Annotated in this window: 766 protein-coding genes, 11 tRNA genes and 13 pseudogenes (2 of these 790 only partly in view); 313 read left to right on the top strand and 477 right to left on the bottom strand. The window is 41.0% G+C overall.

Annotation, left to right across the window (positions count from 1 at the left end):
- Nucleotides 1–496, top strand: partial view of a methyl-accepting chemotaxis protein gene (locus FNT16_RS10220; protein WP_143871492.1) — the end only. 1,652 nt of this gene lie to the left of the window's left edge; 496 of the gene's 2,148 nt are visible here — the last part of the coding sequence; its start codon lies beyond the left edge, outside the window; the stop codon is at nucleotides 494–496.
- 146 nt (nucleotides 497–642) lie between these two features.
- Here FNT16_RS10220 and FNT16_RS10215 read toward each other — a convergent pair whose 3' ends face one another.
- Nucleotides 643–1,746, bottom strand: a complete 1,104-nt coding sequence (locus FNT16_RS10215; protein WP_143871491.1) for an ISAs1 family transposase — start codon at nucleotides 1,744–1,746, stop codon at nucleotides 643–645.
- 94 nt (nucleotides 1,747–1,840) lie between these two features.
- Nucleotides 1,841–1,984, bottom strand: coding sequence for a hypothetical protein (locus FNT16_RS20370; protein ID WP_185976569.1), 144 nt, complete (start codon nucleotides 1,982–1,984; stop codon nucleotides 1,841–1,843).
- A gap of 212 nt (nucleotides 1,985–2,196) precedes the next feature.
- Here FNT16_RS20370 and FNT16_RS10210 point away from each other — a divergent pair, with 212 nt between their 5' ends.
- The gene (locus tag FNT16_RS10210) at nucleotides 2,197–2,688 is read left to right on the top strand and encodes a DUF4240 domain-containing protein (protein ID WP_143871490.1); all 492 of its coding nucleotides are present in this window, start codon (nucleotides 2,197–2,199) and stop codon (nucleotides 2,686–2,688) included.
- Between the two features lie 6 nt (nucleotides 2,689–2,694).
- On the opposite strand, the gene FNT16_RS10205 is transcribed toward FNT16_RS10210, so the two are convergent.
- The 8 genes and pseudogenes from FNT16_RS10205 to FNT16_RS10175 all read right to left on the bottom strand — a co-directional run.
- Entirely contained in the window at nucleotides 2,695–3,612 is a 918-nt protein-coding gene (locus tag FNT16_RS10205) for a leucine-rich repeat domain-containing protein (RefSeq protein WP_143871489.1), read from the bottom strand.
- 287 nt (nucleotides 3,613–3,899) lie between these two features.
- Nucleotides 3,900–4,196, bottom strand: coding sequence for a hypothetical protein (locus FNT16_RS10200; protein ID WP_143871488.1), 297 nt, complete (start codon nucleotides 4,194–4,196; stop codon nucleotides 3,900–3,902).
- Nucleotides 4,180–4,308 carry a hypothetical protein gene (locus FNT16_RS21005; protein WP_281281848.1) on the bottom strand — a complete coding sequence of 43 codons (129 nt, stop codon included), beginning with the start codon at nucleotides 4,306–4,308 and terminating at the stop codon, nucleotides 4,180–4,182. The genes FNT16_RS10200 and FNT16_RS21005 overlap by 17 nt, the downstream gene beginning before the upstream one ends.
- Before the next feature lie 76 nt (nucleotides 4,309–4,384).
- Entirely contained in the window at nucleotides 4,385–6,475 is a 2,091-nt protein-coding gene (locus FNT16_RS10195) for an RHS repeat domain-containing protein (protein ID WP_185976568.1), read from the bottom strand.
- Between the two features lie 8 nt (nucleotides 6,476–6,483).
- Nucleotides 6,484–8,316, bottom strand: a complete 1,833-nt coding sequence (locus tag FNT16_RS10190; protein WP_143871486.1) for an RHS repeat domain-containing protein — start codon at nucleotides 8,314–8,316, stop codon at nucleotides 6,484–6,486.
- Between the two features lie 17 nt (nucleotides 8,317–8,333).
- On the bottom strand, nucleotides 8,334–9,179 hold the full coding sequence (locus tag FNT16_RS10185; RefSeq protein WP_143871485.1) for a hypothetical protein: 846 nt from the start codon (nucleotides 9,177–9,179) through the stop codon (nucleotides 8,334–8,336).
- Complete coding sequence (locus FNT16_RS10180) at nucleotides 9,176–9,421, bottom strand: hypothetical protein (RefSeq protein ID WP_143871484.1); 246 nt, start codon at nucleotides 9,419–9,421, stop codon at nucleotides 9,176–9,178. The genes FNT16_RS10185 and FNT16_RS10180 overlap by 4 nt, the downstream gene beginning before the upstream one ends.
- Before the next feature lie 288 nt (nucleotides 9,422–9,709).
- A pseudogene (locus FNT16_RS10175) lies at nucleotides 9,710–10,573 on the bottom strand (ISAs1 family transposase); the annotation flags it as partial.
- A gap of 59 nt (nucleotides 10,574–10,632) precedes the next feature.
- On the opposite strand from FNT16_RS10175, the gene FNT16_RS10170 reads away from it, so the two are divergent.
- Nucleotides 10,633–11,783, top strand: a protein-coding gene (locus FNT16_RS10170) for an IS3 family transposase (RefSeq protein WP_143871483.1) whose coding sequence is annotated in 2 segments (ribosomal slippage) — nucleotides 10,633–10,876 and nucleotides 10,876–11,783 — 1,152 coding nt in all. Because the reading frame shifts where the segments join, the coding sequence is not laid out codon by codon here.
- 30 nt (nucleotides 11,784–11,813) lie between these two features.
- Here the strand turns inward: FNT16_RS10170 and FNT16_RS10165 are convergent.
- The 3 genes and pseudogenes from FNT16_RS10165 to FNT16_RS10155 form a co-directional block, all read right to left on the bottom strand.
- Nucleotides 11,814–12,059: pseudogene (locus FNT16_RS10165) on the bottom strand (transposase family protein); the annotation flags it as partial.
- Nucleotides 12,060–12,110: 51 nt separating this feature from the next.
- Nucleotides 12,111–13,040 carry a hypothetical protein gene (locus FNT16_RS10160; protein ID WP_185976567.1) on the bottom strand — a complete coding sequence of 310 codons (930 nt, stop codon included), beginning with the start codon at nucleotides 13,038–13,040 and terminating at the stop codon, nucleotides 12,111–12,113.
- Between the two features lie 21 nt (nucleotides 13,041–13,061).
- A complete protein-coding gene (locus tag FNT16_RS10155; RefSeq protein ID WP_143871481.1) occupies nucleotides 13,062–14,195 on the bottom strand; it encodes a hypothetical protein in 1,134 nt (377 codons plus the stop codon).
- A gap of 251 nt (nucleotides 14,196–14,446) precedes the next feature.
- Between FNT16_RS10155 and FNT16_RS10150 the strand changes: the two genes are divergently transcribed.
- Both FNT16_RS10150 and FNT16_RS10145 read left to right on the top strand, forming a co-directional pair.
- Nucleotides 14,447–14,740 carry a hypothetical protein gene (locus FNT16_RS10150; RefSeq protein WP_143871480.1) on the top strand — a complete coding sequence of 98 codons (294 nt, stop codon included), beginning with the start codon at nucleotides 14,447–14,449 and terminating at the stop codon, nucleotides 14,738–14,740.
- Nucleotides 14,741–14,757: 17 nt separating this feature from the next.
- Nucleotides 14,758–15,126, top strand: coding sequence for a hypothetical protein (locus tag FNT16_RS10145; protein ID WP_143871479.1), 369 nt, complete (start codon nucleotides 14,758–14,760; stop codon nucleotides 15,124–15,126).
- Between the two features lie 116 nt (nucleotides 15,127–15,242).
- Here the strand turns inward: FNT16_RS10145 and FNT16_RS10140 are convergent, their stop codons facing one another.
- The 14 genes and pseudogenes from FNT16_RS10140 to FNT16_RS10080 all read right to left on the bottom strand — a co-directional run bounded on the left by FNT16_RS10140 (nucleotide 15,243) and on the right by FNT16_RS10080 (nucleotide 35,728).
- Entirely contained in the window at nucleotides 15,243–17,372 is a 2,130-nt protein-coding gene (locus FNT16_RS10140) for an alpha-amylase family glycosyl hydrolase (protein WP_143871478.1), read from the bottom strand.
- A gap of 117 nt (nucleotides 17,373–17,489) precedes the next feature.
- A complete protein-coding gene (gene pyrC / locus FNT16_RS10135; protein WP_143871477.1) occupies nucleotides 17,490–18,524 on the bottom strand; it encodes a dihydroorotase in 1,035 nt (344 codons plus the stop codon).
- Between the two features lie 42 nt (nucleotides 18,525–18,566).
- A pseudogene (locus FNT16_RS10130) lies at nucleotides 18,567–21,730 on the bottom strand (efflux RND transporter permease subunit).
- Between the two features lie 5 nt (nucleotides 21,731–21,735).
- On the bottom strand, nucleotides 21,736–22,923 hold the full coding sequence (locus FNT16_RS10125; RefSeq protein ID WP_143871476.1) for an efflux RND transporter periplasmic adaptor subunit: 1,188 nt from the start codon (nucleotides 22,921–22,923) through the stop codon (nucleotides 21,736–21,738).
- A gap of 190 nt (nucleotides 22,924–23,113) precedes the next feature.
- Complete coding sequence (gene tldD / locus FNT16_RS10120) at nucleotides 23,114–24,556, bottom strand: metalloprotease TldD (protein WP_143871475.1); 1,443 nt, start codon at nucleotides 24,554–24,556, stop codon at nucleotides 23,114–23,116.
- A 9-nt stretch (nucleotides 24,557–24,565) separates the two neighbouring features.
- Nucleotides 24,566–25,381 (bottom strand): carbon-nitrogen hydrolase family protein, encoded by an 816-nt coding sequence (locus tag FNT16_RS10115; RefSeq protein WP_143871474.1) that lies wholly within the window; start codon nucleotides 25,379–25,381, stop codon nucleotides 24,566–24,568.
- Nucleotides 25,382–25,424: 43 nt separating this feature from the next.
- Nucleotides 25,425–29,303: a YhdP family protein gene (locus FNT16_RS10110; protein ID WP_143871473.1), complete on the bottom strand. Its 3,879-nt coding sequence runs from the start codon at nucleotides 29,301–29,303 to the stop codon at nucleotides 25,425–25,427.
- Nucleotides 29,303–30,778 (bottom strand): ribonuclease G, encoded by a 1,476-nt coding sequence (gene rng, locus FNT16_RS10105; protein WP_143871472.1) that lies wholly within the window; start codon nucleotides 30,776–30,778, stop codon nucleotides 29,303–29,305. The genes FNT16_RS10110 and rng overlap by 1 nt, the downstream gene beginning before the upstream one ends.
- A gap of 1 nt (nucleotide 30,779) precedes the next feature.
- A complete protein-coding gene (locus FNT16_RS10100; protein ID WP_143871471.1) occupies nucleotides 30,780–31,346 on the bottom strand; it encodes a Maf family protein in 567 nt (188 codons plus the stop codon).
- A 4-nt stretch (nucleotides 31,347–31,350) separates the two neighbouring features.
- A complete protein-coding gene (mreD, locus tag FNT16_RS10095; protein WP_143871470.1) occupies nucleotides 31,351–31,827 on the bottom strand; it encodes a rod shape-determining protein MreD in 477 nt (158 codons plus the stop codon).
- On the bottom strand, nucleotides 31,824–32,711 hold the full coding sequence (gene mreC / locus FNT16_RS10090) for a rod shape-determining protein MreC (RefSeq protein WP_143871469.1): 888 nt from the start codon (nucleotides 32,709–32,711) through the stop codon (nucleotides 31,824–31,826). The genes mreD and mreC overlap by 4 nt, the downstream gene beginning before the upstream one ends.
- Before the next feature lie 5 nt (nucleotides 32,712–32,716).
- Entirely contained in the window at nucleotides 32,717–33,763 is a 1,047-nt protein-coding gene (locus FNT16_RS10085) for a rod shape-determining protein (protein ID WP_143871468.1), read from the bottom strand.
- 100 nt (nucleotides 33,764–33,863) lie between these two features.
- Nucleotides 33,864–34,229, bottom strand: a complete 366-nt coding sequence (locus FNT16_RS20815; RefSeq protein ID WP_246072194.1) for a lytic transglycosylase domain-containing protein — start codon at nucleotides 34,227–34,229, stop codon at nucleotides 33,864–33,866.
- Entirely contained in the window at nucleotides 34,229–35,728 is a 1,500-nt protein-coding gene (locus FNT16_RS10080; RefSeq protein ID WP_246072193.1) for a lytic murein transglycosylase, read from the bottom strand. The genes FNT16_RS20815 and FNT16_RS10080 overlap by 1 nt, the downstream gene beginning before the upstream one ends.
- A gap of 246 nt (nucleotides 35,729–35,974) precedes the next feature.
- On the opposite strand from FNT16_RS10080, the gene fadB reads away from it, so the two are divergent.
- The 3 genes from fadB to FNT16_RS10065 all read left to right on the top strand — a co-directional run bounded on the left by fadB (nucleotide 35,975) and on the right by FNT16_RS10065 (nucleotide 40,291).
- Complete coding sequence (gene fadB, locus FNT16_RS10075) at nucleotides 35,975–38,122, top strand: fatty acid oxidation complex subunit alpha FadB (protein WP_143871467.1); 2,148 nt, start codon at nucleotides 35,975–35,977, stop codon at nucleotides 38,120–38,122.
- 13 nt (nucleotides 38,123–38,135) lie between these two features.
- Entirely contained in the window at nucleotides 38,136–39,302 is a 1,167-nt protein-coding gene (fadA, locus tag FNT16_RS10070) for an acetyl-CoA C-acyltransferase FadA (RefSeq protein WP_143871466.1), read from the top strand.
- Nucleotides 39,303–39,502: 200 nt separating this feature from the next.
- Entirely contained in the window at nucleotides 39,503–40,291 is a 789-nt protein-coding gene (locus tag FNT16_RS10065; protein ID WP_143871465.1) for a TIGR04219 family outer membrane beta-barrel protein, read from the top strand.
- A gap of 131 nt (nucleotides 40,292–40,422) precedes the next feature.
- On the opposite strand, the gene FNT16_RS10060 is transcribed toward FNT16_RS10065, so the two are convergent.
- The 12 genes from FNT16_RS10060 to crp form a co-directional block, all read right to left on the bottom strand.
- Nucleotides 40,423–43,296 carry a fibronectin type III domain-containing protein gene (locus tag FNT16_RS10060; protein WP_143871464.1) on the bottom strand — a complete coding sequence of 958 codons (2,874 nt, stop codon included), beginning with the start codon at nucleotides 43,294–43,296 and terminating at the stop codon, nucleotides 40,423–40,425.
- An 11-nt stretch (nucleotides 43,297–43,307) separates the two neighbouring features.
- Nucleotides 43,308–45,284 carry a CsgG/HfaB family protein gene (locus FNT16_RS10055; RefSeq protein ID WP_143871463.1) on the bottom strand — a complete coding sequence of 659 codons (1,977 nt, stop codon included), beginning with the start codon at nucleotides 45,282–45,284 and terminating at the stop codon, nucleotides 43,308–43,310.
- 15 nt (nucleotides 45,285–45,299) lie between these two features.
- Nucleotides 45,300–46,388 (bottom strand): hypothetical protein, encoded by a 1,089-nt coding sequence (locus tag FNT16_RS10050; protein ID WP_143871462.1) that lies wholly within the window; start codon nucleotides 46,386–46,388, stop codon nucleotides 45,300–45,302.
- Nucleotides 46,389–46,397: 9 nt separating this feature from the next.
- Nucleotides 46,398–47,375, bottom strand: coding sequence for an MlaD family protein (locus FNT16_RS10045; RefSeq protein WP_143871461.1), 978 nt, complete (start codon nucleotides 47,373–47,375; stop codon nucleotides 46,398–46,400).
- Nucleotides 47,376–47,379: 4 nt separating this feature from the next.
- Nucleotides 47,380–48,030, bottom strand: a complete 651-nt coding sequence (locus tag FNT16_RS10040) for an ATP-binding cassette domain-containing protein (protein WP_143871460.1) — start codon at nucleotides 48,028–48,030, stop codon at nucleotides 47,380–47,382.
- Nucleotides 48,027–48,818, bottom strand: coding sequence for an MlaE family ABC transporter permease (locus tag FNT16_RS10035; RefSeq protein ID WP_143871459.1), 792 nt, complete (start codon nucleotides 48,816–48,818; stop codon nucleotides 48,027–48,029). The genes FNT16_RS10040 and FNT16_RS10035 overlap by 4 nt, the downstream gene beginning before the upstream one ends.
- On the bottom strand, nucleotides 48,815–49,597 hold the full coding sequence (locus FNT16_RS10030) for a hypothetical protein (RefSeq protein WP_185976566.1): 783 nt from the start codon (nucleotides 49,595–49,597) through the stop codon (nucleotides 48,815–48,817). Before FNT16_RS10030 ends, FNT16_RS10035 begins: the two co-directional genes overlap by 4 nt.
- On the bottom strand, nucleotides 49,569–50,318 hold the full coding sequence (locus FNT16_RS10025; protein WP_143871457.1) for a tetratricopeptide repeat protein: 750 nt from the start codon (nucleotides 50,316–50,318) through the stop codon (nucleotides 49,569–49,571). The genes FNT16_RS10030 and FNT16_RS10025 overlap by 29 nt, the downstream gene beginning before the upstream one ends.
- A 1-nt stretch (nucleotide 50,319) precedes the next feature.
- On the bottom strand, nucleotides 50,320–51,366 hold the full coding sequence (locus FNT16_RS10020; RefSeq protein ID WP_143871456.1) for an LPP20 family lipoprotein: 1,047 nt from the start codon (nucleotides 51,364–51,366) through the stop codon (nucleotides 50,320–50,322).
- A 4-nt stretch (nucleotides 51,367–51,370) separates the two neighbouring features.
- A complete protein-coding gene (locus FNT16_RS10015; RefSeq protein ID WP_143871455.1) occupies nucleotides 51,371–52,681 on the bottom strand; it encodes a murein transglycosylase domain-containing protein in 1,311 nt (436 codons plus the stop codon).
- A gap of 16 nt (nucleotides 52,682–52,697) precedes the next feature.
- Entirely contained in the window at nucleotides 52,698–53,507 is an 810-nt protein-coding gene (locus tag FNT16_RS10010) for an LPP20 family lipoprotein (protein WP_143871454.1), read from the bottom strand.
- Nucleotides 53,508–53,604: 97 nt separating this feature from the next.
- Nucleotides 53,605–54,237 (bottom strand): cAMP-activated global transcriptional regulator CRP, encoded by a 633-nt coding sequence (gene crp, locus FNT16_RS10005; RefSeq protein WP_143872941.1) that lies wholly within the window; start codon nucleotides 54,235–54,237, stop codon nucleotides 53,605–53,607.
- Nucleotides 54,238–54,494: 257 nt separating this feature from the next.
- On the opposite strand from crp, the gene FNT16_RS10000 reads away from it, so the two are divergent.
- Both FNT16_RS10000 and FNT16_RS09995 read left to right on the top strand, forming a co-directional pair.
- Nucleotides 54,495–55,316 (top strand): mechanosensitive ion channel domain-containing protein, encoded by an 822-nt coding sequence (locus tag FNT16_RS10000; RefSeq protein ID WP_143871453.1) that lies wholly within the window; start codon nucleotides 54,495–54,497, stop codon nucleotides 55,314–55,316.
- A 27-nt stretch (nucleotides 55,317–55,343) separates the two neighbouring features.
- Nucleotides 55,344–56,084 (top strand): DUF481 domain-containing protein, encoded by a 741-nt coding sequence (locus FNT16_RS09995; protein WP_143871452.1) that lies wholly within the window; start codon nucleotides 55,344–55,346, stop codon nucleotides 56,082–56,084.
- A 111-nt stretch (nucleotides 56,085–56,195) separates the two neighbouring features.
- Here FNT16_RS09995 and ftsX read toward each other — a convergent pair whose 3' ends face one another.
- Genes ftsX through ftsY form a run of 3 tightly spaced genes read right to left on the bottom strand, consistent with a single transcriptional unit; the run spans nucleotide 56,196 to nucleotide 59,323 of the window.
- Nucleotides 56,196–57,185, bottom strand: a complete 990-nt coding sequence (gene ftsX, locus FNT16_RS09990; protein WP_143871451.1) for a permease-like cell division protein FtsX — start codon at nucleotides 57,183–57,185, stop codon at nucleotides 56,196–56,198.
- Complete coding sequence (ftsE, locus tag FNT16_RS09985) at nucleotides 57,182–57,871, bottom strand: cell division ATP-binding protein FtsE (RefSeq protein ID WP_143871450.1); 690 nt, start codon at nucleotides 57,869–57,871, stop codon at nucleotides 57,182–57,184. The genes ftsX and ftsE overlap by 4 nt, the downstream gene beginning before the upstream one ends.
- 12 nt (nucleotides 57,872–57,883) lie before the next feature.
- Nucleotides 57,884–59,323, bottom strand: a complete 1,440-nt coding sequence (ftsY, locus tag FNT16_RS09980) for a signal recognition particle-docking protein FtsY (RefSeq protein WP_221935016.1) — start codon at nucleotides 59,321–59,323, stop codon at nucleotides 57,884–57,886.
- An 81-nt stretch (nucleotides 59,324–59,404) separates the two neighbouring features.
- Here ftsY and rsmD point away from each other — a divergent pair, with 81 nt between their 5' ends.
- Nucleotides 59,405–60,034 (top strand): 16S rRNA (guanine(966)-N(2))-methyltransferase RsmD, encoded by a 630-nt coding sequence (rsmD, locus tag FNT16_RS09975; protein WP_143871448.1) that lies wholly within the window; start codon nucleotides 59,405–59,407, stop codon nucleotides 60,032–60,034.
- Between the two features lie 45 nt (nucleotides 60,035–60,079).
- Here rsmD and FNT16_RS21000 read toward each other — a convergent pair whose 3' ends face one another.
- The gene (locus FNT16_RS21000; RefSeq protein WP_185976565.1) at nucleotides 60,080–61,705 is read right to left on the bottom strand and encodes a methyl-accepting chemotaxis protein; all 1,626 of its coding nucleotides are present in this window, start codon (nucleotides 61,703–61,705) and stop codon (nucleotides 60,080–60,082) included.
- Between the two features lie 208 nt (nucleotides 61,706–61,913).
- Here FNT16_RS21000 and FNT16_RS09965 point away from each other — a divergent pair, with 208 nt between their 5' ends.
- The 3 genes from FNT16_RS09965 to FNT16_RS09955 all read left to right on the top strand — a co-directional run bounded on the left by FNT16_RS09965 (nucleotide 61,914) and on the right by FNT16_RS09955 (nucleotide 64,895).
- Nucleotides 61,914–63,818 carry a TIGR00341 family protein gene (locus FNT16_RS09965; RefSeq protein WP_143871446.1) on the top strand — a complete coding sequence of 635 codons (1,905 nt, stop codon included), beginning with the start codon at nucleotides 61,914–61,916 and terminating at the stop codon, nucleotides 63,816–63,818.
- A 170-nt stretch (nucleotides 63,819–63,988) separates the two neighbouring features.
- Nucleotides 63,989–64,198 carry a cold-shock protein gene (locus FNT16_RS09960; RefSeq protein WP_143871445.1) on the top strand — a complete coding sequence of 70 codons (210 nt, stop codon included), beginning with the start codon at nucleotides 63,989–63,991 and terminating at the stop codon, nucleotides 64,196–64,198.
- 202 nt (nucleotides 64,199–64,400) lie between these two features.
- A complete protein-coding gene (locus tag FNT16_RS09955) occupies nucleotides 64,401–64,895 on the top strand; it encodes a TIGR00645 family protein (protein ID WP_143871444.1) in 495 nt (164 codons plus the stop codon).
- A 53-nt stretch (nucleotides 64,896–64,948) separates the two neighbouring features.
- Here the strand turns inward: FNT16_RS09955 and FNT16_RS09950 are convergent, their stop codons facing one another.
- A complete protein-coding gene (locus FNT16_RS09950; protein WP_143871443.1) occupies nucleotides 64,949–65,497 on the bottom strand; it encodes an NUDIX domain-containing protein in 549 nt (182 codons plus the stop codon).
- A 22-nt stretch (nucleotides 65,498–65,519) separates the two neighbouring features.
- The gene (locus FNT16_RS09945) at nucleotides 65,520–66,713 is read right to left on the bottom strand and encodes a GGDEF domain-containing protein (protein WP_143871442.1); all 1,194 of its coding nucleotides are present in this window, start codon (nucleotides 66,711–66,713) and stop codon (nucleotides 65,520–65,522) included.
- A gap of 146 nt (nucleotides 66,714–66,859) precedes the next feature.
- Between FNT16_RS09945 and tesB the strand changes: the two genes are divergently transcribed.
- On the top strand, nucleotides 66,860–67,729 hold the full coding sequence (tesB, locus tag FNT16_RS09940) for an acyl-CoA thioesterase II (RefSeq protein ID WP_143871441.1): 870 nt from the start codon (nucleotides 66,860–66,862) through the stop codon (nucleotides 67,727–67,729).
- Between the two features lie 34 nt (nucleotides 67,730–67,763).
- Here the strand turns inward: tesB and FNT16_RS09935 are convergent, their stop codons facing one another.
- The 5 genes from FNT16_RS09935 to FNT16_RS09915 all read right to left on the bottom strand — a co-directional run bounded on the left by FNT16_RS09935 (nucleotide 67,764) and on the right by FNT16_RS09915 (nucleotide 75,298).
- Nucleotides 67,764–69,431, bottom strand: a complete 1,668-nt coding sequence (locus FNT16_RS09935) for a GAF and HD-GYP domain-containing protein (protein ID WP_143871440.1) — start codon at nucleotides 69,429–69,431, stop codon at nucleotides 67,764–67,766.
- A gap of 43 nt (nucleotides 69,432–69,474) precedes the next feature.
- A complete protein-coding gene (locus FNT16_RS09930) occupies nucleotides 69,475–71,709 on the bottom strand; it encodes a CHASE2 domain-containing protein (protein WP_143871439.1) in 2,235 nt (744 codons plus the stop codon).
- The gene (locus FNT16_RS09925) at nucleotides 71,709–72,563 is read right to left on the bottom strand and encodes an MBL fold metallo-hydrolase (RefSeq protein WP_143871438.1); all 855 of its coding nucleotides are present in this window, start codon (nucleotides 72,561–72,563) and stop codon (nucleotides 71,709–71,711) included. Before FNT16_RS09925 ends, FNT16_RS09930 begins: the two co-directional genes overlap by 1 nt.
- 68 nt (nucleotides 72,564–72,631) lie before the next feature.
- The gene (locus tag FNT16_RS09920) at nucleotides 72,632–73,924 is read right to left on the bottom strand and encodes a FecR family protein (RefSeq protein WP_143871437.1); all 1,293 of its coding nucleotides are present in this window, start codon (nucleotides 73,922–73,924) and stop codon (nucleotides 72,632–72,634) included.
- A gap of 12 nt (nucleotides 73,925–73,936) precedes the next feature.
- Nucleotides 73,937–75,298, bottom strand: coding sequence for a porin family protein (locus FNT16_RS09915; RefSeq protein ID WP_143871436.1), 1,362 nt, complete (start codon nucleotides 75,296–75,298; stop codon nucleotides 73,937–73,939).
- A gap of 308 nt (nucleotides 75,299–75,606) precedes the next feature.
- On the opposite strand from FNT16_RS09915, the gene FNT16_RS09910 reads away from it, so the two are divergent.
- Nucleotides 75,607–76,137: a hypothetical protein gene (locus FNT16_RS09910; protein ID WP_143871435.1), complete on the top strand. Its 531-nt coding sequence runs from the start codon at nucleotides 75,607–75,609 to the stop codon at nucleotides 76,135–76,137.
- Nucleotides 76,137–76,367, top strand: a complete 231-nt coding sequence (locus FNT16_RS09905) for a hypothetical protein (RefSeq protein WP_185976564.1) — start codon at nucleotides 76,137–76,139, stop codon at nucleotides 76,365–76,367. Before FNT16_RS09910 ends, FNT16_RS09905 begins: the two co-directional genes overlap by 1 nt.
- 1 nt (nucleotide 76,368) lies before the next feature.
- Here FNT16_RS09905 and FNT16_RS09900 read toward each other — a convergent pair whose 3' ends face one another.
- Entirely contained in the window at nucleotides 76,369–77,430 is a 1,062-nt protein-coding gene (locus FNT16_RS09900) for a polysaccharide deacetylase family protein (protein WP_143871433.1), read from the bottom strand.
- 53 nt (nucleotides 77,431–77,483) lie between these two features.
- Between FNT16_RS09900 and FNT16_RS09895 the strand changes: the two genes are divergently transcribed.
- The gene (locus tag FNT16_RS09895; protein ID WP_185976563.1) at nucleotides 77,484–78,770 is read left to right on the top strand and encodes an MATE family efflux transporter; all 1,287 of its coding nucleotides are present in this window, start codon (nucleotides 77,484–77,486) and stop codon (nucleotides 78,768–78,770) included.
- Nucleotides 78,771–79,012: 242 nt separating this feature from the next.
- On the opposite strand, the gene nfuA is transcribed toward FNT16_RS09895, so the two are convergent.
- The gene (nfuA, locus tag FNT16_RS09890; protein WP_143871431.1) at nucleotides 79,013–79,609 is read right to left on the bottom strand and encodes a Fe-S biogenesis protein NfuA; all 597 of its coding nucleotides are present in this window, start codon (nucleotides 79,607–79,609) and stop codon (nucleotides 79,013–79,015) included.
- 331 nt (nucleotides 79,610–79,940) lie between these two features.
- Here nfuA and FNT16_RS09885 point away from each other — a divergent pair, with 331 nt between their 5' ends.
- Both FNT16_RS09885 and FNT16_RS09880 read left to right on the top strand, forming a co-directional pair.
- Nucleotides 79,941–80,198, top strand: coding sequence for a hypothetical protein (locus tag FNT16_RS09885; protein WP_143871430.1), 258 nt, complete (start codon nucleotides 79,941–79,943; stop codon nucleotides 80,196–80,198).
- Nucleotides 80,199–80,263: 65 nt separating this feature from the next.
- The gene (locus FNT16_RS09880; protein ID WP_143871429.1) at nucleotides 80,264–82,459 is read left to right on the top strand and encodes a M14 family zinc carboxypeptidase; all 2,196 of its coding nucleotides are present in this window, start codon (nucleotides 80,264–80,266) and stop codon (nucleotides 82,457–82,459) included.
- A gap of 3 nt (nucleotides 82,460–82,462) precedes the next feature.
- Here FNT16_RS09880 and FNT16_RS09875 read toward each other — a convergent pair whose 3' ends face one another.
- The gene (locus FNT16_RS09875; RefSeq protein WP_143871428.1) at nucleotides 82,463–83,152 is read right to left on the bottom strand and encodes a ComF family protein; all 690 of its coding nucleotides are present in this window, start codon (nucleotides 83,150–83,152) and stop codon (nucleotides 82,463–82,465) included.
- Between the two features lie 24 nt (nucleotides 83,153–83,176).
- Here FNT16_RS09875 and bioH point away from each other — a divergent pair, with 24 nt between their 5' ends.
- Nucleotides 83,177–83,923, top strand: a complete 747-nt coding sequence (gene bioH, locus FNT16_RS09870) for a pimeloyl-ACP methyl ester esterase BioH (protein ID WP_143871427.1) — start codon at nucleotides 83,177–83,179, stop codon at nucleotides 83,921–83,923.
- Between the two features lie 30 nt (nucleotides 83,924–83,953).
- Here bioH and prlC read toward each other — a convergent pair whose 3' ends face one another.
- From prlC to proB, 5 genes are all read right to left on the bottom strand, one after another.
- Nucleotides 83,954–85,993 carry an oligopeptidase A gene (prlC, locus tag FNT16_RS09865; protein ID WP_143871426.1) on the bottom strand — a complete coding sequence of 680 codons (2,040 nt, stop codon included), beginning with the start codon at nucleotides 85,991–85,993 and terminating at the stop codon, nucleotides 83,954–83,956.
- Nucleotides 85,994–86,064: 71 nt separating this feature from the next.
- The gene (locus FNT16_RS09860; protein ID WP_143871425.1) at nucleotides 86,065–87,246 is read right to left on the bottom strand and encodes an ABC transporter substrate-binding protein; all 1,182 of its coding nucleotides are present in this window, start codon (nucleotides 87,244–87,246) and stop codon (nucleotides 86,065–86,067) included.
- 192 nt (nucleotides 87,247–87,438) lie between these two features.
- Nucleotides 87,439–87,693 (bottom strand): DUF3862 domain-containing protein, encoded by a 255-nt coding sequence (locus tag FNT16_RS09855; protein WP_143871424.1) that lies wholly within the window; start codon nucleotides 87,691–87,693, stop codon nucleotides 87,439–87,441.
- A gap of 104 nt (nucleotides 87,694–87,797) precedes the next feature.
- Entirely contained in the window at nucleotides 87,798–89,048 is a 1,251-nt protein-coding gene (locus tag FNT16_RS09850; protein WP_143871423.1) for a glutamate-5-semialdehyde dehydrogenase, read from the bottom strand.
- 12 nt (nucleotides 89,049–89,060) lie between these two features.
- Nucleotides 89,061–90,161: a glutamate 5-kinase gene (gene proB, locus FNT16_RS09845; protein ID WP_143871422.1), complete on the bottom strand. Its 1,101-nt coding sequence runs from the start codon at nucleotides 90,159–90,161 to the stop codon at nucleotides 89,061–89,063.
- A 227-nt stretch (nucleotides 90,162–90,388) separates the two neighbouring features.
- On the opposite strand from proB, the gene FNT16_RS09840 reads away from it, so the two are divergent.
- Complete coding sequence (locus tag FNT16_RS09840) at nucleotides 90,389–91,576, top strand: GAK system CofD-like protein (RefSeq protein ID WP_143871421.1); 1,188 nt, start codon at nucleotides 90,389–90,391, stop codon at nucleotides 91,574–91,576.
- 44 nt (nucleotides 91,577–91,620) lie between these two features.
- On the opposite strand, the gene speE is transcribed toward FNT16_RS09840, so the two are convergent.
- Nucleotides 91,621–92,475, bottom strand: a complete 855-nt coding sequence (speE, locus tag FNT16_RS09835) for a polyamine aminopropyltransferase (protein ID WP_143871420.1) — start codon at nucleotides 92,473–92,475, stop codon at nucleotides 91,621–91,623.
- Between the two features lie 166 nt (nucleotides 92,476–92,641).
- Here speE and speA point away from each other — a divergent pair, with 166 nt between their 5' ends.
- Nucleotides 92,642–94,525, top strand: coding sequence for a biosynthetic arginine decarboxylase (gene speA, locus FNT16_RS09830; RefSeq protein WP_143871419.1), 1,884 nt, complete (start codon nucleotides 92,642–92,644; stop codon nucleotides 94,523–94,525).
- A gap of 34 nt (nucleotides 94,526–94,559) precedes the next feature.
- Here speA and FNT16_RS09825 read toward each other — a convergent pair whose 3' ends face one another.
- Together FNT16_RS09825 and FNT16_RS09820 are read right to left on the bottom strand one after the other, a co-directional pair.
- Entirely contained in the window at nucleotides 94,560–94,847 is a 288-nt protein-coding gene (locus FNT16_RS09825) for a YuxH family protein (RefSeq protein ID WP_143871418.1), read from the bottom strand.
- A complete protein-coding gene (locus FNT16_RS09820) occupies nucleotides 94,817–95,779 on the bottom strand; it encodes an EAL and HDOD domain-containing protein (RefSeq protein WP_143871417.1) in 963 nt (320 codons plus the stop codon). The genes FNT16_RS09825 and FNT16_RS09820 overlap by 31 nt, the downstream gene beginning before the upstream one ends.
- A 370-nt stretch (nucleotides 95,780–96,149) precedes the next feature.
- Between FNT16_RS09820 and rpoH the strand changes: the two genes are divergently transcribed.
- The 3 genes from rpoH to gloA2 all read left to right on the top strand — a co-directional run bounded on the left by rpoH (nucleotide 96,150) and on the right by gloA2 (nucleotide 97,740).
- Nucleotides 96,150–97,010, top strand: a complete 861-nt coding sequence (gene rpoH / locus FNT16_RS09815; RefSeq protein ID WP_143871416.1) for an RNA polymerase sigma factor RpoH — start codon at nucleotides 96,150–96,152, stop codon at nucleotides 97,008–97,010.
- Nucleotides 97,011–97,079: 69 nt separating this feature from the next.
- A complete protein-coding gene (locus tag FNT16_RS09810) occupies nucleotides 97,080–97,331 on the top strand; it encodes a YkgJ family cysteine cluster protein (RefSeq protein WP_143871415.1) in 252 nt (83 codons plus the stop codon).
- A gap of 19 nt (nucleotides 97,332–97,350) precedes the next feature.
- The gene (gene gloA2 / locus FNT16_RS09805) at nucleotides 97,351–97,740 is read left to right on the top strand and encodes an SMU1112c/YaeR family gloxylase I-like metalloprotein (RefSeq protein WP_143871414.1); all 390 of its coding nucleotides are present in this window, start codon (nucleotides 97,351–97,353) and stop codon (nucleotides 97,738–97,740) included.
- Nucleotides 97,741–97,867: 127 nt separating this feature from the next.
- Here gloA2 and FNT16_RS09800 read toward each other — a convergent pair whose 3' ends face one another.
- From FNT16_RS09800 to purU, 5 genes are all read right to left on the bottom strand, one after another.
- On the bottom strand, nucleotides 97,868–98,965 hold the full coding sequence (locus FNT16_RS09800) for a PepSY-associated TM helix domain-containing protein (protein ID WP_246072192.1): 1,098 nt from the start codon (nucleotides 98,963–98,965) through the stop codon (nucleotides 97,868–97,870).
- A 58-nt stretch (nucleotides 98,966–99,023) separates the two neighbouring features.
- Entirely contained in the window at nucleotides 99,024–99,407 is a 384-nt protein-coding gene (locus tag FNT16_RS09795) for an ATP-binding protein (protein WP_143871413.1), read from the bottom strand.
- Nucleotides 99,408–101,225, bottom strand: a complete 1,818-nt coding sequence (locus FNT16_RS09790) for a flotillin family protein (RefSeq protein ID WP_143871412.1) — start codon at nucleotides 101,223–101,225, stop codon at nucleotides 99,408–99,410.
- Between the two features lie 24 nt (nucleotides 101,226–101,249).
- Nucleotides 101,250–101,888 (bottom strand): OB-fold-containig protein, encoded by a 639-nt coding sequence (locus tag FNT16_RS09785; protein ID WP_143871411.1) that lies wholly within the window; start codon nucleotides 101,886–101,888, stop codon nucleotides 101,250–101,252.
- Nucleotides 101,889–102,469: 581 nt separating this feature from the next.
- Nucleotides 102,470–103,321 (bottom strand): formyltetrahydrofolate deformylase, encoded by an 852-nt coding sequence (gene purU, locus FNT16_RS09775; protein WP_143871409.1) that lies wholly within the window; start codon nucleotides 103,319–103,321, stop codon nucleotides 102,470–102,472.
- 96 nt (nucleotides 103,322–103,417) lie between these two features.
- Between purU and ppa the strand changes: the two genes are divergently transcribed.
- Entirely contained in the window at nucleotides 103,418–103,948 is a 531-nt protein-coding gene (gene ppa / locus FNT16_RS09770) for an inorganic diphosphatase (RefSeq protein WP_143871408.1), read from the top strand.
- Nucleotides 103,949–103,991: 43 nt separating this feature from the next.
- On the opposite strand, the pseudogene FNT16_RS09765 reads toward ppa, so the two are convergent.
- Nucleotides 103,992–104,758: pseudogene (locus tag FNT16_RS09765) on the bottom strand (EAL domain-containing protein).
- A gap of 219 nt (nucleotides 104,759–104,977) precedes the next feature.
- On the opposite strand from FNT16_RS09765, the gene FNT16_RS09760 reads away from it, so the two are divergent.
- The 3 genes from FNT16_RS09760 (at nucleotide 104,978) to FNT16_RS09750 (ending at nucleotide 107,314) form a co-directional block, all read left to right on the top strand.
- Nucleotides 104,978–105,775, top strand: a complete 798-nt coding sequence (locus FNT16_RS09760) for an HAD family acid phosphatase (protein ID WP_143871407.1) — start codon at nucleotides 104,978–104,980, stop codon at nucleotides 105,773–105,775.
- A gap of 96 nt (nucleotides 105,776–105,871) precedes the next feature.
- The gene (locus tag FNT16_RS09755) at nucleotides 105,872–106,333 is read left to right on the top strand and encodes a copper chaperone PCu(A)C (protein ID WP_143871406.1); all 462 of its coding nucleotides are present in this window, start codon (nucleotides 105,872–105,874) and stop codon (nucleotides 106,331–106,333) included.
- A gap of 9 nt (nucleotides 106,334–106,342) precedes the next feature.
- Nucleotides 106,343–107,314 (top strand): DUF2333 family protein, encoded by a 972-nt coding sequence (locus tag FNT16_RS09750; RefSeq protein ID WP_143871405.1) that lies wholly within the window; start codon nucleotides 106,343–106,345, stop codon nucleotides 107,312–107,314.
- A 99-nt stretch (nucleotides 107,315–107,413) separates the two neighbouring features.
- Here FNT16_RS09750 and FNT16_RS09745 read toward each other — a convergent pair whose 3' ends face one another.
- Nucleotides 107,414–108,016: a beta-phosphoglucomutase family hydrolase gene (locus FNT16_RS09745; RefSeq protein ID WP_143871404.1), complete on the bottom strand. Its 603-nt coding sequence runs from the start codon at nucleotides 108,014–108,016 to the stop codon at nucleotides 107,414–107,416.
- A 168-nt stretch (nucleotides 108,017–108,184) separates the two neighbouring features.
- Between FNT16_RS09745 and FNT16_RS09740 the strand changes: the two genes are divergently transcribed.
- Nucleotides 108,185–109,267 (top strand): HDOD domain-containing protein, encoded by a 1,083-nt coding sequence (locus tag FNT16_RS09740; RefSeq protein ID WP_143871403.1) that lies wholly within the window; start codon nucleotides 108,185–108,187, stop codon nucleotides 109,265–109,267.
- Here FNT16_RS09740 and FNT16_RS09735 read toward each other — a convergent pair.
- The 3 genes from FNT16_RS09735 to FNT16_RS09725 are packed head-to-tail and all read right to left on the bottom strand — an operon-like array spanning nucleotide 109,259 to nucleotide 114,954.
- Nucleotides 109,259–111,265: a phytase gene (locus FNT16_RS09735; RefSeq protein WP_143871402.1), complete on the bottom strand. Its 2,007-nt coding sequence runs from the start codon at nucleotides 111,263–111,265 to the stop codon at nucleotides 109,259–109,261. The two genes, FNT16_RS09740 and FNT16_RS09735, sit on opposite strands and share 9 nt — an antisense overlap.
- 15 nt (nucleotides 111,266–111,280) lie before the next feature.
- Nucleotides 111,281–112,252 (bottom strand): purple acid phosphatase family protein, encoded by a 972-nt coding sequence (locus FNT16_RS09730; protein WP_143871401.1) that lies wholly within the window; start codon nucleotides 112,250–112,252, stop codon nucleotides 111,281–111,283.
- Nucleotides 112,252–114,954: a TonB-dependent receptor gene (locus FNT16_RS09725; RefSeq protein WP_143871400.1), complete on the bottom strand. Its 2,703-nt coding sequence runs from the start codon at nucleotides 114,952–114,954 to the stop codon at nucleotides 112,252–112,254. The genes FNT16_RS09730 and FNT16_RS09725 overlap by 1 nt, the downstream gene beginning before the upstream one ends.
- Nucleotides 114,955–115,285: 331 nt before the next feature.
- On the opposite strand from FNT16_RS09725, the gene FNT16_RS09720 reads away from it, so the two are divergent.
- Both FNT16_RS09720 and FNT16_RS09715 read left to right on the top strand, forming a co-directional pair.
- Nucleotides 115,286–116,197, top strand: coding sequence for a GGDEF domain-containing protein (locus tag FNT16_RS09720; protein ID WP_143871399.1), 912 nt, complete (start codon nucleotides 115,286–115,288; stop codon nucleotides 116,195–116,197).
- A 56-nt stretch (nucleotides 116,198–116,253) separates the two neighbouring features.
- Nucleotides 116,254–117,276 carry an AraC family transcriptional regulator gene (locus FNT16_RS09715; protein WP_143871398.1) on the top strand — a complete coding sequence of 341 codons (1,023 nt, stop codon included), beginning with the start codon at nucleotides 116,254–116,256 and terminating at the stop codon, nucleotides 117,274–117,276.
- Between the two features lie 99 nt (nucleotides 117,277–117,375).
- On the opposite strand, the gene FNT16_RS09710 is transcribed toward FNT16_RS09715, so the two are convergent.
- The 3 genes from FNT16_RS09710 to FNT16_RS09700 form a co-directional block, all read right to left on the bottom strand.
- Complete coding sequence (locus FNT16_RS09710; RefSeq protein ID WP_143871397.1) at nucleotides 117,376–118,038, bottom strand: GNAT family N-acyltransferase; 663 nt, start codon at nucleotides 118,036–118,038, stop codon at nucleotides 117,376–117,378.
- A gap of 353 nt (nucleotides 118,039–118,391) precedes the next feature.
- Complete coding sequence (locus tag FNT16_RS09705) at nucleotides 118,392–119,267, bottom strand: DUF4437 domain-containing protein (RefSeq protein WP_143871396.1); 876 nt, start codon at nucleotides 119,265–119,267, stop codon at nucleotides 118,392–118,394.
- A gap of 83 nt (nucleotides 119,268–119,350) precedes the next feature.
- Nucleotides 119,351–120,337: a zinc-dependent alcohol dehydrogenase family protein gene (locus FNT16_RS09700; protein ID WP_143871395.1), complete on the bottom strand. Its 987-nt coding sequence runs from the start codon at nucleotides 120,335–120,337 to the stop codon at nucleotides 119,351–119,353.
- 324 nt (nucleotides 120,338–120,661) lie between these two features.
- On the opposite strand from FNT16_RS09700, the gene FNT16_RS09695 reads away from it, so the two are divergent.
- Nucleotides 120,662–121,570 (top strand): LysR family transcriptional regulator, encoded by a 909-nt coding sequence (locus FNT16_RS09695; RefSeq protein ID WP_143871394.1) that lies wholly within the window; start codon nucleotides 120,662–120,664, stop codon nucleotides 121,568–121,570.
- Nucleotides 121,571–121,656: 86 nt separating this feature from the next.
- Here FNT16_RS09695 and FNT16_RS09690 read toward each other — a convergent pair whose 3' ends face one another.
- The 4 genes from FNT16_RS09690 to FNT16_RS09675 form a co-directional block, all read right to left on the bottom strand.
- A complete protein-coding gene (locus FNT16_RS09690; protein WP_143871393.1) occupies nucleotides 121,657–123,537 on the bottom strand; it encodes a sulfatase-like hydrolase/transferase in 1,881 nt (626 codons plus the stop codon).
- Nucleotides 123,538–123,723: 186 nt separating this feature from the next.
- Nucleotides 123,724–124,305, bottom strand: coding sequence for a porin family protein (locus tag FNT16_RS09685; RefSeq protein ID WP_143871392.1), 582 nt, complete (start codon nucleotides 124,303–124,305; stop codon nucleotides 123,724–123,726).
- The gene (locus FNT16_RS09680) at nucleotides 124,295–144,367 is read right to left on the bottom strand and encodes an Ig-like domain-containing protein (protein WP_143871391.1); all 20,073 of its coding nucleotides are present in this window, start codon (nucleotides 144,365–144,367) and stop codon (nucleotides 124,295–124,297) included. The genes FNT16_RS09685 and FNT16_RS09680 overlap by 11 nt, the downstream gene beginning before the upstream one ends.
- Nucleotides 144,368–144,494: 127 nt before the next feature.
- On the bottom strand, nucleotides 144,495–144,899 hold the full coding sequence (locus FNT16_RS09675) for a sulfotransferase family protein (protein WP_246072191.1): 405 nt from the start codon (nucleotides 144,897–144,899) through the stop codon (nucleotides 144,495–144,497).
- 325 nt (nucleotides 144,900–145,224) lie between these two features.
- On the opposite strand from FNT16_RS09675, the gene FNT16_RS21140 reads away from it, so the two are divergent.
- The 5 genes from FNT16_RS21140 (at nucleotide 145,225) to FNT16_RS09650 (ending at nucleotide 147,138) form a co-directional block, all read left to right on the top strand.
- A complete protein-coding gene (locus FNT16_RS21140; RefSeq protein WP_143872939.1) occupies nucleotides 145,225–145,350 on the top strand; it encodes a LicD family protein in 126 nt (41 codons plus the stop codon).
- A 6-nt stretch (nucleotides 145,351–145,356) separates the two neighbouring features.
- Nucleotides 145,357–145,890 carry a hypothetical protein gene (locus FNT16_RS09665; RefSeq protein ID WP_143871390.1) on the top strand — a complete coding sequence of 178 codons (534 nt, stop codon included), beginning with the start codon at nucleotides 145,357–145,359 and terminating at the stop codon, nucleotides 145,888–145,890.
- Nucleotides 145,877–146,185, top strand: a complete 309-nt coding sequence (locus FNT16_RS09660) for an adenylyltransferase/cytidyltransferase family protein (RefSeq protein WP_143871389.1) — start codon at nucleotides 145,877–145,879, stop codon at nucleotides 146,183–146,185. Before FNT16_RS09665 ends, FNT16_RS09660 begins: the two co-directional genes overlap by 14 nt.
- Nucleotides 146,186–146,331: 146 nt before the next feature.
- A complete protein-coding gene (locus FNT16_RS09655) occupies nucleotides 146,332–146,778 on the top strand; it encodes a hypothetical protein (protein ID WP_143871388.1) in 447 nt (148 codons plus the stop codon).
- 6 nt (nucleotides 146,779–146,784) lie between these two features.
- Complete coding sequence (locus tag FNT16_RS09650; RefSeq protein ID WP_143871387.1) at nucleotides 146,785–147,138, top strand: hypothetical protein; 354 nt, start codon at nucleotides 146,785–146,787, stop codon at nucleotides 147,136–147,138.
- 166 nt (nucleotides 147,139–147,304) lie between these two features.
- On the opposite strand, the gene rplQ is transcribed toward FNT16_RS09650, so the two are convergent.
- The 28 genes from rplQ to rpsJ all read right to left on the bottom strand — a co-directional run bounded on the left by rplQ (nucleotide 147,305) and on the right by rpsJ (nucleotide 160,909).
- The gene (gene rplQ, locus FNT16_RS09645; protein ID WP_143871386.1) at nucleotides 147,305–147,703 is read right to left on the bottom strand and encodes a 50S ribosomal protein L17; all 399 of its coding nucleotides are present in this window, start codon (nucleotides 147,701–147,703) and stop codon (nucleotides 147,305–147,307) included.
- Nucleotides 147,704–147,740: 37 nt separating this feature from the next.
- Complete coding sequence (locus tag FNT16_RS09640) at nucleotides 147,741–148,730, bottom strand: DNA-directed RNA polymerase subunit alpha (protein ID WP_143871385.1); 990 nt, start codon at nucleotides 148,728–148,730, stop codon at nucleotides 147,741–147,743.
- Between the two features lie 24 nt (nucleotides 148,731–148,754).
- Nucleotides 148,755–149,375, bottom strand: a complete 621-nt coding sequence (gene rpsD / locus FNT16_RS09635; RefSeq protein WP_143871384.1) for a 30S ribosomal protein S4 — start codon at nucleotides 149,373–149,375, stop codon at nucleotides 148,755–148,757.
- A 29-nt stretch (nucleotides 149,376–149,404) separates the two neighbouring features.
- Nucleotides 149,405–149,797: a 30S ribosomal protein S11 gene (rpsK, locus tag FNT16_RS09630; protein ID WP_016955052.1), complete on the bottom strand. Its 393-nt coding sequence runs from the start codon at nucleotides 149,795–149,797 to the stop codon at nucleotides 149,405–149,407.
- 15 nt (nucleotides 149,798–149,812) lie between these two features.
- On the bottom strand, nucleotides 149,813–150,169 hold the full coding sequence (gene rpsM, locus FNT16_RS09625; RefSeq protein ID WP_143871383.1) for a 30S ribosomal protein S13: 357 nt from the start codon (nucleotides 150,167–150,169) through the stop codon (nucleotides 149,813–149,815).
- A gap of 100 nt (nucleotides 150,170–150,269) precedes the next feature.
- Nucleotides 150,270–150,386, bottom strand: coding sequence for a 50S ribosomal protein L36 (gene rpmJ, locus FNT16_RS09620; protein WP_017446388.1), 117 nt, complete (start codon nucleotides 150,384–150,386; stop codon nucleotides 150,270–150,272).
- Between the two features lie 25 nt (nucleotides 150,387–150,411).
- Complete coding sequence (gene secY, locus FNT16_RS09615) at nucleotides 150,412–151,740, bottom strand: preprotein translocase subunit SecY (RefSeq protein ID WP_143871382.1); 1,329 nt, start codon at nucleotides 151,738–151,740, stop codon at nucleotides 150,412–150,414.
- 7 nt (nucleotides 151,741–151,747) lie between these two features.
- Nucleotides 151,748–152,182, bottom strand: coding sequence for a 50S ribosomal protein L15 (rplO, locus tag FNT16_RS09610; protein WP_143871381.1), 435 nt, complete (start codon nucleotides 152,180–152,182; stop codon nucleotides 151,748–151,750).
- Nucleotides 152,183–152,185: 3 nt separating this feature from the next.
- A complete protein-coding gene (gene rpmD, locus FNT16_RS09605) occupies nucleotides 152,186–152,368 on the bottom strand; it encodes a 50S ribosomal protein L30 (RefSeq protein ID WP_143871380.1) in 183 nt (60 codons plus the stop codon).
- Between the two features lie 5 nt (nucleotides 152,369–152,373).
- Nucleotides 152,374–152,880 carry a 30S ribosomal protein S5 gene (gene rpsE, locus FNT16_RS09600; protein WP_143871379.1) on the bottom strand — a complete coding sequence of 169 codons (507 nt, stop codon included), beginning with the start codon at nucleotides 152,878–152,880 and terminating at the stop codon, nucleotides 152,374–152,376.
- A 9-nt stretch (nucleotides 152,881–152,889) separates the two neighbouring features.
- Nucleotides 152,890–153,243: a 50S ribosomal protein L18 gene (gene rplR, locus FNT16_RS09595; protein WP_143871378.1), complete on the bottom strand. Its 354-nt coding sequence runs from the start codon at nucleotides 153,241–153,243 to the stop codon at nucleotides 152,890–152,892.
- Between the two features lie 9 nt (nucleotides 153,244–153,252).
- Nucleotides 153,253–153,786 carry a 50S ribosomal protein L6 gene (rplF, locus tag FNT16_RS09590; RefSeq protein ID WP_143871377.1) on the bottom strand — a complete coding sequence of 178 codons (534 nt, stop codon included), beginning with the start codon at nucleotides 153,784–153,786 and terminating at the stop codon, nucleotides 153,253–153,255.
- 11 nt (nucleotides 153,787–153,797) lie between these two features.
- Nucleotides 153,798–154,190, bottom strand: a complete 393-nt coding sequence (gene rpsH / locus FNT16_RS09585; protein WP_143871376.1) for a 30S ribosomal protein S8 — start codon at nucleotides 154,188–154,190, stop codon at nucleotides 153,798–153,800.
- 26 nt (nucleotides 154,191–154,216) lie between these two features.
- Entirely contained in the window at nucleotides 154,217–154,522 is a 306-nt protein-coding gene (gene rpsN / locus FNT16_RS09580; protein WP_143871375.1) for a 30S ribosomal protein S14, read from the bottom strand.
- Nucleotides 154,523–154,532: 10 nt separating this feature from the next.
- Nucleotides 154,533–155,069 (bottom strand): 50S ribosomal protein L5, encoded by a 537-nt coding sequence (gene rplE, locus FNT16_RS09575; RefSeq protein WP_143871374.1) that lies wholly within the window; start codon nucleotides 155,067–155,069, stop codon nucleotides 154,533–154,535.
- A 20-nt stretch (nucleotides 155,070–155,089) separates the two neighbouring features.
- Nucleotides 155,090–155,404, bottom strand: a complete 315-nt coding sequence (rplX, locus tag FNT16_RS09570) for a 50S ribosomal protein L24 (protein WP_143871373.1) — start codon at nucleotides 155,402–155,404, stop codon at nucleotides 155,090–155,092.
- A gap of 10 nt (nucleotides 155,405–155,414) precedes the next feature.
- Nucleotides 155,415–155,783 (bottom strand): 50S ribosomal protein L14, encoded by a 369-nt coding sequence (gene rplN, locus FNT16_RS09565; RefSeq protein ID WP_143871372.1) that lies wholly within the window; start codon nucleotides 155,781–155,783, stop codon nucleotides 155,415–155,417.
- A gap of 156 nt (nucleotides 155,784–155,939) precedes the next feature.
- Complete coding sequence (gene rpsQ, locus FNT16_RS09560; RefSeq protein WP_143871371.1) at nucleotides 155,940–156,191, bottom strand: 30S ribosomal protein S17; 252 nt, start codon at nucleotides 156,189–156,191, stop codon at nucleotides 155,940–155,942.
- A complete protein-coding gene (gene rpmC, locus FNT16_RS09555) occupies nucleotides 156,191–156,382 on the bottom strand; it encodes a 50S ribosomal protein L29 (protein WP_143871370.1) in 192 nt (63 codons plus the stop codon). The genes rpsQ and rpmC overlap by 1 nt, the downstream gene beginning before the upstream one ends.
- Nucleotides 156,382–156,795: a 50S ribosomal protein L16 gene (rplP, locus tag FNT16_RS09550; RefSeq protein ID WP_143871369.1), complete on the bottom strand. Its 414-nt coding sequence runs from the start codon at nucleotides 156,793–156,795 to the stop codon at nucleotides 156,382–156,384. Before rplP ends, rpmC begins: the two co-directional genes overlap by 1 nt.
- Nucleotides 156,795–157,511, bottom strand: coding sequence for a 30S ribosomal protein S3 (gene rpsC / locus FNT16_RS09545; protein WP_143871368.1), 717 nt, complete (start codon nucleotides 157,509–157,511; stop codon nucleotides 156,795–156,797). The genes rplP and rpsC overlap by 1 nt, the downstream gene beginning before the upstream one ends.
- The gene (gene rplV, locus FNT16_RS09540) at nucleotides 157,511–157,855 is read right to left on the bottom strand and encodes a 50S ribosomal protein L22 (protein WP_143872938.1); all 345 of its coding nucleotides are present in this window, start codon (nucleotides 157,853–157,855) and stop codon (nucleotides 157,511–157,513) included. Before rplV ends, rpsC begins: the two co-directional genes overlap by 1 nt.
- Before the next feature lie 10 nt (nucleotides 157,856–157,865).
- Entirely contained in the window at nucleotides 157,866–158,144 is a 279-nt protein-coding gene (gene rpsS, locus FNT16_RS09535) for a 30S ribosomal protein S19 (RefSeq protein WP_016955071.1), read from the bottom strand.
- 16 nt (nucleotides 158,145–158,160) lie between these two features.
- The gene (gene rplB / locus FNT16_RS09530) at nucleotides 158,161–158,985 is read right to left on the bottom strand and encodes a 50S ribosomal protein L2 (protein ID WP_143871367.1); all 825 of its coding nucleotides are present in this window, start codon (nucleotides 158,983–158,985) and stop codon (nucleotides 158,161–158,163) included.
- A gap of 17 nt (nucleotides 158,986–159,002) precedes the next feature.
- Nucleotides 159,003–159,308, bottom strand: a complete 306-nt coding sequence (rplW, locus tag FNT16_RS09525; RefSeq protein ID WP_143871366.1) for a 50S ribosomal protein L23 — start codon at nucleotides 159,306–159,308, stop codon at nucleotides 159,003–159,005.
- Complete coding sequence (gene rplD, locus FNT16_RS09520; protein WP_143872937.1) at nucleotides 159,305–159,910, bottom strand: 50S ribosomal protein L4; 606 nt, start codon at nucleotides 159,908–159,910, stop codon at nucleotides 159,305–159,307. Before rplD ends, rplW begins: the two co-directional genes overlap by 4 nt.
- A gap of 17 nt (nucleotides 159,911–159,927) precedes the next feature.
- Complete coding sequence (rplC, locus tag FNT16_RS09515) at nucleotides 159,928–160,566, bottom strand: 50S ribosomal protein L3 (RefSeq protein WP_143871365.1); 639 nt, start codon at nucleotides 160,564–160,566, stop codon at nucleotides 159,928–159,930.
- Between the two features lie 31 nt (nucleotides 160,567–160,597).
- Complete coding sequence (gene rpsJ, locus FNT16_RS09510) at nucleotides 160,598–160,909, bottom strand: 30S ribosomal protein S10 (protein WP_017446409.1); 312 nt, start codon at nucleotides 160,907–160,909, stop codon at nucleotides 160,598–160,600.
- A 371-nt stretch (nucleotides 160,910–161,280) separates the two neighbouring features.
- Between rpsJ and FNT16_RS09505 the strand changes: the two genes are divergently transcribed.
- From FNT16_RS09505 to FNT16_RS09490, 4 genes are all read left to right on the top strand, one after another.
- Nucleotides 161,281–163,512 carry a GspE/PulE family protein gene (locus FNT16_RS09505; protein ID WP_143871364.1) on the top strand — a complete coding sequence of 744 codons (2,232 nt, stop codon included), beginning with the start codon at nucleotides 161,281–161,283 and terminating at the stop codon, nucleotides 163,510–163,512.
- Between the two features lie 258 nt (nucleotides 163,513–163,770).
- Nucleotides 163,771–164,700, top strand: a complete 930-nt coding sequence (gene folE2, locus FNT16_RS09500) for a GTP cyclohydrolase FolE2 (protein ID WP_143871363.1) — start codon at nucleotides 163,771–163,773, stop codon at nucleotides 164,698–164,700.
- A 349-nt stretch (nucleotides 164,701–165,049) separates the two neighbouring features.
- Nucleotides 165,050–169,516, top strand: a complete 4,467-nt coding sequence (gene gltB, locus FNT16_RS09495) for a glutamate synthase large subunit (protein ID WP_143871362.1) — start codon at nucleotides 165,050–165,052, stop codon at nucleotides 169,514–169,516.
- A 10-nt stretch (nucleotides 169,517–169,526) separates the two neighbouring features.
- Nucleotides 169,527–170,942: an FAD-dependent oxidoreductase gene (locus FNT16_RS09490; RefSeq protein ID WP_143871361.1), complete on the top strand. Its 1,416-nt coding sequence runs from the start codon at nucleotides 169,527–169,529 to the stop codon at nucleotides 170,940–170,942.
- 168 nt (nucleotides 170,943–171,110) lie between these two features.
- Here the strand turns inward: FNT16_RS09490 and FNT16_RS09485 are convergent, their stop codons facing one another.
- Entirely contained in the window at nucleotides 171,111–172,592 is a 1,482-nt protein-coding gene (locus FNT16_RS09485) for an MFS transporter (RefSeq protein ID WP_143871360.1), read from the bottom strand.
- A gap of 181 nt (nucleotides 172,593–172,773) precedes the next feature.
- Here FNT16_RS09485 and FNT16_RS09480 point away from each other — a divergent pair, with 181 nt between their 5' ends.
- Nucleotides 172,774–173,664, top strand: a complete 891-nt coding sequence (locus tag FNT16_RS09480; protein ID WP_143871359.1) for an amino acid ABC transporter substrate-binding protein — start codon at nucleotides 172,774–172,776, stop codon at nucleotides 173,662–173,664.
- A 16-nt stretch (nucleotides 173,665–173,680) separates the two neighbouring features.
- On the opposite strand, the gene FNT16_RS09475 is transcribed toward FNT16_RS09480, so the two are convergent.
- The 3 genes from FNT16_RS09475 to FNT16_RS09465 form a co-directional block, all read right to left on the bottom strand.
- A complete protein-coding gene (locus FNT16_RS09475) occupies nucleotides 173,681–176,503 on the bottom strand; it encodes an insulinase family protein (protein WP_143871358.1) in 2,823 nt (940 codons plus the stop codon).
- A gap of 36 nt (nucleotides 176,504–176,539) precedes the next feature.
- Nucleotides 176,540–177,322: a divergent polysaccharide deacetylase family protein gene (locus FNT16_RS09470; protein ID WP_143871357.1), complete on the bottom strand. Its 783-nt coding sequence runs from the start codon at nucleotides 177,320–177,322 to the stop codon at nucleotides 176,540–176,542.
- An 84-nt stretch (nucleotides 177,323–177,406) separates the two neighbouring features.
- The gene (locus tag FNT16_RS09465; RefSeq protein WP_246072189.1) at nucleotides 177,407–178,153 is read right to left on the bottom strand and encodes a glucosaminidase domain-containing protein; all 747 of its coding nucleotides are present in this window, start codon (nucleotides 178,151–178,153) and stop codon (nucleotides 177,407–177,409) included.
- A 201-nt stretch (nucleotides 178,154–178,354) separates the two neighbouring features.
- Between FNT16_RS09465 and FNT16_RS09460 the strand changes: the two genes are divergently transcribed.
- The gene (locus FNT16_RS09460) at nucleotides 178,355–179,527 is read left to right on the top strand and encodes a hypothetical protein (protein WP_143871356.1); all 1,173 of its coding nucleotides are present in this window, start codon (nucleotides 178,355–178,357) and stop codon (nucleotides 179,525–179,527) included.
- 68 nt (nucleotides 179,528–179,595) lie between these two features.
- On the opposite strand, the gene FNT16_RS09455 is transcribed toward FNT16_RS09460, so the two are convergent.
- The 4 genes from FNT16_RS09455 to FNT16_RS09440 form a co-directional block, all read right to left on the bottom strand.
- The gene (locus FNT16_RS09455; RefSeq protein WP_143871355.1) at nucleotides 179,596–182,751 is read right to left on the bottom strand and encodes an efflux RND transporter permease subunit; all 3,156 of its coding nucleotides are present in this window, start codon (nucleotides 182,749–182,751) and stop codon (nucleotides 179,596–179,598) included.
- A gap of 15 nt (nucleotides 182,752–182,766) precedes the next feature.
- On the bottom strand, nucleotides 182,767–184,524 hold the full coding sequence (locus FNT16_RS09450; protein WP_143871354.1) for an efflux RND transporter periplasmic adaptor subunit: 1,758 nt from the start codon (nucleotides 184,522–184,524) through the stop codon (nucleotides 182,767–182,769).
- Entirely contained in the window at nucleotides 184,524–185,918 is a 1,395-nt protein-coding gene (locus FNT16_RS09445; protein ID WP_425456705.1) for a TolC family protein, read from the bottom strand. The genes FNT16_RS09450 and FNT16_RS09445 overlap by 1 nt, the downstream gene beginning before the upstream one ends.
- Nucleotides 185,919–186,019: 101 nt before the next feature.
- Nucleotides 186,020–186,493 (bottom strand): hypothetical protein, encoded by a 474-nt coding sequence (locus tag FNT16_RS09440; protein WP_143871352.1) that lies wholly within the window; start codon nucleotides 186,491–186,493, stop codon nucleotides 186,020–186,022.
- Between the two features lie 186 nt (nucleotides 186,494–186,679).
- Here FNT16_RS09440 and greB point away from each other — a divergent pair, with 186 nt between their 5' ends.
- Nucleotides 186,680–187,156: a transcription elongation factor GreB gene (gene greB, locus FNT16_RS09435; protein ID WP_143871351.1), complete on the top strand. Its 477-nt coding sequence runs from the start codon at nucleotides 186,680–186,682 to the stop codon at nucleotides 187,154–187,156.
- Here greB and FNT16_RS09430 read toward each other — a convergent pair.
- Nucleotides 187,153–188,157 carry a LacI family DNA-binding transcriptional regulator gene (locus FNT16_RS09430; RefSeq protein ID WP_143871350.1) on the bottom strand — a complete coding sequence of 335 codons (1,005 nt, stop codon included), beginning with the start codon at nucleotides 188,155–188,157 and terminating at the stop codon, nucleotides 187,153–187,155. The two genes, greB and FNT16_RS09430, sit on opposite strands and share 4 nt — an antisense overlap.
- A gap of 440 nt (nucleotides 188,158–188,597) precedes the next feature.
- On the opposite strand from FNT16_RS09430, the gene FNT16_RS09425 reads away from it, so the two are divergent.
- Nucleotides 188,598–189,359 carry an IS5 family transposase gene (locus tag FNT16_RS09425; protein WP_143871349.1) on the top strand — a complete coding sequence of 254 codons (762 nt, stop codon included), beginning with the start codon at nucleotides 188,598–188,600 and terminating at the stop codon, nucleotides 189,357–189,359.
- 73 nt (nucleotides 189,360–189,432) lie between these two features.
- Here the strand turns inward: FNT16_RS09425 and FNT16_RS09420 are convergent, their stop codons facing one another.
- From FNT16_RS09420 to FNT16_RS09395, 6 genes are all read right to left on the bottom strand, one after another.
- Entirely contained in the window at nucleotides 189,433–189,852 is a 420-nt protein-coding gene (locus FNT16_RS09420) for a group I truncated hemoglobin (protein WP_143871348.1), read from the bottom strand.
- The gene (locus FNT16_RS09415; RefSeq protein ID WP_143871347.1) at nucleotides 189,849–190,691 is read right to left on the bottom strand and encodes a DUF3034 family protein; all 843 of its coding nucleotides are present in this window, start codon (nucleotides 190,689–190,691) and stop codon (nucleotides 189,849–189,851) included. The genes FNT16_RS09420 and FNT16_RS09415 overlap by 4 nt, the downstream gene beginning before the upstream one ends.
- Nucleotides 190,670–193,021, bottom strand: coding sequence for a bifunctional diguanylate cyclase/phosphodiesterase (locus FNT16_RS09410; RefSeq protein ID WP_143871346.1), 2,352 nt, complete (start codon nucleotides 193,019–193,021; stop codon nucleotides 190,670–190,672). The genes FNT16_RS09415 and FNT16_RS09410 overlap by 22 nt, the downstream gene beginning before the upstream one ends.
- Nucleotides 193,022–193,582, bottom strand: a complete 561-nt coding sequence (locus tag FNT16_RS09405) for a methylamine utilization protein (RefSeq protein ID WP_143871345.1) — start codon at nucleotides 193,580–193,582, stop codon at nucleotides 193,022–193,024.
- A 212-nt stretch (nucleotides 193,583–193,794) separates the two neighbouring features.
- The gene (gene acnB / locus FNT16_RS09400; protein WP_143871344.1) at nucleotides 193,795–196,392 is read right to left on the bottom strand and encodes a bifunctional aconitate hydratase 2/2-methylisocitrate dehydratase; all 2,598 of its coding nucleotides are present in this window, start codon (nucleotides 196,390–196,392) and stop codon (nucleotides 193,795–193,797) included.
- Nucleotides 196,393–196,562: 170 nt separating this feature from the next.
- Nucleotides 196,563–196,970, bottom strand: a complete 408-nt coding sequence (locus tag FNT16_RS09395; protein ID WP_143871343.1) for an HIT domain-containing protein — start codon at nucleotides 196,968–196,970, stop codon at nucleotides 196,563–196,565.
- A 131-nt stretch (nucleotides 196,971–197,101) separates the two neighbouring features.
- Here FNT16_RS09395 and FNT16_RS09390 point away from each other — a divergent pair, with 131 nt between their 5' ends.
- Entirely contained in the window at nucleotides 197,102–197,965 is an 864-nt protein-coding gene (locus tag FNT16_RS09390; RefSeq protein WP_143871342.1) for a TIGR02285 family protein, read from the top strand.
- Between the two features lie 148 nt (nucleotides 197,966–198,113).
- Here the strand turns inward: FNT16_RS09390 and FNT16_RS09385 are convergent, their stop codons facing one another.
- From FNT16_RS09385 to FNT16_RS09350, 8 genes are all read right to left on the bottom strand, one after another.
- On the bottom strand, nucleotides 198,114–199,409 hold the full coding sequence (locus FNT16_RS09385) for a tetratricopeptide repeat protein (RefSeq protein ID WP_143871341.1): 1,296 nt from the start codon (nucleotides 199,407–199,409) through the stop codon (nucleotides 198,114–198,116).
- An 11-nt stretch (nucleotides 199,410–199,420) separates the two neighbouring features.
- Nucleotides 199,421–200,026 carry an energy transducer TonB gene (locus tag FNT16_RS09380; protein ID WP_143871340.1) on the bottom strand — a complete coding sequence of 202 codons (606 nt, stop codon included), beginning with the start codon at nucleotides 200,024–200,026 and terminating at the stop codon, nucleotides 199,421–199,423.
- A 5-nt stretch (nucleotides 200,027–200,031) separates the two neighbouring features.
- Nucleotides 200,032–200,439, bottom strand: a complete 408-nt coding sequence (locus tag FNT16_RS09375; RefSeq protein ID WP_143871339.1) for an ExbD/TolR family protein — start codon at nucleotides 200,437–200,439, stop codon at nucleotides 200,032–200,034.
- 18 nt (nucleotides 200,440–200,457) lie between these two features.
- Complete coding sequence (locus FNT16_RS09370; protein WP_143871338.1) at nucleotides 200,458–200,985, bottom strand: MotA/TolQ/ExbB proton channel family protein; 528 nt, start codon at nucleotides 200,983–200,985, stop codon at nucleotides 200,458–200,460.
- A 1-nt stretch (nucleotide 200,986) separates the two neighbouring features.
- Nucleotides 200,987–202,360, bottom strand: coding sequence for a MotA/TolQ/ExbB proton channel family protein (locus FNT16_RS09365; protein WP_143871337.1), 1,374 nt, complete (start codon nucleotides 202,358–202,360; stop codon nucleotides 200,987–200,989).
- Between the two features lie 12 nt (nucleotides 202,361–202,372).
- Nucleotides 202,373–203,137 (bottom strand): DUF3450 domain-containing protein, encoded by a 765-nt coding sequence (locus tag FNT16_RS09360; RefSeq protein WP_143871336.1) that lies wholly within the window; start codon nucleotides 203,135–203,137, stop codon nucleotides 202,373–202,375.
- A gap of 199 nt (nucleotides 203,138–203,336) precedes the next feature.
- The gene (locus FNT16_RS09355; RefSeq protein WP_143871335.1) at nucleotides 203,337–206,015 is read right to left on the bottom strand and encodes a TonB-dependent receptor plug domain-containing protein; all 2,679 of its coding nucleotides are present in this window, start codon (nucleotides 206,013–206,015) and stop codon (nucleotides 203,337–203,339) included.
- Between the two features lie 68 nt (nucleotides 206,016–206,083).
- Complete coding sequence (locus FNT16_RS09350) at nucleotides 206,084–207,685, bottom strand: hypothetical protein (protein WP_143871334.1); 1,602 nt, start codon at nucleotides 207,683–207,685, stop codon at nucleotides 206,084–206,086.
- Between the two features lie 439 nt (nucleotides 207,686–208,124).
- On the opposite strand from FNT16_RS09350, the gene FNT16_RS09345 reads away from it, so the two are divergent.
- The 5 genes from FNT16_RS09345 (at nucleotide 208,125) to bfr (FNT16_RS09325) (ending at nucleotide 211,992) form a co-directional block, all read left to right on the top strand.
- Nucleotides 208,125–208,706 carry a 5-formyltetrahydrofolate cyclo-ligase gene (locus tag FNT16_RS09345; RefSeq protein WP_143871333.1) on the top strand — a complete coding sequence of 194 codons (582 nt, stop codon included), beginning with the start codon at nucleotides 208,125–208,127 and terminating at the stop codon, nucleotides 208,704–208,706.
- A 79-nt stretch (nucleotides 208,707–208,785) separates the two neighbouring features.
- On the top strand, nucleotides 208,786–209,439 hold the full coding sequence (rpiA, locus tag FNT16_RS09340; RefSeq protein WP_143871332.1) for a ribose-5-phosphate isomerase RpiA: 654 nt from the start codon (nucleotides 208,786–208,788) through the stop codon (nucleotides 209,437–209,439).
- 150 nt (nucleotides 209,440–209,589) lie between these two features.
- Nucleotides 209,590–210,825 (top strand): phosphoglycerate dehydrogenase, encoded by a 1,236-nt coding sequence (gene serA / locus FNT16_RS09335; RefSeq protein ID WP_143871331.1) that lies wholly within the window; start codon nucleotides 209,590–209,592, stop codon nucleotides 210,823–210,825.
- A 222-nt stretch (nucleotides 210,826–211,047) separates the two neighbouring features.
- Complete coding sequence (gene bfr, locus FNT16_RS09330) at nucleotides 211,048–211,512, top strand: bacterioferritin (RefSeq protein WP_143871330.1); 465 nt, start codon at nucleotides 211,048–211,050, stop codon at nucleotides 211,510–211,512.
- A 12-nt stretch (nucleotides 211,513–211,524) separates the two neighbouring features.
- Nucleotides 211,525–211,992, top strand: coding sequence for a bacterioferritin (bfr, locus tag FNT16_RS09325; RefSeq protein ID WP_143871329.1), 468 nt, complete (start codon nucleotides 211,525–211,527; stop codon nucleotides 211,990–211,992).
- 61 nt (nucleotides 211,993–212,053) lie between these two features.
- Here the strand turns inward: bfr (FNT16_RS09325) and FNT16_RS09320 are convergent, their stop codons facing one another.
- From FNT16_RS09320 to FNT16_RS09290, 7 genes are all read right to left on the bottom strand, one after another.
- Nucleotides 212,054–212,761 (bottom strand): hypothetical protein, encoded by a 708-nt coding sequence (locus FNT16_RS09320; protein ID WP_143871328.1) that lies wholly within the window; start codon nucleotides 212,759–212,761, stop codon nucleotides 212,054–212,056.
- Nucleotides 212,762–212,827: 66 nt separating this feature from the next.
- The gene (gene mazG / locus FNT16_RS09315; protein WP_143871327.1) at nucleotides 212,828–213,652 is read right to left on the bottom strand and encodes a nucleoside triphosphate pyrophosphohydrolase; all 825 of its coding nucleotides are present in this window, start codon (nucleotides 213,650–213,652) and stop codon (nucleotides 212,828–212,830) included.
- Between the two features lie 18 nt (nucleotides 213,653–213,670).
- A complete protein-coding gene (gene relA / locus FNT16_RS09310) occupies nucleotides 213,671–215,872 on the bottom strand; it encodes a GTP diphosphokinase (RefSeq protein ID WP_143871326.1) in 2,202 nt (733 codons plus the stop codon).
- Nucleotides 215,873–215,886: 14 nt separating this feature from the next.
- Nucleotides 215,887–217,218 (bottom strand): 23S rRNA (uracil(1939)-C(5))-methyltransferase RlmD, encoded by a 1,332-nt coding sequence (gene rlmD / locus FNT16_RS09305; RefSeq protein WP_143871325.1) that lies wholly within the window; start codon nucleotides 217,216–217,218, stop codon nucleotides 215,887–215,889.
- Nucleotides 217,219–217,593: 375 nt separating this feature from the next.
- Entirely contained in the window at nucleotides 217,594–217,998 is a 405-nt protein-coding gene (locus FNT16_RS09300; protein WP_143871324.1) for a GFA family protein, read from the bottom strand.
- 562 nt (nucleotides 217,999–218,560) lie between these two features.
- Nucleotides 218,561–218,636: transfer RNA gene (locus tag FNT16_RS09295), tRNA-Val, on the bottom strand.
- Nucleotides 218,637–218,663: 27 nt separating this feature from the next.
- Nucleotides 218,664–218,739, bottom strand: a tRNA-Val gene (locus FNT16_RS09290).
- 254 nt (nucleotides 218,740–218,993) lie between these two features.
- On the opposite strand from FNT16_RS09290, the gene gltX reads away from it, so the two are divergent.
- The 7 genes from gltX to FNT16_RS09255 all read left to right on the top strand — a co-directional run bounded on the left by gltX (nucleotide 218,994) and on the right by FNT16_RS09255 (nucleotide 222,321).
- Entirely contained in the window at nucleotides 218,994–220,403 is a 1,410-nt protein-coding gene (gene gltX / locus FNT16_RS09285) for a glutamate--tRNA ligase (protein WP_143871323.1), read from the top strand.
- Nucleotides 220,404–220,467: 64 nt separating this feature from the next.
- Nucleotides 220,468–220,543, top strand: a tRNA-Ala gene (locus FNT16_RS09280).
- A 72-nt stretch (nucleotides 220,544–220,615) separates the two neighbouring features.
- A tRNA-Glu gene (locus tag FNT16_RS09275) sits at nucleotides 220,616–220,691 on the top strand.
- A gap of 52 nt (nucleotides 220,692–220,743) precedes the next feature.
- Nucleotides 220,744–220,819, top strand: a tRNA-Glu gene (locus tag FNT16_RS09270).
- Nucleotides 220,820–220,875: 56 nt separating this feature from the next.
- Nucleotides 220,876–220,951, top strand: a tRNA-Glu gene (locus FNT16_RS09265).
- A gap of 131 nt (nucleotides 220,952–221,082) precedes the next feature.
- The gene (locus FNT16_RS09260) at nucleotides 221,083–221,679 is read left to right on the top strand and encodes a GspH/FimT family pseudopilin (RefSeq protein WP_143871322.1); all 597 of its coding nucleotides are present in this window, start codon (nucleotides 221,083–221,085) and stop codon (nucleotides 221,677–221,679) included.
- A 78-nt stretch (nucleotides 221,680–221,757) separates the two neighbouring features.
- A complete protein-coding gene (locus FNT16_RS09255) occupies nucleotides 221,758–222,321 on the top strand; it encodes a GspH/FimT family protein (RefSeq protein ID WP_143871321.1) in 564 nt (187 codons plus the stop codon).
- Nucleotides 222,322–222,334: 13 nt separating this feature from the next.
- Here FNT16_RS09255 and FNT16_RS09250 read toward each other — a convergent pair whose 3' ends face one another.
- The 13 genes from FNT16_RS09250 to murJ all read right to left on the bottom strand — a co-directional run bounded on the left by FNT16_RS09250 (nucleotide 222,335) and on the right by murJ (nucleotide 236,388).
- On the bottom strand, nucleotides 222,335–222,664 hold the full coding sequence (locus FNT16_RS09250; protein ID WP_143871320.1) for a TapY2 family type IVa secretion system protein: 330 nt from the start codon (nucleotides 222,662–222,664) through the stop codon (nucleotides 222,335–222,337).
- Complete coding sequence (locus FNT16_RS09245) at nucleotides 222,630–223,073, bottom strand: type IV pilin protein (protein WP_143871319.1); 444 nt, start codon at nucleotides 223,071–223,073, stop codon at nucleotides 222,630–222,632. Before FNT16_RS09245 ends, FNT16_RS09250 begins: the two co-directional genes overlap by 35 nt.
- Entirely contained in the window at nucleotides 223,073–224,944 is a 1,872-nt protein-coding gene (locus FNT16_RS09240) for a pilus assembly protein (protein ID WP_143871318.1), read from the bottom strand. The genes FNT16_RS09245 and FNT16_RS09240 overlap by 1 nt, the downstream gene beginning before the upstream one ends.
- A complete protein-coding gene (locus tag FNT16_RS09235) occupies nucleotides 224,893–226,797 on the bottom strand; it encodes a pilus assembly protein (RefSeq protein WP_143871317.1) in 1,905 nt (634 codons plus the stop codon). The genes FNT16_RS09240 and FNT16_RS09235 overlap by 52 nt, the downstream gene beginning before the upstream one ends.
- A 2-nt stretch (nucleotides 226,798–226,799) precedes the next feature.
- Nucleotides 226,800–227,285: a pilus assembly PilX family protein gene (locus FNT16_RS09230; protein WP_143871316.1), complete on the bottom strand. Its 486-nt coding sequence runs from the start codon at nucleotides 227,283–227,285 to the stop codon at nucleotides 226,800–226,802.
- Nucleotides 227,273–228,319: a PilW family protein gene (locus FNT16_RS09225; protein WP_143871315.1), complete on the bottom strand. Its 1,047-nt coding sequence runs from the start codon at nucleotides 228,317–228,319 to the stop codon at nucleotides 227,273–227,275. The genes FNT16_RS09230 and FNT16_RS09225 overlap by 13 nt, the downstream gene beginning before the upstream one ends.
- 9 nt (nucleotides 228,320–228,328) lie before the next feature.
- A complete protein-coding gene (pilV, locus tag FNT16_RS09220) occupies nucleotides 228,329–228,883 on the bottom strand; it encodes a type IV pilus modification protein PilV (protein WP_143871314.1) in 555 nt (184 codons plus the stop codon).
- Between the two features lie 218 nt (nucleotides 228,884–229,101).
- Nucleotides 229,102–230,031, bottom strand: coding sequence for a 4-hydroxy-3-methylbut-2-enyl diphosphate reductase (gene ispH, locus FNT16_RS09215; RefSeq protein WP_143871313.1), 930 nt, complete (start codon nucleotides 230,029–230,031; stop codon nucleotides 229,102–229,104).
- 7 nt (nucleotides 230,032–230,038) lie between these two features.
- A complete protein-coding gene (gene fkpB, locus FNT16_RS09210; protein ID WP_143871312.1) occupies nucleotides 230,039–230,482 on the bottom strand; it encodes an FKBP-type peptidyl-prolyl cis-trans isomerase in 444 nt (147 codons plus the stop codon).
- Nucleotides 230,466–230,975: a signal peptidase II gene (gene lspA / locus FNT16_RS09205; RefSeq protein WP_143871311.1), complete on the bottom strand. Its 510-nt coding sequence runs from the start codon at nucleotides 230,973–230,975 to the stop codon at nucleotides 230,466–230,468. Before lspA ends, fkpB begins: the two co-directional genes overlap by 17 nt.
- Nucleotides 230,975–233,803 carry an isoleucine--tRNA ligase gene (gene ileS, locus FNT16_RS09200; protein ID WP_143871310.1) on the bottom strand — a complete coding sequence of 943 codons (2,829 nt, stop codon included), beginning with the start codon at nucleotides 233,801–233,803 and terminating at the stop codon, nucleotides 230,975–230,977. The genes lspA and ileS overlap by 1 nt, the downstream gene beginning before the upstream one ends.
- 34 nt (nucleotides 233,804–233,837) lie before the next feature.
- Nucleotides 233,838–234,758, bottom strand: coding sequence for a bifunctional riboflavin kinase/FAD synthetase (gene ribF, locus FNT16_RS09195; RefSeq protein ID WP_143871309.1), 921 nt, complete (start codon nucleotides 234,756–234,758; stop codon nucleotides 233,838–233,840).
- A gap of 73 nt (nucleotides 234,759–234,831) precedes the next feature.
- Entirely contained in the window at nucleotides 234,832–236,388 is a 1,557-nt protein-coding gene (gene murJ, locus FNT16_RS09190; protein WP_143871308.1) for a murein biosynthesis integral membrane protein MurJ, read from the bottom strand.
- A 193-nt stretch (nucleotides 236,389–236,581) separates the two neighbouring features.
- On the opposite strand from murJ, the gene rpsT reads away from it, so the two are divergent.
- Nucleotides 236,582–236,842, top strand: a complete 261-nt coding sequence (gene rpsT, locus FNT16_RS09185) for a 30S ribosomal protein S20 (RefSeq protein ID WP_035015561.1) — start codon at nucleotides 236,582–236,584, stop codon at nucleotides 236,840–236,842.
- An 85-nt stretch (nucleotides 236,843–236,927) separates the two neighbouring features.
- Here rpsT and FNT16_RS09180 read toward each other — a convergent pair whose 3' ends face one another.
- A complete protein-coding gene (locus tag FNT16_RS09180) occupies nucleotides 236,928–239,843 on the bottom strand; it encodes an EAL domain-containing protein (protein ID WP_143871307.1) in 2,916 nt (971 codons plus the stop codon).
- 4 nt (nucleotides 239,844–239,847) lie between these two features.
- Nucleotides 239,848–240,153, bottom strand: a complete 306-nt coding sequence (locus tag FNT16_RS09175) for an ArsR/SmtB family transcription factor (protein WP_143871306.1) — start codon at nucleotides 240,151–240,153, stop codon at nucleotides 239,848–239,850.
- A gap of 125 nt (nucleotides 240,154–240,278) precedes the next feature.
- Between FNT16_RS09175 and FNT16_RS09170 the strand changes: the two genes are divergently transcribed.
- From FNT16_RS09170 to FNT16_RS09140, 7 genes are all read left to right on the top strand, one after another.
- Nucleotides 240,279–241,730 carry a M28 family peptidase gene (locus FNT16_RS09170; protein ID WP_143871305.1) on the top strand — a complete coding sequence of 484 codons (1,452 nt, stop codon included), beginning with the start codon at nucleotides 240,279–240,281 and terminating at the stop codon, nucleotides 241,728–241,730.
- On the top strand, nucleotides 241,723–242,190 hold the full coding sequence (locus FNT16_RS09165; RefSeq protein ID WP_143871304.1) for a hypothetical protein: 468 nt from the start codon (nucleotides 241,723–241,725) through the stop codon (nucleotides 242,188–242,190). The genes FNT16_RS09170 and FNT16_RS09165 overlap by 8 nt, the downstream gene beginning before the upstream one ends.
- 103 nt (nucleotides 242,191–242,293) lie before the next feature.
- Entirely contained in the window at nucleotides 242,294–243,100 is an 807-nt protein-coding gene (locus FNT16_RS09160) for a UDP-2,3-diacylglucosamine diphosphatase (protein WP_143871303.1), read from the top strand.
- A 122-nt stretch (nucleotides 243,101–243,222) separates the two neighbouring features.
- On the top strand, nucleotides 243,223–244,932 hold the full coding sequence (olsF, locus tag FNT16_RS09155) for a bifunctional ornithine lipid synthase OlsF (protein ID WP_143871302.1): 1,710 nt from the start codon (nucleotides 243,223–243,225) through the stop codon (nucleotides 244,930–244,932).
- Between the two features lie 105 nt (nucleotides 244,933–245,037).
- Nucleotides 245,038–245,778, top strand: a complete 741-nt coding sequence (locus FNT16_RS09150) for an ATP-dependent zinc protease family protein (protein WP_143871301.1) — start codon at nucleotides 245,038–245,040, stop codon at nucleotides 245,776–245,778.
- Nucleotides 245,779–245,784: 6 nt separating this feature from the next.
- The gene (locus tag FNT16_RS09145; protein ID WP_143871300.1) at nucleotides 245,785–247,311 is read left to right on the top strand and encodes an inactive transglutaminase family protein; all 1,527 of its coding nucleotides are present in this window, start codon (nucleotides 245,785–245,787) and stop codon (nucleotides 247,309–247,311) included.
- Nucleotides 247,298–248,242, top strand: a complete 945-nt coding sequence (locus FNT16_RS09140; protein ID WP_185976561.1) for an alpha-L-glutamate ligase-like protein — start codon at nucleotides 247,298–247,300, stop codon at nucleotides 248,240–248,242. Before FNT16_RS09145 ends, FNT16_RS09140 begins: the two co-directional genes overlap by 14 nt.
- A 4-nt stretch (nucleotides 248,243–248,246) precedes the next feature.
- Here the strand turns inward: FNT16_RS09140 and FNT16_RS09135 are convergent, their stop codons facing one another.
- From FNT16_RS09135 to FNT16_RS09115, 5 genes are all read right to left on the bottom strand, one after another.
- Complete coding sequence (locus FNT16_RS09135) at nucleotides 248,247–249,620, bottom strand: EAL domain-containing protein (protein ID WP_185976560.1); 1,374 nt, start codon at nucleotides 249,618–249,620, stop codon at nucleotides 248,247–248,249.
- Nucleotides 249,621–249,855: 235 nt separating this feature from the next.
- Complete coding sequence (locus tag FNT16_RS09130) at nucleotides 249,856–252,567, bottom strand: ATP-binding protein (protein WP_143871298.1); 2,712 nt, start codon at nucleotides 252,565–252,567, stop codon at nucleotides 249,856–249,858.
- Nucleotides 252,548–253,828 (bottom strand): ABC transporter substrate-binding protein, encoded by a 1,281-nt coding sequence (locus FNT16_RS09125; protein ID WP_143872934.1) that lies wholly within the window; start codon nucleotides 253,826–253,828, stop codon nucleotides 252,548–252,550. Before FNT16_RS09125 ends, FNT16_RS09130 begins: the two co-directional genes overlap by 20 nt.
- 148 nt (nucleotides 253,829–253,976) lie before the next feature.
- Nucleotides 253,977–256,412, bottom strand: coding sequence for an AsmA family protein (locus FNT16_RS09120; RefSeq protein WP_143871297.1), 2,436 nt, complete (start codon nucleotides 256,410–256,412; stop codon nucleotides 253,977–253,979).
- Between the two features lie 90 nt (nucleotides 256,413–256,502).
- On the bottom strand, nucleotides 256,503–256,997 hold the full coding sequence (locus FNT16_RS09115) for an FxsA family protein (RefSeq protein WP_143871296.1): 495 nt from the start codon (nucleotides 256,995–256,997) through the stop codon (nucleotides 256,503–256,505).
- Nucleotides 256,998–257,367: 370 nt separating this feature from the next.
- Here FNT16_RS09115 and aroQ point away from each other — a divergent pair, with 370 nt between their 5' ends.
- From aroQ to prmA, 4 genes are all read left to right on the top strand, one after another.
- Complete coding sequence (gene aroQ, locus FNT16_RS09110) at nucleotides 257,368–257,826, top strand: type II 3-dehydroquinate dehydratase (protein ID WP_143871295.1); 459 nt, start codon at nucleotides 257,368–257,370, stop codon at nucleotides 257,824–257,826.
- A gap of 29 nt (nucleotides 257,827–257,855) precedes the next feature.
- On the top strand, nucleotides 257,856–258,311 hold the full coding sequence (accB, locus tag FNT16_RS09105; protein ID WP_143872933.1) for an acetyl-CoA carboxylase biotin carboxyl carrier protein: 456 nt from the start codon (nucleotides 257,856–257,858) through the stop codon (nucleotides 258,309–258,311).
- A gap of 11 nt (nucleotides 258,312–258,322) precedes the next feature.
- A complete protein-coding gene (accC, locus tag FNT16_RS09100) occupies nucleotides 258,323–259,669 on the top strand; it encodes an acetyl-CoA carboxylase biotin carboxylase subunit (protein WP_143871294.1) in 1,347 nt (448 codons plus the stop codon).
- Between the two features lie 87 nt (nucleotides 259,670–259,756).
- On the top strand, nucleotides 259,757–260,635 hold the full coding sequence (gene prmA, locus FNT16_RS09095; protein ID WP_143871293.1) for a 50S ribosomal protein L11 methyltransferase: 879 nt from the start codon (nucleotides 259,757–259,759) through the stop codon (nucleotides 260,633–260,635).
- On the opposite strand, the gene FNT16_RS09090 is transcribed toward prmA, so the two are convergent.
- Together FNT16_RS09090 and FNT16_RS09085 are read right to left on the bottom strand one after the other, a co-directional pair.
- Nucleotides 260,632–260,973: a hypothetical protein gene (locus FNT16_RS09090; protein WP_143871292.1), complete on the bottom strand. Its 342-nt coding sequence runs from the start codon at nucleotides 260,971–260,973 to the stop codon at nucleotides 260,632–260,634. The genes prmA and FNT16_RS09090 overlap by 4 nt on opposite strands.
- Before the next feature lie 56 nt (nucleotides 260,974–261,029).
- Nucleotides 261,030–261,371 carry a hypothetical protein gene (locus FNT16_RS09085; protein ID WP_246072187.1) on the bottom strand — a complete coding sequence of 114 codons (342 nt, stop codon included), beginning with the start codon at nucleotides 261,369–261,371 and terminating at the stop codon, nucleotides 261,030–261,032.
- A 293-nt stretch (nucleotides 261,372–261,664) separates the two neighbouring features.
- On the opposite strand from FNT16_RS09085, the gene FNT16_RS09080 reads away from it, so the two are divergent.
- A complete protein-coding gene (locus tag FNT16_RS09080; RefSeq protein WP_143871290.1) occupies nucleotides 261,665–261,862 on the top strand; it encodes a putative motility protein in 198 nt (65 codons plus the stop codon).
- Between the two features lie 134 nt (nucleotides 261,863–261,996).
- Here FNT16_RS09080 and epmB read toward each other — a convergent pair whose 3' ends face one another.
- Nucleotides 261,997–262,986, bottom strand: coding sequence for an EF-P beta-lysylation protein EpmB (gene epmB / locus FNT16_RS09075; RefSeq protein WP_143871289.1), 990 nt, complete (start codon nucleotides 262,984–262,986; stop codon nucleotides 261,997–261,999).
- A 181-nt stretch (nucleotides 262,987–263,167) separates the two neighbouring features.
- On the opposite strand from epmB, the gene FNT16_RS09070 reads away from it, so the two are divergent.
- From FNT16_RS09070 to epmA, 3 genes and pseudogenes are all read left to right on the top strand, one after another.
- Nucleotides 263,168–263,482, top strand: a complete 315-nt coding sequence (locus FNT16_RS09070; protein ID WP_143871288.1) for a hypothetical protein — start codon at nucleotides 263,168–263,170, stop codon at nucleotides 263,480–263,482.
- A 104-nt stretch (nucleotides 263,483–263,586) separates the two neighbouring features.
- The gene (efp, locus tag FNT16_RS09065; protein ID WP_143871287.1) at nucleotides 263,587–264,153 is read left to right on the top strand and encodes an elongation factor P; all 567 of its coding nucleotides are present in this window, start codon (nucleotides 263,587–263,589) and stop codon (nucleotides 264,151–264,153) included.
- Between the two features lie 64 nt (nucleotides 264,154–264,217).
- Nucleotides 264,218–265,185, top strand: a pseudogene (gene epmA / locus FNT16_RS09060) (elongation factor P--(R)-beta-lysine ligase).
- Nucleotides 265,186–265,314: 129 nt separating this feature from the next.
- Here the strand turns inward: epmA and FNT16_RS09055 are convergent.
- From FNT16_RS09055 to FNT16_RS09045, 3 genes are read right to left on the bottom strand one after another with little or no spacing between them, the layout of a single operon-like run.
- The gene (locus FNT16_RS09055; RefSeq protein WP_143871286.1) at nucleotides 265,315–265,857 is read right to left on the bottom strand and encodes a 1,2-dihydroxy-3-keto-5-methylthiopentene dioxygenase; all 543 of its coding nucleotides are present in this window, start codon (nucleotides 265,855–265,857) and stop codon (nucleotides 265,315–265,317) included.
- Between the two features lie 6 nt (nucleotides 265,858–265,863).
- Nucleotides 265,864–266,553, bottom strand: coding sequence for an acireductone synthase (gene mtnC, locus FNT16_RS09050; RefSeq protein ID WP_221935014.1), 690 nt, complete (start codon nucleotides 266,551–266,553; stop codon nucleotides 265,864–265,866).
- Nucleotides 266,550–267,188 (bottom strand): methylthioribulose 1-phosphate dehydratase, encoded by a 639-nt coding sequence (locus tag FNT16_RS09045; RefSeq protein WP_143871284.1) that lies wholly within the window; start codon nucleotides 267,186–267,188, stop codon nucleotides 266,550–266,552. The genes mtnC and FNT16_RS09045 overlap by 4 nt, the downstream gene beginning before the upstream one ends.
- A 108-nt stretch (nucleotides 267,189–267,296) precedes the next feature.
- Here FNT16_RS09045 and FNT16_RS09040 point away from each other — a divergent pair, with 108 nt between their 5' ends.
- Nucleotides 267,297–267,899 (top strand): TlpA family protein disulfide reductase, encoded by a 603-nt coding sequence (locus FNT16_RS09040; RefSeq protein ID WP_143871283.1) that lies wholly within the window; start codon nucleotides 267,297–267,299, stop codon nucleotides 267,897–267,899.
- Between the two features lie 16 nt (nucleotides 267,900–267,915).
- Here FNT16_RS09040 and erpA read toward each other — a convergent pair whose 3' ends face one another.
- Together erpA and FNT16_RS09030 are read right to left on the bottom strand one after the other, a co-directional pair.
- The gene (erpA, locus tag FNT16_RS09035) at nucleotides 267,916–268,251 is read right to left on the bottom strand and encodes an iron-sulfur cluster insertion protein ErpA (RefSeq protein WP_143871282.1); all 336 of its coding nucleotides are present in this window, start codon (nucleotides 268,249–268,251) and stop codon (nucleotides 267,916–267,918) included.
- A gap of 64 nt (nucleotides 268,252–268,315) precedes the next feature.
- A complete protein-coding gene (locus FNT16_RS09030; protein WP_143871281.1) occupies nucleotides 268,316–269,044 on the bottom strand; it encodes a DUF6776 family protein in 729 nt (242 codons plus the stop codon).
- A gap of 123 nt (nucleotides 269,045–269,167) precedes the next feature.
- Between FNT16_RS09030 and FNT16_RS09025 the strand changes: the two genes are divergently transcribed.
- The 6 genes and pseudogenes from FNT16_RS09025 (at nucleotide 269,168) to malQ (ending at nucleotide 278,448) form a co-directional block, all read left to right on the top strand.
- Complete coding sequence (locus tag FNT16_RS09025) at nucleotides 269,168–270,874, top strand: chloride channel protein (RefSeq protein ID WP_143871280.1); 1,707 nt, start codon at nucleotides 269,168–269,170, stop codon at nucleotides 270,872–270,874.
- The gene (locus tag FNT16_RS09020) at nucleotides 270,874–271,299 is read left to right on the top strand and encodes a CopD family protein (RefSeq protein WP_143871279.1); all 426 of its coding nucleotides are present in this window, start codon (nucleotides 270,874–270,876) and stop codon (nucleotides 271,297–271,299) included. The genes FNT16_RS09025 and FNT16_RS09020 overlap by 1 nt, the downstream gene beginning before the upstream one ends.
- Nucleotides 271,300–271,380: 81 nt before the next feature.
- Complete coding sequence (locus FNT16_RS09015) at nucleotides 271,381–272,403, top strand: aspartate carbamoyltransferase (RefSeq protein ID WP_143871278.1); 1,023 nt, start codon at nucleotides 271,381–271,383, stop codon at nucleotides 272,401–272,403.
- A 1-nt stretch (nucleotide 272,404) separates the two neighbouring features.
- Nucleotides 272,405–273,690 (top strand): annotated as a pseudogene (gene hemL, locus FNT16_RS09010) (glutamate-1-semialdehyde 2,1-aminomutase).
- A 352-nt stretch (nucleotides 273,691–274,042) separates the two neighbouring features.
- The gene (gene glgB, locus FNT16_RS09005) at nucleotides 274,043–276,241 is read left to right on the top strand and encodes a 1,4-alpha-glucan branching protein GlgB (RefSeq protein ID WP_143871277.1); all 2,199 of its coding nucleotides are present in this window, start codon (nucleotides 274,043–274,045) and stop codon (nucleotides 276,239–276,241) included.
- A 20-nt stretch (nucleotides 276,242–276,261) separates the two neighbouring features.
- A complete protein-coding gene (malQ, locus tag FNT16_RS09000) occupies nucleotides 276,262–278,448 on the top strand; it encodes a 4-alpha-glucanotransferase (RefSeq protein ID WP_143871276.1) in 2,187 nt (728 codons plus the stop codon).
- A 30-nt stretch (nucleotides 278,449–278,478) separates the two neighbouring features.
- On the opposite strand, the gene FNT16_RS08995 is transcribed toward malQ, so the two are convergent.
- Nucleotides 278,479–278,889, bottom strand: a complete 411-nt coding sequence (locus FNT16_RS08995; RefSeq protein ID WP_143871275.1) for a transmembrane 220 family protein — start codon at nucleotides 278,887–278,889, stop codon at nucleotides 278,479–278,481.
- A gap of 473 nt (nucleotides 278,890–279,362) precedes the next feature.
- On the opposite strand from FNT16_RS08995, the gene FNT16_RS08990 reads away from it, so the two are divergent.
- On the top strand, nucleotides 279,363–279,635 hold the full coding sequence (locus FNT16_RS08990) for a hypothetical protein (protein WP_143871274.1): 273 nt from the start codon (nucleotides 279,363–279,365) through the stop codon (nucleotides 279,633–279,635).
- Here the strand turns inward: FNT16_RS08990 and FNT16_RS08985 are convergent.
- The 19 genes from FNT16_RS08985 to FNT16_RS08895 form a co-directional block, all read right to left on the bottom strand.
- Nucleotides 279,618–282,035 carry a tetratricopeptide repeat protein gene (locus tag FNT16_RS08985; RefSeq protein ID WP_143871273.1) on the bottom strand — a complete coding sequence of 806 codons (2,418 nt, stop codon included), beginning with the start codon at nucleotides 282,033–282,035 and terminating at the stop codon, nucleotides 279,618–279,620. The genes FNT16_RS08990 and FNT16_RS08985 overlap by 18 nt on opposite strands.
- Nucleotides 282,035–284,245 carry a transglutaminase family protein gene (locus FNT16_RS08980; RefSeq protein WP_143871272.1) on the bottom strand — a complete coding sequence of 737 codons (2,211 nt, stop codon included), beginning with the start codon at nucleotides 284,243–284,245 and terminating at the stop codon, nucleotides 282,035–282,037. Before FNT16_RS08980 ends, FNT16_RS08985 begins: the two co-directional genes overlap by 1 nt.
- Nucleotides 284,246–284,292: 47 nt before the next feature.
- Entirely contained in the window at nucleotides 284,293–285,126 is an 834-nt protein-coding gene (locus FNT16_RS08975; protein WP_143871271.1) for a thymidylate synthase, read from the bottom strand.
- Complete coding sequence (gene lgt / locus FNT16_RS08970; protein ID WP_143871270.1) at nucleotides 285,123–285,938, bottom strand: prolipoprotein diacylglyceryl transferase; 816 nt, start codon at nucleotides 285,936–285,938, stop codon at nucleotides 285,123–285,125. The genes FNT16_RS08975 and lgt overlap by 4 nt, the downstream gene beginning before the upstream one ends.
- A gap of 15 nt (nucleotides 285,939–285,953) precedes the next feature.
- The gene (locus tag FNT16_RS08965) at nucleotides 285,954–286,757 is read right to left on the bottom strand and encodes a sulfite exporter TauE/SafE family protein (RefSeq protein ID WP_143871269.1); all 804 of its coding nucleotides are present in this window, start codon (nucleotides 286,755–286,757) and stop codon (nucleotides 285,954–285,956) included.
- Between the two features lie 40 nt (nucleotides 286,758–286,797).
- Entirely contained in the window at nucleotides 286,798–289,068 is a 2,271-nt protein-coding gene (gene ptsP, locus FNT16_RS08960) for a phosphoenolpyruvate--protein phosphotransferase (protein WP_143871268.1), read from the bottom strand.
- Complete coding sequence (gene rppH, locus FNT16_RS08955; protein ID WP_143871267.1) at nucleotides 289,062–289,586, bottom strand: RNA pyrophosphohydrolase; 525 nt, start codon at nucleotides 289,584–289,586, stop codon at nucleotides 289,062–289,064. Before rppH ends, ptsP begins: the two co-directional genes overlap by 7 nt.
- Before the next feature lie 129 nt (nucleotides 289,587–289,715).
- Entirely contained in the window at nucleotides 289,716–291,818 is a 2,103-nt protein-coding gene (locus FNT16_RS08950; RefSeq protein ID WP_143871266.1) for a response regulator, read from the bottom strand.
- A gap of 86 nt (nucleotides 291,819–291,904) precedes the next feature.
- Entirely contained in the window at nucleotides 291,905–292,291 is a 387-nt protein-coding gene (locus tag FNT16_RS08945; RefSeq protein ID WP_143871265.1) for a MerC domain-containing protein, read from the bottom strand.
- Between the two features lie 142 nt (nucleotides 292,292–292,433).
- Nucleotides 292,434–292,886, bottom strand: a complete 453-nt coding sequence (gene rplI / locus FNT16_RS08940; protein WP_143871264.1) for a 50S ribosomal protein L9 — start codon at nucleotides 292,884–292,886, stop codon at nucleotides 292,434–292,436.
- 30 nt (nucleotides 292,887–292,916) lie between these two features.
- Nucleotides 292,917–293,144: a 30S ribosomal protein S18 gene (rpsR, locus tag FNT16_RS08935; RefSeq protein ID WP_143871263.1), complete on the bottom strand. Its 228-nt coding sequence runs from the start codon at nucleotides 293,142–293,144 to the stop codon at nucleotides 292,917–292,919.
- Between the two features lie 9 nt (nucleotides 293,145–293,153).
- The gene (gene priB, locus FNT16_RS08930; protein WP_143871262.1) at nucleotides 293,154–293,462 is read right to left on the bottom strand and encodes a primosomal replication protein N; all 309 of its coding nucleotides are present in this window, start codon (nucleotides 293,460–293,462) and stop codon (nucleotides 293,154–293,156) included.
- Nucleotides 293,463–293,464: 2 nt separating this feature from the next.
- Nucleotides 293,465–293,842, bottom strand: a complete 378-nt coding sequence (gene rpsF / locus FNT16_RS08925; protein ID WP_143871261.1) for a 30S ribosomal protein S6 — start codon at nucleotides 293,840–293,842, stop codon at nucleotides 293,465–293,467.
- Between the two features lie 501 nt (nucleotides 293,843–294,343).
- On the bottom strand, nucleotides 294,344–294,940 hold the full coding sequence (gene cysC, locus FNT16_RS08920; RefSeq protein ID WP_143871260.1) for an adenylyl-sulfate kinase: 597 nt from the start codon (nucleotides 294,938–294,940) through the stop codon (nucleotides 294,344–294,346).
- Nucleotides 294,941–294,951: 11 nt separating this feature from the next.
- Nucleotides 294,952–296,676, bottom strand: coding sequence for an SLC13 family permease (locus FNT16_RS08915; protein WP_246072185.1), 1,725 nt, complete (start codon nucleotides 296,674–296,676; stop codon nucleotides 294,952–294,954).
- A 15-nt stretch (nucleotides 296,677–296,691) separates the two neighbouring features.
- Nucleotides 296,692–298,107: a sulfate adenylyltransferase subunit CysN gene (cysN, locus tag FNT16_RS08910; RefSeq protein WP_143871259.1), complete on the bottom strand. Its 1,416-nt coding sequence runs from the start codon at nucleotides 298,105–298,107 to the stop codon at nucleotides 296,692–296,694.
- An 11-nt stretch (nucleotides 298,108–298,118) separates the two neighbouring features.
- Nucleotides 298,119–299,090 (bottom strand): DHH family phosphoesterase, encoded by a 972-nt coding sequence (locus FNT16_RS08905; protein WP_143871258.1) that lies wholly within the window; start codon nucleotides 299,088–299,090, stop codon nucleotides 298,119–298,121.
- A gap of 16 nt (nucleotides 299,091–299,106) precedes the next feature.
- Nucleotides 299,107–300,036, bottom strand: coding sequence for a sulfate adenylyltransferase subunit CysD (gene cysD / locus FNT16_RS08900; protein WP_281281826.1), 930 nt, complete (start codon nucleotides 300,034–300,036; stop codon nucleotides 299,107–299,109).
- Nucleotides 300,037–300,100: 64 nt separating this feature from the next.
- Nucleotides 300,101–303,409, bottom strand: a complete 3,309-nt coding sequence (locus FNT16_RS08895; RefSeq protein ID WP_143871257.1) for a hybrid sensor histidine kinase/response regulator — start codon at nucleotides 303,407–303,409, stop codon at nucleotides 300,101–300,103.
- Between the two features lie 128 nt (nucleotides 303,410–303,537).
- On the opposite strand from FNT16_RS08895, the gene FNT16_RS08890 reads away from it, so the two are divergent.
- The 3 genes from FNT16_RS08890 (at nucleotide 303,538) to glgA (ending at nucleotide 307,287) form a co-directional block, all read left to right on the top strand.
- Nucleotides 303,538–304,467 carry a methyltransferase gene (locus FNT16_RS08890; RefSeq protein ID WP_246072183.1) on the top strand — a complete coding sequence of 310 codons (930 nt, stop codon included), beginning with the start codon at nucleotides 303,538–303,540 and terminating at the stop codon, nucleotides 304,465–304,467.
- Between the two features lie 148 nt (nucleotides 304,468–304,615).
- Complete coding sequence (glgC, locus tag FNT16_RS08885; RefSeq protein ID WP_143871255.1) at nucleotides 304,616–305,848, top strand: glucose-1-phosphate adenylyltransferase; 1,233 nt, start codon at nucleotides 304,616–304,618, stop codon at nucleotides 305,846–305,848.
- Nucleotides 305,849–305,853: 5 nt separating this feature from the next.
- On the top strand, nucleotides 305,854–307,287 hold the full coding sequence (gene glgA / locus FNT16_RS08880; protein WP_143871254.1) for a glycogen synthase GlgA: 1,434 nt from the start codon (nucleotides 305,854–305,856) through the stop codon (nucleotides 307,285–307,287).
- A 326-nt stretch (nucleotides 307,288–307,613) separates the two neighbouring features.
- Here glgA and FNT16_RS08875 read toward each other — a convergent pair whose 3' ends face one another.
- Nucleotides 307,614–308,057, bottom strand: coding sequence for a DUF3293 domain-containing protein (locus FNT16_RS08875; protein ID WP_246072182.1), 444 nt, complete (start codon nucleotides 308,055–308,057; stop codon nucleotides 307,614–307,616).
- 175 nt (nucleotides 308,058–308,232) lie between these two features.
- Between FNT16_RS08875 and FNT16_RS08870 the strand changes: the two genes are divergently transcribed.
- Both FNT16_RS08870 and arcA read left to right on the top strand, forming a co-directional pair.
- Nucleotides 308,233–309,876: a HAMP domain-containing sensor histidine kinase gene (locus tag FNT16_RS08870; protein ID WP_246072180.1), complete on the top strand. Its 1,644-nt coding sequence runs from the start codon at nucleotides 308,233–308,235 to the stop codon at nucleotides 309,874–309,876.
- Nucleotides 309,877–309,996: 120 nt separating this feature from the next.
- Nucleotides 309,997–310,707 (top strand): two-component system response regulator ArcA, encoded by a 711-nt coding sequence (gene arcA, locus FNT16_RS08865; RefSeq protein WP_143871253.1) that lies wholly within the window; start codon nucleotides 309,997–309,999, stop codon nucleotides 310,705–310,707.
- Between the two features lie 144 nt (nucleotides 310,708–310,851).
- Here arcA and arcB read toward each other — a convergent pair whose 3' ends face one another.
- The 24 genes and pseudogenes from arcB to FNT16_RS08745 all read right to left on the bottom strand — a co-directional run bounded on the left by arcB (nucleotide 310,852) and on the right by FNT16_RS08745 (nucleotide 336,087).
- Nucleotides 310,852–313,185 (bottom strand): aerobic respiration two-component sensor histidine kinase ArcB, encoded by a 2,334-nt coding sequence (arcB, locus tag FNT16_RS08860; RefSeq protein ID WP_143871252.1) that lies wholly within the window; start codon nucleotides 313,183–313,185, stop codon nucleotides 310,852–310,854.
- A 103-nt stretch (nucleotides 313,186–313,288) separates the two neighbouring features.
- Complete coding sequence (gene tuf, locus FNT16_RS08855) at nucleotides 313,289–314,473, bottom strand: elongation factor Tu (protein ID WP_143871251.1); 1,185 nt, start codon at nucleotides 314,471–314,473, stop codon at nucleotides 313,289–313,291.
- A 50-nt stretch (nucleotides 314,474–314,523) separates the two neighbouring features.
- Nucleotides 314,524–316,622 (bottom strand): annotated as a pseudogene (fusA, locus tag FNT16_RS08850) (elongation factor G).
- Between the two features lie 24 nt (nucleotides 316,623–316,646).
- Complete coding sequence (gene rpsG / locus FNT16_RS08845) at nucleotides 316,647–317,117, bottom strand: 30S ribosomal protein S7 (protein WP_143871250.1); 471 nt, start codon at nucleotides 317,115–317,117, stop codon at nucleotides 316,647–316,649.
- A 77-nt stretch (nucleotides 317,118–317,194) separates the two neighbouring features.
- Nucleotides 317,195–317,569, bottom strand: coding sequence for a 30S ribosomal protein S12 (rpsL, locus tag FNT16_RS08840; protein ID WP_143871249.1), 375 nt, complete (start codon nucleotides 317,567–317,569; stop codon nucleotides 317,195–317,197).
- A 151-nt stretch (nucleotides 317,570–317,720) separates the two neighbouring features.
- Nucleotides 317,721–321,941 carry a DNA-directed RNA polymerase subunit beta' gene (gene rpoC, locus FNT16_RS08835; RefSeq protein WP_143871248.1) on the bottom strand — a complete coding sequence of 1,407 codons (4,221 nt, stop codon included), beginning with the start codon at nucleotides 321,939–321,941 and terminating at the stop codon, nucleotides 317,721–317,723.
- A gap of 79 nt (nucleotides 321,942–322,020) precedes the next feature.
- The gene (rpoB, locus tag FNT16_RS08830; RefSeq protein ID WP_143871247.1) at nucleotides 322,021–326,049 is read right to left on the bottom strand and encodes a DNA-directed RNA polymerase subunit beta; all 4,029 of its coding nucleotides are present in this window, start codon (nucleotides 326,047–326,049) and stop codon (nucleotides 322,021–322,023) included.
- Nucleotides 326,050–326,225: 176 nt separating this feature from the next.
- Nucleotides 326,226–326,594 (bottom strand): 50S ribosomal protein L7/L12, encoded by a 369-nt coding sequence (rplL, locus tag FNT16_RS08825; RefSeq protein WP_143871246.1) that lies wholly within the window; start codon nucleotides 326,592–326,594, stop codon nucleotides 326,226–326,228.
- Nucleotides 326,595–326,654: 60 nt separating this feature from the next.
- Entirely contained in the window at nucleotides 326,655–327,149 is a 495-nt protein-coding gene (gene rplJ, locus FNT16_RS08820; RefSeq protein ID WP_143871245.1) for a 50S ribosomal protein L10, read from the bottom strand.
- Between the two features lie 267 nt (nucleotides 327,150–327,416).
- Nucleotides 327,417–328,121 (bottom strand): 50S ribosomal protein L1, encoded by a 705-nt coding sequence (rplA, locus tag FNT16_RS08815; RefSeq protein WP_143871244.1) that lies wholly within the window; start codon nucleotides 328,119–328,121, stop codon nucleotides 327,417–327,419.
- 3 nt (nucleotides 328,122–328,124) lie between these two features.
- Entirely contained in the window at nucleotides 328,125–328,553 is a 429-nt protein-coding gene (rplK, locus tag FNT16_RS08810; protein WP_143871243.1) for a 50S ribosomal protein L11, read from the bottom strand.
- A 102-nt stretch (nucleotides 328,554–328,655) separates the two neighbouring features.
- Nucleotides 328,656–329,198: a transcription termination/antitermination protein NusG gene (nusG, locus tag FNT16_RS08805; RefSeq protein WP_143871242.1), complete on the bottom strand. Its 543-nt coding sequence runs from the start codon at nucleotides 329,196–329,198 to the stop codon at nucleotides 328,656–328,658.
- Nucleotides 329,199–329,201: 3 nt separating this feature from the next.
- Nucleotides 329,202–329,582: a preprotein translocase subunit SecE gene (secE, locus tag FNT16_RS08800; RefSeq protein WP_143871241.1), complete on the bottom strand. Its 381-nt coding sequence runs from the start codon at nucleotides 329,580–329,582 to the stop codon at nucleotides 329,202–329,204.
- A gap of 62 nt (nucleotides 329,583–329,644) precedes the next feature.
- Nucleotides 329,645–329,721: transfer RNA gene (locus tag FNT16_RS08795), tRNA-Trp, on the bottom strand.
- A 61-nt stretch (nucleotides 329,722–329,782) separates the two neighbouring features.
- A complete protein-coding gene (tuf, locus tag FNT16_RS08790) occupies nucleotides 329,783–330,967 on the bottom strand; it encodes an elongation factor Tu (protein WP_143871240.1) in 1,185 nt (394 codons plus the stop codon).
- A gap of 87 nt (nucleotides 330,968–331,054) precedes the next feature.
- Nucleotides 331,055–331,130 (bottom strand) — tRNA-Thr (locus tag FNT16_RS08785).
- 5 nt (nucleotides 331,131–331,135) lie between these two features.
- A tRNA-Gly gene (locus FNT16_RS08780) sits at nucleotides 331,136–331,210 on the bottom strand.
- Nucleotides 331,211–331,240: 30 nt separating this feature from the next.
- Nucleotides 331,241–331,325: transfer RNA gene (locus tag FNT16_RS08775), tRNA-Tyr, on the bottom strand.
- Between the two features lie 16 nt (nucleotides 331,326–331,341).
- Nucleotides 331,342–331,417: transfer RNA gene (locus FNT16_RS08770), tRNA-Thr, on the bottom strand.
- Nucleotides 331,418–331,538: 121 nt separating this feature from the next.
- Entirely contained in the window at nucleotides 331,539–332,327 is a 789-nt protein-coding gene (locus FNT16_RS08765; protein WP_185976559.1) for a type III pantothenate kinase, read from the bottom strand.
- Nucleotides 332,314–333,291, bottom strand: a complete 978-nt coding sequence (gene birA, locus FNT16_RS08760; RefSeq protein ID WP_143871238.1) for a bifunctional biotin--[acetyl-CoA-carboxylase] ligase/biotin operon repressor BirA — start codon at nucleotides 333,289–333,291, stop codon at nucleotides 332,314–332,316. The genes FNT16_RS08765 and birA overlap by 14 nt, the downstream gene beginning before the upstream one ends.
- Complete coding sequence (gene murB / locus FNT16_RS08755) at nucleotides 333,281–334,327, bottom strand: UDP-N-acetylmuramate dehydrogenase (protein ID WP_143871237.1); 1,047 nt, start codon at nucleotides 334,325–334,327, stop codon at nucleotides 333,281–333,283. Before murB ends, birA begins: the two co-directional genes overlap by 11 nt.
- Before the next feature lie 13 nt (nucleotides 334,328–334,340).
- Nucleotides 334,341–335,612, bottom strand: coding sequence for a CRISPR-associated protein Csx16 (locus FNT16_RS08750; RefSeq protein WP_185976558.1), 1,272 nt, complete (start codon nucleotides 335,610–335,612; stop codon nucleotides 334,341–334,343).
- A 43-nt stretch (nucleotides 335,613–335,655) separates the two neighbouring features.
- Entirely contained in the window at nucleotides 335,656–336,087 is a 432-nt protein-coding gene (locus tag FNT16_RS08745; RefSeq protein ID WP_143871235.1) for a DUF3859 domain-containing protein, read from the bottom strand.
- Nucleotides 336,088–336,263: 176 nt separating this feature from the next.
- Here FNT16_RS08745 and FNT16_RS08740 point away from each other — a divergent pair, with 176 nt between their 5' ends.
- Nucleotides 336,264–336,452 carry a hypothetical protein gene (locus FNT16_RS08740; protein WP_143871234.1) on the top strand — a complete coding sequence of 63 codons (189 nt, stop codon included), beginning with the start codon at nucleotides 336,264–336,266 and terminating at the stop codon, nucleotides 336,450–336,452.
- A gap of 66 nt (nucleotides 336,453–336,518) precedes the next feature.
- Here FNT16_RS08740 and FNT16_RS08735 read toward each other — a convergent pair whose 3' ends face one another.
- Genes FNT16_RS08735 through FNT16_RS08725 form a run of 3 tightly spaced genes read right to left on the bottom strand, consistent with a single transcriptional unit; the run spans nucleotide 336,519 to nucleotide 341,498 of the window.
- Nucleotides 336,519–336,935: a BLUF domain-containing protein gene (locus FNT16_RS08735; RefSeq protein WP_185976557.1), complete on the bottom strand. Its 417-nt coding sequence runs from the start codon at nucleotides 336,933–336,935 to the stop codon at nucleotides 336,519–336,521.
- Between the two features lie 4 nt (nucleotides 336,936–336,939).
- Nucleotides 336,940–337,848 carry a GGDEF domain-containing response regulator gene (locus FNT16_RS08730; protein ID WP_143871232.1) on the bottom strand — a complete coding sequence of 303 codons (909 nt, stop codon included), beginning with the start codon at nucleotides 337,846–337,848 and terminating at the stop codon, nucleotides 336,940–336,942.
- A 5-nt stretch (nucleotides 337,849–337,853) separates the two neighbouring features.
- Nucleotides 337,854–341,498 carry a response regulator gene (locus FNT16_RS08725; RefSeq protein WP_143871231.1) on the bottom strand — a complete coding sequence of 1,215 codons (3,645 nt, stop codon included), beginning with the start codon at nucleotides 341,496–341,498 and terminating at the stop codon, nucleotides 337,854–337,856.
- A gap of 326 nt (nucleotides 341,499–341,824) precedes the next feature.
- Between FNT16_RS08725 and FNT16_RS08720 the strand changes: the two genes are divergently transcribed.
- Nucleotides 341,825–342,103: a type II toxin-antitoxin system RelE/ParE family toxin gene (locus tag FNT16_RS08720; protein WP_143871230.1), complete on the top strand. Its 279-nt coding sequence runs from the start codon at nucleotides 341,825–341,827 to the stop codon at nucleotides 342,101–342,103.
- 11 nt (nucleotides 342,104–342,114) lie between these two features.
- Nucleotides 342,115–342,405, top strand: coding sequence for a HigA family addiction module antitoxin (locus FNT16_RS08715; protein ID WP_143871229.1), 291 nt, complete (start codon nucleotides 342,115–342,117; stop codon nucleotides 342,403–342,405).
- 72 nt (nucleotides 342,406–342,477) lie between these two features.
- On the opposite strand, the gene FNT16_RS08710 is transcribed toward FNT16_RS08715, so the two are convergent.
- From FNT16_RS08710 to FNT16_RS08695, 4 genes are read right to left on the bottom strand one after another with little or no spacing between them, the layout of a single operon-like run.
- Nucleotides 342,478–342,726, bottom strand: coding sequence for a hypothetical protein (locus FNT16_RS08710; RefSeq protein ID WP_143871228.1), 249 nt, complete (start codon nucleotides 342,724–342,726; stop codon nucleotides 342,478–342,480).
- A gap of 38 nt (nucleotides 342,727–342,764) precedes the next feature.
- Entirely contained in the window at nucleotides 342,765–343,238 is a 474-nt protein-coding gene (locus FNT16_RS08705; protein ID WP_143871227.1) for an ankyrin repeat domain-containing protein, read from the bottom strand.
- Nucleotides 343,239–343,248: 10 nt separating this feature from the next.
- Entirely contained in the window at nucleotides 343,249–345,156 is a 1,908-nt protein-coding gene (locus tag FNT16_RS08700) for an RHS repeat domain-containing protein (RefSeq protein ID WP_143871226.1), read from the bottom strand.
- Between the two features lie 7 nt (nucleotides 345,157–345,163).
- On the bottom strand, nucleotides 345,164–346,084 hold the full coding sequence (locus FNT16_RS08695) for a LysR family transcriptional regulator (protein WP_143871225.1): 921 nt from the start codon (nucleotides 346,082–346,084) through the stop codon (nucleotides 345,164–345,166).
- Between the two features lie 129 nt (nucleotides 346,085–346,213).
- On the opposite strand from FNT16_RS08695, the gene FNT16_RS08690 reads away from it, so the two are divergent.
- Entirely contained in the window at nucleotides 346,214–347,167 is a 954-nt protein-coding gene (locus tag FNT16_RS08690; RefSeq protein WP_143871224.1) for an NADP-dependent oxidoreductase, read from the top strand.
- Nucleotides 347,168–347,243: 76 nt separating this feature from the next.
- Here FNT16_RS08690 and FNT16_RS08685 read toward each other — a convergent pair whose 3' ends face one another.
- A complete protein-coding gene (locus FNT16_RS08685) occupies nucleotides 347,244–348,485 on the bottom strand; it encodes a hypothetical protein (RefSeq protein ID WP_143871223.1) in 1,242 nt (413 codons plus the stop codon).
- Between the two features lie 331 nt (nucleotides 348,486–348,816).
- Here FNT16_RS08685 and dusB point away from each other — a divergent pair, with 331 nt between their 5' ends.
- The 5 genes from dusB to purD all read left to right on the top strand — a co-directional run bounded on the left by dusB (nucleotide 348,817) and on the right by purD (nucleotide 354,107).
- Nucleotides 348,817–349,803, top strand: coding sequence for a tRNA dihydrouridine synthase DusB (dusB, locus tag FNT16_RS08680; protein ID WP_143871222.1), 987 nt, complete (start codon nucleotides 348,817–348,819; stop codon nucleotides 349,801–349,803).
- A gap of 1 nt (nucleotide 349,804) precedes the next feature.
- Nucleotides 349,805–350,098: a DNA-binding transcriptional regulator Fis gene (gene fis / locus FNT16_RS08675; RefSeq protein ID WP_143871221.1), complete on the top strand. Its 294-nt coding sequence runs from the start codon at nucleotides 349,805–349,807 to the stop codon at nucleotides 350,096–350,098.
- A gap of 118 nt (nucleotides 350,099–350,216) precedes the next feature.
- Nucleotides 350,217–351,803, top strand: coding sequence for a bifunctional phosphoribosylaminoimidazolecarboxamide formyltransferase/IMP cyclohydrolase (gene purH, locus FNT16_RS08670; RefSeq protein ID WP_143871220.1), 1,587 nt, complete (start codon nucleotides 350,217–350,219; stop codon nucleotides 351,801–351,803).
- Between the two features lie 165 nt (nucleotides 351,804–351,968).
- Nucleotides 351,969–352,787, top strand: coding sequence for a class I SAM-dependent methyltransferase (locus FNT16_RS08665; protein WP_246072178.1), 819 nt, complete (start codon nucleotides 351,969–351,971; stop codon nucleotides 352,785–352,787).
- A gap of 30 nt (nucleotides 352,788–352,817) precedes the next feature.
- Nucleotides 352,818–354,107 (top strand): phosphoribosylamine--glycine ligase, encoded by a 1,290-nt coding sequence (gene purD, locus FNT16_RS08660; RefSeq protein ID WP_143871219.1) that lies wholly within the window; start codon nucleotides 352,818–352,820, stop codon nucleotides 354,105–354,107.
- A gap of 154 nt (nucleotides 354,108–354,261) precedes the next feature.
- Here purD and FNT16_RS08655 read toward each other — a convergent pair whose 3' ends face one another.
- From FNT16_RS08655 to FNT16_RS08640, 4 genes are read right to left on the bottom strand one after another with little or no spacing between them, the layout of a single operon-like run.
- On the bottom strand, nucleotides 354,262–354,978 hold the full coding sequence (locus FNT16_RS08655; protein ID WP_143871218.1) for a pseudouridine synthase: 717 nt from the start codon (nucleotides 354,976–354,978) through the stop codon (nucleotides 354,262–354,264).
- A 53-nt stretch (nucleotides 354,979–355,031) separates the two neighbouring features.
- The gene (locus tag FNT16_RS08650) at nucleotides 355,032–356,309 is read right to left on the bottom strand and encodes a GGDEF domain-containing response regulator (RefSeq protein ID WP_185976556.1); all 1,278 of its coding nucleotides are present in this window, start codon (nucleotides 356,307–356,309) and stop codon (nucleotides 355,032–355,034) included.
- Nucleotides 356,302–356,718 (bottom strand): response regulator, encoded by a 417-nt coding sequence (locus tag FNT16_RS08645; RefSeq protein WP_143871216.1) that lies wholly within the window; start codon nucleotides 356,716–356,718, stop codon nucleotides 356,302–356,304. Before FNT16_RS08645 ends, FNT16_RS08650 begins: the two co-directional genes overlap by 8 nt.
- A complete protein-coding gene (locus tag FNT16_RS08640; protein WP_143871215.1) occupies nucleotides 356,715–359,423 on the bottom strand; it encodes a PAS domain-containing sensor histidine kinase in 2,709 nt (902 codons plus the stop codon). The genes FNT16_RS08645 and FNT16_RS08640 overlap by 4 nt, the downstream gene beginning before the upstream one ends.
- Nucleotides 359,424–359,721: 298 nt before the next feature.
- Here FNT16_RS08640 and FNT16_RS08635 point away from each other — a divergent pair, with 298 nt between their 5' ends.
- Nucleotides 359,722–360,579: a mechanosensitive ion channel family protein gene (locus FNT16_RS08635; RefSeq protein ID WP_143871214.1), complete on the top strand. Its 858-nt coding sequence runs from the start codon at nucleotides 359,722–359,724 to the stop codon at nucleotides 360,577–360,579.
- On the opposite strand, the gene mrcB is transcribed toward FNT16_RS08635, so the two are convergent.
- The 15 genes from mrcB to gspC all read right to left on the bottom strand — a co-directional run bounded on the left by mrcB (nucleotide 360,565) and on the right by gspC (nucleotide 377,396).
- Nucleotides 360,565–362,859, bottom strand: a complete 2,295-nt coding sequence (gene mrcB, locus FNT16_RS08630) for a penicillin-binding protein 1B (protein WP_143871213.1) — start codon at nucleotides 362,857–362,859, stop codon at nucleotides 360,565–360,567. The two genes, FNT16_RS08635 and mrcB, sit on opposite strands and share 15 nt — an antisense overlap.
- Nucleotides 362,856–365,300 (bottom strand): ATP-dependent helicase HrpB, encoded by a 2,445-nt coding sequence (hrpB, locus tag FNT16_RS08625; RefSeq protein WP_185976555.1) that lies wholly within the window; start codon nucleotides 365,298–365,300, stop codon nucleotides 362,856–362,858. Before hrpB ends, mrcB begins: the two co-directional genes overlap by 4 nt.
- A gap of 395 nt (nucleotides 365,301–365,695) precedes the next feature.
- Complete coding sequence (locus FNT16_RS08620) at nucleotides 365,696–365,914, bottom strand: hypothetical protein (protein ID WP_143871211.1); 219 nt, start codon at nucleotides 365,912–365,914, stop codon at nucleotides 365,696–365,698.
- A gap of 16 nt (nucleotides 365,915–365,930) precedes the next feature.
- Nucleotides 365,931–366,686: a type II secretion system protein N gene (locus tag FNT16_RS08615; protein WP_143871210.1), complete on the bottom strand. Its 756-nt coding sequence runs from the start codon at nucleotides 366,684–366,686 to the stop codon at nucleotides 365,931–365,933.
- Complete coding sequence (gene gspM, locus FNT16_RS08610; protein ID WP_143871209.1) at nucleotides 366,683–367,150, bottom strand: type II secretion system protein GspM; 468 nt, start codon at nucleotides 367,148–367,150, stop codon at nucleotides 366,683–366,685. The genes FNT16_RS08615 and gspM (FNT16_RS08610) overlap by 4 nt, the downstream gene beginning before the upstream one ends.
- A complete protein-coding gene (gspL, locus tag FNT16_RS08605) occupies nucleotides 367,150–368,403 on the bottom strand; it encodes a type II secretion system protein GspL (protein ID WP_143871208.1) in 1,254 nt (417 codons plus the stop codon). Before gspL ends, gspM (FNT16_RS08610) begins: the two co-directional genes overlap by 1 nt.
- A gap of 2 nt (nucleotides 368,404–368,405) precedes the next feature.
- The gene (gene gspK, locus FNT16_RS08600; RefSeq protein ID WP_246072176.1) at nucleotides 368,406–369,500 is read right to left on the bottom strand and encodes a type II secretion system minor pseudopilin GspK; all 1,095 of its coding nucleotides are present in this window, start codon (nucleotides 369,498–369,500) and stop codon (nucleotides 368,406–368,408) included.
- The gene (gene gspJ / locus FNT16_RS08595; RefSeq protein ID WP_143871207.1) at nucleotides 369,497–370,123 is read right to left on the bottom strand and encodes a type II secretion system minor pseudopilin GspJ; all 627 of its coding nucleotides are present in this window, start codon (nucleotides 370,121–370,123) and stop codon (nucleotides 369,497–369,499) included. The genes gspK and gspJ overlap by 4 nt, the downstream gene beginning before the upstream one ends.
- A complete protein-coding gene (gene gspI / locus FNT16_RS08590; protein WP_246072174.1) occupies nucleotides 370,123–370,512 on the bottom strand; it encodes a type II secretion system minor pseudopilin GspI in 390 nt (129 codons plus the stop codon). Before gspI ends, gspJ begins: the two co-directional genes overlap by 1 nt.
- Nucleotides 370,499–371,104: a type II secretion system minor pseudopilin GspH gene (gspH, locus tag FNT16_RS08585; protein ID WP_143871206.1), complete on the bottom strand. Its 606-nt coding sequence runs from the start codon at nucleotides 371,102–371,104 to the stop codon at nucleotides 370,499–370,501. Before gspH ends, gspI begins: the two co-directional genes overlap by 14 nt.
- A 4-nt stretch (nucleotides 371,105–371,108) precedes the next feature.
- A complete protein-coding gene (gene gspG / locus FNT16_RS08580; protein ID WP_143871205.1) occupies nucleotides 371,109–371,543 on the bottom strand; it encodes a type II secretion system major pseudopilin GspG in 435 nt (144 codons plus the stop codon).
- 2 nt (nucleotides 371,544–371,545) lie between these two features.
- On the bottom strand, nucleotides 371,546–372,772 hold the full coding sequence (gene gspF / locus FNT16_RS08575; protein ID WP_143871204.1) for a type II secretion system inner membrane protein GspF: 1,227 nt from the start codon (nucleotides 372,770–372,772) through the stop codon (nucleotides 371,546–371,548).
- A 5-nt stretch (nucleotides 372,773–372,777) separates the two neighbouring features.
- Complete coding sequence (gspE, locus tag FNT16_RS08570; protein WP_143872925.1) at nucleotides 372,778–374,328, bottom strand: type II secretion system ATPase GspE; 1,551 nt, start codon at nucleotides 374,326–374,328, stop codon at nucleotides 372,778–372,780.
- A 6-nt stretch (nucleotides 374,329–374,334) separates the two neighbouring features.
- Complete coding sequence (gene gspD / locus FNT16_RS08565; protein ID WP_350401917.1) at nucleotides 374,335–376,455, bottom strand: type II secretion system secretin GspD; 2,121 nt, start codon at nucleotides 376,453–376,455, stop codon at nucleotides 374,335–374,337.
- Between the two features lie 35 nt (nucleotides 376,456–376,490).
- The gene (gene gspC, locus FNT16_RS08560; protein WP_143871203.1) at nucleotides 376,491–377,396 is read right to left on the bottom strand and encodes a type II secretion system protein GspC; all 906 of its coding nucleotides are present in this window, start codon (nucleotides 377,394–377,396) and stop codon (nucleotides 376,491–376,493) included.
- Between the two features lie 283 nt (nucleotides 377,397–377,679).
- Between gspC and hslR the strand changes: the two genes are divergently transcribed.
- Both hslR and hslO read left to right on the top strand, forming a co-directional pair.
- Complete coding sequence (hslR, locus tag FNT16_RS08555) at nucleotides 377,680–378,096, top strand: ribosome-associated heat shock protein Hsp15 (RefSeq protein WP_143871202.1); 417 nt, start codon at nucleotides 377,680–377,682, stop codon at nucleotides 378,094–378,096.
- A gap of 4 nt (nucleotides 378,097–378,100) precedes the next feature.
- Entirely contained in the window at nucleotides 378,101–378,958 is an 858-nt protein-coding gene (hslO, locus tag FNT16_RS08550; RefSeq protein ID WP_143871201.1) for an Hsp33 family molecular chaperone HslO, read from the top strand.
- Between the two features lie 97 nt (nucleotides 378,959–379,055).
- Here hslO and FNT16_RS08545 read toward each other — a convergent pair whose 3' ends face one another.
- From FNT16_RS08545 to FNT16_RS08535, 3 genes are all read right to left on the bottom strand, one after another.
- Complete coding sequence (locus FNT16_RS08545) at nucleotides 379,056–381,068, bottom strand: glycoside hydrolase family 97 protein (protein WP_185976553.1); 2,013 nt, start codon at nucleotides 381,066–381,068, stop codon at nucleotides 379,056–379,058.
- 159 nt (nucleotides 381,069–381,227) lie between these two features.
- Nucleotides 381,228–383,195 carry a glycosyl hydrolase 53 family protein gene (locus FNT16_RS08540; protein WP_143871199.1) on the bottom strand — a complete coding sequence of 656 codons (1,968 nt, stop codon included), beginning with the start codon at nucleotides 383,193–383,195 and terminating at the stop codon, nucleotides 381,228–381,230.
- Between the two features lie 221 nt (nucleotides 383,196–383,416).
- Nucleotides 383,417–385,567 (bottom strand): carbohydrate binding family 9 domain-containing protein, encoded by a 2,151-nt coding sequence (locus FNT16_RS08535; protein WP_185976552.1) that lies wholly within the window; start codon nucleotides 385,565–385,567, stop codon nucleotides 383,417–383,419.
- A gap of 245 nt (nucleotides 385,568–385,812) precedes the next feature.
- Here FNT16_RS08535 and FNT16_RS08530 point away from each other — a divergent pair, with 245 nt between their 5' ends.
- Nucleotides 385,813–386,685: a helix-turn-helix transcriptional regulator gene (locus tag FNT16_RS08530; protein ID WP_143871197.1), complete on the top strand. Its 873-nt coding sequence runs from the start codon at nucleotides 385,813–385,815 to the stop codon at nucleotides 386,683–386,685.
- Between the two features lie 5 nt (nucleotides 386,686–386,690).
- Here FNT16_RS08530 and FNT16_RS08525 read toward each other — a convergent pair whose 3' ends face one another.
- The 7 genes from FNT16_RS08525 to FNT16_RS08495 form a co-directional block, all read right to left on the bottom strand.
- The gene (locus FNT16_RS08525; protein WP_143871196.1) at nucleotides 386,691–388,406 is read right to left on the bottom strand and encodes an alpha-amylase family glycosyl hydrolase; all 1,716 of its coding nucleotides are present in this window, start codon (nucleotides 388,404–388,406) and stop codon (nucleotides 386,691–386,693) included.
- Between the two features lie 325 nt (nucleotides 388,407–388,731).
- Nucleotides 388,732–388,965 (bottom strand): DUF2789 domain-containing protein, encoded by a 234-nt coding sequence (locus FNT16_RS08520; protein ID WP_143871195.1) that lies wholly within the window; start codon nucleotides 388,963–388,965, stop codon nucleotides 388,732–388,734.
- A gap of 3 nt (nucleotides 388,966–388,968) precedes the next feature.
- On the bottom strand, nucleotides 388,969–389,172 hold the full coding sequence (locus FNT16_RS08515) for a hypothetical protein (RefSeq protein ID WP_143871194.1): 204 nt from the start codon (nucleotides 389,170–389,172) through the stop codon (nucleotides 388,969–388,971).
- Between the two features lie 86 nt (nucleotides 389,173–389,258).
- Entirely contained in the window at nucleotides 389,259–390,149 is an 891-nt protein-coding gene (locus FNT16_RS08510; protein ID WP_143871193.1) for a tetratricopeptide repeat protein, read from the bottom strand.
- The gene (locus tag FNT16_RS08505; RefSeq protein ID WP_143871192.1) at nucleotides 390,150–391,568 is read right to left on the bottom strand and encodes a sodium/proline symporter; all 1,419 of its coding nucleotides are present in this window, start codon (nucleotides 391,566–391,568) and stop codon (nucleotides 390,150–390,152) included.
- On the bottom strand, nucleotides 391,562–392,239 hold the full coding sequence (locus tag FNT16_RS08500) for a class I SAM-dependent methyltransferase (RefSeq protein WP_143871191.1): 678 nt from the start codon (nucleotides 392,237–392,239) through the stop codon (nucleotides 391,562–391,564). The genes FNT16_RS08505 and FNT16_RS08500 overlap by 7 nt, the downstream gene beginning before the upstream one ends.
- Nucleotides 392,217–393,644: an aspartate kinase gene (locus tag FNT16_RS08495; RefSeq protein ID WP_143871190.1), complete on the bottom strand. Its 1,428-nt coding sequence runs from the start codon at nucleotides 393,642–393,644 to the stop codon at nucleotides 392,217–392,219. Before FNT16_RS08495 ends, FNT16_RS08500 begins: the two co-directional genes overlap by 23 nt.
- 6 nt (nucleotides 393,645–393,650) lie before the next feature.
- Between FNT16_RS08495 and FNT16_RS21135 the strand changes: the two genes are divergently transcribed.
- Nucleotides 393,651–393,710, top strand: coding sequence for an erythromycin resistance leader peptide (locus FNT16_RS21135; RefSeq protein WP_350401960.1), 60 nt, complete (start codon nucleotides 393,651–393,653; stop codon nucleotides 393,708–393,710).
- Between the two features lie 18 nt (nucleotides 393,711–393,728).
- Here the strand turns inward: FNT16_RS21135 and FNT16_RS08485 are convergent, their stop codons facing one another.
- The 3 genes from FNT16_RS08485 to ectA are packed head-to-tail and all read right to left on the bottom strand — an operon-like array spanning nucleotide 393,729 to nucleotide 395,955.
- The gene (locus FNT16_RS08485) at nucleotides 393,729–394,130 is read right to left on the bottom strand and encodes an ectoine synthase (protein ID WP_143871189.1); all 402 of its coding nucleotides are present in this window, start codon (nucleotides 394,128–394,130) and stop codon (nucleotides 393,729–393,731) included.
- Between the two features lie 14 nt (nucleotides 394,131–394,144).
- Nucleotides 394,145–395,416, bottom strand: coding sequence for a diaminobutyrate--2-oxoglutarate transaminase (gene ectB / locus FNT16_RS08480; protein WP_143871188.1), 1,272 nt, complete (start codon nucleotides 395,414–395,416; stop codon nucleotides 394,145–394,147).
- Between the two features lie 2 nt (nucleotides 395,417–395,418).
- Nucleotides 395,419–395,955 carry a diaminobutyrate acetyltransferase gene (gene ectA / locus FNT16_RS08475; RefSeq protein WP_143871187.1) on the bottom strand — a complete coding sequence of 179 codons (537 nt, stop codon included), beginning with the start codon at nucleotides 395,953–395,955 and terminating at the stop codon, nucleotides 395,419–395,421.
- A 125-nt stretch (nucleotides 395,956–396,080) separates the two neighbouring features.
- Between ectA and FNT16_RS08470 the strand changes: the two genes are divergently transcribed.
- The 4 genes from FNT16_RS08470 to mdh all read left to right on the top strand — a co-directional run bounded on the left by FNT16_RS08470 (nucleotide 396,081) and on the right by mdh (nucleotide 399,844).
- The gene (locus tag FNT16_RS08470; RefSeq protein WP_143871186.1) at nucleotides 396,081–396,530 is read left to right on the top strand and encodes a chemotaxis protein CheW; all 450 of its coding nucleotides are present in this window, start codon (nucleotides 396,081–396,083) and stop codon (nucleotides 396,528–396,530) included.
- A 67-nt stretch (nucleotides 396,531–396,597) separates the two neighbouring features.
- Nucleotides 396,598–397,125 (top strand): MarR family winged helix-turn-helix transcriptional regulator, encoded by a 528-nt coding sequence (locus FNT16_RS08465; RefSeq protein WP_221935091.1) that lies wholly within the window; start codon nucleotides 396,598–396,600, stop codon nucleotides 397,123–397,125.
- Nucleotides 397,126–397,214: 89 nt separating this feature from the next.
- Entirely contained in the window at nucleotides 397,215–398,786 is a 1,572-nt protein-coding gene (locus FNT16_RS08460) for a phosphoenolpyruvate carboxykinase (ATP) (RefSeq protein WP_143871184.1), read from the top strand.
- A 119-nt stretch (nucleotides 398,787–398,905) separates the two neighbouring features.
- Nucleotides 398,906–399,844 carry a malate dehydrogenase gene (mdh, locus tag FNT16_RS08455; RefSeq protein WP_143871183.1) on the top strand — a complete coding sequence of 313 codons (939 nt, stop codon included), beginning with the start codon at nucleotides 398,906–398,908 and terminating at the stop codon, nucleotides 399,842–399,844.
- A gap of 48 nt (nucleotides 399,845–399,892) precedes the next feature.
- Here the strand turns inward: mdh and FNT16_RS08450 are convergent, their stop codons facing one another.
- Complete coding sequence (locus FNT16_RS08450; RefSeq protein ID WP_143871182.1) at nucleotides 399,893–400,801, bottom strand: LysR family transcriptional regulator; 909 nt, start codon at nucleotides 400,799–400,801, stop codon at nucleotides 399,893–399,895.
- A 148-nt stretch (nucleotides 400,802–400,949) separates the two neighbouring features.
- On the opposite strand from FNT16_RS08450, the gene FNT16_RS08445 reads away from it, so the two are divergent.
- The 3 genes from FNT16_RS08445 (at nucleotide 400,950) to rsmE (ending at nucleotide 403,401) form a co-directional block, all read left to right on the top strand.
- Nucleotides 400,950–401,930: an aldo/keto reductase gene (locus FNT16_RS08445; RefSeq protein ID WP_143871181.1), complete on the top strand. Its 981-nt coding sequence runs from the start codon at nucleotides 400,950–400,952 to the stop codon at nucleotides 401,928–401,930.
- A 74-nt stretch (nucleotides 401,931–402,004) separates the two neighbouring features.
- Nucleotides 402,005–402,661, top strand: coding sequence for a 2OG-Fe(II) oxygenase (locus FNT16_RS08440; protein ID WP_143871180.1), 657 nt, complete (start codon nucleotides 402,005–402,007; stop codon nucleotides 402,659–402,661).
- Between the two features lie 8 nt (nucleotides 402,662–402,669).
- Entirely contained in the window at nucleotides 402,670–403,401 is a 732-nt protein-coding gene (gene rsmE, locus FNT16_RS08435; RefSeq protein ID WP_143871179.1) for a 16S rRNA (uracil(1498)-N(3))-methyltransferase, read from the top strand.
- A gap of 49 nt (nucleotides 403,402–403,450) precedes the next feature.
- On the opposite strand, the gene FNT16_RS08430 is transcribed toward rsmE, so the two are convergent.
- From FNT16_RS08430 to FNT16_RS08400, 7 genes are all read right to left on the bottom strand, one after another.
- Nucleotides 403,451–404,215 carry a DUF4197 domain-containing protein gene (locus tag FNT16_RS08430; RefSeq protein WP_143871178.1) on the bottom strand — a complete coding sequence of 255 codons (765 nt, stop codon included), beginning with the start codon at nucleotides 404,213–404,215 and terminating at the stop codon, nucleotides 403,451–403,453.
- A gap of 16 nt (nucleotides 404,216–404,231) precedes the next feature.
- A complete protein-coding gene (locus FNT16_RS08425) occupies nucleotides 404,232–406,010 on the bottom strand; it encodes a TIGR03545 family protein (RefSeq protein ID WP_143871177.1) in 1,779 nt (592 codons plus the stop codon).
- 1 nt (nucleotide 406,011) lies between these two features.
- Nucleotides 406,012–406,521, bottom strand: coding sequence for a TIGR03546 family protein (locus FNT16_RS08420; protein ID WP_143871176.1), 510 nt, complete (start codon nucleotides 406,519–406,521; stop codon nucleotides 406,012–406,014).
- Between the two features lie 38 nt (nucleotides 406,522–406,559).
- Complete coding sequence (locus FNT16_RS08415; RefSeq protein ID WP_143871175.1) at nucleotides 406,560–407,657, bottom strand: diguanylate cyclase; 1,098 nt, start codon at nucleotides 407,655–407,657, stop codon at nucleotides 406,560–406,562.
- Nucleotides 407,658–407,721: 64 nt separating this feature from the next.
- A complete protein-coding gene (gene mutT, locus FNT16_RS08410) occupies nucleotides 407,722–408,114 on the bottom strand; it encodes an 8-oxo-dGTP diphosphatase MutT (protein WP_143871174.1) in 393 nt (130 codons plus the stop codon).
- A complete protein-coding gene (gene secA / locus FNT16_RS08405) occupies nucleotides 408,114–410,807 on the bottom strand; it encodes a preprotein translocase subunit SecA (RefSeq protein WP_143871173.1) in 2,694 nt (897 codons plus the stop codon). Before secA ends, mutT begins: the two co-directional genes overlap by 1 nt.
- A 54-nt stretch (nucleotides 410,808–410,861) precedes the next feature.
- A complete protein-coding gene (locus FNT16_RS08400) occupies nucleotides 410,862–411,791 on the bottom strand; it encodes a M23 family metallopeptidase (protein ID WP_143871172.1) in 930 nt (309 codons plus the stop codon).
- A 13-nt stretch (nucleotides 411,792–411,804) separates the two neighbouring features.
- On the opposite strand from FNT16_RS08400, the gene FNT16_RS08395 reads away from it, so the two are divergent.
- Entirely contained in the window at nucleotides 411,805–412,272 is a 468-nt protein-coding gene (locus tag FNT16_RS08395) for a hypothetical protein (RefSeq protein WP_143871171.1), read from the top strand.
- Here FNT16_RS08395 and lpxC read toward each other — a convergent pair.
- From lpxC to FNT16_RS08310, 17 genes are all read right to left on the bottom strand, one after another.
- Nucleotides 412,269–413,180 (bottom strand): UDP-3-O-acyl-N-acetylglucosamine deacetylase, encoded by a 912-nt coding sequence (lpxC, locus tag FNT16_RS08390; RefSeq protein WP_143871170.1) that lies wholly within the window; start codon nucleotides 413,178–413,180, stop codon nucleotides 412,269–412,271. The two genes, FNT16_RS08395 and lpxC, sit on opposite strands and share 4 nt — an antisense overlap.
- A 151-nt stretch (nucleotides 413,181–413,331) precedes the next feature.
- Nucleotides 413,332–414,498 (bottom strand): cell division protein FtsZ, encoded by a 1,167-nt coding sequence (ftsZ, locus tag FNT16_RS08385; RefSeq protein ID WP_143871169.1) that lies wholly within the window; start codon nucleotides 414,496–414,498, stop codon nucleotides 413,332–413,334.
- 29 nt (nucleotides 414,499–414,527) lie between these two features.
- A complete protein-coding gene (gene ftsA / locus FNT16_RS08380) occupies nucleotides 414,528–415,763 on the bottom strand; it encodes a cell division protein FtsA (protein ID WP_143871168.1) in 1,236 nt (411 codons plus the stop codon).
- 14 nt (nucleotides 415,764–415,777) lie between these two features.
- The gene (locus FNT16_RS08375; RefSeq protein WP_143871167.1) at nucleotides 415,778–416,527 is read right to left on the bottom strand and encodes a cell division protein FtsQ/DivIB; all 750 of its coding nucleotides are present in this window, start codon (nucleotides 416,525–416,527) and stop codon (nucleotides 415,778–415,780) included.
- A 1-nt stretch (nucleotide 416,528) separates the two neighbouring features.
- On the bottom strand, nucleotides 416,529–417,431 hold the full coding sequence (locus FNT16_RS08370; protein ID WP_143871166.1) for a D-alanine--D-alanine ligase: 903 nt from the start codon (nucleotides 417,429–417,431) through the stop codon (nucleotides 416,529–416,531).
- Nucleotides 417,431–418,915: a UDP-N-acetylmuramate--L-alanine ligase gene (murC, locus tag FNT16_RS08365; RefSeq protein WP_143871165.1), complete on the bottom strand. Its 1,485-nt coding sequence runs from the start codon at nucleotides 418,913–418,915 to the stop codon at nucleotides 417,431–417,433. Before murC ends, FNT16_RS08370 begins: the two co-directional genes overlap by 1 nt.
- Nucleotides 418,912–419,988 carry an undecaprenyldiphospho-muramoylpentapeptide beta-N-acetylglucosaminyltransferase gene (murG, locus tag FNT16_RS08360; protein WP_143871164.1) on the bottom strand — a complete coding sequence of 359 codons (1,077 nt, stop codon included), beginning with the start codon at nucleotides 419,986–419,988 and terminating at the stop codon, nucleotides 418,912–418,914. Before murG ends, murC begins: the two co-directional genes overlap by 4 nt.
- Entirely contained in the window at nucleotides 419,981–421,207 is a 1,227-nt protein-coding gene (gene ftsW / locus FNT16_RS08355; protein ID WP_143871163.1) for a cell division protein FtsW, read from the bottom strand. The genes murG and ftsW overlap by 8 nt, the downstream gene beginning before the upstream one ends.
- A gap of 1 nt (nucleotide 421,208) precedes the next feature.
- Nucleotides 421,209–422,294: a phospho-N-acetylmuramoyl-pentapeptide-transferase gene (mraY, locus tag FNT16_RS08350; RefSeq protein WP_143871162.1), complete on the bottom strand. Its 1,086-nt coding sequence runs from the start codon at nucleotides 422,292–422,294 to the stop codon at nucleotides 421,209–421,211.
- A complete protein-coding gene (locus tag FNT16_RS08345) occupies nucleotides 422,288–423,667 on the bottom strand; it encodes a UDP-N-acetylmuramoyl-tripeptide--D-alanyl-D-alanine ligase (protein ID WP_143871161.1) in 1,380 nt (459 codons plus the stop codon). Before FNT16_RS08345 ends, mraY begins: the two co-directional genes overlap by 7 nt.
- Nucleotides 423,664–425,202: a UDP-N-acetylmuramoyl-L-alanyl-D-glutamate--2,6-diaminopimelate ligase gene (locus FNT16_RS08340; RefSeq protein WP_143871160.1), complete on the bottom strand. Its 1,539-nt coding sequence runs from the start codon at nucleotides 425,200–425,202 to the stop codon at nucleotides 423,664–423,666. Before FNT16_RS08340 ends, FNT16_RS08345 begins: the two co-directional genes overlap by 4 nt.
- Nucleotides 425,195–426,934 carry a penicillin-binding transpeptidase domain-containing protein gene (locus tag FNT16_RS08335; protein WP_143871159.1) on the bottom strand — a complete coding sequence of 580 codons (1,740 nt, stop codon included), beginning with the start codon at nucleotides 426,932–426,934 and terminating at the stop codon, nucleotides 425,195–425,197. Before FNT16_RS08335 ends, FNT16_RS08340 begins: the two co-directional genes overlap by 8 nt.
- Nucleotides 426,931–427,272: a cell division protein FtsL gene (gene ftsL / locus FNT16_RS08330; protein WP_246072439.1), complete on the bottom strand. Its 342-nt coding sequence runs from the start codon at nucleotides 427,270–427,272 to the stop codon at nucleotides 426,931–426,933. The genes FNT16_RS08335 and ftsL overlap by 4 nt, the downstream gene beginning before the upstream one ends.
- Nucleotides 427,259–428,200, bottom strand: a complete 942-nt coding sequence (gene rsmH, locus FNT16_RS08325) for a 16S rRNA (cytosine(1402)-N(4))-methyltransferase RsmH (protein WP_143871158.1) — start codon at nucleotides 428,198–428,200, stop codon at nucleotides 427,259–427,261. The genes ftsL and rsmH overlap by 14 nt, the downstream gene beginning before the upstream one ends.
- A 20-nt stretch (nucleotides 428,201–428,220) precedes the next feature.
- Nucleotides 428,221–428,679: a division/cell wall cluster transcriptional repressor MraZ gene (gene mraZ, locus FNT16_RS08320; protein WP_143871157.1), complete on the bottom strand. Its 459-nt coding sequence runs from the start codon at nucleotides 428,677–428,679 to the stop codon at nucleotides 428,221–428,223.
- Nucleotides 428,680–429,133: 454 nt separating this feature from the next.
- Nucleotides 429,134–429,667: a D-glycero-beta-D-manno-heptose 1,7-bisphosphate 7-phosphatase gene (gmhB, locus tag FNT16_RS08315; RefSeq protein WP_143871156.1), complete on the bottom strand. Its 534-nt coding sequence runs from the start codon at nucleotides 429,665–429,667 to the stop codon at nucleotides 429,134–429,136.
- Complete coding sequence (locus tag FNT16_RS08310; protein ID WP_143871155.1) at nucleotides 429,657–430,712, bottom strand: glycosyltransferase family 9 protein; 1,056 nt, start codon at nucleotides 430,710–430,712, stop codon at nucleotides 429,657–429,659. Before FNT16_RS08310 ends, gmhB begins: the two co-directional genes overlap by 11 nt.
- Before the next feature lie 93 nt (nucleotides 430,713–430,805).
- Here FNT16_RS08310 and FNT16_RS08305 point away from each other — a divergent pair, with 93 nt between their 5' ends.
- On the top strand, nucleotides 430,806–431,540 hold the full coding sequence (locus FNT16_RS08305; protein ID WP_143871154.1) for a 3-deoxy-D-manno-octulosonic acid kinase: 735 nt from the start codon (nucleotides 430,806–430,808) through the stop codon (nucleotides 431,538–431,540).
- A gap of 23 nt (nucleotides 431,541–431,563) precedes the next feature.
- Here FNT16_RS08305 and FNT16_RS08300 read toward each other — a convergent pair whose 3' ends face one another.
- The 5 genes from FNT16_RS08300 to FNT16_RS08280 all read right to left on the bottom strand — a co-directional run bounded on the left by FNT16_RS08300 (nucleotide 431,564) and on the right by FNT16_RS08280 (nucleotide 436,421).
- Nucleotides 431,564–432,670 carry a 3-deoxy-D-manno-octulosonic acid transferase gene (locus tag FNT16_RS08300; RefSeq protein ID WP_246072472.1) on the bottom strand — a complete coding sequence of 369 codons (1,107 nt, stop codon included), beginning with the start codon at nucleotides 432,668–432,670 and terminating at the stop codon, nucleotides 431,564–431,566.
- Nucleotides 432,671–432,842: 172 nt separating this feature from the next.
- Nucleotides 432,843–434,288: a bifunctional D-glycero-beta-D-manno-heptose-7-phosphate kinase/D-glycero-beta-D-manno-heptose 1-phosphate adenylyltransferase HldE gene (hldE, locus tag FNT16_RS08295; RefSeq protein ID WP_143871152.1), complete on the bottom strand. Its 1,446-nt coding sequence runs from the start codon at nucleotides 434,286–434,288 to the stop codon at nucleotides 432,843–432,845.
- 3 nt (nucleotides 434,289–434,291) lie between these two features.
- Nucleotides 434,292–434,873 carry a D-sedoheptulose 7-phosphate isomerase gene (locus FNT16_RS08290; RefSeq protein WP_143871151.1) on the bottom strand — a complete coding sequence of 194 codons (582 nt, stop codon included), beginning with the start codon at nucleotides 434,871–434,873 and terminating at the stop codon, nucleotides 434,292–434,294.
- On the bottom strand, nucleotides 434,870–435,631 hold the full coding sequence (locus FNT16_RS08285; protein WP_143871150.1) for a glycosyltransferase family 2 protein: 762 nt from the start codon (nucleotides 435,629–435,631) through the stop codon (nucleotides 434,870–434,872). The genes FNT16_RS08290 and FNT16_RS08285 overlap by 4 nt, the downstream gene beginning before the upstream one ends.
- A 1-nt stretch (nucleotide 435,632) precedes the next feature.
- Nucleotides 435,633–436,421, bottom strand: coding sequence for a glycosyltransferase family 2 protein (locus FNT16_RS08280; RefSeq protein ID WP_143871149.1), 789 nt, complete (start codon nucleotides 436,419–436,421; stop codon nucleotides 435,633–435,635).
- Between the two features lie 149 nt (nucleotides 436,422–436,570).
- Here FNT16_RS08280 and FNT16_RS08275 point away from each other — a divergent pair, with 149 nt between their 5' ends.
- From FNT16_RS08275 to FNT16_RS08265, 3 genes are all read left to right on the top strand, one after another.
- Entirely contained in the window at nucleotides 436,571–437,479 is a 909-nt protein-coding gene (locus FNT16_RS08275; RefSeq protein WP_143871148.1) for a polysaccharide pyruvyl transferase family protein, read from the top strand.
- A gap of 261 nt (nucleotides 437,480–437,740) precedes the next feature.
- Nucleotides 437,741–438,430, top strand: a complete 690-nt coding sequence (locus FNT16_RS08270; RefSeq protein WP_143871147.1) for a putative nucleotide-diphospho-sugar transferase — start codon at nucleotides 437,741–437,743, stop codon at nucleotides 438,428–438,430.
- A 3-nt stretch (nucleotides 438,431–438,433) separates the two neighbouring features.
- Nucleotides 438,434–439,594: a polysialyltransferase family glycosyltransferase gene (locus tag FNT16_RS08265; RefSeq protein ID WP_143871146.1), complete on the top strand. Its 1,161-nt coding sequence runs from the start codon at nucleotides 438,434–438,436 to the stop codon at nucleotides 439,592–439,594.
- Here the strand turns inward: FNT16_RS08265 and FNT16_RS08260 are convergent.
- The gene (locus FNT16_RS08260) at nucleotides 439,540–440,688 is read right to left on the bottom strand and encodes a glycosyltransferase (protein ID WP_143871145.1); all 1,149 of its coding nucleotides are present in this window, start codon (nucleotides 440,686–440,688) and stop codon (nucleotides 439,540–439,542) included. The genes FNT16_RS08265 and FNT16_RS08260 overlap by 55 nt on opposite strands.
- A 3-nt stretch (nucleotides 440,689–440,691) precedes the next feature.
- On the bottom strand, nucleotides 440,692–441,720 hold the full coding sequence (locus FNT16_RS08255; protein ID WP_185976731.1) for a glycosyltransferase family 9 protein: 1,029 nt from the start codon (nucleotides 441,718–441,720) through the stop codon (nucleotides 440,692–440,694).
- 186 nt (nucleotides 441,721–441,906) lie between these two features.
- On the opposite strand from FNT16_RS08255, the gene waaA reads away from it, so the two are divergent.
- The 6 genes from waaA to FNT16_RS08225 all read left to right on the top strand — a co-directional run bounded on the left by waaA (nucleotide 441,907) and on the right by FNT16_RS08225 (nucleotide 449,869).
- Nucleotides 441,907–443,241 (top strand): lipid IV(A) 3-deoxy-D-manno-octulosonic acid transferase, encoded by a 1,335-nt coding sequence (waaA, locus tag FNT16_RS08250; protein WP_143871143.1) that lies wholly within the window; start codon nucleotides 441,907–441,909, stop codon nucleotides 443,239–443,241.
- 107 nt (nucleotides 443,242–443,348) lie between these two features.
- Nucleotides 443,349–445,109 (top strand): thiamine pyrophosphate-binding protein, encoded by a 1,761-nt coding sequence (locus tag FNT16_RS08245; protein ID WP_143871142.1) that lies wholly within the window; start codon nucleotides 443,349–443,351, stop codon nucleotides 445,107–445,109.
- 223 nt (nucleotides 445,110–445,332) lie between these two features.
- Nucleotides 445,333–447,408: a TonB-dependent receptor plug domain-containing protein gene (locus FNT16_RS08240; protein WP_143871141.1), complete on the top strand. Its 2,076-nt coding sequence runs from the start codon at nucleotides 445,333–445,335 to the stop codon at nucleotides 447,406–447,408.
- An 11-nt stretch (nucleotides 447,409–447,419) separates the two neighbouring features.
- Nucleotides 447,420–448,229, top strand: a complete 810-nt coding sequence (locus FNT16_RS08235) for a citrate synthase family protein (RefSeq protein ID WP_143871140.1) — start codon at nucleotides 447,420–447,422, stop codon at nucleotides 448,227–448,229.
- Entirely contained in the window at nucleotides 448,213–449,031 is an 819-nt protein-coding gene (locus FNT16_RS08230) for a citrate synthase family protein (protein WP_143871139.1), read from the top strand. The genes FNT16_RS08235 and FNT16_RS08230 overlap by 17 nt, the downstream gene beginning before the upstream one ends.
- 55 nt (nucleotides 449,032–449,086) lie before the next feature.
- Entirely contained in the window at nucleotides 449,087–449,869 is a 783-nt protein-coding gene (locus tag FNT16_RS08225; RefSeq protein WP_143871138.1) for a hypothetical protein, read from the top strand.
- A gap of 2 nt (nucleotides 449,870–449,871) precedes the next feature.
- On the opposite strand, the gene FNT16_RS08220 is transcribed toward FNT16_RS08225, so the two are convergent.
- Together FNT16_RS08220 and FNT16_RS08215 are read right to left on the bottom strand one after the other, a co-directional pair.
- On the bottom strand, nucleotides 449,872–451,407 hold the full coding sequence (locus tag FNT16_RS08220) for a sensor histidine kinase (protein WP_185976730.1): 1,536 nt from the start codon (nucleotides 451,405–451,407) through the stop codon (nucleotides 449,872–449,874).
- 11 nt (nucleotides 451,408–451,418) lie between these two features.
- Nucleotides 451,419–452,318, bottom strand: coding sequence for an ABC transporter substrate binding protein (locus FNT16_RS08215; RefSeq protein ID WP_143871136.1), 900 nt, complete (start codon nucleotides 452,316–452,318; stop codon nucleotides 451,419–451,421).
- Nucleotides 452,319–452,520: 202 nt separating this feature from the next.
- On the opposite strand from FNT16_RS08215, the gene rep reads away from it, so the two are divergent.
- The gene (rep, locus tag FNT16_RS08210) at nucleotides 452,521–454,530 is read left to right on the top strand and encodes a DNA helicase Rep (RefSeq protein WP_143871135.1); all 2,010 of its coding nucleotides are present in this window, start codon (nucleotides 452,521–452,523) and stop codon (nucleotides 454,528–454,530) included.
- Here the strand turns inward: rep and FNT16_RS08205 are convergent.
- From FNT16_RS08205 to tatA, 9 genes and pseudogenes are all read right to left on the bottom strand, one after another.
- A complete protein-coding gene (locus tag FNT16_RS08205) occupies nucleotides 454,497–457,100 on the bottom strand; it encodes a sensor domain-containing phosphodiesterase (RefSeq protein ID WP_143871134.1) in 2,604 nt (867 codons plus the stop codon). The genes rep and FNT16_RS08205 overlap by 34 nt on opposite strands.
- 361 nt (nucleotides 457,101–457,461) lie before the next feature.
- Entirely contained in the window at nucleotides 457,462–457,875 is a 414-nt protein-coding gene (locus FNT16_RS08200) for a c-type cytochrome (RefSeq protein ID WP_425456696.1), read from the bottom strand.
- Nucleotides 457,876–458,071: 196 nt separating this feature from the next.
- Nucleotides 458,072–459,439: a hypothetical protein gene (locus tag FNT16_RS08195; RefSeq protein ID WP_143871133.1), complete on the bottom strand. Its 1,368-nt coding sequence runs from the start codon at nucleotides 459,437–459,439 to the stop codon at nucleotides 458,072–458,074.
- Between the two features lie 204 nt (nucleotides 459,440–459,643).
- Nucleotides 459,644–460,642: a porphobilinogen synthase gene (gene hemB / locus FNT16_RS08190; protein WP_185976729.1), complete on the bottom strand. Its 999-nt coding sequence runs from the start codon at nucleotides 460,640–460,642 to the stop codon at nucleotides 459,644–459,646.
- Between the two features lie 22 nt (nucleotides 460,643–460,664).
- On the bottom strand, nucleotides 460,665–461,966 hold the full coding sequence (locus FNT16_RS08185; RefSeq protein ID WP_143871131.1) for a GGDEF domain-containing protein: 1,302 nt from the start codon (nucleotides 461,964–461,966) through the stop codon (nucleotides 460,665–460,667).
- Nucleotides 461,966–462,780 (bottom strand): annotated as a pseudogene (locus FNT16_RS08180) (TatD family hydrolase). The gene FNT16_RS08185 and the pseudogene FNT16_RS08180 overlap by 1 nt, the downstream one beginning before the upstream one ends.
- A 1-nt stretch (nucleotide 462,781) precedes the next feature.
- Nucleotides 462,782–463,558, bottom strand: a complete 777-nt coding sequence (tatC, locus tag FNT16_RS08175; protein ID WP_143871130.1) for a twin-arginine translocase subunit TatC — start codon at nucleotides 463,556–463,558, stop codon at nucleotides 462,782–462,784.
- A gap of 8 nt (nucleotides 463,559–463,566) precedes the next feature.
- Nucleotides 463,567–463,890, bottom strand: a complete 324-nt coding sequence (gene tatB / locus FNT16_RS08170; protein WP_143871129.1) for a Sec-independent protein translocase protein TatB — start codon at nucleotides 463,888–463,890, stop codon at nucleotides 463,567–463,569.
- A gap of 2 nt (nucleotides 463,891–463,892) precedes the next feature.
- A complete protein-coding gene (tatA, locus tag FNT16_RS08165) occupies nucleotides 463,893–464,156 on the bottom strand; it encodes a Sec-independent protein translocase subunit TatA (protein WP_143871128.1) in 264 nt (87 codons plus the stop codon).
- A 41-nt stretch (nucleotides 464,157–464,197) separates the two neighbouring features.
- Between tatA and FNT16_RS08160 the strand changes: the two genes are divergently transcribed.
- Together FNT16_RS08160 and FNT16_RS08155 are read left to right on the top strand one after the other, a co-directional pair.
- Nucleotides 464,198–465,214, top strand: a complete 1,017-nt coding sequence (locus FNT16_RS08160; RefSeq protein ID WP_143871127.1) for a hypothetical protein — start codon at nucleotides 464,198–464,200, stop codon at nucleotides 465,212–465,214.
- An 80-nt stretch (nucleotides 465,215–465,294) separates the two neighbouring features.
- Nucleotides 465,295–465,936 (top strand): DUF2959 domain-containing protein, encoded by a 642-nt coding sequence (locus tag FNT16_RS08155; RefSeq protein WP_143871126.1) that lies wholly within the window; start codon nucleotides 465,295–465,297, stop codon nucleotides 465,934–465,936.
- A gap of 44 nt (nucleotides 465,937–465,980) precedes the next feature.
- Here the strand turns inward: FNT16_RS08155 and FNT16_RS08150 are convergent, their stop codons facing one another.
- The 4 genes from FNT16_RS08150 to FNT16_RS08135 are packed head-to-tail and all read right to left on the bottom strand — an operon-like array spanning nucleotide 465,981 to nucleotide 470,806.
- Entirely contained in the window at nucleotides 465,981–467,669 is a 1,689-nt protein-coding gene (locus FNT16_RS08150) for a porin family protein (RefSeq protein ID WP_143871125.1), read from the bottom strand.
- On the bottom strand, nucleotides 467,641–468,585 hold the full coding sequence (locus tag FNT16_RS08145; RefSeq protein ID WP_143871124.1) for an XrtA-associated tyrosine autokinase: 945 nt from the start codon (nucleotides 468,583–468,585) through the stop codon (nucleotides 467,641–467,643). The genes FNT16_RS08150 and FNT16_RS08145 overlap by 29 nt, the downstream gene beginning before the upstream one ends.
- Nucleotides 468,585–470,198: an XrtA system polysaccharide chain length determinant gene (locus FNT16_RS08140; RefSeq protein WP_143871123.1), complete on the bottom strand. Its 1,614-nt coding sequence runs from the start codon at nucleotides 470,196–470,198 to the stop codon at nucleotides 468,585–468,587. Before FNT16_RS08140 ends, FNT16_RS08145 begins: the two co-directional genes overlap by 1 nt.
- Before the next feature lie 23 nt (nucleotides 470,199–470,221).
- Nucleotides 470,222–470,806 carry an XrtA/PEP-CTERM system exopolysaccharide export protein gene (locus FNT16_RS08135; protein ID WP_425456704.1) on the bottom strand — a complete coding sequence of 195 codons (585 nt, stop codon included), beginning with the start codon at nucleotides 470,804–470,806 and terminating at the stop codon, nucleotides 470,222–470,224.
- 298 nt (nucleotides 470,807–471,104) lie between these two features.
- Between FNT16_RS08135 and FNT16_RS08130 the strand changes: the two genes are divergently transcribed.
- The 18 genes from FNT16_RS08130 (at nucleotide 471,105) to FNT16_RS08050 (ending at nucleotide 491,560) form a co-directional block, all read left to right on the top strand.
- Nucleotides 471,105–472,520 (top strand): TIGR03013 family XrtA/PEP-CTERM system glycosyltransferase, encoded by a 1,416-nt coding sequence (locus FNT16_RS08130; protein ID WP_143871121.1) that lies wholly within the window; start codon nucleotides 471,105–471,107, stop codon nucleotides 472,518–472,520.
- Nucleotides 472,521–472,559: 39 nt separating this feature from the next.
- A complete protein-coding gene (locus FNT16_RS08125; RefSeq protein ID WP_143872920.1) occupies nucleotides 472,560–473,372 on the top strand; it encodes an XrtA system polysaccharide deacetylase in 813 nt (270 codons plus the stop codon).
- Between the two features lie 34 nt (nucleotides 473,373–473,406).
- Nucleotides 473,407–474,441, top strand: coding sequence for a FemAB family XrtA/PEP-CTERM system-associated protein (locus FNT16_RS08120; protein WP_143871120.1), 1,035 nt, complete (start codon nucleotides 473,407–473,409; stop codon nucleotides 474,439–474,441).
- A 9-nt stretch (nucleotides 474,442–474,450) separates the two neighbouring features.
- Nucleotides 474,451–475,659, top strand: a complete 1,209-nt coding sequence (locus FNT16_RS08115; protein ID WP_143871119.1) for a TIGR03087 family PEP-CTERM/XrtA system glycosyltransferase — start codon at nucleotides 474,451–474,453, stop codon at nucleotides 475,657–475,659.
- Nucleotides 475,660–475,663: 4 nt separating this feature from the next.
- Nucleotides 475,664–477,118, top strand: a complete 1,455-nt coding sequence (gene xrtA, locus FNT16_RS08110; protein ID WP_143871118.1) for an exosortase A — start codon at nucleotides 475,664–475,666, stop codon at nucleotides 477,116–477,118.
- 4 nt (nucleotides 477,119–477,122) lie between these two features.
- Nucleotides 477,123–478,241, top strand: coding sequence for a TIGR03088 family PEP-CTERM/XrtA system glycosyltransferase (locus FNT16_RS08105; protein ID WP_143871117.1), 1,119 nt, complete (start codon nucleotides 477,123–477,125; stop codon nucleotides 478,239–478,241).
- A gap of 22 nt (nucleotides 478,242–478,263) precedes the next feature.
- Nucleotides 478,264–479,694: an asparagine synthase (glutamine-hydrolyzing) gene (gene asnB, locus FNT16_RS08100; RefSeq protein WP_246072437.1), complete on the top strand. Its 1,431-nt coding sequence runs from the start codon at nucleotides 478,264–478,266 to the stop codon at nucleotides 479,692–479,694.
- Between the two features lie 2 nt (nucleotides 479,695–479,696).
- Nucleotides 479,697–480,152 carry an asparagine synthase-related protein gene (locus FNT16_RS20795; RefSeq protein WP_246072436.1) on the top strand — a complete coding sequence of 152 codons (456 nt, stop codon included), beginning with the start codon at nucleotides 479,697–479,699 and terminating at the stop codon, nucleotides 480,150–480,152.
- Nucleotides 480,149–481,381 (top strand): glycosyltransferase family 4 protein, encoded by a 1,233-nt coding sequence (locus FNT16_RS08095; RefSeq protein ID WP_246072434.1) that lies wholly within the window; start codon nucleotides 480,149–480,151, stop codon nucleotides 481,379–481,381. Before FNT16_RS20795 ends, FNT16_RS08095 begins: the two co-directional genes overlap by 4 nt.
- On the top strand, nucleotides 481,381–482,544 hold the full coding sequence (locus tag FNT16_RS08090) for a glycosyltransferase family 4 protein (protein ID WP_143871116.1): 1,164 nt from the start codon (nucleotides 481,381–481,383) through the stop codon (nucleotides 482,542–482,544). The genes FNT16_RS08095 and FNT16_RS08090 overlap by 1 nt, the downstream gene beginning before the upstream one ends.
- Nucleotides 482,545–482,548: 4 nt before the next feature.
- On the top strand, nucleotides 482,549–483,595 hold the full coding sequence (locus FNT16_RS08085; RefSeq protein WP_143871115.1) for a pectinesterase: 1,047 nt from the start codon (nucleotides 482,549–482,551) through the stop codon (nucleotides 483,593–483,595).
- On the top strand, nucleotides 483,579–484,832 hold the full coding sequence (locus tag FNT16_RS08080) for a right-handed parallel beta-helix repeat-containing protein (protein ID WP_143871114.1): 1,254 nt from the start codon (nucleotides 483,579–483,581) through the stop codon (nucleotides 484,830–484,832). Before FNT16_RS08085 ends, FNT16_RS08080 begins: the two co-directional genes overlap by 17 nt.
- A gap of 105 nt (nucleotides 484,833–484,937) precedes the next feature.
- Nucleotides 484,938–486,299: a putative O-glycosylation ligase, exosortase A system-associated gene (locus tag FNT16_RS08075; RefSeq protein WP_143871113.1), complete on the top strand. Its 1,362-nt coding sequence runs from the start codon at nucleotides 484,938–484,940 to the stop codon at nucleotides 486,297–486,299.
- 36 nt (nucleotides 486,300–486,335) lie between these two features.
- Entirely contained in the window at nucleotides 486,336–487,259 is a 924-nt protein-coding gene (locus FNT16_RS08070) for a hypothetical protein (protein ID WP_143871112.1), read from the top strand.
- The gene (locus FNT16_RS08065; protein WP_143871111.1) at nucleotides 487,256–488,188 is read left to right on the top strand and encodes a glycosyltransferase family 2 protein; all 933 of its coding nucleotides are present in this window, start codon (nucleotides 487,256–487,258) and stop codon (nucleotides 488,186–488,188) included. The genes FNT16_RS08070 and FNT16_RS08065 overlap by 4 nt, the downstream gene beginning before the upstream one ends.
- A gap of 10 nt (nucleotides 488,189–488,198) precedes the next feature.
- A complete protein-coding gene (locus FNT16_RS08060; RefSeq protein WP_143871110.1) occupies nucleotides 488,199–489,143 on the top strand; it encodes a hypothetical protein in 945 nt (314 codons plus the stop codon).
- 13 nt (nucleotides 489,144–489,156) lie between these two features.
- Nucleotides 489,157–490,068: a polysaccharide pyruvyl transferase family protein gene (locus FNT16_RS08055; protein ID WP_185976728.1), complete on the top strand. Its 912-nt coding sequence runs from the start codon at nucleotides 489,157–489,159 to the stop codon at nucleotides 490,066–490,068.
- A gap of 28 nt (nucleotides 490,069–490,096) precedes the next feature.
- Nucleotides 490,097–491,560, top strand: coding sequence for an oligosaccharide flippase family protein (locus FNT16_RS08050; RefSeq protein ID WP_143871108.1), 1,464 nt, complete (start codon nucleotides 490,097–490,099; stop codon nucleotides 491,558–491,560).
- Here the strand turns inward: FNT16_RS08050 and FNT16_RS08045 are convergent.
- Entirely contained in the window at nucleotides 491,550–492,518 is a 969-nt protein-coding gene (locus FNT16_RS08045) for a polysaccharide deacetylase family protein (RefSeq protein WP_143871107.1), read from the bottom strand. The two genes, FNT16_RS08050 and FNT16_RS08045, sit on opposite strands and share 11 nt — an antisense overlap.
- Nucleotides 492,519–492,629: 111 nt before the next feature.
- Here FNT16_RS08045 and FNT16_RS08040 point away from each other — a divergent pair, with 111 nt between their 5' ends.
- From FNT16_RS08040 to FNT16_RS08010, 7 genes are all read left to right on the top strand, one after another.
- Nucleotides 492,630–493,250 (top strand): sulfotransferase family protein, encoded by a 621-nt coding sequence (locus FNT16_RS08040; protein WP_185976727.1) that lies wholly within the window; start codon nucleotides 492,630–492,632, stop codon nucleotides 493,248–493,250.
- Nucleotides 493,251–493,464: 214 nt separating this feature from the next.
- Nucleotides 493,465–493,986, top strand: a complete 522-nt coding sequence (locus FNT16_RS21130; protein WP_143871105.1) for a DUF2878 domain-containing protein — start codon at nucleotides 493,465–493,467, stop codon at nucleotides 493,984–493,986.
- Nucleotides 493,983–494,585, top strand: coding sequence for a DUF3833 domain-containing protein (locus tag FNT16_RS08030; protein WP_246072432.1), 603 nt, complete (start codon nucleotides 493,983–493,985; stop codon nucleotides 494,583–494,585). The genes FNT16_RS21130 and FNT16_RS08030 overlap by 4 nt, the downstream gene beginning before the upstream one ends.
- 132 nt (nucleotides 494,586–494,717) lie before the next feature.
- Nucleotides 494,718–495,902, top strand: a complete 1,185-nt coding sequence (locus FNT16_RS08025; RefSeq protein WP_143871104.1) for an ABC transporter substrate-binding protein — start codon at nucleotides 494,718–494,720, stop codon at nucleotides 495,900–495,902.
- Nucleotides 495,903–495,904: 2 nt separating this feature from the next.
- Nucleotides 495,905–499,297: an ATP-binding protein gene (locus FNT16_RS08020; protein ID WP_143871103.1), complete on the top strand. Its 3,393-nt coding sequence runs from the start codon at nucleotides 495,905–495,907 to the stop codon at nucleotides 499,295–499,297.
- A gap of 44 nt (nucleotides 499,298–499,341) precedes the next feature.
- Entirely contained in the window at nucleotides 499,342–500,277 is a 936-nt protein-coding gene (locus FNT16_RS08015) for a CHAD domain-containing protein (RefSeq protein WP_185976726.1), read from the top strand.
- Nucleotides 500,278–500,299: 22 nt separating this feature from the next.
- Nucleotides 500,300–501,052, top strand: coding sequence for a ParA family protein (locus tag FNT16_RS08010; RefSeq protein WP_143871101.1), 753 nt, complete (start codon nucleotides 500,300–500,302; stop codon nucleotides 501,050–501,052).
- 6 nt (nucleotides 501,053–501,058) lie between these two features.
- Here FNT16_RS08010 and FNT16_RS08005 read toward each other — a convergent pair whose 3' ends face one another.
- The 7 genes from FNT16_RS08005 to FNT16_RS07975 form a co-directional block, all read right to left on the bottom strand.
- Entirely contained in the window at nucleotides 501,059–503,182 is a 2,124-nt protein-coding gene (locus FNT16_RS08005) for a TonB-dependent receptor (RefSeq protein WP_143871100.1), read from the bottom strand.
- 22 nt (nucleotides 503,183–503,204) lie between these two features.
- A complete protein-coding gene (locus tag FNT16_RS08000; protein WP_143871099.1) occupies nucleotides 503,205–504,332 on the bottom strand; it encodes a HupE/UreJ family protein in 1,128 nt (375 codons plus the stop codon).
- A 6-nt stretch (nucleotides 504,333–504,338) separates the two neighbouring features.
- Nucleotides 504,339–505,475 carry a tetratricopeptide repeat protein gene (locus FNT16_RS07995; protein ID WP_143871098.1) on the bottom strand — a complete coding sequence of 379 codons (1,137 nt, stop codon included), beginning with the start codon at nucleotides 505,473–505,475 and terminating at the stop codon, nucleotides 504,339–504,341.
- A gap of 127 nt (nucleotides 505,476–505,602) precedes the next feature.
- Nucleotides 505,603–506,103: an Ig-like domain-containing protein gene (locus FNT16_RS07990; protein ID WP_143871097.1), complete on the bottom strand. Its 501-nt coding sequence runs from the start codon at nucleotides 506,101–506,103 to the stop codon at nucleotides 505,603–505,605.
- 12 nt (nucleotides 506,104–506,115) lie between these two features.
- On the bottom strand, nucleotides 506,116–507,699 hold the full coding sequence (locus FNT16_RS07985) for a DUF4331 domain-containing protein (protein ID WP_143871096.1): 1,584 nt from the start codon (nucleotides 507,697–507,699) through the stop codon (nucleotides 506,116–506,118).
- A gap of 673 nt (nucleotides 507,700–508,372) precedes the next feature.
- Nucleotides 508,373–509,068: an anti-sigma factor gene (locus tag FNT16_RS07980; RefSeq protein WP_143871095.1), complete on the bottom strand. Its 696-nt coding sequence runs from the start codon at nucleotides 509,066–509,068 to the stop codon at nucleotides 508,373–508,375.
- Nucleotides 509,065–509,595, bottom strand: a complete 531-nt coding sequence (locus FNT16_RS07975; RefSeq protein WP_143871094.1) for an RNA polymerase sigma factor — start codon at nucleotides 509,593–509,595, stop codon at nucleotides 509,065–509,067. Before FNT16_RS07975 ends, FNT16_RS07980 begins: the two co-directional genes overlap by 4 nt.
- Nucleotides 509,596–509,815: 220 nt before the next feature.
- On the opposite strand from FNT16_RS07975, the gene recG reads away from it, so the two are divergent.
- The 5 genes from recG to FNT16_RS07950 all read left to right on the top strand — a co-directional run bounded on the left by recG (nucleotide 509,816) and on the right by FNT16_RS07950 (nucleotide 518,294).
- Nucleotides 509,816–511,897 (top strand): ATP-dependent DNA helicase RecG, encoded by a 2,082-nt coding sequence (gene recG, locus FNT16_RS07970; RefSeq protein WP_143871093.1) that lies wholly within the window; start codon nucleotides 509,816–509,818, stop codon nucleotides 511,895–511,897.
- A gap of 239 nt (nucleotides 511,898–512,136) precedes the next feature.
- Nucleotides 512,137–512,844 (top strand): TetR/AcrR family transcriptional regulator, encoded by a 708-nt coding sequence (locus FNT16_RS07965; protein WP_143871092.1) that lies wholly within the window; start codon nucleotides 512,137–512,139, stop codon nucleotides 512,842–512,844.
- Between the two features lie 206 nt (nucleotides 512,845–513,050).
- Complete coding sequence (locus FNT16_RS07960) at nucleotides 513,051–513,380, top strand: DUF1820 family protein (RefSeq protein WP_143871091.1); 330 nt, start codon at nucleotides 513,051–513,053, stop codon at nucleotides 513,378–513,380.
- On the top strand, nucleotides 513,380–514,612 hold the full coding sequence (gene sbcD, locus FNT16_RS07955; protein WP_221935076.1) for an exonuclease subunit SbcD: 1,233 nt from the start codon (nucleotides 513,380–513,382) through the stop codon (nucleotides 514,610–514,612). The genes FNT16_RS07960 and sbcD overlap by 1 nt, the downstream gene beginning before the upstream one ends.
- Entirely contained in the window at nucleotides 514,599–518,294 is a 3,696-nt protein-coding gene (locus FNT16_RS07950; RefSeq protein ID WP_143871090.1) for an SbcC/MukB-like Walker B domain-containing protein, read from the top strand. Before sbcD ends, FNT16_RS07950 begins: the two co-directional genes overlap by 14 nt.
- Before the next feature lie 7 nt (nucleotides 518,295–518,301).
- On the opposite strand, the gene FNT16_RS07945 is transcribed toward FNT16_RS07950, so the two are convergent.
- Complete coding sequence (locus FNT16_RS07945; RefSeq protein WP_143871089.1) at nucleotides 518,302–520,767, bottom strand: two-component system response regulator; 2,466 nt, start codon at nucleotides 520,765–520,767, stop codon at nucleotides 518,302–518,304.
- 174 nt (nucleotides 520,768–520,941) lie between these two features.
- On the opposite strand from FNT16_RS07945, the gene FNT16_RS07940 reads away from it, so the two are divergent.
- A complete protein-coding gene (locus FNT16_RS07940) occupies nucleotides 520,942–524,475 on the top strand; it encodes a hybrid sensor histidine kinase/response regulator (RefSeq protein ID WP_143871088.1) in 3,534 nt (1,177 codons plus the stop codon).
- Here the strand turns inward: FNT16_RS07940 and trmH are convergent.
- The 5 genes from trmH to gmk all read right to left on the bottom strand — a co-directional run bounded on the left by trmH (nucleotide 524,467) and on the right by gmk (nucleotide 529,098).
- Complete coding sequence (gene trmH, locus FNT16_RS07935; protein ID WP_143871087.1) at nucleotides 524,467–525,171, bottom strand: tRNA (guanosine(18)-2'-O)-methyltransferase TrmH; 705 nt, start codon at nucleotides 525,169–525,171, stop codon at nucleotides 524,467–524,469. The two genes, FNT16_RS07940 and trmH, sit on opposite strands and share 9 nt — an antisense overlap.
- Nucleotides 525,172–525,236: 65 nt before the next feature.
- Nucleotides 525,237–525,629 carry a RidA family protein gene (locus FNT16_RS07930; protein WP_143871086.1) on the bottom strand — a complete coding sequence of 131 codons (393 nt, stop codon included), beginning with the start codon at nucleotides 525,627–525,629 and terminating at the stop codon, nucleotides 525,237–525,239.
- 13 nt (nucleotides 525,630–525,642) lie between these two features.
- Nucleotides 525,643–527,754, bottom strand: a complete 2,112-nt coding sequence (spoT, locus tag FNT16_RS07925) for a bifunctional GTP diphosphokinase/guanosine-3',5'-bis pyrophosphate 3'-pyrophosphohydrolase (protein ID WP_143871085.1) — start codon at nucleotides 527,752–527,754, stop codon at nucleotides 525,643–525,645.
- A gap of 385 nt (nucleotides 527,755–528,139) precedes the next feature.
- Nucleotides 528,140–528,415 (bottom strand): DNA-directed RNA polymerase subunit omega, encoded by a 276-nt coding sequence (gene rpoZ, locus FNT16_RS07920; RefSeq protein WP_143871084.1) that lies wholly within the window; start codon nucleotides 528,413–528,415, stop codon nucleotides 528,140–528,142.
- A 56-nt stretch (nucleotides 528,416–528,471) separates the two neighbouring features.
- Nucleotides 528,472–529,098 (bottom strand): guanylate kinase, encoded by a 627-nt coding sequence (gmk, locus tag FNT16_RS07915; protein ID WP_221935075.1) that lies wholly within the window; start codon nucleotides 529,096–529,098, stop codon nucleotides 528,472–528,474.
- Between the two features lie 161 nt (nucleotides 529,099–529,259).
- Here gmk and FNT16_RS07910 point away from each other — a divergent pair, with 161 nt between their 5' ends.
- The 4 genes from FNT16_RS07910 to FNT16_RS07895 all read left to right on the top strand — a co-directional run bounded on the left by FNT16_RS07910 (nucleotide 529,260) and on the right by FNT16_RS07895 (nucleotide 532,281).
- Entirely contained in the window at nucleotides 529,260–529,634 is a 375-nt protein-coding gene (locus FNT16_RS07910; protein WP_143871083.1) for a DUF2750 domain-containing protein, read from the top strand.
- Nucleotides 529,634–530,509 carry a DUF72 domain-containing protein gene (locus FNT16_RS07905; RefSeq protein ID WP_143871082.1) on the top strand — a complete coding sequence of 292 codons (876 nt, stop codon included), beginning with the start codon at nucleotides 529,634–529,636 and terminating at the stop codon, nucleotides 530,507–530,509. Before FNT16_RS07910 ends, FNT16_RS07905 begins: the two co-directional genes overlap by 1 nt.
- Before the next feature lie 106 nt (nucleotides 530,510–530,615).
- Nucleotides 530,616–531,608 carry a serine/threonine protein kinase gene (locus FNT16_RS07900; RefSeq protein ID WP_143871081.1) on the top strand — a complete coding sequence of 331 codons (993 nt, stop codon included), beginning with the start codon at nucleotides 530,616–530,618 and terminating at the stop codon, nucleotides 531,606–531,608.
- Nucleotides 531,609–531,663: 55 nt separating this feature from the next.
- Complete coding sequence (locus FNT16_RS07895) at nucleotides 531,664–532,281, top strand: thiol:disulfide interchange protein DsbA/DsbL (protein ID WP_143871080.1); 618 nt, start codon at nucleotides 531,664–531,666, stop codon at nucleotides 532,279–532,281.
- A 97-nt stretch (nucleotides 532,282–532,378) separates the two neighbouring features.
- On the opposite strand, the gene FNT16_RS07890 is transcribed toward FNT16_RS07895, so the two are convergent.
- The 4 genes from FNT16_RS07890 to glyQ all read right to left on the bottom strand — a co-directional run bounded on the left by FNT16_RS07890 (nucleotide 532,379) and on the right by glyQ (nucleotide 536,934).
- A complete protein-coding gene (locus tag FNT16_RS07890) occupies nucleotides 532,379–533,248 on the bottom strand; it encodes a diguanylate cyclase (RefSeq protein WP_221935074.1) in 870 nt (289 codons plus the stop codon).
- Between the two features lie 186 nt (nucleotides 533,249–533,434).
- On the bottom strand, nucleotides 533,435–533,911 hold the full coding sequence (locus tag FNT16_RS07885; RefSeq protein WP_143871079.1) for an early set domain-containing protein: 477 nt from the start codon (nucleotides 533,909–533,911) through the stop codon (nucleotides 533,435–533,437).
- Nucleotides 533,912–533,930: 19 nt separating this feature from the next.
- A complete protein-coding gene (gene glyS / locus FNT16_RS07880; protein ID WP_143871078.1) occupies nucleotides 533,931–536,000 on the bottom strand; it encodes a glycine--tRNA ligase subunit beta in 2,070 nt (689 codons plus the stop codon).
- 4 nt (nucleotides 536,001–536,004) lie between these two features.
- Nucleotides 536,005–536,934, bottom strand: coding sequence for a glycine--tRNA ligase subunit alpha (glyQ, locus tag FNT16_RS07875; protein WP_143871077.1), 930 nt, complete (start codon nucleotides 536,932–536,934; stop codon nucleotides 536,005–536,007).
- A gap of 272 nt (nucleotides 536,935–537,206) precedes the next feature.
- Here glyQ and FNT16_RS07870 point away from each other — a divergent pair, with 272 nt between their 5' ends.
- Together FNT16_RS07870 and FNT16_RS07865 are read left to right on the top strand one after the other, a co-directional pair.
- Nucleotides 537,207–538,274, top strand: a complete 1,068-nt coding sequence (locus FNT16_RS07870; RefSeq protein ID WP_143871076.1) for a hypothetical protein — start codon at nucleotides 537,207–537,209, stop codon at nucleotides 538,272–538,274.
- 289 nt (nucleotides 538,275–538,563) lie between these two features.
- The gene (locus FNT16_RS07865; protein ID WP_143871075.1) at nucleotides 538,564–539,502 is read left to right on the top strand and encodes a surface lipoprotein assembly modifier; all 939 of its coding nucleotides are present in this window, start codon (nucleotides 538,564–538,566) and stop codon (nucleotides 539,500–539,502) included.
- Nucleotides 539,503–539,569: 67 nt separating this feature from the next.
- Here FNT16_RS07865 and FNT16_RS07860 read toward each other — a convergent pair whose 3' ends face one another.
- Nucleotides 539,570–541,042: a S8 family serine peptidase gene (locus FNT16_RS07860; RefSeq protein WP_143871074.1), complete on the bottom strand. Its 1,473-nt coding sequence runs from the start codon at nucleotides 541,040–541,042 to the stop codon at nucleotides 539,570–539,572.
- Between the two features lie 176 nt (nucleotides 541,043–541,218).
- Here FNT16_RS07860 and FNT16_RS07855 point away from each other — a divergent pair, with 176 nt between their 5' ends.
- The 9 genes from FNT16_RS07855 (at nucleotide 541,219) to FNT16_RS07815 (ending at nucleotide 546,391) form a co-directional block, all read left to right on the top strand.
- Nucleotides 541,219–541,713, top strand: a complete 495-nt coding sequence (locus tag FNT16_RS07855; protein ID WP_143871073.1) for an RNA polymerase sigma factor — start codon at nucleotides 541,219–541,221, stop codon at nucleotides 541,711–541,713.
- Nucleotides 541,710–542,462 (top strand): anti-sigma factor family protein, encoded by a 753-nt coding sequence (locus FNT16_RS07850; protein ID WP_143871072.1) that lies wholly within the window; start codon nucleotides 541,710–541,712, stop codon nucleotides 542,460–542,462. Before FNT16_RS07855 ends, FNT16_RS07850 begins: the two co-directional genes overlap by 4 nt.
- A gap of 23 nt (nucleotides 542,463–542,485) precedes the next feature.
- A complete protein-coding gene (locus tag FNT16_RS07845) occupies nucleotides 542,486–543,007 on the top strand; it encodes a CC0125/CC1285 family lipoprotein (RefSeq protein ID WP_246072430.1) in 522 nt (173 codons plus the stop codon).
- Between the two features lie 193 nt (nucleotides 543,008–543,200).
- Nucleotides 543,201–543,530, top strand: a complete 330-nt coding sequence (locus tag FNT16_RS07840; RefSeq protein ID WP_143871070.1) for a hypothetical protein — start codon at nucleotides 543,201–543,203, stop codon at nucleotides 543,528–543,530.
- 78 nt (nucleotides 543,531–543,608) lie between these two features.
- Complete coding sequence (locus FNT16_RS07835; RefSeq protein WP_143871069.1) at nucleotides 543,609–544,313, top strand: helix-turn-helix transcriptional regulator; 705 nt, start codon at nucleotides 543,609–543,611, stop codon at nucleotides 544,311–544,313.
- A 164-nt stretch (nucleotides 544,314–544,477) separates the two neighbouring features.
- Nucleotides 544,478–545,047 carry a GNAT family N-acetyltransferase gene (locus FNT16_RS07830; RefSeq protein WP_143871068.1) on the top strand — a complete coding sequence of 190 codons (570 nt, stop codon included), beginning with the start codon at nucleotides 544,478–544,480 and terminating at the stop codon, nucleotides 545,045–545,047.
- Complete coding sequence (locus FNT16_RS07825; RefSeq protein ID WP_143871067.1) at nucleotides 545,044–545,523, top strand: GNAT family N-acetyltransferase; 480 nt, start codon at nucleotides 545,044–545,046, stop codon at nucleotides 545,521–545,523. The genes FNT16_RS07830 and FNT16_RS07825 overlap by 4 nt, the downstream gene beginning before the upstream one ends.
- Nucleotides 545,524–545,555: 32 nt before the next feature.
- Nucleotides 545,556–545,900, top strand: a complete 345-nt coding sequence (locus FNT16_RS07820) for a ribonuclease E inhibitor RraB (RefSeq protein WP_143871066.1) — start codon at nucleotides 545,556–545,558, stop codon at nucleotides 545,898–545,900.
- A gap of 20 nt (nucleotides 545,901–545,920) precedes the next feature.
- Nucleotides 545,921–546,391 (top strand): tRNA (cytidine(34)-2'-O)-methyltransferase, encoded by a 471-nt coding sequence (locus FNT16_RS07815; protein ID WP_143871065.1) that lies wholly within the window; start codon nucleotides 545,921–545,923, stop codon nucleotides 546,389–546,391.
- A 26-nt stretch (nucleotides 546,392–546,417) separates the two neighbouring features.
- On the opposite strand, the gene FNT16_RS07810 is transcribed toward FNT16_RS07815, so the two are convergent.
- The 7 genes from FNT16_RS07810 to glnA all read right to left on the bottom strand — a co-directional run bounded on the left by FNT16_RS07810 (nucleotide 546,418) and on the right by glnA (nucleotide 553,035).
- Nucleotides 546,418–546,852 (bottom strand): hypothetical protein, encoded by a 435-nt coding sequence (locus FNT16_RS07810; protein ID WP_143871064.1) that lies wholly within the window; start codon nucleotides 546,850–546,852, stop codon nucleotides 546,418–546,420.
- Nucleotides 546,831–547,268: a hypothetical protein gene (locus tag FNT16_RS07805; protein ID WP_143871063.1), complete on the bottom strand. Its 438-nt coding sequence runs from the start codon at nucleotides 547,266–547,268 to the stop codon at nucleotides 546,831–546,833. Before FNT16_RS07805 ends, FNT16_RS07810 begins: the two co-directional genes overlap by 22 nt.
- Nucleotides 547,269–547,344: 76 nt before the next feature.
- Nucleotides 547,345–548,328 (bottom strand): alpha/beta fold hydrolase, encoded by a 984-nt coding sequence (locus FNT16_RS07800; protein WP_143871062.1) that lies wholly within the window; start codon nucleotides 548,326–548,328, stop codon nucleotides 547,345–547,347.
- A 59-nt stretch (nucleotides 548,329–548,387) separates the two neighbouring features.
- Nucleotides 548,388–549,803 (bottom strand): nitrogen regulation protein NR(I), encoded by a 1,416-nt coding sequence (gene glnG, locus FNT16_RS07795; RefSeq protein ID WP_143871061.1) that lies wholly within the window; start codon nucleotides 549,801–549,803, stop codon nucleotides 548,388–548,390.
- A gap of 13 nt (nucleotides 549,804–549,816) precedes the next feature.
- Complete coding sequence (gene glnL / locus FNT16_RS07790; RefSeq protein WP_185976725.1) at nucleotides 549,817–550,866, bottom strand: nitrogen regulation protein NR(II); 1,050 nt, start codon at nucleotides 550,864–550,866, stop codon at nucleotides 549,817–549,819.
- A 92-nt stretch (nucleotides 550,867–550,958) separates the two neighbouring features.
- Nucleotides 550,959–551,489 carry a DUF4124 domain-containing protein gene (locus FNT16_RS07785; RefSeq protein WP_143871059.1) on the bottom strand — a complete coding sequence of 177 codons (531 nt, stop codon included), beginning with the start codon at nucleotides 551,487–551,489 and terminating at the stop codon, nucleotides 550,959–550,961.
- A gap of 139 nt (nucleotides 551,490–551,628) precedes the next feature.
- Nucleotides 551,629–553,035 carry a glutamate--ammonia ligase gene (gene glnA, locus FNT16_RS07780; RefSeq protein ID WP_143871058.1) on the bottom strand — a complete coding sequence of 469 codons (1,407 nt, stop codon included), beginning with the start codon at nucleotides 553,033–553,035 and terminating at the stop codon, nucleotides 551,629–551,631.
- A gap of 417 nt (nucleotides 553,036–553,452) precedes the next feature.
- On the opposite strand from glnA, the gene typA reads away from it, so the two are divergent.
- Complete coding sequence (typA, locus tag FNT16_RS07775; RefSeq protein WP_143871057.1) at nucleotides 553,453–555,270, top strand: translational GTPase TypA; 1,818 nt, start codon at nucleotides 553,453–553,455, stop codon at nucleotides 555,268–555,270.
- 439 nt (nucleotides 555,271–555,709) lie between these two features.
- Entirely contained in the window at nucleotides 555,710–555,946 is a 237-nt protein-coding gene (locus FNT16_RS07770) for a hypothetical protein (RefSeq protein WP_143871056.1), read from the top strand.
- A 29-nt stretch (nucleotides 555,947–555,975) separates the two neighbouring features.
- Here FNT16_RS07770 and FNT16_RS07765 read toward each other — a convergent pair whose 3' ends face one another.
- From FNT16_RS07765 to FNT16_RS07755, 3 genes are read right to left on the bottom strand one after another with little or no spacing between them, the layout of a single operon-like run.
- Nucleotides 555,976–556,206: a hypothetical protein gene (locus FNT16_RS07765; RefSeq protein WP_143871055.1), complete on the bottom strand. Its 231-nt coding sequence runs from the start codon at nucleotides 556,204–556,206 to the stop codon at nucleotides 555,976–555,978.
- 58 nt (nucleotides 556,207–556,264) lie between these two features.
- A complete protein-coding gene (locus FNT16_RS07760) occupies nucleotides 556,265–556,558 on the bottom strand; it encodes a hypothetical protein (protein WP_143871054.1) in 294 nt (97 codons plus the stop codon).
- Nucleotides 556,559–556,606: 48 nt separating this feature from the next.
- A complete protein-coding gene (locus FNT16_RS07755) occupies nucleotides 556,607–557,080 on the bottom strand; it encodes a hypothetical protein (protein ID WP_143871053.1) in 474 nt (157 codons plus the stop codon).
- Nucleotides 557,081–557,231: 151 nt separating this feature from the next.
- Here FNT16_RS07755 and FNT16_RS07750 point away from each other — a divergent pair, with 151 nt between their 5' ends.
- The 3 genes from FNT16_RS07750 to FNT16_RS07740 are packed head-to-tail and all read left to right on the top strand — an operon-like array spanning nucleotide 557,232 to nucleotide 562,764.
- Nucleotides 557,232–560,918 (top strand): ATP-binding protein, encoded by a 3,687-nt coding sequence (locus FNT16_RS07750; RefSeq protein WP_143871052.1) that lies wholly within the window; start codon nucleotides 557,232–557,234, stop codon nucleotides 560,916–560,918.
- Entirely contained in the window at nucleotides 560,915–561,550 is a 636-nt protein-coding gene (locus FNT16_RS07745) for a condensin complex protein MksE (RefSeq protein ID WP_143871051.1), read from the top strand. The genes FNT16_RS07750 and FNT16_RS07745 overlap by 4 nt, the downstream gene beginning before the upstream one ends.
- Nucleotides 561,547–562,764, top strand: coding sequence for a phosphoenolpyruvate carboxylase (locus FNT16_RS07740; protein WP_143871050.1), 1,218 nt, complete (start codon nucleotides 561,547–561,549; stop codon nucleotides 562,762–562,764). Before FNT16_RS07745 ends, FNT16_RS07740 begins: the two co-directional genes overlap by 4 nt.
- Nucleotides 562,765–562,776: 12 nt before the next feature.
- On the opposite strand, the gene FNT16_RS07735 is transcribed toward FNT16_RS07740, so the two are convergent.
- A complete protein-coding gene (locus FNT16_RS07735) occupies nucleotides 562,777–566,397 on the bottom strand; it encodes a hybrid sensor histidine kinase/response regulator (RefSeq protein WP_143871049.1) in 3,621 nt (1,206 codons plus the stop codon).
- Between the two features lie 172 nt (nucleotides 566,398–566,569).
- On the opposite strand from FNT16_RS07735, the gene FNT16_RS07730 reads away from it, so the two are divergent.
- The 6 genes from FNT16_RS07730 to qhpG all read left to right on the top strand — a co-directional run bounded on the left by FNT16_RS07730 (nucleotide 566,570) and on the right by qhpG (nucleotide 576,074).
- Nucleotides 566,570–568,924: a TonB-dependent receptor gene (locus FNT16_RS07730; RefSeq protein ID WP_143871048.1), complete on the top strand. Its 2,355-nt coding sequence runs from the start codon at nucleotides 566,570–566,572 to the stop codon at nucleotides 568,922–568,924.
- Between the two features lie 124 nt (nucleotides 568,925–569,048).
- Entirely contained in the window at nucleotides 569,049–569,408 is a 360-nt protein-coding gene (locus FNT16_RS07725; RefSeq protein WP_143871047.1) for a hypothetical protein, read from the top strand.
- Nucleotides 569,409–569,438: 30 nt separating this feature from the next.
- The gene (locus FNT16_RS07720; RefSeq protein WP_143871046.1) at nucleotides 569,439–570,905 is read left to right on the top strand and encodes a ferritin-like domain-containing protein; all 1,467 of its coding nucleotides are present in this window, start codon (nucleotides 569,439–569,441) and stop codon (nucleotides 570,903–570,905) included.
- Nucleotides 570,902–573,181 carry a hypothetical protein gene (locus FNT16_RS20550; protein ID WP_221935073.1) on the top strand — a complete coding sequence of 760 codons (2,280 nt, stop codon included), beginning with the start codon at nucleotides 570,902–570,904 and terminating at the stop codon, nucleotides 573,179–573,181. Before FNT16_RS07720 ends, FNT16_RS20550 begins: the two co-directional genes overlap by 4 nt.
- Before the next feature lie 20 nt (nucleotides 573,182–573,201).
- Nucleotides 573,202–574,566 (top strand): radical SAM/SPASM domain-containing protein, encoded by a 1,365-nt coding sequence (locus tag FNT16_RS07710; RefSeq protein WP_221935072.1) that lies wholly within the window; start codon nucleotides 573,202–573,204, stop codon nucleotides 574,564–574,566.
- A complete protein-coding gene (gene qhpG, locus FNT16_RS07705; RefSeq protein WP_143871045.1) occupies nucleotides 574,563–576,074 on the top strand; it encodes a flavin-dependent monooxygenase QhpG in 1,512 nt (503 codons plus the stop codon). The genes FNT16_RS07710 and qhpG overlap by 4 nt, the downstream gene beginning before the upstream one ends.
- Nucleotides 576,075–576,132: 58 nt before the next feature.
- On the opposite strand, the gene FNT16_RS07700 is transcribed toward qhpG, so the two are convergent.
- Nucleotides 576,133–577,053: a substrate-binding periplasmic protein gene (locus FNT16_RS07700; RefSeq protein WP_143871044.1), complete on the bottom strand. Its 921-nt coding sequence runs from the start codon at nucleotides 577,051–577,053 to the stop codon at nucleotides 576,133–576,135.
- A 292-nt stretch (nucleotides 577,054–577,345) separates the two neighbouring features.
- Here FNT16_RS07700 and FNT16_RS07695 point away from each other — a divergent pair, with 292 nt between their 5' ends.
- Together FNT16_RS07695 and FNT16_RS07690 are read left to right on the top strand one after the other, a co-directional pair.
- Nucleotides 577,346–577,555 (top strand): cold-shock protein, encoded by a 210-nt coding sequence (locus tag FNT16_RS07695; protein WP_143871043.1) that lies wholly within the window; start codon nucleotides 577,346–577,348, stop codon nucleotides 577,553–577,555.
- A 196-nt stretch (nucleotides 577,556–577,751) separates the two neighbouring features.
- Nucleotides 577,752–579,044, top strand: a complete 1,293-nt coding sequence (locus FNT16_RS07690) for a GGDEF domain-containing protein (protein ID WP_143871042.1) — start codon at nucleotides 577,752–577,754, stop codon at nucleotides 579,042–579,044.
- Nucleotides 579,045–579,155: 111 nt separating this feature from the next.
- Here FNT16_RS07690 and FNT16_RS07685 read toward each other — a convergent pair whose 3' ends face one another.
- Nucleotides 579,156–580,052 carry a sugar kinase gene (locus tag FNT16_RS07685; RefSeq protein ID WP_185976724.1) on the bottom strand — a complete coding sequence of 299 codons (897 nt, stop codon included), beginning with the start codon at nucleotides 580,050–580,052 and terminating at the stop codon, nucleotides 579,156–579,158.
- A 199-nt stretch (nucleotides 580,053–580,251) separates the two neighbouring features.
- Here FNT16_RS07685 and prsT (FNT16_RS07680) point away from each other — a divergent pair, with 199 nt between their 5' ends.
- Both prsT (FNT16_RS07680) and FNT16_RS07675 read left to right on the top strand, forming a co-directional pair.
- Nucleotides 580,252–583,029, top strand: a complete 2,778-nt coding sequence (prsT, locus tag FNT16_RS07680; protein ID WP_143871040.1) for an XrtA/PEP-CTERM system TPR-repeat protein PrsT — start codon at nucleotides 580,252–580,254, stop codon at nucleotides 583,027–583,029.
- Nucleotides 583,030–583,100: 71 nt separating this feature from the next.
- A complete protein-coding gene (locus FNT16_RS07675) occupies nucleotides 583,101–584,231 on the top strand; it encodes a choice-of-anchor A family protein (RefSeq protein WP_143871039.1) in 1,131 nt (376 codons plus the stop codon).
- Between the two features lie 102 nt (nucleotides 584,232–584,333).
- On the opposite strand, the gene FNT16_RS07670 is transcribed toward FNT16_RS07675, so the two are convergent.
- From FNT16_RS07670 to FNT16_RS07660, 3 genes are all read right to left on the bottom strand, one after another.
- A complete protein-coding gene (locus FNT16_RS07670) occupies nucleotides 584,334–585,332 on the bottom strand; it encodes a cytochrome d ubiquinol oxidase subunit II (protein ID WP_143871038.1) in 999 nt (332 codons plus the stop codon).
- Nucleotides 585,325–586,698: a cytochrome ubiquinol oxidase subunit I gene (locus FNT16_RS07665; RefSeq protein WP_143871037.1), complete on the bottom strand. Its 1,374-nt coding sequence runs from the start codon at nucleotides 586,696–586,698 to the stop codon at nucleotides 585,325–585,327. Before FNT16_RS07665 ends, FNT16_RS07670 begins: the two co-directional genes overlap by 8 nt.
- Before the next feature lie 72 nt (nucleotides 586,699–586,770).
- Nucleotides 586,771–587,316: a GbsR/MarR family transcriptional regulator gene (locus FNT16_RS07660; RefSeq protein WP_185976723.1), complete on the bottom strand. Its 546-nt coding sequence runs from the start codon at nucleotides 587,314–587,316 to the stop codon at nucleotides 586,771–586,773.
- Nucleotides 587,317–587,456: 140 nt separating this feature from the next.
- On the opposite strand from FNT16_RS07660, the gene FNT16_RS07655 reads away from it, so the two are divergent.
- Complete coding sequence (locus tag FNT16_RS07655; RefSeq protein ID WP_143871036.1) at nucleotides 587,457–589,451, top strand: cation:proton antiporter; 1,995 nt, start codon at nucleotides 587,457–587,459, stop codon at nucleotides 589,449–589,451.
- A gap of 72 nt (nucleotides 589,452–589,523) precedes the next feature.
- Nucleotides 589,524–589,763, top strand: coding sequence for a YheU family protein (locus FNT16_RS07650; protein WP_143871035.1), 240 nt, complete (start codon nucleotides 589,524–589,526; stop codon nucleotides 589,761–589,763).
- 6 nt (nucleotides 589,764–589,769) lie between these two features.
- On the opposite strand, the gene FNT16_RS07645 is transcribed toward FNT16_RS07650, so the two are convergent.
- The 15 genes from FNT16_RS07645 to FNT16_RS07575 form a co-directional block, all read right to left on the bottom strand.
- Nucleotides 589,770–590,183 carry a DUF6691 family protein gene (locus FNT16_RS07645; RefSeq protein WP_143871034.1) on the bottom strand — a complete coding sequence of 138 codons (414 nt, stop codon included), beginning with the start codon at nucleotides 590,181–590,183 and terminating at the stop codon, nucleotides 589,770–589,772.
- 27 nt (nucleotides 590,184–590,210) lie between these two features.
- Entirely contained in the window at nucleotides 590,211–590,618 is a 408-nt protein-coding gene (locus tag FNT16_RS07640; RefSeq protein WP_143871033.1) for a YeeE/YedE family protein, read from the bottom strand.
- Between the two features lie 54 nt (nucleotides 590,619–590,672).
- Nucleotides 590,673–591,371, bottom strand: coding sequence for an MBL fold metallo-hydrolase (locus FNT16_RS07635; protein WP_143871032.1), 699 nt, complete (start codon nucleotides 591,369–591,371; stop codon nucleotides 590,673–590,675).
- A 4-nt stretch (nucleotides 591,372–591,375) separates the two neighbouring features.
- On the bottom strand, nucleotides 591,376–592,215 hold the full coding sequence (locus FNT16_RS07630; protein ID WP_185976722.1) for a sulfite exporter TauE/SafE family protein: 840 nt from the start codon (nucleotides 592,213–592,215) through the stop codon (nucleotides 591,376–591,378).
- A gap of 261 nt (nucleotides 592,216–592,476) precedes the next feature.
- A complete protein-coding gene (locus FNT16_RS07625) occupies nucleotides 592,477–594,564 on the bottom strand; it encodes a hypothetical protein (RefSeq protein ID WP_143871030.1) in 2,088 nt (695 codons plus the stop codon).
- Between the two features lie 44 nt (nucleotides 594,565–594,608).
- Nucleotides 594,609–595,010 (bottom strand): hypothetical protein, encoded by a 402-nt coding sequence (locus tag FNT16_RS07620; RefSeq protein WP_143871029.1) that lies wholly within the window; start codon nucleotides 595,008–595,010, stop codon nucleotides 594,609–594,611.
- A 109-nt stretch (nucleotides 595,011–595,119) separates the two neighbouring features.
- A complete protein-coding gene (locus FNT16_RS07615) occupies nucleotides 595,120–596,259 on the bottom strand; it encodes a GNAT family N-acetyltransferase (RefSeq protein WP_143871028.1) in 1,140 nt (379 codons plus the stop codon).
- Nucleotides 596,260–596,265: 6 nt separating this feature from the next.
- On the bottom strand, nucleotides 596,266–599,043 hold the full coding sequence (gene prsT / locus FNT16_RS07610) for an XrtA/PEP-CTERM system TPR-repeat protein PrsT (RefSeq protein WP_143871027.1): 2,778 nt from the start codon (nucleotides 599,041–599,043) through the stop codon (nucleotides 596,266–596,268).
- Between the two features lie 140 nt (nucleotides 599,044–599,183).
- Nucleotides 599,184–600,182 (bottom strand): PEP-CTERM sorting domain-containing protein, encoded by a 999-nt coding sequence (locus tag FNT16_RS07605; RefSeq protein ID WP_143871026.1) that lies wholly within the window; start codon nucleotides 600,180–600,182, stop codon nucleotides 599,184–599,186.
- 204 nt (nucleotides 600,183–600,386) lie between these two features.
- A complete protein-coding gene (locus FNT16_RS20545) occupies nucleotides 600,387–601,388 on the bottom strand; it encodes a PEP-CTERM sorting domain-containing protein (RefSeq protein ID WP_221935071.1) in 1,002 nt (333 codons plus the stop codon).
- A 273-nt stretch (nucleotides 601,389–601,661) separates the two neighbouring features.
- Nucleotides 601,662–602,519, bottom strand: coding sequence for a ThiF family adenylyltransferase (locus FNT16_RS07595; protein WP_143871025.1), 858 nt, complete (start codon nucleotides 602,517–602,519; stop codon nucleotides 601,662–601,664).
- A gap of 119 nt (nucleotides 602,520–602,638) precedes the next feature.
- Nucleotides 602,639–603,553 carry a PEP-CTERM/exosortase system-associated acyltransferase gene (locus tag FNT16_RS07590; protein ID WP_143871024.1) on the bottom strand — a complete coding sequence of 305 codons (915 nt, stop codon included), beginning with the start codon at nucleotides 603,551–603,553 and terminating at the stop codon, nucleotides 602,639–602,641.
- An 86-nt stretch (nucleotides 603,554–603,639) separates the two neighbouring features.
- On the bottom strand, nucleotides 603,640–604,326 hold the full coding sequence (locus FNT16_RS07585; RefSeq protein ID WP_143871023.1) for a PEP-CTERM sorting domain-containing protein: 687 nt from the start codon (nucleotides 604,324–604,326) through the stop codon (nucleotides 603,640–603,642).
- A gap of 177 nt (nucleotides 604,327–604,503) precedes the next feature.
- The gene (locus tag FNT16_RS07580) at nucleotides 604,504–605,343 is read right to left on the bottom strand and encodes a patatin-like phospholipase family protein (protein ID WP_143871022.1); all 840 of its coding nucleotides are present in this window, start codon (nucleotides 605,341–605,343) and stop codon (nucleotides 604,504–604,506) included.
- Nucleotides 605,344–605,377: 34 nt separating this feature from the next.
- Nucleotides 605,378–606,172, bottom strand: a complete 795-nt coding sequence (locus FNT16_RS07575) for an ElyC/SanA/YdcF family protein (RefSeq protein ID WP_143871021.1) — start codon at nucleotides 606,170–606,172, stop codon at nucleotides 605,378–605,380.
- Nucleotides 606,173–606,223: 51 nt separating this feature from the next.
- Here FNT16_RS07575 and FNT16_RS07570 point away from each other — a divergent pair, with 51 nt between their 5' ends.
- The 6 genes from FNT16_RS07570 to prsR all read left to right on the top strand — a co-directional run bounded on the left by FNT16_RS07570 (nucleotide 606,224) and on the right by prsR (nucleotide 613,545).
- Complete coding sequence (locus tag FNT16_RS07570; RefSeq protein WP_246072427.1) at nucleotides 606,224–606,994, top strand: S1 family peptidase; 771 nt, start codon at nucleotides 606,224–606,226, stop codon at nucleotides 606,992–606,994.
- A 436-nt stretch (nucleotides 606,995–607,430) separates the two neighbouring features.
- On the top strand, nucleotides 607,431–607,880 hold the full coding sequence (locus tag FNT16_RS07565; RefSeq protein ID WP_143871019.1) for a hypothetical protein: 450 nt from the start codon (nucleotides 607,431–607,433) through the stop codon (nucleotides 607,878–607,880).
- 258 nt (nucleotides 607,881–608,138) lie between these two features.
- Nucleotides 608,139–608,996 carry an HprK-related kinase A gene (locus FNT16_RS07560; protein ID WP_143871018.1) on the top strand — a complete coding sequence of 286 codons (858 nt, stop codon included), beginning with the start codon at nucleotides 608,139–608,141 and terminating at the stop codon, nucleotides 608,994–608,996.
- Entirely contained in the window at nucleotides 608,993–610,114 is a 1,122-nt protein-coding gene (locus tag FNT16_RS07555) for a nucleotidyltransferase domain-containing protein (RefSeq protein ID WP_143871017.1), read from the top strand. The genes FNT16_RS07560 and FNT16_RS07555 overlap by 4 nt, the downstream gene beginning before the upstream one ends.
- A gap of 2 nt (nucleotides 610,115–610,116) precedes the next feature.
- Entirely contained in the window at nucleotides 610,117–612,159 is a 2,043-nt protein-coding gene (gene prsK / locus FNT16_RS07550) for an XrtA/PEP-CTERM system histidine kinase PrsK (protein WP_143871016.1), read from the top strand.
- 15 nt (nucleotides 612,160–612,174) lie between these two features.
- Nucleotides 612,175–613,545 (top strand): PEP-CTERM-box response regulator transcription factor, encoded by a 1,371-nt coding sequence (gene prsR, locus FNT16_RS07545; protein WP_143871015.1) that lies wholly within the window; start codon nucleotides 612,175–612,177, stop codon nucleotides 613,543–613,545.
- A 29-nt stretch (nucleotides 613,546–613,574) separates the two neighbouring features.
- On the opposite strand, the gene FNT16_RS07540 is transcribed toward prsR, so the two are convergent.
- From FNT16_RS07540 to FNT16_RS07515, 6 genes are all read right to left on the bottom strand, one after another.
- Nucleotides 613,575–614,147, bottom strand: coding sequence for a MiaE family protein (locus FNT16_RS07540; protein WP_143871014.1), 573 nt, complete (start codon nucleotides 614,145–614,147; stop codon nucleotides 613,575–613,577).
- A gap of 41 nt (nucleotides 614,148–614,188) precedes the next feature.
- Complete coding sequence (locus FNT16_RS07535) at nucleotides 614,189–614,836, bottom strand: sulfotransferase family protein (protein ID WP_185976721.1); 648 nt, start codon at nucleotides 614,834–614,836, stop codon at nucleotides 614,189–614,191.
- An 11-nt stretch (nucleotides 614,837–614,847) separates the two neighbouring features.
- A complete protein-coding gene (locus tag FNT16_RS07530) occupies nucleotides 614,848–616,746 on the bottom strand; it encodes a POTRA domain-containing protein (RefSeq protein WP_143871013.1) in 1,899 nt (632 codons plus the stop codon).
- Between the two features lie 121 nt (nucleotides 616,747–616,867).
- Nucleotides 616,868–618,328: a hypothetical protein gene (locus FNT16_RS07525; protein WP_143871012.1), complete on the bottom strand. Its 1,461-nt coding sequence runs from the start codon at nucleotides 618,326–618,328 to the stop codon at nucleotides 616,868–616,870.
- Nucleotides 618,329–618,347: 19 nt separating this feature from the next.
- A complete protein-coding gene (locus FNT16_RS07520) occupies nucleotides 618,348–619,052 on the bottom strand; it encodes a SapC family protein (protein WP_143871011.1) in 705 nt (234 codons plus the stop codon).
- A 92-nt stretch (nucleotides 619,053–619,144) separates the two neighbouring features.
- Entirely contained in the window at nucleotides 619,145–630,427 is an 11,283-nt protein-coding gene (locus FNT16_RS07515; RefSeq protein WP_143871010.1) for a filamentous hemagglutinin N-terminal domain-containing protein, read from the bottom strand.
- 198 nt (nucleotides 630,428–630,625) lie between these two features.
- Between FNT16_RS07515 and FNT16_RS07510 the strand changes: the two genes are divergently transcribed.
- The 3 genes from FNT16_RS07510 to FNT16_RS07500 all read left to right on the top strand — a co-directional run bounded on the left by FNT16_RS07510 (nucleotide 630,626) and on the right by FNT16_RS07500 (nucleotide 635,679).
- The gene (locus FNT16_RS07510) at nucleotides 630,626–633,034 is read left to right on the top strand and encodes a DNA polymerase II (RefSeq protein WP_143871009.1); all 2,409 of its coding nucleotides are present in this window, start codon (nucleotides 630,626–630,628) and stop codon (nucleotides 633,032–633,034) included.
- A gap of 67 nt (nucleotides 633,035–633,101) precedes the next feature.
- Complete coding sequence (locus FNT16_RS07505) at nucleotides 633,102–633,992, top strand: hypothetical protein (protein WP_143871008.1); 891 nt, start codon at nucleotides 633,102–633,104, stop codon at nucleotides 633,990–633,992.
- Nucleotides 633,993–634,155: 163 nt separating this feature from the next.
- The gene (locus tag FNT16_RS07500) at nucleotides 634,156–635,679 is read left to right on the top strand and encodes an MFS transporter (protein ID WP_143871007.1); all 1,524 of its coding nucleotides are present in this window, start codon (nucleotides 634,156–634,158) and stop codon (nucleotides 635,677–635,679) included.
- A 12-nt stretch (nucleotides 635,680–635,691) separates the two neighbouring features.
- Here FNT16_RS07500 and FNT16_RS07495 read toward each other — a convergent pair whose 3' ends face one another.
- The 7 genes from FNT16_RS07495 to FNT16_RS07465 form a co-directional block, all read right to left on the bottom strand.
- A complete protein-coding gene (locus FNT16_RS07495) occupies nucleotides 635,692–637,899 on the bottom strand; it encodes a CHASE2 domain-containing protein (protein WP_143871006.1) in 2,208 nt (735 codons plus the stop codon).
- Nucleotides 637,900–637,911: 12 nt separating this feature from the next.
- Entirely contained in the window at nucleotides 637,912–638,649 is a 738-nt protein-coding gene (locus tag FNT16_RS07490; protein WP_143871005.1) for a FecR family protein, read from the bottom strand.
- Nucleotides 638,650–638,871: 222 nt separating this feature from the next.
- The gene (locus FNT16_RS07485; protein WP_143871004.1) at nucleotides 638,872–640,227 is read right to left on the bottom strand and encodes a sensor histidine kinase; all 1,356 of its coding nucleotides are present in this window, start codon (nucleotides 640,225–640,227) and stop codon (nucleotides 638,872–638,874) included.
- Nucleotides 640,218–640,889, bottom strand: a complete 672-nt coding sequence (locus tag FNT16_RS07480) for a response regulator transcription factor (RefSeq protein WP_143871003.1) — start codon at nucleotides 640,887–640,889, stop codon at nucleotides 640,218–640,220. Before FNT16_RS07480 ends, FNT16_RS07485 begins: the two co-directional genes overlap by 10 nt.
- A gap of 43 nt (nucleotides 640,890–640,932) precedes the next feature.
- Nucleotides 640,933–642,360 (bottom strand): TonB-dependent receptor plug domain-containing protein, encoded by a 1,428-nt coding sequence (locus tag FNT16_RS07475; protein ID WP_143871002.1) that lies wholly within the window; start codon nucleotides 642,358–642,360, stop codon nucleotides 640,933–640,935.
- A complete protein-coding gene (locus FNT16_RS07470) occupies nucleotides 642,360–643,028 on the bottom strand; it encodes a TonB-dependent receptor (RefSeq protein ID WP_143871001.1) in 669 nt (222 codons plus the stop codon). The genes FNT16_RS07475 and FNT16_RS07470 overlap by 1 nt, the downstream gene beginning before the upstream one ends.
- Before the next feature lie 101 nt (nucleotides 643,029–643,129).
- Nucleotides 643,130–643,507 carry a Dabb family protein gene (locus FNT16_RS07465; RefSeq protein ID WP_143871000.1) on the bottom strand — a complete coding sequence of 126 codons (378 nt, stop codon included), beginning with the start codon at nucleotides 643,505–643,507 and terminating at the stop codon, nucleotides 643,130–643,132.
- A 485-nt stretch (nucleotides 643,508–643,992) separates the two neighbouring features.
- Between FNT16_RS07465 and FNT16_RS07460 the strand changes: the two genes are divergently transcribed.
- Both FNT16_RS07460 and FNT16_RS07455 read left to right on the top strand, forming a co-directional pair.
- Nucleotides 643,993–645,378 (top strand): ATP-binding cassette domain-containing protein, encoded by a 1,386-nt coding sequence (locus tag FNT16_RS07460; RefSeq protein ID WP_143870999.1) that lies wholly within the window; start codon nucleotides 643,993–643,995, stop codon nucleotides 645,376–645,378.
- Nucleotides 645,379–645,516: 138 nt separating this feature from the next.
- Nucleotides 645,517–646,620, top strand: a complete 1,104-nt coding sequence (locus tag FNT16_RS07455; RefSeq protein WP_143870998.1) for a phosphoribosylaminoimidazolesuccinocarboxamide synthase — start codon at nucleotides 645,517–645,519, stop codon at nucleotides 646,618–646,620.
- A 52-nt stretch (nucleotides 646,621–646,672) separates the two neighbouring features.
- On the opposite strand, the gene FNT16_RS07450 is transcribed toward FNT16_RS07455, so the two are convergent.
- Nucleotides 646,673–646,924, bottom strand: coding sequence for a DUF2960 family protein (locus FNT16_RS07450; RefSeq protein ID WP_143870997.1), 252 nt, complete (start codon nucleotides 646,922–646,924; stop codon nucleotides 646,673–646,675).
- Between the two features lie 237 nt (nucleotides 646,925–647,161).
- Between FNT16_RS07450 and FNT16_RS07445 the strand changes: the two genes are divergently transcribed.
- The 3 genes from FNT16_RS07445 (at nucleotide 647,162) to FNT16_RS07440 (ending at nucleotide 649,433) form a co-directional block, all read left to right on the top strand.
- Complete coding sequence (locus FNT16_RS07445; RefSeq protein ID WP_281281901.1) at nucleotides 647,162–648,376, top strand: RICIN domain-containing protein; 1,215 nt, start codon at nucleotides 647,162–647,164, stop codon at nucleotides 648,374–648,376.
- Entirely contained in the window at nucleotides 648,259–648,576 is a 318-nt protein-coding gene (locus tag FNT16_RS20995; RefSeq protein ID WP_281281910.1) for a family 43 glycosylhydrolase, read from the top strand. The genes FNT16_RS07445 and FNT16_RS20995 overlap by 118 nt, the downstream gene beginning before the upstream one ends.
- Before the next feature lie 170 nt (nucleotides 648,577–648,746).
- Entirely contained in the window at nucleotides 648,747–649,433 is a 687-nt protein-coding gene (locus FNT16_RS07440; protein ID WP_143870996.1) for a phosphoglycolate phosphatase, read from the top strand.
- 2 nt (nucleotides 649,434–649,435) lie between these two features.
- Here the strand turns inward: FNT16_RS07440 and FNT16_RS07435 are convergent, their stop codons facing one another.
- The gene (locus FNT16_RS07435; RefSeq protein ID WP_246072425.1) at nucleotides 649,436–650,890 is read right to left on the bottom strand and encodes an FAD-dependent oxidoreductase; all 1,455 of its coding nucleotides are present in this window, start codon (nucleotides 650,888–650,890) and stop codon (nucleotides 649,436–649,438) included.
- A 196-nt stretch (nucleotides 650,891–651,086) separates the two neighbouring features.
- Between FNT16_RS07435 and FNT16_RS07430 the strand changes: the two genes are divergently transcribed.
- Entirely contained in the window at nucleotides 651,087–652,595 is a 1,509-nt protein-coding gene (locus tag FNT16_RS07430) for a glycosyl hydrolase family 79 N-terminal domain-containing protein (protein WP_143870995.1), read from the top strand.
- A 181-nt stretch (nucleotides 652,596–652,776) separates the two neighbouring features.
- Nucleotides 652,777–653,751, top strand: a complete 975-nt coding sequence (locus tag FNT16_RS20990) for a DUF1186 domain-containing protein (RefSeq protein ID WP_143870994.1) — start codon at nucleotides 652,777–652,779, stop codon at nucleotides 653,749–653,751.
- Nucleotides 653,752–653,847: 96 nt separating this feature from the next.
- On the opposite strand, the gene FNT16_RS07420 is transcribed toward FNT16_RS20990, so the two are convergent.
- Together FNT16_RS07420 and FNT16_RS07415 are read right to left on the bottom strand one after the other, a co-directional pair.
- On the bottom strand, nucleotides 653,848–655,899 hold the full coding sequence (locus FNT16_RS07420) for a VIT and vWA domain-containing protein (RefSeq protein ID WP_143870993.1): 2,052 nt from the start codon (nucleotides 655,897–655,899) through the stop codon (nucleotides 653,848–653,850).
- Nucleotides 655,900–656,017: 118 nt separating this feature from the next.
- On the bottom strand, nucleotides 656,018–656,755 hold the full coding sequence (locus tag FNT16_RS07415) for a helix-turn-helix domain-containing protein (protein ID WP_143870992.1): 738 nt from the start codon (nucleotides 656,753–656,755) through the stop codon (nucleotides 656,018–656,020).
- A 146-nt stretch (nucleotides 656,756–656,901) separates the two neighbouring features.
- On the opposite strand from FNT16_RS07415, the pseudogene FNT16_RS07410 reads away from it, so the two are divergent.
- The 15 genes and pseudogenes from FNT16_RS07410 to FNT16_RS07340 all read left to right on the top strand — a co-directional run.
- Nucleotides 656,902–657,444 (top strand): annotated as a pseudogene (locus tag FNT16_RS07410) (ISAs1 family transposase); the annotation flags it as partial.
- A gap of 202 nt (nucleotides 657,445–657,646) precedes the next feature.
- Nucleotides 657,647–658,009 carry a hypothetical protein gene (locus tag FNT16_RS07405; protein ID WP_143870991.1) on the top strand — a complete coding sequence of 121 codons (363 nt, stop codon included), beginning with the start codon at nucleotides 657,647–657,649 and terminating at the stop codon, nucleotides 658,007–658,009.
- On the top strand, nucleotides 658,002–658,928 hold the full coding sequence (locus FNT16_RS07400; protein ID WP_143870990.1) for a hypothetical protein: 927 nt from the start codon (nucleotides 658,002–658,004) through the stop codon (nucleotides 658,926–658,928). Before FNT16_RS07405 ends, FNT16_RS07400 begins: the two co-directional genes overlap by 8 nt.
- Nucleotides 658,929–659,031: 103 nt before the next feature.
- Nucleotides 659,032–663,474: an RHS repeat-associated core domain-containing protein gene (locus FNT16_RS07395; RefSeq protein WP_143870989.1), complete on the top strand. Its 4,443-nt coding sequence runs from the start codon at nucleotides 659,032–659,034 to the stop codon at nucleotides 663,472–663,474.
- 280 nt (nucleotides 663,475–663,754) lie between these two features.
- On the top strand, nucleotides 663,755–664,174 hold the full coding sequence (locus FNT16_RS07390) for a hypothetical protein (RefSeq protein ID WP_143870988.1): 420 nt from the start codon (nucleotides 663,755–663,757) through the stop codon (nucleotides 664,172–664,174).
- A 60-nt stretch (nucleotides 664,175–664,234) separates the two neighbouring features.
- The gene (locus FNT16_RS20985; RefSeq protein ID WP_281281900.1) at nucleotides 664,235–664,915 is read left to right on the top strand and encodes an RHS repeat-associated core domain-containing protein; all 681 of its coding nucleotides are present in this window, start codon (nucleotides 664,235–664,237) and stop codon (nucleotides 664,913–664,915) included.
- Nucleotides 664,906–665,166, top strand: a complete 261-nt coding sequence (locus FNT16_RS07380; RefSeq protein ID WP_143870986.1) for a hypothetical protein — start codon at nucleotides 664,906–664,908, stop codon at nucleotides 665,164–665,166. The genes FNT16_RS20985 and FNT16_RS07380 overlap by 10 nt, the downstream gene beginning before the upstream one ends.
- 70 nt (nucleotides 665,167–665,236) lie before the next feature.
- Nucleotides 665,237–666,387 (top strand): IS3 family transposase gene (locus tag FNT16_RS07375; protein ID WP_143870985.1). Its coding sequence is split into 2 segments (ribosomal slippage): nucleotides 665,237–665,480 and nucleotides 665,480–666,387, totalling 1,152 coding nucleotides; the frame shifts between segments, so codons are not numbered across the junction.
- Between the two features lie 288 nt (nucleotides 666,388–666,675).
- Nucleotides 666,676–667,065 (top strand): hypothetical protein, encoded by a 390-nt coding sequence (locus FNT16_RS07370; RefSeq protein ID WP_143870984.1) that lies wholly within the window; start codon nucleotides 666,676–666,678, stop codon nucleotides 667,063–667,065.
- 553 nt (nucleotides 667,066–667,618) lie between these two features.
- Nucleotides 667,619–669,268: an acetolactate synthase 2 catalytic subunit gene (gene ilvG / locus FNT16_RS07365; RefSeq protein ID WP_143870983.1), complete on the top strand. Its 1,650-nt coding sequence runs from the start codon at nucleotides 667,619–667,621 to the stop codon at nucleotides 669,266–669,268.
- Entirely contained in the window at nucleotides 669,265–669,534 is a 270-nt protein-coding gene (gene ilvM, locus FNT16_RS07360; protein WP_143870982.1) for an acetolactate synthase 2 small subunit, read from the top strand. Before ilvG ends, ilvM begins: the two co-directional genes overlap by 4 nt.
- A gap of 16 nt (nucleotides 669,535–669,550) precedes the next feature.
- On the top strand, nucleotides 669,551–670,480 hold the full coding sequence (locus FNT16_RS07355; protein WP_143870981.1) for a branched-chain amino acid transaminase: 930 nt from the start codon (nucleotides 669,551–669,553) through the stop codon (nucleotides 670,478–670,480).
- A 222-nt stretch (nucleotides 670,481–670,702) separates the two neighbouring features.
- A complete protein-coding gene (gene ilvD, locus FNT16_RS07350; RefSeq protein ID WP_143870980.1) occupies nucleotides 670,703–672,544 on the top strand; it encodes a dihydroxy-acid dehydratase in 1,842 nt (613 codons plus the stop codon).
- A 7-nt stretch (nucleotides 672,545–672,551) separates the two neighbouring features.
- Nucleotides 672,552–674,108, top strand: a complete 1,557-nt coding sequence (gene ilvA / locus FNT16_RS07345; RefSeq protein WP_143870979.1) for a threonine ammonia-lyase, biosynthetic — start codon at nucleotides 672,552–672,554, stop codon at nucleotides 674,106–674,108.
- Between the two features lie 139 nt (nucleotides 674,109–674,247).
- Nucleotides 674,248–676,134 (top strand): EAL domain-containing protein, encoded by a 1,887-nt coding sequence (locus tag FNT16_RS07340; RefSeq protein WP_143870978.1) that lies wholly within the window; start codon nucleotides 674,248–674,250, stop codon nucleotides 676,132–676,134.
- Here FNT16_RS07340 and FNT16_RS07335 read toward each other — a convergent pair.
- The gene (locus FNT16_RS07335; protein ID WP_143870977.1) at nucleotides 676,088–677,035 is read right to left on the bottom strand and encodes a 1-aminocyclopropane-1-carboxylate deaminase/D-cysteine desulfhydrase; all 948 of its coding nucleotides are present in this window, start codon (nucleotides 677,033–677,035) and stop codon (nucleotides 676,088–676,090) included. The genes FNT16_RS07340 and FNT16_RS07335 overlap by 47 nt on opposite strands.
- A 112-nt stretch (nucleotides 677,036–677,147) precedes the next feature.
- On the opposite strand from FNT16_RS07335, the gene FNT16_RS07330 reads away from it, so the two are divergent.
- The 18 genes from FNT16_RS07330 to FNT16_RS07245 all read left to right on the top strand — a co-directional run bounded on the left by FNT16_RS07330 (nucleotide 677,148) and on the right by FNT16_RS07245 (nucleotide 695,224).
- Nucleotides 677,148–678,170: a hypothetical protein gene (locus FNT16_RS07330; protein ID WP_143870976.1), complete on the top strand. Its 1,023-nt coding sequence runs from the start codon at nucleotides 677,148–677,150 to the stop codon at nucleotides 678,168–678,170.
- A complete protein-coding gene (locus tag FNT16_RS07325; RefSeq protein WP_143870975.1) occupies nucleotides 678,160–678,777 on the top strand; it encodes a PilN domain-containing protein in 618 nt (205 codons plus the stop codon). Before FNT16_RS07330 ends, FNT16_RS07325 begins: the two co-directional genes overlap by 11 nt.
- Nucleotides 678,774–679,418, top strand: a complete 645-nt coding sequence (gspM, locus tag FNT16_RS07320) for a type II secretion system protein GspM (protein WP_143870974.1) — start codon at nucleotides 678,774–678,776, stop codon at nucleotides 679,416–679,418. The genes FNT16_RS07325 and gspM (FNT16_RS07320) overlap by 4 nt, the downstream gene beginning before the upstream one ends.
- Nucleotides 679,415–679,783: a hypothetical protein gene (locus FNT16_RS07315; RefSeq protein ID WP_143870973.1), complete on the top strand. Its 369-nt coding sequence runs from the start codon at nucleotides 679,415–679,417 to the stop codon at nucleotides 679,781–679,783. The genes gspM (FNT16_RS07320) and FNT16_RS07315 overlap by 4 nt, the downstream gene beginning before the upstream one ends.
- A complete protein-coding gene (mshL, locus tag FNT16_RS07310) occupies nucleotides 679,783–681,426 on the top strand; it encodes a pilus (MSHA type) biogenesis protein MshL (protein ID WP_143870972.1) in 1,644 nt (547 codons plus the stop codon). The genes FNT16_RS07315 and mshL overlap by 1 nt, the downstream gene beginning before the upstream one ends.
- 3 nt (nucleotides 681,427–681,429) lie before the next feature.
- The gene (locus FNT16_RS07305; RefSeq protein WP_143870971.1) at nucleotides 681,430–682,368 is read left to right on the top strand and encodes an ExeA family protein; all 939 of its coding nucleotides are present in this window, start codon (nucleotides 681,430–681,432) and stop codon (nucleotides 682,366–682,368) included.
- Nucleotides 682,365–683,519, top strand: coding sequence for a tetratricopeptide repeat protein (locus FNT16_RS07300; RefSeq protein WP_143870970.1), 1,155 nt, complete (start codon nucleotides 682,365–682,367; stop codon nucleotides 683,517–683,519). Before FNT16_RS07305 ends, FNT16_RS07300 begins: the two co-directional genes overlap by 4 nt.
- Complete coding sequence (locus tag FNT16_RS07295) at nucleotides 683,512–685,275, top strand: GspE/PulE family protein (protein WP_143870969.1); 1,764 nt, start codon at nucleotides 683,512–683,514, stop codon at nucleotides 685,273–685,275. The genes FNT16_RS07300 and FNT16_RS07295 overlap by 8 nt, the downstream gene beginning before the upstream one ends.
- A complete protein-coding gene (locus FNT16_RS07290; protein ID WP_143870968.1) occupies nucleotides 685,262–686,551 on the top strand; it encodes a type II secretion system F family protein in 1,290 nt (429 codons plus the stop codon). Before FNT16_RS07295 ends, FNT16_RS07290 begins: the two co-directional genes overlap by 14 nt.
- Nucleotide 686,552: 1 nt before the next feature.
- Nucleotides 686,553–687,050 (top strand): hypothetical protein, encoded by a 498-nt coding sequence (locus FNT16_RS07285; protein ID WP_143870967.1) that lies wholly within the window; start codon nucleotides 686,553–686,555, stop codon nucleotides 687,048–687,050.
- Nucleotides 687,047–687,646: a type II secretion system protein gene (locus FNT16_RS07280; protein WP_143870966.1), complete on the top strand. Its 600-nt coding sequence runs from the start codon at nucleotides 687,047–687,049 to the stop codon at nucleotides 687,644–687,646. The genes FNT16_RS07285 and FNT16_RS07280 overlap by 4 nt, the downstream gene beginning before the upstream one ends.
- A 149-nt stretch (nucleotides 687,647–687,795) precedes the next feature.
- Nucleotides 687,796–688,242, top strand: coding sequence for a type II secretion system protein (locus FNT16_RS20980; protein WP_143870965.1), 447 nt, complete (start codon nucleotides 687,796–687,798; stop codon nucleotides 688,240–688,242).
- 64 nt (nucleotides 688,243–688,306) lie between these two features.
- Nucleotides 688,307–688,798 carry a prepilin-type N-terminal cleavage/methylation domain-containing protein gene (locus FNT16_RS20975; protein WP_281281899.1) on the top strand — a complete coding sequence of 164 codons (492 nt, stop codon included), beginning with the start codon at nucleotides 688,307–688,309 and terminating at the stop codon, nucleotides 688,796–688,798.
- Nucleotides 688,795–689,352, top strand: a complete 558-nt coding sequence (locus tag FNT16_RS07265) for a type IV pilus modification PilV family protein (protein WP_143870963.1) — start codon at nucleotides 688,795–688,797, stop codon at nucleotides 689,350–689,352. The genes FNT16_RS20975 and FNT16_RS07265 overlap by 4 nt, the downstream gene beginning before the upstream one ends.
- Complete coding sequence (locus FNT16_RS07260; protein WP_143870962.1) at nucleotides 689,352–690,179, top strand: type II secretion system protein; 828 nt, start codon at nucleotides 689,352–689,354, stop codon at nucleotides 690,177–690,179. Before FNT16_RS07265 ends, FNT16_RS07260 begins: the two co-directional genes overlap by 1 nt.
- Nucleotides 690,169–690,612, top strand: coding sequence for a hypothetical protein (locus FNT16_RS07255; RefSeq protein ID WP_143870961.1), 444 nt, complete (start codon nucleotides 690,169–690,171; stop codon nucleotides 690,610–690,612). Before FNT16_RS07260 ends, FNT16_RS07255 begins: the two co-directional genes overlap by 11 nt.
- Nucleotides 690,609–694,106: a LamG domain-containing protein gene (locus tag FNT16_RS07250; RefSeq protein ID WP_143870960.1), complete on the top strand. Its 3,498-nt coding sequence runs from the start codon at nucleotides 690,609–690,611 to the stop codon at nucleotides 694,104–694,106. The genes FNT16_RS07255 and FNT16_RS07250 overlap by 4 nt, the downstream gene beginning before the upstream one ends.
- Nucleotides 694,107–694,231: 125 nt before the next feature.
- Nucleotides 694,232–695,224, top strand: a complete 993-nt coding sequence (locus FNT16_RS07245; protein WP_143870959.1) for a nucleotidyl cyclase domain-containing protein — start codon at nucleotides 694,232–694,234, stop codon at nucleotides 695,222–695,224.
- Here the strand turns inward: FNT16_RS07245 and yciH are convergent.
- Together yciH and mtnK are read right to left on the bottom strand one after the other, a co-directional pair.
- On the bottom strand, nucleotides 695,221–695,535 hold the full coding sequence (gene yciH / locus FNT16_RS07240; protein WP_143870958.1) for a stress response translation initiation inhibitor YciH: 315 nt from the start codon (nucleotides 695,533–695,535) through the stop codon (nucleotides 695,221–695,223). The genes FNT16_RS07245 and yciH overlap by 4 nt on opposite strands.
- 23 nt (nucleotides 695,536–695,558) lie before the next feature.
- On the bottom strand, nucleotides 695,559–696,764 hold the full coding sequence (gene mtnK, locus FNT16_RS07235; RefSeq protein ID WP_143870957.1) for an S-methyl-5-thioribose kinase: 1,206 nt from the start codon (nucleotides 696,762–696,764) through the stop codon (nucleotides 695,559–695,561).
- A gap of 89 nt (nucleotides 696,765–696,853) precedes the next feature.
- Here mtnK and mtnA point away from each other — a divergent pair, with 89 nt between their 5' ends.
- The 12 genes from mtnA to FNT16_RS07175 all read left to right on the top strand — a co-directional run bounded on the left by mtnA (nucleotide 696,854) and on the right by FNT16_RS07175 (nucleotide 711,358).
- A complete protein-coding gene (gene mtnA, locus FNT16_RS07230) occupies nucleotides 696,854–697,879 on the top strand; it encodes an S-methyl-5-thioribose-1-phosphate isomerase (protein ID WP_143870956.1) in 1,026 nt (341 codons plus the stop codon).
- On the top strand, nucleotides 697,876–698,919 hold the full coding sequence (mutY, locus tag FNT16_RS07225) for an A/G-specific adenine glycosylase (protein ID WP_143870955.1): 1,044 nt from the start codon (nucleotides 697,876–697,878) through the stop codon (nucleotides 698,917–698,919). The genes mtnA and mutY overlap by 4 nt, the downstream gene beginning before the upstream one ends.
- A 65-nt stretch (nucleotides 698,920–698,984) precedes the next feature.
- The gene (locus FNT16_RS07220; RefSeq protein WP_143870954.1) at nucleotides 698,985–699,257 is read left to right on the top strand and encodes an oxidative damage protection protein; all 273 of its coding nucleotides are present in this window, start codon (nucleotides 698,985–698,987) and stop codon (nucleotides 699,255–699,257) included.
- Between the two features lie 239 nt (nucleotides 699,258–699,496).
- On the top strand, nucleotides 699,497–700,549 hold the full coding sequence (locus tag FNT16_RS07215; RefSeq protein ID WP_143870953.1) for a DUF4382 domain-containing protein: 1,053 nt from the start codon (nucleotides 699,497–699,499) through the stop codon (nucleotides 700,547–700,549).
- A 412-nt stretch (nucleotides 700,550–700,961) separates the two neighbouring features.
- The gene (locus FNT16_RS07210; protein ID WP_143870952.1) at nucleotides 700,962–703,070 is read left to right on the top strand and encodes a TonB-dependent receptor; all 2,109 of its coding nucleotides are present in this window, start codon (nucleotides 700,962–700,964) and stop codon (nucleotides 703,068–703,070) included.
- Nucleotides 703,071–703,286: 216 nt separating this feature from the next.
- The gene (locus tag FNT16_RS07205) at nucleotides 703,287–704,048 is read left to right on the top strand and encodes an HpcH/HpaI aldolase family protein (protein WP_143870951.1); all 762 of its coding nucleotides are present in this window, start codon (nucleotides 703,287–703,289) and stop codon (nucleotides 704,046–704,048) included.
- 27 nt (nucleotides 704,049–704,075) lie between these two features.
- Complete coding sequence (locus tag FNT16_RS07200; protein WP_143870950.1) at nucleotides 704,076–704,771, top strand: ATP-grasp domain-containing protein; 696 nt, start codon at nucleotides 704,076–704,078, stop codon at nucleotides 704,769–704,771.
- A 131-nt stretch (nucleotides 704,772–704,902) separates the two neighbouring features.
- On the top strand, nucleotides 704,903–705,313 hold the full coding sequence (locus FNT16_RS07195) for a hypothetical protein (RefSeq protein WP_143870949.1): 411 nt from the start codon (nucleotides 704,903–704,905) through the stop codon (nucleotides 705,311–705,313).
- The gene (locus tag FNT16_RS07190; RefSeq protein ID WP_185976720.1) at nucleotides 705,313–707,154 is read left to right on the top strand and encodes an IucA/IucC family protein; all 1,842 of its coding nucleotides are present in this window, start codon (nucleotides 705,313–705,315) and stop codon (nucleotides 707,152–707,154) included. Before FNT16_RS07195 ends, FNT16_RS07190 begins: the two co-directional genes overlap by 1 nt.
- Nucleotides 707,141–708,346 carry an MFS transporter gene (locus FNT16_RS07185; protein WP_143870947.1) on the top strand — a complete coding sequence of 402 codons (1,206 nt, stop codon included), beginning with the start codon at nucleotides 707,141–707,143 and terminating at the stop codon, nucleotides 708,344–708,346. Before FNT16_RS07190 ends, FNT16_RS07185 begins: the two co-directional genes overlap by 14 nt.
- Entirely contained in the window at nucleotides 708,336–710,180 is a 1,845-nt protein-coding gene (locus FNT16_RS07180; protein ID WP_143870946.1) for an IucA/IucC family protein, read from the top strand. Before FNT16_RS07185 ends, FNT16_RS07180 begins: the two co-directional genes overlap by 11 nt.
- Nucleotides 710,162–711,358 carry a type III PLP-dependent enzyme gene (locus FNT16_RS07175; RefSeq protein WP_143870945.1) on the top strand — a complete coding sequence of 399 codons (1,197 nt, stop codon included), beginning with the start codon at nucleotides 710,162–710,164 and terminating at the stop codon, nucleotides 711,356–711,358. Before FNT16_RS07180 ends, FNT16_RS07175 begins: the two co-directional genes overlap by 19 nt.
- A gap of 107 nt (nucleotides 711,359–711,465) precedes the next feature.
- Here FNT16_RS07175 and FNT16_RS07170 read toward each other — a convergent pair whose 3' ends face one another.
- On the bottom strand, nucleotides 711,466–711,819 hold the full coding sequence (locus tag FNT16_RS07170; RefSeq protein WP_342779167.1) for a RidA family protein: 354 nt from the start codon (nucleotides 711,817–711,819) through the stop codon (nucleotides 711,466–711,468).
- A gap of 201 nt (nucleotides 711,820–712,020) precedes the next feature.
- Here FNT16_RS07170 and FNT16_RS07165 point away from each other — a divergent pair, with 201 nt between their 5' ends.
- Together FNT16_RS07165 and FNT16_RS07160 are read left to right on the top strand one after the other, a co-directional pair.
- Nucleotides 712,021–712,242 (top strand): hypothetical protein, encoded by a 222-nt coding sequence (locus FNT16_RS07165; RefSeq protein WP_143870943.1) that lies wholly within the window; start codon nucleotides 712,021–712,023, stop codon nucleotides 712,240–712,242.
- 177 nt (nucleotides 712,243–712,419) lie between these two features.
- Nucleotides 712,420–712,779, top strand: coding sequence for a hypothetical protein (locus FNT16_RS07160; RefSeq protein ID WP_143870942.1), 360 nt, complete (start codon nucleotides 712,420–712,422; stop codon nucleotides 712,777–712,779).
- A 234-nt stretch (nucleotides 712,780–713,013) separates the two neighbouring features.
- On the opposite strand, the gene thpR is transcribed toward FNT16_RS07160, so the two are convergent.
- Nucleotides 713,014–713,559, bottom strand: coding sequence for an RNA 2',3'-cyclic phosphodiesterase (gene thpR / locus FNT16_RS07155; protein ID WP_143870941.1), 546 nt, complete (start codon nucleotides 713,557–713,559; stop codon nucleotides 713,014–713,016).
- Between the two features lie 156 nt (nucleotides 713,560–713,715).
- On the opposite strand from thpR, the gene FNT16_RS07150 reads away from it, so the two are divergent.
- Nucleotides 713,716–715,671 carry a DNA topoisomerase III gene (locus tag FNT16_RS07150; RefSeq protein WP_143870940.1) on the top strand — a complete coding sequence of 652 codons (1,956 nt, stop codon included), beginning with the start codon at nucleotides 713,716–713,718 and terminating at the stop codon, nucleotides 715,669–715,671.
- Nucleotides 715,672–715,807: 136 nt separating this feature from the next.
- On the opposite strand, the gene FNT16_RS07145 is transcribed toward FNT16_RS07150, so the two are convergent.
- The 6 genes from FNT16_RS07145 to FNT16_RS07120 all read right to left on the bottom strand — a co-directional run bounded on the left by FNT16_RS07145 (nucleotide 715,808) and on the right by FNT16_RS07120 (nucleotide 723,169).
- Entirely contained in the window at nucleotides 715,808–717,334 is a 1,527-nt protein-coding gene (locus FNT16_RS07145; RefSeq protein ID WP_143870939.1) for a carbon-nitrogen hydrolase family protein, read from the bottom strand.
- 61 nt (nucleotides 717,335–717,395) lie between these two features.
- Nucleotides 717,396–718,301: a DUF2279 domain-containing protein gene (locus FNT16_RS07140; RefSeq protein WP_143870938.1), complete on the bottom strand. Its 906-nt coding sequence runs from the start codon at nucleotides 718,299–718,301 to the stop codon at nucleotides 717,396–717,398.
- Between the two features lie 98 nt (nucleotides 718,302–718,399).
- On the bottom strand, nucleotides 718,400–720,316 hold the full coding sequence (locus FNT16_RS07135; protein ID WP_143870937.1) for an alpha/beta hydrolase family protein: 1,917 nt from the start codon (nucleotides 720,314–720,316) through the stop codon (nucleotides 718,400–718,402).
- Nucleotides 720,317–720,337: 21 nt separating this feature from the next.
- Nucleotides 720,338–720,808, bottom strand: coding sequence for a hypothetical protein (locus tag FNT16_RS07130; RefSeq protein WP_185976719.1), 471 nt, complete (start codon nucleotides 720,806–720,808; stop codon nucleotides 720,338–720,340).
- A 99-nt stretch (nucleotides 720,809–720,907) separates the two neighbouring features.
- A complete protein-coding gene (locus tag FNT16_RS07125) occupies nucleotides 720,908–722,128 on the bottom strand; it encodes a tetratricopeptide repeat protein (protein WP_143870935.1) in 1,221 nt (406 codons plus the stop codon).
- 141 nt (nucleotides 722,129–722,269) lie between these two features.
- A complete protein-coding gene (locus tag FNT16_RS07120) occupies nucleotides 722,270–723,169 on the bottom strand; it encodes an aldo/keto reductase (RefSeq protein WP_143870934.1) in 900 nt (299 codons plus the stop codon).
- A 206-nt stretch (nucleotides 723,170–723,375) separates the two neighbouring features.
- Here FNT16_RS07120 and FNT16_RS07115 point away from each other — a divergent pair, with 206 nt between their 5' ends.
- The gene (locus FNT16_RS07115; protein WP_143870933.1) at nucleotides 723,376–723,780 is read left to right on the top strand and encodes an XRE family transcriptional regulator; all 405 of its coding nucleotides are present in this window, start codon (nucleotides 723,376–723,378) and stop codon (nucleotides 723,778–723,780) included.
- A 15-nt stretch (nucleotides 723,781–723,795) separates the two neighbouring features.
- Nucleotides 723,796–725,322 (top strand): alpha-amylase family glycosyl hydrolase, encoded by a 1,527-nt coding sequence (locus tag FNT16_RS07110; RefSeq protein ID WP_143870932.1) that lies wholly within the window; start codon nucleotides 723,796–723,798, stop codon nucleotides 725,320–725,322.
- Here FNT16_RS07110 and FNT16_RS07105 read toward each other — a convergent pair.
- The 4 genes from FNT16_RS07105 to FNT16_RS07090 form a co-directional block, all read right to left on the bottom strand.
- Complete coding sequence (locus FNT16_RS07105) at nucleotides 725,304–727,454, bottom strand: PAS domain-containing hybrid sensor histidine kinase/response regulator (protein WP_143870931.1); 2,151 nt, start codon at nucleotides 727,452–727,454, stop codon at nucleotides 725,304–725,306. The two genes, FNT16_RS07110 and FNT16_RS07105, sit on opposite strands and share 19 nt — an antisense overlap.
- 135 nt (nucleotides 727,455–727,589) lie before the next feature.
- A complete protein-coding gene (gene ppk2, locus FNT16_RS07100) occupies nucleotides 727,590–728,384 on the bottom strand; it encodes a polyphosphate kinase 2 (protein WP_143870930.1) in 795 nt (264 codons plus the stop codon).
- 18 nt (nucleotides 728,385–728,402) lie between these two features.
- Entirely contained in the window at nucleotides 728,403–729,035 is a 633-nt protein-coding gene (locus FNT16_RS07095) for a class I SAM-dependent methyltransferase (RefSeq protein ID WP_143870929.1), read from the bottom strand.
- 11 nt (nucleotides 729,036–729,046) lie between these two features.
- Complete coding sequence (locus tag FNT16_RS07090; protein ID WP_143870928.1) at nucleotides 729,047–729,673, bottom strand: cation efflux transmembrane domain-containing protein; 627 nt, start codon at nucleotides 729,671–729,673, stop codon at nucleotides 729,047–729,049.
- Nucleotides 729,674–730,013: 340 nt separating this feature from the next.
- Here FNT16_RS07090 and FNT16_RS07085 point away from each other — a divergent pair, with 340 nt between their 5' ends.
- Genes FNT16_RS07085 through FNT16_RS07075 form a run of 3 tightly spaced genes read left to right on the top strand, consistent with a single transcriptional unit; the run spans nucleotide 730,014 to nucleotide 734,236 of the window.
- Nucleotides 730,014–730,442 carry a hypothetical protein gene (locus FNT16_RS07085; protein ID WP_143870927.1) on the top strand — a complete coding sequence of 143 codons (429 nt, stop codon included), beginning with the start codon at nucleotides 730,014–730,016 and terminating at the stop codon, nucleotides 730,440–730,442.
- 50 nt (nucleotides 730,443–730,492) lie between these two features.
- The gene (locus FNT16_RS07080; protein WP_143870926.1) at nucleotides 730,493–732,847 is read left to right on the top strand and encodes a TonB-dependent receptor; all 2,355 of its coding nucleotides are present in this window, start codon (nucleotides 730,493–730,495) and stop codon (nucleotides 732,845–732,847) included.
- A gap of 6 nt (nucleotides 732,848–732,853) precedes the next feature.
- A complete protein-coding gene (locus FNT16_RS07075; RefSeq protein WP_143870925.1) occupies nucleotides 732,854–734,236 on the top strand; it encodes a PepSY-associated TM helix domain-containing protein in 1,383 nt (460 codons plus the stop codon).
- Between the two features lie 21 nt (nucleotides 734,237–734,257).
- On the opposite strand, the gene FNT16_RS07070 is transcribed toward FNT16_RS07075, so the two are convergent.
- Nucleotides 734,258–735,268 carry a GGDEF domain-containing protein gene (locus FNT16_RS07070; protein WP_221935070.1) on the bottom strand — a complete coding sequence of 337 codons (1,011 nt, stop codon included), beginning with the start codon at nucleotides 735,266–735,268 and terminating at the stop codon, nucleotides 734,258–734,260.
- Between the two features lie 166 nt (nucleotides 735,269–735,434).
- Between FNT16_RS07070 and FNT16_RS07065 the strand changes: the two genes are divergently transcribed.
- Nucleotides 735,435–736,592, top strand: coding sequence for a linear amide C-N hydrolase (locus FNT16_RS07065; RefSeq protein WP_143870924.1), 1,158 nt, complete (start codon nucleotides 735,435–735,437; stop codon nucleotides 736,590–736,592).
- Between the two features lie 125 nt (nucleotides 736,593–736,717).
- Here FNT16_RS07065 and FNT16_RS07060 read toward each other — a convergent pair whose 3' ends face one another.
- The gene (locus tag FNT16_RS07060) at nucleotides 736,718–737,155 is read right to left on the bottom strand and encodes a helix-turn-helix domain-containing protein (RefSeq protein WP_143870923.1); all 438 of its coding nucleotides are present in this window, start codon (nucleotides 737,153–737,155) and stop codon (nucleotides 736,718–736,720) included.
- 79 nt (nucleotides 737,156–737,234) lie between these two features.
- On the opposite strand from FNT16_RS07060, the gene FNT16_RS07055 reads away from it, so the two are divergent.
- Nucleotides 737,235–737,762, top strand: a complete 528-nt coding sequence (locus FNT16_RS07055; protein ID WP_143870922.1) for a DUF2938 domain-containing protein — start codon at nucleotides 737,235–737,237, stop codon at nucleotides 737,760–737,762.
- Between the two features lie 19 nt (nucleotides 737,763–737,781).
- Here the strand turns inward: FNT16_RS07055 and FNT16_RS20765 are convergent, their stop codons facing one another.
- From FNT16_RS20765 to FNT16_RS06995, 12 genes and pseudogenes are all read right to left on the bottom strand, one after another.
- The gene (locus FNT16_RS20765; RefSeq protein ID WP_246072423.1) at nucleotides 737,782–738,465 is read right to left on the bottom strand and encodes a Fic family protein; all 684 of its coding nucleotides are present in this window, start codon (nucleotides 738,463–738,465) and stop codon (nucleotides 737,782–737,784) included.
- A gap of 17 nt (nucleotides 738,466–738,482) precedes the next feature.
- Nucleotides 738,483–739,127: a Fic family protein gene (locus tag FNT16_RS20760; RefSeq protein WP_246072422.1), complete on the bottom strand. Its 645-nt coding sequence runs from the start codon at nucleotides 739,125–739,127 to the stop codon at nucleotides 738,483–738,485.
- A gap of 477 nt (nucleotides 739,128–739,604) precedes the next feature.
- Nucleotides 739,605–740,099, bottom strand: coding sequence for a hypothetical protein (locus FNT16_RS07045; RefSeq protein WP_143870921.1), 495 nt, complete (start codon nucleotides 740,097–740,099; stop codon nucleotides 739,605–739,607).
- Between the two features lie 852 nt (nucleotides 740,100–740,951).
- On the bottom strand, nucleotides 740,952–741,596 hold the full coding sequence (locus tag FNT16_RS07040) for a PEP-CTERM sorting domain-containing protein (RefSeq protein ID WP_221935068.1): 645 nt from the start codon (nucleotides 741,594–741,596) through the stop codon (nucleotides 740,952–740,954).
- Nucleotides 741,597–742,164: 568 nt separating this feature from the next.
- On the bottom strand, nucleotides 742,165–742,590 hold the full coding sequence (locus tag FNT16_RS07035; RefSeq protein ID WP_143870920.1) for a GFA family protein: 426 nt from the start codon (nucleotides 742,588–742,590) through the stop codon (nucleotides 742,165–742,167).
- A gap of 124 nt (nucleotides 742,591–742,714) precedes the next feature.
- Nucleotides 742,715–743,209, bottom strand: coding sequence for a P-loop nucleotide/nucleoside kinase family protein (locus tag FNT16_RS07030; RefSeq protein ID WP_143870919.1), 495 nt, complete (start codon nucleotides 743,207–743,209; stop codon nucleotides 742,715–742,717).
- 370 nt (nucleotides 743,210–743,579) lie between these two features.
- Complete coding sequence (locus FNT16_RS07025) at nucleotides 743,580–743,876, bottom strand: HigA family addiction module antitoxin (RefSeq protein ID WP_143870918.1); 297 nt, start codon at nucleotides 743,874–743,876, stop codon at nucleotides 743,580–743,582.
- Nucleotides 743,876–743,977 (bottom strand): annotated as a pseudogene (locus FNT16_RS20755) (hypothetical protein); the annotation flags it as partial. The pseudogene FNT16_RS20755 and the gene FNT16_RS07025, both read right to left, overlap by 1 nt.
- A 394-nt stretch (nucleotides 743,978–744,371) precedes the next feature.
- Nucleotides 744,372–744,659: a helix-turn-helix domain-containing protein gene (locus tag FNT16_RS07015; protein ID WP_143870917.1), complete on the bottom strand. Its 288-nt coding sequence runs from the start codon at nucleotides 744,657–744,659 to the stop codon at nucleotides 744,372–744,374.
- A complete protein-coding gene (locus tag FNT16_RS07010; RefSeq protein ID WP_143870916.1) occupies nucleotides 744,652–744,963 on the bottom strand; it encodes a type II toxin-antitoxin system RelE/ParE family toxin in 312 nt (103 codons plus the stop codon). The genes FNT16_RS07015 and FNT16_RS07010 overlap by 8 nt, the downstream gene beginning before the upstream one ends.
- A gap of 405 nt (nucleotides 744,964–745,368) precedes the next feature.
- Nucleotides 745,369–745,683 carry a helix-turn-helix domain-containing protein gene (locus FNT16_RS07000; RefSeq protein WP_071979346.1) on the bottom strand — a complete coding sequence of 105 codons (315 nt, stop codon included), beginning with the start codon at nucleotides 745,681–745,683 and terminating at the stop codon, nucleotides 745,369–745,371.
- Nucleotides 745,670–746,002 (bottom strand): type II toxin-antitoxin system RelE/ParE family toxin, encoded by a 333-nt coding sequence (locus FNT16_RS06995; protein ID WP_143870914.1) that lies wholly within the window; start codon nucleotides 746,000–746,002, stop codon nucleotides 745,670–745,672. The genes FNT16_RS07000 and FNT16_RS06995 overlap by 14 nt, the downstream gene beginning before the upstream one ends.
- A gap of 565 nt (nucleotides 746,003–746,567) precedes the next feature.
- Between FNT16_RS06995 and FNT16_RS20365 the strand changes: the two genes are divergently transcribed.
- Both FNT16_RS20365 and FNT16_RS06990 read left to right on the top strand, forming a co-directional pair.
- Complete coding sequence (locus FNT16_RS20365; protein WP_185976718.1) at nucleotides 746,568–746,741, top strand: hypothetical protein; 174 nt, start codon at nucleotides 746,568–746,570, stop codon at nucleotides 746,739–746,741.
- A gap of 44 nt (nucleotides 746,742–746,785) precedes the next feature.
- Nucleotides 746,786–747,466 (top strand): group II intron maturase-specific domain-containing protein, encoded by a 681-nt coding sequence (locus FNT16_RS06990; protein WP_246072421.1) that lies wholly within the window; start codon nucleotides 746,786–746,788, stop codon nucleotides 747,464–747,466.
- A 79-nt stretch (nucleotides 747,467–747,545) separates the two neighbouring features.
- Here FNT16_RS06990 and FNT16_RS06985 read toward each other — a convergent pair whose 3' ends face one another.
- The 11 genes and pseudogenes from FNT16_RS06985 to FNT16_RS06935 all read right to left on the bottom strand — a co-directional run bounded on the left by FNT16_RS06985 (nucleotide 747,546) and on the right by FNT16_RS06935 (nucleotide 769,626).
- Nucleotides 747,546–748,436: a hypothetical protein gene (locus tag FNT16_RS06985; protein WP_143870913.1), complete on the bottom strand. Its 891-nt coding sequence runs from the start codon at nucleotides 748,434–748,436 to the stop codon at nucleotides 747,546–747,548.
- 308 nt (nucleotides 748,437–748,744) lie between these two features.
- Nucleotides 748,745–749,227, bottom strand: coding sequence for a hypothetical protein (locus FNT16_RS06980; protein WP_143870912.1), 483 nt, complete (start codon nucleotides 749,225–749,227; stop codon nucleotides 748,745–748,747).
- Between the two features lie 365 nt (nucleotides 749,228–749,592).
- Nucleotides 749,593–750,677 (bottom strand): annotated as a pseudogene (locus tag FNT16_RS06975) (IS91 family transposase).
- Nucleotides 750,678–750,685: 8 nt separating this feature from the next.
- On the bottom strand, nucleotides 750,686–750,877 hold the full coding sequence (locus FNT16_RS06970) for a phage integrase N-terminal SAM-like domain-containing protein (protein ID WP_143870911.1): 192 nt from the start codon (nucleotides 750,875–750,877) through the stop codon (nucleotides 750,686–750,688).
- 403 nt (nucleotides 750,878–751,280) lie between these two features.
- On the bottom strand, nucleotides 751,281–752,087 hold the full coding sequence (locus FNT16_RS06965; RefSeq protein ID WP_143870910.1) for a thioredoxin fold domain-containing protein: 807 nt from the start codon (nucleotides 752,085–752,087) through the stop codon (nucleotides 751,281–751,283).
- 13 nt (nucleotides 752,088–752,100) lie between these two features.
- Nucleotides 752,101–752,562, bottom strand: a complete 462-nt coding sequence (locus FNT16_RS06960) for a hypothetical protein (RefSeq protein WP_143870909.1) — start codon at nucleotides 752,560–752,562, stop codon at nucleotides 752,101–752,103.
- 51 nt (nucleotides 752,563–752,613) lie between these two features.
- A complete protein-coding gene (locus tag FNT16_RS06955; protein WP_143870908.1) occupies nucleotides 752,614–762,945 on the bottom strand; it encodes an Ig-like domain-containing protein in 10,332 nt (3,443 codons plus the stop codon).
- A gap of 31 nt (nucleotides 762,946–762,976) precedes the next feature.
- Nucleotides 762,977–763,435, bottom strand: a complete 459-nt coding sequence (locus tag FNT16_RS06950; RefSeq protein WP_143870907.1) for a hypothetical protein — start codon at nucleotides 763,433–763,435, stop codon at nucleotides 762,977–762,979.
- Between the two features lies 1 nt (nucleotide 763,436).
- The gene (locus FNT16_RS06945; protein WP_185976717.1) at nucleotides 763,437–763,976 is read right to left on the bottom strand and encodes a hypothetical protein; all 540 of its coding nucleotides are present in this window, start codon (nucleotides 763,974–763,976) and stop codon (nucleotides 763,437–763,439) included.
- Nucleotides 763,969–764,580, bottom strand: a complete 612-nt coding sequence (locus FNT16_RS06940) for a hypothetical protein (RefSeq protein ID WP_246072420.1) — start codon at nucleotides 764,578–764,580, stop codon at nucleotides 763,969–763,971. The genes FNT16_RS06945 and FNT16_RS06940 overlap by 8 nt, the downstream gene beginning before the upstream one ends.
- 30 nt (nucleotides 764,581–764,610) lie before the next feature.
- Entirely contained in the window at nucleotides 764,611–769,626 is a 5,016-nt protein-coding gene (locus tag FNT16_RS06935; protein WP_143870906.1) for a carboxypeptidase-like regulatory domain-containing protein, read from the bottom strand.
- Between the two features lie 350 nt (nucleotides 769,627–769,976).
- On the opposite strand from FNT16_RS06935, the gene FNT16_RS06930 reads away from it, so the two are divergent.
- The 11 genes from FNT16_RS06930 to FNT16_RS06880 all read left to right on the top strand — a co-directional run bounded on the left by FNT16_RS06930 (nucleotide 769,977) and on the right by FNT16_RS06880 (nucleotide 790,337).
- On the top strand, nucleotides 769,977–773,630 hold the full coding sequence (locus tag FNT16_RS06930; RefSeq protein WP_143870905.1) for a CRTAC1 family protein: 3,654 nt from the start codon (nucleotides 769,977–769,979) through the stop codon (nucleotides 773,628–773,630).
- A complete protein-coding gene (locus FNT16_RS06925; RefSeq protein WP_143870904.1) occupies nucleotides 773,627–775,669 on the top strand; it encodes a multiheme c-type cytochrome in 2,043 nt (680 codons plus the stop codon). Before FNT16_RS06930 ends, FNT16_RS06925 begins: the two co-directional genes overlap by 4 nt.
- A gap of 38 nt (nucleotides 775,670–775,707) precedes the next feature.
- Nucleotides 775,708–779,928, top strand: a complete 4,221-nt coding sequence (locus FNT16_RS06920) for a DEAD/DEAH box helicase (RefSeq protein ID WP_143870903.1) — start codon at nucleotides 775,708–775,710, stop codon at nucleotides 779,926–779,928.
- A 116-nt stretch (nucleotides 779,929–780,044) separates the two neighbouring features.
- A complete protein-coding gene (locus tag FNT16_RS06915; RefSeq protein WP_143870902.1) occupies nucleotides 780,045–783,431 on the top strand; it encodes an ATP-binding protein in 3,387 nt (1,128 codons plus the stop codon).
- Entirely contained in the window at nucleotides 783,415–784,305 is an 891-nt protein-coding gene (locus FNT16_RS06910; RefSeq protein WP_143870901.1) for a response regulator, read from the top strand. The genes FNT16_RS06915 and FNT16_RS06910 overlap by 17 nt, the downstream gene beginning before the upstream one ends.
- A 1,030-nt stretch (nucleotides 784,306–785,335) precedes the next feature.
- The gene (locus FNT16_RS06905) at nucleotides 785,336–786,043 is read left to right on the top strand and encodes a PEP-CTERM sorting domain-containing protein (protein WP_143870900.1); all 708 of its coding nucleotides are present in this window, start codon (nucleotides 785,336–785,338) and stop codon (nucleotides 786,041–786,043) included.
- A gap of 188 nt (nucleotides 786,044–786,231) precedes the next feature.
- The gene (locus tag FNT16_RS06900; protein ID WP_185976716.1) at nucleotides 786,232–787,146 is read left to right on the top strand and encodes a DMT family transporter; all 915 of its coding nucleotides are present in this window, start codon (nucleotides 786,232–786,234) and stop codon (nucleotides 787,144–787,146) included.
- A 119-nt stretch (nucleotides 787,147–787,265) separates the two neighbouring features.
- A complete protein-coding gene (gene ubiK / locus FNT16_RS06895; RefSeq protein WP_143870898.1) occupies nucleotides 787,266–787,523 on the top strand; it encodes a ubiquinone biosynthesis accessory factor UbiK in 258 nt (85 codons plus the stop codon).
- A 220-nt stretch (nucleotides 787,524–787,743) separates the two neighbouring features.
- A complete protein-coding gene (locus FNT16_RS06890; RefSeq protein ID WP_143870897.1) occupies nucleotides 787,744–788,688 on the top strand; it encodes an SPFH domain-containing protein in 945 nt (314 codons plus the stop codon).
- Entirely contained in the window at nucleotides 788,688–789,140 is a 453-nt protein-coding gene (locus FNT16_RS06885; RefSeq protein WP_143872905.1) for an NfeD family protein, read from the top strand. Before FNT16_RS06890 ends, FNT16_RS06885 begins: the two co-directional genes overlap by 1 nt.
- Nucleotides 789,141–789,152: 12 nt before the next feature.
- Entirely contained in the window at nucleotides 789,153–790,337 is a 1,185-nt protein-coding gene (locus FNT16_RS06880; RefSeq protein WP_246072419.1) for a mechanosensitive ion channel family protein, read from the top strand.
- A 36-nt stretch (nucleotides 790,338–790,373) separates the two neighbouring features.
- On the opposite strand, the gene FNT16_RS06875 is transcribed toward FNT16_RS06880, so the two are convergent.
- Nucleotides 790,374–791,720, bottom strand: coding sequence for a YfiM family lipoprotein (locus tag FNT16_RS06875; RefSeq protein ID WP_143870896.1), 1,347 nt, complete (start codon nucleotides 791,718–791,720; stop codon nucleotides 790,374–790,376).
- 120 nt (nucleotides 791,721–791,840) lie between these two features.
- Between FNT16_RS06875 and chrA the strand changes: the two genes are divergently transcribed.
- The gene (gene chrA, locus FNT16_RS06870) at nucleotides 791,841–793,028 is read left to right on the top strand and encodes a chromate efflux transporter (protein ID WP_143870895.1); all 1,188 of its coding nucleotides are present in this window, start codon (nucleotides 791,841–791,843) and stop codon (nucleotides 793,026–793,028) included.
- On the opposite strand, the gene mutM is transcribed toward chrA, so the two are convergent.
- A complete protein-coding gene (gene mutM, locus FNT16_RS06865) occupies nucleotides 793,004–793,816 on the bottom strand; it encodes a bifunctional DNA-formamidopyrimidine glycosylase/DNA-(apurinic or apyrimidinic site) lyase (RefSeq protein ID WP_143870894.1) in 813 nt (270 codons plus the stop codon). The genes chrA and mutM overlap by 25 nt on opposite strands.
- 306 nt (nucleotides 793,817–794,122) lie before the next feature.
- On the opposite strand from mutM, the gene glnK reads away from it, so the two are divergent.
- Complete coding sequence (gene glnK, locus FNT16_RS06860) at nucleotides 794,123–794,461, top strand: P-II family nitrogen regulator (protein WP_143870893.1); 339 nt, start codon at nucleotides 794,123–794,125, stop codon at nucleotides 794,459–794,461.
- Nucleotides 794,462–794,498: 37 nt separating this feature from the next.
- Entirely contained in the window at nucleotides 794,499–795,767 is a 1,269-nt protein-coding gene (locus FNT16_RS06855; protein ID WP_143870892.1) for an ammonium transporter, read from the top strand.
- A gap of 1,039 nt (nucleotides 795,768–796,806) precedes the next feature.
- On the opposite strand, the gene FNT16_RS06850 is transcribed toward FNT16_RS06855, so the two are convergent.
- On the bottom strand, nucleotides 796,807–797,445 hold the full coding sequence (locus tag FNT16_RS06850; protein ID WP_143870891.1) for a TetR family transcriptional regulator: 639 nt from the start codon (nucleotides 797,443–797,445) through the stop codon (nucleotides 796,807–796,809).
- Nucleotides 797,446–797,577: 132 nt separating this feature from the next.
- On the opposite strand from FNT16_RS06850, the gene FNT16_RS06845 reads away from it, so the two are divergent.
- The 4 genes from FNT16_RS06845 to FNT16_RS06830 all read left to right on the top strand — a co-directional run bounded on the left by FNT16_RS06845 (nucleotide 797,578) and on the right by FNT16_RS06830 (nucleotide 802,929).
- Nucleotides 797,578–798,693, top strand: a complete 1,116-nt coding sequence (locus FNT16_RS06845; RefSeq protein WP_143870890.1) for an efflux RND transporter periplasmic adaptor subunit — start codon at nucleotides 797,578–797,580, stop codon at nucleotides 798,691–798,693.
- A gap of 3 nt (nucleotides 798,694–798,696) precedes the next feature.
- A complete protein-coding gene (locus FNT16_RS06840; protein ID WP_143870889.1) occupies nucleotides 798,697–801,801 on the top strand; it encodes an efflux RND transporter permease subunit in 3,105 nt (1,034 codons plus the stop codon).
- Nucleotides 801,802–801,973: 172 nt separating this feature from the next.
- Nucleotides 801,974–802,357, top strand: a complete 384-nt coding sequence (locus tag FNT16_RS06835; RefSeq protein ID WP_143872903.1) for a hypothetical protein — start codon at nucleotides 801,974–801,976, stop codon at nucleotides 802,355–802,357.
- A gap of 53 nt (nucleotides 802,358–802,410) precedes the next feature.
- Nucleotides 802,411–802,929 (top strand): DUF3016 domain-containing protein, encoded by a 519-nt coding sequence (locus FNT16_RS06830; protein ID WP_143870888.1) that lies wholly within the window; start codon nucleotides 802,411–802,413, stop codon nucleotides 802,927–802,929.
- Nucleotides 802,930–802,960: 31 nt separating this feature from the next.
- Here the strand turns inward: FNT16_RS06830 and FNT16_RS06825 are convergent, their stop codons facing one another.
- The 7 genes from FNT16_RS06825 to FNT16_RS06795 form a co-directional block, all read right to left on the bottom strand.
- Nucleotides 802,961–803,296, bottom strand: coding sequence for a hypothetical protein (locus tag FNT16_RS06825; protein WP_425456695.1), 336 nt, complete (start codon nucleotides 803,294–803,296; stop codon nucleotides 802,961–802,963).
- Complete coding sequence (locus FNT16_RS06820; protein ID WP_143870887.1) at nucleotides 803,277–803,933, bottom strand: hypothetical protein; 657 nt, start codon at nucleotides 803,931–803,933, stop codon at nucleotides 803,277–803,279. Before FNT16_RS06820 ends, FNT16_RS06825 begins: the two co-directional genes overlap by 20 nt.
- Before the next feature lie 115 nt (nucleotides 803,934–804,048).
- The gene (locus tag FNT16_RS06815; RefSeq protein ID WP_143872901.1) at nucleotides 804,049–804,741 is read right to left on the bottom strand and encodes a PspA/IM30 family protein; all 693 of its coding nucleotides are present in this window, start codon (nucleotides 804,739–804,741) and stop codon (nucleotides 804,049–804,051) included.
- A gap of 16 nt (nucleotides 804,742–804,757) precedes the next feature.
- Nucleotides 804,758–805,171: a YjfI family protein gene (locus FNT16_RS06810; RefSeq protein ID WP_143870886.1), complete on the bottom strand. Its 414-nt coding sequence runs from the start codon at nucleotides 805,169–805,171 to the stop codon at nucleotides 804,758–804,760.
- Nucleotides 805,172–805,299: 128 nt separating this feature from the next.
- Nucleotides 805,300–807,006 carry a polyamine aminopropyltransferase gene (locus FNT16_RS06805; protein WP_143870885.1) on the bottom strand — a complete coding sequence of 569 codons (1,707 nt, stop codon included), beginning with the start codon at nucleotides 807,004–807,006 and terminating at the stop codon, nucleotides 805,300–805,302.
- Nucleotides 807,007–807,009: 3 nt separating this feature from the next.
- On the bottom strand, nucleotides 807,010–807,912 hold the full coding sequence (locus FNT16_RS06800) for a DUF350 domain-containing protein (RefSeq protein ID WP_143870884.1): 903 nt from the start codon (nucleotides 807,910–807,912) through the stop codon (nucleotides 807,010–807,012).
- 26 nt (nucleotides 807,913–807,938) lie between these two features.
- Nucleotides 807,939–808,925, bottom strand: coding sequence for a hypothetical protein (locus FNT16_RS06795; protein WP_246072417.1), 987 nt, complete (start codon nucleotides 808,923–808,925; stop codon nucleotides 807,939–807,941).
- A 50-nt stretch (nucleotides 808,926–808,975) separates the two neighbouring features.
- Here FNT16_RS06795 and glnE point away from each other — a divergent pair, with 50 nt between their 5' ends.
- The 3 genes from glnE (at nucleotide 808,976) to FNT16_RS06780 (ending at nucleotide 812,890) form a co-directional block, all read left to right on the top strand.
- Nucleotides 808,976–811,876 (top strand): bifunctional [glutamate--ammonia ligase]-adenylyl-L-tyrosine phosphorylase/[glutamate--ammonia-ligase] adenylyltransferase, encoded by a 2,901-nt coding sequence (gene glnE, locus FNT16_RS06790; protein WP_143870883.1) that lies wholly within the window; start codon nucleotides 808,976–808,978, stop codon nucleotides 811,874–811,876.
- A gap of 109 nt (nucleotides 811,877–811,985) precedes the next feature.
- Nucleotides 811,986–812,333 (top strand): hypothetical protein, encoded by a 348-nt coding sequence (locus FNT16_RS06785; RefSeq protein WP_143870882.1) that lies wholly within the window; start codon nucleotides 811,986–811,988, stop codon nucleotides 812,331–812,333.
- 2 nt (nucleotides 812,334–812,335) lie between these two features.
- The gene (locus FNT16_RS06780; RefSeq protein WP_143870881.1) at nucleotides 812,336–812,890 is read left to right on the top strand and encodes an ABC transporter substrate binding protein; all 555 of its coding nucleotides are present in this window, start codon (nucleotides 812,336–812,338) and stop codon (nucleotides 812,888–812,890) included.
- Between the two features lie 19 nt (nucleotides 812,891–812,909).
- Here the strand turns inward: FNT16_RS06780 and FNT16_RS06775 are convergent, their stop codons facing one another.
- The gene (locus tag FNT16_RS06775; RefSeq protein ID WP_143870880.1) at nucleotides 812,910–813,839 is read right to left on the bottom strand and encodes a bifunctional GNAT family N-acetyltransferase/hotdog fold thioesterase; all 930 of its coding nucleotides are present in this window, start codon (nucleotides 813,837–813,839) and stop codon (nucleotides 812,910–812,912) included.
- A 59-nt stretch (nucleotides 813,840–813,898) separates the two neighbouring features.
- On the opposite strand from FNT16_RS06775, the gene FNT16_RS06770 reads away from it, so the two are divergent.
- The gene (locus tag FNT16_RS06770; protein WP_143870877.1) at nucleotides 813,899–814,579 is read left to right on the top strand and encodes a fused MFS/spermidine synthase; all 681 of its coding nucleotides are present in this window, start codon (nucleotides 813,899–813,901) and stop codon (nucleotides 814,577–814,579) included.
- On the opposite strand, the gene FNT16_RS06765 is transcribed toward FNT16_RS06770, so the two are convergent.
- Genes FNT16_RS06765 through FNT16_RS20360 form a run of 4 tightly spaced genes read right to left on the bottom strand, consistent with a single transcriptional unit; the run spans nucleotide 814,548 to nucleotide 817,516 of the window.
- On the bottom strand, nucleotides 814,548–815,144 hold the full coding sequence (locus FNT16_RS06765; RefSeq protein WP_143870875.1) for a thioredoxin family protein: 597 nt from the start codon (nucleotides 815,142–815,144) through the stop codon (nucleotides 814,548–814,550). The two genes, FNT16_RS06770 and FNT16_RS06765, sit on opposite strands and share 32 nt — an antisense overlap.
- 17 nt (nucleotides 815,145–815,161) lie before the next feature.
- Nucleotides 815,162–815,674: a DUF2937 family protein gene (locus tag FNT16_RS06760; protein WP_143870873.1), complete on the bottom strand. Its 513-nt coding sequence runs from the start codon at nucleotides 815,672–815,674 to the stop codon at nucleotides 815,162–815,164.
- A complete protein-coding gene (locus tag FNT16_RS06755; RefSeq protein ID WP_185976715.1) occupies nucleotides 815,671–816,972 on the bottom strand; it encodes an MFS transporter in 1,302 nt (433 codons plus the stop codon). The genes FNT16_RS06760 and FNT16_RS06755 overlap by 4 nt, the downstream gene beginning before the upstream one ends.
- A complete protein-coding gene (locus tag FNT16_RS20360) occupies nucleotides 816,941–817,516 on the bottom strand; it encodes a hypothetical protein (RefSeq protein ID WP_185976714.1) in 576 nt (191 codons plus the stop codon). The genes FNT16_RS06755 and FNT16_RS20360 overlap by 32 nt, the downstream gene beginning before the upstream one ends.
- A 129-nt stretch (nucleotides 817,517–817,645) precedes the next feature.
- Here FNT16_RS20360 and FNT16_RS06750 point away from each other — a divergent pair, with 129 nt between their 5' ends.
- Entirely contained in the window at nucleotides 817,646–818,839 is a 1,194-nt protein-coding gene (locus tag FNT16_RS06750) for a CHRD domain-containing protein (RefSeq protein ID WP_143870868.1), read from the top strand.
- A gap of 297 nt (nucleotides 818,840–819,136) precedes the next feature.
- On the opposite strand, the gene FNT16_RS06745 is transcribed toward FNT16_RS06750, so the two are convergent.
- The 20 genes from FNT16_RS06745 to FNT16_RS06650 all read right to left on the bottom strand — a co-directional run bounded on the left by FNT16_RS06745 (nucleotide 819,137) and on the right by FNT16_RS06650 (nucleotide 843,328).
- Entirely contained in the window at nucleotides 819,137–819,508 is a 372-nt protein-coding gene (locus tag FNT16_RS06745) for a response regulator (protein ID WP_185976713.1), read from the bottom strand.
- Between the two features lies 1 nt (nucleotide 819,509).
- Entirely contained in the window at nucleotides 819,510–820,964 is a 1,455-nt protein-coding gene (locus tag FNT16_RS06740; protein ID WP_143870865.1) for an ATP-binding protein, read from the bottom strand.
- Nucleotides 820,961–821,542, bottom strand: a complete 582-nt coding sequence (locus tag FNT16_RS06735) for a SpoIIE family protein phosphatase (protein ID WP_143870863.1) — start codon at nucleotides 821,540–821,542, stop codon at nucleotides 820,961–820,963. The genes FNT16_RS06740 and FNT16_RS06735 overlap by 4 nt, the downstream gene beginning before the upstream one ends.
- Entirely contained in the window at nucleotides 821,542–822,036 is a 495-nt protein-coding gene (locus FNT16_RS06730; RefSeq protein WP_143870861.1) for an ATP-binding protein, read from the bottom strand. Before FNT16_RS06730 ends, FNT16_RS06735 begins: the two co-directional genes overlap by 1 nt.
- The gene (locus FNT16_RS06725; RefSeq protein ID WP_143870859.1) at nucleotides 822,020–822,436 is read right to left on the bottom strand and encodes an anti-sigma regulatory factor; all 417 of its coding nucleotides are present in this window, start codon (nucleotides 822,434–822,436) and stop codon (nucleotides 822,020–822,022) included. Before FNT16_RS06725 ends, FNT16_RS06730 begins: the two co-directional genes overlap by 17 nt.
- 15 nt (nucleotides 822,437–822,451) lie before the next feature.
- Nucleotides 822,452–822,820: an STAS domain-containing protein gene (locus FNT16_RS06720; protein ID WP_143870857.1), complete on the bottom strand. Its 369-nt coding sequence runs from the start codon at nucleotides 822,818–822,820 to the stop codon at nucleotides 822,452–822,454.
- Between the two features lies 1 nt (nucleotide 822,821).
- Nucleotides 822,822–823,667: an STAS domain-containing protein gene (locus tag FNT16_RS06715; protein ID WP_143870855.1), complete on the bottom strand. Its 846-nt coding sequence runs from the start codon at nucleotides 823,665–823,667 to the stop codon at nucleotides 822,822–822,824.
- Nucleotides 823,668–823,682: 15 nt separating this feature from the next.
- On the bottom strand, nucleotides 823,683–824,366 hold the full coding sequence (locus tag FNT16_RS21125) for a methyl-accepting chemotaxis protein (protein ID WP_425456703.1): 684 nt from the start codon (nucleotides 824,364–824,366) through the stop codon (nucleotides 823,683–823,685).
- A 611-nt stretch (nucleotides 824,367–824,977) separates the two neighbouring features.
- The gene (locus tag FNT16_RS06705; protein ID WP_143870853.1) at nucleotides 824,978–825,352 is read right to left on the bottom strand and encodes a response regulator; all 375 of its coding nucleotides are present in this window, start codon (nucleotides 825,350–825,352) and stop codon (nucleotides 824,978–824,980) included.
- Nucleotides 825,353–825,593: 241 nt separating this feature from the next.
- Nucleotides 825,594–825,830 (bottom strand): hypothetical protein, encoded by a 237-nt coding sequence (locus FNT16_RS06700; RefSeq protein ID WP_143870851.1) that lies wholly within the window; start codon nucleotides 825,828–825,830, stop codon nucleotides 825,594–825,596.
- Complete coding sequence (locus FNT16_RS06695; protein ID WP_143870849.1) at nucleotides 825,821–828,157, bottom strand: chemotaxis protein CheA; 2,337 nt, start codon at nucleotides 828,155–828,157, stop codon at nucleotides 825,821–825,823. Before FNT16_RS06695 ends, FNT16_RS06700 begins: the two co-directional genes overlap by 10 nt.
- Nucleotides 828,154–828,543, bottom strand: a complete 390-nt coding sequence (locus FNT16_RS06690; protein ID WP_143870847.1) for a response regulator — start codon at nucleotides 828,541–828,543, stop codon at nucleotides 828,154–828,156. The genes FNT16_RS06695 and FNT16_RS06690 overlap by 4 nt, the downstream gene beginning before the upstream one ends.
- Nucleotides 828,540–829,433 (bottom strand): CheR family methyltransferase, encoded by an 894-nt coding sequence (locus tag FNT16_RS06685; protein WP_246072415.1) that lies wholly within the window; start codon nucleotides 829,431–829,433, stop codon nucleotides 828,540–828,542. Before FNT16_RS06685 ends, FNT16_RS06690 begins: the two co-directional genes overlap by 4 nt.
- Complete coding sequence (locus FNT16_RS06680) at nucleotides 829,420–830,058, bottom strand: hypothetical protein (protein ID WP_143870843.1); 639 nt, start codon at nucleotides 830,056–830,058, stop codon at nucleotides 829,420–829,422. The genes FNT16_RS06685 and FNT16_RS06680 overlap by 14 nt, the downstream gene beginning before the upstream one ends.
- Nucleotides 830,049–831,125, bottom strand: a complete 1,077-nt coding sequence (cheB, locus tag FNT16_RS06675) for a chemotaxis-specific protein-glutamate methyltransferase CheB (protein WP_143870842.1) — start codon at nucleotides 831,123–831,125, stop codon at nucleotides 830,049–830,051. Before cheB ends, FNT16_RS06680 begins: the two co-directional genes overlap by 10 nt.
- On the bottom strand, nucleotides 831,103–832,731 hold the full coding sequence (locus FNT16_RS06670; RefSeq protein WP_143870840.1) for a chemotaxis protein CheW: 1,629 nt from the start codon (nucleotides 832,729–832,731) through the stop codon (nucleotides 831,103–831,105). Before FNT16_RS06670 ends, cheB begins: the two co-directional genes overlap by 23 nt.
- 33 nt (nucleotides 832,732–832,764) lie before the next feature.
- Complete coding sequence (locus FNT16_RS06665) at nucleotides 832,765–834,699, bottom strand: methyl-accepting chemotaxis protein (RefSeq protein ID WP_143870839.1); 1,935 nt, start codon at nucleotides 834,697–834,699, stop codon at nucleotides 832,765–832,767.
- A 276-nt stretch (nucleotides 834,700–834,975) separates the two neighbouring features.
- Entirely contained in the window at nucleotides 834,976–838,989 is a 4,014-nt protein-coding gene (locus FNT16_RS06660) for an EAL domain-containing protein (RefSeq protein ID WP_143870837.1), read from the bottom strand.
- A 92-nt stretch (nucleotides 838,990–839,081) separates the two neighbouring features.
- Nucleotides 839,082–839,969 carry a GGDEF domain-containing response regulator gene (locus tag FNT16_RS06655; RefSeq protein ID WP_143870835.1) on the bottom strand — a complete coding sequence of 296 codons (888 nt, stop codon included), beginning with the start codon at nucleotides 839,967–839,969 and terminating at the stop codon, nucleotides 839,082–839,084.
- A gap of 23 nt (nucleotides 839,970–839,992) precedes the next feature.
- On the bottom strand, nucleotides 839,993–843,328 hold the full coding sequence (locus tag FNT16_RS06650; RefSeq protein ID WP_143870833.1) for a response regulator: 3,336 nt from the start codon (nucleotides 843,326–843,328) through the stop codon (nucleotides 839,993–839,995).
- A 220-nt stretch (nucleotides 843,329–843,548) separates the two neighbouring features.
- Here FNT16_RS06650 and FNT16_RS06645 point away from each other — a divergent pair, with 220 nt between their 5' ends.
- Entirely contained in the window at nucleotides 843,549–843,938 is a 390-nt protein-coding gene (locus FNT16_RS06645; RefSeq protein WP_143870831.1) for a hypothetical protein, read from the top strand.
- Here the strand turns inward: FNT16_RS06645 and FNT16_RS06640 are convergent.
- From FNT16_RS06640 to FNT16_RS06625, 4 genes are all read right to left on the bottom strand, one after another.
- Nucleotides 843,896–844,564: a response regulator gene (locus FNT16_RS06640; protein WP_143870830.1), complete on the bottom strand. Its 669-nt coding sequence runs from the start codon at nucleotides 844,562–844,564 to the stop codon at nucleotides 843,896–843,898. The genes FNT16_RS06645 and FNT16_RS06640 overlap by 43 nt on opposite strands.
- 3 nt (nucleotides 844,565–844,567) lie before the next feature.
- Nucleotides 844,568–846,646, bottom strand: coding sequence for a sensor histidine kinase (locus FNT16_RS06635; protein ID WP_143870828.1), 2,079 nt, complete (start codon nucleotides 846,644–846,646; stop codon nucleotides 844,568–844,570).
- A gap of 258 nt (nucleotides 846,647–846,904) precedes the next feature.
- Nucleotides 846,905–847,489: a single-stranded DNA-binding protein gene (gene ssb / locus FNT16_RS06630; protein WP_143870826.1), complete on the bottom strand. Its 585-nt coding sequence runs from the start codon at nucleotides 847,487–847,489 to the stop codon at nucleotides 846,905–846,907.
- 9 nt (nucleotides 847,490–847,498) lie between these two features.
- Nucleotides 847,499–848,875 (bottom strand): MFS transporter, encoded by a 1,377-nt coding sequence (locus tag FNT16_RS06625; RefSeq protein WP_143870824.1) that lies wholly within the window; start codon nucleotides 848,873–848,875, stop codon nucleotides 847,499–847,501.
- A 167-nt stretch (nucleotides 848,876–849,042) separates the two neighbouring features.
- Here FNT16_RS06625 and uvrA point away from each other — a divergent pair, with 167 nt between their 5' ends.
- Nucleotides 849,043–851,871 (top strand): excinuclease ABC subunit UvrA, encoded by a 2,829-nt coding sequence (uvrA, locus tag FNT16_RS06620; protein WP_143870822.1) that lies wholly within the window; start codon nucleotides 849,043–849,045, stop codon nucleotides 851,869–851,871.
- 71 nt (nucleotides 851,872–851,942) lie between these two features.
- Here the strand turns inward: uvrA and rpe are convergent, their stop codons facing one another.
- Complete coding sequence (gene rpe / locus FNT16_RS06615) at nucleotides 851,943–852,617, bottom strand: ribulose-phosphate 3-epimerase (RefSeq protein ID WP_143870820.1); 675 nt, start codon at nucleotides 852,615–852,617, stop codon at nucleotides 851,943–851,945.
- A gap of 410 nt (nucleotides 852,618–853,027) precedes the next feature.
- Between rpe and FNT16_RS06610 the strand changes: the two genes are divergently transcribed.
- Both FNT16_RS06610 and FNT16_RS06605 read left to right on the top strand, forming a co-directional pair.
- Nucleotides 853,028–853,696 carry a TorF family putative porin gene (locus FNT16_RS06610; RefSeq protein ID WP_143870819.1) on the top strand — a complete coding sequence of 223 codons (669 nt, stop codon included), beginning with the start codon at nucleotides 853,028–853,030 and terminating at the stop codon, nucleotides 853,694–853,696.
- Between the two features lie 106 nt (nucleotides 853,697–853,802).
- Nucleotides 853,803–853,973 (top strand): DUF2970 domain-containing protein, encoded by a 171-nt coding sequence (locus FNT16_RS06605; RefSeq protein WP_143870818.1) that lies wholly within the window; start codon nucleotides 853,803–853,805, stop codon nucleotides 853,971–853,973.
- Here FNT16_RS06605 and FNT16_RS06600 read toward each other — a convergent pair.
- The 9 genes from FNT16_RS06600 to FNT16_RS06560 all read right to left on the bottom strand — a co-directional run bounded on the left by FNT16_RS06600 (nucleotide 853,948) and on the right by FNT16_RS06560 (nucleotide 862,855).
- Nucleotides 853,948–854,826: a Dam family site-specific DNA-(adenine-N6)-methyltransferase gene (locus FNT16_RS06600; protein ID WP_143870816.1), complete on the bottom strand. Its 879-nt coding sequence runs from the start codon at nucleotides 854,824–854,826 to the stop codon at nucleotides 853,948–853,950. The two genes, FNT16_RS06605 and FNT16_RS06600, sit on opposite strands and share 26 nt — an antisense overlap.
- Nucleotides 854,816–856,204, bottom strand: a complete 1,389-nt coding sequence (locus FNT16_RS06595; RefSeq protein ID WP_143870815.1) for an SPOR domain-containing protein — start codon at nucleotides 856,202–856,204, stop codon at nucleotides 854,816–854,818. The genes FNT16_RS06600 and FNT16_RS06595 overlap by 11 nt, the downstream gene beginning before the upstream one ends.
- Nucleotides 856,205–856,219: 15 nt before the next feature.
- Complete coding sequence (gene aroB / locus FNT16_RS06590; RefSeq protein ID WP_143870813.1) at nucleotides 856,220–857,293, bottom strand: 3-dehydroquinate synthase; 1,074 nt, start codon at nucleotides 857,291–857,293, stop codon at nucleotides 856,220–856,222.
- 6 nt (nucleotides 857,294–857,299) lie between these two features.
- Complete coding sequence (aroK, locus tag FNT16_RS06585; protein ID WP_143870811.1) at nucleotides 857,300–857,815, bottom strand: shikimate kinase AroK; 516 nt, start codon at nucleotides 857,813–857,815, stop codon at nucleotides 857,300–857,302.
- Nucleotides 857,816–858,010: 195 nt separating this feature from the next.
- Nucleotides 858,011–860,050, bottom strand: coding sequence for a type IV pilus secretin PilQ (locus FNT16_RS06580; protein WP_143870810.1), 2,040 nt, complete (start codon nucleotides 860,048–860,050; stop codon nucleotides 858,011–858,013).
- 1 nt (nucleotide 860,051) lies between these two features.
- Nucleotides 860,052–860,591, bottom strand: coding sequence for a pilus assembly protein PilP (locus FNT16_RS06575; protein ID WP_143870808.1), 540 nt, complete (start codon nucleotides 860,589–860,591; stop codon nucleotides 860,052–860,054).
- Nucleotides 860,584–861,198: a type IV pilus inner membrane component PilO gene (locus FNT16_RS06570; protein WP_246072413.1), complete on the bottom strand. Its 615-nt coding sequence runs from the start codon at nucleotides 861,196–861,198 to the stop codon at nucleotides 860,584–860,586. The genes FNT16_RS06575 and FNT16_RS06570 overlap by 8 nt, the downstream gene beginning before the upstream one ends.
- Nucleotides 861,198–861,779, bottom strand: a complete 582-nt coding sequence (locus tag FNT16_RS06565) for a PilN domain-containing protein (RefSeq protein ID WP_143870806.1) — start codon at nucleotides 861,777–861,779, stop codon at nucleotides 861,198–861,200. The genes FNT16_RS06570 and FNT16_RS06565 overlap by 1 nt, the downstream gene beginning before the upstream one ends.
- Nucleotides 861,767–862,855 (bottom strand): pilus assembly protein PilM, encoded by a 1,089-nt coding sequence (locus FNT16_RS06560; protein WP_143870805.1) that lies wholly within the window; start codon nucleotides 862,853–862,855, stop codon nucleotides 861,767–861,769. Before FNT16_RS06560 ends, FNT16_RS06565 begins: the two co-directional genes overlap by 13 nt.
- 138 nt (nucleotides 862,856–862,993) lie before the next feature.
- On the opposite strand from FNT16_RS06560, the gene FNT16_RS06555 reads away from it, so the two are divergent.
- Nucleotides 862,994–865,495 carry a penicillin-binding protein 1A gene (locus FNT16_RS06555; RefSeq protein WP_221935066.1) on the top strand — a complete coding sequence of 834 codons (2,502 nt, stop codon included), beginning with the start codon at nucleotides 862,994–862,996 and terminating at the stop codon, nucleotides 865,493–865,495.
- On the opposite strand, the gene yihA is transcribed toward FNT16_RS06555, so the two are convergent.
- Nucleotides 865,478–866,092, bottom strand: a complete 615-nt coding sequence (gene yihA, locus FNT16_RS06550) for a ribosome biogenesis GTP-binding protein YihA/YsxC (RefSeq protein WP_143870804.1) — start codon at nucleotides 866,090–866,092, stop codon at nucleotides 865,478–865,480. The two genes, FNT16_RS06555 and yihA, sit on opposite strands and share 18 nt — an antisense overlap.
- Before the next feature lie 126 nt (nucleotides 866,093–866,218).
- On the opposite strand from yihA, the gene FNT16_RS06545 reads away from it, so the two are divergent.
- Both FNT16_RS06545 and FNT16_RS06540 read left to right on the top strand, forming a co-directional pair.
- Nucleotides 866,219–867,247, top strand: coding sequence for a GGDEF domain-containing protein (locus FNT16_RS06545; RefSeq protein ID WP_185976712.1), 1,029 nt, complete (start codon nucleotides 866,219–866,221; stop codon nucleotides 867,245–867,247).
- A gap of 15 nt (nucleotides 867,248–867,262) precedes the next feature.
- Nucleotides 867,263–867,859, top strand: a complete 597-nt coding sequence (locus FNT16_RS06540) for an adenylate/guanylate cyclase domain-containing protein (protein ID WP_143870800.1) — start codon at nucleotides 867,263–867,265, stop codon at nucleotides 867,857–867,859.
- On the opposite strand, the gene FNT16_RS06535 is transcribed toward FNT16_RS06540, so the two are convergent.
- From FNT16_RS06535 to FNT16_RS06520, 4 genes are all read right to left on the bottom strand, one after another.
- Nucleotides 867,833–869,926: an ATP-binding protein gene (locus FNT16_RS06535; RefSeq protein WP_143870798.1), complete on the bottom strand. Its 2,094-nt coding sequence runs from the start codon at nucleotides 869,924–869,926 to the stop codon at nucleotides 867,833–867,835. The two genes, FNT16_RS06540 and FNT16_RS06535, sit on opposite strands and share 27 nt — an antisense overlap.
- Nucleotides 869,919–872,264 carry an EAL domain-containing protein gene (locus tag FNT16_RS06530; RefSeq protein WP_143870796.1) on the bottom strand — a complete coding sequence of 782 codons (2,346 nt, stop codon included), beginning with the start codon at nucleotides 872,262–872,264 and terminating at the stop codon, nucleotides 869,919–869,921. The genes FNT16_RS06535 and FNT16_RS06530 overlap by 8 nt, the downstream gene beginning before the upstream one ends.
- A gap of 165 nt (nucleotides 872,265–872,429) precedes the next feature.
- Nucleotides 872,430–874,745, bottom strand: a complete 2,316-nt coding sequence (locus FNT16_RS06525) for an EAL domain-containing protein (RefSeq protein WP_143870795.1) — start codon at nucleotides 874,743–874,745, stop codon at nucleotides 872,430–872,432.
- 77 nt (nucleotides 874,746–874,822) lie between these two features.
- Nucleotides 874,823–876,742, bottom strand: a complete 1,920-nt coding sequence (locus FNT16_RS06520) for a hybrid sensor histidine kinase/response regulator (protein WP_185976711.1) — start codon at nucleotides 876,740–876,742, stop codon at nucleotides 874,823–874,825.
- Nucleotides 876,743–876,858: 116 nt separating this feature from the next.
- Between FNT16_RS06520 and FNT16_RS06515 the strand changes: the two genes are divergently transcribed.
- The gene (locus FNT16_RS06515; protein ID WP_185976710.1) at nucleotides 876,859–877,665 is read left to right on the top strand and encodes a PIG-L deacetylase family protein; all 807 of its coding nucleotides are present in this window, start codon (nucleotides 876,859–876,861) and stop codon (nucleotides 877,663–877,665) included.
- Between the two features lie 3 nt (nucleotides 877,666–877,668).
- Here the strand turns inward: FNT16_RS06515 and FNT16_RS06510 are convergent, their stop codons facing one another.
- The 5 genes and pseudogenes from FNT16_RS06510 to ubiD all read right to left on the bottom strand — a co-directional run bounded on the left by FNT16_RS06510 (nucleotide 877,669) and on the right by ubiD (nucleotide 880,696).
- Complete coding sequence (locus FNT16_RS06510; RefSeq protein WP_143870790.1) at nucleotides 877,669–878,037, bottom strand: hypothetical protein; 369 nt, start codon at nucleotides 878,035–878,037, stop codon at nucleotides 877,669–877,671.
- Nucleotides 878,038–878,235: 198 nt separating this feature from the next.
- A complete protein-coding gene (locus FNT16_RS21120; protein ID WP_425456702.1) occupies nucleotides 878,236–878,565 on the bottom strand; it encodes a hypothetical protein in 330 nt (109 codons plus the stop codon).
- The gene (locus tag FNT16_RS21115; protein WP_425456694.1) at nucleotides 878,559–878,936 is read right to left on the bottom strand and encodes an FAD-binding oxidoreductase; all 378 of its coding nucleotides are present in this window, start codon (nucleotides 878,934–878,936) and stop codon (nucleotides 878,559–878,561) included. Before FNT16_RS21115 ends, FNT16_RS21120 begins: the two co-directional genes overlap by 7 nt.
- Complete coding sequence (locus tag FNT16_RS06500; RefSeq protein ID WP_246072410.1) at nucleotides 878,933–879,223, bottom strand: 2Fe-2S iron-sulfur cluster-binding protein; 291 nt, start codon at nucleotides 879,221–879,223, stop codon at nucleotides 878,933–878,935. The genes FNT16_RS21115 and FNT16_RS06500 overlap by 4 nt, the downstream gene beginning before the upstream one ends.
- Nucleotides 879,220–880,696: pseudogene (gene ubiD / locus FNT16_RS06495) on the bottom strand (4-hydroxy-3-polyprenylbenzoate decarboxylase). Before ubiD ends, FNT16_RS06500 begins: the two are co-directional and overlap by 4 nt.
- 251 nt (nucleotides 880,697–880,947) lie before the next feature.
- Between ubiD and FNT16_RS06490 the strand changes: the two are divergent.
- The 4 genes and pseudogenes from FNT16_RS06490 to recQ all read left to right on the top strand — a co-directional run bounded on the left by FNT16_RS06490 (nucleotide 880,948) and on the right by recQ (nucleotide 886,662).
- Nucleotides 880,948–883,692, top strand: a complete 2,745-nt coding sequence (locus tag FNT16_RS06490) for an ATP-binding protein (RefSeq protein ID WP_143870789.1) — start codon at nucleotides 880,948–880,950, stop codon at nucleotides 883,690–883,692.
- Between the two features lie 16 nt (nucleotides 883,693–883,708).
- A complete protein-coding gene (locus FNT16_RS06485) occupies nucleotides 883,709–884,179 on the top strand; it encodes a hypothetical protein (protein ID WP_246072408.1) in 471 nt (156 codons plus the stop codon).
- Between the two features lie 56 nt (nucleotides 884,180–884,235).
- Complete coding sequence (locus FNT16_RS06480; protein WP_143870787.1) at nucleotides 884,236–884,811, top strand: glutathione peroxidase; 576 nt, start codon at nucleotides 884,236–884,238, stop codon at nucleotides 884,809–884,811.
- A 46-nt stretch (nucleotides 884,812–884,857) separates the two neighbouring features.
- Nucleotides 884,858–886,662: pseudogene (recQ, locus tag FNT16_RS06475) on the top strand (DNA helicase RecQ).
- 22 nt (nucleotides 886,663–886,684) lie between these two features.
- On the opposite strand, the gene FNT16_RS06470 reads toward recQ, so the two are convergent.
- From FNT16_RS06470 to dnaA, 5 genes are all read right to left on the bottom strand, one after another.
- A complete protein-coding gene (locus tag FNT16_RS06470; protein ID WP_143870785.1) occupies nucleotides 886,685–888,238 on the bottom strand; it encodes a methyl-accepting chemotaxis protein in 1,554 nt (517 codons plus the stop codon).
- 239 nt (nucleotides 888,239–888,477) lie between these two features.
- Nucleotides 888,478–890,889, bottom strand: coding sequence for a DNA topoisomerase (ATP-hydrolyzing) subunit B (gene gyrB / locus FNT16_RS06465; RefSeq protein ID WP_143870784.1), 2,412 nt, complete (start codon nucleotides 890,887–890,889; stop codon nucleotides 888,478–888,480).
- A 12-nt stretch (nucleotides 890,890–890,901) separates the two neighbouring features.
- Nucleotides 890,902–892,008 carry a DNA replication/repair protein RecF gene (gene recF, locus FNT16_RS06460; RefSeq protein ID WP_143870782.1) on the bottom strand — a complete coding sequence of 369 codons (1,107 nt, stop codon included), beginning with the start codon at nucleotides 892,006–892,008 and terminating at the stop codon, nucleotides 890,902–890,904.
- A 12-nt stretch (nucleotides 892,009–892,020) separates the two neighbouring features.
- Nucleotides 892,021–893,124, bottom strand: a complete 1,104-nt coding sequence (dnaN, locus tag FNT16_RS06455) for a DNA polymerase III subunit beta (protein WP_143870780.1) — start codon at nucleotides 893,122–893,124, stop codon at nucleotides 892,021–892,023.
- Nucleotides 893,125–893,142: 18 nt separating this feature from the next.
- Nucleotides 893,143–894,486 (bottom strand): chromosomal replication initiator protein DnaA, encoded by a 1,344-nt coding sequence (gene dnaA / locus FNT16_RS06450; protein WP_425456701.1) that lies wholly within the window; start codon nucleotides 894,484–894,486, stop codon nucleotides 893,143–893,145.
- A 406-nt stretch (nucleotides 894,487–894,892) separates the two neighbouring features.
- Between dnaA and rpmH the strand changes: the two genes are divergently transcribed.
- The 5 genes from rpmH to mnmE all read left to right on the top strand — a co-directional run bounded on the left by rpmH (nucleotide 894,893) and on the right by mnmE (nucleotide 898,719).
- On the top strand, nucleotides 894,893–895,027 hold the full coding sequence (gene rpmH, locus FNT16_RS06445; RefSeq protein ID WP_143870777.1) for a 50S ribosomal protein L34: 135 nt from the start codon (nucleotides 894,893–894,895) through the stop codon (nucleotides 895,025–895,027).
- Nucleotides 895,028–895,036: 9 nt separating this feature from the next.
- Nucleotides 895,037–895,396, top strand: a complete 360-nt coding sequence (gene rnpA, locus FNT16_RS06440) for a ribonuclease P protein component (RefSeq protein ID WP_143870776.1) — start codon at nucleotides 895,037–895,039, stop codon at nucleotides 895,394–895,396.
- Entirely contained in the window at nucleotides 895,363–895,626 is a 264-nt protein-coding gene (gene yidD / locus FNT16_RS06435; RefSeq protein ID WP_143870774.1) for a membrane protein insertion efficiency factor YidD, read from the top strand. The genes rnpA and yidD overlap by 34 nt, the downstream gene beginning before the upstream one ends.
- A gap of 6 nt (nucleotides 895,627–895,632) precedes the next feature.
- Nucleotides 895,633–897,258, top strand: a complete 1,626-nt coding sequence (gene yidC / locus FNT16_RS06430; protein ID WP_143870772.1) for a membrane protein insertase YidC — start codon at nucleotides 895,633–895,635, stop codon at nucleotides 897,256–897,258.
- Between the two features lie 96 nt (nucleotides 897,259–897,354).
- Entirely contained in the window at nucleotides 897,355–898,719 is a 1,365-nt protein-coding gene (mnmE, locus tag FNT16_RS06425; RefSeq protein WP_143870771.1) for a tRNA uridine-5-carboxymethylaminomethyl(34) synthesis GTPase MnmE, read from the top strand.
- Between the two features lie 70 nt (nucleotides 898,720–898,789).
- Here the strand turns inward: mnmE and FNT16_RS20745 are convergent, their stop codons facing one another.
- From FNT16_RS20745 to hemH, 5 genes are all read right to left on the bottom strand, one after another.
- Complete coding sequence (locus FNT16_RS20745; RefSeq protein ID WP_246072404.1) at nucleotides 898,790–900,364, bottom strand: TonB-dependent receptor; 1,575 nt, start codon at nucleotides 900,362–900,364, stop codon at nucleotides 898,790–898,792.
- Nucleotides 900,365–900,378: 14 nt separating this feature from the next.
- Nucleotides 900,379–901,461, bottom strand: a complete 1,083-nt coding sequence (locus FNT16_RS20740) for a TonB-dependent receptor plug domain-containing protein (protein ID WP_246072402.1) — start codon at nucleotides 901,459–901,461, stop codon at nucleotides 900,379–900,381.
- Between the two features lie 433 nt (nucleotides 901,462–901,894).
- The gene (locus FNT16_RS06415; RefSeq protein WP_143870770.1) at nucleotides 901,895–903,274 is read right to left on the bottom strand and encodes a DEAD/DEAH box helicase; all 1,380 of its coding nucleotides are present in this window, start codon (nucleotides 903,272–903,274) and stop codon (nucleotides 901,895–901,897) included.
- Between the two features lie 92 nt (nucleotides 903,275–903,366).
- Complete coding sequence (locus FNT16_RS06410) at nucleotides 903,367–904,713, bottom strand: MATE family efflux transporter (protein WP_143870768.1); 1,347 nt, start codon at nucleotides 904,711–904,713, stop codon at nucleotides 903,367–903,369.
- 160 nt (nucleotides 904,714–904,873) lie between these two features.
- Entirely contained in the window at nucleotides 904,874–905,959 is a 1,086-nt protein-coding gene (gene hemH / locus FNT16_RS06405) for a ferrochelatase (protein ID WP_143870766.1), read from the bottom strand.
- Nucleotides 905,960–906,588: 629 nt separating this feature from the next.
- Here hemH and mnmG point away from each other — a divergent pair.
- The 13 genes from mnmG (at nucleotide 906,589) to FNT16_RS06340 (ending at nucleotide 917,916) form a co-directional block, all read left to right on the top strand.
- Entirely contained in the window at nucleotides 906,589–908,481 is a 1,893-nt protein-coding gene (mnmG, locus tag FNT16_RS06400; protein WP_143870764.1) for a tRNA uridine-5-carboxymethylaminomethyl(34) synthesis enzyme MnmG, read from the top strand.
- Complete coding sequence (gene rsmG / locus FNT16_RS06395) at nucleotides 908,481–909,122, top strand: 16S rRNA (guanine(527)-N(7))-methyltransferase RsmG (protein WP_143870762.1); 642 nt, start codon at nucleotides 908,481–908,483, stop codon at nucleotides 909,120–909,122. Before mnmG ends, rsmG begins: the two co-directional genes overlap by 1 nt.
- Before the next feature lie 7 nt (nucleotides 909,123–909,129).
- The gene (locus tag FNT16_RS06390; RefSeq protein ID WP_143870760.1) at nucleotides 909,130–909,918 is read left to right on the top strand and encodes a ParA family protein; all 789 of its coding nucleotides are present in this window, start codon (nucleotides 909,130–909,132) and stop codon (nucleotides 909,916–909,918) included.
- An 18-nt stretch (nucleotides 909,919–909,936) separates the two neighbouring features.
- Nucleotides 909,937–910,833 carry a ParB/RepB/Spo0J family partition protein gene (locus FNT16_RS06385; RefSeq protein ID WP_143870759.1) on the top strand — a complete coding sequence of 299 codons (897 nt, stop codon included), beginning with the start codon at nucleotides 909,937–909,939 and terminating at the stop codon, nucleotides 910,831–910,833.
- A 144-nt stretch (nucleotides 910,834–910,977) separates the two neighbouring features.
- Nucleotides 910,978–911,421, top strand: a complete 444-nt coding sequence (locus FNT16_RS06380; protein ID WP_246072400.1) for an ATP synthase subunit I — start codon at nucleotides 910,978–910,980, stop codon at nucleotides 911,419–911,421.
- Entirely contained in the window at nucleotides 911,405–912,256 is an 852-nt protein-coding gene (gene atpB / locus FNT16_RS06375; protein WP_143870758.1) for a F0F1 ATP synthase subunit A, read from the top strand. The genes FNT16_RS06380 and atpB overlap by 17 nt, the downstream gene beginning before the upstream one ends.
- Before the next feature lie 49 nt (nucleotides 912,257–912,305).
- Nucleotides 912,306–912,527, top strand: a complete 222-nt coding sequence (gene atpE / locus FNT16_RS06370; RefSeq protein WP_016954710.1) for a F0F1 ATP synthase subunit C — start codon at nucleotides 912,306–912,308, stop codon at nucleotides 912,525–912,527.
- Between the two features lie 55 nt (nucleotides 912,528–912,582).
- A complete protein-coding gene (atpF, locus tag FNT16_RS06365) occupies nucleotides 912,583–913,053 on the top strand; it encodes a F0F1 ATP synthase subunit B (protein ID WP_143870757.1) in 471 nt (156 codons plus the stop codon).
- A gap of 12 nt (nucleotides 913,054–913,065) precedes the next feature.
- Nucleotides 913,066–913,599: a F0F1 ATP synthase subunit delta gene (atpH, locus tag FNT16_RS06360; protein WP_143870756.1), complete on the top strand. Its 534-nt coding sequence runs from the start codon at nucleotides 913,066–913,068 to the stop codon at nucleotides 913,597–913,599.
- 12 nt (nucleotides 913,600–913,611) lie between these two features.
- On the top strand, nucleotides 913,612–915,153 hold the full coding sequence (atpA, locus tag FNT16_RS06355; protein WP_143870755.1) for a F0F1 ATP synthase subunit alpha: 1,542 nt from the start codon (nucleotides 913,612–913,614) through the stop codon (nucleotides 915,151–915,153).
- 43 nt (nucleotides 915,154–915,196) lie between these two features.
- Nucleotides 915,197–916,057 carry a F0F1 ATP synthase subunit gamma gene (gene atpG / locus FNT16_RS06350; RefSeq protein ID WP_143870753.1) on the top strand — a complete coding sequence of 287 codons (861 nt, stop codon included), beginning with the start codon at nucleotides 915,197–915,199 and terminating at the stop codon, nucleotides 916,055–916,057.
- Between the two features lie 32 nt (nucleotides 916,058–916,089).
- Nucleotides 916,090–917,475, top strand: coding sequence for a F0F1 ATP synthase subunit beta (gene atpD / locus FNT16_RS06345; RefSeq protein WP_143870752.1), 1,386 nt, complete (start codon nucleotides 916,090–916,092; stop codon nucleotides 917,473–917,475).
- Nucleotides 917,476–917,493: 18 nt separating this feature from the next.
- On the top strand, nucleotides 917,494–917,916 hold the full coding sequence (locus tag FNT16_RS06340) for a F0F1 ATP synthase subunit epsilon (RefSeq protein WP_143870750.1): 423 nt from the start codon (nucleotides 917,494–917,496) through the stop codon (nucleotides 917,914–917,916).
- A gap of 158 nt (nucleotides 917,917–918,074) precedes the next feature.
- Here the strand turns inward: FNT16_RS06340 and FNT16_RS06335 are convergent, their stop codons facing one another.
- The 5 genes in view from FNT16_RS06335 to FNT16_RS06315 are tightly spaced (at most 41 nt apart) and all read right to left on the bottom strand, a layout consistent with a single transcriptional unit that may run on beyond the window.
- Nucleotides 918,075–918,959, bottom strand: coding sequence for a hypothetical protein (locus FNT16_RS06335; protein WP_143870749.1), 885 nt, complete (start codon nucleotides 918,957–918,959; stop codon nucleotides 918,075–918,077).
- Between the two features lie 41 nt (nucleotides 918,960–919,000).
- Entirely contained in the window at nucleotides 919,001–920,116 is a 1,116-nt protein-coding gene (locus FNT16_RS06330) for a hypothetical protein (RefSeq protein ID WP_143870747.1), read from the bottom strand.
- Nucleotide 920,117: 1 nt separating this feature from the next.
- Nucleotides 920,118–921,257, bottom strand: coding sequence for a hypothetical protein (locus FNT16_RS06325; protein ID WP_143870745.1), 1,140 nt, complete (start codon nucleotides 921,255–921,257; stop codon nucleotides 920,118–920,120).
- Entirely contained in the window at nucleotides 921,254–922,120 is an 867-nt protein-coding gene (locus FNT16_RS06320) for a hypothetical protein (protein WP_143870744.1), read from the bottom strand. The genes FNT16_RS06325 and FNT16_RS06320 overlap by 4 nt, the downstream gene beginning before the upstream one ends.
- A gap of 4 nt (nucleotides 922,121–922,124) precedes the next feature.
- A protein-coding gene (locus tag FNT16_RS06315; protein ID WP_143870742.1) for an LPP20 family lipoprotein crosses the window boundary here: on the bottom strand, nucleotides 922,125–922,746 show its 3' portion. The gene runs 293 nt beyond the window's last position; only the last 622 of its 915 coding nucleotides appear in the window; the start codon falls outside the window, past its right edge; the stop codon is at nucleotides 922,125–922,127.

Below are 922,746 nucleotides of genomic sequence, written 5' to 3'. Positions count from 1 at the left end.
TATTAATGTGATCACTGAAATTACAAATCAAACCAATTTACTTGCGCTTAATGCCGCCATTGAAGCAGCGCGTGCCGGTGAACATGGTCGAGGGTTTTCAGTGGTTGCCGATGAAGTCAGAGGCCTTGCAGGACGCACCGCCGAAGCCGCACAGGACATTCAAACCATGATACAAAGTTTGCAGCAAGAGACACAAGAAGCGGTAAACTTTATGGAAACAGGTGTAAAGGATGTTGACCAAAGTTTAAAACTGACGGAAGCGGCTTCCAGTGAAAACCAAGAGTTACACAATATCGTCGAACAAATGTTCGATACTATTGGTGTTATAGAACAAAACAGTGCGCGTAACGGTGAAACGGCGAGGAATGTCACTGAAGTCACGCATAATATGGCGCATTCAATTTCTGAACTGGCTGTTAGCTCAAACATGGTTGATACCACAGCCAGTAAATTACAACAATTAGTGGGTATATTTGCCGTTAGTGAAAAGCGTTAAAGCGCAAATGAGCTGTGGGCTGGCAAAATCTCAGCGACAAGAACAACTGTCAGACGTTGTGGTGCAGGGACGCACTTATTTGTTACTCATTTTTATCAATTGAATTTAGCACTTGCCAGCAGGGCAAAATCATACTCGAATGATTTTTAACCAAATATAAGCTGCTGCCTGATATCGTCTGACCATGCAGCTTGTTTGAGCTTACCCTTTACACTATCTTTTATCGAGCTTAGACGGGCTAAATTCATAGCAAAACGTCTAAAAGTCGCCATATTTTCAGGGGCATCACCGCGACGAATTCTCGATTCATCTTCTTTGAATGTCATATCCAATACCCAATGTGATGAATTTTCAATTGCCCAGTGGCTTCTTATCGTTTTTGCAATCTGTGGTAAATTAACATCGAGTGAACTGATGTAATATGCCGCCTCTGAGCTTTGATTACGGTTTAAATAACGCACTCTTGTAACTTCTATTACTGAGCGTAAATTTGCCCAACCTTTTCTTTGTTCTAGCCATGATGACACGGGTAATTGAACATATGTACGCTGTTCAATTCGACCATGTCCATCGTTTGTTGTCGAATGCGTATGTGTTGCAATTAACTCTTTATTATCTCTGCGCACTTTATGAAAGTAAGCTTTAATTTCGTCAGATAATTTACTTTGGTTATTTTTAACCTGTAGCACATAATCACCGCCTTTTTTGTCAATTGCTGTCGCTACTTTTTTAAGGCAATGCATTGCATCCGCGGTGATGATATTTCCTTTTATTTCCAGTAATTCAATGAGTTCCATGACTGTGGATACCTCATTCTTCTTCCCCAAGGATTTACATTGAGCTAAAACGAGTCCTTGCTCTACAGCATAAGCTGACACGCTGTGAATTGCCGTTTTTCGGTCACCATCAAATGAATGCCTAAGTGTTTTTCCGTCAAAATTAATAACTGATTGACCTTGGCTAATTCGTATTTCATTTACCCAACTTACAAAGCAAGTTAAGAGTGCTGTTGGTTCTAATGTACTGATTATTCTAGCAATGGTATCGTCAACTGGAATACCATTTTCAAACCGTCTGAATTTACGTAACCAATCTATTTTATTGTCACCAAACTGCTTAATGTCTTTCCAACCTTCTGCTCCTGATAGAATTGCAACAACGGTGAGAAAGATGAAATCAAGTAACTCGTGCTTTTTATTGATATGTGAACGCGTATCTTCAAGTGTTTCAAAATGGTCTATAAATGACATGGCTCTAGCCCAAAAAACTAGATTTGATCATACTTTGAGGCTATTTAGCAACTAAAGTATGATCTTGCCCTGATTTACACAACAAATTTGAAAGTTATTTTTTGCCAAATCTATACCAATTAATGTAACCTGCATCTTGAACACCTTTTGTTGTTTGCTTATTGATGATTTTTGCGAATTTCAATAATGGCGCATTACGACGCCGATTTATACAAAAAGTGTTCATCTCATCATCCATGAGCCGCTCGTATAAGGCTTCCTTGCCTTGCAGAACAACCCCACCTGTAAACTTTTGCTCGAAATTTCACTATACAAAACACGAAATTCATTCGATAATAAAGTGACAGAAACGCCATCTTCTTATCACCTTGCTATGGTTTAATTTGAAAAAAATTACAACGTTATGTTAGAAGACAGCATCGAAATCCATTAGAAAGAGGACGTTGTAACATGATAGATGAATTTTGGAACATCATTGACATGGCTAAAAAAAACTCTGATTCCGTACAACATAGGCCCAAAGAACTCAAAAGAGTTCTACTTCAGCTTCCCCCTAAGAAGATTATCGATTTTAATGAAACATACTGCTTGAAATTAGCAGAGTCGTATCGCTGGGACTTGTGGGGGGCAGCGTATACTATAAGTGGAGGATGCTCAGATGATGGTTTTGATTATTGGTGTGATTTTTTAATTTCAGAAGGCAAGGAAATCTACGAAAATGCACTAAAAAACCCCGATTTTCTGTGTAAAATTGATAATATAGAGAATACTGGACTAGAAGAATATCGCTATGCTATTGCAGATGCATACGAAGAGCTCACTGGACTTACACTCCCAGTGAGCACGGTTAACTTTCCATCCGAACCGTTGGGAAAAGCGTGGAATGAAGAGGATTTACCAAAATTATTTCCAAAGTTAGCTAAAAAATATAACAATTTGTAAGATGGTTCATTTTTTTGTTAGTAAATTAAACAAAACATTCGGATTATCTAGGTTTTCCCATCCCCATTTTATAGCAAGCTTATGTGAGTATTGCTTTTTGCCATTAAAATTTAGTACTGACAATTTGGGTAATGTTTCAAGGGCGGACAGATTCCCATCTTCAATAATTGTTGAGCCTGTAAAAAAAAAGATCTTTAAATTGAACAAGTTTTTAAGGGGAGAAAGACTTTTGATCGAGCGATTATCAGAAATATTCAACCATTCGAGTTCAGACAGTTTACTAACAAAATCAATGTTATTAAGTTTAGCACACCCATTAATTATTAACTTCTTTAACTTAGACAATTCAGCTAATTCGTCAAACCTCTCCAACCTTCGACAGTTCGATAAGTCTAATTCTTCAAGATTTGATAGTTTGCCAATCCCTTCCAGCGACTTAATGTCACTATTATAAATGCCTAGCCTTTTCAAATTTACTAAGTTTGACATTACTGAATAATCATCAAGGCGAATTTCATCCAAATGAAGTTCTTCTAATTGAAAACAATTAAATATACTTGAAGCTCCAGGCCACCAATACAATGAACATGACTTTAAGTTAACAAGGTTACCGAAATTGATCTTTTCATCTGTAACAGCTGTAATATGGACGTCTTCAAGAGATGGCATAGCTTCTATTGAATTAACCCCCATTAACGGTCCTGTCATAATATCAAGCGCTTTCAAATTTCGAATTTCACTTAAAAAAGAACAGTCTTGACGCGTCCAACCACGTGAACAATTTATACTAATAGCATCAATATGTTCTGAATTAACCGTCTCAACAATTGATTCTGGATTCTCATCTCTGATAATAGCTACAGTTCCATTTTCAGGAACTTTAATATTACGAAATGGTATTCTCTGAATTTCAGGTTTCTTCATGTCAACACTCCACATTTATGTGCACCATTTATCTACATCAATCTAACAAACGTATACAATAGACAACTTTTTTCTTTAATATGAATTTCAATTGAGGCCCTTGTTCTGATATGTACACAACTATAGCAACGAAAAATGATTCATGATTTGAGAAAATGCTTATACTAAGAACCTTACCACTTCAACTACAATAAAGATAAAGTGGCATCATTCTTTAAGTATTACCTACCTCAGCTGCAAATATAATTTCTCTAATAATATGGACAGCAAATTTTTCATAATATTTTTCATGAGCAACTTCTATTCTTACCAGATCCCATACCTGTACATATTACAGTTCCAGTGACAACACCTTCCCTTTCCCACTTTTTAGGGGATATTTCATTCCTTTTATTATCTAATGTTTTCTTGGGTACACCAGTATCATTCATAGTATTTTGTTCTGCAACTCGAGCACCTTTTGTATCTCCTTTTTTATAAAACCCTACAATTTCAGCCCCATCTCTATCTCTTCCATCTTTAGCATTTAATGCCCTTTCACCTAAATTATCAGCTCTGCCTATATAGTCACTTACCTGATTCAAGTTTATCGCCAGCAATTTTATATATAACTCCTAACTCTTTTCCAAATCCAGTGATAATATCTACAGCAGCAATCACATCATCTGCAGTGAATTGGCCATCTGCTAACGTCATTGCATTGTCAACAAAACCTTGTATCTCTTTTTTCCTGCTTTTTTAAAGTCCCATCCATTTTTCGCAGCTCGACGTACTACTTTGTAAGCTGATACTCTACTAGTTTAATTTTCCCTGATGGGTCATTGTAGTTAAAGGGATCGCTGCCAACATAAGCATAAAGATTCATCTGATCTTCATAGCCAATTGGGTCAGTCTGCAAAAATCTCCCTATCTGTGGGTAATATACTCTGGCTTTATAGTGGAATAAACCCACTTCTTTTAAATATACTTGCCCTGTATAACCAAATAGCCCTTGGTTGCTGTTATCAGGAACGCCGTACTCGTCATAGTTATTGCTAAATGCTAAACCACCTGTTGAATTACTATGCGCAATAATCGAACCTTGGTGGTTCGCATGTAAAAACTGGCGGTTACTGCTACTGGTACTTGAGCCATTGTAGCTTAGTATAGGCACATCGGCACCAATACCATGTACATAGCGTTGTTGCATTGACCCACTGGTATTGTATTCAGCAATGAGTGCATCACCATCATAAACAAAACGTCTGGTTGTGCCACTGGCACTGTATTCTGACAAACGCCCCATTGGGTTGTATTTAAATGTTGCTAGTACCGAGCCAGAGCTATTTTTAATTTGTGTTAAACGGTTTTCAACATCGTATACATAAGTACGGTTACCATCAGAGGTAAGGTTAGCGTTATCATCATAATTGTAGCTAAGGCCGCCCACTTCTGTGTATTGGTTTAAACCATTTACTTTGTAGTAGTCTTGTACATTGGCTGGTGTATGGTGATAAGCCAAATTGCTAATGTCTAACCGAGTCACTTGGCTTGCTGGGTTAAATGCATAACCAAACGTGACATCATTTGTACTGCCGGATAAATTTTGCGTAAAACCTTGTAAGCGAGCGAGGTCATCAAACTGGTAAGCTGTACTGGTGCCATTGGCTCTGTTTACAGATTCAGGCAATCCGCCCATATCGTATGTGGTATCAACGATATTAATACCATAGTTATCACGGATATATTCAATTCTATCTAGGCCATCGTAATGATAAGTAAAAGTTTTATTATCTGGATAGGTTAGGGTTTCACGGTTACTGTGTTTATCGTAAGAATAACCTAAGGTGAATGAGGTGCCACTGCTATTGTCAATTTCTGAGGTTAATTCACCAAAGCCGTTGTAGTTAGAGGTTACACCAATACCCGTATTAGATGCATAACGCGCCTCGGTTTGTAACCCTCGTAAATCATAGTCGAAATACACATCTAAACTGGTTGTGTTTGGCCAATCTTTTTTAGTAACACGATTGAGTTTATCGTGCTGGTACTGAATAATTTTGCCATCACGCTTTTGCAATAAGGTGCGGTTTTTATTGTTGTCATACTCGTAATATTCATAGTCATTTGGGTTATGAGAACCAACTGACGTTTTACTTGGAAAATATTGGTATGCTAATAAATCTTGGCTATTGTATTCGAGTTTAGTGTAGTTGCCATTCGCATCTGCAACGCCTTCTACTCGATAATTCGCATCGTATTTATTTTCGCGATAAACTTGCTCAAGCTCTGTCCCATAAGCGCGTATTTCTTTAACAACTAAATCTAATGACGCCGTAACATAAGTAAACTTAGTAATGCGGTCTGGCCCTTCTATCCCCTCTAAACCTAAAGTACAAGCATCTAAGTTAGACGTGAACTGTGTTGGGTTCATGCGCACCGCAACACATTCTTTGCGCTCATTGGCATCATAGCTATATTCGGTTAGTGCAACTATTTCACCATCTAGGTTATATTTGCGTGTAGCAATTAACAATCCACTGGTATTGTAATCATACGTTTCTATGCCTTGGGTGAGCTGAAAATCGCCTGAGCCATAATAATTCCAATAATCAGGTGAAATGGTTTCACTTTTCCACACAGTAAGGAAGCCCCTTTCAACTTTGGCAAGCAGTCCTTCACTGTTATAGGTATTGCGTATTGCAGGGTAAACCCCATTTTCTTGTGGCGAAATAACCCCTGTTACTTGACCCATTAAGTTGTAACGTTTAGCGGTTTTAAAACTGGCCGCTTGCTGCACGGCAAATACATTGGCACTAAAGAGCAATAAGCATATTGCTGCTATTATTTTTTGTGAGATTGTTTTTAACTTGTTGTCCATCATTAACATCCTTAGTTGCAACTACCTTTAGCCGTGGTTTCGCCAATTTGGTTTCCGAGCTTGTCGTATTCATAACAAGTTGTTCTGGTTTGATTTTCTTGTTGCGACCAAACCGACACACTGGTTAAAAACAAATTGTTATGCTCATATTTGTAGGTGGTGACAACTTCATCATTGCCACTGCAGCTGTTATTGACATACGCACTGTTAATACAAAAACTTTCTTTATGAAGTAAACGCAGCGGGGTTGATGCTGTTTGCAATGCACCACTGCTGTTTTTTACCTTGGCATAATAGTCTTGGTATTGGTAGCGCGTTTGTGGCGAGATACCATGTTTGTCTTGTGGATGAGTTATTTTGGTGACTTGACCAGATGGGTCATTGTATTCGTAATAGGTTGTATTGCCGTTGGCATCTGTCACTGTGGTGGCTTTGTTACAGGTTTTGCGGGTTGAGTCTGTGCAGCTCGCTAGATAAACAGCGGTTTGGGTGATGACATTATTTTCTTTGATGGTTTCAACATTACCCCTGCCGTCGTAAGTAAAGTGAATGGTGCCTTTACCGACTTTTTTTGTCATATATTGAATGCGGCCACTATATGACCAGCCATAATAAATATCATATTCAGGTACAAAGTGCCAAATGGGTGCGCCATGGTAATCACTCATTCGACTTCCCATGCTTGGTCGACCACCTACTATACTATGTTCTGGTGTCCCTTTATAATTAGCACTTGAATATCCATACCCCCAAGTTTTACTTCCTACCGTAGCACTCTTTAATGAGGCATCCTGAGAAAAATACTTACCTATACCATAAGCTGAAGGTTCAAATTCAACAATATTTGCATAGTCGTATTCAATAGAAGGCGCTTTATCGTCAGCAAATTTAATTTTATGAATTCTTGCATATATCGGCCAAGCAAATTGATAGTTACCATTGGCATCTTTTGCATCATAGCGCTCATACGGCTTGTGGTGAAATTCGGTTATACGCCCTGCCGCATCTTTAATTTTAAATACAGAGTCTGCTAGTGCCATAGCTCTTGGCATGCCATTTGGCCAAATATGCTCTGCTCTTGGCCAAGTTTGGCTAAAACTGCAACTGGCTGAAGAGTGCGCACAATATTCTTCTGCATTATTAAGCGCATAAATATATTGTGGATTATAATTATCCCAGTACGGGTCTACCTTCGGATTCTGAATTTCTGGGTTATCTGCCACATCTAATGTCGTTGAAGTGGCATTGTTATAAGCATATTTAAGCTGAAAACCTGTATTGGTTTGAATGCTGTAAATTCGGTCTTCTTGTCGATTTAAATCTATAGTAAAACCATTCGGATAGATAATTTTCGTTAATGGATAATCATCATAAATCAATTGAGTACCATCGGGACGAGTTAATTTCCAATATTCAGACGTTTTTTCCAATTTGTAGCGTGGGTCACGTATGGCGTTATACGGTGGGTCGTAATAAAACTCTACCGTTTCTTTATCTGTAACCACAGTTATTTTTTTAACCCAACCGCTCGAAGTAGACCCTTCTTTATGTAAATACTCATTCCAAGTTATAATGCGGGCAAATTTATATTGGTCAGGTGCACCTATATTTATCAAACCAAAAGATTCACCATCATAACCAAAGGTACTGACAGTTGGTGTGACGGTATGGGTTAAACCATATTTGCCACCAATAGACACATCAGTAACTGATGGTGATACTTGTTTACTGGTCATGTTGACGTGATTTTTATCCATCAACGAAAATGGTGGATGATGCAGCTCTGTTGCTTGGCTAGAAAAAGCCACAGTTAATAATAATAAAATTTGTTTAGTTATTTTCACAATTAATCCCTTAATTATTAGTTGCCACACTGCATATTACAGTAGAAGGTTTTTTGTGAGTCCCAAGGTTTGCTCGCCTCGGTGCATTCGTAGGTAATGGTTGTGCCCATATAACTCCAATACGCATAACAGATTGGTTCACTGCCACCCGTATCTCCAAAATCATCATCATTTGATGCATCATCATCTACACCATTTTGCACGCGTATGCGATTGCCCGCTGCATCCATGTCGTAGTCTTTGTTGCCATTAATGTTGTCGGTTAAAAAGGTTAAGCGCCCCAGTGCATCATAGGTATATCTCACCACCACAGCAGCACTGTCTAAACGAATTTGGTCTATCGCCATATCTCCACGGTATCCACCCGCTGCCGTTGCAATAAAACGCACTTTTTTGTCGGTTGGAAAAGCTGAAATATCTAGGGCTTTACGTGTCCATGCATCGTTTATGCTAGTGTGTCTTTGCCCGCTAATTGACCAAATTTCTTGCCAACTGCTGCCATCCCATACAGCAACCGCTAACGTGCCCATTTCAATACCATACATGTGGTAATAAAATGACAATGTGGTTGCTGTGGTTGTTTGTGATTCAAGCATAGCCATATCACCATTGTAATAAGCAGAGCCTGATGATGTTTCTAAATAAACATAATAGGCTGTGCCTTCTGCGCCACCCGACGGGCCAGTATTTGAAGAAGAGGTTGTACCAGAGCGGCGGGTAAAACTTTTAAGCGAGCTGCCTTGAACGACAAAAAAATCCCCCCAGTTTGATTCAAAGTTGGTGAGTTCTGCCGCATAAACATTGGTTGGTAAAACAAGTGCAACTAACAGTATCTTTAATACGCTTTTATAAATATGTTTCATAAGCTGTCTCCATCTTGAGAATCAATTTGTGAACATAAATATTCAGCAGCCTGCTCTACTGACCATACTTGATTAAAATGACATAAATTAACGGCTTTAGCTTTGGCAAAAACGCATATCGCGTCTGCTTCTATATTAACAAACCCTTTTGAACCATCTGCACATTTAACTTTATAAACTTCAGGTTTGACATGTTTAATATATTTTACATTATCAGGGGGGGGTAATTTCAGACTCTGCATAAGCAACAGATGAGATGCTTATACCTAACATGATTAAAGGTAATTTGAATTTCATATTTCAATCCGTGACCTTGAGTAAGCGCTTACAACAAAACACTAAAAAAACAATTAAAACGAGATGAATTTAAGATAAAAGAGTGGGATAAATCCATTTTATAAAAAATCCATAACATTTATGCGACTTCTGGTTAACCAGATAACGACGCATTATATGAATTAAAGACAACGTGTCAACTTTTAAAGACAAGAATTACAACAACTGACAGGGCAAAATCACTCGAATGATTTTTAACCAAATATAAGTTTCTGCCTGATATCGTCTGACCATGCAGCTTGTTTGAGCTTACCCTTTACACTATCTTTTATCGAGCTTAGACGGGCTAAATTCATAGCAAAACGTCTAAAAGTCGCCATATTTTCAGGGGCATCACCGCGACGAATTCTCGATTCATCTTCTTTGAATGTCATATCCAATACCCAATGTGATGAATTTTCAATTGCCCAGTGGCTTCTTATCGTTTTTGCAATCTGTGGTAAATTAACATCGAGTGAACTGATGTAATATGCCGTCTCTGAGCTTTGATTACCGTTTAAATAACGCACTCTTGTAACTTCTATTACTGAGCGTAAATTTGCCCAACCTTTTCTTTGTTCTAGCCATGATGACACGGGTAATTGAACATATGTACGCTGTTCAATTCGACCATGTCCATCGTTTGTTGTCGAATGCGTATGTGATGCAATTAACTCTTTATTATCTCTGCGCACTTTATGAAAGTAAGCTTTAATTTCGTCAGATAATTTACTTTGGTTATTTTTAACCTGTAGCACATAATCACCGCCTTTTTTGTCAATTGCTGTCGCTACTTTTTTAAGGCAATGCATTGCATCCGCGGTGATGATATTTCCTTTTATTTCGAGTAATTCAATGAGTTCCATGACTGTGGATACCTCATTCTTCTTCCCCAAGGATTTACATTGAGCTAAAACGAGTCCTTGCTCTACAGCATAAGCTGACACGCTGTGAATTGCCGTTTTTCGGTCACCATCAAATGAATGCCTAAGTGTTTTTCCGTCAAAATTAATAACTGATTGACCTTGGCTACTTCGTATTTCATTTACCCAACTTACAAAGCAAGTTAAGAGTGCTGATCTGATCCAATACTTTTGGACACCACGCTAAGTGAGTAAAATGACTTAACGAGGTGAATATGACAACTAAAAAGATCCGCAAGACTTACACCGCTGAATTTAAAGCAGAAGCCCTGAAACTAGCTGAACGAGTTGGTGTTGCTGAAGCGGCTAGGCAACTTAAAATCTATGAATCGCAACTCTATAGCTGGCGAACTGCCACTGTGAAAAAGTCCACAATTAGCCAACGCGAATCCGAGCTTGCAGCTGAAGTTGCTAGGTTAAAACGCCAATTGGCTGATCAAGCCGAGGATTTAGCCATCCTAAAAAAGGCGGCCACCTACTTCGCGAAGAATCAAAAATAAGCCGATTCGAATTTATGCTAGAACATCAGCACCAGTTTCGCCTAAAGTCAATGGCGACTGTGCTTGGTGTGACGCGAAGTGGGTATTATGCGTGGCGAAAGTCAAGCAAAGAGCCGAGTGCGCGATTACTCAAACAGCAAAGCCGTGATGAGCAAATCAAAGCTCTTTTTGTCCAGAGCAAAGAACGCTCCGGCGCTCGACGTATTCAAGTCGACCTCGCGGAAGATGGGAATTACGCAGACTTAAAAACGATTATGAACAGCATGAGTAGACAAAATTTAGTGGCAAAAGCAGCGCGTAAATTCAAGACAACCACTGACAGCGATCACCAGCTTCCTGTAGCGCCAAACCTGTTGGAGCAGAACTTCGATGCCACGGGCCCTAACCAAAAATGGGTCGGTGATATCACCTACCTGATGACAAGTGAAGGTTGGTTATATCTGGCAGTGATTATCGATTTGTATTCACGTACTGTCATTGGCTGGTCGATGAGTAATCGAATGACGGCTCAGTTGGCTTGTGACGCGTTGACTATGGCACTGTATCGTCGTGGTTTTCCAAAAAAAGTAATCGTCCATAGTGATAGGGGCAGCCAGTATTGTTCTCATGCGTATCGAGATCTGATTAAAAAACATCAGCTTATCCAAAGCATGAGCCGCAAAGCTTGCTGCTGGGACAACGCTTGTGCAGAGAGTTTCTTCCATTCACTGAAGGTTGAAGCTATTCAATACGAGCCAATCATGGACCGCGAAACCATGAAACAAGCTGTTTTTGAGTACATTGAAGTTGATTATAACAAAACAAGAAGGCATAGTTCACTCGGCTATTTAAGCCCAGAGAATTTTGAATTGAAAAATAATGCTTAGTTAAGTGTCCAGAGTTAGCGGATCAGATCATGCTGTTGGTTCTAATGTACTGATTATTCTAGCAATGGTATCGTCAACTGGAATACCATTTTCAAACCGTCTGAATTTACGTAACCAATCTATTTTATTGTCACCAAACTGCTTAATGTCTTTCCAACCTTCTGCTCCTGATAGAATTGCAACAACGGTGAGAAAGATGACATCAAGTAACTCGTGCTTTTTATTGATATGTGAACGCGTATCTTCAAGTGTTTCAAAATGGTCTATAAATGACATGGCTCTAGCCCAAAAAACTAGATTTGATCATACTTTGAGGCTATTTAGCAACTAAAGTATGATCTTGCCCTGCACTTGCCAGTTTTTAGTTTGATGATTTAAACCGCCGGCTTGCTGGTAAACCGTCTGCAGGTACCCTTGCTCACGCATGCTTTTCAAGCCCGTTTGTAGCGCGTTAAATATGCGCTCACCCTGCGGATGATTTTTAGACACTACAAAATGACGACTGCCACGCAACTGTACTTTAAATTGAGTGAGCGGCAATAAAGTGCCTTTCGGCGTCCTAATAGCCAAACTCTCATTTGCTGGAAAAGGTGCCAGCAGAATATCTGATTGTTGGCTAAAAAGGTGACTCAACATCGCCCCCCAAGAAGATTGCATATATATGTTTTTTAAACCAAGTTCGTGTAGAGTTACAATATCCGGTTGCCAGTCAGACGCCACGACGGCTTTAAGCTCACTAACCCGATGGGGTAAATAACGTTGCAGATGCGCAACCTTTTCTTCGGTGGTATACAAGCCAGCGAAATTTTCATTCTTGTCCAACACGGGTGATGATATAAAAACTTGCTCTTCCATCTCTTTGGCTTGGAAATGCCATACGGTATCTGCCGCCAAAGCTGAAAGCCCTTGTTGTAACATAACCCATCGCCGGTTTGCATAAAAACCAGATGAGAAACGAAAATGATATTTTTCACCCGATAAAGCAATAGCCTGCTGCAAAATGACAGCATCAACAACATCTCTGCGCGCAAACTCGTTTTTAAAATTACGAATAGATAAGGGGTTGCGATGTTTTACAAAACGCAGGTAATCTCGATACACATCTTGCTCAATGGTTAAATCAATAACCAATCGAGTCGTTTCATTTTCGAGTTTATCCGTATTTGCCAGTGTATTAAAATGGATGCTAATGGATAAAACCGCTAAGGCAAACAATAAAGCAAACAATATTGGACGCATCTGAAGTGTTCCCAGCATATTATATCTCTCACGGAGACCTTAAAAGTGATATCCCAACCTTAGCCAGTACAACGGGTTTTCATCAATACCAACTGCCTGTGCTGCAACAAATTGATTAAAAATATGACTCCCAGCTTCTATGCGCCAATGCGCGTTAAAATCAAATCTGCCCTCTAATTTTACAAACAAATCATCTGTATTTAAGCTTTTAAACAAAACTGCCGAGAAAGTAAATGCGCTCGGCAACGCCAATTCGCGATACACCAGCCCTAACCAAGAGCGATTATTGTCAGCCTCATTAGACATATAAATTTGCGTCGTAAACATCGCTTTACCCGCAGCAACAGATTGACGCAATCCTAAAGATGCACTTTGATTGGTTTCTGCTGGTAAAATTTGCTGATTAAACTCAAAAAATACATGAGTAGATTGAAAATTCCAACCTAAACTCAGCCCATAAGCCTGTATAGGTAAAATTTGCTCGACTGTTTCAAATGCTCGAAATAAGGATGTTTTTTGCCCGCCTTTGTATGCAAACGCGGCCCAATCCCAATTTTTTTGCTGACCTTTAATTTGCAGCATATATTCATTTTCTTGTGAAAGATTTGCATCTGATGCAGGTATCCAGGCCAGTTCGATAGACACAGGATGCTTGCCCGTTGCAGTACCCAAACTATGCCAACTATTCCACGCTAAAACAACAGCATCTATTGTTGCTGGGATATCAGCTTCACTGCGCCCAGCAAAAAACGAATACCAGTCTTTAGCAACAAAATCATTTACATAAAAAAATTCAGACTTCCCCCACTCCAAGGTTTGTCGTCCTGCAGTTACGGTTAGATTATGATTAAGTTCGATTGCTAAAAATAACTCACACCAGTCTTTACTGGTTTCATCGAGAGTTGAGTCAAAAAAAACTTCGGCGCAAATGCTGGCGTCAACCTGAGCGCCATCAAGATACACATTTAATTCACCACGTTTATCATTGAGTTGATGATTATTGTAGGCAAATTCAGCAAACCCGCTATTATTTATACTAAATTTTCCTGCGCTACTTTCATGCGCTTCTGAAAAACGTGCAGATGAGGCTGACGAATGATTACAAAGAGTGCAAAGAGTAAAAAACCCCAAAACAAACAAATAATTGTTTAATGCGTTTGAATGCATAACCATATAATAAGAATCCACAACACTGTAACTAGTACAAGTATAAGCACAAACCACAGCGTGCGCGCGGTTTCACTTCTCAAATTATCTTTTAATTGTTTATACATTATGATCAGTACTTGCCCTTCCCTTTTAGTTGAGATACCTTATTGCAAAATTATTAGTGTCGTAATTTGGTAACTTTCAGATATCCGCGCTAGACTCTTTATATTCGTGAAACGTTTTACAGTTCCACCTGCAGGAAGGGAGAACAATCCTTGTTTGAAAATAGCAATCTGACTTATTCAGTAAATAACAGTACTATTACTTTACGTGATGACAAAAAAGAATTGTTATTGGTCACGCCGCCACAATTTAAAAATATTTATGTGACACGTTACTCTGTCGAGCTGACTGATATGCAACCTGAAAAACGGCCACATATAAAAAATGTTTTTCTACATGAAGTATTCAAAAGAGATAAAACATTTTTCTTTGTCAAAGCGGGTGAGACTGAATACCAAGTTGATCTTAAATATATCGACAATCCCATCACAGCAATGAAATTTTAAACAGATAGCTGCATTGTATGGAATGGTTGGCCGAGCATAAAGTTTATCTGAACATCGTATTTCTGGTGTTGGCGTTTATTAGCTTTTTATTGCTAATACGTCCGTTATTGTTGTGGTATTTTGGCCAAAGCCAAACCGAAAAGCGGATTAACGCTTTACAACAACAACTTGATCAGCAAAACGAGGCGTTAGAAAAAATCTTAAAAGACATCAAATCACCTGCTACCAATGGCATCGAACGAAATAAAGCCTTACCGCCACCAACAGCGACTGTAACGGCCATCACACAAGCAAACAAACAAGTAGATGCGGCAGATGATGCAGCCCAAAAAGTAGAATCAAAAGGAAATGCGGGCCGACAAGAACCCACCATTCGCCTTGATTAAACTTTTTGAATTGCGAACTGACAATAAAGTAACCAAGAATAAAGCAACTAATAAAAAAACACCGAATCAATATTCGGTGTTTTAGGTTATCGTAATACAAGTTGCTAACTATCTGATCAATCCAGATTGATTACTTGCTCAGATGTATCACCATTCAGATTATCTATTGTTACCCTGATCGTACCTTGTAACCCATCAGCAATCAGTGCTTCTTCAATTTTAGCTCGATAAGGCGGTGTAAAATCTTCGGCAGCTAACTGAAACTGGCCGTTTTGATCTTTGTACTCAGTCGTTACTTTAAGTAGTGGCAATGCACTGGTTAATCCAGATAGCTGATATTGCACATCTAAAAACTCTGGTGAACGGCTATCAGTCTGTGCGGTGAACGAAGCCAAAGTAGCCCCCTCTGCCGACTCGACTGCACTACCTGCTTTGTAAATAACAAAGCTTAGTGGAGCAACCTGAATTTCAATTTTTCCATTATTGGCCTTTAAAGGAGAATGATCCCCATAAATATTCTGATAGCTATTTGCCGTCGCGGCTAATTCAACGGTTTTTGCGGTCTTGGCCGCATTAAACGCCAACAGATATTCTACTTTTTCATCTTTATCAACTCGCGAGAATGCGTAAATACCAGACTTTTGCTCTGCATAACGATTAAAATGAATACCACGACGCAGCGCTTTGTGCGATTTATAGATGTCAGCAAACTCGGCTAATGCTAGATAAATTGGATGTGTTTGATCAAAATTATCGTCCGCCGTTGTTTTATCAGTGCCCAGCAAGTTGTTGTCATTGTAGCTGTCGGTTACCGATGGCATCATATCTTCCCGCGCATCTTGATCATTACCATCCCCGGTAAAACCTTGTTCATCACCATAATAAACAACAGGGATACCGCGAGAGAAATACATTAATGCGTGCGTTAAAATACTTCTTTGTGTTTTTTCTGCTTCACTGGCCTGTGGGAAATTTTTGTTTAAAAATAAGCCGACACGCCCCATATCATGATTACCAATAAAGGTTAGTAGTAAATCCGCTGCACTATCTGCATCATTGTAATAATCATCGTCATCGAATAATTTAACCAGTTTTGTCGGGCTTTCTGTATTTGCAAAAACAGCATCAGCGTTGCCCTGAAAACCAAAATCAAGAATCGCAGGCATTTTTCCAAGCGTGGTGAATCGGCTTAAAAACGCAGGGTCTCCATCATAGACTTCACCAAACACGTGAAAATTTGGGATACCTTGATCTTTCGCATGTTGCATAATGGCCGGCGAAAATGCTTGCCAAAAAGATAAATCGACGTGTTTTACAGTATCGATTCTAAAACCATCTGGTTTGAATTTTGTGATGATATCTTTATATATATCAATAAAACCTTGTACAACCTTAGGGTCACGAGTATTTAAATCATCTAAACCGGCAAAGTCGCCATTAATCGCACTTTCACCGTGCCATTCGCTGTCACCCTGATTGTTGTAATATTTAGGATCGTTCAACCATGCCGGTACTTTAACCTCTTTCTGCTCTGGCGGAACAAAAGGCGTATAAGTATCCCCGGCGGCTAATTGTTCCATGTACTTATATTTACAGTTGTAATTATCTTTATCCTTGTGGCTGCCATCCTCATTATGGCATTCTTCGTAACGAATGATATCAGCCGTGTGGTTGGTAATAATGTCAAAAAAGACTTTCATCCCCATGCTATGTGCGGTGTCAATTAAGTCTTTTAAATCATCATTGCTGCCAAAATGCGGGTCTAGTTGGGTAAAGTCTACAATCCAATAACCATGATATCCCGAACTGCTGCCTTGCATCGCTCGGTTTCTCAAAATCGGAGTCATCCAAATTGCAGTAATCCCCATTTCTTTTAAATATGGCAATTTTTGTTTTAAACCGGGTAAATCGCCACCATGGAAATAGCCTTTGTGTGTTGGGTCAAAACCACCGCGAGAAATGGCATGTACTTCCGAGCCTTGATCGTTGCTGGGATCGCCGTTTGCAAATCTATCCGGTAAGACAAAATAAAAAATATCATCCCGCACATCGCGGTTCAAATAATCGGCGTAAATGTCTGCAGATGAAGTACTTTTATCTGTCGCAGCGGATTGAGTTGCAGACTTTGATGTAGAGTTTGCTGCGTTTTGTGTCGTGCTATTTTGATTAGTATCTTGGCACGCTGCGATGTTGATAAACGTAGCAGCTGCTAAAATAGTTTGTGTAATTTTATTGAACGAAGTCATAGCTGAATAACCCTAGTAGAATGTTATTCAGATGTTATAGACTTTTTCTGCTGTTTTACAACTACATACGTATGCAGCATTCAATCAAATGCTGCATACTAAGTTATACAGGTTAAATTAAGCTTTCAGCTTCCAGTTAATGGTTTGCCCTGCATAAAATGGCACGATTGGGTTACCATTCGGTAAGATGATTTGTTCGGGTATTTGCCAACTTTCTTTAACCAAAGTAATCGTCCCTTTGTTACGTGGTAGACCATAAAAATCGGCACCATGTAAACTTGCAAAACCTTCAAACTTATCTAACGCGTCTAACTCGTCAAATACTTGCGCATACAACTCAATTGCACTCCAAGCACTATAACATCCCGCACAACCACAAGCTGATTCTTTGCGATGTTTTTCGTGTGGCGCTGAGTCTGTTCCTAAAAAGAATTTTTTAGATCCGGTTTTAACCACATCACGCAATGCTTGTTGATGAGTACTGCGTTTTAACACGGGTAAACAATAGTTATGTGGTTTTACACCGCCTACCAATAAATCGTTTCTATTGAGTAGCAAATGTTGAGGGGTAATCGTTGCCGCTAGCCTATCAGGCCCTTGCATTACAAAATCAGCGGCATCTTTGGTGGTGATGTGTTCAAACACCACTTTGAGATTTTCAACTTTTTCAACAATTTTTGATAAGTGTTCGTCAATAAAGGCTTTTTCACGGTCGAAAATATCAACTTCTGAGCGAGTCACTTCACCATGCACTAATAATAGTATCCCTTCTTCCGCCATAGCTTCAAAAACCGGGTACATAGCTTCCAGCGCACTGACGGCTGCAGATGAATTGGTAGTTGCACCCGCGGGATATAATTTGCAGGCAATAATGCCAGCCGCTTTTGCAGCTTTAATATCTTCGATGCTGGTATCATTGGTTAAAAATAACGTCATAAGGGGTTCAAATGAACTCTTTTCTGGCTTAGCCGCCAAAATGCGGGATTTATACTCCAATGCCATTTGTGCCGTTGTGACGGGGGGGACTAAGTTAGGCATGACAATCGCACGTTGAAAACATCGCGCAGTTGCCGGTACAGTTTCCGGCAACATGTCGCCATCACGAAAGTGTAAGTGCCAGTCGTCAGGCGTTTGAATCGTTAATTCAGTCATAATAAAACCTTTTGCGGATAATCTGTCTATTATGCCGCATTATTAGGTATTTTTTAATCCTAAAATGTTTAGGGCGTGTTTTTTCTCCAATGCTTTTTTCGCAAATGGCTTTTTCAGATCTTCTAACACAACATATAAACAAGGGATTAAAATCAGAGTAATAAAAGTGGCAAATAAAACACCAAACGCCAGTGATACGGCCATGGGAATAACGATTTTAGCCTGTAAACTGGTTTCCATAATAATTGGAATTAAGCCAATAAATGTGGTTAAGGAGGTCAACATTATCGCTCTAAAACGCCGCCCACCCGATTGCACCACAGCCTCTTTTAGCGCCATACCTTTTTCTCTGGCTTTGTTGACAAAATCCACCATCACGAGTGAATCATTTATCACCACCCCAGATGCGGCAATAATACCAAAGACAGACTGGCTGCTGAGATCCATGCCTAAAATCATATGCCCCAACATCGCACCAATCACACCAAAGGGGATCACTGTCATGATTAAAACAGGCTGAGAATAGGATTTAAGTGGGATCGCCAGCAATGCATATATCACTAACATAGATAAGATAAAGTTACGGATTTGGTCATTCATGCTTTGCATTTCTTCTTGAATGCTACCCGCCAGCTCGCTTTGTACCTTTGGATATTTGCGTAACATTTCAGGCAGATACTGCTTACTGATTTCATCTGCTATTTTAAACGACTCAGCAACTGCACTATCTACATTAGCCCACACAACAAGTGTTCTATTGCCGTTTTCACGCCGGATAGAGTTAACGCCATCGACGATGTCTACATCCGCTAATTGCGACAAGGGGACTTCGCCGCCCTGCGGTGTTCTGACTAAAACTTCGTATATTTGGCTAACTGCTTTTCGCTCTGCTTCTGGATACCGCAACATCACGCGAATTTCGTCACCATTTCTTAAAATGCGCTGGGCTTCCATTCCGTACAAGGCAAAACTAACTTGTGATGCAACATCAGATAAAGTTAATCCCATACTGTAGGCTAAAGGTTTTAAATTAAACTGAATTTCATTGGTAGATGCTTGCCAACTGTCGTTTATTTCACTGACACCAGCAAGTGTGCTTAATTTGTCTTTTAACTCGTCACCTGCAGCACGTAATTGCGCGCCGTCAGTACTAATCAACCTAAAACTTATATCGCCATCATCCATCCCCCGCCAAATAAATTATCACGCACGGTGAGGGTTTTCATTCCAGGAATATCCGGCATCTGTTCGCGCCACTGAGCGGATAGTTTAAAAGGGTCGATTGGACGGATTTCCGGGTCAACCAGCTTCACCTGAATATTAGCGCTGGTGCGTCCACGCAAGTCCACCTGCATTTGGCCTATCATACCTTGCCCGTTGTTTTCCTCTTTAACCTGCTCATCTACACGATACAACATGCTTTCGATTGATTTAGCCGCGCGCAATGTATCTTGCTCAGAGGTTTCAGCATTCATTTCTAGGGTAATAGTTGGAAAATCATGTGGGATTTCAGGTGTGCCTAAAAAGCGGATTATGCCCCCCTGAAATAAACCAATGCTGACCAATAAAATACTGACAAATACAGCAACAACACTATATCGATGGACGACCGCCATTTTGATAAACGGCAAATAGTATTTTTCAATAAATTGCTTTAGCCCTTTATCGATATATTTTCGACAATAATCAAAAGGGTTATATTTATTGTTGGATTTTGGTTTCATATTGGCTAAATGCGCTGGTAGTATCAGCTTAGACTCTACCAATGAAAACAATAAACATAAGATCACGACAAAACCAATTGCCTGCGAAAATGCCTTGCTGGGGCCGTCATCCATAATCATAGGCACAAAAGCGGCAACTGTAGTTAAGACGCCAAACGTTGCTGGTATTGCAACTCGCTGCGCGCCGCGGATAACGTTATCCAGCGTTGAACCTTTTTGCTCTGTTTCTGATTGAATACTTTCACCAATGACAATGGCATCATCCACCACTACGCCTAATACCAGAATAAAACCAAATAAACTGACCACATTGATTGTCACGTCAATCGCACTGGTTGGTAAAAATAATAACGCACCTAAAAAACTGATGGGTAATCCCATCATCACCCAAAACGCCAATCGCAATCTCAGTGTCAACCCTAAAATCAAAAACACCAATATCCCACCGGTTAACATATTACTGAGCATCATGTTTAGCCTGCCATCTAGGTAATAGGTTAAATCAACCCAGGGTTCGAGATGAACTGAGTGCGGCAAGGATTTACGCTTTTCTTCGATATAGCGGTTAATGGTATTGGCTACATCACCAATATTTTGATCCGGTGATGCGCCAACAAACAAAGTAACTGAGTTTTGGTTGTTAAATTTAGAATATTGAATGCCTTCGACAAAACCGTCTTTAACGGTCGCAACATCGCCAAGCAAAATTTGGCTACCATCCGCCAAATTTATCAAAGGCAACTGTTCAAATTCGCTACCGGTATACGCCTGGTTTTCAACCCGAACAGAAACATAACCGCTCTCGGTTCTGATTTGTCCAGCCGAGCGGTTAGCCGAAAAACCTCTAATTGCATTGGCAACTTTCTGAAAAGTAAGCCCATACTCACGTAACTTATCCTGACTGACTTCAACTGAAATTTCGTAGTCTAAACCACTATAATATTCGGTAATATTAATACCGGGTAAATTTTGAATTTCATCATGTATCGTGCGGCCAAGCTCTTTAAGTTGTTTGTTAGATAAATCACCGTACAAACTGATATACATGACTTCCTGTCGGTATTTGGCACGACGAATAATGGGTCGCTCCATACCATCTGGGAAACTGGAAACAGAATCGACTTGCAGTTTGACTTCGTCCATTACGTCTTGCGAGTCATAACCATCATCCACTTCAATGGCGAAATGAGAATGACCGCGATTGGAAAATGAAATGACCCGTTTGAGTCCTTGAATTGACTCTAGTGCTTCTTCTATTTTAATCGTGATGCCTTCACTGACTTCCTGTGGTGCGGCGCCGGGATAGGAGGTATCAATATTAATCCAGTTAATTTCAAACTGTGGAAACATTTGTTTATTGATAGTTAAGGAGGTTAATAGCCCTCCTATCAAAATAAATACCATCAATAAATTCGCTGCCACACTATTGCGGGCAAACCATGCGATGATACCTTTCTTGGTATCTAATTCAGGCGATTGCATCTATCTTAATCCTTTTGTGCAAGTACAGTATCTGCGTCAGATTGCTCTTTTGATTCTTGCAGCTCATTACCGGTTGACAATTTCATCCCTTCTACTGGGTATTGCAATGCGGACACAATAATTCTGTCACCTTCAAATAATCCATTGGTGACGATTGCCTGACCATCTTCAACTCGCAGAATATCAACCGAACGATATGCCAGTTGATCGTTTGCATCTAATATTGCAACTTGACCATCTTTGATTAAATGCCGCGCCAAAATGCTGGCATTCTCGACGGTTTGGCCGTGAATTTTCGCAACCGCATAAGAACCAAATTCCAAGCTGCTCTTCGAGCTTTTCAGCGCATATGGATCATCCACTTGAGCCACTAAGTATTGCATCCTGCTTTGACTATTTTTAATGCCCTCAGAGCGCACAATCGTGGCATCGAAGGTTTGTAATTGACCACCAGACTCCGCTTCCAATACAACTTGTGCTGAGACGCCTTTTTGCTGTAAAAATTTAAGTTGAGATTCAGCGATCGGCAGACGGATTTCAGCATTTTCAGTTGCATAAATCTCGCCGATTTGACTACCGGTTGATAAAAAACTGCCAGGACTGATATTGCGACTGGCGACAATCGCATCAAACGGGGCTATTATTTTTGTTCTTTGTAAATCCCGTTCTGCTTTTTGCACAGCCGCTTTTGCTGCTTTAACTTGTGCTAAAGCTTGCGCTAGTTGCGGTTTACGCAAAGCCAACGATGAAGGTTCAAGATCTTGAATTTGCTGCCATTCAACTTTTGCGACTTGTCCTTGTGCTTTTTCTTGTTCTAACAGCGCCTGTGCAGAAGCTAAACTGGCCTGCGCCTGCGTCAGCGCAACTTGATAATCACTCGGGTCAATTTGTGCCAAAGTTTGCCCTTTTTGAACAAATCCACCTTTTTCAAATCGTGCATCTAACTCGACAATAATGCCACTGACCTGAGCCACCAGCACAGTTTCAAATTTAGGTTTCACTTCGCCTTGTGAACGCACATAAATTTGTTTGTTTTGGGGGTGGTTTACTTTTACCTCGACCCAAGGAATGTTTTGTTCAGTTGGCTTTTCTTCTGGTGGTTTTTTCATACTGGCAAAAGCGGCCATTATCGCTATGCCACTCGCCAATATGACAATGGGTAATAGAACCCTTTTGTTGAGGAATTTGTCCATTAATTTTACGCCTCACGCGCTCCGCTTGATTTTGAGTGTCTGAGAAATTGAGTTTCTGAGAGTTCGAGTGTAGCCAAGGTTACCGAAAACGGTTTCAATAGTCACTTACTCTGTTGTGATTCAATTTGACAAAATACAGCAGATTAGTTCAAATTAATGGACAATTTTTATTTATCTATATCTTGATTGGTTAAGAGCCGGTACCACCTACAACTAATTCATCTACTTTTACGGTAGGCTGCCCAACGCCAACAGGTACACTTTGCCCGTCTTTTCCGCAAACGCCGACACCCATATCTAGCTTTAAGTCATTGCCAACCATAGACACTTGTTGCATCGCTTGCGGCCCGTTACCAATTAAAGTTGCGCCTTTAATCGGTGCGGTAATTTTACCGTTCTCAATCAGGTAAGCTTCAGAGCTAGAAAAAACAAATTTACCTGAAGTAATATCCACTTGCCCACCGCCAAAGTTTGGCGCATAAATGCCTTTTTTCACTGAAGCTATAATTTCTTCTGGTTCACTTTCACCGGGTAACATATAAGTATTCGTCATGCGCGGCATTGGCAGGTGTGCGTAACTTTCTCGACGTCCGTTACCCGTAGGTTTAACCCCCATGAGTCGCGCATTCATTTTGTCTTGCATATAGCCTTTCAAAACGCCTTTTTCTATTAAAACGTTATAACTCCCCGCAACCCCTTCATCATCGACATTCATCGAACCACGGCGATTAGCAAGCGTCCCGTCATCGACAATTGTACACAGACTGGATGCGACAGATTGCCCCATTTTACCAGAGTATGCGGATGCGTTTTTACGGTTAAAGTCGCCTTCTAAACCGTGTCCGACCGCTTCATGCAATAATACTCCAGGCCAGCCTGCACCGAGTACCACCGGCATGGTGCCGGCGGGTGCATCGATTGCTTCAAGATTAATTAATGCTTGTCTAACCGCTTGTTTAGCATATTCTTTATAACGGATTTCACCTTCATATAACTCATAAAAGTAGCTATAGTCGGTGCGTCCGCCTCCGCCACTTGATCCACTTTCACGACGACCGTTTGATTCGACTAAAACGGTACAATTTAAGCGTACTAAAGGTCGATGATCTGTCGCTAATGTACCATCGCTCGCCACAATCAGCACTTCTTCATAAACTGCTGACAAGCTGGCAATCACCTGATTCACTCTCGGATCTTGTGCACGCGCGAAATGCTCCATATCTTTCAACAAACTGACCTTCTGTTCAGGTGTCAAACTACTAAAAGGGTTTTCTCCCTGATAAACAATCGGTGCGTTGACCTGAGTTAAAACTGGCACTGAAAAATCTTGCTGACTTTGAGTTATTCCACGCGCCGCTTCTGCCGCGTTGTGTAAGGCTTTGGGGTTAATTTCATCAGAATAAGCGAAACCTGTTTTTTCTCCTTGTACCGCTCTTACCCCAACGCCGCGTTCAATATTAAAAGACGCATCTCTGACAATACCATCTTCTAGTACCCATGACTCGTGTTGACTTGCCTGAAAAAACAAATCTGCGTAGTCGAGTTTGCGCTGGTGCATAAAAGACAAAGTGTTATGCAATTGCTCTAAATCGAGCCCTTCATTCGTCAATAAATTTTCGGTAATTTGTTTCATTCGCTCTACTTAAAATAATTTGCGATGCTGCAAGTTGGGCATTTTACTGCGCACTTGTCGAACACGGTCTAAGTCTATTTTACTCTGTAAATAGCCTTTTTGTTCAGAATGTTGGTGGACGATCTCTCCCCAAGGATCCACCACAACAGAGCGTCCCCAAGTTTGGCGACCATTTGGATGCGTACCGGTTTGGTTAGGTGCGACCACAAAACATTGATTTTCAATTGCCCGTGCCCGCATCAAAACTTGCCAATGAGCTTGCCCCGTCACGTAAGTAAATGCGCTTGGTACACATATGATCTCGGCCCCTTCAGCTTGCAGCTTGCGATATAGTTCAGGAAAACGAACATCATAACATATACTCAAGCCAATTTTTGCAAATGGCGTTTCCACTACGGTGATACTGCTGCCGGCTTGTGTGGTGGCACTTTCTCGGTATTGACCCGTCGCATCAGCCACATCCACATCAAACAGATGCATTTTATTGTACCTTGCCTGACACTGACCTTCTGGTGAAAACAGTAAACTGCTGGCGTACACGAGTTCTGAATCCTTAATTTTTAGCGGCATACTGCCGGCAACAATCCAGAGGTTAAATTTACGTGCCTGATGGGCAATAAAGTCCTGAATCGGTCCATTTCCGTAATCTTCAGCAATTCTGGCCTGCTCATTTTCAGCCCCACCAAAACATGCAAAACATTCTGGCAATACAACTAAGCAGTTTTCTGTTGTCTGCAATCTAGAAAACCGTTCACTTAACCATAACAAGTTCTCTTCTACTTTAGGGGTGGAACTCATTTGCATGGTGACAACAGATAAATTCATTTTTTACCTCACTGAATTGCGATTTTGTTGCTGCGGGCTTCGGTTATTGCGTTGACCGATTTCTTTTCATGCGAGTTTGTTCAGCTTTATTTAATTTCACTTCTTTACTCTGTCTACCGGTTTCAACCACTTTTGGTTCATCAATTGTGCCACTTATTTGAAATTCGATTTGTGATATCACATCAGCGGACTCAATTACTTGATCTATCGCCAGCGCCGCAATGCCTGTTACTGGGTTGACCATCCAAGCGATTAGAATAGGCAAACTGGACGTTACTTTAGGGCTAAATTTAATACGGTAATCCAGTGTTTGGGTAACCAAATTCGTTTGCCCTTTTACTTCCATATTTCCAGCTACACCATCCATCACGGTGTTATCTGTATAAGCGATACCTTTGTTTAATTTAATATCACCCTTCATTTGATTGTAGAACAAGCCTTTGCTAAATACATCCCGAAAGTCGAGTTTTAACTTACGGACCAGTGAATCTAAACTTAACAAACTGAGTATTCTGGCACCTTTATCAGACACTTCAGTCAGATATCCTTCGCCCAGTTGCCATCGCACCGTGCCATTAAGATGGTCATTTGCAAGTTCTAATGGGGATGTTGCCCAGTTAAATGCAAAATCAGCATCGACACTGGAATCTCGGATTGCAGAGCTCAACTGGTAATCACGTAACCACAAGCCAAAATCTGAACTTATCACTTTTCCTTTCAGTCGTGTGGTACTGTTATTTTTAGCATCCAAGCGCCACAAACCGGTCGCATCTACTTTATGCTCGCGATAACGCATATTGAAATTTTTCAACAGTAAATCTTGCGGTGATGTTTTAACAATCTCTAGATCGACCTGCCCCAAGTTTTTACTTTCGTATTGGCAATTTTGGCAGCTAAATTTGATCGCTGGGATGTTATCGAAAATTTCCCGCATTTCAGCGCTGCTATAGCTGTTTTTCTGCACCGAGCTTGTCGCCAAATAAGGCTTAATCATAAAGCGCTGTGCGTCAATTTGCATACCCTGTTTCATTAAATCATCGGTAAATTTGATATCACCCACAAATTCATCAGCTAGGATATTGGCCAGCCATTTTTGCTGATTGCGATTAATGTCGAAGTTAACATTATGCCAGCGCAGCGGTCCCACCGACATTTCAGAGATTAAACCTCGAATTCGCTTGGGTAGCTCAATAACGCTTTGCCCGGCTGCTGGGCGGGTCGCGACGTCTTTTTGCACGTCACTGATGACCTTCAAATACTCGGCAAAATCAGCTTGAGGCAAATGCACTGAGATATTAAATCCTGTTGCAGGTGGCGATAATACCTCTTCTCCGAGCACTAAATACGCGCGGGTTAATTGCCCCATTTCATGCGGTAAATAACCATTAAAGCTCAATTCATCACCTGAATCTAACTTGATATTTGAGCTCTCCTCATCGCCGATCATAGTCAGATTTGTGATGCGTAAATGCTCTGCTTTTTTGTCTAGGGGTTTGGGTAATTGCAGACTAACCCCATGTAGGTCACTGGCAACGTCTAAACGATAAGAAAAACCTTTTTCCGGTAATTTGATTGCCAGATGGCCATCGACCTCGGCACTGCCTTTAATTCGGTCGGCAAGTTGCAAAAAGCCACTTTGCGTCAATATTGCATCAATAGGCCAGCGTCCACGAATATCTAAATCAACTTGATATTCTTGCGCTTTTTGTTGTCCATGCAAATCAATTTGGTAGGGCACTGGCCCCCAATCAAATGTCATTTTTCGCGCTTTAAGACGGTCCATATCAAATTCCAGCAAGCCATTGACATGCTCAAACTCAAAACCAGTTGCGGCCACCACGACTGAATTGCCGTCAAACAAAACTTCGCCGCTTGCGCTTAGATCCTTCGAACGCATCAGTGGGATATCCACCTTAATTTGACTACTCAGCGGGCCATGCACAATAAGCTGCTCTAGCGCTTTACCGACAGAGTTCGCCAAACTGCTTTGCTGCATGATTTGGGTCACTGCAGGTGCTTGTCCTTTAGCCTTGATATCCAAACTCAAAGTTAAATCCGGATCGAGCAAATCAGGGATTGAAGCGGCTAACTCAACCAATTCGGCATCCAGTAATTTTCCAGTTGAACTATGAATGTGCAAACCCTGATTTAATATCTGCAAGGTCAAGTCGACGTCATCCACTTTAGGCCAGTCGGGTTGAAACTTAAAGTCAGCATCTTTAATTTCGAGATTTATATGCGCTAAACCTTGCTGACGCAGAAAGGGGTAATCTTGCAATGCGCCCTGAAAAATAGCTTTGCCTGATTCCAATTGCCCTGAGTTTAAAGCACTCATTAAATATCGATATGTTTGCTCCCCCAGTAACTTTTCTGGTAACAATTGTTTAACTCGCTTAACTGGCATGCCAGTTAAATTCAGAACCAACGAGAGCTGAGTATCATCCGCTAAATTAGGATATAACGCGAAAGCAGCATCAATATTCTGGTCTGCAAAACGCAAATTCAGTTTAGGTGTCTTTAACTGCCAATCGGTTAAATTACGCTGTCTATCGGTTTGCCAATATAAGGTGTTTTGCATCGAAAATGAGAAAGCTTCAATTTCCTGTCCATAGGCAGTTGGCCATTGCAAAGTCTGCTCCGGCGCTTGCCATTGCATGTGGATGATACCGGGTGCGGATAAAATTTCAGCTTGCACGTTTTGCGCTGAAGGTAATTCGGCAAAGGCTTGCCAACTCAGCTCTGCCAACTGTCCACGCAATGCCCATTTATCAGCGGAAGCATATTCTAGATGAAAATTTTCAACGGCTGGCTCTCCCTCGACCGCCCGCACAAAGTGAGCTACCTTAGCGGGTAATTGCATCAATGAAACAATCGATTTAACAGGTGCTAAATTAATTCTAGGTGTATAGATTTGCCAGTTTCCTGCAAATTTTTGCGCATGAATATCAAAATTGCCCCACAGGTTATTTTCATGTGCCAAACTTAAATCATCCATATAAAAATGTGGGATGCTTTGTGCCAAGTCCGCTTGTAAGCGCCCACTGACCAACTCTAATTTACGTAAGGTATTGCCGGTATACCAAGTTAGTTCACTGGGATCTAAATTAAATAAAAACGATTGAAATTCGCTTTTTTCAATATCCAACCATGCTTCAAATTTTAATTTGCTCTGTAAATTTCTGGCTTTGTCAGTCACGTATGGTCGCAACCAAGGCGCTAAATCAATACCGTCTGATTTAACGTAAAACTGACCATTGTATTTATCGTCTCCCTGATCCTGTAAATCTAAAATAAAAGCCAGGGTATCTTCTTCGATCCCTTCAAGCGAAAACTCGCCGACGCCTTGGTGATCGGATTGACGGTTAAACCATTTGAGCTGATGAACTCGAATTTGATGCGCAGCCCCATCTGTTGTAACAATGGTGATATAGCTATTTTGCACATCAAAACGTTGGAATTGATTGAGGAAAATATCTCTGAAAAGTTCAAGCACTTTAATTTCAGCGCCACTTTGCTCAGCCGCCTGCAATTGCGCAACATCAATTAAAACCTCAACCCCATCTAATACGAAGTTACGCACAACGGGTGCGCGCTGCAGAAAAGATTGCCAAAAATCAAGCTCAAGGTCTACTTGTTCAATAGAGACCATAACAGGCGAGTTAGTTTGCTCCGCCACAATAAACTCAAACCCTTGCAAACTAATGACCGGTCCGGCGCCTCGCCAATCTGCGGCGAGTTGCTGAATATTAACTGGCTGATTAAATTGTTCGGTAAACCAGTGCGCTATATCGTCTTTAAAGTGGCTTGCATAAGGTAGTCCGACGCGCACCGCACTCAAAATTAAGGCGGTTGTAACGAGCACGATTGCAATGCTCAACCACAATTTTCTAATCAGTTCGGCCAGAAAACCTTTAACAGTCACTAAATCATCACCACGTCATACTGCTCTTGTCCATAGAGCGGCTCACCCTGTACTTTTATTTGTTTTGAAATAAACATTTCTAACTCAGCCAGTGCATGAGATTCTTCGCTGAGCATATACTCACATACAGGTGGCGAAGCATAAACAATAAACCGATCTGCATCATAGGCGCGGTTTACCCGCACAACCTCACGTAAAATTTCATAACAAACCGTTTCCGCCGTTTTTAAACTGCCACGCCCCTGGCAACATGGGCAAGCATCACACAAGATATGTTCTAAACTTTCTCGTGTTCGTTTGCGCGTCATTTCAACTAAACCAAGGGCAGAAAAACCATGCACATTACATTTAGTTCTGTCATGCGATAAGGCTAACTCTAAACTATGTAAAACCCGACGTTTATGATCTTCACTATTCATATCAATAAAGTCGATAATAATAATACCACCTAAATTTCGCAGCCTAAGCTGACGTGCAATAGCCTGTGTGGCCTCAATGTTGGTATTAAAAATAGTATCTTCTAAATTTCGGTGTCCAACAAAAGCGCCGGTATTAATATCAATAGTGGTCATCGCCTCAGTTTGGTCGATAATTAAATAACCACCGGATTTAAGTTGTACTTTACGCTCTAAAGCGCGCTGAGTTTCGTTTTCAACGTCAAATAGATCAAATATTGGCCGTTCACCTGGATAATATTCCATTGCCTTTTTAAGATTTGGCACAAACTCGGTTACAAATTCAAACAATTGATCATATGCAAGTCGAGAGTCGACTCGTATTCGCTCGGGTTCAGTCCCAACAAAGTCGCGCAATATCCTAAACGCCAAGGTTAAATCTTCATATAAACACCTTATTTTACCGCTTTGCTTTTTACGTTTTAGAATTTTGTTCCAGACACGTCGTAAAAAAAGGGCATCTTGTTCCAGTTCTTCTAAGTCTGCACCTTCTGCCGCAGTACGAACAATATAACTACCATTTTCATCTGCAAACTTGCTGACAGATTCTTTTAATCTTTCGCGCTCATCTGCACTTTCAATACGCTGTGAAACACCAACATGTTCGGCACCCGGCATAAACACCAAATATCGCGACGGAATTGTAATGTCAGTAGTCAGTCTAGCTCCCTTGGTGCCAAGTGGATCTTTTACCACTTGTACAACGATATCTTGTCCTTCCTTGACTAAGTCTTTGATGTCTCTGATAGGTAAATTTTCATTGAGCAGGGCTTGCTCATCTTTAACTTCTTCATGCACGGTAATGTCTGAGGCATGCAAAAACGCGGCTTTTTCTAATCCAATATCAATAAACGCCGCTTGCATACCGGGCAACACTCTGCTGACCTTGCCACAATATATATTACCGACTAATCCTCTATTTCCTTGCCGCTCTATATGAACTTCCTGCAAACTGCCATTTTCGACAACCGCCACACGCGTTTCTGTTGGCGTTACATTAATTAACAGTTCTGCACTCATATTATAAATATACCTTGTCTAGTAATTGTTTTGTTTCATACAAAGGTAGACCGACAATAGCAGAATAGCTGCCATTAATTTTTTTCACAAATTGGCCACCAATACCCTGTATCGCATAACTTCCCGCTTTGTCTTGAGGTTCTCCGGATTGCCAATAAGTTTCAATTTGCTTATCGTCAAGCTCGCAAAACTCTACATCACTTAACACTATAGTCTGTAAAAGTTGTTCTGAGGAATAGATTGCGACTGCCGTCATGACCTGATGAGAACGATTAGACATACTTTTAAGCATGCGCCTTGAATCGCTAAAATCAACTGGTTTACCTAAAATATTTCCATCCACCACAACAATTGTATCGGCACCTAAAACGGGTCTGTCACGATCGCTGTTTGACCAACCTTTTTTAGCTTTTTCGAGCGCTAAGCGCGCGACATATGCTTGTGCATTCTCACCAGAGTGAACAGATTCGTCTATCTCACCATCGACTTGAATGAAATCAACGTTGAGTTGTTTTAATAAAGAATGCCTCCTCGGTGATCGAGAAGCCAGGTAAATTTTTAACGTCATAATTTTACCGAATTTTTAAACGTCTGCGATATTTTCGCAACAGTAAAAACGCCCAGGGCCAAATAAATGTGTTAGTCACTACAGGCCACATAAGTTCAGGCAGGAAATATGCTGTTGTTAAAAAATGCTGGATCCAATAATCGCCTAAATGATAAAAAGCACTCACTAACCCTACAATAAGCGCTTGTTGCCATAAAGAAAAGTTGCGAATTGTTAAATAATTCGCCGAAGCAATATAAGTCACCAGCGCTAGTATCAGAGCATGTGCACCTAATACACTCCCCAACAATATATCCAAGATGAAACCACAAACCCAGGCTGTGCCCACATTAACTCGATGTGGCAGTGCAATAGCCCAATAAAAAAGTACCAGCAGTATCCAGTCAGGCCGGAATGACTCTAGCATTTTAGGCATAGGTGCAATAGCTAAAATTAACGCAAACAATAAGGTTAATGCTATTAATGTGCGGGATCCAATCAAGGGATTAATGCCTCCGCTTCTTCAGCTAAGTTTTTTAAAGCGCCTTTTTTGGGCTGTTTCTCAGCATCTGGTGGCCATAATAATAATAAATATCTGACTCTATCTAATGCCGCAATCGGTCTAGCCTGTATTTGTGCAAAGGGTAAACTTTCGTTACTGACGACACTGGTGACTTCAGCGACTGGATAGCCCTCAGGAAACCGTCGCCCTAACCCCGAACTAATTAACCTGTCTCCCACTTTAATATCTGTTGAATGTGGTACAAAACTTAATTCAATTCGGCTCCATGAGCCTGTACCTATCGCAATACTGCGCACCGCATTACGTTCGACTCGAACAGGGATGGCATGGGTATGGTCACTGATTAACAACACCCTACTTGTCGTCGTTCCAACACTAACGACTTGACCTACGATGCCATTTTCGTCTAATACGGCCTGACCTTCATAAACACCATTTAACGACCCACGATTGAGTACCAATTGATGACTATTCGGGTTACTTTCAACCGACATAACTTCAGTCACCATTTTACGTATATCCTGTCGCAGCGGTGAACCTAATAAGGCCCGCAAACGATCATTTTCACGCTCTAGAAAGCGCATTCTTTGTAAGCGCTCGCTAAGCAATAGATGAGATTCACGCAGACGTGCATTTTCGTCCAATAGATCTGAACGAGACGAGAGGGATTCTGCAGACCAGTCCAATAAACGTTGCGGCAAATTTGCTGCATACATAATCGGACTGACCATAGAATTTAAATAAACCCTGATAGAATCGAAGCCTTGCATTCTATGATCTACGAACATTAAAACGAAAGACAACAAAATTGCAATAATTATTCGGGTTTGTGGTTCTGGCCCATTAGCAAATAACGGCGTCATGCGACTTAATCATACGCAAATAAATCACCACCGTGCATATCGATCATATCGATAGCTTTACCACCACCTCGCGCGACACAGGTTAGCGGATCATCTGCAATCACAACTGGGATGCCAGTTTCTTCCATCAACAAACGATCTAAGTCTCGCAATAAGGCACCACCACCGGTTAACACCATACCGCGCTCACTGATATCGGAAGCGAGTTCTGGAGGAGATTGCTCTAGCGCTACCATGACCGCACTGACAATACCTTGTAAAGGTTCTTGCAAAGCTTCCAAGATTTCATTGCTATTTAAGGTAAAGCTGCGCGGTACACCTTCTGCCACATTGCGACCACGCACTTCTATTTCGCGTACTTCATCGCCAGGATAAGCAGAGCCAATTTCGTGTTTAATCCGCTCAGCAGTTGCCTCACCAATTAAACTACCAAAATTACGACGCACATATGAAATAATCGCTTCATCAAATTTATCACCACCAATACGCACCGATGATGAATAAACAATACCGTTCAATGAAATAATGGCAACCTCTGTGGTGCCCCCACCAATATCAACAACCATTGACCCTGTTGGTTCAGACACTGGCAAATCTGCCCCTATCGCGGCGGCCATAGGTTCTTCAATCAAATAAACCTCACGCGCACCTGCACCCAATGCAGATTCTTTAATCGCTCTTTGCTCTACCTGGGTTGCGCCACAAGGTACACAAATTAAAACGCGCGGACTTGGGCGTAATAAGTTGTTGTTGTGTACTTGTTTAATAAAATACTGCAACATTTTTTCGGTTACATAAAAGTCAGCAATGACACCGTCTTTCATTGGCCGAATGGCTTTAATATTACCTGGCGTACGACCTAACATTTGTTTAGCTGCCGCACCGACTGCTGCAACTGAACGCTGTCCACCCGCTCTTTCCTGACGGATTGCAACAACCGATGGTTCATTTAAAACAATACCTTGATCTTTTACATAGATTAGGGTGTTTGCTGTACCCAAATCGATTGAAAGATCGTTTGAAAATATTCCACGAAGCTTTTTTAAAAACATGGGGAGGGATCCCTTAGCAATACTAGACGGCAAAATTGCGCTAACTTTACCAACGCGGCAAAGAATGGGCAAGTAATGCCTTTGATTTATGTCTTATTTTTTAATCTGCACGGATCACTTTTTTGTTGATCACCTGACTAAATATATTTTTAGGTTGTTCGTTCATCATTTCGTACACTTGTTGATAGGCAAGTACCGCTTTGACATATTCCCGTGTCTCGTGATACGGGATTGTTTCTATCCAGATATCAAGCGGCAATGCTTTGTTTTGCGGCAACCAGCGTAAAACTCGGCTATAACCCGCGTTATAAGAGGCGATAGCCAATGGCACTTGCCCATTCAAGCGTTCCGTTAATTCAGATAAATACTTTGTGCCCATTCTAACATTTGTTTCAGGTTCATATAAACGACGAGTGTTAAAACGACGCCCTTCCAATGTTTTCGCTGTGGCTGGCATAATTTGCATTAATCCCCGAGCCCCGCTGATGAATGCGCATCGGCCATAAATGTACTTTCGCGTCGGCTAATAGCCAATGCCAAGGTGAAATCGATCCCCGCTTGTTTGCTAAATTTTTGATATATAGATTCATATGCTTTGGGGAACCGCAATGCAACTTCGTCGTTTTGTCCGGCTTGTGATATTGCGCGCAATGCCTGATCATGCCAGCGCCATTGGTGTGCTAAATAAGCAGCGTTTGCCAGTTCGGTTTTTGTCAGTGTTTTTTTAAATTGATACCATTCCCTGCGTGCATTTACAAACTGTTCCAATTGCAAAAACTCATATGCCCGGCGAGCTGCAGGGGCTTGGCTGATTTTTTCCTGTATCGCGACGTCTATTTCAACACTTTGATGGTTCAATTGGTATTTATAATCACTACGCGCCGCGGCTAAAAAGCCGTAGTAATGTCGCATGCCGGCAAGCTCTTGCATATTTTGTCGAGCGGTCACTTCTATTCCAAGTTGCTCCTGAGCACGTGCCAGCCAATACCGGTTGATTGCCAAACTTTGCAAGTTTTGGGGCAAAGTTTGAATCAAACTGGCGACTTGGATCCAGTTTTCTTCACGTAAATAGGTGGCTAGATGCCAGTGTACTATCTTTGCATCTTTTAATTGTGCAGGCACACGGGACAGCCAGTGTTTGCTTTCGGCATGACCTTTACTCGCCAAAGCCAAAGCAAAACGATAGCTGAGTTGCCCCAACTGCTCTTCGGTAAAAGGATATTGCAGTGATACTTTATCAAAATGAGATAATGCCACATCCGGATCTCGCCAAATAAGACGCTTCAATCCGTAAAATTGAATGGCGGCATAATCAGCATCCTGACGTGGAAAATATTTATGCTTAGTAATAACTGCGGGGTTACGGCGTACTCTGTGCCATAATTTAGCCCAGCTACGATCTTCCTTTGGTAATAATTTTGTCAAATAAGGGATCAAGGTGTGACTACCACCGTCCGCGGCTTTAATCACACGCTCGCGAATCATCTCATTAGTTCTTAAGCCACTATCTGTCCATTTTTCAAACAATGTGTCACAAGCTTTGGGCTGTGATTTCCCCACAACCCATAATGTTCGGATCTGGTCCGCAATATCTTTTATCCGCGCGCCAATTTTTAATTGAAAACTCAGGTTGTGACAATTCAACTCTGCGTCGCTAGTTGCCTTAAAATCGTTGATAAAGGTTATCGCGTCCCCTTTTTTAGCTAAATATTCTAACCAAGGTCGACGCAGTGGCCATTCTAACGGAGTGCCTTCATAGATATTCAAAAATTCTCTAATTTTTTGTTTGTTAGATAAATATGGATGATTTTTTAGATAAGCCAGCTCGACATACGGAAATAAGGGGTAGTCACCCATTTTTTGACGCCATTTTTGCACTGTCGCATACGACCCTGATTGAGCTTCGCGCAGCGCGTCAACATACCACACCCTTTGCTGTACCAATTGTTCTGATTGTTCAGACATTGCATTGGCCAATGAGCAGAATGAGATAGAAAAAAATAAACAAAAAATAGCGTAGTTTTTGCGCATAAATTATTTTTACTAGCCTATATTTATATGAACACTTTAGAGCCTTTTTTCTCGAACGCAAGATCAAGTTCAAAATCAAACAGACAATTCAAACATCCGTTTGAATTTTTAAAAATTTTGGTTAAACTCTATTCAATTACATTTTATTAACACCCTTCATTTTAACTGCGGGAGCTTTAAATGATATATCAGGGCACCAACCTAACGCTGCAACCACTCGATAACGGGTTAGCCGAGCTTGTTTTAGATGCAGAAGGTTCTGTCAATAAGTTTGACAAAGCAACGCTTGAGTCGTTCCATCATGCCATTGAAGCAGCTAAAACCGCGAAACTCAATGGTTTATTAATTACCAGCCGCAAAGCGGCTTTTATAGTCGGTGCAGATATCACTGAGTTTCTGGAAAAATTTTGCCTACCGGTTTCCGAGCTTGCGGGGTGGTTACGTGAAGCAACCAATATTTTTGACAAATTGGAAGATCTGCCATTTCCAACTGTCAGTGCGATAAATGGCTTTGCGTTAGGTGGTGGCTGTGAAGCTATCTTGGCGACCGATTTTAGAATTGCAGATAACACAGCCAAAATCGGCTTACCCGAAGTGAAACTGGGTATTATGCCTGGTTTCGGCGGTACGGTGAGAATGTCTCGCTTGTTAGGTGCTGACAATGCGATGGAGTTAATTACAACAGGCAAAGAATTAAATGCAGATAAAGCGCTTAAATTAGGACTGGTAGATGCAGTTGTTGAGCCGCAAAGCTTAAGGCGCGCAGGTTTGGATTGTTTACACAAAGCAGTGGCTGGTGATTTTGACTGGCGAGCAAGACGCCAAATAAAACTAGCGCCACTGAAGTTAGACAACACTGAATCAGCGATGAGCTTTTCTTTAGCCAAAGCGATGGTCACCCAACAAGCAGGTCAACATTATCCTGCCCCAATGATGGCTGTTAAAACCATAGAACAAGGTGCTAGTTTACATCGTGACGAGGCAATGCGCATTGAAAATCAAAACTTTGTGCAATTGACACAAACACCTCAAGCGCAAGCGTTAGTCGGCTTATTTTTAGCGGATCAAAAAGTAAAAGCACTGGGTAAGCTACATAGCAAATCCGCCGCTCCCATTTCGCAGGTCGGCGTTTTAGGTGCCGGTATAATGGGTGGTGGCATTGCCTATCAAGCCGCTTACAAAGGCACCGCAGTTGTGTTGAAAGATATTCAACCTAATGCGTTAGATTTAGGTATGGCCGAAGCGGCCAAATTATTACTTAAAGCAAACGAACGTAAAAAAATTGATAATAAACAAGTTACACAGATTTTAACGCGAATTAAACCGACTTTAGAGGATTCAGCGTTACAAGACTGCGATATTATTATTGAAGCGGTTGTCGAAAATAAAAATATAAAAGCGCAGGTTTTACAAAATACAGAAACTCAGGTTAGAAAAAACTGTATATTAGCCAGCAACACCTCCACCATATCGATTACTGAGCTTAGTCAGTCACTTATCGATCCCAGTCGATTTTGCGGCATGCATTTTTTTAACCCTGTCCCTAAAATGCCGCTCGTTGAAGTCATTCGAGGCGCTAAAACCTCTGAAGAAACGATATCGAGTGTTGTCAGTTTTGCTAAACAGATGGGAAAGACGCCAATTGTCGTTAATGATTGCCCAGGTTTTTTTGTGAACCGAGTATTGTTTCCTTATTTGGCAGCCTTTAATCAATTATTAGTTGATGGCGCTGATTTCCAGCAAGTAGATAGAATTATGGAGCGTCAATTCGGTTGGCCGATGGGACCTGCATATTTACTAGATGTGATCGGAATTGATACTGCATTTCATGCACAAGGCGTAATGGCAGAAGGATTTCCAAAGCGCATGCCTATGCCAACACTAAATGTGTTACAAGCTCTGCATCACAACAAGTCATTCGGTCAGAAAAGCGGCACGGGTTTTTATCAATACAGCAAAGATAAAAAGGGAAAACTGCAAAAACAAGCCGCCTCTTTCGTGGATAGTCATCTAGCTGAGTACAATGTACAAAAACAAACTCTAAATGAGCAGGATATTATCGATCGTTTAATGCTGCCGATGATTAATGAATGTGTATTGTGTCTGGAAGAAGGCATTGTAGCCAGTCCTGAAGAAGCAGATATGGCACTTATTTACGGGCTTGGCTTTCCACCATTTAGAGGTGGGGTTTTCCGTATGCTCCAACAAACTGGCTTATCTAAAATTGTAGAGAATGCAAAGCGTTTTGAGCATTTAGGACCTTTGTATCATCTGAGCGAAGACTTTAAAAATAAAGCCGCGCAACAGATAAATTACTTAATTAAATAACGGGGTAGTTAAAATGCAAGAAGTTGTTATCGTTGACGCGATCCGCACCCCAATGGGGCGTTCAAAAGCAGGTGTATTTCGTAATGTCCGTGCTGAAGATTTATCTGCTCATATTATGCAAAGTTTATTAGCCAGAAACCCTGCAGTAGACGCTAATGAAATAGAGGATGTTATATGGGGTTGTGTGATGCAAACATTAGAACAAGGTTTTAATATTGCACGCAATGCCGCCTTGTTAGCCGGTTTACCCAAAAATGTCGCCGCCGTTACCGTTAATCGTTTGTGTGGCTCTTCAATGCAAGCATTGCATGATGCCAGTAGAAGTATTATGACAGGCATGGGTGATGTTTTTCTTATTGGCGGTGTTGAACATATGGGACATATTCCAATGACACATGGTGTTGATTTTCATCCCGGTCTGGCCAAAAATACCGCAAAAGGTGCTGGCTCGATGGGGCTGACCGCTGAAATGCTGGCTCGTGTGCATAATATTAGTCGCCAACGACAAGATGAATTTGCCATGCGCTCACATCAAAGAGCGCATCAAGCGACCATAAACAATGACTTTGCGAGCGAAATTGTTGCACTGAATGGCCATGATGCGGAAGGTCAATTGGTTCGGGTTAAAACCGACGAAGTCATTCGTCCAGAAACCAATTTAGAAGGGTTAGCTAAACTCCGACCGGTATTTGATCCAAAAAATGGTAGTGTTACCGCAGGCAATGCGTCTGCTTTATCTGACGGTGCTGCTGGTTTGTTAGTCATGTCGGCAGAAAAAGCAAAAGTGTTGGGGTTAAAACCTATCGCAAAAGTCAAAAGCATGGCGGTTGCCGGTTGCGACCCCTCAGTGATGGGGTATGGCCCAGTTCCAGCGACACTAAAAGCATTGCAACGAGCCGGTTTAAGCGTATCCGATATTGATTTATTTGAATTAAACGAGGCTTTTGCCGCCCAATCTCTGCCCGTAGTGCAAGATTTAGGCTTGCTGGAACAATTAGATGATAAAGTAAACTTAAATGGCGGTGCAATTGCACTAGGCCACCCTTTGGGATGTTCTGGTGCGCGTATCAGTACAACCTTACTCCATTTAATGCAGCGTAAAGATGCGAGCTTGGGAGTAGCAACTATGTGTATTGGTTTAGGCCAGGGTATTACAACTGTATTTGAGCGCTTAAATTAACACATTCCACTATTGACTTTAGGCCTGTTGTTTAGGCCTAATTTTCTGCAAAAAATGGCGGTTTTGCGAATAGCCCCTCAAAAATTAAACCTGTGGCTTTAATCCCAACTGGTAAAAACTTTGGAATCACATACAATTAAGCAGTATTTAACTAATAACGCTTTAAGCTTTACCTCTCTAATTAAAAAAGGGATACAAAAATGAAATCACAAAGCACATTAAAACTCGCCATCGCTGCTGCTTGTTTAGCAGCGTCAAGCACAGCACACGCCGATATGATCTTAGGTTTATACGCTGGCGCGCAGTATTGGAATATTGAACCTGAAGGCCAATTTGGCACAGAACAGGACGATCAAGAAACCTTTAATTTTGATTCAACCGCCAATGCCTCTTTTTACGCTGCTTTAGAGCATCCGATTCCATTAGTACCTAACTTAAAGGTCCGCCACAACCAAATGGATGGATTATCCGGTAATGGTACAGTTGACGGGACTTTTACCTTTGGTGGCGAAACTTACCAAAGTAGTACAGACGTTATGGTTGATGCCGATCTAACCAACACAGATTACACCTTATATTATGAAATTTTTGATAATGGGTTAGTCAGTTTTGATTTTGGTGTCAATGTAAAACATATTGATGCCATCATTAATGCAGAAGGGAACACTCAAAGTGGTACAGGCAATAATCGAGAAACCGCGACAGAAGAATTTAGCGGTTATGTGCCTATGGGTTATGTCGCAGCAGCCATTGGTTTGCCGCTAACAGGATTGTCTGTGTATGGTGATTTTAGCTTATTGGCAATTGGCGATCATAGCTTAAGCGATTATCAGGTGGGTGTTGCATATGAGTTTATAGATAATCTAGCCGTTGATATGAGTGTACAAGCAGGTTACAGAAGTTTTGCACTAGAATTAGATGATTTGGAAGGTATCTATACTGATTTAGACTTTGCTGGGTTTTATGCAGGTTTAGAAGTTCACTTCTAAGATAAGCATTTTCTTGTTAATGCACCCGAATCACCCCGTTTAAACAATAAAACCGCTCTCTGAGCGGTTTTTTTATTCTCTACTGAAGGATAAAGATTACGACTAAGGGTATTTACGCTGAACAACAGCGGCTAAGGTGTAGCCGGAATATTGATTTCTGTGCTTTGCCACTGCGCACTTTCTAAAGCATCTGAATCTATCGCTTTGATGCGATAACAGTATTTGGTTCCAGCGGTTACATCCGTATCGCTTGTCTTTGTTTGACTGGCTGTTAAAGTGGCCAAATCACGCCAGGACGAACAACTGGCCGAGGCTTTTTCCACTTCATACATTTGGATATCGGATTCACTATTGGCGGGCCAGCGGATATCGACAGCTCCATTTTGATAACTGGCTTCTAAAGTTGCAACAACCGCGGGCACAGGTTTAGTTGTCGCTTTAATAATTGGAGAACGACCACCTTCTGCATTAAATCGATTATAGGCGGTAATTGCATATTGATATTCAGTGCCATCTGACAATTTATTAAACAGTGAACCATCATCTGTATATTCAACTATGTTTCTATCTTTAATGGTTTTTAATCGCTCCATCCGACCTTTATCATTCATTTTATATAAATAGTATCCAGCTACATCAGCATCATTAATCTTTTCCCAGCGTAAAACCACAGTTTTCACCAAGCCAGATTGCACGGTGAAATTTTTAGGCGGTTGTGGAACTGCTTTTGTTTTCGCTGTCACAGGCTCTGATGCAGGAGTTTCTAATTCACCATCGAGTGCAGAGATCTGATATTGGTAGCGACGACCATCTTCTAGTTTATATTCATCGGTATAACGACTTGTGCTGGCTGATTCAATCACTGCCAATTTGCTCCAATCGGCATCCCCCTCTTCTTTACGATAGATTTTATAGCCAGTGATATTATTTTGCGGGTGCCAACTTAACTCAATTTTTCTAAGTAAATTCTCTTTGCTGACTTTTAACACTAGTTTGGCAGGATTGATGACCGGATTAGAAACGATAGGAGAGCTCATTAACCCACTATTATCCTCAGCTATCAATTGATAGGTAGTGGCAGCATAAGGTTTAAGATCAGCGTCAATATATTGTGTTTCATTAGCCGGTAGAACTCGTATAAGCACCCAGCTTTGGTTATTCCATTTTCGTGACAAATGAAACTGTTTAATATCTGCACTTGCTGGTGCTGGCCAGTTAACTTGAATTTGCGTGCTGCTCACCTGAACTTGTATCTCTCCTACACTCTTAGGCAGCGCTTTGGTTGTTGCACTGGCAACATAACTTAAGTTGCCGCGTGCGCCAAATTTATTCATCGCAGCGATGGCATAATGGTATTGAGTACCATCTAACAGGGGTGCTTCTTGGCTACCTTGGTCTAGAAAAGATTGGGTCTCAACACCTTTAATTTCATGAACCAGCGTTAACTGATCGCCCTCTTGAAAGCCGTTACCATCATCTTTCATGCGATACAATTTATAACCTGCTATATCTAGATCAGCTAAAGCTTGCCAATTTAGTTGTACGGCCTTAACTAAACCACTTTGGGCCGTAAAATTTTGTGGTGTTGCCGGTAACGCTTTAGTACGCGCGGTGACAATATTCGATGGATCGGTCTCTTTACCATTGTTTACTAAACTAACGTAATACTCATATTGAGTGCCATCTAATAAGCCTTTTCTGTCGATAAAACGGCGAACGTTTGCTTGTTTAATATCGGCAATGCGCTGCCATATGGTCGTGCCGGCAACGCGCCGGTAAATATAAAATCCGCCATTCGCATTTTCGACAACCCAAGCCAGCTCGATTTCTCTGAGTTGATTATCTTGCCCTACACTAAGCACTGGGGTACCGGGTGAAATGACGACCTCTGTACCACTGAGGGTACTTTCATTATTTTTCGTCACGGCAGAAACAGCATAGCTATAACTGACACCATCTTCGATATTGGATTTATCAAAATATTGATAAGATAATTTGGGTTCGCCAGAAGTTAAACGGATACTACCGACATGTAACCAGTGACCACCATCTTGTCGTTTACGGTAAATCTTATAACTATAGACATTGTGGCCACGACTGCGATTGTCTAGATTAGGTACAAAGGTGATTTTAGACTGTTTAACCCCAGTTTCAACGGATAAAATAGTGGGTGATAAGGGTCTGTTTTTTAAACTTTCATCGACATAAATGACAGTTTGCATATTAGAATCTTCTGTTTGCAAACCGTTTGACGCATCAACCAAACCTATTTTATAAAAATACTGTTTTTTGTTTTCAACTTGCGAATCTAAATAATGAGTGTCTGCCAATGCAGCGATTTGTGTAAACGGCCCCACTGACGTTTCTGCACGATATATATTGTATTTGTTGTAAGCGCCTGACGCGATAGGTTGCCAGCTTAAACTAATACCTTTGTTGTTTGAGGTGGCCGTAAATGCAGCTAACAGATTAAACTGCTCTGCACTTTGCGCATCTGCTTGTTTTGCAGCCGTCTGTGCTTCCACTTTCGCGTCCACTAAACTTTGCGCCATGGCTTTAACTAATCCGTTCGCCAGTGCGGCTCCCTTTTCATTAATATCATTGCGGCCACTAAAATTAATATTCCAATTTTTGGCCAATCTTTCGTGTACTATATCCAGCATTTTTATGGTGGTCGCAATGCCATTTTCCGACATTTGAACTTCACCATATATAATAAACTCAACGCCTAATGCCTTGCCTACTTTCAACACTTCAGCGTCTGAGTTACCCATTGCAATGCCCTGACGAAACAATTCAGATTCCATGTCCCGACGTGACATCATTTGCACTTCTTCCCGCCTGTCTAAATTTGAGCGCAAAGAAAATTGAATATCACCATCAAAACCTATTGAATCTATATCAAGCGGTTTGAGGTTAAGGAGCGCGGTATTGTATGCCGCATTCAGCGGCAGCAACCAGCAACACAAAACCAACAGCAAAACGCTTTTAAATTGTTTCATCATAACTCATTCGCTTAGAACTTATAGTTCTGGAAGACCTTTTCAATATATTGTTCTGATTTGGCCGATATAGGTGAATTAACCGATTTTAACTTTTCATCAAATATAGCATCCGTAAACCGCTCTACAGCCGGCAACATTTCCTGACGGCGATTTAATAGCTCTTCTCCGCGTTGGAAATATTCTTTCTCAAGATTCATCAACGGTTTAAGCACTTCACGCGCGAGTTGATCTACAACATCAGAAGTCATTGATTGTAAAATCTCAGTATCCGTCGGTACTTCCATAGGATCAAACTGAATTCCCGCATCTGCAATACCCGCATTTGCACTGTCTTCTGCTACTTGCTTACGCTCAAGCGTTTCTACACTGGTATTGACACCCGTTGCAACATCAACAATACGGTAGGAGATTTGAATAAAGCCGACTTTTTTCTTGTTTTGCACTTCATAATCTTTAACGGCAAATTTAGGCACTTTGATTTTAGCCACAGGTGCATTTCTCAAGTCTTCTTTGCTTGGTTTAGGATTACGTGTTTTCCAGTTCAGGTATTCAATATTATCTTCAATCACTTCACCAATTTGATAGCGTGCAGTTTTATTCGAGGTGGATGAATTTTCATCGACTTTAAATAATAATACGCTTCCCATAATGGCTATGTCGATACCATAAATACGGCCCATTTCTTTAGCTGTATTTTCTGATACGACACCAATTTGCCCCAATTTCATTTCTTCTAGGATTGATTTTAAGTTTTCACGTTCAAGAATATTGATATCTTTCGATGCATTATTGAATAAATAAGAGATTAGATTGTTAGCAATCATAATACCGGCATCATCATTATTCGATGGACTGCGAAAATCAAATACCGCAATTGATTTACGAACACGAGTATAGATAGCGTCTTCAACCGCCTGTTTTTTACTGAACAAGCCTTCATACATAGGATTAACTTGTTGTAGTTTGTTATACCAGTAATAGGCTGCGCCGTATTGGTCATCGTCCAAAAAGTCTTCGATTTCTTGTGCTATTTTTGCAGATAAAAATGCCTGCAGTGCCTTTTGCTGAACAGTGTTATCTGCAAACGAATATTCTTGCGCCTGTGTATAACTGTCCACGGCTTTATATAAATAACCGTCAGCGATATAAGCATTACTTTGATTGATTAATTTAAGCTCTTTATTGACTCGAACACGCTTAAGCTTGGCCACTAACTCTGAATCGAATTGATCAAATTCTAACGCTTTCAGATAGTAATCTTCTGCTGCCATCCAGTCATTATCCACTTCAGCTTTGGCTGCTTTTTTCAGATAATATTCTTTATTATTATTTTGTTCAGCCAACTTTAAAAGGTTGTTTGCTTGATTCAAAGCAGGATTGAGTTCCAATGCCCCTTTAAGGTGTGCTATCGCTTTTGCAATATTGTCATTTTTTAACTCGAACGTCCCTTGCTCAAGCAATTGAGCTGCGCCTTCACTGCGTGCACGTGTTAATAGTTGCATGGTTTGTTCATAGTTAGGATAAATATTCTGTACGTCTTTTAAAACCGCATTGGCCTTAAGCCACTCTTTATCCATCGCATGATCTAACCCCTGCTGATATTTTGCAGAAACTAAACTTAAAAAATCAGCTTTAACACTTTCTAACTGATTAGCTAAACCGTTTGCTTTGCCTGAATTATATTTTTTAACTTCGTTAATTTTTTCTTCTGCTGCATCTAAATTGGCAATTGTTAACGGCATCGCATTAAGGTTTTCATTAACCTCTTCTGATAATTTATTTACTAGCTTATTTGTCAGATCGCGCAACTTGTTTTTATATTGCGAATTGTCTGGCTCTTTTTTTAATGCCTGTTCGATGTATTGGATCGCTTGCTGGTACTTTTGTGCTTGGCTAAGTTGCACACCAATATCATACTCTGGTTTTCCGCTAGCCCCACATCCAGCTAGTAAGATTGCTGATAGGATAAGCGCAGCTTTGGTTTTCATGTTCGCTCCTGGAATTTATTGAATTTTTATCGTTAGTTGATTGCCAGCAAGGCGCTGAACTTTTGACGAAAAATGTCGTTGCGAAAAAACACTTGAATGCAATTCGTCAACAAATTGCTCTGGCCAGCCTCTGTAATTCAATTGAAATTCAGCTAACCCCTTGTCGTAACTGACAAGCTCAATGCTTTTTACACCTGCTAATGTTTGTTTGATAGCTTGAACCACATCTTTTGCTTGTTGATGCGACTCTAAATCTTCGATAAACAGCCCCATACTGCGCGCTGCATACTGCTCATTAACCCAAGCTTGGGTTAATTCTTTGCGTAGTTCCTGCCAAATAGTTTTAACGATTTTTTTAGCCGCTTTACGACTACTGCGGCTACTGCTCGCGCCCGGAAGTGTCTTTGCTCCGGATGCTGTCGCTAATATTTTTTGATCATCTGCACGAGTCAATCGGGCATTAATCGCTAATGCATTAGAGGTTAACTTCATGCCTTGATATTCTGATTCGTCTTGCTGTTTGGCAACGTTCAAGTGAATCACAAAGCCACCGCGCAACTTGGTATCCGGCGCTAAATCATAAACGGGGAATTTGTCGTCTTGTAAGTTATCTATCAAGTAGCTACGAACTTGCTCTGCGCTGATTGAATCCTTTTCTACACTAAAATCGTCGATTATTACGGTAATTCTTGGTTTTTTCTGCCATTTTAGTGCTTTTTGAAAACTGTCTACTTGTTGAATCAAACCATCGACATCGGCTTCTGCTTGTATCGTGACTTGATACAAATTATCTTCAGTTTTACCTTCTTCAAGAATTTGAAATGACTTCAATCGACCACTGGCACTGGTGAAAACCTGATCGCTTACCATTTGAAAGTTTTCAACTAAGGTACGTGATTCAATAATAGTGCCGACAGCTTGCTCTATTGCAGCGCGTTTAGCGTTGGCTAAAGCTACCTTATAGGCTTGTGCCATTTTTCCATCCTGAATGTCGCTAACCCCTTTAGCAACAACAACTTTTCCAGCATATGCGGGTATCGAGGTGTGAAACAGGAGAGTTAAAATAAACAGGTTAAAATATTTTCTTATCGTTTGAATACGCATCCTGTTACCTCATTCCGATTCAATTTTAACGTTATTTGAGTATAGTTTATCATCATACGGGTGAATAGGTAGCTGTATGATATGGTTTTTTTCACCATTGCCACCTAGCAACCAATGTGAATCCAAACTATGTATAAGCTTACGCGAAGCAACCAAAGTTGCATCCAACTGATAAATAAGCGCTGGTAGCTGTTCCACACTTTGTCCGAATTGTTGCAAAGTATCTGTCCCCTGCTTAGCCGTTTCCTGAAAACTGTCTAAAGCTTCGATTGCTGGGGTTTGCAAAGCGAGTGTCGTATGCTGCAATTGCTTGCTCAGCGTCTCAATGCTTTCTAAGCTCTTGTTAGCGAGCTGAACTGTCTGCGGCAACTGCTGCGCGGTTGTTAATAAACTTGCTGTCAGCGCGTTCACTTGCTTCATGCTAGCCGCGATGTTTTGTTGATTGTCTTCTATGGTTTGGCTGACCTCGGCTAAACTTTCAACAATACTGACTAATTGCTGAGCAAGTTTTTCAACTTCCCATTTTTTAACCAAATCCTGAAAGGAGTACGGCTCTTCAACAGAAATATAACTCTGACTTGCCAATAGAGGGTTGTGCTCTGGCGAAGGTAGAAAAACCAAGCCACTGCCGCTAATCACCGTATTTAAGCCCAATTGAGAGTCAATTTTTATCACACTGCCCTGACGGTAAAACGCTTTATATTTTTCGTCTAGATTCATATATATTTCAACATGTGCATCATCAGTCAGGCGTATCCTGTCAACGTGACCAATTAGTACGCCAGACAATGTGATAGAAGAATTTAATTCTATTCCGTAAGTTTGTGTTAGTTTGGCCTTTAACTGGTATTGATCACTTTGTGAAGATGAAACCAGCTGGCTGACATAAATTGCATAAATTAACAGCGCGACAGCAATCACAATCACAAGCCCCAGCACTCTATCTTGCAGACTACTTTCAAATGCTTTGGGTTTTACAAAACTCATTTATTTATTCCGCTTTTATTTGTCGGTTTTCAATATAATAGACTTGGTCCGCGAAAGCTGTTTCGTCACCGGCCGTGGTCGTCATTAGAACACTTGCATTTGTCTTAGCACAATACTCTTCTAGGACCTGGATCACGTTACTACGCATCCCCGGAGACATACCTGATTGTAGCTCATCGGCTAAAATTACGCGCGGCCTAATAACTAAAGCTCGGACCAGATTAATCAATCGGGTTTGCACATCATTTAATTCATATGGTTCATAATCCAGCAGATTTAACACGCCTAAATCACTCGCTGCCGATAAAATTCGCTGGTGAATTATTTTGTTGGGCAAACTGCGATGATAACGCAGTGGCAGTGCAATATTATTATAGACAGAAAAAAGGCTGACCAAGCCACCAACCTCATAACAGTAAGTGATGTGTTTGAAGCGTTGATCATCTGACATATTCTGCAGATCTTGATTTTCAATCAACACTTGCCCTTGCTGATATGGCACTATACCGGCACATGCTTTTAGAAAACTGGTTCCACCATCCAACACACCAGTTGACAGACAAATCATTTTACCGCGCTCTAACTTTAACGCGGCATTTTCAAACAACACCAAATCACCAAATGCCAAATAAAAATTATCAACTTTTAGATTCATAATTGATAGGCCAGTAAACTTAAGCCGACATTAAGTGTAAAAAACGCGATTAATTGTGCTGTCGTTGAGCTGGATATAGCCCGACTGATATCGGTAAACCGCCCTCCGACTTTACCACTAAAATGTAAACTGATAAGGCCAATCAGGCTGCCTCCGATAAGCGCTTTACACAGGGTAATGATGACTTCAAGCATGGTAATTTTAGATAAAATAGCAGATAGGAAAAAGGTAAAAGATAATGTTGGATCATCCAGCAAAATAACAAAATAAGCAGACAAAATACTCACTGCATTAAAAAAGATGAACATTAAAAGTAAAGATAAAGGAAACGCAAAAAAAACCGGGAGCAAAAAAATAAATATCGGGCTCATTTTTTGTGCTTGCAGCACTTCAAACTCGTTATAAAGTTTTAAATGCCCAATTTCAGCCGTTATCGCAGTAGCTGAGCGAGCAATTAATATAATACCTGAAATCAAAGGCCCTAATTCCCGAATAACCACTATGACAAAAAAGTTAGCATAAAACTCAGCCATGCTTTTACCTGGCGGCAATAATGCGAACAACCGAGCCATCATTAATGAACCAATAATGATGGCAATTGCGGTATTAATACCAATTGCCCGTACACCTGTATTAAACAGCTGGCGTTTAAATAAGAAAAAAAATATCGCTCGTCTTGCAGGGTGTGTCAGGTGCTTTATTTCTTTTATAGTGAGCGTGAGTAACCCAGTTATATCACCCATATAAGTGAAAAATGATCGCGTATAGTGACCAACCAAGCCAATCATGATGAAGCTCTTTGTGCTTGCCAGTTTTGTATTTTGATCGCAAGCTGAGGAAAGTTAATTTTGGCACTGCGCAAAGCCAGTAAACTATAGTGCTTACTTTTACCCTGCTCTTTTTTTATATGATACACCTTGGCGAGTGCGAACAATGTATCGACAATACCGCGCTTGTCAGCCGCCAAGCGATAGTATTTCAGTGCATCATGCAAATATTGCGTTTGCTTATAGTGCCATCCTAGCTGAAAGTTTAAATATGCTAAATCTGCGTAATGATCTTTGGGTATATGCTTCAATAAAGCTTGCGCTTTATCAAGCTCGCCTTGATAAGCATAAGCCAGTGCCTGAAGCCGCTCTGATGCTGGATTGTCAATAATTTGCTGCAATAATTCAGCTTGCTCTGTTAGACGATACAGTAATAGCTGGCAACTTTGCTGTCCTTCAAGTAACTCAGTGGATTGATTTAAATGAATACAGTCTTGCAAGCTGGCTCTTGCTTGCTTTTGCAATCCATGCACCATATATTGATTTGCGAGTAGTAAGTCAGCTTTCCAAAGATAATCAACATCTGCAAAACTCACTAAAATGTCTCTAAGGTTCTGCACTAACTGCATGTTGTTTGTTGAACTATGCTGCAGTTCAACTACCTGTGCTCGTGCATCTTGCAATACAGGTGACACTGGCTGACTTGAGCTTGCACAGGCGATAAGCAAACTACTGCCAAACAGCAAAATGAAAACTCGCGCTTTGTTGACGTTAGCCTTCCAGCTCCATACGTTTTGCATCACTTTTTAACATCCGAATAAAAGTATCTAAATGGTCTGGCCGGTTGACGTATTCTTCTAATATGGCTATCGACTCATCCAAAGATTTGTGCCTGAGCATAAAAGCCATACTCTCACGCAGCGGTTTAAGCTCATTTGAAGCTAATTGTATTTCGAGTAAATCGGCAAAATCATCAAAGTCATTGGCTAAGAATAATTTTTTACTATGTCGTCTAAAGCGCCAGCGTCCAATTCTTGCACCTATGGTGTTTAATGTTGTGCCCAGCCAAATACCAATAACCAGTACAATAAAGTCGCCTACTTTATCACGCGCAACCGACTTCCATTCTTGAGAGAGTACACTTTCTGATAACTCAGATGTCGTTCGTATCTCTTCAATGTATTTTTTTGCAACTGTGTTTAAAGGGTTTAAGTTAAGCGCCTGCATAAACATCGCTTCGGCCGGTTCAAATTGTTTAGCCTGATACAGAGCTTCACCTCTTAATGCATATATCATATCGTTTTTTGGATATAATCTGAGCGCTAGTGAAGTGAGCTTGTCTGCACTATCGAATTCGCCCGCCTCGATAAATTTTTGCGCCTGCACGACAACGCGCTTTTCAGACTTCAAGTATTTATCTAAATTTTCAGCTTGATACAAAGAGCCTGTATTGGCTGCATTCACAACACCAACGCTGCACAATGATAGCAAGACCCAAAACGTTGAAAATACCCTAACCATACTAATCTGCTACCACAACCATGACACCTGCTGTATGCATCACCTGATAAATTGTTTTGTTTGATTTTAAAATTTGTGCATCTTGCTGAGAAATAACCAAATCAGATTTACGCAATTTGTAGGTTTTGTTGGCTTTAACTATCATAGGTTTAATCGCCACTCGAACATTTCTGATTGCATCATTTACGTCAAAGTCATATGAAACAGGTCTTTTTTTAACCAAATCTTCATATGAAGTATCATCATTTGGATAAATAATCTCACCGCTCTCACTGCGAATTGTCGGCACAGCCGCAATTTCAAAATCTGCAACGTTGGAAGCATCTATCAATAAACCAGTGAAGGTAGATGTATTTTCAAAAGCGTCGATGGAGGCTTGCAACATATCAACCGCCGAGGTTGCACCTTCTGCTTCTAACCACGACAATAACTTTTTACCAAATTCGGCCTCTTCAGTGGTCGTAATGACAAAACTTGCATTGCTGGCAAATGCACGACTGATCGGTGCCCATAATGCCGCTTCATTTTTAAATGCCAACCAATGCGCGTTAATTGTCTCTAAATACAGTGGAAAACCATGCACACCATTGGCCGCTGAGGTAATGGATTTATCAGATGGAATTACAGTTGACAGCAAATTACCTGCCATCGGGATTTGCATCGTTACAGTCGCCACTTCATTTTGATAATGGTCCTGTGTCATTGTGGCGCCTTTGATAATCGCATCAACTTTGGTTCGCACTGTATCACTTGCCAGTGTCATATCCTGCACCAATGTTTCAGAATTAACTCGCACACCATTTAGAATTTCTGCCAAGTTTCTGTATGCGTCAAGCTGCGCAGCTCGGCGCGCTAAAAGACGTGCTTTTGAAGTCCCCATATGCTCTTGTGGGGCGACACCATAACCATGCGCGAAAACGGTACCGGCTGACCAATTGACCCCGCCTTGTGCATTTGCACGCACAACCTCATCTGCCGATGTGTACTGCAGGCATAGTACAGACCAGGAAAATAACAAAGCAAAACTGAATTTTCTATTGATTTTCATCTACTTAATTTTCATCCCATTGTTTATACTTTTGCTGAGCTAAGGTTACTTTTTTAAGGTAACGCCGAGTTTCTAATGCCGGTAATTTCTCAATCAAAAATTGGTAAATCTGTTCTGGCGTTTGTTCATTTATAAGTCTAGCAGCTTTATTAAAATTTTTACGGCCAGTAAATGTTTTCGCCAAGTTACCCACACCGGTATTGTATGAAGCAACAGCACAATAGAAACGAGACAAAGGGTCATTTACTTTTCTCAAATAGCGCGTTGTTAATAAATTAAAGTACGCGACGCCAAGCTCTATATTGTTTTCTGGGTCATACAAATATTCAGGTTCAACGATCTTTTTTTCACCATATACATGGCGATACGCATCTATTCCAGCCGTTCTGGGGACCAATTGCATTAAACCAAAAGCCGGTATTGGCGAAGTCGCTCGGGGGTTAAAACTAGATTCAGTCTGAATAATGGCTAATATCAAAGAAACCGGAACGTCAAATGTCTTTGAATATTTCTTAATAACATGCAAATTATCTTCTATCAGGCTATTTTGATAATCAGATAAAAACGGTATCTGCACGCGCACCACGACCGCTTCAGCGCCACCTGCTTGTATCATTTTTCTTTCTATCTTTGCGGTTTTTGGCTGTTTTTCACTTTCTTTTGTCGTTGAAGGTGCGTCTTCTTTAACCTTTGCAGTTTGTTGAGCAGCTGGTAGCGAATCTGTGTTCAACGATTCAATCTCTTTTAGCATATAACTAAGCTGTTGAGTTGAAATAGCGTTTTTTAATAGCGGTTTTTCAGTATTTGACGAGTCTGCACGGCTTGTTGTTGGTGCCTTGGAATCAACTTGTTTAGACAGATGCTCTTTAATTGCCGCGGCCAGTTGGTCTTTTTTTTCCAGATCGCTGGCTGAGTCAGTTGCCGCACTTTGGACTGCTTGCTTCAATGTGTGTGCGATTTCTTTTTGTGATTGGTTGGGCTGAATAATGGTTTCAACCGTTAAAATACCCGCTTCAAAATCCATTATTCTTCGAGTTTGCATATCAGGCGAATAATCCACCCACTCGTGAGGGCTGGGCAGCACCAATCCATCCGCCCCCCAATTTATTTCAATTTTTGTTGTCAGACCTTTGAATGCTTTATCAACCGCCTCTTCGACGGCATCGAAACGACGTTCCAAAATGGCATCTGTCCCTGCAAACTGTTTATCTAACAGGGCATCGATTGCATCGAAATCATCTTCGGGTTGTGCAGCATTTAACCCAATAGAAACGAGCATAGTAGTGAGTATTGAAAATTTGATTAGGCCTTTCATAAACACACTCCTCGTGTTATTCGGACACTATCACCAATAAACCATCCATCGCTTGTCGTTGGACATTGGCCAATATTGCTTTCGCATCACTTTCTGAGATAATTAAATCACTGCCATTTACGATGCGTTCAACTTTAACTAATTTCGGGTTAAAACTATCAAACTCTGCAGCATTTGCACTCCAAACAAGTGATTTTGTTTGGTGACTTTCAAAGTCTTTAGAAGATAAAACCAGTTTACCATCGTTGGTGTAAACTTTAGTCAGTAAAGAGGCGGTGTAGGGTTGTTTGCTAGCATCTAAAATAAATGCCGAATGCACTGTTTGCGGCTCGTTTTCTACGGGTGCAGTAAAGACCTCTTCAACTTTGGCTTGCGCTGCAGGCTGGTAAACCTCAACTAGTGCCTTTTTCAAATTCTGTTTATTGCGACATTGACTAGACTGCGCATTCATACAGACCCCCACTTTGACTTCCGCGACATAGGTCCCGTCTTCTTCGGTGAGTTTTGAGTCGATAATAAAAGCACCTTCCAAAGTGCCTTTAACGCGTGTTGCTATCACATCAGAAGTGACTTCATAATCTTCAACTGTGGTACCTGCGGTTAAACGAATACCGCGAATCTGCTCTGCTAAGTTACGCTGAGCGTCCACTTGAGCTGCTCTTTTGGCCATAAAGCGCGCTTGCACCTTGTTTGCCACTTTACTCATATCAACAGTTCCAAAGCCAGTTGCTTCCATAACACCGCTTTGAAACGCTTGATTGTTAGCCTGAGAAGTGAAACTTATAAGTGCGACGGCGATTGCCAAAAAGCCAGTAAATTTAGTCATTGTACATTTCCTTATTTATAAATGGGCAGCAAATTATTTTTAGTCTAAACCAAAGCCTGAACAAATAAATGAACTGATTCACGATATTCCAATTTTTTTATCGTGTGCCATAGATGACCATGGTTTTACCATGTGCTTCAATCAGTCCCTGCTCCTCTAAATTCTTTAATACGCGTCCAACCATTTCCCGCGAGCAGCCCACTATTCGCCCAAGTTCTTGTCTGGTTACTTTAATTTGCATACCGTCCGGATGTGTCATTGCATCGGGTTGCTTAGATAAATCCAACAACGCGGCGGCAACTCTGCCCGTAACATCTAAAAAGGCCAGATCGACTACTTTACGTGAGGTATCCCGCAGGCGCAGCGCCAATTGTTCTGATACTCGAAATAATATATTCGCGTCTTGGGCTACTAATTGACGAAATTTGTCATAACTGATTTCCGCAACTTCACAATCGGTTCTGGCGCGCACGAAAGCACTGCGGACTTGACCATCAAATAACCCCATCTCACCATAAAACTCCCCAGGGTTAAGGTAAGCAAGTATCAATTCACGCCCCTCATCACTTTCGATGCTGACGGACACTGAACCATCCAGTAGCAAATAAAGTGCATCCGGATTATCACCTGCATTTATGATGGTACTTTTGGCTGGGTAACGGCGACGATTACAATGCTTGATAAATGCTTGTAGCTCTTCATCATTTGCTACATGGTATGGCATACTCATAAGCGGCTCTCTTTTTTTTATTCTGATGTGATTTGTTACACATATTTTCCAATCTTTGCGTATGATACAGTTATATGCAGAAAAATCACTCAGATAAGTGAATTTCTCTGTCATATAATGATCCTTTTTAAGCGCTATCCTGTATCAGCAGATCAGAAAAAATAAAGCTATTATTTTGATTATAGCTGGAGCAGTCATTTTTTAAACTTAAATACAAAACTGTATTGCTTTCCCTTCATACATTTTAAGGAGCAAAAATGGAAAACATTAAAGATTGGTTTACAGATAACCAGGGTTTACTTTTGAATCATCTAATTAGTTTGGTGACCGCCTTACTGATACTTTGGTTAGGTACTAAACTAGCACGCTACCTCGCTAATGCTTGTAAAAACATCCTGATAAAAAAATCTATTGATGCTGCAGTAGCATCTTTTGTTAGTAGTTTGATACATGCGGTTGTCGTCGCGGCTGTAATTATCGCAGCTCTAAGTCATGTGGGTATTCAAACCGCAACATTTGTCGCTATTCTAGGTGCCGCAGGTTTAGCAATCGGCTTGTCTTTGCAAGGTTCTTTATCAAACTTTGCATCTGGCATATTAATCACGATTTTCCGACCTTTCAAAGCCGGTGATTTTATAGAGGCTGGCGGTGTCGCTGGCGTGGTAAAAGAGATTCAAATTTTTTCTACAGTGCTAACGACACCTGATAATAAATATGTAGTCGTGCCCAATGCACAAGTGACTGGCTCGCCCATTACCAACTATTCACGCCATGATATTCGCCGCTTAGATCTGGTCGTGGGTGTTTCGTATGAAGCAGACCTGCAAAAAACAGAATCCGTGTTGCGCGATATTTTAAGCAAACATGAACTGGTATTACAGGATAAAGACTTTACCGTTGGCGTAGCTGCATTGGCTGATTCCTCTGTTAACTTTAACGTACGCTCGTGGGTTAATACCGCAGATTACTGGACTGTATTTTATGATTTGAACAAAACCATTAAAATAGAGTTAGAGCGCAACGATATCGCCATTCCATTTCCACAAATGGATGTACACTTGCATTCAGAAAAATCTTAACCAATATAAACAATAGGAAATTTAATTTTGAGTACATTTAAACTTACTTCACTAGCCTGTTTAATCTGTGCGTCATTAACCGCCCACGCCAAAGCACCTTTGGAAGGCGAAGTTGAGTTAGGTGTCATTACAACATCAGGCAATACGGAAACTACCTCTCTAAAAGGTAAAGTTGGCATTACCCACGATTTAGAAAACTGGAAAAATCAGTATCAGCTCGACGCGCTTTACAAGAAAGATGAGGTTGAAGTAAACGGCACAAAAGTCAGCCAAACCACAGCACAAAAAGTTTTCGTTTCAGGTCAGGGTGACTACAAACTCAATGCTGAAAACGCCGCATTATTCGTCTATGCAAGTTATGAAGATGATAAATTCAGTGGCTTTGAATATCAAAGTACGGTAGCAGTGGGTTATTCAGACCAACTCTTTAGTAATGAACATTCATTTCTAAACTATAATATTGGTCCGGGTTACACTTTCAGTAAACTCGAAGAGGGTGATAAAGAAGAATCTGCAGTACTTCGCTTAGCGGCTACATATCAGTATAAATTGAGTGACAATGCTAGATTCAGCCAGAAACTCAGCACCGAAGCAGCGCTAGAAAGCGGACAAAACACCCGCAGTAAATCTGAAACCGCCGTGAGTGCAAACTTAATGGGCAACCTAAGTATGAAAGCGGCTTATACCATCACCCATAACAGTGACGTTAAAGTCGGTAAAGAAAAGACAGATACAACCACCAGTATTACGGTCGTCTATCTATTCTAAAACTATAATGAATGAGTCAATAAAAGGGATGTTAAGCATCCCTTTTTTTTATAGATTAGTTTATCTAAATTGCGCATCACTTGTTATTTTATAAATTTTTGTACTCAGCGATTAAGCGGTATCAGGCTCTATCAGTTTAATTTGCTTTCTAACCACTAAAAATGAACCGATTAACCCCAGTGACATACTGATAAGCAGCAAATTAAGCATTTCTCTGACATTTAAGCCCGTTAATTTAAAGTTTGACTGGTATAAATCTGCAATTGTTGCGATCGAGCCCGACAAATAAAACAGCATAATTTCAATGCTAAGCCAAGCGATAATGCCGCCAAAAAAGCCATACCATAACCCCGTAAATAAAAAAGGCCTTTGAATAAATGCGTCTGTCGCGCCCACCAGCTTGAGTACTTCAATTTCTTCTTTGCGGTTAATAATTGATAGTCGAATGGTATTACCAACGATTAAAACAACCGATGCACATAAAAGTATCGTTAGACTGCCCATCGTATCTTTAATTAATTGCAGTACTGAATTTAGCCTTCGCAGCCACTCAATATCTAACTTGCCAAAGTCAACCTCTCTCATTTGTTCAAACTCTAGCAATAAATCTGCAGCCGCACTGGCTGATGCATACTCTTGCATCGGGGTTACCAGCAATACGTTAGGTAACGGGTTTTTATCTAACATTTGCAATGCGCCACCAAAACCGGATAACTGCTCAAACTCCTGCAGTGCATCATCTGCCGAAATAAGTTGAATTTTTTCAACTTGAGCATGCAACTCAATTTGCTTTACAAAGGTTGATAATTGCTGACTGGTTAAATCCTGTTGTAAAAACAGTGAAATTTCAGCTGCATTTTGCCAGTGCTGCTCCACTTGCTCTGCATTTTTAACGACCACATACATGACAGATGGCAATGTCAAACTGACACCCAATACCGCAACCGTTAGGATAGATGGAACCGGATCACGCCATATTTCACCTAATGCGGTTAATATTTGACGGATATTTGAAACGATAACCCCAACCACCCGGCCGATTAGACCGAGTTTTCTTTGACTTGCACCCTTTGGATTTCTTTGTTTAAACAACAAACTCATAACAGTTCTCCGTGTCCATTATCAGTCAGCCCATCTTCCGCCATACGGCCTTTTTTAAGAGTTAATGTGCGATATTTCATTCTCGCAATTAAACCGAGATCATGCGTTGCAATTAAGACGGAGGTCCCGACACTATTGAAATCTTCAAATAAACGCATAATATCCAAAGATAATTTGGGATCTAAATTACCAGTCGGTTCATCAGCTAATAAAATTGGCGGGGTATTGACCACAGCGCGTGCAATTCCGACTCTTTGCTGCTCGCCCCCAGATAACATGTGAGGGTAATATCGCTCTTTATCTAACAATCCCACCTTATCCAACGCGGTATGAACGCGTTTTCGAATTTCCTTTAGTCCATAGCCTTCAATGACCAGCGGCAGCGCAACATTATCAAATACGGAGTTTTCTTTTAATAATCGGTGATTCTGAAAAATCATGCCGATATCGCGTCTTACATAAGGTACTTTGCGCGGCCCTATCGCACTTAGGTCATGCCCGTTGATAAAAACATGCCCAACAGAAGGGCGCTCCATAATGGATATTAATTTAAGCAAGGTACTCTTGCCTGCACCCGAGTGACCGGTTAAAAACGCCATTTCACCCGCTTCTATATGAAAGCTGATTTTTTGTAACGCCTGATGTCCGCCCGGATACGTCTTGGATACCTGCTCAAATCGAATCATCCTGTTCCTGCCTTATTGTGCTTGTTCCTGTGATTCCTGCTCAAACAACGCATCGATAAAATCATCTGCGTCAAAGTCTCTTAAATCATCAATACCTTCACCCACCCCGATATAGCGGATTGGGACTTTAAATTGATCGGCTAAAGCGAAAATAATACCACCCTTCGCGGTGCCGTCTAACTTGGTCAAAGTTATCCCAGTTAATCCTACCGCTTCTCGGAACAGCTTTGTTTGACTGATAGCATTTTGCCCGGTCGCTGCATCCAACACCAACATAACTTCATGCGGCGCTTTAGCATCTATTTTTTTCATCACCCGAACAATCTTTTTCAACTCTTCCATTAAATGCGATTTGTTCTGTAACCGCCCTGCCGTATCTGCAATCAAAACATCACAGTTTTTAGATTTTGCAGAAGCAAATGCATCATACAAAACGGATGCACTGTCTGCACCTGTATGCTGGGCGACCACTGGAATATCATTTCTTTGTCCCCAAACTTGTAATTGTTCGACAGCCGCTGCGCGGAACGTATCGCCTGCTGCTAACATCACAGATTTTCCCTGCTGCTGGTATTTTTTAGCGAGTTTACCTATAGTGGTTGTTTTACCCACCCCATTAACACCGACCATCAATATAACAAAAGGCCCGTCTTCTGAATGCTCTGGTATAAGTGGCTCGTTAACGCTCCCCAAAATATCCCGCATCTTGTCTTTTACAACAGTGTATAGCGATTCTGCATCTTTCAATTGTTTACGTTCAGCCGATTGCGTAACCGAGTCAATAATACGAGTTGTTGTGTCAATCCCGACATCTGCCATCAACAATTGAGTTTCCAAGTCTTCATATAACTCGTCATCTATTGTTTTGCCTTTGAATAAACTAAACAAGCCACTACCGATTGACTCTTTAGTGCGCGATAAACTGGCCTTTAAACGAGCAAATAAACCTTTTTTAGGTTTTTCTTGGGGTTCTGGCTGTCCAGCGTCATGTGTCTGAGTTTCACTAGAAGCCGCGGTTGTTTGTATTTCTAACGCTTGTTCAGTCAATCCAGTGTCATTCGATGCAGTGTCATTCGTTGCAGTGTCATTCGATGCAGTGTCATTCGATGCAATTGCCACACTGCTGTTCTGCTCTGTCGTTTCGCTCGCTGATTTCTCCTCAGCCGCTAGGTCAGCTTTTTCAGCTATGTCTATTTCAGCTACATGCGATTGCTGAAGATTTTCTTCGGCGCCCATTGTTTCTGCAACAGGTTCGACTTTAGTGTCGCTGCTTTTTGAACTGCTATCTAATGCGCCTTCTAATGCGTCTTCTAACGCGCTTTCTGTGTTTTTTAAATTACGACTCTCTTCTACACTGTCGTGAGAGACAGCAGGCTGTTGTTCGTCCTGAGACGCTTCCGTTTTTTTGTTTTTGCGGCCAAACCAGCCGAATAAACCTTTTTTTTCGCTCATGTAAATTTAATTCTCTTCTGAAATCGCAGAGCAGATTGCTGTACAATTAAATATTAAAGAAACTGTTAACTTAGGTTTGTTATGGTATCACGCCCAACGCGCAGACAAAATAAAGCAAATATGAAACCTGCTCTTTCTGCCGGTTTTGTACGAATTATCGCTGGACAATGGAAAGGCCGCAAGTTATCTGTTGCAGATTTACCCGGCTTGCGCCCCACAACGGATAGAGTGAAAGAAACCTTATTCAACTGGTTAATGTTTGAGGTGGCTGAAAGTCGCGTACTGGACTGTTATGCAGGCTCAGGTTCGCTTTCGTTTGAAGCCTTATCTCGCGGTGCTCGCTATGCCACTTTACTGGAAAAATCTAAAGCGGCTGCTGTCTCATTAAAAGCAAATTTGAGTAATCTAAAAGGATTGCCGCCCTCTGCGGCAGCCGTTGTGCAAACGGATACATTAGACTATTTGCAGACCCACAATAGCGCAGAATCTTACGATATTATTTTTATCGACCCGCCTTTTAGGCAAGGGTTATTAGAAAAAACCTGCAGATTAGTGACTGAAAATAACTATATTGCTAAACAAGGTTTAATTTACCTAGAATATGAAAATGAACTAGCGCAACTTACTTTACCCAGCAGTTGGAAACTGCTGAAATCCCAAACAGCCGGTCAAAGTAAATATCAACTATATCAATATAATGACGAGCATTAACAGGAACGCACCCTATTAAGCATAGTCAAATATTAATTGAAACTATTATTTAGCTAAAAATGTCGATAAACCATCAACATGTACTTGTGTTTCTTCAATTAATGTCCCTATTTGCGTAGCGGCTTCTGTTGAGCTTTTTGCTAAGGTTCTCACCTCATCGGCGACCACAGCAAAGCCCCGCCCCGCTTCCCCAGCTCTTGCCGCTTCTATTGCCGCGTTTAGCGCTAACAAATTAGTTTGCTCAGAAACAGAGTTAATCGTCGTCACTATGTCCTGAATTCTGTCCAGAACTTGGCTCATAGCACTGTGCGTATTTTCTATTACTAGGTTACGCTGGGACACATTGGTACCAAAAACAACGTATTTGTCTACTGAACCTTTTAAGTCAAGAGTGGGCGTAATAATGCAGTCAAAAGTGATATCTTTTCCCTGATAATTAGTTTTGATCGCAACATTCGAAGATTGTCCGGCTTCTACAAGCGCTAGTTGCTTTGCGTCTAAATGCTCTTTAATGTTTTGCACTAAAGTAGAAAAGTCCACTACGCTAATATCGCCGAACTGCGCCAAAGTATAGGCATTGCAATCTCTTAGCACACCATTTCTTTCAAACTCCATCACCGCAGAATGTTTACTAATTGCTTCTTTTTGACTGAGCTGCTGCAAAGACTGACGCTTTATTTCTCGAATATCCGAGCTGACACCAACAAACCCCGTATGCTGGCCTTTATGATTAAACGTTGGATTAACTGATAACACTATCCAATAAGGTACACCTTGCTTGTCAAAATTTAAAATTTCTTCGTAAAATGCTTCTCTGCGTTTTAATTTTTCTGATATTCGCTTTATTGTTTGTTTGTCTGTTTGCTCTTTTTGAAGTATTGAACCCGGCTTTTTACCTTTAACCTCTTCTAACGTATAACCCGTCAATTTTTCAAAACCAGGATTTACATATTCCACATGGCCACGTGTATCAGTAATTAACACTGAGGTACTGGTATTACTCACCACTCGGCTCATCATCTCAAATTGTCGTTTTTCGTGTTGCTCTTCTGTTTGATCCCCTAGCAGAATCGCATGAAATTTTTCCCGTTGATGTTCAAAAGTAAATCGCTCCACACTGATATACAGCACTGTGCCATCTTGCAGCGGGTAGTCAACAAGACCAGATTTTTTGATAGTACTAATTGAGCCTAGCGATTTTGTTAAATCTAAATTTTTACCCAAGTTAAACTTATTGCCGGGTATCAGCTCATCCAACGCCTGATTTTTAAAAACAAGTTTATTATGTGAATCAAATACCAAAATGCCTTCACTGAAAAAACTCAACAAACCTGAGAAAAATTCACTGTCTAATAATGTTTGATTGACCCGTTTTAAAATGTACAGCTGGTACTGAATGCCCAGTATATCTATTGCACTTTGACTACAGGTGTAACATTCACCGGCTTTAAATTCAAACGCGGCTTGCGCATGAGCGGTTTTTGTAAACTGACCTAATTTCTGCAAAAACGAGGTATCACTTGTTTTATTATTGCCCAATGAAGGAAACGCTTGTTTAAAGTGTGCATTTGATAAAACAATATTTCCATTTAAAACCAATATAGATGCGTCGGGTAAAGCATCTAACAAAGCTTGTCCTTGATAATTACGTTTATTCGCAGTGATGAACATGTGTACCCCAGTACAATATAAGATATTCATCATTGTACGCGTTAATTTATATTTAGTTCAGAAATCGCTAAAAAAATTGCATGCGATACACTTTCAATATTTCGCTAAGCATCGTTCTCTCATTTAAGTGAATGTGCGCTCAGGATTCGATTGCACTTTGCTAAATATCTGCCAGCATATAGAGATAACTTTTCCGGATATTTAAGACATGAGTAATACGCCACAGCCTGATACAGCAAATTTAAAAACAATTTTCCTAATTCAACAAGGCACGGCTGAAGATATGGAACTTGCATTGGTCGAATCTCAATTAAAACACCACCCAGTAACACTGGTGCAAGTCCAAGATATTCTTTCTGGTGCGACTCGACTAAACGAAAACGACTATTGCTTATTGTATTTATCAGATGAATTGAACGCCCAAACAATTCCCTTGCTGTCTTCTTATAAATGCATTGTATCCATCTTACCGCATCCAGAAGGACAACAAAGCATTATCGGTTTTGGTCTACACTCTGAGTTAAACGAAGCGATACAAGATAGCTTAAGCTGTCCAATGCATGCGGTTGATATTTTAAAATGCAATAATGAATTGGTATTAAATTCGGTAGACATAGGTGAGTTTGCCGGATTCAAGCCAGTAAGAATGCCTCGCTCGGGTGTATTTAGCCGAATTACAAATTTTTGTCGTCGCTGGAAAAAGATACGCCATCAAGTTCCGTTTCAAGTCACCTTAACAACACAAAAAGGTAAAACAATTACCACGGCTGCGACCGCCATTTCTGTCATTGAACACGCCAGCAATGCTCGGTTTGTGCAACAACTAATCGGCGATAGCAATATTAATGATGGAATGTTTCACGCTGTCTTTTTAGCACCACGCAGTTTGCGTCAGCTATTTATTGGTATGTTAAAGAATATTTTTAATCCACCGATAAACATGCCAGATTTTATTGGTCATATTCGCTCCTCAGGCATGGAAGTCACAACGAGCAAGCCAATTGAATATAAAATTGATGACCGCCTGAAGCTAGACAATAAGTTGATTTTTAGCATTGAAAACCGTGTATTAAATTTAGTACCGGGTCGCTATTTAAAGATCGAAAAATCAGCACTACAAAGCAAAGAAATTTTTAGAACTCAAAACTTACCCGCGGATGATGCTGTCGCCGAGTTAGTAAGCAATACCTTACCTTGGAATATTCATGCTGGCACGGAAGAGTTCAGAGATTTATACCAATCACTGAGAGAAAATGCAGCCGCTTCTGCTTCATTTTTAACCTTAATGACGTTGTCTACTATGTTAGCCACGCTCGGATTATTTGCCAATTCAGCACCTGTCATCATTGGCGCCATGATCCTTGCCCCTTTAATGGCGCCCATTGTATCTTTTTCAATGGGAACCGTCAGACAAGATCAGGATTTAATGGCCCAAGCAAGCAAAACCCTAATCTATGGATTATGTCTTGCACTTTTTGCTGGTGCATTTATTGCTTTACTCATTCCATTGCATGTACAAACAGCCGAAATGATGGCTAGAGTTTCACCCAATTTACTAGATTTGGGTGTTGCTATTATTTCGGGTATTGCGGCAGCATACGCAAATAGTCGGGCTGAAATTGCCAAAAGCCTAGCCGGTGTCGCGATTGCCGTAGCACTAGTCCCACCATTAGCAACAACAGGTGTCGCCTTGGCATGGTTGAACCTAGATATGATGACTGGTTCGTTTTTGTTATTTCTAACAAACTTGTCCGGCATTGTTTTAGCTGCAGCGATAACATTTTCATGGCTCGGTTTTTCTCCTTTTAAACGGGCGCAAAAAGGTTTAATTGCACCGATATTAATAACAGCTGTGATATCTGTACCGCTGGCGGTTAGTTTTGTAAATATGGTGCAAAATAATACGACCATTAATAAGATAATCTCAGTTGAGTTAGATAACGCACAAATCAACAATGTTGAAATCATTAGCAGTAAGCCAATGCTCATCAAGTTTGACTTGATTGTTGCACGTTACCCAACAGAAAATATGATTAAAAATGTAAAATCCGCATTGAAAAACAAACTTAAGACTGAGTTTGAAATGGAAATTACCGTGGTTATCAGACGCTGACCAACCGCCGGTTAAAATTCACTTTACTTTTGCTAAATATTTTTAAAAAAAATTCATAAAAGTGAGCGACATTTAATCAAAATTGCTGTTAGAATGGGTAGTGCGTAAAAACGCAACTGAAAGGTTACCAGATCGTTTGGTAACTTAGTTTTACTTTGTAAGAGAATAAAATGTCAAATCAAGTTATCGGTACAGTAAAGTGGTTCAATGATGAAAAAGGTTTTGGATTTATTGAACAGGAAGGCGGCAAGGACGTTTTCGTCCATTACAGCGCAATCGTTGCTAATGGTCGTAAAACTCTTCAAGAAGGCCAACAAGTAACTATGACTGTTACTCAAGGTCAGAAGGGTCCTCAGGCAGAGAACGTTGTACCGGCCTAATAGTGATTAATCAATTATTTGATTAAGTTACAGTTAAAGTCGGTCATTTAAATAATGATTTGGCCGGCTTTTTGTCCCCCCTTCACGTCATCAAAAAAATCCATTCTCCTTTGTTTATCTAATTCCAGTCTTGTATTTAAACACGTATAATCCAGCACATATTTTATATTATTGATCTGCCTAAACTGTACTGGAGTTTATTTTGGAAAAGCAGTTAGAAAAGTTTTTATACGCAACACGTTGGTTATTAGCCCCCATTTATATTGGTTTAAGCTTGGCTCTGATCGCTTTAGCCATTAAGTTTTTTCAAGAAATGTTTCACCTTATCCCGCATGTTTTTGAAATTGCAGAAATTGATCTAATTCTGATGATATTATCTTTAATCGATATGGTCTTAGTCGGCGGTTTATTGGTGATGGTTATGTTTTCCAGTTACGAAAACTTTGTCAGCCAGATAGACATAGACGAAAACCAGGAAAAACTTGGCTGGCTCGGTAAAGTCGACGCGGGCACCTTAAAAAATAAAGTGGCAGCCTCTATTGTTGCCATATCTTCCATTCATTTGCTAAAGATTTTTATGAATGCTGAAAATGTCCCAAGCGAAAAAATGTTTTGGTACGTCGTTGTGCATTTGACGTTCGTCGTCTCTGCATTTGCGATGGGCTATCTAGATAAGATTACACGCCATAGTCACTAGGGCGTTGCAATCACGCCCATCTAGATGAATATCTGCAGCTAAAGCACATGCGGCTAAAATACCTGCATTGCTTTTAGCTTAAGTAGCGCAGCGATACTAATGGCGTCATGTATACGCCCTTCCATAACATATTGATATGCTTCTGCCAGTGGTAATTTAACCAGCTGCAATTGTTCTGTTTCTTCAGGCTCTGCCTGCCCTTCAGATATCCCTTTGGCGATATAAACAATGGCTTTGTCATCGGTTGAAGAGTTAGACAGTGACATTTCTAAAAAGGCTTCGGTAGAAGTTGCCGTTAAGCCGGCTTCTTCTTTTAGCTCCCGAAGCGCGCAGTCACTCGGTGATTCTCCTTTTGGACAACCGCCTTCGATAATTTCCCAACTGTACTGATTTAATGGATATCGCCATTGACCGACCAACCAAGTATTGCCCTCTTCATCAATCGGCACAATGCCCACTGCTAAATTTTGAAACTCCACAACACTATATATACCCGCGGTATTTGCTGGTGTCGTGACCTTGTCTTCACGTACGCGTATCCAAGCATTTTTGTATATTTCTTTAGTGCTATGAGTTTGCCATGGATTATGTTCGTCTTTCATTTAATCTCCGTTAACCACTTGTTTAATCACTAACACAATTGCGACCCGCTTTTTTAGCGCGATATAAAGCTTCATCAGCTTGTTTTAAACAATCGTCAAATCTACGTAGTGCTTTTGAGCTTTTGGCATAGCCTAAACTAATGGTGACATTTACCACTTTTTTGCCATCATTTTTTTGCGACTTTCTATCTTTTGGTGATTGATTTGAACGGCTTTTATCGCGTACCACCATATCATAGTTAGCAATATCTTGTCGCAATCGCTCTAACTCTGCGACCACCTGAGTTTCGTCTTTACCACTAAACAAGAGGGTAAATTCTTCACCGCCATAGCGGTATACCCGCCCGCCCAGCATCACTTTAGACAAACGGCTGGCCACTAATTTTAATACCTGATCTCCAACATCATGACCATAGGTATCGTTAAACTTTTTAAAGTGATCCACGTCTGACATAACAACAATATATTTACGCCCCAAACTAGACGCATATTGGTTAAGTGCCCGCCTAGAAGGCAATCCCGTTAATTCATCTTGGTATGCCAAACGATAACTATATTGGAAAACACAAATTAGTATAAAAATGCCCGCAGTGGCAAAACATAGCGATTGCAGTTGTTGATTAGGCTGCAAGTGTTGCGCCAACCAAAGGGTGACAATAACAGCACTGTAACAGGCATCCTGAGCTTGTTTTCGCCACATTAATAAAACCAAGTTAAATACAATAACCAGCAAACTAAGGAGACACACAAGTAGCGATAACCAATTGTTTGATAGAGGTTGCCAAAACAATAAGGCTTGTAGTTTTAATGGCTGAAAATATGCCAGACTTAAGCTAATCCCCCAAGGCGCGATAGTTACCAACACGGCAAGCCAAGATATCCAATGCCTTAAACTTCGATCTTTGAGAAACATAATAATCAAACTAGAGACGGATATGTTAACGATACTCAGTGCTTGCCAAAGATCATCCGGTACATTTAAAAAACTAAAATACCTTGGTAACCAAGGCAGCTGAATAAATAAAGCAAGTGACAATAAAGCCAGTCTGGACTGATTAAATTGCAAACAGAAAAACAGGCTAACGATTAACGTCAGGTAAGGCAGCCAAACCACGGTATTTAACCAGCCACCAAATTGAAAGAGGTATAATGTATGGGCAAAATAAGCTGAAAATAGAATTGTCAGCGGTATTGCCAAAGCTCGAATCAAAAACATACTGCTTAATATTTATTTTATTTTCGCTTATCTTAACAGCTAAATTAGAGCCTGTTGATTTTTCTTGCATTAAAACAAAAATCGTAAAAATTTGACGCTACAGCCAACTGGTCGTACCATTAGATAATAGTATTGGGAGGTTCACGATGACAACTGTACTGCAAGAATTGGTTGACCTAATGGCACTTGAACGTATTGAACAGGGTATTTACCGAGGTCAGTCACAAGATTTAGGTTTTGGTGCAGTTTTTGGCGGACAAGTGTTAGGCCAAGCTCTGTCGGCCACCCAACAAACAGTCGATAATGAACGTTATATCCATTCTTTTCATTCCTATTTCTTGCGCCCGGGGGATGTAGCTAACCCGATTATTTATAAAGTTGATGTGATTCGAGATGGGCGCAGTTTTTGTACTCGACGAGTTGAAGCTATCCAACATGGCAAACCCATTTTTTACCTGACGGCCTCATTTCAAAAAGCTGAAACGGGCTTTGATCATCAAACTAAAATGCCAAATGTAAAAGGCCCTGAGGGTCTGGCTTCAGAATTAGAGTTTGCCAGAGCCTACCAAGATCAAATTCCTATCTCGATTCGTGAAAAGTTTATTTGCGATAAACCAATCGAAATTCGCCCTGTGGAGCTCTTAAACCCATTAAAACCAGAACCTGCCCCACCACACCGGCATATTTGGTTAAAAGCAAATGGTAGTTTGCCAACGCAAAATGTGGTGCATAAATACTTATTAGCTTATGCGTCAGACTTCAATTTTTTAGTCACTGCACTGCAGCCACATGGACGCACATTTATGGATCCGGGCTTGCAGGTCGCGACGATTGACCACTCAATGTGGTTTCATCGCCCATTTAACTTTGATGACTGGTTGTTATACCAAATTGACAGCCCTTCTGCTTCAGGCGCCAGAGGTCTAGTGCGAGGCCAAATATTCGATCGTCAAGGTAATTTAGTTGCCTCTTGCGCTCAGGAAGGGGTTATGCGCGATAAGCCCACGCCCCTTTAAACACAAAGCTGTTACTGGCTACAAAACTACTGGCTCAAAAACGCTTTTCCGGTGGCAGGTATCCCGGTATGTTGTTCACATCAATTTCATCTATTTGCTCGGGGCTTAAAAACTGCTGAGCAAATAGCTCGTACACTTTGTAATCCACAAAAATATCAAATAAGTCAGGGTCAATATGATTATCTTTTTTCATAAAACCTAATATTTTCAAGCATTGACTTAAGGTTTTAGCGGGTTTATAAGGCCGATCTGTTGCCGTCAGTGCTTCAAATATATCCGCGATTGCCATCATACGTGCAGGTACAGACATCTGTTCTCGTGTCAGTTTTCGAGGATAGCCTGTGCCATCCATTTTTTCGTGATGCCCCCCAGCATATTCTGGTACATTTTTTAAATGTCTTGGAAACGGCAGGGCTTCTAACATTTCTATAGTAATTTCAATATGTTTATTAATGATACGTCTTTCTTCATCATTTAATGTACCGCGCGCAATTTTTAAATTTGATACTTCGTCGTCTGTTAATAACGGCTGAATTCGACCATTAATGTTTAATTCCGCACGCTTCGCAATTTCTTCAACTCTGGCCTGATCTTCCGGTGTCATAAACTCACCACCAATATTGGCTTTTTTAAGAAACGCGAAATCAGATTCTAGTTTTTCAATTTTTTGGTTCAATTCACTTTGCAACACATTCACCCGATCCATTGCACCGGCTTTCGCTGCTTCTATCTGTTTATCCTGGTATTCAAGCTGCAGATCTCTTCGATAAATTTCAAAGCGCGCTTCAACTAAATGAATCCGATCGGCTATTGTTTCAAGTTTGGTCGCTTTGTCCATCACATATTCAGGCGTGCCAACTTTACCGCAATCGTGCAACCAAGCTGCGATATTTAACTCATACATGTCCGCTTCTGACAACGCAAACTCTGCCAACGGTCCTTTTGTATTTTCGTTAACCGCTTTCGCCAATAGCATGGTAATTTCAGGTACGCGCCGGCAATGACCACCTGTGTAGGGTGATTTTTCATCAATTGCTTTTGCGATTAATTTTGTAAATGATTGAAAGAGCGTCTGCATATCATCAATCAATTGACGGTTTGTCAGTGCAACGGCTGCTTGTGAGGCTAATGAAACCACTAATCGCTGAATTTCTGGCGAAAAAGGAATAACCGAAAGACTACCATCGGGATTTTTTCGCTGGGCGTTGATCAGTTGCAAAACACCATTTAACCGCCCTTCGTGGTTTTTCATTGGAATGGTTAAAACAGACTGTGTTCGATAGCCAATTTTTTTGTCCATTTCTCGGGCTGCTGTCATATCAAAACCATCAAATGGCTGATATGCGTCCGGAATATTAACGACAATATCTTTATTGGCAGCAAAAGCGACTAAAGCATTCAGATTAGGTTTATTTTCAACGGTCAGTGGAATGACAGGAAAGGGTATTGTTTTACCACTCGACCCTCCCATGTACATATCTAGGGTATGGTTAACAAGTGTTTCAAACTTAAGTTCATTGTTTTCTGTGACAGAATAAATCGTCCCACCGTCAGCATGCGTCAAATCCTGCGCAGCAAGCAAGATTTGCTCAAGTAACTTGGTCGTATCTTTCTCAGATGACAAAGCTACCCCGACGTTAATCAGGTGTTCAACTTGTTCATGCAGATCTTTTTGGATTACGTCCTGGATTGCTCCGCTCATGACATATTACTCACTTGTATCTTTATATTCCGCGTCAAACGGTCTACTTGCTCGTATGAGTATAGCTTCCATCCCAACCCTCGATGTACGATGCGTGTTTTAGTTCTTTAATTCTAGATAAATATTCGGCATAAAGCAGCCTTTGTGGATATTCTATTTGCAACTTTTTAAACTGGGTTTCCGCTTCTGCCCAATCTTGCTTCAAATACTTTCGATAGGCTGCTTCGTGCAAATCAAGCTCTTGTTGTTGTTCTGTCGATAATTCACTCAATAGGCAGATAGGCTCAAAAATAGCTACGGCTTGGTTTTTACCTTTCACTTTGACCCTATCTATCGTGCGGTAGGCAAATTTGTCAGCTTGCATTTTAGTGCTTTCACTGACCAATAAAGCCACGCCGTAATACTTGGTCAATCCTTCAAGCCTGCTCCCTAAGTTGACGGCATCACCCAATACGGTATAGGCTCGACGGAACTCTGATCCCATATCACCGACATTCATTTCACCCGTGTTAATTCCAATACCAATTTTTATTTCGGGCCAGTCTTCTTTTTGAAACTCTTGATTAAGAGCTGCGGTAATATGTAACATTTCAAACGAAGCAGAAATTGCGTTATGTGCGTGTCTTTCATCATCCAGTGGTGCTCCCCAAAACGCCATAACCATGTCGCCAACATATTTATCAATCGTGCCTTTGTGATCTAAAATACATTTTGTGATCGGAGAAAAGTAACGATTCAATAATTGTTTTAATTCACTTGCCGACAGCCGTTCAGAAATTGATGTAAAACTGCGAATATCAGAAAACAACACCGACATGACCTTCCTTTCACCGTCAAATGACACCGAACTGGGATCATTCAGCATCTTATCAATATGGGCAGGTGGCACATATTGGTCAAAAAAGCTTTTAATCACCTTTTTCTGATTACTTTCGGCCATGTACCCAATTGCTACATTGAGTATGGTTAATACCAGTATTAAGCCAATTGGCGTCACTAAAGGTAAAACTGCATCCCAATAATGCCATAAACTCATATTTAACACGATAGTTACGGCTAAAATTAATGTTCCACCCAATGCCATTTGCACCGAACCTAATCTTGGCATAAAAATGCTGAGTAAAACACCAATAATCAATAAATAGAGTGCCACCAAATCATCTGCTGTATCTGGACGGTATTTTAAAATATCTGGGTGCAATAGGGCCTCGGCTACATTTGCATGCACTTCCACACCTGGGTATTGCAGCCCGACCGGCGTTTCCCGCAAATCAGCCAAGCCCACTGCAGATGTACCAACAAATGCTATTGCCCCCGCTAATTGTTGCGGATCGACTTTTTGTTTTAGTACATCGGTCGCCGAGATATACGGAAAGCTGCCTTTCCCGCCTCGATAGGGCACCAACACCCGTCCGTTTAAATCTGTCGCAATACGCTGTTTATTAAGCATGATAGCGGTTATGTTGTTCTGTTTACCATGTGGTTCAGTCACCACTGTTATCTGCTCTTCAAACAAGTAAGCGCGGACAGCTTCTAATGCCAATGAAGCATATAGTTGGTTCTTGTGTCGCATCACCAAAGCCGCTCGACGAATGGAGCCATCATCATCCGGTGTTGAATTCATAAATCCTTGGCTGATAATAAAGCCGCTCTCGAGGGTTGCTTGATATAAAGTATCCGTCACACCGATAAAAGCAGGTTTAGCAATGGCAGTTACACTTTCAATCGGCACCTCTTCAACAGTGGTCACATGGCTGCCTGGCAATTGACCAGACATTGCTATCATTTGATCTTCAAATAACACCCCCAGTATGACGTCTCCTTGACTGATACTTTGTGCTAGGGTTTTATCTGCATCAAAATTTTGTTTTATCGGCGCAAGGAGTTGGCCGAGAATGTCATTCTCAGCATTGTTTTGCAGAATTGTTTCAATCGGGTTTTCTTCTGGCTCCGAGAACATGACGTCGAATGCGATTACTGCAACGCCTGCGGCGAATAATTTATCCACTAGCTCTGCGGTTTTACGGCGACTCCAGGGAAAGCGGCCTTCGCTTCGCATACTTTTTTCATCAATATCAATTATGACGATATTCGTTTCCTGATGCTTTTGCCGATACGCTAATAAATAATGAAAGCGAGCGTCATACAATAAACCATCTAGCTTATTGAGCTCTTGACGCAGATCTGATGCAGGTTGAGACATTTGGATAGAAATAAACAGGCTGGTAAATAATAAACCAAGTAATACTGCCAGTTTTCTTGGTGAAATTTTAAACATCAATTAACGTCATCACCACTCAAGTGTATTAACTGACCTTCAAACGAAGCGAAAATCTCTGTTTTAGCGCTCTTACGTTGCAAAATCCCGTGTATATGTTCAACCTGTCGATCAATATCTTCATCGGTGCGGGTATAATCATGACTATACAAAGCGCATTTTTTAACATTAGCTTTAACCGCTAATTCAACCGCTTGGTCCACTAAACTATGCCCCCATCCGTGTTTGTAAGGCATATCTTTATCAATATATTGTGCATCATGAATCAGTAAATCAGCATCTTGAATAAACTGAATCCACTCTTCAAAACTGGTTGTCACCTTGTATGGCGGGAATAACTCATTATCTGTCACATAGGCTAATTTAAAACCGTCTTCTTCAATAACATAAGCACTACCACCGCCGGGATGATTTAATCCTTTACGCGAAATTGTTGCACTACCTAATTGCCACGATGTCTGCTGCTCATATAATTTCAGTTCAACATTTGCGTTTAAATCGTCGGCATCAATCGGAAACCATGTGCCTGACATTTGTCGCAAAATGGCATCATCTTCTCTAGGTAACGTGGTACCCGGTGTAATTAACAAGTCCCGATTTGTCTGATGCGCGGGTGTGAAAAACGGAAATCCTTGAATATGATCCCAATGATTGTGTGTCAACAATAAATGGATAGGTGTTCCTTTAGCTAAAAGCTCATCGCCCAGTTTTACTATCCCTGTTCCCGCATCCAAGATTATATCTGTGCCGTCTTTCAATTCAACGTGTACACAGGCAGTATTACCTCCATACTTAGCAAACTCCTTTCCCGCGGCGGGCATTGATCCTCTGACACCATAAAATTTAATCCACATCTATTCACACCTTTATTTTTCTGCTGACTATAGTCTAGTGCAGCTTGCCGCGAAACGTTAAATAATCATTACAATTCATTTGTGTCTCTGAGTTCAAACTCACCACCTGCGCTTACTTGTGGATTTTCGACTTCCTGCAATGAAATTTCGCCTTTAATCACATCCGATGCAGAGAAAGCACCTGTTATCTGGCCTTCTGCTAATTCATCTCCATGTGACGCAAAGTTAACACCTAGCTCCAATTCAGCCTGACGAATTGCACCATTAAATCGTGCATACCATTCACCGCCTTGATCAGCAAAAGACAAAAAACCCTCTTCAACCGTTTGCTGATCAAAGTTTACTTGTAACCCCATGGTTGCGCTGGTAACCTCTCCAATACCTTGGAATGCATGTTCTGTCAGCTCAAATTGAGCGATTCCAACTCTATCCGCTATCGGATTGACATTCACGATATCTTGTTCAATATCTTGTTCGTTCGCCTGTTCTGTTGGGTTGGTCATATCAATTTCAGGCACTAGCTCTACTTCAACTAAAACACTTTTCTCTTGTGATTCAGATATACTGATCTGAGTATTTTCATCAATTTGCACGACCGTTGGGGCATCGCTAATACCTGAACTTTCCTTGATCGGGGAAGCCAGAGTATTATCAGCTTGTTGTGATTTGACTTCTGATGCTCCAGATTCTGATGAATCCTCCTGTTGTGAATCTTTCTCTTCTGTTTCCCCCGGCCCCGTCGTGTGTCCCTCTTGAAAAACAGCAGGCGGGGCTAACAAGCCAACAACCTTGCCGCCAGGTTGAATCATTGCATAGTTGTAAGCAGCACCAGCGCCAAAAGATAGCAACTCATCACTACCGTCAGTCTCAACTGTTAAATCAATCGCGCCGTCCCAAACCGCTATAAATAAATTACCGTCTAGCAATTCAACTTCATAATGTGTACCCCGAATACCAATACTACCGACAGGGGTATTTAACTGATACTGGCCATTCTGATCTTTTATTTTTCCGCTGATCGTTCTGATACCGCCAGAAATTAAATTCATAACAGCAGAGCCAGTATCTGTCACCGGATCATATTGGTAAGATGAAATGATGAGTTCTGTATTTGCCTGTACCGCCAGTAGGCCGCCATCAGACATTTTAAATTGCGCCTTGCTGTTTTCGCCCGTTATAACAGTATCAACCTGGTATACTGGGGCTCTTCGATTGAGTTTTCGCACTTGCCCTTGAGAAGACGCATCTACCTGACCGCTTGCAACCAGAGTCCGACCAGCAAGCTCTTGCGCCACATTCACGCAGGAAAACATGACACTCACCGCGATAATTCCAAGTTTAGCAATTCGAATCATATTCATAATAATGCCCTTTTAAAACGTATACCTGACACCAGTAGAAATCAGGTTACGATTAAAACTGTAGAAAAATTGATTACTGTTCTTGCGACTGACGCGTGCTTGTGTTTGCCAGCTCCAACGAGCACTGAGTAGATAATCAAAGGCAATGTTGTAGACTTGACTATGATCGCTTCGTTTCTCTTTAAACAAGGGCGAAAAGCCATCTGTATCTAATACTGTCATGTTATCAAACTGATGTTTAGCATGTTGATAGCGCCAAGCAAAACTCAATATTCCCCAGTCTGCAATGGGTTGCAACCAGCTTAAACCGATACCAGTAACATCACGCTCGTAATGCTGTGAACTTTCATTTAATTGATCGACATTTTCATCGCGATATGAGGCATGTATTGAAAATTTTCCAAAATCCAATAAGTAACTGTACTGAGCTTTTAACATGCTACTGTTCAAATCTAAGTTGTCTGTCAGCTGGTTATCTGTTATGGAATAATTTGCACTTAGAATGAAGTTTTGTGTATTCGAAATTTCAAAATCTATGGAAGCGAGTGCCGCATAAAGATTTTGATATACTTCACTTCCAAACCAGAACTTTTGATAAAAGCCACTGGTTTTAATTTGCGCAGCCCCTATTTTGTGCTGATAACCGAGCATAAAATCCATATTGGCTTTTTCTAAATCTTTTAAGTCACTGTAGAAAGTCTTACCGGCAGCCAGATGTGTGTATAGCGCATTATGTTTAGACAATGGATATTCGTATTTAAGCCGGGCATTAAGCCGCTGCATCGAATCAGCGGCTTCAGGAAATTGAAACTCTCTCAAAATCCCTTGAATCGGAATTTCGTACATTTCATCACCTAACCCAGAATTAACGTTTGAATCATACCCAACACTGGCAGAGAGTAAACCAGACCAATTGGGTTCTAGATTATTCTTAAGGTTATTTAAGTGCTTTATGTATTCATCAACTTTAAGGCTTGTCGCTGTATCTGGGTTTAAGCTCAACACATGATTAAACTCTGCTCGAGCGGCTTCATAGTTGCCTATTTCATAATAGGCGACTGCGAGCGCCATTCTGGCATTGATATTTTTACTGCGATTGATAACAACACGCTCAAATGCAAATATCGCTTCTTGATGTTTACCATTGGCCCGAGCAGTCAAACCATACAAATAATCAAAATCGGGATCGCCCACATAGTCGTCAAATATCCTTTCGGCTAGTTCAAAAGCTTCTTGATAAGCGCCTTTTTTTACCAGCTCGACAAGATACTTTCTACTGTCCGTATTTTCCTGAGCTACGCAAACGGACGTCACAGTAACCAAAGCTGCTAAAACACAAAATAACGGTATATTGATTTTTTTTGCTGCAAGCATGAATATGTCCTGGTTTTATCTTTCTTAAGCTAACTAGATACGACTGGAAAAAGCAAAAGCAAAGGTTAAACTTAAGTATTTGTGATCTTGCTCATTAAGTAAAATAAAAAGGCTAATATTTGAATCTAACACACTGCACTTTTCTAATTGTTATTTTGTCCATACTAAGCGATAGTAGCTTTGCCAAACAAACCCTGTTTAAAATGCAGCGGGTTCAATCTAACACACAGTTTCACTACCAATGGCTAGATCATCATGATAACCCTCAATCCCTATCATTTTTACTGCCTAATAAAAAAGTATACGGGATGTTTAGAAAATTTAAACTATATCAACCACATTTGGCTCAACGATACGTCTACGTGCAATTGCAAAAAGCCATTCCAAAACTAATAGACAAACATAGCCGAATTAGAATAAAAAAACAGCCTGAAAATATGATTATTGAAGTTGAGGCAAATAGTGAAAGTAAAAAAAGTGAACTGCTGCAGAAAATCTTGCAAATAAAAAACGATGCGCAAGCCGATTTTCTAGCTAAAAACACCTATAGCTTGTTTACCAATACCTTCGGCAATACACTGGTTAAGCCAGACCATATTCGGATTGCTGTCGAATCTATTCCTTTGATGAAGCCAATTGTTGAAAATGTTCCGCAAGATATCGAAGGTTACATTACGCGGGATTCCATTAACTACGTTTTATCATGGATCCAGTCTATACCGTATAATGATTTAGAAAGCAGAGCCACTTCGTTGGGCAGCGGTTTTAGTCCCCCAATAAGTTACTCATCGAAAATCAAGGTGACTGTGACAGTAAAAGCACATTATTCGCATCCGTGATGCGCTCATTGGTGAGCAATTTAGGCATTGTCATTATTTATCTGCCGAACCACGCTTTGGTTGGCCTTCAAATACCGTATTCCAAGGCGGATGAATATGTAGAAATTAACGGAAATTACTATGTGTTAGCAGAGCCAACTGGCCCTGCTCTTTTACCCTTGTCAAAAATAGCAGACGAGAGTAAGCGGTTAATTGATGGCAATAATTTTACCGCAGAAATGATGCCTTAGATCAGCTTGGGTAATTTAGCCATAGTTGAGATAACCAATAAAACACCCCTGCTTTTTCACTTTGCAACGTACAATTATAACGAGAACGACCTTGTGGTAAATTTTCACTGGCAACCACTCTAAAGCTATTTTCGGTGATTTTACTCACCTTAGCACTCGGCTGTCCGCTAACAAAACAGTTTAAACCACCTACAGCCTTTGGCAGATTGAGTTTCAATTGAATCTCTGGTGGATTATTTGAAGTGGCCAACAGAGGACTGGGTAACTGAGTATAGTCAATGGGTAATGCTTCACTCATCAATTTAACCTTAAGTGTTGCTAAATCTGCATACACGCCAGAAGCCGGAAATCGCGGTAACGCACTAAAATCTGAGTATTGAGCAATTGCACCACTTTGCTGACCGAAAGCGATAAAATTGTGTTGAGTTAACCACTGTTGCAACCAAGTATCGTATTCACCATAAGGATATGCAACCAATTTACTAGAGTGGTCAAGCTCAGATTTGAGCGCTTTTTCGGTTTGTAAAATGGACTGTTTAATGCGTTTTTTCCAATCGGCTAAATCCATACCAGCAGGTCGCACCCAATAATCATGCAGCCAGCCGTGGTTAGCAATAGTCATCCCCTTTTTTTGCCAAGCTTTGAGTTGTGACCAGCTCAAATAATGCTGCTCATGTTGTTGTAATAATCCAGGGTTAACGAAAATAGTAGCTGGCCAGTTTCGTTTTGCTAATTCAGGTAACGCATAATCTTCTAAATTTAGGTATCCATCATCAAAAGTTAAGGCAACCGCTTTAGCTGGCAAGGGTTGCCCCTGGCGAATTTTTTCAAGTGCATCGGCCAAATTGACGATGACAAAATTGTTTTCTTGCAGAAATTGTAGGTGTTGCTGAAATTCAGCAGGTTTAATGCTAGTGACCGCGGGAGTATTGTCTGCAACATGATGATATTGCAAAATGACTAAGCCCGAACGCTCGCTCTTCTGTGGGTCTGCATTGGCAAATCTGGTAAACTCCAGCGTGCACAATAAAACTAATAAAAGAATTTTACCTAATGTTCTCATTTTCTTATTTTCGCTCCCCTCAGTTGTCAGCAATTTTCGCAATTGCTGTTCCAATGATTATTTCAAATATTACCACACCTTTGTTAGGTATTGTCGATACTGCCATTTTAGGCCACTTGAGCGGCGCTCATTTATTGGCGGGCGTGGCGATTGCCAGTACATTAATAACGGCTCTGGTCTGGTTGTTTGGTTTTTTAAGAATGTCCATTACGGGCATGACATCGCAAGCATTAGCGAATACACAAGCGCCGAAGGATGCAGCGACACAACTGTTTGTTCAAGGCGCCTTCATTGCCCTGCTAACCAGTTTTATTTTTTTGTTACTCTCTCCGGCCTATCTGAAAATAGGTCTTTGGTTCGCAGATACGACAACAGAAACAATAAAAAGTGCAAGTGATTATTTTAATATTCGTATATTTTCACTGCCTGCCAGCCTGTTAAATCTGGTATTAGTTGGCTGGCTGTTAGCACACGGGCATGCCAAACAAATTATGTGGATTCAAATTTTAATTAATTTAATGAACGTAGTTTTAGATCTGGTCACCGTATATCTGCTACAAATGGGCGTTAAAGGGGTTGCTGTAGCTAGCCTGATTGCAGAATACACAGGCTTAATCGGTTATTTATATTTTGCTTACCCCAAATTAAAGTTATCGGCTCTGGCCAACTGGCCCAAGTTTTTAAAACTATCGGCTTACAAACCCTTCCTGCGTGTCAATCGGGATATATTGTTACGCACCCTGATGCTTGAAATTAGTTTTGTTTTTCTCACCATGCAAGGCGCTCGTATTGGGGTCAATTATGTCGCGGTGAATGCGGTTTTAATGAATTTTTTACTCCTCATTTCATTAGGATTAGATGGCATTGCTTATGCGGCTGAAGTTTTGGTTGGCAAGCAATATGGTGGCAAAAACTATTCAGCATTAAAAAGTACAATTAGAAACTGTCTGAACCTGAGCTTATTATTGGCTTTTTTATACACTTTAATTTTCGCGCTTTTCGGCCAATCAATCATTTATTTAATGACGGATATTGAGGTGATCCGGGTTCTTGCAGCTGACTATATTATTTACATCATATTACTGCCTTTAACCGCCGTTTGGTGCTTTTTATATGATGGCGTTTTTATTGGATTAGCCGACAGCAAAAGTATGAGAAACAGCATGGCTATGGCCGTATTTGGTGTGTTTTTTCCAGTCTGGTATGTATCGCAATCATTGGGCAATCATGCGCTTTGGTTAGCACTACACGCAATGATGATTGCACGTGGCGTCAGTCTTTGGTGGAAAATACCCGTTTATACTCAGCCTGGCGTTGGCGTAAATGATAAAAACGATTAGCGAATATCCCAACATAGCCCCAAATGGCTAAACCAAATGATGCAATTAGAGCAACAACTAATAAATAAAAGACAAAAATAGGCCAAGCAACTGAAAACCAAAGTAGTATTGCAAAAACCCAAAAGAAAAACAGGCCGATAAAAAATAACCGCCAGCTTTTCTTTGGGTTGTGACCCAATTTTTCAGTCCAGTGCATTGTCACTGATTCGCCTTAATCTGGCTGCTTACTTAGTCATTATTAATTAGTAATAAGAATGAGAACCCGCCTGATGCTCGGTGACATCCTTAACGCCTGTCAGTTCTTCAGGGAATTGATCTAACAATTGCTTCTCAATGCCTTCTTTTAAGGTGACATCAACCATAGAGCACCCGTTACAGCCGCCGCCGAATTGCAATATCGCAACACCTTCATCGGTAATTTCCATTAAATCAACTTTACCACCATGGTTAGCTAGTTGAGGGTTTACCTGACTAACGATGACATACTGAATACGCTCAAACAAACTCGCGTTTTCATCCACTTTACGCATTTTTGCATTCGGCGCTTTAAGCGTTAACTGAGAGCCCATTTGATCGGTTACAAAATCAATCACCGCTTCTTCAAGATAAGGTTTGCTGTCGGCATCAACAACAGCGCTAAAATCACCATAATCAAATTGCAAGTCATTGTCTTCTACCGCATCGGGTGGGCAATAAGAAACACCACACTCTGCATTTGGCGTACCTGGGTTTACTACAAATATTCTAATTTGGGTGCCTTGCGGCTGACTTTCTAATAAGCGTGCAAAGTGTTGCACTGCTGATTCAGATATTGTCACTAATGGAGTCGTTTCGCTCATACGTATTTAGTACCTGACTATTTTACTCGGATTTAGACTATGATACTTAAAATCGCGACAACAAAAAAGCTTGCTGAGCTAGCTGCTGAAAATTAAGTTTAAACAAGTCCAACTATGCCTTGTATAGTGGGTACGAGCTGACATTAATACAAGCCATTTGTGGTGATTTAGTCTGTAGCAGGACGTATGTATGGAAATTTAAGTTTGCAGATTTAAAAACAAACCTTGCTCCAACTAAACGCTTTATAAACCGTGCTAACGCCTAAACTTGTGGCGCAAGTGTATGCTATAGTGCTGATGTTTATCACTTTTATCAGAGGTTTGGCACCTAATGCGCATTGTTTTGCATATTTTGTTCATTTTAGCCCTTTTTTTAAACAATGCAGTTGCTGCTCAGCTGACCAGCCCTGCACAGTTTTTTCCTAAACAAGTTAACAATAGTCAACTAAGGGCTGAACAAATATATAGTTATCTTGATTATGTTGCACAAAACAGCACAAATGCCCAGATCATCCAGTTTGGATATAGTGAGGAGTTCAGGCCGCTGAAGCTACTCGTGATTTCTTCCCCGACAACATACAAAATTTAGACAGTATCCGTATCGCACACGAGCAGTTAAGTAACCCATATGCCCGTAAACCTGATATAAAAAAAATGCCGATTATTATCTGGCTGAGTTTCGCATCTCACGGTGATGAACCCAGCGGTACACGCGCAGCAATTGATGTAATACACCAACTATTGAGCGACAACACGGCAGAAACAAGGCAGTGGCTAAATGACTCAGTTATTTTGTTTGAGGTCATCGCCAATCCTGACGGATATGACCGCTTCGCCAGTCAGGCAAATACCTTTTATAGTGATTTTCCAACAGCAAATAAACAACATATGGGCCGTGCTGAGTCTTGGCCTGGTGGACGGGGAAATCATTATTGGTTTGACCTCAATCGAGACTGGCTCCCCATAACGCAAATAGAATCGATTGCCAGAGTAAAAGAATTTCAACGCTGGAAACCCAATTTACTGGCGGATTTTCACGAAATGCAGGCAGATCATAGTTATTTTTTCCAGCCGGGTGTTGCCGAGCGCATCAATCCTTTAACGCCTGAACGAAATATTGAATTAACAAAAACCTTATCTGATTACACTGCTCGAGCTTTTGACCAACAGCAAAAATTGTTTTTCAGTGAAGAAAGATTTGACGATTTTTATATTGGAAAAGGCTCAACCTACCCTGATTTACAAGGAAGTTTAGGGATCTTACTAGAACAGGCGAATAGTCGCGGACAAATACTTGATACCATCAATGGTAAACTCACTTTCCAAGACACCGTAGATAATCAGAAACTCGCGATTTGGTCGATGTTGCGGGCTGCCAACGCTAAACGTGAAGCATTGTTAAGTTATCAAGAGGCGTTCTTTAAAAGTGCCATCACAAAGGCGAAAGCACACAACATTAAAGGATTTCTAATTCAGGAAAAGTATAACAAAAGCAAGCTAAACGCATTTTTACAATTGCTGAATTATCATGCTATTCAAGCTTATCCACTTAAAGATGATTACCAATCTGGCGATCATCTATTTGAAAAAGCTCACAGTTATTGGATCCCCTTACAACAAGCACAATTTAGCTTGATTCAGAGCATTTTCAGTCGTCAGACGAGCTTTTCAGATCACACTTTTTATGATGTCACCAATTGGAATTTAGCACTGTCCTATGGCATTCAATACCAGGAAGTTGACAAAGGCTTTTTTGGCGTCAAACCAGAGTCTCAAGCTTGGCGTGCAAGCAAACAAAAAAACACCAATGTTTTCCAACAAAAAGCGCTTGCCTATCTAATAGAATGGCATGATAGCAAAGCCGCACCGCTGTTGGCCGAAATGCTAAAGCGCAAAATCGCGGTCAGAGTTACCGAAAAAGACCTCAATGCTGTCACACCGCAAGGCTCTAAAGCATTTTCCAGCGGCAGCTTATTAGTTTTAGCGGCCGATAACTCAGCAGATAAATTGCGTGAGTTTAAAGCATTGTTGCAAGAATATAATGTGATGCACTTTAATCTGGTGACCGGACACACACCACAAGGTCCAGATTTAGGGAGCATACATCTGGTTCCATTAGCACTCCCCAAAGCAGCAATTTTGGCAGGCTCGGGCGTGAGTATCACGGAAGTGGGAGAAGTTTGGTTTCATTTTGACAAAAAACTCCATCTTCCACTGGTTATGTTAGATAAAACGAATCCAGAATTAATTGATTTAAATCATTTTAGCCATCTTATTATGGTCGATGGTGATTATCAAAGCTTGCCTTCAATTCTCGCTCAGCGCATTATCAATTGGGTAGAAGATGGTGGTACCTTAATCACAACCAAACGTGCAACCTTGTGGGCCAGTCAGCAGCGCCTGATTCGCAATGAGTTTTTGTCTGAAAGTGACTTAATGTCCGAATTTAATACCGATCAACTAAAGTATGCAGATAAAGACAAACTACTGAGTGAAATGCGCATATCTGGGACTGTTTTTAACAGTCAACTCGACAGCTCACATCCACTAACATTCGCTTATTATACAGAAAACTTACCGATTTTTAGAAACGACAGAGTGATGCTGCTCAATGCCAGCCAACCGTTTTTAGATGTTATAAAATACACCGATAGCCCTCTGCTCGCAGGCTATGCAAGTAAAGAAAATGTCAAGTCGCTGCGCAATACCACCGCATTAACCGCACAAAGCAAGGGTAAAGGTCAGGTTATTGCATTTACTGACAATCCATTATTTCGCGGATATTGGTATGCAACCGAACGCTTGTTGACCAATGCTTTGTATTTTTCCCATCTGTTACAAGAGCGCTAACCGTTATTCATGGTCGAGTTTAGCCCAACTTAAAGTAATCGCCGAAACCTGCTTTGCGCCTTGCGCGCGCAGCAGCTGTGCGATTGTATTAATTGTGCTACCCGTGGTGACCACATCGTCAACAAGCAGGATAGATAAGCCTTCCACCGAATAGTCTTTATTGAGTGTAAAAGCAGATTGCAAGTTCAGCTTCCGCTCTTTTGCATCTAATTCAGCTTGCCGCTTGGTTCGCTTATTGCGTTGCAAAATAGGCAGCAATTGTGCATCAATAAATGGGCTAAGTTGTTCTGCAATCCATTGTGCTTGATTAAATCCGCGCGTAGATAAACGTGTCCAATGCATAGGGACAGCACTGATGATATCAAACTGAGGTAACTTGGGCGGCGCAGCCGCGATAATTTGCGACAATGCCGATTGCGCGATACGATCCGCTTTGTATTTATACTGGGTAATTAATTGAGAAAATGGGGGTTGATGCTCAGCCAAACAATACACAGAAGATAAACCGCTAGCCTCAATACTATTTTGGGCAGATGAAAACTGTAAAATATCTCCCCAATGTATAAAATCACTATGTTCATACCAATCTTGAAAGCAAATGTCACACACCAATTTATTGGCATGACTATTTGCATCGCAAAATACACACAGACTGGGCGTTTTGTTTTTGATATGTGATAAAATTCTGTCCATGTATTTCCCAATATCTTATAAGTTATGAAGTCGCACCTATATTTTATTCACGGCTGGGGCATGAATCGTGCTGTCTGGCGGCCTATTGCAGAAAAGTTATCACATCTATATGACGTTACTTTATTAGACTTACCCGGTTACGGTGAATCTATTGATAACTTGCCACAAACTTATAATTTAGACCAAATTAGCCAACAAGTCGCGCAAAATATACAACAGCCCGGAATTATTATTGGTTGGTCACTCGGTGGTTTAGTCGCACAAAACATTGCCTTGAACAACAAAGAAAAAACAGACGCTTTAATTACCATAGCTTCAACCCCCTGTTTTGCCCAAAAAAGTAACTGGCAAGGCATTCAAGCCCATGTTCTGACTGATTTTCAACAGCAATTAGCAGAAGACTACAATAAAACACTGGAGCGTTTTTTGGCGATTCAGGCGATGGGCAGTCGAAGTGCGCGTCAAGATATCAAAGCTTTTAAAGCGTTATTACTGACTTATGCGCCACCCGCTCCAGCGGCATTATCTGGGGGATTACAAATTTTAGCAGAGGCCGATTTAACCGATAAAATTGCAGAAATTCATCAACCTACTGTCCGCTTGTATGGAAAATTAGATAGTTTAGTGCCCAAGGCAGCCATTGATCCCATCCATCAATTGCAACCGCATTCGGACAAACATATCTTTAACAAGGCATCCCATGCCCCCTTCATTTCACACCCAGAGGAGTTTTTGCAAGTATTATTGCAAAAACTCAGTGGGCTGACTTAAAGAGTTACGCTGAATTAAAGTGTTAAAATATTAAACGCTGATACCACAATGCCTCAACAAGGCATCCACTTGTGGTTCTCGGCCTCGAAACCCTTTGAATAACTCCATCGGCTCTTTGGAGCCACCCATTTCAAGGATATTGTGTAGGAACGAACGCCCTGTCTCTTGGTTAAATATGCCTTCTTCTTCAAAGCGAGAAAATGCATCGGCAGATAGAACTTCAGCCCACTTGTAACTGTAATAACCCGCAGCATAACCGCCAGCAAAAATATGGCTGAAACCATGCTGGAAGCGATTAAATGCAGGTGGCTTTGAAACAGCGATTTTATCGCGAACCTGATCTATTTTTTGTTGAATATCAATTCCTTTATTGGCGTCATATTCTAGATGCAGTTCAAAATCAAATAGAGAAAATTCTAACTGGCGCAACATCATCATGGCTGACTGAAAGTTTTTGGCGGCTAACATTTTGTCCAGTAAATCCTTGGGCAAAGGTTCGCCGGTTTCATAATGACCTGAAATAAACTCGAGAGCTTGCGGTTGCCAGCACCAGTTTTCTAAAAATTGACTGGGTAACTCAACCGCATCCCAAGCAACACCACTAATGCCAGCAACCGCACTGACATCCACTTGAGTTAACATATGATGTAATCCATGACCAAATTCATGGAATAAGGTTTCCACTTCTCCATGTGTAAATAAGGCAGGTTTATCGCCGACAGGTTTATTAAAGTTGCAGGTTAAATACGCCACAGGGAGTTGTAAATCACCATTCGCTTTTCGTCTTTGGCCGACACAAACATCCATCCAAGCGCCGCCACGCTTGCCTTCACGCGCGTAAAGATCGAAATAAAAACTGCCTTTTAGTTTGTCATTCTGATCAAAAATTTCGTAAAAACGTACACTCTCATGCCAAACCTGAACATCTTCTTTTTGTTTGATTTTTATACCAAAAAGTTTCTGCACTGTTGTAAACAACCCGGATATAACACGCTCTTCTGGAAAATACGGACGTAAAACTTCATCGGATATCGCATATTTTTGCTGTTTTAATTTTTCAGCATAATAACTCATATCCCAAGCTTGCAAAGTTTCAACATTATGCGCTTCTTTGGCAAATGCTCGCAACTCATCGAGTTCGGCCTGTGCTTGAGATTGACTCTTCTCACCCAGATCATATAAAAAATCTAACACTTGTTGCGGCGATTCTGCCATTTTGGTGGCTAAAGATTCATGCGCATAGGTTTCAAAATCCAATAAATGAGCTAATTCATGACGTAGTTTCAAAATTTCGTTCATGACCTCAGTATTATCCCATTTACCTGCATTAGGGCCTTGCTCTGAAGCACGCGTACAAAATGCGGTATACATCTCCTCTCGCAGCGTTCTATTATCGGCATACATCATCACCGGCAAATAGCTTGGAAACTCCAAAGTAAACAACCATCCGTCTAACGATTTATCCTTCGCTGCTTGCGCCGCTGCGGCAATTGCACTTTCTGGCAGACCACTTAACATTTTCTCGTCTGTAATGTGTTTACGCCAGCCTTGTGTTGCATCCAGCACATTATTAGAAAATTGCGTTGATAATTCAGAAAGACGCTGCCGAATCTCACCATAACGCTGCTTTTTATCATCGGGCAAACTCACGCCTGATAACTTAAAATCTCGCAGTGCGTTGTCTAATGATTTTTTTTGTGCAACAGACAACTTAGCATATTCAGCGCTGTCTTTAATGGCTTGGTAGGCTTTGTACAGTCCCTGATGTTGGCCAACAAAGGTCCCGTATTCAGACAATAACGGTAAACAAGCTTCATAGGCCTGACGCAATGCTTCGCTATCTGCAACTGAATGTAAGTGCGATACAGGTGACCAAATTTTACTCAACCGATCATCCACTTCATCTAATGGCTCAACCACACTCTGCCAACTATAATTGTCTTGTTTTACAACCTGCTCTATTGTTGTTTTGCATTCAGCAATTGCTTCTTCAACCGCGGGTAAAATATGCTCAGGCTTTATTTGCGAAAATAGCGGTAAGCTGCTCTGTGACATTAACGGGTTAGTCATAAGTTAAATCTCGAATTTTCCATTTTATAATTAGAACACAACAGCAATGTTTATTAGGGCGCTTCAATTAATTACAAGCCCGATTGCTTTTTTTCTTTTACGATAACAGGTAACGCATGATACATTGCTAATTCAAATTTGTAGCCATTTTTGAGAATGTCTGGGTTATGCGTCTGCGTAAATTTTGTAAACTCCACGCTGTCCCATTTTCTCTCTCTAATCCATGTATGTATCTGCTGTTGGTTGACCGCATCGATAGAACTCAACTCAGTATTATAAATACCCTTGCGTTTACGGACTATGTCATAGCCAAAAAAGTGATCATATAGCAAAATCAGCGCCCAGCCCCCATCCATAAAGTGACCACCTAAACTATAATAGTTGTAACCTTTGTCGAGCAGTTCAAAGCTGGTTTCGCTCCAGTCAAAGCCCCCCACTATTAACGGGGCATTGTCTTTATTTAATGTTTTTTGAGCCATGTAGACACCGGCTGCAATACTGTCACTGGCAGTCCAAACAATATCAACAGGGTCAGGCTGTTTTAAAAATAGGCTGGCCTGTTTAACCGCTTTTTTACTTTCCCAGTCACTATGCACCACCTCTAAAAGGTTCACATTTTTATATTTTTTAACCCCTTCTACCAAACCTTGTTGCCGCTGTTTCGCAACATAGCTATGCGATGGGCCGGTAATCCCTAAAATATTAATTTGTTCACCCGGTAAAGTGTAATTCATTGCTTGATTGACCAACAAATCAACTAATTGCTGTCCAGCTTTAACATTATCGTGCGCAACATGTGCTAACCAATATCTTGAATGTTGTTGCGGATGACCTATTTGCTTGTACAGCTCTTTAGACAACGCGGCATTGACAGAGACAAAACCTATCTTGGCCTGCTCTGCTAATTTTACCAGTTGGGGCTCTACCCCCACTTTAAATACACTAACGATATAATCAGGTTTATCTGATTGCTTGGTCAGTTCGGTAAAGCGACGTATAAATGAAAAGCGATTTGTTTTCTCCAGGGGAAAACGAAAAAACGTTAATTGCATATTTAAGTCTTTCGCAACAGCCGTCATAAAAGACTCAAAATCCCCCCAAAATGGCGTTCCTTTTTCTACAGGCACCATCACTGATACGTTAATAGGTGAAGGTTTAAGTTCGGTTTGGGCATTTACTCCAACACTGAAGATGCCTATACATACCAACAATAATCTTGCGAATCGTATTTTGAATAATAGTCTAGCGAGCATTATATTCCCTCATGATTAAACGTTCGATTTAAGTATATAGACAGATCTCGATTGTTTCGAGTAAGGCATTAATAAATTTACAAATGTTCAATATTTGGAAAACAGATATTAAAGAAAGTTAAAGGTTAAATGGCAGAGGGGAAGTGGTAGAGAGGGAAGTGGCAGTTATAACTGCCACTTTAATTTAAACCGTTATTTTAAACCATTGTGCAGGGTTAACGTGGCTCTATCGGCGACAAAAGTAATCTTAATGTTTTTACTTTCATCGCCCCATGTACATTGTTTTGTGCCGATTACTTCAGAACATTCTGTCGGTGAACCAATTATCGGTGTAACCTCGTTGTAATCCATTCCAACTTTTATTTTATTGTAATTTTCGACTGTCAGCTTACTACAGCCAGATAAAGCAATAAAACACGCTAAAACAAAAGTTAAGCGTTTAAACATATAAATCTCCATTCATGCTACAAACCTTCACCTTAAATGGCATACTGTGCAGCGCCAAAGTGACAAAAAAGTTTCAAGAATGTTAATTTACTATAAATTAAAAATCAAGGTCGAATTTGTCCTTCTCCTAACACAACAAATTTTTGTGTTGTCAAACTTTCTAGCCCCATAGGGCCATAAGCGTGTAACTTAGAGGTAGAAATACCAATTTCCGCACCTAACCCCAATTGCCCGCCGTCAGAAAAGCGCGAAGATGCATTGACCATTACGACGGCACTATTTACTCGACGAATAAACTCATTGGATCGTTGGTAGTCTTGAGTACAGATAACTTCAGTATGACCCGAGCTATATTGTTCAAGGTGCGCAATCGCTGCGTCAAAGTCATCTACAATTCGAACCGCTATTTCTAAGGCTAGATATTCAGCATCCCAATCTGCATCAGTTGCCGCTTCAGCCTGTTGAAAGTAACCAATACTTTTTTCACACGCATGAATTTTTACGTCTTCTTGTTGTAATGCTGCCGCGGCCATTGGCATAAAACTTTCAGCCTGCGCTGCATCGACAAGTAAGGTCTCCAGTGCATTACACACACCCGTTCTTTGAGTTTTGCCATTTAGCAATAAGCCCAATGCCATTTGGTTGTCAGCACCTTTATCCACGTATAAATGACATACGCCTTTAAAATGCTGAATAACAGGAATTCGACTGTTTTCAGTTACGAAACGAATTAGACCTTCTCCCCCACGCGGGATGATTAAATCAATGTCTTCGGATAATGTCATTAATTCATTCATGACTGCTCGGTCTGGATCAGGAACCACACTAATAGCATTCGCATCGATATTTTGTTCAATTAAAGCTTCGTGCAAACATTTAGCGATAACTAAATTAGAATGTAACGCTTCTTTACCCCCCCGTAAAATCACCGCGTTGCCTGATTTTAAACACAAAGCTGCTGCTTCTGCAGTGACATTAGGGCGCGCTTCGTAAATCATTGCAATAACGCCTAAAGGTATACGCATTTTACCTACGCGCATACCATTGGGTCTAAGTTTCATGTCAGAAATGCTACCCACTGGATCCGCTAAACTGGTGACTTCTAACAGCGCGTTTGATAGATCGTCAATTCTTTGCGGCGTTAAACGCAATCGGTCTATCATCGCCTCTGTTAAGCCATTCGCTTTTCCTGCGTCTAAGTCTTTCTGATTTTCCAACAGGATAAGTTCTGTTCTTTCAACTAGTTTGGCAGCCATTGCTTTTAATGCTGCATCTTTTTGCGCTGTGCTTAAATTAGCGACAGAAAATGAAGCTTTGCGTGCTTCTTTTGCCATTTTAGCAATAGAAAAATTCATTTGTAATTACCTTTAAAGTATCACTAGGTCATCTCGGTGAATGACAACTTCACTCGGACAAAAACCGAGTATCTCTGAAATTTTTTGACTTTGCACACCTTTTATTTTGGCCAATTCGATCCCCGAATACTGACAAATTCCCTTGCCAATTGGACGACCATCCGGATCACAAATCAGTACCGCATCGCCTTTGTTAAAAGTGCCCTCAACAGCTCTGATTCCGATGCTCAATAACGACGCGCCTTGTTTGAGCAAAGCTTTCGCCGCACCGGTATCAACCAGTATTTTGCCTTGTTCCTTTAAAGTGTACTGCAACCAATGTTTACGCGCTTTTTTGGGGCTGGCTTGCCGTTTAAACCAACTGCCTTGCTGCTCACCTTGTAATAAGCGGTCAAAAACCTGTCCTTTAGTACCATTCACAATTAATGTATGAACACCATTAACCGTTGCTTTTTCAGCCGCTTCAATCTTGGTTCGCATTCCGCCGGTTGCGATTTTATTACTGGTGCCACCTGCTAATGCGTAAATTGATGGTGTGACACTTTCAATGTTGGCAATCAATTTAGCGTCCGGATTCGTGCGAGGGTCGGCTGTATATAATCCGTCAATATCACTGCATATCATCAACATATCCGCATCAGCAACTTGCGAGACTAAAGCCGCTAAGTTGTCATTGTCACCCACTTTTAACTCCTGAGTGGCAACCGTGTCATTTTCGTTGACGATAGGCAATATGCCATTATTCAATAATTCACGAATGGTATTTTTAATGTTTACATAACGGCGACGATCTGAGAGGTCATCATGTGTTAACAGTATTTGCGCGCACGGAAAATCGAAAAAACGCGCCCAATTCGCCATCATGCGAGTCTGCCCCACTGCCGCCATTGCTTGCTTTTCCGCTATTGACGGTACGTCTCCGTGCGTAATTAAACCCCTTCCGGCAGCCACACTTCCACTGGAAACCAATACAATTTCTTTGCCTTTTAAACGGCATTCTGAAATATATCGTGCGATCGGCAGTAAAAACTGACCACTGCAGGCTTTTCCATCGGGTGCTATCAACGCACTGCCTACCTTAACAACGCCTCTGTGCCAGTCAAACAAACTCATTTACCATTATTCCGTTTACTTAAAACTCATTTAAAACTAATGTGCCATTATATACTTAAAATTAATTAAGATGCATAAAGCGCAGCTAAATTAACCAGTCACCTTTGTGTAATGTCTAAAAAACAACCGAATAAATGAGCGATAATTCAAACATTCAACGATTGGTTTTAACTTCTGCCATAAAACCCTGCTATTATCATGTGTAGTCTTTAACAAAATTTACGATTATGAGCTCTGATTCGTTGGCAATAAAAATCCCCAGCACAATCCTCCCGCTGACCACTCGCACTAAAAATCAGGCGTCAGCCCGACTACTATTTTTTAGTGGTGGGAGTGCCCTTGCTGGTTTTAGCCGAACCTTAAAAAAACATACGCAAAATAGCCAACATTTAATTACCACCTTTGATTCAGGTGGCTGTTCTGCACAACTGCGCAAATTTTTTAAAATGCCAGCAGTGGGTGATATTCGAAATCGTTTGTTAGCGTTGGCCGACAATAAGCAACCCGCTGTTTCGCATCTAATTCATATCTTAGGCTTGCGATTTGCAAAACACGGCAGTCCAGATTGTTTAAAACAAACTTTGCTTAGTTTGACTGATCTTGAAAACCCACTGTATGCATCCGTTGGTCTAGACTCAAGCAAAACGATCATTTTTTACCTAAATTACTTTGCTCAACATATGCCTGCCGATTTTGATTTGCGCAACAGCAGTGTTGGCAATCTATGTTTGGCAGCCGCCTATTTGCATCATAATCGAAATTTACAAGCGGTTATTGACGAATTTAGTCAGCTACTGGCGCTTCAAGGACAGGTTTATCCCGTCATTAATGGATACTATGATTTAACGGCTGAATTAATAGACGGCCGTGTGGTATCCGGTCAGCACAAATTAACAGGTAAAGAAGTATCACCATTAACCTGCAAAATTAAATCGGTCTATTTAACTGCACCAGAAAATCATCATCTTTCCGTTGAAATTAGCGCAGAGAAAGAAGTTATCGATTCAATCAAACACGCAGAGCTAATTTGCTATCCGCCGGGAAGCTTTTACTCCAGCGTGATTGCCAATTTATTACCCAAAGGGATTGGACACACAATTTCACAAAACCCTTGCCACAAAGTCTATATTCCCAACCTAGCCAAAGATCCTGAACAGTTAGACATGAGCCTGTTGGACTGCGTGCAAACGATACTTAAATACCTGAAAAAAGATGCACCCACCGCATCTAATATAAATTTGCTAACATGGGTGTTAATGGATGAAAATCAATATTCGCTGGCGGATAAACAAGATATCGATGCGATTATTGAATTGGGTATAAACATTAAAACAAGCGTTTTAATTAGCCAACGCTCTGCGCCTTATTATGACCCAACTTTATTGAGCGAGTGTTTAACATCACTGGCTCAATAATTGAATTATCAAGCATTTTCAATGTTTAGAATTAATGTTTGAAATTAAAGCACTTTAGCTAAAAATCGCGGTAATTTCATCGCAGCTTGATGGGTTTCAGCACTGTAGTACTCCACTAGCTGCTCAAAAGCTTTTGCATCTTGCTTTCGAAATACGCCAAATTCACCATTTTTCTTAGCCAGCGTACAAGACCAATAACCACTGGGATAAATTGGTTGAGGGAATGGGATCGTCTGCACAGCCGAAAAGCCCACATCAGTCATTGCATCGCGCATCTCTTTCATAAGCTTCTGGTGTAAAATAGGTGATTCACTTTGTTGTACCAAAATGCCATCTGAGCGCAGGGCTTTTAAACAACTGGTATAAAAAGCATGGTTGAACAGTCCTTCGCCCGGCCCTATCGGATCCGTTGAATCAACAATAATCACATCAATCGATTCAGGCAACGCGTCTTGCATATATTTAATACCGTCAGCAAATAAAATATGCGCTCTGGGATCATCATTTTTATCACACAACTCAGGGAAATATTCCAATGCCATTTCGGTCACCAGTTTATCGATATCGATTTGATGAACCGATTCAACCGAACTGTGTTTGAGTACCTCTCGTAATGTACCACAATCCCCACCACCGATAATAACCACATTTTTTGGATTTGGATGAGTAAACAAGGCAGGATGAGACATCATCTCATGATACAGAAAGTTTTCTCTGCTACTCACCATAGTACAACCGTCTATCACCATTAAATAACCAAAATCGGTTGTTTTATAGATCTCGACTTTCTGAAAAGGTGACTGCTTCTCAACCACCTTGTGTTCAATTCTTAATGAAAAGGCTGAACCTGTGTTGTCACATTGTTCAGTAAACCAGTCGGGTGATGAAAAATCAGACATCAGCTTTCCTCTATTTATATGGCGCTACGAAATTGCGCGAATTTTGCCAGTGTTCGAAGCATCAGGCAATCAAAAAGATACAGAAAAAGTTAACACATGCTAGCCGCTATCAAAATATACGATTACACTTACGCCAACTACATTTTTACCACGCATTAAGAGCGGAATGACAGATAATTTAACTTCCCAAGCCAAGCATATATATAACATCGCCAATTGGAGTGATGGTTATTTTGATATCGATAACTCAGGCCATCTCGTTGTACAGCCCAAGGGGAAACCGCAAACGCAAGTTCAGTTTACGCAAATCGTACAATCGTTAAAAGAGGCTGGGTTGCGCCTTCCGGTGTTACTGCGTTTCACCGATATTTTGCGCGACAGGGTACAAAGCTTAAACGAGGCTTTTAACCAAGCAATAGAGCAATATCAGTATCAGGGGCGTTATACTCCTGTTTATCCGATAAAAGTAAATCAACAGCACAGTGTTGTTGAACAGTTATTAAAAGCACGTCCGCAAATTGGCTTGGAAGCAGGTAGTAAACCCGAACTTTTGGCGATTTTAGGAGTAACCGACTCACCTTTAAATATAGTCTGTAATGGATACAAAGACAGAGAGTTTTTACAACTGGCTATTGCAGGCCAACAAATGGGCCACACGGTATACGTGGTGGTTGAAAAGCTATCTGAATTAGAGAGCTTATTAAAAGAATCCAGCCAGATGCAAGCAGCACCATCTATTGGGATACGAATTCGTTTAAACTCTGTTGGTAAAGGGCGCTGGCAAAACTCAGGCGGCGAAAAAGGAAAATTTGGTTTAACCTCACATCAGTTATTGCAAGCGATTAGTTTACTTAAAGCGCACAATAAATTGGAGCTATTTCGCTTAGTGCATTTTCACATTGGTTCACAAATCGCCAATATTCGGGACATTCAGATTGCGATTAAAGAATGTGCACGCTATTACGCCGAGCTAAAAATGATGGGTGTACCAATAAATACAATTGATGTGGGTGGTGGACTCGGTGTTGATTATGAAGGTAGTGGGAGTCGCAGCCAGTGCTCTATGAATTACGATATGTCTGAGTACGCTCGTAATATTGTCGGCGGTATCAGCGAAGTTTGTGCCGAGCAAAACTTGCCGCAGCCCAATATTATTACTGAATCAGGCCGGGCAATGACGGCTCATCATGCTGTCTTAATAACTAACGTAATCGATGTTGAAAAACCGATTCAAAACACGCCCCCTTTTGATATTAGCGAAGATGCACCCATTGAAACGCTAGAAATGGCAAAAATTTATGAAAACCTGTCTACTCGACGTGCATTGGAGTGTTATCACGATGCTTTGCATTATTTCAGCGAGGCACAGCAAAAATTCACCATGGGATTAATCAGTTTATCTCATTGGGCGGAGCTGGAAAGCACCTACTTTTCGACTTTGCACTTAATTCGCAGTGAGCTTGATGCAAATGCCCGCGCGCATCGAAGCATCAAAGAAGAATTAGATGAAAAATTAGCGCACAAATTATTTTGTAATTTCTCGTTATTCCAATCATTACCAGATGCTTGGGGCATTCAGCAAATCTTTCCGGTAATGCCACTTAGCCAGCTCAATCAAAAATTGACGCAGCGTGCAATAATTCAGGATATCACTTGCGATTCAGATGGACAGATTAAACAATATGCAGATGGCATGGGTTTAGAAGCGAGTTTGCCAATACCTGAGTATCAGGCCGATCAGGGTTTTTATTTGGGCATGTTTATGGTTGGAGCTTACCAAGAAATTTTAGGTGATATGCATAACTTATTCGGTGATACAGACTCTGCGCACCTAGAATTTGATGCCCAAGGGCAGATTAAAATAAACCATATCTTACAGGGTGATACTGCAGAGTCTGTATTGAAAACCGTGCATTTTCAAAAACAAACTTTGCTAGACAACTATCAAACCCAGCTATCTAAAAGCGACTTGTCGACTCGTCAAAAAGATCGACTCTATAGCCAGCTCAAAATAGGTATTGAAGGCTACACCTACTTCGAAGATGAATAGCCTTAAAAGCGTGAATAAGAGGAGGTCTCTCGTGTTATGTTGAGACCTCTGCTTTAACCTTTGCCGACCATACCAGAGATTCTTGATAAAACTCATGCACATCAACCATCGAAATAGCCGATACAGCTGCCATCTCTTCAGCTTTATCCCAAAGCGCTTGTTCGTAATAAAGTACCAACTTTAGATATAAACCCAATTGCCCGTTTCGTTGCGTTAATGCCATTTTCAACTCATCCGCGACCGGCAGTTTTTCAACGACAAAATCCATGGGTTCATCAAGCATCGCATCGACTAAACTGAAAAGCCCAGCCAAAAATGCCATTGGCGGATTTTCACTATCCCCTTGTTAATAGCAAGGTGGCTACAAAATCTTGCCCTGATTAAAGACAGCGTCATAATCTCATCAGGTTTTTCATTACATGCATTTGCCAATGCCATCAGTGATATAAATTTTTTCAGTTCAACTTCGCCCATATAAATTGCAGCGTGCTTAAGTGAGGTAATTTTCTGCCCAGTCCCTATCGCAGGGCTATTTATAAAACGCAGTAATTTGTATGACAATGCAACGTCCTGTTCAATAATTTCAGCTACTTTTTGCATGTCCATATTGGCAGACGCGGTTTGTCCGACTAAACGCATCAAATTGAGTTTACTAGGCTGCATTTGCTTTGATTTTAACACTTCAGGCCTTGCAAAAAAGTAGCCCTGATATAAATCAAAACCTAAAGTTTTTAGTTTTTCAAACTCCTCTTTAGTTTCCACTTTTTCAGCGAGTAACTTTACCCCTGAGCCAGCGATTCGCCTGATATATTTTGAAATTTGAATAATGTTAAACTGCCTTACATCTACTTTAATCATGTCAATGTAAGGTAAAAAGATATCCCATTTGGGGTCAAAATCATGGTCATCTAAAGCAAGGGAATACCCCATCTTTTTTAATGCGCGACATGAATCTAACAACTCTTCACTAACGGAAACGGATTCAAGAATTTCAATCACTACATTTTTCGGATCGAGCGAAGTCGGAAACCTATGAATTAAGGTATCTTCATAAAAATTAATAAAAACACATTTGCCATCTGTAATTTTTTCTAACCCACCTGTTAAGTGGTTACCGGATAAAATTTGTGATGTTGCTTTATCGGGACAAATATCAGGAAAGGTATTTTCAAAACTATCTCTAAATAACAGCTCATAACCACATATTTCCTGCTCTACATCTAAAATTGCCTGTCTTGCTACATAGGCATACATACACCGAATCTCCAACACAACTCATTAATAATTTTGCAACATTAGAAGGATACGTTTGTTTACATAAAATAGCTAGAAATTACTTTGCAGTCGCACACTTATGACCTGAGTTGTTAATATGCCTTCTAATATGCCTTCTAATATGTCTTCACTTTATAAAGAGTGCTGACAACGGTTTGTCGGGTGGTATTGCTTCAAAAAATAATAAAAAATGAATATTCATTATCATTCGTCTATGAACTTATTTGACTTTTAGCACTCAATGAGTAAGAGTGCTAACTAAGAGTTAGCACTCGATTATTGAGAGTGCTAAATTACAGTGATAAAATAGTCACGTTTAAAAGTTTTACTGAAACAACTGGAGTGAATCATGACAACTTCTGCATCTAATGCCTTAATGTTGATCCCGAATACTGGGAGCCTTGATGCGTATGTCCAGAGTGTAAACAGTATCCCGGTACTAACAGCCGAGCAGGAAAAAAGTTTAGCTGAGCGTTTATTTAATGACGGTGATCTGGAAGCCGCACAACAATTAATTATGTCGCATTTGCGCTTTGTGGTTCATATTGCTAAAAGCTATTCCGGTTATGGGTTACCACAAGCCGACTTAATTCAAGAAGGTAATGTTGGCTTGATGAAAGCAGTCAGACGTTTTGACCCTTCTGTTGGGGTACGACTTGTTTCTTTTGCAGTGCATTGGATAAAAGCTGAAATTCACGAATATGTTCTTAAAAACTGGCGTATCGTGAAAGTTGCGACCACTAAAGCGCAACGTAAATTATTTTTTAACCTACGTAAATCTAAAAAAAGATTAGGTTGGTTTAATAACGCAGAAGTCGACCGCGTAGCTGGAGATTTAGGCGTTAGCCGCAGCGAAGTATTGGAAATGGAAAGCCGCATGAGCAATCAAGATCAGGCTTTTGATTTAACCAATGATGATAATGAAGATACCGCATTTGCTCCGGCTCAATTTTTAGAAGATAGTCATTCAGACGTTGCTGAAAATGTAGAGAACCATCAATGGGAAGATCATGCAAACAGCCGATTATTGCATGCTATCGCAACATTAGATGAACGCAGCCAAGACATTATTCGCGCCCGTTGGTTAGATGATGGTAATAAAATCACATTACAAGAACTGGCTGAAAAATATAGTGTGTCTGCAGAGCGTGTACGTCAGCTAGAATCAAACGCAATGAAAAAGCTGAAAAACGCGATGGGCGAGCTGTAACAGTAAACAACTTCATATTGTGCTAAAGTAGCCGGCTTGCCGGCTATTTTTGTTTTTGGAGTAGTACCTATGCAGTGTATTCCTGGCTGCGGTGCATGTTGTATCGCACCCTCTATAACAACCCCCATTCCTGGGATGCCACACGGTAAAGCAGCTGGTGAACGATGTATTCAATTAGATGAAAATAATCTCTGTAAAATATTTAACCAACCAGAGCGACCAAAAGTGTGTAGCGCCTTTACCGCAGACCCAGCCATCTGTGGCGACAGTAAAGAAAGCGCACTTTACATTATCTCCAGTTTAGAATCGCAAACTCAATAAGTTAATATCGGAAATTTATATGATCAAACTCAAAGCGGTACATCATGTAGCGATAATTTGTTCAGATTATCAGCGCTCAAAAAACTTTTACTGTCAAATTTTAGGCTTGCCTATTATCGCAGAGACATACAGAGAACACAGAGATTCCTACAAACTTGATTTGGCTGTAAATCAACATTGCCAGATTGAACTATTTTCATTTCCGAATCCCCCCAAGCGTCCTTCAAAACCCGAAGCGCAAGGCCTACGGCATTTAGCTTTTGTCGTTGAAAGTGTTGCCGACAGTAAAGTTGAGCTAGAAAAAAAGGGTATACTAGTAGAAGAAATACGAACAGATGAACTCACTGGCAAACAATTCACTTTTTTTCAGGACCCTGATGGACTACCGCTTGAACTTTATCAAGCATAACTCAGTATATTAGAGTGCCAATGCTGACACTCTTAATATCATTAACCATTAGAACTGATAGGTTACGCCTAAGTTCACCGTAGTCCCTAGCCCTTTCGCATCTCTTTGCACACCAATTTCACCCAACTCACTTCCGAGTAACCCACATATAGACACCTGTAGCAGCAAAAAGCACAGGAAAAAAACAAATAACGAACCAGAGAAACTGGACAATTGGACCTGCAAAATCACCAATGTGAAACTTATATCTAAAGTTCCAGACTTGGGTTGAAAAGCCAGCCTTGCTTCCATCTTGAACTTGCAATACCTGCGCGGTATAAGGATCCATCCAGACATAACTATATGCATGGGTTTCTCCCGGCATCTGCATTCGTAGCATTAAAGGTTGTGATGTCTCGTTTGGAAAATAAACACGATATAACTGAGCCTCAGGCAAAGCTGACATACCTTGTTTTATCGAGTTTTCAACGTCATAACCCGCTGCTTTTGACAATACCAAAGGTGCAGGTTTACGGTACTCTATCGGTTGATTGAGTGCTTTTTCTACCAGCCATGCTGTTTGTTGTGACCAGTTAAACGCAATACCACTAAAAGCAATCAGCATTAAAGGCAGAAAAAAATAAACACCTAATACTGTATGCACTTGATTGTAAAAAACTTTACGTTTTGCAGTAAACTTTACTTTTAAACGTTTCAGCCTTTTTTTCGGTCTTATCCAAAGAATAAATCCAATCAATACTTCTAAAATCAGCAATAGCGCTACACTCGAAACCCAATTGCGCAGCGGTGTTGTACCATCTTCATTTTTTAATACTAACCACCGATGCAGCGCCATGGTAAAACCGTATAGGGTTTGATAATAATCATACCGCTGTAATACTTCAGCGGTATAGGGGTTAATGCTGACGTAGTCACCGTTATTTAACTGTGCTTGCCAAGCTAAATCAGGTTGTTGTTCCACCGTAATAAAATTAATGTCAAAACCCGCCTTTTTTTGCACCTTTTGTACAATGTGGGCAATGTGGGCAATGTTTAATGGTCGGTCTGTTGGTTCGACAGTCCAAATATGCGGATGAACAAGACGTTGAATGTCTTTTGCGTAGATTAAAATTGCGCCTGTTAAGCTTAGAATGAATAAAAATAAACAAGTCACCCAAGCGATTGCGAGGTGAATACGACGTAAATAAATTTTTAGCACGGCTTTATGTTGGTTAAATAAAAACAAGCATGATAACACAAATGAGATTCATTACTAAAAACAAAATGGTAAACCGAGTTTTGCTTTACGCCTGCCAGCGCTTTTTCATATCGTCAATACTGGCTTGTGAAACATTGTGGATATTCTGCCATGTTCCTTTACAGTGAATAACTTCTATCTCCGCTTGGTATTTGTCTGCCAATTGATGATAGATCTGCATCTCCCATAATTCGACGAATGTATTTGCTACGATCACATCAAAGTCGAGCGAGAGATAATACTCGCATTGCCCCTGACACCAAATATGCGCATCTTTAATTCGTCTAGCATTGTAGCGGTAACTTCCGTCATCTTGCGTGAAAAAATGATCCGCCTCTAGATGTACTGCAAAAGTTTGTTGTGCAAGCTTTTCAGCTAAAGTAGATTTGCCCGAGCCGGGCAAACCTCTGATTAATGTTAACTTTGGCACTTATTGCGCAGCACCATTATTTGCAGGGCTGTTTACGGCTTTACTGTTGGCAATATTATTGTTTTGCAGCGGGGTCGCACTTTCACTGATTTCAGCTTGCCCTGATGCTGTCGAGACAGATTGGGTCAACTGAGATAGCGCTTGACTACCTAGTCCGTCAATCCCGACTTCTTTAAGTAATGCATCCACTAAAGGTGCCTGACTGCGATAGCGTAAAGCGGCATCTGCAACACTATCAGCCACATTATTACTTGATTGCACTGAATCATGTGAGCCGTTTGAACCCGCCATTAAACCACCATTCATTTGCACAATTTTAATGCCGTCAATATTCTCCATCGGTTTAACAGATTCACGTACAATTTCAGGTAAATGTTTATACAAGGCCAGTTTTAGTTGATACTCAATCTGAGATTGTGACAATAAATTGTCCGCTTCGTGCAGTGCTTTTTTACCTTCTGCTTCAACTCGGTAAGTTTCAGCTTTTGCTTGAGCGGTAATTTTTTCAGCTTTTGCTTGGGCCTCTGCTGCAATATTAATTTTATCCGCTTGTGCTTGCGCTTCTGTTTTTAGTGCATCAGCTTTATCTAACGCAGCTGATTTTTCTGCTTCTGCCGCAACCTGAATTGAAACTGCGGCTTTCTCAGCTTCTTCTTTTGCTTTGATTAATTCAATATTCTTACGACGTTCGGCTACGGCAGTTTCTCGCACACTAATAACCTGCTCTTCTGCAGCTACCGCTGACGATTCTGCTTTTTTCGCTTCGGCCTTAGCGGCAGATTCTTGCTCTGATTTAGCCGCAAGCGCAATGGCTTTATCTTGCTCTGCGATTTCTAACAAACTTTGTGAACGAATTTCAGCTTCGCGCAAACGTTTTTGCTTTTCAATTTCTAGAGCTTCAATTTCTTGCTCTTTTGCGATACGTGCTTCTTCAACCGAACGTTCTGCAGAAATGCGTGCCAACTGTGCCTCTTGTTCTTGTTTCGCTTTATCTTTTTCAATTTCTGCATTTTGTGCCGCGCGCGTCACTTCAATTTCTCTATGTTGCTGAATGCGGGCATGCTCTGACTGACGCGCAATATTTAGTTGTTGTTCTTCCGCTTCTAAATTACGTTGTTTAATCAGCGTCTCGTTTTCGCGCTCGATATCATTACGGACTTTTTTACGTTCCTCTGTAATTTTAGTCAGTTGAGTTAAACCTTCAGCATCAAAAGCATTGTCGACACGGAAGAATTTAGGGTCTGTTTGGTCCATTGCTGTGAGCGATACAGACTCTAGCTCTAAACCGTTCTTCTCTAAATCGATACGCACATTATTTTGCACACGCTGCACAAAATCCGAGCGCATTTCGTGCAATTCCTGCATCGACATTTCGGCCGCACTTGCGCGCAATACATCAACAAACTTACCTTCAATTAGCGCTTTTAGTGCATCAACTTGCAAGGTTCGTTTACCCAAAGTCTGCGCGGCAGTGGCAATCGCTTCTGAATTTGGGGCAACTCTTAAGTAAAACTCAACTGTTACATCGACGCGCATTCTGTCTTTGGTTATCAGCGCCTGATCTGCACTACGGTGCACTTCTAACTTTAATGTATTCATGTTTACCGGAATAATATCCTGCAAGACAGGCAGAACGATAGCTCCACCATCTTTAATAACTTTCTCGCCACCCAAACCGGTTCTGACAAACGACACTTCTTTCGATGCACGCTGGTAGAGTTTGGAAAAAATGATCCCGATGAGCAATAAACTCACCAACCCGATACCCGCTACAACACCCATAAAATATAAGTTTTCTATCTGAAAAGTTGATTGCATAACGCTTGTTTCCTTTTTCCTTGGTTAAATATCCAGAGGCCGTGCAATATAATGCCCGCCTGCAGACCTTTCTACGATGACAATCTGACAACCTGTCGGCAATTCATGTGCTTCAGGTGCCACCATGACAAAATGTTTCTGTTTAAACTGATCGACAATTTCCGCTTCTGCTGGAAAATCGGCTCGTGCCGTTCCGCGAATAATACGCCCAGCCATACCAATAAAAGTTTGGTGACTCACAGCAGAACTTTCGTTTTTAGGTAATACTTGTAACAGTTTGTGCCCCAGATGATGCAAACTAAATACGGTAAAAAACAAACAAAGCGGCAAGGCTAATAAGTTGGGCAAAAACGTATTTGAAAGCTTGATTGACAGCATTTGTATCGCCAACCCGCTAATTGCAAAAGAGGATAGAAAAAGCGTTAACCACATCATAAAGGGTAAACGTCCCAGATTTAGCCAACTCATTAAAGCAGCTAAGGTCCCTAGTGAAGCAGCGTCCATTTCACTTTGCAGATCAATATCTGGCAACGCATCATCCACCAGCGACAAGATCCCAAACCCAACGAGTTGCGCACCCCCCTCAAAAATGGCTAATGCCAATAACAATGCCAACGCAGAACTATAAATCACATTGGCATCTGCCAATAAAAATTCAAGCATAGTCTAACTCCATGATCCATTTGAATTGATAATGACATAATATGTCATACGAATACAAGGTGTTTTTTGTATTCTATTAACAAAATAGATGCAAAGATATAACTATTTTGAATTTTGAGCTACGAGCTACGAGCTACGAGCTTCGAGCTTCGAGCTTCGAGTTTCGAGTTTCAAGTTTCAAGTTTCAAGTTTCAAGTTTCAAGTTTCAAGTTTCAAGTTTCAAGTTTCAAGTTTCAAGTTTCAAGTTTCAAGTTTCGAGTTTCGAGTTTCAAGTTTCAAGTTTCAAGTTTCAAGTTTCAAGTTTCGAGTTTCGAGTTTCGAGTTTCGCAGGTAGTGTAAGTCTGGCCTTTAGGCCGACAATTTTAATTCGACAATTGTGCATTATTCATTTGTTGGCCTAAAGACCAACCTACATGTCAGGCCTTTAAGCCTGACATGTAGGTGCAAACTTCGAACTACAAATTATAAATTGCAAGCTTCTGTTACTCGTTGCTCGAAGCTCATTACTTGTAGCTTGTAGCTCGTAGCTTGTAGCTCGTAGCTCGTAGCTCGTAGCTCATAACTCGTAGCCCAAAACAATATTAATCAAAGACAACCGTTTTATTACCGTTAATAATCACCCGATCTTCAATATGGCTCCTAAGGCCACGTGCTAATGCTTGTTTTTCGCATTCTTTACCTTTACGCACCATATCTTCAATCGAATCTCGGTGACTAATACGGATAATTTCCTGATCAATAATCGGCCCCGCATCTAAATCTCCGGTGACATAATGACACGTCGCGCCAATTAATTTTACCCCACGCTCATGAGCTTGATGGTAAGGTTTTGCACCAGCAAAAGAAGGCAAAAAGCTATGATGAATATTGATAACGCGACCCGCAAATTCCTGACATAAAACATCCGGAAAAATTTGCATAAAACGCGCCAACACAACAGTATCCGCTTCATACTGCAAAATCAGTTCACGTACCTCATCAAACGCAGCCTGTTTATCACCTTTTGCAAATGTAACATGATGATAAGGTAATCCATGCCACTGCGCCATATGGCGTAAATGTTCATGGTTAGCAATAACCGCAACAATATTGCAATCCAGCTCACCACTGTGCCAACGGTGCAACAAATCTGCCAAACAGTGAGATTCACGGCTTGCCATTAACACTACATTTTGTTTTTTAGACGAATCAACAATTTTCCAGTTCATCTGAAATTGCTGCGCTAACTGTGCAAACTCATCTTTGAAAGCCTCTAAACTCAACTCAATAGAATCAGCTTCAAATTCGTGCCGCATAAAAAACCAGCCGGCCGTTGTATCTCTATGGTGGTTCGCTTCGACGATAGAAGCACCATGCTCGGCTAAAAATTTTGAAACTGCGGCCACTATGCCCACTTTATCTGGGCAATCAATCACTAAACGGTAACTTTTCATTGTCATCCTATTCTGAGCTTATTTTATTCGCCATTTTATTGCTTAACGTTATAATAAGGCCAATTTTCATAAATCAAACTACTTTAAGGAACAAATATGAGCTTATCTGATGTTGCAGCGGGCAAAAACCTGCCAGAAGAAATTAATGTCATTATTGAAATCCCTGCAAATGCAGATCCAATCAAATATGAAGTAGACAAAGATACCGGGACTGTTTGGGTAGACCGTTTTATGGCAACCCCAATGTTTTACCCTTGCAACTATGGTTTTGTAAACGACACTTTATCTTTAGACGGCGACCCAGTTGACGTTTTAGTACCTACTCCCTACCCACTTGTACCAGGTGCGGTCATTAAATGTCGTCCAGTTGGCGTATTAAAAATGACGGACGAGTCAGGTGAAGACGCAAAAGTCGTTGCGGTACCGGTTAGCAAATTGACTAAAATTTACGATCATGTAAAAGACGTTGATGATTTAGATGAATTATTGAAAGCACAAATCACTCACTTCTTCGAGCGCTACAAAGAACTTGAAAAAGGCAAGTGGGTTAAAGTAGATGGTTGGGAAGACGCTGCCTCTGCAAAAGCTGAAATCGTCTCTTCATACGAGCGCGCGCAAAAAGCTTAATAGTATTTGGCAGGGAATTCATCCCTGCCAGTCAATCTATTCATTATAAGTTTTCTATTTCTGGGTATTTTTTAAAGCCGGGTTTGGCAAAATAGTAACCTTGAAATATATCAATGCCCATTTCTTGCAACACGTCGAGTTCATTCTTAGATTCGACTCCTTCAGCTATCACTGTTGTACCCAATTCATTACAGACTTGTACAATACCGCGCAAAATAATTTGATTTTTAGGTTTATGTTGAATATCGCGAATTAACGCCATATCTAATTTAACAAACTCTGCTTCTATTTGTGCTAAATGATTTAAGCCCGCGTAACCAGCCCCAAAGTCATCAATCGCTATTTTAAAACCTAAAGACTTATAGTGATCCACAATATTTTGTAGATGATTATAATCTGACAACTTTTCACTTTCTGTAATTTCAAACACCAACCTATCAAGTGGGAAATTAAATTCTTTCGCTGCAGCCAAAGTCGTTCTGATACAGAGCTCTGGTCTGTACACCGCATTCGGTAAAAAATTGATATTAAGTAACGCGTCTCCCCCAGTAAGGAAGCTTGCTGAATCGCCTTAACTCTACATGCTTGGTCAAACCTATAACGATTAGAATCGTTTATACGCTCAAACACCCACCCAGCCCCTTGATTCTCAGGCCCGCGTACCAATGCTTCTTGAGCCAGTACAGAGCCTGTGTTGGTATTGACAATTGGCTGAAAAGCCATATGAAATTCAAAGCCTAAATCATTTCCTTTTAAACATTCAGAGCATTGCAGCGCTTTAAAATCTGCTGGTTTAGCTGGCTCAATCATAATTTCCTCGCGATTCCTACCTGACATAAAAGACCTATTTTATAGCGCTCAACAAGCTCTTCATTATAATACGTTTAATGTACATAACAATAAACATAGAGTTCTCTGTTTACCGATTGCACCACAGAGAAAACTACAGTTTTATTTGTTTTGACCGATAATCAAGTAATAGCAATCTAAAACGCCTAATTAATTCAGTCAGACCAATGGAATAAAACGATGCGAAAACTAGCAATTTTGCTGATATCAACCTGCTTGCCTTTCTTTTCATCGGCCAATGAAACCGCAAGTGCAGTCGCTTGGATGCAAACATCTGCAGAGTACCAGGCAATTGCCTCACAAACATTTAAGACAGCAGCAGAGCAACTGCAAAAAGCCGTGTTTGATGATGAATGGGTTGCTGCAATTGAACAGTTTGGTCAAAAAGGTATTAACCAACTCCCCAATGCAATTATTCTAGACTTGGACGACACGCTCATCAGCACACTTGCCTACCGCGGAGAGTTAATACAAGACAACGACCAACATAACGAAAAATTATTTAAACGTTGGATGAACCTTGAAAAAGCCCCGTTAGTGCCACATGTTTTAACGCTAATCGAAAAAGCATCCAGCTTAGGCGTCACGGTTTTATTAATCTCAGATAGAATATGCCAACCTAACCCCAGAGACCCCTGCCCAGTAAAAAGTCAAACGCTGCGGATGTTAAAAAGAGTCTCTATTGGCTTTCCTAAAGACCATATGTTCTTTCGCGGAGAGTATTCAGACTGGAACAAAGATCAAAGTAGCCGGCGCAGTTTTATCGCACAACGCTACCGTATTTTGATGATAATTGGAGATGATGCCAATCAAATGATCCCCAAAATCTCCGCCAGTCCGCCCAATACGCGTAAAAAGCTAGCAGCACAATATAACGAGATGTGGGGTACGCGATGGTTTTTGCTCCCTAATCCGGCATACGGCAGTTGGCGCGATGTACTCCCTAACAATCTAAACAACGCTATACAAGGTTATTAAGGTAATAATCGTTTAATTACAAAATTAAAAAATTCGCATTTGCGTTGTCATCAAGCTTGGTTAGAATGGGTATTATATAATTCTCAGGGGCAAGCAATGCGATTATTATCCAGTATTTTATTCATCACGACTCTTTCGACCAGCTCTACCGCTTTTGCAGATTTGCTGTTTAAAGATGCTCAAGCACGCTTATTACCGCCTACGCAAAGTCAAACTGCGGCATATTTGGAGATCTGCAATCCGACAGATAAAGCAATCGTCCTGGTTGCCGCTTCGTCAGATAGCAGCCCGCGCGTAGAGTTCCATAACCATGTTTATGAAAATGGCATGGCTGCAATGAAACGTGTTGAAAACTTAACACTGGCAGCAGGTGAAACACTCACTTTAAAGCCGGGCGGTCATCACATCATGTTATTTAATTTACAGCATGACTGGACAAAACTAGATTATATTACGCTGTACCTATTTGATGAAAATAGAAAAAAGTACACAGTAAAAGCGAAAATTGGCAAGGTGGAATCAAATACAGCTAGTCATCACAAGCACCATCATCATTAAGGAGCCAACATGAACAAAAACATAGTGCAATGGAGCGCTGCCGGGTTACTCACTTTCATTCTATTATTGTGGGTCATCGCAGTTTGGTGGAGCCAAGAACCAGATTTTATCGATATTCGAGCAAAAGCCAGCCCACACATCAACGTAACGGGTTATGCAACGACAACCGCATTAATTGAAGTTTCTTCAACTCTGTTGAATAAACCGGGCGGATTCACTGCCAATGATGTCTTGCCCCCTTCCGTGTTGATGGACAATATGCCGGCATGGGAATTTGGCGTATTAGAACAAGTACGAGATTTAGCGCTGGCAATGCGTAAAGACTTTAGCCGCTCGCAATCTCAATCAGCCGAAGACATCGATTTAAAATTTGCACAACCTGAGTTTAATATCGACCATAAAAACTGGGCTTGGCCAAGCGCTGAAGGTGAATACCACAACGCAATCAAAGCACTGCAGCGATACCGAGCCCGTTTAATTGACGACAATCAGGCGGATGGACAATTTTATTCGCGCGCGGATAATTTGCGAGATTGGCTAAAAGAAGTTGAAAAGCGGTTGGGCTCAACTTCGCAGAAACTCAGTGCCAGTGTTGGACAAAGCCGCTTTAACACAAATCTAGCGGGTGATGCCAGTGCCGCACAATCAACACAAACAACCATGCAAGCGCGAGTGCAAACCAGCTGGTGGAAAATAGATGACATTTTTTACGAAGCACGCGGCACAAGTTGGGCGCTGCTGCATTTTTTAAAAGCGATTGAAATTGACTTTGCCGATGTTTTAGAAAAGAAAAATGCCAAAGTCAGCCTGCAGCAAATTATTCGCGAACTTGAAGCCACACAAGAAACGGTCTGGAGCCCAATGATATTAAACGGTGATGGTTTTGGCTTTTTAGCCAATCATAGTTTAGTCATGGCGAACTATGTTTCTCGTGCCAACGCTGCATTAATTGATTTGCGCAGATTGCTAGAACAAGGCTAACGACTGAAATTTAGCTGCATTAGTGTTTGTAAACTAATGCAGCTTTAAAAAGCCAACCCCATAACAAACTATTTAACAAACTATTATAACGTCCTTAAATTAGTCTAAAAAATAATCATTCCTGATATTCAAACTTTCCAATACATCTACAACATGCATACCAGCAGCTCGCGCCGCTTGAATTCCAGCTTGGGCATCTTCAAAAACAATGCATTTTTCGGCAGTGACGCCCATTAACTGTGCACAACGCAAAAAAGTATCCGGCGCAGGTTTTGGGTTTGCCACTTGATCCGCTCCTACAACATGGTCTATCAATTCATATAACCCACATGCTTGTAAAATCATAGTCGCTTCTTCAGTATATGCCCCAGTACCAACCGCCATTGGACGTTTGCCTTTGTTTTCTTGGGCAAACTCAGCCAGTTTTGTCGGTTTTACATAATCTAAAATGGTATTGCGTACGATATTTTCTTTAAAGTCGTTGATTTCTTCACGGCTCACAGCAAGCTCTAGCTTAAAATGCTCAACCAGTATATCAACCGTGTCTTTAGTGGGCACGCCTGCTAAAGAACGCATCAATGCGTTGTCAACCGGAATCCCATATTTGTTTAAAGCCGCTAGCCAAGCATTTTGGTGCAACTGTCCACTATCGACCAAGGTGCCATCCATATCAAATACGATCGCGTCAAATTCTAAATACATAAATCATTCCGACTAAAATAAAATTAGTATTATTATACCGTTTTTAAATGTCATTTTGATGGCTCATATCAATTTATTTATCAGTGATAAATTTAGCCCAATTAACATTGCAAATACCGCAGCCCCTGCCATGCTTAGACTATCTGCAGAGCCAAAAAGGAAAACTGCATGTTTCTAAAATTATTACAAACCACCTTGTCCGCAATACAACCAAAAACTGCGACACCAGACTATGAAGCATTTCAAAAAAGCAGACACACCCATTCGCAAGGAAAATCAGTTCAACGCCATAAATTGAGCCAAGCTAAGCAAAAAAAAGAGGTAGCAGAACAACCGATAAACGAAAAAATCAAGCTCGCTTTTTATGACTTTTTACTCGGCCAATGTGATGACAATGATCAGCAAGATCCATTAACCGACTTCATTGTTGATAAAATTTCAGAGTTACTTAAACAACCTGAGCTTTTTATTAAAGAAATGCCAACCATGCCTAAATCGGTCAGTATATTAATCACCGAAATTGATGACCCTGATTTTAATGTACAGCGTTTGATCACAGTGATTGAAAAAGAACCTGCGGTTGCTACGGCATTGATCAGGCTGGCAAACAGCTCGATGTATAAACGCAGCGATAAACCCATCACAGATCTACGCAAAGCCTTTGTCCAACTCGGTGCTGCAGGGGTAAAAGAAGGTGTCTTGAATACCTTTATTAAACAAATGGCTCCGACAAATAATTTATATTTTAAAATGTTTGGGCAAAAAATCTGGTTGCATGCCGAACAAACTGCACAGTACTCCCGTCAATTGGCAGAATTGACGTTAGAAGATGAGGAAATTAATAATGCAGCCTACTTTACGGGTCTACTGCATCATTTAGGCAAAATGATTATCTTTCAACTTATGATTGATGCATTTAAAGTAATTGATCCAAGTACCCCCCCTAACTCTGCAACGCTCAAAAGATTAATGCAGGAAAAAGGGGATAATCTAACAATTGCCATCGCACAGCATTGGCAATTACCCAATGAGATTGTCAGCGCACTGCCAAATACAAACCGTTTGTATATCTCATCCGACTCATTGGTGAGTTGTGTACATCAAGCCAGTATCATCAGTGAGGTGCTTTGTGTGCTGCAAAAAGATGTCAGTCTACTAAAAGATGGATTATTTTACGCTAAAGAACATCTGCTCTGCGATGAAGCAGAGCAGATATTAGCCAGTCAGCTAGAAAGTGAAAGGTTAGTTTGAAGAAATGAGTTGTTGAATATTCTGCCAGGCAACCAGCTTAAAATTTTGCGGTTGCACAGGCATAACATTACGCCCATCTTGCACCACTAATAAACCTTGTGTGTATTGGCCGCCTAAATTCGCCGAGGTCACGGCTAAGCCATCAGTTTCTGAAGCACCGTCCACCCCTTTTTGCGGATCAGCAGTAATTTTGAAACGTGTTACCACTTTTTTATCTTCTAGCGAAAATACAACATAAGAATCATTTCCCTGGCTGGATGCAATTAAGTATTTTTCTGCTCCATGATAAATAGACAAACCTTCAACATCATCAAACAATACTTTGTTATCAACTCGGTAAAAAGGTTGCAACGCGTCTCCCCCATCAGGCTCTGCAGAAATGCTCCAAATACCATAATCTTCTTCCCCAAGATACAAAGTTTGACTAGCAGAATCCGCAACACAACCTTCTGGTTGCGAATTCACTTTAAACTCTCGCACTAATTGACTTTCAACCTGACCATTCGAAAAGTTAATTTGATACTGCTGGTACAAGCCACTTTCATCGTTGATAAAGACATAATGTTGTTTATTCAGGCTTGAATAGTAATTACACAAACCATAAACATCCGGTAAGCTGGTTGAGATTTCAGCCAAATCACTGACTTTTCCATCAGCATTAATTTTATATAAGGAAATGCTATTGTTTGTCCGGTTGCTGGCTGCAGCAAAGTCAAATATCTGTCCGTTTATCTCAACCTGATAGCTCACATCAATATTATTGATTCGCCCCGATGCTATGCTTTGCACTTCTTCACCCGCTAAATTATAAACATACAAGCCGTAACTTTTATCGGTTGCCAAAATCAAACTATGTTCAGGCTTTTGTGCATTTACCCAAATTGCAGGATCGTCCGCCGCATCTCCATAACGTTTTACAGGTGCCGTCTCAGCATTGCTTTTGACACTTTTTAGCTCGCTTAGTGCGCTTTTTGTCGGCTGCAGAACAATATCTGTTGGTGCGGTATAATAACCAGGATTTTCATCATCATAATAAACCAATTTGACGGCTTCACCTGCTACTTGCAAGGCGCTGATGCTTTCATTTTTGCGCCCTTCCAACTGATAAGCAGTTTGCTGCCAAAACGCTTGTTTGCCTTTTTGTTCTAGTTGATAATGCTGCACTTGTGAAATATCCGGCAAGGCAACTAATAAACTGCCGTCTTGCAGTATAAAGATATCTTTAATTTCACCACTTAACTGACCAAAAGGTTCAACTAAAGCAACAGCCTGCCGACTGAGTTCTTTTTCTGCGTCAACCGAGTATTGCCATATCCCTGTCATTTCTTCGCTGATATAAAGCAGCCCCTTTACATCATCCACCGCACAAGCTGAACTTTCTGGCGGCGCTGGAAATTGCCGGATTAGATAGTTCACAGGTTTCGCGTTTTCGGCCAGATAAATAAGCCTTTGTTCCACTTGATTTTGCGCGGTTAACAAAAATGCATAGATATCCTGTGTCGTGGGTGATTGATATAAGCAAACATTGTTAATCACGGTTTTCGTCAATCGGATATCCATTAGAGTTTCTATTGACCATGGTTGCTCAGTCGTCTCTTTTCCCCTGTCTTGTGAAGTTAAAAGCGGAGTATGCGAAAGAGAAAAAACCTGTAATTGCCCCAGCTCTTTTTCAATACTACTGACCAACCACTTGTGCGAGCTTTCTACTGCAGTATTGTTTAATGGCCTAACATCTAAAGCTTCAAAATTTCCGCTCTGCTCTAACAGTTTTTCACCCTGTTTATCCAGCAAAAAAACGCCAAAGTTTTCACTATTACCAAGCCAATGTTCATCTCCTATTGGCATCATTTTATGACCATTTAGTCTATCCGCCTGATACAAAGCCTGACTATTTAACGGTTTAGCTGATTTCACACTGTTGTTTTCAGGTGCAACACAGGCTTGTAAAAAGCATGCGAAGCACACCATAACCAGTGCACATTTCTTAATATTTATCATTAACTTGCCTACTACTTATTTTTCTATTCGGGTGGTGTATAAAACGTCGCCTTGCGCGTTGACCATTTGCACTAACATTGACGATGGCGTAACAGTGACCGCTGCTACACCCGCTTGTGCTTTAGCAAACTGGGTAAAGGATCGGGGTTTAACATGACGTACAGCAGAGCCTGCACCTGAAATAAAATGCTGAACATATTTACCGTCAATGCGGTTGTGTTGAAGATCGTGTTCATGGCCTGCAAAATAAGCATCTACTTTATACGCTTCGAGAATAGGTTCCAGCGAAGATCTTACTGAATCTGTTTTACCATAGCGCTTACCACTGCTGTACATGGGATGATGACCGATAACAATTTTCCATTTTGCGCTGCTACCAGCCAAAGTTTGTTGTAGCCAAGCTAACTGCTGCTGGCCATTTTGAGCACGCACTGCCAAATATTTATCTTCCGTTAAATATTTATCTTCAAAAGGGCTGGTATCTAAAAAGATCATCAATAGGCTTTCTTGTGACTCATCCAGTGCAAAGGTTTTTTGATAGTACCTAGCAGGCATATTCCAGCGCTGACTCACACGGCTGTAATCAATTTGTGCTTGCACATTGCCACGATAATCGTGATTACCTAATACCGCATACCAAGGCTCGAACAGGTTTGGTCCTGCGTAAATCGCTTCATAAGATGAATTCCAATAGGGATCATTCACACTGGCGACGCCATCCGGATAAAAGTTATCTCCAGTCGATACGATAAAATCACCATCTAACCAATACATCAAATTATCCATCTGATTAGCGACCTCTTTTTGTTGAAAGTGACCATTGCGGCCCCAATCTCCAACCACCAAAAAGTTAATCGCGTCTTCGTTGATGTGTAAATTATTTATATGATGCTGTGCATACCACCCCTGATCTTTGAACGGTGCACTATGCACCGTAACAAAGAACAAAAAATAGATAGATAGCAAGCTTGTTATAATTTTTTTCATTAGAATGAAGTCCAGCTAAAACCTAACTCAAATGTACGTCCGTAAGTTTCGTACTGCGCATTTCTATTTTTCTCATCAAAATAATGGTACATAGGTTCATCATTAATGTTGATGGCATTAAAATAGATATGCGTATGCTGATTTACATAGTACTTGCCGCTAAAATCAAATTGCGTATGTGCATCTTCATAGCGCAACATTCCATCATCAATTTCTTCTAAATTACGACTTTTATAGACACTGGTTAAACGCATGCTCAAACTATCCGTTTCATAACCTAAAGTGAAATTAGCCGTAGTATCAGACTGATTGGGTAATTGGGTTTTGATAAGCTCGCCATCAAAGAAAGTAGTTGCTGCTGAGTCGCTCACCGTTGCATTTGCCGCCAGCAGTAAACCAGAGTCAAACGATTTGACCCAAGCAAGTTCAAAGCCGCTTAATGTTGCATTTTCACCATTTATCGGTTGAAAAACCTCATCATAATCTTGCCAATCAGCTGTACCAGCTACATCTGCAACAATAATGAAGTTTTCGATATCTTTGTAAAAATAACCAGCTGACAGAACACCGATATTGCCTGGATAGTACTCGATAGATAAATCGAAATTATCTGAAAAATAAGGCTTTAATTCAGGATTGCCGGCTTCTGCTTCACGCTCTGTAACAAAAACCCCTTCATCTTCTTCAGTTGTTGATTCAATTATCTGAAATGCCGCAACATCTTCAAATTTGGGTCTGGCTAATGTTTGCGTATACGCCGCACGCGCAATAACTTGTGGGGAGAATTCGTATCTGACGTTAATACTCGGCAACCACTTTGCATAATCGCGCTCGGCTTGCCAAACTGAATTCAGCGTACCTTCAAAATCTGTTTCTTCGTTTTCAACAACATCTACTTTATAACCCGATGTTGAAAAATCTGTTTTTTCATAACGTACACCCGCCACTAAACTTAACTTATCTATTGAAAAACGCGTCATGGCGTATGCGGCAAATATATCTTCGTTGATTGAATACGAAGCCCCTTTAGATTCTGCTTTCGATTCGGAGCTTTGATAGCTGTCTGCCAATGCAGCACGGTTGTCTGTAAAGTGCTGACGCAATGCCATCTTATCTAATCCAGGACCAAACTCACCTAAGCTCCAATCCATATTGCTAACTGCATAATTTTCGGCGGCAAAACTATCAAAAACATCCCCTCCACTATAAATATAAATGTCGGCGACCGCTTGTTTTTCACGCTGGCGATATTGAGTGCCCACTTTAACTTCAAACTCGTGGCCGTTTAGCTGCAAGGTTTTAGTCAGATCAAGCTTTAAGCTGCTTTCTTCATCTTCACTGTCTTCGCTTTCATTCGAAACTTCATCCAGTTCATATTGACTCAAATCATGCACCTGTGAAGATTGCTCAATTTGCGGAATCGCGCCTTGCATATCGCTTGAAAAGGCCAACTCGTCTGCTTTTATTGTGTAATAAAGCGCATTTGGGTTTTCTTCGCTGGCGAGAGAGTACCCCAACTGATATTCAACTTTCCAACTGTCGATCAGATGTTCTGCGCCCGCGGTGATCGAAGTGATTTCCTGTGTTTCGCCTCGGTCTTTGCTGGCGCGTTCAATTTCAGTTTCGTCATCAAATACAAAAGTATTGCTAAGGCGGTATTCATCATCCGAAAACGCGCTGTATAAAGTTCGCAAATAATATTGGTTATTAAAATCAGGTCGGTAATCTAAATTAACCGCTGCGCCGAAACGTTCACGTGTAATACTATAGTGGCGCTGCTCTAGTTCATCATCTCCGTTTGACTCGATATTGTCAGAGCCAAACTGTCTTTCTGAATAAGACAAAGCTCCAGCTATCGCAAACTCATCGTTAAATATATCGGTATAACTGGCAGCGACTTTGGGGCTCGTTTCGTCACGTAGTTGGTTTTGTGCCATTTGCGCTGAAAAACTAATACTTTGCTGCGCTCGGTCAAAACCGCTTAAACTTTTAACTTCTATTGAACCACCAATTGCACTGGCATCCATATCTGGCGTGACCGATTTAGAAACCTCAAGACTGCCCACAAGTTGTGACGGTATTACATCCAACGCAACAGAACGCACACCGGCTTCTGGCGAAGGTACATTTAAACCGTTTATCGTCACGTTGTTTAAATTAGGATCGATACCTCGAATACCAACAAACCGCCCTTCCCCTTGATCGCGCTCAATAAACATTCCCGGTAAACGCTGCAGAGCTTCAGAAACATTTTGATCCGGAAACTGACCTATTGCATCGGCAGAAACAATAGATTTAATGCTATCTGCATTCTTTTGCATATTTAAAGCACCTGCTTGCCCAGCGCGCTGTGCGTAAACAACCACATCTTCCATGGTGTCGCTGGATGCCATAGTTAAATTTTGTTTAATGGTGCCGTCTTGCTCAATCTGAACTTTAAAGGTTTGTGATTCTGCACCTAAATAATCAACCACTAGGGTATATTCGCCAGCGTCTAGATTATCGAAACGATATTCGCCTGTTTGATCCGTCACAACTGATTTTGATAACTCGACTAAAGTGACTTTGGCACCTTTGTATAATTTGAGCTGGTTTGCGCCTGTTACCTTACCAACTAAACTGCCAGCAAAAATCGTTGGAGAGAGTAATAAGGTCGAACAAACAAGGGCTAGTTTTGTAGGCCTAGCTATAAAGTGTTTCATGTTTAGAGTCCTGTTTATAAGTTATATTGTTTACAGCTTTTGGCGCTCATTAAACGCTGAGAAGGCTTTTTTACCATTAAGATTTTGTGACAACTGGCCTTTTCTGGCTTATAAAATGAGTAAGTTGATGCAAAAACACACAGTAATGAGCCAATTTAAGCATCTATTTTTTTTATTAAAAATCATAACCTTAAAAAACAAACTCAAAAATAAACTCGTATTTATCTATCAAAGACATTCATTTTTGGCAGTTTTCTGAGCCAAATTGACCCTTCCCCTGAAAAAGACTTTGCAATAGCATGTTTAAAAAACCTAAGAGAACGCCAACAGAATGAATTTTTTGCTTTTTCAACGACACACAAAGTTAATCAGTCTGGTTCTTGTTAGCCTATCTGTCGTAATCAGCTTGGTTGTTATGAATGGACAGCTAAAAGCCATAGAAACGCTGGACTGGTTAGACGTCGTTGGCGAGGGCGGTATTATCTTAATGACTTCCGTTTGGATATTTTTTATCTTCGCCAGTCGTCCTCCAGGACGTGTGACCACACTTTTAATTGTTGGCCTCTGCTGTTTTTTGATTTCCGGACTGTTAGATTTACTGGATGAGTTTGTCAGCTACCCAAATGACAAGTTTTGGCTCTATTGGGTCGAATCTTTACCTGCTTTTTTCGGCATGTTTCTAATGACATGGGCGCTTTATCAATGGCATCAAGAACAGTTTAAATTAAATCAACAATTATGCAGAAGAGAGGCCTTTTACCGTGAACATAGTCAGATAGATTTTGTCACTCAATTGTACCGAGCCGATTATATGCGCACGCTACTGACATTAAATCAATCACAAAATATTCCTTACTCTTTGGCCATGCTTGATATTGATAACTTTGCTGCATTTAACCGCCGTTATAACACAAATGATGGCGATAGATTATTACGTGAAGTCGCAGAAATTATTGTGATGAACTTACGGCAAAATGATTTGGCTTGTCGCTATGCCGGTGACCGATTTATTTTATTTTTTCCGCAAACGCATTTATGCGATGCGAAACTCGTCGTACAACAAATCACGCAGGCTATTTCGCATTTAGCATTTAAACCACAAAAAACAGGTAAAGCGGTATATCACGACGTGAGCTATGCATTAGCAGAAATTAAGCAAAATACCGATGCCGAAAACGCTATTGCTCAAGTGAATCAGAAATTAGAACAACAAAAAATGATACGACAGGCGCAAGCCTGCTAAAGCATGCAGAGTGTTTAACATTATTAGTGCTAAAAAAACAATAGGCTCCAGCAAACTTGAAATCCTTTGTAGAAATTGACGATAAATTTATCCCCGCACATCAATTACCAGCAAGCATAATTGATTTAGCAATGGCACGGGGTATAAACATGCAAAAGTTTTTGCGTGGTACTGGGATATTTTACGAAGATATTAAAAAGCAAAATTTATATGTTAGCCCGGTGCAAACCTTAAGTTTAATTGAAAAAGCACAGCAGCAAATTGCCGGATACGATAGCAGCTTTTTATTGGGACAAAGATTGTTTCCCGGTAACTACGGCCATTTAAGCGAAGCATTGATGCACAGCAAAAACCTGCACGATTTTTTACGTATACTCTTTTGTCATTTAACCGAGATAAATCCGTTTATTCACGCTCAGGTGAGTCAGTGTAATGATAAATTGGTTGTGCAATTCAGTGATGCGATTGGCTGTGGTGAAAATTACCCATTTTTACTTGAAATGTACTTAACAGCCTTATCGAGTACATTAAAATATCTTGCTAAACAACGGATAACGATTGCATATCAGTTCAGCTATAAAAGACCCAGATATATACAAGAATATGAAGAGAACTTGGGTTTTAAAATCAGTTTTGAGCAAGCTGACGATATGCTGTTTTTATCTATAAATGATTTCGAAATTTCCTTCCCCAGATACAGTCAACTGATAAGAGCACATGCTTTAAACAAGCTTAAACAGCAAAAAACGCAGAAAAAAATTACCTTTTTACAGGCTATCTTACGATTACAAAAACTATATGGCCCGTTAACACAAGAGGAAGCCGCTTGTAAGTTAGGGTTAAGTACCGCAACCTTTAAGCGCAAACTCAAAAGACATAATACCCGATACCTTGCGCTGCAGGATTTATATCACAGGCAACAAACCGTTATCTATTTACTGAATCACCACAACAATAATGAAATGTTAGCCGCTGAAATGGGCTTTACAGATGTTGCAAACTTTAGACGCGCCTTTAAACGCTGGTTTAAAATGACCCCCAGCGAGTTTAAAAGCCGTTATCAACTGAGTACTTGTTAATTATTTAAGATAAGGTTAATTCAAAAGTGAACAAGCCGGAGTGAGTCACGATTATCAACTGTACTTAACATTCAGTTTTAACCCATACGCGACGTAAATTTATGCGCCATAGAGCGCCATGCGAATATGGTCAATAAAGCGGTTAGCTCGGATGTGATGTTTGTGATCGGGTTTTAATAATTCAATTGAGTACAAATGTCTTTGTGTGATTTTATTTTGAGCTCGCTTCACATCTGCTTGTTGTCCGCAAGCTTTTAAAGTAAAACCTAAGTGCCCCAAAGCTCTTGCCATCCGTTTTTCAATTAAAATAAACCCAGAGTGTAGCTGCATACGCTCTGCTATCACATTTAACGACAAAAACAGTGCTTTAAAAATCAGTGCTGGGATATTTTCACCATCAACTTGGTTACGAAAAGAAGGACAAACAACTAAACGTGAAATCTCACAGTCATTGGGCGCAACCTTAACCTCAGGCAACAGATCTGAAAAAGGAAGTTTCTTCTCTGCATTGGGATAAACTAAACGAACGCAGCCGACCACCCGACGTGTTTGTTTGTGTTCAACAATACAATGAATCGCATCATTATCAAACTCATCTGACTCTTCGTCAGTCATCGTTCGATCGGCAAAGTACCCCAGTTGCTGGCAGTATATTCGGTATCTTAATTTAAATACATCAGTTAACTCTGACATCTCAGCTAACCGAATATTAAATTTATGAAAAAAAACCTCTGCGGGTGAATTGCCTTCAAAGACATGCATTTAGCGCTAATCCTTTAAATCAACACACAACAACAAAGGACGGGCTTTGCACTACGCTGCGAAAAAGTATATTCCTTTATTTTATCACCTGTTGGTGATTAAACAGCCAACATTCAGGTACAACAGTGTATTTAGACGCATTTTTCTTCTTACATAAACAGCGCTAACTGTAACTAAAAATGAACAGTATTTTTTTAAATATACCTATCCCGATGTGCTCTGTGGCGAACTAGACTGCCTATTACAACTTCGCTGAATCAGAGCTCAATATGGACGCTCGCTGTCATATTAAATTGCAGTCATACTGTATTCGCTACCATATCTTTATTCATGCATACTTTACAAGCTCCCCATTACCTTGTGCGCTTTAACGTGCGCGCTATAAATAAACCGTTACTGCGAATATAAAAGATGGTGTCTTCACGCGTGATTAATTGATGCGTAAACTGACCGGTAGAACTAAAATAACTGCCTGGGTTTAAATTTGTGACCGAGGTCGTTTCTGCTGATTGATAGCTGCTACTGCCTTGGATAACGACGGCCCGAAACTCTTCGCTTTCACTATCAATTGTCAGTTTAGTACCCGCGGTAACTTTTAGCATTAAACCTTGTAGTGGCGTTGAATTTGTTAACGACGCTGAACCCTCTTTTTTCCAAAGGTAGGAAATTTGGATATTATCCCCGTCGATAAGAGATGAATCCTGCGACTTTAACCAGATTAAGTTTGATGTATGAATATTAACGGGACGCTCGCCGTTATCAAAGTGCTGGTCAGATGGTTTGACGAGATATGGCCCACTGTCAATTTCAAGATAAATCATGTTCGATCTATCATTGGCTGCGGTTATGTGGTTTTCACCTGCCGGCTGAGTCCAATATGAGGCAGTTGGCATCCACATATGTTCTGCTGTGGGATCATCATTATGCATTGCGCCTTTTATCACAATACCACGATATGAAATATTGTGGATATGAGGTGGTGACGAAAAACCTTTTTTAAATCTGACCAACATCCCAGTCGCAATATATTTTGTACGATCGCCCCATAGATCGGCAGCACCGGGACTTTGATCACCTCGCAACGGGTTTAAATACCCCCAATTAACCTCTTCAGCTGTTGTCACTTCTGATTGACGGCTTTTTTCTGCTGCAAACACAGCAAAAGTGAACAATGCAGAAAATATGCTCAATAAAATAACAGGCGAAACTATTTTCGTATGATTAAACATCTGTAAATCCGTTAAATTGTTAGCGGGTGTGAATAACACACCCTTTGATACATTAATAAATCAATAGCTGTTTATATGGTAACTTATATGGTAACAACAACTTTACCCATTGCTTTACCACTGGCCAAACGCTCATGAGCCTGAGCTATTTGACTGAGGGTATAAGCAGTATCATCCAACACTGGTGTTAATTCGCCAGCTTCAGCAATTTTAGCCATGGCTTTTAAGATATGCGCATGCTCTTCACGTTTATGGTTGTGCAACATAGGGATAAGCATAAACACCACATGCAGTGATAGACCCTTGAAATGCGCCATCGTTAAATCAAGCTCGAGCATAGATACAGTTGAAACAACCTGCCCATTCAAAGCCGCAGCATTAAAAGAATTAAGCATGTTTTCGCCGCCAACTGAATCAAATACGATATCAAAGCCCGCGCCATTTGTGTGTTTTTGTACATAATCTTCAACTGATTCTGTACGATAATTGATAAAAGTGGCACCTAGTTTTTCAATCACTTCTGCTTGTGGTTCGCCGCCCCCCGTTGAAAATACATCAGCACCAAAATGACGTGCTAATTGTATTGCAACATGGCCAACTCCACCTGAGCCACCATGAACTAGTACTTTTTGTCCAGCTTGGATACCCGCACGTAGCAAGCCTTCATATGCTGTGATACCGACCAACGGCAAAGCAGCCGCTTCACGCATGGATAAATTTTTTGGTTTTAACGCCAGCAAATTTGTATCTGCGACAATGTACTCGGCTAATGTCCCCGGTAGATCGGCTAAACCGCCAGCACAACCGTATACTTCATCTCCCACTTTATATTCTGTTACAGCTTCGCCAACTTCTTCTATAACGCCAGCAAAATCCATCCCTAATAATGCAGGTGCGGCCGGCGATAAAGGTAATTCTGGCCCCATTGAGCGGATCATAGTATCCACCGTGTTGACGCTGGTTGCCGCGATTTTGACTAAAACATGATTGGCTTTGACACTAGGTTTAGCGATTTCTGTTGATTCAAAAACGTCTGGTCCACCAAAGGTATTGACTATCATTGCTTGCATTTTATTCTCCACTATTTACTTATAGATAAGTGTTTTGATTAACATATTGACTCTCGAGCATACTCATAAGCTGATCATTATTTTGCGCATTTGTTCAGTCCTCGTTGTTGAATTGTGGCAAGACGTATTCAGCGATTTCGTTTTGCGTTATTCAAACTACTTGTTAACGCGGCTTGTTAACTTAATTTGGCTCGTTCAATTTGATGGTTAAAGCATAACCATAATGAATTCACGAATAAACAACACTTAAATAGAATCAGAATTCTGTTTTTTTATATAATAAGAAGGATATAGTTGAGAGAAACGAATTAAAGGATATTCACCATGGATACAAATGCGGTTCGTTTATTTGTATTGGCAGCTGAAATGCTCAATATTACAGCCGCCGGTAAAAGGCTTGGTCTGGCGCCGTCTGTCGCTAGTGCACGTTTAGCTAAGTTAGAAATTAAGTTAGGGGCTGACCTTTTTCACCGCTCAACACGCAAGGTCACCCTGTCTATTGAAGGGATGGAATTTTTGCCTTTTGCCAAAGAAATTATTGCGCAGGAAGATGCCGCATTGGCGGCACTTGGTCGGGGTAAAGCCAACGTGAGCGGCACACTGAGATTTGCCGCATCCAGTACCTTTGCACAGCTTTTTGTTGCGCCCATATTGCCAGAATTTCTTGAACGCTATCCAGATGTTAACGTTGAACTAAAACTAACAGATACCCAAGTGAATTTGATTGATGGCGGGTTTGATTTAGCCTTGCGCAATTACACCGCCGAAGACAGCAGCTTAATCGGCAGAAAACTGGCCAAGGATAGACGGATATTGTGCGCCTCGCCTGATTACCTAAAAAAGTATGGTGTCCCAAATCGCCCAGACGATCTTAAAAATCATCAACTATTAGTATTTATCAATTCTAAAGCCCGTAAACTAACGTCTAAAACGGATAGTACCCCACACGCCTTTCCTCCAATAAACAGTAAACCGAGAGTAATATGTGATGATGGCTCAAGTATGCGTATTTCAGCGAAAGCGGGCGTGGGTATATGTATGAGCTCCATCTGGAATGTTTACACTGAACTAAAAGAAGGCAGCTTAGTGCAAATTTTACCTGACTATCAGATAGATGATCAGGCTGCAATCTGGCTGGTGTACCCCAAATCGAATGTTTTAACAGCCAAAGTGAGAGTATTTATTGATTATCTGGTTGAGAAAATTGGCTCTCCGCCTATTTGGGAGTTGTAGTTGCATTAAGCAAGGTTGACGATTTCAAAGCGTCAACCTTGCTGCTGTAGATCTATCTAAAGAAGATTTATCTAAAGAAGATTCACCTACAAATTAAAACGTTCAGGGTTCGTAATACCTTGCTCAGGCACTAAACCTTCCGGAATGTCGATTTTTTTGTCATCTGCACCGGCAGCAAAATTACTAATGTTGTAATTATTTTGCGTGCGCCAATCCATTTCAACCCGGCCATCACCCAAGACAATATTGCCTAGCTTTTGACGGAACCATTCAGCTAACGCAAGATACTCAGGTGTATAAGCAACATTTTTACGCTCTAATGGGTCAACCCGTAAATCATACAACGCCATATCCGCTTTAACTGGATCAGTTGTTAAAGCCCAGGTAACATCATCATTTAACAATGGCGTTTTAGCAACAGTGCGACGATCGCGGGTACGCATAGAAAAAGCAAAGTCATCAGTGCGAAGATATGCTCGATGACCACAAACCAAGTTCATCTCACCCAGTATATAATCGCGTTGCAGGCGGTTATTATTCGCCACTTCAGCCAAGTCATAACCATCGAGATAATCGAACGTTTTCTCTTTAATATCCACTTTAGCTGCAGCCAGCATAGTAGGTACAAAGTCGACATATTCAACAAACTTATCAACCACCTTCCCCGCTGGGTATTTTTGCTTATCAGAAGAAACCACAATAACCGCCCCATTGGTCGATTCTTTCCAAGGACCAAATTTAGCCATAATCCCCTGTTCACCTAAATGCCAACCATGATCCCCCACAGTAAATACAATTAAATATTCACGACCTTGTTGTTTAGAGTATTGTTTGAACGCCTCTACAGCGTCACCAATTAACGCATCACCAAAAGTTGTAAAAGCATAATAGTCGCGAATGGCTTGCAGCTTTTCTTCCGGCTTCATGCTGTCGGTTTTCGATTCGTTATAAATTTGCTGTTGTTGTGGTGAAAAAGATGCGAGTTCAACGGTATCAAACTCAGGAATTCGGTACTGACGATCTTTAAATTGATCGCGAAATTCCTTTGGTGGTAGCACGGGTGTATGCGGTAAATGAAAACCTAAATTGATGAACAAAGGCTTATCTGCATCCGCTCCTTGAGTTGGTTTACCCGCAAGCGTTTTATAATTACGATCTGCATGGTTTAAATGGGCTTTAAACTCTTCAACAATGAGCGCATCGACTGTTTTATCCGCGGGCTGCGGACTGACCCCGCCCAATATTAAGCCGGTATTTATTCGAGTATATGCCCGTAAGATATCAAATTCCTTTTCGACGCTTTGTTTAATGGCTTGTTCTTTGGCATTAAGCTTACGATCTGCCCAGGATAGACGAATTGTTTTCTGGCGACCATCAGGATAAATAATTGTCTCTGTTGCATCACGGCGTAATAACACCTCATCAACTAAACCATACGCACCTGTTGAATACCAGTCACCTAGCCCATGCCTTAACAGATCACGATTAAATTCCAATTCAAAATCAAATATGGGTTGTCCTTGCCCTTTATGTTTTTCTCTGATCCCAACATGGCTTTTGCCGACCAGTGCTGTCCCATAACCTGCATCACGCAAATGTTGAGATAATGCTGGCTTGGTAAAGTCAGCTTCTTGATGGGTGTGCTCCCAACCGTATTTACCGTTTCTAAATGGGTAACGGCCTGTGTGCATTGACGTCCGTGAAGGCCCACAGGCTGGTGATTGATTAAATGCACGAGTAAATAACACACCTTCTGCTGCCAGTTTGTCGATATTAGGAGAGGATACGTAACCTAGTTTACTTTCACTTTTACCCGTCGTCGCGCGGTTATAAGCTTGAATAGAATCTGCTCGGTGGTCATCGGTAATAATCCATAAAATATTAGGTTGCTGCGCTTGTGCCACGCTGATATTTGAAGCCAAAACCATGCCGAATAACGAGGTCAGTTTTGATATTTTTATACGCATATATGTACACTCAATTGATAGTTAATTTTATCTTTAATTGTTATCAGTTATTTGTATACATGTAAGTAAAGTACAGTTTTGACACAACTGCTTAAAGTATTTGGGGATTAAAATTGGGTTTAATTAATAATTGATGAGGATTTTCTTACCCCCACAAAAAGTGGGGGTGGTTAACATTGATTGTCACTAAAAATAGTATTCTAACGAAACAGATATATTGTCTACACTTTTATCCAGTAAAAACTTGCGATACTGTAGTGCAAGGTTCAGTTTCTGGTGTAATTGGTATCCAACCTGACCGCCCACATACCCATCCGAACCATGATTGCTGGTTTTTAGCCCCCCCGTTGACGCGCTGGAACTGGCGATTTCGTTTTGCCAAATATACATCCCGATTTGTGCGTCTAAAAATATTCTTTCATTTTTATAGGCAGGAATACTGGCACCCAATGCCCAACCTTCGGGCAGTATTGGCGCAATTTCAGCGACAGTTTGGTGGTACTGCTCGGGCGTGTAGGATCCAGATTCAAGCCCCACCTCTCCTTCGCCCAAATCAATGTAAGCTAAATCCAAGGTTAATTTTGGCAAATGGTAGTGAACGCCCACTTGCCAACTCGTTGAGGAAGTATCCGCGTGTTGTATATCTGTATGCGTCTGAGCCAACTTGGTCTCGGCTGTACCAAACGCCACTGATGCCGACCAATTACTTGCATTCACTGGACAAGAAGCCGCAACCAACAAGCTGAAGCAGGCGATTTTATTTATCATTGCGCGTTTCCTTTGTATTAAATAACTTTCGACCCATACCCGCTAGCAAGAGTCCAATTAACCCCCAACCGGAAGTTGAACCACCTGAAGATCGATTAGTAACGGTTATTACTTCAGGCCCAGAAATATCAACTCTTACTTGCGCCTGTGAAACTCCACCATAACTATCTGAAACAGTATATCTAATGGTATCTATACCAGCATAATCCGCTTTAGGTACATATCGAATTATCTTGTTGTTTAAAATGGTCACAGCACCATAGGTAGCACTAGCTGACTGTATAGTTATCGGATCAGAATTTACATCTGTATCATTGTCTAACACATTAATCTCAACCGACTGGCTTCCATCAATCGAAATGCTGTCATCTACGGCTTCTGGTGCGTCATTGCCAGTCACAGTAACGGTCGCTGTGCTGCTCGCGAGTAGCTCATGGATGTCTTCAATCTGATACGACACAACAAATTCTCCAGAACGACCTAGCTCAGGCGTGTATTTAATCATTCCGTTGACAATTTCTGCTGAGCCCACATTTGCCGAGACAGAAGTTAAGCGAATATTATCCCCGTCAGGATCAGTGTCATTGCTTAGAACATCTATTTCTATCGGTTGTTTGTGTGTTGTTGCCGCACTATCAGCAGTTGCTAACGGCGCACGGTTCGGAATAACAGTAATCGCAACTTTGGCTGATGCTGTGCCACCTTGATCGTCGGTAATTGCATAGGTCACTGTATCTGAACCCGCAAAATTGGCGTTCGGTTGGTAGGTAATCATGCTGCCATCAATGTTTGTGATCTGGCCAAAGCTGGCCGTCGCACTTGTGATTCTCAATGGATCTTGATCAGTATCTGTATCATTCGAAAGCACGTCAATTTCGATGCTGGTGTTCCAGCGTAATTCAGCACTATCGTCAACGGCAACAGGCTGCGCATTGCCATTAAGTTCAACTGCAACACCGCCTGGATCAACTATTGCGCCGTTTTCTTCACCGTCATCATCGTATATACCACCGTCTTTAATAACTAATTGCACACACCAATGGCCGGCATTGAGTCCTTCAATCCAACTATCATCACCTGGTGGTGGACAGATACCCGGTTCACCCTCACTACTATACAGTTTATTGTCATCATCAGATTCGAATGTAAACCACTCGTTTCGGCTTTCACTGTATTTGCGATAAATCGCGTTCAGTGGAATCGGACTTCTTTGTGGGAAGACCAATTGATAGGTTTGTCCAGCTTCTGGTAAACCATAAGCTATAAAATCGACCATACCGTTGACAATTTGAGCTTGTTCGTCAACCCCTAAGTTTTGCACTTCGTCGTTGGAAACAAGCAGACCGCCAGAGTCACCTAGAGCGGATATTGAGCCTCTTCTCAAGCAAACGCCCGGATCACCTTCCACTAAGAATCCATTCTGATTATTTACAGATTCAGGGATTACATTACAATCATTAATTGCATCCAGAAAGTCTGGAATACCATCACCGTCTGAGTCTGCATAGCCCTCTTCGACATCCGGGATCAAATCACCATCTGAATCAATATCTGTCAGTACTTGTAGTGATTCGCGAACATCGATATAAACAGTGCCACTATCTGTTAACGAGCCCGTATCGACAGCTTCTAAACTTACTTTGTATATGCCAGTCGTTAGCCCTGATGGATCAAACTCAAACATCAAATCGTCAATACTGGTGTTGACTAAATTGTTATCTGCTTGCCATTCGGTCAGCACAGTATCTGTCGGATTCGGATCGGTAACGCTTGCTGCAATTCGTACCATGCCCCCGTCAGTTGTAACTGTTAAACGACTTTCATTATTTTGACTAACAGCCAAATTCACATTAGGTGCAATGTTGGTTTCACTAATTCGAATACGACTTTGGCGATTTGCGCCTAAATTAAGTGAATCTGCAGAGCCAAGTGTAATGATAATATTCTCGTCTAACTCGACGTCACTATCGGATAGCACATCGAACGTAATATTCGCTTGAGTACCCGAAGTAATAGAGACGATACCGTCAGTTAACGTATGGTCTTCGTCCGCAGAAGCACTGCCACCTACACTAAATGGAATTTCCAGTGGATAAACAGGTGAAGCACCATTGAGTAGAACTTTAACTGTAACCTTGCTACCTTCAGTTACAACCTGGTCTTTACTCAATGAAATCAAAGGATGGACGTCAACTTGTTGCTGCGCTGTGCTCAATCCACCTAAGCTGTCTTCAGCTTGCCAGTAAACCGTATGTGTACCAGGTGCAAAGACATTTACTCCGTCTACCAATGAAACAGGTAAAGGGTTGCCTTGAGCATCTTCCGCTGTTGCAACGCCTAAATCGACTTTGGTTAACAAACCTTTTGCATTAATTTCTTTGTCCGAAGGCGGTGTAATTTCCGGTGGTTCGGAAGTAATTTCCCCCGATATCGTAACCGTGGCAATTGCATTATCACGCCCTTTGTTCCCATCTCTTACTGAGTAGGTTAAGTTAGCGCTGCCAATGAAATTATCCGGTGCTTGGAACTGCAATTGTCCATTTTGAATACTGACCGTACCCACACTCGTCTTAGCACCTTCAATAATGAGGGTATCACCGTCAACGTCAAAGTCATTTGCAAGCACATCTAGCGTATATGCGTCTGTTTCAATTCGTTCAAGTGCGATTAAGTCATCAGCCGCAATTGGTTCATCATTCACCGCAGTGACGTTTATATTTACGGTGTAAGTCTCAGAAAATGCTTGGCCGTCTGCAACACGATAGGTGAAACTATCCAGACCATTTTCATGCTCGCTTGGCTGATAGTGCCAACCCATACCAGATTGATTGAGTACACCAAGGTTAGGTGAGCTTACAATTGATAAAGATAAACTGTCACCATCATCATCCCGAATCACCGGTTCAATATTGATACTTGTGTCTTCTAATGTTGTAACATTGATGTTTTCACCAACGGGTGCATCATTAACATTACTCACCATTAGCTCAAACGGCGCAAGGCTCGTGGTGGACAATCCATCCGTTACACTAATAACAATATTCTTTGAAGTTCCTACATCTGAATTCGTAGGCGTTCCGGTTAGCGCGCCAGTATTAATATCAAACGTAGCCCAAGAAGGTGCATTGGTGATACTAAAAATTAAACTATTGCTATCGATGTCACTGGCCGACGGTACAAAACTATAAGTACTGTCTTCCGCTATAGAGGTAGGCGGGGTACCAGAGATGGTTGGATTATCATTTACAGCATTTATATTGACGTTTACGGTGATTGATGCAGTATCAATTCCATCGCTTACTTGTATGATGAAGCTGTCATTACCATTAAAGTTGCTGTTGGGTTGATAGTTGACCTCAACTTGGTTACCAGTATTGCCGACAGAAGCGGCCCCATTAGAAGGGCCTGTTTGTACTGACCAAGAAAGAATATCTTCATTCGCATCAATGGCGTTTAATACGAGCGCAAATGCGGTTGGGTTCGCATCTTCACTCATACTGACTTGTACCGTATCCCCTTCTATTATTTCAGGTGCTTTTTGGTATAATTTTTCAACTATACCCGTCACCGCTTCACTTTGATTTCCAAAGTTATCTGTAAGAGTTACCGAAATAGTTAACATACCTTCGTCTAAACTAGATACATTAATATCTGAAACTTGCATATCAGTTGTATCGACAATACCGTTGACAGTCACATTGTTGTTTCCATCACTTACCACTGCTTGATATTTACTGCCTACTTCTGCGTCGGTAAATTGAAAGCTCATGGCTGAATCGTTCGATGCATCTATCAATGATTGCTCAATGGTCATGGTAAAACCACTTGGAATAGTCGCATCAATTTCCAATTCATTTATTGTTGTGTCTGTCGCAACGTTTCCGGAAGCATCAGTAGCCTTTACTTCAATATCATATGTACCATCGGCCAACACAGCCAATGTATCGTCGGCAAGAGTCCAACTACCATTAGCATTGTTTGTTGCATTATAAACTTGACTGCCAACAGTTATAGTTACGTCTGCATCAATATCATCCAGCGTACCGTTTAAACTCGGTGTATTGTCATTCGTTTGCAGTGCATTAAGCGTTACTGTAGGTACTTGATTATCTAATGTCACAGCGGTGCTTGCCGCTGTTGAGGTATTACCTGCATCATCGGTTTGCGTTGCGGTGACCGTCAACGTGCCATTATTAAAGGTGCTAACATCAAGCTCTGAGCCTGCGATTGTCCAGTTGCCTGAGCTGTCTGCAGTGACGGTACGACTCACTGTGCTGTTGTTATTGTCGGTGATAGTAACAGTCACGCTATTATCTGCTTCTGCGCCACTACCCGCAATTAGCACATCTTCATCTTGTGCTGCATTGATGATGCCATCAGTTTCGATTGGCGTTGTGATAACAGGTGCACTTGGCGCGTTATTATCTAACGTGATGGTGCTGGTGCCACTGCTTGATGTGTTGCCCGCATCATCGGTTTGCGTCACACTCACTGTGAGTGAACCATTATTGAGCGCTGAGATATCTATCTCATTGCTTGCGATTGTCCAGTTGCCACTGCTATCGGCTGTGGTTTGAATTGAGACACTACCAACGGTAATGGTTAAGCTTGCATTCGCTTCTGCACCACTACCTGAAATCAATACACTATCGTCTTCACTTGCATTAACAATATTGTCGATTTCAATTGGTGTACTAATGCTTGGCGCACTTGGTGCGACATTGTCTAACATGATGCTTTGTGTCGCTGCCGTTGAAGTATTACCTGCTTCATCTGTTTGGGTTGCAGAGACCGTTAGTGTACCGTTATTTAAACCACTGACATCTAGCTCGCTGCCACTCAACGTCCAGTTACCACTGCCATCTGCTGTGATCGTGCGGCTCACTGTACTGTTGTTGTCTGTGATAGTTACCGTCACGCTGTTATCTGCTTCTGCGCCACTACCCGCAATTAGCACATCTTCATCTTCTGCTGCATTGACTTTTCCATCACCTTCAATTGGGGTGGTGATTGTTAATGCTGAAGGGGCAGCATTGTCTAACGTGATGGTTTGTATGGCTACAGTTGAGATGTTGCCCGCATCGTCTGTTTGGGTTGCCGAGACGGTTAAGCTGCCGTTGTTAAAGGTGCTAACATCAAGCTCTGAGCCTGCGATGCTCCAGTTGCCTGAGCCATCCGCTGTCACTTGTGCGGTCTCTGTATTAGAGCCATCGCTGATTTTAATATCAACCGTTACATTCGCTTCTGCACCTGAGCCAACAATTAATACATCATTGTCTTCGGCGGCATTAATATAGCCATCACCTTCAATTGGGGTGGTAATCGTTAATGCACTTGGTGCAGCATTGTCTAACGTAATATTCTGAGTGGCCGCTGTTGAGGTATTACCTGCATCATCGGTTTGCGTTGCGGTGACCGTCAACGTGCCATTATTAAAGGCAGAGACATCAATTTCTGAGCCTGCGATGCTCCAGTTGCCTGAGCCATCCGCCGTCACTTGCGCTGTATCTGTATTGAACCCATCGCTGATTTTAATATCAACCGTTACATTTGCTTCTGCCCCTGAGCCAGTGATGAGTACATCATTGTCTTCCGCTGCATTGACGATGCCATCTGTTTCGATTGGCGTTGTGATAACTGGCGCACTCGGTGCGGCATTATCTAAAGTGATATCTTGCGTTACACTGCTTGATTCATTACCTGCACCATCGGTTTGCGTCACACTCACTGTGAGTGAACCATTATTGAGCGCTGAGATATCTATCTCATTGCTTTCAATTGTCCAGTTGCCACTGCTATCGGCTGTGGTTTGAATTGAGACACTACCAACGGTAATGGTTAAGCTTGCATTCGCTTCTGCACCACTACCTGAAATCAATACGCTATCATCTTCGCTGGCGTTAACAATATTATCGATTTCAATTGGTGTCGTAATACTTGGCGCACTTGGTGCTGCGTTGTCTAAAATGATGTTTTGTGTTGCTGCAGTAGAGGTATTACCCGCGGCATCGGTTTGTATTGCGGAGACTGTTAAAGTGCCATTGTTAAAGGTGCTAACATCTAGCTCGCTGCCACTCAACGTCCAGTTACCACTACCATCTGCTGTGACGGTTCGGCTCACTGAGCTATTATTGTCGGTGATAGTTACTGTCACACTTGCATTGTTTTCTGCACCTGTGCCAACAATTAATACATCATCGTCTTCCGCTGCATTCACAATGCCATCAGTTTCGATTGGGGTTGTGATAACAGGCGCACTCGGTGCGGTATTGTCTAACGTGATGGTTTGTGTGGCTACAGTTGAGGTATTACCTGCATCGTCTGTTTGGGTTGCAGAAACCGTTAACGCACCATTGTTAAAGGTACTAACGTCAAATTCGCTACCTGAAATGGTCCAAGCACCTGAACTATCTGCATTAACAGTTCGTGACAAGTTACTGTTACCATCTGTGATGATCACTGTCACACTTGCATTGCTTTCTGCACCTGTACCCGCAATTAACACGTCATTATCTTCTGCTGCATTGACTAAACCATCACTTTCAATTGGTGTGGTGATGGTTAATGCACTTGGTGCAGCATTGTCTAACGTAATATTCTGAGTGGCCGCTGTTGAGGTATTACCTGCATCATCGGTTTGCGTTGCGGTGACCGTCAACGTGCCATTATTAAAGGCAGAGACATCAATTTCTGAGCCTGCGATGCTCCAGTTGCCTGAGCCATCCGCCGTCACTTGCGCTGTATCTGTATTGAAACCATCGCTGATCACAATATCTAAGACTGCATCCGATTCTGCACCTGTACCGACAATTAATATATCATTGTCTTCTGCAGCATTGATGATGCCATCTGTTTCGATTGGCGTTGTGATAACTGGCGCACTCGGTGCGGCATTATCTAAAGTGATATCTTGCGTTACACTGCTTGATGTGTTGCCCGCAGCATCGGTTTGCGTCACGGCGACTGTCAGTGTGCCGTTGGTTAATGCTGAGATATCTATCTCATTGCTTGCGATTGTCCAGTTGCCACTGCTATCGGCTGTGGTTTGAATTGAGACACTGCCAATGGTAATGGTTAAGCTTGCATTCGCTTCTGCACCACTACCTGAAATTAATACGCTATCGTCTTCACTTGCATTGACGATATTGTCGATTTCAATCGGGGTGCTGATGCTTGGGGCCGTTGGGGCAGCATTGTCTAACGTGATGCTTTGTGTCGCTGCCGTTGAAGTATTACCTGCTTCATCGGTTTGGGTTGCAGAGACCGTTAGTGTACCATTATTTAAACCACTGACATCTAGCTCGTTGCCACTGAGTGTCCAGTTACCACTGCCATCTGCTGTGATCGTGCGGCTCACAGAGCTGCTATTATTGTCGGTGATAGTTACTGTCACACTTGCATTGTTTTCTGCACCTGTGCCAACAATTAATACATCATCGTCTTCCGCTGCATTCACAATGCCATCAGTTTCGATTGGGGTTGTGATAACAGGCGCACTCGGTGCGGTATTGTCTAACGTGATGGTTTGTGTGGCTACAGTTGAGGTGTTGCCTGCATCATCCGTTTGGGTTGCCGAGACGGTTAAGCTGCCGTTGTTAAAGGCAGAGACATCAATTTCTGAGCCGGCGATGCTCCAATTGCCTGAGCCATCCGCTGTCACTTGTGCAGTCTCTGTATTAGAGCCATCGCTGATTTTAATATCAACCGTTACATTCGCTTCTGCACCTGAGCCAGTGATGAGTACATCATTGTCTTCCGCTGCATTAACTTTTCCATCACCTTCTATTGGCGTGGTGATGGTCAATGCACTTGGCGCTTGGTTGTCTAACGTAATATTCTGAGTGGCCGCTGTTGAGGTATTACCTGCATCATCGGTTTGCGTTGCGGTGACCGTCAACGTGCCATTATTAAAGGTGCTAATGTCAAATTCGCTACCTGAAATGGTCCAAGCACCTGAACTATCTGCTGTGACGGTGCGGGTTAACGTATCGTTGCTGCCTGTGATGGTCACAGTCACAGTTGCATTGTTTTCTGCACCTGTGCCAACAATTAATACATCATCGTCTTCCGCTGCATTCACTAAACCATCACTTTCAATTGGTGTGGTGATTGTTAATGCTGAAGGGGCAGCATTGTCTAACGTGATGGTTTGTGTGGCTATAGTTGAGGTGTTGCCCGCAGCATCGGTTTGCGTCACACTCACTGTGAGTGAACCATTATTGAGCGCTGAGATATCTATCTCATTGCTTGCGATTGTCCAGTTGCCACTGCTATCGGCTGTGGTTTGAATTGAGACACTGCCAATGGTAATGGTTAAGCTTGCATTCGCTTCTGCACCACTACCTGAAATTAATACGCTATCGTCTTCACTTGCATTAACAATATTATCGATTTCAATTGGTGTACTAATGCTTGGCGCACTTGGTGCGGCATTGTCTAACATGATGTTTTGTGTTGCTGCAGTAGAGGTATTACCTGCTTCATCGGTTTGTATTGCGGAGACTGTTAAAGTGCCATTGTTAAAGGTGCTAACATCAAGCTCTGAGCCTGCGATTGTCCAGTTGCCTGAACTGTCTGCAGTGACGGTACGGCTCACTGAGCTGTTATTGTCGGTGATGGTCACAGTCACACTTGCATTGTTTTCTGCACCAGAGCCGACAATTAGCACATCTTCATCTTCTGCTGCATTCACAATGCTATCAGTTTCGATTGGGGTGGTGATTGTTAATGCTGAAGGGGCAGCATTGTCTAACGTGATGGTTTGTGTGGCTACAGTTGAGGTATTGCCTGCATCATCGGTTTGGGTTGCGGTAATCGTCAACGTGCCATTATTAAAGGTGCTAATGTCAAATTCGCTACCTGAAATGGTCCAAGCACCTGAACTATCTGCATTAACAGTTCGTGACAAGTTACTATTACCATCTGTGATGGTCACAGTCACACTGTTACCTGCTTCTGCACCTGTACCCGCTATCAACACATCATTATCTTCTGCTGCACTGACTAAACCATCACTTTCAATTGGGGTGGTGATGGTTAATCCACTTGGTGCAGCATTGTCCAACGTGATGGTTTGTGTCGCTGCCGTTGAAGTATTACCTGCATCATCTGTTTGGGTTGCGGTGACCGTCAACGTGCCATTGTTGAAGGCAGAGACATCAATTTCTGAGCCTGCGATGCTCCAGTTGCCTGAGCCATCCGCCGTCACTTGCGCTGTATCTGTATTGAACCCATCGCTGATTTTAATATCAACCGTTACATTTGCTTCTGCCCCTGAGCCAGTGATGAGTACATCATTGTCTTCCGCTGCATTGACGATGCCATCTGTTTCTATTGGCGTTGTGATAACTGGCGCACTCGGTGCGGCATTATCTAAAGTGATATCTTGCGTTACACTGCTTGATGTGTTGCCCGCAGCATCGGTTTGCGTCACGGCGACTGTCAGTGTGCCGTTGGTTAATGCTGAGATATCTATCTCATTGCTTGCGATTGTCCAGTTGCCACTGCTATCGGCTGTGGTTTGAATTGAGACACTGCCAATGGTAATGGTTAAGCTTGCATTCGCTTCTGCACCACTACCTGAAATTAATACGCTATCGTCTTCACTTGCATTAACAATATTATCGATTTCAATTGGTGTACTAATGCTTGGCGCACTTGGTGCGGCATTGTCTAACGTGATGCTTTGTGTTGCTGCAGTAGAGGTATTACCTGCATCATCTGTTTGTATTGCGGAGACTGTTAAAGTGCCATTGTTAAAGGTGCTAATGTCAAGCTCTGAGCCTGCGATTGTCCAGTTACCTGAGCTGTCTGCAGTAACGGTACGACTGACTGAACTGTTATTGTCGGTGATGGTTACAGTCACGCTGTTATCCGCTTCTGCACCTGTACCCGCAATTAACACATCCGCATCTTCTGCTGCATTGACTTTTCCATCACCTTCAATTGGGGTGGTGATTGTTAATGCTGAAGGGGCAGCATTGTCTAATGCAATAGTTTGTGTGGCTACAGTTGAGGTGTTGCCCGCATCGTCGGTTTGGGTTGCAGAAACCGTTAACACACCATTGTTAAAGGTGCTAATGTCAAATTCGCTACCTGAAATGGTCCAAGCACCTGAACTATCTGCATTAACAGTTCGTGACAAGTTACTGTTACCATCTGTGATGGTCACCGCCACATTTGCATTGTTTTCTGCACCTGTACCCGCAATTAACACGTCATTATCTTCTGCTGCATTGACTAAACCATCACTTTCAATTGGTGTGGTGATGGTTAATGCACTTGGTGCAGCATTGTCTAACGTGATGGTTTGTGTTGCGCTGCTTGATTCATTACCTGCATCATCGGTTTGCGTTGCGGTGACCGTCAACGTGCCATTATTAAAGGCAGAGACATCAATTTCTGAGCCTGCGATGTTCCAGTTGCCTGAGCCATCCGCCGTCACTTGCGCTGTATCTGTATTGAAACCATCGCTGATCACAATATCTAAGACTGCATCCGATTCTGCACCTGTGCCGACAATTAATACATCATTGTCTTCTGCAGCATTAACGATGCCATCTGTTTCTATTGGCGTGCTGATCGTCGGTGCACTTGGCGCGTTATTATCTAACGTGATGGTGCTGGTGGCACTGCTTGATGTGTTGCCCGCAGCATCGGTTTGCGTCACGGCGACTGTCAGTGTGCCGTTGGTTAATGCTGAGATATCTATCTCATTGCTTGCGATTGTCCAGTTGCCACTGCTATCGGCTGTGGTTTGAATTGAAACGCTACCAATGGTAATGGTTAAGCTTGCATTCGCTTCTGCACCACTACCTGAAATCAATACACTATCGTCTTCACTTGCATTAACAATATTATCGATTTCAATTGGTGTACTAATGCTTGGCGCACTTGGTGCAGCATTGTCTAACGTGATGCTTTGTGTCGCTGCCGTTGAAGTATTACCTGCATCATCTGTTTGTGTTGCAGAAACCGTTAGTGTGCCGTTATTTAAACCACTAACATCTAGCTCGCTGCCACTCAACGTCCAATTACCGCTGCCGTCTGCTGTGACCGTGCTGCTCACTGTGCTGTTGTTATTGTCGGTGATAGTAACAGTCACGCTATTATCTGCTTCTGCGCCACTACCCGCAATTAGCACATCTTCATCTTCTGCTGCATTCACAATGCCATCAGTTTCGATTGGCGTTGTGATAACAGGCGCACTTGGTGCTGCATTATCTAAAGTGATATCTTGCGTTGCACTGCTTGATTCATTACCTGCATCATCGGTTTGCGTCACACTCACTGTGAGTGAACCATTATTGAGCGCTGAGATACCTATCTCATTGCTTGCGATTGTCCAGTTGCCACTGCTATCGGCTGTGGTTTGAATTGAAACGCTACCAATGGTAATGGTTAAGCTTGCATTCGCTTCTGCACCACTACCTGAAATCAATACGCTATCATCTTCGCTGGCGTTAACAATATTATCGATTTCAATTGGTGTCGTAATACTTGGCGCACTTGGTGCTGCGTTGTCTAAAATGATGTTTTGTGTTGCTGCAGTAGAGGTATTACCCGCGGCATCGGTTTGTATTGCGGAGACTGTTAAAGTGCCATTGTTAAAGGTGCTAACATCTAGCTCGCTGCCACTCAACGTCCAGTTACCACTACCATCTGCTGTGACGGTTCGGCTCACTGAGCTATTATTGTCGGTGATAGTTACTGTCACACTTGCATTGTTTTCTGCACCTGTGCCAACAATTAATACATCATCGTCTTCCGCTGCATTCACAATGCCATCAGTTTCGATTGGGGTTGTGATAACAGGCGCACTCGGTGCGGTATTGTCTAACGTGATGGTTTGTGTGGCTACAGTTGAGGTATTACCTGCATCGTCTGTTTGGGTTGCAGAAACCGTTAACGCACCATTGTTAAAGGTACTAACGTCAAATTCGCTACCTGAAATGGTCCAAGCACCTGAACTATCTGCATTAACAGTTCGTGACAAGTTACTGTTACCATCTGTGATGATCACTGTCACACTTGCATTGCTTTCTGCACCTGTACCCGCAATTAACACGTCATTATCTTCTGCTGCATTGACTAAACCATCACTTTCAATTGGTGTGGTGATGGTTAATGCACTTGGTGCAGCATTGTCTAACGTAATATTCTGAGTGGCCGCTGTTGAGGTATTACCTGCATCATCGGTTTGCGTTGCGGTGACCGTCAACGTGCCATTATTAAAGGCAGAGACATCAATTTCTGAGCCTGCGATGCTCCAGTTGCCTGAGCCATCCGCCGTCACTTGCGCTGTATCTGTATTGAAACCATCGCTGATCACAATATCTAAGACTGCATCCGATTCTGCACCTGTACCGACAATTAATATATCATTGTCTTCTGCAGCATTGATGATGCCATCTGTTTCGATTGGCGTTGTGATAACTGGCGCACTCGGTGCGGCATTATCTAAAGTGATATCTTGCGTTACACTGCTTGATGTGTTGCCCGCAGCATCGGTTTGCGTCACGGTGACTGTCAGTGTGCCGTTGGTTAATGCTGAGATATCTATCTCATTGCTTTCAATTGTCCAGTTGCCACTGCTATCGGCTGTGGTTTGAATTGAGACACTACCAATGGTAATGGTTAAGCTTGCATTCGCTTCTGCACCACTACCTGAAATCAATACGCTATCATCTTCGCTGGCGTTAACAATATTATCGATTTCAATTGGTGTCGTAATACTTGGCGCACTTGGTGCAGCATTGTCTAACATGATGCTTTGTGTCGCTGCCGTTGAAGTATTACCTGCTTCATCTGTTTGGGTTGCAGAGACCGTTAGTGTACCGTTATTTAAACCACTGACATCTAGCTCGCTGCCACTCAACGTCCAGTTACCACTGCCATCCGCTGTGACGGTTCGGCTCACAGAGCTGTTGTTGTCGGTGATGGTTACTGTCACACTTGCATTGTTTTCTGCACCTGTGCCAACAATTAATACATCATCGTCTTCCGCTGCATTCACAATGCCGTCTGTCTCAATCGGCGTGGTAATCGTCACGGCACTTGGTGTGACATTGTCTAACGTGATGGTTTGTGTCGCTACAGTTGAGGTATTACCTGCATCGTCTGTTTGGGTTGCAGAAACCGTTAACGCACCATTGTTAAAGGTACTAACGTCAAATTCGCTACCTGAAATGGTCCAAGCACCTGAACTATCTGCATTAACAGTTCGTGACAAGTTACTGTTACCATCTGTGATGGTCACAGTCACACTTGCATTGTTTTCTGCACCTGTACCCGCAATTAACACATCCGCATCTTCCGCTGTATTAACTTGGTTGTCACCTTCGATTGGGGTGGTGATGGTCAATGCACTTGGCGCTTGGTTGTCTAATGTAATATTCTGAGTGGCCGCTGTTGAGATATTACCTGCATCATCGGTTTGCGTGGCGGTGACTGTTAACGTGCCATTATTAAAGGTGCTAACATCAAGCTCTGAGCCTACGATTGTCCAGTTGCCTGAGCCATCCGCCGTCACTTGCGCTGTATCTGTATTGAAACCATCGCTGATCACAATATCTAAGACTGCATCCGATTCGGCACCTGTACCGACAATTAATACATCATTGTCTTCTGCTGCATTGATGATGCCATCAGTTTCGATTGGCGTTGTGATAACAGGCGCACTTGGTGCTGCATTATCTAAAGTGATATCTTGCGTTGCACTGCTTGATTCATTACCTGCATCATCGGTTTGCGTCACGGTGACTGTCAGTGTGCCGTTGGTTAATGCTGAGATATCTATCTCATTGCTTTCAATTGTCCAGTTGCCACTGCTATCGGCTGTGGTTTGAATTGATACACTACCAACGGTAATGGTTAAGCTTGCATTCGCTTCTGCACCACTACCTGAAATCAATACGCTATCATCTTCGCTGGCGTTAACAATATTATCGATTTCAATTGGTGTACTAATGCTTGGCGCACTTGGTGCGGCATTGTCTAAAGTGATGTTTTGTGTTGCTGCAGTAGAGGTATTACCTGCATCATCTGTTTGGGTTGCCGAAACGGTTAAAGTGCCATTGTTAAAGGTGCTAACATCAAGCTCTGAGCCTGCGATTGTCCAGTTACCACTGCCATCTGCTGTGATCGTGCGGCTCACTGTACTGTTGTTGTCGGTGATGGTTACCGTCACACTATTATCCGCTTCTGCGCCCGAGCCTGCTATCAACACATCATTGTCTTCCGCGGCATTAACTGTGTTGTCGCCTTCAATTGGGGTGGTAATTGTTAATGTTGAAGGAGCTGCATTATCTAATGTAATACTCTGAGTGGCTGCAGTAGAGGCATTGCCCGCTGTATCTGCTTGTGTCGCCGAAACAGTTAAAGTGCCATTATTTAAACCACTAACATCTAACTCGCTGCCACTAAGAGTCCAATTACCACTGCCATTAGCTGTAACGGTACGACTGACCGAGCTGTTATTGTCGGTGATAGTCACCGTCACACTGTTACCTGCTTCTGCACCCGAACCAGCTATCAACACATCATTATCTTCAGTTGCATTGACAATGCCGTCTGTCTCAATCGGCGTGGTAATCGTCACGGTACTTGGTGTGACATTATCTAACGTGATGTTTTGTGTCGCTGCCGTTGAGATATTCCCCGCATCGTCGGTTTGGGTCACAGAGACTGTTAACGTGCCGTTGTTAAATGCACTCACATCAAATTCACTGCCACTTATAGTCCAGTTACCTGAGCTATCCGCCGTGACGCTTTCAGTTAAAGTATTTGCACCATCTGTGATGGACACTGTAACGGTTGCATCCGCCTCTGCACCTGAACCTGCAATGAGCACATCGGCATCTTCAGCAGCATTAACATAGTTATCACTTTCAATTGGCGTAGTTATGGTTAATGCACTTGGTGCGACATTGTCTAACGTAATATTCTGAGTGGCTGCTGTTGAGGTATTGCCGGCTGTATCTGTTTGTATTGCTGACACGGTTAACGTGCCGTTGTTTAATCCACTAACATCTAGTTCACTACCGCTTAATGTCCAGTTACCACTGCCATCGGCTGTCACGGTTCGGCTCACAGAGCTGCTATTATTGTCGGTGATCGTTACTGTCACACTGGCATTATTTTCTGCACCACTACCAACAATTAATACATCATTGTCTTCGGCTGCATTGACCGCACCGTCTGTTTCGATTGGTGTTGAAATAGTTAGCGCTTCTGCACTGGCATCAATTTCAATTGACAACCCAGAGCTATCCGCCGTATTACCTGCGGTGTCAGTTGTTCTTGCGGTAATAGTATGTGTGCCGGCAGTCAATGTTGAACTGGTAATCGTCCAGCTACCGAGATTTGCAGTTCCAGTACCAATAGTTCCATCAACACTCGAAATTAAAGTAATGGCGCCACCATTCGGCCCCGAACCAGTGAACGTCGGAGTTGTATCATTGGTTAGGTTATCTGTATTTGAGTCACCAGAATCAGTTGCCGCAGATAAGTCAGGAGTTGATGGTGCCGATGGTGCAATTGTATCTATGGTGACACTTAAACCGCTAGACGATGAGCTTTCGTTACTGCTTGCATCCGTTGCTTTAGCTGTAATCGAGTGGGTTACCCCCGAAGCTAAAGCTATTGTGGTGATTTGCCAATTTCCGCCTGTTGCTGTGGCAGTCCCGATAACCGTTGCGCCACCATCAACTTGATCACTATATAATCTAACCGTACTGCCACTCTCTGCGGTACCACTTAGCGTAAGTGTCGTATCATTGGTGACGTTATCAGTGCTAGACAGACCAGTATCCGATCCAGCATCTAAATCTGGAGTGGATGGTGAATCAGGAGCAACGTCATCGTTAACCGTAATGGTAAACGATTCTTGGAAGGAAGCTGTTCCATCATTTGTTTGAATACAAATCACGTAATTTCCGCCTTCCACCGTATTTTGAGTCTCAAGTATAGAGCCATCAATTTGGAAATTATTATTCCCGGCATCACTGCTGCAAGTTCCAGCATCACTAGCACTGGTGCTAACCAAGGTATAAGAATGACTGTCAGATGAATCTACATCTGTTGTAGATAATACGCCAATATTTGCACCGACGCCTGTGGTAGATTGGTTTACTGAAGTGTTATTTAGCGCGATATCAGTTGGTGCATCATTCTGAGCATTTATTGTAACAGCGGCCTGATTAGTCCCTGTACTATTGGCGGTACCATCATTAAAGGTGAAATCTAAAGTAACACTGCTTGCAGGATCTTCCGATGTATTTTGATATGTAATATTTTGTATGACCGAATCAACGATAGCCGAGGTTGCATTCGAATTAAAAGTTAAAACAAGCGTGCCCGATGAATTAGTGGTAACCGTACCAACAGTTGTACTGTTATAGGTAAAAGTGCTGCTTTCTGTTAATGTGCCCAATAATCCGTTGTTTGCAAAAACATCTTCACTGTTCGCACCACCGTTTCTGACGATAGTTAACGATGCATTGTTATAGTTGCCAGCCCCGCTGTCTAAAGCGTCTAGCTCGGTATCTGCAACCCTAGCATCAGAATCAATAACGACTGCCGAACCATTTTCAGTGAATGTAGACGCACCATTTAAACTACTGAAAACAGGAACATCATTAGGCGTGATGAAGGTTATATCTGTATCGCTGCCATTATCCGCGACAGTGAAATCTAGACTATTGGCAGGAGAATTAGACAAACTAATAGCAACTTCGGTCGTACTAAAATCTGTCGCATCGGTATCAACTTGTAAAGTGCTGGTGCCATTAAAACGCACATTACTGGTCGTTAGCCCTGTAACACCGGTCAGCTTTATAATGTCGCCTATACTTAAGTCGGTAATGGTATCGTCGTTGAGATCGGATGCTTCACCAACAAAATAATCGTTGCCGTCATTACCCGTCATAGAGTCGGTGCCACCACCTGGACGGATAGTGTCTGCAGCGCTACCACCAACAAAGTTATCCGAACCATCAAAATCGGTCGCTGAGATAACCAAAGCATCACCACTGAATGCACTGGCATTGAGTGATACAGCACCTGTTATCGCGCTGCCACTGGCATTGGTGACAGTAATCGAGTTGCCATCGGAATCAAAATTATCAGTTAAGGTGATGGTTACATTATTATTCGTTCCAATGGCGATATTTTCAATTTCACTGACATTGGTTGAACTAAAGTCGAACGTACCACCATCCATCAACTTAAGGGTTTCCGAGCCACCCGCACCGGTTATTGCGGTCGTAAAATTATTACTTACGTTTGCCACATCAATGGCAACTGTTGCGCCACTGGTTAACGATAAGGTCCCTATATTGGCAAAGCCACCACCAGATACATCTGCCCCATCGGATGCACTCACAGCATCAGCCACGCTCGGATCGCCCGACAACGTGCCACTAAACGAGCTACCGCCAATATCAAACGTAATAGCGTCACTCGAAGATGTCGCATGCACCGTTGCAGACGTGTTTGTAACCGTAACAGTCCTTGTATTGGTGCTGTCATCTAACACTGAGTATGTTTCAATACCCGATAAAGTAGTAAAATCACCATCACCTGAAATAGTAATGGTTTCAGAGCCTGCCGCAGTTATAGTGCCATTAAAAGCTTCATTTTGTTGAGGCGCAGTCATGGTCACTGACGCCCCGCTGGCAAGGGTTAAATTTGTAATATTTGAGAGTGTTGCGCCAGAGATATTAGCGCCCGACGACATAGAAAGGGTATCTGAGGTTGTGCTTTCACCCGTAAGCGTGCCTGTATAATTTAAAGTGCCTATATCAAATACGACAGCGTCGCTGCCCGAAGTAGCCACAACTGAAGTGCTTGCAGCAGTAACTGTGACAGTTCGGCTATTTGTTGAAGAATCACCGACTGAAAAATTTTCTATATTAGATAAAGTCGTAAAATCGCCATCACCAGTGATGTTAATGGTTTCCGTGCCTGCAGCAGTTATAGTCCCACTAAATAGCGAAGGCTGAGAAGCAGACAAAGTAACAGTAGCATCGCTAGCTAAAGTTAAATTTTCAAAGTTTGAAATTGTCGCACCAGAGACGTTAGCGCCAGAACTCAAAAATAAGGTATCTGCGCCACTCGCCGCATTTAAAGTACCGGTGGCTGTCAGTGAGCCCACATTAAAAGTATCATTTCCGCTACTACCGGTAACATTCTGTGCCGCACTGCCCAATGTAATCGTATTTGCGCCTCCTAAAACATAAGTTTCAACTGCTGAGCTACCACTTAACCCATCAGTAGCTGAACTAATGGTGATGGACTCAGTTCCAGCTGCGACTATGCTAGAAAAGCTATCATGCTGTGCTTCAGTTAAAGTAACAGACGCACCACTGGTGAGGGACAGTGTTTCGAAGTTGCTGATTGTGGCTCCACTTAAGCTGGCACCAGTATCCATTTGTAAGGTATCTGTACCACTGCCACCATCAAGTGAACCAGTAACTGTTAAAGCAGCAATGTTGACAGTGTCATCTGAGCTACTGCCAGTTACATTCTGCGAGGCACTACCAAGCGCAAAAGTAAAACCAACTCCCAACACATAAGTTTCAATATCACTATCGCCAGTAATACTTGCATCACCATTTGCACTACTTAGAGTGAATTGATTCGTGCCCGAGCCATTAATTGTAGTGAAAGATTCATGCTGGGTTTCAGATAGGGTTAATTCTGCATCGTTTGGCGCAGTTAGGGTTTCGAATCCAGTTAAGCTGGCAAAACCCGTTAAATTAGAGCCACTTGCAACAACAAGGATATCAGTGCCTGCCCCACCATCAGCGGTTGAACCAGAAATATGGCTTGTATCCGCAATGGTTAAGGTTTCATCGTCACTAGAAAAGGTAATTGCTGGATTTAAGTTAGCGCCACTGGTGGTATTAAAATTGGCAGCCGTTGATATAGCTGCGGTGACATTACTGACACTGATAGTTGAGGTACGGCTGGTGCTGTTTTCCGTGCCATCATTTACAACAACTGTTACGGTACGTGCTGTTTCATTTGGGGTGCTAGATATGTTGTTATAGGTGATAGCTTGCAAAAAGGTAGCGACCTCTGCAGCCGAAGCACTTGAGCCAGTAATTGAAATGGTATCTTGCAAGGTAATATCTGAAGAACCGCTAATTCCACCTAATGCGTCTTGCGCAGATGCGGATACATTTAAACCTTCTGATACACCATCTTGGTCGTTGGTTAAACTAACCGTAATAGTGGTTAAGGTGTCACCATCAGCTTCAGTTACAGATGCACTACTGGCGATATTTACTGCACTGCTGCCTTCAGAGAAACTAGCTGAGCTGTCGTTGCCACCAGAGCTTGAATCTAAGTCTACAACTGGTAATGTATTCGCAGGCGTAAAGCCCATATTATCTAAACCAACTCTCCAAGTTTCGGTTCCATCGTATGACACTGTTAATGATGTTATACCAGTCCAATCAGAAGGGGTTAAAGTCGCAACTGCACCAGCAAGAGAAGATGAGTTATCAGCAATGGTAAGCGGCGTCCCTGTATCTGGAGTGAAAACATAATTAGCTCCATCAGACCTATTAATAAACTCACCAATTTGAAAAGTGGTAAAAGTCATTGGTACATTAAAATTCAATGTATAACTTACGCTATTACCCATCACGGCTGGGTCTAAAAAACCACTACTTGTTCCGCCTATTACACTGTCATCTGAACGGGTAATATAAAGATGATAATCTGTAGCCTTTGTACTTTCACCTCCTTCTCCAGAATTATATAAAACGGCTTGATAATAGACTGGTTTAACGGGTCTAGTTTGGATCGTATTATGACTAACATAGTTAAAGCCCGAATCCATCGGACCATGACCAAATCGAAAGGCTTCTGCGTAAACTTGAGCCGTTCCTAGGATAAGCACTGGAGGTAACGTATATTTCAAACATCTTAATGCTGAAAATTTCTCGATGTAGTGAATATTTTTAAATGATTCAAGGTTACTTTGATTGTCAACGTCGGAGAGAATATTGTTTGTAACAGCTGCTACTTTTGTTAATTTAAAACCCGAAACCATAAAAGATCCTCTGTAATTAGAGATGTAAAGAAATCAAACAAATAATTCACTATTTTATTATGTTAAAAGAATTCAATCAGGCTTTTTATGCACTCTAGAGAATCAAATTCAAATAGATAAAGCGTCATTATTTTTTACATTGCTTGTTGACGTTATAAAAATTAATAATAGACCATAAATTAATTCGTGGCGAGATATAGTCAAACGGGTTTTTCCGATAAATACGCTCGAAGCTGTCCATAATCCAAGCTGGATTTCGCACACAACAAATCATCTTAAAATCATCAAACAACTCGTTGAGTTGATACGTACGGGCAGTCAAAATACGATTGGTATCAAAAATAATGCGTTTACTTTGCTCTTGATGGTAATACGCATCAAACAACTTTTGCCAAGAACTTACGCTTAGGCTCGTCAAAAAAAACATAAAATTCGCTACCAGCCCCACTTGCTCTAAAAATGTATTAACTAATCCAGCCAGTAGCGTTGAACCAGAACGGGGTAAACCTGAAATAAAATTATATTTGTGCATTGGACCTATTTATCGAGTATTAGGAGCTAGAAACAACTTTAATGTTCTATTATGGACGAGCGAAATAAAAATAGTAAAAATAGAATAAGAATTTTCATCTCAATTCAAAAAGAAGTTCAGGCTAAAAAATTTCAACAAGCTACCTTATTTTTTGTTCATAGTCAGTGCTAAACTACTCAGCATGCATATATTCTCGGTTAAATTCTATAAGTTTCAATTAATGTGCAACCACTAAATTCCAATCTAGCTAAAGCAGTCGAACACTTGCTAGCCTCAGTTAAAATTGAACCCAACTCGCTACCTGCCATCCGCCGCCTAACCGAGGCTGCTTTGCATTTGGGGACAAGTCAACAAGCTTAGGTCATTCGCCACTTCTGGAACTTTGTTAGGATTAACCCGCGATAATGCCTTACTTCCTTTTGATAAAGATATCGATATCGGCATTGATTAGGGGCAGATGCCTGATGCAATCAAACTACTTAAACAAAATGGTTGGCAAGAGCATAAACGCTCGTACGATTTAATTAATCCGCGCTGCTTTATTCACTCCAACGGCGTGATTTTAGATTTATGTGGTTATGGGGTTGAGCAAAAAAATGGGCAAACTATCTCAGGTTTATGGATGTCGGGTGTTCCTTTTGAGTGGAATCGGGTCACTGTCTATCCTCGAATTGATTTAGTAGCTAAACAAACCAAATTTGGCTCTGTATGGCACCCCACACAACCAGAAACAATTTTGCAGGCGTTATATGGCCAATGGCAAATAAAAGATGTTAATTTCGATACCACAATATGCGCGAAAAACTTACAAGGTTTTAGTTTACTCACACAATGTTTTGCCTATTCTAGAATATGTGTTTTGTGGCGACATCATAGATGGGTTAAGCTTAAACCGCTTGTTGAACAAGTACGTCGTTTTACCCCATCAGATCAATTGTTTGTTAAGCTAGAAAAGCAACTACAGATGGAATTGCAGCATGAAACACAATAACCTCAGAGTTTTAGCCTTGGGCGTATTTGATTTATTTCATGTCGGCCACCTTAACTTTTTGAACTTTGCTCGTAGACAAGGTGATGAATTAATAGTCGGCGGAGCGCCCGATGCGATGTGCTTAAAGTCGAAAGGCAAACTACCTATCATTGAACAAAACCAAGGAATTGCTATTATCCAAGCACTTGCTATCGTTGATGGAGTTACACTCGTACAGTCACCAATCATTCAAACAGACTTTGTGTTCAATTGGATGTTAAGTTTGGAGATAGCTACTGTTGTAACTTGTATATAATGGCAAAACAGCGAACGTTGGAATAAATTAATTCCGCTGCTTGCCAAACACAATATTAATGTGGCCTTTGCGCCCGAAACACCCAACATTTCAAGTAGCTTGATAAAACAAAAAATTAGCCAACAAGATTGCCGAGAAAAATCCATATGAGTTCCACCAACTATTTCACCCCTACACAAATAGAAAAGATTGTCGACTACCTTGCGTTTGCTCGCGTCAAAGCAGACTTAGAATTAGTGCCTAAATATCCGTTTTTTTCGGGCAAACCTTTCCCACTTGGGCGATGCTGTGAAATCCGCGATGCTGTGTATCAGCTTATTGTTAACGACATCAAGTCTAACCATAGTCACGAAGGCTTGTTGTTGCTCATTAACTATATGAAACAAGGCCATAGCTTAGATAAAATTTGGGGTGGCCTAAGAAACTTATATTTTCAAAATGCCTTACAAATCGGTGATTATTATTTAGATGTATCTAACGACACGGTGAACCCAAACAAACCCAGAGTGGAAGTTCTGCCCTTTAGTGAATCTGGTTTCGCGGAAATCACCGACTTTGACACATTTGTGGACATTGGTCAGCGTTATTGGTAAGTAACAATGTACAAAAATAATGTATGTTCGTCGCTCGCTCCCTATATGCCAGTTTTGTGTGTCGAAAAAAATGGTCAAAGCTGGTTAGCAGTCAACGATTACACTATCGCGTTTTCTCGTCAGTCACTGTTTAAAAAAGCAGAGCACATATTACAAAAATTACCTGAGCCGCCAAAAGCAGTGCAACATAACTGGTTAACTATGGTTGAGCAACAGACAAATATTCATATTAACAACCAAGTTACTGCCGAGGAGTACTGTCATAAATATCGGCGTGCTGGTTTATATAACGATGAAAACTTTCGCAATGAAATTGTCAAAGCTTTTATGTTGTTGCCAAAAGTAATTTCTCCGCGTTGATAGGCTAATGTGAACCATCAATGCTCGTATTAATCTAACCAACTGTAGCCTAATCCAGCTTAGGCACTTAAAACCATTATTTAAATGATCTATTAATTAAATCATTTAAATAATAGATCAAAAAAGGCGCCGAAAGGCGCCTTTTTATCTGCGTTTGAATAATTACTTATTCAGCTGCTTCTGTAGCTTCTACTTCTTCTTCAACTTCTGGTCTATCAACCAATTCGATGAAAGCCATAGGTGCGTTGTCACCAGCACGGAAACCACATTTAAGAATACGAGTATAACCACCTGGGCGAGCTTGGTAACGAGGACCAATTTCGCTAAATAATTTACCCACAACTTCTTTATCACGAGTTCGTGCAAAAGCTAAACGACGATTTGCTACACTATCTTTTTTTGCTAAAGTGATCAGCGGCTCGATAACACGACGCAATTCTTTCGCTTTTGGCAATGTTGTTTTAATAACTTCGTGACGAACTAAAGAGCTCGCCATGTTGCTGAACATTGCACTGCGATGACTGCTGTTTCGATTAAGCTGACGGCCACTTTTACGATGACGCATAATGCTATCCTTCTACCAATAACTATGTAGAACAGGTTTAGTCTTTATCAGCGATACTGGCTGGTGGCCAGTTTTCCAATCTCATACCTAAAGACAAGCCACGAGAGGCCAATACGTCTTTAATTTCAGTAAGAGATTTTTTACCAAGGTTAGGTGTTTTTAACAACTCAACCTCAGTACGCTGAACAAGATCACCAATGTATTGGATCTGCTCTGCTTTTAAGCAGTTAGCAGAACGTACAGTTAATTCAAGATCGTCAACTGGTCTTAACAGAATTGGATCGAATTCAGGTTTTTCTTCTTTACGCTCTGGCTCAGAAACATCACGTAATTCAACGAATGCATCTAATTGCTCAGCCAGAATCGTAGCGGCCCGGCGAATTGCTTCTTCAGGCTCTATCGTACCATTCGTTTCCATATCGATAACCAATTTGTCTAGGTCGGTACGTTGTTCAACACGAGCAGATTCTACCGCATAAGCGATACGCTCTACCGGGCTGAATGACGCATCAACCAACAAACGGCCGATTGGACGATCATCTTCTTCTGAGGAACGACGAGCAGAAGCCGGTATATAACCACGACCTGTCTCAACCTTGATACGCATGTTCAGTTCAGCGTCGCCGGTCAAGTTACAAATAACATGGTCCGGATTCGTGATCTCAACATCACCATCGTGAGTGATATCTGCTGCAGTAACAGGGCCCGCACCTTTCTTACTTAGCGTAAGAGTCGCTTCGTCTTTATTTTCAATTCGGACGGCTAACCCTTTCAGATTAAGTAAAATCTCAATTACGTCCTCTCGTACCCCTTCTTTGGTGCTGTACTCATGCAAAACACCGTCGATTTCAACTTCGGTGACTGCAGCACCTGGCATAGAAGACAATAATATACGTCTTAACGCATTTCCTAACGTATGACCAAAACCGCGTTCCATCGGTTCTAAGGTCACTTTTGCACGAAAAGGACCAAGACTCTCGATATCGACTAATCTCGGTTTAAGGAACTCAGTAACAGAACCCTGCATCGTTTCCTCTCTATTTTATTAACTTTACTTAGAGTAAAGCTCAACAATTAGCTGTTCGTTAATGTCAGCAGACAAATCGCTACGCTCAGGCAAACGCTTGAACACACCTTCTTTTTTCTCTGCGTCTACTTCGACCCAAGTTGGCTTTTCACGTTGGCCAGAAAGCTCTAAAGCAGACTGAATACGTGCTTGCTTTTTAGCTTTTTCACGAACCGCAACTACATCTTCTGGTTTAACAGAAAAAGATGGAATATTAACGACTTGGCCGTTAACTGTAATTGCTTTGTGACTTACCAATTGACGAGCTTCTGCACGAGTTGAAGCATAACCCATGCGATAAACTACATTATCAAGACGTTTTTCTAACAAGGTAAGCAAGTTTTCACCTGTGTTACCTTTCAAACGTGCTGCTTCTTTATAGTAGTTACGGAATTGCTTTTCTAATACACCGTAGATACGACGTACTTTTTGCTTTTCACGTAACTGTAAACCGTAGTCAGATAAACGACCACGACGCGCACCATGTTGACCAGGTGCTGTATCAAACTTACATTTTGAATCAATTGCTCGAACGCCGCTTTTTAAGAACAAATCTGTTCCTTCACGACGACTGAGCTTGAGTTTTGGCCCTATATATCTTGCCATCTTCTTTCTCCGCTATCAGAGGAACATTATTAAACGCGACGTTTTTTCGGTGGACGACAGCCATTATGTGGAATTGGCGTGACGTCTGTAATATTTGTAATTTTGTACCCAGTTGCATTTAATGCACGGATCGCAGATTCACGACCTGGACCAGGACCATTTACAAATACTTCCAAGTTCTTAAGACCGTATTCCTGTGCAGCAACACCTGCACGTTCTGCTGCTACCTGAGCCGCAAAAGGAGTCGATTTACGAGAACCACGGAAACCTGAACCACCAGAAGTTGCCCATGAAAGAGCGTTACCTTGACGGTCTGTTATCGTTACGATTGTATTGTTGAAAGAAGCATGGATATGAGCCATACCATCTGCAACTTGTCGTTTTGCACGTTTACGCGTACTACGAGCTGGAGCTTTAGCCATTATTCACTCTCCTACTTATTTCTTAATAGGTTTACGAGGACCTTTACGCGTACGCGCATTTGTCTTCGTTCTTTGACCGCGAACAGGCAAGCTACGACGATGGCGTAAACCACGGAAACAACCGAGATCCATCAAGCGCTTGATATTCATTGAAACTTCACGACGTAAGTCACCCTCAACGGTGAACTTACCAACCTCTTCACGAAGCAGGTCTAGCTGAGCTTCATCTAAGTCTTTAAACTTAGTTGTCTCAGCAATACCAGATGCAGCGCAGATCGCTTTTGCACGGGTTTTACCTATACCGAAAATTGACGTTAAGCCAATTACAGCATGCTTGTGTAGAGGAATGTTAATGCCAGCTATACGGGCCATTATACGCACTCCTAAATTTATTAGCCTCAGCCGAAAAGCCCGTAAGGATACTCAAGCCGAGACTAGATTTCAAATAAAAAGACGAATTTCGTCTAAAATATTAACCTTGACGTTGTTTATGCTTAGGATCTGTAGAACAAATCACACGCACAACACCATTTCGCTTAATAACTTTGCAATTACGGCAAATGGTTTTAACAGATGCACGAACTTTCATTTTCCGACTCCGTTAATGGTTATGGCTATCTGCCATAACCCTTTAAATTAGCCTTCTTCAGTACAGATTCATACTGACTGGACATCAGGTGTGTTTGGACTTGCGCCATAAAGTCCATAATCACGACAACTATGATAAGTAAGGATGTTCCGCCAAAATAGAACTGAACATTCCAAAATACCATCATAAACTCAGGAACTAAACATACTAGCGTGATGTAAAGTGCGCCCGCTAAGGTTAAACGAGTCATAACTTTATCAATATAACGCGACGTCTGCTCACCAGGACGGATCCCAGGGATAAAAGCGCCTGATTTTTTCAAGTTGTCCGCTGTTTCGCGTGGATTAAAGACCAATGCTGTATAGAAAAAGCAAAAGAAGATAATCGCTGCTGCGTACAACATCATATACAAAGGTTGTCCTGGTGATAGCACGATGGCTATTTGAGCAATTGCTTCTGCAAATGCACTGTCACTTTGGCCAAACCAAGTTGCAATTGTACTTGGAAACAACATGATACTAGAAGCGAAGATAGGTGGGATTACACCCGCCATATTCACTTTTAATGGTAAATGAGTGCTTTGCGCTGCAAAAACCTTTCGGCCTTGTTGGCGTTTAGCATAGTTAACAACAATACGACGTTGTCCACGTTCTACAAAAACCACAAAATAAGTTACGGCACAAACAATAATACCAATAATCAATAACAGTATTAGCGGCAATTCACCCTGACGTGCCTGCTCAGCTGTCTGACCAATCGCAGTTGGTAACCCAGCGACAATACCAGCAAAGATAATCATAGAGATACCATTACCAATACCACGCTCGGTTATTTGTTCGCCTAGCCACATAAGGAACATTGTCCCTGTCACTAAACTCACAACAGCTGTGAAGTAAAAAGTAAAGCCAGGATTAATCACTAAGCCTGGTACCATATTGGGCAGGCTATTGGCTATAGTCGTGGACTGGGCAATTGCTAACAACAGCGTTCCGTATCTTGTGTACTGACTGATTTTTTTTCGCCCTGCCTCGCCTTCCTTTTTCAACTCTTGAAAAGTCGGGTGAATATGGGTCATCAGCTGCATAATAATAGATGCAGTAATGTACGGCATGATACCGAGCGCTAGCACAGATGCGCGCTCTAAAGCACCACCTGAAAACATGTTAAACATTGCTAACACTGTATCTTTTTGTTGTTCAAACAGCTGTGCAAGCACAGTTGGATCAATACCTGGAATAGGTACATATGAACCTGCGCGGAAAATAACTAATGCGCCAAAAAGAAACATTAGTCGTTTTTTAAGTTCCGACAATCCGCCTTGCGTGCTGTTGAATTCCAGTCCTGGTTTAGCCATGGATCAATTATTCCTCGATTTTACCACCGGCAGCTTCGATAGCTTCGCGAGCACCTTTAGTTACACCAACACCTTTAAGTGTCAATGCACGAGATACTTCGCCAGATTTAACAACTTTCACTGCCTCAATATGCTTCTTCACCAAACCAGCCGCTTTTAATGAAGCCAGTTCTACTACATCACCTTCAACTTTAGCAATTTCAGTCAAAGTTACTTGATCTGAAACGAAAGATTTGCGTGACGTAAAACCGAACTTCGGTAAACGACGTTGGATTGGCATTTGACCGCCTTCGAATCCTGGCTTAACAGAACCACCTGAACGTGATTTCTGACCTTTGTGACCACGGCCACCTGTTTTACCTAAACCAGAACCGATACCACGACCCAAACGTTTTTTGCTTGGTTTTGAACCAGGAGCAGGACTAAGCGTATTTAAATACATAAATTAACCCTCCACCTTAACCATATATGAAACTTGATTGATCATACCACGAACAGCAGGAGTATCCTCTAGCTCTACAGTATGATTAATTTTACGCAAACCTAAACCACGTAGTGTTGCTTTATGCTTAGGTAAACGTCCGATAGAACTTTTGACTTGAGTCACTTTAACAGTTTTACCAGCCATGATGTTTACCCCAGAATTTCTTCAACGCTCAAACCACGCTTAGCCGCCACCGTTTGAGGTGACTTCATATCTGCTAATGCGTTGATTGTAGCGCGAACTACGTTAATTGGATTAGTTGAGCCATAGCACTTTGAAAGTACGTTATGTACGCCAGCTACTTCTAACACTGCACGCATTGCACCACCAGCGATGATACCCGTACCTTCAGATGCAGGCTGCATGTATACTTTTGAACCAGAATGACGACCCTTAATTGGGTGCTGTAATGTCTGGCCTTTTAAGTCAACATTTACCATGCTACGACGTGCTTGTTCCATTGCTTTTTGAATAGCAGCAGGAACTTCACGCGCTTTACCATAACCAAAGCCAACGCGACCGTTACCATCACCAACTACAGTCAATGCTGTAAAGCTGAAGATACGACCACCTTTAACCACTTTAGATACGCGGTTAACAGCAATGAGTTTTTCAGACAACTCAGGGTTGTTTTTAACTTCTGCGTTATTAGCCATTATCTACCCCTAGAATTGAAGACCAGCTTCACGAGCTGCGTCAGCCAAAGCTTGAACGCGTCCATGATATTGAAAACCACTACGGTCAAACGCAACTTTAGTTACGCCCTTTTCAATTGCACGTTCTGCAATTGCTTTACCGATTGCTTTTGCGGCTTCAACGTTGCCGGTGTATTTGATGCTTTCGCGAATGGTCTTTTCTACTGTCGAAGCAGAAGCCAGAACCTCACCACCATTTGGCGCGATTAATTGCGCGTAAATGTGGCGTGGAGTACGGTGAACGACCAGTCGATTTGCACCCAACTCTCTAATTTTTGCACGTGAGCGTACTGCTCTACGTAGACGAGATGCTTTCTTATCCATCGTATTACCTTACTTTTTCTTAGCTTCTTTACGAAGTACAACTTCATCAGCATAACGAACACCTTTACCTTTATAAGGCTCTGGTGGACGATAAGCGCGGATTTTAGCTGCAACCTGACCAACCAATTGCTTATCAGCACCTTTAACCAAAACTTCAGTTTGGCTAGGGGTTTCGATTGTAATTCCAGCTGGAACTTCAAAATCGATTGGATGAGAAAAACCTAAAGTTAGATTTAAAGTATTGCCTTTAGCCGCAGCACGATAACCTACACCGATTAATTGCAACTTACGCTCAAAACCTTTACTTACACCAACAATCAAGTTGTTTAAGTTGGCACGTGCCGTGCCCGTTTGAGCTGCAGCACCATCTACACCTTCACGAGGTAGAGTGCGCAATACATTATCTTCTTTTACCAGTTCAACAGCATCGTTTACAGTGATAGTCAATTGACCATTTGTACCTTTAACTGTTACTTCCTGTCCTGCAATACTTACTTCAACGCCTGCAGGAATAGCGATAGGAGACTTACCTACACGAGACATTTTTACGCTCCTTACGCTACGTAACCGATGACTTCGCCACCCATGCCCGCTTTACGCGCTGCACGATCTGACATGATGCCTTTAGAAGTAGAGACGATTGCCACACCTAAACCACCCATAACTCTAGGTAATTCATTTGCCTTCTTATAAATACGAAGACCAGGACGACTCACTCGAGAAATTGACTCGATAACTTCTTTGCCATTGAAGTACTTCAATGTGACTTCAAGTTCTTTCTTGACGTCACCAGTCACGGCATAATTTTCAATATAACCTTCAGCTTTCAAAACTTCAGCGATTGAAGCTTTAAGTTTTGATGAAGGCATGGTCACAGCCACTTTACGTGCAGCCTGACCATTACGAATGCGGGTGAACATATCCGCGATTGGATCTTGCATGCTCATAATTCGTTACTCCAGTCTGTAGCCGCTTACCAGCTTGCTTTTCTTAGTCCAGGGATTTCACCACGCATGCACGCTTCACGCACTTTAATTCGGCTCATACCGAATTTACGTAAATAACCATGCGGACGACCAGTTACGTTACAGCGATTACGCTGACGTGAACGACTTGAATCACGTGGTAACGATTGCAATTGCAATACTGCTGCCCAACGATCTTCTTCAGAAACATTCACATCACTGATAGTAGCTTTTAAAGCTGCACGTTTTTCTGAATACTTCTCGACTAATTTGGCACGCTTTGCTTCGCGCGCTTTCATTGATTGTTTAGCCATAACTCTACACCTATTTCTTAAACGGGAAGTTAAAGGCAGCCAGCAACGCACGACCTTCCTCGTCAGAACCTGCGCTAGTAGTGATAGTAATATCCATACCACGCACCTTATCGACTTTATCGTAGTCGATCTCTGGGAAGATAATTTGCTCGCGTACACCCATGCTATAATTACCACGACCATCAAGCTTAGAGCTTAAGCCGCGGAAGTCACGGATACGTGGGATAGCAATGGAAATCAAACGCTCTAAGAATTCCCACATACGCTCGCCACGTAGAGTTACTTTACAACCAATAGGATAACCTTCACGGATTTTAAAGCCTGCTACAGACTTACGAGCATTACAAACTAATGGCTTTTGGCCTGAGATAGCTGTCAAGTCGCTTACCGCGAACTCTAAAGCTTTCTTGTCTGCAATCGCTTCGCCGACACCCATATTCAGGGTAATCTTTTCGATCCGAGGGACTTGCATGATACTTTTGTAACCGAACTGTTTGGTCAATTCAGCAACAACTGTATCTTTGTATAAATCATGCAGTTTCGCCATCGTTACACTCCAAACAAAAATTAGATTAATTCGTTATTAGACTTGAAGAAACGAACTTTCTTCTCATCTTCTACACGAAAACCTACACGATCAGCTTTACCCGTTGCTGGGTTAAGGATCGCAACATTAGAAACATGAAGAGGCATTTCTTTGTCTTGCAAACCGCCTTGTTCCCCAGTTTGAGGATTTGGACGAACTGCTTTTTTGACTACGTTAATACCTTCAACAACAACTTTGTCTTCACTCGTAAGAACTTGGGTAACTGTACCAGTTTTCCCTTTATCTTTACCGGCGATGACTATGACTTGGTCATTACTACGAATCTTTGCTGCCATAATAAGCTCCTTATAGAACCTCTGGCGCCAGAGAAACGATTTTCATGAACTTTTCTGTACGTAGTTCACGCGTTACTGGACCAAAGATACGAGTACCGATTGGCGCATGCTGTGTGTTCAAAAGAACTGCTGCATTACCATCAAAACGGATCAAAGAACCGTCAGGACGACGTACGCCTTTTCTGGTGCGAACGACCACCGCATTATAAACGTCACCTTTCTTAACTTTACCGCGAGGACTTGCTTCCTTTACAGTAACTTTAATGATGTCGCCTACACTTGCATAGCGGCGGTGCGAACCACCGAGAACCTTGATACATTGAACGCTACGAGCACCGCTGTTATCAGCGACGTCTAGCATTGTTTGCATTTGGATCATTTCGTGCTCCGCTTTACTTAAAAAAACACCCATTACAGGCCTGGCTGCCTCAAGGGCGCGGCATTATACCACAAGTTTTTTATTTTCATAGACAAAAAATGACCGGAACCAAAATTGGCACCGATCATTTTTAAGAATTACAGCAATATGCCTGTATTAAGCTTTTTCTACGATTTCAACCAAAGTCCAAGACTTAGTCTTAGAAAGTGGTTTACATTCGCGAATAGTTACTACATCACCTTGACTGCAAGAATTCGACTCATCATGTGCGTGAATTTTAGTCGTACGACGGATAAACTTACCGTAGATTGGGTGTTTTACAAAACGCTCAATCGCTACAGTGATAGATTTGTCCATCTTATCGCTAATTACACGCCCTTGAAGCGTACGGATATTAGATTCGCTCATTACGCACCTGCCTTGCTATTTAACACAGTTTTTACACGTGCAATATTGCGACGAACTTGCTTCAGTAAGTGAGTTTGAGAAAGTTGACCTGTATTTTTTTGCATGCGCAAATTAAATTGCTCACGCAACAAATCTAACAATTCAGCTTTCAATTCTTCAACTGATTTATCTTTTAATTCGTTCGCGTTCATTACATTACCGTCCGAGTTACAAAGGTTGTTTTAAATGGTAACTTAGCAGCTGCTAGTGCAAAGGCTTCGCGTGCCAAAGACTCAGGCACACCTTCCATTTCGTATAAAACACGACCTGGCTGAATTTGGCATACCCAATATTCAACGCTACCTTTACCTTTACCCATACGAACTTCAAGCGGCTTTTTAGTAATAGGCTTATCTGGGAACACACGGATCCAGATTTTACCTTGACGCTTGACGTGACGTGTCATAGCACGACGAGCAGCTTCAATCTGACGAGCAGTCATACGACCACGTTCAGTTGCTTTTAAGCCAAAGCTACCGAAGCTTACTTTGTTACCGCTGGTTGCAACACCGCGGTTACGCAATTTAAACTGCTTGCGAAACTTGGTTCTTTTTGGCTGTAACATTAACGGTCTCCTTGCGGCTTACGACTTTTGCCCTTTGGCTTACGGTCGTTTTTCTTTGGTTCTTCGACTTGGTTAGTCAGTGGTAAACCACCTAAAACTTCGCCTTTAAAGATCCAGACCTTAATACCAATGATACCGTAAGTTGTTAAAGCTTCAGCAGTTGCGTAGTCGATATCAGCACGTAATGTATGCAATGGAACACGACCTTCACGATACCACTCAGAGCGTGCAATTTCAGCACCACCTAAACGGCCGCTAACTTCAACTTTGATACCTTTGGCACCTAGACGCATAGCGTTTTGTACCGCACGCTTCATAGCACGACGGAACATAACACGACGTTCTAACTGGCTAGCAATACCTTCACCAACTAGTTGTGCGTCTAACTCAGGCTTACGAACTTCACTGATATTAATCTGTGCAGGTACGCCAGCTAGCTGAGCAACTTTAAGACGTAACTTTTCAACGTCTTCGCCTTTTTTACCAATAACAATACCCGGACGTGCAGTATGAATTGTCACACGGATACTTTTTGCTGGACGTTCAATAACGATGCGAGAAACTGAAGCTTTTTTCAATTCTTCAGTTAAGTACTTACGTACTTGAATGTCGCTATTTAACGTGCTTGCAAATTCTTGAGAACCGGCGTACCAAGTAGCACTCCATGGTTTAGTGATACCAAGGCGAATACCGGTAGGATGTACTTTCTGACCCATTACTTATTCTCCTGGCTATCTGAAACAACCACAGTGATATGGCTGGTACGCTTGATAATGCGATCAGCACGGCCTTTCGCACGAGGACGAATACGTTTCATTACCGGACCTTCATCTACGAAGATTTTGGCCACTGATAATTCGTCGATATCTGCACCTTCGTTGTGCTCTGCATTCGCAATTGCTGACATTAAGACTTTCTTAACTAAATCTGCGCCTTTTTTAGGGCTGAAAGCTAAGATTTCTAATGCTGCACTTACTGGCAAACCACGCACTTGGTCAGCAACCAAGCGACCTTTCTGCGGAGAAAGGCGGGCAAATTTGTGTTTAGCTAAAACTTGCATCATTCACCCCTTACTTCTTCTTCGCTTTTTTATCAGCAGCATGACCGCGATAAGTACGAGTTGGTGCAAATTCACCCAATTTGTGACCGATCATTTCATCAGTTACAAATACTGGAACGTGTTGACGGCCATTATGGACAGCGATGGTCAATCCAATCATATCAGGTATGATCATTGAGCGACGAGACCAGGTTTTAATCGGTTTTTTGTTCCCGCTTTCCACCGCTGTTTCAACCTTCTTCAACAAGTGTAGGTCAATAAATGGACCTTTCTTGAGAGAACGTGGCATGGTGTTTCCTCACAAATTATTTAGAACGATGACGTACGATATATTTATCAGTACGCTTGTTTTTACGTGTTTTGTAACCTTTAGTTGGTGTACCCCAAGGTGATACAGGATGACGACCGCCAGAAGTACGACCTTCACCACCACCATGTGGGTGATCAACCGGGTTCATTGCAACACCACGAACTGTAGGTCGCACACCACGCCAGCGCTTAGCACCAGCTTTACCCAATTGACGTAACATATGCTCTGAGTTACCGACTTCACCAATTGAGGCGCGGCAATCAGATAATACTTTACGCATTTCACCAGAACGCAAACGTAATGTTACATAAGCACCATCACGTGCTACGATTTGCGCGTATGCACCAGCCGAACGTGCTAATTGAGCACCTTTACCTGGTTTTAATTCAATCGCGTGAACCGTAGTACCTACTGGGATATTACGCATCGGTAATGTGTTACCTGCTTTGATTGGTGCATCAACACCAGAAGCAATTGCATCACCAGCTGTAACACCTTTAGGAGCTAAAATGTAACGACGCTCACCATCTGCATAAAGTACAAGTGCAATGTTTGCACTACGGTTTGGATCATATTCCAAACGCTCTACTTTTGCTGGGATACCGTCTTTGTTACGTTTAAAATCGATAACACGATAATGATGCTTGTGACCGCCACCAACGTGACGTACCGTAATACGACCTTTGTTGTTACGACCACCAGACTTTGATTTCTTTTCTAGCAAAGGAGCGTATGGTGCACCTTTGTGCAACTCTGGGTTAACCACTTTAACTACATGGCGACGACCCGGAGACGTAGGCTTACACTTAACTATAGCCATTTTTCATATCCTCCTAGTTACTCAGCGCCGCCAATGAAGTCTAACTCACTGCCTTCGGCAAGTTTGACATACGCTTTTTTCCAATCGCTGCGGCGACCAAAACGTGCACCAAAACGCTTAGTTTTACCTTTCACGTTTACTGTACGTACGCTTTCTACTTTTACATCGTCGAACAAAGATTCAACAGCTGCTTTAACTTCTGCTTTAGTAGCATCTTTAATAACACGGAATACAATAGTATTTTGTGTTTCAGCAGTAACTGTTGCTTTTTCAGAGATGTGCGGACCTAAAATAACTTTTAGACAACGTTCTTGACTGATCATGCTAACGCCTCCTCAAGCTTTTTAACCGCTGCAGCAGTGATTAATACTTTTTCAAATGCGATCAAACTAACTGGGTCGATGCCGTGAGTATCACGAACGTCAACTTTAACCAAGTTACGAGCCGCTAAGAACAAGTTCTCATCAATTTCGTCTGCTACGATTAAAACGTCGTTTAGTTCTAATTCGTTTAACTTAGCAACCAAAGCTTTAGTTTTTGGTGATTCAACATTGAACTGTTCAACCACAACTAAACGCTCTTGACGAACGAGTTCAGATAAAATGCTACGGATTGCACCGCGGTACATTTTCTTGTTAACTTTCTGGCTGTGGTCCTGTGGACGCGCTGCGAAAGTTACACCACCTGAACGCCAGATTGGACTTTTTACAGTACCGGCACGCGCTCGGCCTGTACCTTTTTGGCGAAATGGCTTTTTCGTACTACCAGTTACTTCCGCACGTGTTTTTTGTTTACGCGAACCTTGACGAGCTGCTGCTGCATACGCAACCACAACTTGATGCACCAAAGCTTCGTTAAAGTCACGTCCAAAGGTCGCTTCAGAAACTTCAAGCGCGCCAGATGCGTCTTTTAATGCTAATTCCATCATCTGTCTCCTCTAGACTAAGCCTTTACCGCTGGTTTAACGATAACGTTACCGTTTGTTGCACCCGGGACTGCACCCTTGATCAACAATAAGTTACGCTCTGCGTCAACACGTACGATTTCTAGGTTTTGAGTCGTTACACGCTCAGCACCCATGTGACCGGCCATTTTCTTACCTTTGAATACTTTACCAGGTGATTGGTTTTGACCAATTGAACCCGGAGCACGGTGAGAAAGTGAGTTACCATGGGTCATATCTTGACGATGGAAATTCCAACGTTTGATTGCGCCCGCGAAACCTTTACCTTTAGAAGTGCCAGTTACGTCTACTTTTTTAACTTCAGAGAAAATGTCTACTTTGATCTCTGAACCAACTTCGATGCCCTCGCCTTCACCGTCTGTTAAACGGAATTCCCATAAACCACGACCAGCTTCAACATTTGCTTTAGCAAAGTGACCTGCTTGTGGCTTGTTAACGCGACTTGCTTTCTTCGCGCCAGTGGTAACCTGAAGTGCACGGTAACCGTCAGTATCGACAGTTTTAACCTGAGTGACACGGTTGGCTTCTACCTCGATGACAGTAACAGGTATTGATACTCCATCTTCAGTGAAGATGCGAGTCATACCTACTTTACGTCCGACTAAACCAATAGCCATGTTTAGAACCTCTTAACTTTCAAATTGCTTGTTAGCCAAGGCTGATTTGAACATCAACGCCTGCAGCCAAATCCAATCTCATCAATGCATCAACTGTTTTATCAGTTGGCTCAACAATGTCTAGCATACGCTTGTGAGTACGTAGTTCGTACTGATCACGCGCATCTTTGTTAACGTGAGGTGAGATCAAAACAGTGAATTTCTCTTTGCGTGTTGGCAAAGGAATAGGACCACGCACTTGTGCGCCGGTACGCTTAGCTGTTTCAACAATTTCCATCGTTGATTGGTCAATCAGACGATGATCAAATGCTTTTAATCGAATGCGAATTCTTTGATTTGGCATTGACCAAGCTCCAGTAATAAAGAACGAAATAAATAAACTCCGCCCGCCACACAGTTTTCCGGTGAGGGAGAGTTCGATGTATTGTTGAACCACAATTGGGTTCGTTGTATCTACATTCACGCATATCCACTTAGGATGACATGAATGTCCGCTTCATCAGGATAGTCCGCATTATTATGTGGATTACCTATTAACGGTGGGGGCGAATTATACGAATATTTAGGTTAATTGCAACTTCAATTGACTATTTATTTATCAAGTGATGGTATCGATAAAGAATGTAGCTTGTTTCTGTTTGATTTATTTACTGTTTGTTAGCAATGCATTAGGCTTAAAGTATTCCCCGATTATCCATGTTTATGGTCTTGCGTATGAGCAACGATTTATTTTATCAAAATTTAACCAAGTTATTACGAGAAATCCATCAAAGCTCGCATTTCACGGATGTTTTACCCAAATTAGAAGGCGAAATACTCAAACTTTTCAGATGCGAACGTATGACAGTCTATCAAAGACAGAAAAACAGTTACGATATTGTTTCTCGCTATAAATCTGGCAATGAAATCAAGGATATTCGGGTGCCAATAGGTCCCCAGTCGATTGCAGGTTATGTCGCTTTTACTAAGCAAAGTTTAATTATTAAAGATCCATACGATTCAGCTTCATTATCAAAGATCCATCCAAAACTTAAATTCGCAGCGCGCTTCGACAAGCAAACACACTTTAAAACACGCAATATGTTAGTGGTTCCGATTCTTGCTAACGATGTATTGTTGGGTGTTTTTCAATTAATAAATAGTTCGGATAAACCTTGCTTCGAAACGGTTGATCAAGAAAAAGCCAGTGAACTCGCTACATTTATTGGGCAAAAGTTTAGATATGAGCTGGGTGGGACTAAAACACCATTTGAATATCTAGTCTATCAACAACTTATTACCCGTGAAAAACTCGAATTATTAGAAGAGCAAGCTAAAGAATATTCAGACCTAATACGCAGACTCCATGAGGATGCACAAATCCCCGTATCTGATATTGGGATGTCTTTACAAGTGTATTATCAAGTTAACTATATTGATGCCAATACACCCTTACAAGAGCATCCAACAAACAAACAGCTGAACATACAATATAAAAGAAAGAATCTAATCGTGATTCTTGCAAACCCAAGTATGGAAGCCATCGTGGTCATGGCTCATCCAACGAATGCTTCACTATTATTAGAAATAGAAAGCGCAACAGGATTACACAATTACGAACTTTGCGTAGCGTTACCTGACGATATACTTAAGCTCATTGGCGGCTCCAGTGCACATGACAGTAATGTAGGTGAGTTAGGAGAGATTCTCGATGAAATAGAAGACGACGACGATACCAATGAATTTTCTGAAGAAGACGCTTTAAATGAAGAAGCGCCTGCCGTTGTCCGTTTGGTCAATCGGGTCCTTCAAGATGGTAAACGCCTCGACGCTTCTGATATTCATATTGACCCAAACAAAGGTAAAGCACCGACAAAAGTGCGCATGCGTGTAGATGGGGTCTGTCAGGAAATTATTCAAATCCCACATTCTCACCACGCGGCAACTATCGCAAGAATTAAAATATTAGCACGCTTGGACATTGCAGAGAAAAGACTGCCGCAAGACGGAAAGTTTGCCGTTAAGATTGGTGGCAATTTAGTTGAAGTTAGGGTTGCTACCATTCCCACCGTATTTGGTGAAGGCGTTGTTATGCGGATATTGGCCTCCGGCGGAGCGTTACCTTTTACCGCACTTAACTTATCAAAGCGTAATTTTGATATGTTAAGCGGATTGATTCAACACCCGCATGGCATTTTATTGGTTGTCGGCCCGACAGGTTCGGGTAAAACCACCACACTGCACGCTGTTTTAGGTAAGCTGAATACCCCAGATAAAAAAATATGGACCGCTGAAGATCCGGTTGAAATCACCCAACCTGGTTTACAGCAAGTGCAAATGAACAATAAAATTGGATTCGACTTTAAAACAGCACTCAGAGCGTTTTTAAGGGCTGATCCTGACATTATTTTAATCGGTGAAATGCGTGACCGAGAAACCGCTCACGCGGGCGTTGAGGCCTCATTGACAGGACACTTAGTGTTATCAACACTACACACCAACTCAGCACCAGAAACCATCACTCGATTGCTAGATCTGGGTTTGGATCCAGTTAATTTTTCAGACGCCTGTTTAGGGATCTTAGCACAACGATTAATTAGGACCTTGTGTAAAAACTGCAAAGAGCCTTATACCGCCAGCGAAGTAGAAATAGATTTTATACGCCGTCAATATGGTGAAGAATACTTCGATGAACTGGCAATAGAAAACAACAACCTCACGCTCTATAAAGCTAAGGGGTGTGATGTGTGCGGAAATAGTGGCTATAAAGGCAGAACTGGGATCCATGAATTATTAAAAATGACCCCTGCACTGCGCCAACTGGTATATAAAGAAGCGTCAGTGCCAGAAATGAAAAAACAATGCGTCAACGATGGCATGCGCACTTTAGCGCAAGATGGAATACTCAAGGTCATCAAAGGCGATACCGACTTTGTTCAATTACAACAAATCACAGCGGCTGAATAAGTCGCTTAGATGAGCCGTAAACACAAAAACATACGTCAGACTGATCTTTAAACTGCACACAAAAGAATACAAGATAGCAATAATCCTGCAGTCTAGTTAAGAAAGCCTTAAGAATACTGGGTTTATGTGCGAAATAGAGCAGTGATATACTGAAATTCCACCAATATTTAAAAAAGCCACAGCCAAAATGCTAAATTTGTGGTATAAAGTGCGCCCTTTTTGAACAGCGTAGCTTTAAACGATCAATCTGGAGTATGAATGCCAACGTCTATGCCTGACATTGCAAACCAAACTTCAGCCCAACACGAAGGTGTTTTGGACTGGGTTGGTATGAGTGAAATTGAAGTGCCTATTATGATTGCAGCGAAAGGTGAAACCGAGCGAGCAGTTAGCGCGAAAGTAGAAGCTTTTGTTAATTTAATACAGGCGCAAGCAAAAGGAATTCATATGTCTCGCTTGTATCTTTTATTGGATCAACTTTCAACAGAAGGTAGTCTGACGAAAGAAAGTTTAAATCAACTCTTGCATGACTTTATCGCAAGTCACGAGGAGTTAAGCGACAAAGCATTCGTAAAGTTTAATTTTGATTACCATATGCGCAGGCGCTCTTTGGTCAGCGGTAAACAAGGTTGGAAAGCCTACCCTATCACGATTACAGGTGTTTACCTTGATGGTAAAGTAGAAACAGAGATGAAAGTAGATGTGCCCTATTCCTCTACTTGTCCATGCTCTGCAGCGCTTGCCAGACAATTGATCCAGAAAGCCTTTAGCGAAAAATTTGGTGCCGATAGCAATGTTGACACAAACCAGGTAAAACAATGGTTAGGAACAACAGAAGGCATTGTAGCAACACCACATAGCCAGCGTAGCGTTGCCGAAGTAAAAGTTAAACTAAGTGATGATGTAACGAGTTTTCCAATTGCTGATTTAGTTGATTTAGTGGAAAATGCATTACAGACACCTGTTCAAGCAGCCGTTAAACGTGAAGATGAGCAAGAATTTGCACGTTTAAACGGACAAAACCTAATGTTCTGTGAAGACGCAGGGCGAAGATTGAAACATGCATTAAACTTGGTGAGCGGCTATTCTGATTTTTGGATAAGAGTCAACCACTATGAATCATTGCATGCTCATGATGCTGTTAGCGTGGCAACAAAAGGAGTTACAGGCGGTTATCGAGCTTACTAGATAAATATTTCCGAAAGTGAATGTTTATTCATTCAAAATGAATTAAAATTCACCAAATATTTATTTAATTGAGCTTAAAACAAACCACCTATTACAAGCCATTTAGCCACAAGATAACAACAATTAGCCGATTTTAAAGGCGTTTTTATTAAAAATGGCAGCATAAACCTTATGCTGCAGCACAGCTATTGTGCATCGCTCAGATTGATCTTTTTACAATAAATAGTTATTGTATTAGGTTCTGTCGAAAATTTTACTGAATGAAAATACATGGTTGAGCCTAAGCTATCATCGCGGTATATGCGCTTTGGTATAGTCAGCGGAAAGACCGTGGGCCTCGGAGGTTTTGATGAAACTATATGACGCTAGCCAAGCAAAAGATAACTGTGGATTTGGCCTGATCGCGCATATGGATGGCGAAGCGAGCCACAAATTGGTTCGCACAGCGATTGGTGCGTTAGATCGAATGAAACACCGTGGTGGTATTGCCGCCGACGGTAAAACGGGTGATGGTTGTGGTTTGTTAATGCAAAAACCAGATACCTTCTTTAGAGCAATTGCAGACGAAAACAATTGGAAGCTTGCCGCAAATTACGGTGTAGGAACAGTATTCCTTAACCAAGATGACGAAAAAGCAGCTTTTGCACGACAAGTCATCGAAGAAGAATTAGAGCGCGAAACCTTAACCGTTGTCGGTTGGCGAGTGATGCCAACGAACAACGAGATTCTAGGTGAAATTGCGGCTTCTCAGTTACCACGTTTTGAGCAAGTTTTTTGTAACGCACCAAGTGGTTGGAAAGACGTAGACTTAGAGCGTCGTTTATATGTTGCGCGTCGCCGCATCGAAAAACGAATTGTTGATGATAGCGAATTTTACATTGCAACCTTATCTGGTTTAGTCACAGTGTATAAAGGGTTGGTTATGCCGGCTGATTTGCCAGCATTTTACCAAGACCTAGCCGATTTGCGCATGCAATCAGCAATCTGTGTTTTCCACCAGAGATTCTCAACAAACACCTTACCACGCTGGAAACTGGCACAACCTTTCCGTTTCCTCGCGCACAATGGTGAAATCAACACGATTAAAGCAAACCGTCAATGGGCACTGGCACGTACCAGTAAGTTTTCTTCGCCTATTTTGCCTGACATGACAGATGCCGCTCCTTATGTAAATACAGAGGGCTCAGACTCATCGTCCTTAGACAATATGCTAGAACTATTGTTAGCAGGCGGTTTAGATTTATTCCGAGCAATGCGATTATTAGTGCCACCTGCTTGGCAAAAAAATCCTGAGATGTCTTCAGAGTTAAAATCTTTTTATGAATTCAACTCAATGCACATGGAACCCTGGGATGGGCCTGCGGGTATCGTATTAACGAATGGTCGCCATGTTGCGTGTAACCTAGACAGAAATGGCCTACGTCCTGCGCGTTATGTTATTACGACGAACCGATTCATCACGTTAGCTTCTGAAGTTGGTATTTGGGATTATTCACCAGATGAAGTGATCGAAAAAGGACGTGTCGGTCCGGGTGAAATGTTAGCTGTTGATACCAAAACAGGTCAGTTGTGGCGCACCAACGAAATTGATCAAGATCTAAAAGATCGTCATCCATACCGTAAATGGTTAGACGAAAACGTTCGCCATTTAACACCATTTGATCAATGTGAACCGGCATTGATGGGTAAACGCGATTATGACGATCAAAAATTAGCGGTTTATCACAAACAGTTTAACTACAGCTTTGAAGAGATTGATCAAGTGATCAAGGTTTTGTCTATTAACGGACAAGAAGCTGTTGGTTCTATGGGTGATGATACGCCTATGGCTGTATTGTCCCGTAAAAATAGAACTTTATACGATTACTTCAGACAAATGTTTGCACAGGTCACTAACCCACCTATAGACCCATTGCGTGAGAATCACGTTATGAGTTTGCAAACCTGTATTGGTCGAGAGCAAAACGTCTTTTGTGAAACAACAAGCCACGCAAACCGTATCTTGTTTGAATCACCTGTACTCATGTACACAGACTTAGTCCAGCTTAAGTCGCTTGATAACAAGCACTATGCAGCTGAAACATTTAGCTTAAACTTCGATCCGCAAAAAGAAGATTTGGCAAGTGCGGTTAAACGCATCACAGCAGAAGCCGTTACTGCAGTAAGAGAACGAAATAGTGTAATTCTGATTTTATCAGACAGAGATATAGCCAAAGGTTTCTTACCTGTTCCAGCCGCCATGGCAGTTGGCGCATTGCAACAAACATTACTCGATGAACAACTTCGTTGTGACAGCAACATTATTGTTGAAACAGCATCCGCTCGCGATCCACACCACTTTGCAGTGTTAATCGGCTTAGGTGCGACAGCGGTTTATCCGTTCTTAGCATATGAAACAATTGAACAGCTTGTTGATCAAAAAGCATTAAAGTTAGATGCCAGAACAGCGATTGCAAATTACCGTAAAGGTATTGGCAAAGGCTTGTTTAAAATTATGTCGAAAATGGGTATCTCAACGATTGCAAGTTACCGCTGCTCACAATTGTTTGAGGCTGTCGGTATTAATCAAGAAGTAATGGAATCATGCTTCCGTGGCGTTACCAGTCGTATAGAAGGTGCTACCTTTGAAGACTTCCAACAAGACATCATGAATCTAGCACGAGTTGCTTGGTTACCGCGTAAAAAGATGACGCATGGTGGCTTGTTAAAGTTTGTACATGGTGAGGAATACCACACTTACAATCCGGATGTTGTGACCACCTTACAAACGGCAGTTCGCTCAGGTAAGTATGACGATTATCAAGTTTTTGCTGACTTAGTTAACAAACGTCCTGTGGCTTGTATCCGTGACTTGTTAAAAGTTAAAGGCCAAGAAGCAATTGATATCAGCGAAGTAGAAGCGCCTGAGAACTTGTTTCCGCGTTTTGATACTGCAGCTATGTCAATCGGTGCGTTAAGTCCAGAAGCACATGAAGCTTTAGCAATAGCGATGAACCGTTTAGGCGGTAATTCTAACTCTGGTGAGGGTGGTGAAGATCCAAAACGCTTTGGTACAGAACGTAACTCGAAAATTAAGCAGGTTGCGTCTGGTCGTTTTGGTGTTACACCACACTACTTAGTAAACGCAAATATCATCCAAATTAAAGTTGCACAAGGTGCAAAACCGGGTGAAGGTGGACAATTACCAGGTGATAAAGTGAATCCGTACATTGCAACACTACGTTTCTCTGTACCGGGTGTTACTTTGATTTCACCACCTCCACATCACGATATATATTCAATTGAAGATTTAGCGCAGTTGATTTTTGACTTAAAACAAGTCAACCCAACCGCTTTAATTTCAGTTAAGTTAGTATCTGAACCGGGCGTTGGTACCATAGCGACAGGTGTTGCTAAGGCGTATGCTGATTTAATCACCGTTTCAGGTTATGATGGTGGTACAGCCGCAAGCCCATTAACCTCGGTTAAATATGCCGGTTCACCTTGGGAACTTGGTGTTGCAGAAACACAACAAGCCTTGGTCGAAAACAACCTGCGCCATAAAGTTCGTTTACAAACAGATGGCGGTTTAAAAACAGGTTTAGACGTGGTTAAAGCCGCATTATTAGGCGCAGAAAGTTTTGGTTTTGGTACGGGCCCTATGATTGTATTAGGTTGTAAATACCTGCGTATTTGTCACCTTAACAACTGTGCTACGGGTGTGGCGACTCAAGACGAAAAATTACGTAAAAACAACTTCCACGGTTTACCGGAAATGTGTGAAAACTACTTCAAGTTTGTCGCACAAGAAGTTCGTGAAATTATGGCTCAATTAGGTATCCGTAAATTCCAAGACTTGGTAGGCCGTACCGACTTGTTAGAATTAATTGATGGTGAAACTGTTAAGCAACAGCGATTAGATTTGTCTGGCGTATTGTTGAATAATGTACCATCGGCTGCAACAGAGCGATTCTGCACACAAGAGAAAAACCCGCCGTTTGATGAGGGTGAATTAAACTTACGTATGCTAGCGGATGCTAAAAATGCAGTCGCAAGTAAATCGGGTGGCATATATCGTTATTCTGTTCGTAACACAGATCGTTCTGTGGGTGCATTGCTAAGTGGCGAAATTGCAAAACACCATGGTAACTCAGGCATGCAGTCAGCACCGATTACCATTAACTTAACAGGTACAGTAGGTCAAAGTTTTGGTGTTTGGAATGCCGGCGGTCTGAATATGATCTTAACCGGCGATGCAAACGACTATGTCGGTAAAGGTATGGCAGGTGGTAAACTTGTTGTACGTTCACCAAAAGGTGTTAGCTACAAGTCTCACGAAAGCTCAATCATTGGTAACACTTGTTTATACGGTGCAACAGGCGGTAAATTATTTGCGGCAGGCCGTGCAGGTGAACGTTTTGGTGTTCGTAACTCTGGTGCCACTGCGGTAGTTGAAGGTACAGGTGATAACGGTTGTGAATACATGACGGGCGGTATCATGGTTGTATTGGGCACAGTGGGTGTAAACTTCGGTGCTGGTATGACAGGTGGTTTCGCTTACCTACTAGACGAAAACAATGACTTAGCCGGTAAACTAAACAATGAATTAATTGAAGCAACCAGCTTTGAAGATAAATCAATTTTAGTTGAGCACCTACGTGGGTTAATTAACCAACACTTTGAAGAAACAGGCAGTGAGCGCGCCGAAGATATATTAATAAACTTCAATGCTTACTTGTCTAAATTCAAGTTGGTTAAACCTAAAGCTAATGATGTAAATAACTTACTTGGTCACATCAGTCGTTCATCTGATGAGCTAAGAGTTGAGATCAAGTAAGGAGATAGTGATGAGCAAAAACGTATATCAATTTATGGATGTCGAACGTATTGATCCGCCCAAAAAGCCGATCGATACACGTAAAATCGAGTTTGTTGAAATATACGAACCAATGAGTGGATCTCAGGTCGAAGGTCAGGCTGATCGTTGTTTAGATTGTGGTAACCCGTATTGTGAATGGAAATGTCCGGTTCATAACTATATTCCACAATGGTTAGACTTAGCCAATCAGGGCCGTATCTGGGAAGCAGCAGAGTTATCTCACAAAACCAATAGTTTACCTGAGGTTTGTGGACGCGTCTGTCCACAAGACCGACTATGTGAAGGCTCCTGTACACTAAATGACGAGTTTGGCGCGGTAACCATAGGTTCTATTGAAAAATACATTACAGATACAGCCTTTAAACAAGGCTGGCGACCTGATTTGTCTGATGTTGTTAAAACAGACAAAAAAGTTGCAATTGTAGGTGCCGGCCCAGCGGGCTTAGCCGCAGCTGATGTACTGATTAGAAATGGTGTCACTCCGGTTGTTTACGACAAATACCCAGAAATTGGTGGTCTTTTAACATTCGGTATTCCAGCATTTAAATTGGAAAAAGATGTTATTACCTTACGTCGCCAAATATTTGAAGAAATGGGTATCGAATTTGTCTTAAACACTGAAGTAGGCAAAGATATTCAATTCCAAGAATTAATCGATAACTATGATGCGGTCTTCTTAGGCATGGGTACTTATAAGTACATGAAAGGTGGTTTTGCCAATGAAGACGCCAAAGGCGTATACGAGGCTTTACCCTTCTTAATTGCGAATACAAACCGTCAAATCGGCTTAGAGAAATCACCAGAAGAGTTTATCGACATGAAAGGTAAACGTGTGATTGTATTAGGTGGTGGTGATACTGCGATGGACTGTGTACGAACCTCAATTCGTCAAGAAGCAGCCTCTGTGACCTGTGCCTACCGCCGTGACGAAAGCAATATGCCTGGTTCACGCCGTGAAGTACAAAACGCGCGCGAAGAAGGTGTCGAATTTGTCTTCAACCTTCAACCAACCGGTATAAAGGTAAATGAACAAGGTGAAACCGTCGGCATCGAATTTGTAAAAACTCAAATGGGCGAGCCTGATGCAAATGGTCGTCGTCGCGCTGAGCAGGTTCCCGGTTCAGAGCACGTAGTAGAGTGTGACGCGGTTATCATTGCATTCGGTTTCCAACCAAACCCTGCTCCTTGGTTAGCAGAATACGGTGTCAACCTGGATCAATGGGATCGGGTTGTTGCATCAGCTGATAATCAATACAAATATCAAACCAGCAATGAAAAAATCTTCGCTGGCGGCGATATGGTGCGCGGTGCAGATTTAGTGGTTACGGCTATTGATGAAGGTCGTAAAGCTGCTGAAGGTATTTTAGATTACTTAGAAGTTTAATAATCCAAAGCGATAAACTTTTTAAGCAGTCATGCCTTTTTATAAAACCAGCCTACGGGCTGGTTTTTTTTATAAAACTTCAATAAATAGATTAAAAAAAAGCTCGCCAAACATTGTTTGCAATGCATAGACGAGCGTTTACTGTAGTATGAACGTAAGTTTTAATGATTAGACTATGCCCTGCTCTGCGGCGACTGTTTTAGTTTTAGCTTCGTCAACATCTTGTTGTTTTTGCGCTTGGCCTGGTTGTAATTTATCCTGCACAAAAAATACCGAAGCTGCACCTAATACCAGTGATATACCCGCCAGCCACATCATACTAATGGCATGATTATCGAAAACATATAACAACATCGGGCCTGCTAAAAAGCCACAAATAATCTGCGGACCCGCGACGGTAAAATTAAATATCCCCATATATACGCCAGTTTTATTGGCCGGCAAAGAACCCGCCAAAATACTATAAGGCATTGCGATCAATGCAGCCCAAGCAATACCAACGCCTGCCATCGGCAGTAACAAACCAACCGCGCCGGCAGGCACAGATACTTGAGTGATATAGAGGTTTAAGTGTACGATTTGCGGATCGGTAAACATACCCATAGTTAGAAAACCAATACCACCCGCAGCTAAACCAAATGCATAAACAATTTTTCGACCAAATCGATGTGCTAATTTACTCATAAATGCCGAAAATACGGCTGCAGAAATATACATCATGGCATATAAAATACCAATCCAATCGCCAGCAGCCCCTTTAGCCGCGATAACCTCTGCGGGTACTTGCTCAACTGAGTTTATATAATCGGGATCAAACCATTGCGGATCTATTCCCCAAGCAGTTTGCGTAACCGCTGCAAATATATAGACCCACATTAAAAACATAGGCAACCAAGAAAAAAACTGCACGATGGCCAATTGTTTCATAGTTTTTGGCATAGACAAGATCAACTTAAAAAAGCTAGCCTTATCTGATTCATTTAAACCTTTATACTGATTATACGACTTAGGTTCATATTCTTTAGTTTTAATAATTGTCCATAACACCGAGCCAATCATTATGGCAGCCCCCAAATAAAAGGACCAAGCCACCGTTTCGGCCACTTCACCTAACTTGGCCTGATTATTCATTGCCAACACATTAGTTAAAACAAAAGGCAAAATAGACCCCACAACCGCGCCTATATTAATTAACAAAGACTGCACAGCATAACCCTGATTTCTTTGCGATTCGGGCACCATATCTGACACTAGAGCACGAAAAGGTTGAAACGCTACATTAAAAGCGGCATCCATTATCGCTAACATCATCAGGCCGAATATCATCGGGGTAATAAACGCGACAAAAACAGGTGCCTGTGGCATCAAGATCATTGCAATAGTCGCAGTGAGCGCCCCTGCTAAAATAAAGGGTCCCCTGCGTCCTAGCTTAGTCCAAATTTTATCAGAAGAAGCCCCCACTAACGGTTGAATGATAATCCCCATAATAGGTGCAAGCAGCCACATATAAGACAAAGAATAAAGGTTTGCGCCCAAATCGGATAACACCCGACTTATATTGGCATTTTGTAAAGCAAAACCGATTTGTACACCGAGAAAGCCAAAACTGACATTCCAAATTTGCCAAAAAGTTAACTTGGGCTGATTCATATCATTTAATTCCGCTTATTTAATTTCAGATTATTGTTAATAAAACACGTATTTTATTAACATTCTAACAGCGGTTATTGCTTTGTAAGCTAAATTTTAGATGCATACGTATGCATCTAAAATTACTGAATTGATAAAACTATGCTTTACTTAGAAGAAGAATTTTCTAAATGGCGGCACAATGAAGATTAAGTCTCTAGCGAGTATCAAATTCATCATTCTAGCTATTTTATTCACCTTTGCTGCAATTCATATGGCTAGCGCTAGTGAAGAAACAATAACAGTGGTTTACCCAAAACCTTTATCTGAACTCGATCAAAGAATTGTATACCCGCTAGAAGTGTTGAAATTAGTACTGAGTAAAAACAACAGTGAATTTAAATTACAACCCAGCCGCGTGGCAATGACACAAAACCGAGCACTTAAAATGTTAGCCTTAGGTGTGGGGGTTGACGTTGTCTGGAGTATGACAAATGAAATACGTGAAACTAATTTAACACCTATCAGAGTACCCCTGTATAAAGGCCTTATTGGTTGGCGTTTGCTGTTAATCAAGTCTGAAAATCAAACTCGCTTTGACAAACTAAACACATTAGCAGAATTACGACGCTACATTGCAGGGCAAGGACATGACTGGCCGGATACAGATATCCTAGCCGCGAATGGATTCAGAATTGTCAGCAGTTCAAGCTACGAAGGGTTGTTCGAAATGTTGGAAAAGAATCGATTTGATTTTTTCCCAAGGTCGATCATTGAAATCGGCGATGAGTTAAAAAGCCATACTGAATATAATTTAAGCATCGAAAAAACACTGCTATTGCATTACCCTGCAGCGTTTTATTTTTTTATTAACCGAGCTAACTCGGCATTAAAAACCAGATTAGAAAATGGTTTTAATACCGCTATATCTGATGGCTCTTTTGATGCGTTATTCTACAAATATAACCAACAGCATATTCAACAGGCAAATATCCAAAACCGAAAAATATTGAAACTGCATAACCCAAACTTGCCGTCTGCTACGCAGCTAGATAATGCTGAGCTTTGGTTAACACCAACGGCTCAGCATTGACACCCACATAGCCATGTTACGATTTCTTGACTAGGCCACTGCCTTTTAATTGAATGAGCAGTTCCATATGGTCACGACCCAGCAACATGTTTTGATATAACGCCTGCAGCTCTGAAACTTTGACATTTTTAAGAATCTCAATGCTTTTAGCTTTGCTGTCAAAATCTAACTTATTATCCATAAAGTCAGCAAAATAAGGCTGAGCTTCTTCGTATATATTATTCGCATCTTGTTGATATTGAGCCAGTATGCTCTTTCTTGTCTGCTCAAAATCTTCTGCCGAAAGTATCGATATTTGCGATGCAAAATCCTGCCTGAACTTGTCAAACCGCGTTTTTAACTTTTTATAATCTGAATTATTACTTTGCGCCATCAATAAAAAAATAGGCTGGTTATCAAAATCGAATGCCATGCTGCCAACTTGATAGCCCAGTTGTTCCTCTGTTCTAAGCTGACGGAAAAATTCATTATGAAAACGAGCATTTAAAATCTCTAACAAAATAGCGACTTTAAGGTCTTTTTTCGGATAAACAAATGCGTCCATTACAGCACTATCTGAGTGTTCAACTTTCTGTTTAAAGCTAAGCATTTCACCTTTGTGAATTGGCATTAGATCTTTTTTATAGCGCGCGATAGGCTGCCTTACATCTGGTAATATACTGTTACTGTCTGCTGCGATTTGCCTGACCGACTCATCTGTATATGCACCGTAAGCGAATATTAACACCCGATTACGCTGTAACAACTCTGCTTTAAAAGCATTTACCATTTTTAAACTCACATAACGACTGGCTTCTAGCAACTGATCATCAGTAAACGCTTGAAACAATAATTGAGTTAACAAGGTGTTTGCCTGCTCAGCCGGTGTATCTAATGCGCGGTTTTTAAGTTTATCCTGATATTCAAGCATACTTTGTGCAAATTCTTGCGGGCTTGCTTCAAAGTCCACCAAAGCTTGCAATAATTGACGGCTCAACTCTGCATGTTTAGCACTTTTGCCCTGCATTTTAAAGCGAATACTACCCCCCCAATACGGATGAATATCAATGCTTATCCCTGCTCTGCCCGCTTTATCTCTCCAAGCAATAAGACTTTTTTCAAACATATTAATGAAGAGACGAGCCGCAACCTTGTATTGCGCATCTTGATCGCCGCTATCGGTATTGATGATTAAATCTAACCAGCCTTGGTTATTCTGAAATGCTTGACTGTGCATCAACCAAGCTTCAATGCCGTTTTGATCTGAAATAAGCTGCGGTGAATCATAGGTGCTTTGTATGCCTAAATCAGATTCAGTGCTAAATAATTCGTTGGCTTTGGGTAGCGCTAGCTGTATTTTTTTAGATGCAGCCAGCCAGCGATTTTTTTCACTTGTTGAAATTGCTTGATGCGCATATTTTCCCAAATAATGAGGAATCTCCTGCTCGACTTCAGCCTGTGGGTGAATATGCCACAATCGCATATTATCGACATTCAAATAGCTTAAGGTTTGTTTAATGCTTTCAGGATCAAATTTTTCATAAACTGCATGCGCATTTAATACATGCTGGGGTGGATATTCAAACAATAAATAGCTGAGATGAGTTGCTGAACGAATCAAATTACCATTATTCTGATTCGCGAATTGATCCGCTGCCATGCTTTTAAGTTCATCGTAATATGCAGCCTGTATCCCTTGGCGTTTTACCAAATCAATATACGCTAAAGTCGCTGCAACAATCTGATCAACCCTCTCATTTCCTTCTTCGGTCAATTCTATTTGAAACTGAACGTAGCCATCTTTGCCATAGTAATCCGGTGAAAACATCACAGTGCTAGACACCGCTAAATTTTCTAAGCGCAAATATTCCCCTAAAGTACCGGGTTCTTCAGAGGTTAGTAGATTGCGGATAAATTCATTGCTTTTAGTACGCCAGCTATCTGTATTATCTGGCATATAAAATTCAATCAACAATAAGCGCTTTGCTTGTTGTGGCTGGTAATAAATGTGTTGATTCACTTGATGCGGCATCAGGCCGGCGACCTGAACTTGGGGTTTTTGAATAGCTTTGTTTTTAATACTGGAAAAGTGTTGCTTAGCCATTGTTTCTAACTGATCTAATGACCATGGGCCTGCAAGTACCAAATTCATAATATTAGCAGAGTAATATTGCTGAAAAAATGCTTTACTTTCATCCAGTAAATTTGAGCCGGGTTTATCTTTTAATGTTTCCAAATTGCCAACATTAATCCGACTCAGAGGGTGTGCCGGATTACCTGTCGCACCGCGCACACGTTGCAATATTCGCCCATCATGAGCTCGATTTTTAGTCCATTCGTTATCAACTGCGATTCGTTCCTTTTCTACGTACTCAGCGGCAAAAGTTGGATTTTTAAAATAATCACTAAATCTATCTAAACCTTCAGCAAAGTGCGCTTTGTTCACCGAAAAATAATAATTGGTATGATCGGTAGCCGTATAGGCGTTGCTAAAACCGCCGCGTGTTTCAACAAATTTAAAAAAACCTGAAGGCTCTGGATATTTTTCTGTACCCAAAAACAGCATATGTTCAACAAAATGCGCAAGTCCGGGTTGGCTCTGTGGGTTTTGAAAACTGCCGACTCCGACAGCTAATGAAGCGACTGCCTGACTACTTTTATCATCAGAAATCAAAATAACCTGCATTCCATTAGCTAAAGTGAGGTAACGGTAATCTCTATCATCTTTAGCACTTTTTTGGATTGTCACCGGTAAATTTTTAACTTCTGTTTCTTGGATCTTTTCAGGGGTATTTAAACAGGCTGTTAGAATGAACGAACAGATAAAAATAGGCAACAATTTGCATTTTCTAATGAACACAGAAAACTCCTTTGAATTTTTATAATTGTTATTCGACTAATCAGCCAAATGAGAGTTCGATTGAATCGCAGCAATTTGTACATTGGCTGGACTAAGTTGTGATACCTTTTGCAGTGCTATTGCGTTAGCTGGATATCTGGCGAAAAACTTCTGCAATACCGCAATGGTTTCTGGATGTGGATGGCCAATGGCAATCACGGTATGACGCTTAATTGCCATTTTTAAAACTTTATTGAGCTGACGATTAATCGCGTCTTGTTCAATTTCATTGTCTAAAAATACATGCCTTCTGTACGCCGTCACGCCCAGTTGCTGTGCTATTTGTAATGCGCGTGATTGACTGCTGGTGCGACTATCAACAAAAAATAATTTTTTCTCTTTGAGAGTTTGCATAATAATCTGCATCGGCTGCTGCATTTGAGTTAACTTGCTGCCCATATGATTATTCACACCTTTAGCATAGGGCAATTGCTGCAACGCCTCATTTAACATTGAAACGATTGTATGTGCTTGCATATTAGACAAAATCGTTCCTGGCTCTAAGTTTTCTCCGCTAACAGATTCCATGGGTAAATGCAGCATAATTTCATGCCCTCGCGCACTTGCTAAGCGAGCAATCTCTTTACCATATGGCGTTTGCGGAAGCACAGAAAGCGTGATTTCAGGTGGCAGGGTCAATAAAGCTTTATCCGTCGCACGATAGCCGACATCGTCAATAATAATGGCGATATCAGCAAAAACATTCCAAGAAAAACTGCAACCACTTAGAGTTATTAGGTAAACGGCTGTTTTAATTATTTTTTTTATATATCGTTTCACGGTTTAAATTTGTTTAGTAAAATTCGGACTGAGTTTAACAAATTACTCAGCCCAAAAACATTAACAATTTTTACTCGTGACGATTTATTCAAGTTTGTTGTAACGGATCATCGATCTGAGTTCTTTTATATATTCATGCCCACGCTCAGAATATCGACCTAATCCACCCGCTAACGCAACGCCGGTTATCTCTTTGTTATTTTCTCTAAGCGTTTCTCGTATTCGTCTGAGCTCTAAATAAGCAGGGTGATAGTTTAAATTATTAATGTAACTTAAAACCGATTCTTTAGGGTTGTCAAAGTCGGCTACTTCATGTTTTTGCCCTTTACCACGGTGCGCTGGCACAATGCCACAGCCTTTTTTGTAACACCATTGCCCAAAGAAATTATTACCTAATTTGGCAAATCTGGATGTGCCCCATGCACTTTCATTTGCAGCTTGCGCGAGTGCTAAGGCTTCAGGGACAATATCAACCCGTCGCAACAAGGTTTGCCAAGCATTCTCGTCTGCAACATCAAAATCGTCTAAATCATAGTGCTCAGCCGTCTCGCGGATAAACTCAATGTCTGATGAAGACAAATTATCTTTTTCTTTATGCAATACAACTAACCTGCCACGCAGAGCCAACAACTCTTCATTACGCTCGGCAATTATCGGCCTAAAATAATTAAAAAATTGCGTTTTTCGTTCTTTACCAGCCGGATACGCTGAAAAGTCTGGCGCCGGAGGTGTTTTATCTTCAACTGCTCGAAAAACAAAATACGCAGCGACTGCTATTACAATGACAACCAGACTCGAAACGACAATCTGAACTCGCTTATCTGCCAACACGACAACTTTCTCCTATTTTTATAAAATGTCATTAACTGCTTATATTTCATACTACTTATACGAGTTAACCTGACAAAACGTTCAATTTAAAAAATTATAAATATGCTAAAAGTTTAATTAGCCCTTGCCTCTTATGGTAAGCTGCGTATGATCACATCCCTTTTCGCATATTCCAACTGAGCTGAAGAACACATACTATCCATGAGAAAATTACTAGCGTCTCCTGTCAATATGGCATTAACTGCCGCCGAAAATACAATTTATCAAAATGCTTTGAAATACATTGCTGATATTAGTTTGAACTTAATGGCCACAAAAGTAAAAGATCGTCCCGAAGATTTTTTATCCTGGTGTCGTGAATTAAATAGATTGTGTAAAGAAGATCTCAATCAGGATCTGTTAGATGAATCTCAAGTCAGCTCTTTCAAAAAATTACAAGAAATACTGGAAAGTGCGATTAGTATCGGCCAGTTAAAGTTACTACTTATTACGCCTTGGCCAATTTATGCCAGCTTTTGTCAAGAACATGCTCAAGCAACTGCACTGGATGAAAGGCTTCGTCTTTTGGCCTATAGCCAGAACATACTGACACAAATAGAAACAGGTGTAATTGAAGAAGATAAGCTCGTGCTAGCTGGTAAACACACAGCTAAACATGATCCAAGCATTTACGATTTCGACGTTGAGTGGTTTGGTAGCTGTAAAGGTCAAAAATTATTTGTTCAACTGTTGCAGCAGCAAACTGAACAATTTGCCGAGGCTCTGAATGAAATTCCAGCTGCAGGTGAAGTAACCTATCCGCAATATCAGGCGTTTTGCGATAAGTACAAGCAGATTTTTATTACCAACGGTGAAGCTGCGGCTACTTTGTACCCGGCTACGCGCTTGTTAGCACTTAAGAGACCTGATGTTTTTGTCGCTTTGAGCAGTCAAAAAGTCGATGCCATCTGCCAGGGATTAAGCATTGCTAAAGTAAAGAAATCAGATTTTTCGGCTTATTGGCAAGATTTAATTATGACATTGCAGACTTGTCCATGGTGGAAAGCTGCAGAGCCGGAAGACGAATTTGAAAAATCTCTATGGCAGTACAGAGCAATTTTAATTGACCTGTTTTTTTATGCTGATTTGCAATCGGCCAGCAAGTCTAATTACATCAAGCTTAGAGACAAACCCAAAAGAACCAGTAAAACGCCGAGTATAGGCCCCAAAAATAAACGCTCAAAAGATTCTGTTATCATTATGGTTGACAGAGCACTGGCTGCTGATGACATACCACAATTTATACGCAATAACCGAGATGCAATTATTTCTCAAGTTATGGGTGGTAAAAACATCGACGAAGTTATAGGTTTGATGCGCTCTATATTTGGTTAATTTGTGCAAAATCATATGGCACTGCTACGCAGTGCCTTATCTAATACTACTCTAATATTACTCTAATACTACTGCGATAAACTTTTGTTGAAAGCTAAAACTTCTGCACGCTTCACCACTAAGTAGAGAGCCGGCAATACAATAAGTGTTAAAACCACAGCACTTATCATCCCCCCCACCATAGGCGCAGCGATGCGACTCATCACCTCCGAACCTGTTCCTGTACCATACAATATAGGCAGTAAGCCGATAATAATGGTTGCGACTGTCATCATAACCGGGCGCACTCGTAACCCAGCGCCTCGCAGCAAGGCTTCACGATAATCATCCGCAGAGATCTGTGTACCATTTGCTAATGCTTTTTCTTTAAGCTCAGCTAATGCTTGATTGAGATAAACCAGCATGATGACGCCAATTTCAACGGCAACTCCCGCCAAAGCAATAAAACCAACCCCGACAGCAACCGAAAAATTAAAACCTTCAAAATAAAGTAGCCACAAACCACCAATCATTGCCATAGGCAAAGTGGTAATAATGATAGCAACTTCACTAAAGGCTCTAAAGTTCAAAAAAAGTAAGAGTACAATAATGGCTAATGTTAACGGCAGTACATAAGTCAGCTTTTCTTTCGCTCTTTCCATGTATTCATATTGTCCCGCCCAATTGATTGAATAACCCGTTGGTAGCTGCAAATTCTGTGTTAAATAAGCCTTTGCATTATCCACATAAGAGCCGACATCCACCCCATTGATATCAATGAAAACCCAGCCATTGATACGCGCATTCTCACTTTTAATCCCCGGTGCGCCATTCTCAACTTGAATATTTGCAACATCGCCCAAAGCAATACGCTGACCATTAGGCGTAACAACGGGTAACCTAGCAAGTTGTTCTGGAGAGTCTCGATAGTCTTGCGGATATCTTAAATTGACGGGGTAACGCTCTTGGCCTTCAATGGTATACGTGACATTCATCCCCCCAATAGCTGTCGATACAACTTGTTGAACATCCGCTATATTCAATCCAAATCGGCTGGCTTTTTCGCGCGATATATCAACTTTAATATAACGCCCTCCCGCGACACGTTCGGAGTACACCGACGCGGTGCCCTTGACTTCAGGTAACAATTTTTCAATCTGTTGACCTATCTGTTGAATTTTATCCAGATCTGGCCCGGCCACCTTGATTCCGACAGGCGTTTTAATGCCCGTTGCCAGCATATCAATTCTGGTTTTTATCGGCATAACCCAAGCATTCGTTAAACCCGGAAACTTCACAAGTTTATCCAGTTCGGTTTTTAAACTTTCAGTTGTCATACCGTCTCGCCACAGCTCTTTAGGTTTTAACTGGATAAAGGTTTCAATCATGGTTAAGGGTGCAGGATCAGTTGCTGTCTCAGCACGCCCCACTTTGCCAAATACACTTTCAACCTCTGGCACCGTTCGGATCAGTTTATTCGTTTGCTGTAATAGCTCGCGCGCTTTACCAATTGATATACCAGGGTAAGTCGTTGGCATGTACATCAAGTCACCTTCATCCAATGGCGGGATAAATTCGCTGCCAATCTTATCGACAGGCCAAAAACCAATAACAGTCACAATCATAGCGACGATTATGGTGATTTTGGGAAAACGCATGACTTGCCTTAAAACCGGTACATAGAGCCCGATAAATAACCGATTCAAAGGGTTTTTCTTCTCTGAAATGACGTTACCTCGAATAAAATAGCCCATCATCACAGGAATAACCGTAATTGCCAGTCCAGCAGCAGCGGCCATTGCGTATGTTTTAGTATAAGCAAGGGGTGAAAACATACGGCCTTCTTGCGCTTGTAAAATAAACACTGGCAAAAATGACACCGTTATGATTAACAAACTAAAAAAAAGTGCAGGCCCTACTTCGCTTGCCGCTTTGCTTACAATCTGCCAACGGACGTCATCTGTTAAAGGCTTGTCTCTGTTATAGGCTTCCAAATGTTTGTGCATATTTTCTATCATCACAATCGCACCATCGGTCATCGCGCCAATGGCAATTGCGATGCCTCCCAATGACATAATATTGGCATTAATACCCTGTACATGCATGACGATAAAAGACACTAAAATTCCCAGAGGAAGTGTAATAATCGCAACAATTGAAGAGCGTAGGTGAAACAAAAAAGCGACACAGACTACAGCAACCACGGCCAATTCTTCTAATAACTTATGCCATAAGTTATCGACTGCACCTTCTATCAATTTGGATCTATCATAAACGGTTACAACTTCAACCCCTTCGGGCAAAGAAGACTGCAGAGATTCCAGTTTTTCTTTTATACCTACAATGGTTTGCTGTGCGTTTTCGCCAAATCGCATCACAACCACTCCACCAACAACCTCGCCTTCACCATTTAAATCAGCCACGCCCCGGCGCATTTGAGGGCCTAAACTCACATGCGCCAAATCTCCAATTCTAAGCGGAGTGCCTTGCTGATTGATACCTAGCGGGATTTTCTCGATATCACTAACCGATTGAATATAACCCGTCGCTGTCACCATATATTCAGCTTCAGCCATTTCCACGACCGACGCACCAGTTTCTTGGTTTCCTCTTTTAAGCGCCATTTGTATATGGCTAAGTGGCACGTTGTAGGCTCGCAATTTGTCTGGATCGACCTGCACCTGATATTGCTTCACCATACCGCCAATTGCTGCTACTTCAGAAACCCCTGGAACGGCTTGTAATTCATACTTTAAAAACCAATCTTGAATACTTCTTAATTGGCTTAAATCGTGTTTGCCAGTTTTATCGATTAATGAATAAATATAAACCCAGCCTACACCTGTCGCGTCGGGGCCAAGCTGCGGCTTAGCCGAATCAGGTAAGCTAGAAGTGACTTGGCTTAAATACTCTAAAACGCGGCTTCGCGCCCAATATAAATCGGTATCATCATCAAAAATAATGTAAACATACGAGTCACCAAAAAATGAATACCCTCGCACCGTTTGTGCCCCCGGCACAGATAACATAGCAGTAGTCAGCGGAAAGGTGACTTGATCTTGCACAACTTGCGGTGCTTGTCCCGGATAACTGGTTTTGATAATAACTTGTACATCAGACAGATCGGGCAGCGCATCAACTGGGGTGTTTTTTATCGCAAATATGCCAGCAAACACAATAAAAAGCGTGCTTAACAACACTAACAAACGATTGCTAACTGACCACCTGATGATTGATTTAATCATAGTGAATGTCCTTTATTAATGATTTGCATGGTCAATAACACGCTTGTGCTGCTTATCACTGTGATGAGATATTTCAGTGATGACGAGATCATCTCTAACTTCGAAGGTAAACATGACTTCATCTCCGATGGTGAAATGCGATATTGGTATGTTATCAGCTAGGGTAAAATCCATCGTTGCGGCAGGTCTATCCCACTTATCTATAGCTTCTCGACTAATGTTAAATATGCGGCTCTGGCGATCAATCAAATTAATGACGCCTGATACCGTCGCGGTCGATACTTCTGACTCTGTCATTATATGTATGCTTACGATTTGATAACCACCGTCCGCAGTTTTGCTCACCTCAAAGTGCAAAGTTTGGCCGGGTTGCAAAGCATCTATATCAACATGCTCATGCACAGAAAAATCCATTGTCATTGTCGGCCAACCCCATTTTTCTACTGGCGCATGAGTGATATTAACGACACGATGAGCTGGCATAACGCTGTTAATTTCGCCTTGAATTTGTACTGTTTTCGGCTCTTCTTCATGCGCCATTCGTTTAAAATCAGATGATTTACTGGATTCAGAGTCAATTAAAAACTGCGCGGATGTAACAACAACATCTTGTTCCTGCAGCCCCGCAAGGATTTCGACGCTATCTATACCGACTCGGCCAATGCTGACTTCAACCGATTTAAATTGTCCTGCTCCCAAAGCAAGTACGACACGATCTTGTTTACCGGTTCGAATAACCGCTTCTTTGGGCACCAAGATGGCTTTTCCGGCTTGCTTGGCGTGAATTGAAACTTGTGCAAACATATTGGGTTTTAATTGAAAATCAGGATTATCAAACTTTAACCTCACTCTGAGTGTTCTTGTTTTGCTATTTAATGTTGGGTAAACATAATCAACAACACCTAACCACTCTTTGCCCGGTAAATAATCGAGTGTCATAGATACGGGCAGGTCTTCTCTAACAACTGCAGCGTCACGCTCAAATACTTCGGCTTCAACCCAAACCTGATCCAACTTACCTATACTGAATAATGTATTACCCGGCTTGACGTAAAAACCTTCGCGTATTTTTAAGCCATCAACCACACCTGATTGCGGTGAGTAAAATGTGATGGTTTGCTGTACTTGGCGCGTTGATGCTAACTCACTGATAAACTCAGCAGATAACTTGAGTGCCTTCAAGCGTTCTTTTGCTGCATTGATAAGTGACGGATTATTGCGCTTTAACGCAATTAGAAACTCTTCCTGAGCATTAACGAGTTGCGGTGAATACAGTGTATAAAGCGGCTGCCCTTTTTCAACAGGATTGCCCGCAGCCTTCACAAACAAATGTTCTATCCAACCTTCTACACGCGGATGTATATGTACCAACTTATCTTCATCATATTGCACATACCCAACGGTAGATATTTCAATATGCATGCTTGTTAGCTCAACTGGTGCTATTCGCACGCCTAAATTATTAATCACATGAGGTGCTATTTTTACTGTGCCCGGGCCAAAATCATTTGCTGCAGCATCTTCTTCATACACCGGGATTAAATCCATCCCCATAGGTGATTTACCGGGTTTGTCGCGACGGTAATTAGCATCCATCGGCGCAACCCAATATAAAGGTTGTTTGTTAGCCGAGCTTGCCGATTGCTTGTTGTTATTAAAATCTGCGTTTTGAAAAAGACTCAATAAGCCGGCTCCAATTACCGCTCCTATTACCACTCCAATTACGACAGCAACACCTAATGGTTTGGTTAATGTTTTTTTATTAGATGGCATTACTTATCTCCTAATGGCCGAGCATTGATTGCTTGGTCAGAGCCTGAATGTCTCTTAGCACTTGATTGAATTAAAAAGTAGTTGATGCGAGCAACCGTTTTAAGAGCCTCTACATCAATCTGCAATGCCGAGATTCTTGTGTTTAATTCAGCAATTCTCGCGCTTACAACCTCAGAAAAATCGCCATCATCATTGGTATAAGCGGTTAACGCTGCTTCAGCTTGCTCATGGGTTTGTTTAAGTAACTGCTGTTGATAAATAGATTGTCTTTGCGTAAGACGTTTAAGTTGTCGCAACTCTTTTTCTACCACACTCATCATTTGTTTAATCAACAATAGCTTCTCTGTTTTAACCGCTTCTGATTCTGCAACTGCTGCAGCAAGCTGTTTATCTTGCCTATTTTCCGTAAACAGCGGCAAATCAAATGTGACACCAACAGAAAACAAATCGGCGCGAGACTGCGCAAAACCAGAGCCAGCTGAGGAGACATTATCTCTGTAACCATAACTTGCATTTACACTCCATTGGGGTTTGTATTCTTGTTTCGCTAGCGCGATGCCTTTTTCTGAGACTTTTTGCTTTACGTCGATGACACGCAGTGCTGGATGATTTGCCAACTCTTTTGCCAAATCGCGTCTGGAATACCGAGAGGCGTCGAGTAATGTCGGATGCTTTATACGCAGTGCTGGTAACGCCTTAGAAACTTTAAATTCCAGAGGCTGCAAATCAAAGTTAAACCCCCTGTTTAAATCACGCTCATCAAAAATATGAAGCCATTCATTTAAACGAGCTATGGCGATGTCAAACTTTTGTTTTTCAACCGAGAGTCGGTCTTCAAGCTGCACTATTTCTAACTGAGCTCGAATAACATCTTGCTGACGGGTTTTTCCGATCGCATTTGCATAACTTGCTGTTGCCATTTCTGCCATTTGTTCAAACAATGCCCAATTGTTTTCAATCAACTCTATTGTTGTTTGCGCCAAATACGCATCCAACCAAAGCTCAGAAACTTTACTTTTTAACTTTGCTTGACGATCTGCTCGAAGCAAAGGAAATTTAGTAGAAGCTAGTTTTAGTTGGCTCTGCTTAATTTCTAAACTGTCTCCCCGAGGAAACACTTGCGAGACACCCACTTTAAATTGCGTCATGCCTTCCTGACCAAAATCCCATGAATCCGTGGGTAAGTTCATCATGCCTATGGTGATTTTGGGATCAGGTAATGCACCAGAAGCAACAGTTAAATTCTCTACGGCCTGTTGTTGTAATCGACTGCCATGTAGCCAAGGATCATTTTCTTGTGCGATTGAAATCGCTTGCTCTAAAGAAATAATTTTATTGCCTTTGGCTGCAAACGCGCACAAGCCAATGAGCATAACCAGAATTAATTTGATCATTTTTATATAAATTGTATTCATCTTTGTCCCCAGCTAAGCTGGATTATTTTGCACGTCTTACGCTACAAATAATTAACGGTAAAGTGTACTTAAACAATGATTTAGGTAAAATTAGGACGGCACTGCTGGCCAAATTTAGAGGTAAAATTTAGACGCAATAACCCTGTATTAGGCCAAAATGGGGGGGGGCGAAAGGTCGATGTAAAGGGGGCTTTAGGTTTATCTGAATCTTGGCTTTTTACGGCTTCACTGACACGTAAAATAGAAAATGAAGTAGGGTTATCAAACATCACGAAGGTGACATAAGTGCATGCACTGGTAGTGCAAGCGCAGTCTGCTCCACAACAATTATCTGCATGACCAGAAGTATTTTGACTCATATGCATCTTCATTTTGTCATGCTGCATCCCTTCAGGGTGTGCCTTCGAAGCATCTTCAGTATGCATCATCTTCATATGCGAACCAGCCGAGTCTTTTGACATTTCACAAGACGTTGCAGTATAGGCCAAGGCTTGCCCAAGTAAGGCAATAAGCAGGCTGACGACCACTAATATACTCGTAAAAGGTTTATGCATACCGATCTCATAATAATTGTTGCCGTAAATACTAGTGTAAATTTTAATTCGTGTAAATAAACACTTGCCTTCTCATATTAAGTCCAGCGAAATGTGCCGCTGTGCATTAATACTTGTCGAAATCAATACACTTGCTAAACTCTCGCTTTCATTTTCCAGCCAATATACAGCGAACGATTTAATTGTATGAAAACTAATTTAGTGACGCCCGAGGGCCTTGAAAAACTAAAACAAGAGTTAGATCACTTATGGCGCGTTTATCGCCCTGAAATCACTAAAAAAGTGACCTGGGCTGCGAGCTTAGGTGATCGTTCAGAAAATGCGGATTACAAAGAAAATAAACGTATATTAAGACAAATAGATTCGCGCGTGCGCTTTTTACGTAAACGCATTCACGAGTTAAAAGTCGTACACTACAGCCCTCAGCAAGAAGGTAAAGTGTATTTTGGCGCCTGGGTAAAGGTTGAAGATGAAGCCGGAAACACACTGTCTTTTCGAATTGTTGGGCCGGATGAAATTTATGGTAGAAAAGATTATATTTCTATCGACTCACCGATGGCTAGATCACTGCTTGGCAAACAAGTTGACGATGAAGCTTTAGTTAAAACACCGGAAAATCATAAACTTTGGTTTATCAACTCAATACGTTACCATGAAAACTAAGTAATTGATTTAACCGAATTTCGTTCAACCATACTGGCCTGTACACATGAATTAAATGTGTGTGTATTCTTTTCTTTATAGACATCTTGCAATATCCGTCTAGCGGCTTCAGCTGCTATTTGTCGAATTGGAAAATGAACCGTAGTGAGTTTGGGTTTAATTAGACTGCTGTAGGGTAAATCATCAAAGCCCACTATTGAAATATCATCCGGCACTTTTAAACCACGTTCTTCAATTGCCGAAATAGCGCCATATGCAGTTTGGTCATTACCACACACAACGGCTGTAAATTTGTGCCCACTGTCGAGCAACTTACTTGCAGCCTGATAACCGCCAGATTCTCTAAAATTACCTTCTTCCACTAAGCCTAATTGCAAACTGATATTGTGTTTGCCTAATGCTTTTTGGTAACCCCAAAATCGCTCTCTGGCGTCATGCTTCCATTGCGGCCCAGCAATATAAGCAATGTTTTTATGGCCTTTTTCGATTAAGTATTCTGTTGCCATGAACGAGCCTTGCTCGTTATCAATATACAAACATTGCCCTTCCATTTCCGCTATATTACGGTTGATAAGAATGACGTGTGTTCCTTGGTTAGCCTGCTCAATTAAATATTCATCTGATAAGGTCTCAGCGTGTAACACGAGCGCATCACAGCGACAGCCCAATAAAAATTCAACCGCTTCTTTTTCTAGTTTTTCATCACCATGACCAGCCGATATTAAAATTCGCTTTTTATGTTTACGAAAAATCTCTTCAGCACCGGCCATCAGAGCGCCATAAAACGGACCATCAAACTCTGAAATCAATAATCCAATACTATTAGAACGATTAGATGCTAACGACTGAGCATGTGCATTAGGGCGATAGCCTAACTCTTTCATCGCATTCAATACTTTAACCCGGGTTTCTTCGACAACTTTTGCTGTGCCGTTCATCACTCTAGAAACGGTTGCTTGGGAAACACCAGCATGTTCAGAAACTTCTTTTATCGTTGGCATCTTGAGACCTATATCATAATTGAGTCAGAATATTATCGCCTTTTAATGGTGCAAACAAGGTACAAACACTAATGTAGGTTTAACTTGTTGTACGCCATATGAAATCGCTTCCATTATAAATAATTGGCTATTCCGTGCAAATAAGTGTGCATAGCTTTGCCGTATCTCACCAATATTTAGTGCGTTTGTTAAATTGTTCAGGATTCAATAATCGTAATCAACTGATTTTATTTACTATTTTTTGGCATTAATATTGATTGGGTAATGTACAGTATGAATAAAATCAGACTCAATGAAAAAAGAATAATAAACCATGGGTGTATTTGAAATGAAAAGTTGGTAACAGACTCTAGGGCGTGTTGATCTTTGTTTAATTAATAGGCGGCATAACGACTACGGTATAATGGTTTCGCCAAAAAACAAAACACCAATGAGCCGTTATGCCTAGAACTATGTTAACAGATAAAGCTTGGTTAAAGCTAAAATTACTCATGGAAGAAACAGGTCGAGTTTATAATAAATTTGAACATCGAAATACATTGGAAGGCATTCTCTACCGAATGCGCACAGGTATTCCTTGGCGCGATTTACCATCTGACTTTGGCGATTGGAGTACAGTTTATAGGCGTTTTAATTTATGGTCTAAGAAAGGGATATTAGATAATATATTCAAAGTGTTAGCTTATATTACAGACTCTGAGTGGTTATTTATTGATGGCACTATTGTGAGAGCGCATCAGCATAGTAGCGGTGCACAAAGTCAGAGCGATGAGTCAATTGGAAAAAGTCGTGGTGGTTTGTCTACCAAAATCCATTTAGCTGTAGATAGCTATGGATATCCAGTCCATTTTGAACTGACAGGTGGGCAGCGAAATGATTTTATTATGGCCGAAGCCCTAATTAGGAACTCACCGAAAAGCGATTATGTGGTTGCAGATAAAGGTTATGACAGCCAATCCATTAGGGATTTTGTAACAGAGCAAGCTAATAGCAAAGCAGTGATACCAAGACGTAAAGACAATACAAAGAAAAACAAAGATATGGATTGGTGCTTGTACAAATATCGCCATCTAGTTGAAAATGCTTTTGCTAGAATTAAACATTTTAGAGCAATTTCAACAAGATACGATAAATTAGAAAGAAATTATGCTTCAATGGTGTCATTGGCATTCGCTATAATGTGGTTACCGATGCATTGCTAATGTATAAAAAACACACAAAGATCAACAGACCCTAGTTACCAACTTAAAAAAAATTTGCAGAGTTGAAATAAGTCTAACGCTGGTATATTTCGTCACGCATTGGCGCAAATACAGCCAACACTTTGTTTTGCAGAGGATGTGGCACATTTGCATCATTCATTGCATTAATCAGCAAGTCTACCGTTAAATTGAAATGGGCTTCAGTAATGTGCATACCAGTGTGCACGTCTTCCATACTGTCACCTGTGTATTGGCAAGGCCCGCCCGTATGCACGCAAATATGCTCGTTTAGTTTTTCGCGAAATCTTTGCACATTAGAATCTTTAAAATATTCAAATATTTCAGCGTTAAACTCAATTTGATAAATAAAATTATCAACAATCTGCGCAACTTTAGCCTGACCTCCCAGTTGTTGATACACTGACTGTTGTGTCGTTGCACAACCACTCAAAACGCAAACGACAAATAATGCGAATAAATTAACCTGTTTCATTTTAGGTATCCAGTCATTGAAAAGTAGAGTCCCCGCTGATCTTCTGCTCCGGCAATATTGCCTAAGTCAACCCAAGCAAGCGCAAAATTAAAATTTTTATTCGGTATATAAGCCACAAAAAAATCTGCCCAATCTTGCTCTTCAACCGCTAAATTGTCTGGTTTTTGCCTGTATTCAAGACCGACGGCGATTTCACGTGATAGCAATACACCCAACGAGCCTTCAAGCAATAGCTCATGCGAATCGCCATTTACACCACCATAGCCTAACAAACCGGTCTGGTTGGCCTTGCTCGCTCTAGCGGTGATATTCCACAAGAGGTTATAGCCGTTTACCGCACCTAAATGTACTTTAGTAGCAGACAGATAATAATCACTACCAGAGGTATAACTTGCCGCCCCCAAAGCTTGGGCGATTGCACCATCAGCTAATTTTTTATGTTGCACACCCGCACTTATTTGCGGCCAACTAGTGTAAATTAAATCGCCAAATAAACGGATTTTAACGCCATAGATATTTTGCTCTATATCTCCACCCAGAGTCGTTAGGTCAAATGTCTGACGGGTTGCACTGAGCTCAACTCTATCATGCAGACCTAAAGCAATACCAGTTGAGTGCAACCGATAATCATCCACCTTTACTTGAGTGGTGAATACACTGGCCGATATTTCGTCTTGTGTATCATATCCGGCAATACTTGCCCAAGGCGTTAAGCCGCCACCCGCACTCCCTTCAATTTGCGTTAATCCGGCTGTAGATAACAATTTACCTTCACCAGCCAGTGCTGATTGGCAAATCAAGCTCAAAGCTAAGATTTTTATAAACCTGATTCTTCGCATTTTTTTGTCCAATTTTGTTTTGAATATTCGTTCATCCAGCCTGAAACTGCGTCTGCAGGCATAGGTTTGCTAATATAATAACCTTGAATCCAGTCACAACCCCATTGAGCTAATAGCTCTAACGTTGCTAAATCTTCAACCCCTTCTGCGACCAACTGTAAATTGAAATTACGTGCCAGTGAAAAAATACTTTTCACTATTGTTTGATCTTCTTTTTGTGTTGCTAGATTTAATACGAAACTCTTATCCACTTTTAATTCTGAAACAGGCATACTTTTTAAATAGGCCAATGAGGAATATCCAGTGCCAAAGTCGTCAATTGCCAGTTCAAAACCCGCACTTCTTAGTAACTTTAACTGCTCAATAGCAGTCTGTGGATCATCCATCAAGTCACTCTCTGTTATTTCAAATGCTAACTTGTTCTGCGCAACCTTAAACTCCTTCAAAGCTGTCAGAATCACCCTCTGCAGCTTCGGGTTTACAACATCGTGCACAGACAAATTAACCGCCACTTGCAAGTCTGTCGCCTGACCATGCCAGTGGCTTATATCAAACGTCACCCGCCGAATAACCCAGTTTGTAAGTTGATTGATTAAACCCGCTTGCTCGGCCAGTGGAATAAAAAGTTCTGGCGAGATAAAACCCAACTTTTTGTGGTGCCACCGGATCAATGCTTCCATTTTCTCAACGCGTGTACGTTGTATATGATATTTCGGTTGATAAAACATGGCCAAATCAGTATCTTCCCCATTAAGGGCATTTTTTAGCTCATTCAAGATTTCCAATTTGCGCAAATATTTTTCTTCTAAGCTTTGTTTATAGATCTGCAAATAGTTCGCTTGAGATTTGGCATCTTCTAATGTTAAGTTCATTCGTCTAAAAATGGTGTCTAGCTCAATACCATCATCTGGTAAATTTAATATTGCGACCGATATTTTTAAATTGACTTCTATGTTATTTTCAAAATAGTACGTTTTTTCCAATGATTGCCGCATATCGTATATATCGATTTGCGAAACATCTGTCGATTTTGGTATCCACAACAACTCGCTACCGCCAATACGTGCACTTTGCCCACGCAAAACCAACAATCTTTTTGCGATTTGCTGCAAACACGCATCACCGATTGGGTAACCAAAAGTATCGCTTATTCTTCTAAAATCATTGATTTTTATACCGACTACTACAAAAGATTGCTTTTCAGTAAGTTGCTGTTCAATAATATTAGCGATCTCATAGCGATTATAAAGACGTGTTAATAAATCATGACTCGCTTGATATTGGATTTCAGCTTCACGACTTACTATATTTTCTTGCATGCTTTTGAAAGCGATAGAAAGATTGTTGATCTCTTTAGCATTGGCAACAATTTGGATGTTTTTATTATAATCTCCTCGAGCAATACCCTGCGCCATTATCGCCAAATTTGTAATCGGTAAAGTTAAATTTTTAGAAAATATCGCACCCAATATCAAAGTTAAAATAATAGAAAGCATTGATATCAATGTGATTTTGAATTGCAAAAAGTTAAAATCTGCAAACAACTTTTGTACATTAGCAGATAAAATAATCCAGACTTTCTGTCCATCTAACTCTGATATTTCAAATTTTTCTGAAGCGTACATTTGGCTATGGACAAAAGGCAACCTAAAAAAGCTGTAATCCCACTCGGTTTGCTCTGATAAAGATGCCGAAATACCCTCAGGCAATGAGCTAATTTGCTGTTTAATTTCATCCTTTAGATTAAATTCAACCGTAATGTCCAATTTAGTTATTGCTTTTAAGTCTTCAACTAGCTCTAAATCAATTTCGAATCCAACCAATGCAACAGCTATTGGAGTGGGTGCATCTACGGTGAGTAAAATAATTTGATACAAACGCTCACCCAAAGGCAGGAAAAAGATAGCACCGCCATCCTGTATCGCTTGCTTTAATAATTGCTGTTGTGGAAATGTTTGCGCTGACTGCAAGCTGGATGCTGTACTGGCAACGACGTTATTATCCAGAGTAATCAATGCCATAATATCAGCAGATATCCGCTGCCCATGATTTTCTATAACACTCATAATGGTCGCGCTATCACGCGTTGCTACGGCTTGACGAAAACCAAAATCTTCAGTTAATAGCTCAGCAGAATTGAAAAGTTGTTGTTCTCTACTTGAGATAACTTGTTTAAACACACTCTGAGTTATTTGTAATTCGCGCTCAACTTGCTGACGTGCATGATTGCTGGTTGCCAGCCATACCGCGAACAAGATAGCGAAAGTCGTAAAAACTAGAAGTCCCCCCACCAGTCTGAAAATATTATGATTTAAAGTTCGTAAAGCCAATTACTTAAACCTAGATTTAAATTTATTAGATTTTGCTGGCATAACCTCTTGGATAGGTAAGGTAATTTGGTAGTGCTCCTCTTGCCATGCGGCTTTGGGTAATTCAATGCGTTGACGCGTATCGACTCGTCCCTGTTGTTTTGGGTGCCAAATTTGAACTTCTGATAATTTAGGAATTTCCACTTCGCCCAATTGATTGGATAATATCGCGCGTTCGTTTGTTGGCCGAACATATATATAGCCTATCATTTGATCGTGAATATTACACCCTAAAGCCACAAGCCCTGAATCATTGAATTGAACTGGATTACTAGGTGTTCCACTATATAGCTTGATCTCAAAAGGTTTGGCTTTTGAAAAACTATAAACATGGTGGCGAATATTATCGCTATTAGGAAATTGAACCCGCTGCCCTTCATCAATAATTAATACATGCGGTACAAACTGCTTGTCCACTTGGTCCATAATTGCTAGGTAATTTGCCGGTGATTTGTTGTCAGCGTGTGTAAAACCCACCACCACGTTCGCCAGAGGTTGGTTATATTGATCTACAATTTTCAATTTTGCTGCATTAACAAATTTAGGTAAACAAAAAACAATTACAAAAACCAGGGTGAAGGGTATACGCATAACTTGTATCTTTTTTAAACTCGTTATGCCTCATTGTATGCATTTGTTCTGCGTTTGTCAGGTCACCAACAGCAAAGTTGTCATTTAAACAAAAAGCCCAGCATAAGCTGGGCTTTAAAATTTGAGTTATTCAGTTTAGCAGATTAAGCAGGCTGCTGAATAATCACTGTAGATGCTTTTTTGGTGTAGTTATCCATTAAATGGAAGTTCAGATAACGATAGGTATCCGCTGCAGTTGCATCAATTTCTTTAGCATACCCCAAATACTCTTCAACCGTTGGAATATGCCCGACCATAGATGCAACGGCTGATAATTCAGCTGATGCCAGATACACATTTGCACCCGTGCCTAAACGGTTCGGGAAGTTACGTGTTGAAGTAGACAATACAGTCGCACCGTCTGCAACACGTGCTTGGTTACCCATACACAATGAACACCCCGGCGTTTCAATACGCGCACCGGCTTTACCGAAAATACTATAGTAGCCTTCTTCGGTTAATTGCGCCTGATCCATCTTAGTGGGTGGCGCAACCCATAAACGAGTTGGGATAGTTTTAGCAAATTTATTAATTAATTTACCTGCAGCTCTGAAGTGACCAATGTTAGTCATACAAGAACCGATAAACACTTCATCTACTTTATCGCCAGCGACTTCTGATAATAAACGCGCATCATCTGGGTCATTTGGTGCACATAAAATAGGTTCTTTAATATCGGCCAAATCAATTTCAATGACTTCAGTGTATTCTGCATCTTTATCTGCACGCATCAACTGAGGATTAGCTAACCATTCTTCCATAGCTAGAATACGACGCTCGATAGTACGAACATCGCCATAACCTTCGCTGATCATCCACTTCAACATAACAATGTTTGACTGTAGGTATTCTGCGATAGATTCTTCGCTTAGGTTAATCGTACAACCACCAGCGCTACGCTCCGCAGATGCATCTGATAATTCAAACGCTTGCTCTACTGTTAAATGCTCTAAACCTTCAATCTCTAAGATGCGGCCAGAGAAGATATTTTTCTTACCTTTTTTCTCAACCGTCAACAAACCTTGCTGGATTGCATAATATGGGATTGCATGTACCAAATCACGTAATGTAATACCCGGTTGTAAATCCCCTTTAAAACGAACCAACACAGATTCAGGCATATCAAGTGGCATAACACCCGTTGCAGCAGCAAACGCGACCAAACCAGAACCGGCAGGGAATGAAATACCCAGCGGGAAACGTGTATGAGAATCACCACCTGTTCCCACAGTATCCGGCAACAACATACGGTTTAACCAAGAGTGGATAATACCATCACCCGGACGCAAGGCGACACCACCACGGTTCATAATAAAGTCTGGTAAAGTGTGGTGTGTTTCAACGTCAACTGGCTTAGGATAAGCACTAGTATGACAGAAAGACTGCATTGTTAAATCAGCAGAAAAACCAAGACAAGCCAAATCTTTTAACTCATCACGTGTCATTGGGCCTGTTGTATCCTGTGAGCCAACCGTGGTCATCTTAGGTTCACAATATTGACCTGGTCGAATACCTTTAACACCACAGGCTTTACCCACCATTTTTTGTGCCAAAGTAAAGCCTTTATCTGACTCTTCTAATACTTCAGGGCGTTTAAATACTTTTGATGGTTCTAAACCAAGAGATTCACGTGCTTTATCCGTTAAACCACGGCCAACAATTAATGGAATTCGGCCGCCTGCTCGTACTTCATCTAAGATTATGTTTGATTTGTATTCAAATGTAGATATAACTTCGTCTGTACCATGACGTTTGACACATTGTTCAAACGGGTAGATATCAATCACGTCACCCATTTCCATTGCATCTACATCTAGCTCAATCGGTAACGCACCTGAATCTTCCATTGTATTAAAGAAAATAGGTGCTATTTTACTACCTAAACAAACCCCACCTTGGCGTTTATTCGGCACGTGAGGAATATCTTCACCCATAAACCACAATACAGAGTTTGTAGCTGATTTACGTGATGATCCAGTACCCACAACATCACCAACATATGCCAGTGGGAAGCCTTTTTCTTTCAAAGCTTCAATTTGTTTAACCGGTCCAACTTCACCTGGTACGTCTGGGTTGATACCTTCACGTTCATTTTTTAACATCGCAAGTGCATGCAAAGGAATGTCTGGGCGAGACCATGCATCTGGTGCCGGAGATAAGTCATCTGTATTCGTTTCGCCAGCGACTTTAAAGACGGTTACTGTAATTTTTTCTGCAATTTCAGGCTTAGATGTAAACCATTCAGCATCAGCCCATGATTGCATGACTTTTTTCGCGGCTTCGTTACCTGCGTCTGCTTTTTCTTTAACATCATAAAAGGCATCAAACATTAACAAAGTTTTAGATAAACCTTGGCACGCAATATCAGATAACTTGTCATCATCTAATAAATCGATTAATGGTTCAATGTTGTAACCACCTAACATAGTACCCAACAGCTTTGTAGCTTGTTCAGCGTTAATAATCGGAGAAGACGCTTCACCCTTCGCTACAGCCGCTAAAAAACCTGCTTTTACATAAGCCGCATCATCTACACCAGCAGGGATTCTGTTTGACAATAGGTCAATCAAAAATTCTTCTTCACCTGCAGGTGGGTTCTTAATTAGTTCAACCAAGGCCGCTGTCTGTTCAGCATCTAGTGGTTTTGGCACTATGCCTTGCTCTGCACGCTCTGCAACATGCTTACGATAAGCTTCTAACACAATAATGTCCTCTAAGTAATATCAAAATTCAATTTTTTGTCATGTTTCGGGAAGACAGCTAGCCGATCCTACACATACAATATGGATGCAAGTATAAGTCATGCATTGTAAATTAATAGATGGCCTCATGTTAAACGTGCAAATATTCAACATAACGCGCGATTATAATTTTAAATACAAATAGCGTGTCTCAACAGTTGAACACGCTGTAATAACTCACCTTCATGATAAGGTTCAGCAGCCAAGTTCCCCCAAACGGGTGCAGGCCAAACCGGATCACTTTTAAAGCGACCTATCACATGAATATGCAGCTGACGAACCATGTTACCGATTGCCGCTGTGTTAATTTTATCTGGGCTAAACAACTTTTGTTGAACTCGCGTAATTAAATTAATCTCATCTAATAACACATGTTGTTCCGATAATGTCAGGTCGGTTAACTCTGCAGCGTTGTCTTTACGCGGCACCAGTATTAACCAAGGCACATTTCTATTATTCATCAATAACAAACGACTTAATTCCAAGTCCGCGACTTCGATACAGTCTGCGTCAAGCCTGGCGTCTAATAAAAAGCTCATAGTTTACTCCACCATGAAATCAGCAAGTACGAATAGCTTAGAAGATTAAAGCAAAAGTTGCGAATAAGATTCTGCCTGAAGTTTAGTGTATTGCGATAAAGTCTACTATACTAACTTTTTAATCTTTCATTATGCATTATATGCGTTATCACTTTTTAATATGCTGGCTACTGTTATCCAGTGTCAGCCTGAATCTACTAGCAGCCCCTACTATAATTTGGCCGAAACACCACTGGGCACCACTTATGATGCAAACGGACCCCAATAAGGCGCCGGGACGATTCGACCAGCTAATAGATTTATATATTAAAAGCCTGCCAATGTATAAACATAAAATTATCAATATGAATTGGAGCCGGGTTTGGATGCAGATTAAGTCAGGTGCACCGGTTTGCAATATTGCGGCTCTGCGTACAACTGAAAGAGAAAGTTTTGCGCTGTTTTCATTACCTAATTCAATTGCAATTCCAAATAAAGTCATTGTTAAAGATTCTTTGTACCAACAGTGGAGACAACCGCAGTCAATCTCGTTAAATGCATTGACGCGTAACCCTCAGTATAAGCTTATATATGAAAAAGAAAGATCATACTCAAACCTAGTTGACTCCATTTTATCTGTTTCCAATAGCTCCCCCTCAGTAGAGAGTCGCAATGTAAACAGTGCTCAACTAATAAAAATGTTAGTTTACAATAGAATTGACTATATGATCGAATATGAAAATGTCGCTCGGTATCATGTCCAAAATATAGAATTCTTCGACGATAAACCAACTATCCGAAGCATTTCAATAGAAGGCCACCCTGAGTATTATCTAGGTTATATAGCTTGCCCTAAGACTAATTGGGGCCGACAAACGATTCAGGATTTGAACAAATTGCTAACGAAAATACGCCCTTCAAAAGCCTACCGACTCGCGCACAAAGCTTGGGCGGCGTCTGAAAAAGAAGCAGAGTTATTAGACAGGTTGTTTAGCAAACATATTTTAAAGCTTTAAGCTTAACCGCTTCTTAACTTGCAATCGAGTAAGCTGTTTAATGTGATGGATGGAACGTCACTTAGTTGTGTATCCCTTCGGCTACCCGCTTGTTTGGGTAGCCGCTTTTTTATGCAGGGTCGTTTTTTATGCAGGATCGTTATATAAATTAAGCTGAGATACTCGCCATCGCCTCGGCATTCTCTTTTTCTTTGGAAACATACTTTTTCCACTGAGTTGCCATCGCTTTACTAGAAGAGTGCTCACTTGCAATATTTAAAGCCTGCAAAGATTTATCAAACTGTTTTAAATTGAAATAAGCCATACCCAAAACAAGTTGAGCTTTGCCCGGTTCATCCAGTTGACCTTTTTTAACCGCGCGCTGAGTTGCTTCAATAGCAAGCTCCCACTTTTCCATATTTAAATATGTTTGACCTAACTGAGCGTCTAAATTACCGTCATCAGAAATTGCAGCAGCTTTAGCTAAAACTGGTACCGCTTTTTGATCTTCTTTTGCCAAAGTAAAAGCTTGTGCTAAAAATTTAAGGTTTTTAACGTTTTCTTCGACAACGCCGTCCTCTATCGCTTTTTCAAGCAATATTGCACCTTTAACCGGCACTTGATGATAAACATACAATTGAGCTAAGGCTAAAATGTCTGCTTTTTTGGTAACAAAACCTTGCTGATAGGCAACTTCCATCATCGCCAGTTGCTTTTCTTCCAGCCCTAATTCACCATACATACCCGCCAGCTGCAACCAATATTCAGGTTTATTAAACAAACGTACCAAGGTCTCTGTAACATCAGCAACATGCTCAGGTTTTTTGAGCGAGTAATAAATTGCACGCTGCAAAACGAACCAATTTTCTTTTGGTGTTTCGCCCGCATCTGCAACAATTTTTATCGCCTTTTTAAGTGGTTTAAGCGCATTATCATATTCTTTTAACTGATAATAAGCCTGTGCCATCAAAACCTGTGCATTTGGGTTTTCTTCATCACCACCTGCGTCGTACCACCTTTGCATCATACTGATGGTTTTAGCGTAGTTTTCTTCTGCCATATGCAACTGCGCTAAACTATACAAAGTACTCATGCGCAAACTTTCAGGAATAGCCTCTTCAGAAACAACTTTTTCAAAGCTTTCTATCGCCTTTTCCATGTTTTCCATGTTGTAGTACACAAAAGCGTAAAAGTTATGCATCATTGCAATTTCATAACTGTTCATCGAGCTACTTTTACGCTTTACATTGTCTAATGCTTCTATCGCTTCCTGCGGTTTACCTTCATCAGCTAAACCTTGCGCACGTGCCAACTGTTCATAAACTTTAGAACGCATCGCAGGGACTTTAACTGTTTTTCGGGTTTCAGCATTGTCATTATCAGCTGCATATACAGATATTGCAGGTGTACTACCCAACACAGACAATATAGCCACAAGTGCAAGTTTTTTTGATAATAGCTTCATTCGTTCACCCATTAATTAATCTTGAAGGTTATGCGGTTTTGCACACCCGCCACTTCAACGGGTTCACCATTAACAACCCGAGGTTTGTATTTAAACTTTTGCGCGGCCTGAAGTGCTGCCGTATCAAAAATATTCTCAGGTTCAGCTTCTACCACATAAGGGTCAACTACAGTGCCAAGTTTACTCACGGTAAATTCAACAATCACATACCCTTCTATACCTCGTTGTTGTGCGCGGCGTGGGTAGATTGGTTGTACTTTAACAATAGGTAAATACTCACCATCACCTGACTCTAATGATAAACCGCCTTCTAAACCAACATCGGCTTCAATATCTGCACCAAAATCAGTGCTTATTGCATTCGCGTTTGGATTTGGCGCTTCCATTTGTGGCGCTTCCATTGGCGGTGGCGGCTCTTGTGGTTTAGGTGGCTTTTTCGGTTTTCTGTCTTTTTTCTCAGGTGCAGACTCTTTTTTCACTCGAACAAAATCTAATACACTGCCGCGAGGTGGCTCAGTAAGCGCCCCTTCACCGCTTTGTATCAAACTTTGCATCCCGTAAAAGATGAAAAAAGTTGTCACCACTGATAAGACAATTGCTATTAAATATCTAAACATAGTCTCTAGTCGTTCGCTGCAATTGAAACATCGTATGCACCCGCTGCGCGCGAAGCATCCATGACCTTGATCAAGGTTTCTACATCCGCTTTTTTGTCTGCTTGAACAACAACAGAACCCTGCGGGTTTTCAGCTTTTAAACGCTCGATATTGGCTTGTACTGCACGAATATCAATTCGGCGTTTATCAATCCAGATTTCACCTTTATCACTGATTGCAATTAAGATGTTTGCACGTTCTTTTTTAACAGCTGTAGGTGCATCTGGTCGGTTAACATCAATACCTGACTCTTTGACAAAAGAAGCCGTTACGATGAAGAATATAAGCATAATAAATACAACGTCCAACATTGGCGTCATATCTATCCCTTGCTCTTCTTCTTCCATAATTTTACTTAGTGGACTTGCTCGCATATTCGGATAACCTTTAAATTAGTGGTCCATAGTTAAGTGGTCTTCAAGCAACTCAGTTTCGCGTTTGGCCATACGGTTTAACCAAGTCGATGCAAATACACCTGACAAGGCACCAACCATCCCAGCCATTGTAGGAATTGTTGCTTTCGAAACACCTGACGCCATTGAACGTGCACTGCCTGAGCCGGTAATGGCCATGACATCAAACACTTCAATCATACCTGTTACTGTGCCCATCAAACCAAGTAGCGGACACAGAGCAACCAGAGCGCCTAATAACATTAAATTTTGATTCAGTTTATTGCTGGCTCTTGAAATGTATGCCTGACGAATTTGGTGGGCATTCCAGGACTTACGTTCCCGGCGTGCCTCCCATTGAGCAATAATGTCTTTTTCGTACTTTTTGTAACCTGACTTTAAAAAAGAAATTCGCTCAAATATCAGAATCCACATTACGAAGATCAGCAACGCAATCCACTGCAGTACATTACCGCCGGTTTCCATAAACCCTTGAATTGCGTCCATCATTTCGAATAAAGCGTACACCTTATTCTCCTTGCTCTGCTCGTTCCGCTATAATACCTGCACTTTGCTCTTGCAGGATTGAAACCAAACCACGGCTGCGAGAGTTCAGAACGGTGTAAAGTAATAACGTTGGAATCGCAACCACCAAACCTAATACAGTTGTGATAAGTGCCTGTGAGATACCACCCGCCATTAATTTCGGGTCACCTGTACCAAACAAAGTAATTGCTTGGAAGGTATTAATCATACCTGTTACCGTACCTAATAGACCAAGTAGCGGAGCTACAACTGAGATAATTTTGATAAAGGTTAAGTTACGCGCTAATTTTGGTGCTTCACGCAAAATTGCTTCACTTAATTTAAGCTCTAGTGTTTCGCTGTCAGCATTTGGATTTTCATCTTTAACTTTCATCACACGACCTAATGGGTTGTCTGATTTCGCTGTTGGTTCTTTTAACTGACGCTTAATTTTACCGCCAACCAAAGTTAGGCTAATAAAGCGCTCTAACGCCAACAATAAACCGACCAAACCGACGGCTAAGATAACGTAACCAACGGTGCCACCTTGCTCAACACGCTCTTTTAAATCAGGCGCTTGAACCAACAAACCTAAAATAGAACCGCCGGTTGGGTCTAATGCAAACTCAACCAACTCACCGCGCTGCTCTTGTACTGCAGAAGCCGTATCTAAATAACGCTCAGAAGGTTGACGCGCCAACTCCGCCAAAGATCCAGTTTGCTGCACATATTCAACAAATTTGCCATTAGAAACCAAGTTAAATGCGCCTACACGAACCACTTCCTGTTCGTTTTTAGTTCCTGTTTCTGCACTTACAACCGGTGCGTTAAAGCGTACAACTTTACCTGACTCTGTCATTTCTCGTTGTAATTCAAACCACACACGCTCAATTTCTTCAACTGACGCTAACTTTGAGCTTTTACCCATTTTTTGCGCCAGTTCATCTAAAAAGACGTCACGATTTGGGAACTGAGCAGAAATAATAGAATTTTGGAACTTGCCTTTCATATCACCTGATACTTGTTGCAAAACACCAAATAGCTCTTTTAATGAACCCATGCGGTTGTTTAACGTATTGCTTAAATCTGCTAAGTGAATTTCGTTTTCTTCGAAAGTGGTTTCTAGCTGTTCGCTACGTTGAACCAATTGATTACGACGCGCTGCTGCGTCATTCAACATTTGCACTTGTTGTTCTTTTTTAGCTAAAAACTCAGATTCACGTTCTTTATTTTGTTGGTTTTGAAATAACTGACCTTGTTCCAGCTTTTTTAACAACTGGTCAAGATTGACTGCCGTTTCTGCCTCTGCCAAAACCGGCGCCGATAATGTTGCGCTTAATGCAACTGAAGCCAATAGGCTTTTTACTAACTTATTCATCTTTCAAACCTCTTATTCAGCTGCAGAAATTGGTAACACAAGTAAATCAGGGGCTAATTGTTTACGGGCGATACGTAAACCTTTAGTAATTTGCGTACGGTATTCTGGTGATAGCTCAACAAATGATTTGCTGTTGGTATCCCACGCACCGCTTAGTTTGCCATCACGAGTTTGGTAAATTAATGCAACACGACCTACACGTAGAAAATCCACGTCACGTTCTTGGCCGTCAATTTCCAATGTGCTGGTATAAGCTTCAATTGTTTTGCCGTAATCAACTTCAACTTGATAGGCTTCTAATACACGACGGAATTTTTCAGATGGTGAGATATCAGCACGATCCATCATACTTTTTAAATCGGCAATACGTTTTTCACGCTCTTGCGGTAAAAAAGGCACATCTAAATTTACAAACTGCTCTAAGCCGTCAATCATACGAATCATCAATGGCGTAACCTGACGCTCGACAACCGACACTTTGTCGATTGATTCATTGATGTCAGCCATTTCAGCTTCTTGGTTGGCAACCTGTTTTTCTAATTGACGGTTGTATACCAATAGGCCTTCAATTTCCTTATTGATTGCTTTGTACTGCTGTAAGCGCACCTGGATGTCATCGCTGATTTTATCGATTTTCTGTTGTGATTTTTCAGCAGATTGATTAATTTTTTGACCTGCTTTTACTGCAGGCTCTAGGCTATCGGCTGCCTGAGCGAACGATGCTACTGCAACAGCTGATGCAATAACAGTCGTTTTAAACACATGCGAAAGGCTCATATTAAAGCTTCCTGAAATAGTTTGACATTGAAATTTAGGAAGCACTATATGTCGGTTAGGTTACAACCAGATTAACTTGAAATGACAGAAATATGACAAAGATGCAGGTGAGGTTATTAAATGGATGAAAATCGGTCTAATGTAAAATTGAAGGGGTGGACAAGCCACCCCCTAAAGTACAAATACGATCTTGTATCTACTAGAACTCGTAACTGTAGCTTAAACTTGCGCCCAATCCGATCTCTTTTGACCGAACAGTTACGTCAGATTGAGTCACTTCCTGATCTTCATTAAGTAAATTTTTAAGTTTTAATTTAATTTTTGAATTAAAGTCAGGATAATACGTGTACACAAAATCTAGAGAGTGAAATGGCTGCTCCATTGCATCCTCTCGTCCAAGTACACCTGCTGCCAAGATTCGCTCACCAAACACATTATAAACCAACGAACTACTATGTTCGCCATCAGATGAATCGTAATTTAATTGCAAATTAACGACGTATTCTGAATGACCTGTCATCCGTTTAGTTGGGTTTGTTAAACTACCAGCTTGCGCTGGATCTATAACAGCCTCAGAATCTGATAAAGTAATATTACCTGAGGTAAAAATACCATCAGCTAAATAAGTTAGGTCATGCATCCATTCAACTTCAACACCCATAACTTCAGCCGATTCACCATTCACGAAAGTCGCAGAATATTCTTCATCGCCTATTTGTAAAACAGTCTCTATTGGTGCGTCTATATCCTTATAAAAAGCAGCAACTGAGAAACTGTCACCTAGACTTCCATAATATTCATAACGTAAGTCATAGTTTTTAATTGGACTGCTTTTTAATCCAGAGCGACCAAAGGTTCTAATATCAGTCAAAGGGTCAGTATAAGAAACTGGCACAACTTCACGCAAATCTGGGCGAACAACAGTTTCACCATAACCGAAACGTATTTGATAACTCTCACCGCCAATATAAGTAAGAGAGAGAGCCGAGTACGTTTCATCTTCGTTTATCGTTCCAGCTTGAATTTTCTCTGGGTCATAATAAATATCTAAATCATCACCATCAAAAATCAAACTTGAAGTACCTATGGAAACTTGCTGAAATTCTTCATATCGTAGACCACCGCTTACACGCCATTGGCCTTGATATATGACATCAAACATACCATAACCCGCCGCAACTTTCTGTGCAGCTAGATAGTCGTCAGCGCGAGGAGACGTTGGCTCATTGAATTGAATAGTGGCACTCGAGCTGTCGATAAATGAATCGGTTAAATAACCAGAGTTATTTAACCGGTTACCGTTATTATCAACGTCTACGGCAGCACCTGACAAGTTAACAGCAAAACTAGAAGTTGAATAGACACGGGCTCTATCAACAAAATCATAACCTGCTTTAAATTCCATTTCGAAATCGGACAAATATACAGGCAAGTTTAGGTTGCCACTGTACGAGTCTACATGGTCTTCCATGTTAGTGTAACTGTATACTGCACGATTATCGTCACCAGAGACGACTGAATTTACATACTCACCATTAGAGTTGAATTTATCGCCAAATTTATAAATCACATCAACTGGAATATCGGTCTCAGCTTTAGATCTAGTATATTGCCAATCAAAACCTAAACCACCAAAATCAAGAAAAGTGTGCTTCCCTTGAAATTGAGAAACACTTAAAGTGCGCTCTTCATAGAGAAATTCATGGTTTCTGTTTGCAGAACCGTCTCTGATTATTGCAAAACTAGAGCTCGCCGCAGGTGCTTGTAAAATAGAAACATCAACTTCGTCTTCATTATCTTCAAGATAAATATTTGACCAAGACAGCTGGTGACCTTTTCTTTTATAACCCACGTTAAATACAGCATTGAGCCTTTCGTTTTCAGTTGATGTCACAGAATCTTTTACAACCTCATAACATGAGGTATCAACTTGCTCGATTGTATCCAGTGAAGTAGCACAGTTATCTGACAAATCATTAGTGATAATTGCATTACGCTTTTCACTCGCGTCTCTAACGCTGTCATAGGCTACAGACGCTAGAAATCCAAGCTGACCATCTAGTACTTCAAAGCTATCACCAACATGAGCTTTTATGTTGTAATTTGGATCAAGAGATTCTTCTTCGATCTCCAAATTACGCGGTAGCGTTTTTAATAGCTGCTTATTTAACAATAAAGCTTGTTGACCTGCAGTTTGTGTATCAGTTGATTTAAGTGCTTTCTCTTCAATAATAGAAGATAAACTAAAGTCTCCCCTATAAACTGCAATAGCGTCATATAGGCTAGCGTCCAGCCCTGAATCATTTCGTTCATATGAAAACCCATCGGACGCACTCGAGTCCATACCCGCACCAATTTCAAAACCAGCAATAAACTCAGTTGGAACCGATTTAGTGCGGATGTCGATCGAACCACCACCGAACGCAGCAGGCATGGACGGAGAGTAAGCTTTTTGCACAGACAAACTTTCAATAATACTTGATGGGAAAATATCCAGCGGAACTACATTACGAGTCAGATCTGGACTTGGAATACTCGCACCATTCAATCTAGCGCTAGAATACCTCTCACCTAAACCTCGAACATAAATAAACTTACCATCGACCAAGGTCAAACCTGTCACTCGACGCAATGCCGAAGCTGCGTCACTGTCACCTGTTCGAGATAATTGCTCGGCACCCAATATGTCGGCTACGAACGCTTGACTTTTTCTTTCTTCGATCACTGCAGCAGCAGATCCTTGCAGACGACTAGCCGTAGCTACAACTTCTTCCATTGCAATTTCGTCATTTTCTGCAGCGAGGGCAGGATGACTAGCTACAGTCAACCCAAAAGTCACAGCGCAGGCAATTTTGTTAAATCTGTATTGATTTTTCATATTTATACCTTTGCTTTAGCAAAAAAATAGGCGCAACATAGCGCCCATTTTTAAAATACCACTCTATATTAATCAGCTTTAGCGGCAGTGTATGCAGCTTCTACCCATTTGTACCAATTAGAACTAGTGTCTGTATCAGCTAAAGCACCAGTAGTGTTTGCATTTTTAGCAGTAGATGAAGTGTTAGTAGAAAAACCATTCGTTGCTAACACATCAGATGTAGAACCAATACGAGTGTTGCCACCGTTATCAAACCAAGCTGTTTTCGCGGTACCCGCTAATGTACCACCAGCACTAGCACCAAACTGAGCTTCCGCAAATTCTGCATCTGAATCACAAGCTAATGTTGAGTTTACAAACGTAATCTTGTCAGCTTGTTTTTCACCATCAGTAGAGTGGGTTATACATGAAGAAGCAACTGCAGCGTTATCATTTTGCTTAACAACCAATACGTTATCAAAGCTAGCATTAAAGTAGTCATCGAATTTAAAGCCCATAGATGATGATCCGTCTGCAGGACCGTCACGAACAGACAGTTCGTCGGTAGTAATAATGGTTACATCCTTGATTGAAGGAACAAATCCTCCACGAGTATCCGCATCTGAACTACCTTTAAGGCCATCAGCTTCGAATCCACCGTTACCCATGTGGGCAACTGTACCGTCAGCCAAAGTAACACTACCGTGCATTACAAATAAGTGATGCGCATCACCTTGCCAACCCGCATCTAAGTCAAACGAATCATCCTGCGTATCAGTTACAGCGATGTATGCTAAATCAGCTGCACCACCGAAAATTTCAACACCGTCATCAAAACCTTGGTGAATGTGAATATACTCAAAGCTAGAACCTGCACCAACAGCGTTAAGGGTTAACGAGTTTAGGTCGTCACCACCACCGCCTTCACGCGGTCCAGAACCTGCGTACCAAATTTTAGCGTATTTAATTGAACCACTAGAATCAGTGTTGTCGTTACCACCAAAGAAAGAAGGAATACCTTCAGAAGGAACATTACATGTACCACCAGTACGCTGAGCGTCTGTACATTGGTCAGTGATACCATTACCGTTGATAATAATACCGCCCCAGTCAGCATATTTTGCACCATTACCTACGTCATCAAAACGGTCAAATGCATATGCAGACGTGAAAGCAATTGGCTTTTCTAAAGTACCAACAGCTTGAATTTTTGCACCACGAGCAATACGAATAATCGCTTCACCAGATTTAAACGCTAAAGTTGCACCTGGCTTAACTGTCATAGTTGGGCCGTTTGCTGGGATGGTAAATCCAGTGCTAGTATCGCCATCTGCGCCAATTTGCAATGCTTTTTCGAAAACGTGTACACCACCATCAGGTAACTCTTCAAACGTAATGTTGGAAGTAATAGAAATGTTTGCACTTGCAAATGAGTCGTTATATAGACAGTCATTACCAGCAGCAACACCCTCTACAGTACCAGCATCAGTTGTATAGCTTGCACAAACAACTTCTACCGCATTATTACCGCCGCCATTGTTATTTGTTACATTGTTAGAATTATCACCAACACTGTTGTCTGTTGTGCTAGTGTCATTAACAGTCGGAGTAATATTAATATCTCCGCCACAACCTGCTAAAGTCAAAGAAGCTGCAACTGCAGTCATTGCAAAAATGTGCTTAAGTTTCATGGATATCTCCGTTTTGTAATTTAGTGCGTTAAATTAATTCAAAGAATTTACGCGCAGAGATTACGCATGAAAAATGACAATTAGTTGCCAAAATTATGACAGTTAGATTACAAGCGCATTGATTATTAACTATTTTCACTGCTAAAAACACATGAAAAATTGTTGTTAAAAGCAATAGAAATGCAGGTTTAACCGCAATAAATGGGATGAAAAGCTGAAGTTTTAAATACTTGCTGCAAAAGATTAAAAATTACAATTTGTTACAATTTAACGACAATTAAAACAAACAACAACATCTTATATACAGCTGGTTTTAAATGATGCTGTTAGCTATTATCACCAATTTTTTTGTTTTAACCTAAACCAGTTTCTCACAGTAGATGAAAACCCAGTAAAATTGCATAATAGCAATATTGAAAGACAATACTCCCAGTCGTAAATGAATCTAACCAGAGTTGAACTTAGAAAACACATTCGCAAAATGCGCCGCGCTTTATCAACAGAGCAGCAATTAACGGCCAGCCATCAAATCGCGTTGCAAGTAAAACAACTCGGATTAATGAATGCTCGCTGCAAGATCGCCGCGTTTATCGCCAATGATGGTGAAATTTCACCACAAGATATTATAAAAGATGCCTGGCAACTGGATGCTTCTGTTTATTTACCCGTATTACACCCTTTTGCAGAAAATCATTTAGCGTTTTTTTCTTTTCAGGAAAACTCTAAAATGCGCATCAATAAATATAACATTCCTGAACCCTATATAAGTTGCCCCACTATCTGCCCGGTCAATGAACTTGATCTGGTTTTTGTCCCCTTAGTGGCATTTGATAAACAGGGCAATCGAATGGGCATGGGTGGTGGTTATTATGATCGCACTTTTGCCCAAGTAAAAAACAGTAAAACACGCTTAATTGGCTTGGCACATGACTGTCAGTGCGTTGAAAAACTGCCAGTTGAAAGTTGGGACGTGCCACTAGATATGTTAATTACACCTAGCCAAATTTATTCATTTAATTGATACGTTGGTCGGATATTATTCCGACAACTAGATTTATTAGTTATACTATTGCCACTTTTTTCTTCGGGAAATATCACACATGAATCAAAATGACAAAAAGCGAGCTGTCGCGGAAGCCGCCATAAAGTATGTTGAGAAAGATGCAATTATTGGCGTCGGCACTGGCAGTACAACAAATTATTTCATTGAGGCGTTAGCCCCTTTAGCGGAAGACATCCAGGGGGCTGTGTCTAGTTCCGAAGCATCTACCGAAAAATTAAAAGCATTAGGTATTGAAGTATTCGACTTAAACCAAGTTGCTTCTTTTGATATTTACGTCGACGGTGCTGATGAAGTTAACCCGCAAAAACATATGATAAAGGGTGGCGGTGCTGCGTTAACACGCGAAAAAATCGTATCCGCTGTTGCGAAAAAATTTATTTGTATTGTCGATGACAGCAAACGTGTGGACGTATTGGGTAAGTTTCCACTTCCTGTTGAAGTCATACCCATGGCGCGCAGTTATGTAGCGCGTGAAATTGTTAGATTAGGCGGTGATCCGGTTTATCGTCAAGGCGTAACAACAGACAATGGGAATGTCATTTTAGATGTTTATAATTTACAAATCACCGACCCGGTTACGCTTGAAGCGCAGTTAAATCAGATAACAGGTGTTGTCACCAATGGCATTTTTGCCGCCCGTGCGGCTGATGTGGTTTTAGTTGCCACTGATAAAGGCGTAGATACCTATTAATTGAGCGATTAGTTGAGCGATTAGTTGAGCGATTAGTTGGCCTTTTAGTGATTACGATTAATCATTATATATATCGAAAAAAAGATGCAGATTTTTTGTCAATCTATATAATTGCGGGCATTATTTAGACCATAACGCCTTGGGAACCAAATGAGTAAATTCTCCTTAGCTAAAGATAAAATCCGAATCCTTCTTCTAGAAGGTGTTCACCAAAGCGCGATTAAAACACTTAATAACGCGGGCTACACCAATATTGAGTATTTAAAAACTTCACTGGCTGAAGAAGATTTAATCGCAAAAATTAAAGATGCACATTTTGTTGGTTTGCGCTCACGCACTCAGTTAACACGTAACGTGCTACAAAACGCAGAAAAGCTGATCGGTATCGGTTGTTTTTGTATTGGCACCAACCAAGTTGATTTGGATGCTGCATGCGAGTTTGGTATTCCGGTTTTTAATGCACCGTTTTCAAATACACGCTCTGTTGCCGAGTTGGTTATCGGTGAAATTTTATTATTGTTCCGTCGTATTCCGGAAAAAAGCACATTAGCGCACGAAGGTATTTGGCAAAAATCGGCCAATGGCTCGATTGAAGCGCGTGGCAAGACACTCGGTATTATAGGTTACGGCCATATTGGTACTCAGTTGGGTATTTTAGCTGAAACCATTGGTATGAATGTGATTTTTTATGATATCGAAGATAAACTGCCACTTGGTAATGCTAAACAAGTTCACAATTTAAATGATTTGTTGGCGCAATCTGACGCTGTTACTTTGCATGTACCAGAAAATGCCAGCACCAAAGACATGTTTGGTGCTGAGCAGTTTAAAGCAATGAAACAAGGTGCAATGTTTATTAACGCTTCTCGTGGTACGGTTGTAGACATTGAGGCCTTAGCTGAATTTTTGGCTGGCGAACAACCGCATTTAGGCGGCGCAGCAATCGACGTGTTCCCTGTTGAGCCCAAATCAAATGATGAAGAGTTTGTTTCGCCATTACGCGGTTTGAAAAACGTATTGTTAACACCGCATATTGGTGGCTCTACGTTAGAAGCACAAGAGAATATCGGTATTGAGGTAGCGGGCAAACTGGCTAAATATAGTGATAATGGTTCTACTTTATCAGCAGTAAACTTCCCAGAGGTATCACTCCCTTCACATGAAGGCCGCAGCCGTTTATTACACATCCATAAGAATCAACCAGGTGTTTTAACTCAAATCAACCAAGCGTTTGCTGAAAAAGGTATTAATATCTCAGCTCAGTATTTACAAACTAACGCTGAAATTGGTTATGTTGTATTAGAAGTTGACTCTGATGACAGCCAAACCGCATTAGAACAATTAAAAGCAATTGATGGCACAATTAAAGCGCGCGTTTTATTGTAAACCATTGAATGCCACGCTAAATTGTAAAGGAGCTTAACGGCTCCTTTTTTGTTTCTGTCATCTTATCTTAAGCTTGCAACTATATCGTTAAACAAATCACTAACCGAAATATGAATAAGAATGGTTAACAGTTGCAACCCTTTGAAATAAAAGATTTTTTTGCACTTTTCGGTTTTTCCACTATACTCGCACTATATAAATTTGATCAGCTGGGAGCAAACCATGAAAGGCAACAAGCAAGTCATTGATTATCTGAACAAAGTTCTAACGGCAGAGCTGACTTCTATCAATCAGTTTTTTCTACATGCACGTATGTTTAAAAACTGGGGACTTAATCAGTTAAACGAAAAAAGCTATAAAAAGTCGATTAAAGACATGAAACAAGCCGATGATATCATTGAGCGCGTGCTTTTATTAGAAGGGTTACCTAACCTACAACGGCTTGGCTCTTTAAGAATAGGTGAAGAAACTAAAGAAATGTTGACCTGTGACATGGCCTTTCAGGTAGAACAAATTGGTTTGTTAAAAGAAGCTATCGCCGCTTGTGAGAACGCTCAGGATTATGTCAGCCGGGATTTACTGGAAGATATACTCGAGTATGAAGAAGAGCATATCGACTGGATTGAAACCCAACAGTATCAAATTGACAACATGGGGATCGAAAATTATCTCCAGGCACAGCTTTAAACGGAGGCAAAAATGAAAGGCAACCAAGTTATCATCGATGCGCTAAATAAACTGTTAGCGAATGAATTAGCTGCTATGGACCAGTATTTTTTACATTCAAGAATGTATCAAGACTGGGGACTCAACAAGCTTTATGAGCGTATCGATCACGAATTTGATGATGAAAAATCACATGCGTCAGCCCTTATCGAACGTATCTTGTTTTTAGAAGGTACACCGGATATGAGCACGCGTGATGGTATTAAAATCGGTACCGATGTACCCTCTATGTTAGAAAGCGATTTACGCGTTGAATACACTGTTGCTAAGCTTTTAAAAGATACCATTGCACTTTGTGAAAAAGAGCAGGACTATGTCACGCGCGAAATGCTAGAAACGTTATTAGATGATACTGAAGAAGACCATGCTTATTGGTTAGAACAGCAATTACGTTTAATTAAAATGTTAGGCTTGCCAAATTACTTGCAGTCTCAGATGTAATCGGCGTGTATTTTTAGCGTTCATTTATTATTTTATTTATTACCCAGCGACTGGCATTTAGTTATTCGGTCTCTGGGTTTTGTAGTCTTAACTGCGCATTTGCGTACTCTTTATAAGCTTCGATTTGGCTAAATTTAGGAACGGTCGGCAACCATTTAAGTGCTTGCTCTGGATTATGCGAAAACACCTTTCGGATAAATAGATCACTAAAGTCATTGGGTATTTTTGCAAAAGCAGGTTCATTGTCTAGGTAATCTTGTAATTTATCTGGGTGATATTGATAAAAACCCAATGCAAGCTGCAACGCCAAATGATCATCATACCCGCGCGCTAAAAAACTTTTACTCAGCTCACCGGCTTGTTCAGGAAAGTTATACACAGTTCGCTGAATGATATGTTGCTGTACTTGAGAGTTGGCTAAATCATAACCGCGGCGAAAGGCGCGCTTATATAATTGCTCAGAATTTGCATTCAGCCATTCGTCAACATAATTGTTAAAAGCCTCTGGATGTGATGCGCCATGCAACTGCAATAGTCGCTGCCATGAATAAAGCTTAGGCATTTTTTCAGCTAAGCGTTCCTGAATATACAAATCACTAGAAGGCGCTTGAGTACCGGAGGAGTCCCTTACACTGCTTGTAGAAGTGGCAATTGTTTTATGTTTCTTAGGTTTCTCAGGTTCAGGCTCTTGCAACAGCCAAGGCTCTATTATTTTGTAGCTCACAGCTAAAATGACAATAGCAAAAAAGATAGAGGTTAGTTTTTGCACTAGGCTTTCCCAATTAACGGCTAAGGACAATATCAAAAATAGTTTAGATTCAATAAGATTTCAAAGTTATTTGTCTTTAGCTTCGCTTTTTACCTGTTGCCACAAGGCTTCCATTTGCTGCAAACTCAAATGAGCAAAATCATCTGTATACTTTTTGCTGGCCAGTATTTCGATTTTACGGAAGCGTTTTTCAAACTTTTGATTAGCGGCGCGCAAAGTTGTTTCAGGGTCTAATTTAAGCTTTCGGTTTACATTAACCAGAGCAAACATCAAATCGCCTAATTCTTCCGCTATTAATGCTTTTTGCTGAGCATCATGGTCTTTCTGTGCCAGCTCTACTTCCAGCTCTGCAATTTCTTCTTTTACTTTATCGATTGCACCGTTAATGTCCGGCCAATCAAAGCCAACACTGGCACAGCGTTTTTGTAATTTATTGGCGCGTGTTAAGGCAGGTAAATTAGTGGGGACATTGTCTAAGACACTATTAAATTCAGACTCTGACTTCTGTGCTCTTTCTTTGGCTTTTTCGGCTTCCCAATTGGCTTTTATCTGAGCATCGTCACTAAAATCTGCGTTTGAAAAAACATGCGGGTGACGGCGAACTAATTTTTCTGAAACCGTGTGTATCACATCCGCTATGTCAAAGCGGTTTTCTTCAGTGGCTAATTGGCAATAAAAAACGACTTGAAAAAGTAAGTCGCCTAACTCGCCTTTTAATTCTTCAAAATCTCCCTGTTCTATCGCATCTGCAACTTCATAGGCTTCTTCTAAGGTATGTGGCACGATAGATTGATAATTTTGTTTTAAGTCCCACGGACAACCAGAATCAGGATCTCGCAGCGCGCGCATAATATCCAGCAGGTCGTTTAGTTGATATCTTTCTTTTTGCATTTGTCGTTTAGTTCTCTTTTAAGCGTTTAAACGCTTAGCTTCAAAGATGTCGGGTAACTGGCTCAACTTAGATAATAATTTAGTCAAACTTTCCAAGTGCGGTACAGACATATCAATATCAATAGCCGCTTCTTGTTTAACTTCATCTGAATGACTGCGCACGCCCAAAACATAAGCTTTTTCGTTTGCTAAGATGGTTGTAATATCACGCAATAAACCTGTTCGGTCTACTGCGACAACTCTAACGGTGACTCGGTATCCACTGGAATCGCCGCCGCCCCATTCGACATCGACTGCACGTTCTGGGTGCTGATCTAACATTTGTGCGAGTTGTTCACAGTCCGCTCGGTGAATGGAAACCCCTTTGCCATGCGTAATGTATCCTGCAACCGTGTCGCCTTTCACCGGATTACAGCATTTCGCCATATAGGTTAATAAATTACCCACACCCTGTACCACCACGCCTTGAGCGTTAGCCTGTTGTTTAGGCGGTGCTGAGCCTAACTTGCTGAGCAATCGTTCATCAATTTCATCTTTTGATTTTTGAATTCGGCTTTGAATGAAGTTTATGATCTGGCTGCAGCTAACATCTCCACCACCTACTGCCGCTAATAAATCATCCATTTGGCTCATATTAAAACGTGCAATTGCAGGTTCTGCGTCCTGCAAGGTCAAGCCTGAACGACGTAACTCGGCTTCTAATAAGTCTCGCCCTTCAGTTAAGTTTTTCTCTTTGTCTTGTTGTTTAAACCAATGGTGGATTTTAGCTCTGGCACGGCTTGAATTTACATAGCCTAAGCTAGCATTTAACCAATCCCGCTTGGGGTTTGGTTCTTTGCTGGTCATAATTTCAATCTGGTCGCCATTTTGCAAAACGTAACTAAAGGGCACAATCCGCCCTGATACCTTAGCACCTATGCAACAGTGACCCACATTACTGTGTATATAGTATGCAAAATCGAGTGGCGTACTGCCTTGTGGTAAATCAACCACATCACCTTTAGGGGTAAAAACATAAACTCGGTCTTCAAAAACCTGACTGCGCAATTCTTCTAACATTTCGCTGCCGCCGTTGACATCTTCCTGCCATTGCAACAGCTTACGCAACCAATTTATTTTTTCTTGGTAACTATCCTCTTTACCATTTGCCGTGCCTTCTTTATATCGCCAATGTGCCGCGACACCCAATTCGGATTCTTCGTGCATTTGAAAAGTACGAATTTGCACTTCTATCGATTTACCTTCAGGCCCAATTACAACCGTATGAATAGACTGATAGCCATTGGGTTTAGGTGCTGATATATAGTCATCAAATTCTCGTGAAATGGGTCGCCACTTGGTATGCACGGCGCCTAACGCTTTGTAACAATCGGATACAGAGTCAACCAGTATACGTACTGCTCGTATATCAAATAAGCGTTCAAAAGACAGATCCTTTTTCTGCATTTTTTTCCAAATACTGTAAATATGCTTAGGACGCCCAAACACATCACCACTGACTCCGACTGTACTTAAAGAAGCTTTTACTTGCTGCACAAAATTACGAATATATGAAGCTCTGTCTTTGCGCTTTTCGTCTAACATTCCAGCGATGCGCTGGTAGGTTTCTGGGTGTTGATAACGAAAACAGTAATCTTCGATTTCCCACTTAATTTGACCTATACCTAAACGGTTGGCAAGTGGTGCATAGATAGTAGAGGCTTCTTTCGCAGCTAATACCCGAGTTTCTTCATCCGCATTTTTTGCAAGACGCAGTTCGATGATACAAACAGCCAACTTGATAACGACAGCACGCACATCTTCCACCATAGCCAATAACATGCGACGTATGTTGTCTATTTGATCACCAGACAAATCGCCTCTTTTTTGACTATGTAATATCCGAATAGCCGCCATTTGTTCAATACCATGTACTAATTCAAATACGGTTTTTGAATAGTGGCTCGTGATAGTTTCGGAAGTAATTAAATCACGCTGCCAGTATGGATATAACATAGCTGCGGTTAAAGTTTCCGCATCCATATTTAAGGTGTTTAATATCTCAACCAACTCTCGAGAGATACTGACAATAAGCGGATTATTATCGATTTCAGTTAGAAAATTATGACACTGAGAAACCGCTTTTTTACGCGCGGTGTCAGAAAACTCGAGACTTTCCAACCATGCTGGAAAGTCTAAAAATTTGATATTTTTATCGTGCGATTTTCTAACCGAAACCATGTTTAATCCATCTACTATTTGCTAAACAATGCCATTGTTTCTACGTGTGCGGTATGTGGAAACATATCAATAAGGCCAATTTTTTCAATGTGGTAACCATGAGACACCAATTCTGCACTATCGCGCATCAAAGAATTTGCATCACAAGCCACATATAGTACCTTAGAAGCATGCCAATTTGCACTGCTCAGACAAATACCGAAGGCACCTTCACGCGAAGGATCTAAAATCATTTTATTGTATTTTAGCCAATCTATCTGCTGCAAGCTGTCTGTTTTCGCTAAATCCATTTGCTGAAATTCGGCATTCGTTAAATTATTTAGCTGCGCATTGCGCTTTGCTTGCTGTACCGCTTCGTCACTACCTTCTATACCAAGCACATACTGCGCCATTTTTGCCAGTGGTAATGCAAAATTCCCACTGCCGCAAAACATATCGAGTATCGTGTCTTCTTTGCTTGCAGCCAGCCAATCAATCGCTTGTTGAACCATAGCTTGATTCATCTGATGATTGACTTGAACAAAGTCGGTTAAGTTATAATGAATTTTTAGAGCTTCAAGCGGGTAGTAAAGTTCACTGCTTTTCAGTTGATGTACACTTAAATCTGTTAATTCATCCGCGGCATCTAATATATACAGATTGACCTTATTGGACGCGGCAAAATTCGTTAATATTTGCTGATCATGTATGGATAATTGCTCATTCGTTTTAATCAGCATAATAGGTTTTTCACCTACGTGATTAAATTCGATATGACCTAAATGTTTTTTACCCTGCAATTTATTAAGCGCTTGCGGTAATTCAGATAATACGCCTTGAAAGGCTTGAGGCATGATTAAGCAACTGTCAATCTCAACTATTTTTTTACTTTTACGTTGGCGAAAGCCGACATGTAAGTAATCTTGCTTGCCTTCATACCAGGTTGCTAACCTGCTGCGATTGCGATAATACGTGGCTTGCCCTTGTAAGGCAGGTTGCCAATTTAATGCGTATAAACCAACCTTGCCCAATAAACCTGCAACAAATTTCTGTTTTTCATCAATTTGTGCGTTTGTATTAAGATGTTGCAGTTGGCAGCCTCCGCATTGCGCATACCATTTACATTCAGCTTGAACCCGATCGTTACTGGCTTGAATAATTTTATGTAATTTGGCCTCGGTAAACTGTTTTTTATCCGCTATATTTTGGACAAGCACCGTCTCATTCGGTAAAGCTCCTTCGACAAAAACAACCTTCCCTTTGTGGCGTGCAACCCCTCTCGCTTGGTTGTCTAATGATTCAATTTTTACCTGATACGGTTTGTTGTTGGTTTTTTTGGGTTTTGCAGATTTAAATAACTGAACCATAAAGGAAAGCGCCAAATGAAAATATCAAAAGGCGCTATTATAGCTCAAACTTATAAAAATGTTTTGTTTCCTGCCTAAATCAAAGATCAATAGGCTCTAGGGCGTGTTGATCTTTGTTTATAATTTGAGCTGAGAGAAAAAATGGTCTTAGGCAAGGCAGAAATAATGAAGTTTAGTCATCTAAATAAGTTATTTCTAACGCTGCATAAGACCATTTTGGCCTCAGCCCGAAGGGCAATGGCTATTTTAACCCTTAACGGCATTAGAATTCGTTTATTTAGAATGACTAAACCCCCACTCATTCTGCTTTGTTAATGATTAAAATAGCCTATTGCTCAAAAATAATACAAAGATTCACACGCCCTAGCCACAGAATTACTTTTTCGGTGGTAATTCGTCAAAATGCGGGATTGAATTGGGCGACGTATACCAATTTGCTTTGGAAGCCCAGTGAATACTTTGCAAAGGTGTCGTATCTAGGTCTTCATCTAGTGAACCGGCGGGGATAACCAAAGTGTCTCGGCCCTTTACAGTCCACGGCAAAGCCGATCCACAGTGTTTGCAAAAACAAGTCGCAAAGTATTTTGCATCAGGCACTTCATACCGTTGCACTAAGTCTTCGCCTTTCAACCATATCAACTGACTATTTTTCGCATATAAATTAGATGCATGTGCACTGCCTGTTACTTTGCGACAACGGGAACAATGGCAATATTGAAATAATTGCACCGGAGGTTGCACTTCAAATTGAACTTGATTGCACAAACAACTGCCTTTCATATAAATACCTTTTTAGTTTTGAGTTTCGAGTTTCGAGCTGCAAGCTGCAAGCTGCAGCAAGCTAATTGTAGGTCGAAACTTGTAGCTTGCAACTTATCGCTAAAATGTAGGTCGCGGCTTCAGCCCGACAAAAGCATAATGCACAGATGATGAATTTAAAATGTCGCCCTAAAGGAACGACCTACACAGCTCGAAACTCGTGACTCGTAGCTCGAAACTTGTAGCTTGTAGCTTGTAGCTTGTAGCTTGTAGCTTAAAACTAAAATGTAGGTCGCGACTTTAGTCCGACAAAAGCATAATGCACAGATGATGAATTTAAAATGTCGTCCTAAAGGAACAACCTACACAGCTCGAAACTCGAAACTTGTAGCTTGTAGCTCGTAGCTTAAAGCTAAAATGTAGGTCGGACTTTAGTCCGACAAAAGCATAATGCACAGATGATGAATTTAAAATGTCGCCCTAAAGGGACGACCTACACAGCTCAAAGCTCGAAACATATGTTCTTTATCAGAGTAGAATACGATGAGATATTGAATTAGGAAATGTTATCAAAAGAAAAAATTGGTGGACGCTACTGGACTTGAACCAGTGACCCTCGCCTTGTAAGGGCGATGCTCTCCCAACTGAGCTAAGCGTCCATTTGGACTTAATGCAGATTTTAGAATTGGTGGACGCTACTGGACTTGAACCAGTGACCCTCGCCTTGTAAGGGCGATGCTCTCCCAACTGAGCTAAGCGTCCTCCGCTAGCTAACATAACTTTAGTTAAAGTTGACTGCCTCGCTATGTGGTGCGCATTATAGGGAAGCTCTGGCAGCTGTCAACAAAAATTCTTAAAAAAAATAGTAATTTCATTCAATCGACTATTAAATAGCCAACGCGCGTTAAAACTATACAAAATACACTTATTTCAATCAAAATCTAATTAGGAAACACTGGCAAGCATTGTTAAAATACCTTTTTACATTCCATTCTAAATTGCCGGATTTAAACATAATGACGATAAAAACACGTTTTGCACCCAGCCCTACGGGTTATTTGCATGTAGGGGGGGCTCGAACAGCTCTTTATTCTTGGTTATTTGCTAAAGCAAACCAAGGCGAATTTGTTCTACGCATTGAAGATACGGATATTGAGCGCTCAACTCAGCAAGCTATTGATGCGATAATGGATGGTATGCAATGGTTATCATTGGACTGGAATGAAGGCCCCTACTACCAAACAAAAAGATTTGACCGCTATAAAAGTTTAATTCAACAACTTTTAGATGAAGGTAAAGCCTATAAATGTTTTTGCAGCAGCGAAGAGCTCGACGAGATGCGCGAGAAACAAATGGCTGCCGGAGAAAAACCAAGATACAACGGAAAATGGCGTGATCGCACAGATCACCCAAGCGATCAGCCATACGTAATTCGCTTTAAAACCCCACAAACAGGCACGGTTGTATTCGATGACAAAATTCGCGGCAAAATCGAAGTGGCTAATAGTGAGCTTGATGATCTCATTATTCAACGCTCAGATGGCACGCCGACATATAACTTCTGCGTTGTTGTTGATGATTGGGACATGGGCATTACACATGTGGTGCGTGGTGAAGATCATATCAACAATACCCCTCGCCAAATTAACATATTAAATGCATTAAATGCGCCCGTGCCAACCTATGCTCACGTATCTATGATTTTGGGCGACGATGGTAAAAAGCTATCTAAACGTCACGGCGCTGTCAGCGTTATGCAATATCGTGATGATGGTTATTTACCACAAGCCTTACTTAATTATCTAGTGCGCTTGGGATGGTCTCATGGTGATCAAGAAGTTTTTTCTGTAGATGAGATGATTAGTCTATTCAGTTTAGAAGCCATTAATAAAGCCGCTTCTGCATTTAATACTGAAAAGTTAATTTGGTTGAACCAACATTACATCAAAACATTACCTGCAAGCGAAGTGGCGCAACACTTACAATGGCATTTAAGTGAGCAAAAGCTAGATACCAGCACAGGTCCAGCGATAGAAAGTGTTATCCAAGTGCAAGCTGACAGAGTTAAAACATTAAAAGAGTTAGTTGAGATTTCACGCTATTTTTATGAAGATTTCACTGAGTTTGATGAAAAAGCGGCCAAGAAGCACTTAAGGCCCGTCGCTAAAGAACCTTTAGTTTTAATAAAAGAAAAATTAGCAGCTTGTACCGAGTGGACACCAGAATCCCTTCACACGCTCATCAACGCAACTGCCGAAGAACTGGGTTTGGGCATGGGTAAAGTCGGAATGCCGCTTCGCGTGGCTGTCACGGGTGGTGGAAATTCACCTTCTTTAGATCAAACTTTACACTTAATTGGACAGGCAAAAACCTTGGCTAGAATCGATTTGGCAATAGAATTTATTAATAATCGAGAAAAGTCATAATTTTTTGTTGACATACTCAGTCGGGGTGCATAGAATGCGCCCCGCATTGAGGCAATGCTGGTTCGGGGCTATAGCTCAGCTGGGAGAGCGCAACACTGGCAGTGTTGAGGTCAGCGGTTCGATCCCGCTTAGCTCCACCAAATGTTCATAGTATGAACTGCGTTAATTCAATGTAATGGCCTGACAACATTTGTTGTCCTGTTTGATACAGCGTCCCATTCGTCTAGAGGCCTAGGACACCGCCCTTTCACGGCGGTAACAGGGGTTCGAATCCCCTATGGGACGCCACTTCAACCTTTTGGTTTAAGTAGTGTAACAAACAAATTAAAAGTTCCTAAGCGTCCCATTCGTCTAGAGGCCTAGGACACCGCCCTTTCACGGCGGTAACAGGGGTTCGAATCCCCTATGGGACGCCACTTTTAACTTCCTCGGTTAAGAGTAACGTTATACAAATTGCTTGAAGTTCCTATGCGTCCCATTCGTCTAGAGGCCTAGGACACCGCCCTTTCACGGCGGTAACAGGGGTTCGAATCCCCTATGGGACGCCATTTCATACAATTCTATTTAATGCCCATTTCGTTTTATATCAGTTTTAACCGCAAGATAAAATATCCTCGCATTTTCACTCAGTTTTGCCATAATTACCTAACATGTTCGAAGCATTTAAGCTGGAGTACGAATGTCACCTTTTTCACTGCGTAATTCGATACAGCGCGGCTTTACTCTACTAGAATTAATGTTAACTTTAGCGATCGCAGGTATTGCGCTAACCTTGGGTATACCCTCGTTGCTAGAAACCATTGTAGAAAACCGAATTAACACGGTTGTAATGAACTTAAATAAAGATATTGTTTCTGCTCGCAGTTATGCGGTGAACTATGAAACAACAATCACTATTTGCCCGTTAAACTCGAGTAATCAATGCAACAACCAATGGCACAACGGCTATACTGTGTTCATCGATAACAATGCAGACGCAGTGTTTGATTCTGCAACTGAGCGTAAACTATTTGTACGGGCTAAAGTTTCAACGGGTGATAGCCTGACATTTTCTGACGGCAGTGCACTCCAGTATCAATTTGATGGGACGCCAATCACCTCATTTAGTAACAATCAGCAGGGCATTTTTAAATATTGTCCGAGTGTTGATAACCCTGAATTGTATTCACGAGCAGTTATCATTGGGCTTAGTGGTCGACCGCGTGCTTCATCAGATATAGATCATGATGGGAAAGATGAAATAAACAGCTCGAATGATCACATTACCTGCATTTAAAAAATATTATTTGCTTGTTTTATAGTGGCTATTTTTCTAAGATAAGAACACACGGAAGAACAAATTCATGGAAGAAAGATGCACTATAAACAAGATGCTTTTACCCTGCTTGAACTGATTATTTTACTGGCCATTAGTTTAATTTCGCTCACTTTAGGTATTCCAAGTTTAAAAGAAACGCTCGTAGAATCGCGCGTAAACAACCATTTATATCAGTTAAATCAAGATATATTATTATCGCGTAACCACGCTGTGCAATTTAATTTCCCTGTTGTTATGTGCCCTTTAAATACTAACGGTGATTGTATTAATAACTGGAAACAAGGCTACAGTATATTTGTCGATCGAGATAATAATATTAAATTCGATCAGCAAATAGATACTCAAGTACGATTACGAAACCCAATTCAAAATCATGATAAATTTGAGTTTTCAGGCGGCCGTTACTTACGGTTTGGTGAAAACGGACATATAAAAGGACTTGCCGGGACATTTAGATACTGCCCGCACGTAGACGATAATGAACTCTATTCAAGAGCTGTTATTATTAGTTTAGGCGGACGCCCAAGGCTTTCAAGAGACATTGATAACGACGGCAAAGATGAAACAAATACCAACAGCAGCCATATTGTCTGCAATTAGTTTGTATCGTTTTTTACCTAGGTGTTCTCTCATCAAGTTTGATTGCTTCTACATTAACAAAAGAGCGGTTTAATCGTCTGCATTCAAAAACTTTGTTAATTTTTAGCACACTAGTACCATCCTCTGCATATACGCCCTGAGCTAAAGCGACCTGCATCGCGCTTCTTTCATCTGCAGCATGTGCTCCATCGATAAAGGCAATTTGAAATTTACCATTATTTAACTGAACGTAACATTTATAATCTAATGGCTGCGCAGACAACGAGGCGCTAAAGCCAGCTATCAATAACAGAGGTAAAGTACAAAGTTTAATACCAGCACAAACTCGTTGAATCATTTCCATCTTTATCCTCTGCAGATTTTTCACCCAAGTGATTAATGCTCAATGATGCACACTCTGGGTCATTGTTTTTCTGTGCGGTTACAGCTGTCGCTGTAACCGTATATTCTTGCGTTAAATCTAATCCTTGGGCCTCGACAATATCAATGGTAAACATTTCATTCTCGGCTATGTAAGGGTCATTTGGATAACCGAGTTCAGTCATATCCGCGGTATAAGTCATTTGATCAGCATAATAAGCTTCTTGCTTGTTGATCACCTTGACTAATTCACGCATCACATCACTGCGATAACTTTGCGAGTAATGATCAACATAAGCGGGATAAGCAACAGCGGCCAATATACCAACAATGGCTACCGATATCATAAGTTCGACCAACGTCAAACCCTGCACTTTATATGTTCCGAGCATTATTTCTCTTCAACCTTGGTATGTAATTTATATGTTTTTAAGCCGAAATCAATATCACAACTATTCGAATCTTCACATGACTCTCCTGGTTCACCTGTCGATCCTTTAGCTTCGATCACACCTGTATTATTTTCACCTTGACCAACACCGATAAAAGATAACAGGCTTTTACCATCTTCATTTTCACCCGCATAAGTAACAGGCGTATCAGGAATTCGATTACCAACGACCATTTCATTGCCCCAATCATAAATTTGCGTGCCATAGCTCAAATCCATCGCATAAAGCCGCCCTGTTCCTGCTTTTATGGTACAACTATTTGCAAGCACGCCACCATCCGGCGGTGTATAAGATGTGAAATATGCAACGCCACCGATAACCCGAGCTGCAGATAGTGACTTTTCACCTTTTCGCGCTAAGTCAATATACCAACCTTTTTTATTTGCAAGCCCATCAATCAATATACTATCCAAGTCATTATTTGCAATGGCTTGTTGAATAGGATCTCCTGTCATATCAAATAAATCATCTTCACGAATGTTGGACCAATTCGGCGTAGTAGTATAGGAATCAGTAATAATATTGCGATCTTGAATAACATATAAACGATCATTGGTGGTCGACGAATTCGGATGCGCTCGGTCGCCGCTACCAATCACAATCCCCTCATACGGGACTTCTTTTGAGACCACGACAGTTGATGATTCATTACCCGTGATACTGACCCTTTTCTTAACATTGAAAAACGTTCGTACAACCGTCGGTTCATTAAAAAATTTACGCTTGTCGGCCTGAGCCTCTCCTGACACAGAAGCTAATTTATAGGCGGTCCATTTACTTTCATCTGAACCAAATAAATCCATTCGCCATACATTTCCACCTAGATCACCGGCGTAAATACGATCAATAAAGCCGTCAAAATCAGAATCAAGCGCCGCAACTTTAGCCGGCACAGCATCTAAAATATTCACTTCGGTGTTATTGCCTAAATTTGCGTCGGGTGTAAAACTCCAAACTCTTTCGCCAGTATCTGCATTTACAATATAGATCCCGCGACCTGATGTTGTTGACCCCGCAGAATCTGCATCGCTGACATATCCCGCGCCCAAAATAAGGACAGGCGTTGATGTGGCAATTCGAGAAGATTTAATAAACCCGACAACCGGCTGAGACCAGCTTTGTGCAAGTGTTGGAAATTGATTTGAACCACCGGTAATTGTCCATTTTAAGGATGGCGAATCAGGCGAAGTCACATCAAACGCAAAGTATTGATTTCCACCCCGTCGCATACCCGTAAATAACCAAACTTTGTCTCCGTCTGCAGCCGAAATTGTTCCATCTGTATCTTTGACATAGGCAACTGGAGAACCATCCATACCATACACTTTAGAGGCATTGGTGACATTGTCTCTCAAAATATCTAAGTTCGGATACACGCTGGTCGGAATAAAAGACCATGACTCGGTAATAGTCGCTCCATTGTCATCAAGCATATGTAAAAAACCAGCATTGGTACCAACAACTATACGTAAATCCTGGTTATTAACACTTCCACCATAATTGATAACTAAGGGTTTAGAATGCAAAGGATCACCGAATACATCGGTTCTCATTTCACTTGTATTACCATCATTATCTTCATCATGGACATCAACGCCACGAGCCCAATCGATAAGAGTAGATTCTTCACCACTTGCCACACCTAGGGTTGCAGATAAGTTTGCTATCCCTGTGCTTGCATTTAAATAGTTGAAGGTTTGCAGCGCTCCCCCGCCTCCAGTATTTGAATAGATCGTTCGATCAGCCGGTGACTTATTCGCTAAATACTCAGCCACCCCACCACGATCGACATCATTACCATCTGCACACACAGTGCCTTGCTCACAGCTACTTGTCGCCCCCAAAAGCTAAATGCCGTACTCGCAATATTGCCGTTCGAGTCAATCGCAGGCAATCCATTTGAATCGACAATAACGTTATCTGCTACCACTAGTTTTTTAAGATTACCCGGCCATCTAGGTCCATCATCGGGGAAAAACATTGAATAATACACATTATCCAAACTTCGCGTTCGGTCGAAATTATTAGATGCCACAGAAGGCGATGTAAAAGAAGCGCTCTGTTCTAAAATACTAATCAGTGCTTTTTGTAAGGCTGAAGCTAATTCATCGGGATCGGTTGCTGAATAATATGCACCGCCTCCTTTTTGAGCAGCTGCCTGTAAAATAGGTTCAGCATTAATGGCATCACTACCAAAGCCTATGGTGTAACTGACTACATTTTGAATACCATCTAAATTTTCGTTAACATCATTATTAAACATCCACTCTGTTAACACTGGTAAATAGTTCCCATCCACAGCGGATTGTGAGTTGGCACTCGACAAGGCCGCAATGCTGGCATTCGCATCATTGTCTTTTGTGGGTTGCCCGTCGGTTATCACAACGACATAAGCTTCGTTACGACAGTTATTGCCATACGGTGTAATATAACTACCAGCGCTTTCTGCTGAGGGATCTTTATCCGGTTCAATATAGACATCGGAATGATTTAACCAGCTTGGTACATAACTCCCATTTTCATTGCCATACTTCACCGAAAGACCAGCAAAATAACGGTAAACTTCATACATACTTTCACACAAAGGCGTATTGGTTTGTGCTTGAATATTATTAATTGTATTTAACAAAGTATCCGTTTCTGCATTACTACGTGTTTTGATTGCAGAAACAACTCGGCCACCATCATTGTGTCCTTCATTCGGATAATTAATGTTAAAAAGCGTTAACCCAAAATCGACTGTTGCGGTCGCGTTTACGACAGAAGAAATAGCTTCTTTAGCAATTGTTAAACGGCTTTTGTTATTGCTACCCACATCTGCTGCTGATGCTGTTTTCCAGTTTAAATAATTACCGGTATACAAAGTAACAACGTTAACATCGGCAAATGTCGCTTTAGTATTTTGATAGGTGGTATCATTTTCAATGTTGCTGGGATCACTCACAAAATAGTGTGTATGTGTCGTTTTATTGTTGCCCTGCCCTGTTGCATAACCATTGACTGGCAGGCCGGCGCCAATAAGAGTACCATTACCGCTTTGCGCACCAAACTCACCTGGATTGTTTTGATCCACCTCCAGCACATCTTTTAAACAATCCATGACATCCGTTGCATTCATGCCATTATTTTCACGCAAACTACGCCAGCTATTTTTATTCTGACCGCTAGTATAATATTCCCCTACTCGGTCGACATAATACCCTTGTCCGCCTTCTATTAATGAATAATTCGAAAAATCAGCGCCCGCTTGCGCTAATTCATAACCATTTTGTTCAGTGCCATTGGTGTTGTGTCGCCATAATCCGTATAAAGGGATAAAAGATTGATTACACGCATTAATTAATTCATTAAACCTTCTTGTATCATCAACTGGGTCTGGAAATTCTGAGGCACCCGATGCGCCAACTGAAAAAAATACAGCCCTTTCATTCGCGCCATTGGTGTAGTGTCCATCATACGTTTGTGCTGGATCATAACTCGCTTTTACACTTTCACTGATTTGCATACTGCCTGAGTTATCGAAAATTATCATAACCTGAGGTGCAGTGCCGACTCGGTCAGCAATATTGCGAACATATAACTCAATATCTTCACCGCGACTTGAAAAACTGGTTATAAAAGTGACTAGCAACACACAAGATGTTAAAAGTTTAATGCGCTTCATCCTTAACTTTCCCCCGGAATTTGACTAGCAACAGCTGTCACCACTTCGGTGCGACCATGTTCATTTTGTCCAAATTGATGTTGCACTTTTATTTCGAATCTTGTGCAACGTATGTATGAATCACTTGCTTGTGTCCTGCTAAAATGTGGGCAATTAGTTGGGTTGTCTGTTAAAGCTTCGGCTTCTCCATTTAAATTTTCTCCACTCAAAGAAACTGAGTTTACATCTGATGTTCCTGTTAACGGGTTTACACCTGCAAAGAGCGCATCACGATTATGTGCTTTGTTGATAAATTCGTCGCTGCCACCAAGCGTTGCATTTAGCGAACTTTTTTTAATGACAGTGGCATGCGCCATTTTGGTGTCTAAAGAGGTGTTATACAATAAGGTCACGGCTAAGGAAGTTAGCACCAACATCAACACCAAAGCAACCGCTAACGCAGCTCCCTGTTGCGAGTGTATTTTTTGTAATTGTATTAATTGCGCCATACTTCATTACCTGCGTTCATAATGTGGATAGTTGTAGTAAACAGGGTTCGTCGATAATTATCGGCAACTTGATAAACGTAACTGCCTAAGTCATAAATGTTGGTATTATCAATACTCATGTCCTTTTCCAGCGCGCGGACTAAGATGTGCACCCTAACCGCCAAAATAGCGGATCTTTCATGTTCCCAATCTTCGCGCGTCAGTTCACTTGCCTTGGCATAATAATTAACAGCACCATCGTCGTCGGTATCAATACCATATAAAAAGCCTAACCTTTCGACCCCTTCAACTAGATTAAATGTTTTTAAAGAACCCTGATTATTGGTGCTGTTGGCCGTTTTATATAAATACTTACGCTTTAATATCGGTATCGATAATCCAGCTCTGATATCCTCGGCAATATAATAAATATGGTGCAAATATTCGTTAATACTTGCATTATCAATGCTTGGCGTCGCATCTGAGCCTGCGTAAATAACCCCTTGGTTATCTGTTGATGTGAGATAGTAACGCGTATCTTTTTCCGTCCCCGCGGGAGTAGCTGTGCCCATAACGCGTTTAATTTGTATCACGTCAGTACCAACAACTGCATCAGCAATACAAGCATTAAATATCTCGTTAAAGGTCGTGTGCATGCCCCATATATGCCTAAAGAAGAAATCGCTATCCTCTACAAAAAATGAGCCATTATTTTCACCCTCACCTAAGCAATCGGCACCAGATACGCCTACTTTACTGCCATTCACTACGTCCAATCGTATGGCTTTAATATCTGCACCTGCGGCCTCGTGTATACTCATACCGGTAAAGTTTCCCCAGTAACCCGCCATCATAATATCTTTCGATAACAAGGCCATTGCTAACCGGCCATTCTCTTGCATTTCGCCTCGCTGTACGGTATCAGATACAGTTTCATCAGATGCAATTAAAAGTCCGATAACTCCAGAGAAAACGAGTAGACCGATCGACATAGCGACTAAAAACTCAGCCAGTGAATATCCTGTTTGTTGTATTTTGTAGAATGAATTGCGCATCAGGAAATCCTAATAAATATGAGAAGAAAGTGTCACTTGACGCCGTTTATTACTTGTTTCACCACAGTTCTTCTCAAAGGTTGAGCCGTTATCAGCAGCGTCTTTTGATGCCTCGCGCGCCATCCAACTGACAACGATTGTGACATGACCATCATTGTTTTCAATGCACCCCGTCGGTTTAAGCAAACCGCCAACATTACTACCATTGCTGTTAATGACAGATTGACCGATTATACTTAAATGCCATTGAAATGTATCGTAGAGAGCCAATTGAGTAGGCGTGCAATAGTTGTTTGCAGTACAATCAACTTGAGAAGCAACTGAAAAGCTGCCAGTGCCATAGCTGGTACCGACATAGTCGTTTATTTGTGATTTGTTCAAGCGCATACGCTCTAAAATATCATGAGCATAAAAGACGGCGAGCGATCTTTGACTCGCATCAACACCATTGCGTTTAGCCGTTGCTTGAGTAGCCACTGCTCCCACAATACCAATCGCCATGACTGACATTGCAATAATTAACTCAATAAGAGAAAAACCCGATTGGCGTTTCATATTACGCATAATATCCCTATTATTGACTACAGCTAAAAGTTTCTAAGAAATGATACAGAAGGTTAAAATTTAACACATCTTTTAACAATGTAACAGTATTTTGCAGACTGCTACCTATGAGTAATGGGTAGTTAGAGTACGACACAATCTCTTATTCCTATACTGGTTGATATTTCGTCAGTACAACTATAGATCAGAAATATGAGATTGTGTTTAATGAACTGAGCTTATCTCAACTCAATTGGTAAAGAAAACACTACATTTTCTTCTATACCAGGCTTTTCATGAACCACACCACCACAAATATCACCAAGCTTTTCAACCACTTGCTTAACCAATATTTCAGGCGCTGAAGCACCAGCTGTGACACCGACAGAGTTCACATTTTCAAACCATTGTTGTTTGATATCGTCAGCCGTATCAATTAAAAACGCAGTACTACCGACTTTTTCAGCTAATTCCCTAAGTCGGTTAGAGTTGGAGCTATTTTTTGCACCGACTACCAATACCACATCATTATCATTCGCCAGTTTACGCACTGCATCTTGACGGTTTTGCGTTGCGTAACAGATATCGTCTTTGCGAGGCCCGTTAATTTCTGGAAATTTGGTACGCAATGCATCAATCACATCAGCCGTATCATCAACAGACAAGGTAGTTTGAGAGCAATAATAAAGGTTACTTGAGTCTTTAACCGTTAAATTGGCAACATCTTCAACAGATTCAACTAAGTAAATTCCACCATGCGGATTTGAATACTGCCCCATCGTCCCTTCAACTTCAGGGTGCCCATGATGACCAATCAGAATACATTCAGTACCTTTGCGGCTCGCGCGTGTGACTTCCATATGCACCTTTGTCACCAAAGGACAAGTAGCATCAAATATTTTTAACCCCCGATTTTTTGCTTCTTGTCTGACCGCCTGAGAAACGCCATGAGCACTGAAAATAACAATGCTGTCATCGGGAATTTCGTTTAATTCATCAACGAATACCGCACCACGTTCTCGTAAACCATCAACAACATATTTGTTATGCACGACTTCATGACGCACATAAATAGGTTTTTCGAAAAGCTCTAAAGCTCTTTCTACAATACTAATTGCGCGGTCTACACCGGCGCAAAAACCACGAGGATTTGCCAGTTGAATTTGCATATATTACCTAGTTTAAATTTTCGACTGAGATTATTTCAACCTCAAATACCACCGTTAAGCCTGTCAATGGGTGATTAAAATCAACCGTTACGGAATCACCCACGACCTCACGCACAATGCCTGGTAATTCATTACCATCGGGCTGCGCAAACGTAATAATATTACCCACTTCAGCTGGTGTATCGGCTGCAAACTTAGTTCGGTCTAAGTAGTAAATATTATCTGGGTTGGGTTGGCCAAACGCATCTTCTGGTGCTAATTTGAAACTGCGCTTATCTCCCTCTTTCAGACCCAATAAGCAAACTTCAAAGTTTTCAGTCAACGAACCATCCCCCATAACAAACCGAGCGGGTTTGTTATGCACTTTGGTGCTTTCTGCGGCCGTACCATCTTCCAAAACGATGGAAAAATGCATCGTGACCTGACTGCCTCGATTAATTAGATTTGTCATGCGCAACTTGCTCTTTGTTTGCTAAAAATGCATCTAACAGGACACAACCGGCACCCATCACAATTGCCATATCTGCAATATTGAAAGCCGGCCATCGACCATATAACGGAATCGTAAAATCTAGAAAATCAACGACATAACCGTACGCGGCACGATCGTATAAATTACCTGCAGCGCCACCTAATATTAGATTAAAGCCAACGGTTAAGATTTTTTGTTTACGCTCAGTCTGTGCCAGCCAATAAGTCAACAATATAATAGCAGCTACAGCTATCGCGGTGAAAAACCATCGTTGCCAACCACCACTGTCAGCTAAAAAGCTAAAAGCCGCACCATAATTATGTACATATGTCAGGTTAAAATAGCTTGTTATTTGTACACTATCATACAACTCAAATTGTTGCATTACGGCAATTTTTGTAATTTGATCCAAAATCAAAACTAAAATTGCTAGCCAGATCCAAGCTAACCCCGTGTGTTTAAATTTATTCATTAAGCATATTGGCGAGATTCGCCTTCTCCATCTACGTTACTAATGCAACGACCACACAAGCTCGGATGTTTCTCATCGCTTTGCACGTCCTCGCGGTAGTGCCAGCAGCGTTCACATTTTTCGCCCTTGCTCGCTTGAATCGCAATTTTTAAACCTTCAAGTTCAGTAGCGGAAACACTATCATCTGCTTCGCTCAGTGGTTTTAGTTCAGCTTTTGAAGTAATCAGTACAAATCTTAATTCGTCTTCTAGCTTATTTAATACAGTCAAAATTGCTTCACTCGCATAAAGTGTAACTTCGGCTTGTAAAGAAGCTCCAATCACATCTTCACGACGTGCGGTTTCAAGCAGACGATTCACTTCATCTTTCACCGCCATTACTTGCTGCCAATCTGCATCTGAGATTTTGGCATGACTTTCTAAAGCAGCTAAACCATCAAACCACTGCGCAGTGAAGACATACTCATCCCGTTGACCCGGTAATGCCTGCCATAGCTCTTGTGCAGTAAAACTCAGAATTGGAGCCATCCAGCGTGTTAATGCTTCAGCAATTAGATACAATGCAGTTTGACATGAACGACGCGCGTGACCATCTGCTTTCGCTGTGTATTGACGATCTTTAATGACATCCAAATAGAAGCTACCCATATCAATAGAGCAAAAGTGCATCAATTTTTGCACAACTTGTAAACACTGATACTCATCATAAGCTTGTATAATTTCCTGCTGGATATCAAATGCTTTAGCCACCGCCCAACGATCCAACTCAACCATATCTTCTAATGCAACTTGGTCAGTCGCTGGGTCAAAACCATTTAAGTTAGACAATAAGAAACGAGCCGTGTTACGAATACGACGGTAGGCATCCGCTGAACGTTTTATAATTTCATCTGATACGGTAATTTCACCGGTGTAATTGGCAGAAGCTATCCACAACCGTAAAATGTCAGCACCAAATTTAGAAATAACTTCTTGTGGACTGACAGTATTGCCTAAAGACTTAGACATTTTTCGACCATCTTTGTCGACCGTAAAGCCATGCGTTAATACTTGCTGATACGGTGCTTGATCTTTTAGTGCGATACCTGTCATCAAGGATGACATAAACCAACCGCGGTGTTGGTCTGAACCTTCTAGATACAAATCAGCTTGTTTTTTAGAGTAAGTATCACGCGCATCGACAACACATGCATGTGTGACACCAGAATCAAACCAGACATCTAGAGTATCTGGCACTTTAGAATAGTGCTGGGCATCATCACCTATCAATTCTGCGGCATCAATATCAAACCACGCCTGAATACCAGCATCTTCTACTTTTTTTGCTACTTGTTCAATAATTTGCGGTGTGTTCGGGTGCAATTCACCCGTTTCATTATGAATCAAGAGCGCAATAGGAACGCCCCAAGTACGCTGGCGCGAAATACACCAGTCTGGACGCCCTTCAACCATACTACGGATACGTCCTTCACCCCACGCAGGGATCCACTTAGTTTTACCAATTTCAGCCAAAGATTTAGCACGCAAGCCAGCTTTCTCCATCGAAATAAACCACTGTGGCGTGGCGCGAAAGATAATCGGCGTTTTATGTCGCCAGCAATGCGGATAACTGTGCGCGTATGCGTGATGATGAACCAAGGCGCCACGCTCTTTTAACAATTCGACAATCAGCGGGTTCGCTTTACTGACATGCTGACCGGCAAACAGCTCAGTACCTTCCAAATAAACGCCATTTGCACCAACCGGATTCGCAACTTCTAAATCGTATTGTTTACCAACAACAAAATCGTCTTGGCCGTGACCCGGTGCAGTATGCACACAACCCGTACCTGATTCTGTTGTAACATGTCCGCCTAAAATAACAGGTACGGTAAAGTCATAAAACGGATGCTGTGCTTGTGCAAGCTCTAACTCTGCACCTTTACAAAAACCTAATGCATGATATTTTTCAAAACCAAAACGATCCATCGCAGATTCAACTAGATCTGATGCTAAAATCAGTCTTTCTTTAGCATTTTCATCGTCGACTTGTACCAATGTATATTCTAAATCCGGGTGCACAGCCACAGCACGGTTAGCTGGCAAGGTCCATGGTGTTGTGGTCCAGATTACAACTGAAATATCACCAGTGCCGGCATGCCCTTCTGGATGATTAAACTTATCAGCGATAGCGCTATCAACTAGTTTAAAACGCACATCGATGGCAGGAGACTCTTTGTCTTTGTATTCCACTTCCGCTTCAGCTAACGCAGAACCACAATCGGTGCACCAGTGAACTGGTTTAAATCCTTTTTCTAAATGTCCGTTTTCTACAATTTTGCCCAACGAACGTATAATATTTGCTTCAAACTTAAAATCCATCGTCAGGTATGGATTATCCCATTCACCCAACACGCCTAAGCGCATAAAATCACTTTTCTGCCCTTCTACTTGTTTTTTTGCATACTCACGACACTTTTCACGGAATTGAGCGGCTGTCACTTTGCGGCCAGGTTTACCAACCTTTTTCTCTACTTGCAGCTCAATTGGCAAACCGTGGCAATCCCAACCTGGAACATAAGGCGCGTCAAAGCCTGAGATTGTTTTAGATTTAATAATAATATCTTTTAATACTTTATTTACAGCATGACCCAAATGAATATTGCCGTTTGCATACGGAGGCCCATCGTGCAAAACAAACTGTGGGCAACCTGCTCTGGCTTGACGAATCGCTTTATACAGGCCTTTTTCTTGCCATTTTTTCAGCATAGCTGGCTCTCTTTTTGCCAGATCGCCTCGCATTGGAAAGCTTGTTTCAGGTAAATTTAGCGTTTGTTTGTAATCACTCATTGTTTTGCCATATTCCTGCTGTAAATTTGTAATCTCAAATCGCAAAGTATTTTTTTGCAATTTGACTGTCTAATTCGATTTGTTCTTTCAACTCAGCAAACGAAGCGAACTTTTTTTCTTCGCGGATTTTCTGACGAAAAATCACTTCAATTCTTTGCTGATATAAATTTTCTGCAAAATTGAAAATATGCACTTCTAATTGGTTTATTGTACCGTTTAATGTAGGCCGATGACCAACATTTGCAACACCAAAATGTCTTAAACCTGCATAATTAACTTCTACGGCAAACACACCGGAGACTGGTGAAACTTTACGATTCATCAATATATTAGCGGTTGGGAATCCAATTGTACGGCCATTTTTTTCACCATGTACAACAGTTCCCCAAACACTATAGGGTCGCCCTAATAATTTTTCAGCCTGTTCAAATTGCCCGTCAGCGACCCGTTGCCTGATGGCCGTACTACTGATTCTTTGATTGCTGTTTGTCAGTGTTTTAGTATCTTCTACCGTAAACCCTGCTTTTTTACCCGCCGCTTTTAACAACTCAAAGTCACCACGACGCTGGCAACCAAAACGAAAGTCATCACCAATCACAATGTGTTTAACCGCCAACTTATCAACCAGAAGTTTTTGAATAAACTCATCCGCGGTCAAAGCTGCAAATGCAGGGCTAAAACGTACGCACAACAATCGGTCAGCATGGGGTTTTAACAGCTGATATTTCTCTCGCCAGCGAATAAGCCTTGCTGGCGCTGCATCTGGGTTAAATACTTCAACCGGTTGAGGTTCAAAGGTCATCACAACAGACGGTAACGCATACTTTTCAGCTGCGCGCTTCAACTGAGCTAAAACAGATAAATGTCCTAGGTGGACCCCATCAAAATTACCAATAGTCAGGACACAGCCCTGATGTTTAGCCTGAATGTTATGAATGCCTCGGATTAACTCCATGCCGACTCACTGTAATAAAAAATCCGCGCGATTATATACCCAAACCCTACATAGATGCGAGTTTAGCTTTTGACTATATCACTTTTAAATGTTTTGCCCTGACGCCGGACAAGGTTAATACAATAATATAAGTAATTGCCCCAACGCCAATGAGTGCAACCAACCAATAAATGCGTTTTAAGCTATCCATCGAAATCCAACTTTTGCTTTCAGGCATTAGATAATAAATAACCGCCAGCATCGCAAGTGACGAAACAATACAGCGAGTGATGGTCAGTAAACTGCTTTTCGATAGTTGATAAACCTGGCTGCGTTTAAGGTGGTAATACAAAAAACCGGCGTTAAATGCAGCCGATAGGCTGGTTGCCAGCGCTAGCCCTGTATGTGCTAGCGGAAATATTAATATTAAATTAAATACCATATTTAACAGCATGGCTTGAATACCAATTTTGACAGGTGTTTTAGTGTCTTGTCTTGAGAAAAAACCACTGGCTAAAACTTTAATCAACATAAAAAACACCAAGCCAATTGCATAGGCCATTAGACTGAGACGACTTTGCGCCGCATCGACGGCATCAAATTCACCTCGCATAAACAGCACCATTAGCATGGGTTCGGCGAGTATCATTAGGCCAAAGCCTGAGGGTATACCGAGTAAACAGACCATCCGCAGCCCCCAGTCCATTGTCTGCGCAAACTCTTGAGCGCTGGCATGCACATGGTTTTTAGAAAGTTGAGGCAATATCACAGTTGCGATTGCGATACCAAATAACCCTAGCGGAAACTCTAATAGCCGATCTGAATAATATAACCAACTAATCGAGCCAAACTGTAAGAAACTGGCCAAAACAGTATCAAACAACAAGTTTATTTGACTCACTGAAACGCCGAATAATGCAGGTAACATGAGCAAGCGTATTTTTTTAACACCCGGGTCACTCCACCCCCATTGAGGTTTACAAATCACGCCCACTTTAAGTAAAAATGGAATTTGAAACGCCAATTGCAGCATGCCACCAAAAAATACGCCCCATGCTAAGGCAAACGCAGGGTTAGCGAAACTATCAGCAAAAACGATCGCGGCAGTTATCATACTGATATTCAGTAGCACAGGCGTAAATGCTGCAGCGCCAAACTGGCCCCAAGTATTGAGTATGGCCCCCGCCAGCGCCGTTAAGGCAACAAAAAATAGGTATGGAAAAGTGATTTTTAACATTAAGCTGGCTAACAAATAGATATCACCTCCGGGTGCATCATTTAGCCAATCCAAAAACCAGCCAGTCCCAAACAGCGCAATGACAATAGGAGAGCCAATAACGCCTAATATTGTAGTCAGTAAAACAATGGTTCCCAGCGTTCCTGCAACTCTGGCAACAAGTAATTTAGTTTCATCGATTGATTTGCCTTCCTTGTACTCAGTCAAGACGGGTACAAACGCCTGCGCAAAAGCGCCCTCTGCAAATAGGCGACGCAAGAAGTTAGGAATCTTATTGGTCAGTATAAAAACGTCTGACGCGGCTCCCGCCCCTAATAAATTGGCTATCACCACATCCCGTACCAAGCCCAATATGCGAGAAACTAACGTCATCAGACTGAAAATCATGCCTGAGCGCAACAAACTTTTAGCCAAGATTATTCCCTTGTTTACCCGAAAAGGCGCCAGTATACCTTGTAAAGATAGGATTAGAATGCTAAAACTGCCTAATTACACTATTAAGTGTCTTTTTTATGCAAAATGAATTGACATTTTGTCTAATTACAGGCATATTTCCGCGCCTTTAGAAAAGGGTATCCCTGATTTTCGAGTTATTAGGAGTTTAGTTTTGGCTAACATCAAGTCTGCTAAGAAGCGTGCGGTTCAAGCCGAGAAAAGTCGCCAGCATAATGCAAGCCGCCGCTCAATGATGCGTACGTACTTAAAGAAAGTTGTTGCCGCTATTGCAGCTGGTGACAAAGAAGGTGCAACTGCTGCATTCCAAACGGTTCAACCGATTTTAGATCGCTTCGCATCTCGTGGTTTAATCCACAAAAATAAAGCTGCACGTCATAAGAGCCGTTTGGCTGCACAGATTAAAGCTTTATAATTGCTGATAAAATTAACTAGAACTTAGTTTTTTGCATAAGCATAAAAAACCAGAATTTGGGCAACCAGTTCTGGTTTTTTAATTTTTAAACCACCTCTTTTTGCAACAGCTCAATCAGCGCTTTAGCCGGCATGGGTTTGGCGAAATGATAACCTTGAAAATACACGCATCCCATTTCAACCAAAGCCTGTAATTGCACTTGATGCTCAACCCCTTCTGCAACAACATCCAGACTTAAATGTCGTGCAATTGAAATCATAGATTCCACTAAGGGCGTCGCACTTTCCCCGTCAATTTCATCGACAAAGGCTTTGTCTATTTTAAGTTCGTCCAGTGGTAAATCACGTAAATAAGAGAGTGACGAATAACCTGTGCCAAAATCATCCAGCGCAATTTTGAACCCTGCTTCCCTTAATTGGGTAAGTTTACTCCTCGCTTCTTGAATGTTTTGCAGCAACCCGGTTTCAGTTAATTCAAGCGTAATACGCCCTGGCTCTACGGCATGCTTTTTACTAGCAGCAATCAATTTTGAGACAAAAGCATTGTCAGCAAATTGCCAAGCAGAAACATTTATCGACAGGCTTTGAAAGTTTTTGCTCTGAGAAAACACCACCATTTGACTCAAAGCATTTTCGATAACCCAGTCACCGATAGCATGTATCAGTCCACTTTCTTCAGCCAACGGAATAAATATCATAGGTGAAACAAAACCGTTTTTTTCACTTATCCAGCGAATTAGCGCTTCCGCGCCCAAAATCACGCCATTTTTATCAACCTGAGGTTGATACATCAAACTAAATTCACCTTCGCCTATCGCTCGGCGTAGGTCTTCCTCTAAGGCTATACGCGACTCAATTTGTTGTTGAAATTTAGGGTCAAATAAATAAAAACTACCACGACCTTTTTTCTTGGCTTGCAATAAAGCCGTTTCAGCAAACCTTAATATTTCCAGCTTTTCCTGACTTTGTTGTGGGAAAATACAGATTCCGATACTGGTCGCGATATTGACAATACGCTCACCAATTTGAACTGGCGCGGCAACGATATCTATTATTTTTTTCGCCAGCTTATGAGCATACAGCTCAATACACTCTGCCGATTCAAATTGAGATACGATAACAAACTCATCCCCTCCATATCGCGCAACTAATGCTTCATTTAAATCTGACAAGCGTCGGCCGATCGCTCGTAATAATTCATCTGCAACATCATCACCCAAAGAGTCATTGACATATTTAAAATTGTCTAAATCCAGCAATAGAAGTGCTGCGTGCTGGTGTTGGTTAGCCCTTTTTAAATATCGCCCTAGCTGCTCTAATAAATTTGCGCGGTTGGGTAGCTCAGTTAAATAATCGTGGTAAGCCAACATGCGAATGTCGTGCTCTGCCTGTTGCATTTGCAATTCAGCTGCCGCACGGGTCGTGAAAATATCAATAATTTCATGCACCTGCTTATTCAAGTTTAATTTTTTCAAACTCAAAACAACCAATATTCCAATCACATTATCGTTGCTGTCTTTTAAAGCGCTACCGATATAGCCTTCTATTGCCATTTCCTGCAGCATAATGTCGTTCGGATAATGCTGCTGAACGCCCTGAGCATACCAACAAACATCTTTTTTCAATGCATCTTCGCATGGTGTATGTTTTAACTGATAAGTAAAGTTATCAACAATATTTTGCTGCTGCGCGACCGACAGTGTCAGCATTTTTTGCTTGTCATCCGTTAACTTAGAAACAAATGCATAATCAGAAGAAAATATCTGATTTAAACACAAGGTCATTGTTTGGAAAAAGTCTTCCCCTCGTCTACCGACAACACCTTGAGCTATTTGCTTAATTGCAGATTGAACATATTGCTCGTTTGAAATATCTCGCACGCGTATACAATATTGCTGAGTTGCTTGCTCTTCTTGTGTTCCGGTCATGCCAAAAACATAAACCCGAAGCCATTTGCATATAATTTTATTAGGCCATTCATCCTTATTAATAGAAGAGACATCAAGATCGGGAATACTGAAATTAGAGTCGGATAAATCTAATTCTACCCCATTCTTCTCACAAACTTTCTGCACAAACGCCAGCAGGTTAAATTTTTGCTGCACTAAATCGGCTTGCCAAAACTCCAAACTGCTTTTATTTGCTTGAATGACCACACCGGACGAATCGATAACCTGAGTCGCTATCGGCTCTTGCTCGACCAACTGTACCAGTTTCATTTTTTCTGCTTCAAGTTGCGCGCGGACTTTAACTTCACGCGATAAAGAAATTGTTTTTTGATAGAGATTATTCGTAGCTTTTTGATAATCAACTATCATTGCAGTACAGATAAAAGATAAGAAGACTAAAAACGCGAAACCGTCTGTTTGCACCGCATTCAATAGCCCATAATCGGTAAATCGGTTATACAAAGTAAAAGCAAACTGCAGCAAAAAATAACAAGCGAGTGCCACTGCGACCAACTTTTTACCCGTCACATACATCCTAAAAGCACCATATAATGCAATAGATACCACGACAGAAAAGTAAATATAAAACAAACTACTCACAAGGCTGGGTGTGCCTTGCAAATAATAATAAGTATATTCACCCCAGAGTTGTGTCGCTAAAACGGGCGGCTCAACAAATAAAGTAGTAAAAGGCATCAGGTAGTTTAAGGCGATAAAAACAAGGGAAACAGCTGCAGCCACGAACAGTGTGGGTTTAGCCCAATTTATCACTTTAAAGCTACAGATAAACAACAAGATAAAAAATGGAAAAAGCATCGCAGCATAGTTTCGTAATCGGCGAAGCTCTATACTGTGCATCAGCTCACTGGTAGACAGCTGCTCTGCTGTTAAATATTGAAACACCGCGGCAATGAGGCACATCACAGCAAGAGAGAGTATTCTTACTTGCTGTTTACGGACAAACACCAAGGCTGTTAACACCACCGCCGCCAGCAATAAGATACCAACGGTAATGTGAAAAAGATTAACGACAAATCCAAAATCAGTCGTCATGACTTCACTCAGCACAATAAATACTGTGCAATGTATTCAGTAACAACTTAACTTCATTGCGTTTAATTGAGTAATAAATAGTCTGAGATTGACGCCTCGTAGCGACTAAATCCTGTTTCCGTAACCAAGCCAGTTGCTGACTGAGCGCTGATTGACTCAGAGGGACTTTCGCATTCAATTCACTCACACACATTTCCTGATTAACCAGCATACATAAAACCATCAAACGGTTTGGGTTTGCCAATGTTTTCATCAAATTGGCGGCTTCCTGCGCTTTCCCTTGTAAATTATCAATTAATTGAGGTGTCATTCAAATATCAGCCTACCTAATTATGCGAATTTTATTAATAGCCTATCAATCTAACTGGTAAAGCGAGTGCAGAACTGCTCTAATATTCAGTTTAGCTTATATTAAAATTAATTCGATATAAATCCATGCATCTAAAATACTTATTACTCTTGACCGGCTTGCTGCTTTCGATTTTCAATACAGCGTATGCTGTCCCACCTATCGACATAAAAACATTAGAAAAAATCAGGCAAGAAGCGCTAGCCGACGACTTTGCTTATCATAAAGTGGAAGCTTTAACGACACAGTTCGGTGCCAGAATGGCGGGCACAAACAAGGAACAACAAGCTTTAAACTGGTTACAACAAGAACTCATCGCGCTTGGCATCCAAGACATCAAAAAACAGGCGGTACAAGCTAGAAACTGGCGCCGAAAAAGTGCCCAAGCTGAAGTACTGGCACCTTACAACCACCAGCTGGAAGTCGTCTCATTGGGGGGCAGCATCCCAACCCCAATAACTGGCATTGAAGCTAAAGTGGTGCGTTTTAGCTCACTCGACCATCTGCAAAATTCAAACAACGAAGATGTACAAGGCAAAATCGTTTATCTTGCAAGAAAGCTCAACCCTGAAAAAACCGCTAACGATTATCTTAAGGCAGTCAGATTACGGCAAAAAGCGCCTATCATAGCGGCACAAAAAGGTGCACTAGCCGTTATCATTCGTTCAATAACCACTAACAATTCGAGAACTGCTCACACAGGGGCAATTCAATACCACAGCTCGGTTGCTAAAATACCAGCAGCTGCTGTTTCAGCTGCCGATGCCGATTTATTAGATAGATTATTTTCACGCAATCTGCCTGTTACGCTCAATTTGAGCATCGATAATAGTGAAAGTGCGTGGCTGCCTACTTATAACTTAATTGCCACTTTACCGGCGGCCGAAGAAACCTTAGAAGAAGTACTACTACTGACCCATATTGACTCTTGGGACTTAGGTGCAGGGGCGTTGGACAATGGTGCGGGTGTTGGCATTATATTAGGTGTAATCAAACAGCTCAGCAGCTTACAAACACAATTAAAAAGAAATCTTAAAATCGTATTCGTCTCTTCCACCATGCTCAGCCCAATAGGCATCCAAGCGTACGTTAATCAACATCAAGATTCGTTAGCGAATGTCGTGGTTGCTACAGAGCCTGATATGGGCAGTGGTAATATTATCCGTTTAGATACTATGGTGGCAGCTGACAAACTTAAATATGCTGACTATATCCACAATCTAGTGGCCGATTTAACAATAGAGCGAGGGCACAATCAAAGTGCAGGCGGCGCCAATTCAAGTTACCTACTAGCGCAACAGGTGCCTATTTTTAATTGGGTGCAGGACGCTAGCCAATATTTTCGCTTTTTACATTCAGCCAACGATACATTTGATAAAATAAGCCTTGAATCTTTGCAGCAAAATGTCGCGGCTTATAGTATCTTTGTATATGCAGTAGCCAGTACTGATATTGATTTTAGAAATACTGATTTAAAAAGACAAAAGCAAACTATCTCAGCCGATTCAAACAACGAGATTAGAGCAGAAGATGAGTAATTCGCAAAAACAACGTTTATTGGATAAACAAACGTATCAAAAACAGTTGGTGCAAAAAAAACAACAAGCGGCAATTGAACGTCAACAAGCGTTAATTCAGCAAAAGTTAGCGCAAATTCAAAACGCTGAACAAGCGTCTTACCCACAGGTGAAAAAAAAGCGCAACACCAAATGGTATTTAATGGCACTACTACTAATAGTCGCGATGTTTCTGCCCTACCCACAGGTGATAGTTTATGAGAAATTAGGGGTGGTTGCAGAAAGCATTTACATACCCAGCCGATTTGGCAGCGAAGATTTTATGTTAGATACCAATGCCGATGTGCAAATAGATAACGCCAGTCGTTGGTTGTATTTGTGCACCACACTCCAAAACGAACGTCAATGTAATCGCTTTGATATTGTTGAACAACGAGGTTTTTTCTCAGCAATCTCTCTTTACTTAGAAACATCACCATAATGCTATCGTACGATTTGAGCGCCCTTCATTAAATGTTCATTAAATAGTCAATTAATTTTAACTTCGAATGACCATGCTTAATCCCTAAAACAGGGGGTTAAGCATGGCACCAAAAAAAAGTAAATACCAAACTATTTGGTTATCTGACATTCACCTTGGCTGCAAGGATTGCAAAGCACAATACCTATTAGATCTGCTCAATAAAGTGGAAGCTAAAACAATTTATCTGGTAGGTGATATTATCGACATCTGGGCACTGGAACGTCGCTTTAACTGGCCGAAGTTACATAATCAGGTGGTTGATACGCTGATAGATAAAGCAAAGCAAGGCACTCGGGTCATCTATATTCCGGGCAACCATGACGAAAAAGTCCGCAAATATATCGGTATGACATTCGCCGATATCGAAATTCATCAAGATTACATTCATACCACGTTACAAGACAAAAAATTATTGGTTATTCATGGTGATGTATTTGATGGCAAGGTTTGCCTTGGAAAATGGCAATCTAGGTTGGGCGATGTATTGTACGACTTTTTACTCTTTCTCAACCGCGTATGCTATGCCACACGTAAACGATTTGGTTGGGGATATTGGTCACTTGCTGGCTATATCAAAAGCCGTGTCAAAGGCGCAAATGAAGCGATAAAACGTTATCAAGATGCAGCAATAGAGTACGCTAAAACGCGAGGAACCGATGGCATTGTGTGTGGCCATATACATCAACCGGATATGATTTATCGAGATGATATTTTGTACTGCAACGATGGTGACTGGTTGGAAAATTGTACCATGTTAGCCGAAAACCTAGATGGTAGTATTGAACTGATTTATTGGACTGAAACCGTGCAAAGTTTAACTCAGTTTAGTGATTTTGCACCAGTCACTCCTGCAAACCAAGCAGCTTGATGCGCTTCACTAAAGCAGCCATCATGGTATAAAAAATCAGCAACAAAACTGACATAAAAATGGCACTTTGAAGTCACAAAAAAAGTTTAGGATGCTCCTGATGGATATCAGGAGTTCCTTGTATGTTTACCGTAGAACAAGTCATTGAAAAAAATCTACCACAGTTACAAAAGCACCCATTATTAAGCTCAGTAACCCGTATGGCGCTGCGTCGATTATTACACGAGCGCGAATTTATCGAGTTTGGCGAACTATACCCTCATTTAACGGGCCTCGACTTTGTCGAACAAGTCCTAGATTATTTTGACTTTAGTTACACGATAGCAGCCCGTGATTTAGAACGAATACCCAGCCACGGAAAATGTGTCATCATCGCTAATCATCCGATAGGCTCACTTGATGGTTTAGCCTTAATAAAACTAATGAGTGAAGTTAGAAAAGACTTTAAAGTTGTCGCTAACGAGTTATTAATGACAATTGATCCTCTGCAAAATTTATTACTCCCTGTCAACAATATGGGGGGTAAGACAGCGCGAGAAAACATTCGTGGCATCCAATCGTATTTAAATAATAATGGTGCAGTCATCATATTTCCCGCAGGTGAAGTTTCCCGTTTAAAGCCGGTTGGTATCCGAGACAGTAAATGGAATGGTGGTTTTCTAAAACTCGCATTAGCTACGCAGGCGCCAATAGTGCCGATTCATGTACAAGGAAAAAACTCACTTTCTTTTTATTTCCTGTCCATGTTGTACAAGCCCCTTTCAACTTTGTTTTTAGTTAAAGAAATGTTCCGCCAGCAAGATAAAAACATGCCGGTTAAAGTAGGTGAAATAATTCCCTATGACAGCTTTAAAGGCAGCCAGTTAACCAATAAAGAAAAAATACGTCTCTTCCAACGTCATTTATACCGGATTGGACAAAAGAAAAAAGGTTGTTTTGTCACTGAATCGGCGATTGCACGCGCAGAAAACAAAGACGAATTAAGGCAAGCAATATATAACTGTGAACTGCTAGGCCAAACAAGCGATAACAAGGATATTTATTTATACCGCTTTACGGATAGTTCACCGATTATGCGTGAAATCGGTCGTTTACGAGAAGTAGCCTTTAGAGCCGTTGGAGAGGGCAGTGGTAAACGCCGTGATATAGACAAGTACGATGCCTATTATGAGCACCTGATTCTTTGGGATAACCAAAATGCTGAAATAGTCGGCGCCTACCGTTTAGGGCGCACGCACGAAATAGCCTCAGAAAAAGGACAAAAAGGCTTATACACAGATTCACTTTTTAACTATGGCGAAGCAATGCAAAAATACTTCAGCCAGGGACTGGAATTGGGCCGAAGTTTTGTACAACCTAAGTACTGGGGAATGCGCAGTTTAGACTACCTATGGTATGGGATTGGCGCTTTTTTGAAAAAACACCCGGAAATAAAATATCTATTCGGTCCTGTTAGTATGAGTAATAGCATGCCAAAATCGGCTAAAGATCTGATGGTATACTTTTATAAACTCTACTTTCAGCGCAATTCTGATATTGCCAGCTCTAAACAACCATATCAGATACCAAATGACGTGTTGTCAGTATTAAAAACTGAGTTTAGCGGTAACGACTACAAGCAAGACTTTATTAAGCTAAAGTCAATGCTGGCCAATATGGGCACGAGCGTTCCGACTTTATACAAACAGTATAGCGAGCTTTGTGAAGAAGGAGGCGTCGAGTTTTTAGACTTTGGTGTCGACCCAGACTTTGCAGACTGTATAGATGGCTTGGTTTTAGTAGACATTACCAAATTAAAAGCCAACAAAAAAGCACGTTATTTAGGGCCGTAAATTTAGATAATTGTGAAGGAATGCAAGGCATTCCTTCACGCTACTTGCAGCTCGTTTAAGTTGGTGCGAATATATGAGGCAAATAGGCTAATTGATTAATAATTAATGGACTTCTTAAATATTCGCAGCATTTTAGTATGTGGTAGCGTGACGCTGTTCTCCGGATGTGCCCTACTGCAAGACTCACAACCACAATCAGCGAACAATAAAAATCAAATCAACACTGCTGAACTTGTGCAGATGATAAAAAACAATACCGAGCGACAACTGACACAAAACGACAAACTACTTAAACAAAATGCACAACTAAAACAACAGCTCACAAACCTGACAAAACAAATTGCAGAGCAGCCCAAAAGTGAGCCAGAACAAGTTCAATGTCATAGTAGTGCCAGTGAAACCAATGGTAAAGCAATACTAGGGGAAGTTGAGTGGGTTTACTTGCCAGCTATAAAAAAACACCTTAAAGCCCGTATCGATTCTGGTGCCACGACGTCTTCGATCAGTGCCACGAACATAGAGCGATTTGAACGAGATGGAGAAGCTTGGGCACGATTTGATATGGTGCACTTTGATTCTGCACTGTCCGTGCCGATGGAAGCCAGAATAGTTCGCACAGCACGTATTCGACAAGCTTCTTTTGATAAAATAGAACGACGTATTGTTGTCAATTTAAATCTATTCCTAGGAGAAAAACTACAACAAGAGGCTGAATTCACTTTGGCTGATCGCAGTGAAATGGATTTCCCAATTCTGTTAGGCCGAGAGTTTTTACAAGACATCACTTTAATCGATGTAGGTAAACAATTCCTACATGCTAAATATACCGAAGATAAAGAAGGCTAACTCAAAATGAAATATTCAAGATGGCCTTTTTACAGCTTAATTGGCATGTTATTTGTCACCGGACTGATATTGTCAATCTATCGGCATATCGAATATCAAGTTCCTTGGTTGCCCGGTGAGACTTTAACGACCTGGTCGATAGAAGCTAGAGTTGAATTTGATGCAATGGGCGAGCCCGTAAAAGTGAGATTAAATCGTCCTGACAGCCAAAACAATTACACTCGTTTGTCTGAATCCAGTGCATCACCAGGTTTTGGCGTGACCTATTTAGAAGACGAAGGCATGATTGAATGGACTATCAGGCAAGCCAAAGGCGCGCAAACTTTATTTTACCGAGCTGATTTTCTAGTCGATGAAAATCAAGGAGAACCACTTGCCCCACCGCCGCCTATTAAAATAGTTACTTGGGAAGAGCCTTATAAAACAGCAGCTCAACAAATACTACAGCAGGTAAGACGTCAATCTGCTGATCCTATCAGCTTTACCCAGCAGCTTTTTACTCAACTCAGTGAAAAGACGACCCATAATAACCAAAATTTATCCTTGTTAAAATCGGCAGAAAGCAACAATGCTAAACTCGCTGTACGCCTACTCAATCAAGCAAATATTGCAGCCAGTGTAGTTTGGGCTATCCAGCTTGAAGACGGTCGACGCCGACAAAATACAATCCCCTTAGTTAAAGTTTGGTCGTCTACGGAAAAGTCGGTCATTTTTAATCCACTCACTGGTCAGCGGGGCGTCCCCGAGCAACATATTTTGTGGTCACAAAATTCAATGCCAATCTTAGAGGTCAGCGGTGGTGTCAACTCATTTGTTACTTTTTCAATTATTCGCCATCAAGAGTCAATTCACTCAGCGGTACAAGCTCAACAAAATTCTGATCACGATTTAATCAGCTTTTCAATTCATAGTCTGCCTCTTGAAGAACAGGCGTTATTTAAAACAATATTATTACTGCCAGTCGGCGCCTTAGTTGTATGTTTCTTACGTATTATTATTGGACTGCGAACATCCGGTACCTTTATGCCAGTTTTAATTGCATTGGCTTTTATCCAAACATCGCTGCTAACCGGGTTAGTTGGCTTTTTGTTGATCGTCTTTACCGGCTTAATTCTGCGCAGCTATTTGTCACATTTAAACCTGTTATTAGTTGCGCGTATTTCAGCGGTGATCATTAGCGTGATTGCCATCATTTCAATATTTACGTTATTCAGTTATCAAATCGGACTGAGTGAAGGTTTAAAAATTACATTTTTCCCTATGATTATTTTATCTTGGACGATAGAACGTATGTCGATCCTTTGGGAAGAAGAAGGCGCGAAAGAAGTAATGGTACAAGGCGGTGGGAGTTTACTGACTGCAATTCTCGCATATCTATTTATGACCAATGATCTGATACGCCATCTGACGTTTAATTTCTTAGGTATTCAACTCATCATGTTGTCTTTTATTTTGGCTTTAGGTAACTATACGGGTTATCGACTGTCTGAGTTAATTCGCTTTAAAAGCATGGTGAAAGATGATATTCGCTAACCCCTTTGCACTGTCCCGCCAGGGTATTCTGGGGATGAATGAGCGCAATATTCGCTACATCTCGCGTTACAATCAACGTATTCATTTTCCATTGGTTGATGATAAATTACAGACTAAGCGAATTTTAATGAACTCTGACATTCATGTGCCCGAACTGTTGGCCACGGTCACCCAGCAATCAGATGTCGTAAAGCTGTCTCAATATTTACCCGATACGGGTGGCTTTGTTATCAAGCCAGCTAAAGGCAGCGGTGGTAAAGGCATTTTAATCGTCCAGCATAATCATCAAACGCAGTTTATCAAACCCAGCGGTATGCAATTAGATCTAACGGCATTACAGCACCATTGTTCCAATATTCTAGCTGGCCTTTATAGCCTGGGTGGTAAACCAGATGTGGCAATCATTGAACGCATCATTAACTTTGACCAACAATACAGCGCTTATAGCTATGAAGGTGTGCCAGATATCCGAGTGATCATCTTTAAAGGGTATCCAGTAATGGCTATGATGCGACTTTCAACTAAAGCTTCAGATGGTAAAGCAAACCTGCACCAAGGAGCTGTTGGAGTAGGGTTGGATATAGCAACGGGACAAGCTCTTAGAGCGGTACAGTTTGGCAAACCGCTCTTTCATCACCCAGATACCGGACAAACACTTTCAGACTTAAAAGTGCCAGACTGGAAATCATTATTGTTATTAGCGGCAAAATGCTATGAAAAAACAAATTTAGGCTATTTGGGCGCTGATCTGGTTTTAGATGTAGAATTAGGGCCGCTATTGTTAGAACTGAATGCGCGCCCTGGCCTCTCGATCCAAATTGCCAACGGCTGTGGTTTAAAGCCCAGGCTCAAAATCATTGAAAAACAATCTGAAATTAGAGATGCACAAAAACGTGTTAATTTTAGCAGCCAATATTTTGCCCAGAATTAGCCCTTTAGGATAATCTTAAGCAATGCAGTACATCACACAAGGTGGAGCTTATTTTCACTTTTTGATTGCTTCGACTCTGCACTGGCGCGTCTGACAGTTTAACCAACAAGTCAGACAGCGCCATAGGCTTACCAAAAAGGTAGCCTTGCGCATATAAACAATTCAGTTCCAGATAGGCAAGATCTGCCTGCTGTTTTTCCTCAATGCCCTCAGCTATAACATCTAAACCACATGCATGCCCCAAAGCAACGATTGTTTTAACCACTTGAATATCGGCTACAGAATGCAGCATATTGACGATAAAACGACGATCTATTTTAAGCGTATCTAATGGCATTTTAGATAACCAGGCTAACGAAGAATGGCCAGTACCAAAATCATCTAAAGCAATCCTGCAGCCCAAATCTCTTAAGCGCTGTAATGCATGATGAGCAACTTGATAATTTTTAATGGCGACGCTTTCAGTCACTTCAAATTCAAAGCAGGCAGCTGGATGCCCACTGTTTAAGATATAGTATTCAAGTTCGTCAACAAAGTAGTTTGACTCAATACAGCTTGCACTTAGATTGATGCTAACAATAAATTTATCATCGATTTCCCGACAATGGTCTAATGCCTGAATGGATTGATGCAAGACGAATAGCGACATGGGTTGAATCATGCCGGTAAACTCAGCCCGTTCAATGAATTGCAGCGGCGATACCCATCCAAGTTCAGGAGATTCCCATCGAATAAGTGCTTCAGCCCCAATGATTACACCATTTGAAATATTGACTTTCGGTTGATAAACGACCTTGAACTCATCATTTGCTTGCGCCCCCAATATAAGACGATCAATAGCGACTCTGTGATTTAAATAATTTAGGGTAGATTTATCCAAGTGAAAATGCTGTGAAGTACTATTAGTTTGATCGCAATAACCTAAAAACATAGCCATTTGATTAATAATTCGATCCGCATTATCCGTACGATCAAACACCCCGGGAAACATGGCTGATATTAGTTTTGGTTTAACTTCTAATATCTGTCCATTGGGTAAAACGATCGGAACATTAAAAGCAGACTGCAAACACTCAATGAGCTGGTCTAACTGGGACTCGTCAAAGTCGGGTAAAAAGGCATTAATTTCTTTTAGGCTACGCCCGACTACCGCGTTATCTGGTAAGTTATCTTGAAAAATCTGCACCGATCTTTTTAATAAATAGGTCACGTTATCTACATTGAGTACGCTTCGTAATTGGCTTATACATTCATACTCCATTGCAATAAACAAACTTTGCTGTTGCGTATGCTTAGTTGCTCGATAATGTGTTTTTAATTGCTTAAAAAACGCGCTGCGAGTCAACACGTTTAACTCAGTATCCAGTTCGTTATGCATGCTGTTATCTAACCAACTCATATGAATAAAGTTAAATTACAGCAAAAACCATTCCCGACTGTTTGAAGGTCAACTATAGCCTCTATAAAGGTCGGAAATACCGTCTCCATTAGCAGTTAACTCATTGAAATATAGTAAAAATAAGAAGGCCATTTAGAAATACCTTAAAATTGGTAATTTTAAGACCCGTTTAATGAGTACAAGTGAAAACACAATTCAATATATAAAGTGCTCTCTACTGACACATTTTATGTGCCAAAAAGTGACATAACGTCTGTTCTAATTTTTGTTCGTCTATTGGTTTCGTTAAATATTCATTCATACCGGCTTGTTTTGCGGCGTCATAATCACTTTGCAGCGCATTAGCTGACAAGCCAATTATGGGCAAGCTTGTCAGTCCCTTTTGCCGTAAAACACGAGTTGCTTCATAGCCATCCATCACAGGCATTTGTACATCCATTAAAATAAGATCAAAAGTAATTTTATTCGGATCTTGTAACAGCTTGTCGACCGCTACTTTGCCATTTTCTGCAACCTCAACAGATAACCCATAGCGCTCTAGCATAGCAGCTGCAACCAGTTGATTTATCTCGTTATCTTCTACAATCAGAACACTACAGTCATTAAAGCTCAAGTTACTCTCCTTGTCTGCCTCCGGCGTAATCTGCGCGGTGTGCTCGACCTGATTGACAAATAATTGCTCAATCGCATTCAACCATTGTTTAGGGCTATAAGGGTGAAACAACAACAAAGGATTATCGATTCCAAACATTGCTTCTAATACGAGTCGATGCTTCTCTGGTGAAATAACTAAACAGCCATTCTTATCTGGCACAAATCTTTCTATATCATCTTTAGAAACAGTCGAAACAGGCAATTCGATTATAGCGGGTAATTTGTCGTCAGATAAATGACTTTCTGCATCAAAATCAACCTCTGTAAACTTATACCCTAAAGCCGCTAAATATTTTACACAATTAGCTTGACCGGCACTAAGCACAGTAAAAACAGACGATTGGTCTGTCGCCACTTCCTGTAAGACAGTCTTTTCACCGATGACCACTTCCAACATAATATCAAAGTGAAAACAGCTGCCCTGCTCTAATTCCGATTCGACACCCACACGCCCGCCCATCAAAGCACATAACTCATTAACAATAGGCAAGCCCAAACCGGTGCCGCCATATTGACGACTGGTCGAGGTGTCAACTTGGGTAAAAGAACTGAATATAGTGTCTAATTTATTGCGTGGTATGCCGATTCCGGTGTCCTTTACCGAACCATAAAGCCGGTAGTTACCGCTTTCTAAATGTTCACCATAAAATGATATTTTCACCTCCCCTTTTTCTGTAAACTTAAGCGAATTATTAACTAGGTTGGTAACGATTTGCGTCAATCTTAAACTATCGCCGATCATATTCTGGGGGATATCAGGGGCAACATCTAATACCACTTTTATATCTGTTTCGTATGGTTGAGATTGAACATTAACGATAACACCTTGCAAAAACTCCTCAAATGAAAACTTTGAATGCTCAATCCCCAACTTGCCGGCTTCAATTTTAGAAAAATCTAAAATATCACTGATAATGTTCAACAGCAACTTACTGGAGTATTGGGCATTTTCTAAGTATTCCTTTTGTTTGGTCGTTAAATTAGTCTCTAAAGTTAACTTCACTAATCCTAAAATACCGTTAATCGGCGTGCGAATTTCATGACTCATATTTGCTAAAAAGCGGCTTTTAGCAATAGTTGCTTCCTCGGCTTCATGCTTAGATTCAGATAGTGCAAGATTTAAACTTTGTGATTGTAATAATAGCTCTTTGGTTTGTTGGATTTTAGCTTGGAAAGCATCAGCAGCTCTGGCTAATAATCCAACTTCATCCTGTCGATGTTTATGTGTAATTTCACCTATTGTTTTATCTTGGCTTAGAGCAGAGAATATCTGCGTAATATCAATAATTGGCCGAGACACTCGCATGACAAAAAATATTGCAATCAATATAGCAATGCCAATCGCGATAAACGAGATAATAATCGCTCTCTTCTTCTGCTGCGCTAAAGTCTCTTGAACTTGATTAGCTGTGGCTGTAAATTGCAACTTCTCCAACTGCGATAATTGCTGAGATAAATACAGAAACTCGTTAGCTGTGCCGGCCATCACAACATTCACTAAAAAAATGTAGCCACGGGTGATATGTGTCACCGTTAAAAAGTTTTTTTGAATATCAAGCAATTGGCGATGAATTTCATCGACTTTTTCGGGTTCTTCAAAAGAAGCCAAGGTCTTAAAAACAGTCTTAAATGAGCTCTTTAGCGTGGTTAAATGCAAATAATCCGGCGAGACAAAATAATTTAATGCAGCTAACTGCCCATCTTTAACACCTTTTATCGCTTCATCAATTAAATACCAATTCTTAGAGTACTCTGGGTATTGCTGCAATAATTCGAATAAACTTTGCGTTATTGCTTTAAAGCCAGGCGTTAAAGATTGATGCACCAACTCTTGACGACGAGTACGGTTGTCAATAACCGTAATAAAATTAGTGTTATAGTCTGTTAAATGGGCTTGCATTCTAGCGACATAATCTAAAAATGCAGGGGTCTGTTTCTGCTTGCTCAATTGTGTTAAATTTTGTTGAATATCTTTTTGTAGCTCGTGAAACCTTTTTACCGCGGATTCACTGGCTGTATCTTTGTATATCAGTACATTCCTTTGTAAATCCACCAAGTCTCGCTCTACTTGACGAACTAAAGAAATTTCGGATAAGGTTTCCTGCGTTTTAACGAGGTTATTAGAGTAGGACTTTTGCACTTCAAATAACAATGAAACCACTAAAATAAGTAACATCACCAGTACCAAGGTAGCACTGATGATTTGAAATGATAATGATTTAATGTGTTTCTTTATCGCATTCAAAGCTGCCTCACGCACTGATAAACTCATACCACTTTTGCAAGCTGTATTCGTAAGTTGGCATTACCGTGTTCCAAACTGCGATATTACTCATCCGCTGCAAGTAACTACCACCTGTTCTGACGTCTCCTTTTTTAACGCTAATCTTGCCATCAGGCCCTTTTAAATCACGTGCAGCCGGTTTACCCATATACCAATAATCCCATTCTATTTGCTCTAATAGCGCTTTAGACCTTTGCGGATTAGAAATATAGTAACCTTGACGGGCAATAAACGCGCCAGGCCAACCTGATAACCACCAGTTCATATATTCATAAGCAGCATCTTTTACTTTTCCATTTACTGCCGCCGATAAACACATCACACCGTGCCACCCCCGATAACCCTCTTTGGGTGCAGCAAAAACAACGGGCACATTACGGCTATTTAAAGCCGTCACTGCAGGTGAAAACATACTTTCAATAACAACGCGGCCGTTTGCCATAAATTCAACAGATTCAGGAACTGAATTCCAAAAACCATTAAAATGGCCGCATAATTTTAACGGCATTAAAATATCAAACAGTTTATCCAACTCCTGATGCGTCATACTGCCAATATCAGCAAACTCAATCAGTCCTCTAGCCTGGGCGGCCAGCGCCATATCAAATAAACCGATGGTCGGTGTGTTAACGATACCGACCTTGGAGGAATACGCTGGATCTAATAACCAGCCCCAACTTTCCGTTTGATAAGGAATGCCTTTAGGAATAACCGCCGTGTTATAGCCAAATGAATCTACATTATGTACATAAGGTAAAAAGCTCACTTGCTCTGTTTCATTAGCGGAAAGCTGCCCGTTTTTTTGTACATATAACAATTTATACGGTGCATCCCCAGCACCCAATTTTGCAGTTGGTGTCAACCTTCCGGTTTTCGCCAATGCATTTATTTCATCCCAATAACGCAATCGAGTTCTATCAATTCCTTGAATTGCCCCTGCAGTCCATAAAATATTTAGGCTATCCGACCATTGCTCATATACATCAAAACTGGTTGGTTGCATCGACGCTTTTTGCAAGCCGGCTGCACTCCCTCGGGCTTCGAATACAAGTTCTATACCTAAGTCTTGCATCGCTTGCGCCCTAATTGCCGGTTGCAAGGTAACATGCGTTCCTAAAACCCGAAGCTGCGTTTTATCTTGCGCATAAATAAGTGGAGAGACAGAAGCAACCGCAACCCCCATAGATGCAGTTGCTAAAGTTTTTAAATATCTGCGCCTGACTGCATTAAAATCCTGGTTGGATTGCATTTTTATACTCAAATTTCCTAGCTCCAGTTTTGAGTCTAGTAAAGGCAAATAATTTTGCTAGCTCATTTTACTAATATATCGGCTAAAATGTGCTCTACTGCTCTGCGCAAAATCAACTTCGCTATATTGTTGTTATGTTGTTAAAAAGTTATTTGGTTGAATTTGGGAAAAAAGCCTTACAGCCACCACTGGCCGTGTCTTGTGCCTTGCGTAAAACATTTGATATTGGACTCGTTACAGCGCCACTGGTTGTATTAAACAATACATCTCGCACTTTGCTAAACGGTCCATCTAAAGTTTGCTGAATTGCAGCACATCCATCGCTATCTAACAGACCAAATTTAAACTGCTTAAATGCTTGTTGCGGTAAATCTATTTGTCCATAAAAACCTAAATGGTTATCCTTGGTTTTCACTCTTGTGTTCTCAACAGCTAATTGACTGTCCTGAATATCAAGATGTAATTCAATTTGCTGCACCACTGTCGTTCCTTTGAGCTGCATTGCGCCAGCACCCAGTTGAGCAAATTGCATCGCTATCATACCTACTGGCCCTGTTACCAAAAAGGTGCCCACATCAAATAACGAAGTTTCCTGGCTTGCTCGAAAACCATCCAGTATTTTATCCAATGCCAACCCATTTAAGGTAAATCCGTCAGTGGTTAAATCTACCGTACCGTTGACTCCAGCGGGTAACTGTTTTTGATTATCAATAGAAAGATCGACAGTAGAATCTGCGTTTAAAGCACCTTCAGGCATTATTTTACTATCGGCTAAGTAGGGTTGAAAGCGCGCTAAGTTGAGCTTTTGGATATCGCTGTGTGCTTTTACTTTAATGATATTATTTTGTTTGCTGACTTTTGCATTTAAGCGCACAGCGCCATCGTCCATTGTAAACCCGCTGTCTGTTAGTTTAACACCACGTGCGATGGTCTCTGCATATAAATTGATATCACGTATCTCTGTGGTTAAGTGTTTAATATTGTGAATTGACATCACCAGATTGTGACCTGGTTTAATGTCTTCCTGCCGAAGCAACCTGCCGTTTTCAATTGGCGTAATTTTGTCTAACTCCAAGTTGATGTCTTGCGCGACCAACCACTGCGTGCTTTCTTCTACCAATAGCAGATCGATATTGCTTAAAGTTAGATTTTGGATATTTAATGATGCCACCCATTGTGCGACAAGCTGATCGACACCTTCATTTGCTTGTGCTGCCTCTGATTTAGCGCTATCCGTGCTTTGTTTTAGAGCATTTTCAGAAGCCTCCGGTCTACCTGATTGCTCCACTTTCTCATCATTCTTTAACTCGTTAGAATTTAATTCAGAAGATCCACTGGGTTGTGCGATGGGTAACTCAATGACCATATTCTGCATTGCAACTTTTCTAATATCTACCTGATAAGGTTGCGATAATGTGACAGATGCGAGACTTTCAAAAGCGCCGTCAAAAGCAGAAAAGGCGAAGTGTTTTATATCCAATTCACGTTTGGCCAATTCTAAATTCAATTGGAATTCTTTTAGATGATAGGGCGAAAGCTGGATGTCTTTAGCTGCAAGGTTCATTTGCGCTTGTACTGCACTGAGCCAATCCGCTTGCGATGGGTCAATCAGAAAATCAGTTAAATTGATGTCTAATGCATCCACAGTTACTAAACGCTCTGCATTGTTGAATTCAATATGATTATCCTGTAAGGATAGCTTTTTTACTTTAATATCCAGCGGTAGAGCGGCTATTTGATCTTCATCGACGGATGAAGAGATCGAGGTCGCACTTTGCTGCTGACTCGCGGCATCGGTCGATGCTTCTGTTTGTGCTTGCCCATCAGTCGCTTCAATCGTCAGCTTGGTTACACTGTTCGCATTTTTAATCGTGTTAATCTCTAGCAAAGGTTTCAGCTGCCCTTTACTAATCTCCCCTTGCACTAACAAATTTTGAGTCTTAGCGCTAATCGTTTCAACTTTTGTATTCTGCTGATAGTGCCCTCTTCCAAGCGTAAACAACAAGCTTCCAGTAAGATTATTGAGATCAAAAGGCATAATTTGAGACAATTGCCAGTCATCTAATTGAATATGTACGTTTTCTAAGCTCAATGATTTATCAATATCCGTGTAATCTAGGTTTATCTCAGCCACTGTTAGCGCCTGTAAATAAACACGTTCCACCAATAATTGTGAATCAGCGTCGCTTGTAGCTTGCGGGTTTGCTGCCGCATTTTTCTGCAGTGCCCGTTCGAGCTTGTCTAGCCCATTTTGATTGACCGTTACATTTAATTTACCAAATGCAATCGCTCCGATATCAACTGCACCATAAAACAGAGCTTGCCAATTTAAATTTAGGCGAAATTCATCCAATGACAAACTATTGCCAAAATCGTCTTGCCATCTGACATTTTTTAATGTGAGTTGACCCAACTCAAGAAAATGATGTTCAACATGACCAATATTAACAGCAAAGGGATAACCCTCTAATGCATCCTGAACCAACTGATTGGTTAATTTGGTTCTGTCATATACATAGTCGACAGTGACAAAAGCCACAATCAAAAACAACACAGCTGAAATCAGAACACGTAACAATCGCATGAAACCTCCTGTAAATTGATGCACTGGTAACACCCAGTGTAGAGCAACAATCGTTGCCTTTTTATTCGCCTTTCTTTAATTGTCTTTTTGTTAGTTGTCTTTTCGTTGCCATTCACCCTCGATGACATTATTAGACTTATTGCGAGGTCTTGCCGGATCATCTTCAACCGAATCTTGCGAAAAGGGTTGCCCGTGGTGATGACTCGCGTAGACAGTTTGCGTAAAAAGTTTAGGTCCCAGTTGGCTCAAGAAAATCTTAGCCAATGGTTTGCGTGTGATAGGCAATGTTAATAAAAAGCCAATTGCGTCGGTAATAAACCCAGGCGTCACCAATAATACACCCGCAACTAAAATCATTAACCCTTCAGTAATAGAATCGGCTGGTAATACGCCTTGAGCGGACTTAGATTTTATTTCAGCCAACGCTGCTAAACCTTGCGCGCGTACCAGATGCGCACCAACGATGGCCGTTACAATGACGATAAAAAATGTTGTCCAGCCGCCGATCAATTCACCGACATGCAGTAATACCGCTATTTCTGCAATAGGCATCACAACAAACAATAAAAATAATTTAAAAACCATGGTGTATCTCTTTGCTAAAAGTCTCGCCTTATCAGATGGCATTCCATCGTCAGAGTTCAAGGCGAATCTAAATTCATATTTTACATCTGACGACTATGTCTCATTCTACCTTATCTTAGAAAATTTATACGCAAAGAATACTCAAAACGATCAAGCTTCTCTTCACAAGCTTAAAATAAGCTAAATTAGTGAAATTTCAGTAAAAACAGAGATAAAATCGGCAAAAATATCGCCAAACAACTGGTACAACCATATTTTTTTAAAATTATCATTTTAAATTCGTTAATATTCTTCTATAGTTAGCAAAATTAAAAGTTACTAGTGTTTTCCACGATTTTAAGCTCTAAAACTTAAATAAAAGACAGGTTTAATGAAAAAAGATAACTTTGAAGTCCTTTTATTAAATGGCCCAAATTTAAATATGTTGGGTAAACGCGAACCGCAGATTTACGGCAGTACAACGCTTGCGCAAATAGTTGAGCAACTTACTCAACGTGCCGAAGCGCTCAATATAAAGCTAAGTCACCTGCAGTCTAATGCTGAATATGAATTAATCGACAAGATTCATCAGTCATTTAATAAAATTGATTTTATTATTATCAATCCCGCTGCATTTACCCATACAAGTGTCGCGCTGCGTGACGCTCTCCTGTCTGTTGATATTCCATTTATAGAGATCCATCTATCAAATGTCCACAAGCGGGAAAAGTTTAGACATCATTCATATTTCTCTGATATTGCACAAGCCGTCATCTGCGGTTTAGGCAGTCAGGGGTATTTTTACGCGCTTGATGCTGCACATCAGACGCTCAACAACGCATCTAAATAACTAAATTTAAGAGAGTAACGACCATGGCTATGGATATTCGCAAAGTAAAAAAGCTAATCGAGCTTGTTGAAGAATCAGGTATCTCAGAATTAGAGATCACTGAAGGTGAAGAATCAGTAAGAATCAGCCGTGCGGCGCCTGTCGCATCTTACGCTCAGCCGGTTTACCAGCAAGCGCCTCAACAAGCCGCGCCAGCCCCAGCGCCTGCTGCACCCGCTGAGTCTGCTCCGGCAGTTGCTGCCCAGCCAGCAGGTCATGAAGTAAAATCACCTATGGTAGGTACATATTACGCAGCACCTAAGCCTAGTGCACCTGATTTTGTGAGTGAAGGTGACACTGTAAATGAGGGCGATACATTGTGTATTATTGAAGCAATGAAGATGATGAACGAAATTACAGCCGATAAATCAGGTGTAATTAAATCAATCTTGGTTGAAAATGGCGATGCGGTCGAGTTTGAGCAACCTTTATTTATCATAGGTTAAGGGGTTAACTAATGATAGATAAGGTCCTTATTGCCAACCGAGGTGAAATTGCATTGCGTATTTTGCGTGCATGTAAAGAGCTCGGCATAAAAACAGTCGCTGTTCACTCAGTTGCTGATCGCGAACTAAAACACGTATTATTGGCAGACGAAACCATTTGTATTGGTAAAGCGCCAGCCACTGAAAGTTACTTAAACGTACCACGTATTATTGCTGCAGCAGAAGTTAGTGACTCTGTTGCGATTCACCCAGGTTACGGTTTTTTATCTGAAAATGCTGATTTTGCTGAGCAAGTAGAACGCAGCGGTTTCATTTTTATCGGCCCGACTGCAGACTCTATCCGATTAATGGGTGATAAAGTTTCAGCAATTAGTGCAATGAAAAAAGCGGGTGTACCATGTGTACCCGGTTCTGATGGGCCGTTAGGTGATGACCCACAGAAAAACATGCAAATCGCAAAACGTATTGGTTACCCAGTTATCATCAAAGCCGCTGGCGGCGGTGGTGGTCGTGGTATGCGTGTTGTGCGCAGCGAAAAAGAATTGATCAAGTCAATTGAGTTAACTAAATCTGAAGCAGGTGCTGCATTTAACAATGACGTGGTTTACATGGAAAAATTCCTTGAGAACCCACGCCATGTTGAAGTTCAAGTGCTCTCTGATGGCCAAGGCAACGCAATTCATTTGGGTGAACGTGACTGCTCGATGCAACGTCGCCACCAAAAAGTCGTTGAGGAAGCGCCAGCGCCGGGCATTACCGAAGAAATGCGTAAATTTATCGGCGATCGTTGTCGCAGAGCTTGTATTGAAATTGGTTACCGCGGTGCGGGTACATTTGAATTTCTATTCGAAAACGGTGAATTCTACTTTATAGAGATGAACACCCGTATTCAGGTAGAACACCCTGTTACTGAAATGATTACCGGTATAGACCTAATTAAAGAGCAATTAAAGATTGCAGCTGGTCAGCCTTTGTCAATCACGCAGGATGAAATTAAAATTCGTGGTCATGCCGTTGAATGCCGAATAAATGCAGAAGATCCAGCAACCTTTATGCCTTGCCCTGGTAAAATTAACCGCTTCCACTCACCAGGCGGTTTAGGTGTACGTTGGGATTCTCATATTTATGCTGGTTATAGCGTTCCACCTAACTATGATTCAATGATTGGTAAGTTAATTACTTACGGTGAAAATCGTGGTATTGCCATTGCTCGTATGCAAAACGCACTGAATGAGCTTGTGGTAGAAGGCATTAAAACCAATGTCAGTTTGCATAAAGAAATTCTCAAAGATGAGAACTTCCAAAATGGTGGAACCAATATCCACTATTTAGAGAAAAAACTGGGTATTGCTAAATAAACATTTTTGCGTAAAGATCCAACCTTGAAAGCCGAGCCGGAAATAATGGCTCGGCTTTTTTATTGATACGCTAACGGGAAATATATAATGCCTTGGATTCAAATTCGATATTCTACCGACAAACAAAGTGCCGATCTAATTTCTGATGAGATGATGGAATGTGGTGCATTCTCTGTTACTTTTTTAGATGCACAGGACACGCCTATCTATGAACCCAAACCCGGTGATTTTTTGCTATGGGAAGAAACCATAGCAATAGGCTTATTTGATGCAGAAGCTGATACTGATGCGATTATCGCTCACTTAGAAACCTTCCCTTTCGGCCAAAAAGGTGAGTATAAAGTTGAGCAGCTCGAAGATAAGGACTGGATCCGTGAGTGGATGGATAGCTTTAAACCTTTGCAATTTGGCGACAAGCTATGGATTTGCCCCAGTTGGTGTGAAATTCCCGATCCCAGTGCAGTCAATATCATCCTAGATCCTGGGCTAGCATTTGGTACAGGCACCCACCCAACAACGTCTTTGTGCTTAAAATGGCTCGACACCAGGGTACAAACTGATGATGTCATTGTCGATTTTGGCTGCGGCTCTGGTATTTTGGCAGTTGCAGCGCTCAAATTAGGCTGTAAAAAAGCCATAGGTATCGACATTGATCCACAAGCGATTGAGGCTTCTACTGCCAACGCTCAACGCAATCAAGTTATGGACAATTTAGAACTCTATTTACCCAGTAGCCAGCCTAAACTAGAAGCAGACATTGTTGTCGCTAACATTTTAGCGGGGCCACTTAGAGAATTAAGCGCCCAGATAAGTGCATTTGTTAAACCTCGGGGCAAACTGGCGCTTTCTGGTATATTAGATAGTCAGGCTGAAGAAATTTGCCAAATATACAGCCAATGGTTTGATTTAGATCCTGTTACACAAGAAGGTGACTGGTGCAGAGTATCGGGCACTAAAAAAGCTTAAAGCAAATCATTAATCGCCTGATACAACTTTATTGCTTCCTGTTCAGTTAAACCTACTGCGCTGGCAGCTTTACCGATACTACTGGAAACACGCACTGAATCGCTGGCTTGCGGCTCGGGTTCACTTTCTGAACTGACCGGCTGCTGTCCAGCTCGGCCAATCTCTCCTGCTTTTTGAATCAACTGAGCTTGGGGAGATAGAGTGACATTGTCATTTTGTGCAGTAGAAGGTGCCACTGCTCTCTTGGAATCTCCAAGCTGCACAATCTCTCCCTGCGCATGTAGCGCAGACTGCAAGCCTGAATTAATAAAACCACTGGTGACACCAACTTCAGCCATAACCTTTCTCCTATATCTTAACCATTATAGTAAAAAAGGTTATTTTTTAAACAGTTTTATTGGCTATCCTCGACAAAGGTTTGCTGGAATTTAGTTTGAGTGGCAAAGATTATTTCCAATTGCTTAATAATGTCTGAAAATTCAGCTGCATTCAATTGATTTTGCTGATTCACAGAAAGCTGAGTGATGGGATAAAAGGACGCCGCGACTTCTTCCACATAAGGTAAAAAGCGATCTGCTTTGGTATTGAACCCGTCACTGAAAATAGCGCTAAATTGACCATGCCCCTGTTCTTTAAGCTGTTCTAACATTGCATCACAATCAATCGCTTTTTGATATGCCAATGCTAAATTTTCTCGTATTGCTTCAATAATTTTTTGCATAACCTGCTTTTTCACTGCTACTCATTTAATAATTTGCAATTATAACTGTGATAGTAAAGCATTCAATGGATGCGCCTCGATTTATAATAAAACCAATAGATTTCGCAAGATGTTATGCACCACTTTGTTGACTTGAGGTATCGGCAAACGGACAAAAGCTTAAACCGAACGACTAGACCAGTAAAAAACAGTAAAAAAATGAACTTTTTTACTAAAGTTTATCGGCCTCATGCCGATAACAACTATGAGGGTAATACCGCTCTCGTTTAAACCTGAGTAGATCATACTCAATGTTGTCGGAGGTACGTATGGATGTAAATCCAACGGGTGTTAATCAATCGTCTGTCGCTGGTCAAGGCAATGCGGAATTACGTGGTGCTCAACTGGCTAAAAAGCAACAAGAGGCTGAAGGACAAGCAACTCTGGATTTGTTGCAGTCTGCGGAAGTTTCCCCTCCTCGCTCTGCAGATCCAGCGATTGGTCAAAATATCAACATTAAAGTTTAGCACGAAGGTAGAGCCTACATGGTTCTGTCAGAACTGTTGAAGTTCAGCAGTTCTGACGCCCCTCCATTTGGTTTAAACGATATACAAGTTAAACCAAACAAGCGTCGTCTGCGCAAAAATACCTGTCGCAAAAACTACAACAAAACCGGACTTTTACTTTGTTTGCCCGCTTCTTCTCGAACCCATTTGGGCACTAAAAAACCGGGCAGCTCAGCTAACATGCCGCGTTGTAACTCAACTAATGAAAGATCGTCGCGGTAAAAATGTGCGGCGCCGTCAACCTTATCTAATAAATGGATGTAATAAGGCAAAATCCCAGCGGCAAATAACGCTTCACTTAAATTAACTAGACTAGATAAATTGTCATTGATGCCTTTCAACATTACAGCTTGGTTTAGCAGGGTAAATTTATTGCTCGCGAGCTTTGCGATCGCTTGTTTAAAAAAATTGTCGATTTCATTGGCATGGTTTATATGAGTAACCATAATAACTTGCAATCTTGAAGCACTAAACAGTTCAATAAAATCACCTGTGACACGCTGCGGGATCACAACGGGTAAACGTGTATGTATGCGTATCCGCTGCAAATGAGAAATTGGCTCAAGCGCAGTTATTATCTCAGATAAGTGTTGGTCCGAAGCCATTAATGGATCGCCGCCACTTAAAACCACTTCGTTTATCTGACTATCTTGCGCAATATAATGAACAGCCTGCAGCAATTTTTGCTTATTAATCGCATTATCCTGATAGGGAAAATGCCGACGAAAACAATAGCGACAATTAATCGCACATCCCCCGCGCACCATCAGCAATACCCTGCTTTTATATTTGTGTAATAAACCCGGCAATACTACATCATGCTCAGCTAAAGGATCGGTAACAAATCCGTCCGCCTGCTCAAACTCGTTAGCCTGAGTCATTACCTGTAAAAACAATGGATCAGTTGCATCACCCGGCTTCATTCTTGCAACAAAAGGTCGCGGTACGCGCAGCGGAAACAGCCGCCTAGCAGCAAAACCTGCTTCAAATTCTGCGTTTTTGATATTAAGTTGCCGTAATAAATCCTCAGGTTTGCTAATAGACAGAGCTAACTCTTTTTTCCAACAGGATTCAAACTCAAACATACATACCCAAAGTTAAAATATAAACAGGTTATTTTAACTTAAAGCCGGCCGAGGTGACATCTGAAATATAGATTAAACGAAAACGACAAGGTAGCTATTGACTAATATTCCACCAAGTATTATGGTTTATCAATCATTGGCAGTTATTATCTAATTTGAGATGAATACAAGGACAGTATCAATGAATTTAGACGACTGGTTATTATTCCGCTTCCCCCACTTAAGTCAGCATTCAGTTCAAGAACGAAGCCATTTGATCCAACAGTCCGTTATGAGTTGCCGTATTCAGCGCTGGCTGCTCAGTTTATTTTTTATTTCCACGCTGACCTTGATGTTAATGCTATCGGCCAATCTTTTTAACATTACTCTCTTTAAAGGTTTAAGTGGATTTATATTGGCGAGCTTTATTGCCATCACTATTGAAGCAACTGTGAAGCCCTTAAGTAATACACTAATCAAAAAAGAGCTTAAAAAATTAATTGAGACCCATTTGTAATTCAATCACTGAATGCTCCAAAACAATTGCTGCGGATTTTTTCTAAATCAGTTAAAATTGCCGGATCATTATTCTGCGTAAACAAGATTTTAATAGGGGAAATCATGGCGACAGTCAGTACCAACGAATTTCGCGGTGGCTTAAAAATTATGTTAGATGGCGAACCATGCGCCATTATCGAAAACGAATTTGTTAAACCGGGCAAAGGGCAAGCTTTTAACCGAGTCAAAATCCGCAAACTTATCTCAGGTAAAGTATTGGAAAAAACCTTCAAATCAGGCGAATCTGTAGAGAAAGCAGAAATTCTCGATGTTGAGTTGGCTTATTTATACAGTGATGGCGAGTTTTGGCACTTTATGAACAATGAAACGTTTGAGCAAATCGCGGCAGATGCAAAAGCCATCGGGGACAATGAAAAGTGGCTGGTAGAGCAAGACACCTGCACCATCACATTGTGGGACGGCAACCCAATTGCAGTCACCCCGCCTAATTTTGTAGAGTTAGAAATTACAGAAACTGATCCGGGTTTAAAAGGCGACACCGCTGGAACAGGTGGTAAACCAGCCACACTCAGTACAGGTGCAGTGGTAAGAGTGCCACTATTTGTCCAAATTGGTGAAGTTATTAAAGTAGATACGCGGACCAGTGAATACGTTTCTCGCGTAAAATAAATCCTCCCCCGAAAGACACGTCTTTCGGGGCCATTCCCTTCTTTTCATTTGATTTGGTTCCAGCATGAGTCAGTGGCAACCCTCAGCTAAAATAGACTTTCTTAAAAAGCGCGCAGTCATTCTACAGCAAATACGTACTTTTTTTGCACAACGCAATGTATTAGAAGTCGAAACGCCAGTATTGGCAAAACATGGCGTTACAGACGTATATCTAGAAAACATCACTGCGCGTTTTGTCGGCCCTGGTTTTGCAAACGGGCTAGAGTTATACCTACAAACCTCGCCCGAGTTCGCCATGAAACGCTTACTTGCGGCAGGATCAGGCTGTATCTATCAAATCTGTAAAGCTTTTCGTGATGACGAATCCGGCCGTTATCATAACCCTGAGTTTACGATGTTAGAGTGGTATCGCATTAAATTTGATGCCATTAAGTTAATGAATGAAATAGATACGCTGCTACAAACCATACTTAAATGCCCACCCGCGCAAGTTTTAACCTATCAACAGGCATTTTTACAGCATCTTAATTTTGATCCGATTGCAGGCAATTACCAAGATTTAAAACAGCGACTTGAACAACTTTCCCGCAGCGATCTGCATCAACTGACAGATGATTATCAAATTCTATTACAATTGGCGTTCAGTGAATTAATAGAACCCCGCATTGGACAATCCGAACCATGTTTTATTTATCAATTTCCAGCGGCGCAAGCGAGTTTGGCAAAACTCAATCAGGATAATCCAAAGGTCGCGGAACGATTTGAGCTGTATTATAAAAATATGGAACTGGCGAACGGCTTTCACGAACTAACAAGCGCGAACGAGCAGCTTAAACGCTTTCAACATGACAATGAAATAAGAGTTAAACAAGGTAAAGTCAACAAAAGTATTGACGAAAAATTTATCGCGGCGCTGCAAGCCGGTTTACCAGATTGTTCAGGTGTTGCTTTGGGGTTGACCGACTTGTGATGTTAGCTACCGGTGCAAAATCGATTGAGGAAGTTATCAGTTTTAACCTTCATAGCTGCTAATACCTGCTAATCCCTACTAATCGCTGCTGATCGTTTAATCGCTCTCAACAAGTGACAAGATGACCGATTGTTCCGGTGAAATGCTAAGAGCTGAGAATTTTCATGCTTCTAATGAGTTAAAACACTGCATTAAGGCAGTTTAGGGACTTTATCGGCGATATCGTCTCCAGTAAACTGAGCAACCCAGCCTTCTTCATTGTCGAAGATTCTAATGGCGGTAAACTCAGGCTCAGAGCCCATATCAAACCAATGTTTCGTATTGGCGGGTACAGAAATCAAATCATCCTTTTCACACAGCATCGCATAAATTTTATCTTCGACGTGCATAACAAAAAGCCCTTTACCGCGGACAAAAAAACGCACTTCATCTTCTGTATGGATGTGTTCAGATAAAAATTTCTGCCTAAATTGTAATTTATTCGGGTTATCTGGGTTTAAGCTCACCACATCATAAGATTGATAGCCCCCTTTACTCACCAATTTATCGATTTCGTTTTGATAAGCGGCAATTATCTCTTCATTGCTTGCAGATTGCTCTAACTTTTTATCGGTATGCCAACGCTCAAAATGAACTCCGATGTCATTTAAATGGTGACATATTTGCTGAAAATCAGGACTGCTAAAGATGGCTTCAGAAGGTTTACTATCCGCATAAATGGTTAATTCACTCATTATTTATTACTCACAAATTCTGCTAATATCGATCTGGGAAAAGTCCTCTACACAAGGATGAGCACCGACAGTCACACTGTCGTCTCGAACCAGTTGCAACACATTAAAACCGGCCATCTTAGCCGCATCCAGCTCTTCTTTAATATCGGACAAGAACAAAACATTTTCAGCTGGACAGGCAAGCGACTGATGGATATTTTGATAAGAGCCAGCTTCTCTTTTGTGACCCACAGATGTATCAAAATAACCATTAAATAAAGCGGTTAGATCGCCAAATTCACTGTATTTAAATAATAATTTTTGTGCTTGAACTGAACCACTGCTATATACAAATAAATGTTGGCCTTGTGCATTCCATTCAGTGAGCTTTTGATACGCATCTCGGTATAAATGACCTTTAAAGTCGCCTTGCTCATAACCATACTGCCAGATTAAACCTTGTAGTTTTTTTAAACTGGGCTCTTTTACATCATTATCGATCCATTCGATTAACTGCGCAATTACATCATCTAATGTCATCTCATTGTTGCGACAGCTCAATTTAACGGCATTGATTTGCTCGGCAACTAAAACATCTTCGCGGTAAGCTTTTAAAAAATGTGTAATACGCTTGCGTGCATACGGGAACAAGACTGTGTGCACAAATGCAATTGAACTGGTTGTTCCTTCAATATCCGTTATTATATGAGTGATCACAACAACATACCTCCAGCTAAACGTTCTTGCCATAAACAGGAAAATAAAAACTCGAACCCTTCAACATGCCGACGAGCTTCAAAAACATCACGTCCCCATGCATATAGACCGTGACCTCTAACCAATAACCCTGGTTGATTGATGTTACCCTGTTGCCATTTTCGTTCGACTTCTTTTGCTAATGCGGGAATATCCTGATTATTGTCAAACACCGATACACATACTGTTTCAGTATGGCTGGTATTACCATACAGTGCTTTTTGCATCTCAAAACCATGAATTCTAACTTGTTCGGAAACACTGCGAGACAAAACGGTAGCCGGCACTGAATGCGTATGCAACACGCAACCTATTTCACTATCCAGTTGATATAGCTTGGTATGCAACGCAGTTTCGGCAGACGGTTTTAAAGTGGGATCCAAAGCTTGATTATTGAAGTTACAGACCATCAAATCAGACGTTTGCAAATTACGCTTATCTTTAGATGATTGCGTAATTAAACAATGAAAATTATCTAACCTAAGTGAATAATTTCCACCTGTTGCTGGACTCCAATTTTGTCCACCAATAAAACGGACAACCTCAACCAATGCCTCGGCCTTATCTGCTGGAATATCGAATTTTTTAGTGTCCATATGTTTTTTATCCTAAAATGATGCTCATGTGCTATTCAAAATAAACTAGCCGGAGTGTAGCATAAGAGAATATCCTACTAATTAAAAATTGATGAATAATCGAGACTTATGGCGCTAAAAATTCAATCCTTGAAGTTAAAAAACCTGCTGACTTTTGCCCTTGCTCTGTGTGCTTTTGTCGCAGGGTTATATTTTGCGCTGAAAAAAGACACGGAAAATAATGCAAACTTTATTTTCAACCATACTTTTGCGTCAAATATACAAGCGAAACGACTAGCCGACTTTAGTCAAGATTATCTAATTCTGGATTTCTGGGCGAGCTGGTGCATCCCCTGTATTGATTCTTTACCTCACTATATCGAACTCTTTGAAAACTACCCAATAAACTCAGTAAGCTGGCTGGCCGTTAATCAAGATACAACGCAGCAGCAAGCAGACAGTTTTATCGAAAAACATCAGTTAGACGATTTGCCAGTATTCTATGATACGCAGGGCCTGCTGTTACGCTCATTTTCAATTCGTGGCTTACCCACCCTATTGATCCTAAATCCACAACGAGAAATAATTGATAAAATAGTAGGTTATGACAAAGCGAAAGAACAACAAACAGCAGCAAAAATTCAACGTGTGATTACAGCAGACAAGTTAGCAGATAAATTAGCGGACAAATTAGCAGATAGAGCGCTACAAACAGAGACAGCCGCAAACTAACTGCGGCTGTTTAAGATCACACAGAGAAACTGGCCCCGCAACCACAAGTCGTCGTTGCATTTGGGTTTTTCACAAAAAAGCGAGAGCCTTCAAGGCCTGAGGTATAATCAACCTCCCCACCCATTAAATATTGTAAACTCATTGGGTCGACAACTAGGTTAACACCTTCTTTTTCAATCAACATATCACCTTCGTTGACTTTTTCGTCAAACGTAAAGCCATATTGAAAACCTGAGCAGCCACCACCTGTGATGTAAACTCTGAATTTCAAATCTGGATTTTCCTCTTCTTCAATCAGAAGTTTAACTTGCTTTGCCGCAGCATCTGTGAAATTAAGTGGAATCTGATCCATTAAATACGACCTCTAATATAAAACTGACTGTTATTATCTAATACCTGAGTAAAACGTTCAACTATTATTCTCGATGGATAACCTGAGGAGACCAGTCAAAATCAAGTTCTGTCCTGCTATATTCCTGACCTCGGCGTCGCGGTAAAATAACCGCTAAGTTTACACGCTCAATACTCGCATTTTCAGGGACCACAAACTCGCCCTCTAAAATTTGAAAATAACGAAAGCTAAACGAGAGGTCATTGTCGGCTAGCGACAGACTCTTGACGGGAAACTCGGCATTTTTACCGTTTTGTATTCCTTGCAGCGTAAGCTCAATGTAGCCTTTGGCGAATTTTTTTTGCTTGCTAGTTTGTACTAAAATCACCTTGTATCTAAATTGATTGTGCACCAAAGTAGGTTCAATAAATACATCATCCACCATCACGCCATCGGCATTTAGCTCAGGCGCCATCACACTCTGATAAAATGTGACAAGTTCTTTAAGTTTACGATTTTCCTGCTGTTGAGCTTTGAGCTCTTTTTGCATCTGCTGTAAACTCAAATTGTTGACCTCTAATTCAACCCGCATAAAATTCAATTTCTGCTCTAATTGAAAAAGCTCTGAGTCTTTTTCCTCTATTTGTTGCTGTATCTGCAGCATGTCTTTTGCTTGTTGCTCATTCATCCAACCTTTAACATTGAAACCCAACATGAGCGCCAGCAGCAATACCCCTAAGCCGAATAAGCCACTATAAAAGCGCATATTTGCTTTACTGATGATCTCTAAATTTTTAAAAACCTGTTTAGTCAAAATTAGTTCTCAATTACATCTAAAAATAAAAGATTAAACGCCGACAATAGCTTACCTCTTGTTTTCTCTGTGTTACACTAAAATAACAGCACGGACCGGCAAAAAGCGATTCAAAAAGATTACATGGCGCGCCAATCACACCTAAAACAGCTAAGAAAACAATTAGCTTACCCAAAGATATCAATACAGCTGAGTATTCTTGGCCTGTTAGCGGGTATCAGTGCTTCTGCATTTATCGTGGCATTTCGCTGGTGTCTCGAAAACCTGCAATTATTGTATTTAGAAAACCCTGATGATTTTACCACACTGGCTGCGATGGAGCGATTTATCTTACCTTTAGTCGGTGCAGGCCTGATTGCCTTAGTTGGTGTATTCACCCAATTTAAACACTTTAGATTGGGGATTCCATTTGCCATATACCGACTTAAAGCATTTTATGGCATGATGCCAATTCGCAATACCATTAACCAGTTTTTTGGTGGTATCGTCGCCATGTCGAGCGGCTTTTCAGTCGGTCGAGAAGGCCCAGCGGTTCATTTAGGCGCAGGCGCCTCTAGCTATTTGGGTGCATGGCTTAAACTGCCCTACAACTCAGTACGCACCTTATCAGCCTGTGGCATGGCCGCTGCGATTTCTGCTTCATTTAATACCCCACTAGCCGCTGTTATTTTTGTTATGGAAGTGGTTTTGCGCGAATATAAAACACACATATTCGTCCCTGTGATGCTGGCATCCGTTGCCGGCGCCACCGCCAATCGTTACTTTTTTGGTCATGAACATAATTTAAGTGGTTTAGATATCAATCTACTGGGAATTCAGCATTACCCCTACTTAGTATTTATGGGTATTTTGGTCGGCTGTTTTGCATTTGCATTTAATCGCCAACTTATTGAAATTATTCGCTCGTTTAAAAGTGTCAATATGTTGCCGCGCTTGTTTCTCGCAGGATTTATTACAGCCGTGATTGGGTACCTAGTACCTCAGGCTTTAGGAACCGGACTTGGCGCAATATCCATTGCACAGGAACAAACCGGCAATGCTCAACTTCTGATGACCGTGTTTATCAGTAAAGCGGCGCTGACCTTTTTTGCAATAGGACTAGGTATTCCCGGCGGTGTAATTGGCCCAATTTTAGGGCTGGGCATGATGTTAGGTACTTTATTGGCACTGATAGCTTCGATTTTTATCGGTGATCTATATGGGTATGCAGATATTTACGGTGTTCTAGGTTTAGCGGCTTTGATGGCGGCTTGTTTAAATGCACCTTTAGCAGCCTTAGTTACCGCACTGGAGATGACCTACAATCCAGATATAGTCGTACCTGCAATGTTGGTAATTGTTTCAGCTCATGTGATATCCAGTCAGATTTTTAAAAATCGCTCTTTGTTTCTGTTACAACTCGAAATGCAAAAATTAGATTATCAAACCCCGCCAACCTACGACATACTACAAAAAACCGGTGTGCTAGCCGCGATGGAAAGCAGTTATATACTGATTAAGAAAAAAGATGAAGCGGCGATACGACGCGCGCTGGATCGAGCCGGCAAACGTCCGGTTATTTTAAAAGAAGCCGTCGATGGTGGGCATACCTTTAAATTGGTCAACTATGATGTTTCTCTTGATCCGAACGCGTCCTCACCTTTCCATTTTGAAGAATTACAAGGCGTAGAATCGCGCTATACCTTAGCCGAGCCATACGAAATATTACAACACAGACGCTCAGGATCTGTTTATATATTCGAAGAAGAGCTAGATAATATTATAGGTGTTGTCAGTTGGGAACAATTAAGACTGCGGCTCACTAAGGGTTCATATCAGGTGTTTGAATAATGATTTTATGGATTAAAGCGTTGCACATCATTTTTATGGTGGCTTGGTTTGCTGGTATTTTTTACTTCCCTCGCCTGCTAGTATACCACGCTCAATCAAATGAAAGTTCGGTGATGGCACAGCTTAAGGTCATGGAACGTCGCTTGTTATTTTTTATTACACCATTTGCTATATTAACCGCCGTATTTGGCGTTTGGCTGGCTTATTTGTATGGCTGGCAATGGTTTGTAAGTAGTGCTTGGTTTCATACAAAATTATTGCTTGTCTTAATTTTATATATCTACCATATCTATTGTTTTAAGCTGTTGAAAATATTCAAAAATGATAAGAACAAACGCAGTGCCAGATTCTATCGAGTGTTAAACGAAATGCCGGTTTTCATTTTATTTGCTGTAGTCATTTTAGCGGTTGTTAAACCTTACTAAATAGACTCAAAGCTATACCTGATTTTAACACGCCTTATGCTACAATAGCGCAAATTTATCTCTTATCTATTCAGGTAGCTCATGTTTAAATTTGAAGGCGCTAACATACTTTCGGTCAAACAATTTGATCGTGAAAGTATCGAATATTTATTCCGTATTGCTGATGCAATGCAACCCTACGCTCATCGACAAAAACAAACCAAAGTATTAGATGGTGCTATTTTAGGCAACTTGTTTTTTGAACCAAGCACGCGCACGCGTGTGAGTTTTGGTACTGCATTTAACCTGTTAGGTGGCCATGTTCGTGAAACAACTGGCTTAAGCTCCTCCGCCCTAGCCAAAGGCGAGTCTTTATACGATACCGCACGGGTACTCAGTAGTTATAGTGACGTTATCGCGATGCGCCACCCAGATTCAGGTTCAGTTGCTGAATTCGCAACCGGTAGCCGAGTGCCGGTTATCAATGGCGGGGATGGTGCAAATGAGCATCCAACTCAGGCTTTGCTCGACTTATATACCATTCAAAAAGAACAGCATGCACATCAAGCAGGTATTGATGGAATGCATATTGCGTTAATCGGCGATCTAAAACACGGCAGAACCGTGCACTCTTTATGCAAACTATTATGTTTATATCAAAACCTTAAAATCACCTTAATATCGCCAAAAGAACTCGCGATGCCGGATGAAGTGGTTTCTGCAATAGAAAATGCAGGTCACCAATGTGTCATTACAGAACAGCTGGAAGGCCACTTGGATGCCGATATCGTTTATCAAACACGTATTCAACAAGAACGATTTCCTTCTGAAGAAGAAGCCAATTTATACCGCGGTAAATTCCGTTTAAACCAAGCGATTTATACTCAACACTGTAAGTCGAATACCGTCATTATGCATCCACTGCCCAGAGACTCTCGAGCAGATGCAAATGAGCTAGATAATGATTTAAACCTTAACCCTAACCTTGCGATATTTCGCCAAGCAGACAATGGGGTTTTGGTAAGAATGGCTTTATTTGCCGCAACGCTGGGGGTACAGGATATCGTTAACCGATACGAAACTCAGGTGCGTTGGTATAGCCATAAAGACAAAATGGGGATCTAATATGTCAAAATCCGAAGTTTTATTTCAACAAGCTCAACAACATATTCCTGGCGGTGTAAATTCACCGGTCAGAGCATTCAAAGGTGTCGGTGGAACGCCTGTTTTTATTGAGCGTGCCGATGGTGCTTATTTATTTGATGTCGATGGAAAGCGCTATATTGATTATGTCGGTTCTTGGGGCCGATGATCATGGGACATAATCATCCAAAAATCAAAAATGCAGTATTGCAGGCAGTCGAGTTAGGGTTGAGCTACGGCGCACCTACGGCAGCAGAAACACAAATGGCAGAACTGGTTAAATCACTTGTGCCATCTATGCAAAAAGTCCGTATGGTCAATTCAGGTACCGAAGCAACGATGAGTGCTATCCGTCTGGCGCGGGGTTACACTGGACGCAACAAATTGGTTAAATTTGAAGGGTGTTACCATGGGCACGCGGATAGCTTATTAGTTAAAGCGGGATCGGGTGCATTAACGCTGGGCGTGCCTAACTCCCCCGGCGTACCGTCAGACTTTGCAAAACACACATTAACCGTTGAGTTTAATAATCTGCAATCGGTACAACAAGTATTTGCCGAATGCGGTGACGATATCGCGTGCATAATCGTTGAGCCAGTCGCCGGCAATATGAATTGCATTCCGCCGACAGCTGGGTTTTTACAAGGGTTGCGCGATATTTGTGATCAATACGGCGCTGTTTTAATTTTTGATGAAGTGATGACAGGTTTTCGGGTATCTTTAGGAGGTGCCCAACAGCACTATAATATCCAACCAGATTTGACCACTTTAGGCAAAGTAATAGGCGGTGGTATGCCGGTCGGTGCATTTGGTGGGAAAGCTGAAATAATGAATAACATCTCACCGGACGGCCCTGTTTATCAGGCAGGTACGTTATCGGGCAACCCAATTGCAATGGCTGCCGGCATTGCCGCATTAACTGAGTTAAAAGATAACGCTGAACAGATTTATGCACAATTAGATCGCCATGCGGCACAATTGTGTGCTGGTTTTCAAGCTGCGGCTGATGCCGCTGATATTGCTTTAACAACCAATCAAGTAGGCGGTATGTTTGGCTTTTTCTTTACAACAGAAAAACAAATCAACCGTTATCAGCAAGCAACAGAGTGTGATATTGAAAAATTCAAACGCTTTTATCAGCTGATGTTACAACAGGGTATATATTTAGCACCATCCGCTTTTGAAGCCGGTTTTAATTCCAGTGCACACACAGATGAAGATATAGCGGCAACCATTCAGGCTGCCGAGATTGCCTTTAAAGCCCTCTAACGAGTGAACACGTTTGTAGCTTAAACATAAATTGCATAAACAAAGTAGATGGTGAAAAACTGTCTACTTTGTTTATCTTGCCTCACAGTCAACTTTAACCTGCCGCTTCAAGCTGTCTTTTATCGCATAGCAAAATCGCTCGGATTCAAAATTTCTGCATAGTTTCGAACCAACAAAAATACAATTTATTAACATTGCATACTAACTGCATACGTATTCAATATGCAAATCGCCTGATAGCGCCTACATTCTATATAACATACGTATGCATAATATTGCTCACTGGCCTGCCCAAGGCATACTAAGCGGCATATATTTGTTAACAAACTGTTTACCGAGGTTCCACTGGCCAATGAATCAATCCACCTTGTTAAAAAACGCACAGCAAATCGAAAATGCGACACATCCGGATCCGTATGCATTTTTAGGCTTGCATTGTGATAAAGAAAGTAAAACAGTTCGTGTTACCTGCTTTGTACCAGATGCCAAATCGGTCTCCATTATCAACCCTCAAACGGGTAAACAAATCAAACGCTTGGCTGCGGTAAAAAAAACCGGTGTCTATTCAACCCTATTTAAAGAGTTACAAGATGGTTTTGCCTATCAAATAAAAGCCCAATTTGAAGATGGCTATCATATATTTTATGACCCTTACAGTTTCCCCAATGTACTAGGTGAAACCGACTGCTACTTAATAGCTGAGGGTAACCATCAAAAGCTATATGACAAACTTGGCGCACATCTCACTGAACTACAAAATGTTGAAGGGGTTAGTTTTGCCGTTTGGGCGCCAGCGGCGAGTCGGGTGGCCGTGGTTGGCGATTTTAATCACTGGGATGGCCGACGCCATTGTATGCGAAAGCGGCATGAAAATGGAATTTGGGAAATTTTCATCGCAGGTTTACAGGCAGGAGAGCACTACAAGTATGAAATCAAAGATCAACATGGACACCTGTTACCGTTAAAAGCAGATCCATATGGCCTGTCGGCGCAATTCAGGCCAGAAACCGCCTCAATTATTACCCAAGTGACAGGTTTCGAATGGTCAGATAACCGTTGGATGCAATCTCGTCAGGCAAAAAATGCTCGAGATGCTGCAATCAGTATATACGAAGTACATTTAGGCTCGTGGAAACGTACACCACAAAATCAGTACCTAAATTATCACGAACTAGCGGATGAATTGATCCCTTACGTTAAGTCGCTTGGTTTTACCCATATTCAATTGATGCCGATTAGTGAATTTCCATATGATGGCTCTTGGGGATATCAACCCGTCGGTTTGTTTGCACCCACCAGTCGTTTTGGTTCGATACGTGATTTTCAATATTTCGTTAATCAATGCCACCAGCAAGATATAGGTCTGCTAATTGACTGGGTACCCGGACATTTTCCAACTGATGCACATGGCTTAGGTCAATTCGATGGCACCGCGTTATATGAACACGAAGATCCGCGACAGGGTTTTCACCCTGACTGGAACACCTTAATTTACAATTATGGTCGCACTGAGGTCAGTAATATGCTGCGCAGCAATGCTTTATTCTGGCTCGATCACTACCATATTGATGGCCTAAGAGTGGATGCTGTCGCGTCAATGCTTTATTTGGATTACAGTCGGGAAGAGGGTGAATGGGTAGCAAATAAATATGGCGGTAATGAAAATTTAGACGCAGTCGAGTTTTTAAAACGCACAAACTGTGAAATAGCGGCTAATTATCAAGGTGCCATCACAATTGCTGAAGAGTCTACTGCTTTCCCCGGTGTCTCTCATCCAATAGAAAAAAATGGATTAGGCTTTAATTACAAATGGAATATGGGGTGGATGCATGACACTTTACAATACATGCAAAGAGATCCGATTCATCGTCACTATCACAAAAGTGACATGAGTTTTGGCTTGGTATACGCATTCAATGAAAATTTTGTTCTACCACTCAGTCACGATGAAGTTGTCCATGGAAAAGGCTCATTATTAGCCAAAATGCCGGGCGACACTTGGCAACAATTTGCCAATCTAAGAGCTTACTATGGGTTTATGTGGACACACCCAGGCAAAAAATTATTGTTTATGGGCGGTGAATTTGCGCAAGGTCGCGAGTGGAATTACGAATCCGGTTTAGACTGGCACTTATTGGATGTGCACTGGCATGCCGGTGTTTTGAAGCTGATTAAAGATCTAAATCATAATTACCAAAAGATACCGGCTTTACATCAAAAAGATTGTGATGCCAATGGTTTTTGCTGGCTTGAACACGAAAATAATCAAGATTCAATTTTTGCTTATATTCGTTTTGGCCAAAAAGGCACCCCACCGGCGGTTGTGGTTTGCAACTTTAGCCCACAGCCACATCAAAATTACCGAATTGGTTTGCCTGAAGCCGGCTTTTACGCGGAGCGAATCAATACAGACTCAGAAATATATGGCGGCAGCAATCAAGGAAATGGCGGAGGTATACAAGCACAGAGTTTAGCTTGGCAAGGTCAGCCCTACTCGACCCCTATTACGGTTCCACCGCTTGCCACTGTCGTGTTTGAATTAATTAAATAGTTTTAGAGGAATCAATTAACATGAGCGCAATTTTAGAGCTAGCCGAATATCTGGGCATTGAGTCTAGCTATTACGATATTTGGGGTAACCAAATATTTGCGACTGACGAAACCCGCAGTTCTTTATTAAATGCAATGGGGTTTACCATTAATACCGACGAAGATGCACAACAAGCTTTGTTAAAATTGCAACGTGACAAATGGAGCAGTCCACTTGATCCCGTTTATATTATTCCTGCCGAAGCGCAAACGGGCCGAATTCGTATTAGATTAGCGGCCAGTGCATTGCAGCATAAAATCCACTTATTATTATCGCTGGAAAGCGGCGATTTGCATCAAAAACAAATTTCAGTCAGCCAGTTGAAGCCGCTTTCAGAGCAAACAATTGATGGTCAAACGGTTAAAGAGTTCGAACTCGAAATACCCGATAATCTAACGTTAGGTTACCATATGCTCGATCTGCGTTTACCCGATTGCCAATCGCTCAGTTCGCTTGTGGTGGCACCACGCACCTGCTATGAACCTAAGCAAGTGAGCGACAATAAATTATGGGGTGTAGCTGCACAACTGTATTCATTGCGCAGCCAACAGAATTTAGGTTTGGGCGATTTTGGAGATTTAGCTAAACTGGTTCATAATGCGGCGGAACATGGTGCATCCAGCGTTGGCTTAAACCCTTTACATCCGTTGTTTCCAGCCAACCCAGCACATATTAGCCCTTATTCACCAACGAGCCGTTCATTTGTTAATACACTTTACATAGATGTACATGCGATCAGTGAATTAAATGAGTCTAAAGCTGGCAGAGAGCTGCTCGAGTCCGGCCACTATAAAGAAAAGGTTGCTCAGTTAAACCAGCAAGAATTATTAGACTACCCAGCCGTTGCAAAATTAAAGCAGCAATTACTGGAAATCGCCTACCAACATTTTGTTTGTGAACATCAGGCAAAAAATACCCATCGTTCTCAAAAATTTGATGATTTTTGCGATGAAATGGGCGCAGAGTTAGACACCCTTTGTACCTATGATGCATTGTACGAGCACTTTCACAAGCAAAATCCGGATGTATATGGTTGGAAAGACTGGCCAGCAGAATACCAACAAGCTAATTCGGCAGCCGTGATTCAATTTGCACAAGAAAACAAGCAACGCATTGGCTTTTTTAAATACTGCCAGTGGATTGCCGATCAACAATTGTCCGGGATTGCCAAGCTAGCAAAACAACAAGGCATGCCTGTTGGCTTGTACTTAGATCTCGCTGTAGGCTGTGATGGTAGTGGCGCTGAAGTATGGGGCGAGCAAGATTTATTTGTCTCTGGCGCGGGTGTCGGTTGTCCGCCTGACTTATTGAACCAACTAGGACAAGATTGGGGGCTGACCCCCATCAACCCATTTGCACTTAGACAAAAAGCCTTTCGTCCGTTTGTCAATGCATTGCGTAATAATATGCGTCATGCTGGTGCATTAAGAATTGATCATGTGTTTGGTTTAATGCGGCAATACTGGATTGCGCCGGGCAAAGATGCGCGTTCAGGCGCTTATGTGCGTTTTCCTCTGGATGATTTATTGCGTATTATTGCTTTAGAATCCCGTCGTCAAAAATGTCTAGTAATTGGTGAAGATTTAGGGACAACACCGGATGGTTTTGGCGATATTGCAGCACAAGCCAAAATGCTTTCGTATAAAGTACTGTATTTTGAAAATCAACAAGATGGCCGCTATGTCAAGCCGGCGGACTATCCAGATCTGTCTATGGTGACTGTCTCAACCCATGATTTACCGACCATTAAAGGCTGGTGGGAAGGCAATGACTTAAAATGGCGAACTGAGCTGAAATTGTATCCTTCAGAAGAAACACGCCTTAAGGAGCTAAACGGACGCAACGAAGAGCGTAAGTTATTACTAACTGCTTTGCTAGACGCAGAATTGATAACACCTGAGGCAGCAAGCAAAATAGATCTCACGTCACCGAGCATGACGCTCGAATTATCAGTCGCGATTCAAAAATTTCTGGCAAGTAGCTGTGGATTCTTATTTATGATCCCTCTGGAAGATTTATTGAGTTTAAAGGAACAAGTGAATATACCGGGTACCACTTGGCAGCACCCAAATTGGCTACGTCGTTTACCCTGCCCTATCGACAAACTATTTAGCCAAGCGCATGCACAGCAGGTTGTTAAAGCGGTGAATCAACTTAGAGTAAAGTAACCCGCTCGTTTATAACGACATGGGCTAAGCTTAACGCTTAGCCCAAATCCATAGAATAAGGGCCCAGAAAACTAAAATTAACAACCCGCCCGACTCGTTGCTATTTTGAATCATATGCGTGCCACTGGTGTCCCAATAATTAGCAGGATGCAATCGGCTAAAATGTATATTGCCTTGGTCGTCCTGTAAGCGAAATAGTAAAGCGCCTGCTGAAAAGCCTAACCAGCCTGAGAACACCACAGGCGTTACCCAGTACTTAATATAGAAAAGGTTTAACAGGGCAGCAAATAAATACATTAAAACCCAGATCCACGCATCATGATTGCCATATTGCTGCAAATCATTTAATTGAAAATAGGTAAATAAAAAAAATATCAGCGCCGCCAACATTAAGCATATTTTTTTAAAACGGCTATGCTCTGCGATTTGCCAACTTACCATTCATACCACCTTGCGTCATTGCCTTGTAAAGAACACACAAAAAACCCTTTAGTTTAACCATTAAAGCACTCAATTAAACCCCAAATACCGATACAGCCGTACCCAAGTACGAAAGTTAGAGTCAATAAAGCTCAAAAGCGTAAATCAGCGGTAGTATAAATGACAACGTCGACTCACTGATATAGCTGACTTAAGCAAACAACACAAATGATAATTGTTATCATTTACATTCAAATTAAATTAACTATAATATTCTGAGTGCTTATTAAGGATATTAAGATGAAAACAGAGCGACTCAAATTTATTACCTGTCTATTAATACTCATTTTTATTGTGCGTATACAGTTAAATGATCAGCCATATGCGATATCAAATTTATACGAATTAATCAGTACCGCGCTGCTTTTTTGCATTTGGATATCAATAACACTGTATGAAAAATGGCATGACAGCCGTACCTTGGAGGTGTAAATATGTCATTATCCGCAATTAAATACATACAACTTGGCAAAACCAATTGTGTCTTCCATATGCCTCTTTTCTTCAAGTGGCAAATCAAAATAGGAGATACTGTACTCGCAATCAATGCGACAGGCGAGCTATGCGCAGGCAAAGTTGCTCGAATATGTGAAGATTCAGAACATCAAACCTATGTGCAAATTGAAAATGCCTATTTCAACTCAACTTTAGCTTGGTTTAAACTACAAAAGGTAAAAAAACAATACAATCTAAGACTGTTTACTTAACCAGCTTTGTAATAGCGTAATTTGCTTTTCTAACTGCTGCTTTGAAACAGACTGTTGAAACTTTTCAAACAGTGTTTTATCGTATTCAAGTAGATCGGTATTACTTTTGGCAATATGCAGCCAAGCCAGCGCATTTATAGCAGACTGTTTGACAACGCGACCATGGGCATACCATTTGGCTAATTCTAGTTGAGATGAGGCGTGACCTTCTTTTGCGCCTACTTGCAAATACTCAAGCGCAACTTGCTGGTTTTGCTTAACCCCTAAGCCTTTGACATACAGCATTGCTAAGCTCAAATTTGCCATCTTGCTACCTTGTTTTAATGCCGACTGATATAATTCATGTGCTTTTTGATAATCCTGCGCCACACCTTGGCCATTTTCATACAAATCACCTAAATTATTTAAAGCCAGCGGTAAACCTTGCGCTGCAGCATGCATATACCAAAAAGCAGCTTCGCGATAATCAACATCTGAGATCATAAAATGATAAAACATACCTAAAAATTCCTGCGCTTGTGCATTTAAGGCATGTGCTGCCTGATAGATATATTTCAGTCCAACTTCAAAGTTTTCTTCTGTACCCACGCCTTCAAATGCCATCTTCCCAACTCGGAATGCGGCTTCAGAGTGCCCAAGTTGCGCTGCGCTATAATACCAGTTATAAGCTTGCTGCAAATCTCGCTCGACAATTTCCCCCTGAAAATATAAGTTTGCCAATTTAGCCATTGCAGGTGGATAGTCTAACTCTGCTGAAGATTTAATAAGTCGAAACATGGCGCTGGGATCACCTTGCAAAGATGCAGAGAGTAAATACATAGCTCGGGCATTTTTGTGTTCCGCTGCTGTTTTCAATAATTGGTGATTTTTTGAACCTGTTAGTTCATAAACCAGTACCATTGCATCAGTGTTATTTTGATTGGCTGCCAGTTGCGCAAAATGTAATGCTTTTTCTTTATCAGGCGTAATCAGGAAGCCCTGTAGATACTTTGCTGCTAATTGACTTTGCGCTGCACTATCTCCTTGCTGCGCTTTAACTTTTAGCTGTTCAAACGCATCTAATTGCTGTTGAATTTCACTTTTTTGCCATAATACATGTGCCCAATGAAAAGAAGTTTGCCGGGTATTTTTTAACTCTTTAACCTGGAGCAGATGTTTAATGGCTTTTTCATACTCTTGTTTTTGGAATGCCGTTAAGGCCATTAAAAAGTGAATATCTGTTAAATTACATGTCGTGGTGGCAGCTTCCATCAAATTCTTTTGCCGCAACTTTGTTGGCATATAGAGATAACGAACCATGTCATTTTGACCACTCAACTCATTTTTTACGATGGCATTTTCTGCGGTATGCTCAAAAGCCATATCAAGCATGGCAGCGCTGAAGATATCTAGCTGTTTTATTGCACCTATCTCATCGAGTTGTTGGTGAGCCTCCGCTAGCGTCTGAGTGTCTTGTTCTAATATAGCAACCATCAAAGTCAACCTTAAAGCCAGTTCCTTAGAGTATTCATGCTCAATCAACTCTATCACCTCTTTGGCTTCTTCTAAATTGTCCAGCAGTATTGCGCTTTCAGCATACGTTAGAGCGTTCCAGTAACTGTGGGCTTGCTGAAATGCTTGTTTAGATAATTGTTGTGATAAGGGTAATATACCCAAGCGTAAATATTGAATGGCAGCATATTGCTTAAAGCCGTAGTTTTCAGGCTGTAAACTCGCGGCTTTTGCTAAATAACGGGCCGACTGAGAAATTAAAGATTTTTCTTCATAAACACAGCTATTCTGCTCTGCTTTTAAATTAAGGTTATCGCCTAATTGGTAAAGATACTCAGCCGTATTAGGCTGCATGTGATTAGCAACTGCTGCTGCAGCAATCGCCATATCATAACTTTTCTCTTTACTCATCACTTGAGCCATCGCATTCCAATTCATTGCTGAATATGGATTTTGCTGCATCGCTTTACGCAAAAGGCTGAACAAAACACTAGGATCTACTTTGTCTTGTTGCGCCAATAAAAACTCTAAATACGCGGGCGCGACTAATTCAGGATATAATGATGGGTTTAAACGAGCAAAAGTGGTTTCAATTTTAATGAGTTGCGCTCCCCCATTTAATAAACCAAGCGCAAGTAAAGAACGATAATAGTAATATTGCAAACGCACATTATCAGGATATAAGCTGTAAGCCCGCTCAAAATGTGCCAGTGCGCTCACCAGATGCGCCTTCGATTGACGCTCAGTCCAAGCATTATAATCTGACAAGCCCGCTGAAAAGCTGTCCGAAAAAGACACGGTAGAAGAGTTATATTGCTTACCTTGCGGCGTTTTTTTCTCCGTAACAGATGCACAACCAAACTGTAGAACAACCAACAATAACAGGCTGAATTTAATTCCGTTGCACATTATGGTTGATATCCTAGTTCTTCGGCTTTAGCGAATGATTTTAGTGATGCCTCAACTTGTGTTGCAAAACCTTGTGCTGTTGCCAACAAATACCAAGCTTCACCACTATTATTATCCAGCTCTATCGCTTTTCTGGCAGGTTCAATCGCCGCTGAAAACTCTCCCTTTTCAATGAGTTGCCGAGCTGTTAATAAATATGCCTGCAAGCTATTTTTTCCCTGTTCTGCAGCGACCTTAGACAATTCAGCAATCTTGTCTTTTTCAGGATCGACCCTTAAAGAAACCAACCAAACTTCCTGCTTAGCTAATTTAGAGATATGATTATGATATTCTTGATACTCTTCTAATGTTAAATCGAGTTCAGGGTGGGTAAAATCAATTGAAAGCAAAACCCCATCTTCCAATCGTTTAGCTGATTGTTGTAAGTTAAAATGCGTTGCATCTACTGCTTGTGCATTTTGTATTAAACTGGCAATTGTTTGCTTACCATCTTCAACTTTTACACGCATAGAAAGGTGATACGGATATTTTTCAACATAACGGTGCACTCTTTCCGCCGGCATTGGCAAATTGCTAAAATCAGCAAATAAACCTAATACCTGCATTACACTAGCGGCTCTCACCAGCTCGTTATTATCGGGACTTTCCGAGAAGTGGTAGTCTGCAGTAATCGACACCGGAGTATCTAAACTTTCACTATTGTGCACTTGAGCGTCAACCGAGAAATCTAAACCCTGACTGTATAAGCCTTTGACAAATTGCTGCAAGGCAACCGCCTGCTCTGAACTATGCTTCCACCAACTGCGAATATGCTGTTCAAACATACCTGATAACTCAATCGATAAGCTCGCTTTGCTCGCCCCACTTTCATCTTGATAATAATGAATGTTTAATTGAGCTTTATTTGTAGCAAAACTTTCCTCTGCGATGTCTATTAATTGCCCACCTTCTCCATCAACGATAAGTGCATTTTGCCCCACCATATAGTTTGACATTCCAGGGTATAAACCTCGATCACCTGTGGTATCCAACCATATTTCACTTCGCTCGGAAGTTGCTGGAATATAGACGACCATATGATCAAATATCAGTCTAACGACTTGTGTATCACTATTGCCATTTCGCGGGGTTTCAACTAACGCAGGATAAGCTTCTATGCCAAGCGCTCTTAGCATAGCGACCGCTAGTACAGTTTGATCCTTACAATCACCGTACCCAGCTTCTATTACTTTTTCAGGTTTGTGTGGATCATAACCCCCTCGACCGAGATGGGCGAATACATACCTGATTTTCGTTTGTAAATACCGATAAACCGCCCTTACTTTTTCTTCATCAGTTGCAAACTCATTTAACCCTAAAGACGCAATTGCCAGTTGTAACGCAGTCGAGGGTTGTAACTTGTCTACCACCTTAGCCCAAGTCCACGCATCCACCGCACTCCAATCCTTCAAAGTCGATAGCATCATCTGAGGCCTGACTTCATGGCCAGACGGCATTCGCCTTTCGATCACCATCTCTGGCACATCTTTCATCTGCCAACGCTTAGTGTTCCAACCATTTAGGCTCGCTATCACCTCAGCCTTCGGATGCTGGTTAAAATAACGGGTGTATATTTGCTGTGATTGTGGGTATGTAAATTGAAACTCATAGTTGTGGACATAGTCAGCGCGCCAACTATCTTGGGCCACTTTTCCCTGAAACCAGTATGGCGTGCTGCGCTCTGTGTATAATTTAGGAAAAGCCAATTTTTTACTGATTTGGGTAAATTGAAATTCGATTATTGTGCCAGGGTTCACTTCTGGTAAAGAGAACACCAGCTCACTACTGTCAGAATAAAAATCTTGTCCACCACCTGTAATTCTGCGTTGTAACGCATCATCGGCCAATGCATTCAGCTTGCCTTGAGCAGAATAACTATTGGCAAAGTCGAGCTGCATTTCTGAATAATAGTGATTAAACGGGATCACGATACGGCCATAATCGCGCGCCGCTGCGAGGTCATTAATCCTGATAGAATAATATGAAACGCGCTGCCAATGACCATCTTCATTAAGTGTACTGTGATTGACTGCGTATAAAGTTTCAGCTGAAATTGATTTACTAACCAATTGCTGCTGTTGCGTCAATTCGGGAGCCAATCGTTCAGTGGCATAACTATTTACCAGTGTCACAACAAGCATAAGCAGACAAAAAAATAATCTTTTTAACAAAACGGCTCCCTCTTAAAATCCTTTATACATTACATCATAACATTACATCATACGGAAATTGGCGCTTTAATATGTGGATGTGGGTCATATCCTTCTAACTCAAAATCATCGAACTTGAAATCAAAGATCGACTTTACCGCAGGGTTAATCTTCATAGTCGGTAATTTTCTCGGCGTTCGGCTTAATTGTAGTTTAGTTTGCTCTAAATGGTTTAAATACAGGTGTGCATCACCTAATGTATGAACAAAATCACCTGGTTGTAATTCACACACCTGCGCCACCATCATGGTTAACAAAGCATAGCTTGCAATATTAAACGGTACCCCTAGAAAAATATCAGCACTGCGCTGATAGAGCTGACAACTGAGTTTACCGTCAGCTACATAAAACTGAAACAATGTGTGACACGGCGGTAATGCTTGTTTTCCCTGCGCAGCATTTGCATCAGGTGAAATAGAGGTATCTGGCAAGACCGCGGGGTTCCATGCACTGACAATTAACCGCCGAGAATCGGGTGTATTTTTTATTTGATTGATCACTTCTGCTAACTGATCGATTTGCGTACCATCCGGCGTTGGCCAACTACGCCATTGCGCACCATACACTGGCCCTAACTCTCCTTCTGGTGTCGCCCAAGCATCCCAGATTTTCACACCATTATCATTTAGATATTTGATATTGGTATCGCCCGCTATAAACCACAAAAGCTCATGAATAATAGAACGTAAATGACACTTTTTTGTGGTTACCAGAGGAAACCCCTCACTTAAGTCAAATCGCATTTGATGACCAAATACACTAATTGTACCGGTTCCGGTTCTATCCGTTTTTGTTGTACCTTTATCCAGCACATGCTGCATTAAATCGAGATATTGTTTCATGCTTGTTCAACCTGTTGATTGCGCTTTTGAGATTTGTAACCGTATATCAATATTGCAATGCCGACAATCACCATAGGTAAAGATAACAATTGCCCCATTGTCATAAAACCACCCATAAAGTCCTGTAGGTGGGCATCTGGCTCTCTGAAATACTCAACGATAAACCGGAAGCTACCATAACCGACTGCAAAAACAGCCGCTATTGCTCCTGTCGGGTGCGGTTTACGTCGATACCAGTTTAACAGTATAAATAAAACAACCCCTTCAAGAAAAAACTCATACAACTGTGATGGGTGGCGCGGCACACCACCAGCATTGGGGAAAATAATGGCCCATGGCACATCGGTTTGCCGTCCCCATAATTCGGCATTAATAAAGTTACCGATACGTCCGGCGCCTAAACCAAGCGGAATTAACGGAGCTATGAAATCAGCAACCTGTAAAAAGCCGGTATTCGTTTTTCTTGCAAACCAAAACATCGCCGCCACAACGCCTAAAAATCCACCATGGAAGGACATGCCACCCGTCCAAATTTTAAATAAATATAAGGGGTCTGCGATAAAGGTATCAAATTGGTAGAAAAATACGTAGCCAATTCTGCCACCTAACACGACCCCTAAAAAACCATAAAACAACATGTCGCTCAGTTGTTCCTGCGTCCATAAACAGCTTTTTTCTTTTGCTCTGCGATTGGCCAAGTACATAGCACCAGCAAAACCAATTAAATACATCAATCCATACCATCGTAAAGCAATTGGACCTAGCTCAACTATGACTGGGTCGATCGCTGGAAACTGCCAAAATTCACCCACGTTTTAACTCCACTTTTAAATACTGAAAAACATTTTTACTGCTGAGGCGGCCAGGGCGATCCCCAAACAGGTTCGAATAACTCGCTCTGAAAAGAAAGTTGCCATTTTAGCCCCTAATGGTGCAAAAAGAACTGAGGTCGCTATAATGCCAAAAAATGCCGGCAAGTATATATATCCAATCGTATACTCTGGCATATTAATTTCGTTTGCCCCATTAATCACATAACTTAACGAACCGAATGCAGCTATTAGTAAGCCACAAGTTGCAGAAGTTCCAACAGCCCTGCGCGCTTCCAAACCCAGCCAAATAAGTGCAGGACCCAACATGGTGCCACCGCCAATACCAACTAGACTAGAAATGAGACCGGTGAAAAAGCCAATGAGTGATAACCACCCTCGACTATGCCCATAGTCAGCGACTGGCCGAACGTAGCGTTTGCCAAAGATCACATAAATAGATAAAAATGCGCAAAAGCCACCAAAAATGATAGCTAAGCTATTATTGTCCATTTGTGAACCAAGTGTTGCGCCCAACATGGCCCCAAACATGAGCCCAGGAAATAGACTAAAAACGGCAGGCCAAACGACATTATTATTTTTTCGATGGCTATATGTTGATGAAATAGCAGTAAAAACGATGGTCGCGAGTGAAGTACCAACGGCAATTACCATTACTTTCTCTGGTGCGATACCAACCCAAGGTAAAACAACAGACAGTAGAGGAACAACGACAAGTCCGCCCCCAATCCCAAGAAATCCAGCTAAGATCCCTGCGATGACTCCAGTCGCTAAAAATATAGCGGCAAACATTAAATCCATGGCTCACGCTTCAATAATTATTGTATAGCGCCTATTATGACTATTTACCGGCTCGGATAAAACCACCAAGGCCCAGTTCATCCAGTTTTTGTGCAACTAAATTTTTAATTTGCTGTGGACAGGCAACTTGACTGGTTTGCTGTAACAAACTTTCGACTTCCTCAAGCGAAATATGCTTAAGCACCCATTTTGCTTTTAACAGGTTTTGCGCACTCATACTGAAATTTCTATACCCCATAGATACGAGCAACAGTAAGCCAATCGGTTCACCCGCCATTTCGCCACAAACACTGACCGGTACATTGTATTTTTTGCATTGTTTAGCAATATAGTGAAGTGCTTCAATAACCCCAGGGTGATAATAGTCGTAGAGGCTTGCGACTCGAGCGTTATTACGATCAACAGCCAATAAGTATTGTGTTAAATCGTTGGTGCCGACAGAAAAATAATCGACAAGACGAGACAATAAACCAATTTGGTAAATTGCGGCAGGCACTTCTAGCATAGCGCCAATTTTAGGTTTAGGGACTTCACACTGATATTCTTCACACAATTCTGCATATGCTTGATTAATCAAACGCAAACATTCTTCAACCTCCTGTACAGAGGTGACCATTGGTAATAATATCTGTAAATTGCCCCGCCCAATATTGGCTTTTAACATCGCTCGCACCTGCACCAATAGAATTTCTGGGTGGTCAAGTGTCATGCGAATACCACGCCACCCTAAAAAAGGATTATCTTCCTTTATCGGGAAATATGGTAAGGGTTTGTCGCCGCCAACATCCAATGTTCGCATATTGACAGGTTTGCCCGGATAAGCATCCAGTGCTTTTTCGTATAACTCGCATTGCTCCTGTTCAGACGGGAAGCAATTACGAACCATAAAGGGAATTTCGGTACGATACAAACCAATACCATCGGCATCTATACCTCGAACTACCTCAAAATCAGCGGCCAAACCGGTATTAATATTCAGTGAAACGCGAGTCCCATCACGCGTACAAGCACTTTCAGTGGCGATGCTTTGTACCAACGCATCTAACTCTTTCTCTTCAACCAATAAGACTTTATATTCTTTGGTAATGACCGCATCAGGATTAAAAAACACCTGCCCACTGTAACCGTCTAAAATGGTATCTCTACCATCTAAGTTAGTCAGTGGTAAGTCTTCAAGCCCCATGACTGCCGGAATACCAAGTGCGCGTGCTAATATCGCTGCATGCGAATTATTAGAGCCCCGCACCGAGCAAATTCCGTTTAATTTTTCTCTGGGAATTTCCGCCAACATCGAAGCGGTCACTTCTTCCGCTACCAATATTAAGTTATCTGGTATAGGACGACTCAGCATTTCCTTCTTGATTAAATTGGTGAGTACGCGCTGCCCTATATCCCGAATATCCGTTATTCGCTCTCGAATATAGCTGTCTTCCATTTGCCCAAGCTCGCTGCACAAATCCTCAATAACAATTTTTAATGCGGTTGCTGCATTCCAGCCATTGTGGATTTGATTCTGAACCTTTTCCCCCAGCAAATCATCGTTAAGCATATGATTATAAACATCAAATATAGCTGAAGTGTCACTTGGCAAAATGAGGGTCATCTTGCCTGATAAGACTTTTAATTCTTGCTGAGTTTTTTTGACAGCTTGCTTAAAACGAACAATTTCGCGCCCGATATTATGCGTGCGCCTTGGCACAATTGAAGCAAAACTGATTTGCGGTTGAATGACATAGGCTTTACCCAACGCAATACCATTTGAACCCGCGACGCCCCGTAGCGCGCGAGCTCTGGATTTAAGTGCTGGGCTTTCTGTGCGATCTAACGCTTCTCGGGCTTCTGCGTGGGCAATTGCGGAACCAAGTTGAGCGGCAAGTGTAACCAAAAAAGCCACTTGACTATCGTCAAACACTTGATGCCTGGAGTGCTGTACACTAATAACCCCAACAACATGCCGCTGATGTATTATAGGTGCACCTAAAAAAGAGTTATAAGACTCTTCTAAAACTTGCGGGGTCACCAAAAATCGAGGGTGCGTTCTGGCATTCGCAATGTTTACAGGTTCTTCTTTTTTACCGACTAACCCGACTAAGCCTTCATCAAAACCGATTGCGACTGAGCCGACAGCACTTTGTGACAATCCATCTGTTGCCATTAGCAAATAATGCTTGTTTTCTTCGTCGGCCAAGTAAATTGAACAACACTCTGTGTGCATTGCATCTTTTGCAAGCTTAGCCACACTTTCCAGTGCTTTTTCAAGCACCGGCTGGCGGTTAACCTCATCTACAATGCGCTTCAGTGTTGTTAACATCTACGGTTGAATCTCCGTTTTTTGTTTTCTTTATTAGGCCGTTTATGAGGCATAGCAATTGGCGCGAACTCTTTCATCACCTTTCGATAAACATCGCGCTTAAAAGATACAACCTGGCGCACCGGATACCAATAACTTACCCAACGCCATTCATCAAATTCAGGGTGATTGGAACTCAGTAAGTTCACATCGCTTTCTGCACAGCGCAAACGCAATAAAAACCACTTTTGTTTTTGCCCGATACACACTGGATTTGAATCCTTTCGGATTAAACGTTTCGGTAATCTGTATTTATGCCAGTTTCGGGTAAAATACATAATTTCCACATCTTGCTCGCGCAATCCCACTTCTTCGTAGAGTTCTCGGTACATGGTTTGTTCAGGAGTTTCTCCCGGATCCATACCACCTTGTGGAAATTGCCAAGAATGCTGCCCGTAACGTCTAGCCCAAAACACTTGGCCATATCTGTTACATATCACTATGCCGATATTGGCACGATAACCATCGGCATCAATCACGTTTTAACTCACATCTAAAATCTTGCTATATGTACTGATTCTTTCACAAACTTGTCACATGAGCAAACAAACTCAATTGATTCAATGCGAAAAAACTAAAATCTGTCACGATTTTTCTTTCAAACCTATTTATTCGCTTAAAAATCGACTTAACATCCTGTTTAATTTCTCGGGATCAAGCGGTTTGCTTAAAAATCCATCCATCCCAACTTCAAAGCACAGTTTTTCATCTGCTCGAAAACTATGCGCTGTTAACGCAATAATAGGTGTATTAATACCTGACTCTCTGAGCTTTCGGGTACATTCCACACCATCTAATACTGGCATTTGTATATCCATTAAAATGATGTCAAACGAGTGTTTAATTGCGATTTCAGCGGCCAGCAAACCATTCGACGCAATTGTCACATCAAGCTCGTTTTGCTGTAATAAATTGACAATAACTTCCTGGTTAACCGCATTGTCTTCAGCCACTAAAACTTTTTTCCCGGGCCACTTTTGGTTAGAAACCGCTGTAGGCTGTTGTTCTAATATGGCTTGCAACAACTGTATCGCATTGGGGAATCTAGCAATTATGCCTTTCTTAGGCGGTAAATTAAAATCGGTGTGGACCTTGATAAGGGGGACTATGGCGTTATTTTCAGGATTGACAAGATCTGCATATCTTAAGTCTAAGATGACGTTTGAATTATTTTCAATTTCATCGATATTAAGCGGATCAAGCTGGCGCATCGGACATTTAAAACCTTGTAATACCGATTGATAAAAGTGAACTAAAGCAGGATCGCGACTCAATAAAAAGTAATTGCCAGCTCGCAACTGACTACAATCTTTAGCGCTCAATTTTAAGTTAGATTGAACTGTGCTATAGGGTAACTGCAGATACACATCCGTTCCCTGCCCCAAAACACTGTTAATTTCAATTTTACCCCCTAACAGCGATACTAACCGATGTACAATGGTTAAACCAATACCGGTATTTTTTTGATTTTGTTGCCTTTTCTGTAATCTATTGACCCCACCTGATTTTAATCTCTGTAATTCACTGTCTGTAATCCCAACCCCAGTATCATGTATATGTAATGACAACTCGTTAGATTCACCCAAGTTAACAAATAACGCAACCTCGCCACATTCTGTATATTGCACGGCATTATTTAACAATTGTCGCAAGATACGTAACAAGACGTTTTGATCGGCTTCGATTTCATATGGCACACTCGGCGATATCGTTAATTCAAACTCAATCCCTTTTTTGCTAGCAAGTGAATTAAACTCATCTCTGATGTGCGCTAGCAACTCGCTCAAGCAAAAACGGCTCATACGCAAGTTGCCTTGGTCTTGTTCTAATTCTGCATAATCCGTTACCGTGTTTAAGATATCTAGCATATTCAGTGCAGACTGCTGTGCTTTTACCAGCAGCTCTCTATTAGAAGGTTGCTGTCTATATAAATGCAACATACCCAGCACGCCATTCAATGATCCTCGCAAGGCATGGCTGATACGAAATAACAAGGCACTTTTACTTAAGTTTTCAGCGGTGCATACATCTCGTTCTCGCGTAACTGTTTGTAACGCTTGCATTTCTTTATGCAGCGCACTTGTTGCTTGACGTGACAGCGGGAAAAAGAAGTATCGATAGCAAAGATAAAGCAAAAGTAAAAACGAGAAAATAAAAATAGTCACCGCTAATTTAATATGGCTAATATTTTTCTGCGCTTGATGTTGGTATAAATCCACTACTTGGTCAAATGCATTCAATAAACCTTGATTAAGTGCATCTTGCTTGGCACTTATTTGCCCTAACTGACCTTCTGCTGGAAAAATACTCTCGGTATAATCGAGTAATAATTTATTGATACCGTTTGATTTATCTGTATATAAATGATTGAGTTTAGCTTGGTAAGGATCACTTAATAAATCCATCACACTTTGCTGTATTAACAGTTCATGCGCTGCGTGTAATTGCAAAAGCAAACTCTGTAACTTTTGTATGTCAACGACTAGAAAATGGTTGTTTTGCTGCTGCAACCTTAAATAATGCAACTCTATCCGCTGAGACAACATACGTTGTTTACCCGCTAAATTAATGTAATAAGCGTATTCGTCCTGCTGATCTAGTGCATAGAATAAATAAAAATTGCACGCAGTGATGGTAAATGCCACTAGCAGCAGCAACAAGCGGACACATAGCGTCAGCTTTTTTTGTATATGGATAATTTTTTTTTTCAAAGAATCTACCTAGCGCAACAGATAAGCTCATTTTTGCTTAAAGTCTAGGTCAGCTCTTTAGATATTTCGAGGAATTGAGTGTTTTTTTAGCAGCTTTTACAGCTTCGGCACAAACGAATATTCATGATATGTGCTAACACAATCAAACTGGCTCCGATAGCAATTACATATGGGTGAGCAGCTTCGCCTAACAGGTCTTTACTGGCGTATACAACGCCACCCAAGGCAAGCGAATAAAATGGGTAAAGTTTTCGGTGATAGCGGTGAAAACCAGAAAAGATTGCAATAAAACCAATAGCCATCGTAATCAATAAAACCGTATGTTCAAATGCTTCTTCACCTACAAAACCTAATCCCATAATAGGCAACAACGGCAATAAAACAGGTAAAAAAATACAGTGTACGGCGCACAACGAAGTCGCAGCCACACCAAATTTGTCTAACCAGTTATTACGATTTAAGTTTGTTTGCATAGTTTACTCGCCATTCGTTAAGAATGTAATGGTATAACATTTTACAAAAATTTGAAATGATTTTCTAAGCGTCAGATACAAAAACACCGTCCAGCAAGACGGTGCTTTTAACTCTTGAATCTTGGGTACAGGGTATCAAGCTTTAAGCTTCAGCAATAACTTCTAGCTTGATAGTTGATGTTACGTCTGCGTGTAATTGTAAGTCGATGTCAAATTCACCCGTGTTACGGATAGTACCCGTTGGTAATTTAACTTCAGATTTAGCAATTTCAACGCCAGCAGCTGAAATTGCGTCAGCAATGTCACGCGTACCGATTGAGCCGAATAATTTACCTTCGTCACCTGCTTTAGAAGCAATAGTAACAGTACCTAATTCAGCAATTTTTTCTGCACGAGCTTGAGCTGCAGCTAAAACGTCAGCTAATTTAGCTTCCAATTCAGCGCGCTGTTGTTCGAAATGTTCAACATTAGCTTTGGTTGCAGGAACCGCTTTTCCTTGAGGGAAAAGAAAGTTACGTGCATAACCAGCTTTTACAGATACCTGGTCGCCTAGCGTACCCAGGTTGGCAATTTTATCGAGAAGAATGATATCCATCTTGCTACCTTTAAACTATTAAAACGGCGATTAAGCGTGTAGATCAGTGTAAGGCAACAATGCCAAATAACGAGCACGTTTGATTGCGCGTGCTAATTGACGTTGATACTTTGCACTGGTACCTGTGATACGGCTTGGTACGATTTTGCCACTTTCAGTGACATAGTTTTTTAAAGTAGCGATATCTTTATAATCGATTTCGCTTACGCCTTCAGCCGTGAAACGGCAAAACTTGCGACGTCTAAAATAACGAGCCATTGGCTTCTCCTAATCTAATTTTTCAATGTTCTGAGCATGTAATACAAGTTGGGCGATACCATTAGCGCTTTCTTGACGCTGAATGAAACCATGAACTCTTATATTTGACTCAGACTGCAAAATTTCTGTTTGTTGCTGCATTGCCAGACCACTCGCAACCACTTTAATTCGACACCAAACTCGTCTGGGCATTTGCGCTTCATATTGCTGTGAAACATGTTCCAAAACAAAATGGCAGTGCGGCACGCCAGCAGGGCTGATTGAGCGAACCGGCGGTTTAACAATTTTACCGGCAATAATCAGGCTGTTTTCAAACACGCTTATTCAGCGGCTTCAGCTCTGTTTTCTTCAGCTTTTTCACTACGACCACGGCTGCTTTCTTCTTTCTTGCCCATAGGCGAAGCTTCAGTTACAGCAGTTTTGGTACGCATGATGATGTTACGTAATACCGCATCGTTGAAACGGAAAGCAGTTTCCAATTCTTCAATTGCAGTAGTAGGCGCTTCAACATTCATCAAAACATAGTGTGCTTTGTGCAGCTTTTCGATTGGATAAGCTAATTGACGACGACCCCAGTCTTCCAAACGGTGAGTTTTGCCACCAGCTGAATCGATAATGCCTTGATAGCGCTCGATCATGCCAGCAACTTGCTCGCTTTGGTCCGGGTGAACCATAAATACGATTTCGTAATGACGCATAGGTGCTCCTTACGGTTAGTTAGCCCCGAGAACAGCTCAGTCAAACTGTCTATTGAGGCAAGGAACGTTAATATTTGACTGAATTGAGGGCGCGAAGTCTACTAGGGAACTGGTTAAATGACAAGCAATTTCGGAAATTTAGAGCTTTGAGCTTTGAGCTTTGAGCTTTGAGCTTTGCATGAATTGTAGGTAGCTCCATTAGGAACAACATTTTAGTCTGCCACCTGTGCATCCTGCTTTTGTCGGACTAAAGTCCGACCTACATTTGAGCTTCGAGCTTTGAGCTTTGAGCTTTGAGCTTTGCACGAATTGTAGGTCGCTCCTTTAGGACGACAACCACTTAAAAAACACCGACCACTAAGCACGATACACAGTTTTACATTTAAAATTAAATCCAAGACTCGGATATTGGTTTGTTACAGGGCGGCATACTGACGAACAATCAAAAGCAGAACACAACTTCATTAAAACTAAAGTTGTGTCCGATAACGCACCTAAAAACTAACCTATGTAACCTCTGTCACGTAAATGCTGCAATACAAAATCTGCACATTCTTCGATATTAAGTTCGGCTGTTTTAACGGTTATTTCAGGATTTAACGGCGCTTCATAAGGTGAATCGATACCGGTGAAATGTTTGATCTCACCTTGTCTTGCTTTTTTGTACAAGCCTTTAGGATCACGCTGTTCACAAACTTCTATCGGTGTATCAATAAACACTTCGATAAACTCACCGGCTTCGACAAGGTCTCGCACCATTTGACGATCAGCCTGAAACGGTGAAATGAACGCTGTTAAAACAATTAAACCAGAATCTACAAAAAGTTTACTAATCTCACCAATGCGTCGAATATTTTCGACTCTGTCTTCATCACTGAATGTCAGATCTTTATTAATACCATGACGGACGTTGTCACCATCTAATAAATACGAATGTAACCCAGCTTCAAACAATTTACTTTCAACAGCATTCGCAACTGTCGATTTACCCGAACCACTTAAACCAGTGAACCATAAAATACATGGTTTTTGTTTTTTCTGTTTTGCTCTTTGTTGCTTATCCACTTCACTAGGATGCCAAACAATATTTTCATTCATAACTAAAAACCTTAAAACGGAAAGAAATATGGAACCAGCAATGCGGTAATGCTGATATAGACAATGGTCAGCGGAAGCCCATACCGAACAAAATCAATAAATTTATAGCCGCCTGTATTAAATACCAACAAGTTTGTCTGATATCCGTAAGGACTTAAAAAGCTGGCACTTGCGCCAAAAGCAACTGCCATTACAAAACTCAGCGGATTAACTGAAAAACTTTCGGCTAGGCTAATTGCTAATGGGAACATCAACGCAGCAGCAGCATTATTTGTCACCAACTCGGTTAAAACAACTGTCACTAACAGGATACCCAGAAAGGCAAACCAAACAGATTGCTCACTAAAAGTTGAATGCAAACTTTCTGCTAAAGTGGCACTTAATCCTGATGATATCATCGCATCAGCCATTGTTAATGCTGCAGTTATGATAATCCATAAATCAAATGGAAAAAGCCTTTTTAATTCAGCTGATTTAACGACTTTTGTTGCCAAACAAGCTGCGATAAAAAAAACCAGACCTTGCAATAAGCTAACCCACTGGCATATGGTTGCAACCATCACCAAAGAAAAACCGCCAATTACGCCCCAGTTCGCTTTTAGACTCAATGGTTGTTCCACGACCACATCTGTCACTAGAATAAAATGTTTATCTAGGTTTTTACGGCTTCTAAAATCCCGTCCAGCTGCTAGCAGTAAGTTATCCCCTTCTTTTAGGATAATTTCACCCAATTTTCCCGGTACACTTAAACCATTACGTTTGAGACCTACCACAGCAGCATCAAACATAGCCCTAAAGCCTGCTGATTTAAGCGTTTTTCCGATTAACCCTGAGTTACTGGCAAGCACGACTTCAACTAAGTTATCACTCATCAACCCACTATGCTCTGCAAAGAGTTTAACGCCGGGTAAGGTTTGCAATTCTTCGATATGGTTAATTTCACCACTGAACACCAGTCTATCTTCGGCTTCAATAATATGCGTAGGTCTCACAGGCGCGATTGATTGACCACGGCGAATAATCTCTACTAAGAAAAAACTGTTCAGGTTTCGTAAATGATTATCGCTAATGCTTTTACCAACCAACGGCGATTCAGGCATAACTTTAATATCAACGAAATATTGTTTTTGTTCTTCACGAACATGTATGGTCGGTAACATGTAGCGGTTTAACAACATTACAACCAGCCCACAACCCAGCAAAGCAATGCCAACCGGAAAAAATGCAAAAAAGCTAAGGGATGGGTTCCCTGTGTCCATCCAAAAGCTATTCACGACCATATTCGTCGAGGTACCGATTAAGGTTGTTGTACCGCCCAATATGGCTGCATAACTTAAAGGAATTAATAATTTAGAGGCGGGTACTTTATTTTGATTTTTAATCGGCCTCAACAAAGCGGCGACAACAGCAGTGTTATTTAAAAATGAAGAAGCGAGTGCCGATAAGCCCGTTAGTTTAATCAGAGTTCGGGTTTCGTTTTTTTCAAGTGCGTGTCGAGCAAACAACTTTAGCAATGAAGTGCGCTCTAATGCTCTAGATGCCAGCATAAGTGCTAACAAGGTGACCACCCCAGGGTTAACTGCTTTTTCTAAGCTGGTTTGCACCGTACTGATTTGTAACGCAAACAAGCATAATAAGGCAGCACTAAAAATATTGGCAGCACGCCAGTGCGAAAACACCAACGCGCCAATGGTGCCAATAAAAATGGCTGCGACAGCAGCCTGTTCCATGTACATACAGCAACTCAGAAGTTATTTAAGTAGCTCTCGTAAATCAATTGCCTGCCAATGAGGGAAATGTTTACGGACAAGTTGATTTAACTCTAATTCAAACTCTGAGAACTGGGCTTGTTGTCCTTCAGATTCAGTTGCCTGAATGACCATACCAGCACCGACTGTAATATTGCTTAAGCGGTCGATAATGATAAAGCTACCCAAAGCTCTGTTTTTATCGTACTGCTCAACCACAACTGGTGCATTTAATTGAACTTCACAAACACCAATTTCATTTAGCGATAAAGATTCATTTTTCTCATGTGCCATGGTATTAACATTGATACCATAGTCTAAATTACTGATCTGACCGCTGGTAGTTTTTGTGCCAACTTTAAAGTCATACACTTTACCTGGCTGCATAGCATCTTCTGCCATCCATACAATGTGTGCAGAAAGCGATTGGGTCACTTTGGGAACACTGTCAGAAGCCACAATCACATCACCACGGCTAATATCTATCTCGTCCTCTAGAGTTAAGGTAACTGACATAGGCGAAAATGCTTCTTCAATTTCGCCGTCAAATGTATCGATAGATTTAACTTTGGAAGTTTTACCAGACGGCAACGCTGTAATTGAATCACCTTTGCGAATGATACCTGACGCCACTGTTCCAGCGAAACCGCGGTAATTTAAATGTGGACGGTTAACATATTGCACCGGCATACGGAAGTCGCTTAAGTTACGATCTGCAACTATTTGTACACTTTCCAACATCTGCATCAAAGTCTCACCCTGATACCAGGCCATATCTGCACTTTTATTTACAACATTATCACCTTTAAGGGCAGACAAAGGGGCAAAGCGAATATCCGGAATATTAAGCTCTTGTGCAAAATCCAAATAATCTTCTTTAATTTGATTAAAGACTTCCTCGCTGTAATCAACCAAGTCCATTTTATTGATTGCTACAATAACGTGCTTAATCCCCAACAATGAAACAATAAAACTGTGACGACGTGTTTGCGTTTTAACACCCGCACGAGCATCGATCAAAATGATCGCCATATCGCAAGTTGAAGCACCCGTTGCCATATTACGCGTATATTGTTCATGACCAGGTGTATCCGCGATAATAAATTTGCGTTTTGAAGTTGAAAAATATCGATAAGCAACATCAATCGTGATCCCTTGTTCACGTTCAGACTGCAAACCATCAACCAATAGCGCCAAATCAACTTCATCACCAGTAGTACCTGACTTTTTACTATCTTTGGTGATAGCCGCTAACTGGTCTTCATAAATCATTTTTGAATCATGCAATAAACGGCCAATTAGTGTGCTTTTACCATCGTCAACGCTACCACAAGTTAAAAAGCGCAATAATTCTTTATTTTCATGCTCTTTCAAATAGGCCAAAATATCTTTTTCAATCAGTTCAGACTGATGCGACATAAGAATTCCTCTTAAACTGTAAATTGCTGATCAAACTCAGCGATAAATCTTGATAATTCGTCAGTTGGCAACATATTGATGCCAGCAGCCGCTTTACGGCCACCACCTGTTTCAAACTTCATACAAAGTTCATCTGCACCCGACGCCCTATTTTTTGGCGCCCGAACTGAAACTAGGAAACCGCCTTGTGGTAAATCCGTTAAAACAGCATGTGCTATATCAGGTGATTGATTGGCCAAATCATTGCCCCAAACACCTGATACCCTTCTTGCCCAAGCTTCATTTGGCAATAAATAAATACCGCCAGCAGCGCTTTGCGCAACCACTTTAGCATCTTGCGTTTTCGCCATATCAGCTTGGTAATTCGCAATTAGTTGAAGGTATATTTGTGCATTTTCGCGCTTTAAATCCAATGGGTCTGGATAGGCCAACAAAGCTTTAAACAACTCTGCCGGATGGAAATGTAAATCGTCTTCAGTTGCACCATAACCATTGTAATTAATCGCAATGCCCAGCTGCTTTAAAGTGTCTTTCTGCTCTGCATCTAAACCTTGCTGTTCAACCAACTGATCTGCAGCCACTAACATATTGTCGCCATAAGCAGCAACGATAGCCCAATTAACATAGCGTCCAGCCAAGTGCTCATTTATCAATAAACTGGTGCAAGTATCGGCCGCTGTATCAATCAAACTTGTTAACTTTGGATGCTGCGGAATCTCACCTGAAAAGTGGTGATCACAGTAAAATACGTGCGCACCGGCATCTAATGCATGCAACAAACCACTTTTGTTTTTATCCATAGAAAGATCTAGCACGGTAACTTGATCACCGACTTTAGTTTCTAGTTTATTCAGCAATTTTATATCGCGCTTAACACCGGTAATTAATTCTGAGTTTTGCGGCTGCGCCAAGCGCAGTTGCAACAGGGCACAAATGCCGTCGGCATCCCCATTAAAAACGTCATAATATTTTACTGTAGCCATGCTATTGAATCCGTTTTTAGAAGTAACCTTCGATTTTTTTCTTCTCCATTGAACCCGAAGAATCACTGTCTATCACGCGTCCTTGACGTTCAGAAGTTGAAGTTAGTAACATTTCCTGAATAATTTCAGGTAATGTAGTTGCCTCTGAGTTCACTGCACCCGTTAACGGATAACACCCTAGTGTACGGAAACGAACCATTTCCATCTTAGGTTTTTCACCCGCCTCTAATGGCATGCGATCATCATCTACCATAATTTTCACGCCATCGCGCTCAACAACAGGACGTTCTTTCGCGAAATACAATGAAGGAATATCAATATTTTCTAGGTATATGTACTGCCAAATATCTAATTCTGTCCAGTTTGATAACGGAAACACGCGAATACTTTCGCCTTTATCTATTTTACTATTATAGATATTCCATAATTCAGGGCGTTGGTTTTTCGGATCCCATCTATGATTGCGATCACGGAATGAGTAAACACGCTCTTTAGCACGAGATTTTTCTTCATCACGACGTGCACCTCCAAAAGCGGCATCAAAACCATATTTGTTCAATGCTTGCTTCAAACTTTGCGTTTTCATGATGTCAGTATGCTTAGCACTACCATGCGTAAATGGTCCAACATTCATCGCTAAACCGTCTGGGTTTATGTGTACTAACAAGTCAAAACCGTATTCTTTGGCAATACGATCACGAAATTCCACCATTTCACGGAATTTCCAAGTCGTATCTACGTGTAACAGCGGAAATGGAATTTTACCCGGATAAAATGCTTTACGGGCTAAATGCAATAAGACCGAAGAATCTTTACCGATAGAATACAACATAACCGGATTATCAAACTCGGCTACAACTTCACGTATAATGTGAATAGATTCAGCTTCAAGCTGTTTTAAGTGAGTCAATCTATGTTCTGACATGGCACTCGCTTCTTTTGTCATAAAGTGTTCATAAAATTATATGCTTAGAATAATGCAATCTAAGCAAATCCCATAATCGAATTGGTTATTTGATATGTTCGTTTTGCAGTTTACCACTTTGTGCAACGCTTTGTGCTAAAAGTACAAGCAGCTCACTGCTGTCAATCGGCTTACTGATAAGCGCATATGCACCTTTGTTGAGCGCAACATCTTCACTCAATGTTTCACTGTATCCCGTCATTAAAATTGCAATGATGTTTGGCTGAGCTTGTTTCGCTTTAACAACCAACTCAACCCCTTTAAGCTCTGGCATGGTTTGATCTGTGATTAAGATATCACATTCACAGTCTGGTTGTTGAATTGCCTCTAATGCAGCATGACTGTGCATAAAGCCCGTTACTTGGTAGCCGTTCATAATCAGTTTTTCTGTTAAAAACTCAACGATAGATGGCTCATCGTCAACGATAAATATTCTTGTCTGAGCAGACTCTCGCTTGTTGACAAGTGGCAATATTTCAACCTTATCTTGAGTTGTCAAATCCGCAATTGGAAAATACAAATCAAACTCACTCCCTCCACCTATTTCACTGCGAGCCTGCACATGACCACCTAACTGGTGGACTATGCCATGTACAATAGACAGCCCCATACCTGAACCATCACCAAGCCCTTTGGTGGTAAAGTAAGGGTCAAACACACGCTTTAATGTTTCAGCGTCAATACCTGAACCGGTATCCGCGACACTAATTTTCACCATATTCTGGTTGAACACATTATGACAGGAAGAACATAAGCGTTCTGTGGGCTCAACAAACTCGGTTGATATAAATAATTTACCTTTGTCTGGCATTGCATCTTTAGCGTTTATTGCTAAGTTCATGAGTATTTGCTGTAGCTGGATAGCATTAGCAGCAATACGACATTCTGCGTTTAGAGAAACTTGAATATCAATTGTACTTGGAATTAAAGGACGTACCATAGATAAGGTTTCGTTCAGAATTTTAGTTAAGCAAATAGCCTCAACCTCTTGATTATCTTTGCGACTGAATACCATCATTTGGCGAATTAAATCCCTCGCACGTTCGCCAGATTGAATAATTTGTTCAACATAACTGTCAATTTTTTCAGGGCGCTCCAGTTCAATACAATCCTGCACCAATTCGGCATAGCCTAATACCGAAGCCAATATGTTGTTAAAGTCATGCGCAATGCCACCAGTCAGTTGGCCGATGGCTTCCATTTTTTGTGCATGTCTAAGCTGCTCTTCAAGCACACTTTTATCACGCTCTGCGGCCTTTATGTTTGAGATATCAGAGATAGTGCCGGACATATATATGAAACGTCCATTCTCTTTGATTGCCTGCCCTCGTGCTCTAAGCCAAATAATATCAGAGTCAGCTTTGCGAGCTCTAAATTCAACATCAAAATTTTCGTTGTATACCAAGTGTGCTTGCATGGCACAAATAAAATACTCCAAATCGTCTTTAACGACTGTTTCTTGCCATAAATGTGAACACTCCGAATTTTTTTGCGCGCTTTCGTATGAATAGCCAAGTATCTCCCAAAAACGCGCATTCCAATGCAGGCTATCTTCTAGCATATCCCACTCAAATGTCGCGTCAGAAGTTCCTTCGATAATACGCCTAAACCTTTGCTCTCGTTCTTTAAGCTCACGTTCAAATTTGAGCTGCTCAGATATATCGTGAAACAAATAAACGGCCCCCACTGCCTCACCATTTCTGATGATCGGATTGACGCGACATTCTGAGGGAAATATTGAGCCATTTTTACGACGAAACCAAAACTGACCAGAGACAGGCTGTTTTCTACGACCTGCAACAATACAAGGTGCGTACTCGGCTAGCGATCGCTCACTAGGCTCTTCAATTAAACGATATAAACTTAAATCAAGCATTTCGTTTTTGCTAAAACCCAGCATGTTGCTGCTTGCACTATTACATAGAGTAACTTTGCCGAGTGAATTTACACTGACGATACCATCATGGGCGCTTTGTAAAATTAAATCTCGATATTCAATTTCGGCTTGCAGTGCTTCTTTTTGCTGAAGCTTTTGCTCTGTTATATCGTTAATTAAAATTAAAGTCGAACTGGTTCGCAATTCGATATTTTGTGGAAAAAATTTAAGCGAAAAATATTTTTGTTGACCTCGATGTGTATAAAACACTTCGGCAGTCGCTTGTTGTTGTGTTTTTTGTACACGAAGAAGCGTATTTAAAATTTTTCGCTTCTCGAATTCCGATAATTTTTTTAATAAGCTTTTCGGATTATTATTTTTTTGTTGATACAGATCACCTAAAAACTCAAATCCACTGAACCATTCTATCTCGCCATTTTTATTATTAATTTCTAAACAAGCAACATGTGCTAAGGCCTGCACATGCATCAGCCTATCTTGATGTTTTAAAATACTCGCTTGCTTACTGCGAATTCGTTCACGGCTCACATTAACCACGAAAATTAGGATCAACATAACCAGAAAGGAAAAGAAGACTAATACCAGAATGCCCAGTTGAATCTTCTTCAGGTCGCGATTCACAATTTGGCGCGGTAAGTCGATTGAAATACCAAACCCTCTCATTTCTTGCCATTCACTGGCGAATAAATAAAGCTCATTCTGATCGGTTACTTTTTTATCTGAAGTGGGTAATGCAAGTTGATGAGGCAACCGCTCCCCGAGGTTATCCGCATTTTGACTTGCTAAGACAACCTGACGATCAGCATTATATATATGCACCGTCCCTTGGCCAGATAAACGCGCTGCATTTAGCACCATAGTTAATCGCTGAGCTTGATTAAGCTCTAACGCTAGGATCGCGATAACGACGCCATTTTCAACAATTGGGACTGAATACAAAACAGGAAAAAAAATACTGGATAATACCTTTTCCGTCAAAAATAATGCGGTGGGTTTACCAGTGGATAATTGCTCAAGCCACATTTTCTTTTGCGCTTGTTCAATATGCAAAGTAGAATAAGTACTTTCTGCTTGCCACAATTGTTTACCTGAAGCAGAAAAAATAAACGTGTTGTGATAATGACTATCGACCAAAACGCCATTTTCAATTAAAAAAGCAAGATAATCCATTTCTCTTAGAGATGGTGAAGCTCCAGCGTTTTTTTGACTCAGCGTCAGTTGGTGTTTTGCAAATTCAAGAACCAAAGGATGCTCAGTCCAAACACTCAACTCAGCGAGCTCCTGCTGCACTATATCCTGTACCTGCGAATAAGCCAGTTCAACCTGAGCGACTAAGTGCTGTTGCTTTTCTCGCTGAAAATATTCAGTAAGGTGTGACTGAATTGCATACGCAAATGCAATTAAACAAGCTGCGCCAAGTAAAAAACTGATAAAAAACCAGCGTCCAATCTGTTTCATGAATATAATATCGCTATTATCCTAAACAACTAGGCCTATAAAAGAACTTATATAACATGTCTAAACCTTCACTAGCTAGTCAATTATTAGTCAAATCGATAGAAGCACAACTAAACGAGCACTGCTTATTGGTTGATCCTATCGATTCTACAGATTTAATGTTGCCACAACTCCAACCCTGTCATGTCTGGAAATTTAGAGATATATGTGGCCCCCAAAAAGAATATTTTTTATATCCTTCAAGCCCCTGCGACACATATCAATGTGCAGTGGTTTTTTTTCCTAAAGCCAAAGAAAAAGCACTTTGGTTATTTCGCCAACTGTCTCAAATATTAGCGGATAATACATTGTTGTACATTGTTGGTGACAATAAAAGTGGTATAAAAACCTTGCCTAAATTCGCTTCTGGCGTTCTAACCAACATTCAAAAACTAGCTTCCGGTAAGCACTGCATATTGTATCAAGCGGTTACTCAAAAAGAAGATTACAGTGAAGCATTGAAAGAGGAATATGTTGAATACCAAGTAGGCAATAAGCCAATAACAGTGGCCAGTATGCCGGGCGTTTTTAGCCATCGCGAATTAGATCACGGGACCAGACTATTGCTGACACACTTACCGGATAATATCGAAGGTGAGGTTTTAGATTTTGCTTGTGGTTGTGGCGTCATTGGGAGCTACATAAAAAAATACTATGAAAACGTCAATAATATAACTTTAACAGATATTGATGCTATTGCTGTTGAAGCGAGTAAAATGACCTTAAAATGCAACGAACTGGTAGGACATGTGGTGCTTTCTGATGGTTTAAAGAAAATTTCATCAAAGTATCGTTGGATTTTTAGTAATCCCCCCTTCCACACAGGATTAAAAATAGACTACCATATAACTGAGGCTTTTATTAAAAGGTGCAAAGAAGTGTTACAACCGGGAGGTTGTTTATATTTGGTTGCAAACCGATTTTTAAAATACCCTCATATTTTACAAAACCATTTTGATTTGATAGAAGTGGTAGTAGAGGACAATAAATTTAAAGTTTATTGTGCTTACAATCGTTAACCTCAATCTAGACTGAAGTCTTCAGGCTCGTGCTAGTTGTAAACTGACTATTATTCGGTTAGCGGTTTGACTATACCGAGTAGTGTTTAGCCAATAATTAGCAAGTACACTGAAACATTAGTCTACATAACTTTATCAAGGCACGACTATGGCAGGGATCTTATCGATGATATTAGCTGGTGGTGCGGGTACAAGGTTATTCCCATTGACCGAAACCCGAACTAAACCAGCCGTTCCATTCGCAGGTCAATATCGACTTATTGACTTCGTTTTAAATAACTTTGTTAACTCTGACTTGCTTAAGATTTACGTCTTAACACAATTCAAATCTCAATCACTCAATATTCATTTAAGGCAAGCATGGCACTTTTCTGGCTTGACAGACCATTTTATTGACCCTATTCCAGCGCAAATGCGAATGGGTAAAAGGTGGTATGAAGGCACAGCGGATGCGATTTACCAAAATATTCGATTAATAGAAATTCACGATCCGGACCAAGTTGTTATTTTCGGTAGTGACCACATCTATAAAATGAATGTTCGTCAGATGACAGATTTCCATAATAATAAAAAAGCGGATCTGACGGTTGCAGCAATTCGGGTGCCAATTGAAGAAGCACATCAATTCGGTGTAATGGAAATAGATGATGAAGGTCGACTGGTCGGTTTTGAAGAAAAACCAGCTAAACCTAAGTCACTGCCAGGGAATCCGGATGTAGCGTTGATTTCAATGGGCAACTATGTGTTTGACCCTGACGTTTTATACAGAGTGTTAAAAGAAGACGCCCAAGATCCAAACTCTTCACACGATTTCGGTAAAAACATTATCCCACAACTGATGCGTGAAGGTAATGTCTATGTCTACGATTTTGCTAACAACAAAATTCCGGGCGAGAAAGGAGACCCCTTCTACTGGCGTGATGTAGGTACGATCGACTCTTACTGGCAAGCTTCTATGGACATGTTAGATGCTGATAGCGCGCTGGATTTGTACAATCCTAAGTGGCCAATGCGTACATATCACCCGACCGTACCCGCAGCACAGATATACAGTTGTGAACAAGGTGAAGCCAATCAAATAACAGATAGTTCAATTGCGTCTGGTTGTGTTATTCGAGGCTCTAAAGTGCATAAGTCAGTTCTGGGTTTTGAAGTATTGATAGAACCGAATTCATCTATCACTGAAAGTGTTATTATGGGCAATAACTTGATTGGTGAAGGCTGTACAATCCACCGCACTATTTTAGACAAAAACGTTGAAGTAGCGCCCGGTACTGAAATTGGCGTAAATCATGAAGCCGACGAAAAACGTGGTTTTACGATTTCAGCAGAGGGTATTGTTACTGTACCAAAAGGTACTCGAGTAGGATTTGACGACTGATTACAATGAATATTTTATTTGTCTCATCGGAAGTAGAAGATCTTGCCAAAACAGGGGGCTTGGCTGATGTAGCCAAAGCCCTGCCCGTATCTTTTAAAAAGGTCGGTCACGATGTCAGAATCGTTACGCCTTTTTACCAGACCAGTAACAATGTAGAAAATGCCAAAGATGTTTTAACCGGCGTTGAATTACACGCAGGCGAGCAAACTTATAAATATAATGTTAAGTCGGTCGAATTGCATGGTGTCACTATATATCTAGTTGACTACCCTGCTTATTTTGATCGAAAAGGCATTTATAGTGACGGCTATGAAGCATACGATGATAATGGTGAGCGTTATGCTTTTTTCAGCATGGCAGCATTGCATCTCGCTCAGTTGCTTGAGTTCAAGTGCGATATTATCCATTGTAATGACTGGCATACTGGATTGATCCCTTATTATCTAAAAAAACACTGGTCTGACAACGCATTTTTAGCTTCCGCTAAAACCGTATTGTCTGTTCACAATGGTGCATTCCAAGGTGTGTTTCATCTAGACAGTGTGCCATTTTTAGCTAAAAGTGGTGTTGACCATGAAGATGTCCATCATGGTTTGGTGAACTACTTAAAAATTGCCGTTAAATACGCCACCAAAATTGTAGCTGTGAGTCCGAGTTACGCGCAAGAACTACAAACCGACTTGGGCTCTCACCACATGGGAGATTATTTCAGGAATCGCTCAGCTGATATGCTGGGAATTATTAACGGCTGTGATTATAGCCAATGGGATCCTGCGCACGACCCATTAATTCCGTCACAGTACACGGTCGAGAACATGAGCGGCAAAGCGTTCTGTAAGGCTAACTTACAACAACAAAGCCACCTGCCGGTTGATGGTGATATTCCATTAATTGGCATGGTTTGCCGTATCACGGATCAAAAAGGGTTTGGTTACTTAATCCCCATCCTTGAGAATATCTTGCACCACAATGTTCAAATAGTGATGATCGGCACTGGTGATCCAAATTTAGTGAGTCAAATTCAGGCGATTAGTGATAAACATAGAAGTAAATTTTACTTTCTACACGATTTCAGTTTGAAATTCTCTCACTTGATCACGGCCGGAAGTGATTTCTTTTTGATGCCGTCATTGTTTGAACCCTGTGGTTTAAATCAGATGTACTCTTTGGCATATGGTACTTTACCTATTGTCAGAGCGGTCGGCGGATTAAAAGATACTGTAAAAGATTTGGAGGCTGATCCTGCTGAAGCCAACGGTTTTGTGTTTAATCGTCCTGACAGTGAGGAACTTTTAAACTGTGTACGAAAAGCTTTACTGTTTTATCACGAATATCCCCAAACTTTTGAGTTTATTCGTAAAAAAGCAATGCAAAGCAAGTTTAACTGGCATGATTCTGCAATGAAATATGAAGCGCTTTATCGCAGTATTGCACCTTAATAAACGCGTTTTGTCGGCGTTTGCGGCCGTGTGTCTGTTAACTCTAACTGATAGAGTTATGGCGCACGAGCCCTGCGTCACCATACAACCCGAAAATATTTGTCCGCATAAAATTATTCGCTCGATCAATACTTCGCAACCAAAACTAAAAAACAAGGCGCTATGTTTGTGTTTGGCAGATTTTTACGAGCTCGCCGGAAAATCTTCTGATAGCCCTTTATCTGAGCAACAGGAACAAAAACTAACATTGACTATTGAACGCTTCGGATTAACTCGTGAAACGTTTTTTAAACTGCTTAACGGTAATTGATTGCGCTTGAAGGCACTTAGCTTGAAAGCACTTTGCTCGAAGATAGTGAGCTTAGCTCTACGTATGTAACAAAATCAGGATATTTACCTAAACACATTTCGGCATATCCTTCTAATAAACAAGGCGTTAAATACAAAAAATTGCTTTCCACCCAATATATCGCATTTTGTTGATATTTAGATGCAAGTTTACAAGCGGTTTCTTTATCTGTGGCGATAGCCCAGCTCGCTTCAATGTGAGATTTGTCCGGTGCACAACCGAATAGCCTACGGTATGGCACACCTAATTTTTCAATATCAGCCAACAAAGCTCTGTCTAACGTCTGATTATGGCCTAAAGTTAGATTCAAACCTCTTGGATTAAACGCGGTGACAATTGCAAAATCTAATTGTTCGCCAAGGGGTTGTTCTAATTCAAAGACGACATTTTGGTACAAGTCCCAAAGTGGATTTATCTGCATTAACGATGCCCCCAGCATACAATACCAATCAACGATATATTGTATATTTTTTTATATGAATCAAATATGAAAATTACCAATATCTTTTCGTAAATGGATAACCTTGTGAATTTCAAACTTTCTACATACACTAATCTTTGTAAACTCTTTTCAATCAGGTGTAATAGCAAACTTAATGACAGACAATACTTCTAATAGTAGTCCACAATCATTATCGTCAATCAAAACAAATATCGTTTCTATGGTACTTGTTATCTCAGCTGTTGCGTTAATTATTGCCTTTGTTTCCAATGCATACTTTGAATACAAGCAACAACGTAGCTTATTGGCTTCCGAATCAACAGCCTATACAGACATAATCGGTTTTAGTGCAACCAGCAACTTATTATTCAGTGATCCCAGTGCAGAAAGCGCAAGACTGAGGAACCTAAGTTTAATTAAGAATATAGAAAATATTCACATCTATCAGCATGATCTAACGACAAAAAACAATGAGTTTTTTGCCAGTTACAACAAAGACAACACCCCTCCTGTACCCAATAAATTAGACGTATTACAAAGCTTCACTGAACCAAATTTTAGCGAACGCCATCTAGAGATTATTCGTGAAATCCGGTTTGAGGAGCGATTGCTCGGCTATATCTATGTTAGATACTCATTGAGCAAACAAATCGAACAATTCAAAAATAGCTTATACCTTAAAATAACGGTCTTTTTGATCACTATGTGTGTAGCTTCTATCATTGCCCTAAAACTGCAACAAAAAATAACAGTCCCGATAGGCAAACTGGTAAACCTATTTAAATACGCCTCTAAAGACAAAGATTATACAGTACGAGCACCGCGCCAAAGTCTGATAGAACTGGATGGTTTAAGTCAGTCATTTAACACCATGCTAGATAGGTTTCAAGCTTATCTAGACAAACAAGCGGCTGCGGAAAAAGAGATACGCAAGCTCAACCTCAACTTAGAAGATAAAGTAGGTCAAAGAACAGATGCGTTAAAAGATGCTAATCAAGAATTGTTATCGGCTTTAGAAACCTTACACCGTTACCAAAATCAACTGGTTGAAAATGAAAAAATGGCTTCTCTCGGTGACATGGTGGCTGGCATCGCGCATGAAGTAAATACACCTATTGGTTTAGGCGTAACCGCCTCTACTTTAATGCTGGATAGACTACATGATATCAAGGGGGCGTTAAATAATAAAAAACTCACAGCCGGACAATTAGAGCGTTTTTTAAATGAAGGTGAAGAAAACCTGAACATTATTTACCGAAACTTAAATCGAGCAGCGGATCTCATCTGTAGTTTTAAACAAGTAGCGGTCGATCAAAGTAACGAGAATACACGAGAGTTTAATGTGCAAGGCTTTTTACAAGATGTCCTCTTATCCCTGCGCCCCAAAATTAAATCGACTCCACATCAAATTCATGTCGACTGTGATGAACACTTAGTGATAGAAAGCAAACCGGGCCCGTTAAATCAAATACTGATTAACTTGATAATGAACGCCTTGATCCATGCTTTCAAGTCTGACGTTGTCGGTAATATTTACATAAACCTGAGTGCAGAAGATAACAATCTGCACATTGTCTTCAAAGACGACGGTGTTGGCGTCAGTGAAGAACTGAAAAAGCGCATATTTGACCCCTTTGTAACAACAAAACGGGGCGAAGGAGGCAGCGGTTTAGGCTTACACCTAGTATATAATTTAGTGACTCAGGCGTTCGGTGGTTCGATAACAGTTGACAGTCAAGAAGGTGATGGCGTCACCTTTAACATAAAAATACCGGTAAATGTTAAAAAAATCACGTAATAGCGCAATAAAAGCACAGTTTTGGATTGAGTGTTGCGAAGCGAGTAACTATAATCAAATGAAATAAAAAACTTTATATTCATTCTCTAAATTTACTTTAACAGAAGAATCCTAACGCCAATGCAAACACATAATATATTAATAGTTGAAGATGAAGCCGTCACTCGTAACACACTCGTTAGTTTGTTCGAAGCTGAAGGTTACAATGTTTTCGCCGCTGAAAACGGTGAAGAAATGCATGATATTTTGAAATCCAGCGAGATAAACCTAGTCGTCATGGACATTAATCTGCCCGGTAAAAATGGTTTAATGTTAGCGCGCGAATTGCGTGAAAATAAAAACATGGGTCTAATTTTCTTAACGGGTCGTGACAATGATGTTGACCGCATTTTAGGTTTAGAAATCGGTGCTGATGATTATTTAGTAAAACCATTTAACCCGCGAGAACTCACCATTCGAGCGCGCAACTTAATGAATCGAACAAAAGTTGCCCCAACAGAATCAGTTGAAGCAGTAACTGAGTATCGCTTCAATGGTTGGGTGTTAGATTGCGACAGTCGCTCACTTATTTCACCGACAGAAGAAAGCATACGCTTGCCAAAAAGTGAATATCGCGCGCTTAAGTTACTATTAGACAATCCGGGTAAGATTTTAACGCGGGAGCAGCTTATCAAAGAAATGACAGGCCGCGAGTTAAAGCCAAACGACAGAACGGTAGATGTAACTATCAGACGTCTACGTAAACACTTTGAAGGCACACCTGATACGCCAGAAATTATATCTACCATTCATGGTGAAGGGTATCGCTTCTGCGGAGAAGTTGAAGCTTAAAATTGCTTTTTAGTTAGGGTTACAATATAAAAAGCAGCTAATGCTGCTTTTTATATGCCTTTTCTAACGCTTATCTTGTTAAAATTCCTGCAGCTCACCTTGCTTGGCTCATTCAGCCCAAACTAAATTATCGTCGTTACAACGTTACAGAGTGTTCATCCAATCCTTTAGTACCTGTAAATCATGTTCACAGGCATGTTTAAGCTGCTCTACTCTGTCATCTAAGTTTTCCCACCAGGCTGGTGTATCCGTTAACTGAATTTGATTGGCAATTTTCTGAATATGCTGTAACCCCATAGACGCAGCCGCACCTTTTATTTTGTGCGCTTGCTTGCCTATTTCATCCTGATCCTTGGCACATAAATTACTATCGAGAATTTCCATGTACTCTGAAATGAGTTTTTCAAATAACTCTAAGTTCTGCTCTAACTGGTCGTAACCTATGGTATCCAGCATTTGCTCTAAAAAATCTACATCCAAGATTGAAAAATCTGCGTCAGATTGAATTTTCTCATCGACGGCGGGTAATGTAGCTTGTACTTCATCTTGGGCAAATAATCGGTTGAAAACTTTATGGACGTTTTCCATTTTAATTGGTTTAGAGATGACATCAGCCATGCCTTTGTTAAGGTAGTCTTCTCGGGTTTTAATAACATTTGCGGTTAATGCGACGACAGGTGGTAAAACAACACCATTTTCTTGCCAATGCGCTAATACGTCAAACCCCGTCATATCAGGTAGTTGAATATCTAACAAGACTACATCAAATTTGCCAACCGAAAAGGCATCTATTGCTTGTTGGCCGGTTTTAGCAACCACAACACTATGACCCAACTTTTTCAAAATTGAATTGGCCACAACAATATTTAACTCGACATCTTCAACCAGTAGTATAGACAAGCCGTCGATGACCTGCGCCTCTGTATCTTCCGGAGCTTCCACTAAATCCAATTTAAGCGAGACAGAAAAGGTACTGCCCTCATTAATCTCACTGTGTACTTCAATTTGTCCACCCATCGAATCTATCAAGATTTTAGAGATGGCTAAACCAATCCCGGTACCTGTGCCTGCCCTAACTTCTTCACGGTCAACCTGATAATACATAGTAAAGATATTTTCGAGCTCCGCCTCTGGTATACCGATACCACTATCAATAATTTCAAAGTCTATCCAAGCAAAGGTATTACGAATGTGACACTCAACATTAAACTGCACATCACCGTTTAGAGTAAACTTAACGGCGTTTGCCAATAAATTCCATAGTACTTGACGCAGCCGGGTCGGATCAGCTTGCACCCAAGTTTGCTCTGGTACATTTGAGTAGAAATCAAAATGTAGATTTTTCTGTTCTGCCATCAAACTTGCAACACTGTTTAACTCAAAAACAAAACCAGAAAGCTCAACAGGTTCATAATTAATACTTAATTTCTTACGTTCAATTTTATCTAAATCAATGATGTCGTTGAAAATATTACCTAAGGTTACGGCGCAGGCAAATATCGTGTTAACGTGGTTATGTTGCTCTTTACTCAATTTAGAATCTTTCAGTATTCGACTGATACCAACAATACCGTTTAATGGCGTACGTAATTCATGACTAATGGTCGATATGAACGCGGTTTTATCACGACTTGCTTTTTCTAGTGCTTCCTGTGCTTTTTGTTTTTCCATAATGTCACGGCCAAAGCCTAGCAAACCAATACGTTTACCTTCATTATTAAAAAACGGCACTTTTTTAATCAGGAATAGCTTTTTACTACCGTCCGGATAAGTTAACCACATGTCGTAAGACAAACTGGCATTCGTTGCAAGTACTTCCCTATCAGATGCCACCACCTTTTCAGCGACTTCTTCTGAATACACTTCCCATGGGGTTAGACCGACCATTTCTTTTTCAGTCTTACCCGTTAGCTCTTCAAAGGAGCGGTTACAACCTGAAAACCGTCCATTTTCATCGCGGTAATAAATAATATCCGGCGAACAATCAAAACAAGAACGAAGCAAAATTGACTGTTCATACAGGTGTTGCTGCGTTTTTTGCCGTTCTTCAATTTGTTGTTTTAATAATCGAATGGCTTCTTCACGTTGCAGCTCTGCGCGTTTTCTTTCTTCAATTTCGTAATTCAGCTGTTGAATATTGTGGCGTAAATTAAGAGCTGACGCTTTATCTTGTTTACGTAACGCTTCGAGTTGTTCGATGACCTGTGTTAAATGCTCTCTGGAACGCTCTAAACGCCGTATTAACTCTGAAATAAAATACAATACCCATGGCATGGTTAGCAAAGTTAACAGCACAGGATCTACATAATCGCGAATTTCTATTTGCCCATATAAAGCATAATTCAAAACTGTCACTTCGAGCATGGTTAAACACAAAGCCATGGTTAAAAAAAACAGACTCACTCTGAGCGTTCCAAATCGATTAACTATTTTGGCAACTCTTTCAGGCCATGACAATTTTGCAGACTTTTTTAGCATGAACAAACTCGCATTTTGATTAGATATATAAGCCTTACCACAACAGCAGGTACAAACAAAAAAGGCGCCAATTGGCGCCTTTTTTAAATCAACAGAATAAAAATTATTCTACGATTTTAGCTACAACACCAGCACCAACAGTACGACCACCTTCACGGATAGCGAAGCGTAAACCTTCGTCCATCGCGATTGGAGAGATCAATTCTACTGCCATTTTGATGTTATCACCAGGCATTACCATTTCTACGCCTTCTGGTAACTCAATTGAACCAGTTACGTCAGTAGTACGGAAATAGAACTGTGGACGGTAGCCTTTGAAGAATGGAGTATGACGACCACCTTCTTCTTTTGACAATACATAAACTTCTGATTCGAACTTAGTGTGAGGAGTGATTGAACCAGGCTTACATAATACTTGACCACGCTCAACGTCGTCACGCTTAGTACCACGTAATAATGCACCGATGTTCTCACCTGCACGACCTTCGTCTAACAACTTACGGAACATTTCTACACCGGTACAAGTTGTTTTTTGAGTATCACGGATACCAACGATTTCGATTTCATCACCTACGTTGATGATACCAGACTCAACACGGCCAGTTACAACTGTACCACGACCTGAGATTGAGAATACGTCTTCTACAGGCATCAAGAAAGGCTTATCGATATCACGCTCTGGCTCTGGGATATATGTATCTAAAGCTTCACCTAATTCGATGATTTTAGCTTCCCAATCCGCTTCACCTTGTAATGCTTTTAATGCAGAACCTTGGATCAATGGTAAGTCATCACCCGGGAAGTCATATTCAGAAAGAAGTTCACGAACTTCCATTTCTACTAATTCTAACAACTCTTCGTCATCAACCATGTCACACTTGTTCATGAATACGATGATGTAAGGTACACCAACCTGACGTGATAACAAGATGTGCTCACGAGTCTGTGGCATTGGGCCATCAGCAGCACTTACTACTAAGATCGCGCCGTCCATCTGTGCAGCACCCGTGATCATGTTTTTAACATAATCCGCGTGTCCAGGACAGTCTACGTGTGCGTAGTGACGAGTTGGTGTATCATACTCTACGTGAGAAGTATTAATTGTGATACCACGCTCGCGCTCTTCTGGAGCGTTATCGATTGAAGCGAAGTCTTTAGCATCACCACCATATGTTTTTGACAATACAGTAGAGATTGCTGCAGTTAGAGTTGTTTTACCATGGTCAACGTGTCCGATTGTACCAACGTTAACATGCGGTTTAGTACGTTCAAATTTTGCTTTAGCCACTTTTCAATTACCTTTTTTTTGATGGCCTCCGAAGAGACCAATCCTAACAATTAAGATTTACGTGATTCAATTACTTGATCTGTGATATTTTTTGGAGCTTCTGCATATGCGTCAAACTCCATCGAGTAAGATGCTCGGCCTTGTGTTTGTGAACGCAAATCTGTTGCATAACCAAACATTTCAGCCAACGGCACTTTCGCTCGAACAATTTTAATACCGCCAGGTCCATCTTCCATCCCGTCAATAATACCACGACGACGGTTCAGGTCACCCACAACATCCCCCATAAAATCTTCTGGAGTTGTTATTTCTACCTTCATGGTAGGCTCAAGCAATACAGGATTTGCTAGGTTACAACCTTTCTTGAAGCCCATAGACCCAGCAATTTTAAACGCCATTTCGTTAGAGTCAACATCATGGTATGAACCATCGTATAATGTGACTTTCACGTCAAGCACAGGATAACCCGCAAGAACACCTGATTTCATTTGTTCTTGGATACCCTTATCAACAGCCGGAATGTATTCTTTCGGAACAACACCACCTACGATTTCATTGACGAACTCGTAACCAGCACCTTCTTCCTGAGGTTGGATCTTCAACCATACATGACCGTATTGACCACGACCACCTGATTGACGGACGAATTTACCTTCAACTTCAACCGCACTACGAATAGTCTCACGGTAAGCAACTTGAGGTTTACCAACGTTCGCTTCAACATTAAATTCACGGCGCATACGATCAACAATGATATCAAGGTGAAGTTCACCCATACCAGATATGATAGTTTGGCCAGTTTCTTCATCTGTTTCAACTCGGAAAGATGGATCTTCTGCTGCCAATTTGCCTAAAGCAACACCCATTTTTTCTTGGTCTGCTTTAGTTCTTGGTTCTACTGCAACGGAAATAACCGGCTCTGGAAACTCCATGCGCTCTAATGTAATCACATGATTTGGATCACATAAGGTGTCGCCTGTTGTTACATCTTTTAAGCCGATTGCTGCTGCAATATCACCAGCTCGAACTTCTTTAATTTCTTCGCGCTTGCTAGAATGCATCTGAACAATACGACCGAAACGCTCTTTCTTAGATTTAACCGGGTTATAAACGGCATCGCCTGAATTTACAACACCAGAATAAACTCTAAAGAAAGTCAAAGTTCCAACGAATGGGTCGGTTGCGATTTTAAATGCCAATGCTGAAAACGGTTCGCTATCATCTGCATGACGCTCACCTTCACTTTCATCTTCTTTGATGCCCTTTATTGCAGGAACATCAATTGGCGCTGGCATATATTCTATAACCGCATCCAATACGGCTTGCACACCTTTATTTTTAAAAGCTGAGCCTGCTGTACATAGTACTATTTCGTTGTTTAAAGTCCGGGTACGCAATGCGCTTTTGATCTCAGCCTCAGTTAACTCTTCCCCTCTAAATACTTATTCATTAAGTCTTCAGAAGCTTCAGCAGCTGCTTCAATCATTTTCTCGCGCCACGTTTCACATTCATCAACCATATCCTCAGGGATATCTTCGTAGGTGAATGTCATACCCTTATCTTCTTGATTCCAGTTGATATACTTCATTTTAATCAGGTCGATAACACCTGAGAAGTTTTCTTCAGCGCCGACTGGCAACTGAATGGGTACTGGAACTGCGTTTAGTCTTTTTTCAATTTGTCTAACAACCGCTAAAAAATCTGCACCGGCTCGGTCCATTTTGTTAACAAATACCATGCGTGGAACATGGTATTTGTCTGCTTGGCGCCATACGGTTTCAGATTGCGGCTGTACACCAGATGAAGCACAGAAAACAACTACTGCACCATCTAATACCCGCAACGAACGCTCAACTTCAATCGTGAAATCAACGTGCCCTGGGGTATCTATGATGTTGACGCGGTGCTCTTCAAACTGCGCATCCATACCACGCCAAAACGTGGTAGTCGCTGCAGATGTGATTGTGATACCGCGTTCTTGCTCTTGCTCCATCCAGTCCATGGTTGCAGCGCCATCGTGAACCTCACCAATCTTGTGAGACAAACCGGTATAAAAAAGTACACGCTCAGTGGTGGTAGTTTTACCAGCATCAACGTGTGCACATATACCAATATTCCGATAACGCTCTATAGGGGTTTTACGAGCCACAATAAGTATCCTCTGTAGTTAGGATTACCAACGATAATGCGCGAACGCTTTGTTGGCTTCTGCCATACGGTGAACATCTTCACGCTTCTTAACAGCAGTTCCTTTGTTTTCAGATGCGTCTAATATTTCAGCGGCCAGACGCTGGGCCATGGATTTTTCACCACGCTTACGAGCAGCTTCAACCAACCAACGCATACCTAACGTATTACGACGTACAGGACGAACTTCTACTGGTACTTGATAAGTAGAACCACCAACACGACGAGATTTAACCTCGACAGCTGGGCGTACGTTGTCTAATGCAGCTTCGAATACATCTAAATGCTCTTTGCTTGCTTTATCAGCTGCTAAGTCTAATGCACCGTATACGATTTTTTCTGCGGTTGATTTCTTGCCGTCTAGCATAACGACATTAACGAATTTTGCTAATAGTTCACTATGGAACTTCGGATCTGGTAGGATTTTACGTTGACCTACAACTCTTCTTCTTGGCATTTTATGACTCCAATTTTTTCAGGGAATACCCAAAACTAATAATTTACTTGCTTGGCCTTACTCTTATCGGAGAACCGTTAAGCCTTAGGTCTCTTAGCACCGTATTTAGAACGGCCTTGTTTACGCTTAGCAACACCTGCACAGTCCAAAGAACCGCGAACAGTGTGATAACGCACACCTGGTAAATCTTTAACACGACCACCACGAATAAGAACAACACTGTGCTCTTGTAGGTTATGGCCTTCACCACCGATATATGAAGTTACTTCAAAACCGTTGGTTAAACGAACACGACAAACTTTACGTAATGCAGAGTTTGGTTTTTTTGGTGTAGTAGTATAAACACGAGTACATACACCACGGCGCTGTGGGCAAGCTTCTAATGCAGGAACGTTACTTTTTTCGATCTGCTTTACACGAGGCTTACGCACGAGCTGGTTAATAGTTGCCATTAACTGCTCCTAATTTTTTAGCGTTAAAATGAAAAATCCGCGCCTCTATTACTAGAGGCCGCGGAATTTTAATGGTCAAGGAATGAACTGTCAATGAAAACACATACCAATAGTCATATTCTCTACGATATGTGTATTTCTTTAAGACAATTTACTCACTATCATTGTTAAAATCAGCATTTAGTGCATCTGTCAATGCGCGTTCTGCTTCATCTGCCGTGACTGAAGAATCAGCTACAGGCTGTAATGGACTGTTACGTTTTGCTTGGCGTTTTTGATGATAAGCAAAACCAGTACCCGCCGGAATCAATCGGCCAACAATTACGTTTTCTTTAAGACCACGTAAATCGTCGTTTTTACCACTAACCGCAGCTTCAGTTAATACTCGAGTTGTTTCCTGGAATGAAGCAGCTGAAATAAATGACTCAGTCGACAACGAAGCTTTAGTAATACCTAACAATAAGTATTCATAAGATGCTGGTTGTTTATCTTGAGCTTCTAGTTCACGGTTAGCAATATTAACCGCCGCTACTTCAGCCGTTTCACCCTCTAAGAATTGAGTGTCACCTGCTGATTTGATTTCGCACTTACGTAACATTTGGCGAACGATAACTTCAATATGCTTATCGTTAATTTTTACACCTTGTAGACGGTAAACTTCCTGTACTTCGTTTACGATGTAATTACAAACATCTTGGATGCCACGTAATCTTAAAATGTCGTGCGGTGATTCAGGACCATCAGCGATAACCTCACCTTTTTCAACCTGCTCACCTTCAAACACGTTTAATTGACGCCATTTAGGGATCATTTCTTCGTGTTGCACGCCATTATCCGTTGAGATAATTAAACGACGCTTACCTTTAGTTTCTTTACCGAAGCTCACTGTGCCTGAAATCTCAGCTAGGATAGCTGGATCTTTCGGTTTTCGTGCTTCAAATAAGTCAGCAACTCGAGGTAGACCACCCGTGATGTCACGTGTTTTTGAACTTTCTTGTGGGATACGAGCGATTGCATCACCACTGTGTACAATTGCGCCATCTTCTAAGTTAACTAACGCACTACCCGGTAAGAAATACTGCGCTGGCATGTCTGTGCCACCCATGTTAACCGCTTGGCCTTTTTCATCTACCAAACGAATTGCAGGACGCATTTCTTTACCTGAACCAGTACGATCTTTCGGATCGATTACCACAATGCTAGACAAACCAGTTAATTCATCTGTTTGACGCGTAATAGTGACACCGTCAACCATATCGTGGAATTGAACCTGACCCGCAACTTCAGTAATAATTGGGTGCGTATGCGGATCCCAAGTCGCGATCGTTTCACCAGCCGTAACAGCACTGCCATCTGCTTTAGTCAGGGTTGCACCGTAAGGGATTTTATAACGTTCTTTCTGACGGCCTTGTTCATCAATAACCGTTAATTCACTCGAACGAGAAGTGATAACCAATTCACCGTTAGAGTTAGTTACGTGTTTCGCTTTACTCAGCTTAACTGAACCGTCTGTCTTAACTCGAATACTGTTTTCTGCAGACGCTCGAGATGCCGCACCACCGATGTGGAACGTACGCATGGTAAGCTGTGTACCCGGTTCACCAATTGACTGCGCAGCAATAACCCCAACAGATTCGCCTTGGTTAATTAAATGGCCACGAGCCAAGTCACGACCGTAACACTTGCCACAAACACCATAGTCATTATCACAGGTGATAACAGAGCGTACTTTTACTTCATCAATTGAGTTAGCTTCTAATAAATCACACAAGCCTTCATCAATCATGACATTACGTTCGATTAAAACGTCTTGTCCGTTGGGCGCCATTACATCTTCAGCAACAACACGACCTAACACACGCTCACGAAGTGGTTCAACAACATCACCGCCTTCGATTAATGGACGCATCCAAGTACCATTTTCAGTACCACAGTCAATGCCCATAACAACCATGTCTTGTGCCACGTCGACTAAACGGCGTGTTAAGTAACCAGAGTTAGCCGTTTTAAGTGCAGTATCGGCCAAACCTTTACGCGCACCGTGCGTCGAGATAAAGTACTGAAGTACGTTCAAACCTTCGCGGAAGTTCGCAATAATAGGCGTTTCGATGATTGAACCATCTGGTTTAGCCATCAGACCACGCATACCCGCTAGCTGACGAATCTGAGCAGGGCTACCACGAGCACCAGAGTCAGCCATCATATAGATAGAGTTAAAGCTTGCTTGCTCTTCTTGCTCACCTTTGGCATTGGTAACGATGTCTTTTGACAAGTTATCCATCATCGATTTCGCTACGCGCTCGTTAGCAGACGACCAGATATCGATGATTTTGTTATATTTTTCACCAGCAGTTACAAGACCAGATTGGAACTGTTCCTGAATTTCACTAACTTCAACTTCAGCTTCATCAACGATTTCTTTTTTCGCATCTGGAATAACCATGTCGTTAATACCAACAGATACACCTGAAAGCATCGCGAAATGGAAACCTGTATACATAATCTGGTCAGCGAAGATAACAGTGTCTTTCAAACCTAGATTACGATATGAAGTATTTAACAAACGTGAAATTTGCTTTTTACCCATTGGCTGGTTGATAGTGTCAAATGGCATACCTTTAGGCAATATCAATGACAAAATCGCACGACCTGCTGTTGTATCCACAATAGAGGTCGACTTAACTTCTTCTCCATTCTCGTCCGTCGCGTATTCTGTAATACGTACTTTGACGCGCGAGTGAAGTTCAACACAACCGGTGCGGTAAGCTTTTTCAGCTTCTTTCGGGTCTTTAAAGACCGCGCCTTCGCCTTTACCGTTCACTTTATCACGCGTCATGTAGTACAAACCAAGTACAACGTCTTGTGATGGTACGATAATAGGCTCACCATTTGCAGGTGATAATATGTTGTTCGTAGACATCATTAACGCACGCGCTTCTAACTGCGCTTCTAACGTCAATGGTACGTGAACAGCCATTTGGTCACCGTCAAAGTCAGCGTTGTATGCCGCACAAACTAACGGGTGCAAATGAATTGCTTTACCTTCAATCAGAACAGGTTCAAACGCTTGAATACCCAATCTGTGGAGGGTTGGCGCACGGTTAAGTAGTACGGGGTGTTCACGAATTACTTCATCTAATACATCCCAAACTTCCGGTGCTTCACGCTCTACTAATTTTTTAGCCGCTTTAATCGTAGTCGCTAAACCACGCAGTTCTAATTTACCGTAAATAAATGGTTTGAATAATTCCAAAGCCATTTTCTTCGGTAAACCACACTGATGCAAACGCAACGTTGGGCCTACTGTAATTACAGAACGACCAGAATAGTCAACACGCTTACCTAACAAGTTTTGACGGAAACGACCTTGTTTACCTTTGATCATGTCTGCCAAAGATTTCAATGGACGTTTGTTAGAACCGGTAATAGCACGACCGCGACGACCATTATCTAACAATGCATCAACAGCTTCTTGCAACATACGTTTTTCGTTACGTACGATAATATCTGGCGCTGCAAGATCTAATAAGCGCTTTAAGCGGTTGTTACGGTTGATAACACGGCGATATAAATCGTTCAAATCTGAAGTTGCAAAACGGCCACCATCCAAAGGTACTAATGGACGTAAATCAGGTGGCAATACTGGAAGTACAGTCATGATCATCCAAATAGGATCATTACCTGACTGGTGGAAAGCTTCCATTAACTTCAGACGTTTAGTGATTTTTTTACGTTTAGTTTCAGAGTTAGTTTCTGGTAACTCTTCACGCATTTCTTTGATTTGCTGTTCCAAATCAATGTGGCGTAATAAATCTAAGACAGCTTCAGCACCCATCTTAGCTTCAAATTCATCGCCATACTCTTCTAATGCGTCTAAATAATCTTCTTCGTTTAATAACTGGCTTCTTTCAAGAGAAGTCATGCCAGGCTCAGTCACAACGAATGATTCAAAATATAAAACACGTTCGATATCACGTAAAGTCATATCCAACATTAAACCGATACGTGACGGTAACGATTTTAAGAACCAAATATGGGCAACCGGGCTGGCTAATTCAATGTGACCCATGCGCTCACGACGCACTTTAGTCAATGTAACTTCAACGCCACATTTTTCACAGATTACACCACGGTGCTTAAGACGCTTGTATTTGCCACACAAACATTCGTAGTCCTTTACCGGACCAAATATTCTTGCGCAGAATAAGCCGTCTCTTTCAGGTTTGAAAGTACGGTAATTAATTGTCTCTGGTTTTTTAACTTCACCAAAAGACCAAGAACGGATCATATCCGGTGACGCAAGGCCAATTCGAATACTGTCAAATTCTTCTGTTTTATTCTGCTGCTTGAGAAACTTCAGTAAGTCTTTCACGCTGATTCTCCACTCGGAGTTAAAATCCTAAGCCGCAGTTTGAATGCTCGCACTGCGGCTCTCGCCTAGCCGTTGAAGCTTATTCTTCTTCCAACTCGATATTGATACCCAATGAACGGATTTCTTTCAACAATACGTTGAAAGATTCAGGCATTCCAGGTTCCATCTTATGATTGCCATCAACAATATTCTTATACATCTTAGTACGGCCGTTTACATCATCTGACTTCACAGTCAGCATTTCTTGTAAGGTATATGATGCACCATATGCTTCTAGTGCCCATACTTCCATCTCACCGAATCTCTGACCACCAAATTGAGCTTTACCACCCAATGGTTGCTGAGTAACTAAGCTATACGAGCCAGTTGAACGCGCATGCATTTTATCATCAACCAAGTGATTCAATTTCAGCATGTACATGTAACCAACTGTTACTTTACGTTCAAACGGGTTACCCGTTCGGCCATCAATTAATTGAATTTGACCATCATCTGGTAAACCGGCAAGTGTAAGCAATTCTTTAATTTCAGGCTCTTTCGCACCGTCAAATACTGGCGTTGCAATTGGTAAACCAGCTTTCAGATGCTCTGCCAAACGACGCACTTCATCATCGCTGAAACTTGCAATGTCAACTTGTTGGCTGTTATCACCCACGTTATAAACTTCTTGCAAGTAATTACGCAATTCGTGAAGTTCACGCTGCTCGGCTAACATTTCATTGATACGTTTACCAATACCACGTGCTGCCGCACCCATATGGGTTTCTAAGATCTGCCCCACGTTCATACGTGAAGGTACACCCAACGGGTTAAGTACGATATCGACAGGCTCACCTGTTTCGTCGTATGGCATATCTTCTACTGGTAAGATTGTTGAGATAACACCTTTGTTACCGTGACGACCCGCCATCTTATCACCAGATTGAATCTGGCGCTTAACAGCAAGGTACACTTTAACAATTTTCAATACGCCTGGTGCTAAATCATCACCCTGCGTAATCTTACGGCGTTTAACTTCTAACTTCTTATCAAATTCTGCGCGTGTTTCTTCGTAATGTTCTGCAATAGTTTCTAACTCAGCCTGCAAGTTTTCATCACTTAAGTTTTGCTTAAACCATTTCACTCGGTCCATAGAGTCTAAAATGGATTCAGCAACACCAGCACGAATTAACAAGTTACGAGCTGTCGCAAAAATATCATCTTCCAAAATCTGCATTTCAGTACCAAGGTCTTTTTTAACCTCTTTGATCTGCATTTGTTCGATTTCTTTAGCTCGTTGATCTTTTTCAACACCATCGCGGGTGAAAACCTGAACATCGATGATAGTACCACTGACACTATTTGGTACACGTAAAGAGCTATCTTTAACGTCAGATGCCTTTTCGCCGAAAATGGCTCTTAGTAATTTTTCTTCTGGTGTGAGTTGTGTTTCGCCTTTAGGCGTCACTTTACCAACTAATATATCGCCGCCTTTAACTTCAGCACCAATATAAACAACACCAGATTCATCTAACTTAGATAACGCAGATTCACCTACATTAGGAATATCAGAAGTAATTTCTTCTGGACCTAATTTAGTATCACGCGCAATACAACTTAATTCTTGAATGTGAATCGTTGTTAACCGGTCTTCCTGAACAACACGTTCTGAAACAAGGATTGAATCCTCAAAGTTATAACCATTCCAAGGCATGAACGCGATACGCATGTTCTGACCAAGTGCTAACTCACCTAAATCAGTTGATGGACCATCAGCCAAGACATCACCACGAACCACTGGAATTCCCGGCTCAACAGTTGGTTTCTGGTTGATACAGGTATTTTGGTTAGAACGCGTATATTTGGTTAAGTTATAAATATCAATACCCGCTTCACCAGGTACTGTTTCTGATTCATTGACTTTAACAACAATTCGGCTGGCATCAACATAGTCGATAACACCACCGCGTTTTGCAACAACAGTTACACCTGAGTCGATGGCAACGGTTTTCTCAACACCCGTACCCACCAAAGGCTTATCCGCTTTTAATGTTGGTACAGCTTGGCGTTGCATGTTTGAACCCATTAATGCACGGTTAGCATCATCGTGTTCAAGGAATGGAATCAAAGACGCTGCAACAGATACGATCTGTTGAGGAGATACATCCATTAATTGAACTTCTTCAGAGTTCATTAAAGTAAATTCGTTTTTATAACGACAGTTAACCAATTCATCGGTTAAGCGACCTGACTCATCTGTCGCAGCACTTGCCTGTGCGATAACAAAGTTACCTTCTTCGATTGCAGATAGATATTCAATTTCGTCTGTTACCTGACCATCGATAACTTTGCGATAAGGCGTCTCTAAGAAACCAAAATCATTGGTTCGTGCATAACTCGCCAACGAGTTAATCAAACCGATGTTTGGACCTTCAGGCGTTTCAATTGGACACAAACGACCATAGTGAGTTGGGTGGACGTCTCGAACCTCGAAACCTGCACGTTCACGTGTTAAACCACCCGGACCTAATGCAGAAATACGACGTTTGTGCGTCACTTCAGACAATGGATTGTTTTGGTCCATAAACTGAGATAACTGACTAGAGCCAAAGTATTCTTTAACGGCTGCTGAAATAGGCTTCGCGTTGATTAAATCTTGAGGCGTTAAACTCTCTAGATCACCTAAACTCAAACGCTCTTTAACTGCACGTTCGACACGTACTAAACCAACGCGGAATTGGTTTTCAGCCATTTCACCGACGCTTCGAATACGACGGTTACCTAAGTGGTCGATGTCATCCACTTCACCTTTACCGTCACGAATGTCGATAAGGGTTTTCATGACATCAATAATGTCTTGATTTGATAATGTACCTTCGCCTACCAACTCTTCACGTTGGACGCGACGGTTAAATTTCATACGACCTACACTAGATAAGTCATATCTTTCATCATTAAAGAATAAATTCTCGAATAACCCTTCCGCAGCTTCACGAGTAGGTGGCTCGCCAGGACGCATCATACGATAAATTTCGACTAACGCTTCGATTCGGTTTGTTGTTGAATCAACGCGTAGCGTTTCTGACATATATGCACCGTGATCCAAGTCATTGATATATAGTGTATCAATAGACTTGTGACCGGCTTTACTTAATTCAGCTAGTAATTCTAAAGTTAATTCAGAATTCGCTTCGGCAATCACTTCACCGGTAGACTCATCGACATAAGTTTGCTTTAAAATTTTGCCAATTAAGTATTCAACCGGAACTTCTAATTCAGTAATGTTAGCTTTGGCTAACTGACGAATATGCCGCGCAGTAATACGGCGGCCTTGTTCTACTAACACATCACCATCAGCAGACATAATGTCAAATGCGGCTGTCTCACCTAATAATCGCTCAGGGACTAACTGCATGGTACAACTGCTGTCTTTAATTTCAAAAACAACAGATTCGAAGAAGATGTCTAGAATTTGTTCAGTGGTGTAATCTAATGCACGTAAGATGATTGATGCAGGTAATTTTCTGCGACGGTCAATACGTACAAATAAATTGTCTTTAGGGTCGAATTCGAAATCCAACCAAGAACCACGGTAAGGAATGACACGGGCATTGTATAAAACTTTACCTGATGAGTGCGTTTTACCTTTATCGTGATCGAAAAATACACCTGGAGAACGATGTAACTGAGAAACAATTACACGCTCAGTACCATTGATAACAAAGGTACCATTTTCAGTCATGAGTGGTATTTCACCCATGTAAACTTCTTGTTCTTTGATGTCTTTAATTGTGCCAGCTGGAGCTTCTTTATCATACAGCACAAGTCTGAGTTTAACTCGCAGTGGTGCAGAATAGGTTACCCCTCTGACTTGACATTCTTTAACATCAAATACGGGCTCGCCCAAGTGGTAGCTGACATATTGGAGTTCGGCGCTACCTGAATAGCTAACAATTGGGAATACAGAACGGAAAGCGGCTTCCAGACCGTATTGACCATCAGGATCTACATCAATGAATTTTCGGAAAGAGTCTAACTGGATGGAAAGTAAGTAGGGTACATCCAGAACCTGCGGACGCTTACCAAAATCCTTACGAATGCGTTTCTTTTCGGTATAAGAATAAGCCATGGGGTTCCTCAGCTTGCTGATTCAAAGATCACACAATCACATAGCGTTTGTTACGATCTGCAATCATTATCGACTTTTTGAGCTTATTTAGCACAAAGCTCTATAGCGCAAAAAGGCCGGCACTTTAACAGCACCAGCCCTCGCCTGTTACGGCTAATAAACTGTTAACAAACAGCTTATTTAACTTCAACTTCAGCACCAGCTTCTTCAAGTGCTTTCTTAAGTTCTTCTGCTTCTTCTTTAGAAGCAGCTTCTTTGATTGGAGCAGGAGCGCCGTCAACCAAAGCTTTAGCTTCTTTAAGGCCAAGACCTGTAGCACTACGAACTGCTTTGATAGTAGCAACTTTGTTACCGCCAGCAGCTTTAAGAATTACGTCGAATTCTGTTTGCTCTTCAGCAGCTTCACCAGCGCCAGCAGGACCTGCAACTACAGCTGCAGCTGCAGAAACGCCGAATTTTTCTTCCATAGCAGAAACTAGTTCTACAACATCCATAACAGACATTTCTGCGATGGCATCGATGATTTGGTCTTTAGTAATAGACATGACTCTAATCCTAATAAAATAATTTTAACTAATGAATAAATTAAGCGACAGCTAGATAAATTAAGCTGCTGCTTCTTCTTTCTGATCGCGAATAGCTGCAATAGTACGAACAAGTTTGCCAGCAGCTGCTTCTTTCATGCAGCTCATTAACTTCGCCAAACCTTCTTCGTATGTTGGTAATGAAGCCAAAACTTCAACATCCGCAACTGCACCTTCAAACGCAGCACCTTTGATTTCAAACGCTTTGTTAGATTTTGAAAAATCTTTCAAAATTCGAGCTGCAGCACCTGGGTGCTCGTTCGAAAACGCAATCAAAGTTGGACCAACGAATAACTCAGTTAAGCATTCGTAGTCAGTACCTTCTACCGCGCGACGTGCTAATGTATTACGTACAACTTGTAGTTGAACGCCTGCTTCACGCGCTTGTTTACGCAATGAAGTCATATCAGCAACGGTAACGCCACGAGAGTCGGCTATTACTGCAGAAAGCGCACCTTTGGCAGCTTCGTTGACCTGTGCGACAATTTCTTTCTTGCCTGCGAGTCCTAATGCCATTAGTGTAACTCCTGGATATCCTAGATTTTTCAATCTAGATTTAAATCACCCCAGAAATATTCCTGGGCACGAATTTACGGATTAGGTCCAGAAGAGGATTAAATCTTCGAGGTTCCTTCACCGTCTACGTAGGATAATTAAGTTATTTATCAAGAATTAAACAAATAACCCCTACGGTCTTGGACGTGAGCCATAAAGGCACGACCTTAATTTTGGTGGCGCAGTTTAACTAAACTAGGCCACCAAGTAAAGTTTTTAGTTCAACAATTAAGCAGTTGCTATATCTAGCGTTGCTTGATCAACTTGAACGCCTGCGCCCATAGTGGTCGACAAGCTAACTTTTGCAATGTATTGACCTTTCGCTGAAGAAGGTTTTGCTTTTTTCAAAGCAACCAATAAAGCTTCAAGGTTTTCTTTTAACTGAGCCGCTTCAAAATCCACTTTACCGATAGTCGTGTGGATGATACCGTTTTTATCGTTACGATAACGGATTTGGCCTGCTTTAGCTTGTTTAACAGCGTCAGCAACGTTAGGTGTAACCGTGCCCACTTTAGGGTTTGGCATTAAACCACGTGGACCTAAAATTTGACCTAATTGACCCACAACACGCATCGCGTCTGGAGAAGCAACAACTACGTCAAAGTCCATTTCGCCTTTTTTAACTTGCTCAGCTAAATCTTCCATACCAACGATGTCAGCACCGGCTTCTTTTGCAGCTTCTGCATTAGCGCCTTGAGTGAATACTGCAACACGTACTGTACGACCTGTACCGTGTGGTAAAACAGTTGCACCACGAACGTTTTGGTCTGATTTACGCGCATCAATACCTAAGTTTACTGCAGCGTCTACGCTTTCAACAAACTTAGCAGTTGCTAATTCTTTTAATAATTCAACCGCTTCAGCTACATCATATACTTTTGTAACGTCCACTTTTTCACGGATTAAACGTGCTTTTTTAGTTAATTTAGCCATGGTTTACCCCTCTACATCCAAGCCCATGCTACGAGCAGAACCAGCAATAGTACGGACAGCTGCATCTAAATCAGCAGCAGTTAAATCTGGTTCTTTAGCTTTTGCAATCTCTTCCAACTGAGCACGGGTAACTTTACCCACTTTAGTTGTGTGAGGAGTAGCAGAACCACTTTTGATACCAGCTGCTTTTTTCAATAAGAAAGATGCAGGTGGTGTTTTAGTTTCAAAAGTGAAAGAACGGTCATTATAAACAGTGATCACAACCGGTACTGGTGAACCTTTTTCCACGCTTTCTGTTTTTGCGTTAAACGCTTTACAGAATTCCATGATGTTCACACCTTGTGCACCTAGAGCAGGACCAACTGGTGGACTCGGGTTAGCCATGCCAGCTGCAACTTGCAACTTAACTAAGGCTTGTACTTTTTTAGCCATTTTAATTACCTCATAAATTAGGGTCGAACGCCTAGTAAATGCGAGGACACTTACTCAACGGCTTCCCATACAAAATTAGGGCCGCGGATTATAGATTAATCTTTAAGCCTTTTCAACTTGTGAAAATTCTAATTCGACCGGAGTAGACCGACCGAATATTAAAACTGATACTTTTAAGCGACTTTTTTCATAGTCAACTTCTTCAACCACACCGTTAAAATCAGCAAATGGACCATCACATACCCGAACCACTTCACCGGGTTCGAATAAGGTTTTCGGACGTGGTTTATCATGTGATTCTTGCAGACGGTTTAAGATAGCTTGTGCTTCTTTATCTGAAATTGGCGCCGGTCTATCACTGGTACCACCAATAAAACCTAATACTCTAGGTGTACTTTTTACCAAGTGCCATGATTCGTCATTCATCACCATTTGCACTAGCACATAACCTGGAAAAAATTTTCTTTCGCTTTTACGTTTTTGACCCGCACGCATTTCAACAACTTCTTCAGTTGGCACTAAGATCTCGCCGAAATATTCTTCCATTTGATTTAATGCAATGTGCTCTTTTAACGTAGTTGCCACTCGGCCTTCATAACCAGAGAAAGCTTGTACGACATACCAGCGTAATTTTGCTTCTGACATAACTTATAGCCCCAATCCAGTTAAAAATGATACTGCACGTACCATAATGCCATCTAAGCCCCATAAAATCAGAGACATAATTAATGTCGCTACAAGTACAATTGCTGTTGTACGTAACGCTTCATCACGAGTTGGCCAAATAACTTTACGTACTTCTGTACGAGATTCTTTAGCAAAACTTAACGCGTCTCGTCCTTTAGAGGTCTGAGCCGCAATTAAACCAGCAACCACAACAGCTGCAACCACTGCAATCGCTCGCCAAAGTACAGAGACTTGCTCGGTGTACATATAGTTACCGACTACTGCGGCAGTTAGGATAGCAAAAGTTAATATCCACTTAATGGAATCAAAACTTGATCCTTGATTTTCTGTTTCAACGCTCATACGTAAAAACCTTTTCCGGGTTTACAGACAAAAATGCCCCGCATCTGCGAGGTTACTTATGTTGGCAGGGGCGGAGGGACTCGAACCCCCAACCATCGGTTTTGGAGACCGCTGTTCTACCAATTCGAACTACACCCCTAAACAATTTTTTAAAACACAAAAGCCCCTTAGCGGGGCTTTAGTCGATTATGCGATAATAATTATCGGATAATCTTAGCAACAACACCTGCGCCAACAGTACGACCACCTTCACGGATAGCGAAGCGTAAACCTTCGTCCATCGCGATTGGAGAGATCAATTCTACTGACATTTTGATGTTATCACCAGGCATTACCATTTCTACGCCTTCTGGTAACTCAATTGAACCAGTTACGTCAGTTGTACGGAAATAGAACTGTGGACGGTAGCCTTTGAAGAATGGAGTATGACGACCACCTTCTTCTTTTGACAATACATAAACTTCTGATTCGAAGTTAGTGTGTGGTGTGATTGAACCAGGCTTACATAATACTTGACCACGCTCAACGTCGTCACGCTTAGTACCACGTAATAATGCACCGATGTTCTCACCTGCACGACCTTCGTCTAACAACTTACGGAACATTTCTACACCCGTACAAGTTGTTTTTTGAGTTTCGCGGATACCAACAATTTCGATTTCATCACCTACGTTGATGATACCAGACTCAACACGGCCAGTTACAACTGTACCACGACCTGAGATTGAGAAAACGTCTTCTACAGGCATCAAGAAAGGCTTATCGATATCACGCTCTGGCTCTGGGATATATGTATCTAAAGCTTCACCTAATTCGATGATTTTAGCTTCCCAATCCGCTTCACCTTGTAATGCTTTTAATGCAGAACCTTGGATTAATGGTAAGTCATCACCTGGGAAGTCATATTCAGAAAGAAGTTCACGAACTTCCATTTCTACTAATTCTAACAACTCTTCGTCATCAACCATGTCACACTTGTTCATGAATACGATGATGTAAGGTACACCAACCTGACGTGATAACAAGATGTGCTCACGAGTCTGTGGCATTGGGCCATCAGCAGCACTTACTACTAAGATCGCGCCGTCCATCTGTGCAGCACCCGTGATCATGTTTTTAACATAATCCGCGTGTCCAGGACAGTCTACGTGTGCGTAGTGACGAGTTGGTGTATCATACTCTACGTGAGAAGTATTGATTGTGATACCACGCTCGCGCTCTTCTGGAGCGTTATCGATTGAAGCGAAGTCTTTAGCATCACCACCATATGTTTTTGACAATACAGTTGAAATTGCTGCAGTTAGAGTTGTTTTACCATGGTCAACGTGACCGATTGTGCCAACGTTAACGTGCGGTTTAGTACGTTCAAATTTTGCTTTAGCCACTTTCCAGACCTCAAGTTTTTCAAAATACTCGGTTTTAAAACCAGATTAGATTGCGTTGCAATGCCACGGCAGGAGGATACGTCAGAGTGGTGCTGATACCCAGATTTGAACTGGGGACCTCACCCTTACCAAGGGTGCGCTCTACCGACTGAGCTATATCAGCGAAACTGGAGCGGGCAGCGGGAATCGAACCCGCATCATCAGCTTGGAAGGCTGAGGTAATAGCCATTATACGATGCCCGCTACTTGAGCAATAAACCCCTAACTGTGATTTGGTGGAGGGAGCTGGATTCGAACCAGCGAAGGCAGAGCCGTCAGATTTACAGTCTGATCCCTTTGGCCACTCGGGAACCCCTCCGAATTTTTTATTTTGATGGTGCCGGCTGCCGGAATCGAACTGGCGACCTACTGATTACAAGTCAGTTGCTCTACCAACTGAGCTAAGCCGGCCCTCTCAAAAGTGCTGCGCAGTTTAGAGAAACAATCCGAGCCTTGCAACCCTTTTTTTCATAAAAATTTAGAAATTTGTCTGTTCGCTCAGTTTTCATGCAACACTGCTGCTTTTCTATACTTATTTGGGCGTATTTAGTGCTTTGTCATACGCATAGCGGGCCAATCCTTCAAAAATTAACGTTTCACTCAACTGCACTTTAATTTGCTGTTGCGCCAATAATTTTTGATAAAATTCTTTTTCGCCACCGGTCAGCCATAATTGAGCAGTCGGATCTGCGTGTTTAAGCTTGATAAATTCGTTTTTAATTAAACTAATATGACTATGGTATAAGCCATTAAACAAACAAGACTCGGTTGATTGGCCTAATTCACAAGCAATGTCATTTATCTCTTTCACTTCAATTTTTGCAGTACGAGAGACAAAATTTTCGACCGACCAATTTACCGAAGGCAATATATACCCGCCCTGATGCAGCCCCTGCTTGTTGATTACATCTATCGTTAATGCTGTTCCGATATCAACAACAAGGCATGCCGAAAGGCTTTTCTGGTACGCCCCCAACATAGCTAACCAACGATCAACCCCTAATCGCCCATATTCCCGGTAGGCATTAACTAAACCATACTTCTGTTCGGCTGAATGGACTTCTGAAATTTGCTTTGGCTTAAAGTTATTTTTTACACTTTGCCATTGTGGATAATCCGTTTTACGAACGGATGCTAAAAAAACATGCGCAAAAGCATTACTTTGAGCGGCTTGCTCGTAATCAATCAACGCAATGCTTGGCTCATAGCTTTCTGATTTAGCATAAATTCTACAATCAAATTGCGCGAATTTTACTCTTGTATTGCCCTGATCAACCAATAATACTGGTTTGTTAAAGAGCTTGTATTTATCTTTGGGCATGATCATCTGCTTTTTCAGTTGCGCGCAAAGAAATCTCACCCCCACTAATGGTTTGCATACCAAACTGCGTTTCGAGCAATAAATTCCCGAGTTGATCAATGCCTCGATTAATCCCTATTTTCTTGTTATTGCCACTCATAAGCGTCACTTGCTTATCTAAATAGCGGTCATATTGCGCCCACTTTTGTACAAAGCGACTCATACCAGACTGCACAAATTCTTCGATATACTGTTTAATTTGGCGACTTAAACTAATTAACAAATCATCTCTGCTAAACAGCTCGCCACGATAACTAGCCAAACTCTGCCATGCTTGATCAATCTCGCTTTCATCTGAGTGCATATTGACATTGAGCCCGACCCCGACAATTAGATTACACGGGGGTTCAAAGTCACCTTCCAACTCAATTAATATACCCCCGAGTTTTTTACCATCTAGATAAATATCATTTGGCCATTTCAATTCTGTATAAATATTGAGCTGGCGCAAATAATCGGCCACTGCAACGCCTACAACCAAGCTTAATCCAGATAACGCACTTAATGGCAAGTTAACGGTTAAACCTAAGCTAAAATATAAGTTCTGCGCAAAAGGTGAATGCCAAACTCGGCCTCGTCTACCACGCCCAGCGGTTTGTTTATCGGTTGCGGCTAAAACTGCTTGCTCTGTCTGCTGTTTAAAATACTGTTTAACCTCTTCATTTGTTGAGGCTGAATGGCGATTGAGTAGCAAGATAAACTCATCTTTTAGTGACGCTTGCAGATACTCAAAATTAAGCGGTTTTACATAGGTAGGTAAACTGTATCCTTTACCCGGAAGTTTATGAATTTGGTAACCGGCCGCTTCTAATTTATGGATCCAATTGGAAATACTGGCGCGACTGGTTGAGAAGTAGGTCGCCAAATCTTGACCAGAATGGAAATGTCCGTCACATAGGCACTCTAACAATGCTTCAAGCTTCATTTAACCCTACCCTATTTTTGTAAAAAGACGACGCGCGCAATTGATGCAGATATTCTACAGCATCACATTCTCCGTTTTTATTGATAAAGCGCACTTCGGGTTGCAAACAAACATTAAACTTATTTTCGACGACTTGCTGTACGTATGCCGCTAAACATGCAATATCTAGCCCTGTTGCTGCCCCAATATTAATCAACACTAACGCTTGTTTACTATGCACTCCAGCTTGCTGCATTTGATAACCTTTTAAACCCGCTTGTTCAATAAGATAGCCCGCCGCAAGCTTCACTTCGCCATCATCATATGGAAAATAAACGACATCCGGCAACACTTTTTGTAATTGAGCTAGTTGCTCAACCGAGACCAATGGGTTTTTAAAAAAGCTCCCCGCATTCCCTATTTTTGCTGGATCGGGTAACTTCTCGCTTCTGATCTGACAGACGCGTTTGAAAATATCATGCGCTGTCGGCTTGTTCAGTTCAGACAATGCACCATATCGAGTATTCGGCTGATAATTTTTACTGAGCTTTAAAGTAACACGGGTTATTAAAAAACGATCTTTAAGTTCATTTTTAAAAATAGAATCGCGATAACCAAATTGACATGCTTGATTGTTATAACTGCATTCGGTCATCGAGTCTAACAGTACACCATTCACAGCCCAGCAAAAATCAGCTAATTCAGCGCCATAGGCACCAATATTTTGAATCGGCGCTGCTCCGACTGTGCCTGGGATCAGCGCCAAGTTTTCAAGGCCAAAGATCCCCAAATCCAATAAACGCTTAACAACTGAATGCCAATTTAACGCAGCACCTAGCTCTACGTAATAACCGTTGTCCTCTTCACGGATTATAAAATCCGTGTTGCTCGATTCGACTAACTGGCCGCAGTATACCCTGTCTAGCAACAACATATTTGACCCGCTACCATGCAATAAATATGGTTTTTTGGACGAGAATAGTGCTTTGTCTTGCGGCCACCGGATGTATGATTGCGCGGTACACTCTAGATGCAGGGTATTATTGATAATTTTCATCGACCTTCGCTTGTTATATATTCTGCTGACGGTATTCCATGCAATACACCAAACTGTCGTTTAAATTGTTTGTATCTATATAATGAAATTGCATTTTGTTGTGCAGTGTGGCTAATGCCGCTGCCACGCTATTGACAGACTTACCGCCTGTGATATCAATTAAGATACCCTCTTCTGGTAAATCTGCCTGACTGTCCCATATTTTAGCGATTTTTAGATAAGCATTGTAATAGGCTTCTATATCATTAGGTGGTATTGGCACAGGATAAGATTCAAATGTAACGGCGGCAAATTCAGGATACATCGACAAGACCGACAATGCGTTTTTGATTTGCGGATACGTGCCAGGTGCAATGCGCTCGACCACACCTTCTATATTTTTTATACTGCAATCTTGTGTACCCAATAACATGACGCGTTGCAACACACTATTGGGGTGGCTCGTCTGGCTTCGAATAATACGCAGAATCAGCTCCCACTGTACTTTAAGTGGCATCAAGGCCTCAATATCTTGCTGCAAATTTCCGCTCAGTGGCACTTCAATTGGCTCACCATACTTTTGTTTCACAAAATACCATTGATTGTTTTTTTCAATAAAGTGATAACCAGAAGACAAAGTTAAAACTAAGCCTTGATAGGCCTTTTCAGAATCCTGCCGCTTAACATCCCGCAACGGGATCCAACTTCGGGCTTGCATACGCAACGACCAAGAAGCCCAGATAAACAATACAAAGCCGAGTGTGAGCTCAATTAACCAGTATGTCGTAAAGTTGTCTGCAAACCACTGTTTATCTTTACCAAACCAATAAGTTAATTGATTTTTAAACAACTCAACGCCAGTTAAAGCATCTGCAAAAATGCCGATACCTGAAGCTGTCATTAGCGCAAAAAAAGCAATTTTAAAATCTGCAGCTCGCATCACACTTTGTTTATGCCACAAGTTTTGCCAAAAGCGATTCAGCTGAGCGACTGTTTTTTTGCAAACTTGATTAACGACGCCTTCATAGTTTGGACTGATATAAAAAGGTTCTAATTTAGGTTGATGATTCAAAAGTTGATTATATTCCAACTTAATTGCATTTTCTTGAGCGGTAGATAAATGGTAATAGGTTGCACCTAGTTCAACCACCTGAGCAGCTTGCGATACACTCAACATGCCATACACTTCGTCTCCGGGCTGAATTTGCTCAGCCTCAAAAGAGTCATAAAAAGCTTCTATACCCGCCACGTGTTTGTATAGCCACTTACGCGCCCCCGGATAGGCGATTATCGCAATTTTTGCCATTATTAACCTGTTTATTATGCTTTGTATTATATTGGTAACGGAATCAAAACCCGCGTTTTTTCCAAAAACCAATTTCACCTGCGAATTCTGGTTGAAACACATCAAATGTTTTACTGGCAATGATTTTATTATCAAGTTCTATTTCCATTCGCCATTCACCTATTTTATCTTCAATGGGTAACCAAATGGTATCTCCCAGATAAAAATCCCAACTGTTGTTTCGTACATACTCTTCACCATCAAAAGGGGGCATTGCTTGACCCTGTTTATCAGGGATATCTGGATGGTAAATACAATATCGGATCTTTTCACCGCGCGCTTTTTTGATGTTTACAATAAATCCAAATTCGATATCAACTTCGGCAGGCACCTGAGTGGTAAATTCTTGTATTTTTGGCAAAGATTTATCGTTATTGTCCCACTTACTGTAGATACCATAACTTAGCATTTCTACAACAACTTTAGATTTCGCCATAAATACCTCTGGAGATTGACTCAAAAAGCGCAAAATAATGCGGAGTTTGCGTTAAAATTGCAAGAAAACTGACGCTTGATCAGATTTAAACCAATTAAACTTGTTTTTTTAGGCACTCATTCATTAAAATACGCACCATATTTAGCAGTTTAATTTTATTTCTGGGTTGAAGCACAATGGAAAATTTAATCAGCGCGCTTGAAGTTAATGCAACTTTGCTTGCATTAGCTATGTTTATCACCTTCGTTGTATTGGGTGTAATTGAAAAGTCTGATAACCGTGACCAGTTGGTTATGGCACGCATCGAATATGCATTTTTTGGTGTTTCTAGCTTAATCGCCTTTTTGGTATTTTGGTTAATCTAAACAACAGCTTAAAATGGTAATTATCGCAGTGATGGTATGGTTACATTAAACCTCATCACTCGTTGATTACATGCTTTCGACGGCAAACTCTCTCACCTCCTGCAAATACCGAGTAGCCTCATATGCGTTGAATTTATCAGGGAAAAATCCACCGTATTTTGACTCAACAAATGTTTTTTTAGATACCGGCATATAAGCAACGCCCATTGACCATTCTGTAAACCTTCTATTATTTAACTCACCAAAATGAACGAGCTGTACACAATTATGCCTTTTATCATTCACAATTCGGTTATATAAATCATTAATTACAACAGTTTCCCCTTCGAGTAGTTGTAAAAACCTTAAATTGTCATAAACCAACATACCGGTAACTTTATTTATCGCGTTAAACTGACTTGAACACTGCTGTATTTGTTTAATTTCACTTTTACTCAGGTTGTAACTGGCCAAGCTATGATAAATCAGTCTCACTATTTGCATACACTTAACTCTGCTTATATAAAACCACTTGATTTCGACCGTTATTTTTTGCTTGATAAAGCGCTTTGTCGCAGTTTTTAAATAAATCATTCATTGGCGGGTTACCCGCATCACTGATTGCAACCCCTGCACTCACCGTCACGGTTAGTGTATCTTGTCCAGGTAAGGGTATGTTCACATCCGCTACTTGAGTGCAGCACCGCTCTGCAACTAAAACTGCTTCTTGCTCGTGGGTGTTCGGCAATACCAGAAGAAACTCCTCACCTCCGTAGCGGCCTAATTTATCATAAGGCCTAATATTACCCATTACGATAGAACAAAATACACTGATTGCTTGGTCTCCCGCTTGATGCCCATACCGGTCATTAATTTGTTTAAACATATCCAAATCAAATATCACCACACTCAGTTTCGTGCGCTCCCTGACGCTACGCTCCCACTCTTCACGCAAATGATTTAGTATCACTCTTCTGTTCCATGCACCCGTTAGATAATCTCGGTTTGCATAAAACTCCAATTTTTTTTCTTGTTCTAATATCCGCTCTCCCACTTGCAAACGAACACGCAGCTCTTCAGCAACAAAAGGTTTAGTGACGAAATCATCAGCACCACCTGACATGGCTTCAACAATGTTATCCGTGCCGCTTCGTCCGGTTAACATAATAATATATAAAAAGTAGTCACATTCGGATTTCAAAGTGCGACAAAACTCTAAACCATCTAACTTTGGCATCCCCCAATCAACAATAAAAAGGCGCAGATTGTCTTCCGCATTCACAATATCCCATGCTTGCTCGCCATCAGACGCAACATGTACCTGATACCCCCATGCCGTTAAGTTTCTTTGCAGCAACATGCGCGTAATGAGATCGTCATCCGCAATTAAAACCTTCAGCTTGTTAACACTACTCATACCATTTAATTGCCTTTTTCGTTGTAGTTTTGTAGTTCATTAGACAACTTATCGATTAAGTGTTGTGTAACCGCCATTTTTTCGCTTAATTCGAGTCCATGTTCGCCACTTGGGCTGTATTCCAAGTCTGCGATGATTTCTGTCACGCAATTGTTTGCCAAGTTTCCAAGCATGCCTTTTAATTTATGCAAACCAGCTTTAAATTTTTGTTCTTCATAATTTTCCATAGCTTCTTGCAATTCAGACGTGATCTCAGGAAGCACTGATAAAACCAATGCGATTACATCATCTAAAAGCGCGTTATCGTTGCCAGTTGATAACAAACCACGTTCCAAATCAAATAAGGCAGTGTTATCTATTTGAGCATAGTATTGACTTGCAGAATATCCAGAGTTGAGAGGCGCATCACTGGGGGCGTCTTGTAACTTTTTATTACTTTTCAAACGTTCACTGACTGGCCCTTTTTCTATTATCGAGATAAGTTTCGCACCATTAATAGGCTTAGTCATATATAAATCCATACCAGCTTGCAAACACAATTCCTTATCTCCTTTGAGTGCATTCGCCGTCAAACCAATAATCCAATTATTAATATCTGAAGTTTGCTCAAACGCTCGAATACGTTTTGTGGCCTCTAGTCCGTCCATATTTGGCATTTGCACATCCATTAAAATGAGGTCATAAGCGCCTGTTTTTGCGTGGTATTGTGCCTCAATACCATCATTCACTATGGTCACATTGTGCTCGCGACTTTCGAGTAACTCCTTCAGTAATTTCTGATTTACAAAATTATCTTCAGCCACCAAAATATTCAAGGATTTAGCAAGCGGTTGTTGGCTTTCCGGTTCCCTTTCATCTGGCGCTTGATTAACATCAACAAGTGCAAGGATACTGTTAAAAATTTCAGATTGTTTAACTGGTTTGGTAAGAATTTCATCAATACCAAGCGCTGTAAGTTCAGAATAATCACTTGATACGATAGAAGAAGACAACATCATAATCACGCTTGGCCAAGTTTGATTTTGCTGCGTAAGTTCTTTAATCAGCTCAACGCCTGTCATACCCGGCATTAAGTTATCGAGTAACAATACATCATATAAATTGCCGTTTTTGTTACTGTGTTTTATTAGGTTAAAAGCTTGCTTGCCTGAGTTTGCCAGATCTACTTTACACCCCCAAGCCGTCATCATGTCTTTTAGCCAGCGGCGGTTAATTTCATTGTCATCGACGACTAAACATTTTAAGCCTTTAAAAGCATTTTTCGTACGTTGCCAGGGCGCTTCGTCATGCTTTTCGCATTCGTCGGATTCAAGCATAGGGAGACTAATAATAAACTTGCTTCCCAGTTTTTTCTCACTAATGAGTTCAAGGTTTCCGCCCAATAAAGCCACAAGTTGCTGCACTATCGTTAATCCTAATCCAGAACCTCCGTACTTGCGTGTGGTGGAACTGTCAGCTTGTTTAAATGGTTCAAATATCTTGGCCTGTTCATCGTCTGAAATACCACATCCCGTATCACTGACGACAATTTGTAACGTAAACGAGGTATCTGCAGCTGCACTTTGCTGCTCATCTCTTAACATTTCAACCGTTACACCGCCTTTAGCAGTAAACTTCACTGCATTACCGACTAGGTTAAAAATAATTTGATTCAAACGAACGGGGTCACCTAATACACAATCTGGAATATCCGGTGAGATATAAAAATCAAGGCTGATATTTTTGCTATGCGCCAAGGGCGCAAAGCTTTTAATTGCATCACCGGTGCGCTCGGCAAAATAAAATGGCGTACGCTCTATTTCTAATTGGCCTGATTCAACTTTGGAAATATCTAAAATATTATTTAGCAAACCCAACAATGACTCTGCTGAACTTGCAATCATATTTAAATAATCTTGCTGCTGCGCCGTTAATTCTGTTGTTTGCAGTAATTCTGTAATGCCAATAACACCATTCATGGGCGTTCTGATTTCATGACTCATATTTGCCAGAAAGGTTGATTTTGCATGATTAGCCTGCTCTGCCGCTTCTTTAGCTTCGAGTAAACGCGCTTCTAACGTACGTTCGTGAGTGATGTCCATATTACCACCCACGAGTTTTATCACCTCTCTTTGCTCGTTTAATATCGGGCGCGCATTGGCCTTAACATATTTGCAAACTTTACTCGGAGTAATAATTCTAAATTCATAATTCCACTCTGATTTACTATCTAACGCATTGGCTATCGTCTGCTCAGCATTTCTAATATCTTCAGGGTGCACGCTTTGTTGCCAAAAGGCGTATCCCAGGTTGTCTTGAATAGCTTGCGGGGTTTCATATATATCATGCATTTTACTATCCCACACCAATGCACCGCTTTTAACGTCCCACTCCCATACGCCCAAAGCCGAAACTTCTGCCGATATCTCCGTTCTGTTTTTTTCGGTAATAAATTTAGCATGCAGCTCTTCGCGTTCCTCAATTTTCTGTTTTAGTGCTCTGGATTGCCGGCGAGTCACTAAAAACAAATACACCACCAAACCAAACAAACAACTGCACGCAAACCCCAAAACAAGTACATAATTGCTATCAAATAAAGTTAAGTTGATTTCACGTTTAGGCATAAATGTCACTTGCAATTGCCAATTGGGTTGTGTTGCAGAAAAGTCGTGCCATTTCGCTGCATCGGGCATTTGTAGTTGTTGGATAAACGGCTGTGCTAAAGCCAATCGCACGTTAAGCCACACACTTTCTGATGCTGCATATTTTGTAAGTGGTGCCCATAATTTTTGCTGATCTACAAGTATCATCAGGTGCGAATTAGAGTCATGAACAGGAAAAACAATCAATAATTGGTTCTCGGTTAACTGTTTATGTTTTCCACTGTGTAGGTACGATATTTTTTCTCCCCTTTCGATTAACTTCACCACCGATTTAAACTTGGCAGTGAACTCGCTTTTTTCCGGTATTTGCCACTCGATTTGCGTTGGGTTTACACGGGCTATCGCCACTATCGCATCGATTTGATTAACGTAATTTTTGGCATCTATGGTGTGATAACGACTATCTATATACTGCTGTGGAGAGTTGACTCGTTCGTTTAAGCGGACTAAAGCATAACGCAAGCTTTGCCATCTTTGTGTAAAAAGCTGCTCAATATGACTCGATATCAAAGTTAATTTTTGCTGCTTAAATGTTTGTTGTTTTAACTCTAATGTGTAGGTAAACGCAACTATCAGTGCAAATGAGCTCAGAGTCACAATCAGGGCATGGTGATGGCGAAAACGGTTTGAGATTGAAGTCAGGTTATTTTGCACATAGACCACAGCTGCGTATATACAACATAGTCCACCAAAAAATAAAGGTTCGCTCAAAGTTAATAAGGCCACGCCGATAACAAACAAGCTCAAACTGACATAATCACGCAGCACAAAATGTTTTTTTGCGTTAAATTTAGAATTTAACAAAGCCACCAGCAATGATAGAACAACAAGCGCCACCCAATACGAGGCTGACATTTGCTGCACCCAGGCATCTATGAGTAACAACACTAAAGCCGAAGAGGCCAGCGGTACGCTCCAGTCCTTACATTTAGTCCAAGCAAACAAAGCGCTGACCAAGACAATAACCAGCGCTATGTACAAAAAAATATATAAACTAAATGTGACCATACCCTACCCTTTTCTTTGCCCAGTTGCAGAGCGTTTCCGCCTGCTCATTGAGTATAGTCTAGGACTGCTATTTTTGGTTTACCTGAATTTTTCGCGCTGTATGACGACTGATTTTCCACATGGGTTATAAACCGTGCGTTGTACTACTAATCTGGTTTTATCGGTTATGGTTAGTGAATACAAAAATAAACTGAAAGCCAAAACAATATTATTCATATAGGCGTTCAGGCTTTACGACCCTTCAGCAGTGGAAAGTATTTCATGCGGCCGATTGACTCACGTATCGATACGCGATACACTCAAGACATAACTAAAAGGCTATTGGGATGATTAAATCATTTAAACATAAAGGTCTGGAGACTCTGTTCACGACCGGTAACACGAAAGGCGTAAAGCAAGACCACGTTAAAAGATTGAGAAACATATTAGCCAAGCTGGATTCAGCAACGGATATTGAAGATATGAGGTATCCCGGTTCGAGGCTACACCCTCTTCAGGGTGAGTTACAAAACCACTATGCTGTTACTGTCAGCGGCAACTGGCGAGTAACATTCAAGTTTGAAAACGGTGATGCGGAGGTTGTTGACTACCTTGATTACCATTAGAGGAAGATATTATGCAGATGTTTAACCCACCACACCCAGGTGAAACTTTAAAAGAGTTGTACCTTGAGCCATTAGAATTGGACATCAAAGGCACGGCTGAAAAAATGAGCATGACCAGAGCGGCACTAAGCGAAATTGTGAATGGTCGCCGTGGCATTACGCCTAAAGTAGCTATTAAGTTAGCCAAAGCTTTTGGTGGAACCGCTCAATCTTGGATCAATCAGCAAACCAAGTATGATCTGTGGCAAGCACAGCAAGAATACACAGCTGATGACGTTGAAGAGATTTATCACACCACCTAAGTTGCAATGGTCAACTTTTACTGTAGAAATTCTAAGCGGCATTTTTCATTTCAATATACTTCTGGTGTGGTGTCATATAACCCAGTGCAGAATGCCTTCTTTGGTAACTAGGCTGCCTAGGTGGCCTTTGTGTAAATAGTTTTCTTGACTTTGGCTATTGTTGGTGCTTTCGGTGATAACTATGTTGCCAATATAAAACTTATATTCAAAACTGTGCCTGTTACCGGTTGTGGTATACACCTTTTCTGCAGTGCCTAAATACAAAGTGTGTTTGTTTTTACTGCCGCGCACGTCATGGCGGTAATATCTGGCGTGTTGCATGCCGTATACAAACTCTGTCCAAGTGGTATCGTTTTTAGTTATTTTGCTAGGTTTAATTTTTCAAGTATGAACTGCTCGATGCTTGGACATTGAAACATTCTGGCAATATCCAAGGGTACATATCCTTTATCATTTGGTTCTTGCAAATCCAATCCTTCACTAACTAGATAACTGAATGTGTCCATATTGCAGCCGCTTGCAGCATCATGAAGCAAGTTCCCCCCTAATTGGAACTCAAATTCCTCATGCCGCTTTCGTAAATCGAATCCTTGCCTTGCATAAAATGACAATATCTCCGAATTGCTTTCCATTGCTGCGAAAACTACAACCGAGACATTAGAGTTTAGCAAGTTGGAGAATTCAATCTCTTTAATTGGATTAGTTTTGTAATATTCAGTTAATTTGTTGATATCTTTATTGCTTATCAAAGTAAAAATTTCTCTTTGCTGAGCAGCTTCCGCATCAAATATCAATACAAGAAATAAACTGAAAACCAAAACAATACTATTCATAACCCATCCTCTATTTGGTGTGATATTTAAGCATGTGAACTTTCAGAACCGTGTATACATAACCGAGCTTTGACCCTATTCTGTTTTGTAGTTCAATTACTTTTTGCACACCAAGCTCATTGCCATGCTGGATAAGTGCCTGACGTAAAAACATACGACCAATACTCTCAGCAGAAGAACCATTTAGTAGCTCCAATTGAATACCAATAACGCTGAGCGAAGCAGTTAAGGAGGCGAAAGCGCTTGTTTGCAACGCAGCAAAAAACACTTCTGGTGTCCATTTTACAACCTCTAATGCCAACGCATTTGGATCATTGGATACTGCTTCAAAAGAATTCTTAGCCTTCGTAACTTTATCAATAAAATCAGAGGCTTTACCTACTACACTTGACATTGCCGCAATAGACGCCTGATTAAACAAATACTGAAAAGCAGCGGTTTTTGCGCCATTTTCAAATTTACCGCCAGCAATAACAGACGCTGTACCACCAATCACCGCTGAGGCAATTGTTCCACCTATTATTTCACCTGTCGATAAGTTTGAACCACCCGGCAACATAAAACCACCTGCGCCCTTTGTAACACCCGCTGCAAAAAATCCATGGCCAAATTTGCCGCCTTGTAATTCGGCACTTACGCCACCCACCACTGCATGCGCTGTTATTTGTTGCGCTATTTCACCCGTTGTTAGCCAGTTGCCTCCAAAGTTATAAGTATCTATTGCACAACCTCGGCTTGCATCCAAACCGTCAAAGTATTGACCTATACTTTGCAATGTTTTTGCTGTCCCATAAGCGATTGCACCGGCTTTGATTGAGGCATTTAAACTGCCAGTCACCGCAAAGGTTTGGGCGCCTGCATAAGCGGCACAGCCTATTGGCCCACCTAAACCACATGCCGCAACTTGCGCAATAAAATTCAAATACTTATTTTTTGCCAATGACCTTAGCAGTGGTCGAGTTCCTGTTAATTCCATTAACCCTTTCAGCATTTTCTTAAAAAAGTATCCACTTGGGTCGGTATGGCTTAACGGGTTATTCAATACATAACTGTAACGGTTATAATTTTGACCATTTTTCGGCGATTGGATAAATGGGTCTGCCTGTAAAAATCGGCCTAACGAGGGTTCGTATATTCGACCATTCATATGGATGATATTTAAATCATCTATAGATTCATGCCCGGTAAAAGTGCGGCTTTCAATTAGGTTGCTGATACCTGAATAACCACCACTGATGCTACTACTTTTGCCCCAAGGGTCGTAAACAGTACGTTGTACCACTAAGCCAGCTTTGTCGGTAATAGTTACTGGGCTGCCCAAATGGTCTTTATGTAAATAGTTTTCTTGACTTTGGCTATTGTTGGTGCTTTCGGTGATAACTATGTTGCCAATATAAAACTTATATTCAAAACTGTGCCTGCTACCGGTTGTGGTATACACCTTTTCTGCAGTGCCTAAATATAAAGTGTGTTTGTTTTCACTGGCGCGCACGTCATGGCGGTAATATCTGGCGTGTTGCATGCCGTATACAAACTCTGTCCAAGTGGTATCGTTTTTGGTTATTTTGCTTGGTTTATTAAAGCTGTAATAACCTATGGTATTACCTTGTGCATATGTCATATCACCATTTAGGTTATAGGCAAATGCGTTACCATCATATCCGCTAGGCCGGTGTCTATTCGCATCGTCAAATTGGAAGTTTTTACCATTTTTGTTGGTAAAGTCGCCAAAGCCATTGTAGCCGTAGTTTTCGTATGCTATTGAACCGTCTAGATTCAGTTTTCGTTCTTTTAAACGACGAAGCGCATCATATTGATAATCTTCTTTATAGTTTTTAAATCCACTTGAGAAGTTTAATTCTCTGTCGCGCAAACTTCCGTCTAAGTAGTTGAATACGTATGCAAACTCAGCGTTCAAAAAACAATCATTTGTATCGCATTCTAGGTGCAAAATGTTCGGCTAAAAAGTCAACAAACACTCTAGTTTTAATTGGCATATGTCGCCTAGCTGGGTACAAGGCATAGATGGGATAACCGACGCCCAGCGCATAATCTTGTAAAATTTGTACTAGCCGCCCTTGTTCTAAAGCATCCCCCAATGAGTTTTTATCTACCCAAACAATCCCCTGATCATCTTCGGCTGCTTGTACCAGCGCAGTTGAATCGTTAACAGATAAGGCCCCTTTGATAGCAATACGCTCTTCTCCAGCATTACTGTTAAACAACCAGTTGTCGAACGAGCTTTGTCCATTGCGATAACATAAACAATTGTGCTGCAATAAGTCTTTTGGCTGTTTTGGTGTACCATTTTTTGCTAAATAGCCGGGGCTGGCACACACAGCCCAAGCCATTTCCCCCAAACGCAATGCAATCAGTGAAGAATTCGGCAAGTGCCCCACTCGAATGGCAACATCAATCTGTTCATCAATCAGATCGACAAATCGGTCTTCTAACATAAGGTGTACATGTACTTTAGGGTAAAGCGCATTAAATTGTTTGATCAGTGGTACTAAATGAACCCGACCGATACCTGTCGAGCAAGATACTTTAAGGTAGCCATTTACTTCGCCTTGCATCTCGTCTGATAATGTTTCTACACTTTCAAAAGCTTCTAACACACGGCACGCTTCGCTATGAATTTGTTTACCCGCCTCTGTTAACCTAACGTTACGTGTACTGCGCTGAAGTAAACGCACACCTAACTTTTCTTCTAACGCGCTCAGCTGCTTACTTACGGCCGAACGACTTAACCCTGAATGCTTGGCGGCTCCACTTAAACTGCCATATTGCACTATGCGTGCAAATAGAACCAATGCGGGCAAATAATCTAATCGTTTAGTTGTCATATAAAACATCCATTGTTGAGCACTTGGAAACATTCTAATGCTTGTATTGGTACTTATCCAGCAACAGTGTTTTCTCTACACTAAAAAAGAGTTCAGGCAATGGCGCCAATTATTTAAATGGAGAAAACAATGAATACATCTAATCAAAAAATGAGAGCGGCTCAAATTCACAGTTTTGGTGGTTTAGCACATTTAGAAATCCAGAATATCGAGATACCTACCCCTGGTGAAGGGGAAGTACTGGTAAAAGTACATGCTGCCGCTGTTAATCCCGTCGATTGGAAAATACGTGAAGGATATTTAGCTGAAATCATCCCACATCAATTGCCTTTAACACTTGGCTGGGATTTTGCGGGTGAAATTGTGTCAGTGGGTAAAAGCGTTAACAGCTGGTCAATTGGAGAGGCTGTTTATGCGCGTCCTGACTTAGCGAAAAATGGCGCTTTTGCTGAATATATCTTGGTTTCCGAAAAGGAGATAGCCGCTAAACCTAAATCTTTAAATTGGCAAAAATCAGCGGCAGTACCTTTGGTTACTTTAACTGCGTGGCAGTCGCTTAAAGATATAGGCAACATCAAACAAGGCGATCGCGTATTGATTCATGCCGGTGCAGGTGGTGTGGGTATTGCGGCCATTCAACTTGCTAAGCTAGCTGGAGCAACCGTGTATACCACAGCATCAACGCGCAATATCGAGTTTTTAAAAACACTAGGGGCTGATCACATTATTGACTACACACAACAAGATTTCAGTGACCTGTCTAACCTAGACATGGTTTTTGACACGCTAGGTGGTGACGTTTTACAAAAATCTTGGGCGACTTTAAAACAAGGTGGTTGCCTGGTTTCTATCGCAGAGGTACCAAACGACGAAATTGCGACTCAACATCAAGTTAACGCCCACTTTTGTTTTGTGCAGGCGAACCCAGACCAATTGGCTGAAATTGCAAAGCTGATCGACAGCGAACTCTTAAAAATAGAAATTGATAGTGTATTTAAACTAGAAGACCTAGCGAAAGCACAGCAAAAAAGTGAAACCGGTCATGTAAGAGGAAAAATTGTAATTCAGGTTGAAGAAGAATAACTAGCTCGGATAATTCAGGTTACCCCCTGCACGAGCAGGAGGTAACCGCGATTCAAAAACCATTTAAAATGTTCACTTACTCACTAATTAAAGAAAACGAACCAGAAACCTCTTCTATATTGCCATTTGAGTCAGTGATAGTTGTTGAAAAGTTACCTGATAAATTATTGAGGCTAGTAACAACTATAGAAGCACTACCTTCATCATTAGACATTATTTTAGATAACTCAGGCAAAGCCGTACTATGCAGGTCAATATAGTTGATTTTTGCGCCGTCTGTAAAAAATGGGTCAAAGAAGAGCAGTGATGATTCAATGGGCTGGCCTAGCTTTAGCGAAAATGACAATCGTTCATTCATATAATCAGTTACTACGCCCACTTCACTAAAGTTTGTGGTGTTTCCTGAGTTTAGCTCCGTTCTGCTAATCGATACCCAATAACCACACCCTTGCGTTGTGTCTAAATTTTGCTGGCTGCTAAATTCTAATTTCAATGAAGCTAAATTCAATTGTCTAGTGTCACTGATTTTTTTAAACTCATGAGCCAGATTTACCTTCCCATCACAAACCGACTCAACTCGAAAACGATCACCCTGTTGATAATAATTGATAGCTTTTTCAGCGCACTGAGCATTATCATTATAACTTTCAGAAAAATCTGTTGTAATTTCAGTATTGATAGAACACACGTCATATTGAAAATTAAGCCCCTGTACTTCGTTTATAAATACGATATCGTTTACAGTAAGTTCCTGTTCGAATAAAGCATCAGCAGCATCACTTCCGGTTATGGTAAAGTAATAATATTGTTGCCATGTACTTCCGGCTAAGATACCACTTAAATCCAACATTTCGACTTTTGGTAAAGATGTCAACTTGCCTATTTCATAACTTTTCGGCTTGGCTGACGCATCAAAAACAATGACCCCTGAACGAAAGGTATTATCTCCCATCAAGGTAGTTTCTTTATGTCCGAGTCTAACTTCGACGGATATGGTTTCCGAACTTGTGACATCTGGTGCTGTAAAACTGATACTGGGTGTACCTTGCCCTAAAAACACGACACTTGAGTCATCTAATGACCAATGATAAGTCAAATTTTCACTACCTGAACCTGACGTATTTAATGTTAATTCGACAGTTTCTCCCTCTAATGCTTCAACAGAATATGGTAGACGCTCTATTGTAATGGTTGAAACGTCAAATGAGGATTGTTCGTTTCCGTTGGTATTATCACTACCACCACTACAGCCAGTTAGGAATGAAGATAACAGAGTTATAACTGCGCATGATTTTAAAACTGAAGTATTTTTAAACATAATCCTTCCCTGATAATTTTAATGTATTGTGTATGGGTAAAAAAGCGCGCGTATACTAGCATAAGCGTCTAGAGCATTTAAATTTAATCTTGATCTAAATACTAACCCTACCTCTTCTTACTCTTAATAAAAACAATTTACAAACCAAATAATCACATCTCTTTACATTTTAGCTAAATACATGGCAGTTTTTTTTCGAACAAATTAGCAGCACTATCTTGACAATTAAAAATTTCAAATTGTTTAAAAAATAGGCTTTGCACTCTGATAAAAAATCCGTAAACTAGCCGCCCTTTTTCAGGTGGTGGTGTTTTAACCAAGTGTTGTTGTGATGCAAATAGGCCCTTATCAAATTGACAGTCCTGTATTGCTAGCGCCGATGGCTGGGATCACAGATCAACCCTTCCGGCATATTTGTCAAAATATGGGGGCCGGTTTAACAACAGGTGAAATGCAGTCTTCTAACCCTGAAGTATGGGACACTGAAAAATCACGTCTGCGGATGGATTTAAGTAATGAAACTGGCATTAAGTCGGTACAAATTGCGGGTTGTGACCCAAGATTGTTGGCCAAAGCGGCGCAATATAATGTTGAAAACGGTGCACAAATCATCGATATCAATATGGGCTGCCCCGCCAAAAAGGTCAATAAAAAACTCGCGGGATCTGCGTTATTACAAGACCCAAAGTTAGTTGAACGAATTTTAAATACGGTTGTTGATGCTGTTGATGTGCCCGTTACGTTAAAAATACGCACGGGTTGGTCAGTTGAAAATCGCAACGGTATTGAAATTGCGCAAATTGCGCAAAAAGCGGGCATAAAAGCCCTTGCCATACATGGCAGAACGCGTGAATGTTTGTTCAAAGGTGAAGCGGAATATCAAACTATACGTGCCATCAAACAGTATATTGATATACCCGTTATTGCCAATGGCGACATTTGCACAGCTGAAAAAGCATTGTACGTTAAAGAATATACGGGTGCCGATGCAATCATGGTTGGTCGTGGTGCCCAAGGTAATCCCTGGTTAATCCGGGAGATTCGCCATATGCTTCAATGTGGTGAACAAGCTGAAAAACCTGAACTGAAAGAGATAGCCAATATGGTGCTTAATCATGTAAAGGCGATTCACACATTTTACGGCGAACAGAAAGGATACAGATTAGCGCGTAAGCATGTGAGCTGGTATTTAAAACATATTGAAGAAAGCAGTCATTACCGCAGGGCATTTAATGCCATCGAAGGTGCTGCCGAGCAATTAGTAAGCTTGGCTGATTTTTTTGACAATCTAATAACTGTAAAAGAGAAGAGTAGTTAATATGTTCGAACAAAATGTTTCTCCAGAATTAGTCACTGGTACAGTCACTGCCACACAAGAACAAACGCAAAAACCTTTGCGTGCCTCTGTTAAACAAGCCGTTACAAACTACTTGTCTCAGTTAAGTGGACAAGACATAGATAACTTTTATGACATCGTAATTTCAGAAGTAGAAGCGCCTTTATTAGAAGAAGTTATGTTGTACACCCGTGGTAACCAAACGCGTGCTGCAAATATGTTGGGTATCAACCGTGGTACTTTGCGTAAAAAGCTTAAAAAATACGGCATGAACTAAGCCGCATTATAGCGATTTTTGAAAAGCACCTAAGGGTGCTTTTTCGTTTTTAGTCAATGACATTTGTTATATTGATTATTAATTGAACCCAGCCGAATTATATTAAAAGGTAACACTCATGGATCAGGCTCGACCTATTCGCCGCGCGCTTATCAGCGTATCAGACAAAACCGGTATCGTAGAATTTGCCCGTGCATTAACCCATGCCGGCGTCGAAATTTTATCAACTGGTGGTACTTTTAAACTTTTACAATCAAACGATATTGCAGCCACTGAAGTTTCAGATTACACAGGTTTTCCAGAAATGATGGATGGCCGTGTAAAAACACTTCATCCCAAAGTACATGGCGGTATTTTAGGTCGTCGTGAGCAAGACGATGCAGTGATGACTGAGCACGGTATCTCACCTATCGATATGGTTGTTGTAAATTTATATCCGTTTGCTAATACTGTTGCTAAAGCGGATTGTACATTAGAAGATGCGGTTGAAAATATTGATATTGGTGGCCCAACTATGGTTCGCTCTGCCGCTAAAAACCATAAAGATGTAACCATTGTGGTAAACGCCAGCGATTACGACCGTGTATTAAGCGAAATGACAAGTAACGACAATTCATTAAACTACCAAACACGTTTTGACTTAGCGATTGCTGCCTTTGAACATACAGCAGCCTACGACGGTATGATTGCCAATTATTTTGGTAAAATGGTACCCGACTACCATGGTGAAAAAGCGCAAGATAGCCAATTCCCACGTACTTTCAACAGCCAGTTTATCAAAAAACAAGACTTACGCTACGGTGAAAACAGTCATCAAAAAGCCGCTTTCTATGTAGAAAAAAATCTTGAAGAAGCCTCTGTATCCAGCGCAACTCAGTTGCAAGGCAAAGCTTTATCTTATAACAATATTGCAGATACCGATGCCGCACTTGAGTGCGTGAAAGAATTCAGCCAACCCGCTTGTGTTATCGTAAAACACGCCAACCCATGTGGCGTTGCGTTAGGCGATAACATTTTAGCGGCTTACGAAAAAGCCTATCAAACAGATCCAACTTCTGCTTTTGGTGGCATCATTGCATTTAACCAAGAACTAGATGCAGAAACTGCAAAAGCCATTATCGACAGACAATTTGTTGAAGTGATTATTGCGCCTAAAGTTTCAGCTGCCGCACTTGAAGTGGTTTCAGCCAAGCAAAACGTTCGTTTATTAGAATGTGGCGAATGGAACACACAAACAACCGGTTTAGATTTTAAACGTGTAAACGGTGGTTTATTGGTACAAGACAGAGATCAAGGCATGGTGGCACAATCAGACCTTAAAGTTGTTACCAAACGTCAACCGACAGAAGACGAGCTCACTGATTTATTATTCTGCTGGAAAGTTGCTAAGTACGTTAAATCTAACGCGATTGTGTATTGCAAAGGCAACCAAACAATCGGTGTGGGTGCGGGTCAAATGAGCCGTGTTTACAGTGCTAAAATTGCTGGCATTAAAGCAGCTGATGAAAACTTAGAAGTGGCCGGTTCAGTCATGGCATCGGATGCATTTTTCCCATTCCGTGATGGTATTGATGCAGCGGCCAAAGCGGGTATTAAAGCGGTTATCCAACCGGGCGGTTCAATGCGTGACGAAGAAGTTATCGCTGCGGCTGACGAGCATGGCATGGCGATGGTCTTTACCGGTATGCGTCATTTCAGACACTAAGTCTGATTTGTCTGATTTGTGTTAGATGCTAAGAAATTGGGTAGGGCTCTGCTCTGCCTAATTTCTTTTTGCTAATAATTGCAGCTTTTAAATCCAGTTGTTTTAGCTATATGATGTGCATCTAAATGAAAGATCCACACGCCCTAGCTTCAACAAGGACTTATTATGAAAATCGCATCTGGTTTCAAATTAATGTTAGGCCAACTCACGTTGGCGACGTGCCTGTTAAGTTGCAGTACAATTGCGCAGGATACAAAACAGCAATCGCTTCGTTCAGAGGCCCATCAACAAAGAGACACTTACCGTCACCCTACACAAACCTTATCCTTTTTTGAGGTAGAGCCGACACACTCTGTTGTTGAAATTTGGCCAGGCGGGGGTTGGTATACAGAAATATTAGCGCCTATGCTACACAACAAAGGGCAATATTATGCTGCGCACTTTCCTACTGACATTGATAATCAGTACTTTAAAAAATCACTGAAAAAATTCCAGCAAAAGCTGCAATCATCCGAGTTATATAACCAAGTTATCCTAACCGAATTTAACCCGAACACTCACATGCAAATTGCACCGGAAAACTCGGTAGACAGAGTTCTAACCTTTAGAAACCTGCATAACTGGTATATGTACAATGGTGAAAGCGGTGCAATAGCGGCATTTAAAAGTTTTTATAAGGCATTAAAACCAGGCGGTATTTTGGGCGTAGTCGATCACAGGTTACCAGAGCACCTTGATCAGGCTGCAGAAAAACATACGGGTTATATCAAAAGCAGTTTAGCCATTAGCTGGGCGTTGCAAGCGGGTTTTGAACTGGTTGCTGCCAGCGAGATTAATGCAAACCCTGACGATACAGCACAACATCCCAACGGGGTTTGGACACTTCCCCCGACACTGCGAATTGATGCCGGACAGAAAGATAAGTATTTAAATATCGGTGAAAGCGACCGATTTACGTTAAAATTCAGAAAACCGAATCAGTAGATATCAATCTATGAGAAATTAGAGGTATAAATGAAAGTTTTAGTTATTGGCGGCGGTGGCCGTGAGCACGCATTGGCGTGGAAAGCAGCTCAATCAAAAAATGTTGAGCAAGTATTTGTGGCACCGGGTAACGCGGGTACTGAATTAGAAAGCAAGTTAACCAACATTGATATTGCGGTTGAAGATATCAAAGCATTGGTTGGTTTTGCACAAGACAATGATATTGAATTAACCATAGTAGGCCCAGAAGCGCCTTTGGTAATCGGTGTGGTTGATGCGTTTCGTGAAGCGGGCTTAAAAGTATTTGGCCCAACTGAAAAAGCCGCACAATTAGAAGGCTCAAAATCTTTCACTAAGGACTTTTTAGCACGTCACAATATTCCTACAGCTGAGTATCAAACCTTTACTGAAATTGATAAAGCGTTGGCCTATTTAAATGAAAAAGGTGCACCGATTGTTATAAAAGCAGATGGTTTATGTGCAGGTAAAGGTGTCATTGTTGCCATGACATTAGCCGAAGCAGAAGCTGCGGTTAAAGACATGTTAGCCGGTAATGCTTTTGGCGATGCAGGCAACCGTGTGGTTATCGAAGAATTTTTAACCGGTGAAGAAGCCAGCTTTATTGTTATGGTGGACGGTAAAAATGTATTGCCAATGGCCACCAGCCAAGACCATAAACGTGCGTTAAATGGTGACCAAGGCCCAAATACAGGTGGCATGGGCGCCTATTCGCCAGCACCGGTTGTTACCGATGAAGTTTATAACAACATAATGCAACAGGTCATTTTGCCAACTGTTGAAGGTATGGCTAAAGAAGATAACGAATACACTGGCTTTTTATACGCTGGGTTAATGATAACCCCAGATGGACAACCTAAAGTGATTGAATATAACTGTCGGTTTGGCGATCCGGAAACACAACCTATTATGTTGCGTATGCAATCTGATTTGGTTGAACTTTGTTTAGCCGGTGTAGAAGGTAAATTAGACCAAGTTAGCGCAGAATTTACAGAACAGGCGTCGGTTGGTGTGGTATTAGCGGCAGGTGGTTATCCGGCTGCGTACAACAAAGGCGATGTAATTTCTGGCTTACCTGCAGAAGAAGTCAATGGCGAAAAGGTTTTCCACGCCGGTACAAAAATGCTGGATGGTCAAGTGACCACTAACGGCGGCCGTGTATTGTGTGCCACCGCATTGGGCAACACAGTGACCGAAGCGCAGCAGCGCGCTTATGCTTTGGTTAAACAAATTGAATGGAAAGATGTTTATTTCCGTGATGATATTGCTTATCGTGCAATTGAACGTGAACAGCAGCAATAATGATTAAAGCGGTTTAAATTGTTACGCCCAAAAAGCCGGATGATTATGCCGGCTTTTTTATTTTGCACTGTTTGTTGCAATCTAAGTTTTAACGCTTGGCAGCTGTAGACTCGTTGTAGCTGAAGCTTACGCTATAAAATATACAACTCAAAAATTAATTATTTGACATAACAGACGCCACTTCAGCATCGCTTAAATAACGCCATTCACAAGGCTCTAAATCATCATCCATCTTAATATCACCAATTTGCATTCGGTGTAAGCCAACAACTTGATTACCAACTGCTGCAAACATACGCTTGACCTGATGGTAGCGGCCTTCACAAATACTCAACTGAGCAAAATCTTCTTCAATAAATTCAAGCACAGCAGGTTTGGTTGGTTTGTCTTCACCGTTTAGCATTAAACCTTGTTTAAACTGTTCAATCAGATCGGCTTGCTGGTACACACTGACAGGATCGGCCAGTTCAGCTTGGTATACTTTAAAACATTCGTTTTTCGGTGTCGTGATCTTGTGCGACCATTGACCATCGTCGGTAATAAGGATTAAACCTGTGGTATCTGCATCTAACCGCCCTGCAATATGCAAACGCTCGGGTTTTTCAATATCCATTAACGATATAACAGACTGATAAATTTCAGTGTCTGATGTTGTGCAAATGGTATCAACCGGTTTATGCATCATAATATAACGTAATCCAACCGGTGCGACTGTACGCCCGCAATATTGCACTTCAGCCCCTTGCGGTACTTTAAATGCCGGATCACGTATCTCTATGCCATCAACTGTAAAGTCTCCTCGTTTCACGGCTTTTTTGGCTACAGCCCGAGTTAAATCAGTTGTTTCACAGGCATATTTATCTAATCGCATTAATCTACTATCACTTCAAAAATAAAAACCAATTGTACCTGTATTCAAATAAATTAAATACTCTCGTCATAACTAAAATTAGCTTGGTTTTTACCTTTATGTTTAGACTGGTACAGGTTTTCATCGGCTATCTTAAAGGCTTTTTCAAAGGTTAACTCTACATTGTTTGCTTTAACACAAATGGCACCGGCACTGACCGTGACTTTTGGACTAATCTCATTTGGTGCCTTTTTAATAATTTGCCGGATAATATCAACCAGCGCATCACGATCGCCATCGGAAATAATAACAATAAATTCTTCGCCACCGGCCCGCGCGATAATATCTAATGGGCGGCGCACTAAACTGCGCATAACATCAGCAAACTGCACCAATACCTCATCACCCACATCATGTCCGTGTTGATCATTAACTTGTTTAAAATCATCAATATCAAAAAGAGCCAAACAAACCTCTCCACTTTCCCGTGCAGTTGATTTATATATACGCTTAAACTCTTCTGCTAAACCTCGTCTGTTGCGTAGTTGGGTTAATGGGTCTTTAGTTGCTAAATCGAGCAGCTCATGCTGTACCTGTTTCAACCTTGAGATGTCCATGCCGCTAAATAACAAATACGATTTTTCACCGACATTTGAAAAACAGCAATCCAGCTCAAAAGGTACTAACGTATCATCCCCCCGGGTTAATTCCGTTTCAAATTTATAATGGCCTGCTTTTTTTACAGTTTCGACAAACTCATACCATTCATCGGTTGTTTTAAACTGTTGAGAGACATGAAAGTAAGATTTACTTTTTATGTGCTCTGAAGGTAATTGCAAAAAGCGGTTTAACGCCAAGTTAAAAGTGATAAATAAACTGGTTTCAGGGTCACACACCATAATTAAATTAGGTGTGTTATCGACAACCGTTCTTAACAGTTCCAGCTCCGCATTCGCATTATGATGTTCACGCTCGATGCGCTTTTTTGACACTACGTTGCTAACAATACTGGTTAACCGGCTTTGACTAAAATCTTTTTTCGACAGGTAATCATCAACCCCTGCTTTAAAAGCTTCACTGGCGAGTTTTTCATCACCAAACCCAGTCACCAAAATAACACCAGTATAAGGTGAGATATCTTTGATTGCAGAAATGCACTTTAGGCCATTTCCATTTGGCATATTAAAGTCAATGAGTACACAATCAATATGCACCATCTTCAATATACCTTCTAGGCTGCTTGCTTCAGGGTAACAAATCACTTCAAATGATTCTTGAGCCTGCGATAAGTAGCGTTCGATAATAATACGATCAGTTTCCGAGTCATCTATGACTAAAATAGTATTACGCACGTTTAGCAACCTCCAACCAAAATTTAGTTGTAACTAAAACCGCATCAGCGAATTCTTCATAGCGCTCGGCTTTAACAACATAAGCATCGGCTCCAGCTTGGTAACAATTATGAATATCCAATTCGTTTTGCGAAGACGACAACATCACGACATTACTTCTAATCAATGATAATTCATTAATTTTTTCAACTAAAGTATGCCCACTCATCCCAGGTAAGTTAATATCGACAAAAAACAAACATTCTGCATTTGTAATTAACTTTTTGTGCGCTGCAATAAAATCAAGGCAAGCTTCCGCACTGACAAATCTATGTATGGTATATCGCTCATCAAGGCCTGCTTTTTGATATAAGCGCTGTATCGAAAAGAAATCCATATCATTGTCTTCCACAAAAATAATATGTTTCACGCGCTATCGACCTCTTTGGAAGTTAAAGTAAAATAGATTTGAGTGCCGACACCCAATTCAGATTCAGCCCAAACTTTCCCTCCGTGCAGTTCAACTAGTTTTCTTACAATCGACAAACCGACACCTTCACCTTCTTTGCTCTGGTCAAATCGTTTAAAAATAATAAATGCCTGATCTAAGCATTCTTTATCTATACCTATACCGTTATCTTTAACCCAGTACAAACCATTCAAGCTACCAACTTCGATTGCAGCAACAGATTGGTTATTATATTTAACCGCATTCGATATCAGGTTTTGATATATTTCAAAAATAGAGACCCTATCGACTTCTATTATCGATGCGTCAAATTTTGTGCTAATTTTAATCTCTCTTGCAAACTGTGATTGCTCAACCACTTCATCAATTAATTTTTCTACGTCAACAGATTCACGGTGAATCTCACGTCTACCTGTACGAGAAAACTTGAGTAAAGTATCAATCAATTTAGACATTCGCTCTGCTGCGGCGCGAATTGTTAAAATATATTTTTGTCCTGTGTCATCCAAGTGTTGCGAATAGTCTTCAAATAAAAATTGCGAGATGTGCATCAAGCCCCGGCTCGGCTCTTTAAGGTCATGTGAGGCGGCATGAACAAATTGATCGAGTTCATGATTTTTACGCTGCAATTCTGCCAAAGTATTTTGAATGGTTTGTTCGGCGGCTTTACGCGCACTAATATCCCGAATCAACCCCATAAAGCCAATAATACTACCTCTGTTATTTTTAACCGCCCATGATCTAACCGATACCGGCACATTTTGCTGACCGTGACTAATCATTTCTTTTTCGTATTCATCACAATAACCTAAGGGGATTAACTGCTGCTTGAGTATGTCATTTTCTTTTTGACGAAATTGTTGTGGTGTAAACTCGCTGATATTGCGTCCTTCTAGTTCTGCAGATGTCAGATTTAAAAGTTGGCTAAAAGCTTGATTGACTTCCAAGATATTAAACTGAGTATCAGTGAATATAAGTCCATCAACTGAAGACGATTGAACTGCGCTGAGTTTTTGCTCAACCAACCACAATTGTTCTTCAATTTTTTTACGATGAGTAATGTCGGATTCAACGCCCATCATACGCATAGCCTTGCCATTTGCATCCCTTTCGACAACACGCCCCCGCGTTAACATCCATTTGCGCTCTCCGTTGACTTGTGTTGGATATTCCGCATAAAAACTTTCACTTTTACCGGCTAAGTGCTGCTCGATCTTTGATACAACTTCCTCAATGTAATCCGCATCCACTTTGCTGCGCCACAATTCGTAAGTCCACAATTGATTTTCTGCGACGCCATGAATGAGCTTTAGCTGATTACTCGCATCTATAGTATTATTTTGAATATCCCAATCATAAACACCATCTCGAATCGCACTAATGGCAAGTTCATATTTTTTCTGTACCTTCTCTAGCGCTAGCGAATCAGAAATATCCATAGCCATACCAACCAGAAAAATTGCATCACCACTATCACTGCATACTTTTTTGCCTTTTTCTCGAATGTAGCGAATATCACCATTATCCAAACGTAGACGGTATTGAATATCCCAGATTGGAGTTTCACCTTCCCCCCGTTGTTGCAATATTTTTCTGTCTTCAGGGTGTACTTTATTGAAGTATGACAAAGGGTTTTGGTACAAACTTTCACAAGATGCATGCCATAAATTTTCGTAGGCTGGGTTAACGTATAATATTTTACTCAGTTGAGGGGTTGCCAGCCATAATACAGCATCAACTGATTCTGAAATGGTTCTAAATTTTAGTTCTGATTGATTTAATTTACTGACCAAGTCACTCATGATCGAAACATCTGTTATCGTCGCTAAACAATAACTCTGCCCATCTTGCTGGTAGGGTTGTAATTCAATATTGAGTGTTTTGGTGATCCCATCTGGGCTACGGTATTTAACCATTCGCCCCTGAGCCATGGTTTTAATATCTGGCGCTTTAAAAAAGGTTTCCACAAATCCCTGATGCGTTTTTTTCATTGGGCGGTCGACTAAATCAGAAACATTTTGCCCGTTTAGCTCATCATAAAGCGCAAATATCGCTTCTGCTTTTTCGTTGCTTTTGGTAATTTTTCCTTGATTGTCAACCAATATTAAACCATTGGCCGCTGACTCGATAATCTGGTTTAAGTTTTGTTCGGCTTCCTCACGCTTTTGAATTTCGTGCTCTAACTCTTCAGTCCGTTTTTTAATCTGTTCTGATAAATAATCCCGCACTTGCACCAATTCGCCGGGTTTAAGTGTGATATTGCCTTTTTCCAAGCGTTTCTGAATTGTGTTAAGTTCTAATAAACTCGGTGCTTCTAGCCAAGAAGGTAATAATTTCCAAACCCAAAATGCAGTGGTAAACGAAACAATCGCGGTAAAGACTTTTGTTGCACCATGGATGTAATAATATCCATTCCATACGTTAACGACCGACATTAAGTGTGTAATGCCGCAGCCAAAAATAAATACAGAAAATAAGATCAGAACATTGGTAAACGGCACCGGCTTGCGTCTTCCATAAAACAGCATAGCCAATGGAATGGCAAAATAAGACAACATAATTAGAATGTCAGAACCGACATGCATTAACAGCAAATCGGGTTTCCATAACAAGCAATGCCCATGTGGCATATAGTTGCCGTCAAAAAAAGTATCAATTAAATCCATCTCAGCTCTCAATATAAGCCATTTCACACACAAGCGGTTTTATCTTTATGCGATATTCGTGCTACAGGCGCTCGGAATCGTCAACCACATCGTTGACAACAGGTTAAGATACGTAGACCACCTATATAAATTTTTTGGTAGTACCCTTTTGAGACTAGCACAAGTTTATGCAAAATATAGCATTTGGTATATTTATCCTGCGTAGTTTTAATACGCCTTGTGGTAAGCTCTATAGGCATATTCACTTTTCAGTGTCACTTTTATTTTCACTTTTTTATAGGTCAATTTGTAAACCAGTATGCTTGAATATTTCACCCATATTAGCCAGTCTAAACTCCTGCTCTCTGCCGCAGTGTTAAGCGCTTTATTAATTGCTCGTGCGATTTTAATTAAAAGTGTGCAACGTAAATACCGTAACGACATAGAGCGTAAACGCCGCTGGTCAAGTGGTTTAAAAAATTTACTCAATTTTATTACCTTGCTGACACTGGCGGCCGTTTGGTTTGATGAAATTCAAAGCTTTGCGATTTCAATTGCCGCATTTGTTGTCGCAATTGTTTTGGCTACACGCGAGTATATACAGTGCATACTGGCTTCTTTGTATCAAACCGGTGCGCGCCAGTATCGTATTGGGGATTGGGTTGAAGTAAATGGGTGTGCTGGAGAGGTTGCCTATACTGACTGGATAACCACAACTCTTTACGAGTTAAATTTAAAAAGCAGTGCTTATCAGTATTCTGGAAAAACCTTGGTGATCCCCAATAATCAGTTTATTACGCATTCTTTTGTCAACCTCAACTATATGCGCCGTTATGTCAATCATGGCTTTTTGCTCATTCAGCCAGAACCAACTGATCCGATTGAAGTGCGTGCTTTTTTACTGAGTAAACTAACCGAATTGTGCCTGCCGTTTAAAGATACCGCCGAAAGGTACCGTAATATGATCGAACGTAAGCTGGATATCGTGATCCCCGGCGCTAAGGTTAAAGTAAACCTTGCGACCACTGAACTCGGTCATGCTCAATATAGCGTGCAATACTTTTGCCCAACCGAAAAAGCACAAATTATCGAACAAAAAGTGACGCAGGCTTTCTTTCAGTTTACCCAGCAACAAAAACAATCTGCAACTAAAGATTCACCTTCACCAGTCGAGTAACTTTTCTAACCATGATTTTTTCGGTTTTTGCCACTGCTCGCTGCGCTCACATTCGATAGGGGCGGGCAATTTATCAATAATTGCAGGTAACATAATCAAATTGTCGCAACCAGGTAAACTGTGCGCACCGGTTTGTTTATTAAAATAACGCATAGCGACGCCGGCTGGCTGTGCTATCACTAAGCTTTCGCCGGTGCGACTATGTTGGTATTGCTTAAAGACTTGTAGCGCGCCTGCGCTACCAGTTAAAGAAATCGCTTGGTTATCGTCTCTGCCCAGCCACACAACGGCTAACTCTGATTGCTCATAACCAACAAACCAACTATCCCGCCCATCATTGGTGGTACCGGTTTTTCCGGCAAATTTTGCGGTCGGAAATGCCCTTTGCAGACTAGCAGCCGTGCCTCGTTTAGTCACTTGATGAAGCGCATAATTAACAAGATAGACATGCTCATAGTCCACAACCTGCAGCGCTTCTAGTTTGGGTCGCCAGATAATTTCATCGTCATTTGAATAGATGCTTTTTATTGCTTTAAGTTTGCTATACACACCATGGTTTGCAAATACTTGATAGAGCTGCGCTACTTCTAGCGGAGACAAGGTCAATGAGCCTAACAAGAGTGAAGGGTAAGCCGATATTTCACGCTCTATACCAAACTGATGTAAATTATCAACGACCGCGCTTAATCCAGTTTGCATTCCCAAATTAACAGCCGGGATATTACGCGATTGTGCCAATGCGTCGATTAATAATATATCGCCCACATATTTTTCATCGTAATTTTTGGGTGACCATTTGTTACCGAGTGAGCTGGTCAGTGTGATTTTTTTGTCTTCTAAAATGGTTGCGAGGGTATAACCGGATTGTTGCTGCAAAGCAGATAAGTAGACTATCGGTTTAATCAGCGAACCTATATTACGCTGTGCATTTAATGCCCGATTAAAACCAGCATAATGTGCGGTTTTATCGCCAACCAATGCTTTTATACCACCGCTTTTGCTATCAACCACAACCGTAGCACCTTGCAGTTGCGTTAACCCTCGTTGTTGTTGTATTTTTTCGATTCCAGTGGATAAGCTTGCTTGTGCCCGGCTTTGTGCCAGTGGATCAAAATGAGTGTAAATTTTTAACCCTGAGAATAGCTGTGTATCATTAGAAACCAATGCCTTCAGCTCTTCCCTTACCTGATCAACGTATGATGGAAATCGTCGTGTCGCAATTTCAGAAAGGTCTCGAACCGACAAGCTACGCGAAACTTCTGCCTCGTACTCTTTTGGTGTCAGCAGAGCGTGTTCTGTCATGATCCTGAGCACCAAATCACGGCGCTGTATTGCCCTTTCTGGATATTTTCTTGGATTATAATATGAAGGCCCTTTAATCATTCCAACCAATAACGCGATTTCTTGCGCGCTCAGTTCATTTAAGGGTTTTGCAAAATAATATTGACTGGCCAACCCCATGCCATTAACAGAGCGGTTGTGATTTTGCCCTACGTAGACTTCGTTGATGTATGCTTGCAAAATTTCACTTTTGCTATATCGCGCATCCAGTAATATCGCAAGGTAAGCTTCTTTTATCTTACGCCACAAGCTACGTTCATTGGTTAAAAACATATTTTTAACCAGTTGCTGGGTTAACGTACTGCCCCCCTGAACCGTTCGCCCCGCTTGAATATTCACCCACAATGCCCGCAGAATAGCTAATGGTGCAACGCCGTGGTGTTGGTAAAAGTTACGGTCTTCGATTAATAATAAAGTTTGTATCAATAGTTTAGGCACTTCCTGTATATCGACTAAAATGCGATCTTCTAGGTTGTTGGCCTGTAATCTGTCTAATAAATACGGTTCTAATTGAAAGCCACTCAGTGCTTTATTGAGGCCCACATCCAGCACTTTTTCTATCCGTTTGCCGTTAAATATTACGCGTATTCTCTGCGCGCCATAGCTATCTTCCTGCAAACTGTAGGCGCGCCGGATAAATTCAACGCCTCGGCTAACCGTCGTGTATTCGCCCGGCAAGCTCAAACGACGTGCTTTGCGATAATCAAGAATACTTAAATGCTGAATAAGATCGGCCCGCGTAAGCGCGTCGGCTTGATAATACCTGTGCTCAACACCGTATACCAAAGCAGGTAATTGCCACTTTGTTCCGGAGAACTTTTGTTTAATTTGTGCATCAAAATAAATCCCGGCAGCGATGATAACCACAACAAAAACCACAGCGAGCTTTAGCAATAAAGAAACTAATTTTGCTTGCCAAGATGGCTTTCCTTTCTTCATTTTGTAGCAGACCTATTTTTTTTAGTTTGGGTGCCAGCGGTAGCTGTTTCTGGCGCGTCAGGCCAATAATGTTTAGGGTAACGTGCTTTCATATCTTTTTGCACTAATTTATAGCTACCCTGCCAAAACTGTGACAAATCGGCTGTGGTTTGGATTGCCCTTTTAGCAGGTGATAACAATTCTACGGTTAATGGCAGACGCCCATTTAGCAAGCTAGGGTGGCTTGTACAACCATAAAATGATTGCATAAAACCGCTAATTAAAGGCGCCGATGAGTGCAGATAATCAATTTTCACCTGCCTGCCATCATTTAATAGCCACTTCGCTGGGAGGTGCGTTTGTAGCCATTGTTGCCGCGCGTAATCCAATTGCTGCAGATAAGTTTGGGCTAAGTCTATATTTTTGAGTTGCTTTAAATTATTAATTGTATGTAAATAAGGCAATAACCAAGTTTCAGCGGTCTGCAGTACAACCGTTTCATCTAGTGGATGGAAGTCGCTGTTAAACTGCGCGGCTAAATTGATGCGTGCGATTAACGCTTGCATTGCTTGCGCTTGGTTAAAAAATAGTAAACCTTTATCAACAAATATCTGCAGCCAAGCTTGCGCTTGTTGTTCGGTATTTGGCTTTTTATCAAGAACTTGCCGACTAACTATCAACTTTCCTAGTTTTTGTACGCGTATAAACTTTAGATTGTCTTTATGGATTTCTGCATTAACGCCTTCAACAATATCCGCTTGTATATAGGTTTCGCATTGCGACCAAACAAACGGCAAACAAACACGAATATTTGCATTCTTTTGCGTTTTGCTGTGTGTTGCCTCAACGATAATTATCCAATCTGGCGGATTCAGAATACCAGAGGCTTTAAGATTAAGCGCACTGCCATAAGCCGCTTTATAGACAAAAAAATCTTGCTCAGTTTTTTCTAATTTTGCAATTCTATTCGGCCAAAGCGCACTTAACAAAACAAATAGTTGCTCTGCGTTCACTTCTGGCTGTTGCAATGACGGTTTGTATTTGCGCGCAATTGTCGTCAGTTGCGGTAAATGAAGTTGCAGTTGTTGAGTCAAATCCCAATCTTGGCTACCGCCGTTTTCTGCTAAATAAGCCGCTAAAATGGCAGCCGTGTCGGTAATCGAATCGAATATTTTCTGGCTGATATTTAATATATTGGCAGCAAAAAATAGCGTGTTAAATCCCGCGACTTGCCTGCCATGCGCATTTAGCAATCCATCTCTTTTGGCCAGTTGTAACTGCTTTAATTTCGTATAGGCATTGTCAATTTGTTTGGCCGATGGAGGGGTTGGCCAATTCAGTTGTGACATATCTTGTTCACCCCACAGCAAGGCTTCAAATAACACTGGGGTAAAGTTAGCACTTTCAATCTCAGCCGGATAAGCTTTTTTTAATCGATTTTGCTCTTCTTGTGGCCAGATACGATAACAAGTCCCCGCTGCCGTCCGGCCCGCCCGCCCCGCACGCTGTTGGGCAGAAGCTTGCGATATTCGCTCGCTCTGCAAATAACTAAATTCACTTTCGGCATCGAATACGGCTTTTTTATGTATTCCGCTATCGATTACTATTTTGATGCTAGGTATGGTTAAACTCGTTTCTGCAATATTGGTTGCCAATATAACGCGCCGCGAGTTGCCTGCGTGCAACGATAGTAATTCTTTTTGTTGTTTTAAAGCTAATTGTCCATGCAGTACATCAACTTTAATATCAAGCTGTTGACCCTCTAACAAACGCTTAAATCGATTGATTTCTGCAATACCGGCGAAAAACATTAATATATCGCCCGTTTTTTGCATCGCTTCTTTCAACACGGATAATAAATGCTGTTCGACCCGCACAGAGGTATTTTTTACAGGTCGATATAACACCTCTATTGGAAATTGCCGACCTTCGCTTTTTACTACAGGGCAGTCCGGTAAAATGCGCTCAAGCGTTGCTAAATCTAATGTCGCCGACATTAACAAGAGTTTTAAATCGTCTCTGAACTCAGATTGTATTTGGTGCGCTAATACAAAGGCTAAATCAGAATGTAATGAGCGCTCGTGAAACTCATCAAATATCAATAAACTATAGTCAGAAAGTTCTGGGTCCTGCTGCAAGATCCGAGTCATAACACCTTCAGTGACTATTTCTAGTTTACATTCTGGGCCAACACGACTTTCTCCCCGCATCCGCAAGCCAATGCTTTGCCCCACTTTTTGCTTCAGCTGCATTGCTAGAAACTCTGCAATATTGCGCGCCGCAACCCTTCTGGGCTCCAGCATAATAATTTTTTTAAAATGGCTAAAGGCTTTAAAGTGGTTTAACAAAATCAATGGCAAACAGGTTGACTTACCAGCACCGGGCGGTGCTTGTAAGATAAGTTGATTTTGTTCCGTCAGTATTTTTGTGATCTGCTCACTAACCTGGTGAATTGGAAGCACGCTGATTAACCCTAGATGTAAGATATTGCCCTAAATCCCGTGAGAAAAACGCAATAAAAATTCAACAGCCAAGCTGCACTTTTAAAAATATATCATTTAAAAACAGAAAGTTAAGATCAATCAAAAAATATATCTTTGAAATATATTTTCATTCATTAGAAAAATCTTCGCTGGCGCAACTTAAAAGCTACACTAAACTTTAACACATCAATACCTTGATGTAGGTTTGGTCCCTAAGTAGTGTGTTTGTGTATGTGTTAGTGCGCTTTCCTTGATATAGCGAAGGATCGAAAAAGCTATCCCTCAAGGACTTTGTAAGATTTTGGCAGTGCTTCGGCACTGCCTTTTTTATCTATGACACTGGCTATAAATCTTAAAACGTCAGCGCTTTTTCGCTACTTATTAAGAACTCGCTCACGTTCTTTTTTATACGTTTCAAAATCCTTTTCGTAACCTTGTTCGCACTTTTGCTTTTCCAGTTCATCGATAATCGGTCGACAATTTTGCTGCTTTCCCGCTTCCTGCATTCCCTGATAAGCCTGTTTTTGGCTACAAGCAGATAAACATAAGGCCAGACACAAACATGTGCTTACAGTGCGAACTATCGGTTGCATTGTTAATCCTTAATTTCTATTGACTGAATTTAACCATATATCGACCATCAGCATCTGGATTGCCTAAAAATCCAATGGCGTTTCTTAACGCGGTATCCGCTTTAGGGCCAAGTGCAATATGGCCACCAATGGCATAATTTTTCATTGTGTTTAAACGCGCTTTTAAATCTAATATTAAAATTTCTTTGTTACCGCGCGCAATCGCAACCGCTGCGCCTTCATCACAACTTAAATCCGCAGCGATATCACCATAGACAAAATTACTGTTCATCGCGTTGACAGAAGCCATGCGCCAATCAATTCGACCGTCTAATTCACTGCATACGGGTTTACCCTGCTCAACATGGTTTAGGTTCAACTCAACTAACCCTGCCGCTTCTACAGGAAATGGAATTGGTATCTGCTGGGCAATTAGATCTGCTGGCATTTTCACTTTAACATCCTGTAGTGCAGGTCCTGATGCACCATATAGCGCGGTTAAACTACCTTGTGGTTCTAATATTTTCCGTCGATCACCAAATTCAATATCAACAGCCAGTTTAGCCGTCAATAAACGAGAAAAAACAACATCCCAACGGACGTCTTTCAGCAATATTTTATCAACTCTGAGCATGTCTACTTTGCCTTGCCACAAGGTTCCAGAGACATTGCCCAGCTCTATATTTTTTGGCAGTGTAACTTGTGCAGTGACTAAGTGTGCCGGAATTGTCGCTAGCAAGAAGATTAAATAAAATAATATCGCCCACGTTAAGCGGCTAATCCAAACTTTCATTGTTTACTCACCTGTAATCTTCGTACTCTAACTGCGCCAGGCTTATCCGCTGCGGATATATCTAAAGATTCAATGCGCAAACCTTTATTTTGGGTTAAGTCAGCCAACCAACGAACCAATGCGTTAAATTCAACTTCATCAATTTGAACCTGTAAGGATTCGCCTTGCGGTTGCATCCGAGCTAAGGATATATCGGCCCGCCGTGCTGCGGCATTGACAATTTGGTTTAATGAGCCGGAAGTTACTTTACTATTGCCCGATTGTCGTTGTTTAAGTTCTGCCGTTTTTTCACTGACCCACAAAAGAGCGGTTTGTTTATTTTTGACATCCAGCTCTGCTTTATCCAAGGCCGTATTTAACGGCCCCCAAATCAATTGAAAAAATAAACCAATAATTAGCACAATACCGCCGCCTAAAACCAGCTGACGCTCACGGCTGCTTAAACTTTCAAACCACTGTTTCATTACACACTCCGGATACTAATTGCGCCAACCACTTGAGAGCCTTGATTATTGAGAGAACCCTGCTCTACTTGCAATTGATTTTGCTCGGCAGCAGCTCGGAACTTTTCAAAACTTTGGAAGTTTGAAGCACTGGCATTTAATCGAATCTCCCCTCGTTTAATATCAAAGCGAATATTTTCGGGTTTTAAATCAGGTACCTGTGAAAATGCAACGGCACTGGCTTCAATCAAAGCCAAAAATGAAATTTGATCACTGCTACCACCACTTGTTTTTAATTTACTTTTCAGTTGTTTTTGGATCATGGTAGATGACAAGTTTCTGCCATTTGGAAAAACAGAGACATAAGCTTGTTTTATTTGTGCATCCAAGGCATCCGCCTGTGCTTGCAACTGATATACTGTCACCGCTTTATTGGCTATATTGACGCTTAACGCCACGGCCGCAATAATTGCTGCGTTGCGCCAAATTTTTACGAACTGAGAGCTATCTTTTTTAAACTGGAATTGCCCTTGTCGTAAATTAAAAGTTTGTTTATTTAATTCAGCGATTAATATTTGTAACGGCGGTAAGTAATCACCGGCTTGACAAGCATAAGGCTGCAGGTTGATGTTTTCTGGCAATGGCGAGTAGTGCACAATTGAAATCTCTGCGCTTTCTTCTGTATTTGCCGAACGACTGTTGGCGCATTCTTTTGCTAACAGCGTTAACCAAAATTCTAACTCTTCTGTTTGACAGCTTACCCCATCAAATTCAGCATGACGGATCAGCCAATCATCCCCAACCTGCAACACGCTTATGCTGTTTTCCTGATAGGGTAATAACAAACAGTCAGGCAATATTTTTTGACATTTAATACCCGCTTGCTCCAGCCAAGCTAGCCAGTTTTGCATTTTTTGCTGGCTTACGGCGGCAACTTGCATGTAATGAAGCTCGGCTTTTTGGCTACGGCTACCCGGCGCAAAAAATAGCTCGTCAACATCACTGGCTAAATCTTCTTCTAGCATGTAGGGCAACGCTTGAATAAACTGTCGGCTGGGGCGCGCAGGTGTTTCTACTTTGCGCAAACTAATGTCTGCACTGGGCACCACAGCGACGGCATTACGAACGTTCACTCTTTCCTGCAAGCTGGCCAAATCATCGGCGTGAGCAAGCGCGCCGGAAGCGATTATTTCTTGCTCACTATCTGACCAAAGCATCCAATGAATTGCTTGCTCAGCCTGACTGGCCAATCTAATTAATAACTGTTCAGACACAATTAAACTCCAATTTTGCGGGCAATCACTGAAAATTTACCCTGCGCATCTAGTGCAATGAGTGATGTTAAATTAATCCAGCTCTGATTATATTCGGTTTTTGTTTGTAAAAGAAAATACTCGCTGGTTACATCAAACTGACTTTTTAAATGATTAGAAACATTCCCAACCGCCTTGATTTCAGGCAGTGCCCAAAACTCTTCAATATCTTTAAAGCCATCATCCGGGCGTGCTTCAATGACTCTTTTAGCATTTTCAACGGTCAGTTTATTATTAAATAAGGCAGACAGTACAACAGCATTATCTTCTTGAATGGTATTCACATTCACGATGCTATCGTTAACATTGGGTATGACACAAATGTGCGGCAAAATTTTATCTAGATTTTGCGCCCCTTCCGGTACGGTATCAAAGCCCTGTATCAATTTTAATTCTGATTTATCGACAAACCAGCTGTTGGCCGGTAAATAGGCAAATTCTTTCGCTTCATAGATGTAATCTTCTGCGCCGTAACTGCGGGTTTGCATATCTTCATCTAACCAATCGGCGACGCTGTCTCTGATTGCTTCAGCTTCATAATTGTCTATCCCTGCAAGTTCAAGTAAATGTTGAAATTGCGCTTCTGATTTAGGATCGAGCACATTGTTATTTGAATTATTGCTATTTGAATTATTGTTGTCTGCGTTGTTGTTAGTGCGGTTGCTCGAGCTATTCTGGTTGTTATTTTGCCCGTCGCTTGTTTGTTGATTTTGTCTAGCGGCAACCTTTGTTACTGCATTAATGTTATAACAGGATCTTAAATCCTTAATTGAGCCTGTTAGAGATGCTCCGTTTTCGAGCGGATAAGTCATCTCCTCTACAGCCCAAGGTTGGCTTAAATCTAAACGCCCACTATTTTCTTGGTAAGCTTCAGTTAATGCCAAGCGAGCCAGTGACTCGCCGCCTATCGCAAACCAATAAGCTTGTTGGTTTGCGCCAATATTATCCACACGCTTTATTTGCATTTGCAATCGCACAGCCATTTCTGCAGCGATAATCGTTACCAAAGCGACAATTAACAACACTGTGATTAAAGCTACACCTTTCACTTTTTTCACGATTGCACCTGAGCCGACACAGAAAATATACGTTTTATTTCACCATACTCTTTGGTTTTCAAGAGTATGGAAATACCATCAGGTAAGCCTTGCTCTGTCCATTTATCCAGCCACTTTTTTTCACTCGTATTGTAAAATTCAAATTCAATCTGCTCGACCCCTTCTAGCAACACGCGCACTTTTGGCTCTGTGCCTTGTACTGGATCTGGAAAGGTAAACTGTAAGCGTTCTAGATTTTCATCAACTATGCGATAAGCAACTGATTGCACTTCACTACGAGGCAATATATTTAAAGGGTTTGTCCATCCAACACGGCGAAATGCCAAAACTTGAGATTCACTGTCTAAAATAAATTCACCATGTGATAAATAAAAAGGTTGTGGTTTTTGCTCGCCCTGAACGCGCACAGTACGCTGCGCTAATTGCATTAAATCTCGTTCAATTACTATCATTGCACGTTGCAAGCCTGCCACTTTTTCCCCATGGGCCAAAGAAATATCGTTACTTTTTACGGTATTAGACAAAATGCTAAAACCAGCTACACCAAGTAAAGCGAAAATGGTAACGGCCAGTAGCATTTCAATCAGAGTAAAACCGCTATTGCGCTTAACCAAATTAATCATCAGGGTTTACTCAAATAGGTTATTTGTTCGGTGATGTAGTTTTCATAATTAGCGTCGCTAAACACTTCAATTTTTACCGCAACCAAATCTTCACCAAATGCTGTTTTTAACACTTTTTGTTGCCAAAACCACTCTTGCCCGGCCAACTCCATTTCACCTTTTTTGCCTTTTTCTACAGGCCATTTTTTTTCTATCAATAATTCATTTAGACGATTTGAAGCAACCCAACCAGCAAACATATGTTGCTGCAATCGAGTTTGATTATTGATGTGTACAGAGGCAGATTGCACGACAGCGACCCCAGCTGTTGCTAGTATTGCCATTGCGACAATCACTTCCAGAATTGTAAAACCTGAAATTTGCCTGTTTATTGATTTAAATCGTTTCATCTGGGGCTCTTGGATCGACCACTTTTAGTGGCGTAGTATCTTCACCGGTGACCTCAAAAATAATATTGTCTTCACCTGAAAAAGGAACTTCGTAACTGATTTGCAACGAAAATGGCGTAATCTCACCGCTTGAGAATAGATACACCTGAGGAATCAATTTTTTCTTTTTATCGTCTTCGTCCTCTTCATCAGCTTGATTAAAAAGTCCTTCTTCTTCTTGATAATCGTCTAACCAAGCCATTTCGCCTTGTGTTAAAGTTAACTCAAAATACTCAGGCAGTTCATAAGTGGAAAACACCTTGTCTTCTTCAATTGCTTGCCACTGCTCCCCATTAAAGACTAAAAACTGATAGCTTGTTTTTTCGACCAGCAAACCCAGTTGTAAATTATTCAATAAACCAAAATCGGCTGCCAGTTGAAAAGCGGCCTGAAATCGCTTTGCTTCATCTTTTGTTTTGTCATAATCACTACGAATATCAAAAGACAAACTGACACTACTCAGTATCACAGCCATAAGTACCATAACCAGCATCACCTCTAATAAAGTGAAGCCGGTTTGTTTACGCTTATTTAGTGTGTACTGAGACCTCATACGATTATAGGAAATCGTTCACGTTCCAGTTCCCGATGTCGTCTTCCGTATCGGCCTGACCATCGGGTCCAACTGAAAAAACATCGATTTTGCCATATTCACCTGGACTCATCAGTTGATATTCATTGCCCCACGGATCTTCTGGTAAGCGACGGATATATCCGCCGTCTGGGTAGTTGCGTGGTGCAGGGTCAATGGTCGGCTCATTGACTAAGGCGTCTAAACCTTGTTCTGTTGTAGGGTATGTATGATTGTTTAACTTATACATATCTAATGCTTGCTCTAAAGTCACAATATCTGTTGCTGCTTTTTTAACTTTAGCTTTGTCACTTTCACCGATAAAGTTTGGTGCGATCATGCCGGCTAAAATACCTATGATAACCAACACAACCATAATTTCTAAAATGGTAAAACCGCGTTGTTGATGTTTACTATTCATGATTAACCTACCATTGAATTTAATGCCATTATTGGCTGTAATATTGAAATAACGATAAAAAAGACGACAGCCGCCATACTTAGCACCATCGCTGGGCCAATTACACTGAGTGTAATATTCACCAAAGATTCAAACTCTCTGTCTTGGTTGTCGGCTGCCCGTGACAACATGCTTTCTAACTCACCACTTTTTTCACCACTGGCTATCATATGTAGCATCATGGGTGGAAACAACTTTGTTTGCTCTAAAGAGGCGCGCAAACTACTCCCCTCTCTAACTCTTAGCCGAGCATCATGTATCGATTGTTTTATCATATCATTCGATAAAACTTCCGCTGATATTTTCATGCTCTCTAACAAAGGTACAGCACTGGCCGTTAGAATACTAAGTGTCCGCGCAAAACGAGCTGTGTTTAAACCGCGCGCAACTTTACCTATCATCGGCATCCGCAACAATAAAGCATGATATTTAAATCGAATTTTGGGCTTTTGAATGGCGCGCTGAAAAATGACAGCCGATAGCATAATAAATACGATGACTGATAACCCATAAGCACTTAAAAAATCACTGACGGTTATCATAAACCGGGTACTCGCTGGCAACTCGCCGCCTAGACGGTCAAATTGCGCAACGATTTTTGGCACGACTGACGTTAGCAAGAAGTACACCACTGAAAATGCCACAACCATCAACATAATTGGGTAAATAGACGCTTGCTGAATTTTTGACTTAGTGACTTGACGCTGCTCTGTGTAATCAGCCAAACGCTCTAACACCGTATCTAAATGTCCAGACTTCTCACCGGCAGCCACCATGGCACAAAACAGGTTGTCGAATATATGGGGATATTCGGCCATGCTATCGGCCAAATTATACCCTTCTGTTACTTTAGAACGAACCGCCATCACCATACGTTCTATGCGCGGTTTTTCGGTTTGTTGAGCGACTGCCAACAAGGCTTCTTCAATCGGTAAACCAGAAGCGACTAAGGTCGATAATTGACGGGTTAACAAGGCTAAATCAGAAGCTGATATTTTCCCCTGCAACGAAAAAAATTCTTGTTTACCCGATGCTGATTGTTTTTCTTGTGAACTGGCTGTTTGTACATCGACCGGTATCAAGCCTTTTTCACGTAATGCTTGTCTAGCTGCTCTGGCTGTATCGGCTTCGATGACACCTTTTTTGTTCCGCCCTTTATTATCTAAGGCTTTGTATTCAAACGCTGCCATTTAGATTAATCCTCTCGGGTTACGCGAATAACTTCTTCCAGTGAGGTAATACCGGCTAATACCTTACTGCAACCATCCTGTCGGATACTTGGCGTAGATTGACGCACCAGCTTTTCAATGGCTTGTTCACCGTCACCATTGTGGATCATTTCACGAATTTCTTCAGTTACAGTCAGTAATTCGTGTATTCCGGAACGCCCTTTATAACCGGTCGCATTACACTCGCTACAACCGGACGGACGATAGATTGTCGTTCCTTGGCTATTTTCCAACCCAAGTATTTCACACTCTCGAGCATCTGGCGCATGCGGGTGTTTGCAATGCGGGCACAAAGTACGCACCAGTCTTTGTGCCAAAACCCCGAGTAATGATGAGGATAATAAGAAGGGCTCAACCCCCATATCTTCCAGTCGAGTGATGGCACCTGCTGCAGTATTAGTGTGTAGCGTCGACATCACGAGGTGACCGGTTAAACTGGCTTGCACTGCAATATGTGCGGTTTCTAAATCCCGAATTTCCCCGACCATCACAACATCTGGATCTTGACGTAAAATTGCGCGCAATCCCCGAGCAAATGTCATATCAACTTTGGTATTAACTTGCGTTTGCCCTATACCTTCTAAGGCATATTCTATTGGGTCTTCTACCGTTAAAATATTTCTGTCATCTGAATTGAGTTCTGACAATCCAGCATACAAAGTGGTTGATTTACCAGAGCCGGTTGGGCCTGTAACTAAGATGATACCGTGCGGTTTGTGTATCAAATCACTGAATTTATCACGGTTATCTTTGGTCATGCCTAAGTCTTTTAAGTTCAGCCGAGCGTTGTTTTTATCTAACAAACGCAATACGGCTCGCTCACCATGACTCGAAGGCATGGTACTGACCCGCACATCAACTGCCCGACCCGCGATTCTTAACGAAATACGACCATCTTGCGGCACTCGCTTTTCGGCAATGTCTAATTTAGCCATTACTTTGATACGGGAAATTAAAACAGATGCCAGTTTACGATTGGGTTTTAAAACTTCACGCAATATACCGTCAACCCGAAAACGTACTTTTAGATCTTTTTCGAACGTTTCGATATGAATATCTGACGCGCCTTCTTTAATGGCTTCACTTAACATCGCATTGATTAATTTGATGATAGGCGCATCGTCTTCGTTTTCTAATAAATCTTCTGTTTCCGGCAGTTCATCGACTAATGAAAACAAATCGGCTTCGTTGCCTATATCTTCCATTAATTGACGCGCTTCCGACGAATCACGCTGATACGCAGTCGTTAAGCGCAGTTCAAACGCATCGTTGTCAACGCTCTCAATTGTAAACGGGTGATTTAAAAAACGTCGCACTTCTAACAAAGTCTGGCTGCTCACATCATGCCGACAAATGGCAAACCACTTTTCATCTTCTTTTTCTAACAAGATCCCATGACGATTGGCAAAGCCAAATGGCAAACGTGAAGCACCTATCGGCAATAATGCTTCTTCATCCTCATTTGTTGATTCAACAAGCTCCGGATCAGAGACAACAGCTTGTTCCATTTCGCTCATACTCACTTATTCTTCCGCCGCTTTATTTTTATCTTGTTGTAAATACTTATCTAAAGCGCCTTTTTCAATTAAATATTCTTCAAATGAAGGCGGTAACGCCATGGCTTCATCCCACTTAGGTAAAGCAGAAATATCATCACTGTAAGAAAGGAAATTACCTTCAGCACGGCGCTTTAATTGTTGTGCGCGCATGAAGTTATATTTTCTGTGGCTCACTTTATTTTGACTTAAACCGTCACGAATAATCGTCGGTCGGATAAAGACCATTAAATTGCGTTTGCGTTTAGTATTACTGGTTGATTTGAACAAATTACCAATAATTGGAATGTCTCCTAACAAAGGTACCTTAGAAACACTTTCTTGAATGTCTTCATCAATCAAACCACCTAAAACAATAGTGCCACCATCATCAGCCATTACGGTTGTTTTAATTTCACGTTTGTTAAAACTAACATCAATTCCGGTTGCACCAGCAACGCTTGATACCTCTTGCTCTATGGTGAGCATCACGGCATCACCTTCATTAATTTGTGGAGTTACTTTTAGCTTGATACCCACTTCTTTACGTTCAACCGTTTGGAACGGATTAGAGTTTGTACTTGATGCGGTTGCGCCTGTAATTGTCGGAACTTCCTGACCCACAATAAATGAAGCTTCTTGGTTATCTAAGGTGGTTAGACTGGGCGTTGCCAGAATATTTGAATTGGTTGCGGTTGTCACCGCTTCTAACACAGCGCCCCAACCATTTTTCACGACACCGACAAGGGTCCCATTTACACCACCCAATAAGCTGGCCAATGTACTGTAATCACCGAGTATTTCTTCACCCTCGACAATACTTGCTACCACCCGCTCGCCATTTTGATCATAAACAGGCTGGCCATCTCCATCTGTGCGATAAGTAATATCATCTTGACCATAGCGAGTTCGGGCTTGTTGGGCACCAACCGCTAATGCACCAATCGGTGTATTGTTGCCAAATTGCACCATACCACCTTCGTCACTGATCCATTGCACGCCTAAGTTAAACCCATCCCCTTCAAATACTTCTACGATAATGGCTTCAACCTGCACCTGCGCGCGACGAATATCTAATTGTCGGATAACGGCTTCAAGTGAGCGCATCATATCGGGTTCTGCGGTTATCACTAAAGCATTACTATCTGGATGTGCGTCGATACTGACGTCTCGCTGCTGCGATCTACTCGCTTTGTTTGAACCGCCTTTTTCTTCGGCGATACTGGAGCTGACCCCTTGTAAAACTTTGACTAAATCTTCCGCTTTGGCATATTTAAGGTAATAAACCTTGGTATTGCCGTTCGTTTCTAATTCACTGTCTAAGCGCTTTATCATTTCAATGGTGCGCTGACGAGCTTTCCCTTCACCGCTAACAATGACGCTATTTGTTCTATCATCCGCAACAACTTTTGGAATTAAGTTATCCGGTGTTCTGTCTTTCGCTGAATTTTTGGTGAGCGTATCGATAATTCGCACCATTTCACTGGCTGACGCAAATTCCAGTTTTACTATTTCGACATCCTGATCACCTGCCTGATCGACACGGCGAATAATTTCCGCCAAACGGTTTACCACCGCAGCACGGCCGGTCAGCATAATGACATTAGATGGATCATAGTGAACCACGTTACCGCCACCGGCTTGGTCATTAAGCTGGCGTAACAATGGAGATAACTCCTTTACCGATACGTTGTAAACCTGAACAACGCGCGTCACCATCGCATCACCATCGCCTGCTTCCTGTGTTTCGACTACAGGTATCGCAGAGGTTTTCGCATCTTTATCACGAATCACTTTTAAAACGCCGTTCGACATTTCGACTACTGCGTAGTCGTATACTTCAAGGACGTTTAAGAAAAACTGGAAGTATTGCTCTTCATTTAATAAATCGTAACTACGTACGTTTATTTTGCCGCGTACATTAGGGTCGACAATTATCGTACGTTTTAGGTTTTTACCGACAATATTAATAAATTCATTGATATCCGTGCCCTTAAAGTTGGGCGAATATTCTGCTGCATAACTGGCTGGAACCGAAAAAGCCATTACGGCCGATAATGTCAGTGCTGAAATTTGCTTTAAAAGTGCCGGGCGCTTTTTAATGCTCATGCCCCATTGCTCCGTATTTTTATGTGTGTTCATTTTTAATACAACGAAATATAGATTTGACGAATAGAGCCGTCACGCTCAACCATAATACTGGCTTCTTCTGCATCTTTAAGTTGTGCCATTGCCTGCATTGCCTGTGACAAATTGGTTAAATCATAACCGTTAATTTCAATAGCAATATCACCTGCATTTAAACCTACAGATTGAAATAATTGAGGATCTTTACCCGGATATAAGCGGTACCCAACCAGTTCACCTTCGCGTCTAACTGGAGATACTTTTAAATAATCCACTAATTTACCCGGATCGCTAAATGCTTCTTCTCTTAGCTCTTCAATCGCTTCTTTAGCTTCCCCTGTGATAGCAGCCTGCTCTGTTTCTTCTATGATTTGTGGTGCATCAAAGCCAACAGACTCTGTTTCAGGCGCAGCTAGCGCACTGTAATCTTGCCCTTCCAGCATTAAAGTTTCGCGACGCCCAGATTGCTCTAGTATCACACGATCAGCGTAGATTTCACGGATCACAGCGCGTGTACCATCAATCTTTTCATTAATTGAATAGACATCTTGTGAACCTGATTTTTCGATGATCGCAGCTGCTAACTCGGGCGCAGAGCTTGGCACAACGCCCGTCAATTTTAAATTCAGTGTTGTTTGTGGTGCTTCTTCAACTTGGCGCTGAATAACCGGTGCCGCGTTATAATCACCAAAAAGATTTAAATTGGTAATTCGTCGAATATCAGCAACTACAGTTGATTGAGAAGCGGTAGAAGTTGATTGAATATTTAACGTTGCAGGCTTGGGCACGGGGAAAAACTTCCACGTTAAATCAGCACATAACCAAGCAATGTAAATAACCAATAGAACTTGCAAAGCTCGACTTAAACTTTGTTGCGGAAGCTTTTTAGCTAACTCTAAACCTTGATGAATTTTGTCTTGCAAAATATTAAACCAGTCTTATAAATTCTTGAAATAGGCGTCAGTGCCATAAATTAGGCAATGTAGCCCTTTATTATCGCAACAGAATGTTACGTTTTTAGTCATTTTGCAACCCGATTTACCGCCATTTTAACGAATCTTTTTTACAAATCTGCAAATTTGTCATTTTTGTCTCTGTGTCAAGGCTCGCAGAAGTACATAATTTGCGTGTACAATAGCGCTTTGTTCGCGTTAGCCGCGCATGGTTTCGTCACAACTACCTGATTGACTGGAGTTTAGTGAGTCAATGAATGCAAAAAGTTCCCAACGCAAAAACGAAGTTACCTCGGTCCGTATCGATAAATGGCTATGGGCCGCTCGTTTTTTTAAAACCCGAGTGCTTGCCCGCGGTGCAATTGAAAGTGGAAAGGTAAAATATAACGGGCAAAGATGCAAACCCAGTCGCAATCTCGAAGTGGGTGCAAAACTAACCATCCAACAGGGATTTGATGAAAAACAAATCAATATTCTGGGTTTAGCTGAGCAAAGGTTAAGCGCGCCGTTAGCGCAAGCTTTATATCAAGAAACAGCCGAAAGTATTAAAAAACGCACTGAACTGGCCGAAATGCGCAAACTTCAGCATTCGTTAAACCCTAAACCAGACACTAAGCCTGATAAAAAACAAAGGCGCCAATTAATTCAAGTTAAACATTTTAATGAGTAAAATTATGACAAGCCTCGACCAACTTAATCGATATATTTTTGATCAACTGAATGTGCGTGGAGAGCTGGTGCAATTGCAGGAAAGCTATCGCAGCATGCTAAAAAACCACAATTATCCTGAGCCGATTGCCCATATTATTGGTGAACTTTTCGCAGCCACCTCTTTACTCACAGCGACACTCAAATTTGAAGGTGATATTGCAGTACAAATTCAAGGCAATGGTCCTGTATCTTATGTCGCGATAAACGGCACTAACAAACAAGCGCTTAGAGGCGTGGCGCGTTATACAGCAGAGCCTGCATCTGCTGCGTTAAAAGACATCATCGGCGACAAAGGCTATATGGTAATTACCATAACGCCAATTAAGGGTGAGCGCTATCAAGGGGTAGTGGCACTGGAAAAAGAAACATTAAGCGCCTGCTTAGAAGATTATTTCCGCCAGTCGGAACAGTTGGATACCCATATTTGGCTGTTCGCAGATGCGAATCAACAAAAAGCAGCGGGTATGTTTTTACAAGTTTTACCGGGCCACTCTGATGATATAGAAGTAGGCTTAGATCATTTAGCGCAATTAACCCAAACGATTAAGCAAGAAGAGCTTTTTACACTGGATGCACAAGATATTTTGTATCGATTGTACCATCAAGAAGACGTGAAGTTATTCGAGCCGTCCACTGTCACCTTTAAGTGTACCTGCTCGCAAGAGAAGAGTTTGAATGCTCTAGCCAGCATCGAAAAATCTGAGCTACAGCAAATTTTGCAGGAAGAGGGTCATATTGCGGTTAAGTGTGAATACTGTTTAACAGACTATAAATTTGACGAACATAATTTAGCTGAACTGCTGGACAAACCGCAGCACTAATTTTGTTGTGAGGTCAATGACTGTACTGTAAAAAGCTGTACTGTAAACAGCACAGTACAGCCATATAGAACTATTTGCTTTATTTCTCTTATTTCTCTTATTTCTCTTGCAGAATAATGGCTGCGCCACCACCCGCCGCTAACTTTACTTCCAATACGTCGTTTACCGTAACTTCTCGGCGTTGTATCTCAAATTGCTCGGGATTGGTCTGCCAATGAGCATCAGCTGCATCGGTAAATAATTGAGCATCATAGCGTTTGTTTGCCTTAAGGAAATCAAGTGAGAGCTGTGCTGTACGCGACTGTGTATTAGTCGCTAAACCGATAAACCAAGTTTTACCACTACGACGCGCGATGTATATATATTCACCTACCTCTGCCGCCAGCACTTGCGAGTCGTCAAAATCAACGTCCAATTGGCGGATAAAATCAAAAGCTGGATGCGCCCGATAATTTTCAATAACATCAGCAGCCATTTGTATTGGACTGTACAACACGAGCATATTTGCTAACTGGCGCGCCAAAGTTGTACGCACCCGGTAATCCGCATTTTGAGGGTTTCCTGACCAGTCATAACGCTGTCCTGAAAAATTGCTAAAATCTATATCAAAGATCCCCGGTGTATAGTCCATTGGGCCTGCAAGCAAACGCGTGAAGGGTAAAATCATGCTGTAGTCAGCCGAATTCCCTTCACTCCATGCGTTCCATTCACCGCCTCGAGCGCCCTCACGCGTCATCATATTTGGATACGTACGGCGGATACCGGTTGCTTTCACTGGTTCATGCACATTTAGCATAATGTTGTATTTAGCAGCTAGCTCAACAATTTTACGATAGTGCCTTACCGCAAATTGGCCATGATGATTTTCCCCATTAGCAAACCCTTGCTCTGCCACGTAACCCGTTTTTACAACATTGATCCCCAGCTCATTGTAAAGTGAAAATATTTCTTCGACGTGTTGTTCATACGCTGCAATATTTCCTCCAGTTTCATTGTGACCGACGATGACAATATTTTTTTCTCGAGCGTAATTGGCCACTTTTTGTAAATCAAAATCATCCGTTGGCACAACATAGGCTTCGCGTGTCCCCCATTTTTCCCAACCTTTATTCCAGCCTTCAAATAACACTGCTTGAATATTATTTTGTGCGGCAAAATCTATGTATGCCATCGCGCGCGCTGTCGTCGCACCGTGCCTTGGCCCTTCCTGCCAAGTATGCACTCCTAAATGAATTTCCCACCAGATACCAATAAACTTCATTGGTTTAATCCAACTGCTATCCGGCAACTTGTTCGGTTCGTTTAGATTAACAATTAAGTCTGATTCAACCAATTGTGATGCGTTTTCTGCAATTTGAATGGTGCGCCACGGAGTATTGAACGGCACTTTAGCCTTCACTTTTGTCCCATCAGCCCAAGGTGCGAGTTCAGCCTCGAGCAAAGTGCCTTGCTTGCGCAGCAGTGACATACTGGCATAATCAGTGAGCGCAGCTTCGTGAATGCTTAAATGCAGTCCCGATTTAGCGCGCATCGTTAGCGGCGTCTGTACATGTTTTAACTGTTGTAATTGGCTCGACTGATAAGTTTTTTCATAACTGTTGTAATCGGCTTCAATCCACCAGCTTTGCATATCCTGAGCAATATTAAATTCCGTTTTTTCATCGGTAATTACAAACGCTTGCATCGCTGTTTGTTGCGGAAATTCATATCTAAAACCAATGCCATCATTAAAAACCCGCACACGTAAATTTAGCAGTCGTAAACTGTGTTTATCTTTGAGGGATATCAATAGTTCGTTGTAATGTTCGACAATGTTTTTACGTTCACCCCAAACGGCCTGCCAGCTATTGTTGTAAGAAACCTGTTGGCTGGCTATCACTTCAAACTGAGTTAACGCTGGTTGCTGCAAAAACTCAAAACCCAATTGTGATTTTTTAACAATTACTTGTTGCTGGTGTTGAACTTGATATCTAAACTCACTCGACTCTGTGATTGAGAATAAAACGGCTATTTTATTATCTGGCGAGCTCACACTTAATGGTGTGTTCGCCCTATCGATTACCGTTAATTCAGGCTTTTTTAATTGTTCTGGATTAGAGCAAGCTGTCATAAACACTATGCATAAACAGCTCGCAAGTAGGGTAAAAATTCGCATATAAAACCTCAAAAGGTATTTGCAGATTAATTTATTCTTCTATAAATACCTTAAGAGTGGTTAAGCATCAGTTACATTACGCGAATTATTTTTCTCGAAACTGCTCAATATTCTTTAACCCGCTGGGCTTATAAGCTCAGCTTGAATATTGTCTATATTGCCCCATGAATCCACGGCTTCCTCGATATCGACAGTAACTGACAATTGGTTGTTTATAACCTCAAGTTCCAGTTCTACTTGCACCCAATTTGCCCAGCCGGCAAATACAATATCAGAATCCATGGTCGTATTACCGCTTGTTGCAGTCAATTTCGAAGCGCTTTGCGCACTGCTTTCCCCCATAATCCAAGCCGATATTTTGTACCGCCCATTGGGAACATTCGTTTGAATTTGCTTTGCACTTTGACTTTGTGCGCTTGTACTCCAAAAATGCAGCGCATATTGACCACTGTAAGCATCTGCCGCTTTATCTGCTAAAGCGAGTCCCGCAGTTCCCGCACTAATAACCCATGGTTCTAACTGACCGGATTCAAAATCAAAATTCTGCAGTATACTTTGGTTTTCATCGACCACTTTTTCGGTCACAGTTACTTTTGCGGTCACGGGTTCACCACGCTCGATTGTCGACCCCACCAAATCAAATTCACCCGCAGTGTTGGTTGAAATACTGCTGGCATTACTCCACGATACATTGACATGCCGATAAGAGTCGTCACTATATAAAGTGAATACCTGATTCGGTAATACAAGATCATCGCCTTGCTCGAATTCAATATCCGCTTCTAACAAAGAAACTAATGTAGGCGCCTCAACGCTTGTATCTTGACTGACTTTCCAAAACACATCCATTGAATCTAATACTTGCCCGTTATAAGCAAACATCGCTTGATTTTCCCAGCCGTTGTTTGCACCTGTCACCCAACCAGCACCTTGCACACCTAACCATGCCGGTTCCCAGTAAAAAATACCACGTCCCAAATCAGCAGGCACTTGCGCGACAACGTTCATAATTTCGCGCATTGCCGTTGCCTGACCTTGCACTGTTGCGGCAAACCCAGCGGCTAATGCAGAATCTGAATTGAAGATATTACCGCCTTCATCCGGGCCTTGTTCTACCGTAAATCCGTGCGCGGTTTCTACCACTATCACTTCTTTTTTGTATTTTGCGCTGATATCGTCCAGGTTAAATTGCAACTCGGCCAATGTGCCGTGCCAGTATGGGTAATAAGACAGACCAATGATGTCATAATCCAGATTAGCTTGGGTAAAAGCGTCAAATGCCCAGACAAAAGTGCCATTATTGCCCCCATCGGCTAAATGAATCATGATTTTACTGCTTTTTCCAACCGCAGCTTGAGCATCCCGAACGGCTTGACTGCCTTGTTTTAACAGCGCAATTGCATTTTGCGAAGTTAAACCGTCGCCCTGTGGAGCAACTAACCCAGAATTAATCTCATTACCGATTTGAACCATTTGCGGGAATACATCTTCGTTTTCCATTGCCATCAGCGTGTCGTAGGTAAAGTCGTATAAAGCCTGCTCAACTTCCTGTTGCGACAATCCAACCCAAGCATCTGGCATATACTGTTGACCCGGATGCGCCCAAAAGTCACTGTAATGAAAATCTAATAATATATTCAGACCGGCTGCTTTAGCGCGTTTAGCCATTTCAATGGTACGTGGCAAATCGTTTGTCCCGGCACCCGTTGCACCTTGTACTTCATAACCAGTTACATCTTGTATCCAAGATACGTCATATGGATCGTTCCATAACCTTAAACGTACCCAATTGACGCCGTGTTCAGCCAACACTTGAATAGCATCTGCTGGATTACCGTCTTCATCATAAAAAACACCCCCACTCTCTTCCACTTGTAAAAGGGTTGAAATATCGGCACCTTTAATAAAATCTGAGTTCAGGTTTTCGATCGGCTGAACATAAAGGCCAGAGTCATGCGGGTCAATTTCTACCGGCGAGTTATTTTCGGTTTCCGTATCCGTCACGGATATATCAGCACTACAGGCGACAAACAACGTCGTCATTACCAATGCGATCATTTTGTTGCATCGTGTATTCATCATGAGCGTCCTAAGTTTTTCCTTTTGACATGAAAAACAAAGGTAAACGATTACCTACCAGAGTGCAAACATCAGATAACCAAAAGTAACAAATAAACAACAAAAGTAGGTAGGTCTTGCGCGAAAGATCAATGAAATGTAGATTTTAGTATCAAAACAATTCGTTCATTTCATCAAACCCTCCAAACAAAAAAGATAACGTTTACTAACCATAACTTCATCTGTTAGAAAGTGTAACTCACTTTAAAAAAGGCCACTTTTTGTTGTGTTGTTAGCTGTTGTAGGACCTCGTTATTGATCATATTGACCGATAACCCCAAATAGGCAGCCGTAAAAGCATCAAATCGCCAGCTATGAACAAATTTTGCAGATAATTTTTGATACTTCGCCGGGTCGCTATTGGGATAGTTTTGCAGATTATGTTTTATGTTGTTATAGAGTAATGACAAACTACTTTTATGACTATGGTTATACTGATAACTAAAACGCAAATCAGATAAGTTAACCAAGTATAAATCATCACCTGCCGAGTCCATATTTTCGTACGTATGAATCACTTCTACATTTAAATGTTTGTTGAGGTTCCACTTTACAATAGGCTGGATTTGAAATTTATCACCTTGCCTGTTATTTGCATAATCAACGGCTTTTGCACGTAATAACAAGACGCTACTAAATACAGTGGGTGTTAGGTTCATTTCACCATAAAAGAAGGCAAAATTGGTATTAAACAAACCTTGCTGTAAATCTCGTCCTACCTTGTGTTGTATACCGGCCCCAGTGCTAATACGCGATTGTTTCGGACCTTTAACATTAAATTGAATTTCAACGTTATCTTCTATGGGTTGATTATCCAACGTACTTTTCTTTTCACCACCTAACCAAAATTCAAACTGATTCCAGGCCGATTGTTGGTCATACTCAACATAGCCGGCACGCACTTTTTGATGTTTCCGGTTAACACTACTTACAAAGCCTAAATCAGCTCGAAAATTCTGTTCTATTTGCTGGTATTCGGCATTAAACCAGAAATTACGTTGGTTATGATTAAGCTTTACTTGCCAAGCACTGCCCGTTTTAGGATCTGTTTGATTAAAACTGTCAGGATACACGGTGTCAGACCAAACAATTTGCCCTTCAATTGCAGTGCTGTCGGTTAGGCTATATTTACTATCAAGCGCCACAACATGATTGTGATAGTTATCACTTTGACGCACCGTTGCTAAACCACCAATACTAAAATATTTACTGCTATCAAATCGATAACGAGCTGCTGCATTTGTACTTTTATGTTGATACTCAACAATACGGGAGCTTAAAATGTCAGGCACTTGTACAAAAGTTGATTCGTCGTTGGTCAACAAGGTTGCAAAACTATGCTTTTCACTACGGTTTACAAATTTGACGCCGATCTCCGGCTGAGCAATATTCCGAGTATGTAAAAGATCAAATAAACTGCCAAACTGATCGCTATTTTCGACAAAAAACCTCCTTTTTTCATCATAATACAAGGAGTAAGTCGTATTTACGTCGAGTTGAGCACTGTCTTCTTCTACTTGCGAAAAATCTGGATTAATCGTGGCGTTTAATTTGCTATTCGAGTTAATTTGCCAATTAATGTCTGCACCTAATTGTACGCTATCGTCTGTTTGCCAATTATCAGCTTGCCAATGTTCTCGTTGTTCCTGCCGGATTAGCGATACAGTAGGCGTGACTAATAATTGACTCGCGGTGGTGGCCTTTGTAAAACCTCGAATATTTTGCATTTGACACAATTCACATTCTTGATTTTTGTCTTTTTTAACGTTAGAAATATGGTAATCCAGATTACGTGGGTAGCGTCGAATAAGCTCAATTTTCCAATTTTTCAGTTGCGTACTATCCACAAAACTGAGTTGATCAAAAGGAATTTTAAACTCGGCCTGATATCCATTAGGCGTCAACTGCGCACTGGCTTTCCAAATTGCATTCCAGTCATCTGCCGAGGTTTTGTCAAACTCATTAGCTAATGAGTCGATTTGCACCGAATCTGGGTTAATAAAAAATTGATACGCAAATTTAGCATTGTTATAGGTATCTAATTTGAAGCCCACTAAATCATCGCTCCAAACCATATCTCTATCTTTTAAATGTGAGCGAATACGTTCAGGTGTATTATCTTCAGCTTTAAAACCAACGTATAAATAATGCGCATCGTAAAATACGAAAGCAGTTGTCTGCACAGGAGGTTCAATATTATCGTAAGGAAAAGTAACATAATTAAGGCGAAACGCTGCTGCTTTTTGCCAAACAGCTTCATTTAATTGGCCATCAACCACAAGCTGTGCAGACAAGTTCGGAATATCCACTGTGTCAGCAAGTAAACGGCTACTCATTATACTAATTGCTAACAAGCTTAAGATTTTTTGGCGTAAATATTTATACATAATAGGCTCTAGTAGGTCATGTTGATGTCTGCATCTTTCATCGCGCTAGCGATTATTTGCCGAATACTTTGGTTAGATAATATGATTTGTTTCAACTATGTTATTGAATACGAATGCAATACCCCATCTAGCTAGTTATCCAAAGCCTTTGAATTGGTATCATAGTTGAGTCGATTAAACTGGAAGTTAAACACATGCAAAGCGCCGATATCATTCAACTAGGTCAACGTTGTGTCGAACATTATTTGGCAGATAATGAATTCACCGCATTTAAAAGTTGGCAAATTAACATGGGCGGTTTGTCGCTGTTAGATGGCGATTACCATGTATCCCGTATATTGCCACAGCACTTAATTGTATTGACGGTTAAGGGCCGGGGGGTATGGCATGCAGATGAACCTATCTTAGAACATATTAACGTAGGTGATATTTTGTATGTGCCCGCGGGCAGCCAGTTTAATTACACTGCATGCGCATTGCATGGATGGCAAACCGTATGGTTTATCTTGCCCACCGGTGGATTCTGGCAAACATTTCCAGAACACATAAAATTAATACCGGCTTCGAAACTCAGGTATCAAGATCTTGCATTACAATGTACACAGATACTACAAAATATGTTGCAGGAACGCTTTTCCGATGACCCGTTAACACAACAAATGCATCAAACCTACGCGCAACAGTTATTTATTTTGCTAAAACGCCAGTTGCAACAATTGAATGGGGCGGTTGACCTCAATGTAAAACGAATTCAAAGCTTGTTCCGTAAGATAGCTTTGCATCCGGAAGAAAAATGGACGGTCGAGCGTATGTGTCAACAATGCAATTATTCACGCGCTCACTTGTTTCGATTATGCCAACAAACGTTTGCCTGCTCTCCACTACAAAAACTCACGAAAATTCGTATGCAAAAAGCACAGTTGCTGTTAAAAACCACACAACTCCCCATCCAACAAATCGCTGATTCTGTCGGCTATGATAACGCGTTTAATTTTTCGACCCGATTTAAACAATCGATGAACATTTCGCCCAGCCAGTACCGCATTTTGGCGAGCGAAATGAATTAATGCGCCTATCGCTGCATTTTTCTAGCCTTTTCAACTAAATTTGAATTGGTTAAACTTTTGTCTAATAAATACACTTGCACACTATGAGGCTGTAGCTCGAATAACCAGTCTTCACGCTTCGTTAAATCAACCTTTTGTTGATCAAAAGCGTTTCGCCAGATAGCTAAATTTTGCAGCTTGTTGAGTTTAACCTTTTGGTCATAGTCACTTTTATTCAACAGTACAAGTGCGGTTTGATTTTCACCTTGATGTTGATATATTCGATAGAATGCGGCCGTTTCTTGGCTAAATTCGATATTAAGTTGCAAACCGCGTTGCAGTGCAATTGAATTTTTACGCACATCCGCAATTCGTTTCAGTTGCAAAGCAATCGGGTGTGTTTTGGCAATTTCAATATTTTGTTGGCCAAAATAGTTTCGGTTGCCCTGATGCTCGGCTTTACCCGTCATAAAATTAATCTCTGAACCATAATAAATCACCGGGATGCCTCGACTTGTGAATAACCAATTGTTGGCATCAATAAACCCGTTATCATCCGCATTCATGCGTGGCATATCATGGTTATCATAAAAGGTCATTAATTCATAAGGGTTGGCGTAAACCTCATCCGTAAGGTGTAAATAACTGACAATATCGGCGTAGCTCGCATTTTTATTTTCAAACGTTTGCGTGATAGATGCTCTCCCTGGAAAATCTAATACACTCACCCCGCCATTTTGCGGATAAGTATGTTGGGCAATAAAGCTCGCATCATAATTATAACTTTCGCCAAACATAAACATATCTGGGTAATGCTGTCTGATTTTTTTGCTTACCCGATACCAAAAATGATGAGGCATTTCGCGGATAGTATCTATCCGTATTGCGTCGACTCCTTGCGCAATCCAATATAAATACGCATCGGTTAAATATTCAAATGCTGATGGGTTATTTTCATCAATATCAGATAGTTGCGCCAACCCAGTGTGCGTGTTGTAGAACTGATGCAAAGGATTATTTTTGTCTAACTTGGTTGGATGAAGATTCTGGTGATCGGCCAGCAAATTACCCGTTGCGTCGTAAATTTTACCATACTGTGGCATTGCCTCAGGCATCGAGTAAGCTGGCGAACCATGGTTAGCGACTATGTCTAATACAAATTTTAAATTGTGTTGTTTTAAACCGGCTGAAAACGCTCTAAACGAAAGATCCGTTGAAACTAAATGCTCATCTGGTTGATAAAAATTATGTGCCCAATAGCCATGATAACCCGTTTTGCCACCGTCTTTGTATCCACCATCAAAGGTAATGGTTTCACCGCCGTTAAATGCATATTCCGGATTATCCCAAATAGGCGTTAACCAGACAGAGGTGAAACCCAAATTTGCGATATATTCAGCGTTGTTCAATACACCTTTAAAATCGCCACCTAAATAACCGACATTAGCGCTCTGACCATTGGGCCCGGCGAGTAACCGATCAAACGTTCCCCACTGACCGTTGCCCCAATCTTTCCCTTGTTCAGGGTAATTATTATTTTTATCTGCATCAACAAAACGATCTGTTAATGCAAAATATACAGCTTCTTGCGCAAACGGTTCCAGCGTCCCGTATAAACTGACCGCCGTATTGTTTTGATTATCTTGTTGATTCGCAGAATCAGGTTGACCGGAAAAAACACTGCAGGCATTCAGTAGCGCGACACTGCAAGCAGCCGAGATAAGTGTTAATTGAATTTTCATTAGTAAGCCAAGTATTAAGAATAAAAAGCAAAGTATTCCGCTTTTATTATCAATTGACCATTAAGCAAACTCACAGCTAGCTTTTAAAAAGTCTCTTTTTGGCTTAAACACAGCCACATAATCTACCTGCCCGCCTACAGATAACAGTTATGCAGTCGTTTGTTTTATTGTAAGGATATATTTGATGGAAGAAAAAAGGCGCTAAAAGCGCCTTTTAATATCAGAAAGCATGTAGAATGTAAGGTTCAAAGAGCTAAATCGTTCGCTGAAATCTAGCCAAAGTTATTTTACAAGCTGTTGTTTTAATCGTTTTTTGTGAAGAATTTTAATCACGTAACATAGCATCAAGCTGGTCGACAACTTCAGCCCAATCAGCGTCAGCTGCAATGGCTTCATGCAAAAATGATTTTTGCCCTGCACTCCAAAAAGATGCTTGGTGTAACTGAATATTGTTTGGCAAAGGCTTGTGCTTATCAATAAATGCATCAATCGCCTGTTCGTTATCGGCTATACCTAATTGCTCAAATAAATTACCTAAAGTATGAAATTCTGTTTCCATATTTTACTCCATTTGTCGCATTGAGTTATTTGACTGAGATCTGCTACTGCGCTGCACTGCAAAGGCAAGCAATGCATACACTAAAGATGCGATTGGTGCAGCAAACCAATCTATTTGACTGGCACTGACAAATACAATTTGGTAGCACAATACAAGTGCAAAAATAATAAAAGCGGTTCTAACAATATCTTTAGATGTAACAGACATATTCAAACTCCATCTCACCATTTATTTATTTTAATCAATTCTGTTTGCGATCTAAGCCTAGTCGGCGAGTTTGAAATGTGCAAATATTAAGCAAGTAATTTTTTAAATTCTTCTTCCTCATACAAGGTCTGGAACATACTTTCATGTGCAAGTTCACTTGCCAGTACGGGTGACTTCTCCAGTGCTATATGTATATCTTCTATCGCGCTTTCGATTTGACCAAGCGCAGCATGAGCACAGGCGCGCTGCCAATAAGCTAGGGCGTAATCCTGATCCAATTCGAGCGCTTTACTCGATAGATTAAGTGCCCATTCACATTCACCTAATTCTAAGACAGCGTCCGCTTTATAGGTAATGGCTTCAACATCTTCACTGTGCAGATCGAGTATCTCATCATAGAGTTTTACTTTTTGTTGCGGATTATTTTCCAGCCCAGCTCGCATCCATAACGCATGTAATTGATTAGCTCTGGCGATTTCTTCCTGTGTCGAAATAATTTGCTCTGAGCGCTTCTTCAGTTTTTCTTCGACATCTGATAAGCGTTTTTCATATTCATCACTCACCGAGCTAACTTTATTGCTCACGTGTTCCTCTATTTGCGTTTGAATATCACGCAAGGAGCGCCATCCCATTAAAACTAACACTGATGCAGCAGCGGTAATAATGAAAAACACATTATTGACTGTGTCTGATGTATACCTTAATGCTCGGTCAGACGATTCAAGTTTAGCACCAGCTAACTTTTCAGCGATTTCAGTTCGCAGTATCTGTTGCTCTTGCCGAATCGTTTTTACTTCATCTAATAAATACCGCTCAATAAATGGGGTATACAAAGGCTCTTCTAGTTTTTCGATTTTTTCTGCCAGTTTACGTTCTTGCTCAACAACTTGTTCAGCTTCTTGCGCCAAAGAAGATTGCGAAAAGAAAAACCAGCAGAAAATAAAACTGAATGATAAAAACCTTACTTTAGTTTTCAACTAACTCGCTCCATCTTTTGCAAATACTTCTTGCTGAGACTGTCGTAGTATATAAAAAGCAAACAAACTCAATAAAATACCGGCTAAACCTTCGTAAATTTGAGCATGCCAGCCAAGCGCGCGCCAAATAAGGGCGGTTCCTACCCCGAGTACCACTACAAAAATAGCGCGCCATTGGCTAATTTGCCAGCCTCGGATAAAACCAATCAGCAGTGGCGCAATGGCACAGCCCAAAGTTGACCAAGCAAAGACGACTAATTCAAATACACCTTGTTTGGCAAATAACGCGACCACCAATGTCAACACGGTGATCAATAAGGTAATGGTTTTAATCAACCAGGTTTTATCAATCGCTTTAGGTAAACAATCTTGTGATACTGCCGCTGAGGCGCTCAGTATTAGAGAATCTGCGGTTGATAATGTCGCAGCAAAAATCCCTGCTAGAATTAACCCGACTAACCAATCAGGCAATAACTCAACTGCCATCATTGGCAGCGCAAGCTCAGCGTCAAAGCTGCCACCAGTATCTAACAAAATGCGGCTTAATAAGCCGACAGTGGTTGCCATTAAATAAAATAGACTGAACCAAACGTAGTACCACATCCGCATGACCCACATTTTTTGTTGACCATCCAATGCAATAAAACGAACCATAATATGAGGCTGACCCACAACCGAAAAGCCTGCAAATACCCAACCGACTGCAAAAGCGATAATGCCGGCCGTACCGGGGATCATTAAATCGTCTGGAGCAACATCAAAATAACCAGGGATTTGCTCAAGTTTATCGTAAACAGCAGCAACGCCCCCTATGTTATCAATTGCAACAAACATCAATAAACTCATCGCTAATATCATCACAAACGATTGTGCCGCGTCTGTCCAGATTGAAGCTCTGATCCCCCCCGCAAAACAATAGGCGGCAACTAAAACTGAGACTAGAATAGCACCCATCCATAATGGCCAATCCAGTAAAACATGCAGTGCTTTACTGCCTGCGATAAATTGTGCTGCTGCATAGGCTATCATCAGTATCAGTGCGGTCCATGACAACATTTGCCTAAGCACTTTTTGATTATCACCTTGCCAACGGCTCACCAACGACATTATCGAAACGGCTTGTCTCTCTTTTGCTTTGCTTCTAACGTGTTGGTGAACATAAAAAGAAGCGATTATGTCACCAATAATCCAGCCCACCATTAACCACATTGCAGCTAAACCTGTGTAATAGGTGTAACCAATTACACCAATAAACATGTAACCACTATTATTAGTTGCTACGGCGGATAACCCAGTTAACCAAGCGGATACGTTGCGACCTGCCAAATAATAATCATCACGATTTTTTTGTGCGAACTTGGCCGAGCTCAACCCAATAATTGCAAAACAAGATAGAAAAACAATAAAGCTGACTAACATAATATTTCCCTGATTGGATTAACCGACAATACATAACCTTGCATATCTACGGGCTCTGATATACTGCGTGGACGCAATTTCACATCTTGAAAAATTTCGTTATCTTCACTTAAGCGCATAAAAGCTTTACGCCCAATATCCGCCAACAAAAACACGACATCGTTGCGGCATGCAACCAACTCAACTAAGCTTTGTAATGCATTTTTGGTATCATTGTCATAACAAATATCAGAAGCGATAATCAGATCGGTTTCTGCGAGCACTCGATCTGTTATTTGTTCGATAGGTAATACTTTGCTGGTAATATTAGAATCATTTCGCTGCGCCAACATTTGTTGATACGGCCATAAGTTTTCATCCAAATCACTGGCAATGACTGCCGCGTCAAAGTGCTTATTCATAAAAACGCTCAGTGCGCCCCAACCAGCGCCAATCTCGATAACATTGAGTTGGTTTTTAACTGGGAGTGCAGATAGCATGTCCATCAATAAAAAATTTGACTGCCAGACTTTAGAAGCGAAATGTTGAGGAACAAAACCATCCTCACGTATATCTGTTACATGTGGATGGTTTGGTTTTGTAATATTTACGCCGTAAGCCCAGAAGTCATCTGAGCTAGAGCGTATGGGTGTGGTTTTATACTTAATATTAAACCTCGTTTTCTTGCTCAACTAAATGTTTATGCAATGCAACGGTTGCGGTTTCAAAATGCTTCTCATCCAAAACAAACTGAATGTCTACCTGACGCATAGATTGATGCAGCGCCTGTATGCTGATGCCTTGCTCAGCGATTGCTTTGACAGCTCGTGCTAGCATACCCGCTTCTTGCATATCGCTACCGATAGCTGAAACAATACACACTTTACGCACATTCACTTCGGCTTCTGGGAATTTATTTTCCAATAAGGTTTGTAAGCGTTTTGCTTTTTTCAGGTTACAACTCAAATAATGCGTAATACTGTTTGCCGTTACATCTTTACTCACCATTTGAATTTTTAGCTCATTGATAAGCGCTAAAGTCTCAATGTCAAAACGGTTTACTTGGCCCATCATGTCTTGGTCAAATAGCTCAAATGAATATACATTTTGTCGACCCGCAACAATTTCAACTTTAGGTTTGTCACTGACATAAGTTGAAGTAATTAACGTACCTTTGTGCTCTGGCTCGAATGTGTTTTTCACTCGCAACGAAATTTCTGATTGGCGCAGTCCTTTAGCGGCTCTTGGGTGAATGGCTTCCATCCCTAAATTAGCGAGCTGATCCGCAACATCATAGTTAGTTAAACCAATAGGCACGACTTTATCTAAACCCACCATTTTAGGATCAGCGCTACTTAAGTGATATTCTTTGTGAATAATCGCTTCTTCTGCTTTAGTCAAAACCGCAATACGACTAAATGTCATTTCACTATAACCGCGATCAAAAGTTGCCATTAAACCTTTGGCACTATGACAATAACCCGTTGCAATTGGCAAACATTCCTTTAAGTCTAGCGACCAGAATTTTTCCTTGATCAGCTCGTCCATATCAACGGCTTTGTCGATATCCCAACCAGTTAAATCAACAAATACGGCATTGATCCCTTCTTTTTGCAATAAATGCGCTAAGTTCCAAGCACTGTGTGCTTCGCCGATACTGGCCAACATTTCACGCACTTTAAGTAAGTGATCGCCAATCTCAAAATGGCCATGTTGACACAAATTATTTAAGTCAGTTAATGCGCGCTCTGCATCGTCTAAACGTCGTAAAATAAAACGATCTGCTTTTTCGCGCAGCGCAGTTTCACCAAATAATTCTAAGTTAGTTTCAACCATTTTACTGCGCACAGTTTCAAACGCTTCCATCCATGATCTGTCTTCTTCTGCACTGGCAAATCGACCGTAAACGCCCGGTTCAGCTGTTTTTTTGTGCTCCAACAACAAATTGGTCATGCCTGCATAAGCGGAAACGACAAAAATCCTTTGATAAGGATTTTTCAGCTGTTGATTTAACATTATGTTGTCTCGTACCGCTTGGTACTGACTCATAGAAGTACCGCCGATTTTTTCGACCGTATGACTATTTGATCCGTTCATTGAATTTTGTTCTCTATTTATTTAATAAATAAGGTGCGATATACAAGGGGAAAAGCAGGTAGTTAACTACCTGCTTGGTATATCTTAGTCACCACTGACTGGTTCAGCTTCAAGTGCGTACGCGCCGGTTTCATCGTGCACTTCTTTGCCGTGTAATGGAGGGTTAAATACACAGGCCATTTTCATTTCTTTAGTCGCACGTAAAATGTGCTTATCATGCTTATCTAAAATGTAGATCACACCCGGCTCTATTGGGTGAACTGTACCGTCGGCTAAATCTTCAACCGAACCTTCACCAGAAATACAATAAACCGATTCTAAGTGATTTTTATAGTGCAAATGCAGCTCTGCACCTTCAAAAATAGTGGTGATATGAAAAGAAAACCCCATGTTGTCACCTTTAAGTAACAAGCGAGTACTGTCCCATCCTTCACTGACAATTTTACGTTCTGACTGTTCGGCTTCTTTTAAATTTCTAACTATCATAAAAAATAATCTCCTTAAACTGCTACTTTAAGGTCAGTTTTAAACTCAGCAGCAATCGCATCAACCATAATTTGCAAGCCTTTTTCTAAGTCGGCTTTATCAATAGTTAATGGACAAAAACATTTAACAACTTGGCTATGGTTACCGGCCGTTTCAACAATTAAATTTTTGTCAAAACAACGAGAGGTAATGCGGTCAGCAATTTCACCATTGCGAAATTCAATACCCTGCATTAAACCACGACCTTTTAAACGAGCGTGCGTTACACCTAGATCATCAACAACAGCTTGAAAATAGCTGGTTACCAGTTGCGCTTTTTCAACAACTTCCTTCTCGAAGTTTTCATCTGCCCAAAAGGTTTTTAAGGCTTTGGTCGCCGTGATAAATGCATGGTTATTACCACGGAAAGTACCATTGTGCTCACCTGGTGCCCATTCATCTAATTCAGGTTTTAATAAAACCACAGCTAAAGGCAAGCCAAAACCACTAATTGATTTGGATAAGGTCACTATATCTGGTTTCAACCCAGCTTCTTCAAAACTAAAGAAACGACCCGTACGACCACAACCAGCTTGAATATCGTCAACAATTAATTTAGCACCATGTTTTTGCGCCAAAGACTGCAAGCCTAACAGCCATTCAGGTGTCGCAACGTTTAATCCGCCTTCACCTTGGACTGTTTCAACAATAAATGCCGCCGGTGCATCGATACCACTAGATGGATCGGACAATTGCTTGTCGATCATTTTTAAGGTATCTGCATTGTAACCATAATAGCCACAATAAGGCATACGACTGGTACCGCTTAATGGTACACCTGCACCGCCTCTGTGGTGCTGGTTACCAGTTGCACTCACTGCACCTAAAGTTACACCGTGGAAACCATTGGTAAAGCTGATAATATTGGTACGGCCTGTAATTTTTCGTGCTAATTTCATTGCTGCTTCAACGGCATTTGCACCTGTTGGGCCTGTAAACTGTATTTTATAATCTAAACCGCGCGGCTGCAGAATAACATCTTGCAATGTTTGCATAAAATCAGCTTTAGCCGTTGTATGCATATCTAAACCATGCGCAACACCATCAGCCATAATGTAGTCTACTAACGCCTGTTTAATTTCTTCAGGGTTGTGACCATAATTAAGTGAGCCAGCTCCAGAAAGAAAGTCCAAATAAGCATTGCCTTCGTCATCATACAAGTATGACCCTTTAGCTCTGTTAAAAGTAACTGGAAAAGAGTTTGCATAACACTGTACGTTAGATTCCATCTGTTCAAAGATACTCATGACTATTCCTCGTTTGTCTTAATTTGTGTGTTTACTGAAAATGGGCCGATACGGAACAAAAACTCATCTGAATGCTGACCACCAAAGTGCTTTTCTTTTGTGAAAAACTCTGATTCAACAATTTGAGTGCCTAAATTTTCAGCTAAACGTTTAAATACCCTTCTGGATGCGGCATTATCTGCTGTTATCGTTGTTTCGATATAACAAACTTTACTGCACACCTCTCTTGCCAACAAATGCTCCAGCATTTTGCGCGCTAACGAATATCCGCGTGCTTTCTCTGAAACGGCCATTTGCCAAATGAAAAGAGTATCAGGTTGGGTAGGTTCTATGTAGGCTGAAACCCAACCAACAATATCACCATCAATTTCGGCGATTACGCAGGTTTCAGCAAAATGTGAGCATTGCAATAAGTTGCAATATGCTGAGTTAGTATCCAGAGGCGGACATGCCGCAATTAACTGGTGTACTGGGTAGCCATCTTCGGCTTTTGGACAACGAAACTCTGGTTGCCCCTTCATACTGTCATTTTTATCCATAATGGATTTTTAGTTCTCTTGTTGCTCGTCAAAACGACGCGAATTTATTTTGATGTCTAAACAATTAAATATATAGTACACTAAATATTATTCGTAAATCTAGTTTAATTTAAAAAGAACTGCTGATGACTGATAAATGGGTATCATTTTTTATAGAAAACGAGAGATATTGCTGCAATATCGAGGAAATTAAAGAAGTTTTGCCTTATACAGAGAGCAATCCTTTTCCTGGATCGAGTGCTGAAGCGGATGGTATTTTAAATATTCGCAACGAAATTATTACCATCTTAAACGGCCCTAAACTATTTAGATGCGAAAATAATTCAGTACAAAACAATATTTTAATTGTCGAAACAAAAACGGCAGATCGAATGGGCATTACCATAGATAAAGTAGATCAAATAATTGAATTTTCACCTGACCAAATAGAAAGCAATGCGCTTGAACACTCAGAATGGATAAAAGGCACAGTCAATTTAAATAATCAGCTTACCATGGTCGTTGATTTCGCTGAATTGGCAGAACGAACAGCGCCTGAGCCAGATGATATTACTGACGCGCTGACTAACAGTTGAGTGCACAAATGAAGAGATTATAATGCCAGCAAAAATTAACCCTATCGCGGAGCTGAATTTGACTCAAATAGAAACAATTGAAGAAGTGTTAGTCACATTGCGTCGACTTATTCGAGCAACTGATTTGCACTCTAAACAATTGGTAAAAACAGCCGGAATTACGGCACCTCAGTTATTATTATTGCGTGCTATACATGATCAGGGCGAAGTAACCATTGGTGAAATTGCCAATGAAGTGAGTTTAAGTCAGGCTACGGTAACCAGCATATTAGATCGTCTGGAAAAACGAGAACTGGTTTACCGTGTGCGCTCAAATCAAGACAAACGTAAGGTGCACGCTTATCTGACCGAAGCGGGTCTGGAGCTACTTAGAGAAGCGCCACTGCCTTTACAAGAACACTTTATTCGCCAGTTTAGAGATTTAAAAGACTGGGAGCAAATGATGATTTTGTCCTCACTGCAACGCGTGGTGCATATGATGGATGCGCAACATTTAGATGCTGCACCAATGCTGGAAGTAGGTGATATAGACAGCTACAATGCGACCTATAAACAAGTTTCTTCAACGAGCAGCACAGCAGATAAAAAGAGTTAATGAACTTTTTTGCCTGTTGCCACAGGCAATATTTCTGCAACCTTCTATACTCAGGAGACAATTGTTTACGTTACGAAAAAGAGGTTAGTATGCATGCGCATTTTAAACCTTATGTCTCTCTTACTGCAGCTGAGCTAATAGAACACGCGATTCAAAACAATGAAGGTCGGTTAACTGCCTCTGGTGCTTTAGCAGTATCAACCGGTAGCCGAACTGGCCGCTCACCGCTTGATAGGTTTATCGTCAAAGAACCTGAAACTAAAGACAAAATTGATTGGGGCAAAATCAATAAACCTTTTTCTGCCAATGACTTTGAAAACTTGTGGTTTGAAGTACACCATTACTTACAGAGTCAACCTCATTATTTAGGTAATTATCAAGTTGGGGCTGATGAAGAAAATTGTTTAGAGGTCGAAGTATTAACGCAAACAGCTTGGCATCAACTGTTTGCGCATAATATGTTTATCCGTAAACGAGCTAATCAAACCTCATCTGGAAGTAACATTCAGAAGCTTAACTGGCAAGTATTAAACGCGCCGGGGTTTACCTGTCACCCAGATAAACATGGAACACATAGCGATGGCGCAGTCATCATAGATTTTGCTTCGCAACGTGTTTTATTAGCTGGCATGCCGTATGCCGGTGAAATGAAAAAAGCCTTATTCTCGGTGCAAAACTTCTTGCTAGCGGAACATGATATTTTGCCCATGCACTGTTCCGCCAATGCTGAAACTGCGGATAAAACAAGCCGTACTGCTTTATATTTTGGTTTGTCAGGTACAGGTAAAACCACTCTGTCGGCAGATCCTAAACGATATTTAATTGGTGATGACGAGCATGGCTGGTCAAGAAATGGGATATTTAATTTAGAAGGTGGCTGTTATGCTAAGTGCATTGATTTATCCGAAAAACAAGAGCCTTTAATTTGGTATGCCATAAAATTTGGTGCCGTATTGGAAAATGTGGTGCTAGACAAAGAACGAATCGAAAAATACGAAGATGATTCACTTACCGCCAATACCCGTGTTTCCTATCCGCTAGAGCACATCCCCAAACGAGTAACAGCAAATAAAGGCGGACACCCCAGTGCTGTAATATTTTTAACCTGCGATCTAAGCAGTGTATTACCACCGATTGCGATTTTAGACCAATATGCTGCGGCCTATCATTTTTTAAGTGGTTATACCGCTTTAGTCGGTTCAACAGAAATCGGTAGTCAGGCTGCAATAGGTGCAACCTTTAGCACTTGTTTTGGCGCTCCATTTTTCCCACGCCCTGCCGCAGACTATGCCAATTTATTGATAAAAAGACTGACCGAAACCAATACCCCCGTTTACCTAGTCAATACCGGTTGGACGGGCGGCCCTTACCCAAATGGTCGCAGATTTAGCATTGACGAAACACGAGCGGTTATCAGCGCGATTGTAGAAGGTAAAATTGATAAAGATGATTGCCGTAAAATGGAGATTATGAATTTAACCGTCCCTAATCATCTTAACGGATTAGATGAAACATTATTGTGGCCTGAAAAAAACTGGCACAACCCAGTTGATTACCGGTCAACAGCACTGCAACTGGCAAACCGCTTTATCGACAATTTTAAACAATATCAAGTTGACGAAAAAATTAGACAAGCTGGTCCATCCGGAGCTGGTATCTAAGCAAAAAAACGCTATAGTGGGTATACAAATTATTGATAGTCAAATTAACCCAACTTGAATTGTCATTTGATGATCAATCTTTTATCTTGTATCACAATTTTTGAGCAATGGAGAACAAAATGAAAGTTGCTGTTATTGGTGCTGCTGGTGGCATTGGTCAAGCATTAGGCTTGTTACTTAAACTAAACTTACCGGCGGGTTCACAACTTAGCCTATATGATATTGCACCTGTTACTCCGGGTGTTGCAAAAGATTTAAGCCATATTCCAACTGACGTTGAAGTCACAGGTTTTGCTGGCGAAGATTGTAGCCCAGCATTAGAAGGCGCAGACGTTGTATTGATTTCTGCAGGTGTTGCTCGTAAGCCGGGTATGGACCGCGCTGACTTGTTTAACATTAACGCGGGTATCATTAAAACGTTAGCTGGCAAAGTAGCTGAAGTTTGTCCTAAAGCTTTGTTGGGTATCATCACTAACCCGGTAAATACAACTGTGCCAATTGCGGCAGAAGTATTGAAAAAAGCCGGTGTTTACGATCCAAAACGTTTGTTCGGTGTAACAACTTTAGATGTTATCCGAGCTGAAACTTTTGTAGCAGAAGCAAAAGGTAAATCAACTCAAGATGTTAAAGTAGACGTAATTGGTGGCCATAGTGGTGTGACCATTTTACCATTGTTGTCACAAATTGATGGTGTTTCTTTTTCTGATGAAGAAATCGCAAGCTTAACAACACGTATCCAAAATGCAGGTACTGAAGTTGTAGAAGCAAAAGCGGGTGGCGGATCAGCAACGCTTTCTATGGGTCAGGCTGCGGCACGTTTTGGTTTGTCTTTAATCAAAGGTTTACAAGGCGAAGATGTTATTGAATGTGCATACGTTCAAGGCAGCGGTGACAACGCCGACTTCTTCGCACAGCCTGTAAAATTAGGTAAAGACGGCGTCGAAACAATTTTAGATTACGGTTCACTGAGTGCTTTTGAACAAAAAGCGTTAGACGACATGTTACCGACCTTAAAAGGTGACATTGAAAAAGGTGTTGAATTCGGTCAAGCAGATTAATCTGTACGGCTGCATTTAATAGCTGAATCAAATATTTTAAACACCCGCTCATACCGCGGGTGTTTTGTTTCTAAACACATTACATAAATATTCTATGAATAACTGCAATCTAGCAGCCCTATAATCAGTTTTTGCATACACTAAAGAAACCTGACTGCCTTTAGTTTGCCAGTGTTTAACTGCGGGTTGTAAAATACCCTGTTCAATTTCCTGTGCTACATAATAAGCAGGTAACCTGACAATCCCACACCCTTTTAATGCGGCTTGTTTCGCAATGTGTCCATTCGCGCAAACCAGTTGACCTTCTACGTGTATTTCATATTTGTCGCTTTTATGTCCTTTTATATCTTTTTTGTCTTGATAAAAAGTCCACTTTTTCATGCTACCGACTATACACCTATGTTGCTCTAAATATTTAGGGTGGGTAATTTCAGCAAATTGATTTAAATAATCAGCAGATGCACAAACATAGGATGGGTAATACACTAAAGGTCTTGCAATTAAATTTGAATCCGGTAAATCCCCCATGCGGACAGCTAGATCGTATTTGTCCGCGATTAAATCTATGTGATCGCTGGAAAAATCCAATTCAATATTGATGTTCGGATACTGTTGCATAAAGTCCATTATCACTGGGGCTAATATTTGTTCTGCAAACAGGCCACCGACCGAGTTAACTTTAATATTGCCGGCCAATTGATTCTGCTTAACTTTAACTTGTTCAACCGCCTGCTCTAACACGATAAGTCCTTGCCGGCTTTGCTGATAAAAAGCCTGACCTATTGAAGTTAATTGCATTGAACGTGTAGAGCGTTTAAATAGCTGTGTCCCCAAATTCAACTCTAACTCAGCGATAACCTGACTAACACGCGCTCTGGTTGTACCTAACTTTTCTGCAGCAGATGAAAAATTACCTTGCTCAACCACCATAATAAATTCGTTTAAACCTTTCATCATTGTAAAATTTTTCTAAACAATATGTATATTGGTTAAGTATATATTACCAATAATACAAAAGTTAAACTCTTTAAGACTCCGAGGGTGAATAACCCTGTCTATAGGCGCATTAACGACAACGGAGTCAATTTAATTTCAGGAGAGTAAAATGCACACACGAAAACTAGGTTCTAGTGATTTAGAAGTATCAGAAATTGGTTTAGGCTGCTGGCAGTTGGGCAATGATTTTGGTGATATTAGCGACAGTGAAGCTTTTAAAATATTAGACACAGCCGTTGAAAATGGCATTAATTTTTTAGACACAGCAGATGTGTATGGTGCAGGGCTTAGTGAGACTCGCATCGGAAACTGGTTAAAAACCCAAACCAACAAACCTTACATTGCCACAAAAGTGGGTCGAGACGGTGCATTGTTTCCCGATGGGTATAGTGAACAAAAGGTACGTAAAAATATCGAGGGTTCAATTAAGCGTTTAGGCATTGAAGCTCTGGATCTGGTGCAGTTACATTGTATTCCAAGCGAAGTTTTATTGGATGGCGAGATTTTTCATTGGCTGGAAAACTTGCAAAAAAAAGGCTTGATAAAACATTATGGTGCCAGTGTTGAAATGCTAGATGAGGCACAATTTTGTTTACAAAACAGTCAAGTCACCAGCTTGCAAATAATCTTTAATGTTTTCCGACAAGATGCCATTCAGCATATTTTACCCAAAGCCGCAGAAAAAAATGTTGGTATTATTGTACGCTTACCGTTAGCCAGTGGTTTATTGTCTGGCGCAATGCGCAAAGATCGTCAATTCTCAGCAAGTGATCACCGTAACTACAACCGCGACGGTGCAGCCTTCCATGTGGGTGAAACTTTTAACGGTATGCCATTTGCTAAAGGTGTTGAATTAGCAGATGCGTTAAAAAATTTATTACCGGCCAATATCAATCTATTGCAACTGGCGATGCGCTGGATTTTAGATCAACCACAAGTCAGTACCATCATTGCAGGCGCCAGCAAGGCTCAACAAGTCGACAATAATGCAAAATGCAGTCAGCTGCCTGCTTTACCTGCAGCATTGCACAGTCAGCTTAATGATTTTTATCTACAACAAGTTAGACAGCATATTCGTGGTGGTATCTAATTAACCTGTATTTATCTTGGCAATCTGGAATCTTGATATAAAATAGCGTGTCATCTATTTATTTGAGTTCACGCATGTTTGAATCAGCGCTACCAGATTCTGATAATCTAAACTTTCTAGCCATATCGCAAGCCTTACAAAACAAAGGCTTTGCGATTATTGAGCACGCTTTTAACCATGAGCTGGAAAACCAGCTCATTGCGCATGTGCTGCAGTTAGAAGAAAGCCAATTAAAACAAGCAGCTATCGGTCGTGAACAGGATGAAAATATCAATCATTTTGTGCGTCGCGACAAAATAAAATGGATTCAGCACAATTCAGCAGCCGAAACTGCATGGCTAAACCAAATGGACGAATTAAGGTTAAGCCTTAATCGTCAATTATATTTAGGTTTATTTAGCTATGAATCTCACTTTGCGCAATATCAACCGGGGGCATTCTATAAAACCCATGTAGATGCGTTTAAAGGCCAAGCCAATCGTATTTTATCAACGGTTTATTACCTCAACCCAAACTGGCAAGCAGAAGACGGTGGCGAGCTCGTTATTTATGATCCTCAGCACCCGCACATCGAGTTAACTCGGGTTATTCCTAGTGCCGGTACTTTGGTCATTTTTTTAAGTGAAGAATTTCCGCATGAGGTTTTACCCGCGACCAAAAGCCGCTACAGTATCGCTGGCTGGTTTAGACTCAACGCCAGTATCAGTAATCATATTGATCCACCAAGGTAATTTGTATCATGCGTTTAACCCGAATTTTTCAGCCCGAAGAACTCATTGTTAACTCAGAACTAGAGTTAAGTTCAGATGCCGCCAACCATGTTGGACGTGTACTACGTTTACAAAATGGTCATCCAATTGTGCTATTTAATGGTAATGGTTTTGACTATGAATGCGAAATCATTCAAGTTGAACGTAAAAGCGTTAGAGTTAAGATCAAAGAAAAAAATTCAGTAAATAACGAATCACAGTTAAAGATTCATTTAGCTCAGGTGATTTCGCGCGGTGATAAAATGGACTTTACCCTGCAAAAAGCGGTTGAATTAGGGGTGCATGAAATTAGCCCGCTGATTAGTGAACGTTGTGGGGTTAAGTTAAACGCAGAGCGCATGCAGAAAAAAACCGAGCAATGGCAAAAGATCGTGCAATCCGCCTGTGAGCAATGTGGCCGTGCTTTTGTACCTAAAGTTAACCCCGTTATTCAATTAGAAGAATTACTCAACACCTCATTTTCAGGTGTACGCTTGAATCTGCATCCACAAGCCAAGTTTGGCATTGGCGGATTAGATAAAAAGACACAACAAGTGCAGTTATTAATTGGCCCAGAAGGCGGGTTGTCAGATGAAGAAATTGAAAAAGCGCGGCAGGCTAATTTCACTGATATTTTAATGGGTCCTAGGGTACTGCGCACCGAAACAGCTGGCTTAGCGGCTATTAGTATGTTGCAGTGTATATTGGGTGATTTGGGTTGATATTTTAGTTAACAACCCAAATCATTCAGCCAGTATACTGACAATATATTTAGTTGAGTCCAAATACCTTTTTTAGCAGCTCGGTCGTTTGTTGCTCGGGGTTTTCGCGGATCTTAGTTTCCTCTTGTGCCATGTAAAAGAAAATACCCTGAATGCCCTTATCTATAACGTGTTCTGTTAAATCTGCTTTGATGTCTGGAACAAATGGAATCTTTTTATACCTGTCAACGACCTTGTCGTACAACTGAATAGCACCAACATCTTCTAAACTGGCGTTAACTATCGGCTGCATCTTAGCCTTTAACGGGGCCGACATTTTGTTTTGAAAATACTGAGTTGCAGAATCATTAGGACCTGTATAGATGGCTTTTACATCACTAAAACTCATCTCCTTGATGGCATCAATAAACAAAGCTTTGGCTTGCGGTGTTGCAGCTTCAGCAGCCCGGTTGAGTTTAACTTCCAGTTCATCTGTATATTTGGATAATCCTGCTTTGTCTAAGTATTTTTTTATTTTATTAAACTCTTCTGGAAGCGGAATATGCACTAAAGGATCTGCATTAAAACCGCCTTCTTGGCCTAATTGATTGACGACATTTTCAGTACCTATTTTTAAAGCCTGCTTAAAGGCAGTAGATAAATCATCGCTAGAAAACTCACCTTTGTCATTATTGTCATCAGCGCTATTTTGTTTGTCCGCGCCGCCTGTAAGCATTTCCAAGCCTTTTTCAAACCAAGACTCAGCATTCGCCAGCGGACTCACCATTATACTGGTGGTTAACAGAATGGCTGTTGCGATTCGATTCTTTGTCATGTTTTGCATCCTATTATTAGCCAAACAGTTTGTTTAGCTTATCTCCTAATTTTTCATTTAGCTTATCTTTGAGCTTATCTTTTTGTTTATCTTTAAACGAGTCGATTTTACTTTCTAATAGTTTATTCAAAGTACCTTCGGTATCGTCTACCCATTCAGTTAAATTACCAATTTCAGCCATTTCTGATTCTGATAAATTCAGTTTCTGCGAAACTTTTTGCTTTAATTGTGACTGAAATTTGCTTTTTAATTTATCCAGCTCGGCATCCGCTTGCGCAGTCACACTTTGTTTAACAATTTCGTCTAACTGCGAATCCACTGAAATACTGGGTTTTAGCGCATCACCGGACAAACGTATTTGGGCTGGGATAGTTTGTTGGCCACTTAAAGCATTTATAACTTGTTTCATCCACCGTGAAGATGAGGTCGTCGAGAATTTCGGTTGCTGTAAATTAATATCACTGCGTGCTGTTATTTGGCCCGCCTTGTATTCAAATTCACCATGACCATTAAAACCAGATTGCACAAGCGCAAATCTCGCGCCTGAAGCTTGCCCTTTATCATATTTAAGATCTTCCATTGTCCACTGACCTTGACTGGATAAATCGCCATTTTCAAATTTATAAAAGGTTACTGTGCCATCTAACTGACCATTGGCAAATGCGCTAGAGTGAAAGTTTATTTGGCTACTTTGCTTTCTTAACCAGTGCTGCATATTGATCTCGTTCAATACAATTTGCACCTTGCCATGCGGAGTCAACAGGGAAATTTCACCTTGTTTCAACAGCCAAGCTGGTAGTGGGTTTTGCTCATCAAAGTGTACAAAACGCCCCACTTTAACTTGTTCAGCTGCCCCTTCACCATCACTTTCGCCCTGCAAAAAGGGCTTAGCAAACTGATAAATTCGCTGCGCCTGTTGATAATATTCACGCGCCTGTGAACCAAATAAAATATGCGCTAAGTCTTCCGCTTCAAAAGTCTCTAATTGATATGTTTCTTTAACCTTCTGCCAATCCTGTTGCGGGGCATCTTTAAGCTCAGTAGCTGCCTGACTCAGTGCTGCTTTGCTATTAACTAACTGAGTCTTAGCAGCTTTAAGCTGCGCCTTATCTGCTTTTATATCGTCTTTTAGCGCATCCAATTCGGCTTTTAGTTTCGCCACATCTTCTATTGACTTAACTTCGGTTTCTGTTAGTTTTTTGACCCGTTTTTCATATTCTTTTAAACGTGCTTGGTCCGGCAAGTTTTCTTTAATTTGTTTTATCGCTTGTTGTTCATTATCGACAACCTGTTGCATATTCTCTGCTTTTTTGACCGTAATCAGATCAGATTGTTTTAACAAGCTTTCTACATCGGGAATTTCCGCTTTAATATCTTTTACTTTATCTTGCGCTTTATCTTTAAGGCTGGGTTTCGAAGGATCTTTTGTGTAGACGTCACCAGCAGTCGCTCTAGCTTGGTTAAAAGCCAACTCTGTAATGCTAGCATCTTCAAAGATATAGCGACCCAACAAATATTGCCACAAGTTCATTTCTATACTGGCTTGTTTAAATGCCAGTAAATTCTGCATCGGCTGCTGCGGATCTGTCGCTTGTAGTACATTCAATTCTATTTTAAACGGTGACCAATCGACTTGCACCGATTCTAGGCTCACTTCAGCACCTAAATAATAGCTGCCACCTTTTTCAATTGCCAATTGAATCAGTTTGCCAGCAAAAACATAAACCAATGCGGAGAATATCAACAATATCGAGATTAGACCTGCGATACCTTGCCAACGAATATACTTTTTCATATTAGGCTCCTTGTAGTTTCTGGTACATCTGGTAAAAACGCGAGCCTTTTAGCATTTGTACTACTTTCAGTTTGACGACAAACGCCATTACATGAACCCGATATTTAACCACCAAGAATTGCACGCCGATTGTTAGCGGAACAAACAAAAGTAAAGCAATCAACAAACTACCAAGCGTTACTGTATGGTGTAAATGAGCGAGTTTAAATAGAGTAAACTGATAAAGTGACTGCCAAACTGGATGAAGCGAAGTTGCAGTGAGTAAATACTCACCAACTTGTGCAAATGCGCTTTCAAACAACAGACCCAGTAATGAAAATAAAGTCCAAGAAACAAAAAAAGAGCCAAGATGCACTCTAACCAAGAAAGCCACTAATAATACAATTAAATTATGTAAGCTAAACAAAGGGGTTAAACCAATCAGCATCCCTAAAGCAAAGGCATAACTAATTTGTTTCGGTGAATTTTCGGAATTGAGGGCAATGAATAGTTTGACTATTTGCGTTAACATTTTATCTCCCTGTTATGATTCGTTTATCATTAATGCAATTATGAGCTTACTGCAGTTGCAATAAAATGACGATTGTCTTGTTTAGCTAAACAAACTTGATTGCGGCCATTATCTTTGGCCTTATACAAAGCTTGATCAGCAATATCAATCCACTGTGAAAAGTCTTGCATATTTGGGGTTAACAGCGCAATACCTATACTGACTGTTAATTTGACATCCAGTTCAGTACAAATAGACAATTCTTGTTTCGCTAAGTATCGACAAAATGCCTCTGCTACTTGTTTAGCACTCATCGGATCCGTATCTGGTAATAAAACACCAAATTCTTCACCGCCATATCGACCGAGTTCTGCATTGGTTCCATGAAAAAAATTCTTCATTGCCTGAGCAAAACAGATTAAAACTTTATCTCCCGCTAGATGGCCATGTGTATCGTTTATTCTTTTAAAGTGGTCGATGTCAATCATCAATAGCGCGGGTTTTTCGTTTGTCGCTTTGCCTGCATCAAACTTTTTCAGGACCAGCGACTCCCAATGCCCGCGATTGTTCAGTTGTGATAAAGCATCTGTTTTACTTAACACAAGCGCATGTTGACGTTCTTCCATCAGTTTTATCGACAAGCGGAAAGTAACAAAGCCAACCAATAAAGGATATATTAGGACTAAGGGGATACATATCATAATGCTCAATTGGCTGGAATCTAAATAGATAAAAGGTTCTATTATCAAAAAAGCCAGACACATACCGATTAATGTCGCGCCCCACCCTTTAAGATAAAATTTTACACCACCTGCCGATATATTGTTCAACCCATTCGCGGAAAGTAACAGAAGACTCGGTACCAAGTTAAACCCCATCATCGCAATCCAAAAACCCACTATGGCCGCATCAAACAATAAGTTTCGAAATTCAGCATTGTAAGGGTATTTAGCTCTTAAGCCGACGATATATGCGATGTGCGGCCAAATTAACGCACAAAAAAGCATTAACAGCCAGACAGGTGTTGTGTAGTTTAATTCATATAATACTGAACCAACTGGAAAAGCACCAAAGCCCAAGCCTAAAATTCGGGGTACATAAATTCTTTTGACAAAACTTCGACCTCGACCGGGCCCGCGCTGAAGTTGATGAATCAAGATAGATCCTTTTTATTGTCGCTATTAACCGCTCATGTCTATTTTTACTATAGTACAAGTTCCGTTATTTGATCGCTAACAAGGTCTCTAGAATCACCTGATTGGCCTTTGGAAAGGTATAATCCTTCAGTTTCGATTTACTAACCCATTGTATTTGTTGCCCCTCAAGCCCACGAGCCAGACCTGAGTGATGCTCAACCAGAAAGGTGTCTAGGATGACTTTTTTGTCACCATAATCATGCTCAACTTTAATTAAGGGTTTAAAGCTGAGCAATTCAATACCACATTCCTCAGATAATTCACGTTGTAGTGCCGTTTCAACTGACTCTCCATTTTCAACTTTACCGCCGGGGAACTCCCACTTGCCGCCCTGATGCTGGTTATCAGAGCGTTTAGCAATCAATACCGTGTCGTTTTTTACAACAACAGCAACTGCAACGTGAACACTTTGTGTCATTAGCTTAGCTTACCGTGGCAGTTTTTATATTTCTCACCTGAACCGCATGGACAAGGCTCGTTTCGACCAACTTTAGCACCTTCTCTAACAACCGCTTTGGGTTTACGACTTAAGGCTTCATCTTTTTGGTGTTGATATTGTTTTGGCGCAGTTTCAGCTTGACGACGTTTAGCTTCTACCGCTTCCACATCAGACTCTTCACGCACTTTCACTTTAGATAAAATACTGACAACTTCAACTTTAAGTGTTTCTAACATCTGAGAAAACAGCTCGAAAGATTCACGTTTATATTCTTGTTTTGGATTTTTCTGTGCATAACCGCGCAAATGAATACCTTGTCTTAAATGATCCATGGCCGCCAAATGCTCTTTCCAATGCGAATCTAAGCTTTGTAACATGATGGCTTTTTCAAAGTGTCTTAGTACGGTTTCACCAACCTGCTGTTCTTTTTCTTTATAGGCTGCATCAAACTTCTCAGTAATGGTCTCGCGTAATTTACCTTCATCTAGCTTGTTATCTGCGTCCAACCACTGTTGTATTGGCAACTCAAGCGCAAAATCATTTTTCAGGCGCTCTGTTAATCCGCTAATATCCCACATCTCTTCGACTGATTGAGGCGGGATATAGGAATCAACAACGGATGCTAATACATCATGACGGATCGCATTGATGGTTTCACTAATGTCAGTTTCATTCATTAATTCATTACGTTGCTGATAAACGACCTTACGTTGATCATTAGCGACGTCGTCATATTCGAGCAATTGTTTACGAATGTCGAAGTTGCGCGCTTCAACTTTACGTTGTGCATTTTCTATCGCTTTTGTTACCCACGGGTGCTCTATTGCTTCGCCATGCTCCATGCCCAACTTTTTCATCAAGCCAGATACACGATCGCTGGCGAAAATACGCATCAATGCATCTTCCATGGAAAGGTAGAATCGAGATGACCCGGGATCCCCCTGACGACCGGCACGACCACGTAGCTGATTGTCAATACGGCGAGATTCATGACGTTCGGTACCAATAATATGCAAACCACCTGCGGCAACAACCGCGTCATGACGAACTTGCCAATCATCTCTGATTTTTTTAATCTGCGCTTCGTCTGAGCTATTGAGCTGTGCGATTTCGATATCCGGGTTGCCGCCTAATACGATATCCGTACCACGACCCGCCATATTAGTGGCTATAGTTACCGCACCTTGTCGACCCGCTAATGCAATAATTTCGGCTTCTTTTGCATGATATTTTGCATTTAAAACCTGATGTTTAATTTTGCTTTTGCGCAGTACACGTGATAACAACTCAGAGTTTTCAATTGAAATCGTCCCGACCAATACAGGTCGACCTTTTTCGACGCACTCTTTAATATCTTCAACGATGGCTTCGTATTTCTCTTCGGCTGTCAGATACACTAAATCCGGGTAGTCTTTACGCACCATAGGGCGGTTTGTTGGCAGGATGAGGGTTTCTAAGCCATAAATATAGTTAAATTCAAACGCTTCTGTATCTGCCGTTCCGGTCATACCGGAAAGCTTTTCGTACAAACGGAAATAGTTCTGAAAAGTAATTGAAGCGAGCGTTTGGTTTTCATTTTGAATTTTCACACCTTCTTTGGCTTCAATGGCTTGGTGCAAACCTTCTGACCAACGGCGGCCTTCCATTGTCCGGCCTGTATGCTCATCTACGATGACTATTTGTTCATCTTTAACCAAGTAGTCTACGTCTTTATGATAAAGCTTGTGTGCGCGCAATGCTGCATTTATATGTGCTAACAAACCAATATTTGCTGCATTATAAAGCGAGTCACCTTCATCTAGCACTTTGTTTTCGATTAAAATTTCCTCAACTTTAACCTGGCCTTTCTCAGTTAAATGTACCTGTTTTGATTTTTCATCAATGGTGAAATGACCTTCACTCTCTTCTTCTTCTGAGTCTTCTTTATCTGCTTTGATTAATTGCGGAACAATCAGATTAATTTGGCTATACAATGCAGAACTATCTTCAGCAGGCCCTGAAATTATAAGGGGCGTACGAGCCTCATCAATTAAGATCGAGTCAACTTCATCGACTACCGCAAAATGTAATTTACTTTGCACCCGCTCTTCTGGGCTAAATGCCATATTGTCACGCAAATAATCAAAACCGAACTCGTTATTTGTACCATACACAATATCGGCTGCGTATGCTTCACGCTTTTCAACGGGCCCTAAACCTGGGATATTACAACCCACTGTTAAACCTAAAAATTCAAATAAAGGTCTACTCCAATTCGCATCGCGATGGGCGAGATAATCATTCACGGTTACCACATGCACAGGTCCGGTCAGTGCGTTTAAATAGGTTGGTAAAGTAGCGGTTAAAGTTTTACCTTCACCTGTACGCATTTCCGCTATTTTACCTTGGTGTAATACCATGCCGCCTAATAACTGAACGTCAAAATGACGCATGCCCAAAATACGTTTTGATGCTTCACGACAAACCGCAAAAGCTTCAGGCAATAAACTGTCTAAAGTTTCACCTTCTTCTATTCGTTTTCTAAACTCGTCAGTTTTTGCGCGGATTTGTTCATCGGTTAAAGCTTCAAATTCTGCTTCTAAAGTATTGATGCGATCGACAACTTTATTTAGTTTTTTAATAATTCTGTCGTTTCTGCTGCCAAATATCGATGTCAGTATTTTTGTAATCATTAATATATCCTGACCTGTTATTCCAGGTAGTGCTGCTCGGAAAAAATGCTAGTGTTATTTTGCACGTCGGTAGACGTATTTCAACGGATCAATTTGCTTGCCGTTTTTCAAAATCTCATAATGTACATGTGGTCCAGTTGACCGACCTGTCGAACCCATAACGGCAATTTCTTCGCCTTTACTAACGACATCGCCAACTGAAACAAGTAACTCTTTATTGTGTCCATAACGGGTTTTCAGTCCTTGTCCATGATCAATCTCAACTAATCGGCCGTAACCATAACGCTCATCCGCCCAAGTCACAACCCCTGCTCCGGTTGCAATAACGGCATTACCTTCTTTTCCGGCAAAATCAATCCCCTTGTGTAATGCGGGTAAACCGTTAAACGGGTCTTTTCTCATGCCATAATAGGAAGACAACCAACCTGACTCGATCGGCCGGCCAGAAATATAAACCTGTTCGCTTATATGGTGATTAAGAATAACAGATTCAAGTAAACTTAATTGCTCTTCTTGTGAGTTATAATAATCGAGCAGTTCTGACATTTGCTTCAAAAGGTCGTGTTCAACAACAATCTTTTCTAAAAAACCCTCGTCAGGGTTTGCCGGCCCGCCGGTTGCTGGTTGCTCATGAAAATTAAATTCATCGACTTGCAAACTGGCATTCTCGGCTAATCTTTCGCCTAAAGCGTTCATGCGTAACGCATAGCTTTGTAATTCTGCCAGTTTTAATTTAAGGGCGGCTAGCTCTGTTTCTGTGCGTGATTGTAATGATTGAAGTTTTTCTTTTTGCTTTGATAATTCAGCCCTAGATTGGCTAACTGGATTGAAAGTAGGCTCTTCTTTATCAAATATTTGGTTTATACTGTAGACCACAGCCAGTGACAAACTAAAGCACAATACCAACAAGGCCGCGGCATGGTATACATTAAGATGCCATTCATACACCTTGTCATGTCTTGTATATTGAAATGATAGTGACATAAGATTTTTTGCGATGCGACCTAGACCTAAAAATGTTCAACAAATTTTGTCAGAAAAATGGCCTGAAAGACAAACTTCCAGCCAGATAAAACCCGAGTATACCAGTGAGATAGAAAAGGAGCTAGCGCTTTGCTTACCTTCAAACTTACAAAATGTCGTTAAAGTGGTTAAATTTGATAAAGGTATGCTCCAGCTAAGCTTGCCAAATGCCAGCTACCAGATGCAATTTGTTGCAATTCGCAGTGAGTTATTAAGTAAACTCAGGCAAAAGCAACCTCAGCTTATCAGTTTAAAGTGTATTGTTGATCCAACTCAACCTGTGGCAAGAGCAACGATTACAAGTAGTTTAGCCACTTCAAAATCAGCCGCTAAACCGAGTAGGACTCTGTCGCAAAAATCCAAGCATGATTTGGCTGCGATATTGCCGGATTTACCTGAAGAGGTCAAAAAAGCACTTAAGCACCTAATAGACGGTGCTTAAACAGTGCTCGCCTGTAAAAACTCCAGCGGCGCTGATGTTGCTTCTGGAAAATCAACAAGTGTCCATTTATCTTTTTGCTGCATAATTTCACGCAACAAAATGTTGTTAACCGCATGTCCGGTTTTAAATGATCTAAAATGACCTAAAATCGGCAAACCGGCCATATATAAGTCACCAATAGCATCTAAAATCTTATGCATGACAAATTCATCATCATACCTGAGCCCATTCGCATTGAGCACCTGAAACTCATCTAACACGACGGCATTATCAAAGTTAGCGCCTAAAGCTAGGTTGTTGGCTCTTAAGTACTCAAAGTCTTTCATAAAGCCGAAAGTTCTTGCACGGCTGACTTCATTAATAAAAGTCTGGCTTGAAAAATCCATTTCAACGTGTTGTCTTGTAGCAGCAATTGCAGGGTGAGGAAATTCAACTGCAAAATCCAACTTAAATCCATTGTGCGGCAAAACTTCAGCCCATTTATCTCCCACTTCTACACGAATAGGTTGATCAATACGAATAAACTTTTTCGCAGCGTTGAGTTCTTCAATGCCAGCCTCCTCAATTAACATAATAAAAGGGCTGGCACTGCCATCAACTATCGGCACTTCGTTGGCGTCTAATTCGACAATAACATTGTCGATACCTAAACCAGCTAAAGCTGACATCAGATGCTCAACTGTTGAGATCGCGACACCGTCTGCATTGGTCATGCAGGTACACATTTGCGTATCAGTCACCGCTTCTGGTGAAATAGGCATATCTACCGCAGGCGATAAGTCAACGCGTCGAAATACAATCCCTGTATTAGCAGGTGCAGGGCGCATCGTTAACTTAACTTTTTCGCCACGGTGTAAACCCACACCTATGGTACTGACACTTGTTTTTAGTGTACGTTGTTTAACCATAATTTGTTACAAATCTCCAGGTAAAAGAAACTGCTTTAAATACATTCTTTACTTAATTACGCAGGCTATTGTAACACATTAGACCAGTGCAGACGAATGACAACTTTTTGCTGATGTTAAAAATTGCCAATCACTACTCATAACTTATGTATTAGTCAGCTTGCTTACGTAAGAACGCCGGTATATCCAAATAGTCTAAGTTTTGCGCTGTTGAAGAATCATTCACCGGCGCCGGTGCCGCTGTGCGTTCTTCCATTGCTACCGCCGCAGAGCCCGAAGATGATTCTGAACCGCGGAAAGTTTGCACGGGTTTTTCGTTCAAACTCACTTTGCTGTTGGGCACCAAAGAAATATCAGGTCGGGTGTCACCAATACCTGTTGCGACAACAGTAACACGTAACTCTTCTGTCATTTCAGCATCAATAACAGCACCCACAACAACTGTAGCGTTTTCAGAAGCAAATGCTTTAACTGCATTACCTACAGTTTCAAACTCTTCGATACTGATATCCATACCCGCGGTAATATTCACCAAAATACCGCGCGCTCCTGCTAAATCAACATCTTCTAATAATGGACTAGAAATAGCAGCTTCAGCAGCTTCTTCAGCTCTGTCTTCACCTGAAGCAACCCCTGTTCCCATCATTGCAGTGCCCATCTCAGACATAACTGTTTTTACGTCTGCAAAGTCCACATTGATCAATCCAGGACGCGTAATTAATTCTGCAATACCTTGCACAGCACCTTGTAACACATTATTTGCCGCCTTGAACGCGTCTAATAAGCTAGTGCCTTTACCTAAAACTTTTAATAGTTTGTCGTTTGGAATGGTAATCAAAGAATCCACATGTTTGGCTAGGTATTCAATACCTTGATCAGCATATGCCATGCGTTTTTTGCCTTCAAACGGGAAAGGTTTGGTAACAACTGCAACCGTCAAAATGCCCATTTCCCTTGCAATTTCAGCCACAACAGGCGCTGCACCAGTGCCGGTACCACCGCCCATACCAGCGGCAATAAAGACCATATCTGCACCTCGGATGGCCTCTTCGATAACCTGACGGTCTTCTTCTGCTGCCTTGCGACCAATTTCAGGATTTGCACCTGCACCTAAACCTTTAGTTACATCACGACCCAATTGAATTGTGGTACCCGCAGAAGAATTACGCAAAGCCTGCGCATCTGTATTTGCGGTGATAAAATCAACACCTTCAATTGTATGTTTTACCATATGCTCGACAGCATTTCCGCCGCCGCCGCCAACGCCAATCACTTTAATGATTGCTTCGTCGTTATGCTCACTCATAATATCAAACATAAATTACTCTCCTAACACACCTGCTAAAATTAAAACTCACCCTTAAACCAACTTTGAATACGTTGCCACCAACTTATCACGCCTTGATTTGCATCATGACTTGCGTACTTCTCTTGTAAGTCTTCTTTGCCATAGTGCAACAAACCAATAGCTGTTGCATAAACAGGGTCGTCAACGTATTCAGTCAAACCTTTTAAATTAACTGGATAGCCCAATCGAACGGGCATTTGAAACACTTCTTCAGCCAATTCTACTGCGCCTTCCATTTTGCCTGTACCGCCTGTTAACACGATACCTGCGGCAATTTGTTCTTCCCATCCACTCTTGCGAATGTCCTCTAGTACCAAGTCATACAATTCCTGGTATCTAGGTTCTACCACTTCAGCCAATGTGTGGCGCGACATCGATCGAGCTGGTCGGCCTCCCACACTGGGTACTTCGATACTATCTTCTAAACTGACCATCTGCCTTTGTGCACAGGCATATTTCACTTTAATCTGCTCTGCGTGGCTCAAAGGCGTTCTAAAAATTTGCGCGATATCCTTTGTTACCTGATTGCCAGCCACGGCAATCACTGAGGTATGTCGAATAGCGCTGTTAGCATAGACAACCAAGTCCATTGTGCCAGCACCAATATCAACAACTCCAACACCCAGTTCTTTCTCATCATCAGTCAACACCGCATAGCTAGACGCCAGAGATGAAGAAACCAGAGCATCTACTTTTAATCCGCAGCGCTCTACACACTTAACGATATTTTTAGCCATATCGTTTGCGCATGTTATTAAATGTACTTTTGCTTCTAAGCGAACGCCTGACATTCCAATAGGGCTTTTTATACCCTCTTGAACGTCAACGTTGAATTCTTGCGGCAATACATGCAGTACCATTCGTTCGGCTGGTAAAGGAACTGACTTAGCGGTATGAATCACATTATCCACATCATCATTCGTTACTTCAGTCTCATGAATAGGCACCATGCCGTTTTCATTTTGACATTTAATATGACGTCCAGAGATGGCCAAATAAACAGAAGAAATCTGACAATCAGACATCATTTCGGCTTCATGTACCGCACGCTTTATTGACTGTATAACCAGCTCAATATTGTTCACGCCACCTTTGTCCATGCCCTCTGAGGGATGCGTACCCACACCAACAACACTGACGGTGTTGTCAGGCAGTATCTCCCCTACCACGGCAACTACTTTCGCAGTACCAATGTCGAGTCCAACAATTAAATTTCGCTCTAATGTTTTTGACATATTAATTTGCCAACCTAGCCTGCTGTTTCCGATTGCATAATCTGTTCTCCCACTGCAAAACCAGTGTCATAACGCAAATCGACATATTCTACTTGATGTTGCTCAATCAATGCAGGATAAAACTCTAAAAATCTTTTTATCCGTGCAATTCCGTTTTCTCTGCCTAAATTCAATTTAATGTCATTACTTAACGTTAGGTGTACTGCATACCTTTCTGACATTGTCATTTCTTTAGCTTTTAAACCATACAAAGACAGTAGTTCAGAGTAATCTGTAAACAACTGCAATGCTTTTAACTCTTCACCCTCTGGGCCAAATAATGCTGGCAGTGAATATACCAAGCGACTCGTATCCGCCTGAAAAACCTGCCCTTGGTGATTTAAAATAAAGTCACCGTTCCAAAATACCAGTGGCCGCTGTTCAACCAAGTTTACTTTTATCGTGGCCGGCCACTCCTTACGAATCGCTGCCCAATAAACCCAATCCAAATGTTCAACTTTTTGCTGAGCCTCATTGACATCCAATGCATAAAAGCTTTTTTGCATTAACTCATTCAGCGCCAATTGCACATCAGCATCTTCAACATACTGAGTGTTACCCTCTACCTCTAAATATCTGACTGGTAGCTGACTGCTATCTAGCAACCATTGTTGTGCGCTGGATGTTAACTGCACACAGCTCACGACAACCACCACAAAAAACAGAAAACCAATCCAAAAAGGCCACTCTGCTTTTTCAAACCAGCAACGTATTTTTTGCCACATTTTATTTCGCTGTAGCCAATATTCTGCTGACCAACTGCTCAAAACTGATGCCGGCAGCTTTCGCGGCCATTGGCACTAAACTTTTTTCTGTCATGCCCGGTATCGTATTGGCCTCAAGCAAATAAAACGTACCATCTTCTGCACGCATTAAATCCACCCGTCCCCAACCACTGGCGTCCAATGCGGAGTATGCTTGCAGCGCCAACTCTTGGACTTGCTTTTCATCTTCTGCAGACAACCCGCATGGACAATGATACTGAGTACTATTTGATAAATACTTAGCTTCATAGTCATAAAACACTCGCTCTGGTTGCATGCTGATTACGGGTAACGCTTGGCCATCCAATATGCTCACGGTATATTCTGGGCCATTAATAAACTGTTCAATGAGCACATCTTGATCAAACTCAAATGCATTAGCAACCGCGCTTTCTAGCTGATCCGGACTATCTACTCGGCTCATACCTATACTGCTGCCTTCTCGAGCCGGTTTTACAAATAAAATGTCACCGAGCCGCGTAAATATCTGCGCATAGTCAATTTTCTGATTCGGCGTGACCCTAACATACTGTGCAGTCGGCAGGCCACAGCTTAACCACACTTGTTTACTACGGATTTTATCCATCGCCAAGGCTGAACCCAGTACACGGCTTCCGGTGTAAGGTAATGCCAAATATTCCAAAACCCCTTGAATCACTCCATCTTCACCGCCCCGACCATGCAATGCGATAAAAGCTTTTTGAAATCCCATTTGTTTTAATAACAAGGGGGAGGTTTCCCGTGTATCAATTAACTCCGCGTCATGCTGGCTATTAATTAATGCTTGATAGACCGCCCGACCCGATTTGAGTGAAATTTCGCGCTCTGCTGAATTACCACCGTATAAAACTGCAATTTTTTCCATCACCCGTTCTCCCCAGCAGCCGCCTTGCTGGTGTAGTCTTTCATTTGAACTTTATCCAGCTGTAATTCTTTTAATAATTTTGCAATAGCGCCAATGTTGCCGGCACCTTGTGTTAAAAGTACATCATCTGCTTGTAATACATTGGCCAGTTCAGCCGGCAGTTGTTCGGGCGCTGCAATATAAATCGGGTCGATTACACCACGCTGACGAATTGAGCGACTCAGATTACGGCTGTCTACGCCAACGATTGGTGCTTCACCTGCACTATAAACTTCTAATAACAATAAGACATCAACTTGTGATAATACCTGCACAAAGTCATCATAAAGATCGCGCGTGCGACTATAACGATGCGGTTGATAAGCCATTATTAAACGCCTATCCGGATAGGCTGCTCGAATCGACTTTATCGTTGCTAATACTTCTGTTGGGTGATGCCCATAATCATCAATAAATTCAATGTCGCCTCCGTCAATAGCATATTGCCCCATTTGCTCAAATCTGCGCCCTATCCCTTCAAAAGAGTCTAGCGCAGCCAAAATACCTTCATCTGCAATACCTTCGTCAGTCGCTACGGCGATTGCGGCTGCGGCATTAAGCGCATTGTGATAGCCTGGCAGATTAAGCTTAACTTGCAGATCGGGTAATTTAGGTTTGATATTACGCTCGACGGTAAAACAACTTTGTTTGCCTGTTTGTGTAAAGTCTTTAATTCTAAAATCAGCATTTTCTGTAAAGCCGTAAGTCAGGTAATTACGCCCCAGTGACTCGGCGACTTTTTCGACATTTTTATCATCTATACACAACACTGCGAGCCCATAAAAAGGCAAGTTGTGCAAGAACTCTTTGTACGTCGCCAGCATCTTTTCAAAGTCACCATCATAGGTATCCATATGATCAGCTTCTATGTTGGTCACAACCGAAACCATTGGCTGCAAATGCAAGAACGAAGCATCACTTTCATCTGCTTCAGCAACCAAATATCGACTTTTTCCTAATCTGGCATTGGTTTTTGCGCTGTTTAAACGGCCACCAATAATAAAGGTTGGATCTAACTCAGCTTGCGCAAAAATGCTGGCGATCAAACTGGTTGTGGTGGTTTTTCCATGCGTACCAGCGACCGCGATCCCATGACGATAACGCATAATTTCTGCTAGCATTTCAGCGCGCCGAATGACCGGAATTCTTTGCTGTAATGCCATCGCAACTTCAGGGTTTTCTTGGCTGACAGCACTCGAGATAACTACCACGTCAGCGCCAAGAATATTACCCGCATCGTGACCAATCATAATTTCAGCGCCCAAAGATTGTAGACGCTGAGTATTGGCACTGGCGTACATATCCGAACCAGATACCCGGTAACCGTCTGTCAACAATACTTCAGCGATACCACACATACCTGCACCACCAATCCCGACCATATGAATCAGGTTTACGCGACGCATTTCTGGTATTTTATATTCGCTATTGTTGGTTATTTTCATGCTTGCCCTACAGTTATTTGCTCTATTGCTTCTGCTAATTCATATCTGGCATTAGGCTGCGCTACTTTTTTGCAGGCTAGTGCCATTTGTTTAATTTTCTCTTTGTGCTGCATTAAATCGCCCAGCACGTCTTTCAATTTACCGGCTTGTAGCTCACTTTGCGGTAAGAGTATTGCTGCATTTTCATCAACTAAAACTCTAGCGTTAAGCGTTTGATGATCATCTACAGCATGCGGTAAAGGCACAAAAATACTTGCTATTCCACACGCTGCGATTTCAGATACAGTTAATGCCCCCGCTCTGCAAATCACTAAATCAGCCTTTTGATAAGCTGCAGACATATCCTGAATAAACTCCACAACCTCGGCTTGACACTGACTATTGCCGTAAGCCGCTCTCACTTCCGCTAGATTATTTTTGCCAGCCTGATGTTTGACTTTAATTTTATGTGAATCTGCTAACTGGGCTATCGCATGTGGCACACAGGTATTTAACACCTGTGCACCTAAACTGCCGCCGACAACCAATATTTGCAATTCGTCACTCGTCCCTTGATAAATTGCCTTTTTTTCAATTGCAGCACGTACCGGATTACCCAATACTTCATAGGTAACCTGTGGTAATTTTTGGGTATTTTCAAAAGCCACTACAACCAGTTTGGCAAATCGCGCCAAAATACGATTGGTCAGTCCCGCGACCGCATTTTGTTCATGAATCACCAAACGCTTGCCACTCAACCGTGCTGCCAACCCTCCCGGCAAAGCAACATACCCACCAAACCCGACGACCACATCTGGTTGAAATTCCGATATCACTTTTTTTGCCTGACAAATGGCTTTTAGCAAAACAAAAGGGGTGAGCAATTTGCGCAATAACCCTTTATTACGCACCCCTTTTATTTCGATAAAACGAATATCAATACCAGCTTGCGGCACGATATGCGCTTCCATTCTGTCTTGTGTGCCTAACCACATCACCTGCCAGCCTCGTTGCTGCAGTTCTTCAGCCACCGCTAAACCGGGAAAAATATGGCCACCGGTACCACCTGCCATAATCAGTATTTTTTTACTCATCTTTGCCTTTCCTTTTGCCCCTTGTGCTTCGCGTTGCTTGTGTCGTCATTAACCTCAGCTCATGATCAATTCGTAAAATCAGTGCTATCGCAATACTCATCACAATCAAACTACTTCCGCCGTAACTCACCAAAGGCAAAGTTAATCCTTTGGTTGGCAGCATGCCGGCACTTGCACCGATATTTACGGCTGCTTGAAAACTGATCCAAATACCAATGCCATAAGCCAAATATGAAGCGAATGGACGCTCCGCCAACATTGCTCTGTGTCCAACATTGATGGTTTTACTGACCAAGCTGAACACTAAAACAATGACACATGCCACACCAACATAACCAAACTCTTCAGCCAAAATTGCAAACACAAAATCTGTATGTGCTTCAGGTAAGTAATCTAACTTCTGAATACTGTTACCTAACCCTGTGCCAAACCAGTCACCACGGCCATATGCCATTAAACTTTGCGTTAACTGATAGCCTTTACCAAATGGGTCTTCCCACGGGTCTAAAAAAGACAAAATGCGGCGCATCCGATATGGCTCTATCACGATTAAAATCACAATAGCTGAAATACCCGTCATAAATAGCGCAAAAAACTGCAGCAATTTAGAGCCAGCCAAAAACAACAAACCCACTGTCGTAGCAAACATCACCACCACAGTGCCCAAATCAGGTTGCATCAACAACAACATAGCCAGCAAAAAAAACACGACCAAGGGCTTAATAAACCCCTTGATACTTTGTTTAATCTCGTTTTCACGCCGCACTAAATAACCGGCTAAATAGGCGAAAAAAAACAATTTAGCCGGCTCTGCCGCCTGTATGTTAATAGGCCCAATGGCCAACCAACGTGTTGCCCCGTTTACAGTGCGTCCAACAATGAGTACAGCAATCAATAAAACAAGCGCAACTAATAATAAATAAGGGTTAAATTTTTCCCACCAGCTGACCGGTAATTGCAATACCGCCAATGCAATGACAAAACTTAAAACTAAGTAAATCATATGCCGAATGACAAAATGCAACGGGTTATCAAACTCGCGCATCGCATAAGGCAATGAAGCAGAAGCCACCATAATTAATCCAACGATTGCCAAACTTAAAGCAATCAGCACAATACTTCTGTCGTACAAAGCATGTGTTTCAGAAACGCCAAAAGCGCTTTGAAAAAAGCGCTGTAGTTGTTCCTTAAATGTCGGTTTAATCGCTTCGCTAACCATATTATCTCAGCTTCAATGTTGCTAAACCTATCAAAACCAAAACGAGACTGATGATCCAGAAGCGCACTATCACTCTGGGTTCAGGCCACCCTTTTAACTCATAATGATGATGTATTGGCGCCATCCTAAAAATGCGTTCGCCGCGTAATTTATAACTGCCAACCTGTAAAATAACGGATACGGTTTCCATCACAAACACGCCTCCCATTATGATCAGGACAATTTCCTGTCTGACTAAAACCGCGATAACGCCTAAGGTTGCACCTAATGACAGTGAACCCACATCACCCATAAAAACTTGTGCCGGATAAGTGTTAAACCATAAAAAGCCTAATCCAGCGCCAAAAATTGCCGTGCATACAATAACGAGCTCACTGGTCTCTGGTATAAATGGAATATTTAGATAGGCAGAAAAGTTCACATTGCCTGTCACATAAGCTATTAATGCAAAAGCAGCAGCAACCATAATGGTTGGAACAATGGCTAAACCATCTAAGCCATCGGTTAAATTAACAGCGTTACTGGTGCCGACAATAACAAAGTAAGTTGTCACTAAGTAAAACAACCCCAATTGCGGTAAAATTTCCTTGAAAAATGGAATCAATAACTGTGTTTCAGCAGCCTGCTCTCGTGTCATGAACAATATCAGTGCAACGACAATCGCAGTAACGGACTGCCAGAAATACTTCCAGCGCGCAATTAACCCTTTGCTGTCTTTGCGAATCACTTTACGATAATCATCAACAAAGCCGATCGCACCAAATGCCAAAACGACAAACAAAGTCACCAGTACATAACGATTTGTCAAATCAGCCCACAGTATGATGGAAGTCGCAATAGCACCCAAAATCAGTATTCCGCCCATGGTCGGTGTCCCTGATTTAGAAAAATGTGATTCGGGTCCATCCGTGCGAACCGTTTGCCCAATTTGCATGCGCTGCAAATAACGAATCAGTTTAGGCCCTAGAAACAAAGACAAAAATAAGCCGGTTAAAATACTTAATATCGCTCTGAATGTAAGATAAGAGAATACATTAAAACCTGGGTCTACATTTTCAGTGAGCCATTGTGCAAACCAAACTAACATTGTGCTTGCACCCCACACTTTTCTTTTAATAATGTGACAAGTTGTTCCATACCTGCACTGCGGGAACCTTTAATCAAAACTGTAACCTTTTGTTTATTATTAGAATTTATCTTTTCATTAATCTCAGAAAGTAATTTTTCAGCTAATAACTCAAAATCATTAAACTGAAATTCAGGGTTTTCTTGCGCTTTTTTGACCCAGTTTCCTTTGACGTAGAATCCTTCTAAGCTGGCTTCTTTTGCATATACACCAACGGCTTGGTGCACTTCTTCAGCATATTGCCCCATTTCAGCCATATCACCCATAATCAAGTATCGAGCACCTGGCGCGCTTTTTAGTAAATCTATCGCAGCCAACATCGAGCCCTGATTTGCGTTATAACTGTCATCAATTAATGTAATCTTGCCCAATTCTATCGGTTTGACGCGGCCTGCTACTGCAACTGTTTCTGTTAATCCTTGGCTTATTAAACTTTTATCAATGCCTAAACACAGGGCGCATGAAATAGCCGCCATCGCATTATTAACATTGTGTTGACCGGGAATATTTAATTTGACCGGATATGTCTGCCCTTGATATACCCATTCAAACTGAGGACATAAATCGTCCTGAATTACGACATTACGGGCATACACATCGGCAAACGGCTGACGAGAGTAGGACAATTGTTTACGACCGGATAATTCTGATATCCAATCTCCGATACAATCTAAGTCAGAGTTAACAACCGCCCAACCATTATTAGCAAGCCCTTGATAAATTTCACCTTTGGCTTGAATAACACCGGCCAGTGAGCCAAACCCTTCTAGGTGAGCTGCACTGACATTATTCACCATGGCAACATCAGGCTGAGTTAAATTAACCGTATAGGCAATTTCGCCGATGTGGTTTGCACCCAGTTCAATCACTGCATATTGATAGCTTTCATCCAAACGCAATAGGGTTAATGGTACGCCAATATCATTGTTGAAATTACCGGCCGTTGCCAACGTTTTGCCTGCCAGCTTGAGAATCGCTGCTAGCATTTCTTTTACTGTCGTTTTACCACTGCTGCCGGTAATAGCGACTGTTTTAACTTTGGCTCGTGATTTATTAAAAGCGCCAATCTGTCCTAACGCGGTTTTGCAATCATCAACGATTAATTGCGGTACTGCGACTTTTTGTTCTGTGCTGACAATCAAAGCAATTGCACCGGCTTCAATTGCACTTTGGCAAAAATTGTGACCATCAAAGCGTTCACCGACAATAGCTAAGTAACAATCACCCATTTGCACTTTTCGACTATCATGGCAAATTGACTGTATGTTAGCCTCGCCACCGACCAAACGCCCACCTGTTACCTGTGCCAGTTCACCTAATGATACGGAAATCATGCGGCCTCCCTAGCAACTTGAGTAACAAACGCTCGTTCATCATATTCCACTGTTTGCTCGGCAAAAATTTGTGTTTTTTCGTGCCCTTTGCCAGCAAGCAAAATCCAATCATTGGCTTGTGCTTGAGCAACCGCTAAACGGATCGCTTGTTTGCGATCTAGCTCAATCTGATAGTCAACATTAATTCCCTGCCCGATTTGTTGTGCGATGGCTTGTGGTTCTTCACTACGAGGGTTATCGTTCGTAATAATAATCTGATCAGCATTTTTTTCGGCTATTTGTCCCATGACTCGGCGTTTTGCCTGATCTCTATCACCGCCACAACCAAATATAACCCATAATTTGCCACGACAATGCCGCCGACACGCTTGCAGCGCCATTTCTAATGCTTCAGGGGTATGGGCAAAATCAACCACCAAGCAACGACTATCTGAAATTGGAAATTTTTCCATTCGACCAGCCGGCGCTTTAAGTTTTTGCACAGCCGCTTGCAAACTGGATAGCGAATAGTCCAATGCATACAGAGCAGCAACAGCCATCATGCTATTGGTTATATTAAAATCAGCTATCAGTGGTAATTCAAAAATAACGGAAGAATCGCTCTGTTTTCGCCCTAAAAAGTTCGGAGTAAATGCACACTCCAAAGTAAAACCATTTTCATGCACGGCAATACTTTCTATTTTCATACTCACAGGTTCACTGGTTTCGCTTTTTTGACTAATGGTTACCAGCTTTTGTGAAGGGTTTGTGTGCTGCAACAAGTGATACAGTTTCTGACCATATTGATTATCCAGGTTTATCAGCGCTATCGCCTTGGGATTCTGAATAAACAACTCGGCTTTAGCATTAAAATATGCCTGCATCGACTGATGATAATCAAGATGATCATGCGACAAGTTGGTAAAGGCCACTAAATCAAAGTCTACAGCTGAAACGCGCCCTTGTTGCATTGCATGTGAAGAAACCTCAAGTGCCGCGAGTTCAACCTCATCTCTTACAAATTCGGCTAGTAAGTTTTGTAAAGTAAATTCATCCGGTGTTGTTAAGCCTGTAGCAATTGCATTATCTTGCCACCTAGCACCGAGCGTACCGATATAAGCGGCTTGTTGATGACAATTATCAGCTAACTGACAAATCATATCACATAAAGAGGTTTTACCATTGGTGCCAGTTACACCAACGACCTTGAGTGCTTTGGAAGCATGGCCATAAGTTAACGCCGCTAATTCGCCACTAAAAGATTTTAAATCATAGACATACACCACAGGCACGTCTGAGATAGATTCTGTGTGGCCGTGTAAAGCTTTTTCCTGTGTTTCCTGCAAGATTATACATGCACCGTTTGCGATAGCTAACTGTGCAAATTTAATTCCATGTTGTGCATGACCAACAAGCGCTAAAAAACAGTTATTTTCTTTTATCAGGCGACTATCTTTTTGTACAGCGGTAATAGGTATCGCTGGTAAATTTACCTCAACAATGCGTGCAATATCAGTGTTCAAATTCTGTTCTATGTTTTGCATGACATCAGGCATCCGGTCGCGCTCCTTTTATCTGAGCTAACTGAATTTCATCTGCATCTTGTTTGTCGGTTGGGATATTCAAAATTTGCAGTGCGCCCCCCATCACCTTGCTAAATACAGGCGCAGCTACGTCACCACCATAATACTGATCGCCTTTTGGATTGTTTATCACAACCACCAACGCAATTTTAGGATTGGAAACAGGCGCTAAGCCGGCAAACAAGCCAACATAATCGTTACCATACCCACCTGCTACCGCTTTACGTGACGTCCCAGTTTTACCCGCAACGCGATAACCATCAACGGCGGCTTTTTTCCCTGTGCCATCTTCAGCGGTGACTGATTCCATCATACGAATCAGTTGATTCGCTGAACTGTGGCTAAACACTCGCTCACCGGGTAAGGGTTCATCTAACTTTAATATGCTTAACGGTCGGCGAATTCCACCATTTGCCAAGGTCGCATACATTTGTGCCAGTTGAACCGGCGTCACAGATACCCCATAGCCAAAAGATAGAGTAGCCAATTCGAAATCTGACCAACGTCTTCTGTCATAAAATATACCTGAGCTTTCACCTAACAATCCGGTTCCCGTATCACTGCCAAAACCGGCATTATAAAAAGCGTCTAGGAAGTTTTCAGATGGCAATGACAACGCAAGCTTAGTGGTCCCTACGTTGCTAGATTTTTTAAGAATACCTTCGAGTGTCAGTTCACCGTGATTTTTACTGTCTCTAACTCGCCGTCCGCCAATTTGCATCCAGCCCGGAGAAGTATTCATAATCGTATTGGCGTTAACACTGCCAAACTCTAAAGCAGCCAAAACAGCTAAAGGTTTGGCCGTCGAGCCGGGTTCAAAAGTATCGGTGATCGCACGATTACGCATCGCTGACGGAGTGATCGTTTTGCGGTTGTTGGGATTGTAAGAAGGGTTATTGACCATCGCCAACAATTCACCGCTTTCTACATCAACCGCAACCACCGAACCTGAATCAGCCTGATAATATTGCACGGCTTTTTTCAGCTCCTGGTAGGCTAAAGTTTGAATACGCTGGTCAATGGCCAGTGTAATATTTTTTGCCTGTTGCGGTGCTTCTTCTTCCAGCACATCGATAATACGACCTTTTGCATCACGCAAGATGCGTTTTTTACCTTCTTCACCAGTTAACGCTTCATCAAACAACTTTTCGATACCATCTATTCCAATGTCATCGATATTGGTAATCCCAACTAAATGCGCATTTACTTCTGCTGCTGGGTAATAACGTTTTGATTCAGCACGCAAATAGACACCTGGTAGTTTTAAATGCTCTACATAGTCAGCCATAGCTGGTGAGACATGACGCGCTAAATAGACAAACCGGCTCTGTGGATTCGCGGATACCCGCTGTTTAGTTTCTGCTACATCTAAACTTAGGATATCTGCCAAAGCGCGCCACTCACGCTCTTTGCTCAGCGAATTACTTTCTGCAATTTTTTTCGGATCTGCCCATACGGTCTCAACAGGCACGCTAATTGCTAACTCTAAACCATTTCTATCTGTGATCATGCCACGCAAAACAGAGTCAGCTAAAGTACGCTTTATACGCATGTCACCTTGTGCACGTAACATGTCGGGAGAAATAACCTGAATATAGGCTGTACGCGCTAATAAAGCAGAAAAAACAAGCGCGATCAGGCCAAAAACGGTATAAAACCGCCATTTCGCTGTGCCAGTTTGTTTGAGCTGCTTACGCTTATTCATGGTTGTTTAATCACTTTTTCCTGAGCCCCCTGTGGGCGCACCATTTTCAATTTATCTCTTGCTATTTGTTCTATTCTGTTGTGCTCGGACAAGGCATTGTGCTCTAACAACATATGCCGCCAATCCACATCTAATTTATCTTTGTTTTCCAACAATCTCTGGTATTCAGCATTCAGTTGCCTGTTACTCCACGCATAGTAGATAACGGCATAACCACTGACTAAAACGGCAATAATCAAAAACATGATAAAAAAATGATTAAACCAGTCTTTAATTATCACCAGCGCCAAATTTGGCAGTCGTGATTTTTCATTTAATTTTTTTTTATCGTCCGACACGCTCGGCAACCCTTAACACTGAGCTTCTCGCTCTAGGATTGGCTGAGACTTCTTCATCACTCGGTTTTAACGCTTTACCAATTAACTTTAATTTGATGTCTTTGTTTAACTCAGCATCAGTAATCGGTAGCCCTTTAGGGACAACCTTTGCTTTACTTTGCGTACTAAAAAATCGCTTAACGATGCGATCTTCAAGTGAGTGGAAGCTAATAACCGACAAGCGACCACCAATCGCCACCACATCTAACGCCCCCTGCAAGGCCTCTTTTATCGCATCTAGCTCACCGTTGACCTGAATACGCAACGCTTGAAAGGTTCGCGTCGCTGGGTGTTTGCCCGGTTCTTTTTTCTTAATAATACGTTCTAATAGACCCGCTAATTGCGCTGTACGGGTAAAAGCTTTCTCCACCCGATCATGCACAATGGCTCTTGCGATCTTTCGCGCAAACCTTTCTTCGCCATATTCTTTTAAAGCAAAACTAATATCTTCTTCTTTAGCGGTTTGTAACCAGTCTGATGCACTCACTCCGATAGTCGGATTCATACGCATATCCAAAGGTCCGTCCCGCATAAAACTAAAACCACGTTCTGCCTCATCCAATTGTGGCGAGCTCACACCGAGATCCATCAACACACCATCAATTTTGCCAACTAAATTGCGCGCTTCTATTTCACTGGCAATTTGACTAAAGTTGCCATGAATAATCTCAAACCTCGGATCATTGAAATATTTATCGGCCCAAGCTATCGCGGTCGGATCTTGGTCAAATGCCAACAAACGACCTTGCGCGCCCAACCTTTCTAATATCGCTCGGCTATGTCCTCCGCGACCAAATGTGCAATCTAAATAGATGCCATCTTTTTTGATAGCCAATCCGTCAACAGATTCTTTTAATAAAACGCTAATATGGCCGCTTGACTCTTGCATGTATCGCTCAGTTTTTTTATTTATAAAGTAAAGTCTTGTAATCTTTCTGTCAGCTCGAAATCGGCTGAGTTAATCAGCTCCATATCAGCTTGCATTTGAGCCTCCCAAGTCTGCTGACTCCAAATCTCAAATTTATTGAGTTGTCCGACCAAGGTGACTTGTTTTTCTAATTGTGCAAACTGTCGCAAAATAGGCGGAATTAATAGTCGTCCGCTTTTATCGATTTCCAGTTCAGCTGCATTACCCAACACCCGTCGCTTAAACATCCGCTCGGTGGGTACCATGTCAGATAAACCACGCAACCGCTTTTCAACCGATTCCCACTCGCTCATCGGATACAACAACAAGCAAGGTTGGTTTAAGTCTGTTGTGCAAATCACCTCACCACCGCAACCTTCTTGCAGTGGATCGCGATAACGCGTCGGGATTGTTATCCGACCTTTGTTATCCATTGTGATGGCACTTGAGCCCCTAAACACGGTTGATTAGCCTATTAATTCATCAGTTAACTGTATATTTAATCAGGGTTTTTATTGTGAATCTTACATTTTGATCCACTTTACCCCACTTTATACCACATTTGCACAGTTTGTGTTTGCCTCTACATTTTGTCAAGGCATAAATAACATTCAAAATGTGTAGTAATCGCTGTTCTGAGAGGGCCGCTATACAAGTGGCTGAAAAGTGGTAAAAAATGGGAAAAGATACTGAGAAAGATTTTATAGAACAAATTCTAAGCTACTAATAGCAAATGATTATCAAAAAACACCGCAATTGATAATCATTTCCATTTGCATTTATAAAAAGTGCTGATATGATGATTGCAGAGTTGATAATCACACCCACAGTTATCAACTCTATCTCCGTGGCTTGTGGCGGTGATACGGACTGTTAGCTCATTGCACTCCGTATCACCGCTACCTTTTTTAGTTTTTACAGTTCAATATGTTCGATTAGACTGACGACCCGTGTCGCATGGTGAGTCGAATCACCCGCTAAGGTTTTTGAAACTAAAACTCGGTTTGTAATGCCCGCCGATTGTGCGGCTTGCATGTCAGATATTTTGTCACCGACCATAATTGAATTTGCTAAATCAATATCGCCCTCACGGGCAGCGCGCTTTATCATGCCGGGATTAGGTTTTCGACACAAACAATTATGCTGATACTGTACACCGCCGTGATCTGGATGGTGGGGACAATAATAAATAGCGGAAACAAGCACATTGTGCTGGGCGAACCTTTGACTCATCCAAATATGCAAGCGACGCACATCGTCTTCTGTATAAAAGCCCCGAGCAATTCCCGACTGATTGGTCACAACAACTATTTTGTAACCTTGCTGTTGTGCCTTTAAACACAGATCAAAAATACCGGGAACAAACTCAAATTCACTGATTGTATGTACATAACCGCGATCAACATTGATAACACCGTCGCGATCTAAAAATAAAGCTTTATAAGACATTAATTTTCTCTTCTTGAATAATTCGATCTAGCATATCTGTCACTTGCTGCACACTAATAGCTGACATTAAACTTTCGCCTTTTACCCGTTTGCCCCACTTTGACTGCGGTGCTGTTTTGCCAGTTTGCGCCAACAGATGTTGATGATAACTTTCCACCACATAGTCTTGATATAGATAGGGCCCAGTACGAGCTGGGTTGCTATGTGCATACAATCCAACAACAGGCGTTTTCTGTGTGACTGCCATATGCGCAGGTCCGGTGTCAGGGGCAATCACTATGTCGGCTTTTCCTAACAGGGCCAATAACTGTTTTAGATTCGATTGACCAACCAAGTTGATAAGTTGGCTTGTTGAGTGCTGCTCAATTTCAGTCGCTAACGCACGCTCTAACTCAGTTGGACCGCCCGTTAGTATCACTTTAAATCCTTTTTCAACCGCATAATCTGCAACCGCAGCATATCGTTCAGGCAACCAATTACGTTCAGCCTTGCTGGCCCCGGCCGAAATTATCAATGTCGGTTGCTGTTCATTGATTTGTTGCAGAGCCCAATCTTGTGCATCTTTAGGCAGGTTAAATTGCCAATTCGCTTGAAAAGCCGGCACACCAATCGCATGTGCGAAGGCAGCAAAGCCATCATACACATGTGGGTTGTTCGGCATTGAGCAAGATTCATCTATAACCAGACTATGTAATTCTTTTGATAAATTTTTCGGAAATCCAATTTTGCGCTTAGCTTTAATAAAAAATGCCGCTATATTAGCTCGCAATGCCAGTTGCATATGCAACAATACATCAAAGGTTTGCGGTAAATCTTTTCGCAATTTTGCATAAGCCCGCCAACCTAGTTTTTTATCAAAGACGACAAAGTTTATCCCTTCAATGCCATTTAACAGTTGATATTCAACTTTGCCCACAATCCAGGTGATTTGAGCTCGAGGATAATAATCACGAATGGCTTGTACCGTAGAAAGCGCATGGCAAACATCGCCAATCGCTGACAATCGCAATATACATATAGAACGAATTGAAGCTGCATCTCGCATAAAACTAATCCGTAAGGCTCCCAAAATAGACAACAGTTTGTTGAACGCGATTGAGTCGGTTATACTCAGCGAAAAACAACAGAGCGTGAAATTTTGCCACAAATTCAATCAATCACAAACTCCGAGCATCTTATTTTACCTGCTAAGACAAACTTAGAGGTGAGTTCTCAGTGGTTTTCGGTTGAATACTGGCAACAACAAAATGCAATCATAGGCCACTCTGTTGGCCGCAATACGACTTATTTTTTTCGACACAAAGAGCGCAATTTTGTACTACGCCATTATTATCGCGGCGGTTTAATTGGAAAAATAGCACGCGATGGTTATTTTTATCTGGGGTTGAAAAAGTCGAGAGTGTATCGCGAGTTTGCATTGCTAGAAAAGCTATCGGATTTGGGCTTAGCGGTACCCAAACCTATTGCAGCAAGACTTAAACGTAAATGGCCACTGTATACTGCGGATATCATCATGCAGCAAATATCTGCCGCACAGGATTTGTTTCACATTCTCAAAAAACGTCCTATCGAAGCTGAAATCTGGCAAAACATCGGCAAAACAATTGCAGAATTTCACCTGAAAGGGGTGTATCACGCCGATCTAAATATTCACAACATTATGCTAGATGAACAAGGGCAAACTTGGCTCATCGATTTTGACCGTGGACAAATCATCGATCCCAAAGTCAGTTGGCAACAAAACAACCTTAAAAGATTGCTCAAATCTTTTCATAAAGAAAAAGGGAAATACCCCAGTTTGCACTGGCATTTTAGCAACTGGCAAACCTTATTATTAGCTTACCAATCAGAGATAAACAGAGTCCTTCGTTAAATTGAATGCCCGAGCATTCGACCTTAAGCCAAATCATTAATGACACTCATGGTTTTTTGTACCGCGCCCTGATTGATCATCACCACCTCGTTCGCCGCAACTGAAGCTTGATGTAATAGCGTATCCGATAACCAATAGTCAATAACCGAATCAGCTATCTGCGTTACATCCGAAACAGTTTTAAACGCACCGGCGGCGGCTAATGTTGCGCACATATCGGCACAGTTATTTTGTTTGGGTCCCATTAAAATAGGCTTTCCTAACGCGGCCGGTTCCAGTGGGTTATGCCCACCTCGATTAACTAAACTGCCACCAACAAATGCAATATCGGCTAAAGCATAAAATTGCATGAGTTCCCCCAAAGAGTCTAATAACCAAACTTGAGTATGCGCTTCAACCGTTGAAGCTTGGCTACGCAAAACGAAGTTAAAATGGCTTTCTTTTTTTAAGTATTGCGCAACTTGTACAAAACGTTCTGAGTGACGTGGCGCGACAATTAATAACGCATCCGGAAATTGCTGTAATATTTTTTGATGCGCAGCAATTATGATCTCGTATTCCCCCGGATGAACGCTCGCGGCAATCCAAATCTTACGTTTTAAATGGTGCTGTGAATGCAATTGAATAATTTGTTCCGGCAACCTTTCATCTAACTGGATATCAAACTTCAAATTTCCACATATTTGTATATTGCGATTAAACGCCTGATAACGGGCCTGATATGTTTTATTTTGCGCGGCAATGACGTCAAAACACGCCAATGCAGGTTTAAACAAAGTAGCAAATTTCTGATACGAACGGAGCGAATTTTCCGACAATCTCGCATTAATCAGAATCAGAGTTGCACCTGTACTTTTAATGCTGGCCAGCCAATTTGGCCATATTTCAACTTCAGTAAATAAACTTAATCTAGGTTGTAAAGCTTGAGAAAAACGCCGGCTAGCATCCCAACTGTCCAGTGGCGCCATCAGTTGAATAACTTGCCCAGCAAACAGTTTTTCAACCTGCTGAGCACCTGTTGGTGTACTATTGGTCACAACAAGACTTAACTCAGGGTAGGTTTTAAGCAATTGTTTAATCAAAGGGGCAGCGGCGTTAACTTCTCCCATAGAGGCACAATGCACATGAATGCACTGCTGCTTGCATGTTTGTTTTATGTGTGTGGGAATAAAACCCAGTCTTTGCCAGAAACCGTTCCGGTACCTTCTGTCGAACAAGCTGCGATAACCTAAATAACAAATTATCACAGGCAATATTAGATACCAGCACAAGCTATAACTAAAACGATTCAACAAAATCAACTCAGTTTTGTTTTTCTAAAATGCGTTCAATCATGCCAGATGTCGAACAGCCATCAACAAACTTGATAACACTGACCTGCCCACCATTTTGCTGAACAAACTCTGCACCAACAATAGTATCAATTGTATAATCACCGCCTTTAACCAAAACATCGGGTTTAACAGACTTGATTAATTCAAGTGGTGTATCATCCCCTTCTTTACCAAAAGGGATAACCCAGTCGACAGATTTTAACGCTGTCATAACGGCCGCACGCTGGGCCAAAGGATTAACCGGTCGAGACGGCCCTTTTAAACGGCTGATACTATCATCTGTATTTAAGCCTAAAACCAAACGGTCGCCGAGCGATTTTGCTTTTTCTAAATACGCTACATGGCCTGCATGTAAAATGTCAAAACATCCATTGGTAAAGACTATTTTTTCCCCAGCCTGACGCGCGAATTCAATATGTTGTAAAACATCATCAAACGGACATTGATAATGCTGACCTGCCGTTAACATTTGTTGATTGACTTGGCGAGCAAGTTCTTCAGGTCGAACGGTCGCAGCGCCCAATTTTGCGACCACAATACCGGCTGCAAGGTTTGCATATTCCGCGGCCTGACTGATGGGTAAACCCAGAGCGGTCATAACCGCTAAGGTCGCAATTACCGTATCACCTGCACCGGTCACATCACTAACCTCCCGTACCTGAGCCGGCATATCAACTTTTTCAGTTGCGGTAATGGCAGACATGCCCTGTTCACTGCGCGTTAATAAAACCGATTCGATACCCGCATCCGCCATCAGTTTACGCGTACTCAGTGCGATGCTCTCTTCGTTTGCAGCATCACCTCCGGCAAGTTTAAATTCACCTAAATTAGGCGTGATTATATTGGCACCACGATACAAAGTTAAATCGCTTTGTTTTGGATCGATTAGTACTTTTTTGCCTTGCGCCCGGGCAATTTGAATCATTTCAGAGATATACAACAAAGAACCTTTGTTGTAATCGGAAAATACCACTACATCGTAATCAGGCAGGACACTTAATAATTTATCTTTCAATTTTTCCGCGATTTGAGCACTAAAAGTTTCTTCAAAATCTAACCGTACAACTTGCTGATGACGGCTGATAACCCGCAATTTAGTAATAGTTGGGTGTTCATCCTGCATCAACAACTCAGAGCAGATTTGTTCATCTTTTAAAATTTCGCTTAGCCGGGCCCCATTTTCATCATTGCCAATAATACCCAACAACCCGGCCTGACCATCCAGATGCGCAATATTTCTGGCGACATTCGCGGCCCCGCCAACTTTATCTTGCTGTTGATTTACTTTGACAACAGGCACCGGTGCTTCTGGTGATATACGCTGTGAATCGCCAATCATATAACGATCTAACATCACATCGCCAACAACTAAAACTTTAGCTTGGTTTAAACGCGAAAATACCGACAAGTCCATAAATTAGTCCTGATACAATAAGTCAAAAGCCTCACACAACCAGTGCCCCATAAACAAGTGTGCTTCTTGTATGCGAGCCGTTTCCGGGTGGTTTACAATAACGGATAGTTGTGCAATATCTTTGATTAAACCACCATCACGACCGGTAAATGCAACAGACGTAGCGCCTAAATCGTTCGCCGCCTGCAAAGCTAAATTAACATTCGGGCTTTTACCCGAGGTTGATAAACCAATCACGACATCTTTATCGCTACATAAAGCTTCTACCTGACGGGCAAAAACAGTATCAAAACCATAGTCGTTTGAATGCGCGGTTAGAATCGAAGTATCAGTTGTCAGCGCAATAGAAGCTAACGCTCGGCGGTCTTTTTTAAAACGGACAACAAATTCGGCTGCCAAGTGTTGGCTGTCGGCAGCACTGCCACCATTTCCACAAAAAACGATTTTTCCGCCTTGTTGAATCGCGTTTTGACAAATTTCCACCAACTTTAACAGCTCAGGCTGATGTACAGATAAAGTGTTAAATAACGCCAAATGGCTGTCGAGGTTTTCTTGAAAAGATGTTTTTAGAGTTTGCTGATTCATGCTTTATCCGTTGTTTTGTATTGTTCGTATAGCTTAGCTTCTTTTAAAAAAGAATACATTGCCTCAATCATGGCATGTATAAAACCACGCCAACCAGACAAGAACATTTTGTGCAGAAAATACGCTTTAATAAACGCAATTGGAAATATCAATAATAATTTTAACAAAGAATGTTTTTTGCCTTTAATTTTTTTCTGCCGCGCGCCCAAAGTGGAATAGGTATTCTGTTTGGCCATAAAATCCGCAGCGCTCTGATATCCATAGTGCAGAATATTGGATTTAATGCGGCTGACTTTACCTTCTAAAATCACATTTTCATGCACTAAACGATCGGTGGGATAGCGAGCTTTTGATTTTTTAAAGACTCGCACAATAGAACGTTTGTGTGATTGAGGGTGCATTGGTCGCCCCATAAACACATCTTCAAAATTGACTCGAATACCATCGCAACTATCCGCTTCGATTAAAGCTTTTATTTCAGTAATGACATCGGGTGTGACAATTTCGTCACCGTCTAAGTTAAACACCCATTCGTTTTTACACAAATTCATGGCAAAAGATTTTTGCTTAGCAAAACCAAGCCATTGCTGATGTATCACGCGCGCACCGGCTTTTTCAGCAATTTCCACAGTGCCATCTGTTGAGCCAGAATCGACAACGATAATTTCATCAAATTCAGAAACAGCCTCAATTGCCTGCTGAATCGTTGCGGCTTCATTTAGGGTGACAAAAAATACACTTAAACGACTTTTATGCACATTAAACAACCTTATCTTCTTTCACTTTGCTTTCCATAGTAATTGCTGCCAATGCGGCATACTTGTGATAAGCATATTGACCCAAGATTAACGCCATAAAAAAACCACGTTTACCATCTAAGAACCCCAACCTAAAAATATACTGCTGTATAAAGTCGGTAAAAAAGCGAACACAAGCAAATGCTATTGAGCTTCTTTTGCCCTTTTTATATTTTTCTTCAGCTAACAAATAGGCATACTTCAAATGTTTTTCCTGCACATGTTGATAATTTCGCCAACTGTGATGCGCAATTGGCGATTTTAAAACATGAATTCTTTCTTCTGGCATTTGTAAGGTTTCATGCACTTGCGAGTTTTTAAATTGCACGCCCGTTTTTAAAAACAATTTGCCTTGCGGCGTTGAATAACGGCCATGATTTAACGGTTTACCGAAAAGGTAGGTCTGCCACGGTATTTTAACCATATTGAAATTTGGGTTTTGCTGAGCAAGCAAACTATCAATTTCGGCTTTAACGGCTGGATTTAAGCGTTCATCGGCATCAATGTTTAACACCCAATCATGCTTACAATAGGTTAAAGCTCTATTGCGTTGAGGTCCATAACCGGGCCAGTCTGTCTGATAAACTTCATCCGTATACTTACGTGCGATTTCTACCGTATTATCCTGGCTGCCAGAATCTAATACGATTAATTGGTCGGCCCAGCCAGCAATCGATTTTAAACAGTCTTCGATACGGTCTGACTCATTACATGCAATGACAAAACAGGAAAGTGGTTGGCGACTATGCATTTATCTAATTAGGTATGATTCAATGGATTTAGCGCAAGGATATCAGAAGTTAAGGCGTTCAACTATATTTGTCTAAAATTTGGCAGCGAACGATTAATTCATTTAAGATAGGTGCTAATCAACTTTTTAAATAGATATATCCCACTAGAATGCAATTAGAATACTTTAGAGCAAAGCATAATAATTTTGGCGACGATCTTAACCCATGGCTTTGGGAAAAGCTCATACCCACAAATAAAAATAGTCATCAAGTATTAGTTGGTATCGGCACATTGCTCCGACCAGAGTTAGTGAGTAAGCTAAAAGGTAAAGAAGTACATATTTTTAGTTCTGGTGCATGGTTGAATGCGGACATTCAGTTTCCGGATAGCTGGAAAATCCATGCGGTACGTGGGCAACACACGAAAAAATGTCTCGAAGTAGAAGATGTTGCACTAGGAGACGGGGCCTACTTATTACCACTAGTTGATATGCCGCCCGCTAGCAAAATGCCCGATATATGCTTTATGCCACATCACGAAAGCTTAGACCTGTTTGATTGGGAAGCACTGTGCGAGGAAATTGGCATCGGATTCATATCTCCGCGCGATGACGTCGAAACGGTTTTATCTCAGATGCAAGGTACAAAAAAACTAATAACCGAAGCAATGCATGGTGCAATTGTTGCGGATGTACTTAGAATCCCTTGGTTTGCAGTAAGTTTTTCCCCTAACTTCGAAGAAAAAAAATGGCATGACTTCGGCTCTGCGCTGAATCTAAAAATAAAAATTCAACCACTTACTTTCATTGTAAACAATCGAAAAGCTAACTTAAAAAGTATAGCAAAATCAATCAAGGGCTCTGCAGCACGCTTAAAAATCGGGCCGCAAAAATGGCGAAAGTTTCCTTGGCAATGGTTTGCTTCGAAGCAGCAGTATCAAAAACTGATTAACGAAATGCAATCTATTGCTGGCAACGAAAATTTCACTTTGAGTAAAGAATCCGAATTTACCAACACCTGTGAAACGTTAGCATCACGCTTAGACGATCTGATTAAAAATCACATAAAAAACCAATAGCAAAAATTAAGCTGCCAACAGTATAAAAAATCACGTTTAAGATATTTAGGCGTATTAGATTAATCATAGCGTCGTGGGCAATATCAATTCCTCAATGACCCTACCAAAGGAATACGTTAGCCACTCATAATAGGTAACTACAAATCACACCTCTAAGTACTGTTGACGCTGACTTGTTAATAATCGACCATAGTTTATTAATCAATCTGTCATTATTACCCCGTAAAATTCTTTTATTTACATCCTAGATGTCAGTTAATTATGATCATTGTCGCTTTTCATACGAATGACCCTCTTTATAATGCACACTGCGAGCTACTCAAACGATCTGCGGAAAAGTTAAACCTCAGCGTAGATGTAACTTGTATAGAGCCATCAGACTGGCTAACCGCAACGGCATTTAAAGCGCGTTTTCTATTGGATATGCGTAAAAAGCATACAGGGCCAATACTTTATGTGGATGCAGATGCTTTTATCCACTCCAATCCGAAAGAAATTTTAGCCAATTATGATGCAGATATCGGCGTGCATTATTTAAATAACCAAGAGCTCGTCAGCGGTACACTTTTATTAAATGACACGCAATCAACACATAAACTATTAGAAAATTGGGTTGCCGCAGTGGCTGAGTTTCCCTGCACGTGGGAGCAAAAAGTTTTACAAGAGCTGATTAACGAAAAACTAAAATCAGGTCAGCTGTCAGTTGCTCATTTACCCGCAGAGTTCACTTTTATATTTGATATTAGCCGCGAGCAACAACCTCTGGCTGTGCCCATCATAGAACATTTGCAAGCCGCCCGAGAAATTCGTCTCAAGAAAAAAAACAATAAATGGTTTCGCCGTTTATCCGGCATCAAGAAGAAACCGAATAAGAGATTATTGGCACGGCGTAAAAAAGTTGAAGAGCTCGCACAAAGCGTTGATTTTGTCTTCCCGTTTGAGCGCATTTAGCCTATGAACAATAGCGTTTTTTATTTTGCATCTACACCACTGAATATCATCTTGGCGTGCTCTTTGGCAGTAAATAACCGGCCAGCAAAAAGCAAAAATGCAGTCTTGATATTAATTGATCAAACAAGTGGTGAACAAGTAAACCCTTATTTTCTAGCAATCAAAAAATGGCGCGAATCGCCCTTTAAAAATGTAGTTATTCTGTCGTACAAGCATAAAGCGATATGGCAAAAACTCATAAAACGGCGTGCATCGTTAAAGCGCTTAAAACGTTTAGTAGCACAATATCAACCTGTTGAAATTTACACAGGTAACGACAGACGAATTGAATTTCAATATGCACATCATTTAATGCAACAATCAAACAAACAAAGCTGCTCATCTTATTATGACGATGGATTATTTAGTTATATCCCCAGAAACGCCAGCTGGACAGAAAAATTAATCAGTAAACCGGCAAACTATTTGTTTTATGGCAGATGGCGCGAAACACCCGAAAGTGCAGGCCATTCAAAGAAAATTTCGAATGTTTATGCCGCTTACCCCGAGCTGATATGTCCGCAATTAAAAAACAAACAGTGTTTTAAGCTGCCGCAAAATATTAATCACCCTCCGATGCAAAATCTGGCGGATATTTTACTCGCACATTTAATGGCGGATAAACAACTCAACAAATTAAGAGATGCACTACATCAATCTAAAAATGTATTCATTTTACCGCATCAATCCAATTATCAGAGCGTCAAGAATTACCGTGCAAAACTCATGGCAATCATTAACAAAGACAATACAAGCAGTTTAGTGAAATACCACCCTAGAGATGCGCAATATGACGGCTTAGACCTAGCATCTCATAACAAAGTGCGGTTATTAGAAGCCGCCGTACCTTTTGAGTTTTATTTGCCGTACCTAAACACGCCTTGTATCAGAGGGGATGTTTCAGCAGCACTTCTGACCACTAAATGGCTACGCCCCGACCTAAAAGTCATCGCAGTCACGACCCGTGCTGATTCAAGCGGCCACCGCAAAACAGAGAGCAATACAGAAAGCAATACAGAAAGCAATACAGAAAGCAATACAGAAGATAAAACCAATAGCAGCTCATCAAATCAACAACTTTTAGCCTTGTTTAAACGTTTGGGCATTGAGGTGAGTGACTGGTAAAGCGAGCAATAACTGTCTGCCATCACTTGAATTGAAAACTCCTGCAGCATTTTCTCTCTGGCTTGTTTAGCATAGGTACCTCGCAGTTGAGGGTTGAGTATCATGGTTTCAATTGCATCACTCAGTGCGCGCTCATCCCCTGCGACTAACAACAAACCATTTCTTTGATGCTCAACCGCTTCAGGAATTCCACCAACGGCACTGGCGATAATGGGTACCTGACAAGCACTCGCTTGCAACAATGATACCCCCAGTCCTTCTGAAAATGCTGGGTGTACGACTAAATCTAGGTTCGGCAACACTTTATCTAAATCACTTCTAAAACCAGCAAATTGAACAATAGGCTCAATGCCTAACGTATTGGCGAGTGACTTAAGCTGATTGTCTAATGGTCCTTTGCCGAAAACCAATAAACGGATCTGCGGGTATTTTTTTGCTAATTTTCGCAATGCAGAAAACAATATGCGATGCCCTTTTCGCTCGATGAGCTGAGCAATAATTGCTATAACAAAGTGCGAATCATTTAAATTAAAAGTTGAATAAAACCAGTCTGAGTCTGGCGTGGCACTATATTTTTCAGTATCAACAACACTGCGAATAGTAGCCAATTTTGATTCGGCTACACCTTGCTGTAGCAATACCTGTTTAATACCGTCAGAGATACAGATTGTTTTGGCAAAAAGCGGATATTTAATGCGACATAACCAAGGCGGCTCTTTGTTATCGACTCGACGTGTCAATAAACAAGGAACCGATACAAGCTTAGCCGCTAAACCTCCGAAGATGTCAGCACCACGGCGACTATGCACATGTAAAATATCCGCGTTTGTCTGTTTTAAAATTTTAGCGATTCGAAACGTTAGTGTGATATCCAGCTCACCTTTCATCTTAATTGGTATGACTTTGCAAATGTCGCTGCCAATACCACTGTTAATATCCTGACAATGTTTAGCTATCTCTGAGTTTTCCGGACACAACAGGATGTTTTCTATTGCTGGATTTTTTCTAAGTGCCTGCAATAAATAAACGACCTGTAGCGCCCCACCGTAAAGATGGCGACCTGCTTCGATATGCACTATGGTTATTTTTTTCATTATTTATAATTCGCTTATGCTTAGTTTGGCCGTTTGTCCAAGCAACCATTGCTGCGCATTCAACCATACATATTCAGGCGTAACCTGCCACATGCAGGTAAAAGCCCCCTGACAACTGGGTTTGCGCCTGCAAGGGGCACATTCTTGTTGTTCATATAAGACCTTAGCTGTTGGCGAGTTGGTAATTTTGTACGGAAAAGTTGAGCCAAAAATTGCCAAAGTAGGTGTTTGTTGAGCAATGCCCATATGTGTCAGACCGGTATCGACCCCGATTAATAGTTGAGCACTTTTGATAAGTGCCGCAGCTTGTTTTAGCGAGGTTTTACCCACCATATTGATGATTTTTTCAGGCTGCTTGATACCCTCTAACAGGGTTTTACTAGGTTCGAGATCACCGGGTCCACCTAAAACAACGGTTTGTGCTGGTTGCTTAGCTAAGTATTGATTGAACAGGGTATGCCAATGTTGGTCAATCCAGTGTTTTTGCGCTCGAGTGGTAAATGGACATATCACAATATAAGGTAAATTGGGCTCTAGGCCATGTTCAATTAAGGTTTGCTGACTCGCTTTTATGTCTGCAGCATCAACCGGCATAGACATAAAAAATTGTTGCGTATCTAGCTTTAAATAGTTGGCCAGATCTCGATATTCTGAACATATTTCAGGATCATCCGGCAAACGCTCAACAAGCTCAGTCATCAAATATTGACTACCTTCCTTTGAGCCTAAACCAACCCTTTGTTGAGCACCACTGAACCATGCCCATAAACCACTTTTTAATAAACCTTGAGCATCTATCGCTAAATCGATATCTTCGCGTTTTAATGCTTTTACAAAAGCCGAAACCGCTTTAAAACAGCGAATGTATTGTTTTTTTTTCCACATTGATTTCCATTCATCTCGCGGTAAAACGATCAGCTTGTCAATCAATGGATGACCTTTTAATAAAGACGCCGCCACCGGCTCTGCTAACCAAATTAAGCGACTATTTGGATATTTATTTTTCAATGCGGGCAAGATAGCGGATGCCATAATTGCATCTCCTATCGCGCTCAATCTGATAAATAATATATTTTGTGGAGGTATCGCCATTCGGTTGCTCGAATTTTAAAAACTGAGCGTCAAAAATACTTCATCTTTATTTCACTCAAATGACACTACAGCTGCATAAACTTTTTCGTATGGAATTGCCCATTGACGACGCTTCCGGATTAACATATGACTCACTTTATTTATAATCAATTGATGCGTGTTTTGCTGCCATTTATGTTACTGCGGCTAAAACGCAAATCCAGAAAACAACCTGAGTACGGAGTGCGCTGGGATGAGCGACTAGCACGTAAAAAAATAACAGTAAAAAGCGGCGGTGTGCTTTTTCACGTGGCATCGTTAGGTGAGGCGATAGCCGCAACGCCGATAATTAGCGCGTTTATTCAGCAAAACCCGAATACGACGGTTACGGTCACCAGCACAACGCCCACGGGCTCACAACAAATCAAACAAACTTTTAGTGAACACACGCAAGTCACCCATTGCTATCTACCTTTTGACCTCCCCATCATTCAACGTCGCTTTATTGATCAAATAAAACCCAGTGTACTCGTTTTAATGGAAACAGAACTTTGGCCAAATTTAATTCACCACGCTAAACGCATTAACTGCCGGGTGATGGTGATCAATGCACGAATGTCTGAGCGCTCTGCTAAAGGCTATCGAAAGTTTGCAAAATTAACCTTTAATATGATGCAAAAATTAGATTTAGTCGCTGCACAATTTGATACAGATGCTAAACGTTTTTTACAGTTGGGCTGTCGACCCGATCGCATTAAAATAACCGGCAATATTAAATTTGATACACGGCTCAGCCCTAGCGAACAACAAAACATCAGTCAATTTGTCCAAAACTGGCAATTACAACAACCAGTATGGTTAGCTGCTAGCACTCATCCGGGAGAAGAAACGCAAATCTTGCAAACCCATAAGTCGTTAGTTAAAAAATTTCCCGATTTACTTTTGATTATCGTCCCTCGACATCCAGACAGATTTGCCCAAGTTTACGACGAGTGCAGAACATACTTTGCCACAGAACGTAAAACACAAATCGCGGATAAACCTAACGCGAACACTCAGGTCATCGTTGGCGATACATTGGGTGAAATGGCTTACTATATCGCCCTTGCAAACATGGTTTTTGTGGGCGGGAGCTTAGTAGAGCGTGGCGGTCATAACCCATTCGAGAGTGCCTGCCAGGAAAAAGCCATCTTACACGGCCCGCATGTTTTCAATTTTGAAAAAAGCTATCAAATACTTGCCGAATATCAAGGCTGTACTAAAGTTAACGATAAGTTAGGGTTGCAAACACAATTAGCTTATCTGATAACAAACAAGTCAGCACGCTTAGCATTGGCTTATCAGGCTAAGAGTTGTCAGCAAGCTTTTCAAGGTGCCAGTGAACATACAGTTCAATTGATTAATACTCAGTTAAATATTGCTCACAAAGCAGCCCTACGTCGAGAACAGTTTACAACTAGTAAGCGACGCGTATACAATTGACCGGCAATTATTTTCCGCAAATAGTCAAAAGCGGCAAGTAATTGCCGCACAGAATTCCAATAAAGTGTATTCGTAACTAAGTAAAATAATAAGGCGATTGACCAGCCATGTCTGAAGTAAAGTCGACTAGCATTAGTTTTGCAGATTTAATTCTCCACTATTTAGAAAAATTAGGTGTCGAATATGTTTTTGGTGTGCCCGGCGGTGCGATTGAGCCCTTATACAATGCGTTAGCCATTAGTGAGCGCCGCGGCGGTATTAAGGCGATTGTCGCCCGACATGAATGCGGCGCTGCGTTTATGGCAGATGGATACGCCCGAGAGACTGGCAAACTCGGTGTCGTCTGCTCAACAACTGGCCCAGGTTCAACCAATTTAATTACAGGGGTCGCTTCAGCGCACTCTGACAAAATTCCAATGTTGGTGATTACTGCACAAACACCGCTCCCCAAGTTTGGTCGCAAGTCTTTACAAGATTCATCCTGCGCAGCCATTGATGTGGTCTCTATGTTTCGTCACTGCACCTCGTTTAATACACTTATCAGCCACCCGCAACAAGTTGAAAACAAGTTAATATCCGCCATTATGAATGCAATGCGCACCCCGAAAGGCACGGCCCACATAAGTATTCCATCTGATATTTTGCGGGCAGAAGTATACTTTCCAAGTGATCTAAAAGCTGCGCGATTAACACAAGATTTTTCGTTATCTGATTACGAATCGCTGGATCAATTATGTCAGGAACTAGCACATGCCAATCAAGTCGCCTTGTTTTTAGGTGATGGTTGTCAGCATGCTGGAAAACTCATTCAAGAATTTGCCGAATTAATAAATGCGCCATTTGTGACAGGCCCAGTGGGTAAAAGGTGGATAGATGAAACACATCCACTGTATCGCGGCGTTTATGGTTTTGCAGGTCACGAAAGTGCGAAAAAAGTGATTCATAATGATGAGCTAGATTTAGTAATAGCGATCGGCGCTCAGTTGGGAGAATTGGGTACCAGTGGTTGGTTAGAAAGCCCATTATTGTCCAGTAAGCTGATTCATGTTGATTCGACACCTGAACATTTTACCCGCTCGCCAATGGCGCGCCTACACGTTTGTGGTAAAATTACGGCAATCATGAAACGCCTTATCGACAGTGTAAATACTGCGCAAAAATGGGGACGAGATTGGCCAGGTTTATTAACCGAAGCCATTCCTCAGCCAAACTGCTTTGGCAGCAGATCGGTGTTAGCAGAGCCTGAAAAGTGCCTGTCCAATGCTATCCCTTTAAAACCTCAACGACTATTTTCTGAGCTCGCTAAAAACTTACCCGAAAACACTCGGATGCACATTGATGCCGGCAATGCTTGGTCATGGGCAACCCACTATTATCAACGTAAAGATACCAATGGATATTATCGTATCGCAATGGGATTCGGCTCTATGGCGTGGGCAATATCTTCAGCGATAGGCTCTGCTTTTGCGACAAAATCGGAACCCACGATTTGTGTAACTGGCGATGGCAGTTATTTAATGAGTGCGCAAGAAATTACGGTTGCTGCTCAGCACAATTTACCCGTTGTATTTTTAATTTTAAATGATGCCGCTTTGGGTATGGTAATGCATGGCCAGCGGCTTGGAAATGCAGAAAAAATCGGTTTTAAATTAAATACAATTAATTATGCTCAAATGGCAGAAAGTATGGGTTTAGAAGGGATTGTTATTACAAATGCTGATGAACTGGTCGAAATTGATTGGCATCGTTTATTTAGCAAAACACAACCCACACTATTGGATGTTAGAATTGATCCGGAAGAAATACCCCCTATGGGTGAACGTGTAAAAGGGTTGGCTAACAAAGGCTCGGCAACACCGGGTGGGTAATAAAAGCAAGGCTAACCAAATAGTAAAATACTGTTCAGTAGTGTTCAGAATTAACACCTTGCATAGTATCATGTTAATGCCGCATAAATTTTTGTTTAGAAAACATTCGTTTTGACGACTGGCGCTAAATTTAATAGCTGAATGCTTGTTTTTTATAAAAAACAAGCTAGTCTGAGTGCTAAACAAAAATAAAAGCATAATTAAATCAGTAACGGAATTTTCTATGTTCAAAACAACTTACTCTTTGTTTTGCCTTACTTGCGCTCTTTCTTATCCGGCTTTGAGTAATGAACCTTATGCTGAAATGGGATTCAGCTTAGAAGATTTTTATGGTGATGAAGAGTTCATCAGCATTGCCACTGGTACCAAAAAGCCTATTTATAAAGCGCCCTCTGTGGCCAGCATTATTACCAGCGACGATATCAAAGCGATGGGCGCAAACACAGTACACCAAGCGATTGAATCCGTTACTGGCATTCACGTATACCCTTCTAAACTGAATCGAATGAATCCATCTTATTCTATTCGAGGCATTCATACTGACCAGAACCCACAAGTATTAGTGTTAGTCAATGGAATGCGCACAACTTACGAGTTTACCGGTGCAAAATGGAATATTTTTGATGTTGGTGTCAATATTATTGACCGTATTGAAATTATTAAAGGCCCGGGTTCAGCTGTTTATGGCGCTGACGCATTCTCAGGTGTTATTAATATCATCACTAAAGGCACTGATTCTATCTACAAAAATGAAGTCGGTGCAAAAGCCGGATCATTTAACACCAAAGCGAGCTGGTTTAACTATCAGTCAGAATCGGGGGACCTCAAATACAGTGCAAATGCTCAGTGGCAAAGAACCGATGGAGACTCAAGCAGAATTATCGACAGCGACTTTTTAACGCTCTTGGGTTTATCCGACCTTTCTCTTGCGCCAAGTGCTTTAGATACTCAGCATAAATACCTAGATGTGCATTTGCAGGCAGAATACCAATCCTTTTATGCGAAGTTATGGTACCTTGATATTGAAGGCGGAACCGGTGCGGGTGCTGCCCAAGCACTTTCTAATAACGATTTAACCAGAAGCGAACAATTCTCAGTCTCCCTGGGTTTTCAAAAACAAGTGACGGATAATCTGCATCTACATTTTTCTTCCTTTTTACAGGATTACGAATCACTTACTCGCTTTCAAATTTTCCCACCGGGTTATCAAGACGGCAATGGAACCACCTTTACCCAAGGATACATTGGCGCACCTGAACTCTACGATACCAATTATGGTGCTAAGCTAACCGCCTTGATATCAAGTTCAAGTTCACATGAAATCAGAGCTGAGGTTGGGTTTAAATACAGTTATGAAAAAACCGATGAATATAAAAACTTTGGTCCAGGGGTACTGGAAGGCAATGAAACAACGCAAGATGCTAGATTGACCAGTTTGCGTGGTACCGAACATATTTTCATTGGTGATAACGCTCGAAAACTGAGTTATATTTCTGTGCAGGATGAGTGGAATCTCGCCAATGATTGGACGTTAACTTCCGGTATAAGATACGATAATTACTCAGATTTTGGCTCTACCATCAACCCGCGAGTCGCATTGGTGTGGCAAACCAGCTACAACCTAACCTCTAAATTTTTATATGGTAGCGCGTTCAGAGCCCCTTCTTTTGGCGATCTCTATTCAAAAAATAACCCAGTTTTACTGGGTAACCCAGAATTACGACCAGAACAAATTGATACATATGAACTGGCATTTGATTACCGCCCTACATTTGATACCCAAATCTTACTAAGTTTGTTTTCTTATCAAGCAACTGACTTGCTAGAATACCAGCCGAACCCAGATGGCACAGTACAATTGCAAAACTCACAACAACAAGATGGCTATGGTTCAGAGTTTGAATTTATCTGGTCTCCTGTTACGGCTGTCGACTTAAAGTTTGGCTATGCTTGGCAAAAATCAGAGTTTACCAACGGCACTGATATCGCTGATGCCCCGCAGCAACAATTGGATGCGACAATCCAATGGCAGATTAATGATGAACTGCAGCTTTACTTAGATTCATATTGGATTATGTCCAGAGAAAGAGCTTCCGGCGACAATAGAAATTCAATCGATGACTACAACTGGACAAATTTAAACCTGAATTATACCTTTAATGACCGCACAGACTTTACACTTACCGTTAGAAATTTATTTAATGTAAATGCTTTTGAACCAGCAGGTACAAGAATCCAAAATGATTTCCCACTCGAAAGCAGAGGTTTCTGGCTCACTGCAAAATATTATCTTAAATAAGAAAAAGCTTAATGGCACAAAGCACACCAACAGATAAAAAAGGATTTTTATATAGTAAAAAACAAGAAACTCAAATCTGTTATGAAAAACCAGCGGCAGATAACCCTTATCTGACAGAAAAACGATATTTATTCGGTTACGATCACGAACAGTTATGCAATCAAGTCAGCTATGTTGAGCAGCTATATTTATTGATAAAAGGAGAGCTGCCAAATGTGGAACAAAGTAAACTTCTCAATTACATAATGTCTGCCTTACTCAACCTAGGTCCGAGAGAACCATGTATAGCTGGTTCGATGACAGCAGCCATCAGTAAGTGCAGAACTGAGCATATTTTACCCATTGGTTTACAGTTAGCGGGGGGGGAGCACAACGGAGCAATAACAGTTGCTCAATGTACACATTTTTTACAGCAACATAAATTTACCGCAGTTCAACCAGTTGTAGATATTATTAAAACAGGAATATCGCAACAAAACAGTTCGCAAAATTTTGGCTTTGGTCAAAGCTTTGGAGATGTAGATCCAATTTTTCAGCGACATTTTGCCCAATTATTACACCTTCTTCCGCACAACGAATTTTTACTTTGGTGCGACAAACTGCGTCTTGCTTTACAAGCTGAAAATTTAGGTTTACTGCCGACCTCTTTTGCTGCTATCGGTCTAACTTGCTTAGAAATCGGCTCTCGAGAAGCACTAGGTTTATACCAATTAATGGTTGCGCCAGGCATATTAATGCATGGTCTGGAACAAACCCACAAACCCATCACTTCAGCCCCTCTATTGGAAGATGAGCAGTATTATTATGAAGCAAAAAAATAAACTCACTGAATATTGGGACAGCAAGAGAAATAAGATTTCAACAGACATAGGTAAATGGATAGGCGGTCAGGAAGTTTATATCCGAAACCATCCTTTGTTTGCAGAGTTATTTATGCAATATTCCTATATGCAGATCCAAGTCCTCAATGTCACTGGCAAACTTATCAGCAAAGAGTTGGCAACTTGGTTAGAAAATAACTTTATGTGTATGAGCTATCCTGATGCGCGTATATGGTGCAATCAAATTGGCGCTTTAGCCGGCATGAATGCTACCTCCCCTAGTGCAGCAATAACAGCAGGTGTGCTAGCAGCGGATTCACGAGCTTATGGAGGCAGTTTAACCACAAAACTCGCGATGGCGTTTATTCAACAGGCGGTTAATAAAATAGCAATGGGGCAGCCCGTTGAGCAACTTATTGCCGAGGCACCTATTAAACATGGCAAACCCGCTATTGTAGGTTATGTCCGACCAGTTGATAAAAAAGATGAACGAATCTTACCGCATCAAAGAATGACAGAAAATTTAGGATTTAAAAAAGGCCCTCATTTACGCCTGTCTGAGCAACTTTCTACTTTCCTTGAGGCTGAGTATGGAAGTGGCATTAATATCGGTGGTTATACGGCAGCGTTTTTATCCGACCAAGGGTTTACACCAGAAGAAGGCTATCAAATTAAAGCACTATGTGTCGCCAGTGGCGTAGCTGCATGTTTTAGCGACAACGTAAATCACAAAAAACATGAGTTTTTACCTAAGCGCTGCGAAGATATTCGTTATACTGGCCCCCAAATTAGAAGCTTATAAAGTACATACACCGCTATTTTTACATTCTCAACAAAACGAATAAGGAATAATAAGAATGAAAAGCCTATTACTTATCTCTGTTGCCCTATTATCATTCAAGGTGTTTACGGTAAATGCGCAATCGGATATCACGCCCGATTTCAGCAATCCAGTAGTCGGTTTGATTGGTGCCAGTTATGTCGACCCCGAAGCCCCTATTGGCAATACATCCGGCTTAACCAGCTTAAACGGTGCTTCTTACCGCGGTATCGCAGACTATTTGAAAGGCACTACGATTCACAAGGCTGGAGGGCTGGTGTATCGCGAAAATGCGCAAGGAGGAGCTACATCAGATGGTGCGAATGGCTTTAAAACCATGCTGCAACAAGCGCAAGAACTGGTTGAACATACAACGATGTGGTCTGATGGCAGCCATATGAAAGCTGTAGTACTTTTCCAGTTTAACGACTGCAAACACACTTTAGCGGGCTTGTGTCCAACACAAGCCGAGGTGTTAGCAGGCCCAGTTGCAAATACGTTGGATACAATTGCATATCTGCAAAGCCAAAATGTTAAAGTATTTGTTGTCAAAATGCCAAGTTATGAACAATTAGATTTAGCCTTAACAGAATCCATTTTTTCCGCAATTATACCGGACTTTAAAACGGCAAATGAGGCGCAATACCAATTAATTCAAACCAGTTACGAAGATTATATTTATAACGAAGACGGTGTAACCGTAATTGAAGCTTGGAAAACATTTGAGCATATTGGTGATGGTTTACACCCAAACCATAAAAGCAAAGCAACAGCTGCTAAAATTATCAATAAAACACTGGAAAAAGCGTTACTCAGATAAAGTCATAGCGGCAAAGTTAAAGTAAAAGTTGTACCTTCACCAACACGGCTTTGTACTGTAATTTCGCCGCCTAATAAACGCGCAAACTTTTGACTGATGGCAAGCCCAAGCCCTGTTCCTTCAAACTCTCGTGAGCTGCTACCTTTTTCGCGTTTCGCATTTTGCCCAACTTGCCTAAATTCATCAAATATTTCGTCCAGCTTTTCTGCCGGAATACCTTTGCCAGAGTCAACCACTTTAATTGAATACGAATGCTCATCGACCTCATATTCTAAACTTATAGTGCCATTATTGGTAAATTTACAGGCATTACTTAGCAGGTTAATCAAAATTTGTTCTAGCTTATTTTTATCTGATTCAACAAACAACTCTATTGGGTTTTGTGGGCCAACAAATAAGTTATTGTTTTTGTCTAATAAAGGAGAAATAGTATCAACAGCATTGGCAATTGAAGCTTTTAATTCAATGGTTGTGAATTTTACATCCATTCGACCAGCTTCTACCTTAGACAAATCTAATATGCTATTTATGAGTGACAACAATCGCTCTGCATTGCGCTGCACCTTGCCTAAATCTCGGGTATACATGTCCATACCGTCCATTTCGAGTTCTTCTCGAACCAAATCGATATAACCAATAATAGCTTGAATGGGAGTTCTTAATTCATGGGTCACATTTGCTAAAAAAACTGATTTATGCCTGGATGCGGTTAGTGCAGAATCTCTCGCTTCGACCAACTCATGGGTGCGTTGCTTAACTTCATATTCTAACTGGTCGCGATGACTTCGTAATTGTTCATCCTGATCGTCTAGTGTTTTCATTAGGGTATTAAATGCATGTGACATCTGGCGTATTTCTTTGGCTCCCTGCACTTTTATTTGCAAATGCTGACTAGATTGCTCAGCCTGTTCCATAATATCAGCCAAGTGATTAATTGGCCGAGTTATCCTATTTACAGTGATATCAACTAATATAACCAAGATAAATGCAACCACAGCACTGATTAAAAATGTTGCGACAAAAATATCACGCGAAGTCGTTATCAGCGTTTGTTTGCTGAGCTTTACAAACACTATCCCAAGTTGGCTTTGTTTTTGCTGGTCATACTCACCTAATCCTAGATCACCTTGCTGAATATTTACAACCTCCCAAAACCAAAAGAAATTGTCATCTTCTTCATATCCACTGCTTTGGTCATGCGTGTGGTGACTGTTTAAAAAATCGATATCAATATGTTGGTTGGCAATCACTTGTTTATCCGCATCCAGCACAGCAGCGCCAATCACAGATTTAAAGCCCATTACCTGTCCGATAGCATCTTCTGCATTATCGTGACTCGCGGTCAACAAAGCTAATAGGCCTTGCTCTGCAAGGCCTGAAGTGGCTTGCATTGCATCTTCAACGATCAGTTCTCTAAGTTTAATAGAGCTGACCCAAGCGGTTAAGCTACTCCCCGCGAGACTCACAACAATAATACCACCAACAACGTACGTCATTAATTGGCGGCGAATACTGGATTTTGGCGATAAGTACTTCAATAATATTCTAATCATCTTTCGGGTAAAATTATATTGAACTGCTCTTTTTCTTGACTTGTGTATGTGATACCAAGGTGTTTAGCAGTTCGTAAGTTAACAGCCAATAAAATATGACTCATCGGCAATAATGGAATGGTTTTATCGTTATTGTGCAACATGTTACCCAGCTGTTTACCCAGCTCATAATTATCGGGATAAAATGAAAACAACGCCCCTCGTTTAGCGTGCGTCGGGATGCTGGAAAATAACACGAATTTCTTTTCCCATGACGCCTTTAACACCATAGGCAATATGACTTTTTCATGCATTGCGACTGTATCAATAGGCAACCAAATCGCATCTTCAGGCCCTAACTGACCTTGCACGCTAATTTTATGGTAGGTTTGTACCGATTCTTTTAAATTATTAACAACATGAATATGGGGTTTGAATTTTGCGGTTTTTGAAATTTGTTCTAGTAATTCAGCGATCCAACGATTCTGTTCACTGACAATTAAATAGACATTTTTAACATTCGGAGCAACCAAATTAAGCTTTTTAATGACCTGAGCCGGCGCGGTCATCATGCTAACGCCACCAAATGTCCCGGGTGTTGAAGGATACGCCCCAACCACTAACGAAAATTGCGCGGTTAGTCCACTCGCAATACTATAACCACGTGAGCCTAACAAAACAATACGCGATACATCGTCACTTTTTAGCTTTTTAATAAGCGAAGGGACATCAGTATCACTACCCAACGCAACGCCTTGAACCTGGCTTTGGCTGCTTTCTTTTACGCCACTACGGATCTGTTCAAAAATTGAGAGATAGGGTTCCCGCACGTCTGGGTACAAAACAGCAGTAGGTGCGGCCATCACACTTTTAATTTGTGTGATAAAAAAAAATAGTAAACTTACGCTGCGCCACATACTGTGTATCAAATCCCTTCAGCCAGAAAATAATCAATAAAAAGAATATTGTGCTTTAATTGTAACGCAACGCAATCATTAAATACTATGAAAGAAAGCGTTATTTATAAAGTTTTCTGATTTATTCAATTTTTTTGCGCTTAACAATGAGAATGAATACAATCCTGCACGCATTTAATATATTCAGTCAAACAGGCAAAGCATGAAATTAAACCCAGCTCAAGCTGATGCAGTAAGCTATGTTACCGGTCCGTGTCTAGTTTTAGCCGGTGCTGGTAGTGGTAAAACGCGTGTAATTACCAATAAAATAGCGCATTTGGTGACCCAATGTGGTTATAAAGCCAATCAAATTGCGGCTGTGACCTTTACCAACAAAGCGGCCAGAGAAATGCGTGAACGGGCCACTGCAACTTTACCCAAAGGGGCTGGCCGGGGTCTAATGGTTTCAACGTTTCATACATTAGGCTTAAACATCATCAAAAGAGAGTACAAAACGCTGGGCATAAAACAAGCATTTAGCCTGTTTGACGATCAAGACACCTTTGCTTTACTCAAAGCGCTGACCGAAAAGCAATTGGACGGTGACAAGGACTCTCTTAAAGCGCTACAAAATAAAATTTCAGCATGGAAAAACGAACTCATTTTACCGCCGCAAGCCATCGCTAAAGCAAATGACGAGCAATCTCGCTATTTCGCACAGTGTTACCAAAATTATCAAAAACAAATGACAGCCTACAATGCGTTTGATTTCGACGACCTGATTTTGGTGCCCACGCTTTTACTAAAAACCAATGAGGATGCTCGTAACCGTTGGCAACGAAAGATCCGCTATTTATTAGTGGATGAATATCAAGATACAAACACCAGTCAGTATGAGCTAGTCAAACAAATTGTCGGATCTCGTGGCTTATTTACAGTCGTTGGCGATGATGACCAGTCAATTTATAGTTGGCGGGGGGCAAAACCTCAAAACTTGGTTTTATTACAAACTGACTTTCCGCGTCTTAAGCTAATAAAGTTGGAACAAAATTACCGTTCAGTGCAACGCATTTTGAATGCCGCCAATATTTTAATTGCCAACAACCCGCATGTTTACGATAAATCACTTTTTAGTGAAATGGCATATGGTGAACCAATCAGAATATTGTTTGCAAAAGATGAAGAAAACGAAGCTGAAAAAGTCATTTCTGAATTGATAGCACATAAATATATGCGGCGCAGCAATTACGGTGATTATGCAATCTTGTACCGCGGAAATTTCCAATCTAGGGTGTTTGAAAAAGCTTTAATGACTAACCGCATCCCATATAAAATCAGTGGCGGAACATCCTTTTTTTCCCGTAGTGAAATCAAAGATATTATGGCGTACCTGCGGCTATTGGTAAATCCGGATGACGACAATGCATTTCTACGAATTGTCAATGTTCCCAAAAGAGAAATAGGCCCAGCAACACTTGAGAAGCTCGGCCAACTGGCGAATGAAATGCATGTCAGCTTATTCTCTGCTGCCTTTGAAGGTAAACTCGAACTTGTATTAAGTGGCAAAAAACTGCAAAACCTTCAACAGTTTTGTCGTTGGATGGTAGAGCTGGATGACAGAGCGCAACGCGGTGATGCCTTATCAGCAGTGCGCGATTTAGTCAAAGGTATTCGCTATGAGGAGTTTTTATATGAAACCTCTCCAAGCGGCAAAGCGGCCGAAATGCGAATGAAAAACGTCAGTCAGTTATTTAGCTGGATTAGTGGAATGCTTGAAGGCGGCGAAGATGAAGACCCTCTCACACTAAAAGAAGCAGTTAACCGCCTAACCTTAAGAGATATGATGGAGCGTGGTGAAGATGAAGCAGAGGCCGATCAAGTACAATTGATGACTTTACATGCTTCAAAAGGATTAGAGTTTCCATATGTATTTTTAGTGGGCGCAGAAGAGGGTTTATTACCTCACCAATCCAGTATTGACGAAGATAATATTGAAGAAGAGCGACGATTAGCTTACGTGGGTGTCACTCGCGCGCAAAAAGAACTTATATTTACCATGGCCAAAGAACGCAGGCAATTTGGCGAAGTTCTCAAAACAGAGCCGAGTCGCTTTTTATATGAAATGCCGCAAGACGACCTTGTATGGGAACGACAAAAAGCAAAAGTTTCCCAACAAGAACGCCAGCAAAAAGGACAAGCTCACATTGCTAATTTACGGGATTTATTAAAATAATAGTCTTGTGCTTTAAACAAATCTTCACGCGAAACGGTCGCTGCAAGCAGCTGACCCTGAGCAAATACGCAACCTGTTTGAATGGCTGTTTCGCGCATCGCTTCGTTTTCAATACCTTCGGCGATCACAATAAATCCCTGTTCTTGGCCAATTGCAACTAAGTGGCTGGTATATCGACGCTTGGCAATCGAGTTTTCCGCATCTTTAATTAAGCGCTCGTCAACTTTGACAAAGTCAATTTCACCACTAAATAACAGTCCCATACTGCCTGATTCAGAACCAAAATCATCTAATGCGACGCGCGCACCACATTGTCGTAAGCGCTCAAAACCGCGAATACATAGCTCAACTTCAGTTAATCCTTTTTCTGCAAATTCTAAGATTAATCCGTATGAATCGCTTTTTAACTCTGACAAACTATCACATAAAGCTTGCAGGGCTTCATCATCATATAAAGTCGCACTACTGATATTAACCGACACCAATGCTTTATCTTGTGAGCTCTCTCTTTGTCTTAGATATTCACATGCATGCTTTAACGCTATCGCATCTATCTGTTGAATTAAGCCCGTATCCTGCGCCATCGGAAGAAAGTCTACTGGCTTTAATACCCCTTTTTCTGGATGGTGCCAGCGCACTAATGATTCAACCGCAGCTACTTCACCGGTTTGCAGGTTTATAATCGGCTGGAAGACAAAGTCTAAACTTTCATCTTTTAGCGCCTTGCGCAATTCAGTTTCCTGATTCAATAATGCAACTAACTCAAGGTGCAAGCTTTGATCAAATACGACATAGCGGCCTCGCCCTAAGTTTTTAGCACGATACATTGCCGTATCCGCATCTCTTAGCACATTGGTTGGTTTATCATATTTTTGTTCAGCCCCGGTTATACCGATACTACAGCCGGCATACAATTCAAAACCATCTATTTCAAAAGCTCTGCTCAGCGCTTGAATGATTTGACAAGCAACAGCCTGCGCTTTTTCTATCCCTGCATTACGTTGCTGAAGCAGAATAACAAACTCATCCCCGCCTAATCGTGCCAATACATCATTTTGTGACAGGCTACTTAGAATACGCTGACTCACTTCGACTAAAAATCGATCGCCCACTAGGTGGCCAAAAGTATCGTTTATCAACTTAAATCTATCTAAATCAATAAATAACACACTATACTGATAGTTTTTATCCATTGTTGCACAAGCAACAGCATGCATTAATTTACGGTTAAACAGTTGACGGTTTGGCAAACCGGTTAACGTATCATGATTTGCATCATGGTATAGTTTATCTTGTGCCTTTTTACGCTCTTCAATTTGTAGTTGCAGATCAGCATTGGCGTCATGTAAATCTTGAGTTCTTTGATAAATCGTGTTTTCCAATTTATCATTGGCACTTAAGATAGCTTGTTGCGATTCCCAACGTTGTAGCATTAACTTAAAATGCGTTGCTAAAAAGCCCAGCATATCTGCATCTTTCACTAAAAAGTCACCCGACTTCAGCGGCTTCACAAGCACCAATAGCAAACAAGACTGCTCATCTACTTTAACAGGCGCACTTAACCAAGAGCGTTCAAGTAATGCTTTCTTTTGTTCTCCATTGGCAATCATCGCATTGAGCGCAATCAGTTGTTGAATCTCTTTCGGACCAAAAACCATAGACTGTGGATCTAAAACGAGATACTCGTTTATAGGTTGATATTTTCTTGATATATCTTCCAACGTCATCGCATTTGCATTCGGAAAACGCCATGTGCTGGTGTTGCGGTTATATTGGATAAAATAGTGCCCTTGCTCAAAAATATTCACTAAAATATCGCTAAATTTGTGGTAAAGAAAATCAAGAGGTTTGCTAAAGTCATGCGTTTCTGCCAATTCAAGTAATAACTTATGACCTTGCTGATATTTTCGGTGCTGGTTGACTTCCGTTTTAAGCTTTTGATTAGTCTGAAACAAAGCTTGCGTGCGGCTCGTGATTTCTCGTTCCATTTGTTTTTGCCGTGTCACTCTGTCTATTGCATGTGTGACATGCAATGACAAGAGTTCTAAAGCTTTTAAATCATCTTCTGAAAAGACAACCTCATCACTATAACTTGCAATCACAAGTGCGCCAATATCACCATTTTCTCTTTGTAAAGTTACCCCTAACCAACTTGTCGCGGGTGCGCCTAACTCGATGATTTCACCCGAGTCAACAAGCTGGTTGTACATTTTCGCTGTGCATAACAGGGATGTTTTTTCCCTTAACAAATAACCTGTTAGCCCCATATCTATAACAGAATCTGGGATCAATGGCTTGTTTAAAACACCATCTTGAGAGGCATAATATGGAAATTCATAAGTTTGGCTGAGGCTATTACGAAATATAATAAAAAGGTTCGGAGCCCTAACCAAAGAAGCAATAATTTCATGCAATTGAAAATAAAAATGTTCCAGATCATTAGCGGTACTAACCGAATCTGCAATCTCCAGCATCGCCGAATGGACTCTTTCAACTTGCTTTTTTAACCCAAGCAATTTTTTGAGTTGCTTTACTTTATACGTTTGGCTCTTAGATTTATTATTCACCACGCGATAATCCAACTACGAAAATTTGTCCAACGGATATACATATAAGCGACCCACCAATTTAATTAACAATTAAAATATAGCAGAGCCTTTATAAAACGCTTAACCCGAGAGAAAATTTGTTAATTTATTATTAATATTAAAGCGAAATGGCCACAGCAAATAAGCTCTGTACGTATAATAGTGTTTACAACAGGGGGTGGCGTAAACGGGATTACAGAACAAAAAAAGACCAATTCGCCCAGTTTAACATGATAATAACGAATTTCCAGCGAATATTATTTAGACAATTATCTGTTGTGAAGCTAAAACGACAAAAGCCGCAAATGCGGCTTTTGTAAATATGAGTCAATTAGGATATCTGTTATATATCTGAAATCATATATTCAATGGCTGCTTTGATTTCATCATCTGAACAGTCCATACAAGTACCTTTAGGTGGCATTGCGTTAAAGCCGTTAATTGCATGGTCTAACATGGTATCAAAACCTTGTTCAATTCGAGCATTCCAGTCAGCTGCAACGTTGGGTTTTGGCGCACCCATAACACCAACACTATGACAGGCTGTGCAGCTGGCATTGTAGACCTGCTCACCAGATCGCGCGCCACCAGCACTCGCGGCACTTGCATTTTCACCCGCTACGTGAACTGAGCCGATAGGCTTAATGCGCTCTTTAATTGCTTCGTCACTCATATCAGCAGCAAAAACTGCTGGTACAAATGCGATGCAAGAGGCTAATAACCAGCCTGATAACTTAACCTTATTATTTAAACCCACAGAAATATCTCCGTTGTTTTTACAAATCTTGCAATTATATTTAAAAACTAAATATTGCTTTAGAATTGCGACAATTATACCCAAATATAACAACTCTTGTAGAGCGATTTTTAGCAAGTTAACAGCAATAACTAAAAAAGGCGTATTCAATGAATACGCCTTAGTCGGAAATTAAGTTCAAATGCTACTGAGGAACTTACATTTTAACACGATTTAAGATAGATACGCCGCCTTCAACCGCCATCTCATTATCTTCAGCGGTTTCAGCAAAAATAACCCAATCACCAGTATTATCGCCAGAACCAAAAGTCACCCCAAGCTCTTCAGCTAAAACTTTAGGTGCCCCATCGCCGTCATCCACAGCTAAGAAAATATCATAGGTAGCCGATGGGATAGCAATGCGGCTGACATCACCCAGTTGTCTTTGTGTGATGCGATACAAAGTCGACTCAAAATTTGTATTTGGCGCAACAAAATACAAATCAACTTCGTTTTCGCCTTGGTTATTCAACAAATTAACAAAAGTAATTTGATGGTTGCTGGTATCAGCCCGGTTTGTATTGCTAAAGGAAACATCGTCCAATTGACCTTCTGCATCACGATAAAAAACAATCGTTTTATCTTCGCCGCTGGCAAAAGAATACAATGCACCTTGAATTGAAGTACCAGACAAAGTCACTTTGTAGCTGCCAGAATTCAACTCTACTGACGAATCCGGCAAGGTATCAGGTGCTTGACCACTGATAACCGTTTCATTTTCATAGGTAACACCACTCATTGTCATATCCACATTACCCAATGCCTGAGCACTGTTATATAGGCGGAAATAAGACTTCAAATCTTTATCTTTATAGGTGACCGGGGTTGTAAATGAATCGACCAAACGTGTCATAGTGAGGATGTTTTGATCATTTAAAACTTCATCTTTTAACGCAAAGAAATATTGAATTGAGCCAAACTCGATAGATGATGAAGTATATTGAACTTCGCCAGCTGGGTTTTTGATTTGGAAATAGTATTTATCCAATTCAATATTTTGAGTAATTGATTCACCAAAATCGATAGTGATGGTTTCTACTACATTCTTGCTGCTATTATCCACAACTTCCAAAGTAGCGGTTTGCCCAAATTCTTTAGCCAAATGCATCAAATTAAACTCAAAAAAGTCATCATCAACATTGTTAATATCATAGGTAAAAAATAAAGGTTCGTCGCCACCTGATTCTGATAACGCACCAACAGAAACTAAATAGTTGCGTTTATCTTGCGCTAAATTAAGTTCTGCTTCATACAACGTAGTGGTGACGTCATCCGCCTCATCAACGCGCAATTCAATGGTATTTGTGCCAGCCGCAACAGCCTGACGCGAACTTTTTGACTCATAAGAAACAGATGCCAATAAGCTATCTTCAGAATACAACTTAGTTACTGCAGTATTTGAAGACAAGTTGTAGTAAGTTAGATAACTTGTACTGTTGGAGTTGCCTGAATCACTGCCACCACATCCGGCTAGTACTGCAGCACCCGCTAACAACGCGGTAAATCCAACTTTTTTAATATTCATGAGCACCCCTTTGTCACTCTTTTTAAATTCAATCTTAAATAATTTTTAAACATGCCAATCGTTAGCCATGCGGTAAGATGCATAATCGGGCGATATCATAGACGGAATCAGCGCATCTTTAAACAAGATTCTGTATTGTTCATCCGTTACTAGGTGTAAACAGCTAACAAAACCCAGATTCAGACCTGATTTGTGAAGCTAAGTTCACTCAGACAACCATTGAGCAACATCTTTTGCAAAATAAGTCAGTATACCGTCTGCCCCCGCCCGTTTAAACGCCAGCAATGACTCTAGTACACAACTTCGCTCATCCAACCAACCATTCGCAAACGCTGCTTTATGCATCGCATACTCACCAGATACTTGATAGGCATAAGTAGGCACTTTAAAAGTGCTTTTGACTTTGCTCACTATATCTAAATAAGGCATACCTGGCTTAACCATCACCATATCTGCGCCCTCAGCGATATCCATAGCGACTTCATGTAAAGCTTCGTCACTATTTGCGGGATCCATTTGATAATTTTTTTTGTCAGCCCCTTTTAAGTTCCCAGCAGAACCAACAGCATCACGAAATGGGCCGTAGTAGGCCGAAGCATATTTAGCTGAGTAAGCTAAAATACGGGTATTAACATGCTGCTGCGCTTCCAATGCTTGCCGAATAGCCCCTATTCGGCCATCCATCATATCTGAAGGCGCTACGACATCGGCACCGGCTTCAGCATGCGAAAGTGCCTGCTTTACCAATATTTCAGTGGTGGTATCGTTCAGCACGTATCCATTTTCGTCAATGATACCGTCTTGTCCATGCGATGTGAAAGGATCTAAAGCGACATCTGTAATAACCCCTAAATCAGGGAATTCTGATTTTAATGCACGTATTGTTTTTTGCGCTAAGCCATCACTTGCATAAGCCTCTTCCGCCAACAAGCTTTTTTTCTCAATGGGTGTCACAGGAAACAAGGCAATAGCCGGCACACCATATCGTACGAGCAGCTCAGTTTCTTTAAGCAATAAATCAATCGATTTACGTTGAATGCCGGGCATCGAGTCTACCGTTTCAACCCTATCTTTGCCTTCAACGACAAATACTGGATAGATTAAATCATCGACAGAAAGCCGGTTTTCAGCCATGAGTTTTCGACTAAATGCATCTTTGCGCATACGCCGTTTACGTGTCCCTGGAAACTGACCTGTAAGCATATTTATCTACTCCAATTTTTTATTAAAAGTCCTCAGACAATTCAAGTGCAACGAATGAACGCACACAATTTCGGCCGTCAGCTTTGGCTTGATAAAGTGCTTTGTCTGCAGCATCAACAAGCTCTTTGGCCTGACTTTTTGTATCAATATCAGCGCTACACACGCCAAAACTTGCAGTCACATGCAATGTAATATGCTCGGTCGCTTGAATCGCAGTTTGTTCTAACGCATTGCGCAAGTTCTCAGCGACTAACATCGCCCCTTGTTTTGGTGTATTGGGCAATATAATGGCAAACTCTTCGCCTCCGTAGCGGCACAAACAATCCGTTTTTCTGGGCAGATGTTGTTGGCATATTTTTGCAATTGATTGGATAACAGAGTCACCGATGAGGTGCCCATGCTGGTCGTTAATTTGCTTAAAGTGATCGATATCCAGCATGATAATAGCTAACTCTGAACGCTCCCTGCGAGCACGCCGAATTTCAGCTTCTATTTTCTGATCGAAGTATCTGCGGTTACGGACTTGCGTCAGCGCATCTTGCGTGTTCAGTTTTTCTAACTCTCTATTTTTATCTTGCAGCTCTCTTAGCGTAACTTCTAATTCGAAATTTCGCGTTTGCATATCAACTTCAAGTTGCTCATACGCTTCTGTTTGTTTTTCAAGTTCATTCTGTAATTGTATTTTTTGCTGGAAAAACTGCTGAGACTGTCGTTCTAGTTCAGACGCTTTATAATTTTGTAATCTGTTTAAGTGATTTTGGGTTTGGTAATAATTAAACAGTATTTGCAAACACAGTAACCAACTCAACATTTCTATTAGCTGGTTATTATTGAAAATAAAAGACTGGATACAAATAAAAACCCAAAACACAAGCAACAATAGTTGCTGACTCAAGCACAAGAGTTTGCTTTTAGTATTTGCACGAATGACTGCATAGGTCACCGCCAAACTATAAAGCCCCAACATAACGCAAACACTAGCGTTAAAATAAAAACGCTCAGCCGTTATCGACAATAGCCAGCAAACAAAAGCCAAGATTATAATCAAAACAGTACTCTTCATCCCGCTTAATCTAAGCTGGATAAACATCTGTTGGGACAACAAGTTACACAATAAAAAGCTAGTCAACGCTAAAACGAATAAAGCGTGAGAAGGGATAGCTGAGCTGATTAATCCTGAAGCAATCATCAACATCACGGATAAAGCTTGTGCGATAACAAAACTAAACCCAACAAACTGATTGGCCAAATACGTAAGGGCACTGAGCAGACCAATTATAATAATGGCGTAATAACTAACAGGTAAAGTAGTCAATGCATCCATTAGCGCCTCTCGACATCTGACAAGCGAAAAAAGCGAAGACTATTTTCAAGCGTTTGTGCAGCTAATTGCACAACGTCTGTCTGAAATTGTTGAGCTATCTGTAAGCCAATATGCGGTAAATTTGCAGGCGTGTTTCGACGGCTTTTAGGTTTTGGCTTTATCGTTCTGGGTAACAAAAAAGGCGCATCTGTTTCCAATAACAAGCGCTCTAAAGGAATATCTGCCGCAAGCGCTAAAACATCTAACCCACGTCTTTCATCACATACCCATCCGGTCAGTCCAATGTAGCAATCTAATGCCAAATAATCATTTAACTCTGCTTTTGTGCCAGTGAAACAATGCACTACAACGTTATCGATATCTTTTTTGTAACGTTTTAACAAAGCTATAAAATCAGCATGCGCATCTCTTTGGTGTAAAAACAAAGGCGCATTAAGTTGCGCTGCTATTTCTAATTGCCGTTCAAAAGTGCACAATTGCTCTTTTTTAGGCGAATAATTTCGATTAAAGTCAAGACCACATTCCCCAGCGCCACAACTTTAGCTTGCTCTAAAAACAAATTTTGCAGCGCCAAAAAATCAGCTTCTGTTGCATCTTTCGCATCGTGCGGATGAATACCAGCGGTGCAATACACATCTTGCATTTGATTTGCCAACTCGAGTGCTGAGTATGATTCAGCTAAACTGGTACCGGTTAAAACCAACCGGCTAACCCCTTTTTCTTTAGCGTCATCAACAACCGCGAACCAGTCATCTGCAAACTGGCTATTTGTCAGGTTAACGCCGATATCAAACCAAGAAATCTCTTTGGACACTTTACTTATCGTCCTGCTTTATAATTGAATCTGACTCTTTTTCATCATCTGATTGTGCTGCATCTTCTGGTTTATAATAGAGGCGAGCACACATTAAACCCACTTCAAACAATAACCACATAGGTATCGCAAGCAAGGTTTGGGAGATCACATCCGGTGGTGTTAATAACATACCAAACACAAATACACCCACGATAACAAAACGACGCTTCTCAGCCAAAGCAGCAGGCGTTGTAATACCAGCCCAAACCATCAGGACAATCGCGATTGGAATTTCAAACGCCAGTCCAAAAGCAAAAAATAACTTTAGAACAAAATCAAGATAACTATTAATATCAGTTGAAACAGTGACTCCTTCTGGTGCCGAACCGACAAAAAACGGAAAAGCGAGCGGAAACACGACAAAATAGGCAAATGCCATGCCGGCGTAAAATAAAAGAGAAGAGCTAAACATTAACGGGGCAATTAAGCGCTTTTCATGTTTGTACAAAGCTGGCGCAATAAATGCCCAGATATGGTAAAGCGCATATGGCATTGCGGCAAATATTGACAAAACCATGGTTAATTTAAACGGCGTTAAAAACGGCGTTGCAACACCGGTTGCTATCATGCTGGTTGATTCTGGCAACGCTTCAATTAAAGGTAGTGCAATCCAATGGTAAATATCATTGGCAAACATAACTGACGCGGCAAAAATAATTAATACGACCATGACTGTTTTAAGCAGCCGATTACGTAATTCTGTCAAATGCGCGATGAGTGGTTGAGAATCATTCATTATTGTATTTATTGATTCGACTTGTTGTCTGAATTTAAGTTATTTTTGATTTGATTAACATCATGCGCCGCTTGCTCTAATTCAGAGACCGCTTTTTTCTCGCTTTCTGTTAAATTCATCATGCCTTTTTGTTCAGCTTGTTTTAATTGTTCATGTAACTCATTTACTCTGAGTTCATGGTTAAATTCTGCTTTTAAATTATTGGCTGTTTGTTTAATTGAACGAAACGTCGATACAACCGAACGGATCGCGCCGGGTAATCGCTCAGGACCCAATACAACCAACGCCAATATCGCGATTAGGATAAGCTCCCAAAAGCCAATGTCTAACATAATTATTCAGCTTTCTGTTTATGCGTTGTTTCGTTAACTTGCTGACTCTTCGTTGCCGACTGGTCGTTAGTTAACTTATCTTCAGCACTTGATTGTTCTTGCAAATTTTCTTTTTTATCTTCATCTTGGCCTTTGTATTCATCTTTAAAACCCTTGATCGCAGCGCCTAAATCGCTGCCTAAATTTTTTAATTTTTTTGTACCAAACAATAAAACAACTATGATTAAAACTATGACTAATTGCCAAATGCTAATATTGCCAAGCATAAATGACTCCTGTGGTCTTTAAATGCGGAGATAAACACTGAATGCTGTACGCGGTTTATCAAATAATTATTAAAATATCTGCTTATATTAAAGTAACTGTGCAATGTTTACCATTGTCAGTGTATTTCTTGCTGCTTTTATTACATACACCAGCGCTAAGTGCAACTGAAAATGATAATAATCATATTAATTCGACAATATCTGAAAACAGAAAATCATGGATAGACTACTGGCATTTAGATGTAACAGACTCAATCACAGCCAGTGCTAACTGGTTTGACAGTTTTTTTGCCACAACCAGAAGCAATGAAACAGCACAGGCCAGTGCCCGCCTCAGATTAGGTTATATTCCGCGAGAAACTGAGTTTAGCCGTTTCGAAACGCGTTTTCGCGTAAGTGCTAAACTACCTAATTTAAAGAACAGATGGGACGTCATCGTATCCGATTATGATGATGCCAGCGAGGGAAATAGTGCAGATCAAGTGATAGATGATGTGCAAGGCGGGCGAAATCGAGATCAGCTTTCTCTAGCATTGCGTTTTACGCACTTTATCAAGGATAATAAATACCTATCAACACGCCTAGGTTTAGCCAAAGGTGCTGATATTTACTTGCGGACAAGATACAGACGCAATTTTATCCTGTATGAATGGCTTAATTTCGAGTTAGAGCCCTCGATTTATTATTATGTTGACAATGGCTTGGGCGCGCGTTTGAATCTAGATTTTGATTTTTTTAAAACAGAAAACGGGTTGTGGCAACAAAACAATGGCTGGGAGTATGTACAAGATGAAGGTGACCCAGAATGGCGACATAGTTTATTGCACTATTATCAAATCAATCAAAGCTCTGCGCTAATTAGTGGGATTTTTGCAAACGGCTTAGTTTCACAAGGTTATCATTTATCCAATAAAGGGGTTTTTACGCGTTATCGACTGCAGGCTTTAAGAAAATGGATGTATTTTGAAATAGAACCCTTCATCCACTACCCAGAAGATCGAGCACACAAACAAACATTTGGTTTAGCTTTAAGATTAGAAATAAATTTTGAACAATAATGATATAGGATTATCAACTTAACTTTATCATGCTATCGTTTAATTAATGGTTGAATAAACTCAGCAAGAGATTTGCAATTATGAAGAATCTACTCACGTTAGTTTTATTATCTACACTTGTAGCAGTGTCTGGTTGTCAGTCTGCTTATTATTCCGCGATGGAAAAAGTCGGGGTCCATAAACGCGATATTTTAGTCGACCGAGTCGAAGATGTTCAAGGTGCACAGCAAGATGCACAGCAAGAGTTTAAATCTGCCTTGGAACAATTCCAATCAGTTATAAACTTTGATGGTGGTGAATTACAAGCTGCTTATGAAGCGCTCGATGACAAATATCAAGATAGCTTAAAAGCCGCCAACCAAGTGAGCAATCATATTAATCAAGTTGAAGATGTTGCTGAAGACTTGTTTGACGAATGGGAAGACGAGTTAAACTTATATCAAAATAAAAAACTAAAAGCACAAAGCGCGAGCAAACTGCGCGCAACAAAAAGACAATACGACAAATTGATGCGCAGCATGCGCCAGTCAGAAAGTAAAATGCAACCGTTTTTATCTGCCTTACAAGATAATGTATTGTACCTAAAACACAACCTTAACGCGCATGCAATTGGTGCGTTAAAAGGCGAGTTAAGTAGCATTCAGCGGGATGTTAAAGCACTGGTAGCTGATATTGAATTATCGATTCAAGAGTCTGAGAAATTCATTCAGAGCTTACAATAAAATAAGCTCTGTAACTTAAACGAAACGCTGGTTAAACGAGAGTGTTAGAACACATACCGACCAATCAAAGTTAAACGATTGTCTTCGGTGTCTCGGCCGGCTTGATTTGAGTCCGTTTGCCGATAACTGTAACTTAAATCCGTTGACAAACGGGGCGACAACTGGCTTTTAAACGATAGTGCCCATGATCTATTTTTATCAATTCGATCACCGTTTGGGTTTTCTGCCGTCACGGTTTGATAGCCTAAATAAGTATTTTTTGAAATACTGGTTGTTAGTGATAAATCAGATTTTGCAGAAACTTTATAATTAACACTCGCACTCACCGATGAACTCAAACGATCATTGTTGGAAGATTGTTTTTCAACACTTTCTTGTTCTGACAAGCGGTAACCCGCAAATAACTTGAGTTTTCTGCCATTGTCATAACTTAAATTAAACGAACCTGATTTGAAGTTGACTACCTCATCATTGAGTTGAATATCTCGGCCGTTAAATGTAACCCACTGCTCACCCGCTTGTAATTGGTAATCTAACGTCTGCGGTAAAAAACACTGGTCTATTGTTGCACTGCCGAGTGGACAGACAAAACTACCTAATTGCCCTGTTGAAAAACTTTGTTGCGAATTTATGTCAATCCCTTCTGAGTAACTTGCTGATGCTTGCAAGTAACGATTTCGTAAATTCAAGTTAAAACCATAATTTTCACCAAATTGATTTCGATCTGCAGTCAATTTTAATTGCGAGCGGCTCGACATCACCCATTCAAACTCACCGCCGATAAACTCTCGAGCTTCTTGTTCACCCGTTTTTGAGCGGTAAGCTAGGATGCTTAGGTGGCTATTGCGAATAAAACGCCAACTCAAGCCTGTTCCCCACTGTTTATGGGTTAAACCTGAAGACAACGCTTGATCATTATCGATTTTGTTTTTATTAATAGAGGCATCTGCAACCCAACTAAAGCGTTGAGTAATTGGTACACCGAGTTCAAACACAAAATTACTGGCAGAATAATCGCTGAGCTCAGCTCTATCGGATTTACTATGCGACATCAGAATAACCCAGTCGACAGCACTACGATCACCATTGGCAAAAGCAAGGTTGAGATTTTTTGACTCAGTATCAAACGTCGAAGTGGAAAAATTACTAACATCTTCATCTAATTCAACATCGTCCTGCGCTTCACTTTTGTTTAATGAAAGTTTTGCGGAAGCATTGATATATCGCGTATTAGGTAATAGAAAGTCCAATGATTGCTGCATCGTCATGACACCGGTCAGATTTTCACTGCCGACTATTTCATCACTAAATGCGCCTAATTGAGAGTCTGCGACACGATATTTGCGATTAACACTGCCGCGCCAATGCAAAGCTTGTTCATATATCGCTAAATCCGAGTTGATGCTATACGACAAATGTTCCGTGTCTTGGGCGCCATTATTACTATGCTGAGTTGCTGCATAATCAACAAAACTACTCACATTTAACTTTTTGCTTTTATAATCGATTGCCAACGAAGGCTTATACTGAATCACCCTGTCATCCACGCTGCCGTCGCTTTCAAGCACCAAGTCGTTGGTATTGGGCGTTGTATAATTAATGTTATACACACCCACCTCCATCACTGGAATGAGTTTGACGTCACTTGCATTGACAGTACCGCTCAACGCACATATGACCGCACTCGCAACTGAACAAAACTTGTTATTTATGATTCGCGTACGCGTATGCATAGCCGTATCCATATCCTGATGCGCTATTATTCTTTTTCGCTTTATTAACAACAAAGCCAATTGCTTTATCTTTATCCAGTTGTTCGATGGCCTGTTTGAGTTCGCCTAGACGGGTAGCTTCTTCTTCGACAACGATGATAATTTGCCCTGCTAAGTTGGCTAACACAACTGTTTCATTGATCCCCAACAAAGGTGGTGAATCCATGATGACCACACGATCCGGGTAGCGCTTAACAAACTGATCGGCTAAATCTGCCATTTTCTGACTTGCCAATAGCTCTGTCGATAAATGGCTTTGTCGGCCTGCGGGGATAAAGCGCAAATTTTCAACATTAGTCCGATAAATGATATCTCTCACGTCATCTACTTCATCCAGCAAGTATTCCATCAAACCGACACTGACTTTATCTTTGACACCTAATTTTTTACTAATTGAAGGTTTTAATACATCTGCGTCGACCAACAAAACCGTTTTATCTTGCTCAAGTGCAATACTTAATGCCAAATTTATTGCCGTAAAAGATTTACCTTCACCGGGTCTGGTACTGGAAACAGTTATCAAATTTGCTGATGGCAATGTTTTTGACAACGAACCAAAAGCATTATTCAGCAATCTACGCTTTATTGCTCTTAACTCTTCATTAACTAACTTACGTTTAGAACTTAAAGAGACATATCCCATCTCATCGAGCGCTTCAAGCGGCAAATCCAATATTTTATCAGACTGCTTGCCATCCATATCATCACGCTCAAAAGGCGCTTTTGTTTTTTCACTGGCTAATACCGTATTCTCTGAGCCGACAGTATCATCTGCCGAGCTTTGAACGCTATCTTCTGGAGCGCTATCTTTTGCCTCTATTGGAGCCGCAGACTTCGCTAGTTTTTGCTTCGCCAATGCTTTTTCTATAGTACTCATTACATTATCGCTCTTAAATTTTCAGTCGCGAATTGGAACAACTTAGTAATAAACTCGCTGTCCAATCTATGGCCCATAATAGACAACATCATAAAACCGGAAAAACCAATGAAGATAAAACTATTAGATACCCAAAATACAATAAGCTTCTTACGCTCTACACGACGCAGTTGTTGATAATTTACATGCGATATTGTGCCAAATACCGGATATCCTGTCATTCGGGTCAATTGTTGAGCGCGTAACACAACCGGTTGTAATTGGCTGGTTAAAAATGCCACCGCAATACCTAAACCAAATCCAACGATCAATATCGCCACATTAAATATCAAACGAGGGGGTCCGCTTGGTTCTAACGCTTCTCTGGGCGGCTCAATAACCCGAAACTGCACATCATCTGATTGTAAATCAGCCTGCTGAGACATCAGCACAGACTCTCGTCGGTTCAACAATTCATTGTATTTAGATTTGGTAATACCGTAGTCTCGGTTTAACCCGGCCATCTCCGCTTCAATTTGCGGAATTAGATCCATTTTATCCTGTAGGCTAGCAATTTTTTCCTGAAAGTTTTTCTTACGAACATTTAGAGACGCCAACTCATTTTTGAGATTTTGCATGGTAATGACCATCTCTTGCCCAACTCGACCTTGCACGTTAGATTGATCGGTAATGCCACCCTGCAATACTTTTTGATACTCTTTTATTTCATTTTCTCTTAACTCTTCTAATCGAGCCAACATAGCACGAGTCTCAATGACATCCGGATGGCGTGCGGTATATCGAATCAGCAAATCGTCTAACCTTTGTTGCAGGCTAGAAATTCTGTCATCATATTGCGTTTCGATCGCCGAGTTACTCGCAGCACTACTTGCTGATTGTGAAGAATTCAGAGCTTCTTCTACTTGCGCTAACCTAGATTCAGTTTCTTGGATTTGTAGGTTAATTGATTCCAACTGAGTTTTTAAGCCGGATAACTGCCCATAAACACCACCTGTATTTTGCACTAAAACATCACTATGCCGGCGCTTAAAATCTGACAATCGCATCTCTGCAGCCGCAAGCCGTTTTTCATATTCAGAAATTTGTGCATCAAGGAATTTATTAGCTGTATCCGAACCCTGTCGGTTTGAGCCTAATGTAGATTCAACAAAAAGGGTCAAGGTTTCTTCTACCACGCGCTTCGCGATCCGTGGGTCTGCATGCTCAAAGTTAATGGTGTAGATATTTTCCCGATCAGATGCGCGAAACTTGATTTCTTTTTTCAGCATATCAATTAATGCTTGATATTCAGCTTTACCGGTTGCTTGAATGTCTAAATCTGTATTTCTGGCAATTTTTTCCAAGTTGGGTCTTGAAAGTAAGGTTTTCGCCATTAACTGCAATTCTTGATCAATATTGTTTTGCAAAGCTAACCCACGTAACAGCGGCTGTAATATCGAACGAGTATCTGCAAAAACCTTCGCGGATGATTGATAAACATCCGGCAAGTTTGCCACGTATAACCAACCGATTGGGCAAACAAGCCATGTGCAAACTATAATGAAACGTTTTTTTATCCAAATACCTTTAAGATAGCCAAACACCTCATCAATGGTTTGTTGTATATTATCCATACGTCTAAATTCTCGTCTAAATCCTAAAACCAAGCTTCAGGAATAATAATGATATCACCAGGAAGTAAATCAACATTTTGATTGATTTGACCAGAATTAATTAGACTCTCAATATTCAAATCATAGCTAATTTGCTGACCATCAACGATTCGAATCAGCTTAGCAGCATTACCATCTGCAAATTGCGTTAAGCCCCCCACCTCGACCATTAAATCTAACAAAGTCATGTTTTCACGGTAGTTAATGGCACGCGGATCGGATGCTTGACCTATCACTCTAACCTGTTCACTGTAAGGACCAACAAAACCACCGACACTAACGGTGACGATAGGGTCTTTGATATAGGTCGCTAATATTTGTTCAACATTTCGAGCAAGCTCAGTCGGGGTTTTACCGGAGACTTCAATATCTTCGACTAAAGAGGTGGTAATTTTACCGTCAGGGCGAACAGTAAAAGTGCCCGAAATCTCAGGGTTTCGCCAAACAAAAATATTTAGGCTATCTCCGGGACCAATTAAGTAATTATAGTCGTTAATATCAGTCGTTTTAGATGGGTGCAATGTCGCTGGGGGTAAATAATTGGTAGAGCACGCAGTTATACCACACATTACTGCACAGCCAAGAACCCTGCGGACAAAGCGCTTGTAACTCAACAGCATCTTATATTCCTTTTTAGTTTTAATATTCAGCAGTTATATAAAACCATGATAGAGCAAAGCTAAATTAAATCAACGTTCACAAAAGCAAAAGGTGTCTTTGCTTTCATATTGTTGTTATCTTTAGTGCATAGTATACTCACGTTCTAAAAAATAAAAGTGTGCGTTTGCCTCTGTCATCAAGCAGTTAAGTGGTCGTTAGATTGTTCAGGAGCTTTTTTTACACTGAAGTGCGGAATAACAGGAAATTATGGCTTATACATATGCAGGGCATACACATCAAAAAATAAAGCCCTTAATTGTTATCGAAACGACAATTTTGTGTATCGTGGGGTATTTGGGTCTTTATATTTCTTCTTTGGAATATCCATTCGACGATTTTACGACTGTTCAAATACATGTTTCAAACGTTTTGGTTTTTGTTGTACTAAGCCAACTTTCTTTACTATCTGTTGGACTTTATGAGCTTAGACTGAGAGAGTCAATTAGGGGCGTCGTTCGCCGCATCGTTGTTAGCATAGGGATAGCCTATTTTCTCCACGATGCTGTTTTACTTAATCTATTCCCTAGCCTAACCGTCAATCCTTATTTTATTAAGGCAACCGCGATTTTGAGTATCATAGCGCTCTGTCTATTTCGCTATGTCATTATGGAAAACGAATGGTTTGGTTTTTCTCGCAAAGATGTATTGGTTATTGGCGCAGGTGAAAGAGCCTCTATCATTGAAAAACGAATGCGTCGTAGTGCTGATCGCCGCGGCATAAACCTTGTTGGATTTATTCCATTAGTCGGAGATAAATCTCGCGGTATCAAAAATGAAACTTTGGTAGAAGTCGACGTACAAACCGAATTAGAAAAGTTTGTTATTGAAAACGAAATTCAGGAAATAGTCATTGCCTGTGATGAAAGACGGGACGCACTGCCGCTTCAGGCTTTGTTTAATTTCAAAATCAGAGGCATTGAAATAACTGATATTCTCGACTTTATTGAACGCGAAACAGGACAAGTCGCGGTAAACTTAATCTATCCGAGTTGGGTGATTTACTCGAACGGCTTTAGCACGACTAACCATTTAAGAGAGTCGCTGGATTATTTGTTCAATGCCTTACTTGGTCTGATTGTTTTCGCTTTAACTTGGCCTCTAATGCTAATCACTGCAGCAATTATTTATATCGAAGACGGCTTTAAAACCGGCGCTTCTGTTTTTTACAAACAAGAGCGGGTAGGGCTAGATGGCCGCGTATTTAAAATCATTAAATTTAGAAGCATGCGGCCAGATGCCGAAAAAGGCGGCGCCCAGTTTGCGCAGAAAAATGATGACAGAACGACACGCATCGGTAAGTTCATTCGCAAGTACAGAATTGACGAATTACCTCAGTTGTTTAACGTGTTTCGCGGTGAAATGGGCTTTGTTGGCCCGAGACCTGAACGCCCCACTTTTGTCACTGACTTTATTAAGCAGATCCCATATTACAATCAACGACACAATGTAAAACCAGGACTAACAGGTTGGGCTCAGTTAAAATACCCATACGGCTCGTCAAGCGAAGATACCATTGAAAAGCTTAAATTTGACCTGTACTACATTAAACACAGATCAATTTTGTTTGATATGTTGATATTACTGCGCACGGTTGAAGTTATTTTATTTGGCAAAGGGCGTTAAAAAGTGGATACAAACAAAAAGAGTAATATTATCAACGCAATGACGGTTGATGTTGAAGATTATTATCATGTATCAGCTTTTGAAAAACAGTTTTCCAGAGACGATTGGGATAAATTGCCACAGCGCGTCGAACATAATACCTACCGGTTGTTAGATTTATTCGACACGCATAATTGTAAAAGTACTTTTTTTATCTTGGGTGCAGTCGGTGAACGCTATCCCAAACTACTGAGAGATATCCATCAACGAGGCCATGAAGTAGCAAGCCATGGCTATGCACACCGGCGCGCAACCACGCAAAGCCGCGATGAATTCAAAAATGACGTTGAACGTTCAAAAAAACATCTTGAAGACACGATAGGCAGCGAGGTAATAGGTTACCGAGCACCGAGCTTTTCAATTGATGAAAGTAACGAATGGGCCTTTGAAGTCCTGCATGAATTAGGTTTTTTGTATAGCTCTAGCACATATCCTGTTAAACACGATCTATATGGCACACCACATTGGCCTAGATTTAAGCACGATCGTCCAGAGGGGATTATTGAAATTCCGGTTCCAACGTTAAAAATGGCGGGCAAACAAATCCCAATTGGCGGTGGTGGTTATTTCCGTTTATACCCAACTGTGATTGCACATAAACTGGTTGATAAGTATTTATCTACAGAGCAACAACCCTATTCATTTTATTTTCACCCTTGGGAAATCGATCCCGATCAACCCAGAGTCGAAGATGCGCCATTTAAATCTAAATTCAGACACTATTTAAATCTAAGTAAAATGGAAGGCCGGTTAGCAACCTTATTAGATCGCTACCATTGGTCAACAATGAAAAACGTATACAAAATAACCTAATACGGATAAAAACAATTCATACAGGGTGCAAATAATGCAAATAGAAACGCTTGAGATTGGAACCCGTCAAGCTGATTGGGATGCGTACGTCGACAACCATAGCGACGGAAATTTTTTTCATTTAAGTGGCTGGCAAAGTGTTATTAAAAACAGTTATAAACATAAAGATCACTTTATATATGCAACCGATGAAGAAAATCAGATTATTGGCGTACTGCCCTTATTTGAACAGAAAAGCCGTTTGTTTGGCCATGCATTAGTTTCTACCCCCTTTTGCGTTTACGGCGGGGCAATTGCTAACAATAATGAAATTAAGCACCAATTGGAATCGGCTGCGATAAAGTTAGCTGAAGATCTGCAAGTAGATTACCTCGAACTAAGGTATAAAAGCCTACAAGATAACGAAAAATTTATCACTAAAAATGCACACTCTTACTTTACTTACCCGCTGGCAGAGAGCGATGAAAAAATTCTGGCCGGAATTAAGAAAAAACAAAGGGCAGTTATCCGCCACGCGTTAAAAGAAAATTTAAATGTCAATTTTGATGCACAAGTAAAAGATGTCCACGACATTTATTCGGAAAGTGTACGCAATTTAGGCACCCCGGTCTTCCCCGCTCGTTATTTTTACCAATTGAAAAAAGTGTTCGGCGAGCGTTGTGAATTCATGACAGTGAGTAAAGAAAACGACATATTGTCAGCAGTCTTAAGTTTTTATTATAAAGGTGAAGTCGCGCCCTATTATGGTGGTGGTGTGCAGGAAGCGCGGCATTATAAAAGTAATGATTTAATGTATTATGCCTTAATGTGCCATGCCCATAACGAGCGAAATTGTCATAGCTTTGATTTTGGCCGCAGTAAAAATGAATCCGGCGCTTATAAATATAAGAAACATTGGGGAATAGAACCTCAGCCCTTGTACTATCAGTATTACCTAGTCAAAGCGGCAGAGCTGCCGAATTTAAGCCCTAACAATCCTAAATATAAAATTTTTATTAACCTTTGGCAGAAGCTTCCTGTGAGAGTCAGTCAGTTTTTAGGGCCTTTTTTATCCAAGTATTTAGGGTAATCAGTTATTATGGAACCTATTTTATACCTATGCCATAGAATTCCCTTCCCACCAAATAAAGGGGATAAAATTCGTAGCTTTAATATATTAAAGTATCTAAGTGCGCATTATGAAGTTCATCTAGGCGCATTTGTTGATGATGAGTCTGATTGGCAATATCATGATGAATTAAAGAAGTATTGCAAGTCTACTTGCTTATTGCCTATGAGCAAGAAGCGCTCAACCCTTAAAGGATTAACTGCATTTATTAGCGGGACCCCTATCACAGTGCCTTATTACGCAGACTGGCAGATGAAAACGTGGGTGAAGCAACTGATAACTTATGAAACTGATTTAGATAAAGCCGTTATTTTTTCTTCTTCCATGGCTCAATATGTTGATAATGAAGATGCCGCGTATTTAACCAAAGTTATTGATTTTGTTGATGTTGATTCAGACAAATGGCGACAATATGCAGAGAGTAAAAAAGGACTAATGCGTTTTGTATACCATAGAGAATATAAAAAATTGGCAAAATATGAGAAATACATCTGCCAAAGTTTTCAGGCTAGCATTTTTGTCTCACCGCAAGAAGCCAAACATTTTAGGCAACAATTACCTGAAGCAGAACATGGGAAAGTTCATTCTATATTAAACGGTGTTGACACAAAGTATTTTAATTCAGCTGCCGATGATATACCAAACATTGAAAACAAAACACCCTGCATCTGCTTTACCGGCGCTATGGATTATTGGGCTAATGCAGATGCTGTCATATGGTTTGCACATGAGGTTTGGCCGACCCTAAAACAAAAGTTGCCCGAATTGACGTTTTACATTGTGGGTGGCAATCCAACCGCTGAAGTTGCCAAACTAGCAGAACAGGACGGTATTGAGGTGACGGGCCGAGTTGCCGATGTCAGACCCTACATACAAAGCTCTTTTTGCAGTGTCGCACCTATGAGAATAGCGCGTGGCATACAAAATAAAGTTTTAGAAGCTATGTCGATGACAAAACCGCTTGTCATGACGAGCATGGCGGCTGAAGGCATTGATATTCCAACACAACAAAGCGCATTTATCATTGATGACGCTGAAAAGATGGTGCAGGCTATTTTAGAAATATACAAAAACCCTGAGCTGGCCAAACAATTAGGTCAAACAAACCGTAAACAAATCGAAGATAATTACCAATGGCAAGCGGTATTAGCGCCATTAACGCATTTAATTTCCGAGTAGGCTTATGACTGCGGCTGAAAATACAAAATCAAATACGCTTCCAAACCAAACAAAATGGTGGCTGTTTAGCGCCTTAATTTTGCTATGGCTAGCCGCTTACGCTCAGCCTCTGATAGATATGGTACATGTTTGGAACTCGTCTAACACTTATACACATGGTTTTTTTATTCCGGTCATATTTTCTTACCTAATTTGGCGCCAGCGTCATAGTTTGGGACAGACGCCATTGGAATTTACACCCATTTTCCTACTACCATTATTTTTATTTCAACTCGCTTATGTTTGTTCGGCGCTGTTAGGTATTAATCTACTACAACAAATATTTGCCTATTTATCATTACTGTCTATCGCTGTTTGCTGGCTGGGCCTGCGTTTTTGTAAAAGTATTAGTTTCCCTCTATTTTATCTCGTTTTTTGCATTCCATTTGGTGAAGAATTTGTTCCGCAGTTACAAGATATTACTGCTCACCTAAGCGTCATCATGTTAAATATCGTCAACATACCGGTTTATCAAGAAGGTTTATATTTATATATACCCAACGGCACATTTGAAGTTGCTGAAGCTTGTGCCGGGATACGCTTTTTAATTGCTTCTATAGCCCTAGGTACTCTTTACGCCTACCTTAACTACCAAAAACTTTGGAAAAGAATTTTATTTATTGCAATTGCCTGTACGCTGCCTATTTTAGCCAATGGTATTCGGGCATTTGGCATCATTTTAATTGGTCACTACTCTGATATGCAACATGCAACGGGCGCCGATCATTTGGTTTATGGCTGGTTCTTTTTTGCCTTTATTATTTTATTATTATTTTGGTTAGGCCAATATGGTCGAGATCCTGAGCCACAATTTACAAGCTGCAATAATGCACCGCGCACAGTTGATAAAGTAAAGATTTTACAACCATTCGCGTTGACACTGATGGTCATTTTCCCTTTAATCGCCCTCAACACGCTAAATCCGAGTAATAATAGCCAAAATATCCAGCTACAGCATCAACTTCAACAAACCTTTACTCAGCTCGTACCCACTACTCTGAGCTGGAAGCCAATATTTGCAGATGCCCATCAAACTTATCAAGGTAAATATGCAAACATCGAACTTTTTGTTGCCTACTATGAATATGATAACAAAACACACGAATTGGTCAGTGGTATGCACCGTCCGTTCAATATTGAAAATTGGACTCGCTCTAGCGGCCAACGACTCCAATTAGATGATGCAACCATTCAATCCTTAGATCTAGTTTCTTTATCCGGTGAGAATGCCAAACTCTATTATTGGTATCAAGTTAACGCTCAACAGCTCAGCTCACCCATTTGGGTTAAGTTGGCACAATTAACCAGCAAATTTAAAGGAATGGGGGGTGCAGGTTTCTTCATTGCAATAAAAACTGAAGAATCACTTTCACAAACCGACCTACAACAAATAACGAGCCGTTTTAAATTATTGGAATGATATTATGCGAAAAACGAATGCTAAAAAACACATAGTTCATATCGTTTATAGACTGGATATCGGTGGATTAGAGCGCGTCTTAGTTAACAGTATCAATGCTTTACCGGCCACTGAATATCAACACAGCATCATTGCCTTAACTGACTATTCAAAAGAATTTTCAGCATTACTTGAACATGAAGTTTCTCTGCATGCATTACACAAACCAGAAGGCCATAGCTGGAAAATTTTTTATCAAGTCTGGCGACTATTGTTTCGACTTAGAGCGGACATAGTGCATAGCTACAATTTACCAACACTTGAATATCAGCTATGTTCATTGTTAGCGGGTGTACCTAAAAGACTGCATGCAGAACACGGGCGAGATATATATGATCCTGAAGGAAAAAATAAGAAATATCGCCTGTTACGCCAGCTCATGTCACCATTTGTTGATAAGTTTATTGCTGTCTCAGATGACTTATATCAATGGTTGCTGAAAACGGTCAACATCGCACCAAGCAAATGCTGTTTGATTTACAACGGTGTTGATACAGATAAATTTAGCCCGGCTAAGCAAAAAAGCCGGTTAGACGAGCGACAGCAAGATAAATTTGTATTTGGCTGTGTCGGTCGTTTACATGCCATAAAAGACCACAAATTACTGATATCGGCTTTTACATTAGCCTGCCAGCAATCAACTGAGTTCAAGCAACAGGCTCAACTCTCTATTGTCGGCGATGGCCCTTTGAAAAACGAACTACAACAACAAATTGAACAAGCGCAGTTGCAACAGCACATTTGGTTAGTTGGAGCTCGACACGATATGCAAACCGTATATCACGCTTTTGATGTATTTGTCATGTCGTCAAAAGGAGAAGGTGTTCCAATGACTATGTTAGAAGCCATGGCCTGTGGTTTGCCGGTTGTTAGCACGCATGTTGGTGGCATCCCAGAAATTACCAATGAAAAAAATGCTATTTTGGTGCCTCCACAGGATCAGCAATCATTGGCTTGCGCTTTGTTAGAAATATTTGAGCAAAGAGAAAATTTACAGCACTACAAAGACGAATCCCGAAAACTGGCTGTCGACGAGTTTAGTGAAATTAATATGATTCGATTATACCAAGCAACTTATCGATAAAAACAACAAAGAGATGCATTAAATGTGTGGAATCGCCGGAATATTTTCCTTTAATTCAGAACAACAGATTGACCAGCTTCTGCTGGAAAAAATGAATAATGCGCAACAACACAGAGGGCCGAATGATCAAGGTTACTACAATCAAAACGGCGTCGGTTTAGCGCACCGCAGGTTATCTATTATCGATTTAGCTGGCGGTCACCAACCCATCTTTAATGAAGACGGTCAGGTTGTTGTCGTATTTAACGGCGAAATCTATAACTTTCAGGAAGTTGCCGAGCAACTAAAATCTAAAGGTCATATATTTTCGACACACAGTGACACTGAAACAATTGTCCATGCATGGGAAGAATGGGGCGTTGATTGTGTACAGCACCTAAATGGCATGTTTGCCTTTGCAATCTGGGACAACCACAAAAAAGAGCTATTCATAGCGCGCGATCGATTTGGTGAAAAACCACTACACTACGCTCTGGTTAACAACCACCTTATCTTTGGTTCTGAACTTAAAGTTCTAAAACAACACCCACAATGCCCAACAGAAATTGACCCACGTGCAATAGAAGACTATTTAACATTAGGGTATGTACCTGATCCAAAGTGTATCTATAAAAATATCCATAAGTTAGAAGCTGGCCACTACTTACATATTCAACAACAGTTACCGGCCGAAGTGAAAAGTGAACAGTATTGGGATTTACCTTGGCATGCGCCAGTCTACCCTGCAGCCGAACAAGCGGAACAACAACTGATAGGTAAGTTAAAACAGGCGGTTGACATGCGCTTGGTGTCTGAAGTTCCTTTAGGGGCGTTTTTATCGGGTGGCGTGGATTCCAGTGCAATTGTGGCCATGATGTCTCAATTGCAAAACAGTGCGGTGAATACCTGCGCAATTGGTTTTGATGTCCCAGAGTTTAACGAAACTGACTTTGCGCAAAAGGTCGCTGACCGCTATAAAACAAATCATCATGTCGAAATTATTGACCATGAAGACTTTGAGTTAATTGATAAATTAATTCAAGTGTATGACGAACCCTATGCTGACAGCTCAGCATTACCGACTTACCGTGTCTGTGAAATGGCTCGTAAACACGTCACAGTGAGCTTATCAGGTGACGGCGGTGATGAAATTTTTGCCGGCTACAGACGCTATAAATTGCATCTAAATGAAGAGTTAGCCAGACAAAAAATTCCACTTGCACTGCGTCGCCCTATTTTCGGAACACTTGGGAAAATATATCCTAAAGCAGACTGGGCCCCGAGATTTTTGCGTGCCAAAACAACATTTCAATCATTAGCCATGTCTTCTGCACACGCTTATTTAAATAGTATGAGTAAAATACGTGCAGACCAAAGAGCTAAATTATACAGTTTAAACAAAAGCTGCATGGATACGACTCACGTGCCGTATTTGACGAAGTTGTCAATGGCAAAGAGTTTGCTGATCCATTGAAAATGGCACAATATATTGATTTTAAAACTTGGATGCCGGGTGACATTCTAACCAAAGTTGATCGCGCAAGTATGGCTCATGCGCTAGAGGTACGAGTGCCCATGTTAGACCATACTTTTGTTGAATGGGCTTTTCGTCTGCCCAGCGCAACAAACTTAAAAAACAATCAAGGCAAAGCCAGTCTAAAATCAGCGCTAGAACCGCACCTACCACACGACAATTTGTATCGCGAAAAAATGGGGTTTAGCATTCCACTATCAGCATGGCTTAGAGGTCCACTCAAAGAAAAACTAGAATCGGTGTTACAAAGCGATGCGATGCGCTTATCAGGCATTTTCGAACATAAAAATTTATTAAAGATGAATAGCGAACATCAGAGTAAACGCAGCGATCATGGCGCGGCACTATGGACAATTATGATGCTAGGTTTATTTTTGCAGCGGGAATTACACGCATGAGCCTGAATATAGTCACTATATCCAGTCTTTACCCCAATGCGGGTGATTTTAAACATGGTGTTTTTGTTGAAACGCGGCTACGTAATCTATTAAAAACACATTCAGATGTAAATGCGATTGTTATCGCCCCTGTACCGTGGTTTCCATTTAAACATAAAATATTTGGTGAATATGCTAAGTACGCAAATGTACCGCCACACGAAGTTCGACACGGCATTCACATTTATCACCCAAAGTACTTAGTGATACCCAAAATTGGTATGCTGCTAACCCCTAAATTAATGGCCAGGGGAATCAAAAAACAACTGCAAGCGATTATTCAGTCTGGTTTCCAGATTGACCTAATTGACGGACATTATTTTTATCCTGATGGCGTGGCTATCGCCAAAGCGGCAAGCGAGCTTAATATTCCTTTTACCTGTACTGCACGGGGAACGGATATAAACCTGATACCCAAAATGGAAAAGCCCAGAGCGCTAATTCAGCAAGTATTTGGTCAAGCCGCTCATTTAATGGCTGTTTGCAGCGCTCTAAAAGATGAAATGCAAAGGTTAGGTGCAGCGGAAGAAAAGACCACAGTGCTACGTAACGGTGTTGATTTAAAGTTATTTAAACCATCAACAGAGATGCAACAAGCACAACTAAAACAGCAACTAAAACAGCAACTAGAACAACAACTAAAACAGCAACTAATTGGTGACAAAAAGCTATTATTGTCAGTCGGCTGGTTGATTGAACGAAAAGGTCATTATCTGGTCATTGAAGCAATGAGATCGTTGGAGAATTGCCACCTTATGATCGCCGGAGACGGTCCAGACAAAAAAGCGCTAGAAAAACAAGTGGATAAACTAAATCTAAAAGACAAAGTCACGTTTTTAGGTGCTCTTCCACAATCTGCCTTAGCCGATTATTATCGCGCAGCAGATGCTTTAGTATTAGCATCTAGCCGTGAAGGCTGGGCGAACGTTTTACTTGAAGCGATGGCCTGTGGGACACCTGTTGTTGCCGCTAACATTTGGGGAACGCCGGAAGTTGTTGCCGCTGAAGAAGCGGGTGTACTAGTTGACAGAGAGGCAAAAAGTATCGCGCAGGGTATAGAGAAAGTTTTACAAAAAAGCTATACACGTGCGGACACCCGAGCATACGCTGAACAGTTTTCATGGCTAGAGACATCTAATAGGCAGTATCAAATATTTAGTGCAATTAAACAATCCAAAAGTGAATCATAATGAACAACAACGAGCCCCTAAATATTCTATATCATCACCGAATTGCCTCAAAAGATGGTCAATATGTACATGTTGAAGAAATAATTAATGCACTCACAGAACAAGGACATCAAATACATATAGTAGCCCCAAAAGTTGCAGAAAACAGTGATTTTGGTAGCGATGGTGGTTGGGTCGATACACTAAAAGCAAAACTCCCGCGGTTTGTTTATGAATTGATGGAATTTGCTTACGCATTTTATGCATTTATTAAGCTGTCAATTGCAATTATTAAATACAAGCCCGATGTTATCTACGAGCGATATAATTTATTTTTACCTGCCGGTATTTGGGCCAGTAAACTATTTGGTAAACCTATATTATTGGAAGTCAACGCACCACTGTACCAAGAACGCAAAAAATACAATGGTATTAGCTTAGACTGGTTAGCTAAATGGTCGCAAAAATACTGCTGGCGAAATGCGGATAAAACACTGCCAGTCACCAATGTATTGGCTAACTACTTAAGAGAAGTGGGCGTGGCAGAAAGCAAAATTGAAGTCATTGCAAATGGTATCAATAAAAAGCATTTTTATAACGAGATCCAAAAGCCACAACAACTGCCTAACATAGAAAACAAAGTCGTTATCGGATTTGTTGGTTTTGTCCGCGAATGGCATGGTTTAGAGCGCATTTTAGATATCATTAAAAAACTGGATGATAAAAATTTATTCTTTTTAATCATAGGGGATGGCCCTGCAGTACCTGCACTAAAAGCACAAGCCAAAGCGCTTGCCCTAGAAAATCAGATTTTTGTATCTGGCATTGTCCAACGCAAAGAAATGCCAAATTGGTTATCACATATCGAAATCGCGTTGCAGCCCGATGTAGTGCCTTACGCGTCGCCACTAAAAATGCTGGAATACTTAGCACTTGGCAAGGCCATCATTGCGCCCGATACGGCCAATATCAGAGAGCTGTTAGAAGACGAAAAAAATGCGCTGTTGTTTGATGTTGAAAATAAAAACAGTTTCAGTGAAAAACTGACTGAATTATTATTAGACGCTGAATTACGCAAACAACTGGGCAAAAATGCACATTCTACAATAGAAGAGAAAAACCTAACTTGGGAAGCGAACGGCGAAAAAATTGCGACCCTTTTTAAACAATTATTAAATAGGTGATTTAATGATGAGACTGCTCTGTGCGATTAAATTGATATTCATCTTGGCAGTCATGCAGGTATATGCCTCGGAGATTGCCAGCAATCATATCGTCGTTGATGGAAGAAGCTACTCTTCGATGCAAGCAGTCGAAAAAGCCATTAAAAATTATAGCCAAGTCTACATAGGCCCCGGCACCTATACCGAAGGGTTACACATTAAAGCTAATAATGTAACCATTAGCGGCAGCTCAGGTACACACTTTCAAGGCGCTGTCATTAAAGGCAAAGGTACATTTGTTGTATCCGGCAATGATACGCGCATCGAAAACCTAGAGTGCAGTCTAGTTGAAGTTCCTTCACAAAACGGTGCTTGCATTCGACAGGAAGGTAAAAACCTAACCGTTTTTGGCGTTTATTTTCATGATGCTGAACAAGGCATACTGCAAAACCCGAATACAGGCAGTTTAACTGTTCAATTTAGTCGTTTTGAAAACTTAGGAAAAAGTGGCCGTGCGCATGCCATCTATGCACAGGGCGATACCTTGCTGATATCAGATAGTGAGTTTATTGCCAGCAAAGACGAAGGTCATGAAATAAAATCAAGAGCCAAAAACACACATATCACCAATAGCTTAATCGCTTCTAAAAACAGTAGAGACAGTCGTTTGATAGATGTCCCAAATGGTGGCATATTTATCTTAGAAAACTGTATACTGCAACAAGGTAATGCGACGGCTAACCGTAATGCTATCGGCTATGCACTTGAATTAAAAGAAGAATACAAAAATAAACGCAAGCATGCAGTGCTGATACAAAACAACATCATCATTTTAGAACGGGAACGTGGTAACCTATTGTTTAGCAGTGGAAAATATAAGTTTGCTGGAAAAATAACCATCCAAAATAATGTTCTTATTGGAAAAATCGTCGATATTGAACGATACCGCGACAACAACACCCATTTCACCGATAGAAATCATGCCAGATTAAAAAACGAGACGCTACCTCAAGTAAGCCAACTTACACAGTTAATCGATTTATTAACAGGTGCAAATGAAGAAGCTCTTTAGTTGTTGCCTTCTTATCCTTCTTATCGCGATGGTTTGGTTAGCAAAGCTAAATGAAGTAGATTATCTATTGGTTCGCTACTGGACACTGTTTGCCGGCCACCAATCTGTCCATGCTTTTTTTGAAAAAAGCCAGATGACTCAAACAGATAGTTATCAATTCCTGTTAAATTATATTCCTCAGTACACATTTTCAGAGAATGCTGTTACTTCCCCACATTCTCAACCTCCCTTAGCTTCTTTAGGCAAAATTATTCATGTCAATGACATGGAACAATTGCGAACGGCAATAGAGCAAGCTAATGACTCAGACATAATCAAAATTGCTAAAGGCGAATATCAATTAAGTCGCAACAAACTCAGACTGACTAAACATCACAACACACCAACAACCATTATGGCCGAGCGACTTGGCGACGTGAAACTAAACAGCTCACTCATTGAAGCTATATTAGTCACCGGTTCTGGTTGGAGACTGAATAACTTGGTTATCGAGGGGCAGTGCCAGATAGACAGTCAGTGCGAACATGCAGTACATATTGTTGGCGCGGCTGATAATAGTCACCTAGTCAACAATAAATTTGTCAATTTCAATGCTCATATTAAAGTCAACGGCTTATCGGGTGCCTTTCCGAATCAAGGAAAAATAGCTCACAATATGCTGATAAACCAGTGGGTACGCAAGACCCCAAACCCAGTCACACCTGTCGATATCGTTGGGGGGAACAATTGGCAAGTCAGACATAATTTCATCGCCGATTTTGCCAAAAGCCAAGGGAATCAAACTAGCTACGCAGCATTTTTAAAAGGCGGTGGCCAATATGGCGCTTTTTCAGACAATATTGTTATCTGTAGCTGGAAAGTGCCGCCAACAACTTTTGCAGAAAAGCGACTAGGCTTATCGTTTGGTGGTGGAGGAACTGGAAAGTCAGTTTGCCAAAACGACTGCCGCTTCGAACACTCTAATGGTTTAATAGAGCATAATTTAATCATGAATTGCGGACAAGAGCATGCAATTTACATTAACAATAGTCACTCAATTCAAATAAAAAACAATTTACTGCTTTCATCTTTTGGCATACAAATAAACGATAGCAGCGACAAGATAGAAATTGTCAACAATTTCTATCAAGGGGGTATCTATGCATCGAGTCAACAAACCCAGATAAATAACAGCAAATTAGATTATCAGGACACATCTATCAACAATCTGATCAATCGTTTTATTGAGGAAATGTAATGGAGTCTTTGTTTTTTTTAGCAAACATAATCATTGTGATCGTCTTTTGTTTTAAAGCGATAAAAATCGACGAGTTAGAAGAAAATAACCAAGAGAACAACAAAGATGCGTGATTTATTGTTGCTAGCCGCTCTACCCTTTTTAATTTATGTCGCGTTGAAGCGTCCCTTTATCGGCATAGCATTATGGTTTTGGTCGTCGATGGTACAACCTAATTTATGGGCTTATGGATTTGCTGCCAGTATCCGCTGGAATTTGTTGTTTGCCGCTATTTCGATCATTGGTTTCTTTTTACACAGCAGTAAAAATAGACAAGCCACACCCCCTGATAATCCAATTTGGCAAAGTTATCAAGCCAAAGCACTCTATGCATTAGTCCTTGTTTTTTTTGCGCATACTACATTAACCACGGTTATGACCGTCGGGGGCAGTCAATATGTATGGCAAGAATGGTCTAACCTGATGAAAATCATGCTACTTTTTGCTTTTATTATTATGATTTGTAAAAAGAAACTACACTTCATCACGCTTGCATGGGCGGCTGTGCTGTCTGTCAGTTATAAAGGCATGCTAGAGGGATTAAAAGTAGCCATTACCGCAGGCGGATACAAAACGCGCCCGATATCCACCACATTTATCGATAACAACTTAACGGCATTAGGTTTGTTGTTAAGTATCCCATTCATTTTAATTCTAATTGATGAATACAAAAATAACTTTAAAATTAAACTGGGTTTACAAGGCATGTTGCTCGCCAATGTATTAGGCGTTGTAGGTACGCACTCAAGAGGTGGTTTTATCGGCTTAATCGTACTGGGCTATTACTATATTAAAACCAGCAAGCGCAAATTTATGTCCATCTTACTGGTATTAGTTGCTACTATTGCCATTAGTTTAGTCACGGGGGACGAATGGGCACAGCGGATGAATACGGTCAAAACAGCAGATGCAGATAGTTCCTTTATGTACCGCGTTGTCTCGTGGAAAATGTCGGTATTAATGGCAATGGAGCGACCACTTTTTGGCGCTGGCTTTGACGCCATCATATGGCCGCCTGTATGGGAAAATTTAAAGTTGAGTTTTGATAGCTTAGACTTCATCGAAACCCCTAAACCTGGCCCTGTATTGGTTGCACATAGCATCTATTTTCAGGTAATTGGAGATCATGGATTTTTAGGAATCATTTTATACTTATCTATGATGCTGGCCTGCTTTTTGAAACTCAGATCTTTATCCAAAAGATTGGATATGCCAAATTGGTATCTAGGCTATGCAAACAGGCTTAGAATGTCAGTTGTAGTTTTTGGTATAAGCGGTGCGGCACTCAGCGCAGCTTATTTTGAGATAATATTTATTATCTGTGGTATCACGGTAGCATTGTCTAAATTAGTTCCATATAATCAAAATAGCACATTAGCGACTCAAACACATGATGATTCCAAGCAGGGACACAGGCAATCCACTTAACCTGCCTGAAAAATAAAAAATGAGGCGAAATTATAAATGTACGCGCTAGAAAAAATAAAACGTATGATTGGCAAATATCGTTTTGATCAATCCGTCAAGAAGTACTTTAACTCTCCATCCTTGCAGCTTGACCAGACATCAGAATTAACCATTGTCTCAATGCTTAACACGCAATCTGTTGCCATGTATTTAGCCGCAGTAAAGTCCTTTTTACATTTCATTGGGAATGCAAAAGTTGACATTATTAACGATGGCAGTCTGACAGATGATGACATTAAAATACTAAAAACACACCTAGTCGGCGTTAACATTTTAAACATTAAAGAGATAGACACACACGGTTGCCCAACCGGTGGAACTTGGGAAAGGCTGGTACATATTATTAATCGCTCTAAAGACAGTTATGTGATTCAAATCGATTCAGATACACTGACCTTAGGCCCAATCCCGGAAATTAAAAGTGCAATTGAAAATCAAACCGCATTTACCATAGGTGGACCTGAATTTCCAACGCCAGTAGATACAAAATATCTGGCTGTCATCGCTAAAGGTCGCAATAATCAACATGTACAAACCTTATCCGAATCCAGTTTTGCGGATATGCAAAGCATGCAGGGTGTCTTGTATTGCCGCGGATGTTCTGCGTTTGCTGGATTTCCAAAAGGCGCGCAAAGCCTAGATAAACTCAAAGCTTTTTCAGATGAAATGATCAGTAAAATTGGTATCGATAAATGGAATGAATGGGGTAGCGAGCAAGTTTCTTCCAATGTTATTATTTCCATGTCAACGCAGCCACAAATACTCCCTTGGCCGAAATACCAAAACTTTATGTTCCCAGAAGCCTATCGGCCAGATAGCAATGCAGCATTTATTCACTTTATTGGCACTCACCGATATAAAAAAGGAACGTATAAAAAAGTCGCACTGCAAAACCTATCCGTGGTAGGAAAAAATTTATGACCACTGTTGATATCATACTATGCGTATACAATGCTGAAGATACTTTAGCAGAAGCAATCGACTCAGTACTTGCGCAAAGTTACCAAGATTTTAAACTGTGGATAGTCAATGATGGTAGTCCGGATAATAGTCAGCTAATTATTGACAAATATGCAACACTTGATAGTCGAATTAGCACATTAAAACATGACAATTGTGGTTTGGGCTTAAGCAGAAATAAAGCGATAAATGCAGCCATTAAACAAGGCGCCAAGTATATTGCGTTTATCGATGCGGATGATGTTTGGTTAAGTGACAAACTTACTTTACAAATGCAAGCTTTTGCCAGCCACCCTGAAGCAGATATCGTGGTTACCGACATGATTTATTATGCGGAATCCGAAAATTATACGCCCCCCATTAAACCTTCGATAAAGTTTGAACATATTCAAAATATTTTCTCAATACTCTGCACTCGAAACTTCCCATTTCAGCCTGTCACAGCTGTGTTAAAGGCCAATCTGTTTAGCGATATAGCAGAGTTTACCAGTGACAAATCCGGACAAGATTTTTACCCATTTTTAAAATTTGCCTATGCGGATAAAAATTATTTTAAAGTTCCCCTGCCGTTATACAGGGAAAGGCAATTAGAAGGCTCATTGCAACGCTCACCTAAATCAGGTTTGCTAAGTGGCACCGCCCGCAAAAATGCCAGTAAACGCGTTTTAGCCGAAGGTATAGCAGACAATACGATAACGCACGAGAAAGCACAATTGTTAAAATTAGCGCACGACAGGTTTTGTAGTTGGATGCTAAGCGGCGCGAGAAAAGCTCTACCTTACCGGGATTCTGTCAAGCTCGCCTTGGCCCAAAAAACTGATTTTCATAGTCAAACGATATTTTGGCGCGAGCTGGGTAAAAGCTTGTTGTACCCCATAGCACCAAAATAGGACAATCGTAGTGTACAAACTTATTTTTGTTTTACCACTGGGTGACGCTGATGCACAACGCGTGCATTACACCATAAAAAGCATCCGTAAATACTGTACAGACTATCTTATATCCGTCGTATTAGATGGTGTTAAAAACCCGAGTGCTTTGCCTGTCGGAGACGATATTGAATACCTAGATGCAAAATACAAATCTGGCGGTCATTGGGGCGCTATCTGGCTAAATCAAATGCACGCCATGTGCGCTTATATTGATCACCCCAAAACAGATGACAATACCCTATTTGTAAAAATTGATGCCGATGCTTTAATTGTACAAGAGGGATTTTACCAACGCGCCAAAGCGCTCTTTAATAGCAGACCCAAAGCTGGGCAAATTGGTCAAGTTTATACCGACAGTGTTGGCAATCGGTTAGTGAATAAAGGTTGGCAAAATTTTTACCATAAAACACTAGGCTGGCGTGGTTATAAGAAATTTATACTGGGTAAAGCTGCCAATGGTCAATTTTCCAAAAATCTAAGCGCCAGACTACAAGCCTATCAAACTTATGCTAATTTAGTTAAAAAAAACCCTGCTCCACATGAATATGCTATTGGCGGCTGTTATTGTTTAACGCAACAGTTTGTCGCCGATTTTTACCGCAAAGGCTTGCTCGATGCAAACCCGTTTTTGTTTACTCCCGAGTTTGGTGAGGATGCAATTATGGGTCTATATGTCGGGGCACTAGGCTACACATTATTAGACGATACTATGGACCAAGGTCTGTTTGCTGTTGGCGGCATGTATAACAAGTATGACGATGCTTTTAGAGCCAATCCGTTAAAAATAGCACAACGCGGACATACCGTAATTCATCCCTTTAAATTCGGCTATCAAGATAACTCAATCCAATTAGACGAGTTCGAACTAGCCGATAAACTCCTTAACCAAACACAAGCGCAACAACATAAATAAGGACAGCAAACCTGTGAATATAGAGCAATTTTTAAAACAAGAATTAAAAAGCCCATTCTACTATATCCCAAACCCAGGCAACGCGGGTGATTCGGTTATTGCTTGTGCCAGTTATAATACGTTTGACAAACTTAACCTGACTTACGAAGTCATACAACCAGATGACACACGGATAGAGAATTCAATCGTGGTTCTAGGTGGCGGCGGGGCGATTTCCGGTGAAACCTCATATTTCTCGAAAATACTTGCTGAATGTGCGCAGAAGGCAAAAAAAGTTGTTTTATTACCTCATACCGTTAAAAATATTGACGCTATCATCACTAAATATGGGGATAAGATCACATTTTGCTGTCGCGAACTCATGTCCTTTGAATATATCAGTCAGTTTAAAAATAGCCATGTAGTGCTATTAGAAGATATGGCTTTTACATTAAACATAACGCAATATGCAAAGCCCATTTCGCTGCGCACTAAAGTAAACTTACTAACAACTTATATCGTCCAGAGACTCAATGGAAAAAAAGCAAGTTCAATTAAATTTAGGTACATTGCTAAAGCTTTCAACGAGCATCGTGTAACACGCCATGTTCGAAAAACAGCAGCAGAAACCAAAACATTAAACGCTTTTCGTTTAGACGAAGAAAAAACGAATATAGAAATCCCCGCAGTTAACTATGACATCAGTGCGTTATTTCAACTGGATGTTAACCACCCGTTAATCGCATCATGCGCGACCCATTTAATGGCCTCTAGCATTGCCAGATTTGACAATGTTCGAACCAACCGATTACACGTTGCCATTGTCGCTGCACTATTGGGTAAAAACGTAGAGTTTTATGACAACTCATATTTTAAATGTCGTGCTGTATACGAGCACTCCATAAAAGGTAAGTACCCCAAAGTTAAATTTCAGACGCCTGAGTAGTCTTATCCATTTAAAATAGAGTTTATACATGCTGGTTAAAAATACCATTATTATTGGTGCGGCTCGCTTCTTAAATCGTTTTTTAGGGCTAATTAGCACCATAATAGTTGCCCGAATTTTAATGCCCGAAGACTACGGCATTATTGCCACATGTATGCTGGTACAAGATTTGGGTTATCGCTTTACAAAAGTGGGGACGACCCAAAATCTAATATCATCAAAAGACAATAGCAAAACCTTTACCGATTCGTTATTGCTTCAGCGCATTCTTGTTGGTTTCATATCGTCCGTCTTGGTATTTTTATCCGCGCCTTATGTTTCCACTTGGTTTAATGATGCCCGCATAGAAGACGCGCTGCAGGTGATCTGCTGGATCTTTTTACTTAACTCATTGGTTAACTTTAATAATCAAATTGCAACCAAAAAGAATGATTTTAAACCGGAATTAGCCGCTCAGGTAATAGGCAAAATTGTACAGGTCAGCTGTGCGATTAGCATTGCGTATATCTACCAAAGTTATTGGGCTTTGGTTGCCGGTTTAATGTCATTTAGCGCAATGAATTTGTTATCCAGTTATATTGTCAGCAAACCTTATTTTTTGACCAGTTTACCGTTAGCCTTGACGGTTAAACATTTTGCATATTCGAAATGGTATTTAGCACTCGAAATGGTTGATTATTGCAATGCGAAATTATCTCAAGTTCTCATTGGTAAGTTTTTTGATAAAACCGTTTTAGGCTATTTTAGTGTAGGACGTGATTTATGTTTTATGTTTTCGCTGGAAATAAGTGCAGCGATTGATAAATCAAACTTATCGCATTTGTCTGGTAAACTAAATAATACGGACACCGAAGCTGAAAAAAATCACATTATTCTCGAAAATCTTCAACAAATTTTCTGCTTCAAAAATTTAACGATAGTGCCGTTTTATTTTGCGTTTATATTTTATCCAGACTTTATTATTGCACTGATTTTTGGCGAAAATTGGCTGGGAATGGCGGAATATTTCAGGTTATTTTCAATCGCTGCGCTGCTGATCGGTTTCAACACCACCTTTCCGACCATATTCGACAGTATTCGAAGACCCAATGTCAATTTCAGAGCAACCTTTATTACCCTGACATTTTTAGTTTTATTTAGTATTCCTGCCATTCAATATATGGACGCCCGTATTTTTATTTTGGGGACGATAAGCACCATAGTCGGCAAACAAATATACTTTTTATTTAATCTCAGTCGCATCAGGCAAATTCCGCTTGCTCAAATAATAAAGCCAACCATGATGAGTCTTTCACTGATCTCATTTTCAGCCGTTATCGGTGTTGTTTTGCAGAAAGTGACCTTATTCCCCATTTTAGAAATGTGTATTTACGGCATCACCTACTTACTGGTGGTTTATTCGGTGGCACGAATATTTAATAACAGATTATATTTAAGCGTTTTTCAATTAGCGGCTGACAAAATAAAACGCAAATCAGTTTTTAGCCGGTAAAGTCTTGCACACAGATAAACTGCGCATCATAAGTATCTTGGTACCATTTTAAAAACTCTAACGTTTCCTGCTTAAAACTTTGCAGATCTTGTGCTGTTTGAACATAGGGTGTTAACCCTTGTTTTAAACTTGGCGAATGGTAAGAAAAAATTAAATTGGGATAACCACTTTCTATTTGTGCATGCGCCAACTTTTTAAGGTCTTTTAAACGCACTCCCTCTGGTGACAGTCTTAAAATTTTCAAACCTAATAACTTACGAGTCAGCTGCAAGCACGGGTTATGCGCTAGTAGTTTTTTTATATATTGAGGACGTCTATTCAACCACTTGGTCACGAGTAATGAGCGGCTAATAACACCACTCGTATGCGGCCATCGCAATATCCCATTTTGACTGAATATCTGATTGGTCGTTTCAGTAAAGTCAGGGCCTTGTTGACGGGTAAAATCAGCAAATGGACTCAAACTTATGTCAGTGTTGTAACCCAACTTTTTCAGAGTGTTACAGGTATTTTTACCAATACCATAACGACCAGCTAAATATGTGGTGGGTTTTACCCCTAAATTTAATTCAATAAAATCCGATAGACTTTTGATTTTGGCAAATTCCTGCTCTGCTGTCAGATTGCAAATATAACTATGATACTCTGATTCTTTATTATCATGAAAAAAGGGCGGTGTTACCCAAGCATGAACCTGAGAAGCAATTTCTACTCTATTCGGGTAATCCTTTAACAGCCTTAAAAGCACTGCTTGTGCATTTTTATCCGCCACAAAAGGATAATCTACCGCAATCGTTAACGCAGCTCCCATCGATAATAATTGCAAACAAAACTCCGAAAATTCGTTTACATGAGAGACCTGGGTGTTTTTTTTGTGGAATTCGTTTCTGGTCCAATCAAATTCTTCTTCTGCATGAATCACAACAGCCAGTTGAGTTTTAATTATTTTAGAATGCACAGCTCAGTCCATTAGTATTTTCGAATCAGCAAATAAATTGATTATTTAACTTGCAGCTTAGTATACTCTGCTCAGTAAGTTATCATAATAGCATAACCGAACATTGAGTTTATGCGTATAGAAAAATGGAGCACTAAATTGAAAGTATTTGGCATCGGATGGGCAAAAACGGGCACAACCACCTTGGGCAGCTGTTTAGAGCAACTAGGCTACGATCACCAAAGTCAGGATCTAGAGCTGGTAAAGCACCTGCAAACAGGTGATCTGACTCCGGTATTTCAAACAGTTGCACGATACGAATCATTTGAGGACTGGCCTTGGATCGTAATATATAAAGAACTGGATAAACAATTTCCCAACAGCAAATTTATTCTAACTGAGCGCGCGCCAGAAAAGTGGGTAGCCAGTTATACCAACATGTTGGAGAAATTAGGTGAAGCCAGTGAAGAAATGAATCAAATAAGAAGCACGCTGTATAATCTCCCTTTTCCTGATGTCAACAAAGAAATGCTATTAGCCCGATATCAACAACACAACCAAGAGGTAAAAGCCTATTTCGCAGATCGACCAGATGATTTGCTGGTTGTCAATTGGGAGCAAGGCGACGGTTGGCCAGAATTGTGTCAATTTTTGCAGAAAAAAATCCCAGATCAAGCCTTCCCGCATGCAAACAAAGGCCGCTATCAAAAGCCGAGCCTATTATCTAAGGTTGCTTCTTTATTTAAGTCTTAATTATAATAATTTTGAGCGTATCGCCAAAAGCATGAGCTGTCATTACAGCTCATGCTCAAATAAAGCTCAATATTACAACACGCCATAAGTATCCTCAACTGGCAAATATTGAGTCTAACCTGCCTACTACCTAGAATATAAAACAACCACCACGCTGATCACTTCACCTGACTCTTTCGTAACAATAAACTCAATAGCAATTTGAGTAAATCATATGCGCTGGTTTTCAATTGGGCTAAATATTCTACTGTTTAAAACTGTTTGGTTTAGCGGTGCTATTTTTGCCAATCAAGGTTTATGGGTGGCTATCCCTGCGTCATTCACCATGTTTTATTTCAGTAACAACAAATCACTCGATATACAACTCGCATGCCGGATTGTATTACTCGCACTGTTGAGCGACGGGATATTGTTTCAGTTGGATATCATATCAGCACCTCAGTCAGTGCACTTTATACTACCTTTGTGGTTGTGGTGTATTTGGCTGGCGTTTTCGTTAACACTTTTAAATGCGCTTTCTTTTGCTTTTAAAAACATTTATTTAGCCTGTTTGCTAGGGGCTATATTTGGACCGCTTTCGTACTGGTCCGGAAGTCAATTAGGCGCCATTAACTTCGCGTATTCGACCCACACAGTCATAGCTATTTATGCCCTTTTATGGTCAGCAATAATGGCTTTTTTAACGGTCGAGATTAAGCGCCTTAAAAACAATCAACTTAAAAGGAAACCAGCATGATACATTTAATCGCCAGAAAACGCGTTGAAACAGTAATGATTTACATCTTTGCCGCTTTTTTTCTATCGGCCTGCTCAACCAGTATAAAAGAGTACGATAACACGGCTCCAGAGTTCAAACTCGAAAACTATTTTACAGGCAAAATTAAGGCTTGGGGCATGCTACAAAATGTTAAGGGCAAAAAAACACGTCATTTTGTCGTTGATATAAAAGCCTGCTGGCAAGACAATATCGGTACTTTGCATGAATCATTTGAATTTGACGATGGTGAAAAACAAACAAGAATATGGACCATCAATAAAATCAAAAATGGCTTATACGAAGGGCGCGCTAATGATGTTGAAGGCGTTGCAAGCATTTATCAGAAAGGTTCTGCTGTTAATTTAAAATATCAACTACAAATCTCGATGGACGACACGACCCGAATTTTTACGATAGACGATTGGATGTACCAGATTGATAAAACGCATGTTTTTAACCGCTCCACTATCAGTAAATTTGGAGTACAGGTTGCTGAGTTGACATTATTCTTTGCAAAAGAGTCTGATGCATATGACAAGGTAAGTCTGGCGACTGACTGCTCGACTCATAAACAATAAAGCACAAGATTTTTATTTACAGCAAGAGTTACAGCTCGTTTTCGAGCTTTTTTACAGTACTTTTGACTACACTTTAACCAACAAAGTCTATACTTAGCATTGACTTAGTTGATTCACTTTAGTGCCATAGAGATGCAAGTATTTAATATATTTTCTATTTTCATTTTACTTGTCAGTTTTACCATACGAGCTGATGATCACTATGTATATATCGGCTTAGACGCCGATCTTTCAGCTGTTGCAGCTGAAGGCGGGCTAGCGATCAAAAGAGGGGCGGAAATAGCAATTGATGAAATTAACCTACAAGGTGGATTGCTAGGTAAATCAGTTAAGTTGCTGGCTAAAGACCATAGAGGAAACCCAGCCAGAGGTTTGTTTAACCTCAAGTCATTTGCCAACAATAACAAAGTGATAGCGATATTGGGCGGCGTGCACACCCCAGTCGTACTCAATGAACTTGAGTTTATCCATCAACATAAGCTGGTATTTTTAGTTCCATGGGCAGCAGGCACCCCCATTGTCGACAATGGATATCTACCGAATTATGTATTTAGAGTGTCCGTGCGGGATGCAGATGCAGGTCAAGTTCTTTTACAGCATGCTAAAGCGCAGCACTATAAAACGATTACTTTATTGCTTGAAAATACAGGATGGGGCCGTTCAAATAAATCCTCCATACAAAAGGCTGCAAAACAACTCAATCTAAACATTAACCATATTGAATGGTTTAATTGGCGCGATCAAAACCTGCAACTTACAACCCAAAGAATCGCGAAAAGTGATACTGACGCCATCATATTGGTCGCGAATTCGCCAGAAGGCGCCGAAGTCATCAAAGGTATGGCGTCACTGCCAAAAGAACAGCGCAAACCCATTATTTCTCACTGGGGTATAACGGGTGGCAACTTTGTCCAGCTTGCCAAAATTGAAAACCTGCAAAAAGTTAAACTATCATTCTTACAAACCTATTCTTTTTTAAAGCCTTTTTCCAAAGAAACCAATCAACAATTACTAGCTCAATACAAAAAAAAGTACGATGAAAGTATAACGGCCAAAAGCCTCCCCTCCCCCGCAGGGACCGCACACGCCTACGATTTAGTTAAACTATTAGCCAAGGCTGTCATCGCAGCTGATTCATTTGATAGTCGTAAAATACAAAAAGCGTTAGAAAATATTACATCACACGTCGGTATAGTTAAACATTACCAGCTTCCTTTTAGCCCAGCCCAGCACGATGCATTAACCCCCGAAGATTATCAAATGTGCGGATTTGACCAACAAGGCTACATCGTTCCAGTTAGCTTTAAGGATAATTAGCGATGCAACGACGCCCCAGTTTAAGGAGATATGTCCTAGAGCATACTTTACCCAAAGTATCAGCCCTTATTTTTATCTTAATCCTAGTATTTATATTCGCGATACAATATGTTGCCAATCAGCAATTTACAGAAGCGCAACGACAAACTAATGCTCAATTTACTCAACAATTAGAAAGAGAGCTTAATGCAGTCAAAGCTCAATTGGAAAGTTTAGCGAGTAATGACTTAATCATAAATAGCCTAATCGACTTACAAAACCGAGATCAATACATCTCTATGTTTTTTAACTCATTCAGGTTAGGTGGTTACAAACTGGCGAAAGTGGGCTTAACCGATTTTCAAGGCAACCTAATAGCAGCTAGAGGTGATATAGGGTTTGCAAAGCAAGAGTGGATTGAAACTGTCTTAATTGATGGAGAGTATTATCAAAAACTCAATAAAGATGGCGCTTACTTCGCCACACCAGTTTTATTATCCACATTACCAGAAGGTGCCATATTTGCTCACGTGCCATGGCGAGAAATCGCTAAGCATATCTATTTAGAGCATTCAAAAAACCAATTGGTCTACGTGAATAAAGATAATAAAGTGCTCTATAGCAGCAACTCAAGCATTGCCAATTTACTTGAAGACTTTAACGAACTAGATTATAGCAACTGGCATATTTATCAAAATACAGATAAATATGGCAACACTATAATCAACCTGCAAAAACAGATGTATACCGCATTAGAGTGGATAGTTTTTATCCTTGCGATCGTCAGCGTTATTCTTACTCTGTGCTTTTCAATTTGGTTTAGCATTGCATTATCGGCCAGTGTTTCGTCAAACACACTCAATGAGTTTTTGTATGCCATTCGACAATTAAAAAACTCAACCGTATCAACGAACCTACCAAAATCGGTCAATATCTCCGAGCTTCATCAACTTAGAAATGAATTTTCTGCATTGCTAAATGATCTAACAATAACTTCTATCTCAAAAGACTATTTCGAAAATATTATCAACTCAATTAACGAAGTTTTAGTGGTTTTTGATCTAAGTGGACAGGTAAAATTAAATAATAAAGCCCTCTTAGAGCTAACAGATAAACTGAAAATTTCTCCCGATAAAGTATTTGACCTATTAATGCCAAAAGACAAGCACGAGCAAATACTACAAGCATCGCAAAATCTATTAGAATTTAACGCCAGTTACCAATTTTCTTCGCAAGATACGTTAGAAACGCTATTTTTTCACTGGAGCAGGAGTCACTACGTAGATCAAAATAATCAAATAGATGGTTTTATTTTAGTTGGTTCTGATGTCACTAAAACACACAAAATTGAACAAGACTTACATATCCGGCAACGCGCAATTGAAGCGGCCAGTACCGGGATCATCATTGTAGACGCCAAGCAAGCCGATCTCCCGGTTATTTATGTAAATGCCGCATTTGAAAAAATAACCGGTTATACAAAAGAGGAAGTATTAGGTAAAAACTGTCGCTTTTTACAAGGTGAAGCAACCTCTAAACAAGCATTAACCAAAATATCAAATGCACTTAACACACAGTCAAAAATTGATATTCGTGTAGAAAATTATCGTAAAAATGGTGAGCTGTTTTACAACCAGTTGTCAATTACCCCGGTGCATAATATACAAGGTGAAGTCACTCACTTTTTAGGTATACAAAGTGATATCAGCGCACAAGTTTTCGCGGAAATCAAACTGCAAGAAGCCATAAAAGAGCGGCAACTAGCGCTTGAGCAAGCACAAGAATCGACACGCTTAAAATCTGAATTTTTGGCCAGCATGAGCCATGAAATACGGACTCCAATGAATGGCGTACTGGGCATGCTAAGTATTTTAATTGATAGCCAACTGACCAATCAACAACGTGAATATGCCAGTTTAGCGCAGCAAAGCGCGCGCTCACTTTTAGTATTATTAGACGATATTCTCGACTTTTCTAAAATTGAAGCGGGCAAGCTAGATATAGAACGTATTGAATTTGATTTGTGTGAGTTATTAGAGAGCGTTATTCAAACTTTAGCAACAAAAGCACAAAAAAAAGGGTTAGATTTACTGATAGACACCACGCCAATAGACAAACAAAATGTGATTGGAGACCCAAGTAGAATTCGGCAAATATTGACAAATTTATTAGGCAATGCAATAAAATTCAGTGAGACAGGCGTAGTAAAAGTGACCGCCCATATTGAGCAAGATGAAATCCAACAGCTGGCTGGCCGTTTTACCTTATGCTGTGATGTAGAAGATTCAGGTATTGGCATTCCAGAACACAAAGTACAAACTTTATTTGACTCTTTCACCCAAGTTGATAGTTCAACCACGCGTAAATATGGTGGCTCTGGTTTAGGTTTAGCAATCAGTAAACATCTATGTGAATTAATGGGAGGAGAGATTAAGGTAAATAGCCAACTCGGAAAAGGAAGTTGTTTTACTTTTAAAATACAATTGCTAGACACTCAATCCCAACAGCAGCAAGTGCCAAATTTACAAGGTGCCAAGATTCTAATTTACACAACCAACAATTCTAAATCTCAAATTCTAAAGCAACAGCTGGAAAAATGGCAAGCTTGCGTGCAAGAAGCAAATACACAAGATGTGTTTTTCAGTATGATCCAACAGCAACCTAGCGAATACAGCTATATTTTGTTATTAGACCCACCAAAAACGCAAGACATCCGCAAAACCAAAGCACACGAGCAAGAAAGAATGCAAGCGCATAACATTGAAGCGTCTTTACAATCTTTAGCGCTCTCAGGGCACTGCAAACTCATTCAGTTTACCGACCTGTCAAAGCAAGTTAACCGTCCGCTTAAAAGAACCTTTAATGAAAATATACACCGGCTGCCTTATCCTTACCGTAAACAACAATTATGTGACGCAATTTTTCACCATGATAACAACGAAAACTCAGACAAGCAGGCAGAGACATCGAGCGCTAGCGAACAAATCGATACTGGGCACACAGAAAATTACACTATCCTGTTAGTTGAAGATAACGAAATCAACCAGCAAGTAGCACTTGCCATGCTGCAACCATTTGGTGTTAAAGTAGAAATCGCTGAAAATGGTCAACAAGCCATCGAAAAACTGAATAAACAAACCGACAGATATCAATTGATATTGATGGATTGCCAAATGCCGGTTATGGACGGCTATCAAGCCACCCAACAAATCCGCTTGAATGCTCAACCACAACTGCAACACATCCCCATTGTAGCGATGACTGCAAATGCAATGAAAGGCGACAGAGAAAAATGTCTTGCGGTTGGCATGGACGATTATATTGTAAAACCCATAAACCCAGATAATTTAGCTGAAATATTACAAAAGTGGTTATTTGAAAAAGCTAATCTTGCGAAAGCCGCAGACGACAACTAACTTTAAATAAGTATAGCTGTTTGATGGTGGAGCATAATCCGAAAATGAGCACTGATTTAAGCGTTCAAACCCTGCATATCACCGGTGATGAGCCGGTATTGGTGGCTTTTGCAATATTTGCTGAGCATTATCTACAACAAGCAAGAGAGCAAGAAAACAAGGCTCAACAAGAGAAAAATTATGATATAGAAGCGATCCATCAATATCGTGTAAGCTTAAGAAAAATTAGAGCTTTATTAAGTTTACTGAAAAACGAATTTCCACCGACCCAATACGCTTTATTGTCACATCATTTAGGATTTGTAGCTCGCCAAACGAATGAGCTTAGAGATTTAGATGTATTTTTAGATACCCAACAGACATTCTACAAAGCCATAAAAGCAAAACATCATAGCTGTCTAAAACAGCTTTATAGCGAGGTCGGCACGCAGCAAAAACAGTATCACAAACGCATACAAAATTGGTTTTCCAGCCCACAATACAAAAAAAAATTAGACGAAATCCATCATGCTTTTAACCTTGTTTCACAGCAAGATACCTATAAAACATTTACCCTGTGTTTGCATGAGCTTGTCCCTGAGGTTTATCAAAAAATAGTCAAAAAAGGGCAGAAAATCGATACGAAAAGCGCTGACAAAAAGTTTCACCAACTCCGACTCAAATGCAAAAAACTGCGTTATTTAAGTGAGTTTTTACAATTACTACCCAATCATAAAAAAGCAATCAAACTACAAAAAAAGCTCAAAAAATTGCAGAACCTATTAGGGCAATTCAATGACTATTCAGTGCAAAAAGAAAAACTCATACACCTTTCTGAACAATATGACGCATCAGAAAAGCGGCATCAAGCCATCAATGCATTAACCAAAAAACTGAGTAAGCAGCAAAATAAACTAAAAACTAAAATCAAACACGGCTTTGCTAAGTTTGCCAATAAAAAAACGCAAAAATTAATAGCTCAACTGAGCTCACAAATTTAACACTAATAAAAAGAGGATAAAAATGAAAACGATTGCCTGCTACAGCATGAAAGGCGGTGTCGGAAAAACTGCCAGTGCAGTCAACTTGGCTTGGTCAGCTGCGCAAGCCGGCTACAAAACGCTGTTAATAGATTTAGACCCGCAGGGTGCATCTTCATTTTACTTTCGCGTGAAAAGCAAAAAAAAATCATGGGAACAAGCGTTTTTCGAAGCGCATAAAAATTTATTAAAACACATCAAATCAGCTGATTATGAAAACTTAGACGTGTTACCGGCACATTTTTCTTTTCGAAACTTTGATCTGGTTTTGGAAGAAAACAAAGACTCTGAAAAAAGCCTGTATAAAGTTTTAAAAGGTTTTAAAAAACAATACGATTTAGTCATATTAGATTGCCCCCCCACCATCAGCAATTTATCGCAAAGTATTTTTGTCGCCAGTGATTTGATTTTAGTCCCGGTTATACCGACCACACTTTCAGAACGTACTTTAGTTCAACTCTACCAATACTTTACTCAGCGCGAATTACCGCAGGAGAAAATAACCCCCTATTTCTCAATGGTACAAAAACAAAAACATTTACACGCAGAAACAATGCAAAGACTGTTTAAAGAATATCCGCAATTTTTACCGACTCACATTCCTTTTTCAGCTGATGTCGAAAAAATGGGAGAACATAGAATGCCATTGGGTGAATTTGCAAGCGGTAAACCCGTGTTTACCGCTTACCATGATCTGTGGAGAAATCTACGGGATAAACTATTCCCCGCCAGTTAAATAAGATTAAAACTGATAGCTCGCAGTCACCCGTATGCTACGGGGTTCAAGTGGGTGATAATGTACATCCTCTACCGGGCTCGCTTCATTGGCTAATTGAGATGCATAATAATATTCAATGTCATGGTCCTGACTATCCAGCAGGTTGAGGACCTCTAATTTCAAAGCATATTGTTGCCATTGATAACCTAATGAAGCATTTATATTCTGTGTACTGCTGGCTTTAACTTGCTTATAGCTCTCTAAAGCACGCGGTGCAAAATAGCGATAGCGCACAGCAGCCTGCCAGCCATTTTTGCTGGCATAATTTACCCCTGTGCTGGCAACAAAAGGCAAGGCGCCGTCAATATAACGGCCTTCATCTAACTGTACGTCTGCATAGCGAGCTTTTGACCAAGCGAGTTCAAGGTCGATATTCCAGTGTTTGGCAAACCAATAATAGCCACTAAACTCAAAGCCATAACGCTTTGAAGGTCGGCTGGCTTCTGTGTTACCGGCATCTCCTACAAACAAAAGCTCAGAATCCAATTCTAATAGCCATAACGCCGCTGAAATATTTAAGTTTTCATTGTTAAACCAGCGAAATCCGAGCTCACTGCCCAGAGATGAAACCAGAATATCAACCGCATCCTGCTGCAACGTCGCACCGCGCGCATCGTTTGAATGATATCCCTCGCCCGAACTTAGATAAAACTCCAAATTGTCGTTAAACTGATAACTTAAATTGGCTTTAAGGCTCAATAAACCGTCATTTTCAGAACCGCTGTCTTGCGGGCTTTGGTTTTCAACTTGCAGCGCAAAATAGTCGTAACGAGCTCCCAAGGTTAGGCGAAAATCACGGTTTAATTCTGCGGCCAGTTGACTCCATAAACCCATAGACAATTCATCGACTGAATCTTCTTTTAGGGTATTAAATGGAACTTTATTCTCGGTTTGATACAAACCCACTTGCTGAATATTATCAAATCGGGTTTGCGCCCCGGAGGTTAATGTCACGGGGGTATTTAACCAGTTAAAATACTCGGATGCGTGAATTTCAGCGCCCCAAATCTGACGTTTGTCGACTTGTTTAAACTCATCTCCGCGTTGCGGATTATCCAGAAAATAAGTGAAATTTGAGAATAAGTTTAATTCAGATTGAATCCAATACGCAGATGCCGACCAATCACCTTTTTGCCAATTAGCTGAAATACTATAGCGTTTGGATTTTCCGCCTAAATCTGTATCTAGCGAGCCATATTGATCGATTAAACCTTGCTCGACCGCTCTTGCCGGTATCTGATCTGCCGCATTCCAGCGGTTGTTATACAACATTGCGGTAAATGAAAAAGATTCGTTTTCTTGCTGTTTTGAAATTCTCATCAACAAATTCGTTTTACGGATATCTTCATCCATATCCTGCCAAGGCCCCGCATAATATTGTTGCTCACCGCCAACCAATAACTGCGTATCATTTAATTTCACTGAACCTGCTGAAAACAGGCGCTGGTATTGATATTCACCGAGTGTCAGACTGACTTCAGGTTTAGCATATTGATCCAAAACGCTAAATTCGGCTGCACCGGCAGACGAGAAGTCACCTATATCTGCATAATAACTCCCTTTTCGATACTGAATGGATGAAATTAATTCTGGAATAATAAAATTCAGATCGGTATAACCTTGCCCATGTCCATGAGTTCGCATATTGACCGGCATACCATCAATCGCGGTACTAAAATCCGTACCGTGGTCTAAATTAAAACCGCGCAAAAAATATTGATTTGCTTTACCACTGCCGCTGTGTTGTGTCACGACCATGCCAGGTACAAACTCTAATATCTCACCGGTTCGTAAAAGCGGCCGGCTATCAATTTCAACTTGATTGACATAACCTTGCGAAGCCGATAGCGACTGACCAATAGAGTTAACCTGATAGCCATGTACATCAATGGTTTCTGTTGGGGCTTCAGTTGGGGCTTCAATAGATGCTTGGAGCCGCTCCCCCAATTTGTTTCTGTTATCGACCTTCACCGTATTATGCGCCAACACATAATTTTCAGCAACGGCACTCGCCGAGTAAAGCGATGCGCATAATACGATACGCAACAAGGCACACAACACGGTGCGCCAACTGCAAGGATACTGCATAAATAAACCCTTTTTCTCGTTATTAAATTCTTTGCCATATCCAATTGATGGCAACACAACTGATTAAAATGGAGCTCAATGGCAACATTTTTTGGCGATACCAAGCTTTCTGACTAAACAGCAATAACAAGGGGACAATCATCAGTAATACCACTAATTGTCCTATTTCAACCCCAAGATTAAAAGCCAAAACAGACAGTACTTTAGCATCCTGCGCTAAACCTAATTCAGCCAAAACACCCGCAAAACCCATCCCATGCAACAATCCAAAAGCAAATGTCATCAAGGCCAAACGTTGTATTAAGGGCCAGATATTATTCACAGCGGCAAATAAAACAGATGCGGCAATCCCGACCTCAACCCAACGACTAGAAACCTGCCAAATATTCAACGCGGTCAAAGTTAAGGTAATAGAATGTGCTAGGGTAAATGCACTAACAATCCAAATCAGCTGTTTTAGACTCACCCAGTTTGAACTTGGTTGTGACCACTGACCATTTTTTCGTATTAAGAGCCCAGGAATGATTAACACCGCCAAAAATAATAAGTGGTCGATACCCCACCAGATATGCAACATACCTTGGTAAAGATAATCGAGAAAGGTTTGCCAGTGCCCCAACTCGTTAGGCGTTATAGTAATACTTCTTTGAGTCTCTGTTAATACGTAATTTTGCGCATATTCGTTCGTTTGCACATCTAATAGTACTTTGTGAGATGCGTCCGTGCTAAATACTGCATCATATTTAACCATAATGGTGTCAGAGGTCGCGCAAGACAAATCCATCGGAAAATGCAAATAATAACGGTTGTAATGTTCTGCTAATTTAATATCTCGTAACATACTTAACTGGCATTGCGTCTGACCATCAGAAAATTGCAGGTAAGCTTGCATGGTTTGATAGATTTTTTGTTGCTGTATTTCAATTTCTAGCCAACTCAGTTGACCATTTTGATCTAAATCCAATTTCATTTCGCTAAAACGAATCAAGTCTTCAACTGCCACCTGCCAGTAACCGGTATATTGTCCGCTATCCTGTTGTTTTAGCTGTATAAATGCCGTACTCGATTGATGCGCGAATACCTTTTGCATACTGCTTAAAAGCACCATGAAAGCAATTGTCGTACTCACTACACACTGTAATTTTTTCATGCTTTATTACTCCGCCCATAATGCAGTTTGAGCTGCGCGCAAAATCTGATTATCTTTTGCGGTATGGCTTAATTCATAATGTTTTTGTGCCCACTGCATCGCTAACTGAGGTTGTGGAGCAACCTGTAAATAATATTGAGCAAGTTCTGCTGCATGCTCTACATCATTCCGCTGACTCCGTAAATCCACCAATGTTTTCATTTTTTGTTGCCAGAGATTGGCATGCCCCAACTGTTTTTCAGCAATCGCCAAACGCAATATCAAAGCATCATCAGACGATTGAGTTTTGCTCACCAGCGAGCCTAAAGTGTGCAATACATAGGTATAATTGGTTTGAGCCAGTTGAATATCAGCCCACAATGCAAGTGCGCTAACGGGCATTGACTCTAAAGGGTAAAAAGACAACCAGCGCTCTGCCTGTTGCAACTTATCGACATTCAATGCCATTTCAGCTGCCACCTGCGCAATCCAAATATTGTTGTTCTGCTCTGGCTGTACCACATTTAATAAGGCTTGATAGGTTCGATTTAATTTTTTTTGGTCATTTTTTCCTTCCCAACTATCAAGTTGCAAACTTTCAACTTCAAGCATACAAGTCAGTGTGATTTCATTGGCGGCATGCCCTAATAATCTTGCGCATGCATCTTTGGCAAGCTTAAACTGCCCTTGCTGCAAAGCGACATTTGCCAACATCAATCCATAATTAGCATAACCCGCCTGCTGTTTAACCAACTTTTGCAAAATTGCTTGAGCGCGCGCAAACTTATGTTGGCGCTGATATAAACTCGCTTGCAAAAACTCGCTTTCTGCACTGGCTGGATAATAAGATAGGAAAAAATTAAGACGCGCCTGAATTTCAGTGATTAAATAACTTTGACCCGGTAATTGACTGCGTTGGTACAAATGGCTTAACACTTGCAGTTCACCAATATCCGGCTTAGTCTCGCCTTGTTTATTATATGTAAATATCACCATTTGTTTATCTTGCGGAACATAGGCTAAATTTTCCGCCTGCACTTGCTTGACCAATAAAGTGATAATCGTTAACAGACTCAATAGCCAAATATAAGACAAATGCGAGATAGTCAATCTATTCACCGCATCATTTTCCATCGTTTCCTTTTGCATGACGCTTTTTCGCATGACTTCCCCCTTTAATATTCGCAACTAACTGCCGTTTTATTGGCAAACTCAGGTTGGTTAAATAACGTCTTTGTAATCGCATGAAGAAAAGCGCCGTCCTTGGCACTTCAACATCAACTAATCAGAATTATTCACCGACAAATAAATCTGCATATTCATCCGTTGAACTGACATCTTGCGTAAATGCCCGACCATTCACAGGTAAAGGCATATCTGATTCATCTTGCTCAAACGCCTGACGGCTATAGGTTGCAAAACTCACCTGTTGTGCCTCAATGGTGATATATACAGTTGCGGTCACTGCATCATTTACACCATCTGAAACCTGATAGACAAAACTATCTTCGCCCGTCTGTAAAGGCGCGGGTTGATAGCTAAATTTACCATCGTCCATTAAGGTTAATTGGCCTGAATTAGGCGCGGTTAACAGATTAAACATCAACATATCGCCTTCTTTATCTTCCACCATCAACTGGCTTTCGATAGCGATATCGGTTTCTGTCGTTAAATTAATATCGCTGGTCATTGGCGGATGATTGGGCGCTGGCTCATCATCGTCGTCAAATATAAAGTTACACCCTGTCATAGAAATACTGGCGAGTAACAACATTAATATTCGCGTTTTCATGGTTTATCCCTCCTATTTTGAACCTGCAAGTGGATTGGCTAAATATGGGAATTTTGTCATCATCATGCTGGCATCTAGTGGTGCACCATCGGTAAACGGAACATTACCTGTATTTGCATCTTCTGGCTGACATAAACCTAAGTCAGTGTCTGTACCATTGACCGGAACCGGATAACACAAACGGCCCATTACGACACGCAATGCAATATCCACCACATCATCGCCCGGACGACGACCATTTGGGAAACCGGCCAAATCATCCCCTGCAACACCAAATGCAGACTGTTGATCAGCCGCAACCGCTGGAATAGCGGTATTTAATCGCAGCATTTCAGATGCAGTAACAGTGGCTTGTTGGTTAACCCCTTCAAAACCGGTTAAAAATGCAGTCACTAAATCCATTCGTGGGAAATTAGTCGGTGCGATAGTATCCATATTCGTACCCAAAGTGGTATTAACCGCATCTTTGAATAAGATGTTTAATAACTCAGGTAAACTTGGGTGAGTGACATAATCAGCAAATTGACCATCATCTTTAGGATGTGAAACAGAGAATCTATCTTTGTCTTTTAAACCAATGACAAGCTCATTAACCAGCGGGTTACCCAAACGAGAAACCTGAGTTAATGCACCGCCGTTCACTTCTGTATGATTAAAGCTTGCATCCGGATTTAATATTCTGGCCTGCGGTAAACTCGCCGTAGTCCATGTACCGATAACACCATTACCATCACCAGTGACACAATCTTTAGCAATTTCAATCGCTAGAGCAGTCACATTTTTATCCATTAAATCGTCATTATCAGCTGATTGTGTGATGCCACCCGGGAAACCACCTGCGTCATTCGCACCCGGTGCGCTATCCCCTTCAACGGGTACATAGTTCACTAAGTCAAAAGTTTTCCCCAAATTAACAACAAATGGGTCTTTACGCTGACCAACAAAAACTTTGGCTGGCGATTCACACCCTGGAATATTGATGGTATGAATAAAGGCGTTGGCATATTCCGCATAAGCGGATTCACTGGAGAAGGTTTTAGTGCCAATAAAATCAAGTGGCTTACTGAACATTTTGCCACCTGCGTCCGACATTAACTCGGTTTTAGTTCCTGAGCTTTGCATACCATCAACCCAAGTTAATGAATAAGACTCAGAAAAATTAGCAGCGCTTTGATCGGCGGCACTGATGCCTCCCACATTTTTCAATGGCACATGGACCATTTTCTGCTCACCGTCTGGGCCGATAGGTAAAGCAACACCTGTTTCATTCGCTAACATTTGTTTGAACCTAAATTGCAGACTGATGTCTTCTATTGCATCACCATCGTTATCTATATGAATGCTATAAACGGCAGCCGGATCCATCGCAAAATAATTAGGACCACCATATGCATCTTGCAATGGGATGTAGTTGGCGATCAAAGTGACAAAATCCCCACGTCCATCTTCGTAACTATTGAATGCGTAAAAGTCAGACGAATCAATTGTCGGCATTCTTGTAACATTAGGTGCTTCTCTGTGACTGGATGCTTGCGCATTCGTCACTATGCTACCCAGCAGTACTGCACTTGCGATTAATGTAAGTTTAGTTTTCATGACATTTCCCTCGTTGTTGTTAAAGTGTCAGAAAGCCAAACGGGCGAAGATGCAGATTGGATGCAATTTTTTTAAATTAATTTTTTGACGAGCGGCGAGCTTCGAGCTTCGAGCTTCGAGCTTCGAGCGACGAGCGACGAGCGACGAGCGACGAGCGACGAGCGACGAGCGACGAGCGGAAAGTTTCAAGTTACAAGCTGTAAGTTTCAAGAAAGTGTAGGTCGAGCCTTTAGGCCGACAACAAGCAAAAAGCACAGTTTTCTAGATTAAAAAAAGCGCAGAGCTGTGAGCTACAAGTTGCAAGTTGCAAGTTGCAAGTTGCAAGTTGCAAGTTGCAAGAAAGTGTAGGTCGAGCTTTTAGGCCGACAACAAGCAAAAAGCACTGTTTTGCAAATTAAAAACAAGCTTCGAGCAGCGAGCTGCGAGCTGAAAGTTTCAAGTTACAAGCTGTAAGTTTCAAGAAAGTGTAGGTCGAGCCTTTAGGCCGACAACAAGCAAAAAGCACTGTTTTGCAAATTAAAAACAAGCTTCGAGCAGCGAGCTGCGAGCTTCGAGCTTCGAACTTTGAGCTTAAAAAGCAGGTTCGAGTGAGTGGCGATATTCAATTTAACTAAGCAGACTTTCGCCGCATGGATACAGCTGGTGGACTTAATGGGCCACCAGCCAATTATCATTACAAAGTCATCAACTCAGTGGTATACAAGACAGTCGTTGGTAACCCGTTAGGTGAACCACCCAAAGGCTCTAAACTAACCGCTAAGGCCACTATTTCCACTTGCTCAAACAACGCATGTTTAGCTAACTCTAACTGACCTGATTTCGGCAATAAACCCAAAGAAACTGGCGCTCTGCCATCTTTAGCAACCATCCACAGCTCATAATCATTGTTTAATTGCGGCTGCAAATTATCACTGGCTTTAACCCGGATGATCTCATCATCAATTTCAATTAACCACAAGGCCTGAGCTTTTTCACCTTGCACGACAGCAACTTGAGGTGGTGTAACCTCAACCGTTTGCACTCGGATCAAAACAACCGCTAAAATCAATGCAGCAGCAGTCGCCAAACCTGTTGCCCACTGCCATACAGCAGATTTTTTCTTCTGCACTAACGGCACAATATTGCCGGCAGGTACATCGACAAATCCTAAACGCTGAGAAATTTTCTGCCAAACAACCTCTTCAGGTGTTACCGGATCAAGCTGCCGACTCAAATCGTTAATCTGTTGCTCCCACATCCAAGTGGTTTCGCGAATCAAACTATATTGCATCATCAACTGCTGGTAGCGCCGTCTGGCTCCACCCTGTAACGTGCCTAACACATATTCAGCCGCCAATGCATTTCGCCTTGCTTCAAGTAAATAATTCATATTGATAAGCACCTTTGTAAACTCTGCAATCCACGACGGATCCAGCTTTTAATTGTTCCTAAAGGTGACTGCAAATGCAGCCCTACTTCACCATGTGACAAACCATTGAAATAAGCTAAATGAATGGCTTGACGCTGTTCACTATCCAGCTCATCAATACATTCGGCTAACTTTTCCGGTACCTGCTCAGCTAAACCGTCCGGGTTAAATAAACTATCCCCATCACCTTCAAATAATTCACTTTCCCCGCGCACCTTGTGATACCTCAACATATCCAAAGCACGGTAACGCACAATACTGACCATCCAAGTCAACACGGTCCCCTTTCCTGTTTGGTACTCAGACGCATTATGCCAAATTTTGACATATGCCTCTTGCACAGCTTCTTCAGCCCACTCTTTGCGTTTCAGCATTTTCAGACTGACAGCATACATTTGCGCGCTAGTTGCTTCATACAATTGAGCAAACGCCTCTTGATTAGACTCAGCGGTTGCTTGCAATAACTTAAGATGCTCTTCGTGTTCCATGGATACTGCCCTTTTGTAAAGTGGGCTTATTAAACCAAACGGTTCAAGCCAATATTTGGATGCAATAAAATTAAATTAATCGTGATTTAGATAATTAACTTATTGATAACGAAAGGAGGCCAAAAAAAGATCAGTGCGGCCACTAAAAACAACAAAAACTTGCCATAGTCAAAGGTATACAGCTAAGATACTGTTAATTTCAACAGTATAAAAATTCTTTATGTCTATAAGCCGTTTAGCCAAACAATCAATAGAAACACTTTCTGGTGTCGGGCCCAAAATGGCACAACGATTAGCGAATTTACATATCTATTCGGTAGAAGACCTATTATTTCACTTACCTTTACGATACCAAGACAGAACTCGAATTTATAATATTAGCGACCTGTTCCCGGAAATACATGTCACAGTTTTGGGCGAAATACAATCAAGCGAAATTGTCTTTGCACGCCGACGCATGCTGACCTGTAAAGTAGATGATGGTACTGGCACCATTACTTTACGTTTTTTTAATTTTAGTGCTGCACAAAAAAATCAGCTTAGTAAAGGAAAAACCATACGGGCATTTGGCGAAGTCAAACGGGGTAAATATGGCTGGGAGATAATTCACCCAGAGTACAAAGTCGGTAGTCTGCAAAATTTACAACAAGTTGACGAAGCCTACACGCCGGTATACCCCTCAACAGACGGGTTAAAACAAAGCAGTTTACGCCAGTTAACAGAGCAGGCATTGGAAAGGTTACAAAAGACCGAAATTAGCGAATTATTGCCACAAGCATACCTGCCAAGCGCCATCACATTAGCGCAAGCCATACAAATATTGCACAGGCCGCCGCCTGATGTTTCAATCATCGAATTAGAGAATGGCCAACACCCTGCGCAGCAAAGACTCGCAATGGAAGAGCTCACTGCTCACAACCTCAGTATGTTGCAAATACGCGCCAGTATGCAACAACATGCCGCGACTCCATTTCCGGTTGCCGACGGTCTCATACAACAATTTAGCAAACAACTGCCATTTAAACCCACGCAAGCACAAATTAGGGTTACACAGGATATCCAGCAGGACATGGCGCACAACTACCCTATGATGCGTTTGGTGCAAGGGGATGTGGGCTCGGGTAAAACCTTAGTGGCGGCGTTTGCCGCTTTAAGTGCACTGGCAAAAGGTTATCAAGTCGCCCTAATGGCACCGACAGAAATCTTAGCCGAGCAACACGCACTCAATTTTGCAAACTGGTTTACCCCATTAGATATCAAGGTCGATTGGCTGGCGGGCAAATTAACGGCCAAACAAAAAAGAGAGGCCTATCAACGAATAAAGCTAGGCGAAAGCCAAATGGTTGTCGGAACACACGCACTATTCCAGCAAGATGTTCACTTTCACAAACTCGCTTTAATTATTATTGATGAACAACATCGTTTTGGTGTTCATCAAAGAATGAGCTTACGCGAAAAAGGCGCACAAAACGGTATCTATCCACATCAGCTTATTATGACTGCGACGCCCATTCCACGTACATTAGCCATGACCGCCTATGCCGATTTAACCACCTCTGTTATTGACGAGTTGCCACCCGGACGCACTCCAGTACAAACCGTTGTTTTACCAGATACCCGACGAGATGAGGTTATTCAGCGCGTCTACCATGCATGTAAAAACGAAAACCGGCAAGCTTATTGGGTCTGCACACTGATAGAAGAATCAGAAGTATTAGAGTGTCAAGCCGCAGAAGATACCGCCATGCAATTGCAACAGGCTCTGCCGGATTTAAGCATTGGGCTGGTACACGGACGCATGAAAGCAGGCGAAAAACAGCAAGTTATGCAGGGATTTAAACAGGGTAAAATGGATTTATTGGTTGCAACAACCGTGATAGAAGTGGGTGTTGATGTTCCCAACGCCAGCCTGATGATAATTGAAAACCCAGAGCGTCTTGGTTTAGCGCAGCTACACCAGTTACGCGGTCGAGTGGGTCGCGGCGCAATCGCCAGCCATTGTTTATTAATGTATAAAAACCCACTATCGCAAACTGGCCATAAACGTTTAGCCGTCATGCGTGAAAGTACAGATGGCTTTTATATTGCACAAAAAGACTTAGAAATTCGTGGTCCGGGCGAATTGTTGGGGACCAAACAAACAGGTGATATGAATTTTAAAATTGCTGATTTGCTACGCGATGCAGCATTAATACCCAAAGCAAGAAACTGCGCAGACTATTTAATTAAAAATCAGCTTGAAACGACTCAATTGTTAATCAACCGCTGGGTTGGAGAAAAACAGAAATATACCCAAGCTTAAAGTGTAATATCCAGATAGATACGCATACTCTTGGATATCTTAATAACTAAATGTTTGTAAGGTATACTAACTTGGTTTAGGGCATTAATTGACCAAGTGTAAAATTAAGTTCTAGAATACAATTGTAATATGTTTTTGCTAAAACACTGTATAACTGTAAAACACATCGAATCCGCTTTGCAGCAAGCAAACGGTATTATGGTGACGTTCCGTCATCACCAAGGAAAGGAGAGAACTTTATGTTAAAGTCAGCCAAACGCGCGCGCTCTGCTGAAGACAAGTCACTTAAACGTGATCTAATCCTCAATACTGCCTCACAACTATTTGACGATAGTCCAGATACTTTGCCAACAGCAGCCGCTATTGCCAATCATTCAGGTATCGCTAAAGGTACTGTATATCTATATTTCAAAAGTAAAGAAGAGATATTTTTGGCATTATTAGAGCAACATTATCAAGCATGGTTTAGTGATATACGCAGTGCGATAACAGCAGACAAACCAGACTCGGACGAAATTATCAACGCGCTCTGTCACTATATTGAAAGCCAACCTCAATTTTTTCAATTAGCCAGTTTAAGCAGCTCGATTATAGAACAGAATGTTGATAGTAAAATTTTATTAGAATTTAAAAAGCGTTTAGTTGAAATCATCACCTCTGCTTCAAAAGATTTAGCACAAAGGCTTGATTTAGACGAATATGAAACCTGCGCGCAGTTATTAATGCGCAGTTACGCAATGCTGTTAGGCTTATGGCAAGTGAGCCACCCGCCGGAGAAAGTGGCTAAAACTTTAGATAATCCAAACCTAACCCTCATTCAACCCGAATTTGGCTTAGAAGCACGTGATGCTTTAGCTCAATTATGGCATGGCTATGTCGGTCAAAAAGGTGCTAAATCGAGCGGACGCTTCTGGAAAATCGGTAATTTATTTGCCAAAACAGAATAACAATCAAACACCACAAAACGGGGAGCAAACTAAATACTAACTCCCCGAGCTTTTTCTACAATCAATTGTCTAATGCCTGTTAACACATGTCGCGTTCATTTTTGCAGCAGTTTGTTTGCTACTAGGAAAAACGAATGTGTAGATGACTTTCACGCCTTGCTTCATTAAAATAGCGCCTTTCTTAAATACCTAAATTAAGCGAATTTATGTCAGATAAACATCCTATTTACCGCATTCAATTTGTCAATAATGGTGAAAAATACGAACTTTACGTGCGCAAGCTGGTTTCCAGCAGCCTGTTTGGTTTTATCGAAATCGGTGATTTTGTCTGGAACACACATAGCACATTAGTTGTAGATACCAGTGAAGAAAAACTAAGATCTGAATTTGAGTCTGTCGAAAATAGCTACATTCCAATGCATAATGTATTGCGCATTGATCAGGTAAAAAAACAAGGTACTGCAAAAATAACCTCACTGGGCGATAAAATCACGCAGCTCAACCGCCCAATTTACACCCCAAATCCGAAAAAATAATGGAGCAAAGGTTGCGCATCATACACACATCAGATTGGCATCTGGGACAAAATTTCTATGGCAAGAGCCGCGCCCCCGAACACAGCCAATTTTTTGCTTGGCTGATACAGCAAATTGAAGAACGCCAAGTTGATGTGCTGATTGTCGCGGGTGATTTGTTCGATACAGGTGCGCCGCCGAGTTACGCGCGTGCACTGTTAAACGAATTTGTCGTTAAGTTGTCTAAAACAGCGTGCCAACTTATTTTATTGGGAGGCAATCACGACTCAGTTGCAATGCTAAATGAATCAAAACAAGTGTATCAACAACTGAACACCGAGCTCCAAGCACAAGCACAAGCACAGCCACAATGCATTGACCAACAGGTTTTTGAGCTAAAAAATAGAAACGGCGAAGCGGCAGCAATTTTCTGTGCCATTCCGTATATTCGACCGCGCGATGTGCTTTATCAAAACACCCCACCAGACAATGCACACAATAGCGACTTGCTAACCGCGATCCAATCGCACTACCAAAGTTTATACCGGTATGCACAGCAGCTCAGACAAGATCGTCCACTCCCTATCATAGGTAGCGGACACCTGACATTAGTCAATGCAAAAACCAGTGATTCTGTACGCGAGATCTATATTGGCTCACTCGAAGCTGTGCCTTTGCATGTATTACCCGATTTTGATTACTTAGCATTAGGTCATATCCATCAACCACAAATAATCGCTGAGCAGCAACATATCCGATACAGTGGTTCACCTATTGCGATGAGTTTTGATGAAGCCAAACAGCAAAAATCAGTGGTATTGATTGAGTTTACGCAACAGCAAAAGCATATCCAAACGTTAAAAATCCCCTGCAGCCAAACGTTAAAACAAATAAAAGGGAGCCTGTCTCAGATTGAAACCTGTTTACAGGCGTTAGCGGTCGATGAACAAGGAGCATGGCTTGATATCGAAGTAGATAGCCATGATTACCACTCGGATATACAACAACAAATTAGCCGCCTGTGCGAAGATTATCCCGTTGAAGCATTATTAGTCCGCAGAAAAAAAATAACAACGAACCCACTGTCAGGTGGTGCACAAAGCGCTGCATTAGATGAAATGACACCAGATCAAGTGTTTCAACAAAAACTGCAAGAACATTCATTCGATGAAAAAACACAAGACGAACTGAGCTCGTTATTTAACAAAGCATATCATCAAGCGATAAACGAAGCTGCCAATGAAAATACTTAGCCTAAGACTCAAAAATATAAATGCGATAAAAGGTGAATGGTTTATCGATTTTCAGCAAGAACCTTTTGCCAGTAACGGTCTATTTGTCATTACCGGTGCCACTGGAGCGGGAAAAAGTAGCTTACTCGACGCCATTTGTTTGGCTTTGTACCATCAAACACCGCGCTTGCAGATATCGCAAAACCAAAACGAATTGATGACAAGGCATACCGCTGAATGTATGTCTGAAGTGCATTTTGCCATTAAAGACAAAACATATCGCGCTCGCTGGCAGCAACGCCGCGCAAGAGGCGCAGCAGACGGAAACTTGCAACCCGCCAAAGCCGAGTTGTTTGATTGTCAAAACGAGAAAATCATCGCAGATAAGCTGGCTGAGGTGAAAGCCTGTATTGAACAACTCAGTGGTTTAAATTTTTCTCGTTTTACTAAGTCGATGATGTTGTCACAGGGCAAATTTGCTGAGTTTTTAAATGCTAAAAACAACGAAAAAGCCGAACTCCTCGAAGAGCTAACCGGCACTGAAATTTATAGTTTGATTTCAAAACAAATTTTTCTCAATTACAAAGACAGCAAATTATTACTTGAGCAACTTATACAACAAGCTGACAATGTCAATTTATTAACAGATGAAGAAAAAAGCGAGCTGCAAAGACAAAAACTCACCTTAGAGCAAAATATCCAACAGCAGCAAACCCAAATCAAAAACTTAACTCAAGCACAAGGCTGGTTTTCACAAGCGTCTACACAAGAATCACAACTGGAAAAACTAAAAGATGTATTAAACAATGCAACGCTAGTTTATCAAAACAATGCAGCACAACGTCAACAACTCGCGTTAGCTGAACAGGCAAAATTATTACAACCATATTATGAGCCAATTGCAAAACAGCAAGAAATGATCTCAAGCCAGCAGATCAATATTGAAGCGCTACAAAAGCAGTGTGTTAATCTCAATACCACCATTGAACAACAAATACAAAACTTAGACAAAGCACACTCTGAGCAACAATTGTTAGAGCAGCAGGAACAGCAGCAAGAGCAAATTATCGAGCAGCAGGTTGAACCTTTAGACAAACAACTGCAACAAACGGAAAGTGAGTTAAAACAACCCACCCTCAGACATGCAGAACTGCAAGAAAAAATAGAGCAGCAACAAGACAACATAAAACAGCAACAACATACGCTCGAACAAGCCCAAAAACACTATCAATCGCGACAACAGTGGTTACAGGATAATGCGCATTTAGACCAGCTCAATAAAGATAAAATCAGCTATCTGGAAAAATTAGCGAGCCAAATAAAAAAGCTTAATCAAGAAATACAACAAGGTGAAATAAAGCTTAAAGACAGCCGTTCACATCAGCATAAATTAACCCAAGAAAAAAATGAACTGGCACACACACAAAAACAACAACAACTGCAAATCACAGAGCAAACGCAAGCAATTAATACACTGCAGCAAACAATCGATATATTACACAAACAGCTTGGCTGGGATAAAAATATAGAACAAGCGCAACTTGCACAAAATCATGAAAATAACTTAAATAAACACAATCAATTAAAAGCCTTGCAGCAACAAGTGACTGAGTATTGTCAACAAAAGCAGAAAAGCCAATCGCTCGAATCAGAACTAGAAAAAATCACGCCCGAACACCTAGCTCAACAAAACAAATTACAAGCGCTTAGGGACAGTTATAAAAGCTGCCAACAAAGTATTGAAGACCTAAACCAGATTATCAATCAACAAAAGTTGATTCACTCTTTAACTGAGCACAGAAACGATTTACACCCCGAACAACCCTGCCCCTTGTGTGGTTCAACTCAACATCCATATGCCGATTACCAGCCTGCAGATCTCAATAAAGACGAAGATGCAACGACAGCCAGACAAGCCGCACAAAAGCAAAAACTCGCGCAGTTAGAACAGCAAGGCAAAGAAGAAAGCCAAAAAGAACAACAATTACAGCAGCACAAATGGCTGCTGGAAAAGCAATATGCTGAAATAACAGAAAGTCTACAGCGCACACAAAAAATGCTGATAGAGCAAGTAAAACAACAAGCGCCGACTTGTGTTGAAAGTCCAATCACTGAATGGCCAGAGCAATTACAACAATACCTATCTCAGAACGAAAAAGAACTACAGTTGATTAAACAGCTCATAACCAATCGCCATCAACAGCAAGAGGCACAGCAGCAGCTCACACAGCTCACGTACCAGCTCCAGCAAACTCAGATAAAAATTGAACACAATCTAGAAAACCAGACGGCTTTATCACAACAATTAGAGATATCAACTGAAGCGCAAAATAGTAAAAATACCGAATATAACATCAAAAACCATGAGTGGCTTGAACAACTAGAAGCGCTCAAATTAAATGAAAATAGCTTTTCAACCACTGAACTAACAGAACAATTAGCAAAGCTTGAAAAAACTCAAACTGAACTATTACAAATCAGCGAACAAAAAACACAACTACAGCAAACCTTAGAGCACTTAAATAACCATTTAACTGAGTTGAACGCCGAGCAACAAAAAACACAAGCTTTTATCCGCGAACTGAGCAACCGGCAGCTATCACTCTCTGCAAAACGAAAAACACTATTGAATGGTTTAAGTATACAGTCTATTCGTCAACAAATGCGTGCGTTAAAAGACAAGTTAGCGACTGAAATAAATACACATCAAACCCATCTGCACGAGTTGCGAACTGAGCATGCAGCCACTCAGAGCCGGTTAACGGCATTACAACAACAACAAACAGACGACAAAGACAAATACCAAGCATCATTAGCCCGCTGGCAGCAGCAAATTTCCGACAGCCCGTTTAGTGATACGCATCATTGGCAGGCAGCCAGATTAAATGACAGCCAGATAGATATGTTACGCGCAGAAACTGCAAAAATAGAACAAGCGTACCGACAAGCAACAGAAAACTACCATCATAAACAACAGCAGTACCATGAGTTATGTGAATATAAACCCGATATTTGCAATGAATCACCACTCAATGAGGTCAATAGCAAGCTGGTACAAGTAGAACAACAACAACAACAAAATTTACAACAGCTCGGAGAAATAAAGCAAAAACTCAAAACAGACAAGGCGCAAGCTGACAAACAGCAAGAACTGCTGCTAAAAGTTGCAACACAACAGCAAACACATCAGCAGTGGGCATTGTTAAATGAGTTAATTGGCTCAGCAGAAGGCGATAAATTCCGGCGCTATGCACAAGGACTCACCTTAGAGCAACTCGTTTACCTAGCAAATTGCCAACTGCAAAAATTGCATAATAGATATCAGCTTAAGCGTAAGCCAGATGACAATTTAGAGTTAGTTGTAGTAGATACTTGGCAAGCAGACACAGTACGCGACACCCGCACTCTATCAGGCGGTGAGAGTTTTTTAGTTAGCCTAGCACTTGCCTTAGCGCTATCGGATTTAGTCAGTCACAAAACTCAAATAGAGTCGCTGTTTTTGGATGAAGGTTTTGGCACCTTAGATGCCAACACGCTGGATATAGCGTTAAACGCTCTTGATCAACTTAATGCCAGCGGCAAGATGATTGGTGTAATCAGCCACATAGAGACTCTTAAAGAACGTATCCCTGTTCAGCTTAATGTGATTAAAAGTAATGGTTTGGGGATAAGTAAGCTAGATCCCCGATTTTCTGTAGGCTAAAGCACGGCTATTGGCTATGCTTGGCGAGCACATACTCAATAAACATAGGTTCAGGTACGGGTCGGGAAAATAAAAAACCTTGCCCTTTCTTACAACCTAATTCAATCAGACGTAGTTTATGCACCTCTAATTCAATACCTTCTGCTACTAAATTTAATTCCATCGCGGTTGCCAAAGAAATGATAGTTTTTACAATTGCCTCACTGCTCGCATTTTCATGCATATCACGAATAAAAGATTGGTCAATTTTCAACTCATCTAAATCAAATTTTCTTAAGTACGACAAGCTGGAATATCCAGTACCGAAATCATCAATTGAAATCGCAATGCCAACATCTTTAAAGGATTTTAGCCTTTCATACACATCATCCGAATCATCCACCAAGGCTGATTCGGTTAACTCCAACTCAATCAAGTGCGACGGGATATTATAATCGGATATGATATTTTGTACTGTACTGATAAAGTCCGATGCGGCAAATTGTGCAGGGGTTACATTGACTGATATCGGTAAACGGATATTACTAGCCAGTAGCTTCTGAATACACTGGCAAGACATTACAATCATTTGTCTGCCGAGCTCTTGAATCAATCCTGCTTCTTCTGCCAGTGGAATAAATTCATTTGGCGAAATAATTTGTCCATCACTCCCTTTCAAACGCGCCAAAGCTTCCGCCCCTGTAACCCGACCGGTTATTAAATCGACTTTCGGTTGAAAATACGCCATCAATGTCTGTTTTTTCAGCGCTTCGCGAATATAAGTTTCCAATTTAAAGCGCTGTACCATTTGTTTCTCCAATTCTTCTGAGAAAAAACAAGTATGTCTGCGCCCGTCATTTTTTGCTCTATACATGGCAACATCCGCATGACGCATGGTGGTATCATGATCCTGAGCATCATCTGGGTATATACTTACACCAATGGAGACATTTATTTGGATATCCTGATCATCAATAATAAAAGGCTTCTCCAATATTTCATGCACATAATTAGAAATACTGGCGACACTTTCCAGTTGTTTAAGCTGAGGTACAAGCAAAACAAATTCATCACCGCCGAGCCTCGCCAGCGTCCAATCACTGCTAATAACGTCACTAAGCCTTTGCGCCATTTGCCGCAAAAGTTGATCACCAACTTGATGGCCTTGCGAGTCATTTAATACTTTAAAATGGTCAATATCTATTAGCATGAATGCAACTTTTTCATTTTTTTTAGTCGCAGCATTACACGCATAAGATAAACGATCGTATAACAAGGTTCGATTCGGTAAGTCAGTCAGCTGATCATGGTTTGCTAAATGACTCATTTTCATAGCCATTGTCATGGCCTCACTGACATCATGGAAAACAATAATAGCGCCACGAATCTCACCATTTGCATCTTTAATGGGTGCCGCTGAATCTTCAACCCGATATATGTTGCCATCAGCAGATCTCAGTTGACAGTTTAACGCCATTGCCACCGAGCGTTTTTCATCTAACGCTAAATATATGGGATTGCTCATCATATAGTTAGTATCAGGATCGCGTAATTCCATCACCTCTTCAATAGGCTTGCCTGTTGCTCGTTTTTCCAACCACCCAGTCATCCGCTCTGCAATTGGATTCATAAAGGTAATTTTTCCCTCAATATCGGTCACAATGACCGCATCACCAATTGACTGCAACGTGACTTTAAGTCTCTCTTTTTCTTCAAAAAGCGCTAACTCCGCATTTTTTTGTTCCGTTTGATCATATAAAGTAACCAGATAACCTTTGTGGCCATTTGACCGCAGGTTTTTCTCACTTTGGATTATGCTTACATGGCCAATTAAATGCTGTCTCTCAATGGTTACTTCAAAATATTCTGGACTATCCTTGACGTTATCGGCCGCATTTTTAACTAAAGATACCAAGCGCAGCGGGAACACTTCTTCAATTGCCATTGAAGACATTTCGTTTGCCGTTAAGTCAAACCAATTCCCTTCAAAATCATTGCAATAATCGTTATGCCAATTGGCAGACCAATACGAGATAAAAACAGGCACTTGCGAAACTAAGGTTTTTAACGAATGCTGTGCCATCGACAACATTTGCATACTACGCATTAATCGAATATGAATTTGTACACGCGCTGCGCATACTGAAGAATGAATAGGTTTGGGTATAAAATCGACAGCGCCAGCCAATAGACATCGTTCCTCAAACACAGGCTCTGTATGACCGGTAACAAATATAACAATGCAATCTTTCGTCTCGACTGATTTTTTTAACTGGCTGCAAACTTCAAAACCATCCATGCCGGGCATTTCAATATCCAGCAAAATAAGATCAGGTTTATAATGGTGAGCTAAGCGAATCGCCTCAATACCAGAAGAAGCTGCATATACATGCCCCAAGTTCGCAACCGCTTCTTGTAAAATTAATCGGTTTATTTCTTCGTCATCGACAACCAGTATGGTTGCTGCATGCAAATTATTTTGCGTTAAAAACATAACAACCTTCTTAAAATCAGCGTTTTATTGCGATAAATAGCTTAACATCTAAGTACGTTAAATTTTTGAATTAAGGATGCAAGTTATGCTAACTATTCTAAACTCTAAAGAAACCAGTTGTTTTACCTGATGTTCTGCCTCTGCTTAAATTCATCCAAAAAGGAACTTCGATAAATGAACGGTGACAATCATTCGCCAATTCAATCTTTAAAAAATCAAGCTGTCTCAATAATTATTGCAGCACTTATCGCAATTGCCATTGTTTTTATTACACTAAGTGAAAAAAATACCAGACAAACGGTATACCAAGAATATCAAACTTATATTAATAACCAAGTACGTGCACAAGCCAACTTGCTACAAAATCAACTCAAAAAAAGCCGCCAGCAAGTAAATTTTTTGCACTCTACCCCACCGATAATGGGGATCTTTCGTGCCACGCAACACGATGGAATAGACCCTTACGATGGTACGCCGTTAAGTCTTTGGAAAGAGCGGTTAAATACCATTTTTGTAAGTTATGTTGAAAACAACCCAGATATCAAACAAGTTAGATACATAGGTATCGCCAATCAAGGTAAAGAGCTGGTCAGAGTCACTCGGCACAATCAGAAAATCTCAATTGCCACTGATAACCAACTTCAACATAAAAACACTGAATTATATTTTGAAAAAGCTAAAAAATTATCGCCTAACGAAATTTTAATCACTGATATCACACTTAATCAAGAATTTGGCAAAGTCGAATATCCTTACTGGTTTACCTACAGAGTAATCAAACCGGTTTTTAACACAAACAACGAACTGTTTGGCATCGTATTAATCAATTATGATGCTGATAAACTTATTACGGCACTTTGGCAAAACCTAGCAGATAACACGCAGCTATATCTGTTAAACCAGCATGGTTACGCCATATCTTTTCCTGATAATATTCATAACTATTTGTTTGATACAACTGAGTCTGCTAATTGGGCTTCGCGTTTTCAACAATCAGATGATTTATCAGAGCAGCAACAGACAGTTGCAAACAACGATGCTTTACTTTTTGCCACGCAAAACGTGTCACTAAACGCCCCGCACATAGGCTCACATTTACAGCTTGTCATCACTGTCGATAAAACACACCTAATCACTATCGTCGCGACTCGACGCAATGAAATAAGTAGTATAGTGCTTATCGCAACGGGCATCTTAATTGCTATCATTTTGTTCTATCAAAGCCACATTGCGAATAAAGCTAAATTAACCAACACGTTAAAGGAATTTGAAGCGATTGTAGACAGCTCGAAAGATGCGATATTTGCAATTGATCATCAAGGCTTGGTTACAAAGTGGAATATTGCCGCCAGCGAAATGTTGGGTTATCCAGCACACTACATAATTGGTAACAGTATATTTGATACCTTTCTGGCCAGTGGTTACCCTCATATCACTAAACAAACACTGAGTACCTTAAGCCATGATAAATCAACACAACATTATTTCGAGTTAAAAGCCAAAAAACACAACGGCGATTTAATTGATGTCGCCATGACACTCTCCCCCATCAATAAATCGCAAACCAATAATGTTCAATTTGCTGCGATTGTCAGGGATATCTCCGATCAAATTGCGTATGCCAATAAAATCAAGAAACTAAATGCAGAGTTAGAGTCAAAGGTACAAGAGCGAACACAACAATTGGCAGATGCACATGATAAAGCCCTTGCAGCGAACAAAGCCAAAAGTGAATTTGTCGCCAATATGAGCCATGAAATTCGCACACCGATGAATGGGGTATTTGGCATGCTAGCATTGCTAAAACAAGAAACCTTAACCGACAGACAGCAACATTATGTTGAGCTGGCTGAAAGCAGCGTTTCTTCATTGACAACATTGATCAATGACATTCTCGATTTCTCTAAAATGGAAGCTGGTAAATTAGACATTGAAAATATCGAGTTTGATATTGTTGAAACTATCAGCATTTTAGCGACTTCATTGGCGATAAAAGCGCATGAGAAAGGATTAGAGCTCGTTTTAGATTTGGCAGACATGCCAGCCTTAATCGTATATGGCGACCCTCACAGGTTAAAACAAATCATCACCAATCTGATAGGTAATGCGATTAAATTTACCGACCAAGGCGAAATTATTATATTTGCCCATATCAAACAAAAAATGAACTCAGAAAGAATATTTGAATGCTCAATCTCAGATACCGGCGTTGGGATATCAGATGCTAAAATTAACAATATTTTTTCTGCATTTTCTCAGGAAGACGCCAGTATTACCCGCAAATTTGGCGGTACGGGTTTAGGTTTGTCCATTACTAAAAAACTTTGCGAACTAATGGGGGGTAAGATTTCAGTAGAAAGTAAAAAGGGACAAGGCACCAAGTTTACGTTTGAATTACCATTCACATTAGTGGAAGAAACTGAAGCAAACACGATTAATATCTCTGGTACGCAAGTTATTTTAGCCGATAACCATCCTGAATCGCTAAAAGCTACAACCCGCCTGTTAAATAAATGGGGTGCTCAAGTTGTCGCGTTAAACAATATCGATCAATATGCAAAATATCGCAGCGAACAAAACGCTCCCGATGTGGATATCATTGAGTTAAAAGACTTCTCATCCAGCATTGCATCTATGATAAAAACCAAGCCTGCACATAAAGGTATTATTGCCACCAGCTATCAATACTCTAATGCAACAAGCACCCAATATTCAGGTTTATCTCAAACTCAATTCAATATCATTGAAGTTGTTAAACCCATTACCCCACTAAATCTTTCTCGAGTATTTGGAAAATTAAATATTAAACATCAAACAAAGGCAAAACGCATTAGCAGACAACATGTCACGCACAATGCGTTAAGTGGTGATACCACAATCAGATTAAAGCCCAACCTAAATACCTCTGAGCGTTATAAGATCTTAGTGGTCGAAGACAATGAGATTAACCACGCTGTCGTCGCCGGTATGTTAGCTGACTATCCATTTGATTTATTACTTGCCTACAACGGTGTTGAAGCATTAGAAGTATTAAAAAATCAAAAAAACGCAATCGCATTTATCTTAATGGATTGCCAAATGCCTGTTATGGACGGTTTTACTGCAACAACAAAAATTAAATCAGGTGTCGCAGGCGAGCAACACAGAAAGACCCCAGTTATTGCGTTAACTGCTGGCGCAATGACAGGTGACAAAGATAAATGTTTAATGGCTGGTATGGTTGACTATATCAGCAAACCAATTCAGCCTGAGATATTTAAAGAAACGATAGAACACTACTTAGCACTATTTCAACAAACACCCGATTTATCAACACGGCCAAACGTCAATAATGTCAACCAACCAACTGAACCGCTTGATGTCAAGCTGCCGTCAAAAGCCGAAAGCATTTGGGATAAAAAATCAGCACTACAAGGCTTAATGAACAATAAAAACGCGTTTAAACGGATCCTAGATATATTTAAAAGTGAGACGCCCAAGCTAATAAAACAATTGGAAAGCGCTGTGCTGCAAAAAGATCAAAGCACGGTAGAACAAGTGTTATTATCCTTACATAACAATGCCAAGACAGTAGGCGCTTACAAACTTGCACAAATAAGCCAGAACCAAAACTTTCAAACGTTAGATGAGAGTGCAGCCAAATTAACACATTTAAAATTAGCAGCAACAGAGTTACTGAATGAAATAGACAATGCTCAGCTAGACTAATACGCTTTGCGTATTGCTATATTTCATTTGTTGCCACCAATGTTCATCGGCGTCAATCTCACCATTGTCGTCGACTTTAGGGTAAGGCAAGCCTTTGTTATTGCAGATTTCCGCATAAATTGGATGGCCACGTTCAAATAAAATACGTTGTTGCTCGTCTTGCGGTAAAGTGCAAGTACCATACATACCCGCTGCCGCTCTTTGTCTTTGCGCTTCATACAATACCAGCGCGCTGGCAACAGAAACATTTAGCGACTGCACCATACCAACCATGGGTATAGCAATATGCGCATCGGCGTCAGTCAAAACCGCATCTGATATCCCATCTCGTTCTTGGCCAAATACAATTGCCGTGGGTTGGGTATAGTCAATTTCACGAAAATCGACTGAACGGTCAGATAAGTTGGTCGCCAAAAGTTGTATTTTTTGCTGGCGCAACGCTCGAATCGCACGTTGGCTGCTATCGTGTTGAATCACCTGAACCCAATTCTGACTCCCTCTTGCCGTACCTGTGCGCATACGCAATGGATTATCATTGCTCATCACCGCATGCACATAATGTACACCGACCGCATCTGAAGTCCGTACGATTGCAGATAAATTGTGGGTTTTATGAACGTCTTCTAAACAAACGGTCAGATCGGTCTGACGGTTGTTTAACATGCGCTTGATACGTTGTAGCCTTTCTGGGGTCATAATATTATGCAGTGGTAGGGATTGAATACGGGCGGTTAAGCTATCAATAACCGCCCATTGAGTCTTTAGTTAATGCCTGGAATTTCCATCACACCATCAATTTCAATTTGAGCACCTTTTGGTAATTGGTTAATACCAATTGCAGCACGTGCCGGGTAAGGTTTTGCAAAATACTGAGACATAATTTCATTGACTTGTGCAAAATTACCCAAATCTGTTAAATAAATATTAACTTTAGCCAGATCATTTAACGCCCCCCCTGCTGCTTCACATACAGCGGCCAGATTTTTGAATACTTGATGTGCTTCATCAACAAAACCGGTCGTGATCATTTCCATGCTTTCTGGAATAAGAGGTATTTGACCGGATAAATAGACGGTAGAACCAACTTTAACCGCTTGGCTGTATGTGCCAATTGCTGAAGGCGCTTTATCGGTAGAAATAACTTGTTTAGACATAATAATCTTTGCCTTATCTTCTATGGCGCACAATGCGCTGAACTTCTTCAATATGGCGCACTTTTTTCATAATTTGCGCCAAGTGGATTCTGTCGTTTACGGTTAATATCAAATCAACCCGATACAGATAGCTGTCTTTTTCTTCTGAGTACAAACTTTGAATATTTGAACCCATTTTGGCAATCGCACTGGTCACTTTTGCCAATGCGCCATGGACATTGTGTAAATCAATACGCAGCGCACATGGAAATTCTTCATTAGGAGAGTTGTCCCAACTAATCGCAAAATATTTTGAAGGCTCGGCATGATGGTCTCTGACATTGTGGCAAGAATCCATATGGACAACAATACCTTTACCCGGACTGACATGACCGATTATCGAATCTCCCGGTATAGGTCGACAGCATTTACCAAAAGACACCAACATACCATGTGCACCTTTTATCGATACTTTTTTCTCGACATAAGACTGCGGCACTTCATCTACATCATCTCGTTTTAATAGTTTGCGCGCTATCACCATACTCATCAAATTGCCTAAACCTATTTCGGCCAGCAGTTGATGTACGGTTTGCATTTTAGTCTCGGCTAAAACGGCTTGAATATTCTCATCCGGAATATCATTCAAATCAGCCTCACCCAAGGCTACTTTTAATAATCGCTTGCCGAGATCGACCGATTCTTCACCTTTTAGATTTTTCAGATAATTACGAATCCGTAATCTAGCCCTAGGTGTAATGACAAAATTTAACCAGTTCGCATTTGGCCGTGCACCTTTCGAGGTGACAATATAAACCGTTTGCCCATTTTCTAGTGGCTGATTCAATGGTAGCGGTTTTTTATCAACCGTCGCACCGACACAGGTAAAACCAATATCAGTGTGCAAAGAAAATGCAAAATCAACCGGCGTGGCACCTTTCGGTAATTCAATTATGCGACCTTTAGGGGTAAATACGTAAATTTCTTCCGGAAATAAATCTGACTTTACGTTTTCAATAAATTCAAAAGAACTGCCCGCACTTTGCTGCAACTCTAATAAACTATTCATCCAGCGCTGTGCTCTGACTTGCGCGGTTGTCCCACCGGTATCATTGCCATCTTTGTACAACCAATGCGCAGCGACACCGCGGTCTGCGGTTAATTCCATATCATGCGTGCGAATCTGAATTTCAACCGGAATACCATGCGGCCCGATTAAAGAAGTATGCAATGACTGATAACCATTGAGTCTCGGAATAGCGATATAATCCTTAAATCGATTATCAATCGGTTTATAAAGATTATGTACAACACCTAACGTGCGATAACAGGTATCAAAGTTATCTACAATGATGCGAAAAGCGTAGATATCCATTACATCATTGAACATTAACTCCTTGTTCTTCATCTTTTTATAGATGCTGTACAAGTGCTTTTCGCGGCCTTTTACCACGCACGCTATATTGGTTTCAGCAATACGTTTACGAATTTCATTGCCGATTTTTTCAATCACGTCCTTGCGATGACCTCGCGCACTTTTTACTGCAGCGCCCAGTGCGCGATAACGCATTGGGTACATTGCTTTAAAACCTAAATTTTCAAGCTCATTTTTAATGTCATGAATACCCAGGCGGTGCGCTATCGGCGCATAAATTTCTAATGTCTCGGTCGCAATACGGCGTCTTTTATCTGGACGTAAAGCGTCCAACGTGCGCATATTATGCGTGCGATCAGCCAATTTGATGAGAATAACCCGAATATCCTGCACCATGGCCATAATCATTTTTCGGAAATTTTCTGCCTGCGCTTCCTGTTTACTGTTAAAGTGAATTTTATCTAGCTTACTAACGCCTTCCACTAAATCAGCAATGATAGAGCCAAAAGTCTCGGCCAAATCATCTTTGGTTACCTCAGTATCCTCGATCACATCATGCAAAAGCGCTGCACATAATGTTTCATGATCAAGATGCATATGCGCCAAAATACGAGTAACTGCAACAGGGTGAGTTATGTAAGGTTCGCCACTTGAACGAGATTGACCCTCGTGTGCATCACGAGCCACGATAAAAGCGTGTTCAATTAAAGCAGTTTGCTCTGCTGGCAAATAAGTCCGAACTAATTCACCTAAGTCTCGAAATAAATCCACTAACAATATTCCAGCCACAGTTTAATAAAATGACTATTGGGTTGATACGGCAAAAACAAAAGACCCGAGTGCTAGGGCGTGTGAATCTTTGTATTATTTTTGAGCAATAGGCTATTTTAATCATTAACAAAGCAGAATGAGTGGGGGTTAGTCATTCTAAATAAACGAATTCTAATGCCGTTAAGGGTTAAAATAGCCATTGCCCTTCGGGCTGAGGCCAAAATGGTCTTATGCAGCGTTAGAAATAACTTATTTAGATGACTAAACTTCATTATTTCTGCCTTGCCTAAGACCATTTTTTCTCTCAGCTCAAATTATAAACAAAGATAAACACGCCCTAGAACCCGGGTCTATGTTAACGCGGTGCGAACTGCACAGGTTAGAATTATTCTCGGTTTTGCGCAAACGCTGCAACAGCTGCTATCTCAGCCGCTTCTTGCTCTTGTGTTTCGCGACGTTCTTGAGCATCCATAATTTCTGCGCTCATTAAACCTTCTTCAATTTCACGTAAAGCAATTACGGTTGCTTTATCATTATCTGGTTCGACTAAAGGATCTTTTCCTTCTGACGCGATTTGACGTGCACGACGTGCCGCAACCAGAATCAAGTCAAAACGATTACCAACTTGTTCTACTGCATCTTCAACAGTTACGCGAGCCATAGTTACTCCGCTATTTAACTAATACTGACAAAAAGGGCAAATAGTGTACTTTATCATCAAGCTTTCGCCAAGAGATCGCTGAATAAAGCTTGATATTTTTTACTTTGGCGCGCTTGCAGGCAACGATTTGCGCGTAAAATAGCCGCAAGATCGGCCAATGCAGTGTCAAAGTCATCATTCACTACAATATAGTCGAATTCTTGGTAATGCGAAATTTCACTTTGTGCTTCCGCCATTCGCTGCTTGATAACCGCTTCACTGTCTTGCCCACGATTTTGCAAGCGTGATAATAATTCTGCTTGTGAAGGGGGCGCAATAAAAACGGTTTTCGCATCAGCTCTCTGTTTTTTGACCTGACGTGCACCTTGCCAGTCAATATCTAAAAAAACGTCTTTCCCTTGCGCCAACAATGCATCAATTGCCGCTTTAGAGGTGCCATAATAATTGCCAAACACTTCAGCCCATTCGAAAAAGGCATCTTGATCAATCAATCGTTTAAACGCATCTTGTTCAACAAAATGATAGTGCTTAGCGTTTTCTTCGCCCGGTCTGGGTGCACGCGTTGTATGCGAAACAGAAACGGCAGCCTGTTCAGCAAATTGTTGTAAATACGCTTTGATCAAACTCGATTTACCCGCACCGCTAGGTGCCGAAACCACGTATAAAGTGCCATTTACCAACATCAATAATATTCCCAAGCAAAAACACACATTTTATACCTGCGCGAAAAATAAGTACAATTTGTTACGCAAGGTTATTGTCGACGACAGTAAAAAATTAATATAAATAAATTTAAAGTCAGATATCATGGTGACACATTTACATCAGGTTAAGGGCGCTACACATGAATGAAACACATCAAGCATTATTAGACTTTGCTCATGCAATTAAAGACAGTCAGGTAATTTGGGGATTAACAGCCGATGCAGCAGAAGAAGATTGGGTTGTTGTTGAGTCTTTAGAGTTTGAAAATACCGAAGTTTTGCTGGTATGGAGCAGTGAAGCCGCTGCGCAGGCAACCTGTACAGATGAATGGGCCGACTACAAACCAACTGCAATTCCAGTCGCAGAATACTTTGACTTTTGGTTAGAAGCGTTAGGCAAAGATGGTGTTCGTATTGGCATCGACTGGCAGGATGATGCCGAAAATAATGTTGAAGCTGAAATGGTCGAACTAGCGCGTGTTTTAGCAGAATCAGGTGTCTACCAAGACCAGTAATGCGACAAAAAATTTTAATCGGCTGCCCACAGTGGAGCCACACTCAGTGGCAGCATGTTTTTTTTCCGTCTTCCTTGGCTAAAACTCAGGCGCTTAGTTTTTATAGCCAGCATTACAGCAGTGTTGAGGGTAACACGACATTCTATGCTTTGCCCAAAGCAGAAATGGTGCGTAATTGGTCACAGCAGGCAGCTGAGCATTTTAAATTTTGCTTTAAGCTACCCGCGCAAATCACCCACCAAAAACTTTTGCAGAATTGTCAGGCCGACATGCAGCAGTTTATTGAGCTGCTTTCTCCGCTGATTGAAAAACGGCAATTGGGTAAATTATTAATTCAGTTGCCCCCCTACTTTTCTGCGCGGTATTTACCGCAGCTTGCTCGTTTTATTGAAAGTTATCACCAGCAAGTTGATTTAGCGGTAGAAGCAAGGCACCCCAATTTTTTTGCCAAAGACGAAAATGAAAAACAGCTTAACCAGTTATTAATGCAATACCAGATCGACCGAATCATGATGGATACACGTCCAGTACATGCAGAAAGACCGAGCACAGAAGCCATTAGAGATGCTCAACAGAAAAAACCTAAAGTACCCGTACACCTGCTATCTACAGGCAATAATCCAATCGTGCGTTATGTTGGACAAACCGATATACAAGCTAATCTGCCTTATATAAAAATCTGGTTAAAATATTTTAAAAACTGGCTTGAGCAAGATAAACAACCTTACTTATTTATCCATACCGCAGACAATGCGGGTGTCCATCAATTAACAGCTTTATGGTTAGAGCTACTAACGGCCGAGTTAGGTTATTATCCAGCGGATAACCCGCTGCCTAATAGTTTCGATATTGGCCAACAAAACGCATTGTTTTAAGTAGAATCCCCCCCTTTTCTACGCACCAATTAAAAACAATGGTAAACACCTTGCGATAAAACAGGTATATTAAACCGCTCAATACACCTTAAACATAAGAGCAAAGATGAGTGTACAGGACGATTTTTCATTTTCTTCATTAACCCCTGATCTTATATTAGATGCCATAGAAAGCCTTGGGATCTATCCAGAATCTGGCCTAATCGCACTCAACAGTTACGAAAACCGTGTTTATCAATTTATCGCAGACGATAAAAAGCGCTATGTCGTCAAATTTTATCGTCCTAACCGCTGGTCTTCGGTACAGATTGAAGAAGAGCACGAGTTTGCCGCTCAGTTAGCGGCCGAAGAAATTCCGCTGATTGCGCCGATGGCGTTGCAAGGAAAAACATTACATCAATATCAGGGTTACTATTTCACCTTATACCCCAGTGTCGGTGGGCGCTCATTTGAAAATGATAATCTAGATCATCTCGAATGGATGGGACGCTTTATTGGACGCATTCATTTAGTCGGTCAAAAGCAGCAATTTAAAGTGCGCCCGAACTTGTCTACGGATGAGTATCTAAAGCAGGCTAAGCACAATATTCTAGCCAGCAATATGCTACCTAATCACTTAGAAACCGCCTTTTTAGCCATTTTAGAGCCTTTATGTAAAACGGCAGAGCAGCAGTTTAATCAACAGAAATATAACGCATTTCGGCTACATGGTGATTGTCATGCTGGCAATATATTATGGCGGGATGGCCCGTTTTTTGTCGACTTAGATGATGCAAGGAATGGCCCTGCGATCCAGGATATTTGGATGATGTTATCTGGTAACCGAGATCAACAGATGTTGCAATTGGACACTATACTGGCCGGATATGAAGAATTTTGCGCTTTTAATGCAGCAGAGCTTAAGCTAATAGAACCCTTACGCGCCATGCGAATGGTCCACTATATGGGCTGGATTGCGAAGCGTTGGTGTGATCCGGCTTTTCAACACAGTTTTGCCTGGTTTGCTGAAGACAAATACTGGGAACAACAAATTTTGTCTTTCAAAGAACAACTTGCACAATTGAATGAGGAACCATTACGCTTGATGTCTGGTCTATGATACGGTAATTTGCAATCATTAACTTATAATTTCTATTCACTAACAGGAACTCAGAATGAAGAAATTCGTCGCGCTTTTATTTGCCGCCATTTTGATGCCACTTACCGCGTGTGCAGAGCAATTTGAAGCAGGTAAACATTATGAAGAATTATCTAAACCGGCAACCGCAAAACCAGAAATAAAAGAGTTTTTCTCGTTTTATTGCCCCCATTGTTTTGCTTTTGAGCCGATTGTCGACAAAATCAAAAAGAGCATGCCAGATGACGCTAGTTTTATCAAAAGCCATGTGGATTTTATGCCCAGAAATAACAGAGAAGTTGCACAAGGCTTAGGCAAAAGCTTGGCTGCTTTAGAATTATTAAAAGCAGAAGAACAAGGTATCTCAGCACTATTTAAACACTTACATAAAGATAGAAAACGCTTTGATTCAATGCAGGATGTTAGAAGTGTATTGGTTCAGGAAGCTAATATTGACCCTACAAAATATGACTCTGCCTATAAAAGCTTCATGGCTTCAGGTCGGGCAAATCAAATGCAATCAGAACAAAAAAGCTTTAATATCCGCAGTGTACCCACCCTTATTGTTAACGGTAAATACGAGGTTAAATTAGGGAGCGTCAAGTCGGAAGAGGAATACGTCCAGTTAGTTAATTTTTTACTGAATAAAAAGTAACCTCTCAAACCAACTGAATGTGCCGTTTAGGCCTGTCATTCATAAGCTACTAACAACAAAAGGCGAGGTACAACACTCGCCTTTTATCTCTTTAACTTTAATATTCAAGCTCATCTATATTTAACCACAGCGCTTTTTCATCAAACGGAGTTAACTCACTCATATTGGGGTTTTCTAATCGGATAATTCGCCTAGACTTGAGCTTTGATAGTTTGAGTATTTCTTTAGTTAGTGGATGGTTATAAAACATTTCATTAAAACTGCCATCATAAATCGCATTACGAAACCCCTCTTCAATCAAACGACCTAATTTTGCATTGTCTTTGGCAACAAAAAAGTACATCGCGAAGGGATAAATCAGTAATATATTTTTTTCAACGGTCAGTTTTAATTCGGGTCGGCTCTCAACTTCCCCCCAAGGTTCATGCACCGCTCTTGGAAAAAAATCAAAACGTCCACCCTCTAACATATAAAACAAGTTATTATATTTAACCGGGTCAACGACCTTCAAGCCATTGTGTTTTAAAACAAAAGTATCCCCCCAGAATTTTCCTTGCCCAAGTTTTATTTTGCGCAAGTCTTCTAAAGTATGTACATCATTAAACATCGCTTGAGTGTCCTGGCGAATAATAAAAATGCGATGTCCTAACAAACCTTTTAACACTGGAACGCGAATTGGAAAGTACTTTTCTTCATATTGCTTTTGCGTCCCGGCCCAAGCCACCTGCAAGGCACCGTCTTCTAACATACTCATCAATCGCGCTTCGTTAAGTGTTTCGTGCCACTCTTTAAAAAAATAGTTGTCGTTTGAACTACTTTTTTCTAACGCCAGCTTTAAAATATTAGCGATCAGGGTCTCTTTGGGGTTGTGAGCTTGGGCATGCATTATGGTTTTCGCTGCATAAACAGCATTGCCGAAACAAACACTCACGAGTACCAGTGGGAGGATAAACAATTTAATGCGCACGTGGGCGGCTCCAACTTTAAATAGAATAAGTGTAAAAATTTTGTTAAACACTGCTTAAAGATAGCTCAAAATTTAAAGATTACAATGGCTGGTCATTATTAACCGAGCGTTAATAAGTGAGAACGAGGTGGTTTATAAAAAGAATGCCAATCTCATTGACTGGCATTCCAAATAAAAAATGAAAACTTAGAAGCTGGGGACCAAACGTTCAATCAAATCAGCTTCGGCTGGTTTAATCCAAACTTTGGGTTCAGATTCATCGGTAAAATCGATAAAAAAATCATAATCACCCGTTACTTGCGGAATAAAACGGAAAGGCTCAAATTTAGCGTTACAATTTGCTGAAACTTTTGCATCTAATGTAACCAATTGATCCGCTTTTTCGTAATATCCACAATTGGCCCCTAGGCTCCAATTTTCATCGGCAAATTTAAATTCATATGGTTGGCCGTCAGCAATCAATTCAACTGTCGCTTTATATAATTGACCTTCAACCTGCTTCACTTTTGCGTGTTCTTCTATATCCCACCAAGTAAAATTACCACGCAAATACAAAAAGTCTTCACGGTTTTGCACTTCTGTTTGTGCAGGATACGGTGTCACACTACATCCGCTGGTTAATATCGCGGTTATTAGAGAAACAAGTACTAAAACGGCTTTCATACAATTTTCCATTTAATTTTTATTTTTGCAGAACCGAAATATCCGCAACCTGTAAAAATAGGTTTCGAAGCTCTGATAACAACAATAAACGATTCAATTTGACATTTTCATCATCAGCCATAACCATGACATTGTCAAAAAATGCATCGACAGTTTCGCGTAATGTCGCTAATTCTGCTAACGCTTTGGCATATTCACGCTGTGCAAATACAGGTGCCAGTTCAATTTGTTTGGCTGACACTAAGGCATAAAGTTCCTTTTCCTGCTGCTCCTGTAATAGCTCAGTATCCACCACCTGCGGCAATACCGCCGGATTTTTAGCCAAAATATTGCTCACACGTTTATTTGCCGCAGCCAATGCTTCGGCTGCATCCAACAGCCTGAACTCAGAAACGGCTTTAACACGTAAATCAAAATCTAATGGTTCAGTGGGTCTTTGTTCTGATACCGCCTGAATAATTTCAACTTGATAGCCTTGATCCTGATACCAAGCGCGGAAGCGGCCAAACACAAAATCAACCACATCATTCGCCGCAGATTTGTTGGTTAACTTGTCGCCATACAGTTCAATTGCTTTATAGGTGATATCCAATAAATCCAAATTGAGTTTGTTTTCAACAATGATGCGCAATGCACCAATCGCCGCGCGGCGCAATGCGAATGGATCTTTGTCGCCTTTTGGCAATAATCCAATCCCAAAAATCCCAGCTAAAGTATCAAATTTGTCCGCTAGCGCAACTGCGCAGCTAACCGGTGCGGATGGCAATTGATCACCTGCAAATCGAGGTTGATATTGTTCATTCAACGCATTGGCAACCGCTTCTGCCTCGCCATCATGTTTAGCGTAATGCATCCCCATGACACCTTGCACTTCAGGAAATTCCATCACCATTTCGGTCATCAAATCTGTCTTTGACAATAAACCTGCGCGTTTGGCTTGTTCAGCATCTGCATCTATTTTGCTACCAATATAGGCTGCTAACTCTGAAATTCGGCTTGATTTATCAAATAGCGTGCCTAATTTTTGTTGGAAAAGTACGCTCTTTAAGCTTTCTAGACGGCTTTCCAACGTCTTTTTACGGTCGGTATTAAAGAAAAACTCTGCATCGGCTAAGCGTGGGCGCACAACCTTCTGGTTGCCTTGAATAACCTGCTCTGGATCTTTACTTTCAATGTTAGAAATAAAGATAAATTTGTTCATTAATGAGCCGTCTTTATTCAGCACCGGGAAGTATTTTTGATCGCCTTTCATTGTATAAATCAGCGCTTCATCCGGCACGGCAAGAAACTTCTCTTCAAAAGACGCAACGAGCAAAACTGGCCATTCAACTAAGCCTGTTACTTCTTCTAATAGCGCATCATCCATATCCGCAATACCATTTAATTCGGCGGCTTTAGCTTCAACTTGTTGCTTTATTTGTGCTTTACGTTCTGCAAAATCAGCTATCACATACGCTTCTTTTAATACAGCTTGGTATTCATCTGCATGTTGAATAGTGACGCGGCCGCTTGAATGGAAACGATGTCCCTGCAATTGATTACTGGTTTTAACCCCCAGCAACTGGCCGTCAATTGATTGTGCACCATAAAAGACAGTGGCTGTGTGCACAGGTCGAATAAACTGCACATCACTGCTCCCCCAGCGCATTGGTTTTGGAATTGGCAATTTAGCCAATGCTTTATCTGCTATATCAATTATCAACTCAGCAACTGGCTGGCCTTTAACTTCTGCGCGATACATTAACCAAGCACCCTTGTCTGTTTCTAAACGCTCGGCTTGAGAAACATCGATGCCATTACCACGCGCCCAACCTAATGCTGCTTTGGTTGGGTTACCTTCTTTATCAAACGCAGCCTGAATCGCCGGCCCGCGTTTTTCAACAGTTTTGTCTTGCTGTTTGTCTGCTAGCGCACTGACAGTGACCGCTAGACGTCTAGGCGCCGCTAGCCAGTTGACACATTCGTAGGCCAATTCAGCACTATCTAAACCGGCTTGAATATTTTCGGCAAACGCTTCAGCCAATTTGCGCAACGCTTTGGGTGGTAACTCTTCAGTACCTATTTCAATTAATAAATTTTCAGTTGCCATCCGCTTAGCCCTCCTGTTTAGAATTATCTTGTGCTTGTTTTTTTAGCAGCGGGAAACCTAACTCTTCGCGCGCTGCAAAATATGCTTCAGCACAGGCTTTTGCTAAGGTGCGAACACGCAGGATATAACGCTGGCGTTCGGTCACTGAAATGGCGTGACGTGCATCTAATAAATTAAATGCATGTGAGGCTTTCATAACCTGTTCGTAGGCAGGTAAAGGCAACCCGGCTTCAATGAGTTTGGCGCTTTCTTTCTCGCATTGGTCAAATTGGGCAAACAAAGCATCCACATCAGCATGTTCAAAGTTATAAGCAGATTGTTCAACTTCGTTTTGTAAAAAGACATCACCGTATGTAACTTGACCCATAGGGCCATCCGCCCAAACTAAATCATAAATACTATCTACACCTTGAATGTACATTGCTAGGCGTTCTAAACCATAGGTAATTTCACCGGAAACAGGTCGGCACTCTAAACCACCCACTTGTTGGAAATAAGTAAACTGGGTGACTTCCATACCATTTAACCAAACTTCCCAACCTAATCCCCAAGCACCTAAGGTCGGCGATTCCCAGTTGTCTTCAACAAACCGAATATCATGTGTTTGTGTATCAAAGCCTAATAATTCCAAAGAGCCTAAATAAAGCGCCTGAATATTGCTGGGTGAAGGTTTAAGAATAACTTGAAACTGATAGTAGTGCTGCAAACGGTTCGGGTTTTCACCATAGCGACCATCTGCAGGACGTCGACAGGGTTGCACATATGCACAGTGATGCGGTTCTGGCCCTAATGAACGCAAAAAAGTCATAGGATGGAAAGTACCAGCACCCACTTCCATATCTAAAGGTTGCACAATAACGCAGCCTTGCTGCGCCCAATAATCTTGTAATGCCAGGATCAATCCCTGGAAGGTTTTAATATCGTACTTTGCCATTTGGGTTCGAGTACCTTTTATTTCTGGATAAATTTGCGCGAAAAATGGCGAAGATTATAACTGACTGAACGCGGCGCAACCAGTGTTAATTCATGTCACGCACAGAGACAAAAGTGCAGAAAAGCACAACGGCGCTTTGTGTGAACCAGTGCTCATTTTATAACGCGTTGTAAAATTGTGCGGAATAAAAGGAATAGCTGAGGCGTTATCTGAGTGACTTTGATGACAAATCAGCCATCAAAAAATGACAAAAACCTTTTAGGAGAATGACCATGATGAACTTAAAAAACACATTATTTGTAACTGCTTGTACTTTGTCTTCAACTATGGCTTTCGCTAACACTGACTTTTCAGCGGATGCATCATCACAATTTGAAACATCGGGCAGCTACCAACAAAACATTGCAACCCAAGATGGCACAGCCAAGGCAGATATGAGTTTTAACTCTGACTTTAACGCGAATACAAACAGCGAAAGTGAAGTCAGTGCAAACAACACAACTGAAGAAAATATTGAAGGTGAAAATCAAACAACAGTAGACAACAGTGCAAACACAAAAGTTGAAAGCGGAGTTGAAAATAACGTTGAAGGTGACGCTGAAAGCTCTGCAGATGTTACCGCACAAGCAGATACGCCAGATTCATCAGATGACAGCACAGAAAATGATGAACAATCAGCTGACGAAACAACGACTGAACCAGATACAGCAGAAGTTGCGCAAGACGATGCTTTGGATATGCAATCTGAGTTAGCCGGACGAATTGAAGGCACATTAAATACTGGTTTAGAGTCTAGCCAGTCGGTAGGTGAAGAAATACAAGGTACAGTCAACAATGCAATTGACGGAACGATTAATGGTACGCTTGACGGAACCCTTGAAGGAGCGATCGACGGCAGCTTAAGCAATACAATAAATGGTGCCGTTGAAGGAACCCTTAATAACACAGTCACCAGCACGGTCGAAGGTACCTTATCAAACACGGTAAATGGCACGGTAAATGGAACCGTTGAAAATACACTGGAAAGTACGGTTGATGCAACATTAAACGCGGCTGTTGAAGCTCAATCTGATTTATCGGCAGAGTTACAAAACGTGGTTTCTGAACAAAGCGAATCTGTCGTTGAATCATCGGTCAACCTCGCTTCTGAAATGAGTAACCAAATCACAACTGATGTGATTAGCGAAACACTTGCGCAAAATGCCGAAGCGACAGCCCAGCAAAGTGCACAAGAAAGTGTGGATGCCGAGTTATCATCCGTGGTCAATGACGAAATCAACACTGTGTTAGACATCGCTGCAGAAAATAGCATTAGTGAAAGTTCTGCTCTAGATTTCTAACTCATAGCATTTTTAAACAATTGCATTACGAACTAAATTCGAAAAAATAAAATTCAAAAGGGGCATTTTAAATGCCCCTTTTTTGTATTCATTATAAACGAATTCTAATGCCGTTAAGGGTTAAAATAGCCATTGCCCTTCGGGCTGAGGTCAAAATCACAAACACCACCATAATCCGACTAAGCGTGAAACACGTCACATTCTATACCAGCCATAACAAAAGCGGGAATAACCGATACAGCTCAAACGTTATCTAGATGATTACACAAATTATTCTGGAGTAGTACGCATGAAAACATTCACTCAAACTAAACTTTCAATGAGCTTATCTGTATTGATATCAACTGCATTGTCTACTGCGCTTGCCACGGCTTCATTTGCTCAAGATAAAAATAAAAATTGGTCGATCAGCGCTGAAACCGGCTATTTACACGATAGTCAATTAACAATTGCCGAGCTCGATGGCACAGCATCTGATCAAAGCGACACCGCACTCACCTTAAAAGTTGGCGCGGATGGCAAATGGCAATTAACTGAAAATACGCAAATTTCGGCAGGTTATCAGTACAACCAAAAACAGTTTCAAGATACCCAAACGTACGATACGCAAATGCATCAAGCAAACATTGCAAGCCGTTATGCATTAGGTGTCTATCGTTTAGGTGCAAGATTAGATTACGCCAGTATTGATTTAGCCGAAGCGGACTTATTGGATATGACGTTGCTCACGTTAGATATTGGCCGAATGTTAGGAGATGCGGTTTATCTTCGAGGCTCTACAGTACTGCGGGATAAATCATTTGCCGACTTATCTGAGCGTGATGCGCAGGCGGTAACGATAGGTGCAGATGTATTTTATTTTATCAACATGTCACAATACTTAACGGCCTCAATAAGTCATGAAGATGAAAGTGCCGACAACACGCGGTTTGATTACACAGAAGGTAAATTAAAGGCCAGTTTCACGCAAAAATTTACGGTATTTGAGCAAACTGCAAAAGCTCAAGTCTATTATCAATATAGTGACAGAGATTATGCTGCATATGCTGTTAATCCAGACGAATTTAGAGCCGATAGCAAACAAACGCTGGGCATTCAGTACAATCACCCCCTCAGTCAATATTTCGAAATGTATGGGAAAATTGAGCATACAAAAGCGCAATCAAATCTCAGCAGTGCTGACTATGATGAAAACCTCGCATCCGTTAATTTAAAAATGCATTTTTAGCACAACAAGCTAGATGATAAATAACATCCAGTAATACAAACACACCCGACTCAAAGTTTAAAAATGCTTAGTCGGGTGATTTAACTTTTCCAATTAAACCATAACCATAAGTATCATCTTTACCGAGTTCCCCTAAATCTTGTGCATAACGCCGCATCATTAAACGGCTCTCTTGTGGCCATTTTTTTTCACCTTTGATTAAACACAACAAATGGGCAGCAACAATAGGGGATGCCATTGACGTTCCGGTTTCAGTTTTAATACTGCCATTAATTCTAGGCACAAAAACATCAACGCCGGTTGCCGCAAAATCCACCTGTTTGCCCCGAACGGCCCAGCGATAAATGTTGTTTTTATGATCAACAGCAGTCACACCAATCACTGCAGCATAAGCAGCCGGATATAAGGGTGGCGACGCTGGCCCCGCATTACCAACCGCTGCCACAATCGTGATTTGTTGTTTACTCAAGGCTTCAATTGCGGTTTTTAATAAACCATTATCTGGCCCGGTTAAACTCATATTAATAACACTAACTGGCTGTTTTGCCAGCCAGTTAAGTGCTTTAACTAAATTAAACATAGTCGCCCCTTGCCCACCATCCGGGCGCGTATAAAAAGTGGCGGCTGAGTATATTTTCCCCTGTGGTAATAAGGGTTGTAGGTTTACCATTTCACCCACCAGCAATCCAGCTACTGCACTGCCATGTTGTGTAGGCTGCGCTAGATCAGGATCAACAAAACTGTGTTGAATTATCCTGCCTGCTTGTTGAACGCGTTTAAAAGCCGGATGATAAATATCAACTGCAGTATCTATCATCCCGATATTAATCGCTTGCGCACATGCTTTAGCTTTTGTTGTTTTCATGTTTTTTTCTGCGGGCATATCTGCTTGCGTGTTTAAAGCCGAACTTTGCACCTGATAAATGTGGTTACGACTGAGCACCTGTTCATCATCCAATAACAATGCAGCTTTTAACGCACTCAGCGAATCTAATTGCGCATCAACGTGCACTCGCACAACCGTAACCTCTAATGCATCCAGATTTTCCTGCTCAATAATTTTAATCTGCTGCTGGGCAACTAATGCATTTAGCTGAGCCATTTGCTGCGAGCTGATTTGCATCACCCATTCCTGTTTAACCGCCAGTTGACCCGCTTCGTCTAGGGTTTCTGCAAATTTTAGTTGACCATTTAAGCCAATAATTTGTTGTGGTACTGAAGCTTCTATCGATAATCCAGCAGAATTGAGCTCGGCTTGTAATTCTACGCTACCCAATTCGAGTGGTAGTTCTGCATCTAACTCCGTCGCTAGTCCTTCTGTCACTAATCCTGCATTCAGTTCAACGGGTAATTCTATTTTAGGTTCGTTTGAATTATCGGTAGGAATTGATTGTATTTCATCCACAATATCTTGCGGCACTTGAGATATTTGCTCCAATGCCCCATCAATAGACAGAGGATCCGCTAAACTCAATTGGCAAATCAAACTGAAAGGCAAAATTAAACAGGCTGATAATTTTTTACGTTTTAAGGACTTCATACTATGCTCTTTGCTCTACTATTCTCTCTTATACAACGTTTTGTCAGGCCAAAAATTCCATTAGAACCCAGCTTTTTTCACTGCAAAAGAACGAAAAGTGTAAAAAAAATTTAAATTTACGGAATAAATTAATTTGTCAGCCGTTATCTATGTAAGACATCGGGGAACATTAATAAATGAAACAACAAATAACCAAATTAGTACCACAGCTTAGACGTTTTGCATTTGCCTTAACGGGCAGTGCCGACGATGCAGATGACTTATTGCAAAATACAATCGAACGATTGTTAAGACAAGCACCAGATGCTCAAGATGAGGACTTAACCAAGTGGGCATTTCGCGTTTGTAAGAATTTATGGATTGATGAATACCGCTCGCGCAAAGTACGCAGTCAAGCAGCAGCAAATCCTGAGTTATCAGCTAATCAGGCGGTCGATGGTGAACGCGCCATGCAAGGTGAAATCGCTTTACAACAGGTCAATAGCGCAATGGCGCAATTACCTGATGAGCAAAGAAGTATTATCTCATTAATTGCTTTAGAAGGCTTATCTTACAAAGAAGCCGCTGCAGCATTAGAGTTACCTATCGGCACAGTTATGAGCAGGCTTGCACGCGCCAGAGTGGCGTTAAGTGAATTTTTAAAAAACAGCCAAGAGGAGGCAAACGCATGAAAATAACAGATGAAAAACTATCGGCCTTCCTTGATGCCGAATTACCTGAAGCGGAAATGGAAGAAATCCGCGCGCAAATTGCATCAGATGACAGTATTTCTGCCCGGCTTGCAGAATTAACCATGGTTGATGAGAGCATACGCGGCGTCTATAGTGAAATAGATAATAAACCACTGCCTAGCGCTATCCGTAAAATGTTAGAAGAATCCCCCGTACAACAAAATAATAATGTTGTGCAAATGTCCGGCTGGAAAAAAGCAGTGCACAAAACCAATGCGTTTTTATCACAACATGCAGCGCAAGCGGCTAGTGTGGCTTTATTAGCAGGTTTTCTGGTCGCTCAAATAATGCCACAAAACGTATCTGACAGCCCTTTAGCGCAACAAAATGGCTACTGGGCTCAGCAGGCAAATATTTTAGAAACGGTCCCCAGTGGTCAAACTGAAACTTTATATGATGGTAGTTCGGTGCAAGCTAGATTAACCTTTAAAGATCCGAAAAACAGAATTTGCCGACAGTTTCAGTTAAATAATACCAATGGTATGACCAGTGAAAATATAGCTTGTCGCGAACAAGGGGAATGGCACAAGGTAGCAACTTTCTATAGCGGCCAAAATGATATCAATGAGTATCAAACTGCCAGTGGCGGATCGCCTTTATTAAACGCAACACTTGATAAAATGATCCATTCACAAATATATGATCGACAAGCTGAAGAACAAATGATTCAGCAAAATTGGTCAGAATAATTTACAACTGTGAGGTGTCGAATATGAATAAATTAATTTTAATCCTGATCAGCACGTTATTGATTTCAGCCTGTGCCAGTAAACCACCGTACCGACCGGCAGAAGGTAATGGTTATGGCTATAAAGAAGTCAAAATTACCGAAGAGAAATATCGCGTGCACTTTAAACACAGAAGCGATGACCGCTCGGAAGCAATGAATTTTGCCCTATTGCGGGCAGCTGAGCTAACAAAACTAAAAGACTATGATTGGTTTATTATCAATAACAGAGAAACCATTATCGATAAAGAACGTGTCGCACCACCCAGTGGTGTATCCGTTGGGCGCTCGCATCGTGTCGAACGACACTGCGGACTGCTCGGCTGCAGTACACACACTGAGCCACAAACTAATGTCGGAGTATCACTCAATTTAAACAGTCCGGACAAAAGTGAAATCGAAAGCATTTTAGAAATCCACATGGGTCATGGTGAAACGCCAGATAGCGAAAATGCTTATAATGCAAAAGAAGTCTATGAAAACCTAAGCCCGCTAAGCACAAAATAAAATTAATTCATTTTTTCTAAAGGCTACTGACACAACGCTGTCAGTAGCCCTTATTTATCATTCCTTCCGTTGCTTGCTCAGCAATATAAAACTCGCTGTTTAACCTTGATACATGAGCTTTAGGTATCAAACCAACAACCATTCCAACAACTATTGAAGGAATATTTGAAGGAATATTAGAAGGAATATTAGAATGACAACAACTGCAATAGAATTAGTAAGTTACAAATTAAAAACCAACGTACCAACCGAGCAACTGGCGGAAGTCAATGCGGCTGTAAATGACTTTCTACAAGCTCAGGAAGGGTTTTATTATCGCTCTATGAGCCAAGATGACAATGGCACTTATTTCGACATTGTTTATTGGAAAGACATGCAGCATGCACAAAACGCGTCCGATGCTTTTATGCAAAATCCATCATGTCAGGCACTCATGGCGATAACAGATATGGATTCAATAAAGATGCGCCACATGACAGCCATTTCAGAGAGTATGATGTGCGAACAAACAGCTGAAGCTTAATTTGCACAAATAAATCAGCTTCTGAGCATATTAATTTTGATATGCTCAGCATTTATTGTAAAACAAGTTGGCAACCCCATGCGAAAGGCCGAGCGACTCTTTCAGATTTTAACTTTACTGCGCAGCAAACGTGGCGTCATTACCGCACAGCAGATTGCACAACAGTTGGAAGTATCAGAGCGAACTATTTATCGGGATATACAGGCTTTATCTCTGTCCGGCGTGCCTATCGAATCTGAAGCGGGTGTAGGGTATAAACTCAAAGCCAACTTTAGTATCCCGCCGATCATGTTCGATGAAGCAGAAATTGAAGCCTTATTGTTAGGCGTACGCATGGTTGAAAGCTGGAGCAACCAAAGTATGGCAAAAGCTGCATCTTCTGCTTTAGCCAAGATCCATGCTGTCTTGCCAGATAAGCTCCATCAATTGTCAGTCGAGCAACCAGAATGGCTCATTGTGCCGCAATTTAATTCAGCGCAATATCAACAACACAACGAGCAAATATCCAGTGCAATTAAAAACCGCCAAGTAATATTGCTAAACTATCAGGATGAAGCCGGCAACTTAACTAGCCGAAAAGTATGGCCACTGGGCATGATTTATTGGGGTAAAACCTGGACATTAGTCGCTTGGTGTACTTTGCGACAAGACTACCGCATGTTCAGATTAGACAGAATACAAACACTTGACAACTTAACTAAGTTTTTTCAAACACGCGAAGATATCAGCTTACAGCACTATATAAACTTAATTAAACAACAACAGCAAAGGTACTCTGGATAACTTTAGTCACCCACTAGTATAAGAATCTGAAATCAATGATAAAAAACTAAAAAGATACTTTTTTAAAGCTAAATGATATCGAATTCATTAGCTTTCTGCTGCAGCTTTAAGTAACATAACAAAAAAGAGTTGATAACAATTTAAAAACAATAACAGGTGTTATTATGAGTTTATCGCAAGTTTTAACCTGCAGGGATAACCAGCAATATACCTTTAGAGTGATAGAATCGACTGATGCACCTAAACTCGCTGATTATTTTACCGGCTTAAGTGAAGTAACTCGTAAAAGATTTGCCCCGCACCCTTTAACCGCTGATTATGCCTATAGTTTATGCCAACACTTATCTGCCATTCCGTTAAAAACCCTATTAATGGTGATTGAAAACCAAAATGAAGAAATTATTGGTTACTTTATTTTAGATAGCAAAGAATCTGTTGAAGAGTATCAGCGCTACCTCAATTATCAAATGGATCTGACGCAAAGTTTAGATTGGTATTTCGCGCCCTGTATTGCTGAAAACTATCAAAATAAAGGGTTATCATCTGCCTGCATGCAATATATTGTTAAGTATGCACAGGCGATGCATATAGAAAATATCATTCTGATGGGCGGCACACAGAAATCAAATTTTCAGGCAATTGCCTTTTACGAAAAAAATGGCTTTATTAAATTAGGTGAATTCCAGACAGATGTGGATAATGTAGACATGTATCTTCCCATTCAGCACCTATGATTCAAATAATACAACTCAATATCCAAAATCCACAGCATCAAAACGACTTACTGTATTGCTTGCAGCAATACGCACTCGATCCTATGGGCGGCGGAGAAGCCATCAGTCCTTATGTCGTAGAAAACTTAATTCATAATTTAGCCACTCGGAATGATTATTTTGCTTGGCTGGCATATGATAATAACCAAGCGGTTGGGCTATTAAATGCCTTTGAAAGCTTTTCTACTTTCTACGCTAAGCCCTTATTAAATATACATGATCTGGCCGTTTTAAAATCGCACAGGCGATTAGGCATTGCTCGCCAGCTTATGCAAACAGCGGAATCGTTTGCCCGTCAGCAAGGTTATTGCAAGTTAACACTCGAAGTTTTGGCTGAAAACACGCAAGCAAAAAGCCTTTATCAAGATTTAGGTTATCAAGCCTATCAACTTAGTCAGCACGCAGGTGTCGCAGAATTCTGGCAAAAAGCGGTATAATATAAACCAATCTATTTAATAAAGTACTGTATATGTTTCAATTCCAAACTCCAGACGATCAAACCAGCCTAATTCTGGCAGAAATGGCGGCCGAAGGTATCGACCTGACACAGGCGATGCAAATTGATTTTTTTGCCGCGTTCGAATTTAAAGAGCAAGCTGAAAAAGCTTTACCACAGGTAAAAACGCTTAGTGTAAATGGGGTTTCATTTGAAAATATAAAAATTCAAAAACCCGAAGCGGGTGGTGGCGTTGAGCTTATTGCCAGTGTCACCCTTGTTCCTGAGCAGCCGATATTGGACGAATGGGATCAGGCATTTACGGATTGTGTAGAAAACTTAAAAGGATACTCTGACGGCTGGGGCATCGCTTTATAATTGATAAGACTTAAAAATATATGTTTCACATAGCTTTATTTGAACCTCAAATAGCACCCAATACAGGTAATATAATTCGTTTGGCTGCCAATAACGGTTGTCAATTGCATTTAATAGAACCTTTAGGCTTTTCTTTAGATGAAAAACAAGTTCGTCGTGCCGGTTTAGACTACCATGATCTCGCCAATCTTAGCGTACATAAAAATTATGCTGAGTTTGTTAAAGTAATGGCCGGTCACAGAATTATTGCCTGCACAACCAGAGGCACACGCAGTCATACAGACATTCAGTATCAAGCCGGGGATATATTATTATTCGGTGCAGAAACGCATGGTTTGAGTGAAGCGGTACATCAAACTATTCCACCTGAGATGAAAATTCGAATACCAATGGCCAAAACAGCCAATAATCGCAGTTTAAACTTATCCAACTCTGTCGCCATTATCAGTTACGAAGCTTGGCGTCAGTTTAACTTTGCGGATGGCGAATAAAACAACCACTGTCCATAAAGGTTGAATTACTCAGTTTGCTTTATCAACAAATTCAAAAATTGATCTTGCTGAATTTCTGCTGGCGTTTTATTAATCGAAATAATACGCCGCCCTTTGACGTTAGCGTTTTTCACAACAGACTGGATCATATCTGATTTTAATAACAAAGCATGGTAACTCCCATCGGCTAAAGCAGCTTGCATGCCTGACAATAACAAGTCATATAGCTTGTGGTCGTCTTGTTCAACATAAAAGTAAAGCGCCGAGGCGTAAACGAGCAACAAATTTTTTTCAACTGTCAGATTGAGCTCTGGTCTAATTTTTATATCATGCCAAGGTTCATGTACCGCCAAAGGCAAATAATCGTACCGTTTGGCATGCAACATCTTCCATAATCGACGGGCTTGGGTTGAAGTCACCACGGGCAACCCTGCTGATTTTAATACTTTGGTATCCCCCAAAAATCGCCTTGCCCTGCAGTTAATTTTTTTAAATCATCTAACGTAAAAATCTTATCAAAACGTGCCTGCTCGCCTTTTCTAATTACAAAAATCCTATAGCCACCTAGCCCTCTGAAGATAGCCTCTGGTATAGGTTTTAACAATCGATTGGCGCGCGATCCTTTACTGGCCCATTGCACGTCAATCAAGCCTTTATCGACAAACATTGATTTTCTTGCTTCCGTCAAACTTTTATCAATTTGCCGAATGCAAATGTCATTGCCTGACTTATTGACGGAAAGCGATAATAAAGCAGTAATTAACTTGTCTTTATTAGATTCAATTAAAGGAACATACAAGGTCTGCTGGCATGCCTGACTTGAAAAACAAACAACATAGATAATCGCAGATAATATGGTAGATACGTTTAAACGCATAAATGAAGTTAAAGCCTAATGCTTAATAATAAATTAGATTAAATATAGCACTGATATGAGCCGCTCGACTTTGGATTTAACGAATAAAATATAATATCTCCTGCATAATTGGGGCGCGAATTTCGTCTTTTTCCATCAGTATCTCGTGTTTTGCCCCCTTTACAATACGCTTATTCACCCTGTCATGTACTTTGCCTGCTTGTTCACACCATTTATCTTGCGCCATCAAACTAACAACCACATCATTTTCTGCTTGCAACAACAGGGTTTCGCAACTGAGTTGTTGACCTATTTGAGGGAGTCTTTTTATTAATTTTAAAGCTTGATACAACCAGCTGGTTGTCACCCCACCCAAGCGACATTGAGCTTGCATGTCCTGTACATATTCAAACCTGACTCGGCTATGCGACAATACATTGCCCTCAAATTCTGGTCTGTTGTAAGGCTGTTGGCCGATAAAATAAGGCACTTCAGAAAACAGTTTCCGCCCTAAAAAGTCGGCCAAGCTAGCAACAGATAAAGCACATGACTGTGGTAATGGACCCGCATTGATACCCAGCATTGGGGCGCACAGAACTAACTTATCTAATTGAGGTTGATATTGCTCAATCCAGTTCAGCGCAATCGCTGATCCCATTGAATGTGCGATACATGCCGTTGGTAACTTATTTTCAATGAAGCCTGTATGTTGTAAAGCAAAATGTAGATCTTTGGCATAATCAGCGAAGTCTCGAACATAGCCTTTTTCAGGATCACTTAATAAGCGTTGAGAAAACCCCTGTCCTCTATGATCAATTGAGAAGATATTGCACCCTTGCTGAAACAAATCAAAGCACACTTCTTGATACTTTTTATAAGTTTCAACGCGCCCTGGAATTAAAACAACATTACGCACCGCTTGCGGATGATGAATTGTCACGCCATGCAATTCAATGTTGTCTTGCGTTTTAACGACAAATTCCTCCACATACTGTTGCCACACAGGTTGAACCTGTTGAGCCAAAAAAGCCTGCCAATTTTCTTCTCGATTATGCAGGCTGCAATCATCATGCAAAGACATATAACATCCAAGCTAATCTATCCTATAGATTAGCCTAACTGATCAGAAATGAATTTCAATCAAATATTTAACTCTTTCATTTTTCGAGTAATTGTGTTTCGTCCCCAGCCTAGCCGTTTGGCCGCTTCTTGTTTATGACCCATGGTATAATGTAAAGCGCGTTTTAACATAATGCTTTCGAATGTCGCGAGTGCATCATCCAGTATATTATTTTTGCCACTGGCCAATTGCTCATCTACCCAGCGTGTTAATAAAGTTTGCCAATCGCCTGCAGGCTCTCCACTTACACTGCTGACTTCGGGCGCAGAATCTAATAACTCAGGTGGTAAATCAGGGATCAGTATTTCTTGCCCACTGGCCATTACCGTCAACCAACGACAAGTATTTTCCAATTGTCTAACATTTCCCGGCCATGACAAGCTAGCTAGGTATTCCGCGGCTTGCGGTGACAAGCGTTTCTCTTCAACACTCATTTCTTTGGCTGCTTGCTTTAAAAACTGAGAAGCGAGTTTGGGTATATCTTCTTTTCGCTCATTCAGTGGCGGCAAGTGAATTCGAATAACATTGAGACGATGGAATAAATCTTCTCTAAACTTACCTTCTGCAACCAATTTTTCTAAATTTTGATGGGTCGCAGCGATAATTCTTACATCTGCATTTTGTGGTTGCCGACCACCGACACGATAAAACTGACCATCGGCCAACACCCGCAATAAACGTGTTTGTACCTGCAACGGCATATCGCCAATTTCATCCAAAAATAGCGTGCCACCATTTGCTTGTTCAAAGCGCCCTTCACGTACCGCATTTGCACCGGTAAACGCGCCTTTTTCATGGCCAAACAATTCCGATTCGATTAAATCATTGGGTATCGCGGCCATATTTAAGGCGATAAAGGTTTTGTCTTTTCTTGGACTATGTTTGTGCAATGCGCGAGCGACTAACTCTTTACCTGTCCCAGATTGACCATTAATTAAAACACTAATACTCGAGCGGGATAAACGGCCAATTGCACGAAAAACTTCCTGCATAGCGGGTGCTTCACCAATAATATCGGTAGAGATTTGCTCTTCTTTTGGCCGTGCGCGCTTTTTCTTACTATTTTCTTTAACGTGCGTCAATGCGCGCTGTGTTAAGCTTACCGCATCGTCGATATCAAAAGGCTTGGGTAAATACTCGAAAGCACCACTTTGATAAGCATTGACAGCAGAATCCAGATCAGAATGCGCCGTCATAATAATAACTGGGATTTCTGAGTCGTGTTGATGTACCTGTTCTAGCAACTCCATGCCATCCATCTCAGGCATCCGAATGTCTGAGATGATAACGTCAGGACTGTCGTTTTTTAACGCATCCAACAATTCTAATGGTGATTCAAAACTGGTATTACTGATGTCGGCTGCTTCCAGCGCTTTTTCCATCACCCAGCGAATCGAGCTGTCATCGTCTACAATCCAGACTTTAGTTGCATTCATAACAAATTCAATCCTATATCTCTATCGGTAAATAAACGGTAAATTCGGTGTGCCCCGGCCAACTTTCACAATGAATACGCCCTCTGTGTTGATTAATTAATGTTTGTGCAATAGACAAACCTAAACCCGTACCGTCAGATTTAGTGGTAATCATGGGATAAAACAAAGTATCACGAATATGGTCCGGTATACCCGGTCCGTTATCTATGATTTTTATAATGGCAGCCAACTTGTGTCTTTGGCCATGAATGGTTTCTTGACTTGCGATACGAGTCTGAAAAGTAATTTTGCCTTGTCCTTGCGCTTGCAGCGCCTGAAACGCATTCCGCACAATGTTTAACAAAGCTTGATAGATTTGCTCTTCATCCATTTCAAATTCGGGAATACTGGGATCATAATCACGATAAAAACGAACAATATTGTTTTCAGATTCAAGCTCAATTAATTGGCGTACTTGTTCAATTATTTTATGCACATTGGATACGTTACGTTTAGGTAGCCTGTTGGGCCCTAACAATCTATCAACCAAATTACGTAAACGATCAGACTGAGACATAATAACTTGAGTGCACTCTTTCAGGTCATTGTCATCAAGCATTTTGTCTAAAAGTTGTGCAGCACCACGAATACCACCCAAAGGATTTTTGATTTCATGGGCCAATCCACGGATCAGGTCTCGAGATGCCAACATTTGTGATTGCACAAAACTCTCTTGGCTAACACGCTTTATTTGATCAATTGCATGAATTTCAACTAATAATTGGCATGATTGCTTTGAACGAACGGGTGTGAAGGTCATTTCAGCCATTGCATGGTGCTCATCCATCGTCACCAAAGAGACTTCAGTGTCGGTAAAGCCCTGCTGTGTCGGTACAGCTTGCCTTACACGTTCTAAGTCAAAAGAGCTATAGCGAAACAATTGCATTAAATTTAGCTCTTTTAAACGGCGCACACTCAGCTTAAAAAAACTTTCTGCCGCCGGGTTTGCATAAAGTACCTGTAAATCTTGATCGCAAATCAGGATACTACTATTAATATTATTTAAGATCAGGTCACTAAACACAATCGCCTCTTTGCATACTGGTTTACGCACCACTAAATAGCAACGCACCAAAATGTAGCACAAGGCATCAAACGACCAAACTAATTTCTTTATTATTTTGGAGTAATTACCGAAGCCCGGTGCATATAAAATGTTCTGGGCTTAGATGATGCAATTACCTTGCCGTTTGAGTCGATAAGTTCAATTTTTAACGTGTGTTCACCACGGTAGACATTTTTCAGCATAAATACCGAGCGACTTTGGGGAGGCATTGCTTCTTGACCGTCTAATAACAACCTAACTTTCATATCTGCTTGATAAGTCGGCACGACTTGAGTTGCGACATAAACCGCACCTGTATTGTCTCTAATTGTAGCTTTGTCCTGCGGTTGTATAACTTTTACTGTGTATTCAACCTGTTTGTCATTGTTAGCTGAGCGGGTATTTGACGAGTCCAACGATGTATTCACCGCAGGAATAGATTCAATTTTGCTTTTTGGCGAGATTTCTTCAGCGCCTGGATGTGGTTTATCCGAAAAAACCAAGACACCATCGGCATTGCGGTAAACATAAACTTTGCTAGTACTATAAAGATAATTTGATGACACCAAAAGAGAGAATGCCAGAGCCATCTTGTTCAACATTGAAAGGCGACTTTTCACTGTCTTTTAATCCATTTTACAACTGATTAGGACGCTAACTTTACCTCGAACGTTAAAAATTATCTATAAAAAAGTCCGCAAAAGCGGACTTTTTTAACAAATTAACTACATTTTTTATAAATTAAACGCTGTAGTATAATTCGAACTCAACTGGATGAGGCGTAACACGTACTTTGTTCGCTTCTTCAGTTTTCAATTCAATGTATGCGTCGATCATATCGTCGCTCATAACACCACCAGCAGTTAAGAATGCACGATCTGCATCTAGTGCTAATAAAGCCTCTTCTAAAGAGCTTGCAACTTTTGGAATGCTTGCTTCTTCTTCAGCTGGTAAGTTATACAAATCTTTATCCATAGCAGCGCCTGGATCGATTTTGTTTAAGATACCATCGATACCCGCCATCAACATAGCTGTGAAGCCTAAGTATGGGTTAGCTGTTGGATCAGGGAAACGACATTCGATACGACGTGCTTTATCGCTTGTCACGTATGGAATACGAATTGACGCTGAACGGTTACGCGCAGAGTAAGCTAACATGATTGGCGCTTCGAAATGAGGAACCAAACGCTTGTAAGAGTTAGTTGAAGCGTTCGTAAATGCGTTGATCGCTTTAGCATGCTTAATGATACCACCAATGTACCATAAAGCTTCTTGCGATAAACCAGCATACTTATCACCCGCAAAAACGTTCTTACCATCTTTAGAGATAGATTGGTGAACGTGCATACCAGAACCATTATCACCAACGATAGGCTTAGGCATGAAAGTAGCTGTTTTACCGTATGCGTGTGCTACGTTATGAATAACGTATTTTTTAATCTGAACTTCGTCCGCTTTTTTAACTAATGAGTTAAACTGAGTTGCGATTTCGTTCTGACCAGCAGTTGCGACTTCATGGTGATGCGCTTCAACGACTTGACCCATTTCTTCAAGGATCAAACACATCGCTGAACGGATATCATGCGCTGAATCGACTGGTGGAACTGGGAAGTAACCGCCTTTAACACCTGGACGGTGAGCCATGTTACCTTCGTCGTAAGACTTACCAGAGTTCCATGCGGCTTCAGTAGAATCAACACTGTAGAAACCAGAACCCATAGTTTGGCTGTACTTAACATCATCGAATAAGAAAAACTCTGGCTCTGGACCAATAAACGCATCGTCACCAATACCAGTAGATTTTAAGTACTCTAAAGAACGTTTAGCGATTGAACGTGGATCACGGTCGTAACCTTGCATAGTAGCAGGTTCAACGATGTCACAACGTACGATTAAAGTAGACTCTTCTGCAAATGGGTCAAGTACTGCAGTCGTCGCATCTGGCATAAGGATCATGTCTGATTCGTTGATACCTTTCCAGCCAGCGATTGAAGAACCGTCGAACATTTTACCGTCAACGAAGAAGTCAGCACTTACCTGGTGAGCAGGGATAGAAACGTGCTGTTCTTTACCTTTAGTATCAGTGAATCGTAAGTCGACAAATTTTACTTCGCCGTCTTTTAACATATCTAGAATTTCTGCAGACATTGCATTCCTCCGGAAAATTATAATTTTGTAACAGCGCACCGCTATCAATACGCCTTGCCATCGATTAAGCAATAACCATACCAAACCACATTTTAGTGCAAAGACAAAGGTTAACTGTGCAAAACCAAGATGGCATTGGGAAAATTGCATTATATTGGTGCACAGTACTAACCAAAATGGTGCGCAATCCCCATTGTGAACTTAAGTGCTACCAAAAAATCGCACACATAAAATACAGTATTCCGAGAACCAAGAGCAATAGAAAAACAAAATTAATCTTTATTTGCGAGTTTTTTATGCACTTTAGCTACTCACTTGCAGCTTGACTGTGTACAATGCGCGCAATTTTTAGCAATTTCGTTTTCAGACTAGATTATTTACTCTGAAACGCAATTTAATATTGAGCGGAAACATCCTGTGTTAGATAAATTAAGAAACATTGCAATTATTGCACACGTTGACCATGGTAAAACAACCTTGGTAGACAAACTTTTGCAGCAGTCTGGTACGTTAGAAAGTCGCGGCGAAGCCGAAGAACGTATCATGGATTCAAATGCCATCGAAAAAGAGCGTGGCATCACCATTCTCGCTAAAAATACTGCTATTGATTATAAGGACTTCCGCATCAATATCTTGGATACGCCTGGACACGCTGATTTCGGTGGCGAAGTTGAGCGCGTATTATCAATGGCTGATTCAGTTTTACTATTAGTTGATGCGCAAGAAGGCCCGATGCCACAAACGCGTTTTGTAACCCAAAAAGCGTTCTCACATGGTTTACGCCCAATTGTGGTAATCAACAAAATAGACAAACCTGCAGCACGTCCAGATTGGGTTATTGATCAAGTTTTCGATTTATTTGATAACTTGGGTGCTACAGATGAGCAGTTAGACTTCCCAATTATTTATGCATCAGCAATTAATGGCTGGGCGTCGGCAGAAGAAGACGTGCAAAAAGATAACATGGATGATTTATTTGCTGCGATTTTAGAACATGTTGATCCACCAGAAGCCGATCCTGCTGGTACATTGCAAATGCAAATTTCACAGTTAGATTATTCTAACTATGTGGGCGTTATCGGTATTGGCCGCATTAAACGTGGTACAGCTCGCGTTAACCAACAAGTCACTGTGATTGGTGCTGACGGTAAAAAGCGCAACGGAAAAATAGGTCAGGTATTAGGTTATTTAGGCCTTGACCGCTATGAGAAAGAAGAAGCGAATGCGGGCGACATTATTGCAGTGACCGGTTTAGGTGAACTCAAAATCTCTGATACGATTTGTGATCCTAACACGGTTGAAGCCTTACCACCGCTGGTTGTTGATGAACCAACAGTCACCATGACATTCCAAGTTAATAATTCTCCATTTGCCGGAAAAGAAGGTAAATTTGTCACTTCACGTCAAATATTAGACCGTTTAAACAACGAGCTGGTACATAACGTGGCATTGCGCGTGCAAGAAACTGAAGACCCAGATAAATTCCGTGTTTCAGGTCGGGGTGAATTACACTTGGGCGTATTAATTGAAAATATGCGCCGTGAAGGTTTTGAATTAGCCGTATCTCGTCCTGAAGTTATCATGAAAGAAGAAAATGGTGTTAAGTTAGAGCCATTTGAAACTTTGACTGTTGATATCGAAGAAGAACACCAAGGTACTATCATGGAAAAATTAGGCTTACGTAAAGCCGAAATGACAGATATGGTGCCAGATGGTAAAGGCCGAATTCGAATTGACTTTGTCGTACCAAGCCGCGGTTTAATTGGCTTCAAAAGTGAATTCATGACCATCACTTCAGGCTCGGGTTTGATGTATCATTCATTTGACCATTACGGTGAGTTTAAAGGCGGGGTCATTGGTCAACGCTTAAATGGTGTATTGATTTCAAATGGTATGGGTAAAGCGCTAGCTTACGCATTATTTACCCTGCAAGATCGTGGTCGTTTGTTTATCGGGCATGGTAAAGAAGTATATGAAGGCATGGTGATTGGTATCCACAGTCGTGACAATGATTTAACGGTAAACCCTTTAAAAGGTAAGCAGTTAAATAATATTCGCGCAGCAGGTACTGATGAGGCGTTAACCCTTAGCCCACCCATCGTTTATACACTTGAACAAGCATTAGAGTTTATTGATGATGACGAATTGGTAGAAGTAACGCCAGCCAGCATCCGTGTACGTAAAAAATTATTAACTGAAAACGAAAGAAAACGCGCATCTCGCGAAAAAGCTTAAGACGAGCGACGAGCGACGAGCGACGAGCGACGAGCGACGAGCGACGAGCGACGAGCGACGAGCGATTCAGTATAAATTTAAAAATAATGCCGCAAGTGATTTATTCACCTGCGGCATTTTTTATATTCACGATAAATAAAAATCACAATTTGAAGCTCGAAGCTTTTGCTTGATTGTCGGGCTAAAGCCACGACCTACAATTGAAACTTGAAACTCGAAACTCGAAGCTCGAAGCTCGAAGCTCGAAGCTCGAAGCTCGAAGCTCGAAGCTCGAAGCTCGAAGCTCGAAGCTCGAAGCTCGTAGCTCGTAGCTCGTAGCTCGTAGCCCTCAGTTTACAACTCTAAGTCATTGTGTTTAAACAAACTGTACATTTTTAGATCTAATTTGTTTTAAATTAGTTTAAGATATATCAATTAGCAGTTTGCACAGGTAAGTTGTATGGCGCAAAAAAAATATGAAAGAAAGTTAGTTTTAGACCCTAATCAATGGTGGGAACATTTGTCGTTGGCACAAAAATTTTCAGCTAATTCTTTATTCCAATACGGTTATCAGCTTGCTTTTATTCGCGACACAGAAGAAGGTAAACTCGCCGTTTTACTGCGTGAGGATGATATAGTGACGTTATCTGAAGAAGGTGATATTGATTCAGAGCCTAGTATTATTTTGCGCACCTAATACGGACTCTTCATACAAGTTAATATTTTTTACGGTTTACGATACAAATAATCCGGAAAGGCTCTGTTTAACAAGTTATCTAGCACCTTTGGCACCACCAGCAGATAGACTGCAAAAATAAACCAAGAAAAAAGCATGACACCAATCAACCAGATGTTTTTTTCATGCCCTTTTGTTGAATTATCTTTTAAAATAAAAAAGACAGGAAATAAATAGGCTACGATTAGCCCGATGTTTGACAGCAGTTGCATATCGCTCAAGACACACCCCAATAAATAGGCTTCCACTATTTATCGCCATGTCAAAATTTTACTTGAGCTATTTTTGTTTTTTAGCCGCCGCCGCACCTTGCTGTTGAAGCTTTTTAGCTCTTGATTGTGCTTCCGCATGCTTTTTAGAACGTCGTTCTTTTTCGAGTTTTTTCTCTTCATCCGCCTGAACGGTTGAGATGTAGACTAACCAACCAAGCCAAGATAAAAACAAAGTTGCCAACAACCAAATATTTTTCGATTGACCGACCGATCTTTTATCGCCGGCAACCAAAGCGATAGGCATAAGAAAAAAACAAATCCCCGCGATATACAATAGTAAATCTAGCTCACTGACACCCATATATTCCCCCTAAAACAAACTCATTAAAATATAGCAGAGAATTAGAGCTTAAGCGTCAATTGCCTCCAGTAACTGCTCACACAGTGACATATATTGACGGTAGTGTATGCCGTTCCATGCTTGTTTAATGGCATTCGGTTGATCCACGAAAAAATTCTGTAGCTCCTCATGGCTAATGTCAGACACTCGACCGATGTTATGCTCTACAGCTTGCTTAACCGTCATATTTTTTAATAACATGTCATTGGTAATCTGTACCGTTTGCATGATAATAGCGTCAACACATTTAATGTTTTGCATATCCGGCCGCGTTTGTTTAACAAACGCGAGTTTATCCAGCAAACTCTTTTGATACGCTTCACTTAACAAATTAATCATTTCTACATGTTGTTTGCTCGTATTCGTTACAGTCGTCAATTTACCTTGATACAAGTGTAATTCTTTTTTAACAGACTCTGCTTTAAAGGCGAAATAAAAAATTGCTAAAATCAAAATAGCAAATGCGGCACCAACTAATATCACGAATTCATCCTACTAAACTAAAAACCACCTTAACCAACATAATATCAAATTCTTGTCGGTTGACACATGGATTAATAGTGGCAAAGAATTGCCTTTGCCTGCTGAATCCGCATAATTAGCAACCTCAGTTCATCTATTCAAAAGGGTTGTAATGCCAAGTTTGCAGCGCATCATACTAATAGACACTCATTTGCCTGGCGTCGTCGAATTAAAATTAAACGGCCATACGAACATTTGCGGTACAAACGCATCCGGTAAAACGACATTGCAAAGATTAATCCCAGTATTTTATGGTGAATTTCCAAGCCGCGTTGTCCCGGCGACACGAGATAGCTTCGAGCGTTGGTATCTACCCAGAGAATCAAGTTATATCATCTACGAATATCAAAAAGATAATCAACAACTTTGTCAAACTGTCTTAGCATCGACAGGCTCAGGCGTAAATTATCGTTTGGTGGCCAAAGGATTTGAACTGGAAGATTACCTACAAGCGCAACTTAGCGGCGATTACAAAGCCATTCCAATGGTTGAACTAGGACGTAATTTCAAACGAGCCGGCATCAGCCAAAGCAGTCTATTAAATACCAGTCAATATCGAGCAATTATCCAAAACGACAGAAGCCAGTTAAATCAAAGTGCAATGAGTCGTGAATTACTTGCCTACGCACGGCAATTTAGCTTATGTGAAAATGATGGCAATTTGCGCCATATTGAAAAACTGGCAAAAGCAGTACACTCCAAAGAAGGTAAGATGGAAACCATCAAAGCCATGGTGTCAGCTATTTTGGAAGAAGATGGCGTCAGTCCGCCAAAAACCAATCTTAATATCGCTAAAGTCGATCACTGGATTAAAGAATGCCAGCTCATTCAAGGCTTTAATAAAATTAAGCCAGAGTTTCTTCAGCTTGAGCAAAACCATCGCAGTGTAACTCAATATGAAAAACGCTTGAGCCAGTTAAAACAACACTTTGCATTAGATCAGTCGCTCATCAGCAAGGAAATTATCGAGCAGCAAGGCGCCTTAGAAGAGGCTCAGTTGGCGCTGAAAAAGCTCAACTCTGAGTGGACTTACCAACAAGATAAACTCAACCAATTGTTATCTGCAGCGCGCTCTGATATTCAACAACATGAAGCCGACCTTGAACAAGTCGAAATTGCTTTTTTACAATGGCAAGATAAAGATATTGAAGCGATTCAGCATCAACTGACACAATTACCACAATGGCAAAGTGAGTTAGAAACACTGAGCTCTAGATATGCGCTATTAACTGAGCAACACTCAGATATTGAATCTGCTTACAACAAAAGATTGGCACAAATCAGCGAAAAGTATGCTATTGAAATCGAAATTTATCGCGCAGAAAAAGAAGCCAAAAAAGAAATACTGAATGAGCAAAAAAGCACAGAACAACAGCAATTATTAAACCTGCGGCACGATTACCAAGATCAATTGCAAACTATTGAGCGTGAATTCAAAGAGCGTTTGCACGAATTACAAAAACATCAAACTGAGATCAACAGCATATTGCAACATGCTGGCTACAATGCCCAAGAGCAAGAGGAATTAGACCTCTTTGATGCGCAAATACGTGAAGCAGTTGAAGAAGAAGATCTCAGTCGCCAAAGCGTACAACAAGCGGAACAAACACTGAATAAATTGCAACAACAACGCCGCAAAGCGGATGAGCAGCTAAATCAGACACGTAAGCATCAAGACAAACAACAGCATGCACTGAGCCAAATAGAAAAACTCTTGTACCCCGGGCAAAATACTCTAATGGAATTTCTGCGTTTAGAATGTGACAACTGGGAACAAAATTTAGGCAAAATCATTCATCCTAGCTTGCTGCAACGCACAGACCTTAAACCAAGTAAGGTGACACAATCAGACACGAGTGTGTATGGTATCGAACTGGATTTAACAGCGCTAGAATTACCTCAATATGCTGAAGCTGAACAAACCTTAAAAGATAAACAAGCGACAGCACAAGCCGAGCTCAAACAAGCAGAGAAAGATGTTGCACAAGCACAACAAGCGTTGGCTGAAGCAAACGCGCAAGTACAGCAAGCGCAAACGCAACTCAGCCAGCAAAAAAGCGATTGCGAGCACAAGGCTCAACAAAGAAAGCGATACCAGCTAGACAAACAGACTCTGCAACACGAGTTCAAAACCGCTTTAAACGAACGACGCTCGCGCCTGACAAAACAACTGCAGGACAATATTCATGCGCAAAAACGCTTAGAAGCCGAAAAGCAGGCCAGTATAGATAACATCAAAGAGCAAAAAGCAGAAGCTGAGTTAGAACATCAAGCGCACTGGCAGCAACTATTGGCTGATATACAACAACAAATTGAGCAAATTGAGCAGCGTATCCGCCAAAATCAACTCAGCCTGAAACAAGACAAGCAAGAGTGTGAAAGCTGGTTACAAAATGAAATGGCCAAACGAGGTTTAGATGTTGATGAAATCAGTAAGCTCAAAAAAGCCATTCAAAAATTAACACAGGATATTAAATCAACAGAGCAAAAACGCAGCCTAGTAAATGACTACCTGCATTGGTACGACACCGTTTTTAATGGCCATAAAATCAAGTGGCAAACCGCTTTGGCCAAAGCAAAACAACAACATGCAGAGACTGAGCGCAATTTAACCATGGCCAGCCAGCAATACCAGCAAAACCGTAATCAGTTAAAAGAACAACAAAGCTTGGCAGAGCAGGTTTTACGTGAAAACAAACATCATGAAAGTGAGCTGCAATCGATATCCAAAGAACTCAATAAACTTAAACTCCCCTTTGTTGAATTAACTAAAGAAAACAACAAGCTAACCCAAAGAATAAATGAAAGTAGAGAGTTATTGGCCGAACGCGATCGACTCATGGCAGAAATAAAAACACAGTTAGAGCATTTTGATAGTTTAATTGCCGCACAATCCGGTACTGGGTTAGCCGAAATTTGGGACAGATCACGTGAAGAATCCAGTTTTGTCAATCACAAAGGGATAAAGCAAGTAGACAATCATAAACTCGTAAACAAACTGTCCGAACTGTTAAACGTATTTGTGCCCCAAAAACTGCAAGGCTTGTGCGAACAAGGCAAAATATTTGGCACAGGCTTAACCAGCTATTATCAGGTACTTGCTGATATAGATAAACACATATCCAGTCAAAGCAAACGTATCAGTAAAGAGGTCGATGCCGAGCTCTATTTAGATGGAATATCCGACTCTGCCGTTCGCATTCGTTCCAAAATTAGCGATCTGGAATTTTGGCCAGAACTGAAACACTTTCACCAATTATATCTGGATTGGTTAGACAAGGGTGCACATCAACTGCCGTCTGCAGAATATGCCGCCAGCATGCGCCGAGTGTTAGACATTCTAGGTCGCGCCGCTGTCACCGGAGGCATTAGTAAATTATTGGACATTGAACTGCGTATAAAAGAAGGAAATAGTGAACTGGTCATCCGCACTGACAGGCAATTAAACGAATCTTCCAGTCATGGAATGGCCTACCTAATCCTGTGTAAATTTTTGCTGGCGTTCACCCGCTTGCTGCGCGGCCACTCACAAGCGACTATTCACTGGCCAATTGATGAGCTAGGCACCTTACACCAAAGCAATATCAAAAAGATATTTGAAGCATGTGAACATAACAACATCAGTATCGTAGGCGCATTTCCTAACCCAGAATCCGATATCCTAAGCTTGTTTGATAACCGCTATTTAATCGACAAAAAAACGCGCAGATTACAAATTGTACAACCCAGAATCAATGCGATTTCACAACGCTTACAAGCCAAAAAACAAGCTCAGACAGAAAAAGGGGCAGTCGTATGATGACGCAACAAGGCCGTGTGCTGGAAATATTATTATCAGGACATTTTATTTGTCGGGTGAGTGACGAAGAAGCTTTTTTGTATTTACAACACGAAAACCATCTTAATCAGATAGAGCAACAGTTGAATATTTTAAATCGTACACTCTCAAGCGCAGCAGATGGTGAAGTATTTTACGCCAGCTATTTAACGTTACATGACAAAGAACGTACGATTTTAGAACGTCAATTTAAAGAAATCAGCAGTAACTTATTACCGCTAGTTGAGTGGTTATTATTGATTCAAGAAAGCTCTGCTCAAGACACCCCTTTAACCCAAGGTGCAGCCATTCGTTTGAATGAAATACAAAGCACGATTGAAGATACACCCGCTTTTTTAGAGCAGTTAAGTAAGATATCCGCATACCCCTTGTTTGGCTCACTCAGTAAAACAGCGGATGGGCAATTAAAACAAATATTTAAACGCCTGACGGAATTGGGTTATTTGGTTAAACCCAATAGCGAAAAACAAATATATATTGCAACAGGTAAAATCGAATACTTGTATGAAGTACTGCGCTTTATTGACGAAACTGAAGCCTTATCATTGACAGAGCAGGCCGCAGCAGCAATGCAACAGGGTGTTTTATTGTGAAGCAGAACATCACACAAAGTGGACAAAAAATTCTTAGAGCGCTGGGCAGGCACTCTGAGTTAATCATGCAAGCCTATATTGAAGGTACAGTTGATGAAAGCCAACATTCACCTCAAGTATTGGAAAATTTACAACAGTTAGGCCTACTATGGCGACCGGATGCGGAATCTGATTTACGCTTGCGACGCGTTGTGCGGGCAATTTTAGAAGCAGGTTTAAGTGATGAACGAAACCGTCAGGTTGACGCTAATATCGCATCCGCACTCAGCAAACTGTATACACTGGTCGCGCACTATAAAGAGGCATGTGATAAACACAAGTTTATTGAAGCAGAAGCTCATTTAGCCGACTTGACAGAATTAACTTACGCGATGATTGACACGCTTAAACAAGGTGTACGTGGATTGTGGAGTCGCATTCATAAAGAATTTGGTTATGTCGCGTCAATTGATGCCAAAATTAGAGAAAACCAACTGGCTCAGCAACAGGTTACAGATTTACTGACTCAATTGGAAATGTTTGAGTTTGACAAACTCGCACAAGAGGCAGGCAGCAATCGTGATCTACGGCGCTTATTAGTGGTGACCTTGCAGTCTAATTTTTCACTGGTAGCACAAGAGTTGAGCCTAGTCCAAGCCAGATTAATCGAGTTGTTAGGTCGCTTTAGAGAATTCCAAGGCAAAACCCGTTTACTAAAAGGTTTTATTTTACATTTAGAGCAAAAGCCAAATTATCAGCCCGCGCAATACACTCGACATCGTCAAGTGCCCAATTTATTTAATTTGGCAAGCGATCTGTTAAAACCTGCTGCGATTAATGTCAATCAAACAGAACACGAAGCTGAATTGAGTGAAATAGTCGCCCGTATAAAAGCGATTCAACATTTACATAAACCTAAACCCATTATGCCAGCACAGGTTGTTGTGGTAGAAGACAATGAAACCTTAGAGCTGACGGATAATAAAATTAAAAAAGCCGTCGAAGCCTATTTTTGTCATATTATAGATACCGGTGAACGAATCTCAGCGTTAGATTATCATCTACAACATAATTTAGAATTTGATACTGAAGCTTGGCTTTACCAAGTTATAGGCGGTTTTGAAGCCCTATCTGCGAGTGATAAGGCTTACTTTAGTGTTGAAAAATCACTCCGTGACCACCCGCTATACAGTGGCAATAAAATTATCGAAGACGTGCAACTATGGTTTCGCTAATCATGGGTTTAGCTAATCATGCGAGCACAAAAGAAAAGCATCCGGGTTCGCTTGTAATATTTCTAGCGCTTCTTCATACTCGATTTCATCGATACAAGTAATAAGCTGATCAACAATATCAACGGCTTTGATATGATGCCTGAGCTGCTTCAACTCGGGCACTAAATCTTCTGCTTTAGCATCGGATTGACTTAAATAACCGGCTAATTGCTGAAGCAACCCATCTACTGTTTGCTGATCAAATTCACCCGGCTCTACTTCCTGTTCACCAAATCGTTCAATAAATGGTTTCAGTGCCAACAACAAAGCCTTTAGTTTGTGCACCACTACATCCACTAACTCTTCGTAAGGGTCTTTGTTTTCGATGGCAACTTCCAGTTTGTGAGCAAACCGGGCCAACTCATTGGCACCAATGTACGCTGCGTTTGACTTCAACGAGTGCGCTTTAATATGCAATTTATCCAATGCGTGCTGATTGCTTAGCTGCAACATAGCATCCGCCACTGTCAGATTGTCCTGATAAAAGGTCTCGATTAAACTGAGATACAAATTTTCTCTGCCTTGCATCTTCGCGATCGCTTCACTGATATCCAGCATGGGTAAAGCCAGCAACTCTTCAAATTCACTCGCGCGCGTCTCTACCTTGTTTTTGCGCTTCACTTTAGATTTATCAATCCACCTGTGTAACATGGAATATAACTCGTTAGGATCAATCGGTTTTATAATATGAGCATTCATCCCTGCATTTAAGCTTTTTTCTGCATCCCCAACCATCGCATGTGCGGTCATCGCGATGATAGGCAAAACATCAGCTCCTAATATACTTCTGATCTCACGAGTGGCCGTTAAACCATCCATATCAGGCATCTGAATATCCATCAAAACTAAGTCATAATTGTTATGTAACACTTTATCAATTGCCTGAATGCCATTCTCAGCAATATCAATTTGCACGCCCGTTTCTTTTAAAAAGCCAATTGCAACTTGGCGATTTAATTTATTGTCTTCTACCAGCAGGATATTGGCTTCAGATAAATCAATCGTAGTTTCTACCGGTAATTCAGTCACATCATGCTCCGAGCGACTCACATCAACCGGTAAACATTGAATTAACGCATCAAATAACCCCGACTGACTGACCGGCTTTTCTAAAAATGCATCTAACTGCACCTGGTTTTCTGCTGCTTGTTTTTTAGCATCATCTTTATCATACGAAGAGATCATTAAAATGGCCGGCAATGTATCTTTCCCCATTTCTGTTTTTATAATTTGGGATGCCTCAATACCATTCATTTCTGGCATTCGCCAATCCATCACGATTAAATCGAATTGCTGGCCACTATTTTGAGCCGCTTGCACTGCATCAATTGCCTGAATCCCGTTCACGGCTTCAACAATAGAAGCTTTGTATAAAACAAACAAATCTTTCAGAACCGTGCGGGATATCGAATTATCGTCAACAATTAACACCCTTAGCGGCCGTCCATTTATGGTTACGTCTTTGATAGTTTGATTATTGTTGTTGCCCGCACATTCAATTGAAAACCTGAAAGTAGAACCCTGTCCTTTTTTACTTTTGACAGAAATATCGCCGCCCATCAATCCCACCAGCTCTTTGCTGATAGCCAAGCCGAGTCCCGTCCCACCATATTTTCGGGTGACCGACTCATCAGCCTGCGAAAAAGATTTAAATAGCTTAGACAGCTGCGCGTCGTCCATCCCAACACCTGTATCTATGACGGCAAAATCGAGTTGATAGAAACCTTTTTCATGGCGTTTTGCATCGACTAATACATTTACATGTCCCGTCTCTGTAAATTTAATGGCATTGGAGATTAAATTGACCAAAACCTGTTGTAATCTCAGTGGATCACTTTCGATAAACTTGGGCACACTCGGCTTTAAATCCAATATCAATTCAATACCTTTAGAGTGCGCTTTAATGGCACAAATATTAACCGAACGTTCTATTATTTTTTCTAGGTTAAACTGCACTTTTTCAATGTTTAGCTTGCCCGCTTCAACTTTTGAATAGTCTAAAACGTCATTAATGATACCCAGCAAAACATTTGCCGAACTATTAATTTTTGTTAGAAAGTCACGCTGTTCAACAGTCAAATTAGACTTTAGAGCAAGCTGACTTAAGCCAATAACAGCATTCATTGGGGTGCGTATTTCATGGCTCATTTTTGCTAAAAATTCAGACTTAGCCAAGTTAGCACTTTGTGCTTCTTGGCTTGCAATTCTCAGTTGCTCTGTGCGCTGTTCGACTTTTTGCTCTAAACCTTCATGTGCTTCAAATATCGTATTCGCCATAGCGGTAAAGGTGTTGGCCAGTTGACCAATTTCATCCGTGCGATGAACAGGCAACGGGTTGCGGCCCTGATCAACAAAACGAGCGCCTTGTGCCATACCAGCTGATGCATCGATAAACGAATTTACAGGGCGAATCACTTTACTTCGTAAAACTAAAAACAAAGCCCATAACTCAAATATCAATGAACCCAACCCTAAAACCAAAATAAATCGAGCGGCATAAAAAGCGCTGTCAGACAATAAACTTTTCGGAAAAACAGTGACAAACAACCATTCAGTTGCTGGCATTTTAGCGACGGCAATAAAACTATCTGTCATTTTATCCAGTAAAACGGTATAGCGCGCAGTATCTTGCTCAGCCCAATCCAGTATCAGTTGAGTTTGGTTTAGTAACGCTCTGTCTTGTGTTTGAGCAACCGACAAAACACCTTTTTGTTTTAATAAACCGTCGACATGATTTGGGTGGGCGATTAACCTTTGATCTTTACGAATAATAAAATTGTAAGCACCTTCCAACTTGTCATTAAATACACTATTAAATAAATCATTCAGCAAGATATCATGCCCGACATCTAACAAAGTCTGTCCGTTGTAGTCCATAACCGGTGTTTTTAACGTCACCATCCACTCATCCGCTGTTGGGTCATGATATAACCCAGTCCAAATCGGCTTTCGCGAAGGGTTATTTTGTTCGGTTGCGACATACACCCACTCTTCATTTCGAATATCTAAATCAGCCGGTGCCGCTGCAGACCAATGCACCCCCTGCCAATAACCTATCATTGCGCCCTCTGGCGTGGTGATGTAAGTATTGGCAGCCAAATGATTCCAACTCGGGCCATAGCGGGTTAACAACCGAAAAGCGACCACTAAACGCGCTTTTAAATCATCTGACACCGGATGCTCGGCTCGCGGAATAAATGAATTGAACGAATCAACCGGCAAACCACTTGCTAATTCAATTCCATTAAAAAACTCAGATTTAGAACGTGTTGTGCCATCTCCCGGCTGAAAATAAAAATAATCGAAGTTTTTAACTAACTTTTGTTTATCTGCTGTTTGATAGGACTGAATAAATTGATTTTTAAAAATAAGATGGTTTTGTTTGGCCAATTGAAAGATTTCGTTTTCCTTCTCTCCCCTCTCTGCAATATATTTCGCAAGTTTATCAACGGTTTGCTCTTCTAATGTCGAAACTATATGCCAGTAACTCATAATAGACATAATGAAGACAATGGGTGCCACTCGCAGTGTCATCTGCAACAAAGTCGAGCGCGCAAGAGAGCCCTTTATCCTGTTATTGTCCATAGCCTTCATATTTTGATCCTATCGCCCCAAACCAACTCACTTTGTAACTGTCATTTTTTAACTATACTGTAATTTGAGTTTATCACAGCAATCCAACCAGTGTGTAAATAGCAATCTAAATAAACAAGTTCATAAACAAGTATATTGGTTGATATGCGAATACACGGCAGAATGGAATATTATGAATTCACTAAAACCCACTCAAGTTATCGGCAGCATCGTCTATTTTTTAATGTCCGTCCCCCTCAACGCAGCAGAAAATATTGCACAAACAAAGCAATCTGAAACGATTTTTGAGGTGATAGAAGTCAACGCACAAAAAAACCGGCAAAACCCACAAGAAGTATCGGTTTCTTTATCCGCTTTAAGTAATGACGCCATCCAGACACTTGGTTACGATAATGCCGCGCAAATTGCAAATCAAATACCTGGGGTCAATATTAGCGACATTGCAGGCACACCAAACAATATTTTAATTTCAATCCGCGGCGCTTCACAAAATGACTTTGCAGATCACAATGAATCACCAAATGCCGTGTATGTTGACGAGGTTTATATCAGTGCACTGGGGGGAATTGGCAGTCAGCTGTACGATCTCCAACAGATAGAGATTCTGCGCGGCCCACAAGGTACCTTGTTTGGTCGCAATGCAACTGGGGGGTTAGTCCATCTTATTACACAAAAACCAAGTCAAAACTTATCCGGTTATTTAGAAGCCGAAGTTGGCTCATTTAATCGTCAGTTAATTGAAGGGGCAATCGGAGGTGGTAACTCGACGATCGCAGCAAGAATTGCAGGTCAGATACTTAAACAAGATGGCTATATTAAAAACAGAATAGGCGAAGATATGATCAGCGCAGATCGATTGGCTATCCGTGGACAAGTATTAGTGACCCCACATGAGGATTTCAATATTTTATTTGCCACCAGCCTAAACCAAACCAATGACAAACCGGGCTCAACTTACGAACACCGAGCGGCTTATGTGAAAGCGCAAGATCATAATCGCGGACATTATCTGAATGCTCAGGATAACCTGTATGACACTTGTGCAGGCTGCGACATGTTTGGATATAAAGATCCCGACGGTTTTGACGTATGGAGCAGTGATATTGACCGTACTGATAGCAAAACTGAGCGCGATATGTGGCAACATACAATTAAACTGAGCTGGCAAATGCGAGAATTCGAATTCATCAGTTTATCTGATTATCAATCGTTGGAAAAAACTTACGAAGAAGATTGTGATGGTTCACCGAACCCAGTATGTGGGTTTGGTACATATCAAGATTCTAATCAATTTAGCCACGAATTCAGGCTTTCTGAACAGACAGGCGCGTTTAGATGGTTATTAGGTGCCAATTACTTAAAAATAACGGGCGATTATGAAAATCATTTATGGGTTGAAATTGCAGATTATTACCCCTCCAGTGTTTATAGCTTAACGACAGAATCGAAAGCTCTGTTTGGCCAATTAGAATATGACATTCACCACAATCTTGTGTTTACCTTAGGGGCGCGGATAACGAAAGATTCACGTGATATGGCATACACCAATCGATTATTAGCTGAAGGCGATCGGCACTCCCCCGCTAAAAATATCTTATTACAATACGATGACCAGCGAATATTTGATCGCCTAACCGAGCAAACTGAGTGCCAACAAATGGGCGGTCAATACACTGAAGATGAGCTGACTGCGGATTTTGGAGGTATCTGTGACAAAACCGGTATTATTGATAGGTCAAGCGGTGAATCTTTCTGGTCTTATAAAACTGCACTGAATTATCACCCGAAAGACAATATGATGTGGTATGCATCTTATTCACGCGGGGTAAAAGGAGGAGGCTATTCGGCACCATTTGAAGCAATTTTAAAAGTAGAACAACTCCCATACCAGCATGAAATTATTGATAATTACGAAATTGGTTTTAAAAGCTGGCTTGCCAATCACACGCTCAGATTAAACAGTGCGGTTTTTTATGCAGACTATAACGACTATCAGGCGTTTGATTTGCAGGGTTTAACTCAGGTAATTACCAATCAACAGGCTTATTTGCGAGGGACTGAATTTGAAGCACTATGGCTACCTGCTGATAGTTGGTCACTGAATATTGGAATAGCGCTACTCGATGCAAAAATGCAAGATTATATTTTGCCAGATGGCAGCACTATGGATACCAAACTCCCACAAGCACCCGCCTACACTTTCAACGCGATGCTACAAAAGTCTTGGCAAATCAGCCGCGCGGCTGATATCCGCGCCAGTTTGGATTATTCTCTAACCGATGAACAATACTATTCGTTAGCAAACCACCCAACAACTTACGAAAATGGTTATCAAGTGTTCAATGCAAGACTCACATATGAGCAGTACCATGCAGGCTGGAGCGCCTCATTCTGGCTAAAAAATATCAGCAATGAAAAATATGCAACCTATGGCTTTGATGCTTCCGGCGTATTTGGTTATTCATTTTTATCCTACGCACCACCGAGAACGGCAGGCATAAATTTTACCTATCAATTTGGGATTTAATACTCAGAACAGGACAACATCTTATTGACGCTGTTTTTATCATCAATTAACTTAACACAGGGCGTGTTGTATTTACGGTTTTAACGCACCGCTTAATTTAATAAGTTTAAAAGGAAGCCGGATCATGAATGTTAATCCACGGAATACCGCAATATCATACTTTGTCTCATTGGATATGCTTACCAATACATTTTTTAATGAAGGGCGGTTAGCATTAATTAATGCATCTAAAACCCACACACTGACTTCATTTAAAATTTGGTACAAAAATAAATGGCGTAATACAGAAGTCAGAGCAAACCCAAATAATGTGTATTTAAAACCGAATGAACAAATGTCGATCAGTTTTTTATGTGACTTTGAAACAAGAGTCAAATACCTTGCCACTTTTGTCGATCCGAATCGTCCGCATACAGGATTAATCGAACAAAAAGGTGAAGCCATGCTATGCGAATTAAAGTCATTCTCCATCAACACTCAATAAAAAATAAAAAATAAAAACAAGGAGCATTAAGTGGCCAGCCAACACAGCAAACATTTGTTGAATTTTCCAGATATGCGTAACGAAAAACTCCCCATCAACCTGGGCAAACCGGGACAATTTACCTGGCGTGACTATTTGCTTATGTTGCTCGATATTGATGCAGGTATCGAGCATGCACTGATGGTGCAGTATCTATATGCGGCATACTCATTGGGCGGGCCACAAGTACCACCAGACAAAAGAGAGATGGTACGGCGTTGGCAGCAAACCATTCTCAGCATCGCCAAAGAAGAAATGGGCCACTTAATTACAGTACAAAACGCGATAACCCTGATGGGCGGTGTTATCAGCATGGAACGCAATGACTATCCGTGGGATCATGAGTTTTATCCATTTCCTTTTGAACTCGAGCCCCTCACGCTTAATTCACTGGCCAAATATGTTTATGCAGAAGCCCCCGAAGAGTGGAATGAAGCACACTATTGCCGAGAAATTTGTGACAAATTGCAGCACGGGCCCACGCCCCCAAAAGATAAAGTTAAATCCGTTGGAGCATTATTTAAGACAATTCTGGCAATCTTAAAAGATCCCAACCGTATTACGGAAGACGATTTTCATCCTGAGACATACGCCTATCAAGCAGAATGGGCAGCATGGTCTTGTAATCATGGTATGCCCAGTGGCGAACAAGCGTCAAACCAATTACAAGGCAGTAAAAGCAAAACGGTAAAAACCTGCCCAACAACGGCAGATGTCATTATTGTTCCGGTCGCCACACGAGATGACATGATAGAAGCATTAGAGCAAGTCGCAGAACAAGGTGAAGCGCCTAAATCCGCGACTGAAGAATCTCACTTTCACCGCTTTTTAAAAATTTACCAAGAATATAAACAACACTTTCCAGAAAACAGCCCGATAAAACCCTACAAAGCACTGCCCGTCAACCCGACAACCTTTGATCATATTCAACAACAAAGTGGCGATTTATCTGGCACTAGTACCCAGATAACACATCCGATTAGTATTAAGTGGGCCAACTTATTCGATTTGCGCTATCGCCTTTTATTAACTTTTTTAACCCACACATTTCGTCTAGCTCGAGGTGTAAATGCCAACAATGGAGCGGGTAATTATCAGGCCGTCATGCACAATGCCTTTAAAGAAATGTATAATCTGAAAAGCATTTCAGATATTCTTACGCGTAGTCCGCTGCATACAGGCATGGATAATGAAGACACGTTCAGACCCGCCGGCCCTACATTTCAAATGCCATACAGTTTAGAGTTGCCCGCCAGTGAACTTAGTTGCTGGTTACAATATCGCGATATTTTTGCCGCGTGCAAAGAAATTAGAGCTTGGTTGTTCGACTGGCTCGACGAAAAAGATCAACAACAAATAAATTATCTACATGCGATGGAAAATATAGACAACGAAACCTTGCATTGGCTGGATACCGTCATAGAAGCACACAAATTAGCACGGAGCATGCGTTCATGAAATTAAATAAAATTGTTATTCTGCCGGCGATGGCAATTGCTCGGATGGGCTCTTCCGAAAAACCATTAGATAACTATGAAATAAAGCATGATCCCAAAGCACCGCTCGATTTTCGTAAAATAAAACGTGCTGAAACCTTTATTGTAGATACTCAAACAGGTGAAATAACAGAAACGCTGCCTGCATCAGACGAACCACCAAACTTTAAAGACAATAATAAAATAAGGCCCGTTGCTCCGTTTCTCGAAGTCTTTGCGGTTATCGAAGAAAATGGAGAAGAAAAGCTATCCCCGCTTGATACGCACCTGCTAAAACACTTTTCACTAGCGGTAAAGTGGCATGTTAAAGCTGGCAATTATAAAGTATACCGCCGAACGACAGATGAAAATGACAAAGTAACCGCCGAATTAACCGATATTAGCGATCATAAACAATACGCATTAAATGGCTACAGCCCACATTTCATTAAGGATGAAAATGGTCTGCCCAAATCAATACCTTTCGGCAAAATTCAATTTATCAAACCAAACAAAACACACCCAGAAATAAGACTTAGATACACACCTGGTAAAGGTTTAGTATACGGTAGCACACCGACAAAAGAGCTACCGAATGTTTTTCAACCGCAAGAAATGGGGGGGGTTGCTTATTCAGGCATTGAAATCCCACCCGAACGCATCGTATACGACAGTGAAAAAGGATTGTGGAACGGAAAATATACAGACAACGACTCAACATTAAACACACTGGCACAAGGCTTGTATGCTGCTTACGGAAAAGCACCTTACTTTAATTATTATCAAGAACCACAACCTGCTCGTGGTTATTTAGATGATGCATGTGATGGCATCATTACGATAGAGCTGACTGATCAAGCAGGTCATGTCGCTTACTCTGCGAAAGCCCGCTTTTGCTCGTCACCGCCAATATTTGCACCTGATTCCGAGTTTGTGCGCACGGTACAAGATGATTTAGAGCAAGTGTTATTAGGTCCGGATATTGAAAACCAGCAAAGTGCGGCTTTGTCATTAGCGCAGGACATAGTGCGCCGCGCCTATGAAACCGTCCGATTTATGAATCTATCTGTATTAAATGGCGATCCAGTTAAAGGACGACCAAACCACGCGGATACTATGGTTGGAAACGACTCTGAAGATCTCGGTCGTGCTTTTCAACCCATCATGGCACCTCACTCACTTGATACTTTATCAATTACCGCATTACATCAACAACTCTATACTGCGATGGAAGCAGGTATACCGCCTTGGTTTTATGATTTGTTACGCAAACCCGATGAAGTAGCCGATTTAACAGACAAAGGACGACGCAAGATGCCTGCCATGATGTCGGGTGCCGATGCTCGTTATTTAGCGCTAACCTACCGGCAAATAGACTTAATCAAAAATGCCGGTAAAGACGCTATGTTCGGTGATTTCCCTGTTGAAAATACAGGCCAATTAACCCCCAAAAACTTAACCGCACATCTGCACTATCGCGGACAAAGCAACCCGCCAAACACGCATATAAATTCATCGGTTGGTAACTGTTGTCCCGGTTTAGAATTTGACTTTCGAAGTGTCTGGAAACGCGCTTTTGTTGGTATCACATTAGTAGAACATGATAATTATGTTTTACAAGCCGACGCTGAATATGCGGATCTACAAGGTCGCCGGCTATTGAGTTTTGACATTGAAAAAGATGGCGAAATCACAAATTGGCCTGTTGTCGTACAAGCAATTGGCCCTTCAGCGGATGGAACCAGCACCGAACCCTTAAGAACAGATGATAATCCAGATGGTGTGGTCAGCTTAGAATGGTCAAATACACTGGCTTATATCTGGAAACATGCCGGTCAAAAACTAAAGTGTTACTTTACGAAAGAAAAAATGCTGAATAAGCAAGTACTCGCTAACTTACCAGCAGATCAAATCATAACTAAAGAACTGGAAGTTAGGAATTTTTTCGAGGAAGGTTCGACCCTTATTAACGAAGCATTAGCAGAACCGGGAGAACTCACCCAAGGGTTATGCTCTCCCTGGCAAAATGATTTTCGCGAATGTGTATGTTATTACTGGGCTTCCAGTCGACCTGATTACGTCAATGTCGAACCTGCTCCCAATGGTGGGAGTCAAGGTGACAACTGGATGCAGAAAAAGCGAACCGGTCAATATGTTGTCGACGATTATAAAGACAACCGCTTAATTAACTATCAAGATCTGTTTATGGATTGGGAAGCGTTACTTAAATTTCAAATTGGCGGGCGTGACGCCGAATAATAAAAATAAAAGAGTCAAGCATGTCTAATGTACCGATTAAGTTTTATCCCAAAACGCAAAACAGCAGTGCAGGTGAAAGTTATATGCAGCTTTCAGCACCACAGTCCAGTCACTTACATACATGGCAAAGCCACAATAAAAATCATTTATTTGTGGTTAATGGCAGTCAGCTATTTGATATTGACCAACAGCTATACCATGCGTTGCAAAACGCAGTGCGACAGGGCCAAGAGACACAATTATTCAATCAATTAGGTCTGCACAAAAGCGTTTTTATTGATGACCAACCAGTTCAATCTCCGCCACTAAAAGCTTTATCTTTGGCAATCGCACAAAAATGTAATTTAGGTTGCACATATTGTTATGCCCAACAAGGCGATTTTGGTGGAAGTGCAAAAAATATGACTTTGTTAACCGCGAAAAAAGCAGTTGATCGCTTGTTGGCAAATAGCAGTCAAGGCGAAAAACTCAACTTAGCCTTTATGGGCGGAGAACCATTGGCAAACCGTCAGGTCTTGTACGCAACAACACAGTATGCGAACCGTCGGGCTAAAGAAAAAGGTGTTTGCTTTAGTTTTGCTGTTACCACAAACGGCACACTGTTAACCGCAGCAGATGCCGCCTTTTTTGAACAGTATGGCTTTGCGGTCACATTGAGTTTAGATGGTACCGAACAAACCCATAACAGCCTGCGCCCGCTTAAAAGTGGGAAGGGCAGTTTTGCCCTTATTATAAAAAATGTACAACCGCTACTTAACATACAAAACAAAATGCAGGTTTCGGTACGTGTCACTGTCACCCCCAGAAACCTGCAGCTAAAAGAATATTTAGATGACTTCCTAGCATTAGGGTTTCATTCAGTCGGATTTTCTCCCATGTTGAAGTCTCCGACCGGACAAGATGAAATGCATACTGCTGAACTTCAATATATGCTCAGTCAAATGATTGAATGCGGCGACGCTTTTGTCGAAAAAACACTCGCCGGTGAAAGATATGCATTTGCCAACATATTAAATGCAATGAAAGAAATATCTAAAGGTACGCACAGGCCTTACCCTTGCGGCGCTGGTGCCGGTTACTTAGGGGTATCAGCTGAGGGGAATTTATTTGCCTGCCACCGCTTTGTCGATGAACCACAAGCCGCGATGGGTGAACTTGAATTGGGCGTTGATATTCTGCAGCAAAACAAGTGGCTACAACAACGCCATGTGCATCAACAATCCCCTTGCAATACTTGCTGGGCAAGATATCAATGTGGCGGAGGGTGCCACCATGAAGTACTAAACGGTGAACGTGTTGCCTGTGATTTTGTGCGTGGTTGGCTACAGTACTGTATGGAAGTTTACGTTAAATTAAGCAGCGTTAAAGCCGAACGTTTAATATGACAGTGCAAAACCAAAATTTTGATATTGTGGTAGTCGGCGCAGGACCAGCTGGCTCGGTATGCGCTGCGCAACTGCAAAAATATGGCCATCGAGTTTGTGTTATCGACAGTCAAAAATTTCCAAGAGAACATATTGGCGAGTCATTGAGCCCGGGTATCTGGCACCATATGCAAACACTTGGCTTAACAGAAGCGCTTCAGGCAAGTAAAAAATTTATCTGCCAGTCAATCGAAATTCACTGGCCCGGCAGCAAAATACAACGGCGCGAGCTGGCAGGAAAACCGGGGATCATCATAAAACGCTCAGATTTCGATTATTTATTGTTAAATCATGCTGTCGCTGCCGGTGTGCAATTAAAGTTAGAGCATAGATTATTATCTCAAGCGAAATTAACGGATTCCTGCTGGTCACTGACGGTCTTGCATCAATCCCAAACGCAACAAATCAATTGCAAATGGCTAATTGATGCGAGTGGACGTGCCCGAGCTTGCCGCGGAACAGTGCAAAAAAATACGCGCAAAACCTTATGCCTCGTAAGCTACTTACCCTTTAACGAAAACGCAGTGCCCTTTATCAAAGCTTTCTCGCATGGTTGGCTGTGGGGTATGGCATTACCTGATAAGCGCTTCAACCTGATGCTATTTGTTGATGCAAGTTACTATCAAAAACATATCGCTACGCAGCAAAAAAATTACTTCTCACGCGTGGTAAATGATTTATTGCTCGATTTAGCTAAGACACAACCGGCACTTAAACAACTGATATGTAATCTGCAGGCAATCAAAAAAATATCTGTCGTAGATGCGACAAGTTACTACAGCACGCAGGCAATATCCGACCAACTGATAATGATTGGTGAAAGCGCATTAGCTTTAGACCCTTTATCTTCATCTGGTGTGGAAAAAGCCTTACAAACCTCAATATCGGCAGCCATTGTGGTTAATACTTTACTTAAAAAGCCACACAATACCCAACTGGCAAAAGACTATTATCAACAACTGATCACCCAATCCGCTCGGCAACATCAACAATGGGCAGACGATTTTTATGCACAAGGCGCGCCTTACTTTCAAACTGGATTTTGGCAACGTGATGCTGACAACAGAGTCAAAGTAAAACAATTACCTAAAAAATCAGATAACATAGATAACATAGATAACATAGATAAAAACAGGTTAGAGCCTGAAAGAATTACCGCGAATAGTATGTTAATTAAATCAACGAAAATCCGATATATACAAACCGCGGCGCTCACCGGTCAGTTTATTGAGGCAGTAGATGCAATCCAACACCCCAATTTTACCCAAGCATTTAGTTTTATAGCCGATTTTGCGATCGCTTCATTCTTAAAAAAATTACCTGATCAAGCGCTTGCTGCCGCACAATTGTACGCTCAACTCTCTATACATACAGTACCAGATAAAGCAAAGTACATTCTCAACTGGTTGATACAAAATGAATTACTGGTAACAGTTAATGAAACGCATGCAGGCAAATATCAAGGCTAAAGAATAACCTCACAAGACAAAATGTAGCGACCCGTGGCATTCAGTAAAAAAGTTACTGTTAATCAACTGTCTTATTTTGCAATTTTATCCAATACTCTTTTCTATCCAGCGGTGTATTCTTCGGCAAATAAGGATTTTCCAATTCGATGATTCGACTATCACGCCATTTTTCCAGCGGAAAAATGGCGCGTGTTAGAGCATGCTCTTGTAATAATTGTTGGTAACTACCATCCGCAATCGCCATTTTTAAGCCAATTTCCAAATAATCAGCCAGTGCTTTATTGCCTTTTTTGACAAACAGATACGCCGGTAAAGGATAGTAGAACAAGATCTGATCCATTAACTCAACATTCAGACCCTGTTTGCGCAAGTTAGCAACCTCAAAATGCCCTTCAAAAAGCCCCCTTGGAAATAATAAACAACGATCTTTGTCCAGCATTTTAACGATAAACTCATAGTGGCTGACACGTACAACATTAAAGTTATTATGTTCCAATATATCTGAGTCAGCCCAAATACTGCCCTGACATACAGGTAACTGTTTTAACTCTTCAAGCGATGCGTTTTTAAGCATGGCCAAATTTTTTGATTTAACAATCGACAAACGGTAGCCCAATAAACCTGAGAATAAAGGAATGCGAACAGGTAAAAATTTTTCTTCTAACGCGATACTTGTACCAAAGTAAGTCACATCAAAAATACCGCGCTCTAAGTAGCTTTCAAAACTCAATAATTGCCTTTCTTCCAAAGGTACAAATTTGAGGCGATGTTTAACAAAATGCGTTTTATTGGCTTTACGTACTGCCAAATTAACCACATCAACTAAAAATCGCTCTCCCATCTGGTTTTGCGAGCTAGGCTGCATCACTTTAATAAATTTATCTTGCGCGAGACTTGGCTTAGTCAAGATAAGCGCGACTGCCAGAGCAACTATCCAAGCAAGTGGTACATGGTGTGAAAACAGCAATAGTCGAAGCATATAAGGTGTGTCATTAGTTAGTCTTTTTACAAGCTTAGGTTAGAAGTATTAAATCAGCAAAATACAAAAAAAACGAAAATTGTTTAAAAACCAAACAAACTTTGATTGACTCCAGCTATAAACCCTGTACTATAACCGTCAGCTAGAAAGTATGTCTTACCTTAAAAAATCTTCACTTCGTTGTTTTATTTATAAATCACCGTCCTGATGTTTCTAAGTTTCAGTCTATTTCCACGCTAGAGAAGCCTCTTGAGGCAACACAATTTAATTTTAAAATTTCAGGATATATATTATGTCTAATACAGTTAAAGGCACAGTTAAGTGGTTCAACGAATCTAAAGGTTTTGGTTTCATCGAGCAAGAGTCTGGCCCAGATGTTTTCGCACATTTCAGTGCTATCGTAAGCGACGGTTTCAAAACTTTAGCTGAAGGCCAACAAGTTCAATTCCAAGTAGCTCAAGGTCCTAAAGGTCCACAAGCTGAAAATATCCAAGCTATCTAATTTTAAATTAGTAGTTTGAATATCTAAAAGGCAATTCTTTTGAATTGCCTTTTTTGTTTCCGCCTTCCCCATCTTCTACTAGCCCAACTTGTCACAATTGTGTTACATTCCACACATTTAACAAACATCCAAGATATACCAACTTTTTGACTGTTTAACAAAACACAGCCTACTTTCCTATTTGGTGCGCGCAATAATGTTTAGCAAAATTAAAATAGACAAACACAAGAAGACAAATGCATTTGATGTTTTAACCTTTTTGCTCGCAATTTTAACAGCTTGCATCATGCTCTGGTATCAATTGGGTATGAATCGTGATTTAGTCATTGATGCCAACAATGCAACCGCTCGCGTGGAAAGTGATATGAATGAAGGCGGTCAATCGCGTGTGAGCTTTGTAAAGGATAACGCGTTAATAATGCGCTGTACCATTCGTCGCAGTCAAACCTACCAATATCCATATTGTAACCTGATCGTTGAGTTGACAGAAAAGCCGGGGCTTGATCTGACAAAATACAATCAGCTATTTGTCACTATGCAATATCAATCAACCGCCCCAGATAAGATACGTATTTATTTAAACCATGTTTTTGACAACCAGCAAACTACAACCACCTATCCTTTTAAAATGAATTTATATCGCTTTAACGCCGAAAACAAAATTGCCACTTATCGTATTCAGCTAAGTGATTTTGTTGTTCCATTTTGGTGGATTTGTGCCAATAAAGTGGACAGCGCGCACAGTGAATTTTCAAATGTTAAAAACATCATGTTTTCGACCGGTGAATCGACCAAACCGCGTGATACAGAGATAAAAATATTCAAAATAGCGCTTAGAGGTAAGTGGATTGAAGAAAGTAATTTGTATCAGGGGTTATTATATATATGGATCGTTTGGATCGTCAGTGGTCTAAGCTGGAAAATATATCAACTGGCCAATGAGCAGAGGCAATTACAAAAACACTCTCGCAACTTGTTAAAGAAAAATAAAGCACTCGATAACAAAAGTAGAGTATTACAAGAGCAAGCGCATCATGACCAACTAACAGGTTTATACAATCGCAGTGGCTTGTACAATGCACTAGATAACCTAGCTAACAACCAATTTTCATTACTCATTTTAGATATAGATCATTTTAAATCCATTAATGACGAACTAGGCCATGATGTCGGTGACAGTGTGTTAAAACAGCTCGCTTCAGTATTAAAAACTCGTTGTCGAGAATCCGACTTGGTTGTCCGCTGGGGAGGAGAAGAGTTTTTAATCTTATGCAGAAACACAGATATACACCAAGCAGAATTATTAGCAAACAAGTTGCGACTAGAGATTAGTCAAACCCAATTTACCATTGGCCGTCGTATTACCTGCAGCATCGGGGTGGCAGAGAAAACAACGCAAAGTTTTGATGAGCTTTTCAAACAAGCTGACTTAGCTCTGTATCAATCCAAAAAAACGGGTCGCAACAAAGTGACGGTGTATCAATCTTAAAGCCATTGACCTTGCCTATAATAAATACGTCGAAGCGCAAAACATTATAGTACTAAGGTCAACATGCTTAAGGGTGCACTCGGCTGCTAATCGCTTTAATCAAGAATAGCTCTAATCAACAATAGCGCCAACGTGTTTAACCACATTGGTTGCGACATCGGCGGCCGCTTCAACGGCTGTTAAAATATCAGACCCGGCCATTCGCGAGGCTAAATATGTGCCAGCAAAAGAATCTCCAGCGGCAGTCGTATCGATACAGGGAGAATTGCCATCGATTGCACAATAATATTCAGCATGAGCATCGTATGCGTAAATACCGTCTTGTGAACTTTTCACGACAATTTCATGGCATCCCAAAGCTCTAACAAACTCAACGACTTCGGTGTGATTAGCATGACCAAATAAAGCTTTGTGATCCGTCATTCCGGGTAAAGCCAGATCCGTTACTTGATACGCTAAGGTCAACCACTTAATAGCATCTTCTTTAGATTCCCACAATAATGGTCGATAATTCGGATCAAAAACAACAGTTGCACCTTTATTGCGTAAATCACTTACCAAATCAAGTAACGCTTGCTTATCATCATCACTGAAAATACCTAAACTAATACCGGTAAAATACACATAATCAAAATGCGGTAATGTTTCGGCAACACCTTGCGCGTGCATTAATTGCATCAATTGACTGGCTGCCGAGCCTTTACGCCAATAAGACAAACAGCGTTTACCGGCAGAGTCTTTACTAATCGCATAAATACCCAGTTGCGCATCTGGCGTTTGTAATACATATTGCGTATTTAAACCTTCAGCTCTCCATTGTGAAAGCATTTCCTGACTTAAATTATCGGTCCCCACAGCAGATAAATAATAAACCGGCAACTGAGGCTGCCAGCGTTTTGCATATACCGCTGTATTATAAGTATCGCCCGCATATGAGCGTTTGAAGTTTAATGTATCCGTTGCATTTAACTCCATCATACATTCGCCAATTGATATCAAAGATGCCACAATCCAGTCCTCTAAAAATTGTACAGATAGTGAGCTGAATGTTAACGCCTTATACCCTAAATTACCAATAGCCATCGATGCTTTAAAGCGATATGAAGAATAATTAAAATAAATATATAAAAGTAAAATAATTGCTTGCACCTAAGGTGTATACTTAATACTTGATGTAATTCAGCAGCTATTATTTTTTATTATTTTTATGCGTTTTTTAATTATACTAATCCCGATATTCGTCTTATTCAGTCATGCAACTTTCGCCGCCGAGCAACGCGGTTATTTATACGAAGAAGCTATACAGGCCTATCAAAGCAATGAACTAGACAATGCGATTATCCATCTGAAAAATAACCTAAAAGAATTTCCCGAATTTACCCCAGCGCGTATCCTGTTAGGAAAAGTTTACGCGTTACAAGAAAATTGCCTATCGGCCGAAAAAGAACTGACAGTGGCACTGCAAGAAAGAGGTGACTGGCAGCAAGTACTCCCACCACTATTAAACTGTCAATTACAACTACACAATACTGAATCAGCGATTTATTTTATAGAACAGTACCCATATCAACAGGTTAGTGAACTACTGATTATCCGGGCCAAATTAGCCTTGCAACAAGAACAATTTGGCCAAGCTCAACAATTTGCCAGTCAGGCTCTAAAACTCGACAAACAAGACTTAAACGCCCAATTGATAATGGCTGAAGTACTGGTCACTCAAAATCAATATCAAGACGCTATCAACATCTTGAGTACAGCTTTACAGCAACGTCCAAATTCAGTCCCTGCTTTACAACTCAAAGCTAGAGTACTCGAACTACGACAAAACTTGGAAGCTGCACTTGAGTTATATAATCGTATTTTAGAACTCGAAAATAACAATACACTGGCCTTATTTGCCAAAGCATCCTTACTGCAAAAACTGGATAGAGGTGATGAAGCTCTAAAAATCAGTGTTCAGTTAAGAGAACAATTTCCGGATAACCCGTTTGCTAAGCTTTTATTTGCCGTTATTTCGGGGGCCAATGAAATTCCTCAACGAGAAGTTAAGGAAACCTTAAACGATATCAATAATCAGTTGTCTTTGGTGGATTTGAATAAGGTTCCGGGTGGACAACTCAACCTTTTATCTGGCTATGTGCATTATTTAACACAAAATTACCAATCTGCACGCCGCGAATTTTTAAATTATCAGAATAAACACACCAGTGATGCCACCGTTTACAAACTGTTGGCTGAAACCTCTATAAAATTATCTGATGACCAACAAGCATTCATCTATTACCGCGAATATAACAAACGCCAGCCAGCTGACGAGCACGCTCTGGCTAAATTACTGAGCTTGGCGAAAAAACTGGAAAGTACTGAGAACTACCGTTCAATGTTAATCTCTGCACATGAAAAGTTTCCACAGAATGCATCATTTCGCAATCACTTGGCAGCCATCTACTTGGTTTCTGGCGAACAAAACAAAGCCCGCACTTTATTAGAAGGAACGGCACAAAGTAATATATACCTGCTTGATATTCAGCTTGCTCGTTTATTGATCAGTTTACATGAACTAGAACAAGCTGGAAAAATCGCTTCCAAACTGTTAATTCAACAGCCCCAGAACCCCAATAGCCATCAATTAGCCGGAGATATTTATTTAGCGGCGCAGCAACCAACCAAAGCAACAGTTTACTACCAACAAGCACTGAAATTACAAGCTAACTATACACCTGCGGTACTCAAACTTGCCAGCTTAGCCTATAAAAAACAAGACTACGGGCAAGTTGAAGACTTACTTAAAAAACTGAAGACTCAATCTGTCGAAGCATTAGAATTAAAAGCAGCAGTTGCAATTGAACAGAGAAAATACCATAGCGCGATAGACTATTTAGATACCGTTTATCAAACACAGCCATCTCTTAAAACGGCAAAAGCACTCATAGAATTGTACGACCGAACCGGTCAGTTTGCTGCCGCTCAAGGGCTGCTAAGTCGTTATATAGAGGACTACAAGCTCGATGCCGAACTGTTACACTTTAAAATAAAGCTCGCACTGCAAAGCGATCAAGCCATTGCGCTAAAAGATCTAAATACTTTATTTGCCTTGTATTATGATGATCCTAAGCAACTTAAGGCTTTATTTACACTCGAAGCCAGTACAACACGTACTGATGGGCAAATGAAAATTATAAAAAGATTACAACAACTGGAGGAACCTAGCGAACAACTCGCCTTTTTAAAAGTCCAGTTACATATTAAAAATAAAGAATTTGAATTAGCCCAAGCTCAGCTTGAATGGTTAAAAAACCACGCTCACGATGCAATTGATGCAATCGATCCAATTAGTGTACAAGAGCTCGAATTTAATTTGTTGAATAGTCAAAACAAACACCAGCAAGCTAAACAATTAATCAAGAACCTGTACGAGGCAAGCCGCTCTGTCGCGCACTTTAAATCATATTTAGGCCTGTTATTGCAAACTCAAGACACAAGCGCAGCAATAACCCTGTTACAAAGTTGGTTGACTAAATATCCACAAGACCTGCCAGCAACCTATCTGCTTGCAAAATTACATCAGCAGCAAAATGCTCCGCAGCAAAGTATTCTTTTATTAGAAAATTCACTGCAAGTGAGCGAAAACGCCTTTACTCATCATAAACTCGCGCATTTATACGCTGAAAAGAACCTGAATAAAGCACTATCTCATGCACAAATAGCAGTTCAACTTGACAGTCAAAACCCAGCTTTTAATGATACTTATGGTTGGTACTTATATCAGGCACAAAACTACGAAAAAGCGTTAGAACACTTTAGAGTCGCTATGGCTACGGCCGGTCAACAATCTGAATTAATTTATCACCTTGCGGCAACATTAGAAAAATTAAATCGCCCTTCCGAAGCCATTACGGCTTTAGAAAAGTTAAATTTTCAAGACACTAACTTTAAAAGTAGAGATAAAGCCTTAAAATTATATAACAAACTAAAAGGAAAATAGCTTTTCAGTTGATTTTGTATAAAAAACACTCTATTATTTCGAGTCTAATAAGTTGTAAGGTTGTTGTTGCTATGAAGTCTAAGCTGTTACCTATTGTTGCTCTATTTACCTCATTTAATTTATCTGCATGGGAAATCGATCTCGGCTCAGCGGCAGAATACAATATCTTTGTCCAAAATGATTTTACCCATACCGGCACTTCTGACTCTCAAGGTAAAATCGCTGTTGGCGGCAATGCATCAGTCGATCAATATGACGTTGGCATTAACTACAACCCAAATACCAACCTACCGGGTGTCCAGTTTTGGGAGAGAGAATCAGGCTATTCTGATGTCTTAGTCGTGCAAGGTAATCTCAGTGTCAATCGCGCCGACAACATCAAAGGTAACTTGGTTTTGGGAGGCGAATTGATAAAAAATGGTACGACAGTAAACGCCCCTAATTCGCTTGTGCCCGGCAATGACCCTGTATTGGGTGAGGTATTCAATTTTACTGACCGACCTCTTGATTTTGATTCGGCGTTTAGCTACCTGACACAATTATCTTCTGATTTAGCGCAGCTCACCAATACTGGCGAGATTGTAGCAAAAGGTAATCAGTGGTGGCAGAGCACCCAAGAATTTATCTTTACGCCTAATAACACCCTGATGAATGAACAAGGTGTCTTAGTCATGGATTTTGACGGAGCTAATTTACAAGAAGTAACGAGCTTTACCGCAACTGGCTTAGACGCCAACATGCCTATTATCATTAACATCAGCGGCACTGACATAAGTTTTGATTCAATAGACTATTTTGGCGATCTGGCGCAAGAGTACGCGGGTGATTTAAGTTATGTAGGTGGCAAGAAAAAAATGCCGAACAATATATTGTTTAACTTTTACGAAGCTGAACATTTAGCAATGACCTCGGGTGGATTCTACGGCAATATCCTCGCGCCTACTGCGGATTTCGAGTTTTTATCAGGCGATCTCAGTGGTCAGGTGATAGCAAAAAGCTGGACCAGCAACAGTGGTGCTCAAGCCAATTTATGGAACGGCTTGTACCCCAGTGCTGAAGGCGAAAGAGCAAATGTTGAAATAGCCGAACCAACAAGCATTGCACTATTTTTGTTGGCAATACTGGCGATGCTGAGCTTTCAGCGCAGGTCGTATACAGCATTAACCCTCTCGAATCCTCTCGCTGCTGTTCAGTGCCGTTAAAACTAAAGCCACATAATAAATAGCAAAAGCCATCATCACGCCTGCATTTACTTTTAATGCAGGCGATTTAAAGCACTGAAACTTCGCTTTGTATCAGCCATATCAATAATACCTCAGCGCTCTCACTTTCCCCCAAAATACCCGATATGAAAAAACCGTGTATGCAAGAATACTCGGCACCACAATTATCACACCCCACAGAATAAAACTTAAGGATTCAGCCGATGATGCGGCCTGAAATATACTTAGCCGACCCGGTACAATATCCGGAAAATAGCTAAATGCTAGACCGTTAAAACATAAGAAAAATATCATAGTACAGGCAACAAAAGGGATCCAGCAACTTACATCACCTTTAAACGGCATTCTTTTCAATAGACGATCAACAATCAGAAACAGAACAAAACAAAATAATGGCAATGGCATTAATAACAGGGCATTCGGTAGGCTAAACCAGCGCTCATATACGTCCGAATTAATCATCGGATTAACGATAGAAACCGCAAAAACGCCGACAAAACATAAACGCCCCGCTTTTCTAGCCCACATTGTCGATTTTTTCTGCAACTCTCCTTCTGTTTTCATCACCAACCAGCAAGCACCAATATAGCTATAAGCTGCCGCTACGCCAAAAGCGCTTATCACACTAAAGACATAAGCCGCTAATGTAGACTGAAATCCCATAACATACATACCCAGCATATAACCCTGGCTAAGCGCTGCCAATAATGAGCCCAATTTAAAAATGCGATTCCAGCCAGCTCTATGACTAAACGCAGCTTTAACTCTAAAATCAAATGCGACGCCTCGCATTATTAGAGCAATCAATAGTACAGCTGCGGGTAAATATAGCTCTCTAAGAATCAAGCTGTGCGCAGCAGGGAAAGCGATTAATAAAATACCAACGGCTAACACTAACCAGGTCTCATTCGCATCCCAAAATGGTCCAATTGAAGCTATCATGCTATCACTTTGCGCTTGCTCTTGTAGCGGCAATAAAATACCCACACCCAAATCGTAACCATCTAAAATAGCGTATAAAAGTATTGCAAACCCCATCAAGCCGACAAATATTATTGCCAGCATCTCTGCACTAAACATTGCGAGCCTCCATATCTTGACGGTTTGATAAATTGTTTTCTTCTAGTTCGGCCTGACTGATCTCTTCTATTTCTACAGCGCGCCTTGCCATCAAAAAAACCGTATGTAAATAAGCAAGCATTAGAATGGCATAAACCAACAAATATAAACTCAATGATATCGCAACATTGCCCGGTGCAATATCAGTTGCAGCTTGTTCAACGGTTAATACGCCAGAAACCAAATAAGGCTGACGACCGATTTCGGTAACATACCACCCGGCCAGCGTTGCTATCCAACCTGAAAAAGTCATAGCAGTGAGAATTTTTAATAAACCAGCTGATAACTCACCTTTGCACGATAATTGCCAGCGACATAACCAGGATATTAGCAGCATTAACATCCCTATTAGGAGCATAACTCTAAACGCCCAAAAGACGGCAAAAACAGGAGGATGTTTACCAAAAAATTCGTCTAACCCTTTAATTTCCCCTGCGAAATCATGCGTTAATATCAAACTCGCTAAGCCTGGAATCCCTAATTCAAAATGATTAGTCCGCTTACTTTCATCTGGTATTGCGAACAACAGCAATGGCGCATGCGTTTCTGTTTGCCATACCCCTTCCATCGCAGCAATTTTTTGTGGCTGATGTTCAAGTGTATTTAAGCCATGCATGTCACCTACAAATATTTGCAACGGGGTGACTAGCGCGGCCACCGTTAATGCGGTTTTTAACGCGAGTTTAGGCGCTCGCTTGTTATCACCGCGCAATATACGATAAGCACTTAACCCCGCTATAACAAAAGAAGCCGTTAAGAATGAAGCGAATAGCATATGGGTAAAACGGTAGGGAAAGGATGGATTGAATACCACGTCAAACCAACTGGTTACATGAGCAACGCCATCAATCATCTGGTAGCCAGAGGGGGTGTGCATCCAAGAGTTTAATGACAAAATCCAAAATGCGGACAAGCTGGTGCCAACTGCAACCACTAAAGTTGCAAACGTGTGCACCCAAGGTGCGACGCGATGAATGCCAAACAGCATAATCCCTAGAAACGTTGCCTCTAAAAAGAAAGCGGTAAGTACTTCATAACCCAATAATGGTCCAGCTATATTGCCAACCGTTTCCATAAAGCCAGGCCAATTAGTGCCAAATTGAAAAGACATGGTAATACCACTAACCACACCTAACGCGAAGGTTAACGCAAAAATTTTAACCCAAAAACGATACACGCGCATCCAGACAGGATCGCCTGACAAGTTAAAGCGAAGTTTGAAATAAAACAAAAACCAAGCCAGTGCAATGGTAATCGTCGGAAATAAAATATGGAAACTAATGTTGGCTGCGAACTGAATGCGTGACAGTATCAAGGTATCTAACATAAATGCCTCCTTACAAGGCGTTTAAGAGTCTGTTAATTTTTCTGAGGGAGCTGGCCAATCCCGGGTAATAAACTAGCGCTTAGCCGAGCCTAAAAATTTTTCTTTCATGTCCAGCACTTTGCCAACACCACTACCGAGTTGCATCAGTTTATTTAATTTTTCAGGTCCCATTTTTGGCAATTCAGATGTCCAAAGCGTGACAGCGTCCAATAAATCATGAATTTCTCGCATTTTATTATGCGCAAATACTTCTTGGGCATTGGCAGGTTCATCTAATAAGTTGTCGCGTAATAGACTTAAAGTCGGGTCAACCTCACGCTTTCGCCGTTCTTCAAAAACTCTAATAGCCATCTGCCAAATATCACCAGCCGGAGCATAATATTCTTTACGGTCACCAGGTTTATGTTGTACCTGAATTAAACGCCATGCTTGCAGCTCTTTAATCCCCATACTGACATTCCCTCGTGATATATTTAAGGTTTCAGATATTTGATTAGCCGTTAATGGCTGGTCTGAAATCACAATCAACCCACACATCTGGCCAATTGTGCGGTTAAATCCCCAACGACTTCCCATTTCACCACAGTGTAAAACGAACGCTTCAATTTTTGAGTTCATATTAATTACCAAAGTTTCAGAAATTACTGAAACTTTAAAACATAAAAATCAAAATTTCAATCAATTCTTGTGCTTTTAACAACGCACGCAAAGATTGTTGGCTATAGTTAACGAGTATAAATAATTAGGACGATTGGATTATGCAGTATCACATTGGTGTGCAAATCTTGCTATTCGTAAGCCTCACCTTACTGCTAGGTGTTTTTTTGCGTGATTTACTAAAAAAAACTCAAGTCCCTTATACCATTGCATTGTTGAGCATGGGGATTTTAATCGGTTTACTGCAACGCTTTGAAGCAGCATGGCTGCCCGATGTTTATAATCAAACCGTACAATTAGTCGCTGATATTGACCCACATTTAATTCTGTTTTTATTTTTGCCAACTTTAATTTTCGAATCCGCTTATTCAATTGAAACTCATTTGTTTAAACGTACTTTTAATCAAATATCGCTATTGGCGGTGCCCGGACTCATCATCAGCACCACATTAACCGCTGCTTTTGTAAAATATGTTTTTCCTTGGGATTGGAGCTGGACCGTGTGTTTTATGTTTGGCGCTTTAATCAGTGCAACCGATCCGGTAGCTGTTGTTGCATTGTTAAAAGAACTCAGCTCTCGAAAACGCTTAGAAACATTGATAGAAGGCGAATCGCTGCTCAACGACGGCACTGCAATCGTATTATTTACGCTATTTTATAGTATGTTGGTGGCGACAAATGGCGGTGAATTAGCTGTCTTATCAGTTTTACTCGATTTTAGCTGGGTCGTTAGCTTTGGGTTCTTAATCGGTCTGTTAGGTGGCTGGCTAATGATTTTGTGGATTGGCAGAATATTTAACGATCCACTGATTGAAATCACAACTTCTATCGCTACAGCTTATCTGGTCTTCTATTTTGCTGAAGGTTTTTTCCACGTATCAGGGGTCGTTGCAGTCGTCACCTTAGGCGTTTTATTAGCCAGCCAAGGGCGCACGCGAATTTCACCAGAAGTAAAAGGTTTTCTACATCATTTTTGGCAAATGATGGCTTATCTTGCCAATACTTTAATCTTTGTTGTGGTTGGCATCATTGTCGCGGTAAAGATTCAATTGAATGACCCCCAGGCTTGGTTAATGTTGGCCATTTTATACGTTGCGATTCTACTGATTAGAGCAATAGCTATCAGCGTACTCAGACCCATATTGGACAAAATTGGTGTCGGTTTGTCGAAAGAAAAAACCATAGTGTTGATTTGGGGAGGACTGCGCGGTGCCGTTGCGCTAGCGTTAGCTTTGTCGGTTACACAAAATGAAAACTTTCCACAGCAAACGGGTGAGCAAATTTTATTTTTATGCGCCGGCATTGTCGTATTAACCATAGTAGTTAATGGCGGCAGCATGCGTTATTTATTAAAAAAATTGGGGTTAAGTGAATTACCCGCCGCAAAACAAAAAACCGTCGACAAAGCTGAACTGAAAATACAACAATCATTACAAGAAGACATAGCCAAAATGCAAAAAGATGAAAATTTTGCACACACTGATTGGCAAAAAATCAAACAGCATGAATACATCTACCAAGAGATGGCTGAAGAAGAGCTGGCACATTTGAAAACGTCAGAAGAAGAGCTCATTATCGCCTATAAACGCCGTTTATTAGAATCCGAAAAACAATTTTACTGGCAATTGTTTGACCAAGGAATGTTGAATGTAAAATCTATCCAGCTACTCAACAAAGCGGTAGAAAAAGCGCTAGACGGTGAACCGATTATTTATCCGCGCGAAGACCTATATTTTAATCAAATTGATGATACAAATTTTGCTCAGGCATTTTACATTGCGCACGGTTTTATACAGGCACAAAAAGCCAGCAAACAAAATTTAAAAGACCTATCAGCCCCAATTTCATTTCAACATAAAATAGTGTACGAGATCGATAAAAACCTGCAGCAAATGCAGCACTATTTGACCGAAATTAGCCAATACGAGCCGACAAAAGTCCAAGAAATTCAAACCTTAATTGCAACTCGGGTATTGTTAAATAAACGTCGGCAAAAACTACTGGATATGCAATTTCAAGGCATGCTTGAAAAAGCGGAAGCTGAGAAACTCATCGCTGAAGTGGAGACAGAAATTTACCAGATTATGCAAAGATAAACTCGCTGCAACGAGATTAAATAGCAGGATTGAGTTAGAATATGAGCTAATTAATAGTTGGGTGGCGCAAGCATGTTAGTTGACGTAAAGCTGATACCAGATGATCAGCTCGACAATCTGATCAAAGAGTTCTTACTGCAAATGGGGTCTTTTGATGATGGTTTTGAGTATCAAGCCGAATATGTTCAAAAAGTAAAACAGCAGCTTTTTAAAAAAGAGCTGCTGGTCAGTTACTCAGAGCAAGATGAAAGCATAGGCATCGTTAGCGCTGACAGCATTGCGGTCAAACCACAAGAAATGTGGCCTGATTGACCACTTTTAAACTTTGTTTGCGATTGCCATACCCACAAACATTGCCAGTAAAAAATACACAACGGTCAGGTCTAAGTAAACAAGTGATGCGATAGCTGGGCCTGGACACCAACCAACCATGCCCCAACCAATCCCAAATAAAGCTGCGCCGAAAATTAATTTGTTATCTGTTTTGTTATTTTTAGGTACGCTAAACTCTAGATTACAAAGTGGCGCTTTACGTTTTTGAATGAAGTAAAATGACGGTATGGTGATGAGCAAAGCAGAGGCCATCACAAAAGCTAAAGTGATATCCCAGTTGCCAAAAACATCTAAAAAACCTTTTACTTTTTGCGTATCTGTCATACCTGAAACCGCCAGCCCCAAGCCAAATAACACACCTGAAGATAAACCAACGATTGAAGTTTTAAACTGCAACATAATGCCCCCGGTATTAAATAAACTGAGTTAGATAAAATGACTTAGAAAAACCGATAAAATGCCTGTTGACATAAAAATGCTAGTCGCAATAAAAGAGCGCTTCGACAGACGGCCAATACCACAAATGCCATGTCCACTTGTACAACCACTGCCTAATTTAGCCCCAAAACCGACTAAAAAACCGGCTAAAACAATCCAGCCAACATTGTTATCTGGTAATTGGGGCACGGTAATATTCAACTGAGAGTGCGCTAGCCATGTCCCCAGTAGTAGTCCGATAATAAATAACCATTGCCATTTCTGTTCAACAGAGCTTTGCCAGCTACGCCAAGCAATACCGCTAATTCCGGCTATACGGCCATTGAACAGCAACAATATTAGAGCGGATAGACCAATCAAGATCCCCCCCACAACGGCCATTAAATATTCGTTCATTTTACACCTCACTGATTGCTAAATTTTCTACATATATGCTTGCCTTGTATTTACTTATACGTCTAGCTCACCACATTGCTGGTTCGCAGGCACAGCGATCTCAATATGCTTTGGTTTCGGCAAATTCAACTCTGCCATAAACTGAATAAACGCGCCTTTGTCTTTAATTTTAACTCGCGGATTGAAATATTTTTCTTCAAAAATTGTGCTTTGTGTAAAACCATTATAGTCATGCGCTGGGTAGACAATGGTGTTGTCTGGATACTGCAATAGTTTGTTATGCAAACTCTCATACAAATCACTCGCGCTGCCATTTTGGAAATCCGTTCGACCCGTTCCACGAATGAGTAAGGTATCTCCGGTAAATAAATACCCGTTCGCGCCCTCTTGTAAATAGAAGCTATATGAGTCATCAGTATGCCCTGGGGTATAGATGGCTCGTAAAGACAACAGGCCAATCGTAAGGCAAGCATTGTTGGTTAATCCACCAGACGCGCAATTAACCTTACCTTGACTGCTCACTAAAGTGCTACATCCGGTAGCCTTTCTAAGCACAGATAAAGCGGTGATGTGATCTGCATGTATATGAGTATCTAGCGCGTAAACAAGTTTAAGGTTTAATTCTTTTAGCAATTGTACATACTGAGTCACATTGTCTTTGACTGGGTCAATTAAAGCCGCTTGACCTGTTTTGTCACAAACCAGCAGATAAGTGTAGGTGTAACTGTCACGATCATATAACTGGCGAATCATAAACCTATCCTCCAAAATGTTTAATCAACATGACCAGCGCCATAATACACATGGCGACTGAAAAACTTTGTTGTAACTTGGCGGTTGTAAGGTGACGGCTAAGAAAAAAGCCTAACAGCATACCTGTTATGCCACCAAGCGAAATTAACAATATCAACGACCAATCCATATAAGCTGAATTTTGTGCAAACGAAATAAAACCGCTGCTGCTAATCACAGCAATGACAAATAACGACGTAGCAATTGCTGCAGAGAACTTCATTCGGGTTAACAACAACAAAGAAGGCACTATCAAAAAGCCCCCTCCAACCCCAAACAATCCAGACATTATCCCTGTAGTTGCAGCAGCTAAGCTCAAACCTAAAGTAGATTTTGCAGAAATTGAAAACGCTTGGCCTTGCGCTTGCTTAGATTGCTTAGATTGGCATGGCAAATCACTACTTTTATTTTCAATAGAGAACTTTGCGCGGACATCGTTATTTTTTAAAGTGCTGACTGGTGCCGACTGCCACATTTTGTAAGCTATCAGTACCGTCAGCATAACAAAGCCAATGATAATAAAAGACGTCGGCAATTGATGATTTAGCCAATTACCTAAAGGCGCAAAAATGGCGCCCAAAAGAGCGAATATTACAGCGGGTATCCATATAATTTGTCTTTGTGTGAATCTAATTAACACACCAAATAACGAACTAAAAGCAACCGTCGCTAAAGAAACACCGATTGCTTGTTGTACGGGAATATCCAATAACAATATAAGCAATGGAACGGCAAAAATAGATCCCCCGGCCCCTGTCAGGCCAAGTACCAATCCAATCACGGCGCCAATTAAAATCTCTAACATAAATATACCTTTGCCGATGCGTACAACTATTATATTAGGAACAACTAATATAACAAGAAGATACATTAGACTTTACTAATATAACAAACCTCAATAATAATTGATTTTGTTATATGCAATGGTTAAAAGGCGTAAATAGCGGCAGAAGTACACAAATCGATCGGATATAAAAAGGAGTCACGAGGACTCCTTTTGGTTATTTTAGTGATTTGGCGTGTTTGAATATAGGGTTAACTCATGTTTATGATTACTAAGTTACATTTATTGTACTTCACGCAATAAACTAAAGTTACTGCGACTATCATCAATCACTAAATAGCCCCCTAAGGCTTGTATATATTCAAAGCGACTGCCGTTTAATTCAGGAGTGTTTTTAGCCACGATTTCAATCGTTGAGTTTTCATGGTCAATGTACAAATAATACAAACGATCTTGTCCATTCCAGCCAACTATTTTTTCAGCTTCAGTATGGTAAGTCAGTTTAGGTGAACCAGAGTTTAACAAGTAATCGTCACCAATAATCTGCCAATCTGTTTTAAATGACAAGGCTTCAGCCGTTGCTAAGCCATCTAACGAAGTACTAATAACCCGACCATTACCGATATAAAATAAGGTATTGCTCGCCTCATCGATAATGCCGCTAACACCAGCTGTATGAACAGAATTCACCAACTTCCGACTTTCTGCAGTCTCGGCGTTATAAACATGCAAACCTTGATTGTGCGCAATAATTTGCAAACCAGAAACTTTATCAAGTGTAACAATTCGCGATGTAGTGCCTTTAAAGTCACTATTTTCGGCATGCAATAAAGTCCACTCCCCTGTATCCGGCGCAAACAACCAGCCATCTGACGTTTCATAATTTGAACTACATGCAACATAACCGCCTTGGAAAAACAGTGAGTCAGTTTTGTAATCAAAGGTCAGTGAATTTTTCAAGTTTCTCGGGGCTGCTGTCATCTCACCAGAGACGGTTGTCCAGATGCCGGAGCATGGATAATTAAAGACATCCCAATAATTGTTATCCCCAGCTTCAAAAATATCCAATTGCGTGATATCGGTTCTCTGATGAATTTGTTGCAGTGTTTGTGTCGTTACATCAAACGCAAATAATTCGTTGCCAAAATAAGTACGCATCCCGCCGCCATTGATATACACAACATTTTTTTCAGGTACATAAACACTACTGATAGTGCCACCGGGCCAATATTTCATAACACCACTTACGTATGGGTCATTTGATGTCAAATAATCACTAATTCTGGTGTTTAACAAGGTATCGACTGTCGTTTCAGGCAACAAATCGGCTTTGGGTGATTCATTTACATTTATTGATACTATTGACTGATTTTTACCTGCATCGCCATAACAGGTCAAAATAAAGTCTGTGTTACGAGACAATTCGTCAACGTGTAAACTGCCGGAAGCGCTCACGCGCTTGTCTAGACCACCTGAAAAGTCACAAACATGAGCATTTTGCGCCGTCCAAGCTAGTTCTACAGAGCCTAAATAATCAATGGTCGTCTGGTTTGCGATCAATTCAACAGATGGAACGGGGTGTATTAAACCATCATATTCAAAAGCCCCAACATCTAACTTACCATCTATCAACCGGATATTTGCAGGGCCAGAACGATTAAACTCGGTGAGTTGATGTTTAAATTTTGATAATTCGAAACCCTCAACATCGATTGCCGCATCAATCGCTACAGAATGTTTAGCCAGATAGTAACTTTCATTTTCTAAACTTTCAAAATCTGAGCCGTCTGTAATGATATTATTTTGTATCGATACCAGATTACTGGTCGCACTTTTACTAAAAGTAACAAAATTTGCTTCACTCAACCCATAGACTAGGTTATTCGCAACATACCCTTCTTCAAAATCATTCATGTTGTCGTAAATTTTTAAGAATTTACCTCTATCATGGTAATTGACAATCGTATTGTGCGACATAAATAAATGTTTGTTAGGGTTATTTCGGCTACCTTCTTTACTTTCCGCTGCATAAGCAACCATTACATAATTTGGGCTATTCTGCGTTTGTACCAGCACATTACCGTGAATAAATGTTGGACCACCACCGGTAATATCAATGTGGTAGCTAGATGTGCCCGTCAAACCATCTTCTAACTTGTTACCAATAATATAGTTTTCACGCGCAATCGTTTTAATTAAATGCCCAGTGTCCGCATCATGACTGTAACTGTTAAAAATACTAAAAGTATTTGTGTTGGTTATATACATGTTGTGAGAGCGGCCTGAATTATGTCCGTTAAAGGCAAATTCTGAATCGACAATAAATACGTGATTATTTTCAACTGGGTACTTAGGCGTATAAGGGGTCACCAAAATACCATTTTGGTTGTGATGGAAATAACTGTTTTTGATAACTAGATTACCCCCCCATCGTGGCGAATACCCGCACCGTTATTATCCGAAACTTTTGCAAAGGAAAACTCGATATTTTCAATACGCACATTATAGCCAATGGTATTCCAAAGGCCCTTACCACCGGGCAAATTACCGCCACAATCTTGCCAAGTGATATGTGCACGTCCATTTACGCCGCGAATAACCAAATCATTCGCTTTCCATTTAACACCTGCATCACAACTATATTTGGCGGCCTCTATTTCTATAATATCACCATTTTGTGCTATGGCAGCTGCTTCAGAGGGAAGTTTTAAACTTTGTTCTGGACCAACTTTAAGTATATTTTGCCCAAACACACCAAAACTCATTAACGCACTCGTAGCGAGCACCGTCATTTTGAACGACGTACAACAGCTCATAATTTTTACCTTCATGGTTACGACTTAATACCAGGATATGTGAACGTGGTCTCAAACCACGCCATGAGTCTAGGAAGAGATAAACAAGAGCGCAAGTAAAAACCGAGCATTATTTTATCCTGTTTTGTTTAGAAAAATGAACACCCCTACAAAAATTAACAGCCTGTGTTTTTATCTTACTATAAAAGTAGCGGACCAAATTAAAACCATTTTTGACTCTATAACTCACAATAAACTGCTCATCAACTTTGTCACTTAATGATTTTTTATATCTATCATCACCAGCCATAAAGTCATAGCAAGTAAAACCTAGCCTGGCATATTCCAGCATAATCAATACGTGACTCACTAATCCAATTTTGATCTTATTATCAGAAAATGTTTGAAAACCCGCTAAATAAAAATAGGCTGTCTTGCGATAGATAAAATTATATACATAGGCACAATCTGTTTCGCCAACTCGTAGAATCCAAAAATCTATGTTGTGCGGAAAAGCACCTTTTATCAATTGAACATGAAATGTTTGAAAAAATGGATTAACGAATCCACTTTTATCTTGCCATTTGAGCTTATGGAGTTTACCCGCTTCTTCAAATGCCATAAGTGCTTCGTCAACTTGACTTGCTCGACGCAAAGAAACGTTTCCCATCCCATTCAACAATTTGATCGAGCGTTTAATTTGACTGCGAGTGTTCTTCGAAAAATGTGATAATAGGCCAGATAAATTAGACTTGCTAGCATCCAAGGTACAACTATACCCTTTGGCTTGCCATAAAACTTTAGACCAGACATTACTCTGATGATTCATTAGTTGCGCTTTTGTTGATGTCCCTATATTTATTTCATCAACAGAGTGCACCCTGCATAAATAGTCACTCAAAATCGCCAGCTGCGTTCGAGGGTCTTCAGTTGTTAAAACTTGATTGTATTCAAGCCATACTTGATCTTCTCGCGGATCGCCACTGCGATTGATCCAAGCTTGCTTAATAAACTTTTTTTGTCGAAAAAAAACAAATGCAAGCCCTGTTAATTGACCAGCCCCAAAAATTCGCGCCAAATAGGGGGGCGTTTGGCTTGTACTCACAAAATGTTTAAGCCAACAAACAGAAGTGAAAAAGCTTCCTTGAGACTCTCTTTCAAGCACCAACCATTGAGAAATAGTATCTGCAATGTTTTCATCAGTCATCCTTACCAAATCTACATGATGATTTGATAAGGATGGCAAATCGCTAAATTTAATAGCCCCCACAAATAACTAAGTGTTTTCTTTCAGTTTAGATAATAAATCAGATAACTCCGAACTTTTGTTGGCGACAGATTGCTCAACCGTCTCAATCGCAGATTGAAGCTCGGATTTTGATGATACAGCTTGTTTAATGTTCAGGTAGTTTATCGCGATTTCTGAACTATTGGGTGCGAGTGTATAAGCTTTTTCAATATGTGTATTGGCTTCAGCTAATTGACCTGCTTTAAATAAAATTAACGCGTAAGTATCTATTATCTGAGGGCTTTCAGGTGCCTTACTCAAACTTTTTTCAGCAAACTGTAAAGCCTTTGCATATTGCGCTTGTTGCATATATAACCAGGCTAAATTGTTGTTTGCCACAACATGTTCTGGTTGACTTTGGACCAATTTTTCATAGGTTCTAATGGCATCTAACGGCGCGATCGAAATTTGCTCATTAGCAACCAACAATAAGGTATTGAGGTCATTTGCTGATTGAGAATAGTCTTCTAAGTGCTGTATTGCAGCTTCCTCTTGTCCATCTTGTTTCAATGCTTGGAAATACATTAAAGCACTTTGCTGGTCTTGTTTTTTATCATGATAATTCTTGAAATGACGAACCGCGTCTTTCGAGCGCCCCTCTGCTAATGCCAGTTGTCCCTCGAAACGACTTATCCCCAAAAAGTTAGGATCTTGCTCTTTCAATCGAGCTATCTTCCGCTGAATACGGGATAACTGCTTTTCTTTTAAAGAAAAGTCAATGTTATATACTAACAGTGCCACATTATCCTTAAATTTTGATAGCGCGCGATTAGAAACTTCAAGTCCCTTTTTATTGATATTCAATTGGTCATAAAACATCAAAAGTCTAAACCAGTGTCTTTCATTATTTTCAAAGCGACGGGTAAGCGTGATAAAGTGACTCTCAGCACGTTCAATATTTTTCAAATTCCAGTGACTATGCGCCAACAAACTAAGCATTGTTTCTGGCATCTCGGCACCATTTAAAGCGGCTTTAATGTCATGCCCTTCCAATATAGATATCACTTCATCATATTGGTTCTCGGCAAACAATATCTGGCTGTAGACTAATGAAAAGGCCGGTTCCTTTAGATTTTGCTTATACATTGACGCTAGCTTCTCCAATGCAGGCTTTGCTAACTCAAGCTGACGCATACCTTTATAATAATAAACCATGCTTTGCGCTAAACCCGAATTGCTTTTAATCAGCTGCTCTAGATGAGCACGAGCTTCACTTGTATTACCCGCTTTAATCGCTTGCTCAGCAAGATGCACTAAGGCCAGCATGTTGCCAGGTTTTACTTCTAAACTTCTTTCAAAATAGTCAGTTGCACTAGCGACATCTCCCAATTGCAATGCACTATAAGCCGCTATGTTAAGTGCTGCTAAATTGTCTGGTTCACTTTGTAACCAACTTTTAGCGTAGTCTTGCGCTTTATCGACATCGCCAGAACTTAAGTAAGCGATGGCTAAAGCAAATTTAGTTTCAGTCTTAGCTTCGGCTGATTGAGCAGCTTGCTCCAGTTTTTTTGTGTTTTGGTTAATTGAAAAGTCCAACATCCCCAGACGTGCAAGTTCATTAACCGAAAGCGACTCAATCTCACTGGCTTTTGTTAACATTTTTTGGGCAGATTCTATGTTGCCAGATTTTTGCGCTTGAATCCCCGCTTCAATAAATAGAGCTGCGTCTTTATCCGAGCTATCTTGTAAAGATAATAAACTATCTACAGCACCGTCATCATAACCCAGCTGCAGCTGCACTGCAGAAAATATACGTTCAATTTCTGTAGGCAAAGTAACCATCTGCTTTAAAGCCAATAAATGCTGATAGCTCTGCTCAAACTTTTCTAATCTAAACGAACACACTCCCGCAACTAAGCGGCTCATTGTCGTTGACAGGCCTGCCTGAATTGCTCTTTCAGAAAACATCTTGCCATTGTCACAATCTTGCTGCTGAAATCTGACAATCGATTTATATAAATTTGCATACGCCTGCTTCGGGTAACGACTAAGTAAAAAATCAATGGTTTTTTCTGCATTAGAAAAATCTTGATTTTTAATTTGCGCGTCCGCCAAAGTTAAGCGATACAAATGGTAATCTGGCATTTGTTCAACTAAAGCAGAATAAGACTTAACGGCTTCAGCATAATTTTGCATTAACATATTGACCCGAGCGTGGCTTTTTAGAAATTCGGGATAGGTTTTGAGCGCTTCATATTGTTCTGCCATCAATGCAACACTCTGCTCAAGCTTTTCATCACGTAACAAGCTCACCACTTGAAATAGAGTCTTATACGGTTGAGATAAGTTAGAATCTAATGCCTGTTGAAGAACCTCAAAAGCCTGAGCTTCTTCTTTTTGAGCAAATAAATTGAGGTATTGATAATAATAAGTTTCAGATAAAAGTACGGTTGATAGGTCAGAACCTAAATCAGATAAAATCTCTAAACTATCAATATAGTTTTCTTGATAATATAGCGCTTTTGCATAATCGATAGCATAACGATCAAATTTTTCAGAATAACGGTAAGCGCGTTCAAACTCTTTAGCAGCTTCAGCAAATTGCCCCTGTGAGAAATAAACGCTCCCCAATAAATGTCTCGACTCAGCATGCTCGGGATATTTAGATAAGGCATTTTTCAATTTAATAATTGCAGTTGCAGTGTCGTTCTGCTCAATATGTTGTTTCGATTCGGCGACATACTCATCCGCTGTCCGAGTATCAATACACCCACTCAAAAACGAAGCGGCAAGCAAAAAAGCTACTAACTTTACCTGTTTATACATAGATTCCGACCTTGTAATCTTTAGCGTTATTTTTTTACACAAGGTTAACCCAGACAGACCCACTCGGCAAGCTCAGCTACAAAAGAAAAAGCCTCAAAAAGAGGCTTTTTCAGTATATTTAAGATCAATGGTAATACTACCTATCTTTTACGTCTCAGCGCCGCAATGAGAATCAAACTTAAACCAAACAGCGCAACTGTGCTAGGGGCCGGTACACCAACCGCACGGATAGCAAACTGAGCGTCCAACATATTTACCGAGTTTTCAGTCGTTAACAAGCCAAAAGTGGTATCTCCCGGAATAGGTACTGGCTCTAAGCCGCTTAAGCGTGTAATCACTTGATACTGAGTATGTGCACCTGCGCTAACAAAGCCAGTTAGATCTAAATTAACAGTAAAGTCAATAAATCCAGGACCAACAGAGGTAATAGCAGCTAACAGTGGATCTAAGGTTACAATAAACGCATCATCTGGTGCATAGGACCATAAATTAGTCGCGTTTGCATAAGTTTCATTAAAGATGACATCAATACCCAACTCAATTGGCGGCAAATCAAACAACAGATCTGGGCTATAAAGTTTTAGGCCGTCGATAATTTCAACAAATGTCAGTGATGGATCACCAGTTGGTAAATTTGAGTGTTCCATCGCAGTACCTTGGTTCCACGATAAAGGCCCCCAAGTTGTAGTCGTTGCAGTCCCTTCAACTCGAGAAGAATCACCGCCAGATGAGTCTTTAAAGGCGATACAGCTTGGACCATTACCCCAGCATAACTCGTCTGCTAAAGAGCCTGTTGAGAGTATCGACGTACCAATAGACTGGCCACTCGCTCCTGCAGTTACACCCGTTTTCGAATCACCTGATACCGAACCGAGACTACCAAAATCATAATATAAATTGTCAACATCATTTTGAAACCAAGTCGCACCACCGCTTGTAGATTGGCCCGTAGAATCCATAGGTGCCAAAGTATTGGGATCCAAGGTAGTTTTTACACCGCTAGAGTGTGTAACGGCATAACCTGTTTGCGCATTTGAAAAACCTGCTTCGTTGATATAGTCCCAGCTTGAAATAACCGATGCTGCTTGTGAGACAATAGGGATACAACTCATCACTAATCCAGTCAGTAGCTTGTTCATAAACCTGTCCTCATTAAATTAAAAAGCCCATATGGGTGATTTAATACAATGCATAACTTGAACCAGGTCAAAAAATAATCAGTTTTTCAGGTGGTTAGGATTTTTAAAAGTCAAGCGTAAATGGTAGGTGTAAAAAAAGGTGACACTAGGCCACCTTTTTTAAGAATAATACATTTTATTGACTAAAGTTTTTATTACTTTAGCTTATTTAGCAGTGCGACGACGTGCACTCGCTAAACCTAATAAACCTAAACCAAATACTGCAATTGAAGCTGGCTCAGGAATACCTACTGCACGAATTGCAAAACTTGCTTGTAACTCATTGTTTGAACCTTCTGGGGTTACAAAACCAAACGTATTACCCGCTGGTGTCGATACTAGTTCAAGACCTTGCAATCGAGTAACCACTGCATATTCAGTATGATAACCAGCATCAACCAAACCTGTTAAATCTAATTCAACTGTAATATCGATAAAATCTGGCCCAAAATTACTAATTGAAGAAGAAAGATCTGAATTCAAAGTGATAATGAAAGCGTCATCTGGCGCATAAGGCCATAAGCTACCGGCATTTGCATAAGTTTCGTTGAAAATTACGTCAAACCCTAACTCCAAAGTCGGAAGGTCAAACAGTAACTCATCACTGAATAATTTTAAGCCATCTACAACATCGATTGACGTGAGTGAAGGTGACCCTGTCGGGCGATTGTCGTGTGACATGTTTGTGCCTTGATTCCACTGCCCTAAGTTGGCAACACCCTCAACTCGTGACAAATCTTCGCCACTAGCACCTGAAAACGACAAACAGCTAGGGCCATTACCCCAACAAATTTCGTCAATTAAATTACCACTAGAAAGAATCGAAGTACCAATGAATTCACCACTTGCACCTGCACTAACACCAGTAATTGATTGTCCAGCTTCATAACCGCTCGCACCTAAATCATAGTGTAAGCCGGTAGATGGGTTATAGACCCAATCGTTACTGTTGTTAGGTGTTACTCTACCTGTTGAAGCTAAAGGCTGAAGCGTATTTGGATCTAAAGTAGTATCCGCACCACTTACTTTTACATTTTTACCAGTTGTTGCATTGATAAAACCAGCTTCATTAATATAAGTCCAATTTGAAATGACCGTGCCTGCATGCGCTAATGATGAAACAGCACTCATCATTAATGCGACTGACAATTTAGTTAAGTTTTTCATATAAGCGTCCTGTTTCTAACGGTTTACGATTGATTTAGTTTATACAAAGCAAACCATGTGCCAAAAACAAAATAACCAATATTTTCAATAACATAAAAAAATTAATTTTAACTAAAAATTAAATGTGTAAAAAAATCAGACAATTTTAAAAATGTATATTTTACGAAAGTAATCAAAAAAAGCAGATTAAAGGCGAGTTATAATCAATTTAAAGATTGCTTGGAAAACAAATAAAACGGGGGCGTTTCAGCCCCATAAATCATTGTTTTAATGTCATTTTTTCAAGACAACCTTACACGCTATGTTAAACATCAATTTTTGTATCGGGTTTCTATTCCCCCAAGGGCGCCACGTTTTAACCATTTTGTTTTTATATGCATCAAAATGCATGCCCCACGGCGCTTTTACCAAATCACCTCGGCCCAATAATAATTTTAAGACATAAGAAGCAGCTGCGCCGCCACACAATTTTACCCCCATAGGCAATGAAGGTGCTTTTTGCGCTATAAAATCACTTGTGCTGGGATCAACAAGATAGCTACGCTGAATTAAAGAAGGGCTTAAACCGATTAAGAATTTAACTAATTGCTCCTGCTCATTATTGCAGTCTTCAAAACGAAAATAATCTTCATATGACATGCTGTCAGGAGTAAAACACAATAGAGCAACCCCCATACCAATTGGAGCTGCCGTGACGACAGGAATATTTTTTTCATAACACTTGCGGTAAACCAGCTTACGTGCACTTAGCGCAAAAAAATCCAAGCTATCCACATAAACATCGACGCCCTCTAAAAAATCATCTACATTATGTTCAAAGATGCCTTCCGGAAAACTCTTTATTTCCAATTCGGGGTTAATATCACGCGCAATTTCTTCCATGACCTCCACTTTGGGGCGACCAATTGTTGACATAAAGGCACCCGCCTGACGGTTAAAATTGTGGACTTCATATTCGTCAAAGTCTGAAATGTTGAACTTGCCAATTCCTAAACGGGCTAGAGTAACAATATGTTCGCTGCCCACACCACCAGCGCCGGCGGTTGCAACTTTTTTTCCTTTTAGACTCAGTTGTTCTTCTTTTGTCAACCAACCAATATTTCTGGAAAACGCGTTTTCATAGTTAAACATGTGGAAAGTGCTCCTTATTGCGCCTGATCTCAGCAATAATTTACCACTTTTAAAAATACAGCGAGAGAGGCTATTCCGAAGTAGTTAAAACCTAGAACAATGAGTATAAGTATTTATTGTTACAGCTGAAACAATTTTTTGCCGTTTGTTGAAACAAAGGCATTCTTGTGGGCAGTTAGGATATTTTTAGGTTTATTATGGTTTATGTAACCTTGCTGTTTCGCAGCCAAAAATTGGCCTTCCAAATCATCTTCAATTTTGAACATTAATTTTCGAAAACCAGGACTCAAGCTATCCATCAACATCTTATTACTAATATAGTATGGTGCTCGCTTGCCATGATACTCAACGATTGGACCAATTTGTTTAAACGGAATGCCCACAAAGCGTAAACTCCGTGCAAGCCTAGGCTCCATCATAACAAAACAGTGTTTAATGCCATTATGGTGTGCCATCGATGCACATGACATATACAATCCAACCGCAATAAATGGGAAGCAACGCAACTCATCTTCCGAATAAGCTTGTTCGTTAATTGCACCGGTTGCAGCGCCTTTAAATTTATCCGCATTACGGCGACGAAACTGTGCAGGAATGGCTAATCTGGATATTTCACAAATTTTATCCCGACTAAAATCGCTCGGATGAATTTCTTCATTTTTGATTGAATCAATACAGTAGGCTTCAATGGGTAGTTTTTCATTTTTATCAGATGAATAAACCAAGCGCACTGTACCCGCAAACTGATTGGTATGTTTGTGTTGAATAGCACAATGCAATGAATGGTTGTCAAATGCATCACGTTCTAACCCTGATTCACTTAACTCTAAAAAGTGCAGCTCTTCGCAATACACATTGTGCCTGACTTTGAAGGTCTCTGCTTTAAGGTTATCTGTATAGGCAAAAACAGGCTTTAAAAACTGCGAAAAGTGAGATGAGATGGAGTCGACTTTTTTGTCTGCAAAATAACGCATAGCCGATTTAACAATCGGTCCTATTACTGGCTTATCTGCTAATTTCCGTAATGCTCTCATCTCGAAACCTTTTCAATTTTAACTATCTCAATATTATAGTAGAAATTGGCCAAGCAAGCTGCCTAATTTAGCTGCTTTTACATTTTCTATTTGAGCTTTTTACGACCAGCCACTGAAAGACCAATCAGGCCAGATACAAATAGCAATATTGAAGCTGGCTCCGGTATTTCAACCAATTCGAAACTTAACATTGCATTCCCTGCTAAAGTTCGCTCGTTGCCACCACCATCAGCAGGAACATCTAAATAACCTTGAGATAGTGTAAAAGTCCAATTTTGTGGGTTACTTGCCATACCTAAAATATCTAAGGTACTAGAAACGTTAGCGATAGAACCTGTAAACAATAAGTCGCTCGCTGTTATTTCAGTTTGTTCAATATTTAAATCTAACAAGGGATCGGCTAACACCCCAAGAAAATTTGAAACAGCAGATAAAGATATCGTCCCAGACGTTAAGTTAAAAGAACCGTCATGCACCAAAGGGCTAGTTGTCGTTTTGATATACCAATCATTTGGGCTGATATCAAAAGGAATAAAACCGTAATCTGTAGACAACAGCGGATCTGAATCAAACAGTGCTATATGAGTTGCTGATTCAACATCACCATCAAACTCAAACACCTCAACATTATCAATATTATCAAAACTAAACAAAGGCAAGCCGGGACCAAAATAAGGCGTTCCACTCCAATCAATTGACACGGGCTGCGCAATTGAAAAAAAGCTCACAACAGACAATACAGATACAATTGATACTTGTTTAATAAATTTCATATACGACCACTCGTCAATTAAAAAACATCTAATACTACATAGCGATATACAAGCAATAAATAAGCCACAATAAAAAACCGTTAATTTTCAAGCACTAATTACAGTTCATTTTATTTATCACATCTTAAGTGTAAAACTTTTTGACAATATGTACAGCTTATTAAATATACATAAGTTTTATCCATGGGTTGGTTGTACCAGTTTTTTCGGAATTATCGACAAAGCAGTCAGGTAGCCAGCTTTAAATAACTCTTCTTTTTGCTGGTTAGTCAATGCAAAATCAACCGGCGAGATATTGCCTGTATCTACAATAATGGTGCTATGCCAATGATTTGCTTGGACATATTCACGCGACATTGCTGTCATAAAGGTTTTTATTAGCATTAACACATAGCGCTTTAGCGGGAAAATTGATGTTTTACGCTCGTCTTTTCGTGTTGGCTGGCTTTTCAGACGAAAACAAATTGTTGGCGTGCCATCACCAGACCAATCATTAAATAATGCATCTTCTGATAAAATTGCACCATCAGTCAGTATATAATCATCATATTTTTTAAAGCTAAACATTAAAGGAATCGACATTGAAAAACGCACAGCCGTAGAAACCTTGAGATCTGGCGTGGTTTTTTTATTAAAAACAACAGGCCCACCACCATTCACATCGGTCGCAAGAATATTCAAATCGTGCGGTAAATCAGAAAAAGTTTTTCCACTCAGTTGCTTATCAATCCATTTTTCAAATTTGTCACCCGAACTCAAGCCGCCATCTTTAAACAAACGAAACAAACTATAACCACGAAATTTTCTAAAATCAGTATCTAATGCTAGCTTTTTTATCTCGTCAATCGACATTCCCGAACAGTATAAAGAGGCAATAATACTGCCACCGGAAACACCGACTAAGCAGTTAAAGGTAATTTTCAGCTCTTTTAACGCCTGTAGAATACCGATATGCGCCGCTAAGCGTGTTCCACCACCAGAAAAGACCGGAACTATTTTTATTGTATTGTCTATCATTTTATATCCCTACAAGGCTATCTGGTTTTGAATTCTATTCATTATTCCATACAAATCGAATTTTTATCCAAATATTACCCAAGTACTCATATATGGCCCTTTCACTCGTATGCAATGCGCGAGCAGAAGGTATTAACTGTTTCCAACTCACAAACGTGTCGGCAGATGCTAAATACTCAGCAGGCACAGCCGTATATCGAATATTGTAATGGCTAAATATTGCATCTATGCGTTTAAAATGACTTGCCGAACTCACCACTAAATTATTTTTATTTAGCATAATTGAGGCTAAATTTTTCGCTTCCTGGTTTGTATCTTTACTCCCATTCAAAAGCACTAACCTGGCGCGATTGACGCCAAGACTAATTGCAACTTTTGCTAAAAATTCAGAATGGTCAAAACGAGTCGTACCTTTTTTTGACCAACCTGACAATATCAGCTTAGCTTGTGGATACACTCTACTCAACCGAATAGCCTCATTTAAACGATATAAAGAACAGGGACGCACATTTGCGATATCCGAACGACTATCAAATTCTGTGTTGTAGCAGCCTAATACCACTATATTATCGACTTGTTTAAGTGCGTCTTGATAGCGCGGTGAGTACTGCTCTAACGGTCTAATCAAAATATCCGAAGTAATGGGTAAAGATACAATCATTAGAACTAAAATGCTCGCCAATGAAAAATATTTGGCGTACCGACGAGCACTGTGGTTATCCATTATATGTAGGAGTAAAACGTATGCCGTTATCATTAAAGCAATCGTTAACGGAAGTGGGGCAATAAAAGCGGCAATCAACTTTTTAACTGCAAAGAGCAAATCCATGCGGTACCATTAAAAAAAATAAACTCGATTAAAAGGCATTGTATGTGGCTAATGAAGATTAAACCAGCTTGGCTGATCCCCATCACAATATTATTTTCTGCTACTTTGCATGCACATAGTTCAGACCTTCCCAAAACGGTATCTGCTGTTAAGAAATCAGTTGTCGGTATTGGTATATACAACCCAACGGGCTCGCCAAGAGCTAGGTTAATCGGCACGGGATTTGCCGTTAAAAAAGATCTGATCGCAACAAACTACCATGTTATCAGTACGCTACTCGAAGATAATCAAAAAGAAAAGTATGTGGTATTTGTTGGCACGGGTCGCTCGCCCAAAATAATGGATGCACTTATTATCACGCAAGACAAAGAACACGATCTCGCTCTATTAAAAGTACCGCATGCCAATTTGCAGCCGCTACAACTGCAAAAGAAGCCTCAATCATATATTCAAGATGCAACTGAAATCGCCTTTACGGGCTACCCAATCGGTGCAGTGTTAGGGCTTTATCCGGTTACCCACAGGGGAATTATTTCTGCTTTGACACCTGTAGCAATCCCTGTTGATACAAGCGCTCAGCTAAACTTGGCAAACCTAAAGCGCCTGCGAGATCCTTTTTTCACTTATCAGTTAGACGCAACTGCGTATCCTGGTAACAGTGGTAGTCCAGTTTATTTACAGCATGATGGCACTGTCATTGCTATTATCAATAAAGTTTTCGTTAAAGAAAGTAAAGAGTCTGTATTGAGTAAGCCCAGTGGCATTACTTATGCGATTCCAGTAAAACATCTAGTTGAGCTTTTAGAGAAGACAAAGGAATAATTCAATATGTCAGAATACTTTACACTGATAAAGTGAGGTTAAATTTAACCTATTAAAATCATAGTCTTAAGATAAGGCCTACAAATTGCATGAAAAATGCTATAGTAATTGCATTTGTCATTAATCATTTATTGCATTAATGATTTAACTTAATCGCCTTGGCTTGTATAATTTTACAGCAACAAGTGCTTACGGTAGGGTTGAGAACAATGGATTCACAAATAGAAAAAGTGACAGAGAGAAAATCAAACTCCGGCCGACGAAGGTTTATCAAAACCGCCGCGACCGGTGCCGCCTTGACAACATTGCCCGCTAAATCAGTTTGGGGGCATGTAGTGTATCTGGTGCATTGTCCGGAAATGCATCACACATGCAACATACTTGTTATTGGCCCAATGTTACCAACGGCCGCTCTCCAGGTTTCTGGAGTTCTGCCATGTATAGCGGAAACGCAGTTAAAGATGCCTTCAATTACCTTTCGCAATGGTTATCTAGTCAGGGGATAAAAAAGGCTGATGCAGAATTTGAATGTACGTTGAACAATTTTCGCGATGATATCGACTCAGTTAAAAATGTCGACGTATTATTAGGTACAAACCGCGATGGTGATGCAGTCACATTTAATGTTAAAAGCGGTTTAGAATCACCAGGCGGTTTACAGTGGCACCTGTCTGCAATGTATTTAAATGCCTATTTTGGCTTTTACTCACTGCCGGTAATTTTACCCAATGGTGAGATACTAGATACAGTCGAGCGATTTATGAGCCATGTATATGGTTATTCATTAGTGCATGGTATTGACGATTTAGGCAACAAAGCAGACCTATCATACACGGATGGCTCTACAGATTATTCTGGTATTCAGCCAAGTTCTAGCTGTACTTAAAATAAAATTGATTTATCGCATAAACCACCACCGCTATCAATTTTATTTTCCAAGCGACAATCTCGGGGTTGTCGCTTTTTGTGTTGAAAGCGCTGAAACCTATTTTCTTAATATATCCTCAATCAATTTGCCAAATTTGTTAGCTAAACCAGAAGTTTCTCATCAAATGCTCTTAAATGCTTTTGAGTGTGACAACTGGCTAGCAGAGTCTCATATTGAAAAATTATTGGCACATAACATATTAACAACAAAAAACCAATGCGATACATAAATACCGGTGAATACCAATTTAAGTTAACCCATGCACCAGCAGCAGTATTTACAACGCTAGAAAAGATGTATGGAACCGCCCAATCTGCAGATACAGAAAAACCAGTAGACTTTGAAATATCGCTCAAATTTGACTCTTTAATCCGCCGTTTTATTAAACCACAGGTCACTTTTTTTAGCGGTGATACCAGCCCTTTTAAACCTTTACCTATATCGCAAAGCTATCCCGTTTTAGAATGGGGTATGAATTGGTGTATCGCAGCATATGAATTTAATAAATTAATCATACACGCCGCGGTTGCTGTTAAAAACCAACAAGCGATTATATTCCCCGCCACACCTGGCTCTGGTAAAAGTACACTATCGGCTTATTTAGCATTATCTGGCTGGCATTTATATTCAGATGAAATGGCAATCATAGATCCTATATCAATAACAGTATCACCACTATTACGCCCTGTGTGCTTGAAAAATCAATCTATTAATTTGATTAAAGCTTGGTTTTCGAATGCAAGTTTTAGTAAAACAACGCATGATACGCAAAAAGGCAGCGTTGCTCATTTAAAAGTTCACACTCCTAATAGCTATCAGAATTTACATCAGGCAAATATCAAGGCTATTGTATTCCCCAAATATGATGCAAACAAAAACATATTAGAAATTGCAGAACTATCAAAATTAGAAGGTTTTAGAAAGCTATCGGCCAACGCTTTTAATTATAATATATTAGCCTTGAAAGCATTTAATACAGTTAAACAGATTATCGAAACAACCAGCCAATTCAACATTGCATATAATAACTTAAAAGATGTAAATGATTTTCTAACAGAAGATATCATTGTATGAACCCAAGCCCCCTACTATTACAATTATCCACATTATTGACTGAACCCCAAAAAATAGTGCTAGCGCAGCTCGATTGGCAAGAAATCATTCATATATTGAGAGAATGTGGTTTATTAGGTTGTGCTTTTTATGTGCTCAATCGCAACCAATTGCTAGAGCAAGTTCCAACTTTTGCTTTTAAACATTTACACTCTGGCAAAGCCTATGCGGATAGACAAAAGGCACAAGTGCATTTTGAAAGCCGCATCATAAACGATGTATTAACGCAAGAAGGTATTCAACCGATTTTTTTGAAAGGAGCGGGCTATGCACTTAGAGGCACGCTCAATAGTCAAGGCCGTGTATTTTCAGATATTGATGCGTTAGTCAGTAAAGAAGAGCTAAAAAAAGCGCAGCAAGTGCTATTTAACAATGGCTGGTGTAGCAAACAACTATCAGAATACGATAACAAATATTATATTCAGTGGGCGCACGAGTTGCCCCCAATGCACCACAGCCACCGTGGCACGACAATTGATTTGCACCACAATATCATTCCGTTGGTCAGTGGCCGGGCACCCAATTTTTCCGTATTAAAAAATGAAATACAAATAATTGATGGTTACGCCGTATTATCACCTCATGGCATGTTCTTACATAGCTTGGTCCACCTGTTGATCAACGAAGATTTTAAAAACGGCTACCGTGATATGCTTGATTTATACTGGATGGCTACAGAGTTCGAACAACAACAACAAGATTTTTGGCAAAATTTGTTACAGCTAGCTACAGAAACAAGCTTTGCTAAAGAACTATATTTGACCCTTGCTCTGTTAAATATGCTTTTTGGAAAACAGTTTGGTCGTCAAATTCAGCCGCAGTTAGCGAATAAATTTGACACCAAAAACAATAGATTTTGGATAAAAAAAGTTTATCAATACGTGTTACAACCGAACCACAGCAAGATAGGTTACAGTTTCAAAACTTATAGGCATTTTGCCGCATATATTAAAGGACACATGGCTAAAATGCCGATAAAAATATTGATTCCGCACCTCATCCATCAGAGTTATGTCAGCTTGCGTGATACTTTGTTTGGCAAACATCATTTCGATAAACCAGAAAATAACATGAAATAACTATGGAAATACTCTCTTGGCTTGGTTATGCGTCTGCACTTTTGGCATACGCCTGTTTACTGTTATTAGCGCTTCTACCAAAACAAAAAAATGTCCCGCATAAAACACTTATTATTTTTGCAGGCACTGGTGTATTCTGGTCTTCAGTTCAGTTGTACAGCAATTATTTTGAACAGACGTCACTCTGGATCAACTGGGCAGAAACCTTCAGAATTTCTACAACTTGCCTGTTTATTCACAGCGCGATGTGTAGCCATATACAATCGTTAAAAAAATACCTGACCTCATCACCTGCTTTACTGATTTTTTTCCCTTCAATTTTGTTGCCTATCACCAGTATATACAGCTTACTCCCGCCAGCTTGGGTTTATATTGGTTACTTGGGGTTAACACTGGGCGCACTGATTTTACTGGAAATTTTATACCGAAAATCAAGCAAAGCTTTATGGGGACTTAAGCCCATGCTACTGGGGTTAGGTTCATTGATGATATTTGATTTTATTGTCTTTGCTGATGCTAGCCTAATTGCCCATCTCAATCCGGATATGTGGCTGGCCCGTGGATACCTGCATACCGCCTTGGTTCCGCTCATTATTTGGTCGCTAAAGCGCAGTAAAAGTTTGGGCATTAATGTATATGTTTCACGCGAAATGGTGTTTCAAAGTAGTCTGCTTCTCGCTGCTGGAGCTTATCTATGTTTAATGGCACTTGCTGGTTACTATATAAAAAGCATTGAGTCACAATGGACAGGTATGGTGCAAAGCATTTTTATTGCACTGGCTTTCACACTTTTATTCGCGTTATTTGTTTCTGAAACTTTAAAGCGCAACTTAAAGGTTTTTCTTGAAAAAAACTTCTTTGCAAACCAATTTGACTATCGCGTGCAGTGGCTACATTTAACCAATTTAATCAATAAACCATTAGCAGAAAACGAGGATTTTTATAAACGAGGCTTACAAACGTTTTTATTTGCAGCGAACTACGACTGTGGTCAATTAATCAAACTCGGCTCCTCAGAACCTTTTACACTAGTCGCCGAAATCCCTGAAAAGAAAAGTTCGCAAAATATACCTGAAAGTAGTAAAAGCGTCCTTAATGAACTGGTTGAATATATAGACAAAACACATTGGATAATCGACTTAAGAGATTATCAAAGTAACAGTCAACAATACCCCGGACTCTGCATTCCTTATACAGCGATAGATGAATGCCCATTTCATGTTGTCATCCCCATCTACCAAGAAGATAAACTATGGGGTCTGGCTTGCTTAAATAATAAATCGGGCGAAACGCTCACCTTTAACTGGGAAATCAGGGACTATATGTCTGTTGTAACAACACAGGTTGGGCACTATTTGTTTCAGCACGAAGCCAATAAAGTCGTCACAGAAAACGCACAATTTGCAGCCTTTAACCGAATGTCCGCTTTTGTTATCCATGATTTAAAGAACGTTTTAGCTCAAGTTGATATGATTTTAGTCAATGCGGAAAAACATAAGCACAACCCAGAGTTTATTGACGATACTTTTGAAACCCTGTGTTATAGCAAAAAACGGATGGAAAAAATGCTCGCCCAACTGATGAATAAATCTATGGACGAGGAAGAAATAGACAAACATAGTATTGATATTGCTGCAACGATCGCTGATATCATCCAAGAACGGTGCAATAACAACACGCCAACCCCTGTATTAAAGGTAAAAAATTCCGCAACCGTCAATTTAGATCCAGAAAAATTTTCAAATGTATTGTTCCATCTTATCGACAATGCACAGCAAGCAACCGCTGATGACGGACAAGTCATTGTAGAACTGGATACAGATACAAAAAACTTGCTTGTAAAAATCATCGATACAGGCACGGGTATGACAGGACAATTTATCCGCGAAAAATTATTTAAACCTTTTGAAACGACAAAAGGCAATGCCGGTATGGGCATAGGTGCATATGATGCTAAACTATTTGCAGAAAGTGCTGGCGGCAGTTTACAAGTCGAGTCCGAAAAAGGCCGCGGTACCACGTTTACTCTGCAGTTACCGATCTAAAATTGGGAAGGAAAGATGGGAAAATTACTGGTAGTTGATGATGATAAAGGCATACAAAAGCAGTTAAAATGGGGACTTTCGGATTACGATATCGTATTTGCTGAAGATCGCAGCAGCGCAATCGCGCAATTACGAAGATTCGAACCGGAAGTCGTGACCCTTGATTTAGGCTTGCCACCTGATCCAGCAAATGCCTCTGAAGGCCTTGCAACGTTAACCGAAATACTTTCGCTGGCGCCGAATACCAAAGTCATTGTGTTAACGGGTAATACAGACAAGGAAAACGCATTAAAATCAGTAGAGTTAGGCGCTTATGATTTCTATCAAAAACCCGTTGACGTAGATACCTTAAACACCATCATTCAACGCGCGTTCAATCTTGTTTCATTGGAAAGCGAAAACCGCAGGCTGAGTAAAGTCAGTGCATCAATGGGCAGTATAATCGGTAATAGCCCTGCGATACTGGCTGCGACAAAACGTGCAGAAAAGATCGCTAAAACAGAAATTACGACTTTATTGCTCGGCGAAAGTGGTACAGGTAAAGAAGTATTTGCGCGCTCAATTCACAATCACAGCGAACGAGTCAACAAACCTTTTGTCGCGATTAACTGTGCTTCCATTCCGGAAAATTTGCTAGAGAGTGAACTATTTGGTTATGAAAAAGGGGCGTTTACTGGCGCTGCAAAAACCACTAAAGGCAAGATTGAAACTGCACAAGGAGGCACCCTATTTCTGGATGAAATAGGCGATATGCCACTGCCACTACAAGCTAAAATGCTGCGTTTTTTACAAGAGCGCGTGATAGAGCGCGTTGGCGGACGGGAAGAAATCAACGTAGATATTCGGGTCATCTGTGCAACACATAGAGACTTGCAAAAAATGTCGGCTGACGAAACCTTTCGCGAAGATCTATTTTACCGAGTCAGCGAATTAATTATTAACATTCCACCTTTGCGTGAGCGTGGAAACGATGTTTTGTTATTAGCCAAATCCTTTTTAGATTCTTATAACGAGCAATACAACAAATCATTAAAAGGCTTTAGTGATGAGGCTAAACAAGCGCTGCTTAGCCATCAATGGCCGGGCAATATTAGAGAATTACAAAATAAATTAAAATCAGCGGTTGTGATGGCGGATACGCCTTTTATCACGCCAGATGATTTAGGTATATTTTCATTACCAGGCGAAAGTGAAAGTGTTGAAGAGTTCCAATCGCTGAACTTAAGAGAAGTGCGAGAAATTGCTGAGTCTAAAGCGATCAGGCAAGCATATAATCAAGCTGAGCAAAATATCTCTAGAACAGCCGAGTTACTCGGAGTCACTCGCCCCACTTTATACGCACTGATCGACAAATATCATCTGGATGATATTCGCGCCAGCAATTAAGGTTGGCGCTATACATAAGACTTATAGTTTTAATGTAAGGCAGCTCTAAACGGTTGTCTTGCACAGATTTCCCCTTCTGCTATCAATATTTCTTCAAGACGCTGATCAACTATTCTTTTTTCAAAATATTCGTAGGCTAACTCAACGAATAGATTTTTGTGATTGTTTTCAGAGTCGGCTATTTGTTGATAAAAGGCTTGTTCTTTGCCTGCTGGTAAAGCTTGCGCGACTAACGAAAAACGCTCATAACCACGCGCTTCAATCACAGCACCAACCAATAACCTATCGAGAAAAAACACATCCGTCCCCTTGCGAAACAAGGCTCTAATTTCATGAATATATGGATCTTTTTGATCATTCCCGAGAGTCACTTTTCTTTCTTCCAGAATTTTAATAACTTCTTTAAAATGAATGAGCTCTTCAATTGCCAAATCTGCCATAGCCCTGACTAATTTAGTCCGGTCTGGGTAGTGGGATAACATTGACAAAGCCATACCGGAGGCTTTTTTCTCTGCGGCGGCGTGATCCTGTAAAAAAGTATCAAAATCAGCTAATACAGCTTCAGTCCAGGCAAAAGGAGTTTGGTATTTAAGTTCAAACATGACATTCGTTAATTGATAAATCGTTGCGCTATCATACGGATTTACACAGAAAATTCAGTTAGAAATTTTAATTTGTCGACTTTACCGTTTCGTGTAGCTTCAATTTTCAACGGGTGGCTTATCTGCTTCCAAGCCGTAACCTTGCCTCGCTTATTCATATGCTTAAATGTTTCCTGTTCACCCGCTTCAACTTGTAAAAAATTTGCGAGCTTTAAATAACTATATGGATGAGTGACATCTATAGTTAAAAGCTTATCAGGCTGGCCGGAAAAATATTGCTCAACGCTTGTTTGGTGTCGCAGATAACAATCATGTAGAAAGTCTGCAGATTGAATATTGATTTTATTAAATGGCGCAAAGACACTTTTGTAACAACGTTTTAAATGCGGATTAAATCCACCATCTGTGCGCATCAGGTTTTCATACATACGTAACAAAAGTTGCTGTACTGAAGGTATCCATTGCGATGCGTCTCGCTCTAAATAGATAAATTTAGCATCGCCATAGTGTTTATCCAGTACAGCATAGTCATTAAAAGCAGGTGTGTCAGCTATTACCTGAGCTTCATTAAATGCCTGCTCTGTATAGGCCGTATGTGCTGTTTTGAAGCCTAGATCTAAGCACGCTAAGCACACACTAGTTGTAGCGGTGCGAGGCAAACCAATAATAAAAATTTTGTTACTGATCATAATCAGCTTGCTCAGAAGCGATAGACATAACCCAGTGATAACGCATTTTCGCGTGATTCAAACGTTTTGGGTTGTGTTCTTAATGTTGCGCTCAAACGATGAGCTCCTGAATCATAAGTCGTTCGAATATAGGGATAATTCACGGTACAGGCAAAATATGCATTTACTTCAACTTCTTTTAAATTACAGGTTAAATGTCGCACCTTGCCATCACCATCCGCATCTGGATAGTCTTTTTCCGATGTAAAGTTAACCGCACTTTCTACATGATAACCAACAGAGGCTTGCCAATTTGAATTCCAAATATATTGATAGGAAATATCAATATCTCCCCCCCAGATACCAGAATCTGCAGCGCCATATTTGTAAGAGCCAGGTATCGCTTTTTCTGGGCTATATTCAAAATGACTGCTGACAATTAAGTTTGAATTCTCAGATAAGCGGCTGTAATGCGTTAAATCAAGGTATAACTTCCAGAAATCCGCTTGCATCAGAGCATCATTCCCCACTGGACCAGTTAAAGTCACGATCTCATTGTTTGAAGTCTGGGCATTTTTATTCTTAAATTTATCATTAATTTGTGCTTGAGTGAGCCCACCAAATGCGCCTTCTAAAGCTTTACTGAACTTAGCTGAAAGTTGAGTGTATGCAGCTCGGTCAAACAAGTTATATTTATATTCATCACTGACGGCAACTGAAAGCATCACAATGGTTTCTTCGGTATCTAACCATTTAAAACCCGCCAACAAATTTGCGTCATCAAAAACACAATAATTCACACCTTGCTGTTCTACAATCTCACCCGTTGGGCACTCGTCTAAATTAACAACGGGTACCAATTCGTTAAAATTAACATGCTGAATTTGTTCGTTAGCCGTTACTTTATGCTCGACACCAACCTCCCAACGGGCGGCATTGCCATATTCCAGCGGTTTATTAAATGTGAGTTTAAGCAACTGACTAGAACCGCCTATTTCAAAGGTAGATGAGTCAATAATATCATCTGAAACTCGATAGCGAATATCGGCATATTGCACATTGATTCGCCCCCCTTCATTGCCGAAAGGTGTTGCATATTTGGCGGTAATTGAAGAAAAGTTTTTGCTTTCAGCTGGGTCGATACTTGCCCCTAACTGCAAATAATCACCACTGCCCGTAGGATTAACAAATAATCCACTTAAATTTAATCGCAGATCGCCTGTTAAACGTGATGCATTGTTGTATAACGAAAGTAACTTGGTCGCTTTAACGTCTTCAATATGCAATATCAAATCAGTTTTGCCAAAACCTGCACTTTGTAATTTTGGTGTGATGCGTGCAGAAGGCAAAAAGGTTAATCGGGCTAATCTTTGCTTTAATGTAGGCGCATGAATAATTTTACCGGTTAAATCATTTAAATGGCGGAGAAATAATTTCTTATCATATTCAAAGCTGTTTTCACCGCGGATATGAATCTGATTTAATTTGTTTTCTTCTACTTGCAACATCACAACACCATTTTTAATCTGCTGTGCCGGTATCACACAACGAGATGTTGTATATCCTTTTGCATGAAAAAGCTGAGTGATCTGCTGTGCTAATAATTTTAACTCGTTTGACGTCACCATTTTCCCTGCATATGGTTTCGCCACTTTAATGATTTCTTCATTTGATAAAGTTTGATTGCCCTGAACATTGATACTATTTAACTTAAACCGGATGTTTTGCTGAATTTGAGAATCCGCCTGACGTTGAATATTTTTATCAACCTGAATGTCTTCTATATTGGTTGGCTGATCTAAAACCCCTTTTGTATTTCCTTCATCTTCAATTTGGTTTTTTTCTAATTTTTGTAATGTATTTGCCTGTGAAGAAACAGCTAATAACAAGCTTGTTAAAGCAAGCGTTGCTAAAGTAAATCTCTGATTCATATAACTTCCAGTTTATTATTATGAGTAGGTAATGCGCTGAAATGAGTAAAGCAGATTAGCGCTCAGGGCTCAATGCCCTGAATCGCTTTTTTCGTAAAAAGATGTGTATTTAACTGAAGATTTAATTTCCTGTGTTACATGCATCTCCATAATTGGCATTAAGATTTTGTAAAAAAGATTCATTCGCTGGTGCATTATCAAATTGACTACAAAGTTCAGCTTTAGTCGCTAACGTGTAAATTCCAAGTGCTTGATTATTTGCACCACATGTTTGTGTCGTGAAATCGAAAGAACAAGTTGCCATTAAACGCACATTGCCAATGTCTGCTCCAGGTAAAAACTGCGAATTAGCGCTTAAACTAACAAACACAGCCTGGCTCCCCGTTACTGCGAAGTAAGTTGCGCTTGCTGCATCATAAGTTAAGTTTAAACCGTCGAAAAACGCCCCTGTCGCTGCCATCGCAATTTGATTATTAGTCGCGTTAAAAGTGAGTTCAAATCCACTGACATTATCTTCAATCAAAGGCGCTTCAGTACCCGGTACAGGTATTAATAATAAAGAATTAATAAAAGCCGCTTTACCACCTGAGTTTTTAACTTCCTCTGCTAATTTGATAGAAGTATTGATCCCTTTGACAGAATTGGTCACTGTACTGGATTTGATTAAATTGGCTACTTGAGAAGAAGTTGTTGTTGTTTTAACTTGTTGCTGCACGACTTTAATAATAGACTCAAAGACCACTTTCTGAGTCCCTGTAGTTGCAGCTTTCACAGCAGCAATGTTAGCACCGACCTGTATCGCCGCTTGTTTCAATAAATCTTTAGTATCGTTATCTGTTGCACTATTGTTGATAGCGGCATCAAAAAACTCAGCAAATTTAGTGTCATCTGTCAAACTCCCAACAGAGCTCAGACTAGCATCTTGTAATAATTTAATAGAGGCGGTATTTCCACCTGATACTTTTTGCCCACTTTTAGCAACCAGAGCTTCCTGTATTGCTGTAATTTTTGCCGAAGTTTTCGCAATAACTTCTTTGATTGTTGTCTCTTCACCATTAATTTGAATTTGGGTTGTCGCTGCGCCTTTCACCCCTTTATTAATCGCTTCATTAATCACATTGGCTGGAATTCCGCCGATACCGTTAGCCGGAACGCCCGTGGCTGGAATAAGCGCCGCAATAGGATTTGCAAATACAGCAGCTTGTCCGGTAGTTTCATTAGCAGGTGGCACAAACTGCATGTCAAAACCGACACTATATGCCAAATCAGCTTCTGACAAATCACCGCTTTCATCTATATCCTGATATGTCGCAAACGGATTTTCATCGGTGTTCTGACTACGAAACTCAACTGGCGGTGTTGGTACAACGCCCAAAGCAAATTGATACTCTCCCGGTGAAATTTCGGTGGCTTGATTGCCGACTGCATCTTCCACTTTCATGCCTATTATCAAAGCATCTTCAGCAACATAAGTGTATTGCGTTTTGACCTGCTCTTTTGCCGACTCTGAACTTGAACAAGCAGCTAAGCCTGAGATCGCGAGCACTACCAAGCAAGTTTTTGCTGATTTAAGCAGTTGCATGTTTACTCTCCTAGTTGGCTTAATTCGCCAATACAGATAATTTTTTGAAATTAGAAAGGCTTATTAAATGCGCCACAATCAGCTTATAGATACCCGTATTAATCAACTCAATTTTAACCTCATCTGACAGCTCTGCGAGTTTATTCTCATTCACGCGCATAAATCCTTTAATTGCATAGGTTTTACCACCGCTGGTCATTTCTGCTTTTGCTTGCTCCAACAGCCCTAAACTATCCAATTTTGCAATTATGCTTTCGGTTTTTCGGCAAGCATTTTCATATTGCTTCATAAAATTCATTACATTGAGTGTAAATTCGGATGCATCACCATTTTTTTCAAAAAGCGCTTCGCCCTTTTCACCATTCACACTTTTTGACTGCGCATCCAAAGCTAACATAAGCTGCTGTTTTTCTTGAACAAAAACAAAAGGATAACGCCGTAAAAAAGCTGGAATATACTCTCCCGCGCGCCATTGTCCGTTTTCGTCTAACATAACGTTTTGCTCTGGTTGAATGCCTAATAAAGCGAAGGAAACAAGTCGACCTTGTGGATTTTTGGTAAATAAGATAGGCAATGACTTAGCACACTCAAAAAACTCATCGCCCGTCACTACGCACTCTCTAAGTTGCTGGCTAAACTGGTATCCTTCAAGTGGGCTTATTTTGGTATTAAAATGTTGATCTTTACTAAGAATTTCAATTTTTTGGTAGATACCTAATTCCATTATGCCTTCCTCTGATATGGCTTGTTTATTTTCATCTTATGGGTTGCTTGAGCGTAAATTAACAGGTCGACCAATAGGCCGACCCATTTATCTTACTGGTCTGATTCTGAATTACCGAACAATTTGCGGAAGAAATCTAAGAAGCCGTTGCCAGTCGAGCTATCCTCTTTTATTTCTTTAACATCTTGTCCTAGTTCATTCAGTGTTTCATCTCCAACAGTTGCACTACCCGCATCTACAGCCTTAAGTACCACTGCACTCGATTCTACTTCTGTGACGGTTGTTGCATCTGTTGTTGTATCGCCTTGACCCACTCGGAATTCTGCAATTGCGTTCGCTTTAGCGTTAGCAACATCAGCTGTACTTTGCGCGGCGGCTGCTGCATTTGCATTATTTGCAATCGCAGTCGCATTAGTACTGATATCAGCTATCGATCCAGACAAGCTACCGCTTCCGCCCTCTGCAGCAACCATTACTGTATTATTGATACGTGTTTCTGTAATGTTTCCTTGCTCATCCGTCGTGAAGCTAGCAAGTGCAGCCAGTTTCATACGGTTGTCTGTTTCTGCCGCTGTAGCACGTGCAGTTTCTTCGCTAATCGCTGTCGCATTCTCCGCAATTGCTGTATCTGCATCGGCTTCGTTTTGATCAACGTCTGCCTGAATCTCAGCTTCAGCTGCTGTTGCTCGTGCAGTTTCTGCGCTTATCGCACTGGCATTAGCAGCAATCTCGGCATTAGCATCTTCTTCATTCTCATCAACATCAGCCTGAATAGCCGCTTCAGCTGCGGTTGCCCGCGTTGTTTCTGCGCTAATCGCGGTCGCATTGGCCGCAATTGCTGTATCTGCATCCGCTTCGTTTTGATCAACATCTGCCTGAATAGCCGCTTCGGCTGCAGTTGCCCGCGTCGTTTCTGTGCTAATCGCTGTCGCATTGGCCGCAATTGCTGTATCTGCATCCGCTTCGTTTTGATCAACATCTGCCTGAATAGCCGCTTCGGCTGCAGTTGCCCGCGTCGTTTCTGTGCTAATCGCTGTCGCATTGGCCGCAATTGCTGTATCTGCATCCGCTTCGTTTTGATCAACATCTGCCTGAATAGCCGCTTCGGCTGCAGTTGCCCGCGTCGTTTCTGTGCTAATCGCTGTCGCATTGGCCGCAATTGCTGTATCTGCATCCGCTTCGTTTTGATCAACATCTGCCTGAATAGCCGCTTCGGCTGCAGTTGCCCGCGTTGTTTCTGCGCTTATTGCAGTGGCATTCGCCGCAATTGCTGTATCTGCATCCGCTTCGTTTTGATCAACATCTGCCTGAATAGCCGCTTCGGCTGCAGTTGCCCGCGTCGTTTCTGCGCTAATCGCGGTCGCATTCGCTGCAATTGCAGTATCTGCATCCGCTTCGTTTTGATCAACATCTGCCTGAATAGCCGCTTCGGCTGCAGTTGCCCGCGTTGTTTCTGCACTAATTGCAGTGGCATTCGCTGCAATTGCAGTATCTGCATCCGCTTCGTTATGATCGACATCTGCCTGAATAGCCGCTTCGGCTGCAGTTGCCCGCGTCGTTTCTGCGCTAATCGCTGTCGCATTGGCCGCAATTGCTGTATCTGCATCCGCTTCGTTTTGATCAACATCTGCCTGAATAGCCGCTTCAGCTGCAGTTGCACGCGTTGTTTCTGCGCTAATCGCTGTCGCATTGGCCGCAATTGCTGTATCTGCATCCGCTTCGTTTTGATCAACATCGGCCTGAATAGCCGCTTCGGCTGCAGTTGCACGCGTTGTTTCTGCGCTAATCGCTGTCGCATTCGCCGCAATTGCGGTATCTGCATCCGCTTCGTTTAGATCAACGTCTGCCTGAATAGCCGCTTCGGCTGCAGTTGCACGCGTTGTTTCTGCGCTAATTGCAGTGGCATTCGCCGCAATTGCGGTATCTGCATCCGCTTCGTTTTGATCAACATCGGCCTGAATAGCCGCTTCAGCTGCAGTTGCCCGCGTTGTTTCTGCGCTAATCGCAGTGGCATTCGCCGCAATTGCGGTATCTGCATCCGCTTCATTTTGATCAACATCTGATTGAATGGCATCAATCTCATTCGCTAACGTATCGGATGTTGCATCACCATTTAAATCACCTGCTCTGACATTAGATGCCAATACCGCATAATCAATATCAGATCCATCAGCTGCAGAAGCCGCAACGTCATTACTGCTATCTGCATCATCACCCACATCATCAAAGAAAGTAGCAAGCGATGCTAACTGATTACCCAATTTAGTAATTGTGGTAAATGAACCATCTGTGCCATCAAAGAAATCTGCAGCACTGATACCTGCGGTCACTAAATCCCCATCAATGTTAACAAACCCGTTAATACCATCATCCCCATTTACAAGGTATGAGATATAAGCAGCCACAGTTTGTCCATTATCCGCATCAAAACCTTCGCCCAACAATTCTTCCAATTGGTCAATTCGATTGTTTACAGAAGTAAATGTATTGCGATTAAAATAGTTAAGTTCTAGGAAATTGCCCGACAAGGTATCATTTACAGCATCGACAAGATCTGGCGTTGTCGTCGTATCTGTTGAGTTGTCGGTGCTGAAACTAATATCGATTTCACGACTACCGCCTTGTAAATTATCTTCGTCGATTAAATCAAAACCGCTTAACGCTAAATCTAAAGAAACATCAGTAAAGTCACTGTTGTTATTTGAATTATCACCATCATTGTCTAGATCGACGTCGTCTAAATCACCTAAAGCGATTGACAGTCGATTGACTGATGATGCCGTTGATGCTTTCCAGTCAACATCAATTGCATTGTCTCGACCTATATTACCATGTGCACTGAGTGCAAATGATTGAGCCTTTAACATTGCGTTACCGTCTGAGTCTAACTGACGTTCATTACTGGTACCCGCACTTAATGTTATCTTTTTCAGGTAAAGATCATTTGTACCATCTGTTGCTTTAATATCGCCGGTCAACAGTACTTCTGATTCTGCACTGCCTTGTGTTTCAGTTATACTAACTGAATACCCTGATTCATCGCCGCTTGCTGACGAATCCGTCACGACAACGTCATTAATTGTTAAGGTATTATTGCTGTTTGCATTGGTCGCAATCGTCACATTGCCTTGTGCACTTGAATCATCTAGCGTATCAATATCGACGGCATCTAGGTTTACTGCGCCTGTCGCATCAAAGCTGAATGTACCAGCAACAACTGAGCCTGAATCCGTTAAATCGCCTCCACTAGTTACATCTAGAGAAGATGCGGTAATTGCCCCTAACTCTAGTGCAGTACTGTCAACTAACAACACAGTGCCAGTGCCGGCATTTACCGCCACTGCGCCAGCAAAACTGTTAGCTGCATCGTCCAAAGTAACATTTCCATTGGCAGCCGATGTATCAATAGTTGTATTGCCAGATATGGTCAATGTTCCGCTATCGGCGACCGCACCCGATGTGGTGACTGTTAAGCTTGAAGCTGTAGTGTCGCCTAAGTTTAAGCCGTCTGCTTCCTGAATATTAACTGTTCCTGTACCTGCATTGGCTGTCACGGTTGCGACTGTATGTACATTATTACTTAAATCGATATTGCCATTATCTGCTGATGTATCTGCCGTAATTTCACCCGTGACGGTTAACGCGCCAGCATCAGTAATTGATGCGGCATCTGCCGTTAAGTTGCTCATTGAACCTGCATTTAAGGTTAACGCGCCGCCTGCATCTACCGTAACATCTCCTGCGCCATCGACTTGCAGTGTTAAAGCATCTGCTTCATCTACCAAGACGGTGCCTGTACCTGCATCAACTTGTAAGGTATTTAAGCTGTGCTCATTGGTATTTAACGTGATATTGCCATTCGACGCTGCGGTATCAATATCAGTCGTGCCGCTCACGGTTAATATGCCTGTGTCTGTTACGTCACCGGCAACGGTAGCATTAAAGGCTGAAGCATCAATATCACCGAGCATAATTGCGGAACTGGCGTTTACATCGACTGTGCCTGTTCCTGCATCTGCGGTTAACGTTGTAATCGCATGACTAGCATTACTTAAATCAATATTGCCATTAGCTACCGAGGTATCTAAATCTGCTGTGTTTACCACCGTTAGGTTGCCCGCATCGGTAATTGATGCGGCATCTGCCGTTAAGCTGCTCATTGAACCTGCATTTAAGGTTAATGCGCCGCCTGCATCTACTGTGACATCTCCTGCGCCATCTACTTGTAGTGTTAAAGCATCTGCTTCATCTACCAAGACGGTACCTGTACCTGCATCAACTTGTAAGGTATTTAAGCTGTGCTCATTGGTATTTAACGTGATATTGCCATTCGACGCTGCGGTATCAATATCAGTGGTGCCGCTCACGGTTAATATGCCTGTGTCTGTTACGTCACCGGCAACGGTAGCATTAAAGGCTGAAGCATCAATATCACCGAGCATAATTGCGGAACTGGCGTTTACATCGACTGTGCCTGTTCCTGCATCTGCGGTTAACGTTGTAATCGCATGGCTGGCATTACTTAAATCAATATTGCCATTGGCTACCGAGGTATCTAAATCTGCTGTGTTTACCACCGTTAGGTTGCCCGCATCGGTAATTGATGCGGCATCTGCCGTTAAGCTGATCATTGAACCTGCATTTAAGGTTAATGCGCCGCCTGCATCTACTGTGACATCTCCTGCGCCATCTACTTGTAGTGTTAAAGCATCTGCTTCATCTACCAAGACGGTACCTGTACCTGCATCAACTTGTAAGGTATTTAAGCTGTGCTCATTGGTATTTAACGTGATATTGCCATTCGACGCTGCGGTATCAATATCAGTGGTGCCGCTCACGGTTAATGTGCCTGTGTCTGTTACGTCACCGGCAACTGATGCAGTCAATGATGCGGCTGTAATATTACCCAAGTTTAAGCCATCTGCTTCGTCAACATCGACCGAACCTGTGCCTGCATTGACGATTAATGTATTCAACGAGTGCGTGTTCGTATCTAAATCGACATTCCCATTGGCAGCCGATGTATCAATAGTTGTATTGCCAGATATGGTCAATGTTCCGCTATCGGCGACCGCACCCGATGTGGTGACTGTTAAGCTTGAAGCTGTAGTGTCGCCTAAGTTTAAGCCGTCTGCTTCCTGAATATTAACTGTTCCTGTACCTGCATTGGCTGTCACGGTTGCGACTGTATGTACATTATTACTTAAATCGATATTGCCATTATCTGCTGATGTATCTGCCGTAATTTCACCTGAGACGGTTAACGCGCCAGCATCAGTAATTGATGCGGCATCTGCCGTTAAGTTGCTCATTGAACCTGCATTTAAGGTTAATGCGCCGCCTGCATCTACTGTGACATCTCCTGCGCCATCGACTTGCAGTGTTAAAGCATCTGCTTCATCTACCAAGACGGTACCTGTACCTGCATCAACTTGTAAGGTATTTAAGCTGTGCTCATTGGTATTTAACGTGATATTGCCATTCGACGCTGCGGTATCAATATCAGTCGTGCCGCTCACGGTTAATATGCCTGTGTCTGTTACGTCACCGGCAACGGTAGCATTAAAGGCTGAAGCATCAATATCACCGAGCATAATTGCGGAACTGGCGTTTACATCGACTGTGCCTGTTCCTGCATCTGCGGTTAACGTTGTAATCGCATGGCTGGCATTACTTAAATCAATATTGCCATTGGCCACCGAGGTATCTAAATCTGCTGTGTTTACCACCGTTAGGTTGCCCGCATCGGTAATTGATGCGGCATCTGCCGTTAAGCTGCTCATTGAACCTGCATTTAAGGTTAATGCGCCGCCTGCATCTACCGTGACATCTCCTGCGCCATCGACTTGCAGTGTTAAAGCATCTGCTTCATCTACCAAGACGGTACCTGTACCCGCATCAACTTGTAAGGTATTTAAGCTGTGCTCATTGGTATTTAACGTGATGTTGCCATTCGACGCTGCGGTATCAATATCAGTCGTGCCGCTCACGGTTAATATGCCTGTGTCTGTTACGTCACCGGCAACGGTAGCATTAAAGGCTGAAGCATCAATATCACCGAGCATAATTGCGGAACTGGCGTTTACATCGACTGTGCCTGTTCCTGCATCTGCGGTTAACGTTGTAATCGCATGGCTGGCATTACTTAAATCAATATTGCCATTGGCTACCGAGGTATCTAAATCTGCTGTGTTTACCACCGTTAGGTTGCCCGCATCGGTAATTGATGCGGCATCTGCCGTTAAGCTGCTCATTGAACCTGCATTTAAGGTTAATGCGCCGCCTGCATCTACTGTGACATCTCCTGCGCCATCTACTTGTAGTGTTAAAGCATCTGCTTCATCTACCAAGACGGTACCTGTACCTGCATCAACTTGTAAGGTATTTAAGCTGTGCTCATTGGTATTTAACGTGATATTGCCATTCGACGCTGCGGTATCAATATCAGTGGTGCCGCTCACGGTTAATGTGCCTGTGTCTGTTACGTCACCGGCAACTGATGCAGTCAATGATGCGGCTGTAATATTACCCAAGTTTAAGCCATCTGCTTCGTCAACATCGACCGTACCTGTGCCTGCATTGACGATTAATGTATTCAACGAGTGCGTGTTCGTATCTAAATCGACATTTCCATTAGCAGCCGATGTATCAATAGTTGTATTGCCAGATATGGTCAATGTTCCGCTATCGGCGACCGCACCCGATGTGGTGACTGTTAAGCTTGAAGCTGTAGTGTCGCCTAAGTTTAAGCCGTCTGCTTCCTGAATATTAACTGTCCCTGTACCTGCATTGGCTGTCACGGTTGCGACTGTATGTACATTATTACTTAAATCGATATTGCCATTATCTGCTGATGTATCTGCCGTAATTTCACCCGTGACGGTTAACGCGCCAGCATCAGTAATTGATGCGGCATCTGCCGTTAAGTTGCTCATTGAACCTGCATTTAAGGTTAACGCGCCGCCTGCATCTACCGTAACATCTCCTGCGCCATCGACTTGCAGTGTTAAAGCATCTGCTTCATCTACCAAGACGGTGCCTGTACCTGCATCAACTTGTAAGGTATTTAAGCTGTGCTCATTGGTATTTAACGTGATATTGCCATTCGACGCTGCGGTATCAATATCAGTCGTGCCGCTCACGGTTAATATGCCTGTGTCTGTTACGTCACCGGCAACGGTAGCATTAAAGGCTGAAGCATCAATATCACCGAGCATAATTGCGGAACTGGCGTTTACATCGACTGTGCCTGTTCCTGCATCTGCGGTTAACGTTGTAATCGCATGACTAGCATTACTTAAATCAATATTGCCATTAGCTACCGAGGTATCTAAATCTGCTGTGTTTACCACCGTTAGGTTGCCCGCATCGGTAATTGATGCGGCATCTGCCGTTAAGCTGCTCATTGAACCTGCATTTAAGGTTAATGCGCCGCCTGCATCTACTGTGACATCTCCTGCGCCATCTACTTGTAGTGTTAAAGCATCTGCTTCATCTACCAAGACGGTACCTGTACCTGCATCAACTTGTAAGGTATTTAAGCTGTGCTCATTGGTATTTAACGTGATATTGCCATTCGACGCTGCGGTATCAATATCAGTGGTGCCGCTCACGGTTAATATGCCTGTGTCTGTTACGTCACCGGCAACTGATGCAGTCAATGATGCGGCTGTAATATTACCCAAGTTTAAGCCATCTGCTTCGTCAACATCGACCGAACCTGTGCCTGCATTGACCACCAAAGTGCCTAAAGAATGGGTACTGGTATCTAAGTCAACATTACCGTTGGCTGCTGACGTATCGATATCCGTGGTACCAGAAACCGTTAAAACACCCGTTTCAGATACATTACCATTGGCTGTCACATCAAGGTTTGTTGCCGTTAATGCGCCTAAACCGACGCCCACAGTGTTGTTTAGATCAAGATCGCCGTCAATATCACCTGTTACAGTCCCTACAATGACATTATTGCCCGTTAAAGCAGCATTACCGGAGAGGTCTAAATCTAGCTTGTTGGATGTCACGACCGCTGAGCCACCATTGACAAGATTGGCAGCCTCAATATCCAGATCATCACCCGTTGCAAAACCAATGTTAAACCCATTGGCAACAGAGAAATCACCAGAAGTCACAATATCAATACCTTGGTGAGTCGTCGTTGTATCTAAATCAACAGCATCAGCGGTAATGGTTCCACCGGTTGTTTTACCAAAGGTAATGACGCCACTACCCGCGTTTAACAAATCAAGCTCAGCCTGACTGACCTGCACGTCACCGGTACCACTGCCTAAACCTATTGTGTTTGCATCGCCCAAACCACGAATCGTCAAATCATTATTGTTGGTTGTAACTGAACCCGATAGAGCTAACCCGCCACTACCCGCTTCAATTAATACATCCCCGTCGCTGTCTGTATCACTATCAGAAGTGATTGCCGCAGCATTGACCGCATTACCGGCTAGGGTAATATCTCCAGTTGCGGATAACGCACCTGCAACGGTCACTGTACCTGTAGCGGATAAAGTTAAATCACCTGCAGAAACAACAATGGCATCATCACCTGTGTTAATGTCAGTTGCATTTTGCACATCTAAACCAGTCACGCTCAACGTGCCGTCACCACCAACGTCATTGGTAAAAGTAATTGCGCTCGTATTGGCATCAACAGTGATACTGCCATTTTCAGATAAAGAATTGAAAGTGGCGCCACCAGAAACGTTAACATCTATGTTACCCGCAGCGTCTAAATCAATTTCACCACTGCTCGCTTGTATTGATGTACCATCGTTAGCAGTGATATCACCTGACAGATTAGCAATGTCTACGGCTGTGCTAGCACTGCTGCTGGTAATAATATTATTTAAGGTCACTGCGTCATCTTCAGTGACAGAGATATCACCACTACCTGCATTAATTGTCAGTTCATTGACTGCAGTTGTGAGTGTTGCACCTGTGGTGGAAGTCGCATTCAGCGTTGCTGCAGATACTTTTCCTGTATTGGTAATGGCGCCAGCGGCAGTTGTTAATACGACGTCACTACCACTATTCAGAGCAGCATCAACCGTGATGTCACCTGTAGAAGTTGATATAGACGTGTCATTAACAGCTGTAATCGTCTGATTAATATCAACCGCACCATCCGCTAACAATGTCACATCATTATTGGCAGATAATGCACCATCTGTCGTGATAGTTCCATCTGAGTCGATAAACACATCGCCGCCTGATGAAGTCACTGAGCCCAAAGCAGAAACGGCAACATTACCCGTCGCTTTAACATCTGTTGCACCCGTTGTAACCACTGCGGCATTTATATCGGCAGTGCCACTGGCATCAGCATCGATACTGTTTGCAGTAACAGCCGTTGATAAGGTTAAATTACCGGCATTAATATCCAAGTCGACATTGCTGTTATTAATCGCGGCATTTACTGAAACGGCTCCAGTATTGGATTCGCTACCAATTTGTACTGTCTGTGAAGCAGTGCCGGCAGTTAAATTAGTTACACTCACGGAATCTAAATTAAGTGTCCCAGTCGCAGTTCCTAAATCGATGTCTGCATTATCGGTTACAGTATCTAAAGTAACAGTCCCAGTGCGAATTGCAGCGTTAATATCTAAATTATCAGAGGTAATGTTTAATGTTCCGTCACTACCACTAACAACACCGTTCAGCGTTATCGCACCTGTTGTATCAGCGGTTTCCAAATCAAGAGAAGCGCCACTGGCAACAACAACCGCATTGCCGAGTGTAATATCATCGCCGGCATTAACAGTTGAGATACTCGTTGTACCATTGATGGTGGATACACCGACGACCAGATCGCCATCATTACTGAGCGCTAAACTACCGGCTTGCGTTAAGCTTAGGTTATTCACTTCAGTTTGGAATGTACCCGAGTTATTAGCGCCATTAATAATCAAGGTATCCGCAATAAAGTCGCTCGCGGCCGTACCTTCACCTGTAACCACGCCCGTTGCATTTAACGTTAAGGTATTGCTACCAACATCGATCGTATCGCCAATCGTCAGATCATTTGAATCAATCGTTAAATCGGCTGCGTTGGTAATATTTGGATCTAAATCATCGACATCGACACCGGCAAAATCGAGCACGATTTCTTGGCCCGCAGCTTTATTTAAGGTAACGCTGCCGGTTTGCGTTAGACTCGAAGTTGCACCAGAAGCTTCACTAATTTGAATATCACCAGACGATGTAACATCGCCCAAATTCAACGAACCATCTAATGTCAGATATAAATTGCCAACTTTGTTACCCGATGTAGTAAACGAGCCTCCACTAGAGTTGATTTCTAGTGCGTTACCACTAGAACCGATTTCTAAATTATTAGATGCGGCATCCGAAGCCGTGATCGTAATAGTGCCATCGGTAATGATATTTGCATCATCACTAAAGTCTGTATTCTGACCTTGTTGAGATTCGGTTGTTGCAGTAATTGGATTATTAACAACGACAGCGCCGCCTGAAATAGTCTGAACACTGGTCAGATTAACATTAGCACCTTCAATTTGACCTATTTCTAACGTACCTTCGGATTGTTCGATATTGACATCGCCATCTGCATCAACGTAAACCGCCCCTGATTTTACTGATTCAATATCTACCGCACCCGATGCGCTGATTGAAATCTCACCATCTGCTGCGATTGCACCGGCTGAACCATCTACATCTCCGTCTGCCGTAATGGTTAAAAAGTTTGCGCCTAAGGTGTCCGTCCCCGTACCTGAGTTACTGATAACCACATTGCCTTCAGAAGCAATATTCAACATCTTGTCATCATTTACCGTCGCGCGTATTGAACTGATAGTAATATCAGCATTATTTCCGCTGTTTGTTAAAGTTAAGCCGAAATCTTCGCCATTTTCGTCATAACCCGATAAATCGCTGATATCTTTTGTCGATATCATCAGGTTGCTATTTAAAGCGCCTGTATTATTAAAGTTGCTACCAACCGTTACCCCATTAGGGTTAACAAAAATCAGTGTTTCAACATTTGTAGTATTAACAGAACCGTCTAGAATACTGGCATCATTACCGGTCACTCGGTTAAGGAAAACTGAATCTGTCGTACCGTTGAAGTTAAGAGACTCATCACTGGCTAAACCCAGTGTTTGCCAATCAATAATTGTATCCTGTGTCGTTGCTGTAATAGTGGCTGTTTTCGATGAATCGCCCACACCAGAAACCGTCGCACCACCTGAATTGTTAATGCTACTGTCAGATAAACTTGTCGTGGGTGCGGCAACAGCCTGAGCAGTAATTAACGCTGTAGAAACAGCTATAGCAAGTGAAGATTTTACGAGTGTTTTTCGAGGCTCTACTGGCACATTTGTGCGAATATTTTTACGATTCATGTTTAAATTCCTTGGACGGGCCAAAATTATATTTTTACGTAGACGGAAATACGTTCAGTAAATGAGCATAATACAGTTATCCATTTTTGCAACAATACGATTACAAATTAACAAAAAAAGCAGATTTAAATTTAAACTTATATAAATCAACGGCCAATGTGATTATTTTTCATACAGAAGTTAAGTTAGGGCAATACCTTGTTAAATGCATTTTTATTAACAAAACAAAGTTATGACAGTCCTCAGCAAGGAGCTGTTATTCATTATTGGTTAACCAGTGAAACAGGCACCATTGAAATAATATTTAACCAACAACAACCTTTCTTTTTTGTTAGCCAGCAAAATTTAACAACAACCGAAGAGATATTGGCTCGCAAAGGTATTCAGGTTAAGCCTAAATTACTGGCACATAAAAACTTTAAACTAGAGCTCATGGCTGTCCTTTATTTCGACTCTATAAAAGCGCATCAAAGAGCCTGTAGGATATTAACAGATCAACAAGTAGAGTGTTTTGAGGCAGATATTCGATTGCACGACAGGTATTTACTAGAAAGAAAGCTATATGCATCAGTGCAGATATCAGAAACAGAAGCAGAAATAGAAACAGAGCGACAGCAAGAAAGATCCACCCTATACAACCCCAAATTAAAACCCGGCACTTACCGCCCGCGGCTCAGTTTCATCTCATTAGATATTGAATGTTCAATGCAAGGCGAGTTATTTTCTGTTGCCTTACAAAATGATCACACTGCCATTGTCATCATGATTGGCGATCCGCAGCCAACAATCGCTCTCGACTATCAACTCGTTTGGGTAACGGATGAAAAGGCTTTATTATTAACCCTCTCTGCGACGATACAACAACTCGACCCAGACGTAATTATTGGCTGGAACGTGGTTAATTTTGATTTTCGCTTATTATTGCAGCGAGCCCAAAAGCACAATATCTATTTTGCGCTAGGACGAGATGGCAAAACCGCCCGCTGGCGAGAACCGGATGCAGACAAACAGCAGGGTTATATCAGTATTGCCGGACGAGTCGTCATTGACGGGATTGATGCACTGAAAACAGCGACTTATCACTTTGATAGCTTTAGCCTAGAAAATGTTGCTCAGCAGTTATTAAACAAGGGGAAGAAAACACAGGATGTCGACAACCGAGCAGAGCAGATAGAAAGAGATTTTCACTTCAATAAGTTGGCATTAGCGACTTACAATTTGCAAGACTGCATTCTGGTTAGCGAAATTTTTGCGCATACCAACTTATTAGACTTTCTTATTTTGCGTAGCCAACTTACCGGTCTAGATTTAGATAAAACCGGCGGTTCAGTCGCAGCTTTCAGCAATCAGTATTTACCCAAATTACACAAGGCTGGATACATAGCCCCTAACCTCCCCAAAGATGGCGGGCTCGCCAGCCCTGGCGGATATGTGATGGATTCGAAACCGGGTTTATATAAAAATGTCTTGGTGCTGGATTTTAAAAGTCTCTACCCTTCTATAATCCGAACTTTTAAGATAGATCCGGTAGGTCTAATCGAAGGATTACAAACGAAAGAAAATGCAAAAGAAAATGCAAAAGAAAATGCTAAAGAAAATGCAATTGAAGGGTTTAAAGGCGCGTATTTTTCACGTACCACACACTTTTTACCTGAGATAATTAAACAGCTTTGGCAACAAAGAGATCAAGCCAAAAAAGATAAAGATCAAGCTCGCTCGCAAGCGATCAAAATCATCATGAACTCTTTTTATGGCGTATTAGGCTCAGGCGGCTGTCGTTTTTATGACACTCGCTTGGCGAGCTCAATTACTTTGCGTGGCCATCAAATCATGCAACAAACAGCGCAGTGGATAAGACAAGCCGGCTACCAAGTTATATACGGAGATACAGATTCAACATTTGTTTGGCTGAGTGACGATATGGCAGCTGAGCAAGCACAATCCATAGGCTTCACTTTACAAACGCTCATCAACCTGAAATGGACACACTATTTAACTGAACATTACCAACTGGAAAACCATCTCGAAATCGAATTTGAGACCCTATACAGCGAATTTTTAATGCCTAGAATTCGTGGTTCTGAAACAGGTAGTAAGAAAAGGTATGCTGGCTATGCACTTAGAAATGGCAAAAAAGAACTGGTCTTTAAAGGATTAGAAACAGTTCGCAGTGACTGGACTGCATTAGCAAGAGAGTTTCAAACACAGCTATACGAAATTGTCTTTAATGAAAAAAATCCGCGTCCATTCATTATAGAGTTTGTCAAACAAACGCAAAACGGTGAGCGCGACCATCAACTGGTTTATAAAAAAAGACTGCGTCGTAAATTAAAAGATTATCAAAAAAATATCCCACCTCAAGTCCGCGCCGCAAGGCTAGCTGATGCGATAAATCAGCAACAAGGCAAAAGTTTAAAGTACCAAAACCGCGCGTGGATACATTATGTTATGACGCAAGCCGGGCCGGAACCAATAGAATATCAATCACATAAAATCGACTACCAACATTATGTCGACAAACAATTAAAACCGATAGCAGACGGCATCCTGCCTTTTATCGGCTTAAGTTTTGACGAAATAAATTCCCCTCAACTGAATTTGTTTTAATAAAATAGCTTTCAGAATTCGACTATACTTTGACGCAAGTTAAAAAGGAACACACGGACCGATAGCCATGATCGCAAAAAAAATCATCTACCTGAGCGGCTTAGTTTTAAGCCTACAAGTGAATGCGCAAACGCTACCTAAGCAAAAGCTTGCTGTTACTTTTGAACATCAGCAGAACCTTTTTAACTCAGCTGAAAAATATCAGGCGATTAGTGAGCAAAATATAAATTTAGAATATCAAGTTGCGCAGCATTGGCAACTTTCTCCGGCGCAGCGCACACACATATCACTAAGTGGCCAGTTACAAAAATATCAGGAATTCACATTTTTAGACAAAAAAACATTGCAGCTAGCAGCTTGGTACGCGTGGCAAAACGACTTTCATTATTTGTCACCCTTTTATCTAGTGGCTGTGAAATTGGCGAAAAATGAGTTAGAAGACGAAGCCAGAAATTCACAACAATTGCAACTAACTGCACTTTACCAACAACGCATTAATGACAGATTAAAAATACAGACTGGCTTAAGTCATCAGATCACTGATGCACACAACAAAGTATTTGAACGCCGCATTTCACAGTTTTTTAGCCACCTAAAATATGTACCCAACTCAAAAATATTATATCGTCTGGGTTTGCAAATCGGATGGGGAAAACTTGGCAGCAGCAAATATAAGAATTACTGCCAGTACCCGGCACACGAAAGCTTATATCAGAACAATGCGACCTATTGGTACGATACACAACTAAACTATTATGATAAAAAGGATAATTGTAAAACTTGGTATAGCTATCAGTTTGACGGACGTTTTACAGCACTAACGGCGGCGACTGAATTACAAATACATGAATCGTTAAGCGCTGCCATTCAATACAAAAAGCAATGGACCCGAGTGGTCAATTCCAGCATTAGCTACCAACAACAACAATTAACCGCAGAGCTTAATTATCGCTTTTGAACAACGCTAAAAAAATGCTAAAAAAACGCGAAAAAGAAAACGCTAGAAGATTGCGAGATAACATTTTTGTATCATTGCATTCGAATTCATAACATATTTTTCAGCTAAACAAGCTAGACTGAACCATACTGAATAAATTCAGCAATTTGCATGAGAATCAACAATGACACAAATGAAACAAAAGCCCTTTTTAAACTTTTGGCAAATATGGAATATGTGTTTCGGCTTCTTAGGGATTCAAATCGGTTTTGCGTTACAAAATGCAAATACCAGCCGAATATTTCAAACTTTAGGTGCCGACTATAACAACCTACCCATTTTATGGTTGGCAGCCCCGATAACCGGCTTAATTGTACAGCCTATAATCGGTCACATGAGTGACAAAACCTGGGGCAAATTAGGCCGACGACGCCCATATTTTTTATATGGTGCATTGTTAGCTTCTGCGGCATTGATAATCATGCCAAATTCACCGACCCTTTGGTTTGCGGCCAGTATGCTGTGGATAATGGACGCTTCAATCAATATTTCAATGGAGCCTTTCCGCGCATTTGTCGGTGATATGTTACCGCAAAAACAACGGCCGAAAGGCTATGGTATGCAAACCTTTTTTATTGGGGTTGGTGCCGTATCTGCTTCTATGTTGCCATGGATGATGACCAATTGGTTTGAAGTGAGTAATGTAGCGCCTGCTGGAGAAATCCCAGACAGTGTTAAATACGCGTTTTACGTAGGGGGGATTTCTTACTTTGCAGCCGTACTTTGGACAGTGATATCAACCAAAGAATATAGCCCAGAAGAAATAGAAGCGTTTGAAGCCTACGAACGCCATTTAAAAGGCATCAAAAAAGGCGAAGACCATATTATCGCCGACAGACCCGTTAACAAATTTGTTGCACACGGCATTTTGTGGTTTTTAGCAGGTGCAATATTAACCGCGTTTTTTATCGGTTTCCAGCTCGATAAACAACTTTATATTTTGTCGGGTGGTTGTATTGTATTTGCCTGCATCCAATGGACAGTTGCTTTATTAAAATCGAAAAACCGCATTAATAACGGCTTTGTTGAAGTCGTCGAAGACTTGTTTGCAATGCCTAACGCCATGCGCCAACTCGCTGTCGTACAATTTTTCTCTTGGTTTGCGCTGTTTGCCATGTGGATTTATGGTACAGCCGCTGTTACTGAATATCACTATGGTAGCAATGATCCAACCTCGCTCGCATTTGCAGAAGGGGCTGATTGGTGGGGTGTATTGTCTGGTGCTTACAATGGTTTTGCCGCACTCGCAGCGCTTGTGATCCCGATAATAGTCGCGAAAGTGGGACAAAAGCTGGCGCATATGATCAACCTTTGGATAGGTGCTCTTGGCTTCCTTTCATTTTTAGTTATCAAAGATCCGGCATTATTATTATTATCAACGGTCGGCATTGGTTTTGCGTGGGCCTCTATACTTTCACTGCCGTACAGCATGTTATCGAATGTCTTACCATCAAATAAGCTCGGTATTTACATGGGGATCTTTAATTTCTTTATCGTGTTACCGCAAATACTGGCAGCGGCAGTACTTGGTTTTATCATTAGCAATTTATTGGGTGGTGAAGCGATATATGGTTTTGCCGTAGCGGGTATCAGTTGGTTTATTGCCGGGTTCTCAGTATTATTGGTTAAATTACCAGAAGAAGACTGATAAAGAATCTTTTTACTTAACCTGATATGTGTAAACGCCGTCCCAATCCTCTGCGGGCGGCGTTATCTGATAAAACTGAATACGCAGCCGGTAGAGTTGATACAATTCATCCGACAGGATCGTTTGCCGATACATCTCATCCAATAATTTTTTTGCTTCCAACCACTGTTGTGTGCGATACAGGTCTAAAAACCGAGCAAACTTAGTCAGCGCACCTTGCACAGCTTCTTCATGAGGATAAAAAGCCAGTTGATAAAGAGAAATCGCTTTCTGCTTACCTTTTACTCTAACTCTATCTATTTCCCGCAGCATATAAACACTAGACTGCACTTGTTGGTAGGTATTTTCACTTAACAAAATGGGTGAATCATAGACCTTAGTTAAGCCCTCCAAGCGTGAAGCTAAGTTCACCTCATCGCCCATCACTGTGTAGGCCATTCTAAATTCAGATCCCATATTGCCAACATGCATTTCACCACTATTAATACCAATACCCACGGCAAGTTGAGGCCAGCCTTTTTGTACAAATTCTTTATTTAATTTAACAAGCGCAAGTTGCATTTCTACACTCGCATTTAACGCATCAATGGCGTGATTAGCGTTATCAACCGGCGCGCCCCAAAAAGCCATGATGGCATCACCAATGTATTTATCAATCGTCCCGTTATGCTGATGAATAATTTGAGTCATGGTGGTCAGATAGCGATTGATCAACTCAGACAATTCAACTGCATTTAAGCCTTCGGATATGCGGGTAAAATCGCGAATATCTGAAAACATCACAGTTAAGGTTTTCTGCTGTCCAACAAGTTGAAAGCGATCGGGCGACTTTGCCATATCACTGACCAGAGCTGGCGGCACATACTGTCCAAACCGACGAACGATCGAATGTTTTTTACGGAATTCAAATAACAAAGTGGTGGCAATCACAAACGCGCCCGTAAAAACGAACTGCGCAATGGCTAGTGCGTTCGGCAATATCCAACCCATTTCCCACCCATATTGAGTGAGAGCCAATGCGGTTATAATGCCCCCAATCCAAACGGTCAATTGCCATCTTGGGTCTTTCACCAAGATTAATAAAATCACAGCAATAACTGAAACAACCAAAGCCCCCAACTGATAACTCATAATATTTTGAGGTTGGTATTTCAGATTGTCCGATAATATCCCCTGAACAATATTAGCGTGCACCTCTACACCAGGAAACAAACTGCCGAATGGTGTGGTTCTTAAGTCTAATAAACCCGCGCTATCTGTCCCTAACAAAACGACTTTATCCCGCAGTGCTTCTACCAATATTTGATTTTCAAAAACATCAAACACGGAATAATAATTAAAATGAAAAGCAGCGCCGAGGTAGGGCACATACACAGCGCCTTCTGAATCCAACTTCAGCTGTTTTTGCGCTAATAAGATTTGCTCAGGAATCAATGCACCACCGATGTTTTTTAAAACCAAATCAACCTTTTGGGCGCCAATTGCCAAACGCGCCATTTCTAATGCTAATGAGGGGTAAACATGCCCCCGAAAAGATTGCACTAAAGGAACACGGCGAAAAACCCCATCATCATCCAACAGTGGGTTGTCAAAAAAGCCGGCGCCACTCGCGTTTTGATGCATCGCAGCTAAGTTAGCAATATAAGATTGTGCTTGAATTAAATCACTGGCCTGTTGCCTGTCTTGTGGCAAGGTCAGCAGTGGTAAAGGAAGTTGATTAACATTCGGTTCAACATCTGAGTTAAAAACCATCCCTAAAGCAACTGAGTGAGACTGAATACTTTGAGCAAATAAAGCATCAAAATCTAGCTGGGGTTTAAGGCTTTGATAAGCTTTCTGAAAAAGCGCATTTTGATGTAGTTCGGTGGCCGCTAGAAGATCTAACACTTCAACAGCTGTCGTGTCGGATGGCTCAGCAAAAACCATATCAAAACCCAAGGTTTTTATCTGATAATGATTAAATAAGTGCTCAACCAATTGCGCGAGAATATCGCGTCGCCATGGCCACTGACCGTACGCTGCTAAACTTTTTTCATCAATATTAACAATGACGACATCCAGCGTTTCGGCAGATGTACTAAAAGGCGATAATTGAATTTGAAAATCATAAAAAGTACGTTGCAAGTCATCCAGTATTGGAATTTTTAGCACAGACAACTGATGCAACAAACAACCACCCGCGACTATAAGAATCATCAATATCGCGGAAAGATAACGCATCGCTAACTCAATTTAATAATCTATTGATGGGACTGAATAATCATTTAATGACGAAAACGGTGTTTTGCGCCCTAACAAGGCTTCTATCAACATAATTTCTTCATCTTCATGATTTTTCATCGGAGCCGGTTCTATTAACTGGCCGAGTTTCCCCGTTGCATAGACATAACGCGGAGAGTCATGGTGAACGGTTTCGATACGTTCAACACTTTTCGGGTCATTTACTGCCATTAAATCTACTTTACCGTAGCAGGTGCAGACATAACTTCGTGATAATTCTGATTCGGCATAGACCGCTGTGCCACGAATACCAATCGTCGCAGTCGTTGTAGAAGTCGTATGCTTTTCATTTGCAGCACGTTCGCCAAATACCGACATTAACTGCCCTTTAACGAGTTGCGCGCCCGTTTCAAGGCTTTGCTTGTCCGCTGATAAAATTAACTCACTGTTTTTTCTTAAAATATGTGCATCTTTACCCACTACAAAAATAATTTCACTATCTCCGTTGGTTTCAATTAATGCATTTTGGGTAATTTTGCTGTTTTCAGTTGCGAGTTCACCATTGACCCGCACCCGCCCTTTTATTCTAAAAATAGATTGATCGGCTGGCAGTTTTTGTGGAACTTTCCCCAGAGCTTGCACTAAAGCGGGAAAAACAGAAGCGGATGTTGCTAAGCTAATACCGGAGAGAGTTAACATATGTCGAATAAAACGGCGTCTATCACATCCTTGAAAAATTGGCTGGCTCACTGATTGCTCCTTAATTTCATTTTATTGTGTTTGTGGGAAGCTGGATAAAAGTCAGTTTCAACTATCGATTAATAGTAGACCATAAAACACAACAATAAATTTCAGCAGCGCAACTTTGCTCATAATACATACAAAAGTCAAGCACCCATCTAACAAAACGACAGATAGGTGTGATTTAGGTATTATCAAAGCACGCGTTTTACACAACACACAAAAAATCGATTAGTCGATACACAATTTTACTTCAGTGCCTTCGCCTGCTTCACTGACAACTTCTAGTTTCCAGCCTAACTGCCAAACGATGCGCTGCACGATAGACATTCCGAGTCCAACACCATCTGGCTGTAAACTATAAAATGCCTGATTAATATTATTGATTTCGCTTGCCGGAATACCAAAGCCTGTATCTTGCACTGACAAACAAGCGTCTTTAAAGTGCACCCTAACTTGCCCCGTATGGGTATATTGAAACGCATTTCTTAATAAATTGCTTAATACAATTTCCAACAATGTGCGATTTGCCTGACATTGCGCATGCTTATCTAGTTCATTAATAATGGCAACGTCTTTACTGGCTAACAAATAACTCAGTTTATCAATCACTTGCTCGACCAAAGGAAATAACGGAATGATTTCAGTTTGATGTTGATCTGGGTTGTTTTTAGCCAACAATAAAAATGTGTTGATAAGCTGCGTCATTTCACTGGTGGCCCTGTGCATCCGTCCCGCCAGTTTTGCTTGGGTCTCATCCAACTGGGTATTTTGCAATAAGTCCAGCGCCATCGTCAGGCTGGTCGTGGGCGTGCGTAATTCATGGCTCACTTCACGCGAAAAGCGTTTTTCGTTATCGACATATTCGCCAATGCGCTTCATTAACGTACTTAATGTATTCGCCAAAGAACCCACTTCATCTGGGAAAAATTGCCCGTAAATACGTTTAGGCAAACGTTGAGGGTCTACTTTTTCAACTTGTTTAGCCAAATTCGTCAGCGGTTTTAATACGCTGCGCGTTAATCCCATACTTAACAGCACGGCCAACAAGGTGATCAATATTGCCAGCGGAACCAATATCAACAAAACAAATTTATCTGCATTAAAAGTACTGGGATCGCTACCGCTGTCAAAACCACTGATATCGTATATCACATATAGTTTCTGTTGCTGCCAAGGACTCACCACAACCTGTAATTCCGCTTGCTCAGCGCTCCCCTCAAAATCATAAACTATATAATTATCGGGATACGCAGTTTTATGAGAAATACCAAGCAAATCTTCAAACCGATAAGGCGGTTTAGCATACGGGTGAATTGCCTGACCATATTCTTGGGTTAAAAACTGCACAATTTGAAACTCACTACCAACTAAACTACGTCGGTTTACTGAATCTAGAGGGATCTGCTGAGTTGTTTGTGCATGACGGCTAATTTCAAGTGCGTACCAATTAAACAACCTGTCATCTGTGACATCAAAAATAAACCAAGCAAAAAATGAATAACCTATCGAACTGACTAACGCTAAAGTGGCAAATGCCAAAACAATGCGCACTCTTAAACTTTTTAAATAGGCTTTTATTCGCATAAACGAAAACCTCGTTTCGCGACCGTTTGAAGTAAAGCTCTAGTAAAAGGTTTATCTATTTTTTGCCGTAAATTATATAAATGGCTGCGTAATGCATCGGAATCTGGCGCCATGTCTTGCCAAATTTCGCTTTCAAGTTGCTGTCGGCTAACTAGGTTTGGTGAAGCTTGTGCCAAACACAATAAAATTTGATATAAGATCGGCGACAACTCTATAATTTGTCCACCACGCTGAACCAAACATTGTTTGCTATCTATCTGTAAATCAGCAATTTTAATCAAGGCTTGTCGGTTGTGAACGCAACGCTTTAACAGCGCCTTAACCCGCGCCAGCAACTCGGCCAGTTGAAACGGTTTAACTAAATAATCATCCCCACCGGCATCAAAGCCAGCGAGTTTATCTTCTAAACTATCTCTTGCCGTTAAAAACAAAATAGGCGTCGTATCCTGCGGATTTTTACGCAATAACTCGCACAGTTTCAACCCATCCATTCCCGGCAATCCGATATCAAAAATATATAAATCGTACGCATTTTTGCTGGCCAGATGAGAAGCGGTTAAACCATCCCCGGCAAAATCAACGACAAATCCGTGTAAAGTCAAAAAATCGCCGATGCTCTCGGCGATATCTCGCTGATCTTCCACGACTAACACTGTTGCCACCCAGTTACTCCTTGATTGAAATAAAGCTTAATTGGAAGCTTAATTAAAAGCGTATTGAAACACCTAAACCGGGAAACATTTCATCCGGAAATTCATAATCAGGCGTAGCTTCGCTGTAATCGGCATTCCATTCATCTTCCTGTATGCGCTGATGACCGAACAGATTTAAAATATCGAGATAAAAATTGACCTCATGATTGGCAATTTTTGTGTGATAATCAAGCCGAATATCCATTCGATGCCCTGCGTCCCTGCGCTGGCCATTAAATTCACCATAAACAGGCTGGTAAAATAACGGCGCTTGAGACTCATCAGGTTGACCATTTTCAGTTGGATAAACAGGGTCTGCAGACAACACTTGCGTGTAACGCCGGCCACTTTGGTAAGACCATTTCACGCCCAAATGCCAATGCTCATTAAACTGATATTTGGCCACTAAATTCGCAATCCAAGGTATATCAAATTCATACTCAAAAGACCTGCCCGTTGTCGAGTTTTTTCTTTGGGTATTGGCATAAGCCAGGGTAAACCAACCATACCAATTATCCTGCAGCGCTTTGTTAATCATTAACTCAGCGCCCCAAGCGGTTCCTTCTGCATTATTAATAAATTTGGCGGTTTGAGTATCGGCATCATTTGAAAATTCTTGGTTTTGCGCCGCTGGATTAGCCATAATTAAATTGTCTAACTGCTTATAATACACATCTATTTTCCAATTCCACGCATTCGCAAGTTTTTGCTCAAAACTCGCGCCAAAAATATTCGCAGTGCTTAACTCAAGATCAGGGTTGCCAAACACAGGGCTTAAATAGTTTAAATTACGAAACCACTGGTGGTATTGCCCGGCAGACAAACCAATATGGCTACCTTCGGAAAGTGAATAACGGGCAAATAACCTTGGTTCGATAAACGACTCTGACGTAAAGTCATTGTAACTGACCACCGCGCCCAAAGTTGTTTGCCAGCTATTTGAATGTTGCACTTTAATATCGGTGAAAACAGAGGCAAAATTAACATCGACTTCAGTTAAGTCTTCTACAATGGGACTAAATGAACTGGGTAAACAGGTCTCAAACTCACTATTACAAGCCTGTAAACGGCTTTTATTGTGTTGCCTGATAGATTGTTGTTTAAGCTCACCGCCCCAACTCAGTTGATGCTCTGAAAACGGCGTCACTGTAATTGATTTAAACAATAACTCTTCAACATCCGACTGGCTTTGTTCAACCACGCCTGAGCCAATATACAAACTTTTTTCCAAGTAGTTTACAGCAGCTGTCGTTTCACCAAGTTCAGACATATTTAACCAAATTAAACCCAAGTTATTATAGTCACTGGCATAACCTTCACCGCTTGCCAAGTCAGGGTTGCGCGCGACTTCTTTCGCGCCGGGTTTAAACGCCTGACGTACTTTATCTTCTGCGCCGGTTGCAACCAACTTCAAGCTATTATCATAATTGATGTCCCACACTAACTTGGCCTGATAATCGTGATTTCTAGGGGTTGAGAGAAAGTAAACTCTTCATCTTCGATGATATCATCAACAAAGTTATGCACTAACGACTCTCGATAAGAAAGGTAAAACCCCGCATTATTGGCCAATGGTGATTCAAAGAGTACACCAGAGCGGATCATACTGAGATCTAACACCAACTGACGTTCTTCAAACGACGGATCACGAAGCTGAGTTTCAATCACTCCGCCTATTGCATCATTGTAGCGACCAGACCAACCTGAAGTTTTTAACTCAAAACCTGACATGAGTTCTGGATTTATAGTGCTCAAACTATCCTGATGAAATACATAGCCGACAGGTAAAAAGTCACTCAGATACTGGTTATCTAGCGGTGAACTCCCACGAATAGCTGGCTGTGCAACCGGCCCTCCGCTTGAAGGTGTAGCCAACACAACACCTGGCAGCGCATCAATCGCCTTCAACGGATCGCCCAACCCACCCGGCATAGTCACAATTTGTTTAGAAGTCAGCATAATGCCTTGGGGGCGAGTCGCAACAACTTCTATTTCTTCAATATTTTGTTGCTGTATTTCAGCCGTCTGAGTTTGACTCCCTTGCGCCATGGTACTCATCGCGCCACTGGCCGCATAACAAACAGCGATAGATAATATGGATAATTTCATTGTTCAGTCCTTGCTTGCTTATGTTTATTAAATCTAGAGCAATTTTCGCCAATTGGCATTCAAGGCTGTGACAAATTAACGTGAAATCTATGTGAAAATACCTATTCCTTTATGTCATACACCAAAATCTTATCTAATGCTGGTTTGACGGTTTGTGCAACCAAGGTTTGATGTGCCGGATGAACTAAAAATTCAGCTAAATCAGCCTGCGAAGCAAACTCAAATATAATGCCGATATCATAACTATCGTCAACAATCGAACGCTCACTGCTTAATGCATAACCCGCACTCACATGTTTAACCATGGATAAAGATTTAAGCGCAATAGATTCTTCAATTATCTTTGATTTGGTTGCTTGCGGCGTTTCAACCTTTAACCACAAAAATACCACATGCTGGATATCAGCTTTGGCTTGTAGCGAAAACATGAAAACCAGCGCCAAACATCCAGCTTTTTTCAATAATCCCAACACAGTCATTTCCTTTTTCCGTTATCAGTCAACTTTGATTTCACCATCGATTTTCTTAGATGTTCGTATGGCCATATATTTATGCGGTCATATATTTTATTGTCATACATGGTCATATACAGTAGACAACGGTGTATTCATTTTACATTATTTGCATTTTACGCAGCTTTTGATAATCATGCTGCAATAAAATAAAACATCCATTTTTAGGGCGTGTTTATCTTTGTTTATAATTTGAGCTGAGAGAAAAAATGGTCTTAGGCAAGGCAGAAATAATGAAGTTTAGTCATCTAAATAAGTTATTTCTAACGCTGCATAAGACCATTTTGGCCTCAGCCCGAAGGGCAATGGCTATTTTAACCCTTAACGGCATTAGAATTCGTTTATTTAGAATCACTAAACCCCACTCATTCTGCTTTGTTAATGATTAAAATAGCCTATTGCTCAAAAATAATACAAAGATTCACACGCCCTAGATATTGCGCAGATAAACCATGACCCAACTCATCTCCATTCAGCAGCTAAAACACAAGCACCTAAACATCCAAAGCTGGCATATAGAGGCTAATCAAAGCTGGTGCATTCTGGGTAAAAATGGTTCTGGAAAACAATATCTAGATCAATTATTAGACAATAGGTTAGAACATTTTCAGGCGCAACAACGCAAACTGCCAAGCCCAGATAAAGTGCGTTTAATCTCTTTTGAGAAGCAACAAGCCGTCTACGAGCATGAATTAAAAATTGATGAAAGTGATATAACCAATGAAGTGGATTTTGGCACGCCAGCTAAAAACTTTTTACCGGCGGATAAATTAAACCACCCTCTGGTGACCACACTCGGCTTGCAGGATAAATTAAACACGGGCTATCGCCAACTCAGTACCGGAGAGGGCCGAAAGTTATTAATCTTACAAGCTATCTTTGCGGGCATCGAACTGCTGGTTTGTGACAACCCTTTTGACAGTTTGGATGTTGAATCCTGTGAAGCTTTAAACCAAGCATTATTGCAAATAAAACAGCACGGCATTAGTGTTTTACTGCTGTTAAGTAACCGCACGGATATCCCCGCATGGTGTGACAAAATTGCGTTGCTTGAACGTGGAAATTTATTGCCATTAGGAGACTATCAAACAGCTCATAATCTGCTAAAACAATTTATGGCATTTGAACAAGCAGACCATACCGACTGGCCTGAAAAGCTAAGAAAAGAAAGTAATGATTTACATACCGAATTAGCCAAATTAAATAAAGTCACGGTAAAGTATGATGACAACCTTATTCTGCACAATATTGACTTAACCATCAAACCTTTACAGCACACTTTAATCACCGGCAAAAACGGCTGTGGAAAATCCACCTTAATGCATCTGATAACCGGCGATTGCCCACAGTGTTTTAGCAATGAGGTAACTGTTTTTGGCTACCGGCGTGGGCGCGGTGAAACCATATGGGACATTAAAAAAAACCTTGGCATTGTCAGCTCAGAGTTACATCGTAATTATCGCGTGCGCTGCAACGCGTTAACGGTTGTCGCATCCGGTTTTTATGATTCAATTGGTTTATATAAACAGCCCTCTCAAACCCAGCTTAAAATCGCCAAACAATGGTTAAACAAAGTGGGTTTAGCAATGCATGCCAATACCCTGTTTCAACAATTGAGTTATGGCGAACAAAGACTCCTTTTAATTACCAGAGCTTTGGTCAAAGCGCCCTTATTGCTGATGCTAGATGAACCCACACAGGGGTTGGATGAAATCAACCGCCAACTGGTGTTAAGTTTTTTACAGCATTTGCAAAACCAACAACACAGTACCATTGTCTTGGTCAGCCACAGAAGCGACGAACACTTGCCATTATTTAAACAACATATTCAGTTATAAAGCGGCTAACTTTATTTGGCGCGGATAATGCGACAGATAATGCAACGGATAATGCAATTTGCTATTATCCGCGCATTATCCCAGCCTGTTAAACGGGCGTGTTTTAACGATTGACAACTTTTACTTAGGAATTAAGCAATGAGTCTAGCGGATACCGTATTAGCCACTAATGATGATCTACCCATTCGTACCGACAAACCTGTACATAGTGGTAAGGTGCGCTCTGTTTATTGGTTAACTGAAGAGGACAGCCGCAGACTGATTGCTGAAAAAGGATACGATGTCCGTGCCGATGCACCGTTAGCAATTATGGTGATTAGCGATCGCATCTCTGCCTTTGATTGTATCTGGCAAGGTGAAGACGGGCTAAAAGGTGTGCCCGGAAAAGGCGCAGCATTAAATGCGGTCTCTAATCATTGGTTTAAATTATTTAAACAACAAGGTTTGGCCGACAGCCATATTCTGGATATTCCACACCCATTCGTCTGGATAGTGCAAAAAGCAAAACCGGTAAAAATTGAAGCCATTTGCCGCCAGTATATCACCGGGTCGATGTGGCGAGCATATCAAAAAGGCGAGCGTAACTTCTGCGGCATTCAGTTGCCCGAAGGTTTACAAAAAGACCAAAAATTACCCGAGTTATTAATGACCCCGTCGACCAAAGGTATTTTAACCGGCATTCCCGGGGTACCTGAGCAAGATGATGTGAATATTACCCGTGAAAATATTACCGATAATTTTGCCGCTTTTAATTTCTCATCAACCAATGACGTCGCTTTATACGAAAAACTACTGAAAGAAGGTTTTGCCGTGATCAGCGAAGCACTGGCCAAACTCGATCAAATATTTGTGGATACTAAATTTGAGTTTGGTTATGTCGAAGATGCAAGCGGCCAAGAAAAATTAATTTATATGGATGAAGTCGGTACGCCCGACTCGTCAAGAATTTGGGACGGTGCAGCCTACCGAAATGGTAAAATTGTTGAGAATTCAAAAGAAGGATTCCGCCAGTTATTATTAAACCATTTTCCTGATCCCGATATTTTGCTCAACAAAGACAGAATGACAGAGCGCACTGCGTTAGCACAAAACAATGCATTGCCGGTTGAAGTGCTCATGCAGGTTTCCAAAACCTATATTGATATCGCGGAAAAGATTAGCGGCGAAAAAGTTCATCTTTCAGATAATCCGAAAGCCGAAATAATAGAGATACTGCGCACGCAATACGGTTTAGTAGATTAATAGACTTATCACACTACAGGGGCGGATTTTCCGCCCGAATGCAAACTCAAAATTACTTTTCAGCTTCAATTTTTTCCCAACGAATTTCCCCAAACCCCATTTTTTTAAATGACTCTTCACGAAAATTCTTAACGGCTGCGTTCGATTTGGCACTGATCCGAACCTGCTCTTCCATTTGCAAAAAATCCGTTAAATCAATCCCTTCGGCTGCTGCTGCCGCTTCGTACGCATCTATATGTTTGTCATACGAAAAATTTATTTCTTTACGCTTTTGTTTATAAACGTAAATAATTTTACGAGCCATGCTTTTATCCAAACTAAAAATTGTGAGTGATATTTTGCCTGAAAATATGCCGAAGGTAACCTTTTTATAAAAGCGACCAATTTATTAAAGTTAAAAAAACGACAATTTAACTTCCATTGAATCATATTACTATAGTATAGTAATTTTGTTGTTAACAAAAAAACAACAGCATTCACAATAATGCAATTTTAAGTATCACTGACACTCAACACAAAAACGTTTTTTAGGAGGCGTATAATGAAAATCACACGCAATGCAATCCTAGGGCTAACATGCAGTTTACTTTCCCTAACCAGTTGGCAAACCTATGCAATTGATAACGGTGTTTACACAATAACATCAAATTACAGCGGAAAATTAGTAGAAGTAGGCAGCGCTTCTACCACTGATGGCGCTAATATCAGCCAGTGGCCAGCCAATGGGCACGACACTCAAAAGTGGTTAGTAACGGCTACTGATGACGGCTATTATTCTCTGGTGAATCTGAACAGTGGTAAATCAATGGAGGTATACAATTACGATACCAATGATGGAGCCAATGTCAGTCAATGGGAATATTGGGGTGGCGATAGCCAAAAGTGGGAAATTAATGATTTAGGCAACAATCAATATTATTTAATCAATAAACACAGTGGCAAAGCGTTAGATTTATTGGGGTACGACACCAGTAACGGCGCAAATATCGGACTATGGAGTTATTGGGGCGGCGATGCTCAGAAATGGACTTTGTCAAAAATCGCAAATATTGAAGCTTCACCATGGGATCCGTCAACCACCAATGGTGCTATAAACCATTGGCCACTCACCGGAAATTTGGTGACTCACGATCCAACGATAGGATATGAGGATGGAACTTGGTGGATTTTCCAAACCGGCGACGGTATTTTGGGTAAATGGTCAACCGACGGTATCCACTGGGAAGGCGCTGCCCCCATATTTCCAAATGGTTTAAGCTGGTGGCAAAATTACGTGCCAGAGCATAATGGTATCGACGTTTGGGCACCTGAGCTCAAACAATATAATGGTCGTACTTGGTTGTATTATTCAATTTCCACTTTCGGCTCACGCGTTTCGGCCATTGGTTTAGCCTCAGCAACCAGTGTTGCAACGGGCGACTGGCAAGACGAAGGTTTAGTGGTTAATACCACAAACAGTGACAACTACAACGCGATTGATCCCGATCTGGTATTGGATAAAAACGGCGCGCCTTGGTTAGTATTTGGTTCTTGGAATTCAGGCATCAAATTAAAACGCATCAACCCAATTACCATGAAACCTTATGGCTCTTTGTATTCTTTAGCTAGCCGCTCTGGGGGATTGAAGCGCCTACCATTATTTATCGTCAGGGCTATTATTATCTATTTACTTCATTCGGCAAATGTTGTGCTGGCTCAGATAGCACCTACCGAATTGCATATGGCAGAGCGACAGATATTCGCGGCCCTTACTTAGATAAAAATGGTGTCGATATGATGAACAGCGGTGGCTCAATTTTAGACGCCGGTAATAGCGCTTGGGCAGGTCCTGGCGGACAAGATATTTTAAACACAGACGTCATTGTGCGTCATGCCTATGATGTCAATGACAACGGCACACCTAAGTTGATGATCAGTACTTTAAACTGGGATTCAAATGGTTGGCCACGTTATTAATCACACGCTAATATTTTAGCGTTAAAACAATAAACGTTTAATTCTAGGGCATTGAATCATCAATGCCCTTTTTTAATTTCTTAACTCATTAAATTTAATTATCACTAAAACCTGTTGTTCTCAAACTTGGCTGATAAAATAAGCTTTTTCTAACCATATGGGACTAAGCTGTGAGTTCTCCTAGCCAGAAAACAGACATTTTATTATTCGACCTCGACGGTACTTTAGTAGACAGTGCGCCTGATCTTGCATTGGCTGTTAACGATACTTTGCAACAACTTGGCCGCAACACGTTTTCGCAAGAGGTGATTCGCGGTTGGGTTGGTAACGGTGCTAAAACTCTAATAGAAAGAGCGTTAAGTGGTGACATAGAAATTTCACCAGACTTGGATCCAGAATTATCCGCTAAAGCATTAGCTATTTTCCTGCACAGTTACCAACAGAATGTCTGTGTCCATTCAAAATTGTACGATGGGGTGCTTAACAGTTTGCAGACATTAAAAGAGCTGGGATATAAACTCGCAGTTGTCACCAATAAACCCGAACGTTTTATTCAACCGATTTTAGACGGTTTAGGCTTAACGGATGTGTTTGATACACTAGTGGGCGGTGACACTTTGACGCAGAAAAAACCCGCCCCAGAACCTTTATTACATGCCTGTCAGCTAATGGGCGCATCTATTGAACGCTGTTTAATGATAGGTGATTCACGCAATGATATCCTTGCGGCTAAAGCAGCGGGTACAGCAAGTGTCGGTCTAACTTACGGTTATAACTACGGTGAAGATATTGCCCAGTATCAACCAGAATGGGTGTTAGACAACTTTACCGATCTGCTGAAAATATTGAAAGATTAAAGCTAAATAGCACGCGCTAAAGCGGTCGGATAGGCTCTGGCCTGTGCTATTTTTTTCGCCAATTTCACAACATTTTGTAGTTTGATATTGCGCGTTACCGGAAAATAATGCTGGTTAATATGTTCTCTTTTCAGGTCATGACACAAACCTAACTGCTCGAGCTTTTGCAATATTAAATCAGCCGCGGTTAACGCGGATGAAGCTTTAATAATTTCGGTACGGGCGTAATAATCCCCTTCAAAAGAAACATCTGAGGTGCGTAAATTCGGATTATTTCCCGGTATTTGTTGCGCGCCAAACATAGGTTGCGCGGCAACAAACGCACGGTTGAAAGCCGGAATATATTGTGACAAATGCGCTATTGAACTTTGACTACGTTGTAAAACTGATTGATCTGGCCAGCCTTGTTCTATTTTTCGCAAATAAAGCGGCGGTAATTTAGGTTGTGCACTGCTTTCAGTACTGCTGACCAAACCATCATCAAACAATGTAATTTCCGGTGTCATGCCATGCAACTGGAAATAACCATCGGGATATGGCGTTAACTGAGCCATACCCGAAGCCGTGCCGCGCTGACCATGAAAAACCACTTCAGGCCACTGCCCTTTACACTCCAACCAGCGTGCGACATAAGCTGCTTTAAACTCGACTAAACGTTCTCGTGGCGCTTGCAACATATCGTCTAACTGACCACTGCGAAATCCACAAGCATTAATTAGGTAGTCAAATGACAAAATATCTCTTTTTTGAGTCTGTCTATTTTCAACTTCGACTTGCCAGTAACCCGCTTCGTTGTCGCCTGCCGTATTTGTAATACCGATTACTTTGTTGTGTGTTTTTACCTGACAGTTGTCAAATTCTTCACTGGCCAGTTTAGCAACAGCAGAAAAACGAAATCCACTCAGCCCATATTCCTGTACCAGAATCAGCGGAAACTGTAACTTTTCTAAATCTAACTGTTTAGCAACCGGGATCACCCAGTCTTTCGCGCTTTTCGCTTGTTTTGGCAAAGGTTGTTTGGCAAGCCGTTCAACCTCTTCACGACTAAAAAGCTGAAAGTAATTTTCAGCTTCACCTAATAGCTTTTTATCCGGCTGCGCTTTAATCAGCTCACTATATTGCGCTTTTAGTTTTTCAAGTCTAGGTAAAATGGCTTGCGGACTGCCGGGATCAACTTTAGGGACAGCAATTAACGTGGGCCGAACATTCACGCACTGCGGAAATACGCGCAGCATATCAATCGATTGTTTAAGCAAGGTTAAACATTGTTGATCTGATATTTCCCGATAAAAACTGCCACCAGCATGTAAATGACAAATAGGCGGCCCACTGACCAAACTTTCATTTTGTTCAATTAAAGTGACATCGATACCCAACTCGGCAAGGCGCAACATAATCGTTGTACCGGCGATACCGCCACCAATTACTGCAATTTTTGCACTTCTATCCAGATTCAAAAAACTAAAGGCCCATTAAAAATTTAACAAAAGTCGTATTGAAATATTTTACTCTGCAAATACACTTCTGCCTACTGGTACACCTTTAACTTTACACTTTTTTTATTTTTGTCATCATAACGAAACCATTGTCATAATTACGAAAACAACCGCCACTACACTCGAAATATTATTCAGGAGAAACATCAGTGGCTTTATGTGGTTATCGCGTTTAACTAAAGTTATTCATGGCAAAATTTTTAGAGCTTTTCACGCCCGCTCAACACAAACCAAAAAAGTTAACCTCATTTTAAGCACTCAAACGCCCATTCATACAGTATCAGCAGAATATTTATCCTTCTCTATCGATATTTCTGTATTGGTTGGGGGTTACTGGTGGGAAGGCAGCCAAGGGGTCAAAAAAGGTTTAGGCACCTTGCGCGTGCCCCCCATTGACTTAGACAATAAAAAATTAGACCGTTTGGTGCAGGCACTTGGCCCCTCCTATATTCGCATTGGCGGATCCGAAGCGGACAAAATACACTATTTACACGCCCCTGAAGATGAACCAGATGCATTAGTATTAACCGCACCGATGTGGGATAAATTACATGCATTTATCCAGCGCAATAATTTAAAGCTCGTTTTTACCTTTAAATACGGCTTATTCGAGCGCAGCCAGCATGGCGCCTGGCAAGGCTCTGAGATTCAAAAGTTGCTCGATTACTCAAAGCAAAAAGGCTATCAGGTCGATATTTGTGAATTAGGCAACGAGCTAAATGCTTATTGGGCGTTTCATGGTATTCGCTCGCAGCCGGGTGGTAAAAATCTGGCTCTAGATTATGCAACGTTTGCGCAACTCATTAAAGATTATTATCCAGAGATTAAAGTAATGGGTCCAGGCAGCGCCTACTGGCCTAAACTGGGTGAGTCATTAACACCTTTGCCAAATCTAACGCAAAAATTTTTGCAAAACCTGAACTTTAAATTGGATATTGTCAGTTGGCATTATTATCCGTTTCAAAGTACAAGATCGCCGGTACGCACACGCACAGCCAATTTAAGAGCGCTGTTGTCTCCCCGCTCATATAATGATTTTAAAAAGTACTCAGAAAAACTCAGTCACTGGCGTCATCAATATCAGCCACAAGCCGAATTTTGGACGGGTGAAACAGGCTCTGCACAATGTGGTGGGCAACCACAATTGTCGGATCGTTTTGCCTCTTGTTTTTGGTGGGCTGAACAATTGGGCTGCGGTGCCGCGCTGGGTCAAAAAGTGATGATACGACAAAGTTTGGTTGGCGGGGATTATGGTTTAATCAACCGTTTAACCTTAAAACCCAGACCCGATTTTTGGGTCAGTTGGTTGTGGGTTCAGCTGATGGGACAAAATGTTTACGCAGCCCTCAGTAACCATCCAAGAGTTCGGGTATATTGCCACCAGCACCCGACTCAGCATTATAAAACACTGATGTTAATTAACATCAGCCACTATACGGTGAATATGTTATTGCCGCAGAACTACGACATTCAACAACGTTATGTCTTAACGGCGAAAAAAATAGATGCCAAAAAATTACTGATTAACGGCATAAAACCCAAACTCAAAAAGGGAAAGATAAGTTTGACAGACTTCCCTAAACTGGAAAACACGGCCGATCTTCCCCCCTATAGCATTAGTTTTTGGTTACTGGAGATGAAAAGTGAGCCATCGCAGACACATTAATTAGCTAAGCAGATCTCTTTATCTTAATCTATACCTGCATATCTATATTTGCTGGTTTACCTACTTTATATTGGTAGCTTGTGACATCAGCCTTCCCCCAGTAGAATAGTGCATTCAAACTTCACGTTATTTGCATCGTTAAGCGCAAAATAACAGCGCAAAACAGTCAAGCAGGGTATCCATGAAACTAGAACAAATAAGATCTGCCATCACGGAAGGTGGAGAACTGCCTGTTGAAGGGATCACGGCCGCCAAAGCACATTGGTCTCTGTTTTACCCTGAAGTAAACAAACTTATCGATCAGTTTATCGAAGATGATAGTTCGTTAACCTATGAGCAGCAAACAACATTGTTTTTTGGCACCTTAATCGCGGCCGAGCTGCAATACCGCCCCGCTCTAGAGAAAGTGTTACAATTATTTTCTCGCAATGACGATATACAATCGCAACTTGAAGTCATTTTTGGCGATGCGATAACCGAATTAACACCCAGTATTTTTTATAATTTATCAGCTGGTGAAACGCAGCCTTTATCAAATTTTATCGTCGCCCATCATGCAGGCATGTACTGCAAAGCTGCTGCGATTGAAGCTGTATTTGCAATGTACGAAGTCGGCGCTATTGAACAAGAAGACTTGGTACAACACGTCAAACGCTGGCTCAACGCATTTTTAATAACGCCCTGTGAAATGAACCGTTTTTTAATCAGTGCTGTCGTTGTTAATTGCATCAATTATCGTCTCGACCAGTTTAAAGCGGAATTTACCGTGCTATTGGATAAATCCGTTTTTGATGAAGAAAGCATTTCGCCCGAAACCATTAAAGCTTGGAATAATACCGATTCATTTAAGTTAATTGAAGAAGGCTTTGTACAAACCGAGTTTAAAGTAATTGAAACATTAAGCAGTTGGTTCGTTGAAACGACAAATTCGCATATGAAAACAGAAATAGAAAATGAAACAGAGGCTGAATTTAATCAAGCATTTGCAGAGTTTGACTCGTTAGTATCTGAAGATGGCTTGTTATCTCAATTGGTATTCAACGAACAGAACATTATCGATAACAGCGTCCCAGTTAGTTCACTTGCCAAAGCCGGTCGCAACGATCCATGCCCATGCGGCAGTGGCAAAAAGTACAAAAAGTGCTGTTTGCATTAGGCTAGATTAATCTGCTAGTTTGCAGATTAAAAAGCGAATTTGATTCGCTGCAGTTTAACCTGCAGCGATATTTTATTTGTTCTATTTATATTTGTTCTATTTATAAAGCTCGCCAGCTCGGTTATTCAACCTAAACAAGCATACTAAGGGCAAAAACAATAGCACCCAGATGTTAATACTGCCACCACCACTATGGTTTGCGGCAGGACTTGAATACATAGGCTGGGCTCGGTCGGCTCGGTGAGACTGAACAGCTGCATTTAACCTTTGCTGTTGAGCCAATTTTTCCAGCTTAACCCGCTCTGCATTATTTTTTTGTATACCGTACTGTTCAAACACCTCATCTCGAACAACCAGCATAGAGGTATAATTGGTGACTAATCCAGCTTGTATTGCAATATCGGTAATGGCTTGTTCTGTGTCTTTATCATGGCCAAAATAATCCATCTTTTCTTGCAAATCAGCAATCTTTGCGTACGCCCACAAACGCTCAATTTCAGGGTAAGGCGTGGCTTCATCAGTAAATTCAATTTCTGTCGTATAAACTTTTTTCTGACCAGCAATTTTTCCACTCACCTCTACCTTTGCTTGCCCATGACCCCAATAATGACCCAAAACAATTAATTGCTGACCGCGGTACAAACTGCCTATATTCTCAGGTGTTAAATTTCTCACTTTAATACCAGAGATATTAATTTTAACGTCATGCATCGCTTTATGCGTCATTTTTGCCGTGGCTTCCAATAGTTTGCCCGCAATATCATCACTGTTTGAGATATTGGCCGAAAACCCATTCGACACTTTTGTCATACCTTGCAACAATGGCCTATTGGCATTATTTCCCATCACAAAGGTAAATAAACGTACATCATGCTTTTCCAGCAAAGTTAAAAAGGCTTTTTTATGTGTTTTACCGACATTCGCAACCCCATCTGTCACCAGAATAATTGAGCTGCTTCTATCACTTTCAACGCCTTTCATTGCTTTATACAAACCTTCATACAAATTGGTACTACCGTCCGGTTGTTGGGTCTCTAATTTGTTTAAGTAAGTCTGCACATTTTCAGCGGTTGCTTGCGCATAACCACGGGTGAGTTCAATTGCGTCATCTTTAAAAATGATAATTCTAAAACGATCGCGTGGTGATAACTTTTCAACGCCTTTTTTTACACCTTCGACTAAACTGGCATACTTACCTTGCATTGAGCCAGAAAAATCTAAAACGAAGACATAGTCACCCCCGTTATAAACAGGCTCTAAATCATCACCTGGGGTAATGGTTAACATAAAAGTCCCTTTAGATTGACTGTCTTTTTTATAACTGAGCAAATCTACAGATGCTGGTTTGTTTACACTATGTCGCCAGTACAAAAGAACGTCCTGATCTAAATTAAAGACCGTATGGCTGGTCACCTGAGTTTGCGATTGCCCCTCTGCTACAATTGCAGCATCATTCGTTAGCGAAACTTGCCATTCTTTATCTGAAATCTGTGATATCACAGCTTGTGGGTGTTTAGGCAGGCGAAATTGTTCCACCGGATAAGAAGAGCGAAAACGTAAATTAAAACTAAATTTTTCAGTGAATTTTGAATTATGTGTCCAAAACGCTAACCTTTCTTCATCCGTGCCACCTTCCTCTAATGGATAAACATAACGACCAATCCCGCTATCAACATGAGCAGCCTGAATGTAAGATAATCTAATTTTCACATTCTGCCCGGCTCTAACCGGAAATACTTTTATATCAAAGGTTTTATAACTATTTTGTTCGGTTAAACCCGCTTCTCGACCTGCCGCTTTTTCGCTCTGGTAGATATCCCGCGCTTTTTGTTTCGCCAATACTTCGCCAACGATAGGGACCTCATCGATCCAGTAGGTAAATTCACTAACAGCAGCTTTAGCAGGTACCGGAAAAGAGTAAATCGCTTCAAGATCTTGCGCATTCGGGTTATAAAAAATCTGTTCAACTTGAGTTACCGCATAACCATCGGCAATAGTGACATCAACATGATGCTCTTGAATGTCCAGTGATTGATAATTTGCATTGCTGGGTTGCATCAAACCGGCAGCGTAACTTTTGCCCACGGCGAAAAATGCGGTAACCAAGAGCAGCAGCGTTAATAGTTTTTTCAGCGAAACTATATTCATATTTTGTGTCCTTATCGGTTAAATTTCGCCGACAAGATCACTAATTGCACGATACAAAACAACCTAAATAGCTGAAGTTTAAAATTACGCCCCAATAAGTATCAATATATAATACCTACTATTGCTTTTTCGAAAACGGGTTAAACAATCCGTATTTCCACCTTCTGACTGCCAACACGGTTGTCACACCATTTTTTTCATCTAACGGTAATCCTGCATCTTCATTATTCAACTCATCAAATTCACGCGCCAGTCGCCGCAGTTTACGCTGAAATTCTGCGTTGCTTTTAGCCGACAACATACCGTTTAATACAATTAAACATTCTTCGTCTTCTCTAAAGGCTGCATTAAAGTATTCTTTGCCTAATTGAGTTTGAAAAAACTGTTGAATCGGACCATTTTTGATCCATTGAAAGTTTGGCGATACTAACAACTTAATTTTGTTTCTCGGCAGTAACTCGATGATTTTTAAACGATCTAAATGGGCAAGCTTCTGAATACATTGAGATTGGCTAAAATTGTTATATTGCATTATGTCTTCAATCGTCCATTTATTGAGTACACAAACCGTAATTAACAACAAGCTCATGTCTTGTGTAATCTCTTTTTCCTGTTCAATTGTCAGTTGTTTGAGTTGCGGTTGTTGTGCCTGCATCATTTGCACTATGTCAGTAATTTCCAAGCCCAACATACGACAAACTTTATCAAATCGTGACAGACTGAAACTTTGCTCTGCAAACAAGCGTTTCACACTCGCTTCGGTTAACTGTAAATGCGTTGCGACATCCGCATAGGTTTTACCATGTGCTTTTAACGCGGATTTTAATGCTTGTGTCAACGCAGCGGTCTGCGACATATCAAACTTTCCTTTAATTTTGTTTAGCTAAAGCATATCAAATCTAGGGCGTGTTGATCTTTGTTTATAATTTGAGCTGAGAGAAAAAATAAAACAAAGATTCACACGCCCTAACGCCTGCTGACTTTTTTGAGCGCTTCTTAAAGATCAAGCAAGACTCAATCACAGATCCTCGCATCGACCGCTGTAAAAAACATAACCTACTCGATATTCTATTGCTATCAATCAGCGCAGTCCTTTCAGGTGCTGAGGGTTGGGAAGATATTGAAAACAGCATTGTCACGCTTGATGCAATGGGATGCCAAGCAGAGATAGCCCAGCAAATTATCCATCAAAAAGCGGACTATATTTTAGCCTTAAAGGGGAACCATTCGGGTATGCAGCGCGAGCTAGAAGCCTGGTGGCATAAAAGCGTTCGTGAAGGGTTGAGTGAAGAAAAACATAGTACATACACAGAAGCTGACACTGGACATGGACGCATTGAAACCAGAGTATGCCAACAGCTACTGATTGATAAAAAGTGGTTAGATAAAGAATACCAATGGTCAGGGCTGAATAGCATCATCCAAGTGACGGCTACAATACATGAAAAATCGACCGGAAAAGAAACGAGTGAAACGCGTTGGTACATAAGCTCTTTAGGATTAGATGCAGAGCAAGCCCTCAATGCCGTTCGAAGTCATTGGCAAGGAAAAAGAAAATGGCTGGGCTAGACGTTCATTATCGCTCAACCCTGCTGGAGTCTGGTACTAAAATGCACTAGCCGTGGTCTTCCACACTCATATGTAAATAAAATTTGACGATATTGATTCTTAAGACTAATATACGACAACAAACACTCAACAACAATCATTAAAAATCAAAACACACCACCATACAAGGAAAGTTAAAATGCACGTGAATTTTTTACCTTTACATCGACAATACCTACCTCTCATGATTGCAGGTATTGTAATGGCTTTATTCTCCTTCACTACCCTAGCTAAAAAACCTGACGATCCGGCTTCTGCTAATCAGGGTCTGGAAAGAGCTGAAATTCAAAGAGCAAAGCGTGTTCAAGATATGTTGTTGCTCAAGAGTGCATCCAAGAAGTGTTTCCAGGAAGGAAAAAATAAACACAACATGGATAGAGAAAAGGCTTTAAAGTTTATAGAAAATTGCCGCAGTAAGCATTTACACAAAAACATAGAAAACTTCCAACTAGAGGTAGAAGAAGTCGCCCAAATCAACGAAGAGGCCTCAGAAAATGAATAGGTTTATATCGAGTATAGCCCTGTGTTTTGTGTGGGTGTGTGCACTTCTAAGTGCCCCATCTCAAGCTCAAATAATAGCGGCCAATATCGAAGTTTCCCTGATTTCTAACAATGGTGCATTTACCATTACGTGGGATGCGCATAGCAACAACCCTGAAGAAGGTTGTGTATATTTTGAGATCACTGTTCTACAAACTGGCTCTAGTAGTGTATTTGATTATTACGAAACCCTTAATTGCAACCAGAAAAGCTTCTCTGTTACCAATTATCCCGTTGGTGAATATGAAATTGAAATTAGCACCGCCTATGAATCTTTTACCAATGGTAATTATCACTTTGATACTGCCAGTATATTGCCCTTTTCAGTATCTGTAGTAGCCGGTGGTGCAACTGCATACGATTTATCTGAAAACTTCGAGAGCGGATGGGGAAGTTGGTCTAATACCGGTTCCTACAATTGGTATATAAATTCAGGAAGTACGCCATCTGGTAGTACAGGACCATCCTCAGCGGCGCAAGGGGATTCTTATGCATATTTTGAAACAACTAGCGGTTATGCATTTAACACGGGTAACACAGCAATACTGCAAAGTGCGAATCTTTCCTCATCTGACGATATCATTACCTTTCAATATCACATGTTTGGTGCGAATACAGGAACACTATATCTAGAGCTTTTCAACGGTAGTCAATGGATCGTTATTTGGAGTAAAAACGGTCAGCAACATAGCTCCAGTACAACCCCATGGTCAGAAGTAAGTGTCCCTATTTCCCACGCTAGTAGTAATGCCAAGTTGAGATTTAGGGCGGTTGCCGTTGGCGGCTATAGAGGGGATATTGGTATTGATAATATTCGTTTGGAGCCTTCAAGCGTTACTTATGAGTACGAGCCTACTGGTCACTTAATAAAAATAAAGTAAAGACTTAGTTGCTAGTGTTTAACGGGTTAGTGGCACAGCACATACTCTGTTAACAATATAAATAGTAACCGTTCCATTAGAAAAGTTAATAAAGGAATATATTATGTTGTCAATTTTAGGCAAACATTTAAGCATGCCATTCTTATCAAGAAGCCTATTTATTTGTATTTTAGGCTCAATATCTTTTGAATCACTCTCTCAGATAGATGCAGAAACGCAAGAAAAAATAGAGCAATGTCGTCAGGAATCTGAAGATTGTCGTAATCTGGATAGTTATGTGGATGACGGAAGAACGTGCAACCAAAAACTGCATTCCTGTATGTTTAGGGCTGGTTTTGGGTTGGCCGAAGAGCCCATTGAAGTAATAACAGTCGAAAGGCAACGAATTGTACACGATTATTCCCACACGTTAGACGGACTAAGTATGAGCTTAGGACATAATTCAGACGATTTTGACCAAAGTGGCCAAGAGAGTAATAGTGAATCAGGTGCGAGCGAAGAATCAAAGCCAAAGCCAAAGCAAAAAGATTCAACGACGGATTGTCCGGTAGTTATTAGATCAGGTACTAAAGTAATTCAGGATACGGACTTTAAAGGGCAAAATGAATTTCCCTTACATATAACACGTCACTATAACTCCAACTCTTACTTTGGCGGCTCTATTTTTGGCGCTAATTGGAACAGTATGCTAGATACTAAGTTGCGTATCTCGTATCTGCCAGACACCGCATCTTGTATTGCTGAAAATGGATTGGGCTTTCCGAGCTCGTGCACTTTATCCAATGACATACCACCTCAAGTAATTACCTTGTATTTACAAAACGGTGCGAAAAACTTTTACCCTCTTATTCCGTCTGGTGGTGGCACAATTGAACAGAAAAATACTTTGGTCAGTTCCGATGGCGAGCAAATCAAGCGAATAGTGACTATTAGTAATGGCTCTGTATCGGCTGTTGGTGGCTTTACTTACAATGCAAATAACGGAACGATATATACGTTTACAAAATACGGTCAAGTTTCCAAGATTGAGAATATCAATGGTATCAGTTGGACGTTTGATTATGAGCATGTTTCAGGCGCCGATTATCTCAAATCAGTGACACATAGTTCAGGCGAACAACTCACCTTTACATTCAATGAATCAGGGCTCGCTATCAAGCTTCCTAATCGTCACAATATTATTTATGCGGATGTGTTGCGGGACGATTATTATACAGGTACTGAGCAGGAGTTAGCCGCGGAAGTATTCACCAGCACGGTCCATTTCTCTAGCTTGGCAAATGACACGCTTGAATACACATATAAGGCTAAAGGTTTAACTGAGGACACAAGTATTGTTGGTTATTTACTCACAAGTATCTCAATGGGGGGAGAGCAATGGGGTGATTATCAATATTACAGCGATGGTAAAGTAAGCAGTAGTGGCTTAGTAAATGGCATTAATCAAAAGTCGTTTACTTATACCTCCTTCTCTACAAGCGTTACTAACGCAAGGGGAGCAGTGCAGACCTATACTTATGATGAAAAAGGGCAATTAGAAGGTGTTACACACCCATCTACATCCGTGTGCCCAGCAGCGGCAAGGAGTTACTCCACTGGTGCAGACGGTCGTATTAAGCAAGAGCAGAATGAGGATGGTTCATACACGGTATACTCATATTATGACGCCTCTGGTTCAGAAGATTATGGTAATATGAAATATAAATATGAAAAAGGAGTCACGCATGAATACATTTGGGATCAATATGATAGGTTGACGAAGGTAAACATTTGGGATGGTGCAGTAGAGTCCGCTCTATGTGTCGATGTTAGTTGCCCAATTCCTAGGTCAGTTCCTGCTTTAGTGTACGATTACGTTTACGATAGTTCAACCGCATATCGGAATCGTATTCGAACAATAAAATCTAAAGCACTTAAATATGCTAGCAACACATATGAGCCAGAAAGATATACAACATACTCTTATCTTTTTCACCCTAACAATTTACCTAGTAAAATCACCATTGATGCATCAAGTGGTGCAGGCGCTGCAACGACACTAGAATATGACTCACAGGGTAGACTCACAAAAACGACTGATGCAGAGGATAATGTTTCGACTTTTACATATCCGAATGGCTATTCAAATGACAACACATTCACGGATGCAAACGGTAATAAAAGAGACATGACATTTGATGCTAAAGGCAGATTAAAGAGTATCAAACGTAATGATAATGATTGGAGTACTACTTCGTATACCTATACGGCGGCCAATGAAATCAAGAGCGTGACATATGGTAATGTAACCCAATTAAACAACTACTATGATACAGCCCAGCGCCTAATAGGGAGTATAGATTCGGCTGGTAAGTCAGTTTCTTATAGCTATGATTTACTAAATAACGTAGAAACAATACAGGTAGGCTATGGCTTAACAGGGTGTACGTCGGGTATCTGTACCCCTACTCAACTCTCATATTATTCCAGTGCCCTTCAGTATGACGAACTTGGATTATTAGAAAGCAAATATGGCGTAAATGAGCAAAAAGTTAACTATCTATACAACAGTAAGAAGCAGCTTATGTCACAAACTGACGCACTAGGGCGCGAAATTAGTTATCTATACAATGATTTTGGGCAACTTGAGAGTGTCACAAACGCTGAAAACGAAACTGTTAGTTATCTGCATGATTCATTGGGATATATACAGCAAGTAACCGATGCGCGTGGGCAAACAACGATATACCACAGAAATGGATATGGCGAAGTGACAACACTTATCAGCCCCACCACAGGTACTACAACCCAAACATATAACCAATATGGCTTGCCGTGGGTACAAACGGACGATAGTGGAAACACAAAAACCAGCTTGTATGACGGACTTGGTCGCATTACATCATTTACTTATGGCACCGAGAGCTTGGTAGATTCATTCTATTATGATGGAGATAAGCCTAGTACAACGGCTTGCTATAATGGTAACGGGAGGCTGTGTGGTATTAGCGATACCTCTGGGCACACAACTTATAGCTACAACACAAAGGGCTTATTAACTGAGCAAACCACTAATATAAAAGGCATAAATTATACAATCACTAATTATGTCGACTATAACAGCATTGACACTCCCTCAAACTATAATATTAAGCGCACCGTATACTCTAGTGGTGGCGTGCAATTGCGTTATCACTATGTCCAAAACCAAGTGGATACAATCAATGGTATTGATGTAAAAATAGGCAGCAATTGGCAAGCACTATTAACTGTGACTCCAAACGTGTCGGAAAATCACTTTCTTTTTGGCAATGGAGAGCTTCGTAAAGTGAGCTTTGATTTAGACGGCCGCACAACCAAAATCAAAAATGGCAACACGTATGTAAAAGACTACTACTATAAAAATAAGCTCAATTTAATAAGTGATATCGAATACTATCAATATGATAAATCTTACTTCGACTATGATGATGCAGATAGACTGATCACATACAGTAGTGGTACTACAACCGAAGATTTTGGTTATGATAAAAACAGTAATCGTAAAAATTATAGCACCACTAACCTAAATGGCAGTGTATTACGCGAATATAAGTATGACCAATTGGGTAATATGCTCAGTCGAAGTGGCAACACGCTTAATGGTAATAAAGCTTTCACCGCAAGCTATGATAGTCGCGGGCGTCTAACCTCTTTGACGCCTAAAGGCGGAAATACCGTTCTTTACTATTACAACGCGAAGAACCAGCGCGTGCTAAAAGTGAGTGATGCTGGCTCAACACGTTACCTGTACAACGCCGCTGGTCAATTAGTGGCAGAAACTGCGCCCAACTCTAATACGTTATCAATATTTTATATTTACTTTAACAATCAACTAGTGGGCTTGGTTAAAAACTCACAGTTGTACTATGTTCATAATGACCATTTAGGCCGTCCAGAGTTTATCACTAATGGTGCAAAAAATATTGTGTGGCGCGCCAAATTGAATGCTTTTGACCGCAGCGTGGCATTTAGTAGTATTGGTGAGTTTAATATTGGTTTTCCGGGCCAGTATTATGATAAAGAAAGTGGCCTTTGGTATAACATTAATCGTTATTACGACCCAGAAACGGGACGATATATCACCAGTGACCCAATTGGGTTGGCTGGTGGGATCAATACATATACGTATGTTGGTGGTAATCCTGTTACTTGGATTGACACTGATGGACTAAGAGGGATACCTGCTCGTCCAAATTTTGTTACGCCGGGTCGAGAGTCAGCTTGGCCGTCGAGAGATACAGGTTGGACTCACCACAATCAGATAGAGCATTGGAATGCTAATCGAGATGCACTCGCAAGAGCTTTCAAGCAATCACAAATGGCACAGGAGCTATATCAAGCTGATGGGTTGAAGCAGTTTAAAACTTGTTATTGTGATTCAGTCCCAATTAGTAAATTGGGACCTATTGAGAATAAGCCCACAGGATCAAACCAATGTACTACCTATGATCTAGATGGCAACGGTACAGATGATTTAACTGGCACTGCAGCAAAAGGTTGTACTTGCAAAAACTACTATCAATAGTAGCTAATCAATTAAATTAATTAAATGGCTTTATCATGATTAGAAAAATTGGTTTCGCAATTGTTACGATATTCTTCCTTGGACTATATATTGTCTTAGCTTTAGAAGTATTTTCGGGAAACAATAGCAGTACCTACTCAAAAAATGAGTTTATGTTTGGTAGTTTTTCGCTACTAGGAAGTTTCATTTTTATGAGTATTATATTGATGATTGTTTGCAATTATTTAATTGATAAACACTTCAAAGTTAAAAACAAAAAAACAAAAAAAGGAAAAAAGTAATGATTCAAGCTTATAAAAAAGCAGTTTTATTCTTAATCATCATTTATACAACCTATATATTTCTCCCGTTAGCATGGCCTTACCTATATCGTGAACAAACAGTATCTTTTCTTGGATTGGCTGGACTTGAGGCGCAACTCCCCCTCCCTGAAAGTTTTAATTATGTAATTCCATGTTTGTATCTTGTTTGCTGTTTTGGGTTATATAGCTTTTTTAATAGTGCAAGAGTTGGATTTGTTATACTTATTATTTGTAATTTGACCGTAGGTTCTTTCGGATTGGGATACTCTGCCTCAGCTTTTTTAGATACAGCTTTAGGCTACTTTATATCTTTATTAGAAGGGGGGATTTTAGTAATGTCTTATGTTACAAGCGCTGCTGAAGAGTTTAAAAAGAGAAACTTAGGAACGAAAATGTGATGGTCAAATTATTTTGTTGTTTACGAAAATAACGTCATGCTTTTTGCCAAGGAAAATATTGTGTGGCGCGCCAAATTGAATGCTTTTGACCGCAGCGTGGCATTTAGTAGTATTGGTGAGTTTAATATTGGTTTTCCGGGCCAGTATTATGATAAAGAAAGTGGCCTTTGGTACAACATCAATCGATATTACGACGCAGAAACGGGACGATATATCACCAGTGACCCAATTGGGTTGGCTGGTGGGATAAATACGTATGCTTATGTTGGGGGGAATCCGATAAGTTTCATAGACCCAAGTGGCTTATGCCCATGTGGCTTACCAAGCACTTTATTAAGCAATGCTCGAAATGATAGCAGAGACTGGAGTAAGAGCGCAGATCGCAGCGATGTTAATAGTTCTTTTGGGAAAGGAACTTATAAATGTAACCTGTATGCAGATACTTCATATGAGTCATCTGGTTATAAGTTGCCAAATGTTGGTGGTAGCTGGTTGTCAGCCTTATTCGGACGTTTCCCTCCAGGAGCACAAAGTCTATCTGATCAGAGCTATGCCCTTTCAGGTTGGCCTGTGGTTAGTGGCCCAGCTCAAGTGGGAGACCTCGTTGCATTTGGTGGTCATGTCGGAATTGCAACAAGCTCAAGCACGACCATTTCTGCTTCACCATCTGGTCTTGTTGAAAACGATTGGGGATTCAGGCAGGGTCAGAACTCTGTTATTAGGAGGTGTTCATGCAACTAATTAAATTGTTAGTTTTTGGGATATTGCTACTTGCTGCATCATCAATTACTTATTTTGTGACAAAAAAATCGTATTACGAACAAGGGCTATCCGTTGGTAAATTGAACGCTTCTTATGATGCTTTCTTGAAAATGAAAGAGCATATGCCAAATTGCTACGATAATAATTACGATAGTAATAAAAAGGTATTGCAGATTAAAACATCTGAGGTTTACGCAATCGAACACGGAAAATTCTGCTATTTCGATTAGTGTCAGTTTGATCTGATCCAATACTTTTGGACACCACGCTAAGTGAGTAAAATGACTTAACGAGGTGAATATGACAACTAAAAAGATCCGCAAGACTTACACCGCTGAATTTAAAGCAGAAGCCCTGAAACTAGCCGAACGAGTTGGTGTTGCTGAAGCGGCTAGGCAACTTAAAATCTATGAATCGCAACTCTATAGCTGGCGAACTGCCACTGTGAAAAAGTCCACAATAAGCCAACGCGAATCCGAGCTTGCAGCTGAAGTTGCTAAGTTAAAACGCCAATTGGCTGATCAAGCCGAGGATTTAGCCATCCTAAAAAAGGCGGCCACCTACTTCGCGAAGAATCAAAAATAAGCCGATTCGAATTTATGCTAGAACATCAGCACCAGTTTCGCCTAAAGTCAATGGCGACTGTGCTTGGTGTGACGCGAAGTGGGTATTATGCGTGGCGAAAGTCAAGCAAAGAGCCGAGTGCGCGATTACTCAAACAGCAAAGCCGTGATGAGCAAATCAAAGCTCTTTTTGTCCAGAGCAAAGAACGCTCGGGCGCTCGACGTATTCAAGTCGACCTCGCGGAAGATGGGAATTACGCAGATTTAAAAACGATTATGAACAGCATGAGTAGACAAAATTTAGTGGCAAAAGCAGCACGTAAATTCAAGACAACCACTGACAGCGATCACCAGCTTCCTGTAGCGCCAAACCTGTTGGAGCAGAACTTCGATGCCACAGGCCCTAACCAAAAATGGGTCGGTGATATCACCTATCTGATGACAAGTGAAGGCTGGCTATATCTGGCAGTGATTATCGATTTGTATTCACGTACTGTCATTGGCTGGTCGATGAGTAATCGAATGACGGCTCAGTTGGCTTGTGACGCGTTGACTATGGCGCTGTATCGTCGTGGTTTTCCAAAAAAAGTAATCGTTCATAGTGATAGGGGCAGCCAGTATTGTTCTCATGCGTATCGAGATCTGATTAAAAAACATCAGCTTATCCAAAGCATGAGCCGCAAAGCTTGCTGCTGGGACAACGCTTGTGCAGAGAGTTTCTTCCATTCACTGAAGGTTGAAGCTATTCAGTACGAGCCAATCATGGACCGCGAAACCATGAAACAAGCTGTTTTTGAGTACATTGAAGTTGATTATAACAAAACAAGAAGGCATAGTTCACTCGGCTATTTAAGCCCAGAGAATTTTGAATTGAAAAATAATGCTTAGTTAAGTGTCCAGAGTTAGCGGATCAGATCAGTTTGATCTTTTAAATTTATAGTGGCACTAAAATTAGTTTATTAAGATGTTGATACCAAAAGCCAGCGCTGCTGGCTTTTCGTTTGTGTTGTTTACGAAAATAACGTAACCGTCGGCTAAACCACACATTTTAATCAGTTTACAACCGAACTAATCTAATCGCTCAATTTATTTTGGAGATTAGATATGCCACAACGTACTCGAGAACAATGGTTTGAACTGATTAGGGCACAACACTATTCGCAATAAGGAGGACTAATGAAGATTGGGTTTAAAGATAAGAATACGAATGTTATATGCTTTTTGGCTTTATCTTCAGTTTTGTTTTGTTCTTTATTAGCATTTAAAGTATATATTCAAAGCAAAGAAATTTTAGAACATTTGTACAAATTATCTAATCCCGAGGAAATAGAGCAAGACAAAGCTTTATTTAAGATGTTGGGATATAAAGATGATGGTTCTGTAGCGATAATGCGAATTGAGTCCTTAATTGATGTACTTGATGTCTCCAAAACACATATAGATAATCTTCAATTTTATATGGCACTATTATGTTTAAGTTCTTTTGTTGGTGGAATCCTGTTTGTTTATTTTATTCGGACGGCTATTAAGGTGGAACGTTCAATTAACAATGCAAGTGGCGATTAAGGTCTCTTTCAGGGCTGAATAGCTAAAACATAAAGCCTCGCCAGTTGAGACTTTTTTATGCCTGTTTTTGCAAAACTATTGATAATAATCATAAGTTTAAAGATGGTGGTGATTTGGTAAAAATCGCGGGATCGTTCGATGGAAGTGAGATAAATTACAATCATAACAATTTTCAACTCGGCCAAATTGCTATTATAGTTGTTGAGTGCTTCTTATAGATCAATTGGGTTTCAATAAAAAAGAGAATAAGGCGTTTAACATTTTTAAAATGATGGTACAAAAAACCAGCAAAGCCAGATTAATCCTTGTCTCATAGCCGATTGTATGCTATTTATACACCCTCTGAAGCAAATTAACTTTTTGCAGGTCCGAATTTAAGATGAATTTCCGTATTATAATTGAATTAGTTGTCGTCAGCGTGGTGGTGCTACTCACTTCATCGCGGGGAGATGGCTCGGTTTAATTATAATAAAACTGGCTAAACACAACCCCCGCGTCGCAAGATTCGGGGGTTTTTTGTTTTAAGTCATAAACGACAGATAAAGGGTAAGTTATGACCGGCGCTGAACTGGTTTTAAAAGTTTTACAACAGCATGGCATTAAACATATTTTTGGTTATCCGGGTGGAGCCATTATGCCAATCTACGATGCGCTCTACGATTCAGACGTGCAGCATTTTTTATGTCGCCATGAACAAGGCGCCGCCTTCTCAGCGATTGGCTATGCACGCTCAACCGGCACAGTCGGTGTTTGTATGGCAACATCAGGCCCTGGGGCGACAAATTTAGTCACAGGCTTAGCCGATGCAATGATGGATTCTGTACCCGTTGTTGCTATCACTGGTCAGGTTTTCAGCAGTCTGATCGGCACTGATGCGTTTCAGGAAATGGACGTATTAGGTATGTCGCTGTCTATCACCAAACATAGCTTTTTAGTACAAAGTTTAGATGAATTAGCCGATGTGTTACACCAAGCTTTTGAATTGGCACAATCAGGTCGTCCCGGCCCTGTATTGGTTGATATTCCTAAAGATATCCAAATTGGCAGTGTCGACTTTGAACCTTACCCTATTGCGCAGCGGGAATTTCCAACCCCTTCACAAGATGACATTGCGCAAGCCCGCGATATGATTGGTGCGGCGCAAAAACCGTTATTTTATGTTGGTGGCGGCGTTGGCGCAGCAGATGCCATCAACGAAATGCAGGACTTACTGGAATATACACAAATTCCAGCGATTTCCACCTTAAAAGCGTTAGGTACAGTGCCCACTGAATACCCTTACAATTTGGGGTTTGTTGGTATGCACGGTAATCAAGCGGCAAACCTTGCAGTACAAGAATGTGATTTGTTAATTTGTACCGGTGCACGTTTTGATGACAGGGTAACAGGTAAACTAGATACTTTTGCACCACATGCTAAAGTCATTCATTTAGACATTGATCCGGCAGAAATTAGCAAATTACGTAAAGCAGATGTGTCTATTTTAGCGAACTTTAAAAAATTATTGCCCGAGTTAAAAGTTGCGCCGCATACGCCGGAGTGGTTAGCGCGCGCCAGTGGATTAATTGCAGAATACGCATGGCGTTATGATTATCCGGGTGAACAAATTTATGCACCGCGGTTATTAAATCAACTGAGTAAAACTTTACCGCACGATCATGTGGTCAGTTGTGATGTAGGCCAGCATCAAATGTGGGTCGCACAGCATATGTTATTTACCTCACCACGTAATCACTTATCCAGCGGTGGTGCAGGTACCATGGGATTTGGTTTGCCAGTCGCCATTGGTGCTCAGGTTGCTCGACCTGACAGTGTATCTGTGGTGGTGTCTGGTGACGGTTCTTTTATGATGAATGTTCAAGAACTAGGTACCATTAAACGCTTTAATTTGCCGGTTAAAATTGTTCTGTTAGACAACCAGCGATTAGGCATGGTTAAACAATGGCAAGAATTATTTTTTGAAGAGCGTTACTCTGAGACAAATTTAAGCGATAATCCAGATTTTGTAACCTTAGCCAAAGCATTTGATATTCCAGCTTTGTCTATAGATAAAGCAGATCAGGTCGATAACGCACTGCAAACCATGATTAACAGTGACGGTCCTTTCCTGTTACATGTACAAATTGACGACAAAGAAAATGTATGGCCATTAGTGCCGCCGGGTAAAGCAAACGACGATATGTTGGAGGGTAACAACACATGACACACACTATCAATTTAACCGCTCAGTCTCGACCAGAAGTTATGGAACGTGTGTTACGCGTCGTCCGCCATCGTGGTTTTGCTTTAAACAGCGTCGAAATGAATAATTGCACAACAAGCAATACGCTTTCTATCAAGTTAACGGTAAGCGGTGAACGCCCGATTAGCAATTTAGAGAATCAACTTAAAAAATTATACGATGTTTCGCAGCTAGAGCTCTGTCAAACTCAAGGCATGAACGAATCAGCCGTAGCAATGAACGCATAACTCAGGATAACGAATAATGAGCAATACAAATTTTCCAGAATTAATTTGGTACAACGGCAAAATCATCCCATGGCAAGAAGCAACTGTGCATATTGTTTGCCATGCAATTCATTATGGTTCTTCTGTGTTTGAAGGCGTACGTTGTTACGACACCCCAAAAGGGCCTGCAATTTTCCGTTTGCAGGAACACACGCGTCGTTTATTTGATTCCGCTAAAATATATCGCTTTGAAATTCCATTTACAGCGGAAGAGATTAACCAAGGCTGTAAAGACATTGTCAAAGACAACAACTTAAAAAGCGCTTATTTAAGACCGTTTGCCTTTATGGGTGCACATAACCTAGGTTTAAATCCACCTAAGGTACCATTAGAGACCTCTATTATTGCATTAAACTGGGGTTCGTATTTAGGTGAAGAAAGTTTAGAGCAAGGTGTAGATGCGGCAATTACTTCTTGGAACCGTCTTGCACCTAATACTATGCCAACGGGCGCCAAGGCCGGCGGTAACTATCTTTCTTCTATCTTAATTACCACTGAAGCCAAACGTCATGGTTATGTAGAAGGTATAGGCTTAGATAGCAATGGTTGCATTTCAGAAGGTGCAGGTGAGAACATATTTGTTATTCGTGACGGAGTTATCAACACGCCACCATTAACCAGCGGCATATTGCCGGGTATTACACGCAGTACAATTATGACGCTTGCAAAAGAAATGGGCTACACAGTTAATGAACAAGCAATGCCACGTGAAGCTTTATATTTAGCAGATGAAGTCTTTATGTGTGGTACAGCAGCAGAAGTTGTACCTGTGCGCAGCGTCGACCAAATAAAAGTAGGTGATGGTACGCGTGGCCCAATCACTGAAGCGATTCAAAAAGCCTATTTTGGTTTATTTAATGGCACTACAGAAGATAAGTGGGGCTGGTTGAGTTATATCAACGATTAATAGCAAGCGTTTAAATACTAATACATTACTAATACATTGCTAGTACAAGAACAAACGAGGTTAGGACATGTCTAAGTTATACAAAGATGAGAGGTGTCCCTCAAAATACAGCTAGAGAATTCTAGCGACTCGTTAATTATTATTAAATTTGAGAAAAGCAGGCACTCGCCTGCTTTTGCATTTCAAAAGAAATGCAAAAAAGACATAGAATTGGAGACGATTATGCCAAAACTTAGATCAGCAACAACAACCCAAGGCCGTAATATGGCGGGTGCTCGTGCACTATGGCGTGCGACCGGCATGAAAGATGAAGATTTTAGCAAACCGATTATTGCAGTCGCCAACTCTTTTACCCAATTTGTACCGGGTCATGTACATTTAAAAGACATGGGCCAATTAGTGGCTCGTAGTATCGAAGCCGCAGGTGGTGTCGCCAAAGAATTTAACACTATTGCCGTGGATGACGGTATCGCAATGGGTCACGGTGGTATGTTATACAGCTTGCCATCACGCGATTTAATTGCCGATTCAGTTGAATACATGGTCAACGCACACTGTGCGGATGCAATTGTTTGTATTTCTAACTGTGACAAGATCACCCCAGGTATGTTAATGGCTGCGATGCGCCTGAATGTTCCTGTCGTTTTTGTTTCAGGTGGCCCGATGGAAGCGGGTAAAACTAAACTGTCTGATCAAATCATCAAACTCGATTTAGTCGATGCAATGATTCAAGGCGCTGATCCAACCGTTTCAGATGAACAAAGTGATGAAGTAGAACGTTCTGCCTGCCCAACATGTGGTTCATGTTCTGGTATGTTTACCGCGAACTCAATGAACTGTTTAACTGAAGCATTGGGATTATCACTACCGGGTAACGGTTCATTATTAGCCACACATGCCGATCGCGAACGTTTATTTAAACAAGCCGGTAGCCGTATTGTTGAGTTATGTAAACAGTATTACTTTGAAGATGATGACTCTATTTTACCGCGCAATATTGCAACACGCGAAGCGTTTGAAAATGCAATGGCATTAGATATTGCAATGGGGGGTTCAACCAACACTGTATTGCACCTACTAGCCGCAGCACAGGAAGGTGGAGTTGATTTTGACATGAACGCCATCGATCAAATGTCTCGCCGAGTGCCTAACTTGAGTAAAGTAGCGCCTGCTACACAAAAGTATCATATGGAAGATGTACACAGAGCCGGCGGTGTTATGGGCTTATTAGGAGAATTAGACCGCGCCGGTTTAATTAACCGTAATGTAAACCACATTTTAGGTGGCAAACTACCCGATGTACTGGCGAAATGGGACATCATGGTCACTGAAGATGAAGCGGTTAAAACCTTCTTTTCTGCCGGACCTGCCGGTATTCGAACAACTAAAGCCTTCTCACAAGATTGCCGTTGGCCATCGCTGGATGACGATCGCCAAAATGGTTGTATTCGTAGCAAAGAACATGCTTATAGCCAAGACGGTGGTTTAGCGGTATTAGAAGGGAATATCGCAATCGATGGTTGTATTGTTAAAACCGCCGGTGTCGACGAAGAAATTCTTAAATTCAGTGGTCCTGCTGTAGTCTTTGAAAGTCAGGAAGATGCTGTTGAAGGTATTCTAGGTGACAAAGTTAAAGCCGGTGATGTCGTTGTTATACGTTACGAAGGACCAAAAGGTGGTCCGGGCATGCAAGAAATGTTATATCCAACAACCTTCTTAAAATCAAAAGGTTTAGGTAAGCAATGTGCACTCATCACAGATGGTCGTTTTTCTGGTGGGACATCGGGTTTGTCAATCGGTCACGTATCGCCTGAAGCAGCCAGTGGCGGCACAATCGGTTTAGTCAAAGACGGTGATATTATCGCCATCGACATCCCAAATCGTACAATCGATTTAAAAGTAGATGCCGAAGAACTTGCAACTCGCCGGGTTGAACAAGATAAAAAAGGCTGGAAACCAGTTGACCGTCAGCGTGAAGTATCATTTGCGTTGAAAACTTTCGCTATGTTTGCAACCAGTGCCGATAAAGGTGCGGTGCGCGATCGCAGCAAATTAGAAGATTAAATCAATTATGAGTGAAGACAAAACAGCTCAGCATCCAAGTGCGCAGGAATACCTGCGCAAAATATTGGTCGCCCCTGTTTATGATGTCGCGAAAAATACCGACCTCAATTATATGGGGTCGCTATCAGACAGATTGCAACACGACGTTTGGCTTAAACGAGAAGACCAGCAACCGGTCAAATCATTTAAACTGCGTGGTGCTTACAACAAAATTGCCAACTTGTCTGCCGATGCGAAACAGCGTGGTGTAATTACCGCATCAGCAGGCAACCATGCGCAAGGCGTGGCTTTATCTGCCAATAAAATGCAAGTTAAAGCAACTATCGTGATGCCAGAAACGACGCCGGATATTAAAGTAGATGCGGTTCGAAATTTTGGTGGTGAATGGGTTGATATCATATTAATTGGTCGCAGCTTTGATGTTGCCAGTGGACATGCGCAAAAACTGGCTGCAGAAAACGGTTATACCTATGTGCCGCCCTTCGATGATCAAGATGTTATTGCCGGCCAAGGTACCATTGCCAAAGAGCTGTTTGATGCTAAACGCGATTTAGACATGGTCTTTGTTGCTGTTGGTGGGGGCGGTTTGGCTGCAGGCATTGCTGTTTATCTAAAACAGTTAAAACCTAATGTTAAAATTATTGCAGTTGAGTCAGACGAGTCCGCCTGTCTTAAAAAAGCACTGGACAGCGGTCAGCGAGAACCATTAGATAAAGTCGGCATATTTGCCGATGGTGTCGCCGTCCGTATTATTGGTGAAGAAACCTTTAGGTTATGCCAGCAATACGTAGATGATGTAATCACTGTCTCCAGTGATGAAATTTGTGCTGCCATTAAAGACACATTTGACGATACGCGAGCGATAGCTGAACCTGCTGGTGCCTTGTCAGTTGCGGGCATAAAAAAATGGCTTAACCTTAATAAACCTGAGAAAAAGCTACAGATTGCCGGCATATTGTGTGGCGCAAACATCAATTTTCATACACTCAGATATGTTTCAGAAAGAGCAGAACTGGGTGAGAAAAAAGAAGCTATTATTGCCGCGACGATTCCTGAAGAAAAAGGCGCATTCCGCAACTTCTGCGAAATTTTAGGTGGCCGCACTATAACCGAGTTTAACTATCGTTACGCGCCGACAGAAAGCGCACATATTTATGTCGGTTTAAAACTGCGTCGCAGTGAAGCAGAATTGCAGGAAGTGTTAGCGGAGTTAAATCAACATAATATCGACTGGTTTGATTTAACCGACAATGAGGTCGCTAAACTTCATGTCAGACACATGGTCGGAGGCAGAGTACAAAACTTAGCCAACGAAAGACTGTTCAGTTTTGTATTTCCTGAGTATCCAGGTGCGTTAATGAGCTTCCTGAACACTTTGGGCATGCAATGGAACATCACCTTGTTTCACTACCGAAACCATAGCGCGGCAAGTGGTATGGTATTGGCCGGGTTTGATGTACCCGAAAATGAATTGGATGATTTTTATCAACATCTAGATCAGATTGGCTATCAATACAAAGACGAAACAAGCAACCCTGCTTATAGTTTTTTCTTGAAAAGCTAATATTCTAATCACTCCCCTATGCATCATATGTCTAGGGGAGATTCAGCTGGTCCTCTCCCCTGCTGGCACAAACTATTTTGATTATTCGGCGTTTTCTTCTACATTAATAGTGTCATTTGTACAAAAAATCAGGGAAAAGATGACCACACTACCTCTTAAAACATTTGCCCGCACTTTACACGCCTGGCAACATCGTCTCGCTTACGCAATCACCGGGTTTGTGCTTTTTAGTGTATCTGTTTGGGGTTATACGATTGCTAAAATCAGTGAGCAGCATGCAGAGCAAGTGCTGTTTACCCTAAGCCATACCGCCGACAATACTGAGCAACAAAGCATCGTCAGCTTACTGGCAAAACATAATGGCATTATCGATATTTATTATCCCAATACGGGGATAAATATCCCTATCCGGCCAAATGTCTGGCTGAACTGGACTCGACTGAGTTCTAAACACCAATTGTCTAATGGTCAAGCAGTACAAATCCGTTATTTGGTGCTTAGTGGCCGACACATCATTTTGCTGACCAGCGCATTATGTTCCTTTTGGTTAATTGCTATGCTCGCAGTTTGGTTTGCTGGCCACAAAACAGAACAAAGAGTCTTTTCACTAGAGCGCAAAGCTCGCCGCTTATATCAAGGACGCAGACCAGAGTCACACCCTAAAAATGAAACCATTTTTGATATACTTGAAAACCTGCTTGATGAACTAACTCAAGCTAGGCAAGAACAAAATAAAGTAGACAAATTTATTCGGGTCCAAACCTTTTTAGATCCACAAACGGGCATCGGCAATCGAGTATTTTTTGAAAACCGTTTGGAAGCGCTGCTCAATATAGAAGAGCAAGTTGAGCAAGGTTCAGTGATTGGCATTAGATTGAACGATTTCGAACGACTAGAAGAAAAAGACGCCACTGCAGCACAAGAACTGATCGGCCAGTTCAGCCAAATCGTTGGACAAAGCCTCAAACGATTCCCAGATGCAATCTTCGCCCGCTATTCAAGACATGATTTTGCTGTTCTGCTGACCAATGTGCCGCTGCGAGATTTGGAACAGCTCTGTAAACACTTATTGCGCTCACTCTCACACATTAGGGTACCCGCGCCGTTAGACCCTGATAGCTTTTATCATATCGGTGTCGCCACCTTTAAAAGTGGTGATCAACTGACACAAGTACTACTAGAAGCGGATATGGCACTGCGCTCTGCACAGTTACAAGGCAGCTCAAACTGGTTTATGTACCAAGAAACGGATCGGGCAAAAACTATGACTATGGGTTCTTTGCAGTGGCGTACATTGATAGAAAAAACCTTAATGCAACAAGGTCTAATATTGTACTTTCAATCAGTGATGCAAACTCAACCCCGGCAAACACACCATCAGGAAGTTTTGGTACGTATGCGCGACAACGACGGAAAAATATTAAAAGCGGGTTTGTTTATGCCAATGGCACATAAATGCGGTTTGGTTAAGCAAATAGATAAGCAAGTTATCAGTAAATTATTTCGCTTGTTTGAGCAAGATAATAATAGTCAGGTCGCCTGCAGCGTAAATTTAAGTGCCGATTCAATTACAGATAAAGAATTCAAAGCTTGGTTTTTAGCGAAGTTGGCTGAACAGCCAGAGCACGCGAAGCGTCTGATAATTGAAATTACTGAGCATATTCTGGTATCCCATTCAGACGAACTTTCATTGTTTTTACAACAACTGGACAAAATTAATGTGCGTATTTTAGTTGATCAGGTCGGTCAATACGTGATTAGCTCCGATTATATAAAAGCGCACCCAGTATCTTATTTAAAATTACATGCAAGCATCGTTCGCAACATTCAAAGCAAAAGTGAAAACCAACTCTTTATTCGCAGTCTGCAGGGAACCTGCGCTTCGACTTCCATTAAAATTTTCGCATTTGGCTTAGAAACAGAAGCCGAATGGCAAACCTTAAAGCGACTTAATGTGTCCGGTGCACAAGGCGAGTTTTTTAATCCGCCGGAAGCCAATTTATTGATGCCAGATAATCATCATTAACACGTTTCATTTGTTTAAAACCATGCCAACCTTGCAAGCCACCGGTATGTAGTAAAATAATTTTGCTACCCGGTGGAAATTTGTCCGCAAGCAACATTTTTTCAAATGCCATACACATCTTCCCTGTATATATGGGATCAAGCGTTACTTGATGAAGCTGATAAAACCGTTGAATATAGCTTAGTAAATCGGGGGAAGATTTAGCAAAACCACCTAGATGAAAATCAGTCATGAGCTGCCAATTATTTTTATCTTTATCTTGCAACATCAGTAATTGCTCAACTTCCGCACGTAAGTAATCCGCCTTTGCTAATGCTGCAACGCCGATCACCTGTTGATGATATTGCACTTTGGCAGCCAACCCTGCCAAAGTCGTGCCACTACCAACAGGGCAGACAATATGCGTAAATTCAAGCGGCACTTCAGTTATTATTTCGCCAACACCTAAAAGCGCTTCTTTTGTTCGACCACCTTCAGGTAAAATTACATAATTTGGATAAACCGCCTGTAATTCACGCCAATAGTCTACTTGATTACGCTTTTTATACGTTTGCCGATCGGCAAAATGTAATTGCATACCTAATTTTTGACAATACGAGAGCGTGCTATTTTGCTCAGATGAGCGCTCCCCCCGAACAATACCGACACTCGGGATACCTCGCTGGTTGCAAGCATACGCCAATGCAACCAGATGATTACTGAACGCCCCGCCAAAACTCAAAACACCAAGATGGCTGTCATGCTGCGCAATAAAATATTTAAGTTTGCGCCATTTATTGCCCGAAATCACAGGATGAATTAAATCATCTCGTTTTAGGTAAACCTCAACAGATTTTTCAACGAACCTTTGATCATCTAACTTTTGTAGCGGGCTGGGTAAAACAAGCTTTTCTAATGGCATGATATGGATTTTTTATTGGCAAAATAGCTATAGTAGTCGATAATTAACGGCAACTTACTGTTTTTATTGCACCAAATGTTGTTCAAAGTCAGCGGAGGGCTAGCTTTGCTCGGTGTTTAACAAAAGCGCCACCATTATCTCGTTATATAAGCCTATGTTAAACCCAATACAAAAATTATTAAGTAAAATTACAAGAAAAAAAGAGAGTAAATATCAAGCTTCTTTAATGATGGCAACCCATGCCTTGTATTTGCTCATTTATCAAAACGGCGAAAAGAAACCTATTTATGCAAAAAGCCTAGAAAAACAAGAAGAACACAGTTGGAACGAAAGCATTAAAGCCATTTTAGATAATGAGTATTTAGCAAGTGCACGATTAAATATTGTTTTACCCGGCTCAGAATACCAGATGCTAATAGTCGACAGACCCGAGGTTGAAGAGCAAGAGCTGCTAAATGCACTGCGCTATTCAGCAGTTGAGTATGTCAGTGGCAATCTGGAAGACATAGTCGTCGAATATTTTGATATTCCAGTTCAGCCCAGTGGGCAAAAAAAGGTAAACCTAATTGCCGCTAATCGCACTTTTATCCAAGACTTATTAAAACTCACATTACCCAAGTGCAATGAATTACAGCGTATAACCGTTGATGAATTAGCTTATTTAGACTTGTTTAGAGAAGACCATGATGCCTCTATGCTGGTTGTGCATCAGCCAAAAGAAGAGTTATTAATGCAAATTGTCAAAGACGGACAAATCTATTTTTTCCGTCGTATTCGCGGATACCTAAAATTAGATACATTCGCAGAACTGGAGATTTCTCATGGCGCAGCGGATGGATTAAGCTTAGAAATTCAACGCTCATTAGACTATTTTGAAAGTCAATTACATCAACCGCCAGTAAAGCGTATTTATGTAGCTGTGCAATCCCCACATCAAGCTTTATTAATTGATAAAATAGGTGAAAATTTCAGCTTACCCGTACTGCCGCTAAAAAACAGACTGGCGGACGAATTGCCCGAAGATTCAGATAATCAGGGGTATTTTCCGGCAATTGGTGCGGTGCAGGAATTACTGCATACTATCGAACAAAATGAATTGACGCCGCGACAAGGAGAAAAGCTCCATGAAGCGTAATATCAATTTTTACCTTGAAGAATTTAAACCGAAACCCGATCCACTATCACTCAATAATGCGCTTTCTGTCTGGTTAGTGGTGTTTACCATTATGGCCGGTATGAGCTATTGGATAACAGAGAAAGCAAAAACAACCGATAAATTATATCAAGAACTCAATCTATCGATAAAACAAAAAGAAAGTTTAGTGAATGAATTTGAAAACGCCTTGAACACGCGTGCACCCGACCCATACCTAGAAAACTCAATACAAAATTTAATACGCGAAATCAGTGGCAAAAATCAAATAAAAGAATTGATACAGGGTCGTCAACAACAGCAAAGTCAGACGGGCTTTTCGCTATTAATGTCAGATTTAGCCAACATGTATCAACCCGGCTTATGGTTAGAAAAAATCACTTATACTGAGCAAACCATTAAATTAGCTGGCGCTGCGAATCAAGTTGCTAAAATTCCGAATTGGTTGCAAAAATTAAGTCACTCCAAATATTTTTCAGGTTTAGAGTTTAAAGACTTAACGATGACCGCTTCACAAAATGGCTTGTATACCCACTTTGCAATCGCCAACCAAAATACCGAAGATACAGTAGTTAGTGAACAACCATGAAAGAACAGTGGCTAAATATTCAAGAAAAATATAGCGGGCTCGCCAAACGCGAAAAAATAATTATATTCGCATCCGGCAGCCTATTAATTTGTTATGTTTTTATCATGCTGATCATTGAACCACGCTGGACGGCCCATAGCGAGCAACAGAAACAATTAGCACAGCTGCAACAGCAATTTACGACGTTAACTGAAACCTCAGACAGCTTGCAAGGTGCATTAAAAGTTGATGTAAACTTACCGTTAAAACAACAAGTTGATACATTAAAAAAACGCTTAACTGAACTAGACAAAGAATTGAAAGCAATTTCTGCAGAATTGGTTGATGCGCAGCAAATGGCGGCCTTGTTACAAGATATGCTCAGTCAAACCAAAGGCGTAAAATTACTCAGTTTGAAGTCACTGCCCGCTAAAAACCTGTTATCTGACGACAATGAACAAGCAGACTTATATCAGCAAGTTTTAAAAATTAAACTAGAAGGTCGTTATCAAGATCTATATCAGTTTTTAAAACAGGTTGAAACGTTACCTTGGCAGGTGAATTGGAACAACTTTGAATACAAAGTAATACAATACCCAAAAGGCCAACTATCTGTCGAAATTATTACACTGAGTTTAAGTGAAGGGATAATGGGCGTATGATTGCAAATAAAAACTATCCTTTATTATCTATGCTTCTGTTTTTATTCAGCTTTCAATGCTGTGCCATAAACGACCCCACATTGCCGGATTTCAGTGTCCTTAACAGTTCAGCTAGCACATATAAAACACCTACAAAAACCGCTGAATTCAAGCTGCAAGCAATATCCTATATGGGGAATAAATACACAGCAATCATCAATAATAAAATCTATACTGAAAAACAGTGGCTTAATTCGAGCACACAATTAGTTAAAATAAGCCAAGATGGGGTTATACTCAATCAGAGTGGACAAACAAAAAAATTACAATTACGGTCTGTGAAAATAAAAACTGAACCCAATAACAGCCAAAAGCGCGAGTCATAATGATAAACAGACAACTCACATTTTTGTTAGCAATATTTCTGCTGCAAGCTTGCCAAAACGCCAGCTTAAATAGTGATATTAAAGAAGCGTTAAAAAATGAGCCAAGCAAAACGGACGGTAAAACGCCAATCCCTGCGCAAGTCTTTGCAGATCTAACCCCTCAACTGAGACAAATTGCACCGCAGCCACTACAAAATGAAAAACGATATGACATAGAAGCGCAAGATGTTGCGGTTGAACCTTTTTTTAGAAACTTAGTCAGTGACACGCCTTTAAACCTTGTGGTTCATCCTTCCGTTAGTGGTACTTTAACTTTGTCTTTAAAAGGCGTTACTTTAGCCGAGGTCATTGAAGTTGTCAGTGACATATATGGTTACGATATCAAATTGAAAGGGCGATTATTACAAATTTATCCGGCGGGTATGCGCACAGAAACCATAGCGGTAAATTATTTAGCCATGCAACGTAATGGCGCATCGTTCACATCCATTACATCAGGCGGTGTCAGCAACTCATCAAATAACAGCAATAACAATGGCAGTGGTTCAAACAACTCAAATTTAGGGTTGTCCGGCGCACAGAATGGGCAAAGCAATAGCGGTTCCGGTATGCAAGGGAACCAAGGTGGCAATGGCACTAGTATTGTATCTAGTAGTCAAAACGATTTTTGGCAAGAGCTAAAAGATGCACTTAAAAGTTTGCTCGATAGCCAAGACGGGCGCAGTATAATTGTCAATCCACAAGCGGGTTTAGTGACAGTACGAGCGTTTCCAGATGAAATCAGAAGTGTACGCGAATTTTTAGCCGCCACACAGCAACAGATGCAACGGCAAGTGATCTTAGAAGCTAAAGTGATTGAAGTAAGCTTAAATGACAATTACCAACAAGGCATTGAATGGCGCAGTGTATTAGGTTCAATAGATTCTACCAGTATCGGTTCAGTCAGAACTGGCGCGACGCTAGGCGATACCATTAGCAATGTTTTAGGCGGTGTCACTCGTGTAACTTTTGATAATGGTGACTTCTCCGGTCTCATTAACTTGCTAGAAACGCAAGGTAATGTACAAGTGTTGTCCAGCCCTAGATTGACCGCCTCTAACAATCAAAAAGCGGTCATCAAAGTAGGTACCGATGAATATTATGTCACCGATGTTTCTACCACTACAGTGACTGGCACAGCAACTACTTCAACACCCAATATTGAATTAGAACCCTTTTTCAGCGGGATAGCGTTAGATGTGACGCCTCAGATAGATGCTGACGGCGGGGTGATCTTGCATGTTCATCCTTCGGTTATAGATACCAGTGAACAAATTAAAGTGGTGACCCTTGATCAGCAAAACTTTACCTTACCACTGGCGCAAAGTAACGTGCGCGAATCCGATACCATAATAAAAGCACAGTCAGGTGAAATAGTCGTGATTGGTGGTTTGATGCAAACAGTCACACGCGATCTAGATTCACAAACCCCCATCTTAGGTGACATCCCTTGGGTAGGTGAACTATTTAAATCAAAAAAATCAGAAACGCAGAAAAAAGAGCTGATTATCTTGATTAAACCCACTGTCGTTGGTGAAGGAACTTGGCAAGAGCAATTACAGCGTTCCTCAGACCTATTGCAACAATGGTATAACGCGGAGTAATTTGTGTACCTGTATCATTTTGGCTTAAAAGAATTACCTTTTGCATTGACTCCGAATACGCAGTTTTTCCTGGGGCTGCCGAGCCACCATGAAGCGCTGCAAACCCTGATTACCGCATTAAAAATGGGTGAAGGATTCGTCAAAATTACAGGTGAAGTGGGCACGGGTAAAACACTGCTGTGCAGAAAGTTAATGAACGAGCTAGATGAGAATTTTCAAACCGCTTATATTCCCAACCCATACCTGCAACCAGAAGAGCTCAAAACCGCCGTTGCAGAAGAGCTGGGGCTAGACTGTAGTCAAATTTCAAGCGCTAACCTAACACAAAAAATCCAACAAAAGCTGATGCAAATATGTGCACAAGGCAAACAACTGGTTTTAATTTTAGACGAAGCGCAAGTCTTACCGGATGAAAGTTTAGAAACTTTAAGACTATTTACCAATCTAGAAACTGAAAATCGTAAGCTAATTCAACTGGTTTTATTTGCCCAACCTGAGTTAGATGTACGTTTATCCCAACACGCGCTGAGGCAGATTAAACAGCGTATTACTTTCTCTTTTACGCTTAATGAGTTGTCACAACAACAAGTTCAGGCTTACTTGCATCACAGAATGACAATCGCAGGCTATCAAGGGATGCCGGCATTTCCGCTAGATGTCTGTCATCAACTTTATCAAGCGAGTTCTGGAACCCCCAGACTTCTGAATATTTTGGCCCATAAATGTTTGATGCTGGCGTTCGGTGAAGGCAAGCAAAACATCAACTTGGCACATGCAAAGCAAGCTATTTTGGATACCGAAAGTTGTCATAGTGGCAATATTCGTCACCTGCAAACGGTAAAATCTATATTGACCAACCGTAAAATAATGCCCAGTGTTTTGGGGGTGTTAACCATTGTCACCATTGGACTTGTCATCGGGTTGAGCAGAGGCATGTTATGAGTGTCATCAACCAAATGCTAAAAGATTTAGATAAACGTCAGTCAAACGAAACTGAGGTGCAAGCTGACTACCCTAAAATATCACCTAATAGCGAACAACAAAAACGCCGACCCAGTGTTTCTTTTATTATTGTGGTTGTACTTTTAGTCGCCATATCCGCTTATTTTTGGCTAACGACCCAACCTGTTACAGAAAGGAAGGAAATCATTCCAACAACAATTGAAGCGCCCACTCAGGCTTCTAATCAAGCCGCTTTGCAAAAATCCAGCCCTGCAACCACAGTGGTAAGCTCGCAATCCACAGATAATCAGCCAACCGATACGACAACTGAGCAACAAACAGTTATAAGACCCAGCATCATAAAAGCGCAAACGGCCGCGCAAGCACAACAAAAAGAAACGCCCGTGACCACAAAGGCAAGCACCGCGGCGCAAAAACGTACAGCGCAAGAAACAACAGCAGCAAACATTAACCAGCCGCAAACTGCTGATAATAAAATGGCAACTAAAACTTCACAGCAAAGCACTAAAACAGTCAAAAACTCACATATATCAATTGCGCCAACGAAAGCCAGTGACGAAGAAATAGCACAAGCTAAACTGAAACAAGCTAAAGCACTGTTAAACAAAGGTCACTTTGCAAAAGCAGAAAGCCTGCTTAACGATGCAATTGCTTTAAAGCCAGATTTACACGAAGCGCGCATTACTTTAGTGAGCATGCGTTATGGCGAACAAAATCCACAAGCCGCGCTGGCGTTATTGCAACAAGGTATACAAAACTTCCCCGATAATCCTGAGTATGCATTATTAGCCGCCAGAATATTATTAGAACAAAACCGGGCAGAGTTAGCCTGGCAAGTATTGCAAAATCAGCCCCCTAGCATAGTCATGCACCCGCAGTTTTATCAGTTTAAAGCCAGTTTGGCACAGCGACGTGAAGACTGGTCATCTGCATATCAGATTTGGCAACAACTTCTAGACTTAAACCCACAACAAGGCGCTTGGCTATTAGGAGCTGCAATAGCAGCAGATCAGTTAGACAAGACAGACAGTGCAATACCATTATATAAACAAGCTTTAAACAGTGCGCAGCTAAGCGAAGCCTCCTTGACCTTTATACGCGAACGACTTAAAGGACTCGGCCATGATTAAACCTAAACTAAAAAAACGCCTTGGCGATCTATTGGTTGAAGAAGGGATAATCACAGAAGGCCAGTTAATGGCCGCTTTGCAACAACAAAAAGAATCCGGCAGAAAATTAGGCGCGACATTAATAGATTCTGGTGCAATATCAGAGCGCCAGTTACTGACTTTCTTAGCCCAACAGCTCAATGTTCCCTACTGGGATATTTCACAAAAACGATTAAATGCTAATCTAGTTAATAAGCTCCCCGAAGTTGTTGCCCGCCGACATCGTGTTTTATTAATCGAAGAAGAAGAAAAACACTATGTTATCGGTATGAGCGACCCTGCCGATATCAATGCAGTAGATGCGGTCGCAGATCGCCTTATCGAAAAAGAATTAAAAATAGTCGCCGTTAAAGAGAGTCAAATATTAGAAGCGTTTGACAGCTTGTATCGCCGTACCGCTGACATTCAATCATTTGCCTCGCAGTTAGAAGATGAATATAACGAAACGGAAGACTTTAATCTTAATACCTTTGCGACTGACGGTGACGAAGAAGAAGCAACGGTCGCAAAACTACTAAACACAATCTTTGAAGACGCTGTGCAGGTTAAAGCCTCTGACATTCATATCGAACCAGATGAAAGATCATTGCGTATCCGGCAACGTGTTGACGGTGTCTTGCAAGAGTCGACGTTAAATGAAGCCCGTATCGCCCAAGCACTGGTTTTGCGACTCAAGTTGATGGCTGGGCTAGACATTTCCGAAAAGCGACTGCCACAAGATGGGCGTTTTAACATTCGAGTACGGGGTAAAAGCATTGATATTCGGATGTCAACCATGCCGATTCAATACGGCGAATCGGTTGTTATGCGTTTATTAGACCAAAGTGGTGGCATACTTTCACTTGATCAAACAGGTATGCCGGCTGACATTCTCAAGCGCTTTAGAGATGTCATGCAAAGGCCAAATGGCATGATTTTAGTTACCGGGCCAACCGGCTCGGGTAAAACAACCACTTTGTATGGCGCACTAAGTGAGTTAAACCAGCCTTCAACTAAAATTATTACGGTTGAAGATCCTGTTGAATACCGTTTATCTCGAATTAATCAGGTACAGGTCAATAGCAAGATTAATTTATCTTTTGCCAGTGTTTTAAGAACCGCATTACGACAAGATCCAGATATAATCATGGTCGGTGAGATGCGTGATCAGGAAACTGTCGAAATTGGATTACGCGGCGCACTCACAGGCCACCTTGTGCTGTCAACACTCCACACTAATGACTCGATCAGTAGTGCGATCCGTTTAATTGATATGGGCGCACCGGGCTATTTAGTTGCCAGCTCACTGAGAGCCATTATAGCGCAGCGTCTAATCAGAAAAGTCTGTGACAATTGCACAGCAGAATACCAGCCTACCGCTAGCGAAAAAGTCTGGTTATCCGGTTTAGCCGGAAAATATCTTAATGATATGAAGTTTGTGGTCGGTCAGGGCTGCCAAACTTGTAACTATGTGGGTTACCGAGGCCGGATTGGGGTCTTCGAATTTCTTGAAATTGATGATGACATGGTCAATGCATTAAAACGAGATGATACAGAGGCCTTCGCACACCATGCCAAAGCCAGTCCATACTTTCAAAGTTTGGCGCAGGCAGCGCTAGAATATGCAAAACAAGGAACCACATCAGTTGCAGAAGTTTTACGTTTAGTTGAAAGTGTCGCAGAGTTAGACAGGATCGCCCAATCGTTAGAACATGAGGCTGAAGATGGCGCGATATAGTTATAAAGGAAAATTAGCCGGTAAAACAGTTAACGGTGAAATCGAAGCTGCCAATGAAGCCGCTGCCGCAGCAGCTCTAAAGCGTAAAAATGTTGTACCGCTGCAAATTAGCCGCATGCAAACACGCACGCAAACACTCACGCAAACAATGGGTGCACAAAAAGCGGTTAAAAAAACGACCAAAAATACAGCAAATAAACCGACCAGCCTAGCTCAGAAACAGCTTTTTATCCCCAATGTCAGTCTTGAAGATCTCGTTATTTTTTCGCGTCAAATGTATTCATTGGTTAAAGCCGGCATCCCTATTATTCGTGCGATGCAAGGTTTGGCAGACACCACAACTTCAATTCGCCTCAAAGAAGCACTGCAACAAGTGAGCATAGAACTTGAAAAAGGCAAACCACTGGCCAATGCGATGTCTGCTCACCCTAAAATTTTCTCCAGACTATTTGTCAGCATGATTAATGTCGGTGAAAACACGGGGAAACTAGAAGAGGCATTTTTACAACTTGCCCAATATTTAGAAGACGAGCAGGAAACCCGTAAGCGCATTCAATCGGCAACCCGTTACCCAATATTTGTCTTAATCGCAATTGGGCTCGCCTTGTTATTAATGAACTTGTTTGTTATCCCAACATTTGCAGAAATGTTTGCAAAATTCAATGCTGATTTACCTTGGACGACCGTATTATTAGTTTCTAGTTCTAATTTTTTTGTAAACTATTGGTATGTGGTGATTGCCGCAATTATTGTTATGGTTTTTGCCGCCCGAGCGTATGTCAAAACAGAAAAAGGGAAACTCAATTGGTCGCGTTATAAACTGAACATTCCTGTTGTCGGTTCAATCATCGAGCGCTCAACTTTAGCAAGATTTGCACGCTCTTTTGCGATGATGTTGCAAGCCGGTGTACCACTAACACAAGCATTAAACCTAGTCTCTGAAGCATTAGAAAACGACTTTATGAGCAAAAAAGTCCAAGATATCCGCCGCGGTATTGAACGTGGCGACAGTTTATTAAGAACCGCCAATGCCAGTAATCTATTTACGCCTTTGGTCATGCAAATGATAGCGGTCGGTGAAGAAACCGGAAGAATAGATGCCATGTTAGAAGAAGTCGCCGATTTTTACGAAAGAGAAGTTGATTTTGACTTGAAAAGTCTAACCGCCAAAATTGAACCCATTCTTATCTCAATTGTAGCCGGTATGGTCATGATACTGGCGCTAGGTATATTTATGCCAATGTGGGATATGATGGGCGCAATTAAAGGGCAGTAAAATGCATGCCCGCCCGCCAACACAAAACAATACAGCCAGCTTAAAGGTCGCAAAACACTTACTGGCTTTTATTATTTTAATAGCCTTGTGGGGGTTATGGTTAAGCTATTTTGCAGACACGGAAGATGAGAGTAACCATCTCGTTTTTGCAATGACAAGTCATAAACTGCGCGATGCGGTGCAACTCAGCCATGCTGAATGGTTACGAAAAGCCCGGGCTGACACAATCGAGCTATCGAGCGGACATCAGGCGAGTTTAACAACACAGGTTAAAATGACAAAGGCAGGTTGGCCAGAAATTCCCGGCAATAGTTCGGAAGCTTGCCATCAGCTTTGGCAGGCATTGCTGGCAAAACCAGCTAAACTATTAACAATACAGGCAAAAATACAATATAAAGATGGTGCGCAATGCCATTTTAAATTTGGAAGCCAGATAATCATTTATCAGCAACAGACAGGTATAGTAGACACTATTAGCCTTGAGGATAAGCAAGAATGACAGCTAAACGATTCAATACAGGGTTTTCACTGGTAGAGCTGGTGATAGTTATTATAATTCTAGGTTTATTAGCCGCCACCGCTTTACCGAGACTGCTCAGCGTAACAGATGACGCTGAAGATGCGACTGTTGAGGGGGTGGCCGGTGGTTTTGCCACAGCCGTTGGACTGGTTCGCTCACAGTGGGAGCTCGATGGCCGACCAATGGATAATGGTGGGCCGAATTTAGCCACTGTCAATTTAGATGGCGTACTCGTTGCGGTAGACCCAAACAAAGGCTACCCCACTGGTGGAGAAAATGACAACAATTCAAATTCCAGTGCACTAACAGCCGAGGACTGCCGTCAGGTATTCATCAGAATTTTACAAAGTTCTCCTAAGATAACGACCAGCTTTGATGGCAATAACAACCAAAGTTTTTCTGAAAACAACTATTACGCCACAACAGGGTCCAGTAATGGGCAAAATACTTGTTTGTACTATTTAGTACAAACCATTAAAAACAGGGGTGGCGCACCAACAGGGACCGGTATTGGTAACGGTTTTGAATATTTACCGCTGACCGGTCAAGTCAGCGTATTTAGCAATAACCAATAACTTGAGCGTCTCGTATATAGCTCAAAATGCGCAAAAACTGAACGCTGTTGGCAAAATGTACAAAATACTGTGCATTTTACATTGCAAAGAATGGTCAAGCGCTAAAAAATAAACTACATTAAAATTAATTAAAGTCTGTGAGGTAGAATATGAAACAAACACAAGGTTTTACGTTGATCGAACTGATTGTCGTAATTGTTATATTAGGTATATTAGCAGTCACCGCCGCACCTCGATTTATCGATGTGCAAGATGAAGCAGAATTATCAGTAGCCCGCGCGATTGAAGGTTCAATTGTGAGTGCAGTCAATATGGTACATGCCAAAGCCTTGGTTCAAAACACGTTAGGCAACAACGCCAACACCGTAGTTGACACAACGGTTGTTGCAGCGGGCCATGTTGATACAGACTATGGTTATCCTGAAAGCACAGCTCAAGGTATTGGCGCGATTATTGATAAACCTTCAACCTGGTCAATTACTTATTCTGGTAACGATACGACATTTAGCAAAGGAGACTGTTCAGTTATTTATACTCAGCCAACCGGCCCGACAGAAGTGGGTCGCATTACCGGTGCAGCAGAGTGTAACCCTTAAGCCCACTCATTTCTTCTGACAAGCTGAGCGCAAATAAATGTATTTGCGCTCTGAACTGATAATTATGCCCAGAACAGTTCGTCTTACATCCGGTTTTACACTTATAGAACTAATAATTGTCATCATTTTAATCGGTATTTTGTCTGTCACCGCCTTACCCAAACTAGGTTTGCTTAAAAACGATAGCCAGATCAATGAATACCGCGATCGACTGTTATCTTTACTGCGCCACCAACAGTTACAGGCGATGCAAAATACCAATAACAATTGCCACCGCGTTTTAATAAACAGCAATCGTTTTGGTCAACAAAATAACTGCACTTCAAACGTTTTAGAAAATACCTATTCACCCGATTATTTAGGCCTATCTGCCAGCGAAAGTAACCCAGACATCACATTTCTTGCCAATAACTTGGCTATCAACCCTGTATTTGATATTCGATTTAATGCACTAGGCCAGCCTATTGAAGACTGCTTAGGGGGCTGTACAATTCAAATTCAAAGCAGTTATAACCTCACCATTACCATTGAATCTGAGGGGTATATCCACAGATGAGATGTTTAGTTAAAGGCTTCACGCTAATTGAAATGGTTATTGGCATACTGGTGATTTCAATCACTATGGTGTATTTCACAACGATGCTAAATAACAGTACCAAGTTTGTCGCAGACCCTTGGCATCAAATCAGAGCAGCAGAGCTCGGCTCGGCGCTGCTAAATGAAATTATCAGCAAGTCGTTTGATGAAAACTCAGATCGCTCAGGGGGCGCGATTCGCTGTTCTAGCGTTGATACAGGTGCCGTTAACTGTACAACACCTGCAAATCTAGGGGCTGATACCAATGAAGACTCACGTGATGATTATGACGATGTAGATGATTACCATAATTTAAATAGCACAGGTAACGATATCATCGAACTAAGCCTGCCAAACAATAACAACCTTGCAAATAATTACGCACAGTATCAGCTTTCGGTCAGTGTTTTTTACGATGCAAATTTAGATGGAGTCAATGATAATGCAATTGGTACCCATAAACTGATTCAAATTACCGTCACCGACCCAGCAGGTAATCAAAATGCATTTTCTGCCTACCGGAGTAACTATTAATGCGCAAGTGCGCCGCTTTTACTTTAATAGAAATGGTCACCGTGATAGTGGTGTTGAGCATTGTCGGTGTATTTATGTCGCGTTTTATGGGTTGGGGCGCGATGTACTATGTGGATGTCAGCGAACGCCAACTGGTATTGGATGACAGCCGCTTTATTATTGAAAGGCTAACACGAGAACTGAGAACCGCTGTCCCTTATAGTTTGCGTGTTTTAAATGACAATGCCAACAATCAGTCCTGTATCGAATTTATCCCAATAGTGACAAGCGGGCGCTATATTAACATTCCGCTTGCACCTGCTAGCTCGACGCAGTTAACCCTTATCAGCCCGACCAACAGTAATATTTTAGCCGGACAAAATATCAGTATTTACCCAACCAATTCAGCCGACATATATGATACCAGCAACAATCAAACCTTTACCATAGATTCGGTTGATGCAGTGGCGGGCGATGGTAGTCAAGTTATTCATTTTGCATCAGCCAGTTCATTTGCATCGCCTTCTGCTGCGCAAAGATACTATACTTGGACTAACCCGGTCAGTTATTGTTTAGAAAACACAAATATTGTTCGTTACCAAAATTATCCCGCCAGCGCAGTACAAAATACGCGCGCTCAATTGCAAGCGATTAACACCACCAGCTCAAGTTTAATGGCAGAAAATGTATCCAATCAGGTGGCAACAGAAGCGCCTTTTCATGTTACATCCGATGCCAGCCTGATCCGACATGCACAAATTGCGCTGTATCTGGAGTTTTCGCGATTAACTGACGATAATGAAAATATGTTCTTTCACCATTTAGTGCAGATACCCAATGCGCCATAGCGATATCCACGCCCCATATAGGCTCAAAAAGCAAACCGGCAGTAGCTTGGTAATGGCGCTGTTTGTGCTGGTATTTTTATCTGTATTATTGGCCGGTGTAATGCGTTCATTAAATATTGCGGGTATGAACAACGCATATGAAATTATCGGCTTAAGGGCACTCGCAGCAGCGCAAAGTGGTTTAGAAATTTCGCTCAGCCGGCTTTATCCGCTCAACATAAATACCGCAACAGATTGTGCGACGGTTACTGCCAGTGCCGTCAATTTACCTGCAACCAATGGTTTTAATAATTGCCAGTTAAACATTAGTTGCACCACTCGAAGTGGGGTTGTCAATGGTGCTGATTTATTATCCATCACCAGTTTAGCGCAATGTACCGCGGGTGAGTTAACGACATCACGGCAATTAACGATAGAGGCTGTCGCTTTATGAAAAAGCTGTTTTTCCTTTTGCTGCTTGCATTACTGCCCAGCACCGCGTGGTCAGCTGGTTGTGAGGATGTGTTTAGCGCCGCTATTGGTAGCCATCATAGCCAAGGCCAAATCACCATGTACGCCAATAGCCGGATCTCTAACGAACCTCATCCAGATAGATTGCCATTTGTACATATCAGAGATCAAATTGCACCCGATACATGTGGACGTCGGGTTACATGCGGGATTTCCGGACAACCACAAAGCGGTTTAACACTCCCCCCATTCCTAGCTTCGAATAATACTCGATGGATCTCTCTAAATGGAGGACACCATGTATTTAGTGACGAACATAATGGCAATATAACATTGAACTCAAATGCTACTGCAAGCTTTTCTCAAGTCAATGGAACGTATCGGTTTGCTCAATTAACGCTTAATACTGGGGCTGAATTAGTAGTGCCGCCGGGCGACTACTATTTTGGTTCATTAACATTAAACGATACATCAAATATTCGTATAGATGTGAGTCGCGGTCGAGGCACTGTGCGCTTTCACGTACAAAATCAAGTTACTGTAAATAGCCGAGGGATCAACCGAGATGGGGATCCGGATAACCTGGTTATTTATATCCATGCAAATAACTCATATAACAGTTTGGCTTTAAACACGGCATCTGAGATTGTTGGTTTTGTTTATGTTGATGGCGACAACACAACTGGCCGCACAACAATCAATGCCAGTGGTTTAATCAGAGGTAGGCTATCAACGGGTAGCTTGATAATGAACAGTGAAGCTGCTGTAGAATACGCAGGGGTAATCAATCAAGTCGATTTTGGTCATAACGTATGCAGCCAAACAGATACTGCACCTGTGCTGCAAGTGCATTATCAATTTGATCAAGGCAGCGGACAAATAGCAACTGATAGCAGTGCAAACGCGCGAAATTTGACCCTAGGTATTTCAAATGCAGCTGATAACCAAGACCCGAGCTGGCAATGCCATGACACCAACAAAACTTATTTGGCATTTGACGCCTCAGCGAATCAAAGGGCACTGAGCCCCAGTTTTACCCCACCTGCTAATGGTTTGGTAGCTTTTTGGATGAAAGTTGACGCAATGCCAACCAGTAGACAACGCATTTTTGGTTTTGGTGATGGTTTTGAAGCAAGGTGGGAAGCGGGCAATACAATCTATTGGGATATACAAAAAACAGACACAAACACCAGTATCTCATCTAACCTCTCTAATAATGATCTGAACAAGTGGGTGCATCTAGCCATTGCATACAGCAGTAGCAATAATACGTGGAGTGTCTATAAAGATGGTATTCAAGTTGCCCGAGGTAGTGAAACCCTGACAGCACAAGGGCCATCCCAGCTGACGTTAGGGGGTAGTACTTGGCAGCCTAATTCAGAATCATTTAATGGCGCATTAGAAGACTTCAGGATCTACTCAGGGGTATTAAGCCAGCAACAAATAACCAATTTAGCGGCCACCCCACCCGTTGATTGTATCAGCGTTGACCATTATGAGATCACACATGATAGCCAAGCATTAACCTGCAATTCAGCTGCAATAACGGTAAAAGCCTGTGCAACTGCCGACTGCCGCCTGTACGATCAAGTCACACAGGCAAGTTTAACCAAAACCATATCGCGTCGCACTGAGGTTGTCGATAATCATTCATTTACCGGCAGCAAATCAGTCACCTTGCGACAAAGCACTCCGGCGACAATTACTTTAGGGTTGCAAGATCTGTCGCCCAGCGCACCAGTCACTTGCAATGGCAACGGTAATTGTCAGTTGGTCTTTAGCGACTCGGGATTTGTTGTGAGCCAGCAGAATATTGAATCCTGCACAACAGGCACGGTGACCATACAAGCACTAAAATCGGATGGTTCACAAAACTGCGCACCGGCATGGTCAGGTCACAGGCGTTTACAGATATTATTTTCACATCGAAACAAACAAGGAAATGCAGCAATCCAACTGGCTGGCCATGCTTACTCAATCGGACATCGACATACTATCAGCGCATCTTTTGATCGTTCAGCGCAAGCTAGTTTTCATATAAGCTACCCAGATGCCGGAGCGGTGACACTGCAAGTGACTGATCCGGAGGGTATATTAAATACGGGCTCTGCAGTTCAAAATTTCTACCCGAATAAAATCGTCCTGTCCAGTGACAGCACAAACAATCATCCAATCAATTCTGCCTTTAGTTTGAACCTCAGTGCGCAGTGCAGTGACAACAGGGTTACACCCAGTTACCAAGCTAACCAAATGCAATTTGACCTACAAAGAATCAGCCCAGATCCAGCATCTGGAGGGGTAGAGGCCAACTTAACCTACAACAGCAGTAATGGTCAGGTTACATCTCAAAGTGGCTTTAACAACACCAGTGGATTGACCTTTGTTGAAGGCGCCTATAGTCATGCGCAAAGCAAAATAGACGAATACGGCTTGTATCAACTACAAGCAAGAGATCTTAACTATCTATCCGCGACGACGATCACCTCTAACAATCTAACACTCGGTACCTTTATCCCCGCCAGTTTGCAAATTTACAATGCAGCAGACAGCTATCCAAATGGGTATACTGACGCGCGCGCAGCAGGTCAGTATGCGAATCAAATTAACAATAGTTATAGCTATTTAGGACAAAGTTTTTCCTATACAACACGCCCCGTTATTGCGGTACTGGCATTGGACAGCGCTGGTAACGCGATAAAAAATTATACGACTGCGCTAGGCACCGCTAATTTGGTTCTTGATCTTAATAAAGTCAGCTCAGCTGCGACAGATAACGGGTTTACCCTAACCTCTAGCTTTAATGCCGGTATTTTAACGGATAATGCGGATGGCAGCTTTAGCTACCAGCTGGGTGCGGATTCTTTTAGCCATCAAAAAAACGCTCAGCAAAACATCTCCCCTTTTAATACCCATATTCCGATTACATTTGCAGCGGGTGCTTTCTATGACCTCAGCAATGGAGCCATCGCCAGTAGCAGTAAAACCATCACGCCCAACAGTGCTTATATGGTCAATGCACGCCTAAATAGCACAAATAACTATGGCCCAGAAACAGATAACTTACAGATGTTATTAAAGGTTCAATATTTTGATGGTAGCAACTGGCTAACCGCAACGGCTGATAATACGACTCGCCTCGCCTCTTCACAATTTACCATTGGCGGGCAAACTCATGCCGCCAATCAAAACTGGTTAAACCGTTATACGATTAGCAGTGGAGATACGGTTAATCTATTGTCCCCCGCCACGACAACGAACCAAATAAACGCACTTAATGGTCAACTTAATTTCACTTTCGCTGCACCAGGTGCAGGTAACCAAGGTAGCTTAAGCAGTACAATAGACCTGACCAGTATAGAGTATTTACAATACGACTGGGATAACAGCGGCACTTTGAATAGTGCAATAACAACAGAGATGACTTGGGGTATCTTTCGCGGTAATGACAGGGTTATTTTCTGGCGTGAAGTTTATTAGAACCAACAAGCTGCAATATATAGCTATTTTATTTAATTTACGTTCAATAAAGGCGCAATTCACTGCTATGCTTTAATAGTTCGCTCGCAAACAACTCGTGATGGCCCTTATAGAAGGATTTTATTATGCTCGCATCACAATCAAAAACCAAGCTTGTCCATGAAATCGAATTTTACCAGCGCAGTTTATCGATCATTGTTTCGCTGACAAAACAATTAGATTCACTTTCTCTGATTGATTGTCTGCTCACACGTCTATCCAAAACCTCTTTAGTTAAAATGGCTTGCATCTATGAAGTCCATCATACGAATAGTGAATTTATTAGAAGTGCCGCAGATTCCAGCCAACTGATCTTTAAACAAGTGATGGAGCGCCCGTGGCAAGCTAAAGACACCACGGCTGCGCCAGAGATAGCAGTCGATAGCTTTTTAGCACACAAACAAATGACACAAAGAATAGAAGGCAAAGTCAGGGAAATTGTTACCTTTCCTATTATTCCAGAGGAAGGACAAATCGGCCATATATTGTTATTTGAATGCACAGACTTATTGGCGGTAAAAAACTTACTGGCCGGTCATGTCATGACTGTGTTTTGTAACTTACTGACAATATTTGATCGCATGGAACGGGACGTCGTGACTGGCTTATACAACGCTCATACGCTTAATCTATCGCTGATTCGTTATGCACGGTTAGCGTTAATCTTAGCGCATGATGCGAACCGGCAAGCAAATAGAGAGTGGCTTGCAATGCTAAAAATCGTTTATCTTAACCAAGCACAGACCTCAACCAATGAAAAAAAGGAAATTACGCTACATATCGCCTGCGAGCTGAAATCTGTTTTTAGAAATACCGATTTACAATTCAGATATTCAGAAGATGAATTTGTGATGGTTTTAGTATGCGATCATAAATCAGGGGTTGAAAGTGCACTCGATCGCTTTTTAGTCAATACCAAGCAACATAAAATTATTGCACAGCGCCAAGTGCAGCTGTTAGTTTCATTTGCCGAATTTAATTTAAAAGCTTCGGCAAGTGAAACGGTTAGAGAAGTTAAAAAATCACTGTCAAAATTAAAAGGACAAAAACCGCAGGCTGCTTGTTGTGAAGAAGGTTAACCGCCGGCTAATTTCACTTTATAGCCGAGTTTTTCTAATTCTGTTTTAATAATATCCCGTTTATCACCCTGGATTTCAATGATGCCATCCTTTACTGAACCGCCGGTGCCGCACTTTTTCTTAAGTACTTGGGCCAGCTTTTTCAACTCATCCCCAACTAACGGCAAGCCTGCGACCGTTATCACACCTTTTCCTTTTCGACCGGCTGTTTCGCGACGAATTCGTACACATCCATCGGCAAAAGTTTGAGCTTGCTCATGTTCTTTTTCAGGTTCAATTCGACCTTTGTCTGTACTGTATACTAAAACCATAATTTACCCCTTTAATTTACAATTCAACTTGCAGCCAATTTTTCAATACATTGAATGACAGCTTCAATGTCATCTAGCTCAGATGCATTTTTGATCAAGGCCTGACCCAATTTCAACGCACCTAGTTCACATTCAGCGCGTTGCTCTGTCGATTCAATATTGTCTAAATCGGCAACATGTGCCAGCCCAATCGTGCGGCGAATAAGCTCTGTACCCGCATAACCAATGGCATCGACAAAAATTTGTTGTAATGCCAGTTGCTGATATTCAGCAACCTGAAAAGCAACATCTGTAGTTTCAGCTGCCATTAAACGCGCAAATTCTGCAGCAAAAGTAAACCAAATCTGACGAATTTGATCCAGTAAATATTGGCGATATACTTGCGCTACATGGGTTTCGCTTAAACCCGGCTGCCCAGCGTAATTTAATAATAAATTACCAATCACTGAACCTACATCAAACGCAATCGGCCCATAAAAACCAAACTCGGCATCAATCACTTTAGTGCTGCTTTCATTAACAAACACACTACCACTATGCACATCACCATGCAGCAGAGCTTGCGCCTGATTCAAAAATTTATATTTTAACAAGGCGACTTTAGCTTGTAAGTGCGGGTCCGATTGAATTTTCTGCACTTCGCTTTCTAACAACGGATTATAATTATTACGCTCATGCTGACGATATGGGTCTGTAAAAAACAAATCTTCGGTAATCAAACACAACTCTGGATTGATAAACTGAGCGACTTTAGCTTTTTTCTGCTGTGGGTCTAAATAATAATCTGACGTAAAGAATAAGGTTTTGGCTAAATAGGTGCCAATGTGCTGCCCCGCTAAGGGTAATTCTTTTCGTTGTATTAATGCGCTGCGCCAAATCAGGTGATCAGACAAATCTTCCATTACGATCAACGATAAATCACGATCAAACTTAACAATGTGTACTGTGTGCTGCGGGCATATTTTTTCATGCAGCATCAAAACTTCAGCTTCAATTCTTGCTCTATCGGTACTCAGTGGCCAGCTTTCTCCAACACATCTGGCGTAAGGTAAAGCTTGCTTTAAAATCAAAGACCGTCCTGATTTTTGATCAACTACTTTAAAAACTAAATTAAGATTGCCATCACCAAATTCATTAGAGACTAAATCTGCATCTGCGGCAAAAAATTCAACCTCTTGTCTGGCATAGTTTAATGCATCTGTTTCGTTAAAAATTCTATAGTCAGTCATGGCTGGCCTTTATTTATCTAATCCACTGTAAAATGCGCGTCGATGTTGGCAAAATACGCCATCGAATTCAATTATTATACATCCACTAAATGAAAAACCTGATTGCAACAAGCTTAAAATATCAAAATGGCGAACTCAGTTTATTAGATCAGCGTCATTTACCCCATCAAACCCAATGGCATATCTGTCAATCAGATGATGATTTAGTTCATTATATTCAAGTATTAGCGATCCGTGGTGCGCCGCTAATTGGTATTGCTGCAACCTTGTGGATAGGTCACATTGCCCAACAAGGGGCCAATGCTAGCGCGTTACTGGCCTCAGTTGAAAAACTCAGAGCCTCACGCCCGACCGCAGTAAATTTGATGAACTATCTGGATCGCTTAAAGCAAGCAATACAACAAGGCCAAGATAATCAAAAAATTGTCGCTTTGGCCGAACAAATATTTGCAGAAGATGTACAGCTATGTGCCGCAATGGCAGAACACGGCGCCAGACTGATAAAAGCCGAAAGCAAGATACTAACCCATTGCAACACTGGGAGTTTGGCAACCGCGGGAATGGGAACCGCCATAGGTGTAATAACCCATGCGCATAAAAATGGCAAAAACCTGCAAGTTTGGGTAGATGAAACCCGGCCACTGCTGCAAGGTGGCCGACTAACAGCTTGGGAAATGCAACAGGCAGGGGTACCCTATAAAATAATTTGTGACAATATGGCAGCCACCTTAATGGCCCAGGGCGCAGTTGACATGATATTAGTAGGGGCAGATAGAATTGCTTCCAACGGTGACTTTGCAAACAAAGTTGGTACTTACTCACTTGCTGTACTTGCGCACTACCACAATGTTCCATTTTACGTAGTCGCGCCCAGCACAACGGTTGACCTCGCTTGTACAAATGGCAAAAAAATTCCGATAGAAACAAGAGACCCACAAGAAGTTAAAGGCATTTCGGCCGCATTTGGCAGCGTACAATGGGCACCAGATGAAGCACAAGTATATAATCCGGCATTTGATGTAACACCGGCAGAACTGGTCACAGGCTGGATTCTAGAAACCGGTGTTTATTCACAACAAGATATTCAACAAGGTGCATTGCAACAATTTAAATGAAACTTAATCAACGCACAGACTTTGGCGATAAGGTCATCCACTGGTATCACCAACACGGACGTAAATCATTGCCATGGCAACAAAATAAAAGCTTATATACCACTTGGTTATCAGAGGTAATGTTGCAACAAACGCAAGTTACGACTGTTATCCCCTACTTTTTACGCTTTACCGAAAAATTTCCAACGCTTGAAGATTTAGCCAATGCTCAGCAGGATGAAGTTTTACAACTATGGACAGGGTTAGGTTATTACGCGCGCGCCAGAAATTTGCACAAAGCAGCACAGCTGGCGGTTGAACAATACGGCGAGTTTCCACAACAATTTGAGCAAGTTCTGGCCTTGCCGGGCATTGGACGTTCAACTGCTGGCGCGATTCTATCGCTGACGCTCAAACAACCCTACGCCATTTTAGATGGCAATGTAAAACGCGTGCTGTGCCGTTATTTTGCCATTCAAAGCTGGTCGGGTGAGAAAAAAACACAAGACCAGTTATGGCAGCTGAGCGAACAAGTATCACCTGCAGAAGGTATTGAATATTTTAATCAAGCCATGATGGATTTGGGATCAGGCATTTGCACGCGCAGCAAACCTAAATGTGAAAGCTGTCCACTGCAAACAAACTGTCAGGCTTACCAGTTAGCAATCACTGATAAAATACCCGTGCCGAGACCGAAAAAAGACAAGCCCGTTAAAACAACCTTTATGTATATATTGCAACAAGGCAATCAAGTATTGCTTGCTAAGCGGCCACCAACAGGTATTTGGGGCGGATTATATACATTGCCAGAATCAGAGCGTTTATTGTCAGACCAAGAGATTGAACAGCTATTCAGTTTACAAATTGAAGGACAGACAGCAGACAATACCTTTCGCCATACGTTTACCCATTTTCATCTGGATATCACACCGGTAAAAGTTGCGGTGAAAAGTAAAGCTGCAAAAATTGCAGAAAAAGATGAAGTTTGGTTTACATTGCAAGCGCCAGCTGAGTTTGGCATGTCGGCACCGACACAAAAATTACTTAAGCAATTATACTAACCTTCAAATATCTGCGCTTTACAGGTTACAATAGCTTTAATTAATCTCAATATAACAGGTGAAACATGGCTCGTACCGTACAATGTCAGTATTTAAATAAAGAAGCTGAAGGTTTAGATTTTCAACTTTATCCGGGCGAAATTGGCAAGCGCATCTTTGACAATATCTCAAAAGAAGCGTGGGCTTTGTGGCAGAAAAAACAAACCATGTTAATCAATGAAAAAAAATTAAACATGATGAACCCTGACGACCGTAAAGTGTTAGAAACAGAAATGGTTGGTTTTTTGTTTGAAGGTAAAAATGTTGAAATTGAAGGTTATACCCCACCTGAAAAATAATTGAGCTGCATATACTCGTGAGCGAATAAATGGCTCACGAGTTAGCCTAACCACAAAACGCTCATACCGCTCTGGCGCTCAATCTTTTTCACTAAATATCCAAGCAGTTCACACCCTCACACTTTAAACTGTGAAATACCACACAGCTCAGATACAGACGAGTTGAAGGTCAGACCCCTAGCCCTTACTAATGACATTAGTTCTAGCATAGTTTTATTCAGAAAAATCTAGGAGGATATATGAATTACTTAAAGACATCGCTTACATCAATCGCACTGGCAATGGGATTAACTGCATGTGGTTCAAGCATAGATACTGACGATTCAAGCTCCGACAATCAAACACAAGCAGCACAATTTTCTTTGGGGGTCTCTGACGCGGCCGTTGAAAGTGCAGCAGAGGTGAATATCTTTGTTCGTCAAGTTATTCTGAGAAACGGTAACGGCGAAGATACAATCATTGATACTTTAGACGATAATGATCAGGCCACTAAAATTAATTTGTTGGATTTTCAAGGCAGTCAAGCTTACGAATTGATTACTGATTTGCAAGTGGAAGCCGGTGATTATCAGTGGATCCGTATGGATCTGGTAAATGGCGTCGAAAACAACCTAACCCTCACTAGCCATATCGTGTTTGAGGATGCCAGTATACGTCCGCTCGTTGTGACAAGAAAAGGCAATGATGGGATAGGAGAAATTCAGTTAAACAATTTTGCATTGAACGAGGGCAATAATGAATTCGTCGTCGAATTTGACTTAAAACGCTCGCTGGTTGATCCGAAAAACAATTCAGAAATAAAACTTAAACCAACGGGTGTGCGGCTCGCGAACCAAACCGAATCCGGTCATATAGCAGGTACCATCAGTTCAGAGGTGATAGGCGCCTGCGAAGTTGACCATGCCGTAAATGCGGGGCAAGGTGGTGAATTTGGTCATGCTGTTTATTTGTATGCTGATGACGTGAGTGCTGATGCCACTGTAGACATTAATGAATCAGACGATCATAAAAGTGTTTCGCCACTTGCGACTGCAACCTTAAGCCTAAACGCAGAAAGCGGCAATTACGAGTTTGAAATGGGTTATGTCGGCGAAGGAAACTACGAATTAGGCTACACCTGCCTGTCTCATCTAGATGACGCAGAAACCATTGACGATGACTTTAGCTTATACGCCTATCAAAATAACATTCAAGTTGAAGCACAAGTCACGGCAAATATAGCGCTTGGCATTGATCAAGTTATTTTTGTCGATGTAGACAGCAATAACCAAACAGAACGCCCTGCGCAATAATAATGATTACTGATTGGCATTCCCACGCACGCCAATCAGTTGCAGCTAATATACGAGATATACTATGTTGAATTCTACGTATCTTGTATATTCAGTCGCTACAAAACATATCCAGTGTGAATTTAGACTATTCACAAGATAGATAGTATTCGACCATTCGTTTAATTGATGCCAGTGCAAGACCTCTGTTTTTCTCGCTCATTGTTTGCATTTCGCTCATCTTTACTCTCATTTTCTGCAATTTAAGCCATTATCAGCATGAAAAAAGTATTGATTCATCGTTATCAACAATTAAATACGACTTCCATTTCGCTGCAGAAAACACAAAAGAAACAACAATACAAATGGAAACCATTATCATTTGCATGTATAGTACAGTTTTTTCATTTGTCGAGTAATTAGGAAGATTTGTATGAAGTTATTCACTGTTGCTGCGTTGAGCCTAGCCGTTTCAGCCTCACTACAAGCAAAGCAAAATGATATTGAAACCGTATTGGTGACGGGCAGCCGTATTATAGAAAGTATCGATGAAGTGCCCGTTTCGGTTACCGTAATTAGCAATCAGGAATTAGAGCAGCAACTGAAAGTTTCACCCGACATCCAAAATTTATTGGCAATGTATGTACCGGGCATCAGCTCAGGTACAGGTACATCCAGTAATTTTGGTCAAACATTGCGTGGACGAGCCGCTTTAGTCATGATTGATGGTGTACCACAATCAACGCCATTAAGAAACGGCGCTCTGGGTATAAAAACACTTGATCCGAACGTCATCGAACGCATTGAAATAATTCAAGGTGCAACCTCCATTTATGGTAACGGTGCTGCAGGTGGTATTATCAACTACATCACTAAAAAGCCGGGCGCTGACGCACCTGTAGAAGTTAACTTAGACTTATCTACACGCTTTAGCGCAGTAAAATTAGAAGACACTGTAGGTCACAAAATTGCGGCAACGGTCAGTGGTTCGGTTCAGGATTTTAGTTATGTGGCCAGCTTAAGCCACGAGGAGAATGGTGTTTTACGCGATGCAGAAGGTGATGCACTGGGTACTCAGTATGGCTTATCAGAAGGTGTCACCAAAAACTATTTTGCAAAATTGGGTTATGCTTTCACTGACGAAAAAAGCCTCGATTTCACATACAATTATTATGAATCACAACAAGACTCTGATTGGGTTGATGTCATCGGCAACATCAGTAAGGGCGAAAAAACTTACGCGATATACGATCCTGCCAGTCGTCCGGAAAATGCAGAGCCGCAAGGACCAAGAGGCAACCACAATGCGCAATTAAAATATCGGGATAGCGAGATATTTGCCAATACACAGCTAGATGTTGATGCTTATAAACAAACAATTGAAAATGTCTTTTTCTATTCAACTCGATTAGGTAACCCTGATTTAGGCGTAGAAGGTGGTCAGTCACTGATTAAGTCAGATAAATCGGGTTTAAGAGCAACCTTCAATAGCTTTATTGCGTTAGACGATGTTGAATTTAATCTGATATATGGATTAGATGCACTGAATGACGTAACTTCTCAGCCGCTCGTGGATGGACGCATGTGGGTTCCTGAGATGGACATGGGCAACATCGCTGGCTTTTTGCAAAGTAAATGGATAATTGCCGATGATTACATTGTAAAAGCAGGTATTCGCCACGAAGATATCCAAATAACGGTGGATGATTACGAAACTTTAAAATTGTGTACCAGCCCAACCGTTTGTTCAACACCGATGGATGTACAAGGTGGTTCAATCGACTTTGAAGCAACCACTTACAACATTGGTTTTCGCTACAACGGCATCGATGCATTCAATCCGTACATGAGCTATTCAGAAGGTGCGGATGTACCGGATATTGGTGTGCTATTGCGTTCCGCAACAGTGGATGATATTACAAAAATTCAGACTGAAGCGGCAATTATTAAAAACTTTGAAATGGGTTTTGTCAGCAACTTTGACCAATGGCGCATCGAATTACTCGCCTATAAAAGCAAATCTGATCTAGGCTCTCGCAGCACATTAGATCCAAATACAGGGATCTACATTACGCAACGTGCCCCACAAAAAATCTGGGGTTACGAAGGTGTGGTCAATTACCAATTTAACGACACCCTCGATTTTGCGGCGACATTTGGTTATGTCGAAGGTAAACATACTGAATCTGACACCTATATAGGGGGTCGTCAAATTGGCGCACCAAAAGCAACCTTAGTTGCGAATTGGCGTCCGGTTGAACAAGCCGCGCTTGCTGTCAGTTATTTGCATGTCGCCGATAGAACCCGGTTTGAAAGAGATGAAGAGGGCAATTATAGCGGTGATGAAGGCAATGTGCAGGGGTATAACGTGGTCAATCTAAGCGGTAGTTATAATTTTGATAATGTGTCTGTCTATGCGGGTGTTGAAAACCTGTTCAATGAAGACTACTTCCCTGCCCGCGCACAAGCTTTAACTTATACGTCTTTCAATGTCAAAGGCATCGGCACCACAGTTAATATGGGTGTGAAATTTTCGTTCTAGTGAATTCCTTGTAACATCCACTCACACTCAACGTTAGCTTGTTAAACTCAACAAGCTAACGTCGTTTTTCGTTTGAAAACCACTTAATTTATACACATCTAAGCTAACGCTCGCCTTTAAAATAACTGCAAAACAAGCACAACCCTCAATTGAAAATGATAATAATTATCATTACAATAAAACCCCTCCCAAATTTAAAAGCAAGAAAGGAGCTTTATGCTAACGCTAAACAAAGTTAAAACGGCAATTAATCAAGGTCGCGAAGTCGTCGGTTTGATGAATTCCGTTCCGCTTCCCATGTTGATAGAAATGATTGGTTACGCAGGTTTCGACTTCGTTATTCTGGACATTGAACACCTGTTAAGAGATCCCAGTGAATTGCAACACGCAATCAGAGCGGCCCAATGTGCCGATATTGTCCCTTTTGTTCGTGTCCCCGGCGCAATTCCCTACTTAATAAAACAAGCTCTAGATGCCGGCGCGATGGGCATTGTCGTTCCACAAGTCAATAATAAACAGGAAGCACAAATAGCGGTCGATGCATGCCGCTATCCACCGCTTGGTACGCGAGGTATCACAGGCGGCGTGAATACCGGATTTGGCCGCTTAACAATTGACGAATACATTACCTCTGCAAATGAAGAGATCATGCTCATGCTGATGATCGAATCACAACAAGGTTTAGATAATTTAGATGATATTTTATCCGTATCCGGCATCAACATGATCTTGGAAGGCGCATTAGACCTCGCGGTTTCTTTAGGCCAACCACAATCTGTTCATCATCCAGAAGTTCAAGCCGCAATAGAATACATTGCTGAGCGTTGCCAAGCCCACCAAGTGCCATTTTGTGCCATCCCACGCGCAGAAGGCCAACTAGAAAAGTGGCGAGAAAAAGGCATTCGCCAATTTGTCGCTGGACAGGACAGAGGCATTTTATCACGCGCACTTAAAGCGCAACTCTCACCTTACAAATAACATACTCGCAAAACAAAAGGACATGACATGAAAGACACTCTAAATGGCGATTTAATCATCTTAACGCATGTACTCAATACGACAGCCGTGACCGGCTTTGTACCTGCCGCCAAAGCACTTGGTTTAAGAGTCTGGTTATTAACCGACGATATTGTTGCGCATCAACAATTTTTTTCTAACCCCAAATTAGACGCATATCCGGACGAAATTTTATCCTGTGATGTATTTAATGCGCAGTCTATCATCGAACTTATTCTGCAAAATAATCTGCACCCAAGCGCAATTTTCACGAACAGTGATCACCTGCAAACAGCTTGTGCTCAAGCGGCTGATTTTTTTGCTCTGCTGGGTAAAGACTGGCGCGTTTGTTATCGAGCAAAAAATAAAACAGCGATGCGACAATATTTGAAACAAAGCGGGCTGGAAACCACCTGGTATCAAGCTGTAGATGAAATAAATCAGCTAGAGACGCTAAATCCACCGTATCCGATCGTTGCCAAGCCCCAGCAAGGGGTCGCCAGTATGGATGTTAAACTGTGTCAAAACCATCAAGACTTAGCGCAGTTTTGCAATCAATTCTGGCAACAGCACCCCAACCAGAGCTTATTACTTGAACAATACCTACAAGGCACAGCATTTACCCTAGAAACACTGGGTGACGGGGAGAATTTGGTGGCCTTAGGGGGATTTGATATCGAACTTTCCCCCCGCCCTATTTTATAGAACGCTCAGCCAGATGGAATAATCATACTAACTCTGCACATCGGCAGTCAGCACTTGCTCAACTGCAAGCTTTTGGAATTAACTTTGGCCCTTGTCACAGTGAATTTATCCTGACAGCTGAAGGTCCTAAGTTGATAGAAATAAACTATCGCTGTATCGGTGGTGGCAAAGAATTCTTACTCGATCGTTTGCTTAACCAGGACTATTTTAAACAAATTCTGCGATTACATTTAGGCGAACGCATTAACCTTAACTCTGCTGTTGATGGTCAAGCATATGCCAATTATTACATCGCTAAGCATGCAGGTGAATTGCAAAACTGTCCCAACCCATTTGAATTTAATGCTGCGATTGGTACAAAACTGGAACTGCTGAAACAACGCGGCGAAAAAATATCATTAACACATTCAGACCGTGACCGCCTCGCAATTTTCAGTGCGTACGCAAAAGCTGAAAGCCAACTGAGTGAAAGTGAATTTGTGCAACACATAGAGCAACATATGGAACAGCACATGCCACAAAATGCATGGGAGATCCGCTAATGTCTAACCAACAGCAGACACAACTGCAGGATGATCAAAGCTATATCACCCGACGTTTACTGGATGCATGTATTCGGGAAAACGTACGTGAAATCACCACACTTGGAAAAATCATTCCCGCCGATAAAGCACCGGAAATGAATCAGACAAGCGCGATAAAAGCGGAGCACTGGCTAAAAATCACACATCTGTGCACCGAAGAAATCTGGCTTGCTGTTGAACCTTGCGATTTTATGCAGGACTGGCGGGTCGCAGATAACACATGGTTTGTTCGCAGAAACAGTAGATTCGTTTGTCAAAATCACTACAGCCAATGGTTGAGCATATTACGCCAATCACTGCCTGAAAGCGATGCCAACTATTATTTGGCATACCTGGATGAATGTGACTGCGCAACACTGCATCGAGGTTTTGCGCGTGATATATTTAACCAACAAAAAAATAGACTGAATCAAGCCATTCGAAAGACCGGAGATGGTTTTGCACAAATGGCTTTTGCCGATCAACTGGCAGCTCACTTAGATCACCCTTTTTATCCAACCGCGCGGGCTAAATTTGGTTTAGATGAAAACAGCCTAGTCAATTATTGTCCTGAAGCGATGCCAAGCTTTGAATTATGCTGGCTGGCCGTACCAAAATCACTTTGTCGTAACAGCCAGCAACAGTTGCCTTCAATTTGGCCCAACTTTAGCGATCTTGGTTTGCCGTCAGAATTAGCCAGCAGCCATCAGTTGGTGCCAGTACACCCAATGACACTAGAACATTATTTGCCACAAACATTAGCCGATTGGCCACACCGCAAGCAGTTGGTGATTGCGCCTAAACCCTACCTTTCAGTTATCCCAACCTTATCAGTCAGAACGATGGCATTGGTTGAGCACCCCCACCTGCATATTAAATTACCATTGCCGATGCGCACCTTAGGTAGCAAAAACATTCGCACTATAAAACCCAGCACGGTCACCGATGGTTATATATTCCAGCAACTCCTGCAAAAAATCGCCGAGCAAGATAAAAAATTGCACGCCGCGTACCTACATTGTGACGAAAAGCAAGGTGGATATGTCGATAACCGAGCTGATTTAGCGTGGATACTGCGAACATATCCACAAGCGTTAAAAACCGGCACCCCGGTTTGTGTCGCTGCATTTTTAGCCCAAAACCCACGGGGTAAATTTGTCATTGAGCAATTGGCTGAAGATTATTATGGTGGCGAATTGGACGTATTCATGCACGACTACCTTAAACTACAACTCAGTGTTCACCTGCGCCTGTGGCTAAAATATGGAATTTCTCTGGAAGCCAATCAACAAAACGCCCTGATTTTATTCTCACAGCATGCGCCACCTCGTTTAATACTCAGAGATAATGATTCAGGTCGAATTCTTAAAACGAAAGTGAAAAGTGCTTTGCCAGAAGCAGATGCGCTGCTGGCTCAATTTATCGACAAGCGCATGTTCGCAGACAATGAAACCGCCTTGCTGCAGATGTTTACCACTATTAATTTACAACTGAATATGGGCTGCCTATTCGAAACGCTACATGCGCATGGGCTACTCAACAAACACAAGACCTACCTACTATTGCAAACTTTATTGCAAAACGAACTGCAGGCCCTAAGTGCTGAAGGAGTCAATACTGTTTTTGCCAAAAAAATGTTACTTGATACACCAACACACTATGCTAAATATCTGTTATCCGCAGGTAGTTTATTAAGTAAAGAGAAAAGTGGTGCCGCCAGCATCAATAAATATTATGGCCTAAGTGCCCCAAATCCGCTTTCCATGCACGGCGTAGGGAATCAAAACTATCCTCGCGGAGGCGAACATGGCGAGCCTTGAAACCTCAGTAACCTACTCCAGCCGGTTCAACAAAACCATAATAACGGTATTGATTTGCCACTTTATCGCTTCTTTTTCAGTATTGGGTATGCCGTTATTTTTACCTAAAGTGATGAACGGCATGTTAGCTGAAAATCAACAGATGCTGATTGGCTGGTTTTATGTTTTACCGACGGTATGCACTGCGTTGGCTACTCCGTGGTGGGGACGTTTTGCGGATAAATACGGAAAGCGCCTGTCATTAATTCGTGCACAACTCGGGTTAGCTTTGGGTTTTATCATCGCCGGAACCGCATCAGAAATCTGGCAATTTTCAATCGGCCTGATTATTCAAGGATTTTGTGGTGGCACGTTCGCCGCATCCAACGCTTATTTATCCAGTCAGGTTGGTAAGAATAAACTGGCGAGTACACTTAACCTGACACAATTTTCAGCTCGCCTTTCATTGCTGACCGCCCCTGTCATTCTCGGGCTTTTTATGGGCTTAGAAGCACCGCTGAAAATATACTGTTATCTCGCTTTATTACCTTTAATAGCAGCAGTCGTGATCACCCGATTACCAAAAAAGGAGCAAGCACATAAGCCTAATAAAAACAGCAAAACAATTGTCACTGCCACATCGAGTTTAAGTTTTAATCAGATCTTACTGATTAAGTTTCTCTTCAGTTTTTCAACGGTCGTGTCATTCCCCTACTTTCTCCCGTATATGCAATCACTACAGGTGAGCAATGAAAGCCTGATCGGTTTTTATTTCAGCTTACCGCATTTAATTTACCTGATAGTGGTGATGCTGAATCCAAACTGGCAAACGCGCATGTCTGCACAACAACTCTGTCGTTACGGTTTAGCAATTCTGGGTATCAGTGCCGGATTGCAGTTTCAAGCAGAAGTTGGCAGTTGGATGGTATTTTGGCGTTTGTTAATGGGCCTTGGGATCTGTTTAACCTTTATCGGTTTGCATCAAAGTGTTTCAGCACTCAAAACTTCGGCCTCCGGCCTGATGTTTGGCCGGTTTGACAGTGCCAGCAAATGGGCTGGCGTCGTAGCAGGTTTTTGCGCCGGTATTATTGTCCAGCAGTTTACACACCATACGCCATTTTTACTCAGCATGATAAGTGCTTTATTGGCACTCACCATTGTGCTTTTCCCCCGTTTTCAGTCCCAACTCAAGGACACCGAACATGCAGAATAATGTTATTAGCCAAAAATTCCAACAGACGCTACTGCAAGAAAAAGCAGAGCGCCGCAGCATGATGAATCTAATCAATTGTTATTGCCGTGAGTTTGCAGCGCAGCGCAATGAAATCACAGTCAACCCGAACATACACAAACACAGCTGGCCAGAAGCATTTAAAACGCATTTAAAAAAAAGCGCACAGGATGTTTTATTAATTAATTTCCCGCTTTTAAACTCACAGCTTTTAGTGAGGGTGACTGCGCTTAAAAAGCTCGGTCAGTGCCGACATATAAGTGCACCTTATGTGAAAAAAACGGGCACTGGTTGGCAAAAGATCAAACATAAAGAGCTGACTCTGCTTTTGTTACACAACCTAGCTGTGGCGATGGATCAGCCTTTTAACGCAGAACTCGCGCAACAAATAAACAATAGCGTCAACAACAGCCATTTATTTTTGCAATACCGTGCCCATGCCGATTCACAAGACGCTTCGACCACCTTGTTAAAAAATGGCTTTATACGCAGCGAACAAAATTTACTGTGGGGGCATGCTTGGCATCCAACACCAAAAAGCCGAGAAGGTGTCAGCCGCGATATACTGGCTTCCTTTTCACCGGAAACCGGCGCGCATTTTCAGCTCAGGTACTTAGCGGTACGCACCGAATTAATACAAAGTTTAAATAGTGTTGAATTTGACGGTCTAGATTTCTTACAAACCCTAAGTCAGCTGGAAGTACCGACCGGATATCACGTATTTGTATGTCACCCTTTTCAGTTGGATAAATTTTCAAGCCGCGGTTTATTTCAAAAAGCAGTCAAAAATGGTGATATTGTCCAACTTGGCGCTGCAGGTACACCTTGGTTTCCAACATCTTCAGTTAGAACCTTATACAACAACGAAGCAGATTATTTTCTTAAGTTCTCTTTACATATCAGACTAACCAATTGTGTTCGTAAAAATGCTTGGTACGAGTTAGAAACCGCGGTTTACTTAAACCAAATACTCAGTCGATTGCAAAAAAATCAAGCCAGTCAATTTACCCATTTTCAGTTAATGGCCGAACCTAGCTCAGTCACTTTGAATTTTGCGAACCTAGCCAGCCAAGCGCAGCAGGACGAAGTGACTGAACTGAGTGAAGCATTTGGTATTTTATTTCGACAATCTTTCTCGCAAGCGCAAGTTGAAAAACAGCAACCGCGCGTGGCCGCCGCTTTGTTTACCGACGACGCCAACAATAATAGCGCAATCAAACCTTATATTGCCTCACTGGCAAAAGCCAATGAGCTCAGTGAAACACTTGCGGCAAAATACTGGTTCGAGGCATACACTGAAGCACTATTACCACCAGTTTTATTTTACTTTTTTAAACTGGGTATCATCTTTGAACCTCACCTACAAAACACCGTGATTGGCTTTGATACTCATCGCCCAGTATTTATCAGCCTGCGCGATTTAGAAGGGACAAAACTCGCCACAACAAAGTGGCCTGAAGATACATTAAGCGGGCTTAGTCAACGCGCGATCAATTCTATCTATTACGACAGAGCACAAGGTTGGCGCCGTATTGCTTATTGCCTTTTAATCAACAATATTAGCGAAGCCATATTCCACTTAAGTGACAATAATCCTGAGCTTGAAGAGGCGATGTGGCAAACCGTGTACAACAGCATACAAAACTACCAGCAACAATATGGCCAAGAGCCAGAGTTACAAAAGTTGTTAAAGGGTGGAAATATTCCCTGTAAATGCAATTTAATGACTCGTCTTTTAAAGCACGCCGATCGTCTTGCTCAATACGTCGAATTACCCAATCCTATGAGTACAATCACATGCCACAACACAATATAACTGAAGCCGTACAACAACTTGCCAAGCGTTCTGAACAGGGTGTTTGTGCCTATATTTACGATCTACCATCACTCAGCCAGCATGCAAGTATGATGGTGGATGCATTACCCCCAAATTGCCAACTATTCTATGCCGCAAAAGCCAACCCGAAAGCTGAAGTTTTGCAGAGCTTAGCGCCTATCGTAGATGGTTTTGAAGCAGCCTCTGGCGGCGAATTAAGCTGGTTAAAAGAGCAGTTGCCTGAGCAGGATTTAATATTCGGCGGGCCCGGCAAGTTGGATTCAGAGATTGAGCTTGCCATTCACTATGGTATTGAATTATTGCACGTCGAAAGTTTATATGAAATCCGCCGCGTGCAATCAATTGCCGAGCGTCTGGGTAGTAAAGTTAACATTCTGCTGAGAATGAATATACCCATCGGCAATATTGGTACCACTAAACTCGCGATGGGTGGTAAAGCGACCCCTTTTGGCATTGACAGCGCACAATTGCCAGACGCTTTATCTTTGCTAAAAAATTGCCCAAATATCATATTAAAAGGATTTCACTTTCATTTAATGTCACACCAACTATGCCGCCATAAACATTTACGGCTGATGTCACTATATTTTGCAACATTTAAACGTTGGCAAGCAGAATACGCATTAACAGTTGAACAACTCAATGTCGGTGGTGGTATTGGCATAAACTATCAAAACCCCGCAGAGGTATTTGAATGGCGTGCATTTTGTGACGAGCTAGAAACCTTAATCACCCTAAATAAAATGCAAAATACTCAAATTCGATTTGAATGTGGCCGTTTTGTCAGTGCAGGCTGTGGTTACTACTGCATGGAAGTAATCGATATAAAACAAAATCATGGAGAATATTTTGTTGTGGCTAAAGGTGGAACACATCACTTTCGCACACCTGCAGCACAAAATCATGACCACCCGTTTGAAGTGATCAAACGTCGCACACCGCTGCTTGATGTGCCCACCCTGAAAAACAAAAAAGCCACTTTAGTTGGTCAGCTTTGCACGCCAAAAGATATTTTAGCCAAATCTCAATTATTAACCGACATCGCAGTGGGTGATTACCTATTATTTGGCCAAGCTGGTGCATATGCGTGGAATATTTCACATCAGAATTTTTTGATGCACAGCAAACCGGATATGGTATTTTTGCGGCAACGGTGATAAAAACATCAACTTTAAACGCCATCGGCTTTAACTACAGCGTTAAAGCCGATGACGGTCAATACAACAAACCAAGTTGAAAGACAGCTCCCAAATTCAAATAACGTTTATTTAATTTGCGCAGCAACCACAGAAATTTCAACCAACAAGACATCACGTGCCATTTTAGCTTCTACACAAGCTCTGGCGGGCGCGTAACCTTCAGGTACCCAGTTATCCCAAACTTCATTCATTTCTTTAAAGTACTGCATATCTTTTAGATAAATAGTAGCAGATAAAATATGTTTTCTGTCACTGCCAGCTTGTTGCAATAAATCATCGACTTTTTCTAACATACTGGCGGTTTGTTCTTTAATACCCTGAGTAGCGTCTTTGCAGACCTGACCACATAAATAAATAGTGCCATTGTGTTTAACAATACGGCTCATACGTTGGCCCGTTTCAATACGTTCGATCAAAATAATACCCTTATCGTTTAGCGTATAAATAATTGCGCTGGATTTTATCAGTTTCACGCAAAAATAATAAAATAATCACCGAGCTTTTTAGTTTTTGCACTTTAATTTTTTATAAAGCAGCTATCTTTAGATATAGCACAGATGAAAAGCAATTAGCTGGAACTAAACGAATACAAGTGAACGAAAAAATAACTGGAGACAAAAATGCGTTGTATGTTTTGTAATTCAAATATGCTCGAATCGGACAAATCGAAAGGTTTACCTGTCACCATTCCCGGAAAAGGCGTCGCGCATACACATTGTGCCGAAGCTGACTTAGTGAAAAAACGTGTATTTGGCAATATTCATTTAGCGGATATGGAAGATGATGATTTGTTAGAACTATATGAGCTGGTGCAGGTAGAAGTTAATGAAAGAAGTGCATAAACTGGCAGGTTTTGCTGCCAATTTATGCACTACAAGCAACATAATCATACGGCAAACAATAGAGAATAATAGAGAATAATGGAGAATAATGGAGAATAATTATACTTTGCCGTAAACTAACCCCAAGACACTGGGTAAAGTAGTTAAAAGTAGTTAATTGCTGTTTAGGAGGATTTTATGCCTATCAATGCGTATTCAAACGGTTTAAATTCTGCCATTTTAAATTCTACTATTTTAAATAATAACTTGGGTGTTCAATCTGCTGTGCAGTCTAGCGAACGATCACAATCGCCGACCGCGCTGAGCTACAGCTTACCCCAAGAGAACCAATTATTAGATACGCAGCAAGTGCTGGCGAATGCAGCAGCACAACAAATTGGTTCAACTTCACAAATTTTAAAAGGTGCAGGCGCTGGCGATCCATTAACTAACCAACTTGTCTCTTTTTCAGTTAATGCAAATAATACGCTTTCGACTTTATCATTAGATGACGTGACAGCCGGAGCGGTAGGCCGCATTATTAACGAAACAATTTAATCGCTAGGGCGTGTTTATCTTTGTTTATAATTTGAGCTGAGAGAAAAAATGGTCTTAGGCAAGGCAGAAATAATGAAGTTTAGTCATCTAAATAAGTTATTTCTAACGCTGCATAAGACCATTTTGGCCTCAGCCCGAAGGGCAATGGCTATTTTAACCCTTAACGGCATTAGAATTCGTTTATTTAGAATGACTAAACCCCACTCATTCTACTTTGTTAATGATTAAAATAGCCTATTGCTCAAAAATAATACAAAGATTCACACGCCCTAGCGGCCAGCTAAAGCGTTTAAAATAACGCACGCCCGATTCAGTTGAAACAGATTCATACAAGGAAAATTCTTTTATCTTGACCTCAAAATCAGGCTCAATTAAAGCGCAAGGCGGCTCTACTGCACATTTGCGTGCTAACGTCAGATGCGGAATATAAGTTTGATTTTGCAAAGGAATATTCGCTACTCTTGCGGCTTTACGCCCTATTTTTGCTAAACTGAGCAATTCATCTGGCACCGTTTTACAGCCAATCCAGAAAGCTTTGGGTTTAGACCAGTAACCTTGCATATCTAAACGCAAATCGAAAGTCTTAACCTCAGTTTGCTGATCCATAAACTGACATATTTGTTCTAATTGAGCCTCAGTTATTCGGCCATAAAATGCCAGTGTGATATGAAAATTACAAACAGGCACCGGACTATTAAACGCCGGCAGACTTTTGTCTCGCCAAGTTTCAATGGCTAATTTACATCGACTGTCAGGCTCGATTGCTAAAAAATATCGCATAACACGCTCACTTAAACACCTAATTAAACATCCGCTAAACTCTCATTGAGACCACAAAGCTTACCGCAAAATAAAATTTTATTTGATTGCACCTTTATAACTGGTCATTTATACAGTTATACTAAACGCATTGTCTAACAGCACTCTGATTGTATTATGCAGCTTTATATTGCCGAAAAACCTTCGTTGGCACGAGCGATTGCCACTGTACTGCCAAAACCACAAAAAACACAAGACGGCTATATAGAATTACCGAATGGCGATTGTGTCAGTTGGTGTATTGGACATTTACTGGAAAACGCAGCGCCTGAAAACTACGACAATAAATACAAAAGCTGGCAACTCGATCACCTGCCAATAGTGCCACAAAAGTGGCAATTAAATGCCAAAAGCAAAACAAAAAAACAATTAAGCATATTAAACCGCCTGATTAAACGCGCTTCACATATTGTGCATGCGGGCGATCCCGATCGCGAAGGTCAATTATTGGTAGATGAAGTCATCGCCCATTGCCAACAACATAACAGCTCGCCAAACAAACCGGTTTCGCGTTTATTAATCAGTGACTTAAATCCTTCAGCTGTTAAACAAGCGCTCAATAAATTAAAAGATAATCAGGATTTCAGACAGCTGTCTATTTCGGCCTTAGCACGCAGCCGAGCTGACTGGCTATTTGGCATCAATTTAAGCCGTGCATACAGCATTAAGGCACAACAAAAAGGCTATCAGGGTGTGGTTTCAATAGGTCGGGTACAAACGCCTTTACTGGGTTTAATTGTCAAACGGGACGATGAAATTAGCGCATTTGAAAGCAAACCTTTTTATCAGGTGGTCGCCCATTTACAAAGCCCGGCGGGTGAGCCGTTTGACGCGATGTGGCAACCCAGTGAAGCCTGCCAACCACATATGGACAGCGATGGTAGAGTATTAAATAAAAAATTGGCCGAGCATGTCATTGCTAAAATTAACGGCCAATCAGCAACAGTATTAAAAACAGAAGGGAAACAAAAAAAACAGGCTGCCCCTTTACCTTACAACTTATCGGCATTGCAAATAGATGCCTCTAAAGTATTGTCGTTAACAGCGCAACAAACATTGGATACCTGCCAGAGTTTATACGAAAAACATAAACTGATTACCTATCCAAGATCAGATTGCCGTTACCTGCCTAAAGAACATTTTACTCAAGCACCACAAATTAGTCAGGCAATTGGACAAAATGCATCCAATTTACACAATGCCGTACAAAATGCCAACCTCGCGCTGCGTAGTAAAGCGTGGAATGATGCTAAAGTATCAGCTCACCATGCGATCATTCCAACCAGTAAAATAAATAAAAGTCAGCTCAGCCCAACGGAGCTACAGTTATATCAGTTAATTTGCCGCCAATATTTGATGCAATTTTATGGTCCTTGGGTTTATCAAGACAACCGCATCGAACTTGAACTCGGTGGTGGGGTATTTATCGCCAAACAAAGAGACTCCGTTGAATTAGGTTGGAAGCAACTATTACCACAAAGAAAAGAGACACAAAACAATGCCTCGCAACAACAAGAGGTGATCGCCAAACCACCGCTGCCTGAGCTAAAAAAGGGCGATATCTGCCCCTGTCTCGCAGCTGATTTACTGGAAAAAATGACCCAGCCGCCAGAGCACTTTACCGATGCAAGTCTGTTATCTGCGATGACAGGTATCAGTCGTTTTGTTAAAGACTCAAATATTCGAAAAATATTAAAAGAAACAGATGGCTTAGGAACGGAAGCAACACGGGCCAGTATGATAGAGGTACTATTAAAACGGGGTTTTATTCGTCGTCAGGGCAAAAAATTACTAGCAACCGAAACAGGTAAAGATCTTATCCATAAATTGCCGGCCAGTTTAACCTTACCCGATATGACAGCGCAGTGGGAAGCCAGTTTAGAAGCCATTTGCCAAGCACAGCAAAACTACCAAAATTTTATGCAACCGATTGAAAATGCATTAAACCACCTAGTTGCCGATTGCATTCAGCAACACGACTTTCAGTTAAGCCAATCACAAAAAGCACAAAACGCACAAAACGCAGCCAGAAGCCGCTTTAGCAAAAAACGCAGACGAAAAAAAGCGGCTTAACAGCCGCTGATATTTATTATCCAATACGGATAGCCCAGTCTTTGTGTAATAACCATTAGAATCTAGTGCTTATACCCTACTACTACACATATATAACAATACATTTATATAAAAACCAAGCAGAGTAAGTAAGCAGTTACTTTTCCAGCCATTCTATTTTATATAAGTCTTTTCGTCTGTCTTTTAAATTAGTTACCGCACCTTCTGCATGCAGTACTTTAAGCGCGGCTAAATCTAAATCAGCAAACATCAGCATTTCTGTATTAGGCGTGGTTTCAGACAAAACAGCATCATGCGGAAAAGAAAAATCAGACGGAGTAAATACCGCAGATTGAGCATATTGCACATCTAAACTATCTACACTGGGTAAATTACCAACACTACCGGCTATCGCCACATAACATTCATTTTCAATGGCTCTGGCTTGTGCACAATGGCGCACCCGTAAATAGGCATTTTTAGTATCAACCCAAAAAGGTACAAACAAAATATCCATGCCCTGCTCTGCCAGTAAACGCGTGATTTCTGGAAACTCAACATCATAACAAATCAAAATACCGACCCGTCCAGCGTCGGTTTCAAATACTTGTAATTTGTCACCCCCTTCAATTACCCAGTCCCATTTTTCATGTGGTGTAATATGAATTTTGCGTTGCTCATCTACCGTACCATCGCGATGGCATAAATAACTGACATTAAATAGCCTATCACCTTCTACCAATGGCATTGAACCGGTAATAATATTGATATTATAACTGACCGCCATTTGTGACATTTGCGTTTTAAATTCTTCGGTAAAACCGGCAAGGTAGCGAATCGATTCAGTGCGTCTTTTATCCGGCGATAAGCCCATCAAGGGTGCATTAAAAAATTCCGGAAACAGCGCAAAATCACTTTGGTACTCAGACAAAGCATCAACAAAATATTCAACCTGTTGCATTAGCTCTTTCACCGTTGCCGCTTCGCGCATCTGCCATTGAACCACACCGATTCGCACCTGAGTGGGTGTGGTATCAACCACCGCAGCTTCTGGTTCATAAAAAATATTATTCCATTCTAACAGCGTTGCATAACCACCAGACTTCTCATCTTCCGGTAAATAATGTTTAAGCAGTCGTTTTACTTCAAAATCGTTGGACAATTGAAAAGTCAGTATCGGATCGTAGATCTTTTTACGTTTAACTTTGTCTATGTATTTAACCGGTGTCAGTTTCTTTTTGTATTTGTGATATTCGGTAATACGGCCACCCGCCAATATGGATTTAAAATTGTGCTGGCGGCACAATTCTTTACGCGCATCATACAAGCGTCGACCTAACCGATAGCCACGATAATCCGGGTGAATTAATAAATCCAACCCATAAATCGCATCGCCATCGGCGTCATTTAAAATCTGACTTTGCGGACCAATTAAATCATCATAAGTGTGAGGGTTTGAAAAACGACTATAATCTACCTGAACAGACAACGCGATACCAATCAGTTTGTCTTCGTCCATCAAGCCTAACTGGCCTTCAGGAAAATCCGAAATCAATTGACAAATTGTCTCTTGCGGCCAAGCACCGCCGATATCATTGTATACCCTATCCATTAACTTTTTAACTTGAGGGTAATCTTTGTCTTTTATGTTAACCAAACTCAAATGCAGATCTTTTAAACTCATATTGAATCCTTACTATCAAGCTGACATTTTTTTGCAGATTGTCGATGATGGCGATTGGCCGTTAATTTACACCTTTTCTGCGCTCAGCGATATCTGTACGTAATGAAATTCCAGGTACCTGCACATAATGCGTTGCAGCCCGAATATACTGGCCTACTTGACCCAGTTGTTTTTCGTATGGTTTAAACAAGAGTTCATCCAGATTAATACTGATCCCCACGAAAGTTTCAGTTGTACGATAGTCAGTAAAAGGCCGATCATTTTTTGCAAACCCGCGCGTAAAATAACCTAATTGCAGTTCGAAAAATCGTAATGGTGTTTTTTTCAGAGCATCGATGCCGTTTAACTTAGCAACCGCCAAATACTTCATGCCGGAATAATCAGTTACCGGATGAAAACCTTCCATGCCTTTAGAAGGTGAATACTCAATACGTAAATCTAAGGTATCGCCTAACGTGTGAGGATAAATAGTTTTAAAGTAAGAGACACCCGCACCTACTGTATTGGCGACTAAATCCTGATAGCTAAAGCCGTGGTCGCCTGAATAACCGTCGAACACTTCCACATATAACATTAATGCAGAGGCAGCATAAACAGAATATAAAGCCGATGATTGCGCGCTATACCCTTTATCCATCATACGATGAGATAAGAATTCACTCATCGCATAAGTTGAATACAAGTGCCCCAATTTATCGGCGCCACCACTGCCGGTATCCATTCCAAACCAGCCTTCCCCGTTGAATTTAAACTTAGAGCTACCCCAATCCCATTCCTTTAAACCAAGATAGGTGATCCCGCCAAATAATGCGCCAATCTCTAACCAGTTTTCTTCACTGGCATGCCAAAAATCACGGTAATCCGGCTGAATAGCGGATAAATTAACTGAATCGGTTGGTTGTGCAAACCCGCGAGCAGAAGTAAAAAACGACAACAGTACTAAAAGGGTGAAAATCCTATATTTCATTTAATCATAATCAAATAGTCCAATATAAGCATATTGTCTAACAGGGCATCTAGCTTTGCAATTTCAGCGATGCCCATATTCAATTAAATGACCTTTATTTAATGAACCTTATTTAATGTTAATTGGCGCATCAGAAAATCGGTAATCAGTGCCAGCTCTGCACGTAACCCCTCTTTTTTCTGATGTCCATGGCCGGCTTTGTCGAAGATTTTCATTTCGACTTGTTTTTTATGCTGCGTCAACATTTGCTGAAAACGCCAGGTATGTTCAGGGCGCGCGATTTTATCTTTAGCACCCGCAGTCAATAAAACCGGCACATTGAGTTTATCCGCTAAATAAACCGGAGATTTTTGTATATTAGGGTCGCCGACCACCTGGTGTACCCGCTTCTGATACAATTCGCCCTGCTTATAATTTACATCGCTATACAACAAATGTAAGTCGTAAACACCAAAACGGGCGACCACACAGTCAAAAACATCTGGATGTAAAATTGCCAGCATCGAAGCTGAATAACCGCCATAACTACTCCCAAGGCTGCAAATTTTATCAAATGATTCGGTTTTTAGCAGGTTATGCAGCGCTGCCATCACATCCTGCTCGATCATTTCACCAAATTGCCCACGCCCAGCATCCATAAAACGTTTGCCATAACCGATAGAGCCTCTAAAATTAACCTGCAAACTCGCAAAACCCAGCTGACTCAAATACTGCAATTGGGCATTAAAACTGCGCGAATCGCGCACACCAATTGGTCCGCCATGTGGGACAACCAGTAACACAGATTGCTCTAACACACCGGTTTTAGCGGGCAGATAATAACTCTCGGTAGTCTGCCCATCCGCATTTTTAAACTCTCTGAGCTCACTCTTATTAAAATTCAAAGCACCGTGCTGTGCATATCGATGTGCGAGCAATTGAGGCAGGTCACTGTTATCAGGCAGTAAATAAAACGCACCTGAGAAGTTCGAATCTGAATGAAACAGTACCATGTTATCTTCATTTTGATCGGCTGACACTATATATGAAGACCCATCATTTAACAGTTGAGTGACCAACTGTAATCTCTGTTTCACTGATTCATCAAAATAATCAACTTTCAGCAATCCATCCTGATAATAACTGACGGAACGAAGCTGTTGGTCAGTTTTAGTGAGTGATACACCAACTAAATCATACTCAGGATGCTGATATAAAGACTCAACAAAACGCTGAGCTGCAATATCAAAACGCCATAATGCCACTTTATCTGACACGACATTAGACAGTACTAAAGCCGTATTCGCGTCTATTATTGCAATGGGTTTAAAGGTATTTCGGGTAACATCTGTTTTATATAACTTTTGCCAGTGTTCATCTTCATCTAAAAACCAGAATTGATGCTCTACCGACTTTCGGTCATTTGATTGGGCAAACCTAAGGTTGTGCTGTTCATCAGTTGAATAGCGCAAAACGTCCTTTAACTCAGCCTGATATTCATAGGCTTGGCTAAAATTATTGCGAATTAAATCTTGTGGAGTCGCGCGAAATAATTTTAATCTATATTTTAACCGCTCGTATTGATAGTGTGCATATATCAGTTGACCACTCTGTCTAGCCAAAGGATCAACTAAATAACCAGGTACATGCAAACCATGCTCTTTAATCGATAAATCGTCTGAAATTTCATATAAATACTTTTTATGTTTTGCCTTATAACTGTCTGATTTTGCATACTGCAAATACAGGTGTTTATTGTCTATCCAGGCAAGCCTTGCATATTGTATACGCTGCCCCTTTGGCAAGTTATGTACAATACTTGTTTCAAAGTTGGATAGCGAAAATACCGCAATATAGTCTTCATCTTCGTGGCTGGTAGTAAAAGCGGCATGTTGTCCATCAGGGCTCATCCGGATATGCTTGATGCTGGCTGAACTGATAATTTTCTCTAGCAGTCCTCGTTCATTGGCAACAGTGTGCCCACTAAATAGCAAAAACAATAAAAAACAGAAGGTATAGCGTTTTAATTTGTCCATTTAAGCTCATTCCGAATTGTTTTACTTCTGGCGATGGGTCAGCATTTTTAAATACGGGTCATTTCCCGGCCCAGCGTATCGCATTGGGTAACGGGATAATAAGTCAGCCTGATATTGACGAATGTACTGGTAAGCTTGTGATGACTGGTTCACCAGTTCGTTTTTTACTTTTAAAGCGCCAGCAATATGGGTATTGACGTATAAATCGCCAATGTAGTTAATCTGCCCAGATTCTATTGTAAATTGCCAGACAGATTCATTTTCAATATCGGCAAAAACCTCTTCTGTATTAAATGACAGCAGACCGGTTTTAATTTCTGAAACACGATAGACACCGGCTTTAACAGGCAATAAAAAATATTCATCAACATTCACCTTCGGTGACTCTGGTTGATACGCCAGTCGCTCTGGTCCGGTAATCTGTACTTTTTCCAACCAACTGGCACTTTCAATCTTGAGTAACAAATACCCTTGTTTTGAACTTAAAGGCACAGGCTGCTCATTCACCAATAATGCACGACTACTACAACTGACTAGGAAGAACATGCAAAGCAAGCACTTACTTACATACATAACAGACAGGGTTTTCATTTAGCGTTTCGCAATGAGTTGTTTTACAGTTTCCAGTTTTTTCTGCGCAGCTTCGTGCCCTTGTTCGGCGGCCCGAGTCAACCAAAATTGTGCTTTTTGAAAATCTTGTTGTAAATAAGCCGATGGTGAATGCATTAACAGATCACCTAATCGATATTCAGCCGGTGCGAATCCCGCTTGTGCGGCTTTTACAATCCACTGCATGCCATCTTGTAATTCATCATTTTCATAAACCTGATAAACACCGTACGCTAATTGTGCGATCAAAATCCCTTGTTCGGCCGAACCCAACAAAACCTTTTCAAACGATTCGTACTCTTCAGCAGACAACAAAGGACGGTAAGCACGTAAAAAATTAGCATAATAATAGGCCGACATTGGATTCTCTTCAGCCTGACGCTGAAGAGAACGGAAAGTTTTATATAAATGAGGATAATCAGTGCGTAAATCGTTCACACCCTCTGAACCAAAATAGGCACTAAAGACTAAACCATAATGAGCAGCATGGTCTTCACCCCGCTTTGCCGGAGAAACGACCGAATTATAAACTGAATCAATAGAAGCATCGGTAAACTGATGTTCTGGCCATTCAAAAATAACTTCAACATCTTCCACATTGCCACTGCTATCAATGTCAGCAATTGTGATGACCATACCTGATTCAAAATTTTGCATCTGCTTGAGTAAATTGGCGTTGCCACTTTGCAAAGCTTTGTAAAACAAAGCCTCATTTGCAACCGAACGACGCGCCGCGCCAGTGTAATGTAAAGGTCCGCGCTTAACTAATTTAGCTGATTTATCCAATACTTGTCCGGCAAAGGCACTGTCACCGATATGCGGTAATATGGTTTGCTGTAAATTATCAGGCCCGAATTCGAGCGCTCTTGCTTCGGCTAATTTCAACGCCTTTTGCTGTTGCTCTGCGGGTAAACTTGCATAAATCTCTTGGGTAAATTTGAGCGCATTCGGGTAATCATACTGACTGGCTAAAAATAACCAAGACATCGCTTCGTGTAAGTCCTTTTTACCAATTTGCCCCTGAAAATTCATAATCGCCAGTTTAAACTGAGATTCTGCATGACCGACTTTGGCCGAGCGCAAAAGAAACTGCGCCGCCTGTTGAAAATCTTCATCTTCAATAGCTTGGTTAGCCTTGATGATGTTCGCCGTTACCGAAAATGAATTGATTAATATAAACAGAAAGATTAAAGGCCGGATCATCCAACACTCCTTGTTTTTATATACTAAAATATTGTAACCCAATAAACACAATTTAAATGTTAACAATATAAAAACAACAAAACAACAGAGTTTCTAATTTTATTCACCGGCTTTAAGTGAGGTGTTAAGCTAAAATTCAGCTTAAGGCACGTTGTGCCCGTTTGATGCGACCCAAACTCTATACCATTGTTCGTTAGTCAATTTAATGTCAGCGGACACTAGCGCAGTTTTCACCCGCTCGATGTTTCCTGAACCAATGATGGGCAATGGATTGCAAGGTAGTTTTAGAATCCAAGCATAAATGACCTGATCAATACTGGCATTTACTTCTTGCGCAATTTGGCTCAGAGTTTCGCGCAGACGGCTTGCTTGTTCTGATTGCTCAGAAAATATACGTCCTCCCGCCAAACAAGACCAAATCATAGGTGCAACACGCAGCTTTTGCAGATGCTCTAACGTACCGTCGGCCGTGGTTTGCATATTAATCGGGTTCAACTCTACTTGATTGGTGACTAATTTGTCATCCAGCCTGGATTGCAACAAATCAAATTGCATCGGTGTAAAGTTAGAAACACCAAACTGTCTGACCTTGCCTGCCTGTTTAAGCGCTTTAAAAGTATCAGCCACTTCATCGGCATTCATTAAAGCATCGGGGCGATGAATTAATAATACGTCAATATAATCCGTTGCCAGATTCTGCAAAGAGCATTCGACAGATTGTTTGATATGTTGTGCAGATGTATCGTAATGTCCTATTTTACGCTCTGGGTATTTACCTGACACCAGTTTAATATCACATTTAGTGACAATTTCCATTTTGCTGCGTAATTCTGGAGAGTGCTTTAATACCTGACCAAAAATTGCTTCGCATTCGTAGTCACCATAAATATCTGCATGATCAACTGTAGTAATACCCAGATCCAAATGCTGTTTAACAAACTCCGTTAATTCACTTACCGACATTGACCAATCGTTTAAACGCCAATACCCCTGAATAAATTGCGAAAATGTTAAATCTTCTGCTAGTTTGATTCGCTGCATAGTTGACTCTCTCTAAAACAAAATTAATGGCGCATGCTAAACCGAATATACATACCAAACAACTCGCATGCAGCACCACCTCGAACTATAGTTCGAGCATCATATTTATACCCAACTGCTTCACTATTTATGGCATGATAAAATACCCGCACACACACAACACAATATATAACAAAATATATAACACAACCTAGTCGAGGTCGTTCATGAGTTTTGCAGAGCGCTTAAAAAGTTTAATTGGAAAAGAGAGTATTAGCGGTTTTTCCCGCAGGGTCGGTCTAAATGAGGCACTCATTCGTAAATATTTAAATGGCAGTGAGCCGAGTTTAAACAAAGCCAACCAAATTGCAGAACGCGCAAATTGCTCATTAGAATATTTAGCGACCGGCTGTGGTTATTTATACCGCCATGCAGAAGTGGTGGATTTAGAAGCGCTGAAAATGGCACACGCTTTGACTAGAAAAACAGAACTAAATGAAGTCGCAACATTAGAATTAACCCGAATGATTTCGGCTTACCAGTATTTAAGAGCAAATAAAAAACCTGATGGCTATTTAGATAAAGCTGGTGCGGAAAGGTTTTTAAATATAGCGCAAAGCAAAAAGCTTTAATTGTGAGGAAATGATATGAATTACGCCAATGCAACCGATAGTGAGCTGAGTCCGATTTTTATTGAACGTGAACAGGATTGGCGTAATGGCGCAATTGTTTATCAAGTCTTAGTTGATCGATTTGCGCCCAGCAACGACATTGATAGTAAACGCCTACTTTATCCAAAACCTAAAATATTAAGAAGCTGGCAGGAAACACCTGAGCATGGAACCTACTTAGAAAAAGAAGCGTTATGGAGCCATGAAATAGAATTCTGGGGCGGCGACCTAAAAAGTTTAACGCATAAATTAGATCACATTAAATCATTGGGTGCAGATGTTTTGTACCTTAATCCAATTCACTATGCGTATACCAATCACAAATATGACAGTTTAGATTTTCATCAGGTATCACCCGAATTCGGCAACCGTCAAGATGTAAAAACACTGACAGAAGCGGTGCATAACTTAGGTATGAAAATCGTGCTGGATGGCGTTTTCAATCATATGGGGCGCAATGCCGATATTTATCAACAGGCCAGCCTTGATTTCAAAAGCCCATATCGCAACTGGTTTTGTTTTAACAACACATACCCAAGTGGGCATAGATCATGGAACAATGCGGTAAACCTGCCTGAGTTAAATTTAGAAAACGAAGCGGTTAGAAAGCACATCTGGTTGGATGAAGATTCAGTCGTACAAAGTTATCTAAAAGATGGAATTGATGGCTGGCGCTTAGATGTCGCACACGATATCGGCTTTTATTATTTGGATGAGTTAACCAACGCCGTGCACACCTGCAAACCTGAAGCGTTAGTGGTCGGTGAAATTTGGTGTTACCCGCAGCAATGGTTTCCGTCGGTCGATGGCGTGATGAATTTTACAGCACGCGAAATAATCTGGCGTTTATGCGAAGGCAAAATTGAACCGCATGTCGCCGCGAAAATGTTTGAACAAATGATTCAAGACGCTGGCATCGAGCACTTATTAAAATCATGGTTGGTATTAGACAATCACGACACCCCCAGATTAGCCAATATGTTACCCGACAGACGGCGGCAAAAACTCGCACAATTACTGCAGTTTTGTTTTCCTGGCGCACCAAATGTCTATTACGGCAGTGAACTGGGCATGCAAGGAGGTGAAGACCCTGAAATGCGTGGGCCGATGCGCTGGGATTGGGTAACGGATGATAACGAACATTTAATCTGGATGAAAACCCTAATTCATTTGCGCCAACAACATAGAGCGTTAAAGATCGGCAACTATCGCCCAGTCCATAGCAATAAACTTTTGGCATTTGAACGGTACACAGATAAGGTGGAAGAGAGTGTGCTATGTATATGCAATCCAAATGAAGAACAAATCACTGAGTATTTAATGGTGCCAAATTCTAAGTTAATGAATATGGGTGGCATGATAGATTTGCTCAACAATGCCAGACAAACTATTTATATCAAAGCATCGGTTATAGAAGTCACTGTACCGCCGTTAGGCACGCTGTTATTGTCACCGGATGTCAGCGAAACACACGGCTACTCAACTTACAAACGCGTTTTATGATGCTCCAGTAACGCGTAAAATTTATTGATATCTATGGGTTTTGCAAGAATATCGGCAAAACCTGAAGCCAAATACTCATTTACATCTTCTTTCATTACATTGGCGGTTAACGCAATAATGGGCATATTTGGATAGCTTTGATGAATCTCCAGTGTAGCTTTAACGCCATCAATATTGGGCATTTGAATATCCATCAAAATCAAATCTGGCATAAAACTATGCGCCATCTCAATCGCCTTCCGGCCGTCAAGAGCCACCTCAGTATCAGCTCCGGTGCTTGCCAGCATCCCCAGTACAACCTGTTGATTGATCTCATTATCTTCGGCCAGCAAAATTTTAAAACCATGCAAATCTGGCTTGTGCCCTTTTGATGAATTATCTGTATCTTTTAATTGTATATCTTGTTTAGCTTTGGCAAGCATCAATTGCAAACTGAAGATGCTGCCCTTACCAGGCCGACTTTCAACGCTAATATTGCCGCCCATCATGTTGGCCAAACTTTTAGAGATTGATAAACCCAGACCAGAACCGCCAAACCGTCTATTGGTCGAAGATTCAAGCTGTTCAAAAGCGGTAAACAACCCATCTATCTTTTCTTTGTCAATCCCGATACCTGTATCACAAATTTTAAAACTGACTCTATAAAAGCCATCTGCTTGTGGCGCTACATCTGAGATCACGATAACCACTCCTGATGATGTAAACTTAATCGCATTGCTGCATAAATTCGATAAGATTTGCAATATACGTATCGGGTCACCCAGCAATAAAGTTTCAGCTTGTGAGCTTTTTCGAATTTCAAAACTCAAGCCCTTCGATACGGCGGTATGTGCGTGTATTGCTTCCAGTTGCTTGTAAATATCTTCAACCGTAAATTCGATATTTTCTAACTCAAGTTTTCCTGCTTCTATTTTTGAGTAATCGAGTATATCGTTAAGAATGGTTAATAAAGAGCGAGCAGACAGGTCAATTTTTTCTAAAAAACCTTGCTGTTCTGAATTAAGGTCAGTAGTGTGCAAACACAATTGTGTCATACCAATAACGCCATTTAGCGGGGTTCGAATTTCATGTGACATATTGGCTAAAAACTGAGATTTGGCTAGATTAGCAGCCTCGGCTTTAGCTTTGGCTTCAGTTAGTTTGTCATTAAATAGTTTCTGCTCGGTGATATCTTCATAAGTGCCTAGCACGCCTAATATATTCCCCTCTCCATCCAATAGCGGTATTTTACTGGTTCTGACCCAAGCCACTTCGCCGCCTCTTCTGGTTTGCTGTTCTTCGAAATTGAGTTTGGCGATTCCACGACTAATGACTTGTAGGTCGTCTTCACGATAACTTTCAGCTTGCGCATGCCAGATTTGCTGATAATCGCTCTCACCGACAATATCTTCTGGCTTTGCTTTCAAAGAGTCTTTGGCAAAGGCTCGGTTACAGCCTAAATAGTTTAAATTCGTATCTTTCCAAAAAACCCGAACCGGAATGTTATCCAAAACAATTGAAAGTAACTTATTGGTGTCTGAAAGTGCTTTGTTAATATTGATTAGCTGCTCGTTTTGGGTATCTAATTTATCACTGACGAACTTTAGAGAATGCCCATACTGTTGATGTTGTAGCCCCTGTAAAGTAATGACTGTCCCAGCAAAACACAATACCAGCACTCCCTCTAAGCCCCAGCTGATATAAGATAAGTGAAATGCTTCAATATCCATATTAATATGCGTTATTTGAGCTTGGAATAGTGCAAAAGAAGCGCAGTAAACGCCTATCATCAAAGCCAATAAAACAAAAGCCGCTCGTGAAGACCAAAAAATCGCAGCTAAAAATAAACCAAACATAGCAACAACGCCGCCCGACCCTAGAATACCAAATCGGACAATGCCGCTGACTGCAATTAGGCAGGTTAAACCCACTAGTAAATTAACTTTAACTAAATACGAAAGCCGTTTACGCAAGGCATAATTTAGCCAAACTAAAACGCCTAACAAGGTGTGTAAGATAACAACCGGTTCGGGGCCTAAATAAGACATCCGAAAAATAGACAAACCAATTGCGGGAATGGAGAATATCACCATAAGCTGCATGGCTTTGTGCAATATCACTTCGCGCTTTTCAGTGTGAATGGATTGTTTCATGAAATAAATATATTCTGAGAATTAGATAAGTATAGACATATTTTGTACAAAAATATAAACACCACCCAAATATATCAAAATGATATAAAAGACGACCAAAAACAACGCCTAAAAAATATCAATTTGATATATTCATCAATATATTTTTGCAATTAGATTATTTGTATCATGCTCTTCAAGTTCATAACCTGTTGAGGTCACTGCGGGCAACTCTACGTTAGGAAAAGAAACTGACCGATACTCAAAATGAGATAATATATGATGTATACAATTAAGCTTAGCGAGCTTTTTATTGTCTGCTTCCACTCGATACCAAGGGTTCTCTTTAGTATCGGTTGCTTGCATCATGGCCATTTTAGCTTTGCTATAGTCCGCCCATCTTTCTCGGCCTTCTAAGTCCATATCACTGAACTTCCACCTTTTAAGCGGATTCGTTAACCTTTGTTCAAATCGTTTTTCTTGCTCTTGAGGTGATACTGACAACCAATATTTAAGTAGAATAATGCCTGAATCTTTAAGCATAGATTCAAATTTTGGACAGTTGGTTAAGAACTCTTGATATTCAGACTTGCTACAAAAACCCATAACATGTTCAACCCCAGCTCGGTTATACCAACTGCGGTCAAATAGACAGATTTCCCCCGCCGCGGGAAGATGCTGTACGTAGCGCTGAAAATACCACTGTGTTTTTTCTCGGTCTGATGGTTTACCAAGCGCCACGGTTTTAACATGCCTTGGATTTAATCTTTCGCTAATGGCTTTAATCATGCTGCCTTTGCCTGCGGCGTCCCGTCCTTCAAACAAAATGACTACCTTTAACCCTTTTTTTTGTACCCAATACTGCAGTTTAACCAGCTCAGTTTGTAGTTGTTTAAGTTGCGCTTTGTATTCTTTTTTTGTCAGCGAATTGTTCGATTTATCTGCGGCCATACAATCACTCCATTACAATCACTTTTTCTTAAAAAACACTACATCCTTTTCTATGAACAACACATCCAATTTAAATGCTTGTGCTATCCAATTACAGCTTGTATCTGAATAATAGCAAATATGTGTGGGATCATTTTTATAATGCCACTTGGTAAAGGCAGGCAAATTTATCACGCGTTTTGTCATCACGGCTAATATGCCACCGGGCAACAGTATATTGATTAGCTTAGGTAACAATTGGTGTGGTAAAGCGATATGCTCAATCACTTCAGTTAAGATAATATAATGGTAGGACTGTGTTAACCGTTCAGCATTCGGGTGGTAATACAAGTCGTAATTAACCACCTGATAGCCTTGTTGTGCAGCTATATGGCTTAATACAGCGCCCTCACCACAACCAAAATCTAAACCGACTTGTTGTGGTGTTATAAATTTTTTCAGTGGCTCAAAAGTGCGGGATAAAAACCTTTGGTAGCCTTCGTCAAGCTGATTATTATCATGTTTATCATATTCAGCTTTTTCCTGCTCCGCAGTTAAGTGATATTCAGTAGGGACAAAAACCAAATCACAAACCAAACATTGCTGGTAAGGTCTTTTTTTATCCTGATAATAAAATTGAGTTTGTTCACTGCAACATAAAGGACAATTCAAATGAGCTACCACTAACCACAGCAACCACTTTTAACGTCTTCATTGGTTTTTATTGATTGGCGCGCGTCTTTAATCACATTCGTTGCAGAATATATAATTAAACTAGCGATAATGGTACCAATTAACCAATCTGGCCAAGCCGCACCAAACCACGAAACCATAAATGCGGCCAGTAATACACCAACATTGGCAATCATATCATTGCGTGAACAAATCCAGCTGGCACGTAAGTTGATGTCGCCTTTTCGATGCTGATATAACAAAGCAAAACACAAAACGTTAACGGCTAATGCAAGTAAAGAGATAGATGTCATAATGTCCGTTTGCGGCGATACACCAAAATACATTTTTTTTGCGACATCCGCCAAAATCAATACGCCAAGTGTCAGCTGCAATGAGCCATTAAACAAAGCCGCTTTCGCTTTATGTTGTAAACTTTTACCGACTGCAAATAAACCGACCGCATACACTAAAGCGTCGGCTAGCATATCTAAAGAGTCCGCCATTAAACCACTAGAATTTGCAATCCAACCTGCGGCAAACTCAACAACAAACATCACGGCGTTAAAAATAAGCACAGTCCACAGTAATCTGCGTTCTTTTCTGTTTTTTGCTTCGGCAGCACAACAACCTGACATATAGAGCCTTAGAGTTAATTCAGTAACAAATGTCCATATTAAACAAATTCCGGTAAATTTTCACCTTATCAATAAAGCAGAATCTTCTTTTAACCGCTATTCCTCGCCTGTCTAATTGTTTATCAAAAGTGCAAAACATAGCTGTCAAAAAAAGCACTGCATAAAACCAATACTGATAGCGCTACAGTCACATTCGATTTTAAGCAGGAAGGTTCTGCAAAAGGAAAATGGAGAAGTTTCCTTGCATCTGCTGAGATTAAGCTAAAATTAATACACTGATTTTGCACTATATTTATAATTACAGTATCTTACGCACCAATTTTTGACTAGGGACACAAGATTGCGCATTCAAACTTTTTGGCAAAAGAATATTTTTTTCGTGCTGGCATTGTGCCTGCTCGCCAATGGTTTATTGCCTTTTTTACAGTCATCGCATTTTTTATCTAGCGTAAATGCAAAAGCCGCCGCATCGGATGCCCAGCTTATCTGTACCGGTAATGGCTTAAAATGGATTTCTAAAACAACTTATGCGCAAACCGGCCAACTTAAATTTGTCAAAGCACCTGAAACTGAATCCACCAAAATAGATTTAGAACAAAGCTGTCCGTTAGTCATACTATCGGATAACCCGACAGATGGCCGTTTGCTTGATGCCATTGCGTTTAAACAGCTAGACTATTTTGCCCTCGTTTATCGTGCATTTGATGCAGCAAATCTCACCAGTTATTACAACTCAGGATACACTTCACGCGCCCCGCCTATTGGTTAATTTAAATCACGTTTTCCAAAAAACCGATTAACCCATAAGAGTTTACATATATGCAAAACACATCCAAATTGTGTACAGCAATGCTGTGCACGCTGGCACCCGCTTTTGTCAATACACAGGCGGTTGCGCAAACAGCAGAAAACACACCCGCGAAAAAAATAGAAGAAGTTAGCATTATCGCTAAACGTATTTTTAACGATACACAGATTGTTAGCCCAGTGAGTACAATTGACGAAGCCGACTTACAAAGAGTCAGTGTGATAACGGTTGAAGATGCCATCGCCCATGCGCCCAGCTTAGTGGTGCGCCGCCGTTTTATTGGCGATCCAAACGGTGTAATTGGCATTCGCGGCGCAAATATGTTTCAGGGTACACACAGCATGGTATTTGCAGACGGTATGCCACTGCACTACCACTTACAAACGCGTTATTCAGGTTCGCCAAGGTGGTCGTTAATCTCACCCAGTGAAATAGAAAAAGTAGATGTGGTGTACGGTCCTTTTTCCGCGGAATACAGCGGAAATGCAATGGGTGGTGTCGTCAATATCACCAGTAAAACTCCCGACCAACAAAAAATTGTAATAGATGGCACACTCATCAATCAGGACTATTCTGTTTTAGGCCATCAAGACAATTACGCCGGATATAAAACCTTTATCAGCTATCAAGACAAAATAGATAAATTCACCTTTTTTGCATCCTTCAATCGCCTGAAGAACCAAAGCCAACCCCAATCACAATACCGCTCAACCTTTAGCGAGGCTAATCCTACGCAACCAGAGGCTTCGCAGCAAAATCCAGAAGTAACAGGCGCGGTAAAAGGCTTAGACGAATTTGCCAAACCACAACTTTACTATGGCCACTCAGGCACAGAAGAAGCCACATCTGATTTGGTAAAACTCAAACTTGGCTATGATTTTGGACAAACTCAAGTACGCGCTAACCTAGCCTACGAACAAAGACAAAGAGAAGAAAACCAACATCTGAACTTTGTAACTGACAGCGCAGGCAATCCGATCTGGGATGGAACAGTTAGCCAAAATAATCAACTCTTTAATATTAGGGGCAGCAATTATCAACAACGTTATCAAGACAGAAACAGTCTACTTGCATCTTTTGGTATCAGCGGTTTAATAAACCAATCCGATTGGGCATTTGATGGTTTTTACAGTCATTTTAAAATATTAAAAGATCAGGAAATCCGCACCGGCAGAAACCCACAAGATCCCGCATACCAAAGCGAGAATACAAACTTTAAAGGCCGCTTAACTGAATACGACAATACCGGCTGGCAGATTTTCGATTTAAAACTGGGTACCGAATCATTATTTGGCAATACAGCACAGCGCTTATCCGTGGGCTTACACTTAGACAGCTATGAGCTGAATTTAATCAGTGACGATTACAACAGTATCACGGGCGAAAAAGCGACGGATGAAACAGATGGAAACAAAGCCACAGGCCGCACCGATAGCGGTGGACAGGCGGCAACTATGGCCGCATTTTTTCAATACGGATATCGCCTTAATCGCCAATGGGATTTAGCATTGGGTTTACGCTATGAAGACTGGCAGACAGAACAAGGCTACATCGGCGCAACAGCGCTAAAAAATCGGGCTGAAAGTGCATTTTCGCCTAAAGTATCGTTAGGTTATTTCCCAACTGACAAACTGTCACTTCGTTACTCTGTTGCACGTGCGGTGCGCTTCCCCATTGTTGAAGAACTATACCGCAATGAAGATGCAACCGGCGGAGGTTCTGCATTTATATCTGATCCCAGCCTTACCCCAGAAAAAGGGGTTTTTCACAATATTTCAATTAACCAAGCACTAGACAATGGGCAACTGGGTTTAAACTTGTTTTATGATGTGGTTGAAGATGTGATTTTTAACCAATCAACACAAACCAACAGCGGCACGATAACCACCAGCTTACCCAGTGATGAAGTGGCAACTAAAGGTGTCGAGTTTAGTTACCAAGCAGAACAACTCGGCGGATTACCACTGCATATAAAATACAACCTCAGTTATATAGATGCAGAAATCACTAAAAATCAATTAGATCCGAGTATTATCGGTAACGCTTTTCCACGTTTACCCAAATGGCGCAGTAATCTAGTACTCGCTTATCAAACAAGCAAAACAACAGAAGTAAGTACAAACTTACGTTATGCAAATAATGCTTACAGCCGGTTAGATAATCAGGATATTGCAGAAAATGTATTTGGCGCACAAGACGATTACCTAATAGCCGGCATTAAAGGCAACTGGCAGCTTAATTCACAACTGAAACTCAGTTTAGGTGTCGACAACATTAACAACGAAAAAGCGTACGTTTACCATCCGTGGCCACAGCGCACCTTTTATCTGGAAGGCAAATATGTATTTACTGCGGAGCAGGAGTAATAATAGATGAAAACCAGAGTTGCCTATTCAAAATTACAACAAAGAGTTTGGCGCTGGCATTTTTATGCGGGATTAATGGTGATCCCCTTTGCCTTAATTTTAGCCTTGTCGGGTAGTTTGTACTTATTTAAACCGCAAATTTCTGCTTTTTACGACGAGCAAATAAATAAAACTATTCCAACTGGGCAAGTAGCAAAAAATGCACAGCCATTAAACGCTGACCGTTTGCTGGATATCACCCTGCAGCGATACCCTAACGCCCAGTTGAAAAAGTATTTTCCAACGGATGCTGACGATCCCAGCGTCGAAATGGAAATAAAAACCAACACCGGCCATAAAATGCTGTGGGTCAATAAATACAATGGTGAACTTATAGCAGAAAAAAATGTAGCTGATTTACCCCTTAATATCGTCAAAAATATTCATGGTGAACTACTGGCTGGTAATAAAGGTTCGTATCTTGTCGAGTTTATGGCCTGCTGGATGATTGTTTTATTAATCTCTGGGCTTTGCCTTTGGTGGCCCAACAAAACCTTATTACCAAATTTTACAAGCAACAACAAACGTGAAGTTTGGCGTAGCTTACATACCAGTTTAGGTATCTGGTTTAGTTTACTGATATTGGTATTTTTATTAACGGGCCTGCCGTGGACACAGGTTTGGGGAGAGGGTTTTAAACGCTTGCAAAACCTGATACAGCTCAAAAACCCGGGGCAAGAATGGAATGTTACCCTAACCTCTTCCCCCTCGGAGCATGTACATGACGATGGTTTAGATTTGTGGACCACACAAAACAAAGCCGAAAATGTGACACTGATTTCACAACATAATGCGCAACAACAAAACGCTGTCAGTTTACAGCGTATTTTGCAAAAACCCACAGTACAAAAAATGCATATGCCGATAGAAGTTTACCCACCTAAAATGGAAAACGGCGTTTGGACAGTGCGCTCAATGACACAGTATCGACCCGATCGGGTAACAGTGCATTTTGATAAATGGAGCGGCGAAGAAATCATGCGCATCACCTTTGCCGATTACAACGCATTAAAACAAGTTGTCGCACTCGGTATTAGCTTACACGAGGGGGCGCTATTTGGTTGGCTGAATCAATTATTAGGGGTATTGGTTACTCTGGCGATTATTTTACTCAGTGTTTCTGGTTTTATTATCTGGTGGAAACGTAAACCGCAAGGCAAACTTGCCGCCCCTAAAAAACCAGCCGCCACGCCAATTACCTTTGCAATGACGGTGGCAATTACTGTGTTAGCTGTATTTTTACCACTGGTCGGATTGAGCATAATTGCAGTGTTCATCTTTGAGTTAAGCTGGTATTTAATCAGCAAACTTAAAGTTAAGCGCAAAAAACATAAAAGGCTGTATGGTTGAAATAATCCTTGCCAGTTGTGATCAACTCGCAACTGGCAAGGGATCTGCAGCGACACAAATTTTGTTTCTACCCGTTACTTTTGCGTTATACAGTAACTCGTCTGCTTGTTTTAAAAGATTGGACTCTGACATACTTGGCTCAAACTTCACCACTCCGCCACTAAAGGTAATTTCAACATTTTGATTATCTGCACAAAAATTCAAATCACCAATATGCTGTCTTAAGTTATCGGCTGCTATTTGGGCCGAAACTAAACTTGCCTCAGGTAACCAAACACAAAACTCTTCACCACCAATGCGGAATATACGATTAGCAGCAACCTTCTCGTTCAAAGCCTGCGCAACAAGTATTAATGCTTTATCACCCGCGTCATGCCCATGCTGGTCATTAATCGCTTTAAAATGATCTAAATCGAGCATCAGTAAATATTGACCATAAAATTTTTCTAGAGAATTACTAAAGGCTAAACGGTTATTTACCCCTGTTAAAACATCGGTCATTGCCAGTTTTATCAATGAATCATTGGCTTTTGCTCGACTCTGCTCAAAAAAATGCGCGACACACCATATGGCTAAATAAGAAGTCACCAAATTGATAAGCACAGGGCCCGTTTTAAACAGTTCGCTTGCACTGAGTTTAGCCGTAACAACCATGACTAGGGCTGCGAAAATAGACAAGGTTAACCTAAAACCCAACCGGCTCCCCAACAACAAATAAGCAATGGTTGGAAAGAACAGCCCCCACATAAATAACACATCCGATATCGGCAGGAAGTAGGCACCAATTAAAATAAGCGCAGCAATAAACAGTAAATAGGAAAAAGTAACCCTAGGAGAACAACCACTTGTTTTAGACGTTATAAATATATACAACGAAAACAACGCAAAAATCACTTCCAACGCTGCAAACAAATATTGCCCGTTAAACAAAATATTAAATGAAGCTAATATGCTGACAATAAAGAAAAATGCTAAGCTCATGGTGCGCAATACTTTGCGTCTAATCTGGTCAGTAAATGCGAGTTGATTCACCGTATAACTCCAATACAAGCGACGAAACAGATACAAACAGTAAGCTTAGTCTAAAAGCCAATTCCGTAGAGCTGATGTCAATTATTAGTTCATAAATGATTCATGTTGCCTCTAATCTTAACAACTATACTGACAATCTGAAAATAATTAATTAAGGATCAATTGCATGTGTACTCGTATATTTAATAGTTTGAACCAAGCAGAGCCAATGACAGGCAGAAATTTTGACTGGCACTACCCACTGAATACTTTTCTATATTCACAACCTAAAGGCATCAAACGTGTCGGTGGCGATATTAATGTCGGCAATAGCGAGTGCATTATATGGCAAGCACAGTATGCTAGCACCTGCACTTATTTAGGCAGTGACAATTTGGGCTTAGCCGCAATTGATGGGATTAACGAGAAAGGTTTAGCTGTTAATGGTTTGGAAGACTTACTGGCTCATTTTCCGAACATTTTTTCAAAACAAGAGCTCCTCTCAGATTTCCCGCTACTTCTGTCAAAATCTATTGAAGAAGACAGATTAGAGTTTATCGCAGAGCATGATATTCCAAACCAATCTAAGCTTTTGAGCTCGTTACGTTGGGTGCAATTTGTGCTGGATAATTTTGATTCTGTAAAATCTGCAGCACAATATTTTCGGGATAACGAGCAAAATTTATTTATATACAGCGGTGACGTACCAGACGGGCATGAAAAAAAGACCAAAACCAAACTGCATTTAACTCTGTCAGATCCAAGCGGAAACTCTGCAATTATTGAAATAAGAGGCAAAGGCTTTAGCGTAAACGAAAGTGCTAACTACAATGTAGCCACAGTTACACCACGCTATGAAGTGCAACAATTGTTGATGCAGTATTGGCTGGAAAAGTGGGAAAAGCCTGCCGGTGTAGCCGGATTGCACGTTTATGATGTACCAGGCGGTACCGCTACACACCAACGGTTTGCCCGCGCAAATTACTATTATAAATTTTCTAACGCGTCAGCAGATAAGCAAGGCGTACTATCTCAAACACGCGCCTTAATGGCCACCTGTGCCACACCTATTGGGTTAAATTTAAAACAAGATAACAGTCAAGAGACTATCCCTTCTGCTAACACCTTATGGTGCAGCGTGAGTGAACACAATAGCAATCGTTATCATTTAATTAATACTGAAACCTTAACGCACCAATGGTTAGATTTAGAATTTAACGAAGCTGTGTGTCAACGTGTTCTGTTAATCAAAACCGACCCGAACATCAGTGAACCTTTGGCGCTTAAACCTGGAGCTCTCAATCAGCATCTAACCGCCTGCCCAGCACCATTTTCAGCCGTTTAATTTAACGACAAAAAAATAACTAAAACCGGACTTCTGACGTGCAAGGATGCTCGAATATTGTGACTGCAGAACGCAGCAAAGCGGCCCAACAATAAGATTAATTTGCGGTTTCTCGCAACTTATCCTTATTTATTAGCTCGCCGCCTTTTTGCCAGCTTCTTCGAACCTTCACTTGTAATTGCTCCAGATGCAGCTAATCCAAGCAAGCGACGAAACTTAGGACAATCCATATGGCTCGGAGCAGAACAAACAGCAGCATGCCTTAGCCCATCTCGCATAGCGATTAGCTTTTGGATGGTGCTATCTAGTTCATCTGCCTTTTTCGTCAAAAGCGCTCTATCTATATTTGGGCTTCCATTAGCCCCTAGCATATGAGCTATTTCATCTAGTGAAAATCCAGCTGCTCGCCCCAGCGTAATCAATGCAAGCCTTTCCAATATATTGGCCTCAAATACCCGGCGCAGGCCTTGCCTACCCACAGAATTGATTAATCCTTTTTCTTCATAGAAACGTAATGTGGAGGCCGGAACACCGGAACGTTTGGCTACCTCTGAAATGTCCATAAATAATCCTTGACCTCAAGTCGACTTGAGGTAGTACGCTATCACTAGTTAGAAATCGAAACAAGCAAAGGAGAGACTTATGAACACTCTAATCGTTGTATTTTTGCTCGGAATTGGAGCAACCGCCGCGATGGATTTGTGGAGCATATTGAGGAAATCACTACTCGGGATTGCCCCTCCAAATTATGGAATGGTAGGGCGCTGGTTGGCTTATATGCCGCATGGGAAATTTCGCCATGACTCTATTGCAGCATCTGCGCCTATAAAAAGAGAACACTATATTGGATGGATTGCCCACTACCTGATAGGTATCGTTTTCGCAGCTGTGCTGATTGCTGTAGCAGGCAAGCCTTGGATTCTCAACCCAACAATTGGTCCAGCGCTCATGGTTGGTGTTGGAACAGTGGTAGCCCCCTTCCTACTAATGCAGCCGGGCATGGGAGCCGGCATTGCCTCATCACGAACACTAAAACCAAACTCTGCACGACTGCATAGTTTAATTAATCATGCTGTTTTTGGGCTTGGCCTATGGGTGGGCACTAAAACTTTACCACTACACACAGGCATGATACGCAAACGGATTAAGTTGCGGTTTCGCGCAGCTTAATCCTAATTATTATACGCGTTTAAGTTTTTGCCGAATTTAATTTTTTTAATAAATCAGAAGGGGCTATGTAAATTATTTTTCTACCATCCTTCGTAGATAAAAAAAGCTTAAATTCTGTTAATTTGTTTAAGTAAGCTCTAGACGTGTTATCAGTGATTGAATAAGACTTAGAAACCTCTCTAATTGTGAAAACCCTTCCTGGCTCTTTAACGGCTTTTTTGATCAAATCTTTCTGAATAAAGTTAAGCTTGCTGCCCCAAGCTGTTTTTTCAAGCGACTCTGAAATCTTTTTAAATTCATGAACTTTATGATCTAAGTAGCTTTTAAGCTCCTCAAAAGCTTTAGAAATAGTGTCTAATTGATAATATATAAAATACGTTAAATCGTTGTCGTCTTTTTCAGTATAGATATACGACAAACCGTAGTCTTTGGGTTTCTCTTTTAAAAGCTTACTAATGGATATGTATTTAAATAACCGATAGTCACTTTTTAACATAAACCAGTAGAATAAAGCCCTAGCAGTCCTACCATTACCATCTCTGAACGGGTGTTCAAACCCCACCATGAAGTGAAGCACAATTGCTTTAATTAAAGGATGAACAAAATCGCAGCCCCCTTGACCTGAGTGATCTTGATTAGCGAATTCGCACAAAGACATTAATCTCTGCTCAATCAGGTTAAAGTTGGGAGGTTGGTGCGCCACATTCCCATCTCCATCTTCTATGTATATATCGTTATCGACTCTAAACGCCCCGGAACGACATTGTTTTCTGTTGTTCCTTGTGTCGCAATTCGATGAAACTCTAGAATCATATCTAGAGTGAGCTCATCTTTACACTTTTGCTCCGCATACTGTAGAAGAAGGTAATTATTGAGAATCATTCTTTCATCTTCATCAATTGGTTCCCTTTCGTCCTCCAACATTTTTTTTGCTACTTCCCTAGTAGTTGACGCGCCTTCAAGCTGAGCACTAGTAATCGCCTCCTCCATTATAAGAGACGAGACTAAAAACTTGCTCTGTAAACTGTCACTTGCTGTCGAGTCTGCTGCAGCACCGACGTTACCTCCGGTAATTTTTACCAATCGATATAAAGTTGCTTCCATGGAATGAGGTGTGCAGTACACAAAAGGCTTACCTTTTTCATCTTTCAGCTCAATTTTTTTATATTGAGACATCCTTTTAAATTTAACAGCTTTCCACAGGCTCTCAGCATTTTTTTTATCAACTCTCCACTTAAACTGCGCCCAAGGTAGATAGCGGCCTTTAGCATCCGTCACATCACATTGATTAATAAATGGGGCTATTTCTTTAAAATCATCTGGAAAGCTGAATATAGGTGGGGTTTCAACCCTTGACTTAGCCATGACTCGCTCTTTAAAAAATTATATTTAATGACTTATATAATGGCTAAACGGGGATGAAAACGCAAATTTAAAATTTTGAGTTTAATGAGTGTGATACATGCTTTCAGCGGATCAACGTTTTACTAAGCGGCAATAAAATAGCTGGCTAAAATTAGCGGAAAAGGCGCGCAAACCAAATGTTTCGTGTCCATGCGATAATTGAGTCGTTAGGGCTTACCCAGACTGTTAAATTCACCCGTTCAATGGTGAAATCTATAAAATTTTACGTAGAAGCACCTTTTCAGTCTATTTTTTACACAACAAATAGAACAGTAATTTACCAAAAGGTTTTTCTACAGTCTCAACGCCGTGTTAACCGGCAGACAAAGTGACGATGCTTTTGTGCAAAAATGAGTGTAGCGAATGCACAAAAGGAGCGACGCTTTGGCTGTCCAGCGAAGCCGAGGCGTAGCGATGGTTGAACACATTGTTAGGGCTTTAGTCTGCATATAGGTTAATTTTGATGGCGTTAATAATATTACCCTTTGCTTTAAATTCAATACAATTGGCCGCACCGCAATAATTTAAGGTGCCTTCATGTGGAGAAACTGGTAGCTTAGATAGCACGCTGAGATTTTGACCAATTGTAATGTCATTTGAAAGAGCCCAGTTGCTGGTGCTTATTGTTATTTGAGTTACATGGGCCTTTTTAGACTCTGTTTGCTCAACAATGGCGCAGACCTCAAGACCATGAAATTTGTATGTAACAGACTTCAACGGGTTCGCAGCGTGCCCTACCGAATACTCTTGCTCAGTAGATTCGATGAGTTTACCGAGCTCAATAATACTATTTTCTGATACGGGACTGCCGATAGGAAACGCTTCATATACCCAGTTATCAAATGCCTCATACTTTTGCATTTCTGCCAAGTCTACATCTGCATGAAGGTTGCTCGAACATAGCATTGTAATTAAAAGTACCGCTGATCGCATGAGAGCCCGTCATGGTAGAGCGACCCATTGCTGGGCCGCCCCCATACAGATCCGGACGTGCCCTAATGTTGAAAATAGCACCGCATCCGGCTCCTCAGTTATATTATTTACCGCACAGTATATTGCCTTCACAAAGTTGCTTAATCTAGCCATCTTCTCCATTTCACCCGAGGATAATTTAATCAATTTTCAGCTCAACTGAATGTATATTCATACAATATCCAGCCCTACATGTCCGGTGTATGTTTCCGTTACAAACGCAATATAACCGCCAACCCCTTCGCCATGTAAACGGCTTTCCCGTTTTCAGACTACTATGAGTAGGTCCGACTCCCAATACACCATTGTTCGCCTCGCTTTTTGCTCAGCATCCCGACTCATATCCTTTGGTAGTTGTACTGGGTCTCACAAGTTCTTGTGCACATCTTTTATTTAATACATGCCACGGTTTTATAACTGCGCTGACTCTCCACAACCTTGCCGTACCGGTTGTTTTGCTTGGACTTCGACTGCCCTAACATATAAAAGAGGGGCCTCATCAATCAGAATTCTTGCTTTTCGCAGCGATTTCAACACTTCAGGGACGCGCATCCCCTATGGCCTATATCATTCTCTGTCTACGCTTCGTATTGTTTGTTCGATTATGTGTGGCCGCACCACGGGAGAATCTTCGATAATCCATAATCTCCGCCCAACACGCAAGACTCGATACTGGTGGTTGGCTAAACCTTACCAGACAAGGACTTTCACCCTGTAAGATGCGCCAAGCTTCGCTTGTCGCACTAACGCACACATAAATAAAAACGGGGCGGTAAAGCCGCCCCGTTTTTATTTGCCGGTTATGTGCGCTTGTTAGGGTTTTACTTTTCGGCGAGAAAACCCAAGTCCTGCTAAGCCCAAACCAAGTAAGACAATAGACGCTGGCTCTGGTACGCTAACTGAGTCAATATTCACCGTGAATGCCATTTCAGGAGTCAGCGATTGCCCATCGAAAATTACACCAGAGCTATCGTTAGAGAACCAAAAAGTTCCGTTATCAATTATGCCACCACTATTCTGCGTATGTCCTCCAACATTAAATGATCCTGAACCTCCCAAACCAACAGTGCTTGCTGCAAACCAATATGTTTCATTTGCTACCAGGTCAATAGCACCAGATAGAGTTGACTGTTCTATATAAGTTAATGATGAAAAACTTAAGCCTGAGATCACTGATGTTGTTGCAAAGATATTTGAGGAGTCCGGACCATTGTTTAAATTACCTCCCAGAGAGCCAAATACTTGTAGAACAAAATCAGAACTACCTCCATTTAGCCAAATACCTAAATCAGTAGCGATTCCATTAGAGTCAGCCACAAAACTATTAGCGTATATATACGTTCCAGTGTTTGACAATGGACTCCAATAATCTCCTAAATCCGGGCTTTTTGTGATTAACCCTGCGTTGACTGACCCAGCGAACAAGCACCCCAACATATAAGCAAGCAATTTTTTCATTTTTTTTCTCCATAAATGAATTGATTATGAGTAACCTCTACCCAAGTTATGCACTTATCATGCCAAACAGCAACCACTTGTTTTATCGATGTATTTTTTTGCAAGAAATTATATGTGTAAAAAAAATCGACGATTCTACGTAAGCCGTCATGGTAGAACGACCCATTACTGAGCCGCCCCCATACAGATCCGGACGTGCCCTAATGTTAAAAATAGCACCGCATCCGGCTCTTCATTAATATCATTGCCCGTGTAAAACACAAAGCCCCTCTAATACCAATCTACCTCGATCAGCCGTTTGCTGACGCGTAATGGTTTAATTTGAAAATATCCTAGCATATCTTTAAACCCATGCCAGTTAAAAGTCAGCGTTTGGGGGCGTCTATTTAACTTAGGCTCACCTTGAACAAGTCAGCCATGACGACAAACCTATATATTTCCTTAATAAGCAGAACTCAACACCGGGCTTGTGACGTGCAAGGATGCACTAATGCCGTGACTGCAAGATGCAGAGAAACGGTCCAACAATAGGATTAAGTTGCGGCTGCGCGCAACATATCCTTGTTTATTATGTGTTGTTCTCATTTTCAAAGTGGGCAAACACCTCGGCACCAGTCATATTTTGAGTCTCATTAGCGAAAGTATAGAAATCTGGCTTTTCGTCAATAAAAATCTGATGGCTGAATTTAAATTGTATTTCGCTATCGAATAAACCTACAGGAAAATGATATTGTTCTGCGGGTATTAAGTAGTAAAACAGATTAGTACCACACTTCTTACAGAACCCCCTCTCTGCCCACTCCGAAGATGAATATCGAGCAATAAAAGATTTACCCGACACGTTCTTTAGCATGCCACTATCCATTGCCAACATTGGCCCACCAAGCCACTTTCGGCACATACTACAATGACAGGCAGCAATTTCTGGTTCTGGGTTTGATAGCTCAATCTCGAACTTAACGGAACCGCACAGACAACTCGCTTTAGTTTGCATAAGTAATCCCTCTATAAATTATACGATCAAGGTTAATTTCACAGAGTGCACACACCCGCAGCACGCGCGGCTTTTTAGTGAAGGCGAAGCCGCAACGAAAAAGCCGCCACCGCGCCTGCGATTGTTATGCACTCGCCGTAATTACAATTGTGTTGAACCCTTCATCAGGTGTGGGGGCAACAAAGTACTTGGTAACCAGCTCAAACATCTCTTGGGTATCAGTTGCCGCTCTCTCTGGTTGTTCTATCCGCCTTTTGGCGATCTGCTCCAAATAAGTTTCATTTGGCTGGTCGATGTAAAATAATTCATGTGGAGCTTGGATCTCTGAGTAAATACTTTTAAACCACGCTCGTTGCTGAATTGTATTTGCCGGAAAATCCATTACCACGTTAGTTCCAGACGCCAAGATCGATTGAACAAGCTTCTTCATCTGAGGCTTAAGCCGACCAGAATATTCGACGTAATCATCCAATATCTTGATACTATTCGGATAAAGTGATGAAAGCCACTCATCTTCTGAAAGAAGTACGGCGTTTCGCTCTTGGGCGATTTCACGAGACTTTGTAGTTTTCCCTGATCCCATTTTTCCACAGAAAAATGTCAGCACTCCTTTGTTCATTTCTTACCTCGTATTGCAGTCACGGTAGAACGCCCCATTACTGAGCCGCCCCTATACAGATACCAACGTGCCCTGACGTTAAAAATAGCGCGATCTGCTGTTTGCTGACCCGTAATGGTTTAATTTGAAAATATCCTAGCATATCTTTAAACCCATGCCAGTTAAAACTCTGCCTTTGACTGCGCCTATTTAACCAAGACTCACCTTGAAAAAGTCAGCCATGACGACAAACCGATTTATTTCCTTAATAAGCAGAACTCGACACCGGGCTTGTGACGTGCAAGGGTGCGCTAATGCCGTGACTGCAGGATGCAGAAAATAGGATTAAGTTGCAGCTTCGCGCAACATATCCTTATTTATTATGCGCGTTTTATACTGCAGCCATATTATACGGTGAGACATGTAAAGAGCTTTGGTGTTGCCTTGCTTGCCACAAATCAAAAGCATTTTGCAAACGAAGCCAATGGGCCGCAGAAGGCTTACCAAAAACGAGTTCAAGACGAATAGCCATCTCTGGGGTAATAGCCCCTTTACCATTAAGAATTTTCGATAATGTTTTACGGCTCACATCTAAATGTTGCGCTACATCAGTAATGGTCAGTTCTAGAGCATCAATAACAAGATCTTTGAGTATCTCACCGGGATGCGCAGGGTTATGCATATTCATTAGTGATAATCCTCGTAATTAACGATTTCAACATCTCGTCCAACAAAGCGGTATGTAACTCTACAGTTTCCACTTACCCGGACAGACCAAATATCATTCCTGTTACCTTTGAGTTAATGCATATAAAGGCCTGGTAAATCCATGTCATCAGGTGTTTCGGCTTGATCGAGATTCGACAGAATAAGACGAAGCTTATTCTCGTGCTTTTTCAGAATTCCTGATGTGGTTCCTTTAGCGTAATTTTCTGAGCGCATAACGAGACTGTAGAAAAACCTCAGCCTCAGAATATTTTCGTGCGCTACGTTAAAAATTTACCCGTTCAATGGTGAAGTCTATAAAGATTTTACGTAGAAGTACATTTTCAGTCTATTTTTTACACAAGAAATAGAACAGTAATTTACCAAAAGGATTTTTTTCAATCTCAACGCTTTGCATTAGCGGTTTTGGTCGCTCTTGCCAAAATCCGCTTAATGCATTTGTTATTCGCCACTCCGCTTATCTCAATTCGCTAAAAATTTCAGGGTGTTGCTCAGCTATCCGCAATAATGCAACTGCTGGCCCTTGAGGGTTTCTGCGGCCTTGTTCCCAGTCCTGCAAAGTTCTTGTGCTGACACCGAGTAAACCTGCAAACATGACCTGAGACATTTTCAATTTAGAACGAATTACCTGTGGCGCTGATGGCTCACTTAATTCGTTACTACGTAGAGAAACCTTTCCCTTTTTATATTCCTTAATCTCATTTATACCTGCAAGAATTTCGGAACCTATATCTCTGTTACTCATTTTCGATTGCCTCTGCTATTTGTTTTAACACATGACCCGCGATAGTAGCCCGCTCCGATTTACTATACATAGTGAGCATCCATATCTCATGTTCAGCCTTCTTCCAATAGTAAACAACACGTATGCCACCACTTTTACCTTTGCCTGAAGAAGCCCATCTAACCTTCCTGACACCACCAGAGCCTTTTACAATATCACCGACATCTGGCTTTTGAAGAAGGTAAGATTGCAGACCACGATATTCATCATCCGATAAATAATCTGGTAGCAGTTTTGTAAAGAAGCTTGTTTCTATAAAGACCATAGATCACATAATACGGCATTGCCGTACCTAGTCAAGCAATGTTTAATGGCGAAGTCACGGTAGAACGCCCCATTACTGAGCCGCCCCTATACAGATACCGACGTGCCCTGATGTTAAAAATACCGCTATCAGCCGTTTGCTGACCCGTAGTGGTTTAATTTGAAAATAGCCTAGCATATCTTTAAACCCATGCCAGTTAAAACCCAGCGTTTGGGGGCGCCTATTTAACTTAGGCTCACCTTGAAAAGTCAGCCATGACGACAAACCTATATATTTCCTCAATAAGCAGAACTCAACACCGGGCTTGTTACGTGCAAGGATGCACTAATGCCGTGACTGCAAGATGCAGAGAAACGGTCCAACAATAGGATTAAGTTGCGGCTTCGCGCAACATATCCTTATTTATTATAGCTCTGCGATGTGCGACAGAGTTTCTGGGTGGCGCTGTACAAGCTTTAGAAGAGTAACAGCTTGTCCATTTGGTGCGCTCCGCCCCTGCTCCCAGTTTTCCAATGTACGTGATGATGTATGCAGTAAACGAGCAAATACACCACGAGACATATTAAACTGCTCACGAATACTAACAATTTCATCAGGTGAAATATCTAGCTCACTGATGTCATTAACTTGATGAGTTTTCAGAGTCACTTTGCCCTCTGAATGCTCCTTAGCTTCAACAAGTGCAGAGTTTAGCTCTGCAAATAGATCACGATTGCTCATTGCGCCACGCCTCCATAAAAGCTTTTAACTGTTTCTTTTGATCTGCGGTTAAGTCTGCCATTTCATTTTTGCCGTAAATAGTCAGCAAATAGAAGCGACGCTTTTCATCGAGGAAGTAATAGATAACACGTGAACCACCACGCTTTCCCTTACCTTTACTTGCTACTCGAATCTTCCGCAAACCACCAGTACCTTGAATTACGTCACCTTGCTTCGGGTTCGACATAAGTTCAGCTTGGAACAATCGAAACGCCTCGTCACTGAGGTAATCATTTCGGTACTTTTCAAATATGGTTGATTCAACAAATACACTTTTCACAAGTAAAGTATACGCAAGTAACGTATGGATAGCGAGCTATACGTTACTTGCGTAGTAATTAAATTTTGAAGTGCGGATCTGACCAGAGCTATCGCTTTACTCACCGGAAAATGACGAGCACCAGTGAGTTATTTTTCCGGTGCAGTAACTTGTGTACGCCCGACATGGGCATTAACTAATGAGGTGAAAGTCCTCTGTAGGAACATCACCGTTTAAATAACTAACTGTTATTAAACGATAACTACTAGCGAATGGCAAGTGCAAATCCGCGAGGGTTTGTATGGAGGAAGCCGCTAGCAAAATTGCGAGCTGATGAACAAAAACATCATATTAGGCGTAGGCTGAAGACGAGTTAGCACAAGATAACGAAGTCACGTGATCTAACGGCCACCGTAAATGATGCAGTTGTGCAATGAAAGTTAATGCGCTTATTCGGGGGCGAAAATCGAAGATTTAAGCGCGAAGGCAGGATGCCGTAGCTGGGCTTTTGAATTAGGCAGGAAGCCTTATTCATAAAGGCTGGATAACAAGCGGCCTGCGCTATCGCTGCGGAAAATACCAGTAAGTGGCTGGCCAATCAACCCCTTGGCGTGCTATTTGGTTGCGAAATAGACAACGAGCGAAACCACTGCAACACCCCAACGATGCGCACGCAGCGCAATTTAAAGCAATTTATTTTGTGATTATCCAGCAGACCGAAAATGTTCCAGACATTTTCTGGCATTCACTTCATCCATGAAGATTTCAGCAGATGGCATAGTAGCCAAACGCCCATCGTAATGGTTGGGACACGGTGAAGGCCTGAACATCTTATTGCTCGATGAATTAGATAAGAAGCTAACCCACAAACAACTTAAGTTTGCACGTTACGCTGATGACATAATCATTTTAGTAAAAACGAAAAGCGAAGGGGTAATAATCCAACGGGAAATTACTGCGTTTATCACTCAACGATTAAAACTCAAAGTGAATGAGTCGAAAAGTCGAGTCGGTCCAGTATCAGGCTCAAAATTTCTTGGGTTTACTTTCCGTTACGGGCAAGTGCAGATCCACGAACAGGCGCTAAAGAAATTTAAAGCAAATGTAAGAGAGCTCACTAACCGTAATTGGGGGATCTCAATGACCCTACAAATTCATAAACTGACGCAATACTTACGCGGATGGGGATACTATTACCTAATAGCCAATGCTTATCAATTAACGATGGATTTAGATCACTGGATCCGTCGTAGGATAAGAATGTGCTACTGGCGGCAATGGAGAAAACCACGCACTAAAGTACGCAGTTTAATGAAATTGGGAGTTAGCGAGCGCCTCGCCATTGCATGTGGTATCACCAGCAAAGGCCCTTGTAGAAGTTCGAAAACAAAAGGAATTAACATTGCGCTAGGCAATGACTATTTGGCTTCACAAGGTTTAGTGTCACTGAGAGATATATGGATTAATATTCATTACGGGAGATGAACCGCCCATTGCGGAGCCGCACGATGGGTGGTGTGGGGGCTGGAGATTAGAAACCTCCGGCTACCCGATTAAGCTGCATCTAAGGCAGGTTCTTAGCTGTTTTATACAAAATAGGTAACTCAAAGTTACGCTTTTTAATGTCCCTTTCATATTTGACAGGTTTACAAAATCCAATAACTTGCAAATATATTAAAAAAACTAACGCTTGGTCATTTTCACTATCAGAAAATTGGATATTTCTTTTTACCCATTTGTAGTCAAATGTTTGTTTTCCACCTTTCTTCTCTAGAAGCTCCATAATATGACTTGTCCAAGTGTCATCCACTTTACTCACATGCCGAATAAATTTTTCTTTGGATTGAACGTACGCTTTGTAGACCAAGTGAGGATCAAAGAGGTTATAAACCCAATCATCACTTTCAAGAACTGGGGTTACATGAATATTAGGACTATTGAAATAATATTCATTTGCTTCATCCAATAACTCTTTTAAAAATACAAGCATATAACGAGGAGTGCATGAATTATTTCCATCTAAAAAGTGAGTATCAAAAAAATCATAATTTAAAATGGACTCTTCTTTACCCTCTGGACATTCATGAAGTAGCTTAGAATTAAATAGTTTATTAATTATTAATAGGTCTAATTTTTCAAAAAGTGTTCTCTTGTTTTTCTTTCTGCCAAAAAACTTATTGTAGTAATGAGAGAATTTATATTTTAATCCAGACTTTTTCTCTTCAAGCAATATTTTTTCATACCAACGCAGTTGATAATCTGACATATCACTAGACTCAAAAATATCTCTCATATGCCAAATGCCTGCATCCTCTAATGCAAGGTACATCCTACGAGCAACAAATGCCCTAATCTCTTCTCTATTCCAGAGAAGTCGCAGTGTATTATCCTCCGCTTTATCCGGTCCAAGAGCTGAAAAATCTAACCTTTCATAAAGGTCAGACCGCAAGAACACTTTAAAACCTATCTTTTCTTGACTATACAGGTCATCTTCTAACTCTAGTAAAGATTCAATATATGCCCTTTGAGTTTCGTATTCTTCACCTGCAACAAATTTATCTAATTTATCTATAATTACCGTAGATTGACGAATACCTCTTTCTTCAACTGATTTTGAAGCGTTTTCAATGACTTTATCTAAATTAAGCTCTATCCGTTTGACTGTTTTTGTTGCTTCTTTTGATAGCTCTACATCAACAGGAACGTCTGAAAGCTTTGTTTTAATTTTAAACGATACTTTTTCAAACAGATCTTTAATTCGACTCAGTATTGATAAATGACCTCCTCTTCCCCAGTTCGACTCAAAAACTCGCTAAGATAACGCTCAGAGTCACTATTGGGAAAGTTTTCAAGAGATGATATTTCTTCTGAAATTCGTCTACAGATTTGAAATTTCCATAACAACTGAAAGGTTAATTTCTGAGACAAGTTTGGGAAATATTTTTTTGAATCTTCCTTTAACTGATCAAACTGGATTTGCTCATCTATCGTTACAATTAAATCATTCTTATAAATTTCTAGAATTTCACTCCTGTTTCTCATTAAATTGAAAATAGCACTTTTACCAGTACCAAATGCTCCAATTATAATAGAGTGTTTATCATTCAAAAATGATTTAATAGATCGCGTTGCTATGAAGCCTCGTTCAATTAAAGAGTCTCTATGACCATCCATATTGCCTAAGTCTAAAGTAGCTAATAATTCCGTCGGGAATGGATCCTTTAAACTACACCGAACTTTTCTCATTAAGACTTCCTTATAATAGAACTTAACTCTATAACTCAAGCGCCGATTTGAATTTGCAGCTTAACGCTTTAGTATTCATGCACACGTAGTTTGTGTGAATGAATCATTTGTTGAACGGGCAAACAACACGGTTGTCTGGTTTGATTTATGCTATAGGAATTTGCTTTTTTAAGCTCAGTTGGCATGACAGGTAATCTCCTTGTTGTTAGCATTTTTCAATCCATTAAACTTGAGTTTGCGCATTGAATTAACGGTAATTTAAGCTAATTTGGTCATTTTTTGCAACTTTATTTTTAATATGCACAGAAAGGTCTAACCCAACCCAATGGGCTTTGTTTTTTATGGGCTTTATTGCCTTAAAAGTTTCAGCCAGTTAGTACCGGCTCTACTAACTTTCGACTTGGTAATAAAATACTCACCAGCTTTAGCTCACCTACCTGACACTCTGTGCACGGCCAATGCATTTTTTTGTCTGATTTTGGCTTTGTTGTACAGGGTTTACCTGTTTTACATTGTGCTTTGATTAGCATCACTTTACGCCTGCGACAAGCATTGGCTAAAAATCCATAATGGCGTAGTCGCATTAAGCCTTTAGACAGTATGTGTTGTAAATACCGCAGGATAAATTCCTCTGTATCAAGCGTCATGACTTTATTTTGGTTATTATCCCGATAGTCTTTGTATTTAAAACTCACTGAGTGGGTTGTATGTTTAACCAACCTTGATTCTGACATCACGCCTTTTCGGGTATACCTCGCCAGATAACTTAGCAATTGCTGGCTGTGGCTTAAGCAGGGTTTGGCGTACACACACCATTTTTGTGGAATGTTTAAGCTGTTTAAATTCACATTCTGAGCTTTTAGCTCTGCCAACATTTTGCCTTTAAAGACTGTGGATAATGCTTTCACTGGGTAAAGGTAATTTTTATTAACGCTTTGCCATTGGTGCTTTGTATTTAAACTACCTGCCGGTATTAAGCAGTGTAGGTGAATATGCTGACTTAAGTTTTGGCCCCAAGTGTGTAACACACAGGTCATACCCAATTGCCCGTGCTGCCGGTTGTTGGCAAATTTGTTTAAGGTTTGCCACACGGCTTTAAATAGACTTTGATACAGAGGCTTGGCGTTATATTGTGCAATCAGGTTGAGCTCATGTGGCAAGGTAAAGACTAAATGAAAATAGCTGCACGGCAATAAATTTTCGCTTTGCTTGTCGACCCAGTCTTCAGTGGTTGTACCCTGACATCTTGGGCAATGTCTATGCGGCAGCTACAGCCAATTTCAGTTTGATGCCCACATTGGTCACATTGCCACTTTTGATATCCAAGCTCGCCCGTTCGGCACGATTGAATATGCTCGCATACCCGCTTTTGCTGCACACTCATTTTGTGGTTTTGCTGATAACCATCTAAGCCTTGATTAAGGATGTCAGCTAGATGAATTGGTTTCATAACTCACCTCATAAGCGCGATAATCTGCGGACTTCAGGGCTAGCGAAATAACAATTTAAATCTTGCTCTGTTGTTTGGTCTAACGGCTTACCTAAATAATTTTCAATTTGCTGCAAATGCTGACAATAGGTTTCTCGGGTTTTATCTGCATACCCTCGATATTCTATTTCTAAGGCGACTTGTTGGATTAATTTATTCATGGTGACTTACCTCCAGATTGGTTGTTAATCCATAGGTAAGTGTGTCTCAAATGGTGAGGTTTACGACTCCGCGCAGCGGCTTAGTTCAACAATTTAATAGTGCGCGATTTGCGCATTTTTCTGCCAAAATTGCGCGCATATTAATACTTGTTGTATTTTTAGCAAATTAGCTAACGCTTTGCCATATATATTCTTTTTTGGCGGGCTAATATTTACTGTCAGGAGAAAAATGCGCAACTTGCGCATTTTTCTGAATATAGGGCAAACGCTACGCGACTGAATGCACATACAGCATCAAAAAATTAATTTTAAAAGGCGCTATTACATCGCAGCTTTGGGGTTGGGGTTGGGGTTATGATTGCGGTTGTGATTGCACTGACTTTTTAATTCACCACAAACTATTTCACAGCAAGTTATGTTTACCGTTATGCGCAAAAAGCAGGCTTTGTGATAAATCTAATTTATCTCCAAACATCAGCATAAACAGGGCTTTTTGTTGGTGGTAGGTTTTTATGCGTTTGCTAAAACAGGCGTCTTTGTTGTGGTTGCAGCCCAGTAATTTTGGGTGTTTTTGTAGCACTTGTACGCTGGTGATTAGATATTCGGGTTGGTATTGGTTTAATAGTTCATCGGCTTTGTTGATATCTTTTTCGGCGATAAACAGTAATAAGTTTTTTGATTGCCATGCGGGTAATTGTTGCATGTGGTTAAAGCGCGTCCAATCGGGTTTAACCCCTAATATCGTGGCGCTTTCGCTTTGTTGGTATTTCAGCAGTTGGGCCAGTGACACTTTTTGCCCTTGTAAATAAAAACTCGGTACGCTGTTAATCTGGTAGGCATCTAGGTAATCATTATTTTGCTGCATTAAATTTTGTTGTATTGGTTGATTACATGCAGGGCTATTGCCCTGCACCACGGCCTGCATAATGCTTTCGCTCACTGGCCTGTCGCATTTAAAAAATTGCGTTACCCTTTGTTGGCTGCGGTTGCCTAAAATAGGCGCCCAAAATAAATAGATGTTATAACCCACCAATCGTTCTAGTTTTGGAATGGCTTTAATGCAATATGGGCAAAAGGGGTCTTTGAATATCAGTAAGTTGGGTCGGTCTGCGCGCCAGCCATTTAATAAAAAAGCCTGCTGCGCAATCGGGTCTGGTATCGGCATAACCTGGCTTGCATAAGCTGCCTGACACCATAACAACAAGCTCAATAGAATGCTTAAACTACTGAGCCTGTTTGTTTTTATCTTGCATTTGTTGTAGTGCAATGGGCAATACCAATTGATTATATTCAGCCAGTTTTTGATTAATTTGCTGTTCTATTTGTTGTTTTTTCGCTTTGTTTTTTAAATTTTCATCCAGCTCTGCCATTAAAATTTCTATTTCTGCTTGTTTAACTGCAACCTGTTCTTTGCGCGCTGCCAATTGTGCTTGTTGTTCTGCTGTCTCACCTGCATTTTTTTCGGTTGAAAATTGATTACTGCTGTCGGCGGTACTGCTGTCGGCGTTAAAGCTTGCATGGATAGCTGGCTTGTTAGCACTGTGTTGCTGATTTTCTAAGTTTGCAGGCGCGCGCTGAGCTGCATCTGGCTCGTTAAACTCGGGTGGTTGTGGCCATAGCTGATACAAAAGTACTGCGATACAAACGCCAATAAACACTAAAAATATTGCTTTAAATTTTTTCATCTCGGTTAAAGCTCTCTTATATTCGGGTAAAACATCTTTTTACTCTACGGCTTATTCTGCGGTGGTAAAACTGCGGTTACCACCGTAGCGGGTATTGCCCACTAAGTCAGGTACATTATAGTGTAGTTCAAGTGTATATTGTGTACCCGCGGTTAAATCATCAGTCGGGTTTATTGTGATCTGGCTACCATCAATTGTGTAACTCACGGCAATCACATCCCCACCGGCTTTAAGCACTGGTGCAGCACGCAAATCGAGTGTTTCGTCATAATTCAGCACGATATTACTGTCTACCGCAACACCTGTACTGCCATTTTCTGGCGTGATTGTTTGCAGCGTCGGGCCGGATGTATCATTACTGTCATTCGCATTGGTGGTAAAACTCACTGTGTAGTCTGTTAATGCATTACCCGCATAATCACAAACATCATTTAGCGCCAGCATATAGCTGGTTTCGGTTGCAAAACCGCTGGCAGCTTTAACCGTTAAAATGGTACGCAGGTTGTTTAACGATATGCTTTTATCTACCGCATTTCCTTCACTGGTCAGTGCGATGCCGTCACTTAAAATACAGGCGCCACTTAAAGGTTCATTCATTTCCAGTACAACCTGACCATTGACAGGCATATCGGTTAAACCGTTTGTTATATTGGCGCGACTCACGGTTGGTGCACTCTCGTCTGCTTCGGTATGTGAACCTGTCCAGAAATATTTGTAATTATTCTGAGCAATACGGTTACCCGATAAGTCAGTCAGATACGGGCTATAACCCACATACAAATAATAGTTGTGATCTGCCGTTAACAGCGCATCCGGTGTTAACGTTAGCGTTAATCCATCGGTACTCAGTGCCCAACTACTTGCAACCGTTAACCGGTCGGTATTGTCGTATAAATAAAAGGTATTGCCATCAATGGTGGTTTTATCCACCCGCTCAGCAAAATGCACTTGCAGTAAAGGATTCAGCGCAACATTTTGTGTATTGTTGTTCGGAATACTCCAATGCGCAACGCCACTGGTATAAAAGTCGGCGGTATCACTGGTGGTAAAATCAATCACTAAATCGTCTGTCATTGAATTACCGCTGATATCTTTTAAACCGCTTATGGTGAGTCGATAGTCGGTTTCTGCCGCCAATAACTGTTTGGCCACTATGGTTAATAAAGTTCTGCCACGAGAAAGCGATAAATTAACCGGAAAATCAACGCCCAGTGACGTTTGTAAACTCACGCCATTATCAAACAAGGGGCTTAACGATTCGCTAAAGCGTACATTAAATATCAGGTTAAGCGGTATTGCGCTTTGTCCGTTGGTCACGCTGGTACTGGCCACTGTAGGTGCGGTTTCATCTGTGCTTGCACCAGTCGTAAAGTAGCGGAAATGATTACCCAATGTATTACCACTTAAATCTCTTAAGTAGTATGCGTAAACATAATATTGGCTGCTGGTTTCCAGCGCTTCGTCTGGCACTGTGGTTAAACGCAGGCCATCTGCTGACAGTTGTGAACTAGACGCAATTGTTTCACGGGTGGTATTGTTGTACATATACACCCCGGATGTTGTCACGCTAACCGGATCAATAGGTTCACTAAATATCCACTCGATAACCGGATTGGTTGCAACCCCTTGCTGATTATTGCTATAGGCCACATCAACCACGGTTGGGCGGTCAAAATCGGGTCCGGCCAAAGTGGTAAATTGAGTTGAATCTTCTACCACGCTATTTTCGGCCATATCTTGTATACCAGATAAGGTTTCAGTATGTTCCGCTTCTGAGGCAACCGGTGTGAGTTTACGGTATATCACCACCTGATTATTTTCACTAAACTGCACGCTGATATTTTCACCGTTGGCGTCGTCAAATGTCAGCGGATTCATGGGTTCGTCAAAGCGCACTGCGAATAAGGTATTTACACCGACCCCAGTTTGTCCGTCCGGTGGATTGATACTGCTGATCATAGGTTGTCTGTCATCCACAACAGCATCTGCGGCGGTATTAAAGTAAGTCGCATAATTGGTGCGTAAATTATCACCGTCGGTATCTTTAATAGACTGTGAGTACCAAACATAATATTGGTTATCTGCCACGAGCGCTTCATCTGCTGTAACTTTGATAATATGACCGCTGGCATCTAGCTCTGCACTGCTGCTTAATACTGTCCAGTTGTCGGTAACATCGTATAAAATAATGGTTTCAGAACCAAATGTGCTGCTATCTAAAGGTTCGGTAAATTGCGCCATGAGTGTTGCATTTAACGGCACGCCTCCGGTTGCACTCACCGGATGATAAGCCACAACCGTTGGACGATCCCCAACTCCATCGGTTTCAATGCCGGTGTTGATATAGCTAGAATAAGTATTCAGTGCATTGCCGCTGGCATCAACAACCGTGCTGTCTAAATACAAACTAATACGGCTAGATGGAGGGAATTCACCGTCACTGGCAGTCACTCGAATGGTTCTGCCATCGCCCATTAATGCCACGTCAACTGCTAATAATTCACCGTCATCTGTTACTTTAATGGCGTCTTGCAGGCTGGTTAAATCTAATGCTTCAGATGCATATAAAGTGATTTCGCTTAAACCTATCCAGTTAGAACTACCATTATTGGGTATCTGGGTGACAATTGATGGCCGTGTCACATCATTGTTGTTCATTCCGGTTGTGAACGAGCTGATATAAGGTGAAACCGAGTTACCTGCTAAATCCTGTACGTTTTCGGTTACCACTAAGCTGACTAAACTGGCTTGCGGTAGTGATGCAGAAACCGTAACGTCCCGACCGTCTGCCGAACGGAATATATTGGGTCGGATCACCTGTCCATTCGCATAGAGCGCGATATTGTTATTATTTAGCGTACTGGTTTGCATCGGTTCATTAAAACTCAGCACCACAGAATGTGACGGATTGACATCAATGCTGTCTGCCGCCGGAGATATTGCGCTAACAAGCGGCGCGGTCGAATCTGCGGCTGCTTGTGTATTGAAATACCGGGTGCCCGAATAGCGAATATTACCTGCCAAATCCGGCACATTGTAATAAAGCTCAATGGTATATCGGGTATTACCAGCCAGATTTATCGCTGGGGTAAATGTAATTACATTATCAACCACCACATATTGTCCGGGTACGGTAATACCGCCCCCCACAACAGGAGGTTGACTGCGCGCATCAACAGGTTCATCAAAGGTCATCACAATTTGTGTTAGTTCTACTTCAACCTCTGTCGCTTGATGAATCGGTGAAATTGCAGTCAAGTTTGGCCCGGTTTCGTCAGGGTCTGTACTGGCCGATGTAGTGAAGCTTGTTAATGTTTGGCTAAGCGTATTACCGGCATAATCACATAAACCATCAACAGACAATTGATATTCGGTTGCTGGCGTCCATTCAGATTGTCCGCTAACAATCAGTGTTTGTCTGTCATTTTCCATTGTCACCTGAATGGGTACGGCTTCACCGCCTGTGGTGAGCGCAAAAGAATCCGCTAATTGGCACGTATCACTGATAGGCTCAGACACTTTTAATACAACCCGTCCGTTAACCGGCACCTCAGTATCACCATCCACCACGCTAATTTGCTGTACTTCTGGCGCAGTATTATCGCTTTCATCTTTAGTATAAAAATAATGATAGTTATTCACCGCAATACGATTACCCGCGTAATCATGTAAATAAGGTGAATATCCAACGTACAGATAATGCAAGTGATTGGCTCGCAAATCTTCGTCAGGTTCAAATTTCAGAGCCATACCATCGGCAGACAGTGTCCACTGGCCGGCAACGCTGATTCGTGCATCATTATCGTATAAGTAGAAGGTTTGACTGTCGATTGTTGCTTTATCAACCGCTTCACTGAAATGCACTTCAAGGTTTGGATTAAGCGCCACATTACGGGTATTTTGCGGAATGCTCCAGCGCACTATCTGACCTTGCGTTAAATCAACTGTTGGGCCGGTCGTAAAGTTAAGCATTAGTGTTTCAGCTTGTTGGTTGTCACTTAAATCTGAAATGCCTTGAATGGTTAATAAGTAATCCTGCATGGGTTCGAGCAGCTGTTTAGGCACTATGCTCACCAGTTGACGGCCCCGGTTCAGGCTAATATGCGTTGCCAGTGCATTACCGGCCGAGTCGCTTAAAACAATGCCGTCTAAATCAAGTGGGTTGAGCATTTCACTAAAGCGCACATTTAAACGGGCATTAATCGGCAATTCGGTTTGACCATCGACAATGCTGGCATTGACCACAGTGGGGGCTGTCACATCGGCCGCAAATCCAGTGGTGAAATAACGGAAATGATTACCTGACGTATTGCCCGATAAGTCGCGTAAATAATAAGCGTAAATATAATATTGACGACCTGCTAACAAGGCTTGATCCGGCATTAATATTAACCGTTTAGCATCGGCGCTCAGCTCATAACTGCTAGGTATAGCAACGCGCGCAACATTATCGTAAATATAAACACCAGAAGAGGTAACACTGATCGGATCCAGTGGTTCGCTGAAGGTCCATTCAAATACACTATTCAGTGCGACATTTTGCTGATTATTGGTCACACTTACATCGAGTAAATCAGGTCTGTTAAAATCAGGCCCTGCCGCTGTGGTAAATTGCACTTGGCTATTCAGTGTCAGGTTACCGGCTACATCTGCCATCTCCGGGCTATTAAATTGCACAGCACTGCTGGCAGCCAAAGGTTGCAACATAGTGTATCGAACCGTTCTGTTGTTTTCGGCAAATTGCACATTGATTGCATTGTCTACAGCAAAAGTCAGTGGGTTAATCTGCTCATTAAAGCGGCTGGCAAACCAGCTATTGGTGCCTACGTTTTCTTCTCCATCGGGTGGGCTCATTGCAGCAACCGTGGGTTGGGTATCATCGATAACCGAGTCGGTATCTGTATAAAAATAAGTTGCTGAGTTACCTTGTAGGTTATCGCCGTCGGTGTCTAATAAGGCAGCTGAGAACCATAAATAATATTGGTTATCGGCAACCAAACCTTCGTCGGCAACTACTTGTGCGATCCGCCCCGTATCATCAAGAGTGATACTTCTGTCCATGACACGCCAGTCGTCGGTTACATCGTACAAAATGGCACTTTCGCTGGTAAAGCTGGTGATATCCATCTCTTCGCTAAATTGAGTGAGCAAAATTGCATTTAGCGGCGTTTCTCTGCTGCTCGCATTCGGGAAGTAAGATTCAACTCTGGGTCGAATGCCTAAATTGTCGGTGTCGCTTGAAGTATTAAAATATGCATTGTACGCAGTCAACGGATTACCGGATAAGTCAGTGACCGTGCTATCCCAATAAACCTGTATCAGCGCGTTGTCATTAAAGGCAGTATCTTTGCGCACCCGTATGGTTCTGCCATCGCCCAAGACAGCAATATCTACTTGCGTTAATACACCATCTTCGGCCAGATTAAAGGCATCTTCTAAGGTGCTTTCATCTACCGCTTCGTCTGCGTAGAAATAAACCTCATTAATATCAACCCAACCATTTGAGCCATTAACCGGAGTTTGTGCAATGATTCTAGGACGTGAAACATCGCTATCTGCAACACCGGTCGAAAACGAACTGATAAATGGGGTAATGGCATTACCCGCTAAATCTTGCACACCGTCTGTCATCACAACCGATACAACAGCGGAATGCGGTAATGAAGCGGATAAGGTCACTTGGCGACCATCAGCCGAGCGGAAAATATTGCTGCTCAGTACACTGCCGTCGTGATACAACGCAATATTATTGCCGTTTAACGTATCTAAGTTAACTGGCTCGTCAAAACTGAGCACCACAGCTTGCGCCGGATGAATGTCTGTCGACATATCTTCTGGTGAAATCGCTAAAATGCTAGGCGCAAGGGTATCTTCGACAGTTTGTGTATCGAAATAGCGCGTGCCACCATAACGTGTATTACCGGCTAAATCGGGCACATTGTAATAAATTTCAACCGTAAACCGAGTGCTGCCGGGTAACAGAATATCTGGCGTAAAGGTGATAACCGATCCGTCGACCTGATAACTGCCCGGTACAGTAATGCCCGCCCCTTTTATGGGTGGCGCTGAGCGCAAATCAACCGGTTCATCAAAAGTTAATACCACCTGACTGGTGACATCCACATCGCCGGTTGTATGAGCCGGACTGATATCCAGCAAATTCGGTCCGGTTGTATCTTCAGTATCGCTGTTTAATGTTGTAAAGCTCAGTTGATAGATTTCTAGGTTATTGCCTGCATAGTCACATAACCCACTGACCGCCAGTGCATATTCTGTTTGTGCGGTAAGATTTTCAAGCGGGGTAATGGTGACCGTGCGGCGATCATTGGCCAGTTGCGCAGTGACTTCTAGGCTACTTTCGCCAGACATTAAACTCACGGCATTGGCTAATGGGCACACATCGCTGATGGTTTGATCCAGCTGAATTACAATTTGTGCATTCAGTGGTACATCAGTGTTGTCAGCGCCTAAACTCGTCGCGACAACAGATAAGGCTTCATTATCTTGCGCACGACCGGTATTAAAATAATGATAATTATTTTGCGCTATCAAATTACCGGCATAATCCTGCAAATAGGGTGAATAACCCACATACAAATAAAATCTGTGGTTTTCACGCAAAGCTTGATCCGGCACAAACGTCAGCCGCATGCCATCGTCTGATAAAATACGCTGTCCTGCCACCGGCAGGTTAGTACTGGTATCTTGCAAATAAAATGAACTGCTATTAATACTGGTTGGGTCGATCGGCTCAGAAAAATCGACCGCGAGCAGCGGGTTAAGCGCAACATTTTGTGAATTATTCGGAATGCTCCAACGCACAGCAGTGCCATTTTCGGTATCCGCACTCTCACCTGTCATAAAATTAATTTCTAACGGGTTAGCCAGCAGGTTACCACTTAGATCCTGCACCCCATCAATCCACAAAGTATAACTTTCATTTGCGGTTAATACTTGTACCGGCGATAAAGTAACCCGTCGTCTGTCACCGCTGATAGCGCGACTGACGGCCACTTCTGCACCAACGGCATCTAATAATTTAATATCGGTTAAGTACAACGCATTAATAGCTTCATTAAATCGAACAGCAGGCAGTACATTGAGCGGTAATCCAGTCGCTTGATCTGACATACTGGTCGCAACCACCTGCGGGCCGCTTCCATCAGTATCAAATGAGGTATCAAACCAGCGTGAGGTGCCAATAAACGGATTATTAAAAGTATCCTGTATCGCACTGGTTAAATAGACATAATGGCGTCTACCAACCAACAAAGGCACATTCGGAATAAATGAAATCGCTGAGTTATTTTCTGCAATATCCAAAATCCCGCCAATGCGTTGGCCTGAAGATTGGTCTATTACGTACATACTCTCTTCTGTTACTGATACCGGATCAATCGGCTCACTTAAAATGGCGGTTATAACCGCATTAACCGGAATATTAGCAGAAGTATGTACTGGGCTGATATCGACTAAAAAGGGTCTTTCTTCATCGACACAATTGCCAGTTGTAAACACTGAGGTGAACGTTTCGGCCAACGGGTTACCGGCGGCATCTCGCACGCCACTGACTTCAATACTGTAAGTTGAATTGTCTGCTAACAGTTCTGTTGGGTTAAAAGTCAGCTCGGTATTATTGGATATTAAGCTTTGTACACCGCTTAACACACGCGTGTCTTGCGCAATAATTTTAATACTTTCATCTGTCAGTGATTTTCGCGCGATTGTTTCGTTAAATATCACGCTGATATTGGTATTTTCACAAATTTCAGTTGCCGCATCGGCCGGATTCACTGAGCTGACTAAAGGTGGGGTGATATCCGGGTTGAGTGGATCGGTACCGGCTGCGACTTCATCGCCGTCGGTTCTTTCATCATCATCTGAATCTGTATCAAGTGGGTCTGTTGCCAGTTCAATTTCAAGCCCGTCTAATAAACCATCATCGTCTGTGTCGGCATCGGCCGGATCGGTTCCCCAAGTAAAGACTTCTTCGTTATCGCCTAAGCCGTCATTATCTTCGTCGGGTTCAACCGTTAACAGTGCGATCGCATCACCGACGTTATTACCAAAGTCGACCCCTTCAACCAGTATATTCATACTGGTGACGCCGGTCGGAACGGTAATCGGCACTTCGTACGGACGGGTTGTATCAGATGCGACCAGATTGCCGTTGACTCTAATTTGCACGGTTGCAACGGCAACATCATCGGTTGCTTCGGCTCTGACTAAAATGCGGCTGCCTTCCACAACCACATCACCATCGGGCGGCGATATCACCTCAACATTTGGCGGTACGCCTTGATTGTCATTTAAAATTCGATACTGAGAAATGTATAAGCGGTTGTATCCGGTTGAATAGACAAAGCCGGCATCAATCGACAATGCACTGGCATCACGATCACCAAACTGTCGGATATCTATCACGCCCTGAAACAGTGAGTTTTCCGGATCGGCAATATTGACAAACGGCACGGCATTTACAAATAGAATATCACTGAAAAACGCAAAACCATTTGTCAGCTCAACGTCGGACGGATAAAAACGGGTATCGCCACCAACAATAACCGGACGCATGGGATCACTGATATTAATGACTTTATAACCGCAGGTATAACAAGCGACATAAGCATAATCGCCGTCCATCACGACCGCGCGAATATTACCTATATTGATACTCCCCAAGCGCATTGGTGAAGAGAGATCGCTGATATCCAGTACAATAACCGCTGAGTTATTGGCGACAACGGCTCTGTCGTTATGCACATCAACACTGATGATGCGACCTAGGTTATCCAGCGCACTGACGATAAAAGGCGCGCCAACTTCTTCTACATTGATAATTTCAAAACCACCACTGTCGTTGGCAACAAAAACATGGTTGTTTTGCATTGCCAAATCAACAGCGCTGCCGCTGGTGACAATGTTTGCGGTTAAAACCGGCTGGCTGATATCACTGATATTAATAATATCCAAACCATTATTCGCCACGGCGACATACGCGTGCGCGCCAACCACTTTGACATCGCGGGCAGTGCCGCTGGTTGCCAAGGTGCTGATGAGTTCAGGGTTTGCTTTATCGCTGGCATCAACGATATGCAGTCCAGCACCGCCGGCTGCGATATAAACATAATCGCCCTGCACATCGTTATCATAAGCTGTGCCGCTGAAGGTTAAGGTTGAAATACCGGCTGGCTGAAAACTTTCTACGGTCACGGGCACTTGTTTAGTCAGCTCAAACAAAGATACGGTGACCGTTGCTTCGCCTTCTGTACCACCGAAAATTTCACCGTCAGCTAAACCAAAACTGACAATAGATAAATCACTCGACTGATAACTGGTGCCACTTGATTTTGCCGTAACGTCTAGGGTATTGCCGTCTAACAGAGTCGCACGCACCGTTAATTGTGTGCTGACTTCACTATCAATACCATTGAATGTCATCACCACATTAGAAGGTGTTACGTTGATTGCGGTAATGGCATTTTGATAATCCGCATCGGCGCTGTCATTGGGCGAAGAACCCAAAGTGACTTCGACAAAATCGGAGAGTCCATCGCCATCCGAATCGGCGCTGAGCGCATTGGTAATAAAGCCATCTTCGCCTTCAATAATTTCTTCACCGTCAGAAATGCCATCATCATCTGTATCTGCCAGATTGATGTCGGTGCCTGCCAAATATTCATCCAGCGCGCTTAATCCATCATTGTCTCTATCTTCAAATGCATCTGCCGGATCATTCGGATCAAGCCCATTTTCTGTTTCATAATCATCTGGCAAACCATCACCATCCTGATCACCGGTAAAACTGACACGTACCAAACGGGTCGCGACCTGTCCATCTTTGCTGGCAGTAATTAATGCGTTGCCACTGCCTGCCGCAGAGATAAGCCCATTTGCGTTGACACTGGCAACCGCAGAATTAGATGAGGTATAGTTAGTACCGGACGTCGCGGCGGTGACATTATCTGTCATGCCACCGGGATAAACAGCTGTCACGTCCAGTTGGTAAGTTTGCCCCAAAGCAGTTAGATTAATGACGATATTAGTTAAAAAGCTAATACGCGTGGGGACAGGTTCCTGCTCGGCAAATTGAATTTCACCCACCCGGGTGATGCCGTTTGTAAGCAGATTAAAATATCCCGACTGTCCGGAAGCGGTTGCACCATCATCATTCACACAGGTAGCCCGAGCTCTGACAGCCCCTTGATTAGAGGGTACATTGGGCAGTGACCAACCGCCATTTTCTGCCACTTGTATGGTTCTATTTAAAATGTTCACCACACAGTTTTCATCCAGCTCTTCTGCTTGGGTAGCTGTCACCAAAGCACTACTTAAAAAGCAGGTTGTCAGCAGTATTCGTCCAGTCCGGATAAAGTTTTTCATCACACTGTTACCGTAAATATAAATTTTAGGGTTACAACTTCAACCAATCTGCAATTTCATCTCTTAGCCTGATATTGCGTTTTGCATTACCGAAACATATATCGGAATCAATAATCGCTTTCTGTTTATCTTTTACATTAAGGTAAACCGCACCACCCCGTGCATATCTACCTCCGCGGCCATAAACCATATCAACGCTCTTAATGTCTTTGAGCGAAAACCAGTCTTCCGATTTAACCCATAAAAAATGGGTATAGAGCACGGCCGATTTACTGTGCTTGTCGACAACCAATTTACGCCTTCGCTGAATGGCGATGACAACCAGACAAACACCGTTAAAAATCAAATAATCTTGCATTTTCAATTGTTTTTCACCGGCCACTGCGGCAATCCAAAAAACAATTAAAAATGCCAATGCAATACATGCAATGCATTTGGGAAATGCCGTTACGACCATTTTTTCCTTGTCTTTATGTAAAATTCTGGCCATATCAACCTGCCTGCTGCGTGCTCAACTTTTCTTTTAGCTTTTGAAAAAAAACCGCGTTCATATAATCTTGATCAATGCGCCAGCGATTGTTTTCCAGTTCAAACGGCAAAAGGTGATATTCCTTATCTATCTGCATACCTATCAACACATACTGGCCTATCAATACAAAGTCTTTAAACTGAACAACTGACTGTTTGGTGAACGTGGCGCGCCAGTAGTTGTAAACTCTGCGTGCTTTTTTCAGCTCGCTTTTTGCCTGCCAGTCGTCTCGTGTTTGTTGATTCCAATTGTTTAACCACCAGTTAAAATTGTCTTTGCGCAGCGCCGATAAAAACTGCACAAGTTGCCTGTCAGGGCCTTCATTGACATCTCGTGGCTGATTTTCAAACTGTTTAATCACCACATCCTGATATTGCATACGCTGGTATTTATAATGCTCAACTAAGGTAAATGAACGTTCACCTTCGTCAGCAAAGCGCGTGCTGATAGCGTGCGTTGCAGTTGCTAGTAAGCACAGTAGCAATAACAAATACTTATTCATAAACAATCTCCTTTTTGTCTAATCCTTTTACCCACGGACTGATTCGCAACAAAGGCTCGCGGCGCAAATCTAAACTGACTAACCATTGTTTCGCTTTTTGTTCAAACACCACCGGCAAATCAATCGGACCAGATTTACCATTCGCCGCGGCGACGTTGTAAACGATAATGATGTATTCGGGCAGTACGATTTTCTGTTTAAAGGTGATTTTTCGCCCGACAAACTGCTTTTGCCAGGTATCCAGCCAGTAATCTTTGTTTAGTCCTTTGCTGGCATAATAATCAAGCGCCAGGAGTTTTGAGTCGCCTTCCCAGGTATCTAGCCACCATTGATAATCCAGTGAAGCAATCGCCGACATGCGTGCAATAAAAGCCTCTTCGGCTGTTGCTAAAGAGGCATATTTACGTTGCACCAATCGCACTTTTTCATAGCCTTTTTTAGGCTCAAATAGCTGATAGTGATAAACCTGCTCAACACTGACGATGCCCTGCTCTGCTTCACCTGTTGGGAAAGTCGGTGTAACCCAGAAAGCATTTTCTGCAGATAACGCATAGCTGAAAAGCAACATCCATATATATGTTAAACAACGCGCTATTTTCACCATTTACACTCCTTACCTGTCTGATGCGGGTGGCTATTCCGGTAACGGAATATCGATACTTGCAATACTGCCGGAATTGACAAGCTGAATACTGGCCGAGCCACCGGTTTCAACCCAAGAGCCTTCTGCCACAATAACGGTTGCCTCAGCAGAAACGCCATTATGACCAATGCCACCTGTTACTTTTTCGCAGTTCACACCTGCCTGAATATTGATGCCGGTTTTGATTTTGCCTTCGATGCGAATAATGTCACATGCGCGTTTTTCATTTGGCGGGCCACACTCGGTTGGCGAAGAAGCTGGGTTAGGCACACTCCCAAAAGGCCCACCACCGACGCCTAAATCACCTTTTACATCACCGCCCCAGCAGTTATCACCCTGACATTCCCGTTTGGTGCGGTTAATACTAAATTTACCGTCAAATCCCACTTCAAAACGAATGCCATAAGCAATGCCGATAGAACGACCTAATACTTCAAAGGTATAGTCGCCGGACCAAGGTGGTATGGTCGGTGTCCAAGCATAACTCCAGCGAGGAAAGATCACGGTACCTTCGTCTTTTTCTTCTTTCGTCATCGCGCCATTTTGTTCCGTACAACAAACTTCTTTGACACTGTTGCTGAGTGACAGCGCGATCTCCGGTATTTTTCGGTCTGCGCCTAAGAAATCGAGCACCTTGTTAACATCAGCAATAAAGTTTTTAACGCCATTAAAGGTGATTGAGGTACTGCTTATTTCATTGTCCGGTTTTTTGGTTTCTTTTCCGTCCTGACAAATAATACATTTATCATCTTCCGGTACATGGCCATCAGGTTTAGGCTCTGGCCCATTTTCGCCACAAGTGGTACATTTAGTTTCGTCTGAATTATCAGTGACCTGCATCGACGAGCCATTTTCACAAACGAAAGATTTACAATCGCCCACTTCGTCATCTTCTGGCACATCATTGTCATCATCGGCTTGAATGAGCGAACCTTCCTGACATTCAGGTTTTTTACAATCACCGCTTTGATCTAAGCCTGCTAAACGCGGATCACCTTCTGCTGGCACACAGTTACATTCACCATCACAATCCTGACAGATCGGGCAATTATGGGCGCAGGCTTGTCCACCCGGTTGCGAGCCGCAGTGCCAGCCAGCTTTAATGACACCTACACCGGAGTTTGAGGCGACAACGGTGCCATCTTCACTGACTGTTCCCAATCCAATGGCGACAAATTCTTCTAAATCGTGATCAAACGAATACATTTCGACCTGAGCACCGGCTTCGTGCGCATCAACATTGGGTAGCGTTAAACGAGCCGGAGGATCAAACCGGGTACCAGTTGGTTGAATCGTGACAATAAATTGTGGCTGCATACCATTGGGTGGCGCCATAGGCACAGTCCCGGCGTTGACAGGCGTGACGGAAATAAGCCCTTCTTTACTGCCATCGGGGAAGGTCACCGAATCTTTTTTGATGTCCAGACGAAATCCGGGAAACGCATCCAGTGTTAATGAAACATCATTTGGCCCGGCGTAAACGGCATTTTCCGTGTCCAACTTGACCATATAGATGGGTGCCGGTAATGGATTTTTAACGCCCGCTACGGTGACCAAATTATAACCTAAAGCCGGAAATTCACCTTCTATCGTAGTGGTTGACCCATCGGCGATTAGGTGCACCGGTCCAACGGGCGCTTGCGTGATTTCAAAACGGCCGTTTTCATTGGTCACCGCTTCCCGCGTGCTATCTTCTACTCGAATCGTAACATTCGGAATAGGCGTTTCTTGATTGTCGAGTACCACCCCTGTGATGGTTGTTAATCCCGGATCGGCCGGCACAAATGCAGTCGCGCTGAACCCGGCGGTTATCGTTTGTCCTTCCGGCGCGTCGATTAATGTTGCGGTAATGCGCTGCGCATCAATGCCCGTTAAATTACCCAGTTTATAAGCAACAGAAGCGCGGCCATCTGAGTCTGTCGTGCGTTCAATGATGCGTTCGTTATTGGCAGAAAATACGCCATTGCCTTTAGTAACGGCAAATTTAACACGTGCATTGGACACAACATTGGCTCCCGCGTCGGTGACAACCACCACTAACGCTTCGGGTAAAACATTACCAACCGCACCGCGCTGGTTATTGCCTGAATTCACACTGAGCTTATTACCAATCTGACCATTGGCGGATGCGCTAAAAGTAATATTACCGGTATAACCGACAACCGCGGCGGTTACTTTATGGTTGTTAACCCCAGTTCTTGCACCTAATTTGAAGCTAGTAGATGCCATTCCATTTTCATCACTATCAATCACCACGGCACGACCTTCATTTTCGCTACCAACAGCTACCGCGCCCGAGCCTTGCGCAACTCTAAAGACGACGGATGCGTCTTGCACCGGCTCATCATTATCATCCAACACTTGCACAACTAAAGGGGAATCTAGTGTATTGTTGATGATTGCAGCCTGCCCGTCTCCACTAGCCAGTTCAATGCGTTTACCCAACAAAATTTCATACAGCAGATTAATTTCGACACTGTTGGTATTGCCAACCTGATCCGCCCCCATCACCGTAATGGTATTATTACCCTCTTGCAGCGTGACATTTGTAGCTGAATAACTGCGATTTTGGATGTTGGCAGCAACGCCATTAACCGTCACATTGGCCTGACTTTCTTCTATCGTGCCACGCACAATATCATTGACTAAACCGGTAATGGTCACGGTATCACTGTAAACCGTTTGATTATCCTGATGCGAATCGATCGTTATGTAAGGTGGGGTTTTGTCTAATGAAATTGAAATGGTATCGGTTTGGATTTTTTCACCGTCGACTGCTCTGGCTTCAATGGTATTGGAACCTTCTTTAAGAGCAACTTCGCCGCTAAAGACACCATTTTCGTTGGTAATATTAACCCCATTTAAACTAATTGTGACGCCGGGGGTGACAGTGCCGGTAACTGTAATGGGTGAAGTGCCAACGGTTGTTAATGAATCCGGGCTGAGTATCTCGACCGCTATCATATCGAGCTCTTCATCATCTGGGATACCATTTCCGTTGTCATCGTCATCTGCGATCATGCCAAGGTCGAGACAAGCTTGATCACAGTCGTCTGGGATCCCATCTTTGTCCGTATCAATTAAATCACCAATTGAAATAAGTGGATAGGCATCGTTTTCATCGGCGATTTGATCATTATCATCGTCGGTATCAGCATTATTACCTGTGCCATCCATGTCAGTGTCGAGACTTTCCGAAGCATCTAACGGAAATGCATCGTCTATGTCAGCTACTTGGTCGCCATCATCGTCTTCATCTGCGTTATTGCCTGTACCATCCATATCTGTGTCCAGTGACTCAGTGGAATCCAACGGAAAAGCATCTTCAAGATCAGCAACCTCGTCGCCATCATCATCTTCATCGGAATTATTACCAATGCCGTCCATATCGGTATCCAGACTTTCTGTTGAATCTAACGGAAAGGCATCATCTATATCGGCTACCTGATCGCCATCATCGTCGGTATCGGCATTGTTACCAATACCGTCCATGTCTGTGTCGAGACTTTCCGATGCATCTAGCGGAAAGGCATCTAAGTTATCTGCAATCTGGTCGCCATCATCATCGGTATCAGCATTGTTACCAATGCCGTCCATGTCTGTGTCGATACTTTCTGTTGAATCTAACGGAAAGGCATCATCCACATCGGCTACCTGATCGCCATCATCGTCGGTATCAGCATTGTTACCAATACCGTCCATGTCTGTGTCGAGACTTTCTGTTGAATCTAACGGAAAGGCATCATCCACATCAGCAACCTGATCACCGTCATCGTCGGTATCAGCATTATTACCAATACCATCCATATCAGTATCCAGACTTTCTGTTGAATCTAACGGAAAGGCATCATACACATCGGCAACCTGATCGCCGTCGTCGTCGGTATCAGCATTGTTACCAATACCATCCATATCGGTATCCACCGACTCGTTAGGATCGGTTGGAAATGCATCTACCACATCCAGCACGCCGTCATTGTCAAAATCCTGATTTTCACCGCCAATATTGACCAGATTTTCATCCTCTAAGATCACATTGATGGTCGTGCTTAATATCGTTTCATCCTGACTGATAACAAATGCTTCAAAGTCTTGCTGAGCAACCGCGTCAGCAACCAATGCCAAGGTATCACTGACACCTTGCGGTAAATCAAACTCTGGATCATCAACTACCAGTTTAATTAAGGCAGATAAGGTTAATTTGGTTTGTACATTTTGTTGCTCCAACAGACTGTTTAGTTCAGTTTCTGTGCTGACCTCAACACCATTGTTAGCTCTGAGCAACAAAGCCGCTTCTGCGGTGGTTACATTGGTGATATTGATAGAAAAGTTTTCGCTTGGCGTTAATATTTTGTCTTCACCCGCCTGCGCGCTGAGGGTATTAAATGCCGGTAGCTGCGACATAAAAACAACCCCCGGATGAGTTTGAGGGTCACCTTCGGCAATCAATTTAACCAGTTTTCCGGTATTACTTTGATCAACTTCAATTAATATAGAATATTGTCCATCCACACCGGTTTGTGCTTCAAAGTTGTCTGTCCCGATGGTAATTTTTACCAAAGCATTAGCCAATGGCGCATCGGTTACCATACCACTCAGCGTCAATGAACTGGTCAGCCGCTTTATCTTTAATACATGTGTGTCACTGGCGGTTGCACCGTCATTATCAGTCACCTGTACAGACAAAGTCACTTCACTGTCGGCATTGATATCCTGCGTGGTTACCTGCACCGTACTACTGGTCGTCGAGGCTAAATTAATCCCCTCTCCACTTTGCACGCTCCATACATAACTTTGTACTGTACCATCAGAGTCACTTGCATTGGCTTGCAGTTGCAGAGTTTGCCCTTCGGTCATTTCTGCATCACCGCTTATCGTCACTACCGGTGACTGGTTAGGCGTTTCGGGTTTGGGGTCGTTATCATTTTTACTACAGGCGGGTAAAAGCAGAGTGGTTACAAGTAAACACCCAGAAAGCCAGCGTAGATAGTTTTTTCCGCACAACATCACGCTCTCCAACAATATTTATGGTTGCGAGCAACCTACTATTGTATGGAACATGCATTGTTCAGCTGAATTAATAATCAGCTTACCTGCAAGTTAAGTACGGCTTTGAGAAAAATCTTGCTATTCCTCGCTTAGCTGCGACGACTATGAGCTAACTACTTTGCACAACAGTATCTTGTACGACATCTTTCCTCTGAAGAAACACATTCCAGATTGATGAATAAATACACAACATTCATTAGGTATAGTGAACTCAGTTAGGCTATTCAACTTGCATTTGTATATTTTTCAACCAACACTTAAGACACATATTTGCCGCTTTTTTGAACTCACAAAAAGGACATCGATAAATGGCAATACTCTATAACAAACAATACATTAAGCTTATTATTTACATTCTTGCGGTGTTGTTTTGTATGGTCTTTGCTTTGTTGATGGTTATTAAATGGCATCATAATCCGGCAAGTTATGTTTACAAAGCCACACAAAATAGCATTCCCGAGGTTAAGTTATTATTGCCTCAGTTTACTGATATCACTTTAACCAGTGGCATACAACATAGCCATACCCAGCATTCAGGCAAGATTTCTGATTTAATCGACTCACTTTCAGCCGGTGTTTGTGCTGCAGATTTTAATCAGGATAATTGGGTTGACCTTTTATTTATCAGTGGTGCAGGCCAGACGCGCTTTTATGGTGATAAAGCTTGGTGGCATCAGCAGCAAAGTGCTGTTATTTATCAAAATCAACAAGGTTATTTTAAATTACAAAAAGCTGATTTGGCATTGACGCAAGTCAGTCACGCTTGCGCGGTTGCTGATGTTAATCTGGATGGTTTGCCAGATATTTTAATCGCTACACAAGCACATGATATTTTGTATCAGAATTTGGGCAATTTTAAATTTGCCAAAGTGGAACAGTTTAGCGCGCTCACCTTGCCGGTCTGGACCTCACATATTAGTGTTGCTGATATTAATCACGATGGTTTGCCAGATATTCATTTAAGCCATTTTTTAAAATATCAAAAGAACCAAAAAAACCTAGAAGAGTCTGCCGGTTTTAGCGAACAACACCACAGAGAATTTCAACCACAAGCATACGATGGTTTGCCAAATCAGGTGCTGATTAATCAGGGTAACTGGCAGTTTAAAGATATCAGCCCACAAATGGGCATGCATCAAATTTCCGAGCGCACAGTTGCGGCCCGCTGGCTGGATTTAAATCAAGACGGTTGGCTAGATTTATTAGAATTTAATAGTGGCGACCAGGCCATACGAGGCTTTATTAACCGACAAGGCAAGTTTAGCCCGGTTAGCACTAGGCATCAGTCATTAACAGCCAATGACAGTCGTTATGCTTCTGTCAGTCTGCAATTAAATGACCCCCACCCCCTTTTATTTGTCAGCCGTGAAAGTGGTTTGTCTAATTTAGCAATCGATTTAGCACAGCCGTCTTTTGCAGCAACCGCGTCTTCGCATCAACCCTATGCCGATTTAAGCTGGCGGTTACAACTCAACCATCAGGAAAGTATTTATCTAAGCCGCTGGGGGCAGAGTTTTGCCGATTTCACCAATGATGGTTATGCTGAGCTCATATTAGCCAGTGGTCGTTTTATGCCCGACCCTTTCAGTCAACAAATGGGGTTAGGTGCACCAAATGAATGTTTTGCGCCTTATGTTACGCAGCAAGTTGGCAATGCCGTCCGTTACCGCAAACAAAATTGCTTGCCTGATTCTTTAGATTCGAGTCGTTCTGTCATTCATCTGGATATTAATAATGATGGTTTATTAGACTTATTAGTCAGCAATAATAATGACTTCCCAAGACTGTTTTTAAATACCAGTTCATCACAATCCAACTGGCTCAACTTAACAATACCTGCGCAACTGAATGTCACTTCACTTAATATTGAAAATCGTAAAAACGTGCAACCGCTGGCGATGCAACAAGCAATGTTTGGCCAGCATGATCCCAGACTACATTTTGGTTTAGGTACACGACAAAAGGTGCAACTTGAAGTTATTCAAGCTGGAAAAGCTTACCAACAAACGCTGCAAGCAAATCGCTTTTATCAATGGAAAAACGAGCACTGGATCGAAATAGAAGCGCCTGCAAACACATCAAATACCTCGACTAGACAGCAGCATCCCGCAGGTGCGTTTGGGAGCAATGAGTTTAACGATTTAACCGATTATTTACGCCGCCAGCAAAATAAAATTATTGATTATCAACTGCTGCCGCACCTGACTTTAGCGACTCAGTTTGCCAGTAGCAAAGAACTCACTCAGTTCATTACTGAAAAAGCAAATATCAATCATTTAGCACTCTATTTATACTGGCTAGAAAGTACGGAAGGTGAATTACAACAAGCATCTGCCAGCGCCATCCAACAGTTGGAAGCTGAAATCAGTACGGCGTATTTATTACCCTTGTTAAACAGTGAAAATTCCGAGACATTTTGCAAAACCAGTCAAATTTTTACCCATTGGTTTAGCCAAGAAGAGGCGGTAACACGTAGCAAATACAAAGCCCTACCTTATCTTTTTAGACGCCTGCACGCATTAGAAGGTGAGACCAAAAATACAATCAGCACAATTGATACCCAAAACAATAAAACAGCCCACATTATTAACTGCACAGCCGCCGCGCTGGCAGAAGCTGAACACGCTAATGCCAGCAGCGCCATTGTCGAGGCATTTGCTAAAGCACCGGCAGCAAGCCGGGCTCATTTAATAAATGCCTTGGGTAAAATTCGCCAAACAGAAGCCATTCCCTTATTACAAAAGCGTTTAAAGCAAAGTGACGATATTACAGAGATCCAACAGGCGTTAATCGCACTCAAACGGTTAAACGCTGATATCGCAACACAACAAATGCCTAGCAAAACAAGCATCTTTCTCGCTTTGGCTTTGTTTAATCAGGCGCCAGAATCTATCGTCATTGCGCCCGCTCAAATTAAAAGCTGGCTGACTCAACTCAATTTCAGTTATGCGGATATGAAGGGCGCCGAGCAACAAAGCTTATACTTGACCGCAGCCTTATCTCACTCGCTTTCTTTGCCCGAATTATTACCTTTGTTGCAGGATTCATCTATTGAGGTTAAAAAAGCCGCCAGTCGTTTAATTTTGGCTCAGCCGGCACTCACGCTTCAATATAAAAAGGGCCTGTCTGAAAGTGACCTGTCTAAAAAAACGTCGCCCGCTCAGCTTCAAACTTTGCTGGACATTCTGCCATTAGAGCTCAACCAGAATGAACTGCAATTGCTGGCTAAAAACTGGCGTCAAACTTTGCAAAAAGTTCCGGTTGGCCGCTTAAACGAACGAGCTTTAGCCAATCTGGCGGCACTATTTGTAGTCTTGACGGATAAACAGCAAATACAGCTGGACAAGCAGTTGCAAAAACAAGCGAAAAAGCAAGCGCAAAAACAAATTCAACAAACAGCTCAACAACAAGCTTTGCGACTTTCCAAAGTTCAAACGCGACATTTATATGACAGCTGCCTGCAAAATACCAGCAACACAAAACAGCGAGAAAAGGCTATGTTGCGGTCGCCACAATCTAGCTTAGAACTTAGGCTCTGCTCTATATTAAGCTTCAGCCATCTGCCCGCTAGCACCATAAACCAGCAGATAAAGTCAGTTCTCGATTCTTTACAGCCGGGGCAACAAGAAACGCTGCTTGGTTTATTAAATCTACCCGATTCGTTGCGCCAGAGTTTGCCATTTCAGCGCCTTTCGGCGGCTATTTTAGCCAGCCAAATAGCTCCCAAATATAAAATGAGATGGGCATTTTCGTTGTTTAAAACAGACAAATTCAGTGCCAACTGGTTACTACAGGAAATTGGCGCGGGTAATGATATTGTGCTTAAACAATTAATGCTCTCCGGTGATTATAAATGGCTGGCCGAGCAAAAAAACATTGATGAAATCATAAAAAATAAGGCTTTTGCGGCGAACACCAGAGAAAAGCTCAAAAGTTATTGGCTACAGGAGCAGTTGCCATGAAAAAGTCGACACGACCTGAGGCGCATTTATTTGGCTGGTTAGTCTCACTATTTGTTGTCCTGGCCTGTAGTGGTTTTATCAGCTATTTATTCGGCCATCACACCTTCGCTCAAATCAACAGCCTGTTGCACTTAACATTTGGGATTTTGTGGAGTGTTTTATTATTACCTTATATTTTTCTGCATTTTAAACGCATTTTAGGGGTTAAACGCACTTGGGTATTTTTAACCGGTTTAGCGACATTATTCATTATTTTCATTACGGTATTCAGTGGTTATGAATTATTGTTCAATGGCCAGCGAGAAAATAATCAAAGCCGTTATCAATGGCACTTTTTTTCAGCGCTAGGCATTGTGCTCTTTTTAATGCTGCACATTTTCCTGCATTTTGTCACCCATAGATCTGAAGTTAAAAACCGCTTTCAAACAACCACTTTTATCCCGCGAATTTTCGCCAGTGTGGTTGTCGCCAGTTTAATTGCCACTGGCCTGTTATGGCAATTAGACACTTTTACAAAACAAGCTTATTCAACTGAGCCTGCAGTTAAGGATTACCAATATCCATATGGCCCTCACCCTTTTAGGCCTAGCCAGACAGAAACGATTGACAAGCAGTTTATTGACGAAAAAGCACTCACGACAACCGAAAAATGCGCCAGTTGCCATCAGGATATTGCCCGCCAGTGGTATCGTTCTGCGCATCGGCAAGCGGCTTCAGATAAAACCTATGTAACTAATGTAACCTTATTGGCAACTAAAAAAGGCATTGAAGCTACCCGCTATTGTGAAGGCTGCCATGCGCCGTTGGCCTTATTAAGTGGTCAATTATCTAAAGGTGGGCAACATGCTGGTATCGCCGGCACGGCCGCCAATATAGAGGGGGTTAACTGCCAGTCATGCCACGGCATAAATAAACTGGTACATAACAAAGGGGTTGCCAGTTATCAGTTTAAAATAAACCAGCCTTATCTTTTTGAAACGGCTGAGAACCATTTGCTAAAGCAGTTAAACCAATTGGCGATTCGTTATAATCCTGAGCAGCACAAACAAGATATGGCGGCTGATATTCTTGCCAGCTCAGAATATTGTTCTGCTTGCCATAGCCAGTTTATCGATAAGGATGTAAACGGCTGGGGCTGGATTAAAATGCAAGATGAATACGCAGCTTGGTTAGACAGTCCCTATTCTGGCATTAATGACCCGAATTTTAGCCATACCAATCAGCAGCGCTGTCAAGACTGCCATATGCCACTGGTTCAAAGTGATGATCCATCCGCGTCACCTGATGGATATATTCGCAGCCATGAATTTTTTGCCGCCAACAGCATGCTAACCACCTTAAACCAAGATATGGAAGCGCAGCAAAAAATTGTCCAGTTTATGCAAAGCAATAAAGTCCGTATCAGTATCGAGCCTCCACACCGCAAAGATGCAACCATCAATAATATGCCGATCAATCAACAATTACGTGATGCGGCAGTGCAACCCTTTTACTTTTACAAAGGTGAACAAGCCAATATTAAAGTGATAGTTGCCAATATCGGTGTGGGTCATAATTTCCCTGGCGGTACGATTGATATCAACCAAGCTTGGGTCGCAGTACAAGTTGTCGATGCCGAAGGACAAACCATATTTAATAGCGGTTTTATCGACGAACAAGGCTATTTAGACAACAATGCCTACCAGTACCGCTCACTACCAACCGACAGACAAGGACAAATTGTCTGGCAACATGATTTGTTTAATATGGTTGGCAAAGCGTCTGTCAATATTATTCGGGCAGGCGAATCAGACGTGGTAAATTATCAATTTAAAATACCTTATTGGGCAAAAAGTCCGATTTCATTGAGTGCACAAATAAAATACCGCAAGCTCAATACGCGATACGCAAAATGGGCCTTAAAAGAGTTATATACACCGCTGCCGATAATCGATTTATCGCGCGCGCATTTAGCCGTTCCGCTTCGAGACAAACTCGAAACCATTGATAACTTGCACGCAAAACAACAAAACCTTGTAGCGGATACTGTGATTTGGTAGTTTGCAACGCATCTAATTGATTTTCGATATGCTAAATAATGATAACACTAGGACCGCAGACCGCCCAAGACGCATCAGAACTGTACGATGCGTATCGCAAACTCCCCGAGTCAGAACAAGCACTGCTGCAATTATTAGCAGTCGTTTATCATCCGTTAGGCGTGAGCAAATTTAATGAAGTGCTTAAATTGTCGGCTCATTTTGAATTATTTGCGGTCAAAAAGCCGATTAAAAGGCTCAGTGCCGAGCTCAGAACTCAGCTTATTGAGCAAGGTTTTATCCTACAAGGCAGAGACGGGATACTCGTTCATTACTATATAGGCAATCAACTGGTCGCTGATTGTGTACAAAACAATACCTTTAAACAAATACTGCATTGTGTAGACCAAGCAGTACAGCGGCCTTCCTCTTATAGTTTTGACCTTAATTTAGCGGCTCACCAAAGGCTGATAAGAGATTGTTATTTCCTCGGCGAAATAGACAACATCATTGAATTATTAGAGTTTGATAAAAACCCGCAAAACATCAATATGGAATACAACCAGGTGTTGATTCATTTGTTTTTGATTCCTTTTGATCTGCAAACGTTTTTAGCCTTGCCGGATATATTGCAATATCAAAGTTTTGCCTGTTGGATTCTGTCACGCCAGCGCCAAGGTTATTCTGTAACTTATGCACTGGATTTGCTCAAGCAAGTTCATCAGCACAATCCGGGTAATATCCAGCTTAGCTGTTTACTTGCAGAGCAGTATTTATATCAGGCTCAACTGACCGAGCTCAAAACACTCATTCCAGAGTTAGATGATTCTTGTTATGCACTACAAATTAAAGCCAGCTACCTGTTTTTAACGGGTGAATTTAGCGATGCCAATGCGCACTTTGAACATGCGATAAAAGCAAAAAATAAAATTAAACGTCGCACAAAACAATATTTAAGCGGGCCTATGGGCGTTTTTTATAAACTTTGTTTATTGCGATTGGGTAACACACAAGATGCCAGCTTTTTTAAAACAGCGGGCGCTCAGGTGAGTTTTGAAGCCACTGACAGAACCATGAGATGCATGCCACACGAAAATGTCGCTTTAAGCGAATCTATGGTGATGGCTATACAAGGCATCAGCTCCGGGCAGACGTTTACTGCCAGTACCGTCCGCTATGCACACCTGTCAAACAGCCATTGTTTTTATTTTAATCTGGCACAACTTATTAACCTGCTGGCAGAGCTATGGTGCAATAAAACCCTAAAAGCAGAGAGCCTAAATAAACTGCAACAAGTCAGCGATTTTTTTGAAGGCTCAGATTATGCATTGTTTCGTGAAATCGCCAGACAAATTAAAACTCCGGAAAGTAGCGCGGAAATATCCGCTTTGTTGCACTTTCCAACCTTTATTCGCACAAAAGAAGAATGGGATGTCGCACTAGACAAATTACTGGCGCTGACAAACGAAACAACCACCACAAACGTGGTCGAAAAATCAGAGCACAATACTCGTTTAATATGGGAAGTAGAATTTTCGCGTTTTCGAGCCAACTTTAAACCCAAAGAGCAAAAACTAAATAACAAAGGTTGGAGCAAAGGTCGAGTCATTGCTTTAAAACGTTTGTACCGCGAAGTGGATCAATTCCCTTATTTAACCGAACAAGACATAAACATTTGCCAAACCATAGTTGAAATAAAAAATTGGGGTTATTACAGTTCAACCGAATATCATTTAAATGGCCCGAGTACCTTATTAGCCGCCAAAGGGGCAGATAACCTGTATTTGGCTGGCGAGCTCAGCGCACCGATAGAACTAAGTCAAAAAGAGCCTGAATTACTGGTTAGTCAACAAGGTGAACATTTATGTTTGAGTATTGCCGATTTACCAGAGCATTTTGAACATATGCAAACGCCCTGCACTATCACCCAACTGACACCTGAGCACTATTGTTTTACCTTATTTTCAGCAGAGCACATGCAAGTTGCGCAAGTGATCGGTGAAGGCGGTCTATTAATTCCGCTGCATGCTAAAGAAAAAGCGTTAAAAGGCATTTCGGCAATTGCACCTTTATTAAATATTCAATCTGATCTGAACGAGCTGGATACCGGTCTAGAAAATATCCAGTGCGATCCGCATCTGGTCATTAACATTCAACCTTTTAATCAGGGTTTAGAATTCAGTTGTTTTGTCATGCCATTTGGTGAGCAAGGACCTGTGATTAAACCTGCGGTTGGTAATGTTAACCTGACCACAGAATTAAATGGTAAACGGGTTGCCACACAGCGTGATTTGATTCATGAACAAAACCTACTGGATTTATTAGACCAACACTGCTCGTCGTTTTTATCCATGCCGGATAATATTCTGGCGATAGACGATACGCAAGCAGCACTGGATACGCTTGAACAATTAGAGCATATTGTAAGTCAGTCACCTGCACCGCTGCCACTTAAATTACGCTGGCCGAAAGGTAAAAAAATTAACCTGAGTAAAAGGTTAGAAAGCCAGCATATGCAACTGGCCGTTAATAAGAAAAACGAATGGTTTGATATCACAGGCGAGCTAAAAATTGATGATGAAGCGGTTATTGACCTTCGCAGGTTGCTAGAACTGGTATCCACCAGCAATGGTCGTTTTATTCAATTAGACAGCAATCAAATATTAGCCTTGTCAGAAGACTTAAGGCACAAGCTGGAAGCTTTAAAACACAGCACGGAAGATGGCAAATTTCACCCGCTCGCCAGCCTGCAAGTTGAAGAAGCAACCGCAGGCATGCGCATGAAACCGATTCACGCATGGGAAGCTCAAACCCGAAAGATGCATGAAGCGAATGAAATTACGCCACAAGTCCCCAATACCTTACAGGCACAATTGCGGGATTATCAGATAGCCGGTTTTGACTGGGCCAGCCGTTTAGCGCATTGGGGCGCAGGCGCATGTTTGGCTGACGATATGGGTTTGGGTAAAACCTTGCAGGCTCTGGCTATTTTATTATCACGCGCCAAAGGTGGGCCGAGTTTAGTGATGGCGCCAACTTCGGTGTGTTTAAACTGGCTACAGGAAGCCGCTAAATTTGCGCCAACTTTAAATATCAAGCTGTTTGCCGACTCGGTTAATAATCAACAGCGCAGCGATTTGTTGCAAGATTTAAATGCCTCTGATTGTGTCATTATCAGTTACGGGTTATTACAGCGCGAAAGTGAAATGCTGGCAAAAGTTCGTTGGCACACCATTATTGCCGATGAAGCACAAGCGCTTAAAAACCCGTTGGCAAAACGCACAAAAGCGGCATATGCACTAAAAGCAGATTTTAAAATGGTGACCACGGGTACCCCAATTGAAAATGATTTAACCGAATTGTGGAGCTTATTCCGTTTTATCAATCCGGGCTTACTCGGCAACATAAAACGTTTTGGTGAGCGCTTTGCACTGCCCATTGAAAATGCCAATGAAGACAAATTAGCCGCGCGCAAAGCCAGTATCGGTTTAAGAAACCTGATTAAACCTTTTATATTGCGCCGCATGAAAAATCAGGTGTTAACCGAGCTACCTTCGCGCACAGAAATTACATTACAGGTTGAACTAAATACAGAAGAACAAAATTTTTATCAAGCGCTTAGGCTAAATGCAATTGATAAACTCAGTGCTGCCGATAATTTTGCCAATGCCGGTGAGCAGCGCATTCAAATGTTAGCGGAGCTGGTAAAACTAAGACAAGCCTGCTGTCACCCTAAACTGGTGATGCAAGAAAGTAACATCCCCAGTTCTAAACTGGCCGCACTGGATGAACTGTTAGATGAACTTCAGCAAAACAACCATAAAGCACTGATATTCAGTCAGTTTGTGGGTCATTTACATTTAATAAAAACACATCTTGAAAATAAAGGGATCCAATATCAATATTTAGACGGTTCAACCCCACAAAAAGAACGGCAACAACGGGTAAATGCCTTTCAAAATGGTGAGGGAGACGTATTTTTGATCAGTCTGAAAGCCGGTGGTTTTGGCCTTAACTTAACGGCTGCCGATTATGTGATTCATATGGATCCTTGGTGGAATCCAGCGGTAGAAGAGCAGGCATCCGATCGCGCTCATCGCATGGGACAAACGCGCCCGGTAACCATTTATCGTTTGGTAGCAAAAAACACCATTGAAGAAAAAATTGTCGCGCTGCATCAGCATAAACGCGATCTGGCCGATAATTTATTACAGGGCAACGAGCAGGCAAACAAACTGTCAGTAGACGACATGCTGATTTTACTAAAAGATACCTTTTAGCCAGCTGTGAAACGAGCACGGTAAACACGCAAGGATATACGTACAACAACGCATATCCTTCTCACACAGCGACTGTTAAAATGCTGTGTCACCGCAATAAAAAGGTCTGCGACTGAATGCACTCCAAGCAAAAAATTCGATTTACCCGGCGCACATACAATAAACTGGTTGCCAATGAAATGATGGAAGATTTCGCGCTCAGATTTACCGCGAAAAGAGCGCGCCGCTGGTCATCTTTATGGATAGCAAATACCGCATTAGGCATCGTTTCGTTTTTAGTGCTTGAAGCAATAGGCGGCGCGGTTACCCTTAATTATGGTTTTATTAATGCTGCATGGGCCATTATAGCGGTCGTCGCTGTCGTCTTTTTTAGCGGGCTGCCGATAAGTTATTATGCCGCCAAATACGGCGTCGATATAGATTTGCTCAGTCGTGGCGCAGGTTTCGGTTATATCGGCTCAACTATCGCGTCACTGATATACGCTTCTTTTACCTTTATCTTTTTTGCGCTGGAAGCCGCCATTATGTCAATGGCGCTGCAATTATTATTTGGTTTACCGCTGGTATTTGGCTATATCATCAGTGCTTTAATTGTTATCCCGCTGGTCACACACGGCATTACCACCATCAGCCGTTTCCAAGTCTGGACACAACCCATTTGGATTGTGCTACAAATTGTACCTTTGATTTACGTCTTTAATCATCCGGATAGTCAAGTGCAGGAATGGTTCCAATTTACCGGTGAAGCGGGTGAAGCGGGCGCTGAATTTAACTATCTATTATTTGGCGCAGCCTCCGCCGTCTTGCTTTCACTGGTCGCTCAAATTGGTGAACAGGTCGATTTTTTGCGTTTTTTGCCTGAAAAGCCGGGTAAAAAACATTGGCAGTGGTGGCTTGCGGTCATTGTCGCGGGTCCGGGTTGGATGATCTTTGGTGCGGCTAAATTATTTTTAGGTTCATTTTTAGCTTGGCTGGCGCTAAAACAAGGTATTCCGGCGAATGTTGCAGACGATCCGGCACATATGTATCAGGTTGCGTTTGGTTATGTCATTGATAACTCAACCATTAGTGTTATTTTAGCCGCTACTTTTGTGGTTATTTCCCAGCTAAAAATTAATGTGGCGAATGCCTATGCCGGTTCACTCGCTTGGTCTAATTTTTTCTCGCGGGTTACGCACAGCCATCCCGGCCGTGTTGTCTGGATGTTTTTTAATGTCGCGATTGCTCTGCTTTTAATGGAGCTGGGTATCTATCAAACCATAGAAAGCATGCTGCAAGTATATTCGGTATTGGTTTTGGCTTGGTTAAGTTCAGTAGTTGCAGATTTAATTATCAACAAACCCTTAGGCATCAGCCCCAAACATATCGAGTTTAAACGCTCTCACCTGTACGACATCAATCCTGTTGGTGTCGGGTCAATGTTGATCGCTTCTTTTTTTGGCTTCACTGGCCACTTTGGTTGGTACGGAGAAACCATCGAAGCTTTTGCGTCTTATCTGGCATTTTTTCTGCCGTTATTGACAGTGCCACTGATTGGCTGGTTAACCAAAGGAAAGTATTATTTAGTGCGCCCGCAGTCGCCGCATGTGGCCGACAATACCCGTTGCCATATTTGCGAAAATGCGTTTGAACATGAAGATATGACATTTTGCCCAGCTTACGGTAAAGCAATTTGCTCTTTATGTTGTAGTTTAGATGTACGCTGCGGCGATCAATGTCGTGAACACGCCACTTTATTTGCACAGGCTCAGCACTTTTTTCAACGTTTTTTGACCACCCATCTACTGAAAAAAATGAGTTCACCTTTGATGCAGTTTATTGGTGTTACTTTGCTGCTAAGTTTAATCGGCGCGGGCATTTTGTTTTTAATTTACCTACAAATTCCGGTTGATAATATCGCGCTGAAACAGGTGTTTGGCGTAACCCTGATTAAGATATTTTTCTTATTATTAATTATCATCGGTATTGTCAGTTGGTTATTTATTCTCGCCAGAAGCAGCAACCGTTTAGCATTGAAAGAGCTCAGGTTACAAACAAAATCACTGGCACACGAGATTGATGCGCACGAAGCAACTTCACAAGCGCTACAAAAAGCCAAAGAAGCAGCTGAATCGGCTAATCAGGCAAAAAGCCGTTATCTAACCGGGTTAAGCCACGAATTGCGTACCCCATTAAACGTATTGTTAGGCTATGCACAACTGCTCAATCAGGATAAAGCCATTCCCGCCAAACAAAGAGAATCTATTGCAGTTTTAAAACGCAATGGTGAACACCTTGCCGATTTAATAGAAGGTTTGCTAGAAATATCTAAAATTGAAGCTGGCAGAATGCACCTGCAACGGGATGAAGTGAGAATCAAACCATTTTTAAACCAAATGGTCGATATGTTTAAAATGCAGGCCAATAATAAAGGTATTGTGTTTAACTACATCCCGTGTGACTACTTGCCAGAAGTGGTCGCAACCGATAAACAAAGATTCCGGCAAATACTGATAAACCTGTTATCGAATGCGATTAAATTTACCCAGCAAGGTAGTGTCAGCTTAACGGTAAAATACCGTAATCAGGTGGCGCAGTTTATTGTTGAAGATACAGGCATCGGTATTTCTGAAGAAAACCAAAAATTGATTTTCAAACCATTTGAGCGCGTCAAAAGCCAACAAACCCAAGCCATTAGCGGCACAGGGCTAGGTCTAACCATATCCCGTTCGTTGGCTGAATTGATGGGTGGTGAAATCAGTGTAAAAAGCAAAGTTGGACAAGGCAGCTGTTTTAAGCTCAGTTTGATGCTGGCGAAAGTAAATTCGTCTAATCACGAACCCGAATATAATAAAGCGCGGGCGGTAGCATACGATGGTTTAGCAAAAAGTATTCTGGTGATAGACGATGACCCAAACCAAAGACGTTTAATGGCCGATTTTTTGAATCCGCTGGGCTTTAATTTGCAAATGGCAGGTTTACCTTCACAAGCTTTGGAGATCATGCAAAATAACGATATAGATCTGGTCTTAATGGATGTCACCATGTCTGAGATGGATGGCTGGCAACTGGCTAAAAAATTACGTGAGCAAAAATATGTGATGCCCATCATCATGATTTCGGCGAATGCACGCGATACCGAAAGTGACCAGCAAAATGCTGGGTATCATGATGACTACATGGCAAAACCGATAAATATGGACAACTTATTGGGTAAAATTGGTCAGCAACTTAATTTAGAATGGATGTACCAGTATGTGGCAGATGAAGAAAAATCAAACGAACAAGCTGAAACCGCCGATGCAGCTCAATTGCCACCCGCCACTCATGCCGAATACCAAAGTTTAATGGCATTGGCTGAAATTGGTTATTTATCGGGTTTTAAAGAAAAGCTAGAAGCACTGACAAAAAATTATAAGTTTGAAAAAGCAGTATTGTGTAAACTGAATGAGCTATTACAAAGTTGTAATTTTAAACAAATCACCGAATACCTACGCGAGTTGATAGATGAACAGCACAATTAACAATGTAGTACTTGTGGTTGACGATTCGCCCGAATCTTTAGGCATGCTAAATGTTGCGTTAAATACCGCGGGTTATACTGCTTTAGTGGCCCTAAATGGCGTTCAGGCGTTAGCTATTGCTGAAAAGGTTGAACCCGATATTGTGTTAATGGATGCAATCATGCCGGAACTGGATGGCTTTGAAACCTGCAAACAGTTTAAGCATTTATTTCCGGCCGTACCTGTTATATTTATGACCGGCCTCACCGACTCTGAAGACGTTGTAAAAGGTTTTGAAGCAGGCGGTGTCGATTATGTCACCAAACCCATTTCAACAGACGAAGTACTCGCGCGTATCAAAGCGCATTTAAATACCGCTAAACTGGCTTTAAGCGCACAAAGTGCATTAGATCACGCCGGTAAAAATGTATTTTGTGTCGACAACAAAGGTAAGCTCGCTTGGGCTACACCACAAGTTTATGAATTAATAGAAAAAGTTTTTCCGGCTGAAAATACCCCGTGGCAGCAAATTGAGCCACAAATTGAAAGCTGGCTGGCAACCGAAAATAGAGCGAATTTAGAATTATCTGCCGATGAATCAGCATTACAGGTTATTTACGAGCGCAAACAAGATGAACTTCATCTACTGCGTTTAGCTAAAGCAAAAACGCAGCGCACTCCAAAACATTTGCAAGATGCCCTACCGATAACCAAACGCGAGGCAGAAGTTTTATACTGGCTGTCGCACGCAAAAACCAATTGGGAAATTTCACAAATTTTAGAAATGAGCCCAAGAACCGTCAACAAACATCTAGAGCAGATATTTAAAAAGTTAGCGGTGGATAATCGAACTGCTGCGGCAGCAATATCCATTCGGGTATTGGAAACGGATTAAGCTGAAATTTGGGCAAAAAAAAGCCCGCCTACAGTCTAACGACAGGCGGGACACAAGGGAGATACAACAGGAACACACTTTCAAACACATTTAAATAGACTGGCCATAATCCGGATAGTTCAAATAATTTTAAATTTTTTCTCAAATTTTTAATAATAAAAAACAAAGCGCCCGTTCATTGATGAATAAACGGCAAATCCTTGTTTTGCGAGCGGAGTTTATGGATGCAGCTTTACTTGCGTGCGTGACGAACATCGGAGTGCTGGGACAGGTTACACATAAGGCTGCCTAAAATAAAAATAATTATCATATGGATCAACAACGATACCGCCGATTGCAGAAATAAACCTGTCATTATTTTTTCAACATAAAACCTTATCCTTATCCGTGTTGTAGCTGTAAACTAGTGTTTTAAAAAACTTCCGTTACACTTAAGACTCCCGCGATGTCCAGCAAAATTTACACCAACCCTATAACCCATTGATTAAATTGAATTTCAAAAAATCAGTAAGACGAGATGTAAATTTTCCTGACAGGGTGAATATCATTAAACAACAAATTAGCAACAAACACTCAAAAAATATCCATTTATATCTTGCCACGTAGACAAAGCAAGATCATACCTTTGAATATCCCAAATATTTAAATGGGGGAGCAATAATTTGGAGCAAAATGTATTTTTCAGGACGAAAAATCCAAGCTTACATGGAAGTACTTGCAGCGTTTTTGTGAAAATTATAGCTCCACCTCGCTAGCTTGAATAAAAAACATTCAACTATTATTTTGCCCTAGCCACTGAGAGCCCAATCAATATAAATTGAGATAATCAACTGGAGATAAAAGGTTTAGAACAGAAAACGACACCTATCAAACGAAAACATTAATTAAGTCAGTTTTTTTTACACTGAAAGCAACTGAACGCAAACCAGAAACCCTATCACATTGAATTAAAACAACTTTAAAAAACTGGCTCGATATCTGCATACCTACCGTTATATAAGTAAAATTAATTATTCTTTAAGGCACACAGATGTTTAAAAAATTAATCAAAGACCTCGCTCTAGCTTCTATTTTAATCGCTGGTAGTGCAAACGCTGGTGTAATAACCATTGGCAACTTTTCAGGTGGGGATGAAGGCGAAGGACTGGATTTCATTGGTAATTTTGAATACGCAGTTAATGTACTAGGTAATGGTGGTGGTATCGTTGGAGATGCAACATTCACGAACGACTCTGTCTCGGGTGTTTCTATTTCAGCACAAAATGCCATTTTGAATTGGCATAGCGCAAACTATGGCAGCTCATCGAATGACAATGCGCTTGAATATATTATGCAGTCAATTCGCTGGAGCGGCGCAGGGACGGATGTCGTGACATTGGATCTTGCTGATTTAACCGTAGGTGGTGATTATTCACTGCAATTGCTATTTGCTGAAAGTTGTTGTAGCCGTGGTTTTGACATCAAAGCTGAAGGCCAACAAATTGTAGACAACTTCGCGCCCTATATTGAGCAAGGCGCAATTAATAATGGCACTATCGGCGCATTTGTACGCTACGACTTTACCGCTCAGGACACAACTTTAAATGTTGCCCTAGGTGGCAACGCGCCTTGGGGTGACAACAACCCAATTTTAAATGGTTTTACTTTAGAGCGAGTTGCGGCTGTACCTGAGCCGTCTACGCTTGCCCTATTTTCAATAGCACTATTGGGTTTAGCCTTGCGCCGTCGCGGCAATTAATAATCGTTTCACCGACCAGCGTTTTTAAGCGCTGGTCTTACCTGCTTCTCTTTATTTGTAAATAAAACCGTCACGCCAATTTTAATTACACTTCAGCTAGCCAAATACACACTCACGCCACATTTTTACAGTACAATACGCACACCAGATAATTTATGCGGCTAAATCGCGTAAAAAATAAGAATCTAATGCTTTCAAAAACGTCTCAAGGATTTTTCTACGCCACGCTGGCGGTTGCGCTGTTTTCGACCAAATCGATATTTATAAAATGGGCCTATTTATATCAGGTTGATACCACAACGTTATTGACTTGGCGGATGTTAATCGCCCTACCTTTTTACGCCTATATTTTATTTAAGCTGTTACAGCAGCCTTTACGAACGCCGCTCAGCGCCAATTCGCTAATCTCTATGACGCTACTTGGGGTGATGGGCTATTATTTGGCCAGTTGGTTAGATTTACATGCACTTAACTTTATCAGTGCGCATTTTGAACGATTAATCTTATATACCTATCCTGCATTTGTTTTGTTAATCAATGCAATATGGCAAAAACGAACAATCAAACTCATTGAAGTGGTTTCATTAGGTATTGCTTATTCTGGTTTATTGCTTATTTTTCAGCATGACTTTCAAATTCAAGGCAGTTCTGTTGTATTTGGCACTTTATTGGTATTGGCAGCCAGTTTGAGCTTTTCGTTTTATGTTGTGGGTAGTCAAAAATACAGTGGCCGCTACGGTAGCAAACTATTTACCTGTATCGCGATGCTGGCAGCAACGGTTGTGATTTTTTTGCATTTTTTACTAACGCATGAGGTTGCTGCGCTCAATCAGCCTTGGCAAGTGATTGCATTAGCTGCAGCCATCGCCATTATCGCAACCGTGATCCCCTCGTTTTTAATGAATGCCGCAATAGAGCAAATCGGCGCGAACAATGCTTCTATTTCCGGCAGCCTTGGGCCAGTTTTAACCACTTTATTTGCTGTCATGATACTGGATGAAAGTTTTACCCTAACACACGCAATAGGCATGGCATTGGTTATTTCCGGTATTTATTATTTGTCTCAACAGCATAAAAAGATGAGTCAAAATACAAAACAATAAACGAGTACAAGTTTTTATTCGTAATCGTAAAACTAACTGGCTACAATAAACAGATATCCACAATACAAGTATCAGAATCGTCTGACTTAAATTGAACTCAATTATTAAGAAGCAGCATTATGATAAACGCAAAAAAATTAGAAGAGATTGCACAACAAATTAGCGAGTCGCTCCCACCCGGAGTAAAACAATTTGCCGGTGATATGGAAGTTAAAACCAAACAGGTTTTACAAAGCAAGTTGGCTCAGCTTGATATGGTAACGCGCGAAGAGTTTGATGTTCAGACACGCGTATTAATGCGGACCCGCGAAAAGTTAGCTGATTTAGAGCAAAAAATTGCCGAATTAGAAGCAATTGCGAAAAAAGAACAAGACTAAAGCTAATCTGAAATGCGCCCAATCTAAACTCATTTAGGTGAGCTGGGTGCATGTGCCCCACCCTATAAAAACAATTCATTTTATCGTCTGCACAGATAATAGTGTGAAGTCAGTCACATTTATTATACATTCTGCTTAAAAATAGCTGCAAATCGAAACGTTCAGGTAAATACTGAATGCCACACCGACATATTATGTCAAACATTTAAAAGGAAAAAAGATGGAATTTTTAATTGATTACGTAGTTACAGTGCAATTTGCACTCCTCGTGTTTGTTGTTGTTACACTTAAATCATCAATCAAGTTTGTCCCACAAAACCGTGCTTGGGTGATTGAGCGATTCGGCAAATATCAGTCAACTAAAGAAGCGGGTATTAATTTTATTATTCCGTTTGTCGATAAGGTCGCAGCAGATCGCTCGTTAAAAGAACAAGCATATGATGTCCCCAGTCAGGCGGCCATCACCAAAGATAATATTTCATTAACCGTTGACGGCGTTTTATATTTTCGAGTGCTAGACCCGTACAAAGCAACTTATGGGGTTGAAGATTATGTTTTTGCGGTCACTCAGTTGGCGCAAACCACCATGCGTTCTGAAATTGGTAAAATTGATCTGGATAAAACCTTTGAAGAAAGGGATATGCTGAACGCCAAAATTGTCACCTCAATTAATGAAGCGGCTGAATCTTGGGGTGTGGCAGTACTTAGATACGAGATCAAAGATATCACCCCACCGGGCACGATTATGGAAGCGATGGAATCACAAATGAAAGCCGAACGTGAGCGTCGTGCCAAAATTTTGGAATCAGAAGGTGAACGTCAGGCTGCAATTAATATTGCCGAAGGTGAAAAACAAGCCCGCGTATTAGCTGCCGAAGCAGAAAGACAGGAGCAGGTTTTAAAAGCAGAAGGTGAAGCCAAAGCCATAATTGCAGTTGCTGATGCTCAGGCTCAGGCGATAAACGTTGTCGGTGATGCGGCATCAACCGAAAAAGGGCAAAAAGCCATACAGCTTGATTTAGCGACTAAAGCAATTGAAGCCAAACAAGCAATTGCAAAAGAATCCAGCATTGTATTATTGCCAGACAATGGGACTGATGCAGCCTCTATCGTCGCGCAAGCGACCAGCATCATCAATACGCTGAATAAAGGGCAACAGTTATGATGGATGTATTAGCCGAAAATATTCCCCAAAGCTTAGTTGCTTTGGGCATTGTGATGTTAGCAATTGAAGTTGCAATATTAGGCTTTGCTACATTCTTAATGTTTTTTATTGGTTTATCTTTGGTGATTACCGGCAGTTTAATGTGGTTAGACATACTGCCACAAACATGGGGTAGTATTTTACTGGCTAATGCGATTGTCAGTGGTTTGTTAGCGATAGCATTGTGGAAACCTTTGCGAAACCTACAAAATAAATCTGAAGTCAAGAGTGTAAAAAGCGACTTTGATGGTGTACGATTTTTTTGTGATACGCCTATTGATAGTAAAGGCCTAAGTACACATACCTACTCGGGTATAACCTGGAAATTAAAAAGTGAAACACCTATCCCGGCTGGTGCTGAAGTTGAAGTAGTCAAAGCTGAAGTCGGCACCTTCTGGGTAAAAGCGGTTTAGAGAGGCCAACCATTGGATTTGCAATTACTCGATATGCTACCCGAACAAGGGTATGCATATTATTTAGCAAGGCTCGCAATTTTGTTTGCAGTCTTGCTGATTATTAATTTAGTCGCCTTTAAATTTATCCTACCTGTTGTTAATAAAGCCATCAGTAAAACCAAATTGGTTTGGGATGACTTATTAATCAAAAATCATTTTGTCAGCCGGATTTTTTGGATAGTCCCTGTCATCGCCACAGATAAACTGTGCCTATTGTTATTTGAAATTGATTCAGCTGAAACGCCTGCATTTGCGCAGATGATCAGCATTTTAATGACCATTGTCATCGCCTCTGTCATTTTAAGCATTATTAATACCGTCAGAGATGTATTTGACAGTATTGAGTCGTTACGCACATTACCCATTGATAATATCCGCCAGCTCACCGTGTTGGTTGTTTATTTAGTAACGCTGATATTTATTGTTTCAATCGCCTTTGAAAAATCGCCCCTTGCACTATTAACCGGTATATCGGCTGCAATGGCTTTGGTTTTATTGATATTCAAAGACGTCATTTTAGGTTTTGTCGCCGGCGTTCAATTATCATTAAACCGTTTAGTCAGAGTGGGTGACTGGATTGTTTATGCACCCGGCGGCGCTGACGGCACGGTTATCTCTGTTGGCTTAACGGTTGTGAAAGTCAGAAACTTTGATAATACCATCACCTCTGTACCGGTATACGACTTGGTATCGGACAGTTTTACTAACTGGCGTGGGATGCAGGAAACCGGTGCGCGGCGCATCAAACGTGCTTTGTATATTGACCAGAACTCAGTTTGTTATTTAACGCAAGAGAATTTTGAAAAGCTTAAAAAACACCCTTTACTGCAAGAGTATCTGCAAAATAAACTGGATGAGGGCGTGACGATAGCAGACGAGCATACTTTGCCGGATAAACGCTGCTTATCTAATTTAGGTACTTTCAGAGCTTATGTTGAATTTTATTTGCACGCAAAACCGGAAATTCGTTCAGATATGTTGATTATGTGTCGTCAATTATCGGCTACTGAACACGGCTTACCACTTGAAGTTTATTGCTTTAGCGAAGTGGAATGGAAAAAGTACGAAAAAATTCAGGCCGATATCATCGACCATTTACTATGTGCAGCAGATTACTTTGGTTTAAGAATTTATCAGTTTGGTGATAAAACTTAAACCGCAGTTAATAAGTGTATCTCTCGCCTTAAATTGTTATTGTTGCGCCGGTACACTCTGAGTCCCGTTATACAGAGATAACTGCGCAACACGCTGGTCTATTTTACGTTCGATTTCTTTGTACTGGGCTGAGTGAATATCACCGAATTCCTGATTAAATTTTTCTTCAGCGAGTGATTCTGGCAAATCTTTAATTTTCGGGAAAAACATATTTTCCTGTAAGCTGCCCGCCAACCTTTGTTGTGCCAACTCAGGATGCTCTAAAACAAATTTAGCAAATGCTAAGCCGGCTTTATCTGCGGCCAAATCAGCAAAACTAAAACCTGTACCACCGCTGTCACTGTCTAAAATTTCTTTCAGCTCCCCCACTTTCAAGCCCATATCTGTACGCACCAACCTTTCCAAAGCAGCTGAGTATAAAAAGTGCAACTTTAAATCTTGGCGAGACTTTAACGTTAATTGATTAGCTGAAAATTCATTTAATAATTCTCTGGGCAGTCCGATAAAATGACCAAAACGTTTATTGCCATAGGCAATCACCAATGCCCACAATGCCGCCTGATTTTCACCATAAGCATCATTTAATTCGCTGCGTAACTGCGCCAGATAAAACACATTGCCGATATAAAACGCCAGTGAATCGGCCTGACTATTGGTCGCATTTAACGCTTTTAAACGCTGTAACTCAGACAGGTAAATTTTAACTTTTTCTGCATCGACCTGACTGACAGCGGCCCCACTGGTTATCAAGTTTTGTGGCGATTGTTTATGCAAAGCCGCTAGAACTTCCTGCTTCATACCTTCTCTGATAAACAAAGTGATTTGTAACACATCGTGTTTTAAACGGGCACTTTTCACCATAGCTAATATGTTTTGCGTCAACTGCCTGTCAAAAACTTGATTTAACGCATGCTCAACTGTAAAGACTATCAACCAGTTTGGCAGCTTGATGTCGCCCAATTCACAATATTCAGGTTGTAAAATGGTTGGATTGTCAAAACTGGGTAATAAAATACAATGCAGGTTGATATACTGTGCACCAAAAGGTATATCTAGCTTAGTGGTTGCAATAAAAGATAAACTTTGTCTAGAAACATATGCACGCATATGGGTAGCCGGTACCGCATATGAAGCGACGGCCATCATGGCATCTAGTTCATTTTGCGAAAACTCAAATTCAACAATACCGGTACTATTGTTTAATTGATGGGCAATTTGATGTAGCGACTGCCGAGCTTGAGAAACCCGTTCAGCAGAAATTTTTTGCTTTTGTGTCAACAAAGCCTGATCTGAGCGCAGCAAATAAATCACAACCGTTAATGAACAAAAAAGAAATATCAACAGCCACATAATTGCGCGCATAAATAAAACAGCGAACTTCATTAAAAATTTGTTTCCTAATTAAAGTTTGTATATCTTCCAACCGACATGGAGCACATAGTATTGAATTACAATCACCTTTGCACCCAAAGAAATAACAAATTAACCTAATATAAAGAAAACATGATGATTTTAATTTCAATTTTCGCGACTTTTTTCAAATTAGGATGTATCGCTTTCGGTGGCCCTGCCGCGCACATCGCCCTGTTTAGAAAAACCTTTGTGGATGAAAAACAATGGCTAACGGATAATGAGTTTAGTCAAATAATGGCGGTTGCTCAGTTTATGCCGGGCCCGGCCAGTAGTCAGATAGGTATCAGTTTAGGTTTACACAAAGCAGGTCAAATCGGCGGTTTTGTCGCTTGGTTAGGTTTTACCTTACCCACTGCAATTGTATTAATCGCGATAGCGCAAGGCATGTTGTTAGTGGATACCAATAACATTGAGCCTGTCATAAATGGTTTAAAATTGGCAACTGCTGCCATCGTATTACATGCAGTGAGCAGCATGTTTAAAAGCTTTTGTCGGGATACGCTCACCATAGCAATTTGTCTAACAACCGCCTTGCTGATGGTATTGTTAGACAGTATCTGGCTGCAATTCATTTTGTTATTAGTAGCAGCAGCATGTGCTGCAATTTTTCGTAAATCAAAACAAAACACACAAGCGCAACAAAGTGTCAGTTTACCCATTTCACGCCTTGCTTTTCGAACCAGCCTACTGTTGTTTGCCAGCCTGATGATAATATTGCCTGTGGCGAGCTATTATTTTAGTCAGCCACTGCTAGATTTATTTGCGCGGTTTTTCCGCGTTGGAGCGACTGTGTTTGGCGGTGGACACGTTGTTTTGCCGATGCTGCAACAAGAAATGGTCACAACCGGTTGGGTCACTGAAAACGCCTTTTTAGCGGGTTATGGTATCACACAGGCAATGCCGGGCCCTATATTCACCTTCGCCGCTTTTTTAGGAGCCGTCAATCAATTAGCAATACCTTCGGTCATTGCGGCGATGATTGCCCTTATCGCTATCTTTTCACCTTCATTTTTACTGATTAACATCTGCTTTTTCTACTGGCGAAAATTAAGTGAAAATGCAGCCATTCGAGCGTCTTTAATTGGTATCAATGCGGCCGTTGTCGGTTTACTTTTAGCCGCATTTTATCAGCCAATATTCATCAGCAGTGTTGATTCAGTATTGCAGCTGATTGCCTTCATCTTACTCACAGCTCTGGTTTTTTGGCAAAAAGTACCTGTTTGGTTAATCGTTATATTAGCTGGTGGTTGTGGTTATTTTTGGCAGTTTTTACAATAAACACTCGCACGCTGGCCAAGTTGCATACTTTTCAAAGTTTCACCGCACACTGTGCAAGCTTGGCCGCTGCGGCCATATACCAACAACTTTTGTGCAAAATAACCGGGATTACCGTCGGCTTTGGCGAAATCTTTTAACGTTGTACCGCCTTGTTCTATCGCTGCGGCTAATACCTTTTTAATATTTTCGACCAATATCTTGTAACGTTTTAAACTAATATTGCCAGCTGCTCTTTTGGGGTGAATGCCAGACAAAAATAAAGATTCGGTTGCATATATATTGCCCACGCCAACCACAATTTTGTTATCCATTATAAATGGTTTGATGGCCGTTTGTTTATTACGCGACTTTTGATACAGGTATTCAGCGGTGAATTCGGCCAATAAGGGTTCCGGACCCAGACTTTTTAAATGATAGTTAAGCGCACTGATATCGGCAAACCACAACACTGCACCAAACCTGCGCGGATCATTTAAGCGCATGCTCTGACCACTGGTTAGCTCAATCTCAAAATGATCATGTTTAACCCGTGGCGTTTCTTTACCAACCACCCGAAGTTTGCCGGACATCCCTAAATGCAGCAGTAGATAACCTTGCTTACAATGTACGATTAAATATTTAGCTCGACGCTCAATTGCCTCGATACGGTGTCCCGCTAATTGATATAAAGACTCAGGGATAGGCCAACGTAGCTGCTTGTGATAAATGTGGATGGCCGCTATGGTTTGCCCTTGCAACCAAGGCGTAATGCCCAGGCGGGTGACTTCTACTTCTGGCAATTCTGGCATGTTTGCTCTCTGATTTAATCTCTGTTTTATTCTCTTTTTGCATCATAACTTATACAAATTGATACGGCGAATTGAAACAACGCACTATAAAATCACATTTTGTAGATAACTGTTTCACATTGCGTTCAATTTCTCACCATTTTGGTGCTTGTTGCATTTTTAACCGCACCATTAACATGCAAGATTTTTCACAACCCCTGCAACTTTAACATAAATAACTGTTTATTAAGACTTTTTAACACTTGGCACAGGTATTGTAAGCAGGTACATAGCCATTTCAACAAACATACTTAGGAGCATATCGCTATGAAACTGGTAAGTGCGATCATCAAACCATTTAAACTAGATGACGTCCGTGAAGCCATTTCTGAAATCGGTATCGAAGGTTTAACAGTTACCGAAGTCAAAGGGTTTGGTCGTCAAAAAGGTCATACTGAATTATATCGTGGTGCGGAATATCAAGTCGATTTCCTACCAAAAGTAAAATTAGAAATTGCCACGCAGGATGAAAACGTTGAGCGCTTAATTGAAGCGATTAGCGGTGCTGCTAAAACCGGAAAAATCGGTGACGGTAAAATCTTTGTTTACGATTTAGAGCAATGTATTCGTATTCGTACCGGTGAAACCGGCGATTCGGCCATCTAATAATAACTTTTTAAATTCATTTATTTAGGAGACTACAATGGAAAATAATGTATTTCACTTGCAGTATGCAATGGATACCTTCTATTTCCTTGTCTGCGGTGCACTAGTAATGTGGATGGCCGCGGGTTTTGCTATGTTAGAAGCGGGCCTTGTGCGTGCTAAAAACACAACTGAAATTTTAACTAAGAACGTCGCATTGTTTGCGATTTCTTGCATCATGTACATGGTATCTGGTTATGCCATTATGTACGGTGGTGAATTCTTCTTATCAGGTATTCAAGACGTAGACGTAGACGCAACTTTAGCAAGTTTTGCTGAGCAAGGTGATTTCACAGGCGGTTCAATTTATTCTGGCGCTTCTGATTTCTTCTTCCAGGTTGTTTTCGTAGCGACTGCAATGTCAATTGTTTCAGGTGCTGTTGCTGAGCGTATGAAACTATGGGCGTTCTTAGCGTTTGCTGTTGTCATGACTGGTTTCATCTACCCAATGGAAGGTGCATGGACTTGGGGCGGTAGCGCTGTATTTGGTATGTATACTTTAGGTGACTTAGGTTTTTCTGATTTCGCCGGTTCAGGTATCGTACATATGGCAGGTGCTGCTGCAGCTTTAGCGGGTGTTTTATTACTAGGTGCTCGTAAAGGTAAATATACTGCAGATGGCCGCACAATCGCTATCCCGGGTTGTAACATGCCTTTAGCAACTTTAGGTACATTCATTTTATGGATGGGTTGGTTCGGCTTTAACGGTGGTTCTGTTCTTAAGTTAGGCGATATCGCAAATGCTAACTCTGTTGCAATGGTATTCTTAAATACGAATGCTGCTGCTGCAGGTGGTGTGGTTGCTGCTTTAATTACGGCGCGTATCTTGTTTAAGAAAGCTGATTTAACAATGGCATTAAACGGTGCATTAGCTGGTTTAGTGGCTATCACAGCTGAACCTTCAACGCCAACTGCGCTACAAGCAACTATTTTTGGTGCTTTAGGTGGTATTTTGGTTGTTTTCTCAATCGTTGCTTTAGACAAAATCAAAATCGACGATCCGGTTGGTGCTATCTCTGTGCACGGTGTTGTAGGTTTATTAGGTCTTTTATTAGTACCTTTAACAAACGACGGTTCAACTTTCTCAGGTCAAATCATCGGTGCTTTAACTATCTTTGTATGGGTATTCGTAACAAGTATGGTTGTTTGGTTAATTATCAAAACAATTATCGGTTTACGTGTAACTGAAGAAGAAGAGTACGAAGGTGTTGATGTTGCTGAATGTGGTATCGAAGCTTACCCAGAGTTTACTAAATCAGCTAAGTAATAGCTAAGTAATAGCTAAGTAATAAAATAGACTGATGTAACTTGTAAAAACCGCGCACTGCGCGGTTTTTTTATACCTGTTAATGAACCCACTAACGCTGAACTCCAAATCAAATAGTAAGATGTATCGTATTCGGCGATAAAACTTACGGTGTATACATTAGACATTTGTTATCCGGTCAATTAAATCACAACTTAAAATTATTAAGTAAATAACTGATACGCCAAAACATAAATACCAAACAATGTTTGTACCAAAACGATTATTCAAATTATCTTTCCCTAACATAAGGCCTATTAAAGAAAGAATGCCCAAAATCGGACTAAAATATAAAATTTGCTGCAACATATAAAACTCCAAATCAAAGGGCTAGCCAGAGAGCCCTGTACATATATCTATTCAACCGGTGCGTAAGAATAAATACATCCAGATGCAATTTTAACCCTGTCCCCTAGACCAAAAGTGTTGAAGCGTTAACTTAGCTTTTTTATTTGTACTCAAACTCAGGGGTTGGGATTAATGCAAGGGCGATAACAACGAAATATTTTGCAGTTTTTCAAGTGTTACAATTACTTCTCCGTGAAGGTGATCCAGTTGACTTTCTACAACCTGACGTCTAAATAAACCTGACACAAAATATCCATATAAAAACCACAACAATTGATAATACCATACCACTATAAACCAAAATAACTCAAGACTAAAACATGTTCATTACAAACTTTCTTTCGTGAATCAAAACGAAAGGAAATATATTAAAGGTTTCAATTTTGCCAAATCATTTGCTTTTATAGCTGCTTTTAAAGGTCTTAAAAACTGATTTAACTCGTATGGTCTCGTGTAAGAGATACACGAATAGCTTCCAACGTATTTATCTACATCATTGGCTAAGTCAAACGACTTTCTGTTTGAGGAAATACTATCAATTGTTTAGCTCAAACCCAAAAACAACTTTTGCGTTCTCAGTTGTTAACTGAACTTAAGATGAAAAAAAATACTGAGGCATCTGTATGTAGTTCAAACGATATGCGCGTTAAAGCTAATCACCCACCAACAAATGTGGGCTATTTTGCAGCATAAAATAAAAGTTATTGACTAGAATTTGTGCCATTTCGGTTAAATCAAACTGTTCTGGCATAAATAACCAGTTGTATATAATGCCGGTAAAATAAGCGTGTTTAGCGATGGCAGCTTTGTTTGTGTCGAGTTTTGCGGGAAGTTGCCCTTTATTAACGGCGTTTTTTAGTGCACGTTCTATTCTGTCGGTACAAGCACCAAATGCGATTTTTTGCCGGGCTTCTAAATCTTGCGCTTCGCCATTTAATTCAAAGCGGTGAAACAAAATCGTAAACACCCGACGACGTCTGTTGTCATTGGCCAGTTGTTGTAAAAATTCTGTCGAAAACTGCTGCATTTTACCCAGTGGGTCGTCTTCTTTGTCGTCTGAATGTGCTTCTGCGATTTCATCTATTGGTAAACGCACTCTGTCTACCATGGCTTCAAACAAGTCTACTTTATTCTTAAAATGCCAATATATGGCGCCTCTTGTCATTCCTGCATGGTTAGCGATATCCATCAAACGGGTATGCGCATAGCCTTTGTCAAAAAACACCGCTTCAGCAGAGTCCAATAGTTGGCTCCGAGTTTCCATGGCCTGAGCTTTACTTTTTCCCACCATGTTTTAACTCCGATATCATTTTATATTGGGTCAATATAGTAAAATCGACTTAAATACGTGTTGAAATTATAGGCAAATTCGGCGTAAAATCCAGAAACATTCACGCATGTATGTTTAATATTAGGCTCAGTTATGACGCGTTCTTCTCTCTATTTTGCTTTTTTATTTGTCACATCGGCTTTAGTAACGGCCTGTAGTGAACCCGCAAAACCAACGGCCCCTCAACAGCAAGCTCAAGCGGTTGATATAATTGAAGTTGAATCCACTACGGCGGTGTTTAGTGAAACAATTCCGGCTAAAGCGGTGGCGGCAAAAATTGCCGAGGTGCGCCCGCAAGTATCCGGCATCATAATAAAACGAAATTTTGTTGAAGGCTCACAGGTTAAACAAGGCGATACCTTGTATCAAATTGATGACGCGCTTTTTGTTGCAAACCTTGCCAGCGCCAAAGCGCAATTACAAAGCACACAAGCGCAGTTAAAAAACGCCAGTGCAGAACTAGAGCGCTTTAAAACTCTGGTAAGCTCAAAGTCAGTCAGCCAGCAGCAGTTAGACCAAGCACAAGCCAATGTAGATAGTTTGCAGGCGGAAATTGGTATTCGTCAGGCTCAACTCAAACGCGCACAAACCGAGCTGGAATACAGTAAAGTAAAAGCGCCTATTGGTGGCATTATCGGTAAATCTAAATTTACTGAAGGTGCATTAGTGACCGCCGGACAAGCAGCGGCTTTAACCACTATCACCCAACTCGACCCGATTTATTTTGATGCAGCCATTAATAGTAAAAATTTATTAACGATACAAAAACGTATAAAAAGTGGCGAATTACTGCAAATGCAAGCGCCTGTTAGCTTGCTGCAAGGTGAGCAAATATTGCGCGACGATGGGCACTTTTTATTTAACGAAGTACAGGTTGACGCAGGTACCGACAGTTTAATTTTGCGTACTGAGTTCAGTAATCCGGATCATTTTTTACTGCCGGGTTTATTTGCCCGTGTAAAACTAAACTTTGCCCAGCGTAAAAATTCTATCATGGTGCCTCAAAAAGCAATTATGTTTAACGCCGCCGGTAAAGCCAGTGTTTATACGGTAAATGCCGAAAACAAAGTTGAGTTAAAACAAATTACTTTAGACCAAGCATTTGCTAAAAACTGGCTGGTTTTAGAAGGTTTAAGCGCCGGCGATAAAGTGATAGTCAGTGGGTTACAAAAAATTGCGCCCGGTGTCACCGTGCAGGTAGCGGAGTAAATCATGGCTAAAACTTTTATTGACCGCCCAATACTCGCTTGGGTAATGGCCATTATGATCATGATGGCTGGGGCTTTATCGATATTTCGATTGCCCATTTCACAATACCCAAATGTTGCGCCGCCAAGCGTTGCGATTAACGCCAATTATCCTGGCGCATCAGCCCGAGTGGTACAAGATACTGTGGTGCAGGTAATAGAGCAAAGTTTAACCGGCATTGATGGTGTACAATACATCAGCTCTAATAGTGATTCTTCCGGTAATGCGAATATCACCTTAACCTTTGACGCCGATACCGACCCAGACATTGCGCAGGTACAAGTGCAAAATAAATTGCAAAAATCTATGCCTTTATTACCAGCACCGGTACAACAAAATGGGGTTAGTGTATCAAAGTCGTCGGCTGGTTTTTTAATGGTGATTGGTTTTTATTCGGCTGATGGCCGAATGAACCGAAATGATATTTCCGATTATATTGCCTCTAATATTCGAGATCAGGTCAGTCGTATTGACGGCGTTGGTCAGGTTAGCTTTTTTGGCTCGCAATATGCGATGCGTATTTGGTTAAATCCGGTAAAAATGCTGCAATATGAGGTCACCACAGCAGACGTAGTAAACGCAATCAAAGCGCAAAATGCACAAATTGCGGCTGGTGAATTAGGGGGTGCTCCGGCGGTTGAAGGGCAACAAATAAACGCCAGTATCATTGTGCAAACCGGTTTAACCAATGCAGATGAATTTGCCGATATTTTCTTAAAAGTCATGCCGGATGGCGCAACGGTAAAACTGTCTGACGTTGCACGCGTTGAGTTGGGGGGAGATAGTTATCAGCTACTGACAGAATACAATGATCAGCCCGCTGCCGGTTTGGGTATCGCATTGGCCGCAGGCGCTAATGCGCTGCAAACGTCTGAAGCCATTAGGGCAAAAATTGCTGAATTAGAAGGCTTTTTTCCGCACGGTTTAAAAGCTGTATTTCCGTACGATACAACACCTTTTGTAAAGTTATCCATTTATAGTGTTGTGCAAACCTTGCTCGAAGCCATTGTTTTAGTATTTTTGGTTATGTATCTGTTTTTGCAGAATTTTAGGGCAACTATTATTCCAACCATTGCCGTTCCGGTTGTTTTGCTGGGTACCTTCTCGATTCTTTGGATGTTTGGTTTTTCAATTAACACGCTCACCATGTTTGGTATGGTGTTGGCCATTGGCCTACTAGTTGATGATGCCATAGTGGTGGTGGAAAACGTCGAACGGGTTATGCACGAAGAAGGCTTGTCGCCTCGTGAAGCGACCCGTAAATCGATGCAGCAAATTACCAGCGCCTTAATTGGTATTGCTTTGGTATTGTCCGCTGTGTTCGTACCTATGGCATTTTTTGGTGGTTCAACCGGTGTTATTTATCGTCAATTTTCAATTACGATTGTTTCGTCTATGGTGCTGTCCGTTATCGTGGCACTGACCCTGACACCGGCATTATGTGCCACGCTGCTTAAACCGGTTGAACAGCATGGTAAACCCGAACGTGGATTTTTTGCTTGGTTTAACCGTATGTTTGAGCGTTCGAGTTCGGGTTATCAAAGTATGCTCACCCGAATTTTACGTAAAACCGCACGTTATATGCTGATTTATGCCGTCATTATAGGTGCTTTGGTCTATATGTTTAATCGTTTGCCAACTGCATTTTTACCGGATGAAGATCAAGGCATTATGTTTACTCAAATGGTTTTACCACAGGGGGCAAGCCAAGAACGTTCTGCGCAAGTGATGGAACAAATTGAAGATTATTATCTGATCAACGAAAAAGAAAATATTTCATCGATATTCTCTGTTATCGGGTTTAGTTTCAGCGGGAATGGACAAAATAATGGCATTGTTTTCGCGCGTTTAACCGACTGGGATGACAGAACCCGGGACGATCAGCATGTGCAAGCAATTGCAGGCCGCGCGATGGGATATTTTTCACAATTAAAAGAAGCAATGGTTTTTGCATTTGTACCACCGGCTATCAGCCAGTTAGGGACCGCTTCGGGTTTTAACTTTCAATTGCAAGATTTAGGCGGTTTGGGTCACGACAAATTATTTGAAGCGCGTAATCAGTTATTAGGCATGGCGTCACAAGATCCAAGATTAATGGGCGTCAGACCAAATGGCCAAGATAATGTCGCACAATTTAAAATAGATATAGATCAACAAAAAGCGCTGTCAATGGGTGTTTCGTTAGAGACGATTAACCAAACGTTTGCAACCGCATGGGCCTCAAGTTATGTCAATGATTTTGTCGACCGTGGAAGGGTTAAACGTGTTTATGTACAAGCCGATGCGCCCTATCGCATGATGCCGGAAGATTTAGACTATTGGTATGTCAAAAATAATCAGGGCGAAATGGTTGCGCTGAGCACGTTCGCTACGGGTCGTTGGATATATGGTTCGCCTAAACTAGAAAGATATAATGGCGCACCCTCAATGCAAATTTTAGGGCAAGCAGCGCCCGGTCTAAGCTCAGGTGATGCCATGCAAGCAATGGCTGAGCACGCCGCCAAATTACCACCGGGCATTGGTTATCAATGGTCAGGTATGTCTTTGCAAGAGCAAGTATCAGGTGCACAAGCACCTATGCTGTATGCTTTATCGATACTGGTGGTGTTTTTGTGTTTAGCGGCTTTGTATGAAAGCTGGAGTGTCCCTTTTGCGGTGATGATGGTTGTCCCGTTGGGCGTATTAGGCGCGCTGGTATTTGCCATGGCACGCGGTTTATCAAATGATGTTTATTTTCAGGTAGGCCTGTTAACCACCATTGGTTTGGCTTCTAAAAATGCAATACTCATTGTTGAATTTGCCAAAACTTTGCACGAAAAAGGACATGGCATTATAGAATCGACCATTGAAGCCGCACGGCTCAGGTTACGTCCAATTATCATGACATCGATGGCATTTATGTTGGGTGTGACGCCTTTAGTTATCGCCACTGGTGCGGGCTCTGGCAGTCAAAATGCCATTGGCACCGGGGTTTTTGGCGGGATGTTTTCGGCAACGGTTTTAGCGATCTTTTTTGTACCTGTGTTTTTCACTATCGTGTTTAAGCTCAGTCATAAAAAATCAAACTAGAAACAGTGCGGCAATTTAAAATTTGCCGCTTTTAACAGTGACCGCGCAGACGAAACAGCATTAGTACACTACTATCTTAGTAGTAACAGCTTCGAGTATTTATCAGTAGATTGACAATGTGGTTAAATCAGCGAAACTGTGCGGGCTTAAACAAACCAATGATAGAAATTTAATGAATGCAAATCGCAAGCTGAGTCAGATCCCAGTTAAACTTGTCAAGGTGAATCGCAACGCCAGTCGCCTAAGACTCAGACGCACTATGCTGGCGTTAAAAACAGCCCTGCGACAAGAGAAAAAAGAAACCCAGGAAATGATGGATATTTACCGCCGCCATGCAAAGGGTCAGGCGAGTAAAGAAGAGCTTTCGGTTGCCAATCAACAATTTTTAGACTTATTACGAGGTTTAGGGTTAGGCATTTTTGCCGTGCTGCCCTTTGCCCCAATCACGATCCCTTTGATCATAAAACTGGGTCGTAAGGTCGGGGTTGAAGTGATGCCCAGTTCTTTTATACCCAAAAGCAAAGTCAGCCCTCCTGACAAAAAGGAACTAAAATAAAAACAACCTGTCTATAAAGTGTGCAGCTTGATGTTTATTTAAGGTGATTTTTTATGATTCGTTTATTGAAATACTGTTTAACCTCACTGGTATTATGTTACAGCCAGATGGCGCATGCCGGCAGTGTTGAAGTAACTTGGTCAGACCCAGATGAGTACACAGATATCAAACCTTCATCTATGCATAGCAGAAAAAGCTTTCAGGAACATACGTTTGCGCAATTTGAAAAATATCTAAATTGGTTAGCTGAAAAAAAGCTACCAAAAGATTATGTACTTAAATTAACGGTAACTGATTTAGATTTAGCCGGCCATGTATGGTGGTATGGTTCATCAATGGAAGATGTACGTATTATCAAAGCGCCCTACATTCCACGCATGTCGTTTGGTTATCAGCTATTGGATGATAAAAAGCAGGTTGTAAAATCAGGCGAGGAAAAGCTCAAACATATGTCGATGTCACAGCATACTATCTTGCCAGTTAATATGGACAACTTTAAATTTGAGTTTAATATGCTGCATCGTTGGTTTGAACGTGATTTATTGGCTGAAGCGCAAAGCTCTAAAACCTAGGCTAAACCTTGTCTAAAACCTAGTCTGAAGCTCACGACTTTTGCTCACCATCACTGGCGTGTTTAATCAAATCGTCCATTACACGCTTTTTGATTTCTAATTGATCTTCAGCTTCCAACCCATAACGTTTTGCCAACTCGATATAATCTTCGGCTGACAAGGAAACCGTGAGTCGAGGTCGTTTTGGTCTTTTGCTCACCGGTAATTGCAGTATTTTTCTGATTTGATCAGAAGGGCCTAGCCCAGCATCTAACGCCTCTTTGCGGATAACATATTGCAATTTTTCATCCATATCAAAAGCCACCTGCACAGCTTTAATGGCTTTATTGCTACTGGCCCATTTTGCTTTATCCGATTTCGCCATCATTTGCTCCCGGATACATATCGGCAATCTCTTCAATCGGGCGGTGAATCGTTAATAAAACATCGGTATCACCATCTTGCCAAACCTCTACTTCAACCGAGTGCATTTCATCTGCACTGGTTAAACAAAAATAATCTAAGGGTTCGCCATCACCATCGTCATCAATTGAAGGTTTTGCAGGGCGAAAATCTTTGCTGTAATAATAACCCCGTTGAGCGAACACTTGTTGAAAATAGACAGGGCTGAGCCAATTATTAAAGTCGCTCTGCTCACTGTTCAGACTCAGTTCAGTTTGGCTTTGCTCGTCAAAAATATCCGCGAAATTTTCCATATCGAATAACTGAGCAACCTGTTCTCGGCTTATTTTTATTGAAATGTTTAAATACTCTTCGTCATCCCGCTCAACGGATAGATAAACCTGTGTGGTGCTGTGGCCTAATAAAACGAATTCAACAATCGTTGAATGCTCAAACTGGTAAGTATTAACTGATTTAATCTGAAAACTTTGTTTGCGTATAATCTCCGGCAGCGCAAATGAGTCAGAAAAAACAACCACATCTCCTTTTTTTAGTTGCTCCGGATGTTGAATGCTTCTGATGTTTTCTTTCTTTTTGCCGAACAGGCTAGATAAAAATCCCATACTCAATACGCTCTTTTATTTACAATAAAAACTTGGGGTCAAAAACAGCAATAGCTTCTCACTATTGAGAAGCTATTTAACGCAGTTTAACGTCATAAGTGTAGCTTATTCGCTATTATTCACCTTGCTTAGACTTTAAACGCGCTAGAATTGAGTTTGCTGAACTCTCCTGCTCTCCAATACCCGCCGCTTTTAATTTTGCTTCTAGCGAAGCATCACCTTGTTCAGCCTGCAATTGCTCAGATGCTTTCATTCGATCATCAAAGTTTTGCTGTTTGGCTTTAATGCGCTCTAACGACTCTTTTGCACTCAACAACTTGCTGTTACCAGAAACAAAGTTATCGGTAATCGCGGCCGTTGCTTTGTGTACGCTGTCGGTTGTTTTAACAACACTTAACTGCCTTTTGTAATCAGCCACTTGACGCTCTGATTTTTTAATCAAGTCTTTAAGACGCGCAACACTGGCGGTAAAGTTTTCCAGTGCCGCTTGCTGTGTAGTGAGCTCAGTTTCCAACGCCGCTATTTTTTCTGCGACCTCTAATGCAAGCGCTTCATCACCTTTATTCAATGCTTGCGTTGCATACCCTTCATGCGTCGCGATGTCTTTTTGCAAACGTTCAACTTCACGGCTTGCTTGCATTTGTTTTGCCATCACGTCTGTTAAGTCGCGCTTTGCTTTGGTCAGGTGATTTTCTGCATCACGAATTTCCTGTTCAAATATACGGGTTGAGTTTGCATCAACAACCGCCTCACCTACTTCTGTCGCACCGCCACGGATTGCGGTAAAAATCTTTTTAAAAATACTCATCATTCACTCCTGCTGCTTAATTCAAATATTCGCTAAAATCATCAATAACATCGATTGCGTTGTCACTGAGCACAGCTAATTCATGTTCAATTTCAGCTAAACTAGAGCTGATGGCTAACGCACCAAAAATAGCGTATTTATCGCCAATTTTGGCAAACGAAGATAATGGCATTGGCATGTTCATTTCTAACATGGTTTCCATCATCTCGGCACGACGATCGCTGATAATTTCGTTTTCGCCCCACAAATAAGTAATACACAAAACTTGGTCATCCGTTACAGATACAAATATTGGCAACTCTTCGCGCCCTGCCAACGATATTTGCAGCACATCCACTTCTCCGGCTATCGGTTGGCAATCAAAATTATGGCCTGTCGCTGACTGGTCTCCTAAGTCATTTAAATATTGTGCAATTGTGTGAATATTCATTGCTTTCCTCTGTTAGTTATTTGCTTTACGCATAAGACATATTATGTCTTGAGTTCAAAAATAGCGCTCTTGACATTATATGTCAACCTTATTGAAATTAATTTCGTTAACCAGTGCACATTCTCTGTTTAATGCACAGACAATAATCCTTGTTGTTTGCGCCACGCCTGATCATGATATAAAAACAATGTTTGACTACCCAAATGGTTTACTTTTACTTGGTCTGCCCGTTGATAAAAGTTTTTAGGAAAGACAAAACTGGCATGCAATAAGGGTGCGGTTAACCAATCCAGATTTGCCGGATATTCACTGTCGATAATACGCACACTGGCTGGCAACCCTTGTTTGGTTGCGATTGTCCAGCCCCATTCACCAAAGCTAGGTACATTTTGATGATATTGCTCGACATTTTGCAAACCTGCATGGCGTAATGTTTTCGCAATTGAAATAAAAGCATCTTTTGCATGGTAGGGAGAAGTTGACTGGATCACCATAGCGCCATCGGCAGAGAGCAATTGAGCAAGGCGCTGATAAAAATAAGTGGTATACAGTTTATTGAGATCTGGGTGATTAGGATCAGGTAAATCGACAATAATGGTGTCGTAAGTTGTATTTTCTTCTAATAATAAATCGACTTGATTAAATGCATCAGCAATCATGACATTGAGTTTGTCTGACACTAAACTATGCTGATTCAAATCTATTATTTGCTGAGCCAGTTTAGGTGGTAGATACTTTTCTGGCTGTTTAAAGAGTTCAATCATTTGCGGATCAAGCTCTATCATATCAAGCTGCTGAACCGGCCATTTAAAAATTTCACGCGCGGCTAACCCATCGCCGCCTCCGATAACCAAAATTTTATCTTGTCGTGCCGATGCGGCCATTACAGGATGTACTAACATCTCATGATAAATTTTTTCATCGGCAGAAGAAAATTGCAGACGACCATTTAAATATAAATTTAATACGCTTTGCCGACTGGGACCTAAATTACGCTCACTAATGACAATTTGCTGGTATTCAGTTTGCTGCTGATAAACAACTTTGTCCATGTACAGCATATCGGTAAAAGTTTGCATCCATCGGTTACCGTTTAAAGCCAGCATTACAATTAAAAATAGCGATAATAACTGCATTAACAGCAAACATTTGCGCCAGCGGATCCGTGACCAAAACAATACCAATATTAATACACCGGCAACTAAATTCAGTGTCCCTGTGTAAACCGCCGCTTGATTGATTTCCAGCGACATCATCCACAATATCCAAACGGCGGCGCCTACGCCGGCGCCAATATAATCTGCGCCATAAATCGTTCCGGCATTATGGGTCAGGTGTTTTTGGTAAACTTTTTCGCGCACTCGGGCAATCAAGGGGATTTCTATGCCAATCATAAATCCCAAAATCGCTGCTGCAATATAAGGGGTGAAACGCGCAGCCTGATATAAAAACTGCATGATGCCGCCACTTGGGATAACATCAGCAGGTAAAGCAAAGGTGTGAGATAAAATTTGCGGTAAGGTAAAGGTAAAACCAATCAGCATTGCAATAAACAACACACTGGTGGCACCGACAATCCCCAACAAAACTTCGAGCCAGGCGAAACCGGTAAACTCATCGGCAATTTTACGCGCAGCGAAAGAGCCTATCCCCATAAAAACAATCATTAAACCAATTGTTGTATAGATGGCGTGTTCAACAGCACCTAGCACACGGCCGGCATAATGAGATAACAGATATTCGTAAATCAGACCACAGCCAGCCAAAACCGCCATGATAAAAATGAGCATGGCGTCTGTTAGCCACAAACGCCATTGCTTATTAAGAGTGGGCATAAATTACGCCATTAATGAGGTCATAATTAATGCAATAGAAACAACAATCGCAAACTCAGCAGCCGCAACGCCAACATTATGTTGCTGGTCAACCTCGACCGTTGTATCGATCCCAAATAAAATGATACGGCGTGCAATTTTATTAAGGATAAAAATAATGATCGCCATCGCAATTGAAATGATCAGCCAACCCAGTAAATTGACAATAATTTGTGTTGGCTGGTATAACAAGAAATAGCTGGCCGCTTTAACTGCCAGCGCAGTTGCGACCATGTGGCCAGCATGTCGAATTGCCAATGCAATTTGTCCACCTTTCAAGGCTTCTTGAAATGAAGCGTCCTGATTGTGTTTAGCATAGTTACTTTCTCTTAGTCGAGTGACCACAACCAGCACAGCTTGCGAAACCGCAAAGCCGCTCAAAATGGCGATAAAAGTGTAAACATTGATACCTTCAACCCACAACAAGACCGAGCGGATTATAATGGCAGTCGCAACTACGGCTGCGGCATCCACAATGGCAACCGAGACATTTTCGTTGCGGATCTCTTCAACTTTATTAATGTGGTTTAGTGAAACCTTATCGTGTATAAAACGACCCACTTTAATCAGCAGTAAACCAACAAGGCCATAACTCAGCACACCGACTGCTTCATACAGATAACTGTTGGCAGACTCTCCGGTAATCGCGCCAGTTAATACAATCCCCATCGCAAAAATACTGCCCGCCATACTGATACCAAATGCAAAATTATCTTTTTCAGACAACTCAGTGGTGGTATTTACGCGTGCCCAGAAACCAGAAACTAAGCGCATCGCAGATAGTAAAATTATTGCGATTGCCAGATCAATTGCTAACAAGGTTAGCAATTCAGGTCGAATGTACGTTAAAAAATCCAAACTATTCATAATATTACCCTTTACAATTCTTGTAATTATTTACCACCAAATCCACCACTGCGAGAGCCGCCCGAACTGCGAAAACTGGATTGGCCAAAACGACTGGATTTTTGTGTTGATTTAGACGTTGATGAACCGCTTGCGTATTTGCTCTTAAAGGTAGACTGACTGTTTTTGGCTAACCGGCTTGCGCTTGAAACTCGGCTGGCACCCGTGCGGTTTTTATCATATGCACTTTTAAACGAACCACCAGAAAAGCTCTTTTTCGCCTTTTGTTCTATCGTATTTTGTTTACGTATGGTTTGTGGCGACGAATAACGATAACGACCGTAATCATGATAATAACTATAGTCTCGTCCTCTTGCCCAATCGTTATAACGCACTCTGCGACCTGAAAATGAGTCAGTTACGTTAGAAATTAACGCATACATGCCATACCACTCCCAAAATGACATGCCATTACTTTGTGTCGACCATTGGCCATAAGCCGGGTTACCGACCAATTGGCTGCCCGCACCAAAATCTTCCGCTTGATTCGCTTGCAAACTGGCCTCGCGACTCACAGCATTAACACGCGGCAATACGCCCTGACTTAAATCAGCCAAAACATTGAGTGGATCAGACAAGGCATCGTTGTACAATTCTGGGCTTGCAGCCTGATATAGATTTTCCAGTTCTAACAGGCGCTCTTCCTGCGTTGCAAAGCGCTCTGGCTGCCCACGGGCCATCTCAAAACGGTCAAGCAAATTAGTGTATAGCGGCCCTTTTGTTCCGGCATCTCTGGCTAACTCGTTCACAATACTGCTATATTCAGGTTTTAAACTGCGCAATTGTGCGGCGTATTCTTTGATTAAATTCGCATTTCGAATTTGTCCTGAGTCTAACCTTTGTGCTAGTTTTTCCAGTTGAGTTTCCACAAAATGGACTTGATTATCTATTTTGGCTTTTAAAGGGTCGCCACAGGCGACTAAACTGAAAATAAATAACACAAGCCAAATTGATCTAAATTTTGGTATGGCCATGCGGTCCTCTGCTTGCTTTAATTCTTATATGAATAAATAAGGCTCACTTTATGATTTTTAAGCACTTTAATCAATTTTCACCTACTTCAACCGATCTTCAACAATTACCCGAAGTTTTACAAAATGCAGCCGATGCTGCCTGGCAGCAGGTGAGCTATCGCCATGAAGATTTGAATCAACTCTCGGGTGAGCATCAACAAAAATTAAAATGGCATATGGCAATGAGCGACTTTATCCGTGATGTCGCTATGAAGCAACCAGAATTTTTGATGACTTTTATTCAACAGGAAACGGATGTAGAGGCTCAATATCAAACGGCTAAAAGTGAGTTCCAACAAGCGATAAGCAAACAGCCCAATGAGCAGGCATTGCATAAACTCATACGCCAATATCGTAACGCACAAATGATGCGCATCGCGTGGCAAGATCTTAACGGAACACTTAATTTAGATTCAGCATTTGAACAAATATCAGGTCTCGCTGATGACATCATAAAACAGACAACTCAATGGTTATATCAGGATTTAATTAAGGGTTTTGGTACACCTTGTAATCACGAAAACCAAGAACAACCCTTCTTTGTACTCGGCATGGGTAAACTAGGCGGACATGAACTGAATTTTTCATCTGATATCGATTTGATATTTTGCTATCCGGAATCAGGTGAAACACAAGGCGACCGGCGGGCATTAAGTAATCACGAATTTTTTACCCGTCTTGGACAAAGATTAATTGCGGCATTGAATCAACAAACTATCGATGGCTACGTATATCGGGTTGATATGCGACTCAGACCTTATGGTGATAGCGGACCCTTGGTCATGAGCTTCAATATGTTAGAAGATTATTACGCTGAGCAAGGCCGTGACTGGGAAAGATACGCGATGCTAAAAGCGCGACCGATAGTACCGGATAGCTGGCAGAACCACCCAGATTTAGAATACCTAGAAGATTTAATTAGACCTTTTGTCTACCGCCGCTACATCGATTTTTCTGCGATTGAGTCACTGCGCAAAATGAAAAAATTAATCGCTCAAGAAAATCGCCGCAAAGGGCTCATTAATAATATTAAACTGGGTGAAGGCGGTATCCGAGAAGTTGAGTTTGTCGTGCAGGCTTTTCAACTAATCAGAGGCGGGCGCGAACCGGAGTTACGCACCCGTTCGACACGCGAAGCCTTGCATAAACTAAAAGAATTTGGCGAGATTGAAGAAAACGAAGTAGAACAATTAGCCAAAGCTTATTACTTTCTGCGTAAGACCGAACATGTTTTACAAGCAATCGCGGATAAACAAACACAAACCCTGCCGGAGAACGAGTTAGATCAAACTCGTTTAATACATGCACTAGGCTTTCACGACTGGCAAACGTTCAGGCAAGAGCTTGATCTTCAGATGAATATTGTTCATACAATATTTTCGGATATCGTGCGTGATGAAAACAGTGAAGATGAAGACGAAATACAATTTGATTATTGGATTAGCCAACTCGACAGACAAACCGCGATTAGTCAGCTTGAACATGATCATCCAACACTCGATGCGCAAGCTTTTTGGCAACAGATAGTGGATTGCCATGAGCAAGTTCAAAAAAGAGCCGTCGGGCCAAGAGGCACAGAGATCATGACTAAGCTGATGCCCAGATTAATAGATTTATGCCTGCAATCAGAAGAAGCCAATGAGCTTTTATATCGCGTGCGTGAACTGATTGTTGCAATATGTACCCGTACCGCCTACCTTGAACTTTTGTACGAAAACCAAGAGACTTGCAAGCAACTACTCAGTTTTTTACAGGCCAGCCCTTGGATTGCGCAGCAGCTTAATCGTCAAGCTTTTCTACTCGACGAATTATTAGATCCCCGCCAGTTGTATCGAGAACTAGACGCATCGCAATACCGGGCGGATCTGCGTGAACGCTTACTCAGAATTGAAGACGACGATCTGGAAAATATCATGGATACGTTGCGACAATTCAAGCATGCTTATCAACTTAGAATAGCAGCCGCGGATCTAATGGGGTACTTGCCTTTGATGCAAGTAAGTGATCACTTAACTTGGCTAGCAGAAGCCATACTAGAGCAAGTGGTTAACATCGCGTGGCGTCAAATCGCCGCTAAATATGGTGTGCCACAAGCGCTTAAAAATACCGACAACAAAGGGTTTGCGGTACTCGGATACGGCAAACTCGGTGGCTTAGAGTTTGGTTATGGCTCAGATTTGGATTTGGTGTTTATACATAACCAAAAAGCTGATCAACAAACCAGCGGCGAAAAACCAATTGGTATTACCCAATTTTATATTCGGTTAGCGCAGCGCATCATGCATTTATTCTCTACGCAAACGCATGCCGGCATTTTATATGAGCTAGACCTTAGATTGCGCCCTTCCGGTAACTCAGGTTTGCTCGTTGCGACCCTGTCCGGTTTTGAAACTTACCAGCAAAATGAGGCTTGGACATGGGAACATCAAGCTTTGGTCAGATGCCGGACAATTGTTGGAGACAGTGAACTGACAGCACAGTTAGAGGATATTCGCAAAAAATTATTACAAACCAGCCGAGAGACAGACAAGCTACGTAATGATGTAGTAGAAATGCGCGATAAAATGTATACCCACCTGAATCAAGGCAGTGAAGAGGCATTTGATTTAAAACAAGATAGAGGAGGCATTACCGACATCGAGTTTATCACCCAATATCTGGTTTTAGCACATAGCCATAAGTATCCTAGTTTAACCAAATATTCAGATAATATTCGTATTCTAGGGGAAGCGGCGGAACATCAGGTGATTAGTGACAATGAAGCAAATCAGCTAATAGAAGCTTATAAACTGATGCGCAATGAAACACATAAATTAGCTTTAGCGCAGAAAAAAGTCATTTCACAAACTCAACCTTTTGTCGAAGCTAGAAAACAAGTGACCGATATTTGGCAAAAGCTATTTAGCGCTTGATAATTAAGCGTCAAAAGTAGACAATAATAAGGATCTGTAAAGTTTACTTACAGATCCCTATTTTGGTTGAGCCTCAAGGTGTATTCTTCGTCCCACTCAGGAAACATTAGTGAAAAAACTCTTGCTATTTTGCTTATTGTTCAGCAGCTTCATTTTATGCCGTAATGCTTCGGCAGAAACCATTGTGGTTGCCTATCCTGCTGTTAAAGAGCCCTATCAGGCTGTTTTTGAACTGATCAACAAAGGCATTAAAGAAAACGCAAGCCATACAATAAAAACCATTGAATTTCCGCAAAGAATAGGTTCTCAAGCATTACTGCAACAACTACAAGAATTAGATGCCGATGCCGCGATTTTGCTTGGTGGATTTGGCTTTAAATATGCGCACGATATTGTCAAACATCTACCTGTCATGGTGGGAGGCTACCCAATAAAGCCCAATGGTTTTGGGGGGTAAGCATGACCAATGATCCTGAGATTGTTTTCTCTGAGCTAGAACGATTAGCCCCTCATATAAAAAAGGTGCATATGGTTTATAGCCAGGCAACTGAATGGATAATCCCGCAAACCAAACTAGCAGCAAAAAAACATGGTGTTGAATTGGTCGCACAACGGGCAGATGACATCCGCGAAGCCATGACCTACTACGATAAATTGTTTAAAAGAATCAATCCAGCGACCGATTCAATATGGTTGACGCTCGATACCGTTACAGCTAACGACCAAATAGTTTTGCCTTACCTTTTAGAAGCATCCTGGTTGCGTAAATTTGTATTGTTCTCCAGCAAACCAACACATGCTAAACGCGGAGCTTTGTTCTCACTTTTTCCAGACAATTACCAGTTAGGGAAACGCTTGATTACCATGGCCGAGAGCTCACTTGAAAACCAACAGTATGCCGTTGAACCTATGAATAAATTTCAAGTAGCGGTTAATCTGCGTGCTGCAGCTCACTTAGGTGTGCAGTACGATGAGAGCTTAAAAGAAGAGTTACATATTATCGTGCCACGATAATATGTACTTTGTGGATATTTTATTCGATTTCACTTTCACTGACTTTAATCGGCATTATGTAAAAATCGCCAATAAATTCACCACACCTTTTATTTTCATCAAACAATTTCACGGTCATTTTTAAGCGCGCTTTTTTGTTATTTTTTAGTGGCTCCAACTCTCCGACACTATCATTAATATGAACGCGCGCACGCGGAATACCCCGAATCGCTTTGCGATAATTGATTTCTCCTTTACCTAAAACAATATCGCCTTGTAAGCCAGCTTCGCGTACTAACAAGTGCACCATCCCCCAACCGGCCAGTGTCGCCATTGAATAAATAGAACCGGCAAACATTGTGTTGTGCATATTAATATTAGCATTTAACGCCGCTCGAACTTCGAGCTGAGCTCCGGTATATTGATGAATTTTAATGCCCATGGCTTGTGAGATTGGAATTTGTTTATTCCAAGTTTCTTGTAGCTCTTTACACCACATGGGGTGTCGCAAAATGACATCAAACTCTGATAACTTTTTACACATTTGCCGACGATTACTCACTTGTCCACCCGCAAAGTCAATAATCGGATTTTCAATTAATTTGTAACCACAGCGCTCAAAGAAAGTAACTGTGTCCGCGCGCGAAAAAGTAATTACACGTTTCGCATTTTGCCGGCGAGCTGCTTGCTCCAGGGTTGTGAGTATGATCGATCCTAAGCCTTTACCGCGACATTCATCGCTTACCGCCACATGTCTGATTTGCGCCTCATCCTGACTGACAAAGTGTAAGCGCCCTACCGCCAGTACTTGCCCGTCTTTATCGCATATCATGCGATGTTCGGCTAAACTATCGTATTCATCTTTTTCTGCACCTAATGGTGCGCCAAATGGCTTTTTGATGATTTGCCACCTGAGTTTGTAGTACTTCTCAAAATCGGCATCACTTTTTGGAATAATTATTTGATACATAAATTTATTTTTTGCGTTAGCATGCCCTTAATAGTATTAGCAGATTAACGGTTTATGAGATGCTTGTCGAACTTAAAAAGTCATTGTCCAAAGCTCAGTTATTAGCTTATAAAAAAGATCTGACAAGCCACTGGCGGGTTGAGCAAAACAAGCGCTATAGGTGGTTAACATTAGACGCAACTGTACAGTCTGTGATGGATAGAAAAAACCCAGATTTATTGACCTTTCCGCACCAATTTCCACTGAAAGGATTGATTGCTGAGCTTACTGAACACGCAAGCGTATTGGAATTGGGTTTAGGAGGCGGTGGCAATTTTCGCTATTTAAAATCGCAATGTCCAACAGCAGAAGTAGATATTGTTGAACAAAGCCCAATTGTGATTGAATGGTTTAACGAGTATTTTAATCCACAAAGTTTAATAGCAAACATTATGCAAGCTGACGCGCAGCAGTACATATTAGACAATGAAAAACGTTACGATCTGATAATTACCGACTTATTTGTTAGCCAATCTTCAATTTTAGAAACGCTAACGGCTGACTATTTTACCAAACTGAAACAGTCTCTCACGCATACGGGTTTTGCCTATATTAATTTTTTACCTGAAACCGATTTTGAAGCACATTGGGTAAAAGCCAGCTTAGAGCAAGCTGGCTTGAATGTGATGTGGGCTGAAAAAATAATTGGTTTTAGAAACTGGGTTTACCTTATTTCGGCTCGTTTCCAGCCTTCCATTTGATATTGCACCCAATCGAAGCGAGCTGCGGCTCACTGGGCTTACTGCCCCGTAAAATAGAGTCTAAGGCAGCGCTTAAATCTTCCCCCGTCGCAGGATTTTTTTCCGAATCATAATTACCGGAAGAAATTCTGTGCGGGCGCGTACCATCAAATTGTCCACGATAGACTAGTTTCTGCTGTTCATCAAAAACATAAATATCCGGTGTACAAGCGGCATCATACGCTTTTGCAACGTCCTGTGTTTCATCAAATAAATAGGCAAACGGATAATTGCGCTTGGCTTTTTCTGCCTGCATATGGGCAAAATCATCTGCTGGGTATTGCTCAGCGTCATTACTGTTAATTGCAACAAATTCAACACCTTGCTTTTGATACTCGGCCGCAATTTCCGCTAATTTTGGTGCGATGTGAATCACGTAAGGGCAGTGATTACAAATAAATAAAACCACTAAGGCTTTAGCCTGTTGATAATCAGATAAACTCACCCACTGGTTTTCAGTTGATTTCAGTTTAAAGTCTGGCGCTGATGTGCCAAGTGGCATCATGGTAGAGGCTGTCATGGCCATAGTTTACATTCCTCAATTTATACGCTTTGGCGTCTTTTAAAAAACAGTTTTCTAATACAAAAAAACAAGATAAAACATAAAGATTCGAATAACAAACCGAATATACAAGCAGTAGAAATTGCCCAAACTACAGCTTGTGGGTTTAATGGCACCATGTAGCTGTATTCTTGCCGAGTCTGTTGTAGAATTTCTTGCCTGCCATCCAACACAATGTGAATAAAAACAATCGGGCTAGCTTGCTCAAATATTTTTTGTTCTTGTTTAAGCTGTTCTACTCGCAGGTAAATCTGATTAATATTGCGACCATTCGCATTTAACACGACATCTTCATTTTGCTGATAATAAACGATCAGTTTTTCTAAGCTCCCGCCAAAAAATTCCTCTGCGGATTGCTGAAAACCAGCTAAGTTAAGTTCAGCTTCGGCCAGTCGTGCCGTCGAAACTAATTTGTACTGCTGAATAAATGCCGGTATTTGTATGCCAACCAATAAAGCGAATGAAAACAGGACAGCTCGGATGTAAAACTTCATTCACGTACTCCATCTGTAATTGACTGTTTCAATCTAGGCAAGAAAAAGAGAACCACTAAAATATTCAGTATCCCCAATAACCCATAAAAAGCAGGAATGGAAAAGGATAAGATTGTTAGCCAGATAATAGCAACTATCGCACTCATGACCATAAACAGTGCATTAAATATATTGGTAGCAGCTATGACTTGGGAACGATTATTCTCAGCTGATTTAAGCTGCAATAAAGTATACAAAGGCACAATATATAAGCCACCTGCAGCGCCAAGTACAAACATATTTAACAATACCCAAACAATCTGCTGATTCTGCCAAATATCACTTAATTGGCTGTACTCAGCCGCGGCAACCTCTGGTGTTAAGCCGTAAAATGCAAGACTACTAAATGATAACCCGCACGCTGCCAACCAAACGACAGACAATTTAACCATCCCCTTACTGAGCGCACTGCACAACATCGAGCCCAAAGCCACACCAAGCGTAAAAACAGCCAACAATACAGAAACCATAGCCGGTGTCTGCACCAAATGAAGCTGCACAAAGTTCGGTATTTGCGTTAAATAACTTGCACCAAAAAACCAAAACCAACTGATCAAAACGACAATTGAAGATAACTCTTTATTTCGCACTATCAAGCTCACGACCGATTTATTGTGCGCCATTAAGTGAAATTTCACCGGTTTTTGCGTACCAACAAAAGGCGTAGATGGAATAAAATAAGCACAGACTAAACCTTTCACCGCAAATACCACAACCGCAATAGCAACAACCATTAAAGCGTGCTTCATCGACATAAACAGGCCAGCAATTAAAGTGCCTGATAAAATCGCAACAAATGTCCCCATTTCAACTAAAGCATTCCCTGCCAACAACTCATTTTCTTTTAGATGGATGGGTAAAATAGAATATTTTATAGGTCCAAAATATGTAGATTGCGCGCCCATTAAAAATAACAGCACCAACATGGCTTCTATATTAACGCTCACAATAGCCAGTGCAGCCAACAGCATAATGGCTACTTCTAACATCTTAATTTTACGAACTAACGTCGACTTTTCAAAATTGTCAGCAAGAACACCTGCATGCCCAGAAAAAATAAAGAAAGGTAAAATAAAAAGCACGGCGGCTAAGTTAACCAATAAATTAACATCATATCCTGTCGATTGCGGCAGCATAAACGCAATGATCAACAGTAAACTGTTTTTATAAACATTATCATTAAATGCGCCCAATGCCTGCGTACAAAAATAGGGCAAAAACCGGCGTTTACTTAATAACTGCAGGGTTTGAAAATTCATCCATAATACTCTTATAAATTCGGCTAAATTGTTGTTGCTCATTGTCCCATACAAGCATTCTATTTTGTGCTTGTAGGTGCAATAACCCAAAACAAGCAAGCCACAGTGTCTTTGCTCGCTGGTGAGCCAGCTTAGAATCACATGTAAACTCGGTTGTAATTTTTTCTGCCAATAAGTGGATAATTTGCAACTGACGCTGAGCGGCATAATCGACCAGATGTAACGCGATATTGACGTCACTTTCAAATAACAATTGCCAGCAGTACGGTTTAGTTGCTGCGTAATTAAAACATATGTTTAAAAAATCTTCAGTGGATTGGCTGCTTTCTAACAATTCAGTTAATTCGCAAAAATTAACCTTGGCATACATCTGCCAACATTTTCCATAACTGCCAAACGTTTTAACAATAGCTGAGGGGACGCAGCCAACCATTTGTGCGAGTTGGCGAATGCTCAGTTGCTCTTTTGGTTTTTGTGCGAGGTGGTGCGACAAAATTACCAGTACCTGTTTTATAAGTTGTTGTTTTTTATTTTTGTAATTCACAATTTAGATACACGGTTAACATTTATACACAAAAAAAACGGCGAAATCTGATATCCAGACTACACTATATATGTTTGAACTATACCTTTAATCAAACTGGAAGTCAGCGAACATTAGGAGATCGCAGCAATGAAAGCATTAAACAACATGAAAACAAGCCAGTGGCTTAAATTACTGTTTGTATCAACGCTATTAGCCATGGTCACCGCTTGTAAAGTAACTGTTTCAACAGATGATGACGATGAAGAGCACCATGATTATGTCGTGTTAGAAGTCAAATTAGATGGTAAACAAGAAGTCCCAATGGTGATGACTGATGCATGGGGTTGGGGTGAAATAAAAGTAGATATAGAAGACAATATGGTCAAAGGTATGATAGATACCTATGATATTGACGCGACTGCTGCACATATTCATCTTGGCTTTGCCGGTGAAAATGGTGGCGTTGCGGTTGCTCTTGATATGAGTTCCGATAAAGCTGGGATGTGGGTTGTACCAGATACCATGCTAAGTGATGAAGAAATCGACATGATTTTAGATGGTGGGGCTTATATCAATGTGCATACTGAAGCACACCCTTCTGGTGAAATCAGAGGGCAAATATTGCCTTACGGTGTTGAAATAGAACCTGTCAATCTTTCAGGTATGCAAGAAGTTCCGGCCGTCGATACGGATGCCTCTGCACATGCGTGGCTAACGATCGATTATGATTGGCAGATTGTCTATCTAAATGTCATGACGATGGGCATAGACGATGCAACCATGGCCCATGTGCACGAAGGTTTTGCCGGTAGCAATGGCAGCGCAGCGATCACTTTATCGCAAAATCCAGACAACTCGGATCACTGGTGGGCTGAGTTTGATTTTGATGATGTGGATTGGGATATGTTTGAAATGGGTGGCTACTACATCAATGTTCATACCTCGACTGTAGGCAGTGGTGAATTGCGAGGGCAGATTGCATTAGAAGATGCTCATGTGCTTATTACCGAGCTTAGCGGAGATCAAGAAGTTCCAGCCGTGACAACGGATGCTTCCGGCGTTGCTGCCTTAACAGTTTATGAAAACGCAGATGGCACGGGTGAATTTGTCTTAAATGTGATGACAGATATTACCGATGCAAGCTCTGCTCATATCCATAAAGCCGAAGCGGGTGCAAATGGTGATGTAGTTATCGGATTACTACAAGATGCAGTTGACTTGGGCATGTTTAACTTAACCGGAACCTTTACTGCAGATCAAATGATGGATTTACAAAACGATATGTTTTATATCAATGTCCATTCAACCACGCATGCGGGGGGGAATTGCGCGGTCAACTGATTACTTCAGATGACGATGAGATGGATGACATGCCACAATAATAGATAAAATAATAGATAAACATGCGGATATTGTTCAGCCGCTTTAACATCTTTTTAAACTATATTGTAAAACGCGAAAAGCCGAAGAATAATATTCTTCGGCTTTTTTGTAAAAAGTCTGAATTTTTCTGAACTAATCTATTAATCACACGTCTACATAAGTGTGTTTGAAAATGTGTTCCTGTTGTATCTCCCTTGTACCCGCTACAGCTTGCTGTTAGCGGGATTTTTTTACCTCAAAAGTTCTTAACAACTTTCAACAGCTAGTTACTCGTTCTATCTTTTCAACCAGTTGCTCCTGGGTAAAGGGCTTGGGCAATATCTCACTGGCACCAAGCATAGCAGCTGATTGTAGATTGAATTCTGCTGATATTTTACGCCGCCCTCCGGACATCGCTATAATTTTGACAGGTAAAGCCTTTTTTCGACAGGTATTAATGACTTCAATCCCATCAACATCCGGCATCAAGATATCGGTTAACAACACCTCAATCTGCTGTGATTCAATCGTCTGTAAAGCATGACAACCGTTTTCAGCTGTCAGTATATGGTGTCCCCTCTTTTTAAGAATTAACGATACCATTTTGAGGATTTGTGGGTCGTCATCTAATACTAATATTTTACTCATATTAACGCTCTCTATTAACACTATTTTCTGCATTCAACCAGTGTTGTAAAACAGGTTCAGGAATAGTGGTTGGTGTGGTTGGTGTGATTGATTCGTCAACCACAATGACAGGAAGGTACATGATAAATTCAGTGCCCCAATTGATATCTGAGCGAACATAAATTTCGCCGTTATATTCATGTACCAGTTTTTGCAGCAAAGACAAGCCAAGCCCGGTGCCTTTACCTACATCTTTAGTGGTAAAGAAGGGTTCAAAGATTTGTTTTTGCACCGCTTCACTCATACCACAACCGTTGTCAGTTACAGTGAACTTCAACCATGCCGGACTATCAGTCACAGTAAAACCAATTTCAATTAGCCCGCCAGTGTCTGCATGACGTTTCTCAATAGCATGACGCGCATTGATACATAGATTAGTTAATATTTGGCTAAGATGTTGCTCACTTAAACTCACCAATATATTGGCAGGAACGTCCAAATTCATATCAATATTAGAGCCCACGGCGGTTGTTAAAAATTTATCAATATTAGCCATTAACTGGTGTAAATCTGCTTTTTCAAGTGCTTGTTGCCGGCCTGTCGCAAAGCTCAGTATCTGTTGGTTTAATTCTTGACCTTTATTTATGGCAGCCAATATTTCATCAACATATTCCGCTCTGCTTTGCGCATCACTTTCATCACGAATTAAGCCTGCAAAACCGGTTATTATCGTCATTACATTATTTAGTTCATGTGAAAGTCCAGACGCTAACTCACCCAGCACACTGAGTCTTTGCGCTTGTTGCAAACGTTTTTCCATAACGCGCTGTTCGGTTATGTCTTCAGCCATAAATACATAATGATTGGAATACTGACCACCTAAACCAATGGAGAATGCCGTTAAGTTCAGTACCACAGCTTTGCCACTATGATTGTGAGTAGCGATCTCTCCTTGCCAACGCTGCCCCGCTAAAAGTTTTTGCGTGATTTCTTCAGGGCATTTGGGTAGTCCAAAAAAACGGTATTCTTCATTTAGTTCTTCAGTGCAATTTCTAAAAAGTTGCCTAAATGCTGGATTCGTGTAATGTATTTGATTACCTTGATCAGTAATGCAAATCAGGTGTCCAGATGCTTCTAATACGCGGCTAAACTGCGCATTGCTATGTTCTTTTTGCCAGTAAATTTGTTGCCGGTAACTAATGCCATAAGTCATGATAACTTCCATTAAAGGCATTAACTTCTCTGGTTCAGACAGACAATTGGGGACTGTGATTTGTTGTAATGCAGATGCGTACCCTTCCACTATTTTCTCAGGCGGAGTGCCTGCTTGATGCAATTCTTTACCCAAGTCGTTAAATGCCAATAATAAATTTTCATCACCAGATGAAATGTAGTCTTGGTACAATGTCAAAAATGATGAAAGCAACATTTGACTGTTACCTGCGTATTGCGCGTTATTTTTGGTTATCTGATTCATCTTACTATCATCATTGATGCGTCATCATTTATACTAGCCCACTGGCATAACAACTCATCTATCAAAGTGTTTAGGTTTGGATACAAAGGCTTACATTGATACATTGAATGGGGCATATCTGCACTCATGCCATCTGAACACAAGACAAATGAATCTTTGCCTATCTCGAAGGGCACGGTTAGTATTGGTCGCTGTACTTTAGGTTCACAGCCTAAGATCCCGCCAATAGAAACAAGTTTACGCAGATGGTGTCCGGTGATAGTCGCTCGAATATTACCGACACCACAGTATTTCAATTGATTATTTTCAGGTTGTATCAAGGCAAGCCCTATTGCAACACCACGCGTATTGCGTAACTCTTCATTGCACACCTGCAGAATCTCAGATATAGGGTGTGTGTGTATCTGCTCAACCGTAGCCAAACATTGATTAGCGGCTTGAAATGCTGATTCACCATGCCCTAAACCATCGACTAAACAGGCCAATAAATCACCGTGCGCCAAATACCAATACCCAGCTTGATCACCACTGACGGCTTCTCCTGCCATCTCTCGCACGCCCGTTCCGACTTCCAGCATTAACGTTCCCAGCCATTTGCAGAATATAAGGTCGCGGTAACTCGGGTGCCGCTCGGAAACGACTCAATACGACAAGCATCCATCAGACGGAACACCCCCGACAGACCACAGCCCATACTATTAATAGAGCTATAACCTTCTTGCTTAGCAAGCTCTATATCTGCAATGCCTGGGCCTGAATCTTGCGCTATCAGCATCAAGGCGACGATAGCTTGCTCACCGGTTAGTTCATGCAATGCATAATAAGCATGCAATAACAAATACCCACCAACAGAATGAAATACAATATTGTTACCTAGCTCAGTCATGGCGGTCACCAAACTATATGCCTGGTCATTTCTAAAGCCCAGGCTTAAAGCCATTTTTAAAACATCACGCCGAGCATCAAACACATCCAACTCGTGCACAATTTTGGTATGGCTTAATACTTCTGGTTTATCTAAAAGCTGCCATGCTGGCATATCTAACGCTATACTTTCACAATGAACTTGCATGAATTTGTATCCGAATTTTGGTTCCCTGTTGCAAACCACTTTCTATATAAAACTCATCCATTAAACGCCGGCAGCCCGGTAAACCCGCGCCTAACCCCTGGCTGGTACTAAAACCATCTCGCAGTGCAGCTTCTAAATCAGCTATTCCGGGACCATAATCAAAGATTAAAACCTGCAATATAACGATCTCAGGCGTTGACTGATCACTTATTTCACACTCTCCTTGTTGGGCATATTGAATAACATTTCTAGCGAGTTCAGAAACAGCTGACGCTAAACGTGTTTGATCGGCTAAACCAAACCCCATTTTTATAGCAACTTCTCTAGCCTTTCGACGAGTAAGAACGATGTCATCGACTGTTTTAATCGGCAATTGAATGCTTTTCAGCTTGTTGTTCATAATACCTCCACTGAATCAGAGCCGAACGTCTACAGCAGCTTTTACTGCTGCCAACGCCTGCTCTAGATTAAAAGTGGTCTGCACATCAAAAAGCTGACGCCCCATTTCGACTAATGTCATGGCTACATAAGGCTGAATGCCACATACCGCCACTTCAGCTCCGACTAAGCGCGCAGCCCTTGCGGTATCATTGATGACCCTTGCCATAAATGAATCGACCACATCCAAAGCAGAGATGTCTATCACAACAGCGTTGGCATTTTTTACGCCAATTGCACGAACTAAATCTTGCTGAAATTCACTCACTTGTGCATCCGATAAATCAGTTTGGATGCTGGTGATTAATACGTCACCTAGTTGCAGAAGAGGGGTTTTAAAATTCATTTTAAGCAACCGATTTTAGTGTGACAGACAAACCTTTTAAGGCAAAGGCAGCTTGAACACCACTGTGTAAATTACCACGCGTCAATACTTGTTTAAACTCAATCCCCAGTTTAGTCAAAACTAACGCGCCTTCTGCACTAATACCCGTTAGAATAACTTTACACCCCAACATATGTGCAGCATTAACGGTTTTAATAAGGTGCCCAGCTACTGCAGTATCAAATACTGGTACACCGGTCAAATCCATAACAGCGACAGTCGATTCCTGCTTAGTTATTTCGGTTAACAAAGATTCGGTAATTTGCCTTGCTCGCACGGTATCTATCACCCCTATCAATGGCACCAAAAGAATTTGATCCCACATTTTTACAACAGGAGAGGAGAGCTCTAACAAGGCAGCATTTTGTTGTTTTATTAATTTTTCCCGACTATTAGTATAAGCTTGGTGACATATCATTAAGAGTTGATCTAAGCGCTGCTGCCACTCTAAAATCATCTGAAATGCTTGTGCGTCTGAATCACCGTAAACCTCAAATACATTGCTGTTTAAGGCTTCTTTCAGCGTTAGAATAAAGTTAGATGTTTCACTGGCACTAAGCCCTTTTCTTGCCCAAATCGTACCCACCTCAGTCAGTAAGGTAATCAACTCTGCTTCGGCATGATCATTGTCCTTTATTGTGAGGGTGCCAATAAAACTTTCTAGCAAACCTTTACAGTGTCGTTCAAGCTGTATAGAAGGCGCATTGCCGAGTCTTTGTCCTAAGATTTTTTCCAGTTTAGATTGCCAAAGAGATATAATTTGGGCAAAATTTTCTGTCATAAACGTCGTTATATCAAGGTCTTTCATATCATAATCCTCAGCTTAAAAAAGCTCAATTTTTAGAGCGTCAGGGTTACAGTTTCCTGCACTCTCCCTATGATGGTTTAGGTCTGCAGAGTTAAATTTAAGAATCTTGTCATTAAGCTCTGTGATTAGATAACTAACGTCGATATTGTCATCTGGCTTGTCTTCTAATCGCTGACCGGTCAATTCAGCTTCGGAATAAAAACCTTGCAACCGATCAATCTGCTGTACCACGACATCTTGAAACTGAACACTTCCAAGCATTTCGTTTAATCCTGTGGCGATGGCATGATTATGTTCTGTCACTACGGTCAGCATCGTTTTGTAATATTGCCGCACATCAGAATAATTCTTATGCACAATATCAATAAATGCCGGTAAACCTGCGCAAGCTTCCAGTTTTTTTGCAAGCTGCTCTTTAGTATCATTAGATAAATTAGCTTGAATCGTTCGGTCAAACTGTTCAACTCGGCCTTGGATTGATTGAGCGGCTTCCTGCGTGCGGTTAGCCAATCCTCTAACTTCATTTGCCACCACGGCAAACCCGGCTCCGAATTCACCCGCCCTTGCGGCTTCAATTGCGGCATTTAAAGCCAGTAAGTTTGTCTGATCACTAATGCTACTGATCTCACCAACAAATTGCTTAACACTATCCATTTCAGCCAAAACAGATTGCATGGCCTTTTGCTGACCTTGAATCATCTCAGGCAAAGTTTTTAAATACTCAGCAACCATAGTCAATTTACCTGAGGATGCATCTATTTCAGATTTCAGGTCGACGGCATCAAAATCAGCATTATCTAGGTACCCCACCAAACTATTGGCACTAGAATCAAGGTCTCTAACACGTTGAATTATGGAAAAAGCAGCTTCAGAGACTTGCTCCGAAACAGCAGATAAAGGGAGCCCAGAAAGCTTACAAATCTGCTGAATCGTACTGCAAAGTTCCACTTGATGTTTTTGCTGATTAACCAATTCAAGATCTTTTTCAGCAAGTTGCTGTTGTAATCTGTCAATTTTTGCATTGAGTGCAGTGCGAGTCTGGCAAAACTTGCTACTCAACAAAAAACAACCAGATGCAAAAAGGGCAAACAAAATCGCGAGCGGTTCAGAGGTGTTTAACCAAATATCTGCAATCGTTTGCTCTGAATTGATCAGAACAATTCCAATGGCCAGTATTGTGATAGCAGTCGCAAAGCCAAGTGCCTTTATCAGGCATATTAATAAGGGCCGCACGAAACCACTCCAGCTCACTGGCGTACTGGTTTTTTTATTTAATATCGATGCTGATTGCATATATCCTCCGCTCTGATTTAAGCGACCGCTCCAGGCAAAACTTGTTTAAGCACGTCTAGCATTTGCTGACCTTTAACTGGCTTAACCAACCATCCGGTTGCGCCCATTTTTTTCGCTTCTGCACGTTTGCTTTCATCATATTCAGTCGTTAGCACCAATATAGGCGTAAAACGAAAAGCGGGTAGCTTTTTAACTTGACTGATTAATTCCAAGCCATTCATATTGGGCATATTGATATCCGTGATGATCAAATCAGGCTTGTACCCACCACTTAATTTTTGCAATGCTTGTTGGCCATCACTCGCTGTCTGAGTTTTTACAACTTTGCCTAGCAACTGTTCCATACTCATAAGAATCGTCGCAGAGTCATCAACCAAAAGTACGTTTTTCATCTCTTTCTCCAACATCTAAAAAATACAAACTAAGCACCGAAAGCTTTAGTTGGCGTCTTGTATTAAATAATAGCAGCCAGGGTTTTTATGTATCTGGGGGGTTACCTGATTTTGACCAAGGGAAATCCCTAGATGGGAGTCAACAGAAAGGGGGTTGTACGATACTTAACATGCAGCTGCGCGTTCGCAGTCAGCATGTTAAGTGAATAGAAAAGAGAAAGAAAAAGAGAAAAAATAGAAATTAAACAACACCTGCCGATTGCAAAAGTTTGTCTAACGGCATGGTAAGTGAAGGTGCACAAATTTTAGGCCGAAAAGCCATTAAAACCTGTAAAACCGCTGTATGCAGGTGGCTGCAACTCTCCAAACTGATTTGCCCTTTAGGATTGGCAAGTAGCCACTCAAGCAATTGCTCGGCTTCCTCTGCCCCGCAATCTTGTTGCAGGTGCATAATATTTTCATGATTATCTAGTGGCATAATTGCATCTCCTTAGGATTAAGTACCAACAATACCCGGCCATCGCCCAACACGGCAGCACCAGAATATAACGGAAAACGCGACATAATCCCCTCCAGCGGTTTAATAATAACATCAACCCCTTCTAATAATTTATCAACAGCAAAACCTGCAACTGTGCCATTGATATTTAGATTAAGAATCGGTAACTCGGGTTGGTTTTTGGTGCTTCTAATACCCAGTAACTTGTGCATCCGGTACAATGGAACCAATTTATTACGCAGTACATAAGACTCGCCTTGTTTTATTCTTCTAATTTGTTGCGGTCTAATCTTAATTGTCTCGGTTAAACCTTCTACCGGAATGCCATAAACTTGTTCATCCATTTCAAACATCATTACCCGAGAAACTGTGATAGAAGCTGGCAGTGTGACACGTATAACTGAACCTTCCCCTTTGGTACTTTGCAGATCAATCATTCCACCTAAACGATTTACCGTTGTTTTCACAACATCCATTCCAACTCCCCGACCTGAGAGCTCAGAAACTTGCTCACATGTCGAAAATCCCGGCTCAAAAATGAGCTGCAGGACGTCTTCATCTGACATGCCAGCGACCGCGTCTTTAGATATCACCCCTTTGCTAACAGCCTTTTCTTTGATAACCTCAGGGTCGATACCAGCACCATCATCTTGAATCTCAATTTGTACTGAATCCTGTATATTTTTAGCAACTAAACGTATTACACCGGTAGATGATTTGCCGGCCTTTTGACGATCGCTTGGCATTTCAATGCCGTGATCTATGCTATTTCGCACTAAGTGAATTAAAGGATCCGCCAACTGTTCAACAATATTTTTATCTGCTTCAGTTTCTTCTCCACAGACTTGTAAATCTATATCTTTTCCCAAACGTCGGGATAAATCACGTACTAACCTTGGAAAACGCTGAAATATGGTAGCAACTGGGATCATACGAATCTGCATAACGACATCTTGCAAAGATTCAGTGATTCGGTTTAACACACCGTGTTCACATTTAATATCGCGAGTTAAGGCTTTGATACCATATTCATTTTCTACTTTACGAGCGAGATGATTCAGACTGTTTTTAGCAACGATTAATTCACCCGCTAGGTCAACCAACTGTTCAAGTTTATCTTGGTCAACTTTGATGGTACGAATAGGCTCAGATTTAGCAGTCTGCATGTTATTAGCTGGAGCTCCAACCGATGGTGTAATTTTAGCGGGCAATTTCTGATCGTTGGATAAATCTGGCTCAGATACACAATCGGTCGCACTTCCCTCTGCTGTTATACACTCCAGAGCTTTAAGATAATCTGGATTTAGCTTGCCTAGCTCATTTTGAATGGGTGGCAATTTATCGAGCTCAGGCACAGTGCCAACTAACCCTGACAATACACGCGAAACCGAAGCTAAGCTTGATTCTGGATGCGGGTTATTATCGATATGCAAAAGGATTTGCATTTGTGAAAACAAAACCTCTTCGATACCAAATGCCGCCTTAATAGGGTTATCTGGCAGGACCTTTCTGTCTATTGGCATAATTTTGTGTAGCGCGACACTGTGCCACACATAATTTAGATTTTCCTTTATTTGAGTTTCATCAGCTGTCGTTAACGCCAAAAACGTCAATTTACATGCATAAGGATCAAACGCATTTAAGTTTTCTTGGCTAAAATCGCCATCGATCCCTTGCCATAATAAACCGGGTAATTGAAGCCAAAAACAAATTGGATCATCACCACTAAAAAATGCATTAGTGTCAGGGCGATAGACGACTAAGTTTGCGCTTTGCTGTAAGTTTTCTACCTGTTCTTTCAGCTCACAAAGTAATCTTTCACTTACCCCCTGTAACCCCATTGCACCCATGACTTGTTCTACCGATGTAACAGACAAGCCATCGGCCACGGGCAATTCTTGTTTTGGCTGTTCGGTATTTTCCTTCAATATCCGCTGGCGAATTTGCCCGACCAACACTTCACTTTGCTGGATAGAGAGTTCACCTAACTGCCCATTTTCTTCCAATTCATCTAGCCAAGAAGTTAATTGATCGAGTATTTGTAAGTAAAGATCAATACCGTCTGAACTTATCTGTAATAGTCCCTCACGGGCTTTAGATAATGAATCCTCAGCAACATGTACCAATTGAGTAAATGGTGCAATTTCAAATAAACCAGATCCACCTTTTATCGTGTGTACATAACGAAACAATCGATTTAGGGTGTCGCTATCCTGAGGGTTCTTTTCTAGTTGTAAAAAAGTGTCATCACAAAACTCTAGCAGTTCTCGCGATTCACTGAGGAACTGTTCTAGCAAGGGGTTCATTGGACGCTACCCTCCATCAATTGTTGACAATAAAGCTTTAAACTTTCTGCCGGAGCCGGTTTTACAAGATAAAGGTTAACACCACACTGGTAGCCGCGGGAAAGCTCTCCCTGTTGTGATTCAGTACTTATCATAATTACCGGACAGTCTGCTTGCTCTGCCCCTTTGCGCAGCTCAGTGACAAATGTAAATCCGTCCATCAGTGGCATATTGACGTCTACTAAACACAGTGACAGCTGGTGTTCGAGAAGTTTCTCCAACGCATCTATGCCATTTTCGGCTTCAACGACTTCACAGCCTAATTCTTCTAACAATGTACGGTGGTATTTTCGAATAGTCATTGCATCATCAACAACAAGTACAGTACGTGTAATTTCAGTATTCATGGCAGCTCTTTTTTATAACCGGTCGTGTCGCAATAACGGCGAACTTTAAATAATGAGGACACTCTACTCATTGTCTCTGAGTGCCCAAGAAACAGTATGCCCTCTGGGTTTAAGGCATCAAATAAACGTTCCGCCGCTTGACGCCGTGAAACATCATCGAAGTAAATCAATAGGTTGCGACAAAAAATCAAATCAAATTTAGAAAACTCGGCCATTGACTGATCATCATGCAAATTAACAGTCGTAAAACCGACACACTCTCTAACTTCTTGCACCAGTTGGTAGGTATCAGATTGAACCTCATGGCGGAAATATTTCTGTTTGATATATTTGGGTAGATTTTTCACTGAGCGCGCACTGTATTTCCCGCGTTTTGCTTTTTGCAAAACATGTGTATCTATATCTGAGCCAATAATTTCAACTTCGTATTTTTCCAATTCCGGCCAAAACTCCAAAAGATAAAGTGCGATACTAAAAGCCTCTTCACCAGTTGAGCAAGGTAAAGACCAAATGCGTATGCTATCGCCTGGTTGCTTGTTTCGCACAATGTCCTGCAGCGCGCCTTGCACCATGGCTCGCAATTGATATTCTTCTCGAAAAAAATACGTCTCATTGACAGTCATGAGATTCACTAAATATTGCAATTCACTCTGCGATGGGTCAAAACGAAGAAACGAAAAATAACTGCGAAAATCTTCATGGCCTGTCGCTTTGATTCGGCTAATCACTCGTTTATCAACAAAATAACGTTTGCTATCATCAAAATAGATACCGGAACGCTTGTAAAAATAATCGCGAATCTGACCATATTCCACATCTGAAATAGATGTAAGAAAACCGTCCGCAGATTGCTCTTGCGGGCTGGTTAATAGCGCACTAAGGCTGCTCACACGCACCTCCCAATCGCTCGATCGCCATATGAGCAGAAAAAACCACAAGTGGTTCATGTTGGTAGCGCGCGCACAAGCACTCAACCTGATCCAATAAATTCGGTTGTTGGCATTCGGCAATCCGCTCTAGTACACTGATCACTACATTCACATGCAACTCTCTGGGTAACATCTCAGCCAACCATTTAGGCGCATCCATATGATTCATGCTGCGCAATATATCTAGCGCGTATAATTGCAGATCAGTATTAGGAGAAGCTAACAATTTAGGCATATGTTCGGTCATTTCGATCGGACAAGCGCTCAGAAATAGAATTGCACTATTGCGTTTAGCCGCATCTAATTCTGGCAGCAAAGTAACAACTTGCTCAACAATCTGCGATTTGTGTTTGGTATGCTGGTATAGGTACAACAGGCTATCAAATAAAGCCTCTACGACTAATTGGTTTGGTTCTTGCTCCAGCAATTTAAGCAGCAGCGGAGCACTGTCTGCTTGCAAACGCAATGATTTAGCGGCCGCTCGTCTGGTTATGACAAACTCGCTGTCTAATGCCTTCATTGGATCTGGTTGCTCGGTTGTGCAGGTATTTACCTGCTGTCGGTCTGAAGTCTTTACTAAACCCATGTTTCTATTACTCCCAATTTAGCGATCTTTTCTGCGCCAGCGACAATAGCGCCAGACATTTCGTTGATACCTAACACAGAGCCTGCACCAGATAATTCAATTAATGCTTTTGGCATCCCAAATACAGCACAATCTATTTCTCTTTCGGCCATTGTTATCCCACCTGCTTGGTATAATTTCAAAGCTTCTCGTGATCCATCATCCCCCATACCGGTCAATATTGCGGATAAAGTCCGCTGAGCAGGAAAGTACTTATGAACTGATTGTAAAAATCGACTCGCACTGGGGTGCCAGTTAAAACTAGCGCTTGCGGGTAAGGTTACTAAATAAGGCTTACCATCCCGCAAACTCAACATACAATCAGCATCTCCTTGTCCGATATAAATAGTGCCTGCTTTGAGTTCCATGGCTTTATTGACTTCCACGACATTCAGTGCGCAGCGACCATCAAGCCGTTGCGCAAATACACCGGTAAACGACCCCGGCATGTGCTGACAAACGACAACTGGCAATGGTAGGTTTGCCGGTAAAAAAGGCAGCACTTTCTCTAATGCCGAAGGGCCTCCAGTAGATGAAGCAATACTTATAATGCCCCGTACATGGGTATCACTTGTACGAATTCCCACTGATGGTACGGGTTTGCTCGCCAACACGGCTTTTTTATTAAACAAATGTCGCTGTCGGTAAGCGGTGCGAACTTTTATCAGTATTTGACTTCGAATCTCTTTAATATTTAAAGAAACCGTGCCACCCGGTTTAGCGATATAGTCAACAGCACCCATTTCAAGCGCCTCAAATGTTGCCATCGCCCCAGCCTCCGTTAATGACGACAACATTACAACTGGGCGTGGAAAGCGAGTCATGATATGACTGAGGCACGTCAAGCCATCCATTTCCGGCATATTGATATCGAGCGTGACCACATCTGGGTTTTCACGCTCGATGACCTCTAGCGCATCAATACCATCTCGTGCTGTCGTAGTATGAATGCCCACAACCTCACCAAGCATTTCAGATAAGTAGCGGCGCATTAGCGCCGAGTCATCAACAATTAATATTTTCATCATTCTGCTTCACTATCTCAGACTGTTCATTTGCACTTAGCAATTGCTCTGGATCCAATACAGTGATTATTCGCTTGTCACGGCGAAGGTTGACGATACGTCCCATGATCTTAGCTTGGTCTTCCGACAAACTAGGCGCAGCTTCAATCTGCTCAGGTTGTAGGCGAAGGACTTCAGATACACTATCAACAATGTAACCCGTTTGAGTATGATAGTGGTTTAGCACTAAAATACGTTGCCGGTCACTGCCATCCTGAGTGGTTAAATTGAATCGACGACGCATATCAATAATAGGCAGCACGTTACCGCGTAAATTCATCATACCTTCGACAAAATCAAGTGTTTTTGGCACTTTCGTTAAATTTTCAGGTAAGCGGAGAATCTCTTTAACCGACTCAATCATCACGCCGTATTCTTGGTTTTCAAGGTTAAATACGACCAATTGGGTCTCTTCTTCTTCAAGCTGTTCTGCTTGAGCGTCTAGATTCATGTTATCTTCCTCTTCTCGCTGCGACTCAGGTATTGAACCAACATGTGCTTGTTCAGACTGTTGCGCTGCTTCAACCGCTTCAATAACGTCATCTCGATGAAATAAACGCTCGGCTGACAACAAAGTAACAATGCGCTTGCCTTCATCTAATTGGCATATCCCTTCCAGTTCTTGTTTGTCGCAGCTATCCAATAGTAGTGCAGGTACGGCTTCAATCTGCTCTTGTTGAATGCGCAATACCTCCTTGACTTCGTCAACGACAACACCAACCATGCTGACTTGACGCCCCCGCCGCAACGTCAATACAACGATACGATTCATTTCACTCAGTTCATTTTCAGGCAGGTTAAACATCGTTCTTAATTTAACCAATGGCAGCACTCGGTTGCGAAGGTCTATCATACCGAGCACATGTGGAGGTGCTTTAGGGACCGAATTTATCTTCGACGGCAGGCGAATGATTTCCTGCGTTGCATCGATTGAAAAGCTATATTCCTGACCGGCCACACTAAAACTGACCAATTGCAATATATTCTGCTCATCATCATCTGCATTTTGCGAAGATAATATTTGGTTGTTTGCAGCGACAGATGTATTTTGCAAGCCAACTTGACTGATACTTTTTAAATGCCCATATTCTTGTTGGGTCAAAGCATCAACATCGACAAGTTGAACCAACTCTTGTCCTTCTACATTTTTCAAGACCCCTGAAAGCAAGCTAGCATCAATTGTACTGCCAACTTTTTCCATATTTTCGATTGCATCTGGCTGAACACCTATGACGCGAGTGACCCGGTCAACCACAAATCCCATCGGTTGACCGCCATAGTTCAAAACCATGACCCGGCTGGCATCTGTCTGCTCAGCGTCGTCTAGTTGCAATACTCGACGTAAACTCAGGACAGGCAAAATAGCGCCGCGCAGATTTGCCAACCCCAATAGACTACTTGGTGTTAAAGGGACCTCGACGGTTTTAGGAACCCTTACAATTTCCATCACTCGTTCCATATCAAATGCCATACACTCGGCACCGACATGGAAAGTGACAAATTGACGACGGTTTTCTTGGTCGTCTTCTAAAAGCGCGCTGTGCGCTTCAGCATGATTTACATTTGACATGGCTTGTTACCTTTGTTGACAGTAATGCGCCATTTAGGCATTTTGCAACTCGTCTGCTATCGAAGCGATTTCTTCAATTGCAGTCGCTAATTCTCTTGCACCTTCAGCTTGTTGACCGGCAGCAGAAGACGCTTCAGCGGCGGCTTTAGATCGTTCTTCTTGGCTATCGGCTATCGCATTAAGGCCTACTTTAGCTGTATTGGCTGCTTCCTGGATTTCATTTGCAGCTTGCTGAATCGTATTATTACCGTCGAGCACCTCTGTCATATGCTGTTGAATTTCATCTAGGCTTTTCGTTGTGGTTCGAGCCTTTTCTACTTCCTTACGTACATCATAAGAAATGGTACTTAGGTCAGAACGCACTAACGTAATTTGATCTTGAATAGCTTTCACTAAGTCTTTAATTTCTTCTGCATTTTCTGCTGCATCATTGGCGAGATTCTGAATGTCGGTTGAAACAACCGCAAAGCCCTTGCCAAACTCACCTGCGCGGGCAGCTTCCACACCACCGTTGACGGCTAACATGGATGTTTGAATGGCAACATTTGCAATACCATCCACGATCTTGTCAATTTGTCGACTAATACGTTCGAGCTCTGCGATTTTATCTAAATTACCATCAGCGCTATCGGTAGCATCTGAAATTGCTTGGATCATTTCATCAACCATAGTTTTGTTCATCTCTAATGTTGTCGATAACTGCTGTCCTCTATCCAATGCTTCGGCAGTTCGCTCTACACCAAGCTGAGCAGACTTTTCGATTTGTACCAGAGCAGATACGCCTTCTTCAACAGCTGAAGCTTGTTGTGTCGCAGCTTGATTAATCTGCGTTAACGCTTTACCAATTTCAGTTGAGGCTCGGTTTATCTCTTCAACTGAAGCAGATAACTCTTCAGAAGATGATGCAACCCCTTCTGCACTTTTTGCTATATCGGAGCTGTTACGTAGCTCATCCGCTAAATCTTCCAGCAATTGCGATGCAGCTTGTGCTTGAGATAAAGCCACTTCCTGTTCTTTTAATGTTTTTAAACTTTCTTCACACGCAGCAGATTGCTCTTCAGAAGAAGCCGCTATATCTTCCGAACCACGTTGTGTTTGCACTATCGCAGTCGCCATTTGCTGTGCTGCTGATGCTATGACTTCAGAACCTTCGTACACAAAATCAACCGTCTCACGAACTTCAACCAACTTATCATTAACGACTTGCCCTTTTTGTGCTTCACCCGCTGCAGTTTCCGCTGCTTCACGCACGCCTTCACCAATTTCGTTGGCTCCGCTTTGTACTTTCTGAATTAAGGTTTCAATACTGGCTGCATTGGTTTCAGCTTTTTCAGCCAAAGTGCGCACGGTATCAGCAACTACCGCAAAGCCTTTACCATGCTTACCTGCTCGCCCCGCCTCAATGGCTGCATTTAACGCCAATAAATTAGTTTGATCTGCAATACGAATAACCTGTTTAACTGACTCATTAATCTTCGCGGCCTGTGCTTCTAAATCGGTCATATATTTGACAGATTCTTGCTGTCGACGCGAAGAATCACCGACATTATTCACCATTAAATCGATATCACTAGACACAGCCTGAATCACATTGCGTAAGTTTTGTGTGACTTCTCTTGCTTTATTAGATGTATCCGTCTGACGTTTAACACGCTCATTAATTTGGGTAACCGCAGCTAAACTCTCTTGACATGCGCTGGCAGACTCTTCTGCACCAGAAGCAATCTGCGACATATTGGCGGTTAGTTCGTTTACCGCTGAAGAGGCTTGGCTGATGCCTGCTGCCAACTCTGTTGAGGCGGATGAGATCTGCTCTGCAGCTTGCTGCTGCTTGGCTGCTGTTCTCGCTTTTTTGCGTTTTTCATTGGCTTCTTGTTGATGGCGTGCAGACAAAGTTGATTCATTGCTAGCAGGACTTTTTATAAATGATTCTGCTTCTAAAGCGACAGAGTGTTTTTTCAATGCCATGTTGATATCCTCAAAAATAATTGGCTTATTTAGTAAACAAGCAGTTGGGAGAACTTGGAAACACCGAAAATGAGCATGCCCTTATTCAGACGTTTTCATCACTCCAGAACTGTGATTACAGTATGAGAAAGAATCTAATTTCTGGATATGGGGGGGAACCTGAAAATTATGCAGGATTTAAGCTTGTATCTCTGGGGTTTTCCCCATACGCTTTGGTATTAATCGTAGAAATAAAAAAACCGCGCGAGTGCGCGGCATAAAGGGCAAGTTGTTATATTAGTTACACTTTTGCTGTGCTTGCCGAGAAACGGCTAAAACTTCCCGTGCAAAGTCATCAGCTGGAAGGGGTTTGGAAAATAAATAACCTTGTAAAGTCTGACAGCCAATTTTGCGTAATAAGTCCCACTGGCATTCAAGTTCAACACCTTCTGCTACGGTTTCTATGTTTAAGTGGCGACACAGGCTGATCACGCCATCCAGTAGTTTGCATGCTTCTTCATCTTTTTCTATATTTTCGACAAAGCCTTTATCAATTTTTACAATATCAGGCTTTATCATGTGCAGATAGCTTAGTGAAGAGTAACCTGTACCAAAATCATCAATGGCGATACTAATACCTAAAAGCTTAAGCTGAGATAAAACATCTGCTGCCAATTCAGGGTCGCTTACTAATGCTGATTCAGTTAACTCCAACTCGACACTTTGCGAGTCAACTTGATTCATATTAAGCGCTTTTTCGACTATTTTCACAAACCCTGGTTCAAGTAGCTGCCTCGGCGATATGTTTAATGCCATTCTCATATCCGTATACCCCTGTTGATGCCATTTTTTTAGCTGTTTCAAGCCCATCTGCAAGACATGCTCTCCGACAGGAATGATCAAGCCTGAATTCTCTAACCGACTGATAAATGACAACGGAGGTACAATCCCATGTTGAGGATGTCGCCAACGCAGTAAGGCTTCACAACCTAACGGCGTGCCACTACCAGCTGACACTTTAGCCTGATAAAATAACTCAAATTGGTTTTCATCCAGTGCCAGTCTCAATTCGCTCTCAAGATGCCCAATAACAGTAGATAATTCTGGCACTGTATGCGGGCAAATGCGATAACCGCCGCCGCCTCCGTGTTTAACTTCGTTTAAAGCATAATCTGCATTACGCATTAATTCTATGGATGAAATACCATCTCTTGGGTATATCGCAGCTCCGATAGATGCACTAATAAACAAACTATGCTGTTCGACCAGAAACGGTGTATTAAAGCTTGCGACCATATCACTTAGCATGGCTGTCAGATTCAAATGACTGTCTTCCATCGGTATGGTCATTGCAAATTCATCGCCGCCAATTCGGGCCAACGTGCCTTCTTTATGACTGCGCTCAAGCAACCGTCCCGCAATATGTTGTAAAAGTTGGTCGCCAATTTCATGGCCAACAGAGTCGTTTAACGTCATCAATCTGTCTATGTCAATAAACACTAAAGCAAAGCGCTGATGCATTTGAGGGTCTTGCTTTATTTTTTCCTGCAACAAGGTCATAAAAGTGCTGCGATTCGGCAATCCCGTCAAGCTATCCAATTCGGTTGCTTCTTTGAGTTTCTTCAATGTTAATTTAGACTGGGTTACGTCACGGGATGTGCCCACCATACGTAAAACCTGCCCATCGTCATCTTTAACCACGAAGCAGCGTGTGCTGATCCAACGAATATCCCCTTTGCCGGTTAATATTCTATATTCGACAAAACCTGAGTTACCAGAAACAATAATATTATCAAACAGAGCTTTAACTCTTTCTCTGTCTTCTGTTAGCAGACTGTTGATCCAATAGCCAAAGTCGGCTTGCTCTATCTCCGATAACGGAACCTGCCATATTTGCTCAAATGCCGGACTAACATAGCGAAAACGACTGGTTTCCAGATCATAATCCCAAAACACATCCGGAATGCGCTCTGCCAGATCTTGAAATTGTCGTTCTTTTTCACCAAGTTGTTCCAACAAATGCTGATAATCGCCAATATCCATGAGTGTACCCACAAAACGAACCAGCACATTGTCATTAAACTGTCCTCGACCTCGTAACCGAAACCAATGATATTCGCCGTTTCCTTTTTGTAATTTACAATCAATATCAAATTGTGCGTTATGCTGCTCTATGTGTTGACTTAATTGGCACATCACATCATCTCTTTGAGCAATCGCTACCGATTGGCTTAACCATTGGCTAAAATTAGGCATAGGTTGTGGCGCTAATCCCAACAAGGCAAAAAAGTTTGGAGAATAATAGGTACTTCCAGTTTCCAGCTGCCAATCCCAGATCCCATCTTCGGTCGCCTCCAGCACCATAGATAACTGTTCTCGCTGACACTCGGATTCCAATACCAAGGTTTTCATCGCTGTGACATCTTCATGAGAAATAACAAATAACTTCAATTTTTGGCTATTACTTCCAAGTGGCGCAACTCTTATGTTAAACCATTTCAGTTCTTCATTAACCGGTAAAGAATACTCTAATTGAAATTCATCACGGTCTCCCGAAATAACCATGCGAATGCCTTCGCCAACCTCACCTGCTTCGCAACACCCTTGTTCTTCAGAACGATGGCAAACCGCTAGATAGTTGCACCCACGGCCGATTAAACTTTCATCAGCGCCCGCGTTTCTCGCACTTTCTTGCCAACAATGGTTTGTGTTAATCACTGTCCCTTGTTCGTCTATGACACATATTTGGTTAGGCAGAGCATCAATAATTCCACGCACCATTCTTTCAGCTTCTTTAAGGTAAGATTCACGTGCTTTTTGTTCCGTAATGTCCTGCACTGAGCCGATGATTTTTTCAGGGCTGCTATCTGCTGCATATAAACAGCGCAATGCAAAACGAACTTCCATGAGATCTCCACTTTGGTGTTTTACCTGCGCATACACGTAGACATTCTCTTCTCCTTGAGAAGCTTTTAAAAAAGCTTGTGTCAGTTTAATTTTATCATTCGGATTGAGCAGACAATTAATTAAAGAAAAATCGTTTGCTATCCGTGTGGGCTGCACATCCAAGATCTTCTGCGCTTGTACTGAAAGCGATATTCGACGACTACTTATATCATACTCCCAACTCCCAACCGACTCTAACTCCTGCACCAACTCAGCAACCAATAAGGCTTGTTTATTTTGCTGTTGCTGTAAGTATCTTTCGTGGATATCTGTAACAAACAAATTGTAGCCATTTTCCTTTTTCCATATTTCCACATCCAGCCAGCGACCTAATGTGGGTTCTTGAATATGGATACTGGTATTTTGTATTTGCTCATCGTTAATCTGCTTTAGACACTGTTCAACTGCAACGTATATAAACTCAGGTAAACTGTCAGACAAATTGCTTGCTACGCCGCCATTTTGATTCAAACTATTTTTGACAGTACGCATATAACTGCGTGCTTTGCTATTACTAAATAAGATACTGTGCTTTGGGTCAAAGGCTATAAACAAGGCATTTAGGCTATCCAGCATCGCTACCAGTTCGGCATTCACTGTTTCAGCTTTTTGTCGGGCAAAAACAAGTTCGCTGATATCCTGCGTCACGACCAAAACTGAATCGGATTGCTGTAAGTGGTTTTCAAGTCTGGCCATCCTTATGCGCCAATAGCCCCTTTTTTCTCCATGATTCAAAGGACCGCTCATTTCACCATAACCTTCATTAATGGCCTGTAACCAAGCTTTTTTGATATCTTTACGCTGCTCGGGCGCTTGCTGAGACAACCACAACTGCCAATCTCCTTGTGCTAATTCACCAGATTTGAGAAGGGATAGCCCATCTGCGTTAGCCACTTGCAACTGACCGTCTAAGTCAAGCAGTTTGATACAATGCTGATTTGTTCTCAGTAACGCCTCACAAAGATTAATGGACGCACTTGCCCGTTCTGCTTTTTGCTTTAATTTTTGCCAATATTTAACATATTGTTGAGCCGCGCATCCTATGAAAGCACTCAGTACAGCACTGACTAAAATAAGCAACGGTGTTTGACCATTTATCCAATGCATGCCGATAAATAAACTTAAACAAATCGTAACCAGTTTTACCGCGTGTGCTTTGACCATAAAATAAGTGCACAAACCTGACAAAATAACTAACATTAGGTATGACCAATCAGGCTGTTTAAAAGCAAGCATCGTCGTATTGCTCAGCATAGCGAGTGGAATAACAAAGTGAATTAGGCGCTGAACAAATCCAGCTTGACTGGAAGTAAAGCTACCAGCCTGCAGCATTTGCATGTATTGTTGCGTAAAAGATCGGTTCATATAGTTAGCCCATAATTCAGTTGAAATTAAATTATAGGCTTGAGGAGAGGACTTTTCATCAGGGGAACCCTGATTAGACTACAGGCATTCCCTTACTCTGTAATTAAAGTGGCAACTCGATTGCGACCTTGCTGTTTAGCTTGGTAGGTTGCAGCATCAGCCCTTTGGATAAGTGATTTAACGTCAGTATCTTCAGCTGATTTAATCGTTAAGCCAATACTCACAGTGTAACTAAGCTTGCGCTGGGCATCTAATTTTAATGGATTTTCCTGCACAACCTTGCGAATTCGTTCGGCGACAACATCAGCCCCTTGAATTTCAGTATTGGGTAGGACTAAAATAAACTCTTCGCCACCGTAGCGACCAAAATAATCATAAGGACGTAATTGCTGACTGACCGTTGTGCAAAAATGTCTGAGTACTTCATCACCCACTAGATGTCCATATACATCATTGATTTGCTTAAAGTGATCTAAATCAATAAATAAAATCGATAAACAGGTTTTCTCGCGTTGCGATCGGATCCATTCGTTTTGCAGCCATTGCAACACCATACGACGATTCCAGATACCTGTCAGTTCATCATATTGAGCCAAATAACTGAGCCGCCTTTCCTGTTCAATGATTTTTTTGCCCACTCTCAGCCGTACTCTTAACTCTTCAGCGACAAGCGGCTTTACAATAAAATCATCAACACCTTGATCCATCGCCGCGACTAGGTTGTCTGTCCCACTGCGACCGGAAATCATAATAAAATAAGCAAACCTGTCTCTTTTTTTTACTTTTTGACAAAATGCCAAACCATCTAGCCATGGCATTGACCAGTCAACTATAAAGAGTTGTAAATCTGGATTATCTTCTGCTAATTGTAATGCCTGCAAACCATCTTTTGCCAACAACACATGGTAATTCCAATCTGTGAGAATGTTTTTCAACAAAGATTGAATCACAATGTCGTCATCAGCGACCAGTACTTTCATATTAATGCTCCTGCTAATTAATTCTAATGACTCGGGCTTTGTTCTGCATTCGCATCAAACTTTTGTAATTCTGATAAAAATTTATCAAGTAAAGCCTTAAATTCTAGCCACTGATGCTCAATAAAGCCTGTGTGAGTCATTTTCAGTTGCTGTTCAAACGTTCCACATTGACGTAACAACCCCTCGGTACAAAAACTACCAACGGTACCTTTAAGTTTATGCACTCTTTGAGCAGCTTGCTGGAAATTTTTATCTTCAATTGCCACGCCTAGTTCTTTAATCTGTCGGTGTAATTCTACTATGGTTAGCCTAATCATTTTGCTTAACAACCCATGAACGCCGCCCATTGAGGCTTCACATCGTGCAAAGTCTAAATACTGATAGTGCTGTTTATTTGCTTCCTGTTTTGCTTCTTGTTGGGATATCACTGTGTGAATCGCCAGATGCTCCTGAGCTGATGGAAATGAGTGTTCCAAACGTTTTATCAATTCTCGCGAATTCAATGGCTTGCTCATGTAGTCATCCATGCCAGCCTGTAAACATTCTTCTCTATCACCCATTAAAGCACGCGCAGTAAGACCAATTATTCTTTGTTTTTTACCCTGTTTTTGCGTTGTCTCGTAGGCTCGAATTTGACGTGTCGCGGTTAAACCATCCATTTTAGGCATTTGTATATCCATCAAAACCGCATCAAAATCTCGCATTTGCATATACTCTAAGGCGTCTTCGCCATTTTCAACTAGCGTCACGACATGACCTCTAAGTTGCAATATTTCTCTGACTAAAAGCTGATTAATTGGATTATCTTCCGCCACCAATATTTGCAAAGAACAAATTTCGTTTTGACTTTCCAAGTTTGTATCGGTTTGAGGTGAATCAGCCAGTATTGCAGCAAGAATTTCGGATTGTTTGGCGGGTTTAAGTATTTGCTGTGTAATATTCCATTGGACAACATGCTGCTCCTGCGTGTCAGATAAATTAGCGGGTACCAGTAACACCAACTTAGGCATGATTGTCGTAATTTGCTTTAATTTTGCCAGCCAGTTGTCCATGTCTGCTGCTAATAATTCATAATCAGCCAAGATCAAGTCTACAGACTTGTCACACTGATAAACAGAATTAAGCCAGTTTAATGCTTCATTATGATTACCAACAATCTTTAACTGCTCACTCTCCAAGTTAAACATATGGTTAATTCTGCGGTTCCCCCAATCATTATCACTGATCAACAACACCTGCTGCTCGAGCGACATAAGTTCTTTTTCTGCATGTTGTTTTATCGGTAGAGATAGATAAACCGTGGTGCCTTGACCTAGGGTACTTTCAAAGTTGATTTCACCTTCCATAATGTGAACCAATTTAGCAACAATACTTAAGCCCAAACCCGTTCCACCGTACTCTCTAGCAATCGAGCTATCCACTTGTATAAAAGGTGAAAATATCTCTTCAAGTTTATCATTATCAATGCCGATACCAGTATCGCTCACACTGACATTCAGAAAATCTTTAATCGCATTATCAGTTGGCTCTGAATGCATGGTTACTTGCACATAAACCTGACCTTGATCTGTAAATTTTACAGCGTTGCCTACCAGGTTAATCAATAACTGCGAAAAGCGCAGTGCATCTAATTTAATTAAATCAGGTACATTGGGGTGAATGTCATACTGTAAATCAATCGATTTTGCATGCGCATCGGGTGAGAAGGTTTTCATTGCATCACCGATGAGCTCGTCCAGCTCAACCAATTGAGGGTTGAGAGTGATATGCCCAGCCTCTATTTTAGCCAGATCCAAAATATCATTGAGAATATTAAGCAAAGTTTTTGCTGAGCGACTCATTAAATTTAAATATTCCATCTGTTTACTGCTCAGAGAAGTGCGGCTAAGCAGATCTCCAATACCAATAATGCCATTCATAGGGGTACGCAACTCATGACTCATATTAGCCAAAAAGTCGGATTTTGCCTGATTTGCGTCTTCAGCTTGTTCCCGCAACTGTTGCAAATTTAGCCAAATCTCATGCTGCTGTGTGATATCCAAACACCCGCCCACCAACCGAGGTTCACCGGGTGATGGAAGTATTACGCGTGCATGAGCTTTAAGATAATAAATTCGCTGCTGTGCGGTGAGAAATAACCTAAATTCACCTTGCCAAGGTTGTTTCGATTCGACCGTTTGTTTGAGTTCAGTTTCTAATCTAGCTCTGTCATCTGGATGAATACAATCTAGCCAATCAGATAAACTAGTCAGGTGTTCTCGTTGTGCTGTTGATAAACGCATTATTTGTGAAAGCTGTTCATCACATTGAAAACGATCACTGTAAACATGCCAAGTCCAAATCCCTAAACCAGAGACCTCTGCTGCCATTTCAGTGACATTCAGACTGGTATTTAATGCAATTTGTGAGCGGATTTTTTCAGCTATTTCTTTTTCTAACCGTTTCGTCTGCCGAGTTGTTTTTTGTAAAAAATAGAATAGCTGACCAACAATCAGGCTAAACAGACCACCAAACAATAAAATCCAATTCGATAAACTTAGAACGATTGTGTCTAGCGGTTGCTTGATTTCATTGATTGCACCGCCATAACAATCAGGACTCATTTCACAGCGCAATTGAATCGATTTAAGTTGACTCACATAAACTTGATGGCTCTGCTCTTTACTTTCTGTCGCTTGCCATAAAGATAAAGTCAGAGCGAGAATCAGCATGGAGGCATTTATCCCATATATACTCCAGCGTTGATCTCGGCTGATCTGGCGAAAATATAAAGCCGCCAACAAAGCACTAACCAGTAAAAAACCTAAAGCGGTAGGCAACGCCATTCGAGTGTATTGCCCCCAACCATAACCGGCTTCGATACCAGCTAAATAGCCCATCAGCGCAATTAAAGCGATTGCAAATACCAGTGAATTAAATGCAACACTTAGATACAACCTGCGTCCCTTAACGGCACTATAACCCAATAAAATGGACACGCTACAAACAAAAAAATTAACAGCCGTGTTGGGTGCCATTCTACCTGGGTGCGAAGTGCCAACTTGTAGATGATGCTTGACAAAAAATTCATCTATCCCAAAATCTAGCTGCACGCTGTATTGCAATAAAGTGCAACCTGCCAACCACAATAAGAGCAGTGCCGACAAATAGATAACTTCACGACGATGAACTAGAAAACCATATAGCCCAGCTCCAATTAACAAAAAGCCTAAAGCCGTATTAAATTGCATAGGCGTGAAGCTGACATGCCACTGCACCATCGCATCTATTTTTAACCACCACCCTAAGATGACACTGGTAGCAAGCAAGATAAGTAAAACAATCCCTTGTTTTAGGACCATTCTATTGACAAAAAACATAACCTTTTCTTCTCACCTGATACTATATAAATATTAGAAGTTGACCATTACAAAGATAAAACTCGTATTTGTTCGTTAATTTTAAAGCCTAATTAAACACCAGTAATTAGGGGATCCGCTGAATTGATATCAGGAATATCCTGATTGCTGAATATCAGCATACTGCTAGACTTGCGATAAGTTAAACAAACTGAGTGTTATTATTATAAAGAGTAAGTGTATGAAATTAATGCTGATTGCCTCTTCACAAAACTTAATTGATTTAATAGGCGAAGTCCTTGGTGAGTTTCCGTTAGAGATACAAACAACTTCGACGATAGAGCATGCACTGCATAAATTGAAGCATGAGCCGTCTCCTGATTTTTTAATACTCATCTACCCTAATGATAGAACGGCACTAGAATTTGATATCCAAAAATTGCGGACAAACCTGGTTTATAACCCAATTTTTGTCTGCGCCAGAGACAAGCATGCTAACAAAGAAGTACATGACCCACTGCGTCTCAACCGTTATTTACAATACCCTTTATCAGGTGAAGAGTTGTTGAGTGTGGTAACCAATACTTTTTATTCTTCATCTAGGTCAATTATGCCTGTTTTAAGAGCATAACGTACCAGGTTTGCGACGTCTCGAATGCCCAAACGTTCCATAATTTGGGCTCGATGTGACTCAATAGTTTTCGCACTTAGATGTAAATCAAAGGCGATTTCTTTGGTTCCTTTGCCCAAAGCGATCAAACGTAGAATCTCGATTTGCCTATCAGTCAAAGGAATGGCCTGTTTTGGTTGACCGTCCGCTTCTTGAGTGTTGCCAGACAAAGCCTCAAGCATAGCTTCTGACAGTTTAGGGCTAACATAGCGCTCTCCTCTAAACACAGCGGCCAGCGCTAATTCCAACTCAATTTCAGCCGAGTCTTTCAGCAAGTATGCCTGTGCTCCTTTTTCAAATGCCTCCTGCAAATAATCTTTGCTTGCATGCATAGACAAAAGAATAACAGGTAAATCCGGATACTGACGTTTAATATCAGGTAAAATCGCTAGGCCGGTTTTATGTTTCATCGCAATATCGGTAATCAACACATCGGGCTGCCGACTTGCTATTAAATCTAGCGCCACTGAACCGTCATCGCCCTCTCCTACAACCTCATAACCTTCAGTATCTTCCAATAGGCTGCGCAATCCAGCTCTCACCAAATGATGGTCATCAATTAACACTATGCGCCGCTTGTCTGCCATTTTTTACTCCACTTCAATTTCTGCATTAGTCTTAACCGGCAAACTGACTTTAATTTCAGTTCCGACGCCTGGTAACGAACGAACTTGAATTTGACCGCCCGCCAGCTCAACCCGTTCTTTCATGTTGACTAACCCTGTACTTTCAGTATGTTGATTGATATCAAACCCCATACCATCATCTATTACCATAAAAGAAAATTTATTAGCTTCACTTATTAGTTTTACCGTGACTGCACTGGCATTGGCATGTCGAATAATATTTGTAAGCGACTCTTGAATGACTCTAAAGACGGTTATTTCTTGGTCTTTATCCGTCATTTCAGTAAATTCACTCACGTCTAAATTAAAAGCGATAGCGCTATCTGTAAACAGCTTCTCAGCTTGCCATTCGATAGCCGCCGATAAGCCCAATGAATCCAGCTGAGCAGGTCTTAACATGAGCGATAAACTGCGCACAGTCTCTAATGTGTCAGTACATATACTTTGAATATCTTCAGCCTTTTTGATCAACTTATCGTCGGTTAAACGTCGAGTAAGCCAACGAATACCTAATTTGATAGCCGTCAAAGATTGCCCGACATCATCATGCAGTTCACCTGCAATTCGCTTTCTTTCCCTTTCAAGCAAATCAAGTGTGGTAGACGATAATATAGATAATCTTTGATTCGCTGCAGCTAATTCGGTTTCTGCTTTTACTCTGTCGGTTAAGTCTCGAATGACGATTTGGATGGCATCTTTCCCCTGGTAGGAGATCAACTTACTGGCAATTTCACACTCAAACGGCTTACCATCTAACCTCAATAGGTGACGGTGATGAAAACCTCCGCTATCTTCTCGCTTGTTAAAGATGTCAGACATTCGCTGTCTAACACTTGTTTTAGATTTGTCATCAATAAAATGCTCAATGCTTTTAGCCTGCAAATCAGCTAATTTATCTGCATGAAACATTCTCAGTACGGCCTTATTTGCATAGCTCACGCTATTATTTTGAATAATAGCAACCCCATCAGGCAAGGTTTCAACTAAATTATTCCATTGCTCTTGCTGCTGCAACAGCCGAGATTCAATTTCTTTCTGTGATGTTTGATCTATCAGCGTTCCAACAATTGAGCGGTGTTCATTTTGTTCAAAATATTGTGCATCTACCAAGATATAATGAACTTTCTGATCTTTATCCCGAATACAATGTTCCTGCCGAATTTCATCCTGTTCATTTTTCTTAGTCATTTCTTCGGTTATGTCGCAAAATAATGAAGTGTTCGAATCCCGCTCAAAACGCTCAAGAGGTACGGCTGTATTTGCTGGGATTTTAATGTCTAATAGCTCAGTGACATTTTGACAACACAATATCTGCTTGTTATTTAGATCAATTTCCCAGCACCCCATACCGGATACCTCACGCGCGATATCTAGACGTTTTACTGCATGCTCAATATTGCGGATAAAACGACGCACTTCTGACACATCTTTGACCAACAGATAACCAATGAATTGTCCATCTTTGAGTACCTTATGCTGCATAATCGACAATTGAGCCATTTCTTCGCGCGCTTTAGTACAGAGTTTGAAGTATTGATCATCCTGAGAATCGTTACACGTAGAATTGACTAACCAATCAAGAAATTTGTTTGTATCCAATGATTCTCGGAAAATTTGCCGTAAATTGATTTTCGAATCGACCTCTAGTTTTAGGTCAAATAATCGGCATGCTTGCTCATTCGCATCTAGGATCTGTAAACTCTCTGGGTCATAAATCAGCTGCGCTTCTGGGCTGGCCGTAAATATATCTCTATAAAGTAGTTCACTTCGCATTGCACTTTCAGCTAACTGAAACTGAATTTTTTGTAGTTTGCGGATCAATATAAACAGAATAACAGCGGTAACTGCCACGTATAACAGCCCTTTAGCAGTTTGTGCCAACGATAAATCCTGTAAAGAACTGGTTAAATACAAGAATAATTGGTCACTTAACAGTATCCAAATGCAACCGACAAATGCATACAGCAAGGTTATCCCCAACGCCCCATAACGATTCAGATTGACTTGGGTTATGTAAGACTGCCATTTTTTTTGTCGAGCCATATGACCTCGCTGATTGAATCGCTCCTAAAGCTGAACATACAAAAGAATATAGATGATTAAAACAGACCACAGAACTAATCTTAGCAAAGAAGCAAAATTGCACCAGCTAGCGCAAAAAGGCGTTGAGTAAAAAAGAGGTAAATATCACTAAATTAAAAAGAAAACCCAGCTCTGAGGCTGGGTTGATAGATTTATTTCAATTAACCAGTATCTTATTAGACACTTCTAACAGATATCCTTTTATCCTTTAGTAAGGGCTCAGAACGGAATATCATCATCAAAATCTAAATTTGGCTCAGCTGGCGGTGCTGCTTGAGGCGCTGGCGCGGGTCTATTTTGAGCGGGTTGCTGCGGTGGAGCCTGATTATATTGAGGCTGTGCTGCAGGTTGCTGATAGCTCTGCTGAGGCGCTTGTTGCTGAGGTTGATTTTGATTGTATTGTGGTTGCTGCGCTTGTGGTTGCTGGTAACCACCACCCTGTCCTGCATTATCAGAGCGTCTATCCAACATTTGCATGCTGCCGTTAATATCCACCACAATTTCAGTTGAATATCTGTCTTGACCTTGTTGATCTTGCCACTTACGCGTTTGCAATTTACCTTCAATATATACTTGTGAACCTTTGCGTAAATATTCACCCGCTATTTCTGCCAACTTGCCAAAAATAACGATTCTGTGCCATTCAGTTTTTTCCTGCATTTGGCCAGAGTTTCTGTCTTTCCAACTTTCAGAAGTTGCTAAGGTTAGGTTGGCTACCGCATTGCCATTAGGCATATAACGTACTTCAGGATCTTGTCCTAAATTACCAACTAAAATTACTTTGTTTATGCCGCGAGACGCCATGAATTTCTCCTAACTATTTTTAACATGTTGGCCAAGGCACATATTTAGCGCGTCTTGGTCCAGTTGTTTAGGTAATATCTTTAAGTATGCCAGTTGTTCTTCTACAATCACAACCGCTTCTTCAACCCCTTTAATTTGGGTTAGTTTTTGTGCAATTTGTTCCGCCATTTGATGGTTTTCTACCTGCACAGAGACAACTTTCGGTTTTGTTTTAACCGGTAAAACAAGCTTTTGGCTGATGGCTAACCATGGAACCACTATAGCTGCAGATGCTAATAGCACACCAGTCGCATTAAATTGCTGCAATAATACGCCACCAAATACTCCACCACAAAATGCACCGGCAAACTGACACGTAGAGAACATGCCCATAGCAGAGCCTTTTTGCCCAGCCGGTGCCAGTCGGCTAACCCAAGCCGGTAAATTCGCTTCAAGATAATTAAATGCGGCAAAAAATACAATCAGTGCAGATAATAAACCAACCCCTTGATCACCAAATAACCAAATCAGTGCCATTGCAAAAGCGAGTAAAACAATCGCGAATTTAAACATAAAGGTTTCGCGTTTACTTTTGATGGCCCAAATTAGCATAGGTGCCATTAATACAAATGATGCTAATAAGGCTGGAAAATATAACATCCAATGGCTTTGCGATTGAAAACCGGCACTGACCAGCAAGCCAGGAACAACCACAAATAAACAGGTTAATTGTAAATGTAAAAAGAATACACCCACATTTAATTTTTGCAGTTGCGGATTTTTAGCCAAAGCTTTTAATTGCCCAGGGACCGCAATAGCATCGCGATTTGTCGCTTTTGAAACCGTATCGGGTACAGTCAGTAAGACCAATAAAATACCCAATACAGCCAACACTGCGGTAAATGCAAAAATTCCGCTTAGCCCCACTTTTTCTGCCAGTAACGGACCCAATACCATAGCCGCGGCAAACGACAGCCCAATGCACATGCCAATTACGGCCATCACTTTAGAGCGTTGCTCTTCGCGCGTTAAATCTGCGGCCAACGCCAATACTGCGCTCGCTATCGCCCCAGTACCTTGCAAAAAGCGGCCAACCGCCACCCAATAAACATGATCAGCATACGCCGCTATCACGCTACCTATCGCAAATAAACATAAGCCCAACAAAATAACCGGTTTACGCCCAATTTTATCAGACAGCAAACCCATAGGAATTTGCAACACAGCTTGCGTTAAACCATACGCGCCAATAATCAAACCGATCCAAAGAGGAGAAATACCTTCTAATTGCTGTCCATAAACAGCCATGACTGGCATGATCATAAACAAGCCAAGCATGCGTAAGCTAAAAATACCTGCAAGTATGGCGGCAATTTTCTTTTCGTATTGAGTAAGCGTTTCTGACATAAAAAAACAACAAATTGAACAAAAATTTTAGCTGGCAAGTATAACATGGCATCACATAAACGTACTGTATAATTAAACAGATTTTTGTTTTGCCAAATTAAAATTATGCGATACTGTAGATCATTACAGTGGTTTAGTAAAATTAGATATCAAATTTCAGGTCTGCTATGGATAAAATAGAAGTTAGAGGCGCTCGCACGCACAATTTAAAAAATGTTGATTTAACTCTGCCACGAGACAAATTGATCGTGATTACAGGCTTGTCTGGCTCAGGTAAATCATCACTGGCGTTTGACACCTTATATGCAGAAGGACAGCGAAGATATGTTGAATCTTTATCTGCCTATGCCCGTCAGTTTTTATCTTTGATGGAAAAACCCGATGTAGATCATATTGAAGGTCTTTCGCCGGCGATTTCAATTGAGCAAAAATCAACCTCTCATAATCCAAGATCGACCGTCGGTACCATTACTGAGGTTTATGATTATCTACGTTTGCTATTTGCTCGAGTCGGTGAACCTAGATGTCCAACTCATCAGCAACCCTTAGCCGCACAAACGATAAGCCAAATGGTTGACCAAGTTATTGCTTTACCCGATGGTGAAAAATTAATGCTGCTTGCACCTATTGTAAAAAACCGTAAGGGCGAGCACATCAAAATTTTCGAAAGCTTAGCTGCACAGGGTTTTATTCGAGCACGGGTAAACGGCGAAATATGCGACTTAAGCGATCCGCCAACGCTAGAGCTGCATAAAAAACATACGATTGAAGTGGTGGTCGACAGATTCAAAGTTAGAGCAGATATTCAAACCCGACTCGCCGAGTCTTTTGAAACCGCACTGGAACTTGCCAATGGTGTTGCAGTGATTGCGTGGATGGATGATTCCACAAAATCTGAAATGGTATTTTCTGCTAACTTCTCTTGTACTCAGTGTGGGTATAGCATGCAGGAAGTTGAACCCAGAATCTTTTCATTTAATAGCCCATCCGGTGCATGTGGTACTTGTGATGGCTTAGGTGTCAAACAGTATTTTGATCCTGACAGAATTGTACAGAACCCCGAACTGAGTTTGGCCGGCGGTGCCATTAAAGGCTGGGATAAACGCAGCTTTTATTATTTCCAGATGCTCAAAACCGTTGCTGAGCATTATCACTTTGATGTAAATCAAGCATGGCAGAAACTAGATGCCGAACAGCAAAAAGTTGTGTTGTATGGCACAGGAAAAACTTCACTGTCATTTGATTACATGAATGACAGGGGCGATATTATTCGCCGTAATCATCCATTTGAAGGGATTATTCCTAATATGGAGCGCCGCTATCGGGAAACCGAATCTAACTCGGTGCGCGAAGATATGATTAAGTATCTTAATAACCAGCCATGTCCATCTTGTCATGGCTCAAGGCTGCGAGAAGAAGCGCGCAACGTATTTATCAATGATGCCAACTTGCCCAGCATCACTGATTTATCAATTGAACAGACTGCAGACTTTTTCACACAATTAAAACTTGAGGGTCAGCGTGCTCAAATAGCTGACAAAATATTAAAAGAAATTAACGACAGACTCGGTTTCTTAGTTAATGTGGGTTTAAATTATTTAACTTTATCGCGCAGTGCTGAAACACTGTCAGGTGGGGAAGCGCAGCGTATTCGGTTGGCCAGTCAAATCGGTGCAGGTTTAGTTGGTGTCATGTATGTTTTGGATGAACCGTCAATAGGCTTGCATCAACGAGATAACGAACGTTTACTTGGCACCTTGAATCACTTACGCGATCTGGGCAATACGGTTATCGTGGTTGAGCACGACGAAGATGCCATCCGAGAAGCAGATTATATTCTTGATATAGGCCCGGGAGCGGGTGTTCATGGTGGTCAAATTGTCGCCCAGGGAAGTATTGAAGACATCAAAAATAGTAAAGACTCACTTACTGGTCAGTACTTGTCTGGAAAAAGAGAAATCAGCATCCCCAGCAAACGCCAGCAAGCAGGCGATGAATGGCTAGAACTAAAAGGCGCCAGTGGCAATAATTTAAAAAATGTTGATCTAAAGATCCCGACTAAATTATTAACTTGTATCACAGGCGTATCGGGTTCAGGTAAATCTACTTTAATCAATGATACTTTATTTAGTCTAGCGCAAACCCATCTCAATAAAGCAACGACCAATAAACCCGCACCATACAAAAGTATTGATGGTTTTCAATACTTAGATAAAGTTGTTGATATTGATCAAAGCCCAATCGGTCGAACGCCTCGCTCAAACCCAGCGACTTACACCGGCATTTTCACCCCAATCAGAGAGTTGTTTGCAGCAACACAAGAAGCGCGCTCTCGCGGTTATAAACCCGGACGATTTAGTTTTAATGTAAAAGGGGGACGCTGTGAAGCTTGTCAGGGGGACGGTTTAATAAAAGTGGAAATGCATTTTTTACCTGATGTTTATGTCCCTTGTGATGTCTGTAAAAGTAAAAGGTATAATCGCGAAACACTGGAAATTAAATATAAAGGCAAGTCAATTGATGAAGTACTGCAACTGACAGTTGAAGATGCAAGAGCCTTTTTTGATGCTGTACCGGCCATTTCTCGTAAACTCCAAACCCTAATGGATGTAGGTTTAAGTTACATTCGCTTAGGGCAAGCGGCGACGACCTTATCCGGTGGCGAAGCGCAAAGGGTAAAGCTGGCGCGTGAGTTATCAAAACGCGATACAGGAAAAACCCTATATATTCTTGATGAACCCACAACAGGGCTACACTTTTATGATATCGAACAATTACTGAACGTTATTCATAGACTACGCGATCATGGCAATACCGTGGTGGTCATCGAACATAACTTAGATGTGATAAAAACCGCAGACTGGATTGTCGATTTAGGCCCTGAAGGCGGCGACGGGGGAGGCGAAATTCTGTTTAGTGGCCCGCCTGAAGCACTGGTTAAAGTTGAAAAGTCTCATACCGCAAGGTTTTTAGCACCTATGCTAAAGCGTTCATAACCGAGAATTTAAAACGTTTTTAATAAGAAACGAGCACCTGTAAAATATTTAAGGTGCTCGCTATTGTTGATTTATTTACTCGCGTTTGCCAACTGCTGCCGCATTTCATCAATCGCGACTTTATAATTTTCAGCACCGAAAATCGCAGTCCCTGCCACAAACATATCCGCACCTGCTGCCGCAACTTCCGCAATATTGTTGGTTTTCACACCACCGTCAACTTCAATACGGGTATTTAAACCTAACTCATCAATTCGTTTTCTGAGTTGGCGAATTTTATCCAAGGTATATGGAATAAACGACTGTCCGCCAAACCCTGGATTAACAGACATAAAGAGCACAAAATCTAAACTCGGTAAGACATAATCAAGCACGCTCAAAGGCGTTGCTGGATTTAAAACCAGACCCGCTTTTATCCCTCTGGATTTAATCAATCCAATCGATCTGTCTACATGTTTACTGGCTTCTGGATGAAAACTAATATAAGCGGCACCCGCATCAGCGAATTGTTCAATCAATGCATCAACAGGCTCAACCATTAGGTGCACATCAAAGTCTGCTTTAATACCGTATTTTTTTAACGCTTGTAAAACAGCAGGTCCAAATGTCAGGTTTGGGACATAATGATTGTCCATCACATCAAAATGAATAATATCAGCCCCTGCGTCTACTACATTTTGCACTTCTTCCCCTAAACGTGCCAGATCAGCAGCGAGTATAGAGGGGGCGATTAAATAAGAATTCATATCTAAACCTGTTTGAGTTAACTATTGAGAATTGTGCTGTATTTTACACAGCATCGAGACCGAGACCAACAATTAGCAAAATTTCATAATAAAAATACTTAACATTCATATGTTAAATAAAACCTAAAAAGATGCAAAAAAATAGTATGCTTTATAAAAACCTGGGTAAATTGCACCATGTGAATACAGAAATACAACGCTTTGCATCAATATGGTTCACAGACTGTAGTCATTTTGCCAAATAAGTGCTATAAACTGGCAGCGCAGTTCAGGCAAAAAAGCACAAACACCCTTAGTTTATGGTGATTTGAAACTTTTTTTAACGGAATGATGAAAGTAGGCACAGGGGTTGCAATTACTCTTGGAGCACATTTAGCAAATTGAAAAAAATCCAGTTTGGGAGAACTAGCATGAAAAAAACTTTACTTGTAGCTTCAATTTTAGGCGCTGTTTCAACAATGGCTTCAACTTCAGCAGTAGCTGTTGAAGGTTTATCTGCAAACGCAGCTGTCACGTCTAACTACTACTGGCGTGGTATGACTCAAAACGGAGATCAAGCAGCTGTATCTGGTGGCATTGATTATGCGGACGCTTCAGGTTTCTACGCTGGTGTATGGACATCAAACGTCGACTTCGCAGCTTCTGAAGTAGACTTTTACGCAGGTTTTTCTGGTGAAGCTGAAGGTTTTGCATATGATGTAGGTTATGTATATTTTGCATACCCTAAAAAATCAGCGATCCCTGCTGGTTCATCAACCGATTTAGACTTTGGTGAAATCTATGCAAGCGTATCTTTCGATGCATTAACTTTAGGTATCGCTGTATTGGCTAATGCTGAAGCAGATGGCGCAAGCTTTGGTGATTCAACTTATATCTCAGCTGACTATGCGGTAGAGGTTGCTGACGGTTTAGAAGCAGCTTTCCATATCGGTTCATATGACGGTGATTTCGCTGTCGAAGGTATCGATATTGGTGCTAGCATTTCAAAAGATGGCTTCACATTTGGTGTTGTAGAGTCAGATCGTGATGGTCAAAGCCTTGGTTACTATGTTTCTTACGCTGTAGACTTCGATCTATAATTATCATTGTTTAAACAATTTTAATTAGCCTAAAAAGCCTGCATTTGCAGGCTTTTTTGTTTTTGCCATTATACTTTTTAATACAATACAAAAATGGCTTAGACAAATGAGATATTTAAAAGCAGTGTTGGCGGCATTGATAGGCATTCAAAGCGAGAAAAACAGACGAGATGACTTTTCACAGCCCTCACCTTTTGGTTACATTGTAGTCGGTATTGTTACAGTTATCTGTTTTTTAATCTTACTAATGCTTATTGTTCGCTGGGTTGTGAGTTAGTCGGTTTATGTTTTATTTTATTTGCTTTATACAAGGCCAAAACTTCTTTCACAGCCCGTCGGTTGTTAACATTTTGACTAATCACCCGAGCAACTTTGGTTGATTTGATACGTGCATGTTGATAAAGCGTGCGGCTAAACGGTGTATCATGGTTACTGATCAATACCGTGTTGCGCCCTTCAATAGAGAGTTCGTTTGCGGTTGAGGCTAATCTTTGTTGATCATTATGGTTAAAGCCCGCACCAGAATATTGGGTAAATTTAGCAGTTTCACTTAAGCTAACATAAGGTGGATCACAATAAATCACAGCATTAAGTGGTGCAGAGCGCATACTTTCTTCAAAATCCAGCAATGTAAATTCTGCTTTTTGTGCTTTGCGGGCAAAAAAATACATTTCATGTTCTGGAAAATAAGGTTTTACATAACGCCCGAACGGCACGTTGAACTTACCAGACAAGTTATAGCGACACAAACCATTGTAGCCATGCCGATTTAAGTAAGTAAACAGCACTGAACGCCGGTAGCTATCCGCTTCCTGATTAAACTCTTCCCGTATTGCATAAAATGCATCTTCTGTATTGTACTGACTTTGGTAAAGTTTCGCGCAATCACCAATTAAAGCTTCAGGCTGGGCTTTTAAATGGCGATATAAATTGATGAGATCTGGGTTGATGTCATTCAGTATGTATTTTTTATAATCGGAGTTTAAGAATACAGATCCAGCCCCAACAAAAGGTTCTACCAGCGTATCACTGCGCTTAGGTAGCAAATCAATAATAGACTCAACTAGATTATATTTTCCACCGGCCCATTTTAAAAAGGCGCGTTGTTTTTTTACTTTATCAATTTTCACGAATACTCTTTTGTATAGCCGAGACAGGTTTTGCAAATGCACCTTTATTTGTAAGCTCTGCGGGTAAATTCGCTAAAGCTATTCTTAAGTCTTTTATATTATCAAAAACACCAAAAGTTACGCCAAAGCGCTGCTGAAAATGATACACCTTGGTTTTGTCGGCTAATTGATTGTCTTGCAAATATTCTTTTAACAAAGACTCTGAACTTAATAAGCTTAGTTGAATGACATACTTGGATGGCTCTTGTTGTAAAAACCAAGCGTTGTCATAATCGTACCTTTTTCGAGCGTCAGATACCATCTTTTCAGGCTTTTGCACTGGATTTTGTGCCATGTTCTGGTCTGTTGGTTGAGCAAACTGCTCATCCGTATTTTTTTCATCCGATGTCAGGTTGTTATCGATATGCGCTGGCTCTTGCGGATTTGTATTGAGTGGAGCCGACAGTTCATTTTCTATGGTGGTTAACGCTTCACCGTTGCCTGTTTTAACTGAAGAATCGGATAGTTTTGTACTCTTTACTGTACCCTTTACTGTACTCTTTACTGTACTCTTTACTGTACTCTTTACTGTACTGTTTTTGGTATTGGTTGTTGTGTTAGTTGTGGTGTTAATTGGCTTATCAGATTGTTTCTCGCGTGCAAAATATTCAGCTGCAGTCATATTATTTTGTTCAGCTAAATCTTCTATCTGTTGAATTTTCTTAGAAACTTTATCGGATACACCTTCTTCTGCTACTGTTTCGACTTGTCCACTGGATAAATCTTGCGTTGCTGATGCTGCCTGCTCAAGCTGTTGATTATGCTCGCTTGATGGATTGGCAACCAAAAGGTACCAGACAAGAAATGCTAAAGCACACGATAACAAACCGAGCGCTGAAAAAACCGGCCACTTTTTCCGAGCCTTTGTTTTTCCTTGATTTTCAACTTCAAATTTTGATGCGAGCGGACCAACTAAAGATGCCTTTACATTTTGCGCTGAAAGCTTCTCTAATGCGATATACGCATCTTTTGCAGTAAGTTCAAGAACAACCCTAAAACTCAGACCATAAACAGATATACAAGCGATGAGTTCCAATAAAATAGCATTATTGGGCACACCTTTAATTACAATTAAAAACGGCTTGTCTCGCAATCCAAATAATTTAATTTGCTCGACTAAGGGTAATTGAGGATCATGCAGTGGATTATCAAACAAATGACGAACAATAGAAGAGCGAATGGCTTGAGGATTGTCAGAATTAGGTTGATAACTAACCGCAAACTCGTTTTGTAGCTCATCAAGCTGCCTAACTAATGGCTGATTAACTGCGCTATACAAAACAATCGCATTAACATAAAGCAAGTTATGTAGCAGACGCTCGTTAACGTTCGCCTTCATGTTAATGCCTTTGGATTATTTTAAAACAAGTTCCAGCTCTTGAGCTGTCAGGTCATCCATAATTTCACAATGACCTATTTCGGTTGGGATAATAAAACGCATCACGCTATTCTGCACTTTTTTATCTCGCTTCATATGCTTCACAAAATCAGCTGTTTGCATTGATTCTGGCTTTTTGGTTGGTAAGTCGTAACTGGCGATAGTATTCACTATTTCCTGATAATCATCCTCACTGAGGTACCCTCTCAGCTCAGCTACTTTTGCGGCGATAACCATACCGGCTGCCACGGCTTCACCATGTAACCAGACACCGTAGCCTTGCTCGGCTTCAATTGCATGACCGAATGTATGGCCTAAATTTAATAGGGCTCTAGCCCCTTTTTCTGTTTCATCAGCAGCCACTATTTCGGCTTTGATTTGACAACATCGTTTAATCACCGTCACCAAAGATTTCTCATCTAGCGCAGTTATTAGTGATTTATCATCAATCAAGCTTTGCCAAAAAGAGCGGTCAAAAACAATGCCGTATTTCAACACTTCAGCCATACCAGCTGCAAATTCTCGAGCCGGTAAAGTAGACAAGGTTTGAGTATCAATCACCACGGCTTGAGGCTGTTTGAATGCCCCAATCATATTTTTGCCTAATGGATGATTGACCGCTGTTTTACCACCGACAGAAGAGTCAACCTGAGCCAATAATGTGGTAGGTACTTGCACAAAGTCAACGCCACGCTGATAACAGGCCGCAACAAAACCAACCAAATCACCCACAACGCCACCACCCAAAGCAACTAGGGTGATATCGCGACCACAGTTGTTTTCTAATAGAAAGCTGTTTAACTTCTCAAAGTATTCTAACGATTTATACTGTTCACCATCGGGCAATTGAAAACTGAGCAAATCAAAATTACTCAATGTACTTTCCAATTCAGCAAGGTAAAGCGGCGCAACTGTTTCATTCGTCACAATAACAACTTTCTTGCCCCGAATAAGACGCTCAAACAAGGCCTGGTCTTTTAACAAACCTTGCCCTATTACGATGGGATAACTTCGAGTATCTAAACTAACTTCTATTTCAGAAACGTGCATCGCTAACTAAAATCCTAATCTATCTATAATTTCGCGCGCCACAACTTTAGCACTTTGATTATCGGTTTTTACAACCAAATCAGCGATTTCTTCATACAGTGGATTTCTAGATTCAGCTAAGTTCTCTAAGATTTCCTGAGGTTCGCCATTTTGTAATAACGGACGGCGCTTATCACGCGCAGTTCTGGCAACCTGCTTTTCAATAGTCGTTTCTAAATAGACAACAAACCCTCGTGCAGACAAGCGATTTCGGGTTTCTTTACTAATAATAGACCCGCCACCTGTTGCCAATACAATTCCTTGTTTTTCTGTCAGGTCAAAAATCACTTTTTCTTCTCGTACACGAAAACCAGCTTCACCCTCGACATCAAAAACCCAAGCGATATCAGCACCTGTACGGCGCTCGATTTCTGCATCTGAGTCATAAAAATCGAGATGAAGCTCCTGAGCTAATTGTCGACCTATGGTACTTTTACCGGCCCCCATTGGGCCTATAAGGAATATATTACGTTTTTCAGCCATTTTAATTCTTACACATCTATTAGTTAAGTTGCTCCGAAAATCCAAGTGTTCTTTAAAAAAGAGCGGCGATTATCCCAAGATTCAACACTCAAAAGCAAGTAAAGGATAACAAATTGACGATATTGCCCTCAAATAGTCAAACTAATATGAGGGCAAGCGTTACAATTTCAATGCTAGTTGCAAAGATCTCCGTATTTATAGCTTTTCAGTGACGATTCTCGGTGTCACAAAAATTAACAATTCCTTTTTCTCATTAAATTCTGTTGTTGTTTTGAACAGTCGTCCCAAATATGGGATATCTCCCAATAAAGGCACTTTTTTCTCACTAGATACCATTTGCTGTTGATAAATACCACCTAAAACAATGGTTTCACCATTGTCGACCAGTACCTGCGTACCAATTTCTTGCGTATCAATCGCCACAGCAGAACCCGTTGGGGTCGCTACTGTATCACCCCGAGTATCCTGAGTAATTACCAAATCCAAAATTATTTTGTTATCTGGGGTTATTTGTGGCGTTACTTCTAAGCTCAAGACGGCTTTTTTAAAGGTGACCGCAGTCGCCCCGCTGGACGAAGCCTGTACAAAGGGAATTTCTGTACCTTGTTCTATATACGCTGTTTTTTGATTGGCGGTTGTAATTCGAGGGCTGGCAATAATTTCACCTTTGTTTTCGGTTTCTAAGGCGGTCAATTCTAGATCCAATATTGTGCCATCATCTAATTTAGCGATACTAAAACCGATGCTGCCAGCGGGTGAAGTCACTGGTAAATTGACATTTAACCTATCGGTTATCGACGGTATCGTACCGTTTGCGATACTGGTTGCGCCATTTAACGAACCAGATACACCATCTGAATTTTGCTGGTCGCTAAATCCCCAACGTACGCCCAGCTCTTCTGACAAATTATCATTGACGGTCACGATACGTGATTCTATCGTAACTTGTTTTACTGGGACATCCAGTATTGAAACCAGTTTTTTAATGTTTTCAATACCTTTAGCAGTATCCCGAATAAGCAAAGTATTTGTTCTTTCATCAACCGAGACTGAACCTCTATCAGATAACATATTGGCTTTATCGCCGGTTAACATCGCAACGAGTGCTGAAGCTTTTGCGTAATTAACTTGAATAAACTCAGAATATAATGGAGATAGCTGATCGACTTGTTTTTTGGCTTCTAACTCTTTCGCTTCACGCGCTGTAATTTCATCACTTGGCGCAACCAATAAGATAGTGCCTTCCATTCGTTTATCTAGGCCTTTCACCTTTAGAATAATGTCTAAAGCCTGATCCCAGGGAACACCGTCTAGCCTAAGTGTCACATTCCCACTCACCGAATCACTAGTAACTAAGTTAAAGCCATTATAATCTGCGATAATCTGCAATACGGTTCTGACTTCAATATCTTGGAAGTTTAAGGAGATCGGCGCCCCTTCATATTTTTCAGTAGCAAGTAACCCCCCTTGCACCGAGTCTTCTTCTATTTCTAAGGTGAAGATATTATCCAATTGCTGATATTGGTAAGTAAAAGGCTTATTGGTTTTAATCTCTATACGGGTTTGAGTGCGACCTTTGTGAGTTTCGACTGAATCAACAATTGTACCAAAGTCGGTAACGTCCATTTTGTATAAAAGATCAGGCAGAATATCGGTATTGTGGAAAGCGACAATAATTTTGTCTTGCTTTTCTTGTACATCAACTGCCGCCATGCTGCTTTGGAGAAAAACTAAAACACGTCCGCTGTCATTTTTGCCATGGCGAAAATCTAATGCTTGAATCTTGTTCAAAAATGCTTCTTTAGTTTGTTTTTTATTGAAGCCTGCATTATCTGAAACATGTACATAAAAACGCTCTCCTTCAATACGAGTTTGATACACTTTAAGAGAATCAAGCAATATGTTTATGCGTATGCTCTCGTCGATATATTCAATTTTTACTTGCTCTACACCCGCGATATTAATTGGTATTTCAGCTAGGTAGTTTTCAAAATCCGCATCATCGATGTCAATTTGAATACGAGAGGGGTTATTAAGCACCTGAATATTGGGTTCGGTTTGCAGCTTTTGATCGAATACAAATTCCAGTTCCGTTTCACCTGCCATAATCGGATTATATTTAACTTCATACAAGACCGACATTGCAAAGGTTTTTACGGGTAGCAGCAAACACAACACCCATAATAATCGAAATAAATTTGTATTTACCTGTGTTATTTTATTTATTATTGTCATCTTACTTACTTCCCAAATTTGTTTCTGCATCCAATATCGTTATTTCTGCTTTTCTGACTTCCCAACAACCAGTTCCATCTGGCACCATTTCTTCTAAATGAATGTGTTCTGTGGTTATTTTAACAATTCGACCATGAAACAACCCCATGTAGTTGCCAATACCTAGCCGGTATAAAGAACCATCTGAAGCTGAGGCTAAAGCAAATAAATTACTTTTATTGCCCATAGTACCGCGCATCTGAATATTATCCAGCGGGAACTTTTCCAATGGCTCTTTCGTGCGCCGAAAATTAGGCTGAATACAGTCTAAATTATGACTTAACTTGTCTTGGATAAGCTCTGGTTCGGGTTCTACAAACGGGCTGCGCATGCCACTTGCTGCATATTCAAAACTTTCAAACTCTTCTACTTTTGGTATCGGCTCTATTGAAGGCTGAGTTGTATTTTTAGTCTGTTCGGTAAACGCTTGCAAATCAGTAATGTCACTACCACAACCTGACAATAAAAATATAATGCAAATATAAGATAGCACCCTATTCATCAGCACCTACCTCATTCCCTTTATAACGATACGTTTTGGCGAGTAAACTAAGTTCTAATACATCACTACCGCGATTTTCAATATTAAAATTGTGCAGTGTAACAATTCTGGGTAGTGCTGCCACGCGCCCTAAAAATTCACCAAACTCGTGGTAACCACCAACTACTTCAAGTCTTAACGGTAACTCAGTATAAAATTCCCGCTCAATTTCATCTTCCCAATTTATTTTTTTAAATGATAAACCACTGGTGGTACCAACATATGTAATATCATCCAACAACCCCGGTGTTTCACTTTCTGTCGGTAGCCGCTTTAAGAGCTCTGAGAAATCTTTTTCCATTTGCGTCATTTGCTCTTTGTACGCGTCAGCATTAATTGCAACCTGATATTTCGCTTGGAATTGCGTTTTAAGAGTCGACTCCAAAGAAGTAACTTTCTGATAGTGTTCAATCTTGTCACTTATTAACAAGTGGTAACATAAAAATGCAACCAACACAGCCAATATCGCAGCAACAATAATTTTTACCGCTTTTGGCCACGCGCCCATGTTGTTAACATCAAGTTCAAGCTCACTTAAGTCACTTAAATCAATATTTTTCCAATCCACTATGGTGCTCCCTGCTCTTCTTCTCTGCGTAACCCAGCTGCTTGAATGCGCACAGACATACTAAAATCACTCAGTACCCGGGCAGTTTGCTCTGTGTTTGCAGCAACAATAGCATTTAGCACAGGAGCCTCCAACAAATATGAGGCATCAACTTGCCGCATCATAGTTGAGACTCGGTTATTAGATTCACTCTTGCCTTTTAGTGTTACTTTACTATCTGATTTTTGTAAATTAACCAAATAAATACCGGGTGGCACAACTTTGACTAATTCATCCATTATTTGCGCACCTAAATTACGATTTCTCTGTAAATCAGCAATCAATTCCATCCTTTGTTCAAGATTAGCACGCATTGATTTTAGCTCTTTAATTTCTTTTATTTTTGAGTCTAATACAGCAATCTCATTACGCAGATATTGATTGCGAGTTTCCTGATTATCAATTAGAGCATTGTAATATGCATTGACTGTCATCATTAAAGCGATGGCAAACAAAGCAGATAAAGCCAATACAACGACATATTCTTTCTGTTTACGTTGTTTAGCCTCTTCGCGCCATGGGAGTAGGTTTATATGTGGCATAGCTCAAAACTCCTCATCGCTAGTCCTGCCGCTATCATAAAAGCGGCACTTGCAGGCTGAATTTTTTCGCTTCCCAGTGAAGCGGCTAATGCCTCTTTATCTGCGGTATGGAAAGGGTCTGCTATTACGCAGTGCAAGCCCAACTCATCTTCTATCACTTGTTGTAAACCTTCAACTAACGCTGTTCCGCCAGAAATAATCAAATAATCAATTTTCTCCTCTGCGCTCGAGGTTAAAAACATCTGAATAGCGCGTCTTATTTGCTGGATAACTGCGGTCTGAAAGGGCGCTAATACTTCAAAGGTATAGTTAGGCGGTAAATCCAAGGTCAGTTTAGCCATTTCGGCTTCTTCATAGGATTTATTGTAATAATTTATAATATTTTTGGTATAAGCATCGCCGCCAAAAGACTGGTCTCGAGTATAAAGAATTGACTCACCTCGAATTACCGACATAAGCGTCATATTCGCCCCAATATCGACTAGTCCGACCAATTTGTCACGGCAGTCTTCCGGTAACTGAGGTAAACATAATTGCGCAGCTCGAGCAAGCGCGTATGCTTCAACATCCATCACTTTAGGTTTAAAGCCACCTAACTCCAATGCCGAAACGCGTGCTTCCACACTTTCCGTTCTGGCTGCACTTAGCAATACGTCGACCTTGCCCGGATCGGCACTGTTCACCCCAATCCGTTCGAAATCTAGACTGACTTCTTCGATCGGGTACGGTATCAAGCTATCAGCTTCAATTTCGATTTGCGTTGCTAATTCTTCATCGGAAAAATTCACATCCATGAATACCGTTTTACTAATGACTGTAGAGCCAGAAATGGCGACCGCAACCTCTTTGGTTTGCTTGGGGAACTTCTTCCTCAAACGAGATAAAACCTTTCCAACGGCTTCGATGTCCTGTAAATCACGCTCATTCATCGCACCTTTAGGCATGCCTTCCGAGGCATATTGCAAAAGTTTGAGCTGATCGTCTGTTTTTTCAAACAGCACAGCCTTTACTGCATAAGAACCGATATCGATACCAATCAGCAAAGTGTCTTTTTTTTCAAAGATTTCCTTAAACATAAAACAACCACATACTTGTTATTATTTTCTCCGCAATGCAATAATAGTGAAAAAAGGATTTCTCTTTAATCATTATATTGTCTCTAATTACTGATAATATCCACTATCAAACTGAACTACCAGAAGTTTTAATACTTGGTGAACTTTGTGAAAAAATTTTTCGTATTTTTGTTATATTTTTTTGTTATTGGTGCCTTTATTGCCGGCGCATCAATTTTTGGGCTGTATTATCACTTAAAAGATGAATTACCATCTGTCGATACCCTGAAAGATGTCGAATTCCAAACACCGATGAAAGTATATTCGTCGGATGGCAAGCTGATATCGCAATTTGGTGAAAAACGAAGAATTCCGCTTAGCTTCGAACAAATCCCGCAGCCTTTAATCGATACCCTGTTAGCGACCGAGGATGCTCGATTTTACGCACACAATGGTGTCGATATCATCGGTATTTTTAGAGCAGCTTTTACAGTATTGACGAGTGGCTCGAAAAAGCAAGGTGCAAGCACGATAACCATGCAAGTTGCACGTGGATTTTTCTTAAACCGAGACAAAACATATATTCGAAAAATAAAAGAAATATTTATCGCTCTACATATTGAACAAACATTGAGCAAAGAAGAAATTTTAACTTTATACATAAATAAAGTTGAATTAGGTTATCGCGCTTTTGGCTTTGGTGCGGCTGCTGAAGTGTATTACGGAAAAAGTTTAGACCAATTAGATATTGCACAATTTGCAATGTTAACAGGCTTGTTAAAAGCACCGACGGCCTACAATCCTTTGCGCAATCCAGAACGCGCAATATTTCGTCGAAATACGGTTTTATGGCGCCTAAAAGAAACTGGGCACTTAGACGAGATTCAATACCAAGACGCTATCAACAAACCACTAACGGCGAAATATCACGGAGCAAAGATTGAGTTAGACAGCCCTTACATCGCTGAAATGGTTCGTCAAGAAATGGTTGACAAATATGGTTTGGAAGATGCGTACACCAAAGGCTATCAGGTTTATACAACGGTCAACTCAGATGCGCAAAGAGCGGCTGAATATGCTTTGAGAAATAATTTGCACAACTATGATGAACGTCATGGCTATCGCGGCCCAGTAGATGTTTTATGGCTACCCAGCGAAATCCCCTGGTCACAAAATGAAATTCAAAAAAGGTTAGCGCAAACCAGTGATTTTGGTTTTCTCCAGCATGCTGTCGTGGCATCTATTGATCCGCAACAGCAAACCGCTAACATTATTTTAAAAGACAATCAACGTGCGCTCATCGACTGGGATGGGGTAAAATGGGCAAGACCTTATATTGATGACGATAGCCAAGGCCCCGCCCCACAAACGATAGAAGAGGTCATTGCCGAAGGCCAACTTATTAATGTCCGTAAAATGGAGAATGGTCAATGGCAATTAAGTCAACTTCCAGATGCAGCAGCAGCCCTTGTAGCGCTCAATCCCAATGATGGTGCCGTAGTATCTCTAATAGGAGGTTATGACTTTAGACAAAGTGAATTTAACCGCGTAACGCAAGCCAAAAGGCAAGTTGGCTCCAACATCAAACCCTTTATTTATTCAGCCGCCTTAGAGCATGGTTTTACCCTAGCCAGCATTATTAATGATGCGCCGATAAATCAGTGGGATCGTAGACAAGGTACTGTTTGGAGACCACAAAACTCTCCTCCTGTTTATGATGGTCCGACACGCATGAGAACCGCACTGGCTAAATCAAAAAACGTGATATCAGTTCGCTTATTGCGTGCTGTCGGTATTGATAATGTCGTCAACCATCTCACTAAATTTGGCTTTTCTCCATATGATTTACCAAAAAATGAATCCTTAGCGTTAGGTTCAGCTTCCTTTACACCGATGGAATTGGTCAGTGCATTTAGTGCATTTGAAAATGGCGGTTTTGTTGTAGAACCCTATATTATTGAAAGAGTTGAAACACCTGAAGGTGAAATTATATTTAAAGCCGAGCCCAAAATCGCGTGTCTTGACTGCCTGTATAACGACGATTCCGACAAGCTGGAAGATATCAAATTAGCGCAGCAAGCCATTAGCGAACAAAACGCATTTTTAATTGCCGAAGCGATGAAAAGCACCATTTGGGGTGGCGGCAATTGGAATAAGGGTACCGGTTGGAATGGAACAGGCTGGCGAGCCAGAGTTTTGAAAAGAGATGATATTGGCGGTAAAACGGGTACCACGAACGAAGCGAAAGACACTTGGTTTAGTGGGTATGCGACAAATATCGTGGTGACTTCTTGGGTTGGATTTGACGATCCATCCAGAGCGCTGGGTGCCACGTCACCGAATCCAAATCTAGGTAAAGATCAGGTATTCGGTAAAGAGTTTGGTGCGCAAACAGCATTACCAGCGTGGATTGATTATTTAAAAGTTGTCTTGCAAAATGAGCCAGAACAAACCAAACACATTCCTTCCGATATTGTGACTGTACGTATCGACAGTGAGAGCGGAAAACGGACCAATAAAACAGACCACACGGCATTGTTTGAATACTTTGTCAGTGGCACTGAACCGAAAAACTATGTGGAATATGATCCAATGCCAGAGGTTTTGAACGCTGAAAAAGCGGGTGAAGTGAATGAAGTGGAACTAGAGCAAATCTTCTGATTTGCTCACTTCAAACCAGTCATCTAATTTTTGAGTGAGCTGTTTGACGCCCGTGCCTTTTAACGAAGAAAACAGTTCAACACTCACATCACCGCAAAACGCTAAGCTTGCTTCACGAATTTGCTTAAGCGTAGCATTGCGCGCGCCCTGTTTTAGTTTATCCGCTTTAGTTAACAAAACTAACACAGGTAACTGGCTGTCTACAGCCCAATAAATTAGATCTTGATCTAAGTCTTTCATCGGGTGTCGAATATCCATTAATACCACCAATCCCACTAAGCATTCGCGCTTTTGTAGATATTCACCCAAAGATTTTTGCCACTTTTCTTTAACCGCTAAAGGCACTTTTGCAAAACCGTAACCGGGTAGGTCTACCAACCGTCGCTCGTCATCCAATGAAAATACGTTAATAAGCTGAGTTCGCCCAGGTGTTTTACTGGTCCGCGCAAGGCCTTTCTGCGCTGTTAATGTATTTAATGCACTGGATTTCCCCGCATTAGAACGCCCAGCAAATGCAACTTCATAACCTGAATCTTCCGATAAAGCTTCGATGCTTGGGGCACTTATTAGAAATTTAGCAGTATGATAATTAACCACACATTTACTCCTCTGAAATTTATTCGTAGTCTAACGGTTATTGACAATAATTTCAGTCAGCTATTTTGCTATTTTATTGGCAAATGCACTTATATAGGTCAAACTATAACTAGAATAGATAAGAATATGTGGCAAGAAATGGAAAAACTAAGGCCCCAAAAAACATTAACAGCAAAAGAACTCAGTGAAAAGGCCATTGACTGGCTAGCTCAAAACGAGCTGCCGCCCACCCCGATAAATTATGCAGTTTTGTATGCCTATTTTCACCCCGATTACCCCGACTTACGAAATGAGTTAAGTCAATGGCAAGAAAAAAACAGAAAGTTTGATAGTTTCCTACTGTCTGATTTGTATAAATCACACCTAGATGAAAATCAAAAGAATCAACCAGAAAGTATTTTTATACTAAATCAACTTATCAGTAATTTGCAGACCGAGTGTGAAAAAAGTGAATCTAGTGTGCTAGATTATCAGTCGACACTGACTGCGCAAAGTCAAAAGCTAAATGCATTATCAGACGAGACTCAGACGAAAAAAATTGTGGATACGATCATTGATGCCACGAAGACTGTAAAAACCAAGCAATCAGAGTTCATTGACACCATTCACAGCTCTCACGATCAGGTAGCGCAGCTCAAAAAACAATTACAACAAGCTGAACAACAAGCATTGACCGACCCGTTAACTGGATTGGCAAACAGAAGAGGCTTAAGAAAATTTTTATCCGATCAGAGCTCTGACAGCAGTTATTCAATTGTCATTTTTGACATCGATCACTTTAAACGATTAAACGACAGTTATGGTCACTCGGTCGGTGATATAGTGCTGAGTAAAGTTGCCAAGTTAATTAGCAAAGATCTCTCAAATAGCCAGTTGGCCGTGCGTTATGGCGGAGAGGAATTTTTAGTTATTTTCCCCGATGTAAGCAAAAAGCAGCTCTTTATTTATGCAGAAACTGTAAGAGAAAACATCGAAGAAATGAAATTAATTTATGGCAAAACACAACAACGTATGCCTCCCATCACCCTTTCAGGCGGTATTGCGATGGCAGATAAGAACAAAGATGAAGCAATCAATGATATAATCGACAAAGCAGACAAAGCTCTTTACGAAGCAAAATCATCAGGCAGAAATAGAATCTGCTTAAATAGCTAATTAAAGCGGAATAGCATGCAAAAATTTGAAAAGTTACTGACAGAATACTTTGCAGCAACTGATAAAACGATTCAAAAACAAGCCGAAGACAAACTTTGGCAATTATATGGTACCACTGGTGCAGTCTTGATTATGGATATGTCGGGCTTTTCATTAGTTACACAGAAATATGGCATCGTCTACTACCTTTCAATGATTTACAGAATGCAACAAATTACACGGCCAACGGTTGAGAAGCATAATGGTACAATCGTTAAATTTGTCGCTGATAACGTGTTTGCCCGATTTGATGAACCTGCTCAAGCGATTGATGCTGTCATTGAAATAAACAACTTATTAGATAAAGAAAATCAAAAAACGCCAGACTTATGGGATATACAAGTGGCAGCAGGTATCGATTATGGCAACTTTCTGCTAACCGATGACGATGACTATTTTGGCGACGTTGTTAATAAAGCCAGTAAATTAGGAGAAGACATAGCCCGAGGCGGTGAAATACTCGTAACCCAAGATGCGATGAACCGAGTTGAAAGCTCAACTGATTACAAACGCGAGCATTTAGAATTTACAGTATCTGGTATTAAATTAAACACTTATTCTATCCACTATTGATTGAAGCTCGTTGAGAAATGTTTGATAGTTCGTATCTCGACTGTTAATTTTATCTTGTCTTAAACAAGACTCGAGTTGGCCAGCAGACTCTGTTAATTGAGTAAAACCAAAATTACCTGCACTGCCTTTTATACGGTGCGCAACTTTGGTTAATAACTCCCAATTACCTGATTGATAAGCGTGCCTGACCATTTCCAACTCACAAACCAAACTTTGCTGATACTCGCTGCTCATACGTTTAAATTCTTCACTATCGATAGAAAACAAAGGTTCGTCGTCCATATCGTCTGAGGTAGCAGGTAAAAATTGACGTAAAATCTGGTGGAAAGCGTCGAGATCAATTGGCTTTGCTAAATGCGCGTTAAAACCAAATTGTAAATAAGAGTCAATTTCTTGCTTCATTGCATTAGCGGTCAATGCAATGACTGGGGTAATACCATCATTGGCACGAATCATCTTGAGGGCTTCGGTTCCATCCATTAATGGCATCTGAATATCCATCAGCACTAAGTCAAAGTCATACAACAAAGCTTTCTCAACGGCTTGCTCACCATTGATTGCTTCTACAACATCTATACCAGACTGTTCCAACCAATAACGAATTAGCTTACGATTATCATAATGATCATCTGCCAACAATACCTTTCCTGTATAAGCGTTCGTTTCTTGTTTCATCCGTTTATTCGTTGTTTCAGAATTTGCCATATAGTTTAACCATTTTACCTTTTCTGGTACAGCAGCTTTAATAAATAATGAAAAAAGTGTGCCTTGCTGAGGCTTACTTTTTACAAAGATTTCGCCGCCCAACCTTTCAATTAACTGGCTAGAAATGTATAAACCCAATCCAGTTCCTCCATACTCCCGACTATGAGAAGTATCTGCCTGATTGAAAGCAGTAAACAGCTTGCTCACAGCAGCGTCACTCATACCTATACCTGTATCTTGCACATCAAAATACAGTTTTGATTCGTCTTTGTTGTACCAGATTTTAAGCGTAACACGACCTTCCTTAGTAAATTTGATAGCATTACTAATTAAATTCAATAATATCTGCTTTAGGCGAGTAGGATCGGTCAAAACTACATCGGGCAATGGGAATATATAGTCGACGTTAAACTCTATAGATTTTTTCTCGGCGAGAGGCGCTTGATGCCTGCTAATCATAGTTAGCATCTTCATCAAATCGACGTTAATTATTTCAATGTCGAGTTTACCTGCTTCTATTTTGGATAAATCTAAAACATCATTAACAATGCGTAACAAATGCAAACTATTTTCCCGAATCGTTTCAACAGCGCTGTCTTTGTTGTGATTATTTTCACCTTGATCAAAATAAGTTTGCGCGTAACCTAAAATCGAAGTTAACGGTGTTCGAATTTCATGGCTCATATTGGCCAAAAATTGACTTTTAAACTGATTAGAGCGAGCCTCTTTTAATAACAACTTTTCTTTTTGTTCATTTGTTTTTTGTAGTGCTTCTTCATACTCAAACAAAGTTCGGTTATTTTTCTCCAAAATTAGGCTAGCCAACCATGCAATAACCGCCCATATGGCTATCAATACAATAACAGCAACATCAGTGGATACCCATTGCTCACGAAAACTGAACATCGCAAAAGGCACTAGAATACAGATAGCACCACTTAAAAACTGAACCCTGGAGCCAACTTGAGCAATCACGATACCGATTAAAAACATCAAAATACTGGGCACTGAAAATAGCTGATTTTGCGTTAAAAATGAGTTGATATAAGTAATAAAAACAGAACCCGAAAAGGTATAAATCAGCAGTGACTGCGTGATTGTCAAAAATGCAGAACTAGAAAAAGTCGCCCAGCATATGATTAACCAAAAGCTTAAATAGATTAATCGAGCGGGTGCGACTGTTTGAAAAAATTCATTGGAAACACTGGCTGCGTAGGCTAAATAGATTAAAGGTACGATTCCACCGATTATATAGATATAAGCAACAATAGGGCGCGCACGATACGCTAGCTTTCGTCTAAAAAGTTTTTCTTTTTCCGCTTCAAATTGAACAGGCCGGAAAAAATCAACCACCCTATTCATTTCGCTTTTCTATCCATAATAAATAATCAGAAACTGACATAGGTGGCGCCAATGCATACCCTTGAGCTTTAGACACCCCTTGCTGCTGTATATAAGAAAGCACACTGAGGTCTTCTACCCCTTCAGCCAACAAATCCGCATTCAATGATGCACTGACAGATTTTACCAATTTCAACAATTTTTGGTTTTGACTGTCTGTATCTAAATAATGCACAAAGTATTCATCTAACTTAATTTCACGAATTGGCATATTTGCCAATTGAGCTAACGAAACATGATCACTGGCAAAATCATCAATGCTAAATAACAAGCCCAACTGATGTAAACGCTCCATTTTTAAATGAATCAAGCCGACATTTTTGTGCAATTCAGATTCAGATATTTCCAAGTAAATACTACGCCGTGGCACCGCATTGGTTTCTAGAATAGATGTGAACTGAGCTATAAAACTTTCATGCAACAAATCACATGCTCTAATATTAACCGCAATATGATGGTTTTTAATGACCTCACAAATAATTTTATTGATCTGTACCGCTTCCGCCAACACCCATAATGTGACATCGGTAATCAGCCCTGCATCCTCAGCCAATGGAATAAATTCTTCAGGTTCAATGGCACCAAATTTGGGGTGAAACCAACGCAGTAAAATTTCCCCACCCACAACCTTGTTATCCGTAAGCGATATTTTAGGTTGTATGAAAAGGGATAGTTGATTACCAGAAACCAAAGCGTCTCTCAAATCGACCATCATTGCTAATCGCTGTTTTGTTCTATTACTACCATCCTCCGTGTATGCAACAACAGGTAAGTCCTTTTTTTGCGCTTCGAATATAGCGTAGCTAGTGTTTTCAATTAACTGAATAATATCTTGGCTATGATGAGGGTAAACACTGGCCCCTATATGACTCTTTAGATTGACTGAAATACCCTTATAATCAATTGATTTAGTGATCAATTCTGAAATTTTACCTGTTAATTCATTTAAACTAACATGTGTCCCCCTGAATGCCATCACCATCACGCCATGCTCTAACTGCCCCAGCTTCTGAGGTTCTAAGTCTAGCATTTCAAAGGTAACCGCACGGCGCTGCGAACGTGCCCATTCGTTTACTCTTTCAATGCAGATGCAGAGTACTGCATTGGCAACCTTTAATCCCAGACGTGCGCGAATATCATCTAAATTAGTCAATTTAACTTGTAGCAAGGTAAAACCAACACGACTTTTGAAACTTTCTAATCCGAGCTGAACTAAATTGCGATTGGGTAATTTAGTTAACGGATCATGCGTTGCTAAATGTATTTTTTCTTGTTCGGTTTGTCGTAACTTATCCGCCAAAGCCAAAGACATTAAAAATGCCTCCAGCAATATCGTTACTTCTATAAAGTTTTGTGTAAAGTGGGTACTGTCAATAACTTCCCAAAGCGCCATTTGCACAACGATTGCCCCAATGAGCAAGGGAACCCATGAAGCCACGTAAAAACGAGCCGTTCTAATACCTCTATTCCAGCAGTAAATGCCGGCTGCAACACACAATGGTGCGCCGACTAATAAGCCTAAAACAACAAATGCTGCTGTAATATGAATTGGTAATGTGGTTGAAATTAAAGTTGCAATACCAATAATCCAACAAGCGGCATGCAGTAATTTATCTAAACGATAAGTATGTCGGGCTGTTTCTAAAAAATGAATACAAAATAAAAACGCAAACAACATATCCAACAGGACAAACGGAACCATCACATTAACCTGTGCTTGGTAATGTGGAATGCCTAAATACCCTCCGACACCATATAAAGCAGCTCGCCATATCACCAGAGTACTGATATAAGCGGCATACCATATATATGCCTGCCTTCGCACAGCAAAAAAGATAATAAGGTTATATATTGCTAAACAAATCAAAACGCCAAAAAACAGTCCAAAGGATAAAAACTCTAGCTGGCTTTCTCGTATATAACTTTCATGGTGCCACAATAACGGCTTGAAAGTACTGACACTATTTTCTAGTTTTACAAGAAGAGAATAATGGGTGTTTTGGGTACTGGTAAATTCGTAAAGTGGACTATGGTGCGGTTGCGCGTACAGCGGCAATAGCTTGAGGTTGTCTGCGCCCTGATGATTATGTTCAACTAAAAAAACAGTTAACTTTTCAGCCTTTGCTCTGTGTAATTCAACAACCAGATCGAGTGATTCTGGCGTAAAGAAGTCTGTCCGCAACCAGACAATACCCGGTTCAAGTCCGGGATTAACATATTCACTACCAACCTTAGCTTGTCTAGACAAGGCCGATAACGCCTCAATCGGGTGGTATCCATTTACCTGATCCCTCATCATGAAACTTTCAGGCGCAATATCCAGCCGTTCAAAACCGTTATCAACTTTGTACGCAAAACACTTGGAAATAAATAATAAGCTAATAACACTGAGTGTTAAGCAAATCTTTAGATAGTTTATTATTGGGGACTGAATGCGCAAATAATCTTCCTGCTTATTTATTTGTTATTCGTATGCTTCTTTAAAGCTATTAAGTACATCGCTGAATTCAGCCGACAAATCATATCCACTATCACTCAGTTCTACCACCCGCTCTATCCCTTTTTCGATAGAACTAATCAAATAGTTTTCCTGCTCTTCAGATAGATCAAGTACATGCAAAGACGCCCGTACATCTAATATTAACATTTCAATAATTTCATGTGTTTGTTTTTCATATGAAGTAAACTTTTCGCTTAAAGAGTCGAGAATCAATTCCATGTTTTTAATCAACACATCAGTGGAATCATCATGTAAAATTTCAACCCACTTATTTTCGAGCCCTTCAATAATAGCTGCCAGTAAATCATTATACCGACCGTAGGTGATCTCATCTTCGATTGGCATATTTTTAACCAACACCGAAACATGTTTATCATTCACCATAGTACGACTTTTATAGTGGTACAGGCGGCCTTCATTCTTAAGCATTTCAAATAAATTATCTTCCATCGGACTACAAGCTTGTCCAATGCCACGGTAACTGATAATTGAATTTTTTGATCTAAATTGAATACAAGCGACTAACTGCAAACTGTCCATTAAATTAAAAAACATTTCAACCAGCTTCTCGTAACTCTTGCAGGTAAAACTATCTTTAAAAAACCTTAAAATTGCCCCGTATTGGGAAGCTTCGGTCATTGACTGGAAAGCCATGTTGCGAGCCATTTCTTCCTGCTCTGTCAAACTGGCTTTGTTTTCTTGGTAGCGTCGAATAGTGCGCAACTTGGCCAACAACTCACCAAAAGATACGGGTTTGGCAATAAAATCATCTCCGCCTGCGGCAAATGCTTTTAATCGCTGATCTTGAGTATCGGCACCAGAAATAAATATCACAGAAAAGTCATGCTCTGAGTTTTCTCGAATCTGCTGACAAATTTCATATCCTGTCATTTGAGGCATATTGACATCTAACAAAACAATATCTGCATTTAATTTGGCAAAGTCTGCTAAAAAATGATGGGTGTTCGTAAATGAGTAAAAGTTAAACTCTTCATTTAGGACATCAGACATAAGCTCTATAAATTCAACATCATCATCTAATGCGACAATCGTAAAACCAGTCTTTTCTGCGGGGTTAAGTTCTACAATACAGCTTGGGTTGGCCTTAATCCACTTTTGAAATGCCTCAGAAGACATAGGTTTAGCATAAAAATAACCTTGCCCTTCATCACATCCAACCTGTCGTAAATAATCTATCACCTCTTGATTTTCTATACCTTCTGCAACAACACGAATGCCCAGTTTATGAGCCATCTCAATCGTAGATTCAATAATCGTGCGCGCATGGTTTCGACTGGCAAAATTAGCAACAAAACTCTGATCAATTTTAAGCTCATTAAATGGCAGGGTTTGCAATTGCTGCACTGACGAATAGCCAGTACCAAAATCATCTATCGATAAGCTAAACCCTTTCATGCGAATCCGAGTCAAGATTTCCATCAAGGCGGAAACATCATCCGCTAACGCACTTTCTGTCAACTCAACAATGACATGTTGAGGCAAGACAGCATGTCTAGCAGCCAGCTCGGCCAAATAATCAGGAAAATCTAACGCATGTAAAGTCCGTGCAGAATAATTAAAAGAAACATGAATCGACAATCCCATACGACTCCACTGCGCCATTTGTGGGAAGATCTGCTCAACCATGCAGCGCGTCAAGGGTTCTATTAAATTATGTTCTTCTGCTAATTTGATAAATACACTGGGTGGTATTTGCTGACCGTCTGCCAAGGTCCAACGCGCTAGTGATTCAACGCCGACCAGTTTATTGGTATCAAGTGAAAATCTAGGTTGGTAATAGGCTAGAATTTGGTTATTTTCGATGGCGGATTTAAGTTCAGGTAATAAACTTTCACTTGGTTTTCCTATATCATTTGCATTAACTAAAAAACGAGCTACTTGTCCATCAGTCGTCACTTCAATTTCACTTAAGATATTTAACAAAGCATCTAATGGAAACGGCTTACTCAATGCCTTTGTCATTTTTAAACCATAGTTCTGCCCGAGCTGATGCGCTGAATTGATAACAGAACGCTCACAACCCGATGCAATAATCACCCGTCCCATATAATGTTGTTGATGCAAGTATCTCAGTACTTGCACACCATCTGTTCCGGGTACAGTTAGATCAAGTATCACAAAGTCAAATTGCGACAAATCTTGCTCTTTGATCGCAGCACCATTATCTAAAGCAGTCGTACTGAACTCCACTAGCTCAGCGGCATCCCTAATAAATTCACTAAATAATTCATCGTCATCTAGCAATAATATCTGTCGCATTAATTAAGTCCTTATTTTGTTGACTTAATGGAAAACAATAATCAAATGGCTGAATTTGCAGCTTTAAATTGAGCTACTTAGTGCAACATTTTTTGCATTTGAGTCAGCAATTCTTTTTTGCGAAATGGTTTGTGAATTATTGGAATGTTCGCCAGCTCACTATTGTCAGACAAACGATTGTCTGTGTAGCCACTCATAAATATTATGGAAGATTGAGGGCGGGATTTTAGCACTTCTCCTGCAAACTGAGCGCCATCTAAACGACCCGGCATCACCAGATCACTTAAAATCAAGTCAAATTCTTCTTGTTTGACCAAATCTAAACCTTGATCACCAGAATTAGCTGTTTCCACTTCTAACCCATAAATCTTAAGAAACTCAGACAATAACTGCAAAATAGGCTGTTCATCATCTACAACGAGTATTTTCTTGCCACGTAAACTTTGTTCAAAATCCATATCGACCACCTTGGTACTATTATAATTACGAGGATGAGAAAACTCCTCAATGGCAGGGAAATATATGGTGAAACAGCTTCCCTGTCCGACTTCAGACTCAACCGAGATATGCCCTCGGCTATCTTTAATAAAATTATACGCTAAACTTAACCCTAAACCTGTGCCTTTGTCCTTACCTTTCGTTGTGTAAAAAGGTTCAAAAATACGCTGCTGGATCTCTGGTGTAATACCTATCCCGCTATCTTTGATAGTTAGTTTAACGTGTTCTCCTGGCATTAAACCAGTCGCGTAAACGGTATCTGCGTCTAAAAACTGATTACAAGCGCGAATTATTAATTGGCCACCATCAGGCATTGCGTCATTGGCATTAATACACAGATTTATCAAAGTATCAATAAAGTGGTTTGGGTCTATTTCGATCCACCTTAGATCCGACTGCAAATCTACAGACAAGTCTATTGATTTATCAAATATCTCAGATAATAAATCTTCGTTATCTTTAATTAACAATGATAGATTGCAAGGTTCTGCATCCTGCTCGTCAACACGTGACAAGCAGGATAGTCGATTGCTAAGTTGACGACCGCGCTCAACTCCTTTTAAGGCTGCCGTTACCCTTTTTAGTACAGCAGAATCATCCACTTTTTGCATCTGTAAAATTTCAAGATGGCCAGATATAATATTCAATATGTTGTTGACATCGTGTGCTATTCCACCAGACAAGTGGCTTAAAACATCTAAACGCGTTGTTTTGTGCATTAAAGACTCAGCCACTTTATGATGCGTCAGGTCTTGAATCAGTCCAACAAATGCGATTTCATCTGCATTTGCCTGCGCAATTCCCGGCATCACAGAAACCGACAAACGCATCACAAAACTCTCACCATTTTTGCGAACCGCGGTTAACTCCCTTTCATTATTGACAACATAGGTATGACCTGTTTCTAAGTAACGCGCTATAAATTCATTATGATGATGTGCCAACTCATCGGGCATTAATAACGATATGTTTTTATTTAATATTTGTTGTCTCTTATAGCCAAAACATTTTTCAGCAGCGCGATTAAAAAACTTAATAGCACCTTTTTTATTAATCCCAATAATCGGTTCCGACAAGTTTTCGACAACAGAGGTAACCGCATCTTGCTGAGCTTGTGCAGTTTTTTCTACCCTGTTGTGAGCACTCACCTTTTCTACTATGACACAGCCATATAAACAGAATCCATCATTCTCTTGTACACATGTCGCTAGGTTGCGAACTTTAAGTTCTTTGTCATTTTTGATAATTCGGTAATGAATATCGAATTGATGACCATTTAGAGCATTTTTATATGCATCAATGAGTAAACTGCGATCGTCCGGATGTACTTTTTTTAATTCTGCGGCAAACGTCGGATTTTCAATTTCTTGATTGACACCATAAATACAATACATACCGTCTGACCAATCAGATTGCTCTAAAGTCATGTTTTTGCGGTAATACGCATATTCAATTTCTTGTTGTAATAGTGCTTGGTGGTGCTCGGTCATTCGCGCCATATTTTTGTATCTCTTTTCCATTGGCTAAAAGTCATCCGTTTTCAGTATAGACCAAAAGATTTTTCTGTCATTTTCGCTATACTTATTTTTTAACAGTCGAAGAAATGAATCTGGTTATGCGCAATTTAATAATCTTTGCAGCGAGCCTGTTGTGCGTTGTAACTTATTGTCGGGCGAATGATTCAATAGATGATTCAATAGATACGGTGCAGTTGGTTAAACCACAACAAACAGCAGTCATTATTTTAGCGCATCCTGACGATGAAAACTGGTTATCCGGCAGTTTGGCACTATGGTCTGAACAGGGTAGTAAACTACAAGTTATCTATGCTTCTTCCGGTGGTGCGGGGAAAGACAGAAGTGGTCAAAATCTGAGAGGCATTCAGTTGGCTACACAACGCGAGAAAGAAAGCATTAACGCGTTAAAAGTTCTAGGTGTCAGTTTGCCCCCTATTTTTTTACGATTTGACGACAAGGAACTTGAGACATTTCAGCAAAAACTGACGAACAAAATCCTAGCGGTTTGCCACCAACTGAAACCCCAACATTTAATAAGCTTTGATAGTAAGGGAATTACTGGGCATAAAGATCATCAGTTTGTTCACCAATTAACGAACCGATTGTGGCGCGACAAACCAAGTTGTGGCGTTGCTTCGGGCGTTATTTTAAGTAATTTTGTGGTCTCCAAATCGCGCGCGTCTATCGCGGCCCAAATATCCGCCAATTCTCAATACAAAAAAATTATCCGGCATTCTCTAAGCGATGATCAAATTTCATTGTCAGTCGATATCAGCCAACAAGCAGCGAAACGGATAGCGGCTTTTAATGTATATAAAACTCAGTTTTCACCTGAATTACAGTCGCTTTGGGCTCGCTTTGTTCAACACAGTGCTGCTGAAGACTTTGTCATTATCGACTATTAATTATTAATTGTGACGACCAATAAAAGCATGCCGGTTAGCTTCTCTTAACAAGCATAATCCCATACCACATATAATTAAAAACAAACCTATAAATGCCAGTTCATTGGTGCTAGAAGCATAAGCCAATGAACCAAACGCAATATATGCATAGGGTAATACTTCGTAAAGAGTGGCTGGTATTTTATACTCTGTAGTATCTTCTTCCGTAGCGTCTTGTCGCCGGTAATTTGAGCGTTGGATAATAAAATAACTGGAAATAATCATTAATAAAGAAGCCCAAAAATACATGCTTTCAATACGTAAAATAAAACAAATGAGCGACAACGCAAACAGAATAAAAGGATAAGGTTCGTATATCAATTTAGGTAGCATAACCAGACACCTCGATAAATTAGTGTTTAATTGCTATATTTGATCATGCACCTAACTGACTAAAAAATCAACAAAACAGCCATTGGTTGACCTTATTTGGATAATGTTTTTTCTAACTTAAACCGTCTTACTTTAGCGAAAAGTTTACAGTTAGCAGGTGAACTGTAAATCCAGCTAAACAAAAATCTAAACTTTATTTTAATCTAGATCCATAAATGCAAAAGCATCAGCAAACATTTTGTCTTTTTGTAATCCTTGTTCTAAAAAGGCTTTTCTGGCTTTACCAACCATTTCGAAGCGACCTGCACAATAAATCTGATAATCATGTAATGAAGTGAAATCAGCTAAAACAGCATCAATAACATTACCCTGTCGACCTTGCCAATCACTTGATGGATTTTCAATGACGGGGATAAATTTAAAGTGCTCATTCTGCTTGTTCTGCCACTCATTTAACTGGTATGCAGCATCTTCATTGCGCAATCCCCAATACAGAAAGACAGGTTGATGTAAGTTCTCCGCTAACAGTGTTTCAGCAATGGATTTAACATAACTAAAGCCCGTTCCCCCGCCAATAGAATGATGGGTGAATGACTGTCATAACGTAGACCTGCCTTACCACTCGGGCCCTTTAAAGTCACAGTTTTATTATTTCGCAAATGCTCCATGGCTGCTGATGTATAATTATCTTGCTCTGCGGCACCTATTTGCAATTCAATGAGCCGCTTATTCAATGGCGTGTTAGCAATAGAGAAAGGTCGTTTATCATTTTCAGATAAAACCAATTCAATATACTGCCCAGCAATAAAAGATATTTCGGTTTTTGGTTGCAAAATAACTTGGTTAACAAACTCTGTTAACGGATTAATTTCTTTAACTTCGCACTCAAAATGTGTCATTCGCTATCCTGGTATGTAATTTCTATTTCTAAGTCAGACAAAGGGTAAGCGATGCACGCGTAGGTCAAACCGCTTTTTTTCTCTTCATCTGTGAATATATAAGGTAAATCACCATAGCTTACCCGTCCGCAGCGCAACTTACAAATACAGCTGGTGCAGGTGCCCTGCAAGCAGCTGTATGGATAATCAATATTTTGCCGAAGTGCCGCCTCCACTATGGTTTCTAGCGGCTCAACCGTAAATTTAATTCCACTGGGTAGTATGGTTACCGTATACGATTGCATCATTCTGTTTTAGGCATTATGTCCAGCGAATCCCAAATTTCATCCACTTTCGTTTTCACTTCAGCACTCATATTAATCTGCGTACCCCACTCCCGGTTTGTTTCTCCCGGCCATTTGTTGGTGGCATCCATGCCCATCTTTGAACCTAATCCCGATACCGGTGATGCGAAATCCAAATAATCAATCGGTGTGTTTTCGATCAATGTTGTATCTCTGCTAGGATCCATTCTCGTTGTGATAGCCCAAATAACATCTTGCCAGTCACGAGCATTGACATCGTGATCGCAAACGATCACAAACTTGGTGTACATAAACTGTCTTAAAAACGACCATACTCCCATCATGACGCGCTTTGCGTGTCCTGCATATTGCTTTTTAATTGTCACTATCGCCAAACGATAAGAACAACCTTCCGGCGGTAGGTAGAAGTCTACAATTTCCGGAAATTGCTTTTGCAAAATCGGCACAAAAACTTCATTTAAAGCAACGCCTAAAATGGCGGGTTCATCCGGCGGCCGTCCGGTATAAGTGCTGTGATAAATTGCATTTTTGCGCTGTGTAATATGCGTGACTGTAAACACCGGAAACATATCCGTTTCGTTATAATATCCGGTGTGATCTCCGTACGGCCCTTCTTCGGCCATTTCCCCCGGTTCAATATAACCTTCTAATACAATTTCCGCACTCGCAGGGACTTGTAAATCACAACTGATACAATCGACAACCTCAGTATTACGACCTCTTAATAAACCAGCAAACGCATACTCTGACAATGTATCCGGGACGGGGGTAACCGCACCAAGAATGGTTGCAGGATCGGCACCTAATGCAACCGCCACTGGATATTTCTTCCCGGGATATTGCTGTTGCCATTCCTGAAAATCTAATGCGCCTCCTCGATGTGATAACCAGCGCATAATCACTTTGTTTTTTGCCAATACTTGTTGACGATAAATACCTAAATTCTGACGCTTCTTATGTGGCCCTTTAGTAACGGTTAACCCCAAGTAATCAGTGGAGCAGCGTCCCCGGCCAGCAGTGCTGAATAGGTAATTTCGACAAATCCACATCATCGCCCGTAAACACGACTTGTTGACAGTCTGCTTTGCGCAATTTTTTAGGTGCCATATTTAACACTTGTTTGTAGATAGGCAATTTAGCAAACGCGTCTTTAAATCCGGTTGGTGGTTCAGGTTCTTTTAGTAAAGCCAGTAATTGCCCTACCTCTCTTAATGATGCCACTGAATCCTGCCCCATGCCCATGGCTACACGCTCTGTGGTACCAAATAAGTTGGTTAAAACGGGCATATCAAAGCCAACCGGATTTTCAAACAAAAGCGCAGGACCTTCTGCTCGCAGCACCCTATCACTGATTTCTGTCATTTCTAAATAGGTCGATACGGGTTGTTTAATACGCTTGAGCAAACCTTTTTTTTCAAGTTGCTCAATAAAATCTCTTAAATCTTTATACTGCATAATTAAGTCTTTTTGTTTTATCCTTGTTCAAAAACAAAGGAGAGAATGGTTACACTGTGCGGCTACAGTCAAATCTCGTCATTTAGCCATGTTTGTAGCATTTTTTTGTGTTCAATATAATTGATTAAGAATAACCTGATAAAAAAATCAGATTTAATCTGTGATTAACCGTGCGAATATAGTGCTTTTGTCTTAAGCTTTTACTGTTAAACACACAACCTAGCTTCTAAATTCAAAAACACTAAGATTATATGCCTGAAAAATCTGAAATAATTTTATACAACCTAATTGTTTTAGCGCTTTATTTTACCACAGCACAATTAGGTTTAATGCTAGCTATTCCTCCTGGTTTTGCAAGCGCAATCTGGCCCGCTGCTGGGATTGCACTTGCACTTACCCTAGTCTGGTCACCTAAAGTATTACCTGGCATATTATTTGGTTCAATGTTGGCTAATTTAACGGTTGTTGATAGCTATTCGATCAATGCCTTTGCTTTTGCTTTTTTATTAGGTGTAGGCGCGAGTCTGCAAGCGTTGTTTGGATATTATTTATTAGCTAAACAAATTATATCTGAACAATGGCTCCTTTCTATCTCTCGTATCAGACGCTTTTTACTTAAAGCGGGGCCATTATCCTGTTTAGTTTCGGCATCAGTTGGTTCACTATCGCTTTTAAGCTTTTCTTATATAAATAAACAGGATGTGATATTTACTTGGGTGACTTGGTGGGTTGGCGACATGTTGGGCACTCTATTTGTTGCGCCAATATGCTTAGTGATTGCATATCGTTATAAGTTGCGCTTAAGGCATAAAATTTTTCAGGTGATTGCACCATCAATTATGGTATTTTCACTGGTCATCATTGTTTTTGCATTTAATAGAGCTGAGCAAAATCGGGTCGCTCGCCAGCATCTACTGCAAGACAGTTTAAGAGTAGCACAAGCGTTAGAGTATGAAATATCGCGCTATCAAGCTTATGCTCGAACTTATTCCGCATTCTTTGCCAGCTCGCATAAAATAGAAGAAGAAGAGTTTATTAAATTTTCCTCGATAGTCGTGCAACCTGATGATTCTTTGTTTGCAACCTCTTGGGTGCCCAAAATTCCACGCACCGAAAAGCAGGCTTATCTTGATGCTATGCTGAAAGAAAATAGTTCGTTTTCAATTAAAACCATTGATTATTCGCTATTACCCGATTTTTACCCGATTACCTATATTTATCCTGAACATTTAAAGTCAAACGCACTCGGTTTGGATATTGGCTCGGAACAGCTCAGAGCAACCGCATTAGTCCGAGCAGAGAAACTTAACAAGCCGACCATTACTGAACCATTAACCTTATTTCAATCAAAACAGAACAAGCCCGCATTCTTAATCTTTAGCCCAGTTATTGTGACAAACACGTTTGCTACTGAGCTAGCAGAAAGCCATATCGTGTTAGTTATTGAATCAGAAACTTTGCTACAAAATGTATTAGCCAAAAACTTACTGGCCAACCGTAGCTTTAACTATTCGGTTAACCTGACAACCAATGACGGTATTGTTTTATTCGAAAAAAACAAAAACGTAAATACAGATATTGTTTCGACTCACACGATAAAAGTAATGGATCAACATTGGCTATTAAATATATCAGCAAGTAGCTCAGAAATTATTGCCAAAAAAGATTGGAGTAGCTGGTTAATTCTAGTCGTCGGTGTGGTGCTAACCATTATGCTGCAAACTTTTATTTTATGGCTAACCAGCAGCCATAACTCAATTGCACGGCAAGTTAAAATAAAAACTAAAGAGCTCAATCGTGCAAAATTAAAGGCAGAGCAAGCAACCGTGCAGAAAACCTATTTTTTAGCGAATATGAGCCATGAACTGCGCACTCCATTAAATGCCATATTGGGCATCGCCGAAATGTTAAGCAAAAGCAATCTCGATAACCAGCAAACAGAACTACTCAACAAACAAAAAGTTGCCTCCAAAACCTTGTTGAGTTTAATCAGCGATATTCTTGATGTGTCTAAAATTGAGACAGGTAAAATTGAATTAGAAATCGCGCCCTTTTCAATACGAAAGCTCATGCTGAAAACCCAAAACATGTTTGAAAGTCAGGCAGAATTAAAAGGTTTAACTTTTAAAGTAAACTATAAAGGTAACGGTTCAGACTGGTTACTCGGCGACGAACACAGGCTACAGCAGGTTGTTTCTAACTTATGTAGTAACGCTTTAAAGTTTACTGAAAGTGGTGGTGTCACGCTTAGCATTAGAAACGAAAAAGATATCGAAAATGAACAACAAAACTTGTTGATATTCGAAGTAATAGATACAGGGATCGGGATAGAAGATACGCGTGTTTTACATATTTTTGATTCTTTCACACAAGCAGACTCTTCAGTAACTCGAAAATATGGTGGTTCAGGTTTAGGCTTGGCAATAAGCAAAACCTTAATCGAGTTAATGAAGGGCTCAATCTTTTGCGAGAGCCAGCTTGGATTGGGCACTAAATTTACCTGTCAGCTAACGCTTAAAAACGCTGTTAGTGAAGAAAATAAACAAGTACAAACACTCAGAAATGCAGAACAACACTTAAAAAATATATTAGAAGGTGCGTTGGTGTTAATTGCTGAAGACAATGAAATTAATCAACAAATTATCGCATTTCATATCGAATCATTAGGTGCTGACATAACGCTGGCAAACAATGGGCTAGAAGCTGTAAAAGCAGTTGAAAATTGCAGTTTCGACTTAATCCTCATGGATATACAAATGCCTGAAATGGATGGTCTGCAAGCAACTAAATTAATATCTCAAATGCCAAATGGTATCGATGTTCCTGTTGTCGCGATGACAGCCAATGTCTCGGTTGAAGACAAACAAGCCTGCTTTGCCGTCGGTATGCGCGCGCATATTCCAAAACCTTTCGAAGTCAATAAACTCCATCATACGTTATTGCAAATACTATCTTCACCAAAGATAAATCATACATACCTAGATACAACATCGTAAGCAGGAGGTTTTATTTGTGGAGCAACGACAGAACATTTCAAACAAGAGTCTGACAGATATTGAAAAATTTGAGAAAGCGCTCAAACCGGTAACTTGTAAAAATTATCAGGACGCAGAAATCATTTGTGAAATTATTTATTTAAGTCAGCGGTCTATTTGTAACGAACAACAACTTTCACAATCCTTGTTATTGTTAGAATCGTTGAGTGAATTATCCGTCGAGTACAATGAATTACTTGCCGTGGTGCTTGATAAGTTGATCGACAATATAGAGATGTATCAATCTAATCAACACAAAACAGCAAATCAAATATTAGCTGAATTGATGAAAGTCCACTCTACAAAACAAAAGGATTTAGCGCATATTTTACCACAAAGCATAATCTCTGAACTGGTCAATGGAAAACGCAAATTAACGATAAACCATATGCAAGCGTTCGCTGAATATTTTTCGGTACCAGTTGCTTATTTTATTCGACAAGATTGAACAAGTTTGTTGTGCAACACGTAAATACAGTTACCAAAGTAAGGAAAATCTAACTCATGAAATTTAACACAAAATCGTTAATCACAAGCTGTTTGTTTATTTTTGGTTTGACCAGTACACCCATATGGGCTCAACAATGTAATGATTTATTAAACTATTCAGCAACAAAACTACACACAACCAAAGCCATAGATTTTTGCCAAGCTTTTGCAGGAAAAACTCTATTGGTTGTAAATACAGCGAGTAAATGCGGATTTACCCCTCAATTTAAAGAACTAGAGGCTTTATATCAAAAATATAAAGCACAAGGTTTAGAAGTGGTTGGCTTTCCCTCTGATGATTTTTTTCAAGAACATGATGATGCAAAGGAAACAGCAGAAGTTTGTTATATTAATTACGGTGTAACTTTCACCATGTTGAACACCTCCCCTGTCAGAGGTAGTGATGCAAATGCATTTTATAAAAAGTTAATATCTCAGTCTGATACCTCGCCCAAGTGGAATTTTTATAAATACCTAGTATCAGCCAATGGTAAAGTTATAGACGTTTATTCTTCTAAAACAAAACCGATGAATAGCGAGTTGGAAAAAGATATTCAATCGCTGCTCGTGCAAGACAAAACTGCACAATAATCCCGCTTTACGTTAGAATAACGGCTTCAAAAAATAGGAGCCGTTTTTGTCTACTCACCCAAACACTATATTAAGTTCTGTTTTTGGCTATGCTCAGTTTAGAGCCGGGCAAGAAGAAGTAATAAAGCAGCTTTTAGCTGGCCGCGATTGTCTAACCATAATGCCAACCGGCAGCGGAAAATCACTCTGTTATCAAATACCCGCACTCGCGTTGCCAGGCTACGCAATCGTTATTTCACCACTGATTGCCCTAATGCAAGATCAAGTAGAACAATTAGATGCTTTAGGCGTGTCGGCTGCTTATTTAAATTCAACGCTGAATTTTGCCCAGCAAGAGGACATCCTCACGCAACTTAATCATGGCGAATTGAAAATTTTATATATCGCACCGGAAAAGTTATTACAAAGTCACTTCTTAGATAAGATATCAAATTTTCCACCAAGCCTAATCGCTATTGATGAGGCGCATTGTGTTTCTCAATGGGGTCATGACTTTAGACCTGACTATGCACAACTGGGTATTTTGAAGCAACAGTTTCCGCGTTCCCCGATAATTGCATTAACTGCAACAGCCGATGCGGCCACGCAAAACGATATCATTCAGTTACTGGGTTTATCCGAAGCATATCACTATGTAGGTAGTTTTGACCGCCCCAACATACGGTATATTCAGCAGGAAAAATTCAGACCGCTGTCACAACTAGAACAATATATAAAGCAAAAGAAAAATCAGTCGGGTATTGTTTATTGTACGTCACGCAAACGCGTAGAAGAGGTAAATGAGTACTTACAAAGGCACAACTTCAGAAGTGCCGCCTACCATGCCGGTCTAACGCTAGATGAAAGAAACTGGGCACAAGGAGCCTGGCTCAAAGATGACCTTGAGATTATCGTGGCAACCGTTGCCTTTGGCATGGGTATCAATAAACCCGATGTGCGCTACGTCATACATTATGATATTCCCAGATCAATAGAAAACTATTACCAAGAGACGGGTCGTGCCGGGCGAGATGGCTTGGATAGTGAAGCCATTTTATTATACGAATACGCTGATGCAGACCGAGTTCGCTGGATGATAAATCAAAACGAAAATATACAACGCGCTGAAGTTGAAAGTCATAAGTTTGCATCGATGACAGCACTTGCTGAAAGCGAAACATGTCGGCGTCTGGTATTGCTTAATTACTTCGGAGAACAAAAAGATAAAGCGTGCAACAACTGTGATATTTGCTTAAACCCCCTAAAAAATATGATGGTTTGTTAGATGCTCAAAAAGCTTTATCCGCTATCTATCGTATTGGACAATCCTCTGGCTTTAATCACGTGATCGATGTATTACGAGGCGCAAATACACAGAGAGTGCGCGAATATAAACATAACGAACTGTCCGTTTATGGTATCGGTAAAAGTCATAGCCAGGAATATTGGTTAAGTATTTTACGCCAGCTAGTTCACTTAGGATTAATTAGGATTGATATTACCGATAATGCGCACCTAAAACTAACGGAAGCGGCTCGACCAGTTTTACGCAGTGAAACCAGCTTGCAACTAGCACTCCCCCAAATTAACAAGTCTGCAGAAATAACAAAAGAAACTAAACCGCATCTCAAACAAGAGTATGACAAACGTTTATTTGAGCGTCTAAGAAAAGTCAGAAAGAGACTGGCTGATGAAATGGATGTACCACCCTACATCATATTTAATGATGCAACGCTGGTCGATATGTGTCTATTGCAACCAGATACTAACCAACAAATGTTGCTGGTTAGTGGTGTTGGTAAACGGAAATTAGAAAAATATGGTCAGGCATTTTTAACTGAAATAATCAATTATATAAATCGTTTTGATTAACCGAGGTGACTGTTTTTCAACATCAACTATTCACGTTAAATGTCTGACTGACATCTTTAATATAGTCAGTCATATTTAGTAGCTCTTCGGCATCCTGTTCTAACGTTTGTGCATTCACTAGGTTTTCGTCCGACAATAAATCAATACTTTGAATGTTCCGATTTATTTCTTCTGAAACACTACCTTGCTGTTCAGCAGCAGTTGCAATTTGCACCGATAAATCAGAAATCTGGTTTACTAAGTTACTGATTTCGCCAACGGTTTTACTCGCCCCCATAGCAGCGACATTGCAGTCAGAAGCCTGTTGTTGATTTGATTGCATCGTGACCATCCATTTTTCAATCGTCAAATGCATAGATTCAATGCTGCTTTTAATTGAAAAAGCGGATTGCTGAGTTCTGCTAGACAGAGCACGCACTTCGTCGGCAACAACAGAAAATCCCCTTCCTTGCTCGCCTGCTCTAGCTGATTCAATGGCCGCATTTAAAGCTAATAAGTTAGTTTGTTCTGCGATACCAGTAATTTCATCCATTACCTTTTGTACCTTCATAGCTTGCTCTTTTAACTCACCTGCCGATTCAGCAGCAAGTTTTACGCTATGAGATAAAGTATTCATACCGGACGAAGTATTATTCATCTGTGTCGTCGCGTCACTGCATAACTGATGTGTAAAACGAACCTGTTCAGATGTTTGAGAGGTATTTTTAGCAATATCAACCGCAGTCGCTGACATTTCATTGACAGCAGTAGCAACCTGCGTTAATTCATGTTTTTGTTTACGACTGTTGTTACTGGCTAAAGATATACTCTCACTTAACCTGGCGGAAACTAAATTCAGATTGCCAATTAAATCAGCAAAACGACCAATCACAGTGCGGTTTTTTGCTTTGAGTAATAGCTGACTAAATTCAAAAAACGAATGGCTGCCCGTACCACTATATATATAGCGGCTGACACTATCGTAATCGGTTTTAATTTTTTCAGCCTCAGCCGGTATGGTCCAAAGCTCATGGCTAAACAACCACAATAGAAAGGCAATGGGAATTAAAGATGTGAATGCGACGGCTATCCCTGCAACCATAAACAGATAAATAAACTGAGCAAACAACAGTATTGCAGCAAGTATTAGCTTACTGCTAAAAGAAGGCATAAAAGGCTCAATGCGTTTGCCTTGAGTTAACTTACTATAAAGTTGAATCGCTTTACTTTTATACGCTTCTTCAGGACGCGTGCGTACCGATTGGTAACCAACAATTTCTCCATTTTTAAAAATAGGTGTCACATATGCATCTACCCAATAGTACCGGCCATCCTTACGGCGGTTTTTAACGATGCCACGCCATGATCGTGCATTTTTCAGTTTTTCCCATAAGTCTTTAAAAGCTTGAGCTGGCATGTCAGGATGTCTGACAATGTTGTGATTATGTCCAATTAATTCATCTTTAGAAAACCCGCTAACGCGTATGAATGCTTCATTTGCGTATGTAATAACCCCTCTTAAATCCGTTGTTGAAACGAGTTCTTCATTTTCATTAAATTTGATTTCTTCGTTTATAGTTTGAAGATTTCGTTTCATGCTTTCTCCATAAAATTATAATGAGTGTGACTTAGATCTGAGACCAAAAATACACAGCTTTGGTTTATATAGAATATAGTAAATTATTAATTTAGATCAATAACCTAATATTCAATTGCCATATACCCAGTAAGTTAACACTTACAACGGTTACGACAACTAGTTTTTATGCACTAAAAACAATAAAAGCAGCCGTAGCTGCTTTCATTTAATTTATCTATTCGCATTTAGTTTTCAAACTAAACGTCTAGATTTGCAACATTCAGAGCGTTACGTTCAATAAACTCACGTCGTGGCTCTACTTGGTCACCCATTAAAGTTGAGAATAATTGATCAGCACCGATAGCGTCTTCAATTGTTACTTTAAGCATACGACGACTATTCGGATCCATCGTTGTTTCCCAAAGCTGGTCTGCATTCATCTCACCCAAACCTTTATAACGTTGGATGTATAAACCTTTTTTAGACTCTTTTATCAACCAATCTAAACCATCTTCAAATTTAGTAATTGGGTATACTCGCTCGCCACGCTTAATATAAGCACCATCTTCTACTAAGTTGCTAATGGTTTTGCCTGTTGTAGAAATCAACTTATAATCCGACGACTTGATAAACTCCAAATCAAGTTTATAAACATGATCAACACCATGCGTTCGTACATTAAACACAGGTATATAGCTTTGCGTCTCACTATCTAGTACAACTTCATGCTCAAAAATGGAGCTTCCATCGCGACTTGATTCAAGCTTTTCACCGACTTCATTTGCCCACTGCTCTACAAAAGTTTTATCTTTAATATTTTCTTCTGTTAAAAAATCTGCATATTTAAGCTCATTTATCAGGGCATTATTATAAGTACGGGATAATCTATCAATAATGTGTTCGGAGGTTTGGTAATCAACCACAATTTGCTCTAATGCAGAACCGGATATCGCAGGAGCATCTTGGTTCACATGCAAACTAGCACCATCCAATGCTAGGTTTGTTAAGTAAGCTTCATATGCAATTTCGTCTTTTAAATATTGCTCTTGTTTACCTTTTTTAACCTTATACAAAGGAGGCTGAGCAATAAAAATATGCCCTCTTTCAATTATTTCTGGCATTTGACGATAGAAAAAAGTTAATAACAACGTTCGAATATGCGAACCATCTACGTCAGCATCCGTCATTAATATGATTGAATGATATCTTAGTTTGTCTGGATCATATTCATCACGACCAATACCACAACCAAGTGCTGTAATTAATGTACCCACTTCTTGTGAAGACAACATCTTATCAAAGCGCGCTTTTTCAACATTTAGGATTTTACCTTTTAATGGCAGAATAGCTTGGTTTTTTCGGTTACGACCCTGTTTAGCTGAACCGCCTGCAGAATCACCCTCCACTATATATAGTTCAGATAGACCCGGGTCTTTTTCCTGACAATCGGCGAGTTTACCTGGTAAACCTGCAATATCTAAAGCGCCTTTTCGACGCGTCATTTCACGCGCTTTTCGAGCCGCTTCACGTGCACGTGCAGCGTCCATTATTTTGCTTACAATCGATTTAACGTCTGCAGGGTTTTCTAACAAAAACTCGTTCAATTTTTCAGCCATTGATTGTTCAACGGCGCTTTTCACTTCAGAAGAAACAAGCTTGTCTTTTGTCTGTGAAGAAAATTTTGGATCCGGCACTTTCACCGAAACAACCGCGGTTAAACCTTCACGAGAATCATCGCCCGTCGTTGCGACCTTCGCTTTTTTAGAGATACCTTCCTTTTCCATAAAGGTATTTAAAGTTCTAGTTAACGCTGCTCTGAAACCTGCTAAATGCGTGCCGCCATCTCTTTGTGGAATATTGTTGGTAAAACAGTAAATGTTTTCCTGAAATCCATCATTCCACTGACAAGAAACTTCGACGGTTATGCCATCTTCGCGTTCTGTTACAAAGTGAAACACGCCCTTATGAATAGGCGTTTTGTTGCGATTTAAATACTCAACAAATGCCTGAATACCACCTTCATATCTAAAGTGGTCATTTTTTCCATCTCTCTCATCTGTCAGTTTTATGGAGATACCTGAGTTCAAGAAGCTAAGTTCACGCAATCTTTTAGCTAAAATATCATAGTGAAACAAGGTATTTGTAAAAATGGTAGGTGACGGCCAAAAACGAATTTCTGTACCAGTACCTTCTGTTTCGCCAATCACCTCTAATGGTTTGACAGGATCACCCAATTTAAATTTTTGTTGGTGAACCTTACCACCACGACGAATGGTAAGTTGTAAGTCATCTGATAAAGCGTTTACAACAGAAACACCGACACCGTGTAAACCACCTGATACCTTATAAGAATTGTCATCAAATTTACCGCCCGCGTGCAATACCGTCATGATAACTTCAGCAGCAGAAACGCCTTCTTCTTCATGTATTTCTGTTGGTATACCACGACCATCATCACGTACAGAGACGGATCCATCTGAATGAATGGTTACCAATATATCTTTACAATGTCCGGCAAGAGCTTCATCTATACTGTTATCAACAACTTCGAATACCATATGATGCAGACCCGTACCATCGTCTGTATCACCAATATACATGCCCGGTCTTTTTCTTACCGCATCTAAGCCTTTTAAGACTTTTATCGACGACGAATCATATTCTGACATTTTTTAACCTTATTAGTTAACAAGTTGCCCATGTTTCACGTGAAACACGGCATGTTCATAATCTATTACTTGCTGAATTAGAGGTAAATCTTTTTCTATACAAGTAAAAAACATTTGGTTCTTTAAATCATGGCTGACTGAGAAAGTGCGTTTTAATGATTCTAAATCTAACTCAGCAGCTATATCGTCAAATATCCAAATGCAATTTTTATCATTAGCTTTATCTATTAGCCTTTCAGCGGATAGCAGTAAAGCTAATACAAATCTTTTACTCTCCCCTCTGGAGAGAATATTTTTTACTGGCTTTTCATCTAAAGTAAAATATATATCATCGCGATGACTACCAGCCGAAGTAGACTTGCGTCTTATATCCATATCAAGATTATTATCTAACAATAGCGCGTAATCTAAATCTGAGTTCCACCCCTGCTTGTATTGAAGTTGGCTTTTTACCTCAGAAAATTTGCTTTCTATCTTTGGATAATACCCCTGCATCTCAGAGTTTAACTGTTCGATAATTTCTGAACGCATCTGAGCAATTTGATAATTTAGCTCAATCAGTTTCGGATCCCAAACTCGAATTTCTTGCCGTTTGCCTTTTTTTAGCGCTTCGTTTCTTTGCTCTAATACCTTGTCAAAATCTCGATAAATAGCGGCCACTTCAATATCACGTTTCACGTGAAACACGAGCCAATCAATGAAACGTCTTCTAATCGATGGACCCGCATCTATTAAATCCAAACTATCCGATGTAAAACTAATAATAGGAAACTGACTAGAAAGCTGACTTAAACGTCTCGCTTTATTGCCTTGTATTCTTATTTCACTTTCACCCGTTTTCGACTTTCTTATACCAAAACGGCTACTCTCTATCAAATCTATACTTGTTTCAATATCTGCAGTAGCGAATACCGTTAACTCGCTACAACCAAACTGAATAAGTTCAGCGATTTTAGATTTTCTAAAAGAACGACCAAAACCCAAAACATGAATTGCTTCCAGTATAGAAGATTTCCCGCTACCATTTTCACCAACAATAATGTTGCAATATGGGTGCGGTTTAATCTCCATGCTAGAAATGTTCCGCACCTGATGAATCGCGAGTTTTGATATGTACATATAATGGGAAGGTTACAACCTCATTGGCATAACAACATATATTGCAGCATCATCTTTGTTATCTTCGATTAACGCACTGCTATTGGCATCGCCTAACGTAATTTTCACTTCATCCGATTCCAAAGCATTCAATACATCGATAATATACGCAACATTAAAGCCAATCTCTAAATCATCACCTTGGTAATTAACTTCAACGACTTCTTCTGCAACTTCTTGCTCAGGGTTAGTGGCGGTAATCGTTAATTCACCCGAAGATAAATTTAAGCGTACACCCCGAAACTTTTCATTGGATAAAATAGCCGCACGCGCAAAAGCTTGTTTAATGTAACTTTTATCAGCGATAATTTCTTTATCGCCGCCTTTAGGCAAGACGCGACGATAATCAGGAAAACGGCCGTCGACTAACTTACTGGTAAAAACGAATGAACTTGAACTTAAGCGAATATGGTTACTGCCAATAGAAATATAAACATTGTCATCAGTATCTTCTATTAAACGGCTTATTTCAGTCACCCCTTTTCTAGGGATGATAACCTGACTTTCTTCTAGTGATTCATTTTTAAGCTCTAATCGAGCTAAAGCGAGTCGATGTCCATCCGTTGTAACACAACGAATTTGATTACCCTGAGTTTCCATCGACATACCATTTAGGTAATAACGAACGTCTTGGTTTGCCATAGAAAAAGACGTGCGATCAATCATATTTTTCAAATCGCTTTGGTGAATCGCGAAATTAATCTCACTACTCCACTCTTCTAAATTAGGGAAATCTTTTGATGGTAAAGTTGAAAGTGAATACTTACTTCTACCAGATTTAATCTTTAATTTAGATTCTTCTAACGAAAATTCAATTAGCGCTGAATCACTTAGGCCTTTACAAATATCAAATAGCTTTTTCGCCGGTACTGTTATTTGACCGTCATCGGAAGCTTGTACTAACTCGACTGAAGCGACAAGTTCGACTTCTAAGTCTGTCCCTGTAATAGACAAAACACCATCACTTATTTCTAATAACACATTAGATAAAATAGGTAATGTATGTCGTCTTTCTACTGTACCCGTAGCAAGTTGTAAGGGCTTTAAAATATCTTCTCGGCTAACTGAAAATTTCATATTGTTATTATCCAATTTTTACGAAGAAAGTGTTCTGACCAAGTTAGAAAAATCTTCTTTTATATCGTGATTTTCTTCTCTAAGGTCGTTAACTTTTCGGCATGCATGTAACACAGTTGTATGGTCACGCCCACCAAACGCAGCCCCGATTTCAGGCAAGCTATGATTTGTTAATTCCTTTGCTAAAGCCATGGCAATTTGTCTGGGTCGGGCAACGCTACGGCTTCGACTTTTTGAAGACATATCAACCAATTTTATTTTATAGTACTCAGCAACTGTTTTTTGTATGTTATCTATTGTAACGAGTTTTTCTTGTAATGCGAGCATATCGCGCAAGGCTTCTTTAGCAAAATCAATGGTAACTGCTTTGCCGGTAAAATTCGCATTGGCGATAACCCGATTTAACGCACCTTCTAAATCTCGCACATTTGAGCGCAATCGTTTTGCAATAAAAAATGCAACTTCATGCGGTAAATCAAAATTCGATTCTTGCGCTTTTTTCATCAAAATAGCGACTCGGGTTTCAAGTTCAGGCGGCTCAATAATAATCGTTAAACCCCAACCAAATCTAGATTTAAGCCGCTCTTCAACGCCTTCAATTTCTTTCGGATATCTATCGCTGGTTAAAATAACCTGATGGTTCCCTTCTAACAAAGCATTAAATGTGTGGAAAAACTCTTCTTGTGAACGCTCTTTACCCGCGAAAAATTGAATATCATCAATTAATAAAGCATCAACAGAACGATAGTGACGTTTCCATTCTTCAATTGAGTTAGTTTGAATTGCTTTTACCATATCTTGCACAAATCGCTCTGAATGCATGTAAACAACTTTTGCATCTGGATTGCGTTCGCGGATCTCATTACCCACAGCATGCATTAAGTGGGTTTTACCTAAACCCGTACTGCCATATAAAAACAATGGATTAAACGCAGTGCCTGGATTATCTGCAACCTGAGTAGCTGCGGCTCGAGCCAATTGGTTTGATTTACCTTCAACAAAATTATCAAAGGTATAATTTTCGCGTAAATTAGAGCGTAAGCTGGGTGGTGTTTGCCCAAGATGCGCTACATTGTTACTCCGCTGCGGGGCAAAACCATTATTTAACGGGTGATTATTCTGTCCAACCGCTTGGCCTTGTGGTTTATTCCCCAATTCTAATTTAGGATTAGCAATCGGCGCGACAGGTTTTGAACCCACTTCCATTTTTAGGTTAGGGCTTTTATCCCCAGCCATTTCTTTTAATAATTCGTTTATACGATCAGCATATTTATCTCGCACCCAATCTAAAACAAACTTATTAGGTGCATACAACACTAGATCTTGGTTAATAGCCTGAACCTGTAAAGGTCGAACCCACATGTTATATTGTTGTGATGGCAGTTCACGTTGTAATGTTTCTAAGCAAGCCTGCCAGAGTGAGTCGCTCAAGGCGTTTCTCCGTTAGTTGAAAAATGGAAAGGGATCTCACCAGATTTTATCCACAAGTTCAATATTGACAAATCATGAAACTATGTAGTTTCGCAAAACAAAAGATAACACGTTGTTTTAAAAGTATATTTATTTTAATACTATTTTGTCATAGGGGCCGCGATATTGACTAAATTAAGCTATATCAAAAGTCATAATTGTGGATAAAGCAGTTAAAATAATAAACTTATACATAAAGCATCTTAATACTTGTCTAATAAATAGTTATTTGCTATAGTTCGCGCCCCTTTAAAGGTCTCGTGTCTTTGGCACATAACGATTAATCGGAAATATTGCAATGAAACGTACATTTCAACCAAGCAACTTAAAGCGTAAGCGTAATCACGGTTTCCGTGCGCGTATGGCTACTAAAAGTGGTCGTCAGATTTTAGCTCGTCGTCGTGCTAAAGGACGTAAAGTTTTAAGTGCTTAATAGTCTTTCGTGAAGGCTTGCCCTTATAAGCGGGAGTATAGATTACTAACTCCCGCCGACTTCCAAGGCGTTTTTGACGCTAAACCTAAAAAGTTTTCCTGTCGTTATTACACTATTCTTGCAGCCAATAACTCGTTAGGTTATGCCCGGCTCGGATTTACCATTTCTAAGAAAAAAGCAAAGTTCGCAACCCAAAGAAATAAAATCAAAAGAGTTGTCAGAGAACACTTTCGGTTAACGCATGCAGATTTACCGGCAATCGATATGGTATTTATAGCCAAACAAGGTATATCATCTGCAGATAACGAAATGCTTCGACATGAACTGAGTTACACATGGAAAAAAATCCAGCGTTATATAAAAAAATAGTGCGTTGGCCTTTATTGGCTATTATCCATTTTTACCAAATTGTAATCAGTCCTTTGTTAGGTCCTCGCTGCCGTTTTCAACCAACATGCTCAAATTACGCATTAAACGCAATTAATTCGCACGGATTGCGTATTGGCTGTTGGTTAACTGCGAAACGCGTTATAAAATGTCACCCATTTTCGCCTGGCGGATATGATCCCGTCCCAAAACCAAAAACCAAAGAGAAATAGAGATCTATGGAATCGCAAAGAAGTTTTCTATTGATTGGCTTAGCTTTAGTCACTTTTTTATTGTGGCAACAATGGCAAGTCGACAATGCACCACAAACAGTTACTCCACCCACATACAGTGAAGCTGGTGAAAATAACTTATCACAAGCTTCTTCTGATGTGCCTGTTGGTAGCCAAGCTGAAGCCATTGAATCGGCCAGTTCTGGTACTAAATTTATTACGGTTACAACAGATGTAATCAAAACCAAAATAAATCTATTGGGCGGTGATATCACACAATTAGATTTGTTGACCTATGCCAAAGAAAAAGACGGCAGCGACCCTTATGAGTTGTTAGTTGAACAAGGTGGCCAACTTTTCCATGCTCAGTCGGGTTTAACCGGTGCAAATGGACCGGATGCGAGCTCAACTGGTCGACCTTTATACAGAGCTTCTGCGGATACGTACACGCTATCAGGCGATACATTAGAAGTTCCATTAACGTTTTTGAGTAAAGATGGTGTATTAGTACAAAAAACGTTTGTTTTCACACGCGGCGAACATAAAGTTGAAATTCGTTTTGATGTAATGAACCAATCTGACCGTGTTAAGAATGTACAGTTATTCGCTCAGTTAAAACAACAATCAGCGCAAGCTTCAAGTTCAATGATGATGCCGACTTATCACGGCGCAGCGTATTCAACAAACGATGAAGCGTATGAGAAAGTAGATTTTGGTGACATAGCAGATAAAAACATCAATATGCATAGTATTGGCGGTTGGGTTGCCATGATTGAGCACTACTTTGTGACGGCTTTTGTACCTTCAGCAGAAGAGCAAATCGATATTTCAACCAAAGCACTTTCTGGTGGCAAAGCACTGATTCGTTACAAAGGTGAACCGGTCCAAATAGCGCCAGGCGCAACTGAAACCTTATCCACAACTTTATATGCCGGACCAAAAGATCAGGAAAAACTCGCTGAGCTCGCTGACAATCTTGATCTAACAATTGATTACGGAATTTTATTTTTTATCTCTAAACCTTTATTCCATCTACTTAAATTTTTGCATGAATTAGTCGGTAACTGGGGTGTAGCGATTATTTTAATCACCATTATTGTGAAAGGTTTGATGTATGGTTTAACTAAAAAACAATACACCTCAATGGCCAAGTTGCGACAGTTACAACCTAAACTAACTGAGCTTAAAAACCGTTATGGTGAAGACAAACAAAAATTCTCACAAGCCATGATGGAGCTATACCGCAAAGAAAAAGTAAACCCTATGGGGGGGTGTTTACCTATTTTGTTCCAAATGCCTATTTTCTTAGCATTATATTGGGTATTTGTAGAAAGTGTCGAATTACGCCATGCTGAGTTTGCGTTGTGGATACATGATTTATCTCAACAAGACCCTTATTACGTATTACCTATTTTAATGGGTGTCAGTATGTTTGTGATGCAAAAATTACAACCGACGCCTATTCAAGACCCGGTACAGCAAAAGATATTCCAGTACATGCCAATTGCCTTTACCTTTTTCTTCCTGTGGTTCCCGTCAGGTTTAGTATTATATTGGTTAGTCAGTAACATTATCTCTATTGTTCAAATGTTGATGATTAATAAATCAATCGAGAAAAAAGGTTTAAAATAAAGCTTAAAGGCTTTTAAACTTACACAAAAAAGCGGGTCTTACGACCCGTTTTTTATTTATCCTGTTTGCCCGTAAAAATTATTGAAGGTCATAAAAATGTTGAATCAAGATACCATCGCCGCCATCGCTACACCACCGGGTCGCGGTGGTGTAGGCATCATTAGAGTATCAGGTCAATTAGCGGAATGGGTATGTCAGCAAATTGTGCATAAAAAATTAACCGCCAGAAAAGCCGAGTATCTTAAATTTTATGACAATGCCGGACAGGTTATCGACCAAGGGATTGTCATCTTTTTTAAAGGACCAAACTCATTTACCGGTGAAGACATTGTTGAGTTTCAAGGACATGGTGGCCCCATTATTCTTGACCTTTTACTACAACAAGTCGTGGCAATTAAAGGTGTGCGTTTAGCCAATCCGGGTGAGTTTTCAGAGCGCGCATTTTTAAATGACAAATTAGACTTAGCACAAGCAGAAGCGATAGCCGATTTAATCGAATCTTCTTCTGAGCAAGCAGCGCGCTGCGCATTACAAACCTTACAAGGCGAATTTTCCAAACAAGTACACGCTTTATCTGAAGAAATTATCCACCTTCGAATTTACGTTGAAGCCGCAATAGATTTTCCTGAAGAAGAAGTCGACTTTTTATCTGATGGAAAGATTGAAAAAGACTTATTAACAATTATCGACAATACCCAGCAAGTTATGCAAAAAGCACAACAAGGTGCGCTGTTAAAAGATGGTATGCGCGTTGTAATTGCAGGTAAACCAAACGCCGGTAAATCTAGCTTGTTGAATGCTTTAGCCGGTAAAGAAACCGCCATAGTGACCAATATCGCGGGTACGACACGGGATGTGTTAACTGAGCATATTCACATCGATGGTATGCCTTTGCATATAATTGATACAGCAGGCTTACGCGACAGCCCTGATGAAGTCGAACAAATAGGCATTGAGCGCGCGTGGGCAGAAATTGAAAAAGCCGATCGCATCTTATTAATGGTTGATAGCACTGAAAGTAAACATGCAGTTGAACAAGATTGGCCAGAGTTTTTTCAGCGGTTAGGGCCAAAATCCGTTGGCGTTACCGTGGTGCGCAATAAAGCAGATCAAAGCAATGAAACAATTGGTTTTGAAGATGCGGCGCCCTACCCGATTATTCGATTATCTGCAAAAACCGGCAGTGGCATCGAAGTGTTAACGGAACACTTGAAAAAAATAATGGGTTATCAAGCCTCAACTGAAGGGCAATTTTTAGCGCGCCGTCGCCATATAGATGCACTTAACAGAGCGATGGAACAATTAAAAAATGGTAAATACCAGTTGCAAGAAATGCATGCGGGTGAATTATTAGCAGAAGAGTTACGCCTTGCACAGCAGCACCTAAATGAAATAACCGGTGAATTTAGCAGTGATGATTTATTGGGCAGAATATTCAGTAGTTTTTGTATCGGTAAGTAAATTTTTATTCTTTATTTTAAAGAGAACTCAGCGACTAAAATGTCTTTTAGTCGCTGAGTGTAATAGGCAATTACATTCTAAAACGAATACCAACTGAAAAGGTTCTATCTCTTAATATAGTATCTCTTGGGTATAAGTATTCATCTGCAGGAGCACTGCCACCAAAATAATTTTTAGAATAGGAATCCGTTAAATTAGTCCCTTCTACAGAAACGGTTAAATTCTCATTAACGTCATAGTTAATTGCAAAATCCAATGAATCAATAGGCGTATTCACAATAGCGGTTCCTGGCTGCTCACCCACTGCATTATAGTCAGATACCCAGTCACTGCGCCAATTATATGCTAGGCGTGCGGATAAACTGCCCAATTCATACAATAACACACCATTGTAAGATTCATCAGATACATGGATGAGTGGTTCCAATTCGCCCGCTAAGTTTTCAGTCTCTCCGTCCATAAATGTACCATTTAACTGGATACCTAAACCAGACAAAGCACCCGGCAATTGCTCAAAGAACTGAGTATAAGTGACTTCAATCCCTTCTAACGAACCGCCAGAGGTATTTTGTGGCCGTGTAACAAAATAGGTCTCACCTTGAAACTCCTCTGGTGAAGCGTAGCGCTGAATATACCCTTCTATCTCACGATAAAATGTTGCAGCTGTCACGGATCCACCTTCAGCAAAATACCACTCTAAAGATACATCATAATTTGTCGATTCAGTTGAGTTTAAATAAGGATTACCACCTGACCCAGTTCTAATAACGGACGTTTCACTAAATTTATCGTAAACGACAGCAGGGTTTAAATCAGCAAATCCCGGACGCGTAATTGTTTTGCCATACGCTGTACGTAGATACAAATCATCCGATAAACTCAGTCTTAAACTTAGACTCGGTAATACTTCCGTTGTGCCTGAATTTTCATCAACCGGCGTGTTAATTTCAACGTCATTTTGATATGTAGTCAGATTACCGCTAAAACTTGAGTTTAAACGCACTATCCGCGTACCAAAATGACCATCTAGTAACATGCCAGCAATTTCAGTTTCTAAGTTAGCTTTTACATAAAGTGCGTAATTATTCTCTGAGTTATCATAAAATTTGCCCGGAATAAATTCTGGTTCGTCTCGGCTATAGCCCATAGCTTGGCGAATATCTGCTCGATTTCGCAGCAAATAGTCAGCATTTGGTGTTAACCATTGAGTATTATTGAGCTCTGCAACACCCTCCATATAATTTTCAGGTGTATAATCTTCTAATCCTGAAAAATCCGTTAGTGGGATTCGCGCACCTGAGATATTACCTCGCCCGCCTGTGTCAGCCTCTTGATTAAAGGCTGTGCGTTCACTTAAACGTGTACCAAAATCAACTTTGTATATAAATCCTAAATCAACAAAATAACTGGCGTCTAGACTCCAAGCTATTTCTTCACCTTCTTGTTCACTTCGGTTATCAAAATAGGTAAATAGTTCATATTGATCTAAGTCAGTCATGTCATAACCAGAACCATCGGCTTTACGAATATCAACATCCGAAATACCACTACCGTCTTTAGAAAAATCGTAAGTGATTTCATCCGCAAAAAAACCTAAATCCAGAATAAAGCCTCTTGCTTTAGCTTTACTCTTGGTAAAAGCCAAATCAGAGGTTACCGTTAAGGCGTCAAAATTCCAATTCCCCCGATTGCTAATTGATAAGTATCTGATGTATTGGCAAACGATTGATTACTAGTAATCGTACCTGGCGCATCCGGACGAATCATAGACTTAGCAATATTGGTGCCTTCTTTATATTCTGAGACATAACCATTACCCCAGTTTCCCCAGTTAGGTAGAGGAACCCAGAAATTTAACTGAGAGTCTTGTTCGTAGTTAACAAAAAAAGCTTCTGCATAATAACTTGTATGATCGTCTGGCGCCCATTGTAGAGCAAAATTACCAGAGTCTCGCCTTCTATCACCGTAGCGGAAATACCCGCCAATAATGCCCGGCGCGATCGAGTTTTGACCTTCAATATTAGGAGAAACTGATAAAGAATTGTTGACCACAGTCTCTGGTAAGACAACAGGCGATGTTACAAAATTGACCTGATCCATAAAATCACGAGACTGATGAGATAAACTCGCCATAACACCAAACTGGCCTGCATTATTGTTCCAAATATTATTAACGGTAAGACTGCCAATTGGATTCCAGGCTTTTGCTTTATCACTATATTCAGCCCGTAAACCGCCAGCTAATGTAAACCCCTCATCAAAATCAAATGGCTTACGTAATTGCACATCAATTAAACCTGCAATACCACCTTCAATATCACTTGCGCTGGAAGATTTCTTTACGTCAACTTTATATAAAAGATCGGCTGGAATATCTGCAAGCGCCATCCCTCGGCCAGTGGTCGTGAAGATATTACGCCCATTCATTGTCGTAACAATATTGGGCAAGCCTCTGACTAAAACTTGACTTGCTTCACCATTTTCACGGGTGATTTGTACACCAGTTACACGTTGCAATGCCGCTGCTACAGAGTTATCAGGCAGCTTACCAATATCTTCCGCCACGATTGAATCAGTAATATCTTGAGCTTCCATTTTAAAATTTTGTGCAGAAATAACACTTCCTTTGACACCGCGTACAACAATGATTTCTGTATCGTCAGTGCTTTCCTGTGCAAAACTTTGCCCTTGCCATGCTAACGTCATCGCGATTGACGTAGTTAACAGCTTTTTATTAAACATACTCACTCCCAAAAAATACTTAAACATCATTTATCTAAAAACTTATAGTCGGCATTAAAACATACAAACATATAGTATTACTATTGAATAGTTATAATGATTTGTAAATAGGTTTATTGAAATTTGTATTAGATTGGCAACTGATTGATAATTTTTTATGAAGAATAACAAACAGATGGTTGTTAGTTATATTTAGAAACTAATATTGAAAAACGACGAAAAATGCTATTTATGATGGATTTATGTGTTGAAATTGATTTAAACAGGATGGAAACAAATAGATAAGTCTTATTAATATAAAAACCGTAATAAGACTATAGTGGCCATATCCACTAGAACATGCGTGAATAGTTAAAAAATAGAGGGGGTGATTACCCCCATAAACTCAAAAAATAAACAAAAGATAACCTCGTTTACGAATAACTATCTATAGCTATTCTGCTTTTTGACCGCGCTTTTTTGCCCACCAACTTTGCTTTTTTGCACCGCTAGGTTTGTTATTTGTTGTATTGTCCTTGGATTTATTCGAATTTTGCCCATTTGGTTTGCGGCTTTTCGATTGAGAATTAGATTCAGTACTAGGCGCTCTATTTTTTGTTTTCTTCGGTTTTTTGGCTTTCAGTGGTTTAGGTGAATCAGACGTCTCGGGCAAATTTTCAGTAGGGTTAAAACCGTTCACTTCTACACGTTTGACTTTGTTGCCAATCAGCCTTTCAATTGCAACCAGTTGTTTATATTCTTCTGCACATACTAAAGATATTGCCTGACCACTGGCGCCTGCTCGACCGGTGCGACCAATTCTATGTACATAATCTTCAGCGACATGCGGTAAATCAAAATTAACAACTTGCGGTAATAAATCGATATCCAATCCACGGGCTGCAATATCAGTCGCGACTAGAATTCGAATATCACCTGATTTAAATCCGGCCAGTGCCTTTGTTCTTTGCGCCTGACTTTTATCACCATGTATTGCTGCAGCATTAATGAAATCGTGATCAAGCTTTTTAGCTAACCGGTTAGCGCCATGTTTAGTACGGGTAAAGACTAATGCTTGTTGCCATTTATGCCGCTCAATCAATTTAACCAACAAGTTGGCTTTTTTACTTTTATCAACCGGGTGTAACCACTGTTCAACAGCATGCGCCGTGCTATTAGCCGGGCTAACCGATATTTCAGTCGGATTATTAATCAGTCCTTTCGCGAGTTGGCGTATTTCGTCAGAGAAAGTGGCAGAAAACATTAAATTCTGGCGCTTATTCGGTAACAAACTAATAATTTTTTTGATATCCCGGACAAACCCCATATCTAACATGCGGTCAGCTTCATCTAAGACAAATGTCTCCAGTTGATCGAACTTCACCGCGTTTTGTTGATATAAATCTAATAAACGACCAGGTGTCGCAACCAAAATATCAACGCCGGAACGCAGTTTAAGCATTTGCGGATTGATCTTGACACCACCAAAAACAACCGTGCTTTTAAGTTTTAAATGTTTACCATAAGTTTCGACACTTTCAGCAACCTGTGCCGCTAATTCGCGTGTTGGTGTTAAAACCAAACAACGCACTTGGTTACCTTTTGCACTCTGCCCTTTTGATAACAACTGCAATATTGGCAAAGTAAAACCTGCCGTTTTACCGGTACCGGTTTGTGCAGCCGCCATGACATCACCCTTTTTTAATATAACGGGTATTGCTTGCTGCTGAATTGGCGAAGGTTTGTTATATCCTTGCTCTTGAATTGCTTTTAAAATGGGGGCAGATAAGCCCAGCGTATCGAATCCACAGGACTCATCTAAAATATCTGTCATGAAAGCTCTTAAATTTAAAAAGAAGGAATGTTACATCGTGTAGGTTTTATTTTTGGTTTGAATAATCACTACGTGTAATATAATAGCCTGAATCAGGCCGCCACTAAAGATTTGTTTTGCCATCGGCCACTACGCCAACGCCAATACATAAATAGTCCTCGAGTCCATTCATCAATCGCCAACGCCGCCCATATACCTAATAAACCAAAATCTAAATAGATACCGAACAAATATGATAGTGGTACTGCTATTCCCCACATAGATAATATGCCGACGTACAGTGGGAACCTAGCATCGCCCGTCGCTCTAAGTGCGTTTATCACAATTAAATTAAAGGTTCGCCCCGGCTCCATAAATAAAGTCAGAATAAAAAGCTGACTGACAAGGACAATTATTTCACTGTCATCCGTTAACGCGCCAATAATAAACTTACCATTAAGCGACGCCAATATTGCAACAACGGCGGTCACGATAAAACCCAGTTTTAACGCGCGAAACAATTGAACTCTTGCCTGCTCAATTGCCTTTGCCCCCACCATATGACCAATAATAATTTCGTTGGCTAGGCCAATAGACAAACTAAATAGCAAAATAAATGTACATATTTGAAAATAGTAAGCTTGTGCTGCTAATGCTTTTTCACCCATTAAAGCAACGAAAGAAGTGACAACCATAAACTGCAACATCCAAGAAAGGTTTTCACCTGCTGCTGGCAGACCAATATGAAAGATCTTAGCCAACATCCGCTTTTGAGGCTTCAAAATTGCTGACCAATAAATTTTAATACCTGTATATTTAAATAACATCCAGGCCAAAATTACCATCCCCACTATGCGGCCAACGGCTGTACTAATAGCAACCCCCGCAACGCCCATTTCGGGCAAACCAAACCAACCGTACAACAACAATAAATTACCGAAAAATGTAATAATGTTCATTGCCAAAGTGACCCACATGGCTTGCTGGGTATGTCCATGTGCTCGAATAGTAGCAGCTAAACACAAGCCAATCGCTTCGGGTAATAAACATAGCCCGATAATCTGAAGATATATTCGACCATCGGTCATTAGATGTTCTGGTAAATTCATCAAATGCAAAATTTGACCTGCACCCAATACAATACCCAAAGCCGAAACAGCACCTACAAGAATATTAAAGCCAATTGAAGAATACACAACTGCACGCGCGGCGTCTTTGTTAGTGGAACCTAGATATTGAGTAACAACAACACTTGCACCAATAGTTACAAAGCTAAAAACAGTAATGGCTAGCTGAAAAACTTGATTACCAACCGCTAGAGAAGCAACACCTTGATACGAGACATGTCCTATCATAAAGGTATTTAAAGCGCCTGTTAAAAAATGTAACGCAAAGTCGATAAACAACGGCCACGTCAAAGCAAATAAAGAGTGTTTTGCGTTTTGCTGTGTATTTTTCATAAAACCTGTACTTATAGCCAATCAAACCAAAGAAACATTTTAAAATGTCAAAGGGCGGGCATTAAACAGTAAAATTGATTAATAATCCAGCAATTATATAAAAAAGATCGACCTCTACTAGGCTTGTTAATGTCAATAAGACAAATTGTTAACGGCTACACTAGATGGTGTTATTCTGGGATACTTTAGTAAACTCTTGATCAGTTTTATTTATATCATATTGAGATAAATCCCAACCTGAAAGATGATTAAGCGCTAATTTATATATCATATTGATATGTTCTTCATCACTATTCAAAGCTTCAATATATTGATATGACTGACCGCCAGCCTGCATAAAATAATCTCGATTTTCTTCCCCTATCTCTTCAATCGTTTCTAAACAATCACTACTAAAGCCAGGACAAACGACTTGCACAGATTGAATACCATTTGCAGGTAAACTTTTTAAAGTTTCGTCAGTATAAGGTTTTAACCATTCTTCACGACCAAACCGGCTTTGAAAAGTAGTTATGTATTGATCATTAGAAAGATTTAATGCTTCAGCAATTAATCGACTGGTTTTATAACACTCACAGTGATAAGGATCTCCCTTATCTAGATATTTTTTTGGTACCCCATGATACGAAAAAATCAATTTATCAGCTTGCCCATGTTGCTGCCAGTGCACTTTAATTTTATTTGCCACAGCGTGAATATAATCAGGAAAATCATGGTAATGACTGACAAAACGGAAATCAGGTAACCACCTTCTTTCAACAAAGTCTTTGGCGATTGCATCAAAAGTTGAAGCGGTAGTTGCGGCACAATATTGAGGATATAAAGGAACGACCAGCAATTTGCGTACCCCTTTAGCCAACATTTCATCAATTCGCTTTGTTATAGAGGGCTCGCCATAGCGCATTGCAAAATCTACAATAATGTTTTCTTGTCCACTATCTTTAAATCGCTTTGCTAGTTTTTCGGCTTGGTCATGAGTGTGAAACATTAACGGAGATCCTCTATCATTCCACACCGTTTGATAAGCTTTAGCACTTCTTTTCGGCCTAATATTTAAAATAATACCGTTTAAAACAAACCACCACAAAACTCTTGGGACTTCCACGACCCTAGGATCTGATAAAAATTGCTTTAAATATTTGCGCAATGAACGAGCATCCGGTTTGTCAGGCGTCCCTAAATTGGTTATTAAAACACCAATTTTTGGCTGCTGTTTGTGTTCAAATCCGATCGTGTTTTTAAACATATATCACCACTCAATTAAAAGCTTCTATGCCGAAAATTGGCAAAGTATAAACCAACTAATTATTAGATACTCCTCTATATAAGCGATTAAATAAATTGTAGATCTGGATAGGCAAAAAAATAAAAACACGCTGGTTATTATTTAATCACTTTTTAGTGTAAAATAAGGATCGATTAATAAATAAACAAAGTTTAAGATCTCAGCCAGCATGGGGCTGATCAGAATTTGATCAAAGGTTGATCAAAGCTTGATCAATGCTTGATCACAACTTATCCACTTTTGGTGTTTGTAAAAATCCACAATGTGGATAAGTGTTGTATAATAGTCGGATAAACTTTGATCAACTCAGGGATAAGATCATGGGGTGATCATGCATGTGGATAAAACAGTCATTTATCATCAAGTTGATCAACGTTTGATCAAATCATGATCACTTATTATTCAACGTGTAAATTTCTGATCATAAACGTTTTTTTGTGCTTACCCACAGAAAACAGCTTCAGTAATAGTAATAACAGTAAAGATCTATATATAAATATATATATTTTTATAAAACTGATTTCCAAAAAAATAGGTTTGCCGATAAAATAGCCGGCCTTTTTCCGGGAATCATAAAAAGACAGGTGTATATGCATTCTTTTGAACAAAATTTTGACGTAATAATTGTTGGTGGTGGACATGCTGGAACTGAAGCTGCAATGGCATCAGCTCGGATAGGTGCAAAAACCCTATTATTGACCCACAACATCGAGACACTTGGTCAAATGTCGTGCAATCCTGCAATTGGTGGTATTGGAAAAGGTCATTTAGTCAAAGAAGTGGATGCTTTAGGTGGTTTAATGGCTAAAGCAACTGACAAAGCAGGTATTCAGTTTCGAACATTAAATTCAAGTAAAGGACCCGCTGTAAGAGCGACACGTGCTCAAGCCGATAGACAACTTTATCGCGCTGCAGTAAGAGAATCACTTGAAAATCAACCCAATTTAAAAATATTTCAGCAAGCATGTGACGATCTGATTGTTGAACAAGACAAGGTTGTTGGCGTTGTTACTCAGATGGGTTTAAAATTTTATGCAAAATCAGTCGTTCTGACGACCGGTACTTTTTTGGGTGGTCAAATTCATGTCGGTTTAGAGAATTATTCAGGTGGTCGTGCGGGTGATCCGCCGTCAATTGCATTGGCAAAACGATTGCGTGAATTACCCTTTCGAGTGGGGCGCTTAAAAACCGGGACACCGCCGCGCATTGATGCACGCAGTGTTAATTTTGACTTAATGCAAGAGCAACCAGGTGATAATCCATTGCCAGTATTTTCGTTTATGGGCAAAATCAGTGATCACCCAACACAAATTCCGTGTTACATTACGCACACAAATGAAAAAACGCATGAAGTTATTCGTGGTGGTTTAGATAGATCGCCAATGTATTCAGGTGTGATTGAAGGTATTGGACCAAGGTATTGTCCATCAATTGAAGATAAAATCGTTCGATTTTCAGATAAAAATTCTCATCAAATTTTTATTGAACCTGAAGGGCTCAATACGCACGAATTATATCCAAACGGTATTTCAACCAGTTTACCATTTGATGTTCAAGTTGCATTGGTGCATTCAATCAAAGGGATGGAAAATGCGCATATTACCCGACCTGGATATGCGATTGAGTATGATTTTTTTGATCCTCGTGATTTAAAACAATCACTTGAAACTAAATTTATACAAGGTTTGTTCTTTGCGGGGCAAATTAACGGCACGACCGGTTATGAAGAAGCTGGAGCACAAGGGTTACTGGCCGGCACAAATGCTGCGTTAGCCGCCTTTGAAAAAGACAGTTTTATAATTCGTCGAGATCAAGCCTATCTGGGTGTACTGGTTGATGATTTAACAACTCTAGGTACAAAAGAACCCTACAGAATGTTTACCAGCCGGGCTGAATATAGATTGTTATTACGAGAAGATAACGCAGATATTCGATTAACAGAGTTGGGTAGACAGGTTGGTTTAATTACCGATCAACAATGGGCATTTTTTAATCATAAAATTGAAAATATTGAACTTGAAAAACAACGCCTAAGAAGTACTTGGGTGCACAGTAAACATGCAGCGCTAGCAGAGGTAAACAAACTTACAAAAACACCTTTGCAGCGAGAACATAGTTTAGAAGAATTGCTGCGTAGACCCGAAATTACCTATAGTCAACTTATGGAGATTGAAGGTATCGGTCCGGGGTTAGAAGACCAAGCTTCAGGTCAACAGGTTGAAATTCAAGTTAAATATGCAGGTTATATCGAGCGTCAAAAAGACGAAATTGAAAGAACCATGCGTAACGAAAACACAAGATTACCAGTTGATTTTGACTATAGTCAGGTGTCAGGATTATCAAACGAAGTGATAGCAAAGTTGAAAGAATTTAAGCCAGAAACAATAGGTCAAGCGTCTCGAATATCTGGTGTCACGCCTGCCGCCGTTTCATTGCTATTGGTTTGCTTGAAAAAACAAGGTTTGTTGAGGAAATCTGCTTAATGTCAGTATTGCAGAACCAGTTAGAGGGGATTTTGCGTGAATTGGACATTCACGCATCCGCGCAACAAAAATCACAATTGCTTGATTTAGTGAATCAATTGAACAAGTGGAACAAGGCGTATAATTTAACTTCTGTACGTAATCCCCAAGACATGATGATCCGGCATATTGCTGACTCCATCGCATTAGTCAAAGCTTTACCACCAGAAAAACGGTTTATTGATGTTGGAACTGGCCCAGGATTACCTGGTTTGCCATTGGCCATTATGATGCCGGATAGTCAGTTTGTGTTATTGGATAGTTTAGGGAAACGAATTCGATTTATACAACAAACTGTTTTTGCATTAGGTATAACCAATGTGACTGCTGTGCAAAGCAGAGTAGAGGAATATCAAGATGTTAGCGGTTTTGATGGGGTATTAAGTCGAGCATTTGCTTCACTTGAAGATATGCTGACTTGGTGTCAACATCTAGTCGCTAAACCAGATGGTCATTTTTTTGCGATGAAAGGCGTTTATCCGACTGCAGAAATTGATAAACTGGAAAAAGGATTTATAGTTCAAAAAGTCGTGAAGCTCGAGGTTCCTGGATTAGAAGAAGAGCGTCACTTAGTGGATATTCAATTAGATAAATCAAAGTGAGTCTGTCATGGGTAAAATCATAGCAATAGCTAACCAAAAAGGCGGTGTTGGTAAAACAACCACGGCGGTTAATCTTGCCGCTTCGATGGCTGCAACAAAACGAAAAGTATTGCTGATTGATCTTGATCCTCAAGGAAATGCGACCATGGGGAGCGGCGTTGATAAATACGAAGCACCTGCAACCGCATATGAATTATTGATTGAAGAAAAACCGCTAAACGAAGTCGTTGAAACTGAAACCACGGGTAAGTTTGATATTGTGGCTGCAAATTCAGATGTTACAGCTGCTGAAATCAAATTGATGGAATGTTTTGCGCGCGAATTGAAATTACGTAATGCGCTGGCCAATCATAGAAAAGATTATGATTTTATAATTATTGATTGCCCGCCTTCGCTCAACATGTTGACCGTTAACGCAATGGCTGCAGCTGACTCTGTTTTGGTTCCGATGCAGTGTGAATATTATGCATTAGAAGGTTTGACAGCATTGATGGATACAATAAATAAATTAGCTTCAGTGGTTAATCCTGAATTAACCATCGAAGGTATTTTGCGTACCATGTATGATCCGCGCAATCGATTAGCAAATGATGTTTCAGAACAATTAAAAAATCACTTTGGTGATAAAGTTTATCGCACCGTAATCCCCAGAAACGTGCGACTGGCTGAGGCGCCCAGTTTTGGCAGCCCAGTGATGTACTATGATAAATCATCCGCAGGTGCAAAAGCCTATTTAGCTTTAGCGGGCGAAATGATTCGCCGTTCAGAAAAACAAAAAACAAAACAAGTAGCATAAAAAATTCAGGTAAATTTAATGTCGGTTAAAAAACGTGGACTCGGTAGAGGGTTAGACGCATTATTAGCAACGAGCGGTGCGAATCAAAAAACACACACTGAAACGGAAAATAATCAAGAATCTGCCGAACAAAAAGGCGAATTGAGAAAAATTCCGGTTGAGTTTTTAAAACCGGGTAAATACCAACCTCGTAAAGATATGTCACCAGAAGCATTGGATGAACTTGCAAGTTCTATTCGAGCTCAAGGCGTGATCCAACCGATAGTCGTCAGACAAACAGGCGAAAATGAATACGAAATTATTGCAGGTGAAAGGCGTTGGCGCGCCTGTCAATTAGCAAAATTAGATGTCATCCCCTGTTTGGTCAAGGAGATACCTGATGAAGCTGCTGTCGCTATTGCATTAATTGAAAATATTCAACGGGAAGACCTAAATGCAATGGAAGAAGCGGTTGCATTAGAAAGATTAATGACAGAATTTGCGTTAACGCACCAACAAGTGGCAGATGCAGTGGGTAAATCCCGCACCGCAGTGACTAATTTATTACGCCTTAATGGGTTGCAAAGTGAAGTAAAAACTTTACTAGAACATGGCGATATCGAGATGGGCCATGCCAGAACATTATTAGCACTGGAAGGTGAACAGCAAATTGAAGCAGGGCGAGTTGTTGCGGCTAAAGGCTTAACGGTTCGTGAAACTGAAAAGTTAGTCAACAAATTATTGCAAGGACCCGTTGAAAAACCCGAAAAAAAGGTCGATCCAGATATCGAAGCGCTGCAAAATGAGCTTTCAGAGCGAATTGGCTCTGCGGTGAGTATCAGTCATAACCGTTCTGGCAAAGGTAAAATGGTTATAAATTTTGCTAACTTAGATACACTTGAAGGTATTGTTGAAAGGTTAAAGCAACAAGTTTAACAGACTGATAACCTAGCGAAGTTTTGTGATCATTTTTGAGTATAATAAAGCATATTTGCAGTCGGGTTTATATTGAAAAGCTGATATAAATCTGTATACTCAGCGCAAATTTTGCATCAGATTTGTGCGTTAGTATGCACAATAATGCTTAGTAGCAAATTTAACGAGTTTTATATTTTGAATAAACTGGCCTTAGCGGGACTTATAACCGCATGTAAAATAATAGGTTTTCAGTTTTTAGCAGTTGTAGTAGCAAGCTTGGCTGTTTTATTAATACAAAACCAGAACTCGGCTCTGTCTTTGTTCGTAGGTGGCTGCTGTGGGATTTTGCCCAATATTGTTTTAGCTATGTTTTTATTTTCGAGCGCCGGGGCAACACAATTAAAAACCACCATGAGCCGATTTTATCGAGGTTGTTCAATTAAATTGATTTTGACCAGCATAGTTTTGGCTGTCATTTTAAAATCTCAATTGTTCTTAGTCGGTTTTGTATTCTCAGGCTTTGCGTTAGCGCTAGTAGCGCATGTTTTGGCACCGAATTCTTTTCATTTAACTTTATTGGGAAACAACAATGGCAGCAAATGGTGATACTCTGACATCTCAGAGCTATATCCAACACCACTTAACCAACGCCAAAGCGTGTTTTACAGACGAAGGTCTGTCTTTTAATTATGCTTGTAGTGACGCTGGTTTTTGGACTTGGCATATAGACACTTTAGCTTGGTCTATTATTTTAGGCTTAGTGTTCATATTAAGTTTTCGTAGTGTAGCGAAAAAGGCATCAACAGGTGTTCCTGGCAAATTTCAGTGTGCAGTCGAAATGATTGTTGAGTTTGTTGGGAAAAGCGTGAAAGATACCTACCATGGTGATAGTAAATTAATCGCCCCCCTTGCGCTTACCATTTTTATGTGGGTATTTTTACTTAACTGTATGGACTGGATCCCAGTTGATTGGGTGGGGACATTGAGTTCACTGATTGCCGGTGAGTCTTGGCAGACAATTGAGTCTGGTCAATCTCATGTTTATCACAAAATTGTACCTACGACTGACTTAAACATGACATTCGGACTTTCGTTTGGCGTGTTTGCGCTGATGATATTCTACGGAATTAAAATCAAAGGCGTTGGCGGGTTCTTAAAAGAGTTATATGCACACCCGTTCAATACACCTTGGTTGTATTGGTTTAATTTAATATTAGAAACAATAGCGTTAATTGCTAAGCCTGTATCTTTAGCATTACGTTTATTCGGTAACTTATACGCGGCTGAGCTGATCTTCATCCTAATTGCGACAATTGGTTTATACCAATTACCAGTGCATTTTGTATGGGCAGCATTCCACTTATTAGTTATTCCGTTGCAAGCATTTATATTCATGATGCTAACAATAGTTTATTTAAGCATGATGAGTGAAGATCACTAATTTTTAACTTTAACTTTAACTTTAACTTTAAAATCTTTGGAGAAATAAAATGACACTAATCGCTGTTGCAATTTTGATTGGTCTAGGTGCACTAGGTACGGCACTTGGTTTCGGTTTGTTAGGTGGTAAATTCTTAGAAGCTTCTGCTCGCCAACCTGAGTTAGCACCTCAATTACAAGTAAAAATGTTTATCGTAGCTGGTCTTATCGATGCGATCGCTATGATCGGTGTTGGTATCGCGTTATACATGCTATTTGTTATCGGTGTTTAAGATTATTCAAGTATTTATTTTTGTTAAACATTGATAATTTATTAAGGGGGTCGTTGTGAATATCAACGCAACTCTAATTGGCGAATCGATAGCATTTTTTGTATTTGTATTTTTTACAATGAAATACGTTTGGCCTCAGCTGAACGGTGCGATTGAAGCTCGTCAAAAGCAAATTGCAGAAGGCTTAGCGGCATCAGAGCAAGCTGAAAAAGACTTGGAGTTAGCGAAAAAAGAAGCTACCAAAAAGTTGAAAGAAGCTAAAGCTGAAGCGGCAGCTATTATTGAGCAAGCTAAAAAACGCGAAGCGCTTATCCTTGAAGAAGCTGTTGATAAAGCACGCGCTGAAAGTGATAAGGTTTTAGCGCTAGGTCAAGCTGAACTAGAAGCTGAACGTAACCGTGCAAGAGAAGACTTACGCAAGCAAGTGTCTATATTGGCAGTTGCAGGTGCAGAGAAAATTATTGCACGCTCTATCGATGCTAAAGCGCAGGCTGATATCCTTGACCAGTTGGTTGAGGAATTATAAGGGGTAATTATTATGTCTGAATTGACAACTGTTGCCCGACCATACGCTAAAGCAGCGTTTGATTATGCTGTTGAGCAAAACGCAATAGATAACTGGTTTTCTATGTTAGTTTTTGCAGCTGAAGTTTCAAAAAATGAAACCATCAAGCAATTGATGAAAAGCTCACCTAACACAGAAGAAACAGCCAAAATATTTGTTGGTGTTTGTGAAGAGCAGCTTGACCAGAATGGTCAAAACTTGATCAAACTCATGGCTGAAAATAATCGTTTGAGTTTATTACCAGAAGTGGTTGCGTTATTTTCTGAACTAAAATACGAGCACGAGAAAACAATTGAAGTATCAGTTGTCTCGGCTGTTGAGTTATCTGTTAAACAACAAGATAACTTAGTTCAATCGTTAGAGAAACGTTTAGCCAAAAAAGTTAAGCTGAATTGTCGTGTAGATGAATCTATTGTCGGTGGAATGTTAATTCAAGCCGGTGATATGGTAATAGACAGCACGGTTCGCGGAAAATTGGATCGACTAGCAACAAGCTTGCAGTCGTAGGGGAATAAGAGCATGCAACTGAATTCCACTGAAATTGCAGAACTAATCAAAAAACGTATTGAGAAGTTCGACACTGTCAGTGAAGCTCGTAACGAAGGTACTATCGTATCTGTTACTGACGGTATCATCCGTATTCACGGTCTAGCAGACGTGATGCAAGGTGAGATGATTGAGCTTCCAGGTAGCCGTTATGCTATCGCATTGAACTTAGAAAGAGATTCTGTTGGTGCGGTTGTTATGGGTCCATATGCTGACCTACAAGAAGGCACTAAAGTTAAAGGTACTGGCCGTATATTAGAAGTTCCAGTAGGTCCGGGGTTATTAGGTCGTGTAGTGAACACACTAGGCGCGCCTATCGATGGTAAAGGTCCTATTGAAGCAGACGGTTATGAACCAGTAGAAAAAATTGCACCGGGTGTTATCGACCGTAAATCGGTAGATGAGCCTTTGCAAACAGGTTATAAAGCTATCGACTCAATGGTTCCAATCGGTCGTGGTCAGCGTGAGCTTATCATCGGTGACCGTCAGATTGGTAAATCAGCTGTGGCTATCGATGCTATCATCAACCAGAAAGATTCTGGTGTTAAATGTATCTATGTTGCTATCGGTCAAAAAGCGTCTACCTTGGCGAGCGTTGTTCGTAAGTTAGAAGAACACGGCGCTTTAGAACATACTATTATTGTAGCAGCAAACGCATCTGAGTCTGCGGCATTACAATACTTAGCACCTTATGCTGGTTGTACCATGGGTGAATATTTCCGTGACCGCGGTCAAGATGCATTGATCGTGTATGATGACTTGTCTAAGCAAGCAGTTGCTTACCGTCAGGTGTCATTATTGTTGCGTCGTCCACCAGGACGTGAAGCATACCCAGGTGATGTATTCTATTTACATTCACGTCTACTTGAGCGTGCAGCACGAGTAAACGAAGAATATGTAGAGAAGTACACCAAAGGTGAAGTAAAAGGTAAGACTGGTTCATTAACAGCATTACCAATTATCGAAACTCAAGCGGGTGACGTTTCTGCATTCGTACCTACCAACGTAATTTCAATTACAGATGGTCAGATTTTCTTGGAAACTGGCTTATTTAACTCAGGTATCCGTCCGGCAATTAATGCTGGTATTTCGGTATCTCGTGTTGGTGGTGCAGCGCAAACTAAAATCATTAAAAAGTTAGGTGGTGGTATACGTCTAGCTTTAGCACAGTATCGTGAATTGGCAGCTTTCGCTCAATTCGCATCTGACTTGGATGAAGCTACACGTGCTCAGTTAGAACACGGCCAGGCCGTAACTGAACTCATGAAGCAGCAACAATTCAGTCCTTTAAGTGTTAGTTTGATGGCAGTGTCTTTGTTTGCTGCAGATAAAGGTTATTTGAAAGGTTTCGAACTAGACAAGATCCTTGATTTTGAAGCGGCACTTCACTCATACATGAAAGCTGAGCACGCTGACTTAATGGCAAAAATCGATGCCTCTGGCGCTTATGACGGAGAAATCGAAGCTGCACTTAAAGCTGCTTTAGATAATTTCAAAGCGACTCAAACTTGGTAATAAGTTTTAGAGTCAACGATTAAACTAATCGGAGTGAAGAAACATGGCCGGCGCTAAAGAGATAAAAGGTAAAATTGGAAGTGTTCAGAACACTCAAAAAATTACCAGCGCTATGGAATTGGTTGCAGCAAGCAAAATGCGCAAAGCGCAAGAACGCATGGCTGCATCACGTCCATACGCAACTAATATGCGCAAGATGATCGGTCATATCGCGCTTGCTAGCCTTGAATATAAGCATCCTTATATGGAAGAGCGAGATATCAAGCGCGTAGGTTACATTGTGGTTTCAACCGACCGTGGTTTATGTGGCGGCTTAAATATGAATATGTTTAAGCAAGTTATTAAAGCCTATGGTGATTGGCACAAGCAAGATGTTGAAATAGACCTTGCTGTTATTGGTAACAAAGCAACTACCTTCTTTAATAGTTTTGGTGGAAAAGTTGTTAGCCAATCGTCCGGTTTCGGTGATAAACCTTCGGTAACCGATATTATAGGTTCTGTAAAAGTAATGTTGGATGCATATGAAAGTGGTGAAATTGACCGCTTATATGTCGTTTACAATAAATTTGTAAACACCATGACTCAGACACCTAAGATCGATCAGCTTCTTCCTTTGCCAAAAGCAGAGGAAACCGAACTGAAACACAAGTGGGATTACATTTACGAACCCGATGCTAAAGAAATTTTAGATCAATTATTGGTTCGCTATGTTGAATCTCAGGTATATCAGGCTGTTGTTGAAAATGTTGCCTCTGAAATGGCAGCGCGTATGGTTGCAATGAAAGCCGCAACCGATAACGCAGATAACCTGGTTAAAGAACTGCAATTGGTTTACAACAAAGCGCGTCAGGCGGCAATTACTCAAGAGTTGAGTGAAATTGTTGCTGGTGCAGCTGCGGTGTAAATACAAGCACGAAACGATTTAGAGGAAAGACTATGAGTTCAGGTCAAGTCGTTCAAGTCATCGGTGCGGTAGTTGACGTACAGTTCCCACAAGGTTCTGTACCTCATGTATACGATGCGCTGAAAATTGAAGAAGGTGATGTTGCTGGTCTGACGATTGAAGTTCAGCAGCAATTAGGCGGCGGTGTTGTCCGCGGTATCGCCATGGGTTCGTCTGACGGTTTACGTCGCGGCCTTAAAGTGGTTAGTACTGGTGAACCGGTTAAGGTTCCAGTGGGTACTGCTACACTAGGCCGTATCATGGACGTATTAGGTAACCCAATTGATGAAGCGGGTCCTATTGGTGAAGAAGAACGTTGGTCTATTCACCGTGAAGCACCGAGTTATGAAGATCAAGCCGGCGGCAACGACCTGTTAGAAACGGGCGTTAAAGTAATCGACTTAGTATGTCCATTTGCAAAAGGTGGTAAAGTTGGTTTGTTCGGTGGTGCGGGTGTAGGTAAAACCGTAAACATGATGGAACTTATCCGTAACATCGCTATCGAGCACAGTGGTTTCTCTGTATTCGCTGGTGTTGGTGAGCGTACGCGTGAGGGTAATGACTTCTATCACGAGATGAACGATTCAAACGTACTAGATAAAGTATCTTTGGTATACGGTCAGATGAACGAGCCACCGGGTAACCGTTTGCGTGTTGCTTTGACAGGTTTGACTATCGCAGAAAAATTCCGTGACGAAGGTCGTGACGTATTATTTTTCGTAGATAACATCTACCGTTACACACTTGCTGGTACCGAAGTATCTGCATTGTTAGGTCGTATGCCTTCAGCGGTAGGTTATCAACCGACACTTGCTGAAGAAATGGGTGTTTTACAAGAGCGTATTACCTCTACTAAAACAGGTTCAATCACGTCTATCCAAGCAGTATATGTACCTGCGGATGACTTGACGGATCCATCTCCAGCAACGACTTTCTCGCACTTAGATGCGACAGTTGTATTATCTCGAAACATTGCAGCTTTGGGTATTTACCCAGCAATCGATCCATTAGATTCAACTTCTCGTCAGCTTGACCCACTCGTTGTTGGTCAAGAACACTATGAAGTTGCGCGTGGTGTACAAACAGTTCTTCAACGTTATAAAGAATTGAAAGACATCATCGCAATCTTAGGTATGGACGAATTATCTGAAGAAGATAAACTAGTGGTTGCTCGTGCACGTAAAATCCAACGTTTCTTATCTCAACCGTTCTTCGTAGCGGAAGTATTTAACAGCGTTCCAGGTCGTTATGTGCCACTAAAAGACACTATTTCTGGATTTAAAGCTATTTTGGCGGGTGAATATGATCACTTACCAGAGCAAGCTTTCTACATGGTTGGTGCCATCGAAGAAGCTGTAGAAAAAGCTAAAGATCTGTAATTCAGGCGGAGGTGACGAATGGCAGCTATGACAACTCAATTAGATGTGGTCAGCGCCGAAGATAAAATCTTCTCCGGTCTGGTAGAATCTATCCGTGTTACGGGTATTGAAGGTGAGCTAGGTATTATGCCTGGCCACGCGCCTTTAATGACTCAAATAAAACCGGGTATGGTGCGACTGGTCAAGCAGTTTGGTGAAGAAGAGTTGATATACTTGTCGGGCGGTATTTTAGAAGTACAGCCTACTGGTGTTATCGTTCTTGCTGATGTTGCTGTTCGTGGTGAAGACCTAGATGAACAAGCAGCACTTGAAGCGAAAAAACGTGCTGATGAACGTATGAAAGATCCAAACTCAAACTTCGACTATGCTGAAGCGGCAATCGAGTTAGCAAAAGCGATCGCGCAGATTCGAATTATTGAAGACCTAAAACGTCGCAAATAATTCTGCTGGCAAATTTAAAAAAAACCGCGTTTATCGCGGTTTTTTTGTTTTTGCTGCCAATAAAAAAATCTTAAAATGTCCGTCTACCATTGAATCTTAATTTTCTCTAGAACTGAAGAGTACATATCCCAAAGTAAAGTTGTAAATAAGCCATCGCGCTAAGATTTGCCGTTAAACTTCTTCGCTAAATCTTTTAAATAGCGATTCAAGGCAGTTTCAATGCGTATTTTATCCACTGATTTTTCAGCGCCTTCATACTCTGATTTAAAGGTCGCGGTTATCTCCATTTGATATGCCAAGCCTTCGCTGGTTTTTTGATAGGACTCTTTATTAATCTTAACTGTGTCAAATTCTGCTTGGCTTTGCATGGCAACCGTATCGCTTTCTACCATGTAATTTTTTATCACAGTGCCTGATGTAAGTTGCATACTGCGTTGTTCGCTGATTTCTTTTAATAATGCGGCTTTGGCTTCATTTTTACATGCCAACTTGTTGCGGGTCGGGCAGGGGTATTCAATACTGCGCGTTTCAGTAGAAGCTTGTAGTGATTTTTTATCCAACAAATAATTAAGTAGTTTTTGTCGTGCTTTATTGGCTTTATCTTGATAAAGCTCTGCTTCTGCTGATAGCTTTTGATCTATCGTTTTATAGTTATTGACAAGCTGATCACACAATGCTCTGTCTTCTTCTAGTTTGTTCCGTTCGTCCTGTAAGGACATTTGTTCTAGCTCTGCAAATTGTTTGTCAGCGGCAGGTGCTGCACTGTTTAAGATATTTTCCTGTTGCTGCAGTTGGCGCTGCAAATTACGTGACTGTTTATTATGAAGCTGGGTTTGATGCTGGCAAGCTGTATATTTTTCAGCAAAAGCGTCCAGTTGGTTGTGCGTAGCTAGACTGGCGATGTAGTTTTCTTTTAAGTTTTCTAATAGTGATTGATAGGTGGAATCATTGGCTGTGCTGTAAAAACTTGATGTGGATAACAAACCAGCAGCAATTAAAAAGGTGAGTCTATTAACTGAATTTTTTAATTTGGTGGTGTTCATAATAATTCCTTGTTTTAATTAACCATGATGTTTTAGACAGCTTAGTTGAATTGGCCAAGTGCAATATCAAATACTGCGCTTTCAATATGAGAGGTTATATACTCACTATTATCCGGTACAGAGAGATGTGCGAGCAATAGTTGGTTGAGCGTTTGTTGGCGGTTATTTGACACAGTTAACAACCCAGGATCGTTTTGCCAGCTCATAACGGTGCGGCCTTGTGTATCTTTTGCCGTTATTTCGATAGAAGCCTGATAACCATTATTGACCTTAATCATTTTTGCCGATGCGTTAAGCTGCAGTTGTGCATTGTTATTGGGTGATACTTTTAATTTTCGTTTGGTAAATAATTGCTTTAGTTGTTGGGACAATTGTAGATTGTCACTTTTGATAGATATTTGAGTGTCAGTAATTAGCTTGATTAAATCAAATAATTTGCTTTCAAATGTCTTGGTATCAATTGAGATTAGCAGGTGGCTGTAACTAACGTTTGCTTTTGTATATTGGTTTAATACACGCCAGGAATTTAATAATGATTTGTAATCGGCTGTTAATTTCTGATGAGCGGCTTGTTTAAATTTTTGCATTTGCTGAGCGTTTAAAAAAGCCAAAGTTTGTGGTGCAGAGCTTGTCAGCAAATTCAAGCTTTGCTGCAAAGCGTCTGCTATAGCGACTTGCTGGGCTTGCTGCATTGCAGCTTCGTTAGTGCCTTCTATACTGCCTTTGGCATAGACAAAATTTAAGCTTGGTCGTGATTGCCAAATATGGTTTGTATTACTTTGAGGCAGGTTGGCTGTTAGTTTTACACTTGCATCTAAGCAAGTTTCACTGCCTTGTAGGTAAGGATCTTGATACACTTGTTTAATCTGACCACTGACGATTGCCGCTGCGCTTTTTTCCAAATTGATAGCCGCAATAATAGAATGGCTACCTGACTCTACGTGCTGACTTAGCTGTGCTTTGGCATCTGTTGTTAAGTAATTAACAATTTGCTTATCTAGGTTTTCTTTTATTGTCTCTATGACCGTTAATCCACGGCCATATTCGCACAGGCTGTGCTTTAAAGTGAGTGAATCAGCTTCTACAACAGGGGTAATTGTATTTGCCTGCAGATTAGCCGAAAGTATTAAAATAAAAAGAAATCCTAAACGTGTCATTTTATAGCCTGTTTTCCACAAAGTCTGCTGGCGCGCCTACTGAAACCACATAGATTTTCTGTTGTTTTGACGGCCTGAAAATTCCGTCTTTTGAAGATTCCATAATATTTTTGGCAAGGTTTGAGTTTTTCCATTTAACGATCCGGCCGATCGATGAATTTTTTGATGGGTTGACTTCAGCAACACCGATTGGGTCAACGAAACCTGCTTCATAAGCGAAAACAATCATCGTTTCTTTAGGTAAAATACCGGCGTTTTGCCCTCTATCTATTGATATTTGGTTGCCTCGAATACCAACAACTTCGCCGGTTGCTGGGAGTTCTGTTAATAAACGCGTAACCATTATGCTCAATCCGCGACTTACCATATCTGACACGACAGAACGTACATTATTGGTGTCTGAGTAATTAAAACCTGAATAATAACGGCCGGCGACTTCGGTAAATACCAGTTCGTCATGTGTTCGCACATTATGTGAGTCCACCCTGATTTTACCAATACTTGGGCTTGGAAGTTTTTCTCTGGTAAAAGGGTCTAGTACGGCTGCTGTTAATTCAACCCGATATTGTGCAACTCCATTGTATTCGCCATAAAAGCGATCGGCTGCTTTTAGTGTATCCACTTTTAAAATAAAGTCTGGGCTAATGCTACGGTTGTTTACCATACGCTGCGCTGTAGCAGCAGCGTTGTCGGCTAATTGGCGTTCAATTTCTTGTTGTATAACTGCGTCATCTTTGGTGATAATTCGAAAACGATTGATACCAGAAACTAGGTTTTCTAACATCATTTCAATTTGGTGATTGTTAATTGCGATTAACGCTTGCTGTTCTTCAGTTTCACCCTGCACTAAGTTTTTATCAAAATATACACGTACCGTAGGTTTTCGTAGTGGGCAGCGTTTGTCTTCGTTTGTGCGATCAAAGGTGCAATATTTTAACCCTTGAGTATCAAAGTAGGCCGGTACCTGAATATCTGCATCGGTAAACTCGTAAGGTGTGCGTGCGTACTCAAGTTCGCTTTGTTTGCTACTGACCGGTTTTGTATTGGTTTGTTGTGTTGGGTATTCGATTTTTGCAGTGCTTCCACAACTGGCTAACAATAATGCACAACTAGATACTAGCAATAATCTTAACGTCTTCATTTGCGTCTCTGATTCTGTTTTTCTTGAATTTGCTTGGTGATATCAATAATTGCTTTGTCATTCGCTATCATGCTATTGGCATGCTGAGCCAAGGTAAGGCGATCCATGAGTATCGAGCTGGCTTTTTCTAACTTATAGAAGTTTGCCAGTAGGCTAAGCCCTTCAGCCTGTAAAAACTTATCTGGGTTTCGGGTTAATACACTGCCAATTTCAATTACTTGTAGTGCTATAACGGCAGTTAGTTCAGCATTTGCGTTAAATACTTTCTGGTTAGCTGCTTCATATGCTTTTAATTTAGGACCAATTTTTTGGCTATTGTTTTTAGCTGTTTTATCAAAAGCTTTTATCGCCTTTGCTAATTCTTCTTTTGATTTGCCTTCATTGGCTTTTAAAAATGATTGTACATCTCTGTGGTTGGCGGCAATCGTGCTGTAAGTATCTACCAGTTCAAATTGTTGTTTGGTGTAAACCATTGCTGTGTGTTGCACTTTATTAAAGGTTGGGGTGATATCAATTATGCCAAACCCCAATGTTTCTATATCGGTTTGTAAGCGCGATTGTCTTTGTGATCTATCCAGAGTAGAAAATTCTTCATTGCTGACAATTTGATAGTTTTTGTCTAATAAGGCTCGTGCTTCCTCTTCGGGTAGTAAAGTCATACCCGTTAGGGTGTCCGCCAAAGACATATTTTGTCCATTGGTATTTTTTTTCTTATTTTTGTTATTTTGCGCCGCAGCTGCTTTAACTAAATTTGTGCCGATTTGATTTAAGCTATCACTAAAGCCTTGCATATCTGTTGTTTTACAACCGGTCAACAGCAGCAACGGGAAGCACGGGGTAATCATCCATTTTACATATCGCATTTTGTTATACCTTGTTTTTTAGTTCTTCTACTAACAAGCTATTTAGCTTGTCTTGTTGGCTGCCTATGGCATGAACTTCAATGGGGTGGCCCAATAACATCATTTTCCCTTGTGGTGTTAACCAGTGGTATTGCAAACTTAATTTTCTAGCAGCTTGACTCTGCTCAGCACTTTCAATAATAGCGCCAGTGATAAAAACAGTTAACAGTTTGTCATTACTACTAAAACCTATTGGGGAGTGAAAGGGATATAATGCGCTTTTTAAAAAGGATAGCTCTTCGGGCAATATCAATTGGTAGTTAAATTGGTTTGCTGCACTAATGGCTGTATTTAGCGCTTGTGAATAGCGCTGTTTTATTTGATGTGGATAATTAAAAGCGTCTAACAAAGCTGCGTCTTTGAATAGTTGATTTTGGTACTTGCGCAGAGCGAATTGACTGAGCGCCAGTTCAGCTTGATTATCTTGTTGTTGGTATTTTTGTTGTGCGATCAATAATGGGTTTAATAGATTCAGTGCGGTTTGCTCAATATCGGCCAAAAAACTCGGTTTATGCACATGAATTAATACATAATGTTGGCCTTTGATTTGTTCATAACGGGCGATTTGATAATTATTGAAGGTAAAA

Origin of the sequence: Catenovulum sediminis, assembly GCF_007289895.1 — a bacterium.
Taxonomy (GTDB): Bacteria; Pseudomonadota; Gammaproteobacteria; order Enterobacterales; family Alteromonadaceae; genus Catenovulum; species Catenovulum sediminis.
Note: the sequence above shows the minus strand (reverse complement) of the source record. Positions and strands in the feature narration are given on the sequence as shown.

Coding starts and splice junctions, on each gene's coding strand:
- FNT16_RS10215 (WP_143871491.1), bottom strand. CDS start 1,746: ATGTCATTTATAGACCATTTTGAAACACTTGAAGATACGCGTTCACAT.
- FNT16_RS20370 (WP_185976569.1), bottom strand. CDS start 1,984: ATGGATGATGAGATGAACACTTTTTGTATAAATCGGCGTCGTAATGCG.
- FNT16_RS10210 (WP_143871490.1), top strand. CDS start 2,197: ATGATAGATGAATTTTGGAACATCATTGACATGGCTAAAAAAAACTCT.
- FNT16_RS10205 (WP_143871489.1), bottom strand. CDS start 3,612: ATGAAGAAACCTGAAATTCAGAGAATACCATTTCGTAATATTAAAGTT.
- FNT16_RS21005 (WP_281281848.1), bottom strand. CDS start 4,308: ATGACGTTAGCAGATGGCCAATTCACTGCAGATGATGTGATTGCTGCT.
- FNT16_RS10195 (WP_185976568.1), bottom strand. CDS start 6,475: ATGATGGACAACAAGTTAAAAACAATCTCACAAAAAATAATAGCAGCA.
- FNT16_RS10185 (WP_143871485.1), bottom strand. CDS start 9,179: ATGAAACATATTTATAAAAGCGTATTAAAGATACTGTTAGTTGCACTT.
- FNT16_RS10180 (WP_143871484.1), bottom strand. CDS start 9,421: ATGCAGAGTCTGAAATTACCCCCCCCTGATAATGTAAAATATATTAAA.
- FNT16_RS10160 (WP_185976567.1), bottom strand. CDS start 13,040: ATGCTGGGAACACTTCAGATGCGTCCAATATTGTTTGCTTTATTGTTT.
- FNT16_RS10155 (WP_143871481.1), bottom strand. CDS start 14,195: ATGGTTATGCATTCAAACGCATTAAACAATTATTTGTTTGTTTTGGGG.
- FNT16_RS10145 (WP_143871479.1), top strand. CDS start 14,758: ATGGAATGGTTGGCCGAGCATAAAGTTTATCTGAACATCGTATTTCTG.
- FNT16_RS10140 (WP_143871478.1), bottom strand. CDS start 17,372: ATGACTTCGTTCAATAAAATTACACAAACTATTTTAGCAGCTGCTACG.
- pyrC (WP_143871477.1), bottom strand. CDS start 18,524: ATGACTGAATTAACGATTCAAACGCCTGACGACTGGCACTTACACTTT.
- FNT16_RS10125 (WP_143871476.1), bottom strand. CDS start 22,923: ATGGACAAATTCCTCAACAAAAGGGTTCTATTACCCATTGTCATATTG.
- tldD (WP_143871475.1), bottom strand. CDS start 24,556: ATGAAACAAATTACCGAAAATTTATTGACGAATGAAGGGCTCGATTTA.
- FNT16_RS10115 (WP_143871474.1), bottom strand. CDS start 25,381: ATGAATTTATCTGTTGTCACCATGCAAATGAGTTCCACCCCTAAAGTA.
- rng (WP_143871472.1), bottom strand. CDS start 30,778: ATGAGTGCAGAACTGTTAATTAATGTAACGCCAACAGAAACGCGTGTG.
- FNT16_RS10100 (WP_143871471.1), bottom strand. CDS start 31,346: ATGACGTTAAAAATTTACCTGGCTTCTCGATCACCGAGGAGGCATTCT.
- mreC (WP_143871469.1), bottom strand. CDS start 32,711: ATGACGCCGTTATTTGCTAATGGGCCAGAACCACAAACCCGAATAATT.
- FNT16_RS10085 (WP_143871468.1), bottom strand. CDS start 33,763: ATGTTTTTAAAAAAGCTTCGTGGAATATTTTCAAACGATCTTTCAATC.
- FNT16_RS20815 (WP_246072194.1), bottom strand. CDS start 34,229: ATGCAAATTATGCCAGCCACAGCGAAAACATTGGAAGGGCGTCGTTTT.
- FNT16_RS10080 (WP_246072193.1), bottom strand. CDS start 35,728: ATGTCTGAACAATCAGAACAATTGGTACAGCAAAGGGTGTGGTATGTT.
- fadB (WP_143871467.1), top strand. CDS start 35,975: ATGATATATCAGGGCACCAACCTAACGCTGCAACCACTCGATAACGGG.
- fadA (WP_143871466.1), top strand. CDS start 38,136: ATGCAAGAAGTTGTTATCGTTGACGCGATCCGCACCCCAATGGGGCGT.
- FNT16_RS10065 (WP_143871465.1), top strand. CDS start 39,503: ATGAAATCACAAAGCACATTAAAACTCGCCATCGCTGCTGCTTGTTTA.
- FNT16_RS10060 (WP_143871464.1), bottom strand. CDS start 43,296: ATGATGAAACAATTTAAAAGCGTTTTGCTGTTGGTTTTGTGTTGCTGG.
- FNT16_RS10055 (WP_143871463.1), bottom strand. CDS start 45,284: ATGAAAACCAAAGCTGCGCTTATCCTATCAGCAATCTTACTAGCTGGA.
- FNT16_RS10050 (WP_143871462.1), bottom strand. CDS start 46,388: ATGCGTATTCAAACGATAAGAAAATATTTTAACCTGTTTATTTTAACT.
- FNT16_RS10045 (WP_143871461.1), bottom strand. CDS start 47,375: ATGAGTTTTGTAAAACCCAAAGCATTTGAAAGTAGTCTGCAAGATAGA.
- FNT16_RS10040 (WP_143871460.1), bottom strand. CDS start 48,030: ATGAATCTAAAAGTTGATAATTTTTATTTGGCATTTGGTGATTTGGTG.
- FNT16_RS10035 (WP_143871459.1), bottom strand. CDS start 48,818: ATGATTGGCTTGGTTGGTCACTATACGCGATCATTTTTCACTTATATG.
- FNT16_RS10030 (WP_185976566.1), bottom strand. CDS start 49,597: ATGCAAAACGTATGGAGCTGGAAGGCTAACGTCAACAAAGCGCGAGTT.
- FNT16_RS10025 (WP_143871457.1), bottom strand. CDS start 50,318: ATGGTTAGGGTATTTTCAACGTTTTGGGTCTTGCTATCATTGTGCAGC.
- FNT16_RS10020 (WP_143871456.1), bottom strand. CDS start 51,366: ATGAAAATCAATAGAAAATTCAGTTTTGCTTTGTTATTTTCCTGGTCT.
- FNT16_RS10015 (WP_143871455.1), bottom strand. CDS start 52,681: ATGAAAGGCCTAATCAAATTTTCAATACTCACTACTATGCTCGTTTCT.
- FNT16_RS10010 (WP_143871454.1), bottom strand. CDS start 53,507: ATGACTAAATTTACTGGCTTTTTGGCAATCGCCGTCGCACTTATAAGT.
- crp (WP_143872941.1), bottom strand. CDS start 54,237: ATGAGTATGCCATACCATGTAGCAAATGATGAAGAGCTACAAGCATTT.
- FNT16_RS10000 (WP_143871453.1), top strand. CDS start 54,495: ATGGAAAACATTAAAGATTGGTTTACAGATAACCAGGGTTTACTTTTG.
- ftsX (WP_143871451.1), bottom strand. CDS start 57,185: ATGAGTTTGTTGTTTAAACAAAGAAATCCAAAGGGTGCAAGTCAAAGA.
- ftsE (WP_143871450.1), bottom strand. CDS start 57,871: ATGATTCGATTTGAGCAGGTATCCAAGACGTATCCGGGCGGACATCAG.
- ftsY (WP_221935016.1), bottom strand. CDS start 59,323: ATGAGCGAAAAAAAAGGTTTATTCGGCTGGTTTGGCCGCAAAAACAAA.
- rsmD (WP_143871448.1), top strand. CDS start 59,405: ATGGTATCACGCCCAACGCGCAGACAAAATAAAGCAAATATGAAACCT.
- FNT16_RS21000 (WP_185976565.1), bottom strand. CDS start 61,705: ATGTTCATCACTGCGAATAAACGTAATTATCAAGGACAAGCTTTGTTA.
- FNT16_RS09965 (WP_143871446.1), top strand. CDS start 61,914: ATGAGTAATACGCCACAGCCTGATACAGCAAATTTAAAAACAATTTTC.
- FNT16_RS09960 (WP_143871445.1), top strand. CDS start 63,989: ATGTCAAATCAAGTTATCGGTACAGTAAAGTGGTTCAATGATGAAAAA.
- FNT16_RS09950 (WP_143871443.1), bottom strand. CDS start 65,497: ATGAAAGACGAACATAATCCATGGCAAACTCATAGCACTAAAGAAATA.
- FNT16_RS09945 (WP_143871442.1), bottom strand. CDS start 66,713: ATGTTTTTGATTCGAGCTTTGGCAATACCGCTGACAATTCTATTTTCA.
- tesB (WP_143871441.1), top strand. CDS start 66,860: ATGACAACTGTACTGCAAGAATTGGTTGACCTAATGGCACTTGAACGT.
- FNT16_RS09935 (WP_143871440.1), bottom strand. CDS start 69,431: ATGAGCGGAGCAATCCAGGACGTAATCCAAAAAGATCTGCATGAACAA.
- FNT16_RS09930 (WP_143871439.1), bottom strand. CDS start 71,709: ATGTTTAAAATTTCACCAAGAAAACTGGCAGTATTACTTGGTTTATTA.
- FNT16_RS09925 (WP_143871438.1), bottom strand. CDS start 72,563: ATGTGGATTAAATTTTATGGTGTCAGAGGATCAATGCCCGCCGCGGGA.
- FNT16_RS09920 (WP_143871437.1), bottom strand. CDS start 73,924: ATGAATATGATTCGAATTGCTAAACTTGGAATTATCGCGGTGAGTGTC.
- FNT16_RS09915 (WP_143871436.1), bottom strand. CDS start 75,298: ATGCTTGCAGCAAAAAAAATCAATATACCGTTATTTTGTGTTTTAGCA.
- FNT16_RS09910 (WP_143871435.1), top strand. CDS start 75,607: ATGTTTAGAAAATTTAAACTATATCAACCACATTTGGCTCAACGATAC.
- FNT16_RS09905 (WP_185976564.1), top strand. CDS start 76,137: ATGCGCTCATTGGTGAGCAATTTAGGCATTGTCATTATTTATCTGCCG.
- FNT16_RS09900 (WP_143871433.1), bottom strand. CDS start 77,430: ATGAGAACATTAGGTAAAATTCTTTTATTAGTTTTATTGTGCACGCTG.
- FNT16_RS09895 (WP_185976563.1), top strand. CDS start 77,484: ATGATTATTTCAAATATTACCACACCTTTGTTAGGTATTGTCGATACT.
- nfuA (WP_143871431.1), bottom strand. CDS start 79,609: ATGAGCGAAACGACTCCATTAGTGACAATATCTGAATCAGCAGTGCAA.
- FNT16_RS09885 (WP_143871430.1), top strand. CDS start 79,941: ATGCGCATTGTTTTGCATATTTTGTTCATTTTAGCCCTTTTTTTAAAC.
- FNT16_RS09880 (WP_143871429.1), top strand. CDS start 80,264: ATGCCGATTATTATCTGGCTGAGTTTCGCATCTCACGGTGATGAACCC.
- FNT16_RS09875 (WP_143871428.1), bottom strand. CDS start 83,152: ATGGACAGAATTTTATCACATATCAAAAACAAAACGCCCAGTCTGTGT.
- bioH (WP_143871427.1), top strand. CDS start 83,177: ATGAAGTCGCACCTATATTTTATTCACGGCTGGGGCATGAATCGTGCT.
- prlC (WP_143871426.1), bottom strand. CDS start 85,993: ATGACTAACCCGTTAATGTCACAGAGCAGCTTACCGCTATTTTCGCAA.
- FNT16_RS09860 (WP_143871425.1), bottom strand. CDS start 87,246: ATGCTCGCTAGACTATTATTCAAAATACGATTCGCAAGATTATTGTTG.
- FNT16_RS09855 (WP_143871424.1), bottom strand. CDS start 87,693: ATGTTTAAACGCTTAACTTTTGTTTTAGCGTGTTTTATTGCTTTATCT.
- FNT16_RS09850 (WP_143871423.1), bottom strand. CDS start 89,048: ATGAATTTTTCTATTGCTAAAATGGCAAAAGAAGCACGCAAAGCTTCA.
- proB (WP_143871422.1), bottom strand. CDS start 90,161: ATGAGTTTGTTTGACTGGCACAGAGGCGTTGTTAAGGTAGGCAGTGCG.
- FNT16_RS09840 (WP_143871421.1), top strand. CDS start 90,389: ATGAGCTCTGATTCGTTGGCAATAAAAATCCCCAGCACAATCCTCCCG.
- speE (WP_143871420.1), bottom strand. CDS start 92,475: ATGTCTGATTTTTCATCACCCGACTGGTTTACTGAACAATGTGACAAC.
- speA (WP_143871419.1), top strand. CDS start 92,642: ATGACAGATAATTTAACTTCCCAAGCCAAGCATATATATAACATCGCC.
- FNT16_RS09825 (WP_143871418.1), bottom strand. CDS start 94,847: ATGGCATTTTTGGCTGGGCTTTTCAGTTTAGTCGATGCGATGCTTGAT.
- FNT16_RS09820 (WP_143871417.1), bottom strand. CDS start 95,779: ATGTATGCCTATGTAGCAAGACAGGCAATTTTAGATGTAGAGCAGGAA.
- rpoH (WP_143871416.1), top strand. CDS start 96,150: ATGACAACTTCTGCATCTAATGCCTTAATGTTGATCCCGAATACTGGG.
- FNT16_RS09810 (WP_143871415.1), top strand. CDS start 97,080: ATGCAGTGTATTCCTGGCTGCGGTGCATGTTGTATCGCACCCTCTATA.
- gloA2 (WP_143871414.1), top strand. CDS start 97,351: ATGATCAAACTCAAAGCGGTACATCATGTAGCGATAATTTGTTCAGAT.
- FNT16_RS09790 (WP_143871412.1), bottom strand. CDS start 101,225: ATGCAATCAACTTTTCAGATAGAAAACTTATATTTTATGGGTGTTGTA.
- FNT16_RS09785 (WP_143871411.1), bottom strand. CDS start 101,888: ATGCTTGAATTTTTATTGGCAGATGCCAATGTGATTTATAGTTCTGCG.
- purU (WP_143871409.1), bottom strand. CDS start 103,321: ATGAAAAGTTACCGTTTAGTGATTGATTGCCCAGATAAAGTGGGCATA.
- ppa (WP_143871408.1), top strand. CDS start 103,418: ATGAGCTTATCTGATGTTGCAGCGGGCAAAAACCTGCCAGAAGAAATT.
- FNT16_RS09760 (WP_143871407.1), top strand. CDS start 104,978: ATGCGAAAACTAGCAATTTTGCTGATATCAACCTGCTTGCCTTTCTTT.
- FNT16_RS09755 (WP_143871406.1), top strand. CDS start 105,872: ATGCGATTATTATCCAGTATTTTATTCATCACGACTCTTTCGACCAGC.
- FNT16_RS09750 (WP_143871405.1), top strand. CDS start 106,343: ATGAACAAAAACATAGTGCAATGGAGCGCTGCCGGGTTACTCACTTTC.
- FNT16_RS09745 (WP_143871404.1), bottom strand. CDS start 108,016: ATGTATTTAGAATTTGACGCGATCGTATTTGATATGGATGGCACCTTG.
- FNT16_RS09740 (WP_143871403.1), top strand. CDS start 108,185: ATGTTTCTAAAATTATTACAAACCACCTTGTCCGCAATACAACCAAAA.
- FNT16_RS09735 (WP_143871402.1), bottom strand. CDS start 111,265: ATGATAAATATTAAGAAATGTGCACTGGTTATGGTGTGCTTCGCATGC.
- FNT16_RS09730 (WP_143871401.1), bottom strand. CDS start 112,252: ATGAAAAAAATTATAACAAGCTTGCTATCTATCTATTTTTTGTTCTTT.
- FNT16_RS09725 (WP_143871400.1), bottom strand. CDS start 114,954: ATGAAACACTTTATAGCTAGGCCTACAAAACTAGCCCTTGTTTGTTCG.
- FNT16_RS09720 (WP_143871399.1), top strand. CDS start 115,286: ATGAATTTTTTGCTTTTTCAACGACACACAAAGTTAATCAGTCTGGTT.
- FNT16_RS09710 (WP_143871397.1), bottom strand. CDS start 118,038: ATGCATGTCTTTGAAGGCAATTCACCCGCAGAGGTTTTTTTTCATAAA.
- FNT16_RS09705 (WP_143871396.1), bottom strand. CDS start 119,267: ATGTTTAATCATACGAAAATAGTTTCGCCTGTTATTTTATTGAGCATA.
- FNT16_RS09700 (WP_143871395.1), bottom strand. CDS start 120,337: ATGCAAGCAATGATAGTCAATACCTTTGGTGGACCAGACGTTTTTGAA.
- FNT16_RS09695 (WP_143871394.1), top strand. CDS start 120,662: ATGGATACAAATGCGGTTCGTTTATTTGTATTGGCAGCTGAAATGCTC.
- FNT16_RS09690 (WP_143871393.1), bottom strand. CDS start 123,537: ATGCGTATAAAAATATCAAAACTGACCTCGTTATTCGGCATGGTTTTG.
- FNT16_RS09685 (WP_143871392.1), bottom strand. CDS start 124,305: ATGATAAATAAAATCGCCTGCTTCAGCTTGTTGGTTGCGGCTTCTTGT.
- FNT16_RS09680 (WP_143871391.1), bottom strand. CDS start 144,367: ATGGTTTCGGGTTTTAAATTAACAAAAGTAGCAGCTGTTACAAACAAT.
- FNT16_RS09675 (WP_246072191.1), bottom strand. CDS start 144,899: ATGCACAAATATAATTTTATTTCAGGTTTACCCCGTTCTGGTTCAACG.
- FNT16_RS09665 (WP_143871390.1), top strand. CDS start 145,357: ATGCCTGATGCAATCAAACTACTTAAACAAAATGGTTGGCAAGAGCAT.
- FNT16_RS09660 (WP_143871389.1), top strand. CDS start 145,877: ATGAAACACAATAACCTCAGAGTTTTAGCCTTGGGCGTATTTGATTTA.
- FNT16_RS09655 (WP_143871388.1), top strand. CDS start 146,332: ATGAGTTCCACCAACTATTTCACCCCTACACAAATAGAAAAGATTGTC.
- FNT16_RS09650 (WP_143871387.1), top strand. CDS start 146,785: ATGTACAAAAATAATGTATGTTCGTCGCTCGCTCCCTATATGCCAGTT.
- rplQ (WP_143871386.1), bottom strand. CDS start 147,703: ATGCGTCATCGTAAAAGTGGCCGTCAGCTTAATCGAAACAGCAGTCAT.
- FNT16_RS09640 (WP_143871385.1), bottom strand. CDS start 148,730: ATGCAGGGTTCTGTTACTGAGTTCCTTAAACCGAGATTAGTCGATATC.
- rpsD (WP_143871384.1), bottom strand. CDS start 149,375: ATGGCAAGATATATAGGGCCAAAACTCAAGCTCAGTCGTCGTGAAGGA.
- rpsK (WP_016955052.1), bottom strand. CDS start 149,797: ATGGCTAAAGCTCCAGCTCGTAGTACGCGTAAACGTGCAAAACGACAA.
- rpsM (WP_143871383.1), bottom strand. CDS start 150,169: ATGGCCCGTATAGCTGGCATTAACATTCCTCTACACAAGCATGCTGTA.
- rpmJ (WP_017446388.1), bottom strand. CDS start 150,386: ATGAAAGTTCGTGCATCTGTTAAAACCATTTGCCGTAATTGCAAAGTT.
- secY (WP_143871382.1), bottom strand. CDS start 151,740: ATGGCTAAACCAGGACTGGAATTCAACAGCACGCAAGGCGGATTGTCG.
- rplO (WP_143871381.1), bottom strand. CDS start 152,182: ATGTATTTAAATACGCTTAGTCCTGCTCCTGGTTCAAAACCAAGCAAA.
- rpmD (WP_143871380.1), bottom strand. CDS start 152,368: ATGGCTGGTAAAACTGTTAAAGTGACTCAAGTCAAAAGTTCTATCGGA.
- rpsE (WP_143871379.1), bottom strand. CDS start 152,880: ATGGCTAATAACGCAGAAGTTAAAAACAACCCTGAGTTGTCTGAAAAA.
- rplR (WP_143871378.1), bottom strand. CDS start 153,243: ATGGATAAGAAAGCATCTCGTCTACGTAGAGCAGTACGCTCACGTGCA.
- rplF (WP_143871377.1), bottom strand. CDS start 153,786: ATGTCTCGTGTAGGTAAGTCTCCTATCGCTATTCCTGCAGGCGTTGAA.
- rpsH (WP_143871376.1), bottom strand. CDS start 154,190: ATGAGCATGCAAGATCCAATCGCGGATATGTTCACCCGCATTCGTAAT.
- rpsN (WP_143871375.1), bottom strand. CDS start 154,522: ATGGCTAAACAATCAATGAAAGCGCGCGAAGCAAAGCGTGCCAAATTA.
- rplE (WP_143871374.1), bottom strand. CDS start 155,069: ATGGCGAAACTGCATGATTTATACAAAGATACAGTTGTTGCTGAATTG.
- rplX (WP_143871373.1), bottom strand. CDS start 155,404: ATGGCAGCAAAGATTCGTAGTAATGACCAAGTCATAGTCATCGCCGGT.
- rplN (WP_143871372.1), bottom strand. CDS start 155,783: ATGATCCAAATGCAAACAATGCTAGACGTCGCTGATAACAGCGGTGCT.
- rpsQ (WP_143871371.1), bottom strand. CDS start 156,191: ATGAGCGAATCTAATATCCGTACGCTTCAAGGGCGTGTAATTAGCGAT.
- rpmC (WP_143871370.1), bottom strand. CDS start 156,382: ATGAACGCGAACGAATTAAAAGATAAATCAGTTGAAGAATTGAAAGCT.
- rplP (WP_143871369.1), bottom strand. CDS start 156,795: ATGTTACAGCCAAAAAGAACCAAGTTTCGCAAGCAGTTTAAATTGCGT.
- rpsC (WP_143871368.1), bottom strand. CDS start 157,511: ATGGGTCAGAAAGTACATCCTACCGGTATTCGCCTTGGTATCACTAAA.
- rplV (WP_143872938.1), bottom strand. CDS start 157,855: ATGCAAGTTTTAGCTAAACACAAATTTGCCCGCCTTTCTCCGCAGAAA.
- rpsS (WP_016955071.1), bottom strand. CDS start 158,144: ATGCCACGTTCTCTCAAGAAAGGTCCATTTATTGACCTACACTTGTTG.
- rplB (WP_143871367.1), bottom strand. CDS start 158,985: ATGGCTATAGTTAAGTGTAAGCCTACGTCTCCGGGTCGTCGCCATGTA.
- rplW (WP_143871366.1), bottom strand. CDS start 159,308: ATGATCAGTCAAGAACGTTGTCTAAAAGTTATTTTAGGTCCGCACATC.
- rplD (WP_143872937.1), bottom strand. CDS start 159,910: ATGGAATTAGCATTAAAAGACGCATCTGGCGCGCTTGAAGTTTCTGAA.
- rplC (WP_143871365.1), bottom strand. CDS start 160,566: ATGGCTATTGGTTTAGTCGGACGTAAAGTAGGTATGACTCGCATCTTC.
- rpsJ (WP_017446409.1), bottom strand. CDS start 160,909: ATGCCAAATCAAAGAATTCGCATTCGATTAAAAGCATTTGATCATCGT.
- FNT16_RS09505 (WP_143871364.1), top strand. CDS start 161,281: ATGAGCAACGATTTATTTTATCAAAATTTAACCAAGTTATTACGAGAA.
- folE2 (WP_143871363.1), top strand. CDS start 163,771: ATGCCAACGTCTATGCCTGACATTGCAAACCAAACTTCAGCCCAACAC.
- gltB (WP_143871362.1), top strand. CDS start 165,050: ATGAAACTATATGACGCTAGCCAAGCAAAAGATAACTGTGGATTTGGC.
- FNT16_RS09490 (WP_143871361.1), top strand. CDS start 169,527: ATGAGCAAAAACGTATATCAATTTATGGATGTCGAACGTATTGATCCG.
- FNT16_RS09485 (WP_143871360.1), bottom strand. CDS start 172,592: ATGAATCAGCCCAAGTTAACTTTTTGGCAAATTTGGAATGTCAGTTTT.
- FNT16_RS09480 (WP_143871359.1), top strand. CDS start 172,774: ATGAAGATTAAGTCTCTAGCGAGTATCAAATTCATCATTCTAGCTATT.
- FNT16_RS09460 (WP_143871356.1), top strand. CDS start 178,355: ATGAGAAAATTACTAGCGTCTCCTGTCAATATGGCATTAACTGCCGCC.
- FNT16_RS09455 (WP_143871355.1), bottom strand. CDS start 182,751: ATGATTAAATCAATCATCAGGTGGTCAGTTAGCAATCGTTTGTTAGTG.
- FNT16_RS09450 (WP_143871354.1), bottom strand. CDS start 184,524: ATGCCATCTAATAAAAAAACATTAACCAAACCATTAGGTGTTGCTGTC.
- FNT16_RS09445 (WP_425456705.1), bottom strand. CDS start 185,918: ATGATCAAATTAATTCTGGTTATGCTCATTGGCTTGTGCGCGTTTGCA.
- FNT16_RS09440 (WP_143871352.1), bottom strand. CDS start 186,493: ATGCATAAACCTTTTACGAGTATATTAGTGGTCGTCAGCCTGCTTATT.
- greB (WP_143871351.1), top strand. CDS start 186,680: ATGAAAACTAATTTAGTGACGCCCGAGGGCCTTGAAAAACTAAAACAA.
- FNT16_RS09430 (WP_143871350.1), bottom strand. CDS start 188,157: ATGCCAACGATAAAAGAAGTTTCTGAACATGCTGGTGTTTCCCAAGCA.
- FNT16_RS09425 (WP_143871349.1), top strand. CDS start 188,598: ATGCCTAGAACTATGTTAACAGATAAAGCTTGGTTAAAGCTAAAATTA.
- FNT16_RS09420 (WP_143871348.1), bottom strand. CDS start 189,852: ATGAAACAGGTTAATTTATTCGCATTATTTGTCGTTTGCGTTTTGAGT.
- FNT16_RS09415 (WP_143871347.1), bottom strand. CDS start 190,691: ATGCGAAGAATCAGGTTTATAAAAATCTTAGCTTTGAGCTTGATTTGC.
- FNT16_RS09395 (WP_143871343.1), bottom strand. CDS start 196,970: ATGAGCTTTTTATTAGACGCCAGGCTTGACGCAGACTGTATCGAAGTC.
- FNT16_RS09390 (WP_143871342.1), top strand. CDS start 197,102: ATGCATTATATGCGTTATCACTTTTTAATATGCTGGCTACTGTTATCC.
- FNT16_RS09385 (WP_143871341.1), bottom strand. CDS start 199,409: ATGAAGCTATTATCAAAAAAACTTGCACTTGTGGCTATATTGTCTGTG.
- FNT16_RS09380 (WP_143871340.1), bottom strand. CDS start 200,026: ATGTTTAGATATTTAATAGCAATTGTCTTATCAGTGGTGACAACTTTT.
- FNT16_RS09375 (WP_143871339.1), bottom strand. CDS start 200,439: ATGCGAGCAAGTCCACTAAGTAAAATTATGGAAGAAGAAGAGCAAGGG.
- FNT16_RS09365 (WP_143871337.1), bottom strand. CDS start 202,360: ATGAATAAGTTAGTAAAAAGCCTATTGGCTTCAGTTGCATTAAGCGCA.
- FNT16_RS09360 (WP_143871336.1), bottom strand. CDS start 203,137: ATGAGCCTTTCGCATGTGTTTAAAACGACTGTTATTGCATCAGCTGTT.
- FNT16_RS09355 (WP_143871335.1), bottom strand. CDS start 206,015: ATGAAAAATCAATACAGATTTAACAAAATTGCCTGCGCTGTGACTTTT.
- FNT16_RS09350 (WP_143871334.1), bottom strand. CDS start 207,685: ATGAAACTTAAGCACATTTTTGCAATGACTGCAGTTGCAGCTTCTTTG.
- FNT16_RS09345 (WP_143871333.1), top strand. CDS start 208,125: ATGAATCTAACCAGAGTTGAACTTAGAAAACACATTCGCAAAATGCGC.
- rpiA (WP_143871332.1), top strand. CDS start 208,786: ATGAATCAAAATGACAAAAAGCGAGCTGTCGCGGAAGCCGCCATAAAG.
- serA (WP_143871331.1), top strand. CDS start 209,590: ATGAGTAAATTCTCCTTAGCTAAAGATAAAATCCGAATCCTTCTTCTA.
- bfr (WP_143871330.1), top strand. CDS start 211,048: ATGAAAGGCAACAAGCAAGTCATTGATTATCTGAACAAAGTTCTAACG.
- bfr (WP_143871329.1), top strand. CDS start 211,525: ATGAAAGGCAACCAAGTTATCATCGATGCGCTAAATAAACTGTTAGCG.
- mazG (WP_143871327.1), bottom strand. CDS start 213,652: ATGCAAAAAGAAAGATATCAACTAAACGACCTGCTGGATATTATGCGC.
- relA (WP_143871326.1), bottom strand. CDS start 215,872: ATGGTTTCGGTTAGAAAATCGCACGATAAAAATATCAAATTTTTAGAC.
- rlmD (WP_143871325.1), bottom strand. CDS start 217,218: ATGGTTCAGTTATTTAAATCTGCAAAACCCAAAAAAACCAACAACAAA.
- FNT16_RS09300 (WP_143871324.1), bottom strand. CDS start 217,998: ATGAAAGGCAGTTGTTTGTGCAATCAAGTTCAATTTGAAGTGCAACCT.
- gltX (WP_143871323.1), top strand. CDS start 218,994: ATGACGATAAAAACACGTTTTGCACCCAGCCCTACGGGTTATTTGCAT.
- FNT16_RS09260 (WP_143871322.1), top strand. CDS start 221,083: ATGTCACCTTTTTCACTGCGTAATTCGATACAGCGCGGCTTTACTCTA.
- FNT16_RS09255 (WP_143871321.1), top strand. CDS start 221,758: ATGCACTATAAACAAGATGCTTTTACCCTGCTTGAACTGATTATTTTA.
- FNT16_RS09250 (WP_143871320.1), bottom strand. CDS start 222,664: ATGGAAATGATTCAACGAGTTTGTGCTGGTATTAAACTTTGTACTTTA.
- FNT16_RS09245 (WP_143871319.1), bottom strand. CDS start 223,073: ATGCTCGGAACATATAAAGTGCAGGGTTTGACGTTGGTCGAACTTATG.
- FNT16_RS09235 (WP_143871317.1), bottom strand. CDS start 226,797: ATGAAGCGCATTAAACTTTTAACATCTTGTGTGTTGCTAGTCACTTTT.
- FNT16_RS09230 (WP_143871316.1), bottom strand. CDS start 227,285: ATGGCGCAATTAATACAATTACAAAAAATACACTCGCAACAGGGAGCT.
- FNT16_RS09225 (WP_143871315.1), bottom strand. CDS start 228,319: ATGCGCAATTCATTCTACAAAATACAACAAACAGGATATTCACTGGCT.
- pilV (WP_143871314.1), bottom strand. CDS start 228,883: ATGCGTAATATGAAACGCCAATCGGGTTTTTCTCTTATTGAGTTAATT.
- ispH (WP_143871313.1), bottom strand. CDS start 230,031: ATGCAAATTCAACTGGCAAATCCTCGTGGTTTTTGCGCCGGTGTAGAC.
- fkpB (WP_143871312.1), bottom strand. CDS start 230,482: ATGACAAATCTAATTAATCGAGGCAGTCAGGTCACGATGCATTTTTCC.
- lspA (WP_143871311.1), bottom strand. CDS start 230,975: ATGAATAAATTTAAACACACGGGGTTAGCTTGGATCTGGCTAGCAATT.
- ileS (WP_143871310.1), bottom strand. CDS start 233,803: ATGAGTGATTACAAACAAACGCTAAATTTACCTGAAACAAGCTTTCCA.
- ribF (WP_143871309.1), bottom strand. CDS start 234,758: ATGGAGTTAATCCGAGGCATTCATAACATTCAGGCTAAACATCAGGGC.
- FNT16_RS09180 (WP_143871307.1), bottom strand. CDS start 239,843: ATGACGACTGATTTTGGATTTGTCGTTAATCTTTTTCACATTACCGTT.
- FNT16_RS09175 (WP_143871306.1), bottom strand. CDS start 240,153: ATGACACCTCAATTAATTGATAATTTACAAGGGAAAGCGCAGGAAGCC.
- FNT16_RS09170 (WP_143871305.1), top strand. CDS start 240,279: ATGCATCTAAAATACTTATTACTCTTGACCGGCTTGCTGCTTTCGATT.
- FNT16_RS09165 (WP_143871304.1), top strand. CDS start 241,723: ATGAGTAATTCGCAAAAACAACGTTTATTGGATAAACAAACGTATCAA.
- FNT16_RS09160 (WP_143871303.1), top strand. CDS start 242,294: ATGGCACCAAAAAAAAGTAAATACCAAACTATTTGGTTATCTGACATT.
- olsF (WP_143871302.1), top strand. CDS start 243,223: ATGTTTACCGTAGAACAAGTCATTGAAAAAAATCTACCACAGTTACAA.
- FNT16_RS09150 (WP_143871301.1), top strand. CDS start 245,038: ATGGACTTCTTAAATATTCGCAGCATTTTAGTATGTGGTAGCGTGACG.
- FNT16_RS09145 (WP_143871300.1), top strand. CDS start 245,785: ATGAAATATTCAAGATGGCCTTTTTACAGCTTAATTGGCATGTTATTT.
- FNT16_RS09140 (WP_185976561.1), top strand. CDS start 247,298: ATGATATTCGCTAACCCCTTTGCACTGTCCCGCCAGGGTATTCTGGGG.
- FNT16_RS09135 (WP_185976560.1), bottom strand. CDS start 249,620: ATGCATAACGAACTGGATACTGAGTTAAACGTGTTGACTCGCAGCGCG.
- FNT16_RS09130 (WP_143871298.1), bottom strand. CDS start 252,567: ATGAGTTTATCAGTGCGTGAGGCAGCTTTGAATGCGATAAAGAAACAC.
- FNT16_RS09125 (WP_143872934.1), bottom strand. CDS start 253,828: ATGCAATCCAACCAGGATTTTAATGCAGTCAGGCGCAGATATTTAAAA.
- FNT16_RS09120 (WP_143871297.1), bottom strand. CDS start 256,412: ATGCGATTGTTACGTGTTCTGATTTCAGCTGTGTTGTTTTTGATTGTG.
- FNT16_RS09115 (WP_143871296.1), bottom strand. CDS start 256,997: ATGGTTTTTAAATTATTTTTATTGTTTGTTGTGATGCCTATTGCAGAA.
- aroQ (WP_143871295.1), top strand. CDS start 257,368: ATGAAAAAAGATAACTTTGAAGTCCTTTTATTAAATGGCCCAAATTTA.
- accB (WP_143872933.1), top strand. CDS start 257,856: ATGGATATTCGCAAAGTAAAAAAGCTAATCGAGCTTGTTGAAGAATCA.
- accC (WP_143871294.1), top strand. CDS start 258,323: ATGATAGATAAGGTCCTTATTGCCAACCGAGGTGAAATTGCATTGCGT.
- prmA (WP_143871293.1), top strand. CDS start 259,757: ATGCCTTGGATTCAAATTCGATATTCTACCGACAAACAAAGTGCCGAT.
- FNT16_RS09090 (WP_143871292.1), bottom strand. CDS start 260,973: ATGGCTGAAGTTGGTGTCACCAGTGGTTTTATTAATTCAGGCTTGCAG.
- FNT16_RS09080 (WP_143871290.1), top strand. CDS start 261,665: ATGGATGTAAATCCAACGGGTGTTAATCAATCGTCTGTCGCTGGTCAA.
- epmB (WP_143871289.1), bottom strand. CDS start 262,986: ATGTTTGAGTTTGAATCCTGTTGGAAAAAAGAGTTAGCTCTGTCTATT.
- FNT16_RS09070 (WP_143871288.1), top strand. CDS start 263,168: ATGAATTTAGACGACTGGTTATTATTCCGCTTCCCCCACTTAAGTCAG.
- efp (WP_143871287.1), top strand. CDS start 263,587: ATGGCGACAGTCAGTACCAACGAATTTCGCGGTGGCTTAAAAATTATG.
- FNT16_RS09055 (WP_143871286.1), bottom strand. CDS start 265,857: ATGAGTGAATTAACCATTTATGCGGATAGTAAACCTTCTGAAGCCATC.
- FNT16_RS09045 (WP_143871284.1), bottom strand. CDS start 267,188: ATGGACACTAAAAAATTCGATATTCCAGCAGATAAGGCCGAGGCATTG.
- FNT16_RS09040 (WP_143871283.1), top strand. CDS start 267,297: ATGGCGCTAAAAATTCAATCCTTGAAGTTAAAAAACCTGCTGACTTTT.
- erpA (WP_143871282.1), bottom strand. CDS start 268,251: ATGGATCAGATTCCACTTAATTTCACAGATGCTGCGGCAAAGCAAGTT.
- FNT16_RS09025 (WP_143871280.1), top strand. CDS start 269,168: ATGGCGCGCCAATCACACCTAAAACAGCTAAGAAAACAATTAGCTTAC.
- FNT16_RS09020 (WP_143871279.1), top strand. CDS start 270,874: ATGATTTTATGGATTAAAGCGTTGCACATCATTTTTATGGTGGCTTGG.
- FNT16_RS09015 (WP_143871278.1), top strand. CDS start 271,381: ATGTTTAAATTTGAAGGCGCTAACATACTTTCGGTCAAACAATTTGAT.
- glgB (WP_143871277.1), top strand. CDS start 274,043: ATGAATCAATCCACCTTGTTAAAAAACGCACAGCAAATCGAAAATGCG.
- malQ (WP_143871276.1), top strand. CDS start 276,262: ATGAGCGCAATTTTAGAGCTAGCCGAATATCTGGGCATTGAGTCTAGC.
- FNT16_RS08995 (WP_143871275.1), bottom strand. CDS start 278,889: ATGGTAAGTTGGCAAATCGCAGAGCATAGCCGTTTTAAAAAAATATGC.
- FNT16_RS08990 (WP_143871274.1), top strand. CDS start 279,363: ATGTCATTATCCGCAATTAAATACATACAACTTGGCAAAACCAATTGT.
- FNT16_RS08985 (WP_143871273.1), bottom strand. CDS start 282,035: ATGTGCAACGGAATTAAATTCAGCCTGTTATTGTTGGTTGTTCTACAG.
- FNT16_RS08975 (WP_143871271.1), bottom strand. CDS start 285,126: ATGAAACAATATCTCGATTTAATGCAGCATGTGCTGGATAAAGGTACA.
- FNT16_RS08965 (WP_143871269.1), bottom strand. CDS start 286,757: ATGGATTTAATGTTTGCCGCTATATTTTTAGCGACTGGAGTCATCGCA.
- ptsP (WP_143871268.1), bottom strand. CDS start 289,068: ATGTTAACAACACTGAAGCGCATTGTAGATGAGGTTAACCGCCAGCCG.
- FNT16_RS08945 (WP_143871265.1), bottom strand. CDS start 292,291: ATGCAAACAAACTTAAATCGTAATAACTGGTTAGACAAATTTGGTGTG.
- rplI (WP_143871264.1), bottom strand. CDS start 292,886: ATGGATATCATTCTTCTCGATAAAATTGCCAACCTGGGTACGCTAGGC.
- rpsR (WP_143871263.1), bottom strand. CDS start 293,144: ATGGCTCGTTATTTTAGACGTCGCAAGTTTTGCCGTTTCACGGCTGAA.
- rpsF (WP_143871261.1), bottom strand. CDS start 293,842: ATGCGTCATTACGAAATCGTATTTATGGTTCACCCGGACCAAAGCGAG.
- cysC (WP_143871260.1), bottom strand. CDS start 294,940: ATGAATGAAAATATTGTTTGGCATCCTAGTGAAGTGGATAAGCAACAA.
- FNT16_RS08915 (WP_246072185.1), bottom strand. CDS start 296,676: ATGTACATGGAACAGGCTGCTGTCGCAGCCATTTTTATTGGCACCATT.
- cysN (WP_143871259.1), bottom strand. CDS start 298,107: ATGTCGCATCAGTCTGAACTGATTGAAAAAGATATTTTGGCCTATTTG.
- FNT16_RS08905 (WP_143871258.1), bottom strand. CDS start 299,090: ATGGCTACAGTAAAATATTATGACGTTTTTAATGGGGATGCCGACGGC.
- cysD (WP_281281826.1), bottom strand. CDS start 300,036: ATGACAAAAGAAGCGAGTGCCATGTCAGAACATAGATTGACTCACTTA.
- FNT16_RS08895 (WP_143871257.1), bottom strand. CDS start 303,409: ATGAAACAGATTGGACGCTGGTTTTTTATCAGTTTTTTACTTGGCGCA.
- glgC (WP_143871255.1), top strand. CDS start 304,616: ATGGCAGGGATCTTATCGATGATATTAGCTGGTGGTGCGGGTACAAGG.
- glgA (WP_143871254.1), top strand. CDS start 305,854: ATGAATATTTTATTTGTCTCATCGGAAGTAGAAGATCTTGCCAAAACA.
- FNT16_RS08875 (WP_246072182.1), bottom strand. CDS start 308,057: ATGCAGATAAATCCACTTTGGGACTTGTACCAAAATGTCGTCTTTGAA.
- FNT16_RS08870 (WP_246072180.1), top strand. CDS start 308,233: ATGACAGACAATACTTCTAATAGTAGTCCACAATCATTATCGTCAATC.
- arcA (WP_143871253.1), top strand. CDS start 309,997: ATGCAAACACATAATATATTAATAGTTGAAGATGAAGCCGTCACTCGT.
- arcB (WP_143871252.1), bottom strand. CDS start 313,185: ATGCTAAAAAAGTCTGCAAAATTGTCATGGCCTGAAAGAGTTGCCAAA.
- rpsG (WP_143871250.1), bottom strand. CDS start 317,117: ATGCCAAGAAGAAGAGTTGTAGGTCAACGTAAAATCCTACCAGATCCG.
- rpsL (WP_143871249.1), bottom strand. CDS start 317,569: ATGGCAACTATTAACCAGCTCGTGCGTAAGCCTCGTGTAAAGCAGATC.
- rpoB (WP_143871247.1), bottom strand. CDS start 326,049: ATGGCTTATTCTTATACCGAAAAGAAACGCATTCGTAAGGATTTTGGT.
- rplL (WP_143871246.1), bottom strand. CDS start 326,594: ATGTCTATTACTAAAGACCAAATCATCGATGCCATCGCAGAAATGTCT.
- rplJ (WP_143871245.1), bottom strand. CDS start 327,149: ATGGCATTAGGACTCGCAGGCAAGAAAGAAATTGTCGCACAGGTCAAC.
- rplA (WP_143871244.1), bottom strand. CDS start 328,121: ATGGCTAAATTAACTAAAAAAGCACGTTTAATCCGTGAAAAAGTGGAC.
- rplK (WP_143871243.1), bottom strand. CDS start 328,553: ATGGCTAAAAAAGTACAAGCCTTAGTTAAGTTGCAAGTTGCAGCTGGC.
- nusG (WP_143871242.1), bottom strand. CDS start 329,198: ATGTCAGAAGCAAAATTACGCTGGTATGTCGTACAAGCTTTCTCTGGT.
- secE (WP_143871241.1), bottom strand. CDS start 329,582: ATGAGCGTTGAAACAGAAAATCAAGGATCAAGTTTTGATTCCATTAAG.
- FNT16_RS08765 (WP_185976559.1), bottom strand. CDS start 332,327: ATGCCCAAAGATAAATACAAGCTCTTTAACAAACCAGTATTATTGGTT.
- birA (WP_143871238.1), bottom strand. CDS start 333,291: ATGAAGCTTGAAGCATTGTTAGAGTGCCTATGTGACGGACATTTCCAT.
- murB (WP_143871237.1), bottom strand. CDS start 334,327: ATGAAAATTATCAATAATACCCTGCATCTAGAGTGTACCGCGCAATCA.
- FNT16_RS08750 (WP_185976558.1), bottom strand. CDS start 335,612: ATGGCAAAAATTGCGATAATCGCCTATCCGGGGGCGCGTAAGTGGCTA.
- FNT16_RS08745 (WP_143871235.1), bottom strand. CDS start 336,087: ATGGCGAAATCTAAAGTTGTTGTAGAAATGCTAAGTTATGGTATCTAC.
- FNT16_RS08740 (WP_143871234.1), top strand. CDS start 336,264: ATGGAAAATTTAATCAGCGCGCTTGAAGTTAATGCAACTTTGCTTGCA.
- FNT16_RS08735 (WP_185976557.1), bottom strand. CDS start 336,935: ATGCAAATAGTGAGACTGATTTATCATAGCTTGGCCAGTTACAACCTG.
- FNT16_RS08730 (WP_143871232.1), bottom strand. CDS start 337,848: ATGAGTAGTGTTAACAAGCTGAAGGTTTTAATTGCGGATGACGATCTC.
- FNT16_RS08725 (WP_143871231.1), bottom strand. CDS start 341,498: ATGGTCACATTTAGTTTATATATTTTTTTGTACATAGCGCTGGTTATT.
- FNT16_RS08720 (WP_143871230.1), top strand. CDS start 341,825: ATGATTAAATCATTTAAACATAAAGGTCTGGAGACTCTGTTCACGACC.
- FNT16_RS08715 (WP_143871229.1), top strand. CDS start 342,115: ATGCAGATGTTTAACCCACCACACCCAGGTGAAACTTTAAAAGAGTTG.
- FNT16_RS08710 (WP_143871228.1), bottom strand. CDS start 342,726: ATGCAACACGCCAGATATTACCGCCATGACGTGCGCGGCAGTAAAAAC.
- FNT16_RS08705 (WP_143871227.1), bottom strand. CDS start 343,238: ATGAATAGTATTGTTTTGGTTTTCAGTTTATTTCTTGTATTGATATTT.
- FNT16_RS08695 (WP_143871225.1), bottom strand. CDS start 346,084: ATGACAACTAAACGATTAGATTATTTGCCCGCATTGGTTCTATTTGCA.
- FNT16_RS08690 (WP_143871224.1), top strand. CDS start 346,214: ATGAATACATCTAATCAAAAAATGAGAGCGGCTCAAATTCACAGTTTT.
- FNT16_RS08685 (WP_143871223.1), bottom strand. CDS start 348,485: ATGTTTAAAAATACTTCAGTTTTAAAATCATGCGCAGTTATAACTCTG.
- dusB (WP_143871222.1), top strand. CDS start 348,817: ATGCAAATAGGCCCTTATCAAATTGACAGTCCTGTATTGCTAGCGCCG.
- fis (WP_143871221.1), top strand. CDS start 349,805: ATGTTCGAACAAAATGTTTCTCCAGAATTAGTCACTGGTACAGTCACT.
- purH (WP_143871220.1), top strand. CDS start 350,217: ATGGATCAGGCTCGACCTATTCGCCGCGCGCTTATCAGCGTATCAGAC.
- FNT16_RS08665 (WP_246072178.1), top strand. CDS start 351,969: ATGAAAATCGCATCTGGTTTCAAATTAATGTTAGGCCAACTCACGTTG.
- purD (WP_143871219.1), top strand. CDS start 352,818: ATGAAAGTTTTAGTTATTGGCGGCGGTGGCCGTGAGCACGCATTGGCG.
- FNT16_RS08655 (WP_143871218.1), bottom strand. CDS start 354,978: ATGCGATTAGATAAATATGCCTGTGAAACAACTGATTTAACTCGGGCT.
- FNT16_RS08640 (WP_143871215.1), bottom strand. CDS start 359,423: ATGGATTTAATTGATACTTTTTTTGACGGCAACTATATGCCACATGGG.
- FNT16_RS08635 (WP_143871214.1), top strand. CDS start 359,722: ATGCTTGAATATTTCACCCATATTAGCCAGTCTAAACTCCTGCTCTCT.
- mrcB (WP_143871213.1), bottom strand. CDS start 362,859: ATGAAGAAAGGAAAGCCATCTTGGCAAGCAAAATTAGTTTCTTTATTG.
- FNT16_RS08620 (WP_143871211.1), bottom strand. CDS start 365,914: ATGCAACCGATAGTTCGCACTGTAAGCACATGTTTGTGTCTGGCCTTA.
- FNT16_RS08615 (WP_143871210.1), bottom strand. CDS start 366,686: ATGAAAGTTTGGATTAGCCGCTTAACGTGGGCGATATTATTTTATTTA.
- gspM (WP_143871209.1), bottom strand. CDS start 367,150: ATGAAACAGTGGTTTGAAAGTTTAAGCAGCCGTGAGCGTCAGCTGGTT.
- gspJ (WP_143871207.1), bottom strand. CDS start 370,123: ATGATTAATTTGGTTAAGCGCAATAGCGGTTTTACTCTGATTGAAATG.
- gspI (WP_246072174.1), bottom strand. CDS start 370,512: ATGAAACGATTTAAATCAATAAACAGGCAAATTTCAGGTTTTACAATT.
- gspH (WP_143871206.1), bottom strand. CDS start 371,104: ATGAGGTCTCAGTACACACTAAATAAGCGTAAACAAACCGGCTTCACT.
- gspG (WP_143871205.1), bottom strand. CDS start 371,543: ATGAATAGTAAACATCAACAACGCGGTTTTACCATTTTAGAAATTATG.
- gspF (WP_143871204.1), bottom strand. CDS start 372,772: ATGGCAGCGTTTGAATACAAAGCCTTAGATAATAAAGGGCGGAACAAA.
- gspE (WP_143872925.1), bottom strand. CDS start 374,328: ATGAGCGAAATGGAACAAGCTGTTGTCTCTGATCCGGAGCTTGTTGAA.
- gspD (WP_350401917.1), bottom strand. CDS start 376,455: ATGAGCATTAAAAAGCGCCCGGCACTTTTAAAGCAAATTTCAGCACTG.
- hslR (WP_143871202.1), top strand. CDS start 377,680: ATGAATGCAAAAAGTTCCCAACGCAAAAACGAAGTTACCTCGGTCCGT.
- hslO (WP_143871201.1), top strand. CDS start 378,101: ATGACAAGCCTCGACCAACTTAATCGATATATTTTTGATCAACTGAAT.
- FNT16_RS08545 (WP_185976553.1), bottom strand. CDS start 381,068: ATGACAGCTTGCTCTAATCCAGAACAATTAAAAAAGCCTGAATTAACG.
- FNT16_RS08540 (WP_143871199.1), bottom strand. CDS start 383,195: ATGATGAATACACGATGCAACAAAATGATCGCATTGGTAATGACGACG.
- FNT16_RS08535 (WP_185976552.1), bottom strand. CDS start 385,567: ATGAGTAGCCGTTTACTTGCTGACACAGTGGATATTCCGAACTTGTCT.
- FNT16_RS08530 (WP_143871197.1), top strand. CDS start 385,813: ATGCAAAGCGCCGATATCATTCAACTAGGTCAACGTTGTGTCGAACAT.
- FNT16_RS08525 (WP_143871196.1), bottom strand. CDS start 388,406: ATGAAAATTCAATTAACACTTATCTCGGCTGCTTGCAGTGTCGCGCTA.
- FNT16_RS08520 (WP_143871195.1), bottom strand. CDS start 388,965: ATGGAAACAGAATTTCATACTTTAGGTAATTTATTTGAGCAATTAGGT.
- FNT16_RS08515 (WP_143871194.1), bottom strand. CDS start 389,172: ATGTCTGTTACATCTAAAGATATTGTTAGAACCGCTTTTATTATTTTT.
- FNT16_RS08505 (WP_143871192.1), bottom strand. CDS start 391,568: ATGTTAGTCAGCTTTATTGTTTTTCTATCTTGTTTTGCAATTATTGGG.
- FNT16_RS08495 (WP_143871190.1), bottom strand. CDS start 393,644: ATGAACGGATCAAATAGTCATACGGTCGAAAAAATCGGCGGTACTTCT.
- FNT16_RS08485 (WP_143871189.1), bottom strand. CDS start 394,130: ATGATAGTTAGAAATTTAAAAGAAGCCGAACAGTCAGAACGTAAAATT.
- ectB (WP_143871188.1), bottom strand. CDS start 395,416: ATGAGTATCTTTGAACAGATGGAATCTAACGTACAGTGTTATGCAAAC.
- ectA (WP_143871187.1), bottom strand. CDS start 395,955: ATGGATAAAAATGACAGTATGAAGGGGCAACCAGAGTTTCGTTGTCCA.
- FNT16_RS08470 (WP_143871186.1), top strand. CDS start 396,081: ATGACTGATAAATGGGTATCATTTTTTATAGAAAACGAGAGATATTGC.
- FNT16_RS08460 (WP_143871184.1), top strand. CDS start 397,215: ATGCATGCGCATTTTAAACCTTATGTCTCTCTTACTGCAGCTGAGCTA.
- mdh (WP_143871183.1), top strand. CDS start 398,906: ATGAAAGTTGCTGTTATTGGTGCTGCTGGTGGCATTGGTCAAGCATTA.
- FNT16_RS08450 (WP_143871182.1), bottom strand. CDS start 400,801: ATGATGAAAGGTTTAAACGAATTTATTATGGTGGTTGAGCAAGGTAAT.
- FNT16_RS08445 (WP_143871181.1), top strand. CDS start 400,950: ATGCACACACGAAAACTAGGTTCTAGTGATTTAGAAGTATCAGAAATT.
- FNT16_RS08440 (WP_143871180.1), top strand. CDS start 402,005: ATGTTTGAATCAGCGCTACCAGATTCTGATAATCTAAACTTTCTAGCC.
- rsmE (WP_143871179.1), top strand. CDS start 402,670: ATGCGTTTAACCCGAATTTTTCAGCCCGAAGAACTCATTGTTAACTCA.
- FNT16_RS08430 (WP_143871178.1), bottom strand. CDS start 404,215: ATGACAAAGAATCGAATCGCAACAGCCATTCTGTTAACCACCAGTATA.
- FNT16_RS08425 (WP_143871177.1), bottom strand. CDS start 406,010: ATGAAAAAGTATATTCGTTGGCAAGGTATCGCAGGTCTAATCTCGATA.
- FNT16_RS08420 (WP_143871176.1), bottom strand. CDS start 406,521: ATGTTAACGCAAATAGTCAAACTATTCATTGCCCTCAATTCCGAAAAT.
- mutT (WP_143871174.1), bottom strand. CDS start 408,114: ATGACACAAAGTGTTCACGTTGCAGTTGCTGTTGTTGTAAAAAACGAC.
- secA (WP_143871173.1), bottom strand. CDS start 410,807: ATGATTACAAAAATACTGACATCGATATTTGGCAGCAGAAACGACAGA.
- FNT16_RS08400 (WP_143871172.1), bottom strand. CDS start 411,791: ATGTCACTATCATTTCAATATACAAGACATGACAAGGTGTATGAATGG.
- FNT16_RS08395 (WP_143871171.1), top strand. CDS start 411,805: ATGCGACCTAGACCTAAAAATGTTCAACAAATTTTGTCAGAAAAATGG.
- lpxC (WP_143871170.1), bottom strand. CDS start 413,180: ATGGTTAAACAACGTACACTAAAAACAAGTGTCAGTACCATAGGTGTG.
- ftsZ (WP_143871169.1), bottom strand. CDS start 414,498: ATGTTTGATATTATGAGTGAGCATAACGACGAAGCAATCATTAAAGTG.
- ftsA (WP_143871168.1), bottom strand. CDS start 415,763: ATGTCAAAAACATTAGAGCGAAATTTAATTGTTGGACTCGACATTGGT.
- FNT16_RS08375 (WP_143871167.1), bottom strand. CDS start 416,527: ATGTGGCAAAAAATACGTTGCTGGTTTGAAAAAGCAGAGTGGCCTTTT.
- FNT16_RS08370 (WP_143871166.1), bottom strand. CDS start 417,431: ATGGAAAAAATTGCAGTTTTATACGGTGGTAATTCAGCAGAGCGCGAA.
- murC (WP_143871165.1), bottom strand. CDS start 418,915: ATGAAAATAACCAACAATAGCGAATATAAAATACCAGAAATGCGTCGC.
- murG (WP_143871164.1), bottom strand. CDS start 419,988: ATGAGTAAAAAAATACTGATTATGGCAGGTGGTACCGGTGGCCATATT.
- ftsW (WP_143871163.1), bottom strand. CDS start 421,207: ATGGTTAGCGAAGCGATTAAACCGACATTTAAGGAACAACTACAGCGC.
- mraY (WP_143871162.1), bottom strand. CDS start 422,294: ATGTTAGTTTGGTTTGCACAATGGCTCACTGAAAATGTAGACCCAGGT.
- FNT16_RS08345 (WP_143871161.1), bottom strand. CDS start 423,667: ATGATTTCCGTATCATTAGGTGAACTGGCACAGGTAACAGGTGGGCGT.
- FNT16_RS08340 (WP_143871160.1), bottom strand. CDS start 425,202: ATGCCTGATGTCATGCAAAACATAGAACAGAATTTGAACACTGATATT.
- FNT16_RS08335 (WP_143871159.1), bottom strand. CDS start 426,934: ATGAATAAGCGTAAGCAGCTCAAACAAACTGGCACAGCGAAATGGCGG.
- rsmH (WP_143871158.1), bottom strand. CDS start 428,200: ATGCAAGAGTCAAGCGGCCATATTAGCGTTTTATTAAAAGAATCTGTT.
- gmhB (WP_143871156.1), bottom strand. CDS start 429,667: ATGTCTTATAAAGCTTTATTTTTAGATCGCGACGGTGTTATCAATGTT.
- FNT16_RS08310 (WP_143871155.1), bottom strand. CDS start 430,712: ATGCGAGATGCAGCTTCAATTCGTTCTATATGTATATTGCGATTGTCA.
- hldE (WP_143871152.1), bottom strand. CDS start 434,288: ATGGACTTGTCGGTATTTTCGCGTTTAAACCAAGCTAAAGTTTTAGTT.
- FNT16_RS08290 (WP_143871151.1), bottom strand. CDS start 434,873: ATGAATCAGCAAACTCTAAAAACATCTTTTCAAGAAAACCTCGACAGC.
- FNT16_RS08280 (WP_143871149.1), bottom strand. CDS start 436,421: ATGCATAGTCGCCAACCACTTTCCTGTTTTGTCATTGCATGTAATGAG.
- FNT16_RS08275 (WP_143871148.1), top strand. CDS start 436,571: ATGCAATTAGAATACTTTAGAGCAAAGCATAATAATTTTGGCGACGAT.
- FNT16_RS08270 (WP_143871147.1), top strand. CDS start 437,741: ATGATCATTGTCGCTTTTCATACGAATGACCCTCTTTATAATGCACAC.
- FNT16_RS08265 (WP_143871146.1), top strand. CDS start 438,434: ATGAACAATAGCGTTTTTTATTTTGCATCTACACCACTGAATATCATC.
- FNT16_RS08260 (WP_143871145.1), bottom strand. CDS start 440,688: ATGAAAAAAATAACCATAGTGCATATCGAAGCAGGTCGCCATCTTTAC.
- FNT16_RS08255 (WP_185976731.1), bottom strand. CDS start 441,720: ATGGCATCCGCTATCTTGCCCGCATTGAAAAATAAATATCCAAATAGT.
- waaA (WP_143871143.1), top strand. CDS start 441,907: ATGACTCACTTTATTTATAATCAATTGATGCGTGTTTTGCTGCCATTT.
- FNT16_RS08245 (WP_143871142.1), top strand. CDS start 443,349: ATGTCTGAAGTAAAGTCGACTAGCATTAGTTTTGCAGATTTAATTCTC.
- FNT16_RS08240 (WP_143871141.1), top strand. CDS start 445,333: ATGTTCAAAACAACTTACTCTTTGTTTTGCCTTACTTGCGCTCTTTCT.
- FNT16_RS08235 (WP_143871140.1), top strand. CDS start 447,420: ATGGCACAAAGCACACCAACAGATAAAAAAGGATTTTTATATAGTAAA.
- FNT16_RS08230 (WP_143871139.1), top strand. CDS start 448,213: ATGAAGCAAAAAAATAAACTCACTGAATATTGGGACAGCAAGAGAAAT.
- FNT16_RS08225 (WP_143871138.1), top strand. CDS start 449,087: ATGAAAAGCCTATTACTTATCTCTGTTGCCCTATTATCATTCAAGGTG.
- FNT16_RS08215 (WP_143871136.1), bottom strand. CDS start 452,318: ATGTGGCGCAGCGTAAGTTTACTATTTTTTTTTATCACACAAATTAAA.
- rep (WP_143871135.1), top strand. CDS start 452,521: ATGAAATTAAACCCAGCTCAAGCTGATGCAGTAAGCTATGTTACCGGT.
- FNT16_RS08195 (WP_143871133.1), bottom strand. CDS start 459,439: ATGAATATTAAAAAAGTTGGATTTACCGCGTTGTTAGCGGGTGCTGCA.
- hemB (WP_185976729.1), bottom strand. CDS start 460,642: ATGCTTACAGGTCAGTTTCCAGGGACACGTAAACGGCGTATGCGCAAA.
- FNT16_RS08185 (WP_143871131.1), bottom strand. CDS start 461,966: ATGGATGCATTGACTACTTTACCTGTTAGTTATTACGCCATTATTATA.
- tatC (WP_143871130.1), bottom strand. CDS start 463,558: ATGAATGATTCTCAACCACTCATCGCGCATTTGACAGAATTACGTAAT.
- tatB (WP_143871129.1), bottom strand. CDS start 463,890: ATGTTAGACATTGGCTTTTGGGAGCTTATCCTAATCGCGATATTGGCG.
- tatA (WP_143871128.1), bottom strand. CDS start 464,156: ATGCTTGGCAATATTAGCATTTGGCAATTAGTCATAGTTTTAATCATA.
- FNT16_RS08160 (WP_143871127.1), top strand. CDS start 464,198: ATGCTGTACGCGGTTTATCAAATAATTATTAAAATATCTGCTTATATT.
- FNT16_RS08155 (WP_143871126.1), top strand. CDS start 465,295: ATGAAGAATCTACTCACGTTAGTTTTATTATCTACACTTGTAGCAGTG.
- FNT16_RS08150 (WP_143871125.1), bottom strand. CDS start 467,669: ATGCATACGCGTACGCGAATCATAAATAACAAGTTTTGTTCAGTTGCG.
- FNT16_RS08145 (WP_143871124.1), bottom strand. CDS start 468,585: ATGAGTACTATAGAAAAAGCATTGGCGAAGCAAAAACTAGCGAAGTCT.
- FNT16_RS08140 (WP_143871123.1), bottom strand. CDS start 470,198: ATGGATAATATACAACAAACCATTGATGAGGTGTTTGGCTATCTTAAA.
- FNT16_RS08135 (WP_425456704.1), bottom strand. CDS start 470,806: ATGTGTGGTATAACTGCGTGCTCTACCAATTATTTACCCCCAGCGACA.
- FNT16_RS08130 (WP_143871121.1), top strand. CDS start 471,105: ATGGCTTATACATATGCAGGGCATACACATCAAAAAATAAAGCCCTTA.
- FNT16_RS08125 (WP_143872920.1), top strand. CDS start 472,560: ATGACGGTTGATGTTGAAGATTATTATCATGTATCAGCTTTTGAAAAA.
- FNT16_RS08120 (WP_143871120.1), top strand. CDS start 473,407: ATGCAAATAGAAACGCTTGAGATTGGAACCCGTCAAGCTGATTGGGAT.
- FNT16_RS08115 (WP_143871119.1), top strand. CDS start 474,451: ATGGAACCTATTTTATACCTATGCCATAGAATTCCCTTCCCACCAAAT.
- xrtA (WP_143871118.1), top strand. CDS start 475,664: ATGACTGCGGCTGAAAATACAAAATCAAATACGCTTCCAAACCAAACA.
- FNT16_RS08105 (WP_143871117.1), top strand. CDS start 477,123: ATGCGAAAAACGAATGCTAAAAAACACATAGTTCATATCGTTTATAGA.
- asnB (WP_246072437.1), top strand. CDS start 478,264: ATGTGTGGAATCGCCGGAATATTTTCCTTTAATTCAGAACAACAGATT.
- FNT16_RS20795 (WP_246072436.1), top strand. CDS start 479,697: ATGGCACAATATATTGATTTTAAAACTTGGATGCCGGGTGACATTCTA.
- FNT16_RS08095 (WP_246072434.1), top strand. CDS start 480,149: ATGAGCCTGAATATAGTCACTATATCCAGTCTTTACCCCAATGCGGGT.
- FNT16_RS08090 (WP_143871116.1), top strand. CDS start 481,381: ATGAACAACAACGAGCCCCTAAATATTCTATATCATCACCGAATTGCC.
- FNT16_RS08085 (WP_143871115.1), top strand. CDS start 482,549: ATGATGAGACTGCTCTGTGCGATTAAATTGATATTCATCTTGGCAGTC.
- FNT16_RS08080 (WP_143871114.1), top strand. CDS start 483,579: ATGAAGAAGCTCTTTAGTTGTTGCCTTCTTATCCTTCTTATCGCGATG.
- FNT16_RS08075 (WP_143871113.1), top strand. CDS start 484,938: ATGCGTGATTTATTGTTGCTAGCCGCTCTACCCTTTTTAATTTATGTC.
- FNT16_RS08070 (WP_143871112.1), top strand. CDS start 486,336: ATGTACGCGCTAGAAAAAATAAAACGTATGATTGGCAAATATCGTTTT.
- FNT16_RS08065 (WP_143871111.1), top strand. CDS start 487,256: ATGACCACTGTTGATATCATACTATGCGTATACAATGCTGAAGATACT.
- FNT16_RS08050 (WP_143871108.1), top strand. CDS start 490,097: ATGCTGGTTAAAAATACCATTATTATTGGTGCGGCTCGCTTCTTAAAT.
- FNT16_RS08040 (WP_185976727.1), top strand. CDS start 492,630: ATGCGTATAGAAAAATGGAGCACTAAATTGAAAGTATTTGGCATCGGA.
- FNT16_RS21130 (WP_143871105.1), top strand. CDS start 493,465: ATGCGCTGGTTTTCAATTGGGCTAAATATTCTACTGTTTAAAACTGTT.
- FNT16_RS08030 (WP_246072432.1), top strand. CDS start 493,983: ATGATACATTTAATCGCCAGAAAACGCGTTGAAACAGTAATGATTTAC.
- FNT16_RS08025 (WP_143871104.1), top strand. CDS start 494,718: ATGCAAGTATTTAATATATTTTCTATTTTCATTTTACTTGTCAGTTTT.
- FNT16_RS08020 (WP_143871103.1), top strand. CDS start 495,905: ATGCAACGACGCCCCAGTTTAAGGAGATATGTCCTAGAGCATACTTTA.
- FNT16_RS08015 (WP_185976726.1), top strand. CDS start 499,342: ATGAGCACTGATTTAAGCGTTCAAACCCTGCATATCACCGGTGATGAG.
- FNT16_RS08010 (WP_143871101.1), top strand. CDS start 500,300: ATGAAAACGATTGCCTGCTACAGCATGAAAGGCGGTGTCGGAAAAACT.
- FNT16_RS08005 (WP_143871100.1), bottom strand. CDS start 503,182: ATGCAGTATCCTTGCAGTTGGCGCACCGTGTTGTGTGCCTTGTTGCGT.
- FNT16_RS08000 (WP_143871099.1), bottom strand. CDS start 504,332: ATGAAAAAATTACAGTGTGTAGTGAGTACGACAATTGCTTTCATGGTG.
- FNT16_RS07995 (WP_143871098.1), bottom strand. CDS start 505,475: ATGCGAAAAAGCGTCATGCAAAAGGAAACGATGGAAAATGATGCGGTG.
- FNT16_RS07990 (WP_143871097.1), bottom strand. CDS start 506,103: ATGAAAACGCGAATATTAATGTTGTTACTCGCCAGTATTTCTATGACA.
- FNT16_RS07985 (WP_143871096.1), bottom strand. CDS start 507,699: ATGAAAACTAAACTTACATTAATCGCAAGTGCAGTACTGCTGGGTAGC.
- FNT16_RS07980 (WP_143871095.1), bottom strand. CDS start 509,068: ATGAATTATTTACTTGAAGCAAGGCGAAATGCATTGGCGGCTGAATAT.
- FNT16_RS07975 (WP_143871094.1), bottom strand. CDS start 509,595: ATGGAACACGAAGAGCATCTTAAGTTATTGCAAGCAACCGCTGAGTCT.
- recG (WP_143871093.1), top strand. CDS start 509,816: ATGTCTATAAGCCGTTTAGCCAAACAATCAATAGAAACACTTTCTGGT.
- FNT16_RS07965 (WP_143871092.1), top strand. CDS start 512,137: ATGTTAAAGTCAGCCAAACGCGCGCGCTCTGCTGAAGACAAGTCACTT.
- FNT16_RS07960 (WP_143871091.1), top strand. CDS start 513,051: ATGTCAGATAAACATCCTATTTACCGCATTCAATTTGTCAATAATGGT.
- sbcD (WP_221935076.1), top strand. CDS start 513,380: ATGGAGCAAAGGTTGCGCATCATACACACATCAGATTGGCATCTGGGA.
- FNT16_RS07950 (WP_143871090.1), top strand. CDS start 514,599: ATGAAAATACTTAGCCTAAGACTCAAAAATATAAATGCGATAAAAGGT.
- FNT16_RS07945 (WP_143871089.1), bottom strand. CDS start 520,767: ATGTTTTTAACGCAAAATAATTTGCATGCAGCAACCATACTGGTTGTC.
- FNT16_RS07940 (WP_143871088.1), top strand. CDS start 520,942: ATGAACGGTGACAATCATTCGCCAATTCAATCTTTAAAAAATCAAGCT.
- trmH (WP_143871087.1), bottom strand. CDS start 525,171: ATGACCCCAGAAAGGCTACAACGTATCAAGCGCATGTTAAACAACCGT.
- FNT16_RS07930 (WP_143871086.1), bottom strand. CDS start 525,629: ATGTCTAAACAAGTTATTTCTACCGATAAAGCGCCTTCAGCAATTGGC.
- rpoZ (WP_143871084.1), bottom strand. CDS start 528,415: ATGGCTCGCGTAACTGTTGAAGATGCAGTAGAACAAGTTGGTAATCGT.
- gmk (WP_221935075.1), bottom strand. CDS start 529,098: ATGTTGGTAAATGGCACTTTATACGTGGTTTCGGCACCTAGCGGTGCG.
- FNT16_RS07910 (WP_143871083.1), top strand. CDS start 529,260: ATGAATGAAACACATCAAGCATTATTAGACTTTGCTCATGCAATTAAA.
- FNT16_RS07905 (WP_143871082.1), top strand. CDS start 529,634: ATGCGACAAAAAATTTTAATCGGCTGCCCACAGTGGAGCCACACTCAG.
- FNT16_RS07900 (WP_143871081.1), top strand. CDS start 530,616: ATGAGTGTACAGGACGATTTTTCATTTTCTTCATTAACCCCTGATCTT.
- FNT16_RS07895 (WP_143871080.1), top strand. CDS start 531,664: ATGAAGAAATTCGTCGCGCTTTTATTTGCCGCCATTTTGATGCCACTT.
- FNT16_RS07885 (WP_143871079.1), bottom strand. CDS start 533,911: ATGAAAGCCGTTTTAGTACTTGTTTCTCTAATAACCGCGATATTAACC.
- glyS (WP_143871078.1), bottom strand. CDS start 536,000: ATGGCAACTGAAAATTTATTAATTGAAATAGGTACTGAAGAGTTACCA.
- glyQ (WP_143871077.1), bottom strand. CDS start 536,934: ATGGCAAAGTACGATATTAAAACCTTCCAGGGATTGATCCTGGCATTA.
- FNT16_RS07870 (WP_143871076.1), top strand. CDS start 537,207: ATGATGAACTTAAAAAACACATTATTTGTAACTGCTTGTACTTTGTCT.
- FNT16_RS07865 (WP_143871075.1), top strand. CDS start 538,564: ATGAAAACATTCACTCAAACTAAACTTTCAATGAGCTTATCTGTATTG.
- FNT16_RS07860 (WP_143871074.1), bottom strand. CDS start 541,042: ATGAAGTCCTTAAAACGTAAAAAATTATCAGCCTGTTTAATTTTGCCT.
- FNT16_RS07855 (WP_143871073.1), top strand. CDS start 541,219: ATGAAACAACAAATAACCAAATTAGTACCACAGCTTAGACGTTTTGCA.
- FNT16_RS07850 (WP_143871072.1), top strand. CDS start 541,710: ATGAAAATAACAGATGAAAAACTATCGGCCTTCCTTGATGCCGAATTA.
- FNT16_RS07845 (WP_246072430.1), top strand. CDS start 542,486: ATGAATAAATTAATTTTAATCCTGATCAGCACGTTATTGATTTCAGCC.
- FNT16_RS07840 (WP_143871070.1), top strand. CDS start 543,201: ATGACAACAACTGCAATAGAATTAGTAAGTTACAAATTAAAAACCAAC.
- FNT16_RS07835 (WP_143871069.1), top strand. CDS start 543,609: ATGCGAAAGGCCGAGCGACTCTTTCAGATTTTAACTTTACTGCGCAGC.
- FNT16_RS07830 (WP_143871068.1), top strand. CDS start 544,478: ATGAGTTTATCGCAAGTTTTAACCTGCAGGGATAACCAGCAATATACC.
- FNT16_RS07825 (WP_143871067.1), top strand. CDS start 545,044: ATGATTCAAATAATACAACTCAATATCCAAAATCCACAGCATCAAAAC.
- FNT16_RS07820 (WP_143871066.1), top strand. CDS start 545,556: ATGTTTCAATTCCAAACTCCAGACGATCAAACCAGCCTAATTCTGGCA.
- FNT16_RS07815 (WP_143871065.1), top strand. CDS start 545,921: ATGTTTCACATAGCTTTATTTGAACCTCAAATAGCACCCAATACAGGT.
- FNT16_RS07805 (WP_143871063.1), bottom strand. CDS start 547,268: ATGCGTTTAAACGTATCTACCATATTATCTGCGATTATCTATGTTGTT.
- FNT16_RS07800 (WP_143871062.1), bottom strand. CDS start 548,328: ATGTCTTTGCATGATGATTGCAGCCTGCATAATCGAGAAGAAAATTGG.
- glnG (WP_143871061.1), bottom strand. CDS start 549,803: ATGAATGCAACTAAAGTCTGGATTGTAGACGATGACAGCTCGATTCGC.
- FNT16_RS07785 (WP_143871059.1), bottom strand. CDS start 551,489: ATGTTGAACAAGATGGCTCTGGCATTCTCTCTTTTGGTGTCATCAAAT.
- glnA (WP_143871058.1), bottom strand. CDS start 553,035: ATGTCTGCAGAAATTCTAGATATGTTAAAAGACGGCGAAGTAAAATTT.
- FNT16_RS07770 (WP_143871056.1), top strand. CDS start 555,710: ATGGCGCAAAAAAAATATGAAAGAAAGTTAGTTTTAGACCCTAATCAA.
- FNT16_RS07760 (WP_143871054.1), bottom strand. CDS start 556,558: ATGGGTGTCAGTGAGCTAGATTTACTATTGTATATCGCGGGGATTTGT.
- FNT16_RS07750 (WP_143871052.1), top strand. CDS start 557,232: ATGCCAAGTTTGCAGCGCATCATACTAATAGACACTCATTTGCCTGGC.
- FNT16_RS07745 (WP_143871051.1), top strand. CDS start 560,915: ATGATGACGCAACAAGGCCGTGTGCTGGAAATATTATTATCAGGACAT.
- FNT16_RS07735 (WP_143871049.1), bottom strand. CDS start 566,397: ATGAAGGCTATGGACAATAACAGGATAAAGGGCTCTCTTGCGCGCTCG.
- FNT16_RS07730 (WP_143871048.1), top strand. CDS start 566,570: ATGAATTCACTAAAACCCACTCAAGTTATCGGCAGCATCGTCTATTTT.
- FNT16_RS07725 (WP_143871047.1), top strand. CDS start 569,049: ATGAATGTTAATCCACGGAATACCGCAATATCATACTTTGTCTCATTG.
- FNT16_RS20550 (WP_221935073.1), top strand. CDS start 570,902: ATGAAATTAAATAAAATTGTTATTCTGCCGGCGATGGCAATTGCTCGG.
- FNT16_RS07710 (WP_221935072.1), top strand. CDS start 573,202: ATGTCTAATGTACCGATTAAGTTTTATCCCAAAACGCAAAACAGCAGT.
- qhpG (WP_143871045.1), top strand. CDS start 574,563: ATGACAGTGCAAAACCAAAATTTTGATATTGTGGTAGTCGGCGCAGGA.
- FNT16_RS07700 (WP_143871044.1), bottom strand. CDS start 577,053: ATGCTTCGACTATTGCTGTTTTCACACCATGTACCACTTGCTTGGATA.
- FNT16_RS07695 (WP_143871043.1), top strand. CDS start 577,346: ATGTCTAATACAGTTAAAGGCACAGTTAAGTGGTTCAACGAATCTAAA.
- FNT16_RS07690 (WP_143871042.1), top strand. CDS start 577,752: ATGTTTAGCAAAATTAAAATAGACAAACACAAGAAGACAAATGCATTT.
- prsT (WP_143871040.1), top strand. CDS start 580,252: ATGCGTTTTTTAATTATACTAATCCCGATATTCGTCTTATTCAGTCAT.
- FNT16_RS07675 (WP_143871039.1), top strand. CDS start 583,101: ATGAAGTCTAAGCTGTTACCTATTGTTGCTCTATTTACCTCATTTAAT.
- FNT16_RS07670 (WP_143871038.1), bottom strand. CDS start 585,332: ATGTTTAGTGCAGAGATGCTGGCAATAATATTTGTCGGCTTGATGGGG.
- FNT16_RS07665 (WP_143871037.1), bottom strand. CDS start 586,698: ATGTTAGATACCTTGATACTGTCACGCATTCAGTTCGCAGCCAACATT.
- FNT16_RS07660 (WP_185976723.1), bottom strand. CDS start 587,316: ATGAACTCAAAAATTGAAGCGTTCGTTTTACACTGTGGTGAAATGGGA.
- FNT16_RS07655 (WP_143871036.1), top strand. CDS start 587,457: ATGCAGTATCACATTGGTGTGCAAATCTTGCTATTCGTAAGCCTCACC.
- FNT16_RS07650 (WP_143871035.1), top strand. CDS start 589,524: ATGTTAGTTGACGTAAAGCTGATACCAGATGATCAGCTCGACAATCTG.
- FNT16_RS07645 (WP_143871034.1), bottom strand. CDS start 590,183: ATGTTGCAGTTTAAAACTTCAATCGTTGGTTTATCTTCAGGTGTGTTA.
- FNT16_RS07640 (WP_143871033.1), bottom strand. CDS start 590,618: ATGAACGAATATTTAATGGCCGTTGTGGGGGGGATCTTGATTGGTCTA.
- FNT16_RS07635 (WP_143871032.1), bottom strand. CDS start 591,371: ATGATTCGCCAGTTATATGATCGTGACAGTTACACCTACACTTATCTG.
- FNT16_RS07630 (WP_185976722.1), bottom strand. CDS start 592,215: ATGTTAGAGATTTTAATTGGCGCCGTGATTGGATTGGTACTTGGCCTG.
- FNT16_RS07620 (WP_143871029.1), bottom strand. CDS start 595,010: ATGAGCTGTTGTACGTCGTTCAAAATGACGGTGCTCGCTACGAGTGCG.
- prsT (WP_143871027.1), bottom strand. CDS start 599,043: ATGTATAAACAGGTAAAGTTAGTAGCTTTTTTGCTTGCCGCTTCGTTT.
- FNT16_RS07605 (WP_143871026.1), bottom strand. CDS start 600,182: ATGAACAAGCTACTGACTGGATTAGTGATGAGTTGTATCCCTATTGTC.
- FNT16_RS20545 (WP_221935071.1), bottom strand. CDS start 601,388: ATGAAAAACTTAACTAAATTGTCAGTCGCATTAATGATGAGTGCTGTT.
- FNT16_RS07595 (WP_143871025.1), bottom strand. CDS start 602,519: ATGTTTAACTATGAAAACGCGTTTTCCAGAAATATTGGTTGGTTGACA.
- FNT16_RS07590 (WP_143871024.1), bottom strand. CDS start 603,553: ATGAGAGCATTACGGAAATTAGCAGATAAGCCAGTAATAGGACCGATT.
- FNT16_RS07585 (WP_143871023.1), bottom strand. CDS start 604,326: ATGAAATTTATTAAACAAGTATCAATTGTATCTGTATTGTCTGTTGTG.
- FNT16_RS07580 (WP_143871022.1), bottom strand. CDS start 605,343: ATGATAGACAATACAATAAAAATAGTTCCGGTCTTTTCTGGTGGTGGA.
- FNT16_RS07575 (WP_143871021.1), bottom strand. CDS start 606,172: ATGGATTTGCTCTTTGCAGTTAAAAAGTTGATTGCCGCTTTTATTGCC.
- FNT16_RS07570 (WP_246072427.1), top strand. CDS start 606,224: ATGAAGATTAAACCAGCTTGGCTGATCCCCATCACAATATTATTTTCT.
- FNT16_RS07565 (WP_143871019.1), top strand. CDS start 607,431: ATGTATAGCGGAAACGCAGTTAAAGATGCCTTCAATTACCTTTCGCAA.
- FNT16_RS07560 (WP_143871018.1), top strand. CDS start 608,139: ATGCGATACATAAATACCGGTGAATACCAATTTAAGTTAACCCATGCA.
- FNT16_RS07555 (WP_143871017.1), top strand. CDS start 608,993: ATGAACCCAAGCCCCCTACTATTACAATTATCCACATTATTGACTGAA.
- prsK (WP_143871016.1), top strand. CDS start 610,117: ATGGAAATACTCTCTTGGCTTGGTTATGCGTCTGCACTTTTGGCATAC.
- prsR (WP_143871015.1), top strand. CDS start 612,175: ATGGGAAAATTACTGGTAGTTGATGATGATAAAGGCATACAAAAGCAG.
- FNT16_RS07540 (WP_143871014.1), bottom strand. CDS start 614,147: ATGTTTGAACTTAAATACCAAACTCCTTTTGCCTGGACTGAAGCTGTA.
- FNT16_RS07535 (WP_185976721.1), bottom strand. CDS start 614,836: ATGATCAGTAACAAAATTTTTATTATTGGTTTGCCTCGCACCGCTACA.
- FNT16_RS07530 (WP_143871013.1), bottom strand. CDS start 616,746: ATGAATCAGAGATTTACTTTAGCAACGCTTGCTTTAACAAGCTTGTTA.
- FNT16_RS07525 (WP_143871012.1), bottom strand. CDS start 618,328: ATGCAACTGCTTAAATCAGCAAAAACTTGCTTGGTAGTGCTCGCGATC.
- FNT16_RS07520 (WP_143871011.1), bottom strand. CDS start 619,052: ATGGAATTAGGTATCTACCAAAAAATTGAAATTCTTAGTAAAGATCAA.
- FNT16_RS07515 (WP_143871010.1), bottom strand. CDS start 630,427: ATGAATCGTAAAAATATTCGCACAAATGTGCCAGTAGAGCCTCGAAAA.
- FNT16_RS07505 (WP_143871008.1), top strand. CDS start 633,102: ATGATCGCAAAAAAAATCATCTACCTGAGCGGCTTAGTTTTAAGCCTA.
- FNT16_RS07500 (WP_143871007.1), top strand. CDS start 634,156: ATGACACAAATGAAACAAAAGCCCTTTTTAAACTTTTGGCAAATATGG.
- FNT16_RS07495 (WP_143871006.1), bottom strand. CDS start 637,899: ATGCGTTATCTTTCCGCGATATTGATGATTCTTATAGTCGCGGGTGGT.
- FNT16_RS07485 (WP_143871004.1), bottom strand. CDS start 640,227: ATGCGAATAAAAGCCTATTTAAAAAGTTTAAGAGTGCGCATTGTTTTG.
- FNT16_RS07470 (WP_143871001.1), bottom strand. CDS start 643,028: ATGAAATTATCCATATTATCTATCGCTGTTTGTTATGCGGCCAGTGGC.
- FNT16_RS07465 (WP_143871000.1), bottom strand. CDS start 643,507: ATGACTGTGTTGGGATTATTGAAAAAAGCTGGATGTTTGGCGCTGGTT.
- FNT16_RS07460 (WP_143870999.1), top strand. CDS start 643,993: ATGACCCAACTCATCTCCATTCAGCAGCTAAAACACAAGCACCTAAAC.
- FNT16_RS07455 (WP_143870998.1), top strand. CDS start 645,517: ATGAGTCTAGCGGATACCGTATTAGCCACTAATGATGATCTACCCATT.
- FNT16_RS07450 (WP_143870997.1), bottom strand. CDS start 646,924: ATGGCTCGTAAAATTATTTACGTTTATAAACAAAAGCGTAAAGAAATA.
- FNT16_RS07445 (WP_281281901.1), top strand. CDS start 647,162: ATGAAAATCACACGCAATGCAATCCTAGGGCTAACATGCAGTTTACTT.
- FNT16_RS07430 (WP_143870995.1), top strand. CDS start 651,087: ATGTGGTTATCGCGTTTAACTAAAGTTATTCATGGCAAAATTTTTAGA.
- FNT16_RS20990 (WP_143870994.1), top strand. CDS start 652,777: ATGAAACTAGAACAAATAAGATCTGCCATCACGGAAGGTGGAGAACTG.
- FNT16_RS07420 (WP_143870993.1), bottom strand. CDS start 655,899: ATGAATATAGTTTCGCTGAAAAAACTATTAACGCTGCTGCTCTTGGTT.
- FNT16_RS07415 (WP_143870992.1), bottom strand. CDS start 656,755: ATGTCGCAGACCGCTGCGTTGACACAAGCATTAAAATCCGCGTTAAAA.
- FNT16_RS07405 (WP_143870991.1), top strand. CDS start 657,647: ATGCACGTGAATTTTTTACCTTTACATCGACAATACCTACCTCTCATG.
- FNT16_RS07400 (WP_143870990.1), top strand. CDS start 658,002: ATGAATAGGTTTATATCGAGTATAGCCCTGTGTTTTGTGTGGGTGTGT.
- FNT16_RS07395 (WP_143870989.1), top strand. CDS start 659,032: ATGTTGTCAATTTTAGGCAAACATTTAAGCATGCCATTCTTATCAAGA.
- FNT16_RS07390 (WP_143870988.1), top strand. CDS start 663,755: ATGATTCAAGCTTATAAAAAAGCAGTTTTATTCTTAATCATCATTTAT.
- FNT16_RS07380 (WP_143870986.1), top strand. CDS start 664,906: ATGCAACTAATTAAATTGTTAGTTTTTGGGATATTGCTACTTGCTGCA.
- FNT16_RS07370 (WP_143870984.1), top strand. CDS start 666,676: ATGAAGATTGGGTTTAAAGATAAGAATACGAATGTTATATGCTTTTTG.
- ilvG (WP_143870983.1), top strand. CDS start 667,619: ATGACCGGCGCTGAACTGGTTTTAAAAGTTTTACAACAGCATGGCATT.
- ilvM (WP_143870982.1), top strand. CDS start 669,265: ATGACACACACTATCAATTTAACCGCTCAGTCTCGACCAGAAGTTATG.
- FNT16_RS07355 (WP_143870981.1), top strand. CDS start 669,551: ATGAGCAATACAAATTTTCCAGAATTAATTTGGTACAACGGCAAAATC.
- ilvD (WP_143870980.1), top strand. CDS start 670,703: ATGCCAAAACTTAGATCAGCAACAACAACCCAAGGCCGTAATATGGCG.
- ilvA (WP_143870979.1), top strand. CDS start 672,552: ATGAGTGAAGACAAAACAGCTCAGCATCCAAGTGCGCAGGAATACCTG.
- FNT16_RS07340 (WP_143870978.1), top strand. CDS start 674,248: ATGACCACACTACCTCTTAAAACATTTGCCCGCACTTTACACGCCTGG.
- FNT16_RS07335 (WP_143870977.1), bottom strand. CDS start 677,035: ATGCCATTAGAAAAGCTTGTTTTACCCAGCCCGCTACAAAAGTTAGAT.
- FNT16_RS07325 (WP_143870975.1), top strand. CDS start 678,160: ATGAAGCGTAATATCAATTTTTACCTTGAAGAATTTAAACCGAAACCC.
- gspM (WP_143870974.1), top strand. CDS start 678,774: ATGAAAGAACAGTGGCTAAATATTCAAGAAAAATATAGCGGGCTCGCC.
- FNT16_RS07315 (WP_143870973.1), top strand. CDS start 679,415: ATGATTGCAAATAAAAACTATCCTTTATTATCTATGCTTCTGTTTTTA.
- mshL (WP_143870972.1), top strand. CDS start 679,783: ATGATAAACAGACAACTCACATTTTTGTTAGCAATATTTCTGCTGCAA.
- FNT16_RS07300 (WP_143870970.1), top strand. CDS start 682,365: ATGAGTGTCATCAACCAAATGCTAAAAGATTTAGATAAACGTCAGTCA.
- FNT16_RS07295 (WP_143870969.1), top strand. CDS start 683,512: ATGATTAAACCTAAACTAAAAAAACGCCTTGGCGATCTATTGGTTGAA.
- FNT16_RS07290 (WP_143870968.1), top strand. CDS start 685,262: ATGGCGCGATATAGTTATAAAGGAAAATTAGCCGGTAAAACAGTTAAC.
- FNT16_RS07285 (WP_143870967.1), top strand. CDS start 686,553: ATGCATGCCCGCCCGCCAACACAAAACAATACAGCCAGCTTAAAGGTC.
- FNT16_RS07280 (WP_143870966.1), top strand. CDS start 687,047: ATGACAGCTAAACGATTCAATACAGGGTTTTCACTGGTAGAGCTGGTG.
- FNT16_RS20980 (WP_143870965.1), top strand. CDS start 687,796: ATGAAACAAACACAAGGTTTTACGTTGATCGAACTGATTGTCGTAATT.
- FNT16_RS20975 (WP_281281899.1), top strand. CDS start 688,307: ATGCCCAGAACAGTTCGTCTTACATCCGGTTTTACACTTATAGAACTA.
- FNT16_RS07265 (WP_143870963.1), top strand. CDS start 688,795: ATGAGATGTTTAGTTAAAGGCTTCACGCTAATTGAAATGGTTATTGGC.
- FNT16_RS07260 (WP_143870962.1), top strand. CDS start 689,352: ATGCGCAAGTGCGCCGCTTTTACTTTAATAGAAATGGTCACCGTGATA.
- FNT16_RS07255 (WP_143870961.1), top strand. CDS start 690,169: ATGCGCCATAGCGATATCCACGCCCCATATAGGCTCAAAAAGCAAACC.
- FNT16_RS07250 (WP_143870960.1), top strand. CDS start 690,609: ATGAAAAAGCTGTTTTTCCTTTTGCTGCTTGCATTACTGCCCAGCACC.
- FNT16_RS07245 (WP_143870959.1), top strand. CDS start 694,232: ATGCTCGCATCACAATCAAAAACCAAGCTTGTCCATGAAATCGAATTT.
- yciH (WP_143870958.1), bottom strand. CDS start 695,535: ATGGTTTTAGTATACAGTACAGACAAAGGTCGAATTGAACCTGAAAAA.
- mtnK (WP_143870957.1), bottom strand. CDS start 696,764: ATGACTGACTATAGAATTTTTAACGAAACAGATGCATTAAACTATGCC.
- mtnA (WP_143870956.1), top strand. CDS start 696,854: ATGAAAAACCTGATTGCAACAAGCTTAAAATATCAAAATGGCGAACTC.
- mutY (WP_143870955.1), top strand. CDS start 697,876: ATGAAACTTAATCAACGCACAGACTTTGGCGATAAGGTCATCCACTGG.
- FNT16_RS07220 (WP_143870954.1), top strand. CDS start 698,985: ATGGCTCGTACCGTACAATGTCAGTATTTAAATAAAGAAGCTGAAGGT.
- FNT16_RS07215 (WP_143870953.1), top strand. CDS start 699,497: ATGAATTACTTAAAGACATCGCTTACATCAATCGCACTGGCAATGGGA.
- FNT16_RS07210 (WP_143870952.1), top strand. CDS start 700,962: ATGAAGTTATTCACTGTTGCTGCGTTGAGCCTAGCCGTTTCAGCCTCA.
- FNT16_RS07205 (WP_143870951.1), top strand. CDS start 703,287: ATGCTAACGCTAAACAAAGTTAAAACGGCAATTAATCAAGGTCGCGAA.
- FNT16_RS07200 (WP_143870950.1), top strand. CDS start 704,076: ATGAAAGACACTCTAAATGGCGATTTAATCATCTTAACGCATGTACTC.
- FNT16_RS07190 (WP_185976720.1), top strand. CDS start 705,313: ATGTCTAACCAACAGCAGACACAACTGCAGGATGATCAAAGCTATATC.
- FNT16_RS07185 (WP_143870947.1), top strand. CDS start 707,141: ATGGCGAGCCTTGAAACCTCAGTAACCTACTCCAGCCGGTTCAACAAA.
- FNT16_RS07180 (WP_143870946.1), top strand. CDS start 708,336: ATGCAGAATAATGTTATTAGCCAAAAATTCCAACAGACGCTACTGCAA.
- FNT16_RS07175 (WP_143870945.1), top strand. CDS start 710,162: ATGCCACAACACAATATAACTGAAGCCGTACAACAACTTGCCAAGCGT.
- FNT16_RS07165 (WP_143870943.1), top strand. CDS start 712,021: ATGCGTTGTATGTTTTGTAATTCAAATATGCTCGAATCGGACAAATCG.
- FNT16_RS07160 (WP_143870942.1), top strand. CDS start 712,420: ATGCCTATCAATGCGTATTCAAACGGTTTAAATTCTGCCATTTTAAAT.
- thpR (WP_143870941.1), bottom strand. CDS start 713,559: ATGCGATATTTTTTAGCAATCGAGCCTGACAGTCGATGTAAATTAGCC.
- FNT16_RS07150 (WP_143870940.1), top strand. CDS start 713,716: ATGCAGCTTTATATTGCCGAAAAACCTTCGTTGGCACGAGCGATTGCC.
- FNT16_RS07145 (WP_143870939.1), bottom strand. CDS start 717,334: ATGAGTTTAAAAGATCTGCATTTGAGTTTGGTTAACATAAAAGACAAA.
- FNT16_RS07140 (WP_143870938.1), bottom strand. CDS start 718,301: ATGAAATATAGGATTTTCACCCTTTTAGTACTGTTGTCGTTTTTTACT.
- FNT16_RS07135 (WP_143870937.1), bottom strand. CDS start 720,316: ATGGACAAATTAAAACGCTATACCTTCTGTTTTTTATTGTTTTTGCTA.
- FNT16_RS07125 (WP_143870935.1), bottom strand. CDS start 722,128: ATGATCCGGCCTTTAATCTTTCTGTTTATATTAATCAATTCATTTTCG.
- FNT16_RS07120 (WP_143870934.1), bottom strand. CDS start 723,169: ATGCAGCGAATCAAACTAGCAGAAGATTTAACATTTTCGCAATTTATT.
- FNT16_RS07115 (WP_143870933.1), top strand. CDS start 723,376: ATGAGTTTTGCAGAGCGCTTAAAAAGTTTAATTGGAAAAGAGAGTATT.
- FNT16_RS07110 (WP_143870932.1), top strand. CDS start 723,796: ATGAATTACGCCAATGCAACCGATAGTGAGCTGAGTCCGATTTTTATT.
- FNT16_RS07105 (WP_143870931.1), bottom strand. CDS start 727,454: ATGAAACAATCCATTCACACTGAAAAGCGCGAAGTGATATTGCACAAA.
- ppk2 (WP_143870930.1), bottom strand. CDS start 728,384: ATGGCCGCAGATAAATCGAACAATTCGCTGACAAAAAAAGAATACAAA.
- FNT16_RS07090 (WP_143870928.1), bottom strand. CDS start 729,673: ATGTCAGGTTGTTGTGCTGCCGAAGCAAAAAACAGAAAAGAACGCAGA.
- FNT16_RS07080 (WP_143870926.1), top strand. CDS start 730,493: ATGCAAAACACATCCAAATTGTGTACAGCAATGCTGTGCACGCTGGCA.
- FNT16_RS07075 (WP_143870925.1), top strand. CDS start 732,854: ATGAAAACCAGAGTTGCCTATTCAAAATTACAACAAAGAGTTTGGCGC.
- FNT16_RS07065 (WP_143870924.1), top strand. CDS start 735,435: ATGTGTACTCGTATATTTAATAGTTTGAACCAAGCAGAGCCAATGACA.
- FNT16_RS07060 (WP_143870923.1), bottom strand. CDS start 737,155: ATGGACATTTCAGAGGTAGCCAAACGTTCCGGTGTTCCGGCCTCCACA.
- FNT16_RS07055 (WP_143870922.1), top strand. CDS start 737,235: ATGAACACTCTAATCGTTGTATTTTTGCTCGGAATTGGAGCAACCGCC.
- FNT16_RS20760 (WP_246072422.1), bottom strand. CDS start 739,127: ATGGCTAAGTCAAGGGTTGAAACCCCACCTATATTCAGCTTTCCAGAT.
- FNT16_RS07045 (WP_143870921.1), bottom strand. CDS start 740,099: ATGCGATCAGCGGTACTTTTAATTACAATGCTATGTTCGAGCAACCTT.
- FNT16_RS07040 (WP_221935068.1), bottom strand. CDS start 741,596: ATGAAAAAATTGCTTGCTTATATGTTGGGGTGCTTGTTCGCTGGGTCA.
- FNT16_RS07035 (WP_143870920.1), bottom strand. CDS start 742,590: ATGCAAACTAAAGCGAGTTGTCTGTGCGGTTCCGTTAAGTTCGAGATT.
- FNT16_RS07030 (WP_143870919.1), bottom strand. CDS start 743,209: ATGAACAAAGGAGTGCTGACATTTTTCTGTGGAAAAATGGGATCAGGG.
- FNT16_RS07025 (WP_143870918.1), bottom strand. CDS start 743,876: ATGAATATGCATAACCCTGCGCATCCCGGTGAGATACTCAAAGATCTT.
- FNT16_RS07015 (WP_143870917.1), bottom strand. CDS start 744,659: ATGAGTAACAGAGATATAGGTTCCGAAATTCTTGCAGGTATAAATGAG.
- FNT16_RS07010 (WP_143870916.1), bottom strand. CDS start 744,963: ATGGTCTTTATAGAAACAAGCTTCTTTACAAAACTGCTACCAGATTAT.
- FNT16_RS07000 (WP_071979346.1), bottom strand. CDS start 745,683: ATGAGCAATCGTGATCTATTTGCAGAGCTAAACTCTGCACTTGTTGAA.
- FNT16_RS06980 (WP_143870912.1), bottom strand. CDS start 749,227: ATGAGAAAAGTTCGGTGTAGTTTAAAGGATCCATTCCCGACGGAATTA.
- FNT16_RS06970 (WP_143870911.1), bottom strand. CDS start 750,877: ATGAATAAATTAATCCAACAAGTCGCCTTAGAAATAGAATATCGAGGG.
- FNT16_RS06960 (WP_143870909.1), bottom strand. CDS start 752,562: ATGAAAAAATTTAAAGCAATATTTTTAGTGTTTATTGGCGTTTGTATC.
- FNT16_RS06955 (WP_143870908.1), bottom strand. CDS start 762,945: ATGAAAAACTTTATCCGGACTGGACGAATACTGCTGACAACCTGCTTT.
- FNT16_RS06950 (WP_143870907.1), bottom strand. CDS start 763,435: ATGGCCAGAATTTTACATAAAGACAAGGAAAAAATGGTCGTAACGGCA.
- FNT16_RS06945 (WP_185976717.1), bottom strand. CDS start 763,976: ATGAATAAGTATTTGTTATTGCTACTGTGCTTACTAGCAACTGCAACG.
- FNT16_RS06940 (WP_246072420.1), bottom strand. CDS start 764,580: ATGGTGAAAATAGCGCGTTGTTTAACATATATATGGATGTTGCTTTTC.
- FNT16_RS06935 (WP_143870906.1), bottom strand. CDS start 769,626: ATGTTGTGCGGAAAAAACTATCTACGCTGGCTTTCTGGGTGTTTACTT.
- FNT16_RS06930 (WP_143870905.1), top strand. CDS start 769,977: ATGGCAATACTCTATAACAAACAATACATTAAGCTTATTATTTACATT.
- FNT16_RS06925 (WP_143870904.1), top strand. CDS start 773,627: ATGAAAAAGTCGACACGACCTGAGGCGCATTTATTTGGCTGGTTAGTC.
- FNT16_RS06920 (WP_143870903.1), top strand. CDS start 775,708: ATGATAACACTAGGACCGCAGACCGCCCAAGACGCATCAGAACTGTAC.
- FNT16_RS06915 (WP_143870902.1), top strand. CDS start 780,045: ATGCACTCCAAGCAAAAAATTCGATTTACCCGGCGCACATACAATAAA.
- FNT16_RS06910 (WP_143870901.1), top strand. CDS start 783,415: ATGAACAGCACAATTAACAATGTAGTACTTGTGGTTGACGATTCGCCC.
- FNT16_RS06905 (WP_143870900.1), top strand. CDS start 785,336: ATGTTTAAAAAATTAATCAAAGACCTCGCTCTAGCTTCTATTTTAATC.
- FNT16_RS06900 (WP_185976716.1), top strand. CDS start 786,232: ATGCTTTCAAAAACGTCTCAAGGATTTTTCTACGCCACGCTGGCGGTT.
- ubiK (WP_143870898.1), top strand. CDS start 787,266: ATGATAAACGCAAAAAAATTAGAAGAGATTGCACAACAAATTAGCGAG.
- FNT16_RS06890 (WP_143870897.1), top strand. CDS start 787,744: ATGGAATTTTTAATTGATTACGTAGTTACAGTGCAATTTGCACTCCTC.
- FNT16_RS06885 (WP_143872905.1), top strand. CDS start 788,688: ATGGATGTATTAGCCGAAAATATTCCCCAAAGCTTAGTTGCTTTGGGC.
- FNT16_RS06875 (WP_143870896.1), bottom strand. CDS start 791,720: ATGAAGTTCGCTGTTTTATTTATGCGCGCAATTATGTGGCTGTTGATA.
- chrA (WP_143870895.1), top strand. CDS start 791,841: ATGATGATTTTAATTTCAATTTTCGCGACTTTTTTCAAATTAGGATGT.
- mutM (WP_143870894.1), bottom strand. CDS start 793,816: ATGCCAGAATTGCCAGAAGTAGAAGTCACCCGCCTGGGCATTACGCCT.
- glnK (WP_143870893.1), top strand. CDS start 794,123: ATGAAACTGGTAAGTGCGATCATCAAACCATTTAAACTAGATGACGTC.
- FNT16_RS06855 (WP_143870892.1), top strand. CDS start 794,499: ATGGAAAATAATGTATTTCACTTGCAGTATGCAATGGATACCTTCTAT.
- FNT16_RS06850 (WP_143870891.1), bottom strand. CDS start 797,445: ATGGTGGGAAAAAGTAAAGCTCAGGCCATGGAAACTCGGAGCCAACTA.
- FNT16_RS06845 (WP_143870890.1), top strand. CDS start 797,578: ATGACGCGTTCTTCTCTCTATTTTGCTTTTTTATTTGTCACATCGGCT.
- FNT16_RS06840 (WP_143870889.1), top strand. CDS start 798,697: ATGGCTAAAACTTTTATTGACCGCCCAATACTCGCTTGGGTAATGGCC.
- FNT16_RS06835 (WP_143872903.1), top strand. CDS start 801,974: ATGAATGCAAATCGCAAGCTGAGTCAGATCCCAGTTAAACTTGTCAAG.
- FNT16_RS06830 (WP_143870888.1), top strand. CDS start 802,411: ATGATTCGTTTATTGAAATACTGTTTAACCTCACTGGTATTATGTTAC.
- FNT16_RS06825 (WP_425456695.1), bottom strand. CDS start 803,296: ATGATGGCGAAATCGGATAAAGCAAAATGGGCCAGTAGCAATAAAGCC.
- FNT16_RS06820 (WP_143870887.1), bottom strand. CDS start 803,933: ATGGGATTTTTATCTAGCCTGTTCGGCAAAAAGAAAGAAAACATCAGA.
- FNT16_RS06815 (WP_143872901.1), bottom strand. CDS start 804,741: ATGAGTATTTTTAAAAAGATTTTTACCGCAATCCGTGGCGGTGCGACA.
- FNT16_RS06810 (WP_143870886.1), bottom strand. CDS start 805,171: ATGAATATTCACACAATTGCACAATATTTAAATGACTTAGGAGACCAG.
- FNT16_RS06805 (WP_143870885.1), bottom strand. CDS start 807,006: ATGCCCACTCTTAATAAGCAATGGCGTTTGTGGCTAACAGACGCCATG.
- FNT16_RS06800 (WP_143870884.1), bottom strand. CDS start 807,912: ATGAATAGTTTGGATTTTTTAACGTACATTCGACCTGAATTGCTAACC.
- FNT16_RS06795 (WP_246072417.1), bottom strand. CDS start 808,925: ATGGCCATACCAAAATTTAGATCAATTTGGCTTGTGTTATTTATTTTC.
- glnE (WP_143870883.1), top strand. CDS start 808,976: ATGATTTTTAAGCACTTTAATCAATTTTCACCTACTTCAACCGATCTT.
- FNT16_RS06780 (WP_143870881.1), top strand. CDS start 812,336: ATGACCAATGATCCTGAGATTGTTTTCTCTGAGCTAGAACGATTAGCC.
- FNT16_RS06775 (WP_143870880.1), bottom strand. CDS start 813,839: ATGTATCAAATAATTATTCCAAAAAGTGATGCCGATTTTGAGAAGTAC.
- FNT16_RS06770 (WP_143870877.1), top strand. CDS start 813,899: ATGCTTGTCGAACTTAAAAAGTCATTGTCCAAAGCTCAGTTATTAGCT.
- FNT16_RS06765 (WP_143870875.1), bottom strand. CDS start 815,144: ATGGCCATGACAGCCTCTACCATGATGCCACTTGGCACATCAGCGCCA.
- FNT16_RS06760 (WP_143870873.1), bottom strand. CDS start 815,674: ATGAAGTTTTACATCCGAGCTGTCCTGTTTTCATTCGCTTTATTGGTT.
- FNT16_RS06755 (WP_185976715.1), bottom strand. CDS start 816,972: ATGAATTTTCAAACCCTGCAGTTATTAAGTAAACGCCGGTTTTTGCCC.
- FNT16_RS06750 (WP_143870868.1), top strand. CDS start 817,646: ATGAAAGCATTAAACAACATGAAAACAAGCCAGTGGCTTAAATTACTG.
- FNT16_RS06745 (WP_185976713.1), bottom strand. CDS start 819,508: ATGAGTAAAATATTAGTATTAGATGACGACCCACAAATCCTCAAAATG.
- FNT16_RS06740 (WP_143870865.1), bottom strand. CDS start 820,964: ATGAATCAGATAACCAAAAATAACGCGCAATACGCAGGTAACAGTCAA.
- FNT16_RS06735 (WP_143870863.1), bottom strand. CDS start 821,542: ATGCTGGAAGTCGGAACGGGCGTGCGAGAGATGGCAGGAGAAGCCGTC.
- FNT16_RS06730 (WP_143870861.1), bottom strand. CDS start 822,036: ATGCAAGTTCATTGTGAAAGTATAGCGTTAGATATGCCAGCATGGCAG.
- FNT16_RS06725 (WP_143870859.1), bottom strand. CDS start 822,436: ATGAACAACAAGCTGAAAAGCATTCAATTGCCGATTAAAACAGTCGAT.
- FNT16_RS06720 (WP_143870857.1), bottom strand. CDS start 822,820: ATGAATTTTAAAACCCCTCTTCTGCAACTAGGTGACGTATTAATCACC.
- FNT16_RS06715 (WP_143870855.1), bottom strand. CDS start 823,667: ATGAAAGACCTTGATATAACGACGTTTATGACAGAAAATTTTGCCCAA.
- FNT16_RS21125 (WP_425456703.1), bottom strand. CDS start 824,366: ATGATTCAAGGTCAGCAAAAGGCCATGCAATCTGTTTTGGCTGAAATG.
- FNT16_RS06705 (WP_143870853.1), bottom strand. CDS start 825,352: ATGAAAAACGTACTTTTGGTTGATGACTCTGCGACGATTCTTATGAGT.
- FNT16_RS06700 (WP_143870851.1), bottom strand. CDS start 825,830: ATGCCACTAGATAATCATGAAAATATTATGCACCTGCAACAAGATTGC.
- FNT16_RS06695 (WP_143870849.1), bottom strand. CDS start 828,157: ATGAACCCCTTGCTAGAACAGTTCCTCAGTGAATCGCGAGAACTGCTA.
- FNT16_RS06690 (WP_143870847.1), bottom strand. CDS start 828,543: ATGAATACTGAAATTACACGTACTGTACTTGTTGTTGATGATGCAATG.
- FNT16_RS06680 (WP_143870843.1), bottom strand. CDS start 830,058: ATGGGTTTAGTAAAGACTTCAGACCGACAGCAGGTAAATACCTGCACA.
- cheB (WP_143870842.1), bottom strand. CDS start 831,125: ATGATGAAAATATTAATTGTTGATGACTCGGCGCTAATGCGCCGCTAC.
- FNT16_RS06670 (WP_143870840.1), bottom strand. CDS start 832,731: ATGTCAAATGTAAATCATGCTGAAGCGCACAGCGCGCTTTTAGAAGAC.
- FNT16_RS06665 (WP_143870839.1), bottom strand. CDS start 834,699: ATGGCATTGAAAAAACACTCTGTCGCTTTAGAAGCAGAATCATTTATA.
- FNT16_RS06660 (WP_143870837.1), bottom strand. CDS start 838,989: ATGAACCGATCTTTTACGCAACAATACATGCAAATGCTGCAGGCTGGT.
- FNT16_RS06655 (WP_143870835.1), bottom strand. CDS start 839,969: ATGAAAGTACTGGTCGCTGATGACGACATTGTGATTCAATCTTTGTTG.
- FNT16_RS06650 (WP_143870833.1), bottom strand. CDS start 843,328: ATGTTTTTTGTCAATAGAATGGTCCTAAAACAAGGGATTGTTTTACTT.
- FNT16_RS06645 (WP_143870831.1), top strand. CDS start 843,549: ATGAAATTAATGCTGATTGCCTCTTCACAAAACTTAATTGATTTAATA.
- FNT16_RS06640 (WP_143870830.1), bottom strand. CDS start 844,564: ATGGCAGACAAGCGGCGCATAGTGTTAATTGATGACCATCATTTGGTG.
- FNT16_RS06635 (WP_143870828.1), bottom strand. CDS start 846,646: ATGGCTCGACAAAAAAAATGGCAGTCTTACATAACCCAAGTCAATCTG.
- ssb (WP_143870826.1), bottom strand. CDS start 847,489: ATGGCGTCTCGCGGCATAAACAAAGTAATTTTAGTTGGTAATTTAGGA.
- FNT16_RS06625 (WP_143870824.1), bottom strand. CDS start 848,875: ATGTCAGAAACGCTTACTCAATACGAAAAGAAAATTGCCGCCATACTT.
- uvrA (WP_143870822.1), top strand. CDS start 849,043: ATGGATAAAATAGAAGTTAGAGGCGCTCGCACGCACAATTTAAAAAAT.
- rpe (WP_143870820.1), bottom strand. CDS start 852,617: ATGAATTCTTATTTAATCGCCCCCTCTATACTCGCTGCTGATCTGGCA.
- FNT16_RS06610 (WP_143870819.1), top strand. CDS start 853,028: ATGAAAAAAACTTTACTTGTAGCTTCAATTTTAGGCGCTGTTTCAACA.
- FNT16_RS06605 (WP_143870818.1), top strand. CDS start 853,803: ATGAGATATTTAAAAGCAGTGTTGGCGGCATTGATAGGCATTCAAAGC.
- FNT16_RS06595 (WP_143870815.1), bottom strand. CDS start 856,204: ATGAAGGCGAACGTTAACGAGCGTCTGCTACATAACTTGCTTTATGTT.
- aroB (WP_143870813.1), bottom strand. CDS start 857,293: ATGCACGTTTCTGAAATAGAAGTTAGTTTAGATACTCGAAGTTATCCC.
- aroK (WP_143870811.1), bottom strand. CDS start 857,815: ATGGCTGAAAAACGTAATATATTCCTTATAGGCCCAATGGGGGCCGGT.
- FNT16_RS06580 (WP_143870810.1), bottom strand. CDS start 860,050: ATGACAATAATAAATAAAATAACACAGGTAAATACAAATTTATTTCGA.
- FNT16_RS06575 (WP_143870808.1), bottom strand. CDS start 860,591: ATGAATAGGGTGCTATCTTATATTTGCATTATATTTTTATTGTCAGGT.
- FNT16_RS06565 (WP_143870806.1), bottom strand. CDS start 861,779: ATGCCACATATAAACCTACTCCCATGGCGCGAAGAGGCTAAACAACGT.
- FNT16_RS06560 (WP_143870805.1), bottom strand. CDS start 862,855: ATGTTTAAGGAAATCTTTGAAAAAAAAGACACTTTGCTGATTGGTATC.
- FNT16_RS06545 (WP_185976712.1), top strand. CDS start 866,219: ATGTGGCAAGAAATGGAAAAACTAAGGCCCCAAAAAACATTAACAGCA.
- FNT16_RS06540 (WP_143870800.1), top strand. CDS start 867,263: ATGCAAAAATTTGAAAAGTTACTGACAGAATACTTTGCAGCAACTGAT.
- FNT16_RS06535 (WP_143870798.1), bottom strand. CDS start 869,926: ATGAATAGGGTGGTTGATTTTTTCCGGCCTGTTCAATTTGAAGCGGAA.
- FNT16_RS06530 (WP_143870796.1), bottom strand. CDS start 872,264: ATGATGAGGGATCAGGTAAATGGATACCACCCGATTGAGGCGTTATCG.
- FNT16_RS06525 (WP_143870795.1), bottom strand. CDS start 874,745: ATGCGACAGATATTATTGCTAGATGACGATGAATTATTTAGTGAATTT.
- FNT16_RS06520 (WP_185976711.1), bottom strand. CDS start 876,742: ATGGCGCGAATGACCGAGCACCACCAAGCACTATTACAACAAGAAATT.
- FNT16_RS06515 (WP_185976710.1), top strand. CDS start 876,859: ATGCGCAATTTAATAATCTTTGCAGCGAGCCTGTTGTGCGTTGTAACT.
- FNT16_RS06510 (WP_143870790.1), bottom strand. CDS start 878,037: ATGCTACCTAAATTGATATACGAACCTTATCCTTTTATTCTGTTTGCG.
- FNT16_RS21115 (WP_425456694.1), bottom strand. CDS start 878,936: ATGACACATTTTGAGTGCGAAGTTAAAGAAATTAATCCGTTAACAGAG.
- FNT16_RS06500 (WP_246072410.1), bottom strand. CDS start 879,223: ATGATGCAATCGTATACGGTAACCATACTACCCAGTGGAATTAAATTT.
- FNT16_RS06490 (WP_143870789.1), top strand. CDS start 880,948: ATGCCTGAAAAATCTGAAATAATTTTATACAACCTAATTGTTTTAGCG.
- FNT16_RS06480 (WP_143870787.1), top strand. CDS start 884,236: ATGAAATTTAACACAAAATCGTTAATCACAAGCTGTTTGTTTATTTTT.
- FNT16_RS06470 (WP_143870785.1), bottom strand. CDS start 888,238: ATGAAACGAAATCTTCAAACTATAAACGAAGAAATCAAATTTAATGAA.
- gyrB (WP_143870784.1), bottom strand. CDS start 890,889: ATGTCAGAATATGATTCGTCGTCGATAAAAGTCTTAAAAGGCTTAGAT.
- recF (WP_143870782.1), bottom strand. CDS start 892,008: ATGTACATATCAAAACTCGCGATTCATCAGGTGCGGAACATTTCTAGC.
- dnaN (WP_143870780.1), bottom strand. CDS start 893,124: ATGAAATTTTCAGTTAGCCGAGAAGATATTTTAAAGCCCTTACAACTT.
- dnaA (WP_425456701.1), bottom strand. CDS start 894,486: ATGTGGGTTCGACCTTTACAGGTTCAGGCTATTAACCAAGATCTAGTG.
- rpmH (WP_143870777.1), top strand. CDS start 894,893: ATGAAACGTACATTTCAACCAAGCAACTTAAAGCGTAAGCGTAATCAC.
- yidD (WP_143870774.1), top strand. CDS start 895,363: ATGGAAAAAAATCCAGCGTTATATAAAAAAATAGTGCGTTGGCCTTTA.
- yidC (WP_143870772.1), top strand. CDS start 895,633: ATGGAATCGCAAAGAAGTTTTCTATTGATTGGCTTAGCTTTAGTCACT.
- mnmE (WP_143870771.1), top strand. CDS start 897,355: ATGTTGAATCAAGATACCATCGCCGCCATCGCTACACCACCGGGTCGC.
- FNT16_RS20740 (WP_246072402.1), bottom strand. CDS start 901,461: ATGTTTAATAAAAAGCTGTTAACTACGTCAATCGCGATGACGTTAGCA.
- FNT16_RS06415 (WP_143870770.1), bottom strand. CDS start 903,274: ATGACAGATATTTTAGATGAGTCCTGTGGATTCGATACGCTGGGCTTA.
- FNT16_RS06410 (WP_143870768.1), bottom strand. CDS start 904,713: ATGAAAAATACACAGCAAAACGCAAAACACTCTTTATTTGCTTTGACG.
- hemH (WP_143870766.1), bottom strand. CDS start 905,959: ATGTTTAAAAACACGATCGGATTTGAACACAAACAGCAGCCAAAAATT.
- mnmG (WP_143870764.1), top strand. CDS start 906,589: ATGCATTCTTTTGAACAAAATTTTGACGTAATAATTGTTGGTGGTGGA.
- rsmG (WP_143870762.1), top strand. CDS start 908,481: ATGTCAGTATTGCAGAACCAGTTAGAGGGGATTTTGCGTGAATTGGAC.
- FNT16_RS06390 (WP_143870760.1), top strand. CDS start 909,130: ATGGGTAAAATCATAGCAATAGCTAACCAAAAAGGCGGTGTTGGTAAA.
- FNT16_RS06385 (WP_143870759.1), top strand. CDS start 909,937: ATGTCGGTTAAAAAACGTGGACTCGGTAGAGGGTTAGACGCATTATTA.
- FNT16_RS06380 (WP_246072400.1), top strand. CDS start 910,978: ATGCTTAGTAGCAAATTTAACGAGTTTTATATTTTGAATAAACTGGCC.
- atpB (WP_143870758.1), top strand. CDS start 911,405: ATGGCAGCAAATGGTGATACTCTGACATCTCAGAGCTATATCCAACAC.
- atpE (WP_016954710.1), top strand. CDS start 912,306: ATGACACTAATCGCTGTTGCAATTTTGATTGGTCTAGGTGCACTAGGT.
- atpH (WP_143870756.1), top strand. CDS start 913,066: ATGTCTGAATTGACAACTGTTGCCCGACCATACGCTAAAGCAGCGTTT.
- atpA (WP_143870755.1), top strand. CDS start 913,612: ATGCAACTGAATTCCACTGAAATTGCAGAACTAATCAAAAAACGTATT.
- atpG (WP_143870753.1), top strand. CDS start 915,197: ATGGCCGGCGCTAAAGAGATAAAAGGTAAAATTGGAAGTGTTCAGAAC.
- atpD (WP_143870752.1), top strand. CDS start 916,090: ATGAGTTCAGGTCAAGTCGTTCAAGTCATCGGTGCGGTAGTTGACGTA.
- FNT16_RS06340 (WP_143870750.1), top strand. CDS start 917,494: ATGGCAGCTATGACAACTCAATTAGATGTGGTCAGCGCCGAAGATAAA.
- FNT16_RS06335 (WP_143870749.1), bottom strand. CDS start 918,959: ATGAACACCACCAAATTAAAAAATTCAGTTAATAGACTCACCTTTTTA.
- FNT16_RS06330 (WP_143870747.1), bottom strand. CDS start 920,116: ATGACACGTTTAGGATTTCTTTTTATTTTAATACTTTCGGCTAATCTG.
- FNT16_RS06325 (WP_143870745.1), bottom strand. CDS start 921,257: ATGAAGACGTTAAGATTATTGCTAGTATCTAGTTGTGCATTATTGTTA.
- FNT16_RS06320 (WP_143870744.1), bottom strand. CDS start 922,120: ATGCGATATGTAAAATGGATGATTACCCCGTGCTTCCCGTTGCTGCTG.